The sequence below is a fragment of the Shewanella carassii genome (assembly GCF_019670705.1).
GTDB classification, from domain to species: domain Bacteria; phylum Pseudomonadota; class Gammaproteobacteria; order Enterobacterales; family Shewanellaceae; genus Shewanella; species Shewanella carassii.
The window spans coordinates 922,092-1,844,837 of the sequence record NZ_AP024618.1 but is presented as its reverse complement, the minus strand read 5'-3'; the positions used below and the strand labels follow the sequence as shown (position 1 = coordinate 1,844,837).

813 protein-coding genes, 23 tRNA genes, 2 other RNA genes, 10 pseudogenes, 4 riboswitches and 2 other annotated features (2 of these 854 running past the window's edge) are annotated in these 922,746 nt (G+C 52.2%); of the genes and pseudogenes, 342 read left to right on the top strand and 506 right to left on the bottom strand.

Annotated features, from left to right (window positions below):
• Positions 1 to 1,890, bottom strand: partial view of an ABC transporter permease gene (locus tag K5621_RS08490; RefSeq protein ID WP_221050929.1) — the 5' portion only. It extends 564 nt beyond the left edge of the window; 1,890 of the gene's 2,454 nt are visible here — the first part of the coding sequence; the start codon lies at positions 1,888 to 1,890; its stop codon lies beyond the left edge, outside the window.
• Positions 1,890 to 2,702: an ABC transporter ATP-binding protein gene (locus K5621_RS08485; RefSeq protein WP_221050928.1), complete on the bottom strand. Its 813-nt coding sequence runs from the start codon at positions 2,700 to 2,702 to the stop codon at positions 1,890 to 1,892. Before K5621_RS08485 ends, K5621_RS08490 begins: the two co-directional genes overlap by 1 nt.
• Between K5621_RS08485 and K5621_RS08480 the strand changes: the two genes are divergently transcribed.
• Positions 2,641 to 3,315, top strand: coding sequence for an arylesterase (locus K5621_RS08480; RefSeq protein ID WP_051472865.1), 675 nt, complete (start codon positions 2,641 to 2,643; stop codon positions 3,313 to 3,315). The genes K5621_RS08485 and K5621_RS08480 overlap by 62 nt on opposite strands.
• 47 nt (positions 3,316 to 3,362) lie before the next feature.
• Here K5621_RS08480 and K5621_RS08475 read toward each other — a convergent pair whose 3' ends face one another.
• Positions 3,363 to 3,863: a GNAT family N-acetyltransferase gene (locus K5621_RS08475; protein WP_186298925.1), complete on the bottom strand. Its 501-nt coding sequence runs from the start codon at positions 3,861 to 3,863 to the stop codon at positions 3,363 to 3,365.
• A gap of 208 nt (positions 3,864 to 4,071) precedes the next feature.
• Between K5621_RS08475 and K5621_RS08470 the strand changes: the two genes are divergently transcribed.
• A complete protein-coding gene (locus K5621_RS08470; protein WP_028781235.1) occupies positions 4,072 to 5,133 on the top strand; it encodes a DUF3083 family protein in 1,062 nt (353 codons plus the stop codon).
• Positions 5,134 to 5,229: 96 nt separating this feature from the next.
• Here the strand turns inward: K5621_RS08470 and K5621_RS08465 are convergent, their stop codons facing one another.
• The gene (locus tag K5621_RS08465) at positions 5,230 to 5,949 is read right to left on the bottom strand and encodes a suppressor of fused domain protein (protein WP_044734278.1); all 720 of its coding nucleotides are present in this window, start codon (positions 5,947 to 5,949) and stop codon (positions 5,230 to 5,232) included.
• A gap of 238 nt (positions 5,950 to 6,187) precedes the next feature.
• On the opposite strand from K5621_RS08465, the gene K5621_RS08460 reads away from it, so the two are divergent.
• Positions 6,188 to 6,376, top strand: a complete 189-nt coding sequence (locus K5621_RS08460) for a hypothetical protein (protein ID WP_221050927.1) — start codon at positions 6,188 to 6,190, stop codon at positions 6,374 to 6,376.
• 22 nt (positions 6,377 to 6,398) lie between these two features.
• On the opposite strand, the gene sohB is transcribed toward K5621_RS08460, so the two are convergent.
• Positions 6,399 to 7,421, bottom strand: a complete 1,023-nt coding sequence (sohB, locus tag K5621_RS08455) for a protease SohB (RefSeq protein ID WP_221050926.1) — start codon at positions 7,419 to 7,421, stop codon at positions 6,399 to 6,401.
• A 119-nt stretch (positions 7,422 to 7,540) separates the two neighbouring features.
• Positions 7,541 to 10,009, bottom strand: a complete 2,469-nt coding sequence (locus tag K5621_RS08450) for a VolA/Pla-1 family phospholipase (RefSeq protein WP_221050925.1) — start codon at positions 10,007 to 10,009, stop codon at positions 7,541 to 7,543.
• Positions 10,010 to 10,270: 261 nt separating this feature from the next.
• Here K5621_RS08450 and K5621_RS08445 point away from each other — a divergent pair, with 261 nt between their 5' ends.
• A complete protein-coding gene (locus tag K5621_RS08445; protein WP_208160837.1) occupies positions 10,271 to 11,008 on the top strand; it encodes a YciK family oxidoreductase in 738 nt (245 codons plus the stop codon).
• A gap of 95 nt (positions 11,009 to 11,103) precedes the next feature.
• Entirely contained in the window at positions 11,104 to 12,021 is a 918-nt protein-coding gene (locus tag K5621_RS08440; protein WP_093983364.1) for a M14 family metallopeptidase, read from the top strand.
• A 293-nt stretch (positions 12,022 to 12,314) separates the two neighbouring features.
• Here K5621_RS08440 and K5621_RS08435 read toward each other — a convergent pair whose 3' ends face one another.
• Positions 12,315 to 12,950: a hypothetical protein gene (locus tag K5621_RS08435; RefSeq protein ID WP_221050924.1), complete on the bottom strand. Its 636-nt coding sequence runs from the start codon at positions 12,948 to 12,950 to the stop codon at positions 12,315 to 12,317.
• A gap of 860 nt (positions 12,951 to 13,810) precedes the next feature.
• Between K5621_RS08435 and K5621_RS08430 the strand changes: the two genes are divergently transcribed.
• Complete coding sequence (locus K5621_RS08430) at positions 13,811 to 14,110, top strand: hypothetical protein (RefSeq protein WP_100142807.1); 300 nt, start codon at positions 13,811 to 13,813, stop codon at positions 14,108 to 14,110.
• Between the two features lie 250 nt (positions 14,111 to 14,360).
• Here the strand turns inward: K5621_RS08430 and K5621_RS08425 are convergent, their stop codons facing one another.
• The 3 genes from K5621_RS08425 to K5621_RS08415 form a co-directional block, all read right to left on the bottom strand.
• Positions 14,361 to 15,350: a transposase gene (locus tag K5621_RS08425; protein ID WP_221050923.1), complete on the bottom strand. Its 990-nt coding sequence runs from the start codon at positions 15,348 to 15,350 to the stop codon at positions 14,361 to 14,363.
• A gap of 685 nt (positions 15,351 to 16,035) precedes the next feature.
• Entirely contained in the window at positions 16,036 to 16,701 is a 666-nt protein-coding gene (locus tag K5621_RS08420; RefSeq protein WP_146508706.1) for a hypothetical protein, read from the bottom strand.
• A gap of 646 nt (positions 16,702 to 17,347) precedes the next feature.
• The gene (locus K5621_RS08415) at positions 17,348 to 18,313 is read right to left on the bottom strand and encodes a sialidase family protein (RefSeq protein WP_221050922.1); all 966 of its coding nucleotides are present in this window, start codon (positions 18,311 to 18,313) and stop codon (positions 17,348 to 17,350) included.
• 112 nt (positions 18,314 to 18,425) lie between these two features.
• On the opposite strand from K5621_RS08415, the gene K5621_RS08410 reads away from it, so the two are divergent.
• A complete protein-coding gene (locus tag K5621_RS08410) occupies positions 18,426 to 18,602 on the top strand; it encodes a hypothetical protein (RefSeq protein ID WP_221050921.1) in 177 nt (58 codons plus the stop codon).
• Between the two features lie 25 nt (positions 18,603 to 18,627).
• On the opposite strand, the gene rluB is transcribed toward K5621_RS08410, so the two are convergent.
• The 5 genes from rluB to rnm all read right to left on the bottom strand — a co-directional run bounded on the left by rluB (position 18,628) and on the right by rnm (position 22,449).
• Positions 18,628 to 19,500: a 23S rRNA pseudouridine(2605) synthase RluB gene (gene rluB / locus K5621_RS08405; protein WP_025010665.1), complete on the bottom strand. Its 873-nt coding sequence runs from the start codon at positions 19,498 to 19,500 to the stop codon at positions 18,628 to 18,630.
• The gene (gene scpB, locus K5621_RS08400) at positions 19,501 to 20,091 is read right to left on the bottom strand and encodes an SMC-Scp complex subunit ScpB (protein WP_221050920.1); all 591 of its coding nucleotides are present in this window, start codon (positions 20,089 to 20,091) and stop codon (positions 19,501 to 19,503) included.
• Positions 20,092 to 20,102: 11 nt separating this feature from the next.
• Positions 20,103 to 20,894: a segregation and condensation protein A gene (locus tag K5621_RS08395; protein ID WP_025010667.1), complete on the bottom strand. Its 792-nt coding sequence runs from the start codon at positions 20,892 to 20,894 to the stop codon at positions 20,103 to 20,105.
• 77 nt (positions 20,895 to 20,971) lie between these two features.
• Positions 20,972 to 21,592: an L-threonylcarbamoyladenylate synthase gene (locus K5621_RS08390; RefSeq protein WP_025010668.1), complete on the bottom strand. Its 621-nt coding sequence runs from the start codon at positions 21,590 to 21,592 to the stop codon at positions 20,972 to 20,974.
• A complete protein-coding gene (gene rnm / locus K5621_RS08385; RefSeq protein ID WP_221050919.1) occupies positions 21,589 to 22,449 on the bottom strand; it encodes an RNase RNM in 861 nt (286 codons plus the stop codon). Before rnm ends, K5621_RS08390 begins: the two co-directional genes overlap by 4 nt.
• A gap of 355 nt (positions 22,450 to 22,804) precedes the next feature.
• Between rnm and K5621_RS08380 the strand changes: the two genes are divergently transcribed.
• The 13 genes and pseudogenes from K5621_RS08380 to K5621_RS08320 all read left to right on the top strand — a co-directional run.
• Complete coding sequence (locus tag K5621_RS08380) at positions 22,805 to 24,364, top strand: anthranilate synthase component 1 (RefSeq protein WP_221050918.1); 1,560 nt, start codon at positions 22,805 to 22,807, stop codon at positions 24,362 to 24,364.
• Entirely contained in the window at positions 24,361 to 24,963 is a 603-nt protein-coding gene (locus tag K5621_RS08375) for an aminodeoxychorismate/anthranilate synthase component II (protein ID WP_221050917.1), read from the top strand. The genes K5621_RS08380 and K5621_RS08375 overlap by 4 nt, the downstream gene beginning before the upstream one ends.
• The gene (gene trpD, locus K5621_RS08370; protein WP_221050916.1) at positions 24,956 to 26,032 is read left to right on the top strand and encodes an anthranilate phosphoribosyltransferase; all 1,077 of its coding nucleotides are present in this window, start codon (positions 24,956 to 24,958) and stop codon (positions 26,030 to 26,032) included. Before K5621_RS08375 ends, trpD begins: the two co-directional genes overlap by 8 nt.
• Positions 26,029 to 27,417: a bifunctional indole-3-glycerol-phosphate synthase TrpC/phosphoribosylanthranilate isomerase TrpF gene (gene trpCF, locus K5621_RS08365; RefSeq protein ID WP_221050915.1), complete on the top strand. Its 1,389-nt coding sequence runs from the start codon at positions 26,029 to 26,031 to the stop codon at positions 27,415 to 27,417. The genes trpD and trpCF overlap by 4 nt, the downstream gene beginning before the upstream one ends.
• A gap of 58 nt (positions 27,418 to 27,475) precedes the next feature.
• Positions 27,476 to 28,705 (top strand): tryptophan synthase subunit beta, encoded by a 1,230-nt coding sequence (gene trpB / locus K5621_RS08360; RefSeq protein WP_221050914.1) that lies wholly within the window; start codon positions 27,476 to 27,478, stop codon positions 28,703 to 28,705.
• The gene (gene trpA / locus K5621_RS08355; protein WP_054745512.1) at positions 28,702 to 29,505 is read left to right on the top strand and encodes a tryptophan synthase subunit alpha; all 804 of its coding nucleotides are present in this window, start codon (positions 28,702 to 28,704) and stop codon (positions 29,503 to 29,505) included. Before trpB ends, trpA begins: the two co-directional genes overlap by 4 nt.
• Positions 29,506 to 29,859: 354 nt before the next feature.
• Positions 29,860 to 30,279 carry a GNAT family N-acetyltransferase gene (locus K5621_RS08350; protein ID WP_100142446.1) on the top strand — a complete coding sequence of 140 codons (420 nt, stop codon included), beginning with the start codon at positions 29,860 to 29,862 and terminating at the stop codon, positions 30,277 to 30,279.
• A gap of 91 nt (positions 30,280 to 30,370) precedes the next feature.
• Positions 30,371 to 30,733: an MmcQ/YjbR family DNA-binding protein gene (locus K5621_RS08345; protein WP_025886772.1), complete on the top strand. Its 363-nt coding sequence runs from the start codon at positions 30,371 to 30,373 to the stop codon at positions 30,731 to 30,733.
• Positions 30,734 to 30,765: 32 nt separating this feature from the next.
• On the top strand, positions 30,766 to 30,984 hold the full coding sequence (locus K5621_RS08340; RefSeq protein ID WP_039032896.1) for a DUF6500 family protein: 219 nt from the start codon (positions 30,766 to 30,768) through the stop codon (positions 30,982 to 30,984).
• Positions 30,985 to 31,110: 126 nt separating this feature from the next.
• Entirely contained in the window at positions 31,111 to 31,887 is a 777-nt protein-coding gene (locus tag K5621_RS08335; protein WP_221050913.1) for a hypothetical protein, read from the top strand.
• A gap of 3 nt (positions 31,888 to 31,890) precedes the next feature.
• The gene (locus K5621_RS08330) at positions 31,891 to 32,349 is read left to right on the top strand and encodes a hypothetical protein (RefSeq protein ID WP_221050912.1); all 459 of its coding nucleotides are present in this window, start codon (positions 31,891 to 31,893) and stop codon (positions 32,347 to 32,349) included.
• A gap of 149 nt (positions 32,350 to 32,498) precedes the next feature.
• Complete coding sequence (locus tag K5621_RS08325) at positions 32,499 to 33,350, top strand: sulfurtransferase (RefSeq protein ID WP_221050911.1); 852 nt, start codon at positions 32,499 to 32,501, stop codon at positions 33,348 to 33,350.
• A gap of 251 nt (positions 33,351 to 33,601) precedes the next feature.
• Positions 33,602 to 34,009: pseudogene (locus K5621_RS08320) on the top strand (M24 family metallopeptidase); the annotation flags it as partial.
• A 10-nt stretch (positions 34,010 to 34,019) separates the two neighbouring features.
• Here the strand turns inward: K5621_RS08320 and K5621_RS08315 are convergent.
• The 4 genes from K5621_RS08315 to K5621_RS08300 are packed head-to-tail and all read right to left on the bottom strand — an operon-like array spanning position 34,020 to position 37,882.
• Positions 34,020 to 35,150, bottom strand: a complete 1,131-nt coding sequence (locus tag K5621_RS08315; protein ID WP_221050910.1) for an ABC transporter permease — start codon at positions 35,148 to 35,150, stop codon at positions 34,020 to 34,022.
• On the bottom strand, positions 35,140 to 36,135 hold the full coding sequence (locus tag K5621_RS08310; RefSeq protein ID WP_129978950.1) for an ABC transporter ATP-binding protein: 996 nt from the start codon (positions 36,133 to 36,135) through the stop codon (positions 35,140 to 35,142). The genes K5621_RS08315 and K5621_RS08310 overlap by 11 nt, the downstream gene beginning before the upstream one ends.
• A complete protein-coding gene (locus tag K5621_RS08305; RefSeq protein ID WP_221050909.1) occupies positions 36,132 to 37,076 on the bottom strand; it encodes an HlyD family secretion protein in 945 nt (314 codons plus the stop codon). The genes K5621_RS08310 and K5621_RS08305 overlap by 4 nt, the downstream gene beginning before the upstream one ends.
• Positions 37,073 to 37,882: a TetR/AcrR family transcriptional regulator gene (locus K5621_RS08300; RefSeq protein WP_221050908.1), complete on the bottom strand. Its 810-nt coding sequence runs from the start codon at positions 37,880 to 37,882 to the stop codon at positions 37,073 to 37,075. Before K5621_RS08300 ends, K5621_RS08305 begins: the two co-directional genes overlap by 4 nt.
• Positions 37,883 to 38,386: 504 nt before the next feature.
• On the opposite strand from K5621_RS08300, the gene K5621_RS08295 reads away from it, so the two are divergent.
• The 11 genes from K5621_RS08295 (at position 38,387) to K5621_RS08245 (ending at position 51,813) form a co-directional block, all read left to right on the top strand.
• Positions 38,387 to 39,955, top strand: a complete 1,569-nt coding sequence (locus K5621_RS08295) for a pyridoxal phosphate-dependent decarboxylase family protein (RefSeq protein ID WP_221050907.1) — start codon at positions 38,387 to 38,389, stop codon at positions 39,953 to 39,955.
• Between the two features lie 10 nt (positions 39,956 to 39,965).
• Positions 39,966 to 41,312 (top strand): lysine N(6)-hydroxylase/L-ornithine N(5)-oxygenase family protein, encoded by a 1,347-nt coding sequence (locus K5621_RS08290; protein WP_221050906.1) that lies wholly within the window; start codon positions 39,966 to 39,968, stop codon positions 41,310 to 41,312.
• A complete protein-coding gene (locus tag K5621_RS08285; RefSeq protein ID WP_221050905.1) occupies positions 41,312 to 41,929 on the top strand; it encodes a GNAT family N-acetyltransferase in 618 nt (205 codons plus the stop codon). Before K5621_RS08290 ends, K5621_RS08285 begins: the two co-directional genes overlap by 1 nt.
• A complete protein-coding gene (locus tag K5621_RS08280; RefSeq protein WP_221050904.1) occupies positions 41,926 to 43,818 on the top strand; it encodes an IucA/IucC family protein in 1,893 nt (630 codons plus the stop codon). The genes K5621_RS08285 and K5621_RS08280 overlap by 4 nt, the downstream gene beginning before the upstream one ends.
• Before the next feature lie 35 nt (positions 43,819 to 43,853).
• Positions 43,854 to 46,010: a TonB-dependent siderophore receptor gene (locus K5621_RS08275; protein WP_425332458.1), complete on the top strand. Its 2,157-nt coding sequence runs from the start codon at positions 43,854 to 43,856 to the stop codon at positions 46,008 to 46,010.
• Positions 46,011 to 46,075: 65 nt separating this feature from the next.
• Positions 46,076 to 47,176 carry an iron-siderophore ABC transporter substrate-binding protein gene (locus K5621_RS08270; RefSeq protein ID WP_221050902.1) on the top strand — a complete coding sequence of 367 codons (1,101 nt, stop codon included), beginning with the start codon at positions 46,076 to 46,078 and terminating at the stop codon, positions 47,174 to 47,176.
• Positions 47,173 to 48,222: a FecCD family ABC transporter permease gene (locus K5621_RS08265; protein WP_221050901.1), complete on the top strand. Its 1,050-nt coding sequence runs from the start codon at positions 47,173 to 47,175 to the stop codon at positions 48,220 to 48,222. Before K5621_RS08270 ends, K5621_RS08265 begins: the two co-directional genes overlap by 4 nt.
• Positions 48,219 to 49,280 (top strand): FecCD family ABC transporter permease, encoded by a 1,062-nt coding sequence (locus tag K5621_RS08260; protein ID WP_221050900.1) that lies wholly within the window; start codon positions 48,219 to 48,221, stop codon positions 49,278 to 49,280. The genes K5621_RS08265 and K5621_RS08260 overlap by 4 nt, the downstream gene beginning before the upstream one ends.
• Entirely contained in the window at positions 49,277 to 50,152 is an 876-nt protein-coding gene (locus K5621_RS08255) for an ABC transporter ATP-binding protein (protein WP_221050899.1), read from the top strand. Before K5621_RS08260 ends, K5621_RS08255 begins: the two co-directional genes overlap by 4 nt.
• Positions 50,143 to 50,970, top strand: coding sequence for a siderophore-iron reductase FhuF (fhuF, locus tag K5621_RS08250; protein WP_221050898.1), 828 nt, complete (start codon positions 50,143 to 50,145; stop codon positions 50,968 to 50,970). The genes K5621_RS08255 and fhuF overlap by 10 nt, the downstream gene beginning before the upstream one ends.
• 618 nt (positions 50,971 to 51,588) lie before the next feature.
• Entirely contained in the window at positions 51,589 to 51,813 is a 225-nt protein-coding gene (locus tag K5621_RS08245; RefSeq protein WP_100142428.1) for a hypothetical protein, read from the top strand.
• Here K5621_RS08245 and K5621_RS08240 read toward each other — a convergent pair.
• Together K5621_RS08240 and K5621_RS08235 are read right to left on the bottom strand one after the other, a co-directional pair.
• Positions 51,807 to 52,733, bottom strand: coding sequence for a class I SAM-dependent methyltransferase (locus K5621_RS08240; protein ID WP_221050897.1), 927 nt, complete (start codon positions 52,731 to 52,733; stop codon positions 51,807 to 51,809). The two genes, K5621_RS08245 and K5621_RS08240, sit on opposite strands and share 7 nt — an antisense overlap.
• Before the next feature lie 27 nt (positions 52,734 to 52,760).
• Positions 52,761 to 53,840 (bottom strand): AI-2E family transporter, encoded by a 1,080-nt coding sequence (locus K5621_RS08235; protein ID WP_221050896.1) that lies wholly within the window; start codon positions 53,838 to 53,840, stop codon positions 52,761 to 52,763.
• Between the two features lie 67 nt (positions 53,841 to 53,907).
• Here K5621_RS08235 and folX point away from each other — a divergent pair, with 67 nt between their 5' ends.
• On the top strand, positions 53,908 to 54,276 hold the full coding sequence (gene folX / locus K5621_RS08230) for a dihydroneopterin triphosphate 2'-epimerase (protein ID WP_096141612.1): 369 nt from the start codon (positions 53,908 to 53,910) through the stop codon (positions 54,274 to 54,276).
• Between the two features lie 46 nt (positions 54,277 to 54,322).
• Complete coding sequence (locus K5621_RS08225) at positions 54,323 to 55,216, top strand: TIGR01777 family oxidoreductase (RefSeq protein WP_221050895.1); 894 nt, start codon at positions 54,323 to 54,325, stop codon at positions 55,214 to 55,216.
• A gap of 90 nt (positions 55,217 to 55,306) precedes the next feature.
• Here the strand turns inward: K5621_RS08225 and K5621_RS08220 are convergent, their stop codons facing one another.
• The 3 genes from K5621_RS08220 to K5621_RS08210 form a co-directional block, all read right to left on the bottom strand.
• Positions 55,307 to 58,144 carry an ExeM/NucH family extracellular endonuclease gene (locus tag K5621_RS08220; RefSeq protein ID WP_221050894.1) on the bottom strand — a complete coding sequence of 946 codons (2,838 nt, stop codon included), beginning with the start codon at positions 58,142 to 58,144 and terminating at the stop codon, positions 55,307 to 55,309.
• A 254-nt stretch (positions 58,145 to 58,398) separates the two neighbouring features.
• Entirely contained in the window at positions 58,399 to 58,917 is a 519-nt protein-coding gene (locus K5621_RS08215; protein ID WP_221050893.1) for a GDYXXLXY domain-containing protein, read from the bottom strand.
• On the bottom strand, positions 58,914 to 61,130 hold the full coding sequence (locus K5621_RS08210; RefSeq protein ID WP_221050892.1) for a DUF2157 domain-containing protein: 2,217 nt from the start codon (positions 61,128 to 61,130) through the stop codon (positions 58,914 to 58,916). The genes K5621_RS08215 and K5621_RS08210 overlap by 4 nt, the downstream gene beginning before the upstream one ends.
• Before the next feature lie 177 nt (positions 61,131 to 61,307).
• Between K5621_RS08210 and K5621_RS08205 the strand changes: the two genes are divergently transcribed.
• Entirely contained in the window at positions 61,308 to 62,126 is an 819-nt protein-coding gene (locus tag K5621_RS08205; RefSeq protein ID WP_221050891.1) for a substrate-binding periplasmic protein, read from the top strand.
• On the opposite strand, the gene K5621_RS08200 is transcribed toward K5621_RS08205, so the two are convergent.
• The 10 genes from K5621_RS08200 to K5621_RS08155 all read right to left on the bottom strand — a co-directional run bounded on the left by K5621_RS08200 (position 62,104) and on the right by K5621_RS08155 (position 70,750).
• Positions 62,104 to 63,351 (bottom strand): ABC transporter permease, encoded by a 1,248-nt coding sequence (locus tag K5621_RS08200; RefSeq protein WP_221050890.1) that lies wholly within the window; start codon positions 63,349 to 63,351, stop codon positions 62,104 to 62,106. The two genes, K5621_RS08205 and K5621_RS08200, sit on opposite strands and share 23 nt — an antisense overlap.
• A complete protein-coding gene (locus tag K5621_RS08195) occupies positions 63,348 to 64,568 on the bottom strand; it encodes an efflux RND transporter periplasmic adaptor subunit (protein ID WP_221050889.1) in 1,221 nt (406 codons plus the stop codon). The genes K5621_RS08200 and K5621_RS08195 overlap by 4 nt, the downstream gene beginning before the upstream one ends.
• Positions 64,565 to 65,728 (bottom strand): efflux RND transporter periplasmic adaptor subunit, encoded by a 1,164-nt coding sequence (locus tag K5621_RS08190; protein ID WP_221050888.1) that lies wholly within the window; start codon positions 65,726 to 65,728, stop codon positions 64,565 to 64,567. Before K5621_RS08190 ends, K5621_RS08195 begins: the two co-directional genes overlap by 4 nt.
• On the bottom strand, positions 65,715 to 66,791 hold the full coding sequence (locus K5621_RS08185; protein WP_221050887.1) for an HlyD family secretion protein: 1,077 nt from the start codon (positions 66,789 to 66,791) through the stop codon (positions 65,715 to 65,717). Before K5621_RS08185 ends, K5621_RS08190 begins: the two co-directional genes overlap by 14 nt.
• Positions 66,781 to 67,461, bottom strand: coding sequence for an ABC transporter ATP-binding protein (locus tag K5621_RS08180; RefSeq protein ID WP_025887136.1), 681 nt, complete (start codon positions 67,459 to 67,461; stop codon positions 66,781 to 66,783). The genes K5621_RS08185 and K5621_RS08180 overlap by 11 nt, the downstream gene beginning before the upstream one ends.
• Positions 67,462 to 67,725: 264 nt before the next feature.
• The gene (locus K5621_RS08175; protein ID WP_221050886.1) at positions 67,726 to 68,133 is read right to left on the bottom strand and encodes a hypothetical protein; all 408 of its coding nucleotides are present in this window, start codon (positions 68,131 to 68,133) and stop codon (positions 67,726 to 67,728) included.
• A gap of 52 nt (positions 68,134 to 68,185) precedes the next feature.
• On the bottom strand, positions 68,186 to 68,590 hold the full coding sequence (locus K5621_RS08170) for a hypothetical protein (RefSeq protein WP_100142416.1): 405 nt from the start codon (positions 68,588 to 68,590) through the stop codon (positions 68,186 to 68,188).
• Between the two features lie 55 nt (positions 68,591 to 68,645).
• A complete protein-coding gene (locus K5621_RS08165; RefSeq protein ID WP_221050885.1) occupies positions 68,646 to 69,101 on the bottom strand; it encodes a GNAT family N-acetyltransferase in 456 nt (151 codons plus the stop codon).
• Between the two features lie 44 nt (positions 69,102 to 69,145).
• On the bottom strand, positions 69,146 to 69,760 hold the full coding sequence (locus K5621_RS08160; protein ID WP_221050884.1) for a GNAT family N-acetyltransferase: 615 nt from the start codon (positions 69,758 to 69,760) through the stop codon (positions 69,146 to 69,148).
• Positions 69,761 to 70,126: 366 nt separating this feature from the next.
• The gene (locus K5621_RS08155; protein ID WP_221050883.1) at positions 70,127 to 70,750 is read right to left on the bottom strand and encodes a 2OG-Fe(II) oxygenase; all 624 of its coding nucleotides are present in this window, start codon (positions 70,748 to 70,750) and stop codon (positions 70,127 to 70,129) included.
• 339 nt (positions 70,751 to 71,089) lie between these two features.
• On the opposite strand from K5621_RS08155, the gene K5621_RS08150 reads away from it, so the two are divergent.
• Together K5621_RS08150 and K5621_RS08145 are read left to right on the top strand one after the other, a co-directional pair.
• Positions 71,090 to 71,698, top strand: a complete 609-nt coding sequence (locus tag K5621_RS08150) for a chemotaxis protein (protein WP_221050882.1) — start codon at positions 71,090 to 71,092, stop codon at positions 71,696 to 71,698.
• Positions 71,699 to 71,710: 12 nt separating this feature from the next.
• Positions 71,711 to 72,451, top strand: a complete 741-nt coding sequence (locus K5621_RS08145) for an oxygen-binding di-iron domain-containing protein (protein ID WP_221050881.1) — start codon at positions 71,711 to 71,713, stop codon at positions 72,449 to 72,451.
• Positions 72,452 to 72,518: 67 nt separating this feature from the next.
• Here the strand turns inward: K5621_RS08145 and K5621_RS08140 are convergent, their stop codons facing one another.
• From K5621_RS08140 to K5621_RS08110, 7 genes are all read right to left on the bottom strand, one after another.
• Positions 72,519 to 73,067, bottom strand: coding sequence for an NAD(P)H nitroreductase (locus K5621_RS08140; RefSeq protein ID WP_025887130.1), 549 nt, complete (start codon positions 73,065 to 73,067; stop codon positions 72,519 to 72,521).
• Positions 73,068 to 73,167: 100 nt separating this feature from the next.
• On the bottom strand, positions 73,168 to 73,779 hold the full coding sequence (locus K5621_RS08135) for an HvfX family Cu-binding RiPP maturation protein (protein ID WP_221050880.1): 612 nt from the start codon (positions 73,777 to 73,779) through the stop codon (positions 73,168 to 73,170).
• A 235-nt stretch (positions 73,780 to 74,014) separates the two neighbouring features.
• Positions 74,015 to 74,860, bottom strand: coding sequence for a DUF6279 family lipoprotein (locus tag K5621_RS08130; RefSeq protein ID WP_221050879.1), 846 nt, complete (start codon positions 74,858 to 74,860; stop codon positions 74,015 to 74,017).
• Positions 74,861 to 74,912: 52 nt separating this feature from the next.
• The gene (locus tag K5621_RS08125; protein WP_221050878.1) at positions 74,913 to 75,983 is read right to left on the bottom strand and encodes a phosphotransferase; all 1,071 of its coding nucleotides are present in this window, start codon (positions 75,981 to 75,983) and stop codon (positions 74,913 to 74,915) included.
• Positions 75,980 to 76,630: a nicotinamide riboside transporter PnuC gene (gene pnuC, locus K5621_RS08120; RefSeq protein WP_025011200.1), complete on the bottom strand. Its 651-nt coding sequence runs from the start codon at positions 76,628 to 76,630 to the stop codon at positions 75,980 to 75,982. Before pnuC ends, K5621_RS08125 begins: the two co-directional genes overlap by 4 nt.
• Before the next feature lie 3 nt (positions 76,631 to 76,633).
• Positions 76,634 to 76,894, bottom strand: coding sequence for a hypothetical protein (locus tag K5621_RS08115; RefSeq protein WP_025011199.1), 261 nt, complete (start codon positions 76,892 to 76,894; stop codon positions 76,634 to 76,636).
• Positions 76,895 to 76,957: 63 nt separating this feature from the next.
• The gene (locus K5621_RS08110) at positions 76,958 to 79,114 is read right to left on the bottom strand and encodes a TonB-dependent receptor (protein ID WP_221050877.1); all 2,157 of its coding nucleotides are present in this window, start codon (positions 79,112 to 79,114) and stop codon (positions 76,958 to 76,960) included.
• A gap of 55 nt (positions 79,115 to 79,169) precedes the next feature.
• Positions 79,170 to 79,279, bottom strand: a riboswitch (TPP riboswitch).
• A gap of 150 nt (positions 79,280 to 79,429) precedes the next feature.
• Here K5621_RS08110 and K5621_RS08105 point away from each other — a divergent pair.
• Together K5621_RS08105 and ung are read left to right on the top strand one after the other, a co-directional pair.
• A complete protein-coding gene (locus tag K5621_RS08105) occupies positions 79,430 to 79,642 on the top strand; it encodes a TOBE domain-containing protein (RefSeq protein ID WP_025010701.1) in 213 nt (70 codons plus the stop codon).
• 36 nt (positions 79,643 to 79,678) lie between these two features.
• Positions 79,679 to 80,353 carry a uracil-DNA glycosylase gene (gene ung / locus K5621_RS08100; protein ID WP_221050876.1) on the top strand — a complete coding sequence of 225 codons (675 nt, stop codon included), beginning with the start codon at positions 79,679 to 79,681 and terminating at the stop codon, positions 80,351 to 80,353.
• 110 nt (positions 80,354 to 80,463) lie between these two features.
• Here ung and K5621_RS08095 read toward each other — a convergent pair whose 3' ends face one another.
• The 9 genes from K5621_RS08095 to K5621_RS08055 form a co-directional block, all read right to left on the bottom strand.
• Positions 80,464 to 82,323, bottom strand: a complete 1,860-nt coding sequence (locus tag K5621_RS08095) for a SurA N-terminal domain-containing protein (protein ID WP_221050875.1) — start codon at positions 82,321 to 82,323, stop codon at positions 80,464 to 80,466.
• 209 nt (positions 82,324 to 82,532) lie between these two features.
• Positions 82,533 to 82,805 (bottom strand): nucleoid-associated protein HU-beta, encoded by a 273-nt coding sequence (gene hupB, locus K5621_RS08090; RefSeq protein ID WP_100142404.1) that lies wholly within the window; start codon positions 82,803 to 82,805, stop codon positions 82,533 to 82,535.
• A 257-nt stretch (positions 82,806 to 83,062) separates the two neighbouring features.
• Positions 83,063 to 85,420 (bottom strand): endopeptidase La, encoded by a 2,358-nt coding sequence (gene lon / locus K5621_RS08085; protein WP_100142403.1) that lies wholly within the window; start codon positions 85,418 to 85,420, stop codon positions 83,063 to 83,065.
• Between the two features lie 129 nt (positions 85,421 to 85,549).
• Entirely contained in the window at positions 85,550 to 86,830 is a 1,281-nt protein-coding gene (gene clpX, locus K5621_RS08080) for an ATP-dependent protease ATP-binding subunit ClpX (protein ID WP_100142402.1), read from the bottom strand.
• Between the two features lie 88 nt (positions 86,831 to 86,918).
• Positions 86,919 to 87,527, bottom strand: a complete 609-nt coding sequence (gene clpP, locus K5621_RS08075) for an ATP-dependent Clp endopeptidase proteolytic subunit ClpP (RefSeq protein ID WP_100142636.1) — start codon at positions 87,525 to 87,527, stop codon at positions 86,919 to 86,921.
• Between the two features lie 92 nt (positions 87,528 to 87,619).
• Positions 87,620 to 88,924 carry a trigger factor gene (tig, locus tag K5621_RS08070; protein WP_221050874.1) on the bottom strand — a complete coding sequence of 435 codons (1,305 nt, stop codon included), beginning with the start codon at positions 88,922 to 88,924 and terminating at the stop codon, positions 87,620 to 87,622.
• Between the two features lie 248 nt (positions 88,925 to 89,172).
• Positions 89,173 to 89,248 (bottom strand) — tRNA-His (locus tag K5621_RS08065).
• A 9-nt stretch (positions 89,249 to 89,257) separates the two neighbouring features.
• Positions 89,258 to 89,334 (bottom strand) — tRNA-Arg (locus K5621_RS08060).
• Between the two features lie 67 nt (positions 89,335 to 89,401).
• Positions 89,402 to 89,478, bottom strand: a tRNA-Pro gene (locus tag K5621_RS08055).
• A gap of 236 nt (positions 89,479 to 89,714) precedes the next feature.
• Between K5621_RS08055 and folD the strand changes: the two genes are divergently transcribed.
• Positions 89,715 to 90,569 (top strand): bifunctional methylenetetrahydrofolate dehydrogenase/methenyltetrahydrofolate cyclohydrolase FolD, encoded by an 855-nt coding sequence (gene folD, locus K5621_RS08050; protein ID WP_100142400.1) that lies wholly within the window; start codon positions 89,715 to 89,717, stop codon positions 90,567 to 90,569.
• 85 nt (positions 90,570 to 90,654) lie between these two features.
• On the opposite strand, the gene K5621_RS08045 is transcribed toward folD, so the two are convergent.
• The 4 genes from K5621_RS08045 to hinT are packed head-to-tail and all read right to left on the bottom strand — an operon-like array spanning position 90,655 to position 92,364.
• A complete protein-coding gene (locus tag K5621_RS08045; protein WP_100142399.1) occupies positions 90,655 to 91,044 on the bottom strand; it encodes a YcfL family putative periplasmic lipoprotein in 390 nt (129 codons plus the stop codon).
• Positions 91,045 to 91,061: 17 nt separating this feature from the next.
• Entirely contained in the window at positions 91,062 to 91,514 is a 453-nt protein-coding gene (locus tag K5621_RS08040; protein WP_100142398.1) for a PaaI family thioesterase, read from the bottom strand.
• Positions 91,511 to 92,011 carry a PaaI family thioesterase gene (locus K5621_RS08035; RefSeq protein WP_100142397.1) on the bottom strand — a complete coding sequence of 167 codons (501 nt, stop codon included), beginning with the start codon at positions 92,009 to 92,011 and terminating at the stop codon, positions 91,511 to 91,513. The genes K5621_RS08040 and K5621_RS08035 overlap by 4 nt, the downstream gene beginning before the upstream one ends.
• Entirely contained in the window at positions 92,008 to 92,364 is a 357-nt protein-coding gene (hinT, locus tag K5621_RS08030) for a purine nucleoside phosphoramidase (protein WP_100142396.1), read from the bottom strand. The genes K5621_RS08035 and hinT overlap by 4 nt, the downstream gene beginning before the upstream one ends.
• Before the next feature lie 240 nt (positions 92,365 to 92,604).
• Between hinT and K5621_RS08025 the strand changes: the two genes are divergently transcribed.
• Positions 92,605 to 94,359, top strand: coding sequence for a M61 family metallopeptidase (locus K5621_RS08025; RefSeq protein WP_221050873.1), 1,755 nt, complete (start codon positions 92,605 to 92,607; stop codon positions 94,357 to 94,359).
• A gap of 278 nt (positions 94,360 to 94,637) precedes the next feature.
• Here the strand turns inward: K5621_RS08025 and K5621_RS08020 are convergent, their stop codons facing one another.
• Positions 94,638 to 95,282: a helix-turn-helix transcriptional regulator gene (locus tag K5621_RS08020; protein ID WP_100142394.1), complete on the bottom strand. Its 645-nt coding sequence runs from the start codon at positions 95,280 to 95,282 to the stop codon at positions 94,638 to 94,640.
• A 184-nt stretch (positions 95,283 to 95,466) separates the two neighbouring features.
• On the opposite strand from K5621_RS08020, the gene K5621_RS08015 reads away from it, so the two are divergent.
• On the top strand, positions 95,467 to 96,207 hold the full coding sequence (locus tag K5621_RS08015) for a cytochrome b/b6 domain-containing protein (protein ID WP_221050872.1): 741 nt from the start codon (positions 95,467 to 95,469) through the stop codon (positions 96,205 to 96,207).
• 95 nt (positions 96,208 to 96,302) lie between these two features.
• Here K5621_RS08015 and cctA read toward each other — a convergent pair whose 3' ends face one another.
• Both cctA and htpX read right to left on the bottom strand, forming a co-directional pair.
• Positions 96,303 to 96,650, bottom strand: coding sequence for a tetraheme c-type cytochrome CctA (gene cctA / locus K5621_RS08010; RefSeq protein ID WP_100142392.1), 348 nt, complete (start codon positions 96,648 to 96,650; stop codon positions 96,303 to 96,305).
• Positions 96,651 to 96,953: 303 nt separating this feature from the next.
• On the bottom strand, positions 96,954 to 97,820 hold the full coding sequence (gene htpX, locus K5621_RS08005; RefSeq protein WP_100142391.1) for a protease HtpX: 867 nt from the start codon (positions 97,818 to 97,820) through the stop codon (positions 96,954 to 96,956).
• Positions 97,821 to 98,111: 291 nt separating this feature from the next.
• Between htpX and pepE the strand changes: the two genes are divergently transcribed.
• A complete protein-coding gene (gene pepE / locus K5621_RS08000; protein ID WP_100142390.1) occupies positions 98,112 to 98,822 on the top strand; it encodes a dipeptidase PepE in 711 nt (236 codons plus the stop codon).
• 46 nt (positions 98,823 to 98,868) lie between these two features.
• Here pepE and bioD read toward each other — a convergent pair whose 3' ends face one another.
• The 4 genes from bioD to bioB are packed head-to-tail and all read right to left on the bottom strand — an operon-like array spanning position 98,869 to position 102,589.
• On the bottom strand, positions 98,869 to 99,558 hold the full coding sequence (bioD, locus tag K5621_RS07995; protein ID WP_221051153.1) for a dethiobiotin synthase: 690 nt from the start codon (positions 99,556 to 99,558) through the stop codon (positions 98,869 to 98,871).
• Between the two features lie 37 nt (positions 99,559 to 99,595).
• Complete coding sequence (locus tag K5621_RS07990) at positions 99,596 to 100,387, bottom strand: methyltransferase domain-containing protein (RefSeq protein WP_221050871.1); 792 nt, start codon at positions 100,385 to 100,387, stop codon at positions 99,596 to 99,598.
• Positions 100,384 to 101,523 carry an aminotransferase class I/II-fold pyridoxal phosphate-dependent enzyme gene (locus K5621_RS07985; RefSeq protein WP_245003150.1) on the bottom strand — a complete coding sequence of 380 codons (1,140 nt, stop codon included), beginning with the start codon at positions 101,521 to 101,523 and terminating at the stop codon, positions 100,384 to 100,386. The genes K5621_RS07990 and K5621_RS07985 overlap by 4 nt, the downstream gene beginning before the upstream one ends.
• A gap of 1 nt (position 101,524) precedes the next feature.
• A complete protein-coding gene (bioB, locus tag K5621_RS07980) occupies positions 101,525 to 102,589 on the bottom strand; it encodes a biotin synthase BioB (protein ID WP_039032871.1) in 1,065 nt (354 codons plus the stop codon).
• Between the two features lie 174 nt (positions 102,590 to 102,763).
• Here bioB and bioA point away from each other — a divergent pair, with 174 nt between their 5' ends.
• Positions 102,764 to 104,080, top strand: coding sequence for an adenosylmethionine--8-amino-7-oxononanoate transaminase (bioA, locus tag K5621_RS07975; RefSeq protein ID WP_221050870.1), 1,317 nt, complete (start codon positions 102,764 to 102,766; stop codon positions 104,078 to 104,080).
• 93 nt (positions 104,081 to 104,173) lie between these two features.
• Here the strand turns inward: bioA and K5621_RS07970 are convergent, their stop codons facing one another.
• Positions 104,174 to 104,602, bottom strand: a complete 429-nt coding sequence (locus K5621_RS07970) for an AAA family ATPase (RefSeq protein WP_229671837.1) — start codon at positions 104,600 to 104,602, stop codon at positions 104,174 to 104,176.
• 131 nt (positions 104,603 to 104,733) lie between these two features.
• Entirely contained in the window at positions 104,734 to 105,468 is a 735-nt protein-coding gene (gene cobB / locus K5621_RS07965; protein WP_100142386.1) for a Sir2 family NAD+-dependent deacetylase, read from the bottom strand.
• 260 nt (positions 105,469 to 105,728) lie between these two features.
• Between cobB and fur the strand changes: the two genes are divergently transcribed.
• Entirely contained in the window at positions 105,729 to 106,160 is a 432-nt protein-coding gene (gene fur, locus K5621_RS07960) for a ferric iron uptake transcriptional regulator (protein ID WP_100142385.1), read from the top strand.
• Between the two features lie 57 nt (positions 106,161 to 106,217).
• On the opposite strand, the gene K5621_RS07955 is transcribed toward fur, so the two are convergent.
• The 10 genes from K5621_RS07955 to sdhC form a co-directional block, all read right to left on the bottom strand.
• Positions 106,218 to 106,499, bottom strand: coding sequence for a hypothetical protein (locus K5621_RS07955; RefSeq protein WP_100142384.1), 282 nt, complete (start codon positions 106,497 to 106,499; stop codon positions 106,218 to 106,220).
• Between the two features lie 92 nt (positions 106,500 to 106,591).
• Entirely contained in the window at positions 106,592 to 107,005 is a 414-nt protein-coding gene (rnk, locus tag K5621_RS07950; protein ID WP_100142383.1) for a nucleoside diphosphate kinase regulator, read from the bottom strand.
• Between the two features lie 513 nt (positions 107,006 to 107,518).
• Entirely contained in the window at positions 107,519 to 108,391 is an 873-nt protein-coding gene (gene sucD, locus K5621_RS07945) for a succinate--CoA ligase subunit alpha (protein WP_025011011.1), read from the bottom strand.
• On the bottom strand, positions 108,391 to 109,557 hold the full coding sequence (gene sucC / locus K5621_RS07940; protein WP_039032727.1) for an ADP-forming succinate--CoA ligase subunit beta: 1,167 nt from the start codon (positions 109,555 to 109,557) through the stop codon (positions 108,391 to 108,393). The genes sucD and sucC overlap by 1 nt, the downstream gene beginning before the upstream one ends.
• A 77-nt stretch (positions 109,558 to 109,634) precedes the next feature.
• Complete coding sequence (gene odhB, locus K5621_RS07935; protein WP_221050868.1) at positions 109,635 to 110,831, bottom strand: 2-oxoglutarate dehydrogenase complex dihydrolipoyllysine-residue succinyltransferase; 1,197 nt, start codon at positions 110,829 to 110,831, stop codon at positions 109,635 to 109,637.
• Positions 110,832 to 110,861: 30 nt separating this feature from the next.
• Positions 110,862 to 113,684 carry a 2-oxoglutarate dehydrogenase E1 component gene (gene sucA / locus K5621_RS07930; RefSeq protein ID WP_221050867.1) on the bottom strand — a complete coding sequence of 941 codons (2,823 nt, stop codon included), beginning with the start codon at positions 113,682 to 113,684 and terminating at the stop codon, positions 110,862 to 110,864.
• 193 nt (positions 113,685 to 113,877) lie between these two features.
• Positions 113,878 to 114,585 carry a succinate dehydrogenase iron-sulfur subunit gene (locus K5621_RS07925; RefSeq protein WP_045282660.1) on the bottom strand — a complete coding sequence of 236 codons (708 nt, stop codon included), beginning with the start codon at positions 114,583 to 114,585 and terminating at the stop codon, positions 113,878 to 113,880.
• A gap of 12 nt (positions 114,586 to 114,597) precedes the next feature.
• Positions 114,598 to 116,364, bottom strand: coding sequence for a succinate dehydrogenase flavoprotein subunit (sdhA, locus tag K5621_RS07920; RefSeq protein ID WP_221050866.1), 1,767 nt, complete (start codon positions 116,362 to 116,364; stop codon positions 114,598 to 114,600).
• Positions 116,365 to 116,712, bottom strand: coding sequence for a succinate dehydrogenase, hydrophobic membrane anchor protein (gene sdhD / locus K5621_RS07915; protein WP_100142380.1), 348 nt, complete (start codon positions 116,710 to 116,712; stop codon positions 116,365 to 116,367).
• Positions 116,706 to 117,101, bottom strand: a complete 396-nt coding sequence (gene sdhC / locus K5621_RS07910) for a succinate dehydrogenase cytochrome b556 subunit (RefSeq protein ID WP_221050865.1) — start codon at positions 117,099 to 117,101, stop codon at positions 116,706 to 116,708. The genes sdhD and sdhC overlap by 7 nt, the downstream gene beginning before the upstream one ends.
• A gap of 412 nt (positions 117,102 to 117,513) precedes the next feature.
• Between sdhC and K5621_RS07905 the strand changes: the two genes are divergently transcribed.
• From K5621_RS07905 to K5621_RS07885, 5 genes are all read left to right on the top strand, one after another.
• Complete coding sequence (locus K5621_RS07905) at positions 117,514 to 118,800, top strand: citrate synthase (RefSeq protein WP_100142378.1); 1,287 nt, start codon at positions 117,514 to 117,516, stop codon at positions 118,798 to 118,800.
• Positions 118,801 to 119,379: 579 nt separating this feature from the next.
• Positions 119,380 to 120,435, top strand: a complete 1,056-nt coding sequence (locus K5621_RS07900) for an efflux RND transporter periplasmic adaptor subunit (protein ID WP_039035121.1) — start codon at positions 119,380 to 119,382, stop codon at positions 120,433 to 120,435.
• A gap of 21 nt (positions 120,436 to 120,456) precedes the next feature.
• Positions 120,457 to 123,705 carry an efflux RND transporter permease subunit gene (locus K5621_RS07895; RefSeq protein ID WP_221050864.1) on the top strand — a complete coding sequence of 1,083 codons (3,249 nt, stop codon included), beginning with the start codon at positions 120,457 to 120,459 and terminating at the stop codon, positions 123,703 to 123,705.
• Positions 123,702 to 126,773 carry an efflux RND transporter permease subunit gene (locus K5621_RS07890; RefSeq protein ID WP_221050863.1) on the top strand — a complete coding sequence of 1,024 codons (3,072 nt, stop codon included), beginning with the start codon at positions 123,702 to 123,704 and terminating at the stop codon, positions 126,771 to 126,773. Before K5621_RS07895 ends, K5621_RS07890 begins: the two co-directional genes overlap by 4 nt.
• Before the next feature lie 113 nt (positions 126,774 to 126,886).
• On the top strand, positions 126,887 to 127,771 hold the full coding sequence (locus tag K5621_RS07885; protein WP_221050862.1) for an MBL fold metallo-hydrolase: 885 nt from the start codon (positions 126,887 to 126,889) through the stop codon (positions 127,769 to 127,771).
• Positions 127,772 to 127,811: 40 nt separating this feature from the next.
• Here K5621_RS07885 and K5621_RS07880 read toward each other — a convergent pair whose 3' ends face one another.
• From K5621_RS07880 to K5621_RS07860, 5 genes are all read right to left on the bottom strand, one after another.
• Positions 127,812 to 128,537: a BUD32 family EKC/KEOPS complex subunit gene (locus tag K5621_RS07880; RefSeq protein ID WP_100142374.1), complete on the bottom strand. Its 726-nt coding sequence runs from the start codon at positions 128,535 to 128,537 to the stop codon at positions 127,812 to 127,814.
• Positions 128,538 to 128,815: 278 nt separating this feature from the next.
• Positions 128,816 to 128,995 carry a Trm112 family protein gene (locus K5621_RS07875; protein ID WP_025011023.1) on the bottom strand — a complete coding sequence of 60 codons (180 nt, stop codon included), beginning with the start codon at positions 128,993 to 128,995 and terminating at the stop codon, positions 128,816 to 128,818.
• Positions 128,996 to 128,999: 4 nt separating this feature from the next.
• Positions 129,000 to 130,013 carry a tetraacyldisaccharide 4'-kinase gene (lpxK, locus tag K5621_RS07870; RefSeq protein WP_221050861.1) on the bottom strand — a complete coding sequence of 338 codons (1,014 nt, stop codon included), beginning with the start codon at positions 130,011 to 130,013 and terminating at the stop codon, positions 129,000 to 129,002.
• Complete coding sequence (gene msbA, locus K5621_RS07865; RefSeq protein WP_221050860.1) at positions 130,014 to 131,813, bottom strand: lipid A export permease/ATP-binding protein MsbA; 1,800 nt, start codon at positions 131,811 to 131,813, stop codon at positions 130,014 to 130,016.
• 33 nt (positions 131,814 to 131,846) lie between these two features.
• Positions 131,847 to 134,198, bottom strand: a complete 2,352-nt coding sequence (locus tag K5621_RS07860) for a DNA internalization-related competence protein ComEC/Rec2 (protein ID WP_221051151.1) — start codon at positions 134,196 to 134,198, stop codon at positions 131,847 to 131,849.
• 77 nt (positions 134,199 to 134,275) lie between these two features.
• Between K5621_RS07860 and K5621_RS07855 the strand changes: the two genes are divergently transcribed.
• Positions 134,276 to 134,782: a DUF2062 domain-containing protein gene (locus tag K5621_RS07855; protein ID WP_115390171.1), complete on the top strand. Its 507-nt coding sequence runs from the start codon at positions 134,276 to 134,278 to the stop codon at positions 134,780 to 134,782.
• A 166-nt stretch (positions 134,783 to 134,948) separates the two neighbouring features.
• Here K5621_RS07855 and lolE read toward each other — a convergent pair whose 3' ends face one another.
• The 3 genes from lolE to K5621_RS07840 are packed head-to-tail and all read right to left on the bottom strand — an operon-like array spanning position 134,949 to position 138,146.
• Entirely contained in the window at positions 134,949 to 136,208 is a 1,260-nt protein-coding gene (gene lolE / locus K5621_RS07850) for a lipoprotein-releasing ABC transporter permease subunit LolE (protein ID WP_221050859.1), read from the bottom strand.
• Entirely contained in the window at positions 136,205 to 136,921 is a 717-nt protein-coding gene (gene lolD, locus K5621_RS07845) for a lipoprotein-releasing ABC transporter ATP-binding protein LolD (RefSeq protein ID WP_071477434.1), read from the bottom strand. The genes lolE and lolD overlap by 4 nt, the downstream gene beginning before the upstream one ends.
• On the bottom strand, positions 136,914 to 138,146 hold the full coding sequence (locus tag K5621_RS07840; protein WP_221050858.1) for a lipoprotein-releasing ABC transporter permease subunit: 1,233 nt from the start codon (positions 138,144 to 138,146) through the stop codon (positions 136,914 to 136,916). Before K5621_RS07840 ends, lolD begins: the two co-directional genes overlap by 8 nt.
• Before the next feature lie 96 nt (positions 138,147 to 138,242).
• On the opposite strand from K5621_RS07840, the gene K5621_RS20000 reads away from it, so the two are divergent.
• Genes K5621_RS20000 through K5621_RS07820 form a run of 3 tightly spaced genes read left to right on the top strand, consistent with a single transcriptional unit; the run spans position 138,243 to position 143,487 of the window.
• Positions 138,243 to 138,839 carry a hypothetical protein gene (locus tag K5621_RS20000; RefSeq protein WP_245003149.1) on the top strand — a complete coding sequence of 199 codons (597 nt, stop codon included), beginning with the start codon at positions 138,243 to 138,245 and terminating at the stop codon, positions 138,837 to 138,839.
• A gap of 53 nt (positions 138,840 to 138,892) precedes the next feature.
• Positions 138,893 to 142,357 carry a transcription-repair coupling factor gene (mfd, locus tag K5621_RS07825; protein WP_221050857.1) on the top strand — a complete coding sequence of 1,155 codons (3,465 nt, stop codon included), beginning with the start codon at positions 138,893 to 138,895 and terminating at the stop codon, positions 142,355 to 142,357.
• Positions 142,357 to 143,487: a CsiV family protein gene (locus K5621_RS07820; protein ID WP_221050856.1), complete on the top strand. Its 1,131-nt coding sequence runs from the start codon at positions 142,357 to 142,359 to the stop codon at positions 143,485 to 143,487. The genes mfd and K5621_RS07820 overlap by 1 nt, the downstream gene beginning before the upstream one ends.
• Here K5621_RS07820 and K5621_RS07815 read toward each other — a convergent pair whose 3' ends face one another.
• From K5621_RS07815 to nagZ, 3 genes are all read right to left on the bottom strand, one after another.
• Positions 143,488 to 143,760 carry an acylphosphatase gene (locus K5621_RS07815; protein ID WP_100142365.1) on the bottom strand — a complete coding sequence of 91 codons (273 nt, stop codon included), beginning with the start codon at positions 143,758 to 143,760 and terminating at the stop codon, positions 143,488 to 143,490.
• Positions 143,761 to 144,061: 301 nt separating this feature from the next.
• Complete coding sequence (gene ycfP, locus K5621_RS07810) at positions 144,062 to 144,622, bottom strand: alpha/beta hydrolase YcfP (RefSeq protein WP_096142278.1); 561 nt, start codon at positions 144,620 to 144,622, stop codon at positions 144,062 to 144,064.
• Between the two features lie 82 nt (positions 144,623 to 144,704).
• Positions 144,705 to 145,721: a beta-N-acetylhexosaminidase gene (nagZ, locus tag K5621_RS07805; protein ID WP_221050855.1), complete on the bottom strand. Its 1,017-nt coding sequence runs from the start codon at positions 145,719 to 145,721 to the stop codon at positions 144,705 to 144,707.
• Positions 145,722 to 146,018: 297 nt separating this feature from the next.
• Here nagZ and K5621_RS07800 point away from each other — a divergent pair, with 297 nt between their 5' ends.
• Positions 146,019 to 147,395 (top strand): L-serine ammonia-lyase, encoded by a 1,377-nt coding sequence (locus K5621_RS07800; RefSeq protein ID WP_100142363.1) that lies wholly within the window; start codon positions 146,019 to 146,021, stop codon positions 147,393 to 147,395.
• A gap of 119 nt (positions 147,396 to 147,514) precedes the next feature.
• On the opposite strand, the gene cysB is transcribed toward K5621_RS07800, so the two are convergent.
• A complete protein-coding gene (gene cysB, locus K5621_RS07795) occupies positions 147,515 to 148,489 on the bottom strand; it encodes an HTH-type transcriptional regulator CysB (RefSeq protein ID WP_100142362.1) in 975 nt (324 codons plus the stop codon).
• Positions 148,490 to 148,715: 226 nt separating this feature from the next.
• Between cysB and K5621_RS07790 the strand changes: the two genes are divergently transcribed.
• The gene (locus K5621_RS07790; RefSeq protein WP_100142361.1) at positions 148,716 to 149,495 is read left to right on the top strand and encodes a hypothetical protein; all 780 of its coding nucleotides are present in this window, start codon (positions 148,716 to 148,718) and stop codon (positions 149,493 to 149,495) included.
• 217 nt (positions 149,496 to 149,712) lie between these two features.
• On the opposite strand, the gene topA is transcribed toward K5621_RS07790, so the two are convergent.
• Positions 149,713 to 152,355, bottom strand: coding sequence for a type I DNA topoisomerase (gene topA / locus K5621_RS07785; protein ID WP_221050854.1), 2,643 nt, complete (start codon positions 152,353 to 152,355; stop codon positions 149,713 to 149,715).
• A gap of 335 nt (positions 152,356 to 152,690) precedes the next feature.
• Here topA and astB point away from each other — a divergent pair, with 335 nt between their 5' ends.
• The gene (gene astB / locus K5621_RS07780; RefSeq protein WP_221050853.1) at positions 152,691 to 154,025 is read left to right on the top strand and encodes an N-succinylarginine dihydrolase; all 1,335 of its coding nucleotides are present in this window, start codon (positions 152,691 to 152,693) and stop codon (positions 154,023 to 154,025) included.
• Positions 154,026 to 154,165: 140 nt separating this feature from the next.
• Here the strand turns inward: astB and K5621_RS07775 are convergent, their stop codons facing one another.
• Positions 154,166 to 156,598 carry an Ig-like domain-containing protein gene (locus K5621_RS07775; protein ID WP_221050852.1) on the bottom strand — a complete coding sequence of 811 codons (2,433 nt, stop codon included), beginning with the start codon at positions 156,596 to 156,598 and terminating at the stop codon, positions 154,166 to 154,168.
• Between the two features lie 220 nt (positions 156,599 to 156,818).
• Between K5621_RS07775 and K5621_RS07770 the strand changes: the two genes are divergently transcribed.
• Positions 156,819 to 158,171, top strand: a complete 1,353-nt coding sequence (locus K5621_RS07770; RefSeq protein ID WP_221050851.1) for a dicarboxylate/amino acid:cation symporter — start codon at positions 156,819 to 156,821, stop codon at positions 158,169 to 158,171.
• A 136-nt stretch (positions 158,172 to 158,307) separates the two neighbouring features.
• On the opposite strand, the gene K5621_RS07765 is transcribed toward K5621_RS07770, so the two are convergent.
• From K5621_RS07765 to K5621_RS07700, 14 genes are all read right to left on the bottom strand, one after another.
• On the bottom strand, positions 158,308 to 159,612 hold the full coding sequence (locus tag K5621_RS07765) for an inosine/guanosine kinase (RefSeq protein ID WP_100142356.1): 1,305 nt from the start codon (positions 159,610 to 159,612) through the stop codon (positions 158,308 to 158,310).
• 158 nt (positions 159,613 to 159,770) lie between these two features.
• Positions 159,771 to 160,766, bottom strand: coding sequence for a ferrochelatase (gene hemH / locus K5621_RS07760; RefSeq protein WP_221050850.1), 996 nt, complete (start codon positions 160,764 to 160,766; stop codon positions 159,771 to 159,773).
• A gap of 112 nt (positions 160,767 to 160,878) precedes the next feature.
• Positions 160,879 to 161,523 carry an adenylate kinase gene (gene adk, locus K5621_RS07755; RefSeq protein ID WP_025888745.1) on the bottom strand — a complete coding sequence of 215 codons (645 nt, stop codon included), beginning with the start codon at positions 161,521 to 161,523 and terminating at the stop codon, positions 160,879 to 160,881.
• Between the two features lie 187 nt (positions 161,524 to 161,710).
• The gene (locus tag K5621_RS07750) at positions 161,711 to 162,556 is read right to left on the bottom strand and encodes a tetratricopeptide repeat protein (protein WP_221050849.1); all 846 of its coding nucleotides are present in this window, start codon (positions 162,554 to 162,556) and stop codon (positions 161,711 to 161,713) included.
• 71 nt (positions 162,557 to 162,627) lie between these two features.
• Entirely contained in the window at positions 162,628 to 164,541 is a 1,914-nt protein-coding gene (htpG, locus tag K5621_RS07745) for a molecular chaperone HtpG (protein WP_221050848.1), read from the bottom strand.
• A gap of 172 nt (positions 164,542 to 164,713) precedes the next feature.
• On the bottom strand, positions 164,714 to 165,313 hold the full coding sequence (recR, locus tag K5621_RS07740) for a recombination mediator RecR (protein ID WP_100142352.1): 600 nt from the start codon (positions 165,311 to 165,313) through the stop codon (positions 164,714 to 164,716).
• A 13-nt stretch (positions 165,314 to 165,326) separates the two neighbouring features.
• Complete coding sequence (locus K5621_RS07735; protein WP_025011505.1) at positions 165,327 to 165,656, bottom strand: YbaB/EbfC family nucleoid-associated protein; 330 nt, start codon at positions 165,654 to 165,656, stop codon at positions 165,327 to 165,329.
• Positions 165,657 to 165,786: 130 nt separating this feature from the next.
• Positions 165,787 to 168,627, bottom strand: a complete 2,841-nt coding sequence (gene dnaX / locus K5621_RS07730) for a DNA polymerase III subunit gamma/tau (RefSeq protein ID WP_221050847.1) — start codon at positions 168,625 to 168,627, stop codon at positions 165,787 to 165,789.
• Between the two features lie 121 nt (positions 168,628 to 168,748).
• Positions 168,749 to 169,300 (bottom strand): adenine phosphoribosyltransferase, encoded by a 552-nt coding sequence (gene apt, locus K5621_RS07725; protein ID WP_100142350.1) that lies wholly within the window; start codon positions 169,298 to 169,300, stop codon positions 168,749 to 168,751.
• Positions 169,301 to 169,395: 95 nt separating this feature from the next.
• Complete coding sequence (locus tag K5621_RS07720; protein WP_100142349.1) at positions 169,396 to 169,791, bottom strand: response regulator; 396 nt, start codon at positions 169,789 to 169,791, stop codon at positions 169,396 to 169,398.
• An 87-nt stretch (positions 169,792 to 169,878) separates the two neighbouring features.
• Complete coding sequence (locus K5621_RS07715; protein WP_221050846.1) at positions 169,879 to 170,253, bottom strand: YbaN family protein; 375 nt, start codon at positions 170,251 to 170,253, stop codon at positions 169,879 to 169,881.
• Between the two features lie 451 nt (positions 170,254 to 170,704).
• Positions 170,705 to 171,469 (bottom strand): HvfC family RiPP maturation protein, encoded by a 765-nt coding sequence (locus K5621_RS07710; RefSeq protein WP_221050845.1) that lies wholly within the window; start codon positions 171,467 to 171,469, stop codon positions 170,705 to 170,707.
• Positions 171,469 to 172,305 (bottom strand): HvfB family MNIO-type RiPP peptide maturase, encoded by an 837-nt coding sequence (locus K5621_RS07705; protein ID WP_100142345.1) that lies wholly within the window; start codon positions 172,303 to 172,305, stop codon positions 171,469 to 171,471. Before K5621_RS07705 ends, K5621_RS07710 begins: the two co-directional genes overlap by 1 nt.
• A gap of 58 nt (positions 172,306 to 172,363) precedes the next feature.
• Positions 172,364 to 172,786 (bottom strand): HvfA family oxazolone/thioamide-modified RiPP metallophore, encoded by a 423-nt coding sequence (locus K5621_RS07700; protein WP_221050844.1) that lies wholly within the window; start codon positions 172,784 to 172,786, stop codon positions 172,364 to 172,366.
• 293 nt (positions 172,787 to 173,079) lie between these two features.
• Between K5621_RS07700 and dusC the strand changes: the two genes are divergently transcribed.
• Together dusC and K5621_RS07690 are read left to right on the top strand one after the other, a co-directional pair.
• A complete protein-coding gene (dusC, locus tag K5621_RS07695) occupies positions 173,080 to 174,033 on the top strand; it encodes a tRNA dihydrouridine(16) synthase DusC (protein ID WP_221051150.1) in 954 nt (317 codons plus the stop codon).
• A gap of 126 nt (positions 174,034 to 174,159) precedes the next feature.
• On the top strand, positions 174,160 to 174,501 hold the full coding sequence (locus tag K5621_RS07690; protein WP_100142343.1) for a TraR/DksA C4-type zinc finger protein: 342 nt from the start codon (positions 174,160 to 174,162) through the stop codon (positions 174,499 to 174,501).
• A 161-nt stretch (positions 174,502 to 174,662) separates the two neighbouring features.
• Here the strand turns inward: K5621_RS07690 and K5621_RS07685 are convergent, their stop codons facing one another.
• The 15 genes from K5621_RS07685 to trmJ form a co-directional block, all read right to left on the bottom strand.
• Positions 174,663 to 177,314, bottom strand: a complete 2,652-nt coding sequence (locus K5621_RS07685) for a TonB-dependent receptor (RefSeq protein WP_221050843.1) — start codon at positions 177,312 to 177,314, stop codon at positions 174,663 to 174,665.
• Between the two features lie 514 nt (positions 177,315 to 177,828).
• Positions 177,829 to 180,486: a TonB-dependent receptor plug domain-containing protein gene (locus K5621_RS07680; RefSeq protein WP_100142341.1), complete on the bottom strand. Its 2,658-nt coding sequence runs from the start codon at positions 180,484 to 180,486 to the stop codon at positions 177,829 to 177,831.
• Positions 180,487 to 180,874: 388 nt separating this feature from the next.
• A complete protein-coding gene (gene ndk, locus K5621_RS07675) occupies positions 180,875 to 181,306 on the bottom strand; it encodes a nucleoside-diphosphate kinase (RefSeq protein WP_025011497.1) in 432 nt (143 codons plus the stop codon).
• A 126-nt stretch (positions 181,307 to 181,432) separates the two neighbouring features.
• On the bottom strand, positions 181,433 to 181,600 hold the full coding sequence (locus K5621_RS07670; RefSeq protein WP_164489459.1) for a hypothetical protein: 168 nt from the start codon (positions 181,598 to 181,600) through the stop codon (positions 181,433 to 181,435).
• Between the two features lie 105 nt (positions 181,601 to 181,705).
• On the bottom strand, positions 181,706 to 181,903 hold the full coding sequence (gene iscX, locus K5621_RS07665; RefSeq protein ID WP_100142340.1) for a Fe-S cluster assembly protein IscX: 198 nt from the start codon (positions 181,901 to 181,903) through the stop codon (positions 181,706 to 181,708).
• Positions 181,904 to 181,994: 91 nt separating this feature from the next.
• The gene (gene rimK, locus K5621_RS07660; RefSeq protein ID WP_100142339.1) at positions 181,995 to 182,894 is read right to left on the bottom strand and encodes a 30S ribosomal protein S6--L-glutamate ligase; all 900 of its coding nucleotides are present in this window, start codon (positions 182,892 to 182,894) and stop codon (positions 181,995 to 181,997) included.
• A gap of 217 nt (positions 182,895 to 183,111) precedes the next feature.
• Positions 183,112 to 183,447 carry an ISC system 2Fe-2S type ferredoxin gene (fdx, locus tag K5621_RS07655; protein WP_039033844.1) on the bottom strand — a complete coding sequence of 112 codons (336 nt, stop codon included), beginning with the start codon at positions 183,445 to 183,447 and terminating at the stop codon, positions 183,112 to 183,114.
• A gap of 8 nt (positions 183,448 to 183,455) precedes the next feature.
• Positions 183,456 to 185,318 carry a Fe-S protein assembly chaperone HscA gene (gene hscA, locus K5621_RS07650; protein ID WP_221050842.1) on the bottom strand — a complete coding sequence of 621 codons (1,863 nt, stop codon included), beginning with the start codon at positions 185,316 to 185,318 and terminating at the stop codon, positions 183,456 to 183,458.
• 83 nt (positions 185,319 to 185,401) lie between these two features.
• On the bottom strand, positions 185,402 to 185,926 hold the full coding sequence (gene hscB, locus K5621_RS07645) for a co-chaperone HscB (RefSeq protein WP_100142337.1): 525 nt from the start codon (positions 185,924 to 185,926) through the stop codon (positions 185,402 to 185,404).
• Positions 185,927 to 185,950: 24 nt separating this feature from the next.
• Entirely contained in the window at positions 185,951 to 186,274 is a 324-nt protein-coding gene (gene iscA, locus K5621_RS07640) for an iron-sulfur cluster assembly protein IscA (protein ID WP_100142336.1), read from the bottom strand.
• Positions 186,275 to 186,288: 14 nt separating this feature from the next.
• Positions 186,289 to 186,672: a Fe-S cluster assembly scaffold IscU gene (gene iscU, locus K5621_RS07635; RefSeq protein WP_039033841.1), complete on the bottom strand. Its 384-nt coding sequence runs from the start codon at positions 186,670 to 186,672 to the stop codon at positions 186,289 to 186,291.
• A gap of 32 nt (positions 186,673 to 186,704) precedes the next feature.
• On the bottom strand, positions 186,705 to 187,919 hold the full coding sequence (locus K5621_RS07630; RefSeq protein ID WP_100142335.1) for an IscS subfamily cysteine desulfurase: 1,215 nt from the start codon (positions 187,917 to 187,919) through the stop codon (positions 186,705 to 186,707).
• 81 nt (positions 187,920 to 188,000) lie between these two features.
• The gene (iscR, locus tag K5621_RS07625; RefSeq protein WP_100142630.1) at positions 188,001 to 188,462 is read right to left on the bottom strand and encodes a Fe-S cluster assembly transcriptional regulator IscR; all 462 of its coding nucleotides are present in this window, start codon (positions 188,460 to 188,462) and stop codon (positions 188,001 to 188,003) included.
• 199 nt (positions 188,463 to 188,661) lie between these two features.
• Positions 188,662 to 189,483 (bottom strand): serine O-acetyltransferase, encoded by an 822-nt coding sequence (gene cysE / locus K5621_RS07620; RefSeq protein WP_100142334.1) that lies wholly within the window; start codon positions 189,481 to 189,483, stop codon positions 188,662 to 188,664.
• Positions 189,484 to 189,497: 14 nt separating this feature from the next.
• Positions 189,498 to 190,226 carry a tRNA (cytosine(32)/uridine(32)-2'-O)-methyltransferase TrmJ gene (gene trmJ / locus K5621_RS07615; RefSeq protein WP_221050841.1) on the bottom strand — a complete coding sequence of 243 codons (729 nt, stop codon included), beginning with the start codon at positions 190,224 to 190,226 and terminating at the stop codon, positions 189,498 to 189,500.
• A gap of 151 nt (positions 190,227 to 190,377) precedes the next feature.
• Here trmJ and suhB point away from each other — a divergent pair, with 151 nt between their 5' ends.
• The 6 genes from suhB (at position 190,378) to K5621_RS07585 (ending at position 194,760) form a co-directional block, all read left to right on the top strand.
• The gene (suhB, locus tag K5621_RS07610; RefSeq protein WP_221050840.1) at positions 190,378 to 191,178 is read left to right on the top strand and encodes an inositol-1-monophosphatase; all 801 of its coding nucleotides are present in this window, start codon (positions 190,378 to 190,380) and stop codon (positions 191,176 to 191,178) included.
• Between the two features lie 280 nt (positions 191,179 to 191,458).
• The gene (locus K5621_RS07605) at positions 191,459 to 192,625 is read left to right on the top strand and encodes an NnrS family protein (protein WP_221051149.1); all 1,167 of its coding nucleotides are present in this window, start codon (positions 191,459 to 191,461) and stop codon (positions 192,623 to 192,625) included.
• Between the two features lie 86 nt (positions 192,626 to 192,711).
• The gene (locus K5621_RS07600; RefSeq protein WP_100142330.1) at positions 192,712 to 193,116 is read left to right on the top strand and encodes a phosphate-starvation-inducible protein PsiE; all 405 of its coding nucleotides are present in this window, start codon (positions 192,712 to 192,714) and stop codon (positions 193,114 to 193,116) included.
• 263 nt (positions 193,117 to 193,379) lie between these two features.
• On the top strand, positions 193,380 to 193,682 hold the full coding sequence (locus tag K5621_RS07595) for a PilZ domain-containing protein (RefSeq protein ID WP_221050839.1): 303 nt from the start codon (positions 193,380 to 193,382) through the stop codon (positions 193,680 to 193,682).
• Positions 193,683 to 193,754: 72 nt separating this feature from the next.
• Positions 193,755 to 194,423 carry an AAA family ATPase gene (locus K5621_RS07590; protein WP_100142328.1) on the top strand — a complete coding sequence of 223 codons (669 nt, stop codon included), beginning with the start codon at positions 193,755 to 193,757 and terminating at the stop codon, positions 194,421 to 194,423.
• The gene (locus tag K5621_RS07585) at positions 194,410 to 194,760 is read left to right on the top strand and encodes a replication protein RepA (RefSeq protein WP_100142327.1); all 351 of its coding nucleotides are present in this window, start codon (positions 194,410 to 194,412) and stop codon (positions 194,758 to 194,760) included. Before K5621_RS07590 ends, K5621_RS07585 begins: the two co-directional genes overlap by 14 nt.
• Here K5621_RS07585 and K5621_RS07580 read toward each other — a convergent pair.
• Complete coding sequence (locus tag K5621_RS07580) at positions 194,754 to 194,996, bottom strand: YecH family metal-binding protein (RefSeq protein WP_100142326.1); 243 nt, start codon at positions 194,994 to 194,996, stop codon at positions 194,754 to 194,756. The two genes, K5621_RS07585 and K5621_RS07580, sit on opposite strands and share 7 nt — an antisense overlap.
• A gap of 121 nt (positions 194,997 to 195,117) precedes the next feature.
• Between K5621_RS07580 and K5621_RS07575 the strand changes: the two genes are divergently transcribed.
• From K5621_RS07575 to K5621_RS07565, 3 genes are all read left to right on the top strand, one after another.
• Complete coding sequence (locus tag K5621_RS07575) at positions 195,118 to 196,794, top strand: sensor histidine kinase (protein ID WP_221050838.1); 1,677 nt, start codon at positions 195,118 to 195,120, stop codon at positions 196,792 to 196,794.
• A complete protein-coding gene (gene btsR / locus K5621_RS07570; protein WP_100142324.1) occupies positions 196,791 to 197,501 on the top strand; it encodes a two-component system response regulator BtsR in 711 nt (236 codons plus the stop codon). The genes K5621_RS07575 and btsR overlap by 4 nt, the downstream gene beginning before the upstream one ends.
• A gap of 134 nt (positions 197,502 to 197,635) precedes the next feature.
• The gene (locus tag K5621_RS07565) at positions 197,636 to 199,078 is read left to right on the top strand and encodes a carbon starvation CstA family protein (RefSeq protein WP_100142323.1); all 1,443 of its coding nucleotides are present in this window, start codon (positions 197,636 to 197,638) and stop codon (positions 199,076 to 199,078) included.
• Between the two features lie 82 nt (positions 199,079 to 199,160).
• Here the strand turns inward: K5621_RS07565 and K5621_RS07560 are convergent, their stop codons facing one another.
• From K5621_RS07560 to K5621_RS07515, 10 genes are all read right to left on the bottom strand, one after another.
• The gene (locus tag K5621_RS07560; RefSeq protein WP_221050837.1) at positions 199,161 to 199,709 is read right to left on the bottom strand and encodes a YaeQ family protein; all 549 of its coding nucleotides are present in this window, start codon (positions 199,707 to 199,709) and stop codon (positions 199,161 to 199,163) included.
• Between the two features lie 54 nt (positions 199,710 to 199,763).
• Entirely contained in the window at positions 199,764 to 200,675 is a 912-nt protein-coding gene (locus tag K5621_RS07555; protein ID WP_100142321.1) for a precorrin-2 dehydrogenase/sirohydrochlorin ferrochelatase family protein, read from the bottom strand.
• Complete coding sequence (locus tag K5621_RS07550; RefSeq protein WP_100142320.1) at positions 200,675 to 201,034, bottom strand: rhodanese-like domain-containing protein; 360 nt, start codon at positions 201,032 to 201,034, stop codon at positions 200,675 to 200,677. The genes K5621_RS07555 and K5621_RS07550 overlap by 1 nt, the downstream gene beginning before the upstream one ends.
• Before the next feature lie 30 nt (positions 201,035 to 201,064).
• Positions 201,065 to 201,382, bottom strand: coding sequence for a putative signal transducing protein (locus K5621_RS07545; protein ID WP_221050836.1), 318 nt, complete (start codon positions 201,380 to 201,382; stop codon positions 201,065 to 201,067).
• A gap of 250 nt (positions 201,383 to 201,632) precedes the next feature.
• A complete protein-coding gene (gene secF / locus K5621_RS07540; protein WP_100142318.1) occupies positions 201,633 to 202,580 on the bottom strand; it encodes a protein translocase subunit SecF in 948 nt (315 codons plus the stop codon).
• Positions 202,581 to 202,591: 11 nt separating this feature from the next.
• Positions 202,592 to 204,442 carry a protein translocase subunit SecD gene (secD, locus tag K5621_RS07535; protein WP_221050835.1) on the bottom strand — a complete coding sequence of 617 codons (1,851 nt, stop codon included), beginning with the start codon at positions 204,440 to 204,442 and terminating at the stop codon, positions 202,592 to 202,594.
• A gap of 17 nt (positions 204,443 to 204,459) precedes the next feature.
• Positions 204,460 to 204,792 carry a preprotein translocase subunit YajC gene (gene yajC, locus K5621_RS07530; RefSeq protein WP_025011473.1) on the bottom strand — a complete coding sequence of 111 codons (333 nt, stop codon included), beginning with the start codon at positions 204,790 to 204,792 and terminating at the stop codon, positions 204,460 to 204,462.
• Positions 204,793 to 204,820: 28 nt separating this feature from the next.
• The gene (tgt, locus tag K5621_RS07525) at positions 204,821 to 205,945 is read right to left on the bottom strand and encodes a tRNA guanosine(34) transglycosylase Tgt (RefSeq protein ID WP_071476480.1); all 1,125 of its coding nucleotides are present in this window, start codon (positions 205,943 to 205,945) and stop codon (positions 204,821 to 204,823) included.
• Positions 205,946 to 206,094: 149 nt separating this feature from the next.
• Positions 206,095 to 207,132 carry a tRNA preQ1(34) S-adenosylmethionine ribosyltransferase-isomerase QueA gene (gene queA, locus K5621_RS07520; RefSeq protein WP_100142316.1) on the bottom strand — a complete coding sequence of 346 codons (1,038 nt, stop codon included), beginning with the start codon at positions 207,130 to 207,132 and terminating at the stop codon, positions 206,095 to 206,097.
• Between the two features lie 58 nt (positions 207,133 to 207,190).
• On the bottom strand, positions 207,191 to 207,352 hold the full coding sequence (locus K5621_RS07515) for a hypothetical protein (protein ID WP_156029248.1): 162 nt from the start codon (positions 207,350 to 207,352) through the stop codon (positions 207,191 to 207,193).
• 146 nt (positions 207,353 to 207,498) lie between these two features.
• Between K5621_RS07515 and K5621_RS07510 the strand changes: the two genes are divergently transcribed.
• Both K5621_RS07510 and K5621_RS07505 read left to right on the top strand, forming a co-directional pair.
• Complete coding sequence (locus K5621_RS07510; RefSeq protein ID WP_100142315.1) at positions 207,499 to 208,092, top strand: acyl carrier protein phosphodiesterase; 594 nt, start codon at positions 207,499 to 207,501, stop codon at positions 208,090 to 208,092.
• Positions 208,093 to 208,191: 99 nt separating this feature from the next.
• On the top strand, positions 208,192 to 208,845 hold the full coding sequence (locus K5621_RS07505; RefSeq protein ID WP_221050834.1) for an RluA family pseudouridine synthase: 654 nt from the start codon (positions 208,192 to 208,194) through the stop codon (positions 208,843 to 208,845).
• A 100-nt stretch (positions 208,846 to 208,945) separates the two neighbouring features.
• Here K5621_RS07505 and K5621_RS07500 read toward each other — a convergent pair whose 3' ends face one another.
• The 7 genes from K5621_RS07500 to K5621_RS07470 all read right to left on the bottom strand — a co-directional run bounded on the left by K5621_RS07500 (position 208,946) and on the right by K5621_RS07470 (position 216,369).
• On the bottom strand, positions 208,946 to 209,356 hold the full coding sequence (locus K5621_RS07500; RefSeq protein ID WP_167387635.1) for a hypothetical protein: 411 nt from the start codon (positions 209,354 to 209,356) through the stop codon (positions 208,946 to 208,948).
• A gap of 281 nt (positions 209,357 to 209,637) precedes the next feature.
• Entirely contained in the window at positions 209,638 to 210,858 is a 1,221-nt protein-coding gene (sstT, locus tag K5621_RS07495; RefSeq protein ID WP_221050833.1) for a serine/threonine transporter SstT, read from the bottom strand.
• A gap of 143 nt (positions 210,859 to 211,001) precedes the next feature.
• Complete coding sequence (locus tag K5621_RS07490) at positions 211,002 to 211,898, bottom strand: chemotaxis protein CheV (RefSeq protein WP_221050832.1); 897 nt, start codon at positions 211,896 to 211,898, stop codon at positions 211,002 to 211,004.
• Between the two features lie 75 nt (positions 211,899 to 211,973).
• Entirely contained in the window at positions 211,974 to 213,491 is a 1,518-nt protein-coding gene (locus K5621_RS07485) for a phospholipase D family protein (RefSeq protein WP_221050831.1), read from the bottom strand.
• An 84-nt stretch (positions 213,492 to 213,575) separates the two neighbouring features.
• Positions 213,576 to 214,037 (bottom strand): dual specificity protein phosphatase family protein, encoded by a 462-nt coding sequence (locus K5621_RS07480; protein WP_221050830.1) that lies wholly within the window; start codon positions 214,035 to 214,037, stop codon positions 213,576 to 213,578.
• Positions 214,038 to 214,124: 87 nt separating this feature from the next.
• Complete coding sequence (locus K5621_RS07475; protein WP_245003148.1) at positions 214,125 to 214,694, bottom strand: methylated-DNA--[protein]-cysteine S-methyltransferase; 570 nt, start codon at positions 214,692 to 214,694, stop codon at positions 214,125 to 214,127.
• 106 nt (positions 214,695 to 214,800) lie between these two features.
• On the bottom strand, positions 214,801 to 216,369 hold the full coding sequence (locus tag K5621_RS07470) for a DNA-3-methyladenine glycosylase 2 family protein (RefSeq protein WP_221050829.1): 1,569 nt from the start codon (positions 216,367 to 216,369) through the stop codon (positions 214,801 to 214,803).
• A 278-nt stretch (positions 216,370 to 216,647) separates the two neighbouring features.
• Between K5621_RS07470 and K5621_RS07465 the strand changes: the two genes are divergently transcribed.
• Both K5621_RS07465 and K5621_RS07460 read left to right on the top strand, forming a co-directional pair.
• Complete coding sequence (locus K5621_RS07465) at positions 216,648 to 218,477, top strand: ABC transporter ATP-binding protein (protein ID WP_221051147.1); 1,830 nt, start codon at positions 216,648 to 216,650, stop codon at positions 218,475 to 218,477.
• Positions 218,478 to 218,695: 218 nt separating this feature from the next.
• A complete protein-coding gene (locus K5621_RS07460; protein WP_221050828.1) occupies positions 218,696 to 219,169 on the top strand; it encodes a copper resistance protein NlpE in 474 nt (157 codons plus the stop codon).
• Positions 219,170 to 219,258: 89 nt separating this feature from the next.
• Here the strand turns inward: K5621_RS07460 and K5621_RS07455 are convergent, their stop codons facing one another.
• The 21 genes from K5621_RS07455 to rfaH all read right to left on the bottom strand — a co-directional run bounded on the left by K5621_RS07455 (position 219,259) and on the right by rfaH (position 243,161).
• The gene (locus tag K5621_RS07455; protein WP_221050827.1) at positions 219,259 to 220,260 is read right to left on the bottom strand and encodes an NAD-dependent epimerase; all 1,002 of its coding nucleotides are present in this window, start codon (positions 220,258 to 220,260) and stop codon (positions 219,259 to 219,261) included.
• 40 nt (positions 220,261 to 220,300) lie between these two features.
• Positions 220,301 to 221,464 (bottom strand): nucleotide sugar dehydrogenase, encoded by a 1,164-nt coding sequence (locus tag K5621_RS07450; RefSeq protein ID WP_221050826.1) that lies wholly within the window; start codon positions 221,462 to 221,464, stop codon positions 220,301 to 220,303.
• Between the two features lie 70 nt (positions 221,465 to 221,534).
• Entirely contained in the window at positions 221,535 to 222,410 is an 876-nt protein-coding gene (gene rfbA, locus K5621_RS07445) for a glucose-1-phosphate thymidylyltransferase RfbA (protein WP_221050825.1), read from the bottom strand.
• Between the two features lie 54 nt (positions 222,411 to 222,464).
• Positions 222,465 to 223,484, bottom strand: coding sequence for a dTDP-glucose 4,6-dehydratase (gene rfbB / locus K5621_RS07440; protein WP_221050824.1), 1,020 nt, complete (start codon positions 223,482 to 223,484; stop codon positions 222,465 to 222,467).
• 262 nt (positions 223,485 to 223,746) lie between these two features.
• Positions 223,747 to 225,681: a polysaccharide biosynthesis protein gene (locus tag K5621_RS07435; RefSeq protein WP_144128882.1), complete on the bottom strand. Its 1,935-nt coding sequence runs from the start codon at positions 225,679 to 225,681 to the stop codon at positions 223,747 to 223,749.
• A gap of 60 nt (positions 225,682 to 225,741) precedes the next feature.
• On the bottom strand, positions 225,742 to 226,917 hold the full coding sequence (locus K5621_RS07430) for a DegT/DnrJ/EryC1/StrS family aminotransferase (RefSeq protein ID WP_221050823.1): 1,176 nt from the start codon (positions 226,915 to 226,917) through the stop codon (positions 225,742 to 225,744).
• Positions 226,918 to 226,919: 2 nt separating this feature from the next.
• Positions 226,920 to 227,765, bottom strand: coding sequence for a 3-hydroxyacyl-CoA dehydrogenase family protein (locus tag K5621_RS07425; RefSeq protein ID WP_221050822.1), 846 nt, complete (start codon positions 227,763 to 227,765; stop codon positions 226,920 to 226,922).
• A complete protein-coding gene (locus K5621_RS07420; protein ID WP_144128885.1) occupies positions 227,762 to 228,397 on the bottom strand; it encodes an acetyltransferase in 636 nt (211 codons plus the stop codon). Before K5621_RS07420 ends, K5621_RS07425 begins: the two co-directional genes overlap by 4 nt.
• Positions 228,394 to 228,990, bottom strand: a complete 597-nt coding sequence (locus tag K5621_RS07415; RefSeq protein ID WP_221050821.1) for a sugar transferase — start codon at positions 228,988 to 228,990, stop codon at positions 228,394 to 228,396. The genes K5621_RS07420 and K5621_RS07415 overlap by 4 nt, the downstream gene beginning before the upstream one ends.
• The gene (locus K5621_RS07410) at positions 228,974 to 230,230 is read right to left on the bottom strand and encodes a glycosyltransferase family 4 protein (protein ID WP_208141489.1); all 1,257 of its coding nucleotides are present in this window, start codon (positions 230,228 to 230,230) and stop codon (positions 228,974 to 228,976) included. Before K5621_RS07410 ends, K5621_RS07415 begins: the two co-directional genes overlap by 17 nt.
• Positions 230,227 to 230,895: a glycosyltransferase gene (locus K5621_RS07405; protein WP_221050820.1), complete on the bottom strand. Its 669-nt coding sequence runs from the start codon at positions 230,893 to 230,895 to the stop codon at positions 230,227 to 230,229. Before K5621_RS07405 ends, K5621_RS07410 begins: the two co-directional genes overlap by 4 nt.
• Before the next feature lie 471 nt (positions 230,896 to 231,366).
• On the bottom strand, positions 231,367 to 231,948 hold the full coding sequence (locus tag K5621_RS07400; protein ID WP_221050819.1) for a hypothetical protein: 582 nt from the start codon (positions 231,946 to 231,948) through the stop codon (positions 231,367 to 231,369).
• A gap of 453 nt (positions 231,949 to 232,401) precedes the next feature.
• Positions 232,402 to 233,016 (bottom strand): hypothetical protein, encoded by a 615-nt coding sequence (locus tag K5621_RS07395; protein WP_221050818.1) that lies wholly within the window; start codon positions 233,014 to 233,016, stop codon positions 232,402 to 232,404.
• A 383-nt stretch (positions 233,017 to 233,399) separates the two neighbouring features.
• Positions 233,400 to 233,654, bottom strand: coding sequence for a hypothetical protein (locus K5621_RS07390; RefSeq protein WP_221050817.1), 255 nt, complete (start codon positions 233,652 to 233,654; stop codon positions 233,400 to 233,402).
• Positions 233,655 to 233,673: 19 nt separating this feature from the next.
• Positions 233,674 to 234,087, bottom strand: coding sequence for a hypothetical protein (locus K5621_RS07385; RefSeq protein WP_221050816.1), 414 nt, complete (start codon positions 234,085 to 234,087; stop codon positions 233,674 to 233,676).
• Between the two features lie 583 nt (positions 234,088 to 234,670).
• Positions 234,671 to 234,826, bottom strand: a complete 156-nt coding sequence (locus K5621_RS07380) for a hypothetical protein (protein WP_221050815.1) — start codon at positions 234,824 to 234,826, stop codon at positions 234,671 to 234,673.
• 793 nt (positions 234,827 to 235,619) lie between these two features.
• Positions 235,620 to 236,888: a UDP-N-acetyl-D-mannosamine dehydrogenase gene (gene wecC / locus K5621_RS07375; RefSeq protein WP_144128891.1), complete on the bottom strand. Its 1,269-nt coding sequence runs from the start codon at positions 236,886 to 236,888 to the stop codon at positions 235,620 to 235,622.
• A 16-nt stretch (positions 236,889 to 236,904) separates the two neighbouring features.
• Entirely contained in the window at positions 236,905 to 238,029 is a 1,125-nt protein-coding gene (gene wecB / locus K5621_RS07370) for a non-hydrolyzing UDP-N-acetylglucosamine 2-epimerase (RefSeq protein WP_221050814.1), read from the bottom strand.
• Between the two features lie 191 nt (positions 238,030 to 238,220).
• Positions 238,221 to 239,192: a Wzz/FepE/Etk N-terminal domain-containing protein gene (locus K5621_RS07365; RefSeq protein ID WP_221050813.1), complete on the bottom strand. Its 972-nt coding sequence runs from the start codon at positions 239,190 to 239,192 to the stop codon at positions 238,221 to 238,223.
• A gap of 81 nt (positions 239,193 to 239,273) precedes the next feature.
• A complete protein-coding gene (locus K5621_RS07360) occupies positions 239,274 to 242,093 on the bottom strand; it encodes an SLBB domain-containing protein (RefSeq protein ID WP_221050812.1) in 2,820 nt (939 codons plus the stop codon).
• A gap of 570 nt (positions 242,094 to 242,663) precedes the next feature.
• Positions 242,664 to 243,161, bottom strand: coding sequence for a transcription/translation regulatory transformer protein RfaH (rfaH, locus tag K5621_RS07355; RefSeq protein WP_221050811.1), 498 nt, complete (start codon positions 243,159 to 243,161; stop codon positions 242,664 to 242,666).
• A gap of 434 nt (positions 243,162 to 243,595) precedes the next feature.
• On the opposite strand from rfaH, the gene K5621_RS07350 reads away from it, so the two are divergent.
• Entirely contained in the window at positions 243,596 to 245,104 is a 1,509-nt protein-coding gene (locus K5621_RS07350) for a peptide MFS transporter (RefSeq protein ID WP_221051146.1), read from the top strand.
• Positions 245,105 to 245,243: 139 nt separating this feature from the next.
• On the opposite strand, the gene K5621_RS07345 is transcribed toward K5621_RS07350, so the two are convergent.
• Positions 245,244 to 246,350, bottom strand: coding sequence for a response regulator (locus K5621_RS07345; RefSeq protein WP_221050810.1), 1,107 nt, complete (start codon positions 246,348 to 246,350; stop codon positions 245,244 to 245,246).
• Positions 246,351 to 246,427: 77 nt separating this feature from the next.
• Complete coding sequence (locus K5621_RS07340; protein WP_221050809.1) at positions 246,428 to 247,198, bottom strand: MlaA family lipoprotein; 771 nt, start codon at positions 247,196 to 247,198, stop codon at positions 246,428 to 246,430.
• A gap of 328 nt (positions 247,199 to 247,526) precedes the next feature.
• On the opposite strand from K5621_RS07340, the gene K5621_RS07335 reads away from it, so the two are divergent.
• Positions 247,527 to 249,173, top strand: coding sequence for a hypothetical protein (locus K5621_RS07335; protein ID WP_221050808.1), 1,647 nt, complete (start codon positions 247,527 to 247,529; stop codon positions 249,171 to 249,173).
• Positions 249,174 to 249,182: 9 nt separating this feature from the next.
• On the top strand, positions 249,183 to 249,506 hold the full coding sequence (locus K5621_RS07330; RefSeq protein ID WP_229671814.1) for an EscU/YscU/HrcU family type III secretion system export apparatus switch protein: 324 nt from the start codon (positions 249,183 to 249,185) through the stop codon (positions 249,504 to 249,506).
• A gap of 122 nt (positions 249,507 to 249,628) precedes the next feature.
• Here K5621_RS07330 and K5621_RS07325 read toward each other — a convergent pair whose 3' ends face one another.
• The 50 genes from K5621_RS07325 to K5621_RS07080 form a co-directional block, all read right to left on the bottom strand.
• Positions 249,629 to 250,039: a DUF2802 domain-containing protein gene (locus tag K5621_RS07325; RefSeq protein WP_221051145.1), complete on the bottom strand. Its 411-nt coding sequence runs from the start codon at positions 250,037 to 250,039 to the stop codon at positions 249,629 to 249,631.
• Positions 250,040 to 250,074: 35 nt separating this feature from the next.
• Positions 250,075 to 250,569 (bottom strand): chemotaxis protein CheW, encoded by a 495-nt coding sequence (locus K5621_RS07320; protein WP_100142284.1) that lies wholly within the window; start codon positions 250,567 to 250,569, stop codon positions 250,075 to 250,077.
• A 7-nt stretch (positions 250,570 to 250,576) separates the two neighbouring features.
• Complete coding sequence (locus tag K5621_RS07315) at positions 250,577 to 251,548, bottom strand: chemotaxis protein CheW (protein ID WP_221050807.1); 972 nt, start codon at positions 251,546 to 251,548, stop codon at positions 250,577 to 250,579.
• Positions 251,532 to 252,323 (bottom strand): ParA family protein, encoded by a 792-nt coding sequence (locus K5621_RS07310; RefSeq protein WP_100142282.1) that lies wholly within the window; start codon positions 252,321 to 252,323, stop codon positions 251,532 to 251,534. The genes K5621_RS07315 and K5621_RS07310 overlap by 17 nt, the downstream gene beginning before the upstream one ends.
• A gap of 77 nt (positions 252,324 to 252,400) precedes the next feature.
• A complete protein-coding gene (locus tag K5621_RS07305; RefSeq protein ID WP_221050806.1) occupies positions 252,401 to 252,865 on the bottom strand; it encodes a membrane anchored protein in chemotaxis locus in 465 nt (154 codons plus the stop codon).
• Positions 252,858 to 254,006, bottom strand: coding sequence for a protein-glutamate methylesterase/protein-glutamine glutaminase (locus K5621_RS07300; protein WP_221050805.1), 1,149 nt, complete (start codon positions 254,004 to 254,006; stop codon positions 252,858 to 252,860). Before K5621_RS07300 ends, K5621_RS07305 begins: the two co-directional genes overlap by 8 nt.
• 20 nt (positions 254,007 to 254,026) lie before the next feature.
• Positions 254,027 to 256,342 carry a chemotaxis protein CheA gene (locus K5621_RS07295; protein ID WP_221050804.1) on the bottom strand — a complete coding sequence of 772 codons (2,316 nt, stop codon included), beginning with the start codon at positions 256,340 to 256,342 and terminating at the stop codon, positions 254,027 to 254,029.
• Positions 256,343 to 256,356: 14 nt separating this feature from the next.
• Entirely contained in the window at positions 256,357 to 257,094 is a 738-nt protein-coding gene (locus tag K5621_RS07290) for a protein phosphatase CheZ (RefSeq protein ID WP_100142278.1), read from the bottom strand.
• A 13-nt stretch (positions 257,095 to 257,107) separates the two neighbouring features.
• The gene (gene cheY / locus K5621_RS07285; RefSeq protein WP_025011074.1) at positions 257,108 to 257,491 is read right to left on the bottom strand and encodes a chemotaxis response regulator CheY; all 384 of its coding nucleotides are present in this window, start codon (positions 257,489 to 257,491) and stop codon (positions 257,108 to 257,110) included.
• A gap of 46 nt (positions 257,492 to 257,537) precedes the next feature.
• Entirely contained in the window at positions 257,538 to 258,257 is a 720-nt protein-coding gene (locus tag K5621_RS07280) for an RNA polymerase sigma factor FliA (RefSeq protein WP_100142277.1), read from the bottom strand.
• Positions 258,250 to 259,131 carry a MinD/ParA family protein gene (locus K5621_RS07275; RefSeq protein WP_100142623.1) on the bottom strand — a complete coding sequence of 294 codons (882 nt, stop codon included), beginning with the start codon at positions 259,129 to 259,131 and terminating at the stop codon, positions 258,250 to 258,252. The genes K5621_RS07280 and K5621_RS07275 overlap by 8 nt, the downstream gene beginning before the upstream one ends.
• Before the next feature lie 4 nt (positions 259,132 to 259,135).
• A complete protein-coding gene (gene flhF, locus K5621_RS07270; protein ID WP_100142276.1) occupies positions 259,136 to 260,506 on the bottom strand; it encodes a flagellar biosynthesis GTPase FlhF in 1,371 nt (456 codons plus the stop codon).
• Between the two features lie 6 nt (positions 260,507 to 260,512).
• The gene (gene flhA / locus K5621_RS07265) at positions 260,513 to 262,618 is read right to left on the bottom strand and encodes a flagellar biosynthesis protein FlhA (protein WP_100142275.1); all 2,106 of its coding nucleotides are present in this window, start codon (positions 262,616 to 262,618) and stop codon (positions 260,513 to 260,515) included.
• Between the two features lie 67 nt (positions 262,619 to 262,685).
• Positions 262,686 to 263,822, bottom strand: coding sequence for a flagellar biosynthesis protein FlhB (flhB, locus tag K5621_RS07260; RefSeq protein ID WP_100142274.1), 1,137 nt, complete (start codon positions 263,820 to 263,822; stop codon positions 262,686 to 262,688).
• A complete protein-coding gene (fliR, locus tag K5621_RS07255; RefSeq protein ID WP_100142273.1) occupies positions 263,822 to 264,619 on the bottom strand; it encodes a flagellar biosynthetic protein FliR in 798 nt (265 codons plus the stop codon). The genes flhB and fliR overlap by 1 nt, the downstream gene beginning before the upstream one ends.
• 3 nt (positions 264,620 to 264,622) lie before the next feature.
• Positions 264,623 to 264,892, bottom strand: coding sequence for a flagellar biosynthesis protein FliQ (gene fliQ / locus K5621_RS07250; RefSeq protein ID WP_025887440.1), 270 nt, complete (start codon positions 264,890 to 264,892; stop codon positions 264,623 to 264,625).
• 9 nt (positions 264,893 to 264,901) lie between these two features.
• Complete coding sequence (gene fliP / locus K5621_RS07245) at positions 264,902 to 265,630, bottom strand: flagellar type III secretion system pore protein FliP (RefSeq protein WP_229671839.1); 729 nt, start codon at positions 265,628 to 265,630, stop codon at positions 264,902 to 264,904.
• Positions 265,631 to 265,641: 11 nt separating this feature from the next.
• Entirely contained in the window at positions 265,642 to 266,001 is a 360-nt protein-coding gene (fliO, locus tag K5621_RS07240; RefSeq protein WP_100142271.1) for a flagellar biosynthetic protein FliO, read from the bottom strand.
• Between the two features lie 10 nt (positions 266,002 to 266,011).
• Positions 266,012 to 266,392, bottom strand: a complete 381-nt coding sequence (gene fliN, locus K5621_RS07235) for a flagellar motor switch protein FliN (protein WP_100142270.1) — start codon at positions 266,390 to 266,392, stop codon at positions 266,012 to 266,014.
• 11 nt (positions 266,393 to 266,403) lie between these two features.
• Positions 266,404 to 267,432 (bottom strand): flagellar motor switch protein FliM, encoded by a 1,029-nt coding sequence (fliM, locus tag K5621_RS07230; protein WP_100142269.1) that lies wholly within the window; start codon positions 267,430 to 267,432, stop codon positions 266,404 to 266,406.
• Positions 267,433 to 267,459: 27 nt separating this feature from the next.
• Positions 267,460 to 267,984 carry a flagellar basal body-associated protein FliL gene (gene fliL, locus K5621_RS07225; RefSeq protein ID WP_100142268.1) on the bottom strand — a complete coding sequence of 175 codons (525 nt, stop codon included), beginning with the start codon at positions 267,982 to 267,984 and terminating at the stop codon, positions 267,460 to 267,462.
• Positions 267,985 to 268,050: 66 nt separating this feature from the next.
• Positions 268,051 to 269,538: a flagellar hook-length control protein FliK gene (locus K5621_RS07220; protein ID WP_245003147.1), complete on the bottom strand. Its 1,488-nt coding sequence runs from the start codon at positions 269,536 to 269,538 to the stop codon at positions 268,051 to 268,053.
• Positions 269,539 to 269,672: 134 nt separating this feature from the next.
• Positions 269,673 to 270,122, bottom strand: a complete 450-nt coding sequence (gene fliJ, locus K5621_RS07215) for a flagellar export protein FliJ (protein WP_100142266.1) — start codon at positions 270,120 to 270,122, stop codon at positions 269,673 to 269,675.
• 122 nt (positions 270,123 to 270,244) lie between these two features.
• A complete protein-coding gene (gene fliI, locus K5621_RS07210) occupies positions 270,245 to 271,585 on the bottom strand; it encodes a flagellar protein export ATPase FliI (RefSeq protein WP_221051143.1) in 1,341 nt (446 codons plus the stop codon).
• Positions 271,554 to 272,525: a flagellar assembly protein FliH gene (fliH, locus tag K5621_RS07205; RefSeq protein ID WP_221050802.1), complete on the bottom strand. Its 972-nt coding sequence runs from the start codon at positions 272,523 to 272,525 to the stop codon at positions 271,554 to 271,556. The genes fliI and fliH overlap by 32 nt, the downstream gene beginning before the upstream one ends.
• Before the next feature lie 13 nt (positions 272,526 to 272,538).
• Positions 272,539 to 273,582, bottom strand: coding sequence for a flagellar motor switch protein FliG (fliG, locus tag K5621_RS07200; protein ID WP_221050801.1), 1,044 nt, complete (start codon positions 273,580 to 273,582; stop codon positions 272,539 to 272,541).
• On the bottom strand, positions 273,575 to 275,281 hold the full coding sequence (fliF, locus tag K5621_RS07195) for a flagellar basal-body MS-ring/collar protein FliF (protein WP_100142263.1): 1,707 nt from the start codon (positions 275,279 to 275,281) through the stop codon (positions 273,575 to 273,577). Before fliF ends, fliG begins: the two co-directional genes overlap by 8 nt.
• Positions 275,282 to 275,322: 41 nt before the next feature.
• The gene (fliE, locus tag K5621_RS07190) at positions 275,323 to 275,655 is read right to left on the bottom strand and encodes a flagellar hook-basal body complex protein FliE (protein ID WP_100142262.1); all 333 of its coding nucleotides are present in this window, start codon (positions 275,653 to 275,655) and stop codon (positions 275,323 to 275,325) included.
• A 165-nt stretch (positions 275,656 to 275,820) separates the two neighbouring features.
• A complete protein-coding gene (locus K5621_RS07185; protein ID WP_221050800.1) occupies positions 275,821 to 277,152 on the bottom strand; it encodes a sigma-54-dependent transcriptional regulator in 1,332 nt (443 codons plus the stop codon).
• The gene (locus tag K5621_RS07180; RefSeq protein ID WP_221050799.1) at positions 277,149 to 278,213 is read right to left on the bottom strand and encodes a sensor histidine kinase; all 1,065 of its coding nucleotides are present in this window, start codon (positions 278,211 to 278,213) and stop codon (positions 277,149 to 277,151) included. The genes K5621_RS07185 and K5621_RS07180 overlap by 4 nt, the downstream gene beginning before the upstream one ends.
• A 79-nt stretch (positions 278,214 to 278,292) precedes the next feature.
• The gene (locus K5621_RS07175) at positions 278,293 to 279,723 is read right to left on the bottom strand and encodes a sigma-54 dependent transcriptional regulator (RefSeq protein ID WP_280638587.1); all 1,431 of its coding nucleotides are present in this window, start codon (positions 279,721 to 279,723) and stop codon (positions 278,293 to 278,295) included.
• Between the two features lie 285 nt (positions 279,724 to 280,008).
• Positions 280,009 to 280,410: a flagellar export chaperone FliS gene (gene fliS, locus K5621_RS07170; RefSeq protein ID WP_100142920.1), complete on the bottom strand. Its 402-nt coding sequence runs from the start codon at positions 280,408 to 280,410 to the stop codon at positions 280,009 to 280,011.
• Between the two features lie 6 nt (positions 280,411 to 280,416).
• The gene (locus K5621_RS07165; protein WP_229671911.1) at positions 280,417 to 280,743 is read right to left on the bottom strand and encodes a hypothetical protein; all 327 of its coding nucleotides are present in this window, start codon (positions 280,741 to 280,743) and stop codon (positions 280,417 to 280,419) included.
• Between the two features lie 10 nt (positions 280,744 to 280,753).
• Complete coding sequence (gene fliD, locus K5621_RS07160) at positions 280,754 to 282,121, bottom strand: flagellar filament capping protein FliD (protein ID WP_100142919.1); 1,368 nt, start codon at positions 282,119 to 282,121, stop codon at positions 280,754 to 280,756.
• 28 nt (positions 282,122 to 282,149) lie between these two features.
• Positions 282,150 to 282,482 carry a flagellar protein FlaG gene (locus tag K5621_RS07155; RefSeq protein WP_425332457.1) on the bottom strand — a complete coding sequence of 111 codons (333 nt, stop codon included), beginning with the start codon at positions 282,480 to 282,482 and terminating at the stop codon, positions 282,150 to 282,152.
• Between the two features lie 162 nt (positions 282,483 to 282,644).
• Positions 282,645 to 283,463: a flagellin N-terminal helical domain-containing protein gene (locus tag K5621_RS07150; protein ID WP_100142917.1), complete on the bottom strand. Its 819-nt coding sequence runs from the start codon at positions 283,461 to 283,463 to the stop codon at positions 282,645 to 282,647.
• Positions 283,464 to 283,679: 216 nt separating this feature from the next.
• Positions 283,680 to 284,501 carry a flagellin N-terminal helical domain-containing protein gene (locus K5621_RS07145; protein WP_100142916.1) on the bottom strand — a complete coding sequence of 274 codons (822 nt, stop codon included), beginning with the start codon at positions 284,499 to 284,501 and terminating at the stop codon, positions 283,680 to 283,682.
• 95 nt (positions 284,502 to 284,596) lie between these two features.
• Entirely contained in the window at positions 284,597 to 285,802 is a 1,206-nt protein-coding gene (gene flgL / locus K5621_RS07140) for a flagellar hook-associated protein FlgL (protein ID WP_221050797.1), read from the bottom strand.
• An 11-nt stretch (positions 285,803 to 285,813) separates the two neighbouring features.
• The gene (gene flgK / locus K5621_RS07135) at positions 285,814 to 287,739 is read right to left on the bottom strand and encodes a flagellar hook-associated protein FlgK (protein WP_221050796.1); all 1,926 of its coding nucleotides are present in this window, start codon (positions 287,737 to 287,739) and stop codon (positions 285,814 to 285,816) included.
• A 20-nt stretch (positions 287,740 to 287,759) separates the two neighbouring features.
• Positions 287,760 to 288,770 carry a flagellar assembly peptidoglycan hydrolase FlgJ gene (gene flgJ / locus K5621_RS07130; RefSeq protein ID WP_221050795.1) on the bottom strand — a complete coding sequence of 337 codons (1,011 nt, stop codon included), beginning with the start codon at positions 288,768 to 288,770 and terminating at the stop codon, positions 287,760 to 287,762.
• 25 nt (positions 288,771 to 288,795) lie between these two features.
• The gene (locus K5621_RS07125) at positions 288,796 to 289,887 is read right to left on the bottom strand and encodes a flagellar basal body P-ring protein FlgI (RefSeq protein ID WP_025011052.1); all 1,092 of its coding nucleotides are present in this window, start codon (positions 289,885 to 289,887) and stop codon (positions 288,796 to 288,798) included.
• A 10-nt stretch (positions 289,888 to 289,897) separates the two neighbouring features.
• Positions 289,898 to 290,572 carry a flagellar basal body L-ring protein FlgH gene (gene flgH, locus K5621_RS07120; protein WP_100142912.1) on the bottom strand — a complete coding sequence of 225 codons (675 nt, stop codon included), beginning with the start codon at positions 290,570 to 290,572 and terminating at the stop codon, positions 289,898 to 289,900.
• Positions 290,573 to 290,584: 12 nt separating this feature from the next.
• Positions 290,585 to 291,373 (bottom strand): flagellar basal-body rod protein FlgG, encoded by a 789-nt coding sequence (gene flgG, locus K5621_RS07115; RefSeq protein ID WP_100142911.1) that lies wholly within the window; start codon positions 291,371 to 291,373, stop codon positions 290,585 to 290,587.
• A gap of 11 nt (positions 291,374 to 291,384) precedes the next feature.
• On the bottom strand, positions 291,385 to 292,128 hold the full coding sequence (gene flgF / locus K5621_RS07110) for a flagellar basal-body rod protein FlgF (protein ID WP_221050794.1): 744 nt from the start codon (positions 292,126 to 292,128) through the stop codon (positions 291,385 to 291,387).
• A gap of 166 nt (positions 292,129 to 292,294) precedes the next feature.
• On the bottom strand, positions 292,295 to 293,656 hold the full coding sequence (gene flgE, locus K5621_RS07105; protein WP_100142909.1) for a flagellar hook protein FlgE: 1,362 nt from the start codon (positions 293,654 to 293,656) through the stop codon (positions 292,295 to 292,297).
• A gap of 54 nt (positions 293,657 to 293,710) precedes the next feature.
• Complete coding sequence (gene flgD, locus K5621_RS07100; protein WP_100142908.1) at positions 293,711 to 294,394, bottom strand: flagellar hook assembly protein FlgD; 684 nt, start codon at positions 294,392 to 294,394, stop codon at positions 293,711 to 293,713.
• A 15-nt stretch (positions 294,395 to 294,409) separates the two neighbouring features.
• Complete coding sequence (gene flgC / locus K5621_RS07095; protein WP_100142907.1) at positions 294,410 to 294,826, bottom strand: flagellar basal body rod protein FlgC; 417 nt, start codon at positions 294,824 to 294,826, stop codon at positions 294,410 to 294,412.
• 2 nt (positions 294,827 to 294,828) lie between these two features.
• A complete protein-coding gene (gene flgB, locus K5621_RS07090; protein WP_100142906.1) occupies positions 294,829 to 295,227 on the bottom strand; it encodes a flagellar basal body rod protein FlgB in 399 nt (132 codons plus the stop codon).
• A gap of 173 nt (positions 295,228 to 295,400) precedes the next feature.
• Positions 295,401 to 296,234 carry a CheR family methyltransferase gene (locus K5621_RS07085; RefSeq protein ID WP_100142905.1) on the bottom strand — a complete coding sequence of 278 codons (834 nt, stop codon included), beginning with the start codon at positions 296,232 to 296,234 and terminating at the stop codon, positions 295,401 to 295,403.
• A 144-nt stretch (positions 296,235 to 296,378) separates the two neighbouring features.
• The gene (locus K5621_RS07080; protein WP_100142904.1) at positions 296,379 to 297,299 is read right to left on the bottom strand and encodes a chemotaxis protein CheV; all 921 of its coding nucleotides are present in this window, start codon (positions 297,297 to 297,299) and stop codon (positions 296,379 to 296,381) included.
• Positions 297,300 to 297,487: 188 nt separating this feature from the next.
• On the opposite strand from K5621_RS07080, the gene flgA reads away from it, so the two are divergent.
• The 3 genes from flgA to K5621_RS07065 all read left to right on the top strand — a co-directional run bounded on the left by flgA (position 297,488) and on the right by K5621_RS07065 (position 299,021).
• The gene (flgA, locus tag K5621_RS07075) at positions 297,488 to 298,195 is read left to right on the top strand and encodes a flagellar basal body P-ring formation chaperone FlgA (RefSeq protein WP_100142903.1); all 708 of its coding nucleotides are present in this window, start codon (positions 297,488 to 297,490) and stop codon (positions 298,193 to 298,195) included.
• A gap of 71 nt (positions 298,196 to 298,266) precedes the next feature.
• Positions 298,267 to 298,590: a flagellar biosynthesis anti-sigma factor FlgM gene (flgM, locus tag K5621_RS07070; protein ID WP_100142902.1), complete on the top strand. Its 324-nt coding sequence runs from the start codon at positions 298,267 to 298,269 to the stop codon at positions 298,588 to 298,590.
• Positions 298,590 to 299,021: a flagella synthesis protein FlgN gene (locus K5621_RS07065; RefSeq protein WP_100142901.1), complete on the top strand. Its 432-nt coding sequence runs from the start codon at positions 298,590 to 298,592 to the stop codon at positions 299,019 to 299,021. The genes flgM and K5621_RS07065 overlap by 1 nt, the downstream gene beginning before the upstream one ends.
• 286 nt (positions 299,022 to 299,307) lie before the next feature.
• Here K5621_RS07065 and K5621_RS07060 read toward each other — a convergent pair whose 3' ends face one another.
• Together K5621_RS07060 and K5621_RS07055 are read right to left on the bottom strand one after the other, a co-directional pair.
• Positions 299,308 to 299,775, bottom strand: coding sequence for an LPP20 family lipoprotein (locus K5621_RS07060; protein WP_100142900.1), 468 nt, complete (start codon positions 299,773 to 299,775; stop codon positions 299,308 to 299,310).
• Positions 299,775 to 300,389 carry a FlgO family outer membrane protein gene (locus K5621_RS07055; protein ID WP_229671909.1) on the bottom strand — a complete coding sequence of 205 codons (615 nt, stop codon included), beginning with the start codon at positions 300,387 to 300,389 and terminating at the stop codon, positions 299,775 to 299,777. Before K5621_RS07055 ends, K5621_RS07060 begins: the two co-directional genes overlap by 1 nt.
• Before the next feature lie 758 nt (positions 300,390 to 301,147).
• On the opposite strand from K5621_RS07055, the gene K5621_RS07050 reads away from it, so the two are divergent.
• The 4 genes from K5621_RS07050 to K5621_RS07035 all read left to right on the top strand — a co-directional run bounded on the left by K5621_RS07050 (position 301,148) and on the right by K5621_RS07035 (position 305,312).
• Complete coding sequence (locus K5621_RS07050; protein ID WP_221050793.1) at positions 301,148 to 302,305, top strand: flagellar assembly protein FlgT; 1,158 nt, start codon at positions 301,148 to 301,150, stop codon at positions 302,303 to 302,305.
• A 55-nt stretch (positions 302,306 to 302,360) separates the two neighbouring features.
• Positions 302,361 to 302,436, top strand: a tRNA-Arg gene (locus K5621_RS07045).
• Between the two features lie 935 nt (positions 302,437 to 303,371).
• Positions 303,372 to 304,355: a thymidylate synthase gene (locus K5621_RS07040; protein ID WP_221050792.1), complete on the top strand. Its 984-nt coding sequence runs from the start codon at positions 303,372 to 303,374 to the stop codon at positions 304,353 to 304,355.
• Positions 304,356 to 304,364: 9 nt separating this feature from the next.
• The gene (locus tag K5621_RS07035) at positions 304,365 to 305,312 is read left to right on the top strand and encodes an alpha-glutamyl/putrescinyl thymine pyrophosphorylase clade 3 protein (protein ID WP_221050791.1); all 948 of its coding nucleotides are present in this window, start codon (positions 304,365 to 304,367) and stop codon (positions 305,310 to 305,312) included.
• Here the strand turns inward: K5621_RS07035 and K5621_RS07030 are convergent.
• Entirely contained in the window at positions 305,309 to 306,382 is a 1,074-nt protein-coding gene (locus K5621_RS07030) for an ImmA/IrrE family metallo-endopeptidase (protein ID WP_221050790.1), read from the bottom strand. The two genes, K5621_RS07035 and K5621_RS07030, sit on opposite strands and share 4 nt — an antisense overlap.
• A gap of 1,123 nt (positions 306,383 to 307,505) precedes the next feature.
• Here K5621_RS07030 and K5621_RS07025 point away from each other — a divergent pair.
• Both K5621_RS07025 and K5621_RS07020 read left to right on the top strand, forming a co-directional pair.
• On the top strand, positions 307,506 to 307,988 hold the full coding sequence (locus tag K5621_RS07025; protein ID WP_221050789.1) for a hypothetical protein: 483 nt from the start codon (positions 307,506 to 307,508) through the stop codon (positions 307,986 to 307,988).
• 588 nt (positions 307,989 to 308,576) lie between these two features.
• Positions 308,577 to 310,907, top strand: a complete 2,331-nt coding sequence (locus K5621_RS07020; RefSeq protein ID WP_221050788.1) for a leucine-rich repeat domain-containing protein — start codon at positions 308,577 to 308,579, stop codon at positions 310,905 to 310,907.
• Between the two features lie 69 nt (positions 310,908 to 310,976).
• Here K5621_RS07020 and K5621_RS07015 read toward each other — a convergent pair whose 3' ends face one another.
• From K5621_RS07015 to K5621_RS07000, 4 genes are read right to left on the bottom strand one after another with little or no spacing between them, the layout of a single operon-like run.
• Positions 310,977 to 311,699 (bottom strand): phosphate ABC transporter ATP-binding protein, encoded by a 723-nt coding sequence (locus tag K5621_RS07015; RefSeq protein WP_221050787.1) that lies wholly within the window; start codon positions 311,697 to 311,699, stop codon positions 310,977 to 310,979.
• Position 311,700: 1 nt separating this feature from the next.
• Positions 311,701 to 312,561, bottom strand: coding sequence for a PstA family ABC transporter permease (locus K5621_RS07010; protein ID WP_245003146.1), 861 nt, complete (start codon positions 312,559 to 312,561; stop codon positions 311,701 to 311,703).
• Positions 312,558 to 313,424 (bottom strand): PstC family ABC transporter permease, encoded by an 867-nt coding sequence (locus tag K5621_RS07005; protein WP_165564770.1) that lies wholly within the window; start codon positions 313,422 to 313,424, stop codon positions 312,558 to 312,560. The genes K5621_RS07010 and K5621_RS07005 overlap by 4 nt, the downstream gene beginning before the upstream one ends.
• 6 nt (positions 313,425 to 313,430) lie before the next feature.
• Entirely contained in the window at positions 313,431 to 314,261 is an 831-nt protein-coding gene (locus K5621_RS07000; protein ID WP_100142891.1) for a phosphate ABC transporter substrate-binding protein, read from the bottom strand.
• 631 nt (positions 314,262 to 314,892) lie between these two features.
• On the opposite strand from K5621_RS07000, the gene K5621_RS06995 reads away from it, so the two are divergent.
• From K5621_RS06995 to K5621_RS06950, 10 genes are all read left to right on the top strand, one after another.
• Positions 314,893 to 316,224: a motility associated factor glycosyltransferase family protein gene (locus K5621_RS06995; protein WP_221050786.1), complete on the top strand. Its 1,332-nt coding sequence runs from the start codon at positions 314,893 to 314,895 to the stop codon at positions 316,222 to 316,224.
• On the top strand, positions 316,221 to 316,466 hold the full coding sequence (locus K5621_RS06990; RefSeq protein WP_100142889.1) for a hypothetical protein: 246 nt from the start codon (positions 316,221 to 316,223) through the stop codon (positions 316,464 to 316,466). Before K5621_RS06995 ends, K5621_RS06990 begins: the two co-directional genes overlap by 4 nt.
• Before the next feature lie 62 nt (positions 316,467 to 316,528).
• Positions 316,529 to 317,374, top strand: coding sequence for an N-acetylneuraminate synthase family protein (locus K5621_RS06985; RefSeq protein WP_245003145.1), 846 nt, complete (start codon positions 316,529 to 316,531; stop codon positions 317,372 to 317,374).
• 68 nt (positions 317,375 to 317,442) lie between these two features.
• On the top strand, positions 317,443 to 318,669 hold the full coding sequence (locus tag K5621_RS06980; RefSeq protein ID WP_100142887.1) for a polysaccharide pyruvyl transferase family protein: 1,227 nt from the start codon (positions 317,443 to 317,445) through the stop codon (positions 318,667 to 318,669).
• Between the two features lie 9 nt (positions 318,670 to 318,678).
• A complete protein-coding gene (locus K5621_RS06975) occupies positions 318,679 to 319,428 on the top strand; it encodes an SDR family NAD(P)-dependent oxidoreductase (protein ID WP_229671905.1) in 750 nt (249 codons plus the stop codon).
• Positions 319,429 to 319,466: 38 nt separating this feature from the next.
• A complete protein-coding gene (locus K5621_RS06970) occupies positions 319,467 to 321,275 on the top strand; it encodes a 1-deoxy-D-xylulose-5-phosphate synthase (protein WP_100142885.1) in 1,809 nt (602 codons plus the stop codon).
• Positions 321,272 to 322,570, top strand: a complete 1,299-nt coding sequence (locus K5621_RS06965) for an ATP-grasp domain-containing protein (protein WP_221050785.1) — start codon at positions 321,272 to 321,274, stop codon at positions 322,568 to 322,570. The genes K5621_RS06970 and K5621_RS06965 overlap by 4 nt, the downstream gene beginning before the upstream one ends.
• 13 nt (positions 322,571 to 322,583) lie before the next feature.
• Positions 322,584 to 323,480, top strand: a complete 897-nt coding sequence (locus tag K5621_RS06960; protein ID WP_100142883.1) for a class I SAM-dependent methyltransferase — start codon at positions 322,584 to 322,586, stop codon at positions 323,478 to 323,480.
• Between the two features lie 40 nt (positions 323,481 to 323,520).
• Positions 323,521 to 325,476, top strand: coding sequence for a glycoside hydrolase (locus K5621_RS06955; protein ID WP_221050784.1), 1,956 nt, complete (start codon positions 323,521 to 323,523; stop codon positions 325,474 to 325,476).
• The gene (locus tag K5621_RS06950) at positions 325,473 to 327,182 is read left to right on the top strand and encodes a cytidylyltransferase domain-containing protein (protein WP_221050783.1); all 1,710 of its coding nucleotides are present in this window, start codon (positions 325,473 to 325,475) and stop codon (positions 327,180 to 327,182) included. The genes K5621_RS06955 and K5621_RS06950 overlap by 4 nt, the downstream gene beginning before the upstream one ends.
• Positions 327,183 to 327,307: 125 nt before the next feature.
• Here K5621_RS06950 and pseC read toward each other — a convergent pair whose 3' ends face one another.
• Both pseC and pseB read right to left on the bottom strand, forming a co-directional pair.
• Positions 327,308 to 328,471, bottom strand: a complete 1,164-nt coding sequence (gene pseC, locus K5621_RS06945; RefSeq protein WP_221050782.1) for a UDP-4-amino-4,6-dideoxy-N-acetyl-beta-L-altrosamine transaminase — start codon at positions 328,469 to 328,471, stop codon at positions 327,308 to 327,310.
• Positions 328,468 to 329,463: a UDP-N-acetylglucosamine 4,6-dehydratase (inverting) gene (gene pseB, locus K5621_RS06940; RefSeq protein WP_100142879.1), complete on the bottom strand. Its 996-nt coding sequence runs from the start codon at positions 329,461 to 329,463 to the stop codon at positions 328,468 to 328,470. Before pseB ends, pseC begins: the two co-directional genes overlap by 4 nt.
• A 291-nt stretch (positions 329,464 to 329,754) precedes the next feature.
• On the opposite strand from pseB, the gene K5621_RS06935 reads away from it, so the two are divergent.
• The 3 genes from K5621_RS06935 to K5621_RS06925 all read left to right on the top strand — a co-directional run bounded on the left by K5621_RS06935 (position 329,755) and on the right by K5621_RS06925 (position 333,519).
• A complete protein-coding gene (locus tag K5621_RS06935; RefSeq protein WP_221050781.1) occupies positions 329,755 to 332,208 on the top strand; it encodes a 6-hydroxymethylpterin diphosphokinase MptE-like protein in 2,454 nt (817 codons plus the stop codon).
• 185 nt (positions 332,209 to 332,393) lie between these two features.
• Complete coding sequence (locus tag K5621_RS06930) at positions 332,394 to 332,873, top strand: DUF2947 domain-containing protein (RefSeq protein WP_221050780.1); 480 nt, start codon at positions 332,394 to 332,396, stop codon at positions 332,871 to 332,873.
• A gap of 82 nt (positions 332,874 to 332,955) precedes the next feature.
• Complete coding sequence (locus tag K5621_RS06925; RefSeq protein ID WP_221050779.1) at positions 332,956 to 333,519, top strand: chalcone isomerase family protein; 564 nt, start codon at positions 332,956 to 332,958, stop codon at positions 333,517 to 333,519.
• A gap of 90 nt (positions 333,520 to 333,609) precedes the next feature.
• On the opposite strand, the gene K5621_RS06920 is transcribed toward K5621_RS06925, so the two are convergent.
• The gene (locus tag K5621_RS06920; protein WP_221050778.1) at positions 333,610 to 334,500 is read right to left on the bottom strand and encodes a DUF6268 family outer membrane beta-barrel protein; all 891 of its coding nucleotides are present in this window, start codon (positions 334,498 to 334,500) and stop codon (positions 333,610 to 333,612) included.
• Positions 334,501 to 334,543: 43 nt separating this feature from the next.
• A complete protein-coding gene (locus K5621_RS06915; RefSeq protein WP_221050777.1) occupies positions 334,544 to 335,158 on the bottom strand; it encodes a TetR/AcrR family transcriptional regulator in 615 nt (204 codons plus the stop codon).
• 221 nt (positions 335,159 to 335,379) lie between these two features.
• Between K5621_RS06915 and K5621_RS06910 the strand changes: the two genes are divergently transcribed.
• From K5621_RS06910 to K5621_RS06900, 3 genes are all read left to right on the top strand, one after another.
• Entirely contained in the window at positions 335,380 to 336,483 is a 1,104-nt protein-coding gene (locus K5621_RS06910) for an efflux RND transporter periplasmic adaptor subunit (RefSeq protein ID WP_221051139.1), read from the top strand.
• Positions 336,480 to 339,563 (top strand): efflux RND transporter permease subunit, encoded by a 3,084-nt coding sequence (locus K5621_RS06905; RefSeq protein WP_221050776.1) that lies wholly within the window; start codon positions 336,480 to 336,482, stop codon positions 339,561 to 339,563. The genes K5621_RS06910 and K5621_RS06905 overlap by 4 nt, the downstream gene beginning before the upstream one ends.
• Before the next feature lie 325 nt (positions 339,564 to 339,888).
• Positions 339,889 to 341,895, top strand: a complete 2,007-nt coding sequence (locus K5621_RS06900; RefSeq protein WP_221050775.1) for a methyl-accepting chemotaxis protein — start codon at positions 339,889 to 339,891, stop codon at positions 341,893 to 341,895.
• Between the two features lie 50 nt (positions 341,896 to 341,945).
• On the opposite strand, the gene K5621_RS06895 is transcribed toward K5621_RS06900, so the two are convergent.
• The 3 genes from K5621_RS06895 to K5621_RS06885 all read right to left on the bottom strand — a co-directional run bounded on the left by K5621_RS06895 (position 341,946) and on the right by K5621_RS06885 (position 344,190).
• Positions 341,946 to 342,359 (bottom strand): YbaY family lipoprotein, encoded by a 414-nt coding sequence (locus K5621_RS06895; protein ID WP_100142871.1) that lies wholly within the window; start codon positions 342,357 to 342,359, stop codon positions 341,946 to 341,948.
• A gap of 12 nt (positions 342,360 to 342,371) precedes the next feature.
• The gene (gene tesB / locus K5621_RS06890; protein WP_100142870.1) at positions 342,372 to 343,235 is read right to left on the bottom strand and encodes an acyl-CoA thioesterase II; all 864 of its coding nucleotides are present in this window, start codon (positions 343,233 to 343,235) and stop codon (positions 342,372 to 342,374) included.
• Between the two features lie 70 nt (positions 343,236 to 343,305).
• A complete protein-coding gene (locus K5621_RS06885; RefSeq protein WP_221050774.1) occupies positions 343,306 to 344,190 on the bottom strand; it encodes an SDR family NAD(P)-dependent oxidoreductase in 885 nt (294 codons plus the stop codon).
• Positions 344,191 to 344,423: 233 nt separating this feature from the next.
• On the opposite strand from K5621_RS06885, the gene K5621_RS06880 reads away from it, so the two are divergent.
• Positions 344,424 to 345,299: a 1,4-dihydroxy-2-naphthoate polyprenyltransferase gene (locus K5621_RS06880; RefSeq protein ID WP_100142868.1), complete on the top strand. Its 876-nt coding sequence runs from the start codon at positions 344,424 to 344,426 to the stop codon at positions 345,297 to 345,299.
• An 80-nt stretch (positions 345,300 to 345,379) separates the two neighbouring features.
• On the opposite strand, the gene sugE is transcribed toward K5621_RS06880, so the two are convergent.
• A complete protein-coding gene (sugE, locus tag K5621_RS06875; RefSeq protein ID WP_221050773.1) occupies positions 345,380 to 345,694 on the bottom strand; it encodes a quaternary ammonium compound efflux SMR transporter SugE in 315 nt (104 codons plus the stop codon).
• Between the two features lie 239 nt (positions 345,695 to 345,933).
• A complete protein-coding gene (locus K5621_RS06870; protein WP_221050772.1) occupies positions 345,934 to 347,850 on the bottom strand; it encodes a propionyl-CoA synthetase in 1,917 nt (638 codons plus the stop codon).
• A 381-nt stretch (positions 347,851 to 348,231) separates the two neighbouring features.
• Here K5621_RS06870 and K5621_RS06865 point away from each other — a divergent pair, with 381 nt between their 5' ends.
• The 17 genes from K5621_RS06865 (at position 348,232) to K5621_RS06785 (ending at position 366,472) form a co-directional block, all read left to right on the top strand.
• Entirely contained in the window at positions 348,232 to 348,639 is a 408-nt protein-coding gene (locus K5621_RS06865; RefSeq protein ID WP_100142865.1) for a MerR family transcriptional regulator, read from the top strand.
• A 60-nt stretch (positions 348,640 to 348,699) separates the two neighbouring features.
• A complete protein-coding gene (locus K5621_RS06860) occupies positions 348,700 to 349,869 on the top strand; it encodes an isovaleryl-CoA dehydrogenase (protein ID WP_025889846.1) in 1,170 nt (389 codons plus the stop codon).
• Between the two features lie 68 nt (positions 349,870 to 349,937).
• Positions 349,938 to 351,545, top strand: a complete 1,608-nt coding sequence (locus K5621_RS06855; RefSeq protein WP_025009397.1) for a carboxyl transferase domain-containing protein — start codon at positions 349,938 to 349,940, stop codon at positions 351,543 to 351,545.
• An 11-nt stretch (positions 351,546 to 351,556) separates the two neighbouring features.
• A complete protein-coding gene (locus K5621_RS06850) occupies positions 351,557 to 352,411 on the top strand; it encodes an enoyl-CoA hydratase-related protein (protein WP_245003144.1) in 855 nt (284 codons plus the stop codon).
• Between the two features lie 13 nt (positions 352,412 to 352,424).
• Positions 352,425 to 354,482 (top strand): acetyl/propionyl/methylcrotonyl-CoA carboxylase subunit alpha, encoded by a 2,058-nt coding sequence (locus K5621_RS06845; RefSeq protein ID WP_221050770.1) that lies wholly within the window; start codon positions 352,425 to 352,427, stop codon positions 354,480 to 354,482.
• A gap of 1 nt (position 354,483) precedes the next feature.
• Positions 354,484 to 355,374 (top strand): hydroxymethylglutaryl-CoA lyase, encoded by an 891-nt coding sequence (locus tag K5621_RS06840; protein ID WP_221050769.1) that lies wholly within the window; start codon positions 354,484 to 354,486, stop codon positions 355,372 to 355,374.
• Between the two features lie 64 nt (positions 355,375 to 355,438).
• Entirely contained in the window at positions 355,439 to 356,140 is a 702-nt protein-coding gene (locus tag K5621_RS06835; RefSeq protein ID WP_071476287.1) for a CoA transferase subunit A, read from the top strand.
• 15 nt (positions 356,141 to 356,155) lie between these two features.
• Positions 356,156 to 356,812 (top strand): CoA transferase subunit B, encoded by a 657-nt coding sequence (locus tag K5621_RS06830; RefSeq protein WP_025009400.1) that lies wholly within the window; start codon positions 356,156 to 356,158, stop codon positions 356,810 to 356,812.
• Between the two features lie 779 nt (positions 356,813 to 357,591).
• Positions 357,592 to 358,788: a DUF5694 domain-containing protein gene (locus tag K5621_RS06825; RefSeq protein ID WP_221050768.1), complete on the top strand. Its 1,197-nt coding sequence runs from the start codon at positions 357,592 to 357,594 to the stop codon at positions 358,786 to 358,788.
• 10 nt (positions 358,789 to 358,798) lie between these two features.
• Complete coding sequence (locus K5621_RS06820) at positions 358,799 to 359,119, top strand: hypothetical protein (RefSeq protein WP_245003143.1); 321 nt, start codon at positions 358,799 to 358,801, stop codon at positions 359,117 to 359,119.
• A gap of 26 nt (positions 359,120 to 359,145) precedes the next feature.
• On the top strand, positions 359,146 to 359,589 hold the full coding sequence (locus K5621_RS06815; RefSeq protein ID WP_221050767.1) for a hypothetical protein: 444 nt from the start codon (positions 359,146 to 359,148) through the stop codon (positions 359,587 to 359,589).
• Positions 359,590 to 359,661: 72 nt separating this feature from the next.
• A complete protein-coding gene (locus tag K5621_RS06810; protein WP_100142858.1) occupies positions 359,662 to 360,702 on the top strand; it encodes a linear amide C-N hydrolase in 1,041 nt (346 codons plus the stop codon).
• A 141-nt stretch (positions 360,703 to 360,843) separates the two neighbouring features.
• Positions 360,844 to 361,422, top strand: a complete 579-nt coding sequence (locus K5621_RS06805; protein WP_308419682.1) for a hypothetical protein — start codon at positions 360,844 to 360,846, stop codon at positions 361,420 to 361,422.
• Between the two features lie 312 nt (positions 361,423 to 361,734).
• Positions 361,735 to 362,838: a glycerol dehydrogenase gene (locus tag K5621_RS06800; RefSeq protein ID WP_221050766.1), complete on the top strand. Its 1,104-nt coding sequence runs from the start codon at positions 361,735 to 361,737 to the stop codon at positions 362,836 to 362,838.
• 240 nt (positions 362,839 to 363,078) lie between these two features.
• Positions 363,079 to 364,470 carry an NAD-dependent succinate-semialdehyde dehydrogenase gene (locus tag K5621_RS06795; RefSeq protein ID WP_221050765.1) on the top strand — a complete coding sequence of 464 codons (1,392 nt, stop codon included), beginning with the start codon at positions 363,079 to 363,081 and terminating at the stop codon, positions 364,468 to 364,470.
• Positions 364,471 to 364,684: 214 nt separating this feature from the next.
• Positions 364,685 to 365,146: a methyltransferase family protein gene (locus tag K5621_RS06790; protein ID WP_221050764.1), complete on the top strand. Its 462-nt coding sequence runs from the start codon at positions 364,685 to 364,687 to the stop codon at positions 365,144 to 365,146.
• 210 nt (positions 365,147 to 365,356) lie between these two features.
• On the top strand, positions 365,357 to 366,472 hold the full coding sequence (locus K5621_RS06785; RefSeq protein WP_221050763.1) for an FUSC family protein: 1,116 nt from the start codon (positions 365,357 to 365,359) through the stop codon (positions 366,470 to 366,472).
• Positions 366,473 to 366,490: 18 nt separating this feature from the next.
• Here the strand turns inward: K5621_RS06785 and K5621_RS06780 are convergent, their stop codons facing one another.
• Positions 366,491 to 367,336, bottom strand: a complete 846-nt coding sequence (locus K5621_RS06780; protein ID WP_280638586.1) for a tetratricopeptide repeat protein — start codon at positions 367,334 to 367,336, stop codon at positions 366,491 to 366,493.
• 271 nt (positions 367,337 to 367,607) lie between these two features.
• Entirely contained in the window at positions 367,608 to 368,186 is a 579-nt protein-coding gene (locus K5621_RS06775) for a thymidine kinase (RefSeq protein WP_100142852.1), read from the bottom strand.
• Positions 368,187 to 368,459: 273 nt separating this feature from the next.
• Here K5621_RS06775 and K5621_RS06770 point away from each other — a divergent pair, with 273 nt between their 5' ends.
• Positions 368,460 to 370,598 (top strand): M3 family metallopeptidase, encoded by a 2,139-nt coding sequence (locus K5621_RS06770; protein WP_221050761.1) that lies wholly within the window; start codon positions 368,460 to 368,462, stop codon positions 370,596 to 370,598.
• A gap of 117 nt (positions 370,599 to 370,715) precedes the next feature.
• On the opposite strand, the gene K5621_RS06765 is transcribed toward K5621_RS06770, so the two are convergent.
• The 4 genes from K5621_RS06765 to K5621_RS06750 form a co-directional block, all read right to left on the bottom strand.
• On the bottom strand, positions 370,716 to 371,879 hold the full coding sequence (locus tag K5621_RS06765; protein ID WP_221050760.1) for a GGDEF domain-containing protein: 1,164 nt from the start codon (positions 371,877 to 371,879) through the stop codon (positions 370,716 to 370,718).
• Between the two features lie 77 nt (positions 371,880 to 371,956).
• Positions 371,957 to 373,528, bottom strand: a complete 1,572-nt coding sequence (locus K5621_RS06760; protein ID WP_221050759.1) for a Na+/H+ antiporter NhaC family protein — start codon at positions 373,526 to 373,528, stop codon at positions 371,957 to 371,959.
• An 81-nt stretch (positions 373,529 to 373,609) separates the two neighbouring features.
• Positions 373,610 to 373,808: riboswitch (Lysine riboswitch) on the bottom strand.
• 90 nt (positions 373,809 to 373,898) lie between these two features.
• Complete coding sequence (locus K5621_RS06755) at positions 373,899 to 374,822, bottom strand: electron transfer flavoprotein subunit alpha/FixB family protein (RefSeq protein ID WP_221050758.1); 924 nt, start codon at positions 374,820 to 374,822, stop codon at positions 373,899 to 373,901.
• Positions 374,823 to 375,572, bottom strand: coding sequence for an electron transfer flavoprotein subunit beta/FixA family protein (locus K5621_RS06750; protein ID WP_100142847.1), 750 nt, complete (start codon positions 375,570 to 375,572; stop codon positions 374,823 to 374,825).
• Positions 375,573 to 375,931: 359 nt separating this feature from the next.
• On the opposite strand from K5621_RS06750, the gene K5621_RS06745 reads away from it, so the two are divergent.
• The 8 genes from K5621_RS06745 to K5621_RS06710 all read left to right on the top strand — a co-directional run bounded on the left by K5621_RS06745 (position 375,932) and on the right by K5621_RS06710 (position 385,942).
• Positions 375,932 to 376,330 (top strand): H-NS histone family protein, encoded by a 399-nt coding sequence (locus tag K5621_RS06745; RefSeq protein WP_100142846.1) that lies wholly within the window; start codon positions 375,932 to 375,934, stop codon positions 376,328 to 376,330.
• Between the two features lie 298 nt (positions 376,331 to 376,628).
• The gene (locus K5621_RS06740; RefSeq protein WP_221050757.1) at positions 376,629 to 379,715 is read left to right on the top strand and encodes an amidohydrolase family protein; all 3,087 of its coding nucleotides are present in this window, start codon (positions 376,629 to 376,631) and stop codon (positions 379,713 to 379,715) included.
• 32 nt (positions 379,716 to 379,747) lie between these two features.
• On the top strand, positions 379,748 to 381,016 hold the full coding sequence (locus K5621_RS06735) for an amidohydrolase family protein (protein WP_221051137.1): 1,269 nt from the start codon (positions 379,748 to 379,750) through the stop codon (positions 381,014 to 381,016).
• A gap of 61 nt (positions 381,017 to 381,077) precedes the next feature.
• Positions 381,078 to 381,458, top strand: a complete 381-nt coding sequence (gene rcsF, locus K5621_RS06730) for an Rcs stress response system protein RcsF (protein ID WP_221050756.1) — start codon at positions 381,078 to 381,080, stop codon at positions 381,456 to 381,458.
• Positions 381,459 to 381,468: 10 nt separating this feature from the next.
• Positions 381,469 to 382,203 (top strand): tRNA (N6-threonylcarbamoyladenosine(37)-N6)-methyltransferase TrmO, encoded by a 735-nt coding sequence (tsaA, locus tag K5621_RS06725; protein WP_221050755.1) that lies wholly within the window; start codon positions 381,469 to 381,471, stop codon positions 382,201 to 382,203.
• Positions 382,200 to 382,853, top strand: a complete 654-nt coding sequence (locus K5621_RS06720; protein WP_221050754.1) for an acyltransferase — start codon at positions 382,200 to 382,202, stop codon at positions 382,851 to 382,853. Before tsaA ends, K5621_RS06720 begins: the two co-directional genes overlap by 4 nt.
• Before the next feature lie 16 nt (positions 382,854 to 382,869).
• Positions 382,870 to 384,123: a GGDEF domain-containing protein gene (locus K5621_RS06715; protein ID WP_221050753.1), complete on the top strand. Its 1,254-nt coding sequence runs from the start codon at positions 382,870 to 382,872 to the stop codon at positions 384,121 to 384,123.
• A 100-nt stretch (positions 384,124 to 384,223) separates the two neighbouring features.
• Positions 384,224 to 385,942, top strand: a complete 1,719-nt coding sequence (locus tag K5621_RS06710; RefSeq protein WP_221050752.1) for a proline--tRNA ligase — start codon at positions 384,224 to 384,226, stop codon at positions 385,940 to 385,942.
• Between the two features lie 489 nt (positions 385,943 to 386,431).
• On the opposite strand, the gene K5621_RS06705 is transcribed toward K5621_RS06710, so the two are convergent.
• The 12 genes from K5621_RS06705 to glyA form a co-directional block, all read right to left on the bottom strand.
• Positions 386,432 to 387,544 carry an energy transducer TonB gene (locus K5621_RS06705; protein WP_221050751.1) on the bottom strand — a complete coding sequence of 371 codons (1,113 nt, stop codon included), beginning with the start codon at positions 387,542 to 387,544 and terminating at the stop codon, positions 386,432 to 386,434.
• 178 nt (positions 387,545 to 387,722) lie between these two features.
• On the bottom strand, positions 387,723 to 388,517 hold the full coding sequence (locus tag K5621_RS06700; RefSeq protein ID WP_039034261.1) for a slipin family protein: 795 nt from the start codon (positions 388,515 to 388,517) through the stop codon (positions 387,723 to 387,725).
• Between the two features lies 1 nt (position 388,518).
• Positions 388,519 to 389,964 (bottom strand): NfeD family protein, encoded by a 1,446-nt coding sequence (locus K5621_RS06695; protein ID WP_221050750.1) that lies wholly within the window; start codon positions 389,962 to 389,964, stop codon positions 388,519 to 388,521.
• Between the two features lie 277 nt (positions 389,965 to 390,241).
• A complete protein-coding gene (locus K5621_RS06690) occupies positions 390,242 to 390,736 on the bottom strand; it encodes a phosphatidylglycerophosphatase A family protein (RefSeq protein WP_221050749.1) in 495 nt (164 codons plus the stop codon).
• Positions 390,737 to 391,693 carry a thiamine-phosphate kinase gene (gene thiL / locus K5621_RS06685; RefSeq protein ID WP_100142922.1) on the bottom strand — a complete coding sequence of 319 codons (957 nt, stop codon included), beginning with the start codon at positions 391,691 to 391,693 and terminating at the stop codon, positions 390,737 to 390,739. It abuts the gene before it with no gap.
• An 89-nt stretch (positions 391,694 to 391,782) separates the two neighbouring features.
• Positions 391,783 to 392,190 carry a transcription antitermination factor NusB gene (nusB, locus tag K5621_RS06680; RefSeq protein ID WP_039034259.1) on the bottom strand — a complete coding sequence of 136 codons (408 nt, stop codon included), beginning with the start codon at positions 392,188 to 392,190 and terminating at the stop codon, positions 391,783 to 391,785.
• A 13-nt stretch (positions 392,191 to 392,203) separates the two neighbouring features.
• Positions 392,204 to 392,680 (bottom strand): 6,7-dimethyl-8-ribityllumazine synthase, encoded by a 477-nt coding sequence (gene ribH / locus K5621_RS06675; protein WP_093983597.1) that lies wholly within the window; start codon positions 392,678 to 392,680, stop codon positions 392,204 to 392,206.
• A 119-nt stretch (positions 392,681 to 392,799) separates the two neighbouring features.
• Positions 392,800 to 393,906: a bifunctional 3,4-dihydroxy-2-butanone-4-phosphate synthase/GTP cyclohydrolase II gene (gene ribBA, locus K5621_RS06670; protein ID WP_100142837.1), complete on the bottom strand. Its 1,107-nt coding sequence runs from the start codon at positions 393,904 to 393,906 to the stop codon at positions 392,800 to 392,802.
• An 81-nt stretch (positions 393,907 to 393,987) separates the two neighbouring features.
• Complete coding sequence (locus K5621_RS06665; RefSeq protein WP_100142836.1) at positions 393,988 to 394,644, bottom strand: riboflavin synthase; 657 nt, start codon at positions 394,642 to 394,644, stop codon at positions 393,988 to 393,990.
• On the bottom strand, positions 394,645 to 395,769 hold the full coding sequence (ribD, locus tag K5621_RS06660; RefSeq protein WP_221050748.1) for a bifunctional diaminohydroxyphosphoribosylaminopyrimidine deaminase/5-amino-6-(5-phosphoribosylamino)uracil reductase RibD: 1,125 nt from the start codon (positions 395,767 to 395,769) through the stop codon (positions 394,645 to 394,647).
• A 40-nt stretch (positions 395,770 to 395,809) separates the two neighbouring features.
• Positions 395,810 to 396,262, bottom strand: coding sequence for a transcriptional regulator NrdR (gene nrdR / locus K5621_RS06655; protein ID WP_025009434.1), 453 nt, complete (start codon positions 396,260 to 396,262; stop codon positions 395,810 to 395,812).
• A gap of 109 nt (positions 396,263 to 396,371) precedes the next feature.
• Positions 396,372 to 397,625, bottom strand: coding sequence for a serine hydroxymethyltransferase (gene glyA / locus K5621_RS06650; protein WP_100142834.1), 1,254 nt, complete (start codon positions 397,623 to 397,625; stop codon positions 396,372 to 396,374).
• Positions 397,626 to 397,853: 228 nt separating this feature from the next.
• On the opposite strand from glyA, the gene ettA reads away from it, so the two are divergent.
• The 3 genes from ettA (at position 397,854) to K5621_RS06635 (ending at position 403,983) form a co-directional block, all read left to right on the top strand.
• Positions 397,854 to 399,521 (top strand): energy-dependent translational throttle protein EttA, encoded by a 1,668-nt coding sequence (gene ettA, locus K5621_RS06645; protein WP_221050747.1) that lies wholly within the window; start codon positions 397,854 to 397,856, stop codon positions 399,519 to 399,521.
• A 251-nt stretch (positions 399,522 to 399,772) separates the two neighbouring features.
• Positions 399,773 to 400,864, top strand: a complete 1,092-nt coding sequence (locus tag K5621_RS06640) for an efflux RND transporter periplasmic adaptor subunit (RefSeq protein WP_221050746.1) — start codon at positions 399,773 to 399,775, stop codon at positions 400,862 to 400,864.
• Positions 400,864 to 403,983, top strand: a complete 3,120-nt coding sequence (locus tag K5621_RS06635) for a multidrug efflux RND transporter permease subunit (protein WP_100142831.1) — start codon at positions 400,864 to 400,866, stop codon at positions 403,981 to 403,983. The genes K5621_RS06640 and K5621_RS06635 overlap by 1 nt, the downstream gene beginning before the upstream one ends.
• An 84-nt stretch (positions 403,984 to 404,067) precedes the next feature.
• Here K5621_RS06635 and K5621_RS06630 read toward each other — a convergent pair whose 3' ends face one another.
• A complete protein-coding gene (locus K5621_RS06630; protein ID WP_100142830.1) occupies positions 404,068 to 404,493 on the bottom strand; it encodes an OsmC family protein in 426 nt (141 codons plus the stop codon).
• Positions 404,494 to 404,683: 190 nt separating this feature from the next.
• On the opposite strand from K5621_RS06630, the gene K5621_RS06625 reads away from it, so the two are divergent.
• Both K5621_RS06625 and K5621_RS06620 read left to right on the top strand, forming a co-directional pair.
• Positions 404,684 to 405,430 carry a substrate-binding periplasmic protein gene (locus K5621_RS06625; protein WP_229671899.1) on the top strand — a complete coding sequence of 249 codons (747 nt, stop codon included), beginning with the start codon at positions 404,684 to 404,686 and terminating at the stop codon, positions 405,428 to 405,430.
• A 60-nt stretch (positions 405,431 to 405,490) separates the two neighbouring features.
• Positions 405,491 to 405,913 carry a thioesterase family protein gene (locus tag K5621_RS06620; protein WP_100142828.1) on the top strand — a complete coding sequence of 141 codons (423 nt, stop codon included), beginning with the start codon at positions 405,491 to 405,493 and terminating at the stop codon, positions 405,911 to 405,913.
• 31 nt (positions 405,914 to 405,944) lie between these two features.
• Here K5621_RS06620 and K5621_RS06615 read toward each other — a convergent pair whose 3' ends face one another.
• Entirely contained in the window at positions 405,945 to 407,438 is a 1,494-nt protein-coding gene (locus K5621_RS06615) for a putative bifunctional diguanylate cyclase/phosphodiesterase (protein ID WP_100142827.1), read from the bottom strand.
• 47 nt (positions 407,439 to 407,485) lie between these two features.
• Positions 407,486 to 408,328, bottom strand: coding sequence for an HDOD domain-containing protein (locus K5621_RS06610; protein WP_100142826.1), 843 nt, complete (start codon positions 408,326 to 408,328; stop codon positions 407,486 to 407,488).
• Between the two features lie 312 nt (positions 408,329 to 408,640).
• Here K5621_RS06610 and trhP point away from each other — a divergent pair, with 312 nt between their 5' ends.
• The gene (trhP, locus tag K5621_RS06605) at positions 408,641 to 410,029 is read left to right on the top strand and encodes a prephenate-dependent tRNA uridine(34) hydroxylase TrhP (RefSeq protein ID WP_221050745.1); all 1,389 of its coding nucleotides are present in this window, start codon (positions 408,641 to 408,643) and stop codon (positions 410,027 to 410,029) included.
• Positions 410,030 to 410,364: 335 nt separating this feature from the next.
• Here trhP and K5621_RS06600 read toward each other — a convergent pair whose 3' ends face one another.
• Complete coding sequence (locus K5621_RS06600) at positions 410,365 to 413,217, bottom strand: prolyl oligopeptidase family serine peptidase (protein WP_221050744.1); 2,853 nt, start codon at positions 413,215 to 413,217, stop codon at positions 410,365 to 410,367.
• Positions 413,218 to 413,473: 256 nt separating this feature from the next.
• On the opposite strand from K5621_RS06600, the gene K5621_RS06595 reads away from it, so the two are divergent.
• The 4 genes from K5621_RS06595 (at position 413,474) to K5621_RS06580 (ending at position 417,339) form a co-directional block, all read left to right on the top strand.
• Complete coding sequence (locus tag K5621_RS06595; RefSeq protein WP_100142823.1) at positions 413,474 to 414,481, top strand: isocitrate dehydrogenase; 1,008 nt, start codon at positions 413,474 to 413,476, stop codon at positions 414,479 to 414,481.
• A 1,546-nt stretch (positions 414,482 to 416,027) separates the two neighbouring features.
• Positions 416,028 to 416,321 carry a hypothetical protein gene (locus K5621_RS06590; protein ID WP_144361709.1) on the top strand — a complete coding sequence of 98 codons (294 nt, stop codon included), beginning with the start codon at positions 416,028 to 416,030 and terminating at the stop codon, positions 416,319 to 416,321.
• A complete protein-coding gene (locus tag K5621_RS06585; RefSeq protein WP_186300062.1) occupies positions 416,305 to 416,724 on the top strand; it encodes a hypothetical protein in 420 nt (139 codons plus the stop codon). Before K5621_RS06590 ends, K5621_RS06585 begins: the two co-directional genes overlap by 17 nt.
• A 120-nt stretch (positions 416,725 to 416,844) precedes the next feature.
• A complete protein-coding gene (locus tag K5621_RS06580; protein WP_144361710.1) occupies positions 416,845 to 417,339 on the top strand; it encodes a hypothetical protein in 495 nt (164 codons plus the stop codon).
• Between the two features lie 87 nt (positions 417,340 to 417,426).
• Here the strand turns inward: K5621_RS06580 and K5621_RS06575 are convergent, their stop codons facing one another.
• Positions 417,427 to 418,629, bottom strand: coding sequence for an IS4 family transposase (locus tag K5621_RS06575; protein ID WP_221049843.1), 1,203 nt, complete (start codon positions 418,627 to 418,629; stop codon positions 417,427 to 417,429).
• 140 nt (positions 418,630 to 418,769) lie between these two features.
• Between K5621_RS06575 and K5621_RS06570 the strand changes: the two genes are divergently transcribed.
• The 3 genes from K5621_RS06570 to K5621_RS06555 all read left to right on the top strand — a co-directional run bounded on the left by K5621_RS06570 (position 418,770) and on the right by K5621_RS06555 (position 420,802).
• Positions 418,770 to 419,672 (top strand): hypothetical protein, encoded by a 903-nt coding sequence (locus tag K5621_RS06570; RefSeq protein WP_221050743.1) that lies wholly within the window; start codon positions 418,770 to 418,772, stop codon positions 419,670 to 419,672.
• 145 nt (positions 419,673 to 419,817) lie between these two features.
• Positions 419,818 to 420,627 carry a DUF7946 domain-containing protein gene (locus K5621_RS06560; protein ID WP_248953029.1) on the top strand — a complete coding sequence of 270 codons (810 nt, stop codon included), beginning with the start codon at positions 419,818 to 419,820 and terminating at the stop codon, positions 420,625 to 420,627.
• Positions 420,628 to 420,741: 114 nt separating this feature from the next.
• An RNA gene (locus K5621_RS06555) (hammerhead ribozyme type II) lies at positions 420,742 to 420,802 on the top strand.
• 530 nt (positions 420,803 to 421,332) lie between these two features.
• On the opposite strand, the pseudogene K5621_RS20150 reads toward K5621_RS06555, so the two are convergent.
• Positions 421,333 to 421,449, bottom strand: a pseudogene (locus tag K5621_RS20150) (transposase); the annotation flags it as partial.
• Positions 421,450 to 421,532: 83 nt separating this feature from the next.
• Between K5621_RS20150 and K5621_RS06550 the strand changes: the two are divergent.
• On the top strand, positions 421,533 to 422,510 hold the full coding sequence (locus K5621_RS06550) for a transposase (protein WP_221050571.1): 978 nt from the start codon (positions 421,533 to 421,535) through the stop codon (positions 422,508 to 422,510).
• A 231-nt stretch (positions 422,511 to 422,741) separates the two neighbouring features.
• On the opposite strand, the pseudogene K5621_RS06545 reads toward K5621_RS06550, so the two are convergent.
• A pseudogene (locus K5621_RS06545) lies at positions 422,742 to 423,458 on the bottom strand (IS4 family transposase); the annotation flags it as partial.
• 123 nt (positions 423,459 to 423,581) lie between these two features.
• Between K5621_RS06545 and K5621_RS06540 the strand changes: the two are divergent.
• From K5621_RS06540 to K5621_RS06530, 3 genes are all read left to right on the top strand, one after another.
• Positions 423,582 to 424,154 carry a hypothetical protein gene (locus tag K5621_RS06540; RefSeq protein WP_221050741.1) on the top strand — a complete coding sequence of 191 codons (573 nt, stop codon included), beginning with the start codon at positions 423,582 to 423,584 and terminating at the stop codon, positions 424,152 to 424,154.
• Positions 424,155 to 424,180: 26 nt separating this feature from the next.
• Positions 424,181 to 424,648 (top strand): hypothetical protein, encoded by a 468-nt coding sequence (locus K5621_RS06535; RefSeq protein WP_221050740.1) that lies wholly within the window; start codon positions 424,181 to 424,183, stop codon positions 424,646 to 424,648.
• 414 nt (positions 424,649 to 425,062) lie between these two features.
• On the top strand, positions 425,063 to 425,332 hold the full coding sequence (locus K5621_RS06530) for a hypothetical protein (RefSeq protein WP_208169902.1): 270 nt from the start codon (positions 425,063 to 425,065) through the stop codon (positions 425,330 to 425,332).
• Positions 425,333 to 426,011: 679 nt separating this feature from the next.
• On the opposite strand, the gene K5621_RS06525 is transcribed toward K5621_RS06530, so the two are convergent.
• Positions 426,012 to 427,265 carry a valine--pyruvate transaminase gene (locus tag K5621_RS06525; protein WP_221050739.1) on the bottom strand — a complete coding sequence of 418 codons (1,254 nt, stop codon included), beginning with the start codon at positions 427,263 to 427,265 and terminating at the stop codon, positions 426,012 to 426,014.
• Positions 427,266 to 427,531: 266 nt separating this feature from the next.
• Here K5621_RS06525 and K5621_RS06520 point away from each other — a divergent pair, with 266 nt between their 5' ends.
• Entirely contained in the window at positions 427,532 to 427,840 is a 309-nt protein-coding gene (locus tag K5621_RS06520; RefSeq protein WP_044734878.1) for a hypothetical protein, read from the top strand.
• Between the two features lie 107 nt (positions 427,841 to 427,947).
• On the opposite strand, the gene rlmM is transcribed toward K5621_RS06520, so the two are convergent.
• From rlmM to K5621_RS06490, 6 genes are all read right to left on the bottom strand, one after another.
• The gene (rlmM, locus tag K5621_RS06515; protein WP_071477122.1) at positions 427,948 to 429,030 is read right to left on the bottom strand and encodes a 23S rRNA (cytidine(2498)-2'-O)-methyltransferase RlmM; all 1,083 of its coding nucleotides are present in this window, start codon (positions 429,028 to 429,030) and stop codon (positions 427,948 to 427,950) included.
• Between the two features lie 352 nt (positions 429,031 to 429,382).
• A complete protein-coding gene (locus tag K5621_RS06510) occupies positions 429,383 to 429,772 on the bottom strand; it encodes a DUF423 domain-containing protein (protein ID WP_025887273.1) in 390 nt (129 codons plus the stop codon).
• Between the two features lie 2 nt (positions 429,773 to 429,774).
• Entirely contained in the window at positions 429,775 to 430,419 is a 645-nt protein-coding gene (locus K5621_RS06505) for an alpha/beta family hydrolase (RefSeq protein ID WP_221050738.1), read from the bottom strand.
• Between the two features lie 124 nt (positions 430,420 to 430,543).
• Positions 430,544 to 431,035, bottom strand: a complete 492-nt coding sequence (locus K5621_RS06500; protein ID WP_221050737.1) for a hypothetical protein — start codon at positions 431,033 to 431,035, stop codon at positions 430,544 to 430,546.
• Positions 431,036 to 431,041: 6 nt separating this feature from the next.
• On the bottom strand, positions 431,042 to 431,677 hold the full coding sequence (locus K5621_RS06495; protein WP_144361229.1) for an imm11 family protein: 636 nt from the start codon (positions 431,675 to 431,677) through the stop codon (positions 431,042 to 431,044).
• Between the two features lie 76 nt (positions 431,678 to 431,753).
• Positions 431,754 to 432,665 carry a transcriptional regulator GcvA gene (locus K5621_RS06490; protein ID WP_100141904.1) on the bottom strand — a complete coding sequence of 304 codons (912 nt, stop codon included), beginning with the start codon at positions 432,663 to 432,665 and terminating at the stop codon, positions 431,754 to 431,756.
• Between the two features lie 184 nt (positions 432,666 to 432,849).
• On the opposite strand from K5621_RS06490, the gene K5621_RS06485 reads away from it, so the two are divergent.
• Positions 432,850 to 433,128 (top strand): hypothetical protein, encoded by a 279-nt coding sequence (locus K5621_RS06485; RefSeq protein WP_221050736.1) that lies wholly within the window; start codon positions 432,850 to 432,852, stop codon positions 433,126 to 433,128.
• Positions 433,129 to 433,194: 66 nt separating this feature from the next.
• On the opposite strand, the gene thiI is transcribed toward K5621_RS06485, so the two are convergent.
• The 3 genes from thiI to pomA all read right to left on the bottom strand — a co-directional run bounded on the left by thiI (position 433,195) and on the right by pomA (position 436,516).
• Positions 433,195 to 434,649, bottom strand: coding sequence for a tRNA uracil 4-sulfurtransferase ThiI (gene thiI / locus K5621_RS06480; RefSeq protein WP_100141906.1), 1,455 nt, complete (start codon positions 434,647 to 434,649; stop codon positions 433,195 to 433,197).
• 156 nt (positions 434,650 to 434,805) lie between these two features.
• Positions 434,806 to 435,744 carry a flagellar motor protein MotB gene (locus K5621_RS06475; protein WP_100141907.1) on the bottom strand — a complete coding sequence of 313 codons (939 nt, stop codon included), beginning with the start codon at positions 435,742 to 435,744 and terminating at the stop codon, positions 434,806 to 434,808.
• A gap of 4 nt (positions 435,745 to 435,748) precedes the next feature.
• Complete coding sequence (pomA, locus tag K5621_RS06470; RefSeq protein WP_100141908.1) at positions 435,749 to 436,516, bottom strand: flagellar motor protein PomA; 768 nt, start codon at positions 436,514 to 436,516, stop codon at positions 435,749 to 435,751.
• A gap of 395 nt (positions 436,517 to 436,911) precedes the next feature.
• Between pomA and xseB the strand changes: the two genes are divergently transcribed.
• From xseB to K5621_RS06450, 4 genes are all read left to right on the top strand, one after another.
• On the top strand, positions 436,912 to 437,151 hold the full coding sequence (gene xseB, locus K5621_RS06465) for an exodeoxyribonuclease VII small subunit (RefSeq protein WP_025012016.1): 240 nt from the start codon (positions 436,912 to 436,914) through the stop codon (positions 437,149 to 437,151).
• Entirely contained in the window at positions 437,152 to 438,033 is an 882-nt protein-coding gene (ispA, locus tag K5621_RS06460) for a (2E,6E)-farnesyl diphosphate synthase (protein ID WP_100141909.1), read from the top strand. It begins immediately after the preceding gene.
• Positions 438,034 to 438,054: 21 nt separating this feature from the next.
• Positions 438,055 to 439,920, top strand: coding sequence for a 1-deoxy-D-xylulose-5-phosphate synthase (dxs, locus tag K5621_RS06455; RefSeq protein ID WP_100141910.1), 1,866 nt, complete (start codon positions 438,055 to 438,057; stop codon positions 439,918 to 439,920).
• 162 nt (positions 439,921 to 440,082) lie between these two features.
• The gene (locus K5621_RS06450) at positions 440,083 to 441,207 is read left to right on the top strand and encodes a patatin-like phospholipase family protein (RefSeq protein ID WP_221050735.1); all 1,125 of its coding nucleotides are present in this window, start codon (positions 440,083 to 440,085) and stop codon (positions 441,205 to 441,207) included.
• Between the two features lie 7 nt (positions 441,208 to 441,214).
• Here K5621_RS06450 and K5621_RS06445 read toward each other — a convergent pair whose 3' ends face one another.
• Positions 441,215 to 442,153 carry a hypothetical protein gene (locus tag K5621_RS06445; protein ID WP_221050734.1) on the bottom strand — a complete coding sequence of 313 codons (939 nt, stop codon included), beginning with the start codon at positions 442,151 to 442,153 and terminating at the stop codon, positions 441,215 to 441,217.
• Positions 442,154 to 442,309: 156 nt separating this feature from the next.
• Positions 442,310 to 444,256: a monovalent cation:proton antiporter family protein gene (locus tag K5621_RS06440; protein WP_221050733.1), complete on the bottom strand. Its 1,947-nt coding sequence runs from the start codon at positions 444,254 to 444,256 to the stop codon at positions 442,310 to 442,312.
• Positions 444,257 to 444,446: 190 nt separating this feature from the next.
• On the opposite strand from K5621_RS06440, the gene dgcS reads away from it, so the two are divergent.
• On the top strand, positions 444,447 to 445,334 hold the full coding sequence (dgcS, locus tag K5621_RS06435; RefSeq protein WP_373289251.1) for a diguanylate cyclase DgcS: 888 nt from the start codon (positions 444,447 to 444,449) through the stop codon (positions 445,332 to 445,334).
• A gap of 384 nt (positions 445,335 to 445,718) precedes the next feature.
• Here dgcS and K5621_RS06430 read toward each other — a convergent pair.
• The 13 genes from K5621_RS06430 to recA all read right to left on the bottom strand — a co-directional run bounded on the left by K5621_RS06430 (position 445,719) and on the right by recA (position 452,948).
• A tRNA-Arg gene (locus tag K5621_RS06430) sits at positions 445,719 to 445,795 on the bottom strand.
• Positions 445,796 to 445,841: 46 nt separating this feature from the next.
• Positions 445,842 to 445,933: transfer RNA gene (locus K5621_RS06425), tRNA-Ser, on the bottom strand.
• Between the two features lie 8 nt (positions 445,934 to 445,941).
• Positions 445,942 to 446,018: transfer RNA gene (locus K5621_RS06420), tRNA-Arg, on the bottom strand.
• A 30-nt stretch (positions 446,019 to 446,048) separates the two neighbouring features.
• Positions 446,049 to 446,125 (bottom strand) — tRNA-Arg (locus K5621_RS06415).
• A gap of 42 nt (positions 446,126 to 446,167) precedes the next feature.
• Positions 446,168 to 446,244 (bottom strand) — tRNA-Arg (locus tag K5621_RS06410).
• A 29-nt stretch (positions 446,245 to 446,273) separates the two neighbouring features.
• Positions 446,274 to 446,350: transfer RNA gene (locus tag K5621_RS06405), tRNA-Arg, on the bottom strand.
• Between the two features lie 31 nt (positions 446,351 to 446,381).
• Positions 446,382 to 446,458 (bottom strand) — tRNA-Arg (locus K5621_RS06400).
• 18 nt (positions 446,459 to 446,476) lie between these two features.
• Positions 446,477 to 446,568, bottom strand: a tRNA-Ser gene (locus K5621_RS06395).
• A 204-nt stretch (positions 446,569 to 446,772) separates the two neighbouring features.
• Entirely contained in the window at positions 446,773 to 446,970 is a 198-nt protein-coding gene (gene csrA / locus K5621_RS06390) for a carbon storage regulator CsrA (protein ID WP_025011666.1), read from the bottom strand.
• 116 nt (positions 446,971 to 447,086) lie between these two features.
• Entirely contained in the window at positions 447,087 to 448,325 is a 1,239-nt protein-coding gene (locus K5621_RS06385; protein ID WP_221050732.1) for an aspartate kinase, read from the bottom strand.
• A 22-nt stretch (positions 448,326 to 448,347) separates the two neighbouring features.
• Positions 448,348 to 450,972: an alanine--tRNA ligase gene (alaS, locus tag K5621_RS06380; protein WP_221050731.1), complete on the bottom strand. Its 2,625-nt coding sequence runs from the start codon at positions 450,970 to 450,972 to the stop codon at positions 448,348 to 448,350.
• 468 nt (positions 450,973 to 451,440) lie between these two features.
• Entirely contained in the window at positions 451,441 to 451,872 is a 432-nt protein-coding gene (locus tag K5621_RS06375; RefSeq protein ID WP_342370150.1) for a regulatory protein RecX, read from the bottom strand.
• Positions 451,873 to 451,883: 11 nt separating this feature from the next.
• Complete coding sequence (gene recA / locus K5621_RS06370) at positions 451,884 to 452,948, bottom strand: recombinase RecA (protein ID WP_025011663.1); 1,065 nt, start codon at positions 452,946 to 452,948, stop codon at positions 451,884 to 451,886.
• 316 nt (positions 452,949 to 453,264) lie between these two features.
• Between recA and mutS the strand changes: the two genes are divergently transcribed.
• Positions 453,265 to 455,823 carry a DNA mismatch repair protein MutS gene (gene mutS, locus K5621_RS06365; RefSeq protein ID WP_425332469.1) on the top strand — a complete coding sequence of 853 codons (2,559 nt, stop codon included), beginning with the start codon at positions 453,265 to 453,267 and terminating at the stop codon, positions 455,821 to 455,823.
• A 92-nt stretch (positions 455,824 to 455,915) separates the two neighbouring features.
• Here the strand turns inward: mutS and rpoS are convergent, their stop codons facing one another.
• The 13 genes from rpoS to rlmD form a co-directional block, all read right to left on the bottom strand.
• Positions 455,916 to 456,872: an RNA polymerase sigma factor RpoS gene (gene rpoS / locus K5621_RS06360; RefSeq protein WP_100141915.1), complete on the bottom strand. Its 957-nt coding sequence runs from the start codon at positions 456,870 to 456,872 to the stop codon at positions 455,916 to 455,918.
• A 78-nt stretch (positions 456,873 to 456,950) separates the two neighbouring features.
• Complete coding sequence (locus K5621_RS06355; protein ID WP_425332468.1) at positions 456,951 to 457,823, bottom strand: peptidoglycan DD-metalloendopeptidase family protein; 873 nt, start codon at positions 457,821 to 457,823, stop codon at positions 456,951 to 456,953.
• A 93-nt stretch (positions 457,824 to 457,916) separates the two neighbouring features.
• Positions 457,917 to 458,552: a protein-L-isoaspartate(D-aspartate) O-methyltransferase gene (locus K5621_RS06350; RefSeq protein ID WP_100141916.1), complete on the bottom strand. Its 636-nt coding sequence runs from the start codon at positions 458,550 to 458,552 to the stop codon at positions 457,917 to 457,919.
• Complete coding sequence (gene surE, locus K5621_RS06345; RefSeq protein WP_039033732.1) at positions 458,549 to 459,295, bottom strand: 5'/3'-nucleotidase SurE; 747 nt, start codon at positions 459,293 to 459,295, stop codon at positions 458,549 to 458,551. The genes K5621_RS06350 and surE overlap by 4 nt, the downstream gene beginning before the upstream one ends.
• Complete coding sequence (truD, locus tag K5621_RS06340) at positions 459,292 to 460,356, bottom strand: tRNA pseudouridine(13) synthase TruD (protein ID WP_221050730.1); 1,065 nt, start codon at positions 460,354 to 460,356, stop codon at positions 459,292 to 459,294. Before truD ends, surE begins: the two co-directional genes overlap by 4 nt.
• A 34-nt stretch (positions 460,357 to 460,390) precedes the next feature.
• Positions 460,391 to 460,870 carry a 2-C-methyl-D-erythritol 2,4-cyclodiphosphate synthase gene (gene ispF, locus K5621_RS06335; protein WP_221050729.1) on the bottom strand — a complete coding sequence of 160 codons (480 nt, stop codon included), beginning with the start codon at positions 460,868 to 460,870 and terminating at the stop codon, positions 460,391 to 460,393.
• 15 nt (positions 460,871 to 460,885) lie between these two features.
• Complete coding sequence (gene ispD, locus K5621_RS06330; protein ID WP_221050728.1) at positions 460,886 to 461,638, bottom strand: 2-C-methyl-D-erythritol 4-phosphate cytidylyltransferase; 753 nt, start codon at positions 461,636 to 461,638, stop codon at positions 460,886 to 460,888.
• Between the two features lie 28 nt (positions 461,639 to 461,666).
• Positions 461,667 to 461,969: a cell division protein FtsB gene (ftsB, locus tag K5621_RS06325; protein ID WP_100141920.1), complete on the bottom strand. Its 303-nt coding sequence runs from the start codon at positions 461,967 to 461,969 to the stop codon at positions 461,667 to 461,669.
• Positions 461,970 to 462,067: 98 nt separating this feature from the next.
• Entirely contained in the window at positions 462,068 to 463,363 is a 1,296-nt protein-coding gene (gene eno, locus K5621_RS06320) for a phosphopyruvate hydratase (RefSeq protein WP_039033728.1), read from the bottom strand.
• 151 nt (positions 463,364 to 463,514) lie between these two features.
• Complete coding sequence (locus tag K5621_RS06315) at positions 463,515 to 465,152, bottom strand: CTP synthase (protein WP_221050727.1); 1,638 nt, start codon at positions 465,150 to 465,152, stop codon at positions 463,515 to 463,517.
• Between the two features lie 157 nt (positions 465,153 to 465,309).
• Entirely contained in the window at positions 465,310 to 466,119 is an 810-nt protein-coding gene (mazG, locus tag K5621_RS06310; protein ID WP_280638585.1) for a nucleoside triphosphate pyrophosphohydrolase, read from the bottom strand.
• Between the two features lie 122 nt (positions 466,120 to 466,241).
• A complete protein-coding gene (gene relA, locus K5621_RS06305; protein WP_221050726.1) occupies positions 466,242 to 468,452 on the bottom strand; it encodes a GTP diphosphokinase in 2,211 nt (736 codons plus the stop codon).
• 126 nt (positions 468,453 to 468,578) lie between these two features.
• Complete coding sequence (rlmD, locus tag K5621_RS06300) at positions 468,579 to 469,916, bottom strand: 23S rRNA (uracil(1939)-C(5))-methyltransferase RlmD (RefSeq protein WP_221050725.1); 1,338 nt, start codon at positions 469,914 to 469,916, stop codon at positions 468,579 to 468,581.
• A 99-nt stretch (positions 469,917 to 470,015) separates the two neighbouring features.
• Here rlmD and barA point away from each other — a divergent pair, with 99 nt between their 5' ends.
• The 3 genes from barA to K5621_RS20125 are packed head-to-tail and all read left to right on the top strand — an operon-like array spanning position 470,016 to position 473,764.
• Complete coding sequence (barA, locus tag K5621_RS06295) at positions 470,016 to 472,799, top strand: two-component sensor histidine kinase BarA (RefSeq protein ID WP_221050724.1); 2,784 nt, start codon at positions 470,016 to 470,018, stop codon at positions 472,797 to 472,799.
• A complete protein-coding gene (locus tag K5621_RS06290) occupies positions 472,789 to 473,388 on the top strand; it encodes a YjaG family protein (RefSeq protein ID WP_221050723.1) in 600 nt (199 codons plus the stop codon). The genes barA and K5621_RS06290 overlap by 11 nt, the downstream gene beginning before the upstream one ends.
• A 1-nt stretch (position 473,389) precedes the next feature.
• Entirely contained in the window at positions 473,390 to 473,764 is a 375-nt protein-coding gene (locus tag K5621_RS20125; RefSeq protein ID WP_221050722.1) for a DUF3319 domain-containing protein, read from the top strand.
• 158 nt (positions 473,765 to 473,922) lie between these two features.
• On the opposite strand, the gene recN is transcribed toward K5621_RS20125, so the two are convergent.
• Both recN and K5621_RS06275 read right to left on the bottom strand, forming a co-directional pair.
• Positions 473,923 to 475,584, bottom strand: coding sequence for a DNA repair protein RecN (recN, locus tag K5621_RS06280; RefSeq protein ID WP_100141959.1), 1,662 nt, complete (start codon positions 475,582 to 475,584; stop codon positions 473,923 to 473,925).
• A gap of 92 nt (positions 475,585 to 475,676) precedes the next feature.
• Entirely contained in the window at positions 475,677 to 476,630 is a 954-nt protein-coding gene (locus K5621_RS06275; protein WP_100141960.1) for an AEC family transporter, read from the bottom strand.
• A gap of 222 nt (positions 476,631 to 476,852) precedes the next feature.
• Here K5621_RS06275 and K5621_RS06270 point away from each other — a divergent pair, with 222 nt between their 5' ends.
• Positions 476,853 to 477,755 (top strand): LysR family transcriptional regulator, encoded by a 903-nt coding sequence (locus tag K5621_RS06270; RefSeq protein ID WP_039033736.1) that lies wholly within the window; start codon positions 476,853 to 476,855, stop codon positions 477,753 to 477,755.
• A gap of 47 nt (positions 477,756 to 477,802) precedes the next feature.
• On the opposite strand, the gene K5621_RS06265 is transcribed toward K5621_RS06270, so the two are convergent.
• The 4 genes from K5621_RS06265 to K5621_RS06250 all read right to left on the bottom strand — a co-directional run bounded on the left by K5621_RS06265 (position 477,803) and on the right by K5621_RS06250 (position 482,635).
• Positions 477,803 to 478,774: a PstS family phosphate ABC transporter substrate-binding protein gene (locus K5621_RS06265; RefSeq protein WP_025889126.1), complete on the bottom strand. Its 972-nt coding sequence runs from the start codon at positions 478,772 to 478,774 to the stop codon at positions 477,803 to 477,805.
• A gap of 357 nt (positions 478,775 to 479,131) precedes the next feature.
• Positions 479,132 to 480,433, bottom strand: a complete 1,302-nt coding sequence (phoR, locus tag K5621_RS06260; protein ID WP_221050721.1) for a phosphate regulon sensor histidine kinase PhoR — start codon at positions 480,431 to 480,433, stop codon at positions 479,132 to 479,134.
• Between the two features lie 74 nt (positions 480,434 to 480,507).
• Positions 480,508 to 481,197: a phosphate regulon transcriptional regulator PhoB gene (gene phoB, locus K5621_RS06255; protein WP_025011640.1), complete on the bottom strand. Its 690-nt coding sequence runs from the start codon at positions 481,195 to 481,197 to the stop codon at positions 480,508 to 480,510.
• 505 nt (positions 481,198 to 481,702) lie between these two features.
• A complete protein-coding gene (locus K5621_RS06250) occupies positions 481,703 to 482,635 on the bottom strand; it encodes a porin (protein ID WP_221050720.1) in 933 nt (310 codons plus the stop codon).
• 292 nt (positions 482,636 to 482,927) lie between these two features.
• Here K5621_RS06250 and rdgC point away from each other — a divergent pair, with 292 nt between their 5' ends.
• A complete protein-coding gene (rdgC, locus tag K5621_RS06245; protein ID WP_025889123.1) occupies positions 482,928 to 483,839 on the top strand; it encodes a recombination-associated protein RdgC in 912 nt (303 codons plus the stop codon).
• 119 nt (positions 483,840 to 483,958) lie between these two features.
• Here the strand turns inward: rdgC and K5621_RS06240 are convergent, their stop codons facing one another.
• On the bottom strand, positions 483,959 to 485,773 hold the full coding sequence (locus K5621_RS06240) for a M61 family metallopeptidase (RefSeq protein WP_425332456.1): 1,815 nt from the start codon (positions 485,771 to 485,773) through the stop codon (positions 483,959 to 483,961).
• Between the two features lie 129 nt (positions 485,774 to 485,902).
• Here K5621_RS06240 and K5621_RS06235 point away from each other — a divergent pair, with 129 nt between their 5' ends.
• The 7 genes from K5621_RS06235 (at position 485,903) to K5621_RS06205 (ending at position 493,110) form a co-directional block, all read left to right on the top strand.
• Positions 485,903 to 488,047 carry a tetratricopeptide repeat protein gene (locus K5621_RS06235; protein WP_221050719.1) on the top strand — a complete coding sequence of 715 codons (2,145 nt, stop codon included), beginning with the start codon at positions 485,903 to 485,905 and terminating at the stop codon, positions 488,045 to 488,047.
• A 158-nt stretch (positions 488,048 to 488,205) separates the two neighbouring features.
• On the top strand, positions 488,206 to 489,762 hold the full coding sequence (locus tag K5621_RS06230; protein WP_100141964.1) for a GGDEF domain-containing protein: 1,557 nt from the start codon (positions 488,206 to 488,208) through the stop codon (positions 489,760 to 489,762).
• A gap of 35 nt (positions 489,763 to 489,797) precedes the next feature.
• Positions 489,798 to 491,153, top strand: coding sequence for a nucleotide 5'-monophosphate nucleosidase PpnN (gene ppnN, locus K5621_RS06225; RefSeq protein ID WP_100141965.1), 1,356 nt, complete (start codon positions 489,798 to 489,800; stop codon positions 491,151 to 491,153).
• Complete coding sequence (gene xni, locus K5621_RS06220; RefSeq protein ID WP_100141966.1) at positions 491,150 to 491,932, top strand: flap endonuclease Xni; 783 nt, start codon at positions 491,150 to 491,152, stop codon at positions 491,930 to 491,932. Before ppnN ends, xni begins: the two co-directional genes overlap by 4 nt.
• Before the next feature lie 21 nt (positions 491,933 to 491,953).
• The gene (locus tag K5621_RS06215) at positions 491,954 to 492,361 is read left to right on the top strand and encodes a DUF3192 domain-containing protein (protein WP_221050718.1); all 408 of its coding nucleotides are present in this window, start codon (positions 491,954 to 491,956) and stop codon (positions 492,359 to 492,361) included.
• 289 nt (positions 492,362 to 492,650) lie between these two features.
• Entirely contained in the window at positions 492,651 to 492,902 is a 252-nt protein-coding gene (locus tag K5621_RS06210) for a YfhL family 4Fe-4S dicluster ferredoxin (protein WP_028779037.1), read from the top strand.
• 10 nt (positions 492,903 to 492,912) lie between these two features.
• A complete protein-coding gene (locus K5621_RS06205; RefSeq protein ID WP_100141968.1) occupies positions 492,913 to 493,110 on the top strand; it encodes a hypothetical protein in 198 nt (65 codons plus the stop codon).
• 37 nt (positions 493,111 to 493,147) lie between these two features.
• Here the strand turns inward: K5621_RS06205 and K5621_RS06200 are convergent, their stop codons facing one another.
• Together K5621_RS06200 and ltaE are read right to left on the bottom strand one after the other, a co-directional pair.
• Positions 493,148 to 493,516, bottom strand: coding sequence for an acyl-CoA thioesterase (locus K5621_RS06200; protein WP_071237896.1), 369 nt, complete (start codon positions 493,514 to 493,516; stop codon positions 493,148 to 493,150).
• A gap of 165 nt (positions 493,517 to 493,681) precedes the next feature.
• The gene (gene ltaE, locus K5621_RS06195; protein WP_100141969.1) at positions 493,682 to 494,698 is read right to left on the bottom strand and encodes a low-specificity L-threonine aldolase; all 1,017 of its coding nucleotides are present in this window, start codon (positions 494,696 to 494,698) and stop codon (positions 493,682 to 493,684) included.
• Positions 494,699 to 495,061: 363 nt separating this feature from the next.
• Here ltaE and K5621_RS06190 point away from each other — a divergent pair, with 363 nt between their 5' ends.
• Positions 495,062 to 495,703: a trimeric intracellular cation channel family protein gene (locus K5621_RS06190; protein WP_100141970.1), complete on the top strand. Its 642-nt coding sequence runs from the start codon at positions 495,062 to 495,064 to the stop codon at positions 495,701 to 495,703.
• Between the two features lie 65 nt (positions 495,704 to 495,768).
• Here the strand turns inward: K5621_RS06190 and tpx are convergent, their stop codons facing one another.
• From tpx to K5621_RS06175, 3 genes are all read right to left on the bottom strand, one after another.
• Positions 495,769 to 496,359, bottom strand: a complete 591-nt coding sequence (gene tpx / locus K5621_RS06185) for a thiol peroxidase (RefSeq protein ID WP_221050717.1) — start codon at positions 496,357 to 496,359, stop codon at positions 495,769 to 495,771.
• A 114-nt stretch (positions 496,360 to 496,473) separates the two neighbouring features.
• The gene (locus K5621_RS06180) at positions 496,474 to 497,241 is read right to left on the bottom strand and encodes a 4'-phosphopantetheinyl transferase family protein (protein ID WP_221050716.1); all 768 of its coding nucleotides are present in this window, start codon (positions 497,239 to 497,241) and stop codon (positions 496,474 to 496,476) included.
• A 46-nt stretch (positions 497,242 to 497,287) separates the two neighbouring features.
• Positions 497,288 to 497,572 carry a hypothetical protein gene (locus K5621_RS06175; protein WP_221050715.1) on the bottom strand — a complete coding sequence of 95 codons (285 nt, stop codon included), beginning with the start codon at positions 497,570 to 497,572 and terminating at the stop codon, positions 497,288 to 497,290.
• 400 nt (positions 497,573 to 497,972) lie between these two features.
• Between K5621_RS06175 and K5621_RS06170 the strand changes: the two genes are divergently transcribed.
• The 6 genes from K5621_RS06170 (at position 497,973) to K5621_RS06145 (ending at position 516,931) form a co-directional block, all read left to right on the top strand.
• Positions 497,973 to 498,758, top strand: coding sequence for a helix-turn-helix domain-containing protein (locus tag K5621_RS06170; RefSeq protein WP_039034214.1), 786 nt, complete (start codon positions 497,973 to 497,975; stop codon positions 498,756 to 498,758).
• Positions 498,755 to 506,356, top strand: a complete 7,602-nt coding sequence (locus tag K5621_RS06165) for a type I polyketide synthase (protein WP_221050714.1) — start codon at positions 498,755 to 498,757, stop codon at positions 506,354 to 506,356. Before K5621_RS06170 ends, K5621_RS06165 begins: the two co-directional genes overlap by 4 nt.
• On the top strand, positions 506,353 to 508,596 hold the full coding sequence (locus tag K5621_RS06160; protein WP_221050713.1) for a PfaB family protein: 2,244 nt from the start codon (positions 506,353 to 506,355) through the stop codon (positions 508,594 to 508,596). The genes K5621_RS06165 and K5621_RS06160 overlap by 4 nt, the downstream gene beginning before the upstream one ends.
• Positions 508,597 to 508,611: 15 nt before the next feature.
• Positions 508,612 to 514,470 (top strand): hotdog fold thioesterase, encoded by a 5,859-nt coding sequence (locus tag K5621_RS06155; RefSeq protein WP_280638584.1) that lies wholly within the window; start codon positions 508,612 to 508,614, stop codon positions 514,468 to 514,470.
• Positions 514,471 to 514,513: 43 nt separating this feature from the next.
• Positions 514,514 to 516,127 carry a PfaD family polyunsaturated fatty acid/polyketide biosynthesis protein gene (locus K5621_RS06150; RefSeq protein ID WP_221050712.1) on the top strand — a complete coding sequence of 538 codons (1,614 nt, stop codon included), beginning with the start codon at positions 514,514 to 514,516 and terminating at the stop codon, positions 516,125 to 516,127.
• Between the two features lie 339 nt (positions 516,128 to 516,466).
• On the top strand, positions 516,467 to 516,931 hold the full coding sequence (locus tag K5621_RS06145; RefSeq protein ID WP_221050711.1) for a GNAT family N-acetyltransferase: 465 nt from the start codon (positions 516,467 to 516,469) through the stop codon (positions 516,929 to 516,931).
• 139 nt (positions 516,932 to 517,070) lie between these two features.
• Here the strand turns inward: K5621_RS06145 and K5621_RS06140 are convergent, their stop codons facing one another.
• Positions 517,071 to 517,517, bottom strand: a complete 447-nt coding sequence (locus tag K5621_RS06140; RefSeq protein WP_221050710.1) for a GNAT family N-acetyltransferase — start codon at positions 517,515 to 517,517, stop codon at positions 517,071 to 517,073.
• 310 nt (positions 517,518 to 517,827) lie between these two features.
• On the opposite strand from K5621_RS06140, the gene K5621_RS06135 reads away from it, so the two are divergent.
• Complete coding sequence (locus K5621_RS06135) at positions 517,828 to 520,947, top strand: NAD(P)-binding protein (protein WP_221050709.1); 3,120 nt, start codon at positions 517,828 to 517,830, stop codon at positions 520,945 to 520,947.
• 117 nt (positions 520,948 to 521,064) lie between these two features.
• Here K5621_RS06135 and K5621_RS06130 read toward each other — a convergent pair whose 3' ends face one another.
• Together K5621_RS06130 and K5621_RS06125 are read right to left on the bottom strand one after the other, a co-directional pair.
• The gene (locus K5621_RS06130; protein ID WP_221051130.1) at positions 521,065 to 522,732 is read right to left on the bottom strand and encodes a diguanylate cyclase; all 1,668 of its coding nucleotides are present in this window, start codon (positions 522,730 to 522,732) and stop codon (positions 521,065 to 521,067) included.
• 229 nt (positions 522,733 to 522,961) lie between these two features.
• Positions 522,962 to 523,477 (bottom strand): GNAT family N-acetyltransferase, encoded by a 516-nt coding sequence (locus tag K5621_RS06125; RefSeq protein WP_221050708.1) that lies wholly within the window; start codon positions 523,475 to 523,477, stop codon positions 522,962 to 522,964.
• Positions 523,478 to 523,975: 498 nt separating this feature from the next.
• Here K5621_RS06125 and K5621_RS06120 point away from each other — a divergent pair, with 498 nt between their 5' ends.
• Positions 523,976 to 524,953: a DUF4382 domain-containing protein gene (locus K5621_RS06120; protein ID WP_221050707.1), complete on the top strand. Its 978-nt coding sequence runs from the start codon at positions 523,976 to 523,978 to the stop codon at positions 524,951 to 524,953.
• Positions 524,954 to 525,095: 142 nt separating this feature from the next.
• Here K5621_RS06120 and K5621_RS06115 read toward each other — a convergent pair whose 3' ends face one another.
• Positions 525,096 to 526,466 carry a magnesium transporter gene (locus tag K5621_RS06115; protein WP_221050706.1) on the bottom strand — a complete coding sequence of 457 codons (1,371 nt, stop codon included), beginning with the start codon at positions 526,464 to 526,466 and terminating at the stop codon, positions 525,096 to 525,098.
• A 113-nt stretch (positions 526,467 to 526,579) separates the two neighbouring features.
• On the opposite strand from K5621_RS06115, the gene K5621_RS06110 reads away from it, so the two are divergent.
• Entirely contained in the window at positions 526,580 to 527,071 is a 492-nt protein-coding gene (locus K5621_RS06110) for a glutathione peroxidase (RefSeq protein ID WP_100141981.1), read from the top strand.
• 377 nt (positions 527,072 to 527,448) lie between these two features.
• Here the strand turns inward: K5621_RS06110 and K5621_RS06105 are convergent, their stop codons facing one another.
• Positions 527,449 to 527,673, bottom strand: coding sequence for a hypothetical protein (locus K5621_RS06105; RefSeq protein ID WP_221050705.1), 225 nt, complete (start codon positions 527,671 to 527,673; stop codon positions 527,449 to 527,451).
• A 482-nt stretch (positions 527,674 to 528,155) separates the two neighbouring features.
• The gene (gene ubiT, locus K5621_RS06100; protein WP_221050704.1) at positions 528,156 to 528,674 is read right to left on the bottom strand and encodes a ubiquinone anaerobic biosynthesis accessory factor UbiT; all 519 of its coding nucleotides are present in this window, start codon (positions 528,672 to 528,674) and stop codon (positions 528,156 to 528,158) included.
• Between the two features lie 139 nt (positions 528,675 to 528,813).
• Between ubiT and ubiU the strand changes: the two genes are divergently transcribed.
• Positions 528,814 to 529,815 carry a ubiquinone anaerobic biosynthesis protein UbiU gene (gene ubiU / locus K5621_RS06095; protein WP_221050703.1) on the top strand — a complete coding sequence of 334 codons (1,002 nt, stop codon included), beginning with the start codon at positions 528,814 to 528,816 and terminating at the stop codon, positions 529,813 to 529,815.
• A 10-nt stretch (positions 529,816 to 529,825) separates the two neighbouring features.
• Positions 529,826 to 530,689: a U32 family peptidase gene (locus K5621_RS06090; RefSeq protein ID WP_221050702.1), complete on the top strand. Its 864-nt coding sequence runs from the start codon at positions 529,826 to 529,828 to the stop codon at positions 530,687 to 530,689.
• Positions 530,690 to 530,769: 80 nt separating this feature from the next.
• Here K5621_RS06090 and K5621_RS06085 read toward each other — a convergent pair whose 3' ends face one another.
• Positions 530,770 to 531,477: a DUF998 domain-containing protein gene (locus tag K5621_RS06085; protein WP_221050701.1), complete on the bottom strand. Its 708-nt coding sequence runs from the start codon at positions 531,475 to 531,477 to the stop codon at positions 530,770 to 530,772.
• Between the two features lie 501 nt (positions 531,478 to 531,978).
• Here K5621_RS06085 and K5621_RS06080 point away from each other — a divergent pair.
• The 6 genes from K5621_RS06080 to K5621_RS06055 all read left to right on the top strand — a co-directional run bounded on the left by K5621_RS06080 (position 531,979) and on the right by K5621_RS06055 (position 542,133).
• Positions 531,979 to 533,523, top strand: a complete 1,545-nt coding sequence (locus tag K5621_RS06080) for a methyl-accepting chemotaxis protein (protein ID WP_221050700.1) — start codon at positions 531,979 to 531,981, stop codon at positions 533,521 to 533,523.
• A gap of 283 nt (positions 533,524 to 533,806) precedes the next feature.
• Complete coding sequence (locus tag K5621_RS06075) at positions 533,807 to 535,165, top strand: YjiH family protein (protein ID WP_245003141.1); 1,359 nt, start codon at positions 533,807 to 533,809, stop codon at positions 535,163 to 535,165.
• A 138-nt stretch (positions 535,166 to 535,303) separates the two neighbouring features.
• Positions 535,304 to 538,954, top strand: a complete 3,651-nt coding sequence (locus K5621_RS06070; protein ID WP_221050699.1) for a two-component regulator propeller domain-containing protein — start codon at positions 535,304 to 535,306, stop codon at positions 538,952 to 538,954.
• 89 nt (positions 538,955 to 539,043) lie between these two features.
• Positions 539,044 to 539,910, top strand: coding sequence for a UDP-2,3-diacylglucosamine diphosphatase (locus tag K5621_RS06065; RefSeq protein ID WP_221050698.1), 867 nt, complete (start codon positions 539,044 to 539,046; stop codon positions 539,908 to 539,910).
• Positions 539,911 to 539,925: 15 nt separating this feature from the next.
• Positions 539,926 to 541,674, top strand: coding sequence for a bifunctional ornithine lipid synthase OlsF (gene olsF / locus K5621_RS06060; RefSeq protein WP_280638583.1), 1,749 nt, complete (start codon positions 539,926 to 539,928; stop codon positions 541,672 to 541,674).
• Between the two features lie 51 nt (positions 541,675 to 541,725).
• On the top strand, positions 541,726 to 542,133 hold the full coding sequence (locus K5621_RS06055; protein ID WP_219012087.1) for a CBS domain-containing protein: 408 nt from the start codon (positions 541,726 to 541,728) through the stop codon (positions 542,131 to 542,133).
• 41 nt (positions 542,134 to 542,174) lie between these two features.
• On the opposite strand, the gene K5621_RS06050 is transcribed toward K5621_RS06055, so the two are convergent.
• The 12 genes from K5621_RS06050 to murJ all read right to left on the bottom strand — a co-directional run bounded on the left by K5621_RS06050 (position 542,175) and on the right by murJ (position 555,990).
• Positions 542,175 to 542,474, bottom strand: coding sequence for a TapY2 family type IVa secretion system protein (locus K5621_RS06050; RefSeq protein WP_157929019.1), 300 nt, complete (start codon positions 542,472 to 542,474; stop codon positions 542,175 to 542,177).
• Positions 542,471 to 542,866, bottom strand: a complete 396-nt coding sequence (locus K5621_RS06045) for a type IV pilin protein (protein WP_100141993.1) — start codon at positions 542,864 to 542,866, stop codon at positions 542,471 to 542,473. Before K5621_RS06045 ends, K5621_RS06050 begins: the two co-directional genes overlap by 4 nt.
• Positions 542,867 to 542,874: 8 nt before the next feature.
• Positions 542,875 to 546,450, bottom strand: a complete 3,576-nt coding sequence (locus tag K5621_RS06040) for a pilus assembly protein (protein ID WP_221050697.1) — start codon at positions 546,448 to 546,450, stop codon at positions 542,875 to 542,877.
• The gene (locus K5621_RS06035; RefSeq protein ID WP_221051128.1) at positions 546,447 to 546,905 is read right to left on the bottom strand and encodes a PilX N-terminal domain-containing pilus assembly protein; all 459 of its coding nucleotides are present in this window, start codon (positions 546,903 to 546,905) and stop codon (positions 546,447 to 546,449) included. The genes K5621_RS06040 and K5621_RS06035 overlap by 4 nt, the downstream gene beginning before the upstream one ends.
• A 10-nt stretch (positions 546,906 to 546,915) precedes the next feature.
• Positions 546,916 to 547,875, bottom strand: a complete 960-nt coding sequence (locus K5621_RS06030; RefSeq protein ID WP_425332455.1) for a PilW family protein — start codon at positions 547,873 to 547,875, stop codon at positions 546,916 to 546,918.
• A gap of 4 nt (positions 547,876 to 547,879) precedes the next feature.
• Positions 547,880 to 548,431 carry a type IV pilus modification protein PilV gene (gene pilV / locus K5621_RS06025; protein ID WP_100141996.1) on the bottom strand — a complete coding sequence of 184 codons (552 nt, stop codon included), beginning with the start codon at positions 548,429 to 548,431 and terminating at the stop codon, positions 547,880 to 547,882.
• 232 nt (positions 548,432 to 548,663) lie between these two features.
• Positions 548,664 to 549,617, bottom strand: a complete 954-nt coding sequence (gene ispH / locus K5621_RS06020; protein WP_221050695.1) for a 4-hydroxy-3-methylbut-2-enyl diphosphate reductase — start codon at positions 549,615 to 549,617, stop codon at positions 548,664 to 548,666.
• Between the two features lies 1 nt (position 549,618).
• Positions 549,619 to 550,041: an FKBP-type peptidyl-prolyl cis-trans isomerase gene (gene fkpB / locus K5621_RS06015; protein WP_221050694.1), complete on the bottom strand. Its 423-nt coding sequence runs from the start codon at positions 550,039 to 550,041 to the stop codon at positions 549,619 to 549,621.
• Between the two features lie 3 nt (positions 550,042 to 550,044).
• Positions 550,045 to 550,560, bottom strand: a complete 516-nt coding sequence (gene lspA / locus K5621_RS06010) for a signal peptidase II (RefSeq protein WP_100141999.1) — start codon at positions 550,558 to 550,560, stop codon at positions 550,045 to 550,047.
• 11 nt (positions 550,561 to 550,571) lie between these two features.
• A complete protein-coding gene (gene ileS / locus K5621_RS06005; protein ID WP_221050693.1) occupies positions 550,572 to 553,397 on the bottom strand; it encodes an isoleucine--tRNA ligase in 2,826 nt (941 codons plus the stop codon).
• Between the two features lie 32 nt (positions 553,398 to 553,429).
• Complete coding sequence (gene ribF, locus K5621_RS06000) at positions 553,430 to 554,365, bottom strand: bifunctional riboflavin kinase/FAD synthetase (RefSeq protein WP_100142001.1); 936 nt, start codon at positions 554,363 to 554,365, stop codon at positions 553,430 to 553,432.
• A 65-nt stretch (positions 554,366 to 554,430) separates the two neighbouring features.
• Positions 554,431 to 555,990: a murein biosynthesis integral membrane protein MurJ gene (gene murJ, locus K5621_RS05995; RefSeq protein WP_221050692.1), complete on the bottom strand. Its 1,560-nt coding sequence runs from the start codon at positions 555,988 to 555,990 to the stop codon at positions 554,431 to 554,433.
• Between the two features lie 255 nt (positions 555,991 to 556,245).
• Here murJ and rpsT point away from each other — a divergent pair, with 255 nt between their 5' ends.
• The gene (rpsT, locus tag K5621_RS05990; protein ID WP_025011908.1) at positions 556,246 to 556,512 is read left to right on the top strand and encodes a 30S ribosomal protein S20; all 267 of its coding nucleotides are present in this window, start codon (positions 556,246 to 556,248) and stop codon (positions 556,510 to 556,512) included.
• A 63-nt stretch (positions 556,513 to 556,575) separates the two neighbouring features.
• Here rpsT and K5621_RS05985 read toward each other — a convergent pair whose 3' ends face one another.
• The gene (locus K5621_RS05985; RefSeq protein WP_025011907.1) at positions 556,576 to 556,872 is read right to left on the bottom strand and encodes an ArsR/SmtB family transcription factor; all 297 of its coding nucleotides are present in this window, start codon (positions 556,870 to 556,872) and stop codon (positions 556,576 to 556,578) included.
• Positions 556,873 to 557,007: 135 nt separating this feature from the next.
• Here K5621_RS05985 and K5621_RS05980 point away from each other — a divergent pair, with 135 nt between their 5' ends.
• Positions 557,008 to 558,408: a M20/M25/M40 family metallo-hydrolase gene (locus K5621_RS05980; RefSeq protein ID WP_221050691.1), complete on the top strand. Its 1,401-nt coding sequence runs from the start codon at positions 557,008 to 557,010 to the stop codon at positions 558,406 to 558,408.
• A 76-nt stretch (positions 558,409 to 558,484) separates the two neighbouring features.
• Here the strand turns inward: K5621_RS05980 and yaaA are convergent, their stop codons facing one another.
• Together yaaA and K5621_RS05970 are read right to left on the bottom strand one after the other, a co-directional pair.
• Entirely contained in the window at positions 558,485 to 559,261 is a 777-nt protein-coding gene (yaaA, locus tag K5621_RS05975) for a peroxide stress protein YaaA (protein WP_221050690.1), read from the bottom strand.
• 114 nt (positions 559,262 to 559,375) lie between these two features.
• A complete protein-coding gene (locus K5621_RS05970; protein ID WP_221051127.1) occupies positions 559,376 to 560,860 on the bottom strand; it encodes an alanine/glycine:cation symporter family protein in 1,485 nt (494 codons plus the stop codon).
• 426 nt (positions 560,861 to 561,286) lie between these two features.
• On the opposite strand from K5621_RS05970, the gene K5621_RS05965 reads away from it, so the two are divergent.
• From K5621_RS05965 to K5621_RS05945, 5 genes are all read left to right on the top strand, one after another.
• A complete protein-coding gene (locus K5621_RS05965) occupies positions 561,287 to 563,653 on the top strand; it encodes a phosphoketolase family protein (protein ID WP_221050689.1) in 2,367 nt (788 codons plus the stop codon).
• Positions 563,654 to 563,925: 272 nt separating this feature from the next.
• Positions 563,926 to 565,044 carry an OmpA family protein gene (locus K5621_RS05960; protein ID WP_188726023.1) on the top strand — a complete coding sequence of 373 codons (1,119 nt, stop codon included), beginning with the start codon at positions 563,926 to 563,928 and terminating at the stop codon, positions 565,042 to 565,044.
• Positions 565,045 to 565,292: 248 nt separating this feature from the next.
• On the top strand, positions 565,293 to 566,246 hold the full coding sequence (gene tal / locus K5621_RS05955; RefSeq protein ID WP_100142005.1) for a transaldolase: 954 nt from the start codon (positions 565,293 to 565,295) through the stop codon (positions 566,244 to 566,246).
• Between the two features lie 35 nt (positions 566,247 to 566,281).
• The gene (pgi, locus tag K5621_RS05950) at positions 566,282 to 567,919 is read left to right on the top strand and encodes a glucose-6-phosphate isomerase (protein ID WP_221050688.1); all 1,638 of its coding nucleotides are present in this window, start codon (positions 566,282 to 566,284) and stop codon (positions 567,917 to 567,919) included.
• A 190-nt stretch (positions 567,920 to 568,109) separates the two neighbouring features.
• On the top strand, positions 568,110 to 568,292 hold the full coding sequence (locus K5621_RS05945; RefSeq protein WP_100142007.1) for a DUF3545 family protein: 183 nt from the start codon (positions 568,110 to 568,112) through the stop codon (positions 568,290 to 568,292).
• Positions 568,293 to 568,353: 61 nt separating this feature from the next.
• Here the strand turns inward: K5621_RS05945 and K5621_RS05940 are convergent, their stop codons facing one another.
• From K5621_RS05940 to K5621_RS05930, 3 genes are all read right to left on the bottom strand, one after another.
• Positions 568,354 to 568,896 carry a hemerythrin domain-containing protein gene (locus tag K5621_RS05940; RefSeq protein ID WP_100142008.1) on the bottom strand — a complete coding sequence of 181 codons (543 nt, stop codon included), beginning with the start codon at positions 568,894 to 568,896 and terminating at the stop codon, positions 568,354 to 568,356.
• Positions 568,897 to 569,085: 189 nt separating this feature from the next.
• Positions 569,086 to 570,183, bottom strand: a complete 1,098-nt coding sequence (locus K5621_RS05935) for a response regulator transcription factor (RefSeq protein ID WP_221050687.1) — start codon at positions 570,181 to 570,183, stop codon at positions 569,086 to 569,088.
• Positions 570,171 to 572,180: a hybrid sensor histidine kinase/response regulator gene (locus K5621_RS05930; RefSeq protein ID WP_221050686.1), complete on the bottom strand. Its 2,010-nt coding sequence runs from the start codon at positions 572,178 to 572,180 to the stop codon at positions 570,171 to 570,173. Before K5621_RS05930 ends, K5621_RS05935 begins: the two co-directional genes overlap by 13 nt.
• Positions 572,181 to 572,279: 99 nt before the next feature.
• Here K5621_RS05930 and nfo point away from each other — a divergent pair, with 99 nt between their 5' ends.
• Positions 572,280 to 573,134, top strand: a complete 855-nt coding sequence (nfo, locus tag K5621_RS05925; protein ID WP_221050685.1) for a deoxyribonuclease IV — start codon at positions 572,280 to 572,282, stop codon at positions 573,132 to 573,134.
• A 139-nt stretch (positions 573,135 to 573,273) separates the two neighbouring features.
• Here nfo and thrC read toward each other — a convergent pair whose 3' ends face one another.
• From thrC to thrA, 3 genes are read right to left on the bottom strand one after another with little or no spacing between them, the layout of a single operon-like run.
• The gene (gene thrC, locus K5621_RS05920) at positions 573,274 to 574,557 is read right to left on the bottom strand and encodes a threonine synthase (RefSeq protein ID WP_028779797.1); all 1,284 of its coding nucleotides are present in this window, start codon (positions 574,555 to 574,557) and stop codon (positions 573,274 to 573,276) included.
• A gap of 38 nt (positions 574,558 to 574,595) precedes the next feature.
• The gene (gene thrB, locus K5621_RS05915; RefSeq protein ID WP_028779796.1) at positions 574,596 to 575,555 is read right to left on the bottom strand and encodes a homoserine kinase; all 960 of its coding nucleotides are present in this window, start codon (positions 575,553 to 575,555) and stop codon (positions 574,596 to 574,598) included.
• On the bottom strand, positions 575,552 to 578,017 hold the full coding sequence (gene thrA, locus K5621_RS05910) for a bifunctional aspartate kinase/homoserine dehydrogenase I (RefSeq protein ID WP_100142011.1): 2,466 nt from the start codon (positions 578,015 to 578,017) through the stop codon (positions 575,552 to 575,554). Before thrA ends, thrB begins: the two co-directional genes overlap by 4 nt.
• Before the next feature lie 33 nt (positions 578,018 to 578,050).
• Positions 578,051 to 578,171 (bottom strand) — a sequence feature (Thr leader region).
• A gap of 466 nt (positions 578,172 to 578,637) precedes the next feature.
• Here thrA and K5621_RS05905 point away from each other — a divergent pair.
• The gene (locus K5621_RS05905) at positions 578,638 to 579,282 is read left to right on the top strand and encodes an FKBP-type peptidyl-prolyl cis-trans isomerase (protein WP_100142012.1); all 645 of its coding nucleotides are present in this window, start codon (positions 578,638 to 578,640) and stop codon (positions 579,280 to 579,282) included.
• 155 nt (positions 579,283 to 579,437) lie between these two features.
• The gene (locus K5621_RS05900) at positions 579,438 to 579,818 is read left to right on the top strand and encodes a hypothetical protein (RefSeq protein ID WP_221050684.1); all 381 of its coding nucleotides are present in this window, start codon (positions 579,438 to 579,440) and stop codon (positions 579,816 to 579,818) included.
• 1 nt (position 579,819) lies between these two features.
• Here the strand turns inward: K5621_RS05900 and trpR are convergent, their stop codons facing one another.
• Entirely contained in the window at positions 579,820 to 580,095 is a 276-nt protein-coding gene (trpR, locus tag K5621_RS05895) for a trp operon repressor (protein WP_100142014.1), read from the bottom strand.
• A gap of 197 nt (positions 580,096 to 580,292) precedes the next feature.
• Here trpR and K5621_RS05890 point away from each other — a divergent pair, with 197 nt between their 5' ends.
• Positions 580,293 to 580,745 (top strand): c-type cytochrome, encoded by a 453-nt coding sequence (locus K5621_RS05890; RefSeq protein WP_100142015.1) that lies wholly within the window; start codon positions 580,293 to 580,295, stop codon positions 580,743 to 580,745.
• A gap of 62 nt (positions 580,746 to 580,807) precedes the next feature.
• On the opposite strand, the gene K5621_RS05885 is transcribed toward K5621_RS05890, so the two are convergent.
• Positions 580,808 to 581,485, bottom strand: a complete 678-nt coding sequence (locus K5621_RS05885) for a cytochrome b/b6 domain-containing protein (RefSeq protein WP_221050683.1) — start codon at positions 581,483 to 581,485, stop codon at positions 580,808 to 580,810.
• Positions 581,486 to 581,798: 313 nt separating this feature from the next.
• Between K5621_RS05885 and hpf the strand changes: the two genes are divergently transcribed.
• Both hpf and K5621_RS05875 read left to right on the top strand, forming a co-directional pair.
• A complete protein-coding gene (hpf, locus tag K5621_RS05880; protein ID WP_100142017.1) occupies positions 581,799 to 582,152 on the top strand; it encodes a ribosome hibernation-promoting factor, HPF/YfiA family in 354 nt (117 codons plus the stop codon).
• Between the two features lie 108 nt (positions 582,153 to 582,260).
• Positions 582,261 to 582,380: a sequence feature (Phe leader region), on the top strand.
• 38 nt (positions 582,381 to 582,418) lie between these two features.
• On the top strand, positions 582,419 to 584,374 hold the full coding sequence (locus K5621_RS05875; protein WP_221050682.1) for a chorismate mutase: 1,956 nt from the start codon (positions 582,419 to 582,421) through the stop codon (positions 584,372 to 584,374).
• On the opposite strand, the gene K5621_RS05870 is transcribed toward K5621_RS05875, so the two are convergent.
• From K5621_RS05870 to ffh, 11 genes are all read right to left on the bottom strand, one after another.
• The gene (locus K5621_RS05870; protein ID WP_221050681.1) at positions 584,362 to 585,663 is read right to left on the bottom strand and encodes a cation:proton antiporter; all 1,302 of its coding nucleotides are present in this window, start codon (positions 585,661 to 585,663) and stop codon (positions 584,362 to 584,364) included. The genes K5621_RS05875 and K5621_RS05870 overlap by 13 nt on opposite strands.
• 46 nt (positions 585,664 to 585,709) lie before the next feature.
• Complete coding sequence (locus K5621_RS05865) at positions 585,710 to 586,045, bottom strand: hypothetical protein (RefSeq protein WP_144362008.1); 336 nt, start codon at positions 586,043 to 586,045, stop codon at positions 585,710 to 585,712.
• A gap of 99 nt (positions 586,046 to 586,144) precedes the next feature.
• The gene (locus tag K5621_RS05860) at positions 586,145 to 587,242 is read right to left on the bottom strand and encodes an FAD-binding oxidoreductase (RefSeq protein ID WP_245003140.1); all 1,098 of its coding nucleotides are present in this window, start codon (positions 587,240 to 587,242) and stop codon (positions 586,145 to 586,147) included.
• Positions 587,243 to 587,311: 69 nt separating this feature from the next.
• Complete coding sequence (gene hcp, locus K5621_RS05855; RefSeq protein WP_221050680.1) at positions 587,312 to 588,973, bottom strand: hydroxylamine reductase; 1,662 nt, start codon at positions 588,971 to 588,973, stop codon at positions 587,312 to 587,314.
• Positions 588,974 to 589,201: 228 nt separating this feature from the next.
• Positions 589,202 to 590,341 carry a bifunctional chorismate mutase/prephenate dehydrogenase gene (tyrA, locus tag K5621_RS05850; protein WP_071477219.1) on the bottom strand — a complete coding sequence of 380 codons (1,140 nt, stop codon included), beginning with the start codon at positions 590,339 to 590,341 and terminating at the stop codon, positions 589,202 to 589,204.
• Positions 590,342 to 590,354: 13 nt separating this feature from the next.
• Complete coding sequence (locus K5621_RS05845; RefSeq protein WP_025887857.1) at positions 590,355 to 591,446, bottom strand: 3-deoxy-7-phosphoheptulonate synthase; 1,092 nt, start codon at positions 591,444 to 591,446, stop codon at positions 590,355 to 590,357.
• A 313-nt stretch (positions 591,447 to 591,759) separates the two neighbouring features.
• Positions 591,760 to 592,113, bottom strand: coding sequence for a 50S ribosomal protein L19 (rplS, locus tag K5621_RS05840; protein ID WP_025010567.1), 354 nt, complete (start codon positions 592,111 to 592,113; stop codon positions 591,760 to 591,762).
• A gap of 34 nt (positions 592,114 to 592,147) precedes the next feature.
• Positions 592,148 to 592,891, bottom strand: a complete 744-nt coding sequence (gene trmD / locus K5621_RS05835; protein ID WP_093982523.1) for a tRNA (guanosine(37)-N1)-methyltransferase TrmD — start codon at positions 592,889 to 592,891, stop codon at positions 592,148 to 592,150.
• A gap of 16 nt (positions 592,892 to 592,907) precedes the next feature.
• The gene (gene rimM, locus K5621_RS05830; RefSeq protein ID WP_025010565.1) at positions 592,908 to 593,438 is read right to left on the bottom strand and encodes a ribosome maturation factor RimM; all 531 of its coding nucleotides are present in this window, start codon (positions 593,436 to 593,438) and stop codon (positions 592,908 to 592,910) included.
• Between the two features lie 21 nt (positions 593,439 to 593,459).
• On the bottom strand, positions 593,460 to 593,711 hold the full coding sequence (gene rpsP / locus K5621_RS05825; protein WP_100142022.1) for a 30S ribosomal protein S16: 252 nt from the start codon (positions 593,709 to 593,711) through the stop codon (positions 593,460 to 593,462).
• Positions 593,712 to 593,926: 215 nt separating this feature from the next.
• Entirely contained in the window at positions 593,927 to 595,300 is a 1,374-nt protein-coding gene (gene ffh, locus K5621_RS05820) for a signal recognition particle protein (RefSeq protein ID WP_162207048.1), read from the bottom strand.
• Positions 595,301 to 595,605: 305 nt separating this feature from the next.
• Here ffh and K5621_RS05815 point away from each other — a divergent pair, with 305 nt between their 5' ends.
• Both K5621_RS05815 and K5621_RS05810 read left to right on the top strand, forming a co-directional pair.
• Entirely contained in the window at positions 595,606 to 596,394 is a 789-nt protein-coding gene (locus tag K5621_RS05815; RefSeq protein WP_221050679.1) for a cytochrome C assembly family protein, read from the top strand.
• A gap of 100 nt (positions 596,395 to 596,494) precedes the next feature.
• Positions 596,495 to 597,763, top strand: a complete 1,269-nt coding sequence (locus tag K5621_RS05810) for an HlyC/CorC family transporter (RefSeq protein WP_100142025.1) — start codon at positions 596,495 to 596,497, stop codon at positions 597,761 to 597,763.
• A gap of 23 nt (positions 597,764 to 597,786) precedes the next feature.
• On the opposite strand, the gene K5621_RS05805 is transcribed toward K5621_RS05810, so the two are convergent.
• The 12 genes from K5621_RS05805 to rpoE form a co-directional block, all read right to left on the bottom strand.
• Positions 597,787 to 598,326 carry an Mpo1 family 2-hydroxy fatty acid dioxygenase gene (locus tag K5621_RS05805; protein WP_221050678.1) on the bottom strand — a complete coding sequence of 180 codons (540 nt, stop codon included), beginning with the start codon at positions 598,324 to 598,326 and terminating at the stop codon, positions 597,787 to 597,789.
• Between the two features lie 335 nt (positions 598,327 to 598,661).
• Positions 598,662 to 599,042, bottom strand: a complete 381-nt coding sequence (gene acpS, locus K5621_RS05800; RefSeq protein ID WP_221050677.1) for a holo-ACP synthase — start codon at positions 599,040 to 599,042, stop codon at positions 598,662 to 598,664.
• On the bottom strand, positions 599,042 to 599,779 hold the full coding sequence (gene pdxJ / locus K5621_RS05795; protein WP_071477137.1) for a pyridoxine 5'-phosphate synthase: 738 nt from the start codon (positions 599,777 to 599,779) through the stop codon (positions 599,042 to 599,044). The genes acpS and pdxJ overlap by 1 nt, the downstream gene beginning before the upstream one ends.
• 112 nt (positions 599,780 to 599,891) lie before the next feature.
• Positions 599,892 to 600,617, bottom strand: a complete 726-nt coding sequence (gene recO / locus K5621_RS05790) for a DNA repair protein RecO (protein WP_221050676.1) — start codon at positions 600,615 to 600,617, stop codon at positions 599,892 to 599,894.
• An 8-nt stretch (positions 600,618 to 600,625) separates the two neighbouring features.
• Positions 600,626 to 601,615 (bottom strand): GTPase Era, encoded by a 990-nt coding sequence (gene era, locus K5621_RS05785; RefSeq protein WP_144362021.1) that lies wholly within the window; start codon positions 601,613 to 601,615, stop codon positions 600,626 to 600,628.
• The gene (gene rnc / locus K5621_RS05780) at positions 601,612 to 602,295 is read right to left on the bottom strand and encodes a ribonuclease III (protein ID WP_280638582.1); all 684 of its coding nucleotides are present in this window, start codon (positions 602,293 to 602,295) and stop codon (positions 601,612 to 601,614) included. Before rnc ends, era begins: the two co-directional genes overlap by 4 nt.
• A complete protein-coding gene (gene lepB / locus K5621_RS05775) occupies positions 602,292 to 603,206 on the bottom strand; it encodes a signal peptidase I (RefSeq protein ID WP_100142030.1) in 915 nt (304 codons plus the stop codon). Before lepB ends, rnc begins: the two co-directional genes overlap by 4 nt.
• A 169-nt stretch (positions 603,207 to 603,375) precedes the next feature.
• Positions 603,376 to 605,166: a translation elongation factor 4 gene (gene lepA, locus K5621_RS05770; protein WP_221050675.1), complete on the bottom strand. Its 1,791-nt coding sequence runs from the start codon at positions 605,164 to 605,166 to the stop codon at positions 603,376 to 603,378.
• A 117-nt stretch (positions 605,167 to 605,283) separates the two neighbouring features.
• Positions 605,284 to 605,763 (bottom strand): SoxR reducing system RseC family protein, encoded by a 480-nt coding sequence (locus K5621_RS05765; RefSeq protein WP_100142032.1) that lies wholly within the window; start codon positions 605,761 to 605,763, stop codon positions 605,284 to 605,286.
• 10 nt (positions 605,764 to 605,773) lie between these two features.
• Positions 605,774 to 606,706 (bottom strand): MucB/RseB C-terminal domain-containing protein, encoded by a 933-nt coding sequence (locus K5621_RS05760; protein WP_100142033.1) that lies wholly within the window; start codon positions 606,704 to 606,706, stop codon positions 605,774 to 605,776.
• Between the two features lie 9 nt (positions 606,707 to 606,715).
• Positions 606,716 to 607,336, bottom strand: coding sequence for a sigma-E factor negative regulatory protein (locus K5621_RS05755; protein WP_100142034.1), 621 nt, complete (start codon positions 607,334 to 607,336; stop codon positions 606,716 to 606,718).
• Between the two features lie 24 nt (positions 607,337 to 607,360).
• Positions 607,361 to 607,939 carry an RNA polymerase sigma factor RpoE gene (gene rpoE, locus K5621_RS05750; RefSeq protein WP_025010551.1) on the bottom strand — a complete coding sequence of 193 codons (579 nt, stop codon included), beginning with the start codon at positions 607,937 to 607,939 and terminating at the stop codon, positions 607,361 to 607,363.
• Positions 607,940 to 608,138: 199 nt separating this feature from the next.
• Between rpoE and nadB the strand changes: the two genes are divergently transcribed.
• Positions 608,139 to 609,749 carry an L-aspartate oxidase gene (nadB, locus tag K5621_RS05745; protein WP_100142035.1) on the top strand — a complete coding sequence of 537 codons (1,611 nt, stop codon included), beginning with the start codon at positions 608,139 to 608,141 and terminating at the stop codon, positions 609,747 to 609,749.
• Positions 609,750 to 609,765: 16 nt separating this feature from the next.
• Here nadB and K5621_RS05740 read toward each other — a convergent pair whose 3' ends face one another.
• From K5621_RS05740 to rppH, 10 genes are all read right to left on the bottom strand, one after another.
• Positions 609,766 to 610,188, bottom strand: coding sequence for a protein YgfX (locus tag K5621_RS05740; protein WP_100142036.1), 423 nt, complete (start codon positions 610,186 to 610,188; stop codon positions 609,766 to 609,768).
• Positions 610,169 to 610,408 (bottom strand): FAD assembly factor SdhE, encoded by a 240-nt coding sequence (locus K5621_RS05735; protein ID WP_221050674.1) that lies wholly within the window; start codon positions 610,406 to 610,408, stop codon positions 610,169 to 610,171. Before K5621_RS05735 ends, K5621_RS05740 begins: the two co-directional genes overlap by 20 nt.
• A 98-nt stretch (positions 610,409 to 610,506) precedes the next feature.
• The gene (nhaR, locus tag K5621_RS05730; RefSeq protein WP_221050673.1) at positions 610,507 to 611,415 is read right to left on the bottom strand and encodes a transcriptional activator NhaR; all 909 of its coding nucleotides are present in this window, start codon (positions 611,413 to 611,415) and stop codon (positions 610,507 to 610,509) included.
• Positions 611,416 to 611,431: 16 nt separating this feature from the next.
• Positions 611,432 to 611,815, bottom strand: coding sequence for a hypothetical protein (locus K5621_RS05725; RefSeq protein ID WP_167387629.1), 384 nt, complete (start codon positions 611,813 to 611,815; stop codon positions 611,432 to 611,434).
• Positions 611,812 to 612,987, bottom strand: coding sequence for a Na+/H+ antiporter NhaA (gene nhaA, locus K5621_RS05720; protein ID WP_100142038.1), 1,176 nt, complete (start codon positions 612,985 to 612,987; stop codon positions 611,812 to 611,814). Before nhaA ends, K5621_RS05725 begins: the two co-directional genes overlap by 4 nt.
• A 116-nt stretch (positions 612,988 to 613,103) precedes the next feature.
• Positions 613,104 to 613,898 (bottom strand): thymidylate synthase, encoded by a 795-nt coding sequence (thyA, locus tag K5621_RS05715; protein ID WP_100142039.1) that lies wholly within the window; start codon positions 613,896 to 613,898, stop codon positions 613,104 to 613,106.
• Positions 613,898 to 614,725 (bottom strand): prolipoprotein diacylglyceryl transferase, encoded by an 828-nt coding sequence (gene lgt / locus K5621_RS05710; protein ID WP_221050672.1) that lies wholly within the window; start codon positions 614,723 to 614,725, stop codon positions 613,898 to 613,900. The genes thyA and lgt overlap by 1 nt, the downstream gene beginning before the upstream one ends.
• Before the next feature lie 37 nt (positions 614,726 to 614,762).
• The gene (locus K5621_RS05705) at positions 614,763 to 615,563 is read right to left on the bottom strand and encodes a sulfite exporter TauE/SafE family protein (RefSeq protein WP_221050671.1); all 801 of its coding nucleotides are present in this window, start codon (positions 615,561 to 615,563) and stop codon (positions 614,763 to 614,765) included.
• Between the two features lie 49 nt (positions 615,564 to 615,612).
• Positions 615,613 to 617,847: a phosphoenolpyruvate--protein phosphotransferase gene (gene ptsP, locus K5621_RS05700; RefSeq protein WP_221050670.1), complete on the bottom strand. Its 2,235-nt coding sequence runs from the start codon at positions 617,845 to 617,847 to the stop codon at positions 615,613 to 615,615.
• Positions 617,848 to 617,872: 25 nt separating this feature from the next.
• On the bottom strand, positions 617,873 to 618,397 hold the full coding sequence (gene rppH, locus K5621_RS05695) for an RNA pyrophosphohydrolase (protein WP_100142043.1): 525 nt from the start codon (positions 618,395 to 618,397) through the stop codon (positions 617,873 to 617,875).
• 697 nt (positions 618,398 to 619,094) lie between these two features.
• Between rppH and mutH the strand changes: the two genes are divergently transcribed.
• Complete coding sequence (mutH, locus tag K5621_RS05690) at positions 619,095 to 619,769, top strand: DNA mismatch repair endonuclease MutH (RefSeq protein WP_221050669.1); 675 nt, start codon at positions 619,095 to 619,097, stop codon at positions 619,767 to 619,769.
• A 123-nt stretch (positions 619,770 to 619,892) separates the two neighbouring features.
• Positions 619,893 to 620,975: an adenylate/guanylate cyclase domain-containing protein gene (locus K5621_RS05685; protein WP_100142044.1), complete on the top strand. Its 1,083-nt coding sequence runs from the start codon at positions 619,893 to 619,895 to the stop codon at positions 620,973 to 620,975.
• A gap of 48 nt (positions 620,976 to 621,023) precedes the next feature.
• Here the strand turns inward: K5621_RS05685 and oxyR are convergent, their stop codons facing one another.
• The 3 genes from oxyR to mnmL form a co-directional block, all read right to left on the bottom strand.
• Entirely contained in the window at positions 621,024 to 621,929 is a 906-nt protein-coding gene (gene oxyR / locus K5621_RS05680) for a hydrogen peroxide-inducible genes transcriptional activator OxyR (RefSeq protein ID WP_221050668.1), read from the bottom strand.
• Between the two features lie 241 nt (positions 621,930 to 622,170).
• The gene (locus K5621_RS05675; RefSeq protein WP_100142046.1) at positions 622,171 to 622,536 is read right to left on the bottom strand and encodes an Hpt domain-containing protein; all 366 of its coding nucleotides are present in this window, start codon (positions 622,534 to 622,536) and stop codon (positions 622,171 to 622,173) included.
• 148 nt (positions 622,537 to 622,684) lie between these two features.
• Positions 622,685 to 623,605 (bottom strand): tRNA modification radical SAM protein MnmL/YtqA, encoded by a 921-nt coding sequence (gene mnmL, locus K5621_RS05670; RefSeq protein ID WP_221050667.1) that lies wholly within the window; start codon positions 623,603 to 623,605, stop codon positions 622,685 to 622,687.
• Positions 623,606 to 624,105: 500 nt separating this feature from the next.
• Here mnmL and gltB point away from each other — a divergent pair, with 500 nt between their 5' ends.
• From gltB to K5621_RS05635, 7 genes are all read left to right on the top strand, one after another.
• Positions 624,106 to 628,554, top strand: coding sequence for a glutamate synthase large subunit (gene gltB, locus K5621_RS05665; RefSeq protein WP_221050666.1), 4,449 nt, complete (start codon positions 624,106 to 624,108; stop codon positions 628,552 to 628,554).
• A 6-nt stretch (positions 628,555 to 628,560) separates the two neighbouring features.
• Complete coding sequence (locus K5621_RS05660) at positions 628,561 to 629,967, top strand: FAD-dependent oxidoreductase (protein WP_221050665.1); 1,407 nt, start codon at positions 628,561 to 628,563, stop codon at positions 629,965 to 629,967.
• Between the two features lie 209 nt (positions 629,968 to 630,176).
• Positions 630,177 to 630,869: a 5'-methylthioadenosine/adenosylhomocysteine nucleosidase gene (locus K5621_RS05655; RefSeq protein ID WP_100142050.1), complete on the top strand. Its 693-nt coding sequence runs from the start codon at positions 630,177 to 630,179 to the stop codon at positions 630,867 to 630,869.
• Between the two features lie 19 nt (positions 630,870 to 630,888).
• Positions 630,889 to 631,878 carry a cobalamin biosynthesis protein CobD/CbiB gene (locus K5621_RS05650; protein WP_221050664.1) on the top strand — a complete coding sequence of 330 codons (990 nt, stop codon included), beginning with the start codon at positions 630,889 to 630,891 and terminating at the stop codon, positions 631,876 to 631,878.
• A 70-nt stretch (positions 631,879 to 631,948) separates the two neighbouring features.
• The gene (locus K5621_RS05645) at positions 631,949 to 632,323 is read left to right on the top strand and encodes a DUF2721 domain-containing protein (protein ID WP_100142115.1); all 375 of its coding nucleotides are present in this window, start codon (positions 631,949 to 631,951) and stop codon (positions 632,321 to 632,323) included.
• A gap of 307 nt (positions 632,324 to 632,630) precedes the next feature.
• Positions 632,631 to 633,110 carry a nuclear transport factor 2 family protein gene (locus K5621_RS05640; RefSeq protein ID WP_100142052.1) on the top strand — a complete coding sequence of 160 codons (480 nt, stop codon included), beginning with the start codon at positions 632,631 to 632,633 and terminating at the stop codon, positions 633,108 to 633,110.
• A gap of 99 nt (positions 633,111 to 633,209) precedes the next feature.
• On the top strand, positions 633,210 to 633,641 hold the full coding sequence (locus tag K5621_RS05635) for a hypothetical protein (RefSeq protein ID WP_100142053.1): 432 nt from the start codon (positions 633,210 to 633,212) through the stop codon (positions 633,639 to 633,641).
• Between the two features lie 103 nt (positions 633,642 to 633,744).
• Here K5621_RS05635 and tyrS read toward each other — a convergent pair whose 3' ends face one another.
• The gene (tyrS, locus tag K5621_RS05630) at positions 633,745 to 634,941 is read right to left on the bottom strand and encodes a tyrosine--tRNA ligase (RefSeq protein ID WP_100142054.1); all 1,197 of its coding nucleotides are present in this window, start codon (positions 634,939 to 634,941) and stop codon (positions 633,745 to 633,747) included.
• A gap of 124 nt (positions 634,942 to 635,065) precedes the next feature.
• On the opposite strand from tyrS, the gene K5621_RS05625 reads away from it, so the two are divergent.
• From K5621_RS05625 to K5621_RS05610, 4 genes are all read left to right on the top strand, one after another.
• The gene (locus K5621_RS05625) at positions 635,066 to 636,466 is read left to right on the top strand and encodes a peptidoglycan DD-metalloendopeptidase family protein (protein WP_221050663.1); all 1,401 of its coding nucleotides are present in this window, start codon (positions 635,066 to 635,068) and stop codon (positions 636,464 to 636,466) included.
• 13 nt (positions 636,467 to 636,479) lie between these two features.
• Positions 636,480 to 637,589 (top strand): anhydro-N-acetylmuramic acid kinase, encoded by a 1,110-nt coding sequence (locus K5621_RS05620; RefSeq protein ID WP_221050662.1) that lies wholly within the window; start codon positions 636,480 to 636,482, stop codon positions 637,587 to 637,589.
• A 149-nt stretch (positions 637,590 to 637,738) separates the two neighbouring features.
• Positions 637,739 to 638,116 carry a DUF2750 domain-containing protein gene (locus K5621_RS05615; RefSeq protein ID WP_221050661.1) on the top strand — a complete coding sequence of 126 codons (378 nt, stop codon included), beginning with the start codon at positions 637,739 to 637,741 and terminating at the stop codon, positions 638,114 to 638,116.
• A 28-nt stretch (positions 638,117 to 638,144) separates the two neighbouring features.
• The gene (locus tag K5621_RS05610) at positions 638,145 to 638,564 is read left to right on the top strand and encodes a hypothetical protein (RefSeq protein ID WP_100142058.1); all 420 of its coding nucleotides are present in this window, start codon (positions 638,145 to 638,147) and stop codon (positions 638,562 to 638,564) included.
• 62 nt (positions 638,565 to 638,626) lie between these two features.
• Here the strand turns inward: K5621_RS05610 and erpA are convergent, their stop codons facing one another.
• Together erpA and K5621_RS05600 are read right to left on the bottom strand one after the other, a co-directional pair.
• The gene (gene erpA / locus K5621_RS05605) at positions 638,627 to 638,977 is read right to left on the bottom strand and encodes an iron-sulfur cluster insertion protein ErpA (RefSeq protein WP_100142059.1); all 351 of its coding nucleotides are present in this window, start codon (positions 638,975 to 638,977) and stop codon (positions 638,627 to 638,629) included.
• Entirely contained in the window at positions 638,970 to 639,773 is an 804-nt protein-coding gene (locus K5621_RS05600; protein WP_100142060.1) for a DUF6776 family protein, read from the bottom strand. Before K5621_RS05600 ends, erpA begins: the two co-directional genes overlap by 8 nt.
• 130 nt (positions 639,774 to 639,903) lie before the next feature.
• On the opposite strand from K5621_RS05600, the gene K5621_RS05595 reads away from it, so the two are divergent.
• From K5621_RS05595 to nhaD, 4 genes are all read left to right on the top strand, one after another.
• Positions 639,904 to 641,556 (top strand): chloride channel protein, encoded by a 1,653-nt coding sequence (locus K5621_RS05595; protein WP_221051124.1) that lies wholly within the window; start codon positions 639,904 to 639,906, stop codon positions 641,554 to 641,556.
• A 124-nt stretch (positions 641,557 to 641,680) separates the two neighbouring features.
• A complete protein-coding gene (locus K5621_RS05590) occupies positions 641,681 to 642,700 on the top strand; it encodes an aspartate carbamoyltransferase (protein WP_221050660.1) in 1,020 nt (339 codons plus the stop codon).
• 29 nt (positions 642,701 to 642,729) lie between these two features.
• The gene (hemL, locus tag K5621_RS05585; protein ID WP_221050659.1) at positions 642,730 to 644,013 is read left to right on the top strand and encodes a glutamate-1-semialdehyde 2,1-aminomutase; all 1,284 of its coding nucleotides are present in this window, start codon (positions 642,730 to 642,732) and stop codon (positions 644,011 to 644,013) included.
• A 477-nt stretch (positions 644,014 to 644,490) separates the two neighbouring features.
• Complete coding sequence (gene nhaD / locus K5621_RS05580; protein ID WP_221050658.1) at positions 644,491 to 645,741, top strand: sodium:proton antiporter NhaD; 1,251 nt, start codon at positions 644,491 to 644,493, stop codon at positions 645,739 to 645,741.
• A gap of 348 nt (positions 645,742 to 646,089) precedes the next feature.
• Here nhaD and K5621_RS05575 read toward each other — a convergent pair whose 3' ends face one another.
• Both K5621_RS05575 and K5621_RS05570 read right to left on the bottom strand, forming a co-directional pair.
• Entirely contained in the window at positions 646,090 to 647,250 is a 1,161-nt protein-coding gene (locus K5621_RS05575; RefSeq protein ID WP_245003139.1) for a general secretion pathway protein GspB, read from the bottom strand.
• A complete protein-coding gene (locus K5621_RS05570) occupies positions 647,250 to 648,875 on the bottom strand; it encodes an ExeA family protein (RefSeq protein WP_221050657.1) in 1,626 nt (541 codons plus the stop codon). Before K5621_RS05570 ends, K5621_RS05575 begins: the two co-directional genes overlap by 1 nt.
• Before the next feature lie 167 nt (positions 648,876 to 649,042).
• On the opposite strand from K5621_RS05570, the gene K5621_RS05565 reads away from it, so the two are divergent.
• Positions 649,043 to 650,284 carry a multifunctional CCA addition/repair protein gene (locus tag K5621_RS05565; protein ID WP_221050656.1) on the top strand — a complete coding sequence of 414 codons (1,242 nt, stop codon included), beginning with the start codon at positions 649,043 to 649,045 and terminating at the stop codon, positions 650,282 to 650,284.
• 228 nt (positions 650,285 to 650,512) lie between these two features.
• The gene (locus tag K5621_RS05560) at positions 650,513 to 650,779 is read left to right on the top strand and encodes an Lpp/OprI family alanine-zipper lipoprotein (RefSeq protein WP_071238290.1); all 267 of its coding nucleotides are present in this window, start codon (positions 650,513 to 650,515) and stop codon (positions 650,777 to 650,779) included.
• 132 nt (positions 650,780 to 650,911) lie between these two features.
• Here the strand turns inward: K5621_RS05560 and K5621_RS05555 are convergent, their stop codons facing one another.
• From K5621_RS05555 to folB, 4 genes are read right to left on the bottom strand one after another with little or no spacing between them, the layout of a single operon-like run.
• On the bottom strand, positions 650,912 to 651,721 hold the full coding sequence (locus K5621_RS05555; protein ID WP_221050655.1) for a putative RNA methyltransferase: 810 nt from the start codon (positions 651,719 to 651,721) through the stop codon (positions 650,912 to 650,914).
• Positions 651,722 to 651,729: 8 nt separating this feature from the next.
• A complete protein-coding gene (locus K5621_RS05550) occupies positions 651,730 to 652,530 on the bottom strand; it encodes an undecaprenyl-diphosphate phosphatase (RefSeq protein ID WP_221050654.1) in 801 nt (266 codons plus the stop codon).
• A 17-nt stretch (positions 652,531 to 652,547) separates the two neighbouring features.
• On the bottom strand, positions 652,548 to 653,045 hold the full coding sequence (folK, locus tag K5621_RS05545; RefSeq protein ID WP_100142118.1) for a 2-amino-4-hydroxy-6-hydroxymethyldihydropteridine diphosphokinase: 498 nt from the start codon (positions 653,043 to 653,045) through the stop codon (positions 652,548 to 652,550).
• Positions 653,046 to 653,052: 7 nt separating this feature from the next.
• Complete coding sequence (gene folB, locus K5621_RS05540; RefSeq protein WP_100142068.1) at positions 653,053 to 653,403, bottom strand: dihydroneopterin aldolase; 351 nt, start codon at positions 653,401 to 653,403, stop codon at positions 653,053 to 653,055.
• Between the two features lie 274 nt (positions 653,404 to 653,677).
• On the opposite strand from folB, the gene plsY reads away from it, so the two are divergent.
• On the top strand, positions 653,678 to 654,274 hold the full coding sequence (gene plsY, locus K5621_RS05535) for a glycerol-3-phosphate 1-O-acyltransferase PlsY (protein ID WP_373289253.1): 597 nt from the start codon (positions 653,678 to 653,680) through the stop codon (positions 654,272 to 654,274).
• Between the two features lie 99 nt (positions 654,275 to 654,373).
• Here the strand turns inward: plsY and tsaD are convergent, their stop codons facing one another.
• A complete protein-coding gene (gene tsaD, locus K5621_RS05530; protein ID WP_221050653.1) occupies positions 654,374 to 655,390 on the bottom strand; it encodes a tRNA (adenosine(37)-N6)-threonylcarbamoyltransferase complex transferase subunit TsaD in 1,017 nt (338 codons plus the stop codon).
• Between the two features lie 196 nt (positions 655,391 to 655,586).
• Between tsaD and rpsU the strand changes: the two genes are divergently transcribed.
• From rpsU to K5621_RS05505, 5 genes are all read left to right on the top strand, one after another.
• Complete coding sequence (gene rpsU / locus K5621_RS05525) at positions 655,587 to 655,802, top strand: 30S ribosomal protein S21 (protein ID WP_006080725.1); 216 nt, start codon at positions 655,587 to 655,589, stop codon at positions 655,800 to 655,802.
• Positions 655,803 to 655,808: 6 nt separating this feature from the next.
• Positions 655,809 to 656,252 carry a GatB/YqeY domain-containing protein gene (locus tag K5621_RS05520; RefSeq protein ID WP_039034927.1) on the top strand — a complete coding sequence of 148 codons (444 nt, stop codon included), beginning with the start codon at positions 655,809 to 655,811 and terminating at the stop codon, positions 656,250 to 656,252.
• Positions 656,253 to 656,332: 80 nt separating this feature from the next.
• Positions 656,333 to 658,060, top strand: a complete 1,728-nt coding sequence (gene dnaG, locus K5621_RS05515) for a DNA primase (protein WP_100142071.1) — start codon at positions 656,333 to 656,335, stop codon at positions 658,058 to 658,060.
• A gap of 133 nt (positions 658,061 to 658,193) precedes the next feature.
• Entirely contained in the window at positions 658,194 to 660,041 is a 1,848-nt protein-coding gene (rpoD, locus tag K5621_RS05510) for an RNA polymerase sigma factor RpoD (protein ID WP_100142072.1), read from the top strand.
• Between the two features lie 180 nt (positions 660,042 to 660,221).
• Positions 660,222 to 660,298 (top strand) — tRNA-Ile (locus K5621_RS05505).
• A gap of 137 nt (positions 660,299 to 660,435) precedes the next feature.
• On the opposite strand, the gene K5621_RS05500 is transcribed toward K5621_RS05505, so the two are convergent.
• From K5621_RS05500 to K5621_RS05420, 17 genes are all read right to left on the bottom strand, one after another.
• Positions 660,436 to 661,752: a GGDEF domain-containing protein gene (locus K5621_RS05500; RefSeq protein WP_221050652.1), complete on the bottom strand. Its 1,317-nt coding sequence runs from the start codon at positions 661,750 to 661,752 to the stop codon at positions 660,436 to 660,438.
• 413 nt (positions 661,753 to 662,165) lie between these two features.
• The gene (gene dinB / locus K5621_RS05495) at positions 662,166 to 663,242 is read right to left on the bottom strand and encodes a DNA polymerase IV (RefSeq protein ID WP_221050651.1); all 1,077 of its coding nucleotides are present in this window, start codon (positions 663,240 to 663,242) and stop codon (positions 662,166 to 662,168) included.
• 515 nt (positions 663,243 to 663,757) lie between these two features.
• Positions 663,758 to 664,225 carry a bacterioferritin gene (gene bfr, locus K5621_RS05490; RefSeq protein ID WP_039033619.1) on the bottom strand — a complete coding sequence of 156 codons (468 nt, stop codon included), beginning with the start codon at positions 664,223 to 664,225 and terminating at the stop codon, positions 663,758 to 663,760.
• Positions 664,226 to 664,235: 10 nt separating this feature from the next.
• Positions 664,236 to 664,709 carry a bacterioferritin gene (gene bfr, locus K5621_RS05485; protein WP_054744320.1) on the bottom strand — a complete coding sequence of 158 codons (474 nt, stop codon included), beginning with the start codon at positions 664,707 to 664,709 and terminating at the stop codon, positions 664,236 to 664,238.
• A gap of 161 nt (positions 664,710 to 664,870) precedes the next feature.
• Positions 664,871 to 665,851: a GGDEF domain-containing protein gene (locus K5621_RS05480; protein ID WP_221050650.1), complete on the bottom strand. Its 981-nt coding sequence runs from the start codon at positions 665,849 to 665,851 to the stop codon at positions 664,871 to 664,873.
• A gap of 104 nt (positions 665,852 to 665,955) precedes the next feature.
• Positions 665,956 to 666,180 carry a (Na+)-NQR maturation NqrM gene (gene nqrM, locus K5621_RS05475; protein WP_025011868.1) on the bottom strand — a complete coding sequence of 75 codons (225 nt, stop codon included), beginning with the start codon at positions 666,178 to 666,180 and terminating at the stop codon, positions 665,956 to 665,958.
• A gap of 16 nt (positions 666,181 to 666,196) precedes the next feature.
• Positions 666,197 to 667,228: an FAD:protein FMN transferase gene (locus K5621_RS05470; RefSeq protein WP_221050649.1), complete on the bottom strand. Its 1,032-nt coding sequence runs from the start codon at positions 667,226 to 667,228 to the stop codon at positions 666,197 to 666,199.
• Between the two features lie 62 nt (positions 667,229 to 667,290).
• Positions 667,291 to 668,547 carry an NADH:ubiquinone reductase (Na(+)-transporting) subunit F gene (gene nqrF / locus K5621_RS05465; RefSeq protein ID WP_025011870.1) on the bottom strand — a complete coding sequence of 419 codons (1,257 nt, stop codon included), beginning with the start codon at positions 668,545 to 668,547 and terminating at the stop codon, positions 667,291 to 667,293.
• A 45-nt stretch (positions 668,548 to 668,592) separates the two neighbouring features.
• On the bottom strand, positions 668,593 to 669,201 hold the full coding sequence (gene nqrE, locus K5621_RS05460; protein WP_100142078.1) for an NADH:ubiquinone reductase (Na(+)-transporting) subunit E: 609 nt from the start codon (positions 669,199 to 669,201) through the stop codon (positions 668,593 to 668,595).
• A gap of 5 nt (positions 669,202 to 669,206) precedes the next feature.
• Entirely contained in the window at positions 669,207 to 669,839 is a 633-nt protein-coding gene (locus K5621_RS05455) for an NADH:ubiquinone reductase (Na(+)-transporting) subunit D (RefSeq protein WP_100142079.1), read from the bottom strand.
• Entirely contained in the window at positions 669,839 to 670,624 is a 786-nt protein-coding gene (locus K5621_RS05450) for a Na(+)-translocating NADH-quinone reductase subunit C (protein WP_100142080.1), read from the bottom strand. Before K5621_RS05450 ends, K5621_RS05455 begins: the two co-directional genes overlap by 1 nt.
• Positions 670,617 to 671,816, bottom strand: coding sequence for an NADH:ubiquinone reductase (Na(+)-transporting) subunit B (locus tag K5621_RS05445; protein ID WP_221050648.1), 1,200 nt, complete (start codon positions 671,814 to 671,816; stop codon positions 670,617 to 670,619). The genes K5621_RS05450 and K5621_RS05445 overlap by 8 nt, the downstream gene beginning before the upstream one ends.
• Positions 671,813 to 673,144 (bottom strand): Na(+)-translocating NADH-quinone reductase subunit A, encoded by a 1,332-nt coding sequence (locus K5621_RS05440; RefSeq protein ID WP_221050647.1) that lies wholly within the window; start codon positions 673,142 to 673,144, stop codon positions 671,813 to 671,815. The genes K5621_RS05445 and K5621_RS05440 overlap by 4 nt, the downstream gene beginning before the upstream one ends.
• A 371-nt stretch (positions 673,145 to 673,515) precedes the next feature.
• Positions 673,516 to 675,561, bottom strand: coding sequence for a TonB-dependent receptor (locus K5621_RS05435; RefSeq protein WP_221050646.1), 2,046 nt, complete (start codon positions 675,559 to 675,561; stop codon positions 673,516 to 673,518).
• A 131-nt stretch (positions 675,562 to 675,692) separates the two neighbouring features.
• Positions 675,693 to 676,202, bottom strand: a complete 510-nt coding sequence (gene luxS / locus K5621_RS05430; protein ID WP_025011876.1) for an S-ribosylhomocysteine lyase — start codon at positions 676,200 to 676,202, stop codon at positions 675,693 to 675,695.
• Between the two features lie 124 nt (positions 676,203 to 676,326).
• Positions 676,327 to 676,626, bottom strand: coding sequence for a BolA family protein (locus K5621_RS05425; RefSeq protein ID WP_107110650.1), 300 nt, complete (start codon positions 676,624 to 676,626; stop codon positions 676,327 to 676,329).
• 75 nt (positions 676,627 to 676,701) lie between these two features.
• On the bottom strand, positions 676,702 to 677,349 hold the full coding sequence (locus K5621_RS05420; protein WP_425332467.1) for an alpha-ketoglutarate-dependent dioxygenase AlkB family protein: 648 nt from the start codon (positions 677,347 to 677,349) through the stop codon (positions 676,702 to 676,704).
• A gap of 178 nt (positions 677,350 to 677,527) precedes the next feature.
• Here K5621_RS05420 and K5621_RS05415 point away from each other — a divergent pair, with 178 nt between their 5' ends.
• Positions 677,528 to 678,658, top strand: coding sequence for a methyltransferase (locus K5621_RS05415; RefSeq protein ID WP_221050644.1), 1,131 nt, complete (start codon positions 677,528 to 677,530; stop codon positions 678,656 to 678,658).
• A gap of 106 nt (positions 678,659 to 678,764) precedes the next feature.
• Here K5621_RS05415 and K5621_RS05410 read toward each other — a convergent pair whose 3' ends face one another.
• Positions 678,765 to 679,607: a choice-of-anchor H family protein gene (locus K5621_RS05410; RefSeq protein WP_221050643.1), complete on the bottom strand. Its 843-nt coding sequence runs from the start codon at positions 679,605 to 679,607 to the stop codon at positions 678,765 to 678,767.
• A gap of 357 nt (positions 679,608 to 679,964) precedes the next feature.
• Between K5621_RS05410 and K5621_RS19990 the strand changes: the two genes are divergently transcribed.
• Genes K5621_RS19990 through K5621_RS05395 form a run of 3 tightly spaced genes read left to right on the top strand, consistent with a single transcriptional unit; the run spans position 679,965 to position 682,520 of the window.
• A complete protein-coding gene (locus K5621_RS19990; protein WP_245003138.1) occupies positions 679,965 to 680,468 on the top strand; it encodes a PepSY domain-containing protein in 504 nt (167 codons plus the stop codon).
• A gap of 13 nt (positions 680,469 to 680,481) precedes the next feature.
• On the top strand, positions 680,482 to 681,171 hold the full coding sequence (locus K5621_RS05400; protein WP_221050642.1) for a response regulator transcription factor: 690 nt from the start codon (positions 680,482 to 680,484) through the stop codon (positions 681,169 to 681,171).
• Complete coding sequence (locus K5621_RS05395) at positions 681,171 to 682,520, top strand: ATP-binding protein (protein ID WP_221050641.1); 1,350 nt, start codon at positions 681,171 to 681,173, stop codon at positions 682,518 to 682,520. The genes K5621_RS05400 and K5621_RS05395 overlap by 1 nt, the downstream gene beginning before the upstream one ends.
• An 828-nt stretch (positions 682,521 to 683,348) precedes the next feature.
• Here K5621_RS05395 and K5621_RS05390 read toward each other — a convergent pair.
• The 4 genes and pseudogenes from K5621_RS05390 to K5621_RS05375 all read right to left on the bottom strand — a co-directional run bounded on the left by K5621_RS05390 (position 683,349) and on the right by K5621_RS05375 (position 687,326).
• Positions 683,349 to 683,714: a hypothetical protein gene (locus tag K5621_RS05390; RefSeq protein WP_221050640.1), complete on the bottom strand. Its 366-nt coding sequence runs from the start codon at positions 683,712 to 683,714 to the stop codon at positions 683,349 to 683,351.
• Positions 683,715 to 683,837: 123 nt separating this feature from the next.
• Positions 683,838 to 684,227, bottom strand: a complete 390-nt coding sequence (locus K5621_RS05385; RefSeq protein WP_165564567.1) for a hypothetical protein — start codon at positions 684,225 to 684,227, stop codon at positions 683,838 to 683,840.
• 1,062 nt (positions 684,228 to 685,289) lie between these two features.
• A pseudogene (locus K5621_RS05380) lies at positions 685,290 to 686,339 on the bottom strand (transposase).
• Between the two features lie 135 nt (positions 686,340 to 686,474).
• A complete protein-coding gene (locus K5621_RS05375; protein ID WP_221050639.1) occupies positions 686,475 to 687,326 on the bottom strand; it encodes a DUF5677 domain-containing protein in 852 nt (283 codons plus the stop codon).
• A gap of 131 nt (positions 687,327 to 687,457) precedes the next feature.
• Here K5621_RS05375 and K5621_RS05370 point away from each other — a divergent pair.
• Positions 687,458 to 688,661: pseudogene (locus tag K5621_RS05370) on the top strand (IS4 family transposase).
• Positions 688,662 to 688,918: 257 nt separating this feature from the next.
• Here K5621_RS05370 and K5621_RS05365 read toward each other — a convergent pair.
• Positions 688,919 to 689,158 carry a hypothetical protein gene (locus tag K5621_RS05365; protein WP_221050638.1) on the bottom strand — a complete coding sequence of 80 codons (240 nt, stop codon included), beginning with the start codon at positions 689,156 to 689,158 and terminating at the stop codon, positions 688,919 to 688,921.
• Between the two features lie 276 nt (positions 689,159 to 689,434).
• Positions 689,435 to 690,154 (bottom strand): hypothetical protein, encoded by a 720-nt coding sequence (locus tag K5621_RS05360; RefSeq protein WP_221050637.1) that lies wholly within the window; start codon positions 690,152 to 690,154, stop codon positions 689,435 to 689,437.
• A gap of 568 nt (positions 690,155 to 690,722) precedes the next feature.
• Here K5621_RS05360 and K5621_RS05350 point away from each other — a divergent pair.
• Positions 690,723 to 691,693, top strand: a pseudogene (locus tag K5621_RS05350) (IS110 family RNA-guided transposase).
• A 27-nt stretch (positions 691,694 to 691,720) separates the two neighbouring features.
• On the opposite strand, the gene K5621_RS05345 reads toward K5621_RS05350, so the two are convergent.
• Entirely contained in the window at positions 691,721 to 692,791 is a 1,071-nt protein-coding gene (locus tag K5621_RS05345) for a YcjF family protein (protein WP_221050635.1), read from the bottom strand.
• Positions 692,792 to 692,972: 181 nt separating this feature from the next.
• Between K5621_RS05345 and K5621_RS05340 the strand changes: the two genes are divergently transcribed.
• Positions 692,973 to 694,100: an IS110 family RNA-guided transposase gene (locus K5621_RS05340; protein ID WP_221050634.1), complete on the top strand. Its 1,128-nt coding sequence runs from the start codon at positions 692,973 to 692,975 to the stop codon at positions 694,098 to 694,100.
• Between the two features lie 325 nt (positions 694,101 to 694,425).
• Here the strand turns inward: K5621_RS05340 and K5621_RS05335 are convergent, their stop codons facing one another.
• Positions 694,426 to 695,040 (bottom strand): hypothetical protein, encoded by a 615-nt coding sequence (locus K5621_RS05335; RefSeq protein WP_221050633.1) that lies wholly within the window; start codon positions 695,038 to 695,040, stop codon positions 694,426 to 694,428.
• A 135-nt stretch (positions 695,041 to 695,175) separates the two neighbouring features.
• Positions 695,176 to 695,757 (bottom strand): DUF6988 family protein, encoded by a 582-nt coding sequence (locus tag K5621_RS05330; protein ID WP_221050632.1) that lies wholly within the window; start codon positions 695,755 to 695,757, stop codon positions 695,176 to 695,178.
• Between the two features lie 1,593 nt (positions 695,758 to 697,350).
• Here K5621_RS05330 and K5621_RS05325 point away from each other — a divergent pair.
• Positions 697,351 to 698,733, top strand: coding sequence for a DUF3300 domain-containing protein (locus K5621_RS05325; protein WP_221050631.1), 1,383 nt, complete (start codon positions 697,351 to 697,353; stop codon positions 698,731 to 698,733).
• Between the two features lie 142 nt (positions 698,734 to 698,875).
• Here the strand turns inward: K5621_RS05325 and grxB are convergent, their stop codons facing one another.
• From grxB to K5621_RS05310, 3 genes are read right to left on the bottom strand one after another with little or no spacing between them, the layout of a single operon-like run.
• Entirely contained in the window at positions 698,876 to 699,526 is a 651-nt protein-coding gene (grxB, locus tag K5621_RS05320; protein ID WP_071475480.1) for a glutaredoxin 2, read from the bottom strand.
• Positions 699,526 to 700,446 carry a sterol desaturase family protein gene (locus tag K5621_RS05315; RefSeq protein ID WP_052248094.1) on the bottom strand — a complete coding sequence of 307 codons (921 nt, stop codon included), beginning with the start codon at positions 700,444 to 700,446 and terminating at the stop codon, positions 699,526 to 699,528. The genes grxB and K5621_RS05315 overlap by 1 nt, the downstream gene beginning before the upstream one ends.
• Before the next feature lie 21 nt (positions 700,447 to 700,467).
• Positions 700,468 to 701,529 (bottom strand): DUF2804 domain-containing protein, encoded by a 1,062-nt coding sequence (locus K5621_RS05310; RefSeq protein ID WP_221050630.1) that lies wholly within the window; start codon positions 701,527 to 701,529, stop codon positions 700,468 to 700,470.
• A gap of 341 nt (positions 701,530 to 701,870) precedes the next feature.
• On the opposite strand from K5621_RS05310, the gene K5621_RS05305 reads away from it, so the two are divergent.
• The 4 genes from K5621_RS05305 (at position 701,871) to K5621_RS05290 (ending at position 705,322) form a co-directional block, all read left to right on the top strand.
• Positions 701,871 to 702,437 carry a YajG family lipoprotein gene (locus K5621_RS05305; protein WP_025889928.1) on the top strand — a complete coding sequence of 189 codons (567 nt, stop codon included), beginning with the start codon at positions 701,871 to 701,873 and terminating at the stop codon, positions 702,435 to 702,437.
• Between the two features lie 65 nt (positions 702,438 to 702,502).
• A complete protein-coding gene (locus K5621_RS05300; RefSeq protein ID WP_028779732.1) occupies positions 702,503 to 703,087 on the top strand; it encodes a peptidylprolyl isomerase in 585 nt (194 codons plus the stop codon).
• Positions 703,088 to 703,154: 67 nt separating this feature from the next.
• A complete protein-coding gene (locus K5621_RS05295; RefSeq protein ID WP_100145941.1) occupies positions 703,155 to 703,475 on the top strand; it encodes a hypothetical protein in 321 nt (106 codons plus the stop codon).
• Between the two features lie 161 nt (positions 703,476 to 703,636).
• Entirely contained in the window at positions 703,637 to 705,322 is a 1,686-nt protein-coding gene (locus K5621_RS05290; protein ID WP_221050629.1) for an MFS transporter, read from the top strand.
• Here the strand turns inward: K5621_RS05290 and K5621_RS05285 are convergent.
• Positions 705,319 to 705,804 carry a YajQ family cyclic di-GMP-binding protein gene (locus K5621_RS05285; protein WP_028779730.1) on the bottom strand — a complete coding sequence of 162 codons (486 nt, stop codon included), beginning with the start codon at positions 705,802 to 705,804 and terminating at the stop codon, positions 705,319 to 705,321. The two genes, K5621_RS05290 and K5621_RS05285, sit on opposite strands and share 4 nt — an antisense overlap.
• 172 nt (positions 705,805 to 705,976) lie before the next feature.
• Here K5621_RS05285 and K5621_RS05280 point away from each other — a divergent pair, with 172 nt between their 5' ends.
• Positions 705,977 to 706,309, top strand: a complete 333-nt coding sequence (locus K5621_RS05280) for a VanZ family protein (protein WP_392465097.1) — start codon at positions 705,977 to 705,979, stop codon at positions 706,307 to 706,309.
• Positions 706,310 to 706,314: 5 nt separating this feature from the next.
• The gene (locus K5621_RS05275; protein ID WP_221050627.1) at positions 706,315 to 707,229 is read left to right on the top strand and encodes a ketopantoate reductase family protein; all 915 of its coding nucleotides are present in this window, start codon (positions 706,315 to 706,317) and stop codon (positions 707,227 to 707,229) included.
• A 1-nt stretch (position 707,230) separates the two neighbouring features.
• Here K5621_RS05275 and K5621_RS05270 read toward each other — a convergent pair.
• The 8 genes and pseudogenes from K5621_RS05270 to hemA form a co-directional block, all read right to left on the bottom strand.
• Positions 707,231 to 707,704: pseudogene (locus K5621_RS05270) on the bottom strand (EamA family transporter); the annotation flags it as partial.
• 106 nt (positions 707,705 to 707,810) lie between these two features.
• Positions 707,811 to 708,659, bottom strand: a complete 849-nt coding sequence (kdsA, locus tag K5621_RS05265) for a 3-deoxy-8-phosphooctulonate synthase (RefSeq protein WP_221050626.1) — start codon at positions 708,657 to 708,659, stop codon at positions 707,811 to 707,813.
• 44 nt (positions 708,660 to 708,703) lie between these two features.
• Positions 708,704 to 709,975, bottom strand: coding sequence for a DUF819 family protein (locus K5621_RS05260; RefSeq protein WP_373289241.1), 1,272 nt, complete (start codon positions 709,973 to 709,975; stop codon positions 708,704 to 708,706).
• 79 nt (positions 709,976 to 710,054) lie between these two features.
• On the bottom strand, positions 710,055 to 710,846 hold the full coding sequence (locus K5621_RS05255; RefSeq protein WP_039034284.1) for a transglutaminase family protein: 792 nt from the start codon (positions 710,844 to 710,846) through the stop codon (positions 710,055 to 710,057).
• On the bottom strand, positions 710,846 to 711,241 hold the full coding sequence (locus tag K5621_RS05250) for a SirB2 family protein (protein WP_039034285.1): 396 nt from the start codon (positions 711,239 to 711,241) through the stop codon (positions 710,846 to 710,848). Before K5621_RS05250 ends, K5621_RS05255 begins: the two co-directional genes overlap by 1 nt.
• A 156-nt stretch (positions 711,242 to 711,397) precedes the next feature.
• The gene (prmC, locus tag K5621_RS05245; protein ID WP_221050625.1) at positions 711,398 to 712,243 is read right to left on the bottom strand and encodes a peptide chain release factor N(5)-glutamine methyltransferase; all 846 of its coding nucleotides are present in this window, start codon (positions 712,241 to 712,243) and stop codon (positions 711,398 to 711,400) included.
• Between the two features lie 11 nt (positions 712,244 to 712,254).
• Positions 712,255 to 713,340 (bottom strand): peptide chain release factor 1, encoded by a 1,086-nt coding sequence (gene prfA / locus K5621_RS05240; protein WP_025011691.1) that lies wholly within the window; start codon positions 713,338 to 713,340, stop codon positions 712,255 to 712,257.
• A gap of 14 nt (positions 713,341 to 713,354) precedes the next feature.
• Entirely contained in the window at positions 713,355 to 714,605 is a 1,251-nt protein-coding gene (gene hemA / locus K5621_RS05235) for a glutamyl-tRNA reductase (RefSeq protein WP_100145957.1), read from the bottom strand.
• A gap of 246 nt (positions 714,606 to 714,851) precedes the next feature.
• Between hemA and lolB the strand changes: the two genes are divergently transcribed.
• The 3 genes from lolB (at position 714,852) to K5621_RS05220 (ending at position 717,415) form a co-directional block, all read left to right on the top strand.
• The gene (gene lolB, locus K5621_RS05230; RefSeq protein ID WP_373289240.1) at positions 714,852 to 715,514 is read left to right on the top strand and encodes a lipoprotein insertase outer membrane protein LolB; all 663 of its coding nucleotides are present in this window, start codon (positions 714,852 to 714,854) and stop codon (positions 715,512 to 715,514) included.
• Positions 715,511 to 716,389, top strand: coding sequence for a 4-(cytidine 5'-diphospho)-2-C-methyl-D-erythritol kinase (gene ispE, locus K5621_RS05225; RefSeq protein WP_221050624.1), 879 nt, complete (start codon positions 715,511 to 715,513; stop codon positions 716,387 to 716,389). Before lolB ends, ispE begins: the two co-directional genes overlap by 4 nt.
• 78 nt (positions 716,390 to 716,467) lie before the next feature.
• Positions 716,468 to 717,415 carry a ribose-phosphate pyrophosphokinase gene (locus K5621_RS05220; protein ID WP_028779717.1) on the top strand — a complete coding sequence of 316 codons (948 nt, stop codon included), beginning with the start codon at positions 716,468 to 716,470 and terminating at the stop codon, positions 717,413 to 717,415.
• An 801-nt stretch (positions 717,416 to 718,216) separates the two neighbouring features.
• Here K5621_RS05220 and K5621_RS05215 read toward each other — a convergent pair.
• Positions 718,217 to 718,522 carry a hypothetical protein gene (locus tag K5621_RS05215; protein WP_144128928.1) on the bottom strand — a complete coding sequence of 102 codons (306 nt, stop codon included), beginning with the start codon at positions 718,520 to 718,522 and terminating at the stop codon, positions 718,217 to 718,219.
• A gap of 106 nt (positions 718,523 to 718,628) precedes the next feature.
• Between K5621_RS05215 and K5621_RS05210 the strand changes: the two are divergent.
• Together K5621_RS05210 and K5621_RS05205 are read left to right on the top strand one after the other, a co-directional pair.
• Positions 718,629 to 719,000 (top strand): annotated as a pseudogene (locus tag K5621_RS05210) (IS110 family transposase); the annotation flags it as partial.
• A 236-nt stretch (positions 719,001 to 719,236) separates the two neighbouring features.
• Positions 719,237 to 720,211 (top strand): transposase, encoded by a 975-nt coding sequence (locus K5621_RS05205; RefSeq protein ID WP_221050622.1) that lies wholly within the window; start codon positions 719,237 to 719,239, stop codon positions 720,209 to 720,211.
• A gap of 443 nt (positions 720,212 to 720,654) precedes the next feature.
• Here K5621_RS05205 and K5621_RS05200 read toward each other — a convergent pair whose 3' ends face one another.
• On the bottom strand, positions 720,655 to 721,077 hold the full coding sequence (locus tag K5621_RS05200) for a GNAT family N-acetyltransferase (protein ID WP_221050621.1): 423 nt from the start codon (positions 721,075 to 721,077) through the stop codon (positions 720,655 to 720,657).
• A gap of 122 nt (positions 721,078 to 721,199) precedes the next feature.
• Between K5621_RS05200 and K5621_RS05195 the strand changes: the two genes are divergently transcribed.
• Positions 721,200 to 722,327 (top strand): IS110 family RNA-guided transposase, encoded by a 1,128-nt coding sequence (locus K5621_RS05195; protein WP_221050620.1) that lies wholly within the window; start codon positions 721,200 to 721,202, stop codon positions 722,325 to 722,327.
• Between the two features lie 351 nt (positions 722,328 to 722,678).
• Here K5621_RS05195 and K5621_RS05190 read toward each other — a convergent pair whose 3' ends face one another.
• Genes K5621_RS05190 through K5621_RS05180 form a run of 3 tightly spaced genes read right to left on the bottom strand, consistent with a single transcriptional unit; the run spans position 722,679 to position 724,430 of the window.
• The gene (locus tag K5621_RS05190; protein WP_221050619.1) at positions 722,679 to 723,284 is read right to left on the bottom strand and encodes a DUF4326 domain-containing protein; all 606 of its coding nucleotides are present in this window, start codon (positions 723,282 to 723,284) and stop codon (positions 722,679 to 722,681) included.
• Complete coding sequence (locus tag K5621_RS05185; RefSeq protein ID WP_243887307.1) at positions 723,284 to 723,736, bottom strand: DUF488 domain-containing protein; 453 nt, start codon at positions 723,734 to 723,736, stop codon at positions 723,284 to 723,286. Before K5621_RS05185 ends, K5621_RS05190 begins: the two co-directional genes overlap by 1 nt.
• Positions 723,729 to 724,430, bottom strand: a complete 702-nt coding sequence (locus tag K5621_RS05180; RefSeq protein ID WP_221050618.1) for a dual OB domain-containing protein — start codon at positions 724,428 to 724,430, stop codon at positions 723,729 to 723,731. Before K5621_RS05180 ends, K5621_RS05185 begins: the two co-directional genes overlap by 8 nt.
• Positions 724,431 to 727,256: 2,826 nt before the next feature.
• Between K5621_RS05180 and K5621_RS05175 the strand changes: the two genes are divergently transcribed.
• The 4 genes from K5621_RS05175 (at position 727,257) to K5621_RS05160 (ending at position 729,996) form a co-directional block, all read left to right on the top strand.
• Positions 727,257 to 727,787 (top strand): riboflavin biosynthesis intermediates N-glycosidase, encoded by a 531-nt coding sequence (locus K5621_RS05175; protein WP_245003137.1) that lies wholly within the window; start codon positions 727,257 to 727,259, stop codon positions 727,785 to 727,787.
• Positions 727,788 to 727,899: 112 nt separating this feature from the next.
• On the top strand, positions 727,900 to 729,033 hold the full coding sequence (locus K5621_RS05170) for a pyridoxal phosphate-dependent aminotransferase (protein WP_221050616.1): 1,134 nt from the start codon (positions 727,900 to 727,902) through the stop codon (positions 729,031 to 729,033).
• A gap of 94 nt (positions 729,034 to 729,127) precedes the next feature.
• Positions 729,128 to 729,586, top strand: a complete 459-nt coding sequence (locus tag K5621_RS05165) for a hypothetical protein (protein WP_101095937.1) — start codon at positions 729,128 to 729,130, stop codon at positions 729,584 to 729,586.
• Positions 729,583 to 729,996 carry a hypothetical protein gene (locus tag K5621_RS05160; protein ID WP_221050615.1) on the top strand — a complete coding sequence of 138 codons (414 nt, stop codon included), beginning with the start codon at positions 729,583 to 729,585 and terminating at the stop codon, positions 729,994 to 729,996. Before K5621_RS05165 ends, K5621_RS05160 begins: the two co-directional genes overlap by 4 nt.
• 271 nt (positions 729,997 to 730,267) lie before the next feature.
• Here K5621_RS05160 and K5621_RS05155 read toward each other — a convergent pair.
• From K5621_RS05155 to K5621_RS05115, 9 genes are all read right to left on the bottom strand, one after another.
• A tRNA-Gln gene (locus K5621_RS05155) sits at positions 730,268 to 730,342 on the bottom strand.
• Between the two features lie 67 nt (positions 730,343 to 730,409).
• Positions 730,410 to 730,486, bottom strand: a tRNA-Met gene (locus K5621_RS05150).
• Between the two features lie 26 nt (positions 730,487 to 730,512).
• Positions 730,513 to 730,587: transfer RNA gene (locus K5621_RS05145), tRNA-Gln, on the bottom strand.
• 21 nt (positions 730,588 to 730,608) lie between these two features.
• Positions 730,609 to 730,683 (bottom strand) — tRNA-Gln (locus tag K5621_RS05140).
• A gap of 35 nt (positions 730,684 to 730,718) precedes the next feature.
• Positions 730,719 to 730,803: transfer RNA gene (locus K5621_RS05135), tRNA-Leu, on the bottom strand.
• Between the two features lie 31 nt (positions 730,804 to 730,834).
• A tRNA-Met gene (locus K5621_RS05130) sits at positions 730,835 to 730,911 on the bottom strand.
• Positions 730,912 to 731,086: 175 nt separating this feature from the next.
• Entirely contained in the window at positions 731,087 to 732,178 is a 1,092-nt protein-coding gene (gene ychF / locus K5621_RS05125; protein ID WP_100142949.1) for a redox-regulated ATPase YchF, read from the bottom strand.
• A gap of 85 nt (positions 732,179 to 732,263) precedes the next feature.
• Positions 732,264 to 732,851: an aminoacyl-tRNA hydrolase gene (gene pth / locus K5621_RS05120; RefSeq protein ID WP_100142948.1), complete on the bottom strand. Its 588-nt coding sequence runs from the start codon at positions 732,849 to 732,851 to the stop codon at positions 732,264 to 732,266.
• A gap of 191 nt (positions 732,852 to 733,042) precedes the next feature.
• Positions 733,043 to 734,182 (bottom strand): FAD-dependent monooxygenase, encoded by a 1,140-nt coding sequence (locus tag K5621_RS05115; protein ID WP_245003169.1) that lies wholly within the window; start codon positions 734,180 to 734,182, stop codon positions 733,043 to 733,045.
• A gap of 281 nt (positions 734,183 to 734,463) precedes the next feature.
• Between K5621_RS05115 and K5621_RS05110 the strand changes: the two genes are divergently transcribed.
• The 11 genes from K5621_RS05110 to K5621_RS05060 all read left to right on the top strand — a co-directional run bounded on the left by K5621_RS05110 (position 734,464) and on the right by K5621_RS05060 (position 745,032).
• Positions 734,464 to 734,787, top strand: a complete 324-nt coding sequence (locus tag K5621_RS05110) for a hypothetical protein (protein WP_100142947.1) — start codon at positions 734,464 to 734,466, stop codon at positions 734,785 to 734,787.
• Between the two features lie 97 nt (positions 734,788 to 734,884).
• Positions 734,885 to 736,309: a tRNA (N6-isopentenyl adenosine(37)-C2)-methylthiotransferase MiaB gene (gene miaB, locus K5621_RS05105; protein WP_100142946.1), complete on the top strand. Its 1,425-nt coding sequence runs from the start codon at positions 734,885 to 734,887 to the stop codon at positions 736,307 to 736,309.
• A 129-nt stretch (positions 736,310 to 736,438) separates the two neighbouring features.
• The gene (locus tag K5621_RS05100) at positions 736,439 to 737,485 is read left to right on the top strand and encodes a PhoH family protein (protein ID WP_221050613.1); all 1,047 of its coding nucleotides are present in this window, start codon (positions 736,439 to 736,441) and stop codon (positions 737,483 to 737,485) included.
• Positions 737,475 to 737,936: an rRNA maturation RNase YbeY gene (ybeY, locus tag K5621_RS05095; protein ID WP_221050612.1), complete on the top strand. Its 462-nt coding sequence runs from the start codon at positions 737,475 to 737,477 to the stop codon at positions 737,934 to 737,936. Before K5621_RS05100 ends, ybeY begins: the two co-directional genes overlap by 11 nt.
• 33 nt (positions 737,937 to 737,969) lie before the next feature.
• Positions 737,970 to 738,851 carry a CNNM family magnesium/cobalt transport protein CorC gene (corC, locus tag K5621_RS05090; protein WP_100142955.1) on the top strand — a complete coding sequence of 294 codons (882 nt, stop codon included), beginning with the start codon at positions 737,970 to 737,972 and terminating at the stop codon, positions 738,849 to 738,851.
• Positions 738,848 to 740,401, top strand: a complete 1,554-nt coding sequence (gene lnt / locus K5621_RS05085; RefSeq protein ID WP_221050611.1) for an apolipoprotein N-acyltransferase — start codon at positions 738,848 to 738,850, stop codon at positions 740,399 to 740,401. The genes corC and lnt overlap by 4 nt, the downstream gene beginning before the upstream one ends.
• 112 nt (positions 740,402 to 740,513) lie before the next feature.
• A complete protein-coding gene (locus tag K5621_RS05080) occupies positions 740,514 to 741,233 on the top strand; it encodes a thermostable hemolysin (RefSeq protein ID WP_221050610.1) in 720 nt (239 codons plus the stop codon).
• The gene (locus K5621_RS05075; RefSeq protein ID WP_221050609.1) at positions 741,230 to 742,861 is read left to right on the top strand and encodes an AMP-binding protein; all 1,632 of its coding nucleotides are present in this window, start codon (positions 741,230 to 741,232) and stop codon (positions 742,859 to 742,861) included. Before K5621_RS05080 ends, K5621_RS05075 begins: the two co-directional genes overlap by 4 nt.
• Complete coding sequence (locus K5621_RS05070) at positions 742,861 to 743,532, top strand: iron-containing redox enzyme family protein (protein WP_044735010.1); 672 nt, start codon at positions 742,861 to 742,863, stop codon at positions 743,530 to 743,532. The genes K5621_RS05075 and K5621_RS05070 overlap by 1 nt, the downstream gene beginning before the upstream one ends.
• A 14-nt stretch (positions 743,533 to 743,546) precedes the next feature.
• Positions 743,547 to 744,392: an SDR family oxidoreductase gene (locus K5621_RS05065; protein ID WP_221050608.1), complete on the top strand. Its 846-nt coding sequence runs from the start codon at positions 743,547 to 743,549 to the stop codon at positions 744,390 to 744,392.
• A complete protein-coding gene (locus K5621_RS05060; protein ID WP_025011680.1) occupies positions 744,379 to 745,032 on the top strand; it encodes a tetratricopeptide repeat protein in 654 nt (217 codons plus the stop codon). Before K5621_RS05065 ends, K5621_RS05060 begins: the two co-directional genes overlap by 14 nt.
• A 169-nt stretch (positions 745,033 to 745,201) precedes the next feature.
• On the opposite strand, the gene K5621_RS05055 is transcribed toward K5621_RS05060, so the two are convergent.
• Positions 745,202 to 745,702, bottom strand: coding sequence for a zinc ribbon-containing protein (locus tag K5621_RS05055; protein ID WP_165565491.1), 501 nt, complete (start codon positions 745,700 to 745,702; stop codon positions 745,202 to 745,204).
• 122 nt (positions 745,703 to 745,824) lie between these two features.
• Between K5621_RS05055 and leuS the strand changes: the two genes are divergently transcribed.
• The 12 genes from leuS to K5621_RS04995 all read left to right on the top strand — a co-directional run bounded on the left by leuS (position 745,825) and on the right by K5621_RS04995 (position 759,243).
• Entirely contained in the window at positions 745,825 to 748,404 is a 2,580-nt protein-coding gene (gene leuS, locus K5621_RS05050) for a leucine--tRNA ligase (protein ID WP_221050607.1), read from the top strand.
• 17 nt (positions 748,405 to 748,421) lie between these two features.
• Positions 748,422 to 748,931, top strand: coding sequence for an LPS-assembly lipoprotein LptE (locus tag K5621_RS05045; protein WP_025011678.1), 510 nt, complete (start codon positions 748,422 to 748,424; stop codon positions 748,929 to 748,931).
• Positions 748,931 to 749,962 (top strand): DNA polymerase III subunit delta, encoded by a 1,032-nt coding sequence (holA, locus tag K5621_RS05040; RefSeq protein WP_221050606.1) that lies wholly within the window; start codon positions 748,931 to 748,933, stop codon positions 749,960 to 749,962. The genes K5621_RS05045 and holA overlap by 1 nt, the downstream gene beginning before the upstream one ends.
• A gap of 9 nt (positions 749,963 to 749,971) precedes the next feature.
• The gene (gene nadD, locus K5621_RS05035; protein WP_100142937.1) at positions 749,972 to 750,664 is read left to right on the top strand and encodes a nicotinate-nucleotide adenylyltransferase; all 693 of its coding nucleotides are present in this window, start codon (positions 749,972 to 749,974) and stop codon (positions 750,662 to 750,664) included.
• A gap of 91 nt (positions 750,665 to 750,755) precedes the next feature.
• A complete protein-coding gene (gene rsfS / locus K5621_RS05030; RefSeq protein ID WP_025011675.1) occupies positions 750,756 to 751,085 on the top strand; it encodes a ribosome silencing factor in 330 nt (109 codons plus the stop codon).
• Positions 751,085 to 751,555 carry a 23S rRNA (pseudouridine(1915)-N(3))-methyltransferase RlmH gene (rlmH, locus tag K5621_RS05025; RefSeq protein ID WP_039034324.1) on the top strand — a complete coding sequence of 157 codons (471 nt, stop codon included), beginning with the start codon at positions 751,085 to 751,087 and terminating at the stop codon, positions 751,553 to 751,555. The genes rsfS and rlmH overlap by 1 nt, the downstream gene beginning before the upstream one ends.
• An 87-nt stretch (positions 751,556 to 751,642) precedes the next feature.
• Complete coding sequence (gene mrdA, locus K5621_RS05020; protein ID WP_373289296.1) at positions 751,643 to 753,487, top strand: penicillin-binding protein 2; 1,845 nt, start codon at positions 751,643 to 751,645, stop codon at positions 753,485 to 753,487.
• Positions 753,471 to 754,574 (top strand): rod shape-determining protein RodA, encoded by a 1,104-nt coding sequence (gene rodA / locus K5621_RS05015; RefSeq protein ID WP_100142935.1) that lies wholly within the window; start codon positions 753,471 to 753,473, stop codon positions 754,572 to 754,574. Before mrdA ends, rodA begins: the two co-directional genes overlap by 17 nt.
• An 11-nt stretch (positions 754,575 to 754,585) precedes the next feature.
• Positions 754,586 to 755,581 (top strand): lytic murein transglycosylase B, encoded by a 996-nt coding sequence (gene mltB / locus K5621_RS05010; RefSeq protein WP_221050605.1) that lies wholly within the window; start codon positions 754,586 to 754,588, stop codon positions 755,579 to 755,581.
• The gene (locus K5621_RS05005) at positions 755,568 to 756,359 is read left to right on the top strand and encodes a septal ring lytic transglycosylase RlpA family protein (RefSeq protein ID WP_221050604.1); all 792 of its coding nucleotides are present in this window, start codon (positions 755,568 to 755,570) and stop codon (positions 756,357 to 756,359) included. The genes mltB and K5621_RS05005 overlap by 14 nt, the downstream gene beginning before the upstream one ends.
• Before the next feature lie 128 nt (positions 756,360 to 756,487).
• Positions 756,488 to 757,669, top strand: coding sequence for a serine hydrolase (locus K5621_RS05000; protein WP_100142932.1), 1,182 nt, complete (start codon positions 756,488 to 756,490; stop codon positions 757,667 to 757,669).
• A gap of 272 nt (positions 757,670 to 757,941) precedes the next feature.
• Positions 757,942 to 759,243 carry a DEAD/DEAH box helicase gene (locus tag K5621_RS04995; protein WP_221050603.1) on the top strand — a complete coding sequence of 434 codons (1,302 nt, stop codon included), beginning with the start codon at positions 757,942 to 757,944 and terminating at the stop codon, positions 759,241 to 759,243.
• 170 nt (positions 759,244 to 759,413) lie between these two features.
• Here K5621_RS04995 and K5621_RS04990 read toward each other — a convergent pair whose 3' ends face one another.
• The gene (locus K5621_RS04990) at positions 759,414 to 759,971 is read right to left on the bottom strand and encodes a DJ-1/PfpI family protein (RefSeq protein ID WP_221050602.1); all 558 of its coding nucleotides are present in this window, start codon (positions 759,969 to 759,971) and stop codon (positions 759,414 to 759,416) included.
• Positions 759,972 to 760,266: 295 nt separating this feature from the next.
• On the opposite strand from K5621_RS04990, the gene K5621_RS04985 reads away from it, so the two are divergent.
• Positions 760,267 to 760,899 carry a DUF2913 family protein gene (locus tag K5621_RS04985; protein WP_221050601.1) on the top strand — a complete coding sequence of 211 codons (633 nt, stop codon included), beginning with the start codon at positions 760,267 to 760,269 and terminating at the stop codon, positions 760,897 to 760,899.
• A gap of 449 nt (positions 760,900 to 761,348) precedes the next feature.
• On the opposite strand, the gene K5621_RS04980 is transcribed toward K5621_RS04985, so the two are convergent.
• From K5621_RS04980 to K5621_RS04970, 3 genes and pseudogenes are all read right to left on the bottom strand, one after another.
• A complete protein-coding gene (locus K5621_RS04980) occupies positions 761,349 to 762,029 on the bottom strand; it encodes a hypothetical protein (RefSeq protein WP_221050600.1) in 681 nt (226 codons plus the stop codon).
• 1,846 nt (positions 762,030 to 763,875) lie between these two features.
• Positions 763,876 to 764,799 (bottom strand): transposase, encoded by a 924-nt coding sequence (locus K5621_RS04975; RefSeq protein ID WP_425332454.1) that lies wholly within the window; start codon positions 764,797 to 764,799, stop codon positions 763,876 to 763,878.
• 154 nt (positions 764,800 to 764,953) lie between these two features.
• Positions 764,954 to 765,289: pseudogene (locus tag K5621_RS04970) on the bottom strand (transposase); the annotation flags it as partial.
• A 95-nt stretch (positions 765,290 to 765,384) separates the two neighbouring features.
• Between K5621_RS04970 and K5621_RS04965 the strand changes: the two are divergent.
• Entirely contained in the window at positions 765,385 to 765,798 is a 414-nt protein-coding gene (locus tag K5621_RS04965; RefSeq protein ID WP_221050599.1) for a transposase, read from the top strand.
• Positions 765,799 to 766,194: 396 nt separating this feature from the next.
• Here the strand turns inward: K5621_RS04965 and K5621_RS04960 are convergent, their stop codons facing one another.
• The 3 genes from K5621_RS04960 to K5621_RS04950 all read right to left on the bottom strand — a co-directional run bounded on the left by K5621_RS04960 (position 766,195) and on the right by K5621_RS04950 (position 771,267).
• Positions 766,195 to 767,043 carry a hypothetical protein gene (locus K5621_RS04960; protein ID WP_221050598.1) on the bottom strand — a complete coding sequence of 283 codons (849 nt, stop codon included), beginning with the start codon at positions 767,041 to 767,043 and terminating at the stop codon, positions 766,195 to 766,197.
• A gap of 1,732 nt (positions 767,044 to 768,775) precedes the next feature.
• Positions 768,776 to 770,608, bottom strand: a complete 1,833-nt coding sequence (locus K5621_RS04955) for a flotillin family protein (RefSeq protein ID WP_221050597.1) — start codon at positions 770,606 to 770,608, stop codon at positions 768,776 to 768,778.
• 26 nt (positions 770,609 to 770,634) lie between these two features.
• Positions 770,635 to 771,267: a YqiJ family protein gene (locus K5621_RS04950; RefSeq protein ID WP_208143023.1), complete on the bottom strand. Its 633-nt coding sequence runs from the start codon at positions 771,265 to 771,267 to the stop codon at positions 770,635 to 770,637.
• Between the two features lie 393 nt (positions 771,268 to 771,660).
• On the opposite strand from K5621_RS04950, the gene K5621_RS04945 reads away from it, so the two are divergent.
• From K5621_RS04945 to K5621_RS04925, 5 genes are all read left to right on the top strand, one after another.
• Positions 771,661 to 773,151, top strand: coding sequence for a carboxypeptidase M32 (locus tag K5621_RS04945; protein ID WP_221050596.1), 1,491 nt, complete (start codon positions 771,661 to 771,663; stop codon positions 773,149 to 773,151).
• A 66-nt stretch (positions 773,152 to 773,217) separates the two neighbouring features.
• Positions 773,218 to 773,703, top strand: a complete 486-nt coding sequence (locus K5621_RS04940) for a GNAT family N-acetyltransferase (RefSeq protein ID WP_100144976.1) — start codon at positions 773,218 to 773,220, stop codon at positions 773,701 to 773,703.
• Between the two features lie 3 nt (positions 773,704 to 773,706).
• Positions 773,707 to 774,057, top strand: a complete 351-nt coding sequence (locus K5621_RS04935) for a DMT family protein (protein WP_025889282.1) — start codon at positions 773,707 to 773,709, stop codon at positions 774,055 to 774,057.
• A 26-nt stretch (positions 774,058 to 774,083) separates the two neighbouring features.
• Positions 774,084 to 774,335, top strand: a complete 252-nt coding sequence (locus K5621_RS04930) for a DUF2960 domain-containing protein (RefSeq protein ID WP_025011397.1) — start codon at positions 774,084 to 774,086, stop codon at positions 774,333 to 774,335.
• 25 nt (positions 774,336 to 774,360) lie between these two features.
• Positions 774,361 to 774,870 carry an RDD family protein gene (locus K5621_RS04925; protein ID WP_221050595.1) on the top strand — a complete coding sequence of 170 codons (510 nt, stop codon included), beginning with the start codon at positions 774,361 to 774,363 and terminating at the stop codon, positions 774,868 to 774,870.
• Positions 774,871 to 775,064: 194 nt separating this feature from the next.
• Here K5621_RS04925 and lptG read toward each other — a convergent pair whose 3' ends face one another.
• Positions 775,065 to 776,123, bottom strand: a complete 1,059-nt coding sequence (gene lptG, locus K5621_RS04920) for an LPS export ABC transporter permease LptG (RefSeq protein ID WP_221050594.1) — start codon at positions 776,121 to 776,123, stop codon at positions 775,065 to 775,067.
• Positions 776,120 to 777,232: an LPS export ABC transporter permease LptF gene (lptF, locus tag K5621_RS04915; protein WP_221050593.1), complete on the bottom strand. Its 1,113-nt coding sequence runs from the start codon at positions 777,230 to 777,232 to the stop codon at positions 776,120 to 776,122. Before lptF ends, lptG begins: the two co-directional genes overlap by 4 nt.
• Before the next feature lie 239 nt (positions 777,233 to 777,471).
• Between lptF and pepA the strand changes: the two genes are divergently transcribed.
• The 3 genes from pepA to K5621_RS04900 all read left to right on the top strand — a co-directional run bounded on the left by pepA (position 777,472) and on the right by K5621_RS04900 (position 781,200).
• Positions 777,472 to 778,980: a leucyl aminopeptidase gene (gene pepA, locus K5621_RS04910; RefSeq protein WP_221050592.1), complete on the top strand. Its 1,509-nt coding sequence runs from the start codon at positions 777,472 to 777,474 to the stop codon at positions 778,978 to 778,980.
• A gap of 484 nt (positions 778,981 to 779,464) precedes the next feature.
• Positions 779,465 to 780,070: a TetR/AcrR family transcriptional regulator gene (locus tag K5621_RS04905; RefSeq protein ID WP_221050591.1), complete on the top strand. Its 606-nt coding sequence runs from the start codon at positions 779,465 to 779,467 to the stop codon at positions 780,068 to 780,070.
• A gap of 92 nt (positions 780,071 to 780,162) precedes the next feature.
• Entirely contained in the window at positions 780,163 to 781,200 is a 1,038-nt protein-coding gene (locus tag K5621_RS04900; RefSeq protein WP_221050590.1) for an NADP-dependent oxidoreductase, read from the top strand.
• Positions 781,201 to 781,408: 208 nt separating this feature from the next.
• On the opposite strand, the gene K5621_RS04895 is transcribed toward K5621_RS04900, so the two are convergent.
• Positions 781,409 to 782,662: an NRAMP family divalent metal transporter gene (locus K5621_RS04895; RefSeq protein ID WP_221050589.1), complete on the bottom strand. Its 1,254-nt coding sequence runs from the start codon at positions 782,660 to 782,662 to the stop codon at positions 781,409 to 781,411.
• A gap of 331 nt (positions 782,663 to 782,993) precedes the next feature.
• Here K5621_RS04895 and K5621_RS04890 point away from each other — a divergent pair, with 331 nt between their 5' ends.
• From K5621_RS04890 to K5621_RS04880, 3 genes are all read left to right on the top strand, one after another.
• Positions 782,994 to 783,458 carry a DNA polymerase III subunit chi gene (locus K5621_RS04890; protein ID WP_100144984.1) on the top strand — a complete coding sequence of 155 codons (465 nt, stop codon included), beginning with the start codon at positions 782,994 to 782,996 and terminating at the stop codon, positions 783,456 to 783,458.
• 15 nt (positions 783,459 to 783,473) lie between these two features.
• Positions 783,474 to 786,353, top strand: coding sequence for a valine--tRNA ligase (locus K5621_RS04885; RefSeq protein WP_221050588.1), 2,880 nt, complete (start codon positions 783,474 to 783,476; stop codon positions 786,351 to 786,353).
• Between the two features lie 335 nt (positions 786,354 to 786,688).
• Positions 786,689 to 787,648 (top strand): TerC family protein, encoded by a 960-nt coding sequence (locus tag K5621_RS04880; RefSeq protein ID WP_221050587.1) that lies wholly within the window; start codon positions 786,689 to 786,691, stop codon positions 787,646 to 787,648.
• A gap of 139 nt (positions 787,649 to 787,787) precedes the next feature.
• On the opposite strand, the gene K5621_RS04875 is transcribed toward K5621_RS04880, so the two are convergent.
• Both K5621_RS04875 and K5621_RS04870 read right to left on the bottom strand, forming a co-directional pair.
• Entirely contained in the window at positions 787,788 to 788,321 is a 534-nt protein-coding gene (locus K5621_RS04875; RefSeq protein ID WP_245003136.1) for a GNAT family N-acetyltransferase, read from the bottom strand.
• A gap of 13 nt (positions 788,322 to 788,334) precedes the next feature.
• Positions 788,335 to 789,510, bottom strand: coding sequence for an acyl-CoA dehydrogenase (locus tag K5621_RS04870; protein ID WP_221050586.1), 1,176 nt, complete (start codon positions 789,508 to 789,510; stop codon positions 788,335 to 788,337).
• Positions 789,511 to 789,710: 200 nt separating this feature from the next.
• Between K5621_RS04870 and K5621_RS04865 the strand changes: the two genes are divergently transcribed.
• Genes K5621_RS04865 through K5621_RS04850 form a run of 4 tightly spaced genes read left to right on the top strand, consistent with a single transcriptional unit; the run spans position 789,711 to position 793,018 of the window.
• On the top strand, positions 789,711 to 790,583 hold the full coding sequence (locus tag K5621_RS04865; RefSeq protein WP_221051121.1) for a MipA/OmpV family protein: 873 nt from the start codon (positions 789,711 to 789,713) through the stop codon (positions 790,581 to 790,583).
• A 5-nt stretch (positions 790,584 to 790,588) separates the two neighbouring features.
• Positions 790,589 to 791,008 (top strand): DUF3019 domain-containing protein, encoded by a 420-nt coding sequence (locus tag K5621_RS04860; protein WP_221050585.1) that lies wholly within the window; start codon positions 790,589 to 790,591, stop codon positions 791,006 to 791,008.
• Positions 791,008 to 791,721 (top strand): response regulator, encoded by a 714-nt coding sequence (locus K5621_RS04855; protein ID WP_100144992.1) that lies wholly within the window; start codon positions 791,008 to 791,010, stop codon positions 791,719 to 791,721. The genes K5621_RS04860 and K5621_RS04855 overlap by 1 nt, the downstream gene beginning before the upstream one ends.
• Positions 791,722 to 791,740: 19 nt before the next feature.
• Positions 791,741 to 793,018: an ATP-binding protein gene (locus K5621_RS04850; protein WP_100144993.1), complete on the top strand. Its 1,278-nt coding sequence runs from the start codon at positions 791,741 to 791,743 to the stop codon at positions 793,016 to 793,018.
• Here the strand turns inward: K5621_RS04850 and K5621_RS04845 are convergent.
• Positions 793,005 to 793,316, bottom strand: a complete 312-nt coding sequence (locus tag K5621_RS04845) for a DUF1289 domain-containing protein (protein WP_100144995.1) — start codon at positions 793,314 to 793,316, stop codon at positions 793,005 to 793,007. The genes K5621_RS04850 and K5621_RS04845 overlap by 14 nt on opposite strands.
• Before the next feature lie 150 nt (positions 793,317 to 793,466).
• Between K5621_RS04845 and K5621_RS04840 the strand changes: the two genes are divergently transcribed.
• Positions 793,467 to 793,994, top strand: coding sequence for a DUF4136 domain-containing protein (locus K5621_RS04840; RefSeq protein WP_221050584.1), 528 nt, complete (start codon positions 793,467 to 793,469; stop codon positions 793,992 to 793,994).
• Here K5621_RS04840 and K5621_RS04835 read toward each other — a convergent pair.
• Positions 793,985 to 795,451: an AAA family ATPase gene (locus K5621_RS04835; protein ID WP_221050583.1), complete on the bottom strand. Its 1,467-nt coding sequence runs from the start codon at positions 795,449 to 795,451 to the stop codon at positions 793,985 to 793,987. The two genes, K5621_RS04840 and K5621_RS04835, sit on opposite strands and share 10 nt — an antisense overlap.
• A 184-nt stretch (positions 795,452 to 795,635) precedes the next feature.
• On the opposite strand from K5621_RS04835, the gene purT reads away from it, so the two are divergent.
• Positions 795,636 to 796,811, top strand: a complete 1,176-nt coding sequence (purT, locus tag K5621_RS04830) for a formate-dependent phosphoribosylglycinamide formyltransferase (RefSeq protein WP_221050582.1) — start codon at positions 795,636 to 795,638, stop codon at positions 796,809 to 796,811.
• A gap of 11 nt (positions 796,812 to 796,822) precedes the next feature.
• On the top strand, positions 796,823 to 797,380 hold the full coding sequence (cyaB, locus tag K5621_RS04825) for a class IV adenylate cyclase (RefSeq protein ID WP_221050581.1): 558 nt from the start codon (positions 796,823 to 796,825) through the stop codon (positions 797,378 to 797,380).
• A 1-nt stretch (position 797,381) separates the two neighbouring features.
• On the opposite strand, the gene K5621_RS04820 is transcribed toward cyaB, so the two are convergent.
• The 5 genes from K5621_RS04820 to K5621_RS04800 form a co-directional block, all read right to left on the bottom strand.
• Positions 797,382 to 798,335: a D-2-hydroxyacid dehydrogenase gene (locus K5621_RS04820; protein WP_221050580.1), complete on the bottom strand. Its 954-nt coding sequence runs from the start codon at positions 798,333 to 798,335 to the stop codon at positions 797,382 to 797,384.
• 22 nt (positions 798,336 to 798,357) lie between these two features.
• A complete protein-coding gene (locus tag K5621_RS04815; RefSeq protein WP_028781623.1) occupies positions 798,358 to 798,972 on the bottom strand; it encodes an outer membrane beta-barrel protein in 615 nt (204 codons plus the stop codon).
• A 58-nt stretch (positions 798,973 to 799,030) separates the two neighbouring features.
• Positions 799,031 to 799,804: a co-chaperone DjlA gene (djlA, locus tag K5621_RS04810; RefSeq protein WP_028781624.1), complete on the bottom strand. Its 774-nt coding sequence runs from the start codon at positions 799,802 to 799,804 to the stop codon at positions 799,031 to 799,033.
• Between the two features lie 86 nt (positions 799,805 to 799,890).
• Positions 799,891 to 800,574, bottom strand: a complete 684-nt coding sequence (gene murU / locus K5621_RS04805) for an N-acetylmuramate alpha-1-phosphate uridylyltransferase MurU (RefSeq protein WP_221050579.1) — start codon at positions 800,572 to 800,574, stop codon at positions 799,891 to 799,893.
• Complete coding sequence (locus K5621_RS04800; protein ID WP_221050578.1) at positions 800,571 to 801,602, bottom strand: aminoglycoside phosphotransferase family protein; 1,032 nt, start codon at positions 801,600 to 801,602, stop codon at positions 800,571 to 800,573. Before K5621_RS04800 ends, murU begins: the two co-directional genes overlap by 4 nt.
• Positions 801,603 to 801,760: 158 nt before the next feature.
• On the opposite strand from K5621_RS04800, the gene lptD reads away from it, so the two are divergent.
• The 7 genes from lptD to K5621_RS04765 all read left to right on the top strand — a co-directional run bounded on the left by lptD (position 801,761) and on the right by K5621_RS04765 (position 810,701).
• Complete coding sequence (gene lptD / locus K5621_RS04795) at positions 801,761 to 804,073, top strand: LPS assembly protein LptD (protein ID WP_221050577.1); 2,313 nt, start codon at positions 801,761 to 801,763, stop codon at positions 804,071 to 804,073.
• 114 nt (positions 804,074 to 804,187) lie between these two features.
• Complete coding sequence (surA, locus tag K5621_RS04790) at positions 804,188 to 805,492, top strand: peptidylprolyl isomerase SurA (protein WP_221050576.1); 1,305 nt, start codon at positions 804,188 to 804,190, stop codon at positions 805,490 to 805,492.
• A 5-nt stretch (positions 805,493 to 805,497) separates the two neighbouring features.
• Positions 805,498 to 806,484, top strand: coding sequence for a 4-hydroxythreonine-4-phosphate dehydrogenase PdxA (pdxA, locus tag K5621_RS04785; protein ID WP_221050575.1), 987 nt, complete (start codon positions 805,498 to 805,500; stop codon positions 806,482 to 806,484).
• 15 nt (positions 806,485 to 806,499) lie between these two features.
• Entirely contained in the window at positions 806,500 to 807,306 is an 807-nt protein-coding gene (rsmA, locus tag K5621_RS04780; protein ID WP_071237044.1) for a 16S rRNA (adenine(1518)-N(6)/adenine(1519)-N(6))-dimethyltransferase RsmA, read from the top strand.
• 59 nt (positions 807,307 to 807,365) lie between these two features.
• A complete protein-coding gene (gene apaG, locus K5621_RS04775; protein WP_100145014.1) occupies positions 807,366 to 807,746 on the top strand; it encodes a Co2+/Mg2+ efflux protein ApaG in 381 nt (126 codons plus the stop codon).
• A gap of 13 nt (positions 807,747 to 807,759) precedes the next feature.
• A complete protein-coding gene (locus K5621_RS04770; RefSeq protein ID WP_221050574.1) occupies positions 807,760 to 808,581 on the top strand; it encodes a symmetrical bis(5'-nucleosyl)-tetraphosphatase in 822 nt (273 codons plus the stop codon).
• Positions 808,582 to 808,679: 98 nt separating this feature from the next.
• Positions 808,680 to 810,701, top strand: coding sequence for a methyl-accepting chemotaxis protein (locus K5621_RS04765; RefSeq protein ID WP_100145018.1), 2,022 nt, complete (start codon positions 808,680 to 808,682; stop codon positions 810,699 to 810,701).
• Between the two features lie 265 nt (positions 810,702 to 810,966).
• Here the strand turns inward: K5621_RS04765 and K5621_RS04760 are convergent, their stop codons facing one another.
• Both K5621_RS04760 and K5621_RS04755 read right to left on the bottom strand, forming a co-directional pair.
• A complete protein-coding gene (locus K5621_RS04760; RefSeq protein WP_221050573.1) occupies positions 810,967 to 811,563 on the bottom strand; it encodes a DUF6624 domain-containing protein in 597 nt (198 codons plus the stop codon).
• Between the two features lie 302 nt (positions 811,564 to 811,865).
• Positions 811,866 to 812,843 carry a transposase gene (locus K5621_RS04755; protein WP_221050572.1) on the bottom strand — a complete coding sequence of 326 codons (978 nt, stop codon included), beginning with the start codon at positions 812,841 to 812,843 and terminating at the stop codon, positions 811,866 to 811,868.
• Between the two features lie 81 nt (positions 812,844 to 812,924).
• Between K5621_RS04755 and K5621_RS04750 the strand changes: the two are divergent.
• Positions 812,925 to 813,089 (top strand): annotated as a pseudogene (locus tag K5621_RS04750) (IS4 family transposase); the annotation flags it as partial.
• Positions 813,090 to 813,322: 233 nt separating this feature from the next.
• Here the strand turns inward: K5621_RS04750 and K5621_RS04745 are convergent.
• Positions 813,323 to 814,300, bottom strand: coding sequence for a transposase (locus tag K5621_RS04745; RefSeq protein WP_221050571.1), 978 nt, complete (start codon positions 814,298 to 814,300; stop codon positions 813,323 to 813,325).
• A 495-nt stretch (positions 814,301 to 814,795) separates the two neighbouring features.
• On the opposite strand from K5621_RS04745, the gene K5621_RS04740 reads away from it, so the two are divergent.
• A complete protein-coding gene (locus K5621_RS04740; RefSeq protein ID WP_221050570.1) occupies positions 814,796 to 815,767 on the top strand; it encodes an IS110 family RNA-guided transposase in 972 nt (323 codons plus the stop codon).
• 15 nt (positions 815,768 to 815,782) lie between these two features.
• Here K5621_RS04740 and K5621_RS04735 read toward each other — a convergent pair whose 3' ends face one another.
• From K5621_RS04735 to rplU, 9 genes are all read right to left on the bottom strand, one after another.
• Complete coding sequence (locus tag K5621_RS04735; RefSeq protein WP_045590234.1) at positions 815,783 to 816,409, bottom strand: LysE family translocator; 627 nt, start codon at positions 816,407 to 816,409, stop codon at positions 815,783 to 815,785.
• A 101-nt stretch (positions 816,410 to 816,510) separates the two neighbouring features.
• A complete protein-coding gene (locus tag K5621_RS04730) occupies positions 816,511 to 816,864 on the bottom strand; it encodes a 2OG-Fe(II) oxygenase family protein (protein WP_221051120.1) in 354 nt (117 codons plus the stop codon).
• Positions 816,865 to 818,686: 1,822 nt separating this feature from the next.
• The gene (locus K5621_RS04725; protein ID WP_100142620.1) at positions 818,687 to 819,076 is read right to left on the bottom strand and encodes a DUF3718 domain-containing protein; all 390 of its coding nucleotides are present in this window, start codon (positions 819,074 to 819,076) and stop codon (positions 818,687 to 818,689) included.
• Between the two features lie 132 nt (positions 819,077 to 819,208).
• Complete coding sequence (folA, locus tag K5621_RS04720; protein WP_100142619.1) at positions 819,209 to 819,691, bottom strand: type 3 dihydrofolate reductase; 483 nt, start codon at positions 819,689 to 819,691, stop codon at positions 819,209 to 819,211.
• Between the two features lie 23 nt (positions 819,692 to 819,714).
• Entirely contained in the window at positions 819,715 to 820,182 is a 468-nt protein-coding gene (locus K5621_RS04715) for a threonine/serine exporter family protein (RefSeq protein WP_222943400.1), read from the bottom strand.
• On the bottom strand, positions 820,182 to 820,943 hold the full coding sequence (locus tag K5621_RS04710; protein ID WP_208140800.1) for a threonine/serine exporter family protein: 762 nt from the start codon (positions 820,941 to 820,943) through the stop codon (positions 820,182 to 820,184). The genes K5621_RS04715 and K5621_RS04710 overlap by 1 nt, the downstream gene beginning before the upstream one ends.
• Positions 820,944 to 820,966: 23 nt before the next feature.
• The gene (gene cgtA / locus K5621_RS04705; protein WP_221050569.1) at positions 820,967 to 822,133 is read right to left on the bottom strand and encodes an Obg family GTPase CgtA; all 1,167 of its coding nucleotides are present in this window, start codon (positions 822,131 to 822,133) and stop codon (positions 820,967 to 820,969) included.
• Positions 822,134 to 822,268: 135 nt separating this feature from the next.
• Positions 822,269 to 822,523, bottom strand: coding sequence for a 50S ribosomal protein L27 (gene rpmA, locus K5621_RS04700; protein WP_011760936.1), 255 nt, complete (start codon positions 822,521 to 822,523; stop codon positions 822,269 to 822,271).
• A 14-nt stretch (positions 822,524 to 822,537) separates the two neighbouring features.
• Positions 822,538 to 822,849 (bottom strand): 50S ribosomal protein L21, encoded by a 312-nt coding sequence (gene rplU / locus K5621_RS04695; RefSeq protein ID WP_100142617.1) that lies wholly within the window; start codon positions 822,847 to 822,849, stop codon positions 822,538 to 822,540.
• Between the two features lie 273 nt (positions 822,850 to 823,122).
• Between rplU and ispB the strand changes: the two genes are divergently transcribed.
• Complete coding sequence (gene ispB, locus K5621_RS04690; RefSeq protein WP_100142616.1) at positions 823,123 to 824,094, top strand: octaprenyl diphosphate synthase; 972 nt, start codon at positions 823,123 to 823,125, stop codon at positions 824,092 to 824,094.
• Positions 824,095 to 824,209: 115 nt separating this feature from the next.
• Here ispB and clpB read toward each other — a convergent pair whose 3' ends face one another.
• From clpB to rluD, 3 genes are all read right to left on the bottom strand, one after another.
• On the bottom strand, positions 824,210 to 826,783 hold the full coding sequence (gene clpB, locus K5621_RS04685) for an ATP-dependent chaperone ClpB (RefSeq protein ID WP_028780876.1): 2,574 nt from the start codon (positions 826,781 to 826,783) through the stop codon (positions 824,210 to 824,212).
• A gap of 96 nt (positions 826,784 to 826,879) precedes the next feature.
• Positions 826,880 to 827,593, bottom strand: coding sequence for a peptidoglycan editing factor PgeF (gene pgeF, locus K5621_RS04680; RefSeq protein WP_100142615.1), 714 nt, complete (start codon positions 827,591 to 827,593; stop codon positions 826,880 to 826,882).
• Position 827,594: 1 nt separating this feature from the next.
• Positions 827,595 to 828,569 (bottom strand): 23S rRNA pseudouridine(1911/1915/1917) synthase RluD, encoded by a 975-nt coding sequence (rluD, locus tag K5621_RS04675; RefSeq protein ID WP_039033048.1) that lies wholly within the window; start codon positions 828,567 to 828,569, stop codon positions 827,595 to 827,597.
• A 122-nt stretch (positions 828,570 to 828,691) separates the two neighbouring features.
• Between rluD and K5621_RS04670 the strand changes: the two genes are divergently transcribed.
• The 6 genes from K5621_RS04670 (at position 828,692) to K5621_RS04645 (ending at position 831,975) form a co-directional block, all read left to right on the top strand.
• A complete protein-coding gene (locus K5621_RS04670) occupies positions 828,692 to 829,453 on the top strand; it encodes an outer membrane protein assembly factor BamD (protein WP_100142614.1) in 762 nt (253 codons plus the stop codon).
• A gap of 269 nt (positions 829,454 to 829,722) precedes the next feature.
• A tRNA-Phe gene (locus tag K5621_RS04665) sits at positions 829,723 to 829,798 on the top strand.
• Between the two features lie 52 nt (positions 829,799 to 829,850).
• A tRNA-Leu gene (locus tag K5621_RS04660) sits at positions 829,851 to 829,937 on the top strand.
• 40 nt (positions 829,938 to 829,977) lie between these two features.
• Positions 829,978 to 830,064 (top strand) — tRNA-Leu (locus tag K5621_RS04655).
• Positions 830,065 to 830,097: 33 nt separating this feature from the next.
• A tRNA-Leu gene (locus tag K5621_RS04650) sits at positions 830,098 to 830,184 on the top strand.
• Between the two features lie 168 nt (positions 830,185 to 830,352).
• A complete protein-coding gene (locus K5621_RS04645) occupies positions 830,353 to 831,975 on the top strand; it encodes a methyl-accepting chemotaxis protein (protein ID WP_221050568.1) in 1,623 nt (540 codons plus the stop codon).
• A 207-nt stretch (positions 831,976 to 832,182) separates the two neighbouring features.
• On the opposite strand, the gene K5621_RS04640 is transcribed toward K5621_RS04645, so the two are convergent.
• Entirely contained in the window at positions 832,183 to 834,045 is a 1,863-nt protein-coding gene (locus tag K5621_RS04640) for a methyl-accepting chemotaxis protein (RefSeq protein ID WP_221050567.1), read from the bottom strand.
• A gap of 619 nt (positions 834,046 to 834,664) precedes the next feature.
• Here K5621_RS04640 and K5621_RS04635 point away from each other — a divergent pair.
• From K5621_RS04635 to K5621_RS04625, 3 genes are read left to right on the top strand one after another with little or no spacing between them, the layout of a single operon-like run.
• Positions 834,665 to 835,222 carry an RNA polymerase sigma factor gene (locus tag K5621_RS04635; protein WP_372239340.1) on the top strand — a complete coding sequence of 186 codons (558 nt, stop codon included), beginning with the start codon at positions 834,665 to 834,667 and terminating at the stop codon, positions 835,220 to 835,222.
• The gene (locus tag K5621_RS04630; RefSeq protein ID WP_221050566.1) at positions 835,219 to 835,740 is read left to right on the top strand and encodes a hypothetical protein; all 522 of its coding nucleotides are present in this window, start codon (positions 835,219 to 835,221) and stop codon (positions 835,738 to 835,740) included. The genes K5621_RS04635 and K5621_RS04630 overlap by 4 nt, the downstream gene beginning before the upstream one ends.
• Positions 835,737 to 836,675: a DUF4097 family beta strand repeat-containing protein gene (locus K5621_RS04625; protein ID WP_221050565.1), complete on the top strand. Its 939-nt coding sequence runs from the start codon at positions 835,737 to 835,739 to the stop codon at positions 836,673 to 836,675. The genes K5621_RS04630 and K5621_RS04625 overlap by 4 nt, the downstream gene beginning before the upstream one ends.
• 46 nt (positions 836,676 to 836,721) lie before the next feature.
• On the opposite strand, the gene rsuA is transcribed toward K5621_RS04625, so the two are convergent.
• Positions 836,722 to 837,414 carry a 16S rRNA pseudouridine(516) synthase RsuA gene (gene rsuA / locus K5621_RS04620; protein WP_025009053.1) on the bottom strand — a complete coding sequence of 231 codons (693 nt, stop codon included), beginning with the start codon at positions 837,412 to 837,414 and terminating at the stop codon, positions 836,722 to 836,724.
• Positions 837,415 to 837,702: 288 nt separating this feature from the next.
• On the opposite strand from rsuA, the gene K5621_RS04615 reads away from it, so the two are divergent.
• From K5621_RS04615 to K5621_RS04600, 4 genes are all read left to right on the top strand, one after another.
• Positions 837,703 to 839,802 (top strand): M13 family metallopeptidase, encoded by a 2,100-nt coding sequence (locus K5621_RS04615; protein ID WP_221050564.1) that lies wholly within the window; start codon positions 837,703 to 837,705, stop codon positions 839,800 to 839,802.
• A 142-nt stretch (positions 839,803 to 839,944) separates the two neighbouring features.
• Entirely contained in the window at positions 839,945 to 840,727 is a 783-nt protein-coding gene (locus K5621_RS04610) for a RelA/SpoT domain-containing protein (RefSeq protein WP_221050563.1), read from the top strand.
• Positions 840,728 to 840,795: 68 nt separating this feature from the next.
• A complete protein-coding gene (locus K5621_RS04605) occupies positions 840,796 to 841,200 on the top strand; it encodes an SMI1/KNR4 family protein (RefSeq protein ID WP_221050562.1) in 405 nt (134 codons plus the stop codon).
• A 60-nt stretch (positions 841,201 to 841,260) separates the two neighbouring features.
• Entirely contained in the window at positions 841,261 to 841,764 is a 504-nt protein-coding gene (locus K5621_RS04600) for a DUF4447 family protein (RefSeq protein WP_221050561.1), read from the top strand.
• Between the two features lie 46 nt (positions 841,765 to 841,810).
• Here the strand turns inward: K5621_RS04600 and K5621_RS04595 are convergent, their stop codons facing one another.
• Positions 841,811 to 842,437 carry a glutathione S-transferase family protein gene (locus K5621_RS04595; RefSeq protein WP_221050560.1) on the bottom strand — a complete coding sequence of 209 codons (627 nt, stop codon included), beginning with the start codon at positions 842,435 to 842,437 and terminating at the stop codon, positions 841,811 to 841,813.
• 229 nt (positions 842,438 to 842,666) lie between these two features.
• The gene (locus K5621_RS04590; RefSeq protein ID WP_101095511.1) at positions 842,667 to 845,249 is read right to left on the bottom strand and encodes a TonB-dependent receptor; all 2,583 of its coding nucleotides are present in this window, start codon (positions 845,247 to 845,249) and stop codon (positions 842,667 to 842,669) included.
• A gap of 434 nt (positions 845,250 to 845,683) precedes the next feature.
• On the opposite strand from K5621_RS04590, the gene K5621_RS04585 reads away from it, so the two are divergent.
• Positions 845,684 to 846,226 carry a PH domain-containing protein gene (locus K5621_RS04585; RefSeq protein ID WP_221050559.1) on the top strand — a complete coding sequence of 181 codons (543 nt, stop codon included), beginning with the start codon at positions 845,684 to 845,686 and terminating at the stop codon, positions 846,224 to 846,226.
• An 88-nt stretch (positions 846,227 to 846,314) separates the two neighbouring features.
• Here K5621_RS04585 and K5621_RS04580 read toward each other — a convergent pair whose 3' ends face one another.
• The gene (locus K5621_RS04580) at positions 846,315 to 847,517 is read right to left on the bottom strand and encodes an IS4 family transposase (RefSeq protein ID WP_221050558.1); all 1,203 of its coding nucleotides are present in this window, start codon (positions 847,515 to 847,517) and stop codon (positions 846,315 to 846,317) included.
• A gap of 116 nt (positions 847,518 to 847,633) precedes the next feature.
• On the opposite strand from K5621_RS04580, the gene K5621_RS20145 reads away from it, so the two are divergent.
• The 5 genes from K5621_RS20145 to K5621_RS04560 all read left to right on the top strand — a co-directional run bounded on the left by K5621_RS20145 (position 847,634) and on the right by K5621_RS04560 (position 851,604).
• Positions 847,634 to 847,804 (top strand): hypothetical protein, encoded by a 171-nt coding sequence (locus K5621_RS20145; protein ID WP_221050557.1) that lies wholly within the window; start codon positions 847,634 to 847,636, stop codon positions 847,802 to 847,804.
• A 15-nt stretch (positions 847,805 to 847,819) separates the two neighbouring features.
• A complete protein-coding gene (locus K5621_RS20140; protein WP_373289235.1) occupies positions 847,820 to 847,948 on the top strand; it encodes a hypothetical protein in 129 nt (42 codons plus the stop codon).
• A gap of 9 nt (positions 847,949 to 847,957) precedes the next feature.
• The gene (locus K5621_RS04570; RefSeq protein WP_221050556.1) at positions 847,958 to 849,121 is read left to right on the top strand and encodes a serine hydrolase domain-containing protein; all 1,164 of its coding nucleotides are present in this window, start codon (positions 847,958 to 847,960) and stop codon (positions 849,119 to 849,121) included.
• 104 nt (positions 849,122 to 849,225) lie between these two features.
• Entirely contained in the window at positions 849,226 to 849,690 is a 465-nt protein-coding gene (locus tag K5621_RS04565; protein ID WP_025009045.1) for a YehS family protein, read from the top strand.
• A 225-nt stretch (positions 849,691 to 849,915) separates the two neighbouring features.
• Positions 849,916 to 851,604, top strand: coding sequence for an NAD-dependent malic enzyme (locus K5621_RS04560; RefSeq protein ID WP_100142604.1), 1,689 nt, complete (start codon positions 849,916 to 849,918; stop codon positions 851,602 to 851,604).
• A 53-nt stretch (positions 851,605 to 851,657) separates the two neighbouring features.
• Here the strand turns inward: K5621_RS04560 and K5621_RS04555 are convergent, their stop codons facing one another.
• Complete coding sequence (locus K5621_RS04555) at positions 851,658 to 852,095, bottom strand: DUF3069 domain-containing protein (RefSeq protein ID WP_221050555.1); 438 nt, start codon at positions 852,093 to 852,095, stop codon at positions 851,658 to 851,660.
• Positions 852,096 to 852,331: 236 nt separating this feature from the next.
• Between K5621_RS04555 and K5621_RS04550 the strand changes: the two genes are divergently transcribed.
• Positions 852,332 to 853,036 carry a tetratricopeptide repeat protein gene (locus K5621_RS04550; RefSeq protein ID WP_221050554.1) on the top strand — a complete coding sequence of 235 codons (705 nt, stop codon included), beginning with the start codon at positions 852,332 to 852,334 and terminating at the stop codon, positions 853,034 to 853,036.
• Positions 853,037 to 853,146: 110 nt separating this feature from the next.
• Here K5621_RS04550 and K5621_RS04545 read toward each other — a convergent pair whose 3' ends face one another.
• From K5621_RS04545 to K5621_RS04510, 8 genes are all read right to left on the bottom strand, one after another.
• Entirely contained in the window at positions 853,147 to 854,901 is a 1,755-nt protein-coding gene (locus K5621_RS04545) for a phage tail tape measure protein (RefSeq protein WP_221050553.1), read from the bottom strand.
• A gap of 48 nt (positions 854,902 to 854,949) precedes the next feature.
• Complete coding sequence (locus tag K5621_RS04540) at positions 854,950 to 855,852, bottom strand: Mu-like prophage major head subunit gpT family protein (RefSeq protein WP_221050552.1); 903 nt, start codon at positions 855,850 to 855,852, stop codon at positions 854,950 to 854,952.
• 2 nt (positions 855,853 to 855,854) lie between these two features.
• Positions 855,855 to 856,673 carry a phage protease gene (locus K5621_RS04535; protein ID WP_221050551.1) on the bottom strand — a complete coding sequence of 273 codons (819 nt, stop codon included), beginning with the start codon at positions 856,671 to 856,673 and terminating at the stop codon, positions 855,855 to 855,857.
• A gap of 108 nt (positions 856,674 to 856,781) precedes the next feature.
• Positions 856,782 to 857,153 carry a hypothetical protein gene (locus tag K5621_RS04530; RefSeq protein ID WP_221050550.1) on the bottom strand — a complete coding sequence of 124 codons (372 nt, stop codon included), beginning with the start codon at positions 857,151 to 857,153 and terminating at the stop codon, positions 856,782 to 856,784.
• Positions 857,154 to 857,537, bottom strand: a complete 384-nt coding sequence (locus K5621_RS04525; RefSeq protein WP_221050549.1) for a Mor transcription activator family protein — start codon at positions 857,535 to 857,537, stop codon at positions 857,154 to 857,156.
• Between the two features lies 1 nt (position 857,538).
• Positions 857,539 to 858,012, bottom strand: coding sequence for a hypothetical protein (locus tag K5621_RS04520; RefSeq protein ID WP_221050548.1), 474 nt, complete (start codon positions 858,010 to 858,012; stop codon positions 857,539 to 857,541).
• Positions 858,013 to 858,159: 147 nt separating this feature from the next.
• The gene (locus K5621_RS04515) at positions 858,160 to 858,486 is read right to left on the bottom strand and encodes a DUF3486 family protein (protein ID WP_221050547.1); all 327 of its coding nucleotides are present in this window, start codon (positions 858,484 to 858,486) and stop codon (positions 858,160 to 858,162) included.
• Positions 858,476 to 858,934 (bottom strand): hypothetical protein, encoded by a 459-nt coding sequence (locus K5621_RS04510; RefSeq protein ID WP_221050546.1) that lies wholly within the window; start codon positions 858,932 to 858,934, stop codon positions 858,476 to 858,478. Before K5621_RS04510 ends, K5621_RS04515 begins: the two co-directional genes overlap by 11 nt.
• Positions 858,935 to 859,772: 838 nt before the next feature.
• Between K5621_RS04510 and K5621_RS04505 the strand changes: the two genes are divergently transcribed.
• Positions 859,773 to 860,939 (top strand): GGDEF domain-containing protein, encoded by a 1,167-nt coding sequence (locus tag K5621_RS04505; protein ID WP_221050545.1) that lies wholly within the window; start codon positions 859,773 to 859,775, stop codon positions 860,937 to 860,939.
• Between the two features lie 24 nt (positions 860,940 to 860,963).
• Here the strand turns inward: K5621_RS04505 and K5621_RS04500 are convergent, their stop codons facing one another.
• Positions 860,964 to 861,785, bottom strand: coding sequence for a substrate-binding periplasmic protein (locus K5621_RS04500; protein ID WP_221050544.1), 822 nt, complete (start codon positions 861,783 to 861,785; stop codon positions 860,964 to 860,966).
• A gap of 124 nt (positions 861,786 to 861,909) precedes the next feature.
• Here K5621_RS04500 and queG point away from each other — a divergent pair, with 124 nt between their 5' ends.
• Positions 861,910 to 863,091 carry a tRNA epoxyqueuosine(34) reductase QueG gene (gene queG / locus K5621_RS04495; RefSeq protein ID WP_221050543.1) on the top strand — a complete coding sequence of 394 codons (1,182 nt, stop codon included), beginning with the start codon at positions 861,910 to 861,912 and terminating at the stop codon, positions 863,089 to 863,091.
• A 2-nt stretch (positions 863,092 to 863,093) separates the two neighbouring features.
• Here queG and K5621_RS04490 read toward each other — a convergent pair whose 3' ends face one another.
• The gene (locus K5621_RS04490) at positions 863,094 to 863,303 is read right to left on the bottom strand and encodes a dodecin (protein ID WP_221050542.1); all 210 of its coding nucleotides are present in this window, start codon (positions 863,301 to 863,303) and stop codon (positions 863,094 to 863,096) included.
• A gap of 137 nt (positions 863,304 to 863,440) precedes the next feature.
• Here K5621_RS04490 and K5621_RS04485 point away from each other — a divergent pair, with 137 nt between their 5' ends.
• The gene (locus K5621_RS04485; protein WP_100142598.1) at positions 863,441 to 863,767 is read left to right on the top strand and encodes a hypothetical protein; all 327 of its coding nucleotides are present in this window, start codon (positions 863,441 to 863,443) and stop codon (positions 863,765 to 863,767) included.
• Between the two features lie 58 nt (positions 863,768 to 863,825).
• On the opposite strand, the gene metE is transcribed toward K5621_RS04485, so the two are convergent.
• Positions 863,826 to 866,096, bottom strand: a complete 2,271-nt coding sequence (metE, locus tag K5621_RS04480) for a 5-methyltetrahydropteroyltriglutamate--homocysteine S-methyltransferase (protein ID WP_221050541.1) — start codon at positions 866,094 to 866,096, stop codon at positions 863,826 to 863,828.
• A 166-nt stretch (positions 866,097 to 866,262) separates the two neighbouring features.
• On the opposite strand from metE, the gene K5621_RS04475 reads away from it, so the two are divergent.
• Positions 866,263 to 867,165 (top strand): LysR family transcriptional regulator, encoded by a 903-nt coding sequence (locus K5621_RS04475; protein WP_221050540.1) that lies wholly within the window; start codon positions 866,263 to 866,265, stop codon positions 867,163 to 867,165.
• A 48-nt stretch (positions 867,166 to 867,213) separates the two neighbouring features.
• Here K5621_RS04475 and K5621_RS04470 read toward each other — a convergent pair whose 3' ends face one another.
• The 5 genes from K5621_RS04470 to K5621_RS04450 form a co-directional block, all read right to left on the bottom strand.
• The gene (locus tag K5621_RS04470; protein ID WP_123116846.1) at positions 867,214 to 867,936 is read right to left on the bottom strand and encodes an HDOD domain-containing protein; all 723 of its coding nucleotides are present in this window, start codon (positions 867,934 to 867,936) and stop codon (positions 867,214 to 867,216) included.
• Positions 867,937 to 868,080: 144 nt separating this feature from the next.
• Positions 868,081 to 868,701 carry a GDSL-type esterase/lipase family protein gene (locus tag K5621_RS04465; protein ID WP_221050539.1) on the bottom strand — a complete coding sequence of 207 codons (621 nt, stop codon included), beginning with the start codon at positions 868,699 to 868,701 and terminating at the stop codon, positions 868,081 to 868,083.
• A 108-nt stretch (positions 868,702 to 868,809) separates the two neighbouring features.
• Complete coding sequence (locus K5621_RS04460) at positions 868,810 to 870,759, bottom strand: TonB-dependent receptor (protein WP_100142594.1); 1,950 nt, start codon at positions 870,757 to 870,759, stop codon at positions 868,810 to 868,812.
• 92 nt (positions 870,760 to 870,851) lie between these two features.
• Positions 870,852 to 871,044: riboswitch (cobalamin riboswitch) on the bottom strand.
• Between the two features lie 140 nt (positions 871,045 to 871,184).
• Positions 871,185 to 871,532, bottom strand: a complete 348-nt coding sequence (locus K5621_RS04455; RefSeq protein WP_025009034.1) for a DUF805 domain-containing protein — start codon at positions 871,530 to 871,532, stop codon at positions 871,185 to 871,187.
• 263 nt (positions 871,533 to 871,795) lie between these two features.
• Entirely contained in the window at positions 871,796 to 873,061 is a 1,266-nt protein-coding gene (locus K5621_RS04450; protein ID WP_221050538.1) for a DUF3592 domain-containing protein, read from the bottom strand.
• 147 nt (positions 873,062 to 873,208) lie between these two features.
• Between K5621_RS04450 and rihA the strand changes: the two genes are divergently transcribed.
• The gene (rihA, locus tag K5621_RS04445) at positions 873,209 to 874,147 is read left to right on the top strand and encodes a pyrimidine-specific ribonucleoside hydrolase RihA (RefSeq protein WP_100142591.1); all 939 of its coding nucleotides are present in this window, start codon (positions 873,209 to 873,211) and stop codon (positions 874,145 to 874,147) included.
• 3 nt (positions 874,148 to 874,150) lie between these two features.
• Entirely contained in the window at positions 874,151 to 875,056 is a 906-nt protein-coding gene (rbsK, locus tag K5621_RS04440; protein ID WP_221050537.1) for a ribokinase, read from the top strand.
• Between the two features lie 68 nt (positions 875,057 to 875,124).
• Here the strand turns inward: rbsK and K5621_RS04435 are convergent, their stop codons facing one another.
• A complete protein-coding gene (locus K5621_RS04435) occupies positions 875,125 to 875,646 on the bottom strand; it encodes a DUF2059 domain-containing protein (protein ID WP_221050536.1) in 522 nt (173 codons plus the stop codon).
• A gap of 208 nt (positions 875,647 to 875,854) precedes the next feature.
• On the opposite strand from K5621_RS04435, the gene azu reads away from it, so the two are divergent.
• A complete protein-coding gene (gene azu / locus K5621_RS04430) occupies positions 875,855 to 876,322 on the top strand; it encodes an azurin (protein ID WP_100142588.1) in 468 nt (155 codons plus the stop codon).
• A gap of 418 nt (positions 876,323 to 876,740) precedes the next feature.
• Entirely contained in the window at positions 876,741 to 876,977 is a 237-nt protein-coding gene (locus K5621_RS04425; RefSeq protein WP_100142587.1) for an HP1242/YdcH family protein, read from the top strand.
• A gap of 121 nt (positions 876,978 to 877,098) precedes the next feature.
• Here K5621_RS04425 and K5621_RS04420 read toward each other — a convergent pair whose 3' ends face one another.
• On the bottom strand, positions 877,099 to 877,674 hold the full coding sequence (locus K5621_RS04420; RefSeq protein ID WP_221050535.1) for a hypothetical protein: 576 nt from the start codon (positions 877,672 to 877,674) through the stop codon (positions 877,099 to 877,101).
• 154 nt (positions 877,675 to 877,828) lie between these two features.
• On the opposite strand from K5621_RS04420, the gene K5621_RS04415 reads away from it, so the two are divergent.
• Positions 877,829 to 878,761, top strand: coding sequence for a LysR family transcriptional regulator (locus K5621_RS04415; protein WP_221051119.1), 933 nt, complete (start codon positions 877,829 to 877,831; stop codon positions 878,759 to 878,761).
• A 172-nt stretch (positions 878,762 to 878,933) separates the two neighbouring features.
• Here K5621_RS04415 and K5621_RS04410 read toward each other — a convergent pair whose 3' ends face one another.
• From K5621_RS04410 to K5621_RS04370, 9 genes are all read right to left on the bottom strand, one after another.
• Positions 878,934 to 880,874, bottom strand: coding sequence for a multiheme c-type cytochrome (locus tag K5621_RS04410; RefSeq protein ID WP_221050534.1), 1,941 nt, complete (start codon positions 880,872 to 880,874; stop codon positions 878,934 to 878,936).
• Positions 880,875 to 881,490: 616 nt separating this feature from the next.
• On the bottom strand, positions 881,491 to 882,759 hold the full coding sequence (locus K5621_RS04405; protein WP_221050533.1) for a serine hydrolase domain-containing protein: 1,269 nt from the start codon (positions 882,757 to 882,759) through the stop codon (positions 881,491 to 881,493).
• Positions 882,760 to 883,346: 587 nt separating this feature from the next.
• Entirely contained in the window at positions 883,347 to 885,020 is a 1,674-nt protein-coding gene (locus tag K5621_RS04400) for a hypothetical protein (RefSeq protein ID WP_221050532.1), read from the bottom strand.
• Positions 885,021 to 886,248: 1,228 nt separating this feature from the next.
• Positions 886,249 to 889,137 carry an aminomethyl-transferring glycine dehydrogenase gene (gene gcvP, locus K5621_RS04395; protein WP_221050531.1) on the bottom strand — a complete coding sequence of 963 codons (2,889 nt, stop codon included), beginning with the start codon at positions 889,135 to 889,137 and terminating at the stop codon, positions 886,249 to 886,251.
• Between the two features lie 110 nt (positions 889,138 to 889,247).
• Positions 889,248 to 889,637 carry a glycine cleavage system protein GcvH gene (gcvH, locus tag K5621_RS04390; RefSeq protein ID WP_100142582.1) on the bottom strand — a complete coding sequence of 130 codons (390 nt, stop codon included), beginning with the start codon at positions 889,635 to 889,637 and terminating at the stop codon, positions 889,248 to 889,250.
• A gap of 23 nt (positions 889,638 to 889,660) precedes the next feature.
• On the bottom strand, positions 889,661 to 890,755 hold the full coding sequence (gcvT, locus tag K5621_RS04385) for a glycine cleavage system aminomethyltransferase GcvT (RefSeq protein ID WP_100142581.1): 1,095 nt from the start codon (positions 890,753 to 890,755) through the stop codon (positions 889,661 to 889,663).
• A gap of 249 nt (positions 890,756 to 891,004) precedes the next feature.
• Entirely contained in the window at positions 891,005 to 892,216 is a 1,212-nt protein-coding gene (locus K5621_RS04380; RefSeq protein WP_221050530.1) for an FAD-dependent monooxygenase, read from the bottom strand.
• 2 nt (positions 892,217 to 892,218) lie between these two features.
• On the bottom strand, positions 892,219 to 893,487 hold the full coding sequence (gene ubiH, locus K5621_RS04375; RefSeq protein ID WP_221050529.1) for a 2-octaprenyl-6-methoxyphenyl hydroxylase: 1,269 nt from the start codon (positions 893,485 to 893,487) through the stop codon (positions 892,219 to 892,221).
• Positions 893,488 to 893,554: 67 nt separating this feature from the next.
• Complete coding sequence (locus K5621_RS04370) at positions 893,555 to 894,136, bottom strand: UPF0149 family protein (RefSeq protein ID WP_100142578.1); 582 nt, start codon at positions 894,134 to 894,136, stop codon at positions 893,555 to 893,557.
• A gap of 265 nt (positions 894,137 to 894,401) precedes the next feature.
• On the opposite strand from K5621_RS04370, the gene zapA reads away from it, so the two are divergent.
• From zapA to sodC, 5 genes are all read left to right on the top strand, one after another.
• On the top strand, positions 894,402 to 894,710 hold the full coding sequence (gene zapA / locus K5621_RS04365) for a cell division protein ZapA (protein WP_039034557.1): 309 nt from the start codon (positions 894,402 to 894,404) through the stop codon (positions 894,708 to 894,710).
• A gap of 40 nt (positions 894,711 to 894,750) precedes the next feature.
• Positions 894,751 to 894,931, top strand: a non-coding RNA gene (gene ssrS / locus K5621_RS04360) — 6S RNA.
• Positions 894,932 to 894,938: 7 nt separating this feature from the next.
• Positions 894,939 to 895,595, top strand: a complete 657-nt coding sequence (locus tag K5621_RS04355) for a 5-formyltetrahydrofolate cyclo-ligase (RefSeq protein ID WP_221050528.1) — start codon at positions 894,939 to 894,941, stop codon at positions 895,593 to 895,595.
• A gap of 50 nt (positions 895,596 to 895,645) precedes the next feature.
• Positions 895,646 to 896,104 carry a hypothetical protein gene (locus K5621_RS04350; protein ID WP_101052601.1) on the top strand — a complete coding sequence of 153 codons (459 nt, stop codon included), beginning with the start codon at positions 895,646 to 895,648 and terminating at the stop codon, positions 896,102 to 896,104.
• Positions 896,105 to 896,316: 212 nt separating this feature from the next.
• Positions 896,317 to 896,838: a superoxide dismutase family protein gene (sodC, locus tag K5621_RS04345; protein ID WP_221050527.1), complete on the top strand. Its 522-nt coding sequence runs from the start codon at positions 896,317 to 896,319 to the stop codon at positions 896,836 to 896,838.
• Between the two features lie 76 nt (positions 896,839 to 896,914).
• On the opposite strand, the gene K5621_RS04340 is transcribed toward sodC, so the two are convergent.
• Positions 896,915 to 897,868, bottom strand: coding sequence for a DUF808 domain-containing protein (locus K5621_RS04340; RefSeq protein ID WP_221050526.1), 954 nt, complete (start codon positions 897,866 to 897,868; stop codon positions 896,915 to 896,917).
• A 290-nt stretch (positions 897,869 to 898,158) separates the two neighbouring features.
• On the opposite strand from K5621_RS04340, the gene rpiA reads away from it, so the two are divergent.
• Positions 898,159 to 898,815, top strand: coding sequence for a ribose-5-phosphate isomerase RpiA (gene rpiA / locus K5621_RS04335; RefSeq protein WP_025008999.1), 657 nt, complete (start codon positions 898,159 to 898,161; stop codon positions 898,813 to 898,815).
• 83 nt (positions 898,816 to 898,898) lie between these two features.
• On the opposite strand, the gene K5621_RS04330 is transcribed toward rpiA, so the two are convergent.
• The 5 genes from K5621_RS04330 to brnQ all read right to left on the bottom strand — a co-directional run bounded on the left by K5621_RS04330 (position 898,899) and on the right by brnQ (position 904,455).
• The gene (locus tag K5621_RS04330) at positions 898,899 to 899,213 is read right to left on the bottom strand and encodes a cupin domain-containing protein (RefSeq protein WP_100142573.1); all 315 of its coding nucleotides are present in this window, start codon (positions 899,211 to 899,213) and stop codon (positions 898,899 to 898,901) included.
• 87 nt (positions 899,214 to 899,300) lie between these two features.
• Entirely contained in the window at positions 899,301 to 901,025 is a 1,725-nt protein-coding gene (recJ, locus tag K5621_RS04325; RefSeq protein WP_221050525.1) for a single-stranded-DNA-specific exonuclease RecJ, read from the bottom strand.
• A gap of 85 nt (positions 901,026 to 901,110) precedes the next feature.
• Positions 901,111 to 901,839 carry a bifunctional protein-disulfide isomerase/oxidoreductase DsbC gene (gene dsbC / locus K5621_RS04320; RefSeq protein WP_100142571.1) on the bottom strand — a complete coding sequence of 243 codons (729 nt, stop codon included), beginning with the start codon at positions 901,837 to 901,839 and terminating at the stop codon, positions 901,111 to 901,113.
• Positions 901,840 to 901,961: 122 nt separating this feature from the next.
• Entirely contained in the window at positions 901,962 to 902,906 is a 945-nt protein-coding gene (xerD, locus tag K5621_RS04315) for a site-specific tyrosine recombinase XerD (protein ID WP_221051118.1), read from the bottom strand.
• Between the two features lie 139 nt (positions 902,907 to 903,045).
• Positions 903,046 to 904,455 carry a branched-chain amino acid transport system II carrier protein gene (gene brnQ / locus K5621_RS04310; RefSeq protein WP_221050524.1) on the bottom strand — a complete coding sequence of 470 codons (1,410 nt, stop codon included), beginning with the start codon at positions 904,453 to 904,455 and terminating at the stop codon, positions 903,046 to 903,048.
• 577 nt (positions 904,456 to 905,032) lie between these two features.
• Between brnQ and K5621_RS04305 the strand changes: the two genes are divergently transcribed.
• The 6 genes from K5621_RS04305 to K5621_RS04280 all read left to right on the top strand — a co-directional run bounded on the left by K5621_RS04305 (position 905,033) and on the right by K5621_RS04280 (position 914,973).
• Positions 905,033 to 905,764: a tRNA1(Val) (adenine(37)-N6)-methyltransferase gene (locus K5621_RS04305; protein ID WP_221050523.1), complete on the top strand. Its 732-nt coding sequence runs from the start codon at positions 905,033 to 905,035 to the stop codon at positions 905,762 to 905,764.
• 175 nt (positions 905,765 to 905,939) lie between these two features.
• Positions 905,940 to 907,163, top strand: coding sequence for an ATP-dependent RNA helicase SrmB (gene srmB / locus K5621_RS04300; RefSeq protein ID WP_100142567.1), 1,224 nt, complete (start codon positions 905,940 to 905,942; stop codon positions 907,161 to 907,163).
• Positions 907,164 to 907,445: 282 nt separating this feature from the next.
• The gene (locus tag K5621_RS04295) at positions 907,446 to 908,660 is read left to right on the top strand and encodes an efflux RND transporter periplasmic adaptor subunit (protein WP_100142648.1); all 1,215 of its coding nucleotides are present in this window, start codon (positions 907,446 to 907,448) and stop codon (positions 908,658 to 908,660) included.
• On the top strand, positions 908,660 to 911,809 hold the full coding sequence (locus K5621_RS04290; RefSeq protein WP_221050522.1) for an efflux RND transporter permease subunit: 3,150 nt from the start codon (positions 908,660 to 908,662) through the stop codon (positions 911,807 to 911,809). Before K5621_RS04295 ends, K5621_RS04290 begins: the two co-directional genes overlap by 1 nt.
• Positions 911,810 to 911,978: 169 nt before the next feature.
• Complete coding sequence (locus K5621_RS04285) at positions 911,979 to 912,596, top strand: TatD family nuclease-associated radical SAM protein (protein WP_221050521.1); 618 nt, start codon at positions 911,979 to 911,981, stop codon at positions 912,594 to 912,596.
• A 157-nt stretch (positions 912,597 to 912,753) separates the two neighbouring features.
• Entirely contained in the window at positions 912,754 to 914,973 is a 2,220-nt protein-coding gene (locus tag K5621_RS04280) for a PAS domain-containing protein (RefSeq protein WP_221050520.1), read from the top strand.
• 287 nt (positions 914,974 to 915,260) lie between these two features.
• Here the strand turns inward: K5621_RS04280 and K5621_RS04275 are convergent, their stop codons facing one another.
• Together K5621_RS04275 and K5621_RS04270 are read right to left on the bottom strand one after the other, a co-directional pair.
• Entirely contained in the window at positions 915,261 to 917,417 is a 2,157-nt protein-coding gene (locus tag K5621_RS04275) for a S46 family peptidase (RefSeq protein ID WP_221050519.1), read from the bottom strand.
• A 136-nt stretch (positions 917,418 to 917,553) separates the two neighbouring features.
• Positions 917,554 to 918,747 (bottom strand): aromatic amino acid transport family protein, encoded by a 1,194-nt coding sequence (locus K5621_RS04270; RefSeq protein WP_221050518.1) that lies wholly within the window; start codon positions 918,745 to 918,747, stop codon positions 917,554 to 917,556.
• 500 nt (positions 918,748 to 919,247) lie between these two features.
• Positions 919,248 to 919,349: riboswitch (yybP-ykoY riboswitch) on the top strand.
• Between the two features lie 92 nt (positions 919,350 to 919,441).
• Here K5621_RS04270 and K5621_RS04265 point away from each other — a divergent pair.
• Complete coding sequence (locus K5621_RS04265) at positions 919,442 to 919,999, top strand: TMEM165/GDT1 family protein (protein WP_071476927.1); 558 nt, start codon at positions 919,442 to 919,444, stop codon at positions 919,997 to 919,999.
• A gap of 64 nt (positions 920,000 to 920,063) precedes the next feature.
• Here K5621_RS04265 and katB read toward each other — a convergent pair whose 3' ends face one another.
• The 3 genes from katB to K5621_RS04250 all read right to left on the bottom strand — a co-directional run.
• On the bottom strand, positions 920,064 to 921,527 hold the full coding sequence (gene katB / locus K5621_RS04260) for a catalase KatB (protein ID WP_044735109.1): 1,464 nt from the start codon (positions 921,525 to 921,527) through the stop codon (positions 920,064 to 920,066).
• 285 nt (positions 921,528 to 921,812) lie between these two features.
• Positions 921,813 to 922,076, bottom strand: a complete 264-nt coding sequence (locus tag K5621_RS04255; RefSeq protein WP_221050517.1) for a YgjV family protein — start codon at positions 922,074 to 922,076, stop codon at positions 921,813 to 921,815.
• A 270-nt stretch (positions 922,077 to 922,346) separates the two neighbouring features.
• On the bottom strand, positions 922,347 to 922,746 hold the 3' portion of the coding sequence (locus K5621_RS04250) for a PaaI family thioesterase (RefSeq protein ID WP_039035581.1). It continues 38 nt past the right edge of the window; 400 of the gene's 438 nt are visible here — the last part of the coding sequence; its start codon lies beyond the right edge, outside the window; the stop codon is at positions 922,347 to 922,349.

Sequence of the window (922,746 nt, the reverse complement as noted above, 5' to 3'; positions counted from 1 at the left end):
GTTGGGTTGCAGAGTTTCCCACTGCACAGAGCGAATACTGGCCACTTTGACAGTCAGCGTTTGGTTATCGATAACAAAACTCAGGCTGTCTCCGACAGTAATTCCCAAACGCTCGGCCACCCCGGACTCCACTGATACGTCATCGGTTTGCCGATTAAAATGGCCCTCAAGGATCTCATTGTTGGGCGGCAAGGTATTTCGCCAGGTGAGATTCAGTTCCCTTGAAATCCCAAGGCGCCCTCTCTGCCCCTGTTCCTGCTCTTCGGCAGTGATCACCTCCTCACCATTGATAGCGCTGAGCCGACCGCGGATGACAGGATAGATATCTGTGGCAGCAATCTGGCGCTGAGCCATAAAGTCCGCCAGCGGCTCTACTTCGTCCGGAGCTATGTTAACCAGGAAATAGTTCGGCGCATCCTCAGGCAACTGCTTCTGCCATTCGCTGAGCAAGTCCTGACGCAACGCCATTATGGTCAGCAATAACACCAAAGCGCTGGAAAAGCCCACCAGTTGTACAGCGTTTTGTCTGGCGCGGCGCCTAAGGCCCGCCAGTGCGAGCGACAAGGGGTTGGTCGTGCGCATGCCAACACTCTGCCCCAGGCGGATTAACAAAAAACCCATCAGGCTGAGCAGCACCCCAAGCAACACCACGCTGGCCACCACGGTCAGGGTCAAAGGCAAAGAGCGCGAGTAGAGCCAGCCGAGTAATCCCATGGCCGCCAAACTCAGCAGCAGATGCAACCACATGCCCAGACGTATTCCTTCGAGCTGGCGTTGCAACACCCTGAGCGGCGGAATAGCCAGCAGCCGCATCAGCGGATAGGCACTGAACATAAAGGCGCTGATAAACCCTGTAGCCAGCCCCAAGAGAAGCGGTCTGAGCATAGGCGGAGAATAGGCGGCAATTTCTGCGGGCAAGGCTCGGCTGATGAGATAATCCAGCACCAGGCCACCGAAGATCCCCAAGATCACTCCAAGAAAGGTCACCAGCAGCAGGTGCAGACCAAACAATAAACGGATTTGTCTTGCACTGGCGCCAAAGGTTTTCAGCATGGCAACCACATCATAGTGACGCTGACAATAACGCTGGGCGGCAATGCCGATGGCGGCGCAGGCAAGGGCTATCCCCAGCAAGCTCGCCAGCAGCAAGAATCGCTCCGCCCGCTGCACCGCCCCGGCAATCGGCGAATCGCCGGATTGTACATCAACCCAACGTTGGCTACTGGTCAGCTGTGGCTTGGCGTATTCCTCAAAACGGCTCAGCGCCTGGCTGTCCCCGACAAACTGATAAAGATATGTCACCCGGCTGCCGGGTTGAATGACCCCGGTTGCCGCTACATCATCAAGGCGCATCAACACCAAGGGAGAAGAAGCAAATGGATTGAAACCAGCATCGGGCAGCCTGTCTATCTCCTTGGCCAGCGCCATCTGGGCGTTACCCAGCTCAACACTCTTGGGATACCCCAGCAAGCCCCCAAGACGCATTTCAAACCACAGTTCACCTGGCTGCGGCAAGGTACTGGTTTCCCCTTGACGCAAGACAATTTTGCCCTTGAGCGGATAGGCATTATCAACTGCCCTGACAGTGACCAACTGAAAGGCATCGCCGCTGTAAACCATAGAGTTGAACTGCAAACTCTGCGATTGCTTCAGCCCTAACGCATTGGCCTGCTGCAGTATGCCTGCATCTATGGGGACGGGTGAATTAATGATTCGGTCGGCGGCAATAAACTTGGCCGCCTGGCCATTGATGGCGAGCTGCAATCTCTCACTGACCCGGGCCAGACCGGTGACAGACAACACCGCCAGGGTCAAGGCCAGCACAATCAATACCAACTGCCCTTGCTTGAGTTCGCGGCGAAACAGGCGCCATGCCAGCGTCCATTCCATCAGCGCCCCTCCTCTGCCGTTACCGATGCCGCCGGCACCTGGCTCTCTGTCTTGGCCTCATGCAAACCGACCTCTTCCGGCGGGGTTTGCTGCCCCTGTTCATACAATCGCCCTTCGTGCATCTCTAACTGGCGCTCACAGCGACTGGCCAATTGCATATCATGGGTCACCAGAATCAAGGTGGTCGAACTCTCGCGATTGAGCTCAAACAGCATGTCGGCAACCCTGTCGGCGTTGTGTTTGTCCAGGTTGCCCGTGGGTTCATCGGCAAACAGCACCTTGGGTTCGCTGATAAAGGCTCTGGCGATAGCAACCCGCTGCTGCTCACCGCCGGAAAGCTGTTTCGGGTAATGATTGAGCCTGTGCCCGAGGCCAACTCGCTCCAGCATGGCTTTGGCTCGCTCTCTGGCATCCTTGATACCCGCAAGTTCAGCCGGCAGCATGACATTTTCCAGGGCGTTGAGGGTATCAACCAACATAAAAGACTGAAAAATAAAGCTGACTTTCTGCTTACGCAGCGCCGCTTTCTGCTCTTCATTCAGCCCGGCCAAGACACTGCCATCGAGCCAAATCTCACCGGACGAGGGGGTATCCAATGCCGCCAGCAGGCCCAGCAGAGTTGATTTACCTGAGCCTGATGGCCCAAGAATGGCCACACTCTGGCCCGGCTTGACATCCAAATTGATGCCACTCAGGATAGTCAGGTCACCTTCCTGGGTAGTGACAGTTTTTACGAGATGGGAAACCTTAATGGCACTGTTCTTCAAAATTGCTTCCTTATGCTTGCGTCCGCTGGCATTGATACCAGTCATATTCTTGTTCTCTGCGCTGCCCGTCAAGGCCGCTGATGTACTGATCCTGGGGGACAGCCTGGGAGCCAGTTACGGCATGGCCGAGAAACAGGGTTGGGTCGAAGGGCTGAGACAAGCCCTGCCCGAGCATAACATTGTTAATGCCTCTGTCAGCGGCGAAACCACGGCCGGTGGCCTCAGAAGATTGCCTCAGTTGCTGGAGTCGGTAAAACCCTCGCTGCTGTTGGTGGAGCTAGGTGGCAATGATGGTCTGAGAGGCTTTCCGCCAACGGAGCTGAAAAACAATCTTACAAAAATCATTGCGCTGGCCCGTCAATCCGGCGCCAAGGTGCTGCTTTCCGAAGTCATGGTGCCGCCAAACTACGGCCCCAGATATGCCAACGCCTTCAGCGCCGTTTACAGTGACCTGGCCAAACAGCCCAACGTCACCCTGATGCCCTTCTTTATGACAGAGATAGCGCCTTTCCCCGAGTTGATGCAGGCCGATGGGCTGCACCCGAACGAAAAGGCCCAGCCCAAGATCACCGCCTTTGTGCTGCCCTGGGTTGAATCGGCAATCGAAGCCATCAAAGCCCCTGCCACAGACGCATCTGCGCCGGCAACAGGCGGATAAGACTATCGCCGGACATAATAGCCGCAGGACGACATAGCTAAAAACGACTAAAGGCTGCGGCTGAATACCCTCACCTTGTGCCCCATCAGTTCACTTTCTTCCTGCGGCAGCATACCCAACTTAAGGGCTATCGCTTCCGAGCCCAGGTTGCCATCCATGATCAGGGCTATCAACTCATTCACGGCGCAAATCGCTTTTATTTTGGGCAATGCATGGCTGGCGGCTTCATAACCCAGTCCCTGGCCCCAGTATTCAGGCAGATATCGGTATCCCAACTCAACCTTGCCGAACTCCGGCAGGAACTTGGGGCCGCAAAAACCTATCACCTTGCCATCGGCCTTATGCTCAACAGCCCAGCGACCATAGCCATACTTGCGGTAGTCGGCCAAAATGACCTTTTCAAGCACCTGACCGGCCTCTTCAACATCCTTCAACGGCTCGCCGGGGATATACCTCAGCACTTCGGGAATACTGTTCATGGCAAACAAGGCCTGCTGATCACCATCACGGAACTGTCTCAAAATTAATCTGGGGCTTTCGGTAATCAAGATTAACGACTCCTTGTTATTCAGTTTGTTGCCTTAAGGTTGGCTAAAGTTTATTAATGTTTAATAAATCATAACCATAGATTACACTAGGGCGGGCGCGATAAGTCCATACCCGATCGGATTGAAAGTTGTTTTGTCGCAATAAGATTGCAGTGCAACCCGGCTAGTATGCCCATACCGGCCTGATAACATAAAACAAGGAAAGCGTATGTCCCAGCAAAAAGTCTATATTCCCCTGGCCACCCGTACCAGCCAGTACATCATGGCTGAAATACTGATGACAGATGCGCTGCTCAGCCACTATGCCAGTTACGAAAACTGCTACCGCGAGATCAGCAAGTTGGTATTCCAGTTGGCAGAAAAGGAAGATCTGCACAACATTCATGTGATCGCCAATGACAAACTGCCTGTGGTGCGTTTTCACACCGAGGCCTACTGCTTCCAAACCGCCGAACAGATCCTGTTCTTTTACAACCCGGCCTACCATGAAGCCCAGAACCTTTTCTTCCAGCCGGACTACAAGGCCCGCAAGTTAAGACTGCTGTTTTTGGCCACAGGTAAGGAAATTCGCGCCAACGCCGCCAATTTCCACAGCCGGGTCAATGCCGTATTGAATGGGGTGTTGGGCAACCTGCCGGAGCAGGAATTAAGGGTCAAAGTCCGCGATCACCAGCACATGGCCTACGATCTCTTCGCCCGTGCCAAGGGGGAGAAAAAGACCTATGGCTACAAGCTCAGGGATATTTATCAGCGCTACAAGTCGCGCAAGTGCAAACTGCCGGAAGATCACAGTTCATTGGCCTATGTCACCGTCAGCCTGCCGCTGAGCCGCCGCCTGAAGCAGAGCGTGCTGGAAGAAGAGCATACCGAAGACTTCAGCCCGCTGTACCAGTTCCTTGAGGACAAGTTCCGCAGCGCGGCGGCCGGCAAGCAATTGCACCGCATCGCCATGGTGGCCAACGGCCTGATGCCTTTGGTTCGCAACAGTAAGTTCGAGAAGGTGGAAAGTACTGCCGAAGCCCAGATGATAGGCTTTGATCCTGCGGCAACCGACACTCAGTTTGTCAGCCATTGGGATGGGCGCAACCTGGTAGAATCGGTGCACTTTTTGCTGGTTGCCGGTAAAGAGGACTACACAGAGCCAGGTTATGGCCGCTATATGAACCAGGTGGAAGCGGCTTTGAAAGACTTTGCCGAAGCCATAGGCTTGGATCCGGAGCGCCGTGAACTGGTGTTGAGATTCCATCAGCACATCAGTTACAAGCGTTAAGACTCAAAAAAGCCGGGCTAGCCTGCACAATGCAGCTCAGTCCGGCTTTTTACCTTGTTATTATGAGTGTGCTATGAGTGAGTCCCCTGGGCTCGGTTATTTCCGCCCTGTGACCACATTGATTCTGGCAACGTCCACCAGATCGCTCACCTGATACTTGTCGAACAGATCCAACAAGGCATCGCTGCCCTGCTCCAGTTTCAACATCATCTCTTCTTCATAAAGCGGCACCAGGCTATAAAAATTGATGCACTTGTCCTGGTCAATCTCCAGGGTGTGGAAACCCTCATCAACCAGCAGTGACGGCAGAACTATCATGCCGTTTTGACGGGTATTTTCGGCAAAGGCTTCGGCAGGATCACCATTGGGTATTGTGTGTCCCCAGCCCAGCCAGCTGTCGTATTTATGCGGAAAGCGCGCCAAAAACTTAAGCTGCCTTACAGGCCAGTACCACTGTTCATCGCTGAAGGCTTCCTGACTTATCTGCCAATGCGCCGGCAAGGTGATCATCAGCTCCATAAACCTGGGGATATCCGCCTCTTCGGGGGTACTCATAGGCAAGTCACTCATGCCGGAAGTCACCAGAGTATGGAAAGGTCGCTCGTCTGTCGGTGCCACATAATGCACATCAATATGCACAGTATCCGAGATAACTTCATGAAAGACCCAGGTGACTTCACCAATATGGCGCTCAATATGTTCGCTTATCTGGACGATACACTCTTCACCCATAGGCGACTGCCATTCCTTTTCACCATCCGTGTATCTGAAAATGGGATCACCGGAAAGACTGTATTCTTGTTCATCCTTACTCATGCCAACTCCTTTTGATTCTGACGCATGAGGTTTTATCACTGCCGGCGAACTAAATCCAGAATAAATGATGAAAAACAAACTGTTGTTAAAATAGTGTTTACATATGGCGATAACATCTCAATCTGTTATTTGCCGCTACTTGCATTATTTGGCGCTAATTTGGCCGGATTTCACATTGTCAGTCGGGAAATGAATCGGGATCTTGTTAACGGAATAATAACAATAATCAGGAGAGATTATGTTCAACAAGAAAAACCCCCTGACTTTGGCGTTGCTGGCAGCCGGGTTAACCGTGGGACTCATTGCCTGCTCGGATGACGACAATACGTCTCAAACCACTGAACCGCCGGTCGTGACGCCACCGCCAGCACGGCTTTGCCGGAAGAATAGCGGCATAAAAAACCCCGGCGTGCCGGGGTTAGATTAGCGAATGGATTAAACACCAGGAGTTACATTGGCCGATTCTTCTCGGCCAACTTGTTGTAGCAGGCGTTGAGCATCAAAGAAGCGCTGTGGGCCAACTTGTCGGCCAGTTTCTTGCGTAGCTGATATTTTACCTTGATCACAGTGCGATCCGCGGCCAACTTCAGCAAGAGATCATCACTGGTGCCGACTTCATCTATGAGCCCCAGCTCTATGGCCTGCTGACCATACCAATGTTCACCTGTTGCCACCTTGTCCAGCTCCAGTTGCGGCCGATAACGCCCGACAAAGTCTTTGAACAGCTGATGGGTTTCTTCCAGTTCCTGTTGGAACTTGGCTCTACCCTCATCTGTGTTCTCACCGAACAGCGTCAGGGTGCGCTTGAAATCACCGGCGGTATGCTGCTCATAATCAATGTCATGCTTCTTCAGCAACTTGTTAAAGTTCGGCAATTGGGCAACAACACCTATGGAGCCTATGATAGCGAACGGCGCGGCAATAATGCGGTCGGCGACGCAGGCCATCATATAACCGCCACTGGCAGCCACCTTATCGACACATATGGTCAGCGGCAGCCCGGCATTGCGGATCCTGTCCAGTTGGCTGGCCGCAAGGCCATAACCATGAACCATGCCGCCGCCACTCTCAACGCTGGCGACGACCTCATCACCTTCCTCGGCAATTGCCAAAATGGCGCTGATCTCTTCCCGCAGTGACGCCACTTCGGCCGCTTCTATGCCACCTTTGAACTCAACGACATACACCTTGGGATCTTTGACTTCCCCGGCATCAAGCGCCTTGTCGTGGGCCTTTTGCTCGGCCTTGAGCTGTTTCTCATAGGCCTTGAACGCCTTTTTGCCCAAAAGCTCTGCCTTGAGGTGATGCTTGAGCGATTTAAGCTCATCGCTGAGATGCGTCAGTTTCAGCTCGCCCCTGTCACTCTTTTGTTTTACCGCCGATGCCACCACAATTACCACTATGGCACCCACTGCCACCACCAAAGTGATCGCCTTGGCCAGAAATAATCCGTACTCGTATAAAAATTCCACTACAGGGTTCCTTTCACCGCGAGAAAGCACACAAAATCGCGCTATTCTAGCAGCCCTTGCATAGATAAAAAAACCCGGCATTTCGCCGGGTTTGTTACAAAAAACATATGAGTAACCGCTTAGCCACCACAGCTTTGCAGAACGGACGAGTCGGTCACCAAAATGCTGGCACCATCTTTACCGGCAGAAGAGGCAAAAATAGACACCTGAGACTGCATTTCTGCTGTCGCCTGAGCCGCCATACCATCGGTCACACCCGGTACTTCGGATGGGTCGATGATTGAGCTGTGATGCCCCTTGGCAAAACGCACAGCGCCGCCACCAGCGCTGGTCTGATCGACGCAGTTAAGCCCCAGAGTCGCAATCAAAGGCTCAGTGCCGGACAGCGGGAAGCCCGCGACAGTACCAGGCAGAACCTGATCGCCCTTGTTACCAGCGCCATCACCGACAATTTCCACCAGATGAACCGGCAACCCAGTGGCCTTGAGCATAGCAGTCTGGTTGATAGGATCGGCTGACTCTATCCCGGTTTGCACCGCAAAGGCGAAGGTAGGGATAAATTCGGCGTATACCGCCTGAACCAGTACCTCATATTCGGCCGAACCCGGCTGATATCCTTGTTTATTGGCCGCATCCACCATGGCCTTGAAGGTATCGGAAGCCGTCACATTGGCAAACAATAGAGGTGCGAAGGTGGCTGAACCGGCGAAAGAACCCGCCAGGCCGCCGCTCGGCGCCACCAAAGATGCGCCCTTGATGCCATAGTAGTTGGGCAAGGCTGTGCCTGATGCAGGGTCTTTCAAACCTGTGCTGGCATAGGTCGCGAAGTTGGTGCCGACAATGGCGCCAAGGCTAAGCCCCTGAGCGGTTATCTGGTTATTGTCAAAAACCTGAGGCGCGCCCATTTCGATAAGTTGCGCCGACATACCTGTTATCGCGGCTCTAAGCGCCAGATGATCCATGGTCGCTTGGCGGAAGTTATCCCTTACCGACAGCGTGCTTTCTATGTTGACAAATACCAACGGATTGCCATTTTGGAAGGCATCCGGCTTACCGACAACCTTGCCATAGGCCGCACCTGAGGCCGAGACTTCATAGATGCCGTCACCATTGGCATCGAATGAACGGGCACCGTGCAGCGGCATATCTATGGCCACTGTAGCCACACCGGCTGCGGCATAACTACCGGCATAGGCCAGCGACATCTCTTTGCCGCCACCCAGACCATGCAGCGCTATCGTGGTAGGCCAACCACTGGTGGGTGGCGTGAAAGGCAAGCCCTGGCTGGCATAAAATGCCGCCAGCTTAGTGGCGTTGGGCATGGAGATCAGCACAGGCACAGTTTCGTAGTTGCGAATAGCCGGAATGGGATTAAAGCGGGTCAGGTGCTTGGTGGCATCGGCCGCACTGTCATCATCCAGTTTCCACACTTTGCCGGCCAACAAGGAAGGATTGGCCAGTGCAGCGGCGGGATCTATGTTGTAAGCCATCGCCTGGGCGGCAAAGTTCTCCTGGCTCAGGGTACCTGCCTGCAACGCCAGCAACACAGATACCGGGCTGTCGCCCTGGGCCTGCCAGTAGCCGTTAATGCCGTCACAGCTCGCCGATGAACAAGTACCGTAAACCGGCACTTCAATAGCCGCAGTGTAGACATCGGCCAAATCCGCCAACGCATAGGCTATGCCATCAGCAGGGCTGAGCCCAGCTGCCATCGCCACTGTATAACCCGCGGGAGTCGGAGTTTGCAGCCACTTGGGAGCATAGGGTGAGCCGGGTTGCAACATCAGCAGCTTGGTCGTTTCATAAACATCGGCCACCGACTGGGTGGTAAACAGGCCTGAATAGGTAATGCTTTCCTTGTCAACGCCGTGAGCCGATGCCATGCCCTTCTCATAACTGTTTACCAGAGTTTGCAGCATCAATTGATCGGCGGTTTCCAGCGGCGCTGTGTCGATATCCAGTTTCAACAAACCATAGGTATAGGAAGGCGCTATCGGGCGCCCAGCCGAATCCATGATGAGTTTAGTGGTGGCGTAAATATAGGACTGAGCTGGCTTAAGCGGCTTCAGTGGAACAATAACTATCTTGTTGCCGGACGCTTGAGTGATGAAGTCTTCCCCCCAAACCAGTTCTTCACCCACTTCACAGGCAGAAACCGAAGGCTTGGTCTGGCACTCGGCTTTGGATGAAAGCGGGCCGCCGCTGACGGCTTCAAACATTCTCACCGCTCCCGGCTGGGCCACGGAAGATGCCAGCAGGCTCAGAGTATTGCCGCTGTTGTCTTTGGAAGGTTCAATATCTATGGTTATCGGTTGCGTGGTTGACCAGCCATCCAGCGCGCCCAGCGCCAGCTGCGGATTGGTATAGTCTCCGGACGCCTCCCCGGGAATATTCAAGGTACCGTCTGTGGTGCCATTGAGCAGTAGGTCGTTTGGCAAGGGAACTTCAGCTTTGGCAGGATCAAACACCAAGTGGGACTCAGGGATGAGCGGCTCTGTCTTATCCTTAAGTTCGTTATAGCTGTCTTCACCACATGCTGTCAGTCCAAGTGCAGATGCGATTGCAACACCCAAAATGAGTCTTTTCATCTTTTTTCCCCAAATCTTGTTGTAATAATTTTGTTTTCCCCAAGAAATTGGTCACAATACCCCAGACACTGTGACCAGAGGAGCTGAAATCAGTCCTCAGCTCGTCTCAAGTTAACGTAAAAATATTGAGTTAGCTACATTTTTGTCACAGTTGCACACAACGAAAAGTAACAATGAACAGTCATTTGTTTTAAACAGATGTATACCGCTGTAGTGAGTCGAGTATTGGCGGGCTTTAGCGCGAAGAGGAAACAACTCCCCATGTTGGAATATCAAGCAGCAAAAGATCTTCTCAAGGGCAAAACGATTCTGGTAACCGGTGCCGGCGACGGCATTGGCAAAACCGCAGCCAAGACCTATGCCGCCCATGGCGCCACAGTGATCCTGCTGGGCAAAACGGTCAAGAAGCTGGAAGTCGTTTACGATGAAATTGAAGCCGCCGGTGGCCCGACTCCAGCGATTGTGCCTCTGGATCTCAAGGGCGCCAGCGAACAAAACTACCGCGACATGGCCGAAACCATAGAGCAGCAATTCGGCAAGCTCGATGGCCTGCTGCATAATGCCAGCCTGTTGGGCGCTTTGGGGCCATTTGAACATATTGATATTCAGTCACTGGAAGATCTGCTCAAGGTCAATGTGGTGGCCGAAGTCATGATGACCAAGGCACTGTTGCCTGTGATGCGCAAGGCCGAGCACGCCTCAATTATTTTTACCTCCAGCAGTGTTGGCCGTAAGGGCCGCGCTTACTGGGGCCCATATGCCTTCTCCAAGTTTGCTACCGAAGGCATGATGCAGGTGCTGGCTCATGAATGTGAAGGCACCCAGGTGCGCGCCAACAGTATCAATCCGGGAGCAACCCGCACCGGCATGCGCGCCAAGGCTTATCCGGCAGAGAACCCTCTGGATCTCAAGACGCCAGAGCAGATAATGCCCGTTTATCTATATCTGATGGGCGACGACAGCCTGCAGGAAAACGGTCAGGCCTTTAACGCCCAGTAACATTTTCCTCAAGAATAAACGCAGTCCAATGGGCTGCGTTTTGCTATTCATACGCCATTCATACACGTTTTATAAAAGAAATAAGGAGGCAATCCATGAGTCAAGAATACCCTATAGGCACTCCAGGTACTCCCTGGGGAGAGGCCGAAAAATCCGCCTGGCGCGCCACCCAAAACATCAAACGCAGCTACCGTGAACAGGTGCTCGACAAGATCTATGCCCTCAAGACAGCTTTTGAATGCCGCCGGTACGGCGCCTTAAGTTATGACCCGGAACGTTATCCCCTGCTCGCCCTGCAGAGTAAATCGCCACAGGCAGATAAGCCCTGGGTATTGGTCACAGGCGGGATCCACGGTTATGAAACCAGTGGCGTTCAAGGTGCGCTGCAGTTTCTTGAGCAGGAAGCCGAACGTTATCAAGCGGATTTCAATCTCCTGGTCGTCCCCTGTGTCAGCCCTTGGGGATACGAAGTCATCAACCGTTGGAATCCTTTGGCTATCGATCCCAACCGCTCCTTCTTTGAACCCAGCCCGGCAGAAGAGTCTGCCGCATTGATGGCTCTGGTTGCTAGCCACGGCGCCCCTTTCCTGGCTCATATCGATCTGCATGAAACCACAGACACGGATGAAACCGAGTTTCGCCCGGCGCTCGCGGCCCGCGATGGCAAAATCATAGCTCCCGGCGAGATCCCGGACGGTTTTTATGTGGTAGATGATGAAGCCATGCCGCAACCTGAATTCCAACGAGCCATTATCGAAGCGGTCGCCAAAGTGACCCATATCGCTCCGGCCGACAAAGACGGCAATATCATCGGCTCTCCTGTGGTCGACCACGGCGTTATCCGTTATCCGCTCAAGCAGCTTGGTCTATGTGCCTCGGTTACCAATGCCCCATACACCTGCACCACAGAAGTCTACCCGGACAGCCCGCAGGCAAGCGATGAACAGTGCAATGCCGCCCAGGTAGCCGCGGTTTGTGGCGCGCTGGATTATCTAAAGCTAACCCGGAATTAAGTTTTCAGTATTAAAGTGACAATAAAAAGACCCGGCACAATGTCTAAAGATCCAGTGCCAGGTCTTTTTTATTGAGCAACTATTCTTGCATTTACGCAAAAGTCTGCGGGTTCAAATCCATCCCACAATTAACCTCAAGAAGTCACTGATACTTCTCGATCACCATCAACCTAATAACCAACTTGTATGATTAATAATATTCAAAACCTAAAAGGAAATACCCAAAATGCTTTGTGGTTGATTGACCAGCCAAAGTAAATCGGTCTGCCCCCTTTCGGCCGTATCTCCCGTTCTTATGCTCCGGGTTTTCTCAGGTTCCACTCAATCAGCTTAGCTCTGATCAAGCGTTGCGAAAACTGCTGGGGATCAAGGGCCCAGTTGGTGGCGATTTCCCGAACGTTCGCGTCATCAGGATAACCTCCCCCTGTAGACAAACCGTTAATATGGCAATGCTTGGCCGCTTGAACCTCTGCCTCTGTAGGTTCACCCGCCGAAATGTGGCTTTGGTCATATTCATGCAGCCCATCATGATACACGGCGTATTTTCTTGTTACCTGACCGTCTTCCGCCATAAACCAAAAATTGTATATACCGCCCTGATGGTCGCCAAAGCCATAGGTTTTCCCAAATTTCTGGCTTAACCTAGCGGCGAATTCTGAAAGGTTGCGTAGGCATTCATCCAGCATCTCCATACTGTCCCTGAGGCCATACTGCCGGAACGGCAAGCCCCAACCGCCAAGGTAGATAAGCCCATCAAGATCCGCGACAACCAGGTGTGAAGTTTTCCAGATAAACTTAAGATCGTCGGCAGCCCCAAAATCATTGATGGACTTGATATCCGCCTCCCCCTTCAGATGTTCAACTATTCCATCTAGGTCGCGGCTTTCTACGACCAACCAAATCATATTGCGATACATCGAAACGCTCATTTCTATTCCCTTAAATACCTGGCGAATGCAATTTCAGTAGCCCACGGATTCTAGTGGCTCAACAATGAGCCCGGGACAGTAACAAAACCCAAAAACAAAGCCAAGACAATAACCAAAATCCAGAGCCCATAAATCTCGACAGATTGTTGACTCTTTGCCTAGATTTCAATGGCTTGTTAGATATTAAGGACTATTTGCAACTGGTCAATGATAGCGGGCGCATTATCCACAATGACAAGGCAGCCACACGGCAGCCAGCAGGACGACCTGTCCTTTTGAACCGTTTAATATTCCCACCGACAATGGGTTGAAGCTAAATACCGACTTCAGCGATATCCAAAGGGCTTCTGGGTCCACTTGAGGTTGTGACAGTGCTCTATAAAATCAGAGTTGCGACCACCTCCAACAACAACGAAGGCAAGGGGCTACCCATTGCCAGCAGCTATTTAACTGAATCCCCGAGGCTCCATGCTCTCCCTCACCCATCGAACCCTATTCGATCTTCATTGTGCTTGGGAACTCGACTTTGTACCCACTTCAATAGCCGAGAAACCTTCACTGGAGTTGAAAGAGGATCTTCATCCAGTGGAAACCTCTGTCCTTCAGTAACACTGGCAACTAGCGCCTTCACCCGGCTTATGCTGGGCGTCTCCATTGTTCCTGGTTATATTGCTTTCTTCCGCAAACCGTTGTACTCAAGTTTGGAAGAACTGCAAAAAGGCCTGGACGAATGACCGGAATATTATAACAATGAACGCCCCTATCAAGGAAAATGGGGAACTGTCAAATTAAAGTCTGAACGACTACACCTAAGACTCAGATCAGAACCTCTATCTTTAGCAAAAGGAATGAATCTAAAAATGGAAGCAATAAGAGAACTATTAATCGCCGCATTTATCCCCACCCTATTGATCCCTCTGATTATCGGTGCATATTTATTAGTAATAAAAATGTCCCCCGGCAGAGTGTTATATTTAACACTTAAAGCATATGGCATCTGGATCTTTCTCTGTTTGTTTATTGGTTTTCTGCTTGAATTTTTCAAGCCCTGGCTGGGTGACCTTAACTTATTGATACTAACCACCAGATTATTATGTATGGTTGTTGCAGGGATATATATGCTGGCTCAAGATATCGAGGTAGATTCAGAAAAGTCTTAACTGAGCAGGATATTCAGAAAAGAACATATAGGACACCCTCAGAGAATATACAAAATATACAGGACACCCTCAGCATTTTCTGTTAGAAACATACCGCTGCCGGGTGTCAGTCTCTGATAAATAATGACGGATTTTTGGAAATGAGGCTCTCTGAGACGCTCACTTTCGGAGGTTAATGCAGAATTGTCGTTGCCAGGCATGCCTCCAGCAGGCTTAAGCCTGTTGCTGCAATATCACCAAGGGTTTAAGGTTAATGGGGATGTATTGCTTGGCTTTGTTGCTTACCCCGGCACCATTTACCGCCATATTTGGCCTTCATGGCACACATCGCATCCCATCGGCCACTCATGCCACTGTACTGACGGCGAAACTCCTTGGCGGAAGTTATCCAGGCATCGTCACTGATACCTAGCTCAAGCAGTAGTTTTGGCCTGGAACAGGCAATATAGCCACGCTTGTCTTCCCGCACCGCCCGACCGGTCCAATCAATCAGCTCCAGATAATCGGCAAAGTGAAATGGGATGCCGCTTAGTTCGGCGGCAGTGGCTGCACCATCAAATTGCAGCAGCGGCTTAAGTGAAGCATTGGCAGTTGCAGGCTCAGCAACTTCTTCTATTCGCTCCTGAATGGATGTGTAATCAGAAGTTTGCAGCGAATCTGCAATACCTGCGCGAATGGGATTTAAATCCACATACATCATGCAGGCCAGCAGCGCCTGTTCATCGAGCAGCGCCTGCGACTTAAAGCGCCCTTCCCAGAATACGCCCTTGCAGCCATCTTCTCGATTGGCCTTGCGGGCGATATCTTCGTTTAAACAGCGCATAAACCAACTGATACTGCCAAGGCGTTCCTGCCAATCGCTAATCAGCGTATCCAACAGTATTCGCTCACCTTCTGAGAGACTATCGCCCTTGAGGAACTTTGCCGCCACAGGATTGCCGCTAAAGAGCAATGTCCAACGCTCGATGACTTCAAATGGTGACAACGATTGTTGCGCAGCAAGGTCGATTTTGAGCACCAAATGGTAGTGATTACTCATGACCGCATAAGCGCAAACGTCGATGCAGAATATTGACGACAACTGCCTGATTTTATCCACTATCCAGCCACGTCTATGCTCGTAACTGCGCCCCGACAGTTCGTCTTCACCACACAAAAATGCCCTTCGGACACAGCGGTTAATCACGTGGTAAAAAGGCGTACTTTCAGCATCTATCAACTGGCGACGGGCTATGGTCATAACCAACCTCGACTGAGCTTTGATGGGTATTTCAAAGCCTAGTCAAGGCTGGGCGAAACATCAAAAAGGTATGGCTGTCCTATCTTTTCGATTCATGGCGCCCGCTCAGTGGTTTACCGGGTCATCAACCTTCCGGAAGAACGATGTGGAGGTCTCCAGCGGTGGCTGAAAGGTATTATTGCCCGAAGTGGCGTAAACAAAGCTGTAGTGGCGCTGGCTAACAAAAATGCCCGAATAGCGTGGGCGCTAATAAACCAAAAAACAGAGTATATCGTTAAGTAACTAACTGATTTTAATAAGTCCAAAGAGTTGATGTGCTGACAGGTAGAACCGACTCTCTGTGAACCTGACAAATAGCTGGGCTGCTAAAAGCCATGGCACTAATGAGGGCAGAGAGTACGGATGTTCATCAGGGCTCACGAAGCCGGATATATGTGTGTGGCTACTTTGTCAGAAAGAGACCTGCCGGTGCTTGTATCGGAGAGGTGTCCATATAAGCTATTTAGTCAAGGCTTGGCGAAACATCAAAAAGATATGGCTGTCCTGTATTCTGACACTCGAATTATGAGGGGATCCTCCAGCGCCTCGTTAAGAGGCAAATAATATGTTGGCTAAAATAAGCGACGCAGGAGCAAAAGCCAACTGTTATTTGTCCTACTTTAACGACTTGTTATGTGTAGATTTATTAAGGATTCTCAGCGTATGAAAACTTACAAACCAATTGAAGTTTATCGTTAGGTGACTCAAACTGTTTCGCCTCTGGAGTTACTATCATTTCACCAGTATACTTTGCAATGATGAAGCTCTCGCTCAAATGCTCTTTTTGTCCAAAAACCCAAGATTCGAGGGTTAAATATGTTGTGCTATTTAATTTAAACGAATTTAAATGAAAGGCTGCTTGAATACCGTAATGTCTGTAAGTGGAATTATGGCACCAACCAATTCCTTCTTTTGACCAAATATCCTGCTTGGTAATATTCAAGGAGCCGTCACTATTTATTTCGTTATCTTCTATAACCCTATAGTATGATTTATCTCCGCTACAGCCTATAAGTCCCTCGAGGACAACTTCAGGAGTACCGTTATTATCAATGTCAAATTTTGAATATTTTAAAAAATTATTTGTAAGGTTATAAGGACCTTTTACTTTGTTCCACTTCGTGAAGTCATAATCCCCCCCAGAAGCTTTAATCGCAGAGTGAAAGTTAGCCTCTTTATCACTAAGAAGGTTTTTATATACACTTGCACAAACTTTTTCATCGTTGTCTTCATTTAGTACAACATGTTGGGCATATGTGAATGTTGAAACTACCAATGTTATTGGTAGTAATATATTGCAATAAGACTTCATAATTTCTCTATAAAATTAGACCTAATTTAGAGCACTAGACTGCTGATACACATAACAGCTGTATAGTGCGCATGCGCGTTTCAGTCCTCAGAGGAGTGTAAACGAGCATCGCTATCTTTTTGTATTAGCTCGATATAATATAGTTTAGTCCTAATATCCCTTGCAGCTAAACGCGCATGCGCGGTTTCCAAACCTATTATTTACCAGCTGTATTTTTTAATGTTATGAATTTAATGCTATTTTCTAAAATGTTACAGGAATAACGCGCAAACTTACCTTAAAATTTCCTAACCAACATCTTGCGGTTATATGCCTCCGGCAACCCCACAGCTACCACACAACTCCAAACTCTGTTCATCCCTGCATTCCGCTGAAAATGGAAAACTACCACTGCCGCCGACTTTGAGCCGCTGAGCTTAAGGAAGCGCTAAAGCTAAGCGGTTGAATTGGTTATACAATACCCAGTACTGAATGTTAAAACAATTAGCTAAAGGTCAAGTTTTTGACAAAGGCCACAAAACCCTGATTTGGCTGATTTTTGCAACAGAATTGACTGACTTTTAAGGCTTGAATCACTTTCTGTGTTAATGGGCCTGATTCAGTCGCGCTGGCTGGTGTCGAGCAGACTGGTATGTGGCCTGGTACTTTAGCCTTTAAGCCCGATACGGGCGAAATAGATGGCGGTTTTGCCCTCATGGCTTGAGTAGTACACCAGTTTGAGTTCATCGCCGTCCAGCTCGATACCGGCGTAGCTGGTATCTCCGCCGGATGGCAGGGTTAAGAGCTCGGTGACCTTGGCTGTGGCACTATCGATTTCCACCAGCGAGGTGCGCACCTTATTGTCATAGAGGCGCACCACGGCCAACAGGCGGTCGTTATAGAAAAAGGCCACCGGGCCACCGATACGGCAACTGAGCTGCTGCCATTGCCAGGTTTTGAAAGGTGCCTTGGCCTTGCCGAGCAGCCCGGTTTCTTGTGCGTCCCACACAGGATCGCGCCTTAGCAGGCAAAGCGCTTCTGTGTTTGAAGAGGATTGAGCAGAGCGAGTCTGCTCGCCGCCCCGGAACAACAATGATGATTCGTTGACATAACCGTCATTTTGCAAGGGGGCTACCCAAGGCGTAAATTGCAGCGTGACGGATTGTGATGCTTGCAATCGCTCACTGCGATAGAGCCTGACATCACCATCGGCGCCGGGGCGATAACCCACGCCGTAGAGGCCATCTTCAGCCTCGGTCACCCGCCAGAGCCAGTATCCGCTATCGGCGACTTTTTCGGGGGCCGACCAGTTGATGCCATCCAGCGAGTGCCACATCAAGGACTGCAGCGGCGCCTTGCCATGTTTGGAGGCTGCGCCAAAAAGCCATAAACGGCCGGCATGGGCGAGCAGTTTGCCGTCTCGCAGATCGCCAAGCTCGCTTTGAATAAGCGCCTCGGCCTGCCAGCTTTGGCCATCGTCGCTGGATTTAAGCACTCTCAGCGCACCGTCATCAGACACATGGGCCTGGCCCTCCCGAAAGACACAGTAGAGCGCCCCCTGCCAGCGGCATAGATCGCAAAAGGCGTTGTGTTCGCCTTGGTCCCAAATTTTTGTGTGTGAGATCAGCTGCATGCCTTGGCTCCCTGAGTTGCTGTTCCTTTATCTTATACCATTACTTAACTGCGCCAAGGTAAGTGGACTTTTTACCGTAAAAAGTGATGGCAAAAAACTTTGGTAAAAAGCTATGGCAAAAACAACGACAAAAACTATGCAAAAACTACGCAAAAACTACGCAAAAGCAGCGAGAAACAGTGCCAAAAAGCTTAGAAAAACAGCAACAAAAAAGGCCGCCGCGGCGACCTTTCATTGCATTGGAATCACATCTTTAGATGGGATTAGACAGGCTATCGACAAGCTGTAACACACTGCCGAAAGCCTTGGCAGTATCAGCTGCGCTGCCGGGTTGGCTTGGGCTTGCCCGCCGCCGTCTTGTGTTTACGCACGGCGCGGCGCACCTTGGCACTGCGCACCTTGTTACGGGCCACGCTGTGTTTGTCGGCGCCCAGCATGGAGCGGGTTTCCGGATCCATGCCCGCCAGTTGGCGCAGGTAGTTGACCTGCTCCAGCGGCAGTTCGACCCAGCCACCACGGGGCAGGCTCTTGGGCAGTTCTATCATGCCGTAACGCACCCGAATAAGGCGGCTCACCTGCACTTCCTGGGATTCCCACAGACGACGCACTTCACGGTTACGCCCTTCGCGCAGAGTAACGTGCCACCATTGGTTGATGCCTTCGCCACCGGCGGCCTTGATGTGATCAAACTGGGCCGGGCCATCTTCCAGCATAACGCCACTGCGCAAACGCTGCAGCGCCGCTTCCGGCACTTCACCGAAGGTACGCACAGCGTACTCACGCTCCACTTCATTGGAGGGGTGCATCAGGCGGTTAGCCAGTTCACCGTCTGAGGTGAACAGCAACAAACCCGAGGTGTTGATATCCAAACGTCCCACTGCAACCCAGCGGCTGTCGCGGGTGCGGGGCAGACGATCGAATACTGTGGGCCGGCCTTCGGGATCTTTGCGCGAGCAGATCTCCCCTTCCGGCTTGTGGTAGGCCAGTACCCGGCAGATCACATCATCGGCAGATTTCAGCGATACCGCACGGCCATCGATACGTACCTTGGCGTCGGCTTCGATGCGATCACCCAGTTTGGCGATTTCTCCGTCAATACTCACGCGACCTGCAGCAATCCATGCCTCCATCTCACGACGGGAGCCATGGCCTGCACGGGCCAAGACTTTCTGCAATTTTTCGCTCATTCAAGTTGACTCTTCTAAGGGTTCCGGCGGTGTTTTCATCCCCGAAAATACCGCCTCTAATGATTCGGCGTCAGACAGAGGCGGCAGATCCGCTATGCTGTCCAGACCGAAGTAAGCCAGAAACTCTGTAGTGGTGGCGTATAACGAAGGCCTTCCCGGCACCTCTTTGTGCCCCACAACGCGGATCCAGCGTCTGTCTGTTAAATTCTTGATAATCTGGCTGCCGACAGCCACCCCTCTGACCAGCTCAATTTCGCCGCGGGTCACAGGCTGACGGTAGGCGATAACCGCCAGGGTTTCCAATGTTGCCCTGGAATACTTGGGCGCCTGCTCCTGCCACAGAGGTTGCAGCAAGGGGCTAAGGCTGTCGCGGGTCTGAAACCGATAACCGCCGGCAACCTTGACCAGTTGAACTCCGCGCTCCTGATAATCCAGGGTCAATTCATCCACCGCAGCGCGAATACGCTCGCGGGAGACACTGAAATCGGCCAGCGCGGTTTCTCTCAGCGCCTTCAAGGTCATGGGCTTGGCCAGCACAAACAGGCTGGCCTCGATCAGTTGTTTCAGCTGAAGGTCGTTAATCTTCGCCAAGTCGGCTCCCGTCAGTACGCCTTGAGATAAATTCGCGATAAAGGTTCGGCCTGGATCAGTTCCACCAGCAGTTCCTTTACCAATTCCATCAACGCCAGAAAGCTGACCACCACTCCGGCGCGCCCCTCTTCCACCTTGAACAGGGCTTCAAAAGGGGTGTAATGCTCACTGGAGAGCATGGCCAGAATTTGGCTCATCCGCTCCCGGGTAGAAAGCTGCTCGCGCTGCACCTGGTGAGAAGTACCGGCTTCCACCCGCTTGAGTACTTCGCCAAAGGCCCGGGCCAGTTCAGCCAAAGACACATCCGGCGGCACCAGCAAGGGCTTGATATCCGGCGCCTTGCCCGCCTTGGCCTGGAATACGTCCCGCTCGAGTCTCGGCAGTTCATCCAACCTCACCGCTGCCTCTTTGATGGCTTCATAAGCCTTGAGTTGGCGGATCAGCACGGCTCTGGGGTCTTCCTCTTCCTCGGCTTCCAGCTCCGGCCTTGGCAACAACAAGCGCGACTTGATTTCCGCCAATGTTGCCGCCATCACCAGATAGTCGGCCGCCAGCTCTACCCTGGCGCCCTGCAGCAGCTCGATATACTCAAGATACTGGGCGGTGATCCTGTGGATGGGCAGGTCTACCACATCCATTTTTTGCTTGCGGATCAGGTACAGCAGCAAGTCGAGCGGCCCTTCAAACGCCTCAAGAAACACCTCAAGCGCCTCGGGAGGAATAAAGAGATCGGCAGGCAGCTCTCTGAGCGCCTCACCCCGCACTACGGCAAGCGGCAAACTCTGTTGAACGCCTTCACTCAAGCCGTTTTCTCCCCTCTGGCAGCATCCTTAAGGCGGCATAGGCCGACCAAACGCGCGATTATACCTTTATTGAGCGGTTAAAGAAATGGGCTGATATCGCCACTGCCTTCACGGACTATGACCATTTCGCCTTCAGACATGTCTATCACTGTGGTGGGCTTTTCGCCCAGGTAACCGCCGTGAAGAATGGCATCTACCTGATGTTCGAGAATATCGCGGATATGCTCGGGATCCGACTCGGTAAAGTCGTTGCCGGGCAGAATAAGACTGGTGGACATCAAGGGTTCACCCAGAGCTTCCAGCAGCGCCAGGGCGATAACATTGTTCGGTACCCGAATACCTATGGTGCGTTTCTTTTCGTTCTGCAGTCTTCTTGGCACCTCTTTGGTGGCCTTAAAGATGAAGGTGTAACAACCCGGCGTGTTGTTCTTCAAAATGCGAAACGCCTGGTTATCGACTCTGGCATAGGTCGACAGCTCAGATAAGTCGCGGCACATCAGCGAAAAGTTATGATCATTGTCTATCTGGCGAATTCTGGCGATACGGCTCATGGCGTCTTTATCGCCAATCATACAACCCAGCGCATAGCCGGAATCTGTGGGGTAAACTATGACCCCGCCGCTTTTCAGAATGCTCACCGCCTGGCTTATCAGACGGGTTTGAGGATTCACCTCATGTACGTAGAAAAATTGACTCATTTAGTTATTGTCCATTGCTTGCATTGCCAGACCCAGTTCAATCCCTGGGGCCGATACAGATTCTTGCCCAGTTCCAGCCAGCGGCCGGGAAAGTGGAAATCGGATCCCACCGAGGCGTAGAGGCCGTTGAGAGTGGCCAGCGCGCCTAAATTATTTCTGTCGTCTGTGGTTTGCTGCCCGAGCACCACCTCCATGGCATCACCACCGGCGGCCTTGAACTCGCGCACCAGGCGTTTGAGCCACTTGGCCGACAGTTGATAGCCACTGGGGTGGGCCAACACGGCCACTCCACCTGCGTTGTGAATTACCTCTATGGCCGTCGCCATCTCGCCCCAGTTGTTGGGCACATAGCCCGTCTTGCCGCGGCCGAGAAACTTCTTGAACACGCTGGCGCTATCCGGCGCGTGCCCCTGCTCGGCCAGGAAACGGGCATAATGGCCACGGCTCAGCGCCGCATCACCGGCGAGCGCCCTGGCGCCTTCGTAGGCCCCGGGAATACCGGCCTTTTCAAGCCTTGCGCCTATCTCGCGAGCCCGCTCTTCCCTGAGCTCACGTTGCCGCTCGAGAAAGGCAAGCAGGTTTTCGTCGTGGCGGTCGATATCCAGCGCCACAATATGAATATCATAGGCGTGCCAACGAGTAGAGATCTCAACCCCGTCCACCAGGATCAAAGGTGCGCTCTGCGCGGCATTGAAGGCATGGGCCTCATCCAGCCCGGCGACTGTGTCATGATCGGTAATCGCCAGCAGCTCAACCCCCTTTTCCAGGGCGCGTTCGAGCAACTGAGACGGTGTCAGTTGGCCATCTGAGGCTGTGGTATGGCTGTGAAGATCGGCCAAAGTATTTTCAGTTATCATAGCGCTATTGTACTTGGTTTTGTTGGCAAAATGCGATTTATCTCCGCTGGGCGACGGCAAATTGGCAGAAATTTATCTAAATTAAAAATATTCAATTGACATTGGCGGGCAGCTGGGTTTTTCTATAGGTCAAACGTCGAGAGGACAAATTTTCAATGACACACTTCAACGCTTCACTCAACATCATCTGGTGGTGGCACTTCCCTTAACGCGGGTAGTGTGAAGCGCTGTGCACGATTGAAAATAACGCAGCCAAATTCAACAAAGAGCCCGCAAGAGATTGCGGGCTTTTTTGTGCTTAACGGTCAGGAAAACCCCGCAGCCAGGCTAAACAGCGGAACAACAGGAAGGACAGATGAACAGAATCGAGCCAATCGCCAGAGTACACCGCCAGACGCGGTCACTGCCCTATTACGACGATCCCCTGAAACTGTATCAGCAACTGACTCGGGACAAGCCTCACAGTATGTTGCTGGAGTCGGCCGAAATCGACAGCAAGGATCACCTGAAAAGCATTATCCTCAGCCACGCGGCGCTGGCCATTCGCTGTGACGGGTCGACCTTGAGCTTCGAAGCTTTGACAGACAACGGCGCCGGACTGCTGCCCGCCATTCACGACTTCTTTAACTCGCGCGGTGAGGTCAGCCTGGAGCAGCAGAGCCTCAAGGTCATACTTCGCCCCATCACTGCCGAGCTGGATGAAGATGCCAGACTCAAGGCAGGCTCGCCGCTCGATGGCCTGAGATTACTGCAGCAGGGTCTGGTTGATGAAAACGAGAGCCAGTTTGAAACCGGATTTCTGGGCGGCGTTTTGGGATACGACCTTATCGCCAGCACAGAGCCGCTGCCAAGCGTAAGCCAGGGCGCCAACCACTGCCCCGACTATCTGTTTTATCTGGCTGAAACCCTGATAACAGTAGATCACCAAAAGGGCTGCGCCGAAGCCGTGGTGATGGAGTTTAATGGCAACAACGAGGTGCAGGCCGAGCTTGGTGCCAGACTGGATGCCATAGAAACCAACTGCCAGTTGCTGGAAGATGTTGCCCCTTTGAGCGGCGTACATGCCGAGGCCAGCGTCAATATCAGCGACGCCGATTTTTGCCGCCAGGTGAGCCGCCTCAAGGAGCATATCTGCGCCGGTGATATCTTTCAGGTTGTGCCATCACGCAGTTTCAGCCTGCCCTGCCCCAATACTCTGGGCGCCTATCGGGCACTGAGACTGACCAACCCCAGCCCCTATATGTTTTACCTGCGCAGCGCCGACTTCACCCTGTTTGGCGCCTCTCCGGAAAGCGCCCTCAAGTATGAAGCCGAGGGCAATCAGGTTGAGGTTTACCCCATCGCCGGTACCCGCAAACGCGGCAAGACCCCAGATGGCGAGATAGATTTCGATCTCGACAGCCGCATAGAACTGGAGCTGAGACTGGACAAGAAAGAGTTGTCGGAGCACATCATGTTGGTGGACTTGGCCCGCAACGATATCGCCCGCATCAGCCAGAGTGGCAGTCGTAAAGTGGCCGAGCTGCTGAAGGTAGACAGATACTCCCATGTGATGCATCTGGTCAGCCGGGTAACCGGACAGCTTAGGGAAGATCTCGACGCCCTGCACGCCTATCAGGCCTGCATGAACATGGGCACCCTGGTGGGCGCCCCCAAGGTGCGCGCCGCCCAACTCATTCGTGAAACCGAGCAGCAGCGCCGCGGCAGCTATGGCGGCGCCGTAGGTTATCTCAACGCCCTCGGTGATATGGACACCTGCATAGTGATCCGCTCCGCCTTCGTCAGCGAAGGCATGGCGCACATCCAGGCCGGGGCCGGAGTGGTCTATGATTCAGATCCCCAGGCCGAGGCCGACGAAACCGCGCAAAAGGCGCAGGCAGTGATCAGTGCAATCAAGATGGGAGGTGGCCTGTGAAACTCTATCTATTGGATAACTTCGACTCCTTCACCTACAACCTGGTGGATCAGTTCCGCAGCCTGGGCTTTGAAGTACTGGTGTACCGCAATAATGTCAGTGCCAAGTTGCTCGCCGAGCGGATGTTGGCGGAGCCGGGTCAGGCGGCGCTTATTCTGTCTCCCGGCCCGGGTGCCCCCGGAGAAGCCGGTTGCATGATGGAGCTTATTGCGCTGCTGGCCGGCAAACTGCCTATTCTCGGTATCTGCCTTGGTCACCAGGCCCTGGTTGAACATTACGGCGGCAAGGTTGAACGCGCACCCCAAGTGGTACACGGTAAGGCCAGCCCGGTCGAGCACAACTGCGGCGGCCTGTTTGCCAACCTGCCATCCCCCTTGCCCGTGGCCCGCTATCATTCGCTGGTGGCAACCAAGGTGCCCGACTGCCTGGAGGTGATTGCCACCACAGAAGGCATGCCTATGGCCATCAGCCATCGCTGTGATGCCGCCGTCGGCTTCCAGTTCCACCCCGAATCGATTCTCACCACCCTTGGCAGCACCTTGCTGGTGCAAACACTGCAATATCTGACCATGAGCCGCGAGGAAACCTGCCATGACTGAACTGCAACCTCTGTTCGACCGCCTGTACCGGGGCGAGTCTTTGAGCCGTAGCCAGGCCGCCAGCCTGTTTGCCGAACTTATCGACGGCAAGCTCAGTGAAAGCCAGATGTCGGCCATGCTGATCGCGCTCAAGCTCAAGGGCGAAACCATAGACGAGATCAGCGGCGCCGCCGATGCCCTGCTGGCCGCCGCCAAGCCGTTTCCGCACCAATGTCAAAGGGTAGTGGATATTGTCGGCACCGGCGGTGACGGCCACAACACCATCAATATCTCTACCACGGCCGCCTTTGTTGCCGCCGCGGCCGGAGTCAATGTTGCCAAACACGGCAACCGCGGGGTGTCCAGCAAGTCGGGCTCTTCCGATCTGCTGGCACAGTTCGGCATAGACTTGACCATGTCGCCCGAGTGCGCCGCCAAACACCTTGCAGTCAACGGCCTGTGTTTTCTGTTTGCGCCCCATTATCACGGTGGAGTGCGGCATGCTGTGCCTGTACGCCAGGCGCTCAAGACCCGCACCCTATTCAATGTACTCGGCCCGCTGATTAATCCGGCCCGTCCCGACTATATGCTGCTCGGGGTCTACAGCCCGAGCCTGGTTCGCCCCATCGCCGAAGTGTTGCGGGCCCTTGGCGTCAAAGGCGCCATGGTCGTTCACGGCAGCGGCTTGGATGAAGTGGCGCTGCACGGCGCAACCCAGGTGGCCGAACTCAAGGGTGCAGAGATAGTGGAATATCGCCTCACCCCGGCAGACTTTGGCGTGCCGCAGGCGACGCTGGCCGAGCTGGAAGGCGGCACCCCGGCAGAAAACGCCCTGATTACCCAAGCACTGTTCGCCGGTAAAGGCAGCGCCGCCCAGCGTCACGCAGTGGCTATCAATGCCGCCTGCGTGCTCTATCTCGCCGGCAAGGCTGACAATCTCAGGCAGGCCACCCAACTGGCACTGGCCACCCTGGATGATGGCCGCGCCTGCGCCAAACTCAACGCCCTGGCGGACAAGGCCCACCAAACCCAGACTGAAAACAATGACGCCAACTCACCACAACCCAGCAAGGCAGGAGCCATATCATGAGTAACGTGCTTGAGCGGATCGTCGCCACCAAGCAGCAGCATATTGAAGCCCTCAAGCTGCGTTTTCCCGAAGAGAGCCTGACGCCCAAGACGTCGGATCGCAGCCTGTATCAGGCACTCAGTGCAAAAGGCGCCGGCTTTATTCTTGAATGCAAGAAGGCCAGCCCCTCCAAAGGGCTTATCCGCAAAGACTTCGATCCGGTTGCCATTGCCGATGTTTACAGCCGCTACGCCTCCGCGGTGTCGGTACTGACAGACGAAGCCTTCTTTCAGGGTGACTTTCGTTATTTGCCCAAGGTGCGCGCCAGAATCAAACAGCCGGTATTGTGCAAAGACTTTTTTGTTTCGCCTTATCAGGTTAAGTTGGCGGCCCATCAGGGCGCCGATGCCATCTTGCTGATGCTGTCGGTACTGAGCGATGAACAATATCGATTGCTGGCGAGCGAAGCCGAACAATATGCCCTCGACACCCTCACCGAAGTCTCCAACGAGCAAGAACTCAAGCGGGCGCTGGCTCTGGGCGCGCCGATTATTGGCATCAACAACCGCAACCTCAGGGATCTGAGTACAGATCTGGCGATGACAGAATACTTAGCTCCCAAGATCCCCGAGGGGACACTGATCATCAGCGAATCCGGGATCTACAGCCGTGAGGATGTACGCCGCCTCAGCCCGCTGGTCGACGGCTTTTTGGTGGGCAGCTCGCTGATGGCCGAGGCCGATTTGGATCTGGCCTGTCGCCGCCTTATCTATGGCAACAACAAGGTGTGTGGCCTGACCCGGGAGCAGGATCTGCTGGATGCGGCAAAATCCGGCGCCGTCTATGGCGGCCTTATCTTCGCCGCCAAGTCCCCCCGTTGCGTCAGCCGCGCCCACGCCGCCGAGCTGTGCCGTTACAACGCCGAGCAGCCGCGTAAACTGGCGATGGTGGGGGTTTTTGTCAATGAATCACCGGCTAAGATGGCCGAGCTGGCCAATGAACTGAAACTGAGCGCGCTGCAGCTTCATGGCAGTGAATCAAGCGAAGATATTGCCAAGCTCAAGCAGCTGCTTGAGCAAAATGGGCACCAGGCCGAGATCTGGAAGGCTGTTCCGGTCAATGTCGACGGCGGCGAGCTGCCGACCTTGCCGGAAGGCGCCGACCGCTATCTCTATGACAGTAAAAGCGGCGACAGCTTTGGTGGTACCGGCAAACATTTCGATTGGCAGCAAGGGCTTGCCCAGCGCGAGCGCGCCATGCTTGCCGGTGGCCTGAGTCCGGACAACGCCGCCTTGGCTGCCATCCAGGGCTTTTTCGGGCTGGACTTTAACTCAGGGGTGGAAAGCGCCCCCGGCATCAAAGACAGAGCAGCACTGCAGGCGGTGTTTAAGCAGCTCAAAGCCTGACAAGAACAACAGTATTCGCCTGTCAGACAGGCGCAACAAGTATCCTAAGGAAAGCAGTATGAGCGAGTTAAAACTCAACCCTTATTTCGGGGAATACGGCGGCATGTATGTGCCGCAGATTTTGATACCGGCACTGAAGCAGTTGGAAAGTGCCTTTGTCGAGGCCCAGAATGATCCCGCCTTTCAGGCCGAGTTCACCGAGCTTTTGAAAAACTATGCCGGGCGTCCCACCGCCTTGACCCTGACCCGTAACCTGTCGCCCAATGACAAGGTGAAAATCTACCTCAAGCGTGAAGATCTGCTGCACGGCGGCGCCCACAAGACCAACCAGGTGCTGGGACAGGCGCTACTGGCAAAACGTATGGGTAAAAAAGAGATCATCGCCGAAACCGGCGCCGGTCAACACGGGGTGGCCACCGCCCTGGCCTGCGCCCTGCTGGGTCTTAAGTGTAAAATCTACATGGGCGCCAAAGATGTGGAGCGCCAAAGCCCCAATGTGTTCCGCATGCGTTTGATGGGCGCCGAGGTCATTGCTGTCACCTCAGGCTCGGCCACTCTCAAAGATGCCTGCAACGAGGCGATGCGCGACTGGTCCGGCAGCTATGAAAAGGCGCACTACCTGCTGGGTACCGCCGCCGGGCCTCACCCCTTCCCCACCATAGTCAGGGAGTTCCAGCGCATGATAGGCGCCGAAACCAAGGCGCAGATCCTTGAGCGTGAAGGCCGACTGCCGGACGCCGTCATTGCCTGTGTTGGCGGCGGCTCCAACGCCATAGGTATGTTTGCCGACTTCATAGATGAAGCCTCGGTGCGCCTCATAGGCGTTGAGCCGGCCGGAAAAGGCATAGATACGCCGATGCACGGCGCGCCGCTGCGGCACGGCAAGACAGGCATCTTTTTTGGCATGAAGGCGCCCTTGATGCAGGACAGCAACGGCCAGATAGAAGAGTCTTACTCCATCTCTGCCGGGTTGGATTTCCCCTCTGTCGGCCCGCAACACGCCCACCTCAACGCCACCGGACGCGCCACCTATGAGTCGGCCACCGATGAAGAGGCGCTGGAGGCCTTCCAGTTACTGGCCCGCTGCGAAGGGATTATTCCGGCACTGGAGTCGGCCCACGCGCTGGCCTATGCTATCAGGCTGGCCAAAGAGTGCCGCGAAGAAACCATACTGGTGGTTAACCTCTCCGGCCGCGGCGATAAAGACATATTTACCGTTTCCGATATCCTGGCAGAGCGCCAGGCTGCATCTGCGCAGTCAGATAAATCACAGGAGTCACAGGCATGAGTACACGTTATCAAACCACTTTTGCCCGGCTGCAGGCCGAAGGCCGCGGCGCCTTTGTTCCCTTTGTGACACTGGGCGATCCCGGCCCTGAGCTGTCGCTGCAGATTATCGACACCCTGATTGCCCATGGCGCCGACGCCCTTGAGCTGGGCTTCCCCTTTTCCGACCCGCTGGCCGATGGCCCGGTGATCCAGGGCGCCAACTTACGGGCGCTGGCTGCCGGCACTACTCCAGCCAAGTGCTTCGAGCTTATCGCCGAGGTACGCAGCCGTTATCCCGAGTTGCCCATCGGCCTGCTGTTGTACGCCAATCTGGTGTACGCCAACGGCATCGATAACTTCTATCGCCGCGCCGCCGAGGCCGGGGTGGATTCAGTGCTGATAGCCGATGTGCCGGTTGAGGAAGCCGCACCTTTTATAGAAGCCGCCAAGGCCCATGCCATAGCGCCTATCTTTATTGCGCCACCCAATGCCGATGATGATACCCTCAAGGCGGTGAGTGAAGCCGGTGAAGGCTACACCTATCTGCTGTCCCGCGCCGGGGTAACAGGCGCCGACAATAAGGCCGGAATGCCGGTGGATGAGGTACTGGCCAAGCTCAAAGCCTTCGATGCGCCGCCTCCACTGTTGGGGTTCGGTATTGCCGAGCCGGCTCAGGTCAGCGCCGCAATTGCCGCCGGCGCCGCCGGTGCCATCTCGGGCTCTGCCGTGGTCAGGATCATTGAGCAACACCCAAATGCACCCGATATGCTACTGAGCACTCTGGCCGACTTTACCCGTGCCATGAAGGACGCCAGCTAATCTCAGCCCTCTTTAATCCTCCAGCCAGGGTATTCCCTGGCTTTTTTATGTTTGCCTTACAATGACTTTGCGCTTGTTACTTGTGTTGGCACAGGGTAACAAGATACCCTTGAATCATTCTCTATGCGGTTGCAAAGAGAAGCATGTAAAACCGAGATCCTTGTATCAAGCTAATCATCTCGGCTTCAGGGACTTTCGGCCATGTGGTAACCATTGTCTTATAAACTTTTTAAAATACTGTTTTAAAACAATATTTACCAGTAGTACCTTCGAAGAGAATCGCGACTCCAAACGCTTTGCCAGTCGTTTGAAAATCAGCACTCTGGCCGCCTCTTTCACACCAAGGAAATCGGTATGCAGATTGACCTTTTACAGCAAGTTGATGATGACCTGCAAAATGAGCTTATCGACAAGCTCAGAACCTATAATCACGAGTATATGGGCAAGGAGACCAGTCAACCTCTGGCCGCCATCGCCCGCGACTCCAAGGGGCAACTCATTGGTGGCGTGAGTGGCCGCAGCATCTATCGCCAGTTGCTGATTGAGGTGGTTTGGGTCGCGAAGGAGCATAGAGGTTCAGGTCTTGGCAGCCGCTTAATGGCTCTGTGCGAGCAAGAGGCAATCAAACGAGGGTGCCTGGCTGCGCAGCTCGACACTTTGTCGTTTCAGGCGCCGGCATTTTATGCCAAACAAGGGTTTGAAGTTGTCGGCTCGGTCAGCGGAATTCCCGGCAGTCCGGACAGGTATTTTATGTGTAAACGCTTCAATGACTGAAGGCCTGGCTACGACATGCCCCTCCCCTTCAACAAAACGTCGACTGAAGCCGGTAATATCATGCTCCTCCACCCAAATGACAGAGGACGCCATGACACTGACACAACTCAAGAAACTGTTGCAGCAATGCCCCAACGCCACTGCCGACTATCCTTTTGGTCCTGAGGCCAGAGTCTATAAGGTCATGGGTAAGATGTTTGCCCTGCTGGCCGAGCAGGAAACGCCCCCTAGGGTGACACTCAAGGCCAAACCTGCCGACGTGCAGGCACTGATCGATAGCTTTGAGGCGATAGTGCCCGGCTATTACATGAATAAGCAGCATTGGTTCACGCTAACCTTGAATGGTGAGGTCAGCGAGGATATGCTCCGTGACCTGATTGAGGCATCCTACGCCCTGGTTGTCAGTAAACTGACCAAGGCGCAACAAGCCCAGTTGCAACAGCAAAACACCTAAAAATGACTTTTCAGATTGAGGGAACAATCGAGATGCGTGCCAGCCTGCGACAAAAAGTTATCCATGTCTGCCAGCAAAAAATCGCCCAGAAGGGCGAGAACGTTGGCGTCTCCTTCTATGCCTTCTTTGCCAACAAGAATGATGATCCCGAGTTGCTCATGGAGGCCGCTAGCTGGTGGATCCAGACCCACAAACTGGATCACTTTGAGAAGGCCCGCAAAATTCTGCAAATGGTGCAAGCCGGGCAATAACCTAGGTGACAGGATCCTACCGGCATAGAAGCTTTAAACAGATCTCCCGTTCGGCACTCGATGCCATGGGTAAGCCCTTCCCTATTTTGCATCTGTCGCTTGATACCTCAAAAGGATAACTGATTGATGTCCAAGGAAGATGAGTTAAACAAAAAATATCGCGCTCTGCCCCGCGGCGCTCGTTGGCACTTAAAGCTGGATGCCGATGGACGAGCCTACTTTATTGGCAGACAGCAAACCCTGGCTACCATCTGGGGCTTTATCATGCTGGTTCCCCTGTCGGCCTCAAGTTTAATGGCTGTGGTGCTGACAGGTAAATCACAGGTATTTCATGCCATCTCGGCCTTGCTGTTGTTAACCCTGGCAATTGGCTGTTTGGGGGTAAGAAGGCGTTGGCTGTTTAACCCCAAAAGCGCTGAGATTCAAGAATACACCGGCTGGTGGCGTATAAAAGCCAAGCCCCGCAAAACCCTGCGCTACAGTCAACTCTCTATTCATATTACCCCACTGGCGCAAACGCCCAATGGGGTACAGCTGGTGCTGCTCGGACAGCGCCACACCCTGACAGATCTGGCAGAAGCGCTGGCACTGATAGGCTTTTTGCGCGGCTGCGCCGGCCCGCTTGCAGTCAATGAACTTGAAGTTTATGAAAAAGTCACTGCCTGGCCCGAGTTGAAAGCCGTGCCCTTTGACACAGCTCCAAGCGATTCGGCGCCGGAGGCCGAGAGCCAGGCCGCAACATCCCCCCATACCGAAACCAAGCCTCTGAAAGCCGCGACGCAAACTGGTCAATCCAGCAGTCAGTACCGGCCCATTTGGGAGCAACACCTGATGTGGAAACTGGCACTGCCGCTGCCGCTTTTTGCCCTGCTCGGACTGTTGATGACACGCTTAGGGAGCTGAGCCATGGCGCACTGGAACAAGTATTCCTCACAAAGGGCCGAGTTGGTGTTTGGCCGCTGGACCTGGTTAATCGGCCTGCCGCTGGCGGCGCTGACTCTGGCACAGGTGTATTTCGGGCTTAACCCTGAATTGCTGCTCGGTTGGGCCATGGGGGCAACACTCGGCTGGCACGCGTTGTTCTGTCGCCATAAAATCTTGATAGACAAAAATACCTGTGTGCTGGAGCACAGCATTCGCAGTATCTACCCCATAGGGCAACTCAAGGTGCCACTGGCCGAAATCAGCGGATTTTGCCTCTGCCCCCACTTCGGCGAGCCCAGATACTGGGACTTGATCTTGATGCTCAAGGATGGTCAGAGAGTGACGTTGCTGAGACGTAAGGGCAAGGCCGCCATGCAGGAGCTGGGTAAAGAACTGGCCGATGTCAGCGGCCTGGCCTATGACGAAGAGTTCAAAGACTGAATCCATAACCGTCTATGCCGGCATAACGGCGATAAAACCATCAGATACCAAGCCATTGATAAAGTAACCGCTTGAGAAATCCGTAGCGCTCCAGTAAGTTGGGCCAAGTTTCATTGCTTGGTGCCGTTACCGAGCTTTAAGGAGTCGAGATGCAATCTGCACTGGTAAGCAGCGAGTGGTTGGCCGCTCATCTTTCTGATCCCAAGTTGGTCATTTTGGATGCCAGCATGGACAAGGTGATAGGCCGCGAGCCGATAGTCTACGATGAGCCCTGCTTTATTGCCGGTGCCCGGCGGCTGGATCTGGAGCGGGAGTGCACAGATCTGCAGTCCAGCGAGTTACACGCCCTGCCGAGTCAGGCCCAATTTACCGAGCTGGTGCAGCGGCTCGGCATCGAAGATGACAGTACTGTCGTCATCTATGACAACCAGGGTATCTACTCATCGCCCCGGGGCTGGTGGTGTTTCAAAGTCATGGGCTTTGAGCAGGTGTTTGTTCTCGATGGCGGTCTGCCCAAATGGCTCAAAGAGCAACGCCCCTGTACCGACAAGCCAGCGACCGAGTTTCCGCTCGGTAACGCCTGTGGGCAATATCAAGCGGAAAAGGTCTGTAACGCCCCCCAGGTATTGGATACCCTGGCAGGCAAGCAGGCCATGATACTGGATGCCAGGGCCAGTTCACGCTTTCTCGGCCAGAGTCCCGAACCCAGAGAAGGCGTGCGCAGCGGCCATATTCCCGGCGCCGTGAATCTGCCGTTTGCCGAAGTGCTGGAGGGCGACAGCCTGAAACCTCAGCCGGCACTGGAGCAGATTTTTCTGCATCTGGGGGCCATGGACGCCAGACGCAGCGGCAAGCCTTTGATCTTCAGTTGCGGCTCAGGGATCACCGCCTGTATTTTAATCCTGGCGGCCTATCAGGTACGCCTCGATGCCCTGATACTCTACGATGGCTCCTGGGCCGACTGGGGCAGCAAGGCCCATCTGCCGCTGGCAACAAGTTAAGACCAAAGCCGTTATAAACCAAAGCGGTTAAATATCAGGGCGGTTAAAAATCAGGGCTGTTAAAAACCAACTCTCGCTTTCAGCCCAACTGAAGGCGAGCAGCAAACGGTTCTCTAGCTTCACCTTCCCCCTCAATCTCAAGCCTGCTTCCCCAAGCAGGCTTGTTAACATTGTCCCGCCCATCAGCTTCCCCCTCCCAAAGAGAGCCAAGGCTGCTTATGCTTGTCTAAAGAAAAGCCTTAAGCCCTTTCCTTAAGGCGCGCCCGGCCAGCAAGGGCCAATACGGCTATGCCTATGTGCTCAACAGCTCGGTCAATGAAGTCGTGTGTCACGGGGTTCCGTCGGAGCAGCAGTTGCTGAAGGCCAGCGATATTGTCAATCTGGATATTACCCTCGAAAAAGATGGTTTTATTGCCGACTCCAGCAAGATGTACCTGATGCCACAGGCATCGCCTTTGGCCAAACGCCTGGAACTGCGAGCCGGTATGTGTTTTACCATAGAGCCGATGATCAACCAGGGCGGCGCCAAAATAAAGACCAAGAAAGATGGCTGGACAGTAGTGACCCGGGATAAAAAACTCTCGGCCCAGTGGGAGCACACCATACTGGTGACAGATACCGGCTATGAAGTGCTGACCCTCAGAGATGAAGAGCGCTGAACCACAGCGCTCATCCCAAACGCTTGCGGAACCTCAATGAAGCGAGCAACACGCCTCCCAGGGTGAACGCCCCCAGCCAAAAGGCATCTTTAGCCAACATCAGAATATCGGCCTCACGCAGGACTATGGCGCGCACCATACGTATAAAGTGCGTCGCCGGCAGCGCTTCGGCAATCCACTGCGCCGCAATTGGCATAGCTTCGTAAGGAAACATAAACCCTGACAACAGAATAGAGGGCAGCAGGATAAATACCGTCAGCTGCATCGCCTGCAATTGGGTCTTGGCAATGGTGCTGATCACCAGGCCCAGGCTGAGGCTGGCAAAGATAAACAGCAAAGAGGCCAGCAACAAGCTGTCCAGACCGCCGCGCACAGGCACACCGAACAGGAAGTGGCCCACGCTGAGGATAATACTCACCTGAATAAGCCCCACCAGCACATAGGGGATGATTTTCCCCACCATCAGCTCCATGGGTTTGACCGGAGTGGTGATCAAAAACTCCATATTGCCCTGCTCTCTTTCCCTGACAATGGCGGCAGAGGTGAACATGATCATTGTCATGGTCAAAATCACCGCCAGCAAGCCGGGCACTATGTTAACCACAGTGCGCTGCTCCGGGTTGAAATACTGCACCACCTCAAAGCTTGGCACCCGGCTTTGGCTGCTGAAACCGGCCACTTCATCCAGCGGCATGCTTCTCAGGCTACGAATCGCGGCGGCGATAACCGTATCCGAGCCATCCACCAGCCACTGGGCCACGGGCCGGGTAAGCTGGCTGTCGCTTTGACGACGGTCGAAGGCTGGATGATTCACCAGACGGGCATTGAGATCCGCCGGCAAATAGAGCACGGCGCGCACTTCTCCCGAGGTGATGGCCGCCTCGGCCTGTTCGATAGAGGCGTATTTTGCCTTGAAGTCCACCACTTGGGTGGCCTTTACCGCCTGCACCAAGGCCCGACTGTAGCTGCTGGCGGACATATCCACCAAGCCGGCGGGCAGATGCCTGGCATCGGTATTGATGGCGTAGCCAAACAGCAGCAGCTGCACCAGAGGGATCATCACTATCATGCCGAAGGTCATCCTATCCCGCGACAACTGCCTGAGCTCCTTGAGCATGATTGCCAATATCCTAGCCCACATGTCGACCTCCGGTGCAGGATACAAACACATCTTCGAGACTGGGGCGCGCCATGGCGAGCTTGCGCCCATCACAATAGGGGCTGAGAAAGGCGATGGGATCTGTGGCATCACGCCGCACCAACACCCTGAGCCGGGTGCCTACCTGAGCGGCAGAAACAACCTCAGGTAAGGCCACCAGCTGCTGTTTGAGCGCCCTTAGCTGCTCACCGCTCACTTCCACCACGCTGGCGCCCATCTGCTGCATCAATTCGGCCGGGGAGCCATCGGCCCGCTTGGCGCCACGCTCAAGGATGGCCAATGCATGGCAGCGCTCTGCTTCGTCCATGTAGTGGGTTGACACCAAAATAGTGGTCCCGGCGGCGCAGAGATCGAACAGCCGCTCCCAAAACTCGCGGCGGTTTTCCGGATCGACCGCCGAGGTGGGTTCATCGAGAAACAACAGCTCGGGGGAGTGCAGTGTGGCGCAGGCCAGTGCCAGACGCTGCTTCTGACCACCACTCATGGAGCCGGCCAACTGAGACTCCCTGCCCTCCAAGCTATATAGATGCAGTAGCTCTTCAATGCGCGCCTTGCCGCGGCGGCCGAACAGGCCATAAATACTGGCAACAAATCTGAGGTTCTCCAGCACAGACAGATTATCGTAGAGAGAGAACTTCTGGGTCATATAACCTATACGTTGCTTGAGCCTCTCTTCGTTACCGGCAAGCGCCTCTCCCAATACGGTCACCTCACCGGCATCCGGCAACAACAGGCCGGTAAGCAGCCGAATCGCAGTGGACTTGCCGCAACCGTTGGGGCCGAGAAAGCCGTAAATACTGCCACGGGGAATGGCAAGACTGAGATTATCCACCGCGGTCAACTCACCAAAGCGCCGGGTCAGCCCATGAGCTTCAATAGCTAGGGGAGCTTCAATGGCCAGGGAAGAATCAATGGACAAGGTGGCTTGAATGGCCGAAGAAGCACCGGCATCAGCTGACTGAGTCATGGCAGTCGTACCTCCAGCGCCAGCCCTGAGGGCAGAGACTCGGCGCCCTCGACATCGATATCCGTCAGATACATCAATCTGGCACGATCGCGCTCATTAAGGGCATAAAACGGGGTAAATGCCGGTTGGGAACGGATATTTCTGACGGTGCCTTTGAGCGGCTGTTCCACCCCATCGACCCAGACCTCCAGCTTGTCGCCGCGGGAAAGCTTACTGATGGCCGTTTGCGGCAAATAGACTCTGGCATAGGGTTTATCCAGTGCCAAAAGCGCGACAAGTTGAGTGCCCTGAGCCACTCGATCGCCCCTCTTCCAGGGCAATATGTCCACCTCTGATGCCTGCGGCGCCCTGAGACTGAGGTCGTCCAAGGCTTTCTCCTCGGCCTTGAGCGCCGCCGCTGCGGCTGCCACTCTGGCTTCGGCCTGGGCCAGTTGTTCGCTGCGGGTACCGTTTTCCAGTTGCAGCCATTGTTCATTGGCCTGCTCGACCAAGGCCTTGGTGTGATCCCGCTCGGCGATGGCCGCATCCAGCTCCGCCTGCCCCACCACTTTGGCGGCAAACAGCTCGCTGGTGCGCTGATATCTGAGTCTGGCTTCGGTCGCGGCTGCCGTTGCCGCCTCTATGGCGGCTCTGGCCGCCCGCCGCTCTTCTACCCTGGCGCCTTGTTGCAGCTCATCGAACCTGGCGCCGGCCTCAGCCAATTCGGCGCGGCGCTGTGCCACTCTGGCTGCCGCGCTGCGGCTGTCCAATTGCAGCAACAACTGCCCCGCCTCGACCTTGTCACCCTCGGCTACATGGATATCGGCTATCTGCTCGGCAACGGGGGCTGAAAGCTGGATACGATCCCGCTCCAGAGTGCCCATGGCGCGGCTTTCGCCGCTGTCGCCGCAAGCTTGCAACAGCAATAGTGTCGCTGTCAGTATCAGGGATATCTTGTTCATTGGGGTTCCTCACTGCCTGGGTTGGCGGCAATATCCTGGCGCAATAAGCCTTGATGCAGGACTTTGGCATTGTGCTCTGCCAGCTGTTTGAGCCAGGTTTCGTTCAATTCGACGCCGAAGTCCCGCATCAGATGGGCCGGGGCGATCAGCGGAAACACCATCAGGCTGACAAAACTCAGCCGCGCCAAGGTAGGGTCCAGGTTGGGATTGAGGCCTTGATCTTGCCCAAGCTGGCGGATCCACAGCCTCGAGCGGCTGAGCATATCACTGAACACGCTGGCAAGGGCATCGAAGGCTTCACTGCCTTCTCTGTGATTCAATACCTGGATGATAAGCCCGGGCAAGGCCGGGTTGGCAGCCATGGCGCGGTAATAGACCTGCATCAACTCAAATGGCCCGCCAAAACCTGGCTCAGGCCTTTTCTTGCTCGGATCAAGACTCATCTTGCTCCGCTCAGAACCTTTGTTGCTCGGCTCAGGGCTATTGTTACCAAGCTCAGGGCTGTTATTGCCGGGCTCAGGGCTGTTTGCAGAGCCCTCACTGGCAGATTGATGACTTTGCGCGGCATTGTAATGTTTGAAGGCTTCCAGCACAGGAGCGATGGTGTCTCTGACCATGGCCTCAAACAGGCCTGCCTTGGAGCCGAAGTAATAACGGATCATCGCCGCATCCACTCCCGCCTTGCGCGCCAGCTCTCGGGTGGAAACCCGCTCATACCCCTTCAGGGTAAAGCAACTGCGCGCGGCTTCTATCAAAGCATCCCTGGCCCCTGAATGGCCTTTAGGACGACCGGCTGTGGCTTTCATCCCCTGCTCCCCCCAAATTCCTCTTGTGATGAATATACTCAGTTTAGTGCTTATATGGCAGTGAGTTAATTCTCCATTCGTGCCTATGTTGGGGAATTTAGTCGGCCCCATTCAGAGGCAATTGAGCAAGCTTGCTCCACCGTATTCGACTCCCGTCCTTTACCTCTCCGCCGACGGAGCCAATGGGAATTCCATCACTCTTGAGCAAATCGCTCTCAACTCAGTCGCTCTCAACTCAGCCCCCCAATGTTGTAAATGCCGTCTTTGTCCGACCAATTTGTGGTTATGGGTACAGGCTTCTAATCAGACCAGTTACATCTTTACACAAATCAATTGAGAATCATTTGCATCTGTATTTGAGTACATGCTAATTTGTCGCCGCTGTCGTTGAGAAACGGATGACAGCAAAAAAGGAATGGCCCAGGGAAAGGCCGAAGTAGTTCCTTATCCCTGGGTGACTTGTCATTGATGACTGACCTCATGTCAGTCGCAAAGGAGGCAAAAGTGACACACCCCAGCATGGAGCCTGAACAGGCGAGCAATGACCCGAGCTATGATGCCGCCGGCCACCTGCCGTTCGCTCCCCACACTGAACTCTTTGGTATCGCACCCGAATACCACTACTCCCGCTTGATGCAACTGGGCATGGATACCTTGAAACACCGCCTTGAACGGCTGGATGGCCCCAGCAGTGGCATTCGCCCCGAAGAGCTGCAAAGCGCATTTTCCGATATCAATCTTGACCGCCCCCTCGGGGACATGAAGCAAGTTCTGGCCGAACTGGACAAGCTCTATCTCAGCCACGCCATCTACTTCCAACACCCTGATTATCTGGCCCACCTCAACTGCCCTGTAATGCTCACATCCTTGTTGGCCGAGCAGTTGAGTTCTGCCATCAATACTGCGGTGGAAACCTGGGATCAGAGCGCCGGCGGGACTCTGATTGAACAGAAGGTTATCGACTGGGCCTGCGAGCGCGTGGGATATCAAGGATTTGCCGACGGTGTCTTCACTACCGGCGGCACCCAGTCCAACCTGATGGCGCTGCTGCTTGCCAGAGAGTTGGTCGGCAGCCTTGAGCCGGGTCATAGAGGCAATGTTCTGGCCGGCCTGGCTGCCAATGCCCGCCGCTACCGCATTCTCTGCTCTGAATTCAGCCATTTCAGCATCCAAAAAGCGGCCGCACTTTTAGGGTTGGGACACGAGGCGGTGGTGAGTGTCGGCTGTGATACCAATCGGCGCATGGATCCCAAGGCGCTGGCGGGTAAACTCAGGCAGCTCAAAGCGGCAGGACTGCTCCCCATCGCCGTGGTCGCTACCGCTGGGACCACTGACTTTGGCGCCATAGATCCCATAGCGCCCATAGCTGCCCTTTGCCGCGAGTTCGGCTGTTATCTGCATGTGGATGCGGCCTACGGCGGCGCCTTGTTGCTGTCACGCACTCAGCGCCAACGCCTCGAAGGCATAGAGTTGGCCGACTCTGTCAGCCTGGATTTCCATAAGTCCTTCTTCCAGCCCGTGTGCTGCTCGGCGCTGTTGGTCAAGGACAAAGGCGTGCTCGGTTACCTCACCTACCATGCCGATTACCTCAACCCTGAGTCCCAGGCCCAGGCCGGAGTGCCGGATCTGGTCAACAAGAGCCTGCAAACCACCCGCAGGTTTGATGCCCTCAAGCTGTGGCTGAGCCTGAGAGCCGCCGGGCCGGATGCCATAGGCGAAATGTTCGACACCCTGATTGCCACCACAGCCGAGCTTTATAAAAGCTTTAGCCGTTTCCCCGAGTTGCAGACGGCGCAGCGCCCGTCGCTGACCACCCTGGTGTTTCGCTTCAACGACCCGGCACTCGGCAGCGCCGAACTGGATGAATGCAATCGCCATATCCGCACCCGTCTGGCCCGCGAAGGCCGCGCCATGATTGCAGCGACCAAGGTGGCCGGCAGCCAATATCTCAAGTTTACCCTGCTCAACCCTCACACCCGACTCGAGGATATCGAAGCCGTATTGACCGACATCTGCAAAATCGGTCGCGAGCAGGCCCGTCACTACAAGACCAGCGCGCTTTGCAGCGCCTGAGGAGGAACTGATGCAAACCAAAATTTACGATATCCTGGGTATAGGCATCGGCCCCTTTAACCTGAGCCTGGCGGCCCTGGCCGAGCCGCTTTACGGTCTTGAGTGTCTGTTTGTCGATGCCGGTGCCGGTTTCGACTGGCATCCCGGCATGTTGCTGGAATCGTCCAGATTGCAGACCCCTGTCATGTCGGATCTGGTGACCATGGCCGATCCCACCAGCCGCTACAGCTATTTGAACTTCGCCAAACAAACCGGCCGACTCTACAGCTTCTATATCCGCGAAAGCTTCTTCCTGCCGCGGCAGGAATATAATCGCTACTGCCAATGGGTCTGCGCCGAGCTGAGTAACCTTAAATTCAATTTCAAGGTCACCCGGGTCAGTTTCGATGCCGAAACCGACACCTATCTGGTCAAGGGGCAGGACAGAGTCAGTGGCCAAGAGCAGAGCCTGCGTGCCCGTCACCTGGTGCTGGGAACCGGTACCCAGCCCTGGATGCCCCACTTCTGCCCCGGCGCCGACAAGCGAGTACTGCACTCGGCCAACTATCTGCACCGTAAACAGGCGCTGCAGAGCCAAAATGACATCACCATAGTCGGCAGTGGCCAAAGCGCGGCAGAGATCTTCGAAGATCTGCTGCTGGATATCGACAAATACGGTTATCGCCTGCGCTGGCTCACCCGCTCGCCAAGATTCTTCCCGCTTGAGTACACCAAGCTGACTCTGGAGATGACCTCGCCGGAATATATCGACTATTTCCACGCCCTGCCCGAGGCACAGCGCCGCGAACTTATCGGCTCACAGAAGAGCCTCTATAAGGGGATCAACGCCGATCTGATCAACAGCATCTATGATCTGCTTTACCAAAAACGCCTGCACTGTGACTTTGATGTACAGCTGCTGACCAACACGGCACTGCAAAGCGTTCACAGCGACGGACAGCAACTGCTGCTGGGTTGCAGACATACAGAACTTGAGCAGGAGTTTGAGCTGACCAGTTCGGCACTGGTGATGGCCACCGGCTACTGCTACCGATTGCCGGACTTTCTCGAGCCGCTCCACTCGCAGCTGCTGTTCGATCAAAAGGGCGAACCCGATGTCCAGCGTCATTATCACATAGACAAGGCCGGACGAATTTTCGTTCAGAACCTGGGGCTGCACACCCACGGGCTGTGTTCGCCGGATCTGGGAATGGGCTGCTATCGCAACGCCACCATATTGCGGCAGATCCTGGGCACAGCACCTTACGAGATAGAGCAGCAAATTGCCTTCCAAAGCTTTGGTATTCCCAAGCAAGACGCCAGTGCGCCCAAACGCCGGCACAGCAGCAATCAAGCGTTGCAGCGGGAGGCCAGCTGATGGCCTCTCAAACAGTAGTTAATCCGGCTGCCTTCACGGCCGGCTTTAGCGCCAGATACGGCTTTGCGCAGGGCAAGCGCCTCAAGGTCAACGACTTTGATTTTTGTGCCTATCGGGAAAGCGAACACTTTGACACCCTGAGCGACTGGCTCGGCCGCGACTATGCCGCCTTCTGGGGCATGCAATCCTTAACGCCCACCGAGCGCCGCGTTGAGCTCGCCCCCACTGCAGATAAGTTTGGCCTGATGGCCTATCGCGACGCAGAGCCTGTGCTCTATACCGAGCTGTACGATCCCCGCTTTGATGAAGTGGGCCAACACTTTGACTGCCAGCACGGCGATTGCGGCATGCATTTGCTGCTGGCTCCTCCCACTAAGCCGCAGCGCGGTTTCAGCCGCCAGGCCATCACGGCTGTGATGTCTCTGATACTGCAGCATCTGGGCTTTGCCCGCCTGGTGGTAGAGCCGGATATCAACAACCAAAAGATTCACCCGCTGAACCGTGCGGTAGGCATCTGCTACAGCCACGCCATTCAACTCGAAAACAAACAAGCCATGCTGGGTTTTTGCACCCTGCCTGGGTTCAGTGCCGCACTGGCAACAGGAGCCACACAATGACAACATCCATTATCGAACAGACCCGCCTCAGCCATCTGACGCCCGCCATTTGGAACCAGGCAAGCCGCCATCTGCTGGCGAAAATTCTCAGTGAATTCAGTCATGAAAAGCTAATAGCGCCAGAGCTGTTGTTGCCAGCAGAAGCTGAGCAAGAGGCCTGTTGGCAGCTCAAGCTGGATACCCGGGATGGTCAGCTCTGCTACCGCTTCAGCGGCCGTCGTTATCAGCTGGATCACCTGCAGATAGCGCCGGATTCCATCGAGTGTTTCAAAGATGGCGAGCAGCAACAGCCGGACGCCATGCTGCTTATCATCGCCCTCAAGGAGAGACTCGGCATAAGCGATGCACTGCTGCCCACTTATCTTGAAGAGATCACCAGCACCCTCTACAGCAAGGCCTTCAAACTCCTGTGGCAGGCAAAGCCGGTGCAGGAGCTGGTGGATTGCGACTATCAGCAGATAGAAGCGGCCATGACCGAAGGCCATCCAGTATTTGTCGCCAACAACGGTCGCATAGGTTTTGATGTCGATGACTGGCGGGCCTTTACGCCGGAGAGCGGCCAACCGTTGCAACTCGAGTGGCTGGCGGTCAGCAGTGAACATACCAGCCTGGCGCTGATAGCAGGGCTCGACTATCGCCAACTGCTGCAAGATGAGTTGGGCGATGCCTTGCTGCTCAGATTTGAGCAGAAGATCCGGCAACAGGGCAAAAACCCGGACGATTACTTTCTGATGCCCGTTCATCCATGGCAGTGGCGCGAAAAGATCAGCCGCATATTCGCCGCCGATCTGGCCCGCGATCGCCTCATTCACCTGGGACAAGGCCGTGATGAATATCAGGTGCAGCAATCCATCCGCACCTTCTTCAACCTGAGCCAACCCAAGCGTTGTTACGTGAAGACGGCGCTGTCGATTCTCAACATGGGCTTTATGCGGGGTTTATCGCCCTACTACATGAGCCGCACCCCGGAGATCAACGCCTTTGTCGCCGAGCTTATCGACAGCGACCCTTTCTTTGCCAAGCAAAGATTTGTGCTGCTTAGGGAGATCGCCGCCATCGGCTATCACCACAAATACTATGAGCAGGCGCTGGAGAAAGACACCCCCTACAAGAAGATGCTCTCGGCACTGTGGCGTGAAAGCCCTTATGCTCTCAGCTTCCAGGGCGAGCCTTTAGTAAAACCCGGCCAGCAACTGATGACCCTGGCGGCGCTGCTGCACCAGGACAATCAGCAGCAGAGCCTGCTGGCGGCGCTTATCGAGGCTTCCCCCCTGAGCGCCCACGACTGGATGAGCCGGCTGCTGGATCTCTACCTTACCCCCTTGCTGCACGCCTTCTTTGCCTACGATCTGGTGTTTATGCCCCATGGCGAGAACCTTATTCTGGTGCTGGATGACAAGGTGCCTGTCACCATATTGATGAAGGACATAGGCGAAGAAGTCGCAATTCTCAACGGCAGTGCGCCGCTGCCGGGACGGGTGGCGCAACTGGCGGTCTCGCTCGAAGAGGAGATGAAGCTCAACTACATACTGCTGGATATTTTCGACTGCATCTTCCGCTTTATGGCGCCGCTGCTCGATAGCCACACCAGCCTGAGTGAACAGGGATTCTGGAGCCTGGTGGCCGGAAAGGTACGTGATTATCAGGCTTCCCACCCCCTGTTTGCCGATAAGTATCGCCGCTACGATCTGTTCCAGCCGACCTTTGTCCGCACCTGCCTGAACCGGATCCAACTCAATAACAACCAGCAGATGATAGATCTCGAAGACAGGGAAAAGAACCTGCGCTTTGCCGGCGATATTGACAATCCACTGCACCCCTTTGCCGCCAGCCACAGCTTTGGCGTGGCACCCACCCAGGCCGAGCGTCTTGCAGACCCGGCCTTATAACCCTTCCAGGAAGTAATAGGAAAATGGATATTAATATGCAAACCCTTAATGGCTTCAGGCCGACCCCCATCGCCCTTCTCTGTTCTGTGCTATTAAGCGCCCCGGCGTTCGCCGCCGACAAGAGTGAGGCCCAGAAGAAAGAGATGGAAGTACTGACAGTGGTCGGCGCCAAGAGTCGCCCCATGAGCTACAAGGCGAGCGACATGAGCACGGCCACCGGCATGAAACTCTCGTTTCTCGAAACGCCGCAGTCTGTTACAGCCGTCACCGCCAAGGCCATTGAAGATCAGCAGCTCAACTCTGTCGTCGATGTTATGACCAGTGTCGCCGGGATCAACGCCCGCCCCTCGGACAACGACAGATACTCCATCAGCGCCCGCGGGATCTCGGTCAGCAGCATTCTCTATGATGGTGTGGCAACCACCTATGACACCCGCTTCAACTATGGCGACAACCTGATGGACAGCGCCCTTTACGAGCGCATCGAAGTAGTGCGCGGCGCCACCGGCTTGATGCTGGGTGCCGGTAGCCCTTCCGCCGCCATCAATTTGGTGCGAAAACGGCCCACTGCCGAGTTTCAAGGCAGCGTCAGCCTGAGCAGCGGCTCCTGGGACATGCTGCGCGGCGTGGTCGATCTCTCCGGTGGCCTCAATCAGGATGCCAGCATCCGTGGCCGAGTGGTGCTGGCCTATCAGGACAGGGAAAACTGGCAACACAGATATGAACAGCAGCGGCAAACCCTGTATGGCATCCTGGAGGCGGATCTGGGAGCCAATACCCTGCTGACCCTGGGCAGTGACTTCCAGCATACCAGGCCGGAAGGCACCATGTCCGGCGGCTTGCCGCTGTTTGACAGTGACGGCAACCGCACCAATTACGACCGCCATGTATCCACCGCCCCCAGTTGGGCCTCCGCCAAGACAGATGCGCTCAACAGCTTTGTGACTCTGGAGCATCATTTCAGTTCAGACTGGACCCTTAAAGGCAGCTATATCTATGGCGACAACAGCCTGGAGTTTGATGTGCTCTGGCCCATGAAAAATCCGGATCCCGTCACCAATGAGGGCATGGTCCCCGGCTCTTTGGCCTTTATCGACGGCAGCCGCACTCAGCACACCTTTGATCTCAAGCTGTCCGGCAACTTCAACGCCTTTGGCCGCAACCATCAACTGGTAGCCGGTGCCAATCAACAAAAACAGGATTTTGCCAACCCCTACTATGGCGCACTCGGCGCCAGGCCACCTTTGGGAGACTTCCGCCAACCCGGCTTTGATTACCCAAAGCCGCAATGGAGCGATAAGGTGCTCTACGGCTCCTGGGGTGAAACCAAGCAACAATCTGTCTATGTCGCTTCCCAACTTGAGCTGACCGATGCCCTGTCCATGGTACTCGGTGGCCGCCTGGATAACTGGGAGACTGATCAGGATAACTTTGGTGCCAAACACGACTATAAGGTCGATGGTGAGTTCACCGGCTACCTGGGACTGACCTATGCCCTGAGCGACGAATATGCCCTGTATGCCAACTACACGGACATTTTTACTCCGCAAAATAAGGTTCAGGCCGATGGCCGTTACCTGGACCCCATCAAGGGCAGCAACTATGAGGCCGGGATCAAGGCCAGCCTGTTCGATGAGGCGCTGGACTTGTCACTGGCCGCCTTTGAGATCCGTCAGGACAATGTTGGTGAGCGAACCGGCGAAAACCTGCCCAACAGCACTAATCCTATTTATCTCAGTGTCGACGGCACCAAGACCCGGGGTTTCGAGTTTGAGGTCAACGGCTCCATCAATGACAACTGGGATCTTTACCTAGGCTACACCCAGTTTGATACCGAAAATCCCGAAGGCCAAAAGATCAACACCACCAACCCGGAGCGGCAACTCAAGTTCTTTACCACTTATGAGTTCGATGGCTGGCTTCACGGATTGCAGCTGGGCGCCGGGGTCAACTGGCAGAGCCGCATCTATAGCCAAGTCTCAAAACCGGACGGAAAAAAGGTTGAAGTGGAACAAGGCAGCTACGCGCTGGTGAAGTTAATGGCGAGATACAAGTTCAATGAACAGTTGAGCCTGAGAGCCAATCTGGATAACGCCCTCGACAAGAACTATTACAGTCAGCTCGGCTTCTATGACCAATTCCAGTATGGCGCGCCGCGTAACTTCAGCGTCACCCTGGACTACCGTTTCTGAGCCGCGTTATGCCGTGAAATTATCCATCATAAGGAGCGCCCCGCACTGCGGGGCGAATAACAAATATGTTGTGTGAAGCAAGGCGCCTGTTGGCGCTTATCGTGTTTCTGAGCCTGGGGCTGGCGGGCTGTTATGCCCCTCCGCAAACCAAAGCCCAAACACCGCCGCAAGACGGTTATCCGGTTTGCATTACCACGGCCCACGGGACCAGCTGCATCGAGTCGCCGCCCAAGCGCGTGGTGACCCTGGGAGCGGGGGCCGAAGACTGGACGCTATCCTTAGGGGTTGTCCCCATCGCCATTGAACCCCATTACTGGGGCGGCGATGCGGAGGGTTATCTGCCCTGGTTTCGCCAGGCATTGGAAGCGCAAGAGCTGCCGCTGCCCGCCGTCATCAGCAGTTACCCCGAACTGGATGTGGAGCGATTATTGGCCCTGAAACCGGATCTTATTCTGGCGCCCCAGTCCGGTATCACCCGCGAAAGCTTTTTACAGCTGAGCGCTCTGGCTCCCGTCATCGCCTATCCGGACAAACCCTGGCTGACACCGGTTAAGCAGCAGGTGGAACTGATAGCCAAGGCGCTCGGCAAAGAAGCGCAGGCCAAAGCCCTTTTGAAACAGCAACGGGCCTATATCGCCCGAGTCGCCGCCGAAAACCCTGAGTTCAATGGTGTGCGCCTGGCCTATATCAATGCCGCCAGTCGAGTTGGCAATCTCTCGGTTTATGTCACAGGCGATCCCAGAGTGGATCTGCTGTTGGCGCTGGGGTTTGTATTGCCGCCACAACTTTCCGGGCTCAATGCCAGCCGAGGCCACTTCGCCGCCCACATAGGACTGGAGCGCACCGACATGCTGGACGATGCCGAGCTGCTGCTCAGCTGGTACAGCTCGGACAAGGCCAGAGCCGAGGTGGAAGCCATGGCGGTTATCCGTCGTCTGCCCGCCATGCGCCGCGGTCGGTATCTGGCAATAACCGACCCGGCGCTGGTGATGGCCAGCTCCTACGGCTCGCTGCTAAGCGTTAAATGGGCTATCCCCAAGCTGGTGCCGCAACTGCAACAAACCCTGGCAGGGCAACAAGAAAAAACTCGCCAATACCGGCATCAAGACACACAGCCAGACGCAGATACAGGCGCGCCATCGAATAAAAATGGGAGGCCGGGATGACACACCCAAAAATCTTTCTGCAACATGGAGCTACCCAGTGCCCGAGTCGTCTTGGACGTAACGCGGTAACCCTGCTTGGGCTGCTGACGATACTGGCGCTGCTGGTATTGGCCAACCTGCTCTTTGGCGCCCGCACGCTACCGCTGACTATGCTGGGCAAGCTCTGGCAACCGGCCGCAGACGATCATCTGTCGCTGGTGTTACAGGCAAGGCTGCCAAGATTGCTGTGCGGCATGTTGGCCGGCATGGCATTGGCAATGGCCGGTTGCGTGATCCAGGCGCTGTGCCGCAACCCCTTGGCGGATCCCGGTCTGCTCGGCGTCAATGCCGGCGCCAGCGCCTCTCTGGTCACTCTGGGGCTATGGAGCGCAACAGCGGGTTTGAGTCTCTTCTGGCAGGCCTTGCCCGGGGCGCTGCTGGCCAGCGCCTTGGTGTATATGATGTCCAGGGCGCAGCAATCCCAGGGGCAATCCGCTGCGGTCAGGCTGATCCTGGCCGGCGCCGCCATCAGCGCCGTGCTCGGGGCCTATGTCCAGGCCAGAGTGCTGCTGAACCCGCAGCTGTTTGATGGTTTCAGGTATTGGATGGCGGGCTCCCTGTCCGGGCTGGGCTGGCCGGAGTTTCATGCGCTCTGGCCTTATCTGCTGCCCGCCGCAGCACTCTTGTGGCTGCTGGCGCCGGCGCTGAATCTGATGCTGCTGGACAATCATACCGCCAAGGCGCTCGGTGCCTCCCAGGGCTGGCAGGGACTGCTCGCCTGGCTGGGTGCCACCTTGTTGTGCGCCGCAGCCACCGCCATTGTCGGCCCGCTGGCCTTTGTCGGCTTGGCCAGTACCCATCTGGCCAGGCGTTATCTGACGCTCAATTTCCGCCTGCTATTACCGGGAGCCGCTTTGATAGGCGGTGCCATGGTATTACTGGCAGATCTGTTGGCGCGGGTATTGATGCCGCCGGCCGAACTGCTGACCGGCATCATGGTCGCCTTGCTGGGCGCGCCGTTTCTGTACCTGATGGCCCGTGGGCAAAACCTGAAGGAGGCGTCATGAAACCAACCCGTTTTCCCATCTGGCAATGGGGCCAGATAACCTTAAGAGCCCCCTCATCCGGCGCCATAAGGGCCGCCTTGCTGGCCATGCTCCTGCTTATCGCTGCACTGCTACTTAGCCTGATGCTGGGACATCAGGGCCTGGCGCCGGTGAGCCTTGCCAAGGCCCTGTTTGCCGAAGCTTCCGACTATGAAAACTGGCTTTTGTGGCAATCACGCCTGCCAAGGGCACTGTGCGCCCTCGGCGCAGGCATGGCGCTGGGGCTCTCCGGCGCCGTGTTTCAAAGCCTGAGCCGTAACCCGCTGGGGAGCCCGGATATTCTCGGGGTCAATGCCGGCGCCAGTGCCGGCGCCGTCCTCTGGTTATTATGGCTGCCGGAACTGCCATTGCTGCCAGGCGCCCTCTTGGGCACTGGGGTTGTGCTCATGCTGTTTTTCGCAGGACTCGGACGCCAATGGCAGTTTTCCCGCAATCTGGTGCTGATGGGCATTGCCATCAACGCCTTTGCCATCGCCCTGGTGCAATTTGTGCTGACACTGGTGCAAAGAGAGCAAGCGCAGCAGATGCTGGGGTATCTGTCCGGCAGTCTGGCACACCGCACCTGGGGTGATGTGCTGCTGATAACCTCAGTACTACTGCTGGCGTTGCCCGCTCTGTTGCTGCTCTCCCGCCGTCTGTCACTGCTGAGCTTGGGCCAGGAACTGGCTCAGGCGCTTGGTAACCCGGTGCGCCAAAGCCAAACACTGGCGCTGCTGTTTGCCACCTTGCTGGCGCTGGGCGCCGTACTCTGCGCCGGCCCTGTAGCCTTCGTCGCCTTGGTGGCGCCACATCTGGCCCGCTTTGGCAATCGTCAACTGGCACTGCTGCGCTCGGCGCTGATAGGCGCGCTGTTGCTGCTAGGGGCCGACACCCTCACCTTATTGCTGCCGGGCAACCAAAGGCTGCCGGTGGGCGTATTGACCGCCCTCATCGGCGGCGTCTATCTGGCGCTGTTGTTGAGCCGCGAAATCCGGGGACAACCGCAACTGGCCAAGGGACTGAAAGGAGAAAGATCATGACCCAATACCCTGACTATGACATTGCCCTCTGTGGGCATGAGCTTTATCTCGAGTACGGCCAGCGGCCCATCATAAGCGCCATGAACCTGGCCATCCCCAAGAGTAAGCTGACGGTGATCCTTGGCCCCAATGGTTGTGGCAAGTCGACCCTGCTCAAGTGTTTGAGCCAGGTACTGCCGCCCACACGCGGCCAGGTCATCTTGGGTCACACCCCCTTGGCGCAGTTGAGCAACAAGGCCAGAGCCAGGGAGTTGGCACTACTGGTGCAAAAGCCTGAATTGCCGGAAGGAATAGATGTGCAGGAGCTGGTCAGTCGCGGCCGCTACCCTCATCAGAGCCTGTGGCACCAATGGTCAGAGCAAGATGAGCTGGCGGTTGCCCAAGCCCTGGCTGCCACAGGGTTAACCACACTGGCACAAAGGCCTGTGGCCGAGCTCTCGGGCGGCCAGCAACAGCGTGTCTGGCTGGCGATGGTGCTGGCGCAGCAAACCGACTTGCTGCTGCTCGATGAACCCACCTCGTTTCTCGATATCCGCGCCCAGCTGGCAGTACTCGACTTTTGCCGGGCGTTGGTGGATCAGGGCCGCACCTTGGTATTGGTGCTACACGACATCAACCAGGCTCTGCGCTACGGCGATCACTTGCTGTTGATGCGTGATGGCAAGTTGATTGCCGGCGGCGCGCCTGAGTCACTGTTGACCGAGGCCCTGCTGGAACAGGTGTTCGATATCAATGCCAACATAATCACAGATCCCGAGGCCAACTGCCCGATGATTATCCCCAGACCCAGAGTAAACCCCAGAGCTGCCGGGCGCCATGGCGGAGAGGATTCGACCAACACTGCCACCGGGGGACTGCCGTCATGGGAATGAGTATTGCCAGCGAGCTCAACCAACTATTGGCACAAAAAGCCGCCTTCTATGGCGAACACTTCAAAGCCATAGAGAGTCTGGAGCAGTTACCCCAAGAAGCCATCAGCTTGAACTCAGTCTTGAGCCAGACACATTACCCGGCGCTGCTGCAGCAATTTGCCCTGAGTTATCAAACCAAGGTGTCCACGACTTGTGCCAGAAAGCCCGAGATCGACGCCCGGGCACTGCACTCCATGTGGAGTCAGTGGTTTTTCGGCCTGCAACTGCCCCCCCTGCTGCTGTGGTTATTTGCCAGTCAGCCCGGCAGCGCACTTAACCGCGCCATAACATCAGCAGCTTGCAGTGACAACTGGTACCTTGAACCTTTTGATAACGGCCGGGCAGAAACTTTTTATCTGCTGCTTGATGCGGATGTCAGCCATCCGGCTCCCGCCGGGCAACTTGCCAGTTGGGAAAGCTTACTAGAGCGGTTGCTCATTCCGATTGTCGAGCGCCTGGCAGAGCTGGGGCCAGTGCCATCAAAGCTGCACTTCGGCCATCAAGCCTATATTGTGCATTGGTATCTGGGTGAGTTGTCACTGCCCGTCAGTTGGCGGAAGCAATTGATAAGAGAGATGTTCGAGCAAGCTGAGCTGCAGCCACGTACCTATGTTGCACCTATTGTCCATCCATTTTGGCGTAAGCTAAGGCTCAAGCAGCAGCAAAGCCCGCGTATCGCCTGTTGCCTGCGACACAAGCTTCCCTGCACCCAAATGTGCGCCGATTGCCCGCTGGATAAAGATGGTCGCAAAGGCAAAGGGCAAAAGGCCTGCGGCTAGTCCTTTGACGGGGCCAACCCTTGGATAATCTGTTGCAAAATAGAATATCCCGCCTTCAAGACGGATCAGGAGAGCAAAAAAAGCGGCAACCCCAAGGTTGCCGCTTTTTCAAGATTTGAGTTGCCTGGCTCAGGCTTAATCCAAAAATGCTTCTTCGTCTTTCTCTACCGGAAGTGACTCAATCACTTCATCCTGCAGCTGATAGTAAGCATCTTGGTACTCATGAATTTCCATAACAACTCCAGTCTATTCTGTAGGGTACAGGGCGCATCTATTTTTGGGTTCCCACTCTTTGGAAGTTGAGATCCCGCTGACACTTTATGCCCGATTCCGGCTTTTTCGGAGCCTTAGGTGTTCCCCCAAGGCGGCGCCAGTATAACAGGGAGTCACCACGAGTTACAGAAAACTTTCACTTTCGTCACCAATAATGGGTTAAATCGCTTTATATTGCTCAAATTTGAGCCAAAACAGTAATACGGAGTGAAAGACTTTCAACTTGATATACCCCGGAGTTCTGAAGCGACATTTTTTAAACAGAATGATTCTAACAACCCGTACGGTAACTGCTATTGCTTAGAGAAGGCCTCCCGGCCCGTAAATCAGTAAGAGGACGACGCCATGAATCATATTGTCGACTTTGAAGCACGAACTCTCGCCACCCTGCTGGCCAGTGGCGATATATTGGGAATGCGCATGTTTATGGAAAGGATGCAGATGCCCTTGGATGTCCAGGACAGGCTACTGCATCAGGCATCCGGCTTGAGCAGTTTTGATGCCGAAGGCATAGCCGCCCTATTGGAAGAAGGCGGCCAATCCCTGATCTCTGAACGCCTCGGTTATTGAGTGTTAGAGTCCGGTTCTCCCTCATAGCGATACAGCAACACCTTCAATGCCCTGTCAGGATCCCGGTCTGCAAAGGCCGGCGGGTTATCTAGCTGCTTAACAAACTCAAGCTCTGGCGCCGCTTCACTGACCTGGCTCTGTAAAAAAGCCCTGTCCAGCTCAGGCGCATTGAGACAGAGCAACAACTCGGCCCCCGGGTTCAAAAGTTGTGGCAGATGTCGCAGCAATCGCAGATAGTCTTTGGTTGCCACAAAGCTGCCCTTTTGGTTGCTGGGCGGATCGACAATCAGCAAGTCATAGGGCCCGAGTTTTTTGAGTTTGCCCCAAGACTTGAAGATATCATGCCCCAGAAAGCGGGCGCCGGCAGTAAGGCCATTGAGCAAATGGTTTTGCTTGCCGATGGCCAGCGCCCCTTTACTCATATCCATATTGACCACTTCATCGGCGCCGCCCTTAAGGGCTGCCACCGAGAACGCACAGGTATAGGCAAACAAATTCAGTACTTTCCGCTGAGCACTATTGGCCATCACCCACTCGCGGCCGTTTCGCATGTCCAGGAACAAACCATGATTCTGACCGCGCAGCAGATGCAACTGATAACGGCAGCCAAGCTCGCTGGCCAGATGTGGCTCGGGGATCTCGCCGGCAATGAGCTCGGTGCGGGTTTGCCCGGCGGCGCGGTATTGATAGACCAGATTCAGTGCCAACCCCAAGGCTTGCCAGCGCAATTGCAGACGCTCGGTAACCCGCGCCAGCTCTTCCGGCGTCAGGGGTTTAAAGGCGGTCAGCAACACCACAGGTTCAAACCAATCCAGGCATAAGTGCTCGCTGCCTGGATAACGGCCACCGCGGCCATGAAACAAACGGCCACACTCATCGCCTGGAGTCAGGTCGGTGATGGCTTCCAAAAATAACTGCATGAAATCCTCAACTTCTTATTTCTGCCTTTATTCGGCATCGGCTGCCGCTTCTTTATCGGCACTTTCCCGCACGGCAATACTGGCCTCGTCCGAGAGCAAAATTGCCAACCAGTTGCCGCTCTGGCTCGATTCCAGGGCGATCTTGACTATCATGGTGAGCGGCACGGACAGCAACATGCCGACCGAGCCCAAGAGCCAGCCCCAGAAGATCAACGACAGGAAAACCACCAGAGTAGATAATCCGAGACCACGTCCCATAAATCTGGGCTCTACCAGATTGCCCATCACCATGTTGGTCGCCAGATACAGGACGGCAACCCCACCGGCACCCGCGGTGCCCAACTGCACAAAGGCCAGCAGTACGGCCGGAATGGCGGCGATGATAGAGCCGATATTGGGAATATAGTTAAACAAAAAGGCCACTACGCCCCAGAGCAACGCATAATCCACCCCCATCAGTGCCAGACCGACACCGACAATAATACCGGTTGCCAGGCTCACCAGGGTCTTGATCACCATATATTGGTTCACCGATTGCAAGAAACGCTCAATCTGGGATAAGCGCATCTCAGGGTCATCCAGCGCCAGATGTACCTTACGCGGCCAAGATTGTGCCTCAAACAACATAAAGACTATGGTCAACACTATCAGAAATAGGTTGGCCATCACATTTCCGACACCGGAGAGCGTATTAGTGGTCAAAGACAAGGCCATGCCGGGATCCAGATAGGCCAGCACCTTGTCTTTGGAGATGTGGATATTCAGCTCCTTGAGCTTGTCCAATATCCAGGCAAATTGTTCCACCAGCTGCGCGCGATATTGCGGCAGTTGCTGGGAAAACTCGTTGATGGAACTGCCCACCACAGAGGCCAGCCAGAGCCCAAGCAACAAAATAATCGCCACCAACACAAATACAGCCAGGGCGCGGGGCACGCGATAACGGCTCAAGGCATTGATGGCCGGGCTGCAAATAACCGCAATAAAGGCTGACAACACAAAAGGCACCACTATGGCGCTGGCGGCCTTAATTCCCGCCAGCACTATGACCAAGCAGGCCATGACAGCAAATCCTTTTAGCGCCATGGACGGGCGATAGGCTGATGACATAATTGAAATTCCTTGTTGATCTCTGTCACAATCAGCCGTTACATCAACAACGATAAGTAGTGACATGATGAAACCCGAACTAGCTATTATACGCATTAAAAACCTGCGCCTGCGCACTTTTATCGGTATCAAGGAAGAGGAGATCAACAATCGTCAGGATGTGATCATCAATGTTTGCATTCATTACTGTGCCGACAAGGCGCGCAGGAGTGATGATATGGAGCACGCGCTCAATTATCGCACCATTACCAAGGCGATCATTAACCTGGTGGAAGACAACCGTTTCTCCCTGCTGGAGCACCTCACAGGTAAAGTACTGGAAATTGCCAGCGAACATGAATGGGTAGAGTACGCCAGCGTTGAAATCGACAAGCCTCACGCCCTGAGGTATGCCGACTCGGTTTCACTGCAGCTGAGCTACCGTAAACCGGCGTAAGCCAGTCTATACTCTGGAGAAACATTCAATAATTCAGGGAGAAGGCATGAATATTCTGCTCACAGGTGCAACCGGGTTTGTCGGTTCAGAACTGGCGCAGCGGCTGGCAAAACGCCATAGGCTGACTATTTTGAGCCGCAACCCCGCGGCGGCCGAGCAAAAGCTGGCGCTGGCACAGACTCGTTACATAGACTCACTGCAAACACCCGGACTGCTTGAGGAGATAGATGCCATCATCAACCTCGCCGGTGAACCCATAGTTGCCAAACGCTGGAGTGATGAGCAGAAACAGCGGATCTGCCACAGCCGCTGGGACATCACAGAGCAGTTGGCTAGGCTTGTCCGCAACAGCCAAAAGAAACCCCAAGTTTTTCTCAGCGCCTCGGCGGTGGGTTTTTACGGCCGTCAGGGGCCGGAGCCCATAGACGAAAACGCCACGCCCCATGATGAGTTCAGCCACAGGGTCTGTGCCCAATGGGAGCAAAAAGCCCTGGCGGTTGCCGATCTCACTCGGGTCTGTATCTTTCGCATCGGCATAGTACTTGGCAAAGATGGCGGCGCCTTGGCCAAGATGCTGCCGGCCTTCAAACTGGGCCTTGGTGGCCCGATTGGCCATGGTCGTCAGGGAATGAGTTGGATCATGCGCGAAGACTTGCTGCGCCTTATTGAATTTCTGCTGGAAAATGAAGCCTGCCGCGGCATATACAATGCCACCGCGCCGCAGCCGGTCAGCAATCGCGACTTCAGCAAGGCTCTCGGCAAAGCGCTGCACCGCCCCGCTTGTCTGCCAGCCCCCGCATTGGCACTGCAACTGGCAATGGGTGAGATGTCGACCCTACTGACCGAAGGCCAGTTTGTATTACCGGTTCATGCCCAGGCCGATGGTTTCGAATTCAACTACCCGGAAATCAACCACGCGATGAAGAACTTATTCGATTAGCACTGACAAGGACTAAGGTCAACGTATCCTCAACCTTTGAATTCACCAACAAAAACGCCCGCTGCTGCGGGCGTTTTTCATCTTAAGCGGTTAAAAACTCAGGCTGGTGCTGGCCTTTTGTTTATCATTGTCGGTCACTGTCAGTGTTACTTCATTGGCACGGCCGCCAATACGCATGGCAACCGGGCCGTTGAATCTACGCCCATCGTTGAAGCGCCACTGCTGCTTTTTGATATAACCGTCAGGATCATAGCTCTCTGAGATAAACACCTGCAGCAGCCAGAGATCCAGATGGCGGATAACCGCCACAGGCTCGGTCGGCTCAGGGGCTATCTCAACGGTCACCTCACGGCTGACACTGTGCTGGGCACCTTTGTCGTCAGTCACGGTCAGAGTGATGAGGTAGACACCGCTTTGCTGGTATTCATGGCTCACCTGCTCGCCAAAGGCTTGAGTACCGTCACCCAGATCCCACTCCTGGCTCACCAACTCACCGTCGCTATCACTCGAAGTGCTAGAGAGCGCCACCGCGGCACCATTTTGCTGCACTGAGAACTCGGCAACCGGTGCCTGATTGGCCGCGGCAAAGTCCAGGGCGATGATAACAGGGTCGTGATCCGATGAACGGAAGGCATCGTTGCTGTAGAAACTTTGCAGTTGCTCCTGCGTCTTGAACTCAGTGTTATAGTCCAGCACCCTGGGTTCATCGGTATTGATATGCCACTCGGTCACATCACGAACATTGGCCAGCATGGCTTCATTGGCCAGAGCATGATCTAGCTGTCCCGACTCACCGGAGAACACATAGGAGTATGCTGAAGGCTTACCAAGCTCGCCAAACAGTTCGGCGTAACCGGCATTGGCCAGGGTTGTCAGTGGGTCTTCCTTGGCGTAGGCGTTGAGATCCCCTATCACCAGCACCTTGTCATGCTGATATTCTGCCTGCAGGAACTGGCCTATCGCCATGGCTGCACGGGTTCGGGTCAGATTACAGTTACCCTGGCCGTCGTTCATGTCGGGATCGCCCAGCGCATTACAATCACTGCCCTTGGACTTGAGGTGGTTGACCGCCACCACAAAGCTATCCTCACTGTCGTTGACGCTAAACTTCTGGGTCAGCATGGGACGGTTCTTGCCATCGTTGAACAGCACCTGACCATTGTCATCCAGCGCCGAATTACTGCTGTCCAGAATCGCCGCCACCCCTTCCGGGGTGACTCTGTCCTGACGATACAAAATACCGACGCTTATCTCATCGTTGCCAATGCGATTAACCTGTGGCGCCAGATAGCGATAGCTGTCAGTGCCAATGGCGTCGTTGAGACCGCGGGCCAGATCGGCAATTGCCGAGTTACTGCCGAAACCATCGTTCTCGATTTCCATCAAACCGAAGACATCGGCGTTAATGGTTTTCATCGCGGCGATTATCTTGGCTCGTTGGCGCTCAAACTCATCTTGAGTATCGGCGCCACGGGACGTGGGGAAACCACCGCCCTGGCCATCGCCGTTGAAATAGTTGAGCACGTTGAAACTGGCAACTGTCAAGGCATCGAGACGATTCAACTCAGGCTCGGATGCTCTGGGATTGGCGGCAACAAAGTTGACGGTATCGACTGGCATCAAACGATAAATGCCAAAGCCGTAATGCATCACCGCGGTGAGGTTTGTAACAGTATCACCGACTCTGAGCGGGTTAGCGGCGCTCAGCCCTGGGGCCGGATAAATAACAGGATCCGGGTTTTGTGCCGTCAGGCCATCGTCAAGCACTATGGAATCCAGGGCATTGGCTGCCGTGACCGCCAAGGCATCGGCGCCGGGATTGGCTACCTGAGTTCCGATAAAGTGACGGCTTGAACCCAACAACACCTCACCATAACGGCCAAGGTTGTAGACTTCGTTTACTGTAAGATGCTGCTCAAAGCTGACCAACATGCCTTCGAAGGCTTCAAGTGCACTGCTGTCATTGACCGGCAGGCTCACTCTGGCTGCACTCGGCAGAGGTTGTGATGTGGTACACAAGGCCTTGGCACTGACATTGGTCAGTTCGGTCAAGCCTTGATATTCAGTGACCTGAGCCCGCACCCGAATTCGGTCGCCCGCCTGATAACCACTAGCGCTATTGCCTGTGTACAGGAACACACCTTCCGAGGTCAAAGGATCGGCATCCGCTTCGGCATCGGCCATCTGCAGGAACAATCCCTTGAGACCCGCTTCCTGGTTACTGGTGACTATTGCTTCCACTTCCAGGGTTTCACCGGCCAATGGACTGGCCTCGCCGCTACCCTGCAATACATGAATGGGTGTAGCCGCATCGCCGCAAACCAAGGCGCCATTACCGGGATCTGTCGGTTCACCCGGCTCACCGGCATTACCGCCAAAAGCCCCCAGGTCGTCGATATTATCAATGGCGAAACCATCCCAACCACTGAGGTCGACCGTATCGAAGGGGTCGAGATCCGCACTCAAGTTGTCCAGCTTACGCCTTATGGTATTGTTTTGAGTGGAAACATCACCGCTGCCCCACTCGGAGCCGGGATCCACCCCAACCTGGCCCAGGCTGTCGACCACCTCACCATTACGGCTCAGCACCAGGGCATCATCACCGTTGAAGAAACTGGCGCTGCTGGTTTGCTGCGCCAATGCCAGGATTGCAGCGTCGGCATCATTGTCGGTCAATACATGAGTGCCACTGGCGGCCAGCATGCCGCTCAGGGCAATGCTGCTGCCTGCGCTGCTACTGCCATTGAAGAAGATATCCAGCTGATACTGGCTGAGATCGACAGCTTGGCTGCCAGCGTTAAAGAGTTCGATGGCCTTATTATTGCCTGAACCTTCAACGTATTCGGAAATGATCACTTGCTCACTCGCCTGAGCCTGGACAGCAATACTGCCCACGGCCAGGGCAAGCAGACTTGCCTTGGTTAACATATTGACCCCTGAAATATATCCTGATTATAGTGATTTTCTTATTTATCAATAAGTAATGTTATTTCCACATCTCCGCATCCGGAGAAGCAGCCACTATAAAGGCTATAAGTTACAACAAGGTTGCAATATGTAAAATATTTATCAAACTTTAGTGCTAGTTAATTAGTCTTATCAATGAGTTAGCTTGGAGGGAAACGTAAAAAAACCTAAGTCACTCTAGTGGTCTAATGAACACGGCCTTACCACTCTTAGGTTCAAAGCGGTTTAAGTTGGCCGTCACGCAGGCCCACTAACATCAGCTCCCCGTCAGTGCCCAATCTCAGCTCGCCATAACGTCCCTGACTGAAATGCTCCGCCTGGCCCTCTTCAAAGAAAAAAGCCTGGCTCGCCAATTGCACTTCTCCTTGACGGACTTTAAACGGCAAGCGTCTTTGCTGCTGCAACAAAGGAGCCTCTGGGTCACTCTCCAACGCCACAAAAGCGGCGCGCTGCTGCTCATCGAGACTCACTCTGAGCCAGCCCTGCATATTGTCCTGAAACTGCCCTTTTGCACGCAGCTCATTGGCCAATTGCCGGGCCAACTCATAGTCGAGTTGCATATAATCCCCCTGCATCAGCGAGCGGGGATCAACAGGTGCCAGCTCAAGTAAGATGGGTTCACCGTGCTGCCAGAGCTGCTCTTTCTGCCACACGGAAATGTTGATGATTAGCAAACAAAGCAGCCCCCACACGAGGCACAACCCCATGATTTTGGGCGTCAATTTGGGTTTCATGACTGCTCCCCCCCATTCTGCGCCGCCAGCCACTCAGGCCTGTCGCTCAAAGGTTTCAGCGCAAACCAGAGCAGTAGCAGGCTCACGCCAAGCAGCATCAGCAACAAGGATTTTTCCAACAAGGTTTGCTGCAACGAGTAATAGTAATAACCGCAGTAAACCGGCATAGCCAGTACCCCGAGCCAGAGCAGCAAGCGCTCGGCCAGCACAAAGCCGAAAACCGCCACCAATGCGCCGGCGATAAGCCCGGGGATCCACCAAAACCAAACCAAGGCCGACAGCAGTCCCAGTAGCAACAGCATCTGTGAACGCCCATCCAATTGACGCCGAATTGCGTTCATTCGACTGCCGAAAAGACGCCAGAGTTGCCACAGCAGCAAAGCTTCAAGTAACCATTGCGCGCCCTGCAACATAGCGGGGCTCACGCCGGGATCCTTTAACTCCCAGACACCTTCCAGCCAAACCAATTGCGGCGTCTGACAAAAGAGCAGCGCCAAGGTCATGGCCATGGCAAGGGAGCGCCAGCGAAGCGGCGCCTTACCCCAGTCGGCCTCATGGCGCCAAAGCAGCACAAAGCCCAGTAGCAGTGCCGGCGTCACCAAGGGTAATAATGCCAGAGTCTGCAACAGCGCAATCAAGGCCAATAATGCCAGCAGCGCGCAACTGGACCGGGTCAAATAAGGTGGCAGCAGATACCAGTGAAGCGAGGCCGCCAGAGCCAGCATCAACCACCAGCGCCAGGAAGCCACTTCAAACAGCAGCTCATCAAAGGCGATGCCATAGAGCACCAAGGCGGCCACGGCAAAGCTCAAGGCAAACTGAGAGATAAACAGTCCACTTTGACCTCGGCTCAAACCAAAGGCCACTGCAGATGCCGCCAGCGCCAGGCTCAGCAGCAACCCAGGCTGAATATCGTCCAACAATAACGCCAGGCTGGTGCCGATGAAACCCAGCAAACAGATCCCGGCTAACCAGCCAAACAGGATAAGCATCGCCTTGAGATACCAGGGATTTTGCAACTCTGGTGTCTCTTGTGCCACATCCCCCGAGACAATACCTGCCTGCTGCAGCCGTTGCCAGAAAAGGCTGCCCGCATTAGGGACGATGTGCTCATCCTCCCCGGGCTCTGTGTTGGCTGTCGCATCTTTATGTTTTTGGGTCTGTTGCTCCGGTGCCGCGGCCAGATAGTCAGCCTGCAAACGCTTTAGCAGCAAGGCGGCGACAGAGGCACTGAGCAGCACACAAAGCGTCATCAGGGCAAACAACAGTACCACGGCATCACCGTCAAACACTTCAGACAGCAAGCGCAGCAACCAGAGATCAAACAGCGCTGCCGTGCTGAAAAGCCCGAGCGCCATGCCGTAGAGTTTACGCCTTGTGTGATAGCCTCGTATCAGCGCTGCGGCAACCACCCCGTAGAGCACCACAGCAATAAACTGCTGTGCGCTCAAGGAGTCGAACAGCGTCCAACAACTCGCCAACAACAAAAAGCCCCAACCGAGCAGCCCGCTTGTTACCTCGCTGAGGGGGATGCCGTGCTTGTCTGTAAGCGCAAAACGAAGCAGGCATTGATGCAGCAGCCAATTAAGCGCAAACAGTGACCAAGGGATGGCGAGCCTGTCATCCCCCAGCAAGCTAAACAGGTCTGCAAACGGCAATGAGGTTATCTGCAGCAACAAGCACAGGGCCAGGTTCAACAGCAAGATAAGCAGCAGATAACCGGCTTCCAGTTTCAGAAATACCACCCAGGGCAGAATAAGCAGTGCCCACACGGCAAACAACTGCCAGTTGTCGGCCCCTTGCTGATAGCTCTGGCCGATAAAGGCCAGCAAGACGCCGACAAACACACAGGCCACAAACAGGAGCCAGGGCAAAGCGCCTTGTGCCTTGTCGGCGAAGGGGGGCTTTAACCATCGGCTCAATGCAAAGGCCAGCAACAAACAGCCCAGCAAGCCGGTTTCCAATAACGCCAACTTGCCCATGCGCGGCAAAGCGGCCCAGTTGTAGGCAAAAAAGCAGATAAGCGCCGAAGCAAAACAGAGTGCAGCGCTACCCAGCAGCAGAGGGTTAAAAAAGCTCAGGCTCTGCTTGGCCCCGGCTGATGGCAGCAATCCCAAGGCGTTGCGCCACGCAGCCCCCGAGACAAGATGTTGCGAATGCCATAGATAAAGTTGCTGCTTGGCCTGGGCTCTGTGTTGTTGCAAAGCATCCATGAAATGACCTGCCCACTTTCCTTGAAAGAATTAGGTTCCTATATTTAATCACAAGATCAAACAGATCAGCAGAGTTGGAGGTAGGGTTTGTGTGTCGGACGTTTCCATGCCGGGAAGATATCAAGAAGAGCCCCTGTTTGGCAGTGGCTGTTGGCTTGCCTATTTCAGGCTTGTCTGTTGCTGCCCACGCAAGTGCAGGCAGCCACTGAGACGCCCGAGTTTCGGGACTCAAGGCCCCTTATCCTGGTGGGCGGTTATGATTTTCCGCCCTATATCCGGCTGCACAATCAGCATCCACCTTCCGGCTTGAGTATCATGCTGCTCGATGCGATTGCCGCCAGACACCCCGAATATCGATTTCTGTTTGTTCCCACCAGCATACACAACAGATACGCCGCCTTCAGTCGTGGCCGTTTCCAGATGATGTTGTTTGAAAACCCACAGTGGGGCTGGAGCAAACTCAACCCACAGCCACACTTCATCCCACTGCCATTTGAAGACAGTGAGATCTATATCGCCAAGGCAGAGAAAAATCGCGACGAGCAGTTTTTTAACCAATTGAACAATAAGCAGATGTTACTGGTGGAAGGTTATCATTACCCCGGGCTCTGGCAGGAGCTCGGAGGCCCACCTAAAAGAGTGCGTTATGTCAGCAGTAATCATGAGGTATTGCAGGGGATCCTCAAAGGGCGGGCAGATATCGCCCCCTTAACCCGTTCCATGCTGGAGCGCTACCTGGCCAAGTATCCCAATAAACGCCGGCAATTGATGATATCCAACCTCCGAGGGCAGCATTATGACCACCATATTCTGCTCGCGGGCGATGCCGCCATCAAAGAGACCGAACTGATAGCCACTCTGGAAGCGTTACGAGCCGAAGGCGTGCTGCAAAAGTTGTCACGTCAGTTCAGCCTGCCCTTGCGAGCGCCGTCCATGGCGCCAAAACCTCTGACAGCGAAGAAAGCAACCTCTGTCAGTCCCGTTGCAAGGCAATAATGGGATCCAGTTTGGCCGCCTTCTGCGCAGGATAGAGGCCGAAGCCGACCCCGATACTCATACAAACCCCGAGCGCCAGCAGTATCGCAAAGGGAGACCAAGCCACAGGCCAACCGGCCGCAGTTGATATAAGCAGCGCCAGTCCCAGCCCCACGACTATGCCAAACAGACCGCCGGTAGCGGAAATAGCGATACTTTCAATCAAAAACTGCCGGGCGATATCCTTGCGCCGGGCCCCCAGCGCCCGCAGCAAACCTATCTCGGCGGTACGCTCCAAAATGGTGGCCAGCATAATGTTCATAATGCCAATTCCGCCCACCAGAAGCGAGATCCCGGCGACACAGGCCATGACGATATTGAAGATCTGTTGGGTCTTCTGATGTTGAGCCAAAAGGTCGGCCGGCACCACTATGTCATAGTCCTTCTCACCGCCATGACGGCGCTGCAACAGATGATTCAGGCTCTTGGCCGCCAGCGAAGGCTCAACCTCTTCCCTGAGCGACAGCTTGATCATATCCAGCTCATCTTCAAGCGCCTTGAACTGCATCTTTTTCAGGGCGCTCGACAGTGGAATGAACACCTGATTGCGCTCGCCCCCAAGCTTGACGCCCTGGATTTTAGACTTACCGCGATTGGCATCGGCCAAGATACCCACCACGGTAAACCATTGATGATTAATCTTGATGTGCTTGCCAAGGGCGTTGCCCTTGGGAAACAGGCTGCGAGCCGCCTCTGGCCCCAACACGGCGACCTGGCGGTAGTAGACCTCATCCTGCTCGGTAAAAATCTGCCCTTCATTGAGCTTGAGCGACGTCAACCCAAAATAGCTGGGAGTCACCCCCATCACACTGGCATCGCTACGCCCTTCGGCGGAAAACAGACTGAAGACTTTTACTTCCTTGGCGGCGCCCCAATCCTGAATAAAAGGCAAGGTATCCCTGGCACTGTCGATATCACGCAGGCTCAGACCGACACTGTGTTCACGAATCGATTTCAGCGCCTCGCCGTCATTGCTGCGACTGTTGACCACCAGATTGCGAACCCCCATGGATTCAATCATCTTCAAGGCTTCACGCTCGGCACCTTCACCGACGCTGAGCATGGCTATAACGGCGCCGACACCGAATATCATCCCCAGCAACGTCAAGGCGGTACGCAGCTTATGGTGGCGCATCTCATCGAACGCCTGGACAAATCCTTGCCATAGCCCCATTAACGAACTCATAGCTGACTCCTCTTGGGTGGAGTTGTCAGGGCTATCACATCACCGGGATTGAGCCCGGCGGTAATTTCGGTGCGGTTAAGGGATCTATGCCCCGGAGTCACATCCCGGCGTACAAAGCCGCCGCCCTGCTTAAGATACACCCAGTAGCGGCCGTCTTTTTGAAACAGGGCCTGATTGGGCACAGTCAATACATCATTGAGATCCAGCACTTGTACCTTGGCGTTCACTTGCCTTCCCGGCTGCATAATGGCCGGCAGAGTTTGATCCAGGCTGATGGTGAACTGGAAGTAGTTCACCGGGCTATCTCTGTCTTTGGGCTTGGCCAGCGCATCGACCTGGGTCACTGTGCCGCTAAAAGGCCTCTCAGGATAGGCATCCAGAGTCACTGTGGCCTGCTTGCCGATGGCGAGCCCCACAGCTTCCGATTCAAGCACATAGACTCTTGCCTGCATCACGGAAGTATCCGGCAATATACCTATGGGGAATCCGGACCAGATCATGTCCCCCACCACGGGAAAGGCGCCATCCCAGCCTGCCTGATAGACAAACAACCCGTCGTGCGGCGCGATAATCTCCATCTGTGACAGATTGCCCTGATACCTGTCCATCTTGGCCTGATGGCCTTTCTGTTTCAGCTTGATAAGCGCCTGCTCGGCATCGGCCTGCGCCTGGTGCTGAGTGCTGCCCCACTGGAAATAGTCCAGCTTGGCATCCAAATATTCCTTGTTGCGCATCTGATCTATGATGTCGATTTTGGTGTAGACCCGCTCATCTTCACTGAAAAAACGCTCGGCCAACTGCCGCTCACTACCTGTGACCTTGCCGCCTAGGGTCAAGCTCTGGCTCAAGGTGAGATCTTTCTCTGTCTGGATCTTGGCATCCTGCGCCAAGCGCTCAAAGTCGTAGGCTTCCATCTGCAAGCGAAACGACTCCCTAGTATCATCGAGCCTGGCCACCACATCACCGGCCTTGACCTGGGTAAAGTTGTTCTGGATCCAGGCCAGGGACTGAGGCCCACGTAACCCCGTGGGCACCACAACGGGAGTGGACTGCGCCGCTTCCAACTCACCACTGGCGGGGATATTGACCTGAAACTCGCCGCGACTGACTGTCATGGTGAGCACACCATCATTACTGCTCGGTTGGCAGCCACTCAAGGCCAAGGCTATCAAGGCCTGCATTATCAAGGCAAAGGTGATTAGCGAATGATTCTTCATGGCAGCAATACCTCATCGCCCACTTGCAAGCCGGTGAGTATTTCAACCTGATCGCCCCCCATGGCACCGACCCGCACCGACTGTTTGCGAGCCCCCAAGAGCCCGTCCAGCAGCACATAAGGATGACCGGCCTCATAATGCACCGCATCCTGAGCCACCAGAGTCCGCTGGCTGTCATCGGCAATTTCTATGCTGATCTTGGCGGTCATTCCCGGGCGCATCAGCTCGGTATCCGGCTCGTCTATGCTGGCAACCGCATCGAACACCACCAGAGGTACCTCCTGGCTTTTATTACGAAAAACTGCACCCAACTCTTTGATTTTTCCAGTAAATACTTTATCAGGATTGGCATCCAGACGGATCTTGAGTTGCTGGCCCAGTTTGACTCTACGGGCTTCTACCTCAGGGATCGCCATATTGACCTGCATGCTGTCGAGATCCGGGATAGACAACACCACATCACCGGCAAACACAGATTGGCCCTCCTTGAGCTTGTTGCCCTGAGGATCGTTGCCATAGACCACCATACCGGCACGGGGCGCCACCAAGGTCATCGAGGCGATACCCTTTTTCAGCGCCGCCACTTCGGCGGCGAACTTCTGCCTGTCTCCGTCGAGCATGGCTTCCCGTTGCCGGGCGCTCTGGGCCTCCAGCACCAGTTGCTGCTGCACCAGAGTCACCTTGTCACGGGCGATCACCGCGTCACGCTGGTACTTTTCTTTATCCAGTGCCGCCACTGTGTCATCAGAGAGGGCAAACTTACGTTCGGCCTTGTCCAACTCCATTTTGGCTTCAGCCAGTTGCAACTTGAGCTCTTCCATCTTCTTGGCATTACGCAGCTTGGAAGTCTGCAAGTCCTGCACTGTAGCCTCAAGCTCAGCCGATTTGACCGACAGCCTTTGGGTCAGTTCAGAGGTATCCAGCTGAGCCACCATCTCGCCACTTTCCACCTCGCTGCCTTCCGGCGCCAGCTGCTTGACCTGGTATTGCCAGATGCGGCGCATCACAGGCGGCATTAAAGACACGGTATCGGCCGCCACCAGCTCGCCGGTGACTTCTATTTTTTGACTCAAGGGCCCCTGCACTACCTGAGTGCTCACCCCATCACTGCAGGCGCTCAGCGCAAGCAGTGCCAGCCAGGCCAAACTAAAGCGCTTCATGTTTGCCTCCGGTTTCCACCAGTACACTCATGCCGGGGATCATGGCGATATCCTCAGGTGCCTTGAAACGGATCCCCACTTCGAACCAGTTACTGCGGCCCCAGGCAGGTAGATTGATGGCCTGGCGACCGATACTGGCAATTTGTCCGGGAAAGGCGCGCTCAATTTCCGCATCCAGACGCATGGTCACGGCTTGCCCGGGTTTCAGGCGATCCACGTCCACCTCATTGACCCAGGCGATCACCTCCAGATCCTCCATGGCAGGTACTGTGGCGATTTGTCGCCCCACTTGCACCGTATCCCCCACCTCGAATTTTTTATTGCTCCAAGGCTCACGCCCAAGCAGCAAGGGGCCGGCCATTTCGGCTTTCAGCTCCAGGCTGTCCAAGTCCTTGAAGGCCTGCGCCAGTTCGAGCGCCGCCTTTTCCTTGTCAATCTTTAGCTGTGCCAGGGTCGCCTTCTCGGTATCCAAGGCTTCGGCCAGAGCCTGCTTGGCCTTGGTTACCTCGGCATTTAGCTGCAGCAGCTTGAACTGATTGTCGGCGTACTCCTTGGCAGCGATAAAATCTGCTGGTACGGCCGCTACCAGTTGCGCCTTTTCCTGCTCCAGTAACTGCTTTTTCAGCTCGAACCTGGCTTGCAATACCTTGGATTTGAGCTCTATGGACTGGCTCTGCTCCTGCGCCGACACCCTGAGCATGCTGGCTTCCAACTGTTCTATCTGGTTGGCCACCTGACTCTTGTCAAACACCACCACCACTTGCCCGGGGGACACCAAAGAGCCCTCGGGTAACATCCACTGAATTTGATAGCGCCAGGCATCACCGGCCTTGGGGACGCTGAAAGTCTGCGACTTAGAGGAACTGACTTTACCTGTCAGTAGCAGCTGCGCGGCGGGCGGCGACTTGGCATCCGCTCTCTTGTCCGTTAAAGGCTCTAATGGAGAAGCTATCGAAGATGGTGATCCGGCTGCTACCGGTATCGCGATTTCTGAAACAGCCAAGCTTGAAAAAGTCAGGCCAGAGACCGCCAGGCTCAACAGTAAAAGAGAATCAGGCCGCATTAGCCCTCCTGTCACTCTGCAGGCAACCATCACGCATGCGGATAACCCGCTGGGCGTAAGCGGCGACTTCCTCTTCGTGAGTCACCAAAATGATGGTTTGCCCTGCGGCATGGAGCTCGGTAAACAGCGCCATGATCTCAAGCGAAGTCTTGCTATCCAGCGCCCCGGTGGGCTCATCGGCCAGCAAAATGGCCGGGCGATTGACCAGGGAGCGGGCTATCGCCACCCGCTGACGCTGACCGCCAGAGAGTTGGTTGGGCCTGTGATCCAGTCGCTCTCCGAGCCCGACACGTCTCAGTAACTCTATGGCGTGGGTTTCATCGCCCTGCCCCTCTGGACTGTATCTTAGCGGCAGCATCACATTTTGCAGCGCCGTGAGTCTCGGCAAGAGGTGAAAACTTTGGAATACGAAGCCTATCTGGCGGTTACGCACCGCAGACAAGGCATCATCATCCAGTTGTCCCACCTCTTCGCCATTAAGCAGGTAACTGCCGCTGCTGGGTTTATCCAGGCAGCCGATGATATTCATCAGCGTCGACTTGCCTGAACCCGATGGCCCCATGATGGCCACAAATTCGTTAGCTTGAATGTCGAAACTGACTTCATCGAGCGCACGCACACAGGCGTCGCCCATCTGATAGGTTTTACAAAGTTGTTGAAGCTTTATCATTGCTCTTGCTGGGTATTGCGACCGGCGCTCAACCACTCCTTGTTATTGTCTGCAGCTTTGAACCTTGGATAAAGGTGCAAGTTCCCTATTTAATGCCAAATTCCAGCGCCGGGCCGCGAGCTAATTGTAAGCTGACATTTCAGCGCCCGAGAACCAATGCAGTGATGCCCTCAACCAGCGGGAAGTCGCTGACACATCTCATGCTTTCGTCAGAGCGTAACTGATGACTTCTTGACTTAAGAGCGGGCTTAGTTAGGGCCTGACTTACGGCATAGCCCCTATCCAGGCAAACAGGGCCGCGAGGCCATAAAGCAGTGGCGGCAACAGGCTCTGGCCACTTTTTTGCCCGCCAAGCAGTCTGGCATAGAGATGCCAGACCATCAAGAGAAGTAGGTTGAGAACAATAAAGAGTATTAAACCAAACACATAAGTTGCCGGCATCAGCTCAAATGCGCAGGCTATCAAGGCCAGAGCGGCAGTAAGCAAGAAGGGCGCAAAGCTGAGATCCACAAAGCAGTCTTGCCGTTCACGCCTGTTGGCGCAGCCATGGTTTTCCTGCGCCCAAGCTGCCCCTTGCCGGCGTTCGCGGGCATAGGAACGTATCCTGGGCCAGGACTCAATCACCAGCGCAAGCAAGATGATAAAAGCGGCCAGTAACAGACTTAAAAGCATATTGCCTCCCTTCCTTGGACAAAGAGACAGGCTGCGGCCACATTTTATTGCATCACATGTTGGCCATTATCCAGTAGTCGAGGCGCTTTTGCGGCTCGGCCAAGATGGTTTTACAGCTATCTTTGTATTGACTCATCAAACCACCCAAACTCTTGCTGTTACCCATGGTTTCCAGCATTTCGGCACGGGCCGCAGCCACGCCTTTCTCAGCATCCTGCGCCGAACTGTACTGGGAGGCTAAAGCTTCGGCATCCTTGGCAGATTGCTTGAGTCTATCTCCAACGGCGGCCATCTGCGGTGCATTCATTGCCCCTATGGCTTCAGAACTTATCTGATAATAGGCGGCGCATTGTTGCAACTCGGCGCTAAAGGCCTCCTCGGCGGGGCCGGCGAACGCATTAGCACTGGAAAACAAGCCGATGGCGGCAAAGACAGACAAAGCAGTTTTATGGGACATCTTGGTGATCCTCTTGATATCGATGAAGGCAAGCTACTTTAGTGTCTGATGAATTTCAAGGTTTTAGAGTCAGACTGTAGTGGAAAAATTCATTGTCCCGGACAAAACCAATGGACTCATAGAGCGCCTGCGCCCTGACATTATTACGCTGGGTTTCGAGGATCAATTCATCAATGCCCTGTGCTTTGGCGTAATTCAGCGCGGCATCCAGCAACGCACGACCTATGCCGACACACCTGGCATGTTGAGTGACATAAATATCATTGAGGATCAGCAGCGGCGCCGCCCGCAGCGAAGAAAAGCCGGGATAGAGCTGCACAAACCCCAAGGCCTGGTTTTGCTCATCCGGCAGATAAAAGATCACGGATTCATCCCGCTTAAGCCTTTGGCTGATAAAGCTTAACGCCAGTTCAGGCTCGCCGGGATAACCATAAAACTGACGATACTCATCAAACAGCGGTGAGATAATCTCGGCGTCCTGTGACTGTGCCCGAATAACTTGCTTTAGCATGAATGATTTCCCTTCGATTCAATATTGTCCTAAGTAGCGCTTACTCACTGTGCGAGTTCGACACGGTACTGATCACTGTAAAATGCCAGCCTATCCTTGAGGCCTTGCTTCACCTCTGGCCATTCGCTGTCAATGATGGAATAAACCACTGTATCCCTGACGCTGCCGTCCTTGAGCAGTTTGTGATTGCGTAAGATGCCATCTTGCTTGGCCCCCAGGCGGGTGATGGCCTCCCGCGAAGCCTGGTTGTGAAAATGGGTTCTGAACTCCACCGCCATCACATCCAGAGTCTCGAAAGCGTACTCCAGCAACAACAGCTTGGTTTCGGTATTGATGGCGCTGCGCTGCACACTCTTGGCATACCAGGTATACCCAATCTCCAGCCGTCGGTTAGCCTGATCCCAGTTGCAAATGCGGGTACAACCAACAATTGCACCGCTGTCTCGGCTACGTACTGCAAAGGCCAAGGCTTCACCGCGCTGCTCACTGTCCAAAGCCTGATGGATATACTCCTTCATCTCATCCGGATGCGGCACGTTGGTGTACCACAAGCGCCACAACTCACCATCGGCGACCGCCAGCGACAACGCCGGCAGATGATCCTGACTCAAAGGTTCGAGGATCACATGTTCTCCGGTCAAGCATGCTTCCAGTCCCATGATTTGCCTCCCTAATAATGCAAGGTGATGATTTAACACCTATTTGATTACCAGACTAACATGAATAAATCATTAAACCAGCGAAAATGTTAACAAATGGTGTCCCTGTTTATCCCGGTCATTGGCTCCAATTAGGAAGGAATAAAGTCAATCACGAGGGGGCTTACCAGCCAGGAGCACAGGCAATGAGAGTGAATGGAATAAATCGGCGTTGGCCGGGTTAACCCAGCCAAATATCAGTTGCTGTTAAGGAAGCCTGGCTTTGACAGGCCTCGGCATGCCTTCTGTCAGCTGCTTTGAACGCCAATTGCTGTGCAAGCCACTCTCGACAAAAGAGAACGCCACGAGGACTTATTCGCATCTTCCTTAGAGCAGTTCATAGCTACCGGCAACCCGAAACCAACCGGCTATGCTGGCGCGATCTTTATGGGTTGGCAGCACTTCATGGGGGAAACGCTCGCTCAGAAAAATCACCAGAGTGCCCATTTTCGGCGGGATCTGCTCAAGCAAAGCGTCATCCTCTTCATAGAGCATCAGCTCGCCACCATCCCCCTGTTGCCAGTCGGGGTTCAAAAAAAATACCGTGGTCAGAATCCGGTTGCGACTGCCCCGCAGCGCATCCAGGTGTTTACGGTAAAAAGTCCCAGGGCGATAAAAGGCGTAATGGCTTTCATAATCGAATAGCCCCATAAACAGGCGCCGGTTAAGCCCATGACGCAAGCAGGCCATGTATTCCAAATAGTCGGCATCCGGTTGTTGTTCTTCATGCAACCAGCGGATCCTGTCTGAACGTATCTCCTGTTCGCGAACACGCTCATTGCCACGGCCGATTTCAGCCCAGCGAAAACTCTCTACCGGCGAGTGGTTAACCTTATCCAGCAATGCGCTACTCAATGTCTCCGGCAGCACGCCCTCAAGCACTATGTATCCCTTGTCCGTAAGTGCATCGGCAATCCTGTCCAATAGTTCATCATTTAACAGCGAAACCAAATGGGTATCCTCTCTGAAATGCTGCGGCTGTTACTGCCTGCTTATTGACAAAGCCACAACCTAAAAAGCCCCCACTTGAATAAAGCGGAGGCCGATTCTGATAGCTGCGGATACTAGAGCATTCGATTTGGGCTGACAATCAAAATAAAACTTTCAATTCATATGGTTACAACACTAAGCATCTATTCTCAAAGAGGCTCTTCAAGCTAAACAGGGTGCAAATTCAAGCGCTTGAGTTGTAGCTTGAATCCATTGGTGGGAAAAATCAGCTCGCGCCTGTGGGCAAGTTAATTATCTTCTATACTCTCAAACAGGATTATGACTGTAAAACAGTGAATTATGGGATCAGAACGTCAACCAACGCGTCAGTTCTATGTTCGTGCCGCCATCATAGCCGCCGAACTGGAAAAGACTCAGGGCCACTGCAAAGAGATTAATATCATCGCCAGCAATGCCCAGGCGGCATCGATTCGTGCCGGCAGCATGGCGCTGGGCTTTAAGGCGCTGACCCACTCCATCGACGAACTGGCGCATTTCACCACCCACTCAGCCGCGAGAATCAATCATCTGGCACAGACCATCAGCCGCCTGACCAGCGAGCAAACCAGAGTCCGCAAGGCGATGCTGCAATTTGCCCGCGCCAGGGAGAAAGCCCGCAAAGCCCGTTATGGCGACAGCATCATGCCGGCGCTGGAGAAGAACAGCCAACACTTTATGGCCCTTGAGCAGCAGTGCAAACGCCTGAGCCTGGATATTGAATTGCAATTGGAAGAGCTCTGCCAGCAGCTGAAAACCGCTAAAGTGCTGGCCTCGCTGTGCCGCATCGAAGCCTGCCGGATAAAGCCCGCCGATCAGGCCACTTTCAACCATGTTGCCAACCGGGTCGACGCCGCTGCTGGCGCGATCCGCACTCAGGTAGATAAGGCGATTCAATTACTTGAACAATAAGGGAGTACAGGGATGAAGAGCCAACTCTTGTTGGAAACCCATAGCCACAAATGGATCTATTTTGGCCGGGATCCGGACAAACCCGATGGCATCATAGACACCAATCAATATATGTTGGTCACTGCCGAGCAGGCTTTGCTGATGGACCCGGGGGGCATAGAGCTATTTGCCCCCATGCTGGCCAATGTGGTTTGTCACATCCCCATAGAGCAGCTCACCCATCTATTCGCCTCCCACCAGGATCCCGATATCATCTCCTCCCTGGGGCTGTGGGATCAGACGCTGGAGCAGGCCCAGCTGCACGCGCCCTGGATTTGGGAAGGTTTCATCCGCCATTTCGGGATGGAGCATATCCAATACCAGGCCATTAAAGATCAAGGCGACAAGCTGACGCTCGATGGCGTAGAGGTACAGTTTATTCCGGCGCATTATCTGCACGCTTCCGGCAATTTTCATGTCTACGACCCTGTCGGCAAAGTGCTGATGTCAGGCGATATAGGCGCGGCACTGGAAGACACGGATGCAGGGCTGTTTGTCGATGACTTTGGCCGTCACACCGAGAAGATGCGCTTTTTCCATCAAAGATGGATGCCCTCCAACCGCGCCAAGCAGGACTGGATAGCCAGAGTGAGAGAGCTGGAGCTGGACTATTTATGTCCGCAGCACGGGCGGATATTCAGGGGCGAGCAGATACCTGAGTTTCTCGACTGGTTCGAGCGCCTGGAAGTGGGAGTTGCGGTCACAGGCAACTGAATGCAATAGCTTGATGCCATGAGCTTAGCTCATGGCAAATTCTCCGCCATTGAGTGTCCGGCAGCTATCAGAGATAGCGGGCAAAGGCGCTGCCCTCTTTGGTGGCTTTGAGCGGCGCTTCAACCACAGGAGTGCCCAGATAGAGAAAGCCCACTATCTGATCGCTGCCATCAAGCCCCAACGCCGTATTGACCGTAGAGTCAAAGGCAAAGGCACCAGTGCGCCATATTCCGCCAAGCCCCTGGGCAAATGCGGCCTGCTGCATCGCCATCACGGCGCAGCCGGCTGCCAATTGCTGCTCCAGCTCAGGGACCTTGGGATGATCTTTGGTCTTGGCAACCACGGTTATCACCATAGGCGCCCTGAGCGGCATACCGGCAGCCTTGTTGATAAAGCCCTCGTCGGCACCATCTGCTGTTGCGGCCGCCACAAAAATATCCGCCAGGCGATTGAGCCCTTCGCCGGTAGCAATAATAAACTCCCAGGGCGCCAGGCCACCGTGATCCGGTACTCTGGCCGCAGCATCCAGGATAATTTTCAGTTGCGCCTCATTCGGCGCCGGAGCCTGCAGTCGTGGACATGATTGACGGGTAAGAAGAAGAGTAAGTGCGTCCAATGCGCGATCCTCAGCTGAGATATCAATGACTTCACAGGATACCAAATCCGCCCCGGATCGCCAGAGGCAAAAAAGCCGGACGACTTGTTTTAAGCAACAATCAGCCGAGATTAACGGTTTTGGGCAGCCATTTACGGCCAATAAAATAGTCCACACTGGTGTAACGGCCGCCGCCCATAAACAGCAATACCAACAGCATAATGAAATAGGTGGCCGCAAACTCAATGCCGTTGTTGAGGATCACCAGGTTCCCCGAACTGGTAAGCCAGTCGTAATTACCGTGTTGCTGCAGTATCCCCTTGGCCCGCTCAAGCTTCTCCACCGAAGCCATCACCCTGTCGTTTGCGAGCCAGGATGAGGGGTCGGCAATCGCCAGCCAGCCGTTGGACCAGTGCACACTGAAGGCCGCCACCAACATGGTAATACTCATGGGGATAGCCACCAGCCGAGTGGCCAACCCAAGCAGAAGCAACAAGCCACCAAAAAATTCGGTCCCGGCCGCCAGCGCCACCATCACTTCAGGCATGGGCAAGCCCAGCCCCCAGTCCGGATTACCGAACCAGGCCGCTGTGTCGCTGAAGTGGCTGAGTTTGTTGTAACCGGCCTGCACCAGCACCGGCGCCAGATAGAGCCGCAATGCCAAAGGTGCCAGGCCATCGAAGTGGCGCAGTGATTTCAAAAATGCCGTATAGGTTTGAATGATGGCTTGCATGAAAACCTCCTTATTCGGGGAGTATTCCTGTCATGTTGCAGTTGACCCGACAATAAACGATTTTATTTCAGTCTTTACTTTAGGAAGCTGCAAACAAGTCCCATGCCTGCTCTGCATCGGCTTACGGGCCTGGATGCATGGCGTGGTTCGCAGGCAAATGGTCCAATGCCCGTTCTACAGACCAAAGACCCGCTTTACGACCCCATAAGCTCAGGGCTATGTCTGCCTCATAAGCTCAGGGCTGTGCCTGACTCAGTTCATCCAGATCGTCAATCAAGTTGCCCAGCTTACGCTTGAAGTGCTTTTGCTGGCGCTCACTCAGGCTCTGGTGCAGTTGCAATAACAGCATGCCGAAGTTTTCCGTGTTCTGCGCCAATTTCTGCTTGTGCACATCTGACTTGAGCTCATCGGGCGTTGTCATCAGCAGCCGCAAGCGCTGTGCCAACAAGTCAGAATCACTGCGTTGCAGCAAGGCTTGTTTGAACTGCCGGAGCCACTCGTGACGATACTCGAGCCACATATCCAGGGTCGCCAGTCGGCGGCTGTTGTGCTCATGGATCAGGGCCTTTTGCTGCTCACTCAAACGCCCCAGCCAATCGGCAAATAGCTCCTCCAGCCGTTCATCCGCATCTTCAATCAGTTGTTCCTGGTTCTTGTCCTTGTATTCATCCACCAGCTCCTGCTCATCGGCCTCCAGTTTGGCTATCACCTGGGCGACCTGCTTGTCACTCAAAGAAGCGATAAGGGGCAAAAGATCGTCAAACACCTGGGCAAACAGCCGAAACCAGTGATCTCTTGCCATATCCACATGATGGCGCCAACTCTGTGGCGTTAAAGTGCCATCGGCAAGCTCGGTTTGCAGCGTTTTTAACTGGGCGCTGTATCTGGGTAACTCCTGGCTGCGATGCCAGGCGAGAAAAGGGTCGAGAATGGCGTCAAACGCCTGCTCCTGTTGCCGGTCAAGAGTGACATAATCTTCCAGCTGCCACTCTATGGCCCAATCGAGGAAATAATAGCTGACCTTGGTGGAGCAGGCACTGAGCGCAATTAGCAGCGCCAGGGCAATAACAATGCGTTTCATCCATTAAATACTTTAAGTTGGCTAAGGCCAGGCGACAGCTTCCCTGCCTGACTCATTGATGCTTTACAAGATGCCAGAAGTCATCAAACCAGTCGAGATAAGACTGCTGCTGATTGTCCCAGGCCATCTGCAAGGCCCAGCAGCAGGCAAACAGCCAGTAGACATCGACGGCTGCAGCCACCGCCAGGTGGGCATCGCCGGTTAAATGCGGATGCTGCTCAAGATAGTGATAAATGAGCCACTGTTGCCCCTCGGCGCCCAGTTGATGGGATGACAGCACCCCGGCCAACTCAAACAGCGGGTGGGAAGCGCAGGCATATTCAAAATCGACGCACTTGAGTCCATCCTCGGCCAGCAACAGGTTATGAGGATTGAGATCCCTGTGACAATACTGAGGCCTCAGCAGACAGGCCTCCAGCCGAGTGTTGCACTGCTCGAATAACCCTTGGGCCGAGTGAAGTTGCATGAGCCGCTGTTGCCAGCTTGAAGGCTGCACCCGGCTCAGTGCCATGCCATCGAGCCGCTCCAGATAGATAAGCCACTGCTCAGCAACACTGATTTCGAGCTTGGGAGCCGGCATTGCTCTCAGCCCCAGCAGCAACTCCAGCAGCAAGGCCTGAGGTGATTTGCCTTGCCTGGCTCCCAATACAGCGCCTGAGCCCAATTCATGTTTAGATTCATGTTTGCGCTCAGGCAGGCCAGAGAGGTTCTTTGAGTTCACATAAGCTTTTTGAGCCGCGCTTGCGATCTCGGCCGCACCTTTGGATGCGAGTAACTGCTGCCAGTTGGCTTGCGGCGCTTGTTCGATAAAGCGGCTCAGATATAAACCCTTGTCAGCGCTGACCCAAATCAGCCGTGGTGCCAGGTTCGCCTTCTCGGCAACCCGCCAACATGCCAGTTCGTTGTTTCTGTCGCAGATACGGTCTGAGCCCGGGGAATTGACTCTCAGCACCATTGACTCGCTACCGGCCTGCAAGAGCCAGTTTTGGTTGCTTAGCCCAAGGGTGAGCGGCTTGGCCCCCTCAAGCGGCCACAACTGTAGCCGCTTGAGGGCGGCATTGAGCTCACAGCTTAAACCTTCACCCAGACTGGCTTCAAGTTCTGTCAGTGGTTTGCCTTTCATGCGGCGCCGCTTTCAAGCTGTGAGGAGTCGCGACCGCGGGACTCCTGGGCTCTGGCGCGCCAGATAAAGTATCCGGCTACCGCCATCCCCACGTAGAGCACAAACAAGAGTGAGGTCAACATCAAGCCCTTGCTTAAATAGAGATAGATGGACACCAGATCGATAACCACCCAATAGAGCCAGTTTTCCAGCACTTTACGCGCCACCAGAAAAGTCGTCATCACAGCAAAACAGCTGGTTGCCGCATCCAGGTAGGGAAAGGCTGCCTGAGTGAAAGTTGCCATCATATGACCGACAAACAGAGACACCAACCCAGTCAACAAAATCAGTACCAGGTGCCGCTGCCAGGGCCAGGAGGTCACGGCCACTCCTTGATGGTTTTCCCCACCCCGGCGCCAGAGCCAGTATCCGTACAGCGCCATCGCCATGTAATAGACGTTGAGCACTGACTCCATCAGCAGCGCGACTTTCCAGAACAGCACAGTGTAGATGGCGGTGCTGGCAAAGGCTGCCGCCCAACACCAGATATTGGCTTTCATGGCCAGCAGCAGATAGGCCAAGGCCAATACCACGGCTACCGCTTCCCAGGCGCCCATGCCCTGGGCCTGAGAGCCGGCCTCGGCGAGCCAGTGCCAAAATTCACTCATGGGTTATTCCCTGTGGCCCAAGTTCAGCTCACCGCCGATAAATTTACAGACAAACACCGCCTTGCCAAATTTCTCGTGCGCTGCCTGCATCTCAGTGGCCAGCATGGCCATCACCTCGGCATAATCACCGCACACCTGAGTCGCCATGGCATTGGTGGTTCTCTCTATGTTGGCATAACTGTCCAGGCGCTTGATAAACCATTGAATAGGCTCCAGATACTCATCGTGGAGCGGATACATGCTGATTTCGGCAGTTAACTTCATTTTACATCTCCTGTAATGAACCGGGGCGCTGCAACACGCCCCGGCCGACAACGGCTTATGCCATCAGATAAATTTGACGTTGAAGGTCACACCAATCTGGCGTGGGTCCCCGTAACGGATATATTGCTTCTCGGCCCAGTCCTGATCCGGCTCATTGCCGAAGTAGAAACCGCGCACGCCGTATTTTTCATCGAACAGGTTGCGGCCCCAGAGGTAAACCGACCACTTGTCGGCCTCATAGCCCAGCTTGGCGTTGACCACTTGATAGTCTTCAGAGCGGGAGTCATTGCTGTCTGAATAGTAGAACGCACTCTTGCCACTGCTGTTGAGGTTGGCAAACCAGCCCATGTCATTGCGCCAGGTCATGCCGAGACTATAGGTCCATCTCGGCGAGTGGGCCAGTTCCCGGCCGCTGAGATCCACAGGGTTGCCATATTTATCCTGATACAGGTAATCACCGTATTCTGTCTGCAGATACCCAAGGCTGGTGTAGAACTGCAGTGAATCTGTGGGATACCAGTTGGCTTCCAGCTCGGCACCATAGTTATTGGAGCTGCCGGCGTTTTCGGTGAACAGAATAAAGCGCTGGGGATCGACAGGATCCTGCAGCGAGGCCGCTACCTGCTGATCTTCTCTGTCCATAAAGAACAGTGCCAGACGGGTATCCAGCAAGCCATCGGCCCAGCTGGATTTCAGCCCCAGTTCATAGTTGTAGAGGATTTCGGTATCGAACTCTTTCTTGTCGGCCAGCTCCTGGGGCAACGTCATATTGAAACCACCGGCCTTGTAGCCCCTGGCTATCCGAACATAGGCTTCATGGTGTTCAGCCAGTGCCTTGGATAGGGCGATATGGCCGCCCCACATGTTTTCCGATGGGCTAAAGGCATCACCATTGCTGTCGCTGTAGTCACTCTCACGTCGCTCGATACGAGCACCGATAGACAGGCTGTAGCCCGCCCCCAGATCTGAGTCCAACTGGGCAAACACTGCATAGTTACTGGCGCTGTAGCGGGAAGTCAGCACTTCATCCGGCCAGCTGTTGTATTCAGAGTAGAGATCATTGTCCTCATCGAGATCCATAAAATAGAGCCCGGCCAGCCAGTCTGTACTGCCGCCGAAAATCCGCCCGGCCTCGTTGGAGCTGAATCTGAACTCCTGTGACAGAGTGCGCCGCTCGCCGCGTTTATCCCAGGTGTAATCGTACTCACAGGGTGCGCCGCCGCACTCTTTCCCGGCCCAGTAATCCGGGTTGGCCCAGTCACCGTCGTAACCGTGGTGATGATCTGTGGCGGCATAGCTTGACAGGGACACCAGCTCAAAAGCCTCAAAGCCGGTATAGCTCAGCTTGAGACTGGAGCCCGTGGTGCGCTGCTTGTCGACGCCCGGCGCATCGGTAATGGTATCGAAGCCGTTATTGTCCAGGGTCCAGGCATCATAACCATTGTCAAAATCGGCGTGCAGTAGAGTGAAGTCCGCCTGCAACTTGTCGGTGGCGTACCAGCGCAGCTTGATACGGCCGCTGAATTCATCGCGCTCATTGGTATCGTCACGGCCCAGATACAGGTTGTCGCGATAACCGTTCTGCTTGTGTTGCTGCAGCGCCACACGATAGAGCAGCTTGCCGGAATCTGTCACTGGGCCGGAGCTGAAGCCGCTGAAGGTTTGCAGATTATCATTACCGAGCGAGACTTCGGCGCCGTGCTCGAATACGTCTGTGGGATCATTGCTCTTGAGATAGATAAGACCGGCCAGGGCATTGGCGCCATAGCGGGTGCCCTGAGGGCCACGCAGCACTTCAAACTGCTGCAAATCGTACAGGCTGGAAACGCTGCCCAGCCCGGAGAGATCGATATCATCGATAATAAAGCCCACAGAGGAGTTGGGCGCTCCCTGGTATTGCTCCTGCTCACCGACCCCGCGGATCTGGAAGTATCTTGGCCGGGAGCTGGCACCTGACCAGTTGAAATTGGCCACATTACCCAGCATATCTTCGAAATGCTCGGCGCCTTGATCTTCAATGCGCTGCTCATCGATAACAGTCACGCTGGAGGGCATCTTCTCCAGCGTCAGGCCACGAAAGTCGCCGCTGACGACTATCACTTCCATGGCTTGTTGCTCATCTTGCTTTTCAACGCCGGGATTATCGGCAGCATGAACGGGTGCCCACAGCAGCATCTGAATGGTACTGGCGAGCAGAGTAGGTACGGTAAACTTGGACATAGGACCTCAAATATTCACAGTTTGAGATCCGGCAATAAGAAAGCGAGTTGAAAGTGCACGAATTGTGGCCCATTCCTACGCCGGTACTAGCCGGATCAGGTTCTAAGGGTTCGTCATACGACATCTCAGTCAACCGCAATGCGGTAAACACCCCTTGGCGAGCGCCAGTATACACCAGTTAAAAATAAAAGTGATCCGTATGTAACATTCTTTAAAGGTTATGGGCCATACAGCAATTTCTCATCAAGCAGTGACATTTTTTTATTGGTTAATATTATAATCAGCATCGATTCTAATGTTCTTCGGGAGAAAATAATGAAAATCAGTGCACGTAATTGTCTTGGCGGTACCATCAAAGCCATCGAAGAAGGCTCTGTAAACAACGAAGTCACCATTGAGCTGGCTCCAGGTGTCGAGCTGACTTCCGTGGTCACCAAGGCCTCCTGTGAACGTTTGGGGCTTAAAGTCGGCGACAGTGCTTATGCACTGATCAAAGCCAGCAGCGTAATGTTGGGTGTAGACGAGTAATCATTGAGCAGCGCCGCAAGGCGCTGTTTTTTTGTTATGCATACGGATATCAGTTGGGCCAAAGTGCTGGGCCCGGAAAAACAACAAGCCTATTTTCAAGAGACGCTGGCTTATATCGACGCCGAGCGTGCTCGGGGAAAAGTCATCTACCCTCCCAAGAGTGACACCTTCAACGCTCTGCGTTATACGCCATTATCAGAAGTCAAAGTAGTGCTGCTGGGGCAAGATCCCTACCATGGACCAGGCCAGGCCCAAGGACTGTGCTTCTCTGTGCCCAAAGGGGTGATGCCACCGCCATCATTACAGAACATGTTTCAGGAGCTGGTCAATACAGTCCCGGGGTTTCGCTATCCAAGCCATGGCAATCTTTGCCGCTGGGCCAGTCAAGGCGTATTGCTACTCAATACTGTGCTCAGTGTCGAGCGTGGTCAGGCACATTCCCACGCTCATCTCGGCTGGGAGCAATTCACCGACATAGTGATAGAGGCCGTTGATCAATATACAGAAGGCGTGGTGTTTCTGCTTTGGGGTAAGCATGCCGGGCTCAAGGCTCAGCGGGTTGATGGCAACAAACACCTTATCTTAAAGGCCCCTCACCCCTCGCCGCTCTCGGCTCATAGAGGGTTCTTCGGCTGCAATCATTTCAATCGAGCTAACGATTATCTCATAGCCAAAGGCAAGCCTCCCATAGACTGGCGCTTGCCGGATTAACTTATTGTACCCACAAGTTCCAGCTGCCGAGTTAACCGCTGGACATAAATACTAAACATAAAAAAACCGGTCAATTTGACCGGTTTTTTACACTAAATCAATGAGTTGACTTACTCATTATCCTCCGGATAAACGATTTCAGCCTTGGCCTTCAGCATATCGATAACGGCGCGATAGTCATTCTCACCGTACTGGCTGTTGAGACCTTGCTTGATAGCCGCAACCTGATCGGCCGGTGCGCTTTCTGCGTCATGAATAGCATCCAATACCACCACCGCATAACCAGTCGCCAGCGATACAGTATCAACGCTCAAGCCCTCTTTGGCCTTGGCCATCTGGAATGCCTTGCTCACCAACGCCGAATCTACGTCCTGGGTGAAACGTCCCAGGTTAGCACGGCTCTGCAGGGCGATATCGGCATTACCCTCTTTGAGCTTGACCATGTATTCCTGCGCCTTGTCACGAGCAATCTCATTGGCCTTTTGCTGCTTGAGACGCGCTTCAATGGCAGGCTTCACTTCGGCGAATTCCAGTGTACCGGCTTGCTGATGCTCTTTGATGCGAATAACGACAACATGATTGCGATCAATTTCAAGCAGCTCACTGTTCATGCCCCCCAGCACATCGCTGGAGAACGCGGCCTTGGACAGCTCTGGCTTATCAAAAGGAGCTGGTGCGTTGTCACGGCCAAACAGTCGAGTCGTCTTGATCTCTGCCCCTACGGCCTTGGCCGCTTCCTGCAGATTATCAGGAATTTCATAGCTGGTATCGGCCAGCTTCTGCTGCAAACCATAGAATTGGTTAACTGCTTCATCCTGCTTGAGCTGGGCGACAATCTTGTCTTTCACTTCGGCGAAAGGAGCCGTCTGGCCGCTTTGGATATCCAGCAACTTGATGATATGGAAACCAAAAGGTGTCTTGACTACTTTGGAGATATCACCCTTGTTCAACGCAAACAAGGCTTCGTCGAACGCAGGGTCCATCACACCGGGTTCAAACCAGCCCAATTCACCGCCCTTCTCACCGCTCAGGATATCCTGAGAGTCTGACTGGGCCAGCGCAGCAAAATCAGCGCCATTTTCCAGTTGCTTATGAAGGTCCTCGGCCTTGGCTTCGGCGTTGTCGGTAGATGCGTCGATCAGAATATGGGCCGCCAGACGCTTTTCAGCAGTCTGGTATTGATTCTGATGCTCATCATAGTAAGTCTTGGCTTGTTCATCGCTGATCTGAATGCCATTGGCCAAATCTTTGGCATCGAGCTCAACATACTCAAGACTGACCATTTCCGGACGTTCAAATTGGGCCGGGTTGGTGTCATAGAATGACTTAACTTCTTCCTCGGTCACAGTAGCCTCGGCCAGGAAAGGCTCTGCATCTACCATCAGATAGCGGATATCCCGGGTTTGTCCCTGCAACTTGGCCAGCGATTCTGCCTCACCATTGAGAACAAACTCACTGCCAATCAAAGCGCTGATCAGCTGACGACGAGTCATGTCCACCCGCATGCTTTCACGGAAAGTCGCTTGTTGATAGCCCAGTTGACGTAGAATCGCTTCAAAGCGATCGTTGTCGAACTTACCTTCAGTTTGGAAAGCGGGCTCTTGTCTAATCGCTTCTACGATTTGAGCATTGGATACTCTCAGACCCATCTCTGCGGCGGCTTGATCCAGCAGCTTTTGTGCTACCAGACGTTCAAGCACCCCTTTCTTGATACTGGCCAGATAGGCATCATTGGCCGCCAGAGCGTCAAACATCTCGCCCAGTTGTTGTTCCAGACGGGCACGCTCGCTTTGATAGGCCTGGTCCAGTTCGGTCGTGGAAATCTCTTCACCATTGACTGTGGCGGCCGGAGCCACTGAGGAGGAACCCAGGTAACTGCTTACACCAGCAAATGCAAAGGAAAGTATCACCAGTACCAAAATAGCTTTGGCTATTACGCCCTGTGACCCTTCGCGAATCTTCTCTAACATCAGACGTCTCGCTTATGCGATTAATAGTAAAAAAAAGGCGCATCTCTTGTGGGATGCGCCTATCTGTAACATGAATGGAGTCTGCAGACGCTACTTCAGCTTATCCTCACACTCCGAAACGTCGGCTAATCCGGCGCTTCCAATCCGTAAAAAGCACTGCCTGGCAGTGCTTAATCTTTACGAAAGCCCTACAAAGGCTGCGATGTTAATTAGTTAACAGCGTCTTTCAGAGCTTTACCTGCTTTGAATGCAGGGATCTTAGCTGCAGCGATTTTGATCTCTTTACCGGTCTGTGGGTTACGACCAGTACGCTCAGCGCGCTCACGCACTTCAAAAGTACCGAAACCAACAAGAGAAATTTTGTCACCTTCTTTCAGACCTTCAGTCACAGCTGCGATGAAAGAATCCAATGCACGGCCGGCAGCGGCTTTAGAAATATCAGCACCAGAAGCAATTTTCTCGATTAGTTCAGATTTGTTCATGTCATCCCCTTGAATGTAATTTTCGCGCCGCAACCAAATCCTTCTCTAGAGCGGTCTGCGGAGGCTTTTATAACAAGCTTGATATCAAAGTTCAAGCACAGTTGGAAAACCAAAGAATTTAAATTGGATACAGCTCAAAGCCAGTCGCCCCAAGGGCTTGGCACAACTGGCTCTCCACAGACCTAGGCTACCACAGGTCTGGGTTTTGTTAAGCCCCTTTTTTCACTTTTTTTAGTGGCATAGGACATTTTCTTGCGTTAGCCCAAATTTTTAACCACTTCAAAGCCCTCGACTGGTCGCTCAAGCGCCAGTTGCAGCACTTCGTCTATCCAACGAACCGGGCGAATCTCCAAGTCTGCCACTACGTTAGCCGGAATTTCTTCCAGATCCCGTTCGTTCTCCTTGGGTATCAATACCAGCTTAATGCCACCGCGGTGGGCCGCCAGCAGTTTCTCTTTCAGACCACCGATTGGCAGCACCTCGCCTCTCAGGGTAATTTCGCCTGTCATGGCAACTTCACCCTTGACCGGGTTACCCGTCAGGCTGGAAACCAACGCGGTACACATGGCGGCACCGGCTGATGGACCATCTTTCGGAGTTGCCCCTTCGGGTACGTGCACATGGATATCACGCTTCTCGTAGAAGTCAGGGTTGATCCCCAACTGCTCGGCGCGCGAACGAACCACTGTCATTGCGGCCTGAATAGACTCCTGCATCACATCACCCAGTGAGCCCGTATAGGTCAGCTTACCCTTACCGGCAACAGAGGTGGCTTCGATGGTCAGTAAATCGCCGCCCACTTCAGTCCAGGCCAAACCTGTTACCTGACCAATCTGATTCTTGGACTCGGCCTTACCATAGTCAAAGCGCTGTACCCCGAGGAAAGACTTGAGGTTGTCCTGATTGACATCCACATGCTTGGTATCTTTCTCCAGCATGATCTGTTTGACCACTTTACGGCAAATCTTCGACAGCTCACGTTCCAGCGCCCGCACCCCGGCTTCACGGGTGTAGTAGCGGATCACCCCGAGAATGGCGCTATCATCGATAGTGATTTCATTCTTCTTCAGGCCGTTACGTTCAATCTGTTTCGGCAACAAGTGCTGTTTGGCAATATTGAGTTTCTCATCTTCGGTGTAACCGCTAAGACGGATCACTTCCATCCGATCCAGCAAGGGGCCCGGGATGTTCATCGAGTTGGAGGTGGCCACAAACATCACATCGGACAGATCGTAATCCACTTCCAAGTAGTGATCGTTAAAGGTGGCGTTCTGCTCGGGATCCAACACCTCCAGCAATGCCGAGGCCGGATCGCCGCGCATGTCCGAGCTCATCTTGTCGATTTCATCGAGCAAAAACAGCGGGTTTTTCACCCCGACTTTGGCCATCTTCTGGATGATTTTGCCCGGCATAGAACCTATATAGGTACGGCGGTGACCACGGATTTCCGCCTCATCACGCACGCCGCCCAATGCGACCCGCACATACTTACGACCAGTCGCTTTAGCAATAGATTGCCCCAGGGATGTCTTACCAACCCCTGGCGGGCCAACCAGACACAGGATTGGGCCCTTGAGCTGTTTCACCCGGCTCTGTACCGCCAAATACTCGAGGATCCGCTCTTTAACCTTCTCCAGGCCATAGTGATCTGTATCCAGTACCTGTTCGGCCTTGGAGAGGTCACGCTTAATCTTGGAGCGCTGTTTCCAGGGCACTGAGGTCATCCAGTCAACATAGCTGCGCACCACAGTGGCTTCGGCCGACATGGGTGACATCATTCTCAGCTTATTGAGCTCGGCAGACGCCTTCTCTTTGGCCTCTTCCGGCATGCCGGCTTCTTCAATTTTGCGGCCAAGGCTTTCGAACTCGTCATGGCCTTCATCAAGATCGCCAAGCTCCTTCTGGATAGCCTTCATCTGCTCGTTGAGATAGTACTCACGCTGACTCTTTTCCATCTGCTTCTTGACCCGGGAGCGGATGCGTTTTTCTACCTGCAGCAGGTCGATTTCCGCTTCCATCATGGCCATCAGATACTCGAGTCTTTCACCGACCTTGACCATCTCCAGTACAGACTGTTTGTCTGCCAGCTTAAGCGGCATATGCGCCGCCATGGTATCGGCCAATCTGTCGGCCTCTTCGATACCAGAGAGAGAGGTGAGTACCTCGGGCGGAATTTTCTTGTTCAGCTTGATATAGCCTTCAAACTGACTGATAGCGCTGCGAACCAGCACCTCTTCTTCCCTGTCGTCCAGCGCTTCGGACTCCAGGTAGTGCGCGGTAGCAACAAAGAACTCTTCTTCCTGGGTATAGCGTTCGATACGGGCGCGCTTGCCGCCTTCAACCAACACCTTGACTGTGCCATCTGGCAGCTTCAGCAGCTGCAAAATGGAAGCGACTGTACCTACGTCGAAAATATCGTCTATGCCAGGCTCGTCCAGATCCGCATCCCGCTGCGCCACAAGAATGATCTGTTTATCCTGCGCCATGGCAGTTTCCAAACAACGGATGGACTTTTCACGTCCTACGAATAACGGAATTACCATATGGGGATAGACCACCACGTCTCTCAGTGGCAGCACGGGCAATTCGATTCGCGCTTCACGCTCTAGGGTCATAGTTCGATTCCGTTTCAGTTAAAGATTACAGTGAGTATATTGGGACGCTTTCCCGGCTTTCAATGGTAAAGACAAAAAAAGGAGCCCTGATGGACTCCTTAATTTTCAACTTGATAGCTTATTGCTCAGTTATTGGTCACCGGCAGCAGCCTGGGAGTCATTATTCTCGTAAATAAGAATAGGCGCTGACTCACCTTTCACCACGGATTCATCAATAACCACCTTGACCACGTTATCCATGGAAGGCAGGTCATACATGGTATCCAGCAGTATCGCTTCAACGATGGAACGTAAGCCACGGGCCCCTGTCTTGCGGGACATCGCCTTTTGCGCTATCGCCTTGAGGGCATCGTCGCGAAACTCAAGTTCGACATTCTCCATTTCGAACAAAGTGGCAAACTGCTTGGTGATAGCGTTCTTGGGTTCGGACAGGATCTGCACCAAAGCGGATTCATCCAGTTCGCCAAGAGTTGCAACCACAGGCAGACGCCCGATAAACTCAGGAATAAGGCCATATTTGACCAAATCTTCCGGCTCGACCTGCAACAGAGTATCTGTGATGGTGGCCTTCTCGGCCTGACCTTTAACCTGAGCACCGAAGCCGATACCGCTACCCACGTGAGAGCGCTGCTCAATCACCTTCTCAAGGCCTGCAAAGGCACCACCACAGATGAAGAGTATCTTAGAGGTATCGACCTGCAGGAACTCCTGTTGTGGGTGTTTACGGCCGCCCTGAGGAGGCACGGCGGCAACAGTGCCTTCAATCAGTTTCAGCAGTGCCTGCTGCACCCCTTCACCGGACACGTCTCGGGTGATGGAAGGGTTATCTGACTTACGGCTGATTTTGTCAATCTCATCGATATAGACAATACCACGCTGCGCCTTGTCAACATCATAGTCGCACTTCTGCAGCAGCTTCTGAATAATGTTTTCAACGTCTTCCCCCACATAACCGGCTTCGGTCAATGTGGTGGCATCCGCCATAGTGAAAGGCACATTCAGGAACCGCGCCAAGGTCTCTGCCAACAAGGTCTTACCACTACCGGTTGGACCGATAAGCAGAATATTACTCTTGCCAAGCTCCACACCATCTTTGGGAGCACTGTTCTTCAGGCGCTTGTAGTGGTTATAAACCGCCACAGACAACACCTTCTTGGCCTGCTCTTGGCCGATAACATAATCATCCAGGTGTGCACGCAGTTCGTGGGGAGTCGGCAGCTTGTCCTGATCCCGGTTGGGCGAAATCTCTTTTATCTCTTCGCGAATGATGTCGTTACACAACTCGACACATTCATCACATACATACACAGATGGCCCGGCGATCAGCTTGCGAACTTCATGCTGGCTTTTTCCGCAGAAAGAGCAATACAGCAATTTGCCGCTATCACCGTTGCCTTTGTTGTCACCCATTACTCTACCTCTTTTGCAGTCTGCTCTACTGCCATACACTTAAGCGTCTTCAATCTGAGCATAGCCCAGCCATAAGCAAAAATCAGCCTTAACGTTTGGTCAGAACCGAATCGACCAAACCGTATTCCATGGCCTGAGAAGCGCTCATAAAGTTGTCTCGGTCGGTATCCCGCTCGATAACTTCCAGCGGTTGACCTGTGTGTTCGGCCAACATCTGGTTCAGCTTCTGTTTGATCCCCAGTATCTCTTGGGCGTGGATAGCAATATCCGATGCCTGTCCCTGGAAGCCACCCAAAGGCTGATGGATCATCACCCGTGAGTTCGGCAAACAGTGACGCTTACCCTTAGCGCCACCGGCCAACAGGAAGGCGCCCATGCTAGCTGCTTGTCCGATACATACAGTGCTGACATCTGGCTTGATAAACTGCATGGTGTCATAAATAGCCATACCAGCAGTGACAGAGCCACCTGGTGAGTTGATATAGAGAGAGATCTCTTTATCCGGGTTTTCTGATTCCAAAAACAGCAACTGTGCCACGATCAGATTGGCCATGTGCTCTTCAACCTGACCAACCAGGAAGATCACCCGCTCTTTCAACAGGCGTGAATAGATATCGTAAGAGCGTTCTCCCTTGGCAGTTTGCTCAACCACCATAGGAACGAGTGCATTAAGTACTGATTCTGGCGCGTTATGCATCATTAACTTTCCCTAAATAAAAAAACGGCCCGCATGAGGGACCTCATACGAGCCATTATAAATGGCGAACAACCAAGCAAGTCAAGCTTAGGTTATGCGCGGCCGGTAGCCTTGTTCATAAATTCTTCAAAAGCGACATCTTTCTTAGTCACTTTGGCTGATTTCAGAACCGCTTCAACGGCTTGCTCTTCCAGAGCCAGGTTGCGCATGTTCTGCATCAACTCTTCGTTACCGTTGTAATATTCGATCACTTCTTTTGGATCTTCATAGGCAGAAGCCATGGAAGCGATCAGCGCCTGTACGCGCTCTTCATCGGCTTTCAGCTCGTTGGACTTGATCACTTCGCCCAGCAGCAGGCCGACTTTAACACGGCGCTCGGCTTGTTCAGTGAACAGCTCGGCAGGCAGCTCAGGCATGTTGGCACCTTGACCACCGAAACGCTGCATGGCCTGGCGACGCAGAACGCTAACTTCACCGTCGATCAGCGCTTTTGGCAGCTCGATTTCGTTGGCAGCCAGCAGGCCATCAAGCACTTGCTCTTTCACATTGGCTTTCAGAGCTTGTTCCAGCTCGCGGCTCATGTTCTTGCTGATCTCAGCTTTCAGAGCATCGATGCCACCTTCGGTGATACCGAACAGCTTGGCGAACTCGTCGTTAACTTCAGGCAGGTTGGCACCCTTGACTTCTTTCACTGTGATAGCGAACTTGGCGGCTTTGCCTTTCAGGTTTTCGGCGTGATATTCCTCAGGGAAAGTCACGTCGATGTCGAACTCTTCACCAGCTTTGTGGCCTTTAACGCCTTCTTCAAAACCAGGGATCATACGACCGCTGCCCAGTTGCAGTTCGAAATCTTCGGCCTTGCCGCCTTCAAACTCTTCACCGTCAACACTACCCACAAAGTTGATAACCACTTTGTCACCGTCTTCGGCAGCGCGCTCAACCGCTTCGTAAGTCGCGTGTTGCTTGCGCAGGGTTTCGATCATGTTGTCAACGTCGGTTTGTTGTACTTCGGCAACAGGTTGCTCAACTTCGATACCGTCCAGGCCTTTGATTTCAACTTCTGGATAAACTTCAAAGGTCGCGGTGAACTCAAACTTTTCGGCGTCAGTGGCACCTGGGGTAAAGGTAGGAGCACCGGCAGGGTTCAACTTCTCGGCAATGATGGCCTCAATGAAGTTGCGCTGCATCACTTCACCAGTGATGTCTTGGCGAATCGCTTTGCCATAACGCTTTTCAATCACACTCGCTGGGACTTTACCTGGACGGAAGCCGGGGATACGTGCACGCTTGGCTTCGCGCAGCAGGTTGTCTTTAACCAGTTTTTCGATCTGCTCTGCAGGAACAGAGATGGTCAGGCGACGCTCCAGGCCTTGGGTTGTTTCAACAGAAACTTGCATTGTTTTACCTCGAAATGTGTCTAACGTCCTTTGCAATAGCCGATTGTTTCAACTATTCAGGTATTCGTTTCTTGATCTCTTTAAACTTGACTGGAATGCCCATCAGTAGTGAATTCCGGCACCGGTCGCACAATGTTGATTGTTATCAAGACGCAGCATTATATCGACCGATCTTAGTGGAGTCGAGTCTCAATGCCACAGAAAAAGGCATAAAAAAAGCGACCTAAGGTCGCTTTTTTATAAAAGAGTGGGGTGACTGATGGGGCTCGAACCCACGACAACTGGAATCACAATCCAGGGCTCTACCAACTGAGCTACAATCACCACCGAAGATGGTACGCCCGGCAGGATTCGAACCTGCGACCATCCGCTTAGAAGGCGGATGCTCTATCCAACTGAGCTACGGGCGCAGGACCTGCAAATTAAATTTGCATCCTAAGCGGTACTGACAATGCTATCCACACTGCCCTTGAAATCTGGTCGGTGATAGAGGATTCGAACCTCTGACCCTCTGCTCCCAAAGCAGATGCGCTACCAGGCTGCGCTAATCACCGAGAATTTTTCTCCAAGCCCGGTTACACCTGCCAGCCTCGAGAACGGAGCGCATCTTAGCCCCTCACCCGACAAGCGTCAACGATTTTTTTAACCATGCCATCTGCTTGGCGAAATTACGTGCTGCTTTGACGAAATTCTGTGTTCTGGAGCCGGTTTGTCCATGACACCCCTAAGCCTCACTGGTAAAATGGCGCCGTTTCTAACATCGCGCCATATAAAAGGATATCCTACACCCATGACAGCCCAACTCATAGATGGCAAAGCGATTGCGCAATCCATAAGACAACAGCTAAAGCAGAAAGTCACTGCACGTCAAGCAGCGGGACAGCGTATCCCAGGCTTGGCTGTTATTCTGGTGGGAGCGGATCCTGCCTCTCAGGTTTATGTCGGCAGTAAGCGTAAAGCCTGCGAAGAAGTGGGGTTCATCTCCCGCTCCTATGATCTGCCTGAGTCCACCAGTGAAGAAGAACTGCTGACCCTGATAGACTCGCTCAATGAAGATACCGCCATAGATGGCATTCTGGTGCAGCTGCCGCTGCCTGAACATATTAAAGAATCCAAGGTCATTGAGCGGATCCGTCCCGACAAAGATGTCGACGGTTTCCATCCTTATAATGTCGGCCGTTTGGCTCAAAGGATCCCGGTACTGCGCTCCTGCACTCCTATGGGGATCATGACTCTTATCAAGTCTACCGGAGTCGATACCTATGGTCTGGATGCAGTTGTGGTTGGTGCCTCCAATATCGTGGGTCGTCCCATGACGCTGGAACTCTTACTGGCTGGCTGCACCACCACCACTTGCCACAGATTCACTAAAGACCTCAAAGACAAAGTCAGCCGCGCCGATCTTCTGGTGGTGGCCGTAGGTAAACCCGGTTTTATTCCGGGCAGCTGGATCAAGCCGGGAGCCATAGTCATAGACGTGGGCATAAACCGACTCGACAACGGCCGCTTGGTGGGAGATGTTGACTTTGATCTTGCCTGTGAGCGCGCCAGCCATATCACCCCGGTTCCCGGCGGCGTCGGTCCGATGACCATCGCCAGCTTGCTGGAAAACACTCTGTTTGCCGCAGAGCAATATCACGACTAAGCAAACACGCACCTATTTAAGACAAAACCCCCGACGATCATTTTCAGACCCTCGGGGGTTTTAAATTAGGCACTCTCACCAAAGTTCAGTTGGAAAAAGCTTCTCTGACATAGACTTCAAAGCGGCTAGCTGTCGGATTCGGCGCCACGGCGCTCACCTGCAACTGCTGTTTACCATGCAGCTTGACCGACTTCCAGGATACACCTTCATCGTCCAAGGTATAACCGCTGGCGTCATACCAGGTGAACTTATATTGAACACGCATATCGGTAGCGACTTTGCTGCTGATGGTGGCAGTGCCTCTAAGCAAACCGCCCTCGCCTCTGGCCATCAAGTCTCCGACACTCACTGAGCGGGCAAAACTGCTGTTGTCGATACGGCTTTCACCGGTCGAGCTAGCATACACCCCGGCCGTATGGTTGGCGCAGCCTGCCAGAGCCAGCAGGGTTGCTGCTATTACCAAGACTTTTTTCATCTGCCAATCCTTTATTCTCAGTCAATCAAAAAGTGTGCCCGGGCGGTTGCTATCAACTGCTTACGGTTGGTTTGCCAACAATCGATATTGACGTTAGCCACTCGCCGCCCCTGACGGGTAATTCGGCACTCGGCGAAACTGTCCTTATGATAACCGGCGCGTAAGTAGTCGATGGAAAAATCAACCACCTTGGGCACCTTACTGGTTTGCATAAACACCATCAGCTGAATGATGGCCGACATCTCCATAAATCCGGCGATCACCCCGCCGTGAATGGCCGGCAATACCGGATTGCCTATGTTGTCATCTTTGGCCGGCAGGCGAAACACCAGCTCATCGCCAAACCTTTCCACCAACATGCCGATAAAGCGAGCATAGGGAACATGCTCAAGCAAATGACTGAAATCATTGGTTTCTGTCACCTTGGCGACTATGCTTTTTACATCCATGGATGCCTTGGCGTCTGTCATTTCGCCTCTTCTCCCATCAGCGCCTTGCGGAAAGTGTCCCCGATCATTTCTGGGCTTATTCGCATAAAGGAGCCAACCGCATGAGCGATGGGGTCGTCTATGCTGTCCTGATAGGCGATGGCCCGGGTGAACGCCACGCTGGATGACAACTTATAACACTCGGCAAAACCATAAACCGGCTTGTGGGGTTCGGCGGGCTTCATATAATCGACCCGCAGATCCAGAGTTGGTGAGATCTCCAGCGAACCATATTTGTCCTTGATAGCACAAACCACGGCGCAGCCACAGGCGGTATCCATCAATGTGGTGATAACCCCGCCATGGATAACCCCTGTCTCAGGATACCCCACCAACTCGGCACTGTAGGGCAATTCTATCAGTACATGGTGCTCACTGGCCTCATGTACCTTGAGCATAAGGCGACGGCACTGAGCCAACTGGTTGACAAAACGGCTCGCCAGAGTCGTCAGCGGGAAAAACTCCGGATTGACTTTCATGACTCTGGACTCACCATTGGCCCCAAGGCTTTACCGCCAAGCAGATGCATGTGGATGTGGAACACTTCCTGGCCACCATGCTCATTACAGTTAATGATCAAACGATAGCCGTCCTCGGCAATCCCGGCCTCGGCGGCCAGCTTGGCGGCCACTGTAACCATACGGCCGATGGCCTGCTCGTCCGAGGCTTTGGCATCATTGACCGTGGGGATCAGATGATTGGGTACTATCAGCACGTGGGTAGGCGCCTTGGGATTGATATCCCGAAAGGCAGTCACCAACTCGTCCTGATACAGTATGTCCGTGGGTATTTCACGGCGAATAATTTTGCTGAATATGGTTTCTTCGGCCATTTTGCCACTCTCCGGTGTGTCGGTTCAGGCTCGGCCCAAGAGCCAAACCTCTGTGTTCTTGGCAGTATAATACCATTCGGCCCAGAGATGTAATCGGCCACTGCGATTTGCCCCCAAGCCTTTTAAAACTCGGCAAGTAATTGCCGCAGCCAGGCTTTTTTGGCAGCATTGTCGCTATGCTCAGCCGGATAGCACCCAATTTGGCTCCCGGCACTCGTCAACGATTCATACGGATATTAGATGATCAGTTATCAGATTTGCCCCATAGATCCCCACGCTCACCTGTTTGAGGTCAACATCACCATTCAGGCACCGGCCCCGAGACAGGAACTTTGGTTGCCATCCTGGATCCCGGGCAGCTACATGGTTCGCGATTTTTGTCGCAATATCATAGATCTTAAAGCCTTTGATGAGCTGGAGCGTCCACTCAGCATTACTCAGCTCGACAAGCAGCGCTGGCAGATAGATTCCAATGCCGAATCACTGCAACTGCGCTACTCGGTTTATGCCTGGGATATGTCGGTGCGCAGCGCCCATCTGGATCAAACCCACGGCTTTTTCAACGGCAGCAGCGTCTTTCTGGCGGTGGCCGGCAAAGAGCTTGAGCCGCTGGAGCTGGAAATTCTGCCTCCCAAAGAGGAAGCCAACTGGCAACTGGCAACAACCCTGAGTCAAATCGAAGGTGAAGAGTGGCAGTTCGGCCGTTTCAGCGCCGCCAACTATGATGAGCTTATCGACCATCCGGTGGAGATGGGCACCTTTACCCATGGCAGTTTTGAGGCCTGTGGCGTGCGCCATGATGTGATACTGACTGGGCGTCACCGCTGCCATATGCCCAGGCTGCTTGACGATCTCAAGGCTATTTGCGAGAGCCAGATCCGCTTCTTCGGTGAAGCGCCGTTTGAGCGCTACCTGTTTATGACTCAGGTATTGGGCAATGGCTTTGGAGGACTGGAACACAGAGCCTCCACCGCCCTGCACTGCTCCCGTAAGGATCTGCCGCTGAGTATGGAGATGCCGGTTAACAAGGATTACCGCACTTATCTGTCGCTCTGTAGTCACGAATACTTCCACAGCTGGAACGTCAAACGCATTAAGCCTGCCAGCTTCATTCCCTATGCGTTGGAGGCTGAGAGCTACACCCGTCAGTTGTGGGCTTATGAAGGTATCACTTCTTATTATGATGACCTGATGACACTCAGAGCCAACAGGGTTTCCAATGAACAATATCTGGAGATGCTATCCCAGACCATGACCCGGGTGTATCGCATGCCGGGCAGGCAGTTGCAGAGCCTGACAGATTCGAGCTTCAATGCCTGGACCAAGTTCTACAAACAGGATGAAAACGCCGCCAACGCCATCGTCAGCTATTACACCAAGGGAGCTTTGTTTGCCCTGTATCTGGACTTGACTCTGAGACTGGAAACCCAGGGGAAATACACCCTGGATAACCTGATGCAAAAGCTGTGGCAGGCCTTTGGCAGCCAGGGTATAGGTACTGAAGATGACTCCCATCGCCGCCTCTATGAGGAGCTGCTTGGCCGGGATGCCAGCGCAGAATTTGCCTTTCTGGATACTACCCAAGAGTTGCCGCTGGCGCCCCTGCTGGTACAATTCGGAATCGAGATGCAGCTTCGCAGTGCCCAAAGCGCTCAGGATCAGGGCGGCGGGGATGTTGAGGGGCAAAAAATCGGCTTCGGAGCCCGCTACAAGGCTGAAGCCCTGGGGTTAAGGATTGTGAGTGTGACCAACGGCAGCGCGGCTCACAGCGCCGGGCTCGCGGCCGAGGACCTGTTGATTGCCGCCAATGGTCTGCAGGTCGGCGCTCAGTTTGAAAATGAACTGCAGCAATATGAGCCCGGCGATAGTCTGGAGCTGCACTTCTTCCGCCGTGATGAACTGATGACAGGCCAACTGCCTATCAACCCGGCGGCAATAGATACTGTGTCACTCAAGCTCACCGATCCAGCCAAAGCCAAGGCCTGGCTGGGTTAAGGAAGGTGCGAACAAGTCCCATGCGTGCTCTGCGTAGGCTTACAGGCCTGGATGCAAGGCGTGGTTCGCAGCAAATGGCCCTAGTCCTTTGCAAGAAGCATAACACAGCAGGCAAGCCTGTAAGTCACGCCCTTTGAGGCTTTCACAGCAACCGGCTCTCTGCGTTATCCGACTTCGACAGACCCCGGCATGCCTTCAGTCAGATGCCTTGAACGCCAATTGCTGTGTAAGCCACTCTTTACAAAAGAGAAGGCCGCGAGGACTTATTCGCACCTGCCCTAACTGCCTGAGCCTTGACTCTCGGCCACATCGGCCATCAAGTGGCGCTGAGCCCAGGCCATCGCCTGGGCCCGGTTGCTTAAATTCAGTTTGCGAAACACCCGATAGAGATGGGTCTTAACCGTACTCTCACTGACATACAGGGAAGTGGCAATCTGTTGATTACTGAGCCCGGCCAGTAGCGCCTGCAACACCTCCCGCTCCCTGAAAGTCAGCACATCGCCACTGAGTTCTCCCTTGGCCAGCCGAGATTGCAACTCAAAAGGAATATCGCAGCCGCCCTTTTGCACAATATCCAGGCCACGGCCTAGCTGTGCCAAGCTCGCCTCGGGATAGAAAACCGCCTTGACCACAGACGGCAACAACAGGCATTCATACTCCACCCTTCTGGGATAATGCAGTAACACCACTTTGCAACCGCGGCTCTTGGCGGCCTGTTTAAGGATTTTATAGCCCAAAGCCGACTCCACTGTAGCCAAATCCAGCAGCAGCATGTCGACATCGGCTCCCAAGGCATCAATGTGCCATCGCTCGGGGGAGAAACAGGATAAGCGCACCAAAAACTCCTGCGGCCAACGGCTATCCATCAGCTCGGTCAACAGAGCGGACCTGGAAACCACTAACCAGTGCATCACATTGAACATAGGCGGCCCTCGATTGATTACACAAACGAAATTTACATTAAATTAACTTATGTATCAAAATCAGTGATTACTTGAAATAGCAGCACAGACCCCAGTTTCACACTCAAAATGAATAAGAGTTAACTGAACAAGCGCCGCCACAGGCATTAACATAAAGGGGTAAAACAGATCTGGGGGATCAAATATGGAAACCAATACTGCGGGCGAAGTGCGCCTGTCTCGTTATCAGGCCTGGGATCTTCCCACTCGCCTTTTTCACTGGGTAAACCTGGTGTTAGTACTAATGATGACAATCATCGGCGGAGTAATGATGTTCAAATCCAATTTGGGGATCAGCGGCCTCGACGCCAAAATCGGCTTGAAAACACTGCATGTCTGGATAGGTTATGTCTTTGCCATCAACCTGGCATTCAGATTACTGTGGGGATTATTCGGTCCCATTAAGGCGCGTCTTGGCACACTGCTCCCGAAAAAAGGGGAATTGGCAAGCTATCGCGCGGCTCTCAAGAAAGGCGAAAACCCACAATATCTCGGTCATAATCCGGCGGGGAAACTGGCGGTCATCGCTTTGTTTGGTCTGCTGACCCTGATCATGGTGACAGGTTTGGTGCGAGCCGGTACTGACATCTACTATCCACCGCTGGGCGGCATGGTTCAGGAATATATCGCCGCCGATGGTGTCGAACCTACCAACCTCAAACCCTATGATGACACAGGCGTTAATCCAGACAAGGCTGCAGCGATTAAAGGTGCCAAGGGCTTGGCAGGAAAAGTCCATGTCTACAGCGTATATCTGTTGCTTCTGTTGGTATTGCTGCACATAGCAGCGGTGATCCACGCCGAGCGTAAGCGTCAGCCCGGTATCATTTCGGCTATGTTTTCCGGCAATAAATATCTGCCAACAACGCCGCTGGATAAAGACTAGATTAAGATATCGGCCCATACTGAACCAGAGACCAGCACAAGCCAGAAACAATAACGCCGGCATTAAGCCGGCGTTGTCATTCGAGCGATACGGGCTTACTTCAGAGCACTTTCCGAAGTACGGCCATCATCGTGGCAGCTATCGCAGGTAGGCTTCTGACCGACATTCATATCGTGAGGGGCATGACAATCGGCACATACCAGTGCGCCATCGTGAGGCTTGTGCACTGCGTCCATTTCTGCCAACGAACCGTGACAGCTCTGACACTGTTCAAATTCATAGGCGCCGTCAGCAGAAGGAGAACCATCGGCGTGACAGCTTTCACAGCCGCCCATATCCGCGTGGAAATCAGACAGCTTTTGATCTTCTGCAAAAGCAGATGGTGACAGGGCCAGTGCGGCCAGACCAGCACCGAACAACACACTCAATAGTTTCTTGCTCACAATAATATCCTCCGATAATGACAGTCGAGCGAAAGTTCTTATGTCAGGTATGACTTTCGTCTCTCTATCAACAAATAGCACGACTTGGATTAACTTAGTCAAGCTTTTGCCAATTGGCAAACTAATTTAAGTCGGCGCCACTTTAGCAACTTGCGCAAAAGCAAAATGTGCGCTGAATCATGTAACCATCGGTTAATTACGGAATTTTACATTTAATTTACCTAGTGACTTCTGTATTAATAAGCGTTTCAACAGCATAAAAAAGGAGGCCAATAGGCCTCCTTGAGAGAAAGTATCGTTGAATTATCCGCGGTTTCTCAACGCTTCAATACGCTTTTCTAGCGGTGGATGACTCATAAAGAGTTCGGTCATTGAACGCTTGCCGTTGATACCGAAGGCCGACATATTGGCTGGCATGGCACCGGTTTCCGGGCCAGTACGCAGACGTTCAAGGGCCGCAATCATCTTATTCTTACCGGCAAGGCGAGCAGCACCTTCATCGGCGCGGAACTCACGAATGCGGGAGAAGTATGCCACCACCATGGAGGCCAGAATACCGAACAGCATATCCAGCACAAATACCACCGCCATATAGGCGATAGTGCCCAGGCCTTCACCTTCTTCATCGTTGCTGGCGACAAAGTTGTTGACGATACCGGCAACCACGCGGGCGGCGAAGATAACAAAGGTGTTTACCACGCCTTGGATCAGGGTCAGAGTCACCATGTCACCGTTGGCCACGTGGCTAACTTCGTGCGCCAGTACGGCTTCGACTTCATCGGCACTCATGCCGTAAAGCAGGCCGGTACTCACTGCCACCAGAGAGTTGTTTTTGCTTGGGCCAGTAGCAAAGGCGTTCAGCTCAGGCGACTGGTAGATAGCCACTTCCGGCATCTTAATCCCGGCCTGCTGTGCCTGACGGGCGACGGTATCGAGCAACCAACGCTCTGTATTGTCACGGGGCTCAGTGATCACTTCACAGCCCATGGTCTTCTTGGCCATCCACTTGGAAATCGCCAAGCTGATAAAGGCGCCACCGAAACCGAAGATCGCCGCAAACACCAGCAGACCACCCATGGTCTTAGTATTGACACCCAAAATAGACATGACGATCGATGCCACCAGCAAAATGGCAAGGTTAGTCAAAATCAGTAGAAATACACGCTTCATATCAGCTCCTGTAAGGTACCTTCTGTACCGGAATTGCGTCATTGCAGACATAATATGTCTGCTTTGCAGGAATTCAAGGGGGAAAAAATAAATTATTGTTTAGTTTTCCCCACTCAGCCTCTCCCGACGCAGAGGAAGCAGCAGTCTAGGCAGCGTTGATTAAATTAAACTTAATCAACATCCCAAGTGCGGCTTTTTAAGACGGTGAAAAAAGTCGGTCACGATTGTTGAGTGCAAAGGCTTTTTGTTACCATCAAACAACGCAAACAAATCTGAAGGACAGCGACGATTATGACGATAAATGCCCTGCTGCTCAGCAGCTCCCGCGCTGGCGACACCCCCTACCTGGAACATGCCCTGCCCTATATTGAACCCATGACAGAAAAGGCCCGCAAGTGGATATTTATCCCTTACGCCGGTGTCAGCATGAGCTATGACAACTATCTGGAAGCCGTGGTTAATGGCCTGGCGCCATTGAGACTGGATATCTCCTCTATCCATCAACATGGCGACCCCAAGCAGGCTATTCGCGATGCTGACGGCATTCTGGTTGGTGGTGGCAATACCTTCCACCTATTGCATGAGTTGTACCGCTACGATCTGCTGCATCTGATCAAAGAGGAAGTCGCCGCCGGCAAACCCTATATCGGCTGGAGTGCCGGTTCAAATATTGCCGGCCTCAGCATACGTACCACCAATGATATGCCTATTATAGAGCCGCCATCATTCAGTGCCCTTGGCCTGCTGCCACTGCAGATCAATCCGCATTACAGCAACTACAAGGCGCCGGGTCATAATGGTGAAACCCGGGCCCAGCGTTTGCTTGAGTTTACCAGTGTTGATCCCAAGACGCCGGTGCTGGCTATCCAGGAAGGCAGCGCCCTGTTGCTGCAGGACAATAAACTGAGTCTTTTGGGAGATAAGGAAGCTTATCTGTTCAGCGGTGTAGAGCAGGAGATCCCCGTGCCTGTAGGCAGTGATCTTTCCAATCTTTTGAGCTAAAAAACACTTGGCCCTACGGGGCCTTGCTGCTTGTTAACTCCAGGGCTCAACCATGCGCTTTAGCCAGCAAAGGGCTCAAATCTAGGTGCTGAGACATGGCCTCGGCACTGGGATGAGCCAGATGCGGCACCACTCCCAATAGCGGTGCCTGCATCAAGTCTTTAAGACTGGCCAGGTTTTCATCGAAGCGGCTCATATCGGCTTCGGCGCGGTTGGCCACCCAACCGGCGATTTCAAGCCCATCAGCGCGGATCACTTCCTGGGTCAATACGGCATGATTAAGACAGCCAAGCTTCATTCCGACCACCAGAATCACGGGCAGAGCCAGTCCCTGCACCGCTTCCGATAAGAAACGCCCCTCCCCCAAAGGCAAACGCCAACCACCGGCCCCTTCTATCAGGCAGAAATCGGCCATGGCATACTGGGTAAAATCCAGCGCCGCCAGTACCGCCTCTGGGCTGATATCCAGGCCGAGATCGGCGGCAGCAATATGAGGGGCAATCGCCGGCTCAAAACTGAAAGGATTCATCTTGTCGTATTGCAGTTTCAGAGAGGATTCATCCATCAGGGCCAGGGCGTCCGGGTTTCTCAGCCCGTAAGGGGTGTTGTGGCAACCCGAGGCCAGGGGTTTGACCCCCAAGGTTTTCAAGCCATGCTCGACTCGAGCCTTATGCAGCAGCGCAGCTCCGACCTGAGTCTTGCCACTGTCGGTATCTGTACCTGTTACAAAAAAAATCATCGCTGAACTACCCCTACTGCCTAAACATCAATGGTTATTTTCGGGCCTGAACCATTACTATCCTGTATGTCAGCGGCAATCCCTTGTCTGTTCTTAGAACCTCGGCCTGCCCGTTAAGTGTATCCCAAAAACCCTTTCCCTTGAGCCCGGCACCTGAGTTTTTGTCGGCGCCGACTGAAGCGCCGACCCCCTTGATGGAGTAAAGCAATTCCCTGAGATTGGCAAAATGGCACTGGAAGGTGCGGCTTTGCGTGTGCAAGCTCTGCCAGGGATGCTGGCCCAGCGCTTGCGCCAACATATCCTCGGCTGCAAACGCCTTGACTCGCAGCCCCAGCGTCTGTAATTCGGGCAAACTGCCGCGGGCCACTATGGCAAGGCGTACCGAGCCGTCCGGGCGCATGACCCGAAAAATCTCTGCCAAGGCGGCCGGAATATCGCCGCACCACTGCAGCGCCAGATTGGAATAAACCGCATCAAAGCTGTTGTCGCCAAAGGGAAGCTGCTCGGCATCGCCACAAACAGCCTGATAATCGGGGAAGTTTCCCTTCAGCTGCTTGAGCATTCCGCTGGCGATATCCAGGGCGGTCACGCTTTGGGGCCTGAGCGTGGCAAAAGCCGTGCCCGGACCTGCACCTATATCCAGCAGTTGTCCTGAATGTGGGCAATCGTCCCAGTCAAGTAAGGCTTCGGCCGTCAGACGCTGCACCTTATTGTGGCGCTCATAAGCGCTTGCCGCCTTGGAAAAGCGCCCGGCGACATCCCCAAGCGGCACGGATTGCACCAGGCCTGTGTGACTGGCCAGAGGTTCGTGACTGATGTTGCTCATGCCATCAGCTCCGCCAGTGCCGAGGCCAAGGCCAGTATATCCAGCTCCCTGTGCTCGGCGCTCAGGGTAATACGCAGTCTGGCACTGCCTTTGGGGACTGTGGGTGGCCGAATCGCCCCCACCAGGAAGCCGCGTTCCAAAAGCCTTGCCGCCAGCGCCATACACTTGTCACTCTCACCCACCAACAGAGGTTGAATTGGCGACTCAGATGGCATCAAGGAGATCCCCGCCGCTTGGCAGCTGCGGCGAAACAAAGCGATATTGGCGTTGAGGCGCTCGAGCAAGGGCTCTTGCTGGATCAGCTCCAGGGCCCCGTGCACGCCCATACAGCAGGCCGGTGACAGCGCGGTGGAATAGATGTATTCACGGGCATTGGCCACCAGATAATCTATCAACTCCTGCGAGCCCACAATCGCCGCGCCCTGACCACCTAGCGCCTTGCCAAAGGTCACCAAGCGGGCAAATACCGGCAAGGGTGAAGACTCAAATAGGCCGAAGCCGTGGGCATCATCGAGAATAAGCGGGCTGCAGTGCTCTTGGCACAAGTGGCTCAATTTACCAAGCGGCGCCCTGTCGCCATCCATGCTGAACACGGTTTCGGTGAGCACAGCGCTGCCGGGATGCCGGGCCAAAAGCGTTGTGGCGGCCGCCATATCGTTATGGGCAAAACGCCGTATTTTGGCCTTTGAGTCACGCAGGCCATCTATCATGGAGGCGTGCACCAATTTGTCGGCAATCACTGTATCTTCGGCGCTAAACAGGGTTTTCATCAGCGCAGTGTTGGCGGCAAAACCACAACTGAACAGTAACGCCGCTTCTGCACCGAGTGCCCGGCACAGACCTTGTTCCAGCTTGAGATGCGCCTCGCTGTAACCTGAAACCAGAGGTGAAGCGCCGCTGCCGCAGCCATAGAGAGTTGCCCCATTGGCAAGCGCAGAGATGACCTTGGGATGACGGGCCAGGCCCAAATAATCATTGGCGGCAAAATCCAGCAATGGTTTGCCTGTGGCTTGGGCAACAGGATGCAATAGTCGCTCACGGCCGGACGCTGCGGCGAAGCAGCGTCTTTGCCTGAGCAAGCCGCCGCGCGCAAGCTCTTCACGGCGGCGGGCCATTTTGTCCAGCAATGAGGTCAAGTTACAGGGCTCCGGCGTCGTAAAACTGTCCCTGAGCCTTGTTATTGATAGCCTCTGCCTTGGCCGCGACGCGGGCTATTTCGGCGCCCTCTTCCTCGACCGTGGCGGCCTTGCCTTGCTCCGGGGTCAATCCCAGACGGCGGAACAGGCTCATATCGTCATTTTCTTCCGGGTTGGCGGTGGTCAACAACTTGCACCCATAGAAAATCGAGTTGGCGCCGGCAAAGAAACACATGGCCTGCAGCTCATCTGTCATATTTTCACGCCCGGCCGACAAGCGTACCCGCGACAAAGGCATCATGATTCTGGCCACGGCTATGGTGCGCACAAACTCCAGTGGATCCAGGTCGTCCAGGCTGTCCAGCGGCGTACCGGCCACCTTGACCAACATATTGATAGGCACAGAGTCGGGATGTTGCTCAAGATTGGCCAACTGTTGCAGCAAACCCGCCCTGTCGGTGGCCTGCTCGCCCATGCCGACAATCCCGCCAGAGCACACCTTCATACCGGCGGCGCGCACATTGGCCAGGGTGTCCAACCGCTGCTGATAGGTGCGGGTGGTGATGATGTCACCATAGTATTCCGGCGAGGTATCCAGGTTATGGTTGTAGTAATCCAGCCCGGCTTCGGCCAGCTCGTTGGCCTGGTTTTCGCTGAGCATACCCAGAGTCATACAGGTTTCCATTCCCAGGGATTTAACCTCCTGCACCATCTGCTTGAGATAAGGCATATCGCGTTCATGCGGGTTACGCCAGGCGGCTCCCATGCAGAAGCGGGTCGCCCCGGCGGCCTTGGCACTTCTGGCCTCTGTCAGTACCTTTTCCATCTCCAGCAGACGCTCTTTTTCCAATCCTGTGTCGTAGCGGGCGCTCTGGGGGCAATATTTGCAGTCTTCCGGACAGGCCCCCGTCTTGATTGACAACAGACGACTGACCTGAACTTCATTGGGATTGAAATGGGTTCTGTGCACGCTGTGGGCACGAAACAACAAATCATTCATCGGCAGGGCAAAGAGGGCTTCAACCTCTTCACGGCGCCAGTCATGGCGCAGCTCTGTATTGGACATATTCTGTGTTACCTGAGTCTGATCTATTTGTTGCTGAAGCCGATTTTGCCGATTAATCCATCGGGCTCCGGGTTCAGTTGGCTGCTTGAAGGCCTGAATTATTTTCGTTAGCATACCCGCGACACCCTCACTGTCAACGCCAACCAGTTGCACAGGTTTACCTTTGGTTAATATATGAGCATAGATTATCGTTTTGACCGTCAGCATATCTGGCATCCCTACACTTCCATGAGCCACACCCTACCCGTTTATGGGGTCAAAGCCGCCAAAGGCGTACGCCTGACACTGGAGGATGGTCGCGAGCTCATCGACGGCACCAGTTCCTGGTGGGCCTGCGTCCATGGTTATAGCCACCCGGCAATTCTCGGTGCCATGGAAGAGCAACTCAAACGCCTGAGCCATGTGATGTTCGGAGGGATCACCCATGAGAGCGCCATCGAACTGTGTCGCCAGCTCATCACTATCACCCCGGAACCGCTGACCAAGGTGTTTCTGGCTGACTCAGGTTCCATTGCGGTGGAGGTGGCGCTGAAGATGGCGCTGCAGTACTGGCAAGGGCAAAACAAGACAGAGAAAAACCGCATCATGACGGTCAAGCAGGGCTACCATGGCGACACGTTCGCCGCCATGAGCGTCTGCGACCCGGAGGGCGGCATGCACACCATGTTTGGTGACAATGTGGCCCGGCAACTGTTTGCCCCGGCGCCGAGTACACCCTTCGGTGAAGCCGCTAAAGCAGATGACATCGCCGGACTCGAGGCCATGCTGGCCGAACACGGCAAACAAACCGCCGCGCTGATCCTCGAACCCATAATGCAAGGTGCCGGTGGCATGTGGTTTTACAGCGCCGACTATCTCAAGGCGGCAAGAGCCCTGTGCGACAAGTACGATGTACTGTTGATCCTGGATGAAATCGCCACAGGTTTTGGCCGCACCGGTAAGCTGTTTGCCTGCGAACACGCCGACATAGCGCCGGACATCATGTGTGTCGGTAAGGCGCTCACCGGCGGCTATATCAGTCTGGCGGCGACGCTGTGCAGCGATAAAGTGGCGGCCGGCATAGACAGCTCCCCTGCCGGCGTATTTATGCATGGGCCGACCTTTATGGCCAATCCTCTGGCCTGTAGTGCTGCCCGCGCCAGCCTAGCCCTGCTGGCAAACGGTGAGTGGCAAGCTCAGGTCAAGGCCATTGAAACTCAGCTTAAACAGGAACTGGCACCGGCAGCGGTACTACCGGGAGTCAAAGCAGTGCGGGTGCTTGGCGCCGTTGGGGTTCTGGAGATGCACAAACAGGTCAATACCGCCGCGCTGCAGGCCGAATTTGTTGCCCGCGGCGTGTGGATCCGTCCCTTTGGCAAACTCATCTATATCATGCCTCCCTATGGTATCAGTGCAGAAGAGCTAAGCTGCCTGAGCCGGGCCATGCTGGAAGTGGCCGCACTGACGAGCGAGCAAAATCAAGATGACAGCGCCTTCGTCAGCCACGGCTGAATATGCTTAAACAGCAAAATGATAAACAGGTGAAATGTGTTATCAGGGTCTTAGCTTAGTTGCCACTACAAACAAAACCGCTTTCAGAATCTGTTATGTTAATTGTTGAAATAAACCAGCCATTCTTTGAATGGATTTAAGACTGACGCCGTGTTTGTTTCGTTTGGCACATTCACGTTGATGTGTGTTACTGCGCACATCACCAATCTGTTGAATATGCACTCGATAACCTAAAGCCCTCGCAGCCACCTGATAGGCCGCAAACTCCCACAGTGCCATGTTGGTATTATCACAAATAACCACTGGCACACCGGTTGCCAACGCCTCGATGAAGCGGCTCAGGTTGAGCTGGTGAAATTCCGGCAAACGGGCAATGTCGAAGCAGTAGCGGTTATTTTGGTAAAAGAAGCTGTCGGTTGAGCACAGGCCTCTCTCAGTGACATTCTGAGCAAGCCTCGCTGGTAGTTCCTGGATAAACTGCCGAACCCAGTAAGATTTGCCGCTGCCCGGCAGACCGCGCATGATGATCGCCAAGCGGCTGTTACCATCAATCGTCCCGGGGTCAATAACCTCCTTGAAGCCCTGGATATTACGCACACTTGAAATACCGATAGGCGGCTCAAGTAGGCTGGCATCTGTTTTGGGCTCAGGCATCAACTATGGCCGGTTTGATTGCAGATAGACTGACCGGCAAGGATACGCTCCACCAGTGCCGGGACCATCTCACTGGCCTTGCCTTGCAGATGAATTTGAAACTGGCTGTGTCTGTCTGCCGGCATCAGATTGACCTCGACGGTCAGCGCACCATGATGATTGGCGCTGTCGACAAAGCCGGCAGCAGGATAGACAGTGCCTGAAGTGCCAATGGCAATAAAGAGATCGCAGTGATCCAGCGCATCGTGAATTCTATCCATTCCCAGAGGCATTTCACCGAACCAAACCACATGAGGCCGCAGACGCTGCGCCGGAATACAGCAGGTACAGGTATTTTCAGGCCCGAAGGGTTCATGCAGGGTAAAGGTTTGCCGGGAGCGCGGACAACGCCCCTTGGAAAGTTCACCGTGCATATGCAGTAAGCGCCTGGAACCGGCTCTCTCGTGCAGATCGTCAATATTCTGGGTGACTATCAGCAGCTCACCGTCAAACTCCTGCTCTAGGCGAGATAGCGCCGTGTGAGCAGCGTTGGGTTCGATATTGCCCGCGTGCAGTTGCTGCCAGCGGCCATTGTAGAAGCGCTCGACCAACTCAGGGTCACGTTCATAACCTTCTGGGGTCGCCACATCTTCAATATGATGCTCTTCCCATAGGCCATCCTGATCCCTAAAGGTACGCAGTCCGGACTCGGCAGAGATCCCGGCGCCGGTTAAAACCACGATTCGTCGATGCATCTAGTGTCCTTTTTGTTTTTAGTCCATCCTGCCAACGATGAACAAAAGCTGCAATTATGCCTTGGTATAACCATACAAAAAGTATGTTTAAATTGCTTGTTTTTATTCAAATTTATGTCGATTATAGCCAAGTTGCCCCAGAGAAGTACCAAAAGCCAGATCAGAGGTTTAAGTTTTAGAACAGTACACATATAATGGGGTCTATTATCCACGGACGAACCTATGTGTAATATCAAGGTTCTGCAATCAAGAGATTAGCCATGACAGATGGAAATCAAGCGCTGAAAAAAGCGGGTTTGAAAATCACCCTGCCACGAGTCAAAATCCTGGAGCTGATGCAAGAACCGGAAAACCAACATATCAGCGCCGAAGACTTATATAAGAAACTGCTGGATATCGGTGAAGAGATAGGTCTGGCTACCGTCTATCGGGTACTGAACCAGTTTGATGATGCTGGCATTGTCAGCCGTCACCACTTCGAAAGTGGCAAAGCCGTATTTGAGCTCTCCACCCAGCATCATCACGACCATCTGGTTTGCCTGAGCTGTGGTAAAGTGATCGAGTTTTCCGATGAGCTTATTGAGCGCCGCCAACATGAAATCGCCATGCGTCACAATATCAAGCTCACCAATCATAGCCTCTACCTCTATGGCGTCTGCACCAACGACAAGTGCGACCACGGTGAAGAGTAACAGTTAATAAAAAACCAGCGCCAAGCGCTGGTTTTTTTTATTGCCGGTAATCCGAGGTTACCAATTCAAAGCCAGAGGCTCGCCCTTCTTCCTTGGGCAGGCATGGCTGAAAAGCGTTGGATCCGCATAACAAAGAAAACGGTTATTGGCAAAAAGCCTGAACAACCAATCTCCCTCTTCGGCAAACTGCGCCGGTGGCGTCAGGTTACCTACGTGTCCGGGCTCCAATCCGGCAAACTGCATCAGTTTGTCGGCATCCTGTTCACTGATCAACTGTGGATCCGCCGGTAATTTACCGCTGCCGGCAGAAAAACCATTGTGGACAAAGTACTGCTTCATCTTTATCTCCATTCCCTGTCGTTGGTGCATTCTGAGTGACTTAGATGTATGTCACTCCCGTATCCGTCCGAGAGCCTTACCGGCTCCGGTGCTCAGCGGTGAAAATCACCTGAGCGCTCCGGTTGATAGATAATCTCTTCAATCCGCACTTTCACTGTGCCGCCACCCGGCCCCGGCCACTCAATTTCATCCCCCTGGGCCAAGCCCAGTAAGGCGCCGCCGACCGGCGCCAGAATCGAAATTTTACCGGCACTGCCATCGGCATCTTTTGGATAAACCAGACGCAAGGTGAACTCTTCATTGGAGGAAGACATACGAAAACGAACTTCAGAGTTCATGGTCACTACATTGTCCGGCATATCCTTGGATGGCCTGATTTCCGCCCGCTCAAGTTCAGCCTCAAGCGCTTGATGGCCGGGAAAGGCGTTGGCAGGCAATGAATCGAGCAAACGCTCCAGGCGCTCCAGATCCACTTCAGAAATTACGATATTAGGTTGTGTACTCACAGCAATCCTCTACTTTTCAGAAAAGCCGCCTGAGCGGCCCCACATCGGGTCATCCCTTCCCCCATTGAGGGTTGACACCAATACCCAATAGCTGAAATCGCCCGATAGGCGTTTCAGACTCATTCAGCTTGATCTACGAGTTTCGAGCGCTTTCGCCCCCGAATTGCACTTCAGCGCCGCATCGGACGAACCAATACGGCGCTGAAGTCTTTGTTAACACGGCATCAATTCTCTGGTTCTGCCGAGATCTCCGCCTCTTGGCTGACGGCTTTCTCTCATTTCAGGCTGGAGTTCCAGATAGCAACAGAACGACAACCCCAGGGAAAAGATTAATAACAATTTGAATTTTTTAAATTTTTAGTGCATGAATACTCTGCATCACCCCAAAGGGATCGACTAGACCCAATCTAACCTTTTCCCAATCAAATATCCAGCCGGGGGCACCTGAGCTTCATCACAGCTACCAATAAAAAAGGCGCCTCTCGGCGCCTTTTGTGAGCTTAACGACTGTGCTTACCAGCCGGTCTTCTCACGCAGCGCGCTGCCGATTTCGGCCAGCGAGCGCACGGTAGTCACGCCCGCGGCTTCCAAGGCAGCGAACTTGTCGGCGGCAGTCCCCTTACCACCGGCAATGATGGCGCCCGCATGGCCCATACGCTTACCTGCTGGTGCAGTCACGCCGGCAATGTAAGAGACCACAGGCTTGGTGACGTTGGCCTTGATGTAAGCCGCCGCTTCTTCTTCGGCAGTACCGCCGATTTCACCGATCATCACGATGGCCTCGGTCTGAGGATCGTTCTGGAACATTTCCAGTACGTCGATGAAGTTGGTGCCAGGGATCGGGTCACCACCAATGCCCACACAGGTAGACTGGCCGAAACCTTCATCAGTAGTCTGCTTAACGGCTTCGTAAGTCAGAGTACCGCTGCGGGAAACGATACCCACTTTACCTGGCTTGTGGATGTGACCTGGCATGATGCCTATTTTACATTCGCCGGGGGTGATAACGCCGGGGCAGTTAGGGCCAATCATGCGCACACCGGTTTCTTCCAGCTTCACTTTTACCTGCAGCATATCCAGAGTCGGGATACCTTCGGTGATACAAACAATAAGCTCAATACCACCATCAATGGCTTCCAGGATAGCATCTTTACAGAAAGGCGCAGGTACATAGATAACAGATGCAGTGGCGCCGGTGGCGGCAACAGCGTCTTTCACTGTGTTGAATACTGGCAAGCCTAAGTGAGTGGTGCCGCCTTTACCAGGAGACACACCGCCGACCATCTGAGTACCGTAGGCAATCGCCTGCTCAGAATGGAAAGTACCCTGACCACCGGTGAAACCCTGGCAGATAACCTTGGTATCTTTGTTGATTAAAACAGACATTATTTGCCCTCCGCAGCTTTAACTACTTGCTGAGCAGCGTCGGTCAGACTTGTCGCAGCAATGATATCCAAACCTGATTCGGCCAGTACTTTAGAGCCCAGCTCGGCGTTGGTACCTTCCAGACGCACAACCACAGGCACTTTCACACCGACTTCTTTCACTGCACCGATAATACCTTCGGCGATCATGTCACAACGCACAATACCACCGAAAATGTTCACCAGAACGGCCTTCACATTGCTGTCAGACAGAATGATCTTGAAGGCTTCGGCAACACGTTCTTTGGTCGCGCCGCCACCTACGTCGAGGAAGTTGGCTGGCTTGCCGCCGTGCAGGTTCACGATATCCATGGTACCCATGGCCAAGCCGGCACCGTTGACCATGCAACCTACGTTACCGTCCAGAGCCACATAGTTCAGTTCAAACTTGGCTGCGTGGGCTTCACGAGGGTCGTCTTGTGAAGGATCATGCATGTCTTTGATCTTTGGCTGACGGAACAGAGCGTTACCATCTACGCCAATCTTGCCGTCCAGGCAGTGCAGGTTGCCTTCGGTGGTGATCACCAGAGGGTTGATCTCCAGCAGGGCAAAGTCATGCTCCAGGAACATGGTCGCCAGACCCATAAAGATCTTGGTGAACTGCTTGATTTGAGTTGGGTTCAGACCCAGCTTAAAGCCAAGGTCACGCGCCTGGAAAGGCTGAGGACCTGTGATAGGGTCGATAATGGCTTTGTGGATCAGCTCAGGGGTCTCTTCGGCCACCTTTTCGATTTCCACACCACCTTCGGTAGAAGCCATAAACACGACGCGGCGAGTGCCACGGTCGACAACGGCACCCAGATAGAGTTCGTTGGCGATATCAGTGCAGCTTTCAACCAGGATCTTGGCAACCGGCTGACCTTTTTCATCAGTCTGATAAGTGACCAGATTCTTGCCCAGCCAATGTTCGGCAAAGGCTCTGATCTCTTCTTTGTCGCCAGTGACTTTAACGCCACCTGCTTTACCGCGGCCACCAGCGTGCACCTGGCACTTGACTACCCACATGTTTCCGCCAATGCGACCGGCTGCTTCAACAGCTTCCTGAGCTGTGTCACAAGCATAGCCTTCTGACACTGGTAAACCATATTCGGCAAATAGGGCTTTTGCCTGATACTCATGCAAATTCATGATGATCTATCCGTATACTACGTTTTAAATCCAACCGGCCCCGAGGGGCCAGTCACGAGGTTATTGTCTGGCGGCGCTTACAAGTCCAGCAGCAGACGAGTTGGGTCTTCCAGCAGATCCTTAATAGTCACCAGGAAGCCAACTGACTCACGACCATCAATGATGCGATGGTCATATGAGAGAGCAAGGTACATCATGGGCAGGATTTCCACCTGGCCATTGACTGCCATTGGGCGGTCCTTGATGGCATGCATGCCGAGGATTGCGCTCTGTGGCAGGTTCAGAATAGGCGTCGACATCAAAGAGCCAAACACACCGCCGTTGGTCACAGTGAAGTTACCACCTGTCATATCTTCCACTGTCAGCTTGCCGTCACGACCTTTAATAGCCAGTTCGCGAACCGCTTTCTCGATATCGGCCAGGGTCATGGTATCTGTGTCGCGCAGCACAGGCGTTACCAGGCCACGAGGCGTGGAAACGGCGATGCTGACATCGAAGTAGTTGTGGTACAGGATGTCGCTGCCATCGATAGAAGCGTTGACTTCTGGATAACGCTTCAGCGCTTCGGTTACTGCTTTCACGTAGAAAGACATAAAGCCAAGACGGATGCCGTGCTTCTTCTCAAAGACTTCCTGATACTTCTTACGGATGTCCATGATAGGCTTCATGTTGACCTCGTTGAAGGTGGTCAGCATGGCGGTGGAGTTCTTGGCTTCCAGCAGACGAGTGGCGATAGTCTTGCGCAGACGCGTCATAGGTACGCGTTTCTCGCTGCGATCGCCCGCCAGGGTCACAGGTGCTGTGGCAGCAGCTGCAGCCGGCTTGGCAGAGCCTGACTTAACAAAGGCTTCCACGTCTTCTTTGGTGATACGGCCACCCACACCTGTGCCCTTGATTTTAGCGGCATCCAGGTTGTGTTCGGCTATCAGGCGACGTACTGATGGGCTCAGGGCATCGTTGTTTTCTGCCGCGGCTTCTTCAGCCTTAGGGGCTGCGGCTTCAGCCTGCTCTTTGCTCACTTCCTGACCGGCAACAGCGCCGGCGACGAAGTTGGCGATAACCTGTTCGGCCAGGACGGTATCCCCTTCCTGGAACAGCAGTTCGCTGATCTGACCATCTTCGGGTGCTACAACTTCCAACACCACTTTATCTGTTTCAATATCAACCAGGTTCTGATCACGGGAAACCGGCTCACCAGGCTTAACGTGCCAAGTGGCGATAGTCGCGTCGGCAACAGATTCGGGCAGTACAGGTACCTTGATTTCGATACTCATGGAAAGCTTTCCTTTTTATATAAATTTCTATTACTTCAGTTTTAATGCGCTAGTGATCAGTGATTCCTGCTGATGCGTATGCAACTCAGGATAGCCACAAGCCGGCGCTGCAGAGGCATCTCGGCCAGCGTAGCTGAGCTGGGCACCTTTTGGAATGGCTGCCCAGAAATGATGCTGGCTGCAATACCAGGCACCTTGGTTCTGAGGCTCTTCCTGACACCAAACAAAGTCGGTCACATGCTGATAATCTTTCAGGGCGACTGCCATCTCTTCGTGTGGGAAGGGATACAACTGCTCTACCCGCACCAAAGCGACATTATCGATATTCTCTTTGCGGCGACGCTCCAGCAGCTCGTAGTAAACCTTACCGCTACAGAACACTACGCGATCAACCTTGGCGGCATCCAGAGTATCGATTTCACCGATAACGTTCTGGAATTGACCGTTGGCCAGCTCGTCCAGGGAAGACACGGCCAGCGGATGACGCAGCAGCGACTTGGGAGACATAACCACCAGCGGACGACGCATTGGACGCACCACCTGACGACGCAGCATGTGGTAGACCTGAGCCGGAGTCGAAGGCACACAAACCTGCATATTGTGGTTGGCGCACAGCTGCAAGAAACGCTCCAGACGAGCACTTGAGTGCTCAGGCCCCTGACCTTCATAGCCGTGTGGCAGCAACATGGTCAAACCGCACAGACGGCCCCACTTCTGCTCACCGGATGACAGGAACTGGTCAATAACCACCTGGGCACAGTTGGCAAAGTCACCGAATTGGGCTTCCCAGATAGTCAGGCCACCCGGCTCAGCTGTGGCATAACCGTACTCGAACGCCAGCACTGAGGCTTCAGACAACACTGAGTCGGTGATGTCGATAGGGCCCTGCTCTTTCGCCACATGGCGCAGCGGCAGGTAAGTCGTGCCATCGTTCTGGTTGTGCAGCACGGCGTGGCGATGGAAGAAGGTGCCACGACCCGAGTCCTGCCCGGTGATCCTGACTCTTTGCTTGTCCTCGAGGATGCTGGCATAGGCCAGAGTCTCGGCAAAGCCCCAGTCCATCAGCTTCTCGCCTTTGGCCATGGCGACGCGGTCGTTATATATCTTGGCAACCCGAGAGTGCAGCTTATGACTCTCAGGCACATAGCTTATCTTGTCGGCCAGATTCTGCAGACGCTCCAGCGTCATACCGGATTCAAAAGACTCATCCCATTCGCGGTTGAGATAAGGAGTCCAGTCCACAGTGTGCAGCGTCATTGGACGCCACTCTTTGACCACACAATCCCCTTGATCCAGTGCATCACGATAGCTGTTGATCATGGCGGTGACATCGTCGGCCGCAATGCTGTTTTCGGCTATCAACTTGTCGGCATAGATCTTACGTGGCGTTGGGTGCTTCTTGATCTTGGCGTACATCAGTGGCTGAGTCGCGCTTGGTTCATCGGCCTCGTTATGGCCGTGACGGCGATAACATACCAATTCGATAACCACATCACGCTTAAAGGTGTTGCGGTAATCCACGGCTAACTGAGATACGAAAGCCACGGCCTCAGGATCGTCGGCATTAACGTGGAAAATCGGCGCCTGTACCATCTTGGCGATGTCGGTACAGTATTCGGTAGAACGCACATCCTGGTGGTTGGAGGTGGTAAAGCCCACCTGGTTGTTGACCACGATGCGGATAGAGCCGCCGACTTTAAAGCCGCGGGTCTGAGACATGTTGAATGTCTCCTGCACTATGCCCTGTCCGGCAATGGCCGAGTCACCATGAATGGTAATTGGCATCACCTGCAGGCCATCTTCACTGCCGCGGCGATCCAGTCTGGCGCGCACCGAGCCCATCACGACCGGGTTAACGATTTCCAGGTGTGAAGGGTTGAACGCCAATGCCAGGTGAACATTGCCACCAGGCGTTTCAAAATCAGAAGAGAAGCCCTGATGGTACTTAACGTCCCCTGAACCCAGCGTCTCATGATGCTTGCCGGCAAACTCGTCAAAGAGTTCGGCAGGACGCTTGCCCAGAATGTTAACCAGAACGTTAAGACGGCCACGGTGAGCCATACCCACGACTATCTCTTTGGTACCCGCTTCACCGGCGCGATAGATAATTTCGCGCATCATAGGCACCAGCGAGTCGCCCCCTTCGAGGGAGAAACGCTTGGCGCCGGGGAACTTGGCACCCAAATACTTTTCCATGCCTTCGGCGGCATTCAATCCCTCAAGGATCCGGGTCTTGACCGCCTTATCATAGCTGCCCTTACCCAGTGAAGGTTCGAGACGTTGCTGGATCCAACGTTTCTCTTCGGTGTCGGTGATATGCATATATTCGGCGCCGATAGAGCCGCAATAGGTCGCCTTGAGCGCCTTCACCAGCTCACCCAGTTTCAGGGTTTCACCGCCATAAGCAAAAGAACCTGTGTTGAACTCCCGCTCCATATCCTCGCTGCTCAGGCCGTGGAAAGCAGGATCCAATTCGGCAACTGTGTCGCGTTTCCACAGTCCCAATGGATCCAGATTAGCATTCTGGTGGCCACGGAAACGGTAGGCGTTGATCAATTGCAGAACTTTTACCTGCTTGGCATCCACATCAGGATCGGACACACGGCCAGTGCCTTTGCTGCGGCCTTCCTGTGCGAGAGAGCGAAAATAGTCACGGATCTTGGAGTGGGAAGCTTCGGGTACATCAGCAGAGGCACCGTTCACCGGAGGGAGTTGCTCAAACACCGCACGCCAGTCATCAGATACCGAGGTGGGGTCTTCTTGGTAGGCTTCATACATCTCTTCAACGTAGGTCGAGTTCGCCCCACTCAAGTGAGATGATTCGAGCCAGGCTTTCATGCTGCCTTGGTGCATTTCTTATCCTTTCAAACTTGATACACGTGCTTAGCCATATATTCCCTGCTTTGGCAGGGTCTCAGCCGCCCCTGGGACATCCGGATGTTACGGCCTTTTGTAGTCCTTTACATACAAAGAGCCACTTTCTACCCAGAGAAAGTGACTCCCCACGAGCCTATGTTGTTATTGGATTAAGCTCGTCGTCTTGCATTTATACAGCCCGCTTCAGCAGCATGGATTTGATGTGTCCAATGGCCTTGGTTGGGTTCAGGCCCTTGGGACAGACATCCACACAATTCATGATGCCGTGACAACGGAAGACGCTGTATGCATCATCCAGTTCGCTCAGACGTTCTTCGGTCGCAGTATCTCGGCTGTCTATCAAGAAGCGATAGGCGTGCAGCAGACCACTGGGGCCAACAAATTTGTCCGGGTTCCACCAGAATGATGGGCAAGCCGTTGAACAACAAGCACACATGATACACTCATACAAGCCATCCAGGTGAGCACGCTCTTCCGGTGACTGCAGATGTTCACGGGCCGGTTTCTTCTCATCATTGATGAGGTACGGCTTGATCTTCTCGTATTGCTTGTAAAACTGACTCAGATCCACCACCAGGTCACGCACTACAGGCATACCCGGCAGAGGACGGATTTCAATCTTCTTGCCCTTAAAGGTAGACACGGGCGTGATACAGGCCAGACCGTTTTTGCCATTCATGTTCATGCCGTCGGAGCCACAAACCCCTTCACGACAAGAGCGGCGGAAAGACAGGCTTGGGTCCTGCTCTTTAAGCTTGAGCAAGGCATCCAGCACCATCATATCGGTGCCTTCGGCCACTTCCAGGCTGTAATCCTGCATGTAGGGCTTGGTATCTACATCAGGATTGTAGCGATAAACTGCAATATCCAATTTCATCTTCACAACTCCTTAGTAGGTACGCTTCTTCGGCGGAAAGGCTTCACGTGTCTTGGGCGCCATGTTCACTTCACGGGTGGACATGGTTTCGCTGACAGGGTCAAACAGGCTGTGGCATAGCCAGTTGGCGTCATCACGCTCAGGGAAGTCTTCACGGCTGTGAGCACCACGGCTCTCGGTACGGAAGTTGGCGGCATAAGCTGAAGCGATTGCCGTTGCCATCAGGTTATCCAGTTCCAGACACTCGATACGCTGAGTATTGAACTCTCTGGAGTTATCAGACAGCTTGGCATTGGCCAGACGCTCACGGATTTTCTGCAGTTCTTTCAGGCCTTCGGCCATGGCGTCACCACTGCGGAATACCGAGAAGTTCAGCTGCATGCACATCTGCAGATCTTTACGGATAACCGCCGGGTCTTCGCCGTCTTTGTTGCTTTCCCAGCGATTCAGGCGCTCGAGAGACTTCTGAATGTCGGCTTCCGTCGCTGCCTTGGGTGCAGCGGTTTCATCTAGCGCTTTACCCAGGTGTTGACCGGCTGCACGACCGAACACCACCAAGTCGAGCAGTGAGTTACCACCCAGACGGTTGGCACCGTGAACAGATACGCAGGCGATTTCGCCCACGGCGAACAGGCCCTTGATATCTTCTTCAGTCCCATCGGCGTTCTTGTGGATCACCTGACCGGATACCTTAGTTGGCAAACCACCCATCATATAGTGACAGGTTGGGATAACCGGAATTGGGCCATCGGCGGGATCTATATGAGCAAAGGTACGGGACAGCTCACATACACCAGGTAGACGCGCTTCCAAGGTTTCTTTGCCCAGATGGTCCAGCTTCAGCTTCAGGTGTGGGCCCATAGGACCTTCACAACCGCGGCCTTCACGAATCTCTGTCATCATGGAGCGGGCAACCACGTCGCGTGAAGCCAGGTCTTTGGCGTTGGGCGCATAGCGCTCCATAAAGCGCTCGCCATCTTTATTGAGCAGGTAACCGCCCTCACCACGACAACCTTCAGTTACCAGAACACCGGCACCGGCGATACCGGTTGGGTGGAACTGCCACATTTCCATGTCTTGCAGCTGAACCCCAGCACGGGCAGCCATACCAACGCCATCACCTGTGTTGATGTGGGCATTGGTGGTAGAAGCAAAGATGCGACCGGCACCGCCGGTAGCCAATACCGTGGCCTTGGCTTTGAAGTAAACAATTTCGCCGGTTTCAATTTCGATTGCAGTACAACCTACGATGGCACCGTCTTCGTTTTTAACCAGATCCAGGGCATACCACTCGGAGAATACCTGAGTCTTATTCTTGACGTTCTGCTGGTACAAGCAGTGCAGCAGCGCGTGGCCGGTACGGTCAGCCGCAGCAGCGGTACGAGCGGCCTGCTCACCACCGAAATTCTTGGATTGACCGCCGAATGGGCGCTGATAAATAGTACCGTTTTCGAAGCGTGAGAATGGCAGTCCCATCTGCTCCAACTCGATAACCGCTTCGGGTCCGGTCTGACACATGTACTCGATGGCATCCTGGTCGCCGATGAAGTCGGAACCTTTTACCGTATCGTACATATGGTGTTCCCAGTTGTCCTCGTGGGCATTACCCAGAGCAACTGTGATCCCACCCTGGGCCGAAACCGTGTGAGAACGTGTAGGAAAAACCTTGGACAAGAGCGCACAGCTCTTGCCTTCTTGAGAAATCTGCAGTGCTGCGCGCATGCCGGCACCACCGGCACCAATCACGACAGCATCAAACTCGCGTACTGGAATAGCCACTTAAACACCCCACACTATTACTATGCCTACCGCCAGATAAACAAAGGCAGTCACGACAAAGACAAACTGTAAAACCCCACGCAGTGCTACGTTTTTGACGTAGTCTGTCAGTACCTGCCAAGTACCGATCCAGGCATGGATCAGCAACGCAATCAGCGCCAGCAGGGTAAAGACTTTCATCGGCAGGGAAGCAAACAACCCATGCCAAACGTCGTAGGTGAGAGGTGAACTGCAAGCGGCAAATCCGACCAGGAATATAGTGTAAACGGCCAGAATGACGGCGCTTGCGCGTAATAGGATGAAATCATGAACACCACTGCGTCCAAAACTCGCTGCATTGGTTACCATACCCAGATCCCCGCTAATACAGAAAACACTGCGGTCAGGACAAATACCGCCTTGGCCGATGCATTACCCGATGTTAACTCCTCCCAGCGACCGGTATCCATTACCAGGTGACGCAAGCCGCCCAGCAGGTGGTAAACCAGTGCGGTCAGAATACCCCAAAGGATAAACTTCATCACTAAGTTATCTAACAAGGATTGTACGCCTTGGAAACTCTCGGCCGACGCCAGCGAGGCGTTCAATAACCAGAGGAGTATCCCAACAGCGAACAGCATGATGACACCGGACACCCGGTGCAGAATGGACACAATTGCAGTCGCCGGGAAGCGAATGGTCTGCAGATCTAAATGGACAGGTCTTTGCTTTTTCACGTTCTGCTCACTCAGCTCCATTGAGCATTTTTTTGTTATGTGAACCGATATTGCTCTTACACAGTTTTGTGACAAGCATCACGGTGAAGGGTTTCACAAGAGAAAGTTAAAACAAAAAGCCAACTTGTTGACAACACACAGAATTAGTTAATTAGTGATATGCTAACCAAGCCCGCTATTTAGCAGCTCTCGCGAGCCGCAGCAAGTATACTCTTCGAAAATGTCAAATACAAACATCACATTATCTAGATTTAGTTTTTGGGTGCATTTTCCCTGATAAGTCCCAGTGTTATCAGGGAAATTGGTCTTACCTATACCATGGTCTAACGAATTTAAACGCTTATTTAAATTGAAATGTGATCTAGATTGGCTGTAAAGTAATGGCGATTTGACATTCCGCACTCACATAAGAATGAAGTAAGGAGAACGGGGTATGGCTGATTTGAAAGCCACTTTGGAATTACCAGGGAACGACTCGATTGAACTGCCAGTGAAACAAGGAACTGCAGGTTTCGACGTAATCGACATCAGTAAGCTCGGCAGTAAAGGCTACTTTACCTTTGATCCAGGATTTCTCGCGACAGCCTCCTGTGAATCAGCAATTACCTATATCGATGGCGCACAGGGCGTATTGTTGCACCGTGGCTATCCGATAGATCAACTGGCAACAGAATCCAATTATTTGGATCTCTGTTACCTGCTGTTGTATGGCGAACTGCCCACCAAGGCAGAGTATGAGAAATTCGCCTACACGGTTAAAACTCACACTATGGTGCATGAGCAGTTGGCCTTCTTCTTCAGAGGCTTCCGTCGTGACGCTCATCCAATGGCCATGCTCTGTGGCGTAACAGGAGCCCTGTCCTCTTTCTATCAGGACTCTCTGGATGTCAACGATGCCCGTCATCGTGAAATCGCCGCCTTCCGGCTGGTTTCCAAGATGCCGACCATTGCTGCCATGTGCTACAAATACTCTACCGGTCAGCCGTTCGTATACCCACGCAACGACCTGAGCTACGCCGGTAACTTCCTGTCGATGATGTTCGCGGTACCTTGTGAAGAATACAAGGTGAACCCAATCGTTGAACGTGCCATTGATCGCATCTTTATCCTGCATGCCGATCACGAACAGAACGCTTCAACCTCTACCGTGCGTCTGGCAGGTTCTTCGGGTGCCAACCCATTTGCCTGTATCGCCGCCGGTATCGCCTCGCTGTGGGGACCTGCCCATGGTGGTGCCAACGAAGCTTGTCTGCGTATGCTGGAAGAAATCGGCACTGTGGATCGTATTCCTGAGTTTATCGAACGCGCCAAAGACAAGGATGATCCTTTCCGACTGATGGGCTTCGGTCACCGGGTTTACAAGAACTTCGATCCGCGCGCCAAAGTGATGCGTGAAACCTGTCACGAAGTATTGGCTGAACTCAAGGTTAACGACCCTCTGATGGATGTTGCCATGGAACTTGAGCGGATCGCGCTGGAAGATGAATACTTCATCTCCAAGAAGCTCTATCCAAACGTCGACTTCTACTCGGGTATCATCATGAAGGCGATTGGTATTCCAACCTCCATGTTTACCGTTATCTTTGCCCTGGCCCGCACTGTTGGCTGGATTGCTCACTGGAAAGAGATGCTGGATCAGCCTGGTCACAAGATCAGCCGTCCACGTCAGCTCTACACAGGTGCCACATCCCGCGACTTCGTGGAACTGGACAAACGCTGAGTTTGACAACGTGTAAGTCTCACTCATTGAAAAAGGCGCCTTGGCGCCTTTTTTGTGTTCAAGCATGTAGTGTGATCAAGGGTAAACTCGCCCGGCTGCGCTTTCGATAACAGGATGCTAACTTTGTTCTGAAAAATGGCCCTCGCCTAACCCACTATCTCTTAAGCTCACTTGCTGTTGTCTCACCTCTCAAAAGCCGGTTCACCCGGTAAAGCCGCATCCTGTACAACTCTTAATGCCACTAATCTTAATGCCACCAACCCTTAGTGGGCGCTTCATGTTAGCAAGCCTCAATAGCGCCGCCTTTAGCGAATGAGTGCCCCCCTCGCTTGCCGTGAACTGTATTACACCGTCAGCGCAGTGCGGTCACTTCCCTGGCCTCAACTCAGCCGCTTGCGCAGACGCTATACTGAGCAGCATTGGTAAAAAACATCACAAAATAAACTTTTTTGCTACATCGGCATCAAACACCTCAATAAGGTAGACACCAAAATATAATTACTCTTTGTTTTAAAAGGAAATTCAAAATTGGCATTGGTTTTGCTTTATCGCAACAAAGATCAAGATAAGGACTTTCACATGAAGCGTAACCTCACCTACACCCTGAGCACTGTTTTACTGCTTGGGTCTCTGGCCAGCGGCTGCAGCGAACAGCAGCAGGAAGAACAACAACAAGCCTTTGCCATTCCGGTCGAGACCAGCATAGTCACTCAAGGCCAGGTTTCCTCCTTCTACGCCACCACAGCCACACTGGAAGCGCCACAAGAAGCCCATGTGGTCAGCCGGATTGCCGGGCTGATAGAAACTCTACAAGTCGAGGAAGGTGACAGAGTCAACAAGGGGCAGTTGCTGGCGGTGATAGACTCCCGTCGCCAACGTTATGAGCTGGATAAGGCCGAAGCCGAGGTGCAAATCATCGAGCAGGAGCTCAACCGGCTGAAGAAAATGAATAACCGAGAGTTTGTCAGTGCCGATGCCATGGCCAAACTGGAATTCAACCTGCAAGCCGCCAAGGCGCGTCGGGACTTGGCCAAACTTCAGGTGGAAGAAAGCCAAATCCGCTCTCCCATAGATGGCGTGGTCGCCAAACGTTTTGTCAAACAGGGCAATATGGCCAAGGAGTTTGAAGAGCTGTTCTATCTGGTCAATCAGGATGAGCTCTACGGCATAGTCAATCTGCCGGAGCAGCAACTGAGCAGTTTGCGCATAGGCCAGGAAGCCGAAGTCATCAGTTCCCGCCAGCAGCAAGTAGCGGCCAAGGTACTCAGAATAAGCCCTGTGGTGGAAGCCACCAGCGGCACTTTCAAGGTAACCCTTTCGATCCCCAATCAGGATGCCAGTCTCAAGGCCGGGATGTTTACCCGGGTCGAACTCAGATACGACACCCACGACAATGTGATAGTGGTGCCCTATAACGCCGTCATCAATCAGGATGATCGCAAGGCGCTCTATGTTATCGAAGAGGGCAAGGCGCAGCGCCGCGAGGTCAAACTGGGTTACCGCCAGGATGATAAAGTGGAAATCACCGAGGGCATAAGTCCGGGTGAACAGGTGGTAGTTCGCGGTCAACACAATCTCAAGGATCAATCATTGGTGGAAGTGATAGCTCCGCTGGATCTGGCCAAGGCCAACTAACTGTCACAAGGACCACCTCTTATGTCTATTATTACCACTTCGGTCAAGCGTCCGGTGACCGTCTGGATGTTTATGCTGGCCGTTATCCTGTTCGGCATGGTGGGTTTCTCCCGTCTGGCGGTAAAGCTGTTGCCCGACTTGAGCTACCCCACACTCACCATACGTACCCTCTACGAGGGCGCGGCACCCGTGGAGGTAGAGCAGCTTATCTCCAAACCTATCGAGGAAGCGGTCGGCATTGTTAAAGGCTTGAGACAGATAAGTTCGATTTCCCGTTCCGGTATGTCCGATGTGGTGCTCGAATTTGAATGGGGCACAGAGATGGATATGGCCAGTCTCGATGTGCGGGAAAAACTCGACACCATAGAGCTGCCGCTGGATGTGAAAAAGCCTTTGTTGCTGCGCTTTAATCCCAATCTCGATCCCATCATGCGCCTGGCACTGCCGGCCCCCAAGGCCACAGAAGCCGAGCTCAAGCGCCTGCGGACTTATGCCGAAGAGGAGCTTAAGCGGGATCTCGAGTCACTTTCCGGAGTCGCTGCCGTGCGCCTTTCCGGCGGGCTGGAGCAGGAAGTGCATATTCTGCTCAATCAACAGAAACTGGCACAGCTGGATCTCAGCAGCGAAGCCATTCGCAATCGCATCAGTGAAGAAAACGTCAACCTTTCTGCCGGTAAGGTGATCCAGGGCGACCGCGAATATCTGGTGCGCACCGTTAACCAGTTTCACTCCCTCGATGAGCTGGCCAATGTGATTGTCTATCAAAAGGGCAATACCCTGGTACGTCTTGGCGAAATAGCAGAGGTCACAGATGCCTTTAAAGAGCGCAGCGATATCACCCGCATCGGCGGCAAGGAGTCCATTGAGCTCGCCATCTATAAGGAGGGCGATGCCAATACGGTAGCCGTAGCCAGTAAGCTTAAGAGCCAGTTGCAACAGATGCGCTCCGAGGCCAAAGACAGCGCCACGCCAGTGCCCGAGATAATTTACGATCAGTCGGAGTTTATCGAAAGCGCCGTCAGCGAAGTGACCTCATCAGCCCTTATCGGCAGTCTGCTGGCAATGCTGGTGATCTACCTGTTCCTTCGAGACATCATCCCTACCCTGATCATCTCCATCTCTATCCCCTTCTCCGTGATAGCCACCTTTAACATGATGTATTTTGCCGATATCAGTCTTAACATCATGTCGCTCGGCGGTATCGCGCTGGCGGTGGGGCTGTTGGTGGATAACGCCATCGTGGTGCTGGAAAACATCGACAGGTGCAAGGCTCAGGGGATGGATCGCCGTCAGGCCGCCATCACAGGAACCAAAGAGGTGGCCGGGGCGATTTTTGCCTCTACCCTAACCACGCTGGCGGTATTTGTGCCCTTGGTATTTGTCGACGGCATTGCCGGGGCCCTGTTTGCCGATCAGGCCCTGACCGTTACTTTCGCCCTGCTGGCCTCTTTGCTGGTTGCCCTCACCTCGATTCCTATGTTGGCTTCCCGCGAAGGCTTCACTATGTTGCCGGAACTGGTCAAGCGTGACAAACCGCAGCCTCCGGCGGGTAAGCTTGGCAAACTCAAGCATTACAGCGCCACTGTGTTTACTTTCCCTTTCCTGTTGCTGCTCAGCTATCTGCCAAGATTGCTGCTGACACTGGTGTTAATCGTCACCCGGCTGCTGGTGTGGCTGGTATCCCTGGTGATGAAGCCGCTGTCCAGACTGTTTAACCTTTGCTACGGCTGGCTGGCCGATGGCTATCGGCCGCTGCTGAACCTGGCACTCAAGTTCCGTGGCATCACTCTGGCGCTGGCCATTGCGGTCACCGCCATCTCGGGCGTCTTGATGAGCCGCCTGGGAATGGAGCTGATCCCACCAATGAATCAAGGCGAATTCTATGTGGAAATCCTGCTGCCTCCCGGCAGTGAGGTGAGCCAAACCGATGCCGTATTGCAACGTCTGGCGCTGGCTATCAAGGACAGAGAGGAAGTGAAACACGCCTACAGCCAGGCCGGCAGCGGTGGTCTCATGACTTCGGATACCCGGCGCGGCGGCGAAAACTGGGGGCGTCTGCAGGTGGTGCTGGCCGATCACCGCGCGTTTGACCAAGTTGCCGCCAAGCTGCGCAGCACGTTGCGCACTATTCCCGAGCTGGAAGCGCAGATCCAATATCCCGAGCTGTTCAGCTTCAAGACTCCGCTGGAGATAGAGTTGTCCGGCTATGAATTGGAACAGTTGAAAACCTCGGCCGCTTCATTGGTTAAGGCGCTGGAGGGCGATCCCCGCTTTGTCGATGTTAGCAGCAGCCTGCGTGACGGTCAGCCGGAGCTGAGTATCCGTTTTGATCACGCCAGAATGGCGGCCCTTGGCTTGGATGCGCCAACCGTGGCCACCAGCATAGCCCAGCGGGTTGGCGGTACCGTAGCCAGCAAATACACTCTGAGAGAGCGCAAGATAGATATTCTGGTGCGCAGCGAGTTGGATGAACGCAATCAGATAAGCGATATCGATGCCATGCTGATCAACCCATCCAGCCCGCAGCCCATCCCCTTGAGCGCCGTGGCCGATGTCTCGCTGACTCTGGGACCTTCGGCAATCAATCGCATCAGCCAGCAGCGGGTAGCCATAGTGTCGGCCAATCTGGCCTATGGCGATCTCAATCAGGCAGTGGCCAGTGCCAAGCACATTCTCAGCCAACTGACACTACCCGCCTCGGTGCAGAGCCGATTCGGCGGTCAGAATGAAGAGATGGAGCATTCGTTCCAATCGCTGAAGATAGCGCTGATCTTGGCGGTATTCCTGGTTTATCTGGTGATGGCCAGTCAGTTTGAGTCATTGCTGCACCCCTTGCTTATCCTGATGGCTGTACCTATGGCACTGAGCGGCAGTATCTACGGCCTGGCGATAACCGGCACCCAGTTGTCTGTCATCGTCTTTATCGGCCTTATCATGCTGGCCGGGATAGTGGTCAATAACGCCATAGTATTGGTGGACAGGATCAATCAGCTCAGGCAAAGCGGCAAACCACGTCTCGACGCCATCAAGCAAGCGGCAGCATCGCGTTTAAGACCCATACTGATGACCACACTGACCACCAATCTGGGGCTGCTGCCCATGGCAATAGGCTTAGGAGACGGCAGCGAAGTGCGCGCGCCGATGGCGATCACTGTGATTTTCGGCCTCAGCCTGTCGACTCTGCTGACTCTGGTGGTTATTCCTGTGCTCTATGCCCTGTTCGACCGCAAACAGTTCGCCGAGCCGGTCACCATGGGAGAAGGCGCATGAACCTGACCAAACTGGCGCTCAAGCGCCCGGTGACCACCAGCATGTTCTTTGTGGCCATTTTGCTCTTTGGTCTGGCCGCCAGCCGCTTACTGCCTCTGGAGATGTTCCCCGGGATAGAGATCCCGCGGATCTTTATCCAGGTGCCTTACAAAGGCTCCTCTCCTGCGGAAGTGGAACGCGACATCACCAATGTCCTGGAAGAGTCGCTCGCCACCATGGGCGGACTCGATGAACTGCGCTCACGTTCCAGCCAGGATGGCAGCGAGATAGAAGTGAGGATGAAGTGGGGTGAAAACGTCGCCGCCCGCAGCCTGGAGGCGCGGGAGAAGGTGGATGCGGTGCGCCATCTGTTGCCAACCGACGTGGAGCGGGTGTTTATCATGCAGTTCTCCACCGCCGACATGCCTATGCTGAATATCAGGATCTCCAGTGAACGGGAACTCTCCGGCGCCTTCGATCTGCTGGAAAAACAGCTCAAACGGCCACTGGAGCGGGTGGAAGGCGTCTCCAAGGTCACCCTCTATGGCGTGGAGCAAAAACAGATAGAGATACGTCTCGATGCCCAGCGCCTGGCCGCCAGTGGCATGAGTGTTCCCGCTATTCACAAACGTCTGGCGGCAGAAAACTTTGTGATAAGCGGCGGCAACCTGAGGGACAACGGCCGGGTCTATCAGGTGTCTCCCAAGGGCGAGTTCCGTAATCTCGAAGAGATCAAGGCGCTGGTATTGCTGCCGGGTTTGACCCTGGGCGATATCAGCGAAGTCAATTTCGCCCTGCCTGAAGCCACCGAGGGCCGCCATCTTGATAAGAAATACGCCGTCGGCCTGGATGTGTTCAAGGAATCCGGCGCCAATCTGGTGGAAGTTTCTGCCAGGGTGCTAAAGGTGATTGAGGCTGCCAGAGAGGATAAGCAATTTCAGGGGATCAAGCTGTTTATCATGGAAGATCAGGCCCATGGAGTGAAATCGTCGCTCAAGGACTTGTTGATGTCCGGCCTGCTGGGCGCCCTGCTCTCCTTTGCCGTGCTGTATCTGTTCCTGCGCAACCTGCGCATGACCTTGGTGGTGGTTTCCTCCGTGCCCATCTCCATCTGTATGACATTGGCCGGCATGTACTTTCTCGGCTACAGCCTCAATATCCTCTCTATGATGGGGCTGTTGCTGGCGATAGGTATGCTGATTGATAATGCCGTGGTGGTCACAGAGAGTGTGTTGCAGGAGCAGCAACATGGCGCTGCCGGTCACAATACAGATGACAGCCCCAACAACGCTGGCGATCGGGCAATCCTCAACGGGGTCGACAAGGTGGCGCTGGCGGTGCTGGCCGGCACCCTGACCACGGCGATAGTGTTCCTGCCGAATATTTTCGGGGTTAAAGTGGAGCTGACTATCTTCCTCGAACATGTTGCCATCGCCATCTGCATTTCGCTGGCGGCCTCGCTGTTGGTGGCCAAGACGCTGATCCCCTTGATGCTGTCAAAACTGCAACTCAGGTTTGAGCGGGTCGAGAAAGAATCGCGGCTGCAGAAGTCTTACCACACCAGTCTCAACTGGATACTGCTGCACCCGAAAACCACTACTTGCCTGGCACTGCTGATGTTACTGTCAACCGCCCTGCCGCTATCGTTGGTGAAACAGGACAGCCAGGATAGCCAAAGCAAGGAACGCTTCTACATCAACTACCAGTTGCAAGGACGTCACAGCCTGGCGGTCACCGAGGCCATGGTCAGCCAGATGGAAGACTACCTCTATGCCCATAAGGAAGAGTTCCACATAGATGCCGTCTACAGCTATTACTCTCCCGAGGATGCCTCTTCCACCATACTGCTGAAGCCGGATCTGGAAGAAGATGTCGCCGAGCTGAAAAAGCGGATCCGCGAAGGATTTCCCAAGTTCTCCATTGCCAAGCCTCAGTTTGGCTGGGGCAGCGATGAGTCCGGCGTCAGAGTCACACTGACCGGGCGCTCCACCTCAGAGCTGATTCGCCTCAGTGAACAGGTGATCCCTTTGCTCTCCAACATAGAGGGCCTGCATGATGTGCGCTCTGAGCTCAACGGTGCCCAGCAGGAGGTGATAGTACAGATAGACAGAGAGTTGGCCGCCCGCCTGGGGCTGAGCATCAAGGATATTGCCGGCAGTATCTCCCTGGCACTGCGGGGCGCGGCACTGCGTTCATTTCGCCACGATCCCAGTGGTGAGCTCAGAATCGAACTGGCCTTTGAACGCGACTGGCGTCAGTCGCTGGAGCGGCTAAAACAATTGCCCATAGTGCGGCAGGACAACAAGGTCTATTCGCTGGAGAGTCTGGCCAAGGTGGAAATTGTCCCCAGATTCGATGTCATTCGTCACTACGATCGCCAGACGGCACTTTCCATAGGCGCTAACCTTGAAGATCTCAGCATGGAAGAGGCGCAGAAACAGATCATGGCGGCGCTCAAGCATGTCAACTTCCCCCATGGTTATGACTACTCACTCAGAGGCGGCTTTCAACGTCAGGACGAGGAAGAGTCTGTCATGCTGATCAACATGGTGTTGGCGATTGCCATGATCTATATAGTGATGGCGGCTTTGTTTGAGTCACTGCTGCTGCCGAGCGCCATCATTACCAGCATACTCTTCTCCATCACTGGGGTATTCTGGGCCCTGTGGCTGAGCGGCACGCCTATGTCCGTGATGGCCATGATAGGCATACTGATCCTGATGGGGATAGTGGTCAACAACGGCATAGTGCTGGTGGATCAAATCAATCAGATGACGCCGCCACTGGAGCAGTTGTCCGAGGTCATCGCCTCTGTCTGTGTCACCCGCTTGCGGCCGGTATTGATGACGGTTGGGACCACAGTGCTGGGCCTGCTTCCTCTGGCGCTGGGAGACACTCAGATAGGCGGCGGTGGCCCACCATACTCACCTATGGCGATTGCCATCATAGGCGGCTTGAGTTTCTCCACCCTGACCAGTCTCTATTTGGTGCCCCTGTGTTACCAGGCCTTCTTCCGCCTGCGTCATAATGCGGCCATCAGGCTCGGGCAATCGCTTAAACTCAGTCAGCGCCTGCTGCCCTGGACCTGAGCCGAAAAGCGCCGCTGAACAGATAAAAAAGCTGCCATTGCAGCTTTTTTATTGCCCGGACATCAATAGCGAACTAGCTTTATCCCAGCACTCAACTATTTGTTGGAGTTCCCATGCCAGGTTTGCTTAAACGCTTTACATCACTCGTGCTGTTTACACTTGTCAGCTTGGCTGCCGCGGCGGAAAACAATTCCTATGCCGAGAATCCCTATGCCGAGGTCAAGATAACCACTCATGAACTGCTGCCAGGTCGCTATATGTTGACCGGCGCTGGCGGCAACATAGGTGTCAGCGCCGGGGAGGATGGACTGCTTATCATAGATGACCAGTTTGCGCCGCTGGCAGAGAAAATTTCTGCGGCATTACAGGGCCTCAAGCCGGGCCATCCGGCTTTTGTCATCAATACCCATTTTCATGGCGATCATACCGGCGGCAATCTGTACTTTGGCCAAAACGCCAACATTCTTGCCCACGAGAATGTGCTCAAGCGCTTGAATGAGAAAGCAACCCATAAGAAGGCGCTACCTGTTATCACCTATGACAAGGGACTGAAAATTCACCTCAACAACCAGGTGTTGGAACTTATTCACCTGGGCCCAGGGCATACGGATGGTGACACCCTGGTGCTGTGGCAGGATCGCAAACTGGTGCATATGGGCGATCTCTTCTTTAAAGACAGGTTTCCTTTTATCGATCTCGACCACGGCGGCTCAGTCATCGGCTACAGAGACAATGTCGCGGCCGTGCTTGAACTCATAGATCAGGATACCTTGGTTATTCCAGGTCATGGGGAACTGGCTAATAAGGCCGATCTCCTGAGGTTCAAACATATGCTGGATGACTGCATCAATTGGATGAAAGGGGGCAAGCAGCGCGGCATGACTCTCGAGCAGATGCAGGCCAAGGAACTACCCCAAGCATGGCGGGAATGGGGCTGGCAATTCATCCCCAAGGAGCGCTGGGTCAAAACCCTGTATCTGGGATTAACCGACAAATGACGGTCCTCTCAGTTGTGGGCGTTTATTGACTCGGCAAGGCTCAGGCGGGAATATTGCGAAAATGCCACAACACCCAATAGATGGGCTTGAGATCACGGCCGCCTATATCGCGAAACGGCCTCAGTAGCAGATAGAGCCACTGCCAACTGACCAGGAAACTTCTGGCCTCACGCCAGATAGCTTCACCACCGGCTTGGCGATAACTGGTTATCGCTTGGGCAATCGCCTCGTTGGACGGCCCCATATAGCGGTATAAGCTGTGAATGTACACCAGCAGATCCCTTATCTGCTGCATCAGCATATCTTGACCCTTTTGAGTGGCTTCAAAGTCGATAAAAGTCACCTGCCCTTGCTGCCAGCTGATATCCCTGAGCGCCGGACGACCGTGAGCCAGGCCCATACAGTGCAAACCTGCCAGAGCTGCGGCACTGTCATTGAGGATCTGTTGTATGCCCAGCTCGTCTTGTGACTTGATTACCAACCATTCTCTGACAGTTGCACCGGCATCTTCCACCACAAAGTAGCCCTTGTCGGCCTGAACGATACGCGGCACCGGGGCTGAGCAACTGGCCAGATGCTCCAGAGTCTGTTTCTCTTTTTCAAGCGCCAGTTGGGGATTGGGTTTCAACACCCGCATGGCTCCCTGCAGTGTCTCGGCTTGTTTAAGCCAGTATTTTTTACCCTCATATTCAAACGAGCAAATACGTTCCCCGGGATGAGCTTCCAGCACCCGCAGAACATATTGATTGAATTTAGGTTGCGCCATGGAAAGGACTCCATTCCAATAATTTGTAGCAGTTCACAGAAAATTCTTAATAGTATCTTAGGGAAAATGTCCCAAAGCAAACTCATTCAGGCCATCTACCTGCTATTTAACGATTTTTCAGTGACTAAATCTACAAGCAACCAATAGGTCAAACAATTTCGCAGCAAAAGAAACATTTTACAAACAAAACAACTAGAACAAAGGAGGGATAAAACAAGGTAAATAAATGGAAAGGCTCCGGCCAATGATGGCTGACCGGAGTTTAGCTACTGGGGTAATTACTGTTTTTCTTGCCAAGGCTCGGCCTTGTCAGCCAGCAAAACAGGGATCCCGTCATTGATAGGATAAGCCAGCCTATCTGCCTTACAGATAAGTTGTTGTGCCTGCTTGTCATATTCCAGTCTGCCTTTACATATCGGGCAGGCTACGATTTCCAATAGTTTCTTATCAAACGCCATCAGACTATCCTTTTTGGTTTGCCTTTTGTTTGTTTGCCATCGCCTCCCGCACCCGGGTCAGCAATTGGGCATCGAATTGGGGTGATAGCTTGGCATTGACGGCCAGATACCACCAGTGTTGTTTTGCAAATTCGCGACACTTGATCGCATCTTTTTCTGTCATCAGCAGTGGCAGCTCGTCACCAAGTGGTGCCAAGGCATCTGGACTATAAGCCTGATGATCGGCAAAGACCTCTTGAGCTTCGAGCTTAAACCCCATCTGAGAGAGAGTTTCAAAAAAACGTTCCGGATTACCGATACCCGCCATGGCCTTAACCGCCATAGGCGCTGTAGGGGTCTGAGCCTGGTTTTCCCCTGCAACACTCAGCACAGCGCCGGGAATGAGCTGCATACCAAACTCTCTAACAGTATCGCTGGCTTCGCCGTTGTGAATTACCAAGTCGGCAGTCTCCAAGCGCCAGGCGCCTTCTCTCAAGGGGCCCGCCGGCAATAACATACCATTGCCCAAGCGGCGGCTGGCATCGAGCACCACCACTTCGATATCCCGCCCCAGTCGATAGTGCTGCAAACCATCATCACTGATAATAATATCCACCTCAGTGGACGCCAGCAGCAACTCGGCGGTGGCTATACGATCCACTCCCACGGCCATAGGCACTTGAGTGCGGGCCACTATCATCGCCGGCTCATCACCAAAATCCGTTGGATTGGCCCCGGGAGGCACCAACCTCGGCTCGGTTTGACCACTGCCATAACCACGGCTTATCACTCCGGGCCGATAGCCATAGTGCCTTAGCAGCTCGATCAGATAGATGACGGTTGGCGTCTTGCCACTGCCGCCGACAGTAATATTACCGACTATGATCACAGGTACAGGCAGAGTTTGCGAGGCCTTGAGTCCAAGCCTAAACCCCAGACGTCTCAGGCCGCTGAGCAAGGCAAACAACCAGGAAAGCGGCCAAAGTAGCCACCTTACCCAATGCTTCTGATACCAGATACGGTTAAGCAGAGCTTCCACTTAACCTCCGAATTGCATCTGATACAGCTTGGCGTACGTCCCATCCTTTTCCAACAGGCTCTGATGCGTGCCGCGCTCCAGGATCTTGCCCTGATCGACCACCAAAATCTGATCGGCACTTTCAATGGTCGACAGTCTGTGGGCAATCACAATCGAGGTGCGATTGCGGCGCAGATTATCCAGCCCCTTTTGAATCGCCTTCTCGGATTCGGTATCCAGTGCCGAGGTTGCCTCATCGAGGATCAACACTGGGGCATCCCTGAGGATGGCTCTGGCAATAGCGATCCGCTGGCGTTGACCACCGGACAGCATCACGCCGTTCTCACCTATCTCGGTATCTAGTCCTTGGGGCAAGCTTTCGATAAACTCCATCGCATAAGCCAATCTGGCAGCGTTTTCTATCTGCTCCCGAGTCGCCTCGCCTGGGTAGGCATAGGCGATATTGTTGGCTATGGTGTCGTTGAACAGGGTGACCTGCTGCGACACCAGCGCGACCTGGCTACGCAGACACTTGAGTGAATAGTCGTAAATACTGATATCATCCAGGGTGATCTGCCCCTGTTTTAGCCCGGTGTAGAAACGGGTTACCAGACTGGCGATAGTCGACTTACCCGAGCCTGAGCGGCCCACCAGTGCCAGAGTCTGCCCCTGACTCACTTCAAAGTCGATATTCTCAAGCGCCAGACGTTCCTGGCCCTGATAACCAAAGCTGACATTATCGAAACGCAGATTGCCCTCAACCCGCTCGACTGTGTGAGTGCCGCTATCGGACTCCCCCGGGGTATCCAGCAGCTCAAACACTGTGGTACAGGCGGCAATACCGCGTTGAAACTCGGCGTTGACTCGGGTCAGGTTCTTGATCGGCTGCAACATAGCCAGCATGGCGCCCAGGATAGTAGCAAAGGTACCCGCCGTCAGTTCATCCTTCAGACTGTCAAAGCTGGCAGCATAGAGCACAAAGGCCAATGCAAAGGAGCCTATGATCATGATAAGCGGCTGGCTGATGGCCTGGGCCGCCGCCAATTTCATGTTCTGATAACGGTTGTGATCGTTGACCTTGGCAAAGCGATCGGCCTCAGTCTTCTGACCACCGAAAGACAATACGTTCTTGTGGCCCTTGATCATCTGCTCGGTCACAGCAGTCACCGAGCCCATGGCCCCCTGGATCTGCCGCGATACTTTACGGAAGCGGCGGCTGACAACGGCAATCACCACCCCGATGAAAGGACCAATGATCAGAATACACAGTGACAGTTTCCAGGAGTAATAGAACATCAACCCCAGCATGCCTATGACAGTAACGCTGTCTCTCACCAAGGTGATCAGCGCACTGCCGGAGGCTCTGGCGATTTGCTCTGTGTCAAAGGTCACTTTGGAGATCAAGGAACCTGTGTTTTCCCTGTCCATATAGCTGACAGGCAGCGACAGTATGTGTTCAAACACCTGCTGACGCATGTCCTGAATAAGCTTGGCGCTGATATAAGAGATGCCATAGGTAGAGACAAAGTTGGCCCCCCCCCGAAGACTGAATAGCCCCACTACCACAAAGGGGGCCATGGTCAACACATCCGAGCTGGCATTAAACCCTTTGGAGGTGCCCAGCTCGACGCCGGCCACGACAGAATTATTGGCAAACCCCTCATCAATAAAAGGTTTCACAAAAGCGATAAAAGTAGCGTCCACAACCCCATAGGTGATCAACGCCAGAATCGAGATGACAAATACCCCTTTGAGGGGCTTGAGGTAGGTCAGCAAACGTCTGAAAACTGTCCAGACTTCACGTTGTTGAGATGTGCTCATCAGCGAAACTATATTTATGACAAAGTCGCCATTCTACTCTGGATTCCCTGCCATACCAAACCCAAACAAGCGGTTATACCAAAATGGCGCCAGATCCTCGCGGTAACTGTGCACTGTGTAACCCTGGCCATCAAAGTGGAGACTCACCTGCCCCAGCTCGCCGGAAATCAAGGCTTGAGCGCCAAAGGCCCGATACCTCAAGCGTATCTCTTCCTTGGGAAATCCCCAGCGATTGCCATGCCCGGCCGCAAACAACACCCACTCGGGTGCGATTGCGCCGATAAACTCAGGGTGGGAGGAAGTGCGACTGCCATGATGGGGCGCCAGTAAAATATCACTCTCGATTGCGCCTTTTCCATGCAATAAGGCGACCTCACCGGCCAGTTCTATATCCCCCGGCAGCAGCACTCTATGATGACCATCGAAGAGTTGCAGCACGCAGGAGCCATTGTTGCCTGGCTCAGGTACTTGGGGGCCAAGAAAGTTAAGCTCTATCCCTTGCCAATCGAGCATCCCCGGGCGGCAGCCCCTGTGCCAACGCTTTGAATAACCGCTCTTGAGCTCATACACATCGGTTATCAAACCTGCCTTGTCAAAGGCCTGCATCAGCACTTGGGCGCCGCCTGCATGGTCATTATCGCCATGGCTGACAATAAGGAAATCGAGCTTGGTCACGCCTTTGGCGCCAAGGAAAGGCACTATCACCCTCTCGGCGTAGCTGAAACGCTCGCCAAAGGCCGCACCTGTATCATAAAGCAATGCATGTGGCCCTTTTTGTACCACCACAGCCAGCCCCTGGCCCACATCCAACATATGCATTTGCCAGCCCTTGGGTTTGAGCAGGCCAAGCCAAAGCCCGAGCTGCAGTACAAAGGGTAATATCAGCAGCATCGCCACGCCCCGGCCCTTGGGCAACATACGCCAACAAAGCCATGCCGGAAACAGCAACAGCGCCGCGGCGCTGAGAGCCTGCGGCAACATGAGCCAGCCACCGGGAAGCTGACTATTAAACTGCCATAATTTTTGCACCGGCCAGAGACTGAAAGATGCCAATTGCCAAGGCATGAGTGCCACAGCATCCATCCCCAAGGCGGAGAACACCGACCACAGCAGCAGTGCCAGCAGCGCCAGGGGGATCACCAGCAAACTGAACCAAGGCACCAACAGCAAGTTGAGCCACAGGCTGTGAACCGTCACGGCGCCGAAGAGTATCGCCTGCAGTAGCGACAGTCCCAGACAAAGGCGCCACTGTATTGCCCAGAATGCCAAGGCCCAGCGCTTGAGCTTGGCTGGCCAGTGGGTCAGTACTTGCTCCTGCTCCAGAGCCTTAGGATTATGAACTTGATGATTAAGGCTCAACAAAATTAACGCCAACGCCGAAAATGACAACCAAAAACCGCCGCTGAGACTGGCTAAGGGATCTATCAAGAGTACGCAGGCCAGTGCCCACAACAGCCGCTCCCAGGCCGAGGTATAGCGCATCATTAAAGTCGATAACACCAGCAAACACAGCATCAGCATGGCTCTTTGAGTGGCAATGGCAAAGCCCGCCAGATAGGCATAAAAGAGTGCCATCAGCAATGCAGCCAAAGATGCCAGTACCAGATTGCGCCGCCCATAGACGGGTGCCCAACGCTTGAGCGCTCCGAAACTCAGCAGATAACACCAAAAAGCAACCACCGAAAGATGCAACCCCGAAATCGCCACCAAGTGGGCATTGCCGGATTGGCGCAACTCTTGCCAGCGCGCCTCGGAAAAGAGTGACCGCTCACCCAAGGTCAGCGCCAGCAGCAGATCGCCGCCCTCAATTTCGGCCAAGATTGGAGTTAACTCTGTAACCAATCGGGCCCTGAGCCCAGTTGATGGCAACAGCCGCTCGGCGGATATCACCTGGCCTCTGGCGGTTATCCGCTCACCGAGGAGATAGCGCTGACGATTGAAGCCGCCCTGATTGAGCACGGCGGCGAAGGTTCTGGGTTTAACTTCAAACTGCCACACCTCACCCAATTGCGGCGATGGCAATGCATCTCCCTGCCAGCTCAAACGCCACATGGAGGCCAGGGGTGCCAACAGGGTTGCAGAATTATCATCAATTGGCCGAATATCCATGCGGATCCAGTCGCCGTTTGCAGAAACTAGTGATATGATTTCGCCCCGCAGTGTCTGAGTAACAGATGTTTCAGAGCTGGATGATGAGTCAGTAAGGCTTTTAATATCAATGACTAACTGACAATAAACACTGACCCACAGCACGCCGCCCAAAGCACCATAGAGCAAAGCACTTCCCTTGGGAACCCAGCTCCCGCTCAAGACTCTGAGGCACAAAACCAGCAGCACTGCAATAATTGGCAATGAGAATAAGGGCGGTATCCAAGGCCAAAGCATGGCCGAGAGTACGGCGATGCAAAAGCCCGATAAGCATTGATTCATCATTGAGTAATTTAAGACAGCAATCTGAGCCTATGCCAAAAAAGATCATTCAGAGATTCATGCCCGATCCGGAGAAACTGAGGAATCACAAGCACCTCAGGATCTTCGGCAGCCTGCTGAACAAACCCAACCTCTGGGCACTGAATCGCCGCTCTGCCCCCGGCGCCTTCGCCATAGGCCTGTTTGTTGCCTGGATGCCGATGCCGTTTCAAATGGTGTTGGCGGCGGCGCTGGCAATCTACTTCCACGTCAATCTGCCGGTGTCGGTCGCCTTGGTTTGGATTACCAACCCAGTAACTATGCCGCCCATGTTTTACCTGGCCTATTTGATAGGCGCCAAGCTGCTCAATCACCCGCCGCAGCAGTTTACCTTCGAAGCCAGTTGGGCCTGGATAGAATCCTCCATCAGTACCATAGGCCCACCTTTTCTGTTCGGTTGTTTGGTATTGGGTGTGATCAGCGCCCTGACGGGATATTTTGTGATCAAGAGTGCCTGGCAGTACTCCATCTATCTGCAGTGGCAAAAACGACGTAAATAACTGCTGCTGGCAGTAACGTCACTGGAGCGGCACAATTCAGGAGTACTTCAGGGATACATAGTCTTAGCGCTAACCAAACTTGGCAACCCAAAGCATATTCAGCCAACAAAAAGCAAGAACCCGGCCATCGCCGGGTTCTTGCTTTTTAAGATCTGCCTGTCGCTTATCAGCACCCGGCCAGGGCGGTTGCCGGGGCGATGCGACTGGCCCTGAACGCCGGATACAAGGTAGCCAGCAGACTCATCAGCAGCGCCATAGCCACCACGACCAGTACGTCCGCCAACTCGAGCCTGGATGGCAAGAAATCGATAAAATAGATATCCCCCGAGAGCAACTTATGCCCGGTCAACTGCTCAATCCCCTTGGCGATGGCCGAGAGATTCTTGGCCAGCAATACCCCCAGCAAGGTTCCTATGGCGCAGCCGAGCACACCATTGAGCGCGCCCTGGACAATAAATACCAGCATCACGGCGCCGCGCTTAAGTCCCATGGTCATCAAGATGGCGATTTCCGAAGCCTTGTCACGCACCGCCATTACCAGGGTGGAGACTATGTTGAAACAAGCCACACCTATTACCAATGCCAGAACAAGATACATGACGGTGCGCACCAGCTGAATGTCCTGGTAGAGATGCCCCTGGGTGCGGGTCCAGTCGTTGAGATACAAAGTCTGGCTCTGGGCATAACCCAGCTCGCGGATCAGCCGCGGCGCTTCAAATACCCGCTCAACCTTGATTCTCACCCCGGTCACCTCGTCTGCAAGCCCAAGCAGGCGCTGGGCATAGGCCATGGGCACATAAGCCGTGGTGTATTCAAGCTCGCCGCCGAGACGAAAACTGCCGCTTATCAACAGTGAATGACTGCGGGCCTGCGCCAGTTGACCACTGCCCTTGCCATGGGGTGATGGCAGATAGAGGGTCAGGCGATCACCCACCTTAAGTCCCAGTTTGTCCAGCATTCCCTGGCCCAGCACTATATGATTGCTGTCGCCCTCAAGGCTCTGCCAGCTTTCCTGTGTCAGATACTGACTCAGGGTCGAAACCCGCGCTTCGGCCTCGGGGTTAACCCCCACCACAGACAAGCCGACAAAACCGCCCGGCTTTTGCACCAAGCCCTGCATGCGTACCAGCGGAGCAGCGGCGCTGATGCCGTCGATTTGCTCGGCGTCCGACACTATCTGACGCCAGTCGTGAATAGGTTCGCGGACCTGGCTCAACTCCCCTTGGGGCACAACCCCGAGCAGGCGCTGCTCCAGCTCGCGCTCAAAGCCGTTCATCGCCGACAGCACCAGAATAAGCACGGCAACCCCGAGGGCGATACCTGCGGTGGAGGCAAAAGAGATAAAACTGATAAAGCTGCTGCTCTGGCGGGCACGGTAAAAGCGCCAGCCGATGACCAGGGGCAGCAAGGCGGGATGCGCCGTCATTGGCCCGCCTCCGGCGTCGACAAACGACCATCAACCATCTGCAGCTGCCTATCCATCCTGGCCGCCAATTGATGATCATGGGTTACCACCACAAAAGCCGTGCCCAGTTGCGAGGCCAGCTCGCGGATAAGCTCATAGACAGCCTCGCCGCTGTGGGCATCCAGGTTCCCTGTGGGTTCATCGGCAAGAACCACTTTGGGGCTGTTGATCAAGGCCCTGGCAATGGCCACCCGCTGGCGCTCACCACCGGAAAGCTCCGCCGGGGTGTGATCCAATCTATGTCCCAACCCCACTCTTTCGAGCAAGGCCTTGGCCTGTGCTCGCACTTCTGTCTTAGGTCGGCCGGCGATCAGCCCCGGCATAGCCACATTTTCCAGGGCGTTGAATTCGGGTAACAGATGATGAAACTGGTAGATAAAGCCCATCGCCTGATTGCGCAGCTGTGCCTGACGGGAGGCCGAGGCCTTGTATAAGTCCTCGCCTTCGAGCAACACCTGACCGGCAGAGGGCTTATCCAGGGTGCCAAGAATATGCAGCAAGGTACTCTTGCCCGAGCCCGAACTGCCGACAATCGCCAACTGCTCCCCCGGATACACCTTGAGGTCGACCTGCTCGAGCACCTTGGTGCTGAGCTTACCTTCCTGATAACTCTTGCTGACGGCTTTGGCTTCAAGGAGCGCGGCTTGTTGCATGGTATTGATTCTCTTATTCATATCTAAGTGCAGTCGCAGGTTCTACCCGGGCGGCCCGAATGGCCGGGTACAAGGTGGCGGCCAGGGTCATCAGCAGAGTGCCAATGGCGATAAGCACCAGCTGCTGCGGTTCCAGCTGCACGGGTAACCTCTGCCCGGCGCCCAATACGGCGATCCCCAGGGTCGACAGCAGCGGATTGATATTGAGGGTAGCCACTATGCCAACCCCGAGGCCCAGCGCCAAGCCTATCAGGGCATTGAGGGAGCCCTGGGAGATAAAAATGGTCATGATATCCAGCCTGCCCAGCCCCTGGGTCTTGAGCACGGCGACATCGGCAGTTTTATCCACCACCATCATCACCAGCGCCGAGACGATATTGAAGGCCGCCACCGCGACAATCAGGCTCAACATCAAAGACATCATGTTCTTTTCCATCTTCACCGCGGCGAACAGATGGCCATAACTGTCACGCCAGTCGCTGACGCTCACCTCAACGCCCTTAGCTTCGAACAAATGTTCAACCTTGGGCGCCAGCGCCGGGGCGCTGAAGGGGTCGCTCAGAAACAGTCTGAGATCCTGAATTTGCTTTGGCGACTGACGCATCAAGCGGCGGGCATCTTCATAGTGCAGAAAAGCCACCCCGGCATCGACCTGAGAACCCATCTCAAAAATACCCGCCACTTCAAAAATTCGCTGGCTGGGAACAGGCCCAAGCGGCGAGTACACCACACCATCACCGCTGAGCAGACGCAGCTTGTCACCGGTGGCAACATTGAGCCGCCGTGCCAGCTCTGAGCCCAACAACACCCGGTAGCTGCCGCTGCTGAGCGAATCGAAGGCATCCAGATAGGCGTGTTTGGCTACAACCGAGAGATTTTTCTCGGCCTCGGGGTAGATGCCATAGAGCTGCACCGCACTGATATTATCGGCCGACTGGGCCATCGCCTGGGTGGTCGCCGAAGGCGCCAGCCCAAGCACGCCAGGCAATTGTTGCAAATCGCCTTTAAAGCTCTGCCAGTCGTCAAAAGAGTTGTCTGTATGTACCGTCAGTTGTGGGATAGCCCCCAGGATTCGGGTCTTGAGCTGGCCTTCCAGGCCGTTCATCACAGAGCTGACAATAATCAATGCTGCCACCCCGAGAAAAATCCCGCTGACGGCGAAGAAGGTAATAAAGGAAGCAAAAGCGTTGGCCTTGCGGGCACGCCAGTAACGATAACCTATGTAAAATGAGAGTCCCGGATTCATGAGAGGGATAGCATGTCCTGTGCGCTGCGCTTGCTAAATCAATGAAGTGGGCACGATAATAGGTGGATTGACCGGGTAAATACAAGAGGCGGGACCTTGTTTCCTGAATCCAATCCATACTTCAGCGTGCCCCACGCCTTTGATGTCTATCTCAGCCTCTGGCCCAAGGACACTCCCTTGCCGACCGAGAGCCAACTGCTGGCGATGCAATCCACCGGCTTGAAACTGATGAGCGAGGTCAAGGCGCTGGAAGCCGGCTGTTTGTTGCAGCTAAGGCAACTCGGCGATGAGGGCCGGGCGATAGTCGACTACCTCAAACTCCAGTCCCTTAAGATAGATCTGGTGTTACAGCACGTATTGGAGCAAGAGAGCCGCGAAGGCCAACACTGCCCCGGGGTGCAATTTGGCGGCAGCGGCGTGCGGGTGCAGTTACCCCAGGCACTGGACGCCGGTACATTTTGCAAGCTGACCCTGTTTATTCGCGATGAAATCCTGTCCTTGCAGTGTATCGCCTCGGTGCGGGAATGCCGCGACGACCCAGACCATGAAGGCCAGTTTCTGGCCGATCTCGACTATCGGGTGATCCAGGATGCCGATATCGAACTCTTGGTCAAGGCCAGTCTCAGCGTGCAACAAAAACAGCTCAAAAGGCGTAAAGCCAGTCAGGATCCCAACTGGCATGAGCCATCCTAAATCTCTACAATGGTGCGCAATCCATTCAGAATGAATCTGTTATCACATCTTCAATGAATAAGTTTTCTGTACTGGCGCCTGCGGGTGCCCCAAAGGCCGGCGAGATCCGCCATCTCGGCCTCGGCGAAGGCGTGGAGCGCGCGCTGACCTTGGCCAACCTCGCCCGCCAACATCAAGGTGTCAGCCTGTTGGTAACAGCGGATACGCCAACCGCCCTGACACTGGAAGCCGAACTTAAATACCTTCTGGGTGATGCCCTGCCCGTGTGGTTATTTCCCGATCGGGAGACCCTGCCCTACGACAGCTTTTCGCCGCATCAGGATCTGATCTCCCAGCGGTTGGAAACCCTGTCAAGGTTGCCAAGTGCCAAGCGCGCCCTGGTAATAGTGCCTATCAACACCCTGATGGTGCGACTGCCACCCAAGTCTTTCCTGTCGGCCAATGTGATGTTGCTGAACAAGGGCGACAACTATAGCCTGCAACAGATGCGCGAGCACTTGGTCAGCGCCGGTTACCATCTGGTCGGCCAGGTTTATGAACATGGCGAATTTGCCATTCGCGGCTCGATTCTGGATATCTTTCCCATGGGCTCAGCCGAGCCGCTGCGAATTGAACTGTTCGATGATGAAGTGGAATCGATTCGCCATTTCGATCCTGAAACCCAGCTATCCAAGGAGCCCCTGTCGCAGGTACGGATGCTGCCGGCCAAGGAGTTCCCCACAGATGAACGGGCCATAGAAAGCTTCCGCCAGCGTTATCGGCGCTATTTTGAAGTATTGGTTAAAGAGCCCGAGTCCATCTATCAGCAGGTGAGCCGCCATTTGATGCCCGCCGGTATCGAAAACTACCTGCCCTTGTTCTTTGATGAAACCGCGACCCTATTCGACTATTTTGCCGGCGATGTGCAACTGCTGACGCTGGGCGACCTGCAGCAGGCCGCCGACACCCACCTGACTCAGGTGCGCAATCGCTATGAAGACAGGCGGGTCGATCCGCTGCGGCCCCTGCTGGCCCCGGCAGACCTATATCTGTTGACCGAGCAGCTGTTTGCCGCCTTCAAGCGCTGGCCAAGACTGCAACTGAGCCAGGTGGATGCCCAAAAACAGCAGCAATTGGCTGCAGTAAGCGCGCTGCCGGATATCTCGGTCAACCATAAGCTGAAGCAGCCCTTGCAGGCATTGGCCGATTATATCGCCTCGGCAGGCAGAGTCCTGCTGAGCGCCGAATCCGAAGGCCGCCGCGAGGCGCTGATGGAGCTGCTGGCCAAGATAGAGTTGCGCCCGGTACTGTTCCCGCATCTCAAGGCGTTTATCGACTCGGATGCGCCGCTGGGGTTAATCGTCTCGCCCCTTGCCAAGGGCTGCGTACTCAATGAGCCTAAGCTCAGCATTATTTGCGAGACCGAGCTCTTCGGTCAGCGGATCTCCCAGCAGAGGCGGCGGGAAAAACAGCGCCAGATCAGCAGTGACGCCCTGATTAAAAACCTCGCCGAGCTCAAGGTCGGCCAACCCATAGTGCACCTGGAGCACGGGGTCGCCCTCTATCAAGGGCTGGAAACCCTGGATACCGGCGGCGTGGTGGCCGAATACCTCAAGCTGGAATACGCCGGTGGCGACAAACTCTATGTGCCTGTGTCGTCACTGCACCTCATCAGCCGCTACGCTGTGGCGCCGGATGAATCCCCCAACCTCAACAAGTTGGGCAACGAGAGCTGGGCCAAGGCCAAGAAGAAGGCGATAGAGCGCATTCGTGATGTGGCCGCCGAGCTGCTGGATGTTTACGCTCGCCGTCAGGCCCGCCCAGGCGAGGCCTGTGAACTGGATGAGGCCGAATACGCCCTGTTCGCCCAGGGTTTCCCGTTCGAAGAGACAGTGGATCAGGAAACCTCCATCGCCGCCGTTCTCGCCGATATGCAGTCACCGGTGGCTATGGACCGTCTGATCTGTGGTGACGTGGGCTTTGGCAAGACGGAAGTGGCCATGCGCGCCGCCTTTGTTGCCGTCAACGCCGGCAAGCAGGTGGTGGTGTTGGTGCCCACGACGCTGCTGGCTCAGCAGCACTATGAAAACTTCAAGGACAGGTTCGCCGACTGGCCGGTGCAGATTGAAGTTATATCCCGTTTTCGCACCGCCAAAGAGCAGCAACAGGTGATTGCCGACCTGGCAAACGGCAAGGTGGATATTGTTATCGGCACCCATAAGCTGCTCAACAGCGAGGTGAAATTTGACGCCCTCGGCCTGCTTATCATAGATGAGGAGCACAGGTTCGGGGTACGGCAGAAAGAGAAAATCAAGGCGCTCAGGGCCAATGTGGATATTCTCACCCTGACGGCGACCCCTATTCCCCGCACCCTGAATATGGCCATGTCCGGCATGCGGGATCTGTCGATTATCGCCACCCCGCCTGCCAAACGCCTGGCGGTGAAAACTTTCGTACGCGAATACGACAAGGCCAGTGTCCGTGAGGCCATAGAGCGGGAGATCCTCCGTGGCGGCCAGGTCTATTACCTGCACAACAATGTGGAGAGCATAGAGAAACGCGCCGAGGAGCTGCGCGAGTTGTTGCCCGATGCCAGAGTGGTAGTGGCCCACGGCCAGATGCGCGAGCGCGAGCTGGAGCGGGTAATGTCCGATTTTTACCACAGACGCTACAACGTGTTGGTGTGTACCACCATTATTGAAACCGGTATCGATGTACCGAGCGCCAACACCATCATCATAGAGCGGGCCGATACCTTCGGATTGGCGCAGCTGCATCAGCTCAGGGGCCGGGTTGGCCGCTCCCATCACCAGGCTTATGCCTATCTGATGACCCCGCATCCGAAACGCATGACCTCAGATGCCCGCAAGCGCCTAGAAGCGATTGACGCCCTGGAGGATCTCGGCGCCGGCTTTATGCTGGCGACTCAGGATCTGGAGATCCGCGGCGCCGGTGAATTGCTGGGGGATGAGCAGAGCGGCCATATCTCCAAGATAGGCTTCAGCCTCTATATGGAGATGCTGGAGTCGGCGGTCAAGGCGCTGAAACAGGGCAAGGAGCCATCCCTGGCGCAGATGCTCAACCAGCAGTGCGAAATCGAGCTGAGGATCCCGGCGCTGTTGCCGGAAGACTATGTGGGCGATGTCAATATTCGCCTGTCGCTCTACAAACGGATAGCCAACTGCACTACGGAAGCGGCACTGGATGAACTCAAGGTGGAACTGATTGACCGTTTCGGTTTGTTGCCTGAAGCCACCCGAAACCTGATGCAACTGACACTGTACAAACATCAGGCCACCGCGCTCGGGCTGAAGAAACTCGATTTTCACGCCCGCGGCGGCAGTGTCGAGTTTGGTGACGACCATATTATCGATCCCGGCTTTATCATTGGCCTGTTGCAATCCCAGCCACAAATCTATCGAATGGATGGACCGAATAAGTTAAAGTTCACCCTGGCGGCCGAAAGCAGTAAAGAACGCCTGGAGATGGTGGGTCTACTGCTGCAACAACTGGCACAACACACTGTGGGAGAAAAATAGTGTATCGAAATATGCTGGCAACCCTGGCTCTGGGGCTGACACTTTCGCCTGTATTGCAGGCGGCACAATATCCTTGGTACGAAGTCGAGGTATACCTGTTTGAGCGCCCCGGGCCAAGCACGGAAAAGTGGCCGGATACGCCGCTGGAGCTCAAGCTGAACAAGACCATAGACTTGATCACTCCCCAGGTCGCCACCCAAATCAGCTCAGGCAGCATGGCTGTGGGAGACTGTGATCCGCAATGGCAATCTCAATCTGCAAACAGCGCAGCAGATAAGGCTCTCAATAACGATGCCTCCGGCTCGCAGCGCGGCCGTCCCCTTCAGGCAGGCCAAGTGATATCTCTGGCCCAGGCCAATAACACGACTCCAGCGGATGCCGCCGCTTTGCCTTGCCAACAGCAGCAAGCGGAAATCCGTATGCCCAAGCAGTTGCCCGTAAATATCAGTCCCAGAGACAGCAGCACAGCCAGCCAACCGGGCGCCCTGCTACTCAGTGAAAGTCGGGCCCAATTTGGCGGTGTTATCAATGCCCTCAAGCGGCAGAGCGGTTTGAAAGGGCTTTTGCACCTCACCTGGCAGCAACAGATGAAACCCCGCCACAGAGCCGAGGCACTGCATCTCTTTGGTGGCCGTAACTTTGGCTCGGACTTCAAGCTTTCAGGCTTGCCCCAGAGCCAGTTAGACACGGCTTCGAACTCATCTTTGAATGGTTTATCAGAAGGCTTGTCGGAAGACAAACTGCCTGGGCAGGCATTGGACAATGGCCTGAGTGAAGCAACTCAAATGGGCAGTGAGGAATATGCAGCGCTTGGGAGCTTGATGGTGCCGCAAACGCCCAAGGCGGTGTGGGAGTTCGATGGGCTTTTGAATATCTATCTCAGCCACTATCTCTATGTGGAAACCCGCTTCAATTTGAGGGAGGCCGGCTTTAAGTCTCTGGCGACCCAAGAAGGTGAGCCTGAACTGCAAACCCCCTTTCTTTACAGCATTCCCATGGAGCAAAATCGCCGTATTCGCAGCGGGGAAATACACTACTTCGATCATCCCCGTATGGGTATGATCCTGCAGGTAAGGCGTATGGCTCAGCCGGGCAGCCAAACTCAAGCCGATAGTAGCGAAGAGCTCTGATCAATCACTGATAGAGAAGTCGAGGTAGATCTCATCTGCCTCGTCTTCCTCTACATACACCCCATCGACCCGAGCCTGAGGTGGCCCTTGCTCGCACCAGGCAATCAAGTGGTCAACTGCCGGATAAGCCCCCTGCGCCAACACTTCTACCGAACCATCTTCTTTGTTACGCACATAGCCAGTCACCCCCAGTGACTGAGCCTTTTGCTGGGTAAAGCGTCTGAAACAGACTCCCTGCACCTTGCCTTTTACAGTCAGCAGCACCCGCTTCATGGGCGTCTCCTTATTGTTTCGGTGACCTTGTGTTGCCGTGCTTATAAATCAAGCAGTTGATTAACAAAAAAGCAAAAAAAACAGCTAACAAAAGAGTGTTAGCTGCATCGGGCGACATACGCAAAAGGTTTGACGCGTTGCGAACAACGGAATGTAACATTCTGTATCAAACTCGCCACGAGCCGTAACTTTACACAGTCAATAGCCCAATGCAACCAGCAAAACAGATAGAAAAACACCCCTGAGACGCTCTCGTGACCCAAGTCACAAAAAGAATCCGCTTTACCGTATGAGTGGATATTTATCCTACCCGCTCAACACCCTCTGTCTGCTTGAAGGCTTTTATCTGAGTCAAATGGCTCGCCAGCGAGGCAAACTTATGACTCTGCTGCTTATCCCAAATTACTTCATAATAGCGGCTAAGCAAGGCATGACTGCGGGTGCTATCCAATACCTCATCCTCGGTCGACAGCAGGCACAGGGCGCGGTTACGGTTCTTGCTGCGAAAATCGGTCACACACTTGCTGGCAATATCGGCGTACTCTTCCGGCCTGTCTATCTTGCCGGGCATGTTTTCCTCCGGCCACAGATTGGGGTTGACCAATACCGCCTTGAGCCCGGACAGAAAAGCAATTCGTTCGGCCCAATAGGCACCCAGCCCCACACCTATGATCAATGGTTTGGGATCATCAGTGAGTTTGAGCTGTTTACTGACCTCATTCAGCAGATGCTGCATGTCGTGTCTGGGATGCTGGGTGCTGTAGCTGATGAGACGCACATCATCATCAATAAACTGTAACTGCCTGACTTTTTCATGATTACCCGGGCTGGTGGCATCAAATCCGTGAAAATACAAAATCATTTTGTTTCCTCAAGTCTCATTCCAGTCATGGTTATACAGGTTTCAAACTAACCAAGTTAGTTTGCGCCTATATTGTGCCAAATCAATTTTTTGTGGATGAAATCCTTGCCGCCAGCTCGCGGGCTCGCTCCCAGCGTACTTCATCCTGCAATGCACGCATCACCTTAACAGGGTCGGCCCTCAACGTTGCAGCCGGGAAAGGATTGCTCTCTGGCCAAGAAAAGTCCCCCAGAAGGCTTCTGGCGCCCTCAGGGTCATTGCATACCAATACCATGTTACAACCGGCATCCAGCGCCGCCTTGGCTCTTGCCTGATAGTCCCCGGCTACCGCCGCCCCTTTCATGCCAAGATCGTCCGAAAAAACCACCCCGTTAAAGGCCAGTTTGCCGCGCAGCTCCTGCTGGAGCCAAAAAGATGAAAATCCTGCGGGGTTTGGGTCTACTTCGGGGTAAATCACATGAGCCGGCATAATGCCTTGGAGCATCTCTTTGGCGATCAGCTGTGAAAAAGGCTGCATGTCGCACTCGGCAATCTCTTGATAGCTGCGCGGGTCGACCGGCTGGGCAATATGGGAATCGGCCTCGACACTGCCGTGGCCGGGAAAATGTTTGCCCACTGCGGCCATACCGGCCTCAGTCATGCCTTCAATAAAGGCCGCTGCCAGCGCGGTGACCTGCTCGGGCTTTGAGGCGAAACTGCGAGTGCCTATCACCTGACTGATACCATTGAGATCGAGCACAGGGGCAAAGCTTAAATCTATGTCGCAGGCCAAGAGCTCAACGGCCATCAAAAAGCCCAGCTCTTTGGCCCAGGTTGTCGCCAGCTCCAGCGAACCTGCGGCGGCCGGCAATATATCGCCCATGGCCGGGATTTGGGTAAATCCCTCGCGAAAACGCTGTACCCTGCCCCCTTCATGGTCGACGGCAATCAGCAGTTCGGGACGCACACTGCGAACCGCGCGGATCAGGGCTATCAGTTGCTCTCTGTCTTGGTAATTACGGCTGAAAAGGATTAGGCCGCCAACGGCCGGGTGCTGCAGGACAGAGGCCTCCTCTGGCGTCAACTCGACAGAGGCAAGATCCAGCATTAAGTGACTCATAAACATCTCCAACAGGGTACCGCGCATAAAAGCGACTGAAAAAGGTACGAAATGGTGTTAGCCCCGATACAGGTATGGCAGCCAGGATAGCGCAACCAGGGGCAATCCCATTGTTAGCAAGGCTAATGCGACCATAGCTTGATAAAAATAACTAATGATATTCCAGGCCAAAAGTATGGGATACTTGCCCATGGGCAGAGTAACTCTGGGTCAAGGTTACTCCGAAACCTGCGTATGCGCGAGCAATGCGCCTCCCAATGACTAAAATAACAACGAAACAACAACAGGGTTAACCAAATGATTAGCGTATTCGATATGTTCAAGATAGGTATAGGACCCTCCAGTTCCCATACCGTGGGTCCGATGAAAGCGGGCAAAATCTTTATCGAACAACTGGCTGCAGATGACTTACTTGGACAGGTCGACGAACTGCAGGCCGAGCTTTTTGGCTCTCTTGGACAAACGGGCAAGGGCCACGGTACCGGCAAGGCGGTGATCCTGGGATTGATGGGGGAAGATCCGGAAACCGTCGATACCGACAGCATAGAGGCGATTCTGGCAGAGGTAGCCGACAGCCAGACACTGACACTCAGCGATGGCCGTAAGGTTAAGTTTACCCGCGAAGATGGCATCACCTACCACAGACGCAAGACACTGCCGGCACACGCCAACGCCATGACACTCTACGGCCTCAAGGCCGGAGAGTGTTTGTATCAACGCACTTACTATTCGGTCGGCGGCGGTTTTATTCTCGATGAGGATGAAATTCAGCAGCGTAACGCTTCTCCGGCGACTCCCATCGCCCAGGCGCCTTACGATTTCAATACCGCTAGCGAGCTGTTGGAACTGTGCAGCGACAATGGCCTGAGCATCTCTTCATTAATGATGGCCAATGAGCTCAGCATAGCCCCAGAAGATGAAGTCAAAGCCAAACTGTGGCATATCTGGCAAACCATGAAAGCCTGCGTGGAAAAAGGCTATCAGAAAGAAGGCATTTTGCCCGGCGGTCTTAAACTGCGCCGCCGCGCTCCGGCGCTGCATCGCCGCCTCAAGGCCGAAGGCCGCAACAATATCGATCCCCTCAATGCCATGGATTGGGTGGACTTGTTTGCCCTGTCTGTGAATGAGCAAAATGCCGCCGGCGATCGTGTGGTAACGGCGCCCACCAATGGCGCCGCCGGCATCATCCCCGCCGTGCTCTGCTACTACGACACCTTTGTTCAGGAAGTGGATGAAGATGTCTGTTGCCGTTTTCTGTTGACGGCGGCAGCCATAGGGATTCTGTACAAGAAAAACGCCTCCATTTCCGGAGCCGAGGTTGGCTGTCAGGGCGAAGTCGGCGTAGCTTGCTCCATGGCCGCCGCCGCGCTGACCGAGATCATGGGCGGTACAGTCGAGCATGTCGAAAACGCGGCGGAAATCGGCATGGAACACAATCTGGGGTTGACCTGCGATCCTGTCGGCGGCCTGGTACAGGTTCCCTGTATCGAGCGTAATGCCATGGGCGCCGTCAAGGCAATCAACGCTTCACGCATGGCGCTGCGCGGCGACGGTAATCACAAGGTTTCCCTGGATAAGGTGATCAAGACCATGATGGATACCGGCAAAGATATGCGCAGCAAGTACAAGGAAACCGCCAAAGGTGGGCTGGCGGTCAATATCGTTGAGTGTTAACCGATAGCATTTCATCACTCTGCCAAACAGAATTGGGGAGCCGCAGCTCCCCAATTCTTAATCGACCCCATGCTGGATTGAACTGACAGACATCGAAAGCCTATCGGCAGTCTCCCATGTTAACGCAGCGGTAATTCAACATCGGCAAACATCTGTTCTATTAACTGGGCATCACGCAGGGCAACCGCCTTTTCCACCACATCCCGGGTCAAGTGCGGCGCAAAACGCTCAATAAAGTCATACATGTAACTACGCAGGAAACTGCCCTTTCTGAAACCTATCTTGGTGGTGCTGTGGGCAAACAGATGGCTGGCATCTATGGCGACCAGATCCTTATCGATTACAGGGTCGATCGCCATGGAGGCGATTACGCCCACCCCGAGTCCCAATCTGACATAGGTCTTGAGCACGTCGGCACTGGTGGCACTGAAAACCACTCTAGGTTCGAGCCCTGCCCCGTGAAAACCGCGTTCAATTTCCGAGGCCTTATCAAAACCAAACACATAAGTGACCAAGGGGAAACGCGCCAACTCTTCAATGCTGATCCGGCTGCGGCTGGCGAGCGGATGATCCCGAGAAACCACTACAGAGCGGTTCCAATGATAACAAGGCAACATGATGAGATCGGAATAGAGGTGCATCGCCTCTGTGGCAATGGCAAAGTCGGCATCACCACGGGCGGCAGCTTCACTGATCTGTGAAGGCGTACCTTGATGCATATGTAGATTCACCTTGGGGTAACGCTCAATAAACTGACGAATGATCAGCGGCAAAGCATAGCGGGCCTGGGTATCTGTGGTGGCAATGTTCAGCTCTCCCTGATCCGGCTTGGTGTATTCTTCGGCTACTTTCTTGATACTCTCCACCTTACCGAGAATATCGTTGGCAATTTTGATAACCTGTTCACCGGCCGGTGTCACATGAGTCAAGTGTTTGCCACTACGACCGAAGATCTGGATCCCCAACTCATCCTCCAACATACGGACTTGTTTACTGATCCCTGGCTGAGAGGTATAGAGGTTTTCGGCGGTCGCGGAAACATTGAGATTGTGATTGACTACTTCTGCAATGTATCTGAGTTGTTGCAACTTCATCTTAGATCCTTGATATTCCGCTCTCTTTGGAGACAGAATTGAGTGTTGGGGTACCGGACATCTATAATTAATCGTTATAGTATAAAGCAATAACTAAATCAAACAGGAATATAGCCACGAATGCGAACTATCTTCAGGACAGATACCTCATGCTGAACTAAGATAACTAGGCTAGTTTATTGATTTATTGTAGCATTAACAGAACGATAAAATTTACGGAAAGGCTATGGCATTCACTCTTGTACTGCTGCTGATAGGCGCGCTTCTTCTGCTGGTGATCGGTATCAATGTGATTCAGCAACAAAAAGAACGAGCCGAGGCCGAACGTCGTACCGAACTGGCCCGTCAACGGGCTATTCTGGACGAAACCGAAGAAGTCCTCTCCAATACCGGCATGTTTCCCTGCTCTTCACATGTTGTCTTGGTACTCTATAAACGCATCAAGGATGCGGCCAAGATCGCGGTGACGCTGAGCAAAGCCAATCAGAAGGGAGACTATGAGCGACGGCTGACCGATCTGGAAGCGCTGATCAATAATCTGCAAAGCAGTCCCGCTCAAACACCGGCCATAGAAAACTTTCGCCTGCCGGACAACGACCGTCAGGTATTAGTGCTGGTTCAAACCTTGAAGAAACTCAAGGCAATTTTGCGGGCCGAACACAACAAGGGCAAAGTCGATCCCACAGTATTTGCCAACGAAGAGGGGCGTATTGACAGCCTGCAACTCAGGATCAATGTGGAGAGCATGCTGTCTCGGGCCCGCGCCGCCAGTTATATGAAACAATACGGTTCTTCGAAGCAGATGGTGACCAAGGCACTGAGCACTCTGCATACCATTAAGGCACAAACCCCAAATGATCCCTTTATTGCCCGTAAAGTGGATGAAGCCAAACAACTGCTCGATGAAATCATGGGTGCGCAAAAGATGTCTCAGCCCAGCGCCCCCAAACAGAAAAATGATGAAGATGATATCGATGTGTTGTTCCAGCCGAAGAAGAAGTGGTAAGCCATCACCTATCTGCTTAGGCGAACTCCACTAAAAAAGCACCTTAAGGTGCTTTTTTTAGTGCCGCGTCCAGTTGCCGCTAACATTCTCGGTTAACGCTATCCCGGCGAATCCAAGCACGTACAAATAACTGCCAATAAAGGCCAAACCCAGGCAGCCAGATACAAGAAAGCCCTACAACAGCAGGGCTTTCTTAACTCAAGTCTTGGCTTAAAGCTTAGCTCTTGGCTTTCTTTTTCTTGGTGTTTTCAGCAAACCACTTGCCATCGCGGAAATGAGCGACCCAGCCGGTTGCCTTGCCGTCAACTTCGCTGGCCACATACTGCTCTTTAGTCTTGCGACTGAACTTCACCAGCGCCGGGTTGCCTTCATCATCTTTCACCGGCGCATCGGCCAGGAACTGATACTTGGGCCACAGCAACTCGCGATACTCCACCAACTCAGAGACCAATGGTGCACGGGTCTCTCGGGACCTTGGGAAAGTACTGGCAGCCAGGAAAATACCCGAAGCCCCATCACGCAACACAAAATGAGCGTCTGATTTACTGCACTTGAGCTCAGGCAAGGGAATAGGATCTTCCTTAGGTGGCGCCACTTCGCCATTCTTGAGCAGTTTACGGGTGTTCTTGCACTCGCTGTTGGTGCAGCCAAAGTACTTACCGAAACGGCCGTTCTTCAGCTCCATATCACTGCCGCAGCGATCGCACTCTATCACAGGGCCTTCGTAGCCTTTAAGCTTGAACTGTCCCTTCTCGACTTCATATCCAGGACAAGCAGGATTGTTACCACAAACATGCAGCTTGCGAGTTTCATCCAACAGGTAGCTATCCATGGCGGTGCCGCAGATGCCACAGCGGTGCTTGGCTCTGAGTGCCTCGGTTTCGGCATCTTCACCTTCACTTATCGCTTCTTCACCCGGGGTCAGGTTCAGCGTGGTCTTGCAACGCTCTTTGGGGGGCAGCTCATAGCCGGAACATCCCAGGAACACGCCTGTAGTACCGGTACGGATCCCCATTTGGCGCCCACAAGTAGGACAGGCTATGTCTGTCAGCACCATCTGGTTGGGGCGCATACCGCCCTCTTCCGGTGGCAGCTCGGCATGTTGCAACTGCTTGGTGAAGTCTTTGTAGAAGCCATCAAGCACCTGTTTCCAGTCGAGTTGTCCCTGAGCAACGTTATCCAGGGTCTGCTCCATTCCGGCGGTAAAGTCGTAGTTCATCAGGTTGGAGAAGTTTTCCACCAGACGTTCACTGACAATTTCACCCATCTTCTCGGCGTAGAAACGGCGGTTTTCCACCTTCACATAACCACGGTCTTGGATGGTAGAAATAATAGTCGCATAAGTGGAAGGACGACCTATGCCGCGCTTTTCCAATTCTTTAACCAGAGAGGCTTCGCTGTAACGCGCCGGAGGCTTGGTAAAGTGCTGTTTAGGATCCAGTTGTTTCAGATCCAGCTTATCGCCTTCGGCCAGATATGGCAGAGTGACTTCTTCTTCATTCTTGCGCTTGACGGCAGATTGTACCCGGGTCCAACCATCAAATTTCAGGGTACGACCACTGGCCTTAAGCTCAAACTCACCTGCTTTAACCGTGAGTCTGGTGGCATCATATTGAGCCGGAGTCATCTGACAGGCAACAAACTGGCGCCAGATAAGCTCATAGAGCCGCTGAGCGTCACGCTCCATGTCGGTCAGCGATGCGGCATGTACAGAGACATCTGAAGGACGAATCGCTTCGTGAGCCTCTTGTGCGCCCTCTTTGCTGCCATAACGAATCGGTGCATCCGGCAGGTACTTGTCGCCGAACTCTTTGGCAATCATGGTTCTGACGTTATCCAGCGCTTCCTGGCTCAGATTGGTAGAGTCGGTACGCATATAAGTGATATGACCCGCCTCATAGAGACGCTGGGCCATCATCATGGTCTTCTTCACTCCAAAACCGAGACGGGTACTGGCGGCTTGTTGCAGTGTCGAGGTAATAAAGGGAGCGCTGGGCTTACTTTGAGTGGCCTTATCTTCGCGACCAATTACCTCATAACTGGCCGATTGCAGTGCGGCCACCGCGGCCAGTGCCTGGGATTCATTGACCGGCTCAAATGCTTTGCCGTTTTGCTTGACCACTTGCATGGTCAGGGCATCATCTGTAGCAGTCGCCAATTGTGCATGCAGATCCCAGAACTCTTCCGGCACGAAGGCTTTGATTTCGGCTTCCCGCTCAACCACCAAACGCACGGCTACCGACTGAACCCGTCCTGCAGAGAGGCCTCTGGCGACCTTTTTCCACAGCAGTGGCGAAACCATAAAGCCCACCACTCGATCGAGGAATCGCCGAGCCTGCTGAGCATTGACCATATTGTTGTCAAGATCACTGGGTTTACTGAAGGCATCCTGAATGGCGCTCTTGGTGATCTCATTGAACACCACCCGCTTATAACGCGAATTGTCGCCGCCAATCACCTGCTGCAGGTGCCAGGCAATCGCTTCCCCTTCTCTATCCAAATCCGTCGCGAGATAGATTTCATCGGCAGAATCGGCCAGCGCTTGTAGTTCTTTTACCACCTTCTCCTTGCCAGGCAGAATTTGGTAGTTGGCTTTCCAGCCGTGCTCAGGATCAACCCCCATACGGGCGACCAGAGCCTTTTTCTCTTTCACCTTCTTGTACTTGGCCTTTTCTTCAGGCGACATCTTACGCACTTCAGCGGCGCTTTTGGCTTTACCATTAGTGTCGGCAGAGGAGGAGGAAGTCGGCAAGTCACGTATGTGACCTACACTCGACTTAACGATGAATTCTTTACCAAGATATTTGTTAATAGTCTTGGCTTTGGCCGGCGATTCGACAATAACTAGCGATTTACCCATAGTGTGATTTGCGCCAAACGATCTCGGAACGGTGAAAATTGGCACCATATATAGAGGGTTGTCCTCGGACTTTCAAGTTAATCCCTCTTTTATGTGTACCGGCGACTCAATTTTTAAGCATGGTTAAAAATTTGTATAAAATAATATTGCGTAATTAAAAACTAATATTTCATTATTCACTGGCAAGCAAGTAATAGTTATGCATTTGTGACAAAAAAGCCGTTTTGTTGCGGTTCGGAGCAGCTTGAGAAGCCAAGGCGCTCAAGTATACTGAGGCCAGTCCAAGGCCAGGATTGGCTCCTATAACAACCTCAAATACTCTAAAAGGACACGCAATGAAGCATTTTGAAGCGAATTTTGACGGATTGGTGGGCCCTACCCACAACTATGCTGGCCTGTCATTCGGCAATGTCGCCTCCCTAAGTAATGCTGCCCAAGCCGCCAACCCCAAGGCCGCGGCCAAGCAGGGCTTGCAAAAAGCCAAGGCGCTGGCCGATATGGGGATGGTCCAGGGCATGTTGGCGCCGCAGGAACGCCCCGATCTGCATACACTGCGCAGAATAGGCTTCAGTGGCACAGATAAAGAAGTGCTGCAAAAGGCGGCCGAGCAGGCACCTGCAGTTCTGAGAGCCTGTTGCAGCGCCTCCAGCATGTGGACCGCCAATGCGGCAACCGTATCTCCGAGTGCCGATACCCATGATGGCCGCGTTCACTTTACTCCGGCCAACCTGGTGGATAAGTTGCATCGTTCAATCGAGCCGCAAACCACTGGCAACATTCTCAAGGCCATTTTCAGCGACAGTCGCTATTTTGTACACCACCAGCACCTGCCGGAACACAGCAGTTTTGGGGATGAAGGCGCCGCTAACCACACCCGTCTGTGTCAGGAATATGGTCATGCCGGGGTCGAAGTCTTTGTTTACGGCCAGGAAGCCACCAACCCTCAAGCCATAAAACCGAAGAAGTTTCCCGCCAGACAAACGCTGGAAGCCTCACAGGCCATCGCCCGCTTACATCGTCTCGATGAAGATAACACTGTCTTTATTCAACAAAATCCCGAGGTGATAGATCAAGGCGTATTCCATAATGATGTGATCGCTGTCGGTAACCGCAATGTGCTTTTCCATCACGAGCAGGCCTTTGTCGATACCAAGACCAAGCTGGCCGAGATCCGGGCCAAGCTGGAAGGTGATATCCATTTCATTGAGGTGCCGACGGCCAAAGTCAGTATTCAGGATGCGGTCAAATCCTACCTGTTCAACACCCAACTATTGAGCATGAGTGACGGCAAGATGGTCATCATAGCGCCAACCGACTGTGCCGAGAATCCGGCGGTAAAAACCTACCTCGATGAACTGCTGACTCTGGATACACCGATTCAAAAAGTTGAATACTTTGATGTAAAACAAAGCATGCAAAACGGTGGTGGCCCGGCTTGCCTACGTCTACGAGTCGCCATGAATGATGCCGAATTGGCAGCCATCAATCAGCATGTACTGCTCGATGATAGTCTGTTTACTCGCCTCAACGCCTGGGTGGACAAACACTACCGCGATCGCTTGTTACCCGCAGACTTGGCCGACCCACAACTGATAATCGAGTCTCGCACCGCGCTGGATGAACTGACCCAGATAATGAAACTCGGCAGCGTCTATCAGTTTCAGAGATAAGCAACTTAGTGAAAAGACCACTCAAATGAGTGGTCTTTTTGTAGATAGCGCGTATTTCAAGTCGTTATAGGCCAATCGACATGTACAAACACTCTTGATAAAAAAGGCGCCGATGGCGCCTTTTGGGTTACTTGATTCTATCAATAAATATTGACCTTCAAGTTAACGACTTCGGTTTCTGCACCACTGGGAGTTTTGACCTTAACAATGAAGGAACCTGAATCTGGTTCATCAGCCCCCTTCAAGGTTACGCTGAATTGACGGCCACCGTTGTGATTGGAGCTGGGCCAAGTATATCTTTCTGAGCTGGCTACCGAACCGGCAGATGTCGTAAAGATCACCTCGCTTCCGGATGGCATTTGCTGATTATGCAGGTCAGAAATAGTGAACTGGACTGTCGCACTCGATTTACCGTTGATATCAATGTCACCTCCCAGATTATCGCCGTCACGATCAATAATGCGGATGTCGGCTGGGTCGGTGGCATAAGCCGTGCTGCCAGACATTACCATCACCAAGCTGGAACGAACGTTGATGGATTGAGAATGACTAATACCATCGGCACAAGCGTCATGGGCGGGGATAGAGCACAATACACCATTGTATTTGCCATCGGCCGAGTCAAATACGCCATCGCTGTCGAAGTCGATCAGTTCCTCATTCTCACCACCAGTTTCACCACCGGCTTGCTGAGGATTGAACAATCCATCTTCATTGTGATCAACAAAGGCCTCTGCCAGATCATAAGGTTGGCCACTGACATCAGTACCTTGGAATGCAGCGACTTCTGATGCGTCAAAACGGCCGTTACCATTGGTATCCGGGAAAGACTCCTCACCGTTGGCTGTAGCTGTGATGGTTGCACGGCCACCATACTTTTGGCCATAGAAGTTACCACCGGTTGCAGAAAGCTCCGCAATGGGGTTACGGGAGCCGCTATTATCGACCAGTAATTGGCCTTCAGGGCGAGCGTTCTGGCTGGTCCAAGTCACTGAGCAAACACCACCTGTGGTGGTACACGAAGGAGTAATTGCGCCCCCCTCTGTTGTAAAGTAAACCGCAGTGCCGTCAGGAACCGGGTTATTGAAAGCATCGGCCAGACGAGCAGTTACTTTCACTGCCGTGCCATCTACATCCCATCCCTCGGCATTGAGGGTTTCAGCCGAAAGCGAGAAGGAATCCTGATCCGGTTTACCGGTAGAGATAACCAAAACACTGGACTGACTGGAGATCAGCGGAGAGGTCCCATCTATGTCAGCCGTCACCCGAACGGTAGTTGCTACCGTGCCCGAATTTACGACTGTCTGTACTATCCCTTCGTTATTAGTTGTCGCCGTTGCCGGGTTGAGACTCAAACCACCTACATCGGTATTAAGACTAAAACTGACGGCCTTGTTGGCAACAGCATTACCATTGGTATCCAACACCTTAAAGCGAATAATAGAGGACTCATCCGAACCTGTACCCTTGATACCGATATTCTCAGGGGAAGCATCAACAAACACTATGCTTCCGGCGTCGGCTGCCAATATTTTCACAACCCCGGTAGCAGACAGGTTTTTGCCACCAACATCGGCAGAAACCGTAATGTTATCGTCACCGACACATCCTTTGGCCAGATAAGTACTGGTCGCCAGGCCATTAATGGCCGTTACAGGGCTACTAATTACGGCTTCAGGAGAGGTCTTTTTGGAACAGGTTGATGAAAAACTCACATCGACAGGTTCAGTAAACGGCTTACCTTGGCTATCTTGCAACATTACGGAAATCGTAGCGGTACCCCCCGCCGATAGAGTCGCTGCACTCACTGCTGCTTTTCCGGAAACAAAAGGATCACCACTCCCCATCTGTACATCTGAAGCACCGATCACAAAGACATGCTCAGCCTTTTCACCGGTAGCCAACGAGGCGGTGGCAGAACTGGCGCCTGGAGTACTTCCTGCATAAATACTGACGCTGGCCTTACCGTTAGCATCCGTAATCGCAGTTTTTATCGGGAGATCGCCCCAAGAGGCATCGAATGTCACTATGGCAGGTTTTGACAGGCCGGTTACTGTGGCAACAAGAATACCGGGAGATGTGCTGGTAATGCTGTCTGTCGTATTACCATCAACGTCAGTAAGAGTTAAGGTGACTTGCGCGCCACCTCCGGCTTGACCGCCATCACCTTTCATAGTGAAACCGACCGAAGCCGACTCTCCTGAGCTGATTGCAGCGCTAACGGTACCGGCACCAGCAATGTTGGACGTTGCCAGCGAAATCACGGCTTTGCCATCTGCATCAGTCAGGGCTGTGCCTATGGCTGGGTTGAAGGTGCCCAGGTTTTCGTTACTCAGGGTAAAAGTCACCAGTTGCCCCGCCAACGCTCCCGTTAAGCTATTGCTGACAGTCGCAGTCAAGGTCGCAGGGTTTTCTGCGGAAATATTGGGATCTGAAATATTCAGAGTGACGGTTGTTGTTTCCGTTGGCGGCGTCGAACCATCTCCGGTATCTGAAATACTGCCCCCACCACCGCAGGCGAATAGAAGAAAACTAGCTAATAAAGTGAAGTAAAACTTAAACGCTGACCTCATTGTCAGACTCCCTGTTACTCAATAAATACTAAATGCATACTTACGCATTACTTATAGAGCAACATTACACAATTTTCACTAAACATTTCCACAACAAACGCACCGATATAGCCATTGTTAGCGACAAACTTTAACTAGCATACCATTTCCTCTGAAGCGCTTTCTTGTTAGGCTTTAGTGCGCCAAATTACAAAAGTACAAAAATTAAACAGGAAAATTTATGGCACTTACTCTATTCAAGAAACTCGGCCTAACCGGCAAGATCCTTATCGGGATGATCACCGGTATTGTATTCGGCCTTATTCTGAGAGCGTTTTTCCCCGCGGGTGAGTTGGATTCACCTCAAGTCCTGCAAGATCCCTATTTCATCTTTGTGCAGGATTACATCACCGAAGGCTTTCTGAATGTCATAGGTACCATCTTTATCTCCAGCTTAAAAATGTTGGTGGTACCTCTGGTATTTATCTCTCTGGTATGCGGTACCAGCTCTCTGAGTGATCCCTCAAAACTGGGACGTTTGGGTGGCAAAACCATCGCCTTCTATCTTTTCACCACCGCCATTGCCCTGACACTGTCGATAATGGCGGCAGTGATGATCCATCCTGGCCATAGCAGCATGTCTACCGCGGGTAACAGTTTTGAAGCCAAGGATGCCCCCAGCTTGGCGGAGGTGTTGATCAACATAGTGCCCACCAACCCAATGCAGGCGATGAGCGAAGGCAATATGCTGCAGATCATCATCTTTGCGGTGATCTTCGGTTTCGCCATCTCTCATGTAGGCGACAAGGGCAAACGAGTTGCGGCGCTGTTTGAGGACCTCAATGAAGTGATCATGAAAGTGGTCACCCTGATCATGCATCTAGCGCCTTACGGGGTATTTGCTCTCATGGGTAAACTGGCGCTGACACTCGGCGTAGAAACCTTCAGCAGCGTGGTCGCTTACTTCTTTGTGGTTCTGGGCGTACTGCTGGTCCATGCTTTTATCACTTACCCTATTCTGCTCAATCTGCTGTCAGGGCTGAATCCGTTCACCTTTATCCGTAAGATGCGCGACGTACAGCTGTTTGCCTTCAGCACCGCCAGTTCCAACGCTACTCTGCCGGTCACTATCGAGACGGCCGAGCATCGCCTGGGCGTTGATAACAAGATAGCCTCGTTCACCTTACCCTTGGGCGCTACCATCAATATGGATGGCACCGCCATCATGCAAGGGGTGGCAACGGTATTTATCGCTCAGGTTTACGGTATCGACCTGACAATTACCGACTATATTACTGTAGTTGTCACGGCTACTCTGGCCTCTATCGGCACGGCCGGGGTACCGGGTGTAGGCCTGGTAATGCTGGCCATGGTGCTCAATCAAGTAGGTCTACCGGTAGATGGTATAGCACTGATTATCGGGGTCGATAGATTGCTGGATATGGTGCGCACCGCGGTGAACGTCACTGGTGATGCTGTCGCAACCGTGGTGATCGCCAAGTCGGAAAATGAGTTCAATGAAGAGACCTTCAATGACCCCAAAGCAGGCAAAACCAATGTCAGTTTCCATAAGGAACACCACACTCCCATGTAAGGCCTAGCCTTATTTGGGAGACAAAGGCCAGCCTGCAGTTGTGGCTTGGTTTTCAAACCTCCAAGGGAACGAGATACAAAGAGGGCGCTCATTTGAGCGCCCTCTTCTATTAAGAATCCACCTATGGATAACGCTCTTAACGCTCCCAGTAGGCTTCTTCCAGGCTATCTTCCCGCTCGGGCAAACCTCTTGATAGGCGTGGGCTATGCTGCGCCAGCACCTCGTAAGCCACCCGGTTGGCATACTTACAGATTTGTGAAAACGAGGAGTAACACAAGCCATCGCGCTTATGCTTACTGGAGCCCGGCACATTGGTCTTGTGGAAGGTGTTGGCCGCCAAGTCATGCAAGAGAGCAGACAGGGCGCCATCACCAGCGCCATTGGTATTGTGAATTTTCTCCGGACCACCCATGTAAGGCGAAATATGAGCATACACCTTGATGGGCTGATCACAGTCTTTTTTCAATTTAGGGCGGGAAAACTCATAACGGTTGAATTCAGGTATCGCTCCGGGAAGCAGTGTATGAGCCGTCTCGCGTTTCTCGGCGTCATCGGTATAGCCTGCGGTGTAAAGCCCGGAGGCGCCCGCAGTAGTCAACACCATGTCACACCATTCAAGTGCCGCTTCACTGGCCAGCAAAGGATCGGCAAATCCAGTCAGCGCCTCACCTTCATCTTCATTCATCGCCAGTACAGTCACATGTTGGCGAATAAACTCCTGCCACCACTTGGGATCTTCGGCAATCAGAAAGCGGGTTCCCAAGGTCAGTACCACCGGCACTTCGGCTTCCTGGGCGTAGCGAATCGCCGTCAGCGCCGCTTCACCTATCTGATCGCCATCGCTGGCCCGCATCAGATAAGCGGTCAACACCAAAGCAGAGCTGCCCTGGATCACTTCTTTATCGATAAACTCCGGGCTTAACTTGTCCATTGAGCCCTTGCTGATGGCAAAAGTGCGCTCACCGCCATCGGAGATCAGAGTAAAGCAGCGACCTATCGGGCCTTCAACCGGCTGCAGATAGTTGAGATCCACCTTGGATGAGGTATTGCACAGATAGCGATAGGCGTAACTGCCTACTTCAATATGCTTGCTCATCACACCAAAGAGCACAGATCTGTCATCGGCGAGAATAGAGTAGTTGTGAATGGTATTACCGATAGTCCCACCGGCAAACTCATCGCTGATCAACTCACGACTTTTAAGCTCCTGATACAGCTGATGGGCACTGGTATCATCAATCAGAGTCGAGTTACCTTTGGGTAAACCGTAGCGCTGCAGCAGTTCATCTTCAACCTTGGCTTCAATATCCACCAAAGTCTGATCTATCCCTGAAATCCAGGTGCTGAAAGGTTGTGGCTGCTGGGTCAACTGCGCCAGCAGGGGATCACGGGTTTTGACCGGGAAATAGTGTTTAGATTTACGCTGACCGGGAAATTTCATATTGGGCTCTCATTTTCATCGTCCCTGAGTAGCGTACTGTCTGAGTACACTTTCCTGATAATGATCTTAGGTCAGGCTGACGGAGCTGCCAGCGACCACTTAAAATGGCGGCAGATTCTATCACAAATCTACCGCCAAACCAGTGTATGTTCGCAGCTTCAGTGCCAGTTTTTAGTGTGAAACTTCACCAGGTCGGCAAGAAAGCGCATATGAGCCGATTGTGCATTGAGACAAGGGATAAATTGATATTGTTTCCCACCGGCTTCAAGGAAGCTTTCGCGGCCCCCTTGAGCTATCTCTTCCAATGTTTCCAGACAATCGGCGGCGAAGGCAGGACTCATGATATCGACCGAGGTAATCCCTTGTCCCGGCAAAGATTCGAGCAGTTCATCGGTATAGGGTGTTAACCAAGGTTCCTTGCCAAAGCGGGATTGGAAGCACAGCTGCCATTCGCCTTCGCCCAGGCCAAGCTCGGCGGCCAACAACTTGGCCGTGGTTTCGCATTGACTGCGATAAGGATCGCCCTCTTTGATGTAGCGCTCAGGCACCCCATGAAACGACATCAGCAGTCTTTGCCCCCGCCCTTCTCGCTGCCAATGGCTACGGACACTGTCAGCCAGGGCCTGAATATAACCTGGCTTGTCGTGATAATCTCGCACAAACCTCAGTTCAGGCAGATTTCGCTCCATTTTCAGTGCTGCGGCAACACCGTCAAACACGCTGGCCACAGTAGAGCAGGAATATTGAGGATAGAGAGGCAACACCAGCACCCTGTCCACAGCGGCATTTTTCAGCGCCGTCAGGCCATCATTCAAGGACGGACTGCCATAACTCATCCCCAGCTCAACGGGAACGGTTACGCCCGTTTGCTCCCGAAGCAAATCCGCTAGGGCTTGTCTCTGCTGTTTACTGACCACCATTAACGGCGAGCCTTCTGCTTGCCAGATAGACTGATACAACTTGGCGACTTTGCCCGGGCGGGTGTTGAGAATAATCCCTTGCAACAGGGGTTGCCATAGCCAGGGAGACAGATCCACCACACGTTGATCGCTGAGGAACTGCTTTAAAAAAGTACGTACTGCCGCTTTGGTTGGCGCAGCGGGAGTACCCAGATTAACCAAAAGCACACCAAATGGAGGACGGGGATCCTGCACTGTTTTATTCCTGTTTCAAGAGAGATGGCGCCAAGTTAACATCGCTAATATTATAAAAAAAGCCCGCAATAGCGGGCTTTTTTCGATTATGAGAACCGGTTCTGATAATTAATCAGCCCAGCGCCTTCACAATGGCTTCGCTGACGGAAGCAACACTCTGGGTACCGTCGAACTTGCTGTACTTGGTATCACCCTTGGCAGCCATGGCGCCATAGTAATCCACCAGAGGTTTGGTTTGTTCGTGGTAGATGCCCAGGCGCTTACGTACTGTGCTCTCTTCATCATCGGGACGGATAACCAGTTCTTCACCAGTGACGTCATCCTTCCCCTCTTCTTTAGGCGGATTGAAGACCACATGGTACACCCGGCCAGAACCAGGATGCACCCGACGACCACTCATGCGCTTGACGATTTCTTCGTCCGGTACATCGATCTCAATCACGTGATCAACATGGATACCGTTAGCCACCATGGCATCAGCCTGTGGAATAGTGCGTGGGAAACCGTCCAGCAGGAATCCCTTGGCGCAGTCGTCCTGAGTAATGCGCTCTTTGACCAGACCTATGATCAGCTCATCTGAAACCAATTGTCCGGCGTCCATCACTTTCTTGGCTTCCAGTCCCAAAGGTGTACCGGCCTTAACGGCAGCACGCAGCATATCGCCGGTTGAGATCTGTGGAATGCCATACTTTTCCATGATGAACTGGGCCTGGGTACCTTTACCGGCACCTGGGGCGCCCAATAGGATAATGCGCATATCAAGAGTCCTCTTTTCGCATTGATATTCTTGTTAGGGCGGCGATCTTCGCACATCTGACCGCCCATGAGAAGGCTTTTGGCTTCGACTTTAGCCACAGAAACGCCAAATAAACCTCACAGCTCTGACCTGTTGAAAACGGTCAAAACCGTTCAGGCAGTGGCTTGGGCTATCAAGCTTGACTCTATCAGTAGAGTAAACTGTAGAGCTTGCGACGATAGCCACTCGCCAGTGCATTTCCCTGGCCAAGGGCTGAAAGTATCGTCAGAAACTGTTGTTTCAGTTCGCCATTTCCAACGTTGAGATCTTGCTGCAGTTGGGCAAAAAGCAGCTCCAGTGCCTCTTCGTCTCGGTGCGCCTGATGCAAAGCGGTTGCCAGCTTGCCAAGTACAATCAGATCCCCCGGAGTCGCTTCAAGCGCTTGTTGCAAAGAACGGATTTCCGGCGTATCAGCCGCCTCTTCCGCCAACTTGAGTTTGGCCTGCAAACTGGCGTAATAAGCATCCTGATCTTCAAGCTTAATGTCGGCAAGCAGGCTCTTGGCAGCGGTAATATCACCAGTTAGCAGGCAAGCGTCGGCATAGGGCAAGGCCACCTCGGCGCCATTGTGCTCGCCATAGGCCTCCTTCAACAGCACCAGGGCTGCCGCGGCATCGCCTCTTGCGAGTAATTCTCTGGCGTCAGCGAGTTGCAGCTCCCAAGCCGCGGGCAGATGTTTATCCAGCATGGCCTGAATTTGCGACTCGTCCTGCACCCCGGCAAAACCATCAACCGGCTGGCCCTGGCTGAGGAACAAAGTGGTCGGCAGGCTCTGGATCTGGAAATAGGAGGCGATTTCCATCTCGGTTTCACAATTAACGGCCGCCAGCAGCAGTTGCCCCTGATAACGGTTTGCCAATGTTTCCATGGTGCCGAGTAGCCCCAGACTCTCCGGGCTCTGCTGGGCCCAGAAGACCAACGCGACCAACTGTTGTTTCGAGGCTTCCACCACCTGTTGAATATTGTCGCGGGTCAGTTCGATACGTGTTTCCATAGCAATCCTTGTTGGATGGTCGGGCGATACCCGAGTAAAAAAGGGCCATAAAGGCCCTTTTTTTGATTGGCTTACTTAAGGTTGGCAAGCAGCATCTGGTTCATCAAGCGGATAAACTCAGATGGGTCGGCCAGGCTGCCCTTCTCTGACAACATTGCCTGTTGCAACAACAGGTTACTCCAGTCATTAAAGCGGCTTTCGTCTGTCTCGTCATTGAGCCTGGCCACCAGCGGATGCGTCGGGTTCAGCTCAAATGTTGGTTTGACTTCCGGCACCTGTTGGCCAGCGGCTTGCATCAGCTTGATCATCTGGCTCGACATCTCACCTTCACCGGCCACCACACAGGCTGGAGTGTCGGTCAAACGCATGGTCACCCGTACATCCTTGACCTTATCACCCAGCGCCTCTTTGATACGCTTGAGCAAAGACTCGGACTCGGCCGCCAGTTTTTCCTGTTCGGCCTTTTCATTCTCATCTTCCAGCTCACCGAGATCCAGCTCGCCGCGGGTCACAGAGTGCAGCGCCTTTTCCTTGTACTCGGTCAGATGGTTGATGAGCCACTCGTCGATGCGGTCAGACATCAACAGCACTTCGATGCCCTTCTTGCGCAGCAGTTCCAGATGCGGACTGTGAGCAGCTGCCTCATAGCTGTCGGCAACAATGTAGTAAATCTTGCTCTGGCCTTCTTTCATGCGGCCGATGTAGTCGTCCAGCGATACGGTTTGCGCCGCGCTGTCATTATGGGTCGAGGCAAAACGCAGCAAGCCGGCGACACGCTCGCGGTTGCTCCAATCTTCTGCCGGGCCTTCTTTCAGTACCTGGCCGAACTCGGCCCAGAACTGCTGGTACTTGTCGCTGTCGTCTTTTGCCAGTTTCTCCAGCATGCCCAGCACCCGCTTGGTAATGGCCGTGCGCATGGCTTGAGTCACCTTGTTGTCCTGCAGTATCTCACGTGAGACGTTCAGCGGCAGATCGTTGGAATCGATAAGGCCTTTGACGAAACGCAAGTAAGAGGGCATAAACTGCTCGGCGTCATCCATGATAAATACACGCTGAACAAAGAGTTGCAGACCCTGCTTGCGATCCCGGTTCCAAAGGTCCCATGGCGCCTTGGAAGGAATGTAAAGCAAGCTGGTGTATTCCTGCTTACCTTCGACCCGGTTGTGACTCCACAGCAGAGGATCGCTGAAGTCATGGGAGATATGCTTGTAAAACTCCTGATATTCCTCATCGGAAATCTCAGACTTGTTGCGGGTCCAAAGCGCGGTGGCCTTGTTCATCACTTGCCATTGACCTTCGGTGGCCGGAATTTTTTCACCATCAGGGCCTTCGGACTCGGGCGAACCTTCCTGCCACATCTCTACCGGAATGGAGATATGATCTGAGTACTTGGTGATGATAGAGCGCAAACGCCAGTCATCGGCAAACTCTTTTTCCTCTTCGCGCAGATGCAGAATAATCTCGGTACCGCGGCTTTCTTTGACTATGTCTTCAACGGTAAAGTCGCCTTCACCGGCAGACTGCCATTGCACGCCCTCATCGGCCTTGTGACCGGCGGCGCGAGTTCTTACCGTTACCTTGTCGGCCACAATAAAGGCCGAGTAGAAACCCACACCGAACTGGCCAATCAACTGCGAGTCTTTGGCGGCATCGCCGGAGAGGTTTTTGAAGAATTCTGACGTGCCAGACTTGGCAATGGTACCCAGATGCTCGATAACGCCGTCACGGGTCATACCAATACCATTGTCTTCAATGGTAATAGTGCCCTTTTCCTTATCGGTACTGATACGTACCCTGAGCTCACCATCACCTTCATAAAGCGCGTCGTTGGTAAGCGCCAGATAACGCAGTTTGTCGGCGGCATCGGCGGCATTGGATACCAATTCACGCAAGAAAATCTCTTTGTTGGAGTACAAAGAGTGGATCATCAAATGCAAAAGTTGTTTGACTTCAGTTTGAAAACCATGAGTTTCTTGATGTGACATGAATAGCTTCCCTTGTTTATCGCAATAGGTTAAACCAACTTGAGTTGCTTAACTAAATGGGGATGCGATTTTCAAATTCAAGGGCAAAAATAGACAGACTGATCATAGTCGTAGAAAAAATAGCCCCGCATAAGCGGGGCCGGTATTCACAGAAGGCTTATTCAACCTAGCTTCAGAGCGGCATTCGCCCATTGAACGACAATGCCAGGGTAGTGCTGTCAACATATTCCAGCTCACCGCCTACCGGAACCCCATGAGCGATACGGCTCACCTTGACTTGGTAGCGATGGGCGATATCGGCAATAAAATGCGCCGTAGCATCGCCTTCCACAGTCGGGTTGGTGGCCAAGATAAGCTCAGCAATCTCACCTTTGGCCAGATGCTCTTCCAGTAGCGCCAGTCCCAACTCCTCAGGTCCGACACCATCGAGCGGCGATAGATGCCCCAGCAGCACAAAGTAACGACCACTGTAATGCCCACCGGCTTCGATAGCCAACACATCGGCCGGCGTTTCAACCACGCAGATGGTATCGGCATTGCCGCGCCGCGGACTAGCGCAGATGGGACAAAGCGTTTCCTCGGTGAAGGTGCGGCAAGACTGACAATGCCCCACCTCTTTCATGGCCCGCTCCAACGCTTCAGCCAACTTGAGCCCGGCTTTACGCTCGCGCTCAAGCAGTTGAAACGCCATCCGCTGTGCCGACTTAGGGCCGACACCGGGCAAACAGCGCAGCGACTGGATCAATTCATCAACCAATGGGCTGAATTTCATCTGTTATTCCGACTCAGAATGGCATCTTCATGCCAGGAGGCAATTGCATGCCACCTGTCACTTCGGCCATCTTGGACTTTTGGTTCTCTTCAACACGACGGGCCGCATCGTTACAGGCCGCGGCGATCAGATCTTCCAGCATCTCTTTGTCGTCTTCCAGCAGGCTGGGATCTATCTCGACTTTGCGAACATTGTGGCTGCCGGTCATGGTGACTTTCACCAAGCCTGCGCCTGACTCACCTGTGACTTCCATGCGGGCGATCTCTTCCTGCATTTTGGCCATTTTTTCTTGCATCATCTGGGCTTGCTTCATCAGGTTGCCCATACCGCCTTTTCCAAACATAACTTTATCTCTTCAATTCAAGTTGTGAGTAACAGGTCAAAGTTGGCTAATGTTACTGAAATAAACCCGCTTGGCAATCCAAGAGTCGCATTGAACGGCAATCTTATGAAGCGGGTAACATCCACCGGCCCTAGGGCGCCTTGTCTGCAATCAAATTAGCCCGTTGACTGAGCAGCTCAGGGGGATAGCCGAGAGTATCCTGATCCAGTTCGGCCCCCATATGACTAACAAGCCATTGAATATTTTCGTCATTCATCAATGAAGCATGAGCCCCGCTCAGGAGTTCCTGATGAAAACGATGACGAATTTCCAACGGCGTTTCCCTTTGGTCATCTACTCCTACGACAATCTCTGTGCGGCAAGGTTTCCCAAACAGTTTGGAAAGCGCCTCTTCGAGCTGTTTGATGGCCGAATCTGCCGCCAAGTGCTTCTGATCCGGCTTGAGCAGCAAGGGCAGCGGTTCAGCTATCCGTTCACAGACTGAGTTTACCGCCAGTTGCCGCACCCGGCCGCCAATCTCCAGCGCGGACATCAATTTATACCAATAGAGATCCTGTGGATGGCCGCTGGGCAGAGCATGGGCAAAGACATCCGCGGCCCCTGGGTCTAGTGCTAAGCCCGGTTCGGGAGCGGGCCGAGCCTCAGCGTTTGCCACAATGTTTTGACTTGGCGGTTGCCTAATCGCTTTTGCAGGTTCTTGTACCGGCTCTTCTATCGTCTGTGGTGCAGCGTCCTGTACTGTCTGCGGCGCGGGATGTTGTGCTTGTGGCTCAGGCACAGACTCAGGTTCAGCTTGTGAGAAAGCCGCATTTTGAACCGTTTCACTGTCTTCCATCACCTCGCGACCCGCTGCAACCGCACCCTCTGGGGCCTCTTCCCATGGCGGCCTATCTTCCTTGAGCGCCGCGACATGACTTGGGCCAGATCCAAAAGGCATTTCCCCGGCGACAGGAGTTTGCGTTTCTGCTTGGGAGGGCTCAGAGCTGTTTCCTTGCTCAAGACCATTATGCCGCTCAGGGTTGTTTTCTGACTCTGCTTCCGCTTCAGGCTGAGTAGCCGCTACAGCATCGGACTCAGGAGCTGCGGCCGCGCTGCGGCGCTCCAGCAAAGGCTTTTTTTCTTCACCGTCCTTGGGGCTGGCCGCCTCTATATCGCTGAGCAGCAAATCCCGGGTAGCAAGCACCTGATCGAGCAGATCATCACCCAAGATGTCATCGCTGGCAGATTCTATGTTGGCATCGGCAGGCACTGACTCGCTTGATGGCTTACTTGGCAGCGATACTTCGGAGGCACTCTTGTCGGCAGCGGATGGCATCTGACCGTCCATCGACATCTGCTGCTGATAAAAATCCAGGCTGCTATCCTGCCCTTCACCTTGTTGTGAGTAGCTCATGGCAGCGTAGAAGTCATCCTGGGACTGCTGCTCATCGCTAATAACCGAGGTTTCAGCTTGTGACACTGGCTGGTGAGGCTGAGCTGCAGCCGGTTGCTCTGCTGGCTGAGACTCGGCCACTTTAACAGGCTCAGAGGCCTCATTCCCAAAGCCCATGCTACCGGCCTGGGATAACAGCAGCGCTTGTTCGGCCAATAAGGCCTGTTCGTCTGCATCTTCGCCCTCATCGGCAGCCATCTGTGAGTCAACACTGCTCGCCTGCATCTCAGCCGCCGAGCTTACCTGTGTTGGCATCTTGGCAGCTTGCGGCTTCTCGACTTGCGCTTCGACAACCCGGCTTGTAACAGATTGAGCAGAGGCGGCTTGAGGTTTTATCTCATCGGCGTTATTGCTTGCCACAGCTTGATTCATCGCCCCTGCAGCTGCGGGGGCACTATTGCTGTGTTCCAAGGTGGATAGATCGGCGACTTCGCCCCTTTGCCAACGTTTGGGTGGTGTTTCCGGCACAAAGGCAACGGCTCTGAGTAACGCCATCTCCAGCCCTGACTTGGGATCCGGTGCATAAGGCAGCTCTTTACGACCGCTGAGCAGCAACTGGTAATAGAGCTGCACCTGCTCGGGGGCGAGGTTTTCAGCATAATGGGTAATTTGGGGGCCGAACAGCGACAGATTGGCCGCCGCCGGTGAAAACTGACTCAGGGTTATCTGATGCAAGAGCTCCAGCAGGCTGCGCAGCACTTCGGCAGCATCGGCGCCAAATGCCAGCACCTTGGCCACCTCCTGCATCATTTTGGCGATATCACCTGTAAGGAGCGCATCAAACAGCGCCAGCACCTGGCGCTCATCTATGGCGCCGAGCATGGTTTGGACCTGCTCCAGCATCACCTGCCCGGCCCCAAAGGCGATGGCCTGATCGGTCAGACTCAGGGCATCACGCATACTGCCGTTGGCGGCTCGCGCCAGAAGCGTCAGCGCAGAGGTTTCAAACTTGAGGCCTTCGCTTTGCAAAATATGCTGCAGCTGACCAGCCATCTCAGTCTGATCCAGGCTCTTTAGGTTAAATTGCAAGCAGCGGGAAAGCACTGTCACCGGCAGCTTTTGCGGATCTGTGGTGGCCAGCAGGAATTTGACGTGCTCTGGAGGTTCTTCCAGTGTCTTGAGCAGCGCATTGAAACTGCTGCGGGACAACATGTGCACTTCGTCTATCAGGTAAACCTTGAACCGCCCTCGGGTCGGGCGATACTGAACATTGTCAAGCAGTTCGCGGGTATCGTCTACCTTGGTACGGGAAGCGGCATCGACTTCGATAAGGTCGACAAATCGCCCTTGGGCAATTTCCTGACAGGCGCTGCATTGGCCACATGGCTTGGCGGTGATCCCGGTTTCACAATTGAGCCCTTTGGCGAACAGGCGCGCCAAACTGGTCTTGCCGACGCCGCGGGTACCGGTAAACAGATAAGCATGGTGCAGTCGTTGCTGACTCAGGGCATTGGTCAATGCATGCAATACATGTGATTGGCCGACTACCTGATCAAAACTGGCAGGCCGCCATTTCCTGGCTAGTACCTGATAGGACATGAAACTCCCCAAAATCCATAAAAATATCTTTGCGGGAGCAAGCTCCGCGGATCGTAAAACAATAACATGAGGTATGACTTCATGCTACCGAGATGACCCGCAAAGCGGCAGGGCTGAGCTTTTATTCGCCTTCAAACTCGCACAGTTTGACTAACTCAAGCCCATGTTCGGTCAGGCGTTGTTCACCACCCAGATCAGGCAGAGAAATGATAAACGCTGCATGTTTGGCCTCGCCTCCCAAACGACGGATAAGCTTAACCGTGGCTTCAATGGTACCACCGGTTGCCAGCAAGTCATCAATAACCAGTACCTTGTCACCCGGTACTATGGCATCGACATGCATTTCCAGGGTGTCGTGACCATATTCCAGCTCATAGCTCTCGGCTATGGTTTCTCTTGGCAGTTTGCCGGGCTTACGCACAGGAACAAAGCCCACACCTAGTTCCAGCGCCAGAGGGGCCCCAAAGAGGAAACCACGGGCTTCGGTACCGACAACCTTGGTAAAACCATGATCTTTATAATGATCCACCAGCAAGCGAATGCTCAATTGGTAGGCAACCGGGTCTTCAAGCAGACTGGTCACATCGCGGAACAGGATCCCGGCTTTTGGATAATCCGGAATGGTTTTAATGCTTTGCTTAATCAGGCTTAAGCTGTCGGAGTTCATTGCCATAGTCTCAATACTTAGTTTCCAGACACTGGGCCCGGCTCTTTACAACAAAAAAGTCCACGCAAAGGTGGACTGCATTTCAAAAATCCGGCTAAAGCTTAAGCCGCTTTAATCCGCCATGCAACAATCTCTGTTGATAAGTGATCCAGGAGTTGTTGCTTTGTGTCACAGTTCAACGGTTTTCTCCAAAAGCCGCTGACTTGTGACATATCCATACTGGCGGCGACCTTCTCTTGGCTATGGGTACTGAGTACCACCACAGGCAGCTTGGCATAACCATCGAGTTGCCTGAGCAGCGGGATGAAGTGCGGCCCGTCGAGCAAAGGCATGTAAAAACCGCTGATCACGGCATCAAAAGTTTGCCGTTCGGCGCAGACCAGCCCCTGCATGCCATTGGTGGCCAGCGTACAGTGCCAACCTTGGCTCTGGAACAGTTCTGCCAAGGCCTGTTGACTGATGTTATTATCATCAACAAGCAAAATATTGAAACTCATGAAGTTTCCCTGGTAGTTTCAAGGCGCGCCAAGGCTACCCCAACTGAATGACAAAATCACGACAAGTCGGCGTTTTTGTCTACAGGATCACTCACTATCTTCCAGCTCAGGAATTTGCCACAGAAATAACAACAAGCAGATGCCGCAAACGGCCAGCAAGAGCTTAACCCACCCAAGCGGCACTAAGGCAATACTGAGGGAAAAACTGGCGCCCGTTATCAATAAAGCCTTTCTTTTTAATTTCTTACGCATGGCCTTTCGAGCATGCCAGTCGTTGAGAGGCTGGGCGAACCAAGGATGGCGATGCAGCCAGTCGTGCAATCTTTCACTGGAGCGGGCAAAGCAGAAGGCGGCCAATAAAATAAAGGGAACTGTCGGCAACACAGGTAAGACGATGCCGAGCAACCCCATGCACAAGCTCAGGATCCCCGAGATTAAAAAGAAGCCCCTTTTGATAACCATCCGCTTTCCTTTGGAAAATCGATCGCTCCTAAACAAAAGCCACCGCTGAGGGTGGCCATTGTAGCAAAAGCGGGATCTTACTGCTTCAGATCAATCCCACATGCTTCAGCCAAGAAAGACTGGCGGGCAATGTAGGTAACAGCATTACCAGAATAAAACCAAGAAAATACAATATGTTGAATGGGTCTTTAAACGGCTGACTCATGACAGCTCCTCTACTTCCAGGGCTAGTTTGGCAGTGATCTTAATCACAAAACCGCGCCATTCTAGCCCTTTATCACGCCGATAAAAACCATGTTTTTTCAATGGGATTAGCCAAAAAACCACAACCTGGCGTTTTACAGGCACTTTGCCCCATACCTGAACCCCAAGAATAACATCATGAGTCCTCCCCTGCTCGGGCTATAGTCGACACATATAATAGGCCTCAAGGTGGGTATTCAGTGTCTGGTTATATAGCCGCAGCCACTCGTTTACGAATAATACCCAGCGCCGCCAATTCCATTAGCGTAGTGAGCGCCCCTTGATAAAGCTGCTGCTCTGGGAATGAGGGAAATGTCTCTACGAGCCAGGAAAGCAACCGGCTAAAACTCATTGGCGTTTGCTGCAATTTGGCCAGCAACTGCGCCGTCATGGGGTTGAGCCTTAAAAAGCACACCTCCTCTTCCCGATCACGATAAACACAGAAAAATACCGGGGTGGCCGCCACCGAATCCGGGCGGAAATCAGGGCTAATTCTATCTACCTCAAACTGATATTGCGCCACTCTGGCGGTGGCTGCCAGCTGCAATTTTGTGGTTAGCTGTTCAAGCGCCTGAATGTCAGCCTGCTTGAGCCAAGGCGCCGAATCATCTTCGGCCACAGAGACCTGCAGTTCCAAGAGCTCGTAGTGTGCCAATTCCAGCATAAAAGGCATGACATCCAATGCACTTGCCTGCTCACGGCACAGATAGTCGAGAAACTCGGCGGCGATATCGATAAACAGCGGACTTTGACATTCATGGCGGGCAAAAAAATCCTTTACCAACGCCAACCACTGCGCCTCAGTGTGCAGCGACTTGAGAACCGGATAAGCATTGGAGACAAAGCCATTGACATTATTGAAAAAAAGCTCGCGATATACCTGCATATGCCGTTCATCGGTGCCGGCCGGCAAAGGCATATCTTCCTGCCGCAAATAGGCCACAAAAGCCTGCTGTAACTGGGCCAAGGCCATTAAGCTCTCCTCTGTTGCGCAAAAGCATCCAAGGCCTGACGTTGTAGCGAGTCTATCTGCCTCAACTCCTGGCACAAGACTCGGGTTTCGGGAATATTAAAGTCCCGCTCCAGCAAGGTAGGATGCACCCCGTGCAATCGATAACACTCTGCCAGCAGTTGCCAGACAGGATCGATAATATCGGCGCCATGGGTATCGATAATCAGATCTCTATCCTGTTGATAATGGCCGGCAATATGCAGGTAAGCGATGCGCTCACTGGGCATCGCCGCCAGAAAAGCTGCAGGATCATAGCCATGATTAACCGAGTTGACATAGATATTATTAACATCCAGCAACAGACGACAATCCGCCTCTTCCAACACGGCGCAGACAAACTCTTGCTCTGTCATCTCGGCGCCCGGCGCGGCATAAAAGGACACGTTTTCCAGAATCAATGGCCGCTCTAGAATCGTTTCAACCTGTTTGACCCTGGCACTAACATGTCGCACAGCTTCATAGGTAAAAGGGATTGGCATCAAATCGTACATATGCCCATCGGCGGAGCAATAACTTAAGTGCTCTGAATAGACATCTATCTGGTGCAAATCGAGAAAGCGCTTAATCTCCTCGATAAACGCCAAATCCAGTGGATCCGGGCTACCGATGGAGAGACTGAGCCCATGGCAATAAAAGGAATGCTTTTCGGTCAATTGTCGAAACTGTTTGCCAAACTTACCGCCAAGACGCATCCAGTTTTCCGGCGCGACTTCAAAAAAGTCGGCCTCCCTCGGTGCTGCCTGACAAAACTCGGCCAACATCTCCCGCCTAAGCCCCAAACCGACACTGTTATTCATAAATAATTACCGCCTTGTGGTTTCAGACAGGGCGCAATGCGCCCTGCACTATTCAGCTTCAGTGGTTACTACCGCACTTGCCTTCCTTGACTTTGTTGGCTTCTGCCTTGGCTTTATTCTCTTCGGCTTTAGCTTTGCCTTCGGCTGAGTGCATCATGCCTTCACCGCACTTACCTTCACCGCACTTCCCCTCAACGGCCTTATTCACGCCCTCACCACACTTGCCTTCGGCAGCCTTATTCATCCCCTCACCACACTTGCCTTCACCGCATTTGCCCTCACGGCTTTTTTGTTCGGCTTCTTTGACTTTCTTATCGCCACATTTGCCTTCGCCACACTTACCTTCATTACCAACCAATTGATAACCGGCTTCCATAGCCTGAAAACCAAAAGGATTGACTTGAGCTTCTGCCGCGACGGCGCTGCCGGCGATAACCATACCCAAAGCGGCTGCTACTGTAGTTGTCTTGACTGTCTTCATTATCTTTCCTGCCTTTGCTCATAGAGTTGTTACGAGTGACCGGCCTCAATGACCGGCTTGCACTATCAGACCCGAGGACAGCAGAATCTATTTCACATTTTCAATCACGGATCACAGTTTTTATCCAAACGCCTTGATAGGACGAGATTCAGTAAAATAGTAAATCAAGATAAAATCAAGCGGTTAACCGGAACAAATCTTAAACAGGTCTTGGCCTTTCAAGCCATGGATTGGTGACGAATGGGATTTAAGGTAGAATGCGCCACTTTCTATTTCAGTCAGGCCTTAAACACGTGCGTATTATTCTCGCCCCTATGGAGGGGGTTGTTGACAATCTGATGCGGGAGCTACTCTCGGCGATCAACCCATATGATCTGATGGTCACTGAGTTTGTACGTGTAGTCGATCAGCTGTTGCCAGATAAAGTCTTCCATCGCCTTTGTCCCGAACTATTGCAAGGCGGCATGACCCTCAGCGGTACGCCGGTCAGGGTACAACTTTTAGGGCAAGAGCCTGGTTGGATGGCCGAAAACGCCTTGAGGGCCATTGAACTGGGCTCCCAAGGGGTAGATGCCAACTTTGGTTGTCCGGCCAAGATGGTTAACCGCAGCAAGGGCGGTGCCGTATTGCTGCAATACCCGGAACAAATTCACAAGATAGTCAAAGCCATGCGCCAGGCGGTTCCTGCGCCCCATGAGGTCACAGCCAAAATTCGTTTGGGATTTGAAGACAAGAGTCTGTTTATGGAAAATGCGCTGGCGATTTATGAAGCCGGCGCCACTGAGTTAGCCGTCCATGCCCGCAGTAAAAAAGACGGTTACCGTCCACCGGCTTACTGGGAATATATCACTGAAATTAGAGAAAAATTACCCGTCCCGGTGATCGCTAACGGCGAAATATGGAACCGGGAAGATGCCCTGCGCTGCATGGAAGTAACGGGTTGCGACAGTATCATGGTGGGCCGCGGTGCCATCTCTCTGCCCAATTTGGCGGATCACATCAAAAACGATGCCCCACAATATAGCTGGCAGCAAACTCTGGCTCTGCTGATGAGTTATAGCCAAAAAGAGCTCAGCGGTCGCAAGAGTTGTTACTATCCGGCACGAATAAAGCAGTGGTTCAGTTATCTTAATCGCCAGTATCCACAAGCCGATGCTTTATTCAGAGAACTGAGGGTACACAAGCAAACCGATGACATAGTGGCCACGCTAAGTCGGGCTTACCGGGAAATAGATGACAAGATGTGAGCGATTCTGACAATTTTGTCGCTGAAGACAGAAAATGTCGCCCTGAATTGATCTTTATCATAGTGACATTGACTCGGCTGTTTAGACTGAATGACCGTAGACTCTATCTTTTACAGGCAATTATCAGTGAGTAGCTCCCATATCAGACAAGCATTGTCGGCGTTAGAAATCGATCTCAGGAAAGAGATAATGGCGCTCGGACCTCATTGGGATCCTGAAATATCTCTCAGTGATCTGATTGAAACCATGACCCAAGCCGATCTTTGCAAACACCCACTCTATCACAAGCTGTTGCGACTGGATGCCGCGTTGTGCCAACTGGATTTAGGACTTTACGGTCTTTGCGCAGACTGTGAAGCAGAAATCGAGTCACATCGACTCGTTAAAGATCCGACCGAGCAGCGCTGTGAACGTTGCCACGAGCAATATAAACATGAACACAGACAAGAGTTGAGATTGAACCACTGATTGACATCAGGCGTAATGAAGGCAACCCAAGAGGTTGCTTTTTTGTGTTTGTGTTTTTTACTGCCCCATTAAAGCACTGCGGCCCCATCGGACCACGGTGAAGCATAAAAATGCCCCGCCAAAATGGCGGGGCTAAGCCGTAAGGGAGGATCGGCGTTTTATCAGAACTTCTGATTGATGGTCACAAACCAGGTACGGCCCAGTACGTCGTACAAACCTGTGTTAACGTCACGGAAACCATCATAGCTATACCAGGTGGGTGCCTCTTCATCGAACAGATTGTTGACACCCAGGGTAATAGAGCCATTCCAGTCGTGGGCATAACTTACCTGGAGGTTGTGCTTAAAGTAACTTGAGATATCAACAAGATCAGGATTCTTATAGATCTCTGCGCCCGAGTCTTGACTACCTATGTAATAAACGGCCCAGGCAGCTCCCCACTTGTCATAGCTCCAGTTGACAGATGCACTGCCTCGCCATTGAGGAAGATCCTGCAAACCCGCTTCATCAAAGAAGTCCGAGGTAGCATCGGCCTTGGTCTTGTACTCCAATACATGAGTCATTTCCAGCTTCATGCGGAAGTCACCCACACCAGTGGCCAAATTGTAATTGGTAACAAAATCAACCCCTGAGGTTTCCAGCGCACTCAGATTACGGTATTGGGTATGAATGGTCTCAATCTTGCCGTCACTGCCACGCACTATATATTGCGAACCACCGTTGGCGATTTCTTCACGGATGAGATCATCAACGTCCACCACTTCAATCTTGTTGTCATAACTGATGTCGTAGTAGGAGGTTTCGATACTCCAATCGTCGGTCACGTTCCAGACAAAGCCCAGTGTCAGAGATTCACCCTCTTCCGCTTCCAAGTTGGGGTTACCACCGTAGAAGGTTTTATGCTGCTGGTTATTGGCACAGTAGTTTTCATCTGAATTTTCGGCGCACCACAGGGTATCTAAAGCATATTCAAAACTCAGTGCTTCACCAGCAAACATTTCACCCATGTTAGGAGCACGGAAAGACTCACCCCAGCTGGCACGCAGCAACAGAGAGTCTATCGGACGCCAACTGGCAGAAAGCTTGGGCACGACAGAATCAAAAGTCGAAGACACATGGCCAGAAGCTATGTTGCCTTCCTGCTCATAACGCTCATAACGCAGCGCGGCAGACAAGTCGATATTGTAAGGCAATGAAGATTGCAGCTCTACGTAACCCGAACTACGGTCACGAGTAGCATCCACATCATCGCCACCCGAACCACCAGAGATAATACCGGCGGCAGATTGCGGATCGCTCAGCTGCGTAAACTCGATCATTTCATACTCGGCACCGACAACGGCCGCCAGCGTAATGCCATTGCTGTCATACAACATGCCGGATAACAAACCATCAAATTGAGTGCTGTTGAACTGGGCCTGATATACACCGGTATGAGCGGCTTGACGATAGAGATCTGACATCTGCGCATTCCAAGCTTCATAACTCATGCCTGTCGTATTGAAGATATCGTACTCACCTGTATCGATCAGATCTTGAACTATGTTGTCGTTGATCAGATTGTAATTAAACGAGTCTGTAGTAGAACGAGTATGCTGAGCATTGATTTCCCAATCGATACCATTACCCACATCCCAGTACCCCACCAAGCCGGCCAGGAAGTCGATAGAATTGGTTTCGGTAGTGGTATCTCGCGGCCCTATCTGCGCAGAACGCATATAAACCGTCAGATCCTTATCTACCGGATTCATCACGTTATCGGCTGCCATCACGGGCAGATTGGTTGAGACCGGTGTACCAGCATAACGGGTATTGGTTTCACTAAAACTGGCAGAGGCGCGACCACGGAACTGGATATCTTCACTCAACTGATAGTTGAAGTTAGACAAGATACTGTTACGGTTAACGTTACCAAATAGCTTGGTCACTGAACCAGGATCATACAGACAACGTGAAGCGGCTTCCTGAGTCGCCCCGACCTGAGCGCAGGTTTCCGAGTTATAGTAAAAGTCGTAAATCTCCTCCCCTTTCTCATCCAACAAGCCGGTGTTGTATAAACCGTTTGGTGAAGGACTGAAAGTACTGCCGTTGTTCAAGAACCAATCGGCACCACCTTCATCCCACAGATCACTGTCATATACGGAAGTGGTGTCATAGTGCTCAAATGTCACCGTAATATTGCCTTTTTCGGTGCTGTAACCCGCCGCTACCGAAAAGCGTGAAGCATCGCCGCCTTCTACATCCGGGGATTCACCAGTGTAGTTAAGCTCGACCCCTTCAAAGTCTTTCTTGATAATAATATTTATTACCCCGGCAACCGCATCTGAGCCGTAAACCGCAGAGGCACCGTCGCGCAGGATCTCGATTCGCTCAACAATGGCCATTGGAATGCTGGAAGTATCGGCAACGGTTCCAGAGCTAGAACTGGTGCCAGGCATACGGCGACCATCAAGCAGAATAAGCGTGGCCTGAGAACCCAGACCACGCAGGTTAACATCGCTGGTTGCACTGGCACCGGCACCATAACCGGACATACCACGCCACGAACCAAAACTGTTGATACTGGCGTTATTCAATACGTCGGCAACAGAGGTCTCACCGGTGACTTTAAGATCGGCGGCAGTAATAACGGTCACAGGTGAAGCCGTTTCCATATCCACTTGCTTGATACGCGAACCCGTCACTTCAATACGTTCGACCTTTTTACTATCGACCTCTTCGGCAACTGCATAATTACTGAATGCAACTCCCGTAACTGCCGCAGCAAGTAAACCGCGACGAACTGCCTTCGCAGTTAGACTAATGGAATTCATATTTGTCTCCCGGATGTTTCCTTCACATGAAATATCTGATTATTTTTGTTTTGAAAGTCGTAAACAATCACAACTCTATTAACAATATTCCGTAAACAAAACATTTAGGTCAACACCATTTATAAACAAATTCCCAACAAGTTACCATTTGATACATAAGCACCAACAGAGGAACACGAAAAAATCAATAATACCAATAAAATCATCTGGATATGTCAACAATGGATACAAGATACAAAGAGATAACACATGTATAAAAATGGTTAAATATATTTCAAATAGTAAATAGCAAAATAAATTTAACCCAAACAAACCAATAAAAACTTTCTAGACAAAAATGTATCGATATGCATCCATCTACAGATTCAAAAAATCAATCTAAATCCATACGTAAAGCACAAAAAAAGCCGGCTTATTAGCCGACTTTGAAACACAACACAAATTAAATACTATTTAATTCGAACAAGCATAGTTCCGCACTGATGTAGTCTTAAACTACATCAAGACGCCAAAATTAGAACTTTTGATTATACCGAATATAATATTCTCTACCCATTGGGTCATACAAATCAGTGTTATAACCTGGGAAGCCCATGCGCTCAGTAAAGGCAGGCTCTTCATCAAACAGGTTGCGAATACCGAGACTAACCTTACCATTCCAAGGTAAATGGTAACCGGCCTGAGCATCAACTATCCATTGGCTATCGGTTTTGCCATATGAAGAGTCTTCTTGACCATCTGTGTACCTTGCAAACAGTGACGCATCCCACTCGTTGTATGTCCAGGTGTTGCTTAAATTGACTCGGAATTCTGGCTGACCAGTTTCTCCAACAACATCTTTCATTGGAGCCGATGGTCCCTCTTTCTCTTCCCATTTGAGAACGTAATTGGTCTCAGCCTTGAAAACAAAGTCACCCACTCCAGTCTCGAGTAAGTACCTGATATTGAAGTCAAGGCCTGAAGTTTTCAAGGTGCCCAAGTTCATCTTCTTCAGAACCATGTAATCGATTTCACCGTTGGCATTCCGATACAGCATACCGCTTACATCATAGCCGTCACGTTCGAGGTTCAGTACATCTTGAGAAGACATAGTTGTGATAACGTCATCTATTTCGATGTCATAATATGAAAGCTCAAAATCCAGTGAGTCGGTGACATTCCATACGACGCCAAGAGATAAAGAGGTGGACTCTTCAGGATCCAACTCCTCATTTCCTTGGTATTGTGCACGATATTGAGCTTCACCACACTCAGCGACACCAGCACTACATCCCACCCAGTCGGTTGCCCAAAGATAAGTTTCAGATGCAGTCGCATACATGTCATCAAAGGTAGGTGCTCTAAAGCCAGTGCCGTAGGACGCACGAAGCAACAGAGAGTCAACAGGACGATAACTCAGTCCAACTTTTGGATTAAAAGTACTGCCAAAGTCACTGTAGTCATCGAATCTTGCCGATAACTCCAGATCCATATTGTCCATCAGCGGCAACATAGACTCCATGGAAATTGAGGTTACTTCACGACTCTTTCCACGAATGTTATCGCCCCCAGAAGTACCGATAATATTGCCTAAATTAGAGCCAGCATCATTGAACTTATCATATTCAGTTCGCATGAACTCTACGCCAAGAGCCAAAGGAACTGTCCCCGCGGGCATGTCAAAAAGATCAAAGCTGATACTACCGTCTACACCATAGGTTTGGACTCGGCCGGTAAAAATACCGGTATGAGCAGCCTGCTGTAATGCCTTCTCATTATCACCTTCCTGGTAACCGGCTCCCGCAGCAAAATAATCCAAAGTACCATTGTCGAGCATTTCTTGGATCATCTTGGCATTGGCCAATCCGGTTTGGACAGTGTTTACATCAGAGCGAATCCATTGAGCACCTAGGCTCCAATTCATTCCGTCTAAAACATCACTATAACCTTCCAAAGAAGTCAGTACGTTAATATCTGTATCTTCAATTTTAGTAATACGGGGACCGAGTGGCACAGTTCTCATCCGGAGGCTAATATCATCACCACCGATCAACTTACCATCAGCATCGTACTTTAACTGTCCTTTCAGGTAATCATTACCATATTGATTTACGGTAGCTTCGTAGATATCACTATTAGCCTCGGTCCACTTCAACACCGGGTTATAACTGTTGGGTGCAGCAGCATATTGGCCTTCAGTCCAAACTCTGCTCATCATCACTCGACTAATCCAGTTGATATCTTCGGCAACTTGATGGTCAACTTTCAAGAACGTAGAAAAACGCTCCTGCGATGCCATAGTTGCAGATTCTGCAGCAGCATTATAAGCGCAGACGTCACCAACTAAAGCCGAGTTACCTTCTCCACATCGACTATCGGCAAAACTCACACGTTCATAGGCACCAGTAGGCTTGCCATCATCATCGAGTATTGGCTTGGTCTTATCGATATAAGAACCTGTGCCTGGCCAACCATAAGGACTATATAGAGTTTCTGAATAGCTGCGATCAGCATCGTACAAAGGGGAACGGTTAAAATATTCGACTGATGCTACGATGTTGGTTTTTTCGCCAGAAGCCCCAAAAGTCATACGAACACTTGAGTTATCTGCACCACCGTGTTCAGTTGTACCAAATTCGGTGTCAACCTCGACCCCTTCATATTCTTTTTTCGTGATGATATTGATTACACCAGCAACAGCATCTGAACCATAAACGGCCGATGCTCCATCACGTAAAACTTCGATTCGCTCGACTGCGGCCATGGGAACCACGTTGAGGTTTTGAGTTCCGCCACCAAAAGCGACCGAAGACCCCATTCTACGCCCATCGATCAAAACCAGAGTTCTGGATGCACCTAACCCCCGCATACTCACTGTTGACTGAGATGACTGACCAGAGCCGAAACCGGACGCATCTCGAAATGAACCAAAGCTATTCTGAGAGAGATTGCGAACGAAATCTGAAACCGTTGCCATACCGGAAGCATCAATGTCAGCCTTACTGATCACGGTAACAGGTGAAGAAGTTTCCATATCGGTACGCTGAATCCGAGATCCTGTGATCTCAATACGCTCTACTTTCTCAGTAACCTGGGCATCATCGGCGGCGTAAGCCATTGTAGGGATTGATGTGGAAACAAAAGCAAACAGACTAAAGCGGATAGCCTTAGCGACTGCAGTCTGCGTTGACATATTCTCATTCCTTTTACAAAGCACGGTGGCAGGGAGGGAACACCGTGTTCTTATTCTATGTAATACTCAGCCCCCCAAACGAGAAACATACCAATAACAGCAACATTATCAATAACTTAAATGATAATAGAGTGTTAACCACTGGTTTAAATTGTAAAACACAATCCACTTATCAAGCCTGCGCTAATAATTTATTTACCGTACAGATGCGGGTAGTAGAGAACATGTATCACCATGTATCATAACGCATTGTTTACAATGCATTTTTTTTAATCGATAACCAAGGCGGCAGTTTTAACTGAAAATGTGATCCGGATAAAATTTCACTTCTCACAAAAGCCAAACAAAAAAGGAGCCATAAGGCTCCTTTTTATCTATTGACTGTTAATTAGCGAGTGCGAGGGCACAGCTCATCGGCAGCAAAGAAGTAAGCGATTTCGCGCTCGGCAGATGCCAGAGCATCAGAGCCGTGAACAGCGTTCTCATCGATGCTGTCAGCGAAGTCAGCGCGCAGAGTACCGCGGGCAGCTTCAGCTGGGTTGGTCGCACCCATGATTTCGCGGTTAGCCAGAACGGCGTTTTCACCTTCCAGAACTTGAACCATGATAGGACCAGAAGTCATGAAAGAAACCAGAGCACCAAAGAAAGGACGCTCGCTGTGCTCAGCGTAGAAACCTTCGGCTTGTTCTTTGGTCAGGTGAACCATTTTGGCGGCAACAATTTTCAGGCCGGCAGTTTCAAAACGGTTGTAGATAGCACCGATGTGGTTCTTGGCTACCGCATCAGGCTTAATGATAGAAAAAGTACGTTCGATCGCCATGACTAGATTCCTTAATCAGCGAGTTTAAAAATTCGCGCGGATTATACGAAATAATCGCGTCAAATCCTAATCTTATCTCATAAGCCCGTCAGTAAAAGCTGTGATACAAGCCAGGTGATTCTCGGTTCAGTGCCTATGCTTGAGCCACAAATAGCCGGCGCCAAGACAAATAAACAACAGCAACAAAGGCATAAATGGCGGGAAATGATGAAAAAGACCTATGCCACCGTGTCCTGAATGCGCAAGCACGGCCGGGGCAAATAATCCAAAACTACAGGCGAAAATACGTGTCATGACTCACCTCCAGAAAATCAGGGATCAACAATTTATTAACCGGATAAATATAGTTGACTCCTGATGGTGATAATTTGACCGAGATCAGCTTTCAGCCAGCGGGCGCTACTTTTCCTCTATCCAACATTGTTGCACGGCTTCGAGGATTTTTTCGCTGCAGTGTTTGGGATCATCATCGAAGGCTTCCAACGCCAATATCCACTCGTAAAGCTCAGGAAAATGCAGTTGCTGTGGATCCACATCGGGATGTGCTTCCAGCAGCTCCAAAGCCAAGTCCAATGAATCTATCCACTTGAGTCCCATGGTTACTCCTGCATCAGATAAGAATTGACTTTGAGTATAGCGCTGCAGAAGAGGGCTTTATAGCATTGATTAACACTTTCCATTGCCGAAATCAGGCTTCACTGGGCGCCTTCCCCTTGTGCCGCTGCTTAGCAATAAACTCGATGATGGCGCCGGCAACATCTTTGCCGGTAGCGGCTTCAATACCCTCTAGCCCCGGTGAAGAATTGACCTCCATCACCACGGGCCCATGATTGGAGCGTAAAATATCCACACCGGCAACATTCAACCCCATGGTTTTAGCGGCGCGCACCGCGATTGAACGCTCCTCCGGAGACAACTTTACCAGGGTTGCAGTGCCCCCCCGGTGCAGGTTGGAGCGAAACTCTCCCGGCAGAGCCTGGCGTTTCATGGCAGCAATTACCTTGTCACCAAGGACAAAACAGCGGATATCGGCTCCTTGAGCCTCTTTGATATATTCCTGCACCATGATGTTGGCCTTAAGGCCCATAAAGGCCTCAATCACGCTCTCGGCCGCCTTGCGGGTTTCGGCCAGTACCACCCCTATACCTTGAGTACCTTCCAAGAGTTTAATCACTAAGGGAGCGCCACCGACCATATCGATAAGATCCGGAATATCGCTGGGCTTATTGGCAAAACCTGTCACTGGCAGTCCTATGCCTTTGCGGGACAGTAACTGCATGGAACGCAGCTTATCCCTCGAGCGAGAGATCCCCATGGAGCTATTGAGTGTATAGGTCGACATCATTTCGAACTGACGCACTACAGCCGTGCCGTAGAAGGTAATGCCAGCGCCGATCCTCGGGATCACCGCATCGAAGGGCGGCAATTCAACGCCCCCTATATGGATACTGGACTGCTGCATGCTGATATTCATGTAACATTCCAGCGGATTGATCACCTGCACCTGATAACCCCGTTCTTGGGCGGCCTCCACCAAGCGGCGTGTGGAATATAAGGTTTTGTTCTGTGACAAAATTGCAATCTGCATCCCGGTCAGTATCCCGAAGAGTGAAAAAGACAGCGCATCATACGCCTGCCGTGTTGGAAATCAATCTCTGCATGCCAAGCATAGCAATAAAAAAACCGGCCTCTTGGGACCGGTTTTCAAAAGATGTCAGCACTTAGGGAAGGTGCCTTGAACGCCCATTGCTGTGCCAGCTACTCTCTACAAAAGAGAAGGCCACAAGGACTTGTTCTAACCTTCTCTAGCCTTCACTGACCATGTTGACCGTGTATTTAGGGATTTCCACCACCATATCGGTTTCAACCACCTTGGCCTGACAAGACAGACGGCTTTCTGGTTCCAGGCCCCAGGCCTTGTCCAGCATGTCGTCTTCCAGATCATCGCTGGGCTCGAGATCATCGAAACCTTCACGCACTATCACATGGCAGGTGGTACAGGCACAGGATTTCTCGCAGGCATGCTCTATGTTGATGCCGTTTTTCAGCGCGACATCCAAAATGGATTCACCCACCTCTGCCTCCACCACGGCGCCTTCTGGACACAGTTCTTCATGGGGCAAAAATACTATCTGTGGCATAGTCTCACCTATATGTTATCGACCGACTGACCCTTCAGTGCGGCCCGAATCGAATTGTCCATGCGTCTGGCGGCAAACTCCTGGGTCTGCGCATCCACCGCTTCTATCGCCGCCTTGATGGCATCAACATCACCATTGGCAGCAGTTTCATTCAAGTCAGCCATGGCGCGGTCAACCAGAGCGCGTTCCTCCTGGCTGAGCAGTTCGCCATCTTTCGCCAGCGCCGAGTGCAGCGATTCCAGTACTCTGGCCGCTTCCACTCGTTGCTCGGTGAGCATTCTCAGCTCAATATCCTCTTTGGCATTCTGCATCGAGTCTTTAAGCATTCCAGCAATTTCAGTATCACTCAGGCCGAAGGAAGGTTTAACCTGGATGCTGGATTGCACCCCGGTAGACTTCTCCATAGCAGTGACACTGAGCAAGCCATCGGCATCGACCTGGAAGGTCACCCGAATATGCGCAGCGCCGGCGGCCAATGGTGGAATGCCCTTGAGGGTAAAGCGCGCCAGAGAGCGGCAATCGGCCACCAGCTCGCGTTCACCTTGCACCACATGAAACGCCATGGCGCTCTGACCGTCTTTGAAGGTGGTGAATTCCTGGGCTCTGGCCACCGGAATGGTGGTATTGCGCGGGATCACCTTCTCCACCAAACCGCCCATGGTTTCAATGCCGAGCGACAGCGGGATCACATCCAGCAGCAAGAGATCCGAGTCAGGCTTGTTACCCACCAGGATATCGGCCTGTACCGCAGCACCTATAGCGACCACGCGATCCGGGTCAATCGATGTCAGCGGCGTCTTACCAAAGAAATCACCAACCATTTCCCGCACCAGAGGCACCCGGGTGGAGCCTCCAACCATCACGGTTTCCAGTACCTCGTCGGCATCCACTCCGGCGTCACGCAAAGCCTTGCGGCAACCTTGAATGGTTTTCTTCACCAGTGTGTTGATCAACTGGTCAAACTCACTGCGACTCACCTCGGCTTCACGCTCACTGCCGTCTTGCAGTGTCAGCTTAGCAATAGTGCTGTCGCTATCGGTCAACGCCTCTTTTACCCGCCGGGCTTCCATCAGCAACTGCCGCGCTTCCTGGCTGGAAAGCGACTCCAGCGCCATGCGTTCACGCAGTAAGCCTTGCAGCAGTTCATCAAAGTCATCACCACCCAGGCGCGAGTCGCCGCCGGTCGCCAAGACTTCAAATACGCCGCGGTTGAGACGCAAAATAGAAATATCAAAGGTGCCGCCACCCAAATCATAGACGGCAATAACGCCTTCCTGACCCGAGTCCAGGCCATAGGCGATGGCGGCCGCCGTCGGCTCATTGAGCAGGCGTAAGACCTTGATACCAAGTAAGGCTGCCGCATCTTTGGTTCCCTGACGCTGGGCATCATCAAAATAAGCTGGCACTGTGATAACCACGCCTTCCAATGGTCCACCCAGAGTGGACTCGGCGCGGGCAATCAAGGGGCGCAAAACCTCGGCAGACACCTGAACCGGATTTATTTTACCGGCGCGGGTCACAAACAATGGCAGGCCGTTTTCACTGGCCTCAAACTGATAGGGAAAAGCTTGCTCGCCGCTTTGTACATCGGCTAAAGAGCGGCCCATGAAACGCTTCACCGACACTATGGTGTTTTCAGGATCCTTGGCCGAATCGGCCAGGGCATCGTGACCTACTCGGACGCCCTGTTCGCCATAGTGCACCACAGATGGCAATGAATGCCGACCTTGCTCGTCGGCCAGTGTGCTAGTCTCGCCGCTGCGAACCGCTGCAACCAGGGAGTTGGTGGTACCCAAGTCTATCCCGGCGGCTAATCTGTGTTGATGAGGAGCGGCCATTTGGCCGGGTTCAGCAATCTGCAAAAGTGCCATAGTCTTCCATCTTGTGTTTAAAAAGTTGGCCCAATCAGAAATTGAGCCAACCGTAGGAATATGCTTGAAGGCCGAAAACGGATTTAGTCGAACAGCGCATCCTGGGCCCGCTGCAGTTCATCCTGCAATTTTGCCATAAACTTCAACTTACGGACTTGATCTGCCGCGGCAATTACATCGGCCTCTGTGGAACTGTGAAGTTGGTTGCGCAGCAACTCTGTCACCTGCTTACGATAAGCCACGAATGAAACATCGAGTTCATCGATATCACTCTGGGCATCGCCACTCTGGCCTATCTCCTCCAGCGCTTCACGCCATTCCATCTGCTGCATCAAAAAGGCGGTGTCTTTAACCGTAGTGGTTTCGTGACTGATATCTACACCTTTGAGCGCCAACATATGTTCGGCTCGACGGATAGGATCTTTCAGGGTCTGAAAGGCGTCGTTGATCTGGGCAGTGCGGGAAATGGCCAACAGCTTTTGCTGTTCACTGGCGTTGGCAAACTTGTCGGGATGCACCGCCCGCTGCAGATCGCGATAGCGACTGGCAAGCTCGGCGGTGTCCACATCAAAGGAGGGAGTTAAATCAAACAGCTCGAAATAATTCATATACTCTCAAGGCGGCGGTGAAACTCAAACCGTGAAGCTCTCACCGCAACCACACTCACCTTTGGCATTAGGGTTATTGAATTTAAAGCCTTCGTTGAGTCCTTCCTTGACAAAGTCCAGCTCGATCCCCTGAAGATAGATGAAGCTCTTGGCATCTATGATGATGTTGACACCATCAATGGTGTAAACCTCATCATCTTCATTGAGTTCATCGACAAATTCCAGAACGTAAGCCATCCCGCTACAGCCTGAAGTCTTGAGCCCCAAGCGCAAACCTATGCCCTTTCCTCTGTTGCTCAGGAAGGCACGAACACGCTCGGCAGCTGCAGGCGTCATAGTAATAGCCATCTTAACTCCTGGCGTTATTTAGCTTGCTTGGACTTGTACTCTTCCAGAGCCGCCTTGATGGCGTCTTCGGCCAGAATCGAACAGTGGATCTTCACAGGTGGCAAAGCCAGCTCTTCTGCAATATCCGTGTTCTTGATGGCGGCCGCTTCCTCGATGGACTTGCCTTTAACCCATTCGGTCACCAAAGAGCTAGAGGCGATAGCGCTGCCACAGCCGTAAGTCTTGAAGCGAGCGTCTTCAATGATGCCCTGCTCGTCAATCTTGAGTTGCAGTTTCATCACGTCACCACAGGCGGGCGCCCCCACCATACCGGTTACTACGGATGGGTCGTTCTTGTCGAAAGAACCTACGTTACGCGGGTTCTCGTAATGATCTATCACTTTTTCACTGTAAGCCATGATACTGCTCCAAATTCATCTATCCGCGGGGATCAGTGGTGTGCCCACTGCACCTGGTTGAGGTCCACACCATCTTTGAACATTTCCCAAAGTGGTGACATTTCTCTCAGTTTGCCAATAGAGTTTTTAATGGTTTCGATTGCGTAGTCGATCTCTTCCTCGGAAGTGAAACGACCGATGGAGAAACGGATTGAGCTGTGCGCCATCTCGTCATTCAGTCCCAAGGCACGCAGCACATAGCTGGGCTCAAGACTGGCAGAAGTACAGGCCGAGCCGGAAGATACGGCCAAGTCCTTGAGCGCCATCATCAGCGACTCGCCTTCTACATAGTTAAAGCTGACGTTCAAGCTGCCGCAGGCACGCTGCTCCATATCGCCATTGAGATAGGTTTCTTCGATATCTTTGATACCGTTCCACAGCTTGTCGCGTAGATAGCGAATACGTTCGTTATCTTTTTCCATATCGGCTTTGGCAATGGCTGCCGCTTCACCCATACCCACAATTTGGTGTGTCGCCAGGGTGCCGCTGCGCATACCACGCTCATGACCACCGCCATGCATCTGGGCTTCCAGACGAATACGAGGCTTACGGCGTACATACAGGGCACCTATGCCTTTGGGGCCATACATCTTGTGACCCGAGATAGACATGAGGTCGACCTTGGTCTTTTGAATATCGATAGGCAGTTTACCGGCACTCTGGGCAGCATCCACGTGGAAGATGATGCCTTTGCTGCGGCAAAGTTCGCCGATGGCATCGATATCGTGGATCACACCTATCTCGTTGTTGACATGCATAATGCTGACAAGAATGGTGTCGTCGCGCATAGCCGCTTCCAGGCGTTCCATGGGGATAATACCGTTGGCCGAAGGCTCCAGGTAAGTGACCTCGAAACCTTCACGCTCCAGCTGACGGCAGGTATCCAGTACGGCCTTGTGCTCAGTCTTGCTGGTGATGATGTGCTTGCCCTTCTTCTGATAGAAGTGGGCAACACCTTTAATAGCCAGGTTGTCGGACTCGGTGGCGCCTGAGGTAAACACAATTTCACGGGGATCGGCATTGATCAGTTCCGCGACTTGGTTACGGGCGATATCCACCGCTTCTTCGGCCTGCCAGCCGTAACGGTGTGAACGGGATGCGGGGTTACCGAATACACCGTCCATTGTCATGTACTGTACCATTTTGTCTGCAACCCGGGGGTCTACAGGCGTTGTTGCGGCATAATCCAAATAGATAGGAAGCTTCATTACACACTCCGTACTTCGCAGTCTCGGCCGAGGCTACATACAACGTACATTATTCGTTTTTATATCCACCAGAGGATCAGCTCACGCACTGACTCTCTGCTCCTGCTGCATCTGGTCTTGCTTTACCGAAATGAACTGTACATCCCGTTTCTGCATGAGTGCAGCAAGACTGATACCGTTTAAAAAATCAGAAATCTGTTTGCTCAGGTCACCCCAGAGCGAATGCGTCAGACAACGGGTACCGCTCTGACAGTTTCCATGTCCCTGGCAACGAGTGGCATCGACGGATTCATCCACCGCATGTACCACCATGCCCACCGAGATATCACTGGCTTCCAGTCCGAGGCGATAGCCACCACCTGGACCGCGCACACTCGCGACGAGGCCCTGCTTTCTCAGTTTGGCAAAGAGTTGTTCTAGGTAGGAAAGGGAAATCCCCTGGCGTTCGGAAATATCTGCCAGCGGTACCGGCCCCTGCGCCGAATGTATGGCCACGTCGAGCATGGCTGTCACTGCGTAGCGACCCTTGGATGTTAATTTCATAAAAGCGACCACGGCTCCCAAACAGGTATGTGGGAATTTCAACATACCCGAGCAATTCAGTCAAGTATAAATCCTACTTATTTACTCGGGTATTAGTAGCTCTGAAATCAGGTTGAATACCCAGCCTGCTTAGTGGGGTATTTAACCTTTTTCACCACTATTATTCAATGGCCAAAGCCCACAAATAAGCCATCAAGTATCAGATAATGGGATCAAACTCATCCATTGCTTGTTGGCGCTTTTCCGCCGCTGCAGTTTCAGCATCACTGAACTCGCCCACATCCAATTCGGGCAGACGTTCAGTGCAGACGTTACCACCCATTTTTTCTATAGCCTGACAGACTTCCTGTACTTTGGAGTCCATCAGATGCATATGATCCAACATCTGGCCTATGGCATTGGCTACTGGATCTGGGTTATCCGGTGACACGGCGTAGGCATCAAAACCGTACTTCTTGGCCATGGCACTGCGGCGGGCACTGGTTTCTTTGGATTGAGCCGATGCAACGGTGACGGCCCGGCCAGGGATCCCCACAACCGTGGTATCTTTGGGCACATCTTTAACCACTACAGAGTTGGAACCCACTCGGGCACCATCATGCATAGTGATAGGACCCAGCACCTTGGCACCGGCACCGATCACCACATGATTACCCAAGGTCGGGTGACGCTTCCCGGCTTGCCAGGTGGTCCCCCCCAGAGTCACGCCGTGATAAAGAGTGCAATCGTCACCAATCTCGGCCGTTTCACCGATCACAACCCCCATGCCATGGTCGATAAAGAAACGCCGACCTATGGTTGCGCCCGGATGTATTTCCACTCCGGTAAACCAGCGGGAAAAGGTCGAAAGACAGCGCGCCAAAAAACACCATTTGGCCTTCCACAGTCTATGGCTGATGCGGTGCATCCAAATGGCTTGCATTCCCGGGTAATTGAGTAATATCTCCAGCGCACTTCGTGCAGCAGGATCCCTGTGGTAAATGGACTCTATATCCTCTTTCAACCTGGCTATCACACCCATCTTGATTCCTCAGATTACTCTTCTTTACTGTCGACCTTTTTTTCTATCGATGTCAGGATCCCGCGCAGTATATTCATCTCCTGCGTTTCGATTCTGGCCCGAGTAAACAGGCGCCGCAGCTTGATCATCACTTGTCCCGGATGATTCTTGATAATAAAGCCGGTCTTTTGCAACGTCCGTTCCAAATGTTCAAAGAAACGCTCGTGGTCTTCACTCGAAGGGTACTCAACCAGCTCCTGTTCGGTTTGCTGATGTTTTTCCAGCCATGCCACTCGCGTCTCATAACAGATTAGCTGCACCGCCTGAGCCAGGTTGAGTGAGCTGTATTCAGGGTTGGCGGGGATACACACATGATAGTGGCATTTCTGTAACTCTTCGTTACTCAAGCCATGACTTTCACGGCCAAAGACAATGGCGACTGGCCCTTGGCCGCTCTCGAGTGCTAATTTGCTGCCTGCTTCACAGGGTTCGAGCACAGGCCAGTCGAGAGTGCGACTGCGGGCACTGGTGGCAATCACCAAGCTGCAATCTTTAATCGCCTCTTCCAGGCTATCGACTTTGACCAGATGTTTAAGAATGTCGGAGGCGCCGGCGGCGAGTGCAATAGATTGGCCGTCCGGCTCAACTTTAGGCTCCGCCAGATAAAGGTTAGACAATCCCATTGTTTTCATGGCCCTGGCCACAGAACCTATATTTCCGGGATGAGTAGTCCCAACCAGAACGACACGAATATTGGAAAGCATGGAACAACTTAAAAAAGTAAAAAACAGGGGAAGGATGGTACCACAGGCATATATTTTTGCTTATAGAAAAATCGCCATTTGATATCAGCGTCAACTCGGGTATAATCTGCGCCGAATTTTTCATCCGTTCTTTAACATCCAGGGGATTGCAATGCATCCGATGCTGACTATTGCCGTGCGCGCTGCTCGCGCTGCGGGCCAAACTATTATGCGTGCCTACACCGAACTCGACCGTATTGAAGTCGATGCCAAAGGTGTCAACGATTTTGTGACCAGTGTAGACAAGGAAGCAGAAGCAGCAATTATCTATCAGATCCGCAAATCCTATCCTGACCACAGCATAGTGGGAGAGGAAAATGGTGAAAACCGCGGTACCAACAAAGATTATCTGTGGATTGTTGATCCTCTGGATGGCACCAATAACTTCGTTAAAGGCCTCCCTCACTTCGCCGTATCCATCGCCATGCAGTACAAGGGCAAGACTGAAGTTGCCGTTGTTTATGATCCCGTTCGCGATGAACTGTTCAGTGCCGTTCGTGGTAAAGGGGCCAAGTTGAATGACTTCCGTATCCGGGTAAACAATGTCAATGACTTGAATAGCAGCCTGGTGGCCACAGGTTTCCCCTTCAAGGCTCGTCAGTATACTGAAACCTATATGAAGCTGTTCACAGAAACCTTCTCTGTCTGTGCCGATTTGCGCCGTGCAGGCTCTGCTGCACTGGATCTGGCCTATGTGGCCGCCGGTCGTGTAGACGCCTTCTTCGAACTGGGCCTCAAGCCTTGGGATATCGCCGCCGGCGATCTGATTGTTCGTGAAGCCGGTGGTACAGTGACCGACTTCAGTGGTGGCCACAACTACCTGCTCTCTGGCCATATCGTTGCCGGTGCGCCTAAAGCCACCAGCCTTTTGGTCAAGCGCTTTCGCCCTCTATTGAGTGAAGCACTGAAATAAGTTATTAAGCAAGGTGCTTAAATAAATAGAGAAAACCGCCAAATGGCGGTTTTTTTATGCCTGGTGCTCGTGCAGATAAAACCACTCTCCCTCCGGTAATGTCTATCGAGTTAAGCCCGAGTATTCAAGAATGCCCCAGTTGATCCCTATCAGCTCAAACAGATAACTCTTTGGATATATTTACATGCATTAATATTGCACCTTAAAATACCCGAGTATTTTGTTTGGGTATCAAGGCAAGACTATGAGCAAATCCGGCACTCGTCCCCCCCGGGGCGGCATCCTCAACATCGATGAACCGGCCAACAAGCAGTTTCCGTTGGCGCTCTTTCGTTTGGGCTTCAGGCCGTTTTTTCTCGGCGCCAGCCTGTTTGGCTTGTTGTCACTCTTACTCTGGGGAGCCTTGCTCAATGGTCAACTACCACTGACGCCCCACGCCAATCCTCTGTGGTGGCATGGTCACGAAATGCTGTTCGGCTTCACCGGTGCCGTTATCGCGGGCTTTTTGTTAACAGCAGTGCAAAACTGGACCGGTATCCCAGGTGTCAAAGGCTGGCCATTGCTACTGCTCTGGTGTCTATGGTTGGCTCCCAGACTACTCTTGCTCGATGCCGGCATAGCCCCTTTTACCTGGGTCATGCTGCTGGATTTGGCCTTCTTCCCGATCACGGCACTACTGCTCGGTTTAGCCGTCATTCGAGTCAAACAGTGGCGTAACCTGGTGTTTGTACCACTGCTGCTGTTGCTCTTCGGCGCCAACGTCCTCTCTTATCTCGGCCTTGAACAGCCAGGGTTGGCACAAAAGGCACTGCAGGCCGCAGCGTTGTTGATCGTTATTCTAGTGGCCCTGCTGGGTGGCAGGGTGATCCCCTTCTTTACCGAACGCGCCACAGATTTCAAGCGCGGGGCGCCAAGCCCTGTACTCGAAGCGCTCAGCTTCGCCTCCTTACCCCTGATGCTGATCAGTTTGTTTTTACCCTACCCTTGGCTAACACAAGTACTGGCCTTGCTGGCAGGTGTCTCATTGCTGCTACGCTGGACACGTTGGGGCTGGCGTGCCAGTCTCAAAGTTCCACTGTTGTGGTCATTGCATTTAAGTTATTTGTTTATTCCGCTCGGACTGCTGATTATCGGTGTCAGTGGCCAGATGATGCTGGGATTTCATGCTCTGACGGTTGGCGGCATGGGGGGAATGATCCTGGCTATGATGGCGAGGGTATCATTAGGGCATTCCGGCAGACCGCTACAAATAGCCTGGCCGATGATCCCCGCCTTTGGCTTAATGCTGCTGGCTGCAACCTTGCGGGTCGCGGCAGCCATTGTGCCTCAGGCAAGCCAAATCTTGCTGATGGGCGCGATTTTCTGCTGGCTAGTCGCATTTGCCACTTTTATTCTGCTTTATGCCCCCATCCTTTGCCGCCCAAGACTGGATGGTCGCCCCGGTTAAAGGTTCTGTGAAAGCTGTCACATAGATTTCGCGGCAGCCAGTAAATTTGCTGATACTATTTTAGGAAATGATTTCAGGGAGTTTTCATGGAACTGTATCGCAATTACGGCTCTAAGAGCCTTAAAGCCGTCGAACATCTGGTCTTGTTTGTTATTGCCATAGCCACTGTCGTCGCCATTGGTCAAGAAATAGTGCATATCTTCAAGATGGGCGCGGTGGCTCTTGCCGATCTACTGCTACTGTTTATCTATCTGGAAGTGCTGGCCATGGTGGCTAATTATGCCGAGTCCGGCAAGTTGCCTGTGCGTATGCCACTCTATATCGCGATTGTAGCCCTGGCCCGTTACCTTATTTTGGATATGAAAGCGATGGAAGATTGGCGCATAGTCGCCATCTCAATCTCGACCCTAGTACTGGCGGCAACCGTGATAGTGATCCGCTGGGGGCAGTTGAAAATGCCCTATCCCAAGAATCAGGAATATGACAACTGACCCCATGAGCCCGGCAACTGCCGGGCTCAGTTTTATTTGCTTTAACCAAGCAACCGTAACTATCACCAAATCTATGCTATTTTTAAAACACTTACCTCACTGCGCATTGAGAGCGGGTTCACTCTGCGAGTAAGAAAAGATGCGGCAATACTTGGGGTTTTGGGCACCGACCTTGAGCTGTCACCGCATACCGCTCTGAGTAAAGTAGGCGCGATCAGTAATGAGGTAATTGCAGGCTATCCATTGAACTGAAGGGGATCGACATGGATGAAAATCTGGATGATGTTATCGAGAGACGCGGCTCACTGAGGGTCGATCTGGAGGCCGAGCGGATCCGGCTTCATTGGTTGGATAAAGCGGGCAATGAGCACAATGACGATGGTATCTGTATCGATCTTTCCAGACGGGGAATTTTATTCGAATACAGTCAGCCCTTTACCTTGGGAGAACTGGTATCTGTGACCTTTCATGCCGGAACCGATGCCCAAAACACCATCAAGGGACAGGTATGTCGTTGCAGCGAGAGTCATCCAAAGAGTTTTCACATCGCTATGCAACTTATCTAGACTCCGACGTGGTATCCGGGGTGTTCTATACTTTAATTCGACATAAGTACCGAGGACACGGGGAGAAAATTCATGATACTGCTCGTAGGTGGGGAAAAAGGGGGTAGTGGCAAGAGCTGCCTGGCCCAGAATTTGGCTGTACACATTACCCAGAAATATCAGGCCAATGTATTGATGGTCGACTGCGACCCTCAGCGCACCACATCCGACTGGATCCAGGCCCGCAACAATGATCCTTCCCTGCCGGCCATCAACTGTATTCAGCTCTACGGCAAGATCCGCAACGATCTCCTGAGTCTGGATGAACGCTTCGACTATGTGATAGTCGACTGTGGCGGCCAGGATAACTTGGCAATGCGCGCCGCCATGTCGGTTGCCAGCTATGTGGTGATCCCCTTAAGGCCCAAGCGGCGCGATTTGAAAACCTTGCCGCATATGGAAGATATGCTCAGCACCTGTAAGATGGTCAATCCCAAGATGGTGGCAACAATTGTGCTGACTCAATGCCCGGCCCTGCCCTCGCAGTTCAAACGCATTCTGGAAGCTAAAGATGTAGTAAAATCATTCGGTTTGAGGGTACTCGACTCGGTCACCTTCAGCCGTAACATCTACGATGACAGTGAAGAAAAAGGCTCCTCGGTCATCGAAATTGAACCCGATGGGAAAGCCGCCGAGGAAATTCGCAATATTGCCGATGAGCTGCTAGCCATTCCGCCGGAAAACTCTTATGAGCTTAACTGATCTCAAACGAAAAAAGATCAAACCCAAGGCCAAGAAGGTCTCTGTCGATGACTTTATCGAAGACGCCAACAACTATGCTCACGGTAAACCCAGCAAGTTAGCCGGGAGCACCTCATCCAAGTCTGGTGCCGGTCTGGACAAAAAATCTACCCGTCTCTATCGTCATGCCACTTTTACCCTCACCGAAGTCAGTATCAGCCAACTGGACAGCATCGCCCGTAAGACAGGCATTGCCAAGTCCAGGCTACTGAGGATCTTCATTCGCGACTTTCATAACCTGAGCGAAAAGGCCCAGACCGAAATGATAGCCAGAGACGAGGCAGATGAGACTCAATGACGGCAGATCTTACTCTCAAGAGTGCTCAGCCCCTGAGCTGATTCGATAAATTTACCCTTGGTCGCCAGAAAGTTAAGCAAAGCCTCGGCATCCATCCCTTCGGTGCTGCAGGTATGGTAACGGGCATCTTTACCAAAACGATCCTGCATCATTGCCATGAGTTTGTCCCGCTTAATGGGAGCCGTTTGTTCCAGCAGCAGCTGCAGCACCTGATGGCCATGTATCGATGAATTCATGTATCCTCCACAAAATAATGAGTCGCTGCCGATTTTTAACGGATTTTGCAGTCGCATTCCCTGATTTTGCGCAACTTGTTTGTCATTATGGCGATGGTTTGCTTGTGCAAGAGGAGTTTTCATGTCCCTTATTTTATTGCTGACACAACAGATGAGCCTGTATTTGGTGATCGTTTATCTGGTCAGCAAGACCCCTTTGTTCAAGCTGTTTACCGAAGCATCGACCCGACTGCCCCATAAGATCTTTCTTTATCTGGTGTTTTCTGGTTTTTGTATCATGGCTACCTATTTCGGTGAGCAGACTAATGGCGCCATCGCCAATACCCGCGCGATGGGCGCCGTATTAGGAGGCCTTCTCGGCGGCCCAACCACAGGTTTGCTGGTCGGCCTAACAGGAGGATTGCACAGGTATAGCTTGGGTGGTTTTACCGATCTGGCCTGTGCGGTTTCCACCACCTTGGAAGGTTTTTCGGCCGGGATGATCAGCTATTATCTGCGCCGTCAGGGCAAGGCCGAATTGGTATTCAACCCCATCCTAGTGTGTCTTATCACCTTTTATGCCGAGATGATGCAGATGAGCATTATCCTGTTGCTGGCCGAGCCCTTTGATGAAGCCTGGGAACTGGTGCGCCAGATAGCTCCGCCCATGTTGCTGGTCAACTCCATAGGTGCGGCGCTGTTTATGAGCATGGTACGGGATCAAAAAACCATGTTCGATAAGCTCTCGTCCAGTTTCTCTACCAAGGCGCTGAAAATCGCCGAGCGCAGTGTGGGGCTCTTGAGCTCAGGCTTCAATGAGGAAACCAGCACCCAGGTCGCCAAGATAGTCATAGAGGAAACCAATGTCGGCGCCGTGGCCATCACAGATAGGGAAAAGCTCCTGGCCTTTATCGGCATAGGTGCCGATCACCACTTGCCCGGCACCTTGATATCGTCCCAAATCACCCTAGATGCTATTAAACAGAATAAGGTGATGTTTGCCGACGGAGTAGAGGTTCCCTATGCCTGCTCCATCTCTCCCAGTTGTAAACTGGGTTCAAGTTTGGTGATCCCACTTCGTAGCGACAACGAGGTCATAGGGACCATCAAGCTGTATGAACCCAAGAACAAGCTGTTTCTCAATATCAACCGTACTCTGGGAGAAGGGATCGCCCGCCTGCTGTCGAACCAGATTCTCTACGGCCGTTTCGAGCAGCAGCAAAACTTGCTGACCCAGGCGGAGCTCAAGCTGTTGCAAGCTCAGGTCAACCCACATTTTCTATTCAACGCGCTCAATACCATAGGGGCTATCATTCGCCGCGATCCGCCCATGGCCAGGACCTTGCTGCAACAGCTGAGTCAGTTTTTGCGAATTAACCTCAAGCGTACTGCCGGCCTAGTCACCCTAGGAGATGAGCTTGAGCATATCGAAGCCTATCTCACCATAGAAAAGGCCCGCTTCATTGATAAGCTCGAGGTAGATATCGCCATTCCCGAGTCGCTGCTAGCCATCAGGGTACCGGCCTTTACTTTGCAACCCATCATAGAAAACGCAGTCAAACATGGCACTTCGCATCTGATAGACACAGGCCGTATTCAGGTAGAAGGCCGCCGCACCGATGACAGACTCATACTGGAAGTCACAGACAACGCCGGGCTATATCAACCCGCCGAGGAATCCGATGGCCTGGGGATGAACCTGGTGCACAAAAGAATACAGAATCTCTTCGGCACAGATTACGGTGTCAGTGTCGAATGCCAACGCGACAGTTACACTCGAGTCAGCATACATTTACCCATAACGGAAACAGCCCTGTGATTACTTGTCTTATTGTCGATGACGAACCTTTTGCCCGTGAAGAGTTGGCCGAACTACTGCTTCAAGCCGGCGACATTGAAATTCTCGGCCAATGTGGCAACGCCATTGAGGCCATGCAGGCGATAGCCAAACTCAAACCCCAGTTACTGTTTCTGGATATTCAGATGCCGAGGATCAGCGGTATGGAGCTTATCGCCATGTTGGATCCCGACAATATGCCCAGAGTGGTGTTTGTTACCGCCTACGATGAATTTGCCGTCAAGGCCTTTGATAACCATGCCTTCGACTATCTGCTCAAACCCTTGGATGAGAAGCGCCTCAACCAAACCCTGGACAAACTGCGCCGGGATCTCAAACCTCAATCATTTTCGGCCATAGCACCACAACAGCTAGAACACCTACCCTGCTTTAGCGGCAACCGTCTCAAGGTGGTCCCTGTCGCCGAGGTGGAATTTGTCTTCAGCGATCTCGGCGGGGTACATGTGGCAACTGCCAGGGAGAAGGTTCATACCCAACTGACGCTGAAGCTGCTGGAAGAAAAAACTCCGTTGCTCAGATGCCATCGCCAATATTTGGTAGCCCCCAAGGCTATCGCCGAGATAGAACTACTGGAGACAGGCGCCGAGGTCACCACCCGCAGCGGCGCCAAGCTGCCGGTATCTAGGCGCTTTCTTAAACCATTGAAACAACTGTTTGGTTACCAGTAGCGCACAAATACATAACCGCTCAACACCATAGATAACCGCTCACCCCCGGCTTTTGACCGCTGACCCAGATCCCGCTGGGACCTGTAACCAAAGTGTTTACAATTGCGTCAACTCAAATCGGGGAGATAACAACTATGATGTGGTTTTTGCTGTGCGTCGGTCTGTTGATCGGCGGTTACTTCATCTACGGCGCTTTTGTCGAGAAAGTATTCGGTATTAATGATAAAAGACAAACACCTGCTTATGCCCAAACCGATGGCGTGGACTATGTGCCCATGTCCAAGGGTAAAGTTTATCTGATCCAACTGCTGAACATAGCCGGTGTGGGTCCTATCTTCGGCCCTATACTGGGGGCGCTATACGGCCCTGCGGCCATGCTGTGGATTGTGATCGGCTGTATCTTTGCCGGTGCTGTGCACGATTACTTCTCCGGCATGCTGTCGGTGCGTAACGGCGGTCAGTCAGTACCTAACCTGGCGGGTAAATACCTTGGCAAAGGTGCCAAAAACTTTATGAACATCTTCGCCATCATACTGCTGTTGTTGGTGGGTGTGGTGTTTATCTCGGCTCCAGCCGGTTTGCTCGGTAAGCTTACCGGCGGCAGCGTCGGCCTGTTTGTTGGCATCATCTTCGTTTACTACCTGATTGCCACCATAGTACCGGTAGACAAAATTATCGGTCGCCTCTATCCCTTCTTCGGCGCCTTGCTGCTGTTCATGTCTGTCGGTTTGACCATAGCCATCATCTTGTCCAGTGAACATACTCTGTTGCCGGGCTTTGAAGCCGGTGACTTCCTACAAAACCTGAACCCTAACGATGCCCCATTGTGGCCAGCACTCTTCATCACCATCGCCTGTGGTGCCGTTTCCGGTTTCCATGCAACTCAGTCTCCCTTGATGGCCCGCTGTGTTGAAAATGAATCCAATGGCCGCTTCGTGTTCTACGGCGCCATGATAGGTGAAGGTATCATCGCCCTTATCTGGTGTGCCGTGGCACTGTCTTTCTTCGATGGCGTAGAAGGTCTGAAAGCCGGCATGGACGGCAACCCTGCCAACGTGGTTTACAGCGCCTCAACCGGTCTTCTGGGTGCTGTAGGTGGCTTTATGGCAGTGCTTGGGGTCATCATTCTGCCTATTACCTCCGGCGATACCGCCTTCCGCTCTGCCAGGCTGATCTTGTCTGAGTACTTCAATATGCCTCAGACAGAGCTGCCCAAGCGACTGATGTTGGCAATTCCGCTGTTCATCATAGGGGCCATACTGACCCAGGTGGACTTCGGTGTAATTTGGCGCTACTTCGGGGTCGCCAACCAAGCCACCGCGGTGATGATGTTGTGGACCGCCTCAGCCTACCTGCTACGTCACAACAAGCTGCACTGGATCTGTACCATTCCGGCGATGTTTATGACCACGGTAGTGATAAGCTTCCTGCTCAACTCCACTACCCTGGGCGCAGGTCTGCCAATGACAGTCTCCACCATCAGCGGCATAGTGGTGACCCTGCTGGTAACCGCCCTGGTGATAATAAAGACCAAGGGTCGTAACGAGGTCGATGAGGTGCTCCCCGAAGAGGGTTAAGCTCAGGAAACCTGCATAACCCAAGAGCCGCCCTTTTGAGGCGGCTCTTGTTATTTAAAACAACTCACAGCAACCGAAACAATCACAACGCCAAGGGCTTCAACACCTTGGGCTCCACCATCACACTGGCACTATCGCTGCTCAGGTAAATAATCCCGTCGCTGATATTGCAGCCCAGTTTCATTGAGCGGCTGACCAACTGCGCCATCTCCTTCACTTGCTCTTCGGGTATCTCCCACACCTTGAGGTTGGCATAACGGTTAAAGGCATGCTGATTCTGGTGCCACCATACAGGTACGCTACGGCCACCATAGGCAAACAGCTGCACTTCATCGGCGCGGCCGCTGGCCTTGCGCAGCCATTTTTCATCGCTCTGGCCAAACTCGACCCACAAACGAATATCACCGTTAAGCTCGCGATCCCAAAGTTCAGGCTCATCATCGACACACAAGCCCTTGCTGAAGACCAAACTGTCAGTGGCATTGAGCGCAAAGGCCAGCAAGCGCACCATCATACGCTCGTCGGTTTCCGACGGATGCTGGGCAATGGTCAGCTGATGATCCTGATAATAATGCCGATCCATATCAGCAATACTGAGCTGAACTTTAAAAATACTCGCCTTCAAGGCCATGATAACGTCTCTGTGATAAGGAGGTAGATGCAGCCTCAATAAGGAAATAAAGGTTTAAATAGCGCCGGGGCGCAAATGTTTGGCGAATGGGAATGCCGCCTTGAGCCTGGCGACTTCGTTTGCGTCGGCCAGACGCAGCATCCGCATACCGGCTTGATAGGATGCCAACAGGCCACTGTCTGCCATGGGTGCTGTGCGTGACGCGTCCCGGCGGATAAGCTCCAGTAACTCAGCCGTTGGGGCAGCATCTGTTATCAGGCTGTCTATCCGCTGCAGCATAGGCATCGCGGCCAGTGGCAACAACTGCAGATGGCAATCATCTGCCAACAGCAGTAACTCCCCTTGGGCTTCACCTGAGGCAAAACTCAGCTCGAAACTCTCCCGGGTGCTGGCGTCAAACCTGTCACCATTGAGCTTAAAGAAATGCTCCCAGAAGCGCCGCCGGGCATCCACCGAAGGCAGGCGCTGCTGCACCTCCTCTCTGTGCTCGGCGATAAAATCCAGCAAAGGGCTGAGGCTTGGCGGCAGCAGAGTTTCGAGTTTGGCTCGCAAGTCTCTTGCAAACACAGGCGCGGCGCCTGCTGTGCTGATAGCCATTACCAGTCGCCCTCTATCGACGATGGAGGGCGTGATAAAATCACACTCGGATGGGGTATCGACCACATTGACCCATACACCAAACTCGCGCGCCTTGGCCGCTAGGGTTTGGTTCAGATGACTGTCAGCAGTAGCCAGATAAACCAGCTCTCGCTCGGCAAGATCCCGCTCCTCTGCGCATCGACGCGACAGCCAAATTCGGCCACTGGCCGCATAGGCTTCCACCTCGGCACTCACCTTGGGCGCCACAACGTGAATTTCGGCTTGGGTTCTGGCCAAGAGATCCAGTTTGCGGCTGGCCACTTCACCGCCACCGACCAGCAGCACTCTTATCCGTGATGTATCAACAAAAAGGGGAAAATATTGCATTAATCCTGTACCAAAGGCAGTTCGTGGGCACACCAGGCGCGATAACCGCCGGCAAGGGAGGCCACATTTCGGTATCCCAGCTGTTGCAGGCTCAGTGCTGCCAATAAGGCGCGTTGCCCACCGCCACTATAGAGTAACAGCGCGGCGGAATTGTCCGGAAATCGCTTGGCAATATCACGCTCCAGTATGCCGCGGGACAAGTGTTTGGCCAGCGGCAGACGATCTTTAAGCCACTCATGATCCTCACGTACATCGATGAGCTGCCAACTGTCATCCTGCTGATACTCTTCAATGCTCAACTCACGAACCTGGCCTCTTGCCTGTTCGACCAAGGCCATAAAATCAAGACTGTTTGTCATTTGCCACTCTCCGAATGTGCCATCGATAGCTTAATTATGGCACTCACTGCGTTCGGCGCTGCACTGCCAACAGAGATCAAAACTGGCATCATTGAATTCATGACATTGCAGGCACTGCCACTGGGGTCTATCGGCATTGAGACTGGCCAGCTGTAATTGAGCCTGCTCCCGCTGAGATTCCGGGACCCAAAGTTCAACGGTTTGCATATCAACCGGCAACTCTCCCACACCGCCCAGCAGAGCTTCACCACGCAGTTCGACCCTCAATCCTGAGGTCTCAAGCATCCCCTTCCAGGTATGAGCCTGCAGCAGATTACCACCAGCTACCATGACTTTTCGTTCTTCCATGTTTCTTCCTACAACTTTAGGCTCTGCCGCAGCAGAGAAATTAAGGAATGGATCCTGTGGAAGGATCCGCTGCCCATGCTACTGATAAACGCCTGGACTGTCGAGTGACAGCATCAAGTGAATTTACTTTTTGATAACAATGCCGCGAAACTGAGTTAAAAACCCAGAAGCCTATCCCGATTTTGTTGGCTTTTTTCTAGGTAAAGACACAAAAAAGCCACCCGCAGGTGGCTTTCTCAACTTGGGTTTATCAGGGCATCAGCGAGGGCTGATCGGCGCCTTCTTTCTCTACTTCCACCGGCATCATATGCTCGCGATTGATCCCGAGCTTAATTGCCAGGAAACTCGCCACATAGATGGAGGAGTAAGTACCCACCAAAATCCCCATCAGCAATGCCGTGGCAAAGCCGTGGATCAAGGTGCCGCCTTTGAGAAACAGCGCTACCACAGTAATAAGCGTGGTTCCGGTAGTGATAATGGTACGGCTCATGGTCTGGGTGATTGAGGTATTCACCACTTCCACAGGTGTTGCCTTACGCATCTTGAGGAAGTTCTCTCGGATACGGTCAAACACCACGATAGTATCGTTGAGCGAGTAACCCACCACGGTCAGCAAGCCTGCCAGTACCGTCAGGTCGAACTCCAACTGCAGGAAGGAGAACAAGCCTAACGTCACTATCACGTCGTGTGCCAATGCGGCAACCGAGCCCATGGCCAGACGCCACTCGAACCGGAAAGAGACGTAGATAAGAATACAGATAAGCGCAACCAGTACCGCCAGGCCGCCCTGCTCTGCCAATTCCTTACCGACCTGAGGGCCGACAAACTCTACACTCTTTTGCTGCACAGCCGGGTCTTGCTTGGCCGCAGCGGCGAAGACTTCCTTGACCTGAAGGTCACTCTTGATACCTTCTCGCACCTGCAGGCGCACTACCACATCGCGGCTGGAGCCGAAGTTCTGTACCACGGCGCCTGAAGTCAGGTCTGTGTTCAAGGCAAGACGCAGCTCGTCCAGGTTAGCGGGTTTGCTGAATTCCATGATGACAGAGGTGCCACCGGTGAAATCCAGTCCCCAGTTGATCCCCTTGGTTGCCAGGGAAGCCAGGGAAGCTACGACCAGCACTGCCGACATAATACTGATGGGCAGAGCATGACGCAGGAAGTTGATAGAGCCTTTAATTGATAAAATCTGCAACATAATCAGCTTCCTCAGATCGACAGTTTCTTCACGCGCTTGCCGCCCCACATGGCATTTACAATCGCCCGGGTACCAACAATAGCGGTAAACATGGATGTCGCGATACCTATCATCAGGGTCACGGCAAAGCCTTTAATGGCGCCGCTGCCCACTGCGAACAGGATAAGTGCGGTGATGAAGGTGGTAATGTTGGCATCGGCAATAGTAGAGAACGCGTTGCCATAACCTTCATGAATAGCCTGCTGAACACTGCGACCTGCGCGAAGCTCTTCGCGGATACGCTCGTAGATAAGCACGTTGCCATCCACCGCCATACCCACAGTCAGCACCATACCGGCAATACCCGGCAGCGTCAGCACCGCGCCCGGGATCATCGACATCACACCCACGACCATGATCAAGTTGGCACACAGCGCCAGGTTGGCAATAACCCCAAAGGCACGGTAGTAGATCAGCATGAAGATCAATACCACAGCCATGCCCCAGAGCATTGCCTGCATACCATTTTCAATGTTTTCGGCACCCAGGCTTGGGCCTATGGTACGTTCTTCCACTATGGATACAGGGGCTATCAGCGCACCGGCGCGCAGCAGCAGCGCCAGGTTCTGGGCTTCACCGTGAGACAGCCCCGTGATAACAAAGTTACGGCCGAGGCGGGCTTGAATGGTCGCGACAGAGATGACTTCCTCTATCTTATCCATCTTCACGCTGCCGTCAGGGTTACGCTTACCACTGTCCTTATACTCGATGAACAGGGTCGCCATCGGCTTGCCGATGTTGTCTTTGGTCACGTTGGAAAAGATATTCCCGCCCTTGGCGTCCAGGCTGATACTCACCTGAGGCCGGCTGTATTGGTCGAAGCTTGGCTGAGCACCGGTAATATGATCACCGGTCAGCATCACTTCTTTCTTCAATACGGCAATACCGCCTTCACGACGTGGATACACCTCGGAGCCGGGTGGCACCCGTCCCGATTGCGCCGCGTTCATGTCGGCTTTCTCATCGACCATATGGAATTCAATGGAAGCGGTCGCCCCGAGGATCTCTTTGGCGCGAGCCGTATCCTGTACCCCAGGCAGTTCAACGATAATGCGCTCGGCGCCTTGACGCTGTACTACGGGTTCAGCAACCCCAAGTTCGTTCACCCGGTTACGGATAGTGGTGATGTTCTGCGACAGAGCGTCTTCTTTCACTTGTTTGAGGTAGACTTCGCTCATAGTCGCCATCAGGACAAAGTTATTGCCCTCGCTGGCATCGCTGAACACCATGTCGTTGGAGCGACTCTTCAGGAAACTCTCGGCCTTGGCCAGGTTCTCGGCATCGCGAAACTTGATCTCTATGCCTTTAGCCGTAGCCTTAACACCCGAGTAGCGGATCCCCTCTTCTCGCAGCTGACTGCGGAAATCGGCGATCTTGGCTTCTTCCATCTTACGAATAGCTTCGCTCATGTCCACTTCCATCAGGAAGTGCACACCACCACGAAGGTCGAGGCCCAGTTTCATCGGTGAACCACCGAGAGACTCGAGCCAAGCCGGTGTTGCCGGTGCTAGGTTCAACGCCACGCTGAACTTGTCACCCAAGGCTTCGGCTATCGCTTCTTTGGCCAACAACTGCTGTTCGGCATTGTTGACTCTGACGAGCAATTGACCGTTTTCCAACTCGGAACGCTTGACACCTATCCCCTTGCTTTGCAGCAAGTCGTTAACTTGTGTCTGGGTAGTGACAGTCACATCCGCACCGCGGGTGCCCACCACTTGTACCGCGTGATCCTCACCAAAAAGGTTAGGCACGGCATAGAAAGCCCCGATGGCGATGATAATGATCACCATCAGGTTCTTCCATAAAGGATACTTATTTAACACGCCTCAGCCCCCTTGGCTTATAGCGACTGGATAGAGCCTTTTGGCAATACCGCCGCGATATAATCTTTTTTGATGGTGATCTGGGTGCTGTCGTTCAGGCTCAGCAGAACATAATCATTCTCATCGCTGATCTTGGCGATTTTGCCTATGATGCCACCACTGGTCAGGACTTCATCGCCCTTACCCAGGGACGCCATCAGATTTTTGTGCTCTTTAACACGCTTGGACTGAGGACGGAAGATCATGAAATAGAAGATCAGACCGAAGATCACCAGCATGAACACCAATTCCATGGTACCGCCAGACTGAGGAGCACCGGCTGCACTAGCATAAGCATTTGAAATAAACATATTTTTCTCTTCTTATCAGCAAATAAAATCAATCCACCAATTCGGGTACTTCACGGCCTTGACGACCATAGAAGTCCTTCACAAAGGCGTCTAATGTACCTGTCTCAATGGCGCCGCGCAAACCTTCCATTAACCTTTGGTAGTAACGCAGGTTATGTATGGTATTGAGACGGGCCCCGAGAATTTCATTACAGCGGTCCAGATGGTACAGATACGCCCGTGAGTAGTTCTTACAGGTGTAGCAGTCACACTCCGGATCCAGCGGTGATGTGTCGTCACGATGCCGCGCGTTGCGGATCTTGATAACACCTTCTGTGACAAACAGGTGGCCGTTGCGGGCATTACGGGTTGGCATCACACAGTCAAACATGTCGATACCGCGACGTACGCCTTCAACCAGATCCTCCGGTTTGCCTACCCCCATCAAATAACGAGGCTTGTCTGTGGGGATCTGCGGGCAAACATGCTCCAGCACTCTGTGCATGTCCGCCTTGGGTTCCCCTACAGCCAAGCCGCCGACGGCATAGCCGTCAAAACCTATTTCCAACAAGCCCTTGAGGCTTTCATCACGCAGATCTTCATAGACACTGCCCTGAATAATCCCAAACAATGAGTTGGGGTTTTCCAGGCGGTCGAACTCGTCCCGCGAACGTTTTGCCCAGCGCAGTGACATCTGCATCGACTTGCGGGCTTCGTCGTGAGTGGCAGGATACGGCGTGCACTCATCAAAAATCATCACCACATCCGAGCCGAGCGAATATTGGATCTGCATCGACTTCTCGGCATCCATGAAAATCTTTTCGCCATTGATGGGCGAGCGGAAATGCACGCCTTCTTCGGTGATCTTGCGGATATCACCTAGGCTGAAAACCTGGAAACCACCCGAGTCGGTGAGAATCGGCCGTTGCCAGTTCATGAAATCGTGCAGATCACCATGCTTACGCATGATCTCTTCACCTGGGCGCAGCCAGAGGTGGAAAGTGTTCCCCAGCAGAATATCGGCTCCGGTGGCACGCACTTCTTCCGGGGTCATCCCCTTCACAGTGCCGTATGTTCCAACCGGCATAAAGGCCGGAGTCTCTACCGTACCTCGTTCAAAAATCAATCGGCCCCGGCGCGCGCGGCCATCAGTAGTATCCAATTCAAATTTCATGATTTACCTCGTCAGAGAAACAGTCTGACCTTAATTGCGCGGACTCGGGCCGCAGTGTTTAAACAACAGAGGGTCGAAAAGGCAAAAGGTTCACCCTTAAGACAAAATACCCGCTCATTGAGGCGGGTATTTTAAAGCAAAAGTAGCGTTCAGTGAGCTTTTTTAGTCACAAACATGGCATCACCATAACTGAAAAAGCGGTATTTTTCGGCAATTGCGTGGCGATAGGCGTTCATTACCTCATCAAAGCCAGCAAAAGCACTGACCAGCATGATGAGCGTCGACTCCGGCAGGTGGAAATTAGTGACCATGGCATCCACTACCTGAAACTCATATCCGGGATAGATGAAAATGTCGGTATCCCCTTTGAAGGCCTGCAGTTCGCCTTCACTGGCGCGAGCAGCGCTCTCGAGCGAACGCACGGAGGTTGTGCCCACCGCGATCACCCTTTTTCCGGCCGCCTTGGTGTTATGGATTTTAGCCACTACCTCGGCCGGCACTTCGGCCCACTCCGAGTGCATCTTATGTTCCAGTATGTTGTCGACCCGCACCGGCTGAAAAGTACCGGCGCCAACATGCAGGGTCACAAAGGCAATATCCACGCCTTTGGCTTTCAGCTCGGCCAACATATTGTCATCAAAGTGCAAACCTGCCGTCGGCGCCGCAACCGCGCCCGGAGTTTGGTTATAAACTGTCTGATAGCGCTCTTTGTCGGCATCTTCATCGGGACGGTCGATATAAGGCGGCAATGGCATATGGCCTACCTGCTCCAGCACTTCGAGCACACTCGCACCGGAAACCAGTTCAAGTTCAAACAGCGCGTCGTGACGGGCCAGCATCAACATTTTGAAGCCGCCATCGAGTAAAATTTCACTGCCTTCCTTCGGCGACTTTGAACTGCGCACATGGGCAAGCACCCGCTTATCATCCAGCATCCGTTCCACCAGGATTTCCAGCTTACCGCCGGTCGCCTTCTGACCGAACAGGCGCGCCGGAATAACCCGGGTATTGTTGAATACCATAAGATCGCCGGGTTGAACCAGGTTCAACAATTCGGTGAAGCGGCAGTCGCTAAGAGCCCCGCTGTTACCATCCAGAGTGAGTAATCTGGACGCACTGCGTTTCTCCATAGGGAACTTGGCGATCAGTTCCTCTGGAAGATCGAAAGAAAAGTCTGCTACACGCATGAATGGGCCTCGGCTTAGCTGGAAACGGCGGTTAGTCTAGGGACTTGAGGCGTTAAGATCAAGGCTCCAGCGGTTCGTTTGCCGTTTCGGCAAGGGGCTTGTTGTCATCGAAGGGCTCGCGCCGATATTCGAGTTGTTCGAACGGAATGTCCACTTCGACCCTGCGCCTCTGGGGCCGGGGTGTTTTGTTGATAAGTTTATTGAACCAGTCCCACATCATCCTTGATCCTCTGCGTCACCGAACGCTAAGCGTAGCATCTTATTTCACTGAACAAAAAGAGAACATTCATCGAGGCGCCAGAGACTATTTTCATTTGCCAGCTTGTCATGGTAACTTGAAGGCGAATTCGACACCCAGTAGCCAATATGAACTTCCTTGCACACCTGCATCTGGCCGATATCAGCCAAACCTCTCTCGGCGCCAATCTCGCCGGCGACTTTGCCAAAGGCAATATTCAACAGTTTCCCAAACATCTGCAACAGGGGCTCTGGCTCCACAGGCAGATAGACAAGTTGACCGACAGCCATGAATTAACCCGCGAGTTAGTGCGTACTTTTCCCAAGCCGCTTGCCAGAGTGGCGCCTGTGCTGATGGATTTGGCCTTTGACCATATGTTGGCCAAATATTGGGAGGAATATCATCATCAACCCTTGGCCACCTTTTGCAACAAGGCCTACGAGAGCCTGAGGCAAACTCCATCTCTGCCCGAAGGCTTAAGCCAATTAGCACCTGTGATGGAGCAGCAGAATTGGCTGTTGAGTTATCAAAGCCGCCAGGGGCTCAACAGTGCTGTAACCGGTGTGAGTCGCCGCCTATCAAAGCCTGAGCTGTTCAACGGTGCCCAGCAGGCACTGCAAAAACTCGATACCGAAATCGAAATCGCCTTTCGGACCTTTTACCCGCAATTGATGGCTTACAGCCGGATATGGGCCAGAAAGACCCCGGTAGAATTTCTCTGATTGAGGCAAAGTGCTAGCTGCCACGTTCGGTGAACCCACAAAGCCACTTTTGCCGGGCCAATGGCTTTGCTAGAATTGCGCCTTCACGAAGGAGAGTTCATGCAAGTTTTTGAGTACCGCCCGCCGGCCCTGCCCTGGCTCGATATCCGCTATCTGGATCGCGATATTATTATCATCAACAAGCCATCCGGGCTATTGTCCAACCCAGGGCGCGCCGCCGTAACCCATGACTGCGCCCTCACCCGCTTGCAACGCCTGTATCCGGAAACCATATTGGTTCACAGGCTGGACTGTGCCACCTCAGGGATCATGGTTTTCGCTCGCAACAAGGCCGCCGAATCCAGTCTCAAGACTCAGTTTCAGGAGCGGCAAAACGATAAGCTGTATGTCGCCGAAATAGCGGGACACCTCGAACAGCCAGCCGGTGTCATTGACTTACCTCTGGCTGCGGATAAGGCCAATCCACCTCTGCAGCGAGTCTCGGAGCAAGGCAAAAAAGCGATCACTCACTACAAGGTGCTTGAGCAGCGCGAAGATTCCAGCCTGGTGGCATTGCAACCGGAAACTGGCCGGACTCACCAACTCAGAGTCCACATGCTCGCGCTCGGTCATCCCATTTTAGGGGATGATTTTTACGGTGGGCGAGAGATTGAAAACGCCCGTCCGCGGCTCTGCTTGCATGCCGCGAGTCTGGCATTTTGCCACCCTTACTCGGGCGCCGAGATGCACTTTGTCAGCCTGTCACCTTTCTGACCCTTGCAAGGCTTGGTAAAGACAGCCTGAGAAAAAACAGCTAAAGAAAACGCCCGCTTAGCGGGCGTTTTCTTTTCAAGACTTAGTCAGACTGCTGCTATCAGGCACTCATCACAGATTTAGGTTCCAGACTGAAGCTATCGCCCCCTTCGGTGCAAAATTGCAGTTGGCCCTCGGCGGTTAAAATAAAGAATTCGCCAAACAGGTTACCGCCCACATCTTCAAGACACAAACCGGCATTGGTCTGTTTGGACTTCATCTCATCCACACTGTGGCAACCATCGCTGAACCAGGTTTCCAAGAATAGCTTATCACCCTCGCGATACAGGGTCAGTTCTTCACCACTGCCGGGGCGGCTATCCTGCCAACAACCAAGAAACTCTCGTTGCTGTTCATGCTGTCGGTGCAGACGCTTGCGCTTTTCTACTCCGGACATATCCATACCCTTAAACCATGTCAGCCCAGCCTCTTCGGCTGCACTCAAATGCATGACATTAAGCATAGAACTCATAGTGCCCCTTGACCCAGTCAAAAGTTATAAAAAAGTAGCCAAAACGATACCAACCCATTAAAAAGCAACGAGTTAGAATTAGGCCTTTCAAATGTGCGCAGTGTAGCCCAGTGAGAAAATAAAATTGTGATCAAGATCGCTTATTGCGGCAATTTTAAGCTATTTATGAAAAGACTCATACAAGATCACTCCAGCAGACAATTTGAACGGCCAAACATTGTCTGTAGCTGTCCATAAAAAAGGGCGACCTTAAGGCCGCCCCATTCTTGCCAATATCATTTTTAGCTAAGCTTACGCTCTTCTGCCTGACAGGCAGCCGCGGTAAACAACACATCGGTGGAGGAGTTCAACGCCGTTTCGGCCGCATCTTGAATGACCCCGATAACAAAACCCACGGCCACTACCTGAATGGCAATATCATCACTGATACCAAACAGGCTGCAAGCCAGAGGGATCAGCAACAGTGAACCACCGGCTACCCCTGAGGCACCACAGGCGGAAATAGCGGCAACCACGCTGAGTAATAACGCCGTTGGCAAGTCGACACTGGTCCCAGTGGTATGTACCGCCGCCAGAGTCAATACCGTGATAGTAATAGCAGCGCCGCCCATATTGATGGTCGCCCCCAAGGGAATAGAGACCGAATAGGTATCCTTATTAAGATTGAGGCGCTCGCACAAGGCCATATTCACCGGAATATTGGCGGCACTCGAGCGGGTAAAGAAGGCGGTAACACCACTCTCTCTGAGACAAGTGAATACCAAGGGATAAGGATTACTGCGCGTCTTGTAAAACACCAAGAGTGGATTCACCACCAGGGCAATAAACGCCATACAACCCAACAAGACACCGAGCAGGCGTGCATAGTTGTACACTTCTTCAAAACCGTTCTCGGCAAAGGTCACGGCCACCAGACCGAAAATGCCTATCGGCGCCAAGCGGATAATAAAGCGCACCATATGCGAGATGCCGTGGCTGACATCGGCAAATACTTGTTTGGTCGAGTCACTGGAATGGTGCAGCGCCAATCCAAGGCCGATACCCCAAGCCAGAATACCGATATAGTTGCCTTCCATCAGGGCATTGACCGGATTATCCACCAGCTTGAACAACAGGGTATTGAGGACTTCCAGAATACCTTGAGGCGGCGTTAACAACTGCTCCGGCGCCCTGAGTTTGAGGGTAGTGGGAAACAGAAAACTCATCACCACGGCCGTGAGTGCCGAGGCAAAAGTACCGAACAGATACAGGCCGATAATTGGCCGCATATTGCTCTTGGTATTTTTCTTCTGATTGGCAATCGATGCTGCCACCAGCAAAAACACCAACACCGGTGCGATTGCCTTCAACGCACCGACAAAAAGATCTCCAAGAAAAGAAACACTCTTTGCCCACTCCGGAGCAAAGTATGCGAGCCCCATACCCGCGATAATCCCCATGAGGATTTGCAGCACTAGACTGCCTTTGGCCAATCGGGCCAAAAGTAAAGAAATTTGGTTCATTGCCTGACCTGTATTTATTATCTTCCCGGCACCAGCGCCACAGGAGAGATACGTTTTTAGCGGATGAAGTCGCTAATGTCTAGCTTTGAAGCCAATTTGTGTTGCCCGGATAACCCTGTGCATGCATTCTGGCAACAGCGATGTCATTTTTTACCATCTTGTGCAATTTGCGCGCCTCTGAGCATGGCATCGATAAGCTCGTGGGCATCAAACTTGGTGAGGGCTTCGTTGGCCCCTACCTGATGTGCCTGGCTGACACTGATCTCACTGGAAAGCGAGGTGTGCAGAATAATGTAAGCGCCGGCGAGTGCCGGTTTGTCTCTTACTTCAAAGGCGAGTTCATAACCGTCCAGACCCGGCATTTCAATATCACTCACCAGGATGTCCACCGGACGGTGTTCGGCGGCGGCCTTTTCCATGATGGCCAAAGCTTGGGCACCATTGGAAGTGACTTCATAGGGGATATTTATCGAGTCCAGCGCATCGGACAGTTGCTTTCTGGCTACCTTGGAGTCGTCCACCAACAAGATCCGCAGCAGCTTTAACCTCTCCCGCTGCACATCGGTCAATATTGCGGCGCGCTGAGCCGCGATCGGGAAAATCTTCGACAGTAGCAGCTCGACATCCAATAACTGCACCAGTTTGTCGCCATAACGAGTGACTCCGGTCAAATAGGCATTGCGCCCCAGGTTATCCGGTGGCGACTCAATTTCCCGCCAGTTACATTCGAGGATCTTGTCGATACCGCGCACCAGAAAACCTATCTCCATCCGCTGGCAATCTGTGATGATGATAAAGCAACTCTTGCGCTCCTCGGCTGTCACCGGGCGATAACCAACGGCTGCGGCCATATCGACCACGGGGATGGTATGCCCCCTGAAGTTGGCCGCGCCGATAATGGCCGGGTGAGATTGAGGGAGTTGATTCAGTGGCATATAAGGCACCAACTCACGGATCTTCAAGGTGCCGATGGCAAACAGTTGGCTCGCCGACAGATTAAACAACAGCAACCCCTGAGATTGATTGGCCTTACTCTTCATAACAACACCATAACAGACAATAAGTTAAACGGTTCAGGATAACACAGGCTCAGACCGATGGCGGCCTACGGTGCGTCACAATTGCGACTCAATAGGCAAAAGGCTGAGAATATCGGCACTGAAACGGCGCCAGAAACCGGCGGCAGGCTCGTTATAAAACAGCTCTTGTTTGGCATCGTCATGCCACACCAGTTCATCACCTTCCAGTGCCAATCGGTAAGCATTGCGCTGCAGTGCCCCGCCCAGCTGCTGTTGAATGTGCACCGCCAATGTTGGTTGGTGCAATAAGATCCCCATTTCAGTATTGATCCAGGCAGAGCGGGGATCAAAGTTGAACGAGCCAACGAACACCTCTTCATTGTCCAATACGAAAGTTTTGGCATGTAGGCTGGTGCGAGAACTGCCACGCCAGGCAGATGGCTTATGAGCGGGATCGGCCTTCACCTCATAGAGGCGAACACCGGCCTCCAGCAGTTGCCGACGATACTTCTTGTAACCAGCATGAACGGCCACCACATCTGTGGCTGCCAGACTATTGGTCACGACTGTGACCTCAATGCCATTGGCTACCGCCTGCGCCAGCGCATCGGCCCCTTTGGCTGTGGGCACAAAATAGGGCGAGATGATCAGTATGTTGTTCTCAACCTGGGATAGAAAACGACCGATATCCGCCAGCATCCAGCTCTCAGGCTCGGCGCTGCGAAGCTTATCGGGCGGGTCGAACAACACCTTGGCTTCACCCCAATACCAATCGAGTTGCTGCTGCTCCATGTTGGTTATCAGCTGGCTCTGCAACAGGCGTTGATAATAGGGATGATCCTGCATCGCCTGCTGCTCCTGCCGCATCTTGGCATCGGCCTGCTGCAATTTTTCCCGGGTCAGCCGCTTAGGCAGCAGCTGCTCAAGCGGAATGGTCAGCGGCGCATTCCAGTAGAGATCAAACTGCTCAGAGATGGTCGGCACGGCTTCGCCTATGGCGAGCAAGTCAAAATCACCGAACTCAAGTTCATCGTTGGCGGAAAAGTATTCATTGCCTATGTTACGTCCACCTACTACTGAGACCATGTTGTCCACTGTCAGCGACTTATTGTGCATTCTGTGGTTCAAGCGCGTGAAGCCAAATAACCAGGACAGTCCACGGAAGGTGCGAGAATAGACCGGGTTATAGAGGCGAACCTGAATATTGGGATGATGATTCAATGCCGCCAATCCGGATTCGAGCGGCGCACTGGTGGTATCATCCAATAGCAACCTTACCCGCACGCCACGCTCGGCGGCTTCCAATAGTTGCCAAACCAAGGTTTTACCGGTTTCATCGGCCCGATAGATGTAGTACTGCAGATCGATACTGCTCTGGGCACTGCGGATAAGCGCCAACCTGGCAATAAAGGCATCGACACCTTCGGCCAACGGCAGCACGCCCGTCTGCGATGGGTGGACGGACAATTGAGGTTCCAGATAATCCAGCAAGACAGAACTCTCCGGCGTTGCCAGATAGCTGGAGTCGCTGTAAGCGGGATCCCTTGTCGGCACCGAACTGCAAGCACTCAGCAAGGACAAGAGGATCAACAGTATTCCAAACTGTGGCAACATTCTGAATATTCTTCGAAATAATGAAGAGTATTCAAACATTAATTCGTTTCGGGATCCAGCATTCCCGCCTCCGGCTTTAGTTTGCTAATCCTGTAAAGCATAGAGCACATCGAATACAAACTGATCCCAACCATGGGAGCCAAATGCAGCATCGGCCACCGCACGAATACGGGCAACCGCATGCAGCGGCGCCACACCATGCTCCATCAGATAGTAGGCCAGCAACAGACAGGTTCGGTTTTGCCCAGACTCGCAATGTACCAGCACCCCTAACCCAGCTTCGCGCTGACGCTGGATAAAGTCGAGTGCCTTGGGTAACTGTTCGACGCAGCGCCGTAAATCGGCATCCGATGGGGCTTCTCCGCTCGGTAAAGGGATACAGGCAAACTCAAATGGCGACTGAGGCCAATCGGCCGCCCCATTATCAGCTAGGGAAAGAATCGCGCCTATCCCGGAGCGCTGCAGCTCATCAAAATCCCAGGTCCGATCAACCGGCCCCCGGCTTCCTGCCAACTCTCCCTCTTCCAACCAAAAGAGTGGTTGCATCTGTGTTTTCCTCAGTAATACGCAACTTTTGCTTGGTTTCAGAATATCCCAAATCGATAGAGAATTTCGTTGATTTATGCCAAAAGATTAACTGCAACGACCGGCTTCCAAGTCAAGCAGTTGTTGTTTCATGGCGAGGCCCCAGGCATAGCCGGTCAACCTGCCATCCTTACCTATGACTCTGTGACAAGGCACGATGATCGCTATCGGGTTGGCGCCATTGGCAGTGCCGACAGCGCGGACCGCTTTCGGGTTATCAATCTTTACGGCCAGCTCGCCATAACTGGTAAAACTGCCGTAGGGCAACCCCACCAACGCCTGCCAAACGGCGCGTTGAAAGCGTGTCCCCTTGGAGGCCAAAGGCAGCTCGAAGACCTGTCTGGTGCCGGCAAAATACTCCAAGAGCTGACTCTTGGTCTGCGCCAATATCGCCTCTGCCCGCGCCTTTTGCGCCGTACTCGCGCTCGCCAGCGGGATCCGGCGCTCTCTGTCATCCCCCGTCAAAACCGACAGATGTGACAGCCCGTGAGGCCCCGCAGCAAGCCACAGCCTGCCCACAGCCGAATCCATGATAAGCTCCGCCACCGGCAGCAATTCTGCTGCCGGCCACTCTTTACTCAGCGATACGGCCAAGCTCGGTTTATCTTGTGTATCCATAGGATTAACCCCTTGATTTTATGGCTTTTGAATAGGAGTTTGACCCTGATGCTTGTTACCTCTGCAACTCATCTCAGAGCTCTTCATTCATTGCTACTGATAGGTTCTATGCCGAATGCCAAAGTTGCAGAGTAAGATAACTGCCCCAGGGCGACGCCGCTTCAGTGACACCTTGCAGTAATGCTTGGTAATGGCCCGCTCTTTTATTGCCTTTATGCTGAGCAACTGCACCTTGTTTAGCCGAATCCGGGTTAATTTGAGCCAAGTTCCCGTTAACCTCAGTCGAGATTGCCGTTTCACCAAGCAGCGTGAGCAGACGTTTACGGATTATCAAGTCGCCGCCGAGCAACACATCAGGATCCGACAACCCGCGCATTCTGGCGTAGGCTATGGTCCAAGGGCCAATCCCTTTCAAACTGAGCCAAGCCTCAGGCTCGGTATCACCATGCTCAAGCTGAAAACGCGCCAACTCGGCCAATGCCGTCTTTCTGCTTGCGGGCATTTTCAACTCGTCAAAGTCCGCCGCCAACATGCTTTCAGGCTCGGGAAAGAAGCTGATTTCGCGCCCTGCGATAACTCGCCTTTCACCTCTGGCTGCCACCAACTGCCCCAACAGTTTGCTGGCTTGGGTGACACTAACCTGCTGGCCCAGAACAGCCCGCACCCCGGCTTCAAACAGAGAGCCTGCTGCCGGCAGCCTCAGCCCCGGCTCCCAACCAAAGGTGGAGTCTGCCAGTATGATAGGTTGCAATACCTGATCAACCTGCTGCATATCAGCGTCGAGATCCAATATCCTTCTTATCCGATTGACCAATACCGGCAACAAGCTAAGCTCGGCGCCCTCTTCCAATGCTAGGGTAACTGCGACTCTATTTTGCGAGGCCTGCAACTCGGCAAAAAACCAAGCTTTGAACCCGCCTTTGTCGCTGTTGAGTAACAGGCTGCGACCATAGCCCTGGCGGCCATCAAGTTCAAACCACTCCATTCCTGTTACCGCCCGCAGGCGATAAAAATCAAGCAGCGCTTGCCAGGCATATGGCGGCCTGTAACTCAAAAACAGTTGCAGCCTGTTACTGTCGTCCATTTGCGTATCAGCGCTACGTCTGAGCGCCGACGGGGTAAGCTGCAGCTGACTCTGAAACACTTCGTTGAAACGGCGAATGCTCGTGTATCCCGCAGCCAAGGCCACCTGCGTGATAGGGAGCCGGGTTTGGTGCAGCAACTGCTTGGCAAACATCAACTGCTGAAACGCAGCGTATTGCTTGGGAGACAAGCCCAGCGCTTTGACAAACAGCTTGCGCAGATAACGACTGCTGATCCCGAGGCGCTGTGCCAAGTGCTCGACACCTTTCGCCGACTCGCCGCTCAAGGCGCCCTGCTCTATTAGAGTTACCGCCCGCTCCAGCGTGGTTCTCGTGCCTTTCCAGGCACAGGAGCCGGGCGCGCTTTCCGGCCGACAGCGCAAACAGGGGCGCAAACCGTGATTTGCCGCGGCGGCGGCCGAGAAAAAGTAATCGACATTTTCCTCTTTCGGCGCCACCGCCGGACAGATAGGCCGGCAATAGATCCCCGTCGTCTTCACCCCGATAAAGAAACGGCCATCAAACCTGGGATCGCGACTGAGTCTCGCTCGGCGACAGGTGTCGGTGCTGAGCTCGGTAAAAATCGTCATCATCTGTTTCGCTATCGTCTATAACCTGGATGCAGATTACCCCGCGAACACGGGGGAAACCAGCGGAAAACGGAACTGAACCCCGAGACTAAACCCAAACTATTGATCCGGAATAATAGCTGCCCTGCCGGTGAAAATTGGGTATGCTGGAACAGCTTGAATAAAAATCACTCCAGATCCGCAAGGCCCGATGTCTGCCCGCATAACCGGGCAAGAATCATTCTTTGCCAAGAGATAAATCGCCCATAACAGTTTGCCAAGAGAAGGCCATGATAAAGACGTTGTTTTCCCGCTTTGAACACTGGACGGATCCACTGCCGGATATAGATCCATCTCCGCCGCCCAAAGGGCTCTATGCTTTTTGCCGCCACTACACCAAAGGTTTCGAGCGACCGCTGATATTGATGTCAATATTGACCGCGATTCTGGCCATGCTGGAAGTGTCGCTGTTTGGCTTTATGGGCCAATTGGTTGACTGGCTGGTAGACAAGGATCCACAAACCCTGCTGCAGGATGAAGGACTCAAGTTACTCGGCATGACCTTGCTGGTACTCGTGCTCTTGCCTGTACTCATCTTGCTGCACGCCTTGATTGTCTACCAAAGTCTGCTGGGCAACTATCCGATGGCCATCCGCTGGCTGGCGCACAAATACTTGTTGAAACAGAGTGTTTCCTTCTATCAGGACGACTTTGCCGGCCGCATAGCCACCAAGGTGATGCAAACCTCTCTTGCGGTGCGGGAAACCGTGATGAAACTCCTGGACGTGCTGGTCTACATAATGGTGTATTTCACCTCCATGTTGGTGATGATCGCCAGTGCCGATATGCGCTTGATGCTGCCCATGTTGGCATGGCTTGCCATCTATATCGGCCTGCAGTGGTATTTCGTGCCCAAGTTGAAAGCCGTGTCTACCGAGCAAGCCGATGCCCGCTCAACCATGACAGGTCGAATCGTCGACAGCTACACCAATATTGCCACGGTCAAACTCTTCTCCCACACCCAGCAGGAAGCCGAATACGCGCAGTCGAGCATGAAAACCTTCCTGGATACCGTGCACCGGCAGATGCGTCTGGTCACCGGAATTAACGTCAGTGTGCAGCTACTGAACTATTTCCTGGCCTTTAGCGTGGCAGCCGTATCCATCTGGCTCTGGAGCGACAGTGCCATCAGTGTCGGCGCCATAGCGATTGCCGTCAGCCTGGCGCTGCGCCTTAACGGCATGTCGCAATGGATAATGTGGGAAATCAGCTCACTGTTTGAAAATATAGGGACTGTGGCCGATGGTATGAGCACCCTGTCCAAACCCACCCGCATTCTGGATGCCGAAGACGCCAAAGCCATTTTGGTTGAGCAAGGGCAAATCGATTTCGATAAGGTCAGCTTTCACTATGGAGAACAGAGCGGCGTGCTGGAAGGGCTGGATTTGCAGATCAAGCCAGGTGAAAAAGTCGGTCTGGTGGGTCGTTCGGGTGCCGGTAAGTCCACCTTGGTCAATCTGCTGATGCGTTTTCATGATGTGGAAAAGGGAAAAATTCTGATAGATGGTCAGGATATCCGTAAAGTCACCCAGGATTCGCTGCGCTCACAGATAGGCATGGTGACTCAGGATACCTCCTTGCTGCACAGGTCCATCAGAGAAAATATTCTTTATGGTCGTCCCGATGCCACGGAAGAGGAAATGGAGCAGGCAATCATCAAGGCCCAAGCCAGTGAGTTTATCGCCTCTTTAACAGATCCGTCGGGAAATACCGGGCTGGATGCCCAGGTGGGTGAACGGGGTGTCAAATTATCCGGCGGTCAAAGGCAGCGTATTGCCATCGCCAGAGTGCTATTGAAAGATGCGCCAATCCTGATCCTGGATGAAGCCACCTCGGCACTCGACTCGGAAGTGGAAGCGGCAATTCAGGAAAGCCTCTATCAACTGATGGAAGGAAAAACCGTTATCGCTATCGCTCACAGGCTATCAACCATAGCCGCCATGGATAGATTGATAGTGCTGGATCAGGGCAAAGTCGTCGAACAAGGCAACCATCAAGAACTGATCCGTAACCAAGGGATTTACGCCCAGCTGTGGGCCCACCAGACAGGTGGCTTTATTGGCGCCGATTAACACTCTATCTATTGCGGCCAGTTCTTTAAGCTGTTTTGGGGCAAAACCACCGGCGATAAACAGTCAGATCACAGTATGACTTAGTCTATCGACACAAACTGTTTACCTGGTTGAATGAGAACTGTACCGCAGTAACGATAGGATGCCCAAGGCCTTACTTTGGCCAAAGCCGCTGTGCTAGCCTGAAGGCCAACTTAGGTTATTTAAGGGAGTAAACCATGAATAAGTCGACTGTTTTTGCATTATTGATGACAAGTGGCATGGCACTAAGCCTAACGGCTTGCCAAGACCAGGAGACACAATCTCCGGCCACTAACAGCCAAACGGAAACGGCTACAGCCTCCACTGAGCAAACAGCGCAAGTACCAGTGGGTGATACCAGCCAAAATGCACTGGACTGGGAAGGGAGTTATAAAGGGCTGCTGCCCTGCGCAGATTGCTCAGGAATAAAAACCACGCTGACGCTCAAAGGAGACAACAGCTATCGCCTGCAGCAAGTCTACCAAGGTAAGGACGAGAGCATATTCAGCGAAAGCGGCAAGTTCAGCTGGGATGCCAGCGGCGGCAAAATCACCCTGGAGGATGGCAGTAAATATCTGGTAGGGGAAAATCAGCTGTTTATGCTGGATAGAGAAGGCAGCCGCATCACCGGCAGCCTGGCAGATAACTATAGGTTGAATAAAGAACAGTAATTGGCACAGTGTAAAGCCGCATAGTTAAGCTAATACAGCCAAGTCAAGCCATAGTGTGCTTCAGATCTGAAGTGCACTATGGCTCTTTATCAATAAAAGGCTTTATACCAATCAGCAAAAGCCTTCACCCCTTCACTGATCCCAACTTGTGGTTTGTAAGCCACAGCTTTAAATAAATCTTCGGTATCTGCCCAAGTGGCCTGAACATCACCATCTTGCATAGGCAGCATGATTTTTTCGGCCTTTTGCCCGAGCGCCGCTTCAAGCTCGTGGATAAAGTCCAACAAACGAACCGGGCTACCATTGCCAATGTTGTAAACACGATATGGAGCGCTACTCGTTGCCGGAGAGCCCTGCTCTACCGTCCAATCACTTTGTGCCTTAGGCACCTTATCGGCCACCCTGATAATGCCTTCGACAATATCATCAATAAAAGTGAAGTCACGGCTCATATCCCCCTGATTAAACACCTTGATGGGCTTGCCAGAGGTAATGGCATCGGCAAATAGCATAGGCGCCATATCCGGGCGCCCCCATGGGCCATAGACAGTGAAAAACCTCAGTCCTGTCGTTGGCAGGCCATACAGATGGGCATAACTATGAGCCATCATCTCATTGGCTTTCTTGGTCGCCGCATAAAAAGAGACAGGATGATCAACCGAGTCAGCCGTCGCAAACGGCATCTTCTTGTTCAGGCCATAAACAGAGCTGGAAGAGGCGTACACCAAATGCTCTATGCCATGATGGCGGCAACCTTCCAACACGGTAAGAATGCCAACCAGATTACTGTCTGCATAAGCAAAGGGGTTTTCAATCGAATAGCGGACGCCGGCTTGGGCCCCCAAATGGATAACCCGTTTGAAACTACCTTTGGCAAAGAGTTCAGCCATGGCTTCCCGGTCGGCAAGATCAAGCTTTTGGAACTGGAAATGGTTAAAGCCAGCCAGCTTTTGCAACCTAGCCTGTTTTAAGCTGACATCGTAGTACTCATTGAGATTATCGATACCAACCACTTCGCACCCTGCCTCACAAAGCCGTTCGCAAACTCGGGCACCGATAAAGCCGGCTGCGCCGGTCACCAGATATTTCATTTATTGGTCTCATTCCAAAGTAATGTAATGCGCCGTCACATCAATCATTGCCAAACAGATCTCGGGTGTAGACTTTATCGGCAACATCCTTTAGCTCATCGACCATGCGATTGGAAATAATCACATCAGAGAGCAGTTTAAACTCAGCCAAGTCACGTATCACCCGCGAGCGGAAAAACTCATTCTCCTCAAGTACCGGCTCATAAACCACCACTTCTATCCCTTTGGCCTTGATCCGTTTCATCACGCCTTGTACCGCCGAAGCGCGGAAGTTATCTGAGCCTGATTTCATTATCAGCCGATATACACCAACCACTTTGGGTTTTCTGGCAATGATGGAATCAGCGATAAAATCCTTACGGGTTCTATTGGCATCCACGATGGCCGCAATCAGATTGTTGGGAACTTGGTTGTAGTTAGCCAGCAGTTGCTTGGTATCTTTCGGCAGACAATAGCCACCATAACCAAATGATGGATTGTTGTAGTGATTCCCAATCCTGGGGTCCAAACAAACACCGTCGATTATCTGGCGGGTATCAAGCCCATGAGTTTCAGCATAGGTATCAAGTTCATTGAAATAAGCCACCCGCATGGCCAAGTAAGTGTTGGCAAATAGCTTAATGGCTTCGGCTTCTGTGCTACCGGTAAAGAGTAGCGGAATATCTTCCTTTAATGCGGCTTCAGCGAGCAGATGAGCAAAGTGCTCTGCCCGCTCAGAACGTTCACCGACAATGATCCTCGATGGATAGAGGTTATCGTATAAGGCTTTGCCTTCTCTCAAAAACTCAGGTGAAAATATGATATTGGCTGAGTTGTATTTCTCACGTAATGCTCTGGTGAAACCAACGGGGACGGTTGACTTAATCACAATGCAGGCAGACGGATTAACAGCGATAATGTCCCGCGTCACCTCATCGACGGTACTGGTATCAAAGTAGTTAGTCTTGGGGTCATAATCAGTCGGTGTTGCAATGATGACATAATCTGCACCGCGATAGACTTCTTTGTCCGTTGTGGCAGTTAACTGCAACTTATTGCTCACCAAGTGCTGTTCAATAAGCTCATCGGCGATGGGCGAGCGCCCGGCATTGACCATTGCCACCCTCTCCGAGGAGACATCCAACGCCCACACCTGGTTATGTTGTGCCAACAACACCGCATTTGACAAGCCCACATAACCCGTACCAACAACCACTATCTTCATTTTATTCCCCAATGGCTTATGCTGTACGCTAACTTAGCACAGGAGAAAAACGACCGATACAAGACAGAATTCATAAATCGAGTAAAGAGCAAAGATAGGCTGCATATTCATTGCTTCCCATAGATACCGCGTGTTGCCTGAGTTGTTCTTTGGATATCCAATGCTGTCGCAAAGCTATTTCCTCAAGACAAGCAATCTTTACTTGCTGCAATGTTTGAATACTCTGAACAAAACATGCAGCCTGGTGGAGCGACTCTACGGTACCGGTATCAAGCCAAGCAAACCCTCGACCCAAGCACTCAACATCCAAGACGTTTTCCATCAAGTAATGATTGATAAGGTCTACTATTTCGAGCTCGCCTCGCGCAGAAGGTTGCAAGCTCTTGGCAATGTCTGATGCTCTTCCATCTAAAAAATACAAACCTGTCTGCGCCCAATTAGATTTAGGCTTCAAAGGTTTTTCTTCAATCGATAGAGGCTTTCCAGAATCATCAAATGTAATGACTCCAAAGCGCTGAGGATTTTTCACTTGGCAAGCAAAAACAGTTGCGCCTATATCTCGGGCACGTTTCGTCATTACATTATTTAACTGACCGGTGAACCCTTGGCCGTAAAAGATATTGTCGCCAAGGATTAGGCAACAAGGTCGCTGCTTCAAAAAATCATCGGCCAAAATCAGCGCTTGAGCAATCCCTTGGGGCTCATGCTGAACCAAGTACTCAAGTCTAATCCCATAAGCACTGCCATCACCAAGTAAACGCTCAAATGCGGTCCGATCCTGAGGAGTGGTTATGATGAGAACTTCACGAATACCCGCCAACATAAGAACCGATAAAGGATAATAAATCATCGGCTTATCAAATACGGGCAGTAGCTGCTTGGATATCCCACGAGTAGTAGGAAACAAACGGCTACCTGTACCGCCTGCTAATACAATGCCTTTCATGGCTACCTTTTTATCTGCTGAAACCGTTCCAGCACACTCATTGCGGTCACAATATTACTGTCCACAGCTTTTAGGACGATTGACATACCAAGCAACTGTTTTACGCAAACCTGATTCAAAAGACTCATAAGGTTGCCAACCCAATTCAGTTTGAATTTTGTTGGCATCTATAGCGTAGCGCATATCATGACCAGGCCTATCCGCAACATAACTAATCAACTGCTCATACTGCGTCAAACCTTTGGGCTTGTTAGGGGCAAACTCTTCCAAAAGAGTACAGATAGCCCTCACAACATCAATATTTCGCCTCTCACTCTGTCCGCCTATGTTATAGGTTTCACCTATACGTCCCTGAGTCAAAATACTAACAAGTGCTCGGACATGATCTTCAACATAAAGCCAATCTCTTACTTGCTCCCCTCTTCCATATATTGGCAAAGGATTACCTTCCAGCGCACAGGATATCATCCGTGGAATTAACTTTTCTGAGTGCTGATAAGGGCCATAGTTATTTGAACAATTGCTGATAACTACAGGTAAACCGTAGGTTTTATACCACGCACGCACCAAATGATCACTGGAAGCTTTGGATGCAGAATATGGGCTGCTGGGCGCATATCGATTGTTTTCAGTAAATGGTGAATCTAACAAATCTAGCTCACCATAGACTTCATCTGTGGAAACATGAAGAAAACGAAAGTTAGCCTTTTGAACACCACAAAGCCCCTGCCAATAGCTACGAGCGGCTTCTAATAAAGTGTAAGTACCCACTATATTGGTTTGAATGAAAGCAGCAGAGCCGTCGATTGAACGGTCGACATGGCTTTCCGCAGCTAGATGCACAACGGCGTCTGGTTTAAATTGCGAAAACAACTTATCTACAGAGTCACTATCACAGATGTCACCCTGAGCAAATTGATAACTCTCCCCTTTTCTTACATCCTGGACTGAATCCAAATTAGCAGCATAAGTGAGCTTGTCTAGGTTTAATACCCTATGACGTGTATGAGTCAGCAGATAACGAACCAACGATGAACCAATAAAGCCGCATCCACCTGTAATTAAAATTTTCATTATCTATGTCACTTATAACAATACAAAGTAAAGAACCCGTCTTCCTTGTCCATGAACTGGGCTTTGGCTAGCCACTAAAAGATTATGTTTATACCGATATACACCACATTTAAAGCGAGACTTGGTGGATAAGTTAACTACAACAAAAAATCCAGCTAGTTAACTTGCTGGCTGGGGAGATCGTAATTTAATTAAACTACCACATTGTAATGAAAAGACTCACAAGACAATAAGCTACAATGTATCAATAGTCTCAGAATGCCTAGGAAACATTGATTGGTACAACATTTGATTTGGAAGATGTAGATTGCCTTCCTAACCACACCAAGTCACAAATACCATCCGTAGGGTTAAAGCCTGTTGGTGCTTTGAGCAATAAATCTCGAATCGCCTCGTGATCAAAATCGTGACATGCCTTATCCAATCTACCAAGAATTGGCTTGAGCTCATCCCAAGTTAAAAATACCTCATTAGCAGTCATTATTCGTTCGTGCCCTGTACCTTCAACATTATCGCCAATGAGAAGTTCTTCGTAGAGTTTTTCCCCCGGCCGAAGACCAGAAAAGAGTATTTCAATATCACCGCCGGGATTGTGCTCGTCTTTAACTTCAAAGCCACTTAAACGAATCATCTTTCTGGCAAGATCAACGATTTTGACAGATTTCCCCATGTCCAATACGAAAACATCACCGCCTTTTCCCATAGCGCCAGCTTGGATAACCAATTGAGAGGCTTCCGGTATTGTCATGAAAAAACGTGTTATCTCCGCATGAGTAACGGTAACCGGACCACCATTTGCTATCTGCTTTCGGAACAATGGTACAACCGAACCACTAGAACCCAATACATTACCAAAACGCACCATGCAAAAACGTGTCGAACTATCTTTATGGGATAAGGCTTGCAAAGCCAGTTCAGCCATTCGTTTAGTCGTGCCCATTACATTGGTAGGACGAACCGCCTTATCAGTTGAAATAAGGACAAAAGTTTCTACGCCCGTAGCAATAGCCGCTTGTGCCGTATATAAGGTTCCAAATACATTATTACGCACACCTTCAACCACATTATGCTCCACTAAAGGTACATGTTTGTAGGCCGCAGCATGATAAACTGTTTGCACTTTAAAGGCTTCCATTACAGCTTGAACCCTATTCTGACGCTGAACAGAACCCAAAACTGGATAGATATCAACTGTCAATCCGAGTTCTTTTTTAGTCGCCAACAGCTCCCTTTCTATGGAATAAAGTCCAAATTCTGAAAGTTCAAAAAGAACCAATTTTGATGGCGACTGCCGCAAAATTTGCCTACAAAGCTCAGAACCAATTGAGCCTCCGGCTCCGGTTACCATCACTACTTTTCCCGATATATTGGCTGCCATTAAGTCTGCTCTGGGAGCAACTGGGTCACGTCCCAAGAGATCTTCAATTTCAACTTCTTTAACATCGGTAAATAACTTATCCCCACTAACCAAATCGGCCATAGCAGGTAAAGTTAAGACTTTAACGCTTAGTTGCTCGAGTGATTGGATAATCTCTTGCCGCCTAGCTCTGCTAGCACTTGGAAGCGCGAGTAAAACTTTGGATGCCTGCTTTTGTTTAATTAACTTTCTAAGAATTGATGGTGAATGAACATATAACCCTTGCATATTAATACCATGTAAGGAGATATCATCGTCAACAAAAGCTACAGGATGATATTCGTGGCTTTGAGCCAAAGCGATCGCGGTTTGTCGTCCACTGACACCCGCCCCATAAATAATCACCGGCTCACCACGACGATTGAGACCACTACCGACCATGGAGCGCATTAAGGCTCTTGCACCGCCAACAAAGACTAAGGCAAATGAAGCGTAAATAAAAGGCACGGTTCTTGGCAAATCAACACTGAGGAAATAAGCGAGAGTAACCATAGCAAGCGTGCTCAATATCACGCCAGCCACTATTGCCATCATCGCTTGGCTCCCCAAATATCTAAGCACAGCACGATAAAGACCGAGTCGAATAAAAGCCAGAATACTTACCGGGCACACCAATGCGATTAACAACCAGTACTGTCCCTTAGATACGACGGCAACAGAGTCCAGTCTAACGAAGAGTGCAAACCAAAATGCCAAGATAAGAAACACTGAATCAACAGCGACACTCACAATACGCTTATAAGGCCGCTTAAGTGAGAATAAAAACTGAAAAAAGTCCATTCCAACACCTTGGTTAAATGTTAAACAGGGCCCGATGGCCCCATCGATAAAGCAAAAACTTCACTTAGAAGCCAAGGATAATACTTCATCCAACACTTTGCAGGCTTTACTCATCTCATCCTTAGTCAATGTTGGATGAACCAACATCATAATACTGGTTTCGCCGAGAAGTCTGGCGTTTTTAAGCCTTACAGCTGGTCGCCATGGCGTATTATCAAATGCCTTTTCCAGGTAAACCTCTGCGCAGCTACCTTGCATACATGGTACGCCTTTCTCAACCACCGCATTTACAATGCGATCACGATCCCATCCTAGGGCCAACTTTTCAGGGCGAACGAAAAAGTAGTGTTTATATTCTGCATGTTCAATGTAATCGGGTACTTCTACCACGCGAGTGCAAGCAAAACCTTTAACAACATCATCCAACATTTTACCATGCGACTGTCTATTGGTTGTCCACTGTTGCATACGAGTAAGTTGAATTCGACCAAGAACAGCTTGTATCTCAGTCATACGCCAGTTAGTACCAAAGCTTTCATGCAACCATCTAAACCCTGGCTGGTGTTGCACGTTATATACAGCATCGTAGCTTTTACCATGGTCTTTATAACTCCACATTTTGGCCCAAAGCTCTTTCGAGTTTGTGGTGACCATACCACCTTCGCCTCCCGTAGTCATAATCTTGTCTTGGCAAAAGCTCCAAGCACCGATGTGACCAATAGTCCCCACACTGCGACCTTTGTATTTTGCACCATGCGCCTGGGCACAATCTTCAATGACATAAAAGCCATGTTTTTCTGAAAGTGCCATAATGGCATCCATTTCAGCAGGCATGCCCGCCAAGTGCACTACAATCACAGCTTTAGTCTTGGGCGTTAATACCGCTTCGATTGACTCTGCCGTAATGGCTTGACTATTAAGATCCACATCTGCAAACACAGGGTTAGCACCAGCAGTAACAATAGATGATGCCGAAGCAAGAAAGGTTCTAGGCGTCGTAATGACCTCATCCCCCTTCCCAACATTCAATGCTTTAAGCGCCACGTCAAGCGCGAGAGTCCCGTTGCCAAGCGCAACTGCATATTCACACCCAACCCAAGCAGCGAATTCTTTTTCAAATTCACGGCACTCGCTACCAGTCCAGTAGTTCACTTTATTTGAAAGTAGTACACGACTAACTGCATCAGCTTCTTCTTGAGAGAAGCTAGGCCATGGAGAAAATTCTGTATTCAACATAATTAATACTCAAAAAATCCCTTTTTAGTTTTTCGACCAAGATGGTTTGCTCTGACCATTTTTCTTAATAAAGGGTGGGCTCTATATTTAGGATCACCTGTCTCGCTGTACAGAGTTTCCATAATAGATAAATTTACATCATTCCCAATCAAATCAGCCAAGGCTAATGGTCCCATCGGATGATGAGCTCCAAACTTCATCGCTTTATCAATATCTTCAGCCGTTGCGACTCCTTCAGCTAAAATACTAATAGCCTCATTAATCATTGGAATAAGCATACGGTTGACCACAAAACCAGGAGCTTCCTGCACAACTACAGGTGACTTACCTAAACTTTGGGTAAATAACATAAGCCTTTCAACCACCTCTAAACTAGTTTCATGGCCCATTACAATTTCTACCAACTCCATAACAGGAGCTGGATTAAAAAAGTGTAACCCGAGTACATTCTTTGAGTTCAGTAAAACACTACCGAATGCTGTTATCGACAGAGATGAAGTATTTGACGCTACAATAGTGTCATTATTGATATACTCAGATATTTCAGAGAAAAGAGACATTTTAGCTGCGAAATCTTCGGAAATAGCTTCAATGATCAACTCAGAATTCTTTACATCAGCTAACTCTGTAGTACTAATTATTTTCTCAACGCCTTGACTTGCACTTTCTTCTGTTAACTTGCCTTTCCTCACTAGCCTTGACAAGCCTTTTAAACATGAGGCTTTTACCTGTTCAGCTTTTTGCTTATCCCTAGCCACAATGATTATTTTTTTTACTTCATCACTAGCACAAATGACTTGAGCAATTCCGGCGGCCATAGTGCCTGAACCTATTATTGAGACTATCACAAGCTTGCGATCTCCTTTAACTTTTTAGCTGGGTTTCCGGCAAATATTGTGTTTCCAGGTATGTTTTTAGTTAGAACCCCTCCCATACCAAGCATTGCCCCAGCTCCTATTTCAAGGCCTTGCCTAATGACAGCACCTGTACCCACCTCCACTAAGCTGCGTACAGTAACATTTCCGGATACTGCGGCCATTGGAGCAATTGTGACAAAGTCTTCTAAAATACATTCATGCCCAACGGTAACATTTAGATTTAAGATATTATGCTCCCCCAACTTAATATCAGTAGTTAGGATCGTTCCCGCACAAATTATTGAGCCAACTCCAATACTGACTGTGTTCGAGAGTCTAACACTAGGGTGAACTAGGGTTGTAAATTTAGGTTTACCAGAAACTAGCATCTTATTTAGGACTAACTCCCTAGTTCGTGGTGACCCTATTGCAATTACAAATTCACAATCTTGATACTCAGTCCATGAGGAAATAGAGCCTAAGACCTTAGCTCCTTGAACATCACTCCCATGTGCACCTTCGTTATCATCTAAAACACCTTGGACTCTACGGTTGCAGTCCTCCGCTAACCAGACGACCTCTTTGGCGAATCCCCCTCCCCCAATAACAATAAGATCTTTCATTTTTTGTCACTTCCCTCAAAGCGAGACATTGTAGCCTCACCATCTGCGCTGATGCCTTCTCTAATAAATACCTTTTTGACAGTTAAAGCCAAAATTTTCATATCAAGAAAAATAGACTGATTATCGACATACCAAACATCTAACTTAAACTTTTCTTCCCAACTGATCGCATTACGCCCATTAATTTGAGCCCAGCCAGTTACACCCGGTCGAATCTCATGACGCCTTGCTTGTTCTTTACTATAAAGTGGTAAGTACTGCATCAATAATGGGCGTGGACCGACTAAACTCATGTCACCTTTTAATACGTTCCACAACTCCGGAAGCTCATCTAAGCTAGAGCTTCTTAATTTGTTTCCAAATGGAGTCATACGCTCAGAATCCGGCAACGGATTACCTAGCTCGTCAAAAGCATCCTTCATAGTACGAAACTTAACCATTTCAAAGGCTTTGCCATGTAAACCGGGACGTGTTTGACGAAACAATACAGGTGTTCCTAAGTTCTTACGTATTTTCCATGCAACGAGAGCGATAATTGGTGAAAGTAAAATTAGACCACATAAAGAAGTAAATAAATCAAACAATCTTTTCATGTTTCACCTCTGGTTGAGCAGTCTCTACAACCCACTGGACCCATTTATCAGCTAACATCTGACGGTCAAACTGACTTTCAGCAAGTCGTCGAGCGGCTACTCCCATCCTAATAAGAGCCTCTCTATTATCTGCAGCCTGTTCTAGCGCATTAGCAAATGCCTCAGGGTCCTCTGGAGCAACAGCAAAGCCACAATGCAAGTCTTCAATCATACTTGCAAGCCAGCCTGGGTAATTGTTAATAACTGGTAGACTTGCGGATATGTAATCAAAGAATTTATTTGGCGATGTCCCGTAATAAAAAGCAGGAACATTTGCCAATATCTGCATCCCCACATCAGCACTGGCCATTAACCCCGCTAACTTTTTTTTGTTGACAGGAGGATGAAAGATGACATTTTTGAGTTGTAACTCTTGTGCTTTCGCCTCCAATTGAGATTTTAACTTACCTTGTCCTACCAAAACTAGCTTAATATCGTCTCGACCACGGCTTTGTAACTCTATTGCCGCGCTCAGGACAGCATCCAGGCCGTTAGCCATACCATGAGTACCGGTAAAAATAGCCATTAAATCTTCTTCAGCCACCCCGTCGGGTCTCCAGGGCTCGCTTGGCTGAGTAAAGATAGACAGATCACAACCATTGGGTACCATTGTAATCTTGTCTTCAGACACGCCGCGCTTTTTAATTCCCTCAACAATGCCAGGAGAAAGACCAATACAGCGATGTGCACTCCTGTAAGATGACCACTCTAATAAAGACATCAACCACAAAATTATAGGGTTTTTAATTACTCCCATTTCTTTTGGTAACTCGGGCCACAAGTCTCTAACTTCGAATACAAAAGGCTTCCCTCGTAACCAACGCGCAAAAATACCCGGAATACCTGCTGTTAATGGCGTTGTTGTTGAAAACAATACATCGTATTTTTCCGTAAAAGCTAAACCGATACTTTTAAATGCAAACTTAACAAAGGTTATGCTTCTTTTAAGAAAACCATCTGAGTTAGAGTAAGCCAAATCAAACTCAATAATACGAATGCCATCGACAATACCCTCGCGCTTGCCAGCGACAAACTCTGATTCTAGCCCGGTATTACCTCCACTATAAGTGCCGCAAACCATTGTGACATTATGCCCATGATGAATAAGACGCCTTGCCATCTCATATGAACGGATTCCAGCAGTTCCTTTTGGCGTTGAAAAGTGCTGGTGAAAATAAAGGATTGTATTATTTTTTTTCACAAATCAAAAACCTTTAATTGAGAGTCCCAAATAAATTTATTCTTTGCAGATGAAGCAACATGAATGCTAGATTTGGAAAACTCGCTGAAAGCCTCGATAATTGTCTCTACAGACGAGCCACAGTTAGCTAATACGATTCCACAATTTAATTCGTTTACTATCCGAGCCATCGGAGGATTGCTACCAACAATTACCGGAGTGCCTCTAGATATAGCTTGATATAATCTATTAGGCTCACAAAGAAGAGAGTTAGGTTCTTTATTGTTATAAAAAATAACACTTGCTTTGGCTTCATCAATATAATCAACAAGTCTAACTTGAGGTACCATTCCCACAAAAAAAATCAAGTCATCAAAATTATTATATTTACTTCTAAGATTCGAAATATAGTCATTATCATAACCACCAACAACTATACATTTCATTTTAATAGAAGTACAAATAGCTTCAACCAGATATGAAAAATTCCTAACCTCATAAGCTCCACTTTGTAACAGAAAATATCCCTCACCGTTTAACCAACTCAGAACATCTTTAGGTAAAGGAAGTGCCTTTTCTGATATAAAAGATTCATCAACAAAGTTACGAACTATTTTATAGGAGTAATCTTGCTCTAGAATACCATTTAAGTAAAGAGCTCTTTCTTCATTTGCATGTATTCTCACGTCGACCACACCCATTGAAAACTTATAGAGCCTTCTCATTAAGCCAAAACGTAAAAAAATACTGAGGAGGAAGCTCGTGTTGATCCCAAACTATTTTATCTACACGGCCAATTTTTTTTAAAAAGTAAAAGTAGGGAATAAATACAAACATCAGAGGGTCGTGCAACCAAACAACATCATAGCGTTTAAATGTAGAAAAAACGAACCTACAAAAAAAACTCCAATAATTTCAATATTAAAAACTGATTACCACGAAATAACTCCCTAGTAATTAAGTAATACTTTTTAAACTTAACTGAGTCATTAAAAATAACCCCAGAAGAATACTTGTTTTTATCTTCTAAGACATGAATACTTATATCATAACCTATATTAGATAGAGTTACAGATTCTTTTCTAACTCTATCATCATATGCCAGACCATTACATTTCAATAGCATTAACAAATTCAAACTTACACCCCACAATCAATCAAAAACCATATTGATAAAAAAAACACTTATTGTCTAAAACTATATCGAGCAATGGCAAGCTTGATGAGTCTATAACTTTTAAAGTATTATCAGACCATTTTATTTCTCGTTGAATAAAAACACCCTTAATTTCAATACAAGCCTTCACAAAATTATTGCCAATAAACATATTTGCAAATAGCTCATTCCCATCGATATAATCAACTAGTATTCCGCACTTATCTTTAGGACCATTATGACTAATATAGCTTTTGTTTAAAGCATTAAATTTAGGGAAAGATGAATATTCATAAGTTCCATTATCATCAATATCAAAATCTTGTGATAGGATAGAAAAATTAAACAAATCATTGTGAGAATGACAACCATTTAAATTTGAATATTTAAGGTACGCTTTTTGTTCAGCGAATTCAATAACAACAACTCCAAAGCAAGGATAATTCCTAACCTTAACATTTTCTTGCGACCCTATTTCTATAGTGCAATGCAAAAAATATAACCGCCCAACATGACATCCATAAGTTTCTTCATAAGATTCTTTATTAAGCAATGCGTTTTCAGCGCATTCTATTCTATTCATAGAAAAAAAAAACTGGGAAAATTGATTTAAATAATTTTTTATAGCTGCACTCTACTAAACCATTTGAACTGTCTGAGCCTAATATCAATGAGATTAACGTATCTAGTTCAGGTAAAACTCTTCTATCTTCAGTATTTGGTTTCTTATGACATAGTCCTAGAGAAAAAAATCACCCCTGAATCATTATCTCCGATCGCAGGAAGTCTTCCTCTAAATTGAACATTTATATAAAAAATCAATCATCTTAGATATGAGAAGCTTTGTTTGGGGTAACACGGATTCATTAATATTAAAATGAGATTGAATTTCGGTTATTAATATATATGTATATAAAAAAAACACTCCAAAGAAAGCCTATGATAGTAAAAAGAGCCTTCGAAAGACGAGCCGTCTTCATTAATTTGTTTTTGCACTTCAGAATTAAAACTTTCTATTAACTCTACAGCCTTCGACTTATATTTTTTCACGGCCATTAACAACGCTCAAAAAAGAAGCAATACCGAGTAAATTGCATAGATAATGGTTGTTGGTTCTTCCTCTATAATTTTCTAAATTATTAATTATATGAAAGTATCCTGTAGATATATTTGTTTTGATTTCAGCCTCAATATCTTTACAATCATGATCGATTCCTTTTATTATTCTTCCGGACAAAACACAATTAAACATCCGAATCCCAACATCCATTGAGTAAAACCAATTAACCCCTGAGAATGGGGGATTACTTTCATTATAGCTCTTAAGATAAGTTAAGATTGAATGAAATGTTTCTTCGCTTTCGATGTTGGCAAAATCTAGTGCAAGTGTTGGTAGAAAATTAAATCGGCTTTTTTCCCAAACTCGCTTTACATCAATACCAAGTTTAGGCGGAATCTTATAACTTTTATACCATCTTCCCTTCTCCCATCTAAACTTTGAGTGTTCATCGTAATGCCAGTCTATAGGACTATCCAAATCGATATTCTGATTAGATAGAATAAACAATGCTCCTCTACGATAACAACGAGCCTTTTCGTTTACACCAATAATTCTAGGAATAGGAGGAAGCGTTCTAAAAAAAAACAACATCTAGTTCATACTTAGAGATTTGTATATCAAAATTACAAGGGAAATATTTCCACTGAATATATAGTATTAACCTGTGAGTTTCTAGCACCAATCTTTTGTAAATAGAACTGAACAAATTAATCATTTTTTAATTTTGAACCGTAACATTAAAACAACAATAAGAAGAGAACCAACAATACCAAAATTGAACAATGTTATATAGTTAAACGTTTGGAACAAACTTCCATTTCCTATCTCAACAATAAATACAGTTAAATATGCAGATAATCCACAACTAAATGTACACCCCTTATCTATTTGTGCTTCTAAAAATTTAAATATTATAGAAATAGTCGTTCCAAGAAATAGCGTAATAATGATTGCGCCTATGTAATCGAAATTAATCAACAAATTACCAAAAAGTTTGTTGGCGCACTACCTTTCATTCCAGCTTCTAAATTATCAGATTTAGCTATATATTCATCAAATATAACTCTAGTTTCCATAAACCTTTCATATGGGAATAAATTACCATAATTTGGAGTAGCCGCTCCTAAAAACAACTCATTTCCATCTATATAAAATTGAGCATATGCGGACAAGACGTCAACATTAACAATAAAAATTCGCCTAAAGACATTAATAGGTGTTGTTATCAATCTTTCCCAAACAAAACCCTTATAAAAAAATAACCAAAAGAGATATAACAACAACTCCCAACAAAATTAAAGCTATAATCTTAGCAAGATTAAGCTTAATTTTTAAAACAAAAACTCTAACAAGAAATAAAATAAGGAAAAGTTGGACTATATAATATTTTTGAACAAGCAACAGTGATGGAACTAGTGTCATTAATACAGACAATATCAATATATTTTTATCTTCTGGCTTTTTAAATTTCAAATATTTTGCATAATATATTGCACAAATTAAAGGCCCTAAATATCTAAATGAAAAAGTAGCTAAAAACTGACCCTCACCATAACCGTTGCTAATGGATGTTCGAATTAAATATGCACTTACGATATCCCCAGAGAGAGCATACTGCAAAGCTTTAAAAGCGCCCGTTTCATATATATATTTAAATATCATAAAAAACATAAAAGATATAATAAGAATAGAAGCTCTATTGTTGATGCTTATTTCAACTGTAGGATTAGAATTAAATTTGACTCTATTAAAACCAAAAAAAAGGAATAGAAAAAGCTATATAGGTAATTGAAACCCATAACATAGCTAGGTGTTTCGACTCGATTGAGGTTTTAATTTCTGATAACCAAACTAAACTTAAAGCCCCTGAAATGTATGTAAGCAATACGCTAAAACAAAAAACATAATAGGGCTTGTATATGTTTTATACTTTAGGCTTACAGAAACCCAAAAAAATAAAAATGAAAAAAAATACAATTAGCTCATACATATTTTGATTTTCTATAAATAGAATAGTTCAATATCAAATATCCAACCAAGTATACCATGCTCAGACTTAATGCACTCCCTACATTATTTATTGCTATGAGCCACATAATTAAAATCATAACAATAAGAGAACTAAATGCAGCTTTACAAAGAAATAAATAACATCCTCTTTTCTGTAATACTTCCGAATAAGGACTAAAATAGATTGAGACAATACTTGATAGTAATAGAACGCCTAATACGTCTTGAGATGCTTTTAAGTCTTTTGAACAATTACCCCAAAAACAGGGAACAATAAATAAACAACGCAACAAATAATCGCAGCAACAATAGATATTTTGGCTGTTACTTTGCTTATAGAATGAGCAATGTTATCATCATGTGCCAACTCAGCAATAAAAACTTTTTTCATAGAAGCTACCAATATCATTACTACTGAATATATGTAAAAGCTATAGAAAAGTATCCCTGTTCCTCTAATCCAACTTCAAACCTTAAAAACCATATAGATATTTGGGACATTAGTGGTATTATAATAAAATAAATAAACAAAAATTTATTATTTACATAAACATTTTTTATAACATTTATTAATCCCACCTCCCTTTCTCGGCTAAGTTTAGATTTTGGAAAAATCATGTGTGACAACAAGATTGAAAGTATCATTAGAATAAAAACTATCGATACACTTACCTCATCAAATAAAAAAACTAAGCAACCAAGCAAGCATATGAAATATATGGAAGACTTTGTTATATTAAACTTATTATAGCTAGAGTAGTTTCTTTTCCTTTGAAGTATAGTTTTTTTAGTTCGAATGATACTAGAAATATAATTAAAAATACTGATATTAAAAACAACTCATTGGCATCAAAAAAACAAAATAAAGGCAATAATAGCTACTACAAAAAGACCAAAAAGCATCTTTTAACGTAACAAACAATTCATCTTCATTGAAAATCACATAGCGATTTGCAATATTAGATATAAACCCTGAGACAACAGCAGAAAGACCTATAAAAAAGCTATAGTCTGCGAACTCCAATACAGATAAGTGTTTTATTAAAAGTAGTGTACAAAGGCTGACGAGCGCTTGAGAAATAATAGAAGACGTTAGTACCGAAATAACTTTATTATACATATTTAATAATCGGAAGTTAGAAGCGTAGATAAATACGCTTCTAGTCATTTTACATAAAAGACAACTAACCCCAAATCCCTTTGGTGTCAATCACAATCCCATCCGTAATAGGATTTTCTCTGAACAACTTGTGGTCAACTAATAAAACTTGGATATCAGCTATTTTTGAAGCCACGCTAAAATCTGTCAGTTCTATGTGTTGCAGCTTGCTTGGAATTAATTCGATATTAGGTTCTACTGCCAGCACTTTACCAACATGTATTTCTGCAATTTTTTGTGTAATCGCCATTGCCGGACTTTCACGCAAATCATCAATATCAGGTTTAAAAGCCAAACCGTAACAAGCAATCGTAACATCTTTAGCTGTTTTAGTTGGATTAGCTTGTAAAAAGTCAGCAATAGCTAATTTGACTTTATCAATAACCCATGCTGGTTTTGCATCATTGACTTTACGAGCAGTGTGGATCAGTTGCGCTTCATTTGGAGTCTTAGACACAATAAACCATGGATCGACTGCAATACAGTGACCACCAACACCAGGGCCAGGCTGTAAAATATTAATGCGTGGATGACGATTAGCTAGCGAAATCAGCTCCCAAACATTAATGTCTAATTTATCACAAATTACTGACAACTCGTTTGCAAAGGCAATCTGAACATCCCTGCAGCTATTTTCTGTGAGCTTAGCCATTTCGGCAGTGCGAGCATTAGTAACGACACACTCACCTTGCACGAATACTTTATAAAGCTCAACTGATCGCTCAGAACAACGGGAAGACATTCCACCAATAACGCGATCATTTTCAACCAGTTCACGAACCACGTGACCAGGTAAAACACGCTCAGGGCAATGAGCCACGTTTACATCAGCTTCGTTGCCAGCGCTTTGTGGGAAAGTTAAATCAGGACGAGCGTTAGCTAACCACTCTGCGACTTGTTCCGTTGCACCAACTGGGGACGTTGACTCCAAAATCACTAAATCGCCTTTTTTCAAAACTGGTGCGATTCCATTGCAAGCAGACTGAATATAGCTCAAGTCTGGCTTTGGGATCTGCCCCTCTTCACAAGGTAAAAATGGGGTAGGAACAGCAATAAGGAATGCATCGGCAGGTTCAGCAGTCGTTACAGCCTTTAAATAGCCTTCTTTAACAGCTGTATGTACAATCATATCCAAGTCAGGCTCTACAATATGAATTTTACCACGATTGATTGTATCCACAGCATGTTGGTTAACATCGACACCAATTACCTTCTTTTTTCGAGAAGCAAACATTGCTGCTGTAGGAAGACCGATATAACCAAGTCCAATGACAGATATTGTTTCAAATGACATTTTTTTTCCTAATTACTTATTTAACTAATTCTTCCAAAATTCTTTCACACGCTTTACCGTCACCATAGGGGTTATGCGCATAGCTCATCTTTTTGTATGCATCTGCATCACACAAAAGCTCGTCTAGATTAGACACTATTTGATTAATATCAGTACCAACCAACTTAACTGTCCCCGCCTCAACAGCTTCAGGACGCTCTGTAGTATCCCGCATAACTAACACTGGCTTTCCCAATGAGGGCGCTTCTTCCTGAATGCCGCCAGAATCAGTAAGAATGATATGAGCCCTGTCCATGAGATATATGAAAGGAAGATATTGTTGTGGCTCGATTAATAAAATGTTATTGACCTCACCTAAAATGCGATTTACAGGTTCTCTTACATTGGGGTTCAAATGCATAGGATATAGGATTTGTACTTCAGGATGCATTATAGCAATAGTCGCTAGCGCTTCACAGATACGCTCAAATCCACCACCAAAACTTTCCCTACGATGACCGGTGACCAAGATAAGCTTTCTGTTTTCATCTAAGAAAGGGAACTGTTCAGCTATCGTACTTTTGAGATCTGTATCTGAATCAATTTTTTCTTTCACCATCAATAACGCATCAATGACTGTATTACCCGTCACAGTAATAGTGCTTGGCTCAAAGTTCTCTTTGAGAAGATTCTGCTTTGAGGTTTCTGTCGGCGCAAAATGGTACTTAGTCAATACTCCCGTCAAGCGGCGGTTTGCTTCCTCTGGCCAGGGAGAATAAATATTACCTGTACGAAGACCAGCCTCTACATGCCCAACAGCAATTTGTTCATAGTAAGCGGCAAGACTCGCAGCGAAAGTCGTCGCTGTATCACCATGCACAAGCACAACGTCTGGCTTAAATTCTTGAAGGGCAGGTTTTAACTTTTGCATAATACCCGCAGTGACATCATTAAGTGTTTGACCGGCTCTCATCAAATCAAGATCGTAATCCGGTGTTATGTCAAATAATTCGAGTACTTGATCGAGCATTTCCCTGTGTTGGGCTGTAACACAACACTTTGCTTCAAAACGGTCATCGGATGCTAAGGCATGAACTAGAGGGGCCATCTTGATTGCTTCTGGCCGGGTACCAAAAACGGTAAGCACTTTCTTTTTTATCATTACATCGGACCTTTTTTATTGCGTTCTACCAAGAGTTAAGTCGCTACGTTACAACTTTTAAGTGTCAGCCCTTCAAACCCTGCTGAGACACATTTTATCCATTTTGAGATAATCGAATTTTCATTATCCTTTGAAGAACCTAAGTTTTACCGTTTCCGGAAACGGTCCCAATAGGCCCTCATTTCATTACTTTAACTTTCCTTTCTAACAAAATGACTTAGAAGAACCATCATCACAGCCAACATACCGCCTAAAATGGTACCTATCACACAAATTAACGCTCGCTTTGGCTTGGCCTTTTCTTCGGGGACAAGTGCTGGGTCAATTGTTTTAAAGACATATTCATCCCGCACCTCGGCGAACATTATAGTTTTGGCCTGTTCCTCTACCAGTTTGTAAAGAATTGTACGGATATCTGCAACATTAGTGAGTTCAATCTGTTTATTTAGAAATTCAGTACTACGGGTTGCTTCGGCTACATCCCGTTCTTTCATGGTTAGGTTAATATCTGCAACTAGCCAATCTACCCATTGTTTGGCAATAAAAGGTGATTGATGTTCTATCGAAAGTTTCACCATGCCGCTTTCTTTTTCTTCATTGACGACTAGTATTTTAGAAAATGCTTTATGTGCTTCCTGTAAGGAAGGTTTTGGCTGAAATGGGGGCTTAACTTCACGAACCCAAGTCTTACTTTGTTGGTTATACATTTCAGGATCAAATGACAAACTGTTATCAGCCATGTGCCACTTATCAACCGCCATCAGCTCGGGCAGTATTTGATGCTTATCAATAAAGTCGCCGATAAACTGCCTTGACTTGAGTACTTCAATAGCCAATTGCGTCTTGTCTGTGCCACCTTTGCCACCTAAATTGATCCCAGCCATACTGGCAAGGCCACCAAACTGGGAAGCAAGCCCGGCTAGTCCGCCAGCCCCCTGCTCTTCTGATGCGGGTGCCAGTAATGCTTCTGACTTATAAATATTCGGCATCATCAGCGCAATAACAGCAGACGCGACAGCAAACACCAGAGTGACACCGGTAATTAACCATTTTCCTTGCCAAATGACAGCAAAGAGTTCACGGAGATCGATTTCATCATCTCTCATCGTATTCGCAGAAAACTGCGCATCCGGATGTTGTTGAGGAGTAATTTGTGAATTCATATTTTTATCTAATGATACTTTTATAGGATGTGCCCTAAAGTGAATAAATAGATGCTTTAGGGCACAGTTTTATATTTGAAATTACAACCCAGAAATGGTTGCCACCGCCACTGCAGTGTTGTAAATGATCTGAGTCACTTGGCTCCAGAGTGTCAGGTTATCCTTATACTCTGTATCCAGTGGGACGATAATGGTATCACCAGGCTGCAGATTATCTTCGCTGCTAAACCACATAGAACGTTTAGGCATCAACACAGAGCCATCGGCCTTAATGACATAGGTTCTGTCTTCATCTGCGCGCTTACGAGCACCGCCGGACATCTCCAGATATTGGTCGATAGTCAGACCTTCTTTATATCTATGAGTCGACGCGTGCTGAACCTCACCCATAACAGCAATGGTCTGTTTGGTAGAGGGTATATACAAAATGTCCTGGTCTTCGAGTTGCAAGTCAGCTTGGGTAATACCAACCGAGATAGCAGGTAAGTCAACAACCAGTCGGCCCACAGCCTTAATGCCTTCAAGATCTTTGAGCATCAACTGAGCATCGGCATAGTTGACCACATTGCCGTCCTTGGATACGCCGCGGGTAGCAATATCCCGACGAAGTTGATCTGCCAGTTTTTTGATTTCCATCTGCTCTTGCTTGCGAACAGATTCACGCACAAACACGGCCGATGGCAAGTAAGCATATTCGGTGAAGCCACCGGCTCGTTGGATAACATCCTGCAATGTTTCGCCACGGCGAATGTTATAAACCCCGGGGAATTTAACTTCACCGCGGATTTCAACTGTTTGATGTTCTTGCCAATCGGGGGTTGTCATCACGGTCAGTATGTCTCGCCCTTCGAGTGAGATATCTGCCGTCTTGTTTCCTTGAATAGCCGATGCCAAATCCACTGTCTTATGCACAATGGAAGAACCCGCAACGTCGGTAATAGTACGAGTAAGCTCAGCCCGCTCTGTATATGCTCCTTCTTTAAGGCCCCCCGCCGCTTCAATCAGAGAACTCACTGAGGCGTTAACACTCAACGGATACATGCCTTCGTGGCGTACCTTGCCAGTAACGGCGACTATCTTGACGCTGCTACCTGCACGAGCCTGGGCGTTAAGTTTACTGATAACCGGATACAGGAGTTCACTGCGGTTCATCATGTAACTGAACTTGATCAAGTCTCGATCATCAAACAGGTTGCTGAGCATCTTGCTCACTTCAGCGGTAACAGCTTCCTGCTCCATTTTCTGAGCTTCGTCCAGTTCATCTTCGCCTTCAGTACCATCGTTGACGACCACCCCGGCAAGCTCAGTACGCTTGTTGAGTCGTTTATTTTGCAAGTCATTAAAACCTGCTTTAAACAGGTCTGAACCCAACAAGGAGTCACCAGTAAGTGAAGTCACTTTAGCAACTCGGTCTTTAACCAGTTTGTTTAGCTCATATCGATTAATACTATCGTCGCTGAAATTGAAAACGATAAGCTTATCTCTCGGACGTAACTCCAGATTTTCATTGGTATCTTGCTGCAGAATGGCCTTCCCAGGCGCAAACTGGTATACATCAATATTGCCGTAATCATCAACTTCACGAAGCAGGATGGCATAATCCAAATCTGCAGAAATCTGTAAATCGGACCAAATTGATTTAAGAATGTCATTAACCTTCAGGCCTTGATGCCATTGATACTTTCCAGGCCTTACAACGGCACCGACAAGCGTTATTGCATTGTCGTATTGACCCGAAGTACCTTTAACTCGGACCACATCCCCCGCCTTGGCCAAGGTTTTCTGGCCCTTGGCTGAGGTGAGATCGATTGTTAAAAGCGACTTCAACCCTTGGTCATTATATCGTTCAACCGTACTGCTTTTGGGGTAAGATCCCGGCTTCACACCTGCAGCCATGGTGATAACATCGGCAAAGGTCTCTCCGCCTTTCAGTTCATAAATGGCTGGACGTCGGACCTCGCCGGCCACACTAACCAAGCCGCCAACGGGAGGAATAAAGACTACGTCACCGGACTGCAATCTAAGATCACCGGAAGCATCGCCTCGCATTAGTAAGTCATACAAGTCCAAAGTACCAATTAATTTTCCGTTACGCTTAAGTTGCACTTTACGCAATGAACCAATTTCGTTGACACCGCCGGAGACAAACAGCGCCTGTGTCATGGTCGATAAGCTGGATACAGTATAAGAGCCCGGTTTATAGGCATCCCCAGCGACAAAAATGCGAATCGAGCGCAGTTCTCCCATAGTGATATTGGATTCAATCCCTATCATTTGGTGCTTGATGCGCTTTTGCAGCGTGTCTTTGGTTTCAGCAAAACTCAACCCCGCCACACTGATTGGGCCAAGCTCAGGAAATTGCACAGTACCGTCACGGTTGACAGTAAGAGTAAACTCCCTATTGTCCTTACCGAAGAGTTGTATATTCAGAGTGTCTCCAGGCCCCATCAAGTATTCACTTGGAACAGGGACATCTGACACAGGTGCAAAAGTGCTCGGTTCCCCTTCAAACAAGGAATAGCCGAATCGTTTAAGCTCCGCCTTGTCTGCTGCGGCCGTAAAATCTAGCTGATGCTTATCTTGGTTTCGGCGCTGACTTCGTTCAAGTCCCTGACCATTTTGATATTGCCAACTGTCCTGTTCTGCACCAGGGAAACTCTGTTGTCCTCGCGGATATACCAACTGTGGATTTTCTAGCTTCTGATCACTAGCACTTCCGCTACCGCTCAACATGGCAGGATCTATACCATATTGTTTTGCTAACCTTTCCTGCTCAGCACGAGGCAAGTTTTTAAATTGTTCTATCATTTGAGGAGATGGCGTAATCGCTTGGACTTGCGAGCCAAGCAAAGCCAATACCCCGAGACCCGCTATGATGAGTTTTTTGGTTTTCTGTAACACCAGTTGTCTCCGTTATGGTGAGTAACACTAAAAATCAAATGGCCAGCAAGTAACACTGGCCCCGTGCGAACCGACAACCGGTTCAGGGGCCAGTGTCTTCTAATCCAACTCTCTTACCTTAAGTGGTCAACTCGAATTTTGCTTAAATTACTAAACAGTTATGAGTTAGTCACCGTCCCCACCGACTTACAACAAGACGGCGAAATCATTCGTATTCTTGTGCTCCAGACACGCTACCGCCCATGGATTGCGGCCTCCAAAATGCCCTTTGCCATGCAAAAATCTAAATTTTTTAGTTACATAGAGCTCGAACACTCTATGCCACCATTACAACTATCTATGCCTATCAAACGGGGGATTATACCCCACTCATAGGTAAACCTCAGGTTAAAAACCCTTTACCCTTATGTATTCATAACAATTGCTCAGCCAGATGATGAAAATCACCTCTCAACAAGCAAGGATTCTTTCTAACCAATTGATATTTAAGAATAGATAATTGCAACAGATAACTGAATAAATCCTGAATTATTACCATAATGGCAAATATCCTACACATGCCATGGGCTTTTACGCACATACGGCCCTGATGGCGCTTTGCTCAACGGTGATGCACTTATATTGTCCTAGAAAAGTGAATAATACCTTGCAGCGAGTATCACCACACGTCTCTGCGAAAATTCCGTCAAAATCAGCAAAAGGTCCTTCGGTGAACTGTATTTTATCACCAGCTTGCAGGGGCTTTTCTGTGATCAAAGGCGTTGTTAACTCACGTTGTTTGAGCTGAATGATCAGGCGTTCATCTATCGGCAGCAGCTTTTCTCGGCAGTTAACCAAATCAGCCACGCCTCGAGTGGACTTCAGTTGCCGCACACTCGTCTGCTCAGGGTCAAACTTGATGAATAAATAATTGGGGAACAAAGGTTGCTTACGGACGACAGTCTTGTTTTTCTCTTTCTTTTCGCTTCGCACCATAGGCAAATAGGTCTCCAATTGTTGGAGGGTCAAGTTCTGTTGTGCCCTCACTTCATTGCGAGGTTTACAGTATAAAAGGTACCAGGCCTTCATGGTGTTCTCACTACTTGGTTTCTGTCGGGTGACTTCCTATCACGGTCGGCAATCATATCAGACATAAGTTTACGATTAAAAGCGAATTTCAGAGGTCGTACTCACCCCACCAAAGTCTAATTGATATTGATAATCACCCCCCAATAAAACCTTGTTACGCCATTGCCTCAAGTAGCTCACAAAGCCCCCACAATTTGGCATGCAAATTGACTTTAGTAATGGATCAAGGGTATATAAGGTGGGCTTTGTTGATTTTGATAAGCAGATTACAGAACACAAAACCAAAGCCTCAGTCACAGCACATTAAAAAATATGCCATAGCACTTTACCCATTGTGTGATGTTAACGGCAAAACAGCTGGGATAAAAAAACAGTCACTTTCCGTGTTGACCCTTGTCACACGACCAACTAACAAATTTAAGGTGGAAGATTTCATGAGCTTAGCAAAACCCAAAGGGACAGTGCTCGGGCACCCCAAGGGATTGTTCCTGCTGTTTACAACAGAGCTTTGGGAACGATTCAGTTACTACGCGATGCGAGCCATTCTGGTACTGTATCTTGTTGATCAGGTTAACTCTCAAGGCGGAGGCCTGGGCTGGACTCAGGCAGATGCCCTTTCTCTTTACGGTACCTTCACTGCTTTAGTTTACCTCACCCCCCTCATTGGTGGCTGGCTTGCGGATAACTACCTTGGCCAACGGAAAGCAATTTACATTGGCGGTGCGCTGATGGCGATAGGTCAGTTTACCTTGGCCACGCCCCACAGCATGACTCCAGGTCTTGAAACCATGGTGTTTTATATAGGCCTGGGAACCCTTATCATAGGTAACGGTCTGTTTAAGCCCAACATATCAACCATGGTGGGTGATCTGTACGAAGAGGGAGATCATCGCCGCGATGGCGCCTTCACCATTTTCTACATGGGGATCAACTTGGGCGCAGCCCTCTCCGGTTTTGTAGTAGCTTGGGCCTATACCAGCTTTGGTCATACTGAAGTAATAGATGGTATGGAGGTTACCATCAATAACTGGCAAGCAGGTTTTATGTGTGCCGGTATCGGTATGGTATTGTCACTGATCATCCAATTCCTCTTCGCCCAAAAGCTGTTGGGCAACATAGGTACTGTGCCTTCAGCCAAACTTGAACGCGAAAAAGATTTGGCCCGCGGACAAGTGCGAAAAGAACCACTGACCAAAGTGGAACGCGATCGCATTAAGGTGATCATGGTAATGGGTCTATTTACCATTATCTTCTGGGCAGGGTTTGAGCAGGCCGGCGGTCTGATGAACCTGTTTACCAATGAGTTCACTGACCGTTTTATCGGCACTTGGGAAGTACCCACCACCTATTTCCAGTCACTTAATGCCATCTTCATCGTTGTCTTTGCTCCGGTTGTGGCATCTATCTGGATCCGCTTAGGGGATAAAGAACCCAACTCACCGGTAAAATTTGCACTTGGCCTGTTTCTGCTGGCAATCGGCTTCCTGTTTATGATTGGCGCCGTAATGGAAATGGGTGGCGATGCCTCTGCCAAATCCAGCATGTGGTGGTTGGTGGGAGCCTACTTCTTCCACACCATGGGTGAGCTTTGTTTATCACCTATTGGTCTGTCTATGGTTACCAAATTAGCCCCCCTGCGTATCGTTTCATTGATGATGGGCGCCTGGTTCCTGTTTATCGCTATGGCCAACAAAATTGCCGGTATTGTCGGCTCCTTTATCGGTCACGGCGGCGAGAAAGAAGAACAATTGGCCAATGCCATGTCCATCTTCTCTGGCATTGCTATTACAGCAGCTATTTCCGGTGTCATTCTTTACTTTATGGCCGATAAACTGGTCGACTGGATGCACGGTGCAGAGAATAAAATACACGATCACTCCGAAGAAGAAGCGTTGGAGCAAGAAATCGCGGTAACTGGCGATCATGAAGCCATTAAGCGCTAATGACTATTCCGTTGTTTAACAGAAAGGCTGCATTATGCAGCCTTTCTTGTCAGCGTGTTCGAGTGTGCTTGCCGACTCTATTTCATTGAGTTTTTCTACACTACAACATACTGCCGATATCCTCGCCCCAAACAAATGCTTACAGTGACAATTGAACAAAGCCACCTTGAGGAACCTGAGGATTAAAGGTCAGCCCCAAAAACCTATCTTGTTGCAATAATTGCCTATGTTCCGGCTCATTGGTAATGATACAAAGACTCTCACCGGGCAATATACTACGGAAATGAGTTGCCGGACGCCCCCACTCCAACAATCCCAATTGCAATGAGTCAGCCAACGCCAGCGGTGTGATGCCATCCAGGTTGCGTATATAGCACCTCAATCCTCTACCCGCCTGAGCGATAGCCGCCCGGTAACTATCGAGCTCAATCGCGATATAGATCATGTCGCAATATAGGTCCAGCCCAGACTTGACCAAACGGTCATTCAAGTAACTGAGCATATTGAAAGGTTCCAACACTACGGAACTGATGCCGTTACGATTCAATTTCAGCTTCTGATTGACGAAACTGCGCATCAACACACTGGCAAAGGCGGCTCTATTGTCCTCTGGATGAAAATGTGCCATGTACATAATGAGATGATTAGTCCCTACCATGGCCGAATCAATAAAGTAAGGACTTACTTGCTCGTGTTTGAACAAGCTGTAATCCAATCTAGCCTTAGGGTATTCAATGCGGCTTGCTGGGAATAACTGCTGTTGCACACATTTGGCCGCTTCCGCATTTTGCTCCAATAAGGCCAAATTTTCATTGAACTCCATAAAAGAAAGCTCTTCCAAATCTTTATTGAGAGAGCACTGCTCATGTTCAGGAGTCAGCAAGCACTGATTAATGGCATGTTCGATACTGTAGAGATCCGACACGGGCTTAACCAAATAATCGCAAGCTCCAATTCTCAGAGCTTCAACGACATCGGCCATGACCTGGTTTCCAGAAATTACAATGGAGGGAATAGCTGGATTAATGCGCGACATAGCCTTGAGCATCTCTAACCCCCCCATTCTGGGCATTGAGAGATCAGCTACCACCACATCATATTTATGATTTTTAAAACTTTGTAGTCCTTGCTCGCCATCCTCGGCTTCAACAACATTGGCGCCACGCCCACTGAGAAAGGCGGCGACAATATTGCGAAAGACGGGGTCATCCTCAACCAGCAGTACATTGAGACTGTTTAGCGCCATGGTAATTCCCCGCAGGTATCAATCGCCGGTAACGAGTGACCTTATCAACCACCTGCGATAAGCAAACAGATGGCGGGTTACTCCAGTTCCTGCATATATTCATCAAGCAACTCGTCTTCGTCCTCATTCGAAGGCACATTGCCATCGTACACTTTATAATCCATGTGCTGTATGTAAGCATCTTTGACGAAAGTGTATGGATCGAGCGCGTTGTCTACTAATCTTTCTTGATCTATGGCAACAGAACGGGCATGAAGATTCTTAAGGCCCCACTTGATCACCGACTGCCACATAGTGAGCTCTGATAACGGAAAGTATAGACCATCCACCCAATCTGAAGCGAGTTCACGGGTAACATAGGGGCCAAAGAATGGCGCCATAAAATAGGGACCATTCGGCACGCCATAGTAGCCCAGCACTTCATTAAAATCGTCCTGTTTTCGAGGCATTCCCATCATGTCTGCCACATCAATCAAACCAAGCAGACCAACGGTTGAGTTGACAGTAAAGCGGCCTCCGGCATTCAACGCCCAGCCCCACTTGCCCTGTAAGCTGTTGTTGACCAAACTTTGAGGTTCTTCGAGGTTAAGCACAAAGTTGTTGAGACCTGACTTGACCGGCATGGGTATATAGTCATTGTAACCATGAGCGACGGGGCGATAGAGAAATCTATCCAGATACAAATAGTTGAAGTCCCACATGACACGGTTGAACCCTTCTATCGGATCCCTTGGGTCATTGTAACTGATGCGCACATCCTGTGTTTTGTTGCTTGCGCTACTCCCTGCAGCCACTGCCGAATGTGCACTCAGCGCAGCTGCAACCATCAGAATCCATTTAAACTTCATATTACTCTCTTTGTATAAGAACCGCGGTAATCCAACCGAAAAACTGTTAAAGCTTTGATTACCATGGGCCGATAACCAATTATACCTACAGCAACAGTCAACTTTCTGCCAATGTCGATTTGGACGGATAAGGATACTTCGCTGTAGAAATAGATCAAATTTAAATTTACGATTGCTTACTGATAAAACAACTCGAGGAGCGGGGTTTGCAACAATGGATCCAGTGAACGGTACAATTCCCTCTTCAAGGCCGGGTCCTTCGCCTCAAACAAACACATCTATCCCGCTGTTACCGGTAACCACTATGGAGGTTAGCAGCGAGATCAGGTTGCAAATTCAAAATGCACAATATCAACTGCAGTTTGTTGAGCAAGAAAGCGCCGCTCAAGCCAAGGCCCTTCTTTATCAAGCCAATACTACCCTACTGGAGCTGACTCGTCCCTTACCGGAAATCATCCAAGGTAAAAACACTCAACTGCTTTTGTTGGCAAACGAAGTACAGATAAAACTGCCGGACGCTTTGATGCAGTTAGCGGCAAAGAATGGCATCAGTCAAACAACATTGCAGCAATTGGCAACCAGACCGCAAGGCTACCCTTTGCCCATGGTGACCGTCTCGCAAGGCGAAATGCGCTTTGCCAATGGTACCAGCATCGCCTTCCCACCACAGTTACAACTCCCCGCCGGAGAATACGTAGCCAAGGTTGTCGGTAACAATCAGGAACTGCTGCTGCAATTAACGCCCATCAATGCCAGGCTGGAGGTAAGGCTGACCCCCTTATCAAACCCGCCAACAATTGACTCAGGTAAAACAAATGAGCAATTGATAACCAAACCAGAAGTTGCCCAAACCTACGCCAGGTTAATCAAGTTGCTGGAGCAGCAACCTCAATCCCAGGTGCAACAACTCCAGAATAAAGGGGAGCAAGCATCACAGAAAGAGTCTACCTTAGCCGCCAAATCTGGTTTGCCTCAGGCCACTGACAGTAAAGTGGCCGCGTCTGTATTACCGCAGTCAAAAAATACTCTTATGCCGGGAACAGATAAAGCCAGTGTTCCCCCGCCCCAATCCGTCTCTTCCCCCCTTACTGGTAAACCAACTGACGTAAGCACAGCTAATAAAGTTGCCGGCGAAACCAGCAAAATACCAGAGCTGAACTTCCTTCAGCGTGCCTTTAATAAGGCCGGCGCGATGCCAAGAGCCGAGGCCATGGCCCTTGAAGTCAAACACAACCTGGCCACTGAACTGCTCAAGCAATTGCCCTCGTTATCCCCGGTGCCCCTGAGTGAATTGACAGAGCCATCACAGCTTAGAGGTGAACTGCTAGGACTCTCTGGGCTACAGTTGACCAGTCAACAAACACAGTCACAGGCCCCAACTCAAGCAAGTGCGATTACCACTTTATTTCAGTTGCTACTTGGTGTCAGGGCGAGCAACCAGAACCTCAGCGTCCCTCAGCGTTTGAGGCAATACCTGGAGGGGCTGCAAAACCAGTCAGGCCTGCAAAATCACCAGTTAGCTTCACTGGAAAAAAACGGCACTTTAGACGCACTGCAACAGATGTCCCAGGCAGTCGCGCTTTATCAACAAGCCAATACTGATAATAACGGCCAATGCTGGTACTTCATGTTGCCTTACTATCTCAACCAGAGAAACGAGCAATTGGAGGGCAAATTTGAGCACAATGACCAGGATAAGGACGCCGACAAAGACAGAGCCTGGCAACTGCAACTCAAATTTAATCTGGGGATGGGGTCTTTGCTGATCAAGGCGAAGGTTAAAGATGATAAGGTCGATCTGCAATTTATTGGTAGCACCCAGGCGTTGATAAGCCGGGTCAGTAATTTCTTACCCCCCCTGTCGCAAAAACTGCTTCAGTTAGGACTCACTCCCAACGAACTGAAGGCACACGTTGCCCCTGTGCCTGCGACCCTATTGCCCGGCGATCACTATCTGGTGCAACTGAAAGCCTGAGGAAAAACTATGTCCATGGATTCAAACGACAAGCAAGCCAAACCTCGTCAGGCAGTGGCCCTGAGTTATGATGGAAAAACGGCGCCCAAGATAACAGCCAAGGGCCAAGATCTGTTGGCGGAAGAGATCATTGCGTTAGCACAAGAGGCCGGAATCCATATTCATCAAGACCCTTACCTGAGTGACTTTCTGCAAATGTTGGAACTGGGAGAAGAGATCCCCAAGGAACTCTACCAGCTGATCGCCGAACTGATCGCCTTTGTCTATATGTTGGATGGCAAATTCCCAGAGCAATGGAATAACCTACATCAAAGGATTGTCGATAAGGCTTAATCCAAAAGCGGATAATGTTGGCAAACGGCTAAGCTAGACGCCAAAAACGCTTTCAGACTGATTACATGGCAGAAATAGAAAGAGCGCATCTTAATGCGCTCTTTAGGAACTACGGCAAAAGTTCAGGCTCTGGCTGTCTTGCCGTGTAAACGGATAAGGAGTTCAGCTTCGGCCTTGGGCAATTCACACTCGCGAATAAGTTCTTCAACCCCTGCTCCCAGTTGTACCATTTTCATGGCCCGACTATAGAGCTTGGCTTGCGGATCCTGCTGCATCGACTCATCCAAGCGGGCATTTTGCTCAACCAGGCGTTTCTCCAGCTCCAACACCCGACGCCCGACCCCTATGGTTCCACTGCGGAGCTCCTGCAGTTCCCGCTTTAAAGCTTCCCTTTGCTTGTCGCTTTCCTTGACCAAAACGGTTAAGGCTTCAACCTTGCTTCTGAGCTTATTGTTTTGTTTTTGCAGGTACAGTACCAGCCCAAGACAGGCAACAACGTATACCAGCGCAGCGATCAAAAAGCCATCGCCCATCATGGGTTAAAACTCCTTTTCCCTGCAAACTTCAATCAGATTTGCGCCAACTCGGCCCATTCATCATCAGAAAGCAACTTATCCAAATCCACCAGGATCAACAGCTCGTCTCCACGGTTGCTGACACCCTGAATAAACTTGGCGCTTTCTTCGGTACCTACATTAGGCGCATTATCGATTTCAGAGCGACGCAGATAGACCACCTCTGCCACGCTATCGACCAAGATGCCTATTACCTGCTTTTCTGCTTCAATAATCACGATTCGGGTAGAATCGTCCACTTCAGCCGAAGGTAAACCAAATCGTGAACGGGTGTCGATCACTGTCACCACATTGCCGCGCAAGTTTATAATCCCCAGCACGTAGTGAGGGGCTCCGGGTACAGGGGCAATCTCGGTATAACGCAATACTTCCTGAACCTGCATCACATTGATGCCATAGGTTTCGTTATCCAGTCTGAAGGTCACCCATTGGAGAACGGCATCGTCCTTTCCCGCAGATACCGCTGCTACATTTCTTGAATCTGTCATATTTACCTCAGTCTATCGGATCCTGACAACCTAACCCGGCATTGAGCATTTCGATCAATGCCTGTACATGCAAAATGCCACACATTTGTTCTTTCACTACTCCAGCCAACCAGGGACGCTTGCCTTCGCTGCCTCGCCAGTTGACCTGCGACTTGTCAATCTTGACCGCATTGACCAAAGACTCACAAGCCAAACCCCAATTACTGTTCTCTAATACTACAAGATATTGATAATTTACGGATTGCGCCAGTTTATCGTCATATTTTTCCGGCATAACCCAGGCGCAGGTATCAACAATATTCAGTTGCGACTCTCGATACCCCTGCACCCCCATAAACCATCCCGGACGCCCAAATATATGATTGATACGCTCAATTCTGACTATACCGCCCAAGCTGATCAGAGGCACGGCCAGCGTCAGCCCTGCCACCTTAAAGAACAGCACCTGAAACTCATCTTCCAGTTGTTCTTTAAGTGGTTCTATCGGCGAAACCGGCGCGCCGACTTGCGTTTCGAGTTGAACCGTCTCCTGTAATTCTGGTTCGCTCTTTGCGACACCTGTCTCAATCTCAGCCTGCTCTACAACTGCCTCGCTGGATAACTCAAGCTTTGCGGCAGTGGCCAAGACGGTCTCGGTCTGAGTTCCGCTGGTCGGGGTTTCGGTTAGCGGCTCTCTAAACACAGGAGCCAGTAACTGCTCCAGTGCACTACGATCGAGCCTCGGCTTCTCGGGTTCAACCTGATAGCGTTTAGCTGTACTCTGCGGCTGAAAAAGAGGCGCTACCTTAGGTTCAGTATCAAGTACATTATCGACTGGCGCGGCAATGTTATCCTCCAGTAGCGGCTCAGCCTTTTGAACCGGCTCAATACTCACCACCACTTTCGCTTCCGGCTTCAGCCCAGGTTTAGCCTTGGGAGCTGGCTCGGTCAGCAGCAAACTGAAATAATCAAAAACAGTCTCATCAACCGATTTTGACATGGTCAAACTCCCCGGCCAGCAAATAATCGAGCAAACGCTCATAAGCCTTCACCCCCCGAGAATTAGGGGCATAATGGGATGCCGGCAGATGGGCTAAACTGGCATCACGAAACTTGGTGTCCACAGGGATAACATCCGGCCATAAGGTATCGCCATATACTTCGCCAAGATGTTGCAAGGCTGCCGGAGAAGCCTTGGTACGCCTATCGTACATTGTAGGCACTATGGAGTAACTGTAACGGGTCTTTTTCGAGCGGCCCATTAGCTCCATAGTCTTGATCATTCTATCCAAACCTTTGATCGCCAGAAATTCAGTTTGAACCGGGATCACTATGTGTTGACTGGCAGCCAAGGCGTTGACCATCAACACTCCCAATACAGGGGGACAATCAACCAAGGCGACATCATAGTCCTCCTCGACTGACTTAAGAATATTCCGCAAAACCAAGCCCATTCCCTCTTGGTGACCCAAGGCTCGGTCCAGTGTGGCTAAAGCCATTGTTGCCGCAATAAGATCAACACCTTCTACCGATGTTGGAACAGCATGCTGTTTAACCAAAGTGGGTTCAATGTTGTTGTGAGCCAGGAAAAGATCATACAAGGACCCGGGAACTTCTTCCGAATCGATCCCCAGATAATACCCCAGTGAAGCATGGGGGTCTGTGTCTATCATCAAAACCCGTTGACCGCGTTTGGCCAAAGCGCCCGCCAAACTGGCTACTGTCGTGGTTTTGCCCACCCCGCCTTTTTGGTTTGCAATGGTCCAGACTTTCACTTTCCGCCCCTTATTTTTGCCATATCGGCCAAGCTTATCTAATGAACCACTATTATTATCTTTCTTATGCTGAACGGCTACTCAGAACCCTCTTCTCGAGTCGTGACGCGGATCCCACCGTGAGGTAAACGTATCACTTTGACGCCATTTTCCAGCTCAGTTTCCGGCACCTGCTGTGGTATCTGTGTATCCGCAACATCGCCAGCCTTGATGACCTCACCTGACACCAAAGTCTGGGATGTTTGCGTATGAGGCGAAACCGCTGTCGTCACATCGATACCGGAGGCGACCTTAGGTTTTATCACGTCCAGTAAGGATGCCGTCTGTTGAGGATGACGACTCATCCAATCGGCAATAATCGCCGCTTGTTCATCCGGCACCATTAACAGAACCTGAGACGACTCGAGCTGGATCACTTGCTCACTCAGCTGGCGGTTCTTCTGCAGTAAGTCCCAGTACAGCGCCGTCACTAGGAGCAGAAGAATGAAAAACAAAAACAGCGCCAGCCGGTATCCCAGCAGACGCGTTTCTTTGTCAACCACGAGCAGATTCTCTCAGTATCGCCTCAGCCATATTATCCAATGAGATAGACTGGCTGGAGATACCTGCCGCCGTAACAGCCTGTGGCATACCATAGACCACACAGGAGGCTTCATCCTGAGCCCAGATGGTGGCACCAACGCCTTTGAGCATACGAGCCCCTTCTCTGCCATCGGCTCCCATTCCCGTCAGGATAACCGCCAACACATCACCACCGAAAGCCTTGGAAGCCGAAGCAAAAGTGATATCGACGCAGGGCTTGTAGTTCATGTCTTCATTGCCGGCGAGGATTTTAATTCGGCCTGTGGCGCCCGAACGCTCGAGCATCATCTGCATGCCACCTGGCGCCAAATAGGCACAACCGGGCCGGAGCATATCACCGTTGGCCGCCTCTTTAACCTCAATCTTACACAAGCCATTAAGCCTACTGGCAAAGGCCGGGGTAAAAGCTGCCGGCATATGTTGTACCAGCAGGATAGGATGCGGATAGTCGGCCGGGAACTGGGTCAAAATCCGTTGCAATGCCACGGGACCACCTGTGGATGTACCTATCAGTAACAACTTGTACTGCTTACCACTGGCTCTGGCTGGCACCGCACCGCTGGCGCGCCTCACCGGCTGGCGATTGGTTGCTGCGCTGTCAGCAGTAACAGTTTGCCGCGGCGAACTGCTTGGCGCAGCAGGTCGACTGGGAGCACTTGCCTGAGGTTGCGGCGTACTCGGACGAACTATAGGGCGGAATAAACGCCTGCGCCCCAAAGCTTTAACTCTTTGTTGCAGCAGACGAATAGCCTCATCCTTGTTGGTAGCTATATCCTCAAAACGCTTAGGCAGAAAATCCAGAGCCCCGGCATCCAAGGCATCCAAGGTTGCTCTCGCACCATCATGGGTCAAAGAGGAAAACATCAGGATAGGTGTCGGATGAGTGGCCATGATCTGCCGCACAGCCGTTATGCCATCCATGACCGGCATCTCGATATCCATGGTGATAACCTGAGGCTTGAGTTCGGCGGCTAATTTAACGGCTTCGGCACCGTTATTGGCCATCCCTATAACTTCAAGCTCAGGATCCTGATTGACTATCTCGCTGACACGTCGTCGAAAAAAGCTAGAGTCATCGACAACCAAAACTTTAATGGTCATTTAAATCCTTATACGGCACTTCAACGCTTGGACTTGGCGTAGTGCTTCAGCAATCCTGGTACATCGAGGATCAGCGCTATACCGCCGTCTGATGTAATAGTCGCCCCGGCCATTCCCGGAGTACCATGTAACATAGAGCCCAGCGGTTTAATCACCACCTCTTCCTGGCCTATCAGAGCATCCACCACAAAACCTATTTGCATGGTACCAAGCTGGACTATGACAACATGACCCAGTTTTTTATCCCCATGCTGGAAGCTCATGGCTTTACGGCTGAGCCAGCGCTCGAGATAGAATAGCGGTACGGCCTTATCGCGAACGATCACTGTCAATTGTCCATCGACGATATTGGTCTTGGTCAAATCCAGATGGAAAATCTCATTCACGCTGGAGAGCGGCAGTGCAAACACCTGTTTAGCCACTTCCACCATAAGGGTCGGCATAATCGCCAAGGTTAAAGGTACTTTGATCTCCAGGCGGGTGCCTTTACCCTTGACCGAGTCGATATGCACTGAGCCGTTGAGCTGAGTAATACGGGTCTTGACCACATCCATCCCAACACCTCGGCCGGAAATATCGGAAATTTCCACCTTGGTTGAGAACCCTGGGGCAAAGATCAGGTTATAGGCCTCCTGATCGGACATTCGCGCAGCGCTGTCTTCATCCAACACTCCGCGATTGATGGCAATCTCTTTGAGTTTGGCAGCATCCATACCGGCGCCATCATCCTCAATTTTAAGCAGAATATGGTCCCCTTCCTGACTGGCTGCCAAGGTAATCACCCCGGTTCTTGGCTTGCCATTAGCCTCACGCACATCCGGCATTTCAATACCGTGATCCACTGAGTTACGCACCAAGTGCACCAGGGGATCGGCAAGGGCTTCGACCAGGTTCTTATCCAGATCTGTGTCTTCACCTATCATCCGCAGATCTATCTCTTTATTGAGACTGCGGGCCAAGTCGCGAACCACCCGAGGGAAACGACCGAATACTTTCTTAATCGGCTGCATTCGGGTCTTCATCACGGCGCCCTGCAGATCGGAAGTCACCAGATCCAGGTTGGCCAGCGCCTTGGACATCTCTTCATCTTCGCGGGAGATACCGAGGCTGACCAAACGGTTACGCACCAATACCAACTCACCGACCATATTCATGATCTCATCCAGGCGAGCCGTATCTACCCGAACCGTGGTTTCCCCTTGCGGTACACTGGTCGCAGCCTTGGCCGGAGCCGAGTCTTTGGCAACAGCCGGAGCCTTGGCCTGAGGTTTGGCAGTCGCTTTAGGTGCCTCAACTTTGGCCACTGAGGGAGCCGTCTTTGCTGCAGGCGCTTTAGGTGCGGCTACTTGAGATGCAGAGGGTTGAGATACAGCCGGCGCTTTGGCACTGGCGTTACTCGCTGCAGGCTCTGAACCACTGGTGTTAGCACCTGGACCGGCACCTTTGCCATGCAATTCATCGAGCAGCTTTTCAAACTCATCATCGGAAATTTCATCGGCATCGACGCTGGCTGATGGAGCTTGCTCAACCACCGCAGAGTTTGCCGCAGGTGCAGCAGCAAATTGCCCCTTGCCGTGTAACTCATCGAGTAGCTTTTCAAATTCATCATCAGTGATATCGTCCGAAGCAGAACTTGCAGATACACTGTCGCTGGTTGAAGGCGCACCAACATTGGCCGCCGAAGAATGACTCGCAGAAGGCCCCTTGCCTGAACCGTGTAGCGCATCCAACAAGGCTTCAAACTCAGCCTCATCAATGTCATCTATACTGCCTTCAGTACCTTGAACCAATGCTTTGGACTCATCCTCGGAGATTGTTTCATTTGGCGCGTCAAACAACTCCACCCCGGCACTGTCCAACATACCATCGAACAGTTCATCAACGTTTTCATCGTTGGTTTCATCAACCGCGGGAGTTTCTTCCTGAGCCAACTCAGACGGCAGAGGCGCCCCAGAGCTAAGCAATTTCAGTTTTTCCAACAACAGTTCATCTGCCGGTTCTTGCTCCTGACCGGACTGAGTTTGGCCGAACATAGTATTTATGCTGTCAAGCGCCTGCAAAATGATGTCCATCAATTCGGAGCTGACACTACGCTTGCCGGTACGCAACAAGTCAAAGGTGTTTTCTGCTTCGTGGCATACATCCACCATGGGAGCCAAGCCCAGGAATCCTGCACCACCCTTGACCGTGTGAAATCCCCTGAAGATGGCGTTGAGCAAATCAGTGTCTTCCGGATTATTCTCCAACGACACCAACTGCTCCTGCAACAGCTCTAGGATCTCGCCTGCTTCAATCAAAAAATCCTGGAGTATCTCTTCATCAACATCAAAGGCCATTAAATTGACTCCTATTAGAAACCCAGACTAGAAAGCAGATCATCTACTTCATCCTGACCGTTCACCACATCTTCGCGTTGCTCGGCGTTCAGTATGGGCCCTTCAGCCTCGATGCTTTTCTCATCAGCGCCGCTCATCTCATCTAGAGGTTGCTCACCAAACACAGTCAGCATAGAGACCAAACTGTTCTCAACTTCCCTTACCAGTTCAATGACCCGACGTATCATCTGTCCGGTCAAATCCTGAAAATCCTGAGCCATCAGTATTTGATTCAGCAAATCACGTAGTCGACAGGCATCGGCTTCACTCTGCTGCATAAAATGCTGTACATCGTGACAAAGGCTCTTAAATTCATGCAATGCTAAGTCGCGACGCATCAATTTGTCCCAGGCAGGCTTAACATTTTGCAGATTGGTGCTTAGAGCATCAGACAACGGCAAACACTCTTCCACCGCATCCATGGTCTTGTTAGCAGCTTGCTCAGTCATATCTATGACATAGGTAAGACGTTCCTTGGCATCGGGTATTTCAGTATTGGCTAGCTCGACCAAACGACTGTCGACTTGGAAATCGACCAGTGCGTTATGTAACTGGCGAGTCAACTTACCAACTTCTTCAAACAGTTCCCGTTGCAGGGGGGCTGCCAGCTCCCTCAGCATATCATCAGCTTTATCTTGTTCGCCCTGTGTAAGCAAGTTCACTAACTGCTGAGCTTGCTCAAGCGTAATCAGCCCGGATGTTTCTGCTTTCATCGCATCACCCCGCTCAACCGAGCCGTTCGAAAATCTTATCCAACTTCTCTTTCAGCGTTGCGGCTGTAAAAGGTTTAACGACATAACCGTTCACACCAGCCTGGGCGGCTGCGATAATCTGCTCGCGTTTAGCCTCAGCAGTTACCATCAATACAGGGATATGCTTGAGGTGCTCATCGGCACGTATCGCCTTGAGCAGATCGATCCCTTGCATTCCCGGCATGTTCCAGTCGGTTACAACGAAATCAAAGTCGCCCTTTTGTAGCATAGGCAGGGCTGTTGAACCATCATCTGCTTCCTGGGTGTTGTTAAACCCCAGGTCTCGCAACAAGTTCTTAATGATCCGTCTCATCGTTGAAAAGTCATCAACGATGAGAATCTTCATATTCTTGTCCAAGGTTTCCTCCGGTGAGCTGACATACTTAAAATTGCTCAGTCATTAATTACGCTTGTGTCCAATGCTTGAGTTTGGCTTTTAGCCTCAGCATAGCCTGACTGTGGATCTGGCTTACCCGAGACTCACTTACCTCAAGAATGGCACCAATCTCTTTTAAATTCAGTGCTTCATCATAATATAGCGACAAAACCAATGCGTCGCGCTCAGGCAAGCGCTTAATCGCATCGGTCAAAGCTGATTGGAACTGACTTTGGGCCAACTCTTCAAAAGAGTCATCCGCCGGCATATCTTCCGACATCAACACATCCGGCGCAACGCCAAGGTCTTCTATACCTATGATTTTGCCTGTAGAAACATCATTTAGAATATGATGATATTCATCTAGTGACATCTCAAGCCGCTCGGCGATTTCGGTATCGCGGGCATCCCGCCCCAGCTCTTGTTCAAGTTCATCCATCACCTGCGCCACACGCCGATTGTTACGATGAACAGAACGTGGCACCCAATCGCCGCGGCGTATTTCATCTATCATGGCACCGCGGATGCGGATCCCGGCAAAGGTTTCAAACTTGGCACCTTTGCTGCCATCGAATTTGGATGAGGCTTCCAGTAAGCCCATCATGCCGGCCTGCAGCAGATCATCGAGTTGAACCGATGCAGGCAGCCGCGCGAGCAGATGATGGGCGATGCGTTTTACCAGCGGTGCATAATGCTCAACGATCTTTGTCTTATCGTTTAGACCTGTGTATGCAGCCGCTTTATTCACTCGCGCTTTCCTCCTGATATTCCGTTCTCTGTACCAAGCGCTCAACAAAGAACTCGAGATGACCGCCCGGTTGTTGAGGAATTGGCCAACTCATAATCTTATTAGCCAGTCCATGATAGGCAATACTGGCCGGTGACTTGGGATAGGCTTCCACTATCAATTTCTGTTTCCGTACCGACTTGCGTAAGTTCTCATCAAACGGAATGGTTGCCACAAGTTCCAGTGCTACATCCAGAAATCTGTCAGTTACTTTACTGAGCTTAGCAAATAACTCCATACCTTCCCGCAAACTACGTACCATATTTGCGACAATTTTGAAGCGGAACACACCATGCTCGCGGCTGAGTATCTTAATCAGCGCATAAGCGTCGGTAATTGAGGTAGGTTCATCACAGACAACCACGAGAACATCCTGTGATGCACGAGAGAAGCTCAGCACCATATCCGAAATCCCGGCGGCCGTATCCACCACCAAGATATCGAACTGAGTTTTCATCTCACTGAAAGCGCGAATAAGTCCAGCATGCTGAGCTGCGGTCAGCTCAACCATGGCTTGAGTACCAGATGTGGCGGGAATAATGCCAATTCCTTTCGGGCCACGAACGATAATGTCATCAAGCTCCGATTCACCAGAAAGTACGTGAGATAGATTGCGTTCTGCACGCAATCCTAACATCACATCCACATTGGCTAACCCAAGGTCAGCATCCAACACCAGGACGCGTTTGCCTTTTTCCGCCAAAGCGACCGCAGTATTGATGGAGACACTGGTTTTACCCACCCCACCCTTGCCTCCGGTCACGGCAATTACTTTTACTTTTTCGTTATTTGGTTGATTCATCATTCGTAAACCGCTCGCTTGGTCCCGGGTCATAGCTTTACTCAAATGCATAGGTCATCTCTTCCGACCTGGCTTTATTAAAATCGTTTGTTTCTGTTTTGTTTAAAATGGCCAAAGCCTGCTTGGCCAAGGTCAAGGTATCAGCAACCTGCATATCCTCAGGAACCCTTTGACCGTCAGTAATATAACTTAATGATAATCCACTTTGGATCAACACGCTCAGCGCTGCCCCTAAAGAGACAGATTCGTCAAGTTTAGTTAAAACCGCTCCAGAAAGGTCAATTCGCTGGAAATGACTTACCGCCTCTTCAAGCACCCGGCGTTGGCCGGTCGCCGAGAGCACTAGATAGCTACGAATAGGCAAACGAGTATTGGCGGCAAGATTATCCAGCTGTTGGTACAGGCGCATGTCTCTCTGCCCCATACCTGCGGTATCGATTAAAACCAGTTTCCGGTTGCGGAATTGATACAGTATCTGCTCCAATTCATTGAGATCTTGAGCTTGCTTTACCGGGCATCCCATTATTTTGCCATAAGTTGCCAGTTGCTCAAAGGCTCCGATGCGATAATGGTCCATAGTGATCAACAATACCGAGTCTGAACCGTGGTGAGCGATAAAACGGGCTGCAAGTTTAGCCAATGTGGTGGTTTTGCCTACACCGGTAGGACCAACCAGAGCCACTATGCCGCCCTGACGCATTAAATCATCACCTTGATTGTCCAACAGGTTTGCCAGACTTTGTGGCAAAGCTCGGCCCAACTCCGCGGGTTGGTAATGTTGGCTAAGTGATGCCAATCTCGCCGCAACGGCAGGCGAAAATTCAGCCTCCAGCAGCTTACGCTCCAGCATGGCGCCAACAGGATCGGTACGGCTGCGCTGATCCGACATCAGACTGGACAACTGATGAGTCAACAACCCCCGAAGAGATGCCAGCTCTTCGCGCATGGCCTCCATCTCTTGCTGTTGTTTGGCGCTGTTGCCTTTGTTCGCCCGTTCGGGCGTTTTTTCTCGCAGTTGAGGCGCGGGTTTATGTTCTTCGGCAAGCCCCTTTGCCCAAGCAGGCATATCCAGTTCTTTGGCGCTATGCTGCTGCCCCAGTTGTTCATTCAATCGGCTCTGTTGCCTTTCAAGCAAGGCTTGTAACGAGTCGGCCACAGGCTCTGGATTGGGTTTACTGTTACTACGCACATGACCACTGCCGAGAGAAACCTTATCCTCACCTAACTCCATAAACGGAGAAGCCGGTGCGACAACGGGTTTGGGATCATCGTAATCAACGGCCGCCACTATCTCTATGCCGCCGGTAACCTTCTTGTTGGACATGATCACGGCATCTGCACCCAGGGTTTCTTTCACCTGAGCCAAAGCTGTGCGCATATCTTTGGCAAAAAAACGTTTAATCTTCACTTTAGGTTACCCCTGTTGGCCTACGGCTGACACTATACGTATCTGCTTCTCGTCCGGTACCTCCTGATAAGAGATCACCCGCAGATTAGGAATAGTGTGCTTAACAAAACGTGACAGTGTAGAACGCAGCATACCGGATGTCAGCAATATTGCGGGCTGACCGACCATTTCTTGCTTCTGGGCCGCACCGGCCAGCGACTGTTGCATACGTTCCGCCAATCCCGGCTCAATATTGGGTCCCTCACCACCTGTCGCTTGCATAGACTGATGCAACATCTGTTCCAACTCTGGCGCCAAAGTAATGACGGGAATTTCCGGCTCAGGTCCAGCGATCTCTTGCACTATCATGCGCTTGAGGGCAATACGCACCGCGGCAGTCAACACCTCGGTATCATTACTCTTTGGCCCATACTCCAGCAACGTCTGGACTATGGTGCGCAGATCCCGAATCGATACCCCTTCATTGAGTAGGTTCTGCATCACCTTAACCACATTCCCCAAGGTCATCACATCGGGAATAAAGCCATCCACCAACTTGGGTGAATGCTTGGCCAACATATCCAGCAGCTGTTGCACCTCTTCATAGCCCAGCAGTTTGGAGGCGTTGTTGGTCAGAAGTTGACTGAGATGAGTAGCCACAACAGTGGCGGCATCGACAACCGTATACCCCAGCGTCTGGGCGTGTTCTCTGAGCTCTGGTGCAATCCACACCGCATCCAGACCAAAGGCCGGATCTTTGGTTTCGATACCATCCAACTTACCGAACACTTGCCCTGGGTTGATCGCCAGTTCGCAATCATGGCGCACTTCGGCTTCACCACTGGCCACCCCCATCAAGGAGATACGATAGGCATTGGGAGAAAGGTCAAGGTTATCGCGGATATGCACCGCTGGCACCAGGAAACCCAGCTCCTGAGACAGCTTCTTACGCACCCCTTTGATGCGTCCAAGAAGCTCACCGCCCTGACCTTTATCCACCAAAGGAATAAGGCGATAGCCCACTTCCAAGCCGATGGTGTCCACGTGACGAACATCATCCCAACTGAGTTCTTTGGGCTCATTGATACTCTTCTCGGTAGGTCCTTTCTTGGCGAGTTCCAGCGCTTGCTGTTTGTTCTTTTCGTTTCGTTTGTAGATAAAGAAGGCGCCCACAGCAGTCAGCAAGGCGAACGTCAAAAACGCCAGATGTGGCATACCTGGTACTATACCCATCACAAAGAGTACCGCAGAGGCAATCATCAAGGATTTGGGATTGTCGAACATCTGCTGCACGACTTGTTGTCCCATATCGCCGGATTCATTCTGCCGGGTCACCATCAATGCAGCAGCGATGGACAACAATAGTCCAGGGATCTGCGCCACCAAACCGTCACCTATGGTCAGCAGGGTATAGATCTCTACCGCTTGGGAAAAACTCAACCCGTGCTGGACTATCCCTATGATGAAACCACCGAGAATATTGATCACTAGGATCAAAATACCGGCAATCGCGTCCCCTTTCACAAATTTGGAGGCACCGTCCATAGAGCCGTAGAAGTCGGCCTCACGAGTAACCTCTTCGCGACGAACCCTGGCCTGCTCCTGATTGAGGATCCCGGCGTTAAGGTCAGCATCAATCGCCATCTGTTTACCCGGCATGGCATCCAAGGTAAAGCGAGCACTGACTTCAGAGATACGCCCGGCACCCTTGGTAACCACGGCGAAGTTGATGATAATCAGAATGAGGAACACCACCAGACCCACGGCATAGTTACCGCCGATCACCACAGAGCCGAAGGCCTCAATCACTTTACCGGCGGCATCACCGCCGTTGTGACCTTCTAACAAAACGACCCGAGTCGAGGCAACGTTAAGCGCCAGTCTGAGCAAGGTGGCAACCAGCAACACTGTTGGGAAAGCAGCAAAATCCAGTGGTCTTTTGGTGTAAACGGCCACCAGTAGCACCACCAACGCCAGGGCAATATTAAAAGAAAACAGGATATCCAACAGAAAGGCCGGCATAGGCAACACTATCATGGCCAGCGTTGCCAGCACCAAAAGCGGCGTACCCACGCCCTTGAAGTTTGCCGGTTTTACTTGCCTCAGTTGCCCGAGCGTTGCTTTAACATCCATTCACTATTAGCCTGAAGTTTGACACTTTGCTCTGATTAAGCAAATATCACGCCAATTTAAACATGATTTAGTAGCGTTTATACTCATCAGGAATGGGTTGATTGAGTGGAATAGGTTTAGGCCGGGTGCCCTTGCCTTTCTGATATTGCCTGAGCTGAAATACATAGGCGAGAACCTGGGCCACTGCGGTAAACAGACCCTCCGGGATCTGCTGATTCAGCTTGGTGGTATGGTAAATCGCCCGAGCCAGAGGTGGAGCCGATACGATTGCCACTTGGTGTTCTCTGGCGATTTCACGAATTTTAAAGGCCACATCATCGACGCCTTTAGCCAGCACGAAAGGCGCCGGTGACTTGTCGACATCGTATTTTATCGCCACTGCAAAGTGTTCTGGGTTAACCACTATCACATCGGCATTGGGCACTTCGCTCATCATTCGCCGCTGAGCCATCTCCCTCTGTAACTGACGAATACGCCCCTTGACCTCGGGCTTACCCTCGGTGTCTTTGTACTCGTCTTTGACTTCCTGTTTGGTCATCCGCAGTTGTTTGGCGTGATTCCAGATCTGGAACGGCACATCGATCACCACTATCACTAAGGTGGAAGCACAGAGCAGAATAAAGATCCACACTAGGAGATCCAAAGCATGACGAATATTGCCCGGCAGGTGATCCTGCGACAACCTTAAGATGTCATCAAAGTAGAAGCTCAGCAGCAGATAGGCTGACAGCGCTACCACGGAAAACTTGGCTATCCCCTTGGCCAACTCCACCAGCGCCTGTACCCCGAACATCCGCTTAAAGCCGGTTAAGGGGTTCATTTTACTGCCTTTGGGCATAAATGCCTGGGTCGAAAAACTGATACCGCCAAGAACAATATTACCGACAAAGGCCACGAAACCGAGAAACAGAATAAAACCGGCCATAGGCCAACCCAGCTCGGCGGCAACTATCCCCCAGACATTGAACATGCTGTTGGTATCGAATATCTGATCCCGCTGCATGGAAAAAATGCGGCTCATGACGTTGGCAAGACTGGCGGCCAGACTTGGTCCAAGCATGGCAAAACCCAGGGCTGCGGCCAACAATACCGCCGAAGTGCCCAACTCTTTTGACCTTGCAACCTGCCCCTTCTCTCTGGCCTGTTGCAAGCGCCTGGAGGTTGCCTCCTCGCTTTTTTCCTGCCCGTCTTCGTTCTCTGCCATCAGGGGACTCCATCCAGATTACAGGTCAGTTCCAGCATGTCACACAGCAGCAGCTGCGCCGCATGCCAAACTTCGTCGAAGTGAGCCATCACAGGCCCCAGTGTCAGCCAGAGAATAATCAGGCCACCTATCATGGTGACAGGAAAACCTATGGCAAAAATATTCAGTTGGGGCGCCGCCCGGGTCATCACCCCGAAAGAGAGGTTAACGGTAAGCAGCGCCACAATGGCCGAGATAGACATGGTCAACGCGGCGCCGAACATATAACTGCCCCACTCGGCCAGGGTGCGATAGTTGGCGATTTTGATCCCTTCATTGGATACCGGCAAAGTTTCAAAGCTTGTCACCAGCATGCGTATCATCACCAAGTGACCATCAATCGCCAGAAAGATCATGGTGGTCAGCAGCAAAAAAAAGTTACCTATCACGGGCGTCTGCTGCCCTGAGCTGGGATCCACCATAGAGGCAAAACCCAAGCTGGTCTGCATGCCGATTATTTGCCCGGTCAACACAAAGGTTTGCATGATAAGCAAGGTGACAAATCCCATGGCTGTGCCGATAAGAACTTGTTGAGTCGTAATAAAAACCGCTGCCAGGGAGAATAGCTCCACCTCTGGCATAGGTGGCAAGACAGGCGCTATGGCGACAGTCAAGGCCAGTGCCAGCAGTAAACGCACTCTGGCCGGCGTGGTATTGGCGCCGAAAACCGCCATCACCATTAACATGCTGGCCACTCGAAACAATGGCCAGAGGTAAGCGGCCAGAGTCTGTTGGATGCTGTCGAACAGTATCTCCATGGCTCAGCCCACCACTTGCGGGATCCTGTGAACCATCTCGATAAAGAAATCCATCATGGTGCGCACCAGCCAGTGACCGATAAACATCAGTGCGAACAAGGTCATCAATAGCCGGGGCAAAAAACTCAGAGTCTGTTCGTTAATGGAGGTGGCCGCTTGGAACACAGCCACAATCAAGCCGATGATCAACCCGGGTACCACTATGGCCGAAACCATCATCACGATCACCGCCAAGGCTTCGCGGAAAATGTCGATCAGTGATTCGGGGGTCATCTACACCTCCTATAAACCGAAGCTGCCGGCGAGCGTGCCCATCACCAAGGTCCAGCCATCGACCAGTACAAACAGCATGATCTTAAACGGTAAGGAAACAATCATGGGGGACAACATCATCATACCCATGGCCATCAGAATACTGGCCACCACCAAGTCCAACACCAGAAACGGCACGAACAGCATGAAACCTATCTGAAATGCTGTCTTGAGTTCACTGGTGATAAAGGCCGGGATCACCACTGTCATAGGAGCATCTTCAGGATTGTTGATATTCTGGTAACCGGAGATCTCAATAAAGGAGTTGAGATCCGTGGTGCGGGTTTGTGACAACATAAATTTTTTCAGCGGCGATTGTCCGGCATCGAATGCTTGCTGCAATGTCATGCTGTCATTCATGTACGGCTGCACCGCATCATCATAGATACGGTCAAACACAGGCGCCATGATAAAGAAGGTCATAAACAGGCTCATACCGATAAGAACCTGATTGGAGGGCGTTTGTTGCAGGCCTATAGCCTGCCGCAAGATAGACAAGACCACTATGATACGGGTGAAAGAGGTCAGCATGATCACCATGGCAGGCAAGAAGCTCATGGCGGTCATCAGCAGCAGGATCTGCATGGTCACCGAATACTGGGTCGCGCCATCCGGGCCAGTCGTCACTGTCACTGCCGGAAACAGCGCATCCTGAGCCTGGGCCAAGCCCGGCAGTAACATCAGAGGTAACAGCAGCATTGGCCAATATTTCATGATGGTTTTACCCTGGCCTGCCTGAGCTTGGCGGCAAAGCTCTCGTTGTCTATGGTCACCGGCCGCTCCAACTTATCAACCAGGGAGACTTGCGCCGCGGTAACCCCCAGTAGGTATTGCTGTCCATCCAGCTCCACCAATACCAGCTTCTCTTTCTGCCCCAGCGGAGTAACCGCCAGCGTCTTGATAGCCGATTGGCTGCCGGGAACAAGATTGAGACGTTTCACCAGATAAGCCAGCACAAAAATCAGTGCCAGCACCAGGATAAGTCCGCCCATCATACTGGCCATGGTCGCCAGGCCGTTACCGCCATCGTGAGTCAAGGCGGTTGCCGCCTGGGTCGTTGTTTGTGTCATGGGCACCGGCTTATTTCAGTTTCTTGATACGTTCGGTCTGGCTGATGACATCCGTCAGACGGATACCGAACTTGTCGTTGACCACCACCACTTCACCGTGGGCAATCAAGGTGCCATTGACCATCACATCCAGAGGTTCACCGGCAACCCTATCCAGCTCCACTACCGAGCCCTGGTTGAGCTGCAATAGGTTGCGGATGCTGATAAAACTGCGTCCCACCTCCATAGAGATAGTCACCGGGATATCCAAAATGGTATCCAATTTAGCGGCTTCCTCTTCGGACAAGGGTCTGGCATCGCTTTTCAGCTCATCCAAATCAACCGCCTTGGCCTCTTCTTCAGCCTGTTCGGCCATGGCGGCAGCCCAATCGTCCATCTCTTCAGTACTCATTCTCTATCACCTTATATTTCCGAGATATCCTTGGATTTACCCTTACGGGTTACCAGCTGCAGTTCGGTCTTGACCGTTTCCGGACGCGGGATCTTGTCACAGATCTTCAGCGCCAGATTTTCCCTGACCCGCCCCAGTTTACATCTGTAAGTGGGCAAGTCTTCTATCTTCATAACGATATGCTCTGGCAATTCAACCGGGATCACATCACCGGCCTTGAATTCCATCACGTCTCTCAGTGTTATCTGTTTTTCAACAAGGCGTGCATCGAACCCGACCTCAACGTCCATGATCTCGTCTTTCAGCGCCTGAGACCAACGCATATCGGTATCTTGTTTGTCGCTTTGAACCCCGGCATCCAGCAGTTCACGAATAGGTTCTATCATGGAGTAAGGCATGGTGATGTGGAAATCGCCACCACCGCCATCCACTTCAATATGGAAAGAGTTGACCACCACCACTTCGGTCGGGCTGACAATATTGGCCATCGCCGGGTTGACTTCCGAGTCCAGATAGTCGAACTCGACATCCATCACCGGCGCCCAGGCATCTTTGTAATCTTCAAAGATAATCTTCAACAGCAACTGCACTATGCGCCGCTCTGTCGGAGTAAATTCCCGCCCCTCAATCTTGGCGTGAAAACGGCCATCACCACCAAAGAAATTGTCCACCAGAATAAATACCAATCTGGCTTCCATGGTGATCAGCGCCGTACCCTTGAGCGGACTAAAGCGCACCATATTCAAACTGGTAGGCACAAACAGAGTATGCACATACTCGCCAAACTTGAGCATTTGTACGCCATTAATCGAGACTTCTGCAGCCCGGCGCATCATGTTGAACATGCTGATCCGCAGGTGACGGGCAAAACGTTCGTTGACGATTTCCAGAGTCGGCATTCGACCACGAACAATGCGATCCTGAGACGAAAAGTCATAGGATTGAGCCTCAAATGCCGACTCCTCCGTATCCTCTTCTTCGACGTCATCCACACCATGAAGCAGCGCATCAATTTCGTCTTGGCTTAATAAATCACTCACGATATTGCCTTCGCCTCTTAGTCCCTGTTACTGCATCACAAAGCCGGTAAATAACACTTTTTCAACGACTTTACGGCCGGTAACCGGTTGCAGTGTATTTTGTACATTGAGCAGCGCCAACTGCCTGAGTTCATCTTTACCCGCCTGGCTGCTGAGCTTTTCAACATCGGCGCCGCTGAAGGTAGTCAGCAGTGCATCTTCAATCAAGGGAATATGCTTCTTGAGCGTGACGTCATCATCACTCCCTCGCACCATGAGTTGTACCTTGATCTCTACCAGCCTGGAACGGTTGGCTCCCGGCAGATTGAACAGAAATGGTCTTGGCATGGCCACATAAAAAGCTTCTCGACTATTATTGGCCTGCACTTCCTCGGTTTGTGTCTCACTACTCTCTTCCTGAGTAACCGCTTCATCTGAACTGCCCAGAAAAAACCACAGGCCAACACCGACCAACAGCAAGACCGCGAAACCTATGCCACCGAAGATAAAGAGTTTCTTTTTACTTTTGGGCGCCTGCGCCTCTTGCAGTTCAAGCTCTTCTTGTTCTGCCATGTTTTGTCCTATCCCTTAATCTACCGCACTGCCCGCGGAAAAATGCCATCCCTATAGGTTACCTGTTCAGGCGTAATAATCTATACCCGAGCCATAACTTGTTGTGCGATTTGCGCTTTGTGTTGTTTCTTCGGCGGAAATTTCACCTTCTACGCCATCTTGAGCAAAGCCACCGCCATTACCACCTTGCGGCTCACCCTGCTCGCGCCCCCCCTGAGAGATATGGCTATCGGCCAGATTCATTCCCTGTTCCTGCAGCATTTCCCTCAGTCTGGGCATCGCCTGTTCCAACATATCTCGAGTTTGAGCTTGAGTGACGTGGAACTGAACTTGAGTCTGATCACCGTGCACCTGAACCCTAACCATCATGGCTCCAAGTTCCGGAGGGTCGAGACGAATTTCGGCTTGCTGCACCCCATTGCTGACCATGGCAATCAACTGCTGCCGCATCACAGGGGCAAAACGTTGCACCATATCGGCGGTCTGCACTGACTGTTCCATCCCCTGTCTCAAAGACAACTGAAACTGGGCCATCTCGCCACGCTGCGCAGGTTGTAATCCTTGTTGATGCAGCTGTTGTTGGAATGGACTGATATCTGTTTGTGTCGAAGCGGCATCGCCCTTGAGTGCCTGATGTATAGCATCACTGACAGGGCTGCGCACCTCTGTGCCCACCTGAGCACCTTTCATCTCGGTCTTCAACAAACTGGCGAGGACCTCTTTGGTGGCCGTTTTGTCACCCTGGCTATCAGCACTGACAGTGGTAGCTGCGGCGGCGACCTCCGTCCCCAATTTGCCGGAGGCATCCAGTTTGGCCTTATCAACAACGGCCGAAGGCGCCAAGATATTGTCACTCTTACCACCATCAGTATTGAGATTTCCCTCTCGAGCCAATGCCGCCATACCATCAAGGGGCGCCGCCTTGGTTACAGGCTTGCCGCCATCTGGCCACCCCATCTGTTGTTCAGGGCTTTCCAATGGACCGGCGTTGTTCGTCTTAGCGCTGGCCTTATCGGCAGCAAACAAAGATGGGTTCTGTGTGTCGGCACCTTGACTCGTTTCATCAAGCATCGGCTCAAGCGTATCTGACTCTGCAGCTTCGCTATCTCCCTCTTTATCAAGGGCCCCCTCCAAACCATCACTGGTCGATTCCTGCGCCAATTTCAAGGTCGCTAACAACTCAGCTTGTTCCTCTGGGGATAGGGCGTTGAATTCATCTTCATCAAGCCCCGTCAGGGCAGCAATCTGTTCCTGCAGGCCAGCGGCCTCCGACAAAGAGGCTTCACTGTCTGCGTCTACCGGCAACTTTTTGCCCATGGCAATCTGACCTAAGATCAATGACACATCGACCTGGGCCTCTTCTTCCGCATTATCCGCAGTGAGGCGCGGTTCAGAGAATTCCCGCTTGGGACCTTGAGGCTCGAGCGAAAACTTAGCTTTTGCATGTTGGAACTCGGAAAGAAATGCCTCATTATCAGATGGTTGCAATGCATCTTTGGCAGTAACTTCCTTACTGCTGGCACCACCGATAAAGATATTGGATAACTGCTGCATGCCTTCCTCCAGCATACTGACCCACTCAGGCAAAACCGGGCCAGCTCAGAATAATTGTCTCTACTTAAAATAAAGCAAAATTCACGCCAATTAGAAAGGAACTATTGAATTTAAAGGAAATCGTAGTCAAACACTCAGTGGTTAAGCTTACGCCGATAAAATTGCTGCGAAGCAAACTCATCAATGAGCTTTTGTTCTTGTTTGGCGGCTTTGGCTTCCGCCTGCTGGGCTTTTTTCTCTAGCAACATCTCCACCGCCTTACGCTTTTGTTGCTTTTCCAACCAATGTTGCTGCCGATAGCCACGCTGCTTATCGGCCTCGGCAACCACGGCGAGTTGTTGTCCGATGGCATCATCTACCTGACGCACAAATCGATGAAACTGTTGGTAATAGGAGGCGCCAATACTCTGCCCCTGCTGGGCATCAAGCTGCTTCATATAGTCGAGCCGGTATTCCCGCAATGATTGCAATTGAGACTGACGCCTCTGACACTCCATTTGCGCAGCTTTAAGTTGCAGTGCCGCCTGCTCTTCGGCTTCGACCGCCAGTTTCAACACTGTGTGCAAAGGATCGGATTTAGCCATCTAACGTACTGTTCCTTAAAATTGCTTGCCTTGTGGGTCTTAACTCGGATCTCAATCGAACTCAGGCCCCTATTGTCACTGCATTTTTTTGTCGAGCACCGACACTCCGGCACTCAATGGCGTTACACCTTGCACTGGGCTGCGAGCTGCCCCAACATCTGCTGACAATCGCTGAAACTGATCGCATCGCGCATCCCCTGTCGTAAAAAGGCGTTCATGGCAGGCTGTAAACGAATAGCATTGTCGATACGCGGATCCGAACCTTGGGAATAGGCACCAATGGAGATCAGATCCCGGTTTTGCTGGTAGAGCGAATAAACTTGCTTGACCCGCCGCATCGCTTCCAGGTGCGCCTCGCTTATCACCATAGGTGCCACCCGACTGATGGACGCTTCAATGTCTATCGCCGGATAATGCCCTGAGTCGGCCAAGGCCCGTGACAACACTATGTGACCGTCCAAAATGGCCCGCGAGGCATCGGCAATGGGGTCTTGCTGATCGTCCCCTTCGGTAAGCACTGTATAAAAGGCGGTAATCGAGCCCTGCCCTTCACCGCCATTGCCGGCGCGCTCGACCAAACGGGGTAACTTGGCAAATACTGAAGGCGGATAGCCCTTGGTTGCCGGTGGCTCACCGACCGCCAGGGCAATTTCCCGCTGTGCCTGAGCGTAACGGGTCAGGCTATCCATTAATAACAGGACGTCATAGCCGAGATCACGAAAATACTCGGCTATTCGAGTCGAGGTTTCGCAGGCACGAAGGCGCATCAAGGGGGAGGTATCGGCCGGTGCGGCTATGACCACAGAGCGGGCCCGCCCCTCTGCGCCCAAGATCTCTTCGATAAATTCTTTCACCTCCCGGCCCCGTTCCCCCACCAGGCCAACCACGATAATGTCGGCCGTGGTGCCGCGAGTCATCATACCAAGGAGCACACTCTTACCCACGCCGGAGCCGGCAAAGAGCCCCATACGTTGGCCCTTACCCACGGTAAGCATGGCGTTGATGGCTCTGACGCCTACATCGAGCGGTTCGGTAATTGCCCTTCTGGATAGAGGGTTAATGGCGGGGCTGTGGCGCGAGGCTTGTTCATCTGTGTGTAGGGCGCCCATACCATCGAGCGGCTGGCCGTTACCGTCCAGCACCCGGCCAAGGAGACTCAAACCGACGCTGAGCCCAGTTTGTTCACCGAGCGGCATCACCTTGGCGCCGGGAAGCACGCCCCTGAGTTCTTCAACCGGCATCAGATACAATAGCTCATCATCAAAACCTATCACCTCGGCGATAAGCTTTCCCGCCATAGTATCTATGGCGCAGAGACTGCCGACAGGTGCCCGGCAACCACTGGCTTCCAGCGTCAGACCAACCACCCGTACCAGCTGGCCGCTGGCAACCGCTTGAAACGGTGACTGTTTTTCAGCCAAGTGTTTGAGTTCACTCAGCAGTTGGCTTCGGCGCTGCTGTATCATGAGTGTCTCCTTCGCTGGGCTGTTCGCCCTCTTGGCTTGCAATCTCTGCCTTATCGTTTATCGCGGCAGTTTGTTCATCGGCAAGCGATTGCCCCTGTTCGCTGTCTTGCGCTGGGGTCAATCTATCATCTATTACGGCCTGCTGCTGAGCAGCCCTTTTCGCCAACATGGATTGTTCGGCTTCAAGATTGGCAAACACCCCTTCCAGGCGGGTTTCCAGACGCATATCCACTTGCGAGCGTTGGCTATCCACCACACAATCGCCCCGGTTGAGGCCGGGATCGGCTTCCAGTGTCCAGCGGTTACGTGCCAGTTGCTCTTCACCGTAGAGCTCTTTCACCAAAGCCATATCTTCGGGATGCAGGCGCAGATTCACTTTCTGCTCTTTGAGTGGCAGGGAATCTATCCCTTGCCTGAGCGCCGCCAGTATATGTTCCGGATGGGTTTTCAATTCATGGGCTATGAGGTTGCGCGCCAAAGTACCGACCAGCGTCAGCAATGATTCTTCTATCTGGGTATCCAGCAGCGCCAGCGGCGCCTCGAACTGAGCGAGCAAGGCGTCGAAACGCGCCAACATGGTAGCGGCCTGTTGCAGTCCTTCTTCCCGCCCTTGCTCTAGGCCCTGGGAAAAACCTTCACTGTGTCCCTGCTCTAAGCCTTGAAGACGTCCCTCCTCCAAGCCTTTGGCTATCCCTTGTTCCTTGCCTTCAGCAAAACCTTCCTGCTCGGCCTGCTCGCGAATTGATTCAATTTCGGCCATCGTTGGCGGCGACACCGGCTCTTCAGCCTCTTTAGCCTCCATCACCCCGGGCTTATGACCAAAGAGGTTACTGGGCTTCAGTGGCAAGGCATCACCCACATCGGGCAGTTGCCAATGGGCAAACTCTCCGGCTTGATCCGGTGGCACTATGTTGTGGGACACCTTTTTGTCACTCATTTAAATTCACCTGTCAGAGGAACTCTTCACTGCCACTTCCCCCCAGCATAATCTCACCGGCATCGGACAAGCGACGGGCAATAGACAATATCTCTTTTTGCGCCACTTCCACTTCGCTGATACGAATTGGCCCCATGGCTTCGAGATCGTCACGCAGCAATTCTGCCGCCCGTTTGGACATATTGCCGAGGATCTTTTCCTTCAGCGGCTCGTCGGCCCCCTTGAGCGCCTTCATCAGCACATCCTGTTGCACTTCCCGCAGCAGCGTCTGGATGCCACGGTCGTCAACATCGATGAGGTTTTCGAACACGAACATCAAGTCCTGGATCTGCTGTGCCATCTCTTCGTCGGACTCGCGCAGGGTTTCCATCAGTTGGCTCTCTACCCCGGTATCCAGGTAGTTCATGATGTTGGCTGCGGCCTTCAAACCACCCATCTTGGCGGCTTGGGCGCCACCCTGACCGGCAAACTGTTTCTCCATAATGTCGTTCAGCTCTTGCAGTGCGGCCGGTTGCACCTCTTCGAGGTTGGCGATACGCATCATCAAATCGAGACGGGTGTTTTCCGGGAACTGGGCAAAGATTTCCGCCGCCTGATCCGGTTCAAGATAGGACAGTACAATGGTTTGGATCTGCGGGTGTTCGTTCTGGATAATAGTCGCCACCTGTCTGGCATCCATCCACTTGAGCGAGTCGAGGCCTTTGGCGCCACTGCCCATGACAATCTGCTCGATAAGATTACCGGCCTTGTCTTCACCCAACGCGGTAGTCAGTGCCTTACGCACAAACTCTTCGCTGTTAAAGCCTATGGAGGAGTATTTCTGGATATCATCCAGAAACAGCTTGTGAACCGCAACCACCTTCTCCTGGCCGAACTCCTGCATGGCTGCCATCGCCATCCCCACCTTCTGAACCTGCTTGGGTTCCAGATGTTTGAGAATAGAGGCCGCATCGGCTTCACTGAGACTCAGCAACAAAATGGCGGTCTTCTCAATCCCGTTGAGACTCTTGACATCGAAGCCGCGCTCGGCTGGTTTATCCGCTTTTTTTTCAGGCATCTTCTTGCAACCAGTTCTTCACCACTTGGGTGGACAGTTCAGGTTCATTGGCCACCAAAGCACGTATGGCCTTAATCATATCATCATCTTTGTGCAGATCCGGTATCAGAATCGAACCATCATCGGCATAACTGTATTCACTTTCTGGTCGGTTGAGCATGCCCAGAGTGTCGGCAGCATACTGATCTTCTATGTCTGCCAGTTCATGTCCCAGCGCAGGCTCGTCAGGCAGATTTTGGCCATCAGGGTAGATAAGACGCTTAAGCATGGGGCGCACGACAAACAGGATAAGAACCAAAATCACCAAGGCACCGATGGCAAGCTTCATCGCCCGCCAGAACCAGGGCTGCTCCCACAGTGGAGGCTCGGGCAGGTCTTCAACCAGCTGATCCATAAAGGGCACTGTCACCACTTCTATCATGTCGCCCCGTTGGCTGTTAAAGCCAACCGCACCTTCCAGTAAGCGGCGGATATTCGCCATCTCTTCACCAGTGCGAGGCACTCTGGCGACCTGACCGTTTTCACCGGCCGCTCCTGTCTTGTAGTCGACCGCCACGGAGACACTGACCCGGCGAACCACGCCTATCTGCTGACGAGTATGGCTGATGGTGGTATCCAACTCGAAGTTGCGAGTCGCCTCTCTATGGCTGTTGCCACTGGTAACGCTACTGTCTGTCGCCTCACTGGCTTGTTCAGGAATGTTGGATTCCATCGGCGGCTGGTTGGAAAGTGCGCCAGGAATACCGCCTGTTGTGCCACCGATACTATTGTTTTCTATCGTCATTTCACTGCGAAGTGACGGCAGATCCGGGTTGTAACGCTTGGCTGTTTGCTCGACCGCGGTAAAATCCATGCTGACATCCACCTGAGAGGTGAAGTTTTCCGGACCGAGAATGGGCATCAGAATCGAGTCAATCTTGGTGCGGTATTCGTTTTCCTTTTGTTGCACCAGCTCAAGCTCGCGTCTGGCGCGGGCAGATACCCCATCTTGACTGCCTGAGTTCAGCAAACGACCGTTGGAGTCAGTTACTGTGACTCGACTGGGTTCCATGCCATGAACCGCCGAGGCAACGATATCCACTATCGAATCGACCTCTTCCTGACCCAGCCCCCCCCTGCGAGTATTGACCACCACTGTGGCGCTGGGCTTGGCACGATTGCGGGCAAACACATTCTCTTTGGGCAATGCCAGGATCACTTTGGCACGAGTAACACTGTTAAGCTCTTCAATCGCCCGAGCCAGATTCATCTCCTGACTCTGCTTCAACCTGGCTTGTTCCATCCGCTGGCTGACACCAAAGCCGGTATCCTGACTCAGGTAATCTTTGGCTTCGGCGCTGGAGTCTATACCGGCACGACTCAACATCATCTTCACGTCCTGATACTTGTCTTCAGGCACAGTGATCACATCGACGTCTATCTTGTAAGGCACCCGGTTCTTATCCAAAACATCGAGCACCTGCACCATCTCCTGGGTTTCCATCTTGCCCAGAGGTCGGTATTCCGGTTCCTGAGCCCAGATCATCACAAATACCGCCAGTGCCAGACAGATAGCCAATGCCAGGATCATGGTGATCTGCCGCAGCATATCAACGCCCCCGAGGGAGCCCAATACACCCGACTTATTTTCCTGTTGGACCCCATCCAGCGTTGTTCCACCGGCGGGAACATTGGATCCTGCTACTAATTCTGTGCTCACGGCGCGTTCCTGTTATCCGGGATCTTTGATGTGAGCAAGCCTTAAACCGGCATGCTCATAATCTCTTTGTAGGCTTCGACCAGCTTGTTACGCACCTGCACTGTGGCCTCGAATGCGACGCTGGCTTTCTCACGGGCAATGACAGTGTCAGATAAGGACACTGTGGTGTCACCCATTTCCAGCCTGGTGGCTAAGTTAGATGATGTGCTTTGCAACTCACTGACATTGCCAACCGCCTGGGCCAACAACTGGCCGAAATCGGCTCCTGTGGTGTTGCCCACCTGACGGACAGGCGAAGACTGAAATCCCGTTGGGGCAATTTCACCTTTCAGTGATTGCATTTCTTGCAATAAAGAATTGGCACCTATTTGCATCTTCTCACTCCTGTCGTCAGTGAATTGACGATAAACCTGCGTTAAACAGGTTTATGCAATTAGTTTGCCAAAAAAAATTGAAGCCCTGAAATAAATATCAGGGTTCTGTGTCATATATCAAGAATAGAATTGTAAAAAGCGGCTGGAACGCCGCTTTAGGAGAGCTTAGGCTGGTACTTCGATACCCATTTCACGCATACGAGCCATCTTGTATCTAAGAGTACGGGCACTAATCCCGAGTTTCTCGGCCACCAGCTTGCGACTGCCCTGACACTGGGCCAGAGTCTCGAGAATAATCACATGTTCCTGGGCCTTAAGTTCATCACCAAGCGCCTCAGGCATTTCCGGGACCGTGGCATCTCCCAGGGTGACATCCTGCAGATCGATAATAATATCGCCCGCTTCTATCTGCCCTTGGCTCAAGATCAATGCTCGCTGGATCACGTTATCCAGTTCTCGGACATTCCCCGGCCAACGGTGGGCCAGCAAACGCCGCACCGCAGCATCACTGAGAGTCGGAACTGGGTTAATCGCCGCATTTTCGGCATGGCGAGCCAACAGATGCTTGGCCAACGGGATAATATCCGCCGGTCTTTGATTCAGTGCCGGCCAGGCAAGCGGAAACACATTGATCCTATAATAAAGGTCTTCGCGAAACTCGCCCTTGGCCACCATCTGTTTCAAATCCCGGTTCGAAGTTGCCAGTACCCTGACATCGAGCTTAATAGTCTTGCGGCCGCCCAAGCGTTCAACCTCACGCTCCTGCAACACCCGTAGCAGCTTGGCCTGCAATGCCAGCTCCATCTCGGAAATTTCATCGAGTAACAGGGTGCCGCCATGAGCCTGTTCAAACTTACCGGGACACGCCTGATAAGCCCCGGTAAAGGCACCTTTCTCGTAGCCAAACAAGGTGGCTTCCAGCATATTTTCCGGGATGGCGGCGCAGTTAATCGCCACAAAAGGCCCTTCAGGCCGTTGACTATGTTGATGAATGTAACGCGCCAGCACCTCTTTCCCCGAACCACTGGGACCAGTGATCATCACAGAGGCTTCAGAAGCAGCCACCCGCTGCGCCAGTGCCAGTAAGGCCAGACTCTTTTCATCGGCCACCACGGGGCCGCCGTTAACCACCTTGGGGCGTAAGTAACGGCTGACCTGATTGAGTAGTACCTGGGGGGCAAACGGCTTGGCGAGATAATCCACCGCTCCCAATTTGATTGCGCTGACGGCATTGTCGATAGTGGCATAAGCAGTCATCAACAGGATGGGCAACTGCGGATGTTGCTGACGCAGATAATCAAGCAACCCCATACCGCCGATCCCTTCCATCTGCACATCGCTGATCACCATATCAAAACGATTGCCTTTCAAAGCCATTATCGCTTCTTCGGCACTGGCGACATCGACACACTCATAACTGGCCAGCAACAAGGTATCGAGCAGCGCCTCCCGAAGCGCGGCATCGTCTTCCACCAACAAAATTTTTGCTTCGCTCATGCCACGCCTCCTTGAGAGTCTGTCGTCAGCGGGAATGTCAGCGTGACGGTACAACCTGCGCCCAGCTTACAGCTGAGGTCCAATTTACCGCCGTGGCTGCGCACCACTGACTGCACCACAGCCAACCCAAGGCCGGTGCCTTGACGCTTGGTGGTGAAGAAAGGCTCCAACACCTGCTTTTGCATCTTGCTATCTAGCCCCTTGCCATTATCTATCACATCGAGGCGCAGTGCCTGTTCGCAGCTCAGGCGCAGAATGACTCTGGTGGCACCGGCTTCCAGGCTATTGATCACCAGATTATTGATCGCGGAACTCAGACCGTGCAGATTGACCAGCATTTCGCTATCGCCTTCGAGTTGCAGACTCAACTCGACATTTTGCCTAGCGGCGATGGGCTCACAGTTGGCCATCACTTTTTCCAACACTGCCGAAAAAGGCACTCTGTCGCAGGCTTCTTCTTGCCTGCCTTTAGCGATCAGCAACATGTCATTGACCTGCTGCTCCAGCTCGGAAAGCCTGTCGAGCAATTTGCCCTGAAAACGCTCTCTGGAGCCGGCATCTAGCCTCGGGCTGCCCAAATTGGCGGCATAGAGTAAAGCGGCAGAAAGAGGAGTACGTATTTGATGCGCCAGAGTGGCAACCATTTTCCCCAATGCAGACAAACGTTCGAGGTGGGAAAGGTTTTGCTGCAATAGCCGGGTTTCGGTGAGATCGGTCAGCATAATCAGCTGGCCCTGCTCCGGCGTCAGAGGTGTAATCGCCAGCTTCACTCGGCGACCATTGCGCAAGGAAACTTCATGACCATCGTCTTTTTGCGGCGCGAAGGCACGATTAATGATAGTCAGCCAGCGCTGGCCGACCAGGGGCAAGCCCAACAGGGATTCAGCAACCGGGTTGGCCTCACTGACCAAGCCGTCACCATTGAGAATAACAACGCCCGAAGGCATGGCCTGCAGAATATGTTCCATACGATTGGACATATTGGCGGCTTCCCTTACCGGGATCCATTCGCGGCCATGATGAGAAATGGTTTCGAGCTGAGCCAATGGGCTTGCAGACATATTAACCCCGTCAAAAATACGATGCTGACAGGGTTAATGCAGACTTTATGCCAACTTAAAAATCCAAATTATCAGGACGTTAGTCTTTACTCATGCCGTATTTGCGCATTTTCTCCACCAAGGTGGTGCGGCGAATACCCAACATTTCAGCGGCGCGGGCAACGACATTGTCCTGTTGATCCAGCGCTTGGCGGATCATATCGATTTCCAACTCGGCCAACAGATCCTTGAGATTGACCCCTTCCGGAGGCAGTTCACTGGGGAAACGAGTTTCAGGCAGATCGACCGGCTCTTCGTCATTGAAGATAGATGCCAAGGCATCACGCTCCAGTTGTTCTTCGCTGACTTCAACTGAATATTCGGGCACATCGATATGCCGATACTTGACCGGCAGGTCGTTGACATCGACCAGACCACCCGGATAGAGGATAGTCAAGCGTTCAACCAAATTGGATAATTCGCGGACATTGCCGGACCAAGCGTGCTCCTTGAGCGAGTCGATGGCGCGCTGGGTAAAGCGCACTCGCCCCTTGCCTTCGTTGAATACCCTACTGACTAACTCCTGCAACAGCAGCGGGATATCATCCCGGCGCTCGCACAGAGGAGGCATTTCGATAGGGAATACATTGAGACGATAGTAGAGATCTTCACGGAACTCACCATTTTCAATCATGGTTTCCAGATCTCTGTGAGTCGCGGCCACGACCCTTACATCGGCGTTAATCGCCTTGTTACCACCCACACGTTCAAACACTCTTTCCTGTAGAACCCGCAGCAACTTGACCTGCATCTGCAGTGGCATGTCCCCTATCTCATCGAGGAACAGGGTGCCACCTTCGGCCAGCTCAAAACGCCCTTTACGGGAGCTGATTGCGCCGGTAAAGGAACCTTTCTCATGGCCAAACAGTTCACTTTCCAACAGCTCAGGCGGAATCGCACCACAGTTAACCGGAATGAAAGGCCCATCACGACGTTCTGAAAGATAATGGATATTGCGGGCGACCACTTCCTTGCCGGTCCCCGAAGGACCGAGCACCAACACAGAGGCATCCGAACCGGCGACTTGATTGATAAGATGGCGGACATTGGCAATACCGTCGCTACGGCCGACCAGGCTGCGGAACAGCTTGGTCTGGTTGGCACTGGTAGGTACCTGTGGCCGCTTAACCTGACCAAAAACCTGGCAAAAATGCAGCAGTTCAGTCAACTGGGCGTAATTGAAAGGCTCTTCAATCTTACCCAGTAAGTTAGAGGAATTTGCGCTACTCTGCCCCAGCAACAACATAGGCTGCCATGGTAATTTGAGCATCAGAGACTGAAGAGTCTCATCCTCTACACCGTCAGAGAGCAGAACCATGGCCCTGCATCGAGTTTCCGGAGATTGTGCCTCAATAGCCTCATGGGCCACAACGTCAACTTGCTCACCAATAAACTCTAAAACACAGGATAAGCGACTGGTGCGCTCTGAGGGGGTTCCGACAAGTAAAATTCGTTGATCTGTATGCATCATTCAGTGGGCCGTTAAGCTTTGGCAATTATGGATTCGCATTAATTATTAGTGTTAGTTGCTCAGGAAAGTGGCAATGCTTTCTTCACATACTCAACTAAATTTGTAGCAATGCTGAATATTGTATTATCGGCACGATATAAGCAAGCCTAGGATGGTTTTTATGCCTATCCCCTCTTGATTTTAGTACAAATTCAACACGCAACCGCCAATATCGTCAATTAAATGGCGAAAGTCAAAAAGGCGCCTTAAGCGCCTTTTCCCTGAGTGACTAATAACTCAGCAACTCTAATCGTGAGCGGAAATATGATGTTTATCGGCCGGGATAGCATCCCAAGCCTCCTTAATGTCACGTAATATCACAGCGACATCATCCAAAGCCTGTACATCATTATTCAGGTTGGCCTCGGATATTCTTCTCAGCATAAAGTCATACAAGCTATTGAGGTTTTTGGCAATTTCGCCACCAGCATCCATATTTAAGCTACTGCTAAGGCCAGTAATAATGCCCACGGCTTTACTAATATAAACCCCTTTAGCCGCTTGGTCGCCCTGCTCAATAGCATAACGGCTCTGAGCAATGCGTTCCAAAGCACCGTTGAACATCAGCTGAATGATCCTGTGCGGGGATGCAACTGAGATTTCACTCTCCAATGACACCTTGCGATATGATTTCAGCGACCCTCTCATAAATACCTACCTATTTGCATCTATAGTCTTGTAAACATTGACTTGGCGTTTGTTTTGGCTCCTGAGCGCCAGCAGATCTTGCCTTTGTTGGCGTATCGTTTTGGCATTCTGCTCAAAAACGGCGGTGAGTTCCAGTTGCTCTTTGAGCACATCGGGATCCTGCACCTGTGCAATCAGGGTCTGGAGCAAAGTTTGACGCCTGTCTACCAGCTCTTGCAAATTAGAGACCAACTCGTCTGTTCTTTCATCTTCGGCAGGAATTGTCAGCAAGCAATCCAGCGCCCTGCGTAACAATTCGTTGATCTGTTCCAGCTCTTCGGTTTTCTGCATCATCTATCTACACTTATCCCTGCTTAACGACGCCAGGCAAGGAATTCAACGCGCCGACAATATTCTGCCCCTGATTAGACAGTTTTCCGACAACCAAATCCATAGCATTGAACTGTTTGGTCAATCGAGCCTCGAGCAACTCCATTTTTAGGGCAAATGCTTCACGCTGATCTTCCAAACGCTGCTTATCGCCGGTATAGGCCTGGTTGCGGGTATCTATTACACCACCGGCTTTGACGTAAGTATTGGCCAGTTGACTCATGGAATTGGCGATACCTGTGTCCTTGGTAGAAAACAGCGCTTCAACACCATCCATATTGGTCTTGATAGCTTGATCAAGCTTGGCGTCATCAATCGAAAGTTTGCCATACCTGTCGGTTTTAATGCCAATATCATAGAGTGCGATGGAGCCATCGGCCGTTGCCACCCTGTCACTGATCCCTGAACGCAATTGAGACTCAAGCGAGCGGATCATGGAGTCGCCCTGCAGCGCAGCGGCCTCTTTCTTATCCGTGTCGTAAGCCGACAGCTTTTCAATTGATGAGATCAGACTGTTGTAGGCATCAACAAAGCCCTTCACATTCTCTTTAACCGCATCAGTATCCTGAGCTATGGTCAACTTAGTGGTTTTATTGACATCCGCATCAGACAGGTTGAGTGTGACACCTGGAATCGCATCCTTGACCTCATTGGATTGAGAAGTCAACTTCTGACCATCGATATAAAGCACTGCATTGCTGGCCGCTTGGATCTCTTCAAGATTACCGGCACCAAACATATCAGACAGCCCGGTCCCCGAAGTATCGGTTGCGGTTACGCTTATCTGGTTATCCGTCCCTTCCTTGTCAGAGCTAAATACCAAACGACTACCGGCATCACTGGTAATAACTGTGGCAGTTACCCCAACATTGTCGGCATTGGCATTCACCTTTTTGGCAATATCTTCAAGCGAGTCCGTCGCTTCAATATCAACGCTGAAATTTTCGCCATTAACAGCAAACTGCAGGCTTCCTTCACCGACCGCAGCACTGGCATCGGCGGTGGCGGCGCCGGCAACCTTATGCTGCTGCGCCAAGGCTTCAATCTTGATGTTATAAGAGCCTGGCAATGCATTTTTGTTTGCCGTGGCAGAAAAGAAGTCTTCACTACTCTGAGTCACTGTGCGCTGGTTCAGAGCGCCTCCGTCCTGAAGCTTTTTCAACGCATCCTGGAACTTTGACAGCTGACTCTTGAGAGTGCCGATGGCAGAAACCTTGGCATCTATCGTATCTTCAGTCTTATTGAAAATCGCTTCTTTGGGTACTTTCTCGGCATCGACCAAAACCTTGACGATCTCGGTAATATTGAGCCCCGACCCCATACCTGTTGCTGTTAATGCCATATCAACCTCTATCTCACGTTAAGCCTGTTCAGGCTTCAGTCTTCATCAGCAATCCTGCTACTTCTGACAGTTTAGCAGCCAGCTCCAAAGCTTCCTCGCTGGGGATTTGCCTTATCACATCTCCCGAGTCTACATCCATCACGCTGACCACGTGCGTGCCGGATGTCTCATCCACTTTAAATGCCAACCCCTTACGCATCATAGACATGGTATTGGAGAGTTCTTCCGCCACCTGATTCAGTTGCTCGGGATCTTGCTGCGTTTGCGTGTTCTGCTCGGCCTCATCTACCGGCTTGAGCAAGGCTGTCGCCTCAATGTCTGCATTTTTGGGAGCAGCCTCTTTCAACTGTCCCGGTTTCACTTCTGTCCTCACGGGGACAGCATTGGATAAATTAGTGACTTCCATCGCTTATTCTCCACTCAGTTGACCCATCTGTCTGCAATGCCTTCCTTCCATGAATGCAGCAAAGGGAGATCCGTTGCCGAACCTCCCTTTAACTGACGCGATAGCTAACCTGAAAGATTACAGCAGTGACAATGCAATCTGTGGCAGCTGGTTAGCTTGGGCCAGCATGGCAGAACCTGTCTGCTGCAGTACTTGGCTCTTGGTCATGGCAGAGGTTTCTTTGGCGAAATCCACGTCCACGATACGGCTCTTGGCGTCAGCTACGTTGGCCTGAGTGTTGGCACTGTTGCTGATGTTGTGAGCCAGACGGTTCTGAATGGCACCCAACTCGGCGCGTTGTGAGTCGATGTTCTTGATAGCCGCATCGATCTTACCGATAGCTGAATTACGGCCAGCAGAGGTGGTGACATTCAACGTATTAACAGAAAGTGTCGCAGCGTTGGTAGTCTTAACCTTGATGGTCACATCTTCGCCATCCTGGTGACCTACCTGGAACTTCTTACCGCCAGAAAATCCACCAGCCATCAGCTTGGTGTTACCAAAAGCAGTGGTGTTACCGATAGCAGTGATTTCAGTTGCCAGCGCATCCATCTCGTCTTTGATGGCAGTCAAGTCAGCAGAGCTGTTAGAGCCGTTTTCAGACTGGATGGCCAAATCACGCATACGTTGCAGCATGTTGGTCTGCTCCTGCATCGCACCTTCAGAGATCTGGGCGATAGAGATAGCATCGTTGGCGTTACGCATACCGACTTCAAGACCTTTCACCTGGCTATTCAGACGGTTAGAAATCGCCAGACCTGCAGCATCATCTTTAGCACCGTTGATACGCAGACCACTTGACAGACGCTCCATTGAAGTGGCCAAGCCACTGTTGGAGATGTTCAGGTTTTTCTGAGCTTTCAGTGATGTTACGTTAGTGTTTACTGTAATAGCCATAATGATTTCCTCTTTACCTGGCTTGGGAAAACTAGCCTGTCTTCGTTTGAGCCAGGCGGGTCTTACTGGTTACAGTAACTTTAACGGCACCCCTTTTTTTATCTTTAGCCATTTTTTTCAAAAAATCATCAATTCTTTCTAACTAAATGATTATTTGGAAAAAATAATATCGCCAACAGTGTGAAACTGCTGACGACATTACCGGCAAACACATCATTAGCCCAATAGAGAAAGGGCAACCTGAGGCAATTGATTTGCCTGAGCCAACATGGCAGAACCTGTCTGTTGCAGTACCTGACTCTTGGTCATGGCCGCCGTCTCTTTGGCAAAGTCCACATCCACAATACGGCTCTTGGCATCAGCCACGTTGGCCTGAGTGTTGGCACTGTTGCTGATATTGTGGGCCAGACGGTTTTGGATCGCACCCAATTCGGCGCGCTGGGTATCTATGTTCTTGATAGCCGTATCAATCTTACCAATGGCAGAGTCACGACCGGCAGAGGTCAGTACAGTCAGCGCATTGACAGACAGAGAAGCCGCATTGTTGGTCTTTACTGTCACTGTCACGTCTTCACCATCCTGGTGACCTACCTGAAACAGCTTGCCACCGGAGAATTCGCCAGTCATCAGCTTGGTATTACCAAAGGCAGTACTGTTACCAATTGCAGTGATCTCATCACGCAGCTGATCCATTTCATCTTTCAGCGCCTGCAGATCGGCGGTGCTGTTGGCACCGTTTTCAGACTGGATGGCCAGATCACGCATACGTTGCAGCATGTTGGTCTGCTCTTGCATCGCACCTTCGGCAATCTGAGCGATGGAGATAGCATCATTGGCATTTCGCATGCCTACATCCAAACCGCGAACCTGAGAGTTCAAACGGTTGGAGATCGCAAGACCAGCGGCGTCATCCTTGGCACTGTTAATCCTTAAACCACTGGACAGGCGTTCCATTGAGGTCGCCAGGTTACCAGTGGAGATATTCAAATTCTTTTGTGCCTTCATCGAGGTCACGTTGGTATTAACGGTAATAGCCATGTTGAGTTCCTCTTCCTAGTTTTACCGCCAAGACTCGGAGCTTGGCTAAATTTGTTAACTATTTATCTGACAGACGGGTAGGTCTTTGCTTTCTGTTAAATAAAGTCAAACAGGGAAACAGAACCCACTCTGCTGAACACATTTGAAACGGCGTTCAATGCCAACTGTTGTTTTTGAAACTCGGTAATCGCCGCGGCGTAATCGAGATCTTCCAGCAGTGACAGTGCCGACTTGTTTACCAGCTCCTCCTCTGTGTGATTGGAGCTGTAGCTTTCGAGGCTTTTGAGATTATTCCCGGCCACCCCTCTGGCCACACTGAGCTGATTCAAGCCGCTATCAACGTTATTCAATAACTGTGCCAACTCAGCTTTACCTTCCGGAGTATTCACCCGGTCGGGATCTTCCAACAGACCTATGGCCTGATGAATGGTATCGAAAATAGGCGTATTGGCTTTGGGTTCCATGGTGAAGGAATCCCCGCCAGCCGGCGTACCGTCCAGCTTTACCTCTATACCGTTGAAGCTCACGGGATTACTGGCATCGAAGTTGGCCACATTCGCAACCGCCGTGCCTCCCGAATCCAACACTTCCAAATCAACCCCACCGGCACCGTTGTCGGTAAAGTTGAAGGTGTAAGTGTCAGCCACGTGAGCCGCAGCATTATCTATCTTGGCACTCAGTACCCTGAAATCCCCGGTCTGGGAGGTCAAATAATTGACGCCATAATCACCCATGCCATTAGGCACCTTCATAAAGGCCGAATCCCCGGGAATATTGGTGCCCATGGCAACCCCTTGAGCCACCAAGGCATCACGAACGCCGCTGTCACCGCTGTAGATCATGTTGCCGCTGGCATCGAAGGCAAAGGGTTGATTGTCTGTGCTGAATCCGGAGAACAGATAGTTGCCCGACTCATCCTGGGTATTGGCAATACTCAAGAGTTCATCCAAACTGCCGCGCAATTCATCGGCAATCATTTGCCGCTCTGAGGGTGCCAGGGTGCCATTTACTGCACGCAACATCTGCTCCCGAATACTGGACACCAAGGTTTCGGCGCTGCCGAGCTTGCTTTCGGCCATCGACAGATGATTCTTGCTGTAATCCACATTCTTGAGATACTGCTGCACCAACGCATTTTGTTGATAGAGATTGTCTATACCGATAGCCGCAACCGGATCATCACCGGCAGTGTTGACCTTCTTGCCGCTATTGAGTTGATCAAGGATCTTACTGGTATCCGTTTGCTTCTGCAGAATGCTGTTTAAGTTCTGCTGGTACATCTGTGAAGTTGAAATACGCATCACTCAAACTCCTATCGAACCGAACTGAACAGGGTGTCAAACAGGGTATTGGCCGTGGTCATGATCCGTGCCGATGCTTGATAGGCTTGCTGGAACTGCATCAAATTGGCCGCCTCTTCATCCAAGTTAACCCCGGATTCCGATTGCACTCTGGCGTAAGCCTGATTGTAAATGGCCTCCGCCGACCCGGCTCTGACCTGAGCGGATTTGGTTTGGCTGCCGATATCCAGCTTAGTCTTTTCAAACACATCACCCAGAGTCGACTTACCGTTATTCATTATCTTGCTGTCACTGAGCTTGGCCATGGCCACGGCATTGCTGTTGTCACCCGGCGCAAAGCTGAGATCAAAAGTGAAACTCTCACTGCCGCCACTGCTGCCATCAACTTCGAAAGTAAAGCCAAAGGCACTGATCTGCGGTGGAGTGCCGGCCGCGGTTCCGGTTGCCAAAGAGGCGCCATTGACATCAAAGACTTCATAGGTGGGCGGAGTAACACTGGTATCCAGAGTGAATGTCAGCTCGCTGTCGGTCACAGGGAAGTTGGCCGCGCTTCTGTCATCTATGCTGACCAGCTTCACCGAAGTGCTCCCCGAATTGCCTGTGCCGGCAGTGATTTTCGGCGCCGCGGCAGCAATGCCTTTGGGATCTGACATCACCACACCTATGTTGGCCGCCGCATTGGCGGTTGGCCGTATTTCAAACCTGTCACCGGCGGCCATGGCACCGGCATCAATTTTGATACTGAAACCGTTGGCACCTTCTAGGGTATCGCCGTTGAGCGTCAAGTTGGTCACAGCACCCGTCTTCATGTCCTTAAGTTCATAAGTACCGGCACTGGTATAATTCAACTCATAACTGCTGCCGGATAGGGCACCGACATCATCAATATTCACACTCAAAGACGCCGAGCCCGGATTACCCGAATAGGCGCCGACACGGCCTGCAGCAATCACAGGGTCATTGATATCGGTAAAAATGGGTTGTCCCAGCTCGCCATTAAGATCAAAACCCTGGGACTGCATCTCGTTAAAGGCATCGGCAATCCCCAACGCCAACTGCCCCAACTCGTGGCTGGCGGGCATCAGGGTGTTATCACGAAATTCAAACAGGGCACCCAATTGACCACCTAGCTTGGCGGGATCGGCCTTCAATTCACTGCCCCCAAGGCTATAGGTCAGCTCGGGCTCATTGGGGAAAGGATCGCCTTTGGTCACTCCCATTGTCATGGCGACTTCGCCGGACACCAGCATAAAGGAGCTGCCCAACATGATGGAGCGGGCGCCATTATCCAATGGGATCACATTCACTTCGGCGTACTGACTCAACTCCTGGATCAGAGCATCTTGCTTATCCAACAGCTGCGAATCGTTGCCTGGAGTTTTCATCAATTCCAGATTGATCTGCGCCATCTCTTTACTGATCTCATTGATCCGAGTGGTGATGCTTTCAATCTGATCATTGGTTTGCTGCACTTGGCCACTGAGGTGACTCTGCATCTGGTTGAGATTCTGTGCCAGTTGCGAGGCCGAATTGAGCACAGAGCCGCGGATCCCCAGATCCGATGGCAAGTCCGCCAGGCTATTGAGACCGGAGAAAAAATCATTCAGTGAGGCTGGCACAGCTTTACCTATCTGGGAAAACAGCTGATCCAATTCGCTGAGTTTGGTGTAGCTGATCTCGGCGGCACTGAGTCCAGTCTGTCCGATACGCAGTTCTCTAGCGGCATAATCGTTATAGATCCGCTTTACATCTTGCACATAGGTGCCCGTGCCGTAGAAGTTGTTACCAAGGCGCATTGAGGTGGAAGTGCCCTGAATAGCCACCTGACGGTGATAACCCTCGGTATTGACGTTGGTAATATTGTTACTGGTCACCCCTAACTGCGACTGGGCGGCCAGGATCCCGCTGCGGGCTATACTGAACAGATCCATAGACATGGGTTATCGCTCCTGCACCTTTACTGGCCCGGCGTTGAGCCGAACTCCTGCAACAACTGACCAAAATCGGTCTTGATGGTATCCAGCACTTTCATCACCTTGTTGGCATATTGAGGATCCGTGGCGTATCCAGCCTCAGCCAATGCCTTGATAAATTCGCCGGGATTGGCGGCCATCTTGCGCGCCTGGCTGTAACGATCGTTGTCGGATATAAAGCTGACAAAGTCGTTAAAGCTCTGCTCAAAACTGTCGTACACCCGAAAGTCGGCCTTTTGCCGCACCGCAGTGCCCTGCTCATATTCCAGGGTCGACACCGCCGCTTTCTCACCCAGCCAACGTCTGTCGGCCTTGATGTTGAACAGGTTATTACTGGACTCACCTTTATGACCACGGACCATTTTTTGACCCCAGCCGGTTTCCAGAGCCGATTGCGCCAGCAGCACTTCGGGTTGGGTGCCTAAGGCTTCGGCAGCGGCCTTGGCATGAGGATAGAGTTGTTTGACGAATTCTTCCTGGCTGCCGATGGCAGGCCGCGCCTGCCGCCATGACGGCAATACTTTGCCGCTCAATACCTGTTGCAGGCTGTCACTGCTCGGCAGCGCAGAGGCCTTAACCGCGGCGGCTTCAACGCTGGCTTTCTTATCTGTCTGGCTGCCGCTCAAGGCCGCGACACTGCGATTGTCAACATCACCGCGAAGCACAGAAGCCGGGGTAATACCAGAGGTCTCTGGTGACAACTGCTGCACCATAAGGTCTGATAGCCCCAGCATGCCTTTTGAGGACAGCTCCACCGACATCTGCTGATCGTGCATCTGTTCGTAGAACTTGGTGTACTGGCTATTCATCGGGCTATCGGATTCAAATATCGCATTGGCATCACGCATGCTTTTCATCAACATCTGTACAAAGATGCCTTCAAACTGCTGCGCCACCTCTTTAAGCGCCGCCTTTTGATCCTGCTGCGCCTGGGCTCTGAGCTTGTCCAGCCCACCGAGATCCAGAAATTGCGAAGCATCAGCCATTTTGTTCATAGTCGATAAACCAGTGTGCCATTAATCAGATGATGATGAGTTCACCATGCAAAGCTCCTGCCATCTTTAAGGCTTCGAGGATTGCCAATACATCTGAAGGTGCGGCACCGACCATATTCACTGCTCGCACCAGTTCATCGAGCGAGGTTCCCGGGTTGAACATAAACATCCGCCGGTTGTCCTGAGCCACATCTATGGTGCTGTTGCTGGTGACCGCAGTCTGGCCACCGGCCAGGGCGTTGGGTTGAGAAACCTGAGTCGCTTCGGCGATGGTGACGGTAAGACCACCGTGAGTCACAGCCGCCGGCAATAATTTGACGTCCTTGCCGACCACTATGGTGCCGGTGCGGGAGTTGACTATCACCTTGGCCGATTCATCGGCAGGCTCAACTTGGATATTTTCCAGAGTGGCCAGGAAAGATACCCGCTGCGACACATCTCTGGGAGCACTGACTTGAATGGAAGAAGCATCGAGCGCCCGCGCCATACCCGGGCCGAGTAAGCCGTTAATGGCATCGGCGGTACGCTTGGCGGTGGAGAAATCGGCTCTGTGCAGGTTAAAAGTCAGGTGATCGCCATTACCGAAGGGGCTGGCCACTTCACGCTCGACTATGCCGCCGTTGGGAATGCGACCCACGGTTGGCGTGTTCTGGATCACCTTGGAGCCATCCAGCCCCTCGGCGCTGAAGCCACTGACCACCAGACTCCCCTGGGCGATGGCGTAGACATTGCCGTCCACCCCTTTGAGGAAGGTCTGCAGCAGAGTACCGCCGCGCAGGCTCTTGGCCTCACCCAGGCTCGATACCGTCACATCCAGAGTTTGTCCCGGTTTGATAAAGGGCGGCATATCGGCATGCACGGCCACCACGGCAATATTCTTGATCTTGGGCCTGAAGTTATCCGGCAGATTAATGCCAAAATTCTTCAACATGGTCTTGAAGGTCTGCTCCGTGTAACGGGTCTTCTCTCCGGTGCCCGGTAAACCTACCACCAGGCCGTAACCTATCAACTGGTTATCCCTGACCCCTTGGATATCGGCAATATCCTTGATGCGCTCGGCCTGTCCCGGTAGGGAAACCAGTAAACAGGCAAGTGCCATGATTAATTTTATTTTCATGAGCTTATCCTCAGAAAGGCCACCAGTCAGAGAGGAAGAACTGGCTCAGCCAGCCCACCTTTTGCGAATCGGCGAAGGTGCCAGTACCGCTGTATTGAATCCGGGCATTGGCGACTTTGGGCGAATCTATGGTGTTCTCGGGAGTAATATCCTGCGGCCGAATAATGCCGGTTACCCGGATAAACTCGTCGCCATTATTGATGGTGATCCACTTTTCACCGCGAATAACCAGATTGCCATTGCCCAGCACCTGCATCACGTTGGCCGAGATCTGTCCGGAAAGACTGTTGCTCTGATCGGCATCGGCCTCACGATTGGTATCCATACTGTCGCCATAGCGGAAATCCAGCGGATTGCCCTTGATGGTGACATTGCCGCCCCCCATATAGAGCGGGTTCACCGACATGTCCGAGCCTTTCTTGATCTTGTTACCGACGCTTTTCTTCGCCTGAGTCGACTCCACCAGCACCACAGTGATGATGTCCCCTACCCTGTGCGCCCGCAGATCTGAGTAAAGTGAAGACGCCTGGCTGTCCTGATAGATAGAGCCGGTCGGCGCTATCCGGGTCGGCGGCGCTTCTGGATACACAGGCGCATAATAGGGATCATCGGCTATGGGTTTGTTCTGAGTAGCCGTGCAAGCCCCCAGAAACAGAGCCGGAATGATAAGGAACAAGGGTTTCATCACATCACCTCACTACAGATTCTGGTTCACATAAGCCAGCATCTGGTCCACCGCCGAAATGACCTTGGAGTTCATTTCATAGATCCGCTGACTCTCAATCAGGTTAACCAGCTCTTCGGTCACGTTAACGTTGGAGGTTTCCAGCGAGCCCTGACGAATAGAACCCAAACCGTCGAGTGAAGCCGTGCCCTGAATTGGAGTACCACTGGCACCAGTCTCCAGATAGAGGTTTTGCCCTATGGGATCTAAGCCGGACGGATTGATGAAATCAGAGATGGTCAGCTGGCCCACCACCTGGTTTTCGGCGGCGCCCGGGGTTTTAACCGATACTTCGCCTTCGGCGGAAACGGTAATACTGGTGGCATCGTCCGGAATGGTAATCGCAGGTTGCAACACATAGCCGGCGCCAGAAGTCACTATCTGTCCGGTATCATCCAGGGAAAACTGGCCGTTACGAGTGTAGGCCGTGGTGCCATCCGGCAGCTGGATTTCAAAGAACCCGGGGCCTTCAATCATCATGTCCAGTGAGTTATCTGTGGTTTGCAGGTTACCCTGGGAGAAAATTTTCTGGGTGGCGACCACCTTGGTACCTGCGCCCAGGTTAAGACCGTTGGGCAACTTGGTGTTGGAGGCGCTGATACCACCAGCCTGGTTGACCGTCTGGTACAGCAAGTCTTCAAATACCGCCCGGCCCTTTTTGTAGCCTATGGTGCTGGCATTAGCGACGTTATTTGAAATCACCGAGATGTCTGTTTGCTGGGCATCTAACCCAGTCTTACTTATCCATAACGCGGGATGCATATCAATTACTCCTAGCTAATGCGCATCAGTGAAGCGGACGACTTGTCGTTCTCTTCAGCGGTTTTCATCATTTTTACCTGCAGCTCAAACTGGCGCTGCAACTCGATAAGATTGACCATTTCGTCCACGGGATTAACGTTGCTGCCTTCCACCGCACCGCTTTCCACATTCACAAAGGGATCGGCGGCGGCCGGGATGCCGTCCAGGGTGCGGAACAAACCATCTTCACCGCGCATCAGGTTCTGATTACCCGGGTTAACCAACTTGATACGGCCGACCTCTTCAATCACCTCGGCGGTTGCGCCCTGGGGACGAATGGAGATAGTGCCATCGGCAGCAATCTCGATTTTGTCTATCGGCAGCGGCAGCACTATCGGACCGTTGTCGCCCATCACAGGGTTACCCCTGTCGTTACGCAGCAAACCTGTGGTGTCAAAACTCAAACTGCCGGAGCGGGTATAGGCCTCGCTGCCATCGGCGGCCTGCACGGCAATCCAACCTTGATCTTTGATGGCGATGTCCAGATCCCGCCCGGTCGATTTGATAGGGCCGGACTTGAAATTAGCCGAAGGTGACTCTGTCATGGCAAACACCCGCGTCGGCAATCCTTCACCGAAGGCTTGCATCGCACGGGCCTGAGTCATCTCAGACTTGAAACCATCAGTGTTGGCATTGGCCAGGTTATTACCCCTAACCGCCAGCGCATTCATGTTTTGTTTGGCGCCAGTCATGGCGACATAGAGAAGTTTGTCCACCTGCTGCTCCGTCAATCTTTTTACCTACCCAGGTAAAAGCAAACATCGTGCCAACAAAATGAGCAATCGCGCGCAGCGACAACAGAAGAACTTCAGAGACTTGTAAATAATCGCGGGGGAAAGCGGCAAGACATTGCCGCTACGGCAATGTCTTGCACAGGAAGGATTAGCGGATCTGCAGTACAGTTTGCTGCAATGTGTTGTTCACTTCCAGGGTACGGGAGTTGGCCTGGAAGTTACGCTGAGCCGAAATCAGGTCCACCAGCTCAGTGGTCAGGTCAACGTTAGCCTGCTCCAGCGTTGAGGAGCGGATACTGCCGAACACGCCACTATTGGCTTCACCAGCCAACGCCGCGCCTGAATCCAGGCTGGCTTTCCAGGAGGTGTTACCGACTTGGCTCAGTCCTTGTTCGTTGGAGAAACGCGCCAGCGCCACTCGTGCCAAGGGGACGGTGGAGCCATTGCTGTACTTGGCTGAGATCAAACCGTCTGTACCCACTTCCACATTGGTCAGACGACCCACTGTCACCCCATCCTGCGTCAATTCAGTGGCGTTGAACTTTTCCGAGAACTGGGTCGGGTTGTTGAAGTCTATGGTTATTGTCTGGGTTCCGTCCGCCGCAGGGCCGAGAACATTGGCACCGCCAACACCCAACTGCTCTGTGGTGATCACCGCCGGATCTGAACCTATATAACCGCCGACATCGTTGAACTTGAGCACGGCGCCAGTCCAGCCACCTGCAGTTTGCGCTGTACCCGTAGCGTCCGGAGTACCGTCACCATCAGTATCAGTCTGGTAGCTGCCAGCGCCGCCGCCCAGATTAACCGGCTTGTCATCGATGGCATAGTAAGCCACCCAGTTACTCTCGCCCGTGTAGGCGCCATTTTCCGGACGCACAAAATAAGTGGTCAGGGTGTGGGAGTTACCCAGAGAGTCATAAATGGTCACTGCGGTGGAGTTATTGAAAGTGTCTGACTTGGATGGGTCAAACGCCGCGGGGTCTTTCGTCGCCTGGGTAGAGTCCAGGTTCATGCTGATGCCAACATTGTTGGTCTTCTGCGGGCTACCGGCAGTATCCGGGATCTGCACCGGCTTGGTGGTGGTCAGACTCACTGAGGTAGAGTTGCCGTCTTTATCGACCGGGAAGCTCTGCAGAAAGTTACCGGCCGCATCGACCAAAAAGCCGTTTTCATCACGCTTGAAGGCCCCCGCGCGGGTGAAGGAATAATCCTGACTGCCCACATTGGGAGAGGTCACGAAAAAGCCACCACCGTTGATCGCCAAATCCAACGCGTTGTTGGTGGAGTTTAGGTTACCCTGGTGGAACTGCTGCGCCACCTGAGTGGTCGTTACACCGCCGCCCACTGTGGTTCTCCCATTGGAGAAAATCGAGCTGGCGTACACATCGGCAAACTCGGCCCGGGACTCTTTAAAGCCAATCGTATTAACGTTGGCAATATTGTTGGCTGTGGTATTGAGATCTTTCTGCGCCGCAGCAATCCCACTCAGAGCAATGTTAAAGGACATAATTCACCTCATGATTTTCAGATACTGTCCGGCGCAGCCGGGGCAGATACAGAATTAAACTTCGGAAACAGCCAGCACATCGGCCAGTCTGATCCCGCCAATACCTCTTAAATTCAACACGGCGCCACTGGCGGAGTTGAGCGATACGCTGGTCACGTGGGCATAGGAGCTAACGATAAGATCCTGAGGCTTACCATCGACAACTCCGCTGGCCTTCATGGTATAGATACCGGCATCCACCGGATTTCCATCTTTATCCAAGCCATCCCATTCCACGTCTATGTTACCGCCGGCACTGCCATCCACCTCAAAGGTCTTGATCACCTGTCCGGCCTCATCTTCGACCGTCACCTTGATCGACGGAATTTTCTCAGGCGATGTGATCACCCCTTTGAGCGTGGGATCTTCCGCTGAAACATAACCGGTTCCCGCCGGGATCAACACTTTCTGCCCCACAAGGCCTGATGCCTGCAATGCCTGACTCGAGGTCATTACCGTATTGAGGTTAACTATCTCCTCATTGAGCTTGGAGATACCATCAACAGTAGAAAACGATGCCATTTGGGCAATCATCTGGTCATTGTCTACAGGTTTGAAAGGATCCTGCATCGACAACTGTCTACTCAGCAGCGAGAAGAAATCCTCTTGGGTCAGCTGCTGGTTGTTACTCTTCTTGGCCTCAGTGCCCGATTGAACACTGATATTGTCCTGGAAGGGATTAATTGAATTCACACTCATGGGCTATGTCTCCCTTTACTTGCCCAACCTCAGGGTCTGCTGCAGCATAGACTTGGCGGCATCGGCCACCTGGACGTTCATCTGATAAGAGCGGGAAGCCGAAATCATATCGGCCATCTCTTCCACCACATTGACATTGGGTTTGTAGATAAAACCATCGGCATCGGCCATCGGATGATCCGGCGAATACTCTTTCAACAAGGGCTTATCGCTCTCCACTATGCCCTTGACCTTCACCGCCGCGCCCTGCTGTTGTTGGCCATTGGCCTTAGCCAACTCGGCCTCAAAAATAGGGTGTCTCGCCTTGTAGGTCTTATCGATACTGGAAGAAACGGAGTCTGCGTTGGCTATGTTACTGGCGGTGGTATTCAAGCGCACCGACTGCGCCGACATCCCCGAACCCGCAACATTGAAGATATTGTACAAACTCATGATTAATCTCCTTTCAATGCCTTTTTCATTCCGGCGAACTTACCGTCGAGAAATCCCAGCGACATCTGATATTCGAGCGCATTTTGCATAAAGGCCTGTTGCTCTTTTTGCATATCGACCGTATTACCGTCACCCGTGTCAGGCTGATCCGGTACTCGATACTGCACATGCTCGGCAGTCAACGCCTTGAGGTCGAAATGCTTTTCAGAAGTGGCCATCATACTGACCCCCTGTTGCCGCCCCTTTGCCGCCTGCAACGCCGATGAAAAATCAACATCCCGAGCCTTATAGTGAGGGGTGTCGGCATTGGCTATATTGCTGGCAAGCACTTCGGCACGCTGAGCGCGAATACCCAGAGTGTATTGATGTATGCCAAGGGCCTTATCGAAACTGATCGCCATAAAACCGCCTCCTCTAATGACTCGACAAAGATAAAGCAAGCTTTGTGCCAAATATGGATGTAATAGCGAAAGACAGCACAGCTGTGCGCCATAAAGAAAGGAAATAACAAAAAGGGCCCGTCTAATTCGACGCGCCCTTTACATATTTACCAGTAAAATCAAAAGGTTATTGGTTAGTTTTTCTTCTGGTAATAAATGCCAGGGTTACAGCGAACCATGTCAAATTCGTCGGTCAAACCGGCAATCGATTCGCTGGCACCCAAAAACAGTATCCCTTTGGGATTGAGAGCGGCAGCAAATTGCCGCAGTATTTTTGCCTTTGCCTCCGGGGCAAAGTAGATAAGCACATTGCGGCAGAAGATAATGTCAAACTTACCGAGCAAGGTGTAACTCTCAAGCAGGTTATGCGCCCGAAAGCTCACCAAACGGCGGACATTATCCTTGACCCGCATATTGCCGTTGGGCAGAGCTTCAAAAAACTGACGTTTGCGCTCTTCAGACAGACCGCGGGCCAACGCCAGCTTGTCATACTCAGCGTTTTTACAACGCTCCAGCATGGACGGCGACAGATCGGTAGCCTGGATCATGGCACCGCCCGGCAAAGCACCCGGCTTACGCTGCTGATACTCAAGCACTGTCATCGCCAGTGAATAGGGCTCCTGACCAGATGAACAAGCCGCCGACCATATCTTCAGCGGCCGCCCCAACTTGGTATAGCCCGGCAACAATACATTACCCAAGAGTTCAAAAGGATACCTATCACGAAACCAAAGGGTCTCGTTGGTAGTCATGGCATCAACGACTTCAGCGCGTAACTGGCGTTCGGTGGGTCGCATCGACTGCTTAACGACATCTGACAGGGAAGGCAAACCGTATTTCCCCATCAAAGGCGCCAAACGACTGCGAACCAAGTACTGTTTGTTCTCACCCAATACAATGCCACTGTGCTGTTCGAGAAACAGCCTGAATTGATTGTATTCAGTTTCTGCGAGAGATTTATCTGGCACCTTTGTGTCCTAACTATCCGTGAAAATGTCGCCGTGGCTTGCAACAACGACATTTAAAAACTGGGTCAGCGTTATACCCCAGCCCCATTTGCAACACAAGACATCTCACTCACTATAGTCATAAAAATCCACAGCTGACAGCGACTAGAGACTCAGATGTTTGTTAACTGCCGATGCCAGTTCATCGGGGTTGAACTTGGCAATAAAATCGTTGGCGCCCACTTTTTGCACCATGGCCTGATTGAACACCCCGCTCAAAGAGGTATGCAGTACCACCTTGATATTCTTTAACTTGGGATCATCACGGATCTCGGCAGTCAGAGTGTAACCATCCATTTCCGGCATCTCGATATCCGAAATGATCAACGGAATTTCATCGGCAACATTGTCCATCTCTGCGGCGATGCTTTTCAGCTTTTGCAGGGCTTCCCGACCATCTTTGGCGGTATCTATCTGCAGATTCAACGATGACAGCGCCCGAATGATCTGTTTGCGGGCCACTGAGGAATCGTCAATCACCATAATATGATAGTTCTGCTCTCTGTCGATTGTGAGAGATTCGTCGATTTCCTGACTGATATCTGTCTTGACCGGCGAAATTTCATCGAGGATCTTTTCGACATCGAGAATTTCAACCAGTTCGCCTTCAATTTCGGTCACGGCCGTCAAGTAAGAGTACCGCCCAGCCCCCTCCGGTGGCGGCATGATGGATTCCCAATTCATGTTAATGATCCGCTCAACGGAACGAACCAAAAAGCCCTGTACGCTACGGTTATATTCAGAAATAATGATGAAGCAATCCTTGACATCATCTATGGGTCTGCCGCCAGTCGCCGCACTGAGATCGATAACCGACACAGTGGTACCACGAATATGGGCGACTCCCTTAACGAAGGAATTCAGTTTAGGCAGAGCGGTCAACGGAGGGCACTGAAGAACCTCTTTAACTTTGAACACATTTATCCCAAACCTTTGTCTGCCGTTGAGTTTGAATAACAGAAGTTCGAGGCGGTTTTGTCCAACCAGTTGAGTGCGCTTATTGACTGATTCAAGAATGCTCGACATAAGGCTGCCTTGTTGTCTTTGTATTGATAAATACCTGTCGTCATGCAGACAGGCATACTATTTGCTTAATCCAAGATACCGGATCTCAGTCAAATTTCTGACTGAACCTGTGGTGAAGCCAGTTCAGGGATCCCGGGAATCATTGAAAGTATAGGTGTAATCTGGCGAGACAAGCTAGCCCGTTCATTATGAAAGTAAATTTTGCATGTATTTTAGCCACGTTTTTACTGTCCATCTCAGCAATGGCCGCTGAGAACAACTTCGTTCCCAGTATATCGGCCATAGAGGCGCTGGCTAAAGAAGTTATTGCCAAAAAAGTGTTGGCGACCACAGATGCCAGAATAATCATCACGCCACAACGACTGGATTCCAGGCTCACGCCCCCCACTTGCAGTTCGCCGTTGACGGCCGAGATGGCCAGCGACAGAGAAATAAGTCGCAACAATACGGTGCGCATCGGCTGTACCAGCCCGGAACTCAGTTACCCGTGGCAAATCTATGTCTCAGTGCGGGTGGACATCAGTTATCCCGTGGTAGTGGCCACCCAAACACTGGCCCCGGGCACTGTGCTTGGGCCGGAAAACCTGGCACTTCGCTACATAGATGAAACCAGCCTGCGCGGAGAACAGTTCGAGGATATCGCCACAGTCACAGGTACCCGACTCAAGCGACGGGTGGCCAAAGACTACCCCTTATTTGCCGCTAATCTCTGTTTTGTTTGCAAGGGTGACAGCGTCTCCATCTATGCCGGTAACGAGAAGTTTCAAATAAAAACTGTCGGTGAAGCCCTGCATGATGGTAACCTTGGAGAACAGATTCGGGTGAAAAACACTCGTTCTGACAAAGTGTTGGAAGCCACCGTCATCAATGTTGGCGAAGTGGAAGTTCGAATGTAAAAAATGCTAAAGTTCCCCTTGGCTGTGCCGATAAGACAGCAAGGTAATCAGAGAACAGGCTGGATCCGACGATGGCGATGGATATTAAACAACTGCAAAATCAACCTAGGGTGAACACAGGTTCTATCCCTAGAAACACCACCCAGAGCACTCAAAGCAGTGCTCAACAAAGTGCTACCCCGCAGAAGACAGATTCTGTGGTTGTGTCACAACAGGCGCAACAGCTGCAAGGAGTACAGAGCAAAATGGCCTCCCTGCCGGAAATAGATCAAAAGAAGATCACCGAAATCAAATTGGCGATCGCCGAAGGCCGATATAAGGTTGATCCGGAAAAACTGGCCGCCAACATATCTCAATTCGAATCAGAACTGAACGAACTCAATAAAGGGTCCTGATGCCAGATACTCCGGATATCATCAGCCTGGTAGCACAGCAGACGACTCAACTCGAGCGTCTGCTGGACTTGATCGGGCAGGAGAAAAATGCCCTGCTGGATCGCAATGCCGACCATCTGCTGCAATTGGCCAAAGACAAGAGTGACTTGCTCAACCAGGTCAAGGCCATCGATGAAGCGCTCTCCTCTCACCCGGAACAAGTCAAGCTCAGTCAGCCGCCGTTGGCCGAAAGAGTCGTTGAGGCGCGTGAACTATTGGCTGCTTGCCAACTGCGCAATCAAGAAAATGCCGGCCTGATAGAGCTGAGCATGGCCAGTATCAATCGCTTGGCGCAGGCTCTGCAGGTGAGCCGTAACGCCTCCAGCCTGACCTATGACGGCAAAGGAAAGACTTCAACCATCGCCACCTTGGGTAACGATCTCAAGGCTTGATTAAAGCCCCATTCCTGTTCTGTTGCTTAAGCTTATTGAGTAAGTTTGGCTCCTTGGAGCGACCCACGCTACTGTGCCCCTAGCCTTCTCCTGATTCAATACAGGGCGCTAAGGCCAAGGGGCAACATTCAAGATACCTTCCCAAACGTATCCCCTGATCTCAAATCGGCAAGGACTCTTAAGCCATAAAAAAGCAGCTAAACCAAGCTGCTTACGCCAATTAATCTAAGGAAAGTGCCATCACTCTCTACAAAAGAGAACACCACCAAGCCTTATTGGCACCTTCCTAAAAGTAAGTGATCTCTTTGACTCGTTGCGGACGATTTTGCTGCTGATACAGATCCCACACCCGGGCGAAGTCCAGCTCCAGCTCTGTCACATAATGATCTCCGGCCGGATAACTACGCACGACCTTGGCACCACGGATCACCCCGGAAACAGAGGCCTGAATATTATCGCCCTTCAGCATCCAGTCACTGACCTTACTGTCGGCCGATAAACGCTGACCATAGACTTGCTCGGCCAGCTCCCGATAGGCAGCTATCTTGGATGCTTGCATCGCCATCAACACCTTTTGCGACTGTTCCTTGGCCGGTTGGCTGGCCAGCGGAGCATAGCCTACTGCCGTCAACTTGGGAAAACTGCCCGGTGCCTCCGTCTCCCACTGCACATATCTGTCTTTATCGGCACAGCCACTGAGAATTAACGCTAATGCCAGCGTGGCCAATGACAAAGTGTTACTCCAATACTTCATTACTTATCCCCCACTATCCGGCCCTTGTCTTCACCACGGTTTTCGTAGCGATAGAGCAAGCCCTCTTTTGACACCACCTTATTGGATGGCGCCAGGTAGCCCGGCAATTCCTGCTCCATTATCCGCGCCGTGGCCGCCGAAAGCACCCGGTTGTTGCTAACACTGACTATCCGGCTATTGAATAGCATCTCGCCTTTGGCCTGGCTCATACTGGTGACCAGTACATGCTCCACCGCAATATTGCTCGGCAGTTTTTGCCAGTCACGAGTAAGGATGAAATCCCCCTGTGGCGTGACCCGCACCGCATCGGCCAGGTTCAAATCGACCAGATTAAAGCCCTGTTGATGAAAGGCTGTCATCAACCCTTGCTGCAGTTGTGAAGCCAGTGCATTGCTGCTCTGCATGTCCTCCACCATCACAGGCGTCATCACCAGTAACGGCTGGGTCGGCTTAAGGGCATCGTTGTGAGCTACCAACTCATCAACCAACTGCTGCGCCAATAGATTGACTGGCACAGGTTGCGCAATGTCGGCTCGCGGTTGCGGCGCAGTCATGCTGCAAGCCGGCAACAAGAGTAAAGGCAGAATACACAGGGCTTTATACATAATATCCATCCCACTGACGCCCGAGCGGGCAGTTAACTTTATTTTGGAGTCCGGCGTAAACCTTATTCTACCTGGCTTAACGGCCATATTAGGCGGCGCTTGACACTGAGTATTGAGCCACTCTCTAACGGCGGTATTTACCGAATTAACAAGGGCACCAATCCATTCCCACCGCTTCATTGGGATACGCAATCCCCCGCCAAGGCAGCTCATCAAAGTCGATTGGCCGGGCTCCATATTCCTTGGCTAAAGCTATGCAAATAAAATACCAACCAAGGGTTATGTAAAAATAGAGCTCAATTCGGATGACCTCTAACGGCAAGCCTTTATGCTTAGCCGTTTTTGAAAATTCTTGCTTCAGAGCTATCCGGCGACGGTTTAAGCATGTCAAGTGAATAGCACCGGCATTAGGTGGCTTAAAATATCAATATCCGCCAATGACGCTTATCAGCGCAGAACGACCATCGCAGTATGACCAGATTGAGACGACCCCAACTATGCAATCACAGGAATGCAACCCTTATGATTAAACCTTAGTGATGTAGCACTGTCCCAATCCCAACCACCGGCTTGGGTTGAGCCTCTCATGCCTTATCGGCAAATTCTTGCCGCTCTTTAGCTTGGCTCTTTCAAACAACTGCTTGGCTCTCACAAACAACACCGTAAGCCCTCCCCTCTCACTGGCATAAAATTTGAATGCCAAGCAATACCAGTTTAAGTGGTGGCAAAATTCCGTCACCCTGACTCCTATTTTGAGGAACCGCCTTATGAGATTGCCCCCCTTGCTCTTGCTGCCGCTGCTGGGCATCAGCCTGAACGCCATGGCAGAGTGGACCGAGGCCCGAGGTGAAGCCAAAATAATCAATGGTAATCTGACCCAGGCACGGGAAGCGGCAATGGACAACGCCATCAACATGGCTCTGCTCTCCCGTGGCGGCAGTTTTCAATCGACCCAGAGTGTCAGCCAGGGGCGCTTGACCCAAAACGATTTCAGCCTCTCCAGTCAGGCGCAGATAAGCAGTGTCGAACTGGTCAGCGAACTGCGCCAGGGAGACAAGCTCAAGGTGGTTATGCGGCTCGATATTCTCGATGGCCCGGATAACAAGTGCCAAAGCTCGGCCATCAAGGCCGCTATCCTGGTGCCACAGGCCAGTATTAAGGACAGAAGCCAACTGCGTTATGGTCAGTTGGAAAATTTCCAGCAAATCCTGTCAGAGCGGATAGCGGCAACGCTGGATAAGCAATCCTCCACCAGCTTTGCCCACCTGCACGCCAAAGAGCGGCTGGATATCAAAGAAGAGCTTATCAATATCCGGGGTTACCGTTTGCCGACCTGGATAAGTGAAATTACCGACAGCCAGTATCTGTTGCTGCCGCAAATCATAGATATCTCCACCGAACCGGCCGAGTCCGGCTTTATGGGCCTGTGGGACAGCGAGCCTCAGCGACTGTTTCAGCTGCAGCTCAGCCTCTATCATGGGATCAGCGGCGAGCAGATCTGGTATCAGAACTACAGCATTTCCGCGCCCTGGGAGTTTGCCAAAAATGAATCCGTCCCTCCCAACAGCGACAGATTCTGGCGTGCCAGTTACGGGCAGGCCATAGATAAGGTGCTGGCCAATGCCAGTAAAGATATCGATATGGCACTGGCCTGCAGACCGCTGCTGGCACAGATAGTCGTGCGTCAACAAGATAGAGTGATACTCAACCTGGGGCGACGCAACGGCATCCGCGTTGGCGATCAGTTCCAAATCGTGCTGCAACAAAACCTGCCCGACCGCATGAACCAAATGCGTGCCGTGGCCGGAGAAACCCGGGCAAAAATCACCATAGATCAAGTCACAGAGGAAAGTGCCATCGCAGTGCTCAGCGGTGAAAATGCCGCCCTCAACATTCAGGTTAATGACATCGCGATTAAGATTTAAGCAATTAAATCTAAAGCCTTTTCATCCGGGTGAAAACCAGTATAATCACTGGCGTCTCCCTATAGCTCAACAGGATAGAGCAGTCGCCTCCTAAGCGACCGATCGGGGTTCGAGTCCCTGTGGGGAGACCAGCATTTTCTTCTTGTGCCTGCTTGCACAAGTCTCAAGCTTCTTTTAGAACCCATCCTCTGCCGATCCAGGCGCTTCAAATTAGTGATTTTGTTCTCTGATAGTTTTCTCTCAGGAAAACATTGAGTTAGCGATGTGGCCATCGTGGCTTTAAAGCCTTAAATAGCCAACCAACTTGGATTTAGCTTCCCGCTAAGCAACAACCTTTCACCTGCGGCGCAGATGGGCAGGAAGCTCGAATGCCGTGAAGGACAGGACGTCCGAGAACGGTCCTTTTGGCACAGGCTCTCCTGTGACATGGCGAGAGTTGCGTTGCAACATGCTTTCGAGCGCGAGTCAGGGATGTCGAGCTGGCTCGTTGTACATGGATGCATTTGCTCCACGACTTTACGCCGTTGGTACAGCGGCTATCATGGCTTTAAGCCAGAACTCACCAATAAACTTGCGCTTAGCTGCCAGTTCACCATCACCTGCGGCGCGAATGGGCACGCCGTGAAGGACAGGACGTCCGAGAACAGTCCTTTTCGCACAGGCGATCCTGTGACTCGCTGCAAGTACGTCCTTGTAAGCTCTGCCTCGGCATCCATGCCTCGGAAGGTCACAGTTCCGCCTGTGCCTGGGAATTAGGTGTATATCTTTAGCAACTCAGTTGTGCTTCGGGTATTCCGGCAGTCAAAACCAACCACTACGGCGATGAAGCCCTAACCCGCCTTCGAGGCATTGTCAGCTTTGGGGTTGAAGTCATCACCCGAGTGCACCAATGGACGCTTTCTCAAGCTGATAGCACCGACCGCTCTTACTTGGAGTTATGTCAATAAGTGTATAAAACCGATGACAACCCCATGAACTTAGTACATTATCTAGTTTGTTAAATTTAATAAGAAGCTTTCTTGAGTATGTGACTAAAGTCTAAATTTAAATGAATGCAGAGGGAATTGTGAACTTTGAAGCGGCTACATTAGATGATCTGATGCACTATGTTTTTGCGTATATTCTTGAACATGGTCAAGTTAATAACGCTAGTAAAGGAAAAAATATAGAGATCCTAGGATGCGAGCTGAGGTTATCTAATCCCATTGCTAGGGTTAGCAGGACTGAGTCTCGAGGTTTAATTTTTAGCTGTTTAGGGGAGTTATTTTGGTATCTTTCTGGTAGTAATGAGGGTAGCCATATAGAAAAATATATACCTAAGTATGGCGCTTTTATCGAAGCTGATGGCTTAGTCCATGGTGGTTATGGAAAGAGACTTTTCAACATGCATGAAAAGTATAATCAAATAGAACGGGTGATAGAACAATTAAAAAATGCAACCACTACCAGAAGGGCTGTCATACAACTCTTTGACTCATCAGACTTATCCAAAGACTATAAAGACATCCCATGTACGCTTAACTTACAGTTTGTTGTTAGAAACAGAAAACTTCACATGTTCACAACGATGCGTTCCAATGATGCATATATTGGCTTACCTCATGACATATTTGTATTTACAATGTTGCAAGAAATGATATCAAGAGAGCTTCAGTGCGAATTAGGAATCTATCATCACTATGTAACTAGCCTTCATATCTATAATGCAAATATTAATTCTGCAAAACGTTTTATCGATGAAGGATTTCAACAAACTGATAGCATTATGAGTGATATGCCTCCCGGTGGATTTTTTAGCATAAGAAATAAATTGTTAGATTATGAAATTAAAATTAGAAATGACATTGAACTAAATATTGACGAACTAGACCTTTGTGATTACTGGAAAGATATTTTAAGGTTGCTGCAATTTTATATCAAAAAAGAATCTCATAACATTTCCGGTTTAAGACATGCAAGTGAAGTTAGAAGAAAAATAACAAATAAAAAATACCAACAATTAATAAATAGCAGAGAAAGAATTAAAAATAAAATTGTGATAAAAATATAAGAGGATAATATGCAAAAGAGGTTTCAAAAAATTGGAGATATTGTTCATGCAATTGAACATTTCGAATGTGAAGAATTTAAACTGATTGGTCTAAAGGAACCTGACAACTACACGACTCTATCAAAACAAATAGCCGACAGCATCAGAAGAATTATATATATACAAGAAATAGGGAAAAAGGAGATTTCTGCTAATCGTAAAAATCCTTACTCAAATATGTTTGATCCATTGCGTGCAGCATGGTTGCATATTAGAGACAACAATAAAAATGAGGCATACTGGTTGATCTTCTTGGCAACTCACTTTGGAAAACATAAGAAGGAAGGTTGGAAACTATGTGCCAATATTTATGGTGGTTTAGGCACAGACGTATGGACATGGGAAAGAGTATCACATAACCCAAAGGACTTTTCTTTATGGTTTAGGGCTGCGAGCGTAGAAATTAAAAGAATTGAGTCTGGTAGAAAATTTGGAAACCACAGAAAGTATGAATCACTAAGCTACAATTCAAGTAGACCACTACAAACTGTGATAGAAACATATGTTGATTGGGTTGGAGTAAGTAAAGATCACGAAACAAAGTTTCTAGAACTCTTAAGTAGCAATAACACTAAAAACAGTTATGAATTATTTGATGCTGCATATCATTCTATGAGAGGCGTTTTATCCTTTGGCAGAACAGCGAAATTTGACTATTTAACGATGCTTAAGAAGTTCTCTCTACAAGATATAGAGCCCCAAAATCTATATCTATCCGGTGCAACAGGCCCCAAAACAGGTGCTAGCCTTTTGTTTTTTGGTAAAAAAGACTCTAACTGTAGTATTGAAGAGCTAAATCGTAAGCTAAACTTATTAGCAAAATACTTACCGATAGATATCTTATCATCCCAAGTATTAGAAGATGCTCTATGCAACTGGCAAAAGTCACCATCTACATATCAATACTTTGGTGGCTAATCATTAGACCATGTATATCTTACTTTTAGACGATTTAGATAAGCATGGTCTATATTACCAACATGTTGCAACTGTCCTAAAACAATCCCTTTAGAGACACCAATTTTCTTTGCAAGGCGAACTATCTTTTTCCAATCACTCTTCTTTAACTTTAACAATTCACTTCGATACTCATTTGGAATCAAAACATTAGAGGCAAATTCATTAGCTTCTATCTCCAAGCTATCGCAATCAGATACACTAGAGTCCTCTATAAAAATCTCTTTATTAGTACTGTGTAATATAAGGTGTGCTATTTCATGAAATAATGTAAACCAAAAGTGGTCATCTGTTCTATAACGAAAACTCATTACTATTGTAGGCTTCTCTATTTCAAAGAAACACGTTGCACCACTTGCTCTACATCCTGAAGGAGTTCTCACTACAACAAATGCGACACCTGAATCTGCAAAAATTTTTTCCAGTTTTGGCAGAAAAATTGATGGTTCTGGTTCAGTTGTCAGTGCCCTAATCGAAGGTATCGACTCTAATAGCATGTCTCTATCCCAAGGATAGCATCTTATACTGTTGGAAAGGTGTTTAGCTTGATTAAGCCAAGTATACACTGAAACTGGATCAGTCTTAAAAGTTAGAGACTTCCTAAACGCGACGGGTAAAGAATTTTTAAAATCATCTTCCCATTCATTAATTGAAGATACATTAAAAAATTTTAGGCAATCAACAACACGATTGTCGCCTTTATTTATTCGAGGGATCCACCCATATTTGACCATGTCAGAGATAGGAAGACTATCAAGCCATCTCTTTTCTCTCTCCAAAGACTTCATCTTAAAATTTTGGTAGATCTCATCCCTTGATAACCAAAACTGAGAAGGTACATTAAAAGTCGACTCTAACCTATAAGCAATATGATCTTCTATAGATACATCACCACTAATTAACTTATCAGTTTTGTTACGTGGCAAGCCGATTCTTCGTCCAAGTTCCTCAACGGAAAAACCGAACTCATCAAGCAAGCCTACTATTGTATCGCCCGGAGGGGATACCCAATCAGGGTTGAAATCATCCATGCGAATCATCTTATTGTACCTATATATACCAATTTCAATCGTTCAACCTTGACCCAATCTATTGTTTTATCAAGTTTTCTAGGTGTTTTTAAGTGTCCAGAAATCAAACACATTACCACACTATCCTTGATATCAATTGTAATACATTCTTCCGAATCTATGAACGCAATACGTGCATTTCCTAGAGGAATCTCATCATATCGTTCTACAGCCAATAAGTCCGATAACCTAGCCCTTAATACTTTGGCTATGGACTCACCTAGCAATTTATCTGCTTCACGATGCTGCTCGCAGATAGCCCTAAGTTCCTTAGATGAAAACGAAATTTCCAATATGCAATGCCGAATCGATAGTCCTTTTTCAAGATACTCTATACGATTAAATGGCTATATGTACAGATTGATTATTCATTGTTTTCAGTTTCTTACTACTTTCTCCCATCTCTTACCAACATAGCTATCAACTCTCGACGTTGTTCCGGCGAAAGTTCCAGTTATTTACTTCCAAAGCAACCTGACCAACGCTCTGCCCTATTGACCAGCCTTAGCCTCCAAGCACATGTGGTTAATCTGAGCTCTCGCCTGACCGGCTCAATATCCAAGTAAGCATAGGTGCTGGCAGCGATACTAATGTCACTGTGCCCAAACAGCTTACTGGTGGTTTGCCCGTGGTTTCAACATCAGCCGCCGCGCATCACGCTCCAACTGGCTATAGCTCGCCTGAGGTCATGAATAGTGAAGCTTTCGCCCTTACTTTCGCCTCGTAGGCCTGCCCTGTCCTTTCTTGTCCTAAATAAGGCCGGTGCCAGAAGCTGCCCTGACTAGATTTTTCGGGGGGATTACCTAAACAAGATGCTGATTTATTTTGATTTTACAATGTAAACCCTTTGAGAGTGCGGCCCATCACATTTATCCAGCCAATGAGCGGCCTAAGATCATGTTAGTCCTTTGTGCATGCCTTATGCGCTTCCGCCCCATCTAATCTTGAGCGGCGCCGGGTGATTTTGCCAAATGAAAAAGCTTAACAACCCAGGGATGGGCATTACCCCGAAAAATAACGTCTACCCTGTTGGCGCTGTTTTCAAGGTTGTAGCTCGATAAAAAAGTAACAGGTGAGGTAATAAATGGTTGATATTCCGATTGAAGTTTGTGGTGAGCAGGTCCCTGAAAACTCACTATCGTTCTGGAACAATGGAGTACGCTTATTGGTTGCCGATGGCCAAGTTACTTTGATGACGACTGATGACAAAATAACCACCGGCCTTAAACAGGTCGCCGATAAGTGCCCGGCTTTAACCTCTGGTGTTGCACTCAACTTAATCTATCAGGCCAAACAGTATGAAGTGTTAACTTTCAACAAAGCCTATTATCAAGACCCAGAGGGGCTCGAAGGGATTCGGGTATTCGATAACATCGGCAATACCATTCTTCTCAGCAATAGTTTAGGTGTCACAAGAGAGATTGCATATGAAGGATTTCAAAAGCCCATCTATCAATCTATTAATGGGAAGGTTATGTACTACCACTATGATGCCTCCGGCAAAGTCATTGATATATCCGAAACGGCACCTAAAGGGATAGCGCCTGCGGTTAAAAAGGCAGAGTAGTCATCCTTCGCTGAAGTCTTCCAATTCGTATTTGAGCGCGAAGTGATTTTGACAATATTCACTTAGCCTGCTGTATCCTAGCGGTCGATTCATCACGTCAGTGCAAAGACACGCTCCCCCTCCTCTTTAGCGAGCAGCCCAAAGTGGATTGTGGCTGCCACAATTACAACAAGTTCAATGAGCTCACTGCAGATATCTATCCCATTGATTGTACGGGGCCTTCAACTCTTGTAAAATCCGGTAGCAAGCTTGAGTGCGGGCCACTTTTGTGGTCACTGGAAGGAATATCTGTAAATGGAATTAGTCAGCTCTTCGCATTGCGCGGCATCTTATGCTGCGCCTCCATCTGTAAATTTTGATGTCATATTCGGTGCACTTTTCGATGCACTTTACCGGGCATCTTGCAATCCATATCGTTCCATACCTTCCAGCGCACTATCGACAGCAAATCTAGCCAAATCCGGGGCCTGTGTCCCTCTAAGCCCAAGTTAATCAGAACGATAAAATCAGAACGATAAAACTACGGCGTTAAGCATCTGCAGCGGCCAACTGGCTAATAACCATACCCTACAATAAGTTGTTTATATTATGTCCCAATTTATAGAATCCCTCCCCGACTACTTTAATGCTGTTAAAAACAGTGACGGCTTTCCTGAGAAATTCATCAACGACCTTTTCTTGATTGGCAAATGCAGCGCCGATACCGAATGCGTGAAAGAGATCCGCCAACTGCTGAAACAACATGCGAGCCAGGATATTCAAAATGCCTTCAAGTGCCGCAAGAAACTGATTAAAGGCGAGAAAGAGCCTGATATGAGAGATGTCTTCTGTGTCCTTTGCGAATATGCCAGCCTATCGGCCGAGCTGGATGTCGATTACCTCTATGCCAGGCTTGGACATACCATCATAGATATTCGAGCAGGTCAGCCGCTGGAGGCACTCTGCGAGCGCCCCGAGCTGTTGGCGCGTTTCCCCTCGGTGACTTTTCTGGCCATCGAAGAAGTGCCCTTTTGTGGACAACAGTTGCCTGAAAGTATCGGTAGCCTGCCACTGCTTGAAAAGCTCAACATTGAAGGCGATTACAAGACACTGCCCAAGAGCATTGAAAAGCTAAAGAAACTGCAAGAGTTTAAAATTGACTCAGTGCCGCTGGAAAGTCTGGATCTTGATTTTCGCCAACTGACAAACCTCAGCAGCCTAACCTGGTACGATACCCCTATCTGCGGCGCCGAGCTGTTTGATTTACCGGCGGGATTGACCAAGATTGATTTGGCGTTAGTCCCGGATTTACAACGCCTTGGCACTAACTTGGATAAGCTGCCACAGCTGCAACACTTAAAAATCTCATGCTGTCCCCAACTTGCATCTATTGATGAGCAACTGACCTTAGCCAACCTCAATAAGCTGACACTATGGAAAAACCCGTTATTGAGTTCAATCCATGCCAATACGGTGCTTGGCAATCAAAAAACATCTTTCACTAATGGCATAGATATCCGCTTTGCCCCAAAGGTATATGAAGATATAACCCGGCTTAAGATCCAAGAAAAGAAACTGCTGGCATTGGTCTGTAAGCATGCTGCATGTTTTCCTCATCTCAAAGAGTTGCACCTGGGTTATACCAGAGACTTAACCGGCATTCGCTTCCCTTTTGGGGCGTTTTCGCAACTGGAGAGCATCTGGGGGGCAGATTTCGGCGACGACGGCTTCTGGGATGAACTGCCTCTATGTCAAAGCCTTAAAAACCTTAGTTTTAATTCGACCAACTCGGAAACCATCCCCGAGTCGTTTAAAAAGATAGCGGCGCTGGACAGCCTCAGCATAATAAACGGCCAAAAACTCACCATAGATGCGTCATTGTTGCCACGAAACATCAAAAAGTTGGAAATCGACCGCTGTCATCGCCTTATTGCACCGACCAGGCTACTAACCCTGGATGAACTCATTCTAAGCCATTGCCCGGTGAACAACGAACGGCAGCTGTTCAGCAATATTTCTACAGCTGTGATGAAATACTACCCTGACGATGACACGCCGGACGCGGGGGAAGAGCTGTCTCAATATCTGCCTCAGCCAGAGCGACTCACCTCCTTCACCACTAGACTGGCGACAGCTAAAATCGCCGATCTATTAATGCATTGCCCCAATCTAGCGTCGCTCCATATTGACCCGGCCCAAGTTGAGACTGAGCTTGAGGATGGAGACGCAGACCAAAGGGAGACTTTACCTAGTTTGAATTGCCCCGCCGTTACCCAGTTGACCTCGCTGGAGCTGCACAATACAGACGTCGTTACTCTTAACCCATTGCTAACGAGTAGCCCCAAGCTTGAGACAGTTAAACTCAACAAATTCGACGATTTCCCTGCCAATGTTTCACTGCCACGGCTGAAAACCCTGTTGATTTCACGCAGCAATCTTAAAACCCTGGCCTCACTCGATGCGCCGGCATTGGAAACCTTGAAACTGGTCCTGTGTTATGAGTTTGGTCTGGAGGCCACCAAGGCCCTGGTGAAATATACCCACTTGCATCACCTTAAACTGATGGGAATGCACAAGAGCCTGGATCATTTCCCCATGGAGCTTAAAGCACTGCCGTTAAAACGGCTTTCTCTGAGAGGCGGCGATATCAAGGTTATCCCTGATTTTATCGGTGAGTTTACCGAGTTGGATACCTTATCTCTGGAGGACTTTGTCACTGAGTCTCTGCCCGAATCCATGTTGGCGCTTGAGAAACTGGAACGCTTGAGTATCGATTGCTGCAAATTCCTTAAACCTATCCCTCCCAGCTTCAGAAAGCTCAAGCTGAAAGTCCTTTGTTACACCATAAGCAAATTCGGTGGTTTCAACATGAATCCCAAGCTGTATCAAAACTTGCTGACCCCGAATTACACCGAGCAGACCAAGTATCTCGACGATTAGGCCGAGCAATTGCAAAAGCGTGTCTGAATCTCTCTTTGGTTAAGCCAGACAAAGAGTGATTCGGCGCACTCATGCCGACTCAGGTCGTAATCTCCCGTACTCAAAACGATAGAGATGATCGGCCAATCTGGCTGTTTGATGTTCACAGTGAGAAACCATCACCAGGGTACAATGACCGGCGAGGCGTTTTATCAAGGCTTCAATTTGTGCAGTAGCTTCGGGATCGAGTGAAGAGGTAGGCTCATCGAGCAATAAGATATCCGGCTCAAAAACCAGGGTGCGGGCCAGGCAAAGGCGCTGCTGTTGCCCGCCGGATAAGGTTGAGGCCGGTGCCGACAGGCGATCTTTGACCTCATCCCACAATGCCGCCTGTTCAAAGGCTTGCTGCATCTGTTTCAGCGCGGCCTCCCCCTGCAGGTTACCGACCACTTTCAAGGGAAGTAATAGGTTTTGCGCCACACTGCCGGGCAGCAGCTGCGGATGTTGAAACACCATACCGACTTTACGGCGCAAATAGGGTAACTCTGTGGTTTTCAGTTGATTGACCGAAAGCGGCTTATCTGCCACACAAAGCGTTATCTCACCCAGGGTGCGACTATGTTGATATTCGTCATTGAGGCGATTGAGCGCCCGTAACAGGGTGGTTTTCCCCGAGCCTGACGGCCCGCTGAGCACATTGATCCGCCGCCGATGGATCTGCATATTGATGTTTTCGAGTGCCGCTTGTTGACCAAAATACACACTGAGGTTAGACACAGTGCCCGCGACATCCGCAGCCTTTGATAACGCCATACTAATGATTCCTTCCGGGGAAACGTGTCACCCAGTTGGCCATGGAAAATACCGTGGCAGTTAAACACAGGAGTGTCAGCGCGGCACCAAACGCCATCTGCAATTCGGCCTCACTCTGATACTGGGCACTGTAATAAAAAATCGTAAAAGGCAGGGCTTCAAACCGTTCAAAGATCCCGCCAGGTAACCCCGCATTGGCAACGGCGCCGGTCAGCATGATCACCGCGGTATCTTCTGCGGCCCGGCCAATGGCCAACATGATGCCGCCGCGGATCCCGCGCTCGGCCTGGGGCAACAATACAAAGCGCAAAGCTTGCCACTGTGTCATGCCGAGTGAGAGTGCGGTTAAACTCAAAGACACAGGCAGCGCCTGCAGCGCCGTGCGGGTAGAAACGGCCAGATAGGGAATGATCAACATCGCCAGGCAAAATGCCGACAGTACCAGACAGGTGTTGGCAGAAGGCAGCAAGGTGTTGCGCAGTAACAGAATAAGGGTAAAGCCAAACAAGCCCATCAATATCGAGGGAACGCCGGCCAGGATATCAACCGCCAGCTCCAATAGTGCCTTTGCCTTGGATGTTTTCGCCGTTGCCAGCCAAATTCCGGTTGCCAGCCCGGGCAGCAAGGCGATCATCAAAGCACTGGCAACCACCGCCAGAGTTCCAACACAGGCAGGCCAAATCCCATCCCAGATAGGCGCCTGTCCAAAGAAACCTTTTAAGGGTTCAGTATCACCAAAATAGAGCGACAGGCTGAGCGTGGGAACGCCTCGATATAGAATAAATCCCAGCAGTGACAAGAGACACAGCAACAGCATGGCGCTGCAGAATAAACACCAATAATGGAAACACTTGGCTTTCAAGACCCAGAACCCTCGGTGGTGGCCTTGGCAGACGAAGTCATATAGCGGATCAACAGAGTCACCAGCACACTGATAGTGAGCAGTAACAAACCGGCGGCAAACAGTGAGTTGTACATGGCGCTGTCATTTTCCGTGGCCAGCACCAAGCCAATATGCGCCGTCAGGGTGCGAACCGAATCAAATACACTGCCCGGAAGCTGCGGCGCATTGCCGGCCAGCATCAAAGGCAGCAAGGTATCGCCTATGGCCCTGCCAAAACCGAGTAAGGCGGCGCTGGCCATGGCGCGGCGGGCATTGGGTAATACCAGATGATACAGGGTCTGGAGATCGCTGAACCCCAGAGAAGCAGACACCATTCTGAGTTCTTTGGCCAAAGGGCGACATTGACTGTCCAACATCATCACCATCACAGGCAAGATCAACAGCACTATCACCAGAGTGGCACTGATGAGGCTGAACCCCGAACCGGTTCGAAAGGTTTCCCGGATCAGCGGCACCAGCAAAAACACAGCGGCCAACCCATACACCACGGTCGGGATCCCGGCCATCAAGCGGATCAGCGCCCGGATAAAGCGCGCTGGCCTTCGATAGCGAGGTAATAAACAAAACCCTGTGATGCCAAGGGCGATAGGAAATGCCAACAGTAAGGCCAGCAGTCCCAACAAACCGGAGCCGACAATCATGGCAACTATGCCAAATTGCCCCTGCTCCGGTTGCCAATGTAACGACAACACGCTGGTTTGCGGGTTGAAAAACACCGGCAATGCAAACCACATCAGAAACCCAAACAGCAGCACTATCAGCAACAATACTGATGCGGCCAGAAGTTGCAGTATCCGCTCAGCGGAGATCTGTGTGGTCATGAGTCATTAATGTCCGACAGGAATATATCCGGCTTCACGGATAAATTCAGCGCCGTCTGGACCATAGATATAGTCAATAAACGCCTGGGTCAGCCCCTTAGGTTGTCCCTTGGTATTCATATACAGCTTACGCACTACAGGGTATTCACCAGAAGCACAGGCTTCATTGGTGGGCAGCACATTGTCCAATATCGGCGCTTTCACTGTCTGATCGATATAACCGACACTGCTGTAACCAATGGCACCGGGATCGCGGGCAATCGCAGTTTTCATCGCACCATTGGAAGGTACAACATTGGCCTGAGCCGAAACAGGCGACTTATTCAGCAACTTTTTAACGAATACCGAGCGAGTACCGCTGGCTTCATCACGGGTGAAAATATTGATCTGCCGATCGTCACCGCCCAGGCTCTTCCAGTTGGTTATTTTACCGGAATAGATATCCATCACCTGTTGCGAGCTCAGCTGTTGAATGGGGTTGGTCGGATTGACGATAACCGCAACGCCATCGATGGCAAATGGGAAAGAAAGCAGACCGTATTTCAATTCACCCGGCTTCAGAGGGCGGCCGGTATTACCGATTTCAACCAGTCCCTTGGCAACCTGCTGAGCACCCACGCCACTGCCGCCACCGGCAATAGTAATGCGAATATCGTTATTGGCAGACATAATGGTTTTTGCCGCCTGCTTCATCACGGGGATATGCGCGGTACCACCGGCAATGTTCAAGGTACCGGACAAGTTTTCAAAGCGATCGAGCTCAGACGCCATGCCAACAGCAGGAACCGCCAGCACAGAGCATAATAACAACTTGATAAATCTGAATTTAAGTCGCATGTCATTTCCTTGGGAATGCACATGAGCCGAAACAGTCAGCCCAAATAAAATAGGTATGGTTCGGTGCCGAGCCACACGGCGCGCAATGATAACAATCACACCAAATCAACCTTTTGACTCAAATCACAAATAAACCGCTAAAAACGTAACTTACATTTGTTAGGTCGATTAAACAGAGCCGCTCTGCGGCCTCGTCATAGTTAAACTCGTAAAAGATTTACAAACTGGAACGCGATTTGCTGCACTGAAGCGGACATAGCCATGGAGTCAACAAAGCCATTTTTTTGACAAGCGGGTTACCAGGTGAGTACAGCCTGCAGCCGGTACTCGAAGGCCTGAGCATTGAGCCGCCAGATGTTGTGCCATGCACTTATCAACAGATTGAGGGGAAATCCCGTTTGATCAAAGCCATTGAACTTCCAGCTTCTTGGCATACAACAAGGTGCGTACCACCCTAAAATGAGTCGGATATTGGAAGCTTATGCTCTCAGGCACCGATTAAGACTTTGGTAAACGCTAAGTACCAAGATACTGTATTATTTAAACTTTAAAGTCAGAACCCTATCGCCTACCAAGCGGTAGGTAACAATCAGGGTTGTGACACTAATCTATCTTCAACGAGGAAACCTCCATGACAGAGCTATTTGCAGCCAATTTGCAAATCATCCAGTCCAGATGGCCACTGGCGGGGGCGATACTCAAACAACAAGCGCCCGGCAGCCTGGATGCGGCCTTGGTGACAGGGCAAAATCAGACCATCAGTGTCGATGGCATTCAGCTCAGCAGCCGTCACAACCGTTTGGCAGAAGCCAGACTGTATATTGATACTCTGCCAGCCGGGTCGACCGAGGTCAGTCTCTATGGCGTAGGGATGGGCGATGTGCCCAGTGTATTGTTGGATAATCCTGCCATAACCAAGCTGGCGGTAAATGTTCTCAACCCGGCCATTTTCGCTCTGGTGCTCAGCTACACAGATCAATCCGAGTGGTTGAGCCATCCGGCCGTCACTCTGGAGTTGCAACCGGGACAACTTAAGGTGACCGAACCTTATATCGCCCTGATAGCCGACCTGGAACTCTGCAGTGATGAAAATGCCAGGCTCAGGGATCTCTTGGTGCTCGAGCAAAATCTGCCTTATATCAACCGTCGCCATCAGGCGACCGACCCTGCGATAATCCAGCGTTTGCAGGATAATCGCCCTTTTCTGCTGCATGACCCCGATGTGATTGAGCTTAAGCGGCAGATCCATAGCCATAAGGCCTTGGTTATAGGTGCCGGGCCTTCGCTGGAAGAACATTACGATTACCTAGCCAAGTTGCAAACACAACCGCAAAGGCCTGTCATTATCTGCGCCGACACCGCCATGAAAGGCTTACTGCACCACAATATTCGCCCCGACATAGTGGTTTGCATCGACGGACTTATCGGCGAATACCACCTGCCCCTGGCACTCAGCGAAGGCATTGCACTGGCTTATTATCCCAGGGTCGCTCCCGAGATCCTCAATGGTTGGAAAGGCCCCAGGTTTAACGCCTATGGCAATAGTCCACTTTATGATGCGCTGGGCAAAGAGATACCCAAGACTCGCCTTTATACCAATGGCAGCGTGATCCACCCGGCGATAGATCTGGCAGTACTACTGGGCGGACGGGAAATTACCCTGCTGGGCTGCGACTTTTGCTATTGCCACAACAAGAGCCACGCCTTTTGGGATGACTTTGCCAAGACCACTCAGGACGAGATGACCCAAACCTGGGTAAAATGCACCACCCAAAAAGTGCTAAATGCCAGCCACTGGGTACTGGATGGCCATGGTCAAAGGGTGGCAACCGATCTCAACCTCAGGGCTTACCTGCGAAACCTGGAAGCCTACATAGCCAAGCGGCCCCATGTCAGGTTTTATCAAACCAGCCTCTCAGGCGCCCGAATTAAAGGTTGCCAATACAAGGAGTTGAAACCATGATCCAAGATTCATTGCCACAACAGCTACTCGACACGGCCACCGCGTTCAGGCTTGGCAAAGAAGCCGAGGCCTCCGGGCGGCTGAAAGATTGCATCGAGCAGATGCAAACCCGACTGGAACAGCAACAGCTGCCAAGCGAAGCGTTGCAACTGGTCCCCGGCATGTTGGCCTCGCAACAACGCCATGACTGGCTGGGGCTGGCCGACACCCTGGAATATGAACTCGTGCCTTTATTGGCCTAAGCGCTCAGGAATACTCTTTCAGTGCCGATAAAGCACTTGAATCACCCAAGCGGAAGAAACTGATGAAACATACGCTTTTTATTGCCGAAGTCTCCAGCAATCATCATAGGGATCTGGAACGCTGTTTTGATTTTATTGCGTCTGCGGCGGCCATCGGCTGTGATGCCGTCAAGTTTCAGCTCTTTAAAATTGATCAGCTGTTCGCCCCTGAGATCCTCGAAAAGAGTGAGATGCACAGAAAACGCAAGGATTGGGAACTGCCGGTCAGTTTTCTGCCACAGTTGAAACGCTGCTGCGATAGCCACGGCATTGCATTTTCCTGCACGCCTTTTTATCTCGATGCCGTCAAAGAGCTTGAGCCCTATGTCGATTTCTACAAAATCGCCTCTTATGAACTGCTATGGGATGAACTGCTGATAGCCTGTGCCAAGACAGGTAAACCCGTGGTCATTTCTGCCGGCATGGCCAACTTCGACGAAGTTGATCACGCTATCTCTGTGTTAAAAGACTCGGGTTGCCGCGATATCACCCTGCTGCACTGTGTATCGGCCTACCCGACACCTAAATCCGACTGCAACCTGGCGGTAATTGGCGCTTTTCGGGAGCGCTATGGAGTTAAAGTAGGTTGGTCTGATCACAGCGTATCAGCGGCGGTGATTCGCCGCGCCGTAGGCCGCTGGCAAGCCGATTGCGTGGAATTTCATATCGACCTGGATGAACAGGGCGCCGAATACGCTGCGGGGCACTGTTGGCTACCCCAGCAGATGCAGCCGGTGATCGCCGAATGCCGCGAAGCCGAGCTTATCGACGGTCAGAGCAGCAAACTCCTGGCACCCAGCGAAGCGCCGGATCGCGACTGGCGCGCCGACCCCAGCGATGGTTTGCGGCCGCTAAAACACCTTAGATAACTAACGCAATTGTTACCTACAGGATTAAACCACTTAGGTGCAGCCTCTTGTTGATATAGGAAACCCATATGAACCCCCACTCCACTACATCTCGTCGCAAAAAAATCATTTTTGCCGGAGCCTATGGTATCTACAGTCACGGCGATGATGCAGCCTTGGTGGTATTGATAGACCAGCTACGTCAGCAATTTGGAGATTTTGAGGGAGTAGTACTAAGCCGCCACTTAGATCAGGATTATAGTATTTACGGGCTTCGCAGCGTAAAAAATCTTGAATATGAAACCAAGGCAGAAAGCTTAGGGAAATGGTTTCAAGGATTTAATTATGATGATGATACCCAGGTATTGAATGAACTATTTGGCGAGATAGCAACCGCTGACTTACTGGTTCTGGGTGCCGGAAACTTCTTGGTAGATTACGCCATTGAACTCTTTCGAGGACCAGTACCTTATTTCAGCGTGCTTTCAATAATGGCAAGAATGAATGCCGTCCCCGTAATGTGGTACGGTATTTCTGTAGGGCCACTCAGTAGTTGTTACGGACAAAAATTAAGCTATTTTTCCTCAACTATTGCCGATTGTATTACCTTGAGAGATCCCTTGAGCTTACATAACCTCAAAGCTCTCGGCTACAAAGGTGAAGCCAAGGTACTGCCAGATGCCGTAATGGGCTTATTCAATGCGAAAGAACAAATCGCCAATAACCCTCTGGCTATTGAACCTGGATTTGTTGCCATCAGTGTCCGCTATCTACCTCAGTCACCAGAAGACAATCTCCTTTACCAGCAAACGCTCGCGGCATTTGCCGACTATTTGGTGGAAGAGCTTGGCAAAACAGTGGTATTCATTCCACAGCAAATTTACCAACACGGGAATCCACAGGAAGACGATCGTGTTGTTGCCAGGCAGATTCACGCTCTTATGACCCATCAAACCAAGGTTGTTTTAGTTGAACAAGCACTAGATGTTTATCAAACTTGTGCAGCCTATGTTGGGGCCAACTTTGCTATAGCGACCCGCCTGCATGCCAATGTTTGCAGTGCTATTCAGGGAGTACCTTCCATTGCCATTGACTATAACCCCAAAGTAGCCTCATTTATGGAATACTTGAATGAGGAGGAATATGTGTTGGCACCAAATCAAATGAGCCTCCAGAATCTTAAAAAGCTAACCAATCAATTAGTTGAAAATCAGCAAAAGATTAAGCAAAACCGAATCACAAAAGTCGCGCAAGGGTGTAAAGATATCCTCACCTACTCAGAGTTGGCGGTTGATTGTTTGGAAGCTTCATCTTAAGGGAAAATTATGCGGTTAAAAAATCAAGTTGCCATCATTACCGGTAGCTCTCGTGGGATTGGGCGAGCTATCGCCGTTCAGTTTGCCAAAGAAGGAGCCCATGTTGTGATCAACTACCGGGACAACTTCCAGGCAGCACAAGAAGTCAAAGAACAAGTAGAGTCTATCGGTGCTCAAGCTATTGTTATACAAGCAGATGTATCTAAACGAGCTGATATTCAAAGGCTGTTTTCCTCCACCTTGGACGCCTTCGGCAAAATAGATATCTTGGTAAATAATGCAGGTATAAACAAGCGAGGTTGGTTTGACGAAATTACAGACGATGACTGGGACCTGATAATGGACACCAACTTAAAGGGGCCATTTATCTGTTGCCAAGAGGTTTTTCCTCATATGAAGTCCCAGAATTTCGGCCGTATCATTAATATTTCCTCAGTGGCGGGCCAGTATCATGGTCCCAAAACTGTTCATTATGCAGTGTCTAAAGCCGGGCTGAATAGCCTAACCAAGGTTTTGGCTCGTTATGGAGCGGAACACAATATTATGGTTAATGCGATTGCACCTGGAATAATGTTGACCGAACAAACAGCTGATGAGCTGGCCAGTCCGGCTGGACAAAAAATTATCGATATGACGCTGGTTAAACGTGCCGGAGAGCTCAAAGATGTTGCTGCTACTTGCGTGTTTCTGGCTTCTGATGAACAAAACTATATTACCGGACAAGTACTCAGTGTAAGCGGCGGCGCTTATCTAGGCTAACTCGCAACTATTTCAAATCTAAGGGAGAAACTAACATCATGGCTATTCTGGAAACACTAAGAGTGCCTGCCGATATAAAAGATTTGGGACTGAATGAGTTAGAATCTTTAGCAACAGAAATACGGCAATTTCTGATATCCAACATCAGCAAAACCGGTGGTCATATAGGTGCCAACCTGGGGGTCATTGAGCTGACTATCGCCCTGCATCACGCCTTCGATATTAGCCCCCTCGAAGACAAAGACGGTGACGCGATTCTGTTTGATGTCGGTCATCAGGGCTATACCCATAAACTGCTAACCGGCAGAATGTCATCCTTTGCCAGCCTCAACCAAATGGGCGGCATGTCGCGCTTTGTCTCCCACCATGAAAGCGACTTTGACTTAATGGAAGCCTCTCATGCAGGCACGGCAATTCCCATTGCCTGTGGTTTGGCGTATAGCAAGATGAAACAGCGACAGGGAGGCCGCGTCATTGCCTTTATTGGTGACGGCTCCATGGTAGAAGGCATGGCCTTTGAGGGTTTGAATTTTTCGGCCGAATATCCGTTACCACTCTACATTGTCATCAATGATAACGGCATGAGTATTCCTCCCAATCTGGGAGCACTGCATAAACTGTTCTCGGCACCCGATTGGCAACAACGCAGCCGCGCTTGGTTTGAAGGTATGGGATTTGGTTACGTCGCCATTGACGATGGCCATGACCTATCCAAGCTTTTACAAGGCATGGATGAAGCCAAGCAAAAAGGGACTAAGGCAGGTCATTCCACTCCAGTAGTTATCCATGTAAAGACTGAGAAAGGACGTGGACTGGCGCTGGCAGATAACCACCCCTATAAACTGCACTTCTCTATGCCCTTTGATCCTGAAACCGGCGCTGGCGTTGCCGCAACCCTCACTGGCAAAACATTCCAGGGGATAGTGGGCGATACATTGATGGAAAAAATGGCTACCGATGACAGTCTCTATGCCCTAACACCAGCCACCCCTTATGCCTCAGGCGTCGAGGCGCTGATGAAAGCCTTTCCTGATAGGGCCATCGATGTCGGTATGGCAGAGCAGCATGCAGTCGGTATGGCTGCCGGATTAGCCATGGCCGGCAACAAAGTCTTCATGTGCTTCCAATCCACCTTTATGCAAAGGGCATGGGACCAACTGTTCCATGATCTGTGTTTTCCGCAGCACCCTGTGACTGTAGTCAGTGCCCGCTCGGGTTTTGCCGGGTTTGATGGCCCTACCCACCACGGCATCTATGATTTCGGCCTGCTACGCAGCCTGCCTGACGTGAAAATCTTCTATGCCGGCACTGGCCGAGATCTGGAAGCAATTATAAACGCCAGAGCTCAGCATGCTGAAGGCCCCATGATTGTGCTACATCCCTACGAAACCGTGCCTGATAATGAATCCGATTACCTGCCGGCCAATCTCACTCCTCTGGACGAAGTGGAGGTGATCTGCCAAGGTAAAGATGGCCTGATCATTGCCGTAGCCAACCAATTGCAAACGGCCGTGGCTCTCAGGGACAAGCTGGCTAATGAGCAGCAGCTGCAATTCCAGGTAGTCAATTTACGCTGGTTGAAACCCCTGCCACTGCCCAGTCTGCTACCGCTACTGGAGCAACACGACAAAGTCATCAGCCTTGAAGAAGGGCAAAAAGACAACGGTATCGGTGTGGCCATCAATCAGGTCATCAGAGATCAGCGCCTCAATTGTGACCTTTTGGTCAATGCGCTGGAGCAAGGCATATTGCCTGCCGGCGACAAACAGTCACTGGCAAAAATGACCCAAATAGACGCCGATAGTGTCTACCGGCAAGTCCTGGCCAGATGGAATATTGCACTATGACCCAACCAGCAAAGGCCCTGTTGGTCCTAGGTGCAGGCTCTGATCAACTATTCATGATCCAAACGGCCCAGCGTATGGGCTATGTCACTGTTGCCGTGGATGCCAATCCCGATGCACCCGGACTCCAGATAGCCGATTATTCACAACCCATCGACTTTTCAAATGTTGACCGGGTAATCCACTACTGTGAACAATTACTGTCAAACGGGGTTAATCTGGCAGGTGTATCCACCATGGGCAGCGATATCCCCCACTTGGTAGCCGCTATCGCCAAGCACTTTGGTTGGCCAGGTCCCAGTCAGCAAACAGGCATCTGGGCATCCCACAAGTTCGCCATGAAACAACGCTTTGAACAGATGGGGATCCCGGTTCCCAACTATGCACTGGTCGACAGCGAAGCTGCCATCTTGGCACTCTGGCAACAGTGGGGCTGTGACAAACTGATCATTAAACCGACAGACAGGGCTGGCTCTCGCGGGGTGAGGATCATTCAAGATACAGCAGAGGTGGCATCAGCGTTGGCTCATGCCAGGTCCTTCTCACTCAACAATGAGATTCTGCTGGAAGAGTTTATTGAAGGGCCACAAATAAGCACTGAAAGTATTATCGACGGCGCTCAGGCTGCAACGCCCGGTTTTGCCGATAGAGCCTATGAAGGTATGGAGTGCTTTTGGCCAAATATCATGGAAAACGGCGGATGGTTGCCCAGTCGTCAATCCATTGAAGCGCAAGCTCAGATATCTTCCTTGGCAGAACGGGCCGCCAGGGCCCTTGGAATAACCTCCGGCGTGGCAAAGGGAGACATAGTCATCTGTCCACGCCGTGGTCCCATGGTAATAGAAATGGCAGCTCGCCTCAGTGGTGGAGATTTTTCCGCCAGCTTGGTTCCGCTGTCCTGCGGCATAAACTACGTTGAAACTGTCATTGATATTGCATTGAGTAATTCAGTAAACCTTAAAGAACTGACCCCAAAACATCGGCTTTGGGTTGCCAACCGTTATTTCTTTCTCCCGCCAGGACAGCTGCAGGAAATTGAAGGGCTGGAGTGGCTCGAGTCCCAAGCATTCTGTCGCAAACTGGAGTTCTACCCTCAAATAGGATCTCAACTGCCGGAAATACTATCTCATGCCAATCGCAGCGGTGTTTTTGTATTGGCAGCCCCATCACAGGAAGCGCTAACACAGCAGATAGAATTGGCTTATAGCCACACCCGCTTTAAAGTCAACGGCTATTGGTATTCTGGGCGCCCGACTTCCATGCAAGAACATCTATTATCGATTCAACCCCGGGACTGAAAAAGGATACCTCATGACTTCATCACATTACGGCAAAAAAATAGACGCTAAAGCGGGCTACGACATCATAGAGTGTGAAGTCTGCGGTTTTACCCATGTATCGCCACTGCCCTCTTTCGAAGAACTGGATAAGTTCTACAAAGAAGCCTTTTACGTTACCGAGAGACCTACTCATTTCGTTCAAAAACAACAAGATGAGCCTTGGCTTAATCTGCAATATGCCGACAGATACGATACCTTTGAGCAACATCTTCCTATAGATCGCAGAAATCTATTGGATGTGGGCGCCGGTGCCGGTTATTTCCTAAAATACGGTCAAAACAGGGGCTGGACAGTCAAAGGCGTTGAACCTTCTCCGCAGGCCGTTGCCTATGCTCAGAGTATGGGAGTTGACCAAGAAGTCGGTTACCTGACCCAGGATACAGCCCAACAATTGGGAACCTTTGACGTCATACATGCCAGCTTGGTACTGGAACATGTGCCCAACCCCATTGAACTCATTCAAATCATGTACGGCATGTTGGCCGAGGGAGGAATAATCTGTATTACCGCCCCCAATGATTACAACCCATTCCAGCAAACGTTGAGGGACGAGGACAATTATCAACCTTGGTGGGTTTGCCCGGATCATCATCTGAACTATTTTTCTCCAAGTAGCCTTCAAGGCTTACTGGAAAAGCAGGGATTTAATATCATACAAAAAGAAACTAGCTTTCCTTTGGATATGTTTCTGCTTATGGGCGATAACTATGTTGGCAACAATACCTTGGGACGAGCGTGTCATCATAAACGGGTCAGGTTTGAGACCAAGCTTGCCGCGGCTGGGAAAAACGATTTGAAACGCCGCCTCTATCAAGCTCTAGCAGAACTGGAGCTCGGTAGAGAGATCTGTATCTACGCTCAAAAATAATCAAGACAATATCAATATCCAGTCATTATCGGGCCACAAGATGCCAGCCAATTGCAAATTATATACAGTTTTTCACCTCAACCTGGCGTTTTCCTCCATTGAAACAGAGCAGCACTCTGAGGTGGTAAAACGCTGCTACTGGCCATTATTGCAATTAGCTGAGGGGGGCATACCTGTTGGTCTTGAGCTAACCGCTTATACACTCGAGTGTATCAACGCGGTAGACCCGGCCTGGGTCATTCGCTTCAAACAACTGTTGAAGCAACAAAAATGCGAGTTGGTTGCCAGCGGCGACAGCCAAATCATAGGGCCGCTGATCCCGGCCGAGGTCAACTGTGCCAACCTGAGGTTGGGTCAAGAGGCTTATCAGCGCCTGTTGGGTATAAGCCCCAGACTCGCCTATCTCAATGAACAAGCGGTTTCAGCCGGCTTGCTTGATATCTACATAGATGAAGGCTTCGAAGCCGTGGTGGTGGAGTGGGACAATCCCTTTTCCCATAACCCAGAGTGGCAACGAGAGCGGCTAATGCGGCCGCAATCGTTAAAGAGCGCCAGCGGCCGACAGATCAAGGTCATCTGGAACCATGCCATCGCCTTTCAAAAATTCCAGCGCTATGTTCACGGCGAGCTAACTCTGGAAGATTATCTGCAATATCTGCGCAAGGTATTGAAACCCGGCTCTGTAGCATTTCCGGTTTATGGCAGCGACGCCGAAGTGTTTGACTTCCGTCCCGGGCGCTACCATACAGAAGCCGAGCCAATAAGCGGCGAATGGCAGCGCATAGCGCAGCTGTTCATGACCCTCAATGACCTGGACGGCTACCAGTGGAGCCTCCCCACTAAACTGCTGCAACATTGGCAAGACTTAGAGCCTCTGGTGCTCACCAATGCCCAGCACCCGGTTTCGGTCAAGAAACAGGCCAAATACAACATTACCCGTTGGGGGCTAAGTGGCCGCAATGATCTCCACCTCAATAGCCTTTGTTACCAAAGGCTGGCCGAGCTTAAGGCGCAGCCCGATACAGACGATACGAGTTGGCGAGACTTGTGCCGCCTCTGGGCCAGCGATCTCAGAACCCACCTGACCCAAGCTCGCTACGAGGCGCTGGCATTGACCAAGAGCGCTTCGGCCGCACCAACATTTGCGCCCTGGCAAGCCCGTAAAGATATCCGCATTCATTATGATGAGGCCAGGCGTAGGCTGGAGGTGCAAACTCCGGACATCAAGCTGACACTCAACGGCAATCGCGGTCTGGCAATTGATACGCTGGCCTTTGCCAGCCATGACTTTGAAGCGGTTGTCGGTACCCTATCACACGGCTACTTCGACCATATCAGCTATGGCGTCGATTTTTACAGCAATCACCTCCTGCTGGAGCGTTTTCGCGACCGCGACAGAGTGGCCGATCTCAATCGGGTGGAATACCAGCTAGGGGAGCAAGACGGCTGCCTGGTCATCTATTGCCGCCAAGCGCTCAAGAGCGGCGCGATATTAAAATGGTATCGGCTCGAAGGTGAGCGCCTCTTTAGCGGTTTTCATTTCGAAGAGAGCTGCCGCCCCGAAGCCTCGGTACGTTTAGGCTTTATGACCCTACTCGATTGTGAGCAGCGGGCCTGGTATCAGACCCGTCTCGGTGGTCACAGGGATGAATATTTCCAAATAACCCATGACATGGACCAAGGCGCGCCAATCTCCTCGATAGTCTCTTCATCCAGCGCCTTGGGGGCAACCTCAGGCTCCATCTGTTTTGGCACCCGGGCAAGAGGCATTCGCATTGACTGGAACCCCGCGCATTGTGCCGCCTTGCCGATGATTTCCAGCAAAAAAATCGATGAACAGTATCTGAACCGGCTGTGGTTTTCGCTGGCTGAGGCCGATGAAACCCTCAAACCCGGCGGGCAACTGTTGAGCCTTGAGCTGTGCATCAGTCCCGATAGCCAAACCTCTCACCCTTCGGCAACAGAAACACCCAAAACAGAGGAACAGCCGCTATGACCAAGACACTTGCCATTGTCGGGGCCAGGCTCAACTCAAGTCGTCTGGCGGGAAAACACTTATTGCCACTGGCCGGCAAACCCATGATTAGCCATATTTGGCGCAGACTGATGCAATGCCAAGAAGTAAATGACAGTGAACTGGCCACAACCGCAGATGACTTTAACCGCCCACTGCTGGATTGGGCTGCTGAGCATAGCGTTGAATGTCATCCCTATGAAGGCGATGTCAACGACCTGATGGCAAGGCTTGATAGCATAATCCAAAGGCAAGATCCGGATTATATTCTCTACGTCTGCGGTGATTGTCCGCTGATAGATCCCGGCTTTATCGACCATGGGCTGAAAGCGCTCAAGGCATCGGGGAAAGACAGCATTAAACTGAGCCCAGGCGTTGTTTCTATGCATGAAGGCATGGCCTTCTATAGCCGCCGGGGCTGGGATAAATTGATGTCGGTCAGTCAATGCGCCATGTCCAGAGAGCACGTAGGCTATGGGGATAAGTTAACCCCGATACTCGAACGTTTGAGCATTCCCGACAGCGGCGACTATTCAAAAGTCCAGCAGCGAATTTCTGTCGATACCCAGGCCGATTACCGCTTCATGGCCGAGGTCTACCGCCGCTGGTACGCCGAGCATCCGGCAGACTCCATCGTTAGCCTCGCCTGGGTTCAGGAGCAACTGCTCAGAGACCCGGCCTTGAGCGCCATCAACGCCCATGTGCAGCAAAAAGCCGCCGATCGTCAATACGCCAAGGCCAGTATCTATTGTCACTTGGGAGCGGATATCGGCCTGGGACACTTCAAGCGCGCCGAGTTAATTGCCGATGCCTTGCAGGAGTATCTGGCCATAGGTGCCCGAGTTCATGCGCTCTACGAAGACTCGACACCTAACTTACTCGCCCAGACATCATCGGCAAAAGTCACTTGGTATCAAACGCCGGCGGAATGGCTTACCGCGTTGAAGGCCGATGCCAACCCGCTGATCATACTGGATCTCCACCCGGATTTTATCGCTCTACCTGCCATCAAGCAGGCGCTGCAAAACTTAAGACACAAGGGATGCAAACTTGTCGGCATAGATAAGCTGGCACCGCTGTTACCTGAGTTGGATTGGCTGTTCATTCCCAGCTTCAATACCTCACTGCAACATCCCAAGGTATCTTCCGGCTGGCAAAACTACCTGTTCAGTCCCCTTCTCCAAAGGCCGAAGAAGCCTCAAATTTTGGTATTGACCGGTGGCAGCGATGCCCTGGGGTATGGCCAAGCGTTGCCAGGGTTACTGAGTCAACTGCATACCGACTGGCCAATAATCTGGATCCAGGGGCCATTGGCACCGAGACCATTATTGCCTGCCGGGTGTAATATCCAAGTGCTGAAAGATCCAGAGAATCTCAAGCAATGGATTGCCGAATCCGAAGTAGTGCTGAGCTGTTATGGCTTGTCGCTGTTTGAATCCATCTATGCGAGGGCGGCGACTTTGCTGCTGCCGCCAAGGCATCTGTGCGATGACGCCGAGCTGGCAATGCTGGAACAAACGCAATCTTGCCTTATCAGCGACTCACTCTCGGATGCCATTGACAAACTTGAATGGTTGCTCAGTGATGCCAAAGAGCGCGAAAAATTGCAAACAGAAGCCGCCAGGGTCTTTGCCAACCATGGCGGCATCAAGCAGTTGATGGCTGAAATCAGTTCGCTGCTAAAATAGCGACAAAGCTAGTTGTAAACAGAGCGACAAAGCTAGTCGCAAAAAAAGTCGCAAAGAGTAAAGCAAACAACGGCACGGCAGTCTGACCGTCCCAAGCTGACATTTTCGAGCTTACATTCAAAAACTTAAGGCGTCGCCCTGGTATTTAAGCTGGCGGTCAACTCATCAAGCACCTTTTGCTGGGCAGTTTCATCCAGGTTCGGATAAAGAGGCAGAGTCAATATCTCATGATAAAACTGCTCTGCTGCCGGGAAATCACCTTCTTTGAAGCCAAGAGACAGGTAATAGGGTTGCAAGTGCACAGGGAAGTAATGCACGTGCACCTGCACACCTCCCTCTCGCATGGTATCGAACACCGCCCGGCGCCGCCCGGCCTCCTTGAGACGTATCATATAAAGATGGCGAGCACTCATACTACCGGGTAAAGGCTCTACGCTCACAACCGGCAACTTGACCAGCGCTTGGCTGTAATTAGCGGCCAGTTGGTTGCGCTTGCAGACAAATTCATCCAAGCGCTTAAGTTGCGAAAGCCCCAGCGCCGCCTGCAGATCTGTCATACGGTAATTGAAGCCCAGGGTATGCTGCTCGTAGTACCAGTCGCCTTCGTCTGGGCGCAGCATTTTGAGCGGTTCTTTAGTAATCCCATGGCTTCGATATAACCCAAGCCTAAACGCCAATTCGGGATCATTCGTCTGTGCGATGCCCCCCTCGGCACAAGTAATAATTTTGACCGGATGAAAGCTGAAAACCGTGATATCCGAAAACTCACAGCTACCAAGCTTATGCTCCTGATAGCTGCCACCGATACCATGGGAAGCATCTTCGATGATCTTGAATCCATAGGCTTTACCCAGCTCGGCGATAGCCGCCATATCACAGCTGTGACCACAGAGGTGAACCGGAATAACCACCTTGGGTAGAGTACCTTCTCGTTTAGCCTGCTCCAGTTTGGCCTTTAACGCCTCAGGGCACAGGTTACCGGACTCGGGATTGATATCAACAAAATCCACTTTCGCGCCGCAGTACAAGGCACAATTGGCAGAAGCCACAAAGGTAATGGGGGATGTCCACACCCTGTCGCCAGGGCCGACATCGAGTGCCAGGCAAGCAATATGCAAAGCCGAGGTGGCGCTATTTACGGCAACGGCGAATTTGCCACCAGTATAGTCACATATCGCCTGTTCAAACGCCGGCACCTTGGGGCCCTGAGTCAGCCAGTCGGATTGCAAAACTTCAACGACAGCATCAATATCGTCTGGGCTGATATCCTGCTTACCGTAAGGGATCATACATCGGCATCCAGTTTGACTATCTCATCCCCGGATAGAAAATGAGGGTTGGTTCCCGAGTTATATTCAAATCCCATTGCTACCGTCTGACCCTTTTCTCCCAAGGCATTGGTACAAAAGTCGGTTTCCCGGCCGAAGAAACGGATACTCGGCGTGATAACAAAGTGATCGTCAAACTCCAGGGTATGATGAGAGTCATCGGCAGGGCACATGATTTCGTGCATTTTCTCGCCGGGGCGGATACCAATAATCTCATGCTCCAGATGTGGTGCATAAGCCTTGGCCAGATCGGTAATACGCACCGAAGGGATTTTGGGGACAAAGATCTCCCCTCCCTGCATCCGTTCAAAATTCTTCAGCACAAAGTCCACCCCTTGCTGCAAGGTGATCCAAAAGCGGGTCATCTCCGGATGGGTTATCGGCAAGGACTCGGCGCCATCGGCAATCAACTTCTTGAAAAAAGGCACCACAGAGCCGCGGGAGCCCACCACATTGCCGTAACGCACCGCTGCAAAACGTGTCTTACCGCTGCCGACTATGTTGTTGGCGGCAATAAACAACTTATCGGAGGCCAGCTTGGTGGCGCCATAAAGATTAATCGGGCTGGCCGCTTTATCGGTCGATAGCGCGATCACCTTCTTCACCTTATTGCTGATCGCCGCCTTAATTACGTTCTCGGCACCGTGAATATTGGTTTTAATACACTCCATTGGATTGTATTCAGCAGCCGGCACCTGTTTCATCGCCGCGGCGTGGATCACATAGTCCACATCCTGCATCGCCTGCATCAAGCGATCGCTATCGCGCACATCGCCGATAAAATAGCGCATACAGGGGTCGTTAAACTGCTGCTGCATTTCGAACTGCTTGAGCTCATCACGAGAAAAGATAATTAAACGCTTGGGCTTATAACGAGCCAGCAGAGTTCTGGTGTATTTCTGTCCGAAGGAACCTGTCCCACCAGTAATGAGTATCGTTTGGTTATTGAACATATATTATTCAGCCCTCTGCTTTCATGCCTGCATTCCCCTTGATGGGAAGCGCCATCTTTTCATCTCGATCAATATACAAAATTTGAGCCAAACCAAGCCATTAACCGATAACTTAAAGTATGCACAGTATAGGTTTCATTGTATAACAAAAACTTAGGACAGAAAGTCAAAAGCCGATTTTCAATACAGAGATCACTTCACTCTCTTTGAAAACTGGCACATATCTTGAGATTATGGACTCAAGTACAATCGCGCGTCAGACAATTGGCGTGAAAGCCATCAGGGGCCCAGATGCAAAGCACTCCGTCAGCCATGCTCAATACCTTTGCCGTTAGTCGTTTTAACGAGACCTATCTACCAGCGGTTAACCGACAGATGTTCGAGCAACTCGACTCGGCAAGCCAGTATCGCAATAAGTTTGCCAAACAACTCGATGCTGAAGATACCTTGTATGTTTTCACCGGTATGGACTCGGGGCTGTTGGCCAACTATATCTTATCCATGACATTTCCGGCCGGAAGTCGCTTTATCTTCGTCGAGCTTGCCGAAGTGTTGGCCCTACTCAATATTGACCTGCCCGATTCACTCAAGGGCAAGTTGTGGATCACCACTGAGGCCGAGTTACCCGAGATACTCAAACTGGCGGGCAATGATATCTGTATCGCCAAGGGTCACTATCAACATTATCACTCTCTGGCCGCGGCCGCCGAGACACTTCCCGAATATGTCTTACTGAAAAGCGCTATCGCCCAAGCCTTGGATCACGAACGCTTTAATCAGGCGGTCAACTTTGGTCAAAAAGAGTTTGTTCAACGTCAGTTGGAAAATGTCTGCGACAATCATACAAAGGCCGAATTGCTACGGGGAACCTTTAAGGGTGAAACCGCTATCATAGTGGCAGGTGGGCCATCTATGGATCAGCAGCTCGATTGGCTCAAAGCTAACCAGCACAGACTGACTATATTCGCGGTTTCCCGAATTGCCGCCAAACTCATGTCCAACGGGATCACCCCAGATATAGTGGTTACCGTCGACCCGCAAGCCTTCAGCTTCGATGTCAGCAAAGAGATGATGCAATACCCCAAAGATTTTCTCTTGGTTCATTCCTATCATGCCCATCCCTGGATCGTTGGCCAGTGGGCCGGGAAAAGCCTCTATTTGGGCGACCGATTCCCTTGGCAAACCCAACACAGCAATATCATCACTCAAGGCCCTACTGTCACCAACAGCTCATTGTTGCTGGCAATTGAGATGGGTTTCAGCCGCATTCTGTTTACCGGTATGGATCTCTGCTTCTCCAAGCAAGGTGTATCTCATGCATCCGGCACCCTGGAAGCCAAGCGAGGTCCAAATATTGGCGGCATTTGTGAATGGGTTGAAACCTACAGCGGTTACCTGGCGGAAACCCCCATCCAATTGCTTCATGCCCGCCAAGCAATCGAAAACGATATTGCCAAGCATCCGCAACTCGAATACATCAATCTGTCTGAAGATGCCGCCAAAATAGCGGGCATCAACTACTGTAGTAGCGAAGCAATAACGCTACCACACAGCAAAAAACCTCTGTCAGAGTTGCTTTCAGGCCACAATCTCAACCCAGCGGACAAGGAGGCCGACTTGCTAGAGTGTCGGCAACAACTCGAACAGGCCAAGCAGAAGCTGACTCGAGTAGAAAGCCTAACTCATAAGGCATTCAAAGCCTGTCAGGCTGAAGTCCATTCACACACCCCTTCGAATAAACTACTTAAGCTACTGCAAACCACTGAGGCCAAACTCAACAAAGATTACAATGACATGGCCCAATTGATTAAATTCTACGGTTTCAAGGAATTTTCGGCATTTTTAACCGCTCGCAGCAGTGATGAGTGGACCCAGGCACAGATGCAACAGATGAACCTGGATTATTATCAAGCCTATAGTGTCATCGCCAAACACTTGGGGGGACTGATTGCCGACGCCTTGACTCGGGTAGAGTCCCGTTTACTTGAACAGGCTCCCCAAAGCCAACTCGAGTCGCTGGCTAAACAGTGGCACAAAGATAACACTCCCGGCAGAGTCCTGATTTGGCAGCAACATCATAGACTCTTAGCTGAAGAGCAACCGATTGCGGATGAACTCGAGAGCCGTTTTCAGCAAATGCTGACGGAAGCACGCCCCGTATATCGCCAAGTGCTCGCAGCCAGAAATACTCAAGACAGGGTTTTTGACAAGATAATGTTGCTTAAAAGTCAGCAACATAGTTACGGCTTACAACAAATGACACTATACTTGGAGTCCATACTAATTGAAAAACCCGAGTATCAACGCCTCTACTGGTTGGCCAAAGCCAATCTTCATATGCTCCAGCAAGCTCCAGAAGCGGCACTGCAAGCCCTGCAACAGATAGCCCAGGACCAAACAACCGAAACCGAGCTCAGAATGATTTCCATACTGGCTCTGCAGCTCAATATGCCCTCCCTAGCCGAAACCACTCTGGCGGAGTTAAGCCGCTTGAACGACAGTTTTCTACCGCAATATGCGCACATATTGCGCCTCGGCGGTAACGGGCAACAGGCACTGGAAACCTATCTGGATTACCTGGGAAAGTACCCGCAAGACTTGCAGGTATGGTTAAAATTGGCGCAGTTCATGCGAGCAGTACAACAAAATGATGCTGCCATCACCGCATTTTCCAGAGTCCTGGAGCTGGATCCGGATAATCTCAGCGCCAAGCAGGGATTAGCCGAACTACAAACCCAGAAATAAAGATGGTGCAAGCAAGCCACTTGTATGTGGCTTACATGCTTAGATGCAAGGCGTGGTTCGCAGCAAATGACTCAAGTCCTTTACAATAGACTCGCCTTGCCCTCGCCGCCGCATGCGGCCTTTCTTTTCCCCTTTCGCCACCGTTATAATGCCCCGGCAAATAAGCGCAGCCCCGGAGAACAAACTTGAATCACAGCTATATTCCACTCGATCAGTATCGTCGCAAATGGATCTTCAACCACAAGGATCTGCCGGTCACTGACCTGGATAAGGCAGCCATTTTACCGCTGGATCAGAAGAGTGCCATGGAAGTGTGGAATCGCTGGATAAGCAACAAAAGCAGCTGCGCCGAAGACTTTACCAAGGGCGACTGGGCCAGCCGCAGTTCAACTTGGCACCAGACCGAATACTGGCAAAGCCATTGGGACAGCGAAGACAACAGCTTGCCGGAACCCCTGGCCGAATTTATCGATTGGCCGGCAGATGCCCCTGTATATTTCTGTTATGAAAAGTATCAAGTGATCCAAACACGCTGGGAAGTCTTTGCCCGTAACTGGAAATGCTTTCTGTTTTTCGATGATGGCCCTCTGCTGATCAGCCCTAAACACAAGCAAGCCGTCTGGTTCAGTCAGGATGGCAACTTCAAAATGGGCCTGCGGGGCTGAGCATTTTTGAAAAACACTCAATAAATAACCAAGGCATAGTCGCGTCATTAACGCGCCAACGGCCAAGACTAAAGAGAACAAGATGAATAAGATCACCTTAGCGGCTCTGTTACTGGGGTTGTCACTGACCACTGTGGTCGATGCTCGTGAAATCGCCGGTGAAAATATCCCGGAAACCCTCAGCAGTCAGACTGCAACCCCACTTAATCTCAATGGTGCCGGGGTACGCAGCAAGTTCTTTATGGATCTCTACATAGGCGGTCTCTATCTGCCAACACAAGCGACCACAGCAGCCGAGGTATTGGCCCAGCCTCAGGCAGCTGTCAGCTTGAAGATAGTCTCGGGTCTTATCACCGCAGATAAGATGCGCTCGGCGATTACAGAAGGCTTCGATGACGCCACAGGCGGTAAAACTGAGGCCATACAGGCCGATATCGACCGATTTATGAGCCTGTTTCAGGAAGAGATCAAACAAGGCGATACCTTTCTCCTGTATACCAGCCAGGAAAGTGGTGTCAGTGCCTATAAGAACGGTGAATTGCAGGACACTATCGCCGGAGAAAACTTTCGCCGGGCGCTGCTGAACATTTGGCTCGGCGATAAACCGGCCCAGGGCAGCCTGAAAAAGGCGATGCTGGCTAACTGAGCCTCTGAATGAATTTCCCGGGCCAATCGCTTAGCGAATGACCCGGTTGAATCGATGAAACTAACTTGCCCGCTCCTGCGGGCAAGTCAATCAAAAACGATAGCTGAGATGAACGGCGCCGGCCAGATAGTTATCCAGCTCCCGCTTGATCTCCGGCTCGCTCAACTCAAGTTCCGGGTTGATGAAGTAACCCAAATAGGCGTTGAGATTGAATCCTTGTCCCAGCTGCCAACCCAAACGGGCGAAGCTGCTGATTTCCGTCAGCTCCAGTGTCTGTTCGTTTTCCCCCACCAAGATCCGCTCAGTGCGATGAGATGATCCCAGTCCCAGTTCCATCTCAGACGAAATCCGATAACTGAACTCTATCCCGGCTGGACCGGTAAAACCTGCCTGAAAGGGGTTACCCACCCGCCATCTATCACTGAGTTGCCAATCGATAAGCAAGTAAGGAACTGTTCTTACCTCACTGATATCATTGAGATAAGCCACTCCAAAGCCCAACATATTACCCGAATCAAACCTGTGAACTGCACCGGCAATCACACCATAACTTTCAGCGTCCGATGAGGAGACGTTATCACTGTAGGCATACTGCAACTGAGGCGCCAACATCAGACTCCAATGCCGGTTCAGGGTATATCTCAGGCTGACAGAAGCCGAGTAACGCTGGGCCGAATCAAACTGACTGGCGGCAAAAGCAATATCACTGGCGCCATAGGTTGGCAAAGCAGAGAAATCCCAGTTCAATTTGTCATAACCTAGGCTGACACCCAGACCCCAACGCTCATTCAGTTGCCAGTCTGCCCGCGCGCCCAGAAGATAGCTGCGGCGTCCCAGCTCTCCGCCACCGTCAATATCCGTATCGGCATTTTCAATCGTCGCCAGGCTCAGGCTATAACGGGAGGGTGGAGCCTCTGCGGCCAATAAGCCGGTGCTGGCACTCATAGCGCCCAGTAAGATAAATGCGGCCGTTTTTTTCATTTCATGTCCCTTTGCTTTGAAAATGCCCAATTATAACCATACGCTATTCCAACCTATGCGCTTTGAGAAACAATCCCGCCGTTTCAATGCAATAATCCCTGTGTTGCGCCTCGAGTTGTCCGGTATCCAGCCCCAGCTCTTTCCTGAGCCGTAGCTCACCAAATAGCATCAGACTCAGTCTCACCGCGGCTTGACGCTTGTTGCCGAAGTGATAACCGCCATGACGCTCAACCTGAGTAAAGAAATCCACCAGCAACCTCAACATATACTCGGGTCCGGCATCGAAATAAAGCTGCGCCGGTTCCGGATGAGTATCGACCTGGGAAACACAGGCGCGATAAACGGTAATGGCATCTTCACTGACGATCAGCTCGCCGAAATACTCGGCAAACACCGCCAGCGCCTGCTCCGGCCGTACAGCGTCGGCCAACAGTTCTTCGGCAACCTGACGCACCACACACTTGGACTCGATAGCCGCCACAAACAGCTCATCCTTACAGCCAAAATGAGCGTAAACCGTTTGTTTCGATACCCCGGCCCTCTTAGCCACTTCATCCATGCTGGTATGGGGAAACCCCTGGGCGCAGAAGAGTTCGATAGCGGCCTCCAATATCTGAGCCCTCTTCTGTTCGCTACGCGTTAATTGCTGATTATTCATAACCTTATGACTTACACCTTGTTCGGCAACGTCTTGAAAGGCATTAGAGCACAAAATAGACTAGACAGTCCAGTTCAGCCAAATTAGACTAGCAAGTCCAGTTTAACTCGTTATTAACAATCAGCAAGCAGAGCAGGGAGAAGCCGTTGCAACAGCGCATCAAGGAAGTCGAAAAACCAAAGGCACCAGAGCCTGACATTGAACGCTCCCGTCACCGAGGTTTGGGTCGCGGCGCACCGTTGGCCACTCTTAGCTTGTTGTTGTGCCTATCCGCCTGCCAGCCGCAGTCTTCTGAGCCCATTGAAACCAAACCCGCAGTGGTCAGCAGTGCCGCTCTTGTACTCAAGCCAAGTTACACCAAGCTGCAGCAATTCAGTGGCAGCGTGCGCGCCGGCAATACCACAGGCATAGGTTTCGAGCTCGCCGGTAAGTTGCAAAAAATCCTGGTAGACACCGGCGATAGAGTCGAGCGAGGACAATTGCTGGCACAGTTGGATACCAGCTTGCTGGAAGCAGAGCAGACCGAATTACAAGCGGCACTGGATCAGAATAATGCCGATATTTCCCTGGCCCGGGCAACGTTGAAACGCTCACTGGAGCTCAGTGCCAAACAATACCTTTCCGAGCAGCAACTCGATGAGCTCAAAGGCAAGCTGGCCAGTCTGAAAGCCGGGCATGCCAGGCTGGAAGCCTCACTGAAGGCCAATGAACTTAAACGGCAGAAATCGCTTCTTATCGCTCCCTTTGCCGGAGTGATAGCCGCCAGAGAGCATAATCTCGGCGAAGTCATCGCCTTGGGCAGCCCGGTCTTTACCCTGGTGCAAAGCAACAATTTGCAAGCACTGATAGGGGTGCCGCTGAATATTGCCGAGCAGTTGCAACCTGGTGTAATTCTCAAGCTCAGAGTCGCCGAACACTATTACCAGGCCAAGTTAAAAGGGATCAGCGGCCAAATAAATCCCGTCACCCGCACAGTGCAGCTCAGGTTCAGCATCACCCCCACATCGGAAACGACACCTATCAATGGCGAACTGGCTTATTTGCAATACCGCCGTGAAGTTCCCCGTGAAGGCTACTGGGTCCCGGTATCGGCGCTCACCGATGGTATTCGCGGTCTGTGGAATCTGTATGTGCTCAAGCAAGATGCCGATGGGTTTAAACTGCAGCGCCGCGATGTGGAAATTATCTATACCGAGGGCGACAACGCCTTTATTACCGGCGCCATCAGCCCGGGAGAGCCGTTTGTCACCACAGGCCTGCATAAACTGGTTGTTGGGCAAAGAGTCGCGCCAAGCGCCGCATTGGCGGTTAGAGGTGGTCAATGAACCCTCTCATCAAGGCTTTCGTCGAGAATGGCCGCCTCGCCAGCCTATTGATAGCCCTGTTGCTGGTTGCCGGGCTCGGCGCCATTTCCAGCCTGCCACGCACCGAAGACCCCCATATCACCAACCGCTTTGCTTCTGTGATCACCAGCTATCCGGGCGCTTCAGCCGAACGGGTCGAGGCACTGGTGACAGAAGTACTGGAGAATGAGCTTAGGCGACTTGAGGAACTCAAGCTTATCCAGTCGACCTCAAGGCCCGGGGTCTCGGTGATTCAACTCGAGCTCAAAGATAACGTCATAGAAACCGAGCCGGTCTGGTCGAGAGCCAGAGATCTGCTGGCCGATAGCGGCGGCCGCCTGCCACAGAGTGTCAATCCGCCGATACTGGACGATCAGTTGGGTTACGCCTATACCGCCATCATAGGCCTGGGATGGCACGGCGGCGGTGAAGCGCGCCCCGACATTCTCAGCCGTTACGCCAAAGAGTTGCAAAGCAAACTGCGGCTCTTGAGCGGCACAGACTTTGTCAAACTCTATGGCGCGCCGACGGAGGAAATTCTGGTCACGCTGGATGGCGAACGTATCAATCGGCTCGGGCTGACGCCGGGAGCCGTTGCCGACATTCTCAATCGCGCCGATACCAAGGTGTCGGCCGGTGAAATCAACAACCAGAGCTTCCGGGCATTGGTGGAAGTTTCCGGTGAACTGGACTCGCTGGAGCGTATCCGCCAGGTGCCGCTGAAGACCGACCGTTTCGGGCAACTGATCCGCCTTGGCGATATCGCCGTTATCAGCCGCCAACCCAAGGATCCGCCGGATAATCTGGCGCTACTGGATGGAGAGCCCGGCATCATGGTAGCCGCCCGCATGCTCAACAACACCCGGGTGGATATTTGGAGTGAACAAGTCCGCCGGGTTGCTACCGAGCTGGAACAGGGCTTCCCTGCCAATATCCGCATGCAATGGCTATTTGAACAGGAAGGCTACACCAACGAGCGCCTGCAAGAGTTGCTCCTCAACCTGCTGCAGGGGTTTGTGCTCATTCTTCTGGTGCTGCTGGTGACTGTCGGCATGCGCAATGCACTTATCGTCGCCTTGTCACTGCCGTTGACGGCGCTGTTCACCCTGGCCTGCATGAAGTTTACCGGCCTGCCCATTCATCAAATGTCGGTCACCGGCTTGGTGGTGGCGCTGGGGATCATGGTGGATAACGCCATTGTGATTGTCGATGCCATTGCCCAGCGCCGCCGCGAGGGTATGAGTAAGCTGCAGGCGGTCAACACCACCATCAGGCACCTGTGGCTGCCGCTTGCCGGTTCCACCATCACCACCATGCTGGCATTCGCGCCGATAGTGCTGATGCCTGGCGCCGCCGGCGAGTTTGTCAGCGGTATCGCTATTTCAGTGATCTTTGCCCTGCTCGGCTCTTACCTCATCTCCCACACCCTGATAGCCGGTCTCGCCGGGCGTTTCAGCCGCGCCAAGGACGACAATCGCTGGTATCACCACGGGGTAAACCTGCCAAGGCTTGCCAGAACCTATCGCCAGACTCTGCGACTGGCGCTCAACTACCCGAAAACTGCCGCGCTGCTGATCGGTATCTTGCCACTGACAGGCTTTGTGGCCTCCGGGCAGATGACAGAGCAGTTTTTCCCGCCATCGGATAGAAACATGTTCCAGCTGGAGCTCTATCTTTCGCCCCATGCCAGCCTGGCGAGGACAGAGCAGAGAGTCAAACAACTCGATAGAGAGCTGCGCAGCACTGACGGCATAGAAAGCGTCAATTGGGTCATAGGTGGGAACGTGCCATCCTTCTACTACAACCTGACTCAAAAACAGCAGGGCGCTAGCCAATACGCCCAGGCAATGATAACAACCCGCGACTTTCGCACCGCTAACCGCTTAATTCCCGAGTTGCAACAGCAGCTGGATAGAGACTATCCGGATGCGCAGCTCCTGGTGCGTAAACTGGAACAGGGCCCGCCCTTCAACGCCCCGGTGGAGCTAAGGCTCTATGGCCCCAATCTCGACCGCCTGGCCGAGCTTGGAGATGAGGTGCGGCGATTGCTGGCCGAGACCCGGGATGTGATCCACACACGGGCGACCCTGAGCCCGGGGGCGCCCAAAGTGTGGCTGCAGCTCGATGAAGATGCCAGCCTGATGGCAGGCCTGAGTCTGAGTGAGATCGCCTCACAGATCCAGATGTCCACCACAGGCATCACAGGCGGCAGCTTGCTGGAGCAAACCGAATCGCTGCCGGTGAGGGTCAAGCTCGGTGCCGATGTCGGCGAGCAGCAATCCAGGCTGTCACAAATAAGCCTGCTGTCGCCCAATGGTGAGTCGATTCCGCTTTCGGCCGTGAGTCAAAGCCATGTCAATGCCAGCCGCGGCGCCATTCCTCACTACAACGGCCAGCGGGTTAACATACTCGAAGCCTACATCGCCTCGGGCGTGCTGCCGCAAAAAGTGCTGGAGCGAGTCAAACTCAAACTGGCCGAGCTTAAACTGCCCGCCTCCTATCGAATAGAGATAGGCGGTGAGAGCGCCAAACGTGATGAAGCCGTGGGTAATCTGCTCTCCAATATCGTCTTGGTACTGACCGCATTGCTGACCGTGCTGGTGCTCTCTTTCAACTCGTTCAGGCTGACGGGGATCATTCTGCTCAGCGCCCTGCAATCGGCGGGGCTCGGGCTGCTGGCGGTCTGGGCTCTGGGTTATCCCTTTGGCTTTACCGTGATAATAGGTCTGCTGGGCTTGATGGGCCTGGCTATCAATGCCGCCATAGTGATCTTGGCCGAACTCGAGTCTGAGCCTCTGGCGCGCTTGGGCGACACCGAAGTCATTCTCGCCGGCGTCACGCGTTGCAGTCGTCATATCGCTTCAACCACAATCACCACAGTGGGCGGCTTTCTGCCTTTGATCCTGGCTGGCGGGGGTTTTTGGCCGCCCTTTGCCATCGCCATTGCCGGGGGCACGGCGCTGACGACCCTATTGTCTTTGGTTTGGGTGCCTGTGGTTTATTCTCTGTGGCTTAACAAGCCCAAGACTCTTTTTGTAAACCAATCACCCCTGACGGAATAACACAACATTCCCTTGCAGCCAGAGAAATGAACCATGAATCCCGATATGCAGTTGTGACCGCTCCACAACTGCCAGCTCTGCTCTCGCGGCAAACTCAACATCACAGTATCACTATCGAGCCCCAACCGCCGCTTGGATCAAGATATCTGCCTGCCAGCTTCCGCATTTCTGCATAAAATATAAAGAGTTAACTTTTACAACACAAAATCGGTAAATTAATATCATCTAAAACAACAAGATGAGTCCGATAGTTAGATTCAGGTCAAAATTTATTTAATGATAATGAGATAAAGTCCTAAAAACCGGTTACATAGGAATAATGATAATGAATTACCGCAACTGGCCTATCGCCAAGCAAATCGGCACTCTGGCTTTCATATTAACGATTTTGGTGTTTGGCATCTTAAGCAGTATCTCCTACCTGACAGCTTCCTCGACCCTCAAAGAAAAAGCGATTACCGCCCTGAAGCAACAGGTTCACGGTGTTGATGACTTACTGGCACTGCAATATCAAAGCCTATTGTCATTGGCCCGTCGGAATGCCGATGTGTTTCGCGCCATGTACCCAGGCCAATTCCATAAACCAGAAAATAAAACCGTCCGGGTGTTCGGCATGGATACTCCGGCATTGATGCATGAAAAGGAGCAGCTCAACTCCTCCCGCAGTAAAGTCGACCGATATGCCAACCTCACCGGCGGTAATGCCACAGTGTTCGTTCGCGATGGTGATGACTTTTTGCGTATCGCAACCTCATTGAAAAAGGCCGATGGTAGCCGGGCATTGGGGACTTACCTTGGCAGTAAACACCCTGCCTATCAGAAAATGATCCAAGGCCAGGACTATGAAGGTTACGCCAAACTATTTGGCCGTGACTATATGACGGTTTACCGCCCGGTCAAAGATGTTCAGGGTAAGGTGATAGGCATTCTCTACATAGGTTTTGACATCAGCGACTCCCTGGTACAACTACAGAAATCGGTTGAGCAATTGCGCCTGGAAGAGAGTGGTAACTATCTACTGCTCAGTCGTACCGACAAAGTTGTGGTTGCTCACCCCTCGCTCTCACAAGGCCATGTCATGACAGACTCAGAACTCGATGGCCTGCCACTCGATGAACTGATGAAGAGTGAAGCGATCAAGAGCTACACCAATGGCCAAGGTGTCGCGATGATCGCCTACAGTGCCCCCATTCCTGGCTGGAACTGGGAACTTATCGGTCAGGTCAAGGCCGCCGAATTAAACGAAGAAAGCCAAACGCTGCTGCTTATCAATGCCATGGTTGCCGTGGTTGGCATACTGGTGATCACTGCCCTACTCTCTATCGTACTGGTACGCACAGTTAAACCACTGCAAACCTTGCAGCGCCACATGGAGAACCTGGGCAAAGGTGATTTTAGTCATGACCTACCCAAGCTCGACAGCCGCAGCCAGAATGAGGTCATCAGGATCAGCAACAGCGTCACCGAAATGACCCGCGAACTGAAGCAACTGATCCAAGCATTGCAGGGCTCGGTGCAAACCCTGGAGTATCAAGCCGAACAGGCCCAGGAGGTCGCTCGTCTCAACGGTGATGAAGCCCAGGCATTGATGGCACAAACCGATCAGATAGCAACCGCTATCGAGGAGATGTCCACGTCAATACGCGATGTGGCCAACCACGCCGGAGAGAGTGCCAACCAGAGCCAGCAGGTGGATGAAGCTTCCCGCGCCGGACACCAGCAACTGACCCAGGTGGTGCAAGGGCTGGAAACCCTCAGTAGACAGCTGAGCGAGAGCCATACCGCCGTTGAAGGGGTGGCAAAAGAGAGTGATGCCATCAACACCATAACCGAGGTCATCAACAGCATTGCCGAACAAACTAACTTGTTGGCACTGAACGCCGCCATCGAAGCGGCCCGCGCCGGTGAGCAGGGACGTGGTTTCGCCGTGGTGGCCGATGAAGTGCGCACTCTGGCGAGTCGCACTCAGTCCTCTATTTCGGAAATCGGTCAGACCATCACCTCACTGCAGGCCAAGGTCAAGGACACGGCTACGCGCATGGACCAGAGCCATCAGTTGGGTAACCGCTCAGCCGATCAAGGCAAAGAAGCCAACAATCAGTTGACCGCCATTGCCCAGCGGATTGCCGATCTGGCGATATCTGTCAGCAGTATTGCCAGCGCCACTGAGCAGCAAAGCGCCGTGGCCGATGAAGTGACCCGTAACCTGCATCAGATAACCGATCTGGCTCGCGAAGGCGATATCCGCGCCACAGAAACGGTCAACTCCGCCAAAGAGTTGACTGAGCTGGCCGCCGCCTTGAAGAAACAGATAAGTATTTTCAGAGTGTAACCATTAAAAAGGCGCCCAAGTGGCGCCTTGTTCATATCCAGCGGCAACGCTTAACGCTGCTCCAGTTGCGGTAAAGGCACCGCCTTCATCAGCACTTCGGTGGTAAACTTGTCATTGTTGATCACCGGGTATCTGTCATAGGTCTGGAATATCACCCGTCCCTGATATTGGATCATGGCCACCACACCGTAATTGACATTGGACTCAAGGGTTTCTGCCGGCAAGATAAACTTGAACGGCACCGGCGCCCTGGCAATATCAAAGCTCTTTTGCGCCACGATTACCCCGGGAGTATCCAAGTCTATGATGGCAATGGTGATGCTGGAGCCTTGAGGCAAGGCTATTCTTTCCAGGTAACCCGCCGCTCCATTGACGATAACGGGTGCTTTGGGGTCAACCGTAACACAGGCTCCGAGCAATGCTATCCCCGCGGCCACGGCCAGTCCTCTTACATACTTAATCATCTTGCTATACCCTTATTTGGCGGTCATTCTCATCAGGCCTTCCTGAGTGGCCGAAGCCACCAACTCGCCCTGTTGGTTGAAGAATTGCCCTCTCACATACCCACGGCCGCCGCTGGCGTTGGGGCTCTCTATGGCATAAAGCAACCACTCGCCCATATTGACCGGACGATGGAACCAGAGTGAGTGATCTATGGTGGCCATCCGCATCCCGGGAGTCAGGAATGACACCCCGTGGGGCTGAGCCGCCGTCACCAAAAAATTGAAATCCGAAGCATACGCCAACAAGTAATCATGCATTTCATGCTCGGGCGGCAAGGCGCCATTGGCTCGCATCCATACATGGCGTACAGGCTCGGTGGCGGCCGGTGCCACAGGGTTAAGCGGATTGACCAGGCGCATCTCGATGGGAGCATCGGCCATAAACTTTTCCAGCATTCTGGCGGGCACCTTGTCTCTCATGGTCATCGCCAGCTCCTGCTGATTGAGTATTCCCTCAGGACCCGGCACCTGTGGCATTTCTGCCTGGTGGCTGAATCCCGCTTCCGGCTCCTGGAAGGAACAGGTCATGTAGAAAATAGGCCGTCCTTTTTGAATTGCCTTCACCTGACGGGCGCTGAAACTGCCGCCATCACGCATATTTTCAACTTCGTAGACTATCGGCAGCTTTTCATCACCAGCCCGTAAAAAATAGGAATGCAGTGAGTGCACCTGGCGATCTTGCGGCACAGTGCGACGGGCGGCACTGAGTGCCTGGCCCATGACCTGACCACCAAATACATGACCAAAGCCCAGATCCTGACTCTGGCCCCGATAAAGTCCAATTTCTATCTGTTCAAGCGCGAGCAGTGCTAAGAGATCGTCTAAAACCTGGCTCATAAAACTCTGTTAACTGGCTGACATATACCGCAAAGATTAACCCAGAACCGGCCCCTGTGACCAGAATCCTTTACTCTATCTCGATATTATGCTCTTCGGCAGCCTGCCTGGCCCATTTGACGATTTGTGCCTCACCACTGTCACAGAGACCAGAGGGGACAGCCTGACTCAACTCGGGCCAAGCTTTGGCCAATAGTTCGGGGCTACAGGCACAGGCATTGAAATACCCGGGTTCAGATTCTGCGACTCTCACTCGACTGATACTGCCGGCCGCCGCCATCAGATGCTGGCCATTGGGCGCCTGCTCACTGAGTAAAAACAGCCCGGCGGCCAGCGGCGCATCCAATCCAAACAGGGGTTGCACCGACAACGCCAGATGTTTTTCCGTCATGGGAGTGGTGGCCATGGGGCAGAGGCTGTTGACGCGGATATTGGTATTACTGCCTTCACGACTGAGACTATTGGTTAACCCAAGCAAGGCCATTTTGGCACTGGCCCAGGCTGATTCGAATGGATCGCCAAATAAGCCGCTAACACCGGTCAGCAACAAAATACGGCCATATTCCTGTGCCTTCATTCGCGACCAGAGGCCGTGACACAGTAAAAAACTACCATCGAGATCTACCTGTAGCTGTTGCCGCCACTGCTTGAAGGTTAACTTTTCAAATGGACTTGAAGTGTGGATACCGGCACAGGCCACCAGCAACTCTATGGTACCAAAGTGGTCACAAACTTCCTGCAACACCTTGGCGACACAGGTTTCATCACTCACATCGCAGTGCCAGGCTTTGGCATCGGCCCCTAGAGCCGTGAGTGCATTCAAGGTGTCTTTGCAGCTGTCTATGTCCAGCAATGCCAGGCTGGCACCGCGCTGAGCCAAACCTATGGCAAAGGCCCGTCCCAAACCGGACGCCGCACCACTGACTAGGGCTGTCCTACCCCCAAACCCCATCATATTAACCCCTGCCTTAGCAATAATTCCATGAAATATAGAGTTTTCTTTAACAATAAGAGCACATAACCCCCGAGGGTTATTTGATTATGGCTGCATTTTTCCAATCCGCGCGGGTACAAATGTGCGCTGACTCAAACTCTGTTAAATGCATTTATCCGATTGTGCTAACTTTCAACGGGAAAATTGGTATCCTTAGCATGTTTTCCCATCTTTAACGCTGAAGAATTGACAAGATGAATCCCTGGATTTTAGCCTCGCGGCCGCGCACTTTGCCTGCGGCGATAGGACCCTTGCTGATAGGCAACATACTGGCTCTGCAATTGGAGAGTTTCAGTTGGGCCATCGCAGTGGCGTCCATGGCCTGCGCCCTGTTGCTGCAGATTGCCGTTAACCTGGCCAATGACTACTTTGATTTTAAAAACGGCATAGATACCGAAGAACGATTAGGGCCGATAAGAGTCACCCAGAGCGGCTTACTCGACCCGCTGAAAGTACGTAATGCGATGATTTTTTGCCTCTTGCTGGCATTGGTGGTGGGCTCTTTCCTCATCTGGCACGGTGGTTGGCCAATTGCTATCCTGGCGGCGGCCTCCATTATGGGTGCCCTGGGGTACAGCGGCGGCCCTTACCCGCTTGCCTCACACGGACTTGGCGAAGTAGCTGCCTTCATCTTCTTTGGTCTGGTAGCCGTTGTCGGCAGCTATTATCTGCAGGCCGGCGAAACTAACACTGCGGCCTGGATTTTGGGCAGCGCCGTGGGTCTGCTCAATGCAGCCATCTGCTTGGTAAACAACACCCGCGATATCTATACCGATGAAAAGGCTGGCAAGCGCACTCTGGCGGTACGCATAGGTGAAGCCCAATCCAAGGTGCTGTACCAAGCGCTGGTTTACTTACCCTTCGGCCTGATTATTGCGGGTTTCCTGCTGGGCCTGCTGCCTGGCCTGCCGGTGCTGCTGACGGGCCTTGCGTTACTAATGGCTCGTAAGCTGTCCAGCGATTTCACCCAAGTGTCAGGTGCGGCACTAAATCCCTTACTGGGACGCACAGCTAAACTGACCATGATGTTCAGTGCCCTGTTCAGCTTAGGCTTAGTGTTTACCCTTTAATTCCTGCCCAATCTCATCAAGGCCTCCCGGTAATCCTATCGGGAGGCCTTGGTTCAGCCTGACGCTAATCAAGCCCGGGCTCATTCGGCCAGTTTCAGCCCCAGAACGCCGATAAAAATCAACAGCAAACTACCGATTTTAAACAGGCTGGCGCTCTCGCCGAATAGCCAGATCCCCACCATTGCCGTGCCCATGGCGCCAATGCCAACCCAAACACCGTAAGCCGTGCCTATGGGCAATGACTTGGTCGCGAGCCCAAGCAAACCGACACTGATGGCCATAGCGCCCAAGGTCAATAGACTGGGAACCAACTTAGTAAAGCCCTGGGTATATTTAAGGCCTATGGCCCAAGCTATTTCGAACAAACCTGCGAGGATTAAGAGTATCCAGTTCATGGACTCATCCCTTTTTAAGAGGGGTCGTCCCCGGTAATAGATAAGGCGCTTGCAGGGTCGTCCCTGCGGCCAGAGTGATGAGCTTAAACTTTAAGAGTGTTCCGAACGGAGCGGCAACATCTTAGCAAAGGCCGCCTCGACGGGCAAAGCGTTGTCGGCACTTATGCACAAAATGAAAGACAGCTTGAAACAGTTAAAAAACGCCTGCCGACGGCAGGCGCAAAAGGAGAAAGTCAGCCTCAGGCGTGCTCTTTCACCAGAGAATCAGCATAGCCCATACGGGTCAGTGCGGTGCGCACCAGATCCAGAGTAGCGGGATCTTCTATGGTCGCCGGCGCCTTGAACTCCTGATTGTCGGCAATTTTACGCATGGTGCCGCGCAGTATCTTGCCGGAGCGGGTCTTGGGCAACTTGGGCACAGCGCTCACCAAACGGAACGCCGCCACCGGGCCTATTTCCTGGCGCACCAGAGCCACCAGCTCCTTGTGTAGCTGCTCTTCGCTCAGGGTATTGCCCATCTTGAGCACCACCAACCCCAGCGGCACCTGGCCCTTGAGCTTATCTTCCACACCGATAACCGCCGCTTCAGCCACCGCCGGGTGCTGACAAAGCACCTCTTCAAAGCGCCCGGTCGATAATCTGTGACCGGCCACATTAATGATGTCATCAATGCGACTCATGATGTAGAGATAGCCCTCTTCATCCATATAGCCGGCATCTCCGGTGAGATAATATCCGGGATACATGGCCAGATAGCTGTCATGGTAGCGCTTATCGTTTTGCCACAGAGTAGTCAGGGTTCCAGGCGGCAGAGGCAGTTTAATCACCACATTGCCCGACTGCCCGGGAGCCACCTGCTCCCCCATTTCATCCAGTACTTCCACCTGATAACCGGGCACGGCTCTGGCCGGTGACCCGGCTTTGACCTGAATAGGCGCCACTCCCATCAAGTTGGCGGCAATCGCCCATCCTGTTTCGGTTTGCCACCAGTGATCTATCACGGGCTTGGCCAGCTTCTCTGACGCCCACTTCAGGGTGTCCGGGTCACAACGCTCGCCGGCCAGAAACACGTTTTTCAGGCAAGAGAGATCGCTTTGAGCCACATAGCTTGCCTCAGGATCCTCACGTTTGATGGCACGAATCGCAGTCGGTGCGGTAAAGAAACTCTTGACCTTGTACTTGGCTATGGTGCGCCAAAAAGTGCCGGGATCCGGGGTGCCCACAGGTTTACCTTCAAACAGCAAGGTGGTGGCACCCACCAGCAGCGGTGCATAGACAATATAGGAGTGACCCACTACCCAACCCACATCCGAGGCGGCCCAGAAGACATCACCTGGTTCTATGTCGTAAATGGCCTTCATCGACCAGGCCAGTGCTACCGCATGACCACCATTATCACGCACCACCCCCTTTGGCTGCCCTGTGGTACCTGAGGTATAGAGAATGTACAGGGGATGAGTGGCTTCGACCGCCACACAATCGGCGGGAGTCGCCTGACAGATAGCACTCTGCCAGTCATGATCCCGCACTGGCTGCAACTCGGCCTGATACTGACTGCGACCGAGAATAAGACAGTTTTCCACCTTATGCTCGGACTGTTCCAGCGCCTTGTCCAGCAGAGGCTTATAAGGCACAACACCTGAGGGTTCTATGCCGCAGGAGGCAGACAACACCAGTCTGGGTTTGGCATCGTTGATCCGGGTTGCCAGTTCATTGGCAGCAAAGCCGCCAAACACCACAGAATGTATCGCCCCTATGCGGGCACAGGCCAGCATGGCGAAGAGGGTTTCCGGTACCATGGGCATATAGATAACGACTCTATCGCCCTTATTGATGCCGACAGATTGCATCCAGCCCGCTAGGCGACTCACCTGCTGCTGCAATTCGTTATAGCTGATGCCGTACTCGGTATCGGTTACCGGACTGACATATTGAATGGCGGTCTGTTCGCCGCGCCCGGCGGCCACATGTCTATCCACCGCGTTGTAGCAGGTGTTGAGCATGCCACCGCGAAACCAGTGATAAAATGGCGCTTCACTCTCATCCAGCACCTGCTCCCAGGGCTGTTGCCAATCTATGGCGCGGGCACACTCACCCCAAAACTGTGTCTTGTCCTCGAGTGACGCCTTATGCATGGCTAAACCCGGATCTATCATTATCTTTCCTCCCAAAGGACGCCGTTCTGCGACGGCACTGCGTTCCCTTCCTTCCTGGGACAATTAAAGTCCTTTTTGGCCCGGTCCCCAATTAGACGTTAGCCTAAAACCCTGCACTGACCTAGCCTTAGAGCTTCCCGCCAATTCGCACTTCTGCTGTTGGGTCAAACAAATAATTGAAGCGCATATTCAAAGACGTTATTCGCCACGTCCCCAAGGAAAGACAAATTTATTGATAACTGAAACTAGCGTTTCAATACGGGCAAAGGCCGATGGCAGCAGCGATTGACACCCACACAGTCGCAAAAACACACAACAAACTTTACCTTTACGTAAACTTCATATATCTTGCAAAACAAGTTCTATTTTATGGTGTTATCGATGAACACAAATCACAATCCACAAACCACATACTCCATCAGTGATCTATCAAAGGAATTTGATATCACCACCCGCAGCATCCGCTTCTATGAAGATCAGGGGCTGCTCAAACCCAGGCGTCGTGGCCAGACCCGTATCTACAGTCTCAAGGACAGAGTCAGACTGAAACTTATTCTGCGCGGCAAGCGTCTGGGCTTTTCCCTGGCGGAAACCCGCCGACTGTTTGAACTCTACGATGCCGACAAGAGCAGCCATGCACAACTCAATACCATGTTGGCCCTGATCGAAGAGAAGAAAACCTCACTGCAACAGCAGATGGACGATATCAAGGTGGTGTTGATGGAACTCAATTCTGCCGAACTTCAGTGCCGTCAGGCGCTGGATGACATGGAGCAGGAAAAAGCCTGAGCCATTGACCAAACACCATAATAATAAAATAAAAATATTAACTTACAGGACATCAAGCCAATGAACTCTCTCTACTCAAGCCTCAACTTTGGACTCGGTGAAGAAATCGATATGCTGCGGGATGCAGTCAACGGTTTCGCCGCTAATGAAATCGCCCCCATTGCCGCCAAGGTGGATCAGGACAACGCCTTCCCCAACGAGCTTTGGCCTCAGTTCGGCGACATGGGGCTGCTTGGGATAACAGTCCCAGAAGAGTTCGGCGGTGCCAACATGGGTTATCTGGCGCACGTCGTCGCCATGGAAGAGATCTCCCGTGCTTCGGCGTCCATAGGTTTGTCCTACGGCGCCCACTCCAACCTGTGCGTCAACCAGATAAACCGCAACGGCAATCAGGCCCAGAAAGAAAAATATCTGCCCAAGCTGGTCAGCGGCGAACATATAGGCGCACTGGCGATGAGTGAACCCAACGCAGGTTCGGACGTGGTTTCCATGAAGCTGCATGCCCGCAAGGAAGGCGACCGTTACATTCTCAACGGCAACAAGATGTGGATCACCAATGGCCCGGATGCCCACACCTATGTGATTTATGCCAAAACCGACTTGGACAAGGGCCCGCACGGGATCACTGCCTTTATCGTCGAGCGCGGCTTCAAAGGCTTCTCCCAGGCACAGAAGCTCGACAAGCTGGGAATGCGCGGCTCCAACACCTGTGAACTGGTATTCGAAGACTGCGAAGTCCCGGAAGAGAATATTCTCGGCGGCCTCAACCAGGGTGTGAAGGTACTGATGAGCGGCCTCGACTACGAGCGGGTGGTGCTCAGCGGTGGCCCTCTTGGGATAATGACCGCCTGCATGGACATAGTGATGCCCTATATGCACGAGCGGGTGCAGTTCGGCAAATCCATCGGCGAATTCCAACTGGTGCAGGGCAAACTGGCCGACATGTACACAGGCATGAATGCCGCCAAGTCCTATATCTATAACGTCGCCAAGTCCTGCGATCGCGGCGAAACCACACGTAAAGATGCCGCCGGTGCCATTCTCTACAGCGCCGAGCTCGCCACCAAGATGGCACTGGACGCCATTCAGCTGCTGGGCGGCAACGGCTATATCAATGAATACGCTACAGGTCGCCTACTACGCGATGCCAAGCTCTATGAAATCGGCGCCGGGACTTCGGAAATCCGCCGCATGCTCATCGGCCGAGAGCTGTTCAACGAAACCAAGTAATGGCGAATGCCGGGGCCGTTCAAGCGGCCCTTCACGCTCCCCCATTCAGTCGAAAAGGATGACAAGCCGTGCCTCAAATCAGCAGTAGAATCAACGCCCGCAGCGATGAATTCAGGGAAAAACAAGCCGCCATGTCCCACCTGGTGGCCGATGTCCAACAAAAACTCAACAAGATAGTCGAAGGCGGTGGCCCTGTGGCCATGGAGCGCCATCTGTCCCGCGGTAAACTGGCGCCGCGTACCCGGGTAGAGAAACTTCTGGATCCCGGCTCGCCATTTCTGGAACTGAGCCAGTTTGCCGCCTTCGAAGTCTATGACGAAGAAGTGCCCGCCGCCGGCATCATAGCCGGGATCGGCCGGGTCAGCGGAGTCGAGTGCATGATTATCGCCAACGACGCCACGGTCAAAGGTGGCACTTACTACCCGCTAACGGTGAAAAAACACCTGCGAGCTCAGGAGATTGCCGAACGCTGTCACCTGCCTTGCATCTATCTTGTGGACTCGGGCGGTGCCAACCTGCCGCGCCAGGATGAAGTGTTTCCGGACAGGGATCACTTCGGCCGCATCTTCTTCAATCAGGCCCGCATGTCCTCCAAAGGGATCCCGCAAATCGCCGTGGTCATGGGCCTGTGCACCGCAGGTGGCGCATATGTGCCGGCGATGGCGGATGAATCGATTATTGTCCGTGAACAGGGCACCATCTTTTTGGCCGGCCCGCCGCTGGTGAAAGCCGCCACAGGTGAAGAGGTCAGTGCCGAAGAGCTCGGCGGCGCCGAGGTACACACCAAGATAAGCGGTGTGGCCGATCATCTGGCGCAAAACGACGACCACGCGCTGGAGCTGGCCCGCAATGCCGTCTCCCGCCTCAATCACCAAAAACAGATTGCCCAGACACTGAGCCAGGTAAAGCCGCCCAAGTACGATATTCATGAGCTCTACGGCATAGTCGGCACCGACTTGAAAAAGCCCTTCGATGTCAAAGAAGTGATTGCCCGCATCGTCGATGACTCAGACTTCGACGAGTTCAAGGCCGGTTACGGTGCCACTCTGGTATGCGGTTTTGCCCGTATTCATGGCTACCCGGTTGGCATAGTGGCCAACAACGGCATTCTGTTTTCCGAGTCGGCGCAAAAAGGCGCTCACTTCATTGAGCTTTGCTGCCAGCGCAAGATCCCGCTGCTGTTTTTGCAAAACATTACCGGCTTTATGGTCGGCAAGAAATATGAGCATGAAGGCATAGCCAAACACGGCGCCAAGATGGTGACCGCAGTATCCTGCGCCACTGTGCCCAAGTTTACCGTGATCATTGGCGGCTCCTACGGCGCCGGTAACTACGGCATGTGCGGCCGCGCCTTTGAACCCACCATGATGTGGATGTGGCCCAACGCCCGCATCTCAGTCATGGGGGGCGAACAGGCCGCCGGAGTGCTGGCCACAGTGCGTAAAGACGGCCTGGCCCGCAAGGGGCAGACCATGAGCGCCGAGGAAGAAGCCGCCTTCAAGGCTCCGGTGATAGCCCAGTACGATAAAGAGGGGCACCCCTACCATGCCAGCGCCCGTTTGTGGGACGATGGCATTATCGACCCGGCCCAGACCCGTGATGTGGTTGGCCTGGCATTGTCGGCGGCGCTGAATGCGCCCATAGAGGACACACGTTTCGGCGTGTTCCGCATGTAATGGAGGCCGGTATGGATTATCAATATCTGACAGTAACCACCGACTCCCGCGGCGTTTCATCCCTGGTGATGAATCGCCCGCAGCTGGCCAACGCCTTCGATGAAGTGATGATTGCCGAGCTCATTGATGCGCTGGAGTCCCTGGCCCGGGATCCTGCCTGCCGGGTGCTGCTGCTGAAAGCCAACGGCAAACATTTCAGCGCCGGCGCCGACCTGAACTGGATGCGCAAACAGGCGGCGATGGACTTTGACGACAACCTCAAAGACGCCGCCGAGCTGGCACGGTTGATGGCCACTCTGGATCAATTCCCCAAGCCGTCATTGGCACTGGTGCAAGGCGCGGCCTTTGGCGGGGCGCTGGGGCTGGTGTGTTGCTGCGATATCGCCATAGCGACGCCCAAGGCCAGCTTTTGCCTGTCAGAGGTGAAGCTTGGCCTGATCCCGGCGGTTATCAGCCCCTATGTGCGCCGCGCCATGGGCGAGCGTCAGGCGAGACGCTATATGTTGACCGCTGAGCGTTTCGATGCCGAAGCCGCCAAGACTTTGCAACTGGTGCATCAGGTAGCAGACGATCTCGAGGCCGCCGCCGCGCCCCTTATCGAATCGCTGCTGGGCAACAGTCCACAGGCACTCAACTGGTGCAAACAGCTGATAAGCGATATCCGCCACGGACTGATAGATGCACAGACGCTGGCGCTCACCGGCGAGGCCATCGCCCGGATCCGGGTGTCTGCTGAAGGCCAGGAAGGGCTGAACGCCTTTTTCGAAAAACGCCCGTCGAGCTGGCAAGGCTCAAGTGACAATTCGGGCAACAACTCCAGTTGCAATCCAGGCAATAGCTCAAACCCGCCACAGCGCCGTGACTAAGGAAGGATGTAAGATGTTCAACAAGATTCTGATTGCCAACCGCGGCGAAATTGCCTGTCGCATCATACGTACCGCCAGGTCATTGGGAGTGCGCACTGTCGCACTGTTCTCGGATGCCGATCGCCATGCCGCCCACGTGGCTATGGCCGATGAAGCCTTTTATCTGGGGGGCTCGGCGCCGGCCGACTCCTACCTCAGGGGCGATGCCATTATCGATATCGCCAAGGCCTGTGGCGCCGAGGCGATCCACCCGGGTTATGGTTTTCTGTCGGAAAACGCCGGTTTTGCCGCTGCCTGTGAACGGGCCAATATCGCCTTTATCGGCCCCAAGGCCGACTCCATAGAAGCCATGGGCAGCAAGAGCGCCGCCAAACTCATCATGGGCCGCGCCGGAGTACCACTGGTGCCCGGCTATCACGGTGATGACCAGAGCGATGAAGTGCTGCTCAGTGAAGCCGAAAAAATCGGTTTCCCGCTGCTGATCAAGGCCGCCTTCGGTGGCGGCGGCAAGGGAATGCGGATTGTCCGCAGCCTGACGGAAGTCAAGTCGGCCATCGACTCGGCCCGCCGTGAAGCCGCCTCCAGTTTTGGCAATGACAAGCTGTTGATGGAGCGTTACCTGGAGCAGCCGCGCCATGTGGAGGTGCAGGTATTTGCCGACACCCAGGGCAATGCCATTTATCTGTCAGACAGGGACTGCTCGATTCAGCGCCGCCACCAGAAAGTGGTGGAAGAAGCGCCGGCCCCCGGCCTCAGCGACGCCCTGCGCCGCCGCATGGGTGAAGCCGCCGTGGCTGCCGCCCGCGCCATCGACTATGTGGGTGCAGGCACGGTCGAGTTTTTGCTGGATACCCATGCCACAGAGGAAGACGGCAGCTTCTTCTTTATGGAGATGAATACCCGTTTGCAGGTAGAGCATCCGGTTACCGAGCTGGTGACAGGGACAGATCTGGTGCACTGGCAGTTGCTGGTCGCCGCCGGAGAGCCTCTGCCCCTGACTCAGGAGCAAGTTGCCATTAAGGGCCATGCCTTTGAAGTGCGAATTTATGCCGAAGATCCGAATAACGACTTCCTGCCCGCCAGCGGCAAGCTCAACTTCCTGCGCGAGCCCAAGTCATCGCGCCATGTGCGTATCGACTCAGGGGTCCGTGAAGGCGATGAAATCTCCAACTTCTACGACCCCATGATAGCCAAGCTGATTGTCTGGGATGAATCACGCCCAAGAGCGCTGCAGCGCCTGCAAAGGGCTTTGGATGACTTCCAGCTCACCGGCCTGAAACACAATATCGGTTTCCTGGGAAAAATCGCCGCTCACCCGGCCTTTGCCAGCGCCGACTTCAGCACAGATTTTATTGAGCGCTATCAAGCACAGCTGCTGCCTCAAGCGAAAGACAGCACTCTGCCCTTGCCGCTGCTGGCCAAAGCCGCACTGTATGAAATGCTGTGGCGCAAACGCAACTCCCGGGCCAAACAGGCAAACAGTCAGGACCCTTCCTCGCCCTGGGGCAGCGCCAGTGGCTTTAGACTCAACAGCGCCAAGCGCCACGATATTGCCCTGATGGACGATGAACACCATATTCATCACCTGCAACTGACTGAGCTGGCCAAGGCCGATAGCTGGCAACTGACACTGGATGGTCAAACCCTGGTTATCGAAGGCGAGCTGAGCACAGATGAGGCCGGTGGTGACACGCTTCGCTGTGTGGTCGATGGGCATATCAGCAGCCAGCGAATCAGCCGCCAGGGCATGGACTTTACCCTGCTTGGCCGCTCCGGTGAGCTTAGCGCCTGCCATTTCCGCGCCATTCAGAATGAGCTGGAAGAGGAGCAGGCCAACCACGCCGATCTGCTCAAGGCGCCGATGAACGGCACCATAGTCACCCATCTGGTGGCTGTAGGCGACAGCGTTAAGGCCGGCCAGGGGCTGATGGTGATGGAAGCGATGAAGATGGAATACACCATAGCCGCGCCTTTCGATGGCACTGTGAGTGAGTTTTTCTTCCAGCCCGGCGAACTGGTCAGCGATGGCGCCCAGTTGCTGGAGCTCAGCGAACAACTCAAGGAGGCTTAAAATGCTGCCTCCCAAGGTAAGCCTGTTTGAAGTGGGCCCAAGAGACGGCCTGCAAAATGAAACCTCGGTCAGCACTCAGGCCAAGATAGCCCTGGTTGAAGCCCTGGCCGATGCCGGGGTGAAGCGCATCGAAGCCGCCAGCTTTGTATCGCCCAAGTGGGTACCGCAAATGGCAGACTCGGGCGAGGTGCTGCGCGGCATTTCACGCCGCACCGGCGTCTGCTACAGCGCCCTGACTCCCAATCTCAAGGGCCTGGAGTTGGCGCTGGATGCCGGCGCCGATGAAGTGGCGGTATTTGCCGCCGCCTCCGAAGGCTTCAGCCAGAAGAACATCAACTGCTCCATCGAAGAGTCCATCGCCCGCTTCGAGCCCCTGCTGAGCCGGGCCAAGGAGCAAGGCGTTCGGGTTCGCGGCTATGTTTCCTGCGTACTGGGTTGCCCCTATGATGGTGAAATCGCCCCGGCAGAAGTGGCTCGGGTCGCCGACATTCTGCATCAATTGGGCTGCTATGAAATATCCCTCGGCGACACCATAGGCGTAGGTACACCGCTCAAGGCCCGCAAAATGCTGGAAACCGTGGCCGAGCGCGTACCGGTAGAGCGCTTGGCGCTACACTTCCATGATACCTATGGCCAGGCGCTGGCCAACATTCTCGCCTGCCTGGAAACCGGCGTCAGTGTAATAGATACCTCGGTCGCCGGACTCGGTGGCTGCCCCTATGCCAAAGGCGCATCCGGTAATCTGGCCAGTGAAGATCTTGTCTATATGCTGCATGGTATGGGTATAGACACAGGCATAGATCTCAACAAACTGGCCCGGGCCGGACGGCAGATAAGCCAGCAGCTTGGCCGACAAACCAGTTCAAAAGTAGCCAGAGCCCTAGGAGCTTAAGGCTTCCAGGTGGCACAACTGATAAGCAGTATAACGACAGATAATAAACAGCAAGGACATCACTATGGCAGGACTCAATAAAGTCGTCGGCAGCTACGACGAAGCGCTCGCAGGTCTCACCAATGATATGACAGTCATGGTGGGAGGTTTTGGCCTTTGCGGCATTCCCGAAGGCCTTATCAATCAAATGGTCAAGCTGGGCGTCAGCGGCCTGACCGCCATCTCCAATAACGCCGGGGTGGACGACTTCGGACTGGGGCTGCTGCTGCAACATAAGCAGATAAGCACAATGATCGCCTCCTATGTGGGTGAAAACGCCACCTTTGAGCGGCAGATGCTCAGCGGCGAACTCAATGTAATCCTTACCCCACAAGGCACTCTGGCGGAGAAGATCCGCGCCGGCGGCGCCGGGATCCCCGCCTTCTTTACCGCCACCGGCTACGGCACCCCGGTGGCCGAGGGCAAAGAGACCCGCGAAATCAATGGCCGCCACTATGTGCTGGAAGAGGCACTGACCGCCGACTTCGCGCTGATCCGCGCCTGGAAGGCCGATACCATGGGTAACCTGGTATTTCGCAAGACAGCCGCCAACTTCAACCCCATGATGGCCACCGCCGGCAAGATAACAGTGGTGGAAGTGGAAGAGATAGTCGAGCCGGGTGAGCTGGACCCGGATCATATCCACACCCCGGGCATCTATGTGGATCGCGTCATCAAGGGTGTGTTCGAGAAGCGTATCGAACAGCGCACAGTCAAACAGGCATAAGGGCAGGAGAGCAAAATGGCACTTTCAAGAGAACAACTGGCCCAACGCGTCGCCAAGGAACTCAAAGACGGTTACTACGTCAACCTGGGGATAGGTATCCCGACTCTGGTGGCCAACTATATCCCCGAGGGCATGCAGGTAATGCTGCAATCGGAAAACGGCCTCTTGGGCATGGGTGAATTCCCCACCGAAGACACTATAGATCCGGATCTGATCAACGCCGGCAAGCAAACCGTTACCGCCGTCAAGGGCGCGTCTTTCTTCTCCAGCGCCGAGAGCTTCGCCATGATCCGTGGTGGGCATGTGGATCTCACGGTACTGGGCGCGTTCGAGGTGGATGTCGAAGGCTCTATCGCCTCATGGATGATCCCCGGCAAGCTGGTTAAAGGCATGGGCGGCGCCATGGACTTGGTGGCCGGCGCCGACAATATCATAGTCACCATGATGCACGCCGACAAACACGGTAACTCCAAACTGCTGAGCAAATGCGAGTTACCGCTCACGGGTTACGGCTGCATCAAGCGGGTACTGACAGACCTGGCCTTTATCGAAATCAAGGACGGCGCCTTCCACCTGCTGGAGCGGGCGCCTGGTGTGAGTGTCGAGGAGATAGTTGCCAAAACCGCCGGCAAGCTTATCGTCCCGGAACATGTGCCAGAGATGGCACTGTAAATCAGACCGGTGGCTCCCACAGAGAAGTGATATCCCAAACACCCGCCGTTGCGGGTGTTTTTGTATTCAGTCAACAGGGACAATTCCCCCCACCAACACTTGCAGGGCTTCCGGCGGTGGATTTTCTCATTACCTGCCGCAAATTTTCGCACAGGCACATCTGTGACGCGGCGCGAGTTGCATAGCTAGTTGCATAGCAAAGTGCATAGCAAGGTGCTTTCGAGCGCAAACCAAGGAGGGGAAGCTGGCTCATTATCCCTCAAGGCTCTGCCTCGGCCATACACTTCCCTGAGTATGAGCCAGTTCGGCGTCCATGCCTCTCGTTCGTAGCCAACGCAATGCGTTACTCTCCATGCTCCGGAAGGTCAAAGTTCCAGCTGCGCTTAGAAAATAAATGCACTAACTGAGTCTTATAGGTTCACTGTTCTGTCCCACCAGCATCCACAGTTTTTATATCCTCTTGTATTCCCCTCTTGTATCCCCCTCTTGTATACACAGTGGCTATCCATTAACCTGAAACGGCATTGGCAATGGATGGCTTGACGCCAGTCAAGAGCGGCTAACGCTTTTATACTTTAGAGCTTGGATGCTACGACTAAGGCTCAATTCTATGCCTGTGACATCAGGCAGCTGCATGCGACAGGGAATGTCGGGCTCTCTCCCCTCTTAGTGAAACCCCAAAATACTGCCCAGCCGATGTTGCAAAGCCCCTTAGTCCGGCGCCGCTCGTATCCAACAAGGATATAGGGTAAAAAACAATCATAATTTGGAGACTCAATTTGGCCACCAAAGTACTGCTTCTTCTTGCCTGCCTGGCGGCATCAAGTATTGCCCAAGTTCATGCAGCCGCCACAGAAACTGCCGCTTTAAGCACAGAGAGTACAAAGAGTGCACTGCAACAACTCAGTGCCAAGAGTAAGCTGCAAACCCAGGTAATGGTGCTTGGCAGCCTGCACCTGAGCAATATCAAACAGCAATTGGACAGCCGCTCTCTATCCTCCATCCTTGAGCCACTCTCCCGTTACCAGCCTACGGCCATAGCAGTAGAGTCACTGCGGCCACAGGATATCGCCACCATGATCAACGGCTCAGGCGAGTATCAGACTGTGTTGGATCATTTTGTGGGACAAAGATTTCTGGCGCTGGCGATAAAGGAGCAGCAGGAGTTGCGACTCTCGGCGCAAAAGGCGCTTGAGAGTCTGGAGCCCTTATTGGACGAGACCAGCCTTGAACCTGTGCAGCGAGCAAGGCTCATCAAGTTGGCCGTTGCCGCCTATCACAAAGAGATAGCCCTGCTGCACTGGCATTATTTGGACAAAACCGCGGCAAGCCCAACGATTTCCACCGAGTTGCAGCACTATCTGGAGCAACTTGCCGCGAGCAATAACGAGAAAAACACCCTTGGCAACAACCTGGCCATGGCACTGAAGCTCAAGCGCATTTATCCGATAGATGATCATCTGGATAAAGATCTCTACCGCCCCATCGAAGCGCGGCTGCTGGAGTCTTACAATCAGTCGCCTCATGCCGCCGCTCTGGCCAAAAGCGACTATATCAACAAGCCACAAAGGCTAAAGACAGAGGCGCTTGAGACAGGTAATTGGTTGCCGCTCTTTTCCTGGCTAAACAGCCAGGAGTACCAGAGGGCTGTCATTGACCAGGAGTGGAGCCTGTTTATCGATAAAGATTTAACCCAGGATGCGGCGCTCTCCCGGGTTGCCCTTTGGGAGATACGTAATCTCAACATGAGCTCCCACATCATGCGCGTGGTGGCTGCTAACCCTGGAGGCCGGGTGCTGGTGATAGTCGGTGCCAGTCACAAGGTGTTTCTGGAGCAGTATTTGGCCAATATGTTGGGGGTTAAACTAATCCAACCACAGCAGTATTTTGCCGCCCCAAAGACATCAAAGGGGCAATCACCACAGCACTTGTTCTCAGATAAAGAACATGAACAGTCCATAACACACGATCAATAAAGCATCGCCCATGAAACATAGCTCACGAAATAGAAACAGCGGCAAAGGGTCATCAACTGCGCGCAGCAAGACCCACTCCGGTTGGCTTGTTGGCCTGCTCATGGGGCAACTGGCCGCTCTGGTGTTTGCCGTGCCGACCGCGGCGCTGCTTTGGTTGGCAACCAATAAACATTTGGCCCTGTGGAGCAACGGCCAAGCCTTAATCGGCAGCCAGGGTTGGTGGCTGACACTGGCAGTATTTGCCCTGACGGCGCTGTTACTGCCGCGACTTTTCCCGAGTCTGCTAGGGAAAATTTGGCAGTTCTTGATAAAGTTAGAAAATGGATTTTGATGGAAAACACATACTAAGGAAGGTCAATGAATAAACCGTTTATTCGCCGTTTGGCACTATTATGTTTGCCCTTATTTTCCCTCTGCCTGGCGCCTGCGGCATTGGCCGAAGTAGATGAGCTTTTTAAGCAGTATCTGCAAGGCCATTATCAGCTGGTTGGCAAAGCCATTGACTCAGATGCCAGCTACACCGGCAAGATGAGCATTTATGAGCAGGGCGGCGAACTTAAAGTGCGCCGGGAGATAGAAGGCTTAAGCATTCAAGGGAATGCGGCCATAGAGCCAGTGCTGAACGGCGATGCCAAGGTGCTTAGGATCCGCTTTCAGCAACAAGAGCGGGATATTGAAGCCAGCTGCCTGTGGCGCGGCGATCTGGATAACTATGCCCGCATCAGCTGCTACCTGTATCATCCGGGGCAAGACACAGAAAACCCAGGATTGGAAGCACTGTTTCACTTGAGACAGGACTAACAGCCAGGATTAGCAACCTGGCTTGCCATCACGCGTTCTAACTCTCTTTTGCCATCAAACAGGGAAGTCACTATGAATCGTAAACTCATCACTTTACTCAGCAGCGCCTTAATGCTGGTTATCGGCACTACGGCGCAGGCCTGCACCCGCGCAGTCTATCACGGCGAACAGCAGTTGGTGATCACCGCCCGCTCCATGGACTGGCGCGACGAGATCCCGGCAAGCCTGTGGCTGTTTCCTCGCGGCATGCAGCGTCATGGAGCGGTCGGCGACAACTCTGTCACCTGGACCTCACGCTACGGCAGCCTGATCACCAGCGCCTTTGATATCTCCAGCACCGACGGCATGAACGAGAAGGGCCTGGTGGCCAATCTGTTATGGCTGGCAGAGTCGAGCTATCCCGAATATCAGGGTAAACGAAAAGGCTTGTCGGTCGCCGCCTGGGTGCAATATGTGCTGGATAACTTTGCCACAGTCGCCGAAACGGTTGAGGCTCTGAGAGCCGAGCCTTTTGTGGTGGTTTCCGCCAATATTCCCGGTACCCAACGCTTTGCCACCCTGCATCTGTCGATTTCCGATGCAGCAGGTGACAGCGCCATATTCGAGTACATAGACGGCAAGCTGGTGATCCATCACGACCCGAAGTACCGGGTCATGACCAACTCTCCCATCTTCGAGCAGCAACTGGCACTGAACCAGTATTGGCAGCAGATTGGCGGCTTTACCATGTTACCGGGAACCAACCGCGCCGCCGACAGGTTTGTCAGGGCCTCTTTCTATATGGATGCCATTCCCAAGACTGCCAATACCCGGGTGGCGGTTGCCGGCGCCTTCAGCGTCATTCGTAACGCCTCAGTGCCTTTCGGCATAGCTTCCGAGACTGAGCCGAATATCTCTTCGACCCGTTGGCGCTCGGTCTCGGATCATAAAAATCGCGTGTATTACTTTGAAACCGCCTTGACCCCCAACACCTTCTGGGTTGATATGAAGGGCATCGACTTTGGCAAACTGCAAGAGGTGAAAAAGCTGACCATTGACAACAGCAGCCTCTACTCAGGCAATGCGCTGCAAGACTTTGTCACGGCCAAGCCCTTTACATTCGCTGGGCTTTAGTCTCTAAACAGGCTGGGAGCCTAGGCTCCCGTCTGCCTTGTCCAACCTGCTATACAGAATAAAGGACTCAAGCTGTTCAGCCCGGCTTAAGGCTGATAGCCGATACTGTGACCTCTAAGCACCTTTGCAGGAGTCCAGTGAATGAAGCAGTCCAACACCTTAGGCAAAACACATTTCTCCGCCAGAAAAACCACACTCTGGATGTTTTCGGCCCTGGCCCTTGGCACTCTTTCCGGCTGCGGCTGGTTTGCCGCAGATGAAAAGGCGCAACTGGAGCAACAGTGGCTCGCCAAAGATCAAGAGTTGCAACAAGCCATTGAGCAGATCCGCTCTCAAGGTCTGGAGGCCATCAATCGCAGCGCCGAGGTCAGCTCGGTAACTGCTTGCGTCGCCGAAAAGCTCAGCCAGGATCCGCTTGGTGAGCTGATCCAGGTCGATGGCGTATTGGCTGAGTCCGCCAGGGTCAGTGACCTACTCGGCCAAATTCAGCAGCTATTAGAGCAGGGCTTCAGCTTTGAAAACGCAGCCGCACTGCTGAATAAGGGCGCAGATCTCGCCGTCTATGTCAGCACACTTATCGAATCCCAGGGAATAGACAAGGCTTTGGCAGATGTCGAACAGCAGCTGAAAAACGGTACTGACAGTAATAATCAGCAGCTCGGTGGTCATCTGCAATCCCTGTTGAATGAATGCCGCCAATCCAATCTCAAAAGCAACTGATAGCGTTCCGACAAGCTCCCAGATAAGACGGAGTTATCCATCACTGCGATTCCTTCATGGATAAACCGCTTATCTCGGCTCTCTTCATTCCCCTCGCGCCGGGAGCTTGGTGCTGACGTTGTTTAAATAAGCTTCAAATAAGCTCTGCAAGCACGGCTACCGACCAAACATCCTGGTGGCTCAAACTCGAAAACACCTGCCATATTCACCAATAATCACTCAAAAACCAGACAATTAAACCATAGCTTTAAATATTGGCTGTGATAGAGTCATACAGAGCAAGGATTCAAGTCTGAGTGTAATGGAGGCCATATGAGCACAGTAGTTCCACGTACAGTCACTTCCCCCAAAAAGTTCATCATAGGTAAAGGCCTGCTGGCGCAGATGCACGAATATGTGTCTGACTTTGGCGATAACGCTTTTATTATCGCCGATGAGTTTATTCTCGGCAGGATTGAGGATGAAGCCCAAACAGAGCTGAAACTGCAGGGGATAACCAGTCGAGTCGAGCGCTTCAACTATGAATGCTGCGAAGCCGAGATCCAGCGCCTTGCCTCCCTGGCAGAGCAAGCCAATACCAAGGTCATTGTGGGTGTCGGCGGCGGTAAGACCTTGGATACTGCCAAAGCTGTCGCCTTCTACCGCAAGCTGCCGGTCATCCTGTATCCCACCCTAGCCTCAACCGATGCCCCTTGTACGGCATTATCTGTGATATACACCGAAACGGGTGAATTTGAGCGCTATCTATTCCTGCCACAGAATCCGGATGCCGTAATTGCCGACACCAGCATTATCGCCGCCGCGCCGGCACGTTTCTTTGCCGCCGGTATCGGCGATGCTCTGGCCACCTACTTTGAAGCCAGGGCCTGTTATCAGGCCGATGGTGTCAACCTGGTGCTGAAAAAGCCCTCACGCACCGGCCTTGGTCTGGCAGAGCTGTGTTATCAATTGCTCAGTGAAAACGTTGCCGCCGCCATGGATGCGGTCAACAACCAAATAGTCACCCCGGCGCTGGAGCAGACCATAGAGGCAACCATCTATTTAAGCGGTGTCGGCGCCGAAGCCGGTGGCCTGGCGGCAGCGCACGCGGTCAACAACGGTATGTCGGCCGTTGCCGAGTTGCATGGTGCCCAGCATGGCGAGAAGGTGGTCTTTGGCCTCTTGACCCAACTGGTGCTGGAAAACGCCCCACAGAACGAAATCGACAATGTCATCCGCATCATTAAAACCGCAGGCTTGCCGCTGACTCTGGCGGATATGGGACTGAAGCACTTCCGTGAGGAGGAATGGCGCAAGGTTGCCGAAATAGCCTGCGCCGAAGGCGATACCATGGGCAATATGCCGATGGCTGTCAATGCCGATGACGTCTATCAGGCGATGATCGCCGCCAACGCCATGGCAGAGCGCTATCGTTAACCTAATAAATAGTCACAGTAACTAAATGAAAACCATCTCAAAAGAGGTGGTTTTCGAGCCGTTTTGATCAGTTTAAACACTCAAGCTGCTATCCAACTACGGCGACAACAATCTTCATCCGGATGCGACAGTCACGCTATGAACCATGAGTTTGGTGCCGCATCAGAGAGAAAGAACCCCAATACCCGATGTCAGTACTTGGCATCAATACCCTATAATCTGCAACGCCGGGAGAAACACATGGCATATGCAACAATTAATCCCTTCACGGGAGAACTCATCAAAGAATTTCCCAACGCCACCGATGCCCAAGTCACCGAGGCGATTGAATCGGCCCATCAGGCCTTTTTGAGTTGGCGCAATACCTCTTTTGCCGACAAGGCTGAAATACTCAATCGCGCTGCGGCCCTGCTCAGAGACAGCAAACGCCGTTACGCCGAGCTGCTGACTCTGGAGATGGGTAAGATCATAGGTGAAGCCGAGGCTGAAGTGGAGCTGTCGGCGCAGATCCTCGAATACTATGCCCAGCATGCCGAGAGACTGCTGGCACCGCAGAAACTGCCTGTGGCCGATCCCGCCGAAGGGGAAGCACTGCTGGTCAACGAACCTCTTGGGGTCTTGCTGGCCATCGAACCCTGGAACTTCCCCTATTACCAGATAGCCAGGATCTTGGCACCACAGCTTTCAGCCGGTAATACCCTGCTGCTGAAACACGCCTCCAATGTGCCTCAGTGCGCCGCCGCTTTCGAGAACCTGATGCGGGATGCCGGACTGCCGCAGGGTGCCTTCCAGAACCTGTATGCCACTCGGGATCAAGTCGAGCAGATCATCAACTCTCCCAAGGTACATGGCGTGGCCCTGACCGGCTCTGAAGGTGCAGGCGCCATTATTGCCTCTCAGGCCGGTAAGGCACTGAAAAAATCCACTCTGGAACTGGGCGGCTCTGACGCCTTTATCGTGCTGGAAGATGCCGAGCTTGAGAAAACCATAGATTGGGCGGTATTTGGCCGTCACTGGAACGCCGGTCAGGTATGTGTTTCATCCAAACGGATGATCCTGGTGGAAGCCATCTATGACAAGTTTATGGAAGGCTATACCCAAGGCGTCGCCGCGCTTAAAGCCGGTGATCCTATGGATCCGAATACGACTCTGGCACCCCTGTCTTCCCAGGGTGCTGCCGATGAAGTGAAACAAAAAATTCGTGAAGCGGTTGAGCATGGCGCCACGGCTACCGAAGTCGGCCCCAAAGTACCGGAGCAAGGCGCTTTTGTACAGCCAACCATACTCACCAATGTGACCCCGGACAACCCGGCTTACTATTGGGAGTTCTTCGGCCCTGTCTCAATGATCCTCAAGGCCAAGGATGAACAGGAAGCGATTGCCATTGCCAACGACTCGCCCTTCGGCCTCGGTGGCTCTGTGTTCACCGCCGATGAGCAACGCGGTCTGGCGGTAGCCAAGCAAGTCTCTACCGGGATGATGTTTGTTAACCACCCCACCATGGTTAAGGCCGATCTGCCCTTTGGCGGCATCCGCCGCTCCGGCTATGGTCGTGAGTTGATAGACCTCGGATTGAAAGAGTTCGTTAACCACAAGCTGATCAACGTGGTGGATATTAACGCCCCCTTCTGATCGCGCTTGAAGCATACTTGATTAGATTAAGACCCGGCCACCTGGCCGGGTCTTTTATCGCCACAATCAAATCGACTGGCAAACTGACAGGTTTCGGCACAAAGCACAGAACGCGGCAGCGCCAAAAGCGGAATAGCCAATGGTATGCCCCTTGTATTCAGTACCTTGCCCATGTCATCTTAACCGATACCTAATACTCAAAACCGCGTAATTCATGTCCGGACTGGAAAAGAAACTGCCGCCCCTGGCGCTCTTGTTGCTGTTTGCGCTACTGCTGCAGCTAACATCCTATTACTTGCCCTCTTCAAACCTGCATCCGACCTTTAGTTTGGGGCTCGCTGTTTCTCTGTTGACTGCTGGGCTGGTTATTCCTTTGGCCGGAGTGCTTAGCTTTAAACGCCATGGCACCACGCCGGATCCCAGAGTGCCCGAACAGAGTTCAGCCTTGGTCACCTCAGGTATTTACCGCTGGTCACGCAACCCCATGTACCTGGGGTTTGTGCTCTTGCTGCTGGCACAAGCCGTCTTTCTCAACTGCCTCTGGTTACTGATTTTAATCGTCCTGTTCACTGCCTACTTGCAACGCTTTCAGATCCGTCCAGAGGAGCGGGCAATGCAGCAACTCTTTGGTGACAGCTACCACTCGTATTGTCAGAGAGTCAGGCGCTGGATTTAACCTCTCATCAGACTGCGGGAACGGGCAGCGCGCGACTGGGGTAAAAAGACACCAGAACACCACAAGTTGTGACCTGCTTCACAGGCATATTATCCACCGTTAATTCAGGCTCCCAGTTTGCATCTTTAGCTCGTCCCCGAGACACTATCGCCGCGCATCTCTGTCATAATTGCCGCTGACTGTCAACCATATGCTTTTTGAGACACAGCCATGCCCCTGTTTGCCAAAGCCTCAGGCTTCGCCGATTTTATCTATCGCCACTCCCGTATCGTGCACACTGCCAAGTTGGCCTTGGCGCTATTTATTGCCGCCGCCATCAACGCCATCTGGTCTTTGCCTCACTTTGTCTGGAGCATGGTCACCATAGTGATCATCATGATGGGCCTGCCACAGGTGGGCGGCGCTATCGAAAAATCGTTGCAGCGGGCTGTAGGCACCTGCCTGGGCTCGGCTTACGGAGTCTCTTTGGTGATCTTGATGAACGGCTATTGGGATCTGATGGGGTTGCTGATCCTCGGAGTCAGCATAGTCTGTTATCTCAACGCCGGTCGTTACAGCTATGCCTATCTGGTGGCGGGATTCACCATGATCATAGTGATAGGTGACGCCAACCACGACACCTCGGAAGCCCTGTGGCGCACCGCCAATATTCTTATCGGTTGCGTGATTGCCGTGCTGGTATCCCTGTTTGTATTGCCAATCAAGGCCAAACAGGACTGGCGGGCCCAACTGGCTAATTCATTGCAAATCATGACCCAAGTGCTGGAACAACATCTCAATGCCGGCCAGGAAGAACCGCAAAATGCCCGTAAGTCACTGGAGACGGCAATGAAGGCGGTGCTGGCACAGAAAAAACTGCTGTTTTCACTGGAATGGGAGAGCCAGACTTTGAAAAAAGAGGCCCAGACTCTAACCGAATTGGCCAACAAACAGATAAGAGTGATCACCCTATTGGAGCTACTACTGCTCACCCGCTGGAAGGCCGAAGAGGATGCGGCTTACGCCAGAGTCAAACAGGTGGCCAGCGGGCTACAGCGAGAGTTCGCCTATCTGGCGGACTATGTGGCCGGTAACACAGCCGACTGCCCCAAACTCCCCCTGGGACTTGGTTATCAATTGCAGCAACAGCTACTTAAGCAACTGCCATCTGAGCCGAGCGATGACTCGCCGGAAGCGGCCCATCAAGACTTTGCGCTCAGCGGTTATAGCTGGCTTATCTATCAACTGGCCCAGGCACTGCTGGCCATTCATGGCGAGCTGGCCAGCCTGGATCTGGCCTATAAGCGCAAAGCATCTTCCCAACGCCAGTTGGATATTCCCGATTAACCCGTCAATTGCCGGGCGTTACAGTCGCAACAGATCCTGCTGATGAAAATGGAGCACCACCTCGGGGTCGAGCTTGAGTGCCAGATCCAGGATATGGCTGATGCTGATGGGTGCCTCGCCCATCTGACTTAAGCTGTTGTAATAACCGAGTAAGGGTAAGGCCCAGTCGCGGCGCCTTTCTATCAGCTGCTGGTACAACAGGGCCGCCTCTTGGTATTGTTTCTGCTCATAGCTCAGCATGGCTTTGAGATAGACAAGCTGCAAGTAAGCTCGGCCCTGACGCTTTAATCCCTTGTCGAGCTGCGCCAGAGCCTCATCGGATCGTCCCAACGCCCGCAAGCTGACAACCTGATAGAACTGCAACTTATCCAGATAGTCATACTGTCTCGCGGCGCGTTGATAACTCTTGAGCGCCGCCTCATGCTGGCCCATTTGTGCCAGGATATTGCCTTTGAGCATCTGGCCATCGGCCCAAAGCTGAGGCTTGTTATTGAGATAGCGGTTTATCTGCTCCAGCGCTGCCGGATAGTCCCGGGTTTCATAGAGTGTCCTGGCAATATCCAACCTGAGATCCCGCTCCGATCCCAAAGCCTCGGCTTTGCGGTAATCGGCCAGTGCGCCGCTATAGTCCGGACGCAGGCGCTGGGAATAAGCAGACAGCACCTGAGCCTTGGCCGCCGCGCGGAAAAAATACAGCTCAGGGTCCTTGGACAGCGCGGACTCGGCCTTGTCATAGGCCGCCACCGCCTTGGGATAATTGGGGAGATTGCTGAAGTAATAAAGCTGCCCAAGCAAAAATGCCAGCCGCCCGGAATTTGGGGAATTTGCCATGGCCGCATCCAACCTGGGCGCCGCCTCTGCCATCTTCCTTTCAAAAATAAGTTTTTGAATCACTTTAATTTCTGAGGCGGGAACGGCATTATCTGCGATGGCCTGCAATGGCAAAACTGAGCCCAGCAACAACAACAAACCCGGTAACCGCTTTCTGGATATACGGTTTCCAGCTGGGGAAATAGACGACATAAGCTTCCTTTCTTTATCTTTTTCTGTATCGCTTTATCTATATCTTTGGCTGTTCGCCTGGACTTTTACTATTGAACTTGCCTCTTTGGGCTTGCAAACGCGACGCCTCACATCAGTCCCAAATCAGTTCGCGGTAGTGCTTACGACAAACAGATTCATAACTCTCATTGCCGCCTATCGCCACCTGCTCACCTTCGCGCACCGGGTTACCCGCCCCATCACGACGGATCACCATATTGGCCTTGCGACCACAGTGACAGATGGTTTTCAACTCTACCAGCTTGTCGGCCCAGGCCAACAGGTACTGACTGCCGACAAACAGCTCGCCCTGGAAATCGGTACGCAAACCGTAACAGAGCACGGGAATATCCAGGATGTCGACCACATAGGCCAATTGCTTGACCTGCTCTTTACTGAGGAACTGGGACTCATCAAACAGCACACAGTGCAGAGGCTGACGCTCATGTTCGGCGCGGATCATCTCCAGCAGATTGTCATCATGGGCAAAAATACGTGCATCAGATTCGATACCGATCCTGGAAGCGACCTTTCCCACTCCAAAACGGTCATCTATCGCCGGGGTCATCACCAGGGTGTGCATGCCGCGCTCGCGATAGTTATAGGATGATTGCAGTAAAGAAGTGGATTTTCCGGCATTCATCGCCGAATAGTAGAAATAAAGTTGCGCCAAAACGGCTCTCCCCTGAGAAAAATTCCGGCCGCAATTTTACACTTTTTACCACATAAATACAGAATGCATGCCCCATGCGGCCAAACTTGGGCAATGATTCAGTATTTACTGAATCTGCTCATTAAAATCAATTTGTTACACTTCTATCTCAATAAGCCTCTGGCATATAAACATCAGGATTATGTAGGCTATAACCATCAAATTCAGCCACTTTTAAGCAACAAGTGCTAAGTTGCGCTAAAAAACTCATAACTAAAGATGGAAGTCATATCAATGCGAAAATCTCTTCTGGCGCTGGCCGTTGGCGCCACTCTGGCTATTTCGGGCTGCAGCACCCACACACCTCAAGACACCAATCTGGCAAATGCTGAAGCCACCCAAAACAACCCGCTCTTTGCCAAGAGCACCTTGCAATATCAGGCTCCTGATTTTCGCCTGATCAAAGATGAGCACTTTAAGCCTGCACTGGAAGCCGGTATTGCCGAGCACTACCAGGAAGTGTTGGCCATTGCCAACAACCCAGAGAAACCCACTTTTGCCAACACTATCGTGGCGTTGGAAAAGTCCGGTGAATTGCTAAACCGCGCCTCAAGCGTCTTCTATAACCTGACCAGCTCCAACTCCAACCCTGAACTGCGTAAAATTCAGGGTGAAATGGCGCCCAAGATGGCGGCCCATTCAGACAACGTCAATCTCAACCCAGAGCTGTTTGCCCGCATCGACAGCCTCTACTCTCAGCGTCAGCAACTGGGCCTGAGCAGCGAGGAAGTGCGCCTTATTGAGGTGTACCACCAACGCTTTGTGCTCGCCGGCGCCAAGCTGACCGAGAACGAAAAAGCCCAGATCCGCGCCTTGAACGAAGAGCAGTCCAAGCTGGTGAACGAATTCCAGCAACGACTGATGCGGATGAACAAAGAGATTGCCGTAACTGTGGCTAACGTTGCTCAATTGGAGGGTCTGTCCGACTCGGCCATTCGCAATGCCGCGGCCGATGCCAAGGCCGCCGGTCTCGATGGCCAATACCTTATCAGCATCACCAACACCACTCGCCAGCCTGTGCTGACGCAGCTGAAAAACCGAGAGCTGAGAAAGCAGATCTGGGAAGCCTCGGCCTACCGCGGTCTTGAAGGTGAAAATGAAACCGCCTCTCTGGTGGCTCGTCTGGCGCAGCTGCGCGCCGAGCGTGCCGCCCTGCTGGGCTTTGATAACTGGGCCAGTTACCGTCTGAGCCCACAAATGGCCAAGACGCCCGAGGCCGTCTATGAGATGTTCGGCTCCATGGTGCCGGCCGTTGTCGCCAACACCCAGAAAGAAGCCGCCGATATCCAGGCTATGATCGACAAGACAGGTGGCAATTTCCAGCTCAAGCCTTGGGACTGGGCCTTCTACGCCGAGCTGGTGCGCCAGGAGAAGTATGATCTGGATGAGGCCAGCCTCAAGCCTTACTTTGAATTCAATCGAGTGTTGGAAGACGGTGTCTTCTTTACCCTCAACCAACTCTATGGGGTGACCTTCAAGCCTCGGCCGGATCTGCCGGTTTATCACCCAGATGTCAAAGCCTGGGAAATGTTTGATGCCGATGGCAGCAGCATGGCCATCTTCTACGGCGACTATTTCGCACGTGAAGGCAAGCGCGGCGGTGCCTGGATGAGCTCTTTCGTCAACCAGAACCTGCTCAAGGGTGAAAAGCCTGTGGTGGTCAATGTAATGAACATCAAGAAGGCGCCGGAAGGCGAAGCCACCTTCGTCAGCTATGATGAAGTAACCACCATGTTCCACGAGCTGGGCCATGGCACTCATGGTATGTTCTCCAAGGTGACTTACCCTAGCCTGTCCGGTACTGCAGTATCCCGTGACTTTGTCGAATTCCCATCCACCTTCGAAGAGGACTGGGCCGGTCATCCACAAGTGTTGGCCAACTACGCCAAGCATTACCAAACCGGTGAACCTTTACCCAAGGCGATGCTGGACAAGTTGCTGAAGTCCCGCAGCTTCAACCAGGGCTTCGACACCCTGGAGTATATGGCCGCCGCCCTGGTAGACATGGAATGGCATTCGCTGGACAAGGATGCACCGCTGCAGAATGTGGCCGAATTTGAAGCCAAGGCGCTTGAAAAACACGGCCTGAACATTGAAGCCGTGCCACCACGTTACAAGTCGACCTACTTTGCCCATGCCTTCCCGGGTGGCTACAGCGCCAGCTACTACGCCTATATGTGGAGCGAAATCCTCGCGGCCGATGCCTTTGCCTATGTGCAGAGCCAAGGCGGCCTCAAGCGGGATATCGGCATGAAGTATCGCAAGACTATCCGCGAAGTGGGTAACAGCGTGCCCCCTATGGAAGCCTACAAGAACTTCCGCGGCCAGGAGCCGACAACCGATGCCCTACTCAAGCGTCGCGGTCTGCTCTGATAAGTGAGCGCTAAAAACCGTTAACAGCCAATAGCCTGGAGATGCAAAATTGCAGCCCCAAGGCTTAAATCAAAAACACCTGGGTCTTTCGCTCAGGTGTTTTTTATTGCGCCATGTTCAAGTCACTGTACTGCTTTCGGCCTCACGAATACAGTTGCGACCCGCATCCTTGGCAGCATAAAGCGCTGTGTCGGCAGCGTGAAATAATGCTCCCGGCTCACTCCCCGCTGGGGCGCAGGCCAAGCCTATGCTGACGGTCACCTTGAATGCCTGCCCCTGATAGACCAGGGCTAGGGCCTCTATTTTTCGCCGCAGGCGCTTGGCGAGCCCCTTAGCCTGCTCGGCATCCATTGAAGTCAGTAGAATCGCAAACTCCTCACCACCATAGCGAGCGGCTATTCCTCCCTGAGTCTCGGCGCGAATGATCCGCCCCACTTCCGCTAGGCACAGATCCCCGGCCCGGTGGCCAAAGCTGTCATTGATTTGTTTAAAATGATCCAAATCCAACAATAACAAGGCCCGAGGTTGCCGACTGTCGAGTCTATCCAGCTGTTCAATGAAGCTGCGCTGATTGTAGAGTCCGGTAAGAGAATCCGTTCGACTGAGATGCTCAAGCTGCTCGGAGTAATCTTTGAGTTGCAACCTAGCTGTCAGTTGCCGCCAATACTCCCTATGATGCAGTCGACAAAAACGAAAGGTTGGATACACAGATACCATCAACAAGCCACCGGCCAGAATATCATGCGCCTGGCCCTGCAACGTCATGGCGAGCCCTAAAGGCAGGGGAAAACAGAGCAGGAATAGCCTGAGCTGACGTAGATCAATGGAGAGAGAAATACTGATAAAGGCGTAGAGTACGCCACAGATCATCAAGCTAGGCTCTCTAAGTGCGGTAAATTGCTCCCCATTGAGGATAAGCGCCATAAGCACCGACCAACTGAGGGCATTGAGCACCAAGCCAAGACTCAGTCCCCAATCGCGGCTTTCAAAGGGATAGCTGGCTCCACTCGTCTCATCGCAATTCACGCTGGATGAAGCGCGGCGCACATAGAGCCAAACTCCCAAGGCTCGGATCACCGCCGCCGATAGCAATAAGAGTGCACCTTTAACCATCTCACCCCAGACTATGGGTTGCGGCAACAACGCATTAAAGGGCATCAAGAGCAACAGCCAACAAAACAGATAGACAAAGGCGCCGGCAGCCATACGCCAGCTTAAATCATGGAGGAATGCCTGCCTGGCCTCCAACTGATATTTCACGGGGATATCCAAGGCTGACATACACCTCCAACTCAAGCGATTTACTGAATTATAGGCAATAAAAAACGCTGCCTCGGCAGCGTTTTTCAGTTGGCGGATTAGGCCGCACTATTCTTGGGCTGCTGCCACTTGAGCCACACCAGAGCCAACAGGAACAGTATGCAGCTACAGGCAAGCCCGAGCCATACCGACTCGGTAAAGCCGAGTACTATATAGCCGCCGAGGGAAATAACTGCTACCAAGACCGCATAGGGCAACTGAGTCAGCACATGGTCGATATGATGGCAACTGGCACCTGTGGATGACAGAATCGTGGTGTCCGATATCGGCGAGCAGTGATCGCCAAACACAGCACCGGAAAGCACGGCGGCCAGCATAGGCAACATCATACTGCTGTGGCTGCCCATGGCCATATCGGCAGCAATCGGCAACATGATCCCGAAAGTGCCCCAGCTGGTGCCGGTAGAAAAGGCGGTAAGCCCTGCCAAAATAAATAACACGGCCGGCAGCAAGGCAAAGGGAATATTGCCACTGGCGAGACTGGCCATAAACTTGCCGGTTTCCAGTGAGCCAATGATCCCGGCTATGGTCCAGGCAAACATCAGAATATAGATGGCCGGCAACATAGAGCGGGCACCCGAGGTGAGCGCCTTGAGGATCATCTTGGCTTCAATCTTCTGGATAAAGGCCAGCAGCAGCGTTACCACCAGTCCGATGGAAGCGCCAAAAAACAGGGACGAGCCCACATCGGTTTTCTCAAAGGCGCCTATAATGCTGAAAGGCAGGCTTTCTGCCGCCAGGGCATCGGCGCCGCTGGAAACCATAAAGTAGAAGGTCGCCACCACCAAGACACCTATGGGCAGGAACAAGCCGTGCACCTGACCGGTTTCCGCCTCGGGCAGATCGGCATTGGCGCCGGGCGGCAGTCCCTTGGACTCATCATAGAGATTGCCTTTACGGGCGTTGAGCTCGTGTTTGCGCATGGCGCCAATATCCAGCTCCATATAGGCCACACACAGCAAGAGCGCCAGAGCAAATAAGGCATAGAAGTTCATCGGGATCATCTGCACGAAAGCACTCAGATGCCCTATTTCAGTAAAACCATGAGCCGTGAGAATACCGCCGATAAGGGCAATAATATAGGCGCCCCAGCTGGACACCGGCGAGATAACGCACACGGGCGCCGCGGTAGAATCCAAAAGATACGCCAGTTTGGAGCGGGAGATATAATATCTGTCGGTCAGCGGTCTAGCGATACTGCCCACCACCAGGCTGTTGAAGTAGTCATCGATAAACACCACACAACCGAGAAACATGGTTAGCAGCTTGGCATCACGACGATTGCGGATATGCTGTCTGGCCCAGTTGGCAAAGGCTCTGGCCGAGCCACTGACGGTGATCAGTGCCGTGATCATCCCCAGCAGCACCAGGAACCCCAGAATATACAGGTTCCAGGCATTAAAAGCGCCATCATCCCAAACCAGGGAAAGCACCCTTTGCCCCAGATAAACCCCGGTATCCAACACCGACCATTGATTGAGCAACAAGGCTCCGATCAGTATTCCTAACCCCAGCGATAACAACACCCGCCGGGTGAAGATCGCCAATAAAATTGCCACAACCGGCGGCAACAAAGAGAGTGCCGAGTCGGCATAACTTAGTACTGTCATTGAGTCTTGTTCTTCGTTAAATACGAATGGAGGGCAACTGAACTGGTGGGAAAAGGCAATAACATACCGAGTAGCACCTGTCCTTTCAGTAGCGCTCCATAGTAACGTCAATCTGTCATCCCGACAGAATATACTATGGCAGTGCTGCCCCTATTTGGTAACAGCCCCAGCGGTGGACCTTGATGAGTCGCAACCACTTCGGCACCAAATCCTTTCGCGATACATAAACGGAATCACCCTGCTTACCGCTACTGATATTTAGTGCGCCTCTACTTCTCAGGACGCCTGATGTCAGGCGTGACGCACATAAAAACATAGGCGGCTTTGAGGATGCTACCCCAAAGCCGCCTATCGTGACCTAGATCACAGATTAAATCAACTCGTTCAACTTGGGCACCACATCAAACAGGTCCGCTTCCAAACCATAATCGGCCACTTGGAAGATAGGCGCTTCAGGATCTTTGTTGATGGCCACTATGACTTTTGAGTCCTTCATCCCGGCCAGATGTTGAATCGCCCCGGAGATACCCACAGCGATATAAAGCTCGGGCGCCACAATTTTACCCGTCTGACCGACCTGCAGGTCGTTGGGAACAAAGCCGGCATCTACGGCGGCCCGTGATGCACCTACGGCGGCGCCCAGCTTATCGGCCAACGTCTCCAGCATGGCAAAGTTTTCGCCACTGCCCATACCGCGACCACCGGAAACAATCACTCTGGCGCTGCCAAGCTCCGGACGAACCGACTCGGTTAGGCTCTGGGACACAAAGCTGCTCTTGGCTTCATATACGCTGTCGAGCTGGTGAATGTCGGCAGTCCCCGTCTCGGCAACGGCGTCGAAGGCGCTGGCGCGCACAGTGGCCACTTTCTTGTCATCCAGACTCTTAATGGTCGCCATGGCATTACCGGCATAGATGGGACGAACATAGGTGTCGGCATCAATCACCTTGGTGATCTCAGAAAGTTGAGCCACATCCAGCAAAGCCGCCACTCTAGGCAGAATGTCCTTACCCAGGCTTGAGGCTGCAGCCAGGATATGGCTGTAGTCGCCGCTCAGCGACAAGATAAGCTCACCAATATTGTCGGCCAAATGAGCACCATAGGCAGGGTTATCGGCCAGCAGTACCTTACTGACGCCTTCAAGCTTGGCGGCGGCATCGGCGGCGGCCTTACAATCTTGACCGGCAACCAGCAGGTGAATATCACCGCCTATGGCCTTAGCCGCGGCGACAACTTTGGCCGTATCCTGTTTCAGGCTGGCATTATCGTGTTCTGCAATTACTAATACGGCCATTTAGATCACCTTCGCTTCGTTTTTCAACTTGTCCACCAGCTCCTCAACGGAAGCCACCATCACACCTGCCTGACGGCTGGCCGGCGTTGCCACCTCAAGCACCTGTACGTGCTGCTTGAGAGTCACCTCCAAATCTTCAACACTCAGGGTCTCCAACGGCTTACGCTTGGCCTTCATGATATTGGGTAGAGAAGCATAGCGGGGCTCGTTGAGACGCAGATCCGCGGTGACCACGGCAGGCAGAGGCATAGACAGAGTCTGCAAGCCGCCATCCACTTCCCGGGTGACCAGCAGACTATCGCCTTCCAACTTCACTTCAGATGCAAAGGTTGCCTGGGGCATACCGGCAAGCGCCGCCAGCATCTGTCCGGTTTGATTGTTATCGCCGTCGATAGACTGCTTACCGAGCAGAATAAGTTGCGCCTGTTCTTTGTCCTGCACCGCCTTGAGCAGTTTGGCAATAGAAAGGGGCACCAGCTCTTCATCGGTTTCGATGTGAATGGCACGGTCGGCGCCCAGAGCCAATGCGGTACGCAGTTGCTCCTGTGCCGCCTTGGGACCTATGCTGACAACGACGACTTCAGTAGCACTGCCCGCTTCTTTCAGACGCACGGCTTCTTCTACCGCAATCTCACAAAATGGGTTCAACGCCATTTTCAGGTTGGCTGTTTCAACGCCTGTGTTGTCGGCCTTGACCCTGACCTTCACATTGGCATCGACCACACGTTTTACTGGCACCAATACTTTCATAGGGTTTCCTTCCTACACCTTGTATCTAATGTGGGTTGCGTACCGATGATAACAAGATAAGGCGTAGCCAGCGCTGGCTTACTCGCCCTTTTCCAGGACATCAGTACAGAATGAGTCAACTTTACGTGCTGTTAACGTTAACGTCAACATCAACTTAAACGACCGTTTGTCAATTTTGTCACACTTTAAGGCCAGTTTTTTGAACACTTGGCAACTTTCATGGTCATAGAATCGAGTTAAATAAAGAAATTAATGTCAATGGACGTAAAAATATTTGATCCTGACTCTTATAGTTTCTATTATTTATAACGATATTAACCCTAACCCAATTTATAAATTAGCGTGGGACCTAAATACCTATGAGCGATTTTCTTGATATATTGACTCACGGTCGTCGTTTTAAGGCCGCAGTAAAAGAGTTAAGCGTTGCAGATCTGCGTGATCTGGCGGCAAAATTGGATAAAATCATTATTGAACGTGAAGAAGAAGCCAAGGAAGAAGAAAAGGCTCAAGCTGAACGTCTATCTAAAATTGAAGATATCCGTAAACAGATGGAAGCCGTTGGCCTATCAGTTGAAGATCTTGGTGATGTTGTTGCTGCCAAATCTGCTCCTAAAAAGAAACGCGCCCCTCGCCCACCGAAATACAAAATCGTTGTAGACGGTGAAACCATTACTTGGACCGGCCAAGGCCGTATGCCAACCGTATTCAAGAATGAAGTAGACAAAGGTCGTTCAATGGATGATTTCCTGATCTAACCAGTTGTCTATTTACTTAAGCCTCGACAGTGTCGGGGCTTTTTTATGTCTATAAAACATCACTCGACTGTTAAAAAGCCTTACAATTACCTCTTGGCATTTACACCCCCCTTGAGTTAACTTCCATGTTAAATCAGTATAAAACGCTGCCTCAATCACATTTCGCAACATCTACGGGTTACTTTTAACGGCAGTCAAAATGACTTTTAACCTTCATTAACCACTAGCACAATTTTACATCAAGGTACTGATTAGTATTACTTTACTAAAAGTATAATGACAGGGTAGTTACATAAAAATGAGAAGCATATTCCCCGCAGCACTGCCGCTTTTAGCCGTTCTTATCGTCAACAGTGCCTATGCAGATGAAACGCAGTTGACAGACAATACCCCGAGATTGACCGCCTTAACTCATGCACGACTCATGCTCTCCCCGGGTAAGCAATTGGATAACGCCACATTACTCATTGAAAATAATCATATCAAACAAGTAATTTCCAATAATGAAATTCCACAAAATGCCTATAGGATAGATCTCAAGGGGCACACTATTTATCCGGGATTTATCGATCCCTTTACTGATTACGGGCTGGAGTATTCACAAACACCTACTACTATTGAGGGCCCTGTTTATCAAATTAAGTCAAAGGGGGCTGCAGCAAAGAATGGGGCAATTCACGCCGATAAAGAATGGTTCGCCTATGTCTCGGCAGATAAAGAAACTGCGTCAAATTGGATAAGCAATGGCTTTACCAGCGTTCAAAGTGCTCATCTTGACGGAATATTCAGGGGTATAGGCGTTTCCTTATCTTTGGCTGATAAGAATAGTAATCAACTGATATATCGCCCCAGGAGTCATCACTTTATGGCTTTTGACAAAGGGAGTTCTCCGCAGGATTACCCCAACTCCCTGATGGGGAGCATAGCCTTAATAAGGCAGACGCTCAGCGATGCCCACTGGTATAACCAGAATAAAAAGAAAGCAGTCGGTCGCGATGACTTATTACTTCCCGAATTTAATATCGCCCTGGAACGATTGCACGATATAAAAGCGAGCGGGGCAATATTTGATACCCGCAACCTCAATAACCAGTTGCGTGCAGCCAAGCTATTGAGTCAAGCCGATATCCCTCCCACCTTACTGGGCAATGGCCAGGAATATGCAAGAGTGAAAGAACTTCAGCAATATCGACCCGCATTGATATTGCCGTTGAACTTTCCAGCGGCCCCAGAAATGAGTGATGAAGACAATGCCAGGGAAGTGCCACTCAGAACCTTGAGACACTGGGAGCGGGCACCGAGTAATCCTGCTGTGATGGCAGCCAACAATATCCCCTTCTCCTTCACCCAATACGGCATAGACGGCAAAGCCTTTTGGCCTAGGCTGAAAATGGCGTTGCAAGCCGGTCTCGATGAAGAAACTGCATTGGCGGCACTGACAACCCAGGCTGCTGCGGCCGCTGGCATAGATAATGTGGTCGGTAAACTGGCGCCCGGCTATATGGCCGATCTGGTGATAGCCAAGGGTAATCTGTTTCAGGACGGCAAAATAGTCAGCGTTTGGCTACAAGGTGAAGAACAAATACAAACGGCTCCTGGATACCAGTGGCAAGGCAGTTATCGCCTGCATTTGGCTGAGCTGGAATTAGATCTTGAGCTGCAATTGAGCCAGCAAACACCCCGAAAACTTAAGGGCAGCTTCAATAGTGGCGATCAACAGATAGCGCTTGCTCACTTGAGTGCCAACAGCAACCGTCTGAGTTTCAGCGTCAATTTGCAAAGTGCGGGCATCGATGGCATTAGTCGAGTAACTCTTTGGCAAGATGATGAAGGGCTGCAGGGCAGACTCTTGCGTGCCGATGGCGCCATCACTCAACTGGCCGGCTCAAGATTGCCGCCAGCGCCCTTATCGGCGGATACAGAGACGGGAGGCAATGCCAATTCCCCACCAACCTCTTCCAAGACTGAACCCGAGTATCTCAGCCGTTTGACGAGTCCACTGCAAGCCTATGGCCGCAGTGAGCAGCCAGGTACGGAAAAACTGCATATCCGCAATGTCACCCTTTGGACCTCAAGCGAGGCCGGCATTATTGGCAACAGCGACCTGCTTATGGCCAATGGTAAGATTGAAAAGGTTGGTACCAATCTCAGCACCCCGAGTGGTTATCAGGTCATAGAGGGAGCAGGCATGCACCTGACTGCCGGGATCATAGATGAGCATTCCCACATTGCCGTCAACGGTGGCCTCAATGAGATGTCCGATGCCATCACCTCAGAAGTGCAAATAGCCGATGTGCTTAACCCGGATGATATTGCCATCTATCGCTCCTTGGCCGGTGGCGTCACTACCGCCAATCTACTGCATGGCAGCGCCAACCCTATAGGTGGCCAGTCACAGGTCATTCAACTGCGCTGGGGAGAGTCGGCCGAGGGACTCAAGTTCACCCAAGCCCATCAGGGGATTAAGTTTGCTTTAGGGGAAAACGTCAAACAGAGCAATTGGGGTGAGCGCTATACCCGCAGATTCCCGCAAAGCCGCATGGGGGTGAAGGCCTTGATGAGCGATGCTTTCAATGCCGCCAGAGACTATAAAGATGCCCAGGCCCAATATGCCGAGCTAAGCTCACGGGAGAAACGTAAGCAACTCTCCCCTCGCCCCGATTATCGTTTACAGGCGATTGCCCAAGTGCTGAACGGCGAGCGCGATGTGCATATTCACTCCTATGTCCAGTCTGAAATCCTGATGTTCTTGCGCCTCGCCGAGGCTTACGATTTCAAGGTCACCGCCTTCACCCATGTACTGGAAGGTTACAAGCTGGCCCCCGAGTTGGCGGCTCATGGCGCCGGTGCTTCCACCTTTGCCGACTGGTGGGCCTATAAATTTGAGGTCTATGATGCCATTCCGCAAAACGCCTGTTTGATGATGAATGCCGGCGTACTCACCTCAATTAACTCAGATGACTTTGAAATGCAGCGGCGCCTGAATCAGGAAGCCGCCAAGTCGGTGAAATACTGCGACATGTCCCAGGAAGATGCCTGGAAGATGGTAACCATCAACCCCGCAAAACAGCTCGGAATAGACGCCATAACAGGTTCGGTTGAAGAGGGGAAACAGGCAGATTTGGTGCTCTGGGATGCCAACCCCCTATCGGTTTATGCCAAAAGCCAGGCAGTGTGGATTGGCGGCAAACGCTACTTCGACCGCATTGAGGATAAGCAAATGACCCAGGCTATTGTCGGCGAACGCCAGGCGCTGATCCAGAAAATTCTTGGCAGTGACCCGGCGCGGCTTCAAGGCGAAACAACGTCTGAAATCATAGAGCCGTTGTGGCAATGCGATACCCAATTCAACGCCTGGGGCCAGAATAAGGAGAGCCGCCTGTGACTAAGTTTCCTCTATTGCCACGCATGGCATCTATGCTGGTATATCTGCTGCTGGGTGGTTCGCTATTGATGTTCGCCCCGGCAAAGGCCCATAACCTGATCCCGGCCGAGCGCCAGCAGCAAGCCATATTATTGAAAAACGCCACGGTTCACACCGTTAGCCAAGGCACACTCGAAAATACCGATGTGCTGCTCGAGCAAGGTGTTATCAGCGCCGTAGGCCCAGGATTAACGGCTGAAAATGCCCGGGAATTTGATCTCAGCGGCAAACACCTTTATCCCGGCCTCATCGCACTGGATACCACCCTGGGATTGGTGGAAATAGCCATGGCCAGGCCAACAGTCGATAGCCGCGATGTGGGCAGTGCCAATCCGCAGCTTGAAGCCGCCAGCGCCTTCAACCCGGATTCGGAATTGTTGCCCAGTGTGCGGGCCAACGGTATCACCCATGCCCAGATAGTGCCCAGAGGCTCGGGCATTGCCGGGCAATCGGCACTGGTCTCACTGGATGCCTGGACCATAGAAGATGCCCAGGTTCCAGCTAGACCACAGTTCCACCTCTATTGGCCAACTGCGCCGCAAAAACAAGGTACCAGCGAGGCAGATAAGCAGGCGCAAATGGCCTATCAGGACGCCCTGTCACAGATACACAAACACTTTGAAGCGGGTAAACGCTACGCCTTGAGTCAGCAAGGCAGTGAAGGCGCGCGTGAAGACAGCCGCTGGCAAGCGCTCTTGCCTCTGTATCGTCAGGAGGCGCGGCTGTTTGTCCATGCCGACAGGCAACGGCAGATAGAGGCTGCCATTGCCCTGGCCCGTCAGTATGGATTCAAGTTAACCCTGGTCGGTGGCTATGATGCCTGGCGCCTGGGTGCAGCGCTCAATGAAATAGAAGCAAGTGTCATCTATACCCATACGCTTGACTTGCCACTACGAGAAGATGAGCCCATAGGTCAGGCATTTAGAGTACCGGCCTTGCTCAAGCGCGCCGGTATTCCCTTCGCCCTCGGCTTCAGCTCCGATTGGGACAGCCGTAACCTGCCGCTGGCCGCTGGCCAAACCGTGACTTGGGGGCTCAGCAAAGAGCAGGCGCTCAAGGCGATTACGCAAGATGCCGCCAAGATACTGGGCGTAGACAACCTGGGGGCGATAGCGCCCGGGTTTCAGGCCAACCTTGTCGTCAGCAGCGGCGATATTCTCGACCCCATGAGCAGCCGGATAGAGCTGATGTTTATCGACGGCAGACAGGTGGATCTCAACAATCGTCATCGGCAGCTTTATCAAAAGTATTTGAAGCGATAGAATTTCCCATACAGCTCCCGGGATGGCCGGGAGCATGGACTAATAACCATAAGGCCGGGCCATGAAACCGATTTTCCTCTCCACTCTGGTACTGCTGCTTGGCGGCTGCGCCGGGGAATACAGCTTCAATTCCAACCTCGACAGCCAGGCTATCCAGGAGTATTTCAAACCCTCGGAAGTACAGTTGTTCGATGGCAGCCGACCAACGGGCCAATATGAAGTGCTGGGATTGGTTGAAGGCAATGCCTGTCAGTCCGATCCCGATGGTGTACCGGCCACTATGGCTGATGCCCGCACTGAGGCGCGCCGGGCGGCCGCCGATATGAAGGCCAATGGTCTTATCATTAAAAATTGTGTCGAAACCCAGGAAGCCGCCGCCGGTTGCTACACCAGCGCCATGTGTGTCGGTCAGGCTATTCGCCTGGCAATCCCAAAGGAGTAAGCAGGACATTATGGGGTTTTCGACTCAGATAGAAGCGGTAGCCTATTGCCGGACACCATATAAACAGAAGTTTGGTATTCCTCGTCAGCCGGGGTTGGTGGACTTTGTTCGCGGTTTTGTCGAACTGACAGCACCTTACAATCATATCGATGCGGTGCGTGGGCTGGAGCAGTATTCCCACCTCTGGTTACTGTTCTGCTTTCATGAAAATCTGGCCCAGGGCTGGAAAACCACGGTGCGCCCTCCCCGGCTCGGCGGCAATGAAAAACTCGGGGTGTTTGCCACCCGCTCCACCTTCAGGCCCAATGGCATTGGCCAATCCGTGGTGAAGCTGCATCAGATCCACCAAGGCAAAGGCAAGGTGGTCCTGGAGATCTCCGGCATGGATCTACTCGATGGCACCCCAATAATCGACATCAAGCCCTATATCCCCTTCTCGGATGCAATACCGGACGCGATAGGCGGCATAGCGCAGCAAGCCCCAGAGCAGGTTGAGGTCAACTTTAGCCATCTGGCCGTAGAACAACTGAGCCGACTCGAGAAACGCTATCCCGGACTGGATAAGCTTATTCAGGCGGTGCTGGCCCAGGATCCGAGACCCGCTTACAAGAAAGGTAAGCCAGATCCGAAACGCTATCAAGTGGCGCTGTATGATCTGGATATCTTCTGGTATGCCCAAGAGCAAGGCATTGAGGTCGAAACCATACAGCCCTTTTGTGCCAAAGCGTCCGGCGCCGGTGCATGAGTGATTTTACCCCCTCAGCTGATGACTATCAGGCGCAACACAAGAGGCGCCTCTCCTGGATGCCCTGGCTCTGGTATCGCCTCAAACCCAAACATCTCGAGTGGGCCCTTCCCTGGCAACAGGCGATTCAGGCGAGACTCCAAGCCCTTGAAACCATCAGCATAGGGCAAAACTGCTTTATCGCCCCCGAGGCAGAGCTGTTTGCCGAACCCGGCAGGCCAATAACCCTGGGCGATGAGTGCATGATAGCCGCCAACTGCTTTCTGCATGGGCCGATACAGATGGGCCGAGAGGTCAGCATCAACCACGGCTGCTCGCTGGATGGCGGCAGTCGCGGCATAGTCATAGGTGACAAGACCCGTATTGCCAACAATGTCACCATCTACGCCTTCAATCATGGTATGGCGCCGGATATGCCCATCTATCGTCAGAGCAGCCAATCCAAGGGGATTGTGATTGGCGAAGATGTCTGGATTGGTGCCCAAGTCGGTATCGTCGATGGCGTGACCATAGGCGACTGCGCCGTGATTGCCATGGGCGCCATTGTCACCAAGTCGGTACCCGCGTTTGCCATAATGGCGGGAAACCCTGCTAGAGTAGTGGGCGATAGACGCGATAAGCCACTGACGGGCAGTGAAAAAAATCAATAAGAGGAAGATGAGCGCCATGGATTGCCAACCCACCCCAAAACCGTCAACAACCGCACTCCAAGGCTTACCGGGGATCCGTAGCCGGTTACTACTTAGCTTTTTCCTGTTGGCTGGGCTGATAGTCTTTTCCGGCAGCGCCAGCATCTGGGTGATGGAGCGTACCGGCCAAGTCCATGCAGCAGAATTCGATAAACAAAAGAAGCTATTGCAAACCATTAAGGCCAATCAAGTCCAACATCTGGCACTATTGAAGCTCAAAAACAACTGGCCCACCTATTCCCCTAATGAGCGGGAAGCTATTCTCGATGAAACCAGGCAGAGACAACAACAGATAATAACCACCCTAAGTCAATTCACCCTGGCGACCCAAGAGTATGATGAGGCTCTGGCGCTGGGGCAGCAACTGTCTGTGATGAGCGGTTACCCAGTGAGAGCCCCGCACATGAGCGGCATGATAAGTATCATAGATCATCTCTCCCTGCGCCTATCCGGCATAGGGCTGACCCATCTGGATGCTCAGGCTCAAAAGAACAGCGAGTCACTGGCACAGACTCTGCTTTGGCTGGTGCTCGGGTCATTGGCGCTGATAGTTTTGAGCCAAGCCGTGGCCTGGGCCGTGCTCGGTCGCCATCTGCTTAAACCCCTACTGCAAACCAGCCATAAACTCAGCGAGCTGGCAGAGCAAAACTTCGGCGGTCACTCCCCAAGTGCCGTGAATCGGGAAACACTCAAGATAAACCATGCGCTGCAGGCACTCGAAGCCCAGATGAGCGCCTTGACCAGCGACCAACAACAAGACGAACTCACAGGACTCTATAACCGCCGCAGTTTCAACCAATTGCTGAAACAGACCTGGCACAAGGGGGCTGCAAAGCAACGCAGAATAGGCCTATTACTCATTCAGAGCGATCAAATTATTACCGGCGAACCCCTACTGCATTTGGCCCAAAGGCTGCTGGACTTTGAAATTAACGGAGAGCATTTTCTGGCGCGATTACAACAATCTCAGTTGGCACTGTTACTGCCAAACCGCGATCCGGAAGCCTGTATCCGCATCGCCCAGAGCCTCAATCAATTTGTGTTGGCGGCCAATCTGCGAGCCAAGGCCCAAAGCCCGCGACTGACAGTCTCTATCGGCGTGGCCAACATCCAACCCAGCAAACAACAAGGTTGGGACAGCTTACTATTTCAGGCCGAAGAAGCCCTGCTCAGCGCCCAAAATCGCGGCGGCAACTGCAGTGCAGGGGTCAATCAGTTACCTATAGGCTAAATTCGAGCAAGGAAAGGGGAATTTATCCACCCTCGCCGCGTGACATCATCAAAGCAAGTGATAAAATGGCGGCCACTCAATTCATTTCGGACCCAAGGTAATGCGAGTCAGTCAATACCTGTTATCAACACAGAAAGAAAACCCTGCCAATGCAGAGATAGTCAGTCATCAGCTTATGCTGCGCGCCGGTATGATACGTCGCAACGCCTCAGGCCTCTATAGCTGGCTGCCGTCCGGCCTGCGTGTACTGCGCAAGGTCGAAGCCATTGTGCGTGAAGAGATGAACAAGGCCGGTGCCATCGAAATTCTGATGCCCATGGTACAGCCGGGGGATCTCTGGGTGGAAACAGGTCGCTGGGACAAATTTGGCCCGGAATTGCTGCGCTTTGTAGACCGTCACAATCGTGACTTCGTCCTGGGCCCGACCCATGAAGAAGTAATTACCGATCTGGTGCGCAAAGAAGTCAGCTCCTACAAGCAACTGCCGCTGACCCTGTATCAAATCCAGACCAAATTCCGTGATGAAGTCCGCCCACGCTTCGGTGTTATGCGCTCACGTGAGTTCCTGATGAAAGATGCCTACTCTTTCCATCTGGATCAGCAAACCATGGATGATACCTATCAGGCCATGTACAAGGCTTACAGCAACATCTTGTCGCGCATGGGCCTGGCCTTCCGTCCTGTACTGGCGGATACCGGCTCTATCGGTGGCAGCATGTCACACGAGTTCCACGTGCTGGCAAGCAGCGGCGAAGATCTGATTGCCTACTCCAATGGCAGCGACTATGCCGCCAATATCGAGAAGGCTGAAGCGCCGCTGCCAACCACAGAGCGCGCCGCGCCCACTCAGGAAATGACCCTGGTCGACACCCCAAATGCCAAAACCATAGACGAACTGGTTGAGCAGTTTGGCCTGGATATCACCAAGACGGTTAAGACTCTGATAGTCAAAGGCGCCACCGAAGAAGCCCCGCTGGTGGCCCTGGTTGTCCGTGGCGACCATGAGCTGAACGAAGTCAAAGCCGACAAACTGGAACTGGTTGCCGCGCCGCTGGAATTTGCCTCTGAAGCAGAAATCCGTGACGCACTGGGAGCCGGCCCAGGTTCTCTTGGTCCAGTCGGTCTGTCTATTCCTGTGGTTATAGATCACAGTGTTGCCGTGATGAGCGACTTTGCCGCCGGTGCTAACCTAGATGGCAAACACTATTTCGGTATTAACTGGGAGCGGGATCTGCCGCTGGCCAGCGCCGCCGATATCCGTAACGTAGTGGAAGGCGAAACCACCCCTGACGGCAAAGGCACTTACGCCTTCGCCCGCGGTATTGAAGTTGGCCATATCTTCCAGCTGGGCACCAACTATTCTGCCGCCATGAACGCCACTGTGCTGGACGAGAATGGCAAGTCTCAGACCCTGCTGATGGGCTGTTATGGTGTCGGCGTCAGCCGCATCGTTGCCGCCGCTATCGAGCAGAATCACGATGACCGCGGTATCATCTGGCCGGAAGCTATTGCGCCATTCACAGTGGGTATTCTGCCGATGAATATGCACAAGTCACATAGAGTAACTGATACTGCCGAACAGCTTTACAAAGAGCTGACCGATGCGGGTATCGAAGTGCTGTTTGATGACCGTAAAGAGCGCCCTGGCGTGATGTTTGCCGATATGGAACTCCTGGGTCTGCCTCACACCATAGTGATTGGCGACCGCAACCTGGATGCCGGTGTTTATGAATACAAGAACCGCCGCACCGGAGAAAAGCAGGAAGTACCTATGGCGGAAATTGTGGACTTCATCAAAAAGACCGCGGGTCTGAAGTAATCACTCAGCTGTATCAATCCACCGGCATTGCCGGTGGATTGACCTCCGCTCTCAAATTCGAAGAGCGGCCTAATTAACCTGTTTTTTGCCGTATCTTAGCCATAGCGAAACGTTTCGGTTCAAGGCTTGATTGCCCCCTAGCCCCAACTCCTCCTCCACCTTTTCCTCTTCACCTGAGAGTATTTCGGTTCTCCGAGTAACTAATGCCTCCGGCTATGTCACTACGCCAAAGCCGCTCGTCTCTGTTTAAAAGACGGTTTACAAGAAGATTTGTGAGACGATTCATGAGACCACTCATGACAGTTATCATCAGCTTTACCAGTCAGTACTGCCCAAAAGCCTCAAAGGAGTGCTCCGCCACAACTGTCACAAAACTATCGTCACTCTTTGAAGATAAACATAAAAATCAGCCACTACAGGAATTGTAGCGGCTGATTGGATCATAGAAACAAATGTAAACCTAGTCTGGCTCTGCTATCCGCAGCAGCGCTAAAGCGTAAAGGAGATCTTGGATCGCGTCTTGGCGCTAACGGGTTTGCCATCGACAAACTTAGGGGCATAGCGCCATTTGGACACGGCTTTGACGGTTTCTATTTCAAACTGTTTACCGCCTTTGGAATCCAGCACCTCCACATGGCTGACAGCGCCCTGCTCGTTGACTGTCACCTCGACATCAACCCAACCTTGGCGGCTCATCTTGGCGTACTGAAGCGGATAACCAGGCACCAACCGAAACAGGGGCCGCTGCTCCTGATCCACACTCCAAGGGCGCATATTGCCTATCGCCTGACAGTGTTGAGTCGCTTTGTCTTCTTCTCCCTGGCGGGAATAGAGTTCAACCAGGTAGGCATGAGCCGACAGCGCAACCGGCGCATCAAAGGGTAATACCTTGAGCTGCTCTATCACTTCCAGCAGCAGCGGTTCGGCCTCGGCATACTTTTGCTCTGCCAAGTAAATAGTGGCCACAGCTGTATCGACATTGACCCGCTGCAAAGAATCTTTGGGGGCGAGTTCATGGTAAATCTTCTGGGCATCGAGGGCATAGGCTCGAACCTCGCGGTCATAAACCTCAGTCACAACGAGATCGTTAAAAGCTTCGAGACGCACTGCGGCGGCTAGCAGCCGGTCATTTTTACCATCAGCCAAGGCGATAGCCTGCTGGTAAAGCTTAGCCGCCTCTTTAGGATTGCTGCTGTGCGCCAGTCCCAGCATAGGATCGAGCACTTCCAAGGCCTGTTCGCCATACAGTGCTCGATAACCTTGCAGCGCTTGCAAGTATAAGGCTTCACTCCTTTGCTGATTGGCAGTTTCTTGCTCATCTAACATCTGATTACGCGGCTGCTGCAACGCCTTGGCCAGATTCATCGCCAGCGCCAAGGTCGTCTTATCGGTTGCACCCAATTTGGCTTTACCGTCGGCATAGGCCTGCTCCGCAGTACTGATTATCTGAGCCTTATCAGCCTGTTCCAACGCTTGTTGATAGGCCTGATAACTTTCATCCAACCCGGCTTGGGCAGTTCCGAATATAAGAGGCAGCAGTAACAGCGACAGTTTGGATACTGTAACAGGGATAGATTTAGTAGATTTCGAGAAGTTGAACATGGCGCGTCTTCCTTAACACTGAGTATCTAGCACTTTGATGGATAATCGGCGCTCGGACACTTGCCTCCACCACTTAGGCAGCAGGTCTGTTATTGAGCTATCCCCAAACGCCGACAACCGCTAAAACTAACAATATATTAACCTATTGTAAATGGGCGGCATTTCAGACAGTTTCAGGTTAATTTTTGGATTTTTCGTTTAAGTTGCTAAAAGCACCATTTAATTTGCTCAGTAACTCAAGCGGCAGCGGAAACAGGATAGTCGAATTGTTTTCTGCCGCCACTTCGGTCAGGGTATGCAGATAGCGCAGCATAATGGCATTGGGTTCTTTGCCCAGCGTCTGCGCCGCTTCCACCAGTTTCTCCGAAGCTTCCATCTCCCCCAGAGCATGGATCACCTTGGCCCGCCGCTCCCGCTCCGCCTCGGCCTGACGGGCGATAGCGCGGATCATACTCTCATTGAGATCCACATGCTTGATTTCCACATTGGCCACCTTGATGCCCCAGGCATCTGTGTGGGAATCGAGGATCCTTTGAATGTCGGCATTGAGCATCTCCCTATTGGCCAACATCTCGTCCAGCTCATGCTGACCGAGTACGGATCTCAGGGTAGTCTGGGCCAGTTGACTGGTGGCGGCGAGGAAGTTCTCCACATTAATAATCGCCTTTTGCGGGTCGACTACCCGAAAATAGAGCACGGCATTGACCCGCACCGAGACATTATCACGGCTGATCACATCCTGAGAGGGAACATCCATCACTATGGTTCGAAGATCCACCCGCACCATCTGCTGCACCACAGGGATCAGTATGATAAGCCCTGGTCCCTTGACCCGATAAAAACGCCCGAGAAAGAAAATCACCCCACGTTCATACTCCCTGAGGATGCGGAACATGCTGATAAGCAAGGCTGCAAACAGCACCAACAACACCCCAAAGGAAATATTCAAACTACCGCTGATAGCTTCACCCATGTCAGTCTCCTCTGCGTTGATTTTCAGTCGGCTCGATATCACCGCTTTTCACCTCTGCCAGCTTGAGTACCAGCCCATTAAGCCCCAAAACCCGCACCCGTTGCCCTGGGCTCAAGGCCTGTTCGCTGTCACCTTGCCAATCTTCTCCCATAAAGTGCACCCGGCCGCGCCCGGGAAAGCCGTCTATCACTATGGCATATTCTCCTACCATCCCCTCTGCGCCAGCCACCCCAGACAATTTGCGAGTCTTGAACACAAAGCTGAGCAGTAGCAAGAAAAACAGCAGGCTCACGACGCTGACCAGGGCTATCACAGGCCAGGCGATGCGAAAGGCCTCCACTTCACTGTCCACCAAAAATACCGACCCCAGCACGAAGGCGACCAGGCCACCGAATCCTAAAATTCCAAAGCTTGGTAGCATGGCCTCGGCGAGCAGCAAAATAATTCCCAAGAGCAATAAACCGCCACCGGCATAGCTGATAGGGAGCAGCTGGAAGGCATACAAGGCCAACAGCAGACAGATCCCCCCTACTACGCCGGGCAACATGGCGCCAGGACTGTAAAACTCCAGCAGCAAACCGTAGATCCCCAATAACATCAGGATGTAAGCGATATTGGGGTTGGTGAGCAGATTGATGAATCGGGCACGCCAATCCGGGCTGCGATCCAGCACTATGGCGTTTTCGGTATTGAGTATCCGAGCACCACCAGGCATGGCTACCGACTTGCCATCAAGTATGGTCAAGAGTTGCTGCGGCGTATCGGCGATATAGTCGATAACATTGGCCTCTAGCGCTTCCGAGGCCGTCAGGGTTGCCGCGTCACGTACCGCCGTCTCGGCCCACTCGACATTGCGCTGACGCAATTCCGCCAGCGCCCGAATATAAGCGATGGCATCATTGAGCTGCTTGCGCTCAAGTTTTTGACTATTGCTATCACCCACAGGTTTTTCGGCTTCATTCTCTGACGGCTTAGGCTGTTGCGGTTCATTTCCCATCGGGCCCAGTTGCACAGGGGTGGCCGCCCCAAGGCTGGTGGCACTCGCCATGGCGGCGATATGACAGGCATATAAGATGTAAGTCCCGGCGCTGGCTGCACGAGCGCCGGATGGATAGACCAGGCAGGCAACCGGCACCCTGGAACCGAGAATCGCTTGGTTGATATCCCGCAGACTGGACACCAGACCGCCGGGGGTATCCAGAGTGATCAACACCAACTGGCTGTTTGGCGTATCCGATGCGCTCTCTATACCCCGGATCAAATAGTCGCTGACACCGGGTCCTATGGCTCCTTTGACGCTGAGCAGGGTAATGGTCGGCGCTGCGGCCGGGGAGTAAGATTCTGGCCGGACGTGGTCTGCACCTAAGCCAGGCAAGATCCACAACAGAGCCAAGAGTCCTACACAGCCGCAGCGCCGGAACAAGGCGTTGGCTAGCCAACCTATCATACTGCCCCCATAAGGGTTCCCTTAGCTTAAGGATAGTCGGCTTTGGGGATTAGGCATAAAGCACTCAAATAACGGGTTTAATCCAAGTCGGTAAATATGAGTAGAGGGAGGTAACAAGGAAAAAGGCGCCGAATCGATGGCGCCTGGTATTCAATGAGGGTTAGCGGACTATGCTGAGTCAACGGCAGGAATCAAATACTGGAATCAAGTGATTGAAACCCGCCACAAGGCTTATACGTTTCTGCTCAAGGCTTATACATTTCGGCTCAAGGCTGTTTCAGCCTACCGCCCAGACAATCGCCTGCAGTGACAACATTGAGAAGATGCCGGCCAGAATATCATCGGCCATGATGCCAAGACCGCCATGTACCTTGGCATCCAGCACCCGAATGGGCCAGGGTTTGAAGATATCGAAAATGCGGAACAGCACAAAGCCCAGCAACAACCAGAGTGCTCCGGCCGGTGCGGCAATCATGGTGATCAGTAACCCCGCCACTTCGTCCCATACGATAGCGCCGTGGTCATGCACCCCCATATCTTTGGAAGTCTTGCCGCACAGATAAATGCCGCCGATACAGGCCAGCAGTGTCACAGCAAGATACACCCCCAAACTGAACTGGGACAACAACAGGAACACAGGCACTGCCGCCAAGGTTCCAAAAGTCCCCGGCGCCTTAGCCGCGAGGCCAGAGCCAAAACCGAGTGCCAGAAAATGCACCGGATTCTTGAGGCTGACCCTTGCGAGCGCCTCGTCATGAGCAAACCACTTCATTTAAAAATGCTCAAATCCTGTCTGTTGCGGCTCGAATACCTCACCATGATATTGCAGCCTGAGTTGATTGCCGGCCATTATCTGACCAACCAGATAAAACTTGACTCCGGCATGGCCCAAGGCGGTTTCCAGCGCGCCGCGCTGCGCTTCCGGCACAGTGAACAGCAGCTCATAGTCTTCGCCGCCACAAAGGGCATAGTCGAGTGCCGCATCCGCTGTGACTGTATCTTTCATCGCCTGGGACAGCGGCAGCTTATCCACTTCGATAACCGCACCGACGGCCGATGCCTTGAGGATATGCTTGATATCCGACAGCAAGCCATCTGAGAGATCTATGGCGCTCGATGCCAAGCCTCTCAGGGATTGACCGGCCAAGACTCTAGGGCTGGGATGATAGTGGCGGTTAACCAGATATTCCTTGTGCTCGGCCCTCGCCTTCAATTCACCGCGGATGATATCCAGCCCCAAGGCTGAGTCCCCCAGAGAACCTGTGACATAAATCCAATCACCGGCGCGGGCGCCGCTACGGGTGAGCGCCTTACCTTCCGGCACTTGGCCATGAACCGTGATATTGATGGCCTTTGGGCCGCGGGTGGTATCACCTCCGACCAGGGAAATACCGTAGTAATCAGCCGCTTCAAACAAACCTGCACTGAATTGCTCCAGCCAGGTTTCATCGACACTGGGCATGGTCAGCGCCAGGGTCATCCATGCGGGCTCGGCCCCCATGGCGGCGAGATCGGACAGATTGACCGCCAACGCCTTATAACCGAGTGCCTGAGCCGGCATGTCCGGCAAGAAGTGGACATTTTCCACCAGGGTATCGCAGGAGATGGCAATGGATTTGTGTTCGGCGGGTTGCACCAGGGCACAATCATCACCTATGCCGAGGCGGACATCTTTGCGCGCTTGGCCACGGCCGTGAAAATAGCGCTCGATAAGTTGAAATTCTTTCACTGTTGACTTGGCCACAGCTAGGTAGCCTCCCGGTTTTCCAATGAAAAAAACGGTATCTGACGATACCGTTTATCTAATTTCTTTCTGGTTTAGCGACGAGCTACCAGTTTGTCCAATATGCCATTGACAAACTTGTGGCTGTCCTCGGCGCCGAACGCCTTGGCCAACTCGATAGCCTCGTTGATCACCACTTTGTAAGGCGTATCCTTGCGGAAAGTCAGCTCGTAAGCCGCCAAACGCAAAATAGCCTTTTCTACGGGATCAACCTCTTCCATGGGACGTTGATCCAGATGGGGGGCAATTAACTCGTCCAGTTGAGCCTTTTTGGTTGTCGCTCCGGTGAACAGTTCACGGAAGTAGGCGACATCCACGCCGTCTATGTTTTGCTCGGTCAGAAACTCGTGCTCCACATCGGCAATATTGTTCCCGCTCAGTTGCCATGAATAGATGGCTTGAACCGCTAAACGGCGGGCTCTGCGGCGCTCTGAAGGCTTCATGCTTTTTCCTGTATTACAGCTGTTGCTCAAGTTGTTGCAGCACGTTCACCATTTCCAGCAGACCCAGGGCAGCTTCACCGCCTTTGTTGCCAGCCTTGGTGCCGGAACGCTCAATGGCCTGCTCGATAGTGTCTGTGGTCAATACCCCGAAAGATACCGGGATATCGAATTCCAGACCCACTTGAGCCAGGCCCTTGTTGCATTCACCTGCAACGAAATCAAAGTGTGGTGTACCACCACGGATCACTGCCCCCAGGGCGATGATACCGTCGAATTTGCCACTGGCGGCAACACGACGGGCGGCCAAAGGCAGCTCGAAAGCACCAGGTACGCGTACCACAGTGATGTTGTCGTCACTTAGCTGACCGAAGCGCTTAAGAGTGTCTACGGCACCCTCCAGCAGACTTTCAACCACAAAGCTGTTGAAACGGGATACAACGATCGCGACTTTGGCGTTTTTTGCTTCGATATTACCTTGAACTATGTTCATTATCTTACCTAACTTAGCTAAAGCACCCGGCCGGGGGCAAAAAGTGGCGCTATGATAGCACGCAATTTACCCCTCCGCCCTATGCAATTATTCGGAAATGGTTAATTAATTTGGTCGGCTCATTCGCCGGGAATGTACTCAGTGACTTCTAGGCCAAAGCCCCCCAAAGAGTGATAACGCTTGGGCGAGCTGAGTAGGCGCATTCTGTTGACGCCAAGCGTCGCCAGAATTTGTGAGCCTACGCCAACCCGTTGGGAGGTTCCCTGCCATTTGGCAGTTACCGGCACTTCACCCTTGTCTTCGGCCTCAAAAGCCTTGAGCTTGGCAATAATGCTCTCGTTCGGCTCCTGATTACCCAGCAGTAACAGCACACCACCATCGGTCGCGATTCGCGCCATGGCTTGCTCCAGCGGCCAGCTGCGCACTTCATCGCGCTCAGAAAACAGCAGGTCATTAATGGTGTTTTGCAGGTGCACCCGCACCAGGATATTGTCGACAATCTCGCCCTTAACCATGGCAAAGTGCAGTTGATTATCTATGGTGTCGCGGAAGGTGTGCAGCTCAAACTCGCCGAAACGGGTAGGCAGCTTGCACTTGGCCTCACGTACCACTGTGGTTTCTGTGTTATTACGGTAGTTGATCAGATCGGCAATGGTGCCCATCTTAACGCCGTGCTCCTTGGCGAACACTTCCAGATCTGGACGGCGCGCCATGGTGCCATCCTCATTGAGGATCTCCACGATCACAGCCGAAGGTTCCAAACCGGCCAGACGCGCCAGATCGCAACCGGCTTCGGTATGACCGGCGCGCACCAATACTCCGCCATCCTGAGCCATCAGCGGAAAAATGTGTCCGGGCTGAACTATGTCGGAAGGCTTGGCATTTTTTGCCACCGCCGCCTGCACTGTCACCGCGCGGTCATGGGCACTAATGCCTGTGGTTACCCCTTCAGCGGCCTCGATAGAGACGGTGAAGTTGGTTGAGAATTGGGCGTTATTGTTGCTGACCATCAAGGGCAGATTCAACTGCTGGCAACGAGCCTTGCTCATCGTCTGACAAATGAGACCGCGACCATAGCGAGCCATGAAGTTGATCGCTTCCGGGGTGACTTTCTCCGCCGCCATAATGAGGTCGCCCTCATTTTCCCTGTCCTCATCGTCCATCAGGATAACCATTTTACCCTGACGAATATCCTCGATGATCTCTTCGATACTGTGTAGCGCCATTGTAAGACCTTTATTTATTACTCTGTGAAATCAATGAATTCTAACCTGTTAGCGCACGATAACCAGTGGGCTGGCGCACATCTAGCGCATGAAACCAGCCTTGGCGAGCATGGCCAGGGTCACGCCTTCGCTCGGCTGTCCTTCCTCTTTGTGCTGCATCAGACGTTCAAGATAGCGGGCTATCTGATCCACCTCCAGATTCACCTGAACTCCGGGACGCAGATCAAGCAAAGTGGTTTCGCTGGCGGTGTGCGGCACTATGGTGAGACGGAAATTGCGGCCATCGACTTCGTTGACCGTGAGGCTAACGCCATCTATGGTAATGGACCCTTTATGGGCAATGTAACGGGCAAGCTCAGCAGGTGCCTCGAGCCAAAACTCCAGCGCCTTGCCCCTTGGGGTCACGCTGATGACCCGCGCCATACCATCCACATGGCCACTGACCAAGTGCCCACCCAAGCGGGTGCTTGGCGTGACCGCCTTTTCCAGGTTGACTTTGGTGCCGACACTGTAGCGGTCAAAGCCGGTGAGGCTAACGGTTTCAGCCGAAATATCGGCCACATAACCATCCGCCAAGCGTTCAACCACGGTCAGACACACACCGTTGGTGGCAATGCTGTCACCCAATTGGACATCGCCAAGATCCAGCTTGCCGCTGGCCACCGTCAGACGAATATCATCACCACGGCGCTCTAGGGCCCGTATTGTACCGACAGCTTCAATTATTCCGGTAAACATTCAATCACCTATCTTGAGAGTAAGCCGGGTATCATTGCCCAGCTTACGTTGATCAGTTACCCGTATCGCCGGGGTATCGGCTATCTGTTGATAGTTTGGCAAGGCCAGCAGGTTTCGGCCAGCGGCGCCAAGCAGTTTCGGGGCTTGGTAGAGCAGCAGCTCATCGGCCAGTCCGGCACTAATAAAGGCGCCGCAAAGCGTTGCCCCGGCCTCGACCAACACCGCATTACAGCTCTGGCTCAGGTGTTGCAGCAGCGCCGCGATATCGACTCTGTTGTCTTCACCGGCCAACACCAAAGCGGTGACATAAGGCGGCAAAGCGGCTAGGAACTCATCCTCATAGGGGCGGCAGCTGACCAAGAGTACCGGGCTGACAATCTTCAATAACCTGGCATCGAGCGGCATACGGCAGTTGCTGTCGAGTATCACCCGCAGCGGTTGAATAAGCTCCTGCTCACTCAGGGTTTCACCCAGGCTGCCAAGCTCAGCGTGCCGGACATTCAAGGAAGGGTCATCGGCCAATACGGTTTCAATGCCGGTGAGCAGAGCGCAGCTACGGGCCCTGAGCCTTTGCACGTCGCGGCGCGCCTCGGGGCCGGTTATCCACTTGGACTCGCCGTTGGCCAACGCCGTCTTGCCATCGAGACTCGCCGCCAGCTTGAGGGTGACCCAGGGGCGATTTCGCTCCATTCGCGATAAAAAGCCCGGATTCAACGCTCTGGCCTGCTCAGCCAAGAGACCACTCTGCACCTGAACCCCGGCCTCCTGCAACATGCCGATACCTCGGCCGGCCACCTGAGGGTTGGGATCTGTCATAGCCACCACCACCCGCTTGAGGCCATGTTTAATTAAGGCTTCGGCACAGGGCGGCGTGCGACCATAATGACTGCAGGGTTCGAGGGTGACATAGGCGGTAGCGCCGCGGGCCTTATCAGCGGCCATTTTCAGAGCATGTACTTCGGCATGGGGCTCGCCGGCACGCTGATGCCAGCCTTCACCGACAATCTTGCCATCGGCATCTATGATGACGCAGCCGACATTGGGGTTGGGACGGGTTGTATAGCAGCCACGGCGAGCCAGCATTATGGCGCGGCTCATCATGGCGATATCAGTATTGGACCACATGGGGGTTTCCGTTACTTAACAGTTGGCTGTGACTGGCAGCCTATTTTTTCTCCAGCTTGGCAATCGCTTCACCAAACTCTGACACATCTTCAAAGGCACGATACACGGAGGCAAAGCGAATATAGGCCACCTTATCCAGCTCGATAAGATGATCCATCATCAGGTTGCCGATCATTTCCGAGGTCACTTCCCGCTCGCCTGTAGCTCTGAGGGTGGACTTGATCTTGCTGATCGCCTCTTCAATCTTATCCATGGAAACCGGACGTTTCTCGGCGGCGCGCAGCATACCGCCGCGCAGCTTGTCCTCATCGAACGGCTGCCTGCTGCCATCGCGCTTGATCACTCTGGGCATGACAAGCTCGGCACCTTCAAAGGTAGTAAAGCGTTCATGACACAGAGTACATTCCCGGCGACGGCGCACCTGATGACCGTCTGCCACCAGCCTGGAATCTATCACCTTGGTATCCGTCGCGCTGCAAAATGGACAGTGCATTATGCCTCCTGGTGCTCAGTTGCCGGCAGCGGCTGCTGCGAAATGGCAGAAATAAAAATGGCCGCTGAATTCAGCGGCCATCGAAGTTTATCCTATTCCCTTGAAAAGGTTAACCGTAAACAGGGAAGCGAGCGCACAGTTCCAGCACCTGGCCCTTAACACGCTCGATAACGGCGTCATCGTGAGCATTGTCGAGCACATCACAGATCCAGCCGGTCAGTTCACGGGCTTCGGCTTCCTTGAATCCGCGGCGAGTGATGGCCGGTGTACCAATACGCACCCCGGAGGTCACAAAGGGTGAGCGGGGGTCGTTAGGCACAGAGTTCTTGTTGACTGTGATATTCGCGCGGCCCAGAGCGGCGTCGGCTTCTTTACCGGTCAGCTCACGGCCAATCAGGTCCACCAGCATCAGATGGTTATCTGTACCGCCGGAAACTATCTTGTAACCGCGCTCAAGGAACACCTCAACCATGGCCTTGGCGTTGTTGACCACCTGCTGCTGATAGGTCTTGAATTCCGGCTCCAGTGCTTCTTTGAAGGCCACGGCTTTACCGGCGATAACGTGCATCAGAGGACCACCCTGACCGCCCGGGAATACCGCGGAATTCAGCTTCTTGTACAGATCTTCATCGTCGGCAGCCGACAGAATCACACCGCCGCGGGGACCGGCCAGTGTCTTGTGAGTGGTCGAAGTCACCACGTGGGCATGCGGCACAGGGTTAGGATAAACACCGGCAGCGATAAGACCAGCTACGTGTGCCATATCGACAAACAGGTAAGCGCCAATTTTGTCAGCGATTTCGCGCAGCTTGGCCCAGTCAACTATGCCTGAGTAGGCCGAGAAGCCGCCGATGATCATCTTGGGCTTGTGTTCCAGCGCCAACGTTTCGAGTTCGCTGTAATCAATCTTGCCAGACTCATCGATACCGTAAGGGATGATGTTGTACAGCTTGCCGGAAAAGTTAACCGGAGAGCCGTGGGTCAGGTGACCACCGTGAGCCAGGTTCATCCCCAGTACGGTATCGCCGGGTTGCAGCAACGCCATATAAACCGCGCTGTTGGCCTGTGAACCTGAGTGTGGCTGAACGTTGGCGTAAGTGGCGCCAAACAGCTGCTTGGCACGCTCAATTGCCAGAGTCTCCACCACATCGACATACTCACAACCACCGTAATAACGCTTGCCAGGATAACCTTCGGCATACTTGTTGGTCAGTTGTGAGCCCTGGGCTTCCATGACTCTGGGGCTGGTGTAGTTTTCGGAGGCGATCAGCTCAATGTGCTCTTCCTGACGACGGGTTTCATCCTCAATCGCCTTGAACAGCTCAGGATCATAGTCGGCAATGTTCATACTTTTCTTCAGCATCTGTCACTCCAGCTGGCAAATCTTATGGGTAGGGTTGCGCGGTATTCTACTCTGAGTGTGACAAATATCCCAGTCGCAGGATGATGAAAATCCTTGTGTCAGCAGATGACTATGTTTCATTTGCTGAACAATGGTGCCGCTATCCGGCCGCATCTGGCAGGAGCCCTGGCAAATTGGTAAACTGCCGCCAGTTTAGGAAAACTCAGTTCAGGACAACAGAGAAACAATATGGCTCAGTTTGTATACAGCATGCTGAGGGTCGGCAAAATAGTGCCGCCCAAAAAGCAGATCCTCAAAGATATTTCATTGAGTTTCTTCCCCGGCGCCAAAATTGGTGTCCTGGGTCTCAACGGCTCGGGTAAATCCACCCTGTTGAAAATCATGGCAGGTCTGGACACCGAAATTGAAGGTGAAGCCCGTCCCATGCCGGGACTCAAGATAGGTTACCTGCCCCAGGAGCCCCAGCTTGATCCCAACAAGACAGTACGGGAAACCATAGAAGAAGCCGTCAGCGAAGCCAAAAACGCCCTCAAGCGTCTGGATGAAGTCTATGCGGCCTATGCCGAGCCGGATGCCGACTTCGACGCCCTGGCCAAAGAGCAAGGCGAGCTGGAAGCCATCATTCAGGCCCAGGATGCCCACAATTTGGACAACATTCTCGAGCGCGCCGCCAACGCCCTGCGTCTGCCGGAATGGGACACCAAGGTAGAGGTGCTCTCCGGGGGTGAACGTCGCCGGGTGGCTATCTGTCGTCTGCTGCTGGAAAAACCGGAGATGCTGCTGCTGGACGAACCGACCAACCACCTGGATGCCGAATCCGTTGCTTGGCTGGAGCATTTCCTGCAGGAATACTCAGGCACTGTGGTCGCCATTACCCACGACCGTTACTTCCTCGACAATGCCGCCGGCTGGATCCTGGAACTGGACCGGGGTGAAGGTATCCCATGGCAGGGCAACTACTCCTCCTGGCTGGAGCAAAAAGATGCCCGTCTGAAGCAGGAAGCCGCCAGCGAAAGCGCCCGCCAAAAGACGATTGCCAAGGAATTGGAGTGGGTGCGTCAGGGTGCCAAGGGACGTCAGTCCAAGGGCAAGGCCCGTATGGCCCGCTTCGAAGAGCTGAACAGCTCAGATTATCAGCGCCGCAACGAGACCAATGAGCTGTTTATTCCGCCCGGCCCTCGCCTGGGTGACAAGGTGATTGAGGTGCGTAATCTCACCAAGAGCTATGGTGACCGGATTCTGATAGACAACTTAAGCTTCAGCGTTCCCAAGGGCGCCATCGTCGGTATTATCGGTGCCAACGGTGCCGGTAAGTCGACCCTGTTCAGAATGATCAGTGGCGCCGAGCAACCGGACAGCGGTGAAATCGAGATAGGTGATACAGTCCAAATCGCCTCTGTGGAACAGTTCCGTGACTCGATGAACGACAAGAACACGGTTTGGGAAGAGATTTCCGGCGGCCAGGACATCATGCGGATCAACAATCTGGAGATCCCTAGCCGCGCCTATGTCGGTCGCTTCAACTTCCGTGGTGGCGATCAGCAGAAGATCATAGGCTCACTTTCCGGTGGTGAACGTAACCGGGTGCATCTGGCCAAGCTGCTGCAAGCCGGCGGCAACGTGTTGCTGCTCGACGAACCGACCAACGATCTGGACGTGGAAACTCTGCGGGCACTGGAAGAAGCGCTGTTGGAATTCCCCGGCTGCGCCATGGTGATCTCGCACGACCGTTGGTTCCTCGACCGTATCTGTACTCACATCCTCGACTACCGTGACGAGGGTCAGGTTAACTTCTACGAAGGTAACTACACAGAATACTCGGCCTGGCTGAAAAACCAATTCGGCGCCGATGTGATTGAGCCGCACAGACTCAAGTACAAGCGAATGACCAAGTAGGGCCTCAAGGGCTATACCCACAGTCATACATAAAAAACGGAGGTAGCGGCCTCCGTTTTTTATTCCCTGAACATCACTTCATTCAAATAACATAGGCCAGAGACGGTTACGTGAATCGATTTTCCAGTCACATTTTTGTACTGGAATTTGCGCTTTTTTACACTCATTTACCAGCTTTATGCATAAGGCTAACGTAAAATAGGTGCCCTCAAGATCCGCAATGGATCTCTACCGGAATCAGATAAGACACCATGAAGAAAAGCTACATAGGACTCCTGGTCCTTGGCCTTTGTGTGGCCACCTATCTCCTATTGACTCCAACGGCAGAAAATACCGTCAAAAAACCCGGCTCAGGCATGGGGATGAAAAAAGCTTCCGTTCCAGTGATTACTGCCACAGTCTCTGAGCAGTCCCTGGCGCAATCCCTGACTCTGATTGGCAAGCTGGAAGCTGAACGCTCGGTCACTATAGCGCCTCAAGTCGCCGGCAAGATAGACGCTATCGCAGTGCGCTCCAATCAAGAGGTGAAGGCGGGTGATCTCTTGCTGGTTTTGGAAGAGTCCAAGGCCAAGGCGGCGGTGATGGAAGCCGAATCTTATCTGGCCGATGAGCGGCGTAAGTTGGGCGAGTATGAAAAACTGATCGGCCGCAACGCCATTACCCAGACAGAAATTGATGCCCAACGCGCCAGCGTCAGTATCGCCGAAGCCAGGCTGGCCTCGGCCAGGGCCGAACTTTCCTACCACCATCTGCGGGCTCCCTTTTCCGGTACAGTGGGCCTGGTGGATTTCAGCAAGGGCAAGCTGGTGAGCCAGGGAACCGAACTCTTGAGTCTCGATGATCTGAGCTTGCTGCGGCTCGATCTGCAGGTACCCGAGTCTTATCTGTCGCAACTGAGTGTCGGCATGCAGGTTCAAGGCAGCAGCAGTGCCTGGAACGGCCAACTGTTTCAGGGCAAGGTGGTTGCCATAGATCCCAGAGTCAACCCGGATACCCTTAATGTCAGGGTGCGGGTAGAATTCAACAACCCAAACAAACGCCTGAGACCGGGCATGATGCTGTCGGCCACCCTGACCTTCCCACCACTGCACCAGGCGGTAGTGCCGGTGCAGGCGTTGGAGTATTCCGGCACCAAGCGCTATGTCTATCGCATAGATGAAAACAACATAGCCCACCGCACCGAAGTGCATCTGGGCGCCCGGGTCGAACATCTGGTGCTGATCACAGATGGCGTCAGCCTGGGAGATCGCATTGTGGTGCAGGGGCTGGTGAATATTCGTAATGGCGCCAGCGTCAAGCCCTTGACCGCCGAAGCAGTACAGCAGACCGGGGAGCTTCACTGATGTTGTTATCCGATGTCTCGGTCAAACGGCCGATCAGTGCCATAGTGCTGAGCCTGCTTTTGTGTGTCTTTGGTCTGGTGTCTTTCAGCAAACTGTCGGTGCGGGAAATGCCGGATGTGGAGAGCCCGGTCGTCACTGTGATGACCACCTATGAAGGGGCCAGCGCCTCTATCATGGAGAGTCAGGTCACCAAAAACCTTGAGGATGAGCTGACAGGCATCAGCGGTATCGATGAAATCACCTCGGTGAGCCGCAACGGCATGTCGCGGATCACAGTGACCTTCAAATTGGGCTGGAACCTCACCGAAGGGGTGAGCGATGTCCGTGATGCCGTGGCCCGGGCGCAGCGCAGGCTGCCGGAAGAGGCCAACGACCCGATAGTCTCCAAAGACAACGGCTCGGGCGAGCCCTCCATCTATGTCAACTTGAGCTCCAGCGAGATGGATCGTACCCAGCTCACTGACTATTCCCGCCGGGTACTGGAAGATAAGTTCAACTTGATCACAGGGGTCAGCTCGGTGGATATCTCAGGAGGCCTCTACAAGGTGATGTATGTGCGCCTCAAGCCTGAGCAGATGGCCGGTCGCAATGTCACTGTGCAGGATATCCTTGCAGCCCTGAAGGCGGAGAATATGGAATCCCCCGGCGGCGAGCTGCGTAACGACACCACAGTGATGACGGTGCGCACCGCCCGCCTCTATCTGAGTCCTGAACAGTTCGACTATCTGCAGGTCAGCAGCGCAAACGGCTCGCCGGTTTATCTCAAGGATGTGGCCGAAGTGTTTGTCGGCGCCGAGAATGAGAACTCCACCTTCAAGAGCAACGGCATAGTCAACCTCAGCCTGGGGATAGTGCCGCAATCGGATGCCAACCCGCTGGATGTCGCCAAAGATGTCTACAAGCAGGTGGACGCACTGCAAAAGTTTCTGCCGGCCGGTACCCAGCTGTATGTGGACTACGACTCGACCGTGTTTATCGATCAGGCCATAGACGAGGTGTATTACACCCTCTATATCACGGCGGCGCTGGTACTGCTGGTGCTGTATATTTTTATCGGCCAGCTGCGGGCAACGCTTATTCCTGCTGTGACTGTGCCGGTCTCGCTGATCTCGGCCTTTATGGCCGCCTACTTCTTGGGCTTTTCCATCAACCTGTTGACCCTGATGGCACTGATCCTGGCCATAGGCCTGGTGGTGGATGACGCCATTGTGGTGGTAGAAAATATCTTTCACCACATAGAGCGCGGGGAAGATCCGCTGCTGGCCGCCTACAAGGGCACCCGCGAAGTGGGCTTTGCCGTTATTGCCACCACGGCGGTATTGGTGATGGTATTTTTGCCCATCTCCTTTATGGAAGGCATGGTCGGCTTGCTGTTCACCGAGTTTTCCGTGCTACTGGCGGTATCAGTACTGTTCTCATCCCTGGTCGCGCTGACACTGACACCTGTGCTTAGCAGCCAGTTGCTCAAGGCCAATGTCAAGCCCAACGCCTTCAACCGCGCCTTGAATCGCTTCTTTGCCGCGCTCGAGCTTAAGTATCGCGCCATGGTGGCCATTGCCATACGTCACAAGGTTGCGGCGCCCTTGGTGATCCTCGCCTGTATCGGCGGCAGTGCCTTGCTGGTAAACCATATTCCTGCACAGCTGGCGCCACAGGAAGACCGCGGGGTGATCTTCGCCTTTATCAAAGGCGCCGAAGGCACCAGCTATAACCGCATGACAGCCAACATGGACATAGTACAGGATAGGCTGATGCCGCTGCTGGGCCAGGGCGTGCTCAAGTCCTTCAGTGTGCAGGCGCCGGCCTTTGGTGGCCGCGCCGGTGATCAGACAGGTTTTGTGATCATGCAGCTCGAGGATTGGAAAGACAGGAATATCAACGCCGATCAGGCGCTGGTGATGATAGCCCAGGTATTGAAAGATATTCCCGATGTAATGGTGCGGCCCATGTTACCCGGCTTCCGTGGCCGCTCCAGTGAGCCGGTGCAGTTTGTGATCGGCGGATCCGACTATAAAGAGCTGTTCAAATGGGCACAGCTGCTGCAACAGGAGGCCAACAGCAGTGGCCTGATGCGCGGCGCCGATCTGGATTATGCCGAAACCACCCCTGAGCTTCTGGTCACGGTTGACAGACAAAGGGCGGCAGAGCTTGGTGTCAGTGTTGCCGATGTTTCGGAAACCCTGGAGGTGATGCTCGGCGGCCGCAAACAAACCACCTATGTGGACAGGGGTGAAGAGTATGATGTCTACGTGCGCGGGGATGAAAAACAGTTCAGCAGCATGAGCGACCTCAGCCAGATCTATATGCGGACCAGCAAGGGCGAGCTGGTTACCCTCGACAGCCTGGCGCATATCGAAGAAGTGGCCTCGCCGCAGCGACTGAGCCATACCAATAAGCAAAAATCCATCACCATCAAGGCTAACCTCATGGATGGTGCCACTCTGGGGGAAGCGCTGGATTTCCTCGACGCCAAGGCGATTGAATCCCTGCCCGGTGATATCAGTATCAGCTATACCGGTGAGTCGAAAGACTTCAAGGAAAACCAGAGCAGCATGCTGCTGGTATTCGGTTTGGCTCTCTTGGTGGTTTATCTGGTGCTGGCGGCTCAGTTCGAAAGCTTTATCAACCCACTGGTGGTGATGTTGACCGTCCCCATGGGGGTATTCGGCGGCTTCCTTGGCCTGTGGCTGACACAACAAGGGCTCAACCTCTATAGCCAGATAGGGATGATCATGTTGATAGGCATGGTAACCAAGAACGGTATTCTGATAGTCGAATTTGCCAACCAACTGCGAGACAAGGGGCTGGCCTTCGAACAGGCGGTTATCGATGCCTCGGCGCGGCGTTTGCGGCCGATCCTGATGACCTCCTTCACCGCGATTGTCGGCGCGATCCCGCTGATCTTCTCCACCGGTGCCGGCTCTGAGAGCCGTATTGCCGTGGGTACTGTGGTGTTCTTCGGTATGGCGTTTGCGACCTTTGTCACCCTGTTGGTGATCCCGGCCATGTATCGACTCTTGTCCTATAACACCAAGTCGCCCGGCCATGTCAAAGACAGGCTCAATGCCGCTATCGCCCGGCAGCAGGCGCAGATAAACATAGGCTCAGGTTCAGATTAATCCTGTCTGGAACAATCGAAAGCCTCAATAAAACAAGGGATGCCATGCGGCATCCCTTGTCTGTTAAAAAATGCCCGACAGCACTCAGAGACTTTGATGTTCTACTCTGGAAGCGCTCAACAGGTTGTCATGCACGGGACAGCGATTGCAGACAGTATCGAGAAACTGCTGCTTCTGCTCTGCCGTCAAGTCGGCGTCAATATCGGCATCCAGGGTAATTCGGCGAAACCCGACCGGATCCTCGCTGGGTTTCCCAAGCAAACCATCAGAATTCATCTCGCCACGTACCTTGATGTTCATGCCCCTGAGATCGATTTTCTGCTCTCTGGCCACCATTCTGGCGATGGCCGAAATACAGCCGCCCAGAGAAAACAGGAAAGTCTCAAGCGGATTGGCCCCTTCGTTACCGGCCGTCGGTTGGTCAATGACCAAGGTATGCTCACGCACCTGCGCTGTCACTTTCCAGCCTTTACCCATTTTGGTTTCGAGTTCAATGATCTTTTCTGCCATGGTACTACCTCATCCATTAGAAAAATTTTAATGAGATTAATCTAATACTTGTTAAAATGCAAACCCGTATGGCGTAAATGTCGCCAAGCTCACAACTCAAAAACTTGTCTCACAGAGACTATCGAAAAGACTAAGACTCAGGTACTATTTTTGACCATTACAAACCGGGCGCCTCAATCAAAGGATGAGAATGAGATCTGGAATAATAGCTGTATTAATTTGTTTTCTTTGCATATTACCTACCGAGTCAACCAGGGCAACCCCTCAGAAAAAAGTCTTACTCGCCGCCGAAGACAGCTGGCCTCCCTTCGCCGACAGAACCGGGCGAGGCCTGTCTCATCAACTGATCGCCGCGGCTTTTTCCATTGAACATATTCAAGTAGAAAGCTTGGTAGTGCCCTACTCCAGAGCCTTAATGATGGCCCGAAAGGGAAAGGTGCACGGAGTGTTCAATGTGACTCGTGAGCGCAGCACAGAAGCGGATTTTCTGTTTGGCGAAGAGCCTTTGTTTATCGCCAACGCCTCTTTTTACTACAACAAAAACCGGCCACTGAATGCCCAAAACAAATGGCAATTACCCAAGGGCAGCGTGGTTGGGATTATCAAGGGCTATGAATACGGTGATGAGTTTTCCGAGCTGGGCAAACAGTTGCAACTGGTACAGGTTGCCAGTCAGGAGCAACTGCTCAATCTCTTGCTGCTCAATCGTATCGATGCCGCCATCATGTTTGATAAGGTGGCCGAAGGCTTTATCCAACGTATGAGGGTTGAAGAGGATATTCTGCCAGCCTTTTCCAACCATCAGAGCCGAATATTCCTGGCATTTTCGCTGCAAAATGCCTCCTCTCCAAAGTTAGCCAAGGCACTGGATGAAGGACTGAGACAGATGAAACAAAGTGGTCAATATCAGCAGATCATCAGCAGCGGTCGCTTCTGAGCTGACCTTTACCGACGTGAGTGCTAAACTGCCTGGCGCGACTCAATCACAGGTATTTGCATGCAGCTCAGCTTCAGCCCATGGTTTCATTTTCAATTGCAGATCTACTACGAAGACACGGATTTTTCCGGCGTGGTGTATCACCCCAATTTTCTGAAGTACTTCGAGCGTGCCCGTGAACAGGTCATAGGGGCCAATGAACTCAAACGCCTGTGGCATTCGGATGGAATAGGTTTTGCGGTCTACCGCTCCGAGCTCACCTGTCAGGAAGGGGTCGAATTTGCCGATATCCTGGATGTCCGTACCCGCTTTGCCTTCGAAAGCAAATACCGCACAGTGTGGGAGCAGGAGATCTGGCGTGAAAATGCCGCCAGAGCGGCTGTCAGTGGCCGGGTAGAAATGGTGTGTATGAATAGTCAGCGCCAGCTTTGCCCCATGCCGGTAACCCTACTCGAACAGTTGGGGACACAGTTAACAGCATAGCGACGGCAGGCTTAGGCCTGTAGCCAATCGTTCAGCTCACCGTCTTGGTTTGCATGCTGTGCTTGGCGTACCAGTATTCAAGCTCGGGCGCCGTTTTGGGTTTGGCGACAATATCCCCCTGCAGCTGATCGGCTCCCAGGGAGATCAGCATCTGTTTCAGTGCCATCGACTCGACCCCCTCGACAGTGACCTCAAACCCCAGCGACTTGGCCATCTGAATACTGGCACGCATAATATGCTTGGCATTACTGTTGCTAAGCAGCTCTTCATTGAACGCCTTATCGATCTTAACTTCATCTACCGGCAGGTTTTTCAAATAGGCCAGCGACGAGTGCCCGGTACCAAAGTCATCTATCGCCAGGCGAATGTCCAGTTGCCGCAGCCGCTCCAGGATTTTTATCGCCTGCTCGAGATCGGCCATCAGGCTGCTCTCGGTGATCTCTATCGCCAGTACCTCACCCGGTAACTGATAATGCTGCAATTGGCGTTCAATCTCCTGCAGCATGCAGCCGTTATTGAGATCCTGCGCCGAAAGATTAAGTGCAATCCGCACCTTGAAGCCACCACTACGCCACTTGCACTGCTGTTGCATCACCTGCTCCAGTGCCCACTGACTCACTAAGCCTATCATGCCGGAATACTCAGCCAACGGAATAAACTCGGCCGGGGAAATAGCACCGAATTTGGGATGTTCCCAGCGAATAAGCGCTTCAACCTGGCGACAAAGGCCGCTGCTTACCTCTTCTTTGGCCTGATAAACCAGATACAACTGCCCGGTCTTCAATGCCTTGGGCAAGCTGTTGATGATCTCCAGCTCGCGCATTTGAATGCTGTCTTCACCCGTTTGATAACCGGCCAATAGGTCTCGGCTACTGCGGGCCTTTTTCAGCGCCAGATCCAGGCGGCGCAACATCAGGCTGAGATCCGCATGATGGGCATGCAAATCCAGATAGCCCATCTGAATGCGGATACTCACCGGCGTACCATCAATATCAAAAGGCACCTGTAACCGTCCCCGCAGCCGATGCAGATCCTCCTCTGTCTGATGCTGCTCATAGTACAGCAGAAACTCATCTTCATTCATCCGCGCCAGCAATCTGGGCGCGTGTTGCAGCCCCTGCAAACGCTCAGCAATCAACTTAAGCAGCTGATCGCCAAAGGCAAAGCCGAACAGGTCATTAACGTAACGGAAACGGTAGATATCCAGCAGCACCATGGTGCCCTGTTGCAACGGCATCAAGGCGGTCACGCTGCGCTTGAGCCCTACCCTATTGGCAAGGCCGGTGAGTTTATCTTTCCCCACAGGTGGCGGAAGGGCCAGCAGCAACTTCTCCAGACTATTGACCAGCTCATAGAAGGCGACCGGCACCCAAGGGAGTTCAAGTGGTGCGCGCACTTTTATCTGATTGTCGAGTTGTTTGCCGAGCTGTTTGATAAAACGCCGCTCTTTTTGACGTTGGCGGCGCCACAAAAGGAGAATAAACACTGTGATTAACGCGATAGAAAGCAACCATGGGCCTATCATCAAAGCGATATTCTCCCGTTAAAGATCAAGCAGGGTTAATGCAATACTCACTCATAGCTTTGCTTGATTGAGTGATACTTGTCCAGAAACTCATCACTGCCAAGCAGTTCGGCACTGACGGGTAAGCCCCTGTCGACAAAGACTTCCAGGCGCTGCTCAAGCTCGGCGCCGGCTCGTAACTCACCGGTATAGAAGGCCGCCGAACGAATGAAGTCCAGGTAAGTCACATGATCCGGCAGATAGGGCAGATCGGCCCAGCGTTCGACCACTTCCATCACATCCGGGGCAAAGTCCCAGCTCTTGAGTACCGCCCGCCCTATGGGCCCTTGCATCTTGCGCACCAAGGCTCTTAGCTGATCTATGCTGCCAAAGAGCTCGGGATGAGCCTCGGCCTCGGTCAGTACCGGCAAGGCACCGATATTATGTACCAGGCCCGCCAGGGTCAAAGTATCATAATTCAGGCCGCTGCCCGGATGGGTCTTGTTATAGATAAGTAACATGGCGCCAGCCGCAGCGGTAACATCGATGGAAGTGCGCCACACTTCGTCCATCACTTCCCACACCATCTCGTTGGTAGAGATAAACAACTGCTCCATGGCGATGGAGGTAGCAATAGATTTTATCTGCGCCAAGCCTATACGGGTCACCGCGCTGTTGATGTTTTCCGCCGGGATCCCCCGGCTGTAGAAAGCACTGTTGGCTACCTTGATCATACGCGCCGATATGGCCGCATCCTGACCTATGATATCGGCAACTTCCCTCAGGCTTGAGTCGGGACGACTGACCACCTCCTGCACCCGCATGGCGACTTCCGGCAAAGTGGGCAGCACCAGGGTATCGTTCTTGAGTTTCCGCAACAAACCAACCAAGAGTTGATGTTCGGTAGACATGCACTCTCCAATGTAAAAAAACTGTTCAGATACTGTGACTCAGTATATCAGCAACCCCGGCGGCCGTAAGCGTAAAAAAACGTCAAGCGATGTTAACTGCCACTAAAATTCAACCAAGTAACAGCTTGTCGGAATTAAAGCCCTCCTTAATAATTCGCCAAGTTGAACCATTAAGGCCATTTTAAATGGCCAAAGTTTGTTGATTGGCAACCTGGGGCGGGGATATTTGATAGCCTGGCCCTAATTGAGTAAAATGCCGCCCCTGCTGCCAAGTCGTGCAACCGCCGGACTGCCGTTAATTGAGAGTAAATTATGTTTAAACCAGAGCTTCTGTCTCCCGCCGGGACCCTGAAAAATATGCGCTATGCCTTTGCCTATGGTGCAGACGCCGTATATGCGGGCCAACCCAGATACAGCTTAAGGGTTCGCAACAACGACTTTAAGATGGAAAATCTGGCTACGGGGATTCAGGAAGCCCATGCTCTGGGCAAGAAACTCTATGTGGTCAGCAATATCGCTCCCCACAATGCCAAGCTCAAGACCTATATCAAGGACATGGAACCTGTGGTCGCCATGCAGCCGGATGCCCTTATCATGTCAGATCCCGGTCTCATCATGATGGTTCGTGAAGCCTTTCCCGAGCAGGTCGTGCACCTGTCGGTACAGGCCAACGCCATCAACTGGGCCTCGGTCAAATTCTGGCAGTCCCAGGGGATCAAGCGTGTGATCCTCTCCCGCGAGCTGTCACTGGATGAAATCGAAGAGATCCGTCAGCGTTGCCCGGACATAGAGCTGGAAGTGTTTGTTCACGGCGCACTGTGCATGGCCTATTCCGGCCGTTGCCTGTTGTCCGGCTATATCAATAAGCGCGATCCCAACCAAGGCACCTGTACCAATGCCTGTCGCTGGAAGTATGATGCCCACGAGGCCAAGGAAAATGAAACCGGCGACATAGTCGCAGTCAATCCGGTGCAGATAGAGCAGCCGACTTTGGGCCAAGGCCCAAGCAGCGATCAGATTTTCCTGCTACAGGAAGCCAACCGTCCCGGCGAATATATGCCGGCCTTCGAAGACGAACACGGCACCTACATAATGAACTCCAAAGATCTGCGCGCCATTCAGCACGTAGAGCGCCTGAGCCGTATCGGCGTGGATTCATTGAAGATTGAAGGCCGCACCAAGTCCTTCTACTACGTGGCGCGCACGGCGCAGCTTTACCGTCAGGCCATAGACGATGCCGCTGCCGGAAAAGACTTCGACCGCAGCCTGATGAACCGCCTGGAAGGCTTGGCTCACAGAGGCTACACCGAAGGCTTCTTGCGCCGTCATGTTCACGATGAGTACCAGAACTATGAATACGGCCACTCTATCAGTGACAACCAGCAGTTTGTCGGTGAGTTTACCGGTAAGCGTAACACCGAAGGCCTGGCCGAAATCGAAGTGAAGAACAAGTTTTTGCTGGGTGACAGCCTGGAGATGATGACGCCACAAGGCAACATCAACCTGACATTGGAAAGCCTGCAAAACCGTAAGGGCGAAGCCATTGAGGCAGGTTTAGGTTCGGGCCATACCGTCTACATGCCAGTACCGGCCGATTTGGAACTGGACTCAGCCATCTTGCTGCGTAACTTGCCGGAAGGTATGGACACCCGCAATCCCCATGCTGAAACCAAGGCGGCCACCCAAACCGCAAGCAAATGAGTCCGGCTTGATTGCCAAGGAACAAAGGCTGCCTTAGGCAGCCTTTCTTTTGCCCTGTTTGACCACAACCTAGCCCTACTCAATATCCGGCAATCTTGCATGTCGTTGGCATGGGTTCTGCGTTAATGCTGCGCCAAAGACAGGCCATCTTTTACAGGCGAAGACAATCGAACCCAATGGCGAGCAAGATAACGCCCTAAATTCTCTATGCTCCCGTTTCACAGTGCCTATCGGGCCTTGTCTTGGCGCTATCGTGTCTGAAATTCGGCCTCTCAACCCAAAAAAGAGGCGACCAATTAGGCCGCCTCTGTGAGTTATTTTGCCAGCAAGAAAGTTCAGTCTTCCGCCTTGGGCTCGCGATAGGCTTCGCCCTTTTCAAGCCACTCGGGGGCCTTGGCACCCTTGAGGTAATGATCGAACCAGTCTTTCATCCGCACACTGTAATCCAGCTTGTTGGGATACTTCTTCAAATGGTGCGGCTCGTCCTGATACTGCAGCAAGACCACATCTTTTCCGGCGCGGCGCATTGCCAGGTACAGTTCAACCCCTTGCTCCCAAGGTACGGCATCGTCTTTGTCACCGAACATAATCATCATCGGCGTTTGAATGCGGTCGACATAAAACACAGGGGAGTTTTCTATGTATTTCTGCGGCGCGCGCATCAAACTTTCACCGATACGGCTCTGGCCGGTTTCATACTGGAACTGACGGGCAAGGCCGGTGCCGTGACGTATGCCGCTGTAGGCACTGGTCATATTGCTTACCGGGGCACCACTGACTGCGGCCTTGAAGATATTGGTCTGGGTCACGGCAAAGGCTGTCTGGTAACCGCCCCAGGAGTGGCCCTGAATACCCACTGCATCCGGATCGGCAATCCCCATGTCGATAAGCTTCTGTACTCCGGCGGTCAACGCCTTAACAGAACTGATACCGGGATAGCCGACTTCAAAGCGAATATCCGGCAGGAAGATGACGTAATCATCGGCGGTATACCAGGCAAAATTGGGCCTGTGATTGATTTTCATGTCCGGGAAGGCGTGCAGGCGATCGCTCATAAAGCGGTAGAAATACACCAACACAGGATACCGCTTGCCACTTTGATAGTTGGCAGGCTTGATTAGCACGCCGTCCATTTCACGGCCATCACCGTCGCACCAGTGCACCAGCTCTGACTTGCCCCAGGGCAGTTTGCGGCGCTGGGCATCAAAGTCAGTTTGTTTGACCGCCTTGGCCGGTTCAAGCAAAGCCGCGCTGTAGAGATCCGGATAGCTGTCATAACGCTCCTGACTGAACAGCAAGGTATCACCCTTGTCGGCCCTGGCCAGCACAGACAACTTGTTGTCGTTGGCAAGCAGCGGCGTCAGCTGAGCCCGGCCGATAACCGCACGGTAAAAACCGTCAGCCTTGGTCTTGTGGCTATAGCCCTGCAGCAACACAGCCTGGTTGCGCGCCACAGTGGCCGGATAAGCCTTGTCTGGCTGAGCCAGTGCTTCAATCCGCAAACTTAACTGCTGCTTACGGCCCTCGCCACCTGTCAGCATAAAGCCGTCGTGGGAGCGGGTATCAAATTGCCAGATATCGTATTTGTCGTACACCAGCAGGCCTGAGTCATCCTCGAGCCAAGGGCCGAAGCCATAGCCGGGCGCCGCAGAGGGATAATCATGATCTTCGTCGGCGAAGCTGACCTTGAGCTTGCTGCTGAGGTTATGTTTGCGACCGCTGGCCACATCATAGAGATAGATGCCGCCCTGCTGATAAAAGGCCAGGTATTTACCTGCCGGTGACAAGGTTGGCGCACTGTTGCTTGGCTGTTGGGTCAATACCCGGGTCTTGTGGCCGGTATTGATATCCACCAGGTAAAAATCCCGGTAAAAACCGGCCCAGGTGATCATCTTGCGATAGGGAATATCCGAGCTCCCCAGCAGCACCCGCTTGTGTTCGCTCAGCTCAATGTCCGGCACCTTGCGGTCGGCCAGTTGCACCAGGTTACGCGAGCCAAGATGCAGCACAGCCAGATAAGTGCGGCTCTGCTCTTTTTCATACTGTTTGACTTCGTTGGGCTTGATCAGCGGATCATCCCCGTGCCAGAGGCGCAGATCCCGCTGGGCACTGACCAGCGCGGTGTCGTACAGGTCGCTGCTCTGCTCCACCTTGGGAATTTGCAGCTGCTTGCTTATCTCGGGCACCCGACCGAAGAACAGCCGCTCACCGTCGGCCGAAAAGCTCAGCTTGGCATGACGATTAATGAGCCAACCCTTGCTGTCACCTTTGCTCGGCAATATCTGGCTCAGTTTACCCGACTCTCTGTCGTAGAGAGACAAGGCATAGGGGCGCTCATTCGCATCCAGCGCCGCATCACCTCGGGTATAGGCAAGATAGCGGCCATCACGGCTCAGTGCCAGGGCGCCAAACTGCTTGTCGGCTTGGCTGCTGACCGATTTGAGTTCAAAGCTGCGGGTATCGAGCACAGAGATGCTGTGGCTATTACTGGCACTGTCGTTTTGCGCCAGTGCCAGCACGCTGCCGTTATAAGCCAGTTGCCAGGCGGTCACATGCTCGAAACGCTGTGACTTACCGCTTGCCAGCGACAACAGCTCGAAACTGCTACCGGCATCCAGTTTCGGCGTTTTGGCTACTGGAGCCTCAGAGGCGGATGCTTGAGTGGCTGCTTGGGCTGAGGCCTCTTTGGCATCAATGCCGTTTGCCTCTGCGCTCTCTTTGCTTTCTTCATCGGCCTCATACCAGATAGCCAGCAAAGTACCATCTTCGCTGAAGGCATAAGACTTGACCCGCTCAAAGCGGCGCTGCTCACCTGTGGTGTTATCCAGCAGCAACAAACCATTTTTCAGCTTCTTGCGCGCCTTGGGAGCAAGCTTTTCCGATTCGAGCAGCGAAGGCGCCAGAGTAAAGGCGGTGTAACGGCCATCGGCTGACAGCTGCGGCTTGGAGCCGCCGGCAACATCATAAGCCTTGGTATTGACCAGTGACTTGACCACACCCCGGCTGTCGCCGCGATCCGGCGCGACACTGTAGGCCAGCACCTTGCCTTGTGGGTCGAGAACCTGATCGGTAATCGACTCAAACTGCATTATATCCTTGAGGGTCAGTGAGGGGCTGCTCTGGGCACTGACAGCGGTCGCGAAACCGGCTGACAGCAACAGCAGCGAGGCTAAGGGCGTTAACTTCAAGATCGTCCTCTTTTTCATTGTTGTTAGACTAAAGTAGACTTTATTATTTTATTGGCGTTCCATCATGGTCAGGCACCCGCTTTTTAGCAAGCTAACCCACACAAAAAAGCGTGATATTGCTCACTATTCCCTGTGAAAACGCGTTGAAAGTGTATAGAATAGCGGCGTTCTAAAGTACAAGATCCTCAGTCGAAAACCGTGTCGATGACATGGTCTGATAAATAGCAGTAACGACCAACCGTGGAAGGACCTCTCCATGTCAAAAAGAACTATTACCGTGATCCCTGGTGATGGGATCGGCCCCAGTATTATCGACTCAGCCCTTAAAATTCTCGATAAGGCGGGGTGCGACTTTGAATATGAATTTGCCGATGCCGGTCTGACTGCTCTGGAAAAACACGGTGAGCTCCTGCCTCAGCGCACGCTGGATCTCATCGAGAAGAACCGTATCACTCTCAAAGGCCCACTGACAACCCCTGTTGGCGAAGGCTTCACCTCTATCAACGTGACCCTGCGTAAGAAGTTCAGCCTGTACGCCAACGTGCGGCCTGTGCTTTCTTTCAAGGGCACCCAAGCCAGATATGAGAACATAGATATCATTACAGTGCGTGAAAACACTGAAGGTATGTACTCAGGCCTGGGACAAAAGCTGTCTGAAGACGGTGCCATTGCCGAAGCCACCAGTATCATTACCCGTCAGGGTGCCGAGCAGATTGCTACCTTCGCCTATGAACTGGCTCGCAAGGAAGGTCGCAAGAAGGTGACCATAGTCCACAAGGCCAACATCATGAAGTCGACTTCAGGCCTGTTCTTGAAAGTAGCCCGTGAAGTCAGCCAGCGTTATCCGGACATTACTACCGAAGAGATGATTGTTGACGCCACTTGTATGAAGCTGGTGATGAACCCGGAAAACTTCGACGTGATAGTCACCACCAACCTGTTCGGTGACATTCTGTCTGATCTCTGCGCCGGTCTGGTGGGTGGTCTGGGCATGGCCCCGGGCGCCAACATCGGCCGCAACGCCGCTATCTTTGAAGCGGTTCACGGCAGTGCCCCGGATATTGCCGGCAAAAACCTGGCGAACCCAACTTCAGTGATCCTGGCATCTATCCAGATGCTGGAATATTTGGGTATGTCAGATAAAGCCGCCGCCATTCGCGCCGCCGTTTCTGCGGTTATCGAAGAAGGCGACCGCACTACCCGCGATCTCGGTGGTACCCATGGCACCACAGACTTCACCCAAGCGGTACTGGATAGACTCTGATCTAATATCAACTCAGTAAGTTGCTAAAAAGGATGACCCAAGGTCATCCTTTTTTATGTCTGCGTTGGCAGGCAATGGGAAACATCCGTCGCCGGAGGCCCAATTAGCGACTTTTAGCTGGAAGCTATGATAGCCGCTGTGCCAGCGGGTTAAAGTCGTGGTGTTCCACACCACACCGGGCAAGGGGCTTTGCTTGTCCAAAGCCCCTTGCATCCCCAAGGACACCCCGACGTAGCCGAAATCCCCGCTGGCTTATGAAGCAAATTGGCTACACTCAGGACTCGCCAAATGCATCCATGCATAACGGCCAGCTCGCCTTCCTTGGCTCGCGCTCATGAACTTGTTGCTTCGCAACATTCGCCTTGCTCGACCTTCGAGCCTCGACATCCCTGTCTCGGCTACGCCAATTTGCAACAACGCCAGCGGCGGCTCCGAAGGGGAATTAGTGCAATTCTGCAAAAATAACGTTGCTTAAAATTGCCTATATTTCTACAGACATACACCTATTTCCAGGCACAGGCGGAAACTGTGACCTTCCGAGCTAGGGATGGCGAGGCAGAGCTTACAGGGATGTACTCGCAGCGTGTCACAGGATCGCCTGTGTGAAAAGCGCACCGCAGGTGATTGACCGCGGCTTAACCACGTTATTTTCGCCAACGGTTGTCAGCGACACCGAGGGGGGAATTGGTGCAATTCTGTTAGCTCTGAGTAGCTTGAAACATCTGAAGAGTTTGCAGACATACACCTATTTTCCAGGCACAGGCGGGACTGCGACCTTCCGAGCCAGGGCAGAGCTTACAGGGCCGTACTCGCAGCGAGTCACAGGATCGCCTGTGCGAAAGGCGCACCGCAGGTGATTGGCTACACCGTGGCCCGAAGCTCGGCCAGTACTAATTTAGGAACTTTTAGCTGGAAGCTATGATAGCCGCTGTGCCAGCGGCTTAAAGTCGTGTCGCTTTGGGTTTCAAACCCAGTCAATTCTGTTGTAAAAACAACCCAAATCAGGGTTTTGTTGCCTTTGTCAAAACTTGACCTTTGGCTAATTGTTTTCAAATTCAGTACTGGGTATTGTATAACTAATTCAAACGCTTAGCTTTAGCACTTTCTTAAGCTTAAGGCCAGAAGCAGCAACACTCTTCCGATTTCAGCGGAATACAGGGACGAACAAAGTTTGGACCCGTGCGGTAGCCATGGCTTTACTCGGCTTTTATAGGACCTGGAGCGTTCATGACAAGCGCCTCAGAACTGAATTTTTATACAGTATTATTGACGTTCCGGGCAAAATGCCGGGAATTTGCAGCTAAGCTTGCGCGTTATTTCCATAACATTGCAGGAAATGCTATTAAATTCATAACGTTAAAAAATACAGCTGGTAGATAATAGGTTTAGAAACCGCGCATGCGCGTTTAGCTGCAAGGGATATTAGGGCTAAACTCTATTATATCCAGCTAATACAAACAGATAGCGATGCGCGTTTACACTCCTCCGAGGACTAAAACGCGCATGCGTACTATACAGCTGTTAAAACTCAAAGGTAATATCGAGCATGAAAACACTAGCGGAGTTGTCGTTCGAATATATGTGGCTTCTCATGTTCGAGAGCGAGGAAATAATTGATCTAGATTACTCAGTAAAAATTCAAGAGAGTCTCCCGGATTATTTCGCAGCAATGACAGATGAAGAAAAACGAGCTTTGTCCGAAGTTGCAAAAGAAGCTCAATCAAGGCTGCTGGCTGAGCCTGATGAACATGGGTACGCGCCTCGTGCGCTAATTACTGATGAGCAAAAGGCGTTTATGGAGGCATTGTCATCCGGGGAGCTTTTTGAGCAATGGGCGTGAAAGTTTTAACAAGGCCAAGCAGCATCGCCCCTTCGGGGCTGGACCTCGCTACGCTCGGCCGCTGTTGGCGGCGTTATATGCCATGAGTATGACTTCGATTAAAGTGATGACCGATTACCATTGTTTTCCTTTGTGGCACTATGGAGCTGATGAAGTAGGTGAGATTGATCCAACATCATTGCCAATTTCAAAAGAGCTATCTTCGTCGCTGATGGAGTGGGCGGCAGAATATGATGCAACTTTAAATGAAGATGATCCCGCTAGCTCAGGTTTCTTGTCATCTTTGGCAGAAGCCGATTTTATTGAGAAAGGCTTCAAGTTGGCTCAAGAACTCAAATCTGTGCTTGTAAACGTTGAGGTTTATTATTATCACGAAGGAATGGGGCGAGATGTTCGCATATAACAATTTGCCTAAGTTCGCCGCAAAAGGCGCTGCTGGGACAAATACTCACTGGGCTTTGCCCAACAACGTTCGCATTTGCCCCTTGGCAAAGCGTTACATGCCTAAGAAATCGAGTTCAGAATGGAAATTGAAGAGTATCTAGAAAACAAAAGAATGGGATACGAAAACCTATCGGATGGCGAAAGAAAGGCTATATCAAATTTCGCTCTTATTTGGTCTCTTTTCGAAGCTCAACTACTGGACGAAAGTGCATCTGCAAGAAAAATTATACAGCGAACCCAAGAATGGGTTAACGGGCGAGGTATAGATGAGGCCTTGATAGATGGCCACCTTGACTACTTTAAGGATCGCTATGTAGAAGATGATGGCTTCGGTTATAGGTTTAATCACTTGCATCTAAGAGCGAACGATAATGAGCAATTGGTACGCGATGTCCTCCTGGGTAACGAAGACGCTTTGGAAAACAAACTAGCGTGCTGTCTAATTATCATCCTCCGGTTCCGTAATAATTACTTTCATGGAATTAAATGGGCGTATCAATTTAAAGAACAGCAAGAGAACTTCGAAAGATCTTGCTGTCTACTTACGTGGTGTCTAGATCAATATGCGTATTAGCCAGCATGTAACAAGTCAATCAACTTCGCGCCTTCGGCGCCGGACGCAGCAAAGCTGCGCCGGTTATTGAGGCTCTGGATGATCCCCTCATAATTCGGGCCTCCCAGAGGTGTTAACCAGTTTAAGAAATTCACCCCAAGCCCAGCGAAAATGCGATTCTTTGATTGAGTATTCCGGACGTCGTCTCACCTCTTTGCCGAGCCTGAGCACAGATAGCACGTTTCTGTCACGTATCGTATTGGCTTGAAACCTCCGCTGCCATCCCAGATGCCTGGCAGCCAGACCGATGCACCAAAGCAGGATTTCTGCCAACAAAGCTATCAGCAACAACACATCATAACGGCGTGGACAACGACTGCGGCTTTGTCTGAGTCCCATGCCGTATTGGGGACTTTTGAGGTCGCGAAAGGTTTCTTCTATCTGCATCCGTCTGGCATAAAGTTTGACCACCTGCGTTGACGAGAACGCCTCAGTAGGCAAGTTGGTTGCCAGTAACCAAGGCTCTTTACTGCCAAGACGGTAACTTTGTTGTGCCGTATGATTGCGTCCTGCTTTGGATGACCGCTTGTCGGCTCGATGTTTCGGCGCAGCCTTGTACAGATGTAAATGACAGCGCATAGGCGATTTTCGTCCCAGTTTTACGTAACCAATATGCCGGGCTTTCGCCGTGGCGGAGGGATAAAGCGACTTATTCGACTGCCATTGGGCATGATTGGCCAGGAGAAAGCCGACATCCCCACGGACACGGCCAAGCCAAAACCAACCATATCGTTCCACCTCCCGAAACCAGGTATTGCGGTAACCTGCATCGGTGACAATCAGTGGACAAACATGGGATGGCAGCACCTGTGCCAACTCCGCCAAGAAGGCGTTATGACTGCGAGGAGCATTGTAGTCGGCAAACTTGAAAGTACGCTCATACAGGGTAACCGAGCGCCCTTGCACACTGACAGAGGCTCGCAATGTCATCATCCGCAGTTGTTCACGGACATCAGACCAATCAATGAGGATTACCGGCATGGGATTAGCTGCACAGAGTAACTTTGCATGCCATTGATAAATAGCGAATTTATCAGAGTGTAGATGCGGGTTGCCGAGTAGCCTGTCTATCCGTTTGATGTTGTGCTTTGGCGCCACCGCGCCAGAGATATTGCGACCAAGCTGAGTCAGTGACAACTGATTGCCATCAAGTAACGCTTCTGTAGCAACCATCAGAGAATTAAGCCGTTTTTGATGTATTTGTGGGCATTGCTTTTTGAGTAAATCGTGTAAGATATGGACATCACGCATGGTGTTGGATCTGGTAGTTTTTTGGCGAAATCAATTAGATCAATCAACACCATGCGTGTCTACTGAATTGAATAAAAAGGGAATTATCTGGGGATTCCCTAGTGCGGCGTTAAGCGGCAGTTGGGAATATAGGGAAACTTATGAAAAATGATAAAATTGAAAAATATTTCAATTGGTTTCATGAACGTTATGACGTAGTGAAATCTCAAGCGGTATCTTTTTATAACGAAAATAGAGAAATGAGTAATGTCATGGGTGTCTTACTCATTATTTGCTTCGTACTCTGGCAGCTTTTCGACACTTCGAAAGACTTTGGGTTGAATGCGTTTACTGAAACTTTGGGTATTGCAGTCACAATTTTATTGGTAGACAAGATTTTAACAAAGAAAGAAGAGGCAAAGTCGTTACCTTTAAGGGCTGCCGCATACGAAGATGTTAGGTTCCTAACAACCAATCTTGTGATTTTTTGGAATAATATTTATGTAGCCTCTGTTAAAGGTGAAAGCCCGAGTGAGGTACAAGAACTTTTTTCTCAGGAGTCAGTAAATAGGATGGCCCTTAACCTAGATCTTGATGGTAAACCAAATGTCACACCACCAAGAACTTGGTGGGAATGGTTGCCTGAGCAAAATAAAGAAATATCAGCACAAGCTGAAAAAATACTTGAAAGGCATGTGCAGTCATTAAGTCCTCACGTTTATAGCTTTATTCATAGTCTTTTGACGGACGGGATGCTGTTCAAAAATCGAGGCATGAATGTACTACCGATGATAAGGGGAGCAGATCGTCATAGTAATTTTCCTAGACCGACAAACCTTGCAGAGTACATGTTTGAAGATGAATCTTCATTGCATCCTATAGTTAAACTAGACGAGTGGTGCCATAAAGAGTTCTCTTACCTTACCAGCAAAGGTCTGACGTCATTGAAAGCGCCTTTTACTTTAACTTCACAAGTTACCGATACGCCCAAAAGTCAAATGGCAGTAGGTAAATTAGCCAAGCAGCATGAAGCCGTCAAAGCCTATCGAGAGAAAGCCGCTTAACAAACTGTTTAAGAGTGATTCGCAACGCGTGGCATTTTTACTATGCGTTGCGTTTAGTGTTTAAGGTGGTCTGCGGCGGCATCGGTATTGCGTTGCTCACACCTTAACAGGGCGTTAAATTTACTTAGGAAGAGGTTGCCAGATTTTGACCACTATAACATTCGCCATTAAGTATCATTACGGAGATGCTGAGCAAGGGCGGCTAGACATGTATGATGCGGCCGTATCTTTTCAAGGCTTTGCCAAAGCTTTATCAATAACTGCCCATGCGTTATTGAATGATGGTGAAATTAGAAGAAAGGGGCATCGCCTGGAAGGCGGCGAGCTTTATATAAACCCTTCGAGAAAAGGAAGCTTCGAGCAAATAGTAACCTTTGTCATAACGAACAAAGAAGCTATTGGCGCGAGTATTGCCGCAGCAGCATTCTATGATCTGATCAAATGGACTTGGTCGAAAACCTTGGATCTTGCTTACGAACCGGAAACGCCACACGTTAAAAAACTTGCCGAAAGAATTGAGCCTTTTCTCGGGGAAATGGAGGAGGCTCTTGAAATACCCTTAGAGCAAGCGCACCGACCAATCAAGAAAAACCCTGAAATGGTTATAGCACTTAAAAGGCAGAGAGTTGGCGAAGTTATCAGGTTAGATGCCGAAACCCTGCAGAATGTATCGCTGCAAACAGAGTCTCAAGTCACTGAAAATATCAAAGGTAATGTAACTCGCTACAATATCCTTTCAGGATATGGCCGCTTCTATGACGATAGCCTTGGTAAAACCATATCATTTAAGGTTGAAGATGACGTCAGCTCTACGCAAAAGCAGTTACTCACTTGGTCACTGCATTTTGCTCAGGAAACTGAGGGGGCGGGCAAAATTCTCATAGATGCAAAGCGGATATTAACTGCTAAAGGTATTGTTAAGCGGTATATAGTATCAAATATCCAGCAGGCGTGAATTTAACAAGCGCCGGCACAGGGAAAAATTTCCGCTGCGCTACAAATTTCCCGTGCGGCGGGCGTTATATTTCTTTCTAGTTCAGTACGTTATAATGTTAAGACTCAAGTCGAAAGCCGAAACGTGAATACGTCTCTCAGTGGTGGTCTCCTGAGACTGATGATGGCAGCCTCGATTTACTTTGCGTCAAATCCACCAGTTTTTGTGGTGCAGTTTCTCTTAGCGGAAATTGTGGGGTTTTTAACTAGTCAGACTAAGGAGGGAGAGCTTATGGGTATGAAAATTATCAACAAAATTAGTAGTAAATTTAAGCAACTTTCAAAATGTGTTGCCATGTTTTGGGAGAACCACCGCTCTTTTAAGTTTAACTTACTGATGATCTGGTGAAACTCCAGTGAAAAGAGCAAATTAGTAGGTGCGCATAGTCCAAATCACCTATAGCGCACTTAAATATAACAAACAATTTAATAAACAACAAAGACACCCATTATTTGCTGATAAACAACAAAGACACCCATTATTTGCTGAGTGAAGGCTCTAGTTGCCTGGATTACAGAAACACTGATGTTTTCACTGGCAGAAAATCATCTTTCAAACCTTTTGAGGGCCATTCAATTATTGAAATGAGCGAAAAAGTCGAATTTCAGACACGATGGAGGTCGAACAAAGTTCAATTGGAGATAAATATCTTGGAGCCTCGGGGATTCAGCTAAACAGCTTCTGACAATTAGCGGCTCCTTGCCTTCGTCGTCGTTGCAGGTGAGTACAGTAGTCGGTAAGTGACTCCAGTGTACCCACTGGCCCCTTGAATAGACGGCTAAAAGTAAAAATGGACACCCAGCATTAATGGCGCGGTAGTTAGCTTCCGACTATGCTTTGTTTAAGCATTTAACAAGGAGGTTATTATGCCGCGCCCTCGCCGAACTCAAATCAGCCTTGAAGATACGCCTTACTACCATTGTTGCAGCCGCGTGGTACGGCGTGCCTTCTTGTGTGGTGATGATGCCTACTCGGGTAAGAATTATGACCACCGCCGTGGTTGGGTCGAATCGTTACTGTTTGAACTGGAAGCCGTTTTTGCTATTGATGTGGCGGCATTCGCCATCATGAGTAATCATCTGCATCTGGTGTTGCATATTGATATAGAGACAGCAAACCGATGGACAGACAGAGAAGTGCTTGAGCAATGGCATAAGCTGTTTAAAGGTGACGAGTTAACCCACAAATTCACCCAGGGTGAGCTGATTGAAGCGTATGAAGTGCCTAGGCTGAAGCATACTATCGCGATTTTTCGCAGCAGGTTATGTGACATCAGTTGGTTCATGCGTTGTCTCAACGAACCGATAGCGCGTCAAGCCAATCAGGAAGATAACTGTACCGGCCGATTCTGGGAAGGAAGATTTAAGTCGCAAGCCTTACTGGATGAAGCCGCGGTGTTAACCTGCATGGCTTACGTTGACCTCAATCCCATCAGAGCCAAGATGGCGGATACGCCTGAGCAGTCGGCGCATACCAGCATTCGACTACGTATTCAGGCAGCCTTGAAATGCGAACAACCCGCCAAGCTACTGCCCTTTATTGGCAATGAATGCAGTAATCAGCCCAGTGGTATTGCGTTTGGGCTCAAGGATTATCTTGAATTGGTGGATGATACCGGGCGCTGTATTCGCGATGATAAACGTGGCGTGATAAGTGAAAAGAGTACCAAGCTACTGACGCGGTTGAATATCCCTCATGAGAACTGGCTCAAGCTTACCACTGAATTTGGAAAACTATTTCGTGGCCCGGTGGGCACCTTGCAAGAGCTCAGCTGTTACTGCGAACACTTGGAGAAGCGACGACGACATTTTGCAACCAGCTGTCAGTACTTTCAAACGGCCTGAACCCCACGCTATTTAACTCAACCGCAGTCATTGAAATCCCCTGAACCATGGGTAGGGCTAGCACAGCTCAAATCTCGCATTTTTGCGTGAAATATGTTCGATTTCATCAAACCTCTGCAACTCACGGATATCTTTCTACCTCCGGGTGCTCAAATCCCCTACTGGTGCTTGAACGCAGACTGAAAGAAGATTAAGTTATTGTTTTACAGTGGGTGGCTTGATTTTTTAGGCTCGATGTTTCGGCGCAGCCTTGTACAGATGTAAATGACAGCGCATAGGCGATTTTCGTCCCAGTTTTACGTAACCAATATGCCGGGCTTTCGCCGTGGCGGAGGGATAAAGCGACTTATTCGACTGCCATTGGGCATGATTGGCCAGGAGAAAGCCGACATCCCCACGGACACGGCCAAGCCAAAACCAACCATATCGTTCCACCTCCCGAAACCAGGTATTGCGGTAACCTGCATCGGTGACAATCAGTGGACAAACATGGGATGGCAGCACCTGTGCCAACTCCGCCAAGAAGGCGTTATGACTGCGAGGAGCATTGTAGTCGGCAAACTTGAAAGTACGCTCATACAGGGTAACCGAGCGCCCTTGCACACTGACAGAGGCTCGCAATGTCATCATCCGCAGTTGTTCACGGACATCAGACCAATCAATGAGGATTACCGGCATGGGATTAGCTGCACAGAGTAACTTTGCATGCCATTGATAAATAGCGAATTTATCAGAGTGTAGATGCGGGTTGCCGAGTAGCCTGTCTATCCGTTTGATGTTGTGCTTTGGCGCCACCGCGCCAGAGATATTGCGACCAAGCTGAGTCAGTGACAACTGATTGCCATCAAGTAACGCTTCTGTAGCAACCATCAGAGAATTAAGCCGTTTTTGATGTATTTGTGGGCATTGCTTTTTGAGTAAATCGTGTAAGATATGGACATCACGCATGGTGTTGGATCTGGTAGTTTTTTGGCGAAATCAATTAGATCAATCAACACCATGCGTGTCTACTGAATTGAATAAAAAGGGAATTATCCGGGGATTCCCTAGAGCAAAGCGTTAGGTTTCACTATGAATTCAGCAATATCTCGAAGATTAGAAAACGCTCTTTTATCTTTGTTTGATAAGGACTATGAAGCTAGTCTTCTACATTGCTTTCCCGCCATAGATAAAACTGCATCTAAACGCAGGCCTAATGTTGCTGTAGGCAAGCGATTCAAGGCATTTTTAAGTGATCAAAGAAACATAATTGCTCCAATTGGTCTTGGTGTAAAAATGGGCAAGGGCTGTACGTTTGGTGGTATGTCTTTTGAAGAAGCCATTTACGACCTTGCTAGAAATCACTTGGTTCATGAAGGCGAGTTTGCCGATAGCTTTGAAATAAAATCCGCTCATGGCTCTAGGCTGGGTGGAAGCTGGGAGTTGTCTTCAGCAAATATACTCGCGCTCATTGTTGCTACGTTAGTTGCCGAAGAAAACAAAGGTGAGGCATTTTCAAAGACTTATGAGTTAGAAATTTTTGGTCAAAAAGTTGACCTCAATACCCTGTGGGGGAAAGAAGAGTTGGTTACTGAAATAATAGATTCAGCGTTCGAGAAACCTAACAAATCAATGCATCCGACCGCTGACGCGTCGGCTGATTGAGGCGTTAGCTGCACAAAGATAGAAATATGGAAATAACAATACCTACAGTACTCAAAGCACTATCCGCTGGCGGCTCTGCCATGAAGTCGATTAATTCGTGGTGGAATAAATCAACGGGTGATTCCAGAGCAATTATTGGAGAGCTCAAAGACAACTTGTTATATCTCGAGATGGTTGCAGTGGATAATGTTCCTCTTGGGGATGTTGCTGATAAGCTATCAGTTATTGAATACAAGCGCCTATCCAAAGAGGGATTCAACTTTAACAAGCTTAAAAGAACAAAAATCTTAAAATATCCATCCCTGAAAGGCTCGGATCTGGAAAAATGGGGCGGTAAGGAAACCGAAGAATTAGTTGTTTCAATTTACGATAAGGTCAACGAAATAAAAATACGTTTTCCGCATGTTGGCGACAATAAGAAATATCGATGGGGTGTAAGGGTGATCAATATTCGTAAAAGAATTTGGTTGTTGTTGAAACATGTCAGCAGCTAACAAACCGCTGTAGTCGTTCGCTCGCGCTCACTGGGACAAAAACACGCAGGCTCCCCAAATAACAAAGACACCCATTATTTGCTGAGTAAAAATGGACACCCAGCATTAATGGCGCGGTAGTTCGAGTAAAAATGGACACCCAGCGTTAATGGCGCGTTAGCTAGCCTCCGACTATGCTTTGTTTAAACATTTAACAAAGAGGTTATTATGCCGCGCCCTCGCCGAACTCAAATCAGCCTTGGTAGTCCCCCCGATAAAAAGTGTGTTAGCTTTAGACATGTCGGCCTCCTGTGATTGCTTGTCTATTGGACCAACAAACAGTGTGGCTCTGGTTTAACTAATCCACGAGAAAACACTGAGGCCGACATCTGCACAGGGAATCATTATATCTAATTGCACAAAGAGGGAATATCTGTGCCAAAGAAAGTTCTAGAAACGAATATTGGTAATACACACATCAAGTTTGAAAACACTTGGTTTAGTGGAGCAAAGTTATTTGTAGATGGCGAAATAGTAGTAAAGGATAATTCATTTTTTGCTCTGGACAAGAACTCGCCATTGGTAGCAAAAAAGATTGTAGTAGAAGGTGTAGAGCACCTTGTAGAAGTCTTTGCTCATGCCATCTTTACCGTGAAACTGAAGTTGCATGTAAATGGACAGTATGTTGCTGGAGACAAGTTCTAGCAATTAACAAAAACATGTAGTGCCGCCCCGCAAATCCATCGCTTCGCTCAAGCGTGCCTCAGTCAAGGAGCGCGGATGTGACCGCTTAACGCCCTCGAGGGTTGCTCGCACCGCTGCTGCCGACATAGGCGCTGCTGGATTTCCCTCATAAGGGGGAATTGGTGCAATTCTGTGAGAGTTAACTTGTTTGAAGCTACCTATATGCCCGCAGACATACACCTCATTTTCAGGCACAGGCGAAACTGTGACCTTCCGAGCCATGAATGGCGAGGCAGAGCTTACAGGGATGTACTCGCAGCGAGTCACAGGATCGCCTGTGCATAAGCCTGCGGCAGGCAATAAGAAACAGTCATAACCGGAAGCCCAACCTATGTTATTTGGCTATTTCGAGCTAAAAGCTATGTTAGCAGCTGTGCCAGCGCCCTAATCGTGAAGCAAGTACATTCATGCACAACGGCCTGTTCGCCATCCCTGACTCTTGGCGACAGCGCGGGGGAATTGGTGTCATTCTGTAATGGTGGATTTGGTTTAAACTTTTGACGTACCAACAGACATACGCCTGTGCGAAGTGCGCCGTAGGAGATGGACTCCTCTGAGACTGAAGCGAAATATGATCCATATGCCGTAGCAGAGTTGCTTAAAACTCACAGCAAGCAACTCTGCGATAGTAGCCTTGGTTTCAACCAAGCTGTGCCCAAGCCTTATTGACTTCTTCGGCGATGATTTCAATGCCGCAGCGCATCAACTCGGGTTGTTGCACATAGTTCATCCGAATACACTCACCGGCGTGTGGCCACTCTTCGGCCAGTCCGAAGAAGAAGTACTCTCCGGGCACCACCAACACGCCCCTGGCTTTCAGGCGTCGATAAAGCTCCATGGCACTGATGGGCAGGCCTTCAAACCAGAGCCAGAGGAAAATCGCCCCCTCGGGTTTATGAATTCTGAACCTGGGGTCCGGCAGAGCCTGTTGCAACATGGCCACGGTTTGCTGCGCCCGCTGCAGATAGAAAGGCCGCACTACTTCATTGCCGAGCCGTAGCATATCACCACGGGCTATCATCTCTGTCGCCATCGCCGGGCCCATACTGCCCGGAGCCAGTGAAATAATACCGTTGATATTGGTCAGCGCCTGGGTGATGGCTTGGTTGGCTATCACTATGCCGCAGCGCAGCCCAGGCAGCCCCAGCTTGGAGAGACTCATGCACAGCACGGTGTTGTCGTTCCAGAAAGGAGTCACATCTTCAAACAGAATATTGGGGAAAGGTGAGCCATAGGCGCAGTCGAGGATCAGCGGGATCCCATGCGCTCTTGCCAGCTTATCCAGCTTATCAACCTCTTCATCGGTCAGCACATTGCCTGTGGGGTTGGTCGGCCGCGAAACACAAATGGCGCCGATATCGGCATCGACTTTAAGCCTTTCAAAGTCGATGTGATATTTGAACAAGCCGCCATCCAGCTTGGTAATTTCCGGCTTGAAGGTACGAAACAGTTCATCTTCCAGACCGGCATCACTGTAGCCGATATACTCAGGGGCCAGCGGCAGTAAGATCTTGCGTTTTTGCCCCTCGGCAGTGGTACCGGCAAACAGGTTGAACAGCGCGAAAAACGAGCTCTGGCTGCCGTTGGTGAGACTGATATTGTTTTTGGTCAGCGACCAACCGTAGGTATCGTTAAGCAGCTTGGCCAAAGCGCTGAGAAAGGCATCTTTTCCCTGCGGGCCATCATAGTTGGTCATGGCCGCGAGCAACTCGCCCTTGGCCAACATATCGGCACTAAGCTCGGTAAAATAGTCCAGCATGGAGGGAATGGCCGCCGGGTTACCGCCCCCCAGCATAATCGCCCCCGGAGTGCGTAGCCCTTCGTTGAGATCATCCATCAACTGGGTGATACCTGTATAACGGTTAAACTTGTCGCCAAACTTGGAAAACTGCATTACTTCTATCCGCAGACTCATATCAAGAAACAGAACTTATTTAGTAACAGGAACCGCGGCAGATTACACCTTAAAAGTTTTTTAGTTGCGTGATACAACTCAATATTTGCCAAGCTTAAATGGCTGCAAACGTCCCGAATAAGAGTTACATGGTCATTTGAGAGCAGATTTTTGTGCGCCAGCGAACATTTCGCCGACATCGACTTGTTGATCCATTATCCGGGGCACACACTTAAAAACAGGAGAAGCAGCCAGAGGAGCAGCGGGTGTCAGCCTCAAAACTGAGTGAACTAAAGCAGCAACAGCAGAGTCTGTTAGAGCAGGAATTGATGCGGGAGCAAGCCGGTTCCCTGGGCGTTGCCGGCAAGACACTGGAGCAGGCACTGCAGGATTATCAGCGCCACCATCACCTGTCACCGAGAAAGAAAGCCGAATACGTTAGGGTGGTGGCCGATGCCGTTTATAACCTGATGTTGACCCGGGAGTTACTCGGCTTTGTCGACGGCAATCTTGAGTGGGTTTGCGGCCAATATGACATTCCGGATGCCGTGCTGCAGCATATGGCCTTGAGCTGAAAAGCATCAAGGCCAGCTTGGGGCAAGGAAGGTGCGAACCACGCCTTGCATCCAGGCCCATAAGCCGATGCAGAGCACACATGGGACTTGTTCGCCCCCTCACCAACTCACCAAGGCGAGTTGGGTCGCAGCCACAGGTGCACTGTCACTTCATCCCTGTCGTGGTAGAGATGTTTACAAGCCAGCTTAAACTCTGTGATGCCGTTTTCTTTGAGAATGGCCTGCATATTTTCCAATATGGTGCTCACCTCTTTGTAACGGCTCTTCATCGGCAGTTTCAGGTTAAAGATAGCCTCTTTGAACCAGCCATTGATGGCCCAGGCTTCCATCAGCTCGGCCACCCTGGCCGGCTTTTCCACCATGTCACACACCAGCCAATAGATGTTCTTGCGCTTGGGCTCAAAACGGAAACCATCGGCCTGGAAGTGAGTCACCTGGCCGGTTTCCATCAAACCTGCATCCATGGGGCCGTTGTCGACGGCCGATACAAACATGCCGCGACGCACCAACTGATAGGTCCAGCCGCCGGGACAGGCGCCGAGATCTACGGCGTTGAGACCGCTGCGTAAACGTTCCTCCCGCTGCGGCTCGGGAATAAAGTGATTAAAGGCCTCATCCAGTTTCAAAGTCGAGCGGCTGGGCGCATCGGCGGGAAACTTAAGTCTGGGGATCCCCATAAAAAACGGTGACGAGTTATGGCTGTAGGAATAACCGGCAAACGCCTTGCCCGGTGCCACAAAGCACACATGGATTATCGGCCGCTTGGGGTTTTCCTTGGTCAGCAGAGTACCACTCTGTTTCAGCGACTGACGCAGCGGCACGGTAAACTTGCGGCAGAAGGTCAGCAGCTCTTTGGCTTCGTTGGTATCCGGGGTTTCGACCCTGAGTTCACCGCCCTTGCTAACATCTTCAAGCGCGGCGGTAATTGGCCCTACCCTGTCTTCCGGAGGCAGGTCGCTGAGCAGATCGCCGCAGACAAACATCTGCCGGGCAAAGATCAATGAGTCCAGCGCCAGTTCCTGTGCCAGGGTGTCGGCTTCCCCTTCGGCAAAACATTGAAAGATCACATAGGCATCGTTGTTATTGGCCTTGACGAAACCACCGACATTGAGCAGTGCCGCCCGATTTTGGATCTCGGCCGCGCACTCTTTTTCGTAGCCGGCACGACAAAACAGAAACAGGTTGTTCATTGGTATTTCCAAACAGTGAATCTTACCGGAAAGCCTCCGGCAACTGGCGAAGGCGCGAGTATACCATAGCATTGCGCGCAGGAGTTGCCTGACTCGGTGAGAATGAAAGCCGAGCATGCGAGGATTGCAAGAAAGCTCAGACTAAATAGAGCTTGGCCTGCAGCACAGACCGGCCCATTCCCCCTGCCCTTCGGCAATTGGGAATAGAACACCCGCCACTTGGGCGGGTGTTTACCTGAGCAGGCCTGCGGACTATCTACTTAAATAGCCATTTCTTTAAATAGCTATCTCTCTAGAGGGCTATCTCTTCAGGTGACAATTTTAAGCACACAATGGCTCTATTAAACCAGCCTCAGAGCCCGGTTTCGTCCATGCGGTGGCGCCATACCGCTGCCGCCAATAATAGCCAGCCCACCAGGAAGCAGCTGCCGCCGAGAGGGGTTACCATGCCCAACCACTTGGTGCCTGTCAGGGCATACAGATACAGCGAGCCGGAGAACATAAAGATCCCAGCGATAAACAGCCCGGCAGCCCAGTCAATCAGACGCGACTTGAACCAGTGACCGGCAAAGGCCAGGGTGATCAAACCAAAGGTGTGATAGAACTGATATTCCACCCCCAGGTTGAATATGGCGATCAACTCGGCAGGTGCAATGGTCTTGAGTCCATGGGCGCCGAAAGCTCCCAGAGCAACGGCAAAGAAACCACTGATGGCCGCCAGTAACAATAACCCCTTACGCATAACTAACTCCCGATAAATAAAAGTGATTCTTTCACGGCATCCTGCAGGTTAGCCTTAAGATCCGTTCCGGACGACTTGCGCGGCACAAAACTATGATCTCCGTCGGTAATAAAGCGTACTTTGGCCTGCTCGGGCAGCGCCCAGGAGGCCAACTGCTCGCGCTTGCCGAAGCTGTCGCGCTCGCCCTGCAGAATAAGCAGAGGCGAGGCACACTCCCACAGGGGCTCAAGTCTGGGCTCGGTCTTCTTCGGCGGCAAAAACGGATAGCCAAGGCAGATAACACCGCTGGGGGGCATCACCAGCTTATCATTGGCCGCCAAGATGGCCGCCATCCGCCCGCCCATGGATTTGCCCATCAAAAATAGTCGCTTGGGCGCAAACTCGGCAACCGCTGCTGTCAAAGTCTGCTCGAAGGACTGCAACAGCGCAGGTGCCCGGTCCGGCGGACGCCGCTTGCCATCTTCGCCGCGCTTGACCATGTAAGGAAAGTTAAACCTCAGCACGCTCGGGCCGCTTGCGGCCAACAGCGCGGCATAATCCGCCATAAAGTCGCTGTGCATATCGGCACCGGCGCCATGGGCGAACAACACCAGAGTGTCATTGTCCTTACCTTGATCCAGCAGCCAGTTAGTATTCAAGTTCATCATCAGCCCTGTCCGAAGAAACAATAATTATCATGCTTGGATTCGAATAAACCACAATATTAAATACCGTACTTCCCTGACAAATTAATTTATTAACAAATAGCGCTAAAAAACGCCCATGCGGTAATTACACGTCCCTTACCCATACCGTCCTTACATGTTCTTCCAATAAGTCAATCACACTTTGGTGAATAAATACCAAACCAAAGTCCTCTTCCAGTTTAAATATTAATCTTTGTTCCACTGGAATATTTTCCAGTTTAGAGAAATCAAACTCTGTCGAATCAACATCTAACCAGTTCAGCTTACCAAACTGCTTTTCTTTATCCGTCAATCTGTACGTCTGATGGATATAAGGCATTCGATAGTTGTCATATACCTCGAGTTGTTCATCCGAAGGTTGACTTGGCGAATTGTCAACACGAGCATCCAGCCATTCAACACCATGCTGCACCAATGGCTCCAGTTTGGATGCTATATCACCAATAATGAACAGCTTTGGAGAAAAGGTCATTTCCAATAACAGATCCGGTGCTGCAGCACCTACTGGTGCAGGTGTTTGTTGGAATGGGAAAGTATCCATATTTTGTTTAGTGAGTATCGAGTATTCATCTTTCACTTACTATTATCTCCTTGGTGCTTCATCATCGACATCAAACTTAAAAGCGGTCAGTCCACAAGCTAACCCCTGTCGAGCGATAATATACAATTCATCATATATTTCTGAAGAAAAGAAAAAGCTGTTGGTGCCTTTAACCCTAAAAATATGCCTGCGGTTCATAGGGTAGGTTTCGAGTTTTTCCCGGTCCAGATATAATTTTTGAACTAGAACGGAATGAAACGACTCTCTCTCTTCAAGAGGCACATCATAACCATGTTCTTTGGGATCGTAATGTTCAACAAAAGATTCAATATTTGACTTTTCTTGATCCAATACATCCAACTCGTTATTTATCGCGATAATATATCGCTGCTGAGTCGACAGACCATCCATGCACTGTAATTTATTGGGCAAAAAAGCGACGCCATATGGGTCAAAGCTCATAAAAACGTCTGCTATAGGTTTGGTAACGCTTAAATCCCCTGAATTTGTGATATCGAAAACAGCTTCTGAATAACTGTCTTCATCCTCCCAAATAACCGCACTCAATGCGCTCACTGGAATGTAGTCCATGTCTTCGTACAGGTGCCCTCTGTTATCAGAGCAACTAAACATGGCATCACTCTCTTCCGTGTTTTCGTTTATGTAAGCCAGTTCCATCAAAGTTCCCTATAAACTGCAAGCTTTCACTTCTTTGTAGTGCCTTCCTGTATATGCAGAGAAACGTGTTACCGACTTATCCCGGCAACAATTCACTACGTGACTCCTCAGCAAACATATCCAGCATCCATTCGCGGAACGCGACAATTTTACCTAACTCGGCATGCTTTTGCTGGCACACCAGATAATAGGCATCTTTGCTGACCAGAACCTCCTGGAACGGACAGACCAAACGCCCGGCCTTGATGTCGGGGCGGGCGAGCACGCTGTAGCCCAGAGCTACCCCCTGGCCATGGGCCGCCGCCTGCAGTACCAGAGATGAGTGGCTGAATATCGGCCCCTGGTTCACATTGACATCCGTTACGCCGCATTGGCGGAACCAGGCCTGCCAGTCATGACGGCTCATATCGTGCAGCAGGGTATGATATTTAAGATCGGCGGGCTTTTCCAATGGCTTGGGGCCGTTGAGCAGCATTGGCGAGCAGACGGGGATCAACACTTCGTTGCGTAGTTTGTCGGCCCTAAGCCCGGGCCAGTTGCCCTGACCATAGTAAATCGCCACATCCACATCGTCTGACAGGGAACTGAAATCTGCATCCACTGCCTTGATCCGCACATCGATATCGGGATTCTTCTCGCTGAATTTCGCCAGACGCGGCACCAGCCACTGAATGGCAAAGCTGGGCGACATGCTGACAGTCAAGGAACCCACGGCGCTACGGGCCAACAGCCTGTCGGTGGCATCCGACAGTTGAGTAAAAATATCCTTGATATCGAGGAAGTAGCTTTGCCCCTCTTCGGTCAGCAGCAGCGAGCGGTTCTTTCGGCGAAATAATTTTAATCCCAGAAAGTCTTCCAGCGCCTTGATCTGATGACTCACTGCAGCCTGGGTAACGAACAGTTCTTCGGCGGCGCGGGTAAAGCTCAAATGCCTTGCTGCTGCCTCGAACGCCTTAACCGCATTCAGCGGAGGAAGTCGTTTTGACATAGTGATCCACTTCTCATTTTTTAATTAGTTTTTCTAATCCAGATTGTTACATTTTATCGTTTGTTAAAGCCAGCGATTTTGATTAAATTTCACGCCGAAAGTTGAATATTCAGACAATCTCTGAGCAGTCGAAGGGAAGGTCTGACACTGGCACTCAGTGCCCGTTCTCACCCGGAGGCATCCCATGTTGAACTTTAAATCCGCTTTTGTGCTCCTGCTACTCGGCATGAGCAGCAGCGCAGTAGCCGCGGAGAGCCTTTCTGCGCCAACGCAAGCTCGCCCTCTACCAAGAGTTGCTGTCGAAGCACCAGCTGTGCAGATAGACTTCAAACTGCTTGAGCAAGAGCTGAGCCGTAACATTGCCGCCAGCGGCGAAGAGCTCAGAACCCAGGCGTTGGACGAGCCGACACTGCTGTTGGCAGAAGATGCTGCTGCCAGCAAGTTAGAGGCTCAGCTTAACTGAGCCCCAAAGGATTTCGCTGAACGTCAGCAGCAAAAAGCCGCATCGAAAGATGCGGCTTTTTGTTTATCAGGGGCGATAAACCTTGACGTTACCGTGCCCTTGCTCCTGAAGGTAGAGTGCCTGTAGTTTACTCATGACGCCCCGTTCACAGTAGAGCAGATAGGTCTTACTGCTATCAAGCTCTGCAAAGGCGCTGGCCAGCTTGAAGAACGGGATATGAACTATCTCGGCGCCCTCAAGTTGCAGCGGCTTGCTCTCTTCCTCTTCCGGCGCCCTGATATCCAGCACCACTTCGCCTTGGCCGACACTGGCGACGGTTTCGGTTTCCGTTACTTTAGTATCCATGTCGGTTGCTATCTCCCGAATATCCATAACCACGGCATCGGCAATAATCCTGTCCAGCAGATCTTCGGAAAACTTGGTTTCCTCGGCTTCAACCTTGGACAACACTGCCTTGACTGTGGGTTTTTGTGAAATCACACCGCAGTATTCAGGCATGGACTTGGCAAAGTCTTCTGTACCTATCTTGCGGCTCTCGTTGATGATGTCCTGCTTGTCCATGGTGATCAAAGGTCTGAGGATCAGGGTATCGACACAACGGTCAATCACATTGAGGTTGGTCAGGGTTTGGCTGGATACTTGCCCCAAGCTCTCGCCTGTGACCAGCGCCTGAATTCCCATACGCTCTGCCACTCTGGCGGCGGCGCGCATCATCATCCGCTTGAGTATGACACCCATCAAGCCGTTGTCTATGCGCTCGAGAATTTCGGCCACTACGGGCTCAAAAGGAACGGTCACAAACTTAACTTTATGCGACTCGCCATAGGTCTTCCACAAATGGTGTGCCACCTGCTTAACCCCGATTTCGTGCTGTGCACCGCCCAGGTTGAAGAAGCAGTAGTGGGTACGGGAACCCTTCTTGATAAATTGGAAACTGGACACCCCGGAGTCAAAACCGCCGGAGATCAGGGACAGCACATCTTCCTGAGTGGCAATCGGGAACCCACCAAGGCCAGGGATCTTTCTCTCTACCAGGTAGAGCTTATCGTTGTTGATCTCCAAATGAATAGTCATATCCGGGTTTTTGAGGCGCACACCGGCCGCTTCGGTAAACTGGTTAAGGCCACCACCTACGTAACGCTCAACATCCTGCGAACTGAAGTCGTGCTTGCCACTGCGCTTGGCGCGGACACAGAAGGTCTTACCCGCCAGTTCATCGGCATACACCTTGAGTGCCTGTTGGTAGATATCATCAACGGTTTCAAAACTGTATTCATTGACCTGACTGATGGTGGATATTCCGGGAATACAGGCCAAACGTTCGGCAAAAACTTGTTTTAGATGGGGTTTGTCTTTGGGAACCTGCACCATAATCCGATCCCACTGGCGGGTAACGGCAGCGTCTTCATCCACTTTCTTGAGCACATTGCGGATATTGGACTCGAGCATCTTGGTAAAACGCATTCTTACCGGTTTGCTCTTCATCATGATTTCTGGATACAGCTTTACGATAAACTTCATGGGGATCCCGAGGAAAAAAATTTCAAACAGCAATCGTGGGATTATAACAAAGACCCGCTAACTGGCACAGAGATTTGCCACTCCAAAGCCGAGTCCAGCTTACAGAAGCATAAAAAAAGCAGCCGTTTTCAGGCTGCTTTTTCTATACCAAAGTCATTAAAGATTGGGATCGACTTCAATCTCGTCAGACTCTTTGGGCTTGCCCTGCTCGATAGCGATCTCCACCCTGCGGTTACGGGCGCGATTCTCAGGCGAATTATTGGGCACCAGAGGCTCAGTCGAGGCCATGCCTACCACTTTCATTCTGCTGGCATCGAAACCGGGCACTTTAATCAATTCATGCGCCACGGCCACCGCTCGCTGGCTGGACAGGTCCCAATTGGAGCTGTAAAGCTCATTACTTATCGTCATATCATCGGTATGACCGGAGACTGTAATGATCCCGGGCACATCCTTGAGTAGCTCGCCCACCGCCTGCACTACCGGTTTGAATCTGGGCTGCAGGAAACCCGAACCTGAGGCAAAGGCGCCCTTCTCCCGAATACGGATGATAATCTGCTGTCCCAGAGACTCGATTTCAATAGCGCCGTCCACTATCTCTTTATTGAGCGCCTCGGCCATCTTCTTGACCTGCTCGTTAATCTGCTCCTGAGCCGCTTGCTGCGCCTGGGTCTTCTGATCCTCGGCCTGCTCCTGCGCCGTAGCTGAAGCCTCGCCGCCCCGTTGTTCGCCCCTTTGCTGCTGCACGCCGCCGGCGCTATCGTCATCCCCTTCCTGATACTCAAGGATCTGCTGGGTCATCTCATTGGTTTGCTGGTTGATGATCTCAATCGGAGTGGGGTCCGGGCGTCCGGGACGAAACTCCAGTGCAATCACAGAGGTACCTTTGGGAATATCTTTCACTTCGACCTTGTTCTGCACCCCGAAGGCGTATTTCATCGAGCCGGCTATCTGTTTGAACTTCATTACGTCCATTTCAGAAAAAGCCAGCAGCAACACGAAGAAACACATCAACAATGACATCAGATCGGCAAAAGTCGCCAACCACAGTGGTGCGCCGGGTGGCGGACAATCACACTTTGGCTTTTTGGCCATAGTGCTACTCCCCGTCCGTTGTATCTATCTTACGCTGCTTCTCAGACAGGTAATTCTTGAGGAAGCCCTCAATCACTCTAGGATTCTGACCATCCTGAATCGCCAGTACCGCGTCCATTATCAGGTTGCGGTTGAGCATCTCTTCATTCATCCGCAGCGCCAACTTATCAGCAATAGGGATCGCCACCATGTTAGCGAGTATCGCCCCATACAAGGTGGTCAACAAGGCCACCGCCATCGCCGGACCGATAGACTTGGGGTCATCCATGTTGGACAGCATGGCCACCAAACCTATCAGGGTACCTATCATCCCCATGGCCGGCGCCACATCACCAAAAGCCCGGAAAATACTGATCCCCGCCTTATGGCGCTCTTCGGTCAGTTGAATATCTTTCTCCAGCGCCTCACGCACCACATCGCCATCGTGACCGTCCACCAGCATGTCGACCGCTTTTTGCATAAAACTATTGGAAATTTGCGCCTCTTCAAGCGCCAGAAAGCCCCCCTTCCGGGCGGCATCAGCCATGGTGACCGACTGCTCAATCAACTCTTCGGGCTTGTCCAATTTGAACATGAACGCCTTGACAGCAATCTTAACCGCACCCAAAAACTGTTTGAGGTTGAACTTCATCATCACCACAAACAATGAGCCCACGAACACAATAAGTACTGATGGCACGTCAATAAAAATAGCAATGCCGCCACTACTGACCATTGCCATGATAATAAAAGCAAACGCTCCTATCAGTCCTATAAGGGTTGCTAAATCCACAGTGGCTCCTCACCTCTCAAGCAGACCCGACACAGTGTGGCCGGGATCTCTACTCCATACAAGCCGATCCGTCCCAAAGGGTGATATAGGATCTTGGCTATTCGCAGGAGATGAATATGATTATTTTCAACAGTTTCTATTTTGAGTTATCGGACAGGGCTTAGGCAAGTTTAGGAAGATTTTAATTTTTCCCCAAAAAAAGCAGCAACAAAGCGTGCTATTGAGCAAATAACGGGCGCTTCAATTTGACCCTCATCGCGCCCTGATATACCTTGTGTCACGCTGAGTACAATGCCAAGACACCTGCTGCCAAGCGCCTCTTTTTTGAACTCCCGCACCATGAAAATCAGGTCGCAGGAAAGGACCGGCAATCAAGGTGCACCAAGGAAACCAATGTGGCTAAAAAACCCGAAAATCTGAGTTTTGAAGAATCACTCAACGAGCTGGAACGCATAGTTGCCGAGCTGGAACGCGGTGAAGTGTCGCTGGACGATGCACTCAAACAGTTCGAACGCGGTATAGGCCTGGTGCGCAGCAGCCAGGCTAAACTCGAACAAGCGCAACAAAAAGTTGCCATTCTATTGGCCCAAGATCCGCAGGCGCCATTAAGTCCATTTGATGTTGAGGGTGAGTAAGTGTTAACCCAAGCTATCTCTCACTACCAACAAAGAGTCAACCAACATATCAATGCCGTTTTGGATGCCTTGGATGATACAGACACCAGGCTCAAGGCAGCTATGCGTCATGGAGCCCTGCTGGGCGGTAAACGTATTCGACCGTTTTTGGTCTACTCCGTAGGTGAAATGCTCGGTGTTCCGCTGAAACGTCTCGACAACTGCGCCGCGGCAATTGAGTGTATCCATGCTTACTCGCTGATCCATGACGATCTGCCAGCCATGGATGACGATGCCCTGCGCCGTGGTCAACCGACTGTACATATCGCCTTTGACGAGGCCACCGCCATTTTGGCCGGTGATGCCTTGCAAACCTTGGCCTTTGAGCTTATCAGCAACGACATTGAAGGTCTCAGTGACCGCCAACACTTGCGCTTGGTACAAGCGCTGGCCAAGGCCTCCGGCTACCAAGGAATGTGCGGTGGTCAGGCGCAAGATCTCAATGCCACAGACAAAGAGATCTCGCTTGAGCAGCTCACCGCCCTGCACAGATTAAAGACGGGAGCCCTGATCCGCTGCGCCGTCGAGTTTGCGGTCATTGCCGCCGATATCGATGATAATGAAAGGTTGGCACTGCTGGAATATGCCGATGCCATAGGTCTGGCATTCCAAGTACAGGATGACATTCTCGATATCATAGGCAGCACGGAAGAGCTGGGTAAGCCCCAGGGGTCGGATCTCGATGCCAATAAGAGTACTTACCCACGATTATTAGGGCTCGATGGCGCTAAGGCCACAGCCCAAAAACTGCTGGAAGATGCACTATCAGCGCTGGCCAAATTGCCATACAATAGCCAGTTAATTGCCGAATTCGCCCGCTATATCGTTGAGCGAAGAGTATAAAAAGAGACAAAGTATCTCGTTATGAGTCTGGATATCACTCAATTTCCTGTGCTGGCACAGGCCAATACCCCGGAAGAGTTGCGTCAACTTCCACAGAGTCTGCTTCCTCAGTTGGCCGACGAACTCAGGGCGTTTTTATTAAAATCTGTGGGCATGTCTAGCGGTCACTTTGCATCCGGCTTAGGCACGGTCGAACTGACCGTGGCGCTACATTATGTCTATAACACCCCGTTTGACCGCCTGGTCTGGGATGTGGGTCATCAAGCCTACCCGCATAAGATCCTAACCGGTCGTCGCGAACGCATGCCTTCCATCCGCCAAAAAGGCGGCCTGCATCCCTTTCCCTGGCGGGAAGAGAGTGAATACGACACCTTCAGTGTCGGCCACTCCGGCACCTCGATTTCCGCCGCACTGGCTATGGCGGTCGCCGCCGATAAAGAACAAGCCGGCCGTAAAGTGGTGGCCGTGATAGGCGATGGCGCCATGACGGGCGGCATGGTGTTTGAAGCCATGAACCACGCCGGCGATCTGCACAAAGACATGCTGATGGTGCTCAACGACAACGAGATGTCCATCTCGGAAAACGTCGGCGCCCTCAACAACCACCTGGCACAACTGATGTCCGGCCGCTTCTACACCACGATACGTGAAGGCGGCAAGAAGGTACTCAAGGGCATGCCCGTCATCAAAGAGATGGCGCGCCGCACCGAGGAACACCTTAAAGGCATGGTGGTGCCGGGAACCCTGTTTGAAGAGCTGGGATTCAACTACATAGGCCCTATCGATGGCCATGATGTGGATGCTCTGGTGGAAACCCTGCGTAACATGCGCAGCCTTAAGGGGCCACAAGTGCTGCATATCATGACCAAGAAAGGCAAAGGTTATGAGCCAGCGGAGAAAGATCCCATCGGCTGGCATGCGGTGCCCAAGTTTGACCCTTCGCAGTTTTGCAAACCGGCCACCAAGCCGGGGAAACCCAGTTTTTCCCAAGTGTTTGGCAAATGGCTGTGCGACATCGCCGCCAAGGATGACAAGGTACTGGGGATCACCCCGGCCATGCGCGAAGGCTCTGGCATGGTGGAGTTCTCCCAAAGATTCCCCGAACAATACTTCGATGCCGCCATTGCCGAGCAACATGCAGTCACCTTAGGCGCTGGCTTTGCCTGTGAAGGCTATAAGCCGGTCGTGGCCATTTACTCCACCTTCCTGCAGCGCGGCTATGATCAGTTGATCCACGATGTGGCATTGCAGCGCCTGCCGGTGCTGTTTGCCATTGACCGCGGCGGCATTGTGGGCGCCGATGGCCCTACCCATCAGGGCGCCTTCGATCTCAGCTACCTGCGCTGCGTACCCAACATGGTGATAATGGCGCCATCCGATGAAAACGAGTGTCGGCAGATGCTTTACACCGGCTACTGCTACGATAAGGGCCCAAGCGCAGTGCGCTACCCTCGCGGCAGTGCGACCGGCGCCGAGCAGGTTGAAGAGATGACGGCGATGGCGATAGGTAAAGGCCTTGTCAGACGTCAAGGCAAACAGATAGCCATTCTCAACTTCGGTACTACCCTGGCTGCCAGCCTGGAAGCCGCCGAAAGCCTGGATGCCACAGTTGCCGATATGCGCTTTGTTAAACCCTTGGATGAAGATTTGATCAAGGAACTGGCCGCCAATCATGACTTGCTGGTAACAGTGGAAGAAAACGCCATCATGGGCGGGGCGGGCAGTGGCGTGCTCGAGTATCTGGCCAGCCAGGGGATCTGCAAGCCTGTGCTGCAAATTGGTCTTCCGGATGAATTTATCAAACACGGCTCACCGGAAGAGATACTGACTGAGCTCAAGCTGGATGCCAGTGGTATTCTCGAGCAGATCCAAAACCGTCTCGCATAGGGTAAGCATCCGCTATCATTAAAAAAACCGCCTCAGGGCGGTTTTTTTGCTTCTCCGACCACAGGAAAGCCAGCTAGAGTTAAACTGAAGTAGCCGAGCTGTGTCTGCAAAATGATACCTTGGCATTCTCTTATGATTCTGGACTTTAGCAAAGGAGGCGCCGTGCCGGAAAGTAGGGCTTTGGTGTTGGGGGGCGGTGGTGCCAGGGCGGCCTATCAGGTGGGAGTGCTCAAGGCATTGGTGCAGTTTTATCCCCGCAATCACGCCATTCCATTCAAGATTGTTTGCGGCACTTCGGCCGGAGCCATCAATGGCACCGCCATCGCTACCCACGCCTCCTGCTTTCACCTGGGACTAAGAAAACTGGAATGGATCTGGCGTAATATCCACACAGAGCGAGTCTACCGCGCCTCCAATACCGGCGTGCTGGCACACCTGGCCAAGATGGCCCTTCGTGGCATGCAGGGAGATCTGGTCAATACCGACGCCGGCAGTTTGCTGGATAATGAACCCTTGCGGCAACTGCTCAATGAGCTGATTAACTTCGAGCGAATCGATCGCAACATCCGCGGTGGCTCCCTGATGGCACTGAGCATTGACACCTCCTGCTACAACAGCTCCCGCTCCGTGACCTTCTTCCAGGCGAATAAGGAACTTGAGAACTGGCAAAGAGCCAGACGCAGTGGCGAGCGCACCCGGCTACACACAGAGCACCTGATGGCCAGCTCCGCCATTCCTTTGGTGTTCCCATCAATTAAGCTATCTCAGTCCTACTATGGCGATGGTTCAGTGCATCAACTGGCGCCGCTGTCCAGCCCGATACATCTGGGCGCCAAGCGGATCATGGTGATCAACTTAGACAGCCCGCATAAGAACACCCCCGTTGAGTTGGATTATCATCCCAAGACGGCCACCATTGCCGGTCATCTGCTGGATACCATCTTTTCCGATACCCTGAACTCAGATCTGGAACGACTCAGACGCATCAATAGCACTCTGGCGCTGGTGCCGGAACCGAGCCGCCAACAGTTGGATCTACGGCCGATTGATACCTTGGTGATTAAACCCAGTGAAGATCTCAGCGAGCTGGCCAAGCGTTACTATCAGGAGATGCCCTTCGCCATTCGCCGGCTGCTGGCCTTGATCGGTATAGACAGCCAGTCGGACACCAGTATTGTGTCCTATCTGCTGTTTGAGAACGCCTACACAGGCGCCCTGATAGATTTGGGTTATCAGGACGCCATGTGCCAGATTGATGAATTGAAAGACTTTTTCGATATCAGTTGAGCATGAGTCAGGCGAAAAAGATAAGTAGGGCCAGCACCAGCAACACTGAGACCAGAGTCACGGCAAAGGTTGGTGTGGAGCCTTGCTCCCGCTCATTGGCGGTAACGGCTATGTTCTCAGCCCCCTGCTGTAAACCATAGGAATCGCTCTCAGAGCTGTCGACTGTGGTTTGCACTATGTGGTGGCGCTGAAACGGAATAAAGGGCTGGTTTGGGTCACCGACATAAAGACGCACTTCCCCCGTTTCACTTCGGCTCACCAGCGGCGGCAGTATGGTCAGCGCATCCAACTGATAATCCAGGGTCAAATCTTTCAGTTGGACAAGCGTGTAGCCCAGCGCCTTGGCTTGTTCCTGCAAGGCGGCCGACATCTCGTAGCTGGCCAGCTCGGCGTCGAGAACTACCAGCTTACCGGGTTTGCCATCGGGCTGTTGCCACAGACAGTCGGCCAGCCAGATCCCCTTGAGTGAGGCGTAACGGGCAAACAGTGCTTCCACCAGCTCCCAGGCATCGGCCTCTCCGGTGAGCCAAGGACTGATCTCCACATTGTTGACCCGCAGCACGCAGTCTTCACCATTGAAGCGCGCCGCCATATAGCTCAGGTAGGCTTGCTGATCTTCCACCGGCAGCACGAGTTTGCCCGCCAGCTCCAGCAACAGCACCTCATTGACATGAGCGGTCAGAATAAGCCGTTGCCAATGCATGGGTTTGAAATAGTAATCCGCCGGTTGTTTAAGATTCTCTGCAAGCACCCGGCTCGCCTCCGGCTCATCCATCATGGGAAGGTAGGCATAACAATGACTGGCCTGTTCATTGCCATCGATATTCACCGGCAGGATCAGCGGCACATCGCCATCACGGCAAAACAGCAGCTGCTGGGTAGAAGTCAAAATCTCAAACAGTTCCTCGAACGAGATATCGAGGCCATCATTACTGTCATGGGTCACGGTTGCCAACTCCTTGTAGGTCACTCGGGTTTGCGCTTATTCAGGAAAAGTCGCTGCAACATGCAGCCAAGCAGTCCTTCCCGGCATTCAACTCCACAAAGGTCGCAGAGTACCCCATTTAACGTGCAAATAAAACCAACGCCAGCGGCCGGGCAATCAGCCTTGAAGCAAAATAACTTCGGCTTTCTCCACCCTTCTGGGCTTGCCGCGAATAAGCAAGGTATCACCGGCGCGGAACTGCCAATCTTCATCCGGCGGCTCGTACTCCCTGCCGCCGCGGCGCACTGCTCTCAGTTCCACCCTGAGCTGTTGCCAGGGGATCTCGGCACTGAATTTTCCCACGGCACTGGCGCCTCTTGGCAAAGCCACCGCATGCAGTAATTCGAGAGAGAAGTCGGCTTCCTCACCGGAAAAGAAACCGTGCAGATACTGATAATGATTGCGCCGCTCCGACTCCAGCCGTTTGAGGATCCGCGACAAAGGGACCCCTGACTGATACAACACCTGAGATACCAGCATCAAGCTGCCTTCCAGAGTTTCCGGAATGACCTGACTGGCACCGGCCTGCTCCAATTGTTCAAGCTCGCTGTCATCCCGGGTGCGCACCATGATCCGCGCCTCGGGTGCCAGTTGCCTACACAGCACCAAGGCCTCTTCCAACTGCGGCTGCTCGCAAAAGGTCAGCACTATACTCTTGGCGTGGCGCACATTGGCTTGTTTGAGCAAACTGCGTTTACAAGCATCGCCGAAATACACAGGCTCTCCGGCCCGGCGCGCCTCGGCAACCCGGGAGGGATCCCGATCGAGGGCAATAAAAGGAATAGCTTCGGCCTTGAGAAACCGCCCTATGGTCTGCCCAACCCGGCCATAACCCAGCAGCAGAACCAGATCTTGCTGGGGATCCAAAGGCGGCAGGTTTTCCGCCGGTTCCGGCCTGGGTTTAAGGCCCTGCAGCAGCCTGGCTATGTCTATGCTATGACGCACCAATGCCGGCGCCAGTGCCATGGACAGTACGGCAACCATCACCAAAGTGTTACTGACACTGGGGGCCAACAATTGATAACTCACCGCCAGGGCCAGCACCACAAATGAAAACTCCCCCACCTGTGCCAAACTGAGGCCGGTGGACATGGCCACCCGAAACGGCTCTTTAACCAGCCTCAGCAAAGCAAAGACAATAGCCGTCTTACCGACTATCACCGCCAGCAGCAACAGCAAAATTTGCCACCAATAGGCCAGCACCAGACTGAAGTCGAGCAACATACCTATGGAGATAAAAAACAGTCCCATCAAGAGATCCCGAAACGGGCGAATATCCGCCTCCAACTGGCGCCGGTACTGGCTCTCCCCCAGAAGCATCCCTGCCATAAAGGCCCCCAATGCCATGGACAATCCCAGCCACTGAGTAAAGGCGCCGGTCAAGAGCGCTACCACTAGAGTCGACAACACAAACAGCTCGTTGGAGCGGGAGCGGGCGACTTCATCAAACAGTTTGGGCAGAGCCCACTTACCAAAAGCCATCAGCACAATAAAGGCCAGGATCCCCTTTCCCAGAGCGGTCCCAAGCTGCAGGACAGTCAAAGGCTCGCTGCCATCGGCAAGTAAAGGCAGCAGAATAAGCAAGGGCACCACCGCCAGGTCCTGAAACAGCAACACACTGACCGACAGTTCGCCATGGCGGCGCTTGAGCCAGCCCTTGTCGTTGAGCAGTTTCAGCACTATGGCGGTGGAAGATAAAGCCGTCACTGAACCTATCACCAGCGCCTGAGTCACGTCGCTGATAAAGAGTAATCCGCCCCCCATGGCCAGCAAGGTGGTCAATACCACCTGAGCACTGCCGAGGCCAAATACAGTGCGGCGCATGGCCCAGAGCCTGGGTACAGAAAACTCCAGTCCCAGGGTAAACATGAGTAGCACCACCCCAAGTTCGGCCACCGACTGCATCTGGTGCTGAGAAAACCAATTGAATCCGGAAGGACCGCTGATAACCCCCGTCAGCAGGTAGGCCAGAATAGCGGGTAAGCCTATACGCCTGAGCAAGGCTATCGCTACTATGGCAATAACCAGCATCAAAAGGATCTGGATAAAGAATCCATGTTCCATGCGCACTCTCCCCGTTGGCAAATGGTTCAATTGATAATTTTGTCGGCGTCAAATACTTGTCACCCCAATATGCAAGTTGACATCAGCAAGCTTAACTCAATGAGATCTATATACAAATCAGACAAAAGCCTATCAGGCACGCATTTTGCATTGTAACGCTCGTAAAAGGTTTTACCTTATTGGAGTATTTATGATGGACTTCGGTCTGGCAACAGAGTTTTACCCTGAAGACTATCGGTATCTGTCTGATCAACCTCGGACTATCCGCCCAAAAACGGATCTACTGCAGGCGATCCAACGATTACATGCCAGTCTCAACCCACGGACAGTGTTTGCCTGCTATGGCAAACTGCTGCAACAATATTTGCCGGTGTTGGGAGTGCAGTTGCGCCTGAAAGGGCATCTGTTTTATTGGGGACGTACCTCTCAAAGCATGATCAGCCGAGAGTTCTCCAGTAAGTTGGGAACAGCCAAGTTATGTTATCGTCTGCAAAGGCCTCTAACGCCATTCGAGCAGACTGAGCTTGCACAAATTGAGGCTCTCTTGTCGCAACCTCTGCTTAACGCCATCGCTTATTCAGAGATGTCGGAACAGGCGATGTATGATTCCCTGACAGAGCTTGGCAACCGCCACTATTTTGGTCAGTGTATCCGCACTTCGCTCGCCAGAGCAGGACGAGCTCACAGCCCAATATCTTTGGTAGTGCTTGATCTGGATAATTTCAAGCAGCTCAACGACACCCTTGGCCATAAATTCGGTGACAGAGTACTCAGCAAATTTGGCAAACTACTTAAGAGTGGCATACGTAATGCCGATCAGGCCTTTCGCATCGGTGGCGACGAGTTTGTAGTTTTAGTGGAAGGTAATCTTGAGTCGGCAGTACGTATGAGCGAACGCTTACTCGAGATGCTCGCCAAAGAGTCTTTGTTTATCCGTCACAGTGTCGCTTGCAGCATAGGCATAGCCGTCTGGAGTGCCGGCATGAATCAGGATCAACTGTTCGAACAGGCAGACCGTGCTCTATATCGCGCCAAAGCCGCCGGTCGTAACAGATATTGTATCGCCACACGCGACTGAGAACATCAATAATCAAAAGTCCGGGGCTCTCACTGAGTCAGTGAGATCGCGGCAATAAACTACGACACAGAACTCCAGAGAGCTATTGGTTCTCTGGCAATGGCGACCGCCCCTAACGGGCAGTTCCAAGTTAAAACGCGAGTCCACTTCCAGTATTCCGACCATCAAAGCGACTCTTGTGATAGCGGCAGCTCGACATGACCCAGCCATAAAATAGCAACCAACAATTCCCGATAAGGCCTGTCTACTCTTCCAAGCACTCTAGAGACTCTTACCTATGATTATGTATAGACAAAGATGTTCGCCTGACGCTAGGTTCAACAGAGGGAAAAGACAGATAGCAAAACGACCTGCGATTGCAGGGCGTCTTACTTCTTTGCTATTTGGTGCGCATGGAAGGAGTCGAACCTCCGACCGCCTGGTTCGTAGCCAGGTACTCTATCCAGCTGAGCTACATGCGCTTAATCCGGAACTCAGAAAGCTTGGCTTTCAAAGTATAGTAAAGAATGGCGGAGAAGGAGGGATTCGAACCCTCGATGGGAGATAAAGCCCATACTCCCTTAGCAGGGGAGCGCCTTCGGCCACTCGGCCACCTCTCCGCGTAAATTGGTGCGCATGGAAGGAGTCGAACCTCCGACCGCCTGGTTCGTAGCCAGGTACTCTATCCAGCTGAGCTACATGCGCTTAAATTCATTGCGTATTTTAATTGATATCTGGTGCGCATGGAAGGAGTCGAACCTCCGACCGCCTGGTTCGTAGCCAGGTACTCTATCCAGCTGAGCTACATGCGCTTTCAGATAATCAATTTTCTTAGCAGACTCTAGGGTTTCAGATGGTGCGCATGGAAGGAGTCGAACCTCCGACCGCCTGGTTCGTAGCCAGGTACTCTATCCAGCTGAGCTACATGCGCTTGATCATCTTGAAAAACTAAAGCAGGAATGGTGCGCATGGAAGGAGTCGAACCTCCGACCGCCTGGTTCGTAGCCAGGTACTCTATCCAGCTGAGCTACATGCGCAAATGACATTCTTTACTGCTAAAACGGAAAATGGTGCGCATGGAAGGAGTCGAACCTCCGACCGCCTGGTTCGTAGCCAGGTACTCTATCCAGCTGAGCTACATGCGCATATTTTACGTTAAGAAATGGCGGAGAAGGAGGGATTCGAACCCTCGATGGGAGATAAAGCCCATACTCCCTTAGCAGGGGAGCGCCTTCGGCCACTCGGCCACCTCTCCGTTTTCTTGGCGCACATATTACTGTTTGAAGAAAATAAGTCAAACCCTTTTTCCGAAACCTTTTCCGTTTGTCCTGTTTTTAATCACATCACCTAAATAACGCGCAAATCCTGTGCTATCAAGGGTTTTCAGGCGCCAGAAAATAAAAAAGCCAGTTTAAAAACTGACTCTTCTATTCCTGACGGAGGTTCACTTTGTGTCGCCTCAGAAGTTACCACCTTCAGAAGGGGTTCCGGTTTTCTCAGACTGAATACGCTGATAAATCTCTTCACGGTGCACAGAAACTTCTTTGGGTGCATTCACACCTATACGTACCTGATTCCCCTTCACACCCAGCACTGTCACTGTGACCTCGTCACCAATCATCAGTGTTTCGCCAACACGACGAGTCAAAATCAGCATTCGATTGCTCCTCTAGTTTCCATATCTTCTACACACGGCGCTCATCCGTCGTAACCATTATTATAAGGTGAGCTTAGTACAAATTAATAGTATTCAATACTAAATCCGTTGTTTAATTACACCTTATTTAGTTCAAAAGCGTGATGTAGAACCCGAACTGCCCTGTGTAAATCCGATTCATCTATTACCAAAGACAGCTTTATCTCTGATGTTGCCATCAACTTAACATGAATTCCTTCATTCCCCAAGATATCAAACACCTTGGCGGTTGCCTCTGCTCTTCGATGCACGCCTGCACCTATCACAGAGACCTTTGCCAGGGCTTTTTCAAACACCAATGGCCCGAGCAATGTTCCAAGTTCAGGTGCATCGAGCGCCTTTAACGCCCACGGGAGCCTACTGGAATCCAAAGTAAAGCTGACACTATTTTCGGTACCGGCTTTGGTTACCAGATCCACTTCAATGCCGTTTTCGGCCAACAGTGAAAATACTGCCGCAAAGGGATCAGATGAGTCATCGGTGCGGCTCAAACTCAGCATCGCCTGCCCTTTACTGCAAGCAATACCCGCTACTTGATTACGCTTGTCTTCACAGGCATCGAAACGGATCAGTGTGCCACTACCGGGCTCAAAGCTGGAAAGTACCCGTAATGGAACCCGAAAGCGCTCGGCATAAGACACGGAATCCGGATGTAACACCTTGGCGCCCAACCGAGCCATCTCCAGCATCTCTTCGAAGCTGATGGCATCGAGCTTCTGGGCGCTCGGCTCGATATTGGGATCTGTGGTATAGACACCGGCCACATCGGTAAAAATTTGACATTCCTGCGCCTTAAGCGCCGCAGCCAAAGCCACCGCCGTGGTATCCGAGCCACCACGACCAAGAGTGGTCACTTCCCCGAATTGATCCCGCCCCTGGAAGCCGGCCACTATCGGGATAATTCCCTGCGCCAGCAACTCCTGCAGGTACTGAACATCCACTCGTTCGATACTGGCACGGCCAAACTGACTATTGGTATGGATTTGCACCTGAGCTGCATTGAGCGACTTGGCCTTGACACCACGTTTTGTCAAGGCCATCGCCATCAGCGCAATACTCACCTGTTCGCCAGTGGAGACCAGCATATCCATTTCCCGCGCCGAGGCTTCAGGGTCAATCTGCCCCGCCAGCGCGAACAGGCGGTTGGTTTCACCGGCCATGGCGGAGAGCACCAACACCTGATGCTCGCCGCTCAGTTGCGCCTTGGCAACCTGCTCGGCAATCACCTCGATGCGCTCAATGGAGCCTACCGAGGTGCCGCCGAACTTCTTGACATACAGTCGCTCGTTACTGCCTGAACGTACTTCTTGTGTCACATAGACCTCGTTGGTGGCGAAATTATGCCAGACGTTCAGTCAGCCAGGGCGTTACCGATGCCAATGCCTGAGGCAAGTTGGCAACTTCACTACCACCGGCTTGGGCCATATCGGGACGGCCACCGCCCTTGCCACCAACCTGCGCAGCCACCATGGCCACCAATTCACCGGCCTTCACCTTAGCGGTCAGGTCTTTAGTCACCCCGGCGATAAGGTTTACTTTGTCGCCATGGGCCAGCCCCAGCACCACTACACCAGACTGCAGCTTCTGCTTGAGCTCATCTTGCAGACCACGTAGAGAGCCTGGGTCAATGCCTTCGACCTGTTTCACCAAAACCTTAACTCCGGCAATCTCTTGCGCATCGGCAACCATATCGGCGCTGGCAGCGGCAGCCAGTTTATCTTTAAGCTGAGCAACCTCTTTTTCCAGTTGACGACTACGCTCCAACTGCGCCTTGAGCTTGGCGACCACTGAGTGACTGTCAGCCTTCAATAAGTTAGCGGCATCACTCAACTCTTGCTGTTGCTCGGCCACGAAGGCCATGGCGGCAGCACCGGTTACCGCTTCAATACGGCGAATACCGGCGGCAATACCGCCTTCTGATGTGATCTTGAACAGACCTATGTCACCGGTGCGCCCCACATGGGTACCACCACAAAGCTCAATCGAGAAGTCACCCATGGTCACAACCCGAACCTGAGCATCGTATTTCTCACCAAACAGGGCCATGGCGCCCTTGGCTTTGGCCTGCTCTATGTCCATCTCAGCCGTTTTCAGTTCGTGGTTACGACGGATCTGGGTATTGACCATCTCCTCAACCGCCTTGAGCTCTTCAGGCTTAACCGCTTCAAAGTGAGAAAAGTCGAAACGCAAACGATCAGGCTCCACCAAAGAACCTTTCTGGGTTACATGCTCACCCAATACTTGACGCAGTGCGGCGTGCAGCAGATGAGTCACAGAATGGTTCAGCTGGGTGCGATGGCGTAGTTTCTTATCGACTTGCGCAAGTAACTCCTGACCCAGCGTCAGTTTGCCTTGGCTCAGTTGGCCGATATGACCTGTGGCCTGAGCATACTTTTGGGTGTCACTCACCTCAAACAACAGACCTTCGGCTGTCAATTGGCCCTTATCACCAACCTGACCACCCGATTCGCCATAGAATGGGGTTTTGTCCAGGACGATAACCGCTTGCTGACCGACTTGCAGAGTGTCGACCGCCTGACCATCGACATAGATGCCGATAACCTTGCCGTTGCCGCTGAGTTCACTGTAACCGCAGAACTCACTGTCGGCATCAATCTTCAGCCCGGCGTTGTAATCGGCACCAAATTGACCGGCGGCCTGAGCCCGACTACGCTGCTCGGCCATCGCCGCATCAAAACCATCTTCATCGACCTTGATATTACGCTCGCGACAAACATCGGCGGTCAGATCCATAGGGAAACCATAGGTGTCGTAGAGCTTGAATACGGTTTCACCATCCAGGGTGTCGCCCTTGAGCTCAGACAGAGCCGCATCCAAAATACCCAGACCACGCTCAAGTGTACGGGCAAACTGTTCTTCTTCGGCTTTCAGCGCCTTTTCTACTATGTTTTGGGTCGCCTTCAGGCCTTTGGCAGCATCACCCATCACATCAATTAAGGCAGGCACCAACTTATAGAAGAAGGTGTCGGTAGCGCCCAACTTGTTACCATGTCGCACGGCGCGGCGAATGATACGCCGTAGCACATAACCCCGGCCTTCATTAGATGGCATCACACCATCGGCAACCAAAAAGGCACAAGAACGTATGTGGTCGGCAATAACCCGCAGGGATTTATTTTCCAAATCAGTCACGCCGATGATCTCGGCCGTCTTGGCAATCAGAGTGCGGAATACGTCAATTTCATAGTTGGAATGCACACCTTGCAAAATGGCGGCAATACGTTCGATACCCATCCCCGTATCGACTGATGGCTTGGGCAGAGGCTCCATTACACCATCGGCCTGACGGTTGTACTGCATGAAGACTATGTTCCAGATCTCAATAAATCTGTCACCATCCTCTTCCGGTGTACCTGGGCGGCCGCCAGGGATATGGTCACCGTGATCATAGAAAATTTCAGTACAAGGACCACAAGGGCCTGTATCACCCATCTGCCAGAAGTTGTCTGAAGCATAAGGTGCGCCCTTGTTGTCGCCGATACGGATAATGTCCTCGGCAGGAACCCCTATCTGCTTGTTCCAGATGTCAAAGGCTTCATCGTCAGATTGATAAACGGTAACGCACAGACGTTCCTTGGGCAGCTTGAGCTCTTCAGTCAAGAAGGTCCAGGCGAAGCGAATGGCATCTTCTTTGAAGTAATCACCGAAGCTAAAGTTACCCAGCATCTCAAAGAAGGTGTGATGACGGGCCGTATAACCCACGTTATCCAGGTCGTTATGTTTACCACCGGCGCGAACACAACGCTGCGAGGTAGTGGCGCGGCTGTAACTGCGCTTATCCATTCCGAGGAACACATCTTTAAACTGGTTCATCCCGGCGTTGGTAAATAGCAGAGTGGGGTCATTGCCTGGCACCAGTGAACTACTGTCGACTACCTGATGGCCATTCTTGCGGAAAAACTCCAGGAAAGCACTTCTGAGTGCTGCTGTGGTTTGATACATATATCGTCCTGAGTTGCTTAAGCCTGAATAATGTAGAAAAAGTGGTCTAAAGGCGTAAATCGCCCGGCCACTCAAGCGTTCTTTTGCCAAGCATTATAAGCATGCAGCGCCAGAATACCAATTAGATTGCGCAGGGTATGACGCCTGATACAGCCGGGATACAGAGAGTATTCTCGACATTAACAGAAACTAGATTGCCGGAGCCTACAAATACGTTTTCCATAGGCATTGGATAGCGCTGCGAGAACAAAAATGTAAAGTAACAAGGAGGATATGAAGCGGGTTAACAGAACCTGTCAATATCTGTGACAAACACTACAACAAGTATTTGAGTTGTGCGCCACTATCGAGTGTAAACACCGGCTTTAAACATAAGAGGAGTGAAGATAGTCTTTAAAACGCCGTCAATTCGGATATTTTATTTACAGACATATAGTTGTGGAAGAGACTGTTGCAGGAGGGGCTAAGTCAGTCGTAAGGGTCATATTCAAGGGCGTATGCCACTTGATCATAACTAAAGCCCTGCCCCATCAAGTGACGAATTCGACGAGCCTTTTCTTTCATATCATCAGCGGGACTATCGCCGAATTTCTTCAGCGCGCGGCTGCGCGCCAAGGCAAACCAGTCACAATCACAGGCATCCAAGACCTGTTCGATACATTGCTTATTCAAGCCCTTTTGCATCAGTGCCTGACGCACTTTCCCCGGGCCATGGGCCTTGGCAATATGGCTGCGCAACAAGGCTGCAGCGAAACGCTGATCATCGATAAAACCTTTGGCTTCCAGACCATCCAAAGTCTGTTCCACCTCCGGCGACTCAAAGCCCTTGTCCAGCAAGCGGCTCTTGAGTTGCTCGCGGCCATAGTCGCGGCGCGCCAATAGCGCGACCGCAACATCCATTACCGACTGGCTCAGAAGACTTCTCCGGTTTCCAGATCGACATTGCCTTCACCTGTCTCGGCGCTGGCAGGGGCTGCTTCTGCTTTGCTAAGCAGTTTGGCGCGCAGTGCCGCTTCGATTTCGGCTGCCACTTCAGGATTTTCCTTAAGGAACTTACCGGCATTGGCGCGGCCTTGACCTATCTTGTCACCTTTGTAGCTATACCAGGCGCCGGATTTTTCCACCAGCTTGTGGGCTACACCCAGGTCAACCAACTCACCAGTACGGTTGATCCCCTGACCATAGAGAATTTGGAAGTCGGCTTGTTTGAAGGGGGCGGCAATCTTGTTCTTAACCACTTTAACCCGAGTTTCGTTACCAACAACCTCGTCGCCCTCTTTGATAGCGCCAGTACGGCGGATATCGAGACGAACGGAGGCGTAGAACTTAAGGGCGTTACCACCTGTGGTGGTTTCAGGGTTACCAAACATGACCCCTATCTTCATCCGGATCTGGTTGATGAAGATAAGCAGAGTATTGGACTGCTTGAGGTTACCGGCCAGCTTACGCATTGCCTGACTCATCATTCGGGCCGCCAGACCCATGTGAGAATCACCGATTTCACCTTCGATTTCAGCCTTGGGAGTCAGAGCCGCCACTGAGTCAACAATGATGACATCAACGGCGCCACTGCGAGTCAGCGCATCACAGATCTCCAGCGCCTGTTCACCAGTATCAGGTTGAGAACACAGGAGGTTATCGATATCCACGCCCAGCTTCTTGGCGTAGATAGGATCCAGTGCGTGTTCGGCATCGATAAAGGCACACACTTTGCCTTCACGCTGCGCCGCGGCAATCACTTCCAGTGTCAGGGTTGTTTTACCAGAAGATTCAGGACCATAGATCTCAACAATACGGCCCATTGGCAGACCGCCGGCCCCCAGGGCCACGTCCAGAGAAAGTGAACCGGTAGAGATGGTTTCGACATCCATGGTTCTGTCTTCACCCAGCTTCATGATAGAACCTTTACCGAACTGCTTCTCTATCTGTCCCAGAACTGCGTTAAGCGCCTTCTCTTTGTTTGGATCTATTTTCATTCCTGTTCCCTCTTGATTGCGGCGCAATGCGTCGCCTGAAATCTATGTTGCCGCTCCTTTTAAGAGCTTTGGCGTCAAAACCAATCTGCCACCTAGTATACTGTACAATCATACAGTATCAAGTGCTGGTGATAATTTATTTAAAGGCCGCTTGCGGATCAATCACTTGTGACCGAAAGCATAAAATTTCCCCGCCCACGACTGGTTCAGTGATGAATAACTGATACTATTGGCGCCATTGTCAAAAGGGCAACCGCTCTTGGAAACACAGTCAAGGATACATCTGAAAGCTCCCATGAATGCAGTGATCACGCCTATGGATAACCCGGATTTGGAAAAACACACCCCTATGATGCGCCAGTATCTGTCGATGAAGGCGCAGCATGCCGAAATGCTGCTGTTTTATCGCATGGGGGACTTTTACGAGCTGTTTTATGATGATGCCAAAAAAGCCTCCGAGCTCTTGGGTATCTCACTAACTGCCAGGGGCAAGAGTGGCGGCGATCCTATTCCTATGGCGGGTATTCCCTATCATGCGGTGGAAGGTTATCTCGCCAAGCTGGTGCAGCTCGGTGAGTCGGTTGCCATCTGTGAACAGATTGGTGACCCGGCCACGTCCAAAGGGCCGGTCGAGCGCAAAGTGGTGCGCATAGTGACTCCCGGAACTCTCACCGATGAAGCGCTGCTGCAAGAGCGTCAGGATAACTTGCTGGCCGCCGTCTACGAAGGCAAGAACGGTTTTGGCTACGCCACCTTGGATGTGGCCTCCGGCCGTTTTGTGATTGCCGAGCTAACCACCCTTGAATCATTAGAGGCCGAGCTGCAACGCACCAAACCGGCCGAACTGCTCTACAGCGAAGACTTTTCCCAACAAAGCCTGATTGCCGGCATCAAGGGCAAACGCCGTCGTCCCGAGTGGGAGTTTGACTTGGATACCAGCATGCGATTGTTGCTGGATCAGTTTGGCACCAAAGATTTGCGTGGTTTTGGCATAACAGACGCCAGGCTGTCACTGCAGGCCGCCGGCTGCCTGATGCAGTATGTCAAAGATACCCAGCGCACCGCCTTGCCCCATATCAATGCCATTACCCGCTTTAACCAGAGCGACAGCATAGTGTTGGATGCCGCCACCCGGCGGAATCTGGAACTGACGGTGAATCTTGCCGGTGGCCGGGACAATACTCTGGCTTCGGTGCTGGATGCAACCGCGACCCCCATGGGTAGCAGGATGTTACAGCGCTGGATCCATCAGCCACTCAGAGATCATCAACAGATAGGCCTGCGGCAAACCGCGGTGGCGGAGTTGATTGCCAGCGGCCTGTTCGAGCCGTTGCATGACGACCTCAAGGCGCTCGGTGATGTGGAGCGGATCATGGCGCGCCTGGCTCTGAGAAGCGCCCGCCCGAGAGACTTTGCCCGTCTGCGACAAGCGCTGGCGCTGTTGCCGCAACTGCAGCAACTATTGGCAAACACCCAAAGCCCCGAGCTTGGCCGTTTGAAACACCAGCTCAGTGAATTCCCTGAAGAACTCGCTCTGCTGGAGCGGGCCATTGTCGACAACCCACCGGTACTGATTCGTGATGGCGGCGTGATCCGCGATGGTTATCATGCCGAACTGGATGAATGGCGCCGCCTTAGTGAAGGCGCCAGTGACTATCTGCAACAGTTGGAAGTCAGGGAAAAAGAGCAAACGGGAATAGCCACCCTGAAAGTCGGTTTCAACCGGGTACACGGCTACTATATCGAAGTTTCCCGCGGCCAGTCGGCGCTGGTGCCCCTGAGCTATCAAAGACGCCAGACATTGAAAAACACCGAGCGCTATATCATCCCAGAACTGAAAGAGTATGAAGAGAAAGTACTCTCCAGTCAGGGCAAGGCGCTGGCACTGGAAAAGCAGCTTTGGGACGAGCTGTTCGATCTCCTGCTGCCCAAGCTCAGCGAGTTGCAGGCCTTTGCCATGGCGGCGGCCGAGTTGGATGTACTGAGCAACTTTGCCGAGCGGGCCGACAGCCTCAACTACCACCAACCGGAGTTGAGCGATAAGCCGGGCATACATATTGAAGCCGGGCGTCACCCCGTGGTTGAACGGGTCAGCCAGGCTCCCTTTATCGCCAACCCGGTAACCCTTAGCCCTGAGCGTAAAATGTTGGTGGTCACAGGCCCCAATATGGGGGGGAAGTCCACTTACATGCGTCAGGTGGCGCTGATCACCCTGATGGCGCATATCGGCAGCTTTGTGCCGGCAGATAAGGCAATTCTGGGGCCCGTTGACAGGATCTTCACCCGTATCGGCGCCTCGGACGATCTGGCCTCGGGCCGCTCCACCTTTATGGTGGAAATGACAGAAACGGCCAATATTCTCCACAATGCGACCGCAGAGAGTCTGGTGCTGATGGATGAGATTGGCCGCGGCACCTCCACCTATGACGGCTTGTCACTGGCCTGGTCAGCGGCAGAATATCTGGCCCAGCGACTCGGCGCCATGACACTGTTTGCCACCCATTACTTCGAGCTGACTCAGTTGGCAGAGTTGATGCCCCAGGTTGCCAATGTGCATCTGGATGCCATGGAGCATGGCGACAGCATAGTCTTTATGCACGCAGTGCAGGAAGGAGCCGCCAGCAAGAGCTATGGTTTGCAGGTTGCTTCACTGGCCGGTGTTCCAGCCTCGGTGATCAAGGCCGCCAAATTGAAACTGCAGCAACTTGAAAGTCGCGATCACGGTCAAGAGCCCCATGTTCAGGCACAGGCCACACTGCAACTGGAAACACCGCCATCTGAGCTTGAACTTCTGCTTGGCAGGCTGAACCCGGATGAACTCAGCCCAAGAGAGGCGCTGGACTTAATCTATAAACTCAAGGCGTTGGCAAACTAAGCCCGCTACTCTGGCTATCGCTGTGGCTTGGAAATACACGAAAGAAGGGGCGCAATGCGTCCCTTCTTTTTTACAAAGGATGGTAAGTTGCTTTAGACCTTGAACAGGGCCTCTACCGACAACCCCTGAGAGGACAGTATGTCACGCAGGCGTTTCAATGCCTCCACCTGAATTTGCCGCACTCTTTCACGGGTCAGGCCAATTTCCGAGCCCACATCTTCTAGAGTAGAAGGCTCATATCCCAGTAGGCCAAAGCGTCTGGCAAGCACTTCCCTTTGCTTGGTATTGAGCTCATTGAGCCACTTAACCACTGAGTTGGAAATGTCTTCTTCCTGCACTTGGGCATCTGGTGTCATATCATCATCGTCTGCCAACACATCGAGCAGGGCCTTGTCATTGTCACCGCCTATCGGGGTGTCGACCGAGGTAATCCTCTCATTCAGCTTCAGCATCTTGCTGACATCGCTGCTCGGCAGTTCCAGCTTTTCGGCTATCTCTTCGGCTGTGGGTTCATGATCCAGCTTATGGGCCAACTCCCGGGCAGTACGCAGATACACATTGAGCTCTTTCACCACATGAATAGGCAGACGTATAGTACGGGTCTGATTCATTATGGCTCGCTCTATGGTCTGGCGGATCCACCAAGTGGCGTAAGTGGAGAAACGGAAACCGCGCTCGGGGTCGAACTTCTCTACAGCACGGATCAGACCAAGATTGCCTTCTTCAATCAGATCCAAAAGCGCCAAGCCACGGTTGTTGTAACGACGGGCTATTTTGACCACGAGGCGTAAATTACTTTCGATCATGCGGTTGCGTGATTTTTCACAACCTTTGAGGGCCTTGCGCGAGAAAAAGACCTCTTCTTCCGCACTCAGCAAGGGGGAAAATCCGATTTCACTCAGATAAAGTTGGGTCGCGTCTAAGTTTTTTTGCAGGTCATCCTGAACCATTTCGGCCAGAGCTTCTTCCTTCTTTGACGCCACTTCCGTGTCGTTTACGGATAAATCTACAAGCTCTTCCACGGGTGCGCTAGCATTTTTGCGGCTCATAATATTCTCTCCCAAACCTTAACAAACTAATTTACATCGCTTTTTATCCTCCATATGCCAACTTTGGCTCCCAAACAATCAGCGTTTGGGTAAATAATTAAGTGGATTAACAGACTGACCATGGTAGCGGATCTCAAAGTGCAGCATGACCTGGTTGGTGCCTGTACTTCCCATCTTCGCAACAGTCTGCCCGGCGGACACATGCTGCTTTTCCTTGACCAAGATCTTATCGGCGTGGGCGTAAGCACTGAGATAGTCATCACTATGCTTGATAATGACGAGGTTTCCATAACCCCGCAAAGCATTACCCGCATAGACTACCCGACCATCGGCAGTGGCTTTAATAATATCGCCTCGGTTGCCGGCTATCTTGATTCCTTTATTTCCCTGCTCTTTGGCTGAGAAAGTGCCAATCACCCGGCCATTGACCGGCCATATCCAGCGACTGACTTTGTCCGGCAGCGTCGAACTCGGCTTGCGGACAACATGGTTAACATTCTGTTTACCATTGGATACAGGGTAAGCAGACTTTGGTTTGGGATCAAGTGTTTTTTTTGGCTTATTTTGCTTAGCTTGAGCAACGGCTTTTTTTTGCGTAACAGTCTGTTTCTTATATATTTTATCTTTTGGCTTTTGCGGCTTTGGTTTGGAGTTTTTACTCAAATTCACTTGCGAATTTGACTTAACATTTTTGTGACGTTCAAGAATAAGTACTTGACCCGGGTAGATGGTATAGGTTTTATCAAGCTGATTGAGCTTGGCTATCTGCGCATAGTCTTTGCCTGCTCCCCAAGCGATAGAGTAGAGGGTATCCCCCTTTCTCACCGTATAGGTATTGGAGCGAATCGAACCTCTCTCTATGGCCGGTCTTTGCACGCCATAAACAGACTCAACCGGAGCCGGACGGTGAGCCTGAAAGCTGCATCCAGAAACCAGGGTAACCAATAGCACTGAGCCAAGACGCCCAAAAAAAGACGCCTTTCGTTGTAAAAGCTGGCTGGAATGCAATGGGCTCAAGAAGACTCCTGCATGCTTTAATGGCTCTTAGGCCAAACCGCCACTGATCAAGGGAACAAACTTCACCGCTTCGATCACTTGGGAAATAAACTGCCCCCTTTCCCGGCGGATCTTCAGCAGCTGTTGATTTTCATCACCGACGGGGATCATCAATATCCCCCCCTCAGCCAACTGTTCCAGTAAGGCGGTGGGGATGTCAGAGGCTGCCGCTGTCACCATGATGGCATCGAAGGGTGCCCTGTTGGGCCAGCCTTGCCAGCCATCACCGTATTTGAAGTGGACATTATGCAGATCCAGACGCTTGAGGCGTTGCCTAGCCTGGATTTGTAAGCTTTTGATCCTCTCGACGGTAAAAAGTTCAGGTACCAACTGCGCCAGTACCGCCGCCTGATACCCGGAGCCGGTACCAATTTCAAGCACCTTGGTAGGATTATGCTCCAGTAGTAACTCGGTCATTCTCGCCACAATATAAGGCTGGGATATAGTCTGGCCCGAACCTATAGGGAGAGCAGTGTTTTCGTAAGCCTTGTGCGCCAAAGCGCCATCAAGAAACAACTCTCTGGGGGTTTGGGCCACCACCTGCAACAGACCCGGGTGACGGATCCCCGCTTCCTGCAGTTTTCTGGTTAAGTTCAGTGCCGATGTGGAGGCTACCCGGGTCATAGTTTTTCTATCCAGTGTTGCAATTGCGAAAGCTGCCGATAGGCGGTTAAATCTACAGTTAATGGGGTGATGGACACATATCCCTGAGACACAGCATAAAAATCTGTGTCTTCACCCACATCCAGTTCAATCCCGGGGGGCCCCAACCAAAATACCTCGCGGCCATGAGGATCTCTGGCTCTGACCATACCCTCAGCCTTATGGCGGGCGCCGAGCCGAGTAACCCGTATCCCCTTGATTTCATCGAGAGGCAGATCCGGCACATTGATATTGAGGATCTGATCCGAGGCAATGGGATGCTTCTTAAGCCCCATAATGATCTTCACCGCATAGGCCGCCGCAGTGTCATAATGCGTAAACTCACGCCCCACCAAAGATACGGCCACCGCCGGTAACCCCAGAAAACGCCCTTCCATCGCCGCCGCCACTGTGCCTGAATAGAGGGTATCGTCTCCCATATTGGCACCGGCATTGATCCCCGAGACTACCATGTCGGGTTCGCCTTCATAGAGTTCACGAATCGCCAGATGAACGCAATCGGTCGGCGTGCCGTTTACCGAGATGTAGCCATTGTCTAACTTATTAATCCTTAAGGGGTTCGTCAAGGTTAAAGAGTTACTGGCACCGGAGCAGTTGCGATCCGGTGCCACTGTGAGCACTTCGGCAACGGCTGACAAGGCTTCCGATAGGGCACGGATCCCAGGTGCCGTTACCCCATCATCGTTGCTGACCAAGATTTTCATGCGGGATTTCCTTCCTGAGCCGCCTGGCGCTCACGCCACAGACGTTCGGTCACATCATCATAGTCGAGCAGTTCCCGCAGCACTGAGGTTGCAAAGCTGCCCGCAGGAAGGCTGAACTCCAGCTCCAAAATGTCCGGCTCGATAAATTGGTACTTCATCCCCTCGGGACGCAGCAACAGTGGTCGCCTTTCCTGCTCGAGCCCGGCTTTTTCCAGGCCTTCACAATCGGCGCTGTATTCGGCCAGCACCTGAGTCTCAAAGGCCAAGGCATCGGCACTGCTGAGTGGCTGCCCCCTACCCCACATGGGCGCCGACAACAAAATATCTTTTTCTGCCAGCCTTTGTTGCAACACCTCATCCCAGCGCTCGGCAACAAAGAAGCTGCGGCTGCCGGCCAGCATGACACAATCACCGTCCAGACACTCAAGCCCATGGTTCGCCAGGCGCTGAGAGACCAGTTGATTGAACAATAATGAGCGCAGCGCCGACAGGTAGATAGAGCGCTTGTTTCTATCTTTCACCTTGCGCCCCTGCAACATCTGCCGCGCCATTTCTATGTTACGGCCGTTGTGGCCAAAGCGCTGTTCACCGAAATAGTTGGGTACGCCGCTCTCGGCAATCGACTCCAGCCGCTGCAATACATCTTCCGGCTGGGTTATCTGGCGCAGAACCAGTTTGAAACGGTTACCGGAAAGCGCACCAATACGCAGCTTCTTGTTATGACGCGCCGCACTCAATACCGTGATGGACTCGCTATTGAGGCTCAGCCAATCCGGCATTTCCTTGCCCGGAATTCGTACGCCGAACCACTGCTCTGTGATGGCATTCTTATCCTTCTGACCGGCAAAGGTCACCTCTTTGGGATGCACCTTGGCCAATTTGGCCAGCATCTCGGCCACCTGAACCGTATTCAGGCCATCTTTACGAATATGCAGCAGATGGTGCTCACCCTCGCCCGAGGGCAGAAAAGGCAGTATTTCCTGCACCTGAAAATCGCTGTTGCTGGTGCGCATATCGCCTTTGGAGAGCGGCTTGCCATAGAGAAAGTGTAATGAATTCATCTTATTTGAATCTTTTCCTGTAAATGAGTCGGTATTACATACCGAACATCAGCACCACGGCTTCTACCGCAATGCCTTCACTGCGGCCGGTAAAGCCGAGTTTTTCTGTCGTGGTTGCCTTGACGTTGATGGAGTCAAGATCTGTGTGCAGATCTTCGGCCAACATCTGTCGAATGGCTTCAATATGCGGCGCCATCTTGGGCGCCTGGGCAATAATGGTCACATCCAGGTTGCCGAGACGAAAGCCCTTGTCCAGTGCCAGGCGGTAACAATGACGCAGCAGCACCCGGCTGTCGGCTCCCTTGAATTCGGCCTCGGTATCGGGGAAGTGTTTACCTATGTCACCAAGCGCCATGGCGCCGAGTATCGCATCTGAAATCGCGTGCAATACCACATCACCATCCGAGTGCGCCAACAAGCCTGTGTGATACGGTACTTCCACCCCACCCAGGACCAAGGGCGGCTCACCACCGAATTTATGTACATCAAAACCGTGTCCAATACGTATATTCATTGCTTGTTCCTGTATTTAGTTGCCCCGCTGATGCGCCAGATAAAGCGCCGCCAGTGGTAAGTCGTCCGGATGGGTTACCTTGATATTGTCACTGCGGCCGCTGATAAGCGCCGGGTGTACTCCGCGCCACTCCATCGCCGAGGCTTCGTCTGTCACCAGCACACCGGCGGCCAGCGCGGCTTTCAGTGCCTCGGTCAAAGTAAGCAGTGGAAACAGCTGCGGCGTTAGCGCATGCCAGAGTGCTTCTCTGGCAACCGTTTCACTGATGCAGCCATCAATGCCGCTGCGTTTCATGGTATCGCGCACCGGCGCTGCCAGTATCGCCCCTTGTGGATATTGTTTCCGTGAAGCAAGCAGCTTATCAATGTCGCCATGGGTCAAGCAGGGTCTGGCAGCATCATGCACCAAGGCCCAGGTATTGGCAGGCAATGGCTTGTCGGCAACCAGACTCTCAAGCGCCGCCAACACAGAATCGGCGCGCTCTTTACCGCCAGTGACAGTCTCCAACTTGGGATGACTGGCCACCGCCAGTTTGCCAAAGAAGCTATCTTCCGGATTCAGCGCCACTATCACCCTTGAAATACCACTGTGGCTCAGCAAAACCTTGAGGGTTTGCTCCAAAATGCAGGAGCCAGCGAGCGGCAGATACTGCTTGGGACAGTCAGCGCCCATGCGACTGCCTATTCCCGCTGCTGGCACTATGGCAATCACTGGTTCATCACTGGGGAGCCCGGCCGCTATGGCTCGGGAGGAATTAGATTCGCTCATGGATATCCGTTATGTTGAAATTAGGCCGTTACTGATTGGCCAAAGACATAGAACGCTGTTCACCACCAACAACCCGGTAAAAGGTTTCACCCTTCTTGATTAACCCCAATTCATTGCGGGCGCGCTCTTCCAGGGCTTCGGTACCGCTGCGAAGATCGCGGATCTCCTCTTTCAATACCTGGTTACGCTCTTCGAGCTTGGCATTGCTGTCATTTTGAGCCGCTATCTGCTGCTCAAGATGAAAGTACTCCGGCAGACTGTTTTCTCCCAGCCAAAGACGATATTGCAGTAGCCCCAGCAGCAAGACGATGACAAAAAGCAGTCGTTTCATGGTGATAAATTCAGCTCATGCCCTAAAAATACGATTAGTGTTGATAGTACAACAAAAAAGGCCACCAAGTGGCGGCCTTTTGAAACTGGAGGCGAAAATTACGCCTGACCTTTGATCTCACTCAGGCCGCGGTAGGCTGCCTTGGCGCCCAGTTGCTCTTCAATACGCAGCAACTGGTTGTACTTGGCAACACGGTCAGAGCGGCACAGAGAACCTGTCTTGATCTGGCCGGCTGCGGTACCTACTGCCAAGTCGGCAATGGTCGCATCTTCAGTTTCACCTGAGCGGTGAGAGATAACGGCAGTGTAACCGGCTTCTTTGGCCATACGGATAGCGGCCAGAGTCTCTGTCAGAGAACCTATCTGGTTGAACTTGATCAGAATCGAGTTGGCAACACCCTGCTCGATACCACGAGACAGGATCTTGGTGTTGGTCACAAACAGGTCATCACCCACCAGTTGGATCTTGTCGCCGAGGATCTTGGTCTGGTAAGCCCAGCCGTCCCAGTCAGACTCATCCAAGCCATCTTCGATAGAAACGATAGGATACTGCTCAGTCAATGACTTGAGGAAGTCAGAGAAACCGTTGGAATCGAATACCTTGCCTTCACCGGCCAGGTCATACTTACCATCTTTGTAGAACTCGGAAGCGGCACAGTCCAGCGCCAGAGTCACATCAGTACCCAGTTTGTAGCCAGCAGCTTCAACGGCTTCTTTGATAACCGCCAGGGCATCGGCATTGGATGACAAGTTAGGCGCAAAACCACCTTCGTCGCCCACGGCAGTGTTCAGGCCCTTGGACTGGAGCACCTTCTTCAGGTTGTGGAAGATTTCAGCGCCCATACGCAGGGCTTCGCGGAAGCTCTTGGCACCGACTGGCTGTACCATGAATTCCTGAATGTCGACGTTGTTGTCGGCATGCTCGCCACCGTTCAAGATGTTCATCATAGGAACCGGCATGCTGTACTGGCCAGGAGTCCCGTTCAGTTCAGCGATGTGAGCGTAAAGTGGCATACCCTTGAAGGCAGCAGCGGCCTTGGCGGCAGCCAAAGACACTGCCAGAATGGCGTTGGCGCCCAGCTTGTCTTTGTTTTCGGTGCCGTCCAGCGCGATCATAATGCCATCCAGCTCGGCTTGAGCAGTGGCATCTTTACCCAGCAGAGCTTCACGGATAGGACCGTTGACATTGTCAACAGCCTTGAGCACACCTTTACCCAGATAGCGGGCCTTGTCGCCATCACGCAATTCCAGCGCTTCGCGGCTACCGGTAGAAGCGCCTGATGGAGCGGCTGCCATACCGATGAAACCACCTTCCAGATGCACTTCAGCTTCTACAGTGGGGTTACCGCGAGAATCCATGATTTCGCGTCCAATGACGTTAATGATCTTAGCCATAATGTCCTCGATTAAAGTTAAAGAAAAAACCCATACCCATCTGAGCGTTCAGCGTCTCTCATATGGGTATTGAACTCTCACTCTTTATCTCTGTTTAACGCCTGCAGAGATAAAAAAGCCGGAGCTGCCTAAACAGTCCGGCTCTTCTAGTTTAACCCAGATTACGCTTTTGGTAAGTACTGGCAGCGGCGACAAAACCTTCAAACAGAGGGTGACCGTCGCGAGGTGTTGAGGTGAATTCCGGATGGAACTGACCGGCAACAAACCAAGGATGCGCCGGGATCTCAATCATCTCCACCAGTTTGCGATCGGAAGACAAGCCGCTGAATACCAGACCAGCCTTTTCCAAACGCTCACGGAAGGCGTTGTTCACTTCGTAACGATGACGGTGACGCTCAATACAGGTGTTGCTCTTGTATGCGGCTGCGGCCTTGGTGCCTTCAATCAGATGGCAAAGCTGAGCGCCAAGACGCATGGTACCACCCAGATCAGAAGCTTCATCACGCTGCTCCAGATTACCTTCTTCATCAACCCATTCGGTGATAAGACCCACAACAGGGAAAGGTGTTTCCTTGTTGAATTCGGTAGAGTGGGCACCTTCCATGCCGGCGACATGACGGGCGAATTCAATCAGGGCAACCTGCATACCCAGACAGATACCAAAGTATGGCAGTTCGTTTTCACGGGCGTATTGAGCGGCAAGGATCTTACCTTCAACACCACGCTCACCAAAGCCGCCGGGAACCAGAATGCCATCCAGACCTTCCAGCACTTCAACGCCTTTGACTTCAACAGTCTGGGAGTCGATATACTTGATGTTCACCGAAACCCGGTTTTTGAGGCCGGCATGTTTCAGCGCTTCGTTGACTGACTTGTAGGCATCCGGCAGCTCAATATACTTGCCGACCATACCTATGGTCACTTCATTGTTTGGATTGGCTTCCTGATAAACCACGTTTTCCCATTCGGACAGATCGGCTTCAGGGCAGCTCAGGCCAAAGCGCTTGACAACCAGCTCATCCAGCCCTTGTGAGCGCAGCAGCGCCGGGATCTTGTAGATGGAATCCACGTCTTTGAGGGAGATAACCGCCCGCTCTTCAACATTACAGAACAGGGAGATTTTGGCTCGCTCTGTGGCTGGAATAGCGCGGTCGCCACGGCAAACCAGAATATCCGGCGCAATACCGATAGAACGCAGCTCTTTAACTGAATGCTGAGTCGGCTTGGTTTTCACTTCCTGAGCCGGGCCGATAAAAGGCACCAGAGTCAGATGCATAAACAAACTGCGATCGCGGCCCAGTTCAACCCCCAACTGACGGATAGACTCGAGGAAAGGCAGAGATTCGATATCACCCACAGTACCACCGATTTCAACGATGGCGACATCATGGCCTTCACCGCCTTCGAGGACTTTTTCCTTGATGGCATTGGTGATGTGCGGAATAACCTGAATAGTGGCACCCAGGTAGTCACCACGACGCTCCTTGCGCAGCACTTCCTCGTAGATACGACCTGTAGTGAAGTTGTTGCGGCGGTTCATCTTGGTACGGATGAAACGCTCATAGTGGCCCAAGTCCAGATCTGTCTCTGCGCCGTCCTCAGTGACAAATACTTCCCCGTGTTGGGTTGGGCTCATGGTTCCCGGATCAACGTTGATGTAAGGATCCAGCTTCATGATGGTTACATTCAGGCCTCTGGCCTCTAAAATTGCCGCGAGCGATGCTGCTGCAATGCCTTTACCTAGTGATGAAACAACGCCACCAGTAACGAAGATATACCTTGTAGTCATGCTGAACCTGAGAAAAAAGAATGATAAATAGGTGCTCGAATGAAAGCACCAGGACGGGGCGACAGTATATCAAAGCCCCTGCCATTTACCAAACAGGAATGACGATAATTTTTACGTGCGGATCTCATTCGCGCATTTTTAATCCAGGCTTCGCCTTCTACTGGATTTCACCGCGCTCTTCACGCTTGACCTGATCCCAATAAGCATCCAGTGCCTGCAGATCATGTTCTTCAAACGGCTTGCCGCTGGCATTGGCTTTTTGCTCGACGGCGCGAAAACGCCGCTCAAACTTGTTGTTGGCCCCTCTGAGAGCCTGCTCGGGATCCACCCCCAAGTGGCGCGCCAGATTCACCGCCGCAAACAGCAAGTCGCCCACTTCATTCTCAACCCTGGCCTTATCCGGCGTGGCTTGACGTGCTTCGTGCAACACTTCTTCAATCTCTTCCTGTACCTTGCCGACCACAGGCTCAAGCTCGGGCCAATCAAAGCCTACCCGGGCGACCCGCTTTTGGATCTTGCCCGCCCGCGCCAACGCCGGCAGCGCCTTGGGAATATCGTCCAGCACTGAGTGCAGCTCGCGCCCGGCACGCTCGGCCGCCTTGATACGCTCCCAGTTGTTCTTGGCATCCGGCGCCGAGTCAAAACTCAAGTCGGTATCGGCGGCAAACACATGGGGATGACGATTGATAAGCTTATTACATATCCGCTCAAGCACAGTGGCGAAATCAAACCAGCCCTTTTCCTTGCCAAGCTGACAATAGAACACCACCTGAAACAGCAGATCGCCAAGCTCAGAAGGTAACTCCTGCCAGTCGCGGCTCTCTATGGCGTCGGCCACTTCATAGGCTTCTTCCAGGGTGTAGGGCACTATGGAGTCAAAATCCTGCGCCCTGTCCCAGGGGCAACCCAGCTCAGGGTCCCTGAGCTTTGCCATAATCTCAAGCAATGCATTGATATCTGCCGCCACCGCCGCTACTCCTTTGTTGCTAATACGCTTACCAATCCAACGACTCTTTGATAAGTCTTAAAAAACAGCAGGACGCAACCTATGCGTCCTGTTTTAAATACCGGTCGAATACCGAACTGGCCTCAGAGCCTGCGGGCTTCTATTACCCCGTCTATCTGGGTCAGCTTGGAGATAACCCGGGATAAACCGTCGAGGTTATAAAGCTCCATCTCAAGTTCAATGGCCGCAGTCTGGTTCTTGAGATCCGATGAGGAACTCATCGCCAGCACATTGGACTTTTCCGCCGCCAGCACAGAGGTGAGATCCCGCAGCAGACCGGTTCTGTCGTTGGCCACCACTCGAATACGGATTTTGTAGCCGCCGGAGTAGTTTTCGCCCCAGACCACATCCACCACCCGCTCTGGATGAGCGCGCATCAGCTCCTTGACCTGCTCACAATCGGCTCTGTGTACCGAAATACCACGCCCCTTGGTGATAAAACCGAAAATCTCATCACCGGGCACCGGCTGACAGCAGCGCGCCAGATGGCTCATCAGATTACCGACACCATTGACCTCTATCTGGCCGCGATTGGCGCCTATGGGTTTCTGCTGACCTTTCTTGACCAGCTCTTCCACCGCCTCTTCGTCGGAAGGCTCCTGAGTTCTGAGTCGGCTCTGTACATGATTGACCACTTGGTTGAGGCGCACATCGCCACCACCTATGGCCGCCAACAGGTCATCCATGTTGGTCATGTTGAAGCGCTCAATTGCGCTGCCGACATCCTTGAGTGTCAGCCCCACCCGCGCCAGTTCGGCTTCCAGCATCTCGCGTCCGGCCACCAGGTTCTTGTCTCTGTCCTGCTGCTTAAACCAGTGTTGGATCTTGCTGCGGGCTCTGGAGGTCTTGATATAACCCAGGTTGGGGTTAAGCCAATCCCGCTTCGGATTGGGATGCTTGGAGGTGATAATTTCGATGCGCTCACCGGTTTCCACCTGGTAGGTGAACGGCACTATGCGGCCATCGACCTTAGCGCCAATACACTTGTGGCCCACCTGGGAGTGGATATAGTAGGCAAAGTCCAGCACGGTTGAGCCAGCTGGCAAGTCCACCACTTCGCCGGACGGGGTAAACACATAGACCCTGTCTTCGAAGACCTGAGCCCGGATCTCCTCCACCAGGTTGCCGCTCTCGACCACATCTTCCTGCCATTGCAAAATCTTGCGCAGCCAGTTGATCTTCTCTTCGTAGCCACTCTGTTTGCCGGAGTGATTGCCCTCTTTATATTTCCAGTGAGCCGCCACCCCGAGCTCGGCATCTTCATGCATCTGCTGGGTGCGAATTTGGATTTCGACTGTTTTGCCCTCCGGCCCCACCACCACAGTGTGAATCGACTGATAGCCGTTGGGTTTGGGGTTGGCAATATAGTCGTCAAACTCTCGGGGAATATGGTGCCAAAGGGTATGCACTACACCGAGTGCGCCGTAGCAGTCCTGCAGCCGGTCGGTGACGATTCGCACCGCACGCACATCAAACAGCTCGTCAAATTTAAGCTGCTTGCCGCGCATCTTGCGCCAGATGGAGTAGATATGTTTGGGGCGACCATAGACCTTGGCACGAATGTCTTCTTCATCCAGCCGCGTTTGCAACTGATTGACAAAGTTGTCGATAAAGACTTCACGGTCCAGGCGCTTGCCGTCCAGCTGCTTGGCAATCTCTTTATAGGTCTCGGGATGCAGATAACGAAACGAGATATCCTCCAGCTCCCACTTGAGCTGACCTATGCCCAAACGGTTGGCCAGTGGCGCGTAGATGTCGGCAATTTCCCGGGCCAGCAATACCCGGGTTTCTTCATCGTCGTTTTTCACGGCCCTAAGCAGGCATACCCGCTCGGCCAGTTTGATCACCACGGCGCGAACATCTTCCACCATGGCCAGCAACATCTTGCGGATATTGTCGATTTGCGGTTCGCTGCTGCGGCTGTCATTGCCCACCTTGAGTGCGCCTATGGCATCCATGGTCTTGACGCTGTTGACCAAGGTAGCCAACTCGGGGCCAAAGTCTTCGGTGAGCTTGGCTTCATCGACTATGCCCACCTCGAAAAACACAAATAAGATGGCCGCCTGCAGGGTTTCGATATCCATGTTGAGCGGCGCGAGGATCTCTATCATCTCCCGCGCCTTGGCCTGCAGCTCGGCTTTGGGATGCTTGCACTTACCCATAGGCAGTGCTTCCACCTTGGCTATCAGCGCCAACAAACGCCCGGCATCGGCGGAGTCGGCCACATAACGATTAACCCACTCATCCAGATTAAAATCAGGATCCTTAAAGTGTGCTTCGCGAACAGATACCATCTCACCTTCCTTTAGTGTCCGATTAACAGACTCAACAAGACTCCCTATCTTGAGCATACCCGATGGGATGTCAAACCCCCGTGAGTACCTTTATTGATAAAATTGACTCGATAGACAATAAAAGCATCAATTCCGCACAAACAAGGCCATGGCTTCGGTGTGATGGGTCTGGGGGAACATGTCCAACACAGTGAGGCGCTCTAGGCGATAACCTTGCTCGAGCAGCAACACGCTGTCCCGCGCCAGGCTCGCCGGATTGCAAGAGACATACACTACTCGCTCTGGCGCGATGTTTTTCAGATAAGAAAGCGTCTCATAGGCTCCGGCCCGGGCGGGATCCAGCAACAGTTTATCCACCTTGCCAAGCCAGGGCTCGGCCGAGAGGTCGGCGCTGAGATCGGCGCAAAAGAACTTCACACCTTCAAGCCCTGCCTGTTTGGCATTTTGTCTGGCCTGCTCAACCATGGCGGGCACGCCCTCGACACCTGTGACCCTAACGCCGCTGGCCGCCAGCGGTAGGCTGAAGTTACCCATGCCGCAGAAGAGATCCAGTATGTGCTCGCCGTCCTTGGGTTGCAGCCAATCTATGGCCTTGGCCACCATGGCGCGGTTTACTTCACCATTGACCTGAATAAAATTCCCCGGATTAAACTGAAGCGTCAGCTCTTTGCCATCAACGCCGGGCAAGCGGTAGCTTGGCTGATTGCCCGTAAGGTACTCACACTTGCCCTGATTGTCCTGCAGCACCAACTGCAATCCTTGCTGCTCGGCAAAGGCCTTGAGCTTTTCCTTGTCTTTATTCACCAGTGACCGAGTGATACGCAGCACAGCATAACGACCGGCTTCGGTTTCAATCAGCTCCACATGACCAAGCTGAGCCACGCCCTGCAGGTGAGCTAGTTGCGCCGCCAACGGCTTTATCAGTTCCGACAACGAAGCCGCCAATACAGGACACTCGCCAATGGCCACCACCTTGCTGCTGGACTTGGCCCTGAACCCAAGGGTGAATTCGCGACTTTGTTTGTCATACCAGGTCGCCAGTCTGGCCTTGCGTCTATAATGCCAAGGGGCAGATACCAGTTCATCAATAACGGGTAATTCGGATAGACCCGAGAGTTTAGCAAACAGCTCGGCTAATGCTCGCTGCTTATGCTGCCGCTGGCTCAAATCTGACAGATGTTGCAGATCGCAACCACCGCAAAGCGCATAATGGGGGCATTGGGGCTCGACTCGTTCAGGAGAGGTCTGGCTGATACGGATGAGTTTGCCCCTGGCATAGTTCTTTTTTTGTTCGGTGAGCTGCACCTCGGCGCTCTCACCAGGCAACAAGCCGGGAATAAACACTACCTTGCCCTGATATTGACCGATCCCGGCACCCTGATGATCCAATCCGGAAGCCGTGAGTGACAGTTTTGCGGAGACTTTCTTGGATCTGTTTGGTTTTTCTCTAAAAAATTGTGCCATCTAGGCCCCTGAAACAATAAAAAACTGGCAAAGACGCCGGGATATCTGGCAGTCTATCTATAGCCGTAAAACAAACTATCTGGAATACCTATACCGCCCATGAACAGTGCGAATAACATGACCAAGTACAGCCTCAGATCCTGGGTGCTGGTATTGGCCCTGGCCCCTACCATTTTGGTCGGTATTCTTCTGGGCAGTTACTTTACCATAAATCGCTTTTATGAGCTTGAAGATACGCTCATAGAACAGGGCAGCAATATCATAGAGCCGCTGGCTATCGCCAGTGAGGTAGGCCTGGCCGCCAATAACCGCGAGGCCACCAAACGCCTACTCGCCGCGGCTCAGCTCAACAAGTCGACCTTGGTGAAATCCATCGCCATCTTCGATGCCGACAACCAGCTGTTTGTCACCTCCCACTATCACAAAGACTTTGAGATCATGCGCTACAAGGGCGCCATCTCGGATCTGGCCCGCACCGAATACGATCAAGTAGGTGACAGTCTGGTATTGAGAGCGCCGATTTTCGCCGCTGGCAGCCTGCTGGCGGTAGACGATGCTCCCGGCGCCAATGAGAAACCTCTGGGTTATATCTCTTTGCTGCTCAACAAGGAAAAGGCGCTGCTGGAACAGCACAGAGCCGCGGTGGCGGCTTTTATCATAGTGCTGATTGGGGTGCAGCTGAATCTGCTGTTTACCTTCCGTCTGGTTAAGAATGTGACTCAGCCAATCACAGACATGGTGCGGGTGGTGGCCAAAATCCGTGAGGGTAAGCTGGATACCCGATTAAAGGGTAACCTTATCGGTGAGCTGGATCTGCTCAAACGGGGGATCAACGCCATGGCGGGCTCCCTATCTGAATATCATGAGGAAATGCAGCAGAATATCGATCAGGCGACCTCAGATCTCAGGGAAACCCTGGAGCAGATTGAGATCCAAAACGTCGAACTGGACTTGGCCAAGAAACGAGCATTGGAAGCCAGTCGGATAAAATCCGAGTTTTTGGCCAACATGTCCCACGAACTGAGAACGCCGCTCAATGGCGTGATAGGTTTTGCCCGTCAGCTACTGAAAACGCCGCTACATGCCAGTCAGATGGAATATATCCGCACCATTGAACGCAGCGCCAACAACCTGCTCAGCATCATCAACGATATTCTCGACTTCTCCAAGTTGGAAGCCGGGAAGATGGTGCTGGAAACTATGCCGTTCGCCCTCAGGGAAACCCTGGATGACACCCTAATGCTGCTCGCCGGCTCCGCCCATGAAAAAGGGCTGGAACTTGTGGTGGATGTGGCCCCTCAAGTGCCGGATGCCGTCAGCGGCGACGCCATGCGGGTCAGTCAGATCATCACCAATCTGGTGGGCAATGCCATCAAGTTTACCGATCAGGGTAGCGTGCTGCTAAAAGTGGATATCAGCGATCTTAAAGAGGACAAACTGCTATTACACTGTGAGGTGTCAGATACGGGTATCGGCATTGAGGAGAGTCAGCAGGAACTGCTATTCCAGGCGTTCGGCCAGGCCGATTCATCTATCTCCCGCCGCTTCGGCGGTACCGGCCTTGGGCTGGTGATCACCAAGCGTCTCATTAACCAGATGGGAGGTAAGATAGGCTTCAGTTCCCGAGTGGGCAAAGGCTCCACCTTCTGGTTTACCCTGCCGCTGATGACCAGCCAGTTCCCGATAGGTGAGCCGCTGCCACTGGAGCAGCTCAGAGGCAAGACGGTATTACTGTTTGAACCCAGACCCTTGACCCGCTCTGTGCTCAACCGCCGCTTGTTACATTGGCAGATGCAGGTCAACAGTGTTCACACTGTGCCACAATTGGAAGCCGAACTTGCCCTGGACAAGGCGCATTTCGACTATGTGCTGCTCGGCTGTCACGGCTTCGATGGCCCGACTCAGTTGCAGGCAGTGCTCAAAAGTGCCAGACAAGTGACCGAGGCCCTTATTGCGCTGTTCGACTGTCATGATCAAGAGGCACTGGAGCGCTATATTCGCCCTGTTGTAGACCTTGTTCTGAGCATTCCTGCCAGCGAATACCTGATGGCACGCAACATGATTTATCTGCCACAGGAATCTGAACTCAAGCCCGCCCTGCCTAAACTGGTCGAGCCGCAGCAGCGCCACAAGCTCAATGTGCTGGCAGTGGATGATAACCCGGCCAACCTCAAGCTGATTGACACCCTGCTTGATGAACTGGTCACTGGGGTGACCACAGCCAGTAATGGCGAGCAGGCAGTGAATCTGGCCAAACAGCGCAGCTTTGATTTGATCTTTATGGATATCCAGATGCCGGGAACCGATGGCATTACCGCCACCCGGCTCATTCGTCAGGACTCGTTGAACCGCAATACCCCTATCATTGCGGTAACCGCCCACGCCATCAATGAGGAGCGCGAGCGGATCCTCAATAGCGGCATGGATGGCTACCTGCCTAAGCCTATCGATGAAGCCGCACTGAAAGGAGTGATCAGTCGCTGGCTCACCCGGCCCAAGTTTACCCATTTTGACCAGCACACCCTCAACTGGGAGCTGTGTCTGACCCAGGCCAATCAGAAACAGGATCTGGCGCTGGATATGCTCAGAATGCTAATTGACTCCATGCCGGACACCACCAGCGACATCCAGGAATCGCTGGAGCAGGATGACGCCGCCAAAATGCAGTCCTGTGTCCACAAACTGCACGGTGCCTGTTGCTACTGCGGCGTACCGACATTGCAAAAACTCTGTCAAACCGTGGAAGGCGGTCTCAAACAAGGCAGCAGCATTGCCGAGCTGGAGCCAGAAATACTGGAGTTACTTGATGAGTTAACTAAGGTAGAATCTGCGGCGAAACAAGTGATATCCCAACTTTCGATGGATTTAACCGATGACAACTAAACCGGGCTTCTTTAAACGCCTAAAGGCGCTGGAACTGCCACAAAAGAAACTCTTTGCCGTGGCGCTGTGCCAGCGTATGTACCCCAACTACCAACTGTTTTCCGAGGTGTGTGAATTCGGCGATCCTCAGGTATTGGATACAGTGCTCAACCTGCTGTGGCAGTCTTTATATGACCGCAAACTCAAGCTGAACCTTGAGCTGCAGATGGCAAAACTGGAAGAAAACACCCCGGAGCCGACCCAATTCGATGCCTATGGAGTCTACCCGGCGATGGATGCCGTCGTGGCACTCAGCTCCCTGCTGAGCGCACTAGAAAGCAAGGTGGAAGACGACATCACCAATATCTCCAAGCTATCATCCGGTACCGTGGCCCACTATATTGAAGCCATAGCCGATCCCGAATTGGATGGTGAAGCATTGGACGATTTTGTCTTCAGCCATGAAGTGATGCAGGAAGAGCGCGAGTTGCAGGCATCCTTGCTGGAAATAATCGAAGAAAACCCGCAGATAACCGCGGAGTTTGTCAAAGCACTGCGCAAAGAAATCGTCATGAACGGCGTATCCAACATAGGGATCAGCGCTCAATAAGATGCGTAAGCTGGTTTATCGTGGCTATATCCTTAGCAATACCGACGGCCTCACCGACAGCTGGACCCTGACCATAGGCCAGACCAGCCGTACCGGCTCTTTGTTTGAGTTAAGAAGGCAGATCAATTTCTTTGAAGAGTTGGGGATATTGCCACAGCCGAAAATTGCTGCCGCAACAGACACCGAAACAGCTGCCAACAAACCACTGCAGACCGGGAGCCAAAAGGCTCAAACGGCTTCCCGCAAAGCTACAGATGGAAAAGCCACTGAAGGAAAAACCAAAGAGAGAAAAGCGGGAAAAGGCGGCGCAGGGGAAAAAATCGCCAACAAAGGCTCACAGCGAAAAAACACTTCCCCCAAAGGCCGTAAGTCATAGCAAGGACGGGGAAATCGTCCGTCACGCTATTATCCTACCCAAGCGACTCCCAAGAGACACAGCCGCAGTACTTCTTTCTGCATAAAGGTCAGCCAAAAGGCCACACAGATGTGGCCTTTTGATTTATCAAATCCAGGTTTAACAGCCCAGTCCTAGACTTAACTACTCAGCAGCTCACGGGCATTGGCCAGAGTATTGCTGGTGATGGTATCGCCGCCAAGCAGTCGAGCCAGCTCCTGTACCCGCTGCTCTTTATCCAGCGCCACCATAGAGGTTTCGGTACCACTGCCCTTGGCATGTTTAGCAACAAACATATGCTGATGGCCGTTACCTGCCACCTGCGGCAGATGAGTCACACACAATACCTGGGTCGATTCTCCCAGGGTGCGCAACATGCGGCCCACCACGGCAGCCGTTGGTCCGGAAATCCCCACGTCCACCTCGTCAAAAATCAGTGTCGGGGTGGCCACCTTACGGGCGGTTATCACCTGAATACCCAGGCCGATCCGGGAAAGCTCGCCCCCCGAGGCCACCTTGGCCAGACTCTGCAAAGGCTGCCCTGGGTTGGTGGTCACCAGAAACTCCACCCTGTCACTGCCGTTGACCGACATCTGCTCAGGGCTGAATTCCACCGCTATGCTGAACTTGCCCTTGGGCATATTGAGTTCATGGATGGAAGCCGTGACCAACTTGTCCAACTCTTTGGCATAGCGGCTGCGGCTCTGACTGAGTTTTTGCGCCTGGGTCAGGTAATTCTGTTTGCTAGCTTCCAATTGCTGCTCTATCTCTTCGAGCTTCTGCTCATCTGAGTCGAGGCTCCCCAGTTCGGCCAGCAACTGCTGATGGTGTTGATACAACTCTGAGGGCATCACCTGATGCTTGCGCGCCAGTTGCATCGCCTTGGAAAGTCGCGCCTCCAGCATGGCAAAGTGTTCTGGGTCCAACTCAAGCTTGTCCAGATAGCGCTGCAGCTCGCTGCTGCTTTCCTGCACCTGGATCAGGGCATCGTTGAGCATGCCGCCGACATTGGCCAGCTCAGAGTCGACACTCTCCAGCTCGGCACTGATATGCACTGCCCGGTTCAGCAATGACTCTATGTTGGCCTCTTCGCCCTCACTGAGCAGCATCAAGGCCAACTGACAGGACTCGATCAGCGCCGTACTGTTAGCCAGACGCTTGTGCTCCTGCTCTATCTCGGCAAATTCATGCTCCCCGAGGGCAAAGTCGTTGAGTTCTTCCACCTGATAACTGAGTAACTGCTTACGGGCAATTCTCTCCTGCTGCGACAGCACCAGTTGCCGCAGTTCCTGCTCGATTTGGCGATAACGCTGATAGGCACTGCTGACACTATCGAGCAACAGCTTATGATTGGCATAGCTGTCCAGCAGGTAAAGTTGCTGCTCTGTCTTGAGCATGGCGTGATGAGCATGCTGGCCGTGGATCCCCACCAGCAAGGGCCCCAAAGCCTTGAGCTGAGTCAGCGGCACAGGGTTACCATTGATATAGGCGCGGGAACGGCCATCGCTGCCAATGGTGCGCCTGAGAATACATTCATCTTCGAGTTCGAGATCATTATCTTCCAGCCAACGCTTGGCCAGAGGGACATCCGCCAGGGAGAAACGGGCACTAACTTCTGTCTTGCTGGCACCGGGGCGTACACTGGCGGCATCGGCCCGGTTGCCGAGACAAAGCCCCAGGGCATCGATGGCAATGGATTTACCCGCCCCGGTCTCGCCGGTAATACTGGTCATTCCCGGACGGAAGTCCAGCTCCAGAAAACGCACTATGGCAAAGTTATTGATGCTGAGTTGGCAAAGCATAATGAATTCCCAAAACACTGTATTGATAAACAGTATATACTGATTTTTTATACAGTAAATATCTGTCGATTAATTATTCCCTGTGTTGTTCCCTAGACTGCCCATGCCGCTATCAAAGGCAAACTGATAAAGGTGATCAGCGTCCCCACTAATATCCCCTGGGCACTGACCCCGGCCTTGGTGTCATAACGCTGCGCCAGTAAGTATACACTCGCTGCCGTAGGCAGGGCCGCAAGAATAACCCCCATCTGCAGATTGGTGCCGCTGATCCCCATGGCTTTCAATAATAGATAAGCCAGCAGAGGTTGCAGTAGCAGCTTGCAGGCGTTGATGCCAAAGAGCTCAGCCAACTGCCAAGGCCCAGGTAAGCGGGTGGCGCCGCGAACCCGGGTCGCCTTGGCCAACACCATACCTATGGCAAACAGGGCACAGGGGCTGGAGGTGGCGCCTATCTGACTTATCATCATCGCTATCCCATCCGGCAGAGCCATACCGGAAGCCGAGACAGCAACGCCCAGGGCGCTGCCGATAACAATCGGGTTTTTCGCCAGCGCTTCAACAATAATCAACAAGGGATGCGCCTTATTTTCTGTATCTCTGGCGAGCTCCAGCGACACCAGGGCGATGGCAAACATCACCACAGACAACAGGCTGGCAATGGCCGCCGCAGCCAGCGCCAACTGGTTTCCCGGGTAGACTATCATCATCATGGGGATGCCGATAAAGGCGGTATTGCCGAAGGTGGCATTCAAGGCGCGAATCGCCCCTACCCCCTGACCGGCCCTGAAACAACCGGAAATCAGCAGCACCAGCAGATAGGTCAGCATCATTGCCACACTGAAACCGATGATGAAATGCCACTGGAAGATCTCCTCGAAAGAAGTTCTTGCCAGCACTATCATCATAATGGCCGGAAAAGCTATGTAATAAACATATTGGTTGAGGGCGGCGTCCGTACCATCCGGCAGGATTTTGCTTTTCTGTACCAGTGAACCTGCGAGCATAATGCCAAACACAGAGATCAGCGGAGTAATGATTCCAGTCATACTTCTTCCATTTTGCTGACTTTGGCTGTCGTACTCCCGCCGGGGATCTGCGAAAATGGCGGGGAATTCTGTATCTTGCCTGCCCTTATCAGTACAGCTAAGTAAGTTCGGCAGAGACGCCGACAAGTTACCACAGCCGTTTTCTGCCAGCCATTGCGCTATGGTCGTAGACATCGGCAGACAAGCGTTTTAAACATATCCTTGGCACATTGAGGAACAGCAATGAGTGACAATCAGGCTCCCGAACTGCAACTGCTCTACTTGTTTGTACATCTGGTCAATGCTGGCAGTTTCTCCCAGGCCGCCAAAGTACTGAATATGCCGGTGGCCACCGTCAGCCGCAAACTAGCCAAGCTGGAATCTGTGCTGGATAAACAACTGCTGATGCGAACCACCCGCAAACTGAGGTTGACCGAAGAGGGACTGGAGTTGTTCCAACGCTATCAGCAACTGATAGCTCAGTTTGATGCCCTGGCCAGCGGCACCTGCGCCGACAAGCCCGAAGGCACCCTGAGAATTGCCGCTCCCATCTCGATTATCTCTATGATATTCATCGAGACACTGAACGAATTTTGCGAGTGCTACCCGGATATCAAGCTGCATATCGCTCAAAGTAACGAGGTGGTGGATCTCATCGATAAAGGCATAGATGTTGCCATAGTCGGCGGCACCCAGCCTGACTCCTCCTGGGTTTCCTGCTCTCTTGGAGTATTGGATTATCGCCTGGTGGCTTCCCCCGGGTATCTTCGAAAGGCGCCGGTATTCAATCATCCGCAGCAGCTCAGTCAACATAAGGTGATCAAGGTCTGGCCTCTGTTCAACTGGTCGCTGCGCCATCCCGATGGCGATGCCTTCTATTATGACGGCCCGGCCAACCTAACCCTGACGGATCTCCACGGTGCCATCCGTGCAACCTTGAATGACGGCGGGATTCTTTACGGCCCTGAGCTCTTTTGCAAACAGGAGTTGAAAGACGGGCGGCTACAGGTATTGCTGCCGGAGTGGAAAGGAGAAAAACGGCGTATCTCCCTGCTCTATCATCAACGCAGCCAGCAACCACTCAAGGTAAAGCTCTTTATCGAGTTCATGCAGCAGCGCGCCCCTGCGCTATTTTCCATGGACTGAAACACAAAAAAGCCCGCGATGCGGGCTTTTCTTCGAAGGGGTAAGTCTTACAGACGGATACCAGCCTTCTCCAGGTCTTTGGCAATCACACTTCTTGGCAGTGCAACATAACCGTCTTTCTCAACCACCTGCTGCCCCTGCTTGGACAGGACATAGCGGACAAACTCGCGCTGCATGGGTGACAGCTCTTTGTTTGGATGCTTGTTGATGTAAACGTAGAGGTAGCGTGACAGTGGGTAAGTACCGCTGGCCGCGTTCTCTGGCGTTGCAGCGATATAGTCGTCACCCTTCTTCGACAGAGCCACGGCTTTCACACCAGCAGTCTTGTAACCTATACCTGAGTAACCGATAGCGTTCAGCGACTGAGATACAGACTGCACCACTGAGGCGCTGCCTGGCTGCTCGTTCACGTTGGCTTTGAAGTCACCCTTACACAGGGCTTTCTTCTTGAAGTAACCGTAAGTACCGGATACTGAGTTACGGCCGTACAGCTGAATGTCTTTGGCAGACCAGCTTCCGTCCAGACCGGCATCACCCCAGCGAGTGATATCGCTGCCACCACACTTATGGGTAGAGGAGAAGATAGCATCAACCTGCTCTATGCTCAGCCCCTTGATTGGGTTGTCCTTGTGAACAAAAACCGCTAGGGCATCGATGGCTACACGAATCGCAGTAGGCTTGTAACCATAGTGCTTTTCAAACGCTTCTTCTTCGTTTGGCTTCATCTTGCGGCTCATTGGACCGAACTGAGAAGTCCCTTCGGTCAGGGCTGGAGGCGCAGTTGAAGAACCGGCAGCCTGGATCTGGATGTTGACGTTAGGGTACATCTGTTTGAATTCTTCAGCCCACAGAGTCATCATGTTGGCCAGAGTGTCAGAGCCGACGGAAGACAAGTTACCGGAAACACCACTTGTTTTCTCGTAGGTTGGCAGTGACTGATCGATAGCAGCCATTGATGCTGCAGAGAATACACCAGCGGCCGTAAGGGTTACTGCGCCGACAAGCTGTTTCAATTTCATTATTTGCTCCAGTTTTTACCGAACTTGGTTTCTAAAACGCAGCCAGTATCAATTGCCACAATGACAAGTCTATGACTTAAAAATGACAGTTGCATGACAAGCCAAAATAAATACGTTGTAACTGGGTATCGAAAATAACGGCCTGAAAATAACGGCCAGCCAGGTCTTGAAGCCATTTCGGCATAAAGGATCCTCGATTGACCATGTTGCGCCGGCAGTTTCCTAAAGCCTTTGCTTAATCATGACCGTGAGATTGCCATTTGCCACAGGCTTGAAAAAGAGTGCACAAAGCCTTTTCCCGCTAGACAGCAAAAAGGAGCCAAAGGCTCCTTAATAGGGTTAATGCAGTCAAACGCGTCAGGAAGCTTGCTGCTCCAGTAGATGCTGCGGGATCACAAAGCTGAAGATACTGCCCTTGCCAAGCTCACTGGCCACCTTGAGTTCGCTGTGGTGATGACTGAGGGCGTGTTTCACTATCGCCAGCCCCAGACCACTGCCACCGGTTTGCCGCGAGCGGGCACTGTCGACCCGATAGAAGCGTTCGGTCAGGCGGCTGATATGCTGCGGTGCAATCCCTTCACCACTGTCTTTAACACTGAACATGGCGCCGGTTGCCACCCGTTGCCAGCGCACCTCAATACTGCCGCCCGGCTCTGTGTAGCGTATGGCGTTGGACAACAGATTGGAGCAGGCACTGCGCAGCTGCAACTCATTGCCATGGGTATTGAGTCCTGGTTCGGCATAGAAGCTCAGTTGGTAGCGACCAAGGGAGAGCGCTTCACCCTCCTCTTTTAAGGTGGTCATCAACTGCTGCATATCCACAGTGTGTTCCAGGTTGATATCGGCGGCATCTTCAATCCGCGACAACGCCAACAACTGCTCCACCATGGATTGCATCCTGCCGGTCTGCTGTTGCATTAACTCCAGCGCCTTGACATTGGGGGAGTCGGGTTCGGCCATGCTCTGCATCATCTCAAGATACCCCTGCAGCACAGTGAGCGGTGTTTTCAGCTCATGGGAGACGTTGGCAACAAACTCCTTGCGCATTCCCTCGAGTTGCCTAACCCGGGTGATATCCCGGGCAATCAGCAACAGCTGCCTGTCGCCATAGGCCATCAAGCGCACTTCCAGCAGACGCTTATCCGAAACCGGGGACGGCAGCTCCAGCGGCTCCTTGTAATGGCCCTTTTTCAAATAGGCCGAAAAGTCGGGATGCCGGATAAGGTTATCTATTCGCTGACCATTATCCTGCGGCCAGACAAAGCCGAGCAGCAGCTGCGCCAACTTGTTACACCAGAGGATATTATGATCTGAATCGAGCACCACGGCCGCATCGGGAAGCGCTTCGGCCCCCTGGCGAAACCTTCCTAACAGCCCGGCCAACTGACTCACCCGCTTGCGGTTTTTGCCCTGCAGGCGATAGATGCCGTTGAATACCCCTTCCCAGCTGCCGCTGCCCTGCGGCGGCGTTAAGCGGCGATCGCGCCACAACCAGTAATTGAGCCGAATAAGCTGGCGATAGTGCCAACCCAATAATAGAAAAGCGCCCAGACACAGTACCAAGAGCAACTGACCAAGCAGCAACCCAAGCAGCAGACAAGCCGCCAGGTACAGCATCAGACGGGAAAACAGCCGATAACCCGAATAGGAATCAAACATAGAAAATGCCCAGGCAAAAGGCCGATGGTTGCACAAGATAACGCAAAACCCGGCCCATGCCCATTGTTACCCCGCTAGATACGGGTAGAGAAGCGGTAACCTGCGCCGCGAACCGTTTGGATCAGTTTATCGTGCCCGGACAGCTCCACGGCTTTCCTTAAGCGACGAATATGCACATCCACAGTTCTATCTTCGACATAAACATTGGTGCCCCAGACATTGTCCAGCAACTGCTCACGGCTGTAGACCCGTTCCGGGTGAGTCATAAAGAAGTGCAGCAAACGAAACTCGGTCGGCCCCATCTCCAGCACAGAATCCCCCACTGTGACCCTATGGCTGACAGGATCCAGGGTCAGGCCCTGCACATCTATGGTTTCTTCCAGGCGGGTTGGCGCGGCGCGTCTGAGAACCGCCTTGATGCGGGCCACCAACTCCTTGGGGGAAAACGGTTTGGTAATATAGTCATCGGCGCCCACTTCCAGGCCTTTGACCTTGTCCTCTTCCTCACCGCGGGCAGTGAGCATGATAATAGGGATCTGACGGGTAAACTCATCTTGCTTCAATCGCTTGGCAAACTGAATACCGCTGCCGCCGGGAAACATCCAGTCCAGCAGAATAAGATCCGGATAAGGTTCCTTGAGCAGTGCCAACGCAGAATCAAAGTCCTCGGCGGCACTGGTGGTGTACCCGTGTTGTTCCATAACAAAAGTCAGCATCTCACGGATAGCCAACTCATCTTCTACTATTAAAATCCTTGCAGTCATAACGGTTTCTGTCAGTGAATTTCCACGTGGCCATTATTGGACAGTTTTATTACAAAATGATGAAAAGAGTCGACCATTACGTCTTTAACGGCGCTATTTTGTCACAATTATCCCGATTAAACACTTGAAACTGGAATGAAAAGCTTACCCAATAGCCGTTATTGACCGCCACGAGCAACAATCTCACTGCAGCTAAATTTAGATTACAAGTCTACAACAAACAATAAGTTAGCCTTAACTTAACCAAGTACTGCCGCGGCTCTCTGTTAGGCCAGGCGCGAATTATCTTTCAGGGACACGGCACTGACACAATTTCCAGACGACTGTTTTCACACTGCAGGAACACGCCCAAGAGCCGTTCGGCTGAGTTGGCCGAATTCATCCACAAAAGCCGGAAGCAAAAACCAACAGCAGCGCGACAAAAGCGACCTCCATACGCCTCCTGACTACAAACAGTGCAAACAAAAAGGAGGCCCAAGGCCTCCTTCGCTGCAGCTGTGGTCGTTTAGAACTTGTGTTCCAGACCAACACCTATGTACTTGTCATCATCGTCCATATCTTCCATGGAGCGATTGGTGTAGAAGGCAAACAGCTTGGTCGGCTTACCCAGCTTGTAGTCGGCACCGATAGACCAGGAATCACCCTTGTCTTCCATGTCCTGCCACTGACCTTTAAGGGTCACTGCGTCAATCTTGTAAGCCGCGCTCAGCAGGTAACCGTTCTTGCTGTCACCGTCCACTGATTTTTCTTCCTGCTGGTACATACCGCCCAGGATGAAGTTGGCCAGTTTGGCCTGTACTGTGGCACGCAGAACATCGTAGCCCTTAACTTCAGAGTCGTAGGCGACAGAGGCGAATACTGCGCTCTTTTTCAGATCCTTGTCACCGTACATGGCGGCAACAGAGAAACCATCTTCACCGCCTTGTGACTTGGCGGCTTCTGCTGCGTAAGTGGCACCGACTTTAAAACCACCGAATGAAGGCGACAGGTAAGTCACAGTTTGCTCGATACGGTTTTCACCCTTGAACAGGCTCTTGAGGTCGCCTGACAGGTCGTTGAACTGGTCTACTTTACCTTGAGACACTTTCAGCATAGTGTCGTTACGACCCACAGAAATGGCACCGAAGTTACCCTTCAAACCAACAAACTGGTTACGGGCCAGGAAGTTGTCTTTGGCATCATCGCCTGTGTCTACTTCGTATTCCACTGTGTAGAATGCTGCCAGGTCGTTACCCAGATCGAATTCGCCCTTCACGCCAAAACGAGAGGCATTGCTCTGAACCGTAGTTTCAGAATCATCAGCACCGGCCTCGTCGTTGGACTGAACAGTAACATTCAGCTTGCCGTAAACGGTCAGCGGCTCGGCTGCATGGGCAGAGGCCAGAGAGACTGAAGCGATAGCTGAAGCGAGTAGTGTTTTGCAAAATGCGTTCATCATTAATTCCTTTCGACGTTCTCTTCGTCTTGGTTATTGGTTTGGAACGAGCGAAAGTGTGCAACGAGTCTGTTGCAGTTTTATTTCATCTTTTAACTTGCTGGCTTCATTGGCATCAAAGACCTGCCCAGCCACCGGTAAAAGCCCGTCACTACAGGGCCTCGCGGCCCACAAAGGGCTATATGACATTTTGATTAAATCTGCCCAGAGCGAAAAAATCTGTGCTAGCAGGGCGGGTTTACCTAGAGGAATTCATGCCTTACACTGCGGCTTTATTTTTCAAAGAGCGCCTGTCATGTGGTTTAAAAATCTCACCGTATATCGTTTCAACAAACCATTTTCCACCGATATAGAGGCACTGGAGACGGCCCTTGAGGGCTTCACCTTTTCTCCCTGCTCCAGTCAGGACATCAGCAAATTCGGTTTTTCCAAGGCTTTGGGCAAACTGGGGCACACCCTGGTTCACAGCGCCAACAACCGCCACCTTATCTGCGCCACCAAAGAGGAGAAGCTGCTGCCTTCTCAGGTCATCAAGGAAGCGCTGGAAGAAAAGGTGTCGCTGCTGGAAGAGGAAGAAAACCGCAAGCTGACCAAGAAAGAGAAAGATGCGCTCAAGGATGAAATCACCACCACTCTGTTGCCAAGAGCCTTCTCCCGTCGCAGCCAAATCAAGGCACTGTTGCTGCTGGATGAGCAACTGATCCTGGTAGACAGCTCCAGCGCCGCCAAGGCCGAAGAACTGCTGGCCTTGCTGCGTAAAGCGCTCGGCAGCCTGCCTGTGGTGCCAATGAGCACCAAGACACCGATTGAAGTGCAAATGACCGAATGGCTCAAGCAAGGCAATGCCCCAGCCCCCTTCACCATTCAGGATGAAGCCGAGCTCAAGTCTGCCGCCGATGATGGTGCAACCGTGCGCTTCAAGCAGCAGGATCTGGGCGAAGAGGAAGTACTGGCTCACCTGGAAACCGGCAAGCAGGTGCATAAACTGGCACTGCACTTCGGTCAGTCCATCGCCTTTGTGCTGCAATCCGATGCCGGACTGCGTCGCCTCAAGTTCTCGGAAGAGTTCCGCGCCGCCACCGATGATGTTGCCGGTGAGGATCCACTGGCCAAACTGGACGCCGACTTTGAGCTGATGAGCAGCGAACTGGTCGCGCTGATGCTGGCTCTGGTCGATGCCCTCGGCGGCGTTGAAGACAGCCTGTAACCCCTATCTCCGAGTAACAAGGCCCCTGCGCTGAGATAAAATAAGCGCCATAAAAAACGCCGGCACACCTGAAGATGCGCCGGCGTTTTCTGGACAATCAGATTCAGGACTTATCAGACTCAGGACTTATAGTTACCCTGAGCGTCAAACGGCCAGTCTATGCCGAGCCAGGCCTTGAAGAAGGCTTTCTGGGCGCGGCTGACGCTTTCCTTAGGCTTAATTTGCAGCTTGCCGGATTGCTCTGAGGCCAGAGTCACACGCCGCTCTATGAGCTTATCGTCGTGGAACAGGGTCACAGTCAACTCATCACCTGCGTCAAAGTCGGCCAAACGTTTGGCGTAACCTTCGGCGCTGACTTTCAAGCCATTGATAGCCAGCAGCTGATCGCCGGCGACTATGCCCGCCTGCCAAGCCGGACCACCGCGCTCAACACTTTGCAACACCAAAGAGCCGGAAGTGAGTGTCATACCGGCAAAGGCCTGCTCCTTACTGTCTTTGCCGTAGGCGGTCTTAAGCCCTGCCTGACTCAGCAGTTTGTCAAAGTCCAGCACCAAGGGGGCATTGACATGGCTCTGCCACCAAGACTCATAGTCCTTGCCGGATAAGTTTTTCAAAATACGTTTCACATCCGTGACATTGTATCCCTTGGGGACCTTATGCTCACGATAGAGACTCCGGTGCACATCCCGGTAGGACACCTCTTTGTCTGTGTCCTGCAGCAGTGAGAAGTCCAGTGCCAGCGAAGTCAGATAACCTTCGGAGTAGATGTTCACACTGTGGTTGATGGCGTAATCGCCGCCTGTGCTAACCCATTGACCGGCGCTGGCTTCGGCCACCGACTGAATTTCCCGCCCCGGCTTATGCTGATTGGCATTGACCCGCTTGGCCAAGTCCTCCATAAACTCTTTAGGCGTCATGATCCCGGCACGCAACAACAACTGGTTTTGAAAATAGCTGGTAGAACCTTCCGCCATCCATAACAGCTCAGTCATATTCTCCTGTTGGTAGTCGTAGGGCACCAGTCCCTCCGGGCGATAGGCCTTGACGTTCCAGGTATGAATAAATTCATGGGAAGCCGTGCTGATAAAACGCAGATAGTCCTGGCGCTCACGGAAGTTGAATCTGGGCAGCTGGATAATGGTTGAGTTCAAATGTTCGGTGGCGCCGCGGGCCCCCGAGGTGGCGTGCACCATATAAACATAACGCTCAAAGGGATAGTCATCCCAAATGGCCGCAGCCGTAGCGGACAACTTACCCAGATCGGCCTCTATCTGCTCCAGGTCATAGTTGCCCTCGCCCCAAACCACCAGCTCATACTGTTTGCCGTCGGCCTTGAAGGCGCGATGCTGACTGAGCCCGGTTTCAATCGGCGAGTCGACTAACACATCATAGTTGGCGGCCACAAACGAATGAGGCTTATCAGCCGCGGCCATCCCCGAGTAACTGCGCCAATCGCTCGGCACATCCAGGGTTACCTTGACAGGCTCCTGACGAAACTCGGGGCTGTAGATGAATACGCCGCTGGCATCCAGAAACGCATGGCTGGCATCAATATGCCTGACTCTTTGCCCCAACTCGTTGGCATAGAGTTGATAGCTGACGGTGACCGCTGTTGGCTTGGACAAAACCACAGTCCATTCACCGCTGGCACTGCGCTTCCAAGGCAGGCTGTTGCCCTGCGCGTCCGAGGCATGAAAACGGCGAACCCCGTCCGCCAGCGGCAATACCTGATACTTGCCGGTACGCCAAACCGGCAGATTAACCTTGAGCTGTTGCCCTGAATGTTGCGGGAAAGAGACCTTGACCTGAGCCAGGTGATGCTCCGGGCTTTTAAGATCTATCTGGTAATCGACGTCAGCCCAGGCTGAAGATGCCATGCCCAGAGTTGTCAGTAGGGAGGAGTAAGATATGATTGACAAAACAGCGGATTTCACTCGTAATTCCTTCTTATGTCATTGTTGTTATAAAATCGGTCGAGTATAACAATATCGGGATAGTCACCTCACCCTTTGCTAATAAAAGCTAACAATTAAGTCCCCGCAGAATGGGACAGAGGCAAATTTATGTATTTTTTCAGGGTTATCTTCATCGCATCCATGCTGCTTTTAGGCATGGCACATGCCGATGAGCTGGAAGAGATAGAGATAACATTCAGAGAGCATCCAACCAAACTGTACCTCTCAGTGACTGACGATTTACCCCAGTCATTGATTTTTTCCTCTGTCGAGCAGTTTACATCCCGAGCACTGGAGCTGGGTTACTCCCCGGAACAACTGATGAGCAAACTCATCTTATTGACCCGGTTAAATATGGATATTCAAATTCGCGCACCAGGCAAACTTGAACAAGCGCAGCAGTTGATCGAACAACTGAAAACCGTGGCCCGCAGCGATTATGAAAAAGCGGCGCTCAATAACCTCGAAGCCCGATATATCGGTCGAGTTCAACAAGCGTACCAACAAACAGTAACCCTTAATAACCAAGCGCTTGAGCTCTTGAGTGAAGCCCAGGACAAACGCAGCCAACTGCTCAGATATGTCATTTATGAAGACCTTGGCATAGTCAACTTGATCATCAAGCAAGAACAGTTGGCTCTGAATGCATTCAATCAACTCAGGGAAACGGCCTATCAATTACGCAATGACTATCTGATAGCCGAGGCAGAATCGGCCTTGGGTAAGTACTACAACCGCAAGGGTGAACAAACCAAGTCATTGCAGCATTACACCGAGGCTTTTCGGCTCGCCAGCCGCTTCAACCAGCCTAATCAAAAAGCGATGTTGCAGCTAAATCTGGCCAAGTTGTACCGCGATCTACAACAGAAAGATGAGGCTCTCGAATTTGCCCACGGCGCCGCCGATGCCTTTAAGGCTTTGGGCTCAGGCTCTTATCTATCGAGCGCCATGACAGTTATCGCCATGGTGTATGCCAACAACGGCGAATGGAACAAGGCGATAGACTATTACCTTAATGCCCAGCAAATAGATGCCGAGCTGAAAAACTTTACCGCCCAGGGACTGAATTTTCACAATTTGGGAGAGGCCTACTTCCATTTGAACGACCATCGAGTCGCCCTCGACTACCTGTTTCAAGCCAACGAGATATTCAAAGAGCGGAAGAGTAATCATTATCTGATTTACAACGAAATGCTCATAGCGCAAGTTGCCCATGCCATAGAGGATTGGCCCTTGACGATGCAACATGCCCAAGAAGCACTGCGTTTAGCCAAACAGTTGGAATTACAGCAAGAGCAGATAGAAGCCCTCGGCTACCAGACCGATGCCTACCAGGCCCAAGGCCGCTTTCAGCAAGCGCTTGCGACTCAGACAGAAAGCATTAAAATACATAACGCTTTGTTAGAGAAAGATAAAAATACAGGTTCGGACATCAAATCCTCAGCGCTTACCGAGCAAAGATTAAAACTTGCATTGGGACAGTTGCGGCAAGAGCAACAGCAACAATTGGCAACCCTGCATACCCGCAACGCTTTGTTGGCCGGAGGGACAATACTCTGTCTGGTATTGCTGGGCTTATTGCTGCAGCAATCCAAACTACGCAGACAGATGCTTAGAAACAACAATGTTCAACAATCGACAATGTTGTTGGACCCGATGACGGGTTTACCTGGTTATCGGTCACTACTGAAGAAAATAGCAACAAAACCCAAAGGCTTGGCTCTGCTGGCACTAGAGCAAGATTTCGATAGTGACATAAGGCTTGGAAACAGCTTGGCTGCCCCTAGGCTGGGGCGGTTGGCAAATGACATTACCGAGCTGACTCATGCCGATGTATTTCTGCTCAGGCCGGGACTTTTTGCCTTGGTTTTGGACTATGAAACCAGTGCAAGGCAAATTCACCAGCAACTTGCGGCAGCGTTTCAGAAAGAAAACGTCAAATGGGCTCTCGGATTCATCCCATTACCGCTGCTGGCTAACCCCGATGTCCGTCTGTCTGCCGAAACCTTGTTTGAAACAACACAATTGGCGTTAGCCGGAGCCATGAGCCTTAAAGAAAATCAAGGCCACTACGTTGGTTTCAGTACTCTGGATTTTACTCCGGCGGCCATATTTTCTGCCCCTCTCTATCTGCAACTGCAAAAGAGTATAATCCGCGGCTTAATCCGAATAGAAACCAACGGAGAAAAAGATAAAATTGATTGGCCGGAGTCGCAATTACAATCAAAAATCGACCCAATGCCAATTATTTGATCTGAACGACAAAACTTTGTCGCAACAACGAGATGGCGAATTTGCACTCCTGACAGATTGCTATACCATTTAATAGTGTCTGAAACGGTTGTCACGAAATTTCAGTCATTTATACCCCTACAATGGATTCGATCCCGCATCGAAGGAAAGTTACAGGAATGAAGGACTCAAACGCAACGGTGTCGCAACTAGGTGTTCTCAAGCAGAAACTGAATTCCACCAAAGCCGCGTTAGATGAAATGAATGAAGACAGGAACGCCAAACTGCAGGCGTTACTGCAATTTATTGGCCATCTCAGCCTGGCCTGCAAAGGGCAAAACCTAGAGCTAGACAACAAACTGGCCAAACTCAGGCATAACCTGGGCACCTATGAACGCATAGATGAAGTGTTACCGGATCTGGTCGAAGTCGAACGATTGCTCAAGAAGCAATACCACCATGTAATGGGCCAGCTCGAAGAGGGCCGCTCTAGTCTGAGCAAGTTCAGTCGCCAACTGCAACGAGTCGACTCCATGCCAGAGCGCCTCAAGAAAGAGGTCAGCTATTTCAAACAGGAGCTGGGCAAACCTTTCCATACCGTCTGGGACTATATTCCCAAGGTCGAACAGTTGGTGGGCTTCTACGAGCAACTGCTTTGCAGTCAATTCGAAGCCGAATCCCCCATTGCGGTAATGCCCAAACACAGGCAACTGGGCCACGAGCTGGCGCAGATGATCTCCAACATAGAGTTTCGCAAAGATCAACGCGATCAGGTATTGGTGATCAAAGAGCAGCTGGCATCACCCGACATTGATATCGATACCCTGCTGGAAGCCTATCAAACAATACTCTCGCTGCTTTTAGACAACATCGCCCGCGAAAAAACCGCTTCGCAGGAGTTTCTGTTTGCCCTCAACGACGCCTTGAGCGCCGTGCGCGAAGTGGTCAGCGACTCCTACAACCAATCCCAGCGCAGCCATCAGCTTAAGAGTCAACTGAATCGAGAGATCAACACCCAAGTCGACAGCGTGGGGGAGTCGCTGGTGGATATCGAAGACATTACCGAACTCAAACAGCAGATCAGCGAGCAACTGGCCGCCATTCGCGCCAGCCTGGCCCGCAAAGAAGCGCTGGAGCAAAGAGAACAGGCACTGCTGCGTAAGTCGATGGAAACCATGCGCAAAGAGCTCAATGACCTCACAAGTGAAGCCTCCACTTACAAGGAAAGATTATTCGAGCAGCAAAAGCTCAACATGCTCGACACCCTCACCCAGTTGCCCAACCGCGCGGCCATGGAGGAGCGGATGGAGCAGGAATACCGTCACTTCCAGCGCAACAAACAACCCTTATGGCTGGCAGTCGCCGACATAGATCACTTCAAATCCATCAACGACAGCTTTGGCCATACCACAGGAGATAAGACACTGCAGGTCATCGCCATGGCGTTGAAAAACTCTTTGCGTGATACTGAATTTGTTGCCCGCTATGGCGGTGAAGAATTTGTACTCATTATCCCCGATGTCTCACCCAAGGACATAGAACAGCTATTGAACCGGGTGCGCGAAAAAATTAAAAATATTCCGTTTAAATTTAAAAATCAGCGTATTACAGTTACAGTATCCATAGGGGCCGCACAAATCATTGATGGCGAACACATTCAGGAAACCTTCGAACGCGCCGATGCCGCCCTCTATAAGGCCAAACATGAAAGCCGTGACAGAGTCATTATAGATTGACAACAATGACTCCTGTTTACGCTCAAGGAGTCATCATGATAGTCAGGATCAGTCCCCGCGGCAGTATGGATCAACTGTCGCAACTGGAGGCGGATCGCCTCAAACAAAGTGCCAAGAGTGATCTTTACCAACTCTACCGCAACTGCTCTTTAGCCGTATTGGCCTCTGGGCAACAGACTGACAATGCCAAGGAGCTGTTTGAACAATTTCAGGACTTTGAAATCAATGTGTTGCGCCGGGAGCGAGGCATCAAGCTGGAACTTATCAACCCTCCAGCATGTGCCTTTGTCGATGAGCAGATCATAGTCGGCATTCAGGAGCATCTGTTTGCCGTACTCAGAGACATCATCTACGTCAGCAACAAGTACGATGGCCTGAAACACATCAACCTCACCAACGCCAGCCATATCACCAATGTGGTGTTCGATATTCTGAGAAACGCCAGAGCCATTCCACCGATGCAGGATCCCAATGTGGTGGTTTGTTGGGGCGGCCACTCGATAAACGATACCGAATACAGATACACCAAAGAGGTGGGCTACCAGTTGGGGCTGAGAATGCTGGATATCTGTACCGGTTGCGGGCCGGGAGCCATGAAGGGGCCAATGAAAGGCGCCGCTATCGGTCATGCCAAGCAGCGTATTCATAACGCCCGTTACATAGGCCTGACCGAGCCGAGCATTATCGCCGCCGAACCGCCCAACCAAATCGTCAATGAACTGGTGATTCTGCCGGATATTGAAAAACGCCTGGAGGCCTTTGTGCGTCTGGGGCACGGTATTGTCATTTTCCCCGGCGGTGCCGGCACCGCAGAAGAACTACTGTATCTTCTGGGTATCTTACTCAATCGTGAAAATGCCGATATTCCCTTCCCGCTGGTGCTCTCAGGCCCCAAAGAAAGCGAAGCCTATTTCCGCGAAATCGATGCCTTTATCGGCGCCACCCTTGGCGAGCAGGCGCAGCAGAAATACCAAATCATCATAGATGATGCGCCTCAGGTCGCACGCGTCATGCGAGCGGGTATGGAAGAGGTAAAATGTCATCGCAAAAAAACCGGCGATGCCTACCAATACCAGTGGAGTCTCAAGATAGAACCTGAATTCCAACTGCCCTTTGTGCCCACTCATGAAGTGATGGAAAACCTCAACCTGCACTTCCAGAGCAATAAAGCTGAACTGGCAGCCAACCTGCGCAAGGCATTTTCAGGTATAGTGGCCGGTAATGTTAAGGCTAACACCATGAAAAACATCGAACGCTTGGGCCCCTTCAAGTTAAAAGGAGACCCTGAGTTGATGGCTTTGATGGATAAATTACTGGGCGCCTTTGTCAGCCAACAAAGAATGAAGTTGCCGGGCTCTGCTTATGTGCCCTGTTATCAAATAATGAAATGAACCGATTACTAATTATCGATGGCATGAATCTGGTGCGCCGCCTACATGCGGCGCAGCCGGATGATGCCGACATGCAAGGGCTGACCGAACGCAGCCGCAATGCTTGCCAGAAGCTTATTCGCCAGCACAGTCCTACCCATGTGGCCATTGTCTGGGACGGCGATGAAGAATCCTGGCGCAAACGCCTGTATCCGGATTACAAGAAAGGCCGCAAGCCTATGCCCCAAGCCTTGGCCGATGGCCTGCCGGCACTGAAACAGGCATTGGCCGAAGCGGGAATAGGCTCCATCAATGCGCTATCGGAAGCCGATGATGTTATCGCCACCTTGGCCAGCAAGTTGTGCCTGCACGGTGGTGAGGCGATTATCGTCTCTACCGACAAGGGCTTTTGCCAGCTGAGGTTACCGCGTTTACTGCTGTGGGATCATTTCAATGGCGCCGCCATGGATATTGCCGCACTGGAGCAAAAACTCGGCATAGAGCAGAGCCAGCTGCTGGACTTTATGGCCCTCAGCGGCGACAGTGGCAATAAGATCCCCGGCATCCAGGGAATAGGTCCCAAGACGGCCGGCGAATTGCTCAGAAGCTTTCGCACCCTGGCCAATGTCTACAATGCGCTCGATACTTTGGGCGCCAAGCAAGCCAAAAAGCTAACCGAAGGCAAGGAGATGGCGCGCCTCAGCTATCGGTTGGCAAAACTGCGCACGGATCTCGAACTTAATATTCGCTTGAACCAGTATAGAGTCAAAGAAAGCGAAGACTCTCAGCGCTCAACTTAAACAATAAAATGGAAAAACCGTATGAAAGGTAAGGCCCCTGTGATTATCGGCAGCATCTTTATCGCCTATCTGCTCTTCGTTGCCGTGGTTATTCTCTTCTATGAGCCCAAGCCGGAAGAGATGAGCTGGGAAGACAGGCAAGCCTATAACCAGTCTATGATTTCCGAACTGCAACTGGGGCAAACACTGGAACAAACCATGGAAACCCTGGGTAGAGCCGATTTCAGCGAAGCCATGCAAACCCATGGTCAGTCGCTGCAAGTGCTCTTCTACCGCACCCAGCATGTCAAATCAGACGGCAAGACCACCAAAGATGAGTGCACCCCACTGTTGTTCAAAAATGGCCGACTCCAGGCCTGGGGCGAGGATACTTACCAACAATATCTGCAGCAACCCCTGCAGGAGCAAACTCCCCCCAATAGCAACTAGCCAAGCGAAGCAAAAGGCCAAATATCGAGACTGAGACGAGTTGCGGCGCCACCACCAAAGCCAAAGTCCTTTATAGCCTCCGCCGTTGAAGCACAACCGACCGACAACGTGCTTATCTCTCCAAGCCCACTCCAGCTGCATCAAGCGGCGCTGCGCAATAGTCTTGCCGACAGCCCCCGGCCCTGTGATAAAATCACCGCTATGAATTACGCAGGGCACCTTAGGTTGTATGTCATGCGTTGACTAAAGCCTGCATAGCAGGATAACAATTCCGAGGTAATACAAGGCAATGGCCTTAATCATTGATGACAGCTGCATTAACTGCGACATGTGTGAGCCAGAGTGCCCCAATCAAGCCATCACTATGGGTGAAGAGATCTACGAGATAGATCCTGCGCGCTGCACCGAATGTGTTGGCCACTATGACAATCCCACCTGTGTTTCTGTCTGCCCTATCGACTGTATCGACAAGGATCCCGAACATCAGGAAACCCAAGATGAACTGCTGGTAAAATACGCCCAACTGACCGGTAAGCTATAAGGATAAAATGATGAAAACAATACTGCTTATTGCTGCATTACTCAGCCTTGGCGCCTGTGCCGAACTCAAGGAAACCGGCCGCTCTATAGGTCATACAACTAAAGAAGTCACCAAAGAGATCGGCCACACCACTCGGGATGTGACCCGAGAAATCGGCCACGCTTCCCGTGATGCCGCCAAGTCAGTCAAGGAAGAACTGCAAGATTGACTGTACTGGCGCGGCTCAGCCTCCTGCCAGCCAATTATCAAGCTGCGTTCGCTCGCATGCCGTGAGGCACGGGCAAACCGGCTTGATTGACATTGACGAAGACCATCTTATCTATGCTGACTATCGGCGCCAGATTCAATTTATTACGCACTTCGCAGCGAATGGTGATCGAGGTATGACCCAGACTGATAAGCTCGAGGCCGAACTCAATCACATCACCAAGCTTGGCCGGGGTCATAAAGTTAATTTCCGAGATAAGTTTGGTCACATGGCTGACACTCTTCATCTGACAAGCGGCGAAGATGGCCGCCTCCTCATCAATCCAGCTCATTAGCTGGCCGCCGAACAGGGCTCCCGCCGGGTTGAGATGCTCGTGTTTAACCAAACGCCGACTGTAGTATTTCATATTTATGTCCTCGTGCTCGCCTGTGATTGGAATTCTCACTTGAACTAAAGCAAATTGGACACCAAACTTTCAATCATTACAATTCAATAAGTTACATAACACTTTGCGAGTAAATGCCATTACGATGCACCAGAAACACGCCTGCTGCACCGCAATGGTTCGAGCTCAAACCTGGCTGAGCACCCGCTTGAAGGCCAGCAAAGTCTTGTCGATATCGGCAGCGCTAATATCTTTGTGGGTCACCAAGCGTAGCTGTCGGGCACCGCTGATGCGCACTCCCTCTTGTAGCAAGCCTTTGACCAACGCCTGGATATCCACCTCTTCGGCCAGAGTGGCAAACACCATATTGGTTTGTACCTGGCTCATATCCAAGGTTAACTCTTGCAACTGACTCAAACCTTCAGCCAAAGCCCTGGCATTGGCATGATCTTCTGCCAGACGTGCCACCTGCTCGGTTAATGCCAGCTCGGCTGCCGCGGCCAAAATACCGGCCTGGCGCATCCCACCACCCAGCATCTTCCGCCAGCGACGCGCCTTATGAATAAGCCTCTCATCCCCCAGTAATAAAGAGCCAACCGGCGCAGCCAACCCCTTGGAGAGACAGAGGGATACCGAGTCGAAATATTGAGTTATATCGGCTATCTCCAGCCCCTGCGCCACAGCGGCATTGGCCACCCGAGCGCCATCGAGATGGATTTTCAAACCGTGATTGAACGCCAGTTGCTGCGCCTTGGCCAGATATTCCTGCGGCAATACCTTGCCGCCTATGGTGTTTTCCAGGCTCAAGAGGCGAGTGCGGGCAAAGTGAAAATCATCGGGTTTAATGGCGGCGCGAATATCTTCGAGCGCTATGCTGCCATCGGCCTGATTATTCAGTGGTTGAGGCTGAATACTGCCAAGCACGGCCGCACCACCGCCTTCAAACTTATAGTTATGAGCTTGTTGGCCACACAGATATTCATCACCCCGCTCACAGTGGGACATGAGCGCCAGCAGGTTGGCTTGAGTGCCAGAGCTGGTAAACAAGGCAGAGTCAAAACCGAACATCTCGGCGGCCATGGCTTCGAGGCGGTTAACCGTAGGGTCATCGCCATAAACATCATCCCCTACCTGCGCGGTCGCCATGGCTTGGCGCATCGCGGCAGTAGGTTGGGTCACAGTATCACTTCTGAAATCTATCATCTCTCCCCCAATTCACTTTCCTTGCCCGTTAATTGACACCATTTGGGCCAGAGCACTCTAGCGCTCTCCAACCCAGCTGTACAGCACCCACGAAACCGCCCCTCAGTTAACTTAGATTTTTATCAATTTCAATGGCTAAACAAATCCAAACAAATTGAGAACAAGCAAAACCCAAAATGACACAGTAATATTCATGAACTTTTGTTTAAAAATTCTATTTGAATCATAAAAATACAGAATCTTTATTATTTAGATAAAATTTTGAGATAAATAAAACTAATCAAAATTTTTAATTAAAATCGCTGTTAAAGCGGTTTTCTTTACGGCAAAATTCAGATCCTTTGTGATTTTGATACGAATACTATGCAAGAAGCTCAGTTTATCGCCATACTCTGGCTGATTGGTGTACTGGCCGAAGCAATGACCGGCGCATTGGCGGCGGGAAGAAAACAGATGGATCTCTTTGGCGTAGTCATAGTGGGCTGTGCCACCGCCATAGGGGGCGGCACGCTCAGAGATATGTTGCTGGGTAACTATCCGCTGATCTGGGTAGAAAACTGGCATTATCTGCTGGCCATTGGCTTTGCTTCGCTGCTGACAGTGATTATCGCCCCCGTAATGCGCTATTTGTCGAAACTGTTTCTGGCAATCGATGCGCTTGGCCTGGCGGTATTTTCGATTGTCGGAGCCCAAAAGACACTGCTGCTGGGCTTCAGCCCTGTGGTCGCCGTAGTGATGGGAGTGATTACCGGAGCATTTGGCGGTATTATTCGCGACATTCTCTGTAATCAAATGCCGCTCATCTTCCGCAAAGAGTTATATGCAGTGATCTCGATCATCACCGCGGGACTCTATGTGGTTCTATCGCAATGGCAATTGCCTGAATGGATCAATCTCAGTCTGTGTCTCACTCTGGGATTCAGTTTGCGGATGCTGGCTATCAAGTACCACTGGGCCATGCCAACCTTCGACTATCAAACCGGATCAGATCCACATCCGGACTGACCGAACCGCATCACCAGGGTTATTCAACATAGCAAACGCCGGCTCATAAGCCGGCGTTTTGACATTCAGCCCTGATTGATTGCCTTCAGGGCTTTGAGCGCCGCATCGTAATCAGGGTGGTGAGACACATCTGCCACCAGCTCACGATACTTAAGCTGACCACTGGCATCTATGATAAATATCGCTCTGGCCAATAAACCACGATTAGGGATCAGCAAACCATATTTATTGCCAAAGTCACGCCAAACCGAATCAGACAGCACTTTGATTTTATGGACATCCTCCACTTTGCAGAAACGCTTCTGAGCAAAGGGTAAATCCTCACTGATTGTCAACATGACGACAGAGTCATCAAACTTGCCAAACTCTTTATTGAATCTCTTGGTCTGCAAGGCACAAACGCCGGTATCCAAACTGGGAACCGCGCTGATAAGCACTGTCTTGCCCTTGAAGTCACTTAAGGTCACTGGGGCAAACTTGTCATCCACGACCTTAAAACCGGGGGCCGCCTGGTTGAGTTCAGGCAACTTCCCCATCAGGGTGACACGTTCGCCCCCCATTTTGACCTCGGCCGCCACGTTTCCTTCTGCCGCGTTAGCCGTGGCACTTGCCAGAGCCAATACCCACACAACACTCCACTTTGTCAATTTCAGCATAGTTTTGTTTCCTTGAGGTAAATTCACCACTACGAATATACCATCGCGGGTAAAAAAGTGAGCCTCGGAGCGGTAATAATGACCATCATTGCCAACGCCGCGATGCGTGCAGACTCAGCCGCTAAGGTGCCATTGCAGTTGCCAGTTGATGGTTGTAGGCGCCCCAAGGGTCAGGGCCAATCGATAACCCGGCTCCATATGGCCAAGCCAACTCTGCCATCGGGTGTTTTCCTTAGGCGTTAACAAAAGCCCGCGGCGCATCGAAACAATCTCAGCTGGCCGCTCAGCCGAGCATGCTTCCCCGGAACTCAAGTCGAACGCAAACCCATCGAGTGGCTGCGCCAACCCTTTGCCGGTCGCCTTGATATAAGACTCTTTCAAGGCCCAGAGGTCGAAAAACGCCTCTCGCCGCGCGGCATCATCCAGATCTCGTAACTGCTGCAGCTCAAAAGGCGCAAAATAGTGGCGCATCACAGTATCGATAGCCGTGCGCATCCGTAAACGCTCTATATCGACGCCAAGTTGCAACTCAGGAGAAGGATGTTTCAGCAATGCCAACAGCAGCCAATCACCGCTGTGACTGAGGTTAAAATGCAGCTGAGTCTGTTGAAACTGCTCATCACAAAGGCGCGGCTTACCCTGGGGACCATAATCGAAACACCACTCCCGGGCTGCAAGCGGCGCTTGAGTACTCAGGGTCTTTCTCAGCAAGGCGCGGCTTGTTATTGCCCGTTGCTTTACCTCTTTATGGCTTATTCGGGCAAACTTTTCCCGCTCGGCCGACGTCAGGCACAGCGCCAGGTCTTTGAGTTTTAAAGGCTCACTGGGGCTTAAGGGATACAAAAAGAGCTGAACGGCGTTGATGGGAGGCTCCAAAACCAAGGGGGAGTAGGCTATTTTGCCCTGGCCTCCCCCTCGGTCTCAAGTACTAATCATTCATGTTTTGCTGATTCATTTTATCGACATAGGCTCTCGCCTCTTCCCGCTCTTTTTCCCGCTGCTGGGCGGTTGTACAGCGGCGGTTGGGAATATTGCTGCCGGTGACCCTAACCCGATCGCAGCGGTATCCCTGTTCATCGAGTCTTTGTTGACGGGCCGCGTCCTCTGGCGACAACTCGGCGGTCGTGGCACTGGTAGCACTGCAACCGGCGCCGAGTACAGTAAACAAGGCCGCGCTCGCCATTCCCAGTAGATTATTTTTTGTTAAATACACCAGACACTCTCCATTTCTGTTGCTGATGCCAGTTCATCCAGCTGCCCTAAAGGCAGATACCCAGGTTGTAACATAAGCTGCAATATAAGCGGCAACAGACCACAGGGGATTAGGGATAAATAGGTATCAGATATCCATTTTTACAGCACAAAAAACCAAAACAACCAGGTTATATCAATTTAAAAACAAATCAACAACAAGTCATTCCGGACTCATTTGCGAGTAAGAGCCTTAAAACAAAAGCAGGATTTTCAGTCCCAGATGATTGTATCGAGTGGCAGGCACTGGTAATCTGCTTCACCTGTTACTGAAATAACAGCCTGACGCTCAGTATTGTGGAAGTTTGCAACCATGGCAGACAGGCGAGAAAGGAAGCCCAAGGGCCCAGTCCCAGCTGATTATGAAGCAAACTCAAACCGGAAAACGGCGCCATCGCAATGCCACCACCACCCCGGAAATGCGCCGCTTTATCCAGGAGTCGGAGCTCAATGTCAGTCAACTGGCACGGTTACTGAATATCAGTGAAGCAACCGTTCGCAAGTGGCGTAAACGCGAGTCGACCCAGGATCAATCCCATACCCCGCATCATCTGAATACTACCCTGAGCGATATTCAGGAATATGTGGTTGTCGGACTGCGTTGGCAGCTCAAGCTGCCGCTGGACAGGCTGTTGCAAGTCACCCAAGAGTTTATCAATCCCCATGTTTCGCGCTCCGGGCTGGCCCGCTGTCTGAAACGCCACGGCGCGTCCCGGCTCGACAATATTGATGCTGCGCACTCGCTGCCGCCGAAACACTTCAATAAGCTGCCGGTCTACAGCGGCAGCAAGATGCAAACCTACACCCTCAACAGCCAAACGCTCGCCGATGCGTTGATGCTGCCCAGTACCGATGAACACACTGTGGTTCAGGTCGAAGCCATGAGTATTCCCATTGGCCAACAGACCCATTCGGTACTCATAGGGATGGATCCCGTCAGCGGCTGGGTCTATGTCGACATCTATCAGGATGACGACACCCACGCCGCCGACCGCTACATAGCCTACGTCCTCAAGCGTGCCCCGTTTGCACTGCGCCGCTTGCTGGTACGCAACTATCATATTTTCCAATCCAGGTTTCCCGCTGCCGCCAAGGCAGGGCGCAAACCCAGGCCGCAACTTGCAGCCACCAATGGAGATGCTCAATGAGCCAAGCACAAGCCTCTCAGATAGACAAACGCCTCAACAAAAGGCTGAAAGACACGCCGATTGCCATAGTCGGCATGGCGAGCCTGTTTGCCGGCAGTCGTTATCTGAACCAGTTTTGGGATCTGATCTGCGACAAGATAGATGCCATCACCCAAGTGCCCGCCGACCGCTGGCAAGTGGCAGACTATTTTGACCCCGACAAGAAAGCCGCCGACAAGAGTTACTGCAAGCGCGGCGGCTTTATCCCGGAAGTGGATTTCAACCCCATGGAGTTTGGTCTGCCGCCTAATATCCTCGAACTGACCGACACCTCACAGCTGCTGTCGCTGGTGGTAGCCAAAGAGGTGTTGGAGGATGCAGGTATCCATGAAGGCTCGGACTATGACCGCGACCGCATCGGTATCACCTTGGGGATTGGCGGTGGCCAGAAGATCAGCCAAAGCCTCAATGCCAGGCTGCAATACCCTGTGCTGAAAAAGGTGTTTCGCGAGAGTGGCGTCAGTGAGCAGGACAGCGAAATGCTGATCCGCAAATTCCAGGACCAATATATACACTGGGAGGAAAACTCCTTTCCTGGGTCACTCGGCAATGTTATCGCCGGTCGGATTGCCAACCGTTTCGATCTCGGCGGCATGAACTGTGTGGTCGACGCCGCCTGTGCCGGCTCGCTGGCGGCAATGCGGATGGCGCTCACCGAGCTGACCGAAGGCCGCAGCGATATGATGCTCACCGGAGGCGTCTGCACCGACAACTCTGCCTATATGTACATGAGCTTCTCCAAGACCCCGGCCTTTACCAGCGACGAGCAGATAAAGCCGTTCGACGCCGACTCCCGCGGCATGATGATAGGCGAAGGCATAGGCATGGTGGCGCTGAAACGCCTGGAGGATGCCGAGCGCGACGGTGACCGCATCTATGCGGTGATCAAGGGGGTTGGCGCCTCCAGCGACGGTAAGTTCAAGAGCATTTACGCGCCGCGCCCCGAAGGCCAGGCCAAGGCGCTGCAGCGGGCCTATGATGATGCCGGGTTCCCGCCCCATACTCTGGGCCTGATGGAAGCCCACGGCACAGGTACGGCCGCCGGTGATGTGGCCGAATTCAGCGGCCTCAACGCCGTAATGAGCCAGGATAATCCTGAACTGCAACATATCGCCCTGGGTTCAATCAAGTCACAGGTGGGCCATACCAAGTCGACCGCCGGCACCGCCGGGGTGATCAAGGCGGCATTGGCGCTGCATCACAAGGTGTTGCCGCCCACCATCAATGTGAAGCAGCCCAACCCCAAGATGGCAGTGGAGCAATCGCCCTTCTATCTCAACACTCAAACCCGCCCCTGGATGCCAAGAACCGACGGTACGCCAAGGCGCGCCGCCGTCAGCTCCTTTGGCTTTGGTGGCACCAACTTCCACCTGGTATTGGAAGAGCACAGCCCCGAATTACCCAAGCACCCCTCGCGCCTGAGACGCACGCCTTTGCCGCTGCTGTTTTGCGCACCAGACAAACCTACGCTGGAGCAAGAGATAAGCGCTCTGCTCAAGACGCTGGAGTCAGATGCCCATGACGACCTTGAAACCCTGTGCGCGCCCTATCGCCTCGGCAGCCAGACACAGGTACAAGGCCCCAGGCTGGGACTGCTTGCCTGCGACACCATAGAGCTGCAGCAAAAGCTGCAACAGGCCTTGAACAAGCTGCAAAGCACTGCGGAAGAACAGCCGCAAACCCGTTGGCAACAACAGGGAATCGAGTACCGCAGTGGGCCTTTGACTGAGGCCTTGACCGCCGCCCTGTTTGCCGGTCAAGGCAGTCAGTATCTACAGATGGGCTCTGGGCTAACCCAGCTCTATCCCGAGCTTCGCGCCGAATTTGCCGCCGCCGACCGTGAGTTTTCCCGCCAGGGCATAGCCGACAAGTACGGCATGGGCCCCTTGTCGGCGCGGGTATTCCCGATAGCCAAATTCACGCCCCAGGCCAGCAAAGAGGATGAACTGGCACTGGCCAATACCCGCTTTGCCCAAAGCGCCATCGGCGCCCTCGGCATGGGGCAGTTTACTCTGCTTTGTCAGGCCGGATTCCAGGCGGATATGCTGGCCGGTCACAGCTTTGGTGAGCTGTCGGCGCTGCGCGCCGCTGGTGCCTTGAGCCGTGAGAGCTATTACGCGCTGGCCTTCGCCCGAGGCGATGCCATGGCCAGCGTCCCCGAGGATAAAGACCCGGGCGCCATGAGCGCCGTTATCCTGCCTTCAGCCGCTGAGCGCAATACTCTCGAGCAGCTGCTGCAGACTGAACCCGAGGTGCAGATAGCCAATATCAACAGCCCGGTTCAGCTTGTGATTGCCGGCGCGAGTGAAGCTGTGGCCCGGCTCAACCTCAAACTGAACGAGGCAGGTTTACGCGCCATAGCGCTGCCGGTATCCGGTGCCTTCCACACTCCGCTGGTGGCCCATGCGCAGCAACCCTTTGCCGAGGCGATTGCCCACCAGGGCTTGAGCGATGCGAAAACGCCTCTGTATGTCAATGCCACAGGTGACAAGCTGGCACAGGATGCCGAAAGCCTCAGAGCCAACCTGGAGCAACATATGCTCAAGCAGGTGCGCTTCAGTGAGCAGATAGAGAGCATGTACCGGGACGGCGCCAGAATATTTGTCGAGTTTGGCCCGAAAAACACCCTGGCCAGGTTGGCACAAGCCACCTTGGGCGATCGCGCCGCCGAATGCCTGTTCCTGTCGCTGGACAGCCCAAGCTGTATCGATTCCCTGGCCGCCGACACTGAGCTGAAGCAAGCCCTGCTCAGCCTGGCATTGGCGGGCCTACCTCTGACAGATCCCGATGCCTATCGCGCCGTACAAACCCAGGCCAAACACAAGGCCTCACCGATGACTATCAAGCTCGGTGCCAGTAACTATATCAGCCCGTCGACCGCCCAGAAGATGGCGGCCTCACTCAAAGAGGGCCGGGTCAGTCAACAGACAAAAATAGTCGAGAAAGTCGTGGAAAAAATCGTCGAGATCCCAGTAGCGGCCGCAAGCCAGAACCCGAGTCAACCGAGCCAAGCTACAGCGCCACAAGCTGCAAACGGCCTCCCAGCAAACAGCGGCAGCGGATTACAGCAGTTTTTCAGCGCCCAGCAACAGTTGGCCGAGCTGCATCAGCAGTTTCTGAATATCCCATTGCAATATGGCAACAGTGTGCAGCAACTGCTCGCAGAGCAAGTAAAACTGGCGACGGCCGGCAAAGCGATTCCTGACAGCCTCAATCAGACCCTGGCCATGTTCCACCAGCACCAGGCCGAGACGTTAAAGATCCACAACGACTTTATTCAGTCGCAAAATCTCGGTGCCCAGCAGTTGTTGCAACAACTTCAGGGCGGCGCTGTGTTGCCACATTCTGTGTTGACCAATGCTGTGTTGACCAAGATAGAGCAGGCCCAAGCAGTACCAGTGTCAGAGCCTATGCCCGCCCAGGCTGCAGCGCCTGTAACTCATGCCGCAGCGCCAGTCAAAGCAGCAAGCTCGCCACAGCAACCCAGCCAAGTGCTACAGAGTCGGCCTCAAGCTCAAGCCCCAGCCCCAGCAGTAGCCGTAACCACTGCCAAGCCAAGCACAGGTGTCGAAGAGCTGATGCTGCAAGTGGTGGCAGATAAGACAGGCTACCCCACGGAAATGCTCGAGCTGGGGATGGATATGGAAGCCGATCTCGGTATCGACTCCATCAAGCGGGTGGAAATTCTCGGTACAGTGCAGGATGCCTTGCCTGAGCTGCCACAATTGGATGCCGCCACCTTGAGTGAATGCCGCACTCTGGGACAGATCGTCGATTATCTGCAGCAAAGCGCCGGTGTGGATTCCAGTGTGCAACCCGAGCCAATTCAGCCGAGCCCAGCCCTGTCAAACACGGCTCAATCAAACACAGCTAGTGATGTGACGGCACTGATGCTGCAGGTGGTGGCCGACAAGACAGGCTACTCCACGGAAATGCTCGAGCTGGGGATGGATATGGAGGCCGATCTCGGTATCGATTCCATCAAGCGGGTGGAAATTCTCGGCACAGTGCAGGATGCCTTGCCTGAGCTGCCACAGTTGGACGCCGCCACCCTAAGCGAATGCCGCACCCTGGGGCAGATTGTCGACTATCTGCAGCAAAGCGCCGGAGTGAACACCAGTGTTCAGCCACCCCGGGCTCAATCAAATGCAGCTCAATCAAACACTGCTCATGCAAATCAGAATGATGTCACGGCACTGATGCTGCAAGTGGTGGCCGACAAGACCGGCTACCCGACCGAAATGCTCGAGCTGGGGATGGATATGGAAGCCGATCTTGGTATCGATTCCATCAAACGGGTGGAGATCTTGGGCACAGTACAAGATGAATTGCCTGAGCTGCCGCCGCTGGACGCCGCCACCTTGAGTGAATGCCGCACCCTGGGGCAAATTGTCGACTATCTGCAGCAAAGCGCCGGAGTGAATTCAAGCGTTCAGCCAAGCCCAATTCAATCAAACACTGCTAGTGATGTGACGGCACTGATGCTGCAGGTAGTGGCCGACAAGACCGGCTACCCGGCCGAAATGCTCGAGCTGGGGATGGATATGGAGGCCGATCTTGGTATCGATTCCATCAAGCGGGTGGAGATACTCGGCACAGTGCAGGACCAATTGCCTGAGCTGCCACAATTGGATGCCGCAACCTTGAGTGAATGCCGCACCCTGGGGCAGATAGTCGATTATCTGCAGCAAAGCGCCGGAGTGGATTCAAGCGCGCAGCCTGAGCCAGTTTCAAATCAGAGTGATGTCACGGCAATCATGCTGCAGGTAGTGGCTGAGAAGACCGGCTACCCGGCCGAAATGCTTGAACTGGGGATGGATATGGAGGCCGATCTCGGTATCGATTCCATCAAGCGGGTGGAGATTCTCGGCACAGTGCAGGACCAATTGCCAGAGCTGCCACAGCTGGACGCCGCAAGCTTAAGCGAATGCCGCACCTTGGGACAGATCATAGATTGTTTTGCCGGTTCAAACGCTGAGCATGCCGCCGAGCTGCTAACCCAAACCGATGAGATGCCAAACACTCAGCCGAGTGTGGCCTTGCCGCCCCATTCGGGAGTCAGCCTAAAAAAGCTGCCGGCGGCAGATAGATTCTCAGGCGCAAGCGCCGAGGCTCTGTTTGCCGCGAACAGCTGTGCGCTGCTGCTCGATGACGGCCACAACGCCGGTGTCCTGGCCAAGAAACTGACCGACAGTGGCATCAGTGTCACTCTGGTGCGCCCGGCGGCAACCGATTCGCAATCGGCGCTGGATAGCAAACTGCCAATCCTGACTCTGGCCAGCAATGATGATGCCGGAGTCGAGGCGCTCATCGCCGGGCTCGAACAGCAAGTGGCCATCTATATCCATCTGCAGCCACAACTGCCGCGGGAACAACTCGAAGAGTTGATGCCGCTCAACATCACGGCCAAGACTCAGGTACAACTGAGCTTCCTGTTCGCCAAGCATTTGAGTCCAGCCTGGCAAACGCCGACAAAAGGCCGCCGCGCCTTTATCACTGTGGCGCGTATGGATGGTCAGCTGGGTTTCAGCGGTCAGCCCTGTGAATTGAATCAAAGCGCCCTGTTTGGCTTAACCAAGACCCTGGCGCAGGAGTGGCCTCAGGTGCATTGCCGCGCGTTGGATCTTGCTCCTGAGCTTGATGCCTCGGCGCTGGCCTCGCAAGTCATGGATGCGCTCTACAGCCCGAGCCAGGATCCGTTGGAGTGGGGCAAAAGCGCCGCCGGCAGAGTGACCTTGGTAGCGACTTCGGCCGATGACAAGAATGCTGCCGATACAAGCCTGGCGCCATGCAGGCTCGATAGTTCAGATAAAATACTGGTGACCGGGGGCGCAAAAGGCGTCACCCTGGACTGTGCCCTGGCGCTGGCCCGCCAAAGTGGCAGTCACTTTATTCTCGCCGGTCGCAGCAAGGCCTTGGCATTGGAAGCATTCCCCGATTGGGCCAAGGGGCTTGAGAGCGGTCAGCTAAAAGCAGCCGCAATCACCGCGCTATTGGCCAAGGGGCAAAAGCCCTCGCCCAAGGAAGTGGAAGCCCTGATAAAACCTCTGGTCAACGCGCTTGAGATACACGCAGCGCTCAAGCGCTTTGAGGCCATAGGTGCCAGCGCCGAATACCTGAGCCTGGATGTCAGTAACCCGGATGCGGTCGCGTCCACACTGGCGCCCATTCAAGCATTGGCGCCTATCAGCGGGCTGATTCACGGCGCCGGGGTGTTGGCCGATAAACACATCGCCGACAAGACCCTCGCCGAACTCGAATTGGTTACAGGCACCAAGGTTGGCGGCCTCTCCGCCTTGCTCAGAGCCTTGGCGCCAAACAAAAAGGCCGCCGAGCACTTAAAACTGTTGGCGCTGTTTTCCTCCGCCGCCGGTTTCTACGGCAACACAGGCCAGAGCGACTACGCCATGGCCAATGAAATTCTCAATAAAACCGCTCATCGGCTGCATCATGAGTTGCCGACCACCCGAGTGATCAGTTTCAACTGGGGCCCCTGGGATGGCGGCATGGTCAATGCGGCGCTGAAACAGATGTTTGAGTCCCGCGGCGTCTATGTGATCCCAAGAGAAGCCGGTGCCAAGCTGTTTGCCGAGGCGATTCTGGCCCGCTCGGAGCCGCAGCTGTTGATTGGCTCCAGCATGCAAGGCCCGGGGGGTAAACAAGGCCTGAACCACACAGATGCGCCAGAGGCCCAAGCTAGCCCGCAAACCCTGAGTCGCAGCATCAAGCGCCAGGAGCTGGCGCTGCTGGAAGATCACTGCATTGGCGGCAATCCGGTATGGCCGACTGTCTGCGCACTCCAGTGGATGCTGCAAAGTGCCCAGAGCCTCTTTGGCGGCGATTGGCGCGCCGTGGACTATAAGCTGCTCAAAGGCGTGGTGTTTGACAGTGATGAAAAGCGATTGCAGCTCAACCTGACTCTGGGAACCGACGGCGAGCTGCAGGCGAGCATCAGCTGTGATGAGCGGCCTCAGTATCAGGCGACCCTGCTGCCTTTAATGCAGCAACCGTTAATGCAGCAGCCCGCCAGCCAGCCACTGGCACATGTTTCTATGCCCGAAACAGGTGAAAGTGGGCCCGAGATCGGCGAAGGTGAGCTCCAAGTGCGTCAAGGCAGTGAGCTTTATCACAGCGGCGCCCTGTTCCATGGCCCGCAGCTGCAGGCTATTACTGAGGTGCTGCAGTTTGACGACCAAGGGCTTAGCTGCCGATACCGGCTACCGGATGCCGCATCGAGCGAAGATCGCGCCCTGATCCAGCAAGACGCACTGCTGCAGGCCATGTTGATCTGGGCCCGGCTAAAATACGATGCCGCCAGCCTGCCTTCCTCACTGGCGGCGCTCTGGCAAAACGCCCTGCTGCCTGAAAATGACACCGGCCTTATTCGCCTGCAGGTGACCAAGCACTCCAGCCGTCAGCTCAGCGCCGATCTGGCCCTGTTCAACGCCGAGGGCCAGCTGCAAACCGGGCTGGAAAATGCCAAGGTCACCATTAGCAAGGGGCTCAATGCCGCCTTTGAACCAGCCAAGGCCGCCACAGGTAATAGAGAAAGGCCTTGAGCAAAGCGATAGGCCCTATGCCTCACATTGGAGTAAAGCCAGCTGAGTCTGCGGCCGAAAAGCCGCTGCGGCTGGCGCTGTGCCTGGTCGAAGAGGAGCAAAGCCTGGCGCCCAAGCTTAGGGCTGCCTTGCGCACTATCGCGTTTGATAGCAATCAGGTTCCCGACTGGCCTTGGCTGGTGGCCGAGGTCAAGGCCGGGGCAAGCCTGAGCCTGGTGCTGCCATCAAAGCAGCGGCTATTGCTGCTAAGCGCAGTCGATGCGGCGCAAGCAAGACTGCATCCCCAAGCCTTGCTGCAGGCCTTAAGCCATGGCGCTCACAAGCCGCAGCAGCTTCTTAAGCAGGCCTGGCAGCAGGCAAAACGCCCGGAGGTGGAGGAAAGGGACACTCTGTTTCTGGAGCAACCGCTGACGCTTGAGCCGTTATGCCTGCAACTGGAGGCATTTGCCAAACGGCGCCAGGTACAGAAAATGGCGGGGTTGCCTTTTCAAGGCAAGTCTCTGGCGCTGGCCAGTAACTCCCCGGCTATGGCGCTGATCCTCAGCCAAGGCACAGCCTTGAGCGGCTCTTATGATAAAACAGCCTTGAGCAGTTCTTATGATAAAACAGCCTTGAGCGGCTCTTGCGATGAAGCAGCCTTGAGCGGCTTGGCTTCTGGAAAAGAATCAACCTCTGTCCTTTGCCCCCAAGGAGCGCCCTGGCTTTTACCGCTGACCTTGATTGCCAGCCCAAAGACTCTGCTCAGTGAGGCGCAAACTGCGCTGCAGCAGGCCCAAAGTCGCCTGAGCCAATCGATGAGCACTCATGCTCTGGCGCGCTGGCTGACGGATGAATTAAAAAACCTGGAGCAGAGCTTTTCAGACACAGCACCCGAGGGCGGCGAATACTATTCGCTGGTGCTTATTGGCCGAGATGCCACCGAGCTTATTGCCGAGAGCGAATTGCTCCTGGGTCAGCTTCAAAAAATAACGTCTTTGGCCGAACTGCCAGAGCTTGAGCTTATTACGCCAAATGGCAGCGTTTTTTGCGCCAAGCCACTTGGCCCTGCTCGCCTCTGCTTTGTCTATCCGGGTGTCGGCACGGCTTACCATGGCATGCTCGGCGCCTTAAAACAGGCCTTTCCCAAGAGTTATGCCGATTTTGAGGCCGCAGCAACAGCCGAAAATGTCGCCCTATCCACCCTGCTGCCAACAGCCTTGAGCGATGCTTCTAATGAAACAGCCTTGAGCGATATTTCTTATACATCAGCCTTGAGCGATGCTTCCAAAGAAACAACCTTGAGCGATAAAGGAGAGGCCGCACCCAGTCCGGCGCCAACAATGACACTCGCCGAGCAGGCCGTTGCCGGGGTCGGCGCCAGTGTGCTGCTGACGCAGATACTGCGGCGTGAGTTCAAGCTCCGCCCAGCCTTTGCCATCGGCTACTCCATGGGCGAAGCGGCCATGTTTGCCGCCAATGGCGTCTGGGACAAGCCTTTTGCTTTGGTTAAACCTACGCTGGAAAGCCGGATTTTCTCGGAGCAGATCTCGGGCGCGCTCACAGCCGTGCGCCAGGAGTGGCAACTCGATGCCAGAGATGCCATCTGCTGGAACAGTTTTCTGCTGCGCATTGATGCCGACAGCATCACGCCATTATTGCAAAACCCGGCTTACTCGCGGGTCTACCTCGCCATACGTCAGGGGCCTAGCTGCGTGCTGGCCGGGGATGAGGCTCAGTGCCGGGCACTGATAAAGTCCCTTGGCAAACGCGGCGTTGCCGCCAACCGGGTCACCGCCATGCACACACCGGCGGCCCTGCGTGTAAAGCCCGAATTGACCGCCTTTTATGACAGGCCACTCTCGGGCGAGCTTGAACAGCCGCAGCCCGTCTATATCAGCGCCGGCAGCGAGCTACCGCTCAAACCTGCCAGGCTTGAGCGCAAGCCGATAGCCGAGACCATAGCGACTTGTTTCAGTCAGCCACTCAATGTGGAGTCGCTGCTGCAACGGGCCCGAAAACATGGCGCGCAACTGTTTCTGGAGGTCGGCGCCGACAGCCAAACCAGCAGCATTATCCAGGCGATGGCCGGAAAACAGCTCTCCAGCGATATCAAGGCCTTTGGCTGCGATCGCAAGCATAGCGGCGCCGCCGACAACAAAGCATTACTCAAGGCCCTGGCTCGACTCATCAGCCACAGGGTCCCACTGGCCACAGCGGCACTGTATCCACAGCTTGCCCGGCCCGATAACTTAGTGACGTGAGAAAGTGAGAACAGAGTGACAAGTAAACAAGCCGAGCCCATTGCCATAGTTGGCATGGCCGCCCGCTTCCCGGGCTGTGAGGATCTGGACGCCTTCTGGCAACTGCTCAGCGAAGGCCGGGATGCCATCAGCTCCCTGAATGACAGCCAATTGGGCGCCAGTGTCAGCGATTATCAAGGCGCAAAAGGCCAAAGCGACCGTTTCTATTGTGATCAGGGCGGTTATATTCGCCAGCTAAACTTCTCGCCCGAGGGCTATGCCAGATCAGCGGATGAAATGGCAACGGGTGCCCAAACCTGGGATCAGCACCTGTTGTGGGCACTCGATTGCGCCCGCAAGGCCCTGCAAAGCGCCGGGCTAACCCCAGCGCAAAACGCTTCCGACTTGGCGCGCTGCGGCGCCGTGATGGGCACGCTTTCGTTCCCGACCCGAGCTTCCAACAAGGCCTTTTTGCCGCTGTATCATCACAGTGTCGATACTGCGCTGCGACGGCGTTTCCCCGGCATGCCGCCATTGGCGTCAGCCATAGATGCGGGAACGGCGGCAGATGCAGGCATTCGCCATTGGGATACGGATATCGCCGCCCAGGGCTCTGAACTGCTGTGCGATTGCCTGGGCCTTGGCGGCCCCAGCCTGAGCCTGGATGCCGCCTGCGCCAGCTCAGTCTATGCATTGCGCCTGGCCTGCGACTATCTCAGTAACCACAGCGCAGATGTGATGTTGGCCGGTGCCGTCAGCGGTGCCGATCCCTTCTTTATCCATATGGGCTTTTCCATTTTCCAGGCCTTCCCCGAGTCGGGCCAAAGCGCCCCGCTGGATAACCATTCCGGCGGCCTGTTTGCCGGTGAAGGCTGCGGCGTATTGGTGCTCAAGCGCCTGAGCGATGCCCAAAGGGATGGCGATACCATTCACGGCATAATCAGAGGCACAGGGCTTTCCAACGATGGTCGCGGCCAGTTTGTCTTAAGCCCCGCCAGCAAGGGCCAGGTACTGGCGTTTGAACGGGCCGCTGAGGCGGCAAATATCGCGCCATCCCAGGTGGAGGTGATTGAGTGCCACGCCACGGGCACGCCTCTGGGTGACAAGGTGGAACTCAGTTCCATGGAGCAGTTTTTCGGCCCTCGTCTGGAAGGCAGCGCCGCGCCTAAAATCGGCTCGGTCAAGTCCAACCTCAGCCACTTGCTGACCGCTTCCGGTATGGCCGGCATCATCAAGTTACTGCTGTCGATGAAACACAAGCTGTTACCTGCTTCGGTGAGAATATCGGCGCCACTGAGCTCGCCCAACGGCGTGTTTGGCGAGCACAATATAGTGCGCAGCGCCATCCCCTGGCCGACCAAAGCGGGCAATACAGGCCCGGTTGCCGGGGTGTCTGTGTTCGGATTCGGAGGCTGTAACGCCCACTTGCTGCTCACAGGGCCCGATGCTGCCAAAGAGCTTATTCCGGCCAAACCTTCGCCGGGAACGGCTACAAACCAGGGCGCTGACTACCTGGCGATTGAGGGCGCCGCCGCGCATTTCGGCGCCGCCGACTCGCTCGAGACGCTTGCCAAGCTGATAGCCAAAGGGCAAACGGCCACCAGAGCCCTGCCCCCCAAACGCTGGAAAGGTCTGGAGCGAAACCGCTCTTTGCTCTCCAGCATGGGGCTTGAACAGGCTCCCAATGGCGGCTACATAGACAAGTTTGAACTGGATTTTCTCAAATTCCGCCTGCCGCCACATCCGGGAGATAGACTGGTGGCGCAGCAATTACTGCTGCTCAAGGTGGCCGATGATGCGATTCGCGATGCCCATCTGCCCATGGGTGGCCGGGTGGCTGTATTGGTCGCCATGGAAACCGAGCTTGAGCTGCATCAGTTCCGCGGCCGGGTCAATCTGCACAGCCAGATTAGCCAGAGCCTTAACGATGCCGGCATCAACCTAAGCCAAGATGAGTATCTCGAACTCGAGCGTTTGGCGATGGACAGCGTACTGCCCAGCGCCAGCCTCAATCAATACACCAGCTACATAGGCAACATCATGGCCTCCCGGGTCGCCTCCCAATGGGATTTCAACGGCCCGGCTTTCAGTATTTCGGCCGCCGAGCTGTCGGTTCCCCGGGCGTTGGAGGTGGCCGCCAATCTCTGCCGCACCGAGGCGTTGGACGCCGTAGTGGTGGCCGCGGTGGATCTCGCCGGCAGTGCCGAGCGGGTATTGTACTCGGGTAAGCGTCTGCAGCAGCTTGGACTGTTACCGGGTGAAGGGGCCGGTGCCTTGGTGCTGACGCCGTCAGTTGCCCATCAAAGCGGCCGCTACGGCGCCCTGACAGAGCTGAGCTTCAAGCCGTTTTCATCAGTGGAATTAACAACTACAGAGCCTCTCTCTACGGCAGACTCAAGAGAGCAAGCATTTTGCCGGAACGCACAGCCCGAGATAGATGAACACAGCCCCAGCATCAAGGCTTTTCGTCGTCTCGCGGCCACCAGCCACAGCGCCGTCTCGCGTATGGGTCACAGCTTTGCCGCCGCCGGGATGGCCAGTTTGCTGCACTCGCTGCTGCGCCTGACCCAGGATAGGGATAAAGATTCCCACACCCTGCTGATAGATGGCGAGCGCCGCTGCGCCGCGGTTAATTTGCAACAGTCGGCGGAGCAAAAGGCGCGCCTGCAACAGGCGCTCCGCACGCAGAATAAAAAGAACCGTCAAGAGAATAGTCAAGGGGCCAGTGAAAAGCCCAGTCCAAAGATAGCCGACGCAAATGTCCGCCAGCTGTGGCAAACCATCACCCTTGGCGGTGACGCCATAGAGCAGCATATCGCCACCGCCGAGCTTAAACACGAGACCGGCATTCGCCAAAAGCTTGCCCAGGCAAAGAACACTCAAGCCCAGGCAGCGCCTGCAATGCACACCAGCAGCCAACAAGTTAACAGTGAACTGACTAAGGAACTCACTCCGGTGAACAATCAGCACGCCCCATCAGCTCTCAGACAATCCGTGCCCGGCGATAAAACTGCGGCCGCTACCCATAGAGCCGCTACAGAAGCGCACCTGCAGGCACTGGCAGATAATCAACGGCTGGCACGTGAAGCGCACCTGGCCTTTCTCAAGAGCCGTGAAACCGGACTGGCACTGGCCAGCGCCCTCTTGGGCGCCGGGACTGCGGCCGAAAACCGCTTAAGCGCTGAGAATATCGGTTCAGAAGACAAGCGCTCGGCAGCCCAAAACTCCGCCTCAGTAGCGCCTTTGCCAGCGCGCACGCACAATGACTCAGTCCAAACGGCTGCTGAAGCTATTGCCAAAACCATTACCCCAAAAGCGACATCCCAAGTGCCCAAGGACAAACCCTGCATCTGGAATTATCAGGATCTGGTGCAATACGCCGAGGGCGACATAGCGCCGGTATTCGGCCCCGAGTATGCCGTGATTGACAGCTACCGCCGCCGGGTGCGACTGCCCACCACAGATTATCTGCTGGTCTCCAGGGTGACTAAACTCAATGCCCGTCTTGGCGAATACAAGCCGAGCACCATGACCACGGAGTATGATATTCCCGTGGACGCCCCCTATCTGGTCGATGGCCAGATCCCCTGGGCGGTGGCCGTGGAGTCGGGCCAGTGCGACTTGATGCTGATAAGCTATCTCGGCATAGATCTGGAGAACAAGGGCGAGCGGGTCTACCGTTTGCTCGACTGTACCCTCACCTTCCTCGGCGATCTGCCCCGTGGCGGTGATACCCTGAGATACGACATCTCCATCAATCACTTCGCCCGCAACGGTGATACCCTGCTGTTTTTCTTCTCCTACGAGTGTTTTGTCGGCGAGCGTCTGATCCTCAAGATGGACAACGGCTGCGCCGGTTTCTTCACCGATGCCGAGCTGGCCGATGGCAAGGGAGTCATCCGCACCGAAGAGGAGAGCAAGGCCCGCAACCTGGCGATGGCGAACAAGCGCCAATTCCAGCCCTTGATCCACTGTAAACAACAGATATTTGATTATCAGCGGATGAGGCAACTGTTGAGCGGTGATATCGGCGCCTGCTTTGGCCCTTCACATGACTTGGGTTACCGCCAAGCCTCGCTGTGTTTTGCCTCGGAAAAGTTCCTGATGATCGAAGAGGTCAGCAGAGTCGAACCAAGCGGCGGCGCCTGGGGCCTGGGCCTGGTTGAAGGACACAAGCGACTGGAACCGGATCACTGGTATTTCCCCTGTCATTTCAAGGACGATCAGGTGATGGCTGGCTCCTTGATGGCCGAGGGCTGCGGTCAGTTGCTGCAGTTCTATATGCTCTATCTTGGCCTGCACAAACACACCCGCAATGGCCGCTTCCAACCACTGGAAAGTGCGCCGCAGAAGGTGCGTTGCCGCGGACAGGTACAGCCGCAATCCAATCGTCTCACCTATCGAATGGAAGTCACCGAAATAGGACTGATACCCAGCCCCTGGGCCAAGGCCAATATTGAGATCTTGCTCGACGGCAAGGTGGTGGTGGACTTCCAGGATCTGGGCGTCATGCTCAAAGAAGATGAAGACTGTCACAGGTATGCCGATGACAGCAACCAGGAGCACAGCAGAAAGCCGCAACACCCTGCCGCCTCGGCAAGTGATGCTAACAAGGCACTGAACGCCGGGCGCCAGGCATCCATCAATGCTCCCTTGATGAGCCAGGAAAGCTGCCCGGACTCTCAGCCCATTCACGGCGTGATCCCGGTCAGACATGTTCCGGCCCCAGTAACGCCGGACTACCCGAATCGCAGGCCCGATACTGCGCCCTTTACCCCCTGGCACATGTTCGAGTTCGCCACCGGCGATATTGAGAACTGCTTCGGCCCCGACTTTGCCGCCTACCGCGGACTTATCCCACCGCGCACCCCTTGCGGCGATCTGCAGCTCACCACCAGGGTGACACAGGTGATTGGCCAGCGCGGCGATTTCAAGTCTCCGGCCTCCTGTATCGGCGAATATGAAGTGCCGCCCAAGGCTTGGTACTTCAGTGAAAACAGTCACCCGGCGCATATGCCCTACTCGATTTTGATGGAGATAGCGCTGCAGCCCAACGGTTTTATTTCCGGCTATATGGGCACCACCTTGGGCTATGGCGACACAGAGCTTTTCTTCCGTAACCTCGACGGTAAAGGCACACTGCTGCGCCGACTTGACCTGCGTGGCAAGACTATCAGCAACGACTCGCGTCTGCTGAGCACTGTCAAGGCGGGCACCAACATCATCCAGAGTTTCAGCTTTGTGCTCAGCGCCGATGGTGAACCCTTCTATGAAGGCGAGGCAGTATTTGGTTACTTCAAGGCCGAGGCGCTGAAAAACCAGTTGGGGCTGGATAACGGCAAGGTGACCGAGCCCTGGGATAAACAGCAGGGGCTTGAGGCCGATGTAAGCTATGATCTTCGCGCTGCCGATTGCGCTCTCTATCATGGTTCTTGGAAGCAAAAACACCTGCGCCTGCCGGGCGGTCGACTCAACTTTGTCGATTCTATCCGCATCTGCCGCCAAGGCGGCCATTCCAACTTGGGCTACATCTATGGCGAGCGCAAAATCGATGCCGCTGACTGGTTCTTCCGCTTCCATTTCCATCAGGACCCTGTGATGCCGGGCTCGCTCGGAGTGGAAGCCATGCTGGAACTCTTGAGTGCCTTTGCTCTGGACGCCGGGCTTGGAAGCCAATTCAGTAACCCAAGATTCGCCCATTGCCTGAGTCAGGTACAGTGGAAATACCGCGGTCAGATCAATCCCCTGAACCGGCAGATGTCGCTGGAGCTGCATATCACAGCCATAGAAGATACGCCGGACAGAGTCACACTGACAGCCGATGCCTGGCTCGCCAAAGATGGCCTGCGAATTTATGAAATAAAAGATCTGGCTCTGGCCATTGAAGAAGCCTGAGCCCTCAGGCAAAGACAACCGAACAGATAATGAGAGCAACAAGATGACAAGCTTCAATTGGCCCTGGGCCCTGAACCCAAATAGTGATGATGTCTTTGCGGCCACGGATAACTGTGCCGGCAACGTAATCAAGGCGCTGGATAAGCCGCTGTTTGTCGCCAGACAAACCAAAGGGGAAATCCTGTTTGCCAATCAGGCGCAGCTTGCCGAGGCGAGTGCTAGCGGCAATACACTGCCGATTTGTGCCATGGTGCCGCCACTCAGCGCAGCAGCGCTCGGCGATCCGGCCTTTGCCGCCTGCCACAAAGTCAAGTACGCCTATTATGCCGGCGCCATGGCCAACGGTATCGCCTCCGAAGATCTGGTGATTGCCCTCGGCAAGGCCGGCATTCTCTGCTCATTCGGCGCCGCCGGTCTGGTGCCCGCCCGAGTGGAAGCCGCCATCAGCCGAATTCAGGCGGCTCTGCCAAGCGGCCCCTACGCCTTTAACCTGATCCACAGCCCCAGCGAACCGGCACTCGAACAAGGCGCGGTCGAGCTCTACCTCAAACACCGGGTGCGTACAGTCGAAGCCTCGGCCTTTCTGGCGCTGACCCCTCACATAGTAAGATATCGGGTGGCCGGACTGAGCCGGGACAGTGACGGCAACACCCTAATCGCCAACAAGGTGATAGCCAAGGTGAGCCGCACCGAAGTTGCCGCCCACTTTATGGCGCCGCCGCCGGAGAAAATCCTCCAGCAACTGCTGAGTCAGGGATGGATTACTGAACTGCAGGCCGAACTTGCCAGGCAGGTGCCCATGGCCGACGACATTACCGCCGAGGCCGACTCCGGCGGCCATACCGACAATCGTCCTCTGGTTACCCTGCTGCCCACCATTATCGCCTTGCGGGATCAAATGCAGGAAAAATACGCCTACCAAGAACCTATCCGGGTTGGAGCGGGTGGCGGCATAGGCACGCCGGATGCCGCTTTGGCGGCCTTCAATATGGGCGCCGCCTTTATTGTTACCGGCTCTATCAATCAGGCCTGTATCGAAGCCGGTGCCAGCGAGCACAGCCGTAAGCTATTGGCGACAGTGGAAATGGCCGATGTCACCATGGCGCCGGCCGCAGATATGTTTGAGATGGGCGTCAAGCTGCAAGTGGTAAAACGCGGCACCCTATTCCCCATGCGAGCCAATAAGCTTTACGAAATCTACAGCCGCTACGACTCGATAGAGGCCATTCCGGCCGATGAGCGCCAAAAGCTGGAAACTCAGGTATTTCGCGCCAATCTGGATGAAATCTGGCAAGGTACGGTTGCCCACTTTATGGCGCGGGATCCTGAACAAATTCGCCGCGCGGAGGGCAATCCAAAGCGCAAGATGGCGCTCATTTTCCGCTGGTATCTGGGGCTATCGAGCCGCTGGTCCAATACAGGGGAAAGCGGTCGGGAGATGGATTACCAGATCTGGGCCGGGCCGGCACTGGGCGCCTTCAACGCCTGGGCCAAGGATAGCTATCTGGATGATTACCGTCAGCGCCGTGCCGTGGACTTGGCACTGCAACTGCTCGTAGGCGCCGCCTATCAAAACCGGGTCAACCAGTTGCGAAGCCAGGGCATAGTCCTACCATCCAGCCTGGGCCATTATCGGCCGCTGAAATCGCTGGACTGAGCAGGATTACGGCTCATCAAAAAAGGTCTTATAGGCCTTTTACCATGCACCGCAAACGGGCACTCTGCCTGTTTGCGGTGCGATTCAAATAACACCACTCAATTTTGGGCCTGTAGCCAGTTTGTCATATCGGCCCACCCGCACTGCGTCCAACTTCAATTCCATGTCTAAAATGACCATCTTTGCAAAGATGGCATAAGCATTGCCGCGTTTGCTGCTTGGTCAATAGCGCCAAGCCACTAATTATAGCGAGCCATAGCCATGAGCTGTAACAACGAGCCATAGCAACGAGCCTTAGCAAAGACCAACACCATGAATATCATGCCCAAAGAAGATTCAATGCAGATCAGAGCCGATGATTTAAGCCACCCGGCGGTTTTGCAACTGCTTGCAGAGCACCTGCAAGAGATGCAGGCCACATCGCCGCCCGAGAGCGTGCATGCCCTCGACCTCAGCGGCCTGAAACAAACGGATATCCACTTCTTCACCCTTTGGGTAACAGAAATACCCGCCGCCTGCGGCGCCATCAAACTTCTTGGCAACGCCGAGGCCGAGCTTAAATCCATGCGCACAGCTGCAAGTTTCCGCCACCGCGGGTACGCCAGAGCCATGCTCAGACACCTGCTGCATCATGCCGCAGGCCTGGGTGTCCAAAGGCTTTACCTGGAAACTGGCACTATGGCCTATTTCGCCCCGGCCCGAGCCTTGTACGCGAGTGAAGGCTTTAGCTTCTGTGCCCCCTTCGCCGACTATCAACAAGACCCCAATAGCTGCTTTATGAGCTTAAAGCTGGCAGCGCTGTAGGTCATGCATGGATGCACTTGCATAAAGGCTATGCAACTCTATCCCTTAAATCGCTAACCTACTTGGCCTGGGTTTCCGTCGAAACGGCAATCCATCACCTGCTTTGTGAATAGCTGGACTGCTTAAAAGTCCACAGTAGTTAGCCGCAAGGCTGATGACTCTGGGGGATAAGCTGCAGATGCAGCTCGCCATCTTCGGTAAGCCCCAAGGATTGCCAGCCGAGATGGCGATAGAAGCCTTCGGCGCGGGTACCCGGCTCGGTACTGAGTTGCAGCTTGCTACAGCCACCGGCGTGGAGCCAGTCAACAGCTTGCTGTAACAGAGCCTTACCTATGCCCTTTCCTTCCGCCTCTTGAGCGATAAAAAGCGCCCAAATTCTGGCATCATCACGGTCGGCGCAGCTAAAGCCCAGCAGTTGGGTGTCAGTCTCGGCAACCCAGCTTCGCCGCCGGCCGCTCAGGTAACCGAGATAACAGGCATGAGTGATCCGCCCGGGATCCAGCAGGCGATTTTCGCTCACATTCAACCTCAGTGACATCATGGCGGGGATATCGCTCAACCTGGCGGTGCGTATGTTTATGCTCATGCTCGCGCTTGCGGCTAAAAAGACTCTCTTCATAGTGCTCAAAATAGCGCCAATTCAGGATGACAGTCCAGTTCATGTTAGCTTCAGTCAGCGACAGAGACGTTCTTCCTTGAGCATTGCATACCAGACAAGCAAGATAAACGAGGAATCGCGACTTTCTTTCAACCCCATCAGCTGCAACTGTATGCGCCCCAAAGCCAGCGCCAGACAACAGGGACAGCAATTGTAAGATGCCTGAATATGCGCTAGGTTTATTCAGTTAATTCAGCCAGATAAATCTGGCAAACGTCAGTACACAAGGATGGTCGCCATGAACGAACAACGCCCCGACTTTATCTACCCTCCCGGCTCAGTGCTTATGCACTCTCCTCTGGTGTTAACCCAGGCCGATATGTACGGCTTTTTCCTCAAGGGCAAGCTTGCCAATTTACAACAGAGTGTCGATCAAACCCTGAACCGGGTCGCCAACAACAAGATATATTTCAAGGTGTTGTCCCCTTATGTACTGACAACTTTCACTCAAATCGCCAAGGCTTATTCCAGTGTCGAGGTGGATCGCAACAAGGGGTGGATCCAGGAAACCGATATCATCACCTGGGTGATGGTGGGCAAACAGGCCGGTGCGGATTCCGGCGAAATCAGCGAAATTCTGTTTCATCCGCTGCATATCTGGGTCAATGATGCGATGGCATTGATCAATGGCCGCGAGCTGTTTGGTTATCCCAAATACGCCTGCGAATACCGGATGCCTGGCGTAGATGAGCCGCTGACAGAACTGTCGTTGTCGGCCAAGAGTTTTCAAAAATTTTCCCCGGATGCCGAACTGGCAATGGCACCACTGCTCCAGGTTAAGTGCAAACCGCAGCAGGAGAATGCCCTCTCGCCACTGGAAGCCATAGGCCAAACCTGGGACTTTATTCAGGCCCAAACCGACTTTATTCCCGATCTGGATGCTCTTGGAGCCGAGCAGGTATTCGAACTGCTGTTCAAACCGGCGGTGGAGCAAGTTTTCCTGAAGCAGTTCCCCGACGCTTCCGGCACCAAGGCGGTATATCAGGCGCTGCTGCAGGCGCCCGCCAAAGTCAACAAGGTGCATCATCTGTCGCTGCTGGATAACTCCCTGGTGGCCACCGTCTTTGCCAACGACAGCTTCCCGCTGGCCGACACCCTGGGGGTACAACTCGGCGAGCAGCAGGTGTTGCTGCCCTACCATGTGAACTTTGACTTTGAGGTGCCGCCGGGCGAAGTGTTGGTGGATAACTCTATAGTCAAAAAAGAGAAAATTGCCATTCTCGGTGGAGGCGTTGCCGCCATTACCGCGGCCATGTGCCTGACCGAACAACCCGGCTGGCAAAACCGGTACCAGATAGATATCTATCAACAGGGCTGGCGCATTGGTGGCAAGGGAGCCTCCGGGCGCAATGCCGCCATGGGGAATCGTATCGAAGAGCATGGGCTGCATATTTGGTTTGGTTTCTACCAAAATGCCGCCGCTCTGATGCGCAAAGCCTATGAAGAACTGGGGCGAGCGGATGACGCGCCGCTGGCCAGCTTTGTCGAAGCCTTCAAGCCCCATAACTTCATTGTGCTGCAGGAGCAGATAGAAGGTCGCAGCCTGAGCTGGCCCATAGAGTTCCCGCCCATGCCGGGTATCCCCGGCGACAGTACAGAAACCCTGACGCTGTGGAAATTGGTCAAGGCGGCCTTCTACTGGATCCGTCAATGGTTAAAACGGATGGATGAAGTCGATAAGGCCGTGGCCAAGGATAGCCCCAGAGACTGGTTCTCCCGCGACTGGTTTGAACGTCTGAACGATCGCATCGAAGAGGCGCTGGATGACGCCAAAGATAGCCTGGAAACCCTGGGGGACAAGCTGGAGTGCCGCTTCAACCAGCTGATAGGCCAGGAATGTGACGATCACCACCACGACACTGTCGAGGACGATGGCCTAATCGAGAGTGCCGTCGATATACTGCATCGGCGTCTCAAGCGCCGCTTTGGCGATCACTTGAGTGGCAATGACGAGCTCAGGCGCCTCTACATAGGTGCCGACCTCGGTCTGACCATACTCAAGGGGATGTTTGTCGATGGGGTATTCAAGGGCGGATTCGATGTTATCAACGGCTATGACTACCGCGAATGGCTGCGTCGCCATGGCGCCAGCGAGCGCTACACTGTCGATTCAGCACCGGTCAGGGGCTTCTACGATCTGGTGTTCGCCTACGAACAGGGCGATTTCTCCCGCCCCAATGTGGAAGCCGGCACCATAATCCGCTCCATGCTGCGAATTGCCCTCTGCTACCAAGGGGGCGTGATGTGGAAAATGCAGGCTGGCATGGGCGACACAGTATTCACCCCCTACTATGAAGTACTGAAACGCCGCGGAGTGAATTTTCACTTCTTCCACCAGGTACAACAGCTGCATTGTCAGGGGCAATCCGTCAGCAGCATAGAGATAATGGAGCAGGCCAGCCTCAAACCCGGACTCAGCGAGTATCAGCCGCTGGTGGATGTCAAAGGACTCGGCTGCTGGCCAAGCGAGCCTCTGCTATCACAACTGGATGAAACTCAAGCCAGATTAATTGCCGAAAACCGGGTCAACCTGGAACACTTCTGGAGTGATTGGCCGCAGCTGTACCAGCAAGAAACCGGCCACGCTCTGCCGGTGAAACAGCTGCGTAAGGGGGTGGATTTTGACAAGGTGATCTTCGGTCTATCCATAGGAGCCGTTCCTCATGTGGCTAAAGAGGTGATGACCCAAAGTCCGGCGCTATCTCAAGCTGTGGCCAAGGTGCAAACCGTGGCGACCCAGGCCTATCAGTTGTGGCTCAACACAGATCTCAACGGCCTTGGCTGGCAGCTTTTCCCGGCTTCCGGCGAAGAGCCTGTGCTGTCGGCCTTCAGCGAACCCTATGACACCTGGGCCAGTATGGATCAATTGATTGACAAAGAAAGCTGGCCGATAGGCCGCGTCAAAAATGCCAGTTACTTCTGCTCGGCGCTGCCGGTTGCCGAATATCCACCCAGAGAGCAGAGTGACTTTAACCAGCAAATGAATGCCGTGGCCAAATCCGGGGCTCTGGGGCAACTCGAGCATCAAATAGGCAATCTCTGGCCGGAAGCCCAAAATGGCTTTGTCTGGGATTGGCTGCACGACCCGGAGGAACGTCAAGGACAACAGCGCTTTGACAGTCAATACTGGCGTGCCAATGTCGACCCGTCCGAGCGGTATGTGTTGTCGGTGAAAGATAGCTCGCGTTTTCGCATCACCACAGACGGTACTGGGCTGGATAACCTCTATGTCACCGGCGATTGGATAAAAACAGGGCTGAATGTGGGCTGCGTCGAAGCCGCAACCATGGCGGGTATGCACACCTCCAAGGCTATCTGTGGCTATCCGCGCCATATCAAGGGTGAGGAAGACTTCTGATAGGCATCCAGGCGAGATTTAGCCGGTTCGACTCAGCTTTGGACTTGCTCCGGACTGAGCTGCTGACTTAGCGCCGGACTTAGCCCAGGAATTAGTCCCGAAATTAGCCCCGTGAGTTCAGCGGGGCAGGCCTTCGGCTGCAGCCAGTTGTCTGGCGTGCAGCTCACGGCGACGCAGACTCTTGCACTGATACAAGTCTTTGTCGGCGGCGCGGACCCAATCCTGGATCGTTTCTTTATCTGTACTGGTGGCAGAGCCATGATTGACACAGAGCTCGGCAAAACCTTCACTGGCAATACGCTGCTCCAGCCTCGGCAGTAAGTTCTGCAGTTGCTGCGCCTCGGCTTCCGGCAACAGCAAAGCAAAGTCATCGCCACCGATACGAAAAGGCTTTAACTTGGCCACAGACCAGCTCTTTAGCTCTTCGGCTATCGCCAGCAGCAATCTATCCCCTTCCCCATGCCCCAGGGTATCATTGACCCGTTTCAGCCCCTCAATATCCAGCAATACCAAGCGGTATCCTGGCTTGGGCATGCCACTACTCAGGCAGGAATCCGCCAGACTCTCATCATAGGCCAAGCGGTTGGCAAGACCTGTAAGGCTATCACTGCGAGCTCGTTCCCAAGCGATACCCAACTTGCGGATATACTCCTGGCGCTCTTCCGACAAGAGTTTGAGCTTGCTTGCCAACGCCAAGGACAACAGCAGAGCATCGGCAGTGCCACCCAGCAGAGTCGCCAGCTCGGCATATTCAAAGAAATCCGGGGTGATACCCATGTTACCGGGCAATATGATGATTGCCGGCAATAGCAAACAGCTGAAAGCCATAATGAAATAACGTGCCGGCGAGAAGCCTTTCATCAGACAGACATTACCGCAAACTATCGCCAGTCCAATCCAGAGCATGATAAGCACGGAAGCAATAATCGCTGTATAGGACAAAAGCCAGATACTGGTAGGCAGAGCCAGCACACAGGCCCACAACAAGATGCGACTGAGGCGCCAAAGCTTGGGCGAATAAAGAGAAAGCTGCAAAAAATTGTTATAGAACAAGATGTTCAATATTGGCAGACTGATAAAGAACAGGTGGTGCAACTCGAGTTGACGGAACTGAAACAGGTGCACCGGCAAGTGGAAGGTCAAGGCCCAGCCGCAGAAATAGGCCAGCACATAAAGACCGTACCAAAAGAACGCCTTGTCACGGGTGGTAAAGAAGATGAACAGGTTATAGCAGGCGATAAAAATCAAGCCCCCGAGGCATAGCACCACGGCTGTGGCATGCCTGTCGGCACTGAGTCTGTGTTCCCTTTCCGGTGCCAGACGGATCTCGGGTGCCGATGAGTAGTAACGGCTCTCGACCTTGACCACCAGCCAATAATCTATCCCCGGCTTGATGATGAACCGCCTGCCGTAATCAAACAGATACTGATAGTCGGCATCATAGCCAGAGTGGGCTTGTTGCATGCTGCCATCCTGCCCAAGCAGCAGAAGGTCGATGGATTCTATGATGGAGTTGCGTACGTCTATGACCCAAGACTGTTCACGACTGGCCACTTGCAGAGGGTGTACCATCCAGTAACTGCCGCCAGTCAAACTCAGGCTGGTTTCCTGTTGCGCCCGGATCCAAGCCGGAACATCATCGAACGAAGTCGGTGCCAGCTGTTGTGGCTCTGCCTTAAGAATGTAGCTGTTGTCGAGCACCTGAGCGGCCCAGGTACCCGCACTGAACAGAAACAAAATAGACGCCAGCAGTAGCCTGCAAAGGTAACCTGAGTGTTTATCCATATTGAAGGGCGAACGTTTGTCTGTCGGCAAATCGATTTCCGTCCAAGGCCATGGCCGTATCCTTATCCCTGAGTACACAAACGCCCAAGGCACTGAATCTATTTTTTATTGTTGATGATTTAACTCTATTTCGGTGAACCGCATTTTGCAATCCAGCTCACAGCATTCGTGATAAAATCCTGTCAGGAAATGCCAGTTTGCCACGCTCTGGTGACGAAAAAGTGTAACTTCAGTCTATTCTGACTCTATCCCCCACCAACTTGAGCATTTCTGTAGTGACATCCACTTGGTCATCCAACACTAAAAAGTACCACCCCACAGTATTGCCTGTGCCCCTGATACTCAGATAGTTACCCCAAAACTGCATCCCGGACTTGAGCAAGTTGTCACGACTGGCACGATTCTCTTCTCTAACTGTAGCAAACAATAGCCGGATCCCCATTTCCCGGGCGATTTGGATCCGTTTTTGGGTCAAGGCCGCCGCAATCCCCCGCCGTCTGTACTCAGGATGCACCATTAGATACCCAAGCTCGGCGATATCTCCGTGACCGGCCTTGATCACAGCGCAGCCCACCAGCTCCCCGGTCCCGTTTTGCGCCACTATCACGGCACGGGAGGCCATAAAGGCCTGATGATCCAAGGGGTGAGCATTATCGTCGCGGCTGTCCACCAGAGCACAGGCGGCAGCAATCAGGTCAGGGCTTTGAGCCAGGGAAAGCGTGATCTCCTGGACAGGATTAGGCATAGATACTCCTTTGGTGACTATACTTGGTGGATATGTGCGCTATTGAAAAGGCGCCCCGATAAAACTTAACCTCGGCTTAACCAGATTAACGTATGGCTAAAGGTTAAAGCCGCAATTAGTTCGGGAAGGTGCGAACAGGTCCCATGTGTGCTCTGCGTAGGCTTACAGGCCAGGATGCAAGGCGTGATTCGCAGCAAATGGCCTTAGTCCTTTGCAAGAAGCACAACACAGCAGACTGGCCTGTAAGCCACGCCCTTCGGGGCTTACACTGCAACCGGCTCTCTGCGTTATCCGACTTTGACAGGCCCCGGCATGCCTTCAGTCAGATGCCTTGAACGTCAATTGCTGTGTAAGCCAGAGTGCCACGAGGACCTGTTTGCACCTTCCTTATGTTAGCCCCATTAAGGGAGTTTGTGGCAGACAACAAACACTATTCTCTGAGTAACCCCGGGTAACCGGGTAGCTTTCACGCTCCGGGAAACAACAAGAGGAACCAAGATGAACCATAGTATCTCAACTATCGCACTGCTTTGCGGCTCAGGCCTGTTGCTGACTGCCTGTGGCGGCAGCGACAATGATACCCCACCGACACCAACACCCAATACCGCCAAAGTCAACTTCGCCGTATCTGATGCCCCGGTCGACAGCGCCGAAAAAGTGGTCGTGGCGTTTGACAAAATTGAGCTGGTACGGGAAGGACAGGATAATATCCTCCTCGAGGTCTCCGGGCCTAACGGCGAAAACTACCGCCAACTGGATCTGCTGGAGTATCAAGGCAACGACAGCGCTCTCATCCTCAGTAATGCAGAGTTGGAAGTCGGCACTTATTCACAGTTGATCCTGCATGTGGATGATACATCTGCAGAGCTCAGCTATGTGATCGACGAAACCGGTCAGGTAGAGCTCAAGCAACCCAGTGATAAACTGCGTTTAGGCAGCTTTGAAGTCGACAGTACCGGCGTTCAGCGCTTCACCATAGAGTTTGACCTGCGCCGCAGCCTGGTGGAAAACAAAAATGGTCAGCGCTATAACCTCAAGCCCCATGGCGTATCCATAGTCAACAACGCGACTGTAGCTTCCTTGTCCGGTGAGGTGGATATCAACCTGTTCAACGCCGGTGAATGTGCTGCCGATAGCGGCAACTTTGTCTACCTCTATCCCGGTCACGATCTGGACCCAGCACTGCTGACCGATAACCTAGATCCGGATGTCAATCAGAATGCCGTACCAGAAGGTGCCGTAGTGCCATATAACTCGGTCGAAGTGGAGTATGAAGCGGGTAACTTCGGCAAATACGCCTTTGGCTTTATTCCCGCCGGGGATTATACCGTAGCCTTCAGTTGCAGCGCGGAAAATGATGACCCAGAACAATATGATGGTCTCGTCATTCCCAACCCGGCCCCTCAGTTGCATCAGGTCACCCTGAACAACCAAACCGATACAGTGCAAGACTTCAACGCCGTTGTCGCCCAGTAGTTTTCAAAGCATTATGTGAAAGGGAGCCTGTGCTCCCTTTTGTTTTAACAGCTTTTTTCTTTTGAACGCCTTTTCTTTTGAGTGTCTTCTATTGAGCTCACTTTGCAGCAGTGGTCAATGCTGTCACATAAATAGCTAACGACTATAGATACAGCAAGGTTGCCAATCCAAGGAAGGTAAAGAAGCCGACAACATCCGTGACCGTGGTCAGGATCACCGAACCGGAAAGCGCAGCATCCTGATTGAATTTCTGCAATATCATGGGTACCGTCACCCCGGCCAAGGCCGCAACCAGCATATTGACCAAAATGGCTACAGCAATCGTCATACCTATCAGGTTATCGTCAAACCAGAGCCCGGCGACCAAACCTATGAGTACGGCCCAGAGAATGCCGTTGAGCGCCCCGATCCCAAGTTCGTTCTTCATCAAGGAAAACAGGTTACCTATGGATATCTGTCCCATCGCCATACCGCGGATCATCAGGGTCAATGATTGCGAACCGGCAATCCCGCCCATAGAGGCCACTATCGGCATCAATACCGCCAGCGCCACCACTTTTGCCAATACATCCTCGAACAGACCTATGGTGGCAGAGGCCAAAAATGCCGTCAGCAGATTGATCCCGAGCCAAATGGCGCGGCGACGAGCGCCCTTGACGATAGGCGCAAACAGGTCGTCAGACTCATCCATACCGACCGAGGCCATCAAACGCGCTTCATAGTGTTCACGCACCAAGGCGGTTGCCGTTCGCAGTGTCAAACGGCCGATTAAGGTGCCTTCAGCATCGATCACTGGCAGTTCAATGTCTGAGCTGTGCTCTATCGCTTCGGCCGCCTCTATCAAGGATGAATCTGCCGACAATACCCGGCTGTCCGGCTCGATAAGCGAAATAAGCGGGGTTTGTGGATCCTGGCGGAAAATCTCATAACGACTGACGGTTCCCTGGTAGTGATTATCCTCATCCACCAGATAGAGGTTTTCGCAGCAATCCAAGTCAATACGGCGGAAAAAACGTTGCGCCTGTTCCACCCGGCTCTTGTTACTGAGTACCAAAGCCTGATGCTCTGTGTAACGGCCTATTTCATTTTCCGAGTATTGATCATAAAGCTCGTAGCGCTTGCGTTGCCGCTCACCCATTTGTGCCAAAGCGCGGTCGATAAAGCTATCGGGCAGATAATCGCTCCACTCGATCATCTCTTCTGCAGACAGCTGCGCCAGCAACAGATCCACCTCTTCCACCGACATTTGTTTAAGAAGGCTCATCCTAGGTTCGGCACGCATCAAACTGAGCACAGCCGAACGTTCGGCAAAGGCTATCTGATCCCAGCGCTCATAGCGTTCATCCAGCGGCAAGGACTCCAGCAATAAGGCTATCGTGCCAGGTTCCGCCTCTTCGAGGATCTCACCAAAGACCTCGGCCTGAGCATCCCCTTCCAATAACGTTAATTGCTGTACTACCTGCCCTACCTCGGCTTGCGGTTGAAGCTCAGGCTCGGCTGCTGTTTGTGTCACTCAACTCTCCTCTATTTCTCTATGTGTCCTTGGAATAATATTTAGGTTGCGCACAACTAAATTGCGCACCACAAAATCATGTTGTATAGTTAAGCCTCAACCAAGGAGCCACTATGTCTAACTCAATATACGCTATCCCTGTGGAGAATATCCAAGGGCAACAAACGGATCTCAGTGAATTTCAGGGGCGGGTCATGTTACTGGTCAATACCGCCAGTGCCTGTGGCTTTACCCCCCAATATGCCGGATTGGAAAGCCTATATCAGGAATTCAAAGAGCAAGGCCTGGTGGTTCTCGGCTTTCCCTGTAACCAGTTTGGAGCTCAGGAAAAGGGCGATGAGCAGGAGATCCAGTCTTTCTGCGAATTGAATTTCGGGGTTAGCTTTCCACTGTTTGCCAAACTGGAAGTCAATGGTCCCAACGCTCACCCCTTGTTTATGCTGCTTAAGCAACAGGCCCCAGGCGTATTAGGTTCGGAAAGCATTAAATGGAATTTCACCAAGTTTCTGGTTGACCGACACGGCAAAGTCATCAAGCGCTATGCCCCCACGACCAAACCAGAGGCTTTGCGCAAGCAGATTATTCAATTACTAAGAAGCAAATAATCAATTGAAAAATAAAACAATTAAAAATTTATAATTTTTTTTCGAGATAGGGGGAACCAAAACATCATCACAGACTCCAACATAGTGAGCAGTGAATTTACTTTTTCATGTTCATCATTCTCCCTGAGGGGCTTCTAGCGCAGCCCCATTGATCTTCGATAGATCATAAGGCAGTCCTTAATGGCTGCCTTTTTTTATGTCCAATGACCAGGAGTTATCATTTAGCCGCTATGGGTCATGGCAGTCTTGCATAAGCCGCAAAACGTATAATTGAAAAAAACAATTCAGAAATTGAACTTTCCTCTGTTCTTTGACTCCAAAACAATGAAGCGATTCAACATGTTCATCATCACCTCCCTTGGATGGGAGCCCAAACGCTAGCGCAATGGGTTTTCATTCTTTGCACCACTTTGTTTTGTACGAATTAGTTTTGTACGACCTTGTATGGCAGCCCCTTGGGTTGCCATTTTTTTATGTCTGGATATCCGCCTTTTCGCAACCGACTGCCCCGCCAGGAACGCTTCAAAAAAATTTTTATCCTGCCGGGAAACTTTTTCGCAAAAGCCGACTCTGAATAACAGAACCTTTTTCAAGTGTTTCATCATCACCTCCCTTGGATGGGAGCCCAACGCTAGCGCAGCGGGTTTTCATTCTTTGCACCACTTAGTTTTGTACGAATTAGTTTTGTACGAATTAGTTTTGTACGAATTAGTTTTGTACGACCTTATATGGCAGCCCCTTGGGTTGCCATTTTTTTATCCTACAGCTCGACTCATTCGGATAGATAAATAGTTAATGCCAATATTGCCATTCAAGAAAATGAAAATACTGAGTCAAACGCACTGTAAGATCCTAATGTGACAGACTTTTTGGGGTTATACTGATAGGAGTGAAGCCAATAAAACTGAATTATTTTGCTTGGTGCGGGAACTCGCGGAAAAATAGACAGTCAGAATTAATGAACAGAGTGTTTCATCATTATCCTCCCTTAAAGATGGTTTCTAGCGCACCATCCAGAGTTTAGATTGAACTCTGACAGCGACCCAAATGGGTCGCTTTTTTTATGTCTCACTTTTGCCACGTATCAGGCCCATTGAGGCGTGACTTGTGAACTTTGTAAGAGCGTGGTCAGCAGATAGGCTAACTTATCCAGCATCAGCTTCAGCCCTTTGGGCATACTTTGAACATCTATGCCAAGCAGCAAATTTTTAACCTCGAGGCCCAATTCGGTATCGCCTTCTATACTGAGACGTCGCTGAAAGAACAGAGTATCGGGATCTTCCTTGGCGGCGGCGACCAACAAGAGTTCAGCGCTATTGGCACTGAAGGTGACTTCCGGGGCCACGAAAGGCCGCACCTTAAAACCTTGTTCGAAACTGACTTCAAATGCCAATTCCATGTCCTCGACCCGGACCCCAACCCATTGCCCTTCGAGAAAATCTAACTCTCCATCCTTAACTTGCTCACTGAGCAAGACGGCCAACAGTTGCTGCAACACACTGGCCTTGACGGCAAAAGGAACCAGAGTCAGCGGCTTGCCAACCAACTTGGGTGCCAGAGTGAGAATATCGCGCGCCGCCTTGGCGGTTAAAGCCTTGCGCATCTTGAGTTACTCCTGATAAAAATGCCAAAACTTCAACAGTCTAACCAAGTTTTATATTCATAAACCTGCTTCATATCAATTCTATGGCAGGCAAAGGTCGATAGACTGTAGTTCTGTACACAACAGGGAGAAAGTTAACATGGAACTTCTGTGTCCGGCCGGCAACTTGGCATCACTCAAGGCTGCTCTCAACGCCGGCGCCGATGCCCTCTATCTGGGGCTGAAAGACGACACCAACGCCCGTTCATTTGCTGGGTTGAACTTCACTCCAACCAAGCTGCAACAGGCGGCCAAAGAAGTTAAATCCCAGGGGCGTAAGCTGTATCTGACCATCAATACTTTTCCGCAACCGGGAGAAGAGAAACGTTGGTATCAGGCCGTCGATCTGGCCGCCAATACAGATATTGATGGACTGATCATGGCCGATCTATCTTTGTTGGACTATGCCCACAGCCGTTACCCTCATTTGCGACTGCATCTGTCGGTGCAGGCCAGTGCCACCAATCTCGGCGCCTTGGCTCTCTATAAACGTGAATTCAACATTGAGCGCGCCGTGCTCCCCAGAGTACTCTCCATCAAGCAGGTCAAAGATCTCGCCAAGGCCAGTCCGGTTGACCTGGAGGTCTTTGCCTTTGGCAGTCTGTGTATCATGGCCGAAGGGCGCTGTCAGCTGTCTTCCTACGTGACCGGAGAATCGCCCAACTCAGGTGGTTCCTGCTCACCGGCAAAACACGTGCGCTGGCAGGAAAACCAAGGCTGTCGCCAGACCCGTCTCAACGAAGTCTTAATTGATAGCTCGGGACTGAATGAACAGATGGGTTACCCTGTGGTGTGCAAGGGACGCTATCTGACCGAGGAAGATAGCCAACCAGGGTTCCTGCTGGAGTCCCCCACCAGCCTCAATACCCTGGACTTGTTACCAGAGCTGGCTCAAGCCGGCATAGTGTCACTCAAGATTGAAGGACGTCAGCGCAGCCCCGCCTATGTGGAACAGGTTACCCGGGTTTGGCGTCAGGCGCTGGACACTTATCAGAATGCGCCGGAACGATTCCAATCCAAACCCGAATGGCATGCCGCGCTAGCCAAAGTTTCTGAGGGACAAACCACCACACTGGGTGCCTACGAGCGCAGCTGGCAATAGGACGTTTTCTATGAATATCTCTCTTGGCCCGCTACTCTATTGCTGGCCTAAAGCACAGGTACAAGCCTTCTACCGTGACGTTGCAGACAGCACTATTCCACAGGTTTACTTGGGTGAAGCCGTTTGCAGTCGGCGGCGGCAGATGAAGTTTGCCGATTATCTGGCCCTGGCCCATGAGCTCAAGGCCGCCGGCAAACAGGTAGTACTGTCAACACTGGCCTTAATAGAGGCACAATCCGAGCTCAAAGAGCTTAAGAAACAACTCGATAATGGCGACTTTCTAATTGAAGCCAATGATATGGCCGCCGTAGGTATGGCGCGAGAGCAGGGACTGCCTTTTGTTTGTGGGGCCAGTATCAACAACTACAACAGAGCTAGCCTAGATAAACTGCATCAGTGGGGCATGCAGCGCTTTGTGATGCCCATTGAGCTGTCAAAGACTTGGCTGCAAAAAGTCATCTCTCCGGCACCGAATTTTGAAATCGAGGTATTGGGTCATGGCTACTTGCCCTTGGCCCACTCGGCCCGTTGTTTTACCGCCCGCCACAAAGGCCTGGCGAAAGATGACTGTCAAACAGTATGTCTTGAGTATCCCAAAGGGCTGCTAGTCCAGACTCAAGAGCAACAGCCGCTATTGCGACTCAACGGCATACAGACTCAGTCGGCAGCCCATTGCGACCTCAGACGGGAAATACCAGAAATGAAACGTTTGGGCGTTGACTGGTTCAGGGTATCACCGGATAGTCATGATTCCATCGCACTGGCGGAATCTTTACAGCTAGATGACGGGAATGAAGTCGATGCTGAAGTCAGCAAAGAAGCCTGTAATGGCTACTGGCACGATGCACCTGGCATGCTCTATCAAAGACTTTGATAAAACTCGGTACTTATGCCCCTTAAGCAAGCTCCTAAAAAAGCCATAGACTCTCAGCCAAAGCTGTAATCTGGCGACCATCAATAAGGACTTTCAATCGGCTCCTGTTCATCGGGAGCCTTTTTTGTGCACAGCAGCAAACACAGGACCCAAATCATAAAGCTACCGACACCCAACCACTGGAGAAAAGCTGGCCACCAAAAGTCAGGCCGGGGAAATTGCAACACTAACTCATAATAAAAGGGGTTGTCGCCCTCGGTAATACCAAGTTCCAAATACGGTAGGAGTAGAAAGGCGCCCAAGCAGGCACCACTGAGGCTTCCTGGGATCAGAGGCCACAGCGTTGTCCGCCCCATGGGACGTTGCAGCAGGTAAATCAGATAACAACCGACACTGATGCAACCAAAGATAAAAAACCACTTCAGCATTAAAGTATGCAGATGATAAACATTGACAGGAAACAGACCAACACCGGCCAACGCCATGCAAGTCAGGGTCAAGCTGATGTACAGGAGGTGATCACTCAACAGGCGAGACAACTGCAAGGTGAATAACCAACAGAGCACCAAACTCAAGCTACCGAAAAACAAGCCGCCATTGAGCAGTACCGCCAATTTTGAATGGCCGTAACTCCCCAGTTCACTCAAGCTGTGGTTAAGCAGGCTGAAGGCTTGCCCATCATTACTCTGATAGCCCCAGATCACCAACCCCAGGCCCAGCAGTATGCCAAAGAGTCCCAGCAAACCAAAGCTCAACGCCATTCTTGCCAGTCTCTGTGTTCTCTGCATGACTGTTATCTGCCCCTGATTAAACTTCTGTTACCTAAGTTACATGCTCCAGTTTTTTTTTAAAGCCCGGGTTAGACCTTTTTGCGTTACCGATCGCTTATTTACCCGAGTTTAAACTACAAAACCGGTTGTTTGTCGAATTATTGTACCTTGATGCTTTAGCCATTCTTTGCGGCCTTGGAATACCCAGCCGCTGACTTAGGATAACAACTTGAGAAACCAAGATAATGACAGTTCGAAAAACGGCGCCCCCATGAGCAAAAGCAGAATTCACTATAGCAAACTGATAGACAGTGTATTTGCAGAGCTTTCTTCCGGTCTGGACACCGACCATCGAATTTTCAATTTTTATACATATCAATAACCTGCAAACATTTTACCCCTAAAGAAATTGCAAAAAGCACTCACTCAAATAACCACATAAATGTTATGCTTATCACACTTAAAACGATAATAAGGCCTGAATCAACATTGGGCCGCTAACTCTGAGTCTGAATAAAGATGTCCACAAGGAATTCCACCACCACAGACAGGGAAGTCTGTCTGCAATCCACCGATGAACTTATCTCTACTACAGATCTTCGCGGCGTTATCACTTACGTTAACCCCGCTTTTGTCGAGATCTCGGGGTTCTCTGAAACCGAGTTACTGGGTCACAGTCATAATAAGGTTCGCCATCCCGACATGCCCAGGGCAGCCTTTGCCGAAATGTGGCAAAGCCTCAAGGCAGGAAATACCTGGCGGGGATTAGTTAAAAATCGTTGTAAAGACGGGGGGTTTTATTGGGTTGACGCCTTCGTATCCCCCATCTTTGAGCAGGGAAAAATCATTGGTTATCAATCGGTCAGGGTTAAGCCCAATCAAGAGACTGTCAAGCGGGCCATCAAAATATACGGTCGCCTTAACTTAGGCAAACAGGTCAAAGATCCGCTGACGCTGACACAAAAACGCTTGCTTTCGGCACTGATGGCCGGGGCAGGCCTACTGCTCTGTGGTTATATTTGGGGTTGGGGCGTGATGTTGGCTGGCGCCATGTTAATGGCGCTCAATTTGATTATTTTTTATGACGAAGCCTTTCGTATTCCGGCACGATTGATGGCACTCAAACAAGAATACGACTCTGTGAGTCGCTTCATCTATGCTGGCCAGGATACCTCATCCGTGCTCGAATTCCAGTTACAGCGTAAGGCTGCGATGCTTCAGGGCGTATTGGGCCGGACTCAGGATCAAGCGCTGAAAACCAACGACATTGCCGATCAACTGGTGGTGGCCACCGAGCAGGCCAGAGTCGGCATGGATTTGGAACAGCAACAGATGCAGCAGATAGCCAGTGCCATTGAAGAGCTGCACGCCACCATCAGTGAGGTGGCCGACAATACTCAGGCAACCTCAAATCGTATAGATCAAGCCTACAGTCTCTGCTGCCAAAGCCGTGATGCGATGCATCAGAACAGCGAACATATACTTCACCTGGCCGATGATGTTGCCAGGGCGGCTTCCAATGCCAAACAACTGAACGATGAAGCACAGCAGGTTGCCAATGCCATGTCGGAAATCGATGCCATTGCCGATCAAACCAACTTGCTGGCTCTCAATGCGGCCATAGAAGCGGCCAGAGCCGGCGAACAGGGACGTGGCTTTGCCGTGGTCGCCGATGAGGTCAGAGCCTTGTCCGGCCGTACTCAACAATCCACCAAGAGTATCTCGGCCAGCATAGAGGCCATGTTCAGCATGCTGACCCAGTGGGCCAATGAAATGGAAGCCAGTAGACAGCAGGCACAAGCTTGCGCCACTCAAGCTCTGTCGGCAATGGAATCTATCAACACGGTCAACCAAGGAATGAGTGAAATTCATGATCTCGCCAGACAAAACGCCGTAGCAGCCACCCAGCAAGGGCAAGTGGTACAGGAGATAGCAAGCGGCATCCAGACAATTCACGGCGCCACCAATGATAACTTCTGCGCTCTATGTCAGGTTGAACAAGCCGTATTGCAACTAAAAGCCAGTGCCGACAGGTCGTTGAACCTGAGACAGACCTTCGGATGAAGCTTAACCGGGTTGAGCAACAAATATTTAACCAGCTATTTTTTAAGACATTTTCATAAGGGACTGCTCAAACAATAATTACGCAAAGACGAGAAATAACTATGCTGTTGTGATCAAAGAGACAGAACTGACAGCGAATGAATTTACATAGCCACGTTAAGGGGGTAATCTTGCCCCCCTAAATTCGGGGGCGGGTTGCATGAAAATGCATACAAAGCCAATATTGCCCCTAGCGAGTAACTTTGTTACTCATCCATTAGTGTAAATTCAGGGTGTAATAACCGTGGCAGAAGCAAAACAAACCCGCAACATAGCAACCTTACTCACCTTCCTGGTGCCATCCCTGCTCGGCGTCTTACTCTTTATGACGCCTATCAGTTATAACAATGAATTGACCATTCCTGTGGCGGTGTTGGCCGGTGAACTCAAAAGTTTGCTCAATGATTATTTGACCAGCATAATTTGCGCCATAGTGGTATTTATGGCCACGGCCAGTGTGTTGGTGAAACTCCTGCGTCCCGGCTTCGTCCGCCACAGCAAGTTTCTTAACTCTCTGTTGAATATCAGCCCTGCCTGGCTCTTGGTTAGAGTGTTGGGAGCAATATTTATCTGCCTGACCTTCTTCCAGGTTGGCCCTGAGATGCTCAGAGCCGATTCCACCGGCGCCTTGGTGATGAATGACCTGTTGCCACTGCTGTTCTGTGTGTTCTTTTTTGCCGGTATGTTCCTGCCTTTGTTGCTCAACTTTGGCCTGTTAGAACTCTTCGGTACCTTACTGACCAAATTGATGCGGCCGGTGTTCAACCTGCCGGGGCGCAGCGCCATCGACTGTATGGCTTCCTGGCTCGGCGATGGCAGTGTCGGGATTTTGCTAACCAGTAAGCAGTATGAAAACCGCTTCTACACCCAGCGAGAGGCGGCAGTTATCGGCACCACCTTCTCGGCAGTCTCCATCACCTTTACCCTTGTGGTGCTCACTCAAGTGAAACTGCAGGCGATGTTTGTGCCCTTCTACCTGACGGTCTGTCTGGCCGGCATTGTTGCCGCCATAATAGTGCCCAAGTTGCCGCCGCTGTCGCGCAAGAAGGATGTTTATATTGATGGCAGCCCCAGACAGAAAGGTGATGAGTCGCTGCCCGAAGGTCATAACTCCCTGTCCTGGGGGCTGGATCTGGCGCTTACCAAGGCAGCCAATACCGGCGGGATATTTAAGGTGCTCTCCGAAGGGGTAAAGAATGTCGTCGATATGATCTTCGGTGTACTCCCTGTCGTAATGGCAATAGGTACCATAGCTCTGGTCATCGCCGAATACACCCCGGTATTTGACTATCTTGGCAAGCCTTTTATTCCATTGTTGGAACTGATGCAGATCCCCGAAGCTACCCAAGCCTCCAAGACCATAGTCGTCGGGTTTGCCGATATGTTTATCCCCTCGATTCTGGCCACCAGCATAGAATCCGACATGACACGCTTTGTGATTGCGGCACTATCTGTCACCCAATTGATCTATATGAGTGAAGTAGGTGCCTTGCTTATCGGCAGCAAGATACCGGTGAAAATCTGGGAGTTGTTTGCCATCTTCCTGCTACGAACCCTGGTGACTCTGCCTGTGATTGCCGGGATGGCGCACCTGCTGTTCTAAGGGCAATTTAGCCGAACTTCCCCACAACGGCCGCGACACGCGGCCGTTTTTATTTCTAAGCACTAGAATGTGCTAACAAAATTCGCATTTCGGCCACCAGCATCTACACTGAAAAAAGTTCGTTTTTGAGGCTTTTCGGTGAAAATCTTTGCGTTACTGCTCCTTTTTACGGCACTTTGGTGCCTCGATAGCCTGACGCCGTCATTAGGCTATCGCCCTGTCCTTGAGCAATTTCAGGCCGAAGACGGCTTGTCGATGAACACTGTCAATGACCTCGCCACAGACGATCGTGGTCACCTGTGGATAGCCACCCAGGCCGGACTCAACCGCTTCGATGGCGAACATTTCAGGCTCTACAGTAAGCAGGACGCTCCCTACGGCCCTAGTGGCAATCACATTGAAAGGCTACTGTTTTCAAGCCAGAAGGAGTTGTGGCTGCTGACCTTGAGCGATGGCCTGAATCTTTATCATCCGGACAGTGGCCGCTTTGAAATATTGGGTGCCGAAGCCGATCTGCCGCTGACAGGGATCCGCGAGCTGGCAGAAGACAAGCAAGGCATGCTCTGGCTGCTGATGGATGATGCCAAGGTTTGGCGCTACGACCCCAAACGCCGCCAACGCCTGGATAGCCAGCAGCTTCAGACAAATACCGTTTCACAACTGAGGTTTTATGCAACGCCTTCCGGCGACTTGTATCTTGCAGGAGACTCGCTCTGGCAGCTGGATGACAGCAAGTCCTGGCAACAGGTGACAATATTGCCGCAGTCTGCTCAGGTAGAGTCTCTGATACAGGCCAAGGACGGCAGTTTATGGCTCGCAAGCAAAGGAACGCTCTGGCACTGGTCTTTGGGAACCGAGGCTGTGCCTTACTCCATCAACCAACTTGGCGATGCCGGCATTCGGCATATGGTTTTGGATCCACAGCAACGGCTCTGGTTGGCGGTGGATAAACTCGGTCTGCTGCGGTTTACACCTCAAACCCGGGAGCTTCTTTGGCAACAAAACAGCGATGGCAAGACCATCCAGACGCTGCATCTGGATGACAGCAACCAACTTTGGATAGCGACCAAGGGAGCCGGTCTCGGTAAGCTGGATCTCAATCAGGAAGCCATGGGAAAACTGCTCCCCAACAGTTTCGAGAACCACAACCTGGGTAATGGCGATGTCAGAGCGATTTTTCGCGATCATCAGGGGCAACTCTGGGTCGGCACCGCCAGCGGCCTTTATCAGGCACTGGAGTCTGACTCGGGCAAAATTCAAGGCTTCAAACCATCGCCGCTGGCAAGCCAACTGCTGGATAAGGCCTTTATCGGCTTTATCAAAGAAGACAGTCAGGGCCGGCTGTGGATTGGCACTCGGGGTGAAGGCTTACTGATCTTCAATGCCGAGCGCGACAGCTATCTGCACTATCGCCATCAGGCCAATGAACCGGGCTCACTGCCGGCCAATACTCTCTACAGTTTAACCTTTGACCAAAGTGGCATTGCCTGGATAGCAACCAAAGAAGCCGGAGTCAGCCGTTATCTAGGTATCGAAAAAGGTTTTGCCGCACCGGATGCCGCGCAGCTGCCAAAAACAGAAACCACTTCGATACTGGAGGATAACGGCGGCAATATCTGGATCACCAGTTACGGTGAAGGCCTATTCAGGCTCAAGCCGAATGGCAGCGTATCTCATTGGTCCACAGATACTGAAGTCCCTCTACCCAGCAAACACCTGTTTTCCATCTACCAACACCCGGATGGACAGTTATGGGTAGCATCCAGCGACGGTGTATTCTCATTCAGCCCGGATAGCGGGCAGTATCAAATGTTTGACCGCCAACACGGCCTGATAGGCGATGTCGCCTACCTGATGCAACATGATGCCGACAACAAGCTCTGGATTGGCAGCGCCAGCGGCCTGTCATGGCTGGATCCCGCAACAGGCACAAGCCGGAATTTTGCTTATGAAGATGGCTTGCAAGCCAACGAGTTCAACTTTGGCGCCGGGTTTCTCGATAGGGACGGTAGCCTGTTTCTCGGCGGTGTAAAAGGCCTCAACCATATTCAGCCCCCCGCTTTACCCGCGAGGAAACCTCCGGCGCAGCCGATCATAGATGAGCTGCAGGCACTGGGGCAGATACAAGAGCACGCACCCAAGCCCTGGAACCGACAGAAACTGGTTCTGGGGGTTGATGCCTTCCCCCTGAGTCTCAAATTCCACAGCCCGAACCTGCATCACGCCAGGCATCTTGAGTATCAATACAAACTCGAAGGCATGCAGCAGGAGTGGCTCAATACCCGGGGGGCCAGAACTGCCTTCTTCCCGGCGCTCAAACCCGGTGACTATCGCTTTATGGTCAGAGCCGTGGATATTGACGGCAATACCAGCCCGGCGCAGAGCCTGCAGCTGAGCATAACCCCCAGGCCCTGGCAAAGCCCCTGGGCTTATACTATTTACAGCTTATTGTTGCTGAGCCTGATATTTGGCTTTGCTTATAACAGGTGGCAGAAGTTTATTGAGCAACGAAAACTGCTGCAACAGGTGGCGAGCAGCGAGCAAAAGCTGCAACTGGCACTTATCGGCAGTGGTGATGAGTTTTGGGATTGGGATTTGCAAGCACAGGAAGCCAATCGCAATAACGCATTTCTCTGGTATCCCGAGCCCGAAACCCACCTGAAAGATACGCTGGAGCGCAGTGTCCATCCCGAAGACTTGCCGCTCATCTGGCCCGAGATTGATGCCTGCCTCCATAAAGGCCGGCAAGAATTTGAACTCAGCTATCGCGGCAAGACCCAGGACGACAGCTGGCTTTGGGTACTCAACCGTGGCCGGGTCATGGCCAGGGATCAAGAGGGGCGCCCTTTAAGGATTACAGGAACCATCAAGGATATTCAGAAACTGAAAGAAACCGAATCGGCACTGCGTCGCTTCAATCAGGAGTTGGAGCTGAGGGTTAAACAGCGCACAGAAGCACTGCAACAGAGCAATGATGAACTGAACCACACCCTGGAAGAGTTACAACTTGCGCAGTCTGAACTGCTGGATAAGGAGAAAATGGCCACACTTGGTGGTCTGGTTGCCAGCATCACCCATGAAGTCAACACTCCCATAGGTATCTGTGTCACCGCGGCTTCGCATCTGGCGGAGAATGTTAAAGCCTTCAACAAGCGCTTTTACGCCGAGGATGTCGATCAGCAGGATTTCGAACAGTACCAGAGTGAAGTGGCCGACTGCAGCCGACTGATGCTGACCAACCTGGAACGCGCCGCCAAGCTGATCCGCAGCTTCAAACAGCTCTCCGTCGATCAGTCCCATGAAGAACTGCGGGAATTTAACCTGGGGCACTATCTGGATGAGATTTTCCTGTCGCTCAACCCCATGCTGCACCGCTCGCCTCACAAGTACAGCTATCAATGCCCAGCCGACATCACCCTCAACTCCACTCCGGGCGTCTTTTACCAAATTATCAGTAACCTGTTTACCAATTCGCTGGTACACGCCTTTCCAGAAGGAAGCGAGGGACGGATGTCGCTCAATGTCAGCCGCACAGATAACGGCATAGAGCTTGTCTACCGTGATGATGGTTGTGGCATGAACACCGAAGTACAGCAGAATATTTTTGTTCCCTTTTTTACCACCAAACGCGGTAAAGGCGGCAGTGGCCTGGGGATGAACATAGTCTATAACCTGGTAACTCAAGTACTTGGCGGCGAAATCCGCCTGATCAGCGCACCGGGTCATGGCAGCGAGTTCCGCATCATACTGCCAAATGATATAGAGGTAAGTTCAGGGGCGTCACAATAAGGTCATCAAGACGTCACTTCAAGGTCAAATAACTGACTTAGAGTCTTTCACAGTCAAACCCGTTTCACTGGTTTTATCCAGGAGCCGCGATGAAAGACAGCAAGTCATTGGTCAACAAACCATCGACATTTCACCCATCCTCCCGCCGCGCAGCCGAGTCCGTCATCAAGCTCAACGCCCTCTGGCTCTCGGATATTCACCTGGGCAGCATTGACTGCAAGGCCGAATATCTGCTGCATTTCCTAAACAGCGTTCAGCCCAAGGTGCTGTATCTGGTGGGGGACATAGTCGATATCTGGGCCCTCAAACGCCGGGTATTCTGGCCCGAGAGTCACAACCAACTGCTGCAAAAACTGCTGCAGATGGCACAAAGCGGCATCAAGCTGGTGTATCTGCCCGGCAACCATGATGAACTGTTTAAGGACTACCACCAGCTGCAACTCGCCGATGTCATTATCAGCAAAGAGTACCGACATCAAACCCTGAGTGGCAAAACCCTGCTGATGCTGCATGGTGATCAGTTTGACTCCGAAGTCTGTATCGGCCGCATCACCGCCCGCCTCGGCGATCACCTCTACGATGTCTTGATGTTTCTCAACCGCCAGTTGCACAAGGTTCGCCGCCGTCTCGGTTATCCCTATTGGTCTTTGGCCGGCTTTATCAAGCAAAGAGTCGGCAAGGCTCAACAAGCCATCAACAGTTTTCGCGAAGCCGTGGTGCGTTATGGCCGCAAGCAGAAGGTGGACGGCATCATCTGTGGCCATATTCACCAGCCGGAGCTCACGGAAATGAGCGGCTTTATCTATGCCAATGATGGTGACTGGGTAGAGAACTGCACCCTATTGACTGAAACCCTTGACGGCGAGCTGCAACTCGAGCGCTGGAATGAACAACTGGGCCGGACCGAAGTACTGAAACGCTTCGCCTGGCAGAGACAAGAACAACAAGCTGCTTAAATCAGGTACCCCATTATGATGTTTACCGTCGATAAAGTCGTGGAATCCAATCTGCCCAATATCAACAGCAAGCCTTGGCTCGCCAAGCCAACCAAGGCCTTACTGCGTTATCTGCTTAATGAGCGGGAGTGCAATGATATCGCCGGCCAATTCAGTTTTCTCAAGGGCGTGGATTTTGTTGAACAAGTGCTGGAAAGCTTTGCCGTCAGCTATACGGTGCCGGACAGTGAGGTGGAAAACATTCCCCATCAGGGCCGGGTCGTTATCTTCGCCAATCATCCAATAGGTTCGCTGGATGCTCTGGTGCTGATAAAACTAATCAGCGAAGTCAGGCCTGACATTAAAGTGGTTGCCAACGAGCTGCTGATGACACTGACGCCACTGCACAACATCCTGCTGCCGGTTCGCAATATGACTGGCGGAACCCCCAGACAACACCTGGAGAAGATCCATCAGCATCTGCGCAGTGAAGGCGCTGTGCTCATCTTTCCATCGGGTGAGGTTTCCCGGCTCAGACCAAGTGGCATTCGCGATACCCAGTGGCAAACCGGCTTCCTGAAGATGGCTATCAGCTGCAATGCGCCGCTGCTGCCCATGTATGTCGATGCCAAGAACTCGGCGACCTTTTACGGCGCTTCCATCTTGTATAAACCTTTGGCTACCCTGCTGTTGGTGAAGGAGATGTTTAAACAAGCCAGTAATACTCTGCCGGTACGTATCGGCGAGCTTATCCCGGCAGAAGCGGTCAGCGGCAGTGACTTCCCGCTCAAAACCCGGGTCAGTCTGCTGAAGAACCATCTCTATCGCATCGGCAAGAATCGTAGCCCACTTTTCAACACCCAGAGCGCCATCGCCCATCCGGAAAAACGTCGTGAGTTGCAGCAGGCTTTACTGCAGTGCGAGCAACTTGGTCAAACTCAGGATGACAAGCAGATTTTCCTCTATCGCCATCAGGGCTGCAGTCCTGTGATGCGGGAAATAGGTAGGCTGCGGGAACTGGCTTTTCGCGCAGTGGGTGAAGGTACAGGAAAACGCAGAGACATAGACAAATACGACTCCAGTTATCTACACCTGGTACTCTGGGATCCCAAGGAACTGGAGATAGTCGGCGCCTACCGCTTTGCCGAAGTTGCGAACTTGCACAGTGCCGGAGAAAGCCTCTACAGTGAGTCACTGTTTCACTATCAAGCTGAATTTGCACCCTATTTAGCCAAAGGCCTGGAACTCGGCCGCAGCTTTGTACAGCCTAAATATTGGGGGAAGCGCAGTCTCGATTACCTCTGGTACGGCATAGGTGCCTTTCTGGCTCGTCATCCCGGCTACCGCTATCTTTTCGGTCCGGTGACCATAAGCAACCAACTGCCGGCACCAGCCAAGGAGATGTTAGTACACTTCTACCTGCAGCAGTTTCCCTGTAAGACACAACTGGCACAGTCTTTCGCGCCTTTTGGTCTGTCACCTGAGCGCCAGACTGAGCTGGACAAACTCTATATCGATTCAGATTATCAAGACGCGTTTAAACAGCTCAAGCAGACCCTTGCCAGTATGGGCGCCGCTGTGCCAACTCTCTACAAGCAATACGGCGAACTTTGCCAGCCTGATGGGGTGCGCTTCCTCGCCTTTGGAGTGGATGCCGACTTTGCCGACTGTATCGATGGTTTGGTGCTGGTGGACTTGGACAAGCTCAAGTTCAAGAAACGCAGCCGCTATATCGATTGTCATCTGCAGGAGCTCAATCAGCAAGATGAAAATGCTCTGAGTTAGCATTATTGACAGGGCTCTGATATAACAAAGGAAAGGTTATGGAGGATCCCTATGCAGCTCTGCATCGCCGATATCATGATCACCCGAGTCGTCACTGTGGAAATGGACGACCGCCTGAGTGTGGCCAAAGAGATATTTCATCATGCAGGCTTTCATCACTTATTGGTAGTGAATGATGAAGGCAAACTGGAAGGCGTCTTGTCCGAGCGCGATCTACTGCGGGCCTTAAGCCCCAATCTTGGCAGCGATACCGCCACTAGCAGAGATCTGGAAACCCTCAATAAGCGGGTGCATCAAGTGATGAGCCGTAATCCTGTAACCGTTGCGCCACATCTAGGCTTGGCCCAGGCATCCAGACTACTGCTGGAGAAAGATATAGGTTCACTGCCGGTACTGGAAAACGGTGAGATTGTCGGCATAGTGACCTGGAAAGATCTATTGCGAGCCTATTGCTGTTAACCACAATAGGCTCAGACTTCATTCAAAGGCTTGGGTGAAAGCTATCTCAGAGTCATCTCATCCAACTTACGAGCCTTTTCAGAGCTGAACTCCTCATTAAGCAACACACATTCGCTGGCTTCCCTGATAAAGTAACGCTTGCCGCTATTATCCTTTAACGACTTACCGCTTAAACGCGCCATCAATAACGGCTGTTTTTCCAAGTCCCAGCGATAAAAGGCGATTTGCTCTCCCTTACTGGTGAGCAAGTGACACTTCACATCCTGCCGCTCGGCGGCTTGGGTTGTTAATAACATACCGGGCAGTAAGAGCAGCAAGCCGTATTTAATTGATTTCATCATTTCCAACACTCCGCAGAAGTGCCCCCCTTGACCCCGGCATCGGTCAAGGTCAGCGTCTTACATTTGCTGTCACGGCTGGCCTGTACTCCTTGCGCCGTCGCGGTCAGGGTAAAACTGCCGGTGCCGCTCGATGCTATGCTGTAATGGCCGTTCTCTGTTATAAAGGGATTGGCATTGAGTCCCAGTTTAGTCATATCCGTGGCATAAGTGCGATTATCCAAATAGTACTGCTCCTGCAGATTGGCCAGTCGCATCAAGGCCGCATGAGCCTCAGAGCGGGTACTCTTGGCAATATACTGGGTATAAGATGGATAAGCGATCGCCGCCAGAATGCCAAGTATCACCACAGTGATCATGACTTCTATCAGGGTAAAACCCACTGCTTTTTTCATCTCTTATCCTACTCATTTACATGGTAATAAATTTTATTGGTAGTCAGCCCCGTCTCCAATGCCACTGTACCGGAACAGTTTTCACCGTTTTCATCACATTCACCGCGACCAATAATCAAGGCGGCATCAGGATTGTCGGGATTATCCGGATCATCGGGATCTTTGGGCGGGGTAATAATCTTGGGCGGCTGAGGTATACAATCCTCACACACTTCCAAAAACTCGTAATTGTAACGCCCGCCTTTATGCAGGTCATAACGGTATAAACGACCGGTCGAGGAGATGAGACAGCTGTCTTCTGTTTCCGGTGTGGTTTGCGCAGGAACAAAAGAAGTGAAGTAGACATCGCCCTTAATAATGGCCGAAGGTGATAGGCTCTTTTCCCCATCGATGGAGAAGTTTCGGAACCAACCCAGCTTGGTACCGAACTCAATATTCTCGCTGTCACTGCTTGGCGCCGCCGATGTCACGTCATAAAGGTTGGCCAAGGTAATAGGGTTAGGCACAGTGGCGCCGGAACCGCCAAAGGTCTTGGTCACTACATTGCGATCTTGCAACACAAAGAACATATCCTCGGCATCGGTAGCCAATGGTGATGCCCTGTTACCGCTGCCGAGCGTGACGGCATCATAAGGTACATTTTGATAGGCCGTAGTCGTACTGGTATTACCATCAGCATCTGTCACTGTCACCTGGGTGACGTTGGTAAAGACCGTCTGAGCCACCACAGGTTCATAGAAGAAACGGCGATCAGAAGAAGCCAACGTCCCTCCCAAAGAAGCAAACTTAAAGCCACTCCAACTGGCGGTATTTTCAGAGGGCATATCCATGCGCCAGACATTTCCCCCGAGATCGGCTGCATACAGCCTGTCTGTAGCGCCATCACTGTTGCTGTCGAGGGTGGCTATTGAGCCGGCAATGCTGTGTTCTATGCCGGTCAACGCCGTGTTGCCATCGACACCAAAGCTATGCTTGAGTACCCCGGTTTCGGCGTCGACCAAGTAAACATTGCGGCCATCTGAGTTGCTGCCTGTGTTGGCGTCATACCCTAAATTATAACCGCCGCCAAAGATCACCACAGGCCTATCTGAACCCGGCACCTTAGTCACAACAGGTGTTGACCAAGTCTGCCCCATATTGACAAACCCGGCGCTATTGTTGTCAATCCGCCACATCATTTTGGGGGAATCGGGAGAAGTAACATCAAAAGCATAGTAGGAATTGCCTCCTCGACGCATACCGAAGAAGAGCCAAGCCTTAGTAATAACCCCTGAGTCGTTACGCTCCAGATAGGAAACCGGCGAGCCATCTATGCCATAAACGCTGTGGCCATTGGCAAAACTATTGTCCCTGAGTTCCTGCACATTACTGAGAAGCTCATAGGGCATAAAGGCCCAACTCTCTTCAACACTACTACCCGTGTCTTTGAAGGCATGCAACAAGCCATGGTTGGTGCCAACGAAAATCCGCACATTAGTGCTATCACCGCTGCTAAAGTCAATGGCAAGCGGTTGCGAGTGCATGGGATCCCCCATGATATCGCCGCGAACCCCGTTGTAGTCGTCAGAGGTAAACTCGCCGTTTTCATCTGTGTCGACATTTTTACCCTTGATCCACTCAAAGGCTTTTTCAAGTTCAGCATTTTCAGTACCAGCGGCAACACTCATGTTCATATGAGTCAACAAGTCAAGGTCACCACCGGCATAGCTGGAAGCCTGATTCTTGTTCAGGATTGCCAGGCCACCGCCGACCTTGATGTTACTGTAGATGGTACGGCTGTCGGGTACTATGGTTCTAGCGGCACCACCTTCCTGTACATCGTTGCCATCAGGCAGGGGCGAACAACGACTCCATAGACTGCAGGCCGTGTCGGCAATCCCTCCCGAACTTGAAATAGCCGGGGAACCATTAGCATCTATCAGTACCCCAGAGGAGTTCACCTTCAACTTCTTCAGGTTACCGGCCCACTTTGGCCCTTGAGATGGACTGAATAAGGCATAATAAGCGGAGTCCAGAGTACGGGTCGGGTCAGCATTACTGAAGGCTACTCCAGGTGCCGAAAACCTCTGTCCTTCGTCCGTAATACTGTCGAGCATGTTACTGAATGCTTGTTGCAAATCAGCAACACTGTTGGCGGCGCGGTATTCTCCATCCCCGCGCCTAGCAGTCTCTTCCAGCAAGGGCTCAGCTTCTGAGCCCTCCTCCAACGCAAAGCCTATGGTGTGAGTCACCACCCGTTGACGTTTTTCCGTATTTGGCAATATATCGTTATGCGCCATATAGCTGGCCAACGCCGGCAGATAGCTAATTTCTTCGCCATCTCTTCCTATGTAGGGATAAGGTGCGTAATTACCTTTGGAGTTAACTCCCGAAGCACTTGTCATGGATATAATTTCGTCATCGGCGGAGGAGTCCAGTGTTGGTACCCCATCGGTAATATAGATGACATAAGCAATATCACTACAGACACTCATGGGAGAGTCATAGTGACCATCAATCTCGATGGTCTCATCATACCTGGGGCGATTAGCAGTGTATTTTATACGGTAACCATTATAATCCCTGTCACTATGGCCAAAGGTAATGGGGCCGCCGCTGAAATATCGATAGGCTTCAAACAAGGTTTCACAAAGCGGTGTGTTGGTTTCGGCCGGCAGGTTTTCTACCGTGTTGATCAGGGCGTCTTTCTCAGGCGCGGTGCGGTTACGAATACCGGCTACGATTCGACCACCGTCCCTTTCACCTTCTGAATCAAAATTCATATTGAACACCGCCAGGCCGAAATCGACCGTTGGCATCGAACTTATCACCCCGGCGATAGCCGTTTGCGCTATCTCCAAACGACTGAGATCCTGAGCATCGTCCAGTTCGCCATTCTTATACAGGGTGTACCAACGCAGATAATTGTCTGTATAAAGGGTTACCAGCTCGCCTTGGTTGAAGCCCATAGACTGCGCATTGCCGAGTGCATTTGCCTCACTGCTATATGGAATATAGTTATTCCCGTCTTTGACGCTATTTTGTGGATAGCCATAACCATAAGTAACCCCATCTACTGTGATACCATTATTGCTTGGATTGGCGGCTTCAATATCTTCCCAACAGTCCACCGGGTTGTTCTTTTCGGCGCCACTGTTTTCTTTTATCTGTTGCCAGGTTCCCTTGGCATTACCGGAAAACACAAACTCGCGGATATAACCGGTAAAACGGCCATAAGTATCTAAAGCTTCTTTGGCTACGGCGCAACCATTGAGAGCATCGTTGAAACGGCGCGATTCCGAAGGGCTGTCCGGCACAGGTAATGAGCTGTCATCCATCCCGGAGCCGACGGTAAAGTAGATCATCCTTCCTTGATAGGAATTCGAAGAACCGACAGGGGGATACTCTTTTGTTGGATCATATCCTCCAGGCACGCCAGTCTCTATGGTATCCATTGATGCCGAATTATCAAAAATAATCAGCACCTTAGCCCGTCCCTGATTCGGCGGCGGGATCAAGTAAAGGTCTGTATCATCAGCCGAGACTTGCCCGGAAGCGCCCACCAGCACAAACAACAAACCGCATAAACACTTTTTGAGTTTCATGATCCGCTCCCGTTAAGCACTTCCTGCTCAACTCCTTCGATAACCGTCAGTTGTCCAAGATTATCCCGGCCATAACTTACCTGACTGGAAACTTCTAATCGCCGACATTTGATAAGATCGGTACCGCTAGCATCCCGACTACGTTGACAGGCAACATTTTTTGCATCGACACTGCCATCGCTCTTCAATGGCAGAGGCGTCAAAACCTGAGTGCCGCCCGAATAGTTGTTGCCTGTATCTATTGTTGTCATTGTCGCCAATTCTGCTTGGCTCTTGGCATTCAATACCGCCTGCAAACCACCGTCTGCCAAAGCCTTGGCTTCCACTCGCTCGGCACCAGCGCCGGCCATGCGCAGCGACTGACTGGAGTTAACCGCCAGTGCCACACCAATCAAGGTCAAAATAATCAGGAGGATAAGTGCAAAAAACAGTACGATGCCCCGCTGCTGTCTTATCTTCATCGGCCTAATTCCTTATCAACACAGGGTTTTCGAGTACCACTGTGGTCGAAACCACTTTACGGCGGAAGTTATCGCCGTCCCCATTGATGGCTCTGTTGCCGGTTTTATCGCCCAGAGAATATGTCGTGTTATTGGTGTAGCTGTTGTCCACCTCGGGAGAGCGCACCAATAGAAATATCCTCAGGGCCACAATCCGCTGAAACAGCTGGTTGTCCCACATCAAATCGGTCACATTCTGCACTGGCATAAAGCTATCAGCAGTATCATCACCATCCTCGTCAAATCCGTAAAGAATGCGCATATTCTCAATACCTTCGACCAAGGGTTCATCGATATTCATCCCTGTACTCGAGAGCGATTTGCGGGTCAAAACAGGTATACCGTTGTTGTCCTTAATAAAATAGACATGGTGTTGGTATTCCCACACCCTTTGGTTTTCAAGACCAGGATCGGTATTTTTAAAAAACACCGCCTGGCTAGCCGTTGTGGCGACCCGAAAACCACTGCTTGCACCTGGAGGGCCCACCAGGCGTTTGATCTGAATTACATCTGTCCCTGTTATCACTGAGTTGACACAGCTCAGCGAACCGGCGCTCACCCCAGCCTCATAGCCCCACAGGCGTCTAAAGTGGGCTGGCTGGCCGTTGGGCAGAGTGGCGTTGTTGAGCCCCTGTCCGATACAATCTGCCCCCACTGCATCATCGACCCGAGCATTGGTGCCCAGTACAAAGTCTGTCCCTGTCATATCACCAAAAAAGCCTACCTGACTCAGATCCGGCACCATGATGGCCAACGCAATACGGCCATTTTCCTGCAACTGATTGAACTGCCCGGTGGTGGTAACATTAGTGGCAGACATACTGAACATGGCAAACAAACCGAGCGCCAGGAAAAGACTGATGACCATGGCCACCATGAGCTCTACCAGAGAAAAACCCGACTGCTTTGAATTTTCCACACTCACCGCCTTAACCTTGATTGATCACTGTCTTGAGGATAAAGACCCGCCGACGCTTACCCAAACTATTGCCGCAGTCGGTCGTTTCATAAGCGGTACCAGCGGTTTCCTGTATGCCACGCCAAGCCATTACAATAGTGACATTGCTGCCATTGACATTCAGACAAGCGGTAGCGCTGTCGAGGCCGCCAACATTCTGGCTGCCGACAGCTTCAGCCGCGCCGGTAAAGAGTTCTTGCCATTGGTAAAGGTCCCAAGCTAATGTCTCGGCAGCATTGCAGGTCACCGTGGCGCCAAGGGCCACGTCGCAGGATTTGGCTGGAGCACTTCCGCCCCCAGAATAGGGGGAGCCGTCATCGTAATTACTCAGCACTGAGTTATTAAGCTTCATCCGATTGAGGATATCATTGGCAAAATAAGCCGCCTGAGTCTGCTGAAATGATTCAAAGCTGGCACGCTTAGCCACTATATGTAGATTAAATATCCCGATAAGCCCTATCACCAAAATGACGAGCGCTACCATAACCTCAATCAGAGAGAATCCCTCTCTCCGTTTTTTCATCCGCGTCAAATCTCCAGACAATGCCATGTTTTTGACAATAAATTCAGCCTATTAGTTCTTTAATATCTTATAGTTAGCTTAAGGCAATGATAATACCTGTTAATGATAGTTGAGTCGAATGTAAATCTCCAGTAACTATGTTCTCTAATAAATTCACGTTTTATAAGAGAAAATTTTCCATAAAAAAAAGAGGCTTAAAAAGCCTCTTTTTTAAACCCTGTTCTGCTATTGTCTATCGCAACTCGGCAGGCACGGCAAATACGGTATCTTCCTTACGCCCTTCAACTTCGGTCACCACGCTCGGAGCCAGTTTGGCTATGGCTTCAACCACCTGTTGCACCAATACTTCCGGCGCAGAGGCTCCGGCGGTAACCGCAACCCTAGCGACGTCATCGAACCACTCCCGTTCAACGTCATCGGCGTTATCCACTAGATAGGCCTGAGTACCGGACTTGAGCGCCAGCTCCCGCAATCTGTTAGAGTTGGAACTGTTCTTGGAACCAACCACAATCAGTAGGTCTACATCCTGTGCCATCTTACGCACCGCGTCCTGGCGATTTTGGGTGGCGTAGCAGATGTCGTCCTTACGGGGCCCTTCAATCGAAGGGAAGCGCTTCTGCAGCGCGGCAATAATATCCAGGGTATCATCCACCGACAGCGTGGTTTGGGTGACAAAGCAAAGATTGTCGCTATCCTTCACCTGCAGTGCATCCACATCGGCCGGAGACTCTATAAGATAGACGCCTCCGTCAGGGTTGTCATACTGCCCCATGGTACCTTCCACTTCGGGATGGCCGGCATGACCGATAAGAATGCACTCAATCCCCTTGCGACTGGCGCGAGTCACCTGCAGATGTACCTTAGTAACCAAAGGACAAGTCGCATCAAACACCTTAAGACCACGACGCTTGGCCTCGTTGCGCACCGCCTGTGACACCCCATGGGCACTGAAAATCACTATGCTGTTATCGGGCACTTGATCCAGTTCATCGACAAAAATAGCCCCGCGCTGTTTAAGATCTTCAACCACATAACGGTTATGCACCACTTCATGGCGCACATAGATAGGCGGGGAAAAGAGTTCCAACGCCCGCTCGACTATGCTGATGGCCCGGTCGACTCCGGCACAGAAGCCTCTGGGATTGGCCAATAAGATGTTAAGACCGGCAGGTTTTTCTACTGACATATCAAAGCTCCTGCAATACTTCCAGTTCAAAGGTCACCTGATGGCCCGCCAGCGGATGGTTCAGATCCACTGTGACAGAATCACCGGCTATCTCCCTCACTATTCCGGGTATTTCACTGCCGCCAGGGCCAGCGAAACTGACGATAACACCGGGTTCCAGCGTCATATCTGCCGGGAATCGGCTACGGTCCAGATGATGAATGGCATCGGGATTGGACTCGCCGAAAGCATCGGCAGGCGCCAGAGTAAAGCAGTGATTGTCACCAGTTTTCAACTTAAGAAGCTCAGCCTCAAACGCCGGACTCAGACTGCCGTCACCAATATTGAGCCGGGCAGGCTTACCAGACGCCTTTGTACTGTCTGCGGTCGAGCCGTCTTCCAGCAGGATATTCAAGTGACACAAGAGGGATTTCACATCAGACATCAGTTACTCCTTGGCTTCATTCTGCTTGGCAGCGGCCTTGTCTCCGCCGAAAAATGAATCCCAGATGATCAGGACTGCGCCAACACAGATAGCCGAGTCAGCGATATTGAATGCCGGGTAGTGGCTGGTTTTCCAGTAGAAATCGAGAAAATCCACCACAAAGCCATGCATCAGGCGATCAACAAGATTTCCCAGCGCGCCGCCAATCACCAGAGTATATGCCAGGTTTAGGCGCCATAATCCGGCCGATTGCCGTCTAAGCCAAACGGTCAGCAATACACTGAAGCCGACAGCGACGGCGGTAAATAACCAACGCTGCCAGCCACCGGCATCGCTGAGGAAGCTGAAGGCGGCACCATAGTTACGTACATAGGTCAGATTAAAGAAAGGCAACAGCTGCACCGACTCATACAGCTTGAAGTTCCCCAATACCCACTGTTTGGACAGCTGGTCGGCCAAAAAGACCAACACAGCCACCCAATACCAGCGCAGGCCACTCTGTTTCCAGTCTGCGGGCATGTTTATTATCCTCAGGCGAACAGGCGCTGTTCACCCTCTCCTTCGATATTGGTCACACAGCGGCCACACAGCAACGGATGCTCGGCGATCTGGCCAACGTCCTCTCTGTGGTGCCAGCAACGGTCGCACTTGGCCGCTTCTGACTTGGCAACGCTGAGCTTAAGTGATGCCAGCTCAGTTTCACGAGCATCGGCAGGCGCATCGGCGAGCGGCTTAACCACGGCCTTGGAAGTCAGCAGCACAAAGCGCAGTTCATCGCCCAGTTTGGCCAGAGCTTCGGTCAGCGCCGCATCGGCAAACAGAGTCACCTCGGCTTCCAGCGCGCCGCCGATCAGTTTATCGCGGCGGCCCTGCTCCAGCGCCTTGTTGACTTCATCACGAACCTGCAGCAACTGTGCCCAGTATTCATCACTCAGATCTGAGTCCAGCTGAACGGCCTTGAGGCCCTGGAACCACTCTTGAGTAAACACATAGGCGTCACGCTTACCCGGCAGCAACTGCCAGATTTCATCGGCAGTGAAGCTAAGGATAGGGGCAACCCAACGCACCATGGCTTCGGCAATCAGATACAGAGCCGACTGACAGCTGCGACGAGCGTGACCATCACGCTTGGCGGTGTACTGTCTGTCCTTGATGATATCCAGATAGAAGCTACCCAATTCAACCGAGCAGAATTGCATCAGCTTCTGAGTCACTATGTGGAAGTTATAGGCATCATAGGCTTCCAGCAACTCTTCCTGCAGTTTAGCGGCGCGGCGCACCACCCAGCGATCCAGCGCCACCATATCTTCGATGGCGATCATGTCTGTCTCTGGCTCAAAACCGCTCAGATTGGCCAGCAGGAAGCGGGCAGTGTTACGAATACGGCGATAAGCATCAGCACTACGGTTGAGGATCTCATCGGATACCGTCATTTCACCGCTGTAGTCGGTAGAAGCCACCCACAGACGCAGAATATCGGCACCCAGTTTGTTGGTTACCTGTTGTGGTGCAATCACGTTGCCGATGGACTTGGACATCTTGCGGCCCTTGCCATCCACGGTAAAGCCGTGAGTCAGTACCTGTTTGTATGGTGCCTTGCCATTCATGGCGGTTGAGATCATCAGTGATGACATGAACCAACCACGGTGCTGATCCGAGCCTTCCAGGTAGAGGTCAATTTCCTGCCCCTGGAATTCAGGACGGGCGGCAACCACAGAGGAGAAGGTAGAACCTGAGTCATACCAAACATCCAGAGTGTCGGTCACCTTGCGGTACTGGGCCGCATCTTCACCCAAGAGCTCAGACTCATCCAGATCCCACCAGGCTTGAATGCCCTGCTGCTCAATGCGATGAGCAACACGCTCCATCAAGGCCACGCTATCTGGATGCAGTTCTTCGGTTTCCTTGTGAACAAACAGAGTGATAGGCACACCCCAAGTACGCTGACGCGAGATACACCAGTCAGGACGGTTCTCGACCATCTTCTCAATCCGGCTCTGCCCCCAATCCGGGATCCATTGGGTCTGCTCGATTTCACCCATGGCCTTGGTGCGCAGACCTTTGTTATCCATGGAGATAAACCACTGCGGTGTAGCGCGGAAAATAATAGGTGTCTTGTGGCGCCAGCAGTGAGGGTAGCTGTGACGATAAGCTTCGCGGTGCAGCAAGGCACCTTTTTCCTGCAGCAAGGCGACAACTTCGTCGTTAGCCTTGAACACGTGCTTGCCGGCAAACAGCGGGGTATCCGCCTTGTAAACGCCGTTATCACCTACAGGGTTAGCCACTTCCAGACCGTACTTCTGACCAACCACAAAGTCGTCCTGACCGTGTCCAGGGGCAGTGTGTACCACGCCGGTACCGGATTCGGTGGTTACGTGTTCGCCAAGGATCGCCGGCACACTGAAATCATAGAAAGGGTGCTGGAACTGCATCAACTCAAGCTCGGCACCTTTGGTGCGGCCGAGGATCTGATGGCTCTTGACACCATAACGGGCGATACAACTTTCCAGCAGGGCTTCGGCCAGAATAACCGCTTGCTTGGCGCCGTCTTCAGACTCAATCTCCACCAGCACATAGTCCAAATCAGGACTCAGTGACAGCGCGCGGTTGGCAGGCAAGGTCCAAGGAGTAGTAGTCCAGATAACCATGGAGACTGGCGCTTGATACTCAGTAACCCCAAAAGCGGCTAGCACTTTAGCCTTGTCCACGGCAGCAAAGGCCACGTCTATAGCCGGTGAAGTCTTGTCTTCATATTCCACTTCGGCTTCGGCCAGGGCAGAACCACAGTCGGTACACCAATGCACCGGCTTAACCCCTTTGTGCAGGTGGCCATTGTCGATCACTTTAGCCAATGAGCGAATGATGTTGGCCTCAGTGCTGAAATCCATGGTCAGGTAAGGCTTGAACCAGTCACCGAGTACGCCGAGACGGATAAAGTCATTGCGCTGACCATCCACCTGTTTGGCGGCATACTTACGGCACTCGTCACGAAACTCAGCGGCAGAGATTTTCTGCCCGGGCTTACCAACTTTCTGTTCTACCTTGAGTTCGATTGGCAGACCATGGCAGTCCCAACCAGGCACATAAGGCGCATCAAACCCAGACAAAGTCTTGGATTTGATAATAATATCCTTGAGGATCTTGTTAACTGAGTGACCAATATGAATATCGCCATTCGCATATGGAGGGCCATCGTGCAGAATGAAAAGCTTGCGGCCAATACGGCTATCACGGATCTGTTGGTACAGATTCTCCTCGGTCCAGCGTTTCAACATCTCTGGCTCGCGATTTGCCAAATTACCACGCATCGGAAACTCGGTTTCCGGCAAATTCAAAGTTGATTTATAGTCGCTCATTGATCCTATACCATTAATTTAGCTAAGAGAGCTCAGCCTGCTTCATTGCTGAGTAAGGCGCGAGCCTCATCAGCGTCATTCATTATTTGTTTCTTAAGTGCCTCAAGGGACTCGAACGGTTTCTCGTCACGGATCTTGGCCACTAATTCCACTTCTACTTTACGCCCGTAGAGGTCACCTTCAAAGTCAAACAGGTGCACTTCCAACTGGCAGTTTTGTCCTTGAACCGTGGGGCGAAAACCCACATTGGCAACGCCATCGTATTGTTCGCTACCATCCCACCAGAGCCTGACCGCAAACACGCCCCTTACAGGAACCACCTTGCGCTTCATCGCAATATTGGCGGTGGGGAATCCCAGCGTCCGACCCAGCTTTTTGCCATGGGCCACCTTACCACTGAGAGTATAGGGATGTCCCAATAAACGTCTGGCCTGTTCAAGATTGCCCTTGGCCAACGCTTCTCTGACCATGGTGGAACTGACCCTATGATCGCCAACCAAGAAGCTCTGAGTACTGACTACCGCAAAACCATGCTGTTCGCCAGCTGCGCGAAGCAGTTCAAAGTTTCCCTGACGCGCCCGTCCAAAACAGAAATCGTCACCGACCACCAGATACTTGACCCCGAGTTTACGCACCAGCAGTTCTTCAACAAACTCCTTGGCCGGCATCTGGGCAAACTTTTGATTGAAGTTGACACACACAAGCCTGTCGATTCCAAGCTCACCCAGCAACCTAACCTTATCACGAAGCAGGCTAAGACGAGCCGGTGCATCCTGGCCTCGAAACAGTTCCTGTGGTTGCGGTTCAAAAGTCATCAGGGTTGCAGGCAAGCCAAAATGACGCGCCTTCTTGACCAGATTGGCTATCACCTCGGCATGGCCCCTGTGTACACCATCAAAGTTACCTATGGTTAGCACACAACCACGATGGGCCGGCAATATATTGTATATTCCGCGAATCAGTTCCATTAAATCAACGACCGCTCAAGCGTAAATTGGCGGATTATATAACAGCTCGGCAGCAGAATCAGCCCTCAGTTCCTGGCTTTGAGACGCCAGGGATGGATCCCAAGCAGCACCAGTGCGATAAAATACCCCAGAGCGCCACCTAAGATCAGGGCAAACAGATGGCTCATTCGTTCAATCAGCGACCAATCCAGCCATTGGGCCTGCTCGGGAGAAAAATAGAGCAACAGGGCCACCATCACGACAGTTGCAAGTAACGTCTTGATAAAAAAGATGATAGTTTGCTTGCTGACTCTGTAAACACCGGCCAAGTGTAAACCGCGATATAACAGGGAGGCATTGAGTAAAGCAGACAGCGAGGTGGCGATGGCCAACCCCACATATCCAAATGGCACGGCAAAAATTATATTGAACCCCATGTTGCTAACCATAGCTATGATGCCATAGCGAACCGGCGTCTTGGTGTCTTGACGAGCATAATATCCAGGTGCCAACACCTTGATCAGCATAAAACTCAATAACCCGGTACCGTAAGCGATCAAAGAATAGGAAGCCATTTCCACATCACTGACCCCAAAGGCGCCACGCATAAAAAGCACCATCAACATCGGCTGAGCCAAGACAATCAGTCCCATCATGGCCGGCAATCCCAACAGTACAATGGCGCGGATGCCCCAGTCCATGGTACGACCAAATCCCTCCCCCTCGGCATTAACATGTTTCTTGGATAAGGCCGGCAAAATAACGGTAGCAATAGCAATACCAAACAGTCCTAGTGGGAACTCCAACAGACGGTCTGAATAATAGAGCCAACTGATGGAGCCTGTGACCAAAAAACTGGCGATAAAAGTATCCAGCAGCAGGTTAATTTGTGATACAGAAACACCAAATAACGCCGGGATCATCAGGGTGCGGATTTTAACCACTCCGGGATGATTCCAGCCCCAAGAGGGCTTGGCCAGAGCTCTCTCTTGCAGCAGAAAAGGAATTTGAAACAGAAACTGGATCACACCACCGAAGAATACCCCCCAGGCCAGACCTATCTCGGGTTTGTCTAGGGTCGGGCTCAGCCACAGAGCCGCCGCAATAATGGCGACATTGAGAAATACCGGAGTAAAAGCCGAAACCGCGAATCGGCCACGGGTATTGAGAATAGAGCCAGCCAAGGCGGTAAAAGTGATAAACCAAAGATAGGGGAAGGTGATCTTCAACATTAACGATGCCAGTTCAAACTTGGCGCCGTCAGGCTCGTCATTGACCCAGGCCATAAACCAACCGGCACCGAACAAAGCTGTCAGTATTGGTGAAGCCAAAACCCCAATCAGAGTCACTACTGTCACCAACAAGCCCAAGGTACCGGCAACCTTAGATAATAAGAGCTTAACCTCTTCGCTGGACTCTTTCTCCTGATATTGGGTTAATACAGGCACAAAGGCCTGAGCAAAGGCCCCTTCTGCAAACAAGCGCCGCAGAAAGTTGGGGATCTTGTTGGCAAAAAAGAATACATCGGCACTGCTGCCTGCGCCCATCAAATTGGCGACTACTACATCCCGTACCAACCCCAAAACACGGGAAATCAAGGTCATGACACTCACTATTGCGCCAGACCGTACCAATTTTTTGCTCAAATATTCCCCCAGAAGACCTCGGCTACCATCTATGGTAACAAGTCTCAAAAATTCCACTTAAGCTCTGTCACATGCCAGCATTTGCTGGTAGAATTGCGCCACATCTTACACGAGTTGGGTTGAGGATCGCCAAATCGGGTTGAATTAATTTATCTTTATGATGGATATTCAATCATTGTCATTGACAAAGTGGTGAAAACCGGGCATTCTCCTCGGCCTTTAAAAGTATCAAATCCAGTTTTTAGGAGTTGCACCTTGGCTAATAGCAAGACTGCAAAGAAGCGCGCGCTTCAATCAGAAAAGCGTCGTCAACACAACGCTAGCCGTCGCTCTATGTTGCGTACCTACGTGAAAAAAGTTATCGCTGCTATCAAAGCTGGCGATCACAAAGCGGCTACTGAAGCTTTCGCTGTTGCACAACCCATTCTTGACCGTATGGCAACCAAAGGCCTGATCCACAAGAACAAGGCTGCCCGTCATAAGGCTCGTCTGAACGCTCGTATCAAAGCACTAGCTGCTTAATTCGATACCAGCATAAAAAAAACCGGCAATTGCCGGTTTTTTTATACCCCAAATTCAATAACATCAATGACAATAGATGTTATTCAACAGCTTGATGATTTCGCGCACTTCTTCACTCTTGAGCGAATAATACACTGTCTGGGCTTCTTTACGGGTAGCCACTAGATTGTCTTTACGCAACCACGCCAGATGCTGAGACAACGCCGACTGGCTCAAGCCCAGTTTCTTGTTCATTTCCCCAACGCACATCTCTCCCTCACTCAGGAGATAGCACAGAATAAATAAACGCCTCTCATTGGCCAGTGCCTTTAATAATACGACGGCATGGTCCGCTCGCTGCTGCATTAACTCTATATTCATGACGAGCCTATTCTCCTAATACAAACTCCGTCCCTAATATAGCCTTGCCTTACGGAGATAGTCGGGACATAAAGCACACTTTTTGTTAGATTGTTTTCAAAAATGGGACGTACCTAATAAAAACAAAGGAAACACATGAAAAACCATCAAACCGCCCTGTTACTTTTCCTACTTATTCCATCACTTATTGGTTGCCAATCGACCATTCCTTCCGATACAAATCAACTGCTTGCAGAATCTTTGCAACAAAAAGCTCTCAGTTCAGATCTCGGTTTCCAAATTGTGGAATCTTTGACAGTAGAAGTCGGTCCTCGCCTCGCAGGCAGCCCCAAAGACGCCATGGCAGTTGCCTGGGCGGAGAAAAAATTGCAGTCATTGGGTTTTGACCGAGTCTATAAGGAAGCGGTGGAAGTCCCGGTATGGGAACGTGGTAAGGCCAGTGCCAGCATAGTGGCGCCCTTCCAGCAACCTCTGGTCATCACGGCCTTAGGAGGGAGTGTTGCTACCCCGGCAGAAGGTATCACGGCCAAGATAGTTCGCTTCGATGACTTAAACGCATTGAAAAATGCCAATCCTGATGATGTTGCCGGGAAAATTGTCTTTATCGATCAAAAAACCGAACGTCACAAAACGGGTAAAGGTTACGGCAAGAGCGTTGGTGGCCGCTCACGAGGCGCTATAGAGGCAGCGCGAAAAGGTGCCTTGGCAATAGTTATCCGTTCGATAGGTACAGACCACGACCGTATGGCCCATACCGGCACCATGCATTATGAAGAAGGCTTAAAGCGGATCCCGGCGGCGGCCATGTCGGCGCCGGATGCCGATCTTATCAACGCCATGCTTAAGCGTTCTGCCGATATCACCCTCGCGTTGAATATGTCTCCCGAAAACAAGGGCAGCGCCATTTCCTATAACGTCATAGCAGAAGTCACCGGCAGCAGTAAGCCAGATGAGATCGTGCTGATTGGGGCTCATCTGGATTCCTGGGATGAAGGCACAGGAGCCATAGATGACGGTGCCGGAGTCGCGATTGTCACCGCGGCCGCTAAGCTTATACAAGATTTGCCGGTAAAACCGGCTCGGACGGTACGAGTCGTGCTCTATGCGGCCGAAGAGCTCGGCTTGGTTGGTGGCAAGGCTTATGCCAAGGCCCACGCGGCAGCGCTGGATAAACACTATATCGCAGCCGAATCGGATTTCGGGGCTGGCCCTATCTACCGCATCGACTTTCAGGTCAATGAACAAGTACTGCCCAAACTACAGCAACTGACCCAAGTGATGCAGCGAAACGGCGTAGCCGCCGGTGACAACAGCGCCTACGGTGGCCCGGATATTTCCATGCTGCCAGCCAGTGGCGTTCCTGTGGCCTCCCTGCGCCAGGATGGTACCGATTACTTCGACTACCACCATACCCCCAACGATACCCTGGACAAGATAGATCCCAAGGCGCTGGCACAAAACATTGCGGCCTATGCCCAGTTCGCCTATTTGATGGCACAGTCTGAACTGGAACTGCGACCGCTGCCTGCCAAATAGTAAATCACACGCTTTAGAAGCAAAAAGCCGTTCAACAATGAACGGCTTTCTTATTTCTATATATCAGAAAGGGTTATCAACTCTGCTCTTCCCGCAGAAACACAGGAGTATCGGGGCTAGAATCGGTTTCACTGTAATAATAGCCAGCGCTATTAAATGCCTTTAACCGCTCCAAACTCTGTTCCTCTTGCTCCAACAGGTAGCGAGCCATCATGCCTCTGGCCTTCTTGGCATAAAAGCTGATGACCTTATACTGCCCATTTTTGCAGTCTTTAAACACTGGCGTGATAATACGCCCGGCAATCTGCTTGGGTTTAACCGCTTTGAAGTACTCGTTGGACGCCAAATTCACCACAATATCATCCCCTTGCTGAACCAATGCCTGATTAATGGCATCTGTGATGATATCGCCCCAAAAGGCGTACAGGTTACTGCCCCTGGGATTCACCAAAGAGGTACCCATTTCCAGCCGATAGGCTTGCATCAAGTCCAGAGGCCTCAACAGGCCATAGAGACCTGACAAAATACGCAGATGCTGCTGGGCTCTTACAACCGTATCAGGCGAAAGAGTGTCGGCATCCAGCCCGGTATAAACATCACCACGGAAAGCGTAGAGTGCTTGCTTGGCATTTTCCGGGGTAAAATCAGGTTGCCACTCGGCGAATCGGGCGGCATTCAAGCCAGCAATCTTGTCACTGACTTTCATCAAAGAAGCAATATTGGCTGGAGTCAGGTCCCGACAAACCTGAATAAGCTCGCTACTATGCTCGAGAAACTGTGGCAGGCTATATTCAGACACTGCCGCAGGGTTGTCATAATCCAGGGTCTTGGCCGGTGAAACCAAAATCAGCATATTCACTCCGTCTAATTGGTATAGAACCAACTATGATACTGGGATGAAATAAAAAAACCACGCACTGATAGCGTGGTTTTTTCGATACTCTTAATCTGGATTACTCTCTGGCCATTAACACTTTTCGCTGCGAACTACAGGTTCGCCAGTCCAGATACCCTCTTCAATATGACCATCGAGTTCAGGGAACTTGCTCTTGTCAAACACAGGCTCTTTGCCTTCACTCAATTGATCGCGGTAATCGTTAATCACTCGCATGGCAACACCTGAAAGCAGTACCAAAGCGATGATATTGACTGTAGCCATCAATCCCATCGAAAGATCGGCCAAATTCCAGACCAAGGTTATTTTCGCCACAGCCCCAAACATCACCATGCCGAGTACGCACAAGCGGAACAGAGGCAACACCTTACGGCTATTATTGGAAAGGAACAGCACATTGGTTTCAGCATAAGAATAGTTGGCGATTATTGAGGTAAAGCAAAACAGTAAAATGGCAAAGGCTACGAAAAAGCCTCCCCAATCTCCAACATGGGTGGTCAATGCCGCTATGGTCAGTTGGATCCCTTTGTCCCCCTCGCCAACATTGACACCACTGAGATCGCCGGCCAACAAGATTATTGCGGCTGTCGCACTACAGATAACAATAGTGTCCATAAACACGCCTATCATCTGCACAAAACCCTGTGATGCTGGGTGATTTGGTGTAGGTGACGCGCTGGCCGCAACGTTGGCAGCGCTACCCATCCCCGCCTCGTTGGAGAACAAACCGCGAGCGATCCCGGACTGCATCGCCTGAGCCACAGTATAAGCTACCCCACCAGCAGCAGCCTCTTGCCAACCGAAGGCGCTACTGACTATCAGTTTGAGAATGGTCGGCAATTGTTCAATATTCATGCCGACAACGACCAAAGCGATCAGGATATAAGCAAAAGCCATAATGGGTACAACCACCTCAGAGACGCGCGCAACTTTACGCAGCCCCCCCATGATGACCAAACCACTGGCGATCACCAGAAGAATACCTATCCAATAAGTGGCTTTTACATCAAACCAGTAAGCCTCTTTGACATCAAATACAATTTCCAATGCCCCTGTAATGGTATTGGCCTGAACGGCATTGAAAACCAGACCAAAGGCGATGATCAAGAATACGGAGAAGAGGATCCCCATCCAACGCTGTCCAAGTCCCCTTTCCATATAATAAGAGGGACCACCACGAAACTGGTCATCTTTATCTTTTACTTTATAGATCTGAGCCAGAGTCGACTCAATCATGGCCGTAGCCATACCCAAGAGAGCGATGAGCCACATCCAGAATACGGCTCCCGGACCACCGGCGCCTATGGCAACGGCCACCCCGGCCATATTACCGGCACCGACCCTGGCGGCCATGCTGGTACAAAATACCTGAAACGATGACAAGCCACTGTCACAGCCCTGTCTACTGGTAGCCATCACCTTGGCAGAATGTCCTAGGTGAGTGAGCTGAATGAACAAAAGCCTCAGAGTGAAGTACAAGCCAGCGCCCACTAAGGCATAGACCAATAGCTTTCCCCAAAGCAGAGAGTTCAAAAAATCGACTATGGTTTCTATTATCATAATTGTAAGCTTTCCCGTGACAAACTTGGCCTATCATTGACATGATGCCGCCAAGTTTGTGGTTAAGATTCCTTCCTGAATGAAAAAGGATAAGCAGCGACCAGTTTCTTTTCGAATTATCCTACATACACTAAGGTATGCCGGCCGAGCTTGAGGGCGGAGAAAATAGCATAGGATGGCAAAATCACCGCGTGACACAGATCACACTTAACCACTCACGTGACAGCGAATTCACCATAAAAACACCAGAACAGACTAGTGTTATAACTTGAATAACAGGGATTTCACAGGAAATATCTAAAAAACACCAGCTAAACAAACTTTCAAAATTTGGATTTGGGACACATTTTTGTAATAAAACTACAAATATAGTATCCACAAGATAATTTGATTCACTTTTAGCTAGCTCAAGCGAGGCACGATATGACCCAAAAGCAAGAGATAGGTGCACTGAAGAAATTTGTCCGGGCCACCAACTTCCTGGCAACCTCACAAATTTACCTTAAACACAACGTATTGTATAAACGCCCTTTACAACACGGTGATATCAAGCCAAGGCTCTTGGGTCACTGGGGAACCTGTCCGGGGATCAACTTCGTATATGCTAATGTGAATAGATTGATTACCAAGCACAAGCGCCCGTTCCTCTATCTGGTCGGCCCAGGTCACGGTTTCCCGGCAGTTCAAGCCAACCTCTTCCTCGAAGGCTCTCTCAGCCACTTCTATCCAGAAACCATCCCCTACAATGAAACCGGTATTGAAGATATCTGTCGCAAGTTCTCCGCTGCTTACGGCTATCCTTCTCATGCCAACCCCGAAGCTCCCGGGCAAATCCTTGAAGGGGGCGAGTTGGGCTACTCCTTGTCTGTCGCCTGGGGAGCCGTGCTGGATAATCCTGACTTGATTGCCGCCGTGCTCGTTGGTGACGGTGAATCTGAAACCGGTCCGCTGGCAGCCTCCTGGTACGCCAATCGTCTGGTCTCTCCAGCCACCAACGGTGCCATACTGCCGATTGTCCATATTAATGGTTACAAGATCTCCGGCCCAACCCGTATGGGACGCATGAGCCATGAAGAGCTGGATCTCGAATTCAGAGGCTTGGGTTATCACCCCATCATAGTGGATAGCGAGCAGGAAGAAGATGTATACCTGCAGATGACCAAAGCGATGGATACGGCTTATGAGATGATCAACGACATCCAGAAACGTGCCCGCAATGGTGAAGATGTCGTCAAGCCTCGTTGGCCGGTGATCTTGATGCGCACCGCCAAAGGCTGGACCGGCGTTCCCGAATATGATGGTAAGAAACTCGAAGGCAACTGTGAGTCTCACCAAGTAATTGTCAATAAGTGTGCCACCGACAAGGGGCATCTGGCCGCATTGGATAACTGGCTCGACAGCTATAAGTTCTCTGAACTCTACTCCATCAATGAGCAGAACCAGATTGTCTTCGACAAAGACATCCAGTCACTATTGCCTCCTGCGGAACTCTGTTGTGGCCGTCAGAAGATGAGCTATGGTGGTGAAGTAGTACGCGCCCTCAGCAATCCTGATCTGGAAAAACTGGCCTATGGCCCCGAAGTCCCAAGAGGTCATCGTGGTTATTCCATGCTGAAAATGGGTCAGTGGATGCGTGAAGCCTTCCGTCTCAATAAAGACCAACGCAACCTGCGGATCTTCAGCCCTGACGAAACATACTCCAACCAGCTGCAAGCGGTATTTGAAGCCACAGATCGCGCCTGGCAATGGCCGATTGAAAGCTGGGATGAAGATATGAGCCGCGATGGTCGGGTCATGGAGCTGTTGTCTGAAAACCTGCTGTTCGGCATGATGCACGGCTACACAGTTACCGGCCGTCACGCCATGTTCCCTACCTATGAGTCTTTCTCTCAGGTAGTGTCTTCCATGGCCGACCAATATTGTAAGTATGTCTATGCCAGCCAAGGGGTTCACTTCCGTAAGCCGCTGCCGGCTTGCAACGTGGTGCTTTCCTCTCTGCTGGAACGTCAGGATCACAACGGTTACTCTCACCAGAACCCTTCTTTCCTTGGCGCCATGCTTGAGAAACATCCGAAGATTATCTCGGCTTATCTGCCTGCGGATGCCAACACCACTCTGGTTTACACAGAACGCGCTTTCGCCGACCGCGACAAACTGAACATTCTGGTCGCCGGTAAGAAAGAGCTGCCTCAATGGCTGAGCCTTGATGAAGCCCGTAAACAAGCCAAAGACGGTGTCATGGTGTGGGACTTTGCCTCTGATGAAAACCCGGATGTCGTCCTGGCAGGCTGTGGTGACTATGTGACTCAAGAATGTATGGCGGCATTGGTATTAATTCGTGAACTCCTGCCAAGAGTGCGTATCCGCTTTGTCAGTGTTACTGAATTACACAGTAGCGGTCTGGGTAGCCTCAAATTCCAGGAAAAACCTTGGTTGATGGATGAGATATTCACCGAAAACAAGGGTGTGGTATTTAACTATCACGGTTATCCAAACACCATCAAAAAACTGATCTTCGATTACAAAGGTAGTCACAGATTCAGAATCAAAGGTTATGAAGAGGAAGGTTCAACCACCACACCATTTGATATGGGTGTTCGTAACGGTACCTCTCGCTATCACTTGGTAATCGATATGGCTTACAAGTTATTCCAGCAAGGTGTTATCGATGAAACCCGTCATGTGGCGATCACCACAGATATGCTGCAACGTCTGGTTGACCATAGAAACTATATCAAGGCCAACGGTGTGGATCCTGAGTATATCGAGAACTGGATTTGGACCCGTTAAGCTGAACATCAGCTAAACAAGAAGCAAATAATTTAGTTATCGAATTGTTTGCCAAAATTAAAAAAGCGCCTGCAAACAGGCGCTTTTTCTTTATTCCATATTGTTAAATCCCATTCCAGCTGAATTTTTAAACAATAAAATTCTCTTTGGTTAAGTGGAAAATAGCTTAATTTCAATGGATAATTGAGCCAGCTAGCTAAAACACTAAAGGGATCCCAACATTAAGTGCTAGTCATGTTTCCGATACGGGACATTTGGGTAATCGAATAGCAATGGACTTGGAGAACATGATGAATAAGACATTTAAAGTATTGTTACTTGCATCTGTGATGCCTTTTGCAGCATCAGCAGCAGACGAACTTAGCCCATGGTATGTAGGTGCGGGCTTAGGTGTAAACAACTACGAACCTAACTGTGATCAGAAAACCATGAAAACCTGTGGTGAAGACGATCCATATGCTTGGGACGTATTTGCAGGTTATCTGTTCAACGATTACTTTGGTGTTGAACTGGGTTACCGTGACCTGGGTCGTGCCGAATGGACCGACTATGCCAACAAACTCAATGACGTAGGTGCCAAGGGTGCTACTCTGGGACTGGTCGCTTTCTGGCCTTTCGCCGATAAGTGGAGCCTGTCTGCAGAAGCCGGTGCTATGAACTACCACATTTCCAACAACAGACAATGGGGTAGTGAATACTACAGTGACAGTGGTGTTGCACCTTACTTCGGTGCTGGTATCGGTTATAACATCACAGAGAACCTGAAACTGGCCGCCAAATATCGTCGTTATGAAAACCTCGATGAGGAAAAGTGGAACACTCTGGCGATGGAAAGCAACTATTGGGGTCTTGAACTGAGCTACCGTTTCGGCAGCACTTCAAAACCAGCACCAGTAGTCGCTCCAGTAGTTGTAGAGCCGGTTGACAGCGATAACGATGGTGTCAACGACGATATGGATCAGTGTCCAAACACACCAGCTAACCACCAAGTAGATGCTAATGGTTGCTCTATCTATGTTGAGAAGCTGGAAAAGCTGGAAGTTAAGGCTGAGTTTGATAACAACTCATCTGTACTGAAAGCCGACTCTATGGCTGAAATCCAGAAAGTCGCAGACTTCATGAGCAAGTATCCTAAAGCCGATCTGGAAATCGCTGGCCACGCATCACTGCCAGGCAAAGCCGATTACAACCAGTGGCTGTCTCAAAAACGTGCTGATGCAGTAGCTAAAGTACTGGTTGACCAGTATGGCATCGATGCCAGCCGTATCAGCGCCAAAGGCTACGGTGAAAGCCAACCTCTGATGCAGGGTTCTTCTGCTGAAGCCAACAAGGTGAACCGCCGTATCGAAGCTCACCTGAGCTTTAAAGAAAAAGAAGCTCTGCTGAAATAAGCTGAACTTGTTCGGAAAAGTCGCTGCCTGCAGCGACTTTTTTATTTTCAGCCTTTGTGTCATTAGAATTCCCTTGATTATGGGAGTACACTTCCTCTAATTCAATAACGCTCCTCATTGACATTTATTCACCATTTTTGTAATTTTTTTTCAATCCTGGTTGGAAATGAGAGCAAAATCGCTTTTAATAGCGTTCAGTAATCCCCACGTACCACGTAAGCGGCCGTAATCTGAGAAGGATGTTTTTCATGCCAAACACACTCACGCAACTCAAATCCGTTACAACCATAGTTGCAGATACCGGCGACATTGAAGCTATCAAACTCTATCATCCGCAAGATGCCACCACCAATCCTTCATTGATCCTTAAAGCCTCTCAAATTCCTGAGTATGCCCCATTGATCGATGATGCTATTTCCTGGGCCAAAGCTCAGAGCCAGGATCCGCAGCAACAACTGCAAGACGCCGCAGACAAGCTGGCGGTCAACATTGGGGTGGAAATTCTCAAGCTGGTCCCTGGACGAATTTCAACTGAAGTCGATGCGCGCCTGTCATTCGATAAAGTCGGCTCCATTGCCAAGGCCAACAAACTGGTCAAACTCTATGAAGCCGCCGGTATCGACAAGTCACGAATTCTGATCAAACTGGCGTCGACTTGGGAAGGCATCTGCGCCGCCAAAGAGCTGGAGCAAAATGGTATCAACTGTAACCTGACTCTGTTGTTCAGTTTCGCTCAGGCCAGAGCTTGTGCCGAAGCTGGGGTTTACCTGATCTCACCGTTTGTCGGCCGCATTCTCGACTGGTATAAAAAAGATACTGGCAAAGAATATAGTGCCAGTGAAGATCCTGGTGTGATCTCAGTGACCCAGATTTACAACTATTACAAACAGCATGGCTATAAGACAGTGGTTATGGGTGCCAGCTTCCGTAATACAGGTGAAATCATTGAACTAGCCGGCTGTGATCGTCTGACTATAGGCCCATCGTTGCTCGAAGAGCTGGCCAACTCGGACGCCCAGATAGTAACCAAGCTGCAACCAGCCACAGAAATACAAGAGCCCCCTAAGCCACTGACCGAAGCCGAGTTCCGTTGGGAGTTCAACGAAGATCCCATGGCAGTAGAAAAGCTGGCCGAAGGGATTCGGAACTTTGCCATAGATCAGGGTAAACTCGAAGCCATGCTCAAGGCTAAACTGAACTAAAGATCTGTACTGAAATAGACGCTCAGGGACAACTCATGACACATTTGACCGAATCTGCTAGTTGGCAAACTCTCAAGGCCATGAGTGCAAAAATGCCTCATATGCGTGAACTCTTTGCCGACAACCCGCAGCGCTTTGAACAGCTATCGATTAAAGATTGTGGACTGCTGTTGGATTACTCCAAGAACCGTCTCACCGAGGCGGTACAGCAAGAGCTGTTCAGGCTCGCCCGTGAAGCTGGGCTTGAGCAAAAAATAGCAGCTATGTTTGCCGGTGAAACAATCAACACCACAGAGCAACGCGCGGTGTTACACACAGCTCTTAGAGCACCGGCCGATGCGGATATTCGTGTCGATGGCGTCAATGTCGTCCCTGAGGTACAACAGACTCTGGCGCAAATGGAAACTTTTGTCGAGGCACTCTATTCGGGTCAATGGCGTGGCTATACCGGCAAGAAGATCACAGATCTTGTCTCCATCGGAATTGGCGGTTCCTTCCTCGGCCCCAAGATTATCTCCGAGGCCCTGCGTCCCTATTGGAACGGTAAGCTAAAGTGTCATTTCGTCGCCAATGTCGATGGCACGGCCATCAGTGAAAAACTGAAAAAGCTGGATCCTGAAACCACCCTATTCCTGATGTCGTCAAAATCCTTTTGCACTCAGGAAACCTTGACCAACACTCTCAGCGCCAGAGAGTGGTTCCTGGCCAAAGGCGGCTCACAGCAGGATATCGGCAAGCACTTTGCGGCAATTACTTCCAACGTCGCCAAGGCAACGGCTTTTGGCATAGATGAAGACAATATCTTCCCCATGTGGGATTGGGTTGGCGGGCGCTATTCTCTCTGGTCGGCCATAGGTCTGCCCATAGCCGCCCTGATAGGCATGGATAACTTTAAGGCTCTGTTGGCAGGGGCTAGAGCAATGGATGTACATTTCGCATCCAGGCCTCTAGAGCAGAATATGCCGGTGATCATGGGGCTACTCTCTGTATGGTACAACAACTTCTTCAACGCCCAATCCCATGTGGTGTTGACCTATGATCACTACCTCAGAGGGCTTCCAGCCTATTTCCAGCAGCTGGATATGGAGAGTAACGGCAAGTCCGTCACTCTGGACGGCAATTCAGTGGATTACAATACAGGGCCGGTTATTTGGGGCGGAGAAGGCACCAATGGCCAACACGCCTACCACCAGCTGTTGCACCAAGGTACGGCATTGATCCCGGCTGACTTTATCCTACCATTGCAAAGCCATAATCCTATCGGTGAGCATCACGCTCAGCTGGCATCCAACTGTTTTGGTCAGACCCAGGCGCTGATGCAAGGACGAACCTTCGATGAAGCCTTGGCCGAACTGGCCGACAGCCCACTCTCAGAGGCTGAGAAACAGCTTATTGCCAAACATAAGGTCATGGAAGGCAACAAGCCGAGCAATACCCTGTTGATGGACAAGCTGACCCCAATAACCTTGGGCGCCTTGATTGCTCTTTACGAGCACAGAACCCTGGTTCAGGGCGCTATCTGGGATATTAACTCATTCGATCAATGGGGAGTCGAGTTGGGTAAGGCGTTGGGAAATGAAGTGCTGTCGCGTATCGGAGCAGAACAAGATAGTCAAGATCTCGATGCTTCCAGCAATGCTCTGATCAATATCTTTAGAAAAGCTAAAATCTAGCCAGTTAACCTTGCAAATCAACAGATACCAGCCAGCCCCACTGGCTGGTATTTTTTTGTCCGCCATCTTGTCTATGCCTCTTCATTAAAATATCATCTCGATTTAACAAAAAAGAAACATTCTTCTTGCACCCTGTTTGCCAAGTATGATATTTAAATGTTGATAAAACATACAACAACAGGAGGTTGCCATGGATCGTTTGGATTATGGTAGTGCGCTAGACGAAGTCGTTGAAAGACCAAGCCGCTCTCGAAGCTCCAACAAGAAGCGCAAATGGCGTGAAATTGAAGCGCTGAAAGATAAACATCGTCTGTTGAAGGAACTACAGGAGATAGACAACAGTTTTGACTATGATATCGACAGCCTCCTCTAAATATGAGAGACATTAAAAAAGAGCGCTAAGCGCTCTTTTTTAATGTCTGCTTCCCACAAGGTTATCTGTCGGCGGTTTGAATATAGCTTCTCAGTTCGTCGAATAGCTGGTCATCATCGCTGCTGAACAAAGGATCCTCTATCAGCTTCAACTCACACATGCTTTGGATCTTCTGCCAGTCTTCATCCTTCAGGCTCTTGGCAAGCAAAGGAAAGATCTCCCGCTCTTCATACAGCATGTGCTTTTCCTGCAAATCCACATATCCCTTCAATTCAGCAACCAGTTTTTCCTTGGCCACCACCACATCGTTGAGGATCAGGTTGAGTGTCGCCATCAAGGCCGATGAAGCTTCAATCAATTTTTGGTGCTCTTCCTCAAGACGCCGGGTAGGCTCGGTACGGCTCTCCTTAATGAGGAAATAGTCGTAAATGATATCTTCGAGTGGATGATGGCTGTGCTCGGCATAGCCCTGCATATATTCGACAACATCCCGTACAAGATTAAAATTGACGTGCTCACCTTCGGCCAGCTTCAGGTATTTCCCCTTCAGCAACTTCAGCAATATGGCAATATGCTTGTGGTCATTCATCAATCTTTGCAGCATAGGGCACTCCATTTTGAGTCGGGCCTTTCTAAGTAATAGTAGTAAACAGGCCAAATATTACTCAATACTAACCATAGATGTTTTCTGGGGACATGATAAAGATCAAGGAAAATAACCTTCTAAATCAATAATTCATAATTTAGTGACACATTTAGCCTTCAATGGCAAGCTACACTCAGGCTAGGCACCTCAACAGCCCTGGCTTTCCTCCATCATCACCAGCATCTCTTTGAGAGAGCCACGGATACGATTAAATGCCTCACCGGCAGAGCTGGCTTCACGCAGGTGCCGCTCGACCATTGAGGTAAAATAACTCTCCTGCTCTTCTGTCATGTCCAGCACATGAAAGCTGCTGCGAATTTCAGTAGTGATCCCCGATAAGGTATCGCAAAAGCGCTGATCCTGTTGCTGCATGGAATCACCCAACTGCTTCATCAACAGGTGCAACCTATCCATCACCCGACGCAGCATCTGCTGGCGCTCTATATCCAATACCCTGGCCTCCAATCCTTCGACCACAACGGCAATCACGTCCCTGAGTCGGCCGTACAACACCTCATCCTCGACCGGCATATTCTTGATCAAGAATGACACATGCTTGTCGTTGCACATGGTTCGATTACCAAAGTCATATAGGCGTCCCTGTTTGTCCAAAAGCTCGAAAATATTGGCTTCTATCGGGCTTATCTGGGTGTTGTCCGGCACAAAATATTCGGCGCTGTCTGTGCGTATTTCCAGACAGGTATTGAGGTTGAGCTGAGTCATCAGCTCAAAAAAAGCATCGGCAAGAGCACGGTAGTTGCTGCAAAGAAAACACTGGCGGAAGAACTGCAGCACGCAGCCATATTGGGACGATTCACTCATGGACTGAAACGCCATGTTTCTCGACATGGACTCAGCCTGCATCAGAGACTGTTTGCGCTGCTGATATTGTGCCACACTGCGAACCTTGGCCAACAGCTCTTTAAGGTCAAAGGGTTTGGCGATGAAATCCACAGCCCCGGCTTCATAGGCCTTGAGACGCTCGTCGAGGGTATTCATACCGGAAACAAACACCACTGACGCCTCCCGCCCCTGTGATTGCAAGTGAGCACATAACTCCACACCGCTGGAATCCGGCAGATTGATATCCATCAGGATAATTTCCGGTGTCGCCGACTCCAACGCCGCCAAATAAGCTGTCGCCGAATCAAACACTTGGACTGAGTAATCATCCTGTAAGACTTCCTCTATCAAAGCCAGATAATCAAGATCGTCATCCACCACCCAGACAGTTAAATTGTCCATAACTCTCCCTTACTGTCATCAGCAAACCTAATTCCCACCTGCTTGAGTGCCAGAATCAATCCTGTCAGATCAAAGGGTTTATGCAGTACCGGAAATGGCATCTCGTCGGCGCTGGAAATCCCTATGTTCTGAATAAAGCCGGAGATCAGCAACACCAGCAGTGAGTGTTTAACATTGAGTTTTTGTGCAAGTTCATAGCCGTTGATACCACCAGGCATCAACACATCTGTGATAAGAAGCTCTGCATCACAACACCGCTGCTCGTAGCGTTGCAACACAGTGAGGGGGTCGTGGAATAACTCCGCCTCTATTCCCAGCAGGTCGCAATAGTCGGCCATCACCTCCAATATTTCTGGCTCATCATCCACGACAATTGCCTTTAAGGGACGCCTGACTCTGGGCAATTCCCCCGTATGGGCACTGAGTTGTGGTTCAGTCGCCAACTTACGACTCTGCGGGAACCATAATCTGAATTCAGTGCCGGCAACTCCCGTGTTCAGGATGGCGATATAGCCCTTGGAACGTTTAACAAAACCGTACACCATGGCCAGTCCAAGACCAGTGCCCTTGCTCTTGTCCTTGGTGGTGAAGAACGGGTCGAATACCTTGTCCTGAAAGGCTTCAGGAATACCACTACCACCATCAATCACACTGATCCATACATAATGCCCGGGCTCTACCTGGGTCTTGCCTATGGCGATCCCGGGTAGATAACCACTCAAATAGCTACTACCGGTACGGATCTTGAGTTCTCCCTTGCCCTCCATGGCATCGCGGCCATTGAGCAGCAGATTCAATAAGGCGTCTTCAAGCTCCCCTTTGTCGAGCATCACAGGTTTGTTATCCGGTGCCAGCTCAATACTCAGTGTTATTTGACTGGTCAAGGACTTGGCAAACAACTCCTGCAAACCTTCAATCACCTCATTGACCTGGCAAGGCTCGGCATTGAACTGCTCCTGGCGCGAAAACGACAACAGTCTGCGGGTCAGATCTGTGCCTCGCTGGCAGGCCTTAAAGGCGGTATTGAGGTATTTTTCAGCTTTGGGATCAGAGGCTTTAAGCTGCATTAACTCTAGGTTACCCTTCAATACCCCGAGAATATTGTTGAAGTCGTGGGCTATGCCGCCGACCAACTCCCCTATGGCCTGCATCTTCTGGGTTCTGGCCACGGCCTGCTGTAACTGATGCTGCTCGCTGTAATCGCGACCTATAACGGCGTATATACGCCGGTTACGGGAAATACAGTAACAATTGAGATGCAACAACTCCCTGCCGCCATCGCCCTTATGACACCAAATTTCCCCGCTATAACTGCCCTTGCGGCGCAACTGTTCCCTAAAGGAGTCACTTTCTTCGCCTTCAAACAACAGGCTGGTTAAATTGGCGCCCACCAACTCCCGGTTGGCATATAAGGTCACAGCCGTGGCCGCCGGATTGGCGTAAAGGATAAGTTCTCGCTCAGGTTCGAGACTAAATAGCAGTAATAAACTGTCGGCACCGTCTATAACGGCTTTGAAGCAGAGTTCATCCTCTGCCGACTGTGATGAACTGCGGCTGAGCTGACATTGATAGATGGCCCCCACCAAGGGGCCGATACTAGCCTGGCATGCAGCCAAAGACTCAAACCAACCGGGAGCCGATGAGTGGAAAAACAGCAATAGATCTGAATCTTTGATTGGCCAGACGGTAAACTTCAGCCATTGATGAAGCTCTTGTTGGCTCACTTCTTTGGCCCATTGATTAACACTGCTCCAAAGCGTCAAATAGATAACCGGATCCCGACACCAGCAGGTGACTGATTCCGGCATATCGTTGGCGCCCAACTCGGAGCGTTCCACCATCAGCAAGGCCTCGGCCCCTGAGGCATGTACCAGGGTCTGGCACAGGGCCGGCAATACGTCCTGCCCCTGGGTCAAACCCAGTTGCAATTTAGCCAGTTCAATCAGCAGTCGGGACCAGTCGCCAGGGAATTCGGTTTGAGCCTCAGAGGAAAACACGTTAAAGTCCCTTTCCGTTGTTTTTCAGTCATTCAAGCATAGACAAGTTTGCAATATTAGCGACTTATCCAGCTTGCCAAACGCTATAGAGGAGTCTGGGTGACGAGTCAGGAAAGGTGGGTTGGAGCCCATGTCAGCGCCCAGGGTGGTGTGGAAAATGCTCCGCTCAATGCCCACAAGATAGGGGCCAGTGCCTTTGCACTGTTTACCAAGAATCAACGTCGCTGGCAGGCAGCAGCTTTAACCGAGCAGTCCATCGCCGCCTTTCAGGAAAACTGCCAAAAATTGGGGTTCAGACCCGAGGCGATTCTACCCCACGACAGCTACCTGATTAACTTGGGACACCCGGATCCCTTGCTGCTGGAAAAATCCCGCGATGCCTTTGTCGATGAGATGCTTCGTTGCAAACAGTTAGGATTAACCTTGCTGAACTTTCATCCAGGCAGCCACTTGCGACAGATAAGTGAAAACCACTGTCTGCGTAACATCAGCGATTCAATCAACCTGGCATTGGCAGCTTGTGATGGCGTCTGTGCCGTCATCGAAAATACCGCGGGACAAGGCTCCAACCTGGGACACAGCTTTGAACAACTGGCACAGATCATTGACGGGGTTGAGAATAAATCCAGAGTCGGTGTTTGCCTGGATACCGCCCATATGTTTGCCGCGGGTTACGACATTCGCACTCAGGAAAGCTGCCGGGAAAGCTTTGACGCCTTTGGCCGCATAGTGGGCTTTCAATACCTCAAGGGCATGCACCTCAACGACAGCAAGACGGGACTCGGCAGCCGGGTCGATCGCCACGACTCCCTGGGCATGGGCGAAATAGGCAAAACCGCTTTCGAGTATATTCTCGGCCACCCAGCCACCAAGGGGATACCCTTGATATTAGAAACCATACGCCCGGAGATCTGGCCCGAAGAAATTACCTGGCTGAACAGCCTTAGCCGCTAAACCATCCATTCGCTCTCTGTCGATTCAATCTCCTGCTTGCCCTAGTAAAAAGCCGCAAATGATGCGGCTTTTGGGATAATTACTGCACTAAATTCAATCCTTGGCAGCCCCATCGACCTCCAAGAGCTGAACCAAGGTCTTAGTTCAACACCGCAAACATGTGCTGTTTAAGACTATCAAAATCGGCCGGCAGAACAGCCGACAGCAGCGGCTTATCAGCCACCCTTTGCAATGCCTGTGGCAGTGGCAGACTGGTGTTCAACTCGCGGTCGACCACATCCTTGAATTTGGCCGGATGTGCCGTCGCCAGAAAGATCCCCTGCTCTTCCTCCTTCAATGACAAACGCAGTGCCTCGGCGGCCACCGCTGCATGGGGCTCGGCCAGATAACCTGTCTGCTCAAGCGCTAACATGGCCTGACGGGTTTGCCCCTCGGAAAGCGCCAAGCCTGACAAGTCAGACAGCGGCCATTTCATCTCGGCAAAAATCGCTTCCACTCTGGGCCAGTTGCTCGGCTCGGACACATCCATGGCGTTGGACATGGTCGCAACGGTCTGCCGCGGTGCCCAATCACCAAAACTCAAATAGCGCGGTACAGTATCATTGCTGTTGGTGGCCGCCACAAAACGCTTGATGGGCAATCCCATGGCTTTGGCCAGCAGACCCGCAGTCAGGTTACCAAAGTTACCACTGGGGACACTGACAACCGGCGCCGATTGATGCTGCTTTCTATGCTGGGCAACCGCTTCAAAGTAATAACAGATCTGCGCCAGCAAACGGCTGATGTTGATGGAGTTGGCCGAGTTCAGGTGTAAACCGTCACGAATATCACTGTCTTCAAAGGCCTGCTTGACCAAATGCTGACAAGCATCGAAGTCGGCTTCGACCGCAACTGTGTGAATATTGCCGCCCAGAGTGGCAAACATCTTCTCTTGCAACTCACTTATCTTGCCTTTGGGATAGAGCACCATCACCCGCACCTTATCCAGGCCAAAGAAGGCATCGGCCACCGCCGCGCCTGTATCCCCTGAGGTAGCGGTCAAAATAGTCAGAGGCTCTGAGCCGCCAAGCTGGTTGAGACACTGAGCCATAAAACGGGCACCGAAGTCTTTAAAAGCCAAGGTTGGCCCATGAAACAGCTCCAGACAACTGCGCTGCTCATCCACCTGCACCAACGGCAGAGGGAAATTAAACGCCTTCTCCACCAGCTTGTCGACACAGTCCTGCCCCAGCTCATCGGCGAGCCAGGCACCGAGTATCTGCTTGCTGCGCTCGACAAAAGGCAGAGCCAACAGGGCATCGACATCTGCCAGTTTCGGGATCCGGGTTGGGAAAAAGAGCCCTCGGTCCATGCCAAGACCCAGCTTGAGCGCTTCAGTAAAACTTACCCGCTGTGCCGGGTGCTTGAGGTTATAGAGTTCCATATTGATGCCTTAAATTCTTTTTTGGATGAAAATGCGTTTCAGGACAATACCCGGGTGCCTTGCATATCCAGGCGGCAGATGTGGGCAAAGCCGCCCGCTTCGGTTAAATAATGTTGTTCCAGGTAGCGTTTGGCCTGCTCGGCGCGGGCCAGATCGGCGCTGATGGAAAACAGGGTTGGGCCGCTGCCGGAAATCCCGGTGGCCAACATACCCAGCTCAGACAATCCGCGCCGCGCCGCCAGATACCCGGGGATAGCCTCGGCCCGATAGGGTTCGGCCAACACGTCTTTCAGCACAGTCAGCGCCAGCGCCTCATCCTGGCGGTAACAGGCATGGACAAAGGCACTGAGATTGCGACCAAATTCTATGCAGGTTCCCTTGTCGTATTGGTTCGGCATCAAGGCGCGCATGGCCGCCGTCGACAATGAAATCCCGGGATAGGCCACCAACCAGTACCAAGAATCAAAGGCCGGCAAGGGTTCGCAGATACGCCCGGGTAAATCCAGCATCAGTTGCAATCCACCCAAATAGCAAGGCGCCACGTTGTCATAGTGCACCGAGCCGCTGATCTCCCCTTCAAAACGCCCCATCAACGCCAGCAAGGCCTGCTCATCATAGGGACGGCTGAAATATTCATTGAGACCATAGAGCGCTGCCACCACTGAACTGGCGCTGGAGCCAAGACCACTGCCAACCGGCAGATTCTTGGACAGGGTCAAGGAAACGCCTTGATTGATCCCGGCCTCACCTAGGAAAAACTCGGCGCAGCGATAGACAATATTCTGCTGCGGCTCCTGCGGCAGCTTATGAGCCCAGGGGCCAAGTTGAGTCAGAGAAACGCCGCAAGGCGCGGCGCCCACTGTGACTGTATCCCCCAGTAAACTGCCATCAATGGGTGCCAGTGCGGCGCCCAGCAAATCAAAGCCAACACCGACATTTCCCATAGAGGCGGGCGCATAGACAGTCACGGGGGCATTGGCAGGAATAAACTGACTCATGCGCTGACCTCCCGAGTCCAATTGAGGGTTCTGAGTAAGTCGGCAAACACCCCGGCGGCAGTGACTTCAGTACCGGCGCCATAGCCTCTGAGCACAAAGGGGATCGGCTGGTAGTAGCGGCTGTAGAAAGCCAGCGCATTCTCACCACCTTTGACGCTGAACAGGGGATCATCGGCCGCCACTTCGGCGATACGCACCCTGCAACCTGACTCATCTATCTGGCCGACATAACGCAGGCGTTTACCCTTGGCATGGGCGGCAGCCACTCGCTCGGCAACGGCGGCATCCAGCTGTGGCAGAGCCGCCATAAACTGGGCCACATCGCCTGATGCATCAAAGTCATCCGGCAAGACAGACTCCACCTGAATATCATCCAGCTCCAGCGGCAAGCCCACTTCCCGAGCCAAAATCAACACCTTGCGCGCTACATCCATACCATTGAGATCGTCTCTGGGGTCCGGCTCGGTGAAGCACTTTTCCCGAGCAATGGCCGTTGCTTGTGACAGACTCATCCCCTCATCCAGCATACCGAAGATAAACGACAGCGAACCCGAAAGTATCCCCTGGAAACGCAGCAGCTTATCACCGGCAAACAGCAGCTTTTTCAGGTTATCGATAACCGGCAAACCGGCGCCGACATTGGTTTCATAAAGGAACTGGCGCCGCTGGGCCAGCGCGGTTTGCCGCAGCGCGCGGTAAAAAGCCAACTCACGGGTATTGGCCTTCTTGTTGGGTGTCACCACGTGCAAACCGGCATTCATCACATCCAGATAACGGCCGGCAATAACATCCGAAGAGGTGCAATCCAGCAATACAGGATTGAGCAACTGCTGCTCCTTGGCCCAGGCCAACATCTGTGTCAGATCAAAAGCGACGGACGAATCGTTGAGCCTTGACTGCCAATCGGCCAGGGAGATACCGGCGGCGTCGAGCAACATCTTGCCTGAGTTGGCGATGGCGCAAACCCGAATACTGATATGTTGCCCTTTGAGCATAGCTTCCTGCTGTTTTATCTGCTCTAACAAGCCAGCACCTATGTTACCGGCGCCAACCAGGAAGACATCGAGATACTGCTGCACATCGAAAAAGCCCTGGTGACAGGCCGCCACCGCATGACGCGTCTTGCGCTGCTCGACCACGGCAGAAATAGAGCGCTCGGACGAGCCCTGGGCAATGGCGATGATATTGACACTGGCCTGGGCCAGGGCCTGAAAGAAGCGCGCGGCCACGCCCTTGTGGGTACGCATGCCGTCACCTATCAGGGATACTATCGCCAGTTGATCCCGCATCTCCAGCGGCTCCAACAGCTCACTCTTGAGCTCAAGTTCAAACTCCTGCTCCAGCGCCCACTTGACTCTGGGGGCATCCAAAGTGGCCACACAGAAACTGATGCTGTACTCGCTGGAGCTTTGAGTGATTAGTGATACCGAAACCTTGGATCTGGCTATGGAGGCTAGAATACGCGATGCCATGCCCACCATGCCTTTCATTCCCGGACCTGAGACGTTGAACATGGTTTGGTTATCCAGATTGGAGATAGCCTTGACCTGCAGCCCGGTCTGATCCGGCTGATTGGATACCAGAGTACCCGGCGCCTGGGGGTTGAAACTGTTTTTGATGTAGCAAGGAATTTGGAACTGGGCTATGGGCGAAATGGTCTTGGGATGCAACACCTTGGCGCCAAAATAGGAGAGCTCCATTGCCTCTTGGTAACTGAGCTGAGGGAGCAGCTTGGCATCGGCAACCACCCGGGGATCGGTATTGTAGACCCCATCGACATCAGTCCAGATTTCGCAGCAGTCGGCATCCAGACAGGCGGCCAGAACTGCAGCCGAATAATCCGAACCATTACGCCCCAGAGTCACCACCTTGCCATCGGCACCGGCGGCGGTAAACCCGGGCATGACCCACACTCTCTGCTCATCGAGCTGAAGCAGTGCAAATCTGGGCTTACTGACGGCAATATCCACCACAGACTCCAGTGGTGTGCCGACACCGAGGAATAATTCTCTCGGGTCGAGTAAACCGGCACTGACTCCCTTGGCCTTGAGCACTTCGACCATCAAGGCTGCAGAGAGTCGCTCCCCGGCCACCAGGATCTCGGCCCGCACGCTATCGGGACATTCTCCCAAAAGCTGAACCCCAGCCAATTTTGCGCGCCAACTCGCCAACTGTTGTGCCAACACCTTCTCCAGCTGCTGTCTGGCTTCCTCACAAAGAGAGACTGACGCATCGGCGTACAAGGCTTCAAATACCTGGGCCACCTTGGCGAGGGCTTCATCGACATCCCCTTTGGCCAATACCATATCGACCATGGCCAATAGATTGTTGGTTACGGTTGCCGGAGCCGACAGCACGGTGGCCACTTGCTCTTCTCTGGCACTGGTCAGAACTATTTCAGCTGCCATTTCAAACCGTTGCCAGTTTGCCAGCGAGGTACCGCCGAACTTCATCACTTTCATCTATCTCTCCTTTAAATACCGCGCCCGCCCAGGAAACAAAAAGCCCGCTCCTTGGAGGGAGCGGGCTTTTTGTTTGAAATTCTTAAGGGTATAGTCAGCCCGCCCCCACACTGGTAATGGTGGTGGTTGTAATGGTGGTGATTACAACTGAGCTTAGCTGATGCATTTAGGTTTCTATACTCGTTTCGTTCTCTTATGTTCAGGTCGATTCACTTGGGAGTAGTGCTCCCCGGAATGACTGGATTGCAAACAGGATTGCTTTTTTTCATTGCCATTGTCAAGGATGTTTATCTTGAGATTTTAATAAAATCGCAATTATATTGAAAAAGTCTCACCAAAGTTCGCTTTTTACTGGATAAACATTAAACATAACAGCTTATTCTCTCGAAACTTAAACAAACAATAATCTAGCTCTCTTGGCTCCCAAACGGTGAGATATTGAAAATACGGTTTAACCAAACAAACACATGGAAAATATCAGCAGCCCTCATCCCTTAACTGAATTTGAACGCCACTCATTTGATAAAACTCTGTGCAACAGTTGGCATAAGCAACGTTCAGATATCGCCAGCGCGAAAAAAGCACGTTATCATGCGGCCACATTCTGAACGGGAGGCGATATGCAAATCACCCAACACAGCGCGGTTACCATTCACTACCGCCTAACTGACGCCAAGGGTCAGTTGATAGAAAGTTCTTTTGAGGCAGATCCTATGGTCTACCTTCACGGTATGGAAAACCTGATCCCAGGACTTGAAAAAGCACTGGAAGGCAAGAGCAAAGGCGATACCCTGGAAGTGACCATAGAAGCTGAAGAAGCCTATGGTCCATATCACGATGGCCTGCGTCAGGAAGTTCCTCTGGAAGCCTTTGGCGATATCCAGGACATAGTGCCAGGCATGCGCTTTATTGCCGAAACTGAAATGGGTCAGCGTCCGGTACAAGTGACCGAAGTTCTGGATAACAGTGTTATCGTTGATGGTAACCATCCTCTGGCAGGTCAATCACTGACCTTTAATGTGGAAGTGATGGACGTGCGTGAAGCGACGGCTGAAGAAGTCGCCCACGGCCATATCCACGCCCATGGTGGTTGTGGTGGTCACGGCCATGATCACGGCGGTTGTTGTGGTGGCAATGGCCATGAACATGGCGGTTGCTGTGGCGGTCATGAGCACGAGCACGGCGGTTGCTGTAACTCTGACACCGAAGAAAGTGCCCAAAAAGAAGGCTGCGATGGTAATGGTGGTTGCGGCTGCCGCGGTTAATAACCAAGCAGACAGACCACCTAGCAAATTATTGCTATCAATCGAGAGTCCGGCCAATGCCGGACTCTTTGTTTATGCCACTTTAGAAAACAAGGCTGGGACTCCTGCTTTGGGCTAGAATCAATAGATACCCGGATGCGAAGGAATGCCGCCCTGTGATCTTGTCCAGAATGGTTTATGAAAGCCTACCTTACCTGTATTTTTTAACAGGTAGTCTGGCACTCTATCTCCTCGAACCCCTGCTTGGGATCCTGGGTTCCATTTTACTGATATTGGCCGCGGCCTGGATTTACACCCTACGCTCCATTAACAGACGCAACGATCCCAAACGCCTGCGACGAGGAGGTGTTTGGCCAGAACCTGTTTATGCAGGATTGCCTTTCCTCTTGTTACTGTCGGGCATGCTGCTGTTGAGATTTGCAGATAAGGACGTTTACCAACTGCTGGGGCTGCTCATTTGTGCCTGGGGAAGCTATATTCTGAGTCAGCGTCACCTCTACCGCCGCCACAAATTGCCGCGACAGCCCCTAATCTAACTCAAAGGATCAAGGTGCGGATCTTTTCTTTCAGCGCTGCGGGCATATGCTTCAAATAGTTGGAGCAACGGGTGATTGTAGCAATGCTCACCTCATATTCGGCCGCAATCTGCCTTTGACTCATCTCACCTTCAAGCAATACCTGAAACACCTTCAAACGGCCGGCGATGGCATGCCTTTCATCATCGGTCAGCAGCAATTCAAACAGGCAGTTAAGGTCTTCGGGATTATTGTGAGCCAGTACTTTCTCCAGTACTGATATCCAATCAGGGCGCATAGCAACTCTTTCGTGTTCACGTAATGGTACGTGAACACAGTATAGCCGTGTTTATCTTCGAAAAAAAGTCGTGCTTTGGCAGCCAGTTACTGACAAAACTTTACATGTAAACTGAAAAAGCCTACTCCCTCCATCACACAAAATGTGTACAATGGCCGAGCAATGTCACATTAACGCACAAACTTGTGAGAATGATAATGAAAAAATACTTATTGATGTTAGCCGCCACTGCGGCGCTTAGCGCTACAGCGGTTCAGGCCCACAACTTTGAAAACAGTGATGATGCCATCCAGTACCGTCAGTCTGGTTTCAGTCTGCTGGCCTATAACTTTGGAGATATCGGTGCCATGCTCAAAGGCAAGAAAGACTTTGACGCCGATGTTGCAGCCATGCGCGCAGCCAATGTGGCCGCTCTGGCGAAACTGCCACTGGAAGGCTTTATCGATGGTTCTGACAAGGGTGATACTGAAGCCCTGGCCAAGATTTGGGCCGACAAGGCTGACTTTGAAGCCAAGTTCAAAGAACTGCAAACCAATGCTGATGCCCTGGCTGTTGCTGCCAAGAGTGGCGACAAGAATGAGCTGAAAAAAGCCTTCGGTGCCGTTGGCAAGAGCTGCAAAGGCTGCCACGACGTATACAAGAAAGACTAATCTCTTTCGGCGATTCCATTAAAAAAGCCTGCATCAAGCAGGCTTTTTTAATGTTTCAAAGCTTACAGCATGCCGATCACGGGCATCATCAAAAAGTGCACCACAGGCACGGCAACCACCAACAAAAGCACCAGTGCCAACATCAGAGACGCAAATCTGGGCTGCTGTGCATCTGCAGCTGGTAAGCGCTTATAGCCACTGAACATGGCCCCCACCAGCTTTTCACCTTTGAAGCGGTGCAACAAGACGGCGGCCACATGAATACCGGCAAGGATCAATAAAAGATCGAAATTCTTCTTGTGTAACCAGGTAAACCAACTGGCGGTTTCACCGCTGACATAGGAGACCAAGGGACCTTCGGTAAATATCTCATCTGTGGCAAACAAACCCGACATCAATTGCAGACTGATGATGATCAGCAATAGCACCACCATATAACCCCCAAGAGGGTTATGCCCTAAAGAATGAGTAGCCTGCTTGGCCCGCATCTTGGCAAGATAATCCAATGCCTTGCGGGGATGACGAACAAAATGACTGAAACGAGCCGTATCACTGCCAATAAAGCCCCAGATAAGCCGCACCACCAGCAAGATCATCAAACAATAGGCGAATAACTGGTGATAACTCATCTCCCCCTGATCGGCGCTCCACCATAACCCGGCCAGGAGCAGCAGCATGCCCCAATGAAACACCCGCACAGGTATATCCCAGACCTTCACTTTAACTTCGTTGTTATTCATAAAGTACTTCCTGTTATCACCCGTTTTGGCCCGAACGGCATAAGGGTAAAGAGTTGTAGATGACAAGCATGATGATATTTAAAGCGACGGGGGGAGGCAATCGGAAAGGAGTAACGAACAATTTATTCCATCGAATATGACCCTTTATTGACAAGGGTTCAAGGCTTTTTAGGGCAAAATAATCCAAACTTGTCTAAGTGATCAAATAAGTGACAAACGCTCTCTGACTTGCCACAAACATTGATCCAGATCACATTTTTAAGTCTGAGGATTGTTAATCTGAAACCAAGGAAGCAACAGAGGGTTTGACAATATGCTAAAGATCACCAGCAAGCAATTTGAAGTCACAGCTGCCATCCGTGAACGTGTTGAGAGCCGCCTTGCCAAACTGGACCGTTACGATACCCAGCTGATTAATCCCCATGTCATCATCCTCACAGAAGGGCCACTCTTTAAAATAGAAGCATCAATTAAACTGGCCAACGGACAACTTTTTGCCCAGGCGAAACATGAAAACCTCTACGCAGCCATAAATGCAATGGGACAAAAGCTGGAAAAACAGCTCAATCGCCTGACCCACAAACCCGCAGCTCAGCGTGGTGCCTTGGAAACCGAAGCCACCGAACCTGAGTTCGAATATGATTATAAGGAGGATTACGCAGCTTGATATTTCAATCTCCCACTAACCAGCGCACCTCCGGGTGCGCTTTTCATTGCTGAACCCAAAGATTTTTTGATTGACAGCCCAAGGGGATAGTTTTAGCTTAAATGCCATGAAATACCTTAATCGCTCGTTTTTTATTTTCTTTTTTACACCTCATTCCCGGAGGCGGCCCTGACGTGTAAAAACGAAAATGAAAATTGCCAAGCCTCCCACCAGGGAGGCTTTTTTGTCTGTATCATGCACTGAGTATTACTGGTTTAGAGGTCTGAATGAATAAAGTACCGCCGCTGGAGCGAATAAGGGATGACATCACTACCCTGGACAGGGATCTGTTGGCGCTGTTGGCCAAACGTCGACAACTCAGCCTGGAAGTCGCCCGCAGCAAAGAGGTGGACATTCGCCCTATCCGTGATACCCAGAGAGAAAAAGAACTCTTGGCAAGGTTGGTTCGCCAAGGGCGGGAACAGGGGTTGGATGCCCATTATGTCATCAGTCTCTACCAGGCCATAATTGAAGATTCAGTGCTGAACCAGCAGGCCTACCTCCAGGGCAGAGCCAATCCCGAAACCCAGAAACAGCAATACTGCATCGCCTATTTGGGCGCCAGAGGTTCATATTCCTATCTGGCCGCCAGTCGCTACTGTCAACGCCGTCAGGTAGAGATGCAGGATCTGGGTTGTCAGAACTTCGATGATATAGTGCAGGCCGTTGAGTCCGGCCATGCCGATTATGGTTTTTTGCCGATAGAGAACACCTCATCCGGCTCAATCAACGAAGTCTACGATGTGTTGCAGCACACCAGCCTGGCTATTGTGGGTGAAACCACCATAGAAGTGGGCCACTGTCTGCTGGCCAAAACGGGAAGCAAACTTGCCGATATCAAAACCGTCTACGCCCACCCCCAACCCATCAGCCAATGTAGCCGCTACCTGAGCCGCCATCCCGACTTTCGTCTGGAATATTGCGCCAGCAGCGCCGAGGCGATGGAAAAAGTTCTCCAGGGCGATAACACTGTGGCTGCTATCGGCTCCAGTGAAGGCGGCGCCCTCTACCAGTTGGAACCTCTGGAGCAGGAACTGGCCAATCAAAAAATCAACCAGAGCCGCTTTATCGTAGTGGCCCGCAAGGCGATAGAAGTGCCGGAGCAACTGCCGGCCAAGACCACTCTGATTATGGCAACCGGTCAGAAGCCAGGCGCCTTGGTGGAAGCCTTGCTGATCCTCAAAGATCACAACCTCAATATGAGTAAGCTGGAGTCACGCCCTATCCCGGGCACGCCTTGGGAAGAGATGTTTTATCTGGATGTCGATGCCAATCTGGCATCCATAGCTATGCAGCAAGCACTTGCCGAGCTTGAGCGACTCACCCGCTTTATCAAGGTACTTGGCTGTTACCCTTGTGAGACGGTCGAGCCAACTCAGCTGAGTCACAGCCAACTGTTGATTGAACCAGAGAGTTCCAGGCAGGACAGCGCCAAACCGTCACCCCAGAGACATTCCCGCCACTATAAACCGGCAAGCACAGAAATTAGTTGTGGTCAGCTCAAACTGGGACAAGGCCAGTTCGCCGCCTTGGCGCAACTGAACCTCCCCATAGATGCAGACAGCTTTGCCCCAAGCGCCAAGGCCCTCAGGGAAGCCGGATTTCAAGGGGTGGTTCTCAGTGCGCTGACGCGTCAGCCCGATGCCAAACAGCAACTGCCCAAGTTGCAGAGCCTGTTAAACCAAGCCGGGCTGCAGAGCATTGTTGCCCTGGAGCATGCAGAAGATCTGGCTCTGGCACAGACTGCGGCCGACATGCTGCTGCTCAGCGGCAAACAGATGTACAACACAGAGCTGCTCAACGCGCTTGGTGGACAGAACCTGCCGGTAATATTGGAGCGTAATCCCATGGCCAGCCAACAGGATTGGCTGACCAGCGCCGATACTCTGCTCGCCGGCGGGAATCAGCAGTTGATCCTTTGTGATGCGGGGGTCAGTGGATTGAATCAACCAGAACAACTTGTGTTGGATCTCGCCGCCCTGGTGGAACTAAAAACCCAGAGCCACTTACCGCTATTGGTAAATCCAAGTCTGTGCCTCAACCCAAGCAGCAGTGAGCAAACACTGATTGCTCAGGCCTTGGCTATCAAGGCGTTGGGCGTAGATGGTTTAATCATCGCAGCCGATGTTCGTCATGCACAGCAACATGCAGGCTTAATCGCCAAGCTGTATCAGACAGCCTGAGTCGATTCGGCAGCGGCTTTACCGGCCTCTGCCGCCTCACGGCTACGGCGGATCAAACGGGAAACCGTTGAGCCCTGCACCATGATCGAAAAGACCACCACGGCATAGGTCATTACCAGCAAGAGATCCCTGAGCTCCAGCTCGGGGGTCAGCACTATCCCCGCCGGAATACTCATGGCCATAGCCAGCGCCAGGCCGCCCTTGAGCCCGCCCCAGATCAGGATCCCCTCCGCGCCTTGGCTGTATTGCCGCATACGCCTGAACCCCAGATAAGGTAAGTACACGCTGACACATCTTGCCAACAACACCACAGGGATACTCAGCAGCACAAACCACCAGAGTTGCATATCCAGATGGGTCAACAGCAGCAGGAGCCCCAATAGCAGGAACAAGAGCGAATTGAAGAAGTGTTCAAGCAGGCCCCAGAACCTTTGCAGCAATATTCTCCCCGTGACCCCAAAGCATTTGGGCACTGTGAAATTACCCAGCACGATTCCAGCGGCCACCATGGCCAGAGGGCCGGACACCGAAAGTTTTTCTGCCATCACATAACCTGCGGTAGGCACCACCAAGGTAATCAAGAGTCTCTGGGTTTCTTCATCCGTGAGTTTCATCAGTTGATGCAGTGCAAAGGCCAGCGCCAGGCCATAGGCAATGCCGCCAACGGCCTCATGGAAAAACAGCGCGCCGACATCGGCCAGGCTCAGGGCCTCGGCGGAAAAAGCCAGCTGCGAAACAGCAACAAACAGCACCAGGCCAATGCCATCATTGAACAGCGACTCACCCTCAACCTGAATGGCAATATCCTCAGGCGCGCCGAGTTTTTTCAAGATGGCCAAAACCGCTATCGGATCGGTTGGTGATATCAAGGCCCCGAACAACAAACAATAACTCCAGGGTAGCGCCAGCCCCAGCAGCGGCATCAAATAGAAGCAAAGCGCCGCCACTGTCAGAGTGGAAATCACAGTACCAAGCAGAGCCAGACAGAGAATTTCCCATTTCTGGCTGGCCAGCACCTTGAGCCTTATCTGCAGCGCACCGGCAAAGAGCAGAAAACCCAACATACCGTTCAGCAGCAGCGCCTGAAAGTCGAGCCGCTGCAATACCGAAATGGTTTTGATATGGATATCCAGCTCGAACCACTTACCCACCACCAGAATAATCAGGCTAAGGAGCATGGCCAGGCCTGTGATGGCAATGGTTTCTTGCAGTGCGTGAAAACGGCTGGATAACAGCGAGATGATCAGTGCCAGGGCCGCCAGCACACAGAAGAGTTGATAGTCCGTCATATTTCCTTGCGATCAGGCTGACCGCTTCCCTGGTAGCAGAAAAGAGCTACATGGCTTGTCCATCTGTGAGGCTGAGCCAGCCCTTGAAGATCCGGTAGCTGAACCAGATAACCCCCAGGGCGCACAAGCTAAGGCTGAGCCACAGCGGGTTGACCCAGTAGCCCAAAGCCAGCAGCAGCACCAAACCCATAATACTGCGCCTTTGCCAGCGCAAGTGAGAGCCCAGCAGCGACAGAGGTGCAACCTGCCTTTGGCTTAAGTTAATCAACAGGCTCAGGATCACAGGCAGGAAAAACAATGGAAAGGCACACATAAGCGCATATAAAAAATGGCCCATGCTGCGATCTTCACTGGCAAATGCTTCTGAGGGTAAGCTGGTCATAGTCTGTCTCCGGCCAACATCTGGAATGCAGGGCCCAAAGCTCTTGCCCTGCTTTAACCATACTGTGAGATCGCCACTTCTGCAATGCCGGAAACAGAATTAGAAGAGGCCGGTTTCCAGTTGAATATCACTCTTCACCCGGCTGGAGCACGCCAGCACCATACCTGAGTCAATCTCATCCTGGCTGAGTGCCTGCTGGCTGCTGCTTTCCACCTCACCGGAGACAACCCGGCACTTACAGGAGCCACAAACACCGCTGCGACAGGCGGCAATAATGGGCAAGCCTTCAGACTCCAGCGCTTCAAGCAGGGTCTGCTCGCCATTGATGCTGAGCTCAAGGCCGGCAACACTCAAACGGTAATTGGCCGAACCGTCACCCGCGGGCGCCGAGGTATTTTCAGCAAAGCTTTCCTTGTGAAAACGCGTCATATCGAAATCTGCTTGCGCCAGCATCTGCTCTGTGGCCGTCATATAAGCCTCGGGGCCACAGACATACACAGTGCGCTGGCGATAATCCGGCACCAGTTGCTCCAGTGCCGCCAAGCTCAGGCGTCCCGGTAACATAGGACACTCGGCAAGGTCCCCGGAGACTGAGGCAGTCTCACTTCCCTGCTCCAGCAGATAGCCCAGCTTAAAATTATCGTGACGGCTGTTCATGGCCCGCAAACTGTCTCGGAAGATGAGATCCTGCTCGCTTCTGGCACTGTGAATAAAGGCGATATCGCTGTCAAGATAGCTGTCGGTCAGAAAACGACTCATGGAAAACATCGGCGTAATGCCACAACCGGCGCTTAAAAACAGATAGCGCTCGGCCGGTATATCGATAAGGTTAAACTGGCCGTAAGGCCCGGAAGCCATCAGGCTGTGGCCCGGCTTAAGATTATCAATAAGGTAGTTGGAAATTTTGCCGCCCTCGACCCTCTTGATGGTCAGCATCAAAGAATTGGGCCGAGATGGCGAAGAGGAGATGGTATAACAGCGGCGATACTCCTCACCGGCAATCTCCAATTGCAATGCCAAAAACTGCCCGGGCTTGAAATGAAAAGACAGCGGTTGGGCCGCTTTAAAACGAAAACTCACCACATCCGGGGTTTCCTGCCAGCGGGCGACACAAATGAGCCGCAGCTCTCCGGGAACCCATTGACCAGCCTGATATTGACTGATTGCCGGCGAAACTTGTAATGGATTGAGTGTCATCGAAACTCCCTCTACAGAGAAAGAAATGGCCGGCATGCCTACTGGCATCCCGGCCTCAAGAAATACGCATCAAGCGGCGCCGAGAATCGCCTCCAGGTCTTCCTCAACCGTGCCAACATTGCGCAGGCCGAACTTATCTTCCAGTACCTTCAGCAAATTGGCGGTCAGGAAGGCCGGAGGGGTTGGGCCGGTACGTATGTTCTTCACTCCCAGTGACAGCAAGGTCAACAGGACCACTATCGCTTTCTGCTCAAACCAGGACAGCACCAAACTCAGCGGCAGTTCGTTGATATCACACTCAAATACCTCGGACAGTGCCAACGCCAGCTGGATCGCCGAGTAGGCGTCGTTACACTGGCCGATATCCAGCAATCTGGGGATACCGTTGATATCACCGAATTCGAGCTTGTTGAACTTGTACTTGCCACAGCCCAGGGTCAGGATCAGGCTGTCTTTGGGGGCCGCCTTGGCAAGGTCGGTGAAGTAACTGCGCTCAGCCTTGTCACCATCACAGCCGCCAATCAGGAAGAAGTGACGAATATTGCCGTTCTTGACGTTTTCAACCACGGCAGGCGCCGCGTTCATCAAAGCGTTGCGGGCGAAACCTATGGTGATCATATGGGGGATCTCATCATAGGCAAAGCCTTCAAGCGCCAGTGCCTTGTCGATAACAGCACTGAAATCGTCGCCGGTCAGGTGAGTCACGCCCGGCCAACCAACGATACTGCGAGTAAAGATGCGGTCGGCATACTGACCGACATTGGGATCGATAATGCAGTTGGAGGTCATCACCACTGCGCCGGGGAAGTTGGCAAATTCCTTCTGTTGATTTTGCCAGGCGCTGCCGTAGTTCCCCACTAGATGCGGGTATTTCTTCAGTTCGGGATAGGCCAGCGCCGGCAACATCTCACCATGGGTATAGACATTGATGCCCTTGCCTTCTGTCTGTTGCAGGATGAGCTCGAGATCTTTCATATCGTGGCCCGATACCAGGATTGCCTTGCCCTTCACCGGCTTGGTGTTGACCTGAGTCGGCTCTGGATGACCAAAGGCCGCGGTTTCACCGGCATCGAGCATAGCCATCACAGAATAGTTGAGCTGACCTATCTCCATCGCGGTGGCAAACAGCTTGTCAGCATCTGTGCTATCGGTCGCCAGAAAGGCCATGATCTCGTGAAAACGACCGGCCACTTCGCTGCTGGTCTGATCCAGAACCCGGGCGTGTTCCATATAGGCAGCCGCCCCTTTCAGGCCGTAGAGGCACAGGAGTCGCAGACCGAGAATATCTTCATTGAGGTCATCACCGCGGTTGGGCGTAGCCACTTTGGCCTGCTGTAACAGCTCGGCCTTGGATGCCCCCAGCAGCAGAGTCGCCGCGGCGGACATAGGCTCGGGAGTCACGCCCCTTTGTTCGCAAAGCTCCAGATAGCGCTGCTTTAGCTGGTCTCGCAAGCGAGCGGCTTCCTTTGCATATTCGGTAATCCGCTCGTCGTCGAAGTTGACATTGGTCAGAGTGGCGAAAAATGCCTTGGGCACAAAGGTATCAACTTGCGGATCGATAACCTCAAACTCCCGGAGTTTGACGGCATAGGCGGACAGCCCCTGCAACATGTAAATCAACAGATCTTGCAGATCCGAGGTCGCGGCCAATTTACCGCACATCCCCTGGGCATAGCTGCAGCCATTACCGGCCGGGGTTCGAATGGTTTGCTCACACTGAATACAAAACACGGCATATCTCCTTTAATCATGCTTTATTTTTGCATGTTTTAAATCAGTGTACTCTTTCATCGTTCAGACGAAAGAACGTGAGTCATAAAGCTTGAAGGAGATCACCTTAAGCAATTGCTGAATAAATGGCTTTTTGACTTCTATCTTGCTGATACAAATGAAAAAGGAGCCTAAAAGGCTCCCTTGGATAAATCGCGTTGCACTGCCAGCTGAGTGACCGCCTTGAGATCAGTGACTCTTCATATCATTGACCGACTGCAGCATGCTGCGGCTCTCGCTGCGAAACTGTGGTGCAAAGTCACCGAACCATTCGGCCACCTCACGGAACTGGCGCACAAAGCCATCTCTGTCACCGGCCTTGAGCATGGCCAAAGCGCCGGCATAGTTGTCCAGATAGTCGGAGATAGCACCTAGGCTCTCCTGCTGGGCGAAGATGATATCGGCGTAAAGCTCTGGGCTTTGGGCAAACAAGCGACCGACCATGGCCAGCTCCAGCCGGTAAATCGGCGAGCTGAACTGCAGCAGGCTATCGAGATCGGCCTGCTCCCGGCACAAGTTGAGGCCATAGACAAAGCTGGAGAAGTGGCGCATCGCCTGCACCAATTGCATCGCTTTATCATGTTTGCCGGCATCCGCTTCCACCAACCGCGCTCCCCAAATAGCTATCTGCTCCAACAGCCAGGCATAGGCCTCACTCTGCCGACCATGGCACACCACGACAACCTGCTTGGCAAGGCTGCCCACATCGGGGCCAAACATGGGATGAAGTCCCACCACAGGCCCGCTGTGGGCCTCGAGCATGGCTTGCAGCGGCTCCGACTTTATCGAGGTCAGATCCGCAAGAATGCAATCCTTGGGCAAGTGCCGCAAACGGGAGCGAATAAGCTCACAGGTAATGGCAATCGGCACAGTGACCAATACCAGACCGGCACCGTCGAGGATAGCATCGGCATTATCCCAATCATCTTTATCGAGCAGATGCACTGGATAGCCGGAGAGTGTCAGCATCTGGGCAAACAGGGTACCCAACTGGCCACGGCCGCCAATGATCACCACCTTGTTGATATCCGGGTTCACCTGCTTGAAACCCACATCCTTCTCGTTGAGATAGGATTCCCGCATCAGACGCCTGAGCACATCCTCTATCAACTGCGGCGATACCCCCAGACTTTCGGCTTCTACGCGGCGCTTGGCCAACATGGCGGCCTCCCGCTGCGGTGCATAGATGGGCAGGCCGGCATTGTGTTTGACCGCACCGACCTGGGCCACCAGATCCAGCCGCTGACGCAGCAACTTGAGTAACTCTTGGTCGACGCCGTCAATCAGTCCGCGTAACTTTTCCAGCTCTGCCGTGGTTTTCTCACTCATCTCAAATCTTCCGTCAGCCATTTGCCACCCTGAGCATATCAAAGCGAGTGGGTAAAATAGAACTCAGTTGCGCCGCCCCTTGCCTGAGCAGTTGCTCCGTATCCTGCCAATCTATGCAGGCATCTGTGACCGAAACCCCATAGTCAAGCTCGGCGAGCGGCTTGTCACAGGCCTGACTACCGGCAAACAGATGGCTTTCCAACATCAAACCTATGATGGAGCGATTGCCCGCCGCTATCTGGTCAAATACATCCCGGCACACAGGCAGTTGCCGCCGATGATCTTTGTTGGAGTTGCCATGACTACAGTCGATAATCAGTCTGGCATTGAGCCCGGCACCATGCAGCTGCCGTTCACACTCGGCCACCGAGTCGGCATCATAGTTGGGGCCAGCACCACCCCGCAGGATCACATGCCCATCCGGGTTACCGGCGGTTTGTAGCAAAGCCACCTGCCCTTGTTGATTGATCCCCATGAATCTGTGACTGCTGGCCGCCGACTTGAGGGCGTTAATTGCCACCCCCAGATTGCCATCCGTACCGTTTTTAAATCCTACCGGCATGGAAAGCCCGGAGGCCATCTCCCGGTGGGTTTGTGACTCTGTGGTTCTGGCGCCTATGGCTGACCAGGTCACCAGCTCGGAAATATATTGCGGACTGATGGGATCCAGCGCTTCAGTGGCAACCGGCAACTCGAGTTCGGCCAGAAACAGCATCAACTCCCGCGCCATCCGCAACCCTTTTTCAATATTGAAGGACTCATCCATATCGGGATCATTGATCATCCCTTTCCAGCCCACAGTCGTTCGGGGCTTTTCAAAGTAGACCCGCATCAGGATAAAAAACTGGTCCTTGAGCTCGTCATGGAGCTTTTTCAGTTTGAGGGCATATTCCTTGGCCGACTCAATATCGTGAATAGAGCAAGGGCCGGTGACGACCAACACCCGGTTGTCACGCTTGTGAACTATGTCGGAAACCGTCTTGCGGGCACTGAGAATATAGCGATAACCGTGATCAGAAAGTGGCAACTGCTGCTTGAGTTCTTCGGGAGTTATGAGGACTTGTTCGGCACTGATGTGCACATTCTCTATATTACTGGACTGCATTCTGATCACCTGAAATTAATTTGCGCGACTTGCTTAATCGCATCATTGTAGCGGTACACCATTACGGCATTACACTATGCCGAGACTGGGCCAAGAGATCAAGGGCGAAACCAGAAAAAATTTTCATGTCGTCGCAAAGGTGGGAGCAATAGGCTGGGCACTTAGTCTGTGCAGGCGTGCAGGATTGTGAGCTTGGCTGACTTGTGCGCGGCAAAAATCTGCTGTCGCCAGTTCGTGGAGCAGCGAAAGAGAAAACAAAAACCCGCCATATAGGCGGGTCTCTGTGCGAACACTTGCGTCTTTATGTAGCGGCTTACTTAGTAGCCAGCTTCTCACGGATACGTGCAGACTTACCTGAACGCTCACGCAGATAGTACAGCTTGGCGCGACGAACGCGACCACGACGCTTAACTTCGATGCTGGAAATCAGTGGGCTGTGCGTTTGGAAAGCACGCTCAACACCTTCACCATTAGAGATCTTACGTACGGTAAATGCAGAGTGCAGACCGCGGTTACGCTTAGCGATAACCACGCCTTCAAAGGCCTGCAGACGCTCTTTGTCACCTTCTTTAACACGAACCTGAACGACTACGGTATCACCGGCACCGAACTCAGGTACGTCTTTTTTCATTTGCTCATCGTTGAGCATTTTAATGATGTTGTTCATAACTTACTCCGTTCTAGAATTAACTGAGCTGCGACTAGGCTGAGTCCATTGCGTCAACGAACTGCGCTAATAGAGTCGTCTGTTCGTCAGTCAGAGCTAGATTTTCAAATAATTCTGGTCGTCGCTGCAGTGTTCTTATCAAACTCTGCTGTAGACGCCAGCGTCTAATTTGTTCGTGGTTGCCGCTGAGCAACACCGCCGGAACATCCAGTCCATCGAGACATTCAGGCCGGGTATAGTGAGGACAATCCAATAATCCGTCAGAGAAGGAATCCTGCTCTGCCGAGGCCTGTTTGCCCAGCACGCCGGGAACCAGTCTCGAAACCGAATCTATCAGGGTCATTGCCGGCAATTCACCGCCCGAGAGCACGTAATCACCAATCGACCACTCCTCATCCACTTCCGTCTGAATGATGCGCTCATCGATACCTTCGTAGCGACCGCACACCAGGATCAGCTTGGATGATTGTGCCAGCTCAGATACGCCTTGCTGAGTCAGCTTGCGTCCCTGAGGTGACAGATATATCACCTTGGCTCCCTCACCTGCCGCAGCCTTGGCTGCATGAATGGCATCGCGAAGGGGCTGAACCATCATCAACATTCCGGGACCACCACCATAAGGTCTGTCGTCCACAGTGTTGTGTCTGTCATGGGTGAAATCCCTGGGATTCCACGTCTGTACTTCCAGCAGGCCATTCTTCACGGCCCGACCCGTCACGCCAAAGTCTGTTACTGCTCGAAACATCTCCGGGAACAGGGTGATTACCCCTAACCACATAAGCTGTTTCCTCGACTCAGAAGTCCGGATCCCAATCCACTAAAATCTGTTTTGCCGAAACGTTCACCTCTTTGATGAACTGTTCGGTGACAAAGGGGATCATACGTTCCGCTTTGCCAAAGCTATCTTTGGCGTTGGCCTTCACCAGCAAGACGTCATTGGATCCTGTTTCCACGATCTGATCGACCTTGCCCATGTTGTAGCCCTTGGTGTTGATCACTTCACAGCCGATAAGATCGCGCCAGTAGAATTCATCTTCCGGCAGATCTTTCATCTGCTCAGGCAGTATGCCGATCTCACAGTTAGTGAGCATCTGCGCCCGCTCCCGCGTCTCTACCCCTTCAAGTGCGGCAACAACCGCCTTGCCCTGATAGCGCCACTGGGTGACCTTCACTTCACGCCATTCGCCCTGCTCTTTAATGAGCCAAGGTGAATAGTCAAAAATACCTTCAACAGAATCGGTATAGGCGGTGATTTTCAGCCAACCTTTAATGCCATAGCTGGAACCAAGTTTGCCCAACACGATTGGCTGTGGGTTACTGCTCATCAATCTATACCTTAAACGCTATTAAGCAGCTGCTTTACGAGCGTCTTTGATCAGTTTTGCTACGCGTTCTGTAGTTGCAGCACCGTTTGCAACCCAGTGCTCAACACGGTCCAGATCCAGGCGCAGAGTTTCTTCCTGACCTTTGGCCAGAGGGTTGAAGAAACCTACACGCTCGATGAAACGACCGTCACGGGCATTGCGGCTATCAGCAACAACGATGTTGTAAAATGGACGCTTTTTCGCGCCACCACGAGCTAAACGAATGGTAACCATGCGTTCTTTATCCTCTAATGATTTGCTTTTCAGCAAAAATAAAAACTGGAACCCCGTGTTCGCGAAGAGTCCCAGATAGAAAGCCGGAAGATTTTACCTGACTTTCGGGCGATTGCAACCGATCCCGGCTAATTTTACAACGCCCATTCACAGCTTATCCCAAGCGGGACAATAGCTAAGGAAGGTATTCACCTTCCTGGTAAGGTTATTCTGTATCAGCGACCGGGGAACTTCATTCCCGGAGGCAGCATACCTCCCAGGCCGCGCATCATCTTATGCATGCCGCCTTTGGCAGACATTTTTTTCATCATTTTCTGCATCTGGGTAAACTGCTTCAGCAAGCGGTTTACATCTTGAATTTGAGTGCCTGAACCGGCGGCGATGCGGCGTTTACGCGAGCCCTTGATCATGTCCGGGCGCTTACGCTCATCCGGCGTCATGGAGTTAATAATAGCCTCCATCTGACCTGTGAGCTTACCGTTTTGTACCTGCGCTAAAGCATCGGGAGGCAGTTGACCGACACCGGGTAGTTTTTCCAGCATCCCCATCATGCCGCCCATATTCTTCATCTGTTGCAGCTGCTCACGGAAGTCTTCCAGGTCAAAACTGCCGCCGGACTTCACTTTTGAGGCCAGCTTAAGGGCTTTTTCCTTATCGACACCGCGCTCAACTTCTTCGATGAGCGACAATACGTCACCCATCCCTAGAATACGGGAAGCGACCCGGTCTGGATGGAAAGGCTCGAGGGCATCAGTTTTTTCACCCACACCCAGGAACTTAATCGGTTTACCTGTGATGTGACGAATGGACAGGGCGGCACCGCCTCTGGCATCACCATCCACCTTGGTGAGGATCACCCCGGTCAGCGGCAGCGCTTCATTAAAGGCCTTGGCGGTATTAGCCGCATCTTGACCTGTCATGGCATCGACCACAAACAAGGTTTCAACCGGCTTGACCGCAGCGTGCAGCGCCTTGATCTCATCCATCATCGCCTCGTCCACATGCAGACGACCGGCGGTATCCAGAATCACTACATCGATAAACTTACGCTTGGCGTAAGCGATGGCGGCATTGGCGATATCCACCGGTTTTTGACTAACGTCCGATGGGAAGAATTCGACTTCAACTTCATTGGCCAGGGTTTCCAGCTGCTTGATCGCCGCCGGACGGTATACGTCGGCACTGACCACGAGCACAGACTTCTTCTGTCTGGTACGCAGGAACTTACCCAGCTTAGCGACACTGGTGGTTTTACCCGCGCCCTGCAGACCGGCCATCATCAATACGGCAGGCGGCTGAGCGGCTAAGTTGAGGGCCTCATTGGCCTCCCCCATGGCTTTTTCCAGTTCGCTCTGAACAATTTTGACGAACACCTGCCCTGGGGTCAGGCTCTTGGCCACTTCCTGGCCAACGGCACGTTCTTTGACGCTGCTGACAAATTCCCGCACCACTGGCAGGGCCACATCGGCCTCCAGCAGTGCCATACGAACTTCGCGCAGGGTGTCCTTCACGTTCTCTTCAGTCAAGCGACCCCGACCACTGATATTTTTCAGGGTGCGGGACAATCTGTCGGTGAGATTCTCAAACATCGTCCAGTTCTATACCGTTTATGAATGTAAAATGATGGGGCGTATTATAACTATGCCAGGGTATTAATGCAGCTTTGTTCTCAAGATGGGGTTAAATCGGCACTTATCAAGGTGCAAATGAATATTTTGTCCCAAGATGAATGGGAACCAATTGTCGCAATTTATGCACTAACTGTCGGGAACTGCATAATTTTGTCGTCTGGGTCACTGCCCAATTGCCAGTAGCTCATGTTATTCTAACGCAAGCAAGTTTTTCTGAAACTGCCCACAGAGGCTAATTACACATAAGGATAGGTTAATCCCAGATGGTCATTCTCTCTGCTGCCGCGATGTTTTTCTACAGCATAGCGCTGATATTAGTGACAAGCCGCTTGTTTCACGTTGAGGGGCCCAACCGCCGCGCCGTGGCCGGTTTTGCCGCCTTGGGTGTGATACTGCACGCCGCAGCTCTATACCAGGCGATCTTTACCGCCGATGGCCAGAATTTCAGCCTGACCAATGTGATATCCATGGTGAACTGGATCATCGCTTTGGCATTCACCCTAGTGCTTTCCCGTATCAAGGTCATCGTCTTGGTGCCAGTTGTGTATGCCTGCTCTGTGATATCCGTTTCCCTGTTATGGCTACTGCCACCCAAATACATTACCCATTTTGAACTGCACCCCGAAGTGTTGGTTCATGTGGTATTGTCGCTGATGGCCTACAGTGCCTTGATGATAGCGGCACTCTATGCCATCCAATTAGCCTTTATTCAGAACAAGCTAAAGAAAAAGCAGCTGATGTTGAGTCCGGCGTTACCCCCTTTGATGACGGTCGAAAAACAGCTATACCACCTGATTATCATAGGGGTAATTCTGCTGAGTCTATCACTGGCCACCGGCTTTATCTTCCTCGATGATATGTTTGCCGATGGCAAGGGGCACAAGGCGGTACTTTCCATTCTGGCCTGGTTCGTTTATATCGCCATGCTGTGGCAGCAGTATACCGTGGGTTGCCGTATCCGCAGTGCGGTGATCTACAGTCTGACAGGCGCCAGCCTGCTCTCCCTGGCTTATTTTGGCGCCCGCATCGTCAAAGAGCTGATCCTGAACTAATCTGAACCGAGTCAGGCAGGGCTAGACCTTTGCCTGACTTGACACTCCATACAATTGCCAGTATTTACTAACATTCGCTATTCCTGACGGGGCCCCTTTTTTGGACGATATATCGACCGGCATACTCCTGATAATTCTACTGCTGTTAATCCTGATTTCGGCGTATTTTTCCGGTTCGGAAACCGCCATGATGACCCTCAACCGCTACCGGTTACGTCATTTGGCCAACAATGGCCACAAAGGTGCAAAACGCGCCATCAAACTACTCGAGCGTCCAGATAAACTCATTGGCCTGATCCTCATAGGCAATAACCTGGTCAATATCCTGGCCTCCTCAATCGCCACTATTTTAGGGATCCGCCTCTGGGGTGACTTGGGGTTGGCCATCGCCACCGGGGTACTGACACTCGTGGTCTTGGTATTTGCCGAAGTGACGCCCAAAACTGTGGCGGCACTGCATCCCGAACGTATCGCCTTCCCTTCCAGCCTGGTTCTCAAGTGGTTACTGTGGTTATTTCTCCCCCTGGTCAAGATTGTTAATATTATTACCTCCTTTATCCTTAGGCTGATGAGCATACGCTCCATCCGAGCCGATGATGCCTTGAGCCAGGAAGAGCTGCGCACCGTAGTGCATGAAGCCGGGGCCCTGATCCCAAGACGCCACCAAGAGATGTTGCTGTCGATTCTGGATCTGGAAAAGGTCACAGTGGAAGACATCATGGTGCCCCGCTCCGAGCTCTATGCCATCAATATCAATGATGACTTCAAAAGCATCAACAAGCAGGTTATTCAGAGCCCGCATACCCGGGTACTCTTGTATCGTGACAACATAGATGATGCCGTGGGTTTTGTGCATCTGCGTGATGCCTTGAGACTGCAGTCCAAGGAGCAGTTCAGTAAATCCTCGCTACTTAGAGCCGTGAAAGAGTTGTACTTTATTCCCGAGGGTACACCGCTCAACGTGCAATTGGCCAACTTCCAGCACAATAAGGAACGCATAGGCCTGGTGGTGGATGAATACGGTGATATTCAAGGATTGGTGACGCTGGAAGATATTCTCGAGGAAATCGTCGGTGACTTTACCACCTCCATGGTCACTACTCCCAGCGAAGATATTACCCCGCAGCAGGATGGCAGCTTCCTGATCGATGCCACCATCAATATCCGCGATCTCAACAAAGAGATGGAATGGGACTTCCCCACCGACGGCCCCAAGACCCTCAATGGTTTGATCCTGGAATATCTGGAAGAGATACCCCAGGCCAATACCAGCCTGAGGCTCGCGGGTTACCCGATGGAAGTGGTGGAAGTGGCCGACAACATGATCAAGACAGTGCGGATCATGCCGCAGTTTTATCGCCCATCCTGAAAATCAACCCGCTTTGAGCTGAGTCATTGGGCAGTATTGGCTGCCCTTCTGGCGGCTTCCAGTGCCCGGCGTTTGTCCCGGGCTATCGCGGTGATGGTGTTATCCAACTCACCTTCCAGTCCCAGCATAAAAAACACTTCGGCCATTAGGAAAAAGGGGCCTATAAGCAGCTGATTGAGATCATCGATAAAGGCCGGTTTGGCCTTTTCATACTTGTGGCCGATAAACTGGAATATCCAACCTATGACGAAAACCGTTATACCCAACCAGATATTGGCATAGCCCAGGGTATAGAGCCATTCGGTCGTCAGAATCACCGGCAGGATAAACAGCGCCAGTCCCAGCGCCAAACGCCAATGCAGCTTGATGTAATAAAGCATCCCCCCAACAGCCAGCAACATGGCGACGCTGAGAGTGCCGCTTGAAAAAGGCAGGCGCCACAACGACAGCATTAAAAATACTGACCAGATAATCAATGGAATACCGATAAAATGAGTTTTGATATTGGTAGGGTTCAGATGCACACTCTTATAGGTAGACAACTGTTCAACAGCCGACTTCATGACGCTCTCCTTGGTTTTGTTATTATTCTCCTCCCGCCAAGCAGGGACCTCGAGTGTCTGGTTTATTCAAGTGCAGGCATACATCACAAGCGCTTGCTCAGGCCTAAGGCCTTTTACGCTTAAGACTTTGACTTGGGTAGATGCCTGCCCCTGATAATCAAAGGCGATTAGAACCGCTTGATAACTTGAGAGTACCGCAACAATTAACCAGTGACAACGCCATCAAAAAAGGAGCCTCTCGGCTCCTCTCATGCTTTGACAAAACTGTACTTTGACAAACAGATAGCCTGGCAGACTTGGACAAAGCTCTTAGTAACAGACAAGGCTTAGTTGTGCTAGTCGCTTAAGATAACCGTCGCCACCGCATAGTGACGTTCATCGGCAATGGACAGTAGTGCCCGCTTGGCGCCCAGTGTTTCCAGGCGTTGGCGCGCCCCATCACTGAATTCAAGCTGGGGCGCACCATCGGCATTATTGCTGATATGAATATGCTGAAACGAAACTCCGCGGCCAATTCCGGTTCCCAGGGCCTTGGCAGCCGCTTCCTTGGCCGCAAAGCGCTTGGCCAGAAATCGCGCCGGTTCGCTCAACGTCTCAAAGCGGGCATATTCGGCCTCGGTCAGCACCCGTTTGGCCAGCCTATCGCCGCCCCGCTCCAACTGAGCCTCAATGCGGGCGATTTCCACTATGTCGGTTCCCAGTCCCAGCACAGCCATTACTCGCCTCTGCGACCTTCCAGCATAAGTTGCTTCATATCTCTGACCGCCTTGTCCAGGCCGTCTATCGCCGCCCTGGCTATGATGGCGTGGCCGATATTCAGCTCATGCAGCTCGGGAATGGCCGCTATTGGCTTCACATTGTGATAGTGCAACCCGTGCCCAGCGTTGACCACCAGGCCCTTGCCATGAGCATAGGCAGCCATTTCCGTGATACGGGCCAACTCCTCGCTCTCCTCTTCAGCGCTATGGGCGTCGGCGTAGCGGCCGGTATGAATTTCTATCACGGGCGCCCCCACGGCAACGGCAGCATCTATCTGCTCGCGGTTGGCATCGATAAAGAGTGATACCTTAATGCCCTGCTCGGCTAGACGTTTAACCGCCGCGGCGATTTTCGGCTGCTGACCGGCAACGTCCAAGCCGCCCTCTGTAGTAAGCTCCTCACGTTTTTCCGGCACCAGACAAACATAGGCAGGCTTAACCTCACAGGCGATATCCAGCATCTCTTCGGTGACCGCCATTTCCAGATTCATCCGGGTCTTGAGCGTCTTGGCCAGCAGATAGACATCGCGATCCACTATGTGGCGTCTGTCTTCACGCAGATGGATAGTGATCCCCTCAGCGCCGGCGTGCTCTGCCACGGCCGCTGCATGCACAGGATCCGGGTAATGGGTGCCACGCACCTGCCGCAAGGTGGCGATATGATCTATGTTCACCCCTAACAAGATTCGATTCATCTGTAACTCCTTGATAATTCCTGGAATGCACCGGCCTGTTCGGCGGTATAAAAGCAGTTTCTATTCTCTGCCCATTGTAACGGCAGCATTTGAAAAAAGCGGGCTGAAGAGCTCATTTATCCCCTCGGTTTTGCGGCTGTGGCTCCCTTGGCAAATTTCCCCCCCGGCGGGCAAACAACTGCCTGCTGAGCAGTGGCTTATCGCCGAGCAGTGGCCGGAGCAATTGCCGGGTCAAAGCTTTGGCGGCTTGCCAATCCTCTTGCCGAAGGCGATTTTCAGCCAATGCCAACAGAGTGCTTCCCGGTAGCGCCTCTTGCCGCTTGGCATCACCAACAAAGGGGATGAACCCCTGTTCGGGAATGAATCTGTAGCAGCCATCAGCTTGGATCTCGGCGCCATCGGCATCCTTCAGTAGCGAGGGCATGCAGCCAAGCTCGGATAAGAGTCTGAGCTCGAAATAGCGCAGTGTTGTCTGCTCAAAGCCCTTGGCCAGCGCCAGCAGGCTCTGATGATAACTGAAAAACAGCGCTTCGCCACTCTGGTGGTTACCCAGTACCCGCACCAAGAGTTCATTGAGGTACATGGCCGCATATAAAGCGTCCCCGGACAGGGGCACTGCCGGGGACGCACTTTCAATTTGAGTCAGGGTTCTGAGGTCGCTGCGGCCAGTCAATTGGAACAGCAGCGGCTGAAACGGCTGCACTATGCTCTTTATCGAGCGCTTGCCACTGCCGACTCTGGCAACGGCGTCGACCCGACCAAGGCCATCCACCAACAGGTTCAACAACATGCTGGATTCCCGATAGGGCCGGGCGTGCAGCACATAGCCTCGCAGCATAGTCGACCTCAGTCTTCGCCGTAACCCAGACTGCGAAGGGCGCGTTCATCATCGGCCCAGCCCGACTTCACCTTGACCCAGACTTCCAGGAACACTTTGTTATCAAATAACTGCTCCATGTCCTTGCGGGCCTCGGTGGCGATAGTACGAATTCTCTCGCCCTTCTTGCCGATCACCATGCGTTTCTGACCGTCACGTTCAACCAGAATAAGCGCATTGATCTGATAGACGCCATTCTCCATCATCTTGAACTGCTCGATTTCCACCGTGGCATCATAAGGCAGCTCATCACCAAGAAAACGCATCAGTTTTTCACGGACGATTTCAGAGGCCATAAAGCGTTGTGAACGGTCGGTAATATAGTCTTCCGGGAAATAGTGCACGCTCTCGGGCAGTGATTCTTTCGCCAGCGACATCAAACGGCCAACGTTGGTACCCGACTTGGCAGAGATGGGCACAATTTCATCGAAGGCATACTTCTGCCCCAGGGCTTCCAGGTGCGGAAACAGTGTCTCTTTATCCTTGATATAGTCGACCTTGTTCACCGCCAGCACTGTCTTGCGCTCATTGCCGCCATGACGCAGCTTATTGAGCACCATTTCGTCATCGGCGGTCCAGTTGAGACCATCGACCACAAAGATCACCATGCAGACATCGGCCAGCGAGCTGGCGGCGGCGCGATTCATCAAACGGTTGATGGCGCGCTTTTCCTCTATGTGCAATCCAGGGGTGTCGATAAAGACTATCTGCGATGGGCCTTCGGTGTGGATCCCCATGATCCTGTGGCGGGTGGTTTGCGGCTTACGGGAGGTGATACTCACCTTTTGGCCGAGCAAACGGTTGAGCAAGGTGGACTTGCCGACATTGGGGCGACCGACTATGGCCACCATACCGCAGTAAGTGACATCATAGGCGGGTGTCGGTGACGGCTGGTTCATCTTGGCCAGCAGTTCATCCAGGCTCGGCTCCTGGGCCGGTACCTCTGGGATCTTACTCATTTTTTCAGTAACTCCAATATCCCAGCAGCGGCTTGCTGCTCGGCTTTTCTGCGTGAACTGCCGGTACCGGATACGGCTTGATCCAGCTCTTCGATACGACATTCTACGGTAAAGGTCTGATCGTGCGCCTCGCCAGAAACCGCCACCACTTTATACTCAGGCAGAGGTTTCTTATAACCCTGCAGGTATTCCTGCAGCTGGGTCTTGGCATCTTTCTGGCTGACCCCGGGTTGAATCGCCTTCAGTCGCTGCTGGTACCAGCTCAAGAGCAGTGGTCGACAGGTTTCCAGATCAGAGTCCAGGTAGATGGCGCCTATGATGGCCTCCACTGCATCGGCGAGAATGGATTCGCGGCGAAAACCGCCACTCTTGAGCTCGCCCGGACCCAGGGTCAGATAGTCACCCAGCTTAAACTCCTTGGCAATTATCGCCAGGGTATCACCGCGCACTAAGGTCGCACGCATCCGGCTGAGATCGCCTTCGGTCGCCTTGGGGAACTGATGATACAGGGCATCGGAAATCACTATCGACAGAATAGAGTCTCCGAGAAACTCCAACCGCTCGTTATGCTTGTTGGCCGCACTTCTGTGAGTCATGGCCTGCTCCAGCAGTGCCATGTTATTGAATTCATACCCCAGAGTACGACACAGACGGGCAAAATTCTTCACAGGTTCTCTCACTTCAAACCACCTACACGCTCAAAACGCACACCGCTTGGCACCCAGGTAGGTAACCAATCCTGAGGCTGGCGCTCAAACTCAAAACTTATCCAAATTGCCACAGCCTTACCTACCAGATTCGCTTCGGGTACAAAGCCCCAGAAACGGCTGTCGGTACTGTTGTCGCGGTTATCGCCCATGGCAAAGTAGTGACCTTCAGGTACGACAAACTCCCCTTGGGCAAAGCCTGGCTCACGGTAATAGAAGGCCGATGGCTCAGGGCGGGCCGGGTTGATCAGAATATCGTGAGTCACCTCACCCAGTTGCTCGCGAAAACGCAGCAGATCCACGCCATCATCCTGGAACTCACCTTTATTGACTGGCACTCTCAATACCAGTTTAGGGCCTGGACAAGGTTGTTGCTCCTTACAGGCTTCCTGAATATAGAGTTCCTTGTTGCGATAGATGATCTTATCGCCTGGCAAACCGATAACCCGTTTGATGTAATCGACCCGTTCATCTTTAGGGTATTTGAATACTATGATGTCGCCGCGCTCCGGCTCGCCGGTTTCCACCAGCTTATTGCGCCATACAGGATCTTTCAGGCCATAGCTGAATTTTTCCACCAGAATGAAGTCACCCACCAGCAGGGTTGGCATCATGGAGCCGGACGGGATCTGAAACGGCTCGTACAAAAAAGATCTCAGGATTAGCACAAAGGCTATCACAGGGAAAATGGACTTGGAGGTTTCCACATAACCTGGCTCCTGGATGATTTTTTCAGTGACTTCATCGGTCAGGGTGCCATTTTGCGCTTGGGCCAGTGCCAGTTTAGCCTGACGCTTGGGGGCCAGCACAAAGGCATCGAGTGCCCAAATAAGGCCACTGACCAAGGTCACCAGCACCAGAATAATGGAAAAATAGGCTGCCATTGGTTAATTAACTCCTGCCTTGTATTAAATTAGAATAAGTCTTGTCAGCTTTAGTTAGTTTACCCATATTTGCCGTTCCAGGGACAGGTCTCCCCTTAAACTAACTAAAGCGCCGCAAAATGCGGCGCAAATGAGATGTTGCTATCCTGGGCGCTGCGGCGCCACAGGATCACTCGTTCAGTTTCAATACCGCCAGGAAGGCTTCCTGTGGAACTTCCACGTTACCGAGCTGCTTCATCCGTTTCTTACCTTCTTTCTGCTTCTGTAGCAGTTTCTTCTTCCGGGAAACGTCACCACCGTAACATTTAGCGGTTACGTCTTTACGCAGTGCTTTCACGGTCGAACGGGCCACAATCTGACTGCCCACTGCAGCTTGAATTGCAATATCAAACATCTGCCGCGGGATCAGCTCTTTCATCTTCTCCACTAGGGCGATACCACGGTGGCGTATGTTGCCCCTGTGGATGATCATCGCCAGAGCATCGACTCTGTCGCCGTTGATCAACACATCCAAACGCACCATGTCCGCCGCCTGGAAGTAGACAAAGTTATACTCAAGCGAAGCATAGCCACGACTGGTGGACTTAAGCCTGTCAAAGAAGTCCATCACGACTTCGGCCGCCGGAATATGATAGGTCAGTGCTACCTGGTTGCCGTGGTAAACCATATTCTTCTGCACACCGCGCTTTTCAACACACAGAGTGATCACGTTGCCCAGGTAATCTTTGGGCACCAGAATATTGGCTTCGACGATAGGCTCACGCATCTCCTCGATATAGTTGAGTGCCGGCAACTCCGATGGGTTATCCACATAGACAACATCGCCATTGGTCAGTTCAACTTCATACTCTACAGTCGGCGCCGTGGTGATCAGATCCAGGTTATATTCCCGCTCCAATCGCTCCTGGATGATCTCCATATGCAGAAGTCCCAGATAGCCGATACGGAAACCAAAACCCAGAGCCGTGGAGTTTTCCGGCTCAAACTGCAGTGAAGCATCGTTCAAGCTCAGTTTATTCAACGCATCACGGAAGTTTTCATAGTCGTCGGTAGAGATGGGGAACACACCTGCGTATACCTGAGGCTTCACTTTCTTGAAGCCAGGCAGAGGCTTGTCTGCACCGTGTTTGGCATGGGTCAGGGTATCCCCCACGGGGGCCCCGTGGATCTCTTTGATACCGGCAATAACAAAGCCTACTTCACCGGTTCTCAGTTCAGTTTTTTCTTTCTGCTTGGGAGTGAAGATCCCCACCTTGTCGGCGTTGTAAGTCTGGCCTGTGCTCATGACCTTGAACTTATCGCCCTTCTTGAGCACGCCGTTCTTGATCCGCACCAGGGACACAACCCCTTGGTAGCTGTCGAACCAGGAGTCAACAATCAGTGCCTGCAGCGGCCCTTCCGGGTCACCTTCCGGCGGTGGGATTTGTGCCACTATGGTTTCCAGCACTTCGTCTATGCCGACACCAGTCTTGGCAGAGCAGCGCACAGCGTCTTTGGCTTCAATACCGACTATATCTTCGATCTCGGCCGCCACCCGCTCGGGCTCAGCCTGTGGCAAGTCAATCTTGTTGAGTACAGGAACAACGTCCAGATCCATTTCCAGCGCGGTATAACAGTTCGCCAGAGTTTGGGCTTCAACCCCTTGACCGGCATCAACCACCAGCAATGCTCCCTCACAAGCCGCCAGCGAGCGGGAAACTTCATAGGAGAAGTCAACGTGTCCAGGGGTATCGATGAAGTTCAGCTGATAGGTTTCACCGTCTTTGGCCTTATAGTCGAGCGTAACGCTCTGGGCCTTGATGGTGATACCGCGTTCGCGCTCCAGATCCATTGAATCCAGCACCTGAGCAGCCATTTCACGGTCGGTTAAGCCGCCACAAACCTGGATCAGGCGATCTGAGAGGGTAGATTTGCCATGGTCGATATGGGCAATAATCGAAAAGTTTCTAATATGTTTCATTATGCTGCAATGACTAAATTCTAATGGGAGACTGTGCTTAAAGGTGCGAAATTGTACCCGATTGCGGGGCCAATACCAATTAGATTCACACTTTGAGCCTTTGTGGCGATGACGGGGTTAGTGACACTTGCTTTCTGAAGCCGTTTCCATGGCTTGGCCCAGATTGGCGAGAATGACGGGCTGAGCCTGACTTTCAATGCTGCGCGCTTGAGACTTACCCAGTAACCAAGCCAGCAAGGCAAAGGCGATCGCCAGAGAGATGGCGCCGCCATCAGTATTGAAACCGGCGAGCGAGGCAACAAATCGTCCCAGCAGCCCGCCTAGAAACAACCCGGCCAAAGGCAGCATATAAACCAACAATGCCGCCTTGAGCACTACGCTTTCAGGCAAGCCTAAGCGCAATAGAGTGCCTTCGGGATAAGTTTCAGTGCTGGGCAGGGAAAACTCCTGTAGCCGGCTGCCAAACGCCTTGGCAACAGCCGAGGTGCCGCAGGATTCGCTGCTGGAGCAGTGATTACAGGCACTCTTCAACTCCACCTGCACCTTGACCCAACCATCGCTGTCTGTGCCAACGACCTTAGCCACCTGCTCCATCATAATTCAGCCCTCACTCCAGCCTTAGACCCGAAGCGATACGGATAAGCGTTTGTGTCGGCACCTTACCAACGGCAACCACTTCCAAATTACCGACTCGGTCGGCGGCCATAGAAAGGCCATTACGGGTCATCAGTTCTTCCGGCATGGGCGCGTCACCGGCGCGGGCAACATAGACGGAGATATTGCTGAGGCCATCGGTCAGGGCTATGTATTCCACCGGCTCATGACTGCCAATCAGGCGATGATGATCGCGAACCACCACCTGGAAACCGGCGGGTAACCATTCAAACTGCCAGTTCTGGCCATCTTCACGTTCTGACAGATTCATGACTGCCGGCCATTCCTGCTTATAGGCTTCCACCAACAGAGGCGCGGTCTCTTGCAGTTCTATCAGTTCGATGACCAACAACTGTTCCAGCAGTTGTTTATCCTGATTCAGCATGTCATAGCGCAGCGGCAGGAAGGTTTCCATATCCAACCACACCTGGAAACCGTAACGAAATTCATCATTGGGCAAAATGCGGATCATCTGTCCGGGACGCCCAGCGATACGACTGCGCCCCCCCAGCACCAATTGGTACCCGGCTTCAAGATCGCCGCTGTCACCGAAGAAGGCCGCTGGCATTACCCCTTGAATACGCTTGGCCTTAATGCTGTAGGCGGGCTGGTCATGTTCAATAAAGGTCACTGTATTACCGACACGGACAGCATTCTTCGGCGGGCCATTGAGGTGTTCAAGGAAGGCTACCTCTTCGCCGTTGACTTTACCGTGCAGGTATACCAAAGGCCGAATATTATCGGCCTGAAGTTGGATGAGTGAAATCTTGTATTCTTTCTCGCGCAAGGCCTGACTCATTTTTTCAAGCCAGACCTTGGCGGACATATCATCCTGCGCTAAGGCAGGAAAAGCAAAGGCCAGAATGGCCAAGAGGAAAAGACGCAAGAGATTTCCTTAACGATTCATAGGAACAGGAACGACCTCGTTATTGTTATCCATAACCACACCGGCATTCAATCTCTGTTGCAACATATGATCCTGAATATAGCTGTTGATCCGGCGACGCTGCTCAATCAACTGCTCATTGGTATACCCCTGAGGTTGCTGAACCGGTCCGGTTTGCAGGCTAACGGGTGAGGCGCTGCCTACCAAAGGACGGGTAATAAGCACGGGGGATGCAGGATCCTGGCTTTCGGGTGTCTGGTTGTAATTCTGAACGCCGACTATGGCAACCATGGCAACGGTGGCCGCAATAGCATACTGGCCAAACTGCTTGAACATGGGGATCACTCTACCACCGCTGGCAACCTGACGTTGGGGCTCATCGGCCACAGATACCGGGGTTGAGGTGACAGGTGCGACAATTGTCGGTTCCTTGTCGATAGCGGCCGCAATACTGGCGGAAAGATCCAAGGGGATAGCTGAGGGCAACTCGCCACGCATAGCATCACCAATTAGGTGGTAGTTACGCCACTTGTCGTGAGAAGCAGTGTCACCAGCCAGTTCTGCCAGCGTCTGAGCGTCGGTTTCGCCGTCCACTGCCGCAGAAACCCACTCCTGACCTAATTTATCCATTACTCACCTGTCTCTATTAAAGGGTCATCTTTCCAGCAAAGGCTGGAGCTTCTTGTCGATGGCTTCCCGGGCGCGAAAGATGCGAGATCTCACAGTACCGACAGGGCAATCCATCACATTGGCAATATCCTCGTAGCTCATACCATCAAGCTCACGCAAGGAGATAGCCATCTTTAACTCTTCCGGCAGCGATTCGAGAGTGTCGAAGACAGTCTTCTTTATCTCGTCTGAAAGCATCAACCGCTCAGGGGAGGCGAACTCTTTCAGGGCATCGCTGCCATCGTAAAATTCGGCTTCATCGGCATCAACATCGTTCGCAGGTGTTCTGCGCCCCTGTGACACCAGATGATTCTTGGCCGTATTTACTGCTATTCGGTACAACCAGGTATAAAAGGCACTCTCACCGCGAAAATTAGGTAACGCCCGATAAGCCTTGATAAAAGCCTCTTGCGCTACGTCTGCTACATCGGCCTGATTCCGTACATAACGGGATATCAGATTGATGACCTTACTCTGATACTTCTGTACCAGCAGGTTAAAAGCGTTTTTATCGCCACGTTGTACGCGCTCAACCAGTTGTTGATCACTTGTTTGTCCACTCATCCGAGCCGACTTCTCCCAAATCTTATAATGCTGATTTCTCAGTCGCTCGAATCATATTCACTTATGTAGACTAGCGTGCTTCGAAAAAGTTCTGATGTTTTGCAAAAAATGTACTGTGAATATCCTGAGCTGAGTTGTATCCATCCCTTGCGAGTTGGTTTACCATAACCGAACCCCCAGTCACATCTCATGATACCCGATGAAACAAGTAGTTGAACACCAATCTGACGTCCTGGTCATAGGCAGTGGTGCAGCGGGCTTGACTCTCGCCCTTCACCTGGCTGAAAAAACCAAAGTCATTTTACTCTCCAAAGGTCCTCTCAACGAAGGCTCAACCTATTATGCCCAAGGGGGCATAGCCTCGGTTTTCGACGAGGAGGATACCATAGAATCCCACGTGGCCGACACCTTGGTCGCCGGCGCCGGACTCTGTGATGAAGCCGTGGTAACCTACACGGCCGAAAATGCTCGCGCCGCCATGCAATGGCTGATTGAATGCGGTGTTGCCTTCGATAAGGAAGAAAACCCCGATGGCAGCATCAATGACAGCGCCTACCATCTAACCCGCGAAGGTGGCCACAGCCACAGACGTATTCTGCACGCCGCCGATGCCACCGGCAAAGAGGTACAGACCACACTGCAGGAGATGGCCCAGGCCCACCCCAATATTCTGGTGCTTGAGCGTTATAACGCCATAGATTTGATCACCACCCGTAAACTGGGCCGTCCGGGCAACCGAGTATTGGGTGCCTATGTCTGGAACCGTAACCTTGAGCAGGTAGAAACCATCAAGGCCAAGTTTGTTGCTCTGGCGACCGGCGGCAGTTCCAAGGTTTACCAGTACACCTCCAACCCGGATATCGCCAGTGGCGATGGTATTGCCATGGCCTGGCGTGCCGGTTGCCGGGTAGCCAACATGGAATTCAATCAGTTCCACCCGACCTGTCTATACCATTCAGATGCTCGTAATTTCCTGCTGACCGAAGCTCTGCGCGGTGAAGGCGCCTATCTGCGCCGTCCCGATGGAAGTCGCTTTATGCCAGACTTCGATGAACGCGCCGAACTGGCGCCTAGGGACATAGTGGCCAGAGCCATAGACTATGAAATGAAGCGCCTCGGCGCCGATTGCGTCTACCTGGATATCAGCCACAAGGACCCGGAATTTGTCATCAAGCATTTCCCCACCATTTACCAACGCTGTCTAGACTTGGGGATAGATATTACCAAACAGCCAATCCCTGTGGTGCCTGCCGCTCACTATACCTGCGGCGGGGTAATGACAGATTTTCACGGTCAGACAGATCTCAATGGCCTCTATGCCATAGGTGAAGTGGCTTATACCGGACTACACGGCGCCAACCGCCTGGCGAGTAACTCCTTGCTGGAGTGCCTGGTATTTGCCCGCGCCGCTTCGACCGACATTCAAAGCCAACTGAATAAAGTCGTTATGCCCGGCAATATCCCGGCCTGGGATGAAAGCCAAGTATGTAACTCGGATGAAGAGGTGGTGATTGCCCACAACTGGCACGAGCTGAGACTCTTTATGTGGGACTATGTCGGCATTGTGCGCTCAGACAAGCGTTTGGAGCGGGCCCTGCGTCGCTGCGCCATGCTGCAACAGGAGATCCAGGAGTATTACAGCAACTTCCACGTCAGCAATAACCTGCTGGAATTGCGCAACCTGGTACAGGTGGCCGAGTTGATCATCCGCTGCGCCATGGCCCGCAAGGAAAGCCGCGGCCTGCACTGCAATATCGATCACCCACAGAAACTGGACAACCCGCAGCCTACCATTCTGCAACCTGAATAACTTGGTAGAAATGAGTTCAGTTAGCGGACTTTGAGCACAGCAACAATAGACGACACAGATGACGATAGTCTGTGTCGTCAAACATATCGGCAAACAGCCAGCAACGCCCGCAGTTTTCCTTCCCCTGATAGGTAAAAGTCACCACAAAGGGGCTGACCCAAGGTCTGCCACTGAGTTCGAAACTCGAACCGGGTTCGAACTGTCCTTCACCCAATTCATTGAGCCAGAAACAGAGTTGCCAGCGATGCAAACGCCACAGCGCCAGGCCAAAGCCTGTCAACATTAGCAATAGACACAGGTATTTGAACGATAGATAGAAGGGATAATCCAGCGCCGGCCAGACAAGAAAACTGCTCAAACAAACGGCAGCCAGCACCATCAGACTCAGATACTGGCTGAAGGAAGAACTGAGTTGAAACCTATGGCGCTGCCCGGCCACGAACGCGCACTACCATCTGTGCCAGTTGTGGATCCGGACATTGCTCATGCCCCATAAACCAGGCAAACAGTTCCGGGTCTTCACACTCAAGCAGACGAACAAACAGAGCCTTATCGTCAGGGCTCAGCGTTTCGTAATGCTGTTCCACAAAGGGTTGAAACAGTACATCAAGCTCCAGCATCCCACGGCGACATGCCCACTTCACCCTGGGGGTACTCATCAAGTCAGACACCTTTCTTGCTCCAATCAAGAGTTTTGCCGCAAGTTTACATTCTGGCGTCTGCGCTGTCGAATATCCGCCTTTATCATCTCCCCGCATCAAAACTGCTGCACTTGAAGGTCTCGACCGGCGAACAAGTCACCAAAATCGGTTTCCAACAAGCGCTGCACCGCCGGATGCTGGATCATCCGTTCGGCAAACATCACATGATATTCCTCTTTGATCTCCATGGTTTCACCGAGCAGACGTATGTTGTGCTCGAGAATATCCTGCTGATAAATAGAGGGGGCAACAAATATCCCCTTACGGAAATAGCCAAAGGCCTTCATCATAGCCGCATCGTCGAACTCACCGAGGATTTTAACATTGAGACGTTTCTCATCAAACCAGCGATAGAGTTGCTGGCCCAGGGAGGTACGCCGACTGGGGATCAGTAAGGGGCCCTCCTCCAGACATTCGGGGAAACCACTTTTGAACTCCTGCGCCGAGAAGAAGGCGATACCGCACTCTCCCAGCTTCTTGGAGAGAATTTCAGGATACTTGAGGGACTCTCCGGCACAATCCGACAGTATCATATCCAACTTATGTTCCCTGAGCCGGGTCATTAGGCTCTCGTGAGTCGATTCATAACAGGCTAGGTGCATAGAGCTGTTGGCCGGGATTACCGACATCAACACTCGACTGGCCAGCGCCTTGGAGAGGGCATCGGCAATACCCACCTCGAACAGGATGGACTCATCCTTGCGATAGTTGAGCACATCGAGCATCTCATAAGAGAGGCTGAACATTTTGTCGGCGTAGCGAAATACCAGCTCGCCCAATTCAGTTGGGGCCAGGTTGCGCCCCACCCGCTTGAACAGACTCCCCTTGAGCCTTTCCTCCAGCGTCCTTATCTGGCCGGTAATGGTCTGGGGAGTTAAACAGAGTGTCTCGGCAGCCTTGGTCACAGACCCTTGCTTATGCACCATCCAAAAGTAATATAGGTGGTTATAGTTCAAATGAGACATAGGCTGCCCCGACTCCTTACTTCAAACGTTGACAGTCCAGCAAATTATTTACGGCCAGCTGTAGTGTCTCTATATCCTTGACCTCGCCGCTTTCAAAGGCTTCGCTGATCCCCATAACCAGTTGATCCCTATCCGGGATCCTCTCCAGGCAATACTTGCGATTGGCTTCCTGAAAACGCTTTCCTCCCCGATACTTAAGCGCGCGAGCTTCATAGCCGTTACTGTCCAAGCGAGCGCCTACCGCCTGAGGTTTATACATGAGGGCACCATCAACAACGCCCTCAAGATAACTCTGACACAGGGCCGCTTCCTTGTCTGCAACACAGGCTTCTATCTGTGACGCCTGAGCCAAAGGGGCTAAGCCCGCCAGAATGAGTCCGGCCATTATGCTTGTTTTCATTCCTTTTCTCCTTTTTCAGGTAACACTTTTGACAGCCAGAAATAGCCCACGACTGCCGCCAACATAGATCCAATCAGGATCCCCAACCTGGCCAAATCGCTATAGACAACGCCACCATGCTCAAACGCCAGTGAGGCAATAAACATCGACATGGTAAACCCTATACCGCACATCACGGCTACAGGCATGATATGGCGCCAGGCAATCCCCTCGGGCAACTCTGCCAGACGCAACTTAACCGCGATAAAGCTGAACAACACCACACCAATCGGCTTACCGAGCAACAGACCCAAAGCGATACCCAGAGGAACAGGCGATACCAGGCTCTCCAGCGACATGCCCCCCAAAGCCACCCCGGCATTGGCAAAAGCGAATACCGGCAGGATCAGGAAGGTGCTCCAAGGGTGCAGCGCATGCTCCAGGTGCTCGGAAGGTGAACCACCCTTCTTGTCGCGCAGCGGAATACAGAAGGCGATGATCACCCCGGCCAAAGTAGCATGAACCCCGGACTTAAGTACGGCGACCCAGAGAATGGCCCCAAGCACGCCATAGGCCCCCAGTGCAGTCACGCCACGGCGATTCAAGGTAACCAAACCTATGACGGCAGCTGCGGCAATCAAGAGGCTGATCATGGACAGATCACTGCTATAGAACAGCGCAATAATAACGATGACGCCAAGGTCATCTATGATTGCCAGCGCCAGCAAAAACACCTTGAGCGCCACTGGAACCCGGTTGCCCAAAAGTGCCATGATCCCCAGCGCAAAAGCGATATCGGTCGCGGCCGGAATCGCCCAGCCGCCCTGAGTCACAGGATCATTGGCGTTAAACAGCAGATAGATAGCGGCCGGAACAACCATGCCACCTATAGCGGCAAAGGTGGGCAGAGATGCCTTGGAAACGCTGGACAGTGCCCCCTCCAGCAGCTCACGTTTGACCTCCAGACCAATCAACAGAAAGAACAGCGCCATCAGACCATCATTGATCCACAGCAATAAGGGCTTATTGATATCTAGGGCCCCGAGACGCAACTGCATCGGGGTATCCAAAAAACCTTGATAGAGACCGGCTAACGGTGAATTGGCCAGGACCATAGCCAAAGCTACAGCAATCAATAACAGAATACCGCCGGCAGACTCCTGGCTCAGGAAATTCCGAAGTGCCTTTTCCATACTAAACTCCCAAAAACATAATTGGTTTGAGTGTAGTAGATGGATTAAAGTAAGTATAATCGAAAGTTTCTGAGGAATACCTCGAAATATACGAAGTATTCCTCGAAAAAACTGGTTTAGATAGCGACAGGCGCCTTGATATGCGGGTGAGGATCGTAACCGGACAACTCGAAATCTTCGAATCGGTAGTCGAAAATTGATTCGGGTTTACGGATTATTTTCATTTGCGGCAAAGGCTTGGGTTCACGACTGAGTTGTAGCGCCGTTTGCTCCATATGATTGGAGTAAAGATGGGTATCACCACCGGTCCAGACAAAATCGCCCAATTCGAGGTCGCACTGCTGCGCCACCATCATGGTCAACAAGGCATAGCTGGCAATATTGAAAGGTAACCCCAAGAACACATCACAGCTGCGTTGATACAGCTGACAGGACAACTTGCCATCCGCTACATAAAACTGGAAGAAGGCATGACAAGGTGCCAAGGCCATCTTGTCGAGCTCGGAGACGTTCCAAGCCGAGACAATCAAACGTCTGGAGTCTGGTTGCGACTTGATCTGCTCTATCACCTGAGTGATCTGATCGATATGACCGCCATCGGGCGTTGGCCAACTGCGCCACTGAGCGCCGTAAACCGGCCCCAGATTACCGGCCTCATCGGCCCACTCATCCCAAATTGTCACTTTATTTTCATGCAGGTAAGCAACATTGGTGTCCCCTTTCAGGAACCAGAGTAACTCATGGATGATGGAGCGCAAATGACACTTCTTGGTGGTCACCAAGGGGAACCCCTTACTGAGGTCAAAACGCATCTGGTAACCAAATACAGAGCGGGTTCCCGTACCGGTACGGTCACTCTTTTCGGTACCGGCATCTAAAATATGTTGCATTAAATCAAGATATTGCTGCATTACTGCTTGTCCTTCACCACGCCGGCCTGCGGCGCATTACGCATTAACAGATAGAGTCCAAAGAGGATCATGGGCACTGACAGTATCTGCCCCATGGTCAAAAAGCCCCAATAGAGCCCGAGTTGAGCATCCGGCTGTCTGACCGTTTCCACTATGCAGCGGAAGATACCATAGCCGAGCAAAAACATCCCGGACACGGCGCCGGTCTTGGGACTACGCCTGCTAAACCATTGCTGCAAAATAAACAGCGCGACGCCTTCGAGGGCAAATTGATACAGTTGTGAAGGGTGACGAGGCTCGGGACCACCGGAAGGAAACACCATGGCCCAAGGCACATCAGTTACCCGGCCCCAGAGTTCACCATTGATAAAGTTACCCAGACGCCCAGCGCCCAGGCCAATGGGCACCACCGGAGCCACCATATCGGCCACCGCAAAGAAACTGCGCTTCTGTTTCCAGGCGATGTAGAGCATGGCCAGAATGACCCCCATCAAACCACCGTGGAAGGACATGCCGCCTTCACTGATCCTAAAAAGGTATAAGGGATCGGCAATAAAGTAATCCAGATGGTAGAAGAGCACATAACCTATGCGCCCCCCCAGGATCACCCCGAGAAAAGCATAAAACAGCAGATCAGAGACCTGCTCACGGCTCCATAATCCCTTGGATCTGTCGGCCATACGATTGAGCAGTATCATGGCAGCCACAAAGCCCAGCAGGTACATGAAACCATACCAACGCAAAGCCGGTTCAAAAGTCTGGCCAAACAGCTCAAAGGGGCCAAAGGAGACGATCACGGGATCGATATTGGGAAATTCTAAAGCCATAACAGAAAGACGATTCCTAAATTAACGATGGCGCAGATCAGGCCAGAATAAGTTTAAGACCCACAACAACCAATAAAAGTGCAAATATTTTCTTCAGCACAGGTGTCGGCCAGGTACTGGCCGCTTTGACACCGACCGGCGCCATCAGCATGGAGGAAGCAATAATACCCACCAGCGCCGGCAGATAAACATACCCCAGAGTGCCGCTTGGCATATCCGGGGCATTCCAGCCTGCGATAACATACCCTAAACTGCCCCAAAGGGCGATGATAAGGCCAGTAGCTGATGAAAAACCCACCGCCCGACGCATCTGCAGCCCACACCAGGTGAGGAAAGGTACTAAGAGCACCCCACCACCTATGCCCATCAAGGCGGCAATAATGGCAATAATGGCCGAGACGATAAGTAAAACGGGAAATGGCGGCAAGCCCTCTTTCGCCGCCGGACGAAAAGGAAATGCCATCTGGGCGGCCATCAAAATCACAAACACCGCAAAGGCGCGGCGCAGATCATCGGCAGGGATCAATTCGGCGATAAACCCCGAACATAAAGCTCCCAATGCCAGACCGGGTAACATGGATTTAAACAGCGGCCAAGGAATATTACCGCGGCTATGGTGGGCGCGGGCCGATGAAAAAGAGGTCAAAATGATGGCCGCCAGTGAAGTGGCAATAGCAACATGGGGTAACTGCGCCGCGGGAACCCCCACCTTGGGTAAAATATACAACAGCGCCGGCACCACAATAAGACCACCGCCTATCCCCAACAAGCCAGCCATAAAGCCGACAAAGGCTCCCAAGGCCAAACAAATACCGAATACCCAGAGAAATGTGTCCACAGAGGTTCCTTAATTCTTGTTGTTATTCCATACACCCGCCACATCAGGCTCAATTGAGAATGGCAGCCAGCTCTCTTTGTCCCAAATAATCACGCACCAGTTGCCGCACTTCGCTGCCGCTCCTGAGTGTCAGTGCCTCAGCTAATAACTGTTCCAACTCATCACTGCGGACCCGCCGCAGCAGATAATTGATCCGGGCCAAGCTGCCCTGGTTCATACTCAGGCGGTTATACCCCATGGCGACCAGCAACAAAGCGCCGCCGGGCTCCCCGGCCAACTCACCACAGACGCTGGCATCGAGGCCATATTGACGGCATGTCTCCCGCGCCTGTTTCAGAGAACGCAATATCCCCGGGTGATAACTGTCAAACAGGGCACTAACTCTGGGATTGTTGCGATCCACCGCCAACAGATACTGAGTCAGGTCGTTACTGCCGACCGATACAAAATCGACCCGTTTGGCCACTTCATCGAGCTGATACAACAATGCAGGAACTTCCAGCATAATGCCGACCTTGGGCCATTTCAGTTCGGGGTTCACATCCGACTTAAGCTCGGAATAAGCCTGTTCGATATATTCCAGTGCTTGATCTATCTCATCGAGATTACTGACCATGGGCAGCAAAATATGCAGCTGCTCGCCGCTGCCGCTGGCCTGCAGCATGGCGCGGATTTGTACCAGAAACAGCTCGGGATGGTCCAGCGACAAGCGAATGCCACGCCAACCCAAAAATGGGTTTTCTTCCTTGATGGGGAAATAAGACAGAGGCTTGTCTCCGCCCACATCCAGAGTGCGCATCACCACGGGGCGCCCCGATGCCGCCTCCAGCACCTGACGATACACCTTGACCTGCTCTGACTCGCTGGGGAAACGCTGCTGTAACATGAAAGGAATTTCGGTGCGATACAACCCAATACCATCGGCGCCTTCGGCAATTTCCGAGGCCAAACCACTGAGCAATCCCGCGTTCATGTATAGGTGAATACGTTTGCCATCGACCGTCTCGGCCGGCAGGTTCAACTCTCTGGCGTATTGCCGCTGCAACGCTCTCTCGGCAGACAATAAACTGCGGTACTCACCGACCACGGCCGGAGACGGCGACACCATCAGTTGACCGCGGGTGGCATTGAGCACCAAAAGCTTCTTGTCGATGTCGGCAGCCAAGACCTGGTCGACCCCTGTGATGGCTGGCACGCCCAAGGCCCGGGCCAGAATGGCGGCATGGGAGTTGACCCCGCCAAGCTCTGTCACTATCCCGGCCAACTTTTGCCGCGGAAATTCGGCCAACAAGGTGGTGTCCGCTTCACGGGTCACCAGAATAACCGGCTTATCGGCATTGAGCTCCAACCGTTCCGGCTCAATCAACTGGCGCAGCACCTTCTGCCCCAAGTCACGGATATCGCTGGCCCGCTCCTTGAGATAGGGGTCTTCCATCGCCATAAACTGGGTGATGTAACGCAAAGATACGCGACTGACCGCCGACTCGGCGCACCAACCCGCGAGCACCTCATCGCGATATTCGCCCCCAAGGCTGGCCTCTTCCAGCAAGAGTTGTAGCGCCGAGAAGATAGACACCACCTCTTCATCCTGCTCACGGTCAAAACGCTGTGCCAGGGTACTCAGGGTGTTACGGCAACGCTCGATTGCTGTCTTGAGGCGCTCAAGCTCATTGGGGATATCTGTTGCGGTTTGATCCGGCTGCTCCAGGGATATCTGCCCGCCCAGCACCAAAGCATGGGCAATGGCGATACCATTGGAGGCCGGCGTGCCCTGAAACAGGATTTGTAGCTGATCTTCCTTGACGCTGGCCTTTTGCTTGAGGCCACGAATGGCCATGGCCAACTGCGCCGCCAGCGTCATTAGAAAGGCTTCTTCCCCTTCGCTGAACTGACGGGCACTGGGCTGCTGCACCACTATGACGCCAAGCAGCTGTTTCTGATAAATAATGGGCGCGGCGAGAAAGGCGCGATATTCCTCTTCGGCCACTTCGGGAAAGAGTTTGAATCTGGGATGGGCTCTGGCATCGGCTAGATTGATGGCTTCTTCACGCTCAGCAACCAAGCCCACCAGACCTTCGGTCAACGGCATACGAACTCGGCCGACGGCACTGGGTTCCAAGCCATCTGTGGCCGAGAGCACCAACTCATTTTTATCCAGAATATAGATAGAACAACACTGAGTGCTCATGGCGGCCTTTATCTGGCCGACCAATAGCTCAAGGGCAGCCTCGAGATCCCTTGCGGCCGCAACTGCCTGAGTAATATCCCTGAGCGTGTTTAACACCTATTCCCCCTTTCGATATCAAACCTCAGCCTGCAGCTCTTTGTCGTCCCCGTCGGCGTGAAGGTTCCCGGGTTTGTAATGCCAGAGCCGTTGCAGCGAACTCTTTCATGACTTTACGGTAAACATCACGTTTAAAAGATACCACCTGACGCACAGGGTACCAATAACTGACCCAGCGCCAATCATCGAACTCAGGATGGCCGGACGAGTTCAAGTTGACGGCACTGTCCTGGCTCTTGAGCTGAAGCAAAAACCATTTCTGTTTCTGGCCGATACAAACAGGCTTGCTGTCTTGGCGCACCAAACGCTTTGGCAACTTGTATCGCAGCCAGGAGCGGGTAGAAGTCAGGATCTGTACATGCTCAGGCCTGAGCCCAACTTCTTCATACAGCTCGCGATACATGGCATCTTCGGCTGATTCACCATCATCCAATCCCCCTTGGGGAAATTGCCAGGAATGTTGGCCAAATCGCCTGGCCCACATCACCTGGCCAAATCTGTTGCAGATAATGATGCCCACATTTGCGCGAAAACCGTCGCTGTCAATCACATGGACTCCGAAAAAGCGATAAATTTCAATGATTCGATTGTTTCACAATCCCACGTCGGCAGCAATTCTCTATTTGCGGCTTTTTACCGGGATAAATAGTAACGAATTTGTACTTTATCAACAGTGGCAAGTCCAACCTTAGCCGGATATCCACAAAAACTGTGGATATCTCTGTTTGAAACTCGGCTGAACTTCTGGAAACGCTGTTTTTTGTATCATTTAACGCTTTTCCTTCAATGAAGGAAAATAGACAAAATACGATTAATCACAATGACTTAAAAAACAAAAAAATATTCCTAAAAACAGAAAAGTCATTGATAGCGCACTTTTTAACCGCTCCATATTGGAAAACAACTTGCGGTTAGTATCACAAAAATTTATTCACACCCTATGGACAAAAACTCGGCCTAAAAGCCAGAAACAGCACATAATTGGGTTGACACTGGTAGCAACTTCCTTTATTGACAGTAAAAAATATTCAGTTATCCCAAAATGCTGTGGATAAGTTTGTTGGCAACACAGGGGAAATCGGCGAGTAACTCAGAAAAACCATCAACCCCGGATTAAAACCAAGCGCTTTATTCAATAAAAACAAAACGATAGAAAAGCACACATAGAATATACCTTCCCCCCTTATGTGGAAGAGCGTTTTTTGTACAGCCTTGTTATCCAAGATGGCTTAGGTAAAATCAGCGCCATGAAAACCAATATCTTGCCGCCAAGTTCTTTGGCACAACTACTGCAGCGCGCCGACGACATCGCCGGGCTGACTCTGGGACAACTCGCCGAATCCTTAGGGGTAGCCGTGCCCAGAGACTTTCGCCGCGACAAAGGTTGGACTGGACAGTTACTGGAACTGGCGTTGGGGGCGACCGCTGGCTCCAAACCCGAACAGGACTTTCTGCACCTTGGGGTAGAGCTGAAGAGCATTCCTATAAATGAACGTGGCATACCGCTGGAAACCACCTATGTTTGTGTCGCGCCGCTGACTAATATCTCAGGCCTGCGTTGGGAACAGAGTCTGGTGTATCACAAGCTGCAACGGGTGTTGTGGATCCCGGTTCAGGGAGACAGAGCGCTATCTCCAGGAGTCAGACGTATCGGCTCACCGCTGTTGTGGCAACCCAGTGCCGAAGAAAACAGACTATTGCGTCAGGATTGGGAAGAGATCATGGAACTTATCAGTATGGGTAAAGTCAGTAAGATCACCGCCAGGCACGGTGAGGTGCTGCAGCTCAGACCCAAGGCGGCCAATAGTAAGGTGCTAACCGAGAGTATTGCCGAAGATGGCAGCATCCAGATGACAAATCCAAGGGGCTTTTATCTCAAGACTCAGTTCACCAAAGGGCTACTGGAACGCTTTTTTGGCTGATATCGCCTCTAATCCGCACTTGCCTTGATTAAGATCACAATTACCACTGGAAATCAGAGGGGTATATTCTATAAACTAGCGCATCCTTAGCAGGCACCTTTAATTTAGGATAGATTTCACCCCGTGAGAGCGCGTCGCCAAGCCCAAAAGCTTCTGTTTGCCATATTGGCATGGACAGTGGCTATGGCTGCTTTTGTATTTTTTCGCTATGCCCAAACCACTGAGCTGCCTCAGTGGGCTGTCGGCTCGGCGGATCTCGCGACCCTGGCGACATATATGGGAGTGATTTTCGGCAGTCTGCACTGGATGTCAAATCTGATAGCCGATTTCAGCGCCATTAACCGTTTGCCTTATCTCTTCTCGGTCATATTTAAAGGCTTGTTCCTATTACTGGGGGCAACAACCCTGGCATATATGACCCAATACCTCAATATGTGGGCCATAGAGAACCATATGGCAACCTTGAGGCAGATGCTGACGGTGCATATCCTCTATAGCCCCTCATTCCAAGCGCTAATCATCTATCTGGTGGTCGTACGAGTCGGACTGGCCTTTATCGAACAGATGGCCCTGCTGGTGGGACCCAGGATCCTGCTGAATATAGGTCTGGGTAAGTATCATAAGCCCAGATACGAGCAGCGACTGTTCCTCTATCTCGATATGGTGGCCTCCACCACTCATGCCGAATCTCTGGGGGATTACCGCTTCAGTCGACTGATCCAGGACAGCTTCAGCTTGCTTTCCGACACGGTCACCAACAATGATGCCGAGATCTATCGTTATATGGGCGATGCCGTGCTCATCCACTGGCCCTTGGAAGACGGCATCATCAATGACAGATGTATGAACATCTACTTTGAATTCAGCCAACAGCTGAATTGGCAGCGACGCTATTTTGAAGAACATTACGGCTTTGTCCCCAAATTCAAGGCGGCGGCTCATTGCGGCCAAGTGGTTGCAGCCGTGGTTGGTGTACAAAAGCAAGAGATCAGTTTCTTCAGCGACGTGCTCAATACCCTGGCGAGACTGCAGGATCAGTGTAATCCCTTAGGACAAAGGATGCTGCTCTCCGGCGCACTGGTAGCAAGGCTGGAAAATGATGACAGCGAGTACCAGCTCACCAATTTGGGGCCGGTAAAACTCAAGGGGAAACAACACTCTATTGAAGTTTTTGGGGTTAAACCCAAACAAGGTCATCATTCATAAAAAAACGGCTCTTAAAGAGCCGTTTTTTATTATGGATTTAATTCAAGCCTAGGCCTGTTGCAGCAATTGCTGGATCTCAAGCCCCAAAGTTCTGAAGGTCAGGATCCGACTGGTCGTCTGCCGCCACACCAGACCAATCTCTCGAAATGGCGCCTCCCCAGGAGGACTCATCACCGTCAGATCTGTATCTTTCAATATCCCGGCATCTATCGCCATCTGCGGCAGAAAAGTCGTACCCAGTTTACTATTCACCATCTGTACCAAGGTATGCAGACTGGTAGCGGCGAAAGGATTAACCTTAGCGCTGTCACTCAACTGGCAAGCACTGATGGCATGACCGGTAATACAATGTTCACTCTGCAACAGAAAAATACTCTCATCCGGCAGCGCCTGATAATCCACCGGCTCATGAATGTCGGCAGATAAATCCTTGTGGACCACCATCTTGAAAGGATCTATCCCCACCTTCATGCTGTGATAGCCGGAAGTATCCGCTGGCAGAGCCAACAGCAGCAAATCCAGCTCTCCCTTCCCCAAGGCCGTCAACAAACGCTCTGTGGTGTCCTCTTTCAGCAACAGACTCAGATCCGGATAAGACTTCTGGCACTGTTTAACCACCCGGCTCAACAAAAACGGCGCTATGGTAGGGATACAACCGAGCCGAATCTCTCCAGTCATGGGGGCTCCTTGGTTTTTCACCAACTCCACCAAGTCATCAACATCGGTCAGTATTTTCAGCGAACGCTGCACCACTTCTTCACCGATGGCGGTAAACATAAAGGACTTGTGATCCCGCTCGATCAGCTGATAGCCCAACTGCTCTTCCAGGTTCTGGATCCCACTGGATAAAGTCGATTGGCTCACATGGCACACCTTGGCCGCCCGATTGAAATTCTGCTCCTGATGCAGATTCACCAGATAATAGAGGTTTTTCAAACTGGGTAAGTGTTTCATTTTATCGATTACCAATTGAGTAATGCATTAGAAAGTTCTATCTAATCTAACACAAAAACACCGCTTGGCAGCAGTATCAACTCAGGAGTGTGACCGAGGCGATAAATCATCCTGATAAGAGATACTTAATAGGGGGCAAACAACATAAGGGATGAAACGGTTTCGATATACAGGCAGAGAAGGGATTGCGAGGATTTTGTCATGGGTACCAAAGCTTTCCTTCGGCACCCAAGGCAGGAGTTTATGCTTTGGCTTCGAGGAAAGACTTAAGCTGCTGCAGATCATCCCCGGCATGCTTAACAATAGCGGCCAACCACTCTTTATGTCCGGCTTCCCAGGCTGCCTCTTCACCATGTTGCAGTTGTTGTGCAACCTGCTGGATCCGCTTTAACCCCACAGAGCCGGCAGCCCCTTTGAACTTATGAGCCTCGGCACACAGAATATCTTTATCACCCGCCGCCTCAGCCTTCTGCAGATTAGCGACATACTCGGGCAGCAACTGTTCAAATAAGATGACACTCTTGAGTAAAGTGCCTGCACCTATGGCGCTACAATACTGCTCCAGGGTGTTGAGATCTAAGATGGTATCCAGTTCAGTTGTGGCCATGAAGGCATTCCTCAAATGTATCAGATTTACCACATCATACCCGCTAAAATGGCAGGCGCAACTTATAGACAGCAAACTAATCCAAAACTTTCCGCATTTAACATTAGCGACACAAAAACCAAGTAAACCTAATACAACTATAGATAGGCTATTGATTTAAATTGGTTAACCCAGAACCCTGTCCACCTTTGGCCGCCAGCTCATCCACCAGGGCGACCAAACCTATCCAGCGCTGAGCGCACCAATCCGGCGCCAGCAACACTGGACGGCTGGCATAGGCGGTCACCCGATGAAACACTATCTCTTTCGGCGTATGACGGATCAACTGCGCCGCGCTGGTAACATACTCCTCCAGTGTCGGCGGCTGCAACCTACCCGCTTCCCAGGCCTTGGCCATGGTACTGCCCGCCACTATATGCAGAGGGTGCAGTTTAAGACCATCCACCCCAGAGTCCAAAACCGCGTCCAGGGTTTGTTGATGCTCAACTAACCCTTCTCCGGGGAGTCCAAGGATCAGATGAGTACACACCTTGAGTCCGCGACGGCGGGCGCGGAAGACAGCATCCTGATAGACGGCAAAGTCATGACCACGGTTAATCCGCTTGAGCGTGGCATCGTGAGCACTCTGTAACCCCAACTCCAACCAAACTTCACTGCCGCTTTGTTGATATTGCGCCAGCAGATCAAGCACCCTGTCCGGTACGCAATCCGGGCGGGTACCGACACACAAGCCCACCACCTGCTCGCTCTGCAGCGCCTCATCGTATTTACGCTTCAGTTCGGCATACTCTTCATAGGTACTGGTATAAGCTTGAAAGTACGCCAAAAACCGCGAAGCCTTGGCCCGCATCTTCTGTTTGCCGGCCTCGAGCTGAGCCGCAATCGACAAGTCGGTTCCATGTTCATGACTGAAAGAGGCGACATTACAGAAAGTGCAACCACCGCGCCCCAGAGTTCCATCGCGATTGGGACAGGTAAAACGGGCATCCAGGGTCAGCTTTTGTAACCGTTGACCAAAGTGTTGGCGGCAGTATTGACCAAAGGTAGTGACAAAGTCGTCCAGTCCCATTTGCTTCTCTCAAAAAAGTCGCCAGTCTAACGACTCCCATTCAGGGCCGCTCTGCTCCAGGTCAATTTATGTCATGAATAGTGCTCGCCTTTTACGGTGCTCTGCGACCAAATTTGTAAAACACAAACGGATCTAGCTCACACTTTTATGAATATTTAGTCACTCCAAACAAATTTTTAACGACCAAGGCTATCTGGCAAAGAATCAGTTTTTCTATTCCGAGGATAATTGGAAGTCAATTGTTAAAATAAAGTGATAAAACAACGACAGCAAAATGGACTTTCTTTTTATTCATAGTGTTATAGAGCCAATTTTCCAGTTTACGTTAACGTAATGCAATTAGAGATTCTGTATAAAACACCCCAAATATCCTCAAAAATATGCAATATTTAGGTTTGACCTTTAGCAAGTCTCAGGATAATTTGGATGGTTCGGGTGCATATCTATAGAGTTTGGTATTCTCTCCCGAGTAGTAATGTTGATGTTAAGGGAGGTTTTGTATGAGCTTGTATCATCCCAGTTTCGAGCGGGATAACTGTGGTTTTGGATTAATAGCCCAGATGGATGGCGAAGCCAGCCATCGTATTGTTCGCACGGCAATCCATGGCCTAGACCGCATGAAACATCGTGGTGGTATTGCAGCTGACGGACGCACTGGCGACGGTTGCGGTTTGCTGATGCAAATGCCCACAGGATTTTTTGAAGCCATTGCGGCAGAACAGGGCTGGCATCTCAGCCGTAAGTTCGCCGTTGGCATGCTGTTTTTAAGCCAGGATGACACTCTGGCAGCCGAAGCCAGAATACTGCTCGAACGGGAGCTGGAAAAAGAAACCCTAAGTATCGCCGGCTGGCGCCCGGTTCCAGTCAATCCGGAAGTGCTCGGTGAAATAGGCAAATCCAGCTTGCCGCAAATTTGGCAAGTGCTTATTAATGCTCCCATAGGCTGGCGTGAAAAAGATCTGGAGCGGCGCCTCTATATGGCTCGCCGCCGCCTCGAGCAGCAATTGACCCAGGATAAAGACTTCTATGTCGCCAGCCTTTCCGGCCAGGTCATTGTCTACAAAGGCTTGATGATGCCCGCTGATCTGCCGGCCTTCTATCCGGATCTGGCCGATATCAGGCTGCAAAGCGCCATCTGCCTGTTCCACCAGCGCTTCTCGACCAACACCTCCCCCAAGTGGCCACTGGCACAGCCGTTCCGCTTTCTGGCTCACAATGGCGAGATCAATACCATCACGGGTAACCGCCAATGGGCGCGGGCGCGGGCCTACAAGTTCAACTCACCGCTGCTGCCAGACTTGCAGCAGGCCGCCCCTTTTGTCAATGAAACCGGCTCAGACTCGTCGTCGCTGGACAATATGTTGGAGATGCTGCTGGCCGGCGGCATGGATCTTTACCGAGCCATGCGTTTGCTTATCCCGCCTGCATGGCAAAGTAATCCCGAGATGGATGAGGAGCTCAAGGCCTTCTATGACTTTAACTCCATGCATATGGAGCCTTGGGATGGCCCGGCCGGGATAGTCATGACCAATGGTCGCCACGCCGCCTGCGCGGTTGATCGCAACGGGCTGCGGCCATCACGCTATGTGATCACCAAAGACAGAATTCTCACTCTGGCCTCGGAAGTGGGTATCTGGGACTATGGCCCGGATGAAGTGATTGAAAAAGGCCGGGTCGGCCCGGGTGAACTTCTGGTGCTCGACACCCTCAGCGGTCGTCTTTATCAGTCATTCGAAATCGATAACGATCTTAAACGTCGTCACCCCTATAAGGAGTGGATGGCGAAAAACAGCCAGACTCTAGTGCCGGCTGAGAAGTTATCGCCGCAGGATCAGGGCGTCAGTGAATTCAACCAGGGCACTTTGCTACAGTACCAGAAGCTGTTCGGCTACAGCCGTGAAGAGCTGGAGCAAGTGATCTGGGTACTGGCCAGCAAAGGCGAAGAAGCCACCGGCTCCATGGGCGATGACACTCCGATGGCAGTGCTGTCGAAGAAACAGCGCTCGCTGTATGACTATTTCCGGCAAAAGTTTGCCCAGGTCACCAACCCGCCAATCGATCCGCTGCGGGAGAAACATGTGATGTCACTAGCCACCTGTATCGGCCGCGAGCAGAACCTGTTTAACGAAACCACGGGACACGCCTATCGGGTGATGTTCAATTCGCCTATCTTATTGTTCAGTGACTTCAACCAGTTGCTGAGTCTGGACAGCACCTATTACCGTGCCAACAAGGTCGACCTTAACTATCCTGCCTCCGAAGGCCTGAGTCAGGCAATCAAACGGATCACGGATGAAGCCGAGCGGATGGCTCGAACCGGCACCACCCTGATAGTGCTCTCTGATCGCGCCGTCAGCAAAGATACCCTGGTCATTCCGGCCGCCATGGCGGTAGGTTCAGTACAACAGATGCTGGTGAACAAGAGCCTGCGCTGTGACACCAACATCATAGTGGAAACAGCCTCGGCCCGGGATCCGCACCATTTCGCAGTACTGCTGGGCTTTGGCGCTACGGCCATCTACCCCTACCTGGTGTACGAGTCCATTGCCGAACTCGCCAAGCGCCATCAGGCCGAGGATATCGTCAATCTGATGCTCAACTTCCGCTACGGCATTGAGAAGGGGCTGCGCAAGATCATGTCCAAGATGGGGATCAGCACAGTCGCCTCCTATCGCTGCAGCCAGCAGTTTGAGGCCATAGGCCTGGCCGATGAGGTGATTAAACAATGCTTCAACGGCGTGGTCAGCCGTATTCAGGGTGTGGGTTTCGATGGCATAGAAGCCGATCAGCAACTGCTGAGTCAGGCCGCCTTCCGCCCCCATGTGCCGCTGCCGCAGGGTGGTTTGCTCAAGTACGTTGAGGGCGGCGAATACCACTGCTTCAACCCGGATGTGGTCAACACCCTGCAACGGGCTCTCAAAGAGGTGGATTACCCGCTCTACAAACGGTTTGCCGAGCTGGTAGATCAAAGGCCGGTCGCCACCTTGAGGGATCTGCTGAGCATCAAACAGCAGCGCGAGAGCATAGCGCTTAAGGATGTGGAAGGGGCCAAGGCACTCTTCCCCAGATTCGACAGCGCCGCCATGAGTATCGGCGCCCTGAGCCCGGAAGCCCACGAAGCACTGGCCATCGCCATGAATCGTCTCGGTGGCCGCTCCAACTCGGGCGAAGGCGGCGAAGATGCCAGCCGATTCAACAGCGAGCGCAATTCGGCCATCAAGCAGATAGCCTCTGGCCGCTTTGGGGTAACCGCCCATTATCTGATTAACGCCGAAGTATTGCAGATAAAGGTTGCCCAGGGCGCCAAGCCCGGTGAAGGCGGTCAGCTGCCCGGTCATAAGGTCAGTGTTGAAATCGCCGGCCTCAGGCATGCTCGCCCAGGCGTGACGCTAATTTCACCGCCGCCGCACCACGATATCTACTCCATCGAGGATTTGGCGCAGCTGATCTTCGATCTCAAGCAGATAAACCCCAAGGCGCTTATCTCGGTCAAGCTGGTCTCTGAGCCGGGCGTTGGCACCATAGCCACCGGGGTTGCCAAGGCCTATGCCGATATGATTACTGTTTCCGGCTACGATGGCGGCACAGGCGCCAGCCCGCTGACCTCGGTCAAGTATGCCGGTAGTCCTTGGGAGCTGGGGCTTGCCGAAGTTCACCAGTCTCTGGTGGCCAATGGTCTGCGACACAAAATACGCCTGCAGGTGGATGGTGGTCTCAAGACAGGCACAGATGTTATCAAGGCAGCCTTACTGGGCGCCGAGAGTTTCGGCTTTGGCACTGTGCCCATGATAGCGCTCGGCTGCAAATACCTACGTATCTGCCACCTCAACAACTGTGCCACCGGGGTCGCCACTCAAGACAAGACCTTGAGAGACAAGCACTATCATGGCTTGCCAGAGCGAGTGATGACTTACTTTGAGTTTGTCGCCGAAGAGGTGCGCGAGTGGATGGCCAAGCTGGGGGTCAGCGAGTTTGAACAATTGGTTGGGCGCAGCGATTGGCTGCAGGCCATCGAAGGCCAGACCGCCAAACAGCAAGGACTGGATCTAACCCCTATCCTGTTTAAGCCAACGGCCTTACCCAATACTGGCCTAACCTGGAAAGAAACCAATCCGCCGGCGGATCCTGGCCGTCTCAATCAGGAACTGCTGGACAAGTGCGCAGAGCCTGCTACCCGGGGTGAAAGTTTTGATGCTTGTTTCCCTATCAATAATACCGACCGCTCGGTAGGCGCTGCACTCTCCGGCCATATCGCGGCCACTTGGGGTGTCAAAGGTTGTCCAGAGCCAATAAGACTCAGCTTCAACGGTAGCGCCGGTCAGAGTTTCGGGGTTTGGAATAGTCCTGGACTCGAGCTGTCACTGTGCGGCGACGCCAACGATTACGTCGGTAAAGGTATGTCCGGCGGCAAGATAGCCATCTATCCACCGCTCGGCAGCGCCTTCCAATCCGAGCGCAGCGCCATTGTCGGTAATACCTGCCTCTATGGTGCCACCGGCGGCAAACTGTTTGCGGCTGGACGGGCCGGTGAACGCTTCGCGGTCAGGAACTCAGGGGCATTGGCGGTAGTTGAAGGGGTCGGTGACAACGGCTGTGAATATATGACAGGCGGCATAGTAGTGGTGCTTGGGACCACTGGCGTCAACTTCGGCGCTGGTATGACCGGCGGTTTCGCCTATGTGTTTGACCAATTCGGCCGCTTTAGCCGTAGGGTCAATACCGAACTGGTCGATACCCTCAAGCTGGAGTCGCCGATTCATCAACAGCACCTCAAAGGGCTGATAGAGCAACATGTGGCCGAGACCGGCAGTGAACACGCCAGCGCCATTCTCAGTGAGTTTGACAACTGGCTCGACTGTTTTGTCCTGGTCAAGCCCAAGAATATTCAGGTTTCGGATCTGCTCAAACTGGAACAACCGAGCCCGGAACTGGCCGTAAAAGCGGGGTAAGCGAGCATGAGTAACGATTTTCAGTTTATCGAAGTGGGTCGTATCGACCCGAGCAAGCAGGCTATCGCACGCCGCAAGACAGAGTTTATTGAGATTTACCAACCCTTTGTCCAGGAACAGGTCGACCAACAGGCCGACCGCTGCCTGGACTGTGGTAACCCATACTGCGAGTGGAAGTGCCCGCTGCACAACTATATCCCTAACTGGCTCAAACTGGCCAAACAGGGACGTATCCTGGAAGCGGCAGATCTGGTGCATGAAACCAACACTCTGCCGGAGGTCTGCGGCAGAGTCTGCCCGCAGGACAGGCTCTGTGAAGGCGCCTGTACCCTGAATGATGACTTTGGCGCCGTCACCATAGGCAATGTGGAAAAATACATCACAGATACCGCCATCGCCCAAGGCTGGCGCCCGGACATGAGCCAAGTAACGCCCAGGAGCGAGCGGGTCGCTATCATAGGCGCAGGGCCAGCCGGTCTTGGCTGCGCCGATATCCTGGCCCGTAACGGGATCAAGGCTGTAGTCTTTGACAAATATCCTCAGATAGGCGGCCTGCTGACCTATGGCATCCCCGCCTTTAAGCTCGACAAGTCAGTAATGGCTACCCGCCGCAGCGTGATGGAAGGCATGGGGATAGAGTTCCGCCTCGGCGTCACCGTTGGTCAGGATATTCCCTTTGCCGAGTTACTGGCGAACTTCGATGCAGTGTTCCTCGGCATGGGTACCTATAACGCCATGCAGGCGGGCCTGCCCGGAGAAGAGGCCGAAGGGGTTATTCAGGCCCTGCCCTACCTCATTGCCAACACCCGTGAGTTGATGGGTCAAGCCGATCCGGCGCAGCCCTATATCGACCTCAAGGGCAAGAAGGTGGTAGTACTCGGCGGCGGTGATACCGCCATGGACTGTGTGCGCACGGCGGTGCGCCAAGGCGCCGAATCGGTTATCTGTGCCTATCGCCGCGACGAAGAGAATATGCCGGGTTCGCGCCGTGAGGTGCAAAATGCCCGCGAAGAAGGGGTCGAGTTTCTGTTCAACCGCCAACCGGTGGCGATTGCCACAGACGATGGCAAGGTCAAAGGCGTCGAATTTGTCGAAACCGCGCTCGGCAACGCCGATGCCAGCGGTCGCCGGCGTCCGGAGCCCATCCCGGGCAGCGATCAGTTATTGGAGGCCGACGCCGTGATTGTCGCCTTCGGTTTCCAACCCAGCCCGGCGCCTTGGTTTGCCGAGTTTGATATCGCCCTGGATCAATGGGGCCGAGTAAAAGCCGACAAAGAAGCCGCCAATCCGTTCCAGACCAGCAATCCCAAAGTGTTTGCCGGTGGTGATATGGTCAGGGGCTCAGATCTGGTGGTCACCGCCATCGCCGAAGGGCGCGATGCAGCGCTGGGGATCCTCAACTTCCTCGACTGACAACTCAACACTTTGAGCGTATCCGGGAACCCACCTCCCGGGTGCGCTTTTTTTCATCCAATCACCACACTTCAAATAACACGCTTGCGACTGCCTCAGACTTGTCGTCCTTACAAGTCGCAAGCAGCTGACTTGTTCGCACCATCCTAGGCTTATGCTATATTAAGCCGCCCTCAGGCTCACTCAAGACATTTAAAGAAGGTTAAGCCATGAAAATCGGTATTATCGGCGCCATGGAGCCGGAAGTTGCTCACCTGATTGCCTCTTTGGAAAATCCGCAGCACAGCAAGGTTGCCGGCATAGAATTTGTCAGCGGCACTTTGGTTGGCAAAGAAGTCATAGTTACCCGCTCCGGCATAGGCAAGGTTGCCGCCAGCATTGCGACCAGTCTGTTGATTGAAAAGTTCGCTCCGGATGCGGTTATCAATACCGGCTCGGCCGGTGGTTTTGTCGATGCACTGCAGATAGGCGATATCGTCATTTCCAATGAGGTCCGTTACCACGATGTCGATGTGACCGCCTTTGGCTACGAGATGGGTCAGATGGCACAGCAGCCGGCGGCCTTTATCCCGGATCCCAAGTTGATGCTGGCGGCCCAACAGGCCATCGCAGGTTTGGGAGAGGTCAAAGCCATTGAAGGCCTTATCTGTACAGGTGACAGCTTTATTTGCGATCCTGAGCGCACCGCCGTCATGCTAAAGCATTTCCCCACCATGGCCGCCTGTGAAATGGAAGGCGCCGCTATTGCTCAGGTGTGTCATCAGTTCGGTGTGCCCTTTGTGGTGATCCGCTCTCTGTCAGATAATGCCAACAACGACTCTCCGGTCGACTTTGACGCATATCTGGTCAAGGCGGGGCACCACTCGGCCCTGATGGTAATAGGCATGCTACATCACCTTTAATTAAGGAGCACCAGAGCCCATGAGCCTGCCCTTCTACGAGCAGATACTGGCCTTAGACGGGCCCCTCATTCAGGGGTTTCTGGTGCTATTTTTTGCCTTGTTACTGGCGCGCTTGGCACCGCTGCCTCAAGTCCTTCAGCCCCTTGCCTGGCTGAGCCATCTCGCCAAATCACTGGCCGCCAAGGTCAAACGAAGTGACAGAGGTGCTAAGCAACAGCTGATTGCCGGCTCGCTGGCCATTCTGCTGTTGGTGTTGCCATTTTGGATAATCATCACCTTTCTACTGGAACTGGCGGCATTCCCCTGGTTCTTTGAGTTTTTGATCCTCTATCTGTGTCTCAACGACGCCTGTTTCATTCAGGAAGCCGAAGAGATATACCAAGCCCTGAGGCGGGGAGACAAAGCGGCCGCCAGAGAGTTGCTCGCCCCCTGGGTTGCCCGTGATACGGCCGAACTATCCGAGACTGGCATAGCTAAGGCCACCATAGAAAAGCTGGTGACAGCTCCGGTTCACGGTACCGCCACTGTGGTGTTTTTCTTCTGCCTTGCCGGTGCACCCATGGTGCTGTTGGTAAGAATGCTCAAACAGCTGGAGCAGAGCTGGTGGTGTCTGGATCCTCAGTACCGCTTCTTCGGTCGGCCCGTGTTTCTGGTCAATCAAGTGCTACTGTATATTCCGGCGCAGCTGTGGCGTTTTACCCTGGCGATTCAAGGCGGTCCCCAGACACTGAAACTGCTTTGGCAAGCACCCCACAGCCGCTTTCCCATCGGCTTTAACTTTCAAGTATTGGCAACCGCAGCCTCGGTACTGGTGACAGAGCTGGGGGGGCCACAAAAATACTCCGGCATCAAAATACCCGTTGAAAAAGTCGGCACGGGTCCAAGACCCGATCACCAAACCATTCCCAAGGCGATTTCGCTGACCTTTCGCACCTTCGCCATCTGGTTTGCTTTCGTCGTCTTGTTACCCCTGATTTGGGTTTTGTTACGTTATTCACAAACACTTTAAATTATTCATATTCTCCTTATAATGCCTTCATTCCCCGCTTGCCACAGAGAAGGCCGCCGTGCTGGACAATATGCATATCTCTTTGACGACTCCGGCGTTGCTGTTTCCAGCAATTTCCCTGCTGTTGCTGGCCTATACCAATAGATTTTTCTCACTGGCCGCCTTGATCCGTACCCTGAGTGGCGGAGAAAAACCGGTTGCCGCCGAACAGCTGAAAAACCTGCGTCGCCGCATCGTTATTATCCGCCGCATGCAGGAGGCCGGTGTCACCAGCTTCGCCCTATGCGTACTGTGTATGATTTTTATCTATCTTGGTTTTAACACCACAGGTTCAATCATTTTCGGTGCCAGTTTATTGTTGCTGTTGTATTCCTTGATCCTGTCAGTGATTGAGATCCGTATCTCGGTCGACGCCCTTAACATCCATCTCAAAGAAATGAGTTGATAACCAAGCTCCAGTCTCACTTTGACCGGGCAGTCTCCTCAGGGTAGCCCGGAAACAAACAAGAGATTAAACCGGGTGATTGACATGGCTACGGACTTGATCACCAGAGTGGGAGGAGGCATTATTCTGACTCGCCTTTATCGCCGGGATAGCATGATGCAAAGCACTGAAACCTGTGCCACTGTTTTTAACAATAAGTGTCAGCCGTAACCTAAAAATCCTAGGCCGTCAAAATTGAGTTAAATTTAAGATGGCCACTTTTTAAACACCTGTAATTAGCAGCGTTTGACTTGAAGACCAAGAGAGAATGATTTTACGTTTTTTGGGGTTATTCCTGGCATTATTGAGCTCACCATTGCTGGCCAACAGCGGCGATATGCCACAGGAGCAGCAGATGGCAGTGCGCTATATTCATGCCCTGACCACTCATGACTATCAAGAACTGGCCAACTTTTATAATCGTGACAGCGTCTTCAACGATCGGACTGCGGGACGTAAATATACCGGCGGCAGACATATCATAGAATTTCTGGAGCGGGCCCACCGCGGCGTGCTTGAATATCAATTCAACATAGAACACATGTTCAACTCAGGCTCGCTGGTGGTGATGATAGGCAACTACCACTACAAAGGCCCGGGAGAACAGTTCGGCAAACCTGGAAAAATTATCGATATAGCCATACCCGGGGTGACCACACTAAAGTTAGATACCCTCAACCACAGGGTTAAAGAGCATATGGATCTGATGGACTATCAGACCATGGCAGACCAACTTGCCGCCCAATAATGTCCCGTTCCTCCAGCGGGAACCCAAGTTATTTTTTACTGTCCAACCCTCTGAGTGCAAACAGCGAGATCAGGGTTCATTCTGATCCGAGAGGTAAAGATGAGTCGACTATCCATACTGGCCCCACTGGCGATATGTTTTCCCTTGGCTCCACAGGCTCAGGCAACCCTTGCTAACGAAGAAGCATTTGAGCCACCGCTAGTAGTTTCTTACACGGTACAACCTGTGAACCGTTTCAATCAAAAGCTGTTGCAAGCGCAACATCAACAGGCTCCCTGGAGTCAAGATCCCGAAGGAATAAGCCGCCAATACTCAGGCTCGGCCTTTAAGTTCGTTCGCATCAGTCACTCTCAAGGTAAGACCTTAACCTATAGCGTCAGCACTCAGGAGGGGCACCCACAGATGTTGCTCATTTTGGCGCTCGATAATGATGCCGGCGATTGGTCGATAGATAAGGCCGTTCTTAGTTGGCGCTGCCAGAACAAGGCCTACTTTGGTACCGACAACTGTAGCCCACCTCACAAACACTGAGCCAGATTCAGGCAAGAAAAAACCCGGCAATGCCGGGTTTGGTATTTTAAACGCTTGAACAAACGCTTAGATTTAAGTCCCTTAGAATTTAGGTACTTTGAGCTCAGGCCAGTGTTACCTTGGCAAACTTACGTTTACCGACCTGGAATACAGCGCATGTGCCGGCGCTCAGAACCAGCTTGCTGTCTTCAAGCTTATCACCATCCATCTTCACCGCACCTTGCTTGATCATCCGCATGGCATCTGAAGTGGAGCCTACCAGACCGGCTTCTTTTAGCAGATTGGCAATCGCCAGCCCTTCACCAGCTTCCAGAGTCAGCTCGGGAATCTCATCTGGCATGGCGCCCTTTTGGAAACGATTGATAAAGGCTTGATGAGCAGCCTCGGCAGCTTCTTCACTGTGGAAACGGCCGATAATCTCTTTCGCCAGGGCTATCTTGATATCTCTGGGGTTGGCACCGGCTTCGACATCGGCCTTAAACTGCTCGATTTCAGTCAGCGGACGGAAAGACAACAGCTCCAGGTAACGCCACATCAGCTCATCAGAGATGGACATTATCTTACCGAACATCTCATCCGGAGCTTCGCTGATACCAATGTAGTTACCCGCAGACTTGGACATCTTCTTCACGCCGTCCAGCCCTTCCAGCAGCGGCATCATGATCACTGCCTGTGGCTTCATGCCTTCGGATTTCTGCAACTCACGGCCCATCAACAGGTTGAACTTCTGATCCGTACCGCCCAGCTCGACATCGGCGTTCAATGCCACTGAGTCATACCCCTGCAGCAATGGGTACATGAACTCATGGATAGCAATCGATTGACCCGAGGCAAAGCGCTTCTTGAAGTCGTCACGCTCCATCATACGAGCCACTGTCTGGCGCGAGGCCAGGCGGATCATACCGGCGGCGCCGAGGTCTTCCAGCCAGCTGGAGTTGAACTCAATTCGGGTCTTGGCCGGATCCAGAATTTTGAATACCTGTTCCTTGTAGGTTTCGGCATTGGCTAATACCTGTTCGCGGGTCAGTGGTGGGCGAGTACTGTTCTTGCCACTCGGGTCGCCGACCATACCGGTAAAGTCACCAATAAGGAAGATAACCTCGTGCCCCAGTTCCTGAAACAGTCTGAGCTTATTGAGAATAACGGTATGGCCAAGGTGAATGTCCGGCGCAGTCGGGTCAGCACCCAACTTGATTTTCAGTGGCCGACCTTCTTTCAGCTTCTCAAGCAGATCCGCCTCGAGCAAAATCTCGTCGGTACCACGTTTAATTTCCGCCATTATTTGTGCTAAATCAGCCATCTCGCCAATAACTCCCTAGGCTCTTCAAATTCAAAGAGACTTATGTTACTTGTTAGCCAGCCTAAATGAAAGTGTGTACACTAAGGCAATATGCCCAAGAATTAAGAAATTGGTATCCGGGTCGATGGCAAAGCTTATTACTCTCTTCAGACTGCTGCCCAGAAAGCATCAAATATTGCTCAGTATTTTCACCACTATTACCCTGATAACCCTATTGCTGCCCTCTGACGAAGCCGAGGCATCGAAAAACAGCGCCAGCCCGGAAACTCACGTCCGTTACCAAGTGCCTCTGGCCTTTCGTACCCCCACCTCGCCCACGGCTCAGCAAGTGGTTGAAAGCGGGCAACGCCCGGATTCAGAAGCCGCCGCCGAGGCGTTGACAGAGAAACTCAATCAACAGGCCAAAGCGGCCCTGACAGTTCCGGAGCAAGCCAGTCCGGCGATAGCCGAGTTGGAACACTTCGAGATAAAGAGTGGCGATACCCTGGCGGCGCTCTTCAGCCGCGCCTCACTCACCGCCAGAGAGGTTTACGACATCACTCAACTGCCACTGGCGAAGAAAAACCTGCTGAAAATCATGCCAGGTGACGAAGTCGCCATAGGTAAGAACGCCGAGGGCGAACTGCAAGAGCTGAGATACCGCCTCGATGCCATCTCTACCCTGATAGTCCGCAAACAAGGCAAAGGTTACGAAGAGGAACTGGCGGTAAAAACTGTCGAGACCCGGGATAAATTCACCCGCGCCAGTATCAAGAACAACTTCTGGAATGCCGGTGTCGATGCCGGACTGACCCCGGCGCAGATTATGCAACTGGCCACCATATTCGGCTGGGACGTCGACTTTGCCCTGGATATCCGCGAAGGCGACAGCTTTGCCCTCATGTATGAAGAGGAATATGCCGACGGCGAGTTTCTGCGTAACGGCAACATATTGGCCGCCGAATTTATCAATCAGGGCGAGCGATACACTGCGGTGAGATACAAGGATGGCAACTACTATTCCGAGGAAGGCCGCAGCATGCGCAAGGCATTCCTGCGCTCTCCGGTTGACTTCAAGTACGTCAGTTCCAACTTCAATCCCCGTCGTCTGCATCCAGTTACCGGTCAAGTGAAGGCTCACCGCGGGGTAGATTATGTTGCTGCCATAGGTACTCCCATCAAGGCGGCAGGCAGCGGCCGGGTGATCAAGGCAGGTTACAACCAATACAACGGCAATTATGTATTTATCAAACACAACGAAACTTATACCACCAAATACCTGCATCTCAACAAGCGTAAGGTCAAACAAGGTGAAAGCGTCAAACAGGGACAGATCATAGGAACCCTTGGCCGCACAGGCCGGGTAACAGGTGCGCACCTACACTATGAGTTTATCGTCAACGGTGTACACAGAAATCCACGCACAGTGGATCTCCCCAAGGCAGAAGCCATAGCCAAGAGCGAACGTGTCGCCTTCCAACAGCTCAGTAACCAATTAATGGCCACGCTACATCGCAACAAACAAGTTCAGGTTGCGATGCAATAACAGGGAAGCATAGATGAATTCAGGATATTTTATTGGGCTGATGTCAGGCACCAGCATGGACGGTGTTGACGCCGTGTTGGTGGACTTCAGCAAGGGTCAACCCAAGCTGCTTGGCCAGCATACCGAGCCGTTACCCACCCATCTGTTCAAGGGGTTGCAGCGTCTGTGCCAGCCGGATACGGATGAAATCAACCGTTTGGGGCGGCTGGATCGCACTGTGGGTAAGGTATTCGCTACTGCCGTTAAACAACTGCTGGCCAAGACAGGGGTAAGTAAGGAGCAGGTATGCGCCATCGGCAGTCATGGTCAGACAGTGCGCCATATGCCCAATCTGGAAGTGGGCTTTACCTTGCAGATTGGCGATCCTAACACTATCGCCGCCGAAACCGGTATAGATGTTATCGCCGACTTTCGCCGCAAAGATGTCGCCCTCGGTGGCCAGGGCGCGCCCTTAGTGCCGGCATTCCACCAGCAGATCTTCTCAAACCCGGGAATAAATCGCATCATTCTCAATATCGGCGGCATCGCCAACATCACTTTCCTGCCCGCCGATAACCAAAAAATTCTTGGCTTTGATACTGGCCCGGGCAATACCTTGATAGACGCCTGGAGCCAGCAAGTGAGGCAATTGCCGTTTGATGAAGATGGCCAATGGGCCGAAAGCGGCAACAGCTCGGCAGAATTTCTGGCACAACTGTTATCTCACCCCTATTTCTCGCTGGATTATCCCAAGAGCACAGGTCGAGAGCTATTCAACAACGCCTGGTTGGATCAACAGCTAGCACTGTTCAGCCATCTGCCGGAAGAGGATATTCAATCGACGCTCTTGGATCTCACCTGTCACAGCATTGCCAGGGAGATAGCCAAGTTGAGCCCGGATGGCGAAATCTATGTCTGTGGCGGCGGCGCGCTCAATGGCGCGTTGATGAAACGCCTCGGTGCCCAGTTACCCAACCACAGCATAGCCACTACTTCGGCGCTGGGTATCGATCCCAAGTGGGTAGAAGGCATAGCGTTTGCCTGGTTGGCGCTGCGCCACCATCAAGGGCTGCCAGCCAACCTGCCGGCGGTAACCGGAGCCAGCCGCGAAGCCGTACTCGGCGCCCGCTTTCCCGCCGCCTGAGAACAGATTGACATCAACCAGGCAAAGCCGAAAAACAGGAATTAGCCATTGCGCCCTGCGGGGCGCTTTTTCTTGCTTGCAAGCGGTGTTAACATGCCGTCAATTTTTGGCCGGGCGCAGTGCCATGGCCACCGAGATGAGATGTCACCATGAGCAAGAAACAAATCCAGGCCCAGTTCGCCGGTATGACTCCGGAAGGCCGCTACGACTTTCTGGTAGAGCAGGTCAAAGAGCACAAAGAGCTGTGGGTATTACAGGACAATGACGGCTGCGTGATGCTGACCACGGACGATGAAGACTGTATTCCAGTTTGGCCCAGTGAAGAGACGGCTTCTCTGTGGGCCGTGGATGATTGGCAGGATTGTCGGCCGCTGTCCATCGGCCTGGCCGAATGGCTGGAGCGCTGGGTGCCCGGTATGGAAGATGATGAGCTCTATGTTGCCGTCTTCCCAATGCTGGAAGATCTTGGCGTAGTCATCCCGCCATATGAGCTGGAGCAGCGACTGGCCCCCAAGACGCGTCACTGAGTCAATAGTGCACAAGGAGCGCCGTAAGATGAACCAAGCCGCCACTGAAAGCTACGCCATACCCAAACGCCTGCTACTGCTGATGCTGCTTTATATTGCCGCTGCGGTCAGTGGCCTGATTGCCGGTCAGGGTGTCGTCTTTTGTCTGCTGACGTTGATCATGGTGTTGGCGGTATTAGCACGCCATCAGGCCGGCCTATGGGCACTGCGGCTCTATACCTTGGTGCAGCTAGCGCTAGTGAGCTTCCTACCCTATATTCTTGATCAAGGTGACAATGTAACCACAGGTCCTAACGCTCTCAAGATCACAGGGTTTGAGTTCAAGGTGCCGGACTGGGCCATTTTCAGCTTTCTGATAGGCTTTTGCATGTTACAGGTATGGGTAGCCTTTACCCCTAAGGTCAAAGCCTTCTTCAAGCGTAAGATGAACTTCAACCTGATGCAGTAACCGACCTTTCGCCCACAAAAAAGCCGTCCCAGTGGACGGCTTTTTGTTGCTTTGATTCTTGGCTATACCGAGAAGCTGGCACCACAACCACAGGTGGTGGTGGCGTTGGGATTCTTGACGAAGAAACGCGAACCTTCCAGCCCTGAGGTATAATCCACTTCACCGCCAACGAGGTATTGCAGGCTCATGGGGTCGACCACCAGCTGTACTCCTTGTTTTTCCACGGTGAAATCGCCTTCATTCACTTTTTCATCAAAGGTGAAGCCATACTGAAAACCTGAGCAGCCGCCACCCGTGACATAGACCCGCAGCTTCAGCGCACTGTTCTGTTCTTCTTCCAGCAAGGCCTTGACCTTGGCAGCCGCCGCATCGGTAAACTGGATGGGCATAGCTGATTCAGCTTGTTCAGTCATTACTACCTCTTACATCTATTTGCTGTGGCAGATTATCTGTTACCTGACTATTTTGTTCAAGTATTATGCCGGGATCTTTTTCACCTTCAAGCAGCTCCGTCAGGTTGAAACTTTGTTCGGTTTCAGCGCCTTTATTCCAACGGCTTGCCGGCACTATGACCTTGACATTCATCTGCTGTAATTCAAAGCCTTCGGGCAGAGTAAAGTCCGTTTCCAATACCTGAAAGTACTTGAAGTTAAATGCCAACTTGGTGTCCACCAGTTTAGCCAAATTCAATTCGACTTGCTTGCCCTCTTGCATGCCAATGAGAAGTATCTCACTTCTTCCCTTGAGCGCCTGTTTACGCTTTTGCAATTGGGTCAGCACCAACTTTAGGTGGTACTGTCCAGGAGCGGCTATAGACGTCAATTCCAAACCATGGATGGCCACACCATCGGCGTTACGCTCAGGTGCCATGATGCTGCGGTAGAAGGCCAACTCCCGCTCCAACTCCTGTTGTTTCTTGTGTTGCTTGTTGAACAACTGCTGCATCTGTTCGTTGGCTTCCCTAGCCAGACTCAACTCCAAATTGCGACTCGCCAGCAGCTGAGCCTGCTCTTGCAACTGCCCCTGTAGTCGCTGACTCTTGGCATCATTCCGCAGTAATTTTACCTCAGTAGGCGGGATGAAAAAGTGGTAGCTGAGCAGTCCAGCCAGAAAGGCCACCATGACCAATAGCAACAAATACGGACTGGACGGACGAATATTTCGCTCCATCACTTGCAGGCGATCGAGCCAGCGATGATAATTTGCCATTAACTAACAGCCCCTTATATAAAAATTTCCATCTTGGGTACTAAGAATTCACATTAGGCTTCGGAAAGCAGCGGTGCAGGCAAGATTCAGAAAGTTCAAACTTGAGGCGCGAAAGTATCTGCGCCACCAGATGAGAGACAAGCTGTCCCAAACGAGGATCAGTATTCAACTGTGTCTGCTGGCCCTGCTGTTTGCGCTGATGGCCTCGGCGGTCATCATACTGTTTCGCCTGCTGCTGCAATGGGCCAATCATTTTACCCAAACACAAGAATGGGATTTTACGGGCTCAATCGGTGACTGGCGAGTCCTGTTACCACTTTTTGGGGCTTTTTTGATCTGGCTTGTCGCCAAATTCGGTTCCAAACGCTACAAACGCATGGGCATAGCCTATGTGCTGCACCGGGTGAAGCTACATTACGGCAAGATCCCGCTGCAATCAGCACCGGGGCAGTTTTTTCAGGCGCTGTTTGCGCTGGCGAGCAACTTCTCGGTCGGTCGTGAAGGCCCAGCCATTCATCTGGGGGCGGTCACCGCCTCGGTATTGGCGGAAAAATTCAAGCTGCCGGACAACAGCGTGCGCATCATGTGCGCCAGCGGCATAGCCGCCGGGATAGCCGCCACCTTCAACGCGCCACTGGCCGCCGTGGTGTTTGTCCTCGAAGTAATCCTCAGGGAATACAAGGTGCAATACTTCTTCCCCATCATGCTATCGGCCATCTGCGGCGCCGTATCCAGCCAGGTGGTGTTCGGTAATATCCACGAGTTTGATGCCATCAAGGTCAGCCATATTCCACTGGATCAGTACCCGCTGCTGGCTCTCGGCGGTATTGTGCTGGGGGTCGCCGCGGCCCTATTCAATCACAGCCTTATTCAGGTGACCGAACGCGGCCAACACTGGCCCTTGATAGTCCGCCTGTTGCTGGCGGGGGTTATCACCACTTTGATAGGCCTGGTATTGCCTCAGGCGCTGGGCAGCGGTGAAATGGCCATAGGACTTGCGGTCAGCGACAATCCGGCCATCTGGTTTTTGCTGGCGGTATTGCTGGCCAAGATTATCGCGACCATTGCCGCTATCGGCCTTGGGATCCCGGGTGGGATCATAGGGCCACTCTACGGCATAGGCGCCTTGGGCGGCGCCATTCTGGCTCAGGCGACCGCGCTGCTGTTTCCCTCGGTGGCCCCCTATGCAGGGCTCTATACCGTCATCGGCATGACCGCCATGATGGGGGTTTGCCTCAGTGCACCGCTCGCCGCCCTGGTGGCGCTGCTGGAGATGACCAATGATGCCTCCATCATACTGCCCGGAATGATAGTGGCCGTGCCCGCCTACCTCATCGCCTATCAGGGGCTGAATGCCAAATCCATATTCTTTCGTCAGTTGGACATCATGGGCCTGGGTTACAAGGTGGCTCCGGTTAACCTGGGATTGCAGAAACTCGGGGTACGCGCCCTGATGGACAGGCGCATAGTGATAGTCAACAACAATGATGAGCTGCTGCTGGAGGTGATGAAACGCGCCCAGGGCAGGCCAGTGCTTGCCAGAGATGCCGAAGGCCAGATTGCCATGCTGGAGTTGCAGATGCCTTCGTTTGACACTGATACCAGCCTGACCCAGCACAGGATCCAGGGGCTACCCGACTCGGCTACTCTCAACGAGGTGTATGAAATTTTGGCGCCGAAACGTGCCGGTGAAGTCTTTATCTATCAGGATACCCCGGAGAATATCGTCGGAGTAATCAGTTGGTCTAACCTGCAGCAGGAAATCCGTGCCGGAGAAGTGTAATTTCAGTCATCAGTCATTTTCATGACCGCCGCCTTCTGTTATAGTTGCGCCTCAGCCAAACCCTACATAACCCATGGGTCCAGACCTCAGTGTCAACACCCAACTGCATTGGAAACCAAGGCTGATGAACCATTTCCAGGGATCACATATCCTCTCTGTAAACCAGTTAGATCTGGACGCCATTCAAACCATTTTCTCAGTAGCCCAAAAGATGACCCCCTACGCCCTGCGCGAAAAGCGCACCAAGGTGCTAGAAGGGGCTATCCTCGGCAATCTGTTTTTTGAACCCAGCACCCGCACCCGAGTCAGCTTCGGCTGCGCCTTCAACCTGCTTGGTGGCCGGGTCGCAGAAACGGTCGGCATGGCCTCCTCGTCGCTGTCCAAGGGGGAGTCCCTCTACGATACCGCCAGGGTGTTGTCCAGCTACTCGGATGTGATTGCCATGCGCCACCCCGAGTCCTACTCGGTACGCGAGTTTGCCGAAGGCAGCCGGGTGCCAGTGATTAACGGCGGCGACGGTGCCAACGAACATCCAACCCAGGCGCTGCTGGATCTGTTCACCATACAGAAAGAGCTGCACAGCAAAGGCTTAGGCATAGATGGCATGCATATCGCCATGGTAGGCGATCTCAAATACGGCCGCACAGTGCACTCGCTGTCGCGCCTCTTGTGCATGTACAAGAACATCAGCTTCACCCTGATCTCCCCTGCCGAGCTGGCAATGCCCGACTATGTGATCGCCGACATTGAAAATGCCGGGCACAAGATCACAATAACCGAACAACTGGAAGGCAATTTAGATCAAGCCGATATACTCTATCTGACACGCATTCAGGAAGAGCGCTTCCCCTCGCAGGAGGAAGCCGATAAGTATCGTGGCAAGTTCCGTTTGAACAGCGCCATATACACCAAAAATTGTAAGTCCAATACAGTGATCATGCATCCATTGCCTCGGGACTCCAGGCTGCAGGCCAATGAGCTGGACAATGATCTCAACAACCATCCCAACCTGGCAATATTCCGTCAGGCCGACAATGGCTTGTTGATCCGTATGGCACTGTTTGCCCTGACACTCGGGGTGGACAATCAGTTGGAAAAATATGAGTGTCCGGTTAACTGGTATTCACGCAAGGCCAATCGCTAAAGAGCGGCCACTGACTTTAAGGATTAAACATGACCCGTTCTGAAGACCTGTTTGAACAGGCCAAGAAAACCATCCCCGGCGGTGTGAACTCGCCAGTACGTGCCTTCAATGGTGTAGGCGGCTCTCCCCGCTTCATCGAAAAGGCCGACGGTGCCTATATCTATGATGCCGACGGCAAAGCCTATATCGACTATGTCGGTTCCTGGGGGCCTATGATCCTGGGTCACAACCATCCCAAGATCCGCGAAGCGGTTCTCAAGGCGGTGGAGAACGGTCTGTCTTTCGGCGCCCCTACCGAACTGGAAGTGCAGATGGCAGAAAAAGTCATTGAGATGGTGCCTTCCATTGAACAGGTACGCATGGTGAGCTCTGGTACAGAAGCTACCATGAGCGCCATACGCTTGGCTCGGGGTTACACCAACAGAGACAAGATCCTCAAGTTCGAAGGCTGCTACCACGGTCATGCCGACTGTCTGTTGGTTAAGGCCGGTTCCGGCGCTCTGACTCTGGGTCAGCCCAGCTCTCCAGGGATCCCTGCTGACTTCGCCAAGCACACCCTGACCGCCGTCTATAACGATCTGGACTCAGTCAAAGAGCTGTTCAGCCAGCATCCGCAGGATATCGCCTGTATCATACTTGAGCCGGTTGCCGGCAACATGAACTGTATCCCGCCGGTTGCAGGTTTCCTTGAAGGACTGCGTGAGCTATGCGATCAGTTCGGCGCCCTGTTAATCATCGACGAAGTGATGACAGGCTTCCGCGTCTCCAAGAGCGGTGCTCAAGGCCACTATGGCGTGACACCGGATCTGACCACTCTGGGTAAAGTTATCGGCGGCGGTATGCCGGTTGGTGCCTTCGGTGGCAAAAAAGAAGTCATGCAGTATATTGCCCCGACCGGCCCTGTGTACCAAGCCGGTACACTTTCAGGTAACCCTATCGCCATGACCGCAGGTCTTGCCCAGCTGGAAGCCCTGTCAGAGCCTGGCCTCTATGAAGATCTGGCTGCCAAGACCAAGCGTATTGCCGAAGGCTTCAAGGCCGCGGCCGACAAGCATGGTATCCCTATGGCTATCAACTATGTTGGCGGCATGTTTGGTTTCTTCTTTACCAATGAAGAGAAGATCACCGGCTTTGAGCAGGTCACCAAGTGCAACATGGAGCAGTTCCGCGCCTTCTATCACGGCATGCTGGACGAGGGTATTTACCTGGCACCAAGCGCCTTTGAGGCAGGCTTCCTGTCTATGGCTCACGGCGAGCAAGAGCTGCAGGCGACTCTGGATGCAGCCGATCGTGTTCTAGCCCGCATGAAGTAATCCGCAGATGGATTGAAAACGGGGCCTATACGGCCCCGTTTTTTGTGCCCACTCCCGCCGGGTAGATTTCTCTGGCGTCCAGCTCGAGCTCTGGTTTCTCAGTTCCCCTTCCACAAAGCTTCCACTCAGCACTATGTTCACGAACCCATTTAGGCTGAGCCATAGCTGTCAAGCCAACTTGCCATTGACCCGAGTGTAGACTGTCACCTTTCGCTGTCAAATCTGCCTTGATAGCAAAAAACACTAACATCTACACACAAAAAAGACTTAATCACTGGCCAGAGCCCAAACACACCCGACACCAATCACAAAGTCTAAGAAAGTGTGCGCCAGTTAACGGTTGCCTTATTCATATCAGTGTGGTCTGATCCGCTCGCGCTATCACAGCTTGATTAACTGAACCTTGATAGCCAACACAAAAACTGCCCACATTCCCCAGGGCAGACGAACATAAAATCAGCAGTTGGAATTGCATTTATGCTCTATACCTTTCTTATCATACTCGCGGTGTTGGCACTGCTGAGTATCATTTTTGAAGAGGTGACTCACCTCAACAAAGCCAAAACGACTCTGTTTTTCGGTTGTATCTCCTGGATAGCTCTGTTCATGTCTGCCGGCGATCCCGGTCATGAAAAACTGGTAGAACATCAACTCAATGAAAACCTGCTGGAAATCGCGACACTCTGGCTGTTTTTGATGTCGACCATGACCTTTGTGGCCTACCTAAACGCCAAGGGCATGATCCAAATTTTAGTGCAGAAGTTATTTCCGCAGCGGGTCAGTACCCGGATGCTGATGCTACAAGTCGCCCTGTTTTCTCTGGTATTGTCCGCCATCTGTGACAACGTTACCGCCACCTTAGTCTCTCTTGGGTTACTGACCACCTTCAAGCTCGACAAACAGATGCGACGTCGGATGGCAGTACTGATCATCTTTGCCGTCAACTCAGGGGGGGTCTCTCTGATAACCGGTGATGTCACGACCCTGATGATCTTCCTCGCCGGTCATGTACATATGTCAGAGCTGTTGATGTTGGTACTGCCGGCGGCATTCAGTGTGATGTTATTGGCAATACTCTTCTCCCTCAACGCCAAAGGCGAGGTGTCCACTACTCCCATTCGTCAAAACTATGAGACAGTAGATATACTGATCGCCATCATCTTCTTCACCACCATATTGATGACCATGGCACTGAACATTCTATTTGCCATCCCCCCCGTACTGACCTTTCTTACCGGGTTGTCAATCATGTTCCTGGTGGGCCACACCGCCCGCAACGACAAAGAAGAACTGCAGATCCTCGAATATATCCGCCAGGTGGAATACGACACCCTGCTGTTCTTCCTCGGGATCCTCTTGTTGGTGGGTATGCTCAAAGAGATAGGCACGCTGGATCTCTTGGCTCAGGTCTATGCCAGCCACGACCCCAACATTTCCAACTTTGTCACCGGCATGGGATCTGCGGTTCTGGATAACGTCCCCCTGACAGCGGCACTTTTGAAAGCCTCACCTGAACTAACCACGCCAGAGTGGCTGGGGCTGACCTACGCAGTAGGTGTTGGTGGATCTCTGCTGGTGATAGGTTCGGCGGCCGGGATCATCGCCATGAGCAAGGTCAAAGAGCTGACCTTTGTCTCCTATCTCAAGTATGTTCCGGCGCTGCTGCTGTCCTACTCTGTAGGCTACGCCCTGACACTGCTGCTGGGGAACTACTTCTACGGAGCTTGAGCTCTAAGGAAGGTGCGAACAGGTCCCATGCGTGCTCTGCGTCGGCTTACAGGCCTGGATGCAAGGCGTGGTTCGCAGCAAATGGCCTTAGTCCTTTGTAAGAAGCACAACAAAGCAGGCAGGCCTGTAAGCCACGCCCTTCGGGGCTTGCACAGCAACCGGCTCTCTGCGTTATCCGACTTTGACAGGCCCCGGCATGCCTTCAGTCAGATGCCTTGAACGCCAATTGCTGTGTAAGCCACTCTCTACAAAAGAGAGTGCCGCGAGGACTTATTCGCACCTTCCCTAAGATAAAAAAGCGCCTTAATGGCGCTTTTTTATACTCGGTTTCAGCCGTTTTGGGTCGGCTTATATGGCCGGCACCCGGAACTTCTGCCCTTGAATTTCCAGCACCACATCCCTTGGACGTATCTCAACGATCTTCAGTTGACCCTTGATGCTGTCACCCTCCTGCAGTTCGGCACCCTCTACATTCAGCCAACGCTTGGAAGGCTCTGAGGCGTATACGTGAGCACTGATCTCAAACTCAGGAACCTGCAATTGCAGCCCGGCCGGCAGCCCGCCGTAAGGAGGCACCTCTTCCTCAGCCTTGGGAATGGGATCCAATTCGGGAGGCGATACGGGTTTTTCCGCCGAGTGCCGGTGCTCCACATCGGCAAGCGCCGCCTGAAACTGAGCCACCAACTCATCCTGGCGGCGACTCTCGGCACTGGATAGCCCCACATCCTCGGCCGCTTCATTAACCTGGCGCTTGAGAGACTCGAGCACCTCAAGCCCACGGCGATTGGGGTTAGCTCCCAGGATAATCGGCTCATCGTCAGCCGCCGGCATCTCCTGCGTCTGATTTACAGCTGTTGTGCCATCAGCCTGGAGTTGCGCAAACTGCAGCTCTTTGGCCGCTTCGGCCACACTGGCGGCCAATAAATCACTGTCAGTCGACTGTGCATTAACCGAAGCCGGAGTCCGACGGACTGCAATTTCGGCTTCGCCGCTTTGGTTTATTGAGCTCTGGTTTATTGAGCCCTGGTTTACTGAACTTTGGTTTATGGTCGCCCTATTCTCAGCCTGAGCATTTTGAGGCAATGTATTTTGCAACTGGATTGTCCGAGATTGAACAGCCTGAGTCTGAGGTACCGGCTGAGGCATAGGCAAGGCCACCTTACCGGCCAAACGCACGTCTATCGCGCCTTGTTCAGCCATCTCGGCGGCTTGAGTCGGTTGCTTATGTCCTTGAGACTCATCTTGTTGCCAGACTTGCTGCTGCGAGGCTTGTCCCCCAACTGAAGATGTCTCGGGAGCCAGCGTCTTTTTATTGGTATCAAGCGAGTGCCAGCCCCAGGCCAAGGCGCCACCGGCCAGCACAGCCGCCACCAATACCGCCAGCGGCTTGAGATAGCTACTTGCAGAAGATTGCTGGCGATATTGCGCCCTGGGGGTCAACACAGGATCCAGTTGTTCACCCATCTCCTGTTGCTTGGCCCGGGTCACGGCATCGAGAAGGATAGACATCAGCTCGCTTCTCCTGCGTGTAATCTGGGGCCTTGATGACTCAAGTACAGATTAAGCTGAACCAGAGTCTGGCTGCCGGCAATGCCGTCTGGTTTCAAGCCATGGCGCCGCTGAAACTGTTGCAATGACTGCTCCAGCTCGCTGTCGAAATAACTCATCAGTCTGGCCGGGCGCTGCTCCACCTGCGCCAGGGTATTTTCCAACCACTGCACCTGGGCCAAACCGGCACTAGGGCCTATCGCCTTGAGCGGATCTTTGGGGGCGTCCCAGATGATTTCAAAAGTACCGCTGAAATGACGGTTGAACCAATCGACGCTGACCCAGAGTTGCTGTTCATTGAGTTGCAGCAGCAACTGCTCACCATCTTTGGCCACCATAGTGCCATAGAAAGGCTGCTGTTGTTCATCCTCCAGATAGACCACAGCCGGATAGTTGAGCCGCAGTAAGGAGTTGAGATTGCCCTGCTGCTGATAACAGGCAAGCCCCTGCTGTTCGGCGGCCTGACAGGCACTGATGCCTGAATATGGCACCTTATCCCAAAGGGCAAACAGGGCCGCAAAGGCGGTATCTATATTGCGGCTCTGATCTATGGCCTGCATCAAGATCCGCTGCGCCCGGTTGGCTGCGGCCTTGCCCGCGCCAGCTTGATTGTCTGCAACCTGAGTCTGCTCGGCATCTGTCATTGAATAAAGTTGCCGTCCGGACTGATCTTGGGCGACAGCCTGTTCTGGCTGCGCCAGGAAATAGTAACCACCGGCAAAGGCCAAAAGCAGCATGACGGCGGCAGAAGCCGGTAACCAATAATTACGCTGTTTGATTTTCTCTCCCAGTACCTCTTCCGCGGCAGAGGCCACCATCTTGGCATCGATAGGGGTTCGAGACTGACCATAACCCGCCATCAACGCCCGCTCACACAATAGATTGATAAGCCTAGGAATACCGCCACTGAATTTATGCAGCGCCCGAATCGCACCGCGATTGAACAAGGGTTCGCTGCGCCCGGCCACCTGCAACCTATGCTGCACATAGAAGCCCACCTCCTCTTCGGTGAGCGGCAACAGATGGTAACGGGCAGTGATTCGCTGCGCCAACTGTCGCAGTTCCTGGCGCTTGAGCAGTTGTTGCAGCTCGGGCTGACCTATGAGGATCACCTGCAGCAGCTTGCGGGTATCTGTCTCTAGGTTGGTGAGCAGGCGCAGCTGCTCAAGCACTTCAGCCCGCAGATGCTGAGCCTCATCGATGATGAGCACAGTGTTGCGCCCAGCCTGGTGGTTAGCCAGCAGAAAACCACTGATATGATCGGTCAGCTGTTTGAGAGTGGGCGCCTCACCATAGGGAATTTTCAACTCATCACAGAGGGTAGCCAGCAGCTCAAGCTCAGTCAGAGATGGATTGAGGATAAAGGCGGTATCGGTATTTTCCGGTAGTTGCCGCAGCAAGCAGCGGGAAACCGTGGTTTTTCCTGTGCCCACTTCACCCGTCAGCAGCACAAAGCCCCCCGTCTCTCCCAGGCCATAGGTTAAATGCGCCAACGCCTCCCTGTGCCTGTCACTGAGGAACAGATAACTGGGATTGGGCGCGATAGAAAACGGGTTATCGTTCAGTCCATAAAAGGCCTTGTACATAGGCACTGCCATCCTTCTTCGTTAAAGACAGCCCAGTTTAAGGCAAGGTCTAAAATTGTAAAACCCCGCCAGCCATTTATGTGATGCACGGGAAAGTCCCCCACGGCCGGGTCTCATGTTATCCTGAGGTCATTACCAAAGCAGTCGATTATAAGGAATCCACAAGCGTGCAGATTTATCTGGTTGGTGGCGCAGTGCGCGACAAACTATTGGGCTTGCCCGTCAAGGACAGGGATCATCTGGTGGTTGGCGCAACCCCGGAGCAGATGGTCTCACAGGGGTACCGGCAGGTGGGCAAGGATTTCCCTGTGTTTCTGCACCCCAAAACCCAGGAGGAGTATGCCTTGGCCAGAACCGAGCGCAAAACCGGCCTGGGGTACGGCGGTTTCTCCTGTTATGCGGCGCCCGACGTCACTCTGGAAGAAGATCTACTGCGGCGGGACTTGACCATCAACGCCATAGCCCAAAGTGAGGATGGCGAACTGCACGACCCCTACAACGGCCAAAAGGATATCGAGGCCCGAGTGCTGAGGCATGTCTCCCCCGCTTTCGTTGAAGACCCGCTGAGGGTACTCAGGGTGGCTCGTTTTGCCGCCCGCTTCGCCCCTCAGGGATTCAGCATAGCGCCGGAAACCCTGGCTCTGATGCAGGAAATTGCCGCCGGCCCCGAGCTTGGCGCACTGACGCCGGAGCGAGTCTGGCAAGAGCTGGATAAGGTGCTCGGCTGCGAGCAGCCCCAAGTGTTCTTCGAAGTGTTGCGTCAGGTCAACGCCTTACAAGCGCTGATGCCGGAAATCGATGCCCTGTTTGGCGTGCCGCAACCGGCCAAGTGGCATCCGGAAATTGATACCGGCCTACACACTCTCATGGTACTGGAGCAAGCCGCGCAGTTGACCCGCGATAAGGCCGTGCGCTTTGCGGCGCTAGTGCACGATCTCGGTAAGGCACTGACCCCGGCTGACATGCTGCCCAAGCACCACGGTCATGGCCAGAAGGGTTTGGCACCTATCCGCAAGCTGTGCGAACGGCTACGAGTGCCTTCCGAGTATCGGGATCTGGCGTTGCTAGTCAGCGATCAGCATCAAAATATTCATAATCTGGCGGAGCTCAAGCCGGAAACCATAGTGAAAATCTTCGATAAAGCCGACTTCTGGCGTAAACCCGAACGCCTGGAGCAACTGGCACTGGCCTGCGAGGCCGATGCCAGAGGCCGCAGCGGGCTTGAACAAGAACCCTATCCACAGGCGCAAGCATTGCGGCAGTTGTTTGCTGTCGCCTCGGCGATAGATGTCAAACCCATAGTTGCGGCGGGACACAAGGGACCGGCCATCAGGGAAGAGCTCGCTCGGCAGCGGACTGCCGCCGTACGTCAAGAAAAGCAACTGTTACTGAATTCCGCCGTTTTCTGATGTAAAGGCAAGTTATTGACAGAAAAATTTTCAGTTTTGTTAAGAAAATAGCGAAAAAAAATGGCTATTTTCCCAAAGACTTGGCAATCCAATGAGTATTCGATAAGGTAAAGCGGCCTGTACGTGAATATTCGTAGCAAAATAAATTGACTATGACATAATTAGGCGGTGTCGACTGTTTTACAGTCGAGCCATTAAAAATCCAACCTATCTTAAAGGGATTTCTTCATGAACAAAAAAGTACTGATGATTGCTGGCGTAGCAATGACTGCTCTGCTGGGTGGTTGTGCCAACACTACTGCTCTGGAAGAAAGCGTTGCTAACCTGGGCAACAAAGTTGATCAATTATCAGCTGAAGTTAGCTCTCTGAAAGCAGAGCAAGGCAAACTGTCTGCTGACGTTCAAGATGCAAAAGCTGCAGCTATGGACGCTCAGTCTGAAGCTAAGCGTGCTAACGACCGCTTGGACAACGTTGCTTCTCGTTACAAGAAGTAATTCAGTCCCGGATCGGCAACACCAAGGTGTTGCCGATTTGCTTTGTTCTCCAAGCTACAAGCTGTCCCTGTCAGTACTTACTAACATTCCCAACCAATCTTCACTTTCCAGCCTAAAACCCCAGGTTCAGACTCAGTTTCGTTTGATCACCAACAAACGGTAATCCAGCTCCAGGCCCTTGATCGCCCGAGTCACAAGCGCACGCTTTTGTTTTTCGCTGGCGCGCCAAGCATAAGGAGTGGTTTCCAGAAGTGTCAACGCCTGCTCACCGCTCACATCCAGAGAAAAACTTAAGCTCTCGGTTTCCAACACAGTCAACTCGGTCGGCAGGCTAATACTGAACTCCCGCTGTTTAAGATCTGCGCTCAATTGCTCACGCAACTGCCACAAGTGTCTTGGCCCGGGGGCCAACATCACAAGATGAGCCCCCGGCTTCATCACCCTGGGGATCTCCTTGCCCTTAAGCTGACCATCGAGCAGAGTCACCAGTGAAAACTGCGCATCTTCAAAGGGCAAACGTTTGGCAACACTGAGAAATACCTGCGCCGTCGGCAACGCTTTGGCAGCGGCAAAGGCGGCATTTTGTGCATCACAGATTAACAGGCGTTGCAGCTCTTCCGGCAGTTGCAGCATCTGCTGCAAGGCGCCGTCTCCGGCGTTGGGGTCAAGTACAGCTTCACAGTTTTCAGCGAGCCTGGTCAGCTTGAGATTGAGCGCCTGATGCAAAGGCGCCATCAACTCAGACTGCAACAAAAAACGCCGGGCCCGCAACGCCTGGCGCGACAAGGCTTGTACCGCCGCGCTCTTGGGCTTGGCCAGCAGCCAATAGCCGTCTTCCTGGCGATCGAAGTGATGTTTGTTGGCGCAGTAAAAACCTCTGGATGCCTGATGCTGCTTGAGCTCACTCTGACAAACCGGGCACTGAAATTGCACTGAATTCATCTAGAGCCTCACAGAAAGATAAAGCCGCACAGAAGTGCGCCGAGAGCCAAACGGTAGAGCACGAAAGGCAGCATGCCCATCTTGCTGATGATCTTCAAAAACAAGTGAATACAGGTAAAGGCCGCCACAAAAGAAAGCACCACCCCCAAAATCAGGGCCTGCCAGTCAATCACATGCCCACCGTCGAGCAGATCTTTGCCCATCAGTAGCGCCGCTCCCAAGATCACAGGGATCGACATCAAAAAAGAGAAACGCGCCGCCGCCTCACGGTTGAGCCCTAACATCAGGGCTGCGGTCATGGTAATCCCCGAGCGGCTGGTGCCGGGAATAAGCGCCAAAGCCTGGGCAAAACCTATCATCAATGCCTTGCGCCAGCCGGTTTGATATTCAGTAAGCTCAAGCCGCGCCATCTTATCCGACCACCAGAGCAGCAAACCAAACACCACAGTAGTGATGGCGATAACACCCGGCCCCCGCAGATAGGTTTCAACCAGATCTTTGGCCAGAAAACCAAAAACGACTGCGGGTATGGTAGCCAGAATAATCCACCAGGCCAGTTTGCTCTCGGCGCTGTGATTACCCTTGAATATGCTGCCAAACCAGGCGTTCAGCATAGCGATGATTTCAGTACGGAAGTAGAGTACCACTGCCAGCAGTGAACCTATATGCACCGCCACATCGAAGGCCAGTCCCTGATCTTCCCAGCCCAGTAACTGAGAAGGCAAAATAAGATGCGCCGAGCTGGAGATAGGCAAAAATTCAGTCAGGCCCTGGATCAGGGCAAGGATGATGACCTGTAATGTGTCCATAGTTTTCCTTTAAAAAATCAGGCCGAAAGGCCCCAATCGAAAGCGATAGGCCAGAGCTTCTGGCTGGCCTTGTCATATTCCTGCCACAACACTTGGTAGCTGAGTTGTGCCAGTGGATGCTTGGTTTGCGGTGCCAGTTCAGCCAGAGGCCAAAGCACAAAGGCATTGGTCAGGATCTCGGCTCTGGGTAAAACAATGGGCTGCTGACAGACCTTGTCATCGTATAGCAGCAGATCCAGATCCAGGGTGCGCGGAGCAAACTTTTTTGCCCCGGGGAGCCGACCATGGCGCAGCTCTATCTGCTTGAAACAGGCCACCACTTCGGCAATACCGAGTGACGTATGAGCGCCCACCACCATATTGAGAAAGTTGCTGCCCTTGAATCCCACTGATTCACTCTCGTAAACCGATGATAGCTGCAGCTCACCAAACGCAGCGTGCAGCTCTTTAATAGCTGCACGCAGGTAATGTTCCGGGTCGATATTGCTGCCCAGACTGATGTAGATATGTGCCATATTACCGTTAGATACCACGCTCGATTTCGACACCAACCGCTTTGGCCGCAGGAACGGCGCCAGGTTTCATCACCCGCACCTTGACCCAAGGCACGGCAAATTCACTCATCAGGCAATGGGCAATCATTTCGGCCACGGTTTCAATCAACTCAATGGGCTTTTCGGTGATCAGGGTAGTGAGACGCTTACTGACGGTTTCATAACAGAGCGCCTGGCTGTAATCATCACTGTCGGCGGCGGCTCTGTTATCCCAGGCCATATCCAGATCAATAAGCAGTGTCTGGTGTACCTGTTTTTCCCACTCATAGATCCCGATAACCGTTTCTATCTGTAATTCTCGTATCAGCACTCTGTCCATAAAATCCCCCTTAGCAACTGCCGGGCCTGAGGTCAGATAAGCTATCGGCAATAAAACCGCTATAATCCGCCCCGTTCCGGAGATATTCACTGTAGCCCCTTTCTACCAGGCCCGATCTTAAGTAGGATAAGGCATTGAAGGACAAGATGAACCCGAGAGATTTAACCGTCGGCTGACGGTAAAGATTTGCACCTTGGGTTATCCGGGCAAGGGCTGCATGTTTTTGTGTGCGCGATAATACCTTAAGACGAGTAAGGAAACCAATTTGAGTACCATGGTACTGACCCCAATTATGATTGTGGCCGCCTACCTGCTCGGCTCTATCTCCAGCGCCGTGCTGGTGTGTCGCCTCAAGGGCCTGCCGGATCCCAGAGGCAAGGGTTCGGGCAATCCGGGCGCCACCAACGTGCTGCGCATCGGCGGCACTTGGGCCGCGGCCATGGTATTTTTCTTCGATATGCTCAAGGGTGCACTACCCACTTATACCGCTTATCTGATGGGAATAGATGCCGTCTGGCTCGGGGTGATAGCCATTGCCGCCTGCCTTGGACACATATACCCGATCTTCTTCGGCTTCAAGGGCGGCAAAGGCGTAGCCACAGCACTCGGCGCCATGGCGCCCATAGGTGAAGGCCTAGCGCTGTGTTTGATGGGCACCTGGTTACTGGTGGTATTGCTGACCCGCTACTCATCGCTGGCAGCTTTGGTAACGGCGCTATTGGCGCCTGTCTATACCTGGTGGCTGGATGACAGATTTACCCTGCCGGTGGCCATGCTATCGACACTGATCATTATCCGCCACAAGGATAATATTCGCCGCCTGCTCAAGGGCGAAGAGTCCAAAATGTCGCGCTCCAGGCGCACTAAATAGAACCAGTTGCACGGTTGTAACGACTGTCACAAAAACAGCAAAGGCGCCATTGGCGCCTTTTACTTTTCAGGTTACAGAGGATGAGTTAGCTAGGCTTCTTCAGGAAACCGCTTCCAGGGTATCCAGCGGCCAACGCGGCTGCCCTTTCACCGCCAACGTCTCACGCTCGCCGGCCTTGAGGCGCTGCAAGCCCGCGTAGGCTATCATGGCACCGTTATCAGTACAGAACTCGCCTCTGGGATAGAAAACCTTGCCGCCACGGCTTTGCATCAACTCGGCCAGTGAGCTTCTCAGACGGGTGTTGGCGCTGACGCCACCGGCAATCACCAAACGTTTAAAGCCGGTTTGCTCCAGTGCGCGGCGGCACTTGATGACCATAGTATCGACCACGGCTTCTTCAAAAGCCCGGGCGATATTGGCACGAGTCTGTTCATCATCCGGTTCGGCGGCTATGGTATTGGCGGCGTAGGTTTTCAGCCCTGAGAAACTAAAATCCAATCCCGGTCTGTCGGTCATCGGCCGAGGGAACTTATAGCCGGCCTTTTCCCCCTTGGCGGCGAGTTTAGCCAGTCTTGGGCCTCCGGGATAATCCAGCCCCATCAGTTTGGCGGTCTTGTCGAAGGCTTCACCGGCCGCATCATCTATAGATTCACCCAGTACTTCGTAGCTGCCTATGCCTTCTACTTTCACCAGCATGGAGTGACCGCCGGAAACCAAGAGCGCCACAAAGGGAAACTCAGGTGCATCCTCTTCCAGCATGGGCGCCAGCAGATGCCCTTCCATATGATGAACACCCACAGCGGGTTTATTCCAGGCAAATGCCAAGGAGCGACCAACGCAGGCGCCCACCAAAAGCGCACCTATAAGGCCCGGCCCCTTGGTGTAGGCGATACCGTCGAGATCTTCAATACGGGTATCGGCCTTGGCCAGCGCCTCACGGATCAGCGGCACTATTTTGCGCACATGATCCCTTGATGCCAGCTCAGGCACCACGCCACCATAGTCGGCATGTAACTTAACCTGACTGTAGAGAGCATGGGACAACAACCCCTGCTCTTCGTCGTAAACCGCTATTCCTGTCTCGTCACAGGATGTTTCAATACCTAAAACCCGCATCTATGAAATCTTTCCGCCTGAAAAGGGGCGTCAATTCTAACCCTAACCAGGAGATTTCTCCAGTTGTGGGCTAAAGTGAATTTACTTTAGGGACTTTACATCCAGTGCCAGTCGGTTTAAAATTCCGCACCATTTTAAATACACTTGGGTCAAGTAATTGACTCAATACAAACTTACACCTAAGGGGTGATGGCGTATGCCAATTATTAAAGTACGTGAAAACGAACCATTCGACGTAGCTCTGCGTCGTTTCAAGCGCTCTTGTGAAAAAGCCGGTATCCTGGCCGACGTGCGTGCTCGTGAATTCTACGAGAAGCCAACTACTGCTCGTAAGCGTGCAAAAGCTGCTGCAGTTAAGCGTCTGGCCAAGAAGCTTTCTCGCGAAAACGCACGTCGCGTACGTTTATACTAATTCCTTATGAGCCTGATAGATAAGCTAAAAGACCAGATGAAACAAGCCTTGGTGGCCAAAGAGAAGGTCCGCCTGGGTACGATTCGTATGGCATTAGCTGCCATCAAACAGATTGAAGTGGATACCCGCGAAACTCTGAATGATGAGCAGATAATAGCTGTCTTGACCAAAATGGTGAAACAACGCCGTGATGCCATTGCCCAATATGAGGCAGCGGGCCGTCCGGAGTTGGCAGAAGTCGAAGCAGCAGAGATTCAAGTTATTGAAACTTTCCTGCCACAACCTCTGAGCGAAAGCGAAATCGCTGCGCTGATTGATGCGGCTATCCAAGATAGCGGCGCCAGCACCATGGCGGATATGGGCAAAGTAATGGGAGCGTTGAAATCCAAAGTTCAGGGTCGTGCAGACATGGGTGCCATTAGTGCCCAGATCCGTGCCAAACTGCAATAAGCGGGTTTCCACGTATGAACAAGCCGTGCATCTGCGCGGCTTGTTTGTTTACATCGGTCAAGGGTGCATGACTCAGTCTGATGGCTATACCTCGTGATTTTATCAATGAGCTGATTGCTCGCACAGACATAGTTGATCTAATCGATCACAAAGTACCCCTTAAAAAAGCGGGTAAGAATTATTCTGCCTGTTGCCCTTTCCACAGCGAAAAATCACCCTCTTTCACCGTCAGCAGAGATAAACAGTTTTACCATTGCTTCGGCTGTGGTGCCCATGGCAATGCCATCGACTTCATCATGGAGTATGACCGTCTTGAATTCCTCGATGCCATTGAGGAGCTGGCAAGCCAACTAGGGCTGGAGGTGCCGCGGGAGGATAATCCCAACCGTCGTCGTGACGATGGGCTCAGCCGCGATCTCTATCAGTTAATGGAAGAGGCCAACAGGTTTTATCAGAACCAACTCAGACAACACCCGGACAAACAAAAGGTGTTGGATTATCTGGCTTTTCGGGGACTCTCCGACCAAGTTGTCGAGCGCTTCGGTATAGGGTTTGCTCCAGATGGTTGGGATGGCTTACTGAGTCGCTACCGCTCGCAGCAAGAGTCGCAAGACAAGCTGTTAACCGCGGGGATGATCATCAGCAACGACAACGGCAAGCGTTATGACCGTTTCCGTGACAGATTGATGTTCCCGATCCGCGATAGGCGCGGCCGGGTGATTGCCTTTGGTGGCAGGGTGCTAGGTGATGGTACACCCAAGTACTTGAATTCTCCGGAAACGCCCATATTTCATAAGGGCAATGAACTTTATGGTCTGTATGAGCTGAAGCAAGCTCACAGAGAACCTCGGCAAGTGCTGATTGTCGAAGGTTATATGGACGTGGTAGCGCTGGCGCAATTTGGGGTTGACTATGCGGTAGCCTCACTGGGCACCTCGACCACGGCCGAACAGTTTCAGTTGTTGCTGCGCAGCGCCAAAGAGGTGGTCTGTTGTTATGACGGTGACAATGCCGGAAAAGAAGCAGCCTGGCGCGCGCTGGAAACCGCCCTGCCGCTGCTGAAACCCGGCGATACTGTACGCTTTATGTTTTTGCCTCAAGGGGAGGATCCCGACTCTATGGTGCGCAAGACAGGCAAAGAAGCCTTCGAAGCACTGATAGATGAAGCACAAACACTGACAGGGTTTCTGTTCGATACCCTGACCACTAAATACGGAACAGACAAGGGCAATCTTGCCAAGCAAGCCATAGCCCTGATTGAAAAGATTCAAGACACTGTGCTGCAAAATCTGTTACTCGAAGACCTGTCACACAGGCTCGGCATGAACAGCGCAGATGATCTGAAGAAAAAGCTGGGATTCAAAGGCACTCAAGCAGTTGCCTCTGCCCGGCATAAAGCGCTTAAGGGCCGGGGTACTCCGCTGCGACTCGCCATCGCCTTGCTGGTACAACACCCACAGTTGGGGCTGAATTTGATCCCCCAACCGGCACTCAAGCATTTACAGATGGCTGGCATAGACTTGCTGGTCGACTTACTGGATTTGACTCGCGCCCAGAAGATGAACAGCGCACAACTACTTGAGCAGTTCAGAGATATGGAAGAATTCTCCACTCTGAGAAAACTGGCCCAATGGGAACATCAAGTGGCGGATGAAAACCTGGAGCAAGAGTTCAAAAAGTCCCTGGTATGGCTGAACAATCAATACATTGAGCAGCGTTATCAGGAATTGAGTCTGAAACAGACCCATACTAAAGAAGAGAAAATACAGCTTAAGAAGCTAATCGCGGCCATGAAAAGCTGCCAATGAGCTCTCTCAATTTATGGGTCCGGTCGCCGGACTAGCACAGGGATGCGCACATGGCTATAATTGACGATTTGTGCGGCAAGAGCCCAAGGCCGCTGCCCATCGTTGTAACAGTTACCCAACTTGGATGATATCTATGGATCAAACTCCGCAGTCGCAACTTAAACTGTTGCTCGCCAAAGGCAAAGAGCAAGGTTACCTAACCTATGCAGAAGTGAATGACCACTTGCCTGCAGATATGGTCGATTCCGACCAGATCGAAGATATTATCCAGATGATAAATGACATGGGTATCCGTGTGTTTGAAGAAGCACCTGATGCCGATGACATTATGATGTCGGAAGACAGCACGGATGAAGATGCCGCCGAAGAAGCTGCTGCAGCCCTCGCCTCTGTAGAGAGCGAATTGGGCCGTACCACAGATCCTGTACGCATGTACATGCGCGAAATGGGCACAGTGGAACTGCTAACCCGCGAAGGCGAAATTCAGATCGCCAAGCGTATCGAAGAAGGCATCAACACGGTACAGAGCTCAGTCGCCGAGTACCCACAGGCGATCGCCATGATCCTCGAACAGTTCGATCAGTTCGAGGCCGAAGAGATCCGCCTGTCCGACATTATCTCTGGATTTGTCAATCCCGACGAAGATGATGTGGCCCCAAGTGCCACCCATATCGGCTCAGAGTTATCAGATGATGATCTGGATGACGAAGATGATATGGATGACGACGATGAAGATGAAGATGGCGATTCCGACGATGAAGGCTCCAAAGGCCCGGATCCGGAAGAAGCCCGTGAGCGTTTCGGCCAACTGCGTGCCGTCTATGAAAACTCACTGAAGCTCATCGAACTCAAGGGGCGCGATCACCCCGAGTCAGTAGCGGCTCTGTTCCACATCGGCGAAATTTTTAAAGAGTTCCGTCTGGTGCCCAAGCAGTTTGACCGTCTGGTCAAGAGCATGCGCAGCATGATGGACAAAGTGCGGGTTCAGGAACGCCTGATCCTCAAGCTTTGTGTTGAACAGGCCAAAATGCCGAAGAAGAACTTTGTTAAGCTCTTCACCGGCAACGAAACCGATATCAGCTGGTTCAACGCCGAGATGAACTCCGGCAAGCCATACGCCGAAGGCCTGAAAATGGTCGAGGAAGATGTGCTGCGCTGCCGTGCCAAGCTGGAAGCCATCGAAGCCGAAACCGGTCTGTCTATCGCCTCAATCAAAGACATCAACCGCCGCATGAGCATAGGTGAAGCCAAGGCTCGCCGTGCCAAGAAGGAAATGGTTGAAGCCAACTTGCGTCTGGTTATTTCTATCGCCAAGAAATACACCAACCGTGGCCTGCAGTTCCTGGATCTGATCCAGGAAGGCAACATAGGTCTGATGAAGGCAGTAGACAAGTTTGAATACCGTCGTGGCTATAAGTTCTCTACCTATGCTACCTGGTGGATCCGTCAGGCCATTACCCGCTCCATCGCGGACCAGGCTCGTACCATACGTATCCCGGTACACATGATAGAGACCATCAACAAGCTCAACCGTATCTCGCGGCAGATGCTGCAGGAAATGGGGCGCGAGCCTTCTCCGGAAGAGCTGGCCGAGCGGATGATGATGCCGGAAGACAAGATCCGCAAAGTGCTGAAAATCGCCAAAGAGCCTATCTCCATGGAGACCCCTATCGGGGACGACGAAGATTCGCATCTGGGGGATTTCATCGAGGATACTACCCTCGAGTTACCACTGGACAGCGCCACCAGCGAAAGCCTCAAGAGTGCCACTCATGAAGTGCTGGCAGGCCTGACAGCCCGTGAAGCCAAGGTCCTCAGAATGCGTTTTGGTATCGACATGAACACTGACCACACCCTAGAGGAAGTGGGCAAGCAGTTCGACGTTACCCGTGAACGTATTCGTCAGATTGAGGCCAAGGCACTGCGTAAGCTGCGTCACCCGAGCCGCTCGGAAATCCTCAAGTCCTTCCTGGACGAGTAAACAAGATTTTGTACAAAAACCCCGCACTGCGGGGTTTTTTATTGCCGTTATGCCTCGAGGATGATTAACAGATAACCACTTGAAAGCAATGGTATCAATAATGAGCAAAACACGGGTGACAAGCGCAATTAAACTTCGTATACTCTGTCCCGCTTCTGGTGATGACGATTGCCTTAAGCCGGCCCCTTAGCTCAGTTGGTTAGAGCACACGACTCATAATCGTTAGGTCCACAGTTCAAGTCTGTGAGGGGCCACCATATTCAAGAAGGCCCGTAGAGAAATCTACGGGCCTTCGTTCTTTCAGCTCCTGTCTATCTTCGGTCTTTGGGCTCTTCCGGTAGTAGTCCCTCCGAAAAAATAACATCGCTAATAGCCCTCTGAGTTCTACAGCCTCTCAATCTATATGCCAGCAGTTTCGGCCGGCTCGTTTGCTGCGGTATAGTGCGGCATCGGCCTGAGCGAACAAGAGTTCAAGTTCACCCGGTCCAATGGCTGCGCCGATACTCAATGTCGCTTGGTGCAACTGCTCGCGCCATTTTACCTCTTGAGTTTTGTCATTGAGTTTCTGCAATTGTTTGCACAATAACCCTCTGTTGTTTAACGGCAAGAGCGCGGCAAACTCATCGCCGCCAATGCGATAAACCTGCTCCAGTCCCAACTCAGTCACCAGTAACTCGGCAACCCGCCGCAGTACTATATCGCCGACCTGATGCCCAAAGGTGTCATTAATCTGTTTGAATCTATCTACATCTACCAGTATCAGAGCAAAATCTTGTTCAAAAGTAACCAAACGCAACAGATCTTCATCAAAAGCACGCCGATTGGCGATGCCAGTCAAGGGATCCATCCGTAAATTCAACCTATGGCTAAGATATTGTTGCTTTAGACTATTCAAGCTCTCGTTAACAAACCAATGCTCATGGTTGTTCAACTCTTGATATTTGGGAGTCATGCCACAAAAGCGCCGTAACTCCTGTTCAACCAGAGCCAACTCCTGACGAAAAAGCCGAATAAGTGAATAGATCCCCAATAGGGTCACTAAGGTGATGGCCGCAACAGGTAACAGCAACAAGATAAATTGTTCTTGTAATGCCCGACGAAATCTTTGTGGCGGAATATAGATCCCCAGTTCCCAATCAGCATAGGAAAGAGGCTTCAAAAACATGGCCCCTTTCAGTAACCCGCTAAAGGCAACATTCTCTTGATTGGGAGCTGCGATTTCAGTATTGAGATAATCTTGATTGACAGCCAAAATCAACGCCCCGCTATCTTGGTGACGCAAGAAGAGTGACACATCCATCTCATCATAGACACGTGCCAATACCCGGTTCAGATTACTCATTGGCATATCTACCAACAGCAGCCCCAGTATTTGTCCATTTTCATCCAAGATCACTTGCGCCAAGGTCAAAACCAATTGCTGACTACTGTACTCCTTATAAGGACCAACCCACTGAGGTTGTTGGCTGTGACTTTCCAGTACCCGATACCAAGGACGCAAGCTGGCATCAAACTCCTCTGAAGACCTCCAGGCCGGGTAACTATCTATTCTTTGAGTTTGTACGTTATAAAAGTAGACATAATGCTGGCTTTCACTTTGGATTTGGTGCGCAATAACCCAAGCGGGCGAATAAGCCGACTCTCCTCTGGCTATCGCCTTGCGGTCCAGCAAACCTGCTAGCGCCGAGAGCTGGCGCTCACTGGTCAACATAAGCTCATACAGGTAGCTGCTTTCCAGAGTAGTAAGTAATTACTGATACCCCTGCATTCGCATCTGAACATAATTTCTGTAGTGAACTGTGACATATACCAGGCTCAGCAATAAGGTAAATATCCCCAACCATAAAAAGAGCTTGGTCAACAGGTAAAGGTGCGTTGAGGTTTGTTTGGCAGTAGGCATGATAAAACAACACGTTTTTCAGACATCTTAGACAAGAAAAACTTATCGATGATTGATTAAAATCATATTTATCATTTTGAAAACAACAAACAACAAACAATCGAGATCCGTCTCACCTTATAATTAATCCTTTTAAATCATAACCTTATAGATACAATTTGATACAAGTTTTTTGCCGACCCACTATTGACAGTAGAGCTTTTACAGAAAGTGAATATTCGATGCTAAAAAGCCAGATCCAACTGCTGCAGAGTTTCCTCTGCCGGTGAGTGGCTGTCATCCTGGCTGACCAGCCCGGCCGCCACCCCCAGCAGACGGATGCCACGGCCGTTGGCTCTTTGCAATGCCTGGGTCAGCAAGTCATCCAGCAGGCGCACAGATAACTCACTCGAGCGGGTTTCTATGGTGGTCTGTTTAAAGTCACTGAACTTGAGTTTGACCACCAGCTTATGAATTTGCCTGTCTTTGGCTCCGCGCTCCAGACGGCGGGCCAGCTCCTGCACCAACTGTGGCATTACCTGGCGACACTGAGCCAGAGTATGAATATCCTCTGCCAGCGTAGTTTCTACCCCAACAGACTTGCGCTCTCGGTTGATGGTCAGTTCACGCTCGTCGATACCCTTAGCCCTTTCATAAAGTAAGCTACCAAACTTTCCAAACCGCTGTTGCAACGTAGCCAGCGGCACCTTTTGTACATCCGCGCAGGTATGTAGCCCCATGTCGGCCAGCTTCTGGGCGGTGACCTTACCGACGCCGGGGATCTTGATAAGCGGCAGGGTTTTAACGAACTCAGGCAGCGCCTGTGGTGTTATCACATACTGACCGTTGGGCTTGTTGAGATCCGATGCCACCTTGGCGAGAAACTTCACCGGGGCGATACCCGCCGAGGCCGTCAGGCCGGTTTCCGCCAAGATATCGGCGCGAATAGCCTCGGCAATGAGGGTGGCCGAGCCTTGGTATAATGAGCTATCGGATACATCCAGGTAGGCTTCATCCAGCGACAGAGGTTCAATCAGTGAGGTATAACGGGCGAAGATGGCCCGGATCTCTGCCGAGACCTCCTTATACACAGACATGCGTCCGGGGATCAGCAACAGCTCCGGGCAAAGTTTTAACGCATAGGCCGAGGCCATGGCAGAGCGAACGCCAAATTTACGCGCCTCATAATTGCAGGTGCTTATCACCCCGCGTCTGTCACTGCTGCCGCCTACGGCCAGAGGTCGGCCACGATATTCTGGAAAATCACGCATCTCCACCGCGGCATAATAGCAGTCCATGTCGATATGTATGATCTTTCTCAAGCTTGCTTTCCGGATCTCAAAGGGCTCGGTCGAGCCGGACACAAACAGAGTACTGTATAAAAACACAGTTAACAAGCCAGGGCAACGAAAAAGCAGATCAATCGAGATCAGAAAAGGAGAGCAGGAGCTCTACTTAATGGATTTAAAGCTCGTCTTAATCGATGCAGAACTGGGCTATGTTACGCCCCAGAGCCGTGGCCAACTGTTGGAATGCCGGCATCTGTTATGACAGTTCTTCTCTTCGCTGACGCTCAGGGATTCATCACGGCGGCCACTATAGACAACAACAACGCCAGGGCACCAATGATAGCCAATACAAGTTGCAAACTGAGGGAATGCCTTACCTGCTCCATTGCGAGTCCTATTTGTTATATTTTTATTTAAGGAACCCAGCAATGTATCAGAATTTATTAATTAACCTGAGTGTTAAATGATAGGGAACAAATAGTTTTTAGCTAATGCCATACACCACAGGAGCCGCAATAGCGGCTCCTGTGGTGACGGCTTTGATAACGTTACATCTTAGACTGGATGTAATTCTGAAGCCCAACCTTGCCAATAAGGCCCAGCTGTTTCTCCAGCCAATACATGTGATCGTCTTCGGTTTCTTCCAGCAATAGCTCCAACAACTCCCGGCTCTGATAGTCTTTGAGTTGCTCACACAAGGTGATAGCTTCTCTCAAGTTGGCGGCAACCTTGTATTCATATTGCAAGTCGTTGTGCAGCATCTCCTGCACATTCTTGCCTATGGTGAGGGCGTCGCGACTGGCAACATCCGGAGTGCCTTCCAGAAACAGGATCCGTGCAATCAACTTGGCGGCATGCTCTCTTTCATCGTCCGACTCATGCTTGATCCGCTCATAGAGCTCATTCAGCCCCCAGTCTTCATACATATGGGCATGCACGAAGTACTGATCCATTGCCGACAGTTCCCCGGTCAGCAGCTTGTTGAGCACATCTATGACTTGCTGATGGCCTTTCATACCTGTCTCCTTATTCTTTCTCAATCTGTGACTGCAGATAGTTAGCCAGTCCGGTCAGGCTTATCAGCTCAAACTGAGCTTCCAGCCAATCCAGGTGTTCCTCTTCATCTTCCAGCAGATCCTTGAGGATATCGCGACTGACATAATCACGCTCAGTCTCACACAGGGCAATGGCATCTCGCAGCACTGTCAGTTGCTCTTCCAGCATCTGTTTGTCACAGGCCAGCATCTCTTCGCTGTGTTCACCTATGCGTAACTTGTCCAACTGTTGCAAGTTGGGTAGGCCTTCGAGAAACAACACCCGCTCGATAAGCTTATCGGCGTGTTTCATATCCTGAATCGATTTCTTGTAGGCTTTGTGGTTGAGTCCTTCCAGGCCCCAGTTCTTGAACATGCGGGCATGAAGGAAGTACTGATTGATGGCTGTCAGCTCACAGGTCAACACCTTGTTGAGCTGGGATACCACTTTGGGATGGCCTTTCATTATCTCGTCCTTTAGCTTTGATTAAACTTGATCCAAGTCAATGTTTTCAGCCTAGCCCAAAGCGGGACGCATTACAAATTAACCTTTAATTTCACAAGCTTACAAAAGATAACCATTATCATTTTAACTAAGGTTAGCAAGCTACTTTTAAGCACAAGTGATTAAAAAAGCTCGATATCATCTTCTATCTGTGGCCCCTGGAGCTTGCCCTCCTCCAGCAGTTGCCCATAAAACGCCACTTGGTTACGACCATTGCCTTTGACAAAATACAGGGCATTGTCGGCCTGATTGAGCAAGGTTCCGGGCTCAACCCGGGGATCGATTCCCACAATGCCCATAGAAATGCGGATCCCGCCTAAACGCTCCAGCTGCAATTGAGCCAAACTCTGGGTGAACTCCTGACACAACTCCATAAGCGCCCTGCGGCTTCGCGGTGAAGGTAAGATAACAAACTCATCACCGCCAAAACGGAACATGAGATCCTGAGCACTGAACACCTGCTTCATCAGCGCCGAAACCTGCAACAGGACTTCATCGCCATAGAGGTGGCCGAAGGTATCGTTGATTTTCTTGAAGTAGTCTATATCGAAAATGCAAATCCACAGCTTGAGCTCCTCTTCGGCGTCCATACTCGCCTGTTCCTGCTTGAGTTCACAGGCAATTTCCACCGAGCTGTATAACTGTGGCAAAAAGGCTTTGCGGTTCAATAGATTGGTAAGGCTGTCGGTTTCACTCTCCACCACTATGTGGAAATAGTTCTCATAGACTTTGGCAAAACCTCTGAGCAAAACCATATCTTGCTCAGTCAATAAAGGCGCGCTGACCAAGAGCACCTTGGTGAGTTTATCGTTAATGATGATGGGAACGGCCAACTCTTGGTGCAGACCGTTGGAGAAACAGATCTCCCTTTGTTGTTCGATACAGAGTTTGACCGATACAGCCAGGGTGGCGCCGTTGACATTGCGCTGGCCATCCAGGCCCCCTTTACGCTTGGTGAGCTTATCCACATCCAGGATACACACCTCATCTATGCTGAGCATTTGCGATACTGTGGACACCAGGCTCTCGGCCAGCGAATCCAACTGCCGCTGCTCGGTCAACTGTACCACTGAATCGAGAATAGCTTCCGGCTCTCTGCTCATCGGCATATCTCCTCTACAGAGCACTTGTCCATGCCACAGAGTGTAGTACAGCAGGAATTAACGGGCTGAGCGGGCGAAAAAAAGGCCTCCGAAGAGGCCCTTTTTCAAATAATTCTATCTTTGGTTAAACGCTCGCGCCGGGCTTCTTCAGCCGCTTCACGGGCCTTGCGTTTATCGCAGGGCTCATCACAGTCGCAGGCCTTTTCTATACCCAAGACCCCGAGGCCACCACAGCTGCCCTGTACCGCCTTGCGCTTGATTAAATAGCCCACAGACATCAGCAGGAAAAACGCCAGCAGAATCACAAAGGCCGCAATAAAAGTACTCATAAAGACTCCAATTACTCTAGTCGACGAAGGCTTTAAACGCAGAGCTATAGTATACCTTAAACCCTTCGTCCTGTTTTTCAATCAGCATGATGGCCAGCTTTTCCTTTTCGGCCAGGGCCAGTGAGGCTTCTGTGCCCATCACCATCATGGCAGTGGCGAAACCATCGGCCGTCATGCACTGAGGGTGCAACACGGTGACAGAGGCCAGTCTGTGCTCTACCGGGAAGCCACTGCGAGGGTCGATAATATGAGTGAAGCGCTGTCCGTCCTCCTCATAGTAGTTGCGATAATCACCCGAGGTTGCCATGGCCATGGTGCCCGGCTCTATCACCTGTTGCACCGCCCGACCACTATCCGCCGGCTGCTCTATCGCCACCCGCCAGGGTTTGCCATCGCCTTTAGTGCCCTTGACGCTGATCTCACCGCCAATCTCCACCAGATAACCTTTAGGCTGATACTTATCCAGCAAACGAGCCACTTTATCGACCCCAAATCCTTTGGCGATAGATGACAGGTCTACATAAATGCTGGACTGACTCTTGCTGAGCCGATCCCCTTCTATCTGAATGGCATCTATCCCCATCCGCGCCTTGGCTTCGGCTATCTGCTCGGCAGAAGGCACGTTCAGAGGCCGCTTGTCCGGGCCAAAGCCCCACAGGTTGACCAAGGGTCCCAGGGTGATATCGAGCGCGCCGCCAGTGAGCTGATACAGTCTGATTCCCTCACGGATATTGATAATTGTATCGGCTGAAACGGCCAGGCTCTGGCCTTGCGTGAGCTGATTGAAACGCGAAAGCTCGGAGTCGGGCCTGTAGGTCGACATCTGGTCGTTCACCTGCTCCAGCGTGACATCGATTTCAGCCTGCAACAACTGGACATCCGGCAAGCGCTCACTGTTGACCACCTTAATATGATAAGTGGTGCCCATGGTGCTGCCGGAGAGCGCAATCACTTCATCCTGACTGCTGCAACCAGAAACAAAAAAGGCCAATCCCATAAGGACCAGCCAATTTGCCAGCGTTGTAAACTTAGCGGTCTTGAACTGCATACTATGAATTTCCCTTACAAACTGGCACTGCCCAAAGGCAGTGCCAGGGAATGAACTAATGCTTAGCCACCGAAGTCATCCAGGAGGATGTTTTCATCTTCAACGCCAAGATCTTTCAGCATAGCAATTACCGCTGCGTTCATCATTGGAGGTCCACACATGTAGAACTCACAATCTTCAGGGGCGTCGTGCGACTTGAGGTAGTTCTCATAGAGCACGTTATGAATGAAGCCTGTGTAGCCATCCCAGTTGTCCTCAGGCTGAGGATCGGACAGGGCAACATGCCAGACAAAGTTATCATTCTCAGCCGCCAGGCCATCGAAATCTTCAACATAGAACATTTCGCGCTTGGAACGGGCACCGTACCAGAAGCTCATCTTACGCTTGGACTTAAGACGCTTGAGCTGGTCGAAGATATGAGAACGCATAGGCGCCATACCTGCACCACCACCGATAAAGACCATTTCAGCATCGGTATCTTTGGCAAAGAACTCACCGAATGGACCGGAGATAGTGACTTTATCACCTGGTTTGAGACTCCAGATGTAAGACGACATCTTACCACAAGGCAGACTCAGATTCCGTGGTGGCGGTGTGGCAATCCGTACGTTCAGCATGATAATGCCAAACTCTTCCGGATAGTTGGCCATAGAGTATGCTCGAATGGTTTCTTCATCGACCTTGGATTCCAGGTTGAAGAAGCCAAAGTGCTCCCAGTCACCACGATACTCTGCTGGAATATCGAAGTCTTTGTACTTCACATGGTGAGCAGGGGCTTCAATCTGAATATAACCACCGGCACGGAAAGGTACAGACTCGCCATCAGGGATCTGCAGCTTAAGCTCTTTAATGAAGGTCGCCTTGTTATCGTTGGAGATAACAGTACATTCCCACTTCTTGATGCCGAAGATCTCTTCGTCCAGCTCAATTTCCATATCTGACTTGACGTTAACCTGACAAGACAGACGGCAACCCTTACGGGCATCACCCTTGCTGATGTGATCCAGCTCAGTTGGCAGAATATCGCCGCCACCGGACTTAACGTTGACACGACACTGACCACAAGAGCCACCGCCACCACAGGCTGATGACACGAAAATACCGTTGTTGGCCAAAACGCCCAGCAACTTGCCACCGGCAGCAGTGGTAATCGCCTTCTCTGGGTCACCGTTGATGCCAATAGTAATATCACCGCTGGAGACCAACTTGGATTTGGCGAACAGGATCACCAGTACCAGGATCAGAACTATCGCGGTAAACATACTCACACCGAGGTAAACCTCGAGTGGAGTAGACTTAAAAATACCAAGAATATCCATTAACTTATCCTTAGAGGTTCAATTTCGGAAGCCGCTTGGTGTCCCTTAAAGGGACACACCAGAGAACGACATGAAACCTAAGGCCATCAGACCCGCAGTGATAAAGGTAATACCCAGACCCCGCAGACCATCAGGCACATCAGCATACTTCAGCTTCTCACGGATACCGGCCAACAGGACGATAGCTAATGCCCAGCCCAAACCGGAACCGAAACCGAACACCAGGCTCTCACCCAGGTTGTAGTCACGTTCAACCATGAAGGATACCGCACCGAAAATCGCACAGTTTACTGTGATCAGCGGCAGGAAGATCCCCAAGGCGTTGTACAGTGGTGGGAAGTATTTATCCAGAGCCATTTCCAGGATCTGAACCAAGGCTGCGATAACACCAATAAAGGTAATGAACTTAAGGAAGCTCAGATCGGCATCCGGTACACCTGCCCAAGCCAGTGCGCCAGGAGCCAGAATACCTTGATAGATTATCTGGTTAACAGGTACTGAAATGGTCAGCACCACGATAACCGCAACCCCAAGCCCCATGGCCGTCTTCACTTTCTTGGAAACGGCCAGGAAAGTACACATCCCCAGGAAGAAGGCCAGTGCCATGTTTTCGATGAAAACAGAGCGAATTAACAAACTGATATAATGTTCCATCGCGCTTACCCTTTTGCTTCTACTTGCTCTGGCTTATAAGTGCGGATTATCCAAATCAGAATACCGATCAGGAAGAAGGCACTTGGCGGCAGCAGTAACAGGCCGTTGGGCTGATACCAGCCACCGTCTGAGATTTTGGACAGTATCTCGACGCCAAACAGCGAACCGTTACCAAAGAGTTCACGAACGAAACCTACACTCATCAGTACCAGACCATAACCCAGGCCGTTACCTATACCATCCATAAAGCTCATCAGTGGTGGCGTCTTCATCGCATAGGCCTCAGCGCGGCCCATCACGATACAGTTGGTAATAATCAAACCAACGAATACCGACAGCTGCTTGGCGATGTCATAGGCGTATGCCTGCAACACCTGATCCACCACGATTACCAGCGAGGCAATAATGGTCATCTGCACGATAATCCGCACGCTGGCAGGAATATGGTTACGTATGATGGAGATAAACAGGTTAGAAAACGCGGTTACCGCCGTCAGTGCTATGGTCATCACCAATGCGGTTTCCAGCTTACTGGTTACCGCCAGGGCACTACATACCCCGAGGATCTGCAGCGCAATAGGGTTATTGCTGACTATAGGTCCGGTGAGAACCTGTTTGAGTTCTTTACTGTCGGCCATTAGCTCAATCCTCCATTGCGTGCTTTTTCAATAAAGCGAGCAAAACCTTCTTCGCCCAACCAGAATGTCAACGAGTGCTGAACACCATTACTGGTCAGGGTCGCGCCGGACAAGGCATCAACACCATGATCTGTCTCGGCAACGGCGGGGTTTTTGGTCACTGTGATAGCTATGTTGCCCTGCTCGTCAAACAGCTTCTTGCCCTGCCATTTGGCTTTCCAGCTTGGGTTTTCCACTTCGCCACCCAATCCGGGAGTTTCGGCCTGGTTGTAATAAACCAGGTTCTGGATGGTATTCATGTCAGGCTCAAGCGCCAGGAAGGCGTACATGGTTGACCACAGACCATAACCATGAACCGGCAGGATCACACTGGTCACTTTACCGGCATCATCACGCACCAGATAAACCACGGCGTTTTTGGCGATCCGCTTAACCGAAGCTATGTCATGCTCAGGCACCACTGAGGTGGCAGGATCACGAGAGGCTTTCTTTTGGTCATAAGTATCGCCATTGATACTGGTAACTTCATCGCCGCTTTTCAGCTCGATAACCTTGGCCTCAACATACTTCTTGTAAGTTTTCAGCACTTCATCTTTGCTAACTTTCGACTTGGAATCGATAAGATTGGCGGCTTCCAGAATAAACTTCTGTTTATCCAGCAGTTTGTTTTCCTGCTGGGTTGGCTTGAGCAATACCGCTGCGGTCGATACAAAAATCGAGCAGACAAGACACAGGCCAACGACGACAAATAGCGTTCTTCCGAACGAATCCTTATTACTAGCCACGAGCAATCCTCCGCTTGATGTTTGCCTGGACTACAAAATGGTCAAACAGTGGCGCAAACAGGTTGGCAAACAGAATCGCCAGCATCATGCCCTCTGGGAATGCAGGGTTGATGACGCGGATAAACACTGCCATGGCACCTATCAAAATACCGTAAGCCCATTTGGCCTGGTTGGTGAAGGAGGCCGACACAGGATCTGTGGCCATAAACATCATACCGAAGGCGAAGCCACCCAGAACCAGATGCCAGTACCAAGGCATGGCGAACATATGGTTGGTTTCAGAACCTATCATGTTCAGCAGCAGAGAGACAGCAATCATACCGACCATCACGCCGCCGACGATGCGCCAGGAAGCGATACGGGTATAGATGATAACCAAACCACCGAGCAGGATTGCCAGAGTAGAAACCTCACCGACAGAACCTGGAATAAAGCCGAAGAAGGCATCCCACCAGTTCTGGTTGAAGGCGTAGTCCAGAGTACCTGAAGCCGCTTGGCTCAGCGCAGTGGCGCCAGAGAAACCGTCGGCAACCACCCAGGAGTTGTCACCAGACATGTTCAGCGGATAGGCAAAGAACAGGAAGGCACGACCGGCCAGTGCGGGGTTGAGGAAGTTACGCCCGGTACCACCGAACACTTCCTTGGCCACGACCACACCGAAGCTGATACCCAGTGCCACCATCCACAATGGGATAGTCGCTGGCAAGGTCAAGGCAAACAGTACTGAGGTCACAAAGAAACCTTCGTTGACTTCATGGCCGCGAACCGAGGCAAACAGCACTTCCCAGATACCACCAACCGCGAAGGTCACGGCATATATAGGCAGGAAGAAGCAGGCGCCATACCACATCAAGGTGGCCCAGCCGGAATCGGCTGTCAGCTGAGTACCGAAGAGTTCAAACAACCCCACCTGCCAAACATCGGGAGTACCGAAACCGGCGGCCAGGGCGATTTGCGCCTGTAGACCTACGTTGTACATCCCGACAAACATGGCGGGGAAAGTACAGGCCCAGACGGTAATCATCATGCGTTTCAGATCCAGGTTGTCGCGTACATGGGTCTTGCCCTTGTTCACTTTACCCGGGGTGTAAAAAATGGTCGCTGCGGCTTCATAGAGCGCATACCACTTCTCGTATTTACCGCCCTTTTCAAATTGCGGTTCAATACGCTCAAGAAAATCTTTCAAGCTCATAAGCCTTCCCTCTCGACGGTCTCCAAGCAGTCACGCAGGTATGAACCATAGTCATACTTACCGGGACATACGAAAGTACACAGTGCCAGGTCTTCCTCATCCAGCTCCAGCGCACCCAATGCCACGGCGCCATCGGTATCACCAGAGATAAGATCGCGCAGCAACATAGTGGGCAGAATATCCAGAGGCATCACCCGTTCATAGTTGCCAATAGGCACCATGGCCCGCTCGGAACCACCGGTACTGCTGGTCATATTGAACAGTCGGGAAGGACTCAAGTGGCCCAGGAAAGCACGGGTAATGGAGTATTTATCGGATCCAGGCATCACCCAACCGAAGAACTCTTTCTCAGTACCCTCTTCAATCAGGGTCAACTGCTGGAAGTAGCGTCCCATATAAGCATGAGGACCTATTGCAGTACGGCCGTTAAGCACAGAACCTGAGATAACCCGAACTTGGCCATCGGCTTCGTCTTGGGTCAGGGCCTGAGTGCTGGCACCCAGCAGAGTGCGTACCAAGCGAGGGTTCTTGGCTTTAGGGCCAGTGATGGCCACAACGCGCTGGTTGTTCAGTTCACCTGTGGTAAACAGCTGACCTATCGCGATGACGTCCTGGTAACCCAGGTACCATACGCTGCGACGGGCAGAGGCAGGCATCAAGAAGTGGATATGAGTTCCAGGCAGACCCGCTGGATGGGGACCGGCAAACTCTTCCACTTGGGCATTACCCGCTGGAATGTCTGCTCCTGGTGCTTTACAGACGAAGACTTTGTCTGTCAGTCGGGCCAGTACTTTCAGGCCGTTGACGAAATCGTCTTTATGCTCAGCGATAACAACTTGAGGGTCACCAGCCAGTGGCTGGGTGTCCATGGCTGTCACGAAGATAGCCGCTGCTGTCGCATCCACTGCCGGCACCTTACTGAAAGGACGGGTGCGCAATGCGGTCCACATACCTGATTCAATCAGATTGTCGCGAACCTGCTGCGGTTCCAGAGTATCCAGAGCCTGGGCATCATACTTGGCAAAAGAGACGGCTTCGTCCCCTTCGATCTCTATGACGACTGACTGCAGAACACGTTTGGCGCCGCGGTTGATTTCTAATATTGTGCCACTGGCCAAAGCCGTATATTTGACGCCAGGATTCTTTTTATCTTCAAAAATCACCTGACCTTTTTGCACTTTATCGCCCACTTTGATCTTCATCGTTGGACGTAAGCCAATATACTCTTCACCCAAAGTAGCTACGTGTTTAATGGCTGGGCCATCATGGATAACTTGCTTTGGTCCGCCTGCTAGAGGCAAATCCAATCCTTTCTTAATTGTAATCATATCCACATGCACTACGTTTTGAAGGAAAGACAATGCGCCGCGTTCCTGCTAACCCCCGACTCTCACACAAAAAATCGAGCGTTGAGCTAGCGCAGATTTATCACGGAAATGCGATCGCAATCACGCTGGTCGCGCGCATTTTACCCCAATTGCAACGCTATCGCCACGAAAATTGTAGTGTTTTAACCTGCTTTCAAAGCGACCAAGAGAGAATCGAGCGGAGTTGAACAAGCGGAGATAGCGACAAGCGGGCGAAAGGCAGGATTTTGTCCTGACTCATAAAGTTATACTTTTCATTTTTAAAGAATTAATCAACCAAATAGTCGAAAATACTTATTTCACCTCCCCGGCCTTACCGGGGAGGCTCTGCTTCAAAATTTCATCCGATAGCCCAGCTGTAAACGTCGGCCAACACTTGCCAATAAGCCGGTGTCATCTTCACGTAACGGGCCCGCATCATCGAGCAGATCTTCGGCGCGAAAATAGAGCTGATGTTTTGAGTTGAAGTCATAACTCAGCAGTAGATCCAGTTGCATGCTGTCCTTTGCCGTCACCTGAGGGATAAGGCTTGCCACTTCTGAACGATATATGCCCAGAGCCCTGGCCTTAAAGCCGTCCCACTCCAACCCAACATGAAGACTCAAAGCATGCTCGGGCAACCAGGGCAACTGCTTATCGGCCATTAGGCAAGGTCCGCTCAGCATAAGGCAACCCGAGTGCTGCGCCTTGGCTTGGGTGTAATGGTACTTGAGCCCCATGGGCCAATTGACAATGCCTGAGTCCAGGCTGTAGTCGAGCGCCAGTTCGGCACCTTTGACATCCACTTCCCCGAGATTGTATTGATTGAGGCGCAGCGCTGGGTCGCAGAAGCTATTTGCCGTGCAATCAAAATGCAGATTGTCGAAGTCTCGCTGGTACAGGCTCAGTGCACTTTTCAGCCTACCTGACTCAAAGCGGCCACCGAGTTCATATTGCCAGGCTTGTTGGGAGCGTTGCCCCTGGTTGCCGGGGCTCGCCGCCGCCCAGGCCCTGCCGGCACTGATGAACAGGCTCAGTGCCTCCCCTCGCCAACTGAGCTTGGCCGTGGGTAACCATTCACTTTCGGAGAAATCCGCGGCTGAAAGCGGCACTGTTTCGCTACTGCGCTCCAAGCTGACATCTTCATAGCCGACGCCGAGCTCCAGAGTCACGGCCGACCAGTTGAGCTCAGCCGTCACCGCCGAGCTCCAGACACTGGCCTTGTCATCAATCCTGACACTCAGACTCTGCGCGGTATCACTCAGTCGTCCATCCTGCCATAACCAGCTCCCCAGGCCGGGTGCCAGCTCAGCCTTGTCTCTGTGCCAGCGGGCACTGTAACTCACCTTGTGGCGACCATATTGAGTAATGGCCTGAGTCTGGAGCCCCATAGCCTCGAAGTCATCATCACGGCGAAAGTCGACCAATGAAACCGCGCCGATAGCAGCGGCATCCAAGGCCGCCAGTTGCTCAAGCACGTCACCTTGAATAAAGGCGCCTTCGGCAAAACTCATCTGCAACTGCGAGCTGTGATGGCTATGGTAGTAAAGCTCGGTAAACACCCGGGAGCCGGCGCTAGGCTCAACGCGGTGGGACAGCTGATATCTGTGGCTGCGGCTCTTGAGTCTATCCTGTGTGGCAGCACCATACACCAACTCAGGGTTCAGTTGCCAATCGGCAGCCGTCAGCCCCATTCCCGGCAAAAACTGCCGCTGCTGTGAATACTGATACTTGAATTCAGTATGTTGCCGACTGCGGGCACCCGGCAAGCTGTTGGCCGCTATCTTGAAAAGGACCTTGGTCTGGCTGTCGTCTTGCCCCTGCTCGGCGCTTCTCGGCTCCTGCCAGGGTTGCTGGCGCCTGTGGCTCGCCTGTAGCAACACTTTATAATCATCGGCATCAATCAAACCGCGGCCCTCGGCGCCCCAACCTTTATCTTCATTGCCCTGAAGCCGCACACTCTTGCCCGGAGATTCGTGCAACCCCAGGCTTTGGGTTTCCAAAACACCAAAACTGCCGCTACCGCCATAGAGCAAGCTACCGGCGGCATTGGCCCTGCTGGCAACCAGGGTATCGGGATCCGGCAGTTGCCACAGATAAGGTGCAGAATAAGGTGCCGGCGCCAGATTGACCCTGTCTTCGATAATCGCCATTCCGGAATGGCCGCTGCCACCGGCGCCGCGGATACTGAAACTGCCAGGCAAGGTTGGGATAAGCTCGCCACCGGCGGTCAATTGCCGCTCGGCCGAGTCATAGTACATGGCATTGATTGCTGCGGGCTCAAAAGCCGGATGGTCAGCAGCCAAAGGCTCAGAAGCGTACGCCCACGGCCCGGCCAAACTCCCGCTCACCAAACCGGCCACTGCACTCACCTTAAGCAAGCCACGCCTCTGGCTCATATCCAATCCCCTATCAGCAATTACCGCACATTTGATGTTATATTTTTGTAAAATAACTGATTTGTGGACAAAAAAAAAGCGACTTGAGCAAATATCAAGCCGCTTGATTGAGCGAGGTAAGCCGGGCGGGATTAGAGCTGCTTCAGCAGTTCCTCACTCAACTTGAGATCATCGTTGCGGTTAACGCTGACACCGGCGGCAATAATATTGCGGGCAATATCCTGCGCCTGCTCCAGAGAATGCATCTGATAGGTACCGCACTGGTATTCGTTCAGCTCAGGAATAGCCTTTTGATCTTGTACCTTGAGCACATCTTCCATGGCTGCCAACCAGGCATCGGCAACCCGGCCTTCTGCCGGTGTCCCGATAAGGCTCATATAAAAGCCGGTGCGGCAACCCATGGGTGAAATATCTATGATCTCCACTCCGTCACCATTGAGATGATCGCGCATAAAGCCGGCAAACAGGTGTTCCAGAGTATGAATGCCACGCTCGCTGAGAATATCTTTGTTGGGCGCGCAAAAACGCAGGTCAAATACCGTAATGGTATCGCCCTTTGGTGTGCTCATGGTCTTGGCCACCCGCACTGCCGGTGCCTCCATCTTGGTATGGTCCACGGTAAAGCTGTCTAACAATGGCATGGGTATTCTCCCTTGGATGGCAAGCTGGCTTGCACTGTTAAATGGTTTCGCGTCTCAAAGCGCTATTATTACAGCGCCAAAACACAAATGCAGCCCCTGGAGGCGGTTTATCAAGCCAGGACTTTTAACCACGGCACTTGGGCGACTCAGGCACGGCGCTTTGGGCATCCCATTCGGCCTGAGTATAAGTATGCATGGACAGAGCGTGCACGCCATTGGCCAGTTCATCCGCCAATGCCTGGTTCACTTCTCTATGACGAGCCAGCAGACGCTTGCCATCAAAGGCTTCACTGACAATGATCACCTTGAAGTGCGTCTCTGAATTAGGCGGCACATGGTGATTGTGGCTCTCGTTGATGACTTCTATATGACTCGGCGTCAGGGCGAGGCGCAACTTCTGCTCTATGGTCTGGGCAACGGACATGGTAAAACCTGATATAAGCTGTTGGGATTGGCGGCAGGTTACTGCGTCGGCGAACAAAGATCAATCCGACAATTTTCAACCACCAGGAGGATGAAAACCCGGTTTGAGCCGCCGATAGGTGAGATTGAGCCTGGGCTCTGTGAGTTTCAGCCTTCTTGGCAATGCATGTTGCCACTCCTGCTGCATCGGCCAGCGCATCAACAAGAGATCGCCCGGGTTAAGCCTGAGCCGCAGTTTCTCGCCGCTTTGCTTGTGTCTCAAATCAAAATCGCGCCCGGCGCCCAGACTGATTGACGCGATATCGGCCCCCTCTGCCAGCTCAGGTTCATCGTCGCTGTGCCAACCCATGGCGTCGCGGCCATCGGCATAACGATTTACCAGCACGCCGTTGCTGCCAAGCTGCCAATCCCGATCCAGCTTTTGCCTTAGCCGTAACAGATATTTGGGCCAGGGAAGCGCCCTGACCAATAACCCTGAGTAGCGATAATCACAGCCGGGATCGCCAAACCACACCTGAGTACGGGGAATGGCGTGACGCTTGCCGAATATCTCAAGCTCGGGGCGAGTCAGGGGATAATGCTCCGCCTCGCGCCAAATGGCATCCTGCTGGGCTGGATTGAGATAACCGCGCACCAACAACATAGGCGGCTGCTCAAACCGCTGCACGCCTGTTGCCGACTCATCAGATGACCCAGGCTCAAGCGCAAACAGCGACTGCTGTATCTCTTTTGAACTCATATTTGAACTCACCTTTGAACTTCATGGCATTGTTTCTCTGTGGTTTATTGCCCGGCTTAAGCCTTATTTATTACATAATGACCAAGGCAGACTTTCGCAAATATCGCCTTGAGCGCCAGTATTTGCGATAATCCGCGCAAATTCGTCCTTTAAGCCCAGTTATATGACCAGCCAGTTCTCAGCCGCTGATATTCAGCTTACTCTGCACCGCTATCCCGAAGAGCAGGAATCCAACCTCCAGGCCTGGGATGCCGCCGATGAACACCTGCTCAAACAACTCGCCGAGGAACAGGCGCCTCAATCTGTGCTTATTATCAACGACAGCTTTGGTGCCCTGCTGTGCGCCATTCGCCGACGTTACCCAGATGCAAAGATTCACTGGAGCTCGGATGCCCGCACTTCCCACCTTGGCGCTCGACAGAATCTTGAGAAAAACCATCTCAGCGCTGCCGACATTCACTGGCTAAACAGTCGGGAAATGCCTGCTTGTGTACCCGATACCATATTGCTGAAGCTGCCCAAGAACCTCAACTTTTTTGCCTGGCAGTTGAGCATGCTGGCCAATATGCTTCCCGCCGGTACCCGGGTATTGATTGGCGCCAAGGCCAAATCCATCAATCAAGCCTTGTTGGCCCTGATTGGCAAACATCTGGGCCAGGCCAGCGCCAGTCTGGCATGGAAAAAGACCCGGGTGATTACCGCCTTCGCCGATGGCCAGACACGCGAATTGCCAGCCCCCAGCGAGTGGCCCCTTGGCGAATTCGGCCTCAATATCTGTAATCTCAGCAATGTATTTGCCGCCGGCAAACTGGATATCGGCGCCCGTTTGATGTTGGCCAACCTCCCCGAAGGTGAGTTTAGCTCTGTGGTGGACCTGGGCTGCGGCAATGGCGTTTTGGGGCTGGCGGCGGCCAAACGTTATCCCGATGCAAGTATTCACTTTGTCGATGACTCAGAGATGGCCGTGGAAAGTGCCCGGCTCAACTGGCACGGCAATGGCTTTGAAGCCGAACGCGGCCACTTCTATTGGGATGACTGTCTGAGTCATTTGAGCGCCGGGGTCGCACCGGATCTGGTGCTCTGTAACCCGCCGTTTCATCAGGGAGAGGCCATCACAGATCATATTGCCTGGCAGATGTTCCTCGATGCCAGACGGCGTCTGGTGAACGGCGGCATACTGCATGTGGTTGGCAACCGTCACCTGGGCTACCACATCAAGCTCAAGCGCCTGTTCGGCAACTGCAAGACCATAGCCTCCAATGGTAAGTTTGTGATCCTGCAAGCCTCTAAATAAAAGGCCAACAAGAGTAAACCTTGTTGACCCATTCCGGCCCCCATTGGGAACCCGGAAAGAAACAGGCCGGGAGAGACCCCGGCCTGTGTAGTTAAATTTTGTAATTTCAGGCGGCAACTTTGCCGCGCCTGTAACGCAAACCGCCAAGCAGTATCAGACTTGCGAGCGCCAGCACTGACAGGCTGCCACCGGCATCGACTAACACAGTCGCGCCATCATCTCTGTCCCATTCGCGACTCTCAAGCGGCAAGGCATAGAGGCTATTGCTTTCATAAGAACTTATGGTCGCCACTATGTCACTGTAACCGGGTTCATAAAGGTCGATCAGCACATCATAGTGGTCGCTGGGGTAGCCGCTCTCTAACGTGGTGAGCACTTCAAAGTCATCCTGGGTACTGTCTCCCTGAATGTAGAACACCTCAGTGCTGTAGTAATGCTCCCAGTCACCGCCGTTGCGGCTTAGATAAAGCTCAACATAAACGGGCACAGACTCGGCCGGATCATTGCCGTAAACATCGGCATCGAAGCGCACCGCAAAGCTGCGATAAAAGCCATCAGAGTCATAATCGTCATAAAGGTAGCTGGCCGCCTCATAAAAGCTGAACTCATGGTAATAGCTGTGGGCCGCCATGGAGACCATCCGCTGCGGCGCGGCTTGGCTCTCGGGCAGTTTCTGTTTATTGGCAATCATCTGCTCGCGGGTCATGCGCTCACCGGAAACCTGAGCTCCGGCAGATTGCCACTCCTGCTGCAGTTGCTTGAGCAACTGCCTGTGTTGTGCCGCCCGTAGCTCGGCGCCTGGGCTATCCTGTTCTTCGCTTGGTTGCTGCGCTTTTTGGCCGATGGAGACTTGTCCGCCGACAGGCTCCTTGGCATAGGCTGCAGGCAGAGCCCCAAACAGAGCCAAAAACAGCGACAGGCTAAATACAGTGTAAGATAATAATTTCATAGTGCTTCTCCACAGGGCGCATCTCGCGCTTACTCGGGTTTAGGGAAGGTGCGAACAAGTCCCATGTGTGCTCTGCGTCGGCTTACAGGCCTGGATGCAAGGCGTGGTTCGCAGCAAATGGCCCTAGTCCTTTGCAAGAAGCACAACATAGCAGGCAGGTCTGTAAGCCACGCCCTTCGGGGCTTTCACAGCAACCGGCTCTCTGCGTTATCCGACTTCGACAGGCCCCGGCATGCCTTCAGTCAGATGCCTTGAGCGCCAATTGCTGTGCAAGCCACTCTCTACAAAAGAGAGTGCCACGAGGACTTATTCGCACCTTCCTTAGCATTATTAAAAGTCAGCCTGGGTGAACATGAGATGAACGGTTTCTGTCAGCCGATGTTCATCTTGGAAGGAGTACAACTGACCGGGCCTGAGCGAATACCGGAGGAAGGACAGATAGAGAGTGAAGACCCGGCTGGCTATTTCATCCACCGCGGGGATCTTTTACACTGGGCCAAGCGTTTCCAAAAGGGCAAAACCATGAAAAGGGGCAGTAAAATCAAGCATCAAGCTTATCACTCAAGCGGAATTATCGCGGCAAGCATGCTATTGCTGTCGCTGGCTTTCGCTCAGCCCCTGCATGCTGGCCCCTTTGCCAAGCCGGAACGAACGACTCAGGCCCAGGAGGCCAAGCTGAAAGTCCGCAGCGGCGATGAAGCCGCCAGACTGGTGAAGCAGGCTTATGGCGGTAAGGTACTCAGGGTGCAGTCTGTTAAGGTCAACGGCAACCCGGGGTATCGAGTCAAACTGCTGCAGGACAGCGGCCGAATTGTCTATGTCTCTGTGGATGCCCGCAGCGGCCGCCTGCAGGCAAACTGACAGGAAACAGCTTATGCGACTGTTATTGGTAGAAGATGATGCCGCCTTACAGGCCAACTTAAAACAACATCTGCAAGAGGCAGGTTTCAATCTGGATGCGGCGTCAGACGGCGAAGAAGGCCTGTTTCTGGCGGCGGAATATCCCTATGATGCCGCCATTATCGATATCGGCCTGCCCAAACTCAGCGGCATAGCACTGATTGAACAGATGCGCGCCAAGGGACTGGATTACCCTGTGCTGATCCTCACCGCCAGAGACGGCTGGCAAGACAAGGTGGAAGGCCTGGATGCCGGCGGTGATGACTACCTCACAAAACCCTTCCACCCCATGGAGCTCACCGCCAGGATCAAGGCTTTAATCCGCCGCAGCGTAGGTAAGGCCAGCCCCTTGCTGCAAAGTGGCCCTGTCACCTTGAATACCAGCAGCGGTGAAGTACGACTCGGCAAACACAGCGTCAGCCTAAGCGCCTCCGAATACAAATTGCTCGAGTATCTGATGCTGCATCAGGGCGAAGTCACTTCCAAGAGTCTGCTTATCGAGCATATCTATGATCAGGACTTTGATCTGGACTCCAATGTGATTGAGGTATTTATTCGCCGTTTGCGCAAGAAACTGGATCCCGAGGGCACGCTTGGGCTTATTGAAACCCTGCGTGGTCAGGGTTATCGCCTTAATGCGCTTCCTGTCAGAGATAAGCCCTGATGAAGCCCTTGCCTGCAAGGCTTTTGCCCGGTTCACTCAAGGGCCGACTGATGATCAGCGCCCTGCTGTTGAATCTGGTGCTCTTGCCGCTTATCGGCGTGACCCTGAACGATGCCTTTCGTGCCCAATTGACCCACGCGGTAAAAGATGAACTCAGCGCCGCCCTTTATGGAGTGTTGGCATTGGCAGAAGTGGAACAGGGCGAACTGGTTCTGCCGGATCAATTACAGGACAAACAGTTCAACATAGATCAATCCGGGCTCTACGCCCTGGTCAGCAGCCAAGGCAAACTGGTATGGCATTCGCCTTCCTTTATCGGTATGCCGCCTCCGGGCAAGCTTCCAAGCCCACCACTCGGTGAAGGCCGCTTTGGCGAAATGCTTCTCCTGGGCAAGCCCCACTTCAGTTACAGCTTCAGCGCCAGCTTTGCCTCGGCCTCGAATAATGGCCGGGATATTCCCTTTACCGTACACATCATCAAAGATCAGACCGGCTTTGAGCAAACCCAAGGCGCCTTCAGCCGCCAGCTCTGGCAATACCTGGGACTTTTGATGCTGTTCCTGTTACTGGTACAAGGGGGCTGGCTCTGGTGGACACTCAAACCACTGGCGCGCTTTCGCGCCGAGCTCGAAGCGGTTGAGCAAGGCAAACGGCAACATCTCGGCAGCGACTATCCCAAGGAGCTGCAACAGGTCGCGACCCAACTCAATGCCCTGATAAGCAACGAACAGCGCCAACGCCAACGTTATCGCAACGCCTTGTCGGATCTGGCCCATAGCCTGAAAACACCGCTGGCGGTACTGCAAAGCCTCAAGTCTTTGCCAAGCGATGCCCAAGAGCCCATCAGCCAAATTAACGCCAGCATAAGCCACCAGTTGAAGCGAGCCCAAAGTGCCGGCAGCGGCGCTTGGCACCAAGGGGTGGACAGTAAAACCGTGGCCGACAAACTGCTGCGAACCCTTGGCAAGATTTATGCGGACAAGGCGCTGGAGTTTGAGGCTGACCTGGCAACAAGCGCCCTGTTTTACGGCGATGAAGCCGACCTGGCCGAACTCCTCGGCAATCTATTGGATAACGCCTGCAAGGCAGCAAACAGCAAGGTCGCCCTCAAAACCTGGGTTAGCGAAAAAGGGTTGAACCTCTGCATCGAAGACGATGGCCCGGGCATTACAGAGCAGCAGAAAACCCAGCTGTTCGAGCGCGGTGTCAGAGCCGATAACTACCAACAAGGTCATGGTATAGGACTGGCGATAGTCAAAGATCTGCTGCAGAGCTACCAAGGCCAGTGGCAAATAGATCAATCTCCCTTGGGCGGTGCTCGCTTCACTCTGTTTTTACCCAGAAGTTGAGATTGGGGATATAGTACATTCATTCCCCTTACCGATTTGCAACAAGGCTAATCTTGCCAAATGGCGATAATGCCCCCCTTGATGTGCCAACAAGCACAGCCCAAGTTTCCAGCAATGGATGTTTCTGCCTGCCGTTGGGATGGTCACAAAGCCCAAATGCAGTGAAGAACAGGATGTCCGAGAACGGCCTTTTGCACAGGCTCCCCTGTGACACGGCGAGAGTTGCGCAGCAACATGCTTTCGAGCGCGAGCCTGGGATGGTGAGCTAGCCGTTGTGCATGAATGCATTTGTTCCACGACGTTAGGCCACTGGCACAGTGGCTAGCATTGCTTCAAGCCAAAACTCACCAATGAACTTGATCCTAGCGGCTAGCTAAGTTGTGGCCAATCACCTGCGGTGCGGATAGGCAGGAAGCCTGAATGCAGTGAAGGACAGGACGTCCGAGAACTGCCTTTCGCACAGGCGATCCTGTGACACGCTGCGAGTACGTCCCTGTAAGCTCTGCCTCGCCATCCCTGGCTCGGAAGGTCACAGTTCCGTCTGTGCCTGAAAAATAGGTGTGTGTCTGTAGATCTCTCAAATATTTCAAGCTATTTAGGACTAACAGAGTTGCACCAACTCCCCCCCGGTGTCGCCGAAAGCCGTTGGCACAAATAACATTGCAGAGTGACGCCCCCTCAGGAAATAACCGCTTCCCAAAGTAGCGTTGATATCCTGTATGCGAGAGCTGTTGGTTACGCTCAATACCATGATGAAAAATCGAACCCGATGGGCGAAAGCTATCACAATTAGTGAAATACTTATTGACGGAATGCCACCGTCACTCGTTATGTTTCAATGCCTCGTTCCTTAAACATATTTTTAAAAACTATTTGAGCCCATTTAATTACTATTTCAGAGTTCCCAAGTTCATCCTTATCCAGGTAAGAGATGAGGACAGGATACCCGCCGCTGGGACAATACTTTGAATGTTCGAATCCATCCCATTCCAAACCCAACCCACGAACAGGTATGCTGGGGTCTCCGTTAACCCAGTAACTTACTTTTTCAAAATATCCCGCAGATATCAGAGATTCACCAATGTTTATGGCTTGTTCTACGGATTGAAAACAAACAGGTTGATAGGTAGTTTTATTGATCGAAGAGCAACCTGGTAACAGGAGGCTTAAAAAAGCGACATGCCAAATTCTCATAATATCTTCCTTGAAAAATAACGCCTTACTCAGCGGTGGTTTGGTTGTAGTGGAGTTTTGGCGTACAGTGGCGAAGCCACGCAAAAACGGAGCGTAGACTAAACCGTCAACTGGAGTAACTTGTTAAGCCTTTGCTCTATAAAAATCATCTTCATAAGCTGGAAGTTCCTCGAACGAACACCAATTACTTTCGGTAAGAATTGAAACATTATCTTGGACTAGCGCCCCCCAGAGCCTTACTAACTCAGCATCAGATATATTTCTTAAATACATACTCTCTGGAAGTTCAGACTCGACACCTTCTAGAATATCAATATTATCGAAGGTTATTAGACCGCTGACTTGAGCTGTTATCGACCAGTGTTCATTCCCTACCGAAACTTGTGTATGTTCATCATCCGGCTCGTCATGCTCTTCCGTTCTTAGCTCCTCTACTAAAGATTTAGTAATTTTTTCAAAATTACTCTCATTTATTTCGGCGGAATATCCACATCTCGTTAAGTAATTCGCCATTTGATTTTCCTATTGAGGCTTAATGCTGTTATAAATTGCCGAAATAAGCGTAGCATATTGAGGTCAATTTCATGACCTTGTTAAACGCAACCTCCCCCGATATAAAATAAGATCCCTGGCTTTTGAATTTTGCAGCAACCATAGAAATTCAAAAATAAAAATTGGTGCTGAAATAAAGTATTGGACCGAGGCCGGCAATATTCCAATACTCTTTAGTGGGCCTAGCGCGATCATAGCTAGATAAAAAGCTATAGATCCCATGAACAGTATGAGAAATGCGTAGTTTCTAACAACCTGATACATGATTTCAGCATCATTTCTTCTCATTCTTTTTATGGAATGCATATGCCGGGCACGCACATTGCGAATAAACCTTCGTACATGCCGCGAACTACCCAAGATCAAATTAATAATTCGTGATCTCAAATTGTCAAATAACGGTTGGAACAGGACCAATGCTATCGCCACCACAACAGACAATACAAACTCAGGTTTTTGAAGTGTCTGGATATACGTTTCCATGTTTCCTAGCTCCGTTTAAAGAAAAAATCAAACCACCCATTATAAAACAATAACCTAATCTTCTTTCTGTCTACGTTCAAGCACCGCTAGGGGATTTGAGCACACTGAGGTAGAAAGATATCCATGAGTTGCAGAGGTTTGATGAAATCGTACCGATTTCACGCAAAAATGCGAGATTTGAGCCGTGCTAGCCCTACCCATGGTGATTTCAATGATTGCGGTTGAGATAAATAGCGGGGTGGTCAGGCTGTTTGAAGATACTGACAGCTGGTTGCAAAATGCCGTCGTCGCCTCTCCAAGCGAAAAATCACAGCGAAAAATCAAGCCACCCATTATAAAACAATAACCTAATATTCTTTCTGTCTACGTTCAAGCACCGTTAGGTGATTTGAGTACGCTGAGGCCGAAAGATATCCGTGAGTTGCAGAGGTTTGATGAAGTAGAACCGATTTCACGCAAAAATGCGAGATTTGAACCGTGCTAGCCCTACCCATGGTTCAGGGGGGTCAATGACTGCGATTGAGTTAAATAGCGTAGGGTTTAGGCCGTTTGAAAGTACTGACAGCTGGTTGCAAAATGCCGTCGTCGCTTCTCCAAGTGTTCGCAGTAACAACTGAGCTCTTGCAAGGTGCCTACCGGTCCAAGAAATAGTCTTCCAAATTCAGTGGTAAGCTTGAGCCAGTTCTCATGAGGGATATTCAACCGCGTCAGTAGCTTGGCACTCTTTTCACTTATCGCGCCACGTTTATCATTGCGAATACAGCGCCCGGTATCATCCACCAATTCAAGATAATCCTTGAGCCCAAACGTAATACCACTGGGCTGATTACTGCATTCATTGCCGATAAAGGGCAGTAACCTGGCGGGTTGTTCGCATTTCAATGCTGCCTGAATACGTAACTGAATGCTGGTATGTTCCGACTGCTCAGGCGTATCGGCCATCTTGGCTCTGATGGGATTGAGGTCAACGTAGGCCATGCAGGTTAACACTGCGGCTTCATCAAGTAAGGCTTGTGACTTAAATCTTCCCTCCCACAAATTTATCCGGAATAAATTTGAACAGCTTTAGCTGGCCCGCAGGGAGAGCGCCAGGGATGGCGGCGAATAAAATCGACCGGTACAGTTATCTTCCTGATTGGCTTGACGCGCTATCGGTTCATTAAGACAACGCATGAACCAACTGATGTCACATAACCTGCTGCGATAAATCGCAATAGTATGCTTCAGCCTGGGGACTTCATACGCTTCAATCAGCTCACCTTGGGTGAATTTGCGGGTTAACTCATCACCTTTGAACAGCTTATGCCATTGCTCAAGCACTTCTCTGTCTGTCCATCGGTTTGCTGTCTCTATATCAATATGCAACACCAGATGTAGATGATTACTCATGATGGCGAATGCCGCCACATCAATGGCAAAAACGGCCTCCAGTTCAAACAGTAACGATTCCACCCAACCACGGCGGTGGTCATAATTCTTGCCCGAGTAGGCATCATTACCACACAAGAAGGCACGCCGTACCACGCGGCTGCAACAATGGTAGTAAGGCGTATCTTCAAGGCTGATTTGAGTTCGGCGAGGGCGCGGCATAATAACCTCCTTGTTAAATGCTTAAACAAAGCATAGTCGGAAGCTAACTACCGCGCCATTAATGCTGGGTGTCCATTTTTTTCTTTCGATTAATGCTGGGTGTCCATTTTTTTTCTTTTATTATTAAACAGATTGTTAAGTTTCATATTCGTTGGCATTAAATTCTTGCAGTGCGTCTTTTAAACTTGCAAACAGTGGCTCATAGTTTTGTCTTAAGGTGTTGGAGAAATCTGGATTTTCACCACAAAACTGAAATAGAAATAGCGAACGCATTTCAGCAAAAGTGCAGAGATCAGAAATAGATCGAGCTATATGCGCAGCTTTAACCCATGCTTGTTCTTCTGTCGTACGCACACATCGCTCCCACACCATAGCAACACCGTCACCATCTTTATGGATAAGATGACTACTCATCCCGTAGTTATAGCCTAAATGGATCAAAGGATTAAGCCTCGTATCATTAGACTTGCTAAACTCTTGTATGATGTGGCTAAACGACCACTTTTGTTCTAGCTGTTTTCGTTGCTGCTTATTTGTATCACCTCGAATACTGTCCACTTGTTCTGGTTCTAGTGTTAGTTCTTGAATTGAAAGCCAATTATGCATATCTTGTGGGTCGACTTCTGCTAACAAAGAACTCGCACGATCACTTCGTTTAATAGCAGAGTAACTGGGAAGAACCTCCCAATATTCATTAACTTTCGTTAGCACTTCCTCTTCAGAGCCATTCAGCATGTAGATGTACTTGGTAACGCCTTCAATTATTGTACGGTTAATAATTTCAGCATCCCACTCTTGACCATGCTGTAACAAAATAAGTGAACTCTCTGAGCTAAAGTGACAAGATAAGTACAACTGGGTACTTACAAACCTAACCATGGGATGCATGTTTTGAAAATCTTTATCTAGAAAAGGTTTGCAATGATCAAAGTGCTCACCAATGAAATGGCTAGCCATTGCAACCCAAGATTTAAACCTATCGTCCATAGTTACCTCGTGAAACTTAACGCCCGCATCTAGGGAATCCCCAGATAATTCCCTTTTTATTCAATTTAGTAGACACGCATGGTGTTGATTGATCTAATTGATTTCGCCAAAAAACTACCAGATCCAACACCATGCGTGATGTCCACATCTTACACGATTTACTCAAAAAGCAATGCCCACAAATACATCAAAAACGGCTTAATTCTCTGATGATTGCTACAGAAGCGTTACTTGATGGCAATCAGTTGTCACTCACTCAGCTTGGTCGCAATATCTCTGGCGCGGTGGCGCCAAAGCACAACATCAAACGGATAGACAGGCTACTCGGCAACCCGCATCTACACTCTGATAAATTCGCTATTTATCAATGGCATGCAAAGTTACTCTGTGCAGCTAATCCCATGCCGGTCATCCTCATTGATTGGTCTAATGTCCGTGAACAACTGCGGATGATGACATTGCGAGCCTCTGTCAGTGTGCAAGGGCGCTCGGTTACCCTGTATGAGCGTACTTTCAAGTTTGCCGACTACAATGCTCCCCGCAGCCATAACGCCTTCTTGGCTGAGTTGGCACAGGTGCTGCCATCCCATGTTTGTCCACTGATTGTCACCGATGCGGGTTACCGCAATACCTGGTTTCGGGAGGTGGAACGATATGGTTGGTTTTGGCTTGGCCGTGTCCGTGGGGATGTCGGCTTTCTCCTGGCCAATCATGCCCAATGGCAGTCGAATAAGTCGCTTTATCCCTCCGCCACGGCGAAAGCCCGGCATATTGGTTTCGTAAAACTGGGACGAAAAATCGGCTATGCGCTGTCATTTACATCTGTACAAGGCTGCGCCGAAACATCGAGCCGACAAGCGGTCATCCAAAGCAGGACGCAATCATACGGCACAACAAAGTTACCGTCTTGGCAGTAAAGAGCCTTGGTTACTGGCAACCAACTTGCCTACTGAGGCGTTCTCGTCAACGCAGGTGGTCAAACTTTATGCCAGACGGATGCAGATAGAAGAAACCTTTCGCGACCTCAAAAGTCCCCAATACGGCATGGGACTCAGACAAAGCCGCAGTCGTTGTCCACGCCGTTATGATGTGTTGTTGCTGATAGCTTTGTTGGCAGAAATCCTGCTTTGGTGCATCGGTCTGGCTGCCAGGCATCTGGGATGGCAGCGGAGGTTTCAAGCCAATACGATACGTGACAGAAACGTGCTATCTGTGCTCAGGCTCGGCAAAGAGGTGAGACGACGTCCGGAATACTCAATCAAAGAATCGCATTTTCGCTGGGCTTGGGGTGAATTTCTTAAACTGGTTAACACCTCTGGGAGGCCCGAATTATGAGGGGATCATCCAGCGCCCGCATTTGCGGCTGGTTTGTAGCGCAGCGGAAAACCAGTCCGACAACATGCGCTTGTTAAATTTAATGTGATTTAGACCCGATAGGTAGGTGAGGACCACAATAGCCTATGACAATAGTTGATTTTTCACTATCCCAATGAAAGTGCACCCGGATAGTCTCTGCGATATTGTCCGCAACGCCGATTCTTAAATGTTTAAACATATATGTATCTACACCATTGTAAGTAAACTGTCTGAACTTATTTAGTTCTGGGCTTTTTTTCTACTGTTTCTGACTCATTGGCTGAATAAGATTTTCCAAAGATATCTTTTGCTTTCGAGTCACCTCCTTGCGACAAAATATCAATATATTCTGTTGCCAACTTAAACAAAAGACCAATAAGCTTGCGGCCTTGTTTGAATGAAATTGAATCCCTTGCTGATGTTAAAGCACTATCAAGCACTACAATTCTAGATGGATACATGGCCTCAACTAACATCAAACATTGTTCCGGGTTGGGGTCATAAGTTAATGTTTCAGATAGAATCTGAATTAACTCAGCATCTAATACCTGATCTCCAGAATTAGCACTCCCTAGTTGTCTTTTTTAATTCTGAAATAGTGTAGCTATTTGACCTGATTTCTTCGGTTAATGCCTCATTTGTGTCTTCAAGCTCCATCTTTTCCATTTCGAACGAGTCGACTATCTGTTGGTGCTCGTCTTTGAGCGCTTCAATCGTACTGTCATACGAATCTATTTGCTCAAACGCCTCATTCAAAAGCTCTTCATAATCACCAGATTGCTGAAGCTCACTATACTTTTGTTTGAGAAACTCTCTGTGGTCTTTTGCCGTTTTGCTCGGACATCTGTTGGGCTAAAGTGGAGCCTTTTTCTATACCCATTTGTAGTGTGAGTAATAATAGATAAAAGCTCACCAATTAGATATTTATCATTACTTTTTAGCTCTTCTAGGTGTTCGACTAATAGTAGCCTTCTCGGGCAAACGGACCTATTTCTTATTGGAAAAATGACATTAATAGCGCCACCCCAAGCAGAATAACGCCTACCCAAGGCTCTTTCCATTTCCCAACTATCAACAGACTGATCACATACAACAACCTGCGCTAATCCTATAAGCTGCTCTTGTAAACTTCGTGGATTGAGCAATGGTTTACCACTTGAATCACAACTAACAAGCACAACCGGGTGTTTCCGCTCAGGCCTTTCTAGTTCAGCAAGAAGGGCTCTAAATACCTCTTCATCGTTGCTAATATTTTTGAGGCCCAGACCGATAGTATCTTTTGAAATATTGCAGTTATTCTGGAGGTATTTGACGACTTTAGGTCTTGATGATTGAGGAATATCAGTAACCTGTGTACTAATATCGCTAGTTTCTAGAAGAGTTGTAAAAAGCACCCCATCGGATTCTACCCTGATACCAATTTCTGTAATCCATTGGCGACCATGAACATCGGAGTCTGGGTTAGAAAACAATATGGAATAAAGAAAGGGTTCCGCTTGGGAAGCGTTGTAGGTTCTAACTTTTGCCGACCAATAATATAATCTTCTGAAATCTTCAGCTCTTCAGGCGTAAAGTGTCTTTTCGTTAGTTCCTTTAACCACCCTGCAACAGTTTTTAAGGTACTATCAAGAGCATTAGATCCATTAACCTTAATCTGATTTACATATATTAACATCTTGTATCCTTAGTCTGGTCTTGATGACTGGGCAGAAATTTAACGCCCTGTTAAGGTGTGAGCAACGAAATACCGATGCCGCCGCATACCACCTTAAACATTAAACGCAACGCATAGCAAAAATGCCACGCGTTGCGAATCACTCTTAAACAGTTTGTATGGATAATAACCAAGCCAAAAGGGTAAAAAGTGAGACCCAGGCTTTAGCGGCAACTAAAGCTTTCTATGTGGCAGTTCGGTTGAATGCTGGCTCCTCTGTCGAGAGACCGATAACAAACATGAACGCCTCATAGGACTCCAAGCATAAACCTCGAATAGTCGACTGGGTCTCGAACCCGCATTTCGCAAGCAAGAGTTAGCTTATTATGAATACAAACACACTTCAAAACATTAATATTGGTGTTGATACCGGCAAATTACAGCTCGACATTTACATCCGTCCACTCGATGTCTTTTTTACCGTGCCAAACAACGAAAAGGGTATCAAACAAGCCTTAACTACTATCAAAAACACAACCCACAGCGTATCGTTATCGAAGCGACTGGGCGCCTAGAAATGCCCTTCGTGTTAGCGTGTACCGAGGCCAAGTTGCCTATTGTTCGTGCTAATCCTGTTCATATCAAACGCTTTGCCGGTGCTATTGGTCGTAGAGCCAAAAATGACCGCTTAGATGCACAGCTTATCGCTCATTATGGTGAAGCCATTAAACCTGATTTGACGGTCATAAAGGCTAAGAACATACGTTTAATGAGTGACTTAGTAATTCGCCGCAATCAGCTGCTCGCGATGCAGACCATGGAGAAAAATCGTATTCAAATTTTGCCTAAGCACCTACATTCGACAATGACCCCCATCCTGACTGCGATAAAAAATCAGGTCTCAAAGATTGAAAATAAGCTTGTCAAACTCATCGAAGATTGCCCCGAATACCAAACTAAAAATACCCTCTTACAAAGCGTACCTGGTATCGGCAATATCGCCGCTGCGTCTATCATCAGCAATGTGCCTGAGTTAGGCTACATTACCAACAAGCAAGCGGCTTCACTCATCGGCGTCGCCCCTATTACACGTGAAAGCGGACGCTACAAAGGGAAACGAGTCATCCAAGGAGGCCGCGCACAGGTGAGAACCGTTTTGTACATGGCCATGATGTCAGCCATGCAATGTAACCCTGTTTTCAAGGACACTTACGCTCGATTACTCGAAGCTGGAAAACCAAAGAAAGTGGCGATTATTGCCTGCGTTCGCAAGATGGTGGTCATCCTAAACTCTATGCTTCGAGATGGCATCATGTGGGACCAAAACATCGCCCAAAATAAAGGATTGACGCCATAGTCGTTTGTTATGTTTATTTTGCGTTCTTCATTTTTCTTTTAGTCTCTCGCCAATTTCTACCGCATCTGGTTTTGCATCTGGATCGTCGGCAAATATAGCAACTAATACAGCAATATATGCTTCCCCTAAAGCTACAGTTAATGCTGCAGCAGTTGTTGCTGATATTGCGCCACCCGCTACTGAACCCACACCCGGAATGCATTTCAGAATATTAGACACAATAGCGCGCCCAGCAAAAGATACACCAGTAACACCTATCGCAGAACTTACTAAGGTGCTTAACGTTGCTTTAGAAAGTTCAATGCCAAATACCGACGTAATACCGGCAATCATCCCTACTTGAATTGGTGCTAAAATTGCCACATCCGACATCGGAATAGGGCTAGCACCTGCTGCCGCAGCTGCACTTGATGCACCAATAACTATTTTACGAGCTTGAGATTTGTTGTAATCCAAATTGGCTTTTTGAGCAGCTGCTAGCGCTTTACGCTTTCCCTCGGGAACCACCTCAGAAGAGATTTCGATAAGCTCTTTCAATCCCATAGGTGGGATTGGTGGTAGTCCTTCTTCTTCATCAAAATACTCGGTGATAGCCCTTACACGTATCACATTTTTTGCTTGCGGAAGTAAACTTTGTGCTTTTTGCTTGAAACCTTGGTCAGAACGAGCCTTTGTTACCACACCAATTAACGGTACTCGTTTTGAGACCATCTCATGTAATCTAATTTCAGCATCTTCAACACGCCTCCCATCTTCTTGAATACACAACCAAGCTAAATGAATGTGTCGATTTGGATCGCGATCGTTACAACGGTCCTCAATGACTTTTTCCAGCTCAGACAAAGTAGATTCAAAGTCATTCATTTCTAATCCTCGTGTATCGAAGATCGTTAATGGAATGCCTTCCTTATTTATCTCTCTGGTATTCTGAGTAACTGGCCTGCCTTGACCTGTTTCAGCTAGTTTGGACTGAAACACTGAGTTGATTAATGTACTTTTACCAACACCAGATCTGCCTGCTATCAGAATATTAATATGACCTCTTTCTTTAACTGCCTTTTCAAGTGCATCATTAATTATCTTGTCGAAATGTTCCATTTCTATCCTATATCAACAGTTTTCAATAAATATTTGTTATGACATTTGCCTTAACACACCTATAAACATAGACATAATGATTCCCTGTGCAGGTGTCGGCCTCCGTGTTTTCTCGTGGATTAGTTAAACCAGAGCCACACTGTTTGTTGATCCAATAGGCAAACAATCACAGGAGGCCGACATGTCTAAAGCTAACACACTTTTTATCGGGTTGGACGTACACAAGGAGACCACTGACGTGGCCTGGGTTTCTGATAAGTCTGCTGAGACTGTGCATTACCATGGCACAATCCCAACCAACCTGCGTTCATTCGATAAACTCATTAAAAATCAAACAGCCAAGACCAGCAAGCTCTGTGTTATCTATGAGGCCGGTCCCTGCGGCTTCTGGCTCTATCGTCATCTGTTGCGCCGTGGCATTGAATGCTGGGTGGTAGCACCGGCACTCATCCCCAAAGCCCCGGGCGACCGGGTCAAAACCGATAAACGCGATGCCATGACATTGGCCAGGTTAGCGCGTAGCGGCGATTTGCACTCTATTTATGTTCCGGATGAGCGGGATGAAGCTATCCGCGACCTTATCCGCTGCCGGGAAGATGCCATGCTCGACTTGCGCCAGGCACGGCAACGGCTGAAATCCTTTCTGCTGCGTCATGGTCATCCCTGCACTGGTCGGCAAAACTGGACCGAGGCCTATCGACGCCACCTGGCTGATATCAGCTTTCCTCAAAGTGCTACTAAAATCACCTTTCAGCATTACATTCATATCGTTACCGAGCGCTATGAGCGCTTGCAACGGCTGGAATTGGAACTGCAAAGCCTGGCCGAAAGCTGGCGTTGGTACCCACTGGTGCAACGTCTGACGGTACTGCGTGGAGTACGTTTCTTATCCGCTATGACCCTAGTGGCGGAACTGGGTGACCTCAGACGCTTTGCTTCTCCGCGTTCACTGATGAACTTTGTCGGTTTGACACCCAGCGAACACTCCAGTGGTCAGCGGGAACGGCGCGGCGGCATCACCAAGTGCGGCAATAGCCACGCCAGACGCATCCTTATTGAATCGGCCTGGGCCTATCGTTTCCCCGCTCGGGTCTCGAGGGAATTGGAAAGTCGCCAACAAGAGCACTCTATCAAACTGCAAACTCGCTCATGGGAAATCCAGCAGCGCCTATGTCGACGCTTTCATGCCTTAAAAGCAAGAGGCAAAGAATACAACAAGGTCGTTACCGCTGTGGCTCGCGAACTGACAGGCTACATTTGGGATTTAGCCCAAGGTTTTGATGCCGATATGCCACAACAAGCGTACTGAATTACATTTAAAAATCACTCTGGCAGCGCCGGACGGCGGCAGCGGTGCGAGCAATCCTCGAGGGCGTTAAGCGGTCACATCCGCGCTCCTAGACTGAGGCAAGGCTCCTGCGGCGAACACAAGTAATGCGAATAACCAAACTCGCGGATATCAGCAAGGTCAACCGCCGACACTTACTCGCCAAAGTCCGACTGTCAGAGTGCCCTTACCGGAGATTTTTGGGTCTCCGGTAAGGACACTTTTATCTATTTGACAATGGGAATCATATCAACGCCCGCATAATAGGCGCGAGCTTGCGAGCGTCCTAATTGATGCGCTTGTTAGCTCAATCACAAGCATCTTTGCCTTCTTCGCATGCTTCAACGCATTTTTTCTCATCATAGTATGAAGAGAATTGATCGTCGCACTCATCTTCGCAAGCATCAAAACCAGACGAACAACTACCACCAGAAGACTTACTCATTTGCATAAGCAACATTTGATTAAGTAATTTTACTTGGTTCACTAACTCATCGCGGTTCATGGCTCTACACGAGTTACCGTTTTTTGTGAAGCCTGTATTGCACTCCCACATGGAGCCGAAAGTGAAATGCGCGTTATCTGGTAATTGTACTTTGATGCACTCATCTCCACTTTCTTTATAGCCCTGATTACATGACCATGAACCACCAAACGTAAAACTGGCATTATTTGGAAGATGAACTTTGTCACATTTATCGCCATTTTTTCGATAACCAGTATTACATTGCCAACCACCCATAATTGAAATTGATGCATTCTCAGGTATATGGATTTTTACGCATTGGTTATTTTTCACCTCGTAACCCGTATTGCATCTGCAGCCTTTCCCTAGAAAATCAGGACTAGAATTCGGTGGGCACTGGCCTTCAGCGAAGGCTAGTAGAGGAAAATATAGAAACATTATTAAGAAATTACGCATAGTCGTTCCTGAGAGCTAACGCCCAATTAAGGGGTGAACAACGCTACCAACCAACCTAAAACATTGTGCCATAAACACTAAATTTGAAATAGAAGCAAAAGTGCCAAGCGTTGTGAATCCCTCTTAAATTGCTTGTTATAAATGCAATTTCACGAAACCTAAAGCTTCCTGAACTTCTAGCACAGTACTTTGAGCTTTTCTGTCATTGCTAATTAACGCTAGCTCACCGGCAACCAACAAACCATAGTTATTTGTTAACCTTTTCACATCTTCAATAAACGGTTCATCAAAGTTTGAACCGATTGTTTCGTCAGATATTCTACGTGAAACTTGCCCTGCCCCGGAGTGTGTTAATCCATTTAAAGTTCGCCATAAATATTTCTTGGCTGTTGATAGACCCTTGCCTTTTGTCTCTTCGATTTCACTTACCAGCGCCCCAAATGGCTTTTCAAATTTGTCTCTTCTAAGTCGATCAATATCTTTTGCATCCGAGCAGTGGTAAAACCACAAACCTTTTACATAGCTTTCAAAAAGACACCTTAATAGAGCACTTGCTGAACTATAAAGCTGAAGTTCAAGTAACGTTAAAATTGAGCGATAGTGTTCCATGCATATTGAGTAGTACGAGCTTGCAATCATAACCTTGTCGGTACGTGGTAGCTCAATATGGTTTAGTGCTTCCTCTAATTGAAGCAAATTATTCTTCGATTTTTTCATAACTTCACTTGGATTTATAACAGCTGTATAGTGCGCATGCGCGTTTTAGTCCTCGGAGGAGTGTAAACGCGCATCGCTATCTGTTTGTATTAGCTGGATATAATACCATTTAGTCCAAATATCCCTTGCAGCTAAACGCGCATGCGCGGTTTCAAACCTATTATCTACCCGCTGTATTTTTTAACATTATGAATTTGATGCTATTTCCTAAAATGTTACAGAAATAACGCGCAAACTTAGCTGCAAATTTCCGGCATTTTGTCCAGAACGTCAATAATACTGTATAAAAATCAGCTCTGAGGTGCTTGTCATGAGCGCTCCAAGCCCTGCAACTAAGGGCCTTAAAACCAAGAGCCCTACAACTCAGGCCCGACAAAAAACGTTAAGTAACGCCATGGCTACCGCACGGGTCCAAACTCTGTTCGTCCCAGCATTCCGTTGAAAACGGAAAAGTGTTGTTGCTTTCGGCCTTAAGCTTAAGAAAGTGCTAAAGCTAAGCGTTTGAATTAGTTATACAATACCCAGTACTGAATTTTAAAACAATTAGCCAAAGGTCAAGTTTTTGACAAAGGCTACAAAACCCTGATTTGGGTTGTTTTTGAAGCAGAATTGACTGGGTGTTTGCATTCTTCCCTGTTTTCAACGGTCACCGTCCCACCAGAACTAGTGCCAGAGCCTGAAAATGAGCTGTATGTCTGCAGACACTTCTAATGTTTCAAGCTACTCGGTACTAACAGAATTGCACCTATTCCCCCTCTGTGTCGCCGAAAGCCGTTGGCGCAGATAACGTGGCTAAGCAGCCGCCAATCACCTGCGGTGCGCCTTTCGCACAGGCACTCCTGTGACACGGCGTGAATACGTCCATGTAGCCTCGACGAAAACGTCCCTGTTTTCGACGGTCACAGTCCCGCCTATGCCTGGAATTAGGTGTATGTCTGCGGGCATATAGGTAACTTCAAACAAGTTAGTTCTCACAGAATTGCACCAATTCCCCCTTCGGAGCCGCCGCTGGCGTTGTTGCAAATTGGCGTAGCCGAGACAGGGATGTCGAGGCTCGAAGGTCGAGCAAGGATGCGAGTCCTGAGTATAGCCAATTTGTTTCATAAGCCAGCGGGGATTTCGGCTACGTCGGGGTGTCCTTGGGGATGCAAGGGGCTTTGGACAAGCAAAGCCCCTTGCCCGGTGTGGTGTGGAACACCACGACTTTAAGCCGCTGGCACAGCGGCTATCATGGCTTTAAGCCAAAACTCACCAATAAACTTGGTCTTAGCTGCCAGCTAAACTGTAGCCCATCACTTGCAGTGCACCTTCGCACAGACGAGCCTGTGACCCAACATGAACACGTCCCTGTTTCGATGGTCACTGTTCCGCCTGTGTCTGGAAATAGGCGTATTCCTGCGATGCCAAAAGACTCAGTTCCACTACCCACTTCCCCCAGGCAGCAGCTTGGAGATCATTTAGCCATCCAAAAGCCTTCAGCTTATGTTCATCAAAGGCCACTTATTCTGAAGCCACTGATGGGGAATTGCATCGCAAGGCCTCAGTTAGCTCACTTGCCAGGCTGGTAACCATACCGGCCTAAAGGAGGCAACCATGAACAAGCTGAAAATCTGGCTGCAGCACAGTGTGCTTATCCTGTGTCTGTTTGGCCTGCCAACTACGGCGCTGCAGGCCGCCGAATCCGGCAGTGATATCCGGGAACCCGAGCTGATGCAGCTGCTCTCCCCTATCGCTCTCTATCCGGACACCTTGTTGACCCATATGCTGATCGCCTCAACCTATCCACTGGAACTGGTGCAGGCACAGCGCTGGCGCAAACAGCGCAGCCATTGGAGCAATGAACGCCTGATGGCCGAAGCCGAGAACCAGGATTGGGATCCCAGTGTGATGGCGCTTATCGCCTTTCCGGAAGTGTTGAACAAGATGAGCACAGATCTGGACTGGACCGCCCGCTTGGGCGAAGCCTTTATCGCCGATGAAGGCCGGGTGATGGATGGGATTCAAACCCTGAGACAAGCCGCCTGGGATGCCGACTCATTAAATGACCTGGGTAACCTCAACGCCAGACGCGATGAACGTCAAATAGTGATAGCACCGACCCGCACCGAGGTGATCTATGTCCCTTACTACGACAGTCGCCGTGTCTATGGCCACTGGCACTGGAGCAGCTATCCGCCTATCTATTGGGACCCTTTCCCCGGATATGTACGCTACCACTCCAGTCCGTTTTACTGGCGCAGTGCCGGGGTCAGCATTTCATTTAACTTCTTCTTCAGCGCCTTTCATTGGCATGACAGAGTGATCTGGGTCGATTATCGCCACAAACACTATAATCACTACCGGCCAAGACTGGCCTATAGCCAGGGAGCCCAGCGCTGGAGCCATAACCCGCACCACAGACGGGGCGCCCATTATCGTCACCCTGGGCTGCAACAACGCTACAACAAGGCGGTATACAACAAGCCGCACAAGCGTTATGAATCCCAGGCCCGCAGCTTCAACCACAGCCAGAGGCTGCATCAGGACAGAAACAAGCAACAAAAACAGTTGCAGCAAGAGTTAAAGCAACGCAGGGAACACAATAGCCGTGAATGGCGCGCCGCTGACAAGAAGGAAAAGATGCATAAGGGCGAGCCACAAAAAGTTCGCCAGCTGTCACAGCAGCCGTCATATAGGAGTGCCAATAGCAGTGCCAACACCGCCGACAAAACGATGCGGGCTAAACATCAGGCCAGAGACAGACAGTTGCAACAGGCCTCAAACCAGCACACTAACACTACTCATAGACAAGCTGAAAAGCGCCGGCAACAGGCAGATAAACAACATCAGCCTCAGAGACACTATCAGCCTCATAGTCAATCGAAGGTGCAGCATCAGCAGCGAGCTCAGCCACAGCGCCATCAGGCTGAGCGACGCCAGCCCAGCCGTGCTCAGGAGCACAGACAACGCGCAGTGCATCAACAAAGAGAGCGTTGAACAAAGAGAGTGCTGAAAAAGCTGAGTTGAAAAAGCCGGGTTAAAAGTAGCACTTGCCCTAAAGTGAAAACGAATGAAAAAGACAGGTCCAGCACTGGCCTGTCTTTTTTGGGGTGTAGTTGTATGACTCAGATGAAGGCGCTCAGACGGCTCTGTCGTCGTACAAGTCGATTTGAGTCAGCGCCGCCACCTCTTCGATATAGGCGCGCACTCTGGCCGGGAATACCAGCCCCTTGACCATGGTCAGGTTTCTCAGACCGGGGAACAGGTTGATATCATCAATACTCAACTTATTGCCCCGCTCCGACGGCAATAGCAGCCAGTCGAGCAGAGGCCAACACTTAGCCAGGCCCTCAAGAAAATCGGCCGTTTGCGCAAGCGCTTTTTCGAAAGACATCTCTATCATGGCGCTCTTGTTTTGGGTAAACCAGGCAATCGCCTCTTGGCAGCCAAATTCAGGCAGGCCGAGCAACACATTGCGGGGATAGAGCAAGCGACTGCTGAAATAACCGGATGCCTCCTGCCATTGGCTGACAGCATCGGCCTGGCTGGCAAGGGTAATGACCGGCTTACCATCCAGATTATCCAGATAACTGACGATATCCAGGCTCTCGGCCATAAAGCTGCCATCGGCTTTTTGTAAAATGGGTACCATATTGGCGCCGACCATAGCTATTCTGGACTCCACATCATGGTTTTGCAGATAGACCCGCTCCACCGGCAACGCCTTAAGCCCCACCAGCATCATAGCCTTGACGCAATAGGGACAATGGTCAAACACAAAAAGCTTCATCAGTACTCCTTAGCTTCCTTGGAACTGTCAGGGCCATCAGCATATCCTCCGAGGCCAGAGCTGGGCAACTCCTGACTGGCCGGCGGTGCAAACAGCAAACGCCAACGTTGCCTGAAACTAAGCCCGGGGCGGCTCACTTCCGCCAACATATCGCGCCATTCGGCAAAAGTGACTGTCACAGGATTAAAGCTGTTCACCGGCTTGGTAATACCATAGCGCACGGTTTCCCGCTCCGGCTCGAAGCTGCCGAATAATCTATCCCAAATGATCAACACCCCGGCGTAGTTCTTATCTATGTACTGAGGATTACGGCCGTGGTGCACCCTGTGGTGGGACGGAGTGTTGAATATCCACTCCAAGGGCCCAAGACGTTTGATGGCCTGGGTATGGACAAAAAATTGCAGTCCCAGATTAAGCAGCACCACAAATACCACCCAGTTGGGGTCGAAGCCTATGATCACCAAGGGCAACCAAAACAGCCACATGCCCGCCAATGGGTACATCAGGCTCTGACGAAAGGCGGTGGAAAAATTCATGTTTTCCGAGCTGTGGTGCACTACATGGGCGGCCCACATCCAGCGGCACCTGTGGCTGGCCCGGTGGAACCAGTAATAGCAAAAGTCCTGTCCCAGCATCAGCAGTAGAAAGGTCCAGCCATTCATCTCAATGTCGAACAAACGCCAGCCGAATAACCACAAATACAGTTTGGCCAGCAGTAACCCTGTGAGAATATCGGCGCCCTGGTGCATGCCTGCCAGCACAAAGTTACAGAAAACCTCCGCCGGTCGATAGCGGGCATTCTCAGGCAAACGTCTGAGGCGGTCACCGAAAAACCACTCCAATGCCATACAGATGAAGAACAGCGGCGCCAATACCAGCAGCAGCCATTCAGGATGTGAAATAAGTAAATTGAAATCCATTTTTATTCCTTTTATTCCAGCTCACCACTTGGCAAAGTGATCTTCTGTCAGGCCGCTCTGCTGCACCAGCTCATGGCGCTGGCCCAGGGAGTCTTTGACCCAACCGGAAAACAGCCCGGTATACTGGCGAAAATTGCTTTTAAGCAGCCCCAGATTGAGCCTTTCGCTGCGGCACCCCAAGGGCGAAAATGCCAACTCCAGCTCGCCGCGCTCAGACCAAACTCGCCATTGGCCGCCGGATGCTGCCCTGCGGTCAAACTCAAAATGCACCGGCGACAGCAAATGCCTGGCACCATCAACCCAGAGCACGTTTTCACAAGAGCCGGTCTCGTTGACTCCGGCCGCCAGGTTTAGCCCCAACCCCTTACCCTCAATATCGGCATTGATAGAGGCCCAGCGCCAACTGGTTTCCCGGCGCATAAAGCCTGCGGAAAAGTCATAACCTGCTCTGGCATGCAGCAGAGGCTGGGGTTCATGATTGAAGGACAACTGGCCGGAGACCTTGAGGGCATTGTGTTTTTGGGTATAGGTCCAACCGCTGTAACCGGTTGGACTGCAAAGCGCCATCGGCAAGCTGAGCGGTTCGGGAACCAAGGTCAGTTCCCCCTCAAGTGGCATTCCCTGTAGTTTAAGATCCAGGCTCAGTTGCCATTGTCCCTGCTCACGCCGAAAGTGAATGCCGCCCATACGGCTCTCCCCCTGCCATGGCGAACGGCTCAGGTTAAAACCAGCGGGCGGCCGCAGCAGATTCTGCTGATACATGCGACGACTTTGCAAATCAAACAGATAACAGAAACCACTGCCAAGATAGGCGATATCCGCCAAGGCAACGCCCAGCATCCATCTGGGGCTGTTAAGGCCAATAAACTCAAACTGCTTATAACTGCAGCGCTGTTTCAGGCGTGAAACCCTGCGGTCCATCTCATTGAACAGCTGAAAGTCTGCCAATCCCAGGCTTTTCGGCGGGCCGTCGAAATGCCCAAACAGAGGCCTGCCGTGAACATCTATCAAAGAGTCAGGCGCCGCCTGGGTAGCAACCCCTGATTGAGTCGTCGGCAAAGGCCCGGATTTCAATTCCAACATATTCCCAACAGCTGTTTTTAGAGCAATAACTTGACTCTACCCTGTCGCCGTCGGAGATTGAAGCCTTGAATGTTACAAAAATGAAAAAACCACTTGCAGAATACGACCTGGTTTACGGTGTCATTCAGAAACGCTAACTGACAAAGACACCCCTTGATAATCTAAGCTAGCTGTTTCACGGGATTGATACTTGAGTTTGCCCCTTGGAGGCATACGCGCAAAGAACCCGCAAAAATCTCCCCCTTACAGAACCAAAGTCGGTTATCTGCCATAAGCAGATGCTGGAAGCCAAACTCAAATCTGGTTATCCTGATGCCACCTTTTTACAGCTTCGGATTTTTATGAAACGGCTTGCTACCTTGATGCTGGGGTCGGCGCTGCTCTTTGGCTGCGCCAGTCATACCCCCAACTTTATTGCCCTGAGCCCTGAACTGCCCGCGGTCACGCCACAGACTTCGCTGGAGCCGGCTCTGGCGCTGCAAACCCTGGATACCCGCACCGCCAATTTTATTGTGCGATTCAATGAAGACGGCAAAGCCGCACGTCTGGTAAGCCCAGCCGAGCCACCCAGGGCCCAACTGGATCAACTGTTTCGTCAAGGTTTTGCCAAGGCCGGATACCGAATCGATCCCGCCAGTGGGAAAGAGGTGCAGTTGCAGCTGATTGAATTGCTCACAGATGTGGATGAATCCAGCTTCGGCTTCGAAGCCAAAACCAATGTCAGCATCAATCTGCTGGCGAAAAACAGCAGCCATACCCTGACCAAGCGTTATAAGGCCAAGGGGCTGCTCAAGGGGCCATTCAGTGCCGACTTCGCCTCACTGGAACTGGACATGAACAAGCTGATCACCCAGTTGAGCGGCGAAATACTCAACGACCCCGAGCTGCACAGCTTTTTGCAGCAGTAATTTATTGGGCCGGTCGGTGACTCACAGGCAGGCCCGTATGCAACACTATGATAAGGAATCTGGTCATGAGCCGATGGATACTCGCAGCCGTATTGATGCTGACCAGTCAGCTGGCGCTGGCGTTGGATATACAAAAAGACAATCTCTACCCCCAAGTGGAATTTGATACCAGCATGGGCAAAATCGTGGTCGAGCTCGATCGCACCCGAGCGCCCATTACTGTGGACAACTTTCTCACCTATGTGGTGCGCGGCGACTACAACAACACATTGTTTCACCGCATTATTGCCGATTTCGTGGTTCAGGGCGGCGGCCTCAGCCCCAAGTATGAAGAACTGCCGTCAGACAAGCCGATAGTCAATGAGTCGGGCAACGGCCTGTCCAACAGCCTAGGCACTATAGCCATGGCCAGAGAGAATGCTCCCCATTCGGCCACCCGCCAGTTTTACTTCAATGTGGCCGACAACAAAAAGCTCGACCCATCCTCCAGGCGCTGGGGCTATGCCGTATTCGGTGAAGTCAGCCAAGGACTTGAAGTTCTGCAGAATATGGCGCTGGTAGAGACAGGTACCAACAGTACCTTGGGTTGGCCCGATGTGCCGGTTACCCAAGTTTTGTTGAAGAAAGCCACACTTCTGCCCAGAAATTAACCCCAGGCACGGCTCAGTTTCAAAAAGCTGTATATACTGAACCTGGCAAACATAAGGAGGCGATCTGATGACCCCGGAAGAGTTCATCGATGTGAAAGCGCCCCAACTGGCTCATTACGGCAAAGCATTCTTGAGCGACAAGCTGGAATTTAATGAAGTCAGATTGTATCTGTGGGATACCCTGGAAGAATGGCATCAGCTGAACTTGCAGGGGGAAGCGCAAACGGATGTCGAACGCGTATTTTGGCACTTGTTGTACGTCTTCGATAAATGGCCCGATTGGGTATTGCGCGGTAACCAGTTTTTGCGCCAGCAACTGGACGACTGCTGTGAATACCTGTTCGGTGGTGGCCCCATACCCGAAGGCTGTATCGGCGTCAGGCCCTGAGACAGACGTTAATCTACCCCGCCTGGGTGACACTTTAATGACACGGGCGACCAATCCCCGGCTTTGCCGGGGATTTTTTATTGGGCAAACATCCAAGCACGCCTTGAAGTCGCAGGCGCGGGCTTTTACTCTAAGGCCTTTGACTCTCACCAAGCCGTGCCATGCCTCAATCTTTTTTTGCCAGCACCCGAGACGCCCTGAGTATCTATTTCCACAAGCGAGTACTCATCTTATTGCTACTCGGTTTTTCCGCCGGCCTGCCGCTGATGCTGGTATTTTCCACCCTGTCTTTCTGGCTCAGGGAAGCCGGGGTAGACAGGGCTGCCATCGGCTATTTCAGTTGGGTAGCCTTGATCTATGCCTTCAAATGGGCCTGGTCTCCCCTAGTCGATCGCATGCCCCTGCCTTTGTTCAGCCAACTCTTTGGCCGCCGCCGCGGCTGGATGCTGTTCTCCCAGCTCTTACTGATAGCCGCCATTTTGGGGATGGCCGGCAGTGACCCCATGGAAGATCTCACCCATCTGGCACTCTTTGCGCTGATGGTGGCCTTTTCCTCCGCCACCCAGGACATAGTGGTCGATGCCTTTCGTATCGAGTCGGCGCCGGAAAAAATGCAGGCGGCACTGGCCGCCGCCTATCAGGTAGGCTATCGCAGCGCGATGATCATAGCCACGGCAGGCTCACTGACTATCGCCGCCTGGGTTTCTCCCGAGCCGGAAAGCTATGATCTCCAGAGCTGGCAAACCGCCTATCTGGTGATGGCAGGTTTGATGGGCATAGGCATACTGGCAACACTTTTTGCCAAAGAGCCGGCGGTGGATATCAGTTCGATAGGGGAAGAGGAAGCCATTCTCAGAGACAGACTCAGAGCCAATCTGGCACCCAGACTCTCTGTCTGGGCCGCGCCGGCCAACTTGTTTATCCTGCGCCATGGCAAGTTACTGCTCCTGCTGCTGGGGCTTTATTTCTGTTTTAGCCTGGCTGACCCCTTCACCCAGGTACTGCAATCCTACTTTCCTAATCAGGCCTTGAATACAGATACAGTCACTCTTGTCACTATGGGACTCATTCTGCTGCTCTGGTTGCTGATCTTCGGCGTCAAAAGTAAAGACAGGGCTATTCAAGAGCAGGAAGCCAAGCAGCTGACCCAGGCCGGCACAGATAGGATGGCCGCTTTTATCTCCTGGCTTTACAGTGCCGTGGCCCTGCCCTTTATCGATTTCTTTCGCCGCTACGGCAAGAGCGCGATTCTGATCCTTATGCTGATCTCCTGCTACCGGATCTCAGATATCGTCATGGGGATCATGGCCAATGTTTTCTATGTGGATATGGGCTTCAGCAAGGAAGAGATAGCCACCTTGAGCAAGGTCTATGGTCTGATAATGACCCTGGTGGGCTCGGCATTCGGCGGGGTGTTGTTGGCACGCTTCGGCACCATAAAAATCCTCTATATCGGCGCCTTCCTGGTGGCCACCACCAATCTGTTGTTCGCCCTGCAGGCCATGGTGGGCTACAACGTGCCACTGCTGACCCTGGCAATTTCGGTGGACAACTTCAGCGGCGGTATCGCCACAGCGGCCTTTATCGCCTACCTTTCCAGCCTCACCAGCAGTGGCTACAGTGCCACTCAGTATGCGCTGCTGTCTTCGGTGATGTTACTGTTTCCCAAGTTTATTGCCGGCTTCTCCGGCGCCTGGGTCAACGCCTTTGGCTATGTAAATTTCTTTGTCAGCGCCAGCATCATAGGCTTGCCCGTGCTGCTGCTGATTTGGCTGGTGCAAAAAAACAGCCCGCCGAGGCGGGCTGATACTGCTCAGGATACGCTCAAGTCGCAGATTAACGACTAGTCGCGGAAATTATTGAACTGGAAAGGCTGGCCCAGCTCGGCATTACGGGCCAGCGCCATCACAGCCTGCAAGTCATCACGCTTCTTGCCTGTGACCCGTACCGAGTCGCCCTGGATTTGCGCCTGCACCTTTATCTTGCTGTCTTTGATCTGCTTTACCAGCTTCTTGGCCACATCAGCCTCTATGCCTTGTTTGAACTTAACCTTCAAAGAGAACATCTTGCCGCTGTGAATCGCCTTTTCATCCACTTCCATCGCCTTGGGATCCACATTACGACGGCTCAGTTGGGTTCTTAAAATATCCACCATCTGATTGCACTGAAAGTCCGACTCTGCCGACAGGGTCACCACAAAGTCCTTATACTCCACCGCAAATTCCACCCCGCGGAAATCGAAGCGGGTATCCAATTCACGTTTGCTGTTATCCACTGCGTTACGCAGCTCAACGGCATCTACTTCTGACACTATATCGAATGAGGGCATTTCATCGCCTTTTACTTATCAGTCAAACCAATAGCGCCAGTCTACCCTAAGTTGAAGCCGAGCTGAATAAATCCAAGTCTGCTGATGACAGCCAGGCTTTATTTTGACTATGATGTTCGCCAAGCTTTCCAACCCTGCGTGATTTGTGATTAACCGACAGCTGCTGTTTAAAATGGCTTTGTTGATTGCCCTGGCGGTGATCAGCTACCTGGTTTTTTCCAAGCCTAACTACCCTCAGAGCATTCCTAACCTGGATAAAGTGGGCCATATCGGCAGTTTCTTTGCCCTCGCCTGGCTGACCTATCTGGCATTTCGCCCCCGCTGGTACTTAATGTTTGCCACCCTGGCCGGCTACGGCATTCTGATAGAGATGGTGCAATCCCGTCTGCCCTACCGCAGTGCCGATATGGCCGACTTTGTCGCCGATATGACCGGAGTCGTACTCTTCTACGTATCTCTCTGGGGTTATCGCAAGTATTTTGGCGCCGCCATGCTGAAGGAGTAACCGGAATGCAGATAGGGATCCTCGGCGTTGGGGCCATAGGGCAACTGCTGGCGCAGCAACTGGCTGCAGCCGGGCTTGAACCTTGGTTATTACCAAGAGCTAACACCCTGCCATTGGCGCAGCAGGGCGAAGAACACGTCTATACCCTGGAGCTTGGCGACCAGAGTCTGCAAACATCGTTTCTGTGCCTGGCGCAGGACTCGAGCAAGCTCAAGCAGCTCGATCTCTTGCTGGTCACGGTGAAAGCCTATCAGGTTGAAGCGGCGCTGGAGCCTGTGCTGCCAAGACTTCACCCGAATTGTCGCATCCTGCTGCTGCACAATGGACTTGGTCCTCATCAGAGTCTGGCCGCCAAGCTGAATGAGCGGCCACTGAGCCTGGGCACGACAAGTCAGGCGGCGCTGAGACTAAGCAGCAATCATATTCGCCAAACCGGCAGTGGCCTGACCCAGATAGGTGACTTAATCGGCGCCCCCATGCCAGAGGTGATGAAAACCGCTCTGCTCAATGCTATTCCCGGCAGTCAGTGGAGTAATGCCATTCTCGAAGCCCTGTGGCAAAAGCTGGCGGTCAATGCCGTTATCAATCCGCTGACCGCCATTCACAGAGTCAACAACGGTGCCCTGGCCGCCCCCGAGTTTGAGGGAACAATCTGCGCCATTCTCGATGAGCTGTTACAGGTAGCCAAGCAGGAAGGCATAGCGCTGACGTTCGATGCGCTGCACGCCAGAGTCAAGGAAGTGATACGGCTAACCGCTGCCAACTACTCCTCCATGTATCAGGATCTCAAGCACGGCCGCAAGACGGAAATTGACTATATCAACGGTTACCTGCAACAGCGCGCCGAGCAATATGGGCTCACACTGCCAATCAACAGCGAACTGCTGGCCCAGATAAAGGCATTGGAGCCACACGGCTAAATCATCCCCAAAGCACCAATACCGCGGCCAGGGTAATCAGTACCAGGCCGCCCATATCCTTGACCTTGACCCGCTGCTTGAGCCAAAGGCTGGAGATCAGCATCATAAAGAAGACTTCCACCTGCCCGAGCGTTTTCACATAAGGCACGGCCGTGAGCGACATGGCGCTGAACCAACCTATGGAGCCCAGACAACTGCTGATACTGATGGCCAGGGTCAACCTGGGCCTGTGCCAGAGTTTTTTAAGGGTTTCTTTATCTTTGATAAGAAGCCAGGCGAGCAGCAACAAGGTCTGCAGCAAAATAACCAACAAGAGTACCCAGGCGGCGCGGTGAGGAAATGGCAAACCCAGCACCAGACTTGCTTCCCTAACCCAGAGCGAAGTCAGCGCAAAGGCGCTGCCGCACCCCAACCCCAGCAGCAGTGTCTTGAAGGACAAGCCTTTGCGTCCGCCGTGGGTACTGAGCAGAAAAACGCCCGCGATTGCGGGCGTTTGAGACTAACACGCTAGCTAAGTGATTCGCTATTCCACCAAAGGCGCAGCTTGCAACAGCTTATGCAAGGTTAACCAAGCGCTTGGCTCAGCGACTGGTATCCAGAGCCGGGAAAGACTTCACCAGATCATCAACGGCCTTCATCTGGCTCAGATACCCTTCCAGTTGCTGCAGTGGCAAAGCACAAGGGCCATCACATTTGGCGTTGTCCGGGTCCGGGTGCGCCTCAATAAACAGCCCGGCCAGTCCCAGCGCCATGCCGCTGCGGGCCAGTTCGGTTGCCTGGGCTCGACGACCACCGGCAGAATCTTCACGGCCGCCAGGGCGCTGCAGCGCATGGGTGGCATCGAAGATCACCGGGTAGCCGGATTGCTTCATCTCATCCATGCCCAGCATGTCCACCACCAGGTTGTTATAACCAAAGCAGCTGCCACGCTCGCAGAGAATGATCTCATCATTGCCCGCTTCGTTGAATTTCTTGATGATGTGTCGCATCTCATGGGGCGCCAGGAACTGAGGCTTTTTCACATTGATGATAGCCCCTGTCTTGGCCATGGCCACCACAAGATCTGTCTGACGCGCCAGGAAGGCCGGCAACTGAATGATGTCCACCACTTCGGCCACAGGCGCGCACTGGTAAGGCTCGTGCACATCGGTAATCAATGGCAGCTTGAAGGTATCCTTGATCTCCTGGAAGATTTTCAAACCTTCTTCCATGCCGGGGCCACGATAGGAGTTGATGGATGAGCGGTTGGCCTTGTCGAAGGAGGCCTTGAACACATAAGGGATCCCCAGCTTCTGAGTGACTTCCGCGTAGGTTTCGGCAATGGTCATCGCCAAGTCCCGCGACTCGAGTACATTCATGCCACCGAACAGCACAAAGGGCTTGTCATTGGCTATCTCGATAGCCCCCAGATGTATGGTTTTATTACTCATCGCAACTTCTCTCTTGAATGCCGCTCATGCGGCGTTAACTTAAATCAGCCGGCCACGGCCTGCAGCAACTGGCCACAGAGCCAAGCCATATAAGTGCCTAAAGCATAGCCGAATACCGCCAGCAGTACACCTACGGGTGCCAGTGCCGGATGGAAGGCCGCAGCCACTACGGGCGCAGACGCCGCGCCGCCAACGTTGGCCTGGCTGCCCACCGCCATGTAAAACAGCGGCGCACGGATAAGCTTGGCCACCAGCAGCATCAATCCCGAATGCACCAGCATCCAGATAATGCCCACCAGGAAGTAAATCGGCGTATCCAGAATTTGGGATACATCCATATGCAAACCGATTGTGGCCACCAGTATGTAGAGGTAGGCCGAGGCTATCTTGGAGGCGCCGGCCGCTTCCAAATGACGTGCCGGGCTGAATGACAACAGCAAACCTATAGTGGTCACTATCACCACCAGCCAGAAGAATCCGGAGGTCAGACTGTATTGCTCGGTCCAGGGATAGTTGGTCGCAAACCAGGGAGCCAGCAGATCGGCGCCGACATGGGCCAGACCGGTAATACCAAAGCCCACAGCCACTATCAGCATGATGTCGCGCAGGCTGGGAATGCGGGCGTTTTCGGCATGATACTGTTCCACCTTGGCCTTGAGGCTTTCAATGGCGCTGGTATCTGCACCTGTCTTGGCATCTATCTCCTTGGCCCTGGATGCCATAAACAGCAGCACGGCCATCCAGATGTTGGCGACTATCACATCAACAGTGACCATCACGGAGAAGATATTGCCGCCCACTTCATAAATCTCTTTCATCGCCGCCTGGTTGGCACCGCCGCCAATCCAGCTGCCGGCGAGTGTGGTCATGCCGCGCCAGACCGCGTCCGGGCCGTGACCAGCGGTCAATGTCGGGTCGATTGCCGACATAATAAGCAGGGCAATCGGGCCGCCTATGACAATGCCCATGGTGCCGGTCAAAAACATCACTACCGCCTTGGGACCCAATCCCAGAATGGCTTTGATATCGACACTCAAGATCAGCAATACCAGACAGGCCGGCAACAGATAACGGGACGCCACATAGTAAAGTTTGGAGCTGCTGCCATCGACAATCCCAAAGGTATTGAGCAAGGATGGCAGGAAGTAACACAACAGCAAGGCCGGAATGAAGCGGTAAAACTTCTGCCAGAAAGGATGGCTGCTGCTGTTGGTATAAAAAACGAAGCCGAGAATGGCGGCCAGAATGCCGAGCGCGGTGGCGTCATTGGTCACCAGCGCGGTCATTTCAGTGGCCGCCTGTGAGGTACTGCTCATAGGTCCTATCTCCCTTGCGATTGCAATTTATTGTTTTATTTTAATATTTATATTTTTATCACTGCCCTCGCGGACAGGTTCAATGAAAGGTCTGAGGGTCGTCTCCCAGTTCTCTAAGTTGCATCTTCACCAGCTCGACCACTGGGTCGTGCGGGCTGTTGTCGACAAAATACTGCAGGTCGGCGCTGGCGACATGAATCGCCCCCAGTTGCTGGGCAATAAAGGCGCGCTCCCGATGCAGACTGAGATCATCGGCATGCCATTCAAGTAACAAATTACAGCACTCCATCGCAACTTCAAATTCATGGGCGACTATGGCGCCGGCCTTGAGTTCATGCAGCATGCGGGTCATCAGCCTCTGGGTGCCAACCGGCTTGAGGTAAGACGCTTTTAGCGGCGCACTGTTCCCAAGCTCACCGCGAACCAGGGCATGCAAGCGCTCTTTGCTGAGGCGCTCCCCCCGAAGCGGGTCGAGATAGATGAGTTCACCGGCCACGTGGCAGGCCAGCACTGTGGTACCCGGCAGCAGCACAGGGTCGAATTTCAAGTCCAGCTGTTTGCCCAGCAACATAAGCACAGTTGCCAATGTGGTACTGTTCCCCTGGCGGCTGAGAATACACTGGCCGAGATCGGCCGCCTGCCGGGAAAAATAATCTTCCCTAGGGCCAAACCCCAGGTCCTTGTAAAACCAGTCCAGCAGCGCCTGAAAGCGCCGCTGCTGATCCACCAGATAATGGCTGAGCACTGAGCCGGACAGTTCCAGCCAGGCCCAGTTAGCCTGTTTGGCCAGGCCAAAACCCAGATGTTGGCAAAGCTCAAATGCCGACTCGGGCAGAGAGAGTTCGTCTTGCTTAAGAGAATATTGTTGCATTACCCCAGAATTACCGCTTGTTTGAAGTGTGCCAGTTTTGCCGCATAAACCACCCAGCCCAGAGCACCGAGGAAGGCGAAGATCCGGAAGATCAGATTACGGTTGGACTTGAGCGCCATCACGCCCAGCAGTATGTAAGCGACCACTGCGCCTATCTTCTCCGTCATCCAAGGATCAACGAAGGGATACTGCTTAATCATAAAACACAGAATCAATCCGGACAGCAGCAGGAAAGTATCGATCACATGCGGACCTACCTTCAGCAGTTTCTTGTCCATAATCGCTGACTGACGCAGCTTAAGCACGAAACGCACAATGAACAGTAATACGCTGACGGCGATCAGTGTCATGTGCAGGTGTTTAACTGCCGGATACAGGCTGTAAAAAGTTTCCATCGGATAGCTATCTGTAGGTGAACAAAGGCGACAGTGTACCCTATCGCAGCGTTCAGCACCAAGGCCAAGCCGCTGTTGAAAGGGCGGAATTATGACAGGAAATAAGGACGATATCGGCGCTTTTCAAGCCCGGGAGTGACTCCCGGGTACAGACACTCAACCGGGCCAAAGTCCCAGGGTGCATCTTTCATTGGAGCCAAAGTCACGCACTGTGGCCACCTGCTGAAAACCGAGCTCGGCAAGTTTTTCCCTGAGCTTCACCGCTTGGGCGTAACCATGTTCCAGCAACAGATAACCGCCCGGCAACAGGTGCTCTCTGGCATGGGCTGCGATATGGAATAGGTCGGCAAAGCCCTGATCGGCGGCGGTCAAGGCACTGCGGGGCTCAAAGCGCACATCGCCCATCTCAAGATGTTCATCATCCTCCTCGATATAGGGAGGGTTGGAAACAATCAGTTGAAACTTGCGCCCCTGAACCGCCGAAAACCAGTCACTCTGAAGGATCTCCACCTGCGGCAGTTTCAAATTATCCCGGTTGGCACAGGCCAGCTCCACCGCGGCCTCAACCTTATCAACAGCAGTCACCTGCCAGCCTTGCCGCTCATGGGCCAGTGCCAGCGCGATAGCGCCGGTACCTGTGCCGAGATCCAGCACGGCGATATCATCTGAAAGCGGCAAGTTGAGCGCGGTTTCCACCAGAATTTCGGTGTCCGGGCGCGGAATAAGGGTGGATTCGTTGACAATAAAAGGCAGTGACCAGAACTCGCGCTCACCGACAATATGGGCCACGGGCACACCTTGGCTGCGACGCTGCACCATCTGGGTAAACTGCTTGTGTTGTTCTGCCGATAAGTTTCTTTCGGGCCAGGTATAGAGAAAGCTGCGGCTCTTGCTCAAACAATGCAGCAACAGGGCTTCGGCATCTGCATGAGCAGACTCGGACGATGCAGCCAACATAGAAGAGGCCCACTGCAGGGCCTCGGCAATATTGAGTTTAGTCACAGACGGTCCTTTTATTCGTCGGACAGAGCCGCCAACATGTCGGCCTGATGCTCTTGCATCAAAGGCTCAAGCAGCTGCTCCAGGTCTCCTTCTATCACCTCGTTGAGGCGGTAAAGTGTCAGGTTGATCCTGTGGTCGCTCACCCTTCCCTGAGGGAAATTATAGGTACGGATCCGCTCGGACCGGTCACCGCTGCCCACCAGAGAGCGACGGGTAGATTCTTCGGCGCTGCGGCGCTTTTCATCTTCGGCCGCCTGCAAACGGGCCGCCAGTACGCTCAAGGCCTGAGCCTTGTTCTTGTGCTGCGAGCGCTGATCCTGGCATTCCACCACCAAGCCTGTGGGCAAGTGGGTAATACGAATCGCCGAGTCGGTTTTGTTAACGTGCTGACCACCGGCACCGGAAGAGCGGAAGGTGTCGATACGCAGCTCGGCCGGGTTGATTTCCACCGCCTGGGCCTCAGGCACTTCGTGCATAACGGCCACGGTACAGGCCGAGGTGTGCACCCGCCCCTGGGATTCGGTTTCCGGCACCCTTTGTACCCTGTGACCACCGGACTCAAACTTGAGTTTGCCGTAAACACCGTCACCGCTGACCTTGGCAATCACCTCTTTGAAACCGCCATGCTCGCCCTCGCTGGCGCTCATGACTTCGACCTGCCAGCGCTGGCTCTCGGCATAACGGCTATACATACGGAAAAGATCACCGGCAAAGATAGCGGCTTCATCACCACCGGCACCGGCACGGATTTCCAGAAAGGCGTTGCTGGCATCATTGGGATCTTTGGGTAACAGCAGAATTTGCAACTCGCCTTCCAGCTGCTCCAGCTGAGCGCGGGCCGCCTTGATCTCTTCCTGAGCCATCTCTTTCAGCTCAGGATCTTCCTCGGCCAGCATCTCCTGTGCGGTTTGCAGATCCGCCTGCGCCTGCTGGTAGGCCTTAAAGCCTTTGACCACATCTTCAAGCTGAGCATATTCCCGAGACAGGGCTCTGAACCTGTCCTGATCCGCTATGACATCTGCATCACTGAGCAGGGCCAATACTTCTTCATTACGCTCAAGCAAGCCTTCCAGCTTGCGGATAACGGATTCCTTCATTTAGCTCGCTAACCTTAGTGTTTATCCAAGCCGAGCGCGGTTCTCAATTGACCCAAAGCATTGAGATCCCCCTGACGACTGGCAGCTGTCAGGGCCTGGGTCGGTGCATGGATCAGTCGGTTGGTCAGACGGTTGGCCAGCTCCAGCAGCACCTGCTCTGTGTCTGCTCCCTGCGCCAACTTGTTCATTGCCCGCTCAACCAGCTCATCTTTAATCGCCATGCTCTGGGTACGATATTCGCGAATGCTGTCGACCGATTCCAGTGAACGAACCCACTCCATAAACTGGTGTGAATGCTCTTCGGCAATGACTTCCGCTTGCTCGGCGGCCTCTCTACGGGAGGCCATATTCTGTTCGATTATGCTTTGCAGATCATCGACCGTGTACAGGAAAGCATCGTCCAAATCACCGACTTCTGCCTCAATATCACGGGGAACCGCTATATCAACCAATAACATAGGTTGATGGCGGCGCTGCTTAAGCGCTTTTTCTACCATGCCCTTGCCCAGGATGGGCAGCGGACTGGCGGTAGAGGATATCACGATATCGGCCTTGGGGAGAAAATCTGGTATCTGCTCCAGGGTAATCGCCTGGGCATTGAACTCTTCACACATGGCTTCGGCGCGGGAAATAGTGCGGTTGGCCACCACCATGCTGGTCACACCGTTTTCCTTCAGGTGGCGGGCAACCAGTTCTATGGTTTCACCGGCGCCGATGAGCAACACTTTGGTGCTCGCCAGAGAGGAGAAGATGTGCTTGGCCATGCTAACTGCGGCAAAGGCAACCGAAACCGCCGCAGTACCGATTTCCGTTTCGGTGCGCACCTTCTTGGCCACGGCAAAAGTATTTTGGAACAGGCGATCCAGTGTCAGTGCCACTGTGCCGGATTCCTTGGCCTTGGCAAACGCCTGTTTGACCTGGCCGAGGATCTGCGGCTCGCCCAGCACCAGGGAGTCAAGCCCGGAAGCGACCCGCATTAGGTGTTGTACCGCAGGTTGACCACAATGTTGGTACAGGCATGGAGCCACCTCTTCATGGCTCAGGCCATGATAATCTTCCAACCAACGCACTACCTGCTCGGCATTTTCTGTGTTGCAGTAAAGCTCGGTGCGGTTACAGGTGGAAACGATAACGGCTTCCCCGCCCTGAGTCTCCTTGGCCAGGCTGCGCATGGCTTCATGGATCTTGTCCGGGGCAAAGGCAACTTTCTCACGCAGATCAACAGTGGCGGTTTTATGGTTTATACCGATTGCTACAAGGCTCATCTGAACTCGTTCTGGACTCTTGGCGTCGCTGTAGGATGCGGCCATTCTACTGAATTGGCCACCTTAAAAACAGAATACGCTTAACAAAACCGAATAAAGGTCTAACTTATCAACCAATTTATCAATTAAGCTGAACAGGCGCTGGCCAAGGCCACAAGGGCGAAATCTCAATGGCGGCGCGTGTTGGTATTCTGCCAAAGCCCCCGTATCATAGGCGGCCAGTACAGCGAACAACAGATGATTATTTTGAAGTACTTCACAAAAAACTGTTTTATCCGTCTTTCAGCACTGCGCCTGTTGTTGCCCCTGCTGCTCCTTGGCCTGCTCAGCGCCTGTAGCAGCCTGCCCGATGCCCGCTGGCAAGCGACTCAAGTTAAGCACGCAGAGCAAGCCAAGGCCTGGGAGCTGAAAGGCAAGCTGGCGGTAAAGACTCCCGAGGAAAAGTTCAGCACCAATCTTTATTGGCTGCACACCCCAACGACAGAAGAGCTGAGACTCACCACCATGTTGGGCACCAGTGTGATGCTGCTAAAAAGCGGCCCGGACGGCGCCTTTTTGGAACTGGACGGCGAAATCTACCGCGACCGAGACCCGCAGCGTTTACTCGATGGCCTCAGCAATTGGAGCATCCCCCTTAACGCCCTGCCCCGCTGGGTGCTTGGCCTCAGCGCCGCCGACACTGAACTCCTGCTCACCAATAATGACGGCAAGCCCCTGAGTCTGGAAGATGACAGCGTTAGCCCACCATGGCAGGTGAAGTACCTCAGCTGGCAGCAACAAAGCGGTGCCGATATTCCGCGCCTTCTCAAACTCAATCGCGGCGCACTCGAACTCAAGATCCAGTTAACCGAGTGGCAGGCGCTCGAAGCCCAGAGCACACTCATCACCAAGGAAAGCCAGCAGCCATGAGCCTCGTTCACCCAAATCTCCAGCCCAATAGTCTTTCGCTTGGCTGGCCGGCCCCGGCCAAGCTGAACCTGTTTTTGCACATCAATGGCCGCCGCCAAGACGGCTACCATGAACTACAGACCCTGTTTCAGTTTCTCGACCATGGCGATCTGTTGGACTTTAAAATCACCACCAATGGCAAACTCAAACTGCACTCCAATTTGGGCGCCGCTGTCCCGGATAGCGATAACTTAATTCTCAAAGCCGCAAAATCATTGCAGCAAGCCAGTGGCTGTGAACTGGGGGCCGAGATCTGGCTCGACAAGAAGCTGCCCATGGGCGGCGGTCTGGGAGGCGGGTCGTCGGACGCAGCCACGACTCTGGTAGCTCTCAATGCGCTGTGGCAAACCGGCCTGAGCGAAGCGGAACTTGAACAAATTGGTTTAAAACTCGGCGCAGATGTTCCTGTTTTCATTAAGGGCGTGGCGGCCTTTGCCGAAGGGGTCGGCGAAAAACTTCAGCCGGTGAAACCGGCCGAACCTTGGTATCTGGTATTGGTTCCCGAGGCCCATGTTTCCACTGAAAAAGTGTTCCATGATCCTGATTTACCGAGGGATACTCCCAAGCTCTCTCTGGAGCAACTATTGAGCGCCCCTTGGCAAAATGATTGTCAGGAACTGGTGTGTCGTCATTACCCTCAAGTTGCCAAGGCCTTGGCCTGGCTGCTAGAATATGCGCCGTCCAGAATGACCGGAACCGGCGCCTGCGTGTTCGGGGAGTTCGAAAAACAGCAACAAGCTCTCGATTGTCTGGCAAAGCTGCCGTCATCATTCAAAGGCTTTGTTGCCAAAGGGATAAATAGATCGCCGCTTCAGAGTCGACTGGCTCGCCTCTGAACAGTTTCTTCCGGGATAAAGCGCTGCAACCGTTTTATCCCAGCCACTAAAATAAAGCAAACGCCTGAGGTTCTTACAGTGCCCGACATCAAGCTCTTTGCTGGGAACGCTACCCCCAGTCTCGCCAAAAAGATAGCAGACCGTCTTTTTTGTAAACTCGGAGACGCAGAGGTAGGCCGTTTCAGCGATGGTGAAATCAGTGTCCAGATAAACGAAAATGTACGTGGTGCTGATGTGTTTATCATTCAGTCCACCTGCGCACCAACCAACGACAACCTGATGGAGTTGATCGTAATGGTTGATGCCCTGCGCCGCGCTTCAGCCGGCCGTATCACAGCCGTTATCCCTTACTTTGGTTATGCCCGTCAGGACCGCCGTGTCCGCAGCGCCCGTGTACCCATTACCGCCAAAGTGGTTGCCGATTTCCTCTCCAGCGTGGGTGTCGACAGAGTACTGACCTGTGACCTGCACGCCGAGCAGATCCAGGGCTTCTTCGATGTACCGGTAGACAACGTCTTCGGTAGCCCTGTGCTGCTTGAAGATATGCTGGCCAAGAAGCTGGATAACCCGGTTGTTGTTTCCCCCGATATCGGTGGTGTTGTTCGCGCCCGCGCCGTAGCCAAACTGCTCGACGACTCAGATCTGGCGATCATCGACAAGCGTCGCCCACAGGCCAACGTGGCTCAGGTAATGCACATCATAGGTGACGTTCAAGGCCGTGACTGCATCATAGTTGATGACATGATCGACACAGGTGGCACTCTGTGTAAGGCTGCTGAAGCCCTGAAAGAACACGGCGCCAACCGCGTCTTTGCTTATGCGACCCACCCGGTATTCTCCGGTAACGCCGCCAGCAACATAGTAAATTCAGTGATTGACGAAGTCATAGTGACTGACACTGTGCCCTTGAGCCCAGAAATGCTCAAGACAGGCAAAGTGAGCCAGCTGACCATGTCAGCGGTACTGGCCGAGGCTATCCGCCGCGTCAGCAACGAAGAATCTATCTCTGCCATGTTCCAGCACTAAGCTGACATGCAGAGTTAACAAGAAACGCACCTTAGGGTGCGTTTTTTTATGCTTGATATCTGGGTTGCCATAATGTGACCCATCCCCTGCGGTGTACCTTTCACACAGGCGATCCTGTGACTCGCTGCGAGTACGTCCCGGTAAGCTCTGCCTCGCCATCCCTGGCTCGGAAGGTCACAGTTCCACCTGTGCCTAGAAAATGGGCATATGTCTGCAGCCTAAAACGACTCTGTGTGGGAAGAATTGCACCAATTCCCCCTTCGGAGCCGCCGCTGGCGTTGTTGCAAATTGGCGTAGCCGAGACAGGGATGTCGAGGCTCGAAGGTAGAGCAAGGCGAATGTTGCGAAGCAACAAGCTTATGAGCGCGAGCCAAGGAAGGCGAGCTGGCCCTTATGCATGGATGCATTTGGCGAGTCCTGAGTGTAGCCAATTTGCTTCATAAGCCAGTGGGGATTTCGGCTACGTCGGGGTGTCCTTGGGGATGCAAGGGGCTTTGGACAAGCAAAGCCCCTGCCCGGTGTGGTTTGGCGAGTGTCGCGTAGCGACTGACTACGAGCGAGAGCCAGGGATGGCGAACTGGCCCTTGTGCATGGATGCATTTGCTCCACGACTTTACGCCGCTGGCACAGCGGCTAGCATGGCTTTAAGCCAAAACTCACCAATGAGCTTGGTCCTAGCGGCTAGCTAAGTTGTAACCCATCAGCTGCGGTGCGGATAGGCAGAAAGCCTGAATGCCGTGAAGAGCAAGATGTTCGAGAACGGCCATCTCGCACAGGCGATTTTGTTATTTTTTTATTTTGTTAACTGTTTTGTATTTGCTGATTATAGAATTCACAGCGTTCCTCTAAGCCCATAGACTTTGCAGCATCTTTGAGCTTTACCCAAATTTCTTCTGGAGGCTTACTTGTTGCCTCAAGTGCTGCTTCTTCTAGCATATCCAGTGCTAGTTCTAGCTCGTTGTGATCAAGGTATTCATCGTACTCGGCGATATATTTGCCAACACCCGGGCATTCACAAAGAACTGCACGAGCCTCACTCAACAAAGCGATAGTAATCTTCCACTTTTTTTCCAATTCTTCTCTGAAGCTCATATGACAGTTAGACATAATGATTCCCTGTGCAGGTGTCGGCCTCCGTGTTTTCTCGTGGATTAGTTAAACCAGAGCCACACTGTTTGTTGATCCAATAGGCAAACAATCACAGGAGGCCGACATGTCTAAAGCTAACACACTTTTTATCGGGTTGGACGTACACAAGGAGACCACTGACGTGGCCTGGGTTTCTGATAAGTCTGCTGAGACCGTGCATTACCATGGCACAATCCCAACCAACCTGCGTTCATTCGATAAACTCATTAAGAATCAAACAGCCAAGACCAGCAAGCTCTGTGTTATCTATGAGGCCGGTCCCTGCGGCTTCTGGCTCTATCGTCATCTGGTGCGCCGTGGCATTGAATGCTGGGTGGTAGCACCGGCACTCATCCCCAAAGCCCCGGGCGACCGGGTCAAAACCGATAAACGCGATGCCATGACATTGGCCAGGTTAGCGCGTAGCGGCGATTTGCACTCTATTTATGTTCCGGATGAGAAACAAAATGGAAAACAAAATGGAGACACCCATAATTCTTGGCAGATTGTTGGCTCCTTGTCTAGGCTTGAACTAACAAAATGGAGACACCCATAATTCTTGGCAGATTGTTGGCTCCTTGTCTAGGCTTGAATGGAGCCTTTGAAAAACAAAATGGAGACACCCATAATTCTTGGCAGATTGTTGGCTCCTTGTCTAGGCTTGAATGGAGCCTTTGAAAAGGAAAGGATGCCATGCCGAGGCCAAGATATGCTCAAGTCAGTCTTGAGGACACTCCCTTCTATCACTGCATCTCCCGCTGTGTACGCCGCGCCTTTCTATGTGGTGTTGATGATTATTCCGGCAAGAGCTATGAACATCGCCGCGATTGGGTTGAATCCCGTCTATTGGAACTGGCGGCAGTGTTCGCCATTGACTTGTGTGCCTATGCAGTCATGTCCAATCATCTGCATTTGGTGCTCAGAGTTGACTTGAAAACCGCCACTGAATGGACATTGGAGCAGGTTTTACAGCGTTGGCATCTGCTTTACAGTGGAACTCTGTTATCTCAGCGTTTTCTGCGCGGTGAAACACTTTCTGATATTGAATATCTCACTCTGCAACAAACCGCTGAAGTCTATCGCCAACGTTTGATGGATATCAGTTGGTTTATGCGGGCGCTCAATGAACCTATTGCCAGACAGGCCAATCGGGAAGACGGGTGCAGTGGTCGCTTCTGGGAAGGCCGCTTCAAATCCCAGGCGCTATTGGATGATGCAGCCGTATTGGCCTGCATGGCTTATGTTGACCTGAACCCTATCCGCGCGGGAATAGCCAAAATCCCGGAAGACTCAGACTATACCAGTATTCAACGGCGGATACGGGCCGCGATGCAAGGCAAAAACACACCTGAGCTGTTACCCTTTGTCGGCAATGAACGGCTGAACATGCCACAAGGATTGCACTTTGATGCCAAGGATTATCTACAACTGGTCGATGATACCGGGCGCATTATCCGCCACGACAAGCGCGGTCACATCACTGCCGGCACAACAACCATTTTGAATCGTTTAAACATCCCTATCGACAACTGGCTCAAGTTAACGACTGATTTTAGCCGTCTATTCAAAGGGCCAGTGGGTACACTGGAATCTCTTACCGACTACTGTATTCACCTACAACGACGACGAAGACAAGGAGCCGCTAATTGTCAGAAGTTGTTTAGCTGAATCCCCGAGGCTCCAAGATATTTCTCTCCAATCGAACTTTATTCGACCTCCATCGTGTCTGAAATTCGACTTTTTCGCTCATTTCAATAACTGAATGGCCCTCAAAAGGTTTGAAAGATGATTTTCTCCCAGTGAAAACATCAGTGTTTCTGTAATCCAGGCAACTAGAGCCTTCACTCAGCTAATAATGGGTGTCTTTGTTGTTCTCCATCGTGTCTGAAATTCGACTTTTTCGCTCATTTCAATAACTGAATGGCCCTCAAAAGGTTTGAAAGATGATTTTCTCTCAGTGAAAACATCAGTGTTTCTGTAATCCAGGCAACTAGAGCCTTCACTCAGCTAATAATGGGTGTCCTTGTTGTTGCTCCACTCAGCTAATAATGGGTGTCCTTGTTGTTGCTTTGTTGTTGCTCCAAATAAAGGATTGACGCCATAGTCGTTTGTTAGGAGATTGTTCTCGACATGCTGTAAAACCTATCATCAGCGTTATCAAGCACAAAACCAACTCTTTCATAGAGATGAAAAGCTGGGCTGATTTTAAATACACGTAACTTAAGTCGATTAGCGCCTGATTCAATGGCTAACCTTTCACATTCAGAAAGTGCTAACGCCCCAATGCCTTTATTTTGGTATTTCTCGCTGACTTGCAAATCACGAACATAGCAACCGTCATTATCAAATGCCAAACGAATTGCTCCAACGACCTCATCATTGAGCAGGATATCGAAATTGGCTAAATCTTGAATTTGCTCTTCGATTTTTGAGCAATCCCAATCAACAGAATAATGCTCGTAGTATGAACGCATATTTACGTAAGTAATCTTAGCCGAAGCTGATAAATCTGTTGTTTGTTGATACGAAACCATTGAATCTCCTAGACATAATGATTCCCTGTGCAGGTGTCGGCCTCCGTGTTTTCTCGTGGATTAGTTAAACCAGAGCCACACTGTTTGTTGATCCAATAGGCAAACAATCACAGGAGGCCGACATGTCTAAAGCTAACACACTTTTTATCGGGTTGGACGTACACAAGGAGACCACTGACGTGGCCTGGGTTTCTGATAAGTCTGCTGAGACCGTGCATTACCATGGCACAATCCCAACCAACCTGCGTTCATTCGATAAACTCATTAAGAATCAAACAGCCAAGACCAGCAAGCTCTGTGTTATCTATGAGGCCGGTCCCTGCGGCTTCTGGCTCTATCGTCATCTGGTGCGCCGTGGCATTGAATGCTGGGTGGTAGCACCGGCACTCATCCCCAAAGCCCCGGGCGACCGGGTCAAAACCGATAAACGCGATGCCATGACATTGGCCAGGTTAGCGCGTAGCGGCGATTTGCACTCTATTTATGTTCCGGATGAGCGGGATGAAGCTATCCGCGACCTTATCCGCTGCCGGGAAGATGCCATGCTCGATTTGCGCCAGGCACGGCAACGGCTGAAATCCTTTCTGCTGCGTCATGGTCATCCCTGCACAGGTCGGCAAAACTGGACCGAGGCCTATCGACGCCACCTGGCTGATATCAGCTTTCCACAAAGTGCTACTAAAATCACCTTTCAGCATTACATTCATATCGTTACCGAGCGCTATGAGCGCTTGCAACGGCTGGAATTGGAACTGCAAAGCCTGGCAGAAAGCTGGCGTTGGTACCCACTGGTGCAACGTCTGACGGTACTGCGTGGAGTACGTTTCTTATCCGCTATGACCCTATTGGCGGAACTGGGTGACCTCAGACGCTTTGCTTCTCCGCGTTCACTGATGAACTTTGTCGGTTTGACACCCAGCGAACACTCCAGTGGTCAGCGGGAACGGCGTGGCGGCATCACTAAGTGCGGCAATAGCCACGCCAGACGCATCCTTATTGAATCGGCCTGGGCCTATCGTTTCCCCGCTCGGGTCTCGAGGGAATTGGAAAGTCGCCAACAAGAGCACTCTATCAAACTGCAAACTCGCTCATGGGAAATCCAGCAGCGCCTATGTCGACGCTTTCATGCCTTAAAAGCAAGAGGCAAAGAATACAATAAGGTCGTTACCGCTGTAGCTCGCGAACTGACAGGCTACATTTGGGATTTAGCCCAAGGTTTTGATGCCGATATGCCACAACAAGCGTACTGAATTACACTTAAAAATCACTCTGGCAGCGCCGGACGGCGGCAGCGGTGCGAGCAACCCTCGAGGGCGTTAAGCGGTCACATCCGCGCTCCTAGACTGAGGCAAGGCTCCTGCGGCGAACACAAGTAATGCGAATAACCAAACTCGCGCGACTCTCTTCAAAAGAGTGCAAGGTCAACCGCCGACACTTACTCGCCAAAGTCCGACTGTCAGAGTGCCATTACCGGAGATTTTTGGGTCTCCGGTAAGGACACTTTTACCTATTTGACAAAGGGAATCATATCAACGCCGCGCTCTGCGGCAAATTTGGAGCGCAGCGGAAAATTTGTCCGACAGTAGCGCTTTGTTAAGCGCTTATTTACCGTCATCCCACGAATTGAGAAAATCAGCAAGGACATCACCATGACAGGCCTGTGGTTTACAAAAGCACCCTAAACGCTTTCCTGCCAATTTGTATACTTGAGATTTTTCCTTGTTAGGGAATTTCTCATAATCAAAGTCATACTTAAATTTTCGTATAACTTCTTCTCGATCATCTCCTTCCTCATACATCGAATAGGGGTTTCCCCAATATGAGCCCCTTCCTATATACTCATAATTCGGCGTACTTTTCTCCGACTGGTATTCAGTCTCAGTTTTGATGTTTATAACGCGCGTTATCGAAATTCTAATATACCGTAATGGTTTTCCGCTTTCTTTTAATTGTTCTGTCTCTTTTATGAACTCTTCACCATCATCAAAAACAACCGCGTGACTTATATCGTTAGGAGTCCAGCTGGAAAGTTCTTTAGCTGTCATTTTTTCTGAGAACTCATCACAGAACATTGCAATTAAACCGTTAGGATCGGATGGATACACCAATGTGGCTGCACCGAGACTCGATGTTATTTTCTTAACTTTTCTCGAGAACTTCGAATAGCAATTAAAGAGCTTCGGATAAAGAATTAATACTGTAGCCATTAGTATAAATGCTTAACTTTTAAGTCTAAGTTTGAATGTTGATTAAGATATTCAACTACAAGTCTTCTATGGCAAAGATGCGGCTCATGCTCGCTACATAGCAAACAACCATGATCAAGCAATGTCGGACTTATTGATCTCTCGATGTTTCTCCGCCCCATCAAATTTAGAAATTTATCCTCGTAAACTTCCCAAGACATATCACCTTTCTTGTAGGCGTTTAAAATATCTTTAGTTGGCGCCAACTCAGGTGAGTGAATATATTCAGCTCCGCACAGTTCATTTAAAAAGAATTTCAAGTCATCTCTTTTAGCAAAACCAGCCAGCTGGGAAACATTATTCAAACGAACATCAATTAAAGTTTTTACGTTAGATTGCTTTAAAAAATTGAAAAATGTTTCAGCACTTTTTTTTGTAAATCCAATTGTATAGATATCAATCGCACTATCCATAACGTCTTATCTCCTCGTGAAACTTCGGAAATGTATAGATCCCATTCACCTGAAGCCAGAATCCTTTTCTGTCGCCAACAGCCCAGACTCTACTTAAGCCTATTCGAAGATAAACAGAATCCTGCTCTTTTATCAAGTCAGTGACCTCATGAAGCCTACCATCATTCTGGTGCTCTTTAGCGTAGTCATGAAAACCTCTATCAGTAATCGATAGATAGCTGTACCTATGGCCGCTATTATCTGTAAATGTAGCTTTAATTTTTCCCGGTTTATACTGATCTTCATGAATACTTAACTGATTGGGCGAGATTTTAATGGTGATTATCGAACATTTTGCTACGTGATCGTGTGGAATATGTTTCTGATTAACATCGAAATCGACCCCAAAACCATCAGATACTGAATCACTTAGTGAATTCTCGAGGACCTGAAGAAATTGCTTACCGCTACATGCCCCATGAAAATGCAGGTCAGAATAGCTAGCATCTTCTAGGTGAGGATTTTCTCTGTGGGGTTGCAAAACTAGGTTCCCTTTAAGGATTGCGCCAGGGTGAATGCCTAGTTCCTTGCATCTTGCACTTTTCAAGTAAGGCATCGGTCGCAAACATTCACCTGTATTCACATCAATAACAGCTGTGCAGACATTTTCATCGGTAGAAAACCTTGTTAGGTCTGTGACTATTACTTCTCTCATGTTCACTCCTTGAGCTTGAAATTTATTGGCGCTTAACAGCTGTATAGTGCGCATGCGCGTTTTAGTCCTCGGAGGAGTGTAAACGCGCATCGCTATCTGTTTGTATTAGCTGGATATAATAGAGTTTAGCCCTAATATCCCTTGCAGCTAAACGCGCATGCGCGGTTTCCAAACCTATTATCTACCAGCTGTATTTTTAACATTATGAATTTAATGTTATTTTCTAAAATGTTACAGAAATAACGCGCAAATTTCCGACATGTTGTCCAGAACGTCAATAATACTGTATAAAAATCAGTTATGAGGTGCTTGTCATGAGCACTTCAAGCCGCACAACCAAGGGCCCTACAACCAGGCCCTACAAAAAGCGTTAAGTAAAGCCATGGCTACCGCACGGGTCCAAACTCTGTTCGTCCCTGCATTCCGCTGAAAAAGGAAAAATACTACTACCTCCAACCTTAAGCTTAAGGAAGTGCTAAAGCTAAGCGATTGAACTGGTTATACAATAGCCAGTACTGAATTTGAAAACAATTAGCCAAAGGTCAAGTTTTGACAAAGGCAACAAAACCCTGATTTGGTTTGTTTTTACAACAGAATTGACTGGGTTTGAAACCAAAGCTCCACGACTTTAGGCCGCTGGCACAGCGGCTATCATAGCTTCCAGCTAAAAGTTCCTAAGTTAGTATTGGCCGTGCTTCCAGCCACGATGTAGTCCATCACCTGCGGTGCGCTTTTCGCACAGGCAATCCTGTGACTCGCTGCGAGTACGTCCCTGTAAGCTCTGCCTCGCCATCCCTGGCTCGGAAGGTCACAGTTCCGCCTGTGCCTGGAATTAGGTGTATGTCTGCAGAACTCTCAAATATTTCAAGCTACTCCATTGTCACAGAATTGCACCAATTCCCCCTCGGTGTCGCCGACAGCCGTTGGCACAAATAACGTGGCTGAGGGCGAATGCTCGCCGGTGGCGAGTGTGTTTATGAGCGCGAGCCAAGGAAGGCGAGCTGGCCTTTATCCATGGAAGGATTTGGATGCCGAAGCAGCGCCAGTCGAATCAGGGATGAGCGTCTGAAGCGGTAGTTATTTGCGCCATTAGGCCGAGGGGCTTTCGACACCGTGTGGGGCGGCAAGGGAGATCCAAGAGGGGATTGCTGTTGATCCCTTCTTGGTCGGGTGGGGGGCGAAGCTCCACGACTTTAGGATGCTGGCACAGCGGCTATCATAGCTCCCAGCTAAAAGTTCCTAAGTTAGTATTGGCCGTGCTTCCGGCCACGATGTAGTCCATCACCTGCGGTGCGCTTTTCGCACAGGCGATCCTGTGACACGGCGAGAGTTGCGTAGCAACATGCTTTCGAGCGCGAGCCAGGGATGGTGAGCTGGCCGTTAAACAGGGAAGTTGTTGTGAATACGTCCCTGCAAGCTCTGCCTCGCCATCCCTGGCTCGGAAGGTCACAGTTCCACCTGTGCCTGGAAAATGGGTGTATGTCTGTAGGTATATAAGCAATTTCAAGCAACGCTATGATTGCAGAATTGCACCAATTCCCGCTCGAAGCGGCCGCAGGGCGTTGATGACAATCGCGTAGCGAGGCATGGCCGTTCACGGGCTTCCTGCCCTTCACGGCATTGGGACTCCTGTCCGGCAGATGCCCATTCTGCGCCAGTTAATCAGGGGCGAGTGTCGCTTAGCGACGAGCTAACGAGCGCGAAACAGGATGTTGAGCTGGGCCAGAGTCACATGGATGTGACTCTGAGCGTCTGGCGCGATAGCGAATTGGCATCATAAGCACAAGGGGTTTTCCGCTGCGTCGCGGGTCGCTGGGGGTTTGGGAAGGGGGCGAGTCGATACAGCCCCCTTTCCTCGGGTGTGGGGCGGTGAGTGTCGCATAGCGACATGCTTACGAGCGAGAGCCAGGGATGGCGAACTGGCCCTTGTGCATGGATGCACTTGCTCCACGACTTTAAGCCGCTGGCACAGCGGCTATCATAGCTCCAGCTAAAAGTTCCTAAGTTAGTATTGGCCGTGCTTCCGGCCACGATGTAGTCCATCACCTGTGGTGCGCCTTTCGCACAGGCGATCCTGTGACTCGCTGCGAGTACGTCCCTGTAAGCTCTGCCTCGCCATCCCTGGCTCGGAAGGTCACAGTTCCACCAGTGCCTGGAAAATAGGCGTATGTCTGCAAACACTTCAGATGTTTCAAGCTACTCAGCGCTAAAAGAATTGCACCAATTCCCCTTCGGAGCCGCCGCTGGCGTTGTTGCAAATTGGCGTAGCCGAGACAGGGATGTCGAGGCTCGAAGGTCGAGCAAGGCGAATGTTGCGAAGCAACAAGCTTATGAGCGCGAGCCAAGGAAGGCGAGCTGGCCCTTATGCATGGATGCATTTGGCGAGTCCTGAGTGTAGCCAATTTGCTTCATAAGCCAGCGGGGATTTCGGCTACGTCGGGGTGTCCTTGGGGATGCAAGGGGCTTTGGACAAGCAAAGCCCCTTGCCCGGTGTGGTTTGGCGAGAGTTGCATCGCAACGTGCTTTCGAGCGAGAGCCAGGGATGGCGAACTGGCCCTTATGCATGGAGGCATTTACACCACGACTTTAAGCCGCTGGCACAGCGGCTATCATGGCTTTAAGCCAACTTTTCACCGACCGTGAACATTCAAGAAATTTCGCTAAATTGTAAGCTGGTGTAGCATGGCCTCATACACAACTTATAGAATTCATAACAATCTCTGAGTTCAGTGCCAAGGCCTGAACTGACCAGGGTAAGAAAGTCTTTTTGCAGGTAAAAAGCAACCAAGCATAGGAATCACTTTGAAAATTAGGACAAGAGAACAGTTGGTCGATTTCGTAGACCAAGGGAATAAGGTCAAGTACATATTCTTCTGGGGACACCAGGAGAAAGGAGAACAAATTTCCAAGAGTTGTTTTAGTCAATGGTATGACGCAAAGTTTGAAGAAGAAGGCAACGTCTTCATTACTGCGGAGCATTACATGATGTATCACAAGGCAAAGCTATTTGGTGATGACATTGCATGTGAAAGAATCCTCCTTGCCACCAACCCTGGCGCAGCCAAAGCTATTGGTCGGGAAGTAGTCGGGTTCAATCAAGAAGTCTGGGATGAGAGACGCTTTGCAATAGTGCTTAATGCAAACTTAGCTAAGTTTGCTCAGCATACTGAACTAAAATCGTTTCTGCTTAATACTGGAAACCGTATCTTGGTCGAGGCTAGTCCTGTAGATAAAGTATGGGGGATAGGGCTTGCTCAAGATCATCCTGAATCTGAAATTCCCAGGAGATGGAAAGGCTTAAATCTGTTAGGGTTTGCACTCATGGAAGTTCGCGATCGGCTCAGAAAAGATCTCTGACAATCAATGGCCAAAAGAATAACAAACTTCAAATAATGAATAAAAATTCATTTATTTTCTCTCCTCCTCTGGGTAGACTGAGTGCCCTCTTATCCAGAACATCATAATAAACATGCAATTAAGTCGTAGGCATTTTATTCAGGCCGGTTTAGCCGGTACCGCACTGGGGCTCAGTGGCTGCAGTAATTTCTCTTTATCTTCTCAGGAGCAGGCCCAAGCTACTGCCTCCAAGGGGCCCCTGGCGCTGAACTTCAATGAAAACCCGCTGGGGATGCCAAACAGCGCCAGAGAAGCCATTATGCAGCATATGGGCGAGGCGCACCTGTATCCCGACAGTGCCCGTCAGGCCTTGCTCAAGCGCCTGGCAAGCTACCACGGTGTCAGCCAAGAGCAGCTCATCTACGGCAATGGCTCTTCCGAAGTACTCAAGTTCGCCATAGATGCCATGGCCAGCGCTCACTGCCAGTTGGTGATGCCCAAGCCTACCTTTGACATAGTGGCCGACTATGCCAAGGCCCGGGGACTCAAGGTAACTGAAGTGCCGCTGACCGCCGAGCTGCAAACCGATATCGCCGCTATGCAGGCTGCCGTGGCCGCGCACTCTGGCCCTTCCATTGTCTATCTGTGTAACCCCAACAACCCAACTGGCCTTTTGCTGCCCAAGGCGCCGGTTGCACAGTGGCTGGCCAAGGCCAGTCCCGAGCTGCAGTTTATTATTGATGAGGCCTACGGCGAGTATGCCGGTAGCGATTTCCAATCCGCGCTGCCGTTCATCCAAAATGGCCTGAAACACACAGTGCTGACCAAGACATTCTCCAAGGCATGGGGAATGGCGGGACTGAGGGCCGGTTATGCCATTGCCGCTCCGGAAATGATAGCCGCCATGCAGGCCCAGGCGAGTTTTGACAACGCCAACCTGTTTGCCCTCTATGGGGCGGCGGCAGTGTTGGATGACAGCGCTTGGCTGGCGCAGACTCGCAGCAACAACTTAGAGGCCGGTGCCATTATCATTGCCACGCTCAAACAGCTGGGGCTCGACTATCTGCCACTCAACGCCAGTTTTATTTTCCACCGCATCAAGGGCAATAATGAAGACTATCGCAAGCGGATGCAGCAGGCCGGCATTCTGGTAGGCCGTACCTTCCCTGGGCTTGAAGGCTGGAACCGCTTGACCTTGGGCACACCAATGCAGATGCAACAAGTTGCCAAAGAGATGCAACGTCTGCGTTTGGAAGGTTTGCTCTAATTTATCTTTCAAGTGCTGTTTCAAGCACTCTTTCAAGTGCCTTGGCTTTTCGCTAGACTCGGACTTTCGCAGCCTTTTTCAGAAGGATTCTGATATGCAAGTCCAATCCATTCTGGGGGCGTTATTCGCCCTCGGTTTCTCCCTGTCGTTGCAAGCCGCCCCCGGCGAGCTGGTCATCAACAAAAATGCCAAGCCCAAATCCTCAAACCGCTATATCGAAGCCGTTCATCAAGAGATCCCGGTAGCGGGAGCCAGTGAGGCCCAGGTTCGTTATGCCATTCTCGAAGGTATGCTCAGCACCAAGGGCTTTGCCTGGGTATACGAGGGCGAAGGTGAGGGCTATATCCTGGCCCGTTTCGACTATCGCGGCGACACTAATGTGATGCGCATTGAATACGACGCCAACTATATTCAGCTTAAATACCACGCCGCCCTGGGGGATTTTGTCTGCAAGAAGCTGATTGATGACATCTGCTACAAGAATGGCCGAGGCTATTACAACTACATCAAGAATCTGCGTCTCTCCATCGCCCAGGAGCTGAAAAAATCATGAAACGAATACTACTGCCGCTGCTGCTGAATCTGTTATGGCTGACCCCGGCTTCCGCCGAGACTGAATATCAATTGCAACGCTGGCAAAACCCAGTACCCACAGGTGGTTATGTGCAGGATATCCCCGCCATGTTGCAGCGGGCCGTTACCAGGGATAGCTGGGAACTGGAAACGGTCGCAGATGGCACCTGGCTCGCCCGGCTCAATAACTACAAGGGATACACGGTCGAAGTAGAAGTAGCATGGCAGGCACAGGAACTGCAGCTTAGCCTGCTCTCCAGCCGCTGCGATTGCAAAATAGACCAAGCCAAAATCGACAGTTGGTTAATTCGCCTCAGGCGCAATATCGCTCTCGAAGTCACCAAGGCCGCCAGAGATGAGAGTCTGCGACAGAAGCTGAAAGTCGAGTAGAAGCTTGATAGCTCAAGGCTGGTATGACTCCGGTTCGGTGAAGTCTTGGCACTAGTTTACAGGCATGCACAAGTTGCAGGCATACACGGATTTCCAGGCACAGGCGGAACTGTAGCCATCCTTGGTTGGCACTCGAAAGAACGCTGCTACACCACTATCATCGGCAACTTTCGCCATGTCTCAGGATCGCCAGTGCGAAATAGCCGAAAAGTGCAAACAATGAAAAACAGACACAAAAAAGCCCGTCTATGACGGGCTCTTTCGTTGAATATGGCTGGGGTACCAGGATTCGAACCTGGGAATGCCGGGATCAAAACCCGGTGCCTTACCGCTTGGCGATACCCCATCAGGGTCGGTATTAACCGATACGAATCTTAAGACTCGTGAAGACCAAGTTTGCTGCTAAAGAAACATGGTAGCTATGGCGGGACTTGAACCTGCGACCCCAGCATTATGAGTGCTGTGCTCTAACCAGCTGAGCTACATAGCCACTGTATTTTTTCTCTTTAGCGTTTATGGCTGGGGTACCAGGATTCGAACCTGGGAATGCCGGGATCAAAACCCGGTGCCTTACCGCTTGGCGATACCCCAATCTATAAACTTGGCAAAAGATGGCTGGGGTACCAGGATTCGAACCTGGGAATGCCGGGATCAAAACCCGGTGCCTTACCGCTTGGCGATACCCCACCAATAATCAAAGTTAGTTCAATAAGAGACAAATATGGTACGGGAGGAGAGACTTGAACTCTCACACCTTGCGGCACCAGAACCTAAATCTGGCGTGTCTACCAATTTCACCACTCCCGCAGTGTCTCTTGTTTTGACATCCCAAGAAGGATGGTAGCTATGGCGGGACTTGAACCTGCGACCCCAGCATTATGAGTGCTGTGCTCTAACCAGCTGAGCTACATAGCCACGATAACTTTGTTGTCCCCCTTGCCGGGGAACGGGGCGTATTATGCTTATTCAGGTTATTCAGGTCAACAGCTTTTTTAGGCTAAATCCCGCCACACCAGTCGTTTGCCTATAAACCCATCAAACTGGGCAACAGATACGCAAATCCGTATGCTGCCGCCCATTTAGAGTGGCTTTATACGTTAAACAGGAAGTGCATCACATCGCCGTCTTTGACGATATAGGTTTTCCCTTCCACCCGCAGCTTACCCGCTTCCTTACAACCGGCTTCGCCCTTGTACTGAATAAAGTCATCATAGGCCATAACCTGAGCCCGAATAAAGCCGCGCTCAAAGTCGGTGTGAATCTTACCGGCCGCCTGCGGTGCGGTAGAACCGACAGTCACAGTCCAGGCACGGACCTCTTTCACCCCGGCAGTAAAGTAGGTTTGCAGCGTCAGCAACTCGTAACCGGCGCGGATCACCCGATCAAGCCCAGGCTCTTCCAGACCCAGCTCTTCGAGGAACTCGCTGCGCTCTTCTTCATCCATTTCCGCCAGATCTGACTCGATAGCGGCGCACACTGGCACCACTACGGCGTTTTCTTTTTCGGCAATGGCGCGCACTGTGTCCAGATGCGGGTTGTTAACAAAGCCGTCTTCAGAAACGTTGGCAATATACATGGTAGGCTTGAGCGTCAGCAGGTTCAGGTAAGCCACGGCTTCCAGTTCTTCCGGGCTCAAATCCAGGGTGCGCAGCATATGGCCTTCGTCCAGTACCGGCTTGAGTTTTTCCAGCACTTCGACTTCAAATTTGGCGTCTTTATCGCCACCCTTGGCACGCTTTTGCTGACGCAGTATGGCGCGCTCAACACTGTCGAGATCCGCCAGCGCCAGTTCGGTATTGATCACTTCAATATCACCGGCCGGGTCAACCTTGTTGGCCACATGAACAATATTGTCGTTCTCGAAGCAACGTACCACATGGCCGATAGCATCGGTTTCACGGATATTGGCCAGGAACTTGTTACCCAGACCTTCGCCCTTGGATGCCCCGGCAACCAGACCGGCAATGTCCACAAACTCCATGGTGGTTGGCAGGACCCGCTCAGGCTTAACGATTTCAGCCAGGGCGTCCAGACGAGCATCCGGCACTGGCACCACACCTGTGTTGGGTTCTATGGTACAGAAGGGAAAGTTTGCCGCTTCGATGCCAGCCTTGGTTAACGCATTGAATAGAGTTGACTTACCGACGTTTGGCAGACCAACGATGCCGCATTTAAAACCCATGATGTTTACCTTTCTCTCTAATTTGAGTCCGGCGCTCTCGGCCCCGGACAGGATAATGAAACAGGCGTCTGACGCCTGGATAATCTTAGACCGCTTTAAAAGAATGCAGCCTGTGCATCGCCTTGGTCATATCCTCGGCAAAGAGGATATCTGTGGCGCGAACCGCTTCATCTACCGCGGCATCTATCAGCGACTGCTCAGTACTCGGCGCCTTGCCAAGCACATAGCCGCTGACTTTATTCTTGTCTCCGGGGTGACCTATGCCAATCCGCAGACGATAAAAATTCTTGTTGTTAGCCAGCTTGGCGATGATGTCCTTGAGGCCGTTATGGCCACCGTGCCCACCACCCAGCTTGAACTTGGCCACACCCGGCGGCATGTCCAGCTCATCGTGAGCGACCAAAATCTCCTCCGGTTGAATACGGAAGAAGTTCGCCAATGCCGCCACCGATTTACCACTCAGGTTCATATAAGTGGTAGGGATCAGCAGGCGCACATCGCGGCCCTTGAGCGTGACTCTGGCGGTCAGGCCAAAATACTTGCTGTCGGCACTGAGCTGGGCACCACAACCTCTGGCCAGCTCCTGCACATACCAGGCGCCGGCATTATGGCGGGTCTGGGCATACTCGGCGCCGGGATTGGCCAGCCCGACGATAAGTTTAATCTCTGTCATCAGTCTCTATCAGTCTGTTTAATCGAGGAGAAGTCCTGTGCGGCCGGACAAGGCCAGGCAAAAAATCATCGCTCTTGAAACTCGGTCGTTACCGACTAAGCCAAGTATAAAAAGCCAATGAAAAATGCCGCATTCTTGTAAAAACGCGGCATTTTAGCACTCTCTTGCGACAATCAACAAATCGACCGGGGTTATCTCAGCCCCAGCGCATACTTGAGCACTTGTTGCTTGACCGGGGTATTGATATCCGCCAACTTGAGCCCGGCGTTACGCAGCAGTTTAAGTGGCAGCAGATCGTTACTGAAACCGGCATAGAAGAGATCCATGCCTGTCATCATCAACTGATTGTCAAACCAGCGCTGCTTTTGGAACCCCTCAAGCACTGTGGCCTTTGACCAGTCATCACCCTTCTCCAGCGCCTGGGTGATTGTCGCGATCAAGGCTTCGACATCTTTAAAGCCCAGGTTAACCCCCTGCCCCGCCAGCGGGTTGATGGTGTGGGCCGCGTCTCCCAAGATCACCAGGTTATCGCGATAGTATTGCTGCGCATGGCGCCGGGTCAGCGGGAAACTGCCCTTGGCCAACACTTCGAAGTGAGGATCGAGCCTATCGGGGAAGTGATTGATAATCGCCTGCTTCAGTTGGCTGTCGCTGAGCTGCATCAAACTACGAATTTGTTTGGCATCGTCATACCAAACCAAGGACGCATTTTTGCCCGGCAATGGCAGCAAGGAACGCGGCCCTTGCGGAGTAAACTGTTGCCAGGTCACATCCTGCTCATCACACTCGGTGGCGATATTGATCAACATGCAGGATTGGGAATAATCCCAACCGCTAATGCCAATTCCGGCCCATTGACGCACTCTGGAGTTGGCACCATCGGCCCCCACCAGCAAGCGGGTATCGAACACCCGGCCATCGTCCAGGCTCACCTCTATGCCAGCACAGGAGCGCACCATGCGCCCGACCCGCGCCGGACAGCAGAGGGTCAGATTGGGGTAATTGTCGAATTCCTGCCACAATGCCAGCTGTACCAAACGGTTTTCCACTATGTGACCCAAACGCTCGGCCTTAATCTGACTGGCATGGAAACGAGTAATGCAGCCTTCCATCTCCCAGGTTTCCAGGCCTCGATAAGCCACATGGCGCATTCCGAGCAGAGTATCAAATGCCCCCAGGCGCTCGAGTAGCGCCTCCGATGCCACACTGATGGCCGAGACCCTGACATCCAGAGGTTGCGAGGCATCGAAGGCCTCGGGTTCAAAGGCCTCCACCAGCGCCACTTCCAGCCCGAGTTTGGCCAACCCCAGCGCCGTCGCCGCGCCCACCATACCGCCACCTATGATGACGATATCCTTGGTCTCATGTTGTTCTGTCACTATGCCTTTCCTGCTGTCTCTCTTCTCTGCCGCCTCGGCCACAGAGTTGTGTTCAATGGTAACTGTTTTGGCTTCAATCATGAGCAAATGTTGCTGCTGGCCCTCCTGAAACACCTGCTTACAAGCTGACACACGAGCCTTGGCAACCTTAGGCTAGCCTCAGAGTGTCCAAGCAGTATCTGTCATGGCCAACACCGCATTGGCGGTTATCGACATCAACAAGTGAGGATACCATGTGCAAACTTACCAACAGCCTGATAGCCGCAGCCCTTATCGTTCCGGGCGCCTTTAGCTGTGGTCATGTTCTGGCCGCCACCACAGCAGACCAGATGGAGGTGATAACTGTAACCTATCGCTCGTCGCTGAATTATGCCCTATATCAACAAATCACGGAAACCATGGCTGGCTTTCGTTTAGAGGTACTGGAGGATATCTATCTTCAGGCTCGCAGCAGCAACCAACAGATGGCTGAGCAGTTTTATCAACAGCAGAGCATTCAGTTGGCCGACAATCGCTTACCCACACAGCTTGAAGGGGTACTGCAGCCACCAGAGTAATTCTCAGCCCTGGCGTTCAAAAGCTGGTCAGCGGACTTAACAGCGGGTAAAATGGCGCGCTATTTTTTAAGTGGTTCCGAAGAGCGACGCAAAACTGATGAGTAAAAAACTCCATATTAAAACCTGGGGCTGTCAGATGAATGAGTACGACTCATCCAAGATGGCCGATCTGTTAAACGAATTTCAGGGCTACACCCTGACCGAAGAGGCTGATGAGGCAGATATTCTGCTGCTCAATACCTGTTCTATTCGTGAAAAAGCGCAGGAAAAGGTATTCCATCAGCTGGGCCGCTGGAAAACACTCAAAGACAAGAATCCTGAGCTGATCATTGGCGTGGGTGGTTGTGTGGCTTCGCAGGAAGGCAAGGCGATAAAAGAACGCGCCCAGTGCGTGGATATTATCTTCGGCCCCCAAACCCTGCACCGTCTGCCAGAGATGATCAACCAGGTTCGCAGCGGCGACCAGGCGGTGATTGACGTCAGCTTCCCTGAAATCGAGAAGTTCGACCGTCTGCCCGAGCCCCGCGCTGAAGGCCCCACCGCCTTTGTCTCCATCATGGAAGGCTGCAGCAAGTACTGCTCTTTCTGCGTGGTGCCCTATACCCGCGGTGAAGAAGTCAGCCGACCACTGGATGACATCATCCTAGAAATCGCTCAACTGGCCGAGCAAGGGGTGCGTGAAGTCAACCTGCTGGGACAGAACGTTAACGCCTATCGCGGCCTGACCCATGATGACGAAATTTGCAGCTTTGCCGAGCTGCTGCGTTATGTGGCCGCCATCGACGGTATCGACCGCATCCGCTTTACCACCAGCCATCCGATAGAGTTCACCCAGGACATTATCGACGTCTATGAAGACACTCCAGAGCTGGTCAGCTTCCTGCACCTGCCGGTGCAATCGGGTTCAGACCGCATTCTGACCCAGATGAAGCGCGGCCATATGGCAATCGAGTACAAGTCAATCATTCGCCGTCTGCGCAAGGCGCGGCCGGATATTCAGATAAGTTCCGACTTTATCATCGGCTTCCCCGGCGAAACCAAAGAAGACTTTGCCGACACCATGAAGTTGATTGAAGAAGTGGGCTTCGACCACAGCTTCAGCTTTATCTACAGTGCTCGTCCCGGCACCCCGGCGGCCGACTTGCCGGATGATGTGGATATGGAAGAGAAAAAGCAGCGCCTGGCAATCCTGCAGGATAGGATTACTCAACAAGCGCAGCGCTACAGCCGCCAGATGCTGGGTACAGTGCAGCGTATTCTGGTAGAAGGCCCATCGGTCAAGAACCCCATGGAACTGCGCGGCCGCACCGAGAACAACCGGGTGGTCAACTTCGAAGGCCAGCCCAAGCACATAGGCAGCTTCGTGGACGTGGAAATCGTCGATGTCTACACCAACTCGCTGCGCGGCAAATTTATTCGCGGTGAAGATGAGATGGACTTGCGCAAGAGCCTACGCCCCAGTGATATTCTGGCCAAGCATAACCAGGAAGACACCCTGGGCGTTACTCAGTTCACCCCGTAAGCGCCGAGACTTCCACGGCGGCCCGGCTCTTCGGACCCGGGCCGTTTTATTTTAGGCTCGATTTTCCGTTAGCATTTATGCCTTCACGCTCGTAAACTGATCAAAGATGACATCAACAGGAGTTTTTGTTTGTCTCACAAATTAACCACCATGAATCTGTATCTCGAACCGGCCGACAGCCGCCGTCTGGCGTCTCTGTGTGGTCCGTTCGATGACAATATCAAGCAGCTCGAGCGCCGGGTGGGCGTCGAGATAAGCTACCGCAACAACCATTTTCAGATTGTCGGCCAGCCACGCAACTGCCTCACCGCCAACAACCTACTGAAACAGCTCTATGTCGAAACCGCGCCGATAAAAGGCTCGACCCCGGATCTGGAGCCCGAGCAGGTGCATATCGCCATTCAGGAAGCCATTGCCCTGGAAGCCGACGACAGCGGAGCTGAACCCAAAGAGCACTATATCAAGACCCGCAAAGGGGTGATTAAGCCGCGCAATCCCAACCAGACCCAATATGTGGCCAACATAGTGCGCCATGACATCACCTTCGGCATAGGCCCCGCCGGTACCGGCAAGACCTATCTGGCCGTGGCCGCCGCCGTGGATGCGCTGGAGCGTCAGGAGATCCGCCGCATTCTGCTGACCCGCCCTGCGGTGGAAGCCGGTGAGAAGCTGGGGTTCCTGCCCGGCGATCTGAGCCAGAAGGTAGACCCTTACCTCAGGCCTCTGTATGACGCCCTGTTTGAGATGCTCGGGTTTGAGAAGGTCGAGCGACTGATAGAACGCAATGTTATCGAGGTCGCGCCGCTGGCCTATATGCGTGGCCGCACCCTCAACGATGCCTTTATCATTCTCGATGAGAGCCAAAATACCACGGTGGAACAGATGAAGATGTTCCTCACCCGCATCGGCTTCAACTCCAAGGCGGTGATCACAGGTGACATTACCCAGATAGATCTGCCGCGCAACGCCAAGTCCGGCCTGCGCCACGCCATTGAAGTACTGAGTGAAGTGGAAGAGATCAGCTTCAACTTCTTCCAGGCTCAGGACGTGGTGCGCCACCCGGTAGTAGCCCGCATAGTGGAAGCCTATGAAGCGCACGATCAGCGCCAGCAAGCGGCCAAGGCCCAACGCGACAGCCAATATCAACTGACAGAGGCCAGCGCTCATGAGTCTTGATCTACAACTGGACCTGCAACTGGCCACAGAAGCGCAAAACCTGCCATCCCAGAGCGATTTTGAACTCTGGGCCCGTACTGCCATAGGCAATAGTATGGAGCAGGCCGAACTGACCATACGTCTGGTCAACAGCGATGAAAGCCAGCAATTGAACCGGGACTATCGCGGCAAGGATAAGCCCACCAATGTGCTGTCATTTCCGTTTGAAGCACCACCGGGAATAACCCTGCCATTACTCGGGGATCTTGTCATTTGCGCTTCAGTCGTTGAAAATGAAGCCCGTGAACAGCATAAACCGCTACAGGCGCACTGGGCACACATGGTTGTGCACGGTTGCCTGCATCTGCTAGGTTATGATCACATCGAAGATGCCGAAGCCGAAGAAATGGAGTCGCTAGAGACCCAACTCATTGAAAGCTTAGGTTTTACTGACCCATACAAGGAGCAATAATTGCCAGGGTTCCCCCCTGTCATGAAGAACACTATGAGTGACGATATCCCCCCGAGTACCAGCGCCCATAAGAAAAGCTGGTTTGACCGAGTAAGCCAGTTATTCCAGGGCGAACCTCAAAATCGCGAAGATCTGGTTGAGGTGATCCACGATGCCGAGCAGCGTGAGCTCATCACAGAAGATACCCGCGAGATGATAAAAGGTGTTTTAGAGGTATCTGATTTGCGTGTAAGGGACATAATGATCCCCAGAGCGCAGATTGTCGCCATCCAATTCAATGACTCTGTTGAGGAACTGCTCAACACTGTCATCAACTCTGCTCATTCCCGCTTTCCTGTGGTCAATGAAGACAAAGACCATATCGAAGGCATACTGCTGGCCAAAGATCTGCTGAAGTACGGCTTCAACAACAGTGAAGAACCCTTCTCACTGGAAAAAGTGATCCGCCCGGCCGTTGTGGTGCCCGAGAGCAAGAGAGTGGATGTGCTGCTCAAAGAGTTCCGTTCCCAACGCTACCATATGGCGATTGTGGTCGATGAATACGGTGGTGTTTCCGGCCTGGTCACCATTGAAGATATTCTCGAAGAGATTGTCGGCGATATCGAAGATGAGTTCGATCACGACAACAGCGACGAGTCTGAGATCCGTAAAGCCGGTAACCGGGTTTACATGGTCAAGGCACTGACCGAGATTGAAGATTTCAACGAAACCTTCAACACCCATTTCAGTGATGAAGAGTTCGACACAGTCGGCGGCCTGGTGTCCCACGCCTTCGGCCACCTGCCGGAGCGCAACGAGAAGATCGTCATCGACGGCATTGAATTTAAAGTCATCAGTGCCGATACCCGCCGTTTATTGCAACTCAGGGTGAAACTACCGGATCCCAACGATACTGAAGACAGTAACGACCAGTGAAGTCCACATTAGCGGCGCTACAACGCCACCCCAAGCTGCGTCTGGTACTGGCCTTTTTGGCCGGTGCCAGTACGGCGCTTTCCTTTGCTCCCTACGATCTTTGGCCCATCTACCCACTGGCGCTGGCCTTTGGCCTTTGGCACAGTGACAAGCTTCCCCCCAAGGCCAGTTTTGGCTATTGGCTCAGCTTTGGCTTTGGCGCCTTCGCCTTCGGGATCAGCTGGGTGCATGTCAGCATGGACAGATTCGGTGGCTTGCCGCTGATTGCTTCCATAGGCCTGATGGCCCTGTTGGCCCTCTATCTGGCCTTGTATCCGGCGCTGGCCGGTGCCCTGCTGGCAAGGCTGGCGCCCAAGCGCCATAACTGGCAACTGCTGGGACTGTTTCCAGCGCTCTGGACCCTTTGTGAATGGCTGCGGGGCTGGGTGCTCACCGGCTTCCCCTGGCTCTGGGGCGGCTATAGCCAAACCTCGGGCCCCTTGAAGCCACTGGCCTCAATGATAGGCACTTTGGGGCTCAGTTTTGTGGTGGCGCTGCTGGCAGCAAGCCTGGTGCTGCTACTCAAACGCCGCTGGCTCAGCCTGGTGGTGAGCTCGGCGCTACTGGCCCTGTTTGTATGGCAGGCGCCGCGATTTTCAACGGTTGAGCGTACCGGCGAGACCCTCAGCGTGGCGTTGGTGCAGGGCAATATTCCTCAGAGCATGAAGTGGCAGCCGGAAGCTCTCTGGCCGACTATGCTCAAGTATATGGATCTCTCCCGCCCGCATCTGGACAGAGACTTGGTGATCTGGCCCGAGGCAGCAATACCGGCCCCCGAAAGCATGGTGGCCGAGTTTCTCGACAACGCCAACAAGGTCGCCAATCTGCGGGATGCCGCCATCATCACAGGTATCATCAGCCAGCGAAATGGCGACTTCTACAACTCGTTGATCGTGCTGGGAAATCATCATCAGAAACAGCAACAAAACGCCGACTATAGCGCAGCTGGTGATAATCAGTTCCGTAAGCATCACCTGCTGCCCATAGGCGAGTTTGTGCCCATGGAGTCGCTGCTGCGGCCCCTGGCCCCCTTCTTCAACCTGCCCATGTCCTCGTTTGCCAGAGGCAGTTATCAGCAAAATAATCTGACGGCCCTGGGTCATACCCTGGCACCGGCAATCTGCTATGAAATCGCTTTCCCCGAGCAGCTCAGGGCCAACGTCGCCGAGGATACCCAGGTGTTGCTGACCGTCTCCAACGATGCCTGGTTCGGTGAATCCAATGGCCCACTGCAACACATGGAGATAGCCCAGATGCGCTCGGCCGAATTGGGCCGACCTCTGCTGCGGGCCACCAACAACGGCGTTACCGCCGTGGTGGATGAATTTGGCAATATCAGTGCCAAACTACCGCAGTTTGTAGAAGGTGTACTCACCGCTGAAGTGCCGCTGGTCGAAGGCCAGACTTTGTTCAGCCGGTTCGGTCAATGGCCGGTACTGGGGCTGAGTGGCTTGCTGCTGGTTTTGGGACTGTTGTATTCCCCCAAGTGGCGAAAGAGCAATAAAAGCTAAAACCAACTCATTGATTTTTATCTAATTGATAAAATATTAATGGACACATAAGTATTTCTTAAGACTGCTTTTCTAGGCTCTGGATACTGGTTAACAGATCCGGAGTATCTCTATGGTCAAGCAGTTTCCCCTGTCTGTCCTGGAAAAGGACGTCCCAAGCTCTGCCAACCCACCTCATGTGCTTCCCGAGTGTCGCCTGTTCCATGAGCAGGCAGAGGGCCGCACTGAGGTCGAAGACTATATCGCCGCCAAGTATTTTCAGGTGCATGGTGCCAAGCTCAAGGAATTTTTGCCTTTCTTACTGCAGCTGAGCATGAAGGGGCAGCCTCAGGGTGCCTTCGGCCTCAGAGCCGGTTGCTACTACCCCTTGTTTCTGGAGCAATACCTAGAAGCCCCCATAGAGCAACAGGTGGCGCTGCTGGCCAAACGCCCGGTGGACAGGGCTTCCTTGGTAGAGGTGGGCAATCTGGCACTGACCAACAAGAGTTCGGGGCCACTGCTGCTGGTACTGCTTGCAGCTACTCTGGCCAGAGCCGGTTTTGAGTATATGGTCTTTACCGTCACAGAGCAGGTGGAGGCGCTGATGAAACTGCTGGGCTTTTCGCCCATGCTGCTCTGTAGCGCCGATCCAAAGCGACTGGAAGGTGACAGCGCCATTTGGGGCAATTACTACCGCAACAACCCCAGAGTCATGATTGGCGATCTGCGCCTCGCCCAAGAGGTGATAGACACCAGCCCCCGCTTGAGACGACTGGCACAAAGGCACGAATTGGATATCAACACCATGGCGGCCGAATTGGCTTATGCCAGGACCCGGGAGCCAAGTCTATGACTCCATCGCCCCCATTAAGCCACGCCAATACCTCTGAGTCGGGCACCGGAACCAACCTTGATTGGGATATTCTAGGCAAACTCAACGGCGAAGATCAGGCCATTGCCCTTAGCGATGCTGGGCGGCAACTCAGCTACCTTGAACTGAAAACAGAAATCCGCCGCAACAGTGACTTCCTCAAACGCCTCAATATCCGCAGCTTGGCACTTCATGCCGGCAACAGTGTGCAGTGGGCAATACTGGATCTCGCCTGTCAGCAGGCGGGAGTTCTTTGCCTGCCCTTGCCGCTGTTTTTCTCCCAAGAGCAGTTGGCAAACTGCCTTGAACAAACCTCGGTTGAGCTGGTGCTCAGCGAAAGCCCACAAATTCAGCCTTGTTTACCAAAGGGCTTCGCGCCTTACCAAGGTCTCAGTGAACTGGGCTGCAATCTATACGGCTGGCAACTATACGGCTGGCATTTATACGGCAGACAGTTATACGACGAGCAGCTCTGCGACGGACATCCGGGCCAACAGAGCACTTGCGCCGAGAAAGTGGCGGCTTTTCCACAAGTCCCTCAGGGCACCGCCAAAATTACCTTTACCTCAGGCTCTACCGGTAATCCCAAGGGAGTGTGTCTCAGCAGCGAGCATCAATGGCGGGTGGCCGAATCACTTGCCACAGTCACGGCCCTGCCCAGCCCCAGGCATCTTTGTCTGTTGCCCTTGAGCACCTTGCTGGAAAACATCGCCGGTATCTACAGCCCCTTGCTGTGCGGCGGCACTGTGCTGCTGCCCTCGGATAAAGCACGCGGCATGCACGGCAGCTCAAGACTCGACAGCCGGGCGCTGCTGCAGACCATAAGCCAAGCGCAGCCGAGCAGCATGATCCTCATTCCTCAGTTGCTGACACTGCTGGTCGGGGCCTGCGAGCAAGGTTGGCAAGTGCCAAACTCACTGCGCTTTGTCGCCGTTGGTGGCGGCAAGGTCGCCCCCGAGTTACTGCTGCGGGCCAGGGAGCTTGGATTGCCGGTTTATGAAGGTTACGGCCTGTCGGAATGCGGCTCAGTCGTGGCGCTCAACACCCCGGATAAAGACACTCCCGGCTTTGCCGGCACTGTGTTGCCTCACTGCAAAGTCACCATTCGCGGCGGCGAAATCCATGTCGGCGGCGCCAGTCATCTGGGGTATCTCGGCCAACCCGAGACTTGGGGTCAGGGAGAAATCGCCACCGGCGACCTTGGCCAACTCGATAAAGGTGTGCTCACCATTAGCGGGCGCCGCAAGCATCTGCTTATCAGCTCCTTTGGCCGCAATATCAGCCCTGAGTGGGTGGAGTCGGCGCTGATGGCCAAACCGCTGCTGAGTCAGTGTATGGTCCTTGGCGACGCCAAACCCTGGCTCAGCGCGCTGCTGTGCGCTCCGCTCCAAGTCAGCAATGAGCAGCTCCAGGCCTGGCTGGATGCGGTCAATGCCACACTGCCCGACTACGCCAGGATCAAACGCTGGATAAGACTGAATGAAACCGAGCTCAAGCCTCACACCACCGCCAACGGCAGGGTCAAGCGCGCCTCACTGCTGAGCGCCCTGGCCGCTCAAATAGAACAGCTCTATCTATCCGAAACCCCATATCTTGAGGGAGCCCTATAATGAATTTCTACGACCAATTACAACAAGCAACCCAGAGCGGACGCGAGTATCTGCTGGCCAGTCCTATCATAGGCAAATGCCTGCAAGGAGAGATAAGCCTGGAGGAATATGTCGCCTTCCTGCACCAGGCCTATCACCATGTGAAGCACACTTCGCCGCTGCTCATGGCCACAGGCGCCAGACTGCCGGAAAGCAAGGAATGGCTCAGGGTGGCGGTAGCCGAGTATATCGAAGAGGAGCAAGGCCACCAGGAGTGGATCCTCAATGACATAGCCGCCTGCGGTTTTGACAAGGAAAAGGCCAGACGCAGCACACCGCTGTTTGCCACCGAAGTCATGGTGGCTTACGCCTACGACATGGTGAATCGGGTAAGTCCGCTGGGCTTTTTCGGCATGGTCAATGTACTGGAAGGCACCAGCATTAATCTGGCGCTGCTGGCGGCCGAGAAAGTGCAATCGCGCCTGGGGCTGCCGGATTCAGCCTTCAGTTATCTCAAGTCTCACGGCGAGCTGGACAAGCAACATATCCATTTCTTTGAGGGGCTGATGAACCGGATTGAGGATCCCGAAGAGCAGGCCTTGATCATTCACGCCGCCAACAATTTCTACCGCCTCTACGGCAACATCTTCCGCGAGCTGGCACCGGCCCAGGCCTTGGCGCTGGCCTCCTAAAAACGGTGATCAATATGGAACTCAAGCATCTGAATATCATCATCACCGGCGCCAGTGGCGGCATCGGCAGCGCCATCGCCAGGGCATTGGCGGCCAAAGGCGCCAGATTGCTGCTCTGCGGCCGGGATCAAGCCAAGCTCGATGCCCTGAAACAGAGCCTTGCTGGGGAGCATCACACCTTAAGCGCCGATCTGAGCAGCAGTGGTGGTCAGTGTCAGCTGCGCCAAGCCGTCGGGGTGTTCAGCCCCAAGGTGTTAATCAACTGCCTCGGGGTCAATCAACTCAGCATGCTGGAAGCCAGCGACACCTGTGATACCCGCGCCATGATGGCGGTGAACCTGGAGGCGCCCATCAACTGTTGCCGCACCCTGCTGCCCTTGCTCAAACGCCAGTCCGAGGCCGCCATCATCAATGTCGGTTCCATTCTCGGCAGCATAGGCTACCCGGGTTCCAGTCTTTACTGCGCCAGCAAGTTTGGCCTCAGGGGTTTTACCGAAGCACTGGAGCGGGAGTTGGCCGACAGCAAGATTAAGGTACTCTATTTCGCCCCCAGAGCCACGGATACCGAACTCAACACAGAATCGATGCGCCAGCTCAATTCGGCTCTCGGCAACCGTCAGGACAGCCCTGAGTGGGTGGCCGACATCCTCTGCCGCGATCTGGCCGATAATCGCCGGGGCCGCCGTTTTATCGGTTGGCCGGAAAAGCTGTTTGTGCGGATAAACGCCCTGCTGCCCGGCCTGGTTAACAATGATACCCGCAAGAAACTGCCACTTATCCGCCAGTTTTGCCAAAGGGCCATGCCAATACAAGACACGGCCAACCCCATCACCGAAGGAGAGAAACATGAAGCCATTTAAACTCTTGTGCCTGAGCGCAGCGCTGCTGGTGAGTCCTTCGCTCTGGGCCGATGACGCCAGCGATCTGGCCGTCAAACAGCTGCAACACGACTGGGCCATCAACAACTATCAACTCAGCGGCGACGAGCAGGAAAAAGCCTTCGTTAAACTGCTAAAGCTGGCAGATGAGTCGGTGCAGTCCCACCCCCAAAGTACGGGCGTGCGCATCTGGCACGGGATAATCAACTCTACCTATGCCGGGGTCAGCGGCGGCCTCGGTGCCCTCAAATATGCCAAGCGGGCTCGCAGTGATTTCGAGCAGGCGCTTAAGCAAGATCCCACCGCGCTCAAGGGCTCGGCCTATACCAGTCTTGGGGTGCTTTACTACAAGGTGCCCGGCTGGCCGCTAGGCTTTGGGGACGATGACAAGGCCGAGGAGTTACTGAAACAAGCGTTGGAGCTCAACCCCGATGGTATAGACAGCAACTACTTTTACGGCGACTTCCTGTTGGAAGAGGACAGGTATGACGAAGCCCTGCCTTTCCTGCAAAAAGCGCTCGAAGCCGCCCCAAGGCCGGGGCGCGAGCTGGCAGATGCGGGTCGCAAGCAGGAAATCAAGGCCGCACTCGCCAAAATCGCCGCCTATCGCGATAACAGTTGATCAAAACCCGTGTTGAGAAACGGCACATCTGCAGCCAAAACCTGTCAGTCTCAGTTTCAAACGGCATCAACAATATAGAAAACGCAGGCCGAAGCCTGCGTTTTTATTTCTGTGCGTTTAAGGGCTTTCCCTTGAGCTCCAAGCCATTGAAAGCCGGAACATCTATGACTCAGGGCGCCAGCGCTTCACGGGTAAATTCCGAGTGGTCACACTCGGGGCAGTCTGGAATAACGCCTGGGAACTCAAAGTCCATCTCATGGCCGCAGTTGCTGCAGACCATCTTGCCCTGACTGACGATATCACCGCTCTGATAATAACCATGGTGTTTGAACTCATGGGCCAGTTCATGCCACTCCACCTGGCTACGGTCACTGATTTCGCCCAGCCAGTGCCAGAGGGTGTTTTCCAGTGTCAGCATAGTGGGGCTGTAACTGATGTCATCTTCCGTTTGGCTCTGGATATAGCTGGCGATATCCCGCTTAAGGAATTCCTCGACCAGAGACAGCTCGGCCTCACCGGCTTGCTGCTTGATAGCCAAATACTCTTTCCCTTCCTTGATAGAGTTAAATAAGCTCTTAACTGTCAATGAGTTATCTTGGTTATACTGTTGTTTGACTCTGTCAATCAAGGCCTGATACAGCGCCAGTAACTCCGTACTTCTCTCACTCATGGCCAATACTCCTTTAAGACGAACCTTTCTTAATGACTCACTTCTGGTTTATTCTATGCAGATCTAAACGGCGCAGTATAGCGCGCATGTCAAAATAATGGGCGGCATTGCCGAAAAACCTGATGCAAGAGCAATATAATCCCTCAGAAATCGAAGCCAAAGTGCAAACGCACTGGGCAGAAAAGAAAACTTTTGAAGTCACCGAAGATCCGAATAAAGAGAAGTTCTACTGCCTCTCTATGTTCCCCTATCCTTCAGGTCGGCTGCATATGGGACACGTGCGTAACTACACCATAGGTGACGTAGTTTCCCGTTTCCAGCGTCTGCAGGGTAAAAATGTGCTTCAGCCCATCGGCTGGGATGCCTTCGGTCTACCGGCAGAAAATGCCGCGATCAAGAACGCCACTGCGCCGGCGCCTTGGACCTATGAAAACATAGATTACATGAAGAACCAGCTGAAAATGCTGGGTTTTGGCTACGACTGGAGCCGTGAAATTGCCACCTGTACCCCGGAATACTATCGCTGGGAACAGTGGTTCTTCACCAAACTGTATGAAAAAGGCTTGGTGTACAAGAAGACCTCTTCGGTCAACTGGTGCCCCAATGACCAGACAGTACTGGCCAACGAGCAGGTTATCGATGGTTGCTGCTGGCGCTGCGACACTGTGGTTGAGCAAAAAGAGATCCCTCAGTGGTTTATCAAGATCACTCAGTACGCCGAAGAGCTGCTGAATGATATCGATACCCTCGAAGGTTGGCCTGAGCAGGTCAAGACCATGCAGCGTAACTGGATTGGTCGCTCCGAAGGGGTCGAGATGACCTTCAAGGTGGCCAGTTCTGACGATAGCTTCGACATCTACACCACACGTCCGGATACCGTGATGGGCGTGACCTATGTGGCCATTGCCGCCGGTCACCCGCTGGCCGAGAAAGCCGCCGCCAACAACCCGGCGCTGGCAGCCTTTGTTGAAGAGTGCAAGCAGAGCACCGCCTCCGAGGCCGAGCTGGCCACTATGGAGAAGAAAGGTGTCGATACCGGCCTCAAGGCAATCCACCCGCTGACAGGTGAAGAAGTCCCGGTTTGGGCCGCCAACTTTGTCCTGATGAACTATGGTACCGGCGCCGTAATGTCGGTTCCCGGCCACGACCAGCGTGACTATGAATTCGCCACCAAGTATGGCCTGGCTATCAAAGGTGTGATTAAGCCTGCCGATGGCGAGCTGGATATCTCTGAAGCCGCTTACACTGAAAAAGGCATACTGTTCAACTCAGGTGAGTTCGATGGTCTGGACTTTGAAGCCGCCTTCAACGCCATCGCCGACAAGCTGAGTGCCGAAGGCAAAGGCAAGCGCCAGGTTAATTTCCGCCTGCGCGACTGGGGCGTCAGCCGCCAGCGCTACTGGGGCGCACCTATCCCTATGGTGACTCTGGAAGACGGCACTGTGATGCCCACGCCTGAAGAACAACTGCCGGTCATTCTGCCGGAAGACGTGGTCATGGATGGGGTCCAGAGCCCAATCAAGGCCGACAAAGAGTGGGCCAAGACCACAGTCAACGGCCAAAATGCCCTGCGCGAAACCGACACCTTCGACACCTTTATGGAGTCCAGCTGGTACTATGCCCGCTACTGCTCGCCCAAGGCAGATCAGATGCTGGATCCAGCCAAGGCTGACTACTGGCTGCCGGTAGATCAATACATAGGCGGTATCGAACACGCCTGTATGCACCTGTTGTACTTCCGCTTCTTCCACAAACTGCTGCGCGATGCCGGTTTGGTTAACTCCAATGAACCTGCCAAGCGTCTGTTGACTCAAGGCATGGTACTGGCCGATGCCTTCTACTACAGCAACGAGAAAGGCGCCCGCGTTTGGGTATCGCCATTGGAAGTGACCGTGGTTGAGAAAGACGACAAGGGTCGGATCCTCAAGGCGGTGGACAGCGAAGGCCATGAGCTGACTTACACCGGCATGAGCAAGATGTCCAAGTCGAAGAACAACGGCATCGATCCGCAAGTGATGGTAGAGAAGTACGGCGCCGATACTGTGCGACTGTTCATGATGTTTGCCGCACCACCGGAGCTGACACTGGAATGGCAGGAGTCAGGCGTGGAAGGTGCCCACCGCTTTATCAAGCGTCTGTGGAAACTGGCCCATGACCATATCGCCAAGGGCGCGGCTCCAGCGCTGGATATAACGGCACTGACCGGCGAGCAGAAAACGCTGCGTCGCGAACTGCACAAGACCATCGCCAAGGTGACCGACGATATCGGCCGCCGTCAGATGTTCAACACCGCCATTGCTGCTGTGATGGAACTGATGAATGCGCTGCAAAAGGCTCCGCAAGAAACCGAGCAGGACAGAGCCCTGATGGCCGAAGCCCTGTCGGCCATTGTGCGTCTCTTGTACCCCATCACCCCGCACCTGAGCTTCAACCTGTGGCAGGAGCTGGGCATGGAAGGCGATATCGAGTCAGCCAGCTGGCCTGAAACCGACGAATCCGCACTGGTCGAAGACAGCAAGCTTATCGTGGTGCAGGTCAACGGTAAGCTCAGAGCCAAGATCACTGTGGCGGCCGATGCTGCCAAGGAAGAGGTCGAAGCCCTGGGTCTGGCCGATGAGCAGGTGATGAAGCACACCGAAGGCAAGACCATCCGCAAGGTGATCTATGTTCCCGGCAAACTGCTGAACATAGTCGCCAACTGAGAAAAAACAGGACATCCATGCTGAAACTATCTTTAAGCGTGAAGCAGTTGATGTTCGCCCTGCTGGCACTGGTCGTTATGACCAGTGCCGGTTGCGGCTTTCAACTTCAGGGAAGTTATTCCATTCCGCCCGAGCTCAGCAAGTTGAGCCTGGAGAGCAGCGACAAATACAGCGAGCTGAGCCGCCTGGTGCGTGAGCGCCTGCGTCTCAACAATGTCGGCATAGAGGAACCCGCCAAGGGCATTCCCCGGCTGGTGCTGCTGAGCGACACTCTGGAGCGCTCAACCTTGTCGCTCTACCCCACAGGCAACGTCGCCGAATATGAACTCATCTACCATGTGCGTTTTGCCGTGTCTTTGCCGGGCAAGGAAGCACAGCCTTTCGATGTGGAAATCCGCCGCGATTATCTCGACGACCCTCGCACCGCCTTGGCCAAGAGCCGCGAGATGGAGTTGCTGGTCAAAGAGATGCGCATTCAGGCCGCCGATAACATCATCCAGACTCTGGCCGCCATTGAGGTGAACTGATGCGGGTCTATCCGGATCAGTTACACCGGCAGTTGTCGCCGCTGAAATCCTGCTATCTGCTGCTGGGCGACGATCCCTATCTGCTGGACAGCAGCAAGCGGCAAATCCTGGCTGCCGCCCGCAGCCAAGGCTTTGAAGAAAGGTTGCAACTGACTCAGGAAGCCAACTTCAACTGGCAGGATCTCGCCAACGAATGGCACGCCATGAGCCTGTTTGCCAGTCGCAGGATCATAGAACTCAACCTGCCCCAGGCCAAGCCGGGCGCCGATGGCGGCGCCATGCTGCAAAGCCTGATCGCCGAACAAAACCCGGATATTTTGCTTATCATCGACGGCCCCAAGCTTGGCCGCGATCAGCAAAACAGCAAGTGGTTCAAGGCCCTGGACAGTCAGGGTCTTTATGTTCCTTGCACCACCCCCGAAGGGGCTCAGTTCCAGCGCTGGCTCGACGGCCGTATTCAATACTATCGGCTCAATCTCAAAAACGATGCCAGAGCCATGCTGTATGCCCTCTACGAAGGCAATCTGCTGGCGGCCGATCAGGCGATGCAACTGCTGCAACTGCTGGCCGGTGCCCGTCCTGTGGACAGCGAAGAGCTGAGCCGCTACTTCGAAGATCAATCCCGCTTCAGCGTGTTCCAATTGACCGATGCCCTGCTGGCCAACCAACAGGATAAGGCCCAGCATATCCTCGCCCAGCTCAAGGCCGAAGAAACCGCCATGCCCATTATCCATTGGGCGCTGCAAAAGGAGCTGACCTTGCTGCTGACACTGCAATCGGCCCGCAGTCAGGGCGAGAGCCTCAATAGCCTGTTCGGCAAGCATAGAATTTGGGACAAGCGCAAGCCGCTCTATCAGGGCGCCCTCACCCGGCTGAGCCTGGAAGCCATAGAGTCCATGCTGGCTATCGCCTCCAAACTGGAGCTGGCATTGAAACAGCAAGGCCAGGAAAACTGGACCGGCCTGTCCCATCTGTGTTTGCTGTTCGATCCCAAGGCGGCACGTCATCTTGGCCATATTGAGTTCGACTGAGGAGACCGGATGCGTATCGGGCTGATGGGCGGTACTTTCGACCCTGTTCATTATGGTCACCTCAAACCCGCGGCCGAAGTCAAAGCCCGGCTAGAGCTGGATAAGCTCTGGTTGCTGCCGAACCATATTCCGCCGCACAAGGCCAAGGCCACCGCCAGCAGCGAGCAGCGCCTGGCCATGCTTAAACTGGCCTGCGACGAGTTCCCCGATATGGACATTTGCGATATCGAGCTCAAGCGCAATGCCCCCTCCTATAGCGTCGCGACGCTGGAAGCGCTGCAGCAGGCTTTCCCTGGCGCCGAATTTCAATTCATCATGGGTACAGATTCCTTGCTGTCGCTGCCGAGCTGGCATCAATGGCAGCGGCTGTTTTCCCTGTGTAACCTGGTGGTTTGCCAGCGCCCGGACTGGCACCTGCCAAAGGACGCCGAAATCCAAACCGAACTGGCCCAAAGAGGCTGCTCGGTCGCCCAAGCCTTGGCGGCAAGAGCCTGTGACGATGCAAACGGCAATGACAGTAAGCATGACATTGAAAATGCGCAATACGGCAAAATCATCAGCCTCACGGTCGAGCCGCAGCCCTTCTCCTCCACGGCCATTCGCCGCGCCATCGCCGCCGGTGACATTAATGCCTGCCGCGCCACCATGCCCAAAGCCGTGCTCGAATATATAGTTGCAAACCGTCTCTATCTTGGCGGTTAACTGCGGTGGGTGGGCGATAAATGCTATGGGACTTGCCCGCCAGCGCTGATATACTACTGCGCTTGATCAAAAACATGAGAGGATCTTCAGCGTGCAAGGCACAGAACTGAAACAATTTGTTGTCGACAAGGTCGATGATCTCAAGGCACGGGACATAGTCGTGCTGGATGTCAGCAAAAAGTCCAACGTGACCGACTTTATGGTTATCTGCTCAGGCACATCCAAGACCCATGTTCGCGCCATTGCTGAAAATGTGGTTGCCGAAGCCAAACAAGCCGGTATGCAACCTCAAGGCGTAGAAGGCCGCGACAGCAGCGACTGGGTTCTGGTGGATCTGGGTGATGTGATTCTGCATGTGATGCAGGAGCAAACCCGCGAACATTACCAGTTGGAAAAACTCTGGTCTGACGCCAACGCCTGATGAAACTGCAACTCGTCGCCGTAGGCACCAAAATGCCGGACTGGGTCAGCAAGGGTTTCGCCGAGTACCAGCGCCGCTTTCCCAGGGACATGGCGCTGGAGCTGGTTGAAATCCCCGCCGGTAAGCGGGGCAAGAATGCCGATATCGCCCGTATTCTGCAAAAAGAGGGCGAAGCCATGTTGGCCGCGATCCCCAAGGGCAACCATATCGTCACTCTGGATCTGCCGGGCAGGAACTGGACGACTCCGGAACTCGCCTCTGCCATGGAGAAATGGCAGCTCGATGGCCGGGATGTCAGCCTGCTGATAGGCGGCCCGGAAGGCCTGGCTCCCGCCTGTAAACAGGCCGCCAGCCAAAGCTGGTGTCTGTCGGCCCTGACCCTGCCCCACCCCTTGGTAAGAGTCGTGGTGGCCGAGAGTCTGTACCGGGCCTGGAGCATCAACAACAATCATCCCTACCACAGGGAATAAGGCACCCAAGAGCCACTTGCATTAGCTGACTTTGCATTAACTGTTTGAGCCGGAGAGAATCCATTGCCGCGTAGAAAGCGAATAACCATGCATGATCACGCCGCCGAGGCGGCACTATTCAAACGCCGGGCGCTGTTTACCTTTGTCTGCGTGGTCGCTTTGCTCAGCCTGTTGCTCGGCAACCTCTACTATCTGCAGGTGGTCTCTTTCAAAGACTACGAAACCCGCTCCAATGATAACCGTATCCGAGTGGTGCCGCTGGCGCCCAGCCGCGGCCTGATCTATGACCGCAACGGCAAGCTGCTGGCAGAAAACCTGCCCTTCTACACTCTGGAGGTGATCCCAGAGAAGGTGAAGAATATGCAGCAGACGCTGGATGAACTCTCTACCGTTATCGACCTCAGTCAGGATGAGCGCGACAGCTTCACCGAGTCACTGAAATATCACCGCCGCTTCAAGCCCTTACCGCTTAAGACCCGGCTGACGGAAGACGAAGTAGCCCTGTTCAGCGTCAATCAACATAGGTTTGATGGTTTCTATATCGATGCCGGTCTCAAACGTCACTATCCCTACAGCAGCCTGCTGACCCATGTGCTCGGCTATGTCGGTAAAATCAACTCCAGGGACAGAGACGCGCTGGAACGCTCAGGTGACTGGAAAAACTATGCCGCCACCAAGGACATAGGCAAACAGGGGATAGAAAAGTTCTATGAGAGCCTACTCCACGGCGTACCCGGACATCTGGAGGAAGAGGTCAACAACCTAGGGCGCAGTGTCCGCACTCTCAAGGTGACCCAGCCAGAGCCAGGACAGGATATCTACCTGACACTGGATCTGCAGCTGCAGCAAAAGGCCACCGAACTCTTGAATGGCCGCCGCGGCTCAATCGTGGCGATAGACCCAAGAGACGGCGGTATTCTGGCCATGGTCTCCAGCCCCAGCTATGACCCGAACCAGTTTGTGCACGGGATCAGTTCCAAGGCTTACAGCGAACTGCTCAACAGCCGCTCGCGCCCCTTGATTAACCGCGCAACCCAAGGACAATATGCCCCGGCCTCCACGGTCAAGCCGCATCTGGCGCTCCTGGGGCTGGAAGATCAAACCATTAGCGAGAAGACCCGCATCTGGGATCCCGGCTTCTGGCAAATCCCCGGGGTCGACCGTAAATATCGCGACTGGAAACGCTGGGGCCACGGCTGGGTGGATGTCTATGACTCCATAGTTCACTCCTGCGATACCTTCTACTACGACATGGCCTACAAGGTGGGCATCGACAAGATTTCCGGCTTTATGGATCAATTCGGCTTCGGTCAAAATACCGGGGTGGATATCTTCGAAGAGTCTGCCGGGGTAATGCCATCGAGGGATTGGAAACGCCTCAAGTACAACCAACCCTGGTACATAGGCGACACCATCTCGGTCGGGATTGGTCAGGGTTACTGGACCACCACGCCGTTGCAGTTGGCCAATGCCACGGCCATTTTGGCCAACCGCGGCAAGCGTTTTACCCCGCACCTGCTCAAGGCCATCAAGGACAACACCGCCCGCATCGAGACGCCGGTGGATGAAAGACCGCCGATAGTGCTGAAAAATGCCCACAACTGGGAGGTCATCAACGAGGCGATGCGCCGCACCGCGCAGAAGAGTCGCTTCACCGATGCCAGTTATACCGCGGCGATGAAGACAGGTACCGCCCAGGTATTCAGCGTTGCCGAAGATGAGAAATATGATGCGGATTCCATAGACGAGCATCTGCGCGACAATGCGCTGGTTATCGCCTATGCCCCCTATGAGGATCCGAAAATTGTACTGGCCGTGGTACTGGAAAACGCCGGTTGGGGTGGCGCCAACGCCGGACCGGTTGCCCGGGCCATGCTGGACGAATATCTGCTACGGGATACCTGGGAGTTGAAACATGAGCCACAGCCGTAAACCCAATTTCTGGCAGCGGATACATATCGATCTGCCGCTGCTGCTCGGCATCCTGGGCCTGATGGGCTTTGGCCTGTTCGTCATCTATTCTGCCAGCGGCGAAGACCTGGCCATGATGGAAAGGCAGCTATTCCGTATGGGGCTGTCCCTTGGGCTGATGCTGTTTATCGCCCAGATTAACCCCGAGGTGTTTCGCCGCTGGGCTCTGCCCATCTATCTTGCCGGGGTCGCGCTGCTGCTGGGAGTGCATTTCTTCGGTGAGATCAATAAGGGCGCCCAACGCTGGCTCAACTTGGGCTTTATGGAGTTTCAGCCATCTGAACTGATGAAACTGGCCTTCCCGATCACCATGGCCTGGTTTATCTCCAAGTTTCCCTTGCCGCCGAAGAAGCGTTATCTGGCCGGCGCCGGGGTGATTTTGTTGATCCCCACCCTGCTTATCGCCAAACAACCGGATCTCGGTACCTCTATTCTGGTGGCCGCCTCGGGGATCTTTGTACTGTTTCTCTCCGGCATGAGCTGGGCCATTGTCGGTGGTTTTATCGCCGCTGTGTTGGCGCTGCTGCCGATTCTGTGGTTCTTTTTGATGCACGACTACCAGCGCAACCGGGTGATGACCCTGCTGGATCCCGAGGCCGATCCACTCGGTACCGGTTACCACATCATTCAGTCCAAGATTGCCATAGGCTCGGGCGGACTATGGGGCAAGGGCTGGCTCGATGGCACTCAATCGCAACTGGAGTTTTTGCCGGAGCGCCACACCGACTTTATCTTCGCCGTGATCGGCGAGGAGTTTGGCCTTATCGGCAGTCTGCTACTGTTGGCGCTCTACCTCTATGTGATCGGCCGCGGCCTGGTGATCGCCTCTAGGGCTCAAACCAGCTTTGCTCGCTTGCTGGCCGGCTCGCTGACCCTCACCTTCTTCGTCTATGTGTTTGTAAATATCGGTATGGTATCCGGTATTTTACCCGTGGTAGGAGTCCCGCTGCCGCTGATAAGTTATGGCGGCACCTCTATGCTGACATTGATGGCGGCTTTTGGCATTCTAATGAGCATTCACACCCATAGACGCTTCATCGACAGATAGGAACGCCTTAGATGCCGACATTCAAAAAGCTGCTTATCCCTATTGGCTTGTTGCTGAGTCTCAACCTCAGCGCCTGTGCCACCGCCGAGGTGCCCACTTCCGAACAGCTCAAGCAGGATTTTATCAAACAGCAACAGAGCCAAGGCTTTAGCCAGGAGGAAGTGGAAAGCTTCCTCGCCTCGGCCCAAAAAAACCAGGCGGTATTGGACGCCATCTCCAGCCCTTGGGAGGCCAAACCCTGGCATCAGTACTACCCCATTTTTCTGACCGAAAAGCGCCTCGAAGCCGGGCTGAGTTTCTGGCAACAGCACGAACAGACCATAGCGCGCGCCGCCAAGACCTATGGCGTGGATCCGCAAATCATAGTCGCCATTATCGGTATTGAAACCTTCTACGGCGGTTACATGGGCAAGTACCCGGTAATCGATGCCCTCTATACCTTGGGGTTCTACTACCCGCCACGGGCGACTTTCTTTCGCAGCGAGTTTGCCAAGCTGATGACGCTGCTTAAAGAGGAGCAGCTCGATAAGGAAACGCTCCTGGGCTCCTATGCCGGCGCCATGGGCTATGGCCAGTTTATTCCCTCAAGCTATCTGGCCTACGCCGTCGACTTTAATGGTGACGGCAAGCGGGATCTGCTGGGCAGTGTCGACGATGCCATAGGCTCAGTAGCCAACTATTTTCACCGTCACGGCTGGAAAGCTGGTGAGCCGGTGGCGCTGGAACTGAGCACCACGGCCACGCCCAAGGCCAAGGTCTGGAAGGGAGAAAAGCTCAATTACCAAGTGGCCGATATCCTCTCCCCCGAGGTGGCACTGAAGGAAAATCGGGATCTGGATGCCAGCCAAAAAGCGCTGCTTATCGAGCTGGAACAAGCCGATGCCAAAGAGTATTGGCTGGGGCTGAACAACTTCTATGTGATCACCCGTTACAATCGCAGCCCGCTGTATGCCATGGCGGTTTATCAATTCAGTGAACAACTCAAAGCCCACCATGACAAGACTTAAACTATTGCTGCCACTGACCGCCTCGATTCTGCTGGCCGCCTGTGCCGGCAACTCGGGCCGTTACACCATGAAAGATGATAGGCCTCCGGCCGATGCCCCGGATGTCTCCAAGGTGGAAGATGCCCATCCCAGGTTCGAGCCCTACAGCAAGCAGGGCAACAAGGATTACCAGGTCAGAGGCAAATCCTATCAGGTGATGCCGTCCGGCAGAGGCTACAAGGCCGAAGGGCTGGCTTCTTGGTATGGCGCCAAGTTTCACGGCCATCTGACCTCCAACGGTGAAACCTATGACATGTACTCCATGTCGGCGGCGCACAAGACATTGCCACTGCCCAGCTATGTCAGGGTCACCAACCTAGCCAACAACAAGAGCGTGGTGGTCAGGGTCAATGACCGTGGTCCCTTCCATCCCGACCGAGTGATAGATCTGTCCTACGCCGCGGCTTACCGGCTGGATATGCTGAAGACAGGCACCGCCAAGGTGAGGCTGGAAGTCCTGTTTGAAGACAGTGAAGAGAGCCAGACCATGGCCGAGCTTCGCAGCGACAATCTGCACTATGTACAGGTGATGGCATCTGGCTCGCGCGAGCGTCTGCTTGAGTTGGCTTCAGAGCTTGAAAGCAAGTACCAGGTCAAGAGCCGAATTACCGATGCCAAGCCGGTATATCGGCTGCAACTCGGGCCGGTCAGCCATGATGGTATTGCCGCCAAATTGCTGGAAAAACTGAAACAGGACGGCTTCCCGGGCAGCTATATGGTGACTGAACCAAAATCATAAGCGTTCAAAATTCCACCATCTTTTTAACTAATTAAGGAACCTTAACTGAAATATCGGGTCGACTAATGTTATACTCGCTGCGAATTTCAGCATATTTTCCGACTCCAACCAGAAGACGTATTCAGGTAATGATGAATTTTGTAAAAAGTCCCGCGAAAGCCTTTCTGTTGCTCGCCTGCGCCTCAGTTTCCGCCGCACAGGCCAACAATGCCCCGATAGTCGTCCCAGATGCACCAGATGTTGCCGCCAAGGCCTATGTCTTGATGGATTACAACTCAGGGCGCTTACTGGCGGAAAATAACGCCTACGAAAGCCTCAACCCTGCCAGCCTGACCAAGATGATGACCAGCTATGTCATAGGTCAGGAGATCAAGGCGGGTAATCTCTCCCCCGATGACGATGTCACTGTCAGCAAGAACGCCTGGTCGAAGAACTTCCCCGATTCCTCCAAGATGTTTATCGAAGTCGGCAAGACGGTCAAAGTCTCGGATCTGAACCGGGGTATCATCATCCAATCCGGTAACGATGCCTGTGTCGCCATGGCCGAACACATTGCAGGAACCGAAGGCGCCTTCGTCGATCTGATGAACTCCTGGGCCAAGCAGCTGGGCATGCGTGACAGCTACTTTGAAAACTCCCACGGTCTGGACTCAAACAACCATAAGTCCACCGCCTATGATATGGCGCTGCTGGGTGCGGCCCTCATCCGTGATGTACCCAACGAATACGATATCTACAAGGAAAAATCTTTTACCTACAACGGTATCAAACAGTACAACCGTAACGGCCTCTTGTGGGATAACAGCCTCAATGTCGACGGCATCAAGACAGGCCACACCTCGGGTGCCGGCTATAACCTGGTATCCTCGGCCACCAAAGACGGCATGCGCCTGATTGCCGTAGTCATGGGCACCAAGAGTGAAGCCGCCCGTAAGGCCGAGAGCAAGAAACTGCTCAACTATGGTTTCCGTTTCTTTGAAACCATCACCCCTTACAAGGCCGGTGACAGCTTTGTCACCCAGAAGATCTGGTATGGCGACCGTGACACAGTGGACTTAGGTGTAACCACTGACACTCCTGTGACCATCAACCGGGGCCAGGCTAAAAACCTGCAAGCCAACTTCGAACTGACCAAAGAGCTGACCGCACCGCTGGCCAAGGGTGAAGTCGTCGGCCGGGTATACTTCCAACTCGACGGTAAAGACATTGCTCAGTTCCCACTGGTGACATTGGAAGAAGTCAATGAAGGCAGCTGGTTCAGCAAGCTGATGGACTACTTCAAGCAGATGTTTGCCGGCTGGTTCAACTAAGCCGATAAATCGTGAGAGAATGCCGCCTGCGGGCGGCATTCTTGTATCTGCCCAAAACAGTGATATCCGCAATGCCTAAGGTCATTTATCCTTGCAGCGCAAGAATAAAGCAGAAATGAGCGGGCCTTGATGGATTTTTTTGCTATACTCCGCGCCCGCCCGGGTTATCCCGGCACTTGGCGTTTACTCAGGCCTGAGCTTCCGGCATTTGGGCCGCCGACACCCGAAACAGCTAAGACACACGCCAAGCGGTTGAATACAGGAATATCGAGATGAAGTTTGAATCTTACAGTTTTGCCCCCGAAATACTCCGTGCGCTCAAAGAGTGCGGTTATGAGAGCATGACACCGATTCAGAGACAGGCCATCCCTGCGGTTCGCCGCGGTCAGGACGTACTGGCCAGCGCCCAGACGGGCACAGGCAAGACAGCCGCCTTTGTGCTGCCTATTTTGCAGCGCCTGCAGGATAACCCGCTCGAACTCAAACCCGGCAATATCCGGGCCCTGATCCTGGCACCGACCCGTGAGCTGGTGTCCCAGGTTGCCGACAATGCCCGCCAATACGGCAAATACCTGCAGTTGTCGGTGGCCACCCTGTTTGGCGGCGTCAAGTCAGCATCTCAGGTCAACAAGCTCAAACAAGGCGCCGACATAGTGGTAGCCACTCCGGGGCGTTTACTGGAACAACTACTGGCCGGTAACCTGAGTCTGGGCTCGCTGGAAGTGCTGGTGTTGGATGAAGCCGACCGTATGCTGGATATGGGCTTTATCAACGATATCAACAAAATACTTCAGAACGCCGCCAAGCAGCGGCAAAATCTGATGTTCTCGGCCACCTTCTCTGGCGCGGTAAGGCGCCTGGCCGATGAGATAATGAACAAGCCCAAGGTCATCACGGCCGACCGCCAGAACACCACAGCGGTGACCGTCAGCCAGGTGGTCTACCCGGTAGAGCAGCGCCGCAAGCGTGAACTCCTATCTGAGCTTATCGGGCGCAAGAACTGGCAGCAGGTGCTGGTGTTTACCGCCACCCGTGAAGATGCGGATCATCTGGTCAAGGAGCTGAATCTCGACGGTATCGCCAGTGCCGTGGTACACAGTGAAAAAGCCCAGGGCAGCCGCCGCCGGGCACTCAGAGAATTCAAGGAAGGCAAGGTACGGGTGTTGGTATCCACCGAAGTGGCCGCCCGCGGCCTGGATATTCCGGATCTTGAGTATGTGGTCAATTACGATCTGCCCTTCCTGGCTGAGGACTATGTGCACCGTATCGGTCGCACCGGCCGCGCCGGCAAGACGGGGGTCGCCATCTCTTTTGTCAGCCGCGAAGAAGAGCGCACCCTGGCCGACATCGAAAAACTGATTGGCCAAAAACTCAAGCGCATCATGATGCCAGGCTATGAAGTGAGTAATCGCGATCTCCTGCTCAAGCAACTGCAAAAGCGCCGCAGCTTCGCCAAGAAAAAGCCGGGCGCCAGCAGCGCATCGGAGCAGGTCGCAGCGGAAAAGAGCATGTCCGGCCGCAGAGTTAAGGTTAAAGTCGGCTCCAGCGGCATCAAGCCCAAGAAGCTCAAATGAGCCGCCCCGCTTGACGGGCTTTTGCTCCTATGTTGAATCATTAAAAAGCCGCGCACTGCGCGGCTTTTGGCTAGTTGGGTTTTAGCTGGTTTTTCTACCGGCTGGAAACACTTGCATTCTCGGCGGCAAAGCTTGCTCCCCTAAGGGACAAGCGCTTTTGTTTACCGAATTCAGAGCAAGGCATGGAACTGCGCCAACCACTGAGGATGGGCAGGCCAAGCCGGCGCTGTAACCAACTTACCGTCAGTAATCGCTTCTGTCACCTCGATATCGGCATATTCACCACCGGCTTGGCGCACTTCGGGGGCACAGGCGGGATAAGCCGACACCTTCTTGCCCTGCACCACTCCGGCGGCGGTCAGCAGTTGCGCCCCATGGCAGACGGCAGCAATCGGCTTATCCTCCTTGGCAAAGGTTCGCACCAGCTCAAGCACTTCATCATAGAGACGCAGATACTCGGGTGCTCGGCCGCCTGGGATAAGCAGCGCATCAAAATCATCGGCACTTATCTGTTCAAAGTCACCGTTGAGAACGAAATTGTGCCCAGGTTTTTCACTGTAGGTTTGATCGCCTTCAAAATCATGAATAGCCGTCCTGACAGTATCACCGGCCTCTTTGTCAGGGCACACGGCAGTAACCTTATGGCCCACCATCTGCAGCGCCTGAAACGGCACCATGATTTCATAGTCTTCCACATAATCACCGGCAAGGATCAATACGTTAGCCATTGTCTTCTCCTGTTATTCCATCGACTCACCATCAGACTCATCTTAACCAAGCCCATAGAGGCAGAGGTAACAACCGGCTACTACCTCACTCTGTTCATTAAACAACCCGGTTGCCCGGCAGACAAGTGATATCCTTGAGATTGAAAAATTTACAGTAAGATAGCGGCGAAGACAGATCGGATAACTGTCTTACTGATAACCATTGTGGTGGTTTTTCTTTGTCTACCTGATATTGATAACTGCAGCATAGGGTATACTCAGCGCCCCATCCATATCTCTTATACGCGGAAATACAATGACAGAACAAAGCTACAATCAGGCCTTGCTGGCATTAACCCAAGCCGGCCTCGCTGCTTTGGCGGAACGTAACCATGCCGCCGGCAGCATCAAGACCCCGGCAGCGGAAAGTCATTTCCTCTGCAACTGGATGGTGCAGTCACTAAAAGAGAAGCGTTTCTCAAAGTTAGTGGCAGAAGATCTCACTCGCTGGATAAGAGAGGGCCGAAGCCTGGGGGCCGGTGCCAAGTTACCCGAGGTGCTTCAACGTATCCAGGCGCAGTATCTGCCAGCCATCAATAATGCCGCAGTGGGGCAATCGCTCCAGAACCTGATTGCCGAACTCCAGGCTGAAGGCTGGCTCGTTATCCTCGACTGTGAAGTAAGCGGTAAACTCAAATTAGACAGCCAGGGGCAAAACAGCTTGGTGATCTCCGCCGAGCAGTATCAGCAGCATCTGCTCGATGGCAAATTGATTAAACCCATCACCCTTTACATCCGCGCCGACGAGCAGTTGATTGCCCAGTTTGCTGTCAAACATGCGCTTCTGCTCAGCCAAGGGGATAAGAAAGCCAGTTGCATCAAGCACCATAAGGCTTATCGACTCTATCCTGATAACCAACAGCCCGCATTGGCATTGCTCAAGGCTTAACTTTCAGCATCGGAAATGACCTTGGAAGTGGCACGGGTGAACACTCTCACCGCCGGAGCCATTTCCGGGTTTCTCAAGCCCCCGACCAAGTTCGCTGAATCCACCTTGCGTTCAATCATGAAGTTGTTAGCCAACAGAATGAGGGTTGCGACTTTCGGCCGCTGGCACAGCGGCTAGCATGGCTTTCAGCTAAAAGTTCCTAAGTTAGTATTGGCGAGCTTCCGACCACGATGTAGTCCATCACCTGCGGTGCACCTTTCGCACAGGCGATCCTGTGACTCGGCGTGAATACGTCCATGTAGCCTCAACGAAAACGTCCCTGTTTTCGACGGTCACAGTTCCGCCTGTGCCTGGGAAATAGGTGTATGTCTGCAAACACTTCAGATGTTTCAAGCTACTCACAGCTAATAATGGGTGTCTTTGTTGTTTGTCAGCAACTTGTTATGTGATTAGTGTGCCATAGCTAATTTCTTTTCATTAATCACTAGACTAAAGTGATCAAGGTTGAGATCAGATAAGTCCTTGGCTTTAAGCGGAACAAAATTTCTATTGAAAGCCAAATACTGATCTTTAGATACTGGAGAATGGTCAATGAAGTACTTTTGCCCCTTGTCCCCTAACTTATTGCTATATGTAACTTCAACAGAGTGCCTTAACCGTAAAAAAACTATACCGTGCTCTTCAACAAATTTGGGATCTTTCAAAGACGAAATGACATCAAAAAAGCGTTCATTATTGAGATGTCCTTTTACCAAAGTTAGCTCTCCAGTTGGTTCAGATGTCGAATACCAACCATTATAATAACCATAAAGAGGAACATATGCCGTTTGCTTCCCCTGTTGTGTAAAAAATTCAACTTCTACAATAGTATGCAAGCTAGCATCAAAGTTACTAATACTTTCACCTGAATTAAATATCCTTAATTCTTGCTCGTATGCGCGTTTTAGTGTCGGGTCATAAAGATAGACTTCTTTTAAGTATATATTCGGCTCAGCGTCTAACGAGGCTATTCGTAACTGCTTTTCAGTCAACAAATAAGATGAAACCGAAACAAGCAATGCAGCAATACTTATTAGAATTGGAGCTAATGTTTCAAAGTAAATTTTATTTTTTTCTAACCAAATTTTCACGCAAACCTCAAAAATCACATAACGCCCGGCTAAGGGGTTGACAACGCACCATCGAACTCAAAAAACACACCGTAAACACTGAACTTCAATTTTGCACTAAAGTCACCACGCGCTGGCAATCCCTCTTGAGCCGTTTGTTATGCAAATTCAATGAGATAAATCGACTTTACACGACCAAAAACCACAATTGCAATGGCTGAGTGATTCAAGAATCAACCCAAGCAAGAACTGCGATAAATAAGCCGCCAAAACAAAGTTCACCTTTCAACAACAAACCAAGCTTTTGAATCAGGAAAACTCAACAAGCAAGACTTTCAGAAAATGCGAAATGCTCGATTAACTTGCCCTTTCCACACTTTGCGCACGCTGAATTGACAACAAAACAGCACCAAAACTGATTGAGGCAAACAAAGAACCTTGCCTGTTTTACGGCTTGAGTTCACCATGAATTTGAAGGTAAAAATGCTCATTTGCCGACAACACAAAACGAATGGCCGGAGAAATCCTAAAAGATTGAACCCCTAAATTTACCTGAGTTGCATAACAGCTGTATAGTGCGCATGCGCGTTTTAGTCCTCGGAGGAGTGTAAACGCGCATCGCTATCTGTTTGTATTGGCTGGATATAATACAATTTAGTCCTAATATCCCTTGCAGCTAAACGCGCATGCGCGGTTTCCAAACCTATTATCTACCAGCTGTATTTTTTAACTTTATGAATTTAAATCTATTTTCTAAAATGTTACAGAAATAACGCGCAAGCTTAGCTGCAAATTCCCGGCATTTTGTCGAGAAGAACAATAATACTGTATAAAAAATCAGTTCTGAGGTGCTTGTCATGAGCGCTTCAAGCCCTGCAACTAAGGGCCTTAAAACCAAGAGCCCTACAACCCAGGCCTTACAAAAAAACGTTAAGTAAAGCCATGGCTACCGCACGGGTCCAAACTCTGTTTGTCCCTACATTCCGCTGAAAACGGAAAAGTGTTGCTGCTTTCGTCCTTAAGCTTAAGGAAGTGCTAAAGCTAAGCGTTTGAATTGGTTATACAATACCCAGTACTGAATTTGAAAACAATTAGCCAAAGGTCAAGTTTTGACAAAGGCAACAAAACCCTGATTTGGTTTGTTTTTACAACAGAATTGACTGGGTTTGAAACCCAAAGCGACACGACTTTAAGCCGCTGGCACAGCGGCTATTATAGCTTCCGGCTAAAAGTTCCTAAGTTGTTACTGGCCGAGTTTCCGGCCACGGTGTAGCCAATCACCTGCGGTGCACCTTTCGCACAGGCGATCCTGTGACACGGCGTGAATACGTCCATGTAGCCTCGACGAAAACGTCCCTGTTTTCGACGGTCACAGTTCCACCTGTGCCTAGAATTAGGCGTATATCTGCAGATCTCTCAAATATTTCAAGCTACTCCATTGTCACAGAATTGCACCGAATCCCCCTTCGGAGCCGCCGCTGGCGTTGTTGCAAATTGGCGTAGCCGAGACAGGGATGTCGAGGCTCGAAGGTCGAGCAAGGAGGCGAGTCCTGAGTGTAGCCAATTTGCTTCATAAGCCAGCGGGGTTTTCGGCTACGTCGGGGGTGTCCTTGGGGATGCAAGGGGCTTTGGACAAGCAAAGCCCCTTGCCCGGTGTGGTGTAAGCAAACATACAGGACATCCTAAACACTTTGCGAGCCATGAGGAAGCATATCATTCGGTCTCAATTGTTTATAAATGACGATGAAATATTGGAAGTAGACTCTCTAAGACGAGTAATCTGCGTGCTTCATACAAAAACTGCGGTTGCCAGGCATGCCTACGGCAGGCTTAAGCCTGTTGCTGCAATATCACCAAGGGTTTAAGGTTAATGGGGATGTATTGCTTGGCTTTGTTGCTTACCCCGGCACCACTTACCGCCATATTTGGCCTTCATGGCACACATTGCATCCCATCGGCCACTCATGCCACTGTACTGACGGCGAAACTCCTTGGCGGAAGTTATCCAGGCATCGTCACTGATACCAAGCTCAAGCAGTAGTTTGGGCCTGGAACAGGCAATATAGCCACGCTTGTCTTCCCGCACCGCCCGGCCTGTCCAATCAATTAACTCCAGATAGTCGGCAAAGTGAAATGGGATGCCGCTTGGTTCGGCGGCAGTGGCTGCACCATCAAATTGCAGCAGTGGCTTAAGTGAAGCGTTGGCAGTTGTAGGCTCAGCATGTTCTTCTATGCGCTCCTGAATGGATGTGTAATCAGAAGTTTGCAGCGAATCTGCAATACCGGCGCGAATGGGATTTAAATCCACATACATCATGCAGGCCAGCAGCGCCTGTTCATCGAGCAACGCCTGTGACTTAAAGCGTCCTTCCCAGAATACGCCCTTGCAGCCATCTTCTCGATTGGCCTTGCGGGCGATATCTTCGTTTAAACAACGCATAAACCAACTGATACTGCCAAGGCGTTCCTGCCAATCACCAATCAGCGTATCCAACAATATTCGCTCACCTTCTGAGAGACTATCGCCCTTGAGGAACTTTGCCGCCACAGGATTGCCGCTAAAGAGCCCCGTCCAACGCTCGATGACTTCAAATGGCGACAACGATTGTTGCGCAGCAAGGTCGATTTTGAGCACCAAATGGTAGTGATTACTCATGACCGCATAAGCGCAAACGTCGATGCAGAATATTGACGACAACTGCCTGATTTTATCCACTATCCAGTCACGTCTATGCTCGTAACTGCGCCCCGACAGTGCATCTTCACCACACAAAATGCCCTTCTCACGCAACGGTTAATCACGTGGTAAAAGGGCGTACTTTCAGCATCTATCAACTGGCGACGGGCTGTGGTCATAACCAACCTCGACTGAGCTTTGATGGGGATTTCAAAGCCTAGTCAAGGCTGGGCGAAATATCAAAAAGATATGGCTGTCCTATCTTTTAATCGCCCTTGAGGCACTTTGCCGCCACAGGATTGCCGCTAAAGAGCAATGTCCAACGCTCGATGACTTCAAATGGTGACAACGATTGTTGCGCAGCAAGGTCGATTTTGAGCACCAAATGGTAGTGATTACTCATAACCGCATAAGCGCAAACGTCGATGCAGAATATTGACGACAACTGCCTGATTTTATCCACTATCCAGCCACGTCTATGCTCGTAACTGCGCCCCGACAGTGCATCTTCACCACACAAAAATGCCCTTCTCACGCAACGGTTAATCACGTGGTAAAAGGGCGTACTTTCAGCATCTATCAACTGGCGACGGGCTGTGGTCATAACCAACCTCGACTGAGCTTTGATGGGTATTTCAAAGCCTAGTCAAAGCTGGGCGAAACATCAAAAAGATATGGCTGTCCTATCTTTTTTTCGCTATGACCCTATTGGCGGAACTGGGTGACCTCAGACGCTTTGCTTCTCCGCGTTCACTGATGAACTTTGTCGGTTTGACACCCAGCGAACACTCCAGTGGTCAGCGGGAACGGCGTGGCGGCATCACTAAGTGCGGCAATAGCCACGCCAGACGCATCCTTATTGAATCGGCCTGGGCCTATCGTTTCCCCGCTCGGGTCTCGAGGGAATTGGAAAGTCGCCAACAAGAGCACTCTATCAAACTGCAAACTCGCTCATGGGAAATCCAGCAGCGCCTATGTCGACGCTTTCATGCCTTAAAAGCAAGAGGCAAAGAATACAATAAAGTCGTTACCGCTGTGGCTCGCGAACTGACAGGCTACATTTGGGATTTAGCCCAAGGTTTTGATGCCGATATGCCACAACAAGCGTACTGAATTACATTTAAAAATCACTCTGGCAGCGCCGGACGGCGGCAGCGGTGCGAGCAATCCTCGAGGGCGTTAAGCGGTCACATCCGCGCTCCTAGACTGAGGCAAGGCTCCTGCGGCGAACACAAGTAATGCGAATAACCAAACTCGCGGATATCAGCAAGGTCAACCGCCGACACTTACTCGCCAAAGTCCGACTGTCAGAGTGCCCTTACCGGAGATTTTTGGGTCTCCGGTAAGGACACTTTTACCTATTTGACAATGAGAATCATATCAACGCCCAATTAAGGGGTGAACAACGCCTCCACCCAAACCTAAAGCATTGTGCCATAAACACTAAAACTGAAGTAGAAGCAAAAGTGCCAAGCGTTGTGAATCCCTCTTAAATTGCTTGTTAAATTACTATTCACTGTTGCGTGTTGTTGCCCACTTTTGATCTGCTTCAGCATCAATAAACTCAGCGAGACCAACCATATCGATACCTAGTTGCAATAGCCATTGAAAATCAATTTTAGGCTGAGTATACCTACGCTTAAGGAGTTGTTCATAACTAGTATCTTTATATACGCTAAGCCGCTGAAGGTATTGCTCAGAGCAGTGTCCATCACTATGTTGAATTACGTTTCTCACTTCCACAAGGTCATGTACAATATGTAATTCAACTGGTGACTTTTTAGAATGAATGCCTATATGGAAAAGTTTCTGAAAGCTATCTACCCTCTTAGGGTACGCACTCATTGCATGCTCTAAGATTTTCCTTTGAATTAGATTATCTTTAATGTCTTCTAAGTCGCCTAAGTCAAAAATCTCTTTGTTACTGAGCTGCTTTTGGTCATTAGCAAGTAGTTCAACATTTCTCCACAGAATGTCTTCTGTGATCTCATTTAGGAAAATTTCAAAATTGGTAGCTAATTGGGACACTGAGTGATTGAATAGATTTCTAGATAAGTTTCTAGATATCGAGTCAAAGTTTTTATCTTTAATCGTTATTTTTGGTGTCGGAAGCTCGTTAGAGTTATTACGATGACGATTTCTAGGAGCAAAAAGTTGAGGCTTAACTGAATAGTCAGAAATGGGCATTTTACTCCCAATATGACTAAATAGAAGAACCTCGCTTATATAATTAACCCATTCAGTTGTCCTGATACAAAAGTCATCCAAAGCATCTGACTTTTCACCGAGCGGCTCAATTTTAAATGGAAGCGTAATGTCAGTGATATCCACTGTGTTTATATTTAATCCCTTAGCCAAAGTTTCCTCCTGTAATTTAACAGCTGTATAGTGCGCATGCGCGTTTTAGTCCTCGGAGGAGTGTAAACACGCATAGCTATCTATTTGTATTGGCTGGATATAATACCATTTAGTCCAAATATCCCTTGCAGCTAAACGCGCATGCGCGGTTTCCAAACCTATTATCTACCAACTGTATTTTTTAACATTATGAATTTGATGCCATTTTCTAAAATGTTACAGAAATAACGCGCAAACTTAGCTGCGAATTTCCGGCATTTTATCCAGAACGTCAATAATGCTGTATAAAAAATCACCTCTGAGGTGCTTACCATGAGCGCGCCAAGCCGTACAACCGAGAGCCCTACAACCCAGGCCTTACAAAAAACGTTAAGTAAAGCCATGGCTACCGCACGGGTCCAAACTCTGTTTGTCCCTGCATTCCGCTGAAAACGGAAAAGTGCTACTGCTTTCGGCCTTAAGCTTAAGGAAGTGCTAAAGCTAAGCGTTTGAATTGGTTATACAATACCCAGTACTGAATGTGAAAACAATTAGCCAAAGGTCAAGTTTTGACAAAGGCAACAAAACCCTGATTTGGTTTGTTTTTGAAGCAGAATTGACTGGGTTTGAAACCCAAAGCGACACGACTTTAGGCCGCTGGCACAGCGGCTATCATGGCTTTTACCAATGAACTTGCTCCTAGCGGCTAGCTAAGTTGTAACCCATCACCTGCGGTGCGCCTTTTGCACAGGCGATCCTGTGACTCGCTGCGAGTACTTCCCTGTAAGCTCTGCCTCGCCATCCCTGGCTCGGAAGGTCACAGTTCCACCTGTGCCTGGAAAATAGGTGTATGTCTGCAGATCTTTCAAATATTTCAAGCTAATTCATTCTCACAGAATGCACCGATTCCCGCTCGAAGCGGCCGCAGGGCGTTGATGACAATCGCGTAGCGAGGCATGGATGCCGAAGCAGCGCCAGTCGAATCAGGGATGAGCGTCTGGCGCGATAGCGAATTGACATCATAAGCACAAGGGGTTGTCCGCTGCGTCGCGGGTCGCTGGGGGTTTGGAAAGGGGGCGAGTCGATACCGCCCCCTTTCCTCGGGTGTGGGGCGAAGCTCCACGACTTTACGCCGCTGGCACAGCGGCTATCATAGCTTTAAGCCAAAACTCACTAATGAACTTGATCCTAGCGGCTAGCTAAGTTGTAACCCATCACCTGCGGTGTGGATGGGCAGGAAGCCCGAATGCCGTGAAGGACAGGACGTCCGAGAACGGCCCTTTCGCACAGGCGTTCCTGTGACTCGACGAGAGTTGCACAGCAACATGCTTTCGAGCGCGAACCAGGGATGGTGAGCTGGCCGTTAAACAGGAAAGTTGTTGTGAATACGTCCATGTAGCCTCGACGAAAACATCTGATCTACAGGGACGTAGGAAATGCCGAATTTGTCTGGAACAAGATTCGGCCCTGTTTTCGACGGTCACAGTTCCGCTTGTGCCTGGAAATTAGGTGTATGTCTGCAGACACTTCAGATGTTCCAAGCTACTCAGCGCTAACAGAATTACACCGATTCCCCTTCAAAGCCGCCGCTAGGCGTTGTTTGCCTATTGGCGTAGCCGAGGCCGGCTTGGAAAATTGAAAACGAATTTTCCAAGGCTATACCTGATAAGAAGAAGCTATACCTGATAAGAAGTTATGCCTGATAAGAAAATGCCCTCCGATGGAGGGCATTCATTGATGAGTACAACCTGGCTTAAGCGTTTCTCGGTTGCTCAGGGTTATCTATATCCAAAGTCACTTCATAGGCCACATTGTTTTGGCTGACAGGCTTTACCGTCTCCACTTTGGGCTCGACACTGGCCTTGGTATCCCGGGCGATTTGCAGCGCTTCATGGGTGAGCATATTGTTGCCGCTCAGCAGATCATTCAGCCCGCCCTTTTCGGCATCTACCAGCCCCAACTCTCTGAGCATGGCATCGACCACAGGTGCGTTGGCGCGGTAGTTGAGCGCTGCACTGGTCACTTGCTCGGCAATGCCGCCCTTGACACCGGCGCCATCAGAAGCAGTCCCCAGTTGGCCGGTTACGCCGCTGCCATAGCCTTGAAGGATCTTGATGCCTTCGATGTTTTCCAGCGGTTTAACCGCATTGGCGACGATTTCCGGCAGAACTTTGAGGATCGCCAGTGAGCGCTGCAGGGCAACTTGCTCGTCACGCAACACGTTCTCGGCTTCGTGCAGTGCCTGTTTACCGGCCGCTTCCACCGCATACACCTTCTCATCGGCCTCGGCCTTGAGCATCTTGGCATCGGCACTGGCGCGGGCTTCGGTCAGTATCGCTATGGATCTATCTTCGGCGGCGCGTTTCTCGGCTTCAGCCTGAACTGTAACCCCAACGGCTTCCCGCTCTGCCTCTTTACGGGCGTCAATAACTTCAATCTCTTTGCGACGATTAGCCTCAGCCACCTGACGCACTGTGATTACCGCTTCCTCTTTTTCAACCTTGAGCTTTTCGGCCTCGGCGGCGCGGGCTCTGGCGGCAGACTCTTCTTCCGACTTGGCGGCAACCGCAATCTGTTTCTCCTGTTCGGAGACTTCGATATCTCGCAGCTGCTGAATTCTGGCCTGCTCAATTTGCTTACGCTTTTCAATTTCGCGGGTTTCTATGTCTTTGGTCTTTTCAATTTCCGCCGACTCGATGGCGCGTTCCTTGGCGATTTCCGCCTCCCGCTCCTCACGCTGCTTTTGCTCTTTCTGCTTGATGATCTCGGCCTTTTGTTCGGCGCGCTTGAACTCCAGTGCCTGCTGCTGGATCAGACGTGCTTCCTCTTCGGCCTTTTCAATGTTCAGCGACTCTTTTTCGGCTTCCAGGTTACGCAGCTCAATCTGGATCCGGTTGTCCTGCTGAATATCGTTGGTTTCTTTGCGCTTTTCTTCGATGATCTTGGCGAGTCTGGCACGACCTTCGGCGTCGAAGGCGTTGTTCTCATTGAAGAACTCCAGCTCTGTCTGGTCAAAACCTGTCAGAGAGACCGACTCCAGTTCCAGACCGTTTTTCTCGAGATCATTGGCAACGTTGTTCTGCACCCGCTGTACAAAGTCGGCCCGCTGTTCGTGCATCTCTGTCATGTTCATTTCGGCAGCCACGGCGCGCAGCACGTCAACAAACTTGGATTCCATCAGCTTCTTGAGCTCTTCCACCCTATTGGTGCGACCGCCCAATGTCTGGGCCGCCATGGAGATACCTTCGGCATTGGGGGCCACCCTCAAGTAAAAGTCGGCCTTGACGTCCACCCGCATTCTGTCTTTGGTGATCAGGGCATCTTTTTGGGTCTTGCCCACTTCGATGCGCAGGGTGTTCATATTGACGTGAATAATTTCATGCAGTACCGGCAGGACAATGGCGCCGCCATCTTTGACTACCTTTTCACCACCGAAACCCGTGCGCACAAAGGCCATCTCTTTGGTAGCGCGGCAATAGAGCTTGGCAAAAATAAACCCTATCACCAACAGGCAGAGCACTACTGCGCCTGCGGTAAACAGCAACATACTGGTGCCACTGGTATTTAAACCCGGGATGGTTTCCATTCCTGTTGTTTCCTTCTTTGGTTAGATTATTGTTCAAAACGGGTGGCAGACCACACGCGGCCGCTGCGTCTGAGCAGCACCACTTGCACCCCTGCCGGGAATTCGGTGTCTTCGTCTTCGGGCTCGACCAGGACATAGTGTTTCTGACGGTACTGATCCTGAACCACAGCCTCGCTGGGATTTCCCTTGATGGCACAGCCGAGTGTCACAGTACCGACGCTGCCGCTGAGATCTTCGATTGAGACGGCGCTGGATTCATTTTTGGGAAGGATTCGGGCCAGCTGCCCACCGAGGAAATGGCAGGCAACCGCCGCCAACGGCAAGGCCAGCAACAAGGAAAACACTTGCGGCAACAGGGCCGAGGTCAGCAGCCAGGAAAAATAGTTAAGTAGGTAGCCAGCAATACTGAAACATCCCAGTGCCAGTACAAACCAGATGAGCACAGGCAGCCTATCCAGGCAGAGCCAACCGGCCAGCGCTGTCAGTCCGCCCTGAGGCAGGTCAGTATCAAGATCGGCATCGGGAAGCCAGTCATCCATAGCGGCCATCAGGCTGATACCCGCGATTAGCGTGAGTCCCTCTATCACTCCAAGCAGTGCCACTATCGCCAAGGCTACAGCATAGGGCAGATTGGACTGGGCCAGAAAAAAGTCCAGCACAGGATTCCTCCTTGTAGACGACTGTACCTGTCGTCAATATTCCATATAAGCCTGTTTATTTCAGGTCGTTACTGAGTGTACCCCTTGGCAAGCTTTGACTCCAATAGCTTTTATCTGCATTTAACGTCAGAAATCTGCAGCGGCTCACATTAATGTTAGCCACTCCATACTGAGGCTATCTTTGCTTGGGTTAGTGTTGCAACAAACCACAAGGTTTACGCCAGCAACGCCCAGACAAAACCGAATTGTAAACTTTGTTTTCTATTACAAGGCATTAATTTAATTACATTTCGCAAGAACAAAAACTGCCGAAAAACACTTGAGAACGATCCCTTGGCTTGGTTAGCATAAGAACTGTTCCCTCTGATGCATGCCAATATTTTAGAGCAAACCATGACTGCCAAAACCGAATACCAGCAACTTTGCCAGCACTTTCGCACCATCAGCCACTTCGAGCATTTCAGTGCCCTGGGGGACTGGGATCAAGCCACCATGATGCCTATGGGCGGCAGCGAGGCCCGCTCCGAGGCGATGGCCGAGTTGGCATTACACATTCACAGTTTAAAAACCTCGCCCAGGCTTGCCGAATGGCTGGATGGCGCCGAAGCCAAAGCCGCCGAACTCAGTATCGAACAGAGGGCCAATCTCAGAGAGATGCGCTGGCACTACGCCCAAGCCATTGCCGTGCCGGGGGACTTGGTACAGGCCAAGACGCTGGCGGGTTATCGCTGTGAAAACCAATGGCGCGAACAGCGGCATAACAACGATTGGCAAGGGTTTCGCCCCAATCTCGAGGCGGTAATCGCCTTGGTGCGAGAAGAAGCCCAGGCTCGCTCGGCGCACACAGGCAAGGCAGGTTACGATGCCCTGCTGGACAGATTTGAACCCGGCATGACCTGTAAACGGCTGGAGAACACTCTCGGAGCAGTGCGGGACTGGTTGCCCGAGCTTATCCAAAAAGTGAAGCACAAACAGCTGCACCAGAGTTACAAGAGCAGCGCCGGCGACTACCCGATAGCAGACCAAAAGCTGCTGGGACGGGAGGTGATGCAATACCTGGGATTTGATTTCAACCAAGGGCGTTTGGATGTCAGCTCGCACCCATTTTGCGGTGGCGTGCCCGGTGATATCCGCCTGACCAGTCGCTACACGGAAAACGACTTTATCGCTGCCCTCACCTCCACAATTCACGAAACGGGTCATGCCCGTTACGAGCAGGCGCTGCCAAAGGATTGGCGAGGACAACCCGCCGGAATGTCTCGCTCCATGGGGATCCACGAGAGTCAAAGCCTGTTTTTTGAGATGCAACTCGGCGGCAGCCGCGCCTTTATCAGCAAGCTCTATCCGAGAATTCGTCGACATCTCGACTGCCCGGTATCGGCCCATGAACTGATCGACAATATCACCCGGGTCAAACCGGGTCTTATCCGGGTCGATGCCGATGAAGTCACCTATCCGGCGCACATACTACTGCGATTTGAAGCCGAGCAGGCCTTTATCGACGGCAGCCTGGAGGTGAAAGACCTACCCGATTTCTGGGATCAGAAGATGCAGCAATATCTGGGGCTGAGTACTGCCGGCAATTATAAAGATGGCTGCATGCAGGATATTCACTGGACCTTGGGCGAACTGGGATATTTCCCCAGCTACACCTTGGGCGCCATGTATGCCGCCCAGCTGAGATTTGCCATGGAAGCCGAATTGGGCCCCATTGAAGCCCTGCTGAGCCAGGATAAGCTGGGACAGATTTGCGACTGGCTGGATGAAAAAATCTGGTCCAAGGGGTGCCTGCTGGAAACCGATGAACTGATCCGCAGCGCCACAGGCCAGAGTCTGGATCCCAACTTCTTGCAGCGCCATCTGCAGCAGCGCTATCTAGATTAATTTATCTGCAAAAATGGTATAATGGCGCGTTTCTATGAAGTGACTGCAAAGAGAAAGTGAATTCAGATGTTGATACGCGCCATTAGCCAGAATGACTGGCAAGCCATAGGCGAAATTCAAGCAGAGTGCTACCACGCGCTGGCCCCCGAACCTTTACATGTACTCAAGAGCAAGTGGCAGGCATCACCGCAAACCTGTTATGTCCTTGAAAAGAGTGACCAGGTGGTAGGCTATTGTCTGGCTCATCCCTGGACCGAAGACACGCCTCCGCCACTGTATCAGGCGATTACCGCCTTGCCCAAGGCCGACACCCTTTATCTGCATGATATTGCCATCAGCAACAGGGCTCAGGGGCTCGGCGCCGGACGCAAACTGTTTGATACCCTCAAACTGCAGGCGGAAAAACTGCGTCTGGGGTCCTTGTCACTGGTGGCAGTACAGGGCGCCTGTGGTTACTGGGAAAAACTCGGCTTTAACCACAAGCGTATCGAAAAATCGCTGGCCACCTATACAGATGACGCCAGTTATATGGTCTATCCGGTAACCCGTTGACAGATGCAACCCACACTCATCACCATAGGCTTGTTGTGCCTGAGCAATATCTTTATGACCTTTGCCTGGTACGGCCACCTCAAGTCCCTTTCAGGTAAACCCTGGATCATTGCCGCTTTGGTCAGTTGGGGCATAGCCCTGTTCGAATATCTTTTGCAGGTACCGGCCAACCGTATTGGTTATAGTGTGATGAATGTGGGCCAGCTCAAGATACTTCAGGAAGTCATCACCCTGAGTCTGTTTGTTCCTTTTTCATTCTATTACCTAAAGGAACCGCTGAAACTGGACTATCTCTGGGCCGGGTTGTGTATGCTCGGCGCCGTTTATTTTATATTTCGCAGTAAGTTCGCTTGAGCCCACTGCTTTAATGAGGACACAAGATGGCACGTCAGGTCGCCTATGAATACAAAGGGGTCGCGAAAGTGATCAACTTTGCCTATGACAAATACCACGACATGTACGAGGCTGTTGCCGCCGCCGAGGGAATAGATCTCAGCCGCTTTCTGGCGATGGAACAGCAGGTCGCCATGACAGCCAAAGGCGGTGGAGCCCTAAAGAGCTATCGCACCAGTGAATTCGCCCGTATGGGATTTCGTCATATCCACTTTGTCAAAGAAGAAGAGCAGGGTTAATACCTGCCCCAAAGAGGGTTAAGCCATGATAAATCCAGAACACGCCAATTTTCCCCGAGCCGGCTTTTTCAAGCGCCTCGGAGCCGCCGTTTATGATCTGCTGCTGGCGGTAGCCGTCTACATGTTTGCCGGTGCCATAGGGTTTGGGATCTTTACCGGCCTGACCGCCTCCGGCCTCATTCCCATGGGGAACTATGAACATGTTTCGGATCTGCTCAATGGCAATAACCTCTATCACGGCCTCTATCAACTGTGGCTGGCCTGCTGTGTGGCCGGTTTTTACGCTCTCTTTTGGTCCAAGGGCGGCCAGACGCTGGGCATGCGCGCCTGGCGCCTCAAGGTGCAGCATCCCAACGGCCAAAACCTGAGTTTTATTACCGCGCTGGCACGGGTAGTTTGGTCCTTGTTGGGGATAGGCAACCTGTGGATCCTGTTCAGTGGTGACAAACTGGCACTGCAGGACAGCATGACCCGCTCCGAAGTGGTGCTTCTCAGTAAAGAAGCCAACTCACTGCGCAACTGGCACGGAGCCTGAGGCACTGATTCTGAGGTAATGGCCTGAAATACCCAGGTAGCGGTAGCATTAAAATAATGCTTTATAGATGTCTCCAATACGCAAACCACAGCAAAAAGCCCTGTCACTGACAGGGCTTTTTCATAACGTTAATCGGCACAGGAGGCTTTTAAACCACAGCGGCTTTACTCTCAAGCCCTCAATCCTCAGCGTCCTCAGCGGCGGATATAGTAGATAGCCGCGCCGGTAAACAGCACACTCGGCATCATGGCCCCCATCAAGGCCGGCAGCTCATAGACTATGCTCATGGGGCCGAAGATCTCATTACAGATATAGAAGGTAAAGCCGGCTATCACCCCGAGTAACACCCTGGCTCCCATAGTAACGGTTCGCAGTGGCCCGAATACAAAAGAAAGCGCCACCAGCATCATCACAGCCACTGTAACGGGCTGCATCACCTTGCGCCACAGTGCCAACTCATAGCGACTGGCATCCTGATTGTTATTCTTCAAATAATCGAGATAACCGACCAAACCACGAATAGACAAGGCATCGGGTTTAACCGACACCACACTCAGCTTGTCCGGTGTCAAACTGGAGGGCCATCTGTCTTCCTTGAGGTTTTCCAGCACCACTTGTTCATTCTTGAACACTGTGCGGCGAACCTCCAACAAACGCCAATATTCCTTGGTGTAGATAGCCTGCTCGGCATGCACCACACTGGCCAGCTTCTGCTCTGAGTCAAACTCATAGAGGGTAATATTGCCAAGACGAGTCACATCCTCAATCTCGCCAATATTGACGAACAGGTTTCCATCTCTGGCCCAAATCCCGCGGTGGGACTTAATCAGGTTACCGCCGGAGATCTTGCTGGTCTTAAGCTCATAGGCCTTCTGCTCCGCCACCGGTGCGCCCCATTCCCCCAGTACCATCACCATCAGCATCAAAGGAACCGCCGTCTTCATCGCCGACAGGGTGATCTGTAGCCGCGACATGCCGGAGGCCTGCATCACTATCAGTTCAGAGTTGGAGGCTAGCATACCCATGCCGATGAGCGCCCCAAGCAACACGGCCATGGGGAAGAACATCTCCACATCTCTTGGGATCAAAAACAGCACATAGACGGCGGCATCCATCATGGTGTAGCTGCCCCGGCCCACCAGACGCAGCTGATCGACCCATTTGATGATCCCGGAAAGCCCGGTCAAAATCAGCAGACACAAGGCCGAGGTGCTGAGCAGTACTCTGGCAATATACCAGTCCAGTATCTTCATGCTGCGGCCCCCCGGCGTTTGAATAGCCCCGCCAGTCGAGTCCCCAGAGGTCTGCCCTTACCTATCAACAAGATGCCCATCAGCAATGCCGAGGCATGGATCCACCACATCCCCAGCCAGGCAGGGATCACCTCATCCTGCAATGCCTTGCGCCCGGCGACCATCAAGCCAAAATAGCCAAGATAGAGTAATACCGCCGGAAATACCTTGGCAAACTTGCCCTGGCGTACATTGACCCGAGCCATAGGCACAGCAATCAGCGTCATCAAGGGGATAGCCAGCGGAATGGCCAGTCGCCAATGAAGTTCGGCCACGGCTTCCGGCCCCGGTGTATTGAGCAGTTCCTTGAAAGGCACGGCAGATAACTTGCGATCCCTCTCATCCACTTCCTGCTCTTTGAGCTGCATCTGATAGCCGCCGAACTCAATCACCTGGTAATCCACCCGGTTCGGCGCTCCCTGATAACGCACGCCGTCATCGAGCTTGAGTCGCTGACCACCGGTTGCGTCTTCCACTACCCGGCCACCATGGGCCACGACCAGGTTGGTAACACCGCTCTCGTCTTCCGCATCGGGAAGCTGGGCCACAAAGACTTTTTCCAGCTCATTGTCTTTGCTGATTTTTTCAACAAAGAGCACAGCCCGGCCGTTGGCACTGGTTTGAAAACGTCCTTGAACCAGGGCGGCCAGCCCGGCTTCTGACTGGGCCTTTTCCAAGACCGCGTGTTGTTTGTCCTGCGCCCAGGGCGCGACATAGAGCGCCAGATAACCGGTAAACAGGCTGTTGAGCAACGCCAGGATCAGGGTCACCCGGGTGACATACCATTCGCTGACGCCGACCCCATGAAAGACCACCATCTCGTTTTCTGCATACATGCGGCCATGAGCGAGCAAGATCCCCAGAAATAGACTCAAGGGTAGAATTAGCACTGCCAGTTCAGGCAGATTGAGGCCGATCAGAGTCATCACCAGGGAAGCGGGAAATTCGCCATCGGAGGCATCAGCCAGGATGCGGACAAATTGCTGGCTGATAAAAATAGCTAACAAGACAGAAAGCACCGCTATTTGTGCCTTCAAAACTTCGCGGATCAAGTATCTAAATACAATCACAGGCTGAATCCGGTATCCAAACTTATCTTTTTGCTGGTGTCAGTGTTACTTTCATGTAGACTGTCTACTTTTGATAGTTTTCTGACCATAACAGGCGGCATTTTGGTTGTTTCAGGCGTATGCTTTTTGTCAGCCAAACCAGCCCCCCTGCTGCAGGAAATTTTCCGCCTTTAGGCGGCACAAGCAGACATTATCCAATAAATAAAAAAGTTTGTCTTTAAAAGAATCTAGGAGAGCTCATGGAGTTTAGCGTAAAGAGCGGCAGCCCCGAAAAACAGCGCTCGGCCTGCATAGTTGTAGGCGTTTACGAACCCCGTCGCCTGTCCGGCATCGCCGAACAACTGGACAAAATCAGTGAAGGTTACATCAGCAACCTGTTGCGCCGTGGCGATCTGGAAGGTAAGCCCGGGCAGATGCTGCTCCTGCACCATGTACCCAATGTGCTGAGTGAGCGGGTTCTGCTGGTAGGTTGCGGAAAAGAACGAGAACTGGATGAGCGCCAATACAAGCAGATCATCACCAAGACAATCAACACCCTTAACGATACCGGCTCAATGGAAGCCGTGTGCTTCCTGACCGAACTGCACGTTAAAGGCCGCGACACTTATTGGAAAGTGCGCCAGGCCGTGGAAACCACCAGCTCTACCCTCTACAGCTTCGATGGACTCAAGACCCGCAAGGGCGAGACCCGCCGTCCGCTGCGCAAACTGGTATTCAATGTCCCGACCCGCCGTGAACTGACGGTTGGCGAGCGCGCCATCGAGCATGGTGTCGGCGTTTCCGCCGGTATGCAGTTGTGCCGCGACGTGGCCAATATGCCACCCAACATCTGTAACCCGGCTTATCTGGCCTCCCAGGCCCGGCAACTGGCCGAGGTGCATGAGAACCTGAAGGTCAGCACTGTCGGTGAAGAACAGATGGCCAAGCTTGGCATGAACGCCTACCTGGCCGTGGGCCGTGGCAGCGCCAACGAGTCCATCATGACAGTGATGGAATATCAAGGCGCCGTCGACACGACCGCCAAGCCGATAGTGCTTGTGGGTAAGGGCCTGACTTTTGACTCAGGTGGTATCTCGCTCAAGCCAGGCGAAGCCATGGATGAAATGAAATACGACATGGGCGGTGCTGCCGGGGTACTGGGTACCATAAAGGCCATCTGTGAAATGAAGCTGCCCATCAATGTGGTTGGGATACTGGCCGGCTGTGAAAACATGCCTTCCGGCAACGCCTATCGCCCAGGTGATATTCTCACCACCATGAGCGGCCAAACCGTGGAAGTGCTCAACACAGACGCCGAAGGCCGTCTGGTGCTTTGTGATGTGCTCACCTATGTGGAGCGCTTCGACCCTGAAGTGGTGGTCGATACCGCCACTCTGACAGGAGCCTGTGTTATCGCGCTGGGTAAACACGCCTCAGGTCTGTTCTCGGCCCATAACCCACTGGCGAGCGAGCTGCTCAATGCCGGTGAGCAGAGTGGTGACCGCGCCTGGCGCCTGCCAATATGGGATGAGTACCAGGAGATGCTGGACAGCCCATTTGCCGATATGACCAACCTGGGCGGACGCCCTGCCGGTTCTATCACGGCGGCCTGTTTCCTGTCGCGCTTTACCAAGAAGTACCACTGGGCTCACTTGGATGTAGCGGGTACGGCCTGGAACAGCGGCGCCAACAAGGGCTCGACCGGTCGTCCGGTTCCTATGCTGGCGCAGTTCCTGCTCAACCGCGCCGGAGTCGAGCAAGGCGAATAAGCGCCTGACTCCCTGCCAATAAAAAGCGAAGCCCAGTGCTTCGCTTTTTATTTTTGTGGGCTATTTTATAAAGCCAATCTTCCTTTTGTCCTGCTCCTTCCCCGTCTTTTGATTATCGCCCCCGCCTTTTGATTATCGCCGATAGAGTCGGCGCTTGATCAACATGGTATTCATCCACGGCTCAAACCACAGAGCTAAGCCACAGAGCTAAGCCACAATAAACCGCCCTGTTGAAAGGCAGTGGCTCAATACGGCCCATAAAACTCGGCTTCAGACTAAGTTTACACAGCTGAGTTTGCCAATACAGTTCCAGCCGACATGACTCCGTTTACTTTAACTCTGAACTAATTCATAGCTTTTCATCCAGTTACTTCCTGTCGCGTTTCCTTTATCACTTGGTACTGCCGTTGAGATTCCATGCCAAACAAGTGCTGTTCAAACAAACCACTAGACGACTGGTCTAATGGTGATTATACTGACCGCCATGAACACACAGACACAAAGCACACGCCAACACATACTGGACACGGGTTACCAGCTCGTCGTAACCAAAGGCTTTTCCAATGTTGGCCTGTCACAACTGCTGCAACATGCAGAAGTCCCCAAGGGCTCCTTCTACCACTACTTCAAATCCAAGGAGCAGTTCGGCGAAGCCCTGATAAAGGACTATTTCAACGATTATCAGGATAAGCTGCAGGCACTGCTGGGTCATGAGCGCACCCCGGCGCTGCAGCGGCTACAAAGCTACTGGCAACTCTGGCTGGACTGCGACGCCGACGTCTGCGGCGCACAAAAATGCTTGGTGGTGAAGCTGAGTGCCGAAGTGGCCGATCTCTCTGAGCCGATGCGTATGGCGCTGCTGCAAGGTGCCAAGCGGATCATTGCCACCATTGCCGAATGCATCGAAGCCGGAAACCGGGATGGCTCTGTCAAGGTCGGCAACAGTGAACAGACGGCGCAGCTACTTTACAACCTCTGGCTGGGAGCCAGCCTGATGAGCAAGCTGACCCAGGATAAAAACGCCTTAAATCTGGCAATGCAAACCACTGACAGCATACTCGCAGGCAGGCTGGACAACAGCGGCCAATAACAGATACTCCCCGCCACACAGGTGGCGGGATTTTTTTAACCGAGCACTAGACGACCGGTCTAATCAAGCAATAAAAGCCAATGGAGCCTATTATGACTGCCAATCAAAACCCACATCAGCGCATTGTGCTGGCCTCTCGCCCGAGCGGCGCTCCCAATGCAGACAACTTCCGCCTGGAAAGCAGCAGCAAGCCGGTGGCAGGCGACGGCCAGGTGTTGCTGCGCACCATCTATCTGTCGCTGGATCCATACATGCGCGGCCGCATGAGTGATGCAAAATCCTATGCCGAGCCGGTAGCCGTGAACGATATCATGGTCGGCGGCACGGTTTGCCAGATAGAAGAGTCCCGTCATCCGGACTTTGAAGTCGGTGAGTGGGTGCTCGCTTACACTGGCTGGCAGAACTATGCCCTTTCAGACGGTGAAGGGTTATTGAAACTCGGCAAAGTGCCGGCTGCCCCTTCATACGCCCTCGGAGTCTTGGGCATGCCAGGTTTCACCGCCTATATGGGACTGCTGGATATTGGCCAGCCCAAAGCGGGAGATACTCTGGTGGTTGCCGCCGCGACTGGACCGGTTGGCGCAACTGTAGGTCAGATAGGTAAACTCAAGGGCTGCCGGGTCATAGGTATTGCCGGCGGCGCTGAGAAATGTCGCCACGCCAAAGAAGTACTGGGTTTCGATGAGTGCCTGGATCACAAGGCAGAGGACTTCGCCGAGCAGTTGGCCCAAGTCTGCGACCAGGGAATAGACATCTATTTCGAGAATGTCGGCGGCAAGGTGTTTGATGCGGTATTGCCCCTACTTAACACCAGCGCCAGAGTCCCCGTATGTGGTTTGGTGTCTCAATATAACGCCACTGAGTTGCCGGCCGGGCCGGATCGCCTGTCATTGCTGATGAGCACCATTCTGGTGAAGCGGATCAAGATGCAGGGCTTTATCATTTTTGACGATTATGGTCACAGATATGAAGAGTTCGCCAAGGAGATGGGGGATTGGGTTTCTCAGGGCAAAATTCAATATAAAGAGCAACTGGTCGAAGGGCTGGAGCTGGCACCACAAGCCTTTATCGGCCTGCTTGAAGGTAAAAACTTCGGCAAGCTGGTGATCAAGGTTGCCGAGCCGCTGTGATAAAAACTGATGGCTGCACTCAATTGATTGCTGCGGCCATGCGTTTACCAGTAAAAAGCAAGGCTTGCGGCCCTCTTAAGCATAAACGCCAAGAGGGCCGTAAGTTCTAACGGTTTCATTCAACCTCATTAAAGCGATTTATTTGATCCTGCCAATCCTGAAATCACTTTCAAACCCGCGATCGGCGAGGTAACAATCACTAGCAGTTTTATCCCACGAAAGTCGCCACAAAACGCTCTATGTTTGACACACTGGCCCCCGCCATGACGATGACTATCGCGGCACCAATAGCGGTTAATCCAAGCGGGTGACGATAATCACCGACAATACTCTTTCGACGAGTCGCCATCAGTATCACCGCCAAGACGACAGGTAGAATTATGCTGTTTACCAATCCAGCCAACATCAACAAAAATACCGGCATATTGACCAACACAGTCCCCAAAACGGTAATCATAATAAAGCCGACACAACAGGCTTTTTCATGACGGGCAACCACAGGGAACAAGGTTTTCACCAAGGAAACGGCCATATAGGAATTGCCGACGACAGAGGTAATCGAGGCCACAAACAACACCAAGCCAAAGATATGATAACCCAAGTTACCAGCCCCTATCCGGAACGCATCGGCCGCAGGATTGGCAGCATCCAACACCCCACCCGCCATAATCACCCCGAGAACGGCACAAAACAACAGTACCCGAATGACTACGGCGATGGAGATCCCTGCCCAAGCTGCCTGCTTGATCCCATTTAATTGTTGGTTGCCACTCAAGCCGACATCCACCAATCGTTGAGCACCTGTGTAATAGCCACCAACAGCACCTCCGACTATGGTCAAGGTTGGGAGTAACAAGCTCGCATAGTCAGTGGGATATACGGCAGCCACTATAGTCTGCTGAACCGGTGGTAGATTATTGAGTGCAACATAGGCAATCAACACTATCATTAACAATCCCAAATAACGGGCCATTTGATCTATGCGTTTGGACGCATTGTGTAATAAAAACAGTGTCGCCCCCATGACGCCGGTCACTATGGCTCCCCAGGTAGTATCAATACCTGTGAGTACATTCATCCCCAATGCCGAGCCACTGACATTGCCAAAATTAAATGCCACGGCACCCAGAGCTAATAGAGTACCGATCACATACCCCATTCCTGGAGCGACCCGGTTGGCAATGTCCTGAATTCGTAGACCGGATACGCCAACAATACGCCACAGATTCATCACTATTCCAAAAGTGATGATTGCCGACACGAGTACTGGAAACGCCATATCTATCTTGTAGATATTGGTAAAAACTGCAGTTTGAGTAAGGAAACCTGGACCGACTGAAGTCATTGCCATCAAAAAGGCGACGCTAAAAATGGCTTTTTTCTGAAAATCCCGTTGCGTTTGCGCAACAGAGCGGGGGGATAAATTACAAGAGATATCTGCAGCAGATTGAGAAGTAGACATGAGCGATCCATTTTTGTGTTCTTTCTACTAAAAGAAATAGAAAAAACAACTGAATAGGATCAGCTGCTTTATCTCTGATACACGAGGTGCCCAGAGGGTATGTAAATTTCGCGGGGTATTTTAGGAGCCGAGATCACGCTTGTCCAGACCGTTTCCCCGTTTTTATTCAAACCATGACGCAGCGCACCCAATAATCACAATATGCGGCCACGCAGATCACTTACCATGAAAATCTATTCCAATGCGCTTCTTCCCCCTTGGTTGTTAAGCCTACAGCAAAGGGTGTAAAATCTTACGTTTATGTCAAGGGTAATCAAGGCCACTACCATAGATGAGTCAAGCAATATTCTATTTGTTGCCACAGGTATCAACACCCTCTGCCCGTGAGCAAGTTGAGATGGCCGCCTGCAAGCTGGCACAATGGCATTACGCCAATGGTGCGCAGGTATATATTCACTGTAATGACCAGACACAAGCCCATGCCATTGATGAACAACTATGGCAGTTTGACCCCATCAGTTTCGTGCCCCACAACCTTAAAGGTGAAGGCCCGGCGGCCGGGGCACCTGTAGAGATAGGATTTGATCCTATCGGGCCCGGCAAATTACGTCAGGTTCTGATTAATCTTGCAGACCAAAGCCCTGCATTTGCGGTAAACTTTGGTCACATTATCGATTTCGTTGCCAACGATGATGCCATGAAGGTCATCGCCCGCCAGCGCTATAAGCAATATCGGGCGTTTAATATTCCTCTGAGCACTCAAGAATTGACAACCGAACCTCTTAAACCAGTTTGAGAAATGTAAGCTCCCATGGAAAAAACATACAATCCGCAGTCTATTGAACAAGCGCTCTACCAGGTTTGGGAAGAGAAAGGCTATTTCAAGCCCCACGGTGACGAGTCCCAGGGCAACTATTGCATCATGATCCCACCGCCGAATGTCACCGGCAGCCTGCACATGGGACACGCCTTCCAGGATACCATTATGGACACCCTAATCCGTTACCAGCGGATGAAAGGCAAGAATACCCTCTGGCAAGTGGGCACCGACCATGCCGGTATCGCCACCCAGATGTTGGTGGAGCGTAAACTGGAAGCCGAAGAAGGCAAGAGCCGCCACGATCTCGGCCGTGAAGCCTTTATGGACAAGGTATGGGAGTGGAAGAGCCAGTCCGGTGGCACCATTACCAGCCAGATGCGTCGCCTGGGCGCCTCGGTAGACTGGGACCGCGAGCGTTTCACCATGGACGAAGGCCTGTCGGAAGCCGTGCAGGAAGTGTTTGTTCGCCTCTATGAAGATGATCTCATCTATCGCGGTAAGCGCCTGGTTAACTGGGATCCCAAGCTGCACACTGCGATCTCCGATCTGGAAGTGGAAAACAAGGAAAAGCAGGGCCACATGTGGCATTTCCGCTATCCACTCGCCGATGGCGCCCTGACCGCCGACGGTAAAGACTATCTGATTGTCGCCACCACACGTCCGGAGACTATGCTGGGTGACAGCGCGGTTGCCGTGCACCCTGACGATGAACGTTATCAATCCCTGATTGGCAAAGAGATCATTCTGCCAATCGTTAACCGCCGTATTCCTGTGGTGGCCGATGACTATGTGGATATGGAGTTCGGTACCGGCTGCGTGAAGATCACCCCGGCCCACGACTTCAATGACTATGAAGTTGGCAAGCGTCATAATCTACCCATGTTCAACATACTCACCCAAGATGCCGCCATCCGCACTGTGGCCGAAGTGGTGAATGTCGATGGTAGCCTCAACACCGAATTGGACGCCTCTTTGCCAAGCCGTTATGCCGGTATGGACAGATTTAAGGCCCGCGATGCCGTTGTCGCCGAATTCGAGACCCTGGGTCTTTTGGAAAAAATCGAGCCCCACGGCCTGAAAGTGCCTTATGGCGACCGCAGCGGCGTGGTGATTGAGCCCCTGCTGACCGACCAATGGTATGTGTCTGTCAAACCACTGGCCAAGACAGCCATAGAAGCGGTGGAAAACGGCGATATCAAGTTTGTGCCTCAGCAATACGAGAACATGTACTTCTCCTGGATGCGTGACATTCAGGACTGGTGTATTTCACGTCAGCTGTGGTGGGGTCACCGTATTCCGGCCTGGTATGACGAAAGCGGCAAGGTCTATGTCGGCCGTAACGAAGCCGAAGTCCGTGCCAAGCATAACTTGGCAAGCGATGTTGCTCTGCGTCAGGACGATGATGTACTGGATACCTGGTTCTCCTCTGCCCTGTGGACCTTCTCAACCCTGGGTTGGCCACAACAGACTCCTGAGCTGAAAACCTTCCACCCCACAGACGTGCTGGTGACAGGTTTCGACATCATCTTCTTCTGGGTAGCCCGGATGATCATGATGACCATGCACTTCATCAAGGATGAAGACGGCACACCTCAGGTGCCCTTCAAGACAGTCTATGTGACCGGGCTTATCCGTGATGAGCAAGGCAACAAGATGTCTAAGTCCAAGGGCAATGTGCTGGATCCTCTGGATATGATCGATGGCATAGATCTCGAATCTCTGGTTGGCAAGCGCACTGGTAATATGATGCAGCCGCAACTGGCGGCCAAGATTGAAAAAAGCACCCGCAAGGAGTTTGCCGACGGCATCGAAGCTCACGGTACCGATGCGCTGCGCTTTACCCTGGCTGCCATGGCGTCCACCGGCCGTGACATCAACTGGGACATGAAGCGCCTGGACGGCTACCGCAGCTTCTGTAACAAGCTGTGGAATGCTTCCCGCTATGTACTGATGAATACCGAAGATCAGGATTGCGGCCCCAACTCACCTAACGGCAAGGCCGGCGGTGAGATGCAGCTGTCGCTGGCGGATCGCTGGATCACAGGTCTGTTCAACCAAACGGTCAAGACCTTCGAAGAGCATATGGGCGCCTATCGTTTCGATCTGGCTGCCAATACCCTGTACGAATTCACCTGGAACCAGTTCTGTGACTGGTATCTGGAGCTGACCAAGCCTGTGCTGCAAAACGGCTCTGAAGCCGAGCAGCGTGGCACCCGTCATACTCTGGTGACTGTACTCGAGCAGCTGTTGCGCCTGATGCATCCATTGATGCCATACATCACTGAAACCATCTGGCACCGTGTCAAACCACTTGCCGGTGTAAAAGGGGAAACCCTGATGCTGGCCGCCTTCCCTGAGTATCAGGCCGACAAAGTCGATACCGAGGCCATGGCCGACTTGGAATGGGTCAAGCAAGTGATTGTTGCCGTGCGTAACATCCGCGCCGAGCTGAACATAGCTCCGTCCAAGCCGCTCAACGCCTTACTGCGCAGTGTCAGTGCCCGCGACAAGGCCCGTGTCGAAGCCAACCAAACCTTCTTCACTAGCTTGGCCAAGCTGGAAAGCATGACGATTCTGGCCGATGGCGACAACGCGCCCATGTCCACCACCCAACTGGTGGGCGAGATGGAACTGTTGATCCCTATGGCAGGGCTTATCGACGTAGCGGCTGAGATGGCTCGTATCGACAAACAGCTGGATAAGCTGAGTGGCGAAGTCGCCCGCATTGAAGGCAAACTGTCCAATGAAGGCTTTGTGGCCAAGGCCCCGGCAGCGGTTATCGACAAAGAGCGCAGCAAGATGGCTGATCTCAAGCGCGATATGGACAAGCTCAAAGAGCAGCAAGCCGAGCTGGCCAAACTGGAAGCCTAACGGTTTACCCAAGAACCATAAAACCCAAGGGCAGTCAATCGACTGCCCTTTTTATTTATTATTCGCTTGCCCTCAGCTCCAAGTGGCTGGCAAGATTAAGATAATTTCATCTTCCAGAGCTGGCTAACGGAACAACATATTGTTAAATTGGAAAATATTCCAAGGGGAGTAACTTCTCGCCGGCTTGTCGTCATTACGGTGTATCCACACCCGGCAACCGGGCAAGGCTATTGAATTGTGCTTTGTAAGTGAGACCTTGCCGACAGGCAAGGATCCGTGCTCCTTCAGCTGGCCTGCCGTCGGTGGCAGGCTTTGTTGTATTTGGAGAAAATGAAATGGGTACCTGGTGGTTGTGGAGCGGATTTCTGGTAATAGTGCTGGGGATCCTTTGGATAGATCTTAAGTTTGTCGGCGGTGGTCACAGCCATAAGGTCTCGGTCAAAGAGGCGGGGATCTGGACCCTGGTGTGGATAAGCGTCGCCATGCTGTTTAACTTAGGGATCTGGTTCTACCTTAAACAGACCGCAGGTCTCGAAGTCGCCAATCAACAAGGGCTGGAGTTTCTCACCGCCTATCTCATCGAAAAAGCCCTGGCCGTGGACAATGTGTTTGTCTGGTTGATGCTGTTTAGCTATTTCGCCATCCCCGCCGAACTGCAAAGACGGGTGCTGCTCTACGGAGTACTGGGCGCCATAGTGATGCGGGCCGCCATGGTATTTGGCGGCACCTGGCTGATTAGTCAGTTCCACTGGGTACTGTATCTTTTTGGAGCCTTTTTGCTATTTACCGGCGCCAAGATGCTGTTTGCCAAGGAAGAGCATGAAACCGATCTCGCCAACAGCAAACTACTCGGTTGGCTCAGAAAACACCTGAGGGTGGTGAAAAAGCTTCAGGGTGAGCGCTTTGTGGTGCGTCGCCGCGGCATGTTATTTGCCACGCCCCTGTTGCTGGCGCTGATTTTGGTAGAGATCAGCGACATCATCTTCGCGGTGGACAGTATTCCAGCTATCTTCGCGGTCACCACAGATCCCTTTATCGTACTGACCTCCAACATCTTTGCCATCATGGGACTCAGGGTCATGTACTTTCTGTTGGCGGGCGCCGCCGAACGTTTTGTGCTGCTCAAATATGGCCTGGCGCTGATCCTGATGTTTATCGGTACCAAGATGCTTCTGCTGGATATCTATCATCTGCCTATCATGCTGGCACTGGCTGTCATCGCCGCTATCTTGCTGATCAGTGTATTGGGCAGCTTGTGGCTGCCCCGGGATAAGGGGAAGCAGCCACAGGCATAATACCTGTCTTTTATCCGTCACTCGAAGGGGGCACAAGATAATGAAAAATGATCCTGAGTGTAGTGGCCGCCCCCATGCGCTGCACGGGGCGACTCACTTGGTGTTGTTTATGGTCTATCTGTTCTTGATGTTTGAGTAATCATTCGCGGATGTTGGCCATAAAAAACACATCCACATATTCGCCATCACGGAAGGCATAGTCCCGCGCCTCGCCCTCAATCACAAAGCCATGGCGTTTGTAGAGCGCTATGGCGGCGTGATTGTCTGTATAAACCGTCAGCTCAAGGCGTCTCACCGCCAACCAGTTATGGGCCAAATCCACAGCGGCGGCCAGCAGCGCAGAACCCACGCCGATACCTCGGCACTCTTCACTCACCGCCATCCCCAGATCGGCCACATGCTTACGTCTGGGGTTGGTTTGTACCTGTAAGGAGAGCTGACCGGCCACCTCCCCTTGCCACTCTGCGACCAGTGAATAATAACCATCCGGCAGTTCCCCCAGGCGCTTATACCACTTTTCGAGTGACGGAAAGGGCTGCTGCAAGGTGCCAGCATAACAGCTGGGCTGAGTAAAGAGCGCCCGTATTGCCGGAATATCCGTGTGCTCGCTGTGGCGCACCACAACCTCTTGTTGTGACTGACTCACCTTGGATTCAAACTCTGTTGCCTGCACTCTGTTGTTCTCCTTAACTAAAAGCTGCCAAGCCTGTCTGGGCCCGCCCCAGGATCAAGGCATGAATATCATGGGTCCCCTCATAGGTATTGACCGCTTCCAGGTTCATCAGATGCCGGATGACATGAAACTCGTCACTGATACCATTACCACCGTGAATGTCCCTGGCCTGGCGGGCGATTTCGAGCGCCTTGCCGCAGGAGTTACGCTTGATGAGCGAGATGGCCTCAATAGCCAAACTGTCCTGATCTAGCAAGCGACCGGCCTGCAAGCAGGCAAACAGCGCCGTGGTGATCTCTGTCTGCATGTCCACCAGCTTTTTCTGGATCAGCTGATTGGCCGCCAGCGGCCTGCCAAACTGGACTCGATCCAGACTGTATTGCCGCGCGGCATGCCAGCAAAACTCGGCCGCGCCCAAGGCGCCCCAGGCGATGCCATATCTGGCCTTGTTGAGACAACCAAAGGGTCCCTTGAGCCCCTCGACATTGGGCAGCAGAGCATCGACACCCACTTCAACTCCGTCCAGCACGATTTCGCCGGTTATCGAGGCCCTGAGAGAGAACTTGCCTTCTATCTTGGGCGCCGACAGCCCAGGGGTGCCCTTTTCCACTAAAAAGCCACGAATGACCCCATCAAGCTTGGCCCAAACCAAGAAGAGATCGGCAATCGGTGAATTGGTGATCCACATTTTGTTGCCATGGAGCCGATACCCTCCCGGGATGGCTTCGGCGCGAGTCTTCATGCCGCCGGGATCTGACCCTACATCCGGCTCGGTCAGGCCGAAACAGCCAATCAGCTCACCGCGGGCCAGCCTTGGCAGATATTTCTGTTTCTGCTCTTCACTGCCGTAGGCAAAAATCGGATGCATCACCAAAGAGGACTGCACACTCATGGCCGAGCGGTAACCACTGTCGACCCGCTCTATCTCCCGGGCAATCAGGCCATAGCTGACATAGTTGACCCCGGCGCCGCCATATTCAGTCGGCAGAGTCGCCCCGAGTAACCCCAGAGCACCGAGTTCTGTCATGATCTCGGGATCAAAGTATTGCTCGCGATTTGCCTGCTGGATCCTGGGTTGCAACTTGCTTTGGGCATATTCATGCACAGTATCGCGGATCATCCTTTCTTCCGGCTGCAACAGACTGTCAAACTGCAAGGGATCTTGCCAATCGAAGGGATTACGGGCCATAGCTTTGTCCTTTTTTCAGCTGATTTTCATCATGCTACCTCAGTCCCGCATATCTGCCCAGCACAGACACAAGTGTCAAGCCAAGATTACACCTGTATCAATTTGCAACACATATGATAGAAGTCTCTGAATTTAAGCCGAACAAATGCTAATCTTCTGCGCTAAACCAATCATGCTTATTATTGATATACCGTATTTTCATGTCTTTACGACTCTGTTTGTTCATTTTCAGCCTCTTGTCTTTCAGCGCCTGGGCTCATCCCTATTGCGAGGAGAGGGAGTGCATACCTGTTAGTGAATGGGAGCTTGGGCTGGCCATGGGTTATGGCCAAAAGAGCAACCCCTTGCGCCAGCAGGACGATATTCCTCTCTACGTGCTCCCCAGCATTGCCTACTATGGTGAGAACTGGTTTTTTGACAATGGCAGCTTGGGACTGACCCTGGCGGAGTCGGAAAACTACACCATTAATCTGGTGACGGCTTATAGCAGAGAGCGGGCATTTTTCTATCGCTGGGATCCCAGCAATATCTTCACTTTTGGTAGTCGCTCGCAGATATCGGTCGCGCCTCAAAGCCGGGCGGTGTCAGTGATGTCAACGCCAAGAAATGAGCCTCCCAAAGTTTTTAACGAATTGGAGGACAGGCACTTTACATTTCTTGGTGGAGCCGAGGCTTTTATTTACACTCGATACGGTACACTGAATCTTTCGCTTACACATGATATGTTTAATGTTCACCGGGGCACCGAAGCCAAGGCTAGGTGGTTGTATAACCTGAATTGGCAACGCTGGAAACTGGAGTTCGCCCTGAATCTGGAGTGGAAGAGTAAAGAAATAGTCGATTATTACTTTGGCGTCAGACCAAGCGAGAATGCCTATTGGAGTCAGGCTTACCAGGGGAGTTCAGGCTTTAACCGCGGACTGGAGTTTACCGGTCGCTACAGCCTAAACGAAGACTGGGATCTTGTGTTAGGACTACGTTATACCCAACTTGCCGATGAAATAGCCAAGAGTCCTCTGCTGGATGAAGATGACGTCAGAACTTTTTTCATTGGTGCTGCCTATAGGTTTTAATCAAGGTGCGCTTAGTAAAAGGCTGGTGTTGGTTGTTTCCGTTGCTGATGTTGTCAATGACATCAGCCTCCCAGGTGCAGGCCGACTCAAATAATAATAATCAAGAAATCAAGCTGGCTATTACCCCTCAGCTCTGCATTCTCAAGAGCGAAGAGGACACCTGTTCGCTTGATGTCAGTTTAAGTTGGACTAATACAAACGGTGCGGTTTGTATCCTTTCTGATTATGAAGGGTTACAACGTTGGTGCAGTGAAACAGAAGATGTGCACGGCTTCACATTCCGACTCACAACCAGTGAGGACATTCACTTTGTCATGGTAGATAAGGACACATGGCAAACCTTAGCCGGCGTTTATTTTAGAACTACGCCCGTGTCTGACGCCAGCGTCAGGCGTAGATATCGCAACCCTTGGAGTTTATTCTGATGACCTCAGCGCAATCGACCCACCGCGTTTTACTGGTGGAAGACGACACTCGTCTGGCCAACCTTATTGTGGATTATCTCAAGTCCCATGGTATGCATGTGGAAGTTGAGCGCCGCGGTGATACCGTCTTGACCCGACTGCTCACCTATAAGCCAGACATTATTCTTTTGGACATCATGTTACCGGGCATGGATGGCCTGTCCTTGTGTGAAAAACTACCGGACTACTTTGCCGGCCCAATTCTGCTGATGAGTGCGCTTGGCTCCAATGAAGATCAAATCAAAGGCCTGGAACTGGGCGCCGATGACTATGTGGTAAAACCGGTGGATCCGGCGCTCCTGGTTGCACGGATCAACAATCTGCTGCGACGTCATACCAAGCCACCTATGGCAGAATCCCACTGCCTGAGCTTTGGCAAGCTGAGTATAGATCCTCACACCCAGGCGATCCGTTTGGGCGAGAAAGAGGTGGATCTCACCAGTCACGAATTTGAACTCCTGTGGCTGCTGGCATCCCAAGCCGGCCAAGTGCTGAGCCGCCAGTATATCTACCAATGTCTGCTGAACATCGACTTCGATGGCAAGGATCGCAAGATAGACGTACGTATCTCTCGTCTGCGCAAGAAGCTGGGCGATAATATTGAAACGCCATTCAGGATCAAGACGGTTTGGGGCCAGGGATATCTGTTTGCTCCCGAAGCCTGGAATAGCTGATCCCCTGTTAGGTTAACGTGTGAAACGCCTCTTTATCAGTTTGTATCTATTGATCAGCCTGAGTTTTCTCGGGCTGGGATGGACTCTCGATGCCCTCTGGCAACAACATGATGATGAGACAGAACAATTGGCCGATGCGCCATTGATGGCGATGGCGGCCATGCTTAAACCCATGACGCCCGAGCAGCGGCAACAGGCGATTGCCGCTGCCAATATCAATGCAAACTACCCGCTGCGTCTATTCAGTGCCGACAAGATCACTCAGGCCGATGATGGTGAGTTGGCTCCCGGTGAAGTTTTCACCACCCTGACCAACTCTGGCAAGCAGATGCAGTTTATCCGCCTGGATCAACAGGTACTGATGACAGGCCCGATAGATACAGATCCCAGGGCCAGACTGCGCGGCCTGTTCACCCTGTTCTTCTATCTGTCGCTGGCCGGAGTAGCCCTGGTTTGGGTCTGGCCACTCTCCCGAGATCTTAAGGTGCTCAAACAAGCAACGGAAGCCCTTGGACAAGCCAAGTGGGATACTCGCATCAAGCTGTCCCCCCGCTCTCAAGTACAACCCCTGGCACAAACCTTCAATGAGATGGCGCGGCATATCGGTGCTCTTATCGACAACCAGCGCCACCTGGCCAATGCCGTCTCCCACGAGATCCGCACGCCGCTGGCCAGGCTCAAGTTCGCCCTGGCACTGATCCCCAACTATTGCCGGGAGGGGAATGATGAGGCCGCCAGGGCCGAGTTTATTGCCGGCATGACAGAAGATGTCAAAGAGATGGAATCCTTACTGCAGGAAATGCTCACCTATGCCAGTCTGGAGTCGGCCCAAACCGGACTGAGACAGGAGAGTTGCAACCTCACCGCCCTCTGCCGCCAGGTGATAGACAGATTGCAGAGCCTGAGCCCTATTCCGATAACCCTGGACAGTTCCGTCGCCAAACTGCCCTTCACCTGTGAGCCGGCCTTGATTGAAAGAGCCCTGCAAAACCTGCTCACCAATGCCCAGCGCTTTGCCGAGAGCCAAATTCTGGTGACTCTGAAAGAAGAAAACGATGGAGTCACCATCGAGGTTAAAGACGATGGCGAAGGGATCCCTGAAGAGGAACAGCGCAAGATATTCGAACCCTTTGTCCGCAGCGATACCTCACGCAACAGCAATAAAGGCTTTGGGCTGGGGCTGGCGATTATCAAACGCATAGTCGAGCGCCATCAAGGCGAGATCCGGCTATTTAGCCGCCCCGGGGAAACCCGTTTTTGCATCAGTCTGCCCACGCGGGAACTCAATCGAGACTGAAATCGCTGAAGTCCAGAGGCTCGTCTTCGTCACCTTTGGCATCAAAGTCCAGGCTGTGATTCAACTGCAGCTCTTCCACCTTGAGCTGCTCCCTGCGCGCCTTTATCTGCGCCAGCTGCCAGCGCCGTTTACGCGCCTTGCAAAGGCGAATGACGTCCAACTTACGGGCGTTGGAAAAATTGAGCCAATCGAATCTCTCTTCGCGGTTCCGAAAACAACCTTTGCAATAGCCCTTGGCATCTGTCTGGCAGACACCGATACAGGGGCTGGGGATATCAAAAAAGACCAGTTGTTCCATAGGGGCGTAATTGCAGGCTCTCTCTGACGGCTGAACTCTAGGTATATCATCTCATTCTTAAAAAGGCGATTTTTTATCCACTTCTTGCACTAACGGCCGCTTTGGCACAAAGTCACAGGGTAAGGTATATCTCTTCACGGAGGACAAGTGATGACATTCAGGACACTCTTGCTGCTGTTCCCCCTGCTACTGACAGCCTGCGCCCAGCAGCCGAAACAGGACTACGACCCGGGATACAACTTCGCCAAGCTACAAAAGTTTACCCCGCTGCCGATTTCCAGCAGTGATGATCCCCTGAGCGCCGAGCGGATCAATCAAGCGATTGTCGACACGTTGAAAAACAAACAATTTATCGAAGTCACCGAGTCAGCGGACTTCAAGGTTTCCTTTGCCTTTCGCACTACAGATAAGCCAAAAGACTCAGGCCTCTCCATCGGCCTTGGCAGCGGCACCTGGGGCTCTGGCGGTGGCATTGGCGTGGGCACCAGTGTGGGTGTACCTCTGGGAGCCGATGCCAAACTCCAGACCATACAAATCGATATCATAGAAGCGAGTAGCAACCGCCTCATCTGGCGCGGCAGCGATCAGTTCAGCTTCAGCGATGGCGGTGAAGGTAAGGCTCTGGCAACCCGGGAAACCGTGATGCGGATCCTGAGCCAGTTTCCGCCTCAACCGTGAGCCATCACAGTGCGGCCGTTGGCCCATTGACGCAGAACGTTGAGCTTTTCGGCCATCACTACAGATAAGGGGCGGGTCCGACTCAGGGCATCGAGCAGCCAGGCTTGGTTGGCCTCCTGCCCTGCTGCCCTCGCGGCATAACGGGCAGAAATAACCGCCTGCTCTATCTCGGCGCCGGAGAAACCTTCACTGGCGCTGGCCAGACTCGCCAATTCCAGCGCGGTCGGATCGATATTGCGCTTGCGGCAGTGGATGCGGAAGATCTCCTCCCGGGTGGAGCTGTCCGGCAGGTCGACAAAAAATATCTCATCCAGGCGTCCCTTACGCAGCAGCTCGGGAGGCAGCGCGCTGATATCATTGGCGGTCGCCACCATAAAGACTTCGGACTTGCGCTCTGCCATCCAGGTCAGCAGGGTGCCGAGGATCCGCTTCGAGGTGCCTTCATCGCTGTTACTGCTGCCCAGCCCCTTTTCAATTTCATCTATCCACAATACGCAGGGCGCCATCAATTCCGCCATCTCCAGCGCTTTCTTGAGGTTGCGCTCCGTCTCGCCTATGTACTTATTGTAGAGTCCGGCCATATCCAGGCGCAGTAAAGGCCGCTGCCAGATCCCGGCCACCGCCTTGGCCGCCAGGCTCTTGCCACTGCCCTGCACCCCAAGCAGCATCACGCCCTTGGGCGTATCGAATGCTTGCGCATCGCTGCCAAGGCGCCTGTGGCTCAGCCACTCCTTGAGTCTGGACAGCCCGGCAACATCGGCAAAGTCACAGGTGTCGTACTCAAATTGCAGCACACCTTCCATATCCAAAAGCGCAAACTTGGCCTTGTTGACCACGGGAATATCCGAGTGGCACAAGGCGCCATCATCCCAGATGGCCTTACGGGCAAGACGGCGGGCATCGGCATGGCTCAGGCCGCGAAGGTTACCGGCAAGCAGTGGGATCACGGCTTCATCGAGACGATTCAAGACCCCTTTGGCTCGAGCCAGGCGAGCTTCCTCTATGATGAGGTTTTCCAACTGGGCCTGCCCTGGCATGGAGAGGGAGAAATGAGCGCAGTATCGGCTCAGTTCAGGGGGCACATCAAAGGCGTGGCTAACCATCACCAGGGTGTGTTGCAAGGTTTCGTGCTCAAGGGCAATCTCCTTGAGCATTCTCACGTTACGCGGCGCCTCAACCACATAAGGGTGAAAGTCACAGAGCACATAGATCCCCTGCTGCTGGCTGGCCTTGATGTGCGCCAGAATATCGGTCGGTTCGGCATTGAATTTCTGCACCCCGACTTCCCTGTCCAGCCGCTTGAGCCCCTGGGTAACACTCCAGCCATACAGGGGCCGCATCAGCACACCGGCCACTCGTTTGAGCAGCTCCAGAACTCTGGGCTCCTCATACGTTTCAATTATTACCAAGGGCGTACCGCCCCTGAGCACCCCGGTTAAGTCTTTGACATCCTGCATTCTGGCTTCCCGCACGATAATAGCGGACTTAAGAATAACAAAGTTTCAACATCCGCCACAGCAGCGCAAGCAGTGATCCAGCGCACAATTTATCAAGCCTTCCGCCCAAGCCGATTGCCAAAGGGTAAACTAGCAAAAAAATCCGCTGCCACAGGCAGCTACAATAACCAAAGGTACCCACACTATGTTAGGCACTCCCCTTAGCCAAGGCGCCGTGCGCGCTATGCTGCTCGGCTGCGGCGAACTGGGCAAAGAAGTTGCGATTGAACTGCAGCGCCTGGGCGTCGAAGTCATCGGCGTTGACCGCTACCCCAATGCCCCTGCCATGCAGGTCAGCCATCGTTTTCATGTGGTGAACATGCTTGATCCCGAAGCGCTGCGCGCCGTCATCGAGCTGGAAAAACCCCATCTGGTCATTCCGGAAATCGAAGCCATAGCCACAGCGACGCTGGCGCAAATGGAGGCCGAAGGCCTGAAGGTGGTGCCCACCGCCAGGGCCACCCAGTTGACCATGGACAGAGAAGGCATTCGCCGTCTGGCGGCTGAGACGCTGGGGATCCCCACCTCGCCCTACGTCTTTTGTGACACTGAGACAGAATTCAATCAGGCGGTTGCCCAAATAGGTTTGCCCTGTGTGGTCAAGCCTGTGATGAGCTCATCGGGCAAGGGCCAGAGCGTGATCCGCGAGCAAGCCCAGATAGCCGCGGCCTGGGAGTATGCCCAGCAAGGTGGCCGCGCCGGTCAAGGCCGGGTGATAGTCGAAGGTTTTGTGCCTTTCGACTACGAAATCACCCTGCTCACCATAAGTGCAGTTAACGGCATTCATTTCTGTGCGCCTATAGGCCACAGGCAGGAAGACGGTGACTACCGCGAATCCTGGCAGCCACAGGCCATGAGCCAAGCGGCCCTGGAAAAGGCACAACAGATAGGCGCCAAAGTGGTTGAGGCGCTCGGCGGCTATGGTTTGTTTGGGGTAGAACTCTTTATCAAGGGCGATGAAGTCTACTTCTCTGAAGTCTCGCCCCGGCCCCACGACACCGGCATGGTAACCCTGATAAGCCAGGATCTGTCCGAGTTTGCCCTGCACGTGCGTGCCATTCTCGGATTGCCGATCGCCAATATCCGCCAGCACGGCCCCAGCGCTTCGGCTGTGGTGCTCAAAGAAGGCGACTCAGACAACCTGCGTTACACTGGCCTTGCAGCAGCGCTGAGCGAAGCCGACACCCAACTGAGACTGTTCGGCAAGCCGGAGATCCATGGTCGCCGCCGTCTGGGAGTTGCCCTGGCAAGGGATCTGGATATTCAAAGCGCCATAGACAAGGCGCTGCGCTGCGCCGCCAAAGTAGAAGTGATTTTTTAAAAGAGACCGCCATGAGCCAGCATTTTCAGGGTAAGTATGAAGTGGAACTCAAGTTCCGTCTGAATGAATCTTGCAGCAAACAACAACTGCTTGAGCGCCTCAATGCCATGGAGCATGAGTGCATGTTTGCCGATAATCAGGAAGACGACTGCTACTTCGATACCCCGGATGGTCAACTGGCCGCGGCGGACAAGTCACTGTGCATCCGGGAGATGCAGCCATCCAACAATCTGCTGTGGATCCTCAAGGGCCCGGGAGCGGATTGCTGTGAAGCGGTCAATATCTCGGATGCCGCCAGGGCCCGCAGCATGCTCAGCGCCATGGGCTATGTGCCGGTGCAGCGGCTGCAAAAACGCCGCAGCATCTACTTTATCGGCAAGTGGCATATGACGCTGGACAGCCTGGCGGGGCTCGGCGATTTTGCCGAGCTGGCGATCATGACCAACGATAGCGATAAGCTGGAGCAGCTTCGCAGCGAGCTTTGGCAACTGGCGGCCCGGTTCGGGCTGACCCAAGCCATGTTGGAATCCCGCTCCTATCGGCAACTGTGCCGCACTAAACCTTATTGAGTTAAACCTGGTTAACTGAGTTTCCACCAATAAAGGCGCGCAGATTGTCCACGGCAATATCCAACAGCTTCTGCCTGGCTTCTAGCGTCGCCCAGGCATTGTGCGGACTTATGCTGACTCCTTTGGCATTGAGTAAGGGGTTATCCGGCATAGGGGGCTCACTGGAGAGCACGTCCACTCCGGCCAGCAACTTGCCCTGATTGAGTGCTGTGGCAAGCGCAGTTTCATCCACCAGCCCGCCACGGGCGGTATTGATCAAAATCACCCCTGGCTTTAACAGCTGCAGCGAGTCTTGATTGATCATCTTCTCGGTCGCCGCGGTCAGCGGGCAGTGCAGCGAGATCACATCGGCTTCACTATACAGCTGCTCCAGTGGCGCCCAGCTGATGCCTTCGGCCAGGTCATGGCGCTCGGTTCGGGTATGCAGCAGCACCCGCATCCCCAGCGCCCGGGCAATATTCGCCACTCGCGAGCCTATATCACCATAACCGACAATTCCCATCACCTTGCCCGAGAGTGACATCAGCGGTGACAGAGTAAAACAGAAGTCGGCGCACTGGCTCCAAGCCCCCGCCGCCACAGCCTGGTGGTGCTGCGCCACTTGTTGGGTGTGATACAAGAGATGGGCAAAGACCATCTGCGCCACCGCATCCGGACCATAGCCAGGCACATTGGTGACCGTGATGCCTAGGTCACCGGCGGCCTTTAAGTCAACCACATTGGTGCCCGTGGCAAGAATGCCTACGTACTTGAGTCCGGGCAGCGCCGCCAGTTGCTGCGCCCCAAGCACTGTCTTGTTGGTGAGCAGAATATCGGCGCCTTGGGCGCGCTGCAGCACAAGCTCAGCCGGGGTTCTGTCATAGACGTTAAGCTCCCCAAGCGCCTTGAGTGGCGACCAATCGAGATCGCCAGGATTGAGACAAAAGCCATCCAGAACCACTATTTTTAAGCTCATACTCACCTCTTTGTTACCCCACTCAGAAACGGTATCTTAACCCCAGATTGACCTGTCCCTGCCACAGGGTATCGCCCTTGATATGCCATAAGCACTGATTGGCATCGCAAAACAGGCTGCTGTCGCTGTTTATCAGGGTCGCATAGCCGCGCACATCGGCAAACAGGGATAGCTGCTCCAGCAGTTGATAATCCAGCCCCAGTCCAAGCCCCATGGAAAAACGGGTTTCGTTGCTGCCAAGCTCGGGACGCAATTGCGTCAAACCGGCGCTGGCGGTGACATAGGGCCGCAGCTTATCTTTGGGGAAATAGAGCGTGCCCCCCAGATGCAGATAATCGACGCTGAGATCCATCAGCTTGTCAGTGCCCGGGAAACCGCTGCCACTGAGCTCAGTGCCCTGATGGGAGTAAAGCAGATACATGTCACCCGGCTCTGACGTCGTCAGCCCCAACATAAAGCCAAAATGACCGGCCTCGGTAATATCCGCACTACTGTTGTTATTAACCGTGCTTTCGCTGGACCTATAGTCCAGATCATTGCCGCCAAAGCTGTAACCGCCGAACGGCGCAACAAACACTTCGGCCTGAGCCTGACCGCTCAGGGCCAATAACAAGGGAATTGAATAAGCAAGTTTCATGGCGCTCTCCTTGGGTGAACTCTCTTTAACAACATGAGCCGACACCCAAGGGCGAGGCTCAGCGCATTCCTCTACTGCTCTTGACCCTGTCGTAAGCCGCCTGAATATCCTGAGCCTTACGCTTGGCCAACTCCATCATCTCTTCCGGTAAGCCCTTGGCTACCAACTTATCCGGATGGTGTTCATTCATCAATTTGCGATAGGCGCGTTTGATGTCCTGATCGCTGGCGGATTCTGACAGCCCCAAGACTTCATAGGCATCGGCAACCGATGGTCTGTGATCGCCGGGAGCTTGTTGAAAACGCAGCTCTGCCTGCCAACGCTTGAGCAGTTCATCGAGCTGAAAGCTGCTGAATCCCAGCTCTCTGGCAATCACCTGCAGTATTGCATATTCCTTGTCCTGCAGTTCACCGTCAGACAGGGCAGTCTGGATTTGAATTTCCAGAAACATCTGCTGTACTTCCCGGCGGCCAAAGGTGATGCGCCGAAAGCGGCGCAGGCTGGCTTCCAGTTCAAAGTCCGGCTCCTTGCCCTCGCGAAACGCCTGCTGGGCGTCTTTTCGTGCCGTGCCGCTGAGGCGCAGCATATCCATCAGACTGGTGGCCATGCGGATATCATTTTCGGTCACCCGCCCCGAGGCCTTGGCGATATGCCCCATAACGGCAAAAGTGGTGTTGAAGAACTGTGCCTGCCGACTGCCCCCCGGTAGGCCCTGAGAGGCCGCCATCCGCTTGTCATATAGATGCCCAAGCCAGATCCCCAGCAAGGCGCCGAAGAAACGCCCGAACATAAAGCCAATGACACCGCCGAAAAATTTACCCCAAATACGCATCTGTTATCCCATAGTGCGCCCGTGCTTGGCCGGGCCAATACTCAATCTTGAACTGTCTTGTCTTGCGTCCGCTTGCGCGCTCGTGGTTAAACAGCCCCTTTAGCCTGCCTAAGCTCCAGCTGTTGCAACCTGTCCAGTGTGCCGACATCACACCAGTAACCCGTGAAATGACTGCCACTGATAAGCCCCTGCGCCATCTTTTGCCGCAGCAGCGGCGCCAAGGCAAAATGTGTCTCTGCTACCCCATCGAATAATTCGGGGCGATATATTCCCACCCCGGAGAAAGTGTACCTGGGCGCGCCCCTGTCACTGACTCGCGAATCGCCGAATGTTTGCGGCAGCAAGGCGAAGTCTCCCTCGGGATGCTGCGCCGGGTTATCCACCAGAAACAGGTGCGCCAGCGTATCTGCAGCCAAATTGGGCAGCTCAGGCATGGCGTCGATAAACACATCGCCGTTAATCACCCAAAAAGGTGCATTACCCAGCAGCGGCAGGGCCTTTTTGATCCCGCCGCCGGTTTCCAGCGCCTCAATCTCACGGCTGTAATGAATCGTCACGCCCAAACGGCTGCCGTCTCCCAGCCGTTCAATTAGTTTGTCTGCCTGCCAGGCGCAGTTGATCACCAACTCGGTCACGCCCATAGCGGCCAAACGTTCAATGTGATACTCAATTAAGGGCTTACCGGCCACTGTCACCAGAGGTTTAGGCAGCTTGTCGGTCAAGGGACGCAGACGCTCCCCTCTGCCGGCTGCCAGAATCATCGCCTTCATTTATGCTCCTGTGGCTCTGCTTGTGGTGACTGTTGTTGAGTCAGCGGCAATAACCTCTGCCTGACCCAGGAGGAAAGCGCCTGCAACTGAGGATAACGCTCGCAGATATCGGCCACATAGCCGAGTGTAAGCGGTATATCCTTGAGATAACCTGACTTGCCATCTCTGTGGTGCAAACGGGCAAAGATACCCGCCGCCTTCAGGTGTCGCTGCACTCCCATAAGATCGAACCAGCGACTGAAGGTGGCAAAATCCACATCTTTGCCAACCAACCCCAGCTCGCGACACTGTTCAAAGAAGGCTTTGAGCAGCGGCTCGACTATCGCATCCGGCCAACGTATATAGCAATCTCTCAGCAGCGAGACTGCATCATAGGTCACAGGCCCCAACACGGCATCCTGAAAATCTATTACCCAAAGCTTACCCTCTTTAAGCATCAGATTACGGCTGTGAAAGTCCCTGTGCATGCCGACCTGGGGTTGCACAAGCGCGCTGGCCGTCAAAATAGCAAAGCTTTCGGCCAACATAGTATGCTCAGCGGCTGTCAGGGAGACTTGCCAGTGTTTATCCAGCAGCCACTCGCTGAAAATCGCCAGCTCGCGTTCGACAAAGGCCGCATCATAGTCCGGCAAGGGGCCAAGCTCACTTTCCCGCACCGCCGCGATATCCGGCAAAATTGCCAGCGCCTTGAGATACCAATCACTCACATTGGTTTCGGTCAACTCGGGCAACAACAAGTTATCGCCAAGGTCCTGCTGCAAAATAAAGCCCGCTTCCTCATTGAACTCAAGCACCTTGGGCACCCGAATGCCCGCTTGGTGATACGCCCGCGCCAAGGCAATAAAGGGCTTGTTATCCAATAAGTTGGGAGGAGAGTCCGTGACTATGTAATCACAACCATCGACATTGAGACGAAAATAACGCCGAAAGCTGGCATCACCGGAAATCAGCTTGGCTTGCAAAGGCTTACCGAAAAGTTGCTGCAACCAGCACGACATGGAAAGAAATCTGGGATCAGACAAGGTCATCTCATGGCTCTTGACGAAAAATTGCTTTATTATACCGAGGTAAAAAACAGGAAACAGCCAATAAATACAGAGTTTTTTGGCTGCGTTGCCCGAGGCAGGATGCAACTTTTCCCTCCGAATACTTGTCCAGACAAAGAAATCTAAATAATTGACCTAAGATGCAGATCCGATATTTTCTGGCATTGAGCCTTTTACCTCCCCTGACGCTGGCTGAAACCCTTCCTCAGGAGGGCGGCAACAACGCTCAATGTGTTATCTTGCCTCCGGTTCCCTATCATCAGGATGGGGAAAGCAGCGGCCCTTTGGCCGATCAAAAAATACAGATCCATTCTGACGCCTCTTCGGCGCAATTGGGACGAGAGGCGACCTTCGAAGGCAATGTGACCTTTTCTCAGGCCGGGCGCAAAATTTCCGCCGAAAGAGCCACGGTCAACCAGCAGGAGCAGCAGTTAACCGCTCAGGGCAACCTGGTTTTTCAAGACCCGCTGTTTACCGTGACCGCCGACTCGCTGATGGCGCAGATGCGTTCCAATAACGCCACCCTTGAAGGGGCGCAGTACTGGCTCCATGGTCAACAAGTTCACGGGGATGCCCAGAAACTGGAAATTACCCAGAACAACAACCTGGTATTGAACAACACCAACTTCACTACTTGCCCACCGGATAATGTCTCCTGGCTACTGGAAGCCGAGAAGATCAAAATCGACAGCAAGGAAGAGTGGGGTGAGATCTGGGATGCCAAACTCAGAATAGGTGGCGTGCCGGTATTCTATATTCCCTATATGACAGTGCCGGTTTCGGAAAAACGCAAGACAGGTTTCCTGTTCCCCAGCTTCAGTTCCAGCACCACCAACGGGGTGGAATTTGCCGCGCCGTTTTATTGGAACATAGCGCCAGAGTACGATCTGACCTTTACCCCGCACTATATGTCGTCGCGGGGCTTGTTCACCAAGACAGAATTCCGCTATCTGCTGGGCGATAACGGCGACCGGCAAACGCCTACCGGCCAGTTCAACCTGGAATACCTGGGCAGCGATAACATGCTCGATGGCAGCCCCAACCGCTATATGTATCACTGGGAACACAGCGACGCCTTGGATGAGAACTGGCGGGTGTTAGCCAACTATACCGATGTCTCGGACAACAACTACTTCAACGATCTCAACTCAGATGTCAATCGTGCCACCGATAACCAGTTGTCCCGGGTTGGTGAAATCGCCTATTTCACCGACAACTGGGACTTCAATGCCAGGGTGCAGGACATCAAGGTACTGGGCAATGAAGAGCGGCCCTACCAGGTGATGCCGCAGCTGAACTTCAACTACCGCACCCCCGGGGTGTGGCAAGGCCTGGATTTCAACTTCGCCTCCGAGATAACCAACTTCCGCCACAGAGAAGACAGTTACACCACGGCAACCCGGGTACATATGGAGCCCAGCATCAGTCTGCCAATCCATGGCCCGGCAGGCTCACTGACCAGTGAAGTCAAGTTGATGCAAACCAACTACTGGCAGCACAATATTCAGCAGCCCGAGTTGGATGACAGTGTCAGTCGTACCTTGCCCCAGGTGAGGGTTCACGGTCAGATAAACTTCGAGCGTTATACCGAATACTTCGACCAGAACTACCGCCAGACGCTGGAGCCGCAGTTCCAATACCTGTATGTCGGCTATGAAGATCAGTCCAAAATCGGTCTCTATGACACGGGTGAACTGCAGCAGGACTATTTCGGCCTGTTCCGCGACCGCCGCTTCTCGGGTCTGGACCGTATCGCCGATGCCAACCAATTGACCCTGGGTCTGACCACCCGCCTGTTTGATGAGCGTAACCTGGAACAGCTGAAGTTCAGCCTAGGTCAGATCATCTACTTCAAAGACAGTAAGGTCAGCCTCTATGAGGATGAACTCACCGAGCAGCCGTCGACTTCGGTACTGGCCGCCGAGCTGGATGCCAGAATCTACAAAGACTGGTTTGTCAGCGGCGCGATTCAATACGATACCCGTAACAGTGCCAACAAGAAGAGCGAAGCAACTCTGGACTACCGCCCTGGCCCCAATAAGCTGTTGCAATTCAGCTACCGTTACGTGCCGGATCTGCTCAACAGCAACACCAACGACAGAGTGGATATCTCCCAGGCTGGTTTCCGTACCACCTGGCCTATTACTGATGAACTCTATTTTGTCGGCAACTGGTATTACGATCTCAAAGAGGAACGCTCGGTGGAAAGCTATACCGGCTTCCAGTACGAGTCATGCTGCTGGGCAGTACGTTTGAGTTACCACTACCGTATCAAGACCAACTATGAGGACGACCTCAGGACTGCCGCCCCCAACGAGCGCGAAATGTTCGAAACCGGCGTCTACCTCAACTTTGTGATCAAAGGCCTCGGCGGCTCAGGCCCCCTGGGGGTCAGCGACATGCTGGATGAAGGTCTGTTCAACTACCGCAAACCACTTTATCTGAGGAATTAATCAAGATTTGTGGTAGATTGCTGAACCTCGGACAGGACAGAGAGTCCAATCTGGACAACCCAGGCCGCTGCCATCGGTGGCCAACGAAACGAAAATGTGGCAAGGATTTTGTGGATGAAACCCTGTAAGAAACTGATTTTTGGATTTTTTGCTCTAGTCATGAGCCAGGCTGCCCTGGCAGCACCACAGCTGCTGGATCGCGTTGCAGTGCAGATCAACGACGGCATAGTACTGGAAAGCGAAGTCCAGAACATGATCGACACTGTCAAGGCCAACGCCAAGGCCGCCGGCCAGAGCCTGCCTTCGGATCAGGCGCTGCGCACCCAGGTTATTGAGCGTTTGATCCTGACCCGCCTGCAACTGCAGATGGCCGACCGTATCGGCCTGCATATCGGGGATCTGCAGCTGGACCAAACCATAGAAAACATTGCCAAACAACAGAACATGACGGTCGCCCAGATGCGCGCCACGATTGAAGCCGATGGCAACAGCTTCAGTCAATACCGCGAGCAACTGCGTGAAGAAGTGACCCTGGGTGAAATCCAGCGCATTCAAGTGCAGCGCCGAATTCAGGTTTCGCCCCAGGAGATCAACAGCCTGGTGAAACTGATCAAGGAACAGGGCCTGAAAGACGTGGAATATCAGGTTGGCCATATACTGATCGAAGTGCCTTCCAACCCTAACTCAGAGCAACTGGAAGCAGCCAGCAAACGCGCCAATGCCGTGCTGGAGCGCCTGAAATCCGGTGCCGACTTCCGTGAAACCGCCATCGCGTCTTCCGCCGGTCCCAAGGCACTGGAAGGCGGTATCTGGGATTACATGAACATCAATGAGATGCCTACCCTGTTTGCCGAAGTCATCACAGATGCCAAGAAAGGCGACATCATAGGCCCCATCAAGAGTGGTGCCGGTTTCCATATCATCAAGATCATGGATGCTCGCGGCCTACAGACCAAAGAGGTCGAGGAAGTCAGAGCCCGCCACATCCTGCTCAAGCCTTCACCGATTCTGTCTGAAGACAGAGCCAAGGCGATGCTGCAGCAGTTCCTCAAACAGATCCGCAGCGGCGAAGCCAAGTTTGAAGATCTGGCGCGCCAGTATTCGGAAGATCCCGGTAGCGCCACCAAAGGCGGAGAACTGGGCTGGGCGGATCCAAGCATCTATGTGCCCGAGTTCGCCCAGACACTCAACAACCTGAAGCAGGGTGAAATCAGTGAGCCGTTCCGTTCAACCCACGGCTGGCACATCACTCAGCTGGAAGAGAGACGCAAGACAGATGCCACAGAACAGTTCAACACCAACCGTGCACATCAATTGATCTTCCGCCGCAAATTCAACGAAGAGTTACAAAACTGGCTGGACGAAATGCGGGCCGATGCATACATTGAACTCTTCGCCCCTGAAACGGATAGAGGTTAAGCAGCTTGAACATTAAACGTATTGCCATTACTCCCGGAGAGCCAGCCGGCATAGGTCCGGATCTGGTAGTACAGCTGGCGCAGCGCGACTGGCCGGCCGAGCTGGTCGTGTGCGCAGATCCTGCCTTGTTGCAGGCGCGTGCCAAGATGCTGGGGCTCAGTCTCCAGCTCAAGCCTTATCAGCCAAGCCAAGCGGCCAAGCCTCAGCAGGCCGGTAGTTTGACCATAGTACCCTTCACTATGGCCTGTGAGCCTCGCTGCGGCGTGCTCAATGAACAAAACAGCGCCTATGTGGTCGACACCCTGCGTTATGCGGGTGAAAAGAATATGAACGGCGAGTTTGACGCCGTGGTGACAGGTCCGGTTCACAAGGGCATTATCAACCAGGCCGGGATCCCCTTCTCCGGCCATACCGAATTTTTTGCCCATCAGGCCGGTTGCCAGGATGTGGTGATGATGCTCGCCTGCCCCGGTCTACAGGTAGCCCTGGTGACCACCCACATCCCATTGGCTTACGTCTCCAAGGCGATCACCCGTGAACGCCTGCATCAGATCATCAAGATACTGCACCAGGATCTGGTGAATAAGTTTGCCCTGGACAACCCCAAGATTTATGTCTGTGGCCTTAACCCCCATGCCGGTGAAGATGGCCATTTGGGTCGGGAAGAGCTGGATGTAATCATCCCGGCGCTGAACGAACTCAGAGAGCAGGAACAGATGCGGATCATAGGCCCTTTGCCTGCCGATACCCTGTTCCAACCCAAGTATCTGCAAGACGCCGATGTGGTACTGGCCATGTACCACGACCAAGGCCTGCCTGTGCTCAAGTCTCAGGGCTTTGGCAAGTCGGTCAACATTACGCTGGGCCTGCCCTATATCCGCACTTCGGTGGATCACGGCACGGCACTGGAACTCGCAGGCACGGGCAACGCCGATATCGGCAGCTTCGTCTGTGCACTCAACAAGGCCATAGAACTGGCCGGTAAAAACTGATCCAACTGAGTATCAATGAGCAATAAAGTACACTTAGGCCATACCGCCAGAAAACGTTTCGGACAAAACTTCCTGACCGATGACAATGTGATCAACCGTATTGTGGCGGCTATCGCCCCGGATAATGAGCATGTGATGGTCGAAATCGGCCCGGGTCTGGCGGCCCTGACCGAACCTGTGGCCAGTGCCATCGACAAGCTGACCGTGGTCGAGCTGGATAGAGATCTGGTAGAACGCCTGAAGCAGCATCCTGTGCTGAAAGACAAGCTGGAAATTCACCAGGGTGATGCGCTGCAGTTTGACTTCAACAAGCTGATGGTCGAGGGCAAGAAGCTCAAGGTCTTTGGTAACCTGCCATACAATATCTCCACACCGCTGATGTTCCATCTGTTCGAATATGCCGAGCAGATCACCAACATGCACTTCATGCTGCAAAAAGAGGTGGTGTTGCGGCTTTCGGCCAGCCCGGGCAGCAAGGCCTATGGCCGCCTCACCGTCATGGCTCAATACTATTGCCAGGTAGTGCCGGTACTGGAAGTGCCCCCAGGCAGCTTCACGCCACCACCTAAGGTCGACTCTGCCGTAGTGCGCCTGGTGCCCTATGAAACCAAACCCTGGCCGGCCAAGGACGTTGCCATGCTCGGCAAGGTAACCAGCACCGCCTTCAACATGCGCCGCAAGACCCTGAGAAATAACCTCAAGGGGCTGCTTGATGATGCCGATTATGAGACCCTGGGAATCGATCCCGGCCTCAGACCCGAGCAGATCAGTGTCGAGCAGTATGTTGCCATCGCCAATTTGCTGAGCGACCGTCAGGCGTAACATCCGGACGCCGGGCGGCGTCCTTCCTTTCCATCAGAGATTTTGGCCAGGAACTTAAGATGAATCCCCAGAAGAGCCGTATCAGAGTCGAGGTGCAGACCCACTACATAGAACACCAGTCTGCACCGGATGAAGACAAGTATCTTTTCAGCTACACCATCACCATTATCAATCTGGGTGATGAGGCGGTGACTCTCAAGAGTCGCCACTGGGTGATCACAGATGGCAATGGCCAACAGAGCGAGGTTCAGGGCGCCGGAGTCGTCGGCGAAACCCCGAGGATCAAGCCCAATACCGCCTACCAATACAGCAGCGGCACAGTGCTGGAAACGCCGCTGGGCTTTATGGAAGGCCGTTACCTGATGGAAACCGATGCGGGCGAGAGTTTCTACGCCCAGATCCCTGCTTTCCGCCTGGCCGTACCCGGCCAGGTTCACTAATGGACAGATAACAGTGGCTCACTATTTTGTCGGCGATATTCAGGGCTGTTTCAACGAGTTGCAACACTTACTGGATAAAGTCGATTTCAACCCTTCCCAGGATGAGCTTTGGGCGGTCGGCGATCTGATCGCCCGCGGTCCGGATTCTCTCTCGACCTTGAGATTCTTCCGCGATCTCGGCGATTCGGCCAAGTCGGTACTGGGTAACCATGATCTGCACCTGCTGGCGGTCAAGGCCGGACTCAAACGGGTCAAACCCAGCGACAAGCTGCAACCGCTGTTGGAAGCGGCTGATATCGACAGTCTCATCGACTGGATTAGAACCCAGCCCCTGATGCGCGAACTACCCGAGCATAAACTCATCATGACCCATGCGGGCGTACCGCCCCAGTGGGACATCCAAACCTTACGCCAGGAAGCAGGCGCCGTTAGCCAGGCGCTGCAAAGAGTCGACTATCTCGACAGTCTCATCGCCCGGATGTACACAGAAGAGCCGGAAGACTGGTCCGGTGCGCTCAGCGGCCTGCCTAGACTCAGATACTGTATCAACGCCCTGACCCGGATGCGTTACCTCTATCTCGACGGCACCCTGGACTTCAGCTGCAAGGTGCCGCCGGCTAAATGTGATGACCCCAACCTCAAACCCTGGTTTTTATTCCCATCCAACACCGCCGACTACACCAAGGTCTTTGGCCATTGGGCCGCGCTGATGGGCAAGGTCGAAGGCGAAAGACTGCAGGCGCTGGATACCGGCTGTTGCTGGGGAGAATACCTGACACTCTGGCACCTGGAATCAGATCAAAAAATTACCCAATCCAGGTTAAAAAAAGGTTAAACTTAGCGGACATCGGCCGATAACCATCTGGTAACGTGCCCATGAAAACTAAAAGATTTTTCCCAAGAGAAAAACCATAACCTTTTCCGGAGTAGCCTATGAAGTTGAATGTAGCGACCCGAGTCATAGCAGGGTTTGCCGTAGTCACCCTGCTATTGATCCTGCTTGGTGCGGTTTCCTGGTTTACCAACAATGAACTGAAAAACACCACCGAAGTTCTACAGCAACTGAGTATCCCGGCACTCAAATCAACCGGCGAGCTGGGTGAAACCCTCAGCGAGCAGCAAAGATTGGTTCTGGTGGGTTACCACGTCCCCAAGGCCAATAAACTCCCGCCGCTCCAACAGCAATTTACCAGTCAAAAGCAAAGCTTCAAGGCGCAACTTGCCAGTCTGTCAAAGCTGGTACAGCAAGAGCCCGGGCTCAAAGAGATCCTGCCCCAGGTAGAACGCAATTATCAGGCCTTCATCAACACCAGTGAACGCATGATGGCCGACCACCTCAGCGCCCTAGAGCAGCAGGAAAGCCTCAATAAGCAGCGGGATCAACTGGAAAGCACGGCGGATGATGCCGCCAGTCTGTTGCTGGATCTAATGGATCTGGAACAGAGCCAAGACACTACTGAGCGGGAAATTGCCGCTTCAGCCGCCGCCCTGGACAGCAATGTCACCAATGTGATCAGCACTGTCTACGATCTGGTCGCCACCGAGGATCGCAGCAAGTACGAAATCATAGTCAAAGAACTTAGCTATATCAGCAACGAAGCCGAAGCCAAGCTGGAGTACATCAGTCGTCACGGCGCCGGTGTCATCGATGCCGACATACTCAATGAAATGACCAGCGAGCTTGGCAAACTCAGCCAACATCTCAAAGGCAAAAACTCGATTCAGGCCCAAAAAGCGGCCCAACTCGAGCTCAAGGCCAGCACTCAGGCAGCACTGGAGCAAGTGGAAACCGACAAGAAAAATGTTAATCAGGCAATGGCAGCTCTTTCCGGGGCCATCGAAACCCTAACCAACGAGATCAACGCCAAAACCCTGGCCAGTATCGACTCGGCCAGTATGCAAACCCTATTGGTGGTGCTGGTAGCAATAATGGTGGCCATAGCCGTGAGTATTGCCGTGGTGAAACCACTAACCGCCTCACTCAACCGTATAAATCAGGCATTGAATATCCTCGCTTCCGGTGACTTGACCCATAAGCTGGATGACTCTGGTCAGGATGAGTTTGCCGAACTTTCCCGCAACTGCAACCGCCTTATCGACAGTCTCAGAGGTCTTATTCGCGGCATTTTAGATAGATCCAACCAGTTGGCAGCCGCCGCCGAACAAACCTCGGCGGTCACCTCACAAACCACTATCGGGATCCAGGAGCAGAAGAGCCAGGTCGATCAGGTAGCCACAGCCACCACAGAACTGAGCTCAAGTGCCCAGCAGGTATCCCACAGCGCCGATCACGCTCTGAGCCAGATTAAACAGGCCGATGAAGAAGCTCAGAATATGCGAATCATTGCCGAGGAAAACCGCCGCACCATAGAAGCGCTGGCCGACGAAGTCGCCAAGGCGGGGCAAGTGATCAACAAGGTGCATTCCGACAGCGATGCCATAGGCTCGATTCTGGATGTTATTCGAGGTGTTGCCGAACAGACCAATCTACTGGCACTCAACGCCGCCATCGAGGCCGCCAGGGCCGGTGAACAGGGACGCGGCTTTGCCGTTGTGGCCGATGAGGTACGCAACCTCGCCTCCCGCACCCAGGAATCGACCCAGGAGATCCAGCAGATGATCCAGGTGCTGCAAACCGGCACCCAAGAGGCGGTCGCTGTCATGGAACAGGGCCGCGCCCAAGCCAACTCCTGCGTCGCCAAGACAGAGCAAGCCAATCAAGCTCTGGAAGCCATCAGCGAATCTGTACATCAGGCTTTCGATGCCGGAACCCAAATCGCCAACGCCGCTCAGGAACAGAACCTGGTCAGCCAGCAGGTTTCAGAAAAACTGGAACATATTGCACTGATTTCGGAAGAAACCGCCTCAGGCGCCGATCAGACCGCCCAATCCAGCCATCAGGTAGCACAACTCGCCGAAGAGTTGCAGGCTTCGGTTGGCGAGTTCAAAGTCTAATCTTAAAACCATCGGCCGTCTTCCCCAGGAGGTTTTGTCGCGGGGACGACGGCCGACATAACTTTCAGCTCAAAATAGCCAAATAACATTGATTGGGCTTCCGGTGACGGATGTTTCATTGCCTGCAGCGGGGATGGGCTGGGAGCCCGAATGCGGTGAATAACACCCGGTTATGGGGCGGAAAATGCTTGGCTATAATTTAGGAACGAAGTGACGCAAGCCAAGCTTTTTTGCGTCCCAGCATAAACCGTTTGTTATATGCACTTTAATTCAGATCTATTTCTGGGTGATCTTTGATGCCATACATTTCTTCCATAAGTTTCTTATAAAATTCTAAAGGTGGCATGTTCATTTCAGCCCTTCTTTCATCCACTGTATCAATGTCTGAAATGGGCATAAAAGCTATTTCACCATTTTTAACATCTGCTTGTGTGCCATATATTTGCTTTTTGCCCATACGGATAAGTACACGATCAGTTAATAACGCTACTTCCTGTCCTGATACGCCTTCGTTGCTTAAGTAAGATTCCTTTAAAATAGGGAGCATCCTTTCTTGGAACTCAGTGTCTGGTGAATGCTGAATTATAAGAAAAGCAGCCCCTATACCTTCTTTTCCTACCTCAACATCAGTAAACCATTTTCGTTCGCTCAATATTGCTTTGAGCTTTTTTGTATTCTCATGGTCGACAGTTGATAATTTGGTATGGAGATTTTTTGGAGCTTTGTCCCAGCCAGCTTCGCCTAATTGTTTGCGTACTGATTGGTCCAATTTTGCCATTTCTAAGAGTTGAGACTGTAATACTTTGTCTATCTCGGCATTAGCAAAAGAAGGAATGAGGAGAAGTAAAAAAAGTAAGCGCATTTTCGAAATCCTTTTGTGCATATAACGCCAAAAAAAATCAAGCCACCCATTATAAAACAATCAAAAAAAATCAAAAAAAAATCAAGCCACCCATTATAAAACAATAACCTAATCTTCTTTCTGTCTATGTTCAAGCACCGTTAGGGGATTTGAACACACTAAGGTCGAAAGATATCCGTGAGTTGCAGAGGTTTGATGAAGTCGAACCGATTTCACGCAAAAATGCGAGATTTGAGCCGTGCTAGCCCCACCCATGGTTCAGGGGGTTTCAATGACTGCGGTTGAGATAAATAGCGTGGGGTTCAAGCCGTTTGAAAGTATTGACAGCTGGTTGCAAAATGCCGTCGTCGCTTCTCCAAGTGTTCGCAGTAACAGCTGAGCTCTTGCAAGGTGCCTACTGGCCCACGAAATAGTCTTCCAAATTCAGTGGTAAGCTTGAGCCAATTATCATGAGGAATATTCAACCGCGTCAGTAGCTTGGTACTCTTTTCACTTATCGAACCTCGCTTATCATCGCGAATACAGCGCCCGGTATCATCCACCAATTCAAGATAATCTTTGAGCCCAAACGCAATACCACTGCGCAGGTTATCGCATTCATTGCCGATAAAGGGCAGTAGCTTGGCGGGTTGTTCGCATTTCAAGGCTGCATGAATACGTAGCCGAATGCTGGTATGCTCTGATTGCTCAGGCGTATCGGCCATCTTGGCTCTGATGGGGTTGAGGTCAACGTAAGCCATGCAGGTTAACACTGCGGCTTCATCGAGTAAGGCTTGTGACTTAAATCTTCCTTCCCAGAATCGGCCGGTACAGTTATCTTCCTGATTGGCTTGACGCGCTATCGGTTCATTAAGACAACGCATGAACCAACTGATGTCACATAACCTGCTGCGATAAATCGCAATAGTATGCTTCAGCCTGGGGACTTCATACGCTTCAATCAGCTCACCCTGGGTGAATTTGTGGGTTAACTCATCACCTTTAAACAGCTTATGCCATTGCTCAAGCACTTCTCTGTCTGTCCATCGGTTTGCTGTCTCTATATCAATATGCAACACCAGATGCAGATGATTACTCATGATGGCAAATGCCGCCACATCAATGGCAAAAACGGCTTCCAATTCAAACAATAAAGATTCCACCCAACCACGGCGGTGGTCATAATTCTTGCCCGAGTAGGCATCATCACCACACAGAAAGGCACGCCGCACCACGCGGCTGCAACAGTGGTAGTAAGGTGTATCTTCAAGGCTGATTTGAGTTCGGCGAGGGCGCGGCATAATAACCTCCTTGTTAAATGCTTAAACAAAGCATAGTCGAAGACTAACTAGCGCGCCATTAATGCTGGGTGTCCATTTTTACCTGGCAGTCATAACGCCTTCTTGGCGGAGTTGGCACAGGTGCTGCCATCCCATGTTTGTCGACTGATTGTCACCAATGCAGGTTACCGCAATACCTGGTTTCGGGAGGTGGAACGATATGGTTGGTTTTGGCTTGGCCGTGTCCGTGGGGATGTCGGCTTTCTCCTGGCAGAAAAATCAAGCCACCCACTGTAAAACAATAACTTAATCTTCTTTCAGTCTGCGTTCAAGCACCAGTAGGGGATTTGAGCACACTAAGGTAGAAAGATATCCGTGAGTTGCAGAGGTTTGATGAAATCGAACATATTTCACGCAAAAATGCGAGATTTGAGCTGTGCTAGCCCTACCCATGGTTCAGGGGATTTCAATGACTGCGGTTGAGTTAAATAGCGTGGGGTTCAGGCCGTTTGAAAGTACTGACAGCTGGTTGCAAAATGTCGTCGTCGCTTCTCCAAGTGTTCGCAGTAACAGCTGAGCTCTTGCAAGGTGCCCACCGGGCCACGAAATAGTTTTCCAAATTCAGTGGTAAGCTTGAGCCAGTTCTCATGAGGGATATTCAACCGCGTCAGTAGCTTGGTACTCTTTTCACTTATCACGCCACGTTTATCATCGCGAATACAGCGCCCGGTATCATCCACCAATTCAAGATAATCCTTGAGCCCAAACGCAATACCACTGGGCTGATTACTGCATTCATTGCCAATAAAGGGCAGTAGCTTGGCGGGTTGTTCGCATTTCAAGGCTGCCTGAATACGTAGTCGAATGCTGGTATGCGCCGACTGCTCAGGCGTATCCGCCATCTTGGCTCTGATGGGATTGAGGTCAACGTAAGCCATGCAGGTTAACACCGCGGCTTCATCCAGTAAGGCTTGCGACTTAAATCTTCCTTCCCAGAATCGGCCGGTACAGTTATCTTCCTGATTGGCTTGACGCGCTATCGGTTCGTTGAGACAACGCATGAACCAACTGATGTCACATAACCTGCTGCGAAAAATCGCGATAGTATGCTTCAGCCTAGGCACTTCATACGCTTCAATCAGCTCACCCTGGGTGAATTTGTGGGTTAACTCGTCACCTTTAAACAGCTTATGCCATTGCTCAAGCACTTCTCTGTCTGTCCATCGGTTTGCTGTCTCTATATCAATATGCAACACCAGATGCAGATGATTACTCATGATGGCGAATGCCGCCACATCAATAGCAAAAACGGCTTCCAGTTCAAACAGTAACGATTCGACCCAACCACGGCGGTGGTCATAATTCTTACCCGAGTAGGCATCATCACCACACAAGAAGGCACGCCGTACCACGCGGCTGCAACAATGGTAGTAAGGCGTATCTTCAAGGCTGATTTGAGTTCGGCGAGGGCGCGGCATAATAACCTCCTTGTTAAATGCTTAAACAAAGCATAGTCGGAAGCTAACTACCGCGCCATTAATGCTGGGTGTCCATTTTTACTGTGAAAGATGATTTTCTGCCAGTGAAAACATCAGTGTTTCTGTAATCCAGGCAACTAGAGCCTTCACTCAGCAAATAATGGGTGTCTTTGTTATTTTTAAGGTGTGAGCAACGCTACCACCAAAACTAAACCATACCACCGTAAACACCAAACCCAACGATAGAATGAAAAATGCCAAGCGTTGGGAATCACTCTTAAATGCTTTGTATGGATAATAACCAAGCCAAAAGGGTAAAGTGAGACCCAGGCTTTAGCGGCAACTAAAGCTTTCTATGTGGCAGTTCGGTTGAATGCTGGCTCCTCTGTCGAGAGACCGATAACAAACATGAACGCCTCATAGGACTCCAAGCATAAACCTCGAATAGTCGACTGGGTCTCGAACCCGCATTTCGCAAGCAAGAGTTAGCTTATTATGAATACAAACACACTTCAAAACATTAATATTGGTGTTGATACCGGCAAATCACAGCTCGACATTTACATCCGTCCACTCGATGTCTTTTTTACCGTGCCAAACAACGAAAAGGGTATCAAACAAGCCTTAGCTACTATCAAAAAACACAACCCACAGCGTATCGTTATCGAAGCGACTGGGCGCCTAGAAATGCCCTTCGTGTTAGCGTGTACCGAGGCCAAGTTGCCTATTGTTCGTGCCAATCCTGTTCATATCAAACGCTTTGCCGGTGCTATTGGTCGTAGAGCCAAAAATGACCGCTTAGATGCACAGCTTATCGCCCATTATGGTGAAGCCATTAAACCTGATTTGACGGTCATAAAGGCTAAGAACATACGTTTAATGAGTGACTTAGTAATTCGCCGCAATCAGCTGCTCGCGATGCAGACCATGGAGAAAAATCGTATTCAAATTTTGCCTAAGCACCTACATTCGACAATGACCCCCATCCTGACTGCGATAAAAAATCAGGTCTCAAAGATTGAAAATAAGCTTGTCAAACTCATCGAAGATTGCCCCGAATACCAAACTAAAAATACCCTCTTACAAAGCGTACCTGGTATCGGCAATATCGCCGCTGCGTCTATCATCAGCAATGTGCCTGAGTTAGGCTACATTACCAACAAGCAAGCGGCTTCACTCATCGGCGTCGCCCCTATTACACGTGAAAGCGGACGCTACAAAGGGAAACGAGTCATCCAAGGAGGCCGCGCACAGGTGAGAACCGTTTTGTACATGGCCATGATGTCAGCCATGCAATGTAACCCTGTTTTCAAGGACACTTACGCTCGATTACTCGAAGCTGGAAAACCAAAGAAAGTGGCGATTATTGCCTGCGTTCGCAAGATGGTGGTCATCCTAAACTCTATGCTTCGAGATAGCATCATGTGGGACCAAAACATCGCCCAAAATAAAGGATTGACGCCATAGTCGTTTGTTATGCCACTAGCGCTCACTGATTGCGACTTTGCCTGCCAGCCCAATAAGCAGAACTCCCGAGACACCCTCAAGTGCTCGTGAATAACGCTGAGAATTTGATCGACTAAAAACCCAACTACCGACTGAGGCATATAAAACGTTACACAGCGTAGCTAATGCGCTGAAGAGCAAACCAAGCACTAATAATTGCATTGATGCGGAGCCCGTAGATGTATCGACAAACTGAGGTAAAAATGAAAGGAAGAATAGTGCTACCTTCGGGTTCAAAACACTAACAATAACGCCTTGTATAAATACATTTTTGTTGGTTTCAACACTTTCACTAACCACTATTTTACTGCCTCCACGCCACATAGATATCAGAGACTGAACACCTAAATATACTAAGTAAGCGGCACCCAACCATTTTACCGCACTAAAAGCTACAGCAGAGCTGAGGATTATCGCGGACAAACCTAAACACGCAGCTAATGTATGTACAAAGTAGCCAACACCAAGACCAATTGCAGCTTTAAATCCAGTTGCAAGCTTGCCTTTCATTGTGTTTGAGACGATGTAGATTACGTCTGGGCCAGGTATCATATTGATAGCCAGACAAGCGACTACAAATAGTAATATTGCGTTTAAATCCATTTCCTTTCCTCCATGTTGAACGTCTTGTGGCATAACGCCCGCCACAAACGCGAGCAACGTGTTGCGAGTCGAGCCGCGAAGCGGCGTTTTGATGGCGTTTGTTATGTGCCACGAACCCAACCAACACTAAGTAAATAACGATTACCAGAAATTACCTTAGTTACGGAATGTTCACAAATATCTGGCCTAAAAAATTTAATACGTTTGCTGCAATATATTGGAGATGCGCAGATGAACTCTCCGCCTGATTTTGCTTGTTTGAGAACTATATTTAGCCGGTAATGTTTTCCATTTATTACATCATCAGTATGAGGAGGAACCTCACATCCTTCAGGGAATTTAAGCAAATACAAATCAAACTTGATTGGCCATGTAGCTCCGGCCAATAGCATTTTTTCATAACCTGTTTTCTGGCGTCCTTTTTGCCATTTAAATAGATTTCTAAAGATGCTCATAGTTCCTTTGGCACATAACAGCTGTATAGTACGCATGCGCGTTTTAGTCCTCGGAGGAGTGTAAACGCGCATCGCTATCTGTTTGTATTAGCTGGATATAATAGAGTTTAGTACTAATATCCCTTGCAGCTAAACGCGCATGCGCGGTTTCCAAACCTATTATCTACCAGCTGTATTTTTAAGTTTATGAATTTAATGCTATTTTCTAAAATGTTACAGAAATAACGCGCAAACTTAGCTGTAAATTTCCGGCATTTTTCCTGGAACGGCAATAATACTGTATAGAAAATCAGTTATTAGGCGCTTGTCATAAGCGCTCCAAGCCCTGCAACTAAGGGCCTTAAAACCAAGGGCCCTACAACTCAGGCCCGACAAAAAACGTTAAGTAACGCGATGGCTACCGCACGGGTCCAAACTCTGTTCGTCCCAGCATTCCGTTGAAAACGGAAAAGTGTTGTTGCTTTCGGCCTTAAGCTTAAGAAAGTGCTAAAGCTAAGCGTTTGAATTAGTTATACAATACCCAGTACTGAATTTGAAAACAATTAGCCAAAGGTCAAGTTTTGACAAAGGCAACAAAACCCTGATTTAGGTTGTTTTTGCAACAGAATTGACTAGGTGTTTGCATTCTTCCCTTTTTTCGACAGTCACAGTCCCACCTAGTACTGGCCGAGCTTCCGGCCACGGTGTAGCTAATCACCTGCGGTGCGCCTTTCGCACAGGCGATCCTGTGACACGCTGCGAGTACATCCTAGTAAGCTCTGCCTCGCCATCCCTGGCTCGGAAGGTCACAGTTCCGCCTGTGCCTGGGAAATGGGTGTATGTCTGTAGGTATATAAGCAATTTCAAGCAACGCTATGATTGCAGAATTGCACCTATTCCCCCTCGGTGTCGCCGACAGCCGTTGGCGCAAATAACGTGGTTAAGCAGTTGCCCATCGCCTGCGGTGCGCCTTTCGCACAGGCGATCCTGTGACACGCTGCGAGTACGTCCCTGTAAGCTCTGCCTCGCCATCCTTGGCTCGGAAGGTCACAGTTCCGCCTATGCCTGGAAATGAGGTGTATGTCTGCGGACACTTAAGATGTTTCAAGCTACTCAGCGCTAACAGAATTGCCCCCCCTTCGGAGCCGCCGCTGGCGTTGTTGCAAATTGGCGTAGCCGAGACAGGGATGTCGAGGCTCGAAGGTCGAGCAAGGTGAATGTTGCGAAGCAACAAGTTCATGAGCGCGAGCCAAGGAAGGCGAGCTGGCCGTTATGCATGGAGGCATTTGGCGAGTCCTGAGTGTAGCCAATTTGCTTCATAAGCCAGTGGGGATTTCGGCTACGTCGGGGGTCGCTGGGGGTTTGGAAAGGGGCGAGTCGATACAGCCCCCTTTCCTCGGGTGTGGGGCGGCGAGTGTCGCGTAGCGACTGGCTACGAGCGAGAGCCAGGGATGGCGAACAGGCCCTTGTGCATGGATGCATTTGCTCCACGACTTTAGGCCGCTGGCACAGCGGCTAACATAGCTTTAAGCCAAGACTCACCAATAAACTAGGTCTTAGCTTCTGGCTAAGCAGCTGCCGTGCGCTTTTCGCACAGGCGATCCTGTGACTCGGCGAGAGTTGCGCAGCAACATGTTTTCGAGCGCGAACCAAGGATGGAAAGCTGACCATTGTGCATGGAGGCATTTACACCACGACTTCAGGGCGTTCAACAACGGTTCTCGCACACCTGCTGTTCGGAGCAAGAAAGCAATGGGTTTCCAAAACCCGAGTGTTATAGCGTTAGATAGCAAAAGCCGGGATTAAACCCGGCTTTTATATCGAGCGAAGAAAGATACTAGCCTCAGCTACCGAGGCGCTCTTTGATGGCTTGGGTGATAATACTGGCACCAAAACCATTGGCTTCGGCCCAGTCGACTATGCTCTTGCCATCGGCTTCTGCTACTTCCAGTTCGGTCTTTGACAAGCGTTTGGCAATAAACTCGCCGGTATCTTCGGCGTTGCTGTGATAGGCGGTGCGCAGCAGACTTTCACCGTCACAGGAGAGCCCGGAATAGATATTACGCAGCTTCACTCGGTTCTCTTTCAGCTTCTTACGCAGGCGGTTTTTGTCGTTGGACTTGACGTAATCACAGATACTGGCAGCCAAAAGATCTTCGGCTTTAGCGGTTGAGGGGACTGACACTGAGGATACAGCAATCAGCGCAGCAATGGCCGCGGGCAACAGACGCATCTGACACTCCTTTTTGTAATAGTTATTAAAACCAAGAGTCCCCGGCAGACAAGTCTGCCGGGGACTCTTGGCATAAGGATCGCTTCGTGGCTGACGCCACTCACGTTTCAGGGTTCAAAAGTCTGTTTTAATTTAACACTTTCTAATCATATTGATAAAGCGAAAACTCAAACCGTTTACACCGCAACCACTTTCCTCGTCGATTAGCTGCCAACTACCGTCATCCCAATCCGGAAAGCGAGTATCCCCTTCCACTTGCAAGTCTATCTCTGTCAGATACAGCCTATCGGCCTGAGGCAAAATTTCCCGGTAGAGCTGGCCGCCGCCTATCACCACCAGCTCTTCGCAGTCTCCAGCCGCTTCCACAGCCTCTTTGAAGGAAGAAACCCGGGTAACACCTTCCGGGGCATAATCGCTCTGGCGGCTGATCACTATGTTGTGGCGCCCGGGCAGAGGACGACCTATGGATTCGAAGGTCTTACGTCCCATCACCACCGGCTTTCCCAGAGTCATCTGCTTAAAATGGCGCAGATCTTCCGGCAGGTGCCAGGGCATTTGGTTATCTTTGCCTATGACTCTGTCATGGGCCATGGCGGCAATCATGGCGATGCGCATATACGCTCCTTGTTATTATTGGATTAAATCACCGGGCGAGTACGGAAATACAGCAAGCTAGGCATTGCCAGACCGACAGACAAAGCCCCGAGAATGAACACGGTTTTCAGGCCATTGGTGACCACCTGTTCCCATAGCTCGGTACTGAGTTGTGACTGGGCGGTCAATTGCACCAAGGCAATTACAGTGTTGTAGGCATAGGAGCCCGGGATCATAGGGATAATCGCCGCCACGGCATACAGCAGCGGCGGTGCCAGATGACGCTTGGCAAAGGCAATAGTCACCATGCCTATGATGGCGGCAGCGGCAAAGGTGGCCCACTCTATCGGCAAGCCAAACTGCAACATCAAGGTCCGTGAGCTGTGTCCTATGGCCCCGGCCAGGGCACAATAAAGCAGATAACGCCTGGGAACATTGAACAGCATGGCAAAACCCATGGCGGGAATAGCCGAGAAAAAGGCATCATTCAGCAGTAACAACAGAGTGTCCATCACAGAAAGATCCCCCCAAGCTGCATGGCAATAGTAATGCCTATCACGGAGGAGACTGTCATCAGGGTCGCCTGTCCCCAGCGGGAGATCCCCACATTCATATGGCCTTTAACCATGTCCGATATCGAGTTGATCATCGGAAAGCCGGGAACCAGCATCAACACAGAGGCCGCCATCGCCAGCTCAGGCGTTTGGGTCACAGGATAGAGATACCCCAACTGAGCTACCAAGCTGGTGACAAAGGCGGTCACGGCAAAATTCACCAACACATTGAAGTGACGTTGCGCCATTGCCAGGCGCACAAACATGCCGATCACCGAGGCAAAGAAGGTGAAAAGGCAAGCGGCCAGATCGCCACCGAACAGATGACAAAAACTGCCGCAAGAGAGGCCTATCATGGGGATAAGCAGCCACTTGGGGTAGGTTTTGGGTTGCAGTCTGGCGAGGCGCTTGCGGACTTCATTGGGGCCATAGAGGCCTTTTTCGGCCAGCAGGCAAATGCGTTGCAACTCGCACACCACTGTCATATTGATGCCGTGCTCGCGAATGCGCCGGGTAGTGGTAATACAACGACCGGAAACCAAGCTGGTGAGCACCAGCGAATTGGAGGAGATGGATAGCTCGACACTGGCCAAGCCAAGTGCCCGGCCTAGACGCTGACTGATCTCTTCAACCAGTTCAGATTCAGCGCCGTAGGCCAGCAATAGCTGAGCAACCCGGACGACCTGCCGGGTGATATCGTTTTGGGTATCAGCGTACACAGGTGTTCAGGCTCGCTCAGATATTATCTTTGGTAAATAACCTCGACATCGTAATCATCGTCGTCGAAGTCATCGTCGAACTCATCATCATAGTCTTCGTTGAGATCTTCCAGGCTATCCTGGTGGTAGTTGTCCCACTTGAACTCAACATCGGCATCCGGATCTTGCTGTTGCTCTTCCGCCGGCAGACTGCTGATAAAGTCATAGAGCTTTTCAGCCAGTTCCTTGGTGCCTTCACGGGTATAAGCCGAAATGGTATAAACATCCCCTTCCCAGCCCATCTCCTTGACTATGCTGTCGACTCTTTCCTGCAGCTCTTCTTCCAGCAGCAGATCTGTCTTGTTGAACACCAACCAACGTGGCTTGGAAGCCAACTTGGGCGAGTATTTTTCAAGCTCAGTAACAATCGCCTTGGCCGCTTCGGCCGGGCTGGTGCCATCGAGAGGATCGATATCCAGGATGTGCAACAATACACGGCAACGCTCAAGATGCTTGAGGAAGCGAATCCCTAGACCGGCACCTTCGGCGGCGCCTTCGATCAACCCTGGGATATCTGCCACCACAAAGCTCTGCCCTGGGCGAGGATTTACCACACCGAGATTAGGCACCAAGGTGGTAAAGGGATAATCGGCTACCTTAGGTGTTGCACGAGAAACCGCCCGAATAAAGGTCGACTTACCTGCATTTGGCATACCGAGCAGGCCCACATCGGCCAACAGCATCAGCTCAAGACGCAAGCTACGCACTTCACCGGGGGTGCCCAGGGTTTTTTGTCTGGGGGCACGGTTCACACTGCTCTTGAAGCGGGTATTGCCAAGACCGTGGAAGCCACCTTTGGCCACCAACAGTTTCTGGCCATGCTGGGTCAAGTCACCGAGCACCTCATCGGTTTCTTCATCAACCGCCCGAGTCCCCACAGGCACCTTGAGCACCAAGTCCTGACCGCCCTTACCGGTACAGTCACGGCCACGGCCGTTTTCACCACGTTCGGCCATATGGAAACGCTCAAAACGGTAGTCAATCAAGGTGTTGAGGTTTTCATCGGCTTGCAGATAAACACTGCCACCGTCGCCACCGTCGCCACCATCTGGACCACCATCCGGCACGTATTTTTCACGTCTGAAGCTGACGCAGCCACTGCCACCATCTCCAGCTTCAACTCTGATCACTGCCTCATCGACAAACTTCATACATACTCCTGGCACCAAGGAATGGGGCAATTATACTGCCTAACCCTGTGGGGCGCCAAAAAACAGAAACTATGGCTCTCGCCCAAAACAAAAGCCCCACCAATGGCGGGGCTCAAAGCAATTCTGGTTTGAAGATTAGTCTTCGATGCTAACGAACTTACGGTTGTTAGGACCTTTAACTTCAAACTTAACTTTGCCGTCAGTCAGGGCAAACAGAGTATGGTCACGACCGATACCTACGTTAACACCTGCGTGGAACTTAGTACCACGTTGACGAACAATGATGTTACCAGCCAGAACTGATTCGCCGCCGAAGCGCTTTACACCAAGACGTTTGCTTTCTGAATCGCGGCCGTTACGAGTAGAACCGCCAGCTTTTTTGTGTGCCATGAGTCAGACTCCTATTAAGCGTTGATAGCAGTGATTTTAACTTCAGTGAACCACTGACGGTGGCCCATTTTCTTCTCGTGGTGCTTACGACGGTTGAACTTTTGGATAGTTACCTTTTCACCACGGCCATGGCTAACAACAGTAGCCACAACTTTACCACCTGCTACCAGAGGGGTACCCACATGAACGTTTTCACCATCAGCGATCAACAGAACTTGATCGAACTCGATAGTTTCACCAGTGGCAACTTCAATTTTTTCCAAACGAACAGTATGGCCTTCAGCAACACGGTGTTGCTTACCACCACTTTGAAAAACAGCGTACATAGCTATTTTACTCCGAAATTCTTAACACGCCGGCTCATCACTATGAGTCTGGGTGCTACAAAAACTTTAATGACAATGGGCGCGGAGTTTACGCGAAGAATCCCTTACTGGCAAGTCTTAATTACCGAAGAAGAAAAAAAGACCGGATTAACTCGCACAATGCTCTCTCTGCTACTGTCTTGTTCATTAATTTTAGGTAAACTTCAGTTCATTACAATACTTAAGCACATCGGGAACCGTCGATTCGGCGTTCCTTCATACCTAGAGTCTACTATGGATTTAACTGCTATCCGTCAGCTGGCTGACGCCGACATGCAAGCCGTCAATCAACTGATCTACAAACAACTCGAATCTGATGTTGCCCTGATCAATCAATTGGGGTTCTACATCATCAACGGTGGCGGCAAGCGTATGCGGCCGTTACTGTCGATTCTGGCGGCCAGAGCACTCGACTATAGCGGTGAAGCACACTTGAAGCTGGCTGCCATCATCGAGTTTATTCACACGGCTTCGCTGCTTCACGATGACGTGGTGGATGAATCCACTCTGCGCCGCGGACGGGAAACCGCCAATGCCCTGTTTGGCAACAGTGCCAGCGTGCTGGTCGGTGACTTCCTTTATACCCGCTCCTTCCAGATGATGACCGAGTTGGAGTCGATGAAGGTTTTGCAGGTACTGGCCAATGCCACCAATATACTGGCAGAGGGCGAAGTACTGCAGTTGATGAACTGCAACGATCCGGATACCACAGAAGCCAGCTATATGCGGGTGATCTACTGCAAAACAGCCAAACTGTTTGAAGCTGCAACCCGTCTGGCCGGTGTGCTGGCCGGCTGCGATAGCGAAATGGAAACGGCGCTGGCCGACTATGGCAAATACCTGGGCACCGCCTTCCAGTTGACCGATGATCTGCTGGACTACACCGCCGATGCCGAAGAACTGGGCAAGAACATAGGTGATGACCTCGCCGAAGGTAAGCCCACACTACCGCTGATCTACGCCATAGCCCATGGCACAGAAACACAAAGACAGATGATCCGCCAGGCGATTGAGCAAGGTGACGGCACAGAGCATATCGAAGAGATCATCAATGCGCTCAACACCTGTGGCGCACTGGAATATACCCAACAAAGGGCCTATGAAGAGGCTGATAAGGCCGTAGCGGCGCTTTCGATACTGCCTGAGTCCGATTACAAGCAGGCGCTGGTAGGCCTGGCTAAAATCGCCGTAGCCCGCAGTCACTGATAGGTTAAAGACGACGAATTAAAACCCATCAGTTGAATTTGTCGTTTAACCCAAGCAAAAAAAAGGAGCACTTTGAGTGCTCCTTTTTGTTTTTGGTGTGTTGTTTATGGTGTGATTACTGCTCAAACACCAAGTTGTCGTCGCGATAGTCCACCTTGATCGGCTGCCCTGGCAGTAACTCGCCTCTAAGCAGCTTTTGCGCCAGTGGGTTTTCCACCTCTTGCTGCAGTGCCCGCTTCAGCGGCCTTGCACCATACACAGGGTCGAAGCCTGCTCTGGCAATAAAGCTCAGCGCGGCATCTGTGATCTCCAGCTCGAACTCTTTCTCCGCCAAACGTTGGCGCAGCGACTCGACCTGAATCGCGGCAATACTCTTGATATGCTCGCTCTCCAGAGGGTGGAACACCACGGTTTCATCGATCCGGTTGAGGAACTCGGGGCGGAAGTGGTGCTGCACCACATTCATCACCTGAGCCTTCATCTCATCGTAACTTTGGTGACTGAACTGCTCCTGGATAATGTCGGAACCCAGGTTCGAGGTCATGATCACCACGGCGTTACGAAAGTCGACCGTACGACCCTGACCATCGGTCAGGCGGCCATCATCCAGTACCTGCAGCAGTATGTTGAACACATCCGGGTGTGCCTTTTCCACCTCATCGAGCAGGATCACCGAGTAGGGGCGACGACGCACCGCTTCGGTGAGGTAGCCCCCTTCCTCATAACCCACATAGCCCGGAGGCGCCCCGACCAACCTGGAGACAGAGTGTTTCTCCATAAATTCGGACATATCTATCCGCACCATGGCGCTCTCTGTGTCGAACAGGAACTTGGCCAGCGACTTACACAGCTCGGTCTTACCTACCCCGGTCGGGCCGAGGAACAGGAAAGAACCTATGGGCCGGTTAGGATCGGCCAGACCCGCACGGCTACGACGGATGGCGTTGGCCACTGCATCGACCGCCTCATCCTGGCCTATCACCCGCTCATGCAGCGCATCTTCCATATGCAGCAGTTTTTCCCGCTCGCCTTCGAGCATCTTGGAAACCGGGATCCCGGTCGCCTTGGAAAGTACCTCGGCAATTTCAACATCCGTAACCTTGTTACGCAGCAAGGTCATATCCTGCATCTCGGCCTGAGACGCCAGATCCAGCTGTTTCTCCAGCTCTGGGATGCGGCCGTATTGCAGCTCGGACATCCGGGTCAAATCACCGGCGCGGCGCGCCACTTCCATATCCAGTCTGGCTTGCTCCAGATCCGCCTTGATATGCTGAGTGCCCGCCAGTGCGGCTTTTTCTGTGTGCCAAATCTCGTTGAGTTCGGCCGCCTTCTGCTCGACTTCCACCAGCTCGCTGCGCAGGTGTTCGAGACGCTTACGACTGGCCTCGTCGTTTTCCTTCGCCAACGCCTGCTCTTCCAGCTTAAGCTGAATGATACGGCGCTCGAGGCGATCCAGCGGCTCCGGCTTGGAGTCTATCTGCATTCGAATGCTGGAAGCGGCTTCGTCGATAAGGTCGATGGCCTTGTCCGGCAACTTACGATCTGACACATAACGGTGGGACATGGTCGCCGCCGCCACAATCGCCGGATCGGTGATCTCCACATGGTGATGCAGCTCGTAGCGCTCTTTCAGACCACGCAAAATGGCGATGGTATCCTCGACACTGGGCTCATCCACCAGCACTTTCTGGAAGCGCCGCTCCAGCGCCGCATCCTTCTCAATATACTGACGATATTCATCTAGGGTCGTGGCACCGACACAGTGCAGCTCACCGCGGGCCAGTGCCGGCTTGAGCATATTACCCGCATCCATGGCGCCATCGGATTTACCCGCGCCCACCATAGTATGCAACTCGTCGATAAAGAGGATCACCTGCCCCTCTTCCTGAGCCAGCTCGTTGAGCACAGCCTTGAGTCTTTCTTCAAACTCACCACGGTATTTGGCACCGGCCACCAATGCGCCGAGATCCAGCGACAATACCCGTTTATTCTTGATGCCTTCGGGCACCTCGCCATTGACGATACGCTGCGCCAGCCCTTCAACAATGGCGGTCTTACCCACACCGGGCTCACCGATAAGCACAGGGTTGTTCTTGCTGCGACGCTGCAATACCTGCACTGTGCGGCGAATTTCATCGTCACGGCCAATAACAGGATCCAGTTTGCCCTGCTCGGCACGCTCGGTCAGATCTATGGTGTATTTCTTCAGCGCCTGGCGCTGATCCTCAGCATTGGGATCGTCTACCTTCTGGCCGCCACGTACGGCTTCGATGGTTTTCTCCATCAGCTCTTTGGTCGCACCGGCCTGCTTGAGGCACTGTGCCAGGGTGTCGTTACCTTCCAGTGCCGCCAGAATAAACAGCTCACTGGAGATATATTTGTCTTTGCGCTTCTGTGCCAGCTTGTCGCACAGATTCAGCAAACGTATCAGCGCCTGGGATAACTGAACATCACCGCCTGTGCCTTCCACCTGTGGCAAGCGCTCCAGTTCCTGACTTACCAGGGAACGCAGAGTGCTGACCTGAATACCGGCTTGGGTCAACAGCGGGTGAATTGAACCGCCATCCTGATTTAACAAAGCCATCATCAGATGGACAGGTTCTATGAACTGATGGTCACGGCCAAGAGCCAGAGATTGGGCATCCGAGATAGCAAGCTGAAATTTATTGGTCATACGATCGAGTCGCATACAGCCTCCTGAAACTCTCAAAATAAGGTATTACTTTGTTAGCTTAAAGATGGGGATGCTTTGAATAATTTCAAGTCAGACGAATGAAATAACCACTCAATCAATGAGCCAAATCAGCGAGGCCATGCGGCCGGTACGACCGTCGCGGCGGTAGGAAAAATAGTCTTTGTTGCTATAGGTGCAAATATCCAAGGCGTATATCTGCCGAACACCCGCCTGCTGTAACCTGAGTCTGGCAAGCCCCTGCAGATCGCCGAGAAACTTATCCCCCTTGGCCACAAAGCAGTTGTCGGCCTCGGGGTCTTTATCGCAAAAAGCGGCGCGTACTTCACCGCCCACTTCGAAGGCAGTTTTGCCTATTGCCGGTCCGAGACAGGCGATAAGCTCAGAGCCGGGGCGAAAACGGGCTATTCCCGCTTCGATGACGCCATCACACAGGCCACGCCAACCGGCGTGCAGCGCCGCCACCTGGGTGCCAGCACTGTCACACAGAAGCACGGGCAGGCAGTCGGCGGTCATCACCACGGCGACATGCGCCTTGCTATCGCTATAGCTGCCATCGGCAACCCTTTGGGTATCACGCGCCAGGTCGACCACCTCTGTGCCATGCACCTGCTCCAGCCATGCCGGTTCGCTGGGCAGAGCCAGCCGCTTTGCTAACAAAGCGCGGTTGGCCTGCACAGATGCGGAAATGTCTCCCACATGCAGCCCTAGATTCAGACTATCAAACGGCGGCAGGCTGACACCACCATGACGCTGGGTCATGGCGATTCTGACATTGGCCGGCAGCGGCCAGTGGCAGCCGTACATGTTACAGATACTCCGGCGGATGTTCTTCGGTGTCTTTACGCAGCGCCTTGGTCAGCTCGACCATATCCTCAGGGATAGGTGCCTGCCAGCTCATCAGCTCACAGGTAATGGGGTGCACCAACTCCAGTCGCACCGCATGCAGCGCCTGGCGCTTGAAGTTTTTCAGCACTTCGAAGAAGGCTTCACTGGCGGCCTTGGGGGGTTTTGGACGACCACCATAGACGGGATCGCCCACCAATACATGACCAATATGAGCCATATGCACCCGGATTTGGTGAGTCCGGCCACTTTCCAGCCTCAAGCGCAAGCGGGTGTGGGCACGGAATTTTTCCGCCACACGATAGTGAGTCACCGCCGGCTTACCGCTGTGGTGCACCGCCATATGAGTACGCTTGGTCGGGTGACGCCCGATAGGTTCATCCACTGTACCACCGGCTGTCATGGTGCCCAGCACTATGGCTTCATACTCACGGGTAATGTCGCGCGCCTGCAGCGCCGCCACCAGATGAGTCTGGGCCTCAACTGTCTTGGCTACCACCATCAGGCCTGTGGTGTCCTTATCGAGACGATGGACAATACCGGCCCTGGGCACATGTTCTATCTCGGGGCAATGATGCAGCAGGGCATTCATCAAAGTGCCGTCACTGTTACCGGCACCGGGATGCACCACTAAACCCGCCTGCTTGTTGATCACCAATATATGGTCATCTTCATAGACGATATTCAGATCGATAGCCTGAGCCTCGGCGTGCACCTCTTCTTCCAGGGTGGCGTGAACCTCTATCTCCTGAGATTCCAACACCTTCTCTCTGGGCTTGTTTACCACAGTACCATCGACGGACACTTTGCCATCGAGGATCCATTCCTTGATCCTGGTACGGGAGTAATCGGGGAACAACTCGGCCAAAGCCTGATCCAATCTCAGACCGGTTTGGGTTGCTGATATCTCGCTTTTTAGATTAATCTCTTGCGTCATAGGAACCGTCCCCAGTTAATGGGGTCAAAAACTGTGTACTTTCTGGTACACTCGGAATCGGCCATTTTATCGTGAAATGGAAAAATTCTTAACAACAACTTACTCAAGAATCGAATTCAAGTATGCATAATATTGCCAAAGGCGCTGCCATAGCCTTTTTTTCGCTGGCCATTGTGGCCTGTAGCAGCAAACCGGAAGACGACTTAATTAGCAGCAAGCTGTCTCCGGACGTTCTCTACTCCCAGGCCCGCACCTCTATGGAGCTGGGTAACTATACCAAGGCTGTGCGTTCACTGGAGGCATTGGATTCCCGCTTCCCCTTTGGCCCACACAAGACTCAGGTTCAGCTGGATCTGATTTATGCCTACTATAAGTTGGATGATACCCCGTCGGCAGTCGCCAACATCGACAGATTTATCCGCCTCAACCCCACTCACCCGGATATAGACTATGTCTACTATATGCGTGGACTGGTGAATATGCAGGCCGACAACTATCTGTTTCATGACATGCTCAATATAGACAGAAGCGATAGGGATCCTCAATTTGCCCTCGATGCCTTCAAGGACTTCGAGCGCCTGCTCAAGACCTATCCCAACAGCAAGTATGCGGCCGACGCCCAGAAGAGAATGCAGCACCTGAAGAATCGTCTGGCGCTGTATTCGGTTAAGGTGGCCGAATACTATCTGAAGATGAATGCCTGGAGCGCTGCCGCCATCAGGGCTCAGTCGGTGATGGAAACCTATCCCGGCACTCCATCGATAGAACGCGCGCTCGAGATCATGGCCACCGCCTATGGTGAGTTGGGTCAGGAACAACTGAAACAGCATGTACTCACAGTCATGCGAGCCAACTATCCGGGGAATGACCTCCTCAAGGATTAATCCCTCCCAACGCCCCACATCAATGTGGGGCGTTTTGTTTTCCGGGAAAAGTAAAAAGCACTTTGCCTTAAATAGCCAAGCCCCTCTTTTGTCGACCAGGTTTTCGGTTGAGTTAATTTCCCCCTAACCCAGCAATGACGCGGCTTTCGTTCAAAAGCTAAACAATATGCGTCTTTTCGAGCAAAACTTACTCAAACGAGCCTCGTTTTTAAATATTTCTCAGAAAAGAGTTGACTCAAAACCGTAAAAGTCTTTTAATGCACGCCGTCGCCCGAATAGCTCAGTTGGTAGAGCAGCGGATTGAAAATCCGCGTGTCCCTGGTTCGATTCCGGGTTCGGGCACCACCTTCAACTTTAAGGTGCTCAGGCGACTGAGAAAATTGCAAAGCAGTACAGTGCAGGTGTGGTGGAATTGGTAGACACGCCAGCTTCAGGTGCTGGTGCCCTCACGGGCGTGGAAGTTCAAGTCTTCTCACCTGTACCACTTTGCAATAATAGTTAGCTGTACGTTAGACTCTCAATGTGCAGGTGTGGTGGAATTGGTAGACACGCCAGCTTCAGGTGCTGGTGCCCTCACGGGCGTGGAAGTTCAAGTCTTCTCACCTGTACCAATTAACACATTAAAGAGTCGAAATGAAAACAGTGCAGGTGTGGTGGAATTGGTAGACACGCCAGCTTCAGGTGCTGGTGCCCTCACGGGCGTGGAAGTTCAAGTCTTCTCACCTGTACCAATCATTTAAACCTCGCGAATGCGAGGTTTTTTTGTATCTAAAATTTACTCCCCTCCCCCGTATCACACGTCCGATACTTTTTTGCTATACCTTTTGTATGGCTCAACAAATTGGAATGACAGGGCCTAATCCAAGGACAAGTTCCCTTCTGGACTAAGGTTCTCAAGCATGAAGTTACAACTGAAACACAAGATGTTGCTCGGTATGGCCGTGCCACTTCTCTTGATGCTGCTACTGTGCGGTATTGCCATCAATATCATGAACAAAATCGACTCTGGGGTAGAAAACATCTACAGCGACCGGGTTGTACCACTCAAAGATCTGAAAACTATTGGCGATGATTACGCCGTCTTCGTTATCGATGCCATCAATAAGGCCAATGCTGGAGACTTCAGCGCCGAACAAGCCAGTACCGCACTCAATGAGGCCAACAGAAGCATCAAGCAAAAATGGCAGGACTACACAGCCACTCAGTTAACCGCCAGAGAGTCTCAACTGGTCAATGAGGCCAAACGCTTGTTTATTCCTGCCGATGAGCAAATAAAACGTCTGCAAAATCGATTGGCTACCATGAGCGGCAATATTGAGGGGCAACTCAACCAGGAGATCATGCCGCTCTATCAAGTGATAGATCCCATCAGCGGCAAGATCGCCGAGTTAGTCACCCTGCAGTTGGATGTCGCCAGACAGGAAAGGGATCGGGCGCAAAACCTCTACTCCTCTTCCGTTGTGCTATTTATCTCTCTGGTCAGTGTGGCAGTTGTTGCCAGCTTACTGCTTAGTGTCTGGGTTAACCGCAGCGTCATGTTACCCATAGGCGATATTCTCACCCAGCTGAAGAAAATTCGCAGCGACTCGGACTTAACCGTGCAGTTCAAAACCTTTAATGGCGATGAGCTGGGGCAGATATCCGATAACTTAAGAGATGTGATCTCGCACCTCAGGGGGATACTCAACAATATTGCCAATGCCGCCAATACGGTCAGCGACTCGGCGACAGAGCTCTCCAGCTTCACCCAACAAACTAACGAGCGCATGCACAGACAACAGGCCGAAACGGAGCAGACGGCCACTGCCATGAACGAAATGACCGCCACTGTCTCTGAAGTGGCTCAGAACACCACCTCCGCCGCCGACTCGGCTCGTAGCGCCGATGCCAGTGCTGCCAATGGCGATGTAATAGTGCAAGAGTCGATAGCCAGCATGGTGGCGCTTTCCGCACAAATTCAGGGTACGGCGCAGGTGATCACTCATCTGGCCAATGAAAGCCAAAACATAGGTAGAGTACTGGATGTGATTAAGGGTATTGCCGAGCAAACCAATCTGCTGGCACTGAACGCCGCCATTGAGGCGGCCCGTGCCGGCGAGCAGGGCCGAGGCTTTGCCGTGGTGGCCGACGAGGTCAGAACCCTGGCCAGTCGCACCCACAGCTCAACCCAGGAGATTGAATCCATGATAGCCACACTGCAAACAGGTGTGCAGGAGGCCGTAACCGCCATGGAGCAAGGCATCACCCAGGTCGAACAGGCCAACAGTAAGGCCAATATGGCCGGTGAGGCCCTGAAAGAGATAGTGGTGTCGGTCGACTCCATTGCCCAGCTCAATACCCATATCGCTACCGCCGCCGAAGAGCAAAGCAGCGTGGCCGAAGATATCAATCGCAGCATTATGGCAATCAGCGACATCACCCAGCAATCGGCCCAGGCAGCCAATGAGTTGACCGAGTCTGTCAGCAACTTAAGCCATCTGGCGGAAAACATGCGCGCCGAAGTGGCTCGCTTCCGGCTTTAGTCCCCACTCTCCCTCTGGGCCCTTCGGGGCCTCTTTTTTATCCTGAATGATTCAGCACCCTAGGTGGCCCAAGGGTCGTTCAAGGCGAGTATCTAACTGTCTGTATCCTAGACAAAGAAAGCGATAAAAGCAGTGTCAAAACAGTCAGCGAAAGCAACTAAAACAAAACCGCGGACATGCCGCGGTTTTTCATCTGAGCCTGGATAGCTAGATTTTGAATTGACTCACCGCCTGATGCAGATAATCGGCGCGGCGACGAACCTCATCGGATGCCGTGGCATTTTCTTCTGCCGCCTGCGATGATTCTTCGGCAATATCACGGATCACCACCACATTCTTATTCACCTCTGCAGCCACCATACTCTGCTCTTCTATGGCGGCGGCAATCTGAGTGCTCATATCCATGATATTGGTGACATCGGCATTGATCTGCGCCAACAAGGTGCCGGCACTGGCCGCCTGCTGAGCGCTCTCACCACCCTGCTTCTGGCTCTGCTCCATAATATCCACTATCGAATGGGTACGGCTCTGCAGAGTTTGAATGATGCTGGCAATCTCTTCGGTCGACTCTTGAGTTCGCATCGCCAAGCTGCGCACCTCATCGGCCACTACCGCGAAGCCTCGGCCCTGCTCACCGGCACGGGCCGCCTCAATGGCGGCATTCAGTGCCAGCAGATTGGTCTGTTCGGCTATGCCACGGATCACATCCAACACACTGCCTATGGTTTGACTGTCTTTTTCAAGCTCGGCGACCACATTGGCAGAATGATCCAACTGCTGTGCCAAAGACTGGATCTTGTTGATGGTATCCTCAACGCCAACCTGACCTTCCTGAGCATTATTATGGGTCTGCTCGGCCTTGCCCGCAGCCAATTCAGTATTCTTGGCAATCTCGTCTATGGTAGCGCCCATCTCGGTGATCGCCGTCGCAACCATATCGGTTTCGTTCAGCTGCTTCGCCACGCCTTCCGAAGCGCTGATGGCGTTGCGGGACAGCTCTTCACAGGAATGGCGCATGGCATCCACTGATTCGATAACCTGTTCTATCAACTGCTGGAAACTGCCCACCATACTGTTGAAGTGGCGTCCTATCATGCCCAGTTCATCATTGGAGCCAACTTCACAGCGCAGTGATAGATCTTTTTGCCGTTCGATGCGGGATATGACCCCAGTAATACGCTCGACCGGCCCCATGATGCTGCGAATGATCACCACAGTGCTAATCACCAACAAAAGTGCTATGAGTCCAAATAGTGCCAAACCCAGCACAAAGCTACTTCTTTCCTCACTCTTGACTTCCGCCAATGCCAATTCACGTAACTTGGTCGATGAGGTTTCAGTGGCAAAAATCGCCTCACGCAGCTGTCCCATCTTGCCCTTGGACTCATCGAGACCCAACTCCTGCTCCTTGGCCACTAAACTCTTGAAGCTCTGCTGGTACTTGCCCATCAGTTGCTGAATATTGTTACGGACACTGAAGTCCAGCAAACTGGCATCGAGTGTCTCGTTGAAGCGTTCAATGTTAGCGTCAAATCTGGTCAGGTAACCGAGATCCCGCCGCAACATAAAATCTTTCTCGTTGCGTCTCAGTTGCAACATCAACACCATCAATTCGGGTGTTTCATTCTCAGCCACTAGGGTCTCAACATTGTGCACCGCAGAACGTAATTCACCATAAAGACCACTCTTGGGATCCAGGCCTATCTCCTGTTGCAATTTCACCACTTCGGCAAACAACCGCAGATAACTGGCAAAATCTTGATTAAAACTGTTTATCGGCGCTTCCGGGAGATCGTACTCTTTAAAAATCCCCGCCAACTCTTTCATCTTCTGCGCCGTGGCCTGTGCTTCCTGCTGGTGCACCTCAACATACTTGAGATCCAAGCGGCCAAAAAAATCCTTCTCATTTTTGCGCATGCTTAATACTTCTTTGTCCAGTTCAACCACTTTTTGAATGGCGATGGACAGCTCTGTCTGCACCGAGCTGGAATACTGTTGCAATATAAACATCAGTATCAAGGCGCCAATGGAAACAGCGGCACTCAGCAACAACTTGTGGCGAATAAGCATGGTGTTACCTCAATAAAAAACAATCACTCTAAAAAAATAGTCGCAATTCTGTTTCCATGTCAGCAGAGTTAAACAGGCAACAAAAATGTTAACCCATATTGTCAATGATTAACCTCTTGAAAAACACCCCCATTGTCCTACTACATGGCAAAAAAGTTATTAACCAAGTCAAAATTTGCGTAATCGCCCCCGTTCACAAAAACAGTATCGCTTTCCATTGGCACGCCAGCAGTCCATCACTCTTGAGGGGCGTTTTTACAGATTACCAAGCCCTATGTTCATGTCTTGGTTCTGCGCCAATAACACCTTGGGATTGTTGGGATTGGCGCGGCTCAAATGAAAGGTCATACAGAAAATGCGATACCTCCTCGAATTCTGCCTCGTCCCATGCCTGCAAGACTCTTAGGAAACCGACAAGTTTCGAGCGCAACAGCAAGATAAGGCATAATCAAACCCGCCATGAAGGCGCGGCCAATAAATCAACCTCTTGATTTAGGATTAGCCTACAAACCAAGGTTCCAGGAAAAATATCAAAGATTTTTTCAATTGTTTTTAAACCTTTTAAGCGGGTCAAACTATCCAATTACCATGACTCGCCCAAACCATTAAGGACAGCCCAGTGAATGCCAGCCCGCAGCTGACAGAAACCAGATACCAGCAAGAAGTGGACTTCCCGCTGGTGCAGCGTGCCCGTTTGGGGGACAAGCTTGCCTTCGCCGAGCTCTACCGCCTGCACCATGGCAGAGTCTATGCGCTGTGTTTGCGCCTGGCCGGCCAGGTGCCACTGGCAGAAGAGATGACCCAGGACTGCTTTATCCGTGCTTGGGAGAAGCTGGACCAATTCCGCGGTGAAAGCAAATTCAGTACCTGGCTGCACAGCCTGAGCGTCAATCAGGCATTGAGCAGTTTGAAGAAGCAGCGCAGCTTCTGGGCCAGATTTCTGCCGGTGACCACAGAGGCAGACACAGAAGAGTCGACCACAACCCACACGGAGGAAACCTCTGTGTTGGAGCGCAAGATCCTCAAGTTACCCGAGCGGGCCAGAGTCGTGTTTGTGCTGTTTGCCATTGAGGGCTACAGCCATGAAGAGATAGCCGCCATGATGGGCACAAGTACCGGCACCAGCAAGGCGCAGTACCACAGGGCAAGAAACTTGCTTCAGGAGATGTTGTCATGAACAAGCAGCCAACATTGGAACAACTGATAGAACAACTGCCACGGGAAAAAACACCCGAGCGCGACCTCTGGCCTGAAATCGCCGCCAGGCTGGAACTATCTCAGCCACCCAAGGCCACAAACGCCAGCAACGGCTGGCGCAATCTGGCCATCGCCTGCAGCCTGCTGTTGGTGTCTCTGCTCGGCTATCAGGGATTGCAGCAAACCCAAAGCCGCGTCGACCCACAGATGCTGGCCATGCTGGAGCAGTTGCAGTATCAACACCAACAACAGGTGAAACAACTGGAAGCCAGTGTCAATTTCGGCCAATGGCAAAAGGTCAGCATGACCACGCCGCTCAGTCGCGGCATAGATGAACTCAGGGAAGCCGCCACGCAGATATTCCAGGCACTAAAACAAGACCCGACCGATCAACAACTTTGGCAACTCTGGCTTTGGGTACAGCAAAGGGAGATAGAGCTGCTCACCCGGGGTGAACAACTGCCAACTCAACTCGACCAACAAGGAATCAGCATATGAACAAGATATCACTAACCCTACTCTCCTCTGCCCTGCTGCTGAGCCCAGTATTGCAGGCGGCCGAGAAGGTCGATCAGAGCGCGGCGCTGGAATCCGGAGCCAAATTGAATATCAAGATCCAACGGGGTGAGGTGAAGATCCGCAGTTGGGACAAGGCTGAAGTCGCCATCAAGGGTAAGCTGGATGAGCTCAGTGAAGGCCTGGTGTTTGGTCAGCAGGGCGGCAGCTTTGTTATCGAAGACAAGCTGCCAAAGAGCTATAACAGCCGGGACAAAGACGGCTCAAAGCTGGAGATCTTTCTGCCCGCCACCGTCAATATGAAGCTCAAAGGCGTTTCCGCCGATTATGACCTTCAAGGATTGGAGGGTGAGATCAACTCAGCCAATGTCAGTGGCGATATCAAGGGCCAGGATCTCAAAGGCAATCTGCAACTGACCACGGTTTCCGGCAGTATCCACACCCAGAGCAACCAGGGTGAACTGTATCTGGAAACCGTTTCCGGCGACATTGAGGATAAACAGAGTCTGGGCAAGGTGAGTTATCGCCTGGTGAGCGGCAAACTGAACGCCGAGAGTGATGCCATTGAAGTGGAGCTGGATCAGGTCTCGGGCAAGAGTCAGTTGACCCTCAAGGCTCCCGAGTCACTCAAGGCCAGAACCGTCAGTGGCGACTTGAGTATTGCCATGCAGAGCCTGGCCGGCAATGCCAATGTCGATAGCGTCAGTGGCGATATTGAACTCAAGTTTGCCAAACTGCCGAATGCCGCCTTTGATATCAGCGGTGGCCCAGGTGGCAAGATTGACAACCAACTGACTCAGGACTCACCGAAAAAAGCCAAGTACACCAAGGCTGAATCGCTGCAATTCCAAAGTGGTTCCGGCCAAGCCGATGTCAGTATCAACACCATCAGTGGCCGGATTAAACTGCAGCAATAATCAGCTGTATCGCACCAAGGCCTCCGGCTGGCCTTGGTGCCTTTCTTCAGCCTACCGAGGCTATCTCCGCTTCGGTCAGATAACGCCACTCACCGGGTTCCAGTTCGCTATCCAGTTCTATGGCGCCGATTGACTCACGATGCAGGGCTTCCACTTTGTTGCCCACAGCGGCAAACATACGTTTTACCTGATGATATTTACCTTCGGTAATGGTCAACAAGACTTCGGTTGGGCTAATCAGCTGCAGCTGTGCCGGCCGGGTCAGCCCCTCTTCCCGGTGCAGCGCCAGGCCAGCGGCAAATTGTGGGATCAAGTCTTCAGTAACTGGGCTGGCCAGCCACACCCGGTAGCGTTTGCCGCATTCCTTCTTGGGAGAGGTTAGCTTGTGCGACCACTGACCATCATCGGTAATCAACACCAGACCTGTGGTATCAGCATCCAGGCGCCCGGCAATGTGCAAATTCTCGGGCTTTTCTATCTCCAGTAGACTGATGACCGAAGGATAGACCTCATCCACGGTTGAGCAGATGGTATCGACCGGCTTATGCAACATCAGATATCTGTTGCCTATCAAGCTGATAGGTTCACCGTCGAAGCACACTCTCATGCCATCACGCACCTTGAAGCTGGAGTCCTTGACGATTTCACCATCGACACTGATTTCACCGCGGTGCAGCGCCTTCTTGGCCATGGAACGGGTCAGCTCTGTAGACTCACAGATAAATTTATCTAAACGCACTTGGCTATCCAACCTCTTGAGTTATGCCGTGTCAATTGCGCGCCATTATGGAGCCTGACGCGCTAAAGGGCAAAGACTGTCAAACGCTCACTCAAATAAGCGCCTGTAACCTTTGCTTACAACTCCCGCGCCGCAGAGGCTCGCTGTCGCCGCTGCGGGACTTGTTTACATTCCCGCACTAGCCTTAACATAGGCATCACTGCGGTTTTCCCGAACAAACGGGTGTGCAGCCAATCTGATAAAAATGCCCCCTCGCGGGACAGCAAAGAACAAAGAAAAGGAAACAGCATGAGAAAAGTACTCATTGGGGGATTGTGTGCCTCACTCATCGCAGGCCTATCTGCCTGTAATGACAAAACGGCTGAGACCCAGGCTGAAACAGCCAAACAGCCGGAAGTCGCCAAAACCGCAACTGCCGCAGCCATCAGCCAAGCACTGGGCTCGGGAATTGAATTTGCCAACTTTGACAAGTCTGTTCGTCCTCAGGATGACTTCTATACCTATGTCAACGGCGGCTGGATCAAGAACACAGAGATCCCGGCAGATCGCACCAGCACAGGCGCTTTCTATGATCTCAGGGAAAAATCCCGTGACGATGTCAAAGCCATTATTGAAGAGGTGGCGCAGAGCAAAGATCTCAAGCCCGGCAGTGACGAGCAAAAAGTGGCCGACCTTTACCGCTCCTTTATGGACAGCGATACGCTCAACCAGCTGGGGATCAAGCCACTGGAGAGTGAGCTGGCAATCATAGATGCCATCAAAGACAAGCAAGCACTGGCGGCCTACTTCGGCAAGAGCCAAATTCTCGGTGGCGGCACGCCCATGGCCTTCTATATCGATGTTGATGCCAAGGACTCCAGCCGCTATGCCACCCATATCTGGCAATACGGCCTGAGCCTGCCGGAGAAAGACTATTACTTCAACGAAGGTGAGCGTTTCGTCAACATTCGCAAGGCCTTTGTTGAGCATATCGCCAAGATGTTCACCCTGGCCGGTTTCGCCGAGCCACAGCAAAGCGCCGAAGCCATCATGAAGCTGGAAACCGCCATCGCCGCCAAGCATTGGGATGTGGTTGAAAGCCGTGACAGCACCAAGACCTACAACAAATTTGAGGTCAAAGAACTGTCAACACTGGCGCCGGATATCGACTGGAACGCCTACCTGACTGCGCTTGGCGCCGACAAGCAAGCCGATATCATCATCAATCAGCCCAGCTTTATCGAAGGCCTGAACCAGATAGTCAAAGACACAGATCTGGCGACCTGGAAGACATATATGCGCTGGCAGCTGTTGACCCACTTCGCCTCAGATCTGAGCGAGCCGCTGGATAAAGAAAACTTCGAGTTCTTCGCCAAGACACTCAACGGCCAGCAAGAACAGGAACCTCGTTGGAAGCGCGGTGTAGCCAAGGTCAACAGCTTGCTGGGTGAAGTCGTGGGTAAAGTATACGTCAAGCGCCACTTCGCCCCTGAAGCCAAGGAGCGGATGGAGCATCTGGTGGAAAACCTGCGCGGTGCCTACGCCGACAGCATAGATGAACTTGAGTGGATGGGCGCAGACACCAAAGTTGCCGCCAAGGAAAAACTGGCCAAGTTCAACCCGAAAATCGGCTATCCCGACAAGTGGGAAGACTACAGCAAGCTGACTATCAAGGCTGACGACCTGGTCGGTAACGAGATCCGCGCCGGTGAAGTGGAACATCAGAAGCAACTGGCCAAGTTGGGCAGCCCCATAGACAAGGGCGAATGGCACATGACGCCACAAACCGTCAACGCCTACTACAACCCGACCATGAACGAAATCGTGTTCCCGGCCGCCATCTTGCAGCCACCTTTCTTTAATATGGCTGCCGACGATGCCGTCAACTATGGTGGTATAGGTGCGGTTATCGGCCATGAGATGGGGCACGGCTTTGACGATCAGGGTGCCAAGTTCGACGGCGAAGGCAATATGCGCGACTGGTGGACCGAGCAGGATCTGAAAGAATTTGCCGCTCGCGGCAAGGCGCTTATCGCCCAGTACGACGGCTACTATGTGTTTGACGACCTGCACGTTAACGGCAGTCTGACCCTGGGTGAAAACATCGGCGATCTCTCTGGTGTCACCATAGCCTACAAGGCCTACAAAAAATCCTTGGCGGGCAAAGAGGCTCCGGTAATCGATGGTCTGAGCGGTGATGAACGCTTCTTCCTCGGCTTCGCTCAAATCTGGCGCGCCAAGATCAAAGAGGAAGCCATGCGCAACCGAGTGGCCACAGATCCTCATTCACCGGCCAAGTTCCGCGCCATAGGTTCACTGTCCAATATGCCGCAGTTCTATAGCACATTTGATGTGAAGCCAGGTGACGGCATGTATATTGAGCCGGCCCAGCGCGTGAAAATCTGGTAATTTTACGCTTGCCAACAAAGGCGCCTCAAGGCGCCTTTGTTTTTAGATGAATAAAGTTTCATTTGAGGTTCAGCAAGGGTTCAGAGCAAAGTGCTACATTGGAGTCAAAGCCACTTAGAAGTCATTCTGAATGCGAGGCCCCATGACCCGATTATTCCGCACTTTCCTGGTTTTCCTGTTACTGCTTTCGGCGCGCACCGCCTACGCTCAACCTTCAGAGTATGAAGCTGAACCGAGAGACGACAGCGGCTACAGCCTGCGCCAAAACTCGGCCCATCCATTCAATGCCCTCAAGAAACAAAGCTTCAGCCCCCCAAGGCAGCCCGTCTCCAGCCTCAATGCCCTCTATCAGCAGGCACCGATGGCACAAAATGAACTGCACAGTCTCCTGTCACAGATAGCCAATCAGAGCCAGACCGAGCTGCAACTGGCCAAGGTGAAAGAGCGTCAACGGGCCGAAGCCAAGGTGGCGCACAAGCTGAATAACGACCCCGCCGCCCTGACAGATCTGGTGCGAGCCACCCTGATAGCCGACAACCTTGATGACCTGCAGCTGGCCTTTGACACCCTGAATCAACAGGCCAATGTGCTACAGGTCAAAGACAGGTTTGCCCAGCCAAAGGCCTCTGGCTATCGGGATATCAACCTGCTGCTGCAACTGCCGAAAAGTGGCCTGATTGCCGAAGTTCAGTTGCACTTAAGGGAGATTGCCGCCATCAAAAACGGCGCCGAGCACCAAGTCTATGAAGAGGTGCAGGCGATGGAACATAAGGCTGCCCGCGAGCAAAGGCCGCTGAGCGAGCTGGAACTGGCCCGGATCCAGAAGCTACGCCAGGAATCACACAAGCTGTACCACAAGGCCTGGTTGGGTTATAAACGCCAACAAACCCAGACTCTTGGCATAGAAAATACCATAGTCGCCTGACAAAGCTTGTCAGCGGCCAACAAGCCGCTATACTCCAGCGCATTGACCCTCGGCCAAAGCGTAAAATCATGCATGAAATCATAGAGCAACTGCAGGAACTGTCAGAGCAGGTTCCTGTACCGCTGGATCTGCCCGGCTTTGAAGATCTGGTGGATATCGAAGAGCAAATACTCATCCCTTTGCCTGCGGAGCTGAAAGAATATCTGCTGCATGCCAGCGATGTTATCTATGGCAGCCTGGAGCCGGTGACCGCTGCCGATCCCCAGTCCCACACCTATCTGCCGGAAGTGACCTCCTATGCCTGGTCGCTGGGAATGCCCAGAGATCTGATTGCCATCTGCCAAACCGGTGATGACTTTTACTGCATAGATCAGGAAGGTGTGGTCTACTTCTGGAACCAGGACGGCCTGGATGAAGAAGATTGCTGGGAGTCATTCTGGCAATGGGTCGAAGACGTCTGGCTGCAAAGCTGACACAGGTCGGCATTCCCTAGGCGCCACGCCATCAGACACATAGAAAAAACAGGAAGCATTATGTCCAAACAATATCCGCTCAACGCCATCGAGTTTCAGTGCCTGCGCCAATCTCTTGGCTTGGGCACCGCCCAGGCCGCCGAGTTGCTGAAAGTCGATGAAGCCGAGTTGCTCTCCTGGGAAGCGGGCGAGGCGCAGGTAAGCGAACTGGCTCAGAAAAAACTGCTGGAAATCGACGATATTATCGAGATGCAGGTGCTGAACACCTGTGATGGTATCGAGGCCATGTTCAAGAAAGAACCCAAGCGCCGTTTGGCCTTTGTGGTTTATCCCACCCAGGCGATTTACACCCAGTACAACCCTGAGTTTTTAAGCTCGCTGCCACTCACTGAGCTGTACAACACCGCTGCCTGGCGGATCAAGAAAGAGTGCAAACTGGTGCTGGAAGTGGATATCAGCCTGGTGCCATTGGATGTGGAATCCTACAAGGCCTTCAGAGAGCAGCAAGGCGGGCTGGGTGAGAGCCGCGAAAGCCGCGCCAAGTGGGCGGCCGCGCAGCTCTGAAATATCACGGCCCTGAAATACCGCGGCTTTGAAACCAGAGTTTGAATTAATCAGTTAAATTGGCGCTGGCTTTGTCCAGCGCCTTTTTCATTGCCGGACGCAGGTTAAGCCTGTCTCGGTAAGCCGCCAGTTTGGGCGGGATCTGCTGCTCAAAAATGGTGGCCCAGTTCAGAGTATGGGCCAGCAGTATATCGGCCACAGTCAATTCATCACCGAGCCAAAATGGGCTATCAGGCAGCCACTGCTCGGCAATGGCCGCGGCCTTGTTGAACTCCCATACGGCAGTGGCTTGAATCGCCGCCACCCGCTGCTGCTCCGGCAAGGCAAACCTGTGCTTGCCCATGGTCCATAACGGCTGCTCCAACTCGGTTATCACAAAGCTCAACCATTGATGATGATGCCCGGAGGCTACCGTGCCGGGCTTGGGCAACAGACGCCCCTCACCGTAACGCTCGGCCAGATAGAGCATAATGGCCGCCGATTCGGTCAATACCAGACCGTCATCCTCGAGCACGGGGATTTTGCCGCAGGGATTAAGCGCCAGGAACTCAGGAGTGCGGTTCTGCTGCTTGGCCATATCCACAAAGTGGAACTCCCAGGGCAGTTCCAACTCTTCCAACAACCAGGAAACCCGCAGCGCCCGGCTTCGCGGCGTGCCATAGAGTCGAATCATATTACTTTCCTTAAATTGCCCTGTCGCCATAAGCAATGGCTAACGCAGGTATGGTGGCAGAAAAGGCGCCCGCTGGCGCCATGATGATAAGGTCAACAGCAACAAGATACTCCCACTGCCTCAAGCTTGTCACTCAGTCCCTATTTCTCGGCGCTTATGTCTCACTTCTTATCTCAACTCTCTAGCATCCGGCCCTTGTCAGTTTGCCATCAAGGGCCGGGTGCCTGCCTCAGAAGTTAAGACTGACCTTGGTGTAGATGAAACGGCCTCTGGGGTTATGCACAGACATCACATAGCCATAGAGATCCGCATCGCCATCGCCTATGGCAAACGGCGGCTCTTCATCCAACAGGTTGTTGACCCCGAGCGTCCACTTGAACATCTCGTTGAAACGGTAGGAAGCCTGCAAGTCCACCAGGAACTGGGCATCCACCATACGTGACTTGTTTTCGGTAAAGTCCAGGGCGCCGTCGAAATTGATGTCCGGCGTATCTTCAAATTCGCCTATATAGCTGACATTGAGGTTGGCGGCAAAGTCGCCCATGGTCCAGTTAGTGCTGGCCAGCCAGCGGTACTGGGGATACTCATACTCGCCGGTATAATCCAGGCCGTCCTTTTCAAACTTATCCAGATAGCTCCACTCAAGGCCAAACTTGAGATCGCCATAGCTGTCCAGCTCCAGGCCGTAGTGAGCCGAGATATCCAGGCCCTGGGCCTCCTGGGAGCTTAAGTTAACAAAGCTTGAGTGAATCACATCAAGCACCCCGAGCGGCTCGCCACCGGCGGGGGGCAGGCGCACACAGATAGCGCTGTTTTGATCATTACAGTTGGCGGCATAGATATCGCCCAGAGGCTGCTCGTCTATCTTGTTGTCCTGGGTGATGTTCCAGATATCGAAGCCGATATCGAACTTCTGGCTCGGCGCCCAGATCATACCTATGTTCCAGGTTTCCGACTCCTCGGCGTCCAGATCCGGGTTACCGGCAAATACCGTGTTGTAATCCAGTACCTCACAGTCGGCCTCGGAGATACCCTGAGCGGCGCAGGCATAGGTATCTTTAAAGAAGTTACTCTTTTCCGAAGGGCCCAGGCCTATCTGAGCCAACGATGGTGCCCGGAATCCCTGGGCCCAGGAGGCGCGCATACTCAAGTCTTCCGTCATGCCCCAGTGGAATGCCACCTTAGGATTGGTGGTGGAGCCAAAATCGCTGTAATGATCGTAGCGCCCCGCCAGTTGCAGCTCAAAGCTGTCGGTCACAGGAATGGAAAACTCCAGGTAGGCGGCATACTGATCGCGCTCGGCCGCGGCGGAAACCGCTTCAGTCCCGAAGATAAGCCCGCGCTGGAACTGCTCATCGGGCACATCGCTGACATCCTCTTCACGATATTCCATCCCGGCCGCCAGCATGATATCCCTGTCTGCCAGGGTAAAGGCATGCCCCGAAATGCTGGCATCATAGGCGGTAATGTGTGACTTGCCCTGACGCACCAGACTGGTGGTAATGGCATCTATCACCTCGGGTGAGTTGATGGTGCCGCCAAAGGGGTTGTAGTTGCCGAGATTGATTTGCTCCTGCAGATAGTCCACCCGCACCCAGCCCTGGCTGCGATCCCCTGTCTGGGTCGACTCACTGCGCCCCTTTTGGGCCGAGACTTCCCAGTCCCACTCCTTGAAGCTGCCGCGCAGACCGGCCACTAATCTCAAGCTGTCGGACTCGATATCCCAGCGGCGGGGACCGGCATCCACTGTGCGGAAGCGACCTATGTCAATATCCTGACCAAAAGGATTGTTGGGATGTGAACCGGGAACCGTCAAACCTGCGGTTTCATCCAGCGGTGTGGCGGCGCCACCGGCCTTGGAGGTATTGTGCTGAGCCGCCAACTCCAAAAAGGCGGTCAGGGCGTCACTCAGGTGATACTCAAACTGACCTATGGCGCCTATGCGCTCGGCCTCGGGGATTACCAAGTTATAGGGGCCATAATCGAACAGGCAGCTGCCGCTCGATGTGGCGGAATCGGCCGGACAAGCCGGATCTATGGTCTTGACGCCATTGACATAGAAATACCCGGGAAAGCCCCGCGAGGAACGGAAATCCTCCCCGCCCCAGGGCGACTGATTGGCGGTACCAAACTGCCCCATCTCATCGGCGCTCAGGGTCGAGTTGCTGAAGTAATCCAGGATCACAGACGCGCTGCCCTTGTCACTCATGGTGCCCCACACCAGACTGGCGGTCTTTTCGTTGTAATTGGGGCCATCTGTGGCGCCATAGCCGAGATTGACTTCAATGCCTTCGATGTTTTTCCTCAGCACTATGTTGACCACCCCGGCGATGGCATCCGAGCCATAGATGGCCGAGGCGCCGTCCTTGAGTATATCTATCCGCTCAATGGCCGATACGGGAATGCTGTTGATATCGACAAAAGAATTGCTGACCCCTTCGGCAAAGGCACTGATGGAAACCCGGCGACCATTGATCAGCACCAGGGTCGCATCCGGCCCCATACCACGCAGGCTGATGGCGGCGGCACCGTTGGCGGTAGAGTCCTGGCTGTTGCCGCGGGTGGAGAAAGTGCCGGCCCCGGCCGCCGGCATCCTTTCCAGCAACTGCTGCAGGTTGTCGTAGCCCATGTTGGCAATATCTTCCTTGCCTATGGATTGAATGGGCGATGGGCCTTCCATATCGGTACGTTTAATCCGCGAGCCTGTGACTTCGATACGCTCCACAGACTCCTCGGCCGCGAAGGATTCTCCGGTAGGGGTCAAGGCAAGTGCGACGGCGCAGGCACTCAGGACAAGGTGAGGTCTGTTCATAATTATCCCTAATTTTTTCAGCTGTTTTTGTGGAAAACAACCACGACTACAAACTTCCGTGCTGTCATATTTTTTCAACATTTACCGATTCAACTTAACTCTTTAATATCTAAAGTCAATGCCTCTACCCGAGGTAAATTTGATTTTACTGATATAGGAAGTCGCCATGTCCACAGCCGCCGCGCCACTGCTTCAGGCTCGCTTTGCCGATAATCTCGGACTCTATTGGTTGATGTCTGGAGTCGGGAAGGTGCAAACAAGTCCCATGTGTGCTCTGCGTCGGCTTACAGGCCTGGATGCAAGGCGTGGTTCGCAGCAAATGGCCCAAGCCCTTTGCAAGAAACACAACACAGCAGGCAGGCCTGTAAGCCACGCCCTTTGGGGCTTGCACAGCAACCGGCTCTCTGCGTTATCCGACTTCGACAGGCCCCGGCATGCCTTCAGTCAGATGCCTTGAACACCAATTGCTGTGCAAGCCAGAGTGCCACGAGGACTTATTCGCACCTTCCTTAGCCCTCTGCCTCAGTATTGTCGGCCTTCCCTTGTTGCTGCTATGGCTGCCCATTGGCTTGTGGGGCACACGCCGCTATATCGCCAACATGAGCGCCGAGCTGACCGAGCGTAAGCTAGTGGTGCGCCGCGGCCTGCTGACCCGCACCGAAAATACTGTGCCCTTGGATAAAATCACCGACATGGCGCTTATTCAGGGGCCACTGATGCGCCTGTTCGGTCTGAAGAAACTCAAGGTGGAAACCGCCGGACAATCCGGCAATGACGCCCTGATAAGCCTGGTTGGCATAGTCGATGCTGACGGATTTCGCGCCGCTGTACTGGCACAAAAAGAGCGTTTGGATCACAAGGAGCCCAGCTCGAATGGACATGACAACAACTATGAGCAGCTGATGTTACTCAGGGAGATCCGTTCCGCGCTGGTCAATATCGAATCCTTACTGGCCCGGGAAAAGAGCGCGCCATGAATGACACCATACTGAATCGCAAAGGTTTTTCTTTCATTCACCTTAGGCACCTAATGGCCGCCATGGGCCCGGGTGCTGGAGGATCCCCTTATAATTCGGGCCTCCCAGAGGTGTTAACCAGTTTAAGAAATTCACCCCAAGCCCAGCGAAAATGCGATTCTTTGATTGAGTATTCCGGACGTCGTCTCACCTCTTTGCCGAGCCTGAGCACAGATAGCACGTTTCTGTCACGTATCGTATTGGCTTGAAACCTCCGCTGCCATCCCAGATGCCTGGCAGCCAGACCGATGCACCAAAGCAGGATTTCTGCCAACAAAGCTATCAGCAACAACACATCATAACGGCGTGGACAACGACTGCGGCTTTGTCTGAGTCCCATGCCGTATTGGGGACTTTTGAGGTCGCGAAAGGTTTCTTCTATCTGCATCCGTCTGGCATAAAGTTTGACCACCTGCGTTGACGAGAACGCCTCAGTAGGCAAGTTGGTTGCCAGTAACCAAGGCTCTTTACTGCCAAGACGGTAACTTTGTTGTGCCGTATGATTGCGTCCTGCTTTGGATGACCGCTTGTCGGCTCGATGTTTCGGCGCAGCCTTGTACAGATGTAAATGACAGCGCATAGGCGATTTTCGTCCCAGTTTTACGTAACCAATATGCCGGGCTTTCGCCGTGGCGGAGGGATAAAGCGACTTATTCGACTGCCATTGGGCATGATTGGCCAGGAGAAAGCCGACATCCCCACGGACACGGCCAAGCCAAAACCAACCATATCGTTCCACCTCCCGAAACCAGGTATTGCGGTAACCCGCATCGGTGACAATCAGTGGACAAACATGGGATGGCAGCACCTGTGCCAACTCAGCCAAGAAGGCGTTATGACTGCGGGGAGCATTGTAGTCGGCAAACGTGAAAGTACGCTCATACAGGGTAACCGAGCGCCCTTGCACACTGACAGAGGCTCGCAATGTCATCATCCGCAGTTGTTCACGGACATCAGACCAATCAATGAGGATTACCGGCATGGGATTAGTTGCACAGAGTAACTTGGCATGCCATTGATAAATAGCGAATTTATCAGAGTGTAGATGCGGGTTGCCGAGTAGCCTGTCTATCCGTTTGATGTTGTGCTTTGGCGCCACCGCGCCAGAGATATTGCGACCAAGCTGAGTCAGTGACAACTGATTGCCATCAAGTAACGCTTCTGTAGCAACCATCAGAGAATTAAGCCGTTTTTGATGTATTTGTGGGCATTGCTTTTTGAGTAAATCGTGTAAGATGTGGACATCACGCATGGTGTTGGATCTGGTAGTTTTTTGGCGAAATCAATTAGATCAATCAACACCATGCGTGTCTACTAAATTGAATAAAAAGGGAATTATCTGGGGATTCCCTAGGCCCGGGCGTTCTGGTGGCCGCAGCGGCCATAGGCGCCTCGCATCTGGTGGCTTCAACCCGTGCCGGCGCCGAATTTGGCTGGCAGTTGGCCTGGCTGGTGCTCCTGTTCTTTAAGGGTGCCTTGCTATCACTGTTGGAATTGGTGATGATCCAGGCCTTTATGACCACCTGCATCTTTGCCTAGTTGAATCTACGGCTGATGAGTTCCAAAACCCTGCCGACTGAGGCCCGTTACGGCAGGGGCATGCAACTCTGGGGCTGGCTGGGACTCGGTTACCTGTTTGGCTTTGCGCTGCTGTTTATCTATTGGTATTGCTACATCAAATAAGGAAGTTGCATGAACTGCTCACCGCTGGCGCAGCCGCGCTTTTTGGGGCTAAAACTCTCATCGACAGTCAAAGGCATCACCATGGCCTGCGTGCTGGGATTCACTCTTAGCCTAAGCGCTGCGCCGAAATCCGAACAAGAGCCGGCACCAGGCAAGGGTTCGGCGCCATCTGTCTGCCACAGCCATGAGCTGACACGACAGCTGCAGCTGATAATCAAGCAAAACCCCCTGCCCTTCAGCGGCGTAATCGAGTTGAGGCAAGGTAAAAAGACACTGCTGAGCCATGCGGCCGGAGAAAGCCAGGGCAACCCCATCACCTCTGATAGCCAATTTGTGCTGGGTTCACTGTCAAAGCAAGTGTTTGCCGTCTTGGTGATGCGGGCGATAGAAAGAGGCGATTTCAAGCTCAATGACAGCGCCGCCGCCCTGCTCGGCAAAGAGGCCGAACTGGATCCGGCCATCACAGTTGCCATGCTGCTGAGTCACACATCCGGCATAGGCATCCAAGGACAAGCCCTGCTGTTCACCCCGGGCAGCGATTTTAAATACAGCAATGACAATTATTGGCTGCTGGCCGAGATCCTCAAGCGTGAAGGCAACAGCGGTAATCAATTGCTGCAGCGCTTCTTTGATGCCGAGGGGCTTGAGCTCAAGGCCCGCACCGGCAGTATTGAAAGTATCCAGGAACAGTTACCCCATCTGGCGATAGGAAGAGCCGAGACAGACAGCGGCTTTGAGAGCGTGGCCGAGCAGTTGACTCTCACAGATAAGCTGCTGGCCAGCGGCGCCCTTATTGGCTCCGCCTCTGCCTTTGCCGATTTTCAGCAGGCCCTGCATCAGGGGCAACTGCTTAGCCGTGGCGGCTATCTGCAGTTGCTGGCGCCGAGAGGCAAACGCCCCCATCGTTGGGGCGAGCTGAATTATGCCGCCGGAATACAACTGAGCCCTGAGTTGCCCCTGGAGTTCAGCCACAGTGGTTACATAGCGGGTTATATCAGCACGGCGATTTATTATCCGGACTCGGGCTTCAATCTGGTGGTGCTGGAAAACACCTCTTGGTCACTCAAAGATATAGGCCGGGTGTTCGCCCTTCACGACAAGCTGCGACAGGCGGTGCGCGAAACGGCCGCGAACTGTCCACTGGAAAAAGCGGCAAATCTGCCCGGCTTTTAGGTATAATGCCGCAATACTGCGGAGCCTCCGCGCCTAACGCACCTAAGTCAATCGCCAGACAGTGTTAAAACTAAGCCGGGAGTCAAACCGGCCCAGGGACATTCATGACCAACAACGATATTCTGCGCCGCTTGCGCTTTGTCTTTAATTTCAACGACTCCAAGGTATTGCGTCTCTACGCCAAAATGAAGCGTGAAATGAGTGAAGCTGAGCTGGCTGGCCTGCTCAAGAAAGAAGATGAAGAAGGGTTCCGTCCCTGTGACGATCGTACCCTGTGCCAGTTTCTCGATGCCGTGATCATCGATAAACGCGGTCTGCGTCCCGGCAGTGGCATTCCGCAGCCGCTACCCAGCCTGAACAACAACATCATCTTCAAGAAACTCAGAATCGCCTTGGAACTGAAAGAAGAAGATATTATTGCCATTCTTGAACTGGCCAACTTCCGTATCGGCAAGGCTGAGCTAAGCGCCCTGTTCCGCAATCCGGAGCACAAGCATTACCGCTACTGTGGTGATCAGTTGATGCGTAACTTTATCAAGGGCTTGTCACTTAAATACCGCGGTAAATAAGCCAACAAGCAACAGCTGATATCTCCTTTGGAACCAGGCATCTGCCTGGTTCTTCGTTTTGTGTCATTACCATCTCTGACACCGGCAACCGAACTTGCCGCGTTTTAAACAAATATTTTGCACAAGCCCTCGCCCACCAACAACAAAGATCACATTTCATGGTAACCTATGCGGATTTAGATCACAGCCCGTCATCCACAAGCAAAGAACATAAAAAGGTTAGCCATGGACGATAATAAACGCCCCTTATATCTGCCTTTTGCCGGTCCGGCTATTCTCGAAGCGCCGTTGATCAACAAAGGTAGTGCATTTACCGAGGAAGAGCGTATTTTCTTCAACCTCGAAGGCCTGGTGCCCTACGTGATTGAAACGATCGAAGAGCAGGCCTCACGTGCCTACGATCAGTTCAAGAACTTCAGCAATGATCTGGACAAGCATATCTATCTGCGCAACATCCAGGACACCAACGAGACCCTCTTCTATCGTCTGGTTCAGAACCACATCACAGAGATGATGCCTATCATCTACACCCCAACCGTCGGGTTGGCCTGTGAGCGCTTCTCCAAAGACTACCGCCGTAACCGCGGCCTGTTTGTCTCCTACCCGAACAAAGATCGCATCGACGACATCCTCAACAACTCCACCCGTCACAAGGTGAAGGTGATAGTGGTTACCGATGGTGAGCGTATTTTGGGGCTGGGCGATCAGGGGATCGGCGGTATGGGGATCCCGATTGGAAAGTTGTCGCTCTACACCAGTTGCGGCGGCATCAGTCCGGCTTACACTCTGCCCATAACCCTGGATGTGGGAACAGATAACCCGCATCTGCTGGAAGATCCCATGTATATGGGTTGGCGCCACCAGCGCATAGGCGGTGAAGAATATCTGGAATTTATTGAAGCCTTTATGCAGGCGGTTCATCGCCGCTGGCCCGAGGCCTTGATCCAGTTCGAAGACTTCGCCCAGAAAAATGCCATGCCGCTGCTGGAGCGTTACAAGGATAAATACTGCTGTTTCAATGATGACATTCAGGGAACCGCCGCCATCACAGTTGGCTCACTGCTCGCCGCCTGTAAGGCCGCCGGCACTCAGTTGAGCCAGCAAAGAGTTGCCTTCCTCGGCGCCGGCAGCGCAGGCTGTGGCATCGCCGAAGCGATTATTGCGCAGATGGTTTCCGAAGGGATCAGTGATGAGCAGGCCAGGCGCCAGGTGTTTATGGTCGATCGCTGGGGACTGTTGCAAGACAATATGCCCAACCTGTTGCCATTCCAACAGAAGCTGGCGCAAAAGCGCGAAGAGCTGCAGCAATGGAGCAACTTTGGTGACAACATCTCATTGCTGGATGTGGTCAACAACGGCAAGCCAACAGTGCTTATCGGGGTTTCCGGCGCCCCAGGGCTATTCAGCGAGGAGATCATCCGCGCCATGCACAGCCACTGCCCAAGACCGATAGTGTTCCCACTGTCCAACCCCACCAGCCGGGTTGAGGCCACGCCCAAGGATATTCTGCATTGGACCAATGGCCAGGCGCTGGTTGCCACCGGCAGCCCCTTTGAGCCTGTGGTCATAGACAACCAGACCTATGAAATCGCCCAGTGCAACAACAGCTATATCTTCCCCGGCATAGGCCTTGGGGTATTGGCCAGTGGTGCCAAGCGGGTCTCTGATGAGATGCTGATGGCCTCTAGCCGCGCCTTGGCAGAATGCTCACCGCTGGCACTCAACGGCAGTGGTTCCCTGCTGCCTAAGCTGGAAGAGATCCAGAAGGTCAGCAAGCACATCGCCTTTGCCGTCGGCAAGGTCGCCATCGAGCAAGGCCACGCATTGCCGACTTCCGATGAGATGTTGCAACAGGCTATCGAGAGTAATTTCTGGCAACCTGAGTATCGCCGCTACAAACGTACTTCCTTCTAAGAGCGTCCGTGCCCATAAAAAAACCGGCATTAAAAATAATGCCGGTTTTTTATTTAGCCATTGGCTATCACATCTCGAATACTGTTGAGCAAGCGCCTATCGGTACGGGCCTTTTTCAACTTGCGTACACTTTCTTTGAGCGCCGATTGTGAAATACGATCATATATGCCGCTATATTCCTGCTCGGCAATGGCCTCGTCGGTATCCGCCAACTGGGCGATATCCTGGGCCATCAAACTCAGTTGCAACCAGGCCGACGCGATAAAAAAGCCGTGAAAATCGGCTCTCGGCAACAACTTGGCGGCACTTGGCGGCAACTTGTCCCAAGCCTGTTTGAACTCAAACTCCTTATCGTCCAGCAGTTGTTCAAAAAGATTGTCATAGGCTTCTTTCAGCGCCGTCGGCAACTTATCCATGGGCAGAACTTGAGAGCAGATATTGATGGCGGCACTATGTGCCTGTTGCCGGTATTGAGCATCAACTTGAGTCATTGTGTATTCCGTCTAAAAGCAGTTGGCGGCGAGTATAACATCGGCCATAAAGGGCAATCCATTCCATCAACCTCTCCCCAGTTCTAGCATCACCACGGGAAAAATCGCGGTTCACCTGCATTGCTGCAACAGTAAATCACCGAAGCGATTGGGTTAATCCACAATTAACTCTGGTCAGTCTCAAGCTTGGTGCGTATGCTTAAGCACATGATCTAAACACAACGTACTCGGTCAGCGTGAAGCCCTATTTTCTCAAATCAGTCCTCACTCTGCTGCTTCTGTCCGGCATATCTTCCTATGCCGCGGCACAGGACAACCCAGAGGCTGATCAACTGTTTAAGCTTATTGAAGATGGGCAAATCAATAACGCGGCGAAAGTACAGCAAACACTGGATCAGATAGCTAAGTTATTGGCGGACGATGATGATGACCGACAGGTAAGGCTAAGGCGAGCACGCTGCTGGGGTTTTGACTCGCAAAGCGCAGCCCAGATCGATGCCGCCATTACCTTTGCCAACCAACAGTTAGATGCTCCGGCCAATCAGTCCTATCCCGACGCGTTAACCGATTTTCGTCTCTGTCATGGCTGGTACTCCCAACAGAAGGGGGATATGGAACAGGCCAGAGCCGATTACGATCTGGCGCTGGAACAGGCTTATCACCTCGAAGATCATCGCCTGATCGCCGATACCCGCAGTATGCGCGGCGCCATGTATTCCTTTCAGGGCAACTTTGCGCTGGCGCTGGAAGATCTGTTGACGGCTCAGCGACTCTATGAGCAACTGCAACTGAATTATTGGGGCCAGTTTAACCTGATCGATCTCGCCACCAGTCTTCGCCGCTTCGGCGATCCACAGAGTGCACTCAACTATTATCGTCAACTGGAACAGCTCTACCGCCAGTGTAAGCCGCCGCCGGAAATGAGCAATCGGGACTATTAAATTGAGCATTAGGAATAAACCAGGTTACTACCACTTCCAATACCATAGATATTTTATTTGATTGTCATTAAAAGCTGCCTCACTGGTTGATTATAACGAAGGGAACCGACCTAATTAAGCCCTGTATCAACATCAACACGGAGACTAGGGGGAGCACTTCGGACTTTAGTCTTAATGCGATCATCTGACACCGAAATATCCAATGCCAATTTACTATTGACGTTATTTACCATATTGCGGATGTCAGCATTAGGGTCGGCAACCGTTTTCATTTCACCGGACAACCATTTTTTAATGCCGTCAATGGCGTCCATCAAACCAGGTTCAGCCACAAGGCCATAGGATTTAGCCAGGGCTTTTTCTTCTTCGCTGGTACGTCCTATCTTAAGCAGGGGAAAGTTCTCCGCCTGGCTCAGGCCAAAACCGACTGTGCCAAGCGCCACAAGATTTTGCATGCTGAATAATTTGGCACCGCCGCCAGCCTTTCCTTTTTGGTTGGAACCGCCTGCAACATCCGGCATACCGCCACCCATGCCGCCCTGTCCCATATTGACCACGTACACAGGCATTACGCCCAAATCCGAAAAGCCACCTTGGCCGCCTGCGGCGCCTTTACCTTTGCTGCCAAAAAAGCCCTTGCCCCAAGAATAGACATCAGCGGCCTTCTTGGCCGCAACCAATGAGCCTACAGCAATAACCGCCACACCAGCCCACTTCAGCCAGTTATCAATGGTTTTCTGGTCTACACCATTTATTGCATCGGCGAGATCTTGAATAGGCTGTGAAAGTCTGCTTTCTGCAAATTTATTAAATTGATTATTCAGTGATGTGAGAGCGCCATTAAATGTGGCTGCATTTTTAGCGGCCGCTTTTTGGGTTGAACCAAAATCATTGGTTTGCTTCGTCATTTCTTTAGCTAGGTTTTTATAATCTTCACCGAATAATGACTTCAACCCTTGCACTGACACTTGATCTGAAAAAACATCTTTTAATTTAGATGAGCTATCACCGGCTGCTGTTAAAATATCAATTAACAACTCTACAGGCTCACGTAGATCTTGTGTTCCTGTTTTAAAAACTTGCACTCCTTGTTGCTCCAAAAACTTTACTTTATCAGGATCATCAAAAACCGAAAAAACACCCTGAATAGAGGTTAATGCCTCGCTCGCGCTACCTCTTGTTTTTGCAAACATCTGAACCAGCGCACCCATCTGTCTAATTGCTTCCGGGCCTTTACCTCCATAAACGGTAAATAACTGCTCTGATATTGAGGCTAGCTCTTTTACGTTGACACTGCCAACAGCGAATTGACTATATAGATCATCAACACTCTTCATTACTGCTTCAGCATCTTTAACCCCTTTAGCTCTGAACTGTGCAAATAAACGTGCCGTTGATGCCGCATCAGCCCCAAATGCTTGCATAAACAGCCCCATATTCTCTAGGTTATCTTGAACGAATTTAAAATCACCAGTTTTTTCTAATAATACGTCTACACCTGCCGCCAATTGTGTAGCATCAATTCGAACGTCACTCTGAACTGAAAGATTTCTAATTGACTGTGACAACGAGGCAATTTCTTCATCGGCAATTTTTGCGTTAGTACCGATACGTGTCATTAATGCATCAAAATTGGCTATACCACGCACTGTGGCACCTGTTAAAAATGCAGTTCCAATCCCAACATACCGATTACCCAAGGTGTCAATACCACGAGCAGCAGCTGCGGTGGCGGTTCTTACCAAAGTCATAGCCTTCTCGCTACGCCTGGCAAAGTCGCTCATGGAGTTGCCATATTGACGAGCCTTGGCGGCAAGGTTGCCAGCCATGTTAATTACAATGTCAGTTTCTAACTTATTACCCATATCCACCTCAAACAAGAAGGCTAGCAATAGCTAGCCTTCTCATTGCATTTAAAGGTCTTGAGACACCAATATATCGACAGCTTTGTAATTAGTGTTATCTTCGCCATTATCAAGCGTTTTCCGCAACACTATCTTTTCGGCCGCCGCTCGTAGTGACACTGGAATAACCAGAAGAGTAGGCTTTATCTTAAGCGATTTACCTTCACTGTTTTTTTGCTCCATCATCTTGGTGATCATCAACTCGAAGTTAGCTTCGGTTAATGCAGCCTTTGACGCGAATGCCATCTGCCAGAAGGTAAAGCCTGCATTGCCTCGTGCTCTGGTTCCGAAGTAATAGTCATCGGTAGTGAACACGTTGAAATCACCTGGTTCTGTTACAGATTGGAACTCAGGGGCTAATCGTTCCTGCCAAACCAAAGGCTTTAAAGGTCGACTGGTATCCAACATGTACCAACCTGGGCCGGTGTCTGTTGCAGGATCCCCAATAACATTTGAAAATGTATTGACACCATCTTCTGATGGATGGTCAGCATCGAAGAAAGGCTGACCATCATAGCAAAGCTCGGTAAACCCATCTTTCAACAAACCGAAGACATATTCATCTGGGAAAATCTTCGAATCATGCCCCATTTCTTCAAAGATAATTCCATATCTCCCATAGTCATTATCTTCATAGTCAACACGAGGGATCTTTACTGATGATTCAAACATCTTGTTGACGATGTTGTATCCGTGCTTCTTCAGCTCTTTCAGCTGTCTATCACCAATCCACTCTTTTAAGCGTGGAAAATCCCCCAACCATCCATAGCCTGTAGCTCCGGCAGATGAAGGCAACACCGTAGCTACAAGCGGATAATCCGGTTTTGCTGAACCCATACCCTGGTCAAAGCGTCCTGCAAACGCTGTTTTGGACTCAATGACAACATTGTTAATATCAATTGGCGAAGGCATAATTAGACCCCTTTACTTTTAATTTTCAAAAATTGTTCTGTTGAAATACCAACATTTCGACAAACGGCAAGCTGAACATCATTCAACCCGTCATTATTTTTTTCTTTTTTGCCACTAATTTTTATTTCAGAGCTTAAATAAGAAAGACCAGCCGTGTTTGAAGCAAACTCAGCGAAACTATCCATACCCTGACTCTTACAACAAGCAATTAGAAACTCTCTTTGTGATGGGGCGAATACAGCATCACTAATTAAACCATCAACAACTTTTTCAGCTTCTTTCTGTTTAACATCGTGGTCACGAGCATTGAGAGCCGAAAGCAATTCTTCATCACTTGATACCTCTCTTCCCAATGCCTTTGAATATTTTGACCACTTGTCATCCATCTTGGCATTTAAAGCCTGCATTACAAGATTAGGTTTATTAGTCAAACCTATGCTTGATAACGCGATGATCTCTTTCTGTGAGTTGTAGTGAAAAGCAGGTGATAAAAAACGATACTCTCGGGTGTTGATTGAGTTTGATGCTTTCTTTGTCCAATCAACCTTAGCCCATATTTCACCGTTCCTTACTTCCAAATCTTCAACCCAACCAGCTGCCGGGGCTTCTTCTCCATTTGGAGCTTTTATCTCCTGACCATGTTCATAGTCAATGACCATTGGAACCTTCATGTTCTTGAAGGCATGAACAACTGCATTTGGATCTCGCATGATCCAGCTTCTTCCATCAAGACCTTTGATGTCAGGCCCACCAGGAAGAACCTGAACCCATTCTGGCGCAATTTCGCCAATTTCATTACATAGAGCGACAACACCCATCATTAAACCCTCTGAACCATGTTTAAACACCGTTTAAATCAAGCTGTATTGATTTAAACTTTTTTTTACGACACAACACACCGGATTAATCAAAAAGCCTTTTAGAATCGATTACGCGAGCATTTCTCCATCACCGCAACAGAAGAACTCTTGCACAGCCATACTTGCACTCATAATCACCTGCCAGTCTTGAGCGGTAACGCCCATATTGCACAAGTCGGAAAACGAAAGGTTAACAGACATATTACCAAGCTTAGTAATTGATGCTGCCGTGTGCTCATTCAAATAGATCAACCCCTCTATAGATGAACCATGCTTACTATTTACGACTTTAAAGGTTTCACCTTTAGCAAGTTCCGAATATTGTTCTTTAGCTATCAACTGAATATCTTCAGATTCTGAATCACTTAAGTGTCGTATTGAAACAGTCTTAAAAATGTTGCCATCAACTTTAATCCCGTCTACAAGATTGTACTGGTACATTTATGACAACCCCTCTATTGCTTTTCTTGATTCACGGTCAGCTTCTCGGCAAGCCTTTACAATTCTATATACTGCTTGTTCTGATATATTGTATTTTTTTGAAAGCTCAGTAATGTTGTTCCCGGAGAACTCGTCGTAAACTAATCTATAAACAATTAGCTTTTTAAAGCTCTCCTCCTTTGGAAGGTAAATTTGTGACCCTCCACAAACAGATATCAACAGACTAATAAACTTAAATGTTACTTTATCCTCAAAACCAAGGTCACTACACTTAGATATAAATTCATCAAAAAATAAACCACTACCACTATTATTATTGATGATTTCAATACCAATATTTATAGCATTTTCATTTTTGGCAATGTCACACCATTTAATAGACATTCTAAACACCTTTAGATATATGAAATATTGACCTATTGATAATATCCATTTCTTTTCTTGCTTGATTTAAGGTAAATCCTTCACCAGTCATTATTGATAGAATTTTTTCATCTATTTTACTTAAAACATCACAGATACCATTGTTAATATGATTGCGACCTCTCAACAATCTAACTTTGTGCTTCTTACATACCCGGTAAGCATGGATACAGCTAACACCAGCCATAAAGGCAGCATCGTTTACACTGGTTCCTTTTTTAACCTGGCTAACGATAACCTCTTCACCTATTTCTGCACAAAGCTCTCTAAACTTCTTGAAGTACACCTGATTTGAAACCCTGCCATTTACTATAGGAGCATTGGATTCCAATCCATTAAGTATTGCTTGAAACAGCTCTACGCTTTTCTTATCGTCAGGTGATAAGCCAAAGAACCCATCAACCAAGAAGCCTATCAGCAGTAAGTTGTCACTCATTACAGGATACCAAACCATAGCAAGCAAATTTATAAACCATGTTAATTTACACCTCGCTGAACACATAGTAATGCAAGTTAATAACGTCTAATTCAGAGCAAAAAAAAGCCCCTATATAGGGGCTTTAAGATGACTGTGCTAGATTGACTATCTAGGAATGTTCCCGTAAACAACTTTGTTAAGGAATCTATTAAGTGAAGTTCTTGATATTTTAAGCATGACATCAAGATCCCTCTTTTCTATCTCAGTATTGATATAATCAAGCATATCTTTCTGAGAGTGTTTTCCAGAAGAAACCATAACAGCAACCTTAGCTCTTATGTCAGATGGAAGCTTTTGGAATTTATAAATACGTTTATTCTTTTTTGGTGCAGCAGCGTTCCTTAATATTTTTAGAACATTCCTAGCACCTATGCTCTGAACAATAATCGCCAGCTCGTGACTTTCTGCTGATGTCAATCTTTCATTTTTCATTTTGACACCCTCCAGCGGTAGATCTCTTTATCATCGATATCAACTCAGAGGGAGTCATGCTCAAGGATTCTGATAGTGCCAAAATATCGATTTGATCTTTTAACGTGAGCGGACTATTACCGGTAACACCTCTGTCTTTTTTGCATTGTTTTGAAACCCCCTCAAACTGTGACGATATCAGGTTTGCCCTAATCGTCATTTCCATCACAACAGTATAGTCGCACTTGGTATCACCTTTAATCCAATGATTATACAGTTTGAAAAAGCCATTTAAGCTACCGACCAAGCTCTCTATTGATTTGTGTACATCACTTCGAAAGTCAATGCTTGGTACGTAACCTTCTACAGATGAAGCATCGCTATCGTAAGGGTGTAGAACTTGGATAACGTCATTATTGGTGGACAGTGTGAGTGATCTAGAGGTGTGATCTTGACGTGAGCTAGGCATGTGGCGCTCTCCTTGGATTTATTTTAAATCACCGGCAGGAGGTTCCAATCTCACTGGCGGTGAACTGGGCAAGGTTGGAACTACCGCATCCAAGGAGCGGCCTAGCCTAAGCTAGCCTCACCCAGCTCACCATAAATAGAGAGCTGTAAGCAAAAAACACGCTTACGCGTGTCTTGAGCGCCTCGGATTATAGCGGGGTTCCAATCCCGACGCTAGATTTTGCTAGCGCACTTATGATGATACATAAAGTTTGGCAAAGTTCAAGTTTGAATGTGCTAATCGCCCCTTATGAAAACACTTTCTCATAGTGCCATTTGCCCACACTTAGCGTCCTTTGAGAGCTTTTCTCATTAGCATTTAACCTGATTTTTTGTTCATTATTATCAACGAGTTAAGATAAAAGGATCGCCTACGGACACAAAAGGACGTATCGACCTTTTCTCAGTGCTATAAAAAGACCTCTTTTAATCAAAACGAGTAATGATCAAAAAGCAAATACAATTTAAAAACAGCATGTTAAACAAGTTTAAATAATTATTTTTTAAAATTTTTATTGCTCACTTTAATAGTCTAAATTCGTCCTTTTCTCGTCCATTGCTCATTTTAATTAAATCTAATATACACCGCCGAAAACAATGACTGCCCCAACATGATAACCGCACCACAAATCACCCAAACCCAGCCACCACGCGCCATACAGCCATCAGCAGCCCCACAAAACTCCCAGATAATCCCAAGGATTTCCACATAATCCCAGGTCTCCATATATTGTTCATTTAACTAGTCCCTACACAGCCAGAGTGGTAGAGAAGATCTGGCCTATATCATCAATGGCGATATGGCATTAGCCCTTGAAGAGTTAGGCGATTTCGAGGCGGCTGTGGCCAAATTCCAGCTCTCCTACAACTATTTCAAACAGCAAGGGATAGCTATAGAGGCGGCCGGGGTTTCGGTCAATATGGCCGGTTCACTATTGAAACTCGGGAGAGTCGAGGATGCCATAGCGGCACTGGAGCGTGCCAGACCCTTTATTACCGAGCAGCAGGGGGCATATTACAGCTTTATGCAACTCTATAGTGCCGAGGTACTGCTGCGCCAAGGGCATCCAGAACAAGCTATGGCACCACTGGCAAAAGCCGAAAAAAGTTTCAGGGATATCAATAATGACCGCGGCCTGGCCGAGCTCTACCTGCTCAAGAGCGAGGTATTTGCCGCCCAAGGACTATGGCAAGAGTCTACCAAGGTACTGAAATTATATATCTCCCTGCACTCTGAGCTGGACAACAAACTACAGTCTTATCGCACTACAGAGATGCGTACCCGTTTCAACGCCGACCGTATGGCCAAGGAGAACCAACGGCTGCTGGAAAGTGAACGTCTGAAAGAGCAAGAGGTACAGATACTGCGACAAAACCGTCTATTGCAGTTGGCGGTGCTGGTTCTTGCCAGCATCATCATCCTCATCACGGCGGTCATGGCCTTTAAGCAAACCCGCAAATCACGCCAGTTTCAAAAAATTGCCCACACAGACCACCTGACTCAGTTGGCTAACCGCCGCTACACCTACTACAAAGGTGAAACCTTATTCGACCAGGCATTGGCAACCGGTAAACCCTTATCTCTGATTCTCTTCGATGCCGATAACTTCAAGGATATCAATGATCAGTTTGGTCACGATGGTGGCGATAAGGTCTTGCAACATCTGGCAAGTCTGAGCCAAACCCTGATCCGCGAACAAGATCTGCTGGGGCGGATTGGCGGTGAAGAGTTTCTGTTGTTGTTACCGGAAACCGATAAGCAAGAGTGTTTTAAAATCGCCGAACGTCTGCGCCAGACCATAGCCCAATCTCACCCCGATGACATGAAAGATGGCCCCATGGTTACCATTAGTGTCGGCATTGCCACGCTGGATAAGGAAAAGGAGTTTGAAGAGCTTTTGAAATTGGCCGACGATGCCCTCTATTGTGCCAAGAATCGAGGTCGCAACCGGGTGGAAACCGCCTGATAGGCCAATCAGAGTCTCAGCAAATTATGGCGTACGCCACAATACTTCAGCTGGCTGTAGAGAAGGGTTAACGCCAAACCACTCATAATAGAGCGCGTCAAATTCACCATTTTGCTGCAACGTCAGCAGCGCCTTGTGCCAGGCTTCGACCCGCTCAGGAGCCGTACCGCCGGAGAACGCCAGATAAAGACGCAAGTGCGCCAATTCCAATACGGGACGCACCGCCGCCGGAGTTTGGTCCAACTGCCGCAAGACGTCCTGAACCGCGATATCCGCCTGGCACCAATAACGTACTCGCTTATGCAATAACTGTCTGGCCGAATATTGAGGAAAACTTGAGATCAACAACTGCTCATCCGGAACAGACTTCAACAACATCTGCGCCGGAGAGTTGCGGTAAAGGGCAATATTACCGGCTGCAACCGCCTGAGACAGATCTGCCGGGGTGAAATCATCATCCTCGCGGGCATAGAGCTGAATGCGGGTCTCGGCAATCGGGCCAACAAAATCAAATTCCGGCCGCCGTTGTTCATTGATGGAAGTGGCAAACAGCAAGACGTTGGGCTCCTGGTTCGCGATATTCATCGCCCGGGCCCAAGGCAATACTTCTATCACTGGATTGCTGTCGGTGGCTGCAACCCGGCGATATAATGCCCGCACCAGAGCCACCGCATAACCTTCGGCGTTACCATGACGCTCATAGCTCATAGGAGGCCAAGTTTCGGTCAAGAATCTCAGCTTAGGCAACTTATCCTCTGCAGGCCGAACATTGGCCAGGGCTAGGCTAGCAAGCGCACAACAGAACACTATCACGCAGCCCCTGAGCAAGGTGTCGATTCCCGGCATATTGTCTCCCAGTCAATTTCTTCAAGCATAGCACCGGCAAAGGCCGACATAGGCGTTTGCGGCAACTGTGAGCGATTCTGCTTTACTGATATAATCACCATTTTTGCCCGGTCAGCCTCTGTTCATGCCTATCCCCCAAGCGCCACAATTTGATCCCAACATGCTTGGCAAGCTTGCCCGCGACATAAAAGCCTGGGGTAAAGAACTGGGTTTTGCTCAAGTGGGGATCACAGATACAGATCTTCGCCGCGAAGAACCCAAACTACAGGACTGGCTCAATAAGGGCTATCACGGTGAAATGGGCTATATGGCCAGCCACGGCATGATGCGCGCTCGTCCGGCCGAGTTGCATCCCGGCACTTTGAGAGTCATCTCGGTACGGATGGACTACTTACCGCCAGAAGCGGGATTTGCCTTCAATCTCAAAGATCCCAACCTTGGCTACATCTCTCGCTATGCCGGTGGCCGCGACTATCACAAGCTGATGCGCAATCGCCTGAAAAAGTTGGGCGAGCGCATAGATGAAGCACTCAAAGCCCTGCAACTTGAAGGCAGTGGTTTTCGGCCCTTCGTCGACTCGGCTCCCATTCTGGAACGGCCGCTGGCAGAAAAGGCCGGGATCGGTTGGACAGGTAAACACTCACTGATCCTCAACCATGAGGCCGGCAGTTGGTTTTTCCTCGGCGAACTGCTGGTGAACCTGCCACTGCCTGTGGATGTTCCTATAGCCGAAGGCTGCAATACTTGCGTCGCCTGCATCACAAGTTGCCCAACCGGGGCCATAGTCGAGCCCTATGTCGTCGATGGACGCCGCTGTATATCCTACCTCACCATAGAGCTGGCCGGCAGCATTCCGCTGGAGTTTCGACCAATGCTCGGTAATCGCATCTATGGCTGCGATGACTGCCAGCTGGTATGCCCCATCAACCGCGCAGCCCCCTTGACCGCCGAGGCCGACTTTCATCTAAGGCCACAGCTGAAACAGCCCAAGCTACTGGAGCTGTTTGCTTGGAGTGAGACCGAGTTTTTGAAAAACACCGAAGGCAACGCCATCCGACGCATAGGCCATGAACGTTGGCTACGTAATATTGCGGTGGCGCTGGGCAATGCCCCCTGCAGCGAAGCCATAGTCGCCGCCCTGCAGGCACGACTGACAGATGCCTCGGAGCTGGTCGCCGAGCACATAACGTGGGCACTGGCGCAGCAGGCCGAGAAACTCAGCGGCAAGGACACAGCGCCCATTCCCGCCCGTAAGACGGGGCGCCTGATCCGGATAGTGGAAAAGGGTTTGCCAAGAGACGCCTGAAATCAGGCTTGATCCAGGGTAAAACCCACCTTGATGGTGACCTGCCAATGAGCGATGACACCGGCTTCCAGGTGGCCGCGGGTATCTATCACTTCAAACCAGCGCAGATTGTGCAGCGACTGGCTGGCGGCCTCAATGGCATTCTTGACCGCTTCATCTGAGCTGATGGGGGATGAACCTGTCAGTTCTATTATCTTGTACACATGGCTCATAAGGCTTCTCCTGAGAGTGGCAACATCCAAGTTTGCGTGCTGACCTGAGTATAGACAGAAATGCTCGATGGCATATTTTCCTCATTTTCTGTATATTTCTCAGATGGATAACCATAGGAAGAAATCAAGGGATTGCTATGCAATTAAAACATTCGGGTCCGGGGATCGCCTCATTTGCCACCAGCATTTTTAGCGGAATCACCCTGTTTATCATGCTTATTGTCGCCGGGGTTCTGGAGACGACCACACCGGGCGGCCTGGATGAAAACTCCGTCGAAGCGGTTCTTGTGGGCTTGATGCTGATCTTCATGATGCTGGTCTGCCTGGTATCGTTGGGATTGGGTATTGGTGGCCTGCTACAGAAAGAGCGCCAGAAAATTTTCGCCATACTGGGCACGACCTTCTCAAGCTTGATCATCCTGGGCACAGTTGGCCTGATCATGGTGGGAATGAGCATGGGTTAAGCCTTGGGCTCATTAACATCAAGATACCGTCAGGGGCGCAATGCGCCCCTGACGGCTTTTAGCCGAGTCGACGTCGCAACTCCCTGGTGGCATCGACCATGTTCTTCAAGGCTGGCTCGACTTCCTCCCAATTACGGGTCTTCAAGCCGCAATCCGGGTTGACCCAGAGCTGACGCAGAGGAATTTTCTGCGCCGCCTTTTCAATCAGGCTCACCATGGCCTCAACAGTTGGAATGTTGGGGGAGTGAATATCATAAACCCCGGGGCCGATTTCATTGGGGTAGTCAAAGTCTTCAAAGGCATTCAACAACTCCATCCGCGAGCGTGAGGTTTCTATAGTGATCACATCGGCATCCATGGCAGCAATTGCGGCAATAGTGTCGTTGAATTCGCTGTAACACATATGGGTATGGATCTGGGTCTCATCCCTGACACCGGCGGCGCTGAGTTTGAAGGCAGCCACAGCCCAATCGAGATAATAAGCCCAATCGCTGCGTTTGAGCGGCAAGCCCTCCCTAAAAGCCGGCTCATCAATCTGAATAATGCCTATGCCCGCCTGCTCCAATGCCACTACTTCATCGCGTATCGCCAGAGCCAACTGAGTCGCTATCTGCTCACGGCTGATATCCTCGCGGGCAAAGGACCAATGCAATAGGGTCACGGGACCGGTCAACATGCCTTTCACCGGCTTGTCGGTGAGACTCTGGGCATATTCGGCCCAGTCGACTGTCATCGCCTTGGGACAGGTCACATCGGCGTAGATCAGCGGTGGCTTAACGCAGCGGGAACCATAACTCTGCACCCAGCCATGTTTGGTAAAACCTACGCCGTCGAGCTGTTCACCAAAGTATTCCACCATGTCGTTGCGCTCGGCTTCACCGTGTACCAGCACATCTATTCCCAACTTGAGCTGCCGTTCTATGGTGTCCCGGGTCACCTGTTGCAGCTGCTCTGTGTACACAGCATCGTCCAACTCACCCTTGCGCCAGCGGCTACGCAGGTTACGAATGGCTGCCGTCTGCGGGAATGAACCTATGGTAGTCGTCGGCAACAAAGGCAACTTGAACCTGGCCTGCTGGGCTTGTCTGCGCACCTCAAACTCATGGTTTCGGTCGTAATCGGCCGCGCTCAGGGCATCGATTCTGGCACTGAGCTGTTGATTACGCCCCTGCGCCCTGGCCAAGCGCCGACTCCGGCAACGAGCCACCACGGCTTTGGCACTTTCAGTCTCAGGCGCCGCCAAAAGCGCCTTGAGCTCCTGCAACTCTTTGAGTTTTTGCCGGGCGAAGGCCAGTAGGCTCTTGAGCTCGGGCGCCAACGCGGTTTCCACTTCGAGATCCACCGGGGTATGCAACAGGGAGCAGGAAGTGGCGAGCCAGAGCCTGTCTCCCAGATCCCGCGCCAGTGGCGCCAACTGCTCGGCCACAAGATCCAGCTCGGCGGCCCAGACGTTACGGCCGTTGATCACCCCAACCGACAATACCTGTTCGGGCGCCAGTGCCCCGACAAAGGCCTGCAACTGCTCGGGCGCGGCGACCAGATCCAGGTGAATACCCGCCACCGGCAGTGCCGACAACAGACTTTGATGGTGAGCAACAGTGCCGTAATAGGTTGCCAGCAACAGCTTGAGCGGCGCCAACTCGAGCACGCCGTAGGCCTGATTGAAGGCCTGCTGCCAGTTGTCATCCAGCTCGAGTGCCAGCGCGGGTTCATCCAGTTGCACCCATTCAACCCCCTGGGCGGCAAAGCGGGCCAGAATGGCTTGATAACATTGCAGCAGCGCCGGCAGCAGTGTCAAACGGTCGAACTCTGAGCCCACTGTCTTGGACAGATACAGGAAAGTGACCGGCCCCAGCAGTACCGGCTTGGCGGTGTGGCCCAGCGCCTGAGCCTCGGTCACCTCTTCAAACAACTGTTCCCAAGCGATATCGAAGCGTTGATCTTCGCTAAGCTCCGGCACCAGATAATGGTAGTTAGTGTTGAAGTACTTGGTCATTTCTGACGCCTGGGCCTCCTTACCGCTAGGGGCTCGGCCACGGGCAATCCGGAACAGAGTATCGAGATTGACTGCGCCGCCGTCACGGTGACGCTCGGGAATGACTCCCAGAGTCGCACTCAGGGTCAGCACCTGATCATAGTAAGCAAAGTCACCGACCGGCAACAGCGCCACCCCGGCATCGGCCTGCCACTGCCAGTGGGTACGCCTAAGCTCCTTGGCAACACTCTGTAGTTCGGCTTGGCTGGACTCTCCACGCCAATACTTTTCTAGGGCGAACTTGAGCTCGCGGCGACGTCCGATACGGGGAAAGCCAAGACTGTTTAACTGCATAGTGTATTCCATCCTTTATAAAAACATGCGGCAAATGACTGGTGACGCCGGAATACAATAAATAGACATGGGCGTCTGGACGTCTAGAAGTTTATTGTGTTAGTCTCAACACAGGCAACCGAATTGAATTCAAGGGCAACATGAGCGGCATTCATGTGGAGAGGAAATGATAGAGCTGAGACACCTTCGTACTCTGATAGCACTGAAAGAAAGTGGCAGTCTGGCCGGCGCGGCGAAGAAACGTTTTGTCACCCAGTCGGCGCTGTCACATCAGATTAAAGAGTTGGAGACCCGAATTAACTCCCAGGTATTTGTTCGCAAAAGCAAGCCTCTGACCTTCACGCTGGAAGGCAGTCGCCTGCTGACCCTGGCAGAAGAGATACTGCCACGGGTACAGGAGACTGAGTCGGTACTCAAACGAGGCCTGGCCGTTAGCAGCGGCCCGTTAAAGGTTGGCATCGAATGCCACAGCTGTTTTCGCTGGCTGATGCCCGTGATGGAGGCCTTTCATCAGTCTTATCCGGATGCCAACCTGGATCTCTCCAGCCGCCACCTGTTCGACTCACTCAATGCACTGGAAACCGGTGAGCTGGATATAGTGCTGACCTCAGATCCTGTGCCCGGTCATGCCCTTGCCTATCAGCATCTATTTGATTTTGAAGTGAGACTGGTGATGGCCAAAGATCATCCGCTGGCGGGAAACAAGTATATTCTGCCGCAGCAATTAGCCGGGGAAGCTATCATCAGTTATCCGGTACCGCTGGAAAGGCTGGATATTTTCCGTCACTTCCTCGAACCGGCTGGGGTGGTGCCCGGCCCACAAAAACGCTGCGATCTCACCAATGTGTTGCTGCAACGCATCGCCTGTAAGGAAGGGGTTGCGGCCTTGCCCAACTGGTCACTGACCGAGGCCCAGGGCTTGAGCCTGACCTCGGTGAAACTGGGACAAGAGGGCCTGAAACGGCCGCTGTTCGGTGCCTACCGCCGCGACAGCAGCAATAGAGTGCAGCTGCAAAGGCTGCTGGAGTTGATTGCCAAAGAGGGATTACTGCGCCAGGACAGACACTGACTGGGCGGCTGCCACCGTCACTGATAGTCGGCGGCAGTCAAAAAGCATTTAGAGAGGATTCAGCAGCAGGCCGCGCTGCGACAATACCCTTCTCAGTACTAGTCCGGGTGAATTGGGATCCCGGGTCTGTCTCAGGTTATGGGCGACCATAAACTCGCTTTGCAGCTCATCATCCAACCCCAGAGATTCAAAAGCTTCCACCGTCAGCGTCTGCTGCTGGGTATCTATCAGGGTCTTGATAATGCCCAGCGGGAAGCACTGCTCGGCTTCGGCGTTGAGATAGGCAAACGCTGTCAGGGCAATGATCTGACCAAAGACGCTGAACAGCGCCAGAGTCTGCACTTCATCCGCGTCTATCTGCACCCCTTGCATCTGATGCAGGCTGTCTACCGACTCGGTCGCCACAGACTCGGTCAGGCGCCAATAGCCCAGAACCAGTTTACGATAAGGCTGCGGCAGTTCATCGAGCCGCTCCTTGAGATAAAAGCTAAAGGCATAACGGTAGATATTGACCTGTCCCAGACGCACCAAGGCATCCTTGAGGCTGCGGTTGGGCTGGACTGAAGGTGAAAGCGCGTTATTGCTGCGCCACAGCAGATGGGCTGCCAGCGCGGGATCGGTCGCGACTATATCGATCACATTGCGAATATCGCCATCCGCAATAATGGCCTTCTTAAGCGGGATCAGGATGCCGCGACGCCCTATCACCTGCTCTTCGTTGGCAATAATGGCACGCACTTGAGTAAAAACCTGCTGCTCAAGATCTGTCATGTGATTCTTTAAACCTGTTGTTATTTATTATGGAGGCACTATTGCCACTTATTATGGCAGAGAATTTACCCATAAAATGTCCTACAGGGTCAAGTTCAATCGATAATTAGCCTGGTTTTTGCTAAATAGAATCAAAAAGTAGCATCAAAAAGCGCCCGCCTCCTGCAGCCTGGTGAAGATGGCTTGTGCCAAACGCGAATACCCCTGTTGATTGAGATGCACAGTATCTGACTTGAGCTCGTTTGAACGCAGCAGCTCAGACAGAGTATCTTCCAGCAAGATGGCGCCGTGCTTGTCGGCCAGTTCGGCATACAAAGGCAGGGGCGACAGCAATAAATTCTTTTGCGGCACAGCCAGCAGCACTACCGGAATTTGCCGCACCTTGGCCTCAAGTAACATGGCCTCAATGTTTTGCGCCAATTGTGCCTGGCTGCGGCCGCGGAGAATATCGTTACCGCCTTCGAGCAAAATAAGCAGATCCGGCTTGGTTTCGTCCAGCAGTGCCGGCAAACGCTCAAGCCCGGCAGCAGATTGCTCACCGGAAATCCCGGCGTTGATTACCTCACAACGGCACAACTCGGCCAGACGACTGGGATAATCCTGCCCGGCCTTGGCACCAACACCTTGGGTCAAGCTGTCACCGAAGGCCAGCAGTTTGCCATTGCTGCCGATATAAGCCAGCTTGGGCTCGGAGCAAGCCAGCAAAAACAGCGACAACAGGGCTATGACCACGCCTCTCAAACCATAGCTAAAATCAGCTTTCATATTTCGGCTCTTGCCTCCTTGTCGGTGCTCGAAAAAGCCCAGGTTCTAAACTACAACCGATAGAAATACGGGCAGAAAAAAGCCGGGAAACCCCGGCTTTCTATGCTATCAGAAGCGATAGCTGACGCTGAATCTCAGCGCACGGCCGCTACCCGAGTAATAACCATCGCCCCAGGTACTGAAATAACCTGAGCTGGCGTATTGCTTGTCAAACAGGTTGTCGACCCTCAGGCTGGCAAGCCAGGCATCACGGCTGTAGTTGAGGGCGATATTCCCCAGCCAGTAGCTGTCCAGTTTATCGTGCTGGTTGCCATTGTCACCCTCCATATATCTGTCGCCCAGATACTGGCCCTCGACAAACAGCTGCCAGTGCTGACCAAAGTCCACACTGGTGTAGACACGCCCTGAATGCTCGGCCACCCAGGAGAGAGATTTGCCTTTGTTGGCGCCTTCTGTAAATTCGGCATCGATATAGTTGTACTCAAGTCCCAACTGCAGCATCTCATTGAGCTGCCAGTCCCAGTCGAGGCTGGCGCCATAACGGCGGGAGGCATCGGCATTGACGTTGGCGCCGGGGAAAGCACCGCCGATAGGCATATCGGCACTGGGATCAAAAACAATTTCATCTTCCAGCGACAGCCGGTACAGGTTCAAACGCAGGCTCTGGTTGCTCAAGGTCCAATCCCAGCCGGCTTCAATGGAACGGCCGGTCTGCGGCTTGAGACCGACGACTGTTGGCGGCGTATAAGCTTGCTCATCGACCTTGGCGAAACGGAAGCTCTCATCACCGCGAAGATAGAATCTGTGGCCTTCCAGCGGCCGATAGTTGAGCCCCAACTCGAGCGCGTGAGCATCTTCATCCAAATCTATGCCATTGGGGTAAATCTGACCGTCCTTGAGTTCATCCTTGACCTTGGCATAACGCCCGCCCACCACATAGCTCAGGCTGTTGGTCAGCGGCACATTGGCCTGCAGATAGGTGCTGGTCATGGTTTGGGTGTTACTGCGCTGCATATAACTGAGATCGAACTCGGTTTCACCCCGTTGAATATCTGCACCTATGACTATGCTCAGTTCACCATTGCGGGTCAGATAACGCCCCAGTGCCTTGGGATTGAATTCCAACAGCGAGCGCTCGTTCCGACCTGGGCTGCCATAGCTGACACTGGACACCAAAGTATCACTGTAGTTGAGGTCCGCAACCAGAGCCCAGTTGGCGTGTACTTGACGCTGAATATGACCACGCCAGGCGGAAGTCATCTCATGGTTGTAATCACCCGGCGTCGATGTCGCCTGGCGTGGGTCGGCTTCAAACTGAGCCAGGGTCAGTGAGCCTGGAGTCTGGCGCTTGTTATCGTAGTAACTGCCTTCGACAAAGAAGTTGGTCGACTCTGAATCATATTGCAAACGCCCCAGCACAGAACCGGTTTCATTGGCATTGTTTCTACGGTAGTTGTCGCTTTCGTTATAAGCAGCAGCCAAATAGTAACGCCAGTTGTCATTGATGGCGCCGGACAGATCCCCACGACCTTCGTAGGTGTCAAAACTGCCACCAGAGAGGGTCAGGTTGCCACCGCTGGCACTGGGCGCCTTGGTGATAATATTGATCACCCCGCCGACGGCCTGATCGCCATAGAGCACTCCGGCGCTGCCGGAAAGGATCTCTACTCTTTCAATCTGATTGACCGCAATGGCACTCAGGCTGGGGGCGGCAATATCGATATTGTTGAGTCGGCGACCATCTATCAGTATCAGGGTGTTATTCACCGCCTGGCTGGCAGAAAAACCGCGCATCGCCAGCACGGGCCCTGAGTTATTGTCCGATATTTGAATGCCACTGCGGCCACGCAGCAACTCGCTCAGATTACTGGCACCGCTTTGCTGAATATCGGCGGCATCTATTACTGCAACATTGGCGGCAATATTGAGCGGCGTGTCATCCTGACGGCCAATGACCACCAGATGTTCATCCACGGCCTGGGTTGTAGCACTCGCCATGACGGGAACTGAGGTAAATGCACCGCAAAGCAGCGCGAGGTGATTTAGTTTGAAACCCATTTTCCTTTGACTCCTGAAAGGGAAACGGGGCAAGAGTGCCACGGCAGGGAGAGCCCCTTGGCTGCCGCATTTCGAGATCTGCCCACCGAAATCATCGAAATACCTCCAGGGCCGGTCTCCGGACTTTGGCTATGCGGTTGACCGCGCGAGACCCGACTTTTATGACGCCACTTGGGCGCGCCTGTCTCTCACCATTTACCGTTGCGGGGGCAGTGCCGGATTCTCACCGGCTTCCCGATTATCCCCGGTCTTTCATTCCGGGGCACCACGAGAGGTTGACTGAAATACTGTGCTGTCATTCCCGGCCTGACCGAGAGCGGGCATTATAGACGTCTATATGGATGAATGTCTAATTTTGACGACGACTGACCGCCGCAGATTAACCCTGAAAACAAAAAGGGAGCCGAGGCTCCCTTTCCATTATCTTAACCCAGCTCTTTGGGGTTACTGCCAAAGCGGTTGTCCCCCACTTCGCTGTCCTGGCAGTAGAAGACCAGCAACACTATCCAACCTATGATAGGGATAAATGCCAACAACTGCCACCAACCACTGCGGTCAGTGTCGTGCAGACGACGCGCGGCAACCGCAATAGAGGGCAACAACAGGCCCAAAGAATAAATCAGCCCCAGCACTGTGGTACCCAGCGCATAGTCAATAGCACTGACAACCAGGCTGAAAATGATATAGAACAGAGTGAACATCCAGTATTCTGTCCGACGGGCCCGACCGGTAAAGTCGGCGTATTTTTTGATGGCTCCGATGAAATGTTCCATGTTTTCTCCCAATAACAGATCCAAGATCCGATAACGCCGCACCAATTATTGAATGGCTTAAGGCGACCAAAGTTTCATCAGAGTTTCTTACTCCCTGAAACAGCAAACAATTTTAACATACCTGAATGAACTGCAAAGTGACAGAAAAGAGATCTGGCTTGCATCAATTGTGAAATCAGAGATATCTCACCCCGGCAGTCGTCATTGGTTTACAAATATCGCCATATCCATAGCCATACATAGCCAGCCGACGCTTTTTCATCTTATCTGCTCAGCGTAAAACCGCGGCTGGCGGCCAGCGCCTGGATATCGGTTTCAATCTGTGCCAACTGTGCCTGGCGCTTTCGACCGATTGCCCCCGAGTTAGACTTGGATGCCAGACTGCTGAGAATATTGCGCCAATATGGCACTTGTTTTTTACGCTGTTTACGGCTCAAAGGATTGAGTGGCGGCTGCCCGGCGAGCGCCTTGAGTAAGGCTGCAGCCGCGCCGCGCCAAACATCTGGCAGTGATTCCAGGTTATTCAAAAGCCAGCCAAGGCATACCAAGCGACTCACTTCGGTGTGGATAAATCCGTTGTCACCCAAAGGCATTTGCCGCCCCAATAACAAGGCGTTGAATTGCCCCTGAATTTCAGTGTTCCAAGGTTTGCGTTGCAGCTCGGCCAGGTGCTGAGAGAATACCATCTTCGCCAGTTCATGCTCAGTAAACAGGCTGCGAATGCCATCGAGCAGTGCCAGAGTAAACTCAGGGTAACGACGACCGAGAGTCCATTGCAATGAAAGCCCGAGAACCGAGCTTTCCCAGATCTCTTCTCTTTTATTTGGCGACTCCCACTTGAGACAAACGGGAACAAACCAGGCAAGAAAACGCGTCTGCCATTCAGGTCTGGCGGCGATATAGCCAAGGGCCTGCTGCCCCAAATAGCAACTGGCCGGGCTGGCCCGATTGGCTTCAAGAAATGCCAGTAACTCGGCGGGATTATCGGCCTCCGCCAACGGCTCAAGCCGTGGAGAGAGTCGCTCTCTGGCCAGGAAAAAGCGCAAACATTGACCCGTTTTGGTCAAAGTCCAACCGCCTAGCGCCAACATAGGCAACGCCAATAGAATACCCAACAGTTCGTGCCAGGTATTTTGCTGCTCTCGATGATAGCGGATATCGGTGCGCACTATGCCGGGCTCCTCAGGCAAATACCAAAGGGCCACAGCCTCACCGACGCTTCTCGAGTCGCAAAACAGGCCTGGGGGATTCCAGATATAATGCTCACTGCCGTTAGGCAACTGATAATGCACCTGGCAATCCCACTCATAACGGCCGACGCCCCAGCGCCCCGGGGGCACATATTGTTGAGCACGCCGGGCGATATAACCTTGGGTCTCGGCGCCTCGCTCGAGCAGGATATTCACTTCCTGCCAGGATTGAACACTGTCCTTGACGAAATAAAGCCCGAGGGCCGAGAACATCCCTCCGGCAATCGCAAAAGAGCCGATAAAAGCCAGGTCTTTCCAAATTGCCCGTATCTTTCCCACCGGGCCTCCTTTGATTCAATCCTTTAAGGCCGCGGATTGTAGCAGATTTCAGCAATCAGTTGAGGAGCACTTCACAGTTTGCCACCCGTTTCTGCGCGCGCCAAAGAGTCATGCTATGCTCGGGCAAATTGCTAAAGGAGTAACAGCATGAAACGCCCTATCATTCTCGACTGCGATCCCGGCCATGATGATGCCATCGCCTTGATCTTGGCCCTGGCTAACCCTGAGCTGGATCTGCTGGCCGTGACCACCAGCGCCGGTAACCAAACCCAGGAAAAAACACTCAACAACGCCATGCGAGTGCTTACTCTGCTGGGCAGAACCGATATTCCTGTGGCCAGCGGTGCCCCCAAGCCTTTGGCAAGAGAGCTGATCATTGCCGACAATGTTCACGGTGAATCCGGGCTCGATGGCCCAGAACTGCCGGATCCCGCCTTTGAACCTCAGCCGATGATGGCCTGGGAACTGATGGCCGAAAAAATCCGTCAAAGCAGCCAGCCGGTGACTCTGGTGCCAACGGGCCCCTTGACCAATATCGCGATTTTCCTGAGCGCCTATCCCGAACTCAAATCCCGTATTGAGCAGATAGTGCTGATGGGCGGCGCCGCCGGTGTCGGTAACTGGACCCCGGCCGCCGAATTCAACATTTTTGTTGATCCGGAAGCGGCCGACATGGTGTTCAAGTCAGGTATCCCCATCGTCATGGCCGGTCTGGACGTGACCCATGAGGCGCAGATCATGGAAGAGGATGTAGCCCGTTTCCGCGCCATTCCCAATAAGGTTGCCAAGTGTGTGGCCGATCTGTTGGAATTCTTTGTTATCTACCACAAGGATCCCAAGTGGGGCTTTGATGGCGCGCCGCTGCATGACCCTTGCACCATAGCCTGGCTGCTCAAGCCTGAGTTGTTCATCGGCTTGGACTGCCATGTGGCCATCGAAACCCAGAGCGAGCTGACTGTAGGGATGACGGTTGTCGACCGCTATCACCTGACCGGCAAGCCCGCCAACGCCAAGGTGCTGATGCATCTGGATCGTGAAGGCTTTGTGGATCTGCTGGTTGAAAGCCTCTACGCCTATCAGGATTAATACATGAGTAGACTAGTGATAATCGGCAGTGCCAACGCCGATCATGTGATGGAATTCAGTCACCTGCCCGAACCAGGGCAAACACTGATGAGCCGCAGTTACCGATTGGAGCATGGCGGCAAAGGGGCCAATCAGGCAGTCGCCGTCGCCAGACTGGCACAGCCTGGCACCCGAGTGGACTTTATCTGCCATCTTGGAGACGACGCCATTGCCGATACCATGATCAAGAGTTGGTTGGACGATGGCATTCACCCTCAAGGCTTGAACAAAGTACCGGCAATGGCAACCGGCAGCGCAATGATTTTCATCGGCGATAACGGTGAAAACTGTATCGGGGTGGCCGCCGGTGCCAACGCCAGCCTTAAACCTGAAGATGTTCACTGTCATCAAGAGCTGTTCGAAGGCGCCAGTTACCTGCTGGCACAGCTGGAAACACCGCTGGAATCGGTTAAAACCGCGCTGCAACTGGCCAAGCAACAAGGCACAGTGACTATTCTCAACCCGGCCCCCGCCACTAAGCTGGCTGACGATATGCTGGCCTTGGTGGATATCATCACTCCCAACGAGACCGAGGCCGAAGCCCTTACCGGTATTAAGGTGGAAGATGAAGCCGGAGCTGCCAAAGCCGCAGCCGCTCTGCAAGCCAAAGGGGTGGGCGCCGTGGTGATCACCCTCGGCAGCCGCGGCGCCTATGTGCGTCACCCCGAGTTTGAGGGCCTAGTGCCTAGCTACCCGGTCAAGGTACTTGATACTGTAGCCGCTGGGGACACCTTCAACGGTGCCATGATGGTGGCCTTAAGTGAAGGGCTGGTCATGGAGCAAGCTGTGGATTTTGCCAATAAGGCCGCTTCCATAGCCGTGACCCGTCATGGCGCCCAGCGTGGTATTCCCTACCGCCGCGAGCTGTAATCAAGCCATTACCAACACAAAAAACGGGAGTCCTAGACTCCCGTTTTTTATGCTGGCTGCCAGTCAAATTATTTGCCTGAGTTGGCCTCTCTGTGGGCCTGAAGCTTGGTGGCGAACTCCTGCTGCAGCTGCTCCATCTTAGGCAGCAACCCCTGGCTCAATGATTGAGTCACCATCATCGACTCCTGCATCACGGCCGGCATCTTAGCGACCATGGAGCGCCCTGTATCACTGGCATAAAACGCCAGCATATCGGCAATTTCCTTGTCGCTGTAGTGCTTGACATAGATATCGGTCAACGGCTGCTTCAGCTTATCCCAGCCCAGCTCCTGCTTGAAGATCTGCGTACTCTTACGGGCGAACTCTTCAAATAAAGGCTTTTCACTCTCCTTGATATTGAACTGCTGTTGCATGCCCAAAATCATCATTTCCATCTGGGTATAAGCCGTGTCCATCATGGAATCCATCTGCATTTCCAGCAGCAACTGCTCCACCTGAGCCCGGCGAGCGCCGTCATCGGCCAACACCAAAGGGCTTGTGAGCAATATGCCGCCCAGAACAAGAGATGACCAAAAACCAGGACCTTTCATGAGTGCCTCCGTGGCAAGTATTGATTCGGCTGCCAGTCTATCACAGTCACCCCCGCTGTCACCCGCAAGCAAAGTTGCAGCCAGCCAAATCGTGAGATTAATTCTCATTTAATGAAGATGCCGTTATGATGGATTCAGGCGGGAGCCTGCGGGGCTCTCGTGCTGTCGAGAGAAACATCGACCCTAAAAACATAAAAAGGAATTGAAAATGAATAAGTTAACCAAGAGACTCGCGGGTATTGCCCTGTTGGGAGCTGGTGCCGTTATCAGTAGCACTGCCAGCGCCGACGAATGCAGCCTAACCATCACAGCCAACGATGCGATGCAATTTGATACCAAGGAACTCAGCGTTCCTGCCAGTTGCAAGACGGTAGAACTGACATTGACTCATTCCGGCACCCTGCCCGTGACAGCCATGGGCCATAACTGGGTTCTGAGCAAGAGCGCCGACATGCAGGGCATTGCCACCGATGGTATGGCAGCAGGCGCCGATGCCGCCTATGTCAAAGCCGGTGACGAGCGGGTGATTGCCCACACTCCTCTAGTTGGTGGCGGCGAATCTGTCAGCATCAGCTTCAGCACCGAAGGCATGACACAAGAAGAAAGCTACAACTTCTTCTGCTCCTTCCCTGGCCACTGGGCCGTGATGCAGGGCAGCTTCAGCATCAAAGGCTAAGCCCACGCGCTTTGGGCCCGAATGAGGGCCCAAAGAAACATTCCCTTTCCCATAGTTAGACGTCCAATAGCCGCCTTTTGGCCAAGTGAGTCCTGGAACCCTGTGACGACTTGCCTGTCTTGGCCTTATGGATGAAAGCATCTATCACTATCGGCTTGGTTTCCAGCCATGGTGTGCCCCATCTCCTGCGGTGAGCTTTCGCACAGGCAGCCCTGTGACTCGGGCGAATGTTGCGAAGCGACAAGTTCATGAGCGCGCGCCAAAGAAGGTGAGCAGGCCGTTAATTGCTCAATTACCATTAAACAGGAAGATGGCTATTTGTCGACTTTCTACGGATGACAGACACAGCGTCACTGGGTAGAGTAGATAGTGAGACTTGAGCCTGAGTTGGCTAGGCATTATCTGAAGGAGAGAGCTTATGTTGGGCGAAAACCATGCGCTGATCCTGGAGTTTCCGGAATACAAACAAAAAATTCAACAACTAGGGGAAAACGATCCGCACTTTAGTGAGCTGGCGACCGAGTATCAGACTCTCGACCTTGAGATCCGCGGCCTGGAAGAAAACTGTGTTCCTACGGCAGAAGAACGTTTCAGCCAATTGACATTGCGCCGTGCCGAACTCAAGTCCTGGCTTTATCAACAGCTATTGCGCTGAGCATTACTCGGCGCCAAGGCAGAGAAACTTAAGTCCCGGATAACGCTGAAAACAACCAGGGCACCGTGGCATTTAACCCAGCGGAGCCCCGTCTGCTGATCCAGCATTCAGTCACCTGAGCTTAGAGCCTATCCAACTGCAGAGCGTTGGCAAACGCTTGCAGTTCACTGACTTTAACCCCTTCCCCCGAGAGAGTGAACATAGCGTTACCATTGACTATCACAGTCAGCTCAGCCTCACCGGATTCTGTACTGAGCATGGCGTTGTGCCCCTGAACCTTGACCAGCTTGCCACCACTCATGGCAATCATGGAAGGATTGGTCAGCATGGCCATAACAGATTGCAGCAAGGGAGAATCCAGTACCAGTTCTATCTCCAACTGTGCACTGTCTTCTTTGTAATAGTGGCGACTGGCATTGATGCCGCCACCCAACATCATGCCACCGCTATCACTGGAAGGCTCGTCGGCTTGCCAGCCCGGCAATGGTTCGGGAAATACCCCCACCACTTCCGCGGCCCGCTGCTGACGAATAAGGGTTGCGGCATAATCCAGCTGCGAACTGGCCTGGCTCAACTCGCCCTTGCGATAGTGTTGTAACCCGGCCTCAATGGCTTCGGCTACAACAGGATCCTCGGCCGCCTGCAGCGGCGCCGCCAATGCCAATGAGGCAACAAGTAATAGATTTGAAGGTTTCATTATCTTTCCCTGATAAAAAGTCCGCGAATAGCATAGCGGTAAGCCAAGTTCTGCGCCAGTTGTTAATTTAATGTTCAAAATTAGCGTTCCGGAATCGCGACCTTTGGTCAGCCAGAGCAAGCTGTTAAACTGCTGTCTCTACCCTGCGCTCAGGATAATAATGAAAGTCGATCTCAACCTGCTTCCGGTATTGGAAGTCCTGTTGGAAGAACAAAGCGTTACCGGTGCGGCCAGACGATTACACCTGAGTCAGTCGGCCGTCAGTAAGCAGCTCAACCGCCTGCGGGAGTTGTTCAATGACCCGCTGTTTGAACGCAGCGCCTTCGGCCTCAAGCCCACTCCCAGAGCGCTGGCTCTGGGGCCAGAGCTGCAGCAATGGCTCAGGTTAGCCGAGCGGCTGACGCTACCGGACGAGTTTGACCCCGCCGCCAGTGAACGTCAGTTTCGTATGCACTTGGTGGAAACCGCCTACTCGCTCACCCTGCCGCACTTTATGCCTTCCTTGCTGCGCCAGGCTCCGGGGCTGGATATCAACTGCAAGACCTGGCATCCGGGTACCATGGAACAACTGCATCGCTGCGAGTTGGATTTTGCCATAGGCTGCCGCGAGTGGGATCCCCGCTCACCCATGCATATCAACAGCCTGCCGGATGAACTCGAGTATCTGGAGCTGACCCGCGATAAACCCATCAGCCTGTTGTCGCCAACGCACCCGGCACTCAAGGGCGACTGGAACCTGGAGCGCTTTCTCAGTTTCGAACATCTGCAAGTGGCCTTTGGCGGCATCGAACATTGGTTACTGGATGATGTGTTGGCACTCAAGCGCAAGACCCGGCGGATCCGCGCCAATGTCACCGATTTCCCTACCGCGTTGGAACTTTGCCGTCACAGCGAGTTAATCCTTTGCGCTCCGGCCAAATACGCCGCTCAGGCACTGCAACACATTGAACTGGCAACACTGGACGTGCCGATAGAATTGGTACCCGGCGCCTATGTGTTGTTATGGCACAAACATTTCAACCAGGATCCGGCCCACAGGTGGCTGAGGGAGATAATTGCCAACACGGTAATCCCGGCCAATGCCTAGGGCTTAAGAATGAACGGCCAAGAGAGATTGGCTTAATCCCACCCGCAATATGCTGAACCCCGCTCTCAAGAATGAAATAAAATAGCCACAACAACAAAAGGCCCGGAGCAACATCACAGAGCGTAAACTCCTTGATGTGGCACCGGGCCCCAATAAGCCTCAAGAGTACTTCTTAGTACTGATGAGCCTCAGCCATCCTTGCAGGGGTATGGCACACAGAGCAAGATTCAACGATCGGAGCCGGATCGAATACCTTGAATTCAACCGCTTCGCCTTGGTGAACACCAGAAGGCGTTACGGCCACATTAAAGTCACCTCCCTGGGTACTCATGTGAGCCTGGGCGGCCGGAGTGCTATGACATGCCACGCAGTTCGCAGAAATAGCGGTAATGCCATAGACACTGTTTTCATCAAGCCCATTGAGCACGACTGCCGGTGCAACCTTTTCCAGATTGATCTCGCCTGTATGACAAGCCACACATTCCACCTTCTTATTCTTGTCGGTGGTAGGCATATCATTCACGCCGCGTTTGACCTTGTAATCACCAAAGTGCATGTTGTGCACCAACGGCCCCCACGCCATAGGATAGTCTTCACCCTGTTTACCCGGAGCCCAGTTGTAAGCGCTGTGACACTGGGTACAAGCATCGCCACCTAGGTCAAAGCCACCTCGCTGCCCGCCATGACCTTGCAAACCTTCGGTATGGCAGTTAAGGCACTTCATGCCATCAGAGCTGGTACGACGCACTTCTTTGATATTGGATACAGTAATAGGTGCATTACCATCGGCATAGGCGATTCGACCATCGACACCGCCCACCAGAACTTCACCCTCTTCGTATGGTGCGGCATGTTGAATGGTATAGGTATAAGAGCCATCGGCATTGGTGACCCCAGACATGGAGCGAGCCACATGGCCTTCATCACGTCCAGGCAATACCGCTTCACCATGCTTGATAGTGGTCGCCCAGCCGCGTGGAGTGGCATCTTTGATAGTGGCAACATCTACGGCTTTGCCTTCGGCATCGGTCGCTTTAACCGTGACTTCAATGCTGGTTTTATCAACAGAGCGCTGTACTGAGATTAACTCAAATTGATAACGGTTAAGGGCTTCATCCCGCGCCGCGCCATTTTTATGAGCATACATGTAACCATCGGGCCCATGACAGGTCTGGCATGAGGCATCAGTAAAATCGCTATGGTTAACATTACCCACGCGGTCGGCGTCAAACAGGCGGGTGTGACAAGTCACACAACCATTAATGGAGGCCGTGAACTGAACATCATCGGCATGACAAGTCGAGCAGCGCTTCATGTCCATGGAGTAATTCCCCCACAAAGCCGCATGGCCTTTGGAGCTCTTGCCGCCCTCGCCGTCAGACATTTTGCCATGGCCTATCATCGCCATGGTATTCAACGCATAGCCACCGTCTTTTTTCTCGGTCTGGGTATGGCAACTCAAACACGCCTCGACAATCACCACTTCTTGTTCGTTGTTCAAGGCGTGATGGTGTTGGTGCCATCCCCAAGCGGAATTGCCTGTCGCGGCAGTAAACTCACCATGACACGCCACACATTTAGCATCTTCAGTGGTACGGACTGGTGCATATTGATCCGTTTGAGTCAGCATTACCCGCTTGGTGCGTGGCATACCGTTGTTACCGTTACCGGGACGAATATAACCTATTCCCACAGATTCAGCAGTCACCCCTTCGCGAGGCATAGATAAGGTATAAACCCCTTCCCCGGCATGAGTTAAAGTACCTTTTGAATTACTGTCTCCGGCAAAATAAGTCAGACTCACTGTATCGGCAAGCACCCCCTGTGCATTGGTTACAGTGGACAAGAGCTCAACCTTATCCAAATCTTTGATGGGCACCCCATCTTGGTTTTCAACCGAAAACTCGACATTGACCAAACCATCACCAAAGTGCCAATCTAGCACCCTGGCCACCGCAGATGTGGTCACTACCGGTGGCTCTCCCGGCGTACCCGGGGTTCCCGGTGTACCTGGCTCTCCCGGCTTGCCATCTTTACCATCACTGCCGCATGCCGACACGCCTAATGCCGCAGCAATTATCATCACCATCTGGTATTTCTTTATTTTTCTCATTATTTTTCCCCTAATGCGTCAGAGGTACTACGAAATGAGTACCAGACAATAGAATAGGGAAACGGGAAATTTACTTTGTAAAGATGATCACATTTTGGGCAAATAAAGAAAATATATACAACATCAATCAAACACCGAAATCACAACAGCATTAATTGAAACTTAAACTTAAATTAAACAAACATTAATTTTACAACCACAAACTCAATGGCCGTTCGGCTAAAGCCCAAACCCTACTTTTAATTAGGCTTCCAAGCAATTGACACAAAAAATAGTAATTTATAATCACAAAGTTAAAACAGAATTCCTGAATAAAAAAGAACAGGTTTTAAGTAGCGAGTACCTATCAAAACTGTCATTTTCAAACGCCATCGATTAACAATCGATAAATTGAAACGTCACAGTGTTTCAATTTAGCCAGCCAAAACATTACGTCTTAATCCCCACAGCCTTCTCAATATAAAAACGAACCGCGGCAAGCCAATTAATACTAAAGGTGGTTAAAAGGCCATTTTCGACTTATTCATAAATTTCAAAAGTGCATAGAGAGCGCTATGCACTTATTCTAAAAATCGACATGACTAATTTGGCAAAAGCATTTTCAACGTACCAGCGACTAAGGAATATAGAGCATGTTAATTAGGGCCGCCGCTATGGTGGTAGCCGGATCTTTGCCATCCACCGTTGGTGCCAGGTTGGTCCAAACCACCAGAGTCACCTTGTTGACAGGATCATGCCCCATAAAGGAGTTATAGCCGGGCAGCTCACCTGTATGACCATAGAGGTTGCCAAACTTGGCGATCCCCAAGCCGTAATAGGCAGTGTTGAGATTATCGGGATCTATCGGCCTGACACTATCCAGACGCCTTCGCTGCCACTCGGCATTCAGCAGTTCTCCGGCAACCAAAGCCTCTACCCAGGTTGCCAACTCATTGGCAGTAGAGATCCCTGCTCCGGCCGCCCAGCCCCAGGAAGGATTGGCCTCAGTTTGATCTATGGGTGCCAGAATGCCCGCTCGGGCTTCTTGCTGCATCTTTTCGGGCAGCATATAGGGTGGATCCATAGTCAACACATTGGTGCCATACATATAGCCCCGCGCCAAGGGAGTGGGAAGAGTATTCGAATGGATATCGGGAAACAGAGTCCGCTCAAGCCCCAAGGGGGCAAACAACCTCTGTTGCATCACAGCCGCCAGCGGCTTACCATCGATTTGCTCGGCAATCAGTCCCAGCAAGACGGTATTGGTATTGGAGTATTCAAATGCGCTGCCGGGGGCAAAACCTGGCTTATGGGCAAAACTCATTGCCAGCAGCTCAGTCTGAGTCCACACCTTGGTTGGCTGCTCATCAAGCGTCTGATTCAACTCGAGCGTGGTGGTGTAGTTGAACAGGCCGCTGCGCATCGTAAGCAAATGCTCTATGGTGATCGACTCACCGTTTGGCACATTGTTGAGAAACATGGAGACAGTGTCATTCAATTGCAATCGCCCTTGCTGCACCATCTGTAAAATCACGGTACCGACCCAGGTCTTGGTATTGGAGCCCACCCTGACATGCTGGTCAAAATCGGTCGCTTCACTGCCGCCATAACGGGTTACCCCATAGGCGGTTTTAAAATCGCCCCTTGGCGTTCGCAGGATCACCACGGCGCCGGGTACCAGCATCTCCTTGGCCAGTTGTTCCACCGTCTGCTGCATCTTGGCCGTGTCGACAGGATTGAGCACCGCCTCTTGCGAATCCGAATTGCAGGCGCTAAGCACACTCACAGAGACCAAGATAGACGCGTAGATAGGCAGATAAGCCCAACCCCACTTGGCACTAACGGCCGCCTTATCGCCAAAGGTTCTGGCTCCTAAGCACACCCTACTCAACACTCGATTAAACATAAACAGCCTCCCTATCTGTTGTTGCATACGGCGAGCTAGACTATCCCGCCTTCCATTGCATCACACAAAGCTAGTCAGCTTTAGTTGTGGGTTCAAGTTGTTGTGAGAGAAATATGGCGGGCGCTTCCAGAAGGATGGCCTAGTTGGCTAAATCCTTGGAATGGGGAAAATAAAGCATAAAACTTTTGAAAAACAGACAAATAGAAATTCCACATAGGCATCTATCATTTTTGTAGCCCTATCCTGCCTGAAAATTCGATTTCTATATTCACTTATCACCTGAACGAGCTCAAATCAGCTTAGATGTCAACGACTCATCATTAAAAGTGCTTACCTTTAAGTACCTTGGCAACTAGAATCTTGACTTTTTCAGTAATGGATGCGCCGTTTTATTGTTGACAGTGACGCCATCTTTAATTCAACGCTTATACATAGGCATATATATTTTTACTGTGCTACCAGTTAAGAGGCGAATAGTCCACCGCCTAACTGGTAAGCACTTTTTCGCATTAGGATAAAACTGAAATGCGCTGTTTCATACTTTAATATAGGCTTGACTCACACCTATTGAGAACAGCTGAAACCGGTCAAAGAGCATCACACAACATTTCCCTAACCCCCTTACCACTCTTGAAGGCACAATCAATGGCTAATTGTCTATCGGCACTGAGGTTACCCATCTCCTGGTCAATTAACTCTGCACCTTGTTCCAGGGTATTGGCGTCCATCACAGTTTGAAAAAGCTGCAAATACCAGTTTTGGTTCGGCCGTAACGCTATTCCTTGTCTTTCAAAGTACTGGCATGTTCGAATGATCACTGAGCATTGCATCATCACATAGGTGGATTTCACTTCTGTACGGCGCCATAACCGCTCTACGCTCATTAACGCAAATAAGCCAGACAATGTTTGAGCGAGTAAGTATTGCCCCACCAATTCAGCTGTATCTTGATTCCGATATTTTAAGTGGGAGTCAACAATGAAAAAGGTACTAAAACAACATTCCGCCATCGAAGTAACCAACTGTTTGTTTTCGGGGTATCCCTTGTCCCTCAAGCCGGAAACAACATCATCCAATACCACTTCGTATATGTTGGATAACAAAGTATCCAAAGCAGCAGGTAATTCAAGCTGCTCGTCAGTATCCGATACGGAGTCAGACTTACGCAATGCGACCACTAGCTCTTCGAGCATATTCGTCAATATCAAAACTTCGTTTTCAGAAAACTGATCCAAGTACTGGAAGTCATAATCATTGATAAATAGAGTTTTTTTATCACAACGAATACTACGGATTTCACTTAAGGAAAAGCTCTCTACCTTTCTTAGCGTACCTTTAGCCCAAATGGCATGAGGAGTTACAACCAGAAAATCTTTGGTTGTTTGCATAAAGGTGTTATCCACAATCATCAGGATATCGTAAGGTTCGATTTTACCCTCTGATATCTCAATGACTTTTCTGACTTTGTGGACTTTGATAGCCGGCGCGATTTGGATTTGCTGGGATAGACGATGCCTCTTGGCCACAGCGTTAACTATATCCAAGTATTCCCGCTGATAGCTACCTTCAAAAGCAGGCTTGGAACTGGATTCCTGCTGCGGCTTTTCAGGCGTAAGGCTTGCGGGGGCAGCGCTTTCAGCAGTGACGCTCGCCGGAGCTGTATTAGTGATAGAAGCGCCACCATTTGCATTCGCTACCGGAGTAACAGTCTCGGTTGTAACGCCTTCAGGGGAAAGATTTTCAGTAGTAACGCTCGCCGAAGCTGTATTGCTGACAGAAACGTCACTATTTGCATCTGTTGCCGGAGTAACGTCGGCTTGTGCCACATTCGAAACTTCAGCAGTTTCTGTCGCCCCTGTATTGCCTTGTATTTTTTGGGCCAGTTTTTCCAATAGTGTCAATAAAACCGCGGGCTTCATCCCGGAACCCGCCATACCAAAAGCACAGCCTTGACCCAACAACAGTTCGGAACCGTCAACGGCATGCTCTTGACTGGTGTTTATCAACTCTTCCCACGACATGTGGTTTTTTGCAGAAGTTGTTGTCCAGTCATTTTTCCAAAACAATCCTTCAGATGTAAATGCCAGACCATTTTTTGCAGAACCAAAAACCGTAGAATCGACTATGGCATAAATATCGACCGATGATGACATGCCATAACATGCACTGGCATTTTTAGCTTTCTTGCTGGGTATGTTGGGCGCAACAAAAAGCCCATCAGAGTGGAAGTTCTGCAAAATCTCCAGCACATCTGTTTCCATTTATCCTGTTCCTTGTATAAAACCGTGCTCAATACTTAGCTATGTAAAGCATTGATATCATTTGAGTAAGGTTCAGGATAAATGCTACAAGCAGCCTTCTGCAATGCTTTCTTAGCGGAAATTTGAACTCTAACGACTTCGTCATTCCAACACCCAGTATCCTATAGGTTCGGGGGTCCGCCATGACCAGCGCTGTGATATTACAGTGAGCACCGTAGCCATGTTGAACCGCTTAAAGATCCCATAGATGACAGGCTCAAGCTGACGACCGACTTTAGCCGAGTATTCAAAGGGCCGGATGGTACGCTGGAGCCACTTACAGCGCTTTGTAAAACCAGAGCTGTGGATCTGCAACGACGGCGAAGGCAAGGGGCTGCTAATTGTCAAAAGCTTTTTAGCTAAATCCCCGAGGCCCCGGGTACTAATCTTGAGGAAAGGTCCGGGTCTAACCAGCTGATATGTTCCCGAACGATACCGCAATCAGGGCAAAGAATACGGCGGACGGGTAACCGTAACTGAACCTGAAACGACAGTATGGTTCGTTCCGATTAGGTGCGAAGTGAAGCGTTGTGAACGGCCTTAGCCTGTTTGCCGCGAGCACAGTGAACGTTATCAATCAGTTTTAGATGAATAATGAGGGATTGTTAATTTTGCTCTGGGAAGGCTTCAAAGCCTTCCCAGAGCAAAATGGGAAAGGTAATATTCGACATTGAGAACGGTTGGGGTTGATCATTGTTTTTGTTTGGCGACTAAACAATAACTCTCCAACCGTTTTCATTTCCGGTCCACGCTAATCTGCGATGAACCATAAAAAAGCGAATCCTGAGATTCGCTTATTATCGATTATATTAGCCTCAAGCAGCAATAATAGCGTCACTGCCGAAGAGAAGGCAATGAAGCCGATCATTTTCGCCGCGCAGTTTACTTGAGTAAGTGAGCAGCGAAAATGATTGGATGACGCCCTAACTAATGTGCTCCACTAAACCATAATTGCGTCGCTGACGAAACTAATGCTAGGCAAATCGATGGCGCCAGCGCGCAGTTGACTGATGTCAATGAGCACTGGCGCCAAGATTTAACGCCGCAGTAGCGAGTCCAAGCAGCAATAATGGCGTCACTGCCGAAGAGAAGACAATGAAGCCGATCATTTTCGCCGCGCAGTTTACTTAAGTAAATGAGCAGCGAAAATGATTGGATGAAGCCGTATTATCGAGGCCAAGTAGCCATGTTACTCGTACTCAGACATAGGCACACAGGCACAAAACAAATTCCTATCCCCATACACATCATCAATACGATTCACGGTCGGCCAGAACTTGTTGGCCTTGACTGTGGCATTCGGGAATACCGCCAGTTCGCGATCGTATGGACGGCTGTCGAAGGCGGGATCCATGATGTCGGCTAGCGTGTGTGGTGCATTGTGCAGCGGGTTATTGTCCGCAGGCCACTCACCGGCTTCGACCCGGGCGATTTCACCGCGGATGGCCACCATGGCTTCGATAAATCTGTCCAGTTCGGCCTTGGACTCAGACTCGGTCGGCTCGATCATCAGGGTTCCGGCAACCGGGAAGCTCATGGTCGGTGCGTGGAAGCCGTAGTCGTTGAGACGCTTGGCCACATCCATTTCAGTAACGCCGGAGGCTTCTTTCAGCGGACGCAGATCGATAATGCACTCGTGAGCCACACGGTCGTTACGGCCGCGGTACAGCACTGGATAGTGCTCTGACAGTTTCTTCATCACATAGTTGGCGTTGAGCATGGCGTTTTGGGTTGATTCACGCAGGCCCTTGGCGCCCAGCAGCTTGATGTACATCCAGCTGATTGGCAGTATGCTGGCGCTGCCGTAAGGCGCGGCAGAAACAGCGCCGTTGTTGTCGCTTTCGCGGCCCGGCTTAACCAGAGTATGACCGGCAACGAAAGGAGCCAAATGCGCTTTTACGCCGATAGGACCCATGCCTGGACCACCGCCGCCATGAGGGATGGCGAAGGTCTTGTGCAGGTTGAGGTGGGAAACGTCCGCGCCGATAAAGCCGGGGGTGGTCACACCCACCTGGGCATTCATGTTGGCACCGTCCAGATACACCTGGCCACCGTGTTGATGGATCACCTCACAGATCTCCGAGACGGTTTCTTCATACACGCCGTGGGTGGAAGGATAAGTGATCATGATGCAGGACAGGTTGTCGGCCACTTCGGCCGCCTTGGCGCGCAGATCTTCCATGTCCACGTTACCGCGCTTGTCACAGGCCACAACCACTATCTTCATACCCGCCATCTGCGCCGAAGCCGGGTTGGTACCGTGAGCAGACTGAGGGATCAGACAGACATTGCGGTGCCCCTCGCCGCGGGATTCATGGTACTTCTTGATGGCCAACAGCCCGGCGTATTCGCCGGATGCACCCGAGTTGGGCTGCAGGCACATGGCGTCATAGCCGGTGATTTCCACCAGATAATCAGACAGCTCATTAAGCAGCTTTTCATAACCCTTGGCTTGATCCAGCGGGCAGAATGGATGCAGGTTGGCAAATTCCGGCCAGCTGATAGGCAGCATTTCGGCGGTGGCATTCAGCTTCATGGTGCATGAACCCAGAGAGATCATCGAGTGGTTCAGCGCCAGGTCTTTGTTTTCAAGACGCTTGATGTAGCGCAGCATCTCGGTTTCGCTGTGGAAGCTGTTGAAGGTTGGATGAGTCAGGATAGCCTCATCACGCAGCAGCGCCGCAGGGATGGACTCACTGCCCTTGGCAAGGATTTCAGCGTCCAGTGCCGCCACATCCAGGCCATGACCGGCGCCCAGAATGATATCAAACAGGGCCGCCAGATCATCAGCGGTAGTGGTTTCATCCAGGCTGACACCCAGAGTGCCTTCGGCATCGATACGCAGGTTGCTCTCGGCGGCAACGGCGCGGGCCAGCACGGCGTCTTTGTCGGCCACTTTGAAGGTCAGAGTGTCAAACCAGCTAGCGTTGACCAGCTCAACGCCCTTGGCCTTGAGGCCGGCGGCGAGAATGTCGGTCAGGCGGTGGATACGCTCGGCTATGGTCTTCAGCCCTTGTGGGCCATGGTATACAGCGTAGAAAGAGGCCATGTTGGCCAGCAGGATCTGCGCGGTACAGATATTGGAGTTGGCCTTTTCGCGGCGGATATGCTGCTCACGGGTTTGCATCGCCATCCGCAGCGCTGTGTTGCCACGGCTATCTTTGGAAACGCCTATGATACGGCCAGGCATGGAACGCTTGTGTTCGTCTCGGGTCACGAAGAAGGCGGCGTGCGGGCCACCATACCCCATAGGCACGCCGAAGCGCTGCGCGCTGCCAAAGACCACATCGGCACCCAGACTACCGGGAGACTTGAGCAATACCAGCGACATGATATCGGCGGCAACTGTCACAATCGCCTTCTGCTCGCGCAGCTTGGCGAAGAGTTCACGCTGATCGTTCAGCTCGCCTGTCTTGCCGCTGTACTGAAACAGGGCACCAAAGAGTTCATGATTGAGCGCTTCCTCGGCGGGGCCTACGACGACTTCAAAACCAAAGCATTCGGCGCGGGTCTTGACCACATCCAGCGTCTGCGGGAACACGTCATCGGCAACGAAGAAGATATTGGCTTTCTTGGCCTTGGACACCCGCTTGGCCAGCGCCATGGCTTCGGCGGCGGCAGTGGCTTCGTCCAGCAGCGAGGCGGAGGCCAGATCCAGGCCGGAGAGGTCCATAGACATCTGCTGGAAATTCAGTACCGCTTCTAGGCGGCCCTGGGCAATTTCCGGCTGGTATGGGGTATAAGCCGTGTACCAACCTGGGTTTTCCAGCACATTACGCAAAATGACGTTAGGCACTTCAGTGCCGTAGTAGCCCATGCCTATGTAGCTCTTGAATACCTTGTTCTGCTTGGCCAGACTCTTGATATAAGCCAGACCTTCGGCTTCGCCACAGGCTTCGCCCACGGCCAGATCCCGGTTCAGACGAATCGACTCCGGTACTATCTGCGCCGTCAGATCTTCCAGTGACTCGGCGCCAACATAATTCAGCATCTCTTGCTGCTGTAGGGCGTCGGAGCCGATATGACGACGGATAAAGAGTTCGTGCTGCTCTAACTGAGTGAGGGTTTGCTTGGTCATGATTAACCTTGTTCCATGTTCGCCGGTATCCAGCCGTAGGGAGGCGGTGTACCAGTCTCTTTATTGGTAAAACAAACGAAGCCCCGGAGGGCTTCGTTTTTCAGCAACGCTTATTCTTCGTCGATGACAGCCTGATATCCTTCGGCATCGAGCAGGTTATCCAGCTCAGACAGATCGGAAGGCATGACGCGGAAGAACCAGCCATCACCGAATGCATCGCTGTTGACCAGCTCAGGGCTGTCTTCCAGCGCTTCGTTGATGGCAATCACTTCACCGGACAGTGGAGCATAGATATCTGATGCCGCCTTAACAGACTCGGCCACGGCGCAGTCTTCGGAGGCGCTGACGATGTCACCTACATCCGGCAATTCAACGAAAACCATATCACCCAGCAACTCCTGTGCATGTTCAGTGATACCGACTGTGTAACTACCGTCTTCTTCCTTGCGGATCCATTCGTGAGAAGAAGCGTACTTCAGTTCGCTTGGAATATTGCTCATTATTCTTGTTCCTTTCCCATGTTTTAGAATGCTTGTTTACCGTTACGCACAAAGCCTGGTGCCACTACTTTAACAGCGACACGCTTCTTGCGCATTTCGACTTCGGCCGTATCCCCTATGGAGTTCGGTACCCGGGCCATCGCAATAGAATAGCCCAATGTCGGTGAGAATGTACCACTGGTGATCACGCCTTCCTGCTCATTGCCGTTGGCGTCGGTGAAGAATACCGGCATGCCGTGGCGCAGCACGCCTTTTTGCTCCATCACCAAACCGATAAACTTGTCTGCACCGGCCGCTTTGATGGCGGTAAGAGCTTCACGGCCGATAAAGTCACGATCGCTCGGTTCCCAGGCAATGGTCCAGCCCATGTTGGCGGCCAGCGGGTTAACGGTTTCGTCCATGTCCTGACCGTAGAGGTTCATCCCGGCTTCCAGGCGCAGCGTATCACGGGCACCCAAACCACATGGTTTAACACCGGCATCGAGCAGCGCTTGCCAAAGGGCTTCGGCTTCTTCGGCTGGCACGGTAATTTCGTAACCTTCTTCACCTGTATAGCCGGTAGTAGCCACAAACAGGCTGCCCGCCTGCACACCGAAGAAAGGCTTCATGCCTTCAACGGCCGCTTTTTGCTCGGCGCTGAACACAGTTGCGGCTTTGGCCTTGGCGTTAGGGCCCTGCACGGCAATCATCGCCAGCTCAGGGCGTTCGGTCACTGTGACATCATAGGGCTTGGACTGCTCACCAATCCAAGCGAGATCTTTGTCGCGGGTGGCTGAGTTAACGACAACCCGGTAATGGGTGTCATCGAGATAATAAGTGATCAGATCGTCAATCACCCCGGCGTCATGATTCAGCATGCCGCTGTAAAGCGCCTTGCCGGAGACCTTGAGTTTGGCGATATCGTTGGCCAGCAGTTTACGCAGGAAGGCTTTGGCATCGCTGCCGCTGACATCAACAACCGTCATATGGGAGACGTCGAACATACCGGCGTCCTGACGCACTGCGTGATGTTCTTCAATCTGCGAACCATAGTTGAGTGGCATATCCCAACCATGAAAATCAACCATCTTGGCATTGGCTTCCAAGTGCTTGTTAAAGAGTACAGTTTTATTAGCCATTGTTATCCCTTCTCATCGGGGCTTTTCGGTGTTACCCAAAGGTAAAACCGAGTTAAAATGCTGCGAAATTATACCCTGCGTCACAAATTTGTATATAAGTGATTTTTCTAATCCGAACCATTATGGATTAATTTTTCTCATGGTTTACCTGTAATTTTTTTACAGCAAATCACAGTTGAAGCATAAAAAACGCCCAATGACGACTGTTTTTGGGCGTTTTCCTTCACATTCGGCTAACCTGGATGAAGATTATTCAGGACGGCACAGACGCGGCAGCTTGAATTTGTGCCCCATGGCCTGTTGCATGAACACAGTTTTCAGCCCAGCGAAATTGTCTACTAAGTTGAGACCGAGATCGCGAATCGCCTTCTTCAAAGGATTGCTACCAGCAAACAGCCGCTTGAACCCCTCCATGGCGGCTATCATCTCCATCGCCTCGGCCTTGCGCCAGCGCTCGAGGGCGCGCAGTTCGCCATAGGCGCCGATATCTTTGCCTTCTCCGTGCAATGCCGCCACGGTTTCCACTATGGCGCCGGCATCGAGGAAGCCCAGGTTAACCCCCTGCCCCGCCAACGGATGTATGGTGTGCGCCGCATCGCCGGCCAGCAACAAACGATGACGGGCGAAATGGCGCGCATAACGCATCCGCAGCGGAAAGCTCTGGCGTTCACTCTCCAACTGACACAGGCCCAGGCGGCCATCGAAGGCGGCGGTCAGTGCCCGGGAGAAGGCTTCATCATCCAACGCCTGCAAGGCTTCGGCCTTTTGCGGCGGCACCGACCAGACGATGGAACAGAGGTCGCTCTCATAAAGCGGCAGAAACGCCAACGGGCCATCGGCACTGAACACCTGGCGGGCACAGTCACCATGGGGCAACTGAGTGCGAATGCTGGCGACTATGGCGTGATGGCCGTAATCCCAGAAAGTCAGCGGGATCTGACACTGTTGGCGAACCCAGGAGTTGGCGCCATCGGCAGCCACCACAAGGGCGGCACTGAGGTTATCGCCGTTATCCAGCGTCAGCCAGGCTTCACGTTCACCAAAGGCGATACGCTCAAGCCGGGTATGTTCCAGCAGTGTCAGCTGTTCCAGCTCTGTGGCCCGCTGAGCCAGGGCGTAGTGAATGGCATCGTTTTCGATTATGGTGCCAAGGGAAGTCTCACACTGGCTCTGGGCATCAAACTGGATGCGCCCCATGCCGTCTTTTTCCCAGACATCCATCTTGCTGTATGGTCCGAGGCGGGACTTATCCAGATAGGCCCAGGCCCCCAAGTGTTCGAGCAGCGCCTGGCTGGCCTTATTGATCGCACTGACCCGCAGCCGCGGCGCGCCCTCGACCGGCGCGGCACCGGCGGCATCTATCACCACCACCTTGAGCCCGGCCTGTGCCAAACCGCAGGCCGTTGCCAATCCCACCATACCGCCGCCCACCACGGCCACATCATAGCTTTGGAAATTCATCGTCACTGACTCCTGGAAAACAGACATGCCGATTGTCTGTGCCACCCCATGGCTCTGTGGGCCACCGGGGTCTTGAGAGGTGGGCACCAGGAGAGGATCCTGAGTCCCAGATTTCGTCCGGCCACCAGCGGCCAGTAGTTGTTGGAAAAACCGCGCACCAGAAACTCGATATTGTTGATGGTCTGGCGTCTGTCCTGCTCACGGGCAGCATGATAGGCATGCAGCACCTGGGCTGCGCCTGGGTCAGCGCCTTCGGCCAATACCGGCTCCAGCGTTTCCAGCACAGTGACCAGATCCCTGAGCCCCAGATTGAAGCCCTGCCCGGCTATCGGGTGCAGAGTCTGGGCGGCATTGCCCAAATAAAGCGTGCGGTGATAAATGGGCCTTGGCATGTAAGAGAGGCTCAGTGGGTAGCGGTGACGCTCCCCCACGGCCACAAAACGCCCGGCCCGATAACCGAAGGCCTGTTGCAGCTGCTGCAAAAACTCGGCCTGCGGCAGAGCCTGCACCCGCTCGGCCTCTTCATGGGGCAAGGCCCACACCAGAGAGAGCCTGGCCTGGCCGTCGCTGTCACCCATAGGCAGCAGTGCCAGGGGGCCGTGCTCGGTGAAGCGCTCCCAGGCCATGCCATTATGGGGCTTGTCGGTAGCAACATTGGCGATAACCGCGCTCTGACCAAACTCAAACTGCTGCAACGCCTGTTGCTGCTGGGCACGCACCGAGGAGTTAACCCCATCTGCCGCCAGCAATAAGCGGCAGGAAAGCCGCTGACCATTACTGAGGGTCAAACTATGGCCCGCAGCCGAAGTTTGCAGCTTCTCGAGACGCGCCGGGCAATAAAGCTGGATATCACTGTTGCCGATGGCGCTAAACAGCCGCTGGCCGACCCGCTCTAGTTCCACCACCTGGCCGAGGGAGTCCAGCGCAAACTGCTCGGAGTTGAGCTCTGTCATGCCGAAATGGCCGCGATCCGAGACATGAATATCGGTTATCGCCGTGCCCAGGTCTTCAAGCAAAGGCCAGATGCCGAGGCGCTTGAGTTCAAACACTGAGCCATTGGCTATGGCGATGGAGCGGGCATCGAAACCAGGATGTTGCTTGGCGGGATCGAAGGCCTCGATAACGGCAATTTTCAGCGGACGGGAGAGTTTCCTGGCCAGGGAGGCCAGCCCCAATGCCAGGGTGGCACCGGCCATGGCACCGCCGACAATGGCGATATCCAGCTCAGTGCATTCCTGACTCACAGCTTGGGCGTCAACTTGCGGGTTCATCTTTCCTCTACTCAGGCACGCTCAATGGGTGCCGTCACAGAAAATGACAGGGCACACAGGTGCCCTGTCAATGCAGCGTATTATTGTCCGGTGTTTCGGCGTCGAGATCAGGCAACTCTGGGCCGAACTCTGAATAGCAGAGAATGGCGGCCATGCGAACAAACTCCAGCAGCTCGAGATATGCACTTTCAGATTCGTCATCGTCGGCAACATCGAACTCTACCTGGGCAATTTCCGCTAGATCTTTGATCACTTCACGAACATCTTCCGATGCCTGATTCAAACCCGGTTGAATAATGGCGATGCCGGTGAGGAAGCTCTGAGCCCAGAGCGAGAGCGCCTCTACCCGCACCGTCAGAGGTTCTTCCTCTTCAGGCAGCAGCAGGGTGAAGCCAAAGTCTGGATCCTGCAGTCGATTGACGGTATCGCCAAAAAGTTCGGTTATCAGTTGTGTCAGTTCGTCGGGCAGGCGCTGACCGTCGTTCATCAGCTCGAGCAAGGGCTGATACCAGGCCTGCTCCTGCTGTGGCACGCCGCCACAAATCAGGCCCACCAAAGCGCCATGCACTTCAACCGGATGCTGACCTATGTCGGCGTTGTCGAGCGCACTGCGCAGGCTTTCGATACGTAATGAGGGTGGGGTTGCCATAAAGCTGTCCAAGTATTGAATTTACCCCCGTCATGCTAGCAGAGTTAGGGATGGCGACCAAGACTGGAATCTTACCCAAGCTGCGAGCCAGGTCGTGCATTTGCAATGCATCTGGGCTTCGCCATTTAGCTACTGCCGGGATTTTGCGCCAGGGAAGCTCATAGAAACAGCAGCCGACGCAACCAAAGTGGCGCTTGTCTTGCACTTTAACGCTGAGCTAGATATATTCCGCCACAGAGCCAAAGAAAAGGATCCCGTGCGGAAGATGAGTAACAGTGCCATAGATATCACCCTGTTGGGGCGCACCTACTCCATCGCCTGTCCCCCGGGTCAGGAACAGGCACTGCAAGCGGTGGCGCAGAAATTGGAGCTGCAACTGGGCAAGATAAAGGCCCGCACCAACGCCATCAGCCGCGAGGAAATGGCTTTGATGGCCGCACTCAACATAGGCTATGAGCTCTATGAAGAGCAGCGGAAGAATCAAGATTATATGAGCCAAATGGATGATAGGATCCGTTTGCTGCAATCCACTCTTGAGCACGCATTGGTTGAGCGAAGCGCAAGAGAGGATTAAACTGAAATAGCACGAACCCTCACAGGTTCGACCCAGAATTTGCTCCCTGGGGTGTGCGACAGCTGGTAATGTCCCTGTGCCGATATTTTTAATCTCAGGGTGAATGTTTTACTGACATTGTGCATGCTCGGCGCGAACCGAGAAGCCTTAGGATGTAATCATTTACCCGCCTTGAACCTACGGTTCAAGGGCTACACCGGCATCGACATTCTGGGGAGCATCCTCTTTATGACCCACACAAACTCAAGCAGCCAACCCCGTGATGGGCGTTGCAAGACGCTCAGGCAAGCCATTCGCCATGCCCGCAGGACCATTCCCGAAGCCGAGCAGCATGTCGCCGCCCTCAAGGGTTGTGCGCAGTTTTTAACCTTGCTCGATGAACTGAGCGCCCAAGGCAGAGCCATCAAGACAGTCGCCCTCTACTTTAGCTGTGACGGCGAGCTGGACACAGCTCCCCTTATCGAAGCGCTATGGCAACGGGGAATCACCACCTGTCTGCCGATCATTCATCCCTTTGCCCCGGGACGTTTACTGTTTCTGCGTTATCAACTCTCCAGTGAACTGCACGCCAACCGCTTTGGTATCCCCGAGCCCAGGCTGGATATCCGCACTCTGGTGCCTTTGGCTGAACTGGATCTCATCCTTACGCCATTGGTGGCCTTCGATGCCCAGGGCAACCGTATGGGCATGGGCGGCGGCTTCTACGACAGAACACTGGCCGCGGCGCAGCAAAGCGCCCGAACTGTGCCATTGCTGGCAGTCGGCTTTGCCCATACCCTGCAGTTGGTGGACTCCCTGCCCCTCGCCCCCTGGGATATCCCGCTGCCCTTTATCGTTACTCCGGACAAGCTGCATAGCTTCAACACTCTGACGGCTGAATCTTGACCCAAAAAAGTGGTATAACGTCAGCCAGAGATGTCGCGGAGTAAGCAAGTATGGCACGCCAGTATCGCAGCCTTGATAGACCAGACAGTGCCCAGCGGGCCAAGGTTAAGCAGCAGATGCAGCGGGAAACCTATCAAAATATGCGCCGGCAACAGTCACGGCCCAAGGCAATGCTCGGCGCCTTGCTGGGCGCCATTCTTGCTGTATGGCTGTTTCTATTTATGGCCAGCAGCAACAGCACTCTGGTTTGGCTGTATATGCTGCCGGCGGTGGCTGTGGGCCTGGGTGCCAGATGGCTGGGGAAGTGTTTCGAGTGGCAGCTTTTGCTGCCGGTTCCGCTGATTACGCTACTGCTTTATAGCCTGGCACTCTGGTTGTTACTGCGCTTTCATGCCTCGGATCTCCTGATAGTGCCGCTTTGCTGCGGTATCAGCCTTTACTGCGCCCGCCGTTCACTGAGCCCCATGGAGCAAAGCGCCCTGTGGCAGGCCAAGCTGGAGCAACACTGAGACCTGGCTCCAGGCGGTTATTGCTGTTACTGAATATCTTGGAGAATCCTCTTCTGGCGTTGGCTTGAATGTCAGGGCCGGTTAATAACGTCCGCCCTGTTGGCACTCTGTCCAAACGACTTCTATGCTGAAAGCCATATAGGCAGCTCATTATCATGCCGCCGAGTCGGCCTTGTCGTTTTTGGAATTCCACTCAAAGGAGAGAACAAGCGATGAAAAAGTCCATCCTGATCCCGGGTTGTTTATCACTGGTGTTTGCCGCATCACAACTGGCCGCCGAAGAGGTCAGCATCTCATTACTGTCGGCAGATGGTCCAAGCCCCATAGGCAGCATCAGTCTCAGTGATTCTGCCTACGGTCTGGTGTTAACCCCCAATCTTAAGCAACTCACACCCGGCGCTCACGGCTTCCATGTGCATCAAAATGGCAGTTGTGACACCAGCAGTAAAGACGGCAAGACGGTATTGGGCGGCGCGGCCGGAGGTCACTTCGACCCTGATGGCAGCGGCAAGCATGGTTACCCCTGGACAGATGACAATCACAAGGGTGATCTGCCACCGCTCTATGTCGATGCTAACGGCATGGCTTCCACACCTGTGTTGGCACCAAGGTTGAAACTGGCCGACGTCAAGGGCAAAGCGCTGATGATCCACATGGGAGGCGATAACCATTCAGATCACCCGTCACCACTGGGCGGCGGTGGCGCCCGTATGGCCTGTGGCGTGATTAACTGAGCCGCACCAAACACAAAAAACGCGGCTCAAGAGCCGCGTTTTTTATTACAATTCCGGAATCTATAGCTTGGCTTGTTTAGTGGCTTTCGCCCTTGCCTCTTAGACGCGCCACCATATTCATCATGGCCACGGCGATGGCACCGGCCAAAATGCCGAACAGGGCGTTGAGCAAGGTAGGCGTCAGCGCTGCCAGCACAGGGCCGGCCACAGCCAGAGAGCCTACCCAGTTGGCAACATGGGTTATCTGCTCACTGACCCAATGCAGGCCATGGGTGAGAATACCGCCCCCCACCATAAACATGGCGGCGGTACCTACTATGGTGAGCAGCTTCATCAACTTGGGCGCGGCGCTGACCAGCATAAGCCCAATACGCCTGAGGTTGTGAGCCCAAAAACCCTCGCCTCTACGCCTTGAGAGATACAGCCCGGCGTCATCCAGCTTAACGATACCGGCCACCAAGCCATAGACCCCGATAGTCATGACCACGGCAATGATAGACAGAGTGGCCAACTGGGTCATAAAGGCTTTTTCCGCCACAATCCCTAAGGTGATGGCGATGATTTCCGCCGATAACACAAAGTCAGTACGTATCGCCCCTTTGACTTTCTGCGCCTCCCAGGCGCGAATATCCTCGACCTCTTTCATGGCAGCTTCGATGACGGCTTCATCGTCTGTTTCGGCAGAAGCCTTGCTGTGGCTGGCCTTGTGCCAGAGTTTTTCAAAGCCTTCAAAACAGAGAAACAAACCACCGAACATCAATAGCGGTGTAACCGCCCAGGGTATAAAGGCGCTGATCAGCAGGGCTGCCGGCACCAGAATAAGCTTGTTGCGAAAAGAGCCCTTGGCAACGGCCCATACCACAGGCAGCTCCCGATCGGCGCTGATCCCTGTTACCTGCTGCGCATTGAGCGCCAGATCGTCCCCCAATACCCCGGCAGTTTTCTTGGCAGCAACCTTACTCATTACCGCCACATCATCCAGGATGGTGGCAATATCATCCAAAAGAGTCAGTAGACTCGCTCCAGCCATTTAAATCTCCTTAAACCAGGTCAGTTTTGCGCTCTAAATAGGTTCGGTATGCGACATATTCAAGCGGCACCAGTGCACTTTTTTCAGCGCAGTACTGCCACATCAGCCTGGCCGTTCCCCCATCGGCTATGGTAGCGCATGGGCGCATGCCGCCACAGTAAAAAATGCCTAACCTAAGTTGTTCTTCAAGAACTATTCTTCAGGACAAGATTGAGCAGCACTTTTCACTACAACTCGGAGTATACTAAGGCAAGTTCAAGTGAATTTGTCAGAATCAACAGGATGGCATTATGACCCAAGATGAAATGAAGAAGGCGGCCGGTTGGGCGGCGCTGGAATATGTCGAAAAAGACAGCATAGTTGGCGTGGGCACCGGCTCTACCGTCAACCACTTTATCGATGCTCTGGCTACGATAAAGGCCGATATTGAAGGCGCGGTTTCCAGCTCTGAAGCCTCCACCGCCAAACTCAAACAGTTGGGGATCCCTGTGTTTGATCTCAATTCAGTAGATAAGCTGTCTGTGTATGTCGATGGCGCCGATGAAATCAACGGCCACATGGACATGATCAAGGGTGGCGGCGCCGCGCTGACCCGGGAAAAGATAGTTGCGGCCGTGGCCGACAAGTTTATCTGTATCGTCGATAACACCAAGCAAGTCGATGTGCTGGGCAACTTCCCGCTGCCGGTAGAAGTGATCCCCATGGCCCGCTCCTACGTAGCCCGTGAGCTGGTGAAACTGGGTGGCGATCCTGTCTATCGTGAAGGTGTAGTAACAGATAACGGCAACGTCATTCTGGATGTCTATAACCTGAAGATACTGAACCCCAAAGAGCTGGAAGTACAAATTAATGCCATAGTGGGCGTAGTGACCAATGGTCTATTCGCCAACCGTGGCGCCGATGTGCTCCTGGTGGGCACCCCAGAAGGGGTTAAAACCATCAAGTAAGCCCTAAGCTTGAATGCCAAAAGCCGCCAGCAGGCGGCTTTTTTGTAAAAATTTAAGCAAATTGCAGAGCAAGAACAGTCGGCTCAGGAGTAAAAAATAGCCAACCAGACGCTAGTTTGCTCCTCGGCAGTCCAGCTGACTCTGTGGCGCACATGAGCGGGGATATTGAGCCAGTCCCCCGGGTTCAGGCTCACTTCTGAACCATCTTCATACTGCAGCCGGGCGGCACCTTGCAGCAACAATACCCATTCATGCTGCGCTTGATCGTACCATTGCCCTTCGGGCGTTACCTGACCGTGGGACAGAATGCGCTCAATTTTAAGATCCGGCGTGGCCAAGAGCGCGTCAAACTGCTCGGCATCGAGCTGCTTGGGTATGTTGGCAAACAGATTGTTCATCTTGCTCTCCTGCGACATATGAGCCGTTACTCAGCCTATCCCTATCTTAAATAGACTCCCGGTGTGCACTTGGTTTTACTGCTTGTTTTACAGGGGTTCCAGCTGCTCAACCAGCAACTGCAGGTTACTGTTGCCGCGAAACTCGTTCACATCCAGCTTATACAGCAGGCGCACATGATTGATGCTGGCATCGGGCCAGGTCTTGAGATCCACATTGAAGGCGATGGCATCGGCCATGATCCGGCCGCACTCAGTCTCCAGCACCAGTTTAAGATGTTTCTCTGCCACCAGTCTCTGCTGCAGAATTCTGAAATGGCCATCAAATAGCGGCTCGGGGAAGGCCTGACCCCAGGGACCGGCATCTCTGAGCAGTTGCGCCGTATCCAGGGTAAAGCATTCAAGCGGCAATTCACCGTCGGAGAACAGCTCGCCATTGAGATCCTCCAGGGTCAGCAGCTCACGAACACAGGTGTCAAAGGCCTCGGCAAACTGCTCGAAGGCATCCTTACGCAACGAGAGCCCGGCGGCCATGGCATGACCACCGAACTTGATGATCATCCCGGGATGACGGGCATTGATAAGCTCCAGCAGATCGCGCATATGCAGCCCCTTGATGGAGCGGGCCGAGCCCTTGATTTCAGTGTCGCTGGCTTCGGCAAAGGCGATTACCGGACGGTGGAACCTGTCTTTTATCCGGGAAGCCAGAATGCCTATCACCCCCTGATGCCAGTCCGGCTGATACAGGGCAATACCCCAGGGCTGTTCACTCTCTTTGAGCTGCAGCGCCTCCAGGCTCTTCATCGCTTCTTGCTGCATGCCGGTTTCCAGCTCACGGCGCTCGGCGTTGAGGCCATCAAGCTCGGCCGCCATTCTTCTCGCCTTGAGCATGTCATCGCACAAGAGAGTTTCGACTCCGAGCGCCATTTCATCCAGCCTTCCGGCGGCGTTGAGTCTGGGGCCAACCGCAAAGCCGAAATCGGCGGCCACCAAACGCGCCGGATTGCGGCGGGCCACTTCCAGCAAGGCAGTGATCCCCGGACGACAGGCGCCGTTTCGCACCCTTTTGATACCCGCGTCCACCAGAATACGGTTGTTGGCATCGAGCGACACCACATCGGCCACTGTGCCCAGGGCCACCAAGTCCAGCAATACACTCAAGTTGGGCTCGGCCAAGGCATGATTAACGAACCAGTGACGTTTTCTCAACTCTGCCCGCAGTGCCAACATCAGATAGAAAGCCACCCCGACCCCGGCAATCGACTTGGAAGCAAAGCTGCAACCGGGTTGGTTGGGGTTAATGATGGCATCGGCCTCGGGTAATTCATTGCCCGGCAAATGGTGATCTGTGATGACAACCGTCATCCCCAGCGCCTTGGCGGCCCTGACGCCTTCGATGGAGGAGATACCGTTATCGACAGTGATCAGTAGCTCGGCGCCCTTGCCATGCGCCACCGCCACTATTTCAGGGCTGAGGCCATAGCCATAATCGAAACGATTGGGGATCAGATAATCACAGTTTTCCATTCCCATCATTCTGAGCGCCAACAGACACACACTGGTGGAGGTGGCACCATCGGCATCGAAATCACCCATGATCAGAATGCGGCGGTTGGCCGCGATGGCATCGGCCACCAGCTCGGCCCCTTGCTGCAAGCCCAGCATGGTATCCGGCCTGAGCAGACGCTTGAGCACCAACTCGCACTCGGGAGCCTGAACGCCGCGACTGGCGTAAATCTGTTTTAACAGCGGATGTAGATTTGCGGGTAAATGGCTGTCGTCCACCCTGGGACGACGGACGATTTTGTGGATCACTGTGGGTTATTCTTGAAAATGGCTTTGCCGGGCAAGATAACAAAAAGGCGAGCAGCTTGCTCGCCTTTTTGAGTAATAAAAGCGCTTATAGCTTGGCACGCTCCAGGTTATACAACAGCTCTCTAGGAGCCTGATAACCGGGGATCAGAGTCCCATTTTCGAGGATCAAAGCCGGTGTTCCACTGATCCCCATCTTCATCCCCAATTGATGCTGGCCAGTGATATTGGCATCACACTTGGCCATCTTAACCCCTTTGCCTGCCTTGGCATCTGTCATAGCTTGTTGGGGATCTTTGGCACACCAAATCGCTTCCATCTCTTCGGCGTTGGGGGATGGTACACCCTGACGGGGATAGGCCAAATAACGTACTGTGATGCCCAAATCGTTGTACTGCTGCATTTGACTGTGCAGCTTGCGGCAATAACCACAAGTCACATCGGTAAACACAGTCACCACATGTTTTTCATTCTTGGCCTTGTAGACCAACATCTCATCTTCAAAAGGCTTGAGCATCTCGAGTCTTGGGCCGGCCAGTGCCGCCTCGGTGAGATTCTTCATGTCTTGGTTCAGATCGTAGAGGTTGCCGTGCAGCAGCTTGGAACCATCTTTGCTGACATAGAGCACGCCACGATTGGTAATAACCTGATACAAATCAGGGATAGGTGAGTCGGCCATGGAGATCACTTCAATACCCAGGGTATCGCTGAGCTTTTGCTTCAGTTGATCACCCGATTCGGAAGCCGCAGAGGCAACACCGACAAAGGGTGTAACCGCCAGCGCCAGACACAGAGAGAATGCACGGGTTAACTTCATTGGAAATCCTATCTTATTGGGGTCGATTAAAGTTTATTGTTCTCTATCAGACCGGAGAAGAGGCTGAAAAGTTACAGTCAGATGCTATCGAAAGCAACTAATTGCGTAGCAGATCAAAGAATTCAACCTCTTGGATGATGCTGTTGATGCAGCGACTGCAACCTGGCATTGGCCACATGGGTATAGATTTGGGTGGTAGACAGCGAGCTGTGCCCCAGCAACAACTGCACTACCCGCAAGTCGGCGCCATGGTTGAGCAAATGGGTGGCAAAGGCGTGTCTCAGGGTATGGGGCGACAACTCGGTGCTGATACCGGCCCGCAGGGCATAGAGCTTGATCCTGTGCCAGAAGGTCTGGCGGGTCATCATCTGGGCACGCTTGGAGGGAAACACCACATCACTCTGTTTACCGCCGAGCAGTTCGGTGCGTGCCAGCTTGAGGAAAGACTCTATTTCGCTGACGGCCACCTCACCCATGGGCACCAAGCGCTCCTTGCCGCCTTTACCCGTGATCCGTACCAGCCCCTGACGCAGACTCACCTGCTCCAGCGTCAACCCTACCAGTTCAGTGACCCTGAGCCCGGTGGCGTATAGCAGCTCCAGCATCGCCTTGTCTCGGGCTTCGATTGGGTCTTCCCGTATGGGCTCAGCCAGCAAGGCATCCACCTCGGCCTCGCTGAGACTACCGGGCAGTTTGCGCTTGAGCTTGGTGGAGGCGATACGCGCCATGGGATCTTCCGTTATCAGTTGCCGACGCAGCAAAAAACCGTAAAAGCGCCGCAAGCTGCTCTTCAACCTGGCACTGCTACTCTCGGCAACGCCTTTGCCGAATCGAAAACCGAGATAATCCTGCACCGCATCGCGCCCGGCGGCACTGAGCGTCAGCCCTCTTCCCTGCAGATACTGATCAAAATGGCGCAGGTCATTGCGATAGGCCGCCAGGGTGTTGTCGCTCAGGCCCTTACTGGACCAGAGGTCATCGAGAAAACCTTCAATCAAAGGATCCTGGACATAAGCGGATGAAGAAGTCGCGGCCACAAACAATACTCCAATAAAAAACGGCGTCATCAAGGATAACGCCGTCTCGAAATGGACTCCAGTCACTCTGAGCTCTTGCAAAGGACTTAAGTCATTTGCTGCAAACTATGTTGCATCAGGCCGATAAGCCAATGCAGAGCATAATGCAACCTGTGAGTGACTACCTTCCTCAGGCCGTTTGCGCGGCCTTAGGGCTGACAAACAGACAGATAATCATCACTGTCAGGGTGGGTGGCAACCAGGCCATGCCCTCTTCGTAGAGTGGCAGCGTTGACATCACAGGAGCCAGGCTTTCCACCCCGGACACAAAGGCCAGCAGCAAACTATTGGGTTCGGCGACTTGGGTCAGCGGCTTGAGTGAAGCGACAGTCACTTTCAATGCATCAAAAATACCGAAGATCAGGGCCACCGACAGTGCCAGTCTGTGGGCAAACTTCGGATTGCGGAAATACGGCGTCAGGAAGGTCACCAACACCAAAGCAATAGCCACTGGGTAGATGGTCATCAGCACAGGAATGCTGATAGCCAACAGTTGGGTCAGGCCTACGTTAGCCACCACGGCACAGATCACACTGAACAGCACCACCAGGAAGCGATAAGTGGCGCCCGGGATCAGCTCCTGGAAGAAGTCAGAACAGGCACTCACCAAGCCTACGGCCGTGGTCAAACAGGCCAGAGTCACCACGGTGGACAGCAGGATAATCCCCATATCACCGAATTCATGAGTCACATAGTTGGTGAGGATCTGGCCACCACTCTCGGCGCCCTTGGCCATATCGCCGGCGGTTGCACCGAGGAAGAACAGCGACACATACACAAATGCCAGACCGGCAGCGGCTACCAAGGCGGCGCGTACCAGATAGCGAGTCTGCAAACCTGGCTCAGACACGCCCTTGTTGCGCAAAATATCGATAATCAGCATACCGAACATCAAGGACGCCAGGGTATCCATGGTGTTGTAGCCTTCGATAATGCCTTTGGTCAACGGGTGCTTGATGTAGTCACCACTGGCCGCAGGTACTTCACTGCCGGGCAGCAAGATCACCGAGACCGCCAAGCCCACCAACAGCAAAATCAGCACTGGGGTTAACACCTTGCCTATGCTATCCATCAGTTTGCCAGGAAACAGTGCCAGCAGCATGGTCACCACAAAAAATCCTAGGGTGTATAACAGCTGCGGCTTATTCAGTTCCAGCCCAAGGATATTGACTACCGATGTAGGGTCTTGAATGAAAGGCAGCGCACCGATCTCATAGGCCACCAGGCCGGTACGAGGCGCCGCAAAGGCTGGACCGATAATGATATAAATAGCCACCGCCAGAGCAGTTGCGGCAAAGGCTGGCAACAGCTTCATCACCTTGCCCTGCGCCTTGGCCACAGCGATCAAACCAGCCAGCGGCAGACCCACGGCGGTGATCAAGAAACCGAGCATTGCCAGCAGCATATTATCGCCGGCCAATTGCCCGGCAAAGGGAGGAAAAATCAGGTTGCCCGCCCCCAGGAAAAACGCAAAGGTCATGAATCCCAGGCCCAGGGTGTCACCAAGTGTCAATTGAGTCTTGTGCACTATATGCCCCATCTTGTTATGTTTTTCTAATAAACTTAAGTGATTGCGATATCTTTAGCCATAGCTGAAATACTCACTATCGCACTCGCCCTACTAAGAGTGTAAAGCCTTTATTACAGTTGTCCGTGGTAAATTCGGCCTATTCTTGGCGAGTTTATGAACAAATGGCAGGGGGTTTTCGCTGCTTTGCTTATCCTAAAACTGTTTTACCTTGATCCAATTCGCAGAAAGCCACGAATTAGGGGGAAACACTAATACCAGAGCAAAAGCAGAGGTGCAACACTTAGGCTTACGAAAGACTAAAAATAAGACAGATACAAAAGCCAAGATAAAAAAAAGCGGTTCAAAGTCACACCAGGCATTAAGTTTGGCAACATCCACGACATTTTCAAAACATCTTCATTCGTCCCCAAACCACTACTGGTACGACCTTTAACACTTGCCAACCACAACAGGCTGAAGGTCAAAGATGGATAAAGCCTGAGTAAGGCAACATTCCCATCAAAATGAAACTCGCCTCGGAAAGCGGCTCACCTTTCGTCCCTGGTTAATATAAAATGCCGCGATTAATTCGGCTCAGGGGCAATCAATGGCATTCAGTTTCAAGGCATTTCATATCGAAGATCACGGCTGCGGCATGCCCGTCAGTACCGATGGAGTGCTCTTGGGGGCCTGGGCGCCCTTGACCGAGGCCAAACGGGTGCTGGACATAGGGGCCGGCAGCGGTCTATTGAGCCTGATGGCGGCGCAGCGCAGTGAGGCCGAGATACTGGCGGTAGAGCTCGACGGCAGCGCGGCCCATGCCAGCCGTGCCAACTTCAAGTCCTCGCCCTGGGCTAGCCGACTCACTTTGTATCAAGGCTCAATTCAGAGCTATTGCGATGAACATGCCTCGGCAGATGCAGCGCCGTTCGACCATATTCTCTGTAACCCGCCCTATTTCGAAACCGGCCCGCGCTCGGATGACCCCAAACGAGCCATAGCGAGACACACGGAACAGCTGAGCTTTGACGAGCTGTGTCTGGCGATAAAGCAGTTGTTAAAGCCACAGGGACAGGCGAGCCTTATTCTGCCGGTTCAGAGTCTGGACAGATTTGAGCGCGCCGCAATTGAGCAAAGCTTGCGACTGGCTGCGCGGGTCAGTGTCAGCAGCACGCCCCATAAGCCCTGTAACCGGCAGTTGTTACTGCTTGAGCATGTCAAGGAAGGCGAAGCGATTACCGCGCCGGAAGCCCACTCGGCTCTCTATATCAGAGAAACCGATGGCCGCTATTCAGAAGCCATGGTACGACTAACCCATGATTTTTACCTGAAACTCTAAGCCATTGCTTGCAGCAAGGGACTTGGGCGCTCGCCGTCAACCCAAACCCGGTATCCAAGTCGTGAAACCGCCACTGACCACTGATGGGATTTATTCATAGCTTACCAAGCTCCAAGCTGTGCACGGCACCCCAGACAAGGTATACTCCCGCGCATTATTGTTTGAGATGCTTCCCATGCTATTTGAAGATTTTGATCTGGACCATAGGCTTTTAGATTCGCTGAAAGCCATGGGCCACAAGACACCGACCAGTATTCAACAATTGGCTCTGCCTTTGGCGCTGGAGCAGCGGGATATTCTTGCCCATGCCCCAACCGGCACGGGTAAGACCGCCAGTTTCCTGCTGCCGGCACTGCAACACCTAATTGACTTCCCTCGTCGTCGTCCCGGCCAGGCCAGAGTACTGGTGTTGACCCCGACCCGCGAGCTGGCCAGTCAGGTACACAGATACGCCTGCCATCTGGCGACCGGGCTTGGGCTGGAGATTGGCATCATCACAGGCGGCGTTCCATACGCCCCGCAGGAAGAAGCCCTGGCCGGTAATCTGGATATTCTAGTAGCGACTCCAGGCCGTCTGCTCGAATACTTGGAGAAGCGTAAGTTTGAAGCCACTGAAGTGGAGCTGCTTATCATAGATGAAGCCGACCGCATGCTGGATATGGGCTTCTCTCAGGTGGTGCAGACCATAGCCATCGAAGCGCAGGGACGTAAGCAGAACATGCTGTTCTCCGCCACGCTGGAAGGCAGCGGCGTGCGCCGTTTTGCCGGTGAGCTGCTCAACGATCCTGTGTTGGTGGAAGCCGAACCACCACGCAGCGAAAAGGCCAAGATCCATCAATGGATCCACCTGGCCGACAATAGAGAGCACAAGTTTGCCCTCTTGTGTCACCTGCTCAATCAGGAAGAAACCAAACGCGCCATCGTCTTTTGCAAGACCCGCGAAGTGGTCAGTAGCCTAGAAGGCTTGTTGCTGCAGGCCGGGATCCCCGCTGCCTTTATGCGCGGCGATATGGAGCAGAAAAAACGTTTCCAGGCGCTGGGACGTTTCACCAAGGGTGAAGTCAAGGTGCTGCTGGCTACCGACGTCGCTGCTCGAGGCATAGATATTGAAGGGATCACCCATGTGATCAACTATGATATGCCCCGCTCTGCCGACGCCTATGTACACAGAATTGGCCGTACCGGCCGCGCCGGGGCCAAGGGCACAGCCATCTCTCTGGTGGAAGCCCATGATATGCGGATCCTCAGTAAGATTGAACGCTATATCGAGCAGAAGCTGAAACGGCGGATCATCGAAGAGCTGAGGCCCAAGCACAAAGAAGCCAAGGTGCCGAGCAAGAAGAAGCCTAAAGCCAAGGATGCCAGCACCAAGAACGGCAAGAAAAAGAAGAAGAAATAAGCAAGGGACGAACAAATCCCATGCGTGATTGGCGCAGGCTTACCGGCCTGAATGCAAAGCAGAGTTCGCAGCAAATGACCTAAGTCTTTTGCGAGAACGCCATAAGCTTCGACTTAAACTATCGCCAAAAAAGGACCCTAGGGTCCTTTTTTGTTACCTGTCTCACAGCCCTCCCGCCGCCGACAGCTTTTGACACATTTTATTTACAAAAACACATTTATCGGCCGCGGCTTGTCTGGTAATTTAGGCTCAGATTAAGCCTCCAGCATGGATATGCAGAAGATTATGAAGACATTTTTCCGAAGAATAGCACCGCTGCTCATCATAGTGGTCGCCGTGCTCGGCGCCGAACTCCTGATGATGACCAAGCAGGAGCCGGAACAAAAAGCGGAAGAGATCCCGCTGCCAGTGGTCGATGTCACCCAGGTCGAACCGCAAACAATGTCACTCAACCTGCCCTCTTACGGCACGGTCACCCCCAAATACAAGACTCAGCTGGTCAGCGAGGTTCAGGGCCGCATCCTCAGCATAGCCCCGGCCTTTGTGGCCGGAGGCGTGGTGCATCAGGGCGATGAACTGGCGGTGATAGAACCCTCCGACTATGAGGCAGACCTGATGCAGGCCCAGGCGACTCTGGCCCAGGCCAAAGCGGCATTGGATGAAGAAATCGCCCGCGGCGAAGTTGCCAAGATAGAGTTCAGTGGTTATGACAACGGCATGCCACCCGAACTTGGCTTGCGGGTACCTCAGTTGAAGAAAGAGCAAGCCAACGTCAAGTATGCCGAAGCGGCGCTTGCCAGAGCCAAACGCAACCTGGAACGCACCGTCATCCGAGCCCCCTTCGATGCCATAGTGCGTGCCCGCAACGTCGATTTGGGGCAATACGTTTCCATCGGCACCAACCTGGGAGAGCTGTACGATACGGCCGTAGCCGAAGTGCGCCTGCCGCTGGCCAACAAAGATCTGGCCTATCTGGAGTCGGTGGACAACCCTGATACTCAGGTGACCCTGAGCGCCGCCCTGGCGGGTAAAACCGTGACCTGGACCGGCAAGGTAGTGCGCAGTGAAGGGGTGATAGATCCAGATAACCGCATGGTCTATCTGGTGGCCGAAGTGCAGGATCCTTATCTTAGAAAACAGAAGCAGAGCGGCCAGTTGCCGCTGAAGTACGGCAGCTTTGTCAACGCCGTGATCAAGGGCCGCACCGTCGATGGTCTGGTGAAACTGCCCAGGTATATGGTGCGTAATCAGCATGTGGCCGTGATAGACAAGGACAACAAGATAGAGATGCGCCAGGTCAATGTGGTACGCACCGATCTCGAGTATGTCTACATCAAAGACAGCCTCAAAGATGGCGAGCGGGTTTCCAAAACCAACCTTAACAATATGACCAATGGTCAATTGGTGCGGGTCGCCAATGACAAGGACAAAGACGCTTCCCACAGTGAAGAGAGTGATACTCAGGAGCAGCGTCTGGCTGCGGCGGGTGAACTCTGATGGAGCAGGAAAAAGGGATCATTGCCTGGTTTACCCGCAACAATGTCGCCGCCAACCTCTTGATGTGGGTTTTGCTGATTGGCGGGATCTTCAGCGCCTTTCTGATCAATAAAGAGATTTTTCCCAGCTTCGAACTCAACTATTTGCGGATCTCGGTCGCCTACCCCGGCGCCGCGCCACAGGAGATTGAAGAAGGGATCACCATCAAGATTGAAGAGGCGATTCAAGACATCAGCGGCATCAAGAAGGTCACCTCGGTTGCCAGTGAAGGAGTGGGCTCGGTTACCATAGAGGTGGAAGACGGCTATGATGCCAAAGAGGTGCTGGATGAGGCCAAACTCAGGGTCGATGCCATCGCCACCTTCCCGGCCAATATCGAAAAACCGGATATTTTCAGGATCAAGCCGGAAAACAACGTTATTTGGGTGTCTGTCTATGGCGACATGACACTGCACGACATGAAAGAACTGGCCAAGGAGATCCGTGATGAGATCACCAACCTGCCAGCGGTGACCCGCGCCGAAGTGACCGGGGTGCGCGACTATGAAATCGGTATCGAAGTCTCGGAAGATAAGCTCAGAGAATACGGCCTCACCTTCACCCAGGTGGCACAGGCCGTGCAAAACACTTCGATAGATCTGCCAGGTGGCTCAATTCGGGCTCAGGACGGTGACATACTTTTGCGTACCAAGGGCCAGGCCTACACGGGAGATGACTTTGCCAACATAGTGGTCAGTACCCGTGCCGATGGTAGCCGGGTGATGCTGCCCATGGTGGCCGAGATCAAGGATGACTTTGAGGAGCGGCTCGAGTACACCCGTTTCGATGGCATGCCGGCGGCCATCATAGAGATCACCAGCATAGACGATCAAAACGCCCTGGCGATTGCCGATCAGGTCAAAGGCTTTATTGCCGAACGTCAGGCCACTCTGCCCACTGGGGCCAAGCTGGACTACTGGGGCGACCTGACCCACTACCTCAAGGGCCGCCTCAACATGATGCTGTCCAACATGTTTATGGGTGCCTTGCTGGTGTTCATTATTCTGGCGCTGTTTCTGGATCTGAAACTGGCCTTCTGGGTCATGCTGGGGCTGCCTGTGTGCTTCCTCGGCGCCATGGCACTGATGCCGATGGAACCTTTTGGCTTGTCGATCAACATGTTGACTCTATTCGCCTTTATTTTGGTGCTGGGGATAGTGGTGGATGATGCGATAGTCATAGGCGAGAGTGCCCATACCGAGGTTGAGCGCCACGGCCACTCGATCACCAATGTGATCCGCGGCGCCAAGAAGGTCGCCATGCCCGCCACTTTCGGGGTGCTGACCACAATTGCCGCCTTTATCCCCATGTTGATGGTGCCAGGTCCCATGGGGATCATCTGGAAATCCATCGGCATGATAGTGATCCTCTGCCTGGCCTTTTCACTGGTAGAGTCCAAGTTCATTCTGCCGGCGCACCTGGCGCACATGAAGCCCAGCAAACCCAATCCTAACCCTGGGCCATTTGGCCGCTTCAAGCGCGCCTTCAACGAAAAAGTGCAGCATTTTATCCACCACAGTTACCGCAACTTTATGGAGCGGATGATCCCCCACAGATATACCCTGGTGGCGGGCTTTATCGGCGTGCTTATTCTGTCGGTCGCCATGGTCACCAGTGGCAAGGTGCGCTGGGTGTTCTTCCCGGATATTCCGTCCGACTTTATCCAGGTCAATCTGGAAATGGATGAAGGCAGCTCAGAGCTCAACACCCTGGATGTGGTACAAAAAATTGAAAACGCCCTCTATTCCATGAACCAGCAGATGGAGTCCGAAATTGGCTACCCTGTGGTGAAGCACAGCTTTATCAATATGAGCAGCCGCACCTCGGCATTTATCTTTGCCGAGCTGACCAAGGGTGAAGACAGGGAAGTAGACGGCGTGACCATAGCCGAGGCCTGGCGCAAGCAGTTGCCGGACTTGGTGGCGGTGAAAAAACTCAATATCAATGCCAGTACCAACGATGCCGGCGGCGATATCTCTTTCCGCTTTACCTCCACCGACCTGACTCAGCTGTCTGCGGCCGCCAAAGAACTGAAACAGAAGCTTGCCAGCTATGAAGGTGTTTATGATATTGCCGATAACTTCTCCTCCGGCAGCCATGAAATTCGCCTCAAGATTCGCCCCGAGGCCGAAGCGCTGGGACTGACGTTATCGGATCTGGCACGCCAGGTACGTTATGGCTTCTATGGTTATGAGGCGCAGCGGATTTTGCGCAACAAGGAAGAGGTCAAGGTAATGGTGCGTTATCCGCTGGAGCAGCGCCGCACCATAGGCCACCTGGAGAACATGATGATCCGCACGCCAAACGGCATGGCGGTGCCCTTCTCTACCGTGGCCGAACTGGAGCTGGGGGAATCTTACTCTTCCATAACCCGGGTGGATGGTCGCAGGGCGATTACCGTAACCGCCAACGCCAACAAGGATAAAGTGGAGCCCTCCAAGGTAGTGCAGGAGATCCAGGAGAAGTTTATGCCCGAGCTCGAGCGCAAATATCCCCATATTTCCGCCAGTCTCGACGGTGCCAGCCAAGATGAACAGGCCGCCATGGTCGGCTTGCTGCAAGGCTTCTTCTTCGCGATATTTACCATCTATGCCTTGATGGCCATTCCGCTCAAGTCCTACAGCCAGCCGCTGATCATCATGTCGGTGATCCCCTTCGGTATGATAGGTGCGCTGTTTGGTCACTTTATTCTGGGGCTGTCCATGAGCATTCTCAGTCTCTGCGGCATCGTTGCTCTGGCTGGGGTAGTGGTGAATGACTCATTGATTTTGGTGGACTTCGTCAACCGTGCCCGAGAGCAGGGCCAATCTGTGGTCAAGGCGGCCATAGATTCGGGCTGTTATCGTTTCCGGGCGATTATTCTCACCTCGCTGACCACTTTTGTCGGCCTGGTGCCCATCATCATGGAGCGCAGCCTGCAGGCACAGATAGTGATCCCCATGGCCACCTCTCTGGCGTTTGGTATTCTGTTCTCCACCCTGGTGACCCTAATCCTGGTGCCCATGCTCTATATCATTCTCGATGATCTGAGCCACAAAAGCCGGGCCCTGTACCAGTGGTGGTGGCGCCCGAAAGAGGCAGAGACCCAGCTAAACGAATCGCAACACTGACTAAGTGATTGAAGGGAGCCCAAAGGCTCCCTTCCCTTATCAGGCAACAAATTCAGACCAATCCGGTCAATACCGGCCCCAAGTAGGGGTTTTCTGATCCTGCTAGCATTTTTCACTGCAGCTCTTGGTTAGACTCAAAGATATATCCTGCATGCCCAATTGAGTCGTTATGAGCAGCACAGCCGCAAAGCAACCCACACTCGTCTATGACATACGCAACAGCCGTTATCTGAATATCACCGGCCGTTGCACCCTGAGATGCCGTTTTTGCCCCAAGCACAACGGCAGCAAGAGTGTTCATGAGTATCAGCTGGATCTCAAGGTCCGCCCCCGCAGCAGCGATATCATTCCGCTACTGGGCGAGGTAACGAGTTTCGATGAATATGTGTTCTGCGGCTATGGTGAGCCGACGCTCAATCTCGACACTTTGCTGGAGGTGGCCCGCGAAATCAAACGCCGCGGCGGTAAGGTCAGAGTCAATACCGATGGCCTCGGCAACCTGTTTCACAGACGCAACATATTGCCGGAACTGGCCGAGTGCGTCGATGCCCTCTCGGTCTCACTCAATGCCAATACAGAAGCGGGTTACATCAAGCACTGTCGCCCACGTCTGGCGGGTTCCTGGGAGGCGGTTAACGCCTTTATCCGCGAAGCACCCCGTTACATCAAACAGGTACAGGTTTCGGCTCTCGATGGCCTGGAGGGCGTGGATATCGCAGCCTGTCGCAAGATAGTGGAAGACGCCGGTTGCCAATTCAAACACAGGATCCTGGGACAGGTTGGATAATCGATTGGCAACTTGTTTACCTGCTCGTCCTATGAGGCGAGCCATGCTCCCTAAGTCATCATCAGCACAGCATAAAAGGCAAACAACTGGCGGTGCCCGTGGGGATATTTAATGTTAACATGGGCGCAGATTTTTAATCTGGAGCCAACATAGTTCCATGTTCAAAAAGAATACCGGACTCAAAGACACACCTCTGCTTATCTCGGCTCAGGGCATTCACTGGTCCCGGCAACGTATATTGGCAGTCGCCAGCCAACTGAGCATGCTGGTCATCGCCGTCATTCTCATCACCAATGTGTTGATCACCTTGGGCGAGCGGCGCCTGCAGGAAGAGTGGGCAGTACAAAGATACAGCGAACTGCAAACCGTCGGCGCCCTGCTGGCCGATAAACTTTCCTTCCAACAGTTCCGTACCCAGATGTTTGCCAAGTCTGAGTACCTTGAGCAGTATCTGAATAATCCTGGACACAAAGAATACCTGCGGTTGGTAAAAAGTTGGGACAGCCTGAAACGCAGCACTCCCGAGCTGCTGGATCTGGCGCTATTTGATGCCGATGGCAAGTTTCGTATCGCCACCAGCAACACCTTTGGCAGCATGTCGATGCCGCCGGTCATTCTCAATAACCAGACCAATCTGGGAGGCGATGAGATCTATACCTCGGCACTGGAGTTTGCCCCGGTAGCTGGTCGATTGGAGCCTTATATCTATCAAGTGGCCAGATTGGAAAATCAGGATCAGAGCGTACGTGGTTATCTGGTGACCTATAACTCCATGTTGCGGATGCTGCAGGCAATCAAGCCGGCCTTTTCCAGCAACGCCTCACCACTGCTGTTATTTGACAATCAGGGCCTGCTTTATGCCGGCGCCTCGGATCTTGAACCACTGGCCAGGCTGCCGGGAACCATGGGTAGCAGCATAAGACAGAGCTATCCGGCACTGTGGAGCAAGATGGCCGCCAGCAACTTCGGTCAATTCCACGGGGAAGATGCCACCTTTGTCTATCTCAAGGTACAGCTGGCTTCGCAAAACGATATCAAGCGTGAGTATCTGCTGCTTTCCTATATTCGCAATCACGACATCGCCTCCCGTTTCTTCCAATGGCGTAACATCCTTTTAGCCTGCGCCGCCATACTGACCATTCTGGCGACCGCGGTTATTCTGCTGGCCCATATGTTCCGCCTCGAACAGCGCGCCAGACAAAACAGTATCGAACTGGCCCGTGGCCTGTTCCGCTCCAACCTGGGTTGTGTGCTGGTCAACCCCAGCGGCCGGATCGTTACCGCCAATGCCACCGCCGCCCGTACTCTGCAACTCGAGCAGGATGAGCTGCCGGATCGCAGTTTACAACGGATCCTGCAGCTGGAGGATGAGCTCTATTCCACGATAAAACAGCAACTGGCCGATAGTGGCGAGTGGCGCGGCGAAGTACAGCTCGAATCCCTGGCTAACGCCCAGCTCAGATTGCATATCCGCCGCTACAACGCCAGCAGTCAAACTTATCTGCTGATCACCTTTGAAGATATCGGTGAACTGAAACAGGCTCAGCAGGAGGCCTTCCTCAGTAAACTGTTGACCGACAGCAATGTGGCTACCGCCCTGACGACCCCGACTGGCCAACTCCTTAAAATTAATCAAGCCTTCGATAAGCTGATGCAGCTCAACGGCGATCTGGCCCACAACCTGGCGGCTCTGTTGGAAAATGATATAGGTAATCAGTGGCAAAGGATCAGCCAGATGGTGAGTATGCAGGGACAGTGGCAAGGGCAAATACTCTGTACCCACAGCCATGGCAGCTGTCTGCAGGCCACGCTCAAGGGCTATCTGGATGACGATGGTGAGATTGAGTATCTGGTGTGCACCCTGGAGCAGGCGACCCCGAGAAGTAAAATTGAAGCCAGTGGCGATCTGGTGCCACACCGCAGCACCATCTTGGTGAACCTCAGGGATCTAGACCGCTACTTCAAGTCCATGTCCGAAGAGGAAAAACTGCAGGCCAGTCTGCTGTTGATGGACATCAGTCCCGAGGGCATGCTCAGCCATATGAGCGATATCGGCCAGTTGGAGAACCGCCAACACGAGGTGGAGATGCAGCTGCTCAGGGAGTTGCCCAACAGCTATCAGATGTCCCATTGGCAGTTGGGTAAGCTGATTATCATACTACCGGAAACCGATGCCAATCAGGCGCATCACTATGCGGTCAAGGCGCTGGCCAACTTGGGCGAAAACGGCTTGGCAGAAGGGATCAGCATAGGCATAGCCGCCTATCTGCCGGGCCAGAGCCTGGAGCAGTTCCTCGGCAATGCCGAAGTGGCGCTGAAACGAGCCAAGCAGACGGGTGAACAGAATATCTGCCAGGCCTATACCCGCCAGCTCTGAGATGCCGCTGCCTTTGATAACTTAGGTCAATCGGCGCAAGTTGCTGTCTGCGGCGCTGTTGTTCATGGCATGGTTTTTTGCGGCGTTGTTTTTCATGGCATGGTTTTTCACGGCGCCGCCCGCTCAGGGCCAAGGCCCGCGGGGTACTGCAATCTTTGCCCGCTAACCTTGAACGCCCGGCCGCCGAGGTGTGTGAGCTGTTGGATCAGGCTCTGCAACTCTCAATCCCCCAGCGCTAGCTAAAAAAATCCCCGCAACTTGGCGGGGATTGTTGTTGATGGCGAAGCTTACTTAACGATTTCCATCTCTTGTAGCAAGTTATCTGCATTATCCAGATACTTCATCACCCACAGCATGTAACGGCTGTCCACCTGAATGGAGCGGTTGATGTTATCGTCGTAGTTCCAGTCACCTATGATGCTCTCATAAACACCGTCAAACAGCAGTCCCACCAGCTCGGCGCGGCCGTTGAGGGTTGGCGAGCCTGAGTTACCACCTGTGGTATCCAGAGTTGAGAGGAAGTTGACCGGTACCGAGTCAATATCTTTGAAGTAGAAGTCACCGTATTGCTTGGCCTTGATAAGCTCCAGCTCTTTCTTGGGAGCATCGAAAGGCTCAACTCCGGTGTCTTTCTGCACTATGCCTTCCAGACGAGTGAAAGGTACGGCATAGAGACCATCTTTGGGTGAATAGCCCTTCACATGGCCCACCGTCACCCGCAGGCTGGAGTTGGCATCGGCATACACAGGTTTGCCCTGCTCACGGTTGTAGGCAATGATGGCTTCCATGTACTGAGGACGCACCTTCATCAGCTCACCGGCCAACTCTTTCTTTTTCTGCTCCAGCTGCATACCTGTGTCATAGAAGGCCACGGCAAACTGGATCATAGGATCTTTCGAGGCTTTGAAATCGGCAACCGACTTGTCCATCCAGGCCAGACGCACATCTTTGTTATCCAGCTTGGTATTCTTGTACATCTTGTCCAGAGTCTTCTTCAGCTTGGCCTCATCGAGCTTGTTGCCTATGCCGAAATACTTGTCCAGCGCTGGCAGCCGCTCAGACCTGGGCAGCGCCGCATAACGCTTGAGCATCTCAAACACCAGCGCCTTGTCGACACTGGCGGCATAACGGCGATCGATACGCTCCATACCGGCCTTGAAGCGGATCATGTCACGCTCCTGAAAACCCGGCTCACGTTCCATGTCCGGCAGCGCCTTTTCATTGGCCAGCCGATAGAGTTCGCGGGCCGTTGGCAACATAGTGGTATACCCCAGATAGCCCAGGATAATGTCACGCTGCTGATCCGCCTGGCTTTGGGCGACCAGCTTGTCCAGCTGTGCCAATACCTCGCCATACTGGGCCTTGCGGCTGCTGTCGGCATCGATCCAGCTCTTGAGCTTGGCTTCCAGGGCACGCTTGTCTTCCAGCATAGTCGACTTGCCGTAGAACTCGATCATCGAGGTGAAGTTCTTGGCATAGTTGGCCAGACCGGCGATCAGGCTCTCGTACTTGATGCGCTCGTCACTGCCTTCCGGGGCCGTCTCTTTAATGATCTCGATAAAGCGCTCACGCAGCTCCTTGCCTTGTGGGTAAGACCACTCAAACTGGTTTTCCACTTCATTGCCGGTGCGGTATCTGTTGGTGCGGCCCGGGTAACCGGCCACCATCACAAAGTCCCCTTCCTTGACCCCTTTGGCCGACACCTTGAGGAAGCTCTTGGGCTCATAAGGTACGTTATCCTTGGAGAAATCGGCCGGCTTACCATTTTTGTTGACATAGGCGCGGTAGAAGGAGAAATCGCCCGTGTGGCGCGGCCACATCCAGTTGTCGACATCACCGCCGTACTTACCCACGCTGGCCGCTGGGTTATACACCAGGCGAACATCACGGATTTCCAGCTGCTTCACCAGATAGTACTCGAGACCACCGTGGAAGCTGTAAACCTGACAGCGATAGCCATCTTCTTTTTCACACTGGGCCACCAGTGACTTCTCGGCCGCCTCGACACCCTTATAGAAAGCGTCGCCCTGCTTGTTGTCCAGGCCTTGCTTGACCTTGTCGGTCACATTGGTGACCTCTTCGGTGACATATACCCGCGAGCCCGGAGTTGCCGGCAGTTCTTCGGCAAAGTTTTTCGCCAGGAAGCCATCACGCAGCAGATTCTTCTCCGGGGTGGAGTTGTACTGGATGGAGCCGTAGGCACAGTGATGGTTGGTTACCACCAGGCCTTTGGGCGAAACGAAAGACGCGGTGCAGCCACCCAGGCTTATCACGGCGTTCATCGGGAATTCCGTCAGCTTAGAGATAGACTTGGCGTCTATTTCCAGTCCTTTGGCCTTGAGTTCATCGGCCATGGCTGGCAGTTGGTAGGGCTGCCACATGCCCTCATCGGCCTGAGCACCAAAACTGGTGGCTATGGCCGTTGCAAGTAACCATTTTTTCATTCTAGTAAGTCCATTCGCTGGTATCAGTTCAATTTGTTGGTTTTGTGCAACAAAAAAGCCGGGCACAAGTCCCGACTTTAACACAGACTCCCAAGCGGCTACAGACTCGGAAAAATTCCCTTACAAAGGGCTTAGCTTAGGCCCCCAGCGTCGCATACAGCTGGGCAGCTATAATGCCTATCCCCATGAGGGCCATCAGTGCCATCGCCGGCTTGCCACCGGCAACTTTGTAACCTTCCGGCGATTCACGTCGCTGTTTCAGCGCTATGGCTATCGGCAGGAAGATGATGATCACCACTAAAGGCACGGCGGCAAAACCCAGCAGCGCTGAAAAACCTTCCGGCAGATACAAGGCGCAGGCCAGCGGCGGAATAAAGGTCAGCAACCAGGTCTGCAAGCGGCCGACAAAGTTACTCTTGGCGCGGATAAGCTCGGCGCTGAAGTCAAACAGGCTCAGGGTCACCCCTAGAAACGAGGTGATCAACGCCAAGTCGGCAAACAGCCCAATGCACTTGCTCACCAAAGGCTGCTCGCTGATGGCCTGCAAGGCACTGATGAGTTTCGACAGTGAACCGCCAAAGCCGTGAATGGTATCGCCGCCGACGGTACCCAGGGTTACCAACAGCCAAAGCAGATAGCAGGCCAGCGGAATGCCGGAGCCTATCAGCAGCACCTTGCGCAGGGAAACCGTGTCACCATCGAGATAGCGCACCAAAGTGGCAATACAGACATGGAAACCAAAAGAGGTAAACACCACAGGCACGGCGGCTAGCCATACCTTGGCATAGGAATCGGTCGGCGCCTGCTCCAGTAAGGTGTTCATATTCACTTCAGGCAGCAGAAACAGTACCACCAGCACCAGCATGACTATCATTGCAGAAAACAGCCCGCGGGAGAGCTTATCGACCCAACCGACTCCCAAGGCGGCAAAACTGCCCAGAGCCAGGGTAAACAAGAGTACCGCGTCCTGGCCATCCAGGGTCATATCGAACCAGGCCTTGGCCTTGAGCACCAGGAGATCGGCGCCACCGGTCAGATAGGCGGCGGTCAGGGCAAACAGCAGGCTGAGAAAAGCGGCGCTTTGAATCAGTTGCCCCGTCTTACCCAAGGCTTTACCTGTGATGGCATGCAGGTTATCCCCCACGCCGGAGCGCAGGTTGACTTCCAACATCAACAGTGAGGTGTAGGCGGAAATGCCCCAAATGACCAACATCAATAACAGTGCCGGCAGTAAGCCCATGGCAGCCGTTGCCAGTGGCAAGGCCAACATACCAGCGCCAATCGCAGTACCCGCGACTATGGCTATAGAGCCCAATATTTTCAAGTTCACTAAAATTCGTCCTGTTTTTTTGTCTTGTTATCTTTAAGGTCAGATTTAACTCATGGGGAAGGCGAATTGTCAGCGCAGCTGGCAAGCTGTAACGTCTTGGCCGCAGATGAAATTCCGCCTTACGGAGTTTCATTGGCCCCAACAGCTCAGCAAACAGAAGAGGTATGCCACCAAGCCACTGGGGCTAACTAAATCGTGGACAACGGAATTTGGGACTGCAAAGATGCAAACTCAACACTGAGGCTCTTTCTCAAAAAATTGACTTAACCGGGACATTAACAGAGCCACAGCCCTTGGGCAAGCGGGGAAGCGCCGCCACCCTCCTATTAACCATAGCTTTTCTATGGTTATCTGCCAAAAGCCAGTCAAACGGAAACTAAAGCATTGCTTATTGGCCTTGAGTTAAATAGGCCGCAGTCTGTGATAATTGGCTATCCGGCGCTCGTCAGTTAACTAATTCGGACTGTGTTGCCTTAATAAACTTTATCGTTATAATGGCCACCTCTGTCTTAGGGGAGTAGCTAACCTGGGTCCCGCCCAGGGGTAGGCATCAACACACTTGGCCTCATGCCATGGTGCTTACAGCAAGCTTAGGCTTGCCCGGCAAGACCTGAGCACGGTATACCGCACTAATTATAAAGGGGTGGGCGGTAGACTGTGCTTGGAATTTTGCCACCCCGAAGGAACGCCCATTTTGGAAGCACTCATCGCCTCAACTCTCACTGTCGCCGTAGCCGAAATCGGTGACAAGACTCAGCTGTTGGCCCTGTTGTTGGCCGCCCGTTTCAAAAACAAGACCGCGATTATCTCAGGGATCCTTATCGCCACCCTGCTCAACCATTTTGCCGCCGCCTGGCTGGGCCAATGGGCCATGGGCTGGCTCAGCGCCGATGTCGGCCGTTACCTTGTTGCCGGTAGTTTCTTTGCCATCGCCCTTTGGGTGCTGGTACCCGATAAAGTCGATGCCGAAGAGAGCCGCTTCTACCGCTATGGCCCCTTTGTGGCCACTTGTTTGCTGTTCTTTATCGCCGAAATGGGTGACAAGACCCAGGTCGCAACTGTAGTACTGTCAGCCAAATACGATAGCCTGCTGATGGTAGTAACAGGCACCACTGTCGGCATGCTGCTGGCGAATGTTCCTGTGGTACTGGCTGGCCATTTCAGTGCCGACAAGCTGCCCATGACCTGGATCCACAGAGGTTGCGCCCTACTGTTTGCCCTATTGGGGATAGCCACCCTGTTGTGGGAATAGGGCAACCACTGACAGCGTAAAAGGGGCAGCTCAAGCTGCCCCTTTTATGTCCGGCGTGCAATTATCAGCTGGCCAGCATCTCTTGCACCCGGCGGCCGTAGTCGGCATCGGCCTGACTGAAATGGCCTATCATTCGCTGCTGCACATCCTGAGTCGCTTGACTCAGAGTACCGCAGATATTGCTGATAAGCCTGGCCTTTTCCTCTTCCGGCAACAGGCGGTAAAGGTTGCCAGCCTGGGTATAGTCATCCTGACCATAACGGCTGTATCTATCAGCCTCACCATCCAGGCGCAGCGGCGGCTCTTTGAACTCTGTGGCATCCTGCAGGCCGCTTGGCTGCGAGTTGGGGCCATAGTTTGCCGACGCATCGCCACCTGTCTGGCTTCCATGGTACGGGCACTGAGCCCCGGCCATGGCACCGGCACGTTGATGGTGATTGGCCTGAGTCGCGTGAGGACAGTTCACCGGCAACTGATTATAGTTGGCTCCTATCCGATAGCGCTGGGCATCGGCGTAGGCAAACAGGCGAGCCTGCAACATCTTGTCCGGTGACGCGCCAACACCGGGAACCAGATTACTCGGCGCCAGTGCCACCTGCTCTACTTCGGCGAAGTAGTTCTGTGGCAGACGATTGAGCTCCAGTACCCCAACCTCAATCAGTGGGTAGTCCTTATGTGGCCATACCTTGGTCAAATCAAACGGGTTGATATGGTAAGTATTGGCATCGGCTTCCGGCATTATCTGTACCTTGAGCTTCCAACGGGGGAAGTTGCCATCCTGGATTGCCGCCACCATATCACGCTGGGCATGATCCGGATCGATTCCCTTCACCTTGGCGGCCTGCTCTTCAGTCAGGTTGGCTATGCCCTGCTCTGTCTTGAAGTGGAACTTGACCCAGAAGCGCTCACCCTTGGCATTCCAAAATGAGAAGGTGTGCGAGCCAAAGCCATGCATCTGCCTATAGTTAGCCGGAATGCCTCGGTCAGACATCAATACCGTCACCTGATGCAAGGACTCTGGGTTGAGCGACCAGAAGTCCCACATCGCCTGAGGATCTTTCAAATTGGTGTGCGGGTTACGCTTCTGAGTGTGGATAAAGTCAGGAAACTTGATGCCGTCACGCAGGAAGAAGGTGGGGGTGTTATTGCCCACTATGTCATGATTACCGCGTTTGGTGTAGAAACGCACTCCAAAGCCACGGGGATCGCGCTCGGCATCGGCGCTGCCCATCTCACCGCCTACGGTCGAGAAGCGAACAAAGGCTTCAGTCTGAGTGCCAATCCCCTGGAAATGTTCGGCTATGGTGTATTGGCTCATATCATTGGTCACTGTGAAGGTGCCGTAAACCCCCGTGCCTTTGGCGTGCACGACCCGCTCAGGGATCCGCTCGCGGTTGAAGTGGGCCAACTTTTCAATCAGGTGCCAGTCCTGCAGCAACAGGGGACCACGCTCTCCGGCGGAGAGGGAATTCTGATCGTCTGCGATGGGGGCGCCGCTCTGGCTGGTGATATATTGCTTCTGACTCATCTCGTGCTCCTTAATCCTTTGTCTCGTTTAACCAGTTTTCAATCACATCATATAAGGTGGCCATAGGTGCTCCCTTGAGCAGTCGTATTGGCGATGTGGTCATCTTAGCCAAACGCAAGAAACACCAAAAACGATTAAATCAAATCAACCCTATTCAAAAATCAGATTAATAGCTCTGCAAAGATTGGCTAAGGATTAGGTGGCGTCATTGCCGATGATCATTCAAGCCTCGATGCCTTTTACGTGAAACAAGCAGGCCTCGACAGGCTAAATTCTCAGACAAAGCTAACTTTTTTTAGCATCCTGATGCTCAGAGTTACTTTGAGGATAGCGATAGAGCCGGATCAGATAATAAATATCTATCAGCACAATGAAGAAATTAACCAAAGCCACGGGGTAAGCACCGATGGCCATACCATAGGTAACAAATAAAACCGCTCCCAACAAGTTCCACCAGCGTAGCTTTTTGATATTGGACATCATCAAGGAGATGGCCACCAACACAGACGCTAGATATCCGACCCACTCCCATATATTGATTGTATCCATTCATGCTCCCCTATTTCACAGCAGCGACTGTCTTCAAATCATGACGCCCCTGAATGTCAATTCCCAAACCCTCGCCTATAAGGATAGTCGCTAACAAACAGGAGCAAGAATGAATACTGGAGTTAAAACATCGGCCATGAGCCTGTTGGCAATTGGACCCAATTACAACTCGGCCAGGTTGCCCATGCGGGTGAATTAATCCTGAAAAACAGACTGATACAAGAGGGCTTAATCTATACTTTTACGCAGGCTCAACACTAGCATATGGCCTTAACGCTTAATCACGGCCGCAGTCATACGAGAGATACAGGTCAGCTCTCCGGCGCTGTTATGAATAAGCACTTCCCAGACAGAGCTGCGTTTGCCCAAATGTACCGCTCTGGCGGTTGCCTTGAGCTCACCATTACGTGCTGCCCGCAGGTGATTGGCATTGATCTCCTGACCGACACAATAGTAGTTTTCAAAGTCCACCGCGAAATTGGCTGCGTAACTGGCCACAGTTTCCGCCAACGCCACATTGGCACCGCCATGGACTATTCCAAGCGGATTATGGATGGCCGGAGATGCCGGCATACTGGCCACCATATAGTCATCGCCTATCTCTGTGATACGGATCCCCAGGGTCTGCATCAGGGTGCCCTTGCCACTCATACCAACGTCCAGTTTGGCG

What these genes read in the sequence shown, in the direction of transcription:
- K5621_RS08480 (WP_051472865.1), top strand. Translation starts at nt 2,641, where the DNA reads ATGGCACTGTTCTTCAAAATTGCTTCCTTATGCTTGCGTCCGCTGGCA.
- K5621_RS08485 (WP_221050928.1), bottom strand. Translation starts at nt 2,702, where the DNA reads ATGACTGGTATCAATGCCAGCGGACGCAAGCATAAGGAAGCAATTTTG.
- K5621_RS08470 (WP_028781235.1), top strand. Translation starts at nt 4,072, where the DNA reads ATGTCCCAGCAAAAAGTCTATATTCCCCTGGCCACCCGTACCAGCCAG.
- K5621_RS08465 (WP_044734278.1), bottom strand. Translation starts at nt 5,949, where the DNA reads ATGAGTAAGGATGAACAAGAATACAGTCTTTCCGGTGATCCCATTTTC.
- K5621_RS08460 (WP_221050927.1), top strand. Translation starts at nt 6,188, where the DNA reads ATGTTCAACAAGAAAAACCCCCTGACTTTGGCGTTGCTGGCAGCCGGG.
- K5621_RS08450 (WP_221050925.1), bottom strand. Translation starts at nt 10,009, where the DNA reads ATGAAAAGACTCATTTTGGGTGTTGCAATCGCATCTGCACTTGGACTG.
- K5621_RS08445 (WP_208160837.1), top strand. Translation starts at nt 10,271, where the DNA reads ATGTTGGAATATCAAGCAGCAAAAGATCTTCTCAAGGGCAAAACGATT.
- K5621_RS08440 (WP_093983364.1), top strand. Translation starts at nt 11,104, where the DNA reads ATGAGTCAAGAATACCCTATAGGCACTCCAGGTACTCCCTGGGGAGAG.
- K5621_RS08435 (WP_221050924.1), bottom strand. Translation starts at nt 12,950, where the DNA reads ATGAGCGTTTCGATGTATCGCAATATGATTTGGTTGGTCGTAGAAAGC.
- K5621_RS08430 (WP_100142807.1), top strand. Translation starts at nt 13,811, where the DNA reads ATGGAAGCAATAAGAGAACTATTAATCGCCGCATTTATCCCCACCCTA.
- K5621_RS08425 (WP_221050923.1), bottom strand. Translation starts at nt 15,350, where the DNA reads ATGACCATAGCCCGTCGCCAGTTGATAGATGCTGAAAGTACGCCTTTT.
- K5621_RS08420 (WP_146508706.1), bottom strand. Translation starts at nt 16,701, where the DNA reads ATGAAGTCTTATTGCAATATATTACTACCAATAACATTGGTAGTTTCA.
- K5621_RS08415 (WP_221050922.1), bottom strand. Translation starts at nt 18,313, where the DNA reads ATGCAGCTGATCTCACACACAAAAATTTGGGACCAAGGCGAACACAAC.
- K5621_RS08410 (WP_221050921.1), top strand. Translation starts at nt 18,426, where the DNA reads ATGGCAAAAACAACGACAAAAACTATGCAAAAACTACGCAAAAACTAC.
- rluB (WP_025010665.1), bottom strand. Translation starts at nt 19,500, where the DNA reads ATGAGCGAAAAATTGCAGAAAGTCTTGGCCCGTGCAGGCCATGGCTCC.
- K5621_RS08390 (WP_025010668.1), bottom strand. Translation starts at nt 21,592, where the DNA reads ATGAGTCAATTTTTCTACGTACATGAGGTGAATCCTCAAACCCGTCTG.
- rnm (WP_221050919.1), bottom strand. Translation starts at nt 22,449, where the DNA reads ATGATAACTGAAAATACTTTGGCCGATCTTCACAGCCATACCACAGCC.
- K5621_RS08380 (WP_221050918.1), top strand. Translation starts at nt 22,805, where the DNA reads ATGAACAGAATCGAGCCAATCGCCAGAGTACACCGCCAGACGCGGTCA.
- trpD (WP_221050916.1), top strand. Translation starts at nt 24,956, where the DNA reads ATGACTGAACTGCAACCTCTGTTCGACCGCCTGTACCGGGGCGAGTCT.
- trpCF (WP_221050915.1), top strand. Translation starts at nt 26,029, where the DNA reads ATGAGTAACGTGCTTGAGCGGATCGTCGCCACCAAGCAGCAGCATATT.
- trpB (WP_221050914.1), top strand. Translation starts at nt 27,476, where the DNA reads ATGAGCGAGTTAAAACTCAACCCTTATTTCGGGGAATACGGCGGCATG.
- trpA (WP_054745512.1), top strand. Translation starts at nt 28,702, where the DNA reads ATGAGTACACGTTATCAAACCACTTTTGCCCGGCTGCAGGCCGAAGGC.
- K5621_RS08350 (WP_100142446.1), top strand. Translation starts at nt 29,860, where the DNA reads ATGCAGATTGACCTTTTACAGCAAGTTGATGATGACCTGCAAAATGAG.
- K5621_RS08345 (WP_025886772.1), top strand. Translation starts at nt 30,371, where the DNA reads ATGACACTGACACAACTCAAGAAACTGTTGCAGCAATGCCCCAACGCC.
- K5621_RS08340 (WP_039032896.1), top strand. Translation starts at nt 30,766, where the DNA reads ATGCGTGCCAGCCTGCGACAAAAAGTTATCCATGTCTGCCAGCAAAAA.
- K5621_RS08335 (WP_221050913.1), top strand. Translation starts at nt 31,111, where the DNA reads ATGTCCAAGGAAGATGAGTTAAACAAAAAATATCGCGCTCTGCCCCGC.
- K5621_RS08330 (WP_221050912.1), top strand. Translation starts at nt 31,891, where the DNA reads ATGGCGCACTGGAACAAGTATTCCTCACAAAGGGCCGAGTTGGTGTTT.
- K5621_RS08325 (WP_221050911.1), top strand. Translation starts at nt 32,499, where the DNA reads ATGCAATCTGCACTGGTAAGCAGCGAGTGGTTGGCCGCTCATCTTTCT.
- K5621_RS08315 (WP_221050910.1), bottom strand. Translation starts at nt 35,150, where the DNA reads ATGTGGGCTAGGATATTGGCAATCATGCTCAAGGAGCTCAGGCAGTTG.
- K5621_RS08310 (WP_129978950.1), bottom strand. Translation starts at nt 36,135, where the DNA reads ATGACTCAGTCAGCTGATGCCGGTGCTTCTTCGGCCATTCAAGCCACC.
- K5621_RS08305 (WP_221050909.1), bottom strand. Translation starts at nt 37,076, where the DNA reads ATGAACAAGATATCCCTGATACTGACAGCGACACTATTGCTGTTGCAA.
- K5621_RS08300 (WP_221050908.1), bottom strand. Translation starts at nt 37,882, where the DNA reads ATGAAAGCCACAGCCGGTCGTCCTAAAGGCCATTCAGGGGCCAGGGAT.
- K5621_RS08290 (WP_221050906.1), top strand. Translation starts at nt 39,966, where the DNA reads ATGCAAACCAAAATTTACGATATCCTGGGTATAGGCATCGGCCCCTTT.
- K5621_RS08285 (WP_221050905.1), top strand. Translation starts at nt 41,312, where the DNA reads ATGGCCTCTCAAACAGTAGTTAATCCGGCTGCCTTCACGGCCGGCTTT.
- K5621_RS08280 (WP_221050904.1), top strand. Translation starts at nt 41,926, where the DNA reads ATGACAACATCCATTATCGAACAGACCCGCCTCAGCCATCTGACGCCC.
- K5621_RS08275 (WP_425332458.1), top strand. Translation starts at nt 43,854, where the DNA reads ATGCAAACCCTTAATGGCTTCAGGCCGACCCCCATCGCCCTTCTCTGT.
- K5621_RS08270 (WP_221050902.1), top strand. Translation starts at nt 46,076, where the DNA reads ATGTTGTGTGAAGCAAGGCGCCTGTTGGCGCTTATCGTGTTTCTGAGC.
- K5621_RS08265 (WP_221050901.1), top strand. Translation starts at nt 47,173, where the DNA reads ATGACACACCCAAAAATCTTTCTGCAACATGGAGCTACCCAGTGCCCG.
- K5621_RS08260 (WP_221050900.1), top strand. Translation starts at nt 48,219, where the DNA reads ATGAAACCAACCCGTTTTCCCATCTGGCAATGGGGCCAGATAACCTTA.
- K5621_RS08255 (WP_221050899.1), top strand. Translation starts at nt 49,277, where the DNA reads ATGACCCAATACCCTGACTATGACATTGCCCTCTGTGGGCATGAGCTT.
- fhuF (WP_221050898.1), top strand. Translation starts at nt 50,143, where the DNA reads ATGGGAATGAGTATTGCCAGCGAGCTCAACCAACTATTGGCACAAAAA.
- K5621_RS08245 (WP_100142428.1), top strand. Translation starts at nt 51,589, where the DNA reads ATGAATCATATTGTCGACTTTGAAGCACGAACTCTCGCCACCCTGCTG.
- K5621_RS08240 (WP_221050897.1), bottom strand. Translation starts at nt 52,733, where the DNA reads ATGCAGTTATTTTTGGAAGCCATCACCGACCTGACTCCAGGCGATGAG.
- K5621_RS08235 (WP_221050896.1), bottom strand. Translation starts at nt 53,840, where the DNA reads ATGTCATCAGCCTATCGCCCGTCCATGGCGCTAAAAGGATTTGCTGTC.
- folX (WP_096141612.1), top strand. Translation starts at nt 53,908, where the DNA reads ATGAAACCCGAACTAGCTATTATACGCATTAAAAACCTGCGCCTGCGC.
- K5621_RS08225 (WP_221050895.1), top strand. Translation starts at nt 54,323, where the DNA reads ATGAATATTCTGCTCACAGGTGCAACCGGGTTTGTCGGTTCAGAACTG.
- K5621_RS08220 (WP_221050894.1), bottom strand. Translation starts at nt 58,144, where the DNA reads ATGTTAACCAAGGCAAGTCTGCTTGCCCTGGCCGTGGGCAGTATTGCT.
- K5621_RS08215 (WP_221050893.1), bottom strand. Translation starts at nt 58,917, where the DNA reads ATGAAACCCAAATTGACGCCCAAAATCATGGGGTTGTGCCTCGTGTGG.
- K5621_RS08210 (WP_221050892.1), bottom strand. Translation starts at nt 61,130, where the DNA reads ATGGATGCTTTGCAACAACACAGAGCCCAGGCCAAGCAGCAACTTTAT.
- K5621_RS08200 (WP_221050890.1), bottom strand. Translation starts at nt 63,351, where the DNA reads ATGAGTTCGTTAATGGGGCTATGGCAAGGATTTGTCCAGGCGTTCGAT.
- K5621_RS08195 (WP_221050889.1), bottom strand. Translation starts at nt 64,568, where the DNA reads ATGAAGAATCATTCGCTAATCACCTTTGCCTTGATAATGCAGGCCTTG.
- K5621_RS08190 (WP_221050888.1), bottom strand. Translation starts at nt 65,728, where the DNA reads ATGAAGCGCTTTAGTTTGGCCTGGCTGGCACTGCTTGCGCTGAGCGCC.
- K5621_RS08185 (WP_221050887.1), bottom strand. Translation starts at nt 66,791, where the DNA reads ATGCGGCCTGATTCTCTTTTACTGTTGAGCCTGGCGGTCTCTGGCCTG.
- K5621_RS08180 (WP_025887136.1), bottom strand. Translation starts at nt 67,461, where the DNA reads ATGATAAAGCTTCAACAACTTTGTAAAACCTATCAGATGGGCGACGCC.
- K5621_RS08175 (WP_221050886.1), bottom strand. Translation starts at nt 68,133, where the DNA reads ATGCTTTTAAGTCTGTTACTGGCCGCTTTTATCATCTTGCTTGCGCTG.
- K5621_RS08170 (WP_100142416.1), bottom strand. Translation starts at nt 68,590, where the DNA reads ATGTCCCATAAAACTGCTTTGTCTGTCTTTGCCGCCATCGGCTTGTTT.
- K5621_RS08165 (WP_221050885.1), bottom strand. Translation starts at nt 69,101, where the DNA reads ATGCTAAAGCAAGTTATTCGGGCACAGTCACAGGACGCCGAGATTATC.
- K5621_RS08160 (WP_221050884.1), bottom strand. Translation starts at nt 69,760, where the DNA reads ATGGGACTGGAAGCATGCTTGACCGGAGAACATGTGATCCTCGAACCT.
- K5621_RS08150 (WP_221050882.1), top strand. Translation starts at nt 71,090, where the DNA reads ATGGGATCAGAACGTCAACCAACGCGTCAGTTCTATGTTCGTGCCGCC.
- K5621_RS08145 (WP_221050881.1), top strand. Translation starts at nt 71,711, where the DNA reads ATGAAGAGCCAACTCTTGTTGGAAACCCATAGCCACAAATGGATCTAT.
- K5621_RS08135 (WP_221050880.1), bottom strand. Translation starts at nt 73,779, where the DNA reads ATGCAAGCCATCATTCAAACCTATACGGCATTTTTGAAATCACTGCGC.
- K5621_RS08130 (WP_221050879.1), bottom strand. Translation starts at nt 74,860, where the DNA reads ATGAAACGCATTGTTATTGCCCTGGCGCTGCTAATTGCGCTCAGTGCC.
- K5621_RS08125 (WP_221050878.1), bottom strand. Translation starts at nt 75,983, where the DNA reads ATGAAAGGCAAACCACTGACAGAACTTGAAGCCAGTCTGGGTGAAGGT.
- pnuC (WP_025011200.1), bottom strand. Translation starts at nt 76,630, where the DNA reads ATGAGTGAATTTTGGCACTGGCTCGCCGAGGCCGGCTCTCAGGCCCAG.
- K5621_RS08115 (WP_025011199.1), bottom strand. Translation starts at nt 76,894, where the DNA reads ATGAAGTTAACTGCCGAAATCAGCATGTATCCGCTCCACGATGAGTAT.
- K5621_RS08110 (WP_221050877.1), bottom strand. Translation starts at nt 79,114, where the DNA reads ATGTCCAAGTTTACCGTACCTACTCTGCTCGCCAGTACCATTCAGATG.
- K5621_RS08105 (WP_025010701.1), top strand. Translation starts at nt 79,430, where the DNA reads ATGAAAATCAGTGCACGTAATTGTCTTGGCGGTACCATCAAAGCCATC.
- ung (WP_221050876.1), top strand. Translation starts at nt 79,679, where the DNA reads ATGCATACGGATATCAGTTGGGCCAAAGTGCTGGGCCCGGAAAAACAA.
- K5621_RS08095 (WP_221050875.1), bottom strand. Translation starts at nt 82,323, where the DNA reads ATGTTAGAGAAGATTCGCGAAGGGTCACAGGGCGTAATAGCCAAAGCT.
- hupB (WP_100142404.1), bottom strand. Translation starts at nt 82,805, where the DNA reads ATGAACAAATCTGAACTAATCGAGAAAATTGCTTCTGGTGCTGATATT.
- lon (WP_100142403.1), bottom strand. Translation starts at nt 85,420, where the DNA reads ATGACCCTAGAGCGTGAAGCGCGAATCGAATTGCCCGTGCTGCCACTG.
- clpX (WP_100142402.1), bottom strand. Translation starts at nt 86,830, where the DNA reads ATGGGTGACAACAAAGGCAACGGTGATAGCGGCAAATTGCTGTATTGC.
- clpP (WP_100142636.1), bottom strand. Translation starts at nt 87,527, where the DNA reads ATGCATAACGCGCCAGAATCAGTACTTAATGCACTCGTTCCTATGGTG.
- tig (WP_221050874.1), bottom strand. Translation starts at nt 88,924, where the DNA reads ATGCAAGTTTCTGTTGAAACAACCCAAGGCCTGGAGCGTCGCCTGACC.
- folD (WP_100142400.1), top strand. Translation starts at nt 89,715, where the DNA reads ATGACAGCCCAACTCATAGATGGCAAAGCGATTGCGCAATCCATAAGA.
- K5621_RS08045 (WP_100142399.1), bottom strand. Translation starts at nt 91,044, where the DNA reads ATGAAAAAAGTCTTGGTAATAGCAGCAACCCTGCTGGCTCTGGCAGGC.
- K5621_RS08040 (WP_100142398.1), bottom strand. Translation starts at nt 91,514, where the DNA reads ATGACAGACGCCAAGGCATCCATGGATGTAAAAAGCATAGTCGCCAAG.
- K5621_RS08035 (WP_100142397.1), bottom strand. Translation starts at nt 92,011, where the DNA reads ATGAAAGTCAATCCGGAGTTTTTCCCGCTGACGACTCTGGCGAGCCGT.
- hinT (WP_100142396.1), bottom strand. Translation starts at nt 92,364, where the DNA reads ATGGCCGAAGAAACCATATTCAGCAAAATTATTCGCCGTGAAATACCC.
- K5621_RS08025 (WP_221050873.1), top strand. Translation starts at nt 92,605, where the DNA reads ATGATCAGTTATCAGATTTGCCCCATAGATCCCCACGCTCACCTGTTT.
- K5621_RS08020 (WP_100142394.1), bottom strand. Translation starts at nt 95,282, where the DNA reads ATGTTCAATGTGATGCACTGGTTAGTGGTTTCCAGGTCCGCTCTGTTG.
- K5621_RS08015 (WP_221050872.1), top strand. Translation starts at nt 95,467, where the DNA reads ATGGAAACCAATACTGCGGGCGAAGTGCGCCTGTCTCGTTATCAGGCC.
- htpX (WP_100142391.1), bottom strand. Translation starts at nt 97,820, where the DNA reads ATGAAGCGTGTATTTCTACTGATTTTGACTAACCTTGCCATTTTGCTG.
- pepE (WP_100142390.1), top strand. Translation starts at nt 98,112, where the DNA reads ATGACGATAAATGCCCTGCTGCTCAGCAGCTCCCGCGCTGGCGACACC.
- K5621_RS07990 (WP_221050871.1), bottom strand. Translation starts at nt 100,387, where the DNA reads ATGAGCAACATCAGTCACGAACCTCTGGCCAGTCACACAGGCCTGGTG.
- bioB (WP_039032871.1), bottom strand. Translation starts at nt 102,589, where the DNA reads ATGTCCAATACAGAGCTGCGCCATGACTGGCGCCGTGAAGAGGTTGAA.
- bioA (WP_221050870.1), top strand. Translation starts at nt 102,764, where the DNA reads ATGAGCATAGATTATCGTTTTGACCGTCAGCATATCTGGCATCCCTAC.
- K5621_RS07970 (WP_229671837.1), bottom strand. Translation starts at nt 104,602, where the DNA reads ATGCGCGGTCTGCCGGGCAGCGGCAAATCTTACTGGGTTCGGCAGTTT.
- cobB (WP_100142386.1), bottom strand. Translation starts at nt 105,468, where the DNA reads ATGCATCGACGAATCGTGGTTTTAACCGGCGCCGGGATCTCTGCCGAG.
- fur (WP_100142385.1), top strand. Translation starts at nt 105,729, where the DNA reads ATGACAGATGGAAATCAAGCGCTGAAAAAAGCGGGTTTGAAAATCACC.
- K5621_RS07955 (WP_100142384.1), bottom strand. Translation starts at nt 106,499, where the DNA reads ATGAAGCAGTACTTTGTCCACAATGGTTTTTCTGCCGGCAGCGGTAAA.
- sucD (WP_025011011.1), bottom strand. Translation starts at nt 108,391, where the DNA reads ATGTCTGTTTTAATCAACAAAGATACCAAGGTTATCTGCCAGGGTTTC.
- sucC (WP_039032727.1), bottom strand. Translation starts at nt 109,557, where the DNA reads ATGAATTTGCATGAGTATCAGGCAAAAGCCCTATTTGCCGAATATGGT.
- odhB (WP_221050868.1), bottom strand. Translation starts at nt 110,831, where the DNA reads ATGAGTATCGAAATCAAGGTACCTGTACTGCCCGAATCTGTTGCCGAC.
- sucA (WP_221050867.1), bottom strand. Translation starts at nt 113,684, where the DNA reads ATGCACCAAGGCAGCATGAAAGCCTGGCTCGAATCATCTCACTTGAGT.
- K5621_RS07925 (WP_045282660.1), bottom strand. Translation starts at nt 114,585, where the DNA reads ATGAAATTGGATATTGCAGTTTATCGCTACAATCCTGATGTAGATACC.
- sdhD (WP_100142380.1), bottom strand. Translation starts at nt 116,712, where the DNA reads ATGGTAACCAATGCAGCGAGTTTTGGACGCAGTGGTGTTCATGATTTC.
- sdhC (WP_221050865.1), bottom strand. Translation starts at nt 117,101, where the DNA reads ATGGAGCTGAGTGAGCAGAACGTGAAAAAGCAAAGACCTGTCCATTTA.
- K5621_RS07905 (WP_100142378.1), top strand. Translation starts at nt 117,514, where the DNA reads ATGGCTGATTTGAAAGCCACTTTGGAATTACCAGGGAACGACTCGATT.
- K5621_RS07900 (WP_039035121.1), top strand. Translation starts at nt 119,380, where the DNA reads ATGAAGCGTAACCTCACCTACACCCTGAGCACTGTTTTACTGCTTGGG.
- K5621_RS07895 (WP_221050864.1), top strand. Translation starts at nt 120,457, where the DNA reads ATGTCTATTATTACCACTTCGGTCAAGCGTCCGGTGACCGTCTGGATG.
- K5621_RS07890 (WP_221050863.1), top strand. Translation starts at nt 123,702, where the DNA reads ATGAACCTGACCAAACTGGCGCTCAAGCGCCCGGTGACCACCAGCATG.
- K5621_RS07885 (WP_221050862.1), top strand. Translation starts at nt 126,887, where the DNA reads ATGCCAGGTTTGCTTAAACGCTTTACATCACTCGTGCTGTTTACACTT.
- K5621_RS07880 (WP_100142374.1), bottom strand. Translation starts at nt 128,537, where the DNA reads ATGGCGCAACCTAAATTCAATCAATATGTTCTGCGGGTGCTGGAAGCT.
- K5621_RS07875 (WP_025011023.1), bottom strand. Translation starts at nt 128,995, where the DNA reads ATGGCGTTTGATAAGAAACTATTGGAAATCGTAGCCTGCCCGATATGT.
- msbA (WP_221050860.1), bottom strand. Translation starts at nt 131,813, where the DNA reads ATGAGCACATCTCAACAACGTGAAGTCTGGACAGTTTTCAGACGTTTG.
- K5621_RS07860 (WP_221051151.1), bottom strand. Translation starts at nt 134,198, where the DNA reads ATGCTTTGGCCTTGGATACCGCCCTTATTCTCATTGCCAATTATTGCA.
- K5621_RS07855 (WP_115390171.1), top strand. Translation starts at nt 134,276, where the DNA reads ATGCCAAAAAAGATCATTCAGAGATTCATGCCCGATCCGGAGAAACTG.
- lolE (WP_221050859.1), bottom strand. Translation starts at nt 136,208, where the DNA reads ATGACGGCGCATCCCGCCTTGCTGCCCCTGGTCATCGGCTGGCGCTTT.
- lolD (WP_071477434.1), bottom strand. Translation starts at nt 136,921, where the DNA reads ATGAATAAGAGAATCAATACCATGCAACAAGCCGCGCTCCTTGAAGCC.
- K5621_RS07840 (WP_221050858.1), bottom strand. Translation starts at nt 138,146, where the DNA reads ATGAATCCGGGACTCTCATTTTACATAGGTTATCGTTACTGGCGTGCC.
- mfd (WP_221050857.1), top strand. Translation starts at nt 138,893, where the DNA reads ATGAATAAGTTTTCTGTACTGGCGCCTGCGGGTGCCCCAAAGGCCGGC.
- K5621_RS07815 (WP_100142365.1), bottom strand. Translation starts at nt 143,760, where the DNA reads ATGAAGCGGGTGCTGCTGACTGTAAAAGGCAAGGTGCAGGGAGTCTGT.
- ycfP (WP_096142278.1), bottom strand. Translation starts at nt 144,622, where the DNA reads ATGATTTTGTATTTTCACGGATTTGATGCCACCAGCCCGGGTAATCAT.
- nagZ (WP_221050855.1), bottom strand. Translation starts at nt 145,721, where the DNA reads ATGAGTCACTTAATGCTGGATCTTGCCTCTGTCGAGTTGACGCCAGAG.
- K5621_RS07800 (WP_100142363.1), top strand. Translation starts at nt 146,019, where the DNA reads ATGATTAGCGTATTCGATATGTTCAAGATAGGTATAGGACCCTCCAGT.
- cysB (WP_100142362.1), bottom strand. Translation starts at nt 148,489, where the DNA reads ATGAAGTTGCAACAACTCAGATACATTGCAGAAGTAGTCAATCACAAT.
- K5621_RS07790 (WP_100142361.1), top strand. Translation starts at nt 148,716, where the DNA reads ATGGCATTCACTCTTGTACTGCTGCTGATAGGCGCGCTTCTTCTGCTG.
- topA (WP_221050854.1), bottom strand. Translation starts at nt 152,355, where the DNA reads ATGGGTAAATCGCTAGTTATTGTCGAATCGCCGGCCAAAGCCAAGACT.
- astB (WP_221050853.1), top strand. Translation starts at nt 152,691, where the DNA reads ATGAAGCATTTTGAAGCGAATTTTGACGGATTGGTGGGCCCTACCCAC.
- K5621_RS07775 (WP_221050852.1), bottom strand. Translation starts at nt 156,598, where the DNA reads ATGAGGTCAGCGTTTAAGTTTTACTTCACTTTATTAGCTAGTTTTCTT.
- K5621_RS07770 (WP_221050851.1), top strand. Translation starts at nt 156,819, where the DNA reads ATGGCACTTACTCTATTCAAGAAACTCGGCCTAACCGGCAAGATCCTT.
- K5621_RS07765 (WP_100142356.1), bottom strand. Translation starts at nt 159,612, where the DNA reads ATGAAATTTCCCGGTCAGCGTAAATCTAAACACTATTTCCCGGTCAAA.
- adk (WP_025888745.1), bottom strand. Translation starts at nt 161,523, where the DNA reads ATGCGCATTATCCTATTGGGCGCCCCAGGTGCCGGTAAAGGTACCCAG.
- K5621_RS07750 (WP_221050849.1), bottom strand. Translation starts at nt 162,556, where the DNA reads ATGGAAACACGTATCGAACTGACCCGCGACAATATTCAACAGGTGGTG.
- htpG (WP_221050848.1), bottom strand. Translation starts at nt 164,541, where the DNA reads ATGTCACATCAAGAAACTCATGGTTTTCAAACTGAAGTCAAACAACTT.
- recR (WP_100142352.1), bottom strand. Translation starts at nt 165,313, where the DNA reads ATGAAATTCAGCCCATTGGTTGATGAATTGATCCAGTCGCTGCGCTGT.
- K5621_RS07735 (WP_025011505.1), bottom strand. Translation starts at nt 165,656, where the DNA reads ATGTTTGGAAAAGGCGGTATGGGCAACCTGATGAAGCAAGCCCAGATG.
- dnaX (WP_221050847.1), bottom strand. Translation starts at nt 168,627, where the DNA reads ATGTCCTATCAGGTACTAGCCAGGAAATGGCGGCCTGCCAGTTTTGAT.
- apt (WP_100142350.1), bottom strand. Translation starts at nt 169,300, where the DNA reads ATGGCAATGAACTCCGACAGCTTAAGCCTGATTAAGCAAAGCATTAAA.
- K5621_RS07720 (WP_100142349.1), bottom strand. Translation starts at nt 169,791, where the DNA reads ATGAGTTTCAATATTTTGCTTGTTGATGATAATAACATCAGTCAACAG.
- K5621_RS07715 (WP_221050846.1), bottom strand. Translation starts at nt 170,253, where the DNA reads ATGGTTATCAAAAGGGGCTTCTTTTTAATCTCGGGGATCCTGAGCTTG.
- K5621_RS07710 (WP_221050845.1), bottom strand. Translation starts at nt 171,469, where the DNA reads ATGGCCTTGGCCCAGTTACAGCAGGCTTTTGTGGCCTATTTGCGGCAG.
- K5621_RS07705 (WP_100142345.1), bottom strand. Translation starts at nt 172,305, where the DNA reads ATGAATAACAGTGTCGGTTTGGGGCTTAGGCGGGAGATGTTGGCCGAG.
- K5621_RS07700 (WP_221050844.1), bottom strand. Translation starts at nt 172,786, where the DNA reads ATGAAGACAGTCAAGACAACTACAGTAGCAGCCGCTTTGGGTATGGTT.
- K5621_RS07685 (WP_221050843.1), bottom strand. Translation starts at nt 177,314, where the DNA reads ATGAATTCCATTAGTCTAACTGCGAAGGCAGTTCGTCGCGGTTTACTT.
- K5621_RS07680 (WP_100142341.1), bottom strand. Translation starts at nt 180,486, where the DNA reads ATGTCAACGCAGACTGCAGTCGCTAAGGCTATCCGCTTTAGTCTGTTT.
- ndk (WP_025011497.1), bottom strand. Translation starts at nt 181,306, where the DNA reads ATGGCGATCGAACGTACTTTTTCTATCATTAAGCCTGATGCGGTAGCC.
- K5621_RS07670 (WP_164489459.1), bottom strand. Translation starts at nt 181,600, where the DNA reads ATGACACGTATTTTCGCCTGTAGTTTTGGATTATTTGCCCCGGCCGTG.
- iscX (WP_100142340.1), bottom strand. Translation starts at nt 181,903, where the DNA reads ATGGGACTCAAGTGGATAGATTCATTGGACTTGGCTTTGGAGCTGCTG.
- rimK (WP_100142339.1), bottom strand. Translation starts at nt 182,894, where the DNA reads ATGCAGATTGCAATTTTGTCACAGAACAAAACCTTATATTCCACACGC.
- fdx (WP_039033844.1), bottom strand. Translation starts at nt 183,447, where the DNA reads ATGCCACAGATAGTATTTTTGCCCCATGAAGAACTGTGTCCAGAAGGC.
- hscA (WP_221050842.1), bottom strand. Translation starts at nt 185,318, where the DNA reads ATGGCACTTTTGCAGATTGCTGAACCCGGCCAAATGGCCGCTCCTCAT.
- hscB (WP_100142337.1), bottom strand. Translation starts at nt 185,926, where the DNA reads ATGAATTATTTCGAGCTGTTTGATTTAACTCCCTCCTTTGATGTGGAC.
- iscA (WP_100142336.1), bottom strand. Translation starts at nt 186,274, where the DNA reads ATGGCTATTACTATGACGCCTGCAGCTGCCGAGCGTGTTCGTGCCTTC.
- iscU (WP_039033841.1), bottom strand. Translation starts at nt 186,672, where the DNA reads ATGGCTTACAGTGAAAAAGTGATAGATCATTACGAGAACCCGCGTAAC.
- K5621_RS07630 (WP_100142335.1), bottom strand. Translation starts at nt 187,919, where the DNA reads ATGAAGCTTCCTATCTATTTGGATTATGCCGCAACAACGCCTGTAGAC.
- iscR (WP_100142630.1), bottom strand. Translation starts at nt 188,462, where the DNA reads ATGAAATTAACATCCAAGGGTCGCTACGCAGTGACAGCCATGCTCGAC.
- cysE (WP_100142334.1), bottom strand. Translation starts at nt 189,483, where the DNA reads ATGGGTGTGATAGCCAGGTTGAAAGAGGATATAGAGTCCATTTACCAC.
- trmJ (WP_221050841.1), bottom strand. Translation starts at nt 190,226, where the DNA reads ATGCTTTCCAATATTCGTGTCGTTCTGGTTGGGACTACTCATCCCGGA.
- suhB (WP_221050840.1), top strand. Translation starts at nt 190,378, where the DNA reads ATGCATCCGATGCTGACTATTGCCGTGCGCGCTGCTCGCGCTGCGGGC.
- K5621_RS07600 (WP_100142330.1), top strand. Translation starts at nt 192,712, where the DNA reads ATGGAACTGTATCGCAATTACGGCTCTAAGAGCCTTAAAGCCGTCGAA.
- K5621_RS07595 (WP_221050839.1), top strand. Translation starts at nt 193,380, where the DNA reads ATGGATGAAAATCTGGATGATGTTATCGAGAGACGCGGCTCACTGAGG.
- K5621_RS07590 (WP_100142328.1), top strand. Translation starts at nt 193,755, where the DNA reads ATGATACTGCTCGTAGGTGGGGAAAAAGGGGGTAGTGGCAAGAGCTGC.
- K5621_RS07585 (WP_100142327.1), top strand. Translation starts at nt 194,410, where the DNA reads ATGAGCTTAACTGATCTCAAACGAAAAAAGATCAAACCCAAGGCCAAG.
- K5621_RS07580 (WP_100142326.1), bottom strand. Translation starts at nt 194,996, where the DNA reads ATGAATTCATCGATACATGGCCATCAGGTGCTGCAGCTGCTGCTGGAA.
- K5621_RS07575 (WP_221050838.1), top strand. Translation starts at nt 195,118, where the DNA reads ATGTCCCTTATTTTATTGCTGACACAACAGATGAGCCTGTATTTGGTG.
- K5621_RS07565 (WP_100142323.1), top strand. Translation starts at nt 197,636, where the DNA reads ATGATGTGGTTTTTGCTGTGCGTCGGTCTGTTGATCGGCGGTTACTTC.
- K5621_RS07560 (WP_221050837.1), bottom strand. Translation starts at nt 199,709, where the DNA reads ATGGCCTTGAAGGCGAGTATTTTTAAAGTTCAGCTCAGTATTGCTGAT.
- K5621_RS07555 (WP_100142321.1), bottom strand. Translation starts at nt 200,675, where the DNA reads ATGCAATATTTTCCCCTTTTTGTTGATACATCACGGATAAGAGTGCTG.
- K5621_RS07550 (WP_100142320.1), bottom strand. Translation starts at nt 201,034, where the DNA reads ATGACAAACAGTCTTGATTTTATGGCCTTGGTCGAACAGGCAAGAGGC.
- K5621_RS07545 (WP_221050836.1), bottom strand. Translation starts at nt 201,382, where the DNA reads ATGGAAGAACGAAAAGTCATGGTAGCTGGTGGTAATCTGCTGCAGGCT.
- secF (WP_100142318.1), bottom strand. Translation starts at nt 202,580, where the DNA reads ATGTTGCAGATTTTATCAATTAAAGGCTCTATCAACTTCCTGCGTCAT.
- yajC (WP_025011473.1), bottom strand. Translation starts at nt 204,792, where the DNA reads ATGTTTATTTCAAATGCTTATGCTAGTGCAGCCGGTGCTCCTCAGTCT.
- tgt (WP_071476480.1), bottom strand. Translation starts at nt 205,945, where the DNA reads ATGAAATTTGAATTGGATACTACTGATGGCCGCGCGCGCCGGGGCCGA.
- queA (WP_100142316.1), bottom strand. Translation starts at nt 207,132, where the DNA reads ATGCGTGTAGCAGACTTTTCTTTCGATCTTCCAGAGGAACTGATCGCC.
- K5621_RS07515 (WP_156029248.1), bottom strand. Translation starts at nt 207,352, where the DNA reads ATGATGTGGGACTGGTTCAATAAACTTATCAACAAAACACCCCGGCCC.
- K5621_RS07510 (WP_100142315.1), top strand. Translation starts at nt 207,499, where the DNA reads ATGAACTTCCTTGCACACCTGCATCTGGCCGATATCAGCCAAACCTCT.
- K5621_RS07505 (WP_221050834.1), top strand. Translation starts at nt 208,192, where the DNA reads ATGCAAGTTTTTGAGTACCGCCCGCCGGCCCTGCCCTGGCTCGATATC.
- K5621_RS07500 (WP_167387635.1), bottom strand. Translation starts at nt 209,356, where the DNA reads ATGAGTTCTATGCTTAATGTCATGCATTTGAGTGCAGCCGAAGAGGCT.
- sstT (WP_221050833.1), bottom strand. Translation starts at nt 210,858, where the DNA reads ATGAACCAAATTTCTTTACTTTTGGCCCGATTGGCCAAAGGCAGTCTA.
- K5621_RS07490 (WP_221050832.1), bottom strand. Translation starts at nt 211,898, where the DNA reads ATGAAGAGTAAGGCCAATCAATCTCAGGGGTTGCTGTTGTTTAATCTG.
- K5621_RS07485 (WP_221050831.1), bottom strand. Translation starts at nt 213,491, where the DNA reads ATGTTGCCACAGTTTGGAATACTGTTGATCCTCTTGTCCTTGCTGAGT.
- K5621_RS07480 (WP_221050830.1), bottom strand. Translation starts at nt 214,037, where the DNA reads ATGCAACCACTCTTTTGGTTGGAAGAGGGAGAGTTGGCAGGAAGCCGG.
- K5621_RS07475 (WP_245003148.1), bottom strand. Translation starts at nt 214,694, where the DNA reads ATGGATACACAAGATAAACCGAGCTTGGCCGTATCGCTGAGTAAAGAG.
- K5621_RS07470 (WP_221050829.1), bottom strand. Translation starts at nt 216,369, where the DNA reads ATGATGACGATTTTTACCGAGCTCAGCACCGACACCTGTCGCCGAGCG.
- K5621_RS07460 (WP_221050828.1), top strand. Translation starts at nt 218,696, where the DNA reads ATGAATAAGTCGACTGTTTTTGCATTATTGATGACAAGTGGCATGGCA.
- K5621_RS07455 (WP_221050827.1), bottom strand. Translation starts at nt 220,260, where the DNA reads ATGAAATATCTGGTGACCGGCGCAGCCGGCTTTATCGGTGCCCGAGTT.
- K5621_RS07450 (WP_221050826.1), bottom strand. Translation starts at nt 221,464, where the DNA reads ATGAAGATAGTGGTTGTTGGTACGGGTTATGTGGGCTTGTCAAATGCG.
- rfbA (WP_221050825.1), bottom strand. Translation starts at nt 222,410, where the DNA reads ATGAAAGGCATTGTATTAGCAGGCGGTACAGGTAGCCGTTTGTTTCCT.
- rfbB (WP_221050824.1), bottom strand. Translation starts at nt 223,484, where the DNA reads ATGAAAATTTTAATTACAGGTGGATGCGGCTTTATTGGTTCATCGTTG.
- K5621_RS07435 (WP_144128882.1), bottom strand. Translation starts at nt 225,681, where the DNA reads ATGGACTTTTTTCAGTTTTTATTCTCACTTAAGCGGCCTTATAAGCGT.
- K5621_RS07430 (WP_221050823.1), bottom strand. Translation starts at nt 226,917, where the DNA reads ATGTTGAATACAGAATTTTCTCCATGGCCTAGCTTCTCTCAAGAAGAA.
- K5621_RS07420 (WP_144128885.1), bottom strand. Translation starts at nt 228,397, where the DNA reads ATGAAAGATCTTATTGTTATTGGGGGAGGGGGATTCGCCAAAGAGGTC.
- K5621_RS07415 (WP_221050821.1), bottom strand. Translation starts at nt 228,990, where the DNA reads ATGAAAAGATTGTTTGATTTATTTACTTCTTTATGTGGTCTAATTTTA.
- K5621_RS07400 (WP_221050819.1), bottom strand. Translation starts at nt 231,948, where the DNA reads ATGAATAGAATAGAATGCGCTGAAAACGCATTGCTTAATAAAGAATCT.
- K5621_RS07395 (WP_221050818.1), bottom strand. Translation starts at nt 233,016, where the DNA reads ATGTTGTTTTTTTTTAGAACGCTTCCTCCTATTCCTAGAATTATTGGT.
- K5621_RS07385 (WP_221050816.1), bottom strand. Translation starts at nt 234,087, where the DNA reads ATGATATTTAAATATATATATGAAACGGGCGCTTTTAAAGCTTTGCAG.
- K5621_RS07380 (WP_221050815.1), bottom strand. Translation starts at nt 234,826, where the DNA reads ATGAAAAAAGTTTTTATTGCTGAGTTGGCACATGATGATAACATTGCT.
- wecC (WP_144128891.1), bottom strand. Translation starts at nt 236,888, where the DNA reads ATGTCATTTGAAACAATATCTGTCATTGGACTTGGTTATATCGGTCTT.
- wecB (WP_221050814.1), bottom strand. Translation starts at nt 238,029, where the DNA reads ATGATAAAAAAGAAAGTGCTTACCGTTTTTGGTACCCGGCCAGAAGCA.
- K5621_RS07365 (WP_221050813.1), bottom strand. Translation starts at nt 239,192, where the DNA reads ATGAATTCACAAATTACTCCTCAACAACATCCGGATGCGCAGTTTTCT.
- rfaH (WP_221050811.1), bottom strand. Translation starts at nt 243,161, where the DNA reads ATGAAGGCCTGGTACCTTTTATACTGTAAACCTCGCAATGAAGTGAGG.
- K5621_RS07350 (WP_221051146.1), top strand. Translation starts at nt 243,596, where the DNA reads ATGAGCTTAGCAAAACCCAAAGGGACAGTGCTCGGGCACCCCAAGGGA.
- K5621_RS07345 (WP_221050810.1), bottom strand. Translation starts at nt 246,350, where the DNA reads ATGGCGCTAAACAGTCTCAATGTACTGCTGGTTGAGGATGACCCCGTC.
- K5621_RS07340 (WP_221050809.1), bottom strand. Translation starts at nt 247,198, where the DNA reads ATGAAGTTTAAATGGATTCTGATGGTTGCAGCTGCGCTGAGTGCACAT.
- K5621_RS07330 (WP_229671814.1), top strand. Translation starts at nt 249,183, where the DNA reads ATGTCCATGGATTCAAACGACAAGCAAGCCAAACCTCGTCAGGCAGTG.
- K5621_RS07325 (WP_221051145.1), bottom strand. Translation starts at nt 250,039, where the DNA reads ATGGGCGATGGCTTTTTGATCGCTGCGCTGGTATACGTTGTTGCCTGT.
- K5621_RS07320 (WP_100142284.1), bottom strand. Translation starts at nt 250,569, where the DNA reads ATGACAGATTCAAGAAATGTAGCAGCGGTATCTGCGGGAAAGGACGAT.
- K5621_RS07315 (WP_221050807.1), bottom strand. Translation starts at nt 251,548, where the DNA reads ATGTCAAAATCGGTTGATGAGACTGTTTTTGATTATTTCAGTTTGCTG.
- K5621_RS07300 (WP_221050805.1), bottom strand. Translation starts at nt 254,006, where the DNA reads ATGACCATTAAAGTTTTGGTTGTCGATGACTCTAGCTTTTTTCGACGA.
- K5621_RS07295 (WP_221050804.1), bottom strand. Translation starts at nt 256,342, where the DNA reads ATGGCCTTTGATGTTGATGAAGAGATACTCCAGGATTTTTTGATTGAA.
- K5621_RS07290 (WP_100142278.1), bottom strand. Translation starts at nt 257,094, where the DNA reads ATGAAAGCAGAAACATCCGGGCTGATTACGCTTGAGCAAGCTCAGCAG.
- K5621_RS07275 (WP_100142623.1), bottom strand. Translation starts at nt 259,131, where the DNA reads ATGACCCGGGACCAAGCGAGCGGTTTACGAATGATGAATCAACCAAAT.
- flhA (WP_100142275.1), bottom strand. Translation starts at nt 262,618, where the DNA reads ATGGATGTTAAAGCAACGCTCGGGCAACTGAGGCAAGTAAAACCGGCA.
- flhB (WP_100142274.1), bottom strand. Translation starts at nt 263,822, where the DNA reads ATGGCAGAGAACGAAGACGGGCAGGAAAAAAGCGAGGAGGCAACCTCC.
- fliR (WP_100142273.1), bottom strand. Translation starts at nt 264,619, where the DNA reads ATGGAGATACTGTTCGACAGCATCCAACAGACTCTGGCCGCTTACCTC.
- fliQ (WP_025887440.1), bottom strand. Translation starts at nt 264,892, where the DNA reads ATGACCCCCGAATCACTGATCGACATTTTCCGCGAAGCCTTGGCGGTG.
- fliP (WP_229671839.1), bottom strand. Translation starts at nt 265,630, where the DNA reads ATGCTGCTGTTACCTCTGATGTTACTGCCGGGCTTGGCCCAGGCTCAG.
- fliO (WP_100142271.1), bottom strand. Translation starts at nt 266,001, where the DNA reads ATGACACAAACAACGACCCAGGCGGCAACCGCCTTGACTCACGATGGC.
- fliN (WP_100142270.1), bottom strand. Translation starts at nt 266,392, where the DNA reads ATGAGTACTGAAGAGATGGACGATTGGGCTGCCGCCATGGCCGAACAG.
- fliL (WP_100142268.1), bottom strand. Translation starts at nt 267,984, where the DNA reads ATGGCAGAACAAGAAGAGCTTGAACTGCAAGAGGCGCAGGCGCCCAAA.
- K5621_RS07220 (WP_245003147.1), bottom strand. Translation starts at nt 269,538, where the DNA reads ATGCAGCAGTTATCCAATATCTTTATCGGTGGTGCCAGCAGTAAGGAA.
- fliJ (WP_100142266.1), bottom strand. Translation starts at nt 270,122, where the DNA reads ATGGCTAAATCCGATCCTTTGCACACAGTGTTGAAACTGGCGGTCGAA.
- fliH (WP_221050802.1), bottom strand. Translation starts at nt 272,525, where the DNA reads ATGAGTGACAAAAAGGTGTCCCACAACATAGTGCCACCGGATCAAGCC.
- fliG (WP_221050801.1), bottom strand. Translation starts at nt 273,582, where the DNA reads ATGCCTGAAAAAAAAGCGGATAAACCAGCCGAGCGCGGCTTCGATGTC.
- fliE (WP_100142262.1), bottom strand. Translation starts at nt 275,655, where the DNA reads ATGCAAATAGGTGCCAATTCTTTATTGCAAGAAATGCAATCACTGAAA.
- K5621_RS07185 (WP_221050800.1), bottom strand. Translation starts at nt 277,152, where the DNA reads ATGAGCGAAGCAAAAATTTTGTTGGTGGAAGACGATGCCGCGCTTCGG.
- K5621_RS07180 (WP_221050799.1), bottom strand. Translation starts at nt 278,213, where the DNA reads ATGTCTGCAAGCCCATTGGCTCAGCTCGAAACCATTTCTCATCATGGC.
- K5621_RS07175 (WP_280638587.1), bottom strand. Translation starts at nt 279,723, where the DNA reads ATGATGCATACAGATCAACGAATTTTACTTGTCGGAACCCCCTCAGAG.
- fliS (WP_100142920.1), bottom strand. Translation starts at nt 280,410, where the DNA reads ATGAGAGGGTCGCTGAAATCATATCGCAAGGTGTCATTGGAGAGTGAA.
- K5621_RS07165 (WP_229671911.1), bottom strand. Translation starts at nt 280,743, where the DNA reads ATGATGCAGAAAACCGAAGAGCTGGAACAGATCAACGAATTGTTACGC.
- fliD (WP_100142919.1), bottom strand. Translation starts at nt 282,121, where the DNA reads ATGGCATTAACAGCAACAGGTATGGGGTCGGGGCTCAATATTACCGAG.
- K5621_RS07150 (WP_100142917.1), bottom strand. Translation starts at nt 283,463, where the DNA reads ATGGCTATTACAGTAAACACTAACGTAACATCACTGAAAGCTCAGAAA.
- K5621_RS07145 (WP_100142916.1), bottom strand. Translation starts at nt 284,501, where the DNA reads ATGGCTATTACCGTTAATACCAACGTGACCTCGATGAAGGCACAAAAG.
- flgL (WP_221050797.1), bottom strand. Translation starts at nt 285,802, where the DNA reads ATGCGTATTTCAACTTCACAGATGTACCAGCAGAACTTAAACAGCATT.
- flgK (WP_221050796.1), bottom strand. Translation starts at nt 287,739, where the DNA reads ATGTCTATGGATCTGTTCAGTATAGCCCGCAGCGGGATCCTGGCCGCC.
- flgJ (WP_221050795.1), bottom strand. Translation starts at nt 288,770, where the DNA reads ATGAACAAAATGGCTGATGCTTCGCAATTTCTGGATCTCGGTGGGCTG.
- K5621_RS07125 (WP_025011052.1), bottom strand. Translation starts at nt 289,887, where the DNA reads ATGAAAATAAAATTAATCATGGCACTTGCCTGTTTACTGGTTTCCCTA.
- flgH (WP_100142912.1), bottom strand. Translation starts at nt 290,572, where the DNA reads ATGAAACCCTTGTTCCTTATCATTCCGGCTCTGTTTCTGGGGGCTTGC.
- flgG (WP_100142911.1), bottom strand. Translation starts at nt 291,373, where the DNA reads ATGCATCCCGCGTTATGGATAAGTAAGACTGGGTTAGATGCCCAGCAA.
- flgE (WP_100142909.1), bottom strand. Translation starts at nt 293,656, where the DNA reads ATGTCCTTTAACATTGCTCTGAGTGGGATTGCTGCGGCGCAGAAAGAT.
- flgD (WP_100142908.1), bottom strand. Translation starts at nt 294,394, where the DNA reads ATGAGTGTGAATTCAATTAATCCCTTCCAGGACAATATCAGTGTTCAA.
- flgC (WP_100142907.1), bottom strand. Translation starts at nt 294,826, where the DNA reads ATGAGTTTGTACAATATCTTCAATGTTGCGGGTTCGGGGATGTCGGCG.
- flgB (WP_100142906.1), bottom strand. Translation starts at nt 295,227, where the DNA reads ATGGCGATCAGTTTCGATAAGGCCCTTGGCATACATCAATACACTCTG.
- K5621_RS07080 (WP_100142904.1), bottom strand. Translation starts at nt 297,299, where the DNA reads ATGTCGAGCATTCTTGAATCAGTCAATAAGCGCACTCAACTGGTTGGA.
- flgA (WP_100142903.1), top strand. Translation starts at nt 297,488, where the DNA reads ATGAAAGTAAATTTTGCATGTATTTTAGCCACGTTTTTACTGTCCATC.
- flgM (WP_100142902.1), top strand. Translation starts at nt 298,267, where the DNA reads ATGGCGATGGATATTAAACAACTGCAAAATCAACCTAGGGTGAACACA.
- K5621_RS07065 (WP_100142901.1), top strand. Translation starts at nt 298,590, where the DNA reads ATGCCAGATACTCCGGATATCATCAGCCTGGTAGCACAGCAGACGACT.
- K5621_RS07060 (WP_100142900.1), bottom strand. Translation starts at nt 299,775, where the DNA reads ATGAAGTATTGGAGTAACACTTTGTCATTGGCCACGCTGGCATTAGCG.
- K5621_RS07055 (WP_229671909.1), bottom strand. Translation starts at nt 300,389, where the DNA reads ATGGATATTATGTATAAAGCCCTGTGTATTCTGCCTTTACTCTTGTTG.
- K5621_RS07050 (WP_221050793.1), top strand. Translation starts at nt 301,148, where the DNA reads ATGAGATTGCCCCCCTTGCTCTTGCTGCCGCTGCTGGGCATCAGCCTG.
- K5621_RS07035 (WP_221050791.1), top strand. Translation starts at nt 304,365, where the DNA reads ATGCAAAAGAGGTTTCAAAAAATTGGAGATATTGTTCATGCAATTGAA.
- K5621_RS07030 (WP_221050790.1), bottom strand. Translation starts at nt 306,382, where the DNA reads ATGGATGATTTCAACCCTGATTGGGTATCCCCTCCGGGCGATACAATA.
- K5621_RS07025 (WP_221050789.1), top strand. Translation starts at nt 307,506, where the DNA reads ATGGTTGATATTCCGATTGAAGTTTGTGGTGAGCAGGTCCCTGAAAAC.
- K5621_RS07020 (WP_221050788.1), top strand. Translation starts at nt 308,577, where the DNA reads ATGTCCCAATTTATAGAATCCCTCCCCGACTACTTTAATGCTGTTAAA.
- K5621_RS07015 (WP_221050787.1), bottom strand. Translation starts at nt 311,699, where the DNA reads ATGGCGTTATCAAAGGCTGCGGATGTCGCGGGCACTGTGTCTAACCTC.
- K5621_RS07005 (WP_165564770.1), bottom strand. Translation starts at nt 313,424, where the DNA reads ATGACCACACAGATCTCCGCTGAGCGGATACTGCAACTTCTGGCCGCA.
- K5621_RS07000 (WP_100142891.1), bottom strand. Translation starts at nt 314,261, where the DNA reads ATGCGACTTAAATTCAGATTTATCAAGTTGTTATTATGCTCTGTGCTG.
- K5621_RS06995 (WP_221050786.1), top strand. Translation starts at nt 314,893, where the DNA reads ATGACAGAGCTATTTGCAGCCAATTTGCAAATCATCCAGTCCAGATGG.
- K5621_RS06990 (WP_100142889.1), top strand. Translation starts at nt 316,221, where the DNA reads ATGATCCAAGATTCATTGCCACAACAGCTACTCGACACGGCCACCGCG.
- K5621_RS06985 (WP_245003145.1), top strand. Translation starts at nt 316,529, where the DNA reads ATGAAACATACGCTTTTTATTGCCGAAGTCTCCAGCAATCATCATAGG.
- K5621_RS06980 (WP_100142887.1), top strand. Translation starts at nt 317,443, where the DNA reads ATGAACCCCCACTCCACTACATCTCGTCGCAAAAAAATCATTTTTGCC.
- K5621_RS06975 (WP_229671905.1), top strand. Translation starts at nt 318,679, where the DNA reads ATGCGGTTAAAAAATCAAGTTGCCATCATTACCGGTAGCTCTCGTGGG.
- K5621_RS06970 (WP_100142885.1), top strand. Translation starts at nt 319,467, where the DNA reads ATGGCTATTCTGGAAACACTAAGAGTGCCTGCCGATATAAAAGATTTG.
- K5621_RS06965 (WP_221050785.1), top strand. Translation starts at nt 321,272, where the DNA reads ATGACCCAACCAGCAAAGGCCCTGTTGGTCCTAGGTGCAGGCTCTGAT.
- K5621_RS06960 (WP_100142883.1), top strand. Translation starts at nt 322,584, where the DNA reads ATGACTTCATCACATTACGGCAAAAAAATAGACGCTAAAGCGGGCTAC.
- K5621_RS06955 (WP_221050784.1), top strand. Translation starts at nt 323,521, where the DNA reads ATGCCAGCCAATTGCAAATTATATACAGTTTTTCACCTCAACCTGGCG.
- K5621_RS06950 (WP_221050783.1), top strand. Translation starts at nt 325,473, where the DNA reads ATGACCAAGACACTTGCCATTGTCGGGGCCAGGCTCAACTCAAGTCGT.
- pseC (WP_221050782.1), bottom strand. Translation starts at nt 328,471, where the DNA reads ATGATCCCTTACGGTAAGCAGGATATCAGCCCAGACGATATTGATGCT.
- pseB (WP_100142879.1), bottom strand. Translation starts at nt 329,463, where the DNA reads ATGTTCAATAACCAAACGATACTCATTACTGGTGGGACAGGTTCCTTC.
- K5621_RS06935 (WP_221050781.1), top strand. Translation starts at nt 329,755, where the DNA reads ATGCAAAGCACTCCGTCAGCCATGCTCAATACCTTTGCCGTTAGTCGT.
- K5621_RS06925 (WP_221050779.1), top strand. Translation starts at nt 332,956, where the DNA reads ATGAATAAGATCACCTTAGCGGCTCTGTTACTGGGGTTGTCACTGACC.
- K5621_RS06920 (WP_221050778.1), bottom strand. Translation starts at nt 334,500, where the DNA reads ATGAAAAAAACGGCCGCATTTATCTTACTGGGCGCTATGAGTGCCAGC.
- K5621_RS06915 (WP_221050777.1), bottom strand. Translation starts at nt 335,158, where the DNA reads ATGAATAATCAGCAATTAACGCGTAGCGAACAGAAGAGGGCTCAGATA.
- K5621_RS06905 (WP_221050776.1), top strand. Translation starts at nt 336,480, where the DNA reads ATGAACCCTCTCATCAAGGCTTTCGTCGAGAATGGCCGCCTCGCCAGC.
- K5621_RS06900 (WP_221050775.1), top strand. Translation starts at nt 339,889, where the DNA reads ATGAATTACCGCAACTGGCCTATCGCCAAGCAAATCGGCACTCTGGCT.
- K5621_RS06895 (WP_100142871.1), bottom strand. Translation starts at nt 342,359, where the DNA reads ATGATTAAGTATGTAAGAGGACTGGCCGTGGCCGCGGGGATAGCATTG.
- tesB (WP_100142870.1), bottom strand. Translation starts at nt 343,235, where the DNA reads ATGAGCCAGGTTTTAGACGATCTCTTAGCACTGCTCGCGCTTGAACAG.
- K5621_RS06885 (WP_221050774.1), bottom strand. Translation starts at nt 344,190, where the DNA reads ATGATGGGGTTTGGGGGTAGGACAGCCCTAGTCAGTGGTGCGGCGTCC.
- K5621_RS06880 (WP_100142868.1), top strand. Translation starts at nt 344,424, where the DNA reads ATGAATCCCTGGATTTTAGCCTCGCGGCCGCGCACTTTGCCTGCGGCG.
- sugE (WP_221050773.1), bottom strand. Translation starts at nt 345,694, where the DNA reads ATGAACTGGATACTCTTAATCCTCGCAGGTTTGTTCGAAATAGCTTGG.
- K5621_RS06870 (WP_221050772.1), bottom strand. Translation starts at nt 347,850, where the DNA reads ATGATAGATCCGGGTTTAGCCATGCATAAGGCGTCACTCGAGGACAAG.
- K5621_RS06865 (WP_100142865.1), top strand. Translation starts at nt 348,232, where the DNA reads ATGAACACAAATCACAATCCACAAACCACATACTCCATCAGTGATCTA.
- K5621_RS06860 (WP_025889846.1), top strand. Translation starts at nt 348,700, where the DNA reads ATGAACTCTCTCTACTCAAGCCTCAACTTTGGACTCGGTGAAGAAATC.
- K5621_RS06850 (WP_245003144.1), top strand. Translation starts at nt 351,557, where the DNA reads ATGGATTATCAATATCTGACAGTAACCACCGACTCCCGCGGCGTTTCA.
- K5621_RS06845 (WP_221050770.1), top strand. Translation starts at nt 352,425, where the DNA reads ATGTTCAACAAGATTCTGATTGCCAACCGCGGCGAAATTGCCTGTCGC.
- K5621_RS06840 (WP_221050769.1), top strand. Translation starts at nt 354,484, where the DNA reads ATGCTGCCTCCCAAGGTAAGCCTGTTTGAAGTGGGCCCAAGAGACGGC.
- K5621_RS06835 (WP_071476287.1), top strand. Translation starts at nt 355,439, where the DNA reads ATGGCAGGACTCAATAAAGTCGTCGGCAGCTACGACGAAGCGCTCGCA.
- K5621_RS06830 (WP_025009400.1), top strand. Translation starts at nt 356,156, where the DNA reads ATGGCACTTTCAAGAGAACAACTGGCCCAACGCGTCGCCAAGGAACTC.
- K5621_RS06820 (WP_245003143.1), top strand. Translation starts at nt 358,799, where the DNA reads ATGAAACATAGCTCACGAAATAGAAACAGCGGCAAAGGGTCATCAACT.
- K5621_RS06815 (WP_221050767.1), top strand. Translation starts at nt 359,146, where the DNA reads ATGAATAAACCGTTTATTCGCCGTTTGGCACTATTATGTTTGCCCTTA.
- K5621_RS06810 (WP_100142858.1), top strand. Translation starts at nt 359,662, where the DNA reads ATGAATCGTAAACTCATCACTTTACTCAGCAGCGCCTTAATGCTGGTT.
- K5621_RS06805 (WP_308419682.1), top strand. Translation starts at nt 360,844, where the DNA reads ATGAAGCAGTCCAACACCTTAGGCAAAACACATTTCTCCGCCAGAAAA.
- K5621_RS06800 (WP_221050766.1), top strand. Translation starts at nt 361,735, where the DNA reads ATGAGCACAGTAGTTCCACGTACAGTCACTTCCCCCAAAAAGTTCATC.
- K5621_RS06795 (WP_221050765.1), top strand. Translation starts at nt 363,079, where the DNA reads ATGGCATATGCAACAATTAATCCCTTCACGGGAGAACTCATCAAAGAA.
- K5621_RS06790 (WP_221050764.1), top strand. Translation starts at nt 364,685, where the DNA reads ATGTCCGGACTGGAAAAGAAACTGCCGCCCCTGGCGCTCTTGTTGCTG.
- K5621_RS06785 (WP_221050763.1), top strand. Translation starts at nt 365,357, where the DNA reads ATGCCCCTGTTTGCCAAAGCCTCAGGCTTCGCCGATTTTATCTATCGC.
- K5621_RS06780 (WP_280638586.1), bottom strand. Translation starts at nt 367,336, where the DNA reads ATGGCAGAGGCGGCGCCCAGGTTGGATGCGGCCATGGCAAATTCCCCA.
- K5621_RS06770 (WP_221050761.1), top strand. Translation starts at nt 368,460, where the DNA reads ATGCGAAAATCTCTTCTGGCGCTGGCCGTTGGCGCCACTCTGGCTATT.
- K5621_RS06765 (WP_221050760.1), bottom strand. Translation starts at nt 371,879, where the DNA reads ATGTCAGCCTTGGATATCCCCGTGAAATATCAGTTGGAGGCCAGGCAG.
- K5621_RS06760 (WP_221050759.1), bottom strand. Translation starts at nt 373,528, where the DNA reads ATGACAGTACTAAGTTATGCCGACTCGGCACTCTCTTTGTTGCCGCCG.
- K5621_RS06755 (WP_221050758.1), bottom strand. Translation starts at nt 374,822, where the DNA reads ATGGCCGTATTAGTAATTGCAGAACACGATAATGCCAGCCTGAAACAG.
- K5621_RS06750 (WP_100142847.1), bottom strand. Translation starts at nt 375,572, where the DNA reads ATGAAAGTATTGGTGCCAGTAAAACGTGTGGTCGATGCCAATGTGAAG.
- K5621_RS06745 (WP_100142846.1), top strand. Translation starts at nt 375,932, where the DNA reads ATGAGCGATTTTCTTGATATATTGACTCACGGTCGTCGTTTTAAGGCC.
- K5621_RS06740 (WP_221050757.1), top strand. Translation starts at nt 376,629, where the DNA reads ATGAGAAGCATATTCCCCGCAGCACTGCCGCTTTTAGCCGTTCTTATC.
- K5621_RS06735 (WP_221051137.1), top strand. Translation starts at nt 379,748, where the DNA reads ATGCTGGTATATCTGCTGCTGGGTGGTTCGCTATTGATGTTCGCCCCG.
- rcsF (WP_221050756.1), top strand. Translation starts at nt 381,078, where the DNA reads ATGAAACCGATTTTCCTCTCCACTCTGGTACTGCTGCTTGGCGGCTGC.
- tsaA (WP_221050755.1), top strand. Translation starts at nt 381,469, where the DNA reads ATGGGGTTTTCGACTCAGATAGAAGCGGTAGCCTATTGCCGGACACCA.
- K5621_RS06720 (WP_221050754.1), top strand. Translation starts at nt 382,200, where the DNA reads ATGAGTGATTTTACCCCCTCAGCTGATGACTATCAGGCGCAACACAAG.
- K5621_RS06715 (WP_221050753.1), top strand. Translation starts at nt 382,870, where the DNA reads ATGGATTGCCAACCCACCCCAAAACCGTCAACAACCGCACTCCAAGGC.
- K5621_RS06710 (WP_221050752.1), top strand. Translation starts at nt 384,224, where the DNA reads ATGCGAGTCAGTCAATACCTGTTATCAACACAGAAAGAAAACCCTGCC.
- K5621_RS06705 (WP_221050751.1), bottom strand. Translation starts at nt 387,544, where the DNA reads ATGTTCAACTTCTCGAAATCTACTAAATCTATCCCTGTTACAGTATCC.
- K5621_RS06700 (WP_039034261.1), bottom strand. Translation starts at nt 388,517, where the DNA reads ATGGGTGAAGCTATCAGCGGTAGTTTGAATATTTCCTTTGGGGTGTTG.
- K5621_RS06695 (WP_221050750.1), bottom strand. Translation starts at nt 389,964, where the DNA reads ATGATAGGTTGGCTAGCCAACGCCTTGTTCCGGCGCTGCGGCTGTGTA.
- K5621_RS06690 (WP_221050749.1), bottom strand. Translation starts at nt 390,736, where the DNA reads ATGAAGTGGTTTGCTCATGACGAGGCGCTCGCAAGGGTCAGCCTCAAG.
- nusB (WP_039034259.1), bottom strand. Translation starts at nt 392,190, where the DNA reads ATGAAGCCTTCAGAGCGCCGCAGAGCCCGCCGTTTAGCGGTTCAAGCC.
- ribH (WP_093983597.1), bottom strand. Translation starts at nt 392,680, where the DNA reads ATGAACATAGTTCAAGGTAATATCGAAGCAAAAAACGCCAAAGTCGCG.
- ribBA (WP_100142837.1), bottom strand. Translation starts at nt 393,906, where the DNA reads ATGGCGCTACACAGTATCGAAGAGATCATCGAGGATATTCGTCAGGGT.
- K5621_RS06665 (WP_100142836.1), bottom strand. Translation starts at nt 394,644, where the DNA reads ATGTTTACCGGAATAATTGAAGCTGTCGGTACAATACGGGCCCTAGAG.
- ribD (WP_221050748.1), bottom strand. Translation starts at nt 395,769, where the DNA reads ATGTGGTCCAATACTGATATCGCCATGATGAGCCGCGCCATAATGCTG.
- nrdR (WP_025009434.1), bottom strand. Translation starts at nt 396,262, where the DNA reads ATGCACTGTCCATTTTGCAGCGCGACGGATACCAAGGTGATAGATTCC.
- glyA (WP_100142834.1), bottom strand. Translation starts at nt 397,625, where the DNA reads ATGCTGAAGAAAAGTATGAACATTGCCGACTATGATCCTGAGCTGTTC.
- ettA (WP_221050747.1), top strand. Translation starts at nt 397,854, where the DNA reads ATGGCTCAGTTTGTATACAGCATGCTGAGGGTCGGCAAAATAGTGCCG.
- K5621_RS06640 (WP_221050746.1), top strand. Translation starts at nt 399,773, where the DNA reads ATGAAGAAAAGCTACATAGGACTCCTGGTCCTTGGCCTTTGTGTGGCC.
- K5621_RS06635 (WP_100142831.1), top strand. Translation starts at nt 400,864, where the DNA reads ATGTTGTTATCCGATGTCTCGGTCAAACGGCCGATCAGTGCCATAGTG.
- K5621_RS06630 (WP_100142830.1), bottom strand. Translation starts at nt 404,493, where the DNA reads ATGGCAGAAAAGATCATTGAACTCGAAACCAAAATGGGTAAAGGCTGG.
- K5621_RS06625 (WP_229671899.1), top strand. Translation starts at nt 404,684, where the DNA reads ATGAGATCTGGAATAATAGCTGTATTAATTTGTTTTCTTTGCATATTA.
- K5621_RS06620 (WP_100142828.1), top strand. Translation starts at nt 405,491, where the DNA reads ATGCAGCTCAGCTTCAGCCCATGGTTTCATTTTCAATTGCAGATCTAC.
- K5621_RS06615 (WP_100142827.1), bottom strand. Translation starts at nt 407,438, where the DNA reads ATGATAGGCCCATGGTTGCTTTCTATCGCGTTAATCACAGTGTTTATT.
- K5621_RS06610 (WP_100142826.1), bottom strand. Translation starts at nt 408,328, where the DNA reads ATGTCTACCGAACATCAACTCTTGGTTGGTTTGTTGCGGAAACTCAAG.
- trhP (WP_221050745.1), top strand. Translation starts at nt 408,641, where the DNA reads ATGTTTAAACCAGAGCTTCTGTCTCCCGCCGGGACCCTGAAAAATATG.
- K5621_RS06595 (WP_100142823.1), top strand. Translation starts at nt 413,474, where the DNA reads ATGTCAAAAAGAACTATTACCGTGATCCCTGGTGATGGGATCGGCCCC.
- K5621_RS06590 (WP_144361709.1), top strand. Translation starts at nt 416,028, where the DNA reads ATGAAAACACTAGCGGAGTTGTCGTTCGAATATATGTGGCTTCTCATG.
- K5621_RS06580 (WP_144361710.1), top strand. Translation starts at nt 416,845, where the DNA reads ATGGAAATTGAAGAGTATCTAGAAAACAAAAGAATGGGATACGAAAAC.
- K5621_RS06575 (WP_221049843.1), bottom strand. Translation starts at nt 418,629, where the DNA reads ATGCGTGATGTCCATATCTTACACGATTTACTCAAAAAGCAATGCCCA.
- K5621_RS06570 (WP_221050743.1), top strand. Translation starts at nt 418,770, where the DNA reads ATGAAAAATGATAAAATTGAAAAATATTTCAATTGGTTTCATGAACGT.
- K5621_RS06550 (WP_221050571.1), top strand. Translation starts at nt 421,533, where the DNA reads ATGCCGCGCCCTCGCCGAACTCAAATCAGCCTTGAAGATACGCCTTAC.
- K5621_RS06540 (WP_221050741.1), top strand. Translation starts at nt 423,582, where the DNA reads ATGAATTCAGCAATATCTCGAAGATTAGAAAACGCTCTTTTATCTTTG.
- K5621_RS06535 (WP_221050740.1), top strand. Translation starts at nt 424,181, where the DNA reads ATGGAAATAACAATACCTACAGTACTCAAAGCACTATCCGCTGGCGGC.
- K5621_RS06525 (WP_221050739.1), bottom strand. Translation starts at nt 427,265, where the DNA reads ATGCAGTTTTCCAAGTTTGGCGACAAGTTTAACCGTTATACAGGTATC.
- rlmM (WP_071477122.1), bottom strand. Translation starts at nt 429,030, where the DNA reads ATGAACAACCTGTTTCTGTTTTGTCGTGCCGGCTACGAAAAAGAGTGC.
- K5621_RS06510 (WP_025887273.1), bottom strand. Translation starts at nt 429,772, where the DNA reads ATGCGTAAGGGGTTATTGTTACTGGCGGCCATCAGTGGTTTCTTTGCC.
- K5621_RS06505 (WP_221050738.1), bottom strand. Translation starts at nt 430,419, where the DNA reads ATGATGAACTTGAATACTAACTGGCTGCTGGATCAAGGTAAGGACAAT.
- K5621_RS06495 (WP_144361229.1), bottom strand. Translation starts at nt 431,677, where the DNA reads ATGGAACTGGCTTACATAAACGAAAACACGGAAGAGAGTGATGCCATG.
- K5621_RS06490 (WP_100141904.1), bottom strand. Translation starts at nt 432,665, where the DNA reads ATGTCAAAACGACTTCCTCCGCTGAATGCGGTTAAGGCGTTCGAGGCA.
- K5621_RS06485 (WP_221050736.1), top strand. Translation starts at nt 432,850, where the DNA reads ATGTTGAACTTTAAATCCGCTTTTGTGCTCCTGCTACTCGGCATGAGC.
- thiI (WP_100141906.1), bottom strand. Translation starts at nt 434,649, where the DNA reads ATGAAGTTTATCGTAAAGCTGTATCCAGAAATCATGATGAAGAGCAAA.
- K5621_RS06475 (WP_100141907.1), bottom strand. Translation starts at nt 435,744, where the DNA reads ATGGCCAAAAAGCCAAAGTGTGATTGTCCGCCACCCGGCGCACCACTG.
- dxs (WP_100141910.1), top strand. Translation starts at nt 438,055, where the DNA reads ATGAGTCTGGATATCACTCAATTTCCTGTGCTGGCACAGGCCAATACC.
- K5621_RS06440 (WP_221050733.1), bottom strand. Translation starts at nt 444,256, where the DNA reads ATGGAACATGGATTCTTTATCCAGATCCTTTTGATGCTGGTTATTGCC.
- dgcS (WP_373289251.1), top strand. Translation starts at nt 444,447, where the DNA reads ATGATGGACTTCGGTCTGGCAACAGAGTTTTACCCTGAAGACTATCGG.
- csrA (WP_025011666.1), bottom strand. Translation starts at nt 446,970, where the DNA reads ATGCTGATTTTGACTCGTCGTGTTGGCGAAACACTGATGATTGGTGAC.
- alaS (WP_221050731.1), bottom strand. Translation starts at nt 450,972, where the DNA reads ATGTATCAAACCACAGCAGCACTCAGAAGTGCTTTCCTGGAGTTTTTC.
- K5621_RS06375 (WP_342370150.1), bottom strand. Translation starts at nt 451,872, where the DNA reads ATGGATGTTGCGGTCGCGCTATTGGCGCGCCGCGACTATGGCCGCGAG.
- recA (WP_025011663.1), bottom strand. Translation starts at nt 452,948, where the DNA reads ATGAAAATAGATCCAAACAAAGAGAAGGCGCTTAACGCAGTTCTGGGA.
- mutS (WP_425332469.1), top strand. Translation starts at nt 453,265, where the DNA reads ATGGATAACCCGGATTTGGAAAAACACACCCCTATGATGCGCCAGTAT.
- rpoS (WP_100141915.1), bottom strand. Translation starts at nt 456,872, where the DNA reads ATGAGCCGCAAAAATGCTAGCGCACCCGTGGAAGAGCTTGTAGATTTA.
- K5621_RS06350 (WP_100141916.1), bottom strand. Translation starts at nt 458,552, where the DNA reads ATGACCCGGGTAGCCTCCACATCGGCACTGAACTTAACCAGAAAACTG.
- surE (WP_039033732.1), bottom strand. Translation starts at nt 459,295, where the DNA reads ATGAAAATCTTGGTCAGCAACGATGATGGGGTAACGGCACCTGGGATC.
- truD (WP_221050730.1), bottom strand. Translation starts at nt 460,356, where the DNA reads ATGAATTCATTACACTTTCTCTATGGCAAGCCGCTCTCCAAAGGCGAT.
- ispF (WP_221050729.1), bottom strand. Translation starts at nt 460,870, where the DNA reads ATGAATATACGTATTGGACACGGTTTTGATGTACATAAATTCGGTGGT.
- ispD (WP_221050728.1), bottom strand. Translation starts at nt 461,638, where the DNA reads ATGAGCGAATCTAATTCCTCCCGAGCCATAGCGGCCGGGCTCCCCAGT.
- ftsB (WP_100141920.1), bottom strand. Translation starts at nt 461,969, where the DNA reads ATGAAACGACTGCTTTTTGTCATCGTCTTGCTGCTGGGGCTACTGCAA.
- eno (WP_039033728.1), bottom strand. Translation starts at nt 463,363, where the DNA reads ATGGCTAAGATCATTAACGTCATTGGACGCGAAATCATGGATTCTCGC.
- K5621_RS06315 (WP_221050727.1), bottom strand. Translation starts at nt 465,152, where the DNA reads ATGACTACAAGGTATATCTTCGTTACTGGTGGCGTTGTTTCATCACTA.
- relA (WP_221050726.1), bottom strand. Translation starts at nt 468,452, where the DNA reads ATGGTATCTGTTCGCGAAGCACACTTTAAGGATCCTGATTTTAATCTG.
- rlmD (WP_221050725.1), bottom strand. Translation starts at nt 469,916, where the DNA reads ATGGCACAATTTTTTAGAGAAAAACCAAACAGATCCAAGAAAGTCTCC.
- barA (WP_221050724.1), top strand. Translation starts at nt 470,016, where the DNA reads ATGAACAGTGCGAATAACATGACCAAGTACAGCCTCAGATCCTGGGTG.
- K5621_RS06290 (WP_221050723.1), top strand. Translation starts at nt 472,789, where the DNA reads ATGACAACTAAACCGGGCTTCTTTAAACGCCTAAAGGCGCTGGAACTG.
- K5621_RS20125 (WP_221050722.1), top strand. Translation starts at nt 473,390, where the DNA reads ATGCGTAAGCTGGTTTATCGTGGCTATATCCTTAGCAATACCGACGGC.
- recN (WP_100141959.1), bottom strand. Translation starts at nt 475,584, where the DNA reads ATGCTTTGCCAACTCAGCATCAATAACTTTGCCATAGTGCGTTTTCTG.
- K5621_RS06275 (WP_100141960.1), bottom strand. Translation starts at nt 476,630, where the DNA reads ATGACTGGAATCATTACTCCGCTGATCTCTGTGTTTGGCATTATGCTC.
- K5621_RS06270 (WP_039033736.1), top strand. Translation starts at nt 476,853, where the DNA reads ATGAGTGACAATCAGGCTCCCGAACTGCAACTGCTCTACTTGTTTGTA.
- K5621_RS06265 (WP_025889126.1), bottom strand. Translation starts at nt 478,774, where the DNA reads ATGAAATTGAAACAGCTTGTCGGCGCAGTAACCCTTACGGCCGCTGGT.
- phoR (WP_221050721.1), bottom strand. Translation starts at nt 480,433, where the DNA reads ATGTTTGATTCCTATTCGGGTTATCGGCTGTTTTCCCGTCTGATGCTG.
- phoB (WP_025011640.1), bottom strand. Translation starts at nt 481,197, where the DNA reads ATGACTGCAAGGATTTTAATAGTAGAAGATGAGTTGGCTATCCGTGAG.
- K5621_RS06250 (WP_221050720.1), bottom strand. Translation starts at nt 482,635, where the DNA reads ATGATGAACGCATTTTGCAAAACACTACTCGCTTCAGCTATCGCTTCA.
- rdgC (WP_025889123.1), top strand. Translation starts at nt 482,928, where the DNA reads ATGTGGTTTAAAAATCTCACCGTATATCGTTTCAACAAACCATTTTCC.
- K5621_RS06235 (WP_221050719.1), top strand. Translation starts at nt 485,903, where the DNA reads ATGTATTTTTTCAGGGTTATCTTCATCGCATCCATGCTGCTTTTAGGC.
- K5621_RS06230 (WP_100141964.1), top strand. Translation starts at nt 488,206, where the DNA reads ATGAAGGACTCAAACGCAACGGTGTCGCAACTAGGTGTTCTCAAGCAG.
- ppnN (WP_100141965.1), top strand. Translation starts at nt 489,798, where the DNA reads ATGATAGTCAGGATCAGTCCCCGCGGCAGTATGGATCAACTGTCGCAA.
- xni (WP_100141966.1), top strand. Translation starts at nt 491,150, where the DNA reads ATGAACCGATTACTAATTATCGATGGCATGAATCTGGTGCGCCGCCTA.
- K5621_RS06215 (WP_221050718.1), top strand. Translation starts at nt 491,954, where the DNA reads ATGAAAGGTAAGGCCCCTGTGATTATCGGCAGCATCTTTATCGCCTAT.
- K5621_RS06210 (WP_028779037.1), top strand. Translation starts at nt 492,651, where the DNA reads ATGGCCTTAATCATTGATGACAGCTGCATTAACTGCGACATGTGTGAG.
- K5621_RS06205 (WP_100141968.1), top strand. Translation starts at nt 492,913, where the DNA reads ATGAAAACAATACTGCTTATTGCTGCATTACTCAGCCTTGGCGCCTGT.
- K5621_RS06200 (WP_071237896.1), bottom strand. Translation starts at nt 493,516, where the DNA reads ATGAAATACTACAGTCGGCGTTTGGTTAAACACGAGCATCTCAACCCG.
- ltaE (WP_100141969.1), bottom strand. Translation starts at nt 494,698, where the DNA reads ATGATAGATTTCAGAAGTGATACTGTGACCCAACCTACTGCCGCGATG.
- K5621_RS06190 (WP_100141970.1), top strand. Translation starts at nt 495,062, where the DNA reads ATGCAAGAAGCTCAGTTTATCGCCATACTCTGGCTGATTGGTGTACTG.
- tpx (WP_221050717.1), bottom strand. Translation starts at nt 496,359, where the DNA reads ATGCTGAAATTGACAAAGTGGAGTGTTGTGTGGGTATTGGCTCTGGCA.
- K5621_RS06170 (WP_039034214.1), top strand. Translation starts at nt 497,973, where the DNA reads ATGAAGCAAACTCAAACCGGAAAACGGCGCCATCGCAATGCCACCACC.
- K5621_RS06165 (WP_221050714.1), top strand. Translation starts at nt 498,755, where the DNA reads ATGAGCCAAGCACAAGCCTCTCAGATAGACAAACGCCTCAACAAAAGG.
- K5621_RS06150 (WP_221050712.1), top strand. Translation starts at nt 514,514, where the DNA reads ATGACAAGCTTCAATTGGCCCTGGGCCCTGAACCCAAATAGTGATGAT.
- K5621_RS06145 (WP_221050711.1), top strand. Translation starts at nt 516,467, where the DNA reads ATGCAGATCAGAGCCGATGATTTAAGCCACCCGGCGGTTTTGCAACTG.
- K5621_RS06140 (WP_221050710.1), bottom strand. Translation starts at nt 517,517, where the DNA reads ATGAGCATAAACATACGCACCGCCAGGTTGAGCGATATCCCCGCCATG.
- K5621_RS06135 (WP_221050709.1), top strand. Translation starts at nt 517,828, where the DNA reads ATGAACGAACAACGCCCCGACTTTATCTACCCTCCCGGCTCAGTGCTT.
- K5621_RS06130 (WP_221051130.1), bottom strand. Translation starts at nt 522,732, where the DNA reads ATGGATAAACACTCAGGTTACCTTTGCAGGCTACTGCTGGCGTCTATT.
- K5621_RS06125 (WP_221050708.1), bottom strand. Translation starts at nt 523,477, where the DNA reads ATGCCTAATCCTGTCCAGGAGATCACGCTTTCCCTGGCTCAAAGCCCT.
- K5621_RS06120 (WP_221050707.1), top strand. Translation starts at nt 523,976, where the DNA reads ATGAACCATAGTATCTCAACTATCGCACTGCTTTGCGGCTCAGGCCTG.
- K5621_RS06110 (WP_100141981.1), top strand. Translation starts at nt 526,580, where the DNA reads ATGTCTAACTCAATATACGCTATCCCTGTGGAGAATATCCAAGGGCAA.
- K5621_RS06105 (WP_221050705.1), bottom strand. Translation starts at nt 527,673, where the DNA reads ATGAAACACTTGAAAAAGGTTCTGTTATTCAGAGTCGGCTTTTGCGAA.
- ubiT (WP_221050704.1), bottom strand. Translation starts at nt 528,674, where the DNA reads ATGCGCAAGGCTTTAACCGCCAAGGCGGCGCGCGATATTCTCACTCTG.
- ubiU (WP_221050703.1), top strand. Translation starts at nt 528,814, where the DNA reads ATGGAACTTCTGTGTCCGGCCGGCAACTTGGCATCACTCAAGGCTGCT.
- K5621_RS06090 (WP_221050702.1), top strand. Translation starts at nt 529,826, where the DNA reads ATGAATATCTCTCTTGGCCCGCTACTCTATTGCTGGCCTAAAGCACAG.
- K5621_RS06085 (WP_221050701.1), bottom strand. Translation starts at nt 531,477, where the DNA reads ATGCAGAGAACACAGAGACTGGCAAGAATGGCGTTGAGCTTTGGTTTG.
- K5621_RS06080 (WP_221050700.1), top strand. Translation starts at nt 531,979, where the DNA reads ATGTCCACAAGGAATTCCACCACCACAGACAGGGAAGTCTGTCTGCAA.
- K5621_RS06065 (WP_221050698.1), top strand. Translation starts at nt 539,044, where the DNA reads ATGAAAGACAGCAAGTCATTGGTCAACAAACCATCGACATTTCACCCA.
- olsF (WP_280638583.1), top strand. Translation starts at nt 539,926, where the DNA reads ATGATGTTTACCGTCGATAAAGTCGTGGAATCCAATCTGCCCAATATC.
- K5621_RS06055 (WP_219012087.1), top strand. Translation starts at nt 541,726, where the DNA reads ATGCAGCTCTGCATCGCCGATATCATGATCACCCGAGTCGTCACTGTG.
- K5621_RS06050 (WP_157929019.1), bottom strand. Translation starts at nt 542,474, where the DNA reads ATGATGAAATCAATTAAATACGGCTTGCTGCTCTTACTGCCCGGTATG.
- K5621_RS06045 (WP_100141993.1), bottom strand. Translation starts at nt 542,866, where the DNA reads ATGAAAAAAGCAGTGGGTTTTACCCTGATAGAAGTCATGATCACTGTG.
- K5621_RS06040 (WP_221050697.1), bottom strand. Translation starts at nt 546,450, where the DNA reads ATGAAACTCAAAAAGTGTTTATGCGGTTTGTTGTTTGTGCTGGTGGGC.
- pilV (WP_100141996.1), bottom strand. Translation starts at nt 548,431, where the DNA reads ATGAAAAAACGGAGAGAGGGATTCTCTCTGATTGAGGTTATGGTAGCG.
- ispH (WP_221050695.1), bottom strand. Translation starts at nt 549,617, where the DNA reads ATGTCAGTAGAAAAACCTGCCGGTCTTAACATCTTATTGGCCAATCCC.
- fkpB (WP_221050694.1), bottom strand. Translation starts at nt 550,041, where the DNA reads ATGTCTGATGTGAAATCCCTCTTGTGTCACTTGAATATCCTGCTGGAA.
- lspA (WP_100141999.1), bottom strand. Translation starts at nt 550,560, where the DNA reads ATGCCCGCAGACTGGAAACAGAGTGGCCTGCGCTGGTATTGGGTGGCT.
- ileS (WP_221050693.1), bottom strand. Translation starts at nt 553,397, where the DNA reads ATGAGCGACTATAAATCAACTTTGAATTTGCCGGAAACCGAGTTTCCG.
- ribF (WP_100142001.1), bottom strand. Translation starts at nt 554,365, where the DNA reads ATGGAACTGATTCGCGGAATATACAATATATTGCCGGCCCATCGTGGT.
- K5621_RS05985 (WP_025011907.1), bottom strand. Translation starts at nt 556,872, where the DNA reads ATGAATATAGAGTTAATGCAGCAGCGAGCGGACCATGCCGTCGTATTA.
- K5621_RS05980 (WP_221050691.1), top strand. Translation starts at nt 557,008, where the DNA reads ATGAAAAACCATCAAACCGCCCTGTTACTTTTCCTACTTATTCCATCA.
- yaaA (WP_221050690.1), bottom strand. Translation starts at nt 559,261, where the DNA reads ATGCTGATTTTGGTTTCACCGGCCAAGACCCTGGATTATGACAACCCT.
- K5621_RS05965 (WP_221050689.1), top strand. Translation starts at nt 561,287, where the DNA reads ATGACCCAAAAGCAAGAGATAGGTGCACTGAAGAAATTTGTCCGGGCC.
- K5621_RS05960 (WP_188726023.1), top strand. Translation starts at nt 563,926, where the DNA reads ATGGACTTGGAGAACATGATGAATAAGACATTTAAAGTATTGTTACTT.
- tal (WP_100142005.1), top strand. Translation starts at nt 565,293, where the DNA reads ATGCCAAACACACTCACGCAACTCAAATCCGTTACAACCATAGTTGCA.
- pgi (WP_221050688.1), top strand. Translation starts at nt 566,282, where the DNA reads ATGACACATTTGACCGAATCTGCTAGTTGGCAAACTCTCAAGGCCATG.
- K5621_RS05945 (WP_100142007.1), top strand. Translation starts at nt 568,110, where the DNA reads ATGGATCGTTTGGATTATGGTAGTGCGCTAGACGAAGTCGTTGAAAGA.
- K5621_RS05940 (WP_100142008.1), bottom strand. Translation starts at nt 568,896, where the DNA reads ATGCTGCAAAGATTGATGAATGACCACAAGCATATTGCCATATTGCTG.
- K5621_RS05935 (WP_221050687.1), bottom strand. Translation starts at nt 570,183, where the DNA reads ATGGACAATTTAACTGTCTGGGTGGTGGATGACGATCTTGATTATCTG.
- thrC (WP_028779797.1), bottom strand. Translation starts at nt 574,557, where the DNA reads ATGGAACTCTATAACCTCAAGCACCCGGCACAGCGGGTAAGTTTTACT.
- thrB (WP_028779796.1), bottom strand. Translation starts at nt 575,555, where the DNA reads ATGAGTCAGTTTATTCCTGCCAATGCCCCCGTGACTGTCTATGCGCCC.
- thrA (WP_100142011.1), bottom strand. Translation starts at nt 578,017, where the DNA reads ATGAAAGTGATGAAGTTCGGCGGTACCTCGCTGGCAAACTGGCAACGG.
- K5621_RS05905 (WP_100142012.1), top strand. Translation starts at nt 578,638, where the DNA reads ATGCAAATCACCCAACACAGCGCGGTTACCATTCACTACCGCCTAACT.
- trpR (WP_100142014.1), bottom strand. Translation starts at nt 580,095, where the DNA reads ATGCGCCCTGATTGGATATCAGTACTGGAGAAAGTACTGGCTCACAAT.
- K5621_RS05890 (WP_100142015.1), top strand. Translation starts at nt 580,293, where the DNA reads ATGAAAAAATACTTATTGATGTTAGCCGCCACTGCGGCGCTTAGCGCT.
- K5621_RS05885 (WP_221050683.1), bottom strand. Translation starts at nt 581,485, where the DNA reads ATGAATAACAACGAAGTTAAAGTGAAGGTCTGGGATATACCTGTGCGG.
- hpf (WP_100142017.1), top strand. Translation starts at nt 581,799, where the DNA reads ATGCTAAAGATCACCAGCAAGCAATTTGAAGTCACAGCTGCCATCCGT.
- K5621_RS05875 (WP_221050682.1), top strand. Translation starts at nt 582,419, where the DNA reads ATGAATAAAGTACCGCCGCTGGAGCGAATAAGGGATGACATCACTACC.
- K5621_RS05870 (WP_221050681.1), bottom strand. Translation starts at nt 585,663, where the DNA reads ATGACGGACTATCAACTCTTCTGTGTGCTGGCGGCCCTGGCACTGATC.
- K5621_RS05865 (WP_144362008.1), bottom strand. Translation starts at nt 586,045, where the DNA reads ATGACCAGCTTACCCTCAGAAGCATTTGCCAGTGAAGATCGCAGCATG.
- K5621_RS05860 (WP_245003140.1), bottom strand. Translation starts at nt 587,242, where the DNA reads ATGACACTCAATCCATTACAAGTTTCGCCGGCAATCAGTCAATATCAG.
- tyrA (WP_071477219.1), bottom strand. Translation starts at nt 590,341, where the DNA reads ATGAGTGAGAAAACCACGGCAGAGCTGGAAAAGTTACGCGGACTGATT.
- K5621_RS05845 (WP_025887857.1), bottom strand. Translation starts at nt 591,446, where the DNA reads ATGCAGTCCAGTAATATAGAGAATGTGCACATCAGTGCCGAACAAGTC.
- rplS (WP_025010567.1), bottom strand. Translation starts at nt 592,113, where the DNA reads ATGAACAACATCATTAAAATGCTCAACGATGAGCAAATGAAAAAAGAC.
- trmD (WP_093982523.1), bottom strand. Translation starts at nt 592,891, where the DNA reads ATGTGGTTAGGGGTAATCACCCTGTTCCCGGAGATGTTTCGAGCAGTA.
- rimM (WP_025010565.1), bottom strand. Translation starts at nt 593,438, where the DNA reads ATGAGCAGTAACCCACAGCCAATCGTGTTGGGCAAACTTGGTTCCAGC.
- rpsP (WP_100142022.1), bottom strand. Translation starts at nt 593,711, where the DNA reads ATGGTTACCATTCGTTTAGCTCGTGGTGGCGCGAAAAAGCGTCCATTT.
- ffh (WP_162207048.1), bottom strand. Translation starts at nt 595,300, where the DNA reads ATGTTTGAGAATCTCACCGACAGATTGTCCCGCACCCTGAAAAATATC.
- K5621_RS05815 (WP_221050679.1), top strand. Translation starts at nt 595,606, where the DNA reads ATGGTCATTCTCTCTGCTGCCGCGATGTTTTTCTACAGCATAGCGCTG.
- K5621_RS05805 (WP_221050678.1), bottom strand. Translation starts at nt 598,326, where the DNA reads ATGAAGTCGGCTGTTGAACAGTTGTCTACCTATAAGAGTGTGCATCTG.
- acpS (WP_221050677.1), bottom strand. Translation starts at nt 599,042, where the DNA reads ATGGCTGTGCTGGGACTGGGAACCGACATAGTGGAAATCGCCCGCATT.
- pdxJ (WP_071477137.1), bottom strand. Translation starts at nt 599,779, where the DNA reads ATGAATCGAATCTTGTTAGGGGTGAACATAGATCATATCGCCACCTTG.
- recO (WP_221050676.1), bottom strand. Translation starts at nt 600,617, where the DNA reads ATGCTGCGAGGCTATGTGCTGCACGCCCGGCCCTATCGGGAATCCAGC.
- era (WP_144362021.1), bottom strand. Translation starts at nt 601,615, where the DNA reads ATGAGTAAGATCCCAGAGGTACCGGCCCAGGAGCCGAGCCTGGATGAA.
- lepB (WP_100142030.1), bottom strand. Translation starts at nt 603,206, where the DNA reads ATGGCAGCCTATTTTTCCATTATTCTGGTGCTGGTGACCTTGGTCAGT.
- lepA (WP_221050675.1), bottom strand. Translation starts at nt 605,166, where the DNA reads ATGAAACATATTAGAAACTTTTCGATTATTGCCCATATCGACCATGGC.
- K5621_RS05765 (WP_100142032.1), bottom strand. Translation starts at nt 605,763, where the DNA reads ATGATGGAGCAGGTGGCTAAGGTCGTTGGCACAGACAGCGATGGTTGG.
- K5621_RS05755 (WP_100142034.1), bottom strand. Translation starts at nt 607,336, where the DNA reads ATGGATAAATTAGGTCAGGAGTGGGTTTCTGCGGCAGTGGACGGCGAA.
- rpoE (WP_025010551.1), bottom strand. Translation starts at nt 607,939, where the DNA reads ATGAGTGGACAAACAAGTGATCAACAACTGGTTGAGCGCGTACAACGT.
- nadB (WP_100142035.1), top strand. Translation starts at nt 608,139, where the DNA reads ATGAAACAAGTAGTTGAACACCAATCTGACGTCCTGGTCATAGGCAGT.
- K5621_RS05735 (WP_221050674.1), bottom strand. Translation starts at nt 610,408, where the DNA reads ATGAGTACCCCCAGGGTGAAGTGGGCATGTCGCCGTGGGATGCTGGAG.
- nhaR (WP_221050673.1), bottom strand. Translation starts at nt 611,415, where the DNA reads ATGTCTCATTTGAACTATAACCACCTATATTACTTTTGGATGGTGCAT.
- K5621_RS05725 (WP_167387629.1), bottom strand. Translation starts at nt 611,815, where the DNA reads ATGAAAACAAGCATAATGGCCGGACTCATTCTGGCGGGCTTAGCCCCT.
- nhaA (WP_100142038.1), bottom strand. Translation starts at nt 612,987, where the DNA reads ATGGAAAAGGCACTTCGGAATTTCCTGAGCCAGGAGTCTGCCGGCGGT.
- thyA (WP_100142039.1), bottom strand. Translation starts at nt 613,898, where the DNA reads ATGCAGCAATATCTTGATTTAATGCAACATATTTTAGATGCCGGTACC.
- lgt (WP_221050672.1), bottom strand. Translation starts at nt 614,725, where the DNA reads ATGGCTTTAGAATTTCCCAATATCGATCCCGTGATCGTCTCCTTTGGC.
- mutH (WP_221050669.1), top strand. Translation starts at nt 619,095, where the DNA reads ATGAAAACCAATATCTTGCCGCCAAGTTCTTTGGCACAACTACTGCAG.
- oxyR (WP_221050668.1), bottom strand. Translation starts at nt 621,929, where the DNA reads ATGAAACACTTACCCAGTTTGAAAAACCTCTATTATCTGGTGAATCTG.
- K5621_RS05675 (WP_100142046.1), bottom strand. Translation starts at nt 622,536, where the DNA reads ATGGCCACAACTGAACTGGATACCATCTTAGATCTCAACACCCTGGAG.
- mnmL (WP_221050667.1), bottom strand. Translation starts at nt 623,605, where the DNA reads ATGGGACTGGACGACTTTGTCACTACCTTTGGTCAATACTGCCGCCAA.
- gltB (WP_221050666.1), top strand. Translation starts at nt 624,106, where the DNA reads ATGAGCTTGTATCATCCCAGTTTCGAGCGGGATAACTGTGGTTTTGGA.
- K5621_RS05660 (WP_221050665.1), top strand. Translation starts at nt 628,561, where the DNA reads ATGAGTAACGATTTTCAGTTTATCGAAGTGGGTCGTATCGACCCGAGC.
- K5621_RS05655 (WP_100142050.1), top strand. Translation starts at nt 630,177, where the DNA reads ATGAAAATCGGTATTATCGGCGCCATGGAGCCGGAAGTTGCTCACCTG.
- K5621_RS05650 (WP_221050664.1), top strand. Translation starts at nt 630,889, where the DNA reads ATGAGCCTGCCCTTCTACGAGCAGATACTGGCCTTAGACGGGCCCCTC.
- K5621_RS05645 (WP_100142115.1), top strand. Translation starts at nt 631,949, where the DNA reads ATGCATATCTCTTTGACGACTCCGGCGTTGCTGTTTCCAGCAATTTCC.
- K5621_RS05640 (WP_100142052.1), top strand. Translation starts at nt 632,631, where the DNA reads ATGATTTTACGTTTTTTGGGGTTATTCCTGGCATTATTGAGCTCACCA.
- K5621_RS05635 (WP_100142053.1), top strand. Translation starts at nt 633,210, where the DNA reads ATGAGTCGACTATCCATACTGGCCCCACTGGCGATATGTTTTCCCTTG.
- tyrS (WP_100142054.1), bottom strand. Translation starts at nt 634,941, where the DNA reads ATGGCTGATTTAGCACAAATAATGGCGGAAATTAAACGTGGTACCGAC.
- K5621_RS05625 (WP_221050663.1), top strand. Translation starts at nt 635,066, where the DNA reads ATGGCAAAGCTTATTACTCTCTTCAGACTGCTGCCCAGAAAGCATCAA.
- K5621_RS05620 (WP_221050662.1), top strand. Translation starts at nt 636,480, where the DNA reads ATGAATTCAGGATATTTTATTGGGCTGATGTCAGGCACCAGCATGGAC.
- K5621_RS05615 (WP_221050661.1), top strand. Translation starts at nt 637,739, where the DNA reads ATGAGCAAGAAACAAATCCAGGCCCAGTTCGCCGGTATGACTCCGGAA.
- K5621_RS05610 (WP_100142058.1), top strand. Translation starts at nt 638,145, where the DNA reads ATGAACCAAGCCGCCACTGAAAGCTACGCCATACCCAAACGCCTGCTA.
- erpA (WP_100142059.1), bottom strand. Translation starts at nt 638,977, where the DNA reads ATGACTGAACAAGCTGAATCAGCTATGCCCATCCAGTTTACCGATGCG.
- K5621_RS05600 (WP_100142060.1), bottom strand. Translation starts at nt 639,773, where the DNA reads ATGGCAAATTATCATCGCTGGCTCGATCGCCTGCAAGTGATGGAGCGA.
- K5621_RS05595 (WP_221051124.1), top strand. Translation starts at nt 639,904, where the DNA reads ATGAGAGACAAGCTGTCCCAAACGAGGATCAGTATTCAACTGTGTCTG.
- K5621_RS05590 (WP_221050660.1), top strand. Translation starts at nt 641,681, where the DNA reads ATGAACCATTTCCAGGGATCACATATCCTCTCTGTAAACCAGTTAGAT.
- hemL (WP_221050659.1), top strand. Translation starts at nt 642,730, where the DNA reads ATGACCCGTTCTGAAGACCTGTTTGAACAGGCCAAGAAAACCATCCCC.
- nhaD (WP_221050658.1), top strand. Translation starts at nt 644,491, where the DNA reads ATGCTCTATACCTTTCTTATCATACTCGCGGTGTTGGCACTGCTGAGT.
- K5621_RS05575 (WP_245003139.1), bottom strand. Translation starts at nt 647,250, where the DNA reads ATGTCTATCCTTCTCGATGCCGTGACCCGGGCCAAGCAACAGGAGATG.
- K5621_RS05570 (WP_221050657.1), bottom strand. Translation starts at nt 648,875, where the DNA reads ATGTACAAGGCCTTTTATGGACTGAACGATAACCCGTTTTCTATCGCG.
- K5621_RS05560 (WP_071238290.1), top strand. Translation starts at nt 650,513, where the DNA reads ATGAACAAAAAAGTACTGATGATTGCTGGCGTAGCAATGACTGCTCTG.
- K5621_RS05555 (WP_221050655.1), bottom strand. Translation starts at nt 651,721, where the DNA reads ATGAATTCAGTGCAATTTCAGTGCCCGGTTTGTCAGAGTGAGCTCAAG.
- K5621_RS05550 (WP_221050654.1), bottom strand. Translation starts at nt 652,530, where the DNA reads ATGGACACATTACAGGTCATCATCCTTGCCCTGATCCAGGGCCTGACT.
- folK (WP_100142118.1), bottom strand. Translation starts at nt 653,045, where the DNA reads ATGGCACATATCTACATCAGTCTGGGCAGCAATATCGACCCGGAACAT.
- folB (WP_100142068.1), bottom strand. Translation starts at nt 653,403, where the DNA reads ATGGACAGAGTGCTGATACGAGAATTACAGATAGAAACGGTTATCGGG.
- plsY (WP_373289253.1), top strand. Translation starts at nt 653,678, where the DNA reads ATGGTACTGACCCCAATTATGATTGTGGCCGCCTACCTGCTCGGCTCT.
- tsaD (WP_221050653.1), bottom strand. Translation starts at nt 655,390, where the DNA reads ATGCGGGTTTTAGGTATTGAAACATCCTGTGACGAGACAGGAATAGCG.
- rpsU (WP_006080725.1), top strand. Translation starts at nt 655,587, where the DNA reads ATGCCAATTATTAAAGTACGTGAAAACGAACCATTCGACGTAGCTCTG.
- K5621_RS05520 (WP_039034927.1), top strand. Translation starts at nt 655,809, where the DNA reads ATGAGCCTGATAGATAAGCTAAAAGACCAGATGAAACAAGCCTTGGTG.
- dnaG (WP_100142071.1), top strand. Translation starts at nt 656,333, where the DNA reads ATGGCTATACCTCGTGATTTTATCAATGAGCTGATTGCTCGCACAGAC.
- rpoD (WP_100142072.1), top strand. Translation starts at nt 658,194, where the DNA reads ATGGATCAAACTCCGCAGTCGCAACTTAAACTGTTGCTCGCCAAAGGC.
- K5621_RS05500 (WP_221050652.1), bottom strand. Translation starts at nt 661,752, where the DNA reads ATGTTGACCAGTGAGCGCCAGCTCTCGGCGCTAGCAGGTTTGCTGGAC.
- bfr (WP_039033619.1), bottom strand. Translation starts at nt 664,225, where the DNA reads ATGAAAGGCCATCAGCAAGTCATAGATGTGCTCAACAAGCTGCTGACC.
- bfr (WP_054744320.1), bottom strand. Translation starts at nt 664,709, where the DNA reads ATGAAAGGCCATCCCAAAGTGGTATCCCAGCTCAACAAGGTGTTGACC.
- K5621_RS05480 (WP_221050650.1), bottom strand. Translation starts at nt 665,851, where the DNA reads ATGAGCAGAGAGCCGGAAGCTATTCTCGATTCAGTGGTACAGTTGACC.
- nqrM (WP_025011868.1), bottom strand. Translation starts at nt 666,180, where the DNA reads ATGAGTACTTTTATTGCGGCCTTTGTGATTCTGCTGGCGTTTTTCCTG.
- K5621_RS05470 (WP_221050649.1), bottom strand. Translation starts at nt 667,228, where the DNA reads ATGCAGTTCAAGACCGCTAAGTTTACAACGCTGGCAAATTGGCTGGTC.
- nqrF (WP_025011870.1), bottom strand. Translation starts at nt 668,547, where the DNA reads ATGGATATTCTTGGTATTTTTAAGTCTACTCCACTCGAGGTTTACCTC.
- nqrE (WP_100142078.1), bottom strand. Translation starts at nt 669,201, where the DNA reads ATGGAACATTATATCAGTTTGTTAATTCGCTCTGTTTTCATCGAAAAC.
- K5621_RS05455 (WP_100142079.1), bottom strand. Translation starts at nt 669,839, where the DNA reads ATGGCCGACAGTAAAGAACTCAAACAGGTTCTCACCGGACCTATAGTC.
- K5621_RS05445 (WP_221050648.1), bottom strand. Translation starts at nt 671,816, where the DNA reads ATGAGCTTGAAAGATTTTCTTGAGCGTATTGAACCGCAATTTGAAAAG.
- K5621_RS05440 (WP_221050647.1), bottom strand. Translation starts at nt 673,144, where the DNA reads ATGATTACAATTAAGAAAGGATTGGATTTGCCTCTAGCAGGCGGACCA.
- K5621_RS05435 (WP_221050646.1), bottom strand. Translation starts at nt 675,561, where the DNA reads ATGAGCCAGAGGCGTGGCTTGCTTAAGGTGAGTGCAGTGGCCGGTTTG.
- luxS (WP_025011876.1), bottom strand. Translation starts at nt 676,202, where the DNA reads ATGCCATTGTTAGACAGCTTTACCGTGGACCATACCAAGATGGAGGCA.
- K5621_RS05425 (WP_107110650.1), bottom strand. Translation starts at nt 676,626, where the DNA reads ATGTCCGTTGCCCAGACCATAGAGCAGAAGTTGCGCCTCGCCCTGACG.
- K5621_RS05415 (WP_221050644.1), top strand. Translation starts at nt 677,528, where the DNA reads ATGACCAGCCAGTTCTCAGCCGCTGATATTCAGCTTACTCTGCACCGC.
- K5621_RS05410 (WP_221050643.1), bottom strand. Translation starts at nt 679,607, where the DNA reads ATGAAATTATTATCTTACACTGTATTTAGCCTGTCGCTGTTTTTGGCT.
- K5621_RS19990 (WP_245003138.1), top strand. Translation starts at nt 679,965, where the DNA reads ATGAACGGTTTCTGTCAGCCGATGTTCATCTTGGAAGGAGTACAACTG.
- K5621_RS05400 (WP_221050642.1), top strand. Translation starts at nt 680,482, where the DNA reads ATGCGACTGTTATTGGTAGAAGATGATGCCGCCTTACAGGCCAACTTA.
- K5621_RS05395 (WP_221050641.1), top strand. Translation starts at nt 681,171, where the DNA reads ATGAAGCCCTTGCCTGCAAGGCTTTTGCCCGGTTCACTCAAGGGCCGA.
- K5621_RS05390 (WP_221050640.1), bottom strand. Translation starts at nt 683,714, where the DNA reads ATGAGAATTTGGCATGTCGCTTTTTTAAGCCTCCTGTTACCAGGTTGC.
- K5621_RS05385 (WP_165564567.1), bottom strand. Translation starts at nt 684,227, where the DNA reads ATGGCGAATTACTTAACGAGATGTGGATATTCCGCCGAAATAAATGAG.
- K5621_RS05375 (WP_221050639.1), bottom strand. Translation starts at nt 687,326, where the DNA reads ATGGACGATAGGTTTAAATCTTGGGTTGCAATGGCTAGCCATTTCATT.
- K5621_RS05365 (WP_221050638.1), bottom strand. Translation starts at nt 689,158, where the DNA reads ATGTTAGTTGAGGCCATGTATCCATCTAGAATTGTAGTGCTTGATAGT.
- K5621_RS05345 (WP_221050635.1), bottom strand. Translation starts at nt 692,791, where the DNA reads ATGGAACATTTCGACAAGATAATTAATGATGCACTTGAAAAGGCAGTT.
- K5621_RS05340 (WP_221050634.1), top strand. Translation starts at nt 692,973, where the DNA reads ATGTCTAAAGCTAACACACTTTTTATCGGGTTGGACGTACACAAGGAG.
- K5621_RS05335 (WP_221050633.1), bottom strand. Translation starts at nt 695,040, where the DNA reads ATGCGTAATTTCTTAATAATGTTTCTATATTTTCCTCTACTAGCCTTC.
- K5621_RS05330 (WP_221050632.1), bottom strand. Translation starts at nt 695,757, where the DNA reads ATGAAAAAATCGAAGAATAATTTGCTTCAATTAGAGGAAGCACTAAAC.
- K5621_RS05325 (WP_221050631.1), top strand. Translation starts at nt 697,351, where the DNA reads ATGAACAAGCTGAAAATCTGGCTGCAGCACAGTGTGCTTATCCTGTGT.
- grxB (WP_071475480.1), bottom strand. Translation starts at nt 699,526, where the DNA reads ATGAAGCTTTTTGTGTTTGACCATTGTCCCTATTGCGTCAAGGCTATG.
- K5621_RS05315 (WP_052248094.1), bottom strand. Translation starts at nt 700,446, where the DNA reads ATGGATTTCAATTTACTTATTTCACATCCTGAATGGCTGCTGCTGGTA.
- K5621_RS05310 (WP_221050630.1), bottom strand. Translation starts at nt 701,529, where the DNA reads ATGTTGGAATTGAAATCCGGGCCTTTGCCGACGACTCAATCAGGGGTT.
- K5621_RS05305 (WP_025889928.1), top strand. Translation starts at nt 701,871, where the DNA reads ATGAAACGGCTTGCTACCTTGATGCTGGGGTCGGCGCTGCTCTTTGGC.
- K5621_RS05300 (WP_028779732.1), top strand. Translation starts at nt 702,503, where the DNA reads ATGAGCCGATGGATACTCGCAGCCGTATTGATGCTGACCAGTCAGCTG.
- K5621_RS05295 (WP_100145941.1), top strand. Translation starts at nt 703,155, where the DNA reads ATGACCCCGGAAGAGTTCATCGATGTGAAAGCGCCCCAACTGGCTCAT.
- K5621_RS05290 (WP_221050629.1), top strand. Translation starts at nt 703,637, where the DNA reads ATGCCTCAATCTTTTTTTGCCAGCACCCGAGACGCCCTGAGTATCTAT.
- K5621_RS05285 (WP_028779730.1), bottom strand. Translation starts at nt 705,804, where the DNA reads ATGCCCTCATTCGATATAGTGTCAGAAGTAGATGCCGTTGAGCTGCGT.
- K5621_RS05280 (WP_392465097.1), top strand. Translation starts at nt 705,977, where the DNA reads ATGGCTTTGTTGATTGCCCTGGCGGTGATCAGCTACCTGGTTTTTTCC.
- K5621_RS05275 (WP_221050627.1), top strand. Translation starts at nt 706,315, where the DNA reads ATGCAGATAGGGATCCTCGGCGTTGGGGCCATAGGGCAACTGCTGGCG.
- kdsA (WP_221050626.1), bottom strand. Translation starts at nt 708,659, where the DNA reads ATGAGTAATAAAACCATACATCTGGGGGCTATCGAGATAGCCAATGAC.
- K5621_RS05260 (WP_373289241.1), bottom strand. Translation starts at nt 709,975, where the DNA reads ATGAGCAGTACCTCACAGGCGGCCACTGAAATGACCGCGCTGGTGACC.
- K5621_RS05255 (WP_039034284.1), bottom strand. Translation starts at nt 710,846, where the DNA reads ATGCAACAATATTCTCTTAAGCAAGACGAACTCTCTCTGCCCGAGTCG.
- K5621_RS05250 (WP_039034285.1), bottom strand. Translation starts at nt 711,241, where the DNA reads ATGGAAACTTTTTACAGCCTGTATCCGGCAGTTAAACACCTGCACATG.
- prfA (WP_025011691.1), bottom strand. Translation starts at nt 713,340, where the DNA reads ATGAAGGAATCCGTTATCCGCAAGCTGGAAGGCTTGCTTGAGCGTAAT.
- hemA (WP_100145957.1), bottom strand. Translation starts at nt 714,605, where the DNA reads ATGAGCCTTGTAGCAATCGGTATAAACCATAAAACCGCCACTGTTGAT.
- ispE (WP_221050624.1), top strand. Translation starts at nt 715,511, where the DNA reads ATGAGCCTCGTTCACCCAAATCTCCAGCCCAATAGTCTTTCGCTTGGC.
- K5621_RS05215 (WP_144128928.1), bottom strand. Translation starts at nt 718,522, where the DNA reads ATGTCTAACTGTCATATGAGCTTCAGAGAAGAATTGGAAAAAAAGTGG.
- K5621_RS05205 (WP_221050622.1), top strand. Translation starts at nt 719,237, where the DNA reads ATGCCGAGGCCAAGATATGCTCAAGTCAGTCTTGAGGACACTCCCTTC.
- K5621_RS05200 (WP_221050621.1), bottom strand. Translation starts at nt 721,077, where the DNA reads ATGGTTTCGTATCAACAAACAACAGATTTATCAGCTTCGGCTAAGATT.
- K5621_RS05195 (WP_221050620.1), top strand. Translation starts at nt 721,200, where the DNA reads ATGTCTAAAGCTAACACACTTTTTATCGGGTTGGACGTACACAAGGAG.
- K5621_RS05190 (WP_221050619.1), bottom strand. Translation starts at nt 723,284, where the DNA reads ATGGCTACAGTATTAATTCTTTATCCGAAGCTCTTTAATTGCTATTCG.
- K5621_RS05185 (WP_243887307.1), bottom strand. Translation starts at nt 723,736, where the DNA reads ATGGATAGTGCGATTGATATCTATACAATTGGATTTACAAAAAAAAGT.
- K5621_RS05180 (WP_221050618.1), bottom strand. Translation starts at nt 724,430, where the DNA reads ATGAGAGAAGTAATAGTCACAGACCTAACAAGGTTTTCTACCGATGAA.
- K5621_RS05170 (WP_221050616.1), top strand. Translation starts at nt 727,900, where the DNA reads ATGCAATTAAGTCGTAGGCATTTTATTCAGGCCGGTTTAGCCGGTACC.
- K5621_RS05165 (WP_101095937.1), top strand. Translation starts at nt 729,128, where the DNA reads ATGCAAGTCCAATCCATTCTGGGGGCGTTATTCGCCCTCGGTTTCTCC.
- K5621_RS05160 (WP_221050615.1), top strand. Translation starts at nt 729,583, where the DNA reads ATGAAACGAATACTACTGCCGCTGCTGCTGAATCTGTTATGGCTGACC.
- ychF (WP_100142949.1), bottom strand. Translation starts at nt 732,178, where the DNA reads ATGGGTTTTAAATGCGGCATCGTTGGTCTGCCAAACGTCGGTAAGTCA.
- pth (WP_100142948.1), bottom strand. Translation starts at nt 732,851, where the DNA reads ATGACAGAGATTAAACTTATCGTCGGGCTGGCCAATCCCGGCGCCGAG.
- K5621_RS05115 (WP_245003169.1), bottom strand. Translation starts at nt 734,182, where the DNA reads ATGGTGGGCGCGGCGACGGCGCTGGGGTTGGCCAAACTCGGGCTGGAA.
- K5621_RS05110 (WP_100142947.1), top strand. Translation starts at nt 734,464, where the DNA reads ATGTGCAAACTTACCAACAGCCTGATAGCCGCAGCCCTTATCGTTCCG.
- miaB (WP_100142946.1), top strand. Translation starts at nt 734,885, where the DNA reads ATGAGTAAAAAACTCCATATTAAAACCTGGGGCTGTCAGATGAATGAG.
- ybeY (WP_221050612.1), top strand. Translation starts at nt 737,475, where the DNA reads ATGAGTCTTGATCTACAACTGGACCTGCAACTGGCCACAGAAGCGCAA.
- corC (WP_100142955.1), top strand. Translation starts at nt 737,970, where the DNA reads ATGAGTGACGATATCCCCCCGAGTACCAGCGCCCATAAGAAAAGCTGG.
- K5621_RS05080 (WP_221050610.1), top strand. Translation starts at nt 740,514, where the DNA reads ATGGTCAAGCAGTTTCCCCTGTCTGTCCTGGAAAAGGACGTCCCAAGC.
- K5621_RS05075 (WP_221050609.1), top strand. Translation starts at nt 741,230, where the DNA reads ATGACTCCATCGCCCCCATTAAGCCACGCCAATACCTCTGAGTCGGGC.
- K5621_RS05070 (WP_044735010.1), top strand. Translation starts at nt 742,861, where the DNA reads ATGAATTTCTACGACCAATTACAACAAGCAACCCAGAGCGGACGCGAG.
- K5621_RS05065 (WP_221050608.1), top strand. Translation starts at nt 743,547, where the DNA reads ATGGAACTCAAGCATCTGAATATCATCATCACCGGCGCCAGTGGCGGC.
- K5621_RS05060 (WP_025011680.1), top strand. Translation starts at nt 744,379, where the DNA reads ATGAAGCCATTTAAACTCTTGTGCCTGAGCGCAGCGCTGCTGGTGAGT.
- K5621_RS05055 (WP_165565491.1), bottom strand. Translation starts at nt 745,702, where the DNA reads ATGAGTGAGAGAAGTACGGAGTTACTGGCGCTGTATCAGGCCTTGATT.
- leuS (WP_221050607.1), top strand. Translation starts at nt 745,825, where the DNA reads ATGCAAGAGCAATATAATCCCTCAGAAATCGAAGCCAAAGTGCAAACG.
- K5621_RS05045 (WP_025011678.1), top strand. Translation starts at nt 748,422, where the DNA reads ATGCTGAAACTATCTTTAAGCGTGAAGCAGTTGATGTTCGCCCTGCTG.
- holA (WP_221050606.1), top strand. Translation starts at nt 748,931, where the DNA reads ATGCGGGTCTATCCGGATCAGTTACACCGGCAGTTGTCGCCGCTGAAA.
- nadD (WP_100142937.1), top strand. Translation starts at nt 749,972, where the DNA reads ATGCGTATCGGGCTGATGGGCGGTACTTTCGACCCTGTTCATTATGGT.
- rlmH (WP_039034324.1), top strand. Translation starts at nt 751,085, where the DNA reads ATGAAACTGCAACTCGTCGCCGTAGGCACCAAAATGCCGGACTGGGTC.
- mrdA (WP_373289296.1), top strand. Translation starts at nt 751,643, where the DNA reads ATGCATGATCACGCCGCCGAGGCGGCACTATTCAAACGCCGGGCGCTG.
- rodA (WP_100142935.1), top strand. Translation starts at nt 753,471, where the DNA reads ATGAGCCACAGCCGTAAACCCAATTTCTGGCAGCGGATACATATCGAT.
- mltB (WP_221050605.1), top strand. Translation starts at nt 754,586, where the DNA reads ATGCCGACATTCAAAAAGCTGCTTATCCCTATTGGCTTGTTGCTGAGT.
- K5621_RS05005 (WP_221050604.1), top strand. Translation starts at nt 755,568, where the DNA reads ATGACAAGACTTAAACTATTGCTGCCACTGACCGCCTCGATTCTGCTG.
- K5621_RS05000 (WP_100142932.1), top strand. Translation starts at nt 756,488, where the DNA reads ATGATGAATTTTGTAAAAAGTCCCGCGAAAGCCTTTCTGTTGCTCGCC.
- K5621_RS04995 (WP_221050603.1), top strand. Translation starts at nt 757,942, where the DNA reads ATGAAGTTTGAATCTTACAGTTTTGCCCCCGAAATACTCCGTGCGCTC.
- K5621_RS04990 (WP_221050602.1), bottom strand. Translation starts at nt 759,971, where the DNA reads ATGGCTAACGTATTGATCCTTGCCGGTGATTATGTGGAAGACTATGAA.
- K5621_RS04985 (WP_221050601.1), top strand. Translation starts at nt 760,267, where the DNA reads ATGACAGAACAAAGCTACAATCAGGCCTTGCTGGCATTAACCCAAGCC.
- K5621_RS04965 (WP_221050599.1), top strand. Translation starts at nt 765,385, where the DNA reads ATGACCCTATTGGCGGAACTGGGTGACCTCAGACGCTTTGCTTCTCCG.
- K5621_RS04955 (WP_221050597.1), bottom strand. Translation starts at nt 770,608, where the DNA reads ATGGAAACCATCCCGGGTTTAAATACCAGTGGCACCAGTATGTTGCTG.
- K5621_RS04945 (WP_221050596.1), top strand. Translation starts at nt 771,661, where the DNA reads ATGACTGCCAAAACCGAATACCAGCAACTTTGCCAGCACTTTCGCACC.
- K5621_RS04940 (WP_100144976.1), top strand. Translation starts at nt 773,218, where the DNA reads ATGTTGATACGCGCCATTAGCCAGAATGACTGGCAAGCCATAGGCGAA.
- K5621_RS04935 (WP_025889282.1), top strand. Translation starts at nt 773,707, where the DNA reads ATGCAACCCACACTCATCACCATAGGCTTGTTGTGCCTGAGCAATATC.
- K5621_RS04930 (WP_025011397.1), top strand. Translation starts at nt 774,084, where the DNA reads ATGGCACGTCAGGTCGCCTATGAATACAAAGGGGTCGCGAAAGTGATC.
- K5621_RS04925 (WP_221050595.1), top strand. Translation starts at nt 774,361, where the DNA reads ATGATAAATCCAGAACACGCCAATTTTCCCCGAGCCGGCTTTTTCAAG.
- lptG (WP_221050594.1), bottom strand. Translation starts at nt 776,123, where the DNA reads ATGAAGATACTGGACTGGTATATTGCCAGAGTACTGCTCAGCACCTCG.
- pepA (WP_221050592.1), top strand. Translation starts at nt 777,472, where the DNA reads ATGGAGTTTAGCGTAAAGAGCGGCAGCCCCGAAAAACAGCGCTCGGCC.
- K5621_RS04905 (WP_221050591.1), top strand. Translation starts at nt 779,465, where the DNA reads ATGAACACACAGACACAAAGCACACGCCAACACATACTGGACACGGGT.
- K5621_RS04900 (WP_221050590.1), top strand. Translation starts at nt 780,163, where the DNA reads ATGACTGCCAATCAAAACCCACATCAGCGCATTGTGCTGGCCTCTCGC.
- K5621_RS04895 (WP_221050589.1), bottom strand. Translation starts at nt 782,662, where the DNA reads ATGTCTACTTCTCAATCTGCTGCAGATATCTCTTGTAATTTATCCCCC.
- K5621_RS04890 (WP_100144984.1), top strand. Translation starts at nt 782,994, where the DNA reads ATGAGTCAAGCAATATTCTATTTGTTGCCACAGGTATCAACACCCTCT.
- K5621_RS04885 (WP_221050588.1), top strand. Translation starts at nt 783,474, where the DNA reads ATGGAAAAAACATACAATCCGCAGTCTATTGAACAAGCGCTCTACCAG.
- K5621_RS04880 (WP_221050587.1), top strand. Translation starts at nt 786,689, where the DNA reads ATGGGTACCTGGTGGTTGTGGAGCGGATTTCTGGTAATAGTGCTGGGG.
- K5621_RS04870 (WP_221050586.1), bottom strand. Translation starts at nt 789,510, where the DNA reads ATGGCCCGTAATCCCTTCGATTGGCAAGATCCCTTGCAGTTTGACAGT.
- K5621_RS04865 (WP_221051121.1), top strand. Translation starts at nt 789,711, where the DNA reads ATGTCTTTACGACTCTGTTTGTTCATTTTCAGCCTCTTGTCTTTCAGC.
- K5621_RS04855 (WP_100144992.1), top strand. Translation starts at nt 791,008, where the DNA reads ATGACCTCAGCGCAATCGACCCACCGCGTTTTACTGGTGGAAGACGAC.
- K5621_RS04845 (WP_100144995.1), bottom strand. Translation starts at nt 793,316, where the DNA reads ATGGAACAACTGGTCTTTTTTGATATCCCCAGCCCCTGTATCGGTGTC.
- K5621_RS04840 (WP_221050584.1), top strand. Translation starts at nt 793,467, where the DNA reads ATGACATTCAGGACACTCTTGCTGCTGTTCCCCCTGCTACTGACAGCC.
- K5621_RS04835 (WP_221050583.1), bottom strand. Translation starts at nt 795,451, where the DNA reads ATGCAGGATGTCAAAGACTTAACCGGGGTGCTCAGGGGCGGTACGCCC.
- purT (WP_221050582.1), top strand. Translation starts at nt 795,636, where the DNA reads ATGTTAGGCACTCCCCTTAGCCAAGGCGCCGTGCGCGCTATGCTGCTC.
- cyaB (WP_221050581.1), top strand. Translation starts at nt 796,823, where the DNA reads ATGAGCCAGCATTTTCAGGGTAAGTATGAAGTGGAACTCAAGTTCCGT.
- K5621_RS04820 (WP_221050580.1), bottom strand. Translation starts at nt 798,335, where the DNA reads ATGAGCTTAAAAATAGTGGTTCTGGATGGCTTTTGTCTCAATCCTGGC.
- K5621_RS04815 (WP_028781623.1), bottom strand. Translation starts at nt 798,972, where the DNA reads ATGAAACTTGCTTATTCAATTCCCTTGTTATTGGCCCTGAGCGGTCAG.
- djlA (WP_028781624.1), bottom strand. Translation starts at nt 799,804, where the DNA reads ATGCGTATTTGGGGTAAATTTTTCGGCGGTGTCATTGGCTTTATGTTC.
- murU (WP_221050579.1), bottom strand. Translation starts at nt 800,574, where the DNA reads ATGAAGGCGATGATTCTGGCAGCCGGCAGAGGGGAGCGTCTGCGTCCC.
- K5621_RS04800 (WP_221050578.1), bottom strand. Translation starts at nt 801,602, where the DNA reads ATGACCTTGTCTGATCCCAGATTTCTTTCCATGTCGTGCTGGTTGCAG.
- lptD (WP_221050577.1), top strand. Translation starts at nt 801,761, where the DNA reads ATGCAGATCCGATATTTTCTGGCATTGAGCCTTTTACCTCCCCTGACG.
- surA (WP_221050576.1), top strand. Translation starts at nt 804,188, where the DNA reads ATGAAACCCTGTAAGAAACTGATTTTTGGATTTTTTGCTCTAGTCATG.
- rsmA (WP_071237044.1), top strand. Translation starts at nt 806,500, where the DNA reads ATGAGCAATAAAGTACACTTAGGCCATACCGCCAGAAAACGTTTCGGA.
- apaG (WP_100145014.1), top strand. Translation starts at nt 807,366, where the DNA reads ATGAATCCCCAGAAGAGCCGTATCAGAGTCGAGGTGCAGACCCACTAC.
- K5621_RS04765 (WP_100145018.1), top strand. Translation starts at nt 808,680, where the DNA reads ATGAAGTTGAATGTAGCGACCCGAGTCATAGCAGGGTTTGCCGTAGTC.
- K5621_RS04760 (WP_221050573.1), bottom strand. Translation starts at nt 811,563, where the DNA reads ATGCGCTTACTTTTTTTACTTCTCCTCATTCCTTCTTTTGCTAATGCC.
- K5621_RS04755 (WP_221050572.1), bottom strand. Translation starts at nt 812,843, where the DNA reads ATGCCGCGCCCTCGCCGAACTCAAATCAGCCTTGAAGATACACCTTAC.
- K5621_RS04745 (WP_221050571.1), bottom strand. Translation starts at nt 814,300, where the DNA reads ATGCCGCGCCCTCGCCGAACTCAAATCAGCCTTGAAGATACGCCTTAC.
- K5621_RS04740 (WP_221050570.1), top strand. Translation starts at nt 814,796, where the DNA reads ATGAATACAAACACACTTCAAAACATTAATATTGGTGTTGATACCGGC.
- K5621_RS04735 (WP_045590234.1), bottom strand. Translation starts at nt 816,409, where the DNA reads ATGGATTTAAACGCAATATTACTATTTGTAGTCGCTTGTCTGGCTATC.
- K5621_RS04730 (WP_221051120.1), bottom strand. Translation starts at nt 816,864, where the DNA reads ATGAGCATCTTTAGAAATCTATTTAAATGGCAAAAAGGACGCCAGAAA.
- K5621_RS04725 (WP_100142620.1), bottom strand. Translation starts at nt 819,076, where the DNA reads ATGCGTCTGTTGCCCGCGGCCATTGCTGCGCTGATTGCTGTATCCTCA.
- folA (WP_100142619.1), bottom strand. Translation starts at nt 819,691, where the DNA reads ATGCGCATCGCCATGATTGCCGCCATGGCCCATGACAGAGTCATAGGC.
- K5621_RS04715 (WP_222943400.1), bottom strand. Translation starts at nt 820,182, where the DNA reads ATGGACACTCTGTTGTTACTGCTGAATGATGCCTTTTTCTCGGCTATT.
- cgtA (WP_221050569.1), bottom strand. Translation starts at nt 822,133, where the DNA reads ATGAAGTTTGTCGATGAGGCAGTGATCAGAGTTGAAGCTGGAGATGGT.
- rpmA (WP_011760936.1), bottom strand. Translation starts at nt 822,523, where the DNA reads ATGGCACACAAAAAAGCTGGCGGTTCTACTCGTAACGGCCGCGATTCA.
- rplU (WP_100142617.1), bottom strand. Translation starts at nt 822,849, where the DNA reads ATGTACGCTGTTTTTCAAAGTGGTGGTAAGCAACACCGTGTTGCTGAA.
- ispB (WP_100142616.1), top strand. Translation starts at nt 823,123, where the DNA reads ATGGATTTAACTGCTATCCGTCAGCTGGCTGACGCCGACATGCAAGCC.
- clpB (WP_028780876.1), bottom strand. Translation starts at nt 826,783, where the DNA reads ATGCGACTCGATCGTATGACCAATAAATTTCAGCTTGCTATCTCGGAT.
- pgeF (WP_100142615.1), bottom strand. Translation starts at nt 827,593, where the DNA reads ATGTACGGCTGCCACTGGCCGCTGCCGGCCAATGTCAGAATCGCCATG.
- rluD (WP_039033048.1), bottom strand. Translation starts at nt 828,569, where the DNA reads ATGACGCAAGAGATTAATCTAAAAAGCGAGATATCAGCAACCCAAACC.
- K5621_RS04670 (WP_100142614.1), top strand. Translation starts at nt 828,692, where the DNA reads ATGCATAATATTGCCAAAGGCGCTGCCATAGCCTTTTTTTCGCTGGCC.
- K5621_RS04645 (WP_221050568.1), top strand. Translation starts at nt 830,353, where the DNA reads ATGAAGTTACAACTGAAACACAAGATGTTGCTCGGTATGGCCGTGCCA.
- K5621_RS04640 (WP_221050567.1), bottom strand. Translation starts at nt 834,045, where the DNA reads ATGCTTATTCGCCACAAGTTGTTGCTGAGTGCCGCTGTTTCCATTGGC.
- K5621_RS04630 (WP_221050566.1), top strand. Translation starts at nt 835,219, where the DNA reads ATGAACAAGCAGCCAACATTGGAACAACTGATAGAACAACTGCCACGG.
- K5621_RS04625 (WP_221050565.1), top strand. Translation starts at nt 835,737, where the DNA reads ATGAACAAGATATCACTAACCCTACTCTCCTCTGCCCTGCTGCTGAGC.
- K5621_RS04615 (WP_221050564.1), top strand. Translation starts at nt 837,703, where the DNA reads ATGAGAAAAGTACTCATTGGGGGATTGTGTGCCTCACTCATCGCAGGC.
- K5621_RS04610 (WP_221050563.1), top strand. Translation starts at nt 839,945, where the DNA reads ATGACCCGATTATTCCGCACTTTCCTGGTTTTCCTGTTACTGCTTTCG.
- K5621_RS04605 (WP_221050562.1), top strand. Translation starts at nt 840,796, where the DNA reads ATGCATGAAATCATAGAGCAACTGCAGGAACTGTCAGAGCAGGTTCCT.
- K5621_RS04600 (WP_221050561.1), top strand. Translation starts at nt 841,261, where the DNA reads ATGTCCAAACAATATCCGCTCAACGCCATCGAGTTTCAGTGCCTGCGC.
- K5621_RS04595 (WP_221050560.1), bottom strand. Translation starts at nt 842,437, where the DNA reads ATGATTCGACTCTATGGCACGCCGCGAAGCCGGGCGCTGCGGGTTTCC.
- K5621_RS04590 (WP_101095511.1), bottom strand. Translation starts at nt 845,249, where the DNA reads ATGAACAGACCTCACCTTGTCCTGAGTGCCTGCGCCGTCGCACTTGCC.
- K5621_RS04585 (WP_221050559.1), top strand. Translation starts at nt 845,684, where the DNA reads ATGCCTTCAGTCAGATGCCTTGAACACCAATTGCTGTGCAAGCCAGAG.
- K5621_RS04580 (WP_221050558.1), bottom strand. Translation starts at nt 847,517, where the DNA reads ATGCGTGATGTCCACATCTTACACGATTTACTCAAAAAGCAATGCCCA.
- K5621_RS20140 (WP_373289235.1), top strand. Translation starts at nt 847,820, where the DNA reads ATGAGTTCCAAAACCCTGCCGACTGAGGCCCGTTACGGCAGGGGCATG.
- K5621_RS04570 (WP_221050556.1), top strand. Translation starts at nt 847,958, where the DNA reads ATGAACTGCTCACCGCTGGCGCAGCCGCGCTTTTTGGGGCTAAAACTC.
- K5621_RS04565 (WP_025009045.1), top strand. Translation starts at nt 849,226, where the DNA reads ATGACCAACAACGATATTCTGCGCCGCTTGCGCTTTGTCTTTAATTTC.
- K5621_RS04560 (WP_100142604.1), top strand. Translation starts at nt 849,916, where the DNA reads ATGGACGATAATAAACGCCCCTTATATCTGCCTTTTGCCGGTCCGGCT.
- K5621_RS04555 (WP_221050555.1), bottom strand. Translation starts at nt 852,095, where the DNA reads ATGACTCAAGTTGATGCTCAATACCGGCAACAGGCACATAGTGCCGCC.
- K5621_RS04545 (WP_221050553.1), bottom strand. Translation starts at nt 854,901, where the DNA reads ATGGGTAATAAGTTAGAAACTGACATTGTAATTAACATGGCTGGCAAC.
- K5621_RS04540 (WP_221050552.1), bottom strand. Translation starts at nt 855,852, where the DNA reads ATGCCTTCGCCAATTGATATTAACAATGTTGTCATTGAGTCCAAAACA.
- K5621_RS04535 (WP_221050551.1), bottom strand. Translation starts at nt 856,673, where the DNA reads ATGATGGGTGTTGTCGCTCTATGTAATGAAATTGGCGAAATTGCGCCA.
- K5621_RS04530 (WP_221050550.1), bottom strand. Translation starts at nt 857,153, where the DNA reads ATGTACCAGTACAATCTTGTAGACGGGATTAAAGTTGATGGCAACATT.
- K5621_RS04525 (WP_221050549.1), bottom strand. Translation starts at nt 857,537, where the DNA reads ATGTCTATTAAATGGTGTGACATTGCCAAAAATGAAAATGCTATAAAT.
- K5621_RS04520 (WP_221050548.1), bottom strand. Translation starts at nt 858,012, where the DNA reads ATGAGTGACAACTTACTGCTGATAGGCTTCTTGGTTGATGGGTTCTTT.
- K5621_RS04515 (WP_221050547.1), bottom strand. Translation starts at nt 858,486, where the DNA reads ATGAAAAATGAAAGATTGACATCAGCAGAAAGTCACGAGCTGGCGATT.
- K5621_RS04510 (WP_221050546.1), bottom strand. Translation starts at nt 858,934, where the DNA reads ATGCCTAGCTCACGTCAAGATCACACCTCTAGATCACTCACACTGTCC.
- K5621_RS04505 (WP_221050545.1), top strand. Translation starts at nt 859,773, where the DNA reads ATGGCATTAGCCCTTGAAGAGTTAGGCGATTTCGAGGCGGCTGTGGCC.
- K5621_RS04500 (WP_221050544.1), bottom strand. Translation starts at nt 861,785, where the DNA reads ATGCCGGGAATCGACACCTTGCTCAGGGGCTGCGTGATAGTGTTCTGT.
- queG (WP_221050543.1), top strand. Translation starts at nt 861,910, where the DNA reads ATGCCTATCCCCCAAGCGCCACAATTTGATCCCAACATGCTTGGCAAG.
- K5621_RS04490 (WP_221050542.1), bottom strand. Translation starts at nt 863,303, where the DNA reads ATGAGCCATGTGTACAAGATAATAGAACTGACAGGTTCATCCCCCATC.
- K5621_RS04485 (WP_100142598.1), top strand. Translation starts at nt 863,441, where the DNA reads ATGCAATTAAAACATTCGGGTCCGGGGATCGCCTCATTTGCCACCAGC.
- metE (WP_221050541.1), bottom strand. Translation starts at nt 866,096, where the DNA reads ATGCAGTTAAACAGTCTTGGCTTTCCCCGTATCGGACGTCGCCGCGAG.
- K5621_RS04475 (WP_221050540.1), top strand. Translation starts at nt 866,263, where the DNA reads ATGATAGAGCTGAGACACCTTCGTACTCTGATAGCACTGAAAGAAAGT.
- K5621_RS04470 (WP_123116846.1), bottom strand. Translation starts at nt 867,936, where the DNA reads ATGACAGATCTTGAGCAGCAGGTTTTTACTCAAGTGCGTGCCATTATT.
- K5621_RS04465 (WP_221050539.1), bottom strand. Translation starts at nt 868,701, where the DNA reads ATGAAAGCTGATTTTAGCTATGGTTTGAGAGGCGTGGTCATAGCCCTG.
- K5621_RS04460 (WP_100142594.1), bottom strand. Translation starts at nt 870,759, where the DNA reads ATGGGTTTCAAACTAAATCACCTCGCGCTGCTTTGCGGTGCATTTACC.
- K5621_RS04455 (WP_025009034.1), bottom strand. Translation starts at nt 871,532, where the DNA reads ATGGAACATTTCATCGGAGCCATCAAAAAATACGCCGACTTTACCGGT.
- rihA (WP_100142591.1), top strand. Translation starts at nt 873,209, where the DNA reads ATGAAACGCCCTATCATTCTCGACTGCGATCCCGGCCATGATGATGCC.
- rbsK (WP_221050537.1), top strand. Translation starts at nt 874,151, where the DNA reads ATGAGTAGACTAGTGATAATCGGCAGTGCCAACGCCGATCATGTGATG.
- K5621_RS04435 (WP_221050536.1), bottom strand. Translation starts at nt 875,646, where the DNA reads ATGAAAGGTCCTGGTTTTTGGTCATCTCTTGTTCTGGGCGGCATATTG.
- azu (WP_100142588.1), top strand. Translation starts at nt 875,855, where the DNA reads ATGAATAAGTTAACCAAGAGACTCGCGGGTATTGCCCTGTTGGGAGCT.
- K5621_RS04425 (WP_100142587.1), top strand. Translation starts at nt 876,741, where the DNA reads ATGTTGGGCGAAAACCATGCGCTGATCCTGGAGTTTCCGGAATACAAA.
- K5621_RS04420 (WP_221050535.1), bottom strand. Translation starts at nt 877,674, where the DNA reads ATGAAACCTTCAAATCTATTACTTGTTGCCTCATTGGCATTGGCGGCG.
- K5621_RS04410 (WP_221050534.1), bottom strand. Translation starts at nt 880,874, where the DNA reads ATGAGAAAAATAAAGAAATACCAGATGGTGATGATAATTGCTGCGGCA.
- K5621_RS04405 (WP_221050533.1), bottom strand. Translation starts at nt 882,759, where the DNA reads ATGTTTAATCGAGTGTTGAGTAGGGTGTGCTTAGGAGCCAGAACCTTT.
- K5621_RS04400 (WP_221050532.1), bottom strand. Translation starts at nt 885,020, where the DNA reads ATGGAAACAGATGTGCTGGAGATTTTGCAGAACTTCCACTCTGATGGG.
- gcvP (WP_221050531.1), bottom strand. Translation starts at nt 889,137, where the DNA reads ATGACCAAGCAAACCCTCACTCAGTTAGAGCAGCACGAACTCTTTATC.
- gcvH (WP_100142582.1), bottom strand. Translation starts at nt 889,637, where the DNA reads ATGAGCAATATTCCAAGCGAACTGAAGTACGCTTCTTCTCACGAATGG.
- gcvT (WP_100142581.1), bottom strand. Translation starts at nt 890,755, where the DNA reads ATGGCTAATAAAACTGTACTCTTTAACAAGCACTTGGAAGCCAATGCC.
- K5621_RS04380 (WP_221050530.1), bottom strand. Translation starts at nt 892,216, where the DNA reads ATGAATTTCCAAAGCTATGATGTGGCCGTGGTGGGCGGCGGTATGGTG.
- ubiH (WP_221050529.1), bottom strand. Translation starts at nt 893,487, where the DNA reads ATGAACCCGCAAGTTGACGCCCAAGCTGTGAGTCAGGAATGCACTGAG.
- K5621_RS04370 (WP_100142578.1), bottom strand. Translation starts at nt 894,136, where the DNA reads ATGGCAACCCCACCCTCATTACGTATCGAAAGCCTGCGCAGTGCGCTC.
- zapA (WP_039034557.1), top strand. Translation starts at nt 894,402, where the DNA reads ATGAGTAACAGTGCCATAGATATCACCCTGTTGGGGCGCACCTACTCC.
- K5621_RS04355 (WP_221050528.1), top strand. Translation starts at nt 894,939, where the DNA reads ATGACCCACACAAACTCAAGCAGCCAACCCCGTGATGGGCGTTGCAAG.
- K5621_RS04350 (WP_101052601.1), top strand. Translation starts at nt 895,646, where the DNA reads ATGGCACGCCAGTATCGCAGCCTTGATAGACCAGACAGTGCCCAGCGG.
- sodC (WP_221050527.1), top strand. Translation starts at nt 896,317, where the DNA reads ATGAAAAAGTCCATCCTGATCCCGGGTTGTTTATCACTGGTGTTTGCC.
- K5621_RS04340 (WP_221050526.1), bottom strand. Translation starts at nt 897,868, where the DNA reads ATGGCTGGAGCGAGTCTACTGACTCTTTTGGATGATATTGCCACCATC.
- rpiA (WP_025008999.1), top strand. Translation starts at nt 898,159, where the DNA reads ATGACCCAAGATGAAATGAAGAAGGCGGCCGGTTGGGCGGCGCTGGAA.
- K5621_RS04330 (WP_100142573.1), bottom strand. Translation starts at nt 899,213, where the DNA reads ATGAACAATCTGTTTGCCAACATACCCAAGCAGCTCGATGCCGAGCAG.
- dsbC (WP_100142571.1), bottom strand. Translation starts at nt 901,839, where the DNA reads ATGAAGTTAACCCGTGCATTCTCTCTGTGTCTGGCGCTGGCGGTTACA.
- xerD (WP_221051118.1), bottom strand. Translation starts at nt 902,906, where the DNA reads ATGACGCCGTTTTTTATTGGAGTATTGTTTGTGGCCGCGACTTCTTCA.
- brnQ (WP_221050524.1), bottom strand. Translation starts at nt 904,455, where the DNA reads ATGGGGCATATAGTGCACAAGACTCAATTGACACTTGGTGACACCCTG.
- K5621_RS04305 (WP_221050523.1), top strand. Translation starts at nt 905,033, where the DNA reads ATGGCATTCAGTTTCAAGGCATTTCATATCGAAGATCACGGCTGCGGC.
- srmB (WP_100142567.1), top strand. Translation starts at nt 905,940, where the DNA reads ATGCTATTTGAAGATTTTGATCTGGACCATAGGCTTTTAGATTCGCTG.
- K5621_RS04290 (WP_221050522.1), top strand. Translation starts at nt 908,660, where the DNA reads ATGGAGCAGGAAAAAGGGATCATTGCCTGGTTTACCCGCAACAATGTC.
- K5621_RS04285 (WP_221050521.1), top strand. Translation starts at nt 911,979, where the DNA reads ATGAGCAGCACAGCCGCAAAGCAACCCACACTCGTCTATGACATACGC.
- K5621_RS04280 (WP_221050520.1), top strand. Translation starts at nt 912,754, where the DNA reads ATGTTCAAAAAGAATACCGGACTCAAAGACACACCTCTGCTTATCTCG.
- K5621_RS04275 (WP_221050519.1), bottom strand. Translation starts at nt 917,417, where the DNA reads ATGAAAAAATGGTTACTTGCAACGGCCATAGCCACCAGTTTTGGTGCT.
- katB (WP_044735109.1), bottom strand. Translation starts at nt 921,527, where the DNA reads ATGAGTCAGAAGCAATATATCACCAGCCAGAGCGGCGCCCCCATCGCA.
- K5621_RS04255 (WP_221050517.1), bottom strand. Translation starts at nt 922,076, where the DNA reads ATGGATACAATCAATATATGGGAGTGGGTCGGATATCTAGCGTCTGTG.